Annotated in this window: 886 protein-coding genes, 16 tRNA genes, 3 rRNA genes, 2 other RNA genes, 13 pseudogenes and 2 CRISPR repeat arrays (2 of these 922 cut by a window edge); of the genes and pseudogenes, 489 read left to right on the top strand and 431 right to left on the bottom strand. The window is 54.5% G+C overall.

All coding sequences use genetic code 11. The features are described 5' to 3' along the window. The 5 genes in view from HO274_RS10440 to HO274_RS10420 are tightly spaced (each overlapping or abutting the next) and all read left to right on the top strand, a layout consistent with a single transcriptional unit that may run on beyond the window. Positions 1-778 carry the 3' end of a putative bifunctional diguanylate cyclase/phosphodiesterase gene (locus HO274_RS10440; RefSeq protein WP_273119391.1) on the top strand. 1,460 nt of this gene lie to the left of the window's left edge, so the window shows 778 of its 2,238 coding nt (coding positions 1,461-2,238); its start codon lies beyond the left edge, outside the window; the stop codon is at positions 776-778. Continuing rightward, positions 771-2,345 (top strand): sensor histidine kinase, encoded by a 1,575-nt coding sequence (locus tag HO274_RS10435; protein ID WP_273119389.1) that lies wholly within the window; start codon positions 771-773, stop codon positions 2,343-2,345. The genes HO274_RS10440 and HO274_RS10435 overlap by 8 nt, the downstream gene beginning before the upstream one ends. Then, entirely contained in the window at positions 2,342-2,797 is a 456-nt protein-coding gene (locus HO274_RS10430) for a response regulator (protein ID WP_273119386.1), read from the top strand. Before HO274_RS10435 ends, HO274_RS10430 begins: the two co-directional genes overlap by 4 nt. Next, complete coding sequence (locus HO274_RS10425) at positions 2,794-4,887, top strand: two-component system response regulator (RefSeq protein WP_273119383.1); 2,094 nt, start codon at positions 2,794-2,796, stop codon at positions 4,885-4,887. Before HO274_RS10430 ends, HO274_RS10425 begins: the two co-directional genes overlap by 4 nt. Beyond that, positions 4,884-6,953 carry a methyl-accepting chemotaxis protein gene (locus HO274_RS10420; protein WP_273119381.1) on the top strand — a complete coding sequence of 690 codons (2,070 nt, stop codon included), beginning with the start codon at positions 4,884-4,886 and terminating at the stop codon, positions 6,951-6,953. Before HO274_RS10425 ends, HO274_RS10420 begins: the two co-directional genes overlap by 4 nt. Here HO274_RS10420 and plsY read toward each other — a convergent pair. The 7 genes from plsY to HO274_RS10385 all read right to left on the bottom strand — a co-directional run bounded on the left by plsY (position 6,941) and on the right by HO274_RS10385 (position 11,597). Then, a complete protein-coding gene (gene plsY, locus HO274_RS10415) occupies positions 6,941-7,558 on the bottom strand; it encodes a glycerol-3-phosphate 1-O-acyltransferase PlsY (protein ID WP_031595946.1) in 618 nt (205 codons plus the stop codon). The genes HO274_RS10420 and plsY overlap by 13 nt on opposite strands. Before the next feature lie 3 nt (positions 7,559-7,561). Then, a complete protein-coding gene (xerD, locus tag HO274_RS10410) occupies positions 7,562-8,476 on the bottom strand; it encodes a site-specific tyrosine recombinase XerD (protein WP_273119375.1) in 915 nt (304 codons plus the stop codon). 27 nt (positions 8,477-8,503) lie between these two features. Beyond that, entirely contained in the window at positions 8,504-8,887 is a 384-nt protein-coding gene (gene rplS / locus HO274_RS10405; protein WP_031595948.1) for a 50S ribosomal protein L19, read from the bottom strand. Then, positions 8,884-9,654, bottom strand: coding sequence for a tRNA (guanosine(37)-N1)-methyltransferase TrmD (trmD, locus tag HO274_RS10400; RefSeq protein WP_273119370.1), 771 nt, complete (start codon positions 9,652-9,654; stop codon positions 8,884-8,886). Before trmD ends, rplS begins: the two co-directional genes overlap by 4 nt. Then, positions 9,654-10,136: a ribosome maturation factor RimM gene (gene rimM / locus HO274_RS10395; protein ID WP_273119366.1), complete on the bottom strand. Its 483-nt coding sequence runs from the start codon at positions 10,134-10,136 to the stop codon at positions 9,654-9,656. Before rimM ends, trmD begins: the two co-directional genes overlap by 1 nt. A gap of 10 nt (positions 10,137-10,146) precedes the next feature. Continuing rightward, positions 10,147-10,407, bottom strand: coding sequence for a 30S ribosomal protein S16 (gene rpsP, locus HO274_RS10390; RefSeq protein WP_031595953.1), 261 nt, complete (start codon positions 10,405-10,407; stop codon positions 10,147-10,149). A 95-nt stretch (positions 10,408-10,502) separates the two neighbouring features. Further along, on the bottom strand, positions 10,503-11,597 hold the full coding sequence (locus tag HO274_RS10385; protein ID WP_031595954.1) for an aromatic ring-hydroxylating oxygenase subunit alpha: 1,095 nt from the start codon (positions 11,595-11,597) through the stop codon (positions 10,503-10,505). A 144-nt stretch (positions 11,598-11,741) separates the two neighbouring features. Here HO274_RS10385 and xseB point away from each other — a divergent pair, with 144 nt between their 5' ends. The 4 genes from xseB to folE2 all read left to right on the top strand — a co-directional run bounded on the left by xseB (position 11,742) and on the right by folE2 (position 15,702). Continuing rightward, positions 11,742-11,993, top strand: a complete 252-nt coding sequence (gene xseB, locus HO274_RS10380; protein WP_273119360.1) for an exodeoxyribonuclease VII small subunit — start codon at positions 11,742-11,744, stop codon at positions 11,991-11,993. Next, on the top strand, positions 11,990-12,892 hold the full coding sequence (locus HO274_RS10375) for a polyprenyl synthetase family protein (RefSeq protein ID WP_273119357.1): 903 nt from the start codon (positions 11,990-11,992) through the stop codon (positions 12,890-12,892). Before xseB ends, HO274_RS10375 begins: the two co-directional genes overlap by 4 nt. Before the next feature lie 6 nt (positions 12,893-12,898). Further along, positions 12,899-14,785 carry a 1-deoxy-D-xylulose-5-phosphate synthase gene (gene dxs, locus HO274_RS10370; RefSeq protein ID WP_273119354.1) on the top strand — a complete coding sequence of 629 codons (1,887 nt, stop codon included), beginning with the start codon at positions 12,899-12,901 and terminating at the stop codon, positions 14,783-14,785. A gap of 83 nt (positions 14,786-14,868) precedes the next feature. Beyond that, positions 14,869-15,702, top strand: a complete 834-nt coding sequence (gene folE2 / locus HO274_RS10365) for a GTP cyclohydrolase FolE2 (RefSeq protein ID WP_273119352.1) — start codon at positions 14,869-14,871, stop codon at positions 15,700-15,702. Here folE2 and HO274_RS10360 read toward each other — a convergent pair. Beyond that, entirely contained in the window at positions 15,659-17,329 is a 1,671-nt protein-coding gene (locus HO274_RS10360) for a glutamine--tRNA ligase/YqeY domain fusion protein (protein ID WP_420537406.1), read from the bottom strand. The two genes, folE2 and HO274_RS10360, sit on opposite strands and share 44 nt — an antisense overlap. A 76-nt stretch (positions 17,330-17,405) precedes the next feature. Here HO274_RS10360 and HO274_RS10355 point away from each other — a divergent pair, with 76 nt between their 5' ends. Both HO274_RS10355 and HO274_RS10350 read left to right on the top strand, forming a co-directional pair. Beyond that, positions 17,406-18,263 (top strand): biotin--[acetyl-CoA-carboxylase] ligase, encoded by an 858-nt coding sequence (locus HO274_RS10355; RefSeq protein WP_273119346.1) that lies wholly within the window; start codon positions 17,406-17,408, stop codon positions 18,261-18,263. Position 18,264: 1 nt separating this feature from the next. Further along, positions 18,265-19,014, top strand: a complete 750-nt coding sequence (locus HO274_RS10350; protein ID WP_051861944.1) for a type III pantothenate kinase — start codon at positions 18,265-18,267, stop codon at positions 19,012-19,014. On the opposite strand, the gene HO274_RS10345 is transcribed toward HO274_RS10350, so the two are convergent. Genes HO274_RS10345 through rsmI form a run of 4 tightly spaced genes read right to left on the bottom strand, consistent with a single transcriptional unit; the run spans position 18,991 to position 21,693 of the window. Next, positions 18,991-19,473: an adenylyltransferase/cytidyltransferase family protein gene (locus HO274_RS10345; protein ID WP_031595965.1), complete on the bottom strand. Its 483-nt coding sequence runs from the start codon at positions 19,471-19,473 to the stop codon at positions 18,991-18,993. The genes HO274_RS10350 and HO274_RS10345 overlap by 24 nt on opposite strands. Positions 19,474-19,477: 4 nt before the next feature. Further along, a complete protein-coding gene (locus tag HO274_RS10340; protein WP_273119342.1) occupies positions 19,478-20,173 on the bottom strand; it encodes a BON domain-containing protein in 696 nt (231 codons plus the stop codon). Further along, positions 20,170-20,763, bottom strand: coding sequence for a phosphoheptose isomerase (locus HO274_RS10335; RefSeq protein ID WP_031595968.1), 594 nt, complete (start codon positions 20,761-20,763; stop codon positions 20,170-20,172). The genes HO274_RS10340 and HO274_RS10335 overlap by 4 nt, the downstream gene beginning before the upstream one ends. Before the next feature lie 45 nt (positions 20,764-20,808). Continuing rightward, positions 20,809-21,693 (bottom strand): 16S rRNA (cytidine(1402)-2'-O)-methyltransferase, encoded by an 885-nt coding sequence (gene rsmI, locus HO274_RS10330; RefSeq protein WP_273119338.1) that lies wholly within the window; start codon positions 21,691-21,693, stop codon positions 20,809-20,811. 10 nt (positions 21,694-21,703) lie between these two features. Here rsmI and HO274_RS10325 point away from each other — a divergent pair, with 10 nt between their 5' ends. Further along, the gene (locus tag HO274_RS10325) at positions 21,704-22,066 is read left to right on the top strand and encodes a YraN family protein (RefSeq protein WP_031595971.1); all 363 of its coding nucleotides are present in this window, start codon (positions 21,704-21,706) and stop codon (positions 22,064-22,066) included. On the opposite strand, the gene HO274_RS10320 is transcribed toward HO274_RS10325, so the two are convergent. The 5 genes from HO274_RS10320 to rpsT all read right to left on the bottom strand — a co-directional run bounded on the left by HO274_RS10320 (position 22,047) and on the right by rpsT (position 26,245). Beyond that, positions 22,047-22,532 carry a YajQ family cyclic di-GMP-binding protein gene (locus tag HO274_RS10320; RefSeq protein WP_031595977.1) on the bottom strand — a complete coding sequence of 162 codons (486 nt, stop codon included), beginning with the start codon at positions 22,530-22,532 and terminating at the stop codon, positions 22,047-22,049. The genes HO274_RS10325 and HO274_RS10320 overlap by 20 nt on opposite strands. Before the next feature lie 4 nt (positions 22,533-22,536). Beyond that, positions 22,537-23,757 (bottom strand): argininosuccinate synthase, encoded by a 1,221-nt coding sequence (locus tag HO274_RS10315; RefSeq protein WP_031595978.1) that lies wholly within the window; start codon positions 23,755-23,757, stop codon positions 22,537-22,539. Between the two features lie 33 nt (positions 23,758-23,790). Continuing rightward, complete coding sequence (argF, locus tag HO274_RS10310; protein ID WP_031595979.1) at positions 23,791-24,708, bottom strand: ornithine carbamoyltransferase; 918 nt, start codon at positions 24,706-24,708, stop codon at positions 23,791-23,793. Then, positions 24,705-25,880, bottom strand: coding sequence for an aspartate aminotransferase family protein (locus tag HO274_RS10305; protein ID WP_031595980.1), 1,176 nt, complete (start codon positions 25,878-25,880; stop codon positions 24,705-24,707). The genes argF and HO274_RS10305 overlap by 4 nt, the downstream gene beginning before the upstream one ends. Before the next feature lie 98 nt (positions 25,881-25,978). Beyond that, positions 25,979-26,245: a 30S ribosomal protein S20 gene (rpsT, locus tag HO274_RS10300; RefSeq protein WP_031595981.1), complete on the bottom strand. Its 267-nt coding sequence runs from the start codon at positions 26,243-26,245 to the stop codon at positions 25,979-25,981. A gap of 191 nt (positions 26,246-26,436) precedes the next feature. On the opposite strand from rpsT, the gene HO274_RS10295 reads away from it, so the two are divergent. Further along, positions 26,437-26,856: a Fur family transcriptional regulator gene (locus HO274_RS10295; RefSeq protein ID WP_031595982.1), complete on the top strand. Its 420-nt coding sequence runs from the start codon at positions 26,437-26,439 to the stop codon at positions 26,854-26,856. 57 nt (positions 26,857-26,913) lie between these two features. On the opposite strand, the gene ispH is transcribed toward HO274_RS10295, so the two are convergent. From ispH to cysB, 5 genes are read right to left on the bottom strand one after another with little or no spacing between them, the layout of a single operon-like run. Then, positions 26,914-27,852 carry a 4-hydroxy-3-methylbut-2-enyl diphosphate reductase gene (ispH, locus tag HO274_RS10290; RefSeq protein ID WP_031595983.1) on the bottom strand — a complete coding sequence of 313 codons (939 nt, stop codon included), beginning with the start codon at positions 27,850-27,852 and terminating at the stop codon, positions 26,914-26,916. Further along, positions 27,849-28,352 carry a signal peptidase II gene (lspA, locus tag HO274_RS10285; RefSeq protein WP_035417051.1) on the bottom strand — a complete coding sequence of 168 codons (504 nt, stop codon included), beginning with the start codon at positions 28,350-28,352 and terminating at the stop codon, positions 27,849-27,851. The genes ispH and lspA overlap by 4 nt, the downstream gene beginning before the upstream one ends. Next, entirely contained in the window at positions 28,345-31,185 is a 2,841-nt protein-coding gene (gene ileS / locus HO274_RS10280; RefSeq protein ID WP_273119327.1) for an isoleucine--tRNA ligase, read from the bottom strand. The genes lspA and ileS overlap by 8 nt, the downstream gene beginning before the upstream one ends. Then, positions 31,182-32,126 (bottom strand): bifunctional riboflavin kinase/FAD synthetase, encoded by a 945-nt coding sequence (locus HO274_RS10275; protein ID WP_273119325.1) that lies wholly within the window; start codon positions 32,124-32,126, stop codon positions 31,182-31,184. The genes ileS and HO274_RS10275 overlap by 4 nt, the downstream gene beginning before the upstream one ends. A gap of 43 nt (positions 32,127-32,169) precedes the next feature. Further along, entirely contained in the window at positions 32,170-33,120 is a 951-nt protein-coding gene (cysB, locus tag HO274_RS10270; protein WP_062187568.1) for an HTH-type transcriptional regulator CysB, read from the bottom strand. Positions 33,121-33,260: 140 nt separating this feature from the next. Here cysB and HO274_RS10265 point away from each other — a divergent pair, with 140 nt between their 5' ends. Next, positions 33,261-34,028 carry a sulfite exporter TauE/SafE family protein gene (locus HO274_RS10265; RefSeq protein ID WP_031595993.1) on the top strand — a complete coding sequence of 256 codons (768 nt, stop codon included), beginning with the start codon at positions 33,261-33,263 and terminating at the stop codon, positions 34,026-34,028. On the opposite strand, the gene murJ is transcribed toward HO274_RS10265, so the two are convergent. Beyond that, positions 33,972-35,534 (bottom strand): murein biosynthesis integral membrane protein MurJ, encoded by a 1,563-nt coding sequence (gene murJ / locus HO274_RS10260; protein ID WP_031595994.1) that lies wholly within the window; start codon positions 35,532-35,534, stop codon positions 33,972-33,974. The two genes, HO274_RS10265 and murJ, sit on opposite strands and share 57 nt — an antisense overlap. 37 nt (positions 35,535-35,571) lie before the next feature. Between murJ and HO274_RS10255 the strand changes: the two genes are divergently transcribed. The 5 genes from HO274_RS10255 (at position 35,572) to HO274_RS10235 (ending at position 38,883) form a co-directional block, all read left to right on the top strand. Further along, positions 35,572-35,647: transfer RNA gene (locus HO274_RS10255), tRNA-Thr, on the top strand. A 59-nt stretch (positions 35,648-35,706) separates the two neighbouring features. After that, positions 35,707-37,575 (top strand): sensor histidine kinase, encoded by a 1,869-nt coding sequence (locus HO274_RS10250; protein WP_273119317.1) that lies wholly within the window; start codon positions 35,707-35,709, stop codon positions 37,573-37,575. A gap of 132 nt (positions 37,576-37,707) precedes the next feature. After that, on the top strand, positions 37,708-38,037 hold the full coding sequence (locus HO274_RS10245) for a hypothetical protein (protein WP_031596933.1): 330 nt from the start codon (positions 37,708-37,710) through the stop codon (positions 38,035-38,037). A gap of 301 nt (positions 38,038-38,338) precedes the next feature. After that, the gene (locus HO274_RS10240; RefSeq protein WP_031596931.1) at positions 38,339-38,608 is read left to right on the top strand and encodes a CopG family ribbon-helix-helix protein; all 270 of its coding nucleotides are present in this window, start codon (positions 38,339-38,341) and stop codon (positions 38,606-38,608) included. Further along, entirely contained in the window at positions 38,608-38,883 is a 276-nt protein-coding gene (locus HO274_RS10235) for a type II toxin-antitoxin system RelE/ParE family toxin (RefSeq protein ID WP_031596929.1), read from the top strand. Before HO274_RS10240 ends, HO274_RS10235 begins: the two co-directional genes overlap by 1 nt. Positions 38,884-38,955: 72 nt before the next feature. On the opposite strand, the gene HO274_RS10230 is transcribed toward HO274_RS10235, so the two are convergent. The 4 genes from HO274_RS10230 to rfbD form a co-directional block, all read right to left on the bottom strand. Beyond that, positions 38,956-39,031: transfer RNA gene (locus HO274_RS10230), tRNA-Phe, on the bottom strand. Between the two features lie 112 nt (positions 39,032-39,143). Further along, on the bottom strand, positions 39,144-40,016 hold the full coding sequence (locus HO274_RS10225; RefSeq protein ID WP_273119312.1) for a thermonuclease family protein: 873 nt from the start codon (positions 40,014-40,016) through the stop codon (positions 39,144-39,146). Next, entirely contained in the window at positions 40,013-40,570 is a 558-nt protein-coding gene (rfbC, locus tag HO274_RS10220; protein ID WP_031598117.1) for a dTDP-4-dehydrorhamnose 3,5-epimerase, read from the bottom strand. Before rfbC ends, HO274_RS10225 begins: the two co-directional genes overlap by 4 nt. Next, positions 40,567-41,481 (bottom strand): dTDP-4-dehydrorhamnose reductase, encoded by a 915-nt coding sequence (gene rfbD / locus HO274_RS10215; RefSeq protein WP_273119307.1) that lies wholly within the window; start codon positions 41,479-41,481, stop codon positions 40,567-40,569. Before rfbD ends, rfbC begins: the two co-directional genes overlap by 4 nt. 147 nt (positions 41,482-41,628) lie before the next feature. On the opposite strand from rfbD, the gene dapA reads away from it, so the two are divergent. From dapA to HO274_RS10200, 3 genes are all read left to right on the top strand, one after another. Beyond that, on the top strand, positions 41,629-42,519 hold the full coding sequence (gene dapA, locus HO274_RS10210) for a 4-hydroxy-tetrahydrodipicolinate synthase (protein WP_420537405.1): 891 nt from the start codon (positions 41,629-41,631) through the stop codon (positions 42,517-42,519). A gap of 61 nt (positions 42,520-42,580) precedes the next feature. Then, positions 42,581-43,774, top strand: coding sequence for an outer membrane protein assembly factor BamC (bamC, locus tag HO274_RS10205; RefSeq protein WP_273119301.1), 1,194 nt, complete (start codon positions 42,581-42,583; stop codon positions 43,772-43,774). Positions 43,775-43,835: 61 nt separating this feature from the next. Beyond that, positions 43,836-44,609 carry an MBL fold metallo-hydrolase gene (locus HO274_RS10200; RefSeq protein ID WP_031598113.1) on the top strand — a complete coding sequence of 258 codons (774 nt, stop codon included), beginning with the start codon at positions 43,836-43,838 and terminating at the stop codon, positions 44,607-44,609. A 115-nt stretch (positions 44,610-44,724) separates the two neighbouring features. Here the strand turns inward: HO274_RS10200 and HO274_RS10195 are convergent, their stop codons facing one another. Continuing rightward, positions 44,725-44,961, bottom strand: a complete 237-nt coding sequence (locus HO274_RS10195; RefSeq protein WP_273119299.1) for a hypothetical protein — start codon at positions 44,959-44,961, stop codon at positions 44,725-44,727. Positions 44,962-45,074: 113 nt separating this feature from the next. Then, on the bottom strand, positions 45,075-46,193 hold the full coding sequence (locus HO274_RS10190) for a cupin domain-containing protein (protein ID WP_273119296.1): 1,119 nt from the start codon (positions 46,191-46,193) through the stop codon (positions 45,075-45,077). Positions 46,194-46,268: 75 nt separating this feature from the next. Here HO274_RS10190 and gltX point away from each other — a divergent pair, with 75 nt between their 5' ends. Then, positions 46,269-47,657: a glutamate--tRNA ligase gene (gene gltX / locus HO274_RS10185; protein WP_273119293.1), complete on the top strand. Its 1,389-nt coding sequence runs from the start codon at positions 46,269-46,271 to the stop codon at positions 47,655-47,657. Between the two features lie 25 nt (positions 47,658-47,682). Here the strand turns inward: gltX and HO274_RS10180 are convergent, their stop codons facing one another. After that, on the bottom strand, positions 47,683-47,979 hold the full coding sequence (locus HO274_RS10180; RefSeq protein WP_031598107.1) for a YciI family protein: 297 nt from the start codon (positions 47,977-47,979) through the stop codon (positions 47,683-47,685). 162 nt (positions 47,980-48,141) lie between these two features. On the opposite strand from HO274_RS10180, the gene HO274_RS10175 reads away from it, so the two are divergent. From HO274_RS10175 to mfd, 5 genes are read left to right on the top strand one after another with little or no spacing between them, the layout of a single operon-like run. Then, positions 48,142-48,918: an inositol monophosphatase family protein gene (locus HO274_RS10175; RefSeq protein WP_031598105.1), complete on the top strand. Its 777-nt coding sequence runs from the start codon at positions 48,142-48,144 to the stop codon at positions 48,916-48,918. A gap of 5 nt (positions 48,919-48,923) precedes the next feature. Beyond that, entirely contained in the window at positions 48,924-49,658 is a 735-nt protein-coding gene (locus HO274_RS10170) for an RNA methyltransferase (protein ID WP_031598104.1), read from the top strand. Positions 49,659-49,671: 13 nt separating this feature from the next. Continuing rightward, a complete protein-coding gene (gene cysE, locus HO274_RS10165) occupies positions 49,672-50,355 on the top strand; it encodes a serine O-acetyltransferase (RefSeq protein ID WP_062188207.1) in 684 nt (227 codons plus the stop codon). Between the two features lie 12 nt (positions 50,356-50,367). Then, entirely contained in the window at positions 50,368-50,703 is a 336-nt protein-coding gene (locus tag HO274_RS10160; protein ID WP_273119288.1) for a HesB/IscA family protein, read from the top strand. A 32-nt stretch (positions 50,704-50,735) separates the two neighbouring features. Next, on the top strand, positions 50,736-54,098 hold the full coding sequence (gene mfd / locus HO274_RS10155) for a transcription-repair coupling factor (protein ID WP_273119284.1): 3,363 nt from the start codon (positions 50,736-50,738) through the stop codon (positions 54,096-54,098). 81 nt (positions 54,099-54,179) lie between these two features. On the opposite strand, the gene HO274_RS10150 is transcribed toward mfd, so the two are convergent. Next, positions 54,180-55,703 carry a fumarate hydratase gene (locus HO274_RS10150; RefSeq protein ID WP_273119281.1) on the bottom strand — a complete coding sequence of 508 codons (1,524 nt, stop codon included), beginning with the start codon at positions 55,701-55,703 and terminating at the stop codon, positions 54,180-54,182. A 146-nt stretch (positions 55,704-55,849) separates the two neighbouring features. Between HO274_RS10150 and acs the strand changes: the two genes are divergently transcribed. Both acs and lptG read left to right on the top strand, forming a co-directional pair. Then, a complete protein-coding gene (gene acs / locus HO274_RS10145; protein ID WP_062188206.1) occupies positions 55,850-57,823 on the top strand; it encodes an acetate--CoA ligase in 1,974 nt (657 codons plus the stop codon). Beyond that, entirely contained in the window at positions 57,820-58,911 is a 1,092-nt protein-coding gene (gene lptG / locus HO274_RS10140; protein WP_197456449.1) for an LPS export ABC transporter permease LptG, read from the top strand. Before acs ends, lptG begins: the two co-directional genes overlap by 4 nt. Here lptG and HO274_RS10135 read toward each other — a convergent pair. From HO274_RS10135 to HO274_RS10100, 8 genes are all read right to left on the bottom strand, one after another. Beyond that, on the bottom strand, positions 58,908-59,294 hold the full coding sequence (locus HO274_RS10135) for an RDD family protein (RefSeq protein ID WP_051862532.1): 387 nt from the start codon (positions 59,292-59,294) through the stop codon (positions 58,908-58,910). The genes lptG and HO274_RS10135 overlap by 4 nt on opposite strands. Positions 59,295-59,320: 26 nt before the next feature. Then, complete coding sequence (locus HO274_RS10130; RefSeq protein WP_273119276.1) at positions 59,321-59,830, bottom strand: DUF3106 domain-containing protein; 510 nt, start codon at positions 59,828-59,830, stop codon at positions 59,321-59,323. Continuing rightward, positions 59,809-60,183 carry a DUF3619 family protein gene (locus tag HO274_RS10125; RefSeq protein WP_160171562.1) on the bottom strand — a complete coding sequence of 125 codons (375 nt, stop codon included), beginning with the start codon at positions 60,181-60,183 and terminating at the stop codon, positions 59,809-59,811. The genes HO274_RS10130 and HO274_RS10125 overlap by 22 nt, the downstream gene beginning before the upstream one ends. Then, positions 60,176-60,757: an RNA polymerase sigma factor gene (locus tag HO274_RS10120; protein ID WP_273122302.1), complete on the bottom strand. Its 582-nt coding sequence runs from the start codon at positions 60,755-60,757 to the stop codon at positions 60,176-60,178. Before HO274_RS10120 ends, HO274_RS10125 begins: the two co-directional genes overlap by 8 nt. A 183-nt stretch (positions 60,758-60,940) precedes the next feature. After that, a 5S ribosomal RNA gene (gene rrf, locus HO274_RS10115) occupies positions 60,941-61,054 on the bottom strand. Between the two features lie 87 nt (positions 61,055-61,141). Beyond that, positions 61,142-64,241: ribosomal RNA gene (locus HO274_RS10110) — 23S ribosomal RNA — on the bottom strand. A gap of 301 nt (positions 64,242-64,542) precedes the next feature. After that, a tRNA-Ala gene (locus HO274_RS10105) sits at positions 64,543-64,618 on the bottom strand. Between the two features lie 53 nt (positions 64,619-64,671). Further along, positions 64,672-66,208, bottom strand: a 16S ribosomal RNA gene (locus HO274_RS10100). Together the 16S, 23S and 5S rRNA genes with 1 tRNA gene alongside form the textbook arrangement of a ribosomal RNA operon. 634 nt (positions 66,209-66,842) lie before the next feature. Here HO274_RS10100 and HO274_RS10095 point away from each other — a divergent pair. After that, positions 66,843-67,049, top strand: coding sequence for a hypothetical protein (locus HO274_RS10095; protein ID WP_273119270.1), 207 nt, complete (start codon positions 66,843-66,845; stop codon positions 67,047-67,049). 69 nt (positions 67,050-67,118) lie between these two features. Here the strand turns inward: HO274_RS10095 and HO274_RS10090 are convergent, their stop codons facing one another. Continuing rightward, a complete protein-coding gene (locus tag HO274_RS10090) occupies positions 67,119-68,231 on the bottom strand; it encodes a fatty acid desaturase (protein ID WP_031597992.1) in 1,113 nt (370 codons plus the stop codon). Between the two features lie 103 nt (positions 68,232-68,334). Between HO274_RS10090 and HO274_RS10085 the strand changes: the two genes are divergently transcribed. The 6 genes from HO274_RS10085 to HO274_RS10060 all read left to right on the top strand — a co-directional run bounded on the left by HO274_RS10085 (position 68,335) and on the right by HO274_RS10060 (position 74,162). Then, complete coding sequence (locus HO274_RS10085) at positions 68,335-69,153, top strand: SDR family NAD(P)-dependent oxidoreductase (RefSeq protein WP_273119266.1); 819 nt, start codon at positions 68,335-68,337, stop codon at positions 69,151-69,153. A 138-nt stretch (positions 69,154-69,291) separates the two neighbouring features. Beyond that, positions 69,292-71,430, top strand: a complete 2,139-nt coding sequence (locus HO274_RS10080) for an adenosylcobalamin-dependent ribonucleoside-diphosphate reductase (protein ID WP_062188298.1) — start codon at positions 69,292-69,294, stop codon at positions 71,428-71,430. A gap of 48 nt (positions 71,431-71,478) precedes the next feature. Further along, positions 71,479-72,171 (top strand): TSCPD domain-containing protein, encoded by a 693-nt coding sequence (locus tag HO274_RS10075; RefSeq protein ID WP_031597997.1) that lies wholly within the window; start codon positions 71,479-71,481, stop codon positions 72,169-72,171. A gap of 73 nt (positions 72,172-72,244) precedes the next feature. Beyond that, complete coding sequence (locus tag HO274_RS10070) at positions 72,245-73,135, top strand: LysR substrate-binding domain-containing protein (protein ID WP_031597998.1); 891 nt, start codon at positions 72,245-72,247, stop codon at positions 73,133-73,135. 40 nt (positions 73,136-73,175) lie between these two features. Then, positions 73,176-73,559, top strand: a complete 384-nt coding sequence (locus HO274_RS10065) for a hypothetical protein (RefSeq protein WP_031597999.1) — start codon at positions 73,176-73,178, stop codon at positions 73,557-73,559. 3 nt (positions 73,560-73,562) lie between these two features. Then, the gene (locus HO274_RS10060) at positions 73,563-74,162 is read left to right on the top strand and encodes a sugar transferase (protein WP_227509503.1); all 600 of its coding nucleotides are present in this window, start codon (positions 73,563-73,565) and stop codon (positions 74,160-74,162) included. On the opposite strand, the gene HO274_RS10055 is transcribed toward HO274_RS10060, so the two are convergent. The 5 genes from HO274_RS10055 to HO274_RS10035 form a co-directional block, all read right to left on the bottom strand. After that, a complete protein-coding gene (locus tag HO274_RS10055) occupies positions 74,156-75,601 on the bottom strand; it encodes a mannose-1-phosphate guanylyltransferase/mannose-6-phosphate isomerase (protein WP_031598002.1) in 1,446 nt (481 codons plus the stop codon). The genes HO274_RS10060 and HO274_RS10055 overlap by 7 nt on opposite strands. 25 nt (positions 75,602-75,626) lie before the next feature. Next, positions 75,627-76,517, bottom strand: coding sequence for a metal-dependent hydrolase (locus tag HO274_RS10050; RefSeq protein WP_273119258.1), 891 nt, complete (start codon positions 76,515-76,517; stop codon positions 75,627-75,629). After that, positions 76,514-76,828: a DUF2934 domain-containing protein gene (locus HO274_RS10045; protein WP_273119255.1), complete on the bottom strand. Its 315-nt coding sequence runs from the start codon at positions 76,826-76,828 to the stop codon at positions 76,514-76,516. The genes HO274_RS10050 and HO274_RS10045 overlap by 4 nt, the downstream gene beginning before the upstream one ends. A gap of 212 nt (positions 76,829-77,040) precedes the next feature. Next, complete coding sequence (locus HO274_RS10040; protein ID WP_273119252.1) at positions 77,041-77,505, bottom strand: hypothetical protein; 465 nt, start codon at positions 77,503-77,505, stop codon at positions 77,041-77,043. Positions 77,506-77,612: 107 nt separating this feature from the next. After that, positions 77,613-77,987: a Rossmann-fold NAD(P)-binding domain-containing protein gene (locus tag HO274_RS10035; RefSeq protein WP_273119249.1), complete on the bottom strand. Its 375-nt coding sequence runs from the start codon at positions 77,985-77,987 to the stop codon at positions 77,613-77,615. Positions 77,988-78,450: 463 nt separating this feature from the next. Between HO274_RS10035 and HO274_RS10030 the strand changes: the two genes are divergently transcribed. Beyond that, positions 78,451-78,618: a hypothetical protein gene (locus HO274_RS10030; protein WP_273119245.1), complete on the top strand. Its 168-nt coding sequence runs from the start codon at positions 78,451-78,453 to the stop codon at positions 78,616-78,618. A 74-nt stretch (positions 78,619-78,692) separates the two neighbouring features. Further along, the gene (locus tag HO274_RS10025) at positions 78,693-79,499 is read left to right on the top strand and encodes a DUF3014 domain-containing protein (protein WP_051861812.1); all 807 of its coding nucleotides are present in this window, start codon (positions 78,693-78,695) and stop codon (positions 79,497-79,499) included. A 92-nt stretch (positions 79,500-79,591) separates the two neighbouring features. On the opposite strand, the gene HO274_RS10020 is transcribed toward HO274_RS10025, so the two are convergent. The 3 genes from HO274_RS10020 to HO274_RS10010 all read right to left on the bottom strand — a co-directional run bounded on the left by HO274_RS10020 (position 79,592) and on the right by HO274_RS10010 (position 83,566). Next, a complete protein-coding gene (locus HO274_RS10020; RefSeq protein WP_031595391.1) occupies positions 79,592-80,134 on the bottom strand; it encodes a DUF3617 domain-containing protein in 543 nt (180 codons plus the stop codon). A 234-nt stretch (positions 80,135-80,368) separates the two neighbouring features. Then, positions 80,369-80,444 (bottom strand) — tRNA-Lys (locus HO274_RS10015). 473 nt (positions 80,445-80,917) lie between these two features. Then, entirely contained in the window at positions 80,918-83,566 is a 2,649-nt protein-coding gene (locus HO274_RS10010; protein WP_273119239.1) for a bifunctional diguanylate cyclase/phosphodiesterase, read from the bottom strand. Between the two features lie 178 nt (positions 83,567-83,744). Here HO274_RS10010 and HO274_RS10005 point away from each other — a divergent pair. Continuing rightward, positions 83,745-83,834 (top strand): annotated as a pseudogene (locus HO274_RS10005) (glutathione-dependent disulfide-bond oxidoreductase); the annotation flags it as partial. Between the two features lie 175 nt (positions 83,835-84,009). Here the strand turns inward: HO274_RS10005 and HO274_RS10000 are convergent. The 3 genes from HO274_RS10000 to HO274_RS09990 all read right to left on the bottom strand — a co-directional run bounded on the left by HO274_RS10000 (position 84,010) and on the right by HO274_RS09990 (position 85,527). After that, entirely contained in the window at positions 84,010-84,642 is a 633-nt protein-coding gene (locus tag HO274_RS10000; protein WP_062188309.1) for an FABP family protein, read from the bottom strand. Positions 84,643-84,905: 263 nt separating this feature from the next. After that, complete coding sequence (locus tag HO274_RS09995) at positions 84,906-85,229, bottom strand: helix-turn-helix domain-containing protein (RefSeq protein ID WP_031595394.1); 324 nt, start codon at positions 85,227-85,229, stop codon at positions 84,906-84,908. A gap of 1 nt (position 85,230) precedes the next feature. After that, positions 85,231-85,527: a hypothetical protein gene (locus HO274_RS09990; protein WP_031595395.1), complete on the bottom strand. Its 297-nt coding sequence runs from the start codon at positions 85,525-85,527 to the stop codon at positions 85,231-85,233. Positions 85,528-86,049: 522 nt separating this feature from the next. Between HO274_RS09990 and HO274_RS09985 the strand changes: the two genes are divergently transcribed. The 8 genes and pseudogenes from HO274_RS09985 (at position 86,050) to tnpC (ending at position 93,567) form a co-directional block, all read left to right on the top strand. Further along, positions 86,050-86,787 (top strand): type IV toxin-antitoxin system AbiEi family antitoxin domain-containing protein, encoded by a 738-nt coding sequence (locus HO274_RS09985; protein ID WP_273119231.1) that lies wholly within the window; start codon positions 86,050-86,052, stop codon positions 86,785-86,787. After that, positions 86,784-87,698 (top strand): nucleotidyl transferase AbiEii/AbiGii toxin family protein, encoded by a 915-nt coding sequence (locus HO274_RS09980; protein ID WP_273119229.1) that lies wholly within the window; start codon positions 86,784-86,786, stop codon positions 87,696-87,698. Before HO274_RS09985 ends, HO274_RS09980 begins: the two co-directional genes overlap by 4 nt. 150 nt (positions 87,699-87,848) lie before the next feature. After that, a complete protein-coding gene (locus HO274_RS09975; protein WP_273119228.1) occupies positions 87,849-88,601 on the top strand; it encodes a hypothetical protein in 753 nt (250 codons plus the stop codon). 606 nt (positions 88,602-89,207) lie between these two features. Beyond that, on the top strand, positions 89,208-90,725 hold the full coding sequence (istA, locus tag HO274_RS09970; protein WP_273119225.1) for an IS21 family transposase: 1,518 nt from the start codon (positions 89,208-89,210) through the stop codon (positions 90,723-90,725). A gap of 2 nt (positions 90,726-90,727) precedes the next feature. Continuing rightward, positions 90,728-91,336, top strand: coding sequence for an ATP-binding protein (locus tag HO274_RS09965; protein ID WP_273119223.1), 609 nt, complete (start codon positions 90,728-90,730; stop codon positions 91,334-91,336). 80 nt (positions 91,337-91,416) lie between these two features. Next, entirely contained in the window at positions 91,417-91,581 is a 165-nt protein-coding gene (locus tag HO274_RS09960; protein ID WP_273119221.1) for a hypothetical protein, read from the top strand. Positions 91,582-91,654: 73 nt separating this feature from the next. Then, positions 91,655-91,927 (top strand): annotated as a pseudogene (tnpB, locus tag HO274_RS09955) (IS66 family insertion sequence element accessory protein TnpB); the annotation flags it as partial. Positions 91,928-92,001: 74 nt separating this feature from the next. Beyond that, positions 92,002-93,567: an IS66 family transposase gene (tnpC, locus tag HO274_RS09950; RefSeq protein ID WP_420537360.1), complete on the top strand. Its 1,566-nt coding sequence runs from the start codon at positions 92,002-92,004 to the stop codon at positions 93,565-93,567. Here tnpC and HO274_RS13575 read toward each other — a convergent pair. Continuing rightward, positions 93,521-93,922: pseudogene (locus tag HO274_RS13575) on the bottom strand (SIR2 family protein); the annotation flags it as partial. The gene tnpC and the pseudogene HO274_RS13575 sit on opposite strands and share 47 nt — an antisense overlap. A 309-nt stretch (positions 93,923-94,231) precedes the next feature. Here HO274_RS13575 and HO274_RS13570 point away from each other — a divergent pair. The 3 genes and pseudogenes from HO274_RS13570 to HO274_RS09935 form a co-directional block, all read left to right on the top strand. Next, positions 94,232-94,453 (top strand): annotated as a pseudogene (locus tag HO274_RS13570) (type IV toxin-antitoxin system AbiEi family antitoxin domain-containing protein); the annotation flags it as partial. A gap of 132 nt (positions 94,454-94,585) precedes the next feature. After that, the gene (locus HO274_RS09940) at positions 94,586-95,092 is read left to right on the top strand and encodes a type IV toxin-antitoxin system AbiEi family antitoxin domain-containing protein (protein ID WP_273119216.1); all 507 of its coding nucleotides are present in this window, start codon (positions 94,586-94,588) and stop codon (positions 95,090-95,092) included. Further along, complete coding sequence (locus tag HO274_RS09935; protein ID WP_273119215.1) at positions 95,092-95,934, top strand: nucleotidyl transferase AbiEii/AbiGii toxin family protein; 843 nt, start codon at positions 95,092-95,094, stop codon at positions 95,932-95,934. Before HO274_RS09940 ends, HO274_RS09935 begins: the two co-directional genes overlap by 1 nt. A 397-nt stretch (positions 95,935-96,331) precedes the next feature. On the opposite strand, the gene guaA is transcribed toward HO274_RS09935, so the two are convergent. The 6 genes from guaA to rplU form a co-directional block, all read right to left on the bottom strand. Then, entirely contained in the window at positions 96,332-97,900 is a 1,569-nt protein-coding gene (gene guaA / locus HO274_RS09930) for a glutamine-hydrolyzing GMP synthase (protein WP_031595400.1), read from the bottom strand. Between the two features lie 3 nt (positions 97,901-97,903). Beyond that, complete coding sequence (gene guaB, locus HO274_RS09925; RefSeq protein WP_031595403.1) at positions 97,904-99,364, bottom strand: IMP dehydrogenase; 1,461 nt, start codon at positions 99,362-99,364, stop codon at positions 97,904-97,906. Between the two features lie 55 nt (positions 99,365-99,419). After that, positions 99,420-100,544 carry a glutamate 5-kinase gene (proB, locus tag HO274_RS09920; RefSeq protein WP_031595405.1) on the bottom strand — a complete coding sequence of 375 codons (1,125 nt, stop codon included), beginning with the start codon at positions 100,542-100,544 and terminating at the stop codon, positions 99,420-99,422. Next, on the bottom strand, positions 100,541-101,668 hold the full coding sequence (cgtA, locus tag HO274_RS09915) for an Obg family GTPase CgtA (protein ID WP_051861815.1): 1,128 nt from the start codon (positions 101,666-101,668) through the stop codon (positions 100,541-100,543). The genes proB and cgtA overlap by 4 nt, the downstream gene beginning before the upstream one ends. A 62-nt stretch (positions 101,669-101,730) precedes the next feature. Next, the gene (rpmA, locus tag HO274_RS09910) at positions 101,731-102,000 is read right to left on the bottom strand and encodes a 50S ribosomal protein L27 (RefSeq protein WP_031595408.1); all 270 of its coding nucleotides are present in this window, start codon (positions 101,998-102,000) and stop codon (positions 101,731-101,733) included. Between the two features lie 9 nt (positions 102,001-102,009). Continuing rightward, positions 102,010-102,327 carry a 50S ribosomal protein L21 gene (gene rplU, locus HO274_RS09905; RefSeq protein WP_031595410.1) on the bottom strand — a complete coding sequence of 106 codons (318 nt, stop codon included), beginning with the start codon at positions 102,325-102,327 and terminating at the stop codon, positions 102,010-102,012. Between the two features lie 257 nt (positions 102,328-102,584). Here rplU and HO274_RS09900 point away from each other — a divergent pair, with 257 nt between their 5' ends. Next, positions 102,585-102,812: a hypothetical protein gene (locus HO274_RS09900; RefSeq protein WP_273119207.1), complete on the top strand. Its 228-nt coding sequence runs from the start codon at positions 102,585-102,587 to the stop codon at positions 102,810-102,812. Positions 102,813-102,987: 175 nt separating this feature from the next. On the opposite strand, the gene HO274_RS09895 is transcribed toward HO274_RS09900, so the two are convergent. Together HO274_RS09895 and HO274_RS09890 are read right to left on the bottom strand one after the other, a co-directional pair. After that, positions 102,988-104,247: an integrase catalytic domain-containing protein gene (locus HO274_RS09895; protein WP_273119204.1), complete on the bottom strand. Its 1,260-nt coding sequence runs from the start codon at positions 104,245-104,247 to the stop codon at positions 102,988-102,990. A 566-nt stretch (positions 104,248-104,813) separates the two neighbouring features. Next, on the bottom strand, positions 104,814-105,260 hold the full coding sequence (locus HO274_RS09890; RefSeq protein ID WP_031595414.1) for a plastocyanin/azurin family copper-binding protein: 447 nt from the start codon (positions 105,258-105,260) through the stop codon (positions 104,814-104,816). A 156-nt stretch (positions 105,261-105,416) separates the two neighbouring features. Here HO274_RS09890 and HO274_RS09885 point away from each other — a divergent pair, with 156 nt between their 5' ends. From HO274_RS09885 to HO274_RS13685, 3 genes are read left to right on the top strand one after another with little or no spacing between them, the layout of a single operon-like run. Beyond that, positions 105,417-105,641, top strand: coding sequence for a hypothetical protein (locus HO274_RS09885; RefSeq protein ID WP_031595416.1), 225 nt, complete (start codon positions 105,417-105,419; stop codon positions 105,639-105,641). 56 nt (positions 105,642-105,697) lie between these two features. Continuing rightward, positions 105,698-105,943, top strand: coding sequence for a hypothetical protein (locus tag HO274_RS09880; protein ID WP_031595418.1), 246 nt, complete (start codon positions 105,698-105,700; stop codon positions 105,941-105,943). A gap of 41 nt (positions 105,944-105,984) precedes the next feature. Beyond that, complete coding sequence (locus HO274_RS13685; RefSeq protein WP_035416950.1) at positions 105,985-106,455, top strand: Smr/MutS family protein; 471 nt, start codon at positions 105,985-105,987, stop codon at positions 106,453-106,455. Positions 106,456-107,083: 628 nt separating this feature from the next. On the opposite strand, the gene HO274_RS09875 is transcribed toward HO274_RS13685, so the two are convergent. Further along, a complete protein-coding gene (locus HO274_RS09875; protein WP_273119201.1) occupies positions 107,084-107,791 on the bottom strand; it encodes a hypothetical protein in 708 nt (235 codons plus the stop codon). Between the two features lie 193 nt (positions 107,792-107,984). On the opposite strand from HO274_RS09875, the gene HO274_RS09870 reads away from it, so the two are divergent. After that, on the top strand, positions 107,985-108,941 hold the full coding sequence (locus HO274_RS09870; RefSeq protein ID WP_273119200.1) for an IS1595 family transposase: 957 nt from the start codon (positions 107,985-107,987) through the stop codon (positions 108,939-108,941). Here HO274_RS09870 and HO274_RS09865 read toward each other — a convergent pair whose 3' ends face one another. The 4 genes from HO274_RS09865 to HO274_RS09850 form a co-directional block, all read right to left on the bottom strand. After that, positions 108,942-111,077 carry a bifunctional diguanylate cyclase/phosphodiesterase gene (locus HO274_RS09865; protein ID WP_273119197.1) on the bottom strand — a complete coding sequence of 712 codons (2,136 nt, stop codon included), beginning with the start codon at positions 111,075-111,077 and terminating at the stop codon, positions 108,942-108,944. Then, positions 111,049-112,233, bottom strand: a complete 1,185-nt coding sequence (locus HO274_RS09860) for an S-methyl thiohydantoin desulfurase domain-containing protein (RefSeq protein WP_273119195.1) — start codon at positions 112,231-112,233, stop codon at positions 111,049-111,051. Before HO274_RS09860 ends, HO274_RS09865 begins: the two co-directional genes overlap by 29 nt. A 500-nt stretch (positions 112,234-112,733) precedes the next feature. Continuing rightward, a complete protein-coding gene (locus HO274_RS09855) occupies positions 112,734-113,138 on the bottom strand; it encodes a type II toxin-antitoxin system VapC family toxin (protein ID WP_031595429.1) in 405 nt (134 codons plus the stop codon). Then, the gene (locus HO274_RS09850) at positions 113,138-113,392 is read right to left on the bottom strand and encodes a type II toxin-antitoxin system Phd/YefM family antitoxin (RefSeq protein WP_031595431.1); all 255 of its coding nucleotides are present in this window, start codon (positions 113,390-113,392) and stop codon (positions 113,138-113,140) included. Before HO274_RS09850 ends, HO274_RS09855 begins: the two co-directional genes overlap by 1 nt. Before the next feature lie 287 nt (positions 113,393-113,679). On the opposite strand from HO274_RS09850, the gene HO274_RS09845 reads away from it, so the two are divergent. Beyond that, on the top strand, positions 113,680-114,381 hold the full coding sequence (locus tag HO274_RS09845; RefSeq protein WP_273119189.1) for a hypothetical protein: 702 nt from the start codon (positions 113,680-113,682) through the stop codon (positions 114,379-114,381). 47 nt (positions 114,382-114,428) lie between these two features. Here HO274_RS09845 and HO274_RS09840 read toward each other — a convergent pair. From HO274_RS09840 to HO274_RS09785, 12 genes are all read right to left on the bottom strand, one after another. Then, positions 114,429-114,504, bottom strand: a tRNA-Lys gene (locus HO274_RS09840). Between the two features lie 47 nt (positions 114,505-114,551). Next, the gene (gene ybgF, locus HO274_RS09835) at positions 114,552-115,436 is read right to left on the bottom strand and encodes a tol-pal system protein YbgF (protein WP_273119187.1); all 885 of its coding nucleotides are present in this window, start codon (positions 115,434-115,436) and stop codon (positions 114,552-114,554) included. A gap of 67 nt (positions 115,437-115,503) precedes the next feature. Continuing rightward, positions 115,504-116,028: a peptidoglycan-associated lipoprotein Pal gene (gene pal / locus HO274_RS09830; RefSeq protein WP_031595435.1), complete on the bottom strand. Its 525-nt coding sequence runs from the start codon at positions 116,026-116,028 to the stop codon at positions 115,504-115,506. Between the two features lie 92 nt (positions 116,029-116,120). Beyond that, positions 116,121-117,407 (bottom strand): Tol-Pal system beta propeller repeat protein TolB, encoded by a 1,287-nt coding sequence (gene tolB / locus HO274_RS09825; protein ID WP_273119183.1) that lies wholly within the window; start codon positions 117,405-117,407, stop codon positions 116,121-116,123. After that, positions 117,397-118,221 (bottom strand): cell envelope integrity protein TolA, encoded by an 825-nt coding sequence (gene tolA / locus HO274_RS09820; protein WP_035416954.1) that lies wholly within the window; start codon positions 118,219-118,221, stop codon positions 117,397-117,399. Before tolA ends, tolB begins: the two co-directional genes overlap by 11 nt. Further along, positions 118,221-118,637, bottom strand: coding sequence for a protein TolR (tolR, locus tag HO274_RS09815; protein WP_273119180.1), 417 nt, complete (start codon positions 118,635-118,637; stop codon positions 118,221-118,223). Before tolR ends, tolA begins: the two co-directional genes overlap by 1 nt. Before the next feature lie 2 nt (positions 118,638-118,639). Continuing rightward, the gene (tolQ, locus tag HO274_RS09810; RefSeq protein WP_031595439.1) at positions 118,640-119,335 is read right to left on the bottom strand and encodes a protein TolQ; all 696 of its coding nucleotides are present in this window, start codon (positions 119,333-119,335) and stop codon (positions 118,640-118,642) included. Beyond that, entirely contained in the window at positions 119,332-119,742 is a 411-nt protein-coding gene (ybgC, locus tag HO274_RS09805; protein ID WP_273119174.1) for a tol-pal system-associated acyl-CoA thioesterase, read from the bottom strand. The genes tolQ and ybgC overlap by 4 nt, the downstream gene beginning before the upstream one ends. Next, positions 119,739-120,785 (bottom strand): Holliday junction branch migration DNA helicase RuvB, encoded by a 1,047-nt coding sequence (gene ruvB, locus HO274_RS09800; RefSeq protein ID WP_031595442.1) that lies wholly within the window; start codon positions 120,783-120,785, stop codon positions 119,739-119,741. Before ruvB ends, ybgC begins: the two co-directional genes overlap by 4 nt. 33 nt (positions 120,786-120,818) lie before the next feature. After that, positions 120,819-121,415: a Holliday junction branch migration protein RuvA gene (gene ruvA / locus HO274_RS09795; protein ID WP_273119169.1), complete on the bottom strand. Its 597-nt coding sequence runs from the start codon at positions 121,413-121,415 to the stop codon at positions 120,819-120,821. Continuing rightward, on the bottom strand, positions 121,412-121,966 hold the full coding sequence (ruvC, locus tag HO274_RS09790; protein ID WP_031595444.1) for a crossover junction endodeoxyribonuclease RuvC: 555 nt from the start codon (positions 121,964-121,966) through the stop codon (positions 121,412-121,414). The genes ruvA and ruvC overlap by 4 nt, the downstream gene beginning before the upstream one ends. Further along, on the bottom strand, positions 121,967-122,692 hold the full coding sequence (locus tag HO274_RS09785) for a YebC/PmpR family DNA-binding transcriptional regulator (RefSeq protein WP_031595445.1): 726 nt from the start codon (positions 122,690-122,692) through the stop codon (positions 121,967-121,969). It lies immediately after the preceding gene. Positions 122,693-122,848: 156 nt separating this feature from the next. Between HO274_RS09785 and slmA the strand changes: the two genes are divergently transcribed. After that, complete coding sequence (gene slmA / locus HO274_RS09780; protein WP_420537404.1) at positions 122,849-123,466, top strand: nucleoid occlusion factor SlmA; 618 nt, start codon at positions 122,849-122,851, stop codon at positions 123,464-123,466. A 49-nt stretch (positions 123,467-123,515) separates the two neighbouring features. Here slmA and dksA read toward each other — a convergent pair whose 3' ends face one another. The 9 genes from dksA to HO274_RS09735 all read right to left on the bottom strand — a co-directional run bounded on the left by dksA (position 123,516) and on the right by HO274_RS09735 (position 134,023). Further along, positions 123,516-123,938: an RNA polymerase-binding protein DksA gene (gene dksA, locus HO274_RS09775; protein WP_031595447.1), complete on the bottom strand. Its 423-nt coding sequence runs from the start codon at positions 123,936-123,938 to the stop codon at positions 123,516-123,518. Positions 123,939-123,999: 61 nt separating this feature from the next. Then, complete coding sequence (pnp, locus tag HO274_RS09770) at positions 124,000-126,102, bottom strand: polyribonucleotide nucleotidyltransferase (RefSeq protein ID WP_031595449.1); 2,103 nt, start codon at positions 126,100-126,102, stop codon at positions 124,000-124,002. A gap of 109 nt (positions 126,103-126,211) precedes the next feature. Further along, positions 126,212-126,481: a 30S ribosomal protein S15 gene (gene rpsO, locus HO274_RS09765; RefSeq protein WP_031595451.1), complete on the bottom strand. Its 270-nt coding sequence runs from the start codon at positions 126,479-126,481 to the stop codon at positions 126,212-126,214. 96 nt (positions 126,482-126,577) lie between these two features. After that, a complete protein-coding gene (locus HO274_RS09760) occupies positions 126,578-126,877 on the bottom strand; it encodes a hypothetical protein (RefSeq protein WP_031595453.1) in 300 nt (99 codons plus the stop codon). A 17-nt stretch (positions 126,878-126,894) separates the two neighbouring features. Next, entirely contained in the window at positions 126,895-129,219 is a 2,325-nt protein-coding gene (locus tag HO274_RS09755; protein ID WP_273119153.1) for a nitric oxide reductase activation protein NorD, read from the bottom strand. A 14-nt stretch (positions 129,220-129,233) separates the two neighbouring features. After that, a complete protein-coding gene (locus HO274_RS09750) occupies positions 129,234-130,037 on the bottom strand; it encodes a CbbQ/NirQ/NorQ/GpvN family protein (RefSeq protein ID WP_031595455.1) in 804 nt (267 codons plus the stop codon). Between the two features lie 125 nt (positions 130,038-130,162). Next, a complete protein-coding gene (locus HO274_RS09745) occupies positions 130,163-130,519 on the bottom strand; it encodes a ribulose bisphosphate carboxylase small subunit (protein WP_031595457.1) in 357 nt (118 codons plus the stop codon). 65 nt (positions 130,520-130,584) lie between these two features. Beyond that, complete coding sequence (locus HO274_RS09740) at positions 130,585-132,006, bottom strand: form I ribulose bisphosphate carboxylase large subunit (protein ID WP_031595459.1); 1,422 nt, start codon at positions 132,004-132,006, stop codon at positions 130,585-130,587. Between the two features lie 145 nt (positions 132,007-132,151). Further along, positions 132,152-134,023 (bottom strand): sensor domain-containing diguanylate cyclase, encoded by a 1,872-nt coding sequence (locus HO274_RS09735; RefSeq protein ID WP_273119146.1) that lies wholly within the window; start codon positions 134,021-134,023, stop codon positions 132,152-132,154. A 211-nt stretch (positions 134,024-134,234) separates the two neighbouring features. Here HO274_RS09735 and HO274_RS09730 point away from each other — a divergent pair, with 211 nt between their 5' ends. Continuing rightward, positions 134,235-134,702: a hypothetical protein gene (locus HO274_RS09730; RefSeq protein WP_031595463.1), complete on the top strand. Its 468-nt coding sequence runs from the start codon at positions 134,235-134,237 to the stop codon at positions 134,700-134,702. 4 nt (positions 134,703-134,706) lie between these two features. On the opposite strand, the gene HO274_RS09725 is transcribed toward HO274_RS09730, so the two are convergent. The 3 genes from HO274_RS09725 to mutS form a co-directional block, all read right to left on the bottom strand. Then, the gene (locus tag HO274_RS09725; protein ID WP_031595465.1) at positions 134,707-135,183 is read right to left on the bottom strand and encodes an FKBP-type peptidyl-prolyl cis-trans isomerase; all 477 of its coding nucleotides are present in this window, start codon (positions 135,181-135,183) and stop codon (positions 134,707-134,709) included. Continuing rightward, positions 135,180-135,653, bottom strand: coding sequence for a peroxiredoxin (locus HO274_RS09720; protein WP_031595468.1), 474 nt, complete (start codon positions 135,651-135,653; stop codon positions 135,180-135,182). The genes HO274_RS09725 and HO274_RS09720 overlap by 4 nt, the downstream gene beginning before the upstream one ends. Before the next feature lie 67 nt (positions 135,654-135,720). Continuing rightward, positions 135,721-138,324: a DNA mismatch repair protein MutS gene (gene mutS, locus HO274_RS09715; RefSeq protein ID WP_273119137.1), complete on the bottom strand. Its 2,604-nt coding sequence runs from the start codon at positions 138,322-138,324 to the stop codon at positions 135,721-135,723. 218 nt (positions 138,325-138,542) lie between these two features. Between mutS and HO274_RS09710 the strand changes: the two genes are divergently transcribed. Next, positions 138,543-139,853 carry a replication-associated recombination protein A gene (locus HO274_RS09710; RefSeq protein ID WP_273119135.1) on the top strand — a complete coding sequence of 437 codons (1,311 nt, stop codon included), beginning with the start codon at positions 138,543-138,545 and terminating at the stop codon, positions 139,851-139,853. 47 nt (positions 139,854-139,900) lie between these two features. Here the strand turns inward: HO274_RS09710 and HO274_RS09705 are convergent, their stop codons facing one another. Next, on the bottom strand, positions 139,901-140,200 hold the full coding sequence (locus HO274_RS09705) for an H-NS histone family protein (RefSeq protein ID WP_273119133.1): 300 nt from the start codon (positions 140,198-140,200) through the stop codon (positions 139,901-139,903). Between the two features lie 431 nt (positions 140,201-140,631). On the opposite strand from HO274_RS09705, the gene HO274_RS09700 reads away from it, so the two are divergent. Beyond that, positions 140,632-140,707 (top strand) — tRNA-Ala (locus tag HO274_RS09700). Positions 140,708-140,943: 236 nt separating this feature from the next. Here HO274_RS09700 and HO274_RS09695 read toward each other — a convergent pair. The 8 genes from HO274_RS09695 to HO274_RS09660 all read right to left on the bottom strand — a co-directional run bounded on the left by HO274_RS09695 (position 140,944) and on the right by HO274_RS09660 (position 148,265). Beyond that, complete coding sequence (locus tag HO274_RS09695; protein WP_420537359.1) at positions 140,944-142,158, bottom strand: sugar MFS transporter; 1,215 nt, start codon at positions 142,156-142,158, stop codon at positions 140,944-140,946. Then, positions 142,155-143,525 (bottom strand): glycoside hydrolase family 1 protein, encoded by a 1,371-nt coding sequence (locus tag HO274_RS09690; RefSeq protein ID WP_197456289.1) that lies wholly within the window; start codon positions 143,523-143,525, stop codon positions 142,155-142,157. Before HO274_RS09690 ends, HO274_RS09695 begins: the two co-directional genes overlap by 4 nt. Positions 143,526-143,592: 67 nt before the next feature. Next, positions 143,593-145,842, bottom strand: a complete 2,250-nt coding sequence (locus HO274_RS09685) for a heavy metal translocating P-type ATPase (protein ID WP_273119124.1) — start codon at positions 145,840-145,842, stop codon at positions 143,593-143,595. Positions 145,843-145,990: 148 nt separating this feature from the next. Next, the gene (locus tag HO274_RS09680) at positions 145,991-146,515 is read right to left on the bottom strand and encodes a Crp/Fnr family transcriptional regulator (protein ID WP_062187255.1); all 525 of its coding nucleotides are present in this window, start codon (positions 146,513-146,515) and stop codon (positions 145,991-145,993) included. Between the two features lie 159 nt (positions 146,516-146,674). Then, on the bottom strand, positions 146,675-147,043 hold the full coding sequence (locus HO274_RS09675) for a hypothetical protein (protein WP_273119122.1): 369 nt from the start codon (positions 147,041-147,043) through the stop codon (positions 146,675-146,677). A 64-nt stretch (positions 147,044-147,107) separates the two neighbouring features. After that, a complete protein-coding gene (trhA, locus tag HO274_RS09670) occupies positions 147,108-147,725 on the bottom strand; it encodes a PAQR family membrane homeostasis protein TrhA (RefSeq protein ID WP_273119121.1) in 618 nt (205 codons plus the stop codon). Positions 147,726-147,729: 4 nt separating this feature from the next. After that, a complete protein-coding gene (locus HO274_RS09665; RefSeq protein WP_273119118.1) occupies positions 147,730-147,939 on the bottom strand; it encodes a hypothetical protein in 210 nt (69 codons plus the stop codon). A 238-nt stretch (positions 147,940-148,177) separates the two neighbouring features. Beyond that, positions 148,178-148,265: transfer RNA gene (locus HO274_RS09660), tRNA-Ser, on the bottom strand. Between the two features lie 213 nt (positions 148,266-148,478). On the opposite strand from HO274_RS09660, the gene HO274_RS09655 reads away from it, so the two are divergent. Further along, the gene (locus tag HO274_RS09655; RefSeq protein WP_031595481.1) at positions 148,479-149,168 is read left to right on the top strand and encodes a Bax inhibitor-1/YccA family protein; all 690 of its coding nucleotides are present in this window, start codon (positions 148,479-148,481) and stop codon (positions 149,166-149,168) included. 60 nt (positions 149,169-149,228) lie between these two features. On the opposite strand, the gene rlmD is transcribed toward HO274_RS09655, so the two are convergent. Further along, complete coding sequence (gene rlmD / locus HO274_RS09650) at positions 149,229-150,533, bottom strand: 23S rRNA (uracil(1939)-C(5))-methyltransferase RlmD (protein ID WP_273119114.1); 1,305 nt, start codon at positions 150,531-150,533, stop codon at positions 149,229-149,231. A 30-nt stretch (positions 150,534-150,563) separates the two neighbouring features. Further along, on the bottom strand, positions 150,564-151,103 hold the full coding sequence (locus HO274_RS09645; RefSeq protein ID WP_062187266.1) for an NUDIX hydrolase: 540 nt from the start codon (positions 151,101-151,103) through the stop codon (positions 150,564-150,566). Positions 151,104-151,260: 157 nt separating this feature from the next. Between HO274_RS09645 and HO274_RS09640 the strand changes: the two genes are divergently transcribed. From HO274_RS09640 to HO274_RS09630, 3 genes are read left to right on the top strand one after another with little or no spacing between them, the layout of a single operon-like run. Continuing rightward, positions 151,261-152,223 carry a YncE family protein gene (locus tag HO274_RS09640; protein ID WP_420537358.1) on the top strand — a complete coding sequence of 321 codons (963 nt, stop codon included), beginning with the start codon at positions 151,261-151,263 and terminating at the stop codon, positions 152,221-152,223. Next, positions 152,186-153,007: a polysaccharide deacetylase family protein gene (locus HO274_RS09635; RefSeq protein ID WP_273119107.1), complete on the top strand. Its 822-nt coding sequence runs from the start codon at positions 152,186-152,188 to the stop codon at positions 153,005-153,007. The genes HO274_RS09640 and HO274_RS09635 overlap by 38 nt, the downstream gene beginning before the upstream one ends. A gap of 39 nt (positions 153,008-153,046) precedes the next feature. Continuing rightward, positions 153,047-153,988 (top strand): sterol desaturase family protein, encoded by a 942-nt coding sequence (locus HO274_RS09630; protein ID WP_082783065.1) that lies wholly within the window; start codon positions 153,047-153,049, stop codon positions 153,986-153,988. A 21-nt stretch (positions 153,989-154,009) separates the two neighbouring features. Here the strand turns inward: HO274_RS09630 and htpG are convergent, their stop codons facing one another. The 25 genes from htpG to HO274_RS09505 all read right to left on the bottom strand — a co-directional run bounded on the left by htpG (position 154,010) and on the right by HO274_RS09505 (position 178,654). Beyond that, positions 154,010-155,902 (bottom strand): molecular chaperone HtpG, encoded by a 1,893-nt coding sequence (gene htpG / locus HO274_RS09625; protein ID WP_031595487.1) that lies wholly within the window; start codon positions 155,900-155,902, stop codon positions 154,010-154,012. A 72-nt stretch (positions 155,903-155,974) separates the two neighbouring features. Next, on the bottom strand, positions 155,975-156,529 hold the full coding sequence (locus HO274_RS09620) for an NUDIX domain-containing protein (protein ID WP_273119103.1): 555 nt from the start codon (positions 156,527-156,529) through the stop codon (positions 155,975-155,977). Between the two features lie 25 nt (positions 156,530-156,554). After that, complete coding sequence (nuoN, locus tag HO274_RS09615; RefSeq protein ID WP_031595489.1) at positions 156,555-158,006, bottom strand: NADH-quinone oxidoreductase subunit NuoN; 1,452 nt, start codon at positions 158,004-158,006, stop codon at positions 156,555-156,557. Positions 158,007-158,016: 10 nt separating this feature from the next. Then, entirely contained in the window at positions 158,017-159,498 is a 1,482-nt protein-coding gene (locus HO274_RS09610; protein WP_031595490.1) for an NADH-quinone oxidoreductase subunit M, read from the bottom strand. Between the two features lie 15 nt (positions 159,499-159,513). After that, positions 159,514-161,481, bottom strand: coding sequence for an NADH-quinone oxidoreductase subunit L (gene nuoL / locus HO274_RS09605; RefSeq protein ID WP_031595491.1), 1,968 nt, complete (start codon positions 161,479-161,481; stop codon positions 159,514-159,516). Then, on the bottom strand, positions 161,478-161,783 hold the full coding sequence (gene nuoK, locus HO274_RS09600; protein ID WP_031595492.1) for an NADH-quinone oxidoreductase subunit NuoK: 306 nt from the start codon (positions 161,781-161,783) through the stop codon (positions 161,478-161,480). Before nuoK ends, nuoL begins: the two co-directional genes overlap by 4 nt. Further along, on the bottom strand, positions 161,783-162,352 hold the full coding sequence (locus HO274_RS09595) for an NADH-quinone oxidoreductase subunit J (protein WP_031595493.1): 570 nt from the start codon (positions 162,350-162,352) through the stop codon (positions 161,783-161,785). Before HO274_RS09595 ends, nuoK begins: the two co-directional genes overlap by 1 nt. 39 nt (positions 162,353-162,391) lie before the next feature. After that, positions 162,392-162,880 carry an NADH-quinone oxidoreductase subunit NuoI gene (nuoI, locus tag HO274_RS09590; protein ID WP_031595494.1) on the bottom strand — a complete coding sequence of 163 codons (489 nt, stop codon included), beginning with the start codon at positions 162,878-162,880 and terminating at the stop codon, positions 162,392-162,394. Positions 162,881-162,890: 10 nt separating this feature from the next. Continuing rightward, positions 162,891-163,934 carry an NADH-quinone oxidoreductase subunit NuoH gene (gene nuoH / locus HO274_RS09585; protein WP_062187242.1) on the bottom strand — a complete coding sequence of 348 codons (1,044 nt, stop codon included), beginning with the start codon at positions 163,932-163,934 and terminating at the stop codon, positions 162,891-162,893. After that, positions 163,931-166,312, bottom strand: a complete 2,382-nt coding sequence (nuoG, locus tag HO274_RS09580) for an NADH-quinone oxidoreductase subunit NuoG (RefSeq protein WP_062187240.1) — start codon at positions 166,310-166,312, stop codon at positions 163,931-163,933. Before nuoG ends, nuoH begins: the two co-directional genes overlap by 4 nt. A gap of 1 nt (position 166,313) precedes the next feature. Next, a complete protein-coding gene (gene nuoF, locus HO274_RS09575; RefSeq protein ID WP_273119093.1) occupies positions 166,314-167,609 on the bottom strand; it encodes an NADH-quinone oxidoreductase subunit NuoF in 1,296 nt (431 codons plus the stop codon). Beyond that, positions 167,606-168,082, bottom strand: coding sequence for an NADH-quinone oxidoreductase subunit NuoE (gene nuoE, locus HO274_RS09570; protein ID WP_031595500.1), 477 nt, complete (start codon positions 168,080-168,082; stop codon positions 167,606-167,608). Before nuoE ends, nuoF begins: the two co-directional genes overlap by 4 nt. 2 nt (positions 168,083-168,084) lie before the next feature. After that, positions 168,085-169,350 carry an NADH-quinone oxidoreductase subunit D gene (locus HO274_RS09565; RefSeq protein WP_062187238.1) on the bottom strand — a complete coding sequence of 422 codons (1,266 nt, stop codon included), beginning with the start codon at positions 169,348-169,350 and terminating at the stop codon, positions 168,085-168,087. Further along, positions 169,350-169,937: an NADH-quinone oxidoreductase subunit C gene (locus HO274_RS09560; protein WP_031595503.1), complete on the bottom strand. Its 588-nt coding sequence runs from the start codon at positions 169,935-169,937 to the stop codon at positions 169,350-169,352. The genes HO274_RS09565 and HO274_RS09560 overlap by 1 nt, the downstream gene beginning before the upstream one ends. Before the next feature lie 5 nt (positions 169,938-169,942). Further along, the gene (locus HO274_RS09555) at positions 169,943-170,425 is read right to left on the bottom strand and encodes a NuoB/complex I 20 kDa subunit family protein (protein ID WP_031595505.1); all 483 of its coding nucleotides are present in this window, start codon (positions 170,423-170,425) and stop codon (positions 169,943-169,945) included. A 38-nt stretch (positions 170,426-170,463) separates the two neighbouring features. Beyond that, a complete protein-coding gene (locus HO274_RS09550) occupies positions 170,464-170,820 on the bottom strand; it encodes an NADH-quinone oxidoreductase subunit A (RefSeq protein ID WP_031595506.1) in 357 nt (118 codons plus the stop codon). 192 nt (positions 170,821-171,012) lie between these two features. Further along, a tRNA-Leu gene (locus HO274_RS09545) sits at positions 171,013-171,097 on the bottom strand. A 40-nt stretch (positions 171,098-171,137) separates the two neighbouring features. Beyond that, on the bottom strand, positions 171,138-171,473 hold the full coding sequence (secG, locus tag HO274_RS09540; protein ID WP_031595508.1) for a preprotein translocase subunit SecG: 336 nt from the start codon (positions 171,471-171,473) through the stop codon (positions 171,138-171,140). Further along, positions 171,473-172,246, bottom strand: a complete 774-nt coding sequence (gene tpiA, locus HO274_RS09535; RefSeq protein WP_031595509.1) for a triose-phosphate isomerase — start codon at positions 172,244-172,246, stop codon at positions 171,473-171,475. Before tpiA ends, secG begins: the two co-directional genes overlap by 1 nt. A 96-nt stretch (positions 172,247-172,342) precedes the next feature. After that, on the bottom strand, positions 172,343-173,137 hold the full coding sequence (gene pstB / locus HO274_RS09530) for a phosphate ABC transporter ATP-binding protein PstB (protein ID WP_031595511.1): 795 nt from the start codon (positions 173,135-173,137) through the stop codon (positions 172,343-172,345). 11 nt (positions 173,138-173,148) lie between these two features. Then, positions 173,149-174,009, bottom strand: a complete 861-nt coding sequence (pstA, locus tag HO274_RS09525) for a phosphate ABC transporter permease PstA (RefSeq protein WP_062187236.1) — start codon at positions 174,007-174,009, stop codon at positions 173,149-173,151. Between the two features lie 2 nt (positions 174,010-174,011). Continuing rightward, positions 174,012-175,004 (bottom strand): phosphate ABC transporter permease subunit PstC, encoded by a 993-nt coding sequence (gene pstC / locus HO274_RS09520; protein ID WP_031595514.1) that lies wholly within the window; start codon positions 175,002-175,004, stop codon positions 174,012-174,014. A 128-nt stretch (positions 175,005-175,132) separates the two neighbouring features. Continuing rightward, positions 175,133-176,176 carry a phosphate ABC transporter substrate-binding protein PstS gene (gene pstS, locus HO274_RS09515; protein ID WP_031595516.1) on the bottom strand — a complete coding sequence of 348 codons (1,044 nt, stop codon included), beginning with the start codon at positions 176,174-176,176 and terminating at the stop codon, positions 175,133-175,135. Between the two features lie 90 nt (positions 176,177-176,266). Then, positions 176,267-177,742 (bottom strand): exopolyphosphatase, encoded by a 1,476-nt coding sequence (gene ppx / locus HO274_RS09510; RefSeq protein WP_031595517.1) that lies wholly within the window; start codon positions 177,740-177,742, stop codon positions 176,267-176,269. A gap of 135 nt (positions 177,743-177,877) precedes the next feature. Then, positions 177,878-178,654, bottom strand: coding sequence for a GNAT family N-acetyltransferase (locus HO274_RS09505; RefSeq protein WP_031595520.1), 777 nt, complete (start codon positions 178,652-178,654; stop codon positions 177,878-177,880). A 176-nt stretch (positions 178,655-178,830) separates the two neighbouring features. On the opposite strand from HO274_RS09505, the gene ppk1 reads away from it, so the two are divergent. Both ppk1 and HO274_RS09495 read left to right on the top strand, forming a co-directional pair. Then, positions 178,831-180,915, top strand: coding sequence for a polyphosphate kinase 1 (ppk1, locus tag HO274_RS09500; protein ID WP_031595521.1), 2,085 nt, complete (start codon positions 178,831-178,833; stop codon positions 180,913-180,915). Then, positions 180,912-181,376, top strand: coding sequence for a SixA phosphatase family protein (locus HO274_RS09495; RefSeq protein WP_031595523.1), 465 nt, complete (start codon positions 180,912-180,914; stop codon positions 181,374-181,376). The genes ppk1 and HO274_RS09495 overlap by 4 nt, the downstream gene beginning before the upstream one ends. On the opposite strand, the gene glmM is transcribed toward HO274_RS09495, so the two are convergent. The 10 genes from glmM to HO274_RS09445 form a co-directional block, all read right to left on the bottom strand. Beyond that, positions 181,373-182,725: a phosphoglucosamine mutase gene (gene glmM / locus HO274_RS09490; protein WP_062187232.1), complete on the bottom strand. Its 1,353-nt coding sequence runs from the start codon at positions 182,723-182,725 to the stop codon at positions 181,373-181,375. The genes HO274_RS09495 and glmM overlap by 4 nt on opposite strands. After that, positions 182,722-183,510: a dihydropteroate synthase gene (gene folP / locus HO274_RS09485; RefSeq protein WP_273144005.1), complete on the bottom strand. Its 789-nt coding sequence runs from the start codon at positions 183,508-183,510 to the stop codon at positions 182,722-182,724. Before folP ends, glmM begins: the two co-directional genes overlap by 4 nt. A 112-nt stretch (positions 183,511-183,622) precedes the next feature. Beyond that, a complete protein-coding gene (gene ftsH / locus HO274_RS09480) occupies positions 183,623-185,467 on the bottom strand; it encodes an ATP-dependent zinc metalloprotease FtsH (protein WP_411463677.1) in 1,845 nt (614 codons plus the stop codon). Between the two features lie 147 nt (positions 185,468-185,614). Next, on the bottom strand, positions 185,615-186,247 hold the full coding sequence (locus HO274_RS09475) for an RlmE family RNA methyltransferase (RefSeq protein ID WP_031595530.1): 633 nt from the start codon (positions 186,245-186,247) through the stop codon (positions 185,615-185,617). Continuing rightward, positions 186,244-186,687 (bottom strand): YhbY family RNA-binding protein, encoded by a 444-nt coding sequence (locus HO274_RS09470; protein ID WP_273119070.1) that lies wholly within the window; start codon positions 186,685-186,687, stop codon positions 186,244-186,246. Before HO274_RS09470 ends, HO274_RS09475 begins: the two co-directional genes overlap by 4 nt. After that, the gene (greA, locus tag HO274_RS09465) at positions 186,680-187,156 is read right to left on the bottom strand and encodes a transcription elongation factor GreA (RefSeq protein WP_031595532.1); all 477 of its coding nucleotides are present in this window, start codon (positions 187,154-187,156) and stop codon (positions 186,680-186,682) included. Before greA ends, HO274_RS09470 begins: the two co-directional genes overlap by 8 nt. Positions 187,157-187,214: 58 nt before the next feature. Further along, positions 187,215-190,451, bottom strand: a complete 3,237-nt coding sequence (carB, locus tag HO274_RS09460) for a carbamoyl-phosphate synthase large subunit (RefSeq protein ID WP_031595533.1) — start codon at positions 190,449-190,451, stop codon at positions 187,215-187,217. 3 nt (positions 190,452-190,454) lie between these two features. Beyond that, on the bottom strand, positions 190,455-191,603 hold the full coding sequence (gene carA, locus HO274_RS09455) for a glutamine-hydrolyzing carbamoyl-phosphate synthase small subunit (RefSeq protein WP_062187230.1): 1,149 nt from the start codon (positions 191,601-191,603) through the stop codon (positions 190,455-190,457). Positions 191,604-191,768: 165 nt separating this feature from the next. Then, positions 191,769-192,572, bottom strand: coding sequence for a 4-hydroxy-tetrahydrodipicolinate reductase (dapB, locus tag HO274_RS09450; protein ID WP_062187228.1), 804 nt, complete (start codon positions 192,570-192,572; stop codon positions 191,769-191,771). After that, positions 192,569-193,141 carry an outer membrane protein assembly factor BamE gene (locus tag HO274_RS09445; RefSeq protein WP_160171511.1) on the bottom strand — a complete coding sequence of 191 codons (573 nt, stop codon included), beginning with the start codon at positions 193,139-193,141 and terminating at the stop codon, positions 192,569-192,571. Before HO274_RS09445 ends, dapB begins: the two co-directional genes overlap by 4 nt. A gap of 55 nt (positions 193,142-193,196) precedes the next feature. Between HO274_RS09445 and fur the strand changes: the two genes are divergently transcribed. Beyond that, positions 193,197-193,637: a ferric iron uptake transcriptional regulator gene (gene fur, locus HO274_RS09440; RefSeq protein ID WP_062187226.1), complete on the top strand. Its 441-nt coding sequence runs from the start codon at positions 193,197-193,199 to the stop codon at positions 193,635-193,637. On the opposite strand, the gene sucD is transcribed toward fur, so the two are convergent. The 3 genes from sucD to HO274_RS09425 form a co-directional block, all read right to left on the bottom strand. Further along, on the bottom strand, positions 193,627-194,508 hold the full coding sequence (sucD, locus tag HO274_RS09435; protein ID WP_031595538.1) for a succinate--CoA ligase subunit alpha: 882 nt from the start codon (positions 194,506-194,508) through the stop codon (positions 193,627-193,629). The two genes, fur and sucD, sit on opposite strands and share 11 nt — an antisense overlap. 2 nt (positions 194,509-194,510) lie before the next feature. Beyond that, positions 194,511-195,674, bottom strand: coding sequence for an ADP-forming succinate--CoA ligase subunit beta (gene sucC / locus HO274_RS09430; RefSeq protein WP_031595539.1), 1,164 nt, complete (start codon positions 195,672-195,674; stop codon positions 194,511-194,513). A 62-nt stretch (positions 195,675-195,736) separates the two neighbouring features. Continuing rightward, entirely contained in the window at positions 195,737-196,333 is a 597-nt protein-coding gene (locus tag HO274_RS09425) for a DUF2889 domain-containing protein (RefSeq protein ID WP_062187223.1), read from the bottom strand. A gap of 12 nt (positions 196,334-196,345) precedes the next feature. Here HO274_RS09425 and HO274_RS09420 point away from each other — a divergent pair, with 12 nt between their 5' ends. Both HO274_RS09420 and HO274_RS09415 read left to right on the top strand, forming a co-directional pair. Next, the gene (locus HO274_RS09420) at positions 196,346-198,316 is read left to right on the top strand and encodes a lytic transglycosylase domain-containing protein (RefSeq protein ID WP_273119059.1); all 1,971 of its coding nucleotides are present in this window, start codon (positions 196,346-196,348) and stop codon (positions 198,314-198,316) included. Beyond that, entirely contained in the window at positions 198,313-199,473 is a 1,161-nt protein-coding gene (locus HO274_RS09415; protein WP_273119057.1) for a tRNA nucleotidyltransferase/poly(A) polymerase-related protein, read from the top strand. The genes HO274_RS09420 and HO274_RS09415 overlap by 4 nt, the downstream gene beginning before the upstream one ends. 5 nt (positions 199,474-199,478) lie before the next feature. Here the strand turns inward: HO274_RS09415 and HO274_RS09410 are convergent, their stop codons facing one another. Genes HO274_RS09410 through HO274_RS09400 form a run of 3 tightly spaced genes read right to left on the bottom strand, consistent with a single transcriptional unit; the run spans position 199,479 to position 201,860 of the window. Continuing rightward, positions 199,479-200,717, bottom strand: a complete 1,239-nt coding sequence (locus HO274_RS09410) for a pyridoxal-phosphate-dependent aminotransferase family protein (RefSeq protein ID WP_051861841.1) — start codon at positions 200,715-200,717, stop codon at positions 199,479-199,481. A 41-nt stretch (positions 200,718-200,758) separates the two neighbouring features. Beyond that, on the bottom strand, positions 200,759-201,676 hold the full coding sequence (gene ttcA, locus HO274_RS09405; RefSeq protein WP_035416961.1) for a tRNA 2-thiocytidine(32) synthetase TtcA: 918 nt from the start codon (positions 201,674-201,676) through the stop codon (positions 200,759-200,761). Further along, the gene (locus HO274_RS09400; RefSeq protein ID WP_062187218.1) at positions 201,669-201,860 is read right to left on the bottom strand and encodes a hypothetical protein; all 192 of its coding nucleotides are present in this window, start codon (positions 201,858-201,860) and stop codon (positions 201,669-201,671) included. Before HO274_RS09400 ends, ttcA begins: the two co-directional genes overlap by 8 nt. Positions 201,861-201,931: 71 nt before the next feature. Here HO274_RS09400 and HO274_RS09395 point away from each other — a divergent pair, with 71 nt between their 5' ends. Next, on the top strand, positions 201,932-203,092 hold the full coding sequence (locus tag HO274_RS09395; RefSeq protein WP_197456281.1) for a class I SAM-dependent methyltransferase: 1,161 nt from the start codon (positions 201,932-201,934) through the stop codon (positions 203,090-203,092). Positions 203,093-203,130: 38 nt separating this feature from the next. Here the strand turns inward: HO274_RS09395 and HO274_RS09390 are convergent, their stop codons facing one another. Continuing rightward, entirely contained in the window at positions 203,131-204,348 is a 1,218-nt protein-coding gene (locus HO274_RS09390; RefSeq protein ID WP_273119051.1) for an RNA-guided endonuclease InsQ/TnpB family protein, read from the bottom strand. A 20-nt stretch (positions 204,349-204,368) separates the two neighbouring features. Between HO274_RS09390 and tnpA (HO274_RS09385) the strand changes: the two genes are divergently transcribed. Continuing rightward, positions 204,369-204,782 carry an IS200/IS605 family transposase gene (tnpA, locus tag HO274_RS09385; RefSeq protein WP_273119043.1) on the top strand — a complete coding sequence of 138 codons (414 nt, stop codon included), beginning with the start codon at positions 204,369-204,371 and terminating at the stop codon, positions 204,780-204,782. Between the two features lie 125 nt (positions 204,783-204,907). Here the strand turns inward: tnpA (HO274_RS09385) and metF are convergent, their stop codons facing one another. Genes metF through metK form a run of 3 tightly spaced genes read right to left on the bottom strand, consistent with a single transcriptional unit; the run spans position 204,908 to position 208,269 of the window. Beyond that, positions 204,908-205,753 carry a methylenetetrahydrofolate reductase [NAD(P)H] gene (gene metF / locus HO274_RS09380; RefSeq protein WP_031595551.1) on the bottom strand — a complete coding sequence of 282 codons (846 nt, stop codon included), beginning with the start codon at positions 205,751-205,753 and terminating at the stop codon, positions 204,908-204,910. Positions 205,754-205,757: 4 nt separating this feature from the next. Then, complete coding sequence (ahcY, locus tag HO274_RS09375; RefSeq protein WP_031595552.1) at positions 205,758-207,068, bottom strand: adenosylhomocysteinase; 1,311 nt, start codon at positions 207,066-207,068, stop codon at positions 205,758-205,760. 43 nt (positions 207,069-207,111) lie between these two features. Continuing rightward, positions 207,112-208,269, bottom strand: a complete 1,158-nt coding sequence (gene metK, locus HO274_RS09370) for a methionine adenosyltransferase (RefSeq protein WP_031595553.1) — start codon at positions 208,267-208,269, stop codon at positions 207,112-207,114. Between the two features lie 74 nt (positions 208,270-208,343). Here metK and HO274_RS09365 point away from each other — a divergent pair, with 74 nt between their 5' ends. Genes HO274_RS09365 through HO274_RS09350 form a run of 4 tightly spaced genes read left to right on the top strand, consistent with a single transcriptional unit; the run spans position 208,344 to position 211,704 of the window. Continuing rightward, positions 208,344-209,243, top strand: coding sequence for an LpxL/LpxP family acyltransferase (locus HO274_RS09365; RefSeq protein WP_062188286.1), 900 nt, complete (start codon positions 208,344-208,346; stop codon positions 209,241-209,243). Positions 209,244-209,293: 50 nt separating this feature from the next. After that, positions 209,294-210,160 carry a diaminopimelate epimerase gene (gene dapF, locus HO274_RS09360; protein ID WP_062188287.1) on the top strand — a complete coding sequence of 289 codons (867 nt, stop codon included), beginning with the start codon at positions 209,294-209,296 and terminating at the stop codon, positions 210,158-210,160. Beyond that, positions 210,147-210,806: a DUF484 family protein gene (locus tag HO274_RS09355; RefSeq protein ID WP_031595556.1), complete on the top strand. Its 660-nt coding sequence runs from the start codon at positions 210,147-210,149 to the stop codon at positions 210,804-210,806. Before dapF ends, HO274_RS09355 begins: the two co-directional genes overlap by 14 nt. Then, the gene (locus HO274_RS09350) at positions 210,793-211,704 is read left to right on the top strand and encodes a tyrosine recombinase XerC (protein ID WP_031595558.1); all 912 of its coding nucleotides are present in this window, start codon (positions 210,793-210,795) and stop codon (positions 211,702-211,704) included. Before HO274_RS09355 ends, HO274_RS09350 begins: the two co-directional genes overlap by 14 nt. Here the strand turns inward: HO274_RS09350 and HO274_RS09345 are convergent. Next, positions 211,686-212,840, bottom strand: a complete 1,155-nt coding sequence (locus HO274_RS09345) for an anhydro-N-acetylmuramic acid kinase (RefSeq protein WP_082783409.1) — start codon at positions 212,838-212,840, stop codon at positions 211,686-211,688. The genes HO274_RS09350 and HO274_RS09345 overlap by 19 nt on opposite strands. Further along, on the bottom strand, positions 212,803-214,149 hold the full coding sequence (locus tag HO274_RS09340; protein ID WP_051861844.1) for a M23 family metallopeptidase: 1,347 nt from the start codon (positions 214,147-214,149) through the stop codon (positions 212,803-212,805). The genes HO274_RS09345 and HO274_RS09340 overlap by 38 nt, the downstream gene beginning before the upstream one ends. A 42-nt stretch (positions 214,150-214,191) precedes the next feature. Between HO274_RS09340 and tyrS the strand changes: the two genes are divergently transcribed. Both tyrS and HO274_RS09330 read left to right on the top strand, forming a co-directional pair. Then, complete coding sequence (gene tyrS / locus HO274_RS09335; protein ID WP_051861847.1) at positions 214,192-215,403, top strand: tyrosine--tRNA ligase; 1,212 nt, start codon at positions 214,192-214,194, stop codon at positions 215,401-215,403. Further along, on the top strand, positions 215,403-216,842 hold the full coding sequence (locus HO274_RS09330) for an MATE family efflux transporter (protein ID WP_051861849.1): 1,440 nt from the start codon (positions 215,403-215,405) through the stop codon (positions 216,840-216,842). The genes tyrS and HO274_RS09330 overlap by 1 nt, the downstream gene beginning before the upstream one ends. Here the strand turns inward: HO274_RS09330 and coq7 are convergent. Then, a complete protein-coding gene (coq7, locus tag HO274_RS09325) occupies positions 216,830-217,516 on the bottom strand; it encodes a 2-polyprenyl-3-methyl-6-methoxy-1,4-benzoquinone monooxygenase (RefSeq protein ID WP_273119028.1) in 687 nt (228 codons plus the stop codon). The genes HO274_RS09330 and coq7 overlap by 13 nt on opposite strands. 248 nt (positions 217,517-217,764) lie before the next feature. On the opposite strand from coq7, the gene HO274_RS09320 reads away from it, so the two are divergent. Then, on the top strand, positions 217,765-218,946 hold the full coding sequence (locus tag HO274_RS09320; protein ID WP_273119025.1) for an ATP-binding protein: 1,182 nt from the start codon (positions 217,765-217,767) through the stop codon (positions 218,944-218,946). A 12-nt stretch (positions 218,947-218,958) separates the two neighbouring features. Here the strand turns inward: HO274_RS09320 and argB are convergent, their stop codons facing one another. Further along, positions 218,959-219,864: an acetylglutamate kinase gene (argB, locus tag HO274_RS09315; protein ID WP_031595570.1), complete on the bottom strand. Its 906-nt coding sequence runs from the start codon at positions 219,862-219,864 to the stop codon at positions 218,959-218,961. A gap of 189 nt (positions 219,865-220,053) precedes the next feature. Here argB and HO274_RS09310 point away from each other — a divergent pair, with 189 nt between their 5' ends. From HO274_RS09310 to HO274_RS09295, 4 genes are all read left to right on the top strand, one after another. Beyond that, positions 220,054-221,466: a hypothetical protein gene (locus HO274_RS09310; RefSeq protein WP_273119022.1), complete on the top strand. Its 1,413-nt coding sequence runs from the start codon at positions 220,054-220,056 to the stop codon at positions 221,464-221,466. 101 nt (positions 221,467-221,567) lie between these two features. After that, entirely contained in the window at positions 221,568-222,326 is a 759-nt protein-coding gene (locus HO274_RS09305; RefSeq protein ID WP_273119020.1) for a hypothetical protein, read from the top strand. A gap of 225 nt (positions 222,327-222,551) precedes the next feature. Then, complete coding sequence (locus HO274_RS09300; protein ID WP_273119017.1) at positions 222,552-222,830, top strand: hypothetical protein; 279 nt, start codon at positions 222,552-222,554, stop codon at positions 222,828-222,830. A gap of 186 nt (positions 222,831-223,016) precedes the next feature. Beyond that, positions 223,017-223,418, top strand: a complete 402-nt coding sequence (locus tag HO274_RS09295; RefSeq protein WP_273119015.1) for a hypothetical protein — start codon at positions 223,017-223,019, stop codon at positions 223,416-223,418. An 86-nt stretch (positions 223,419-223,504) separates the two neighbouring features. On the opposite strand, the gene HO274_RS09290 is transcribed toward HO274_RS09295, so the two are convergent. From HO274_RS09290 to HO274_RS09220, 15 genes are all read right to left on the bottom strand, one after another. Next, complete coding sequence (locus HO274_RS09290; RefSeq protein WP_031595572.1) at positions 223,505-224,917, bottom strand: efflux transporter outer membrane subunit; 1,413 nt, start codon at positions 224,915-224,917, stop codon at positions 223,505-223,507. 1 nt (position 224,918) lies between these two features. Further along, positions 224,919-226,103, bottom strand: a complete 1,185-nt coding sequence (locus HO274_RS09285) for an efflux RND transporter periplasmic adaptor subunit (RefSeq protein WP_062187404.1) — start codon at positions 226,101-226,103, stop codon at positions 224,919-224,921. Continuing rightward, a complete protein-coding gene (locus HO274_RS09280; protein ID WP_031595574.1) occupies positions 226,093-229,365 on the bottom strand; it encodes an efflux RND transporter permease subunit in 3,273 nt (1,090 codons plus the stop codon). The genes HO274_RS09285 and HO274_RS09280 overlap by 11 nt, the downstream gene beginning before the upstream one ends. Before the next feature lie 96 nt (positions 229,366-229,461). Then, positions 229,462-229,908 carry a Spy/CpxP family protein refolding chaperone gene (locus tag HO274_RS09275; RefSeq protein ID WP_273119010.1) on the bottom strand — a complete coding sequence of 149 codons (447 nt, stop codon included), beginning with the start codon at positions 229,906-229,908 and terminating at the stop codon, positions 229,462-229,464. Positions 229,909-229,924: 16 nt separating this feature from the next. Next, the gene (locus HO274_RS09270; protein WP_031595577.1) at positions 229,925-230,122 is read right to left on the bottom strand and encodes a hypothetical protein; all 198 of its coding nucleotides are present in this window, start codon (positions 230,120-230,122) and stop codon (positions 229,925-229,927) included. 126 nt (positions 230,123-230,248) lie between these two features. Next, positions 230,249-231,040 carry an indole-3-glycerol phosphate synthase TrpC gene (trpC, locus tag HO274_RS09265; protein WP_273119007.1) on the bottom strand — a complete coding sequence of 264 codons (792 nt, stop codon included), beginning with the start codon at positions 231,038-231,040 and terminating at the stop codon, positions 230,249-230,251. Further along, on the bottom strand, positions 231,037-232,083 hold the full coding sequence (gene trpD, locus HO274_RS09260) for an anthranilate phosphoribosyltransferase (protein WP_273119004.1): 1,047 nt from the start codon (positions 232,081-232,083) through the stop codon (positions 231,037-231,039). Before trpD ends, trpC begins: the two co-directional genes overlap by 4 nt. Then, positions 232,043-232,474, bottom strand: coding sequence for an OsmC family protein (locus HO274_RS09255; protein ID WP_031595583.1), 432 nt, complete (start codon positions 232,472-232,474; stop codon positions 232,043-232,045). The genes trpD and HO274_RS09255 overlap by 41 nt, the downstream gene beginning before the upstream one ends. Positions 232,475-232,683: 209 nt before the next feature. After that, positions 232,684-233,718, bottom strand: coding sequence for a cytochrome-c peroxidase (locus HO274_RS09250; protein WP_273119001.1), 1,035 nt, complete (start codon positions 233,716-233,718; stop codon positions 232,684-232,686). Next, positions 233,715-234,065 carry an iron-sulfur cluster insertion protein ErpA gene (gene erpA, locus HO274_RS09245; RefSeq protein WP_031595585.1) on the bottom strand — a complete coding sequence of 117 codons (351 nt, stop codon included), beginning with the start codon at positions 234,063-234,065 and terminating at the stop codon, positions 233,715-233,717. The genes HO274_RS09250 and erpA overlap by 4 nt, the downstream gene beginning before the upstream one ends. Positions 234,066-234,135: 70 nt before the next feature. Continuing rightward, positions 234,136-235,170 (bottom strand): N-acetyl-gamma-glutamyl-phosphate reductase, encoded by a 1,035-nt coding sequence (gene argC / locus HO274_RS09240; protein WP_062187390.1) that lies wholly within the window; start codon positions 235,168-235,170, stop codon positions 234,136-234,138. 102 nt (positions 235,171-235,272) lie between these two features. Further along, a complete protein-coding gene (rpsI, locus tag HO274_RS09235; protein ID WP_062187388.1) occupies positions 235,273-235,665 on the bottom strand; it encodes a 30S ribosomal protein S9 in 393 nt (130 codons plus the stop codon). A gap of 10 nt (positions 235,666-235,675) precedes the next feature. Continuing rightward, positions 235,676-236,104 (bottom strand): 50S ribosomal protein L13, encoded by a 429-nt coding sequence (rplM, locus tag HO274_RS09230; RefSeq protein WP_031595591.1) that lies wholly within the window; start codon positions 236,102-236,104, stop codon positions 235,676-235,678. Between the two features lie 96 nt (positions 236,105-236,200). Further along, on the bottom strand, positions 236,201-236,662 hold the full coding sequence (gene nudB, locus HO274_RS09225) for a dihydroneopterin triphosphate diphosphatase (protein ID WP_031595593.1): 462 nt from the start codon (positions 236,660-236,662) through the stop codon (positions 236,201-236,203). After that, complete coding sequence (locus tag HO274_RS09220; RefSeq protein WP_273118993.1) at positions 236,659-239,394, bottom strand: M16 family metallopeptidase; 2,736 nt, start codon at positions 239,392-239,394, stop codon at positions 236,659-236,661. Before HO274_RS09220 ends, nudB begins: the two co-directional genes overlap by 4 nt. A gap of 272 nt (positions 239,395-239,666) precedes the next feature. On the opposite strand from HO274_RS09220, the gene HO274_RS09215 reads away from it, so the two are divergent. Genes HO274_RS09215 through HO274_RS09200 form a run of 4 tightly spaced genes read left to right on the top strand, consistent with a single transcriptional unit; the run spans position 239,667 to position 243,979 of the window. Further along, the gene (locus tag HO274_RS09215; protein ID WP_031595596.1) at positions 239,667-239,930 is read left to right on the top strand and encodes an FmdB family zinc ribbon protein; all 264 of its coding nucleotides are present in this window, start codon (positions 239,667-239,669) and stop codon (positions 239,928-239,930) included. Next, the gene (locus tag HO274_RS09210) at positions 239,927-240,538 is read left to right on the top strand and encodes a DUF502 domain-containing protein (RefSeq protein ID WP_273118990.1); all 612 of its coding nucleotides are present in this window, start codon (positions 239,927-239,929) and stop codon (positions 240,536-240,538) included. The genes HO274_RS09215 and HO274_RS09210 overlap by 4 nt, the downstream gene beginning before the upstream one ends. A gap of 42 nt (positions 240,539-240,580) precedes the next feature. Beyond that, complete coding sequence (gene aspS, locus HO274_RS09205) at positions 240,581-242,344, top strand: aspartate--tRNA ligase (RefSeq protein WP_273118987.1); 1,764 nt, start codon at positions 240,581-240,583, stop codon at positions 242,342-242,344. Further along, entirely contained in the window at positions 242,345-243,979 is a 1,635-nt protein-coding gene (locus HO274_RS09200; RefSeq protein WP_273118984.1) for a tetratricopeptide repeat protein, read from the top strand. On the opposite strand, the gene ssb is transcribed toward HO274_RS09200, so the two are convergent. Together ssb and HO274_RS09190 are read right to left on the bottom strand one after the other, a co-directional pair. Beyond that, complete coding sequence (ssb, locus tag HO274_RS09195; RefSeq protein ID WP_273118981.1) at positions 243,976-244,461, bottom strand: single-stranded DNA-binding protein; 486 nt, start codon at positions 244,459-244,461, stop codon at positions 243,976-243,978. The two genes, HO274_RS09200 and ssb, sit on opposite strands and share 4 nt — an antisense overlap. A 15-nt stretch (positions 244,462-244,476) precedes the next feature. Further along, positions 244,477-245,637, bottom strand: coding sequence for an MFS transporter (locus tag HO274_RS09190; protein ID WP_160171513.1), 1,161 nt, complete (start codon positions 245,635-245,637; stop codon positions 244,477-244,479). 146 nt (positions 245,638-245,783) lie between these two features. Between HO274_RS09190 and uvrA the strand changes: the two genes are divergently transcribed. The 8 genes from uvrA (at position 245,784) to HO274_RS09150 (ending at position 255,291) form a co-directional block, all read left to right on the top strand. Beyond that, positions 245,784-248,624 (top strand): excinuclease ABC subunit UvrA, encoded by a 2,841-nt coding sequence (uvrA, locus tag HO274_RS09185; RefSeq protein WP_273118977.1) that lies wholly within the window; start codon positions 245,784-245,786, stop codon positions 248,622-248,624. Positions 248,625-248,701: 77 nt separating this feature from the next. Further along, positions 248,702-249,097 carry a fluoride efflux transporter CrcB gene (gene crcB / locus HO274_RS09180; RefSeq protein WP_273118975.1) on the top strand — a complete coding sequence of 132 codons (396 nt, stop codon included), beginning with the start codon at positions 248,702-248,704 and terminating at the stop codon, positions 249,095-249,097. Positions 249,098-249,123: 26 nt separating this feature from the next. Next, positions 249,124-249,438 (top strand): DUF190 domain-containing protein, encoded by a 315-nt coding sequence (locus tag HO274_RS09175; RefSeq protein WP_031595604.1) that lies wholly within the window; start codon positions 249,124-249,126, stop codon positions 249,436-249,438. Next, the gene (locus HO274_RS09170; protein ID WP_031595605.1) at positions 249,435-249,866 is read left to right on the top strand and encodes an EamA family transporter; all 432 of its coding nucleotides are present in this window, start codon (positions 249,435-249,437) and stop codon (positions 249,864-249,866) included. Before HO274_RS09175 ends, HO274_RS09170 begins: the two co-directional genes overlap by 4 nt. A gap of 80 nt (positions 249,867-249,946) precedes the next feature. Next, positions 249,947-250,720 (top strand): HAD-IA family hydrolase, encoded by a 774-nt coding sequence (locus HO274_RS09165; protein WP_031595606.1) that lies wholly within the window; start codon positions 249,947-249,949, stop codon positions 250,718-250,720. Positions 250,721-250,875: 155 nt separating this feature from the next. Further along, entirely contained in the window at positions 250,876-252,741 is a 1,866-nt protein-coding gene (locus HO274_RS09160) for a sensor histidine kinase (RefSeq protein WP_062187372.1), read from the top strand. Further along, on the top strand, positions 252,734-253,189 hold the full coding sequence (locus HO274_RS09155; protein ID WP_273118968.1) for a response regulator: 456 nt from the start codon (positions 252,734-252,736) through the stop codon (positions 253,187-253,189). The genes HO274_RS09160 and HO274_RS09155 overlap by 8 nt, the downstream gene beginning before the upstream one ends. A 2-nt stretch (positions 253,190-253,191) precedes the next feature. Continuing rightward, on the top strand, positions 253,192-255,291 hold the full coding sequence (locus tag HO274_RS09150) for a putative bifunctional diguanylate cyclase/phosphodiesterase (RefSeq protein ID WP_273118965.1): 2,100 nt from the start codon (positions 253,192-253,194) through the stop codon (positions 255,289-255,291). 66 nt (positions 255,292-255,357) lie between these two features. Here the strand turns inward: HO274_RS09150 and rplQ are convergent, their stop codons facing one another. The 47 genes from rplQ to HO274_RS08915 all read right to left on the bottom strand — a co-directional run bounded on the left by rplQ (position 255,358) and on the right by HO274_RS08915 (position 287,526). Beyond that, a complete protein-coding gene (gene rplQ / locus HO274_RS09145; RefSeq protein WP_031597176.1) occupies positions 255,358-255,747 on the bottom strand; it encodes a 50S ribosomal protein L17 in 390 nt (129 codons plus the stop codon). 69 nt (positions 255,748-255,816) lie between these two features. Continuing rightward, on the bottom strand, positions 255,817-256,806 hold the full coding sequence (locus tag HO274_RS09140; protein ID WP_062187364.1) for a DNA-directed RNA polymerase subunit alpha: 990 nt from the start codon (positions 256,804-256,806) through the stop codon (positions 255,817-255,819). A 41-nt stretch (positions 256,807-256,847) separates the two neighbouring features. Continuing rightward, on the bottom strand, positions 256,848-257,474 hold the full coding sequence (gene rpsD / locus HO274_RS09135; protein WP_062187362.1) for a 30S ribosomal protein S4: 627 nt from the start codon (positions 257,472-257,474) through the stop codon (positions 256,848-256,850). A gap of 20 nt (positions 257,475-257,494) precedes the next feature. After that, positions 257,495-257,890 (bottom strand): 30S ribosomal protein S11, encoded by a 396-nt coding sequence (gene rpsK, locus HO274_RS09130; RefSeq protein WP_031597171.1) that lies wholly within the window; start codon positions 257,888-257,890, stop codon positions 257,495-257,497. Positions 257,891-257,905: 15 nt separating this feature from the next. Further along, positions 257,906-258,268 (bottom strand): 30S ribosomal protein S13, encoded by a 363-nt coding sequence (gene rpsM / locus HO274_RS09125; protein ID WP_031597170.1) that lies wholly within the window; start codon positions 258,266-258,268, stop codon positions 257,906-257,908. A 40-nt stretch (positions 258,269-258,308) separates the two neighbouring features. Continuing rightward, the gene (rpmJ, locus tag HO274_RS09120; RefSeq protein ID WP_056929431.1) at positions 258,309-258,422 is read right to left on the bottom strand and encodes a 50S ribosomal protein L36; all 114 of its coding nucleotides are present in this window, start codon (positions 258,420-258,422) and stop codon (positions 258,309-258,311) included. Positions 258,423-258,445: 23 nt separating this feature from the next. Further along, complete coding sequence (infA, locus tag HO274_RS09115; protein ID WP_031597169.1) at positions 258,446-258,664, bottom strand: translation initiation factor IF-1; 219 nt, start codon at positions 258,662-258,664, stop codon at positions 258,446-258,448. Positions 258,665-258,666: 2 nt separating this feature from the next. Further along, positions 258,667-259,983 (bottom strand): preprotein translocase subunit SecY, encoded by a 1,317-nt coding sequence (gene secY / locus HO274_RS09110; protein ID WP_031597167.1) that lies wholly within the window; start codon positions 259,981-259,983, stop codon positions 258,667-258,669. A gap of 5 nt (positions 259,984-259,988) precedes the next feature. Continuing rightward, positions 259,989-260,435, bottom strand: a complete 447-nt coding sequence (gene rplO, locus HO274_RS09105; RefSeq protein ID WP_031597164.1) for a 50S ribosomal protein L15 — start codon at positions 260,433-260,435, stop codon at positions 259,989-259,991. 9 nt (positions 260,436-260,444) lie between these two features. After that, positions 260,445-260,633: a 50S ribosomal protein L30 gene (gene rpmD, locus HO274_RS09100; RefSeq protein WP_031597163.1), complete on the bottom strand. Its 189-nt coding sequence runs from the start codon at positions 260,631-260,633 to the stop codon at positions 260,445-260,447. Positions 260,634-260,638: 5 nt separating this feature from the next. Continuing rightward, a complete protein-coding gene (gene rpsE, locus HO274_RS09095; protein WP_031597160.1) occupies positions 260,639-261,145 on the bottom strand; it encodes a 30S ribosomal protein S5 in 507 nt (168 codons plus the stop codon). Positions 261,146-261,174: 29 nt separating this feature from the next. After that, the gene (gene rplR / locus HO274_RS09090) at positions 261,175-261,528 is read right to left on the bottom strand and encodes a 50S ribosomal protein L18 (RefSeq protein WP_031597158.1); all 354 of its coding nucleotides are present in this window, start codon (positions 261,526-261,528) and stop codon (positions 261,175-261,177) included. A 12-nt stretch (positions 261,529-261,540) separates the two neighbouring features. Then, positions 261,541-262,074 carry a 50S ribosomal protein L6 gene (gene rplF, locus HO274_RS09085; protein WP_031597157.1) on the bottom strand — a complete coding sequence of 178 codons (534 nt, stop codon included), beginning with the start codon at positions 262,072-262,074 and terminating at the stop codon, positions 261,541-261,543. A 13-nt stretch (positions 262,075-262,087) separates the two neighbouring features. Continuing rightward, positions 262,088-262,483: a 30S ribosomal protein S8 gene (rpsH, locus tag HO274_RS09080; RefSeq protein WP_031597156.1), complete on the bottom strand. Its 396-nt coding sequence runs from the start codon at positions 262,481-262,483 to the stop codon at positions 262,088-262,090. Positions 262,484-262,500: 17 nt separating this feature from the next. After that, complete coding sequence (gene rpsN / locus HO274_RS09075; RefSeq protein WP_031597155.1) at positions 262,501-262,806, bottom strand: 30S ribosomal protein S14; 306 nt, start codon at positions 262,804-262,806, stop codon at positions 262,501-262,503. Positions 262,807-262,814: 8 nt separating this feature from the next. Continuing rightward, a complete protein-coding gene (gene rplE / locus HO274_RS09070) occupies positions 262,815-263,354 on the bottom strand; it encodes a 50S ribosomal protein L5 (protein ID WP_031597154.1) in 540 nt (179 codons plus the stop codon). Positions 263,355-263,363: 9 nt separating this feature from the next. Continuing rightward, positions 263,364-263,681, bottom strand: coding sequence for a 50S ribosomal protein L24 (gene rplX, locus HO274_RS09065; protein ID WP_031597153.1), 318 nt, complete (start codon positions 263,679-263,681; stop codon positions 263,364-263,366). Between the two features lie 8 nt (positions 263,682-263,689). Beyond that, positions 263,690-264,058 (bottom strand): 50S ribosomal protein L14, encoded by a 369-nt coding sequence (gene rplN / locus HO274_RS09060; protein ID WP_031597152.1) that lies wholly within the window; start codon positions 264,056-264,058, stop codon positions 263,690-263,692. A gap of 180 nt (positions 264,059-264,238) precedes the next feature. Continuing rightward, positions 264,239-264,514, bottom strand: a complete 276-nt coding sequence (gene rpsQ / locus HO274_RS09055; protein WP_031597150.1) for a 30S ribosomal protein S17 — start codon at positions 264,512-264,514, stop codon at positions 264,239-264,241. Then, entirely contained in the window at positions 264,511-264,705 is a 195-nt protein-coding gene (gene rpmC / locus HO274_RS09050) for a 50S ribosomal protein L29 (protein WP_031597148.1), read from the bottom strand. Before rpmC ends, rpsQ begins: the two co-directional genes overlap by 4 nt. A gap of 5 nt (positions 264,706-264,710) precedes the next feature. Next, positions 264,711-265,124 (bottom strand): 50S ribosomal protein L16, encoded by a 414-nt coding sequence (gene rplP, locus HO274_RS09045; protein WP_031597147.1) that lies wholly within the window; start codon positions 265,122-265,124, stop codon positions 264,711-264,713. Beyond that, a complete protein-coding gene (rpsC, locus tag HO274_RS09040) occupies positions 265,108-265,818 on the bottom strand; it encodes a 30S ribosomal protein S3 (RefSeq protein ID WP_031597145.1) in 711 nt (236 codons plus the stop codon). The genes rplP and rpsC overlap by 17 nt, the downstream gene beginning before the upstream one ends. Before the next feature lie 2 nt (positions 265,819-265,820). Next, on the bottom strand, positions 265,821-266,159 hold the full coding sequence (rplV, locus tag HO274_RS09035) for a 50S ribosomal protein L22 (protein WP_420537357.1): 339 nt from the start codon (positions 266,157-266,159) through the stop codon (positions 265,821-265,823). 8 nt (positions 266,160-266,167) lie between these two features. Further along, a complete protein-coding gene (gene rpsS / locus HO274_RS09030) occupies positions 266,168-266,452 on the bottom strand; it encodes a 30S ribosomal protein S19 (protein WP_031597142.1) in 285 nt (94 codons plus the stop codon). A gap of 11 nt (positions 266,453-266,463) precedes the next feature. After that, positions 266,464-267,291 (bottom strand): 50S ribosomal protein L2, encoded by an 828-nt coding sequence (rplB, locus tag HO274_RS09025; RefSeq protein WP_031597141.1) that lies wholly within the window; start codon positions 267,289-267,291, stop codon positions 266,464-266,466. 2 nt (positions 267,292-267,293) lie between these two features. After that, entirely contained in the window at positions 267,294-267,602 is a 309-nt protein-coding gene (gene rplW / locus HO274_RS09020) for a 50S ribosomal protein L23 (RefSeq protein ID WP_031597140.1), read from the bottom strand. Further along, on the bottom strand, positions 267,599-268,219 hold the full coding sequence (rplD, locus tag HO274_RS09015; RefSeq protein WP_031597139.1) for a 50S ribosomal protein L4: 621 nt from the start codon (positions 268,217-268,219) through the stop codon (positions 267,599-267,601). Before rplD ends, rplW begins: the two co-directional genes overlap by 4 nt. A 1-nt stretch (position 268,220) precedes the next feature. Beyond that, positions 268,221-268,865 (bottom strand): 50S ribosomal protein L3, encoded by a 645-nt coding sequence (gene rplC / locus HO274_RS09010; RefSeq protein WP_031597138.1) that lies wholly within the window; start codon positions 268,863-268,865, stop codon positions 268,221-268,223. A 103-nt stretch (positions 268,866-268,968) separates the two neighbouring features. After that, positions 268,969-269,289: a 30S ribosomal protein S10 gene (gene rpsJ / locus HO274_RS09005; RefSeq protein ID WP_363320351.1), complete on the bottom strand. Its 321-nt coding sequence runs from the start codon at positions 269,287-269,289 to the stop codon at positions 268,969-268,971. Between the two features lie 13 nt (positions 269,290-269,302). Continuing rightward, complete coding sequence (gene tuf, locus HO274_RS09000) at positions 269,303-270,493, bottom strand: elongation factor Tu (RefSeq protein WP_062187353.1); 1,191 nt, start codon at positions 270,491-270,493, stop codon at positions 269,303-269,305. 28 nt (positions 270,494-270,521) lie between these two features. After that, positions 270,522-272,615, bottom strand: a complete 2,094-nt coding sequence (gene fusA / locus HO274_RS08995) for an elongation factor G (RefSeq protein ID WP_031596363.1) — start codon at positions 272,613-272,615, stop codon at positions 270,522-270,524. A gap of 93 nt (positions 272,616-272,708) precedes the next feature. Then, positions 272,709-273,179 carry a 30S ribosomal protein S7 gene (gene rpsG, locus HO274_RS08990; protein WP_031596362.1) on the bottom strand — a complete coding sequence of 157 codons (471 nt, stop codon included), beginning with the start codon at positions 273,177-273,179 and terminating at the stop codon, positions 272,709-272,711. A 30-nt stretch (positions 273,180-273,209) separates the two neighbouring features. Then, the gene (gene rpsL, locus HO274_RS08985) at positions 273,210-273,587 is read right to left on the bottom strand and encodes a 30S ribosomal protein S12 (RefSeq protein ID WP_031596361.1); all 378 of its coding nucleotides are present in this window, start codon (positions 273,585-273,587) and stop codon (positions 273,210-273,212) included. Between the two features lie 90 nt (positions 273,588-273,677). After that, on the bottom strand, positions 273,678-277,889 hold the full coding sequence (rpoC, locus tag HO274_RS08980) for a DNA-directed RNA polymerase subunit beta' (RefSeq protein WP_062187358.1): 4,212 nt from the start codon (positions 277,887-277,889) through the stop codon (positions 273,678-273,680). Between the two features lie 82 nt (positions 277,890-277,971). Continuing rightward, positions 277,972-282,042, bottom strand: coding sequence for a DNA-directed RNA polymerase subunit beta (gene rpoB, locus HO274_RS08975; RefSeq protein ID WP_031596358.1), 4,071 nt, complete (start codon positions 282,040-282,042; stop codon positions 277,972-277,974). Between the two features lie 129 nt (positions 282,043-282,171). Next, the gene (gene rplL, locus HO274_RS08970; protein ID WP_031596356.1) at positions 282,172-282,546 is read right to left on the bottom strand and encodes a 50S ribosomal protein L7/L12; all 375 of its coding nucleotides are present in this window, start codon (positions 282,544-282,546) and stop codon (positions 282,172-282,174) included. Positions 282,547-282,561: 15 nt separating this feature from the next. Then, positions 282,562-283,089 carry a 50S ribosomal protein L10 gene (rplJ, locus tag HO274_RS08965; protein ID WP_031596354.1) on the bottom strand — a complete coding sequence of 176 codons (528 nt, stop codon included), beginning with the start codon at positions 283,087-283,089 and terminating at the stop codon, positions 282,562-282,564. 232 nt (positions 283,090-283,321) lie between these two features. Further along, positions 283,322-284,017: a 50S ribosomal protein L1 gene (gene rplA / locus HO274_RS08960; protein ID WP_031596351.1), complete on the bottom strand. Its 696-nt coding sequence runs from the start codon at positions 284,015-284,017 to the stop codon at positions 283,322-283,324. 2 nt (positions 284,018-284,019) lie between these two features. Next, positions 284,020-284,454 (bottom strand): 50S ribosomal protein L11, encoded by a 435-nt coding sequence (gene rplK, locus HO274_RS08955; RefSeq protein WP_031596350.1) that lies wholly within the window; start codon positions 284,452-284,454, stop codon positions 284,020-284,022. 71 nt (positions 284,455-284,525) lie between these two features. Continuing rightward, positions 284,526-285,059, bottom strand: coding sequence for a transcription termination/antitermination protein NusG (nusG, locus tag HO274_RS08950; protein ID WP_031596349.1), 534 nt, complete (start codon positions 285,057-285,059; stop codon positions 284,526-284,528). After that, complete coding sequence (secE, locus tag HO274_RS08945; RefSeq protein WP_062187356.1) at positions 285,059-285,406, bottom strand: preprotein translocase subunit SecE; 348 nt, start codon at positions 285,404-285,406, stop codon at positions 285,059-285,061. The genes nusG and secE overlap by 1 nt, the downstream gene beginning before the upstream one ends. A 26-nt stretch (positions 285,407-285,432) precedes the next feature. Further along, positions 285,433-285,508: transfer RNA gene (locus HO274_RS08940), tRNA-Trp, on the bottom strand. Positions 285,509-285,514: 6 nt separating this feature from the next. Continuing rightward, entirely contained in the window at positions 285,515-286,705 is a 1,191-nt protein-coding gene (gene tuf / locus HO274_RS08935; RefSeq protein ID WP_062187353.1) for an elongation factor Tu, read from the bottom strand. A 50-nt stretch (positions 286,706-286,755) separates the two neighbouring features. Continuing rightward, positions 286,756-286,830, bottom strand: a tRNA-Thr gene (locus HO274_RS08930). A 17-nt stretch (positions 286,831-286,847) separates the two neighbouring features. After that, positions 286,848-286,921 (bottom strand) — tRNA-Gly (locus tag HO274_RS08925). A 60-nt stretch (positions 286,922-286,981) separates the two neighbouring features. Continuing rightward, positions 286,982-287,066, bottom strand: a tRNA-Tyr gene (locus HO274_RS08920). Between the two features lie 40 nt (positions 287,067-287,106). Further along, complete coding sequence (locus HO274_RS08915; RefSeq protein ID WP_035417550.1) at positions 287,107-287,526, bottom strand: GtrA family protein; 420 nt, start codon at positions 287,524-287,526, stop codon at positions 287,107-287,109. Between the two features lie 32 nt (positions 287,527-287,558). On the opposite strand from HO274_RS08915, the gene HO274_RS08910 reads away from it, so the two are divergent. Next, positions 287,559-288,566 (top strand): glycosyltransferase family 2 protein, encoded by a 1,008-nt coding sequence (locus HO274_RS08910; RefSeq protein ID WP_051862418.1) that lies wholly within the window; start codon positions 287,559-287,561, stop codon positions 288,564-288,566. Between the two features lie 304 nt (positions 288,567-288,870). Further along, positions 288,871-289,839 (top strand): sensor domain-containing diguanylate cyclase, encoded by a 969-nt coding sequence (locus HO274_RS08905; RefSeq protein ID WP_160171555.1) that lies wholly within the window; start codon positions 288,871-288,873, stop codon positions 289,837-289,839. Between the two features lie 61 nt (positions 289,840-289,900). On the opposite strand, the gene ssrS is transcribed toward HO274_RS08905, so the two are convergent. From ssrS to csm6, 4 genes are all read right to left on the bottom strand, one after another. Then, positions 289,901-290,083, bottom strand: a non-coding RNA gene (ssrS, locus tag HO274_RS08900) — 6S RNA. A 2-nt stretch (positions 290,084-290,085) separates the two neighbouring features. After that, positions 290,086-290,397, bottom strand: a complete 312-nt coding sequence (locus HO274_RS08895; protein WP_031597687.1) for a cell division protein ZapA — start codon at positions 290,395-290,397, stop codon at positions 290,086-290,088. Then, positions 290,394-290,642 (bottom strand): cell division protein ZapB, encoded by a 249-nt coding sequence (gene zapB / locus HO274_RS08890; RefSeq protein ID WP_273118919.1) that lies wholly within the window; start codon positions 290,640-290,642, stop codon positions 290,394-290,396. Before zapB ends, HO274_RS08895 begins: the two co-directional genes overlap by 4 nt. A gap of 29 nt (positions 290,643-290,671) precedes the next feature. Then, positions 290,672-291,826: a CRISPR-associated ring nuclease Csm6 gene (csm6, locus tag HO274_RS08885; protein ID WP_273118917.1), complete on the bottom strand. Its 1,155-nt coding sequence runs from the start codon at positions 291,824-291,826 to the stop codon at positions 290,672-290,674. A 232-nt stretch (positions 291,827-292,058) separates the two neighbouring features. On the opposite strand from csm6, the gene HO274_RS08880 reads away from it, so the two are divergent. Further along, positions 292,059-292,331: a CCDC90 family protein gene (locus HO274_RS08880; RefSeq protein ID WP_273118913.1), complete on the top strand. Its 273-nt coding sequence runs from the start codon at positions 292,059-292,061 to the stop codon at positions 292,329-292,331. A 2-nt stretch (positions 292,332-292,333) separates the two neighbouring features. Here HO274_RS08880 and HO274_RS08875 read toward each other — a convergent pair whose 3' ends face one another. Both HO274_RS08875 and bamE read right to left on the bottom strand, forming a co-directional pair. Further along, positions 292,334-293,167 carry a hypothetical protein gene (locus HO274_RS08875; RefSeq protein ID WP_273118911.1) on the bottom strand — a complete coding sequence of 278 codons (834 nt, stop codon included), beginning with the start codon at positions 293,165-293,167 and terminating at the stop codon, positions 292,334-292,336. Between the two features lie 187 nt (positions 293,168-293,354). Continuing rightward, positions 293,355-293,759, bottom strand: a complete 405-nt coding sequence (gene bamE / locus HO274_RS08870; RefSeq protein WP_273118908.1) for an outer membrane protein assembly factor BamE domain-containing protein — start codon at positions 293,757-293,759, stop codon at positions 293,355-293,357. A 493-nt stretch (positions 293,760-294,252) separates the two neighbouring features. Here bamE and csx2 point away from each other — a divergent pair, with 493 nt between their 5' ends. The 12 genes and pseudogenes from csx2 to HO274_RS08810 all read left to right on the top strand — a co-directional run bounded on the left by csx2 (position 294,253) and on the right by HO274_RS08810 (position 307,257). Then, complete coding sequence (csx2, locus tag HO274_RS08865; protein ID WP_273118905.1) at positions 294,253-295,455, top strand: TIGR02221 family CRISPR-associated protein; 1,203 nt, start codon at positions 294,253-294,255, stop codon at positions 295,453-295,455. A 490-nt stretch (positions 295,456-295,945) separates the two neighbouring features. Then, entirely contained in the window at positions 295,946-297,145 is a 1,200-nt protein-coding gene (locus HO274_RS08860) for a Cas10/Cmr2 second palm domain-containing protein (protein ID WP_273118902.1), read from the top strand. Continuing rightward, positions 297,142-297,744, top strand: coding sequence for an RAMP superfamily CRISPR-associated protein (locus HO274_RS08855; RefSeq protein WP_273118899.1), 603 nt, complete (start codon positions 297,142-297,144; stop codon positions 297,742-297,744). Before HO274_RS08860 ends, HO274_RS08855 begins: the two co-directional genes overlap by 4 nt. After that, the gene (locus HO274_RS08850) at positions 297,741-299,270 is read left to right on the top strand and encodes a hypothetical protein (protein ID WP_273118896.1); all 1,530 of its coding nucleotides are present in this window, start codon (positions 297,741-297,743) and stop codon (positions 299,268-299,270) included. The genes HO274_RS08855 and HO274_RS08850 overlap by 4 nt, the downstream gene beginning before the upstream one ends. Further along, positions 299,267-300,754 carry an RAMP superfamily CRISPR-associated protein gene (locus tag HO274_RS08845; RefSeq protein ID WP_273118895.1) on the top strand — a complete coding sequence of 496 codons (1,488 nt, stop codon included), beginning with the start codon at positions 299,267-299,269 and terminating at the stop codon, positions 300,752-300,754. The genes HO274_RS08850 and HO274_RS08845 overlap by 4 nt, the downstream gene beginning before the upstream one ends. Beyond that, complete coding sequence (locus HO274_RS08840; RefSeq protein ID WP_273118892.1) at positions 300,751-301,263, top strand: hypothetical protein; 513 nt, start codon at positions 300,751-300,753, stop codon at positions 301,261-301,263. The genes HO274_RS08845 and HO274_RS08840 overlap by 4 nt, the downstream gene beginning before the upstream one ends. A 2-nt stretch (positions 301,264-301,265) precedes the next feature. Next, on the top strand, positions 301,266-302,408 hold the full coding sequence (locus HO274_RS08835; RefSeq protein WP_273118891.1) for an RAMP superfamily CRISPR-associated protein: 1,143 nt from the start codon (positions 301,266-301,268) through the stop codon (positions 302,406-302,408). A 153-nt stretch (positions 302,409-302,561) separates the two neighbouring features. Continuing rightward, a pseudogene (gene istA, locus HO274_RS08830) lies at positions 302,562-304,086 on the top strand (IS21 family transposase). Positions 304,087-304,097: 11 nt separating this feature from the next. Beyond that, positions 304,098-304,871 carry an IS21-like element helper ATPase IstB gene (istB, locus tag HO274_RS08825; RefSeq protein ID WP_062188636.1) on the top strand — a complete coding sequence of 258 codons (774 nt, stop codon included), beginning with the start codon at positions 304,098-304,100 and terminating at the stop codon, positions 304,869-304,871. A gap of 92 nt (positions 304,872-304,963) precedes the next feature. Next, entirely contained in the window at positions 304,964-305,293 is a 330-nt protein-coding gene (locus HO274_RS08820) for a hypothetical protein (protein ID WP_197456570.1), read from the top strand. Between the two features lie 363 nt (positions 305,294-305,656). Continuing rightward, the gene (locus HO274_RS08815; RefSeq protein WP_337954661.1) at positions 305,657-306,529 is read left to right on the top strand and encodes a hypothetical protein; all 873 of its coding nucleotides are present in this window, start codon (positions 305,657-305,659) and stop codon (positions 306,527-306,529) included. Positions 306,530-306,699: 170 nt separating this feature from the next. Then, a complete protein-coding gene (locus HO274_RS08810) occupies positions 306,700-307,257 on the top strand; it encodes a hypothetical protein (protein ID WP_273118875.1) in 558 nt (185 codons plus the stop codon). 47 nt (positions 307,258-307,304) lie between these two features. Here HO274_RS08810 and HO274_RS08805 read toward each other — a convergent pair whose 3' ends face one another. The 6 genes from HO274_RS08805 to cas6 form a co-directional block, all read right to left on the bottom strand. Beyond that, positions 307,305-308,483, bottom strand: a complete 1,179-nt coding sequence (locus tag HO274_RS08805; protein ID WP_273118872.1) for a J domain-containing protein — start codon at positions 308,481-308,483, stop codon at positions 307,305-307,307. 266 nt (positions 308,484-308,749) lie between these two features. Continuing rightward, a CRISPR array of direct repeats spans positions 308,750-309,483; the repeat unit is 36 nt; unit sequence GTCTTAATCCCCTTCAGGAAGTCGGGGTAATGAAAT. Between the two features lie 158 nt (positions 309,484-309,641). After that, positions 309,642-309,917 (bottom strand): CRISPR-associated endonuclease Cas2, encoded by a 276-nt coding sequence (gene cas2 / locus HO274_RS08800; RefSeq protein ID WP_273118870.1) that lies wholly within the window; start codon positions 309,915-309,917, stop codon positions 309,642-309,644. Continuing rightward, a complete protein-coding gene (gene cas2 / locus HO274_RS08795; RefSeq protein ID WP_273118867.1) occupies positions 309,917-310,195 on the bottom strand; it encodes a CRISPR-associated endonuclease Cas2 in 279 nt (92 codons plus the stop codon). The genes cas2 (HO274_RS08800) and cas2 (HO274_RS08795) overlap by 1 nt, the downstream gene beginning before the upstream one ends. Before the next feature lie 20 nt (positions 310,196-310,215). Further along, a complete protein-coding gene (cas1, locus tag HO274_RS08790) occupies positions 310,216-312,345 on the bottom strand; it encodes a CRISPR-associated endonuclease Cas1 (RefSeq protein ID WP_273118865.1) in 2,130 nt (709 codons plus the stop codon). Between the two features lie 132 nt (positions 312,346-312,477). Further along, entirely contained in the window at positions 312,478-312,795 is a 318-nt protein-coding gene (locus tag HO274_RS08785) for an STIV orfB116 family protein (RefSeq protein WP_273118861.1), read from the bottom strand. A 54-nt stretch (positions 312,796-312,849) separates the two neighbouring features. Then, complete coding sequence (gene cas6 / locus HO274_RS08780; RefSeq protein ID WP_273118859.1) at positions 312,850-313,746, bottom strand: CRISPR system precrRNA processing endoribonuclease RAMP protein Cas6; 897 nt, start codon at positions 313,744-313,746, stop codon at positions 312,850-312,852. A gap of 227 nt (positions 313,747-313,973) precedes the next feature. Here cas6 and cobO point away from each other — a divergent pair, with 227 nt between their 5' ends. From cobO to HO274_RS08750, 6 genes are read left to right on the top strand one after another with little or no spacing between them, the layout of a single operon-like run. Next, positions 313,974-314,582 (top strand): cob(I)yrinic acid a,c-diamide adenosyltransferase, encoded by a 609-nt coding sequence (cobO, locus tag HO274_RS08775; RefSeq protein ID WP_273118857.1) that lies wholly within the window; start codon positions 313,974-313,976, stop codon positions 314,580-314,582. Between the two features lie 3 nt (positions 314,583-314,585). Further along, the gene (locus HO274_RS08770) at positions 314,586-315,878 is read left to right on the top strand and encodes a cobyrinic acid a,c-diamide synthase CobB (RefSeq protein ID WP_031597683.1); all 1,293 of its coding nucleotides are present in this window, start codon (positions 314,586-314,588) and stop codon (positions 315,876-315,878) included. Next, positions 315,875-316,579 carry a 5,6-dimethylbenzimidazole synthase gene (gene bluB, locus HO274_RS08765; protein ID WP_062187642.1) on the top strand — a complete coding sequence of 235 codons (705 nt, stop codon included), beginning with the start codon at positions 315,875-315,877 and terminating at the stop codon, positions 316,577-316,579. Before HO274_RS08770 ends, bluB begins: the two co-directional genes overlap by 4 nt. 3 nt (positions 316,580-316,582) lie before the next feature. Then, positions 316,583-317,518, top strand: coding sequence for a CobD/CbiB family cobalamin biosynthesis protein (locus tag HO274_RS08760; protein WP_031597681.1), 936 nt, complete (start codon positions 316,583-316,585; stop codon positions 317,516-317,518). Next, complete coding sequence (cobD, locus tag HO274_RS08755; protein WP_031597680.1) at positions 317,511-318,521, top strand: threonine-phosphate decarboxylase CobD; 1,011 nt, start codon at positions 317,511-317,513, stop codon at positions 318,519-318,521. The genes HO274_RS08760 and cobD overlap by 8 nt, the downstream gene beginning before the upstream one ends. Next, positions 318,518-320,023: a cobyric acid synthase gene (locus HO274_RS08750; RefSeq protein ID WP_031597679.1), complete on the top strand. Its 1,506-nt coding sequence runs from the start codon at positions 318,518-318,520 to the stop codon at positions 320,021-320,023. Before cobD ends, HO274_RS08750 begins: the two co-directional genes overlap by 4 nt. A gap of 12 nt (positions 320,024-320,035) precedes the next feature. On the opposite strand, the gene HO274_RS08745 is transcribed toward HO274_RS08750, so the two are convergent. Continuing rightward, positions 320,036-320,236: a YgaP family membrane protein gene (locus HO274_RS08745; RefSeq protein ID WP_031597678.1), complete on the bottom strand. Its 201-nt coding sequence runs from the start codon at positions 320,234-320,236 to the stop codon at positions 320,036-320,038. Between the two features lie 198 nt (positions 320,237-320,434). Here HO274_RS08745 and HO274_RS08740 point away from each other — a divergent pair, with 198 nt between their 5' ends. Next, positions 320,435-323,305 carry an EAL domain-containing protein gene (locus HO274_RS08740; protein WP_273118846.1) on the top strand — a complete coding sequence of 957 codons (2,871 nt, stop codon included), beginning with the start codon at positions 320,435-320,437 and terminating at the stop codon, positions 323,303-323,305. A 293-nt stretch (positions 323,306-323,598) separates the two neighbouring features. Beyond that, positions 323,599-323,675 (top strand) — tRNA-Arg (locus tag HO274_RS08735). 203 nt (positions 323,676-323,878) lie between these two features. Here HO274_RS08735 and HO274_RS08730 read toward each other — a convergent pair. Continuing rightward, a complete protein-coding gene (locus HO274_RS08730) occupies positions 323,879-324,088 on the bottom strand; it encodes a helix-turn-helix domain-containing protein (RefSeq protein ID WP_031597676.1) in 210 nt (69 codons plus the stop codon). 150 nt (positions 324,089-324,238) lie between these two features. On the opposite strand from HO274_RS08730, the gene HO274_RS08725 reads away from it, so the two are divergent. The 13 genes and pseudogenes from HO274_RS08725 (at position 324,239) to HO274_RS08660 (ending at position 343,910) form a co-directional block, all read left to right on the top strand. Continuing rightward, a complete protein-coding gene (locus HO274_RS08725) occupies positions 324,239-324,472 on the top strand; it encodes a hypothetical protein (protein WP_031597675.1) in 234 nt (77 codons plus the stop codon). Further along, positions 324,465-325,747, top strand: a pseudogene (locus HO274_RS13565) (Arm DNA-binding domain-containing protein). Before HO274_RS08725 ends, HO274_RS13565 begins: the two are co-directional and overlap by 8 nt. A gap of 292 nt (positions 325,748-326,039) precedes the next feature. After that, positions 326,040-326,741, top strand: coding sequence for a hypothetical protein (locus HO274_RS08710; RefSeq protein WP_273118836.1), 702 nt, complete (start codon positions 326,040-326,042; stop codon positions 326,739-326,741). Between the two features lie 155 nt (positions 326,742-326,896). Beyond that, entirely contained in the window at positions 326,897-327,052 is a 156-nt protein-coding gene (locus tag HO274_RS08705; RefSeq protein ID WP_273118834.1) for a hypothetical protein, read from the top strand. An 854-nt stretch (positions 327,053-327,906) separates the two neighbouring features. Beyond that, positions 327,907-329,118, top strand: a complete 1,212-nt coding sequence (locus tag HO274_RS08700) for an ISAzo13 family transposase (RefSeq protein WP_273118831.1) — start codon at positions 327,907-327,909, stop codon at positions 329,116-329,118. A 133-nt stretch (positions 329,119-329,251) separates the two neighbouring features. Further along, positions 329,252-332,839 carry a helicase-related protein gene (locus HO274_RS08695; protein WP_273118824.1) on the top strand — a complete coding sequence of 1,196 codons (3,588 nt, stop codon included), beginning with the start codon at positions 329,252-329,254 and terminating at the stop codon, positions 332,837-332,839. A gap of 79 nt (positions 332,840-332,918) precedes the next feature. Then, on the top strand, positions 332,919-334,136 hold the full coding sequence (locus HO274_RS08690; protein ID WP_273118819.1) for an AAA family ATPase: 1,218 nt from the start codon (positions 332,919-332,921) through the stop codon (positions 334,134-334,136). A gap of 5 nt (positions 334,137-334,141) precedes the next feature. Further along, complete coding sequence (locus HO274_RS08685) at positions 334,142-334,441, top strand: RloB domain-containing protein (protein ID WP_273118815.1); 300 nt, start codon at positions 334,142-334,144, stop codon at positions 334,439-334,441. 7 nt (positions 334,442-334,448) lie between these two features. Continuing rightward, entirely contained in the window at positions 334,449-337,346 is a 2,898-nt protein-coding gene (locus tag HO274_RS08680; RefSeq protein ID WP_273118810.1) for a DUF1156 domain-containing protein, read from the top strand. Positions 337,347-337,349: 3 nt separating this feature from the next. Further along, positions 337,350-337,802, top strand: coding sequence for a hypothetical protein (locus HO274_RS08675; RefSeq protein WP_273118806.1), 453 nt, complete (start codon positions 337,350-337,352; stop codon positions 337,800-337,802). Further along, the gene (locus tag HO274_RS08670) at positions 337,802-339,094 is read left to right on the top strand and encodes a KGGVGR-motif variant AAA ATPase (protein ID WP_273118803.1); all 1,293 of its coding nucleotides are present in this window, start codon (positions 337,802-337,804) and stop codon (positions 339,092-339,094) included. The genes HO274_RS08675 and HO274_RS08670 overlap by 1 nt, the downstream gene beginning before the upstream one ends. Beyond that, positions 339,091-340,560 carry a hypothetical protein gene (locus tag HO274_RS08665; protein ID WP_273118800.1) on the top strand — a complete coding sequence of 490 codons (1,470 nt, stop codon included), beginning with the start codon at positions 339,091-339,093 and terminating at the stop codon, positions 340,558-340,560. The genes HO274_RS08670 and HO274_RS08665 overlap by 4 nt, the downstream gene beginning before the upstream one ends. A 20-nt stretch (positions 340,561-340,580) precedes the next feature. Beyond that, complete coding sequence (locus tag HO274_RS08660; protein WP_273118797.1) at positions 340,581-343,910, top strand: Swt1 family HEPN domain-containing protein; 3,330 nt, start codon at positions 340,581-340,583, stop codon at positions 343,908-343,910. 101 nt (positions 343,911-344,011) lie between these two features. Here the strand turns inward: HO274_RS08660 and HO274_RS08655 are convergent, their stop codons facing one another. From HO274_RS08655 to HO274_RS08645, 3 genes are all read right to left on the bottom strand, one after another. Continuing rightward, positions 344,012-347,083 carry a tyrosine-type recombinase/integrase gene (locus tag HO274_RS08655; RefSeq protein ID WP_273118795.1) on the bottom strand — a complete coding sequence of 1,024 codons (3,072 nt, stop codon included), beginning with the start codon at positions 347,081-347,083 and terminating at the stop codon, positions 344,012-344,014. Further along, complete coding sequence (locus HO274_RS08650; RefSeq protein ID WP_273118793.1) at positions 347,080-349,428, bottom strand: hypothetical protein; 2,349 nt, start codon at positions 349,426-349,428, stop codon at positions 347,080-347,082. The genes HO274_RS08655 and HO274_RS08650 overlap by 4 nt, the downstream gene beginning before the upstream one ends. A 230-nt stretch (positions 349,429-349,658) precedes the next feature. Beyond that, positions 349,659-350,261, bottom strand: coding sequence for a hypothetical protein (locus HO274_RS08645; protein WP_031597365.1), 603 nt, complete (start codon positions 350,259-350,261; stop codon positions 349,659-349,661). A 201-nt stretch (positions 350,262-350,462) separates the two neighbouring features. Between HO274_RS08645 and HO274_RS08640 the strand changes: the two are divergent. Continuing rightward, positions 350,463-350,656, top strand: a pseudogene (locus HO274_RS08640) (transposase); the annotation flags it as partial. Between the two features lie 122 nt (positions 350,657-350,778). On the opposite strand, the gene HO274_RS08635 reads toward HO274_RS08640, so the two are convergent. Genes HO274_RS08635 through HO274_RS08625 form a run of 3 tightly spaced genes read right to left on the bottom strand, consistent with a single transcriptional unit; the run spans position 350,779 to position 352,591 of the window. Beyond that, positions 350,779-351,246 carry a ubiquitination-like system serine protease family protein gene (locus HO274_RS08635; protein ID WP_273118788.1) on the bottom strand — a complete coding sequence of 156 codons (468 nt, stop codon included), beginning with the start codon at positions 351,244-351,246 and terminating at the stop codon, positions 350,779-350,781. Positions 351,247-351,261: 15 nt separating this feature from the next. Next, entirely contained in the window at positions 351,262-352,464 is a 1,203-nt protein-coding gene (locus HO274_RS08630) for a ThiF family adenylyltransferase (protein WP_031597369.1), read from the bottom strand. Further along, on the bottom strand, positions 352,439-352,591 hold the full coding sequence (locus HO274_RS08625; RefSeq protein WP_273118783.1) for a multiubiquitin domain-containing protein: 153 nt from the start codon (positions 352,589-352,591) through the stop codon (positions 352,439-352,441). The genes HO274_RS08630 and HO274_RS08625 overlap by 26 nt, the downstream gene beginning before the upstream one ends. A gap of 299 nt (positions 352,592-352,890) precedes the next feature. Between HO274_RS08625 and HO274_RS08620 the strand changes: the two genes are divergently transcribed. From HO274_RS08620 to HO274_RS08610, 3 genes are read left to right on the top strand one after another with little or no spacing between them, the layout of a single operon-like run. Further along, complete coding sequence (locus tag HO274_RS08620; RefSeq protein ID WP_160171547.1) at positions 352,891-353,712, top strand: TIGR04255 family protein; 822 nt, start codon at positions 352,891-352,893, stop codon at positions 353,710-353,712. A 10-nt stretch (positions 353,713-353,722) separates the two neighbouring features. After that, positions 353,723-354,427 carry a helix-turn-helix domain-containing protein gene (locus HO274_RS08615; RefSeq protein WP_273118778.1) on the top strand — a complete coding sequence of 235 codons (705 nt, stop codon included), beginning with the start codon at positions 353,723-353,725 and terminating at the stop codon, positions 354,425-354,427. Beyond that, positions 354,420-355,142 (top strand): ATPase, encoded by a 723-nt coding sequence (locus tag HO274_RS08610; RefSeq protein WP_273118776.1) that lies wholly within the window; start codon positions 354,420-354,422, stop codon positions 355,140-355,142. The genes HO274_RS08615 and HO274_RS08610 overlap by 8 nt, the downstream gene beginning before the upstream one ends. 490 nt (positions 355,143-355,632) lie before the next feature. On the opposite strand, the gene HO274_RS08605 is transcribed toward HO274_RS08610, so the two are convergent. After that, positions 355,633-356,922 carry a type II toxin-antitoxin system HipA family toxin gene (locus HO274_RS08605; RefSeq protein ID WP_273118774.1) on the bottom strand — a complete coding sequence of 430 codons (1,290 nt, stop codon included), beginning with the start codon at positions 356,920-356,922 and terminating at the stop codon, positions 355,633-355,635. Then, positions 356,919-357,242: a helix-turn-helix domain-containing protein gene (locus tag HO274_RS08600; protein WP_031596828.1), complete on the bottom strand. Its 324-nt coding sequence runs from the start codon at positions 357,240-357,242 to the stop codon at positions 356,919-356,921. Before HO274_RS08600 ends, HO274_RS08605 begins: the two co-directional genes overlap by 4 nt. 349 nt (positions 357,243-357,591) lie before the next feature. Here HO274_RS08600 and HO274_RS08595 point away from each other — a divergent pair, with 349 nt between their 5' ends. From HO274_RS08595 to HO274_RS08585, 3 genes are all read left to right on the top strand, one after another. Continuing rightward, positions 357,592-358,857, top strand: a complete 1,266-nt coding sequence (locus HO274_RS08595; protein WP_062187652.1) for a metallophosphoesterase family protein — start codon at positions 357,592-357,594, stop codon at positions 358,855-358,857. Further along, positions 358,854-362,399, top strand: coding sequence for a YhaN family protein (locus HO274_RS08590; RefSeq protein ID WP_062187655.1), 3,546 nt, complete (start codon positions 358,854-358,856; stop codon positions 362,397-362,399). Before HO274_RS08595 ends, HO274_RS08590 begins: the two co-directional genes overlap by 4 nt. 229 nt (positions 362,400-362,628) lie before the next feature. After that, positions 362,629-363,588, top strand: coding sequence for an MBL fold metallo-hydrolase (locus HO274_RS08585; protein WP_273118768.1), 960 nt, complete (start codon positions 362,629-362,631; stop codon positions 363,586-363,588). 189 nt (positions 363,589-363,777) lie between these two features. Here the strand turns inward: HO274_RS08585 and HO274_RS08580 are convergent, their stop codons facing one another. After that, the gene (locus tag HO274_RS08580; protein WP_035417259.1) at positions 363,778-364,959 is read right to left on the bottom strand and encodes an ATP-binding protein; all 1,182 of its coding nucleotides are present in this window, start codon (positions 364,957-364,959) and stop codon (positions 363,778-363,780) included. A gap of 308 nt (positions 364,960-365,267) precedes the next feature. Between HO274_RS08580 and pgm the strand changes: the two genes are divergently transcribed. Together pgm and HO274_RS08570 are read left to right on the top strand one after the other, a co-directional pair. After that, on the top strand, positions 365,268-366,920 hold the full coding sequence (gene pgm / locus HO274_RS08575) for a phosphoglucomutase (alpha-D-glucose-1,6-bisphosphate-dependent) (RefSeq protein ID WP_273118764.1): 1,653 nt from the start codon (positions 365,268-365,270) through the stop codon (positions 366,918-366,920). 45 nt (positions 366,921-366,965) lie between these two features. Next, positions 366,966-367,874 carry a 3'-5' exonuclease gene (locus tag HO274_RS08570; protein WP_273118761.1) on the top strand — a complete coding sequence of 303 codons (909 nt, stop codon included), beginning with the start codon at positions 366,966-366,968 and terminating at the stop codon, positions 367,872-367,874. 58 nt (positions 367,875-367,932) lie between these two features. On the opposite strand, the gene HO274_RS08565 is transcribed toward HO274_RS08570, so the two are convergent. Beyond that, a complete protein-coding gene (locus tag HO274_RS08565; RefSeq protein WP_051862173.1) occupies positions 367,933-371,577 on the bottom strand; it encodes a bifunctional diguanylate cyclase/phosphodiesterase in 3,645 nt (1,214 codons plus the stop codon). Positions 371,578-371,703: 126 nt separating this feature from the next. After that, a complete protein-coding gene (locus tag HO274_RS08560) occupies positions 371,704-371,922 on the bottom strand; it encodes a heavy-metal-associated domain-containing protein (RefSeq protein ID WP_273118756.1) in 219 nt (72 codons plus the stop codon). A 116-nt stretch (positions 371,923-372,038) separates the two neighbouring features. On the opposite strand from HO274_RS08560, the gene HO274_RS08555 reads away from it, so the two are divergent. From HO274_RS08555 to msbA, 8 genes are read left to right on the top strand one after another with little or no spacing between them, the layout of a single operon-like run. Then, positions 372,039-373,688, top strand: a complete 1,650-nt coding sequence (locus tag HO274_RS08555) for an OpgD/OpgG family glucan biosynthesis protein (RefSeq protein WP_035417285.1) — start codon at positions 372,039-372,041, stop codon at positions 373,686-373,688. Positions 373,689-373,700: 12 nt separating this feature from the next. Beyond that, a complete protein-coding gene (locus HO274_RS08550; protein ID WP_051862168.1) occupies positions 373,701-375,185 on the top strand; it encodes a DNA recombination protein RmuC in 1,485 nt (494 codons plus the stop codon). Between the two features lie 48 nt (positions 375,186-375,233). After that, the gene (locus HO274_RS08545) at positions 375,234-376,115 is read left to right on the top strand and encodes a recombination-associated protein RdgC (protein WP_031596815.1); all 882 of its coding nucleotides are present in this window, start codon (positions 375,234-375,236) and stop codon (positions 376,113-376,115) included. Then, positions 376,105-376,641 (top strand): bifunctional adenosylcobinamide kinase/adenosylcobinamide-phosphate guanylyltransferase, encoded by a 537-nt coding sequence (gene cobU, locus HO274_RS08540; protein ID WP_031596813.1) that lies wholly within the window; start codon positions 376,105-376,107, stop codon positions 376,639-376,641. The genes HO274_RS08545 and cobU overlap by 11 nt, the downstream gene beginning before the upstream one ends. Beyond that, positions 376,638-377,690: a nicotinate-nucleotide--dimethylbenzimidazole phosphoribosyltransferase gene (gene cobT / locus HO274_RS08535; protein WP_031596811.1), complete on the top strand. Its 1,053-nt coding sequence runs from the start codon at positions 376,638-376,640 to the stop codon at positions 377,688-377,690. Before cobU ends, cobT begins: the two co-directional genes overlap by 4 nt. After that, positions 377,687-378,247, top strand: a complete 561-nt coding sequence (locus HO274_RS08530; RefSeq protein ID WP_035417254.1) for a histidine phosphatase family protein — start codon at positions 377,687-377,689, stop codon at positions 378,245-378,247. The genes cobT and HO274_RS08530 overlap by 4 nt, the downstream gene beginning before the upstream one ends. A gap of 5 nt (positions 378,248-378,252) precedes the next feature. Then, positions 378,253-378,999: an adenosylcobinamide-GDP ribazoletransferase gene (locus HO274_RS08525; protein WP_031596806.1), complete on the top strand. Its 747-nt coding sequence runs from the start codon at positions 378,253-378,255 to the stop codon at positions 378,997-378,999. 26 nt (positions 379,000-379,025) lie between these two features. Further along, positions 379,026-380,771 carry a lipid A export permease/ATP-binding protein MsbA gene (gene msbA / locus HO274_RS08520; protein ID WP_273118747.1) on the top strand — a complete coding sequence of 582 codons (1,746 nt, stop codon included), beginning with the start codon at positions 379,026-379,028 and terminating at the stop codon, positions 380,769-380,771. On the opposite strand, the gene HO274_RS08515 is transcribed toward msbA, so the two are convergent. Then, positions 380,765-381,544, bottom strand: coding sequence for a glycosyltransferase family 2 protein (locus HO274_RS08515; RefSeq protein WP_273118744.1), 780 nt, complete (start codon positions 381,542-381,544; stop codon positions 380,765-380,767). The genes msbA and HO274_RS08515 overlap by 7 nt on opposite strands. A 61-nt stretch (positions 381,545-381,605) precedes the next feature. On the opposite strand from HO274_RS08515, the gene waaC reads away from it, so the two are divergent. Together waaC and HO274_RS08505 are read left to right on the top strand one after the other, a co-directional pair. Beyond that, the gene (waaC, locus tag HO274_RS08510; RefSeq protein WP_273118741.1) at positions 381,606-382,562 is read left to right on the top strand and encodes a lipopolysaccharide heptosyltransferase I; all 957 of its coding nucleotides are present in this window, start codon (positions 381,606-381,608) and stop codon (positions 382,560-382,562) included. Further along, positions 382,559-383,812: a 3-deoxy-D-manno-octulosonic acid transferase gene (locus tag HO274_RS08505; RefSeq protein ID WP_273118738.1), complete on the top strand. Its 1,254-nt coding sequence runs from the start codon at positions 382,559-382,561 to the stop codon at positions 383,810-383,812. The genes waaC and HO274_RS08505 overlap by 4 nt, the downstream gene beginning before the upstream one ends. Here the strand turns inward: HO274_RS08505 and HO274_RS08500 are convergent. Beyond that, complete coding sequence (locus HO274_RS08500) at positions 383,801-384,364, bottom strand: peroxiredoxin (RefSeq protein ID WP_273118736.1); 564 nt, start codon at positions 384,362-384,364, stop codon at positions 383,801-383,803. The two genes, HO274_RS08505 and HO274_RS08500, sit on opposite strands and share 12 nt — an antisense overlap. Positions 384,365-384,528: 164 nt before the next feature. On the opposite strand from HO274_RS08500, the gene HO274_RS08495 reads away from it, so the two are divergent. From HO274_RS08495 to HO274_RS08480, 4 genes are all read left to right on the top strand, one after another. Continuing rightward, a complete protein-coding gene (locus HO274_RS08495; protein ID WP_031596797.1) occupies positions 384,529-385,182 on the top strand; it encodes a protein-L-isoaspartate O-methyltransferase family protein in 654 nt (217 codons plus the stop codon). Positions 385,183-385,185: 3 nt separating this feature from the next. Beyond that, positions 385,186-385,752, top strand: a complete 567-nt coding sequence (gene greB / locus HO274_RS08490) for a transcription elongation factor GreB (RefSeq protein ID WP_273118733.1) — start codon at positions 385,186-385,188, stop codon at positions 385,750-385,752. 87 nt (positions 385,753-385,839) lie between these two features. Then, the gene (gene thiC, locus HO274_RS08485; protein WP_031596795.1) at positions 385,840-387,744 is read left to right on the top strand and encodes a phosphomethylpyrimidine synthase ThiC; all 1,905 of its coding nucleotides are present in this window, start codon (positions 385,840-385,842) and stop codon (positions 387,742-387,744) included. A 3-nt stretch (positions 387,745-387,747) separates the two neighbouring features. Next, the gene (locus HO274_RS08480; protein ID WP_031596794.1) at positions 387,748-388,569 is read left to right on the top strand and encodes an undecaprenyl-diphosphate phosphatase; all 822 of its coding nucleotides are present in this window, start codon (positions 387,748-387,750) and stop codon (positions 388,567-388,569) included. On the opposite strand, the gene priA is transcribed toward HO274_RS08480, so the two are convergent. From priA to gltB, 4 genes are all read right to left on the bottom strand, one after another. After that, positions 388,566-390,554, bottom strand: coding sequence for a replication restart helicase PriA (gene priA, locus HO274_RS08475; protein ID WP_273118729.1), 1,989 nt, complete (start codon positions 390,552-390,554; stop codon positions 388,566-388,568). The two genes, HO274_RS08480 and priA, sit on opposite strands and share 4 nt — an antisense overlap. A gap of 257 nt (positions 390,555-390,811) precedes the next feature. Beyond that, positions 390,812-391,879, bottom strand: a complete 1,068-nt coding sequence (gene hemE, locus HO274_RS08470) for a uroporphyrinogen decarboxylase (RefSeq protein ID WP_273118726.1) — start codon at positions 391,877-391,879, stop codon at positions 390,812-390,814. Positions 391,880-391,928: 49 nt separating this feature from the next. Beyond that, positions 391,929-393,365, bottom strand: coding sequence for a glutamate synthase subunit beta (locus tag HO274_RS08465; RefSeq protein WP_273118724.1), 1,437 nt, complete (start codon positions 393,363-393,365; stop codon positions 391,929-391,931). A gap of 1 nt (position 393,366) precedes the next feature. Then, on the bottom strand, positions 393,367-397,983 hold the full coding sequence (gltB, locus tag HO274_RS08460) for a glutamate synthase large subunit (protein WP_273118721.1): 4,617 nt from the start codon (positions 397,981-397,983) through the stop codon (positions 393,367-393,369). A gap of 175 nt (positions 397,984-398,158) precedes the next feature. Here gltB and HO274_RS08455 point away from each other — a divergent pair, with 175 nt between their 5' ends. The 4 genes from HO274_RS08455 to hemB are packed head-to-tail and all read left to right on the top strand — an operon-like array spanning position 398,159 to position 403,107. Further along, entirely contained in the window at positions 398,159-398,698 is a 540-nt protein-coding gene (locus HO274_RS08455; protein WP_062187676.1) for a shikimate kinase, read from the top strand. Next, positions 398,679-399,776, top strand: a complete 1,098-nt coding sequence (gene aroB, locus HO274_RS08450) for a 3-dehydroquinate synthase (RefSeq protein ID WP_062187714.1) — start codon at positions 398,679-398,681, stop codon at positions 399,774-399,776. The genes HO274_RS08455 and aroB overlap by 20 nt, the downstream gene beginning before the upstream one ends. A 55-nt stretch (positions 399,777-399,831) precedes the next feature. Further along, complete coding sequence (locus tag HO274_RS08445) at positions 399,832-402,090, top strand: penicillin-binding protein 1A (protein WP_475690457.1); 2,259 nt, start codon at positions 399,832-399,834, stop codon at positions 402,088-402,090. A 12-nt stretch (positions 402,091-402,102) separates the two neighbouring features. Then, positions 402,103-403,107: a porphobilinogen synthase gene (hemB, locus tag HO274_RS08440; RefSeq protein ID WP_273118711.1), complete on the top strand. Its 1,005-nt coding sequence runs from the start codon at positions 402,103-402,105 to the stop codon at positions 403,105-403,107. On the opposite strand, the gene yihA is transcribed toward hemB, so the two are convergent. From yihA to thiD, 4 genes are all read right to left on the bottom strand, one after another. After that, positions 403,091-403,732: a ribosome biogenesis GTP-binding protein YihA/YsxC gene (gene yihA / locus HO274_RS08435; protein ID WP_031596784.1), complete on the bottom strand. Its 642-nt coding sequence runs from the start codon at positions 403,730-403,732 to the stop codon at positions 403,091-403,093. The genes hemB and yihA overlap by 17 nt on opposite strands. Before the next feature lie 8 nt (positions 403,733-403,740). Beyond that, positions 403,741-405,021 carry a glutamate-1-semialdehyde 2,1-aminomutase gene (hemL, locus tag HO274_RS08430; protein ID WP_031596783.1) on the bottom strand — a complete coding sequence of 427 codons (1,281 nt, stop codon included), beginning with the start codon at positions 405,019-405,021 and terminating at the stop codon, positions 403,741-403,743. Positions 405,022-405,082: 61 nt separating this feature from the next. Next, positions 405,083-405,700 (bottom strand): thiamine phosphate synthase, encoded by a 618-nt coding sequence (locus tag HO274_RS08425; RefSeq protein ID WP_273118707.1) that lies wholly within the window; start codon positions 405,698-405,700, stop codon positions 405,083-405,085. Further along, positions 405,690-406,517, bottom strand: coding sequence for a bifunctional hydroxymethylpyrimidine kinase/phosphomethylpyrimidine kinase (gene thiD / locus HO274_RS08420; protein WP_062187680.1), 828 nt, complete (start codon positions 406,515-406,517; stop codon positions 405,690-405,692). The genes HO274_RS08425 and thiD overlap by 11 nt, the downstream gene beginning before the upstream one ends. 107 nt (positions 406,518-406,624) lie before the next feature. On the opposite strand from thiD, the gene HO274_RS08415 reads away from it, so the two are divergent. The 4 genes from HO274_RS08415 to HO274_RS08400 all read left to right on the top strand — a co-directional run bounded on the left by HO274_RS08415 (position 406,625) and on the right by HO274_RS08400 (position 410,039). Beyond that, complete coding sequence (locus tag HO274_RS08415; protein WP_031596780.1) at positions 406,625-406,807, top strand: rubredoxin; 183 nt, start codon at positions 406,625-406,627, stop codon at positions 406,805-406,807. A gap of 3 nt (positions 406,808-406,810) precedes the next feature. Next, positions 406,811-408,595, top strand: a complete 1,785-nt coding sequence (gene argS / locus HO274_RS08410; RefSeq protein ID WP_273118702.1) for an arginine--tRNA ligase — start codon at positions 406,811-406,813, stop codon at positions 408,593-408,595. Positions 408,596-408,669: 74 nt separating this feature from the next. After that, positions 408,670-409,365, top strand: coding sequence for an SPOR domain-containing protein (locus HO274_RS08405; RefSeq protein ID WP_273118699.1), 696 nt, complete (start codon positions 408,670-408,672; stop codon positions 409,363-409,365). A gap of 23 nt (positions 409,366-409,388) precedes the next feature. Continuing rightward, a complete protein-coding gene (locus tag HO274_RS08400; protein WP_035417250.1) occupies positions 409,389-410,039 on the top strand; it encodes a thiol:disulfide interchange protein DsbA/DsbL in 651 nt (216 codons plus the stop codon). 19 nt (positions 410,040-410,058) lie between these two features. Here HO274_RS08400 and glmU read toward each other — a convergent pair whose 3' ends face one another. The 20 genes from glmU to rpmH all read right to left on the bottom strand — a co-directional run bounded on the left by glmU (position 410,059) and on the right by rpmH (position 427,322). Then, on the bottom strand, positions 410,059-411,432 hold the full coding sequence (gene glmU / locus HO274_RS08395; protein ID WP_420537403.1) for a bifunctional UDP-N-acetylglucosamine diphosphorylase/glucosamine-1-phosphate N-acetyltransferase GlmU: 1,374 nt from the start codon (positions 411,430-411,432) through the stop codon (positions 410,059-410,061). Beyond that, a complete protein-coding gene (locus tag HO274_RS08390; protein WP_031596772.1) occupies positions 411,429-411,854 on the bottom strand; it encodes a F0F1 ATP synthase subunit epsilon in 426 nt (141 codons plus the stop codon). The genes glmU and HO274_RS08390 overlap by 4 nt, the downstream gene beginning before the upstream one ends. Positions 411,855-411,866: 12 nt before the next feature. After that, positions 411,867-413,246: a F0F1 ATP synthase subunit beta gene (gene atpD / locus HO274_RS08385; RefSeq protein ID WP_031596771.1), complete on the bottom strand. Its 1,380-nt coding sequence runs from the start codon at positions 413,244-413,246 to the stop codon at positions 411,867-411,869. A 38-nt stretch (positions 413,247-413,284) separates the two neighbouring features. Then, positions 413,285-414,160, bottom strand: coding sequence for a F0F1 ATP synthase subunit gamma (atpG, locus tag HO274_RS08380; protein ID WP_062187688.1), 876 nt, complete (start codon positions 414,158-414,160; stop codon positions 413,285-413,287). Between the two features lie 22 nt (positions 414,161-414,182). Next, the gene (gene atpA, locus HO274_RS08375) at positions 414,183-415,724 is read right to left on the bottom strand and encodes a F0F1 ATP synthase subunit alpha (protein ID WP_273118694.1); all 1,542 of its coding nucleotides are present in this window, start codon (positions 415,722-415,724) and stop codon (positions 414,183-414,185) included. 49 nt (positions 415,725-415,773) lie between these two features. Next, positions 415,774-416,310 carry a F0F1 ATP synthase subunit delta gene (locus tag HO274_RS08370; RefSeq protein WP_273118691.1) on the bottom strand — a complete coding sequence of 179 codons (537 nt, stop codon included), beginning with the start codon at positions 416,308-416,310 and terminating at the stop codon, positions 415,774-415,776. Between the two features lie 10 nt (positions 416,311-416,320). Continuing rightward, a complete protein-coding gene (locus HO274_RS08365) occupies positions 416,321-416,791 on the bottom strand; it encodes a F0F1 ATP synthase subunit B (protein ID WP_031596764.1) in 471 nt (156 codons plus the stop codon). Positions 416,792-416,818: 27 nt separating this feature from the next. Next, positions 416,819-417,085 (bottom strand): F0F1 ATP synthase subunit C, encoded by a 267-nt coding sequence (gene atpE / locus HO274_RS08360; protein ID WP_031596762.1) that lies wholly within the window; start codon positions 417,083-417,085, stop codon positions 416,819-416,821. 66 nt (positions 417,086-417,151) lie between these two features. Beyond that, positions 417,152-417,922 (bottom strand): F0F1 ATP synthase subunit A, encoded by a 771-nt coding sequence (gene atpB / locus HO274_RS08355; RefSeq protein ID WP_031596760.1) that lies wholly within the window; start codon positions 417,920-417,922, stop codon positions 417,152-417,154. A 22-nt stretch (positions 417,923-417,944) separates the two neighbouring features. Then, complete coding sequence (locus HO274_RS08350) at positions 417,945-418,301, bottom strand: ATP synthase subunit I (RefSeq protein WP_031596759.1); 357 nt, start codon at positions 418,299-418,301, stop codon at positions 417,945-417,947. 151 nt (positions 418,302-418,452) lie between these two features. Continuing rightward, on the bottom strand, positions 418,453-419,316 hold the full coding sequence (locus HO274_RS08345) for a hypothetical protein (RefSeq protein WP_273118686.1): 864 nt from the start codon (positions 419,314-419,316) through the stop codon (positions 418,453-418,455). 16 nt (positions 419,317-419,332) lie between these two features. After that, on the bottom strand, positions 419,333-420,262 hold the full coding sequence (locus HO274_RS08340; RefSeq protein ID WP_273118684.1) for a ParB/RepB/Spo0J family partition protein: 930 nt from the start codon (positions 420,260-420,262) through the stop codon (positions 419,333-419,335). Further along, entirely contained in the window at positions 420,225-421,022 is a 798-nt protein-coding gene (locus HO274_RS08335) for a ParA family protein (protein WP_062187694.1), read from the bottom strand. Before HO274_RS08335 ends, HO274_RS08340 begins: the two co-directional genes overlap by 38 nt. Further along, positions 421,022-421,672 (bottom strand): 16S rRNA (guanine(527)-N(7))-methyltransferase RsmG, encoded by a 651-nt coding sequence (rsmG, locus tag HO274_RS08330; protein ID WP_273118680.1) that lies wholly within the window; start codon positions 421,670-421,672, stop codon positions 421,022-421,024. Before rsmG ends, HO274_RS08335 begins: the two co-directional genes overlap by 1 nt. Further along, on the bottom strand, positions 421,665-423,551 hold the full coding sequence (gene mnmG / locus HO274_RS08325) for a tRNA uridine-5-carboxymethylaminomethyl(34) synthesis enzyme MnmG (RefSeq protein ID WP_273118677.1): 1,887 nt from the start codon (positions 423,549-423,551) through the stop codon (positions 421,665-421,667). Before mnmG ends, rsmG begins: the two co-directional genes overlap by 8 nt. A 67-nt stretch (positions 423,552-423,618) precedes the next feature. Then, entirely contained in the window at positions 423,619-424,986 is a 1,368-nt protein-coding gene (mnmE, locus tag HO274_RS08320; protein WP_273118674.1) for a tRNA uridine-5-carboxymethylaminomethyl(34) synthesis GTPase MnmE, read from the bottom strand. Further along, the gene (gene yidC, locus HO274_RS08315; RefSeq protein ID WP_031596751.1) at positions 424,970-426,628 is read right to left on the bottom strand and encodes a membrane protein insertase YidC; all 1,659 of its coding nucleotides are present in this window, start codon (positions 426,626-426,628) and stop codon (positions 424,970-424,972) included. The genes mnmE and yidC overlap by 17 nt, the downstream gene beginning before the upstream one ends. 7 nt (positions 426,629-426,635) lie before the next feature. Further along, entirely contained in the window at positions 426,636-426,845 is a 210-nt protein-coding gene (yidD, locus tag HO274_RS08310) for a membrane protein insertion efficiency factor YidD (RefSeq protein ID WP_082783122.1), read from the bottom strand. Further along, positions 426,797-427,219 carry a ribonuclease P protein component gene (gene rnpA / locus HO274_RS13560; RefSeq protein WP_420537356.1) on the bottom strand — a complete coding sequence of 141 codons (423 nt, stop codon included), beginning with the start codon at positions 427,217-427,219 and terminating at the stop codon, positions 426,797-426,799. The genes yidD and rnpA overlap by 49 nt, the downstream gene beginning before the upstream one ends. Next, complete coding sequence (gene rpmH / locus HO274_RS08305) at positions 427,188-427,322, bottom strand: 50S ribosomal protein L34 (RefSeq protein ID WP_082783124.1); 135 nt, start codon at positions 427,320-427,322, stop codon at positions 427,188-427,190. Before rpmH ends, rnpA begins: the two co-directional genes overlap by 32 nt. 189 nt (positions 427,323-427,511) lie before the next feature. Here rpmH and dnaA point away from each other — a divergent pair, with 189 nt between their 5' ends. The 3 genes from dnaA (at position 427,512) to gyrB (ending at position 432,653) form a co-directional block, all read left to right on the top strand. Then, positions 427,512-428,864, top strand: a complete 1,353-nt coding sequence (gene dnaA, locus HO274_RS08300; RefSeq protein ID WP_051862177.1) for a chromosomal replication initiator protein DnaA — start codon at positions 427,512-427,514, stop codon at positions 428,862-428,864. Positions 428,865-429,081: 217 nt separating this feature from the next. Further along, positions 429,082-430,191 (top strand): DNA polymerase III subunit beta, encoded by a 1,110-nt coding sequence (gene dnaN, locus HO274_RS08295; protein WP_273118668.1) that lies wholly within the window; start codon positions 429,082-429,084, stop codon positions 430,189-430,191. Between the two features lie 41 nt (positions 430,192-430,232). Continuing rightward, positions 430,233-432,653, top strand: coding sequence for a DNA topoisomerase (ATP-hydrolyzing) subunit B (gene gyrB, locus HO274_RS08290; protein WP_031596744.1), 2,421 nt, complete (start codon positions 430,233-430,235; stop codon positions 432,651-432,653). 4 nt (positions 432,654-432,657) lie between these two features. Here the strand turns inward: gyrB and HO274_RS08285 are convergent, their stop codons facing one another. From HO274_RS08285 to dprA, 4 genes are read right to left on the bottom strand one after another with little or no spacing between them, the layout of a single operon-like run. Further along, the gene (locus HO274_RS08285; protein WP_031596743.1) at positions 432,658-433,494 is read right to left on the bottom strand and encodes a glycosyltransferase family 2 protein; all 837 of its coding nucleotides are present in this window, start codon (positions 433,492-433,494) and stop codon (positions 432,658-432,660) included. A gap of 5 nt (positions 433,495-433,499) precedes the next feature. Beyond that, on the bottom strand, positions 433,500-436,142 hold the full coding sequence (gene topA, locus HO274_RS08280; RefSeq protein WP_273118663.1) for a type I DNA topoisomerase: 2,643 nt from the start codon (positions 436,140-436,142) through the stop codon (positions 433,500-433,502). A gap of 10 nt (positions 436,143-436,152) precedes the next feature. Beyond that, positions 436,153-436,638, bottom strand: a complete 486-nt coding sequence (locus HO274_RS08275) for a DUF494 family protein (RefSeq protein ID WP_031596741.1) — start codon at positions 436,636-436,638, stop codon at positions 436,153-436,155. 40 nt (positions 436,639-436,678) lie between these two features. Next, the gene (gene dprA, locus HO274_RS08270) at positions 436,679-437,650 is read right to left on the bottom strand and encodes a DNA-processing protein DprA (protein WP_273118658.1); all 972 of its coding nucleotides are present in this window, start codon (positions 437,648-437,650) and stop codon (positions 436,679-436,681) included. A gap of 81 nt (positions 437,651-437,731) precedes the next feature. On the opposite strand from dprA, the gene def reads away from it, so the two are divergent. The 9 genes from def to HO274_RS08225 all read left to right on the top strand — a co-directional run bounded on the left by def (position 437,732) and on the right by HO274_RS08225 (position 448,221). Further along, positions 437,732-438,235, top strand: a complete 504-nt coding sequence (def, locus tag HO274_RS08265) for a peptide deformylase (protein WP_031596739.1) — start codon at positions 437,732-437,734, stop codon at positions 438,233-438,235. Then, on the top strand, positions 438,235-439,179 hold the full coding sequence (fmt, locus tag HO274_RS08260) for a methionyl-tRNA formyltransferase (protein ID WP_273118652.1): 945 nt from the start codon (positions 438,235-438,237) through the stop codon (positions 439,177-439,179). Before def ends, fmt begins: the two co-directional genes overlap by 1 nt. Next, the gene (rsmB, locus tag HO274_RS08255; RefSeq protein ID WP_273118649.1) at positions 439,176-440,498 is read left to right on the top strand and encodes a 16S rRNA (cytosine(967)-C(5))-methyltransferase RsmB; all 1,323 of its coding nucleotides are present in this window, start codon (positions 439,176-439,178) and stop codon (positions 440,496-440,498) included. The genes fmt and rsmB overlap by 4 nt, the downstream gene beginning before the upstream one ends. After that, the gene (locus HO274_RS08250; protein WP_273118645.1) at positions 440,461-441,033 is read left to right on the top strand and encodes a DUF4390 domain-containing protein; all 573 of its coding nucleotides are present in this window, start codon (positions 440,461-440,463) and stop codon (positions 441,031-441,033) included. The genes rsmB and HO274_RS08250 overlap by 38 nt, the downstream gene beginning before the upstream one ends. Next, positions 441,030-443,192, top strand: a complete 2,163-nt coding sequence (locus HO274_RS08245) for a sensor histidine kinase (RefSeq protein WP_273118642.1) — start codon at positions 441,030-441,032, stop codon at positions 443,190-443,192. Before HO274_RS08250 ends, HO274_RS08245 begins: the two co-directional genes overlap by 4 nt. After that, positions 443,189-444,505, top strand: coding sequence for a sigma-54-dependent transcriptional regulator (locus HO274_RS08240; RefSeq protein WP_062187702.1), 1,317 nt, complete (start codon positions 443,189-443,191; stop codon positions 444,503-444,505). Before HO274_RS08245 ends, HO274_RS08240 begins: the two co-directional genes overlap by 4 nt. Before the next feature lie 33 nt (positions 444,506-444,538). Then, entirely contained in the window at positions 444,539-445,843 is a 1,305-nt protein-coding gene (locus HO274_RS08235) for a glycosyltransferase family protein (protein WP_273118637.1), read from the top strand. 82 nt (positions 445,844-445,925) lie between these two features. Further along, complete coding sequence (locus HO274_RS08230; protein ID WP_273118634.1) at positions 445,926-446,864, top strand: hypothetical protein; 939 nt, start codon at positions 445,926-445,928, stop codon at positions 446,862-446,864. Between the two features lie 115 nt (positions 446,865-446,979). Next, positions 446,980-448,221, top strand: a complete 1,242-nt coding sequence (locus tag HO274_RS08225; RefSeq protein ID WP_031596731.1) for an O-antigen ligase family protein — start codon at positions 446,980-446,982, stop codon at positions 448,219-448,221. 15 nt (positions 448,222-448,236) lie between these two features. Here HO274_RS08225 and HO274_RS08220 read toward each other — a convergent pair whose 3' ends face one another. The 4 genes from HO274_RS08220 to HO274_RS08205 all read right to left on the bottom strand — a co-directional run bounded on the left by HO274_RS08220 (position 448,237) and on the right by HO274_RS08205 (position 453,293). Then, complete coding sequence (locus HO274_RS08220) at positions 448,237-449,376, bottom strand: acyltransferase family protein (protein ID WP_273118630.1); 1,140 nt, start codon at positions 449,374-449,376, stop codon at positions 448,237-448,239. Between the two features lie 122 nt (positions 449,377-449,498). Beyond that, positions 449,499-450,311, bottom strand: coding sequence for a class I SAM-dependent methyltransferase (locus HO274_RS08215; RefSeq protein WP_273118629.1), 813 nt, complete (start codon positions 450,309-450,311; stop codon positions 449,499-449,501). A 322-nt stretch (positions 450,312-450,633) separates the two neighbouring features. Continuing rightward, positions 450,634-451,689 (bottom strand): glycosyltransferase family 9 protein, encoded by a 1,056-nt coding sequence (locus HO274_RS08210; protein WP_273118627.1) that lies wholly within the window; start codon positions 451,687-451,689, stop codon positions 450,634-450,636. Further along, positions 451,686-453,293 (bottom strand): phospholipase C, encoded by a 1,608-nt coding sequence (locus HO274_RS08205; protein ID WP_273118625.1) that lies wholly within the window; start codon positions 453,291-453,293, stop codon positions 451,686-451,688. Before HO274_RS08205 ends, HO274_RS08210 begins: the two co-directional genes overlap by 4 nt. Before the next feature lie 148 nt (positions 453,294-453,441). Between HO274_RS08205 and HO274_RS08200 the strand changes: the two genes are divergently transcribed. Further along, positions 453,442-454,362: an NAD(P)-dependent oxidoreductase gene (locus HO274_RS08200; protein WP_051862149.1), complete on the top strand. Its 921-nt coding sequence runs from the start codon at positions 453,442-453,444 to the stop codon at positions 454,360-454,362. Positions 454,363-454,411: 49 nt separating this feature from the next. Here HO274_RS08200 and HO274_RS08195 read toward each other — a convergent pair whose 3' ends face one another. Next, positions 454,412-455,806: an SGNH/GDSL hydrolase family protein gene (locus HO274_RS08195; RefSeq protein ID WP_273118620.1), complete on the bottom strand. Its 1,395-nt coding sequence runs from the start codon at positions 455,804-455,806 to the stop codon at positions 454,412-454,414. A 216-nt stretch (positions 455,807-456,022) separates the two neighbouring features. Between HO274_RS08195 and HO274_RS08190 the strand changes: the two genes are divergently transcribed. Then, entirely contained in the window at positions 456,023-456,244 is a 222-nt protein-coding gene (locus tag HO274_RS08190) for a hypothetical protein (RefSeq protein WP_273118617.1), read from the top strand. Continuing rightward, complete coding sequence (locus HO274_RS08185; RefSeq protein ID WP_031596724.1) at positions 456,241-457,056, top strand: symmetrical bis(5'-nucleosyl)-tetraphosphatase; 816 nt, start codon at positions 456,241-456,243, stop codon at positions 457,054-457,056. Before HO274_RS08190 ends, HO274_RS08185 begins: the two co-directional genes overlap by 4 nt. Here the strand turns inward: HO274_RS08185 and HO274_RS08180 are convergent. The 9 genes from HO274_RS08180 to HO274_RS08140 are packed head-to-tail and all read right to left on the bottom strand — an operon-like array spanning position 457,048 to position 463,761. Beyond that, complete coding sequence (locus tag HO274_RS08180) at positions 457,048-457,779, bottom strand: lysophospholipid acyltransferase family protein (RefSeq protein WP_273118613.1); 732 nt, start codon at positions 457,777-457,779, stop codon at positions 457,048-457,050. The two genes, HO274_RS08185 and HO274_RS08180, sit on opposite strands and share 9 nt — an antisense overlap. A gap of 2 nt (positions 457,780-457,781) precedes the next feature. Then, a complete protein-coding gene (locus HO274_RS08175; RefSeq protein WP_031596722.1) occupies positions 457,782-458,720 on the bottom strand; it encodes a carbohydrate kinase family protein in 939 nt (312 codons plus the stop codon). An 11-nt stretch (positions 458,721-458,731) separates the two neighbouring features. Beyond that, positions 458,732-459,232: a thiol peroxidase gene (tpx, locus tag HO274_RS08170; RefSeq protein ID WP_273118609.1), complete on the bottom strand. Its 501-nt coding sequence runs from the start codon at positions 459,230-459,232 to the stop codon at positions 458,732-458,734. A 53-nt stretch (positions 459,233-459,285) separates the two neighbouring features. After that, positions 459,286-459,660, bottom strand: coding sequence for a glycine cleavage system protein GcvH (gene gcvH, locus HO274_RS08165; RefSeq protein ID WP_031596720.1), 375 nt, complete (start codon positions 459,658-459,660; stop codon positions 459,286-459,288). A 28-nt stretch (positions 459,661-459,688) separates the two neighbouring features. Then, on the bottom strand, positions 459,689-460,582 hold the full coding sequence (gene prmA / locus HO274_RS08160) for a 50S ribosomal protein L11 methyltransferase (protein WP_031596719.1): 894 nt from the start codon (positions 460,580-460,582) through the stop codon (positions 459,689-459,691). A gap of 5 nt (positions 460,583-460,587) precedes the next feature. Next, the gene (accC, locus tag HO274_RS08155) at positions 460,588-461,940 is read right to left on the bottom strand and encodes an acetyl-CoA carboxylase biotin carboxylase subunit (RefSeq protein WP_273118604.1); all 1,353 of its coding nucleotides are present in this window, start codon (positions 461,938-461,940) and stop codon (positions 460,588-460,590) included. 13 nt (positions 461,941-461,953) lie between these two features. Next, positions 461,954-462,412 (bottom strand): acetyl-CoA carboxylase biotin carboxyl carrier protein, encoded by a 459-nt coding sequence (gene accB / locus HO274_RS08150; protein ID WP_273118602.1) that lies wholly within the window; start codon positions 462,410-462,412, stop codon positions 461,954-461,956. A 4-nt stretch (positions 462,413-462,416) separates the two neighbouring features. Next, positions 462,417-462,851: a type II 3-dehydroquinate dehydratase gene (aroQ, locus tag HO274_RS08145; RefSeq protein WP_031598361.1), complete on the bottom strand. Its 435-nt coding sequence runs from the start codon at positions 462,849-462,851 to the stop codon at positions 462,417-462,419. Positions 462,852-462,909: 58 nt separating this feature from the next. Beyond that, positions 462,910-463,761 carry an SDR family oxidoreductase gene (locus HO274_RS08140; protein ID WP_031598360.1) on the bottom strand — a complete coding sequence of 284 codons (852 nt, stop codon included), beginning with the start codon at positions 463,759-463,761 and terminating at the stop codon, positions 462,910-462,912. A 35-nt stretch (positions 463,762-463,796) separates the two neighbouring features. Between HO274_RS08140 and HO274_RS08135 the strand changes: the two genes are divergently transcribed. Further along, positions 463,797-464,813 carry a CDP-6-deoxy-delta-3,4-glucoseen reductase gene (locus tag HO274_RS08135; RefSeq protein WP_031598359.1) on the top strand — a complete coding sequence of 339 codons (1,017 nt, stop codon included), beginning with the start codon at positions 463,797-463,799 and terminating at the stop codon, positions 464,811-464,813. Here HO274_RS08135 and HO274_RS08130 read toward each other — a convergent pair. Genes HO274_RS08130 through hemC form a run of 4 tightly spaced genes read right to left on the bottom strand, consistent with a single transcriptional unit; the run spans position 464,802 to position 468,024 of the window. Beyond that, on the bottom strand, positions 464,802-465,326 hold the full coding sequence (locus HO274_RS08130; RefSeq protein ID WP_031598358.1) for a heme biosynthesis HemY N-terminal domain-containing protein: 525 nt from the start codon (positions 465,324-465,326) through the stop codon (positions 464,802-464,804). The genes HO274_RS08135 and HO274_RS08130 overlap by 12 nt on opposite strands. Continuing rightward, a complete protein-coding gene (locus tag HO274_RS08125) occupies positions 465,323-466,318 on the bottom strand; it encodes a uroporphyrinogen-III C-methyltransferase (RefSeq protein WP_273118594.1) in 996 nt (331 codons plus the stop codon). Before HO274_RS08125 ends, HO274_RS08130 begins: the two co-directional genes overlap by 4 nt. Further along, positions 466,311-467,048, bottom strand: coding sequence for a uroporphyrinogen-III synthase (locus tag HO274_RS08120; protein WP_051862598.1), 738 nt, complete (start codon positions 467,046-467,048; stop codon positions 466,311-466,313). The genes HO274_RS08125 and HO274_RS08120 overlap by 8 nt, the downstream gene beginning before the upstream one ends. Before the next feature lie 4 nt (positions 467,049-467,052). Continuing rightward, positions 467,053-468,024 carry a hydroxymethylbilane synthase gene (gene hemC / locus HO274_RS08115; RefSeq protein ID WP_273118589.1) on the bottom strand — a complete coding sequence of 324 codons (972 nt, stop codon included), beginning with the start codon at positions 468,022-468,024 and terminating at the stop codon, positions 467,053-467,055. A 27-nt stretch (positions 468,025-468,051) separates the two neighbouring features. Here hemC and ppc point away from each other — a divergent pair, with 27 nt between their 5' ends. After that, entirely contained in the window at positions 468,052-470,814 is a 2,763-nt protein-coding gene (gene ppc, locus HO274_RS08110) for a phosphoenolpyruvate carboxylase (RefSeq protein WP_273118587.1), read from the top strand. Continuing rightward, on the top strand, positions 470,807-471,862 hold the full coding sequence (locus HO274_RS08105; protein ID WP_273118584.1) for a D-alanine--D-alanine ligase family protein: 1,056 nt from the start codon (positions 470,807-470,809) through the stop codon (positions 471,860-471,862). Before ppc ends, HO274_RS08105 begins: the two co-directional genes overlap by 8 nt. Here the strand turns inward: HO274_RS08105 and gshB are convergent. Next, positions 471,796-472,746, bottom strand: coding sequence for a glutathione synthase (gene gshB, locus HO274_RS08100; RefSeq protein ID WP_273118581.1), 951 nt, complete (start codon positions 472,744-472,746; stop codon positions 471,796-471,798). The two genes, HO274_RS08105 and gshB, sit on opposite strands and share 67 nt — an antisense overlap. A 22-nt stretch (positions 472,747-472,768) precedes the next feature. Continuing rightward, positions 472,769-474,052 carry a glutamate--cysteine ligase gene (gshA, locus tag HO274_RS08095; protein ID WP_031598349.1) on the bottom strand — a complete coding sequence of 428 codons (1,284 nt, stop codon included), beginning with the start codon at positions 474,050-474,052 and terminating at the stop codon, positions 472,769-472,771. Positions 474,053-474,265: 213 nt separating this feature from the next. Between gshA and HO274_RS08090 the strand changes: the two genes are divergently transcribed. The 8 genes from HO274_RS08090 (at position 474,266) to HO274_RS08055 (ending at position 482,120) form a co-directional block, all read left to right on the top strand. Beyond that, a complete protein-coding gene (locus tag HO274_RS08090) occupies positions 474,266-474,724 on the top strand; it encodes an SUF system Fe-S cluster assembly regulator (RefSeq protein WP_273118577.1) in 459 nt (152 codons plus the stop codon). Positions 474,725-474,726: 2 nt separating this feature from the next. Then, positions 474,727-476,175, top strand: coding sequence for a Fe-S cluster assembly protein SufB (gene sufB / locus HO274_RS08085; protein ID WP_031598347.1), 1,449 nt, complete (start codon positions 474,727-474,729; stop codon positions 476,173-476,175). A 55-nt stretch (positions 476,176-476,230) separates the two neighbouring features. Continuing rightward, complete coding sequence (gene sufC, locus HO274_RS08080) at positions 476,231-476,998, top strand: Fe-S cluster assembly ATPase SufC (RefSeq protein WP_031598346.1); 768 nt, start codon at positions 476,231-476,233, stop codon at positions 476,996-476,998. Then, positions 476,995-478,287 (top strand): Fe-S cluster assembly protein SufD, encoded by a 1,293-nt coding sequence (gene sufD / locus HO274_RS08075; RefSeq protein ID WP_273118570.1) that lies wholly within the window; start codon positions 476,995-476,997, stop codon positions 478,285-478,287. Before sufC ends, sufD begins: the two co-directional genes overlap by 4 nt. Further along, positions 478,274-479,500, top strand: a complete 1,227-nt coding sequence (locus HO274_RS08070) for a cysteine desulfurase (protein WP_420537355.1) — start codon at positions 478,274-478,276, stop codon at positions 479,498-479,500. Before sufD ends, HO274_RS08070 begins: the two co-directional genes overlap by 14 nt. Before the next feature lie 9 nt (positions 479,501-479,509). Continuing rightward, entirely contained in the window at positions 479,510-479,950 is a 441-nt protein-coding gene (sufU, locus tag HO274_RS08065; protein WP_031598341.1) for a Fe-S cluster assembly sulfur transfer protein SufU, read from the top strand. A 156-nt stretch (positions 479,951-480,106) separates the two neighbouring features. Next, positions 480,107-480,463, top strand: a complete 357-nt coding sequence (locus HO274_RS08060; protein WP_062187597.1) for a DUF59 domain-containing protein — start codon at positions 480,107-480,109, stop codon at positions 480,461-480,463. Between the two features lie 88 nt (positions 480,464-480,551). Beyond that, positions 480,552-482,120 carry a YifB family Mg chelatase-like AAA ATPase gene (locus HO274_RS08055; RefSeq protein WP_197456341.1) on the top strand — a complete coding sequence of 523 codons (1,569 nt, stop codon included), beginning with the start codon at positions 480,552-480,554 and terminating at the stop codon, positions 482,118-482,120. Positions 482,121-482,152: 32 nt separating this feature from the next. On the opposite strand, the gene HO274_RS08050 is transcribed toward HO274_RS08055, so the two are convergent. Continuing rightward, positions 482,153-482,392 carry an accessory factor UbiK family protein gene (locus HO274_RS08050; protein ID WP_031598337.1) on the bottom strand — a complete coding sequence of 80 codons (240 nt, stop codon included), beginning with the start codon at positions 482,390-482,392 and terminating at the stop codon, positions 482,153-482,155. A 365-nt stretch (positions 482,393-482,757) separates the two neighbouring features. Between HO274_RS08050 and HO274_RS13555 the strand changes: the two are divergent. The 8 genes and pseudogenes from HO274_RS13555 to HO274_RS08005 all read left to right on the top strand — a co-directional run bounded on the left by HO274_RS13555 (position 482,758) and on the right by HO274_RS08005 (position 495,163). Next, a pseudogene (locus tag HO274_RS13555) lies at positions 482,758-484,026 on the top strand (outer membrane beta-barrel protein). A 28-nt stretch (positions 484,027-484,054) separates the two neighbouring features. Then, positions 484,055-484,393, top strand: coding sequence for a P-II family nitrogen regulator (gene glnK, locus HO274_RS08035; protein WP_031599015.1), 339 nt, complete (start codon positions 484,055-484,057; stop codon positions 484,391-484,393). An 11-nt stretch (positions 484,394-484,404) separates the two neighbouring features. After that, positions 484,405-485,841: an ammonium transporter gene (locus tag HO274_RS08030; RefSeq protein ID WP_035418122.1), complete on the top strand. Its 1,437-nt coding sequence runs from the start codon at positions 484,405-484,407 to the stop codon at positions 485,839-485,841. Between the two features lie 183 nt (positions 485,842-486,024). Further along, positions 486,025-487,302 (top strand): outer membrane beta-barrel protein, encoded by a 1,278-nt coding sequence (locus HO274_RS08025; RefSeq protein ID WP_031597107.1) that lies wholly within the window; start codon positions 486,025-486,027, stop codon positions 487,300-487,302. Positions 487,303-487,380: 78 nt separating this feature from the next. Continuing rightward, entirely contained in the window at positions 487,381-491,082 is a 3,702-nt protein-coding gene (metH, locus tag HO274_RS08020; protein WP_273118550.1) for a methionine synthase, read from the top strand. 14 nt (positions 491,083-491,096) lie between these two features. After that, positions 491,097-492,482 (top strand): UDP-N-acetylmuramate:L-alanyl-gamma-D-glutamyl-meso-diaminopimelate ligase, encoded by a 1,386-nt coding sequence (mpl, locus tag HO274_RS08015; protein ID WP_273118548.1) that lies wholly within the window; start codon positions 491,097-491,099, stop codon positions 492,480-492,482. 27 nt (positions 492,483-492,509) lie between these two features. Further along, positions 492,510-494,348 (top strand): ribonuclease catalytic domain-containing protein, encoded by a 1,839-nt coding sequence (locus HO274_RS08010; protein ID WP_273122289.1) that lies wholly within the window; start codon positions 492,510-492,512, stop codon positions 494,346-494,348. Continuing rightward, complete coding sequence (locus tag HO274_RS08005) at positions 494,345-495,163, top strand: energy transducer TonB (RefSeq protein ID WP_031597099.1); 819 nt, start codon at positions 494,345-494,347, stop codon at positions 495,161-495,163. The genes HO274_RS08010 and HO274_RS08005 overlap by 4 nt, the downstream gene beginning before the upstream one ends. Positions 495,164-495,176: 13 nt before the next feature. On the opposite strand, the gene HO274_RS08000 is transcribed toward HO274_RS08005, so the two are convergent. From HO274_RS08000 to HO274_RS07980, 5 genes are read right to left on the bottom strand one after another with little or no spacing between them, the layout of a single operon-like run. Beyond that, the gene (locus HO274_RS08000) at positions 495,177-497,222 is read right to left on the bottom strand and encodes a M3 family metallopeptidase (protein ID WP_273118544.1); all 2,046 of its coding nucleotides are present in this window, start codon (positions 497,220-497,222) and stop codon (positions 495,177-495,179) included. 37 nt (positions 497,223-497,259) lie between these two features. Beyond that, a complete protein-coding gene (locus HO274_RS07995; protein WP_031597095.1) occupies positions 497,260-498,543 on the bottom strand; it encodes a dihydroorotase in 1,284 nt (427 codons plus the stop codon). Between the two features lie 13 nt (positions 498,544-498,556). Then, on the bottom strand, positions 498,557-499,522 hold the full coding sequence (locus HO274_RS07990; RefSeq protein WP_031597093.1) for an aspartate carbamoyltransferase catalytic subunit: 966 nt from the start codon (positions 499,520-499,522) through the stop codon (positions 498,557-498,559). Further along, positions 499,515-500,015, bottom strand: coding sequence for a Holliday junction resolvase RuvX (ruvX, locus tag HO274_RS07985; RefSeq protein WP_273118538.1), 501 nt, complete (start codon positions 500,013-500,015; stop codon positions 499,515-499,517). Before ruvX ends, HO274_RS07990 begins: the two co-directional genes overlap by 8 nt. Next, positions 500,008-500,568, bottom strand: coding sequence for a YqgE/AlgH family protein (locus HO274_RS07980; RefSeq protein ID WP_031597090.1), 561 nt, complete (start codon positions 500,566-500,568; stop codon positions 500,008-500,010). The genes ruvX and HO274_RS07980 overlap by 8 nt, the downstream gene beginning before the upstream one ends. Before the next feature lie 248 nt (positions 500,569-500,816). Between HO274_RS07980 and HO274_RS07975 the strand changes: the two genes are divergently transcribed. After that, the gene (locus HO274_RS07975; protein ID WP_160171536.1) at positions 500,817-501,371 is read left to right on the top strand and encodes a Slp family lipoprotein; all 555 of its coding nucleotides are present in this window, start codon (positions 500,817-500,819) and stop codon (positions 501,369-501,371) included. Positions 501,372-501,430: 59 nt separating this feature from the next. Here the strand turns inward: HO274_RS07975 and HO274_RS07970 are convergent, their stop codons facing one another. Beyond that, a complete protein-coding gene (locus HO274_RS07970; RefSeq protein ID WP_273118532.1) occupies positions 501,431-501,982 on the bottom strand; it encodes a porin family protein in 552 nt (183 codons plus the stop codon). Positions 501,983-502,204: 222 nt separating this feature from the next. Here HO274_RS07970 and xth point away from each other — a divergent pair, with 222 nt between their 5' ends. After that, positions 502,205-503,026 (top strand): exodeoxyribonuclease III, encoded by an 822-nt coding sequence (gene xth, locus HO274_RS07965; protein ID WP_051862240.1) that lies wholly within the window; start codon positions 502,205-502,207, stop codon positions 503,024-503,026. Here xth and ntrC read toward each other — a convergent pair. The 3 genes from ntrC to glnA all read right to left on the bottom strand — a co-directional run bounded on the left by ntrC (position 502,981) and on the right by glnA (position 506,998). Beyond that, positions 502,981-504,405: a nitrogen regulation protein NR(I) gene (gene ntrC, locus HO274_RS07960; RefSeq protein WP_273118522.1), complete on the bottom strand. Its 1,425-nt coding sequence runs from the start codon at positions 504,403-504,405 to the stop codon at positions 502,981-502,983. The two genes, xth and ntrC, sit on opposite strands and share 46 nt — an antisense overlap. 17 nt (positions 504,406-504,422) lie before the next feature. After that, complete coding sequence (gene glnL / locus HO274_RS07955; protein ID WP_031597080.1) at positions 504,423-505,511, bottom strand: nitrogen regulation protein NR(II); 1,089 nt, start codon at positions 505,509-505,511, stop codon at positions 504,423-504,425. Between the two features lie 77 nt (positions 505,512-505,588). Further along, positions 505,589-506,998 carry a type I glutamate--ammonia ligase gene (glnA, locus tag HO274_RS07950; protein WP_273118518.1) on the bottom strand — a complete coding sequence of 470 codons (1,410 nt, stop codon included), beginning with the start codon at positions 506,996-506,998 and terminating at the stop codon, positions 505,589-505,591. A gap of 309 nt (positions 506,999-507,307) precedes the next feature. On the opposite strand from glnA, the gene HO274_RS07945 reads away from it, so the two are divergent. After that, on the top strand, positions 507,308-507,760 hold the full coding sequence (locus HO274_RS07945; RefSeq protein WP_273118515.1) for a rhodanese-like domain-containing protein: 453 nt from the start codon (positions 507,308-507,310) through the stop codon (positions 507,758-507,760). Beyond that, positions 507,760-508,593, top strand: a complete 834-nt coding sequence (gene aroE, locus HO274_RS07940) for a shikimate dehydrogenase (protein ID WP_273118513.1) — start codon at positions 507,760-507,762, stop codon at positions 508,591-508,593. Before HO274_RS07945 ends, aroE begins: the two co-directional genes overlap by 1 nt. 30 nt (positions 508,594-508,623) lie before the next feature. Here aroE and HO274_RS07935 read toward each other — a convergent pair whose 3' ends face one another. After that, the gene (locus HO274_RS07935) at positions 508,624-509,496 is read right to left on the bottom strand and encodes a hypothetical protein (protein ID WP_273118511.1); all 873 of its coding nucleotides are present in this window, start codon (positions 509,494-509,496) and stop codon (positions 508,624-508,626) included. A 54-nt stretch (positions 509,497-509,550) separates the two neighbouring features. Then, a complete protein-coding gene (gene lysA / locus HO274_RS07930; protein ID WP_273118508.1) occupies positions 509,551-510,813 on the bottom strand; it encodes a diaminopimelate decarboxylase in 1,263 nt (420 codons plus the stop codon). 6 nt (positions 510,814-510,819) lie between these two features. On the opposite strand from lysA, the gene HO274_RS07925 reads away from it, so the two are divergent. Then, positions 510,820-510,972 (top strand): hypothetical protein, encoded by a 153-nt coding sequence (locus HO274_RS07925; RefSeq protein WP_273118505.1) that lies wholly within the window; start codon positions 510,820-510,822, stop codon positions 510,970-510,972. Between the two features lie 96 nt (positions 510,973-511,068). On the opposite strand, the gene argH is transcribed toward HO274_RS07925, so the two are convergent. The 3 genes from argH to groES all read right to left on the bottom strand — a co-directional run bounded on the left by argH (position 511,069) and on the right by groES (position 514,640). Then, positions 511,069-512,475: an argininosuccinate lyase gene (gene argH, locus HO274_RS07920; RefSeq protein ID WP_273118502.1), complete on the bottom strand. Its 1,407-nt coding sequence runs from the start codon at positions 512,473-512,475 to the stop codon at positions 511,069-511,071. Positions 512,476-512,635: 160 nt separating this feature from the next. Further along, positions 512,636-514,279 (bottom strand): chaperonin GroEL, encoded by a 1,644-nt coding sequence (groL, locus tag HO274_RS07915; RefSeq protein WP_031596559.1) that lies wholly within the window; start codon positions 514,277-514,279, stop codon positions 512,636-512,638. A 70-nt stretch (positions 514,280-514,349) separates the two neighbouring features. Beyond that, positions 514,350-514,640 carry a co-chaperone GroES gene (gene groES / locus HO274_RS07910; protein WP_031596557.1) on the bottom strand — a complete coding sequence of 97 codons (291 nt, stop codon included), beginning with the start codon at positions 514,638-514,640 and terminating at the stop codon, positions 514,350-514,352. Between the two features lie 203 nt (positions 514,641-514,843). On the opposite strand from groES, the gene dacB reads away from it, so the two are divergent. Next, positions 514,844-516,379 carry a D-alanyl-D-alanine carboxypeptidase/D-alanyl-D-alanine endopeptidase gene (gene dacB, locus HO274_RS07905; protein WP_273118496.1) on the top strand — a complete coding sequence of 512 codons (1,536 nt, stop codon included), beginning with the start codon at positions 514,844-514,846 and terminating at the stop codon, positions 516,377-516,379. A gap of 56 nt (positions 516,380-516,435) precedes the next feature. After that, positions 516,436-516,936: a hypothetical protein gene (locus tag HO274_RS07900; RefSeq protein WP_156472614.1), complete on the top strand. Its 501-nt coding sequence runs from the start codon at positions 516,436-516,438 to the stop codon at positions 516,934-516,936. Between the two features lie 44 nt (positions 516,937-516,980). On the opposite strand, the gene ubiA is transcribed toward HO274_RS07900, so the two are convergent. From ubiA to HO274_RS07885, 3 genes are read right to left on the bottom strand one after another with little or no spacing between them, the layout of a single operon-like run. After that, positions 516,981-517,832 (bottom strand): 4-hydroxybenzoate octaprenyltransferase, encoded by an 852-nt coding sequence (gene ubiA / locus HO274_RS07895; protein WP_273118491.1) that lies wholly within the window; start codon positions 517,830-517,832, stop codon positions 516,981-516,983. 4 nt (positions 517,833-517,836) lie between these two features. Continuing rightward, the gene (recG, locus tag HO274_RS07890) at positions 517,837-519,882 is read right to left on the bottom strand and encodes an ATP-dependent DNA helicase RecG (protein WP_082783071.1); all 2,046 of its coding nucleotides are present in this window, start codon (positions 519,880-519,882) and stop codon (positions 517,837-517,839) included. 3 nt (positions 519,883-519,885) lie between these two features. Then, on the bottom strand, positions 519,886-521,859 hold the full coding sequence (locus tag HO274_RS07885; RefSeq protein WP_031596549.1) for a monovalent cation:proton antiporter family protein: 1,974 nt from the start codon (positions 521,857-521,859) through the stop codon (positions 519,886-519,888). Between the two features lie 70 nt (positions 521,860-521,929). Between HO274_RS07885 and HO274_RS07880 the strand changes: the two genes are divergently transcribed. From HO274_RS07880 to rapZ, 10 genes are read left to right on the top strand one after another with little or no spacing between them, the layout of a single operon-like run. Next, positions 521,930-522,931, top strand: a complete 1,002-nt coding sequence (locus HO274_RS07880) for a KpsF/GutQ family sugar-phosphate isomerase (protein WP_031596547.1) — start codon at positions 521,930-521,932, stop codon at positions 522,929-522,931. Between the two features lie 9 nt (positions 522,932-522,940). Beyond that, positions 522,941-523,477, top strand: coding sequence for a KdsC family phosphatase (locus tag HO274_RS07875; RefSeq protein ID WP_062187308.1), 537 nt, complete (start codon positions 522,941-522,943; stop codon positions 523,475-523,477). Continuing rightward, a complete protein-coding gene (gene lptC, locus HO274_RS07870; RefSeq protein ID WP_031596542.1) occupies positions 523,465-524,052 on the top strand; it encodes an LPS export ABC transporter periplasmic protein LptC in 588 nt (195 codons plus the stop codon). Before HO274_RS07875 ends, lptC begins: the two co-directional genes overlap by 13 nt. Next, positions 524,012-524,644, top strand: coding sequence for a lipopolysaccharide transport periplasmic protein LptA (gene lptA / locus HO274_RS07865; RefSeq protein WP_273118480.1), 633 nt, complete (start codon positions 524,012-524,014; stop codon positions 524,642-524,644). Before lptC ends, lptA begins: the two co-directional genes overlap by 41 nt. Continuing rightward, positions 524,641-525,363 carry an LPS export ABC transporter ATP-binding protein gene (lptB, locus tag HO274_RS07860; RefSeq protein WP_273118477.1) on the top strand — a complete coding sequence of 241 codons (723 nt, stop codon included), beginning with the start codon at positions 524,641-524,643 and terminating at the stop codon, positions 525,361-525,363. Before lptA ends, lptB begins: the two co-directional genes overlap by 4 nt. Positions 525,364-525,366: 3 nt before the next feature. Beyond that, positions 525,367-526,782, top strand: coding sequence for an RNA polymerase factor sigma-54 (locus HO274_RS07855; RefSeq protein WP_273118475.1), 1,416 nt, complete (start codon positions 525,367-525,369; stop codon positions 526,780-526,782). A 27-nt stretch (positions 526,783-526,809) separates the two neighbouring features. Continuing rightward, positions 526,810-527,136: a ribosome hibernation-promoting factor, HPF/YfiA family gene (gene hpf / locus HO274_RS07850; RefSeq protein ID WP_031596536.1), complete on the top strand. Its 327-nt coding sequence runs from the start codon at positions 526,810-526,812 to the stop codon at positions 527,134-527,136. Between the two features lie 6 nt (positions 527,137-527,142). Continuing rightward, the gene (locus HO274_RS07845; protein WP_031596534.1) at positions 527,143-527,616 is read left to right on the top strand and encodes a PTS sugar transporter subunit IIA; all 474 of its coding nucleotides are present in this window, start codon (positions 527,143-527,145) and stop codon (positions 527,614-527,616) included. After that, positions 527,603-528,568, top strand: coding sequence for an HPr(Ser) kinase/phosphatase (gene hprK / locus HO274_RS07840; protein WP_273118469.1), 966 nt, complete (start codon positions 527,603-527,605; stop codon positions 528,566-528,568). The genes HO274_RS07845 and hprK overlap by 14 nt, the downstream gene beginning before the upstream one ends. Next, on the top strand, positions 528,558-529,466 hold the full coding sequence (rapZ, locus tag HO274_RS07835; protein ID WP_051862107.1) for an RNase adapter RapZ: 909 nt from the start codon (positions 528,558-528,560) through the stop codon (positions 529,464-529,466). The genes hprK and rapZ overlap by 11 nt, the downstream gene beginning before the upstream one ends. Here the strand turns inward: rapZ and HO274_RS07830 are convergent. Beyond that, entirely contained in the window at positions 529,463-532,222 is a 2,760-nt protein-coding gene (locus HO274_RS07830; RefSeq protein ID WP_273118464.1) for an EAL domain-containing protein, read from the bottom strand. The two genes, rapZ and HO274_RS07830, sit on opposite strands and share 4 nt — an antisense overlap. A gap of 286 nt (positions 532,223-532,508) precedes the next feature. On the opposite strand from HO274_RS07830, the gene HO274_RS07825 reads away from it, so the two are divergent. The 15 genes from HO274_RS07825 to HO274_RS07755 all read left to right on the top strand — a co-directional run bounded on the left by HO274_RS07825 (position 532,509) and on the right by HO274_RS07755 (position 545,371). After that, positions 532,509-533,930, top strand: a complete 1,422-nt coding sequence (locus HO274_RS07825; protein ID WP_273118461.1) for a form I ribulose bisphosphate carboxylase large subunit — start codon at positions 532,509-532,511, stop codon at positions 533,928-533,930. Positions 533,931-534,025: 95 nt separating this feature from the next. Then, positions 534,026-534,358, top strand: coding sequence for a ribulose bisphosphate carboxylase small subunit (locus HO274_RS07820; RefSeq protein ID WP_031596524.1), 333 nt, complete (start codon positions 534,026-534,028; stop codon positions 534,356-534,358). Positions 534,359-534,421: 63 nt separating this feature from the next. Further along, positions 534,422-536,587, top strand: a complete 2,166-nt coding sequence (locus tag HO274_RS07815) for an alpha-carboxysome scaffolding protein CsoS2 (RefSeq protein ID WP_273118455.1) — start codon at positions 534,422-534,424, stop codon at positions 536,585-536,587. 5 nt (positions 536,588-536,592) lie between these two features. Then, positions 536,593-538,170, top strand: a complete 1,578-nt coding sequence (locus HO274_RS07810; RefSeq protein WP_273118453.1) for a carboxysome shell carbonic anhydrase — start codon at positions 536,593-536,595, stop codon at positions 538,168-538,170. Positions 538,171-538,188: 18 nt separating this feature from the next. After that, positions 538,189-538,437: an alpha-carboxysome shell vertex protein CsoS4 gene (locus tag HO274_RS07805; RefSeq protein WP_031596519.1), complete on the top strand. Its 249-nt coding sequence runs from the start codon at positions 538,189-538,191 to the stop codon at positions 538,435-538,437. A 1-nt stretch (position 538,438) separates the two neighbouring features. After that, entirely contained in the window at positions 538,439-538,705 is a 267-nt protein-coding gene (locus tag HO274_RS07800; protein ID WP_420537354.1) for a carboxysome peptide B, read from the top strand. 31 nt (positions 538,706-538,736) lie between these two features. Then, on the top strand, positions 538,737-539,033 hold the full coding sequence (locus HO274_RS07795) for an alpha-carboxysome major shell protein CsoS1 (protein ID WP_031596516.1): 297 nt from the start codon (positions 538,737-538,739) through the stop codon (positions 539,031-539,033). A 42-nt stretch (positions 539,034-539,075) separates the two neighbouring features. Next, a complete protein-coding gene (locus HO274_RS07790; RefSeq protein WP_031596514.1) occupies positions 539,076-539,417 on the top strand; it encodes an alpha-carboxysome major shell protein CsoS1 in 342 nt (113 codons plus the stop codon). Between the two features lie 17 nt (positions 539,418-539,434). Then, positions 539,435-539,869 carry a ferritin-like domain-containing protein gene (locus HO274_RS07785; protein ID WP_273122287.1) on the top strand — a complete coding sequence of 145 codons (435 nt, stop codon included), beginning with the start codon at positions 539,435-539,437 and terminating at the stop codon, positions 539,867-539,869. Between the two features lie 4 nt (positions 539,870-539,873). Continuing rightward, the gene (locus HO274_RS07780; RefSeq protein ID WP_273118448.1) at positions 539,874-540,155 is read left to right on the top strand and encodes a hypothetical protein; all 282 of its coding nucleotides are present in this window, start codon (positions 539,874-539,876) and stop codon (positions 540,153-540,155) included. Positions 540,156-540,176: 21 nt separating this feature from the next. Next, positions 540,177-540,812 (top strand): ParA family partition ATPase, encoded by a 636-nt coding sequence (gene parA, locus HO274_RS07775; RefSeq protein WP_273118446.1) that lies wholly within the window; start codon positions 540,177-540,179, stop codon positions 540,810-540,812. Continuing rightward, entirely contained in the window at positions 540,803-541,012 is a 210-nt protein-coding gene (locus HO274_RS07770) for a hypothetical protein (protein WP_273118444.1), read from the top strand. The genes parA and HO274_RS07770 overlap by 10 nt, the downstream gene beginning before the upstream one ends. A 63-nt stretch (positions 541,013-541,075) precedes the next feature. Beyond that, positions 541,076-541,879, top strand: coding sequence for a CbbQ/NirQ/NorQ/GpvN family protein (locus HO274_RS07765; RefSeq protein ID WP_273118442.1), 804 nt, complete (start codon positions 541,076-541,078; stop codon positions 541,877-541,879). A 37-nt stretch (positions 541,880-541,916) separates the two neighbouring features. Then, positions 541,917-544,247 (top strand): nitric oxide reductase activation protein NorD, encoded by a 2,331-nt coding sequence (locus HO274_RS07760; protein ID WP_273118440.1) that lies wholly within the window; start codon positions 541,917-541,919, stop codon positions 544,245-544,247. Between the two features lie 80 nt (positions 544,248-544,327). Next, positions 544,328-545,371: an L-threonylcarbamoyladenylate synthase gene (locus HO274_RS07755; RefSeq protein ID WP_273118437.1), complete on the top strand. Its 1,044-nt coding sequence runs from the start codon at positions 544,328-544,330 to the stop codon at positions 545,369-545,371. A gap of 6 nt (positions 545,372-545,377) precedes the next feature. Here the strand turns inward: HO274_RS07755 and HO274_RS07750 are convergent, their stop codons facing one another. Further along, positions 545,378-546,403, bottom strand: coding sequence for a hypothetical protein (locus HO274_RS07750; protein WP_273118433.1), 1,026 nt, complete (start codon positions 546,401-546,403; stop codon positions 545,378-545,380). A 199-nt stretch (positions 546,404-546,602) separates the two neighbouring features. Between HO274_RS07750 and HO274_RS07745 the strand changes: the two genes are divergently transcribed. Then, entirely contained in the window at positions 546,603-547,523 is a 921-nt protein-coding gene (locus HO274_RS07745; RefSeq protein ID WP_031596505.1) for a LysR family transcriptional regulator, read from the top strand. 88 nt (positions 547,524-547,611) lie between these two features. Here HO274_RS07745 and ilvD read toward each other — a convergent pair whose 3' ends face one another. From ilvD to mutY, 6 genes are all read right to left on the bottom strand, one after another. Beyond that, the gene (gene ilvD, locus HO274_RS07740; RefSeq protein WP_420537402.1) at positions 547,612-549,285 is read right to left on the bottom strand and encodes a dihydroxy-acid dehydratase; all 1,674 of its coding nucleotides are present in this window, start codon (positions 549,283-549,285) and stop codon (positions 547,612-547,614) included. 50 nt (positions 549,286-549,335) lie between these two features. Beyond that, positions 549,336-549,893: a hypothetical protein gene (locus HO274_RS07735; RefSeq protein WP_273118424.1), complete on the bottom strand. Its 558-nt coding sequence runs from the start codon at positions 549,891-549,893 to the stop codon at positions 549,336-549,338. A 21-nt stretch (positions 549,894-549,914) separates the two neighbouring features. Next, on the bottom strand, positions 549,915-550,766 hold the full coding sequence (locus HO274_RS07730) for a DUF6671 family protein (protein ID WP_420537401.1): 852 nt from the start codon (positions 550,764-550,766) through the stop codon (positions 549,915-549,917). A gap of 37 nt (positions 550,767-550,803) precedes the next feature. After that, a complete protein-coding gene (locus HO274_RS07725; RefSeq protein WP_273118418.1) occupies positions 550,804-553,404 on the bottom strand; it encodes a YbcC family protein in 2,601 nt (866 codons plus the stop codon). Then, positions 553,401-555,041 carry an NADH-quinone oxidoreductase subunit L gene (locus tag HO274_RS07720; protein WP_273118416.1) on the bottom strand — a complete coding sequence of 547 codons (1,641 nt, stop codon included), beginning with the start codon at positions 555,039-555,041 and terminating at the stop codon, positions 553,401-553,403. The genes HO274_RS07725 and HO274_RS07720 overlap by 4 nt, the downstream gene beginning before the upstream one ends. Before the next feature lie 255 nt (positions 555,042-555,296). Further along, positions 555,297-556,340 (bottom strand): A/G-specific adenine glycosylase, encoded by a 1,044-nt coding sequence (gene mutY, locus HO274_RS07715; RefSeq protein ID WP_273118413.1) that lies wholly within the window; start codon positions 556,338-556,340, stop codon positions 555,297-555,299. A 34-nt stretch (positions 556,341-556,374) separates the two neighbouring features. Here mutY and HO274_RS07710 point away from each other — a divergent pair. Beyond that, positions 556,375-556,448 (top strand) — tRNA-Gly (locus HO274_RS07710). 1 nt (position 556,449) lies between these two features. Here HO274_RS07710 and HO274_RS07705 read toward each other — a convergent pair. Genes HO274_RS07705 through HO274_RS07685 form a run of 5 tightly spaced genes read right to left on the bottom strand, consistent with a single transcriptional unit; the run spans position 556,450 to position 560,709 of the window. Next, complete coding sequence (locus tag HO274_RS07705) at positions 556,450-556,830, bottom strand: RidA family protein (RefSeq protein ID WP_031596500.1); 381 nt, start codon at positions 556,828-556,830, stop codon at positions 556,450-556,452. A gap of 17 nt (positions 556,831-556,847) precedes the next feature. Beyond that, entirely contained in the window at positions 556,848-558,977 is a 2,130-nt protein-coding gene (locus HO274_RS07700; protein ID WP_273118407.1) for a RelA/SpoT family protein, read from the bottom strand. A 10-nt stretch (positions 558,978-558,987) separates the two neighbouring features. Next, complete coding sequence (gene rpoZ / locus HO274_RS07695; RefSeq protein WP_273118403.1) at positions 558,988-559,188, bottom strand: DNA-directed RNA polymerase subunit omega; 201 nt, start codon at positions 559,186-559,188, stop codon at positions 558,988-558,990. A 25-nt stretch (positions 559,189-559,213) separates the two neighbouring features. Further along, positions 559,214-559,840 carry a guanylate kinase gene (gene gmk, locus HO274_RS07690; protein WP_227509432.1) on the bottom strand — a complete coding sequence of 209 codons (627 nt, stop codon included), beginning with the start codon at positions 559,838-559,840 and terminating at the stop codon, positions 559,214-559,216. Beyond that, positions 559,840-560,709, bottom strand: coding sequence for a YicC/YloC family endoribonuclease (locus tag HO274_RS07685; RefSeq protein WP_227509433.1), 870 nt, complete (start codon positions 560,707-560,709; stop codon positions 559,840-559,842). Before HO274_RS07685 ends, gmk begins: the two co-directional genes overlap by 1 nt. Positions 560,710-560,832: 123 nt before the next feature. Here HO274_RS07685 and rph point away from each other — a divergent pair, with 123 nt between their 5' ends. The 29 genes and pseudogenes from rph (at position 560,833) to tatC (ending at position 580,385) form a co-directional block, all read left to right on the top strand. Then, positions 560,833-561,564, top strand: a complete 732-nt coding sequence (gene rph, locus HO274_RS07680; protein WP_031596492.1) for a ribonuclease PH — start codon at positions 560,833-560,835, stop codon at positions 561,562-561,564. Next, positions 561,561-562,154 (top strand): RdgB/HAM1 family non-canonical purine NTP pyrophosphatase, encoded by a 594-nt coding sequence (gene rdgB / locus HO274_RS07675; protein WP_273118397.1) that lies wholly within the window; start codon positions 561,561-561,563, stop codon positions 562,152-562,154. The genes rph and rdgB overlap by 4 nt, the downstream gene beginning before the upstream one ends. After that, positions 562,151-563,290 carry a radical SAM family heme chaperone HemW gene (hemW, locus tag HO274_RS07670; RefSeq protein ID WP_273118394.1) on the top strand — a complete coding sequence of 380 codons (1,140 nt, stop codon included), beginning with the start codon at positions 562,151-562,153 and terminating at the stop codon, positions 563,288-563,290. The genes rdgB and hemW overlap by 4 nt, the downstream gene beginning before the upstream one ends. Further along, the gene (locus HO274_RS07665) at positions 563,287-563,832 is read left to right on the top strand and encodes a methylated-DNA--[protein]-cysteine S-methyltransferase (RefSeq protein WP_051862097.1); all 546 of its coding nucleotides are present in this window, start codon (positions 563,287-563,289) and stop codon (positions 563,830-563,832) included. The genes hemW and HO274_RS07665 overlap by 4 nt, the downstream gene beginning before the upstream one ends. A 16-nt stretch (positions 563,833-563,848) precedes the next feature. Next, positions 563,849-564,052, top strand: a complete 204-nt coding sequence (thiS, locus tag HO274_RS07660) for a sulfur carrier protein ThiS (protein ID WP_031596485.1) — start codon at positions 563,849-563,851, stop codon at positions 564,050-564,052. Between the two features lie 52 nt (positions 564,053-564,104). Beyond that, entirely contained in the window at positions 564,105-564,902 is a 798-nt protein-coding gene (locus tag HO274_RS07655; RefSeq protein ID WP_273118387.1) for a thiazole synthase, read from the top strand. Positions 564,903-564,946: 44 nt separating this feature from the next. Next, on the top strand, positions 564,947-565,585 hold the full coding sequence (trmB, locus tag HO274_RS07650; protein WP_420537400.1) for a tRNA (guanosine(46)-N7)-methyltransferase TrmB: 639 nt from the start codon (positions 564,947-564,949) through the stop codon (positions 565,583-565,585). Positions 565,586-565,718: 133 nt separating this feature from the next. Next, positions 565,719-566,513, top strand: coding sequence for an ABC transporter ATP-binding protein (locus tag HO274_RS07645; RefSeq protein ID WP_273118383.1), 795 nt, complete (start codon positions 565,719-565,721; stop codon positions 566,511-566,513). After that, entirely contained in the window at positions 566,510-567,307 is a 798-nt protein-coding gene (gene mlaE / locus HO274_RS07640; RefSeq protein WP_273118380.1) for a lipid asymmetry maintenance ABC transporter permease subunit MlaE, read from the top strand. Before HO274_RS07645 ends, mlaE begins: the two co-directional genes overlap by 4 nt. Beyond that, positions 567,307-567,801 (top strand): outer membrane lipid asymmetry maintenance protein MlaD, encoded by a 495-nt coding sequence (mlaD, locus tag HO274_RS07635; RefSeq protein WP_273118377.1) that lies wholly within the window; start codon positions 567,307-567,309, stop codon positions 567,799-567,801. Before mlaE ends, mlaD begins: the two co-directional genes overlap by 1 nt. Continuing rightward, positions 567,798-568,433: an MlaC/ttg2D family ABC transporter substrate-binding protein gene (locus HO274_RS07630; protein WP_273118374.1), complete on the top strand. Its 636-nt coding sequence runs from the start codon at positions 567,798-567,800 to the stop codon at positions 568,431-568,433. The genes mlaD and HO274_RS07630 overlap by 4 nt, the downstream gene beginning before the upstream one ends. Next, positions 568,430-568,720 (top strand): STAS domain-containing protein, encoded by a 291-nt coding sequence (locus tag HO274_RS07625; RefSeq protein ID WP_273118372.1) that lies wholly within the window; start codon positions 568,430-568,432, stop codon positions 568,718-568,720. Before HO274_RS07630 ends, HO274_RS07625 begins: the two co-directional genes overlap by 4 nt. 26 nt (positions 568,721-568,746) lie before the next feature. Then, positions 568,747-569,409, top strand: a pseudogene (locus HO274_RS07620) (ABC transporter ATP-binding protein); the annotation flags it as partial. A 64-nt stretch (positions 569,410-569,473) separates the two neighbouring features. Next, complete coding sequence (locus tag HO274_RS07615; RefSeq protein WP_031596470.1) at positions 569,474-570,232, top strand: ABC transporter permease; 759 nt, start codon at positions 569,474-569,476, stop codon at positions 570,230-570,232. Positions 570,233-570,264: 32 nt separating this feature from the next. Beyond that, on the top strand, positions 570,265-570,510 hold the full coding sequence (locus HO274_RS07610) for a BolA family protein (RefSeq protein ID WP_035417178.1): 246 nt from the start codon (positions 570,265-570,267) through the stop codon (positions 570,508-570,510). 11 nt (positions 570,511-570,521) lie between these two features. Further along, positions 570,522-571,787, top strand: a complete 1,266-nt coding sequence (murA, locus tag HO274_RS07605) for a UDP-N-acetylglucosamine 1-carboxyvinyltransferase (RefSeq protein WP_273118364.1) — start codon at positions 570,522-570,524, stop codon at positions 571,785-571,787. Between the two features lie 11 nt (positions 571,788-571,798). Next, positions 571,799-572,488: an ATP phosphoribosyltransferase gene (gene hisG / locus HO274_RS07600; protein WP_031596465.1), complete on the top strand. Its 690-nt coding sequence runs from the start codon at positions 571,799-571,801 to the stop codon at positions 572,486-572,488. Continuing rightward, positions 572,485-573,789: a histidinol dehydrogenase gene (hisD, locus tag HO274_RS07595; protein ID WP_031596464.1), complete on the top strand. Its 1,305-nt coding sequence runs from the start codon at positions 572,485-572,487 to the stop codon at positions 573,787-573,789. The genes hisG and hisD overlap by 4 nt, the downstream gene beginning before the upstream one ends. Before the next feature lie 2 nt (positions 573,790-573,791). Continuing rightward, complete coding sequence (gene hisC, locus HO274_RS07590) at positions 573,792-574,868, top strand: histidinol-phosphate transaminase (protein ID WP_273118357.1); 1,077 nt, start codon at positions 573,792-573,794, stop codon at positions 574,866-574,868. 14 nt (positions 574,869-574,882) lie between these two features. Continuing rightward, positions 574,883-575,470, top strand: a complete 588-nt coding sequence (gene hisB / locus HO274_RS07585; protein ID WP_062187348.1) for an imidazoleglycerol-phosphate dehydratase HisB — start codon at positions 574,883-574,885, stop codon at positions 575,468-575,470. A 14-nt stretch (positions 575,471-575,484) separates the two neighbouring features. After that, on the top strand, positions 575,485-576,120 hold the full coding sequence (hisH, locus tag HO274_RS07580) for an imidazole glycerol phosphate synthase subunit HisH (RefSeq protein WP_156472615.1): 636 nt from the start codon (positions 575,485-575,487) through the stop codon (positions 576,118-576,120). Between the two features lie 34 nt (positions 576,121-576,154). Beyond that, entirely contained in the window at positions 576,155-576,901 is a 747-nt protein-coding gene (gene hisA / locus HO274_RS07575; protein WP_031596458.1) for a 1-(5-phosphoribosyl)-5-[(5-phosphoribosylamino)methylideneamino]imidazole-4-carboxamide isomerase, read from the top strand. Next, entirely contained in the window at positions 576,901-577,665 is a 765-nt protein-coding gene (gene hisF / locus HO274_RS07570) for an imidazole glycerol phosphate synthase subunit HisF (RefSeq protein ID WP_031596456.1), read from the top strand. The genes hisA and hisF overlap by 1 nt, the downstream gene beginning before the upstream one ends. After that, positions 577,662-578,075, top strand: a complete 414-nt coding sequence (gene hisI, locus HO274_RS07565) for a phosphoribosyl-AMP cyclohydrolase (protein ID WP_051862094.1) — start codon at positions 577,662-577,664, stop codon at positions 578,073-578,075. Before hisF ends, hisI begins: the two co-directional genes overlap by 4 nt. Next, positions 578,065-578,421 (top strand): phosphoribosyl-ATP diphosphatase, encoded by a 357-nt coding sequence (locus tag HO274_RS07560; protein ID WP_031596452.1) that lies wholly within the window; start codon positions 578,065-578,067, stop codon positions 578,419-578,421. The genes hisI and HO274_RS07560 overlap by 11 nt, the downstream gene beginning before the upstream one ends. After that, entirely contained in the window at positions 578,418-578,771 is a 354-nt protein-coding gene (locus HO274_RS07555) for a histidine triad nucleotide-binding protein (RefSeq protein WP_273118351.1), read from the top strand. The genes HO274_RS07560 and HO274_RS07555 overlap by 4 nt, the downstream gene beginning before the upstream one ends. Positions 578,772-578,802: 31 nt before the next feature. Then, on the top strand, positions 578,803-579,042 hold the full coding sequence (tatA, locus tag HO274_RS07550; protein ID WP_273118345.1) for a Sec-independent protein translocase subunit TatA: 240 nt from the start codon (positions 578,803-578,805) through the stop codon (positions 579,040-579,042). A 12-nt stretch (positions 579,043-579,054) separates the two neighbouring features. Continuing rightward, positions 579,055-579,621 carry a Sec-independent protein translocase protein TatB gene (tatB, locus tag HO274_RS07545; RefSeq protein ID WP_273118342.1) on the top strand — a complete coding sequence of 189 codons (567 nt, stop codon included), beginning with the start codon at positions 579,055-579,057 and terminating at the stop codon, positions 579,619-579,621. After that, the gene (tatC, locus tag HO274_RS07540; protein WP_035417168.1) at positions 579,618-580,385 is read left to right on the top strand and encodes a twin-arginine translocase subunit TatC; all 768 of its coding nucleotides are present in this window, start codon (positions 579,618-579,620) and stop codon (positions 580,383-580,385) included. The genes tatB and tatC overlap by 4 nt, the downstream gene beginning before the upstream one ends. A gap of 41 nt (positions 580,386-580,426) precedes the next feature. On the opposite strand, the gene HO274_RS07535 is transcribed toward tatC, so the two are convergent. Then, complete coding sequence (locus tag HO274_RS07535) at positions 580,427-581,617, bottom strand: Do family serine endopeptidase (protein ID WP_273118337.1); 1,191 nt, start codon at positions 581,615-581,617, stop codon at positions 580,427-580,429. Positions 581,618-581,840: 223 nt separating this feature from the next. Between HO274_RS07535 and petA the strand changes: the two genes are divergently transcribed. The 6 genes from petA (at position 581,841) to HO274_RS07505 (ending at position 585,667) form a co-directional block, all read left to right on the top strand. Then, positions 581,841-582,443 carry a ubiquinol-cytochrome c reductase iron-sulfur subunit gene (gene petA, locus HO274_RS07530; protein WP_273118334.1) on the top strand — a complete coding sequence of 201 codons (603 nt, stop codon included), beginning with the start codon at positions 581,841-581,843 and terminating at the stop codon, positions 582,441-582,443. 2 nt (positions 582,444-582,445) lie between these two features. Further along, entirely contained in the window at positions 582,446-583,657 is a 1,212-nt protein-coding gene (locus HO274_RS07525; RefSeq protein WP_031596438.1) for a cytochrome b, read from the top strand. Further along, positions 583,654-584,388, top strand: a complete 735-nt coding sequence (locus HO274_RS07520; protein WP_273118288.1) for a cytochrome c1 — start codon at positions 583,654-583,656, stop codon at positions 584,386-584,388. The genes HO274_RS07525 and HO274_RS07520 overlap by 4 nt, the downstream gene beginning before the upstream one ends. A 32-nt stretch (positions 584,389-584,420) precedes the next feature. Continuing rightward, positions 584,421-585,026 (top strand): glutathione S-transferase N-terminal domain-containing protein, encoded by a 606-nt coding sequence (locus HO274_RS07515; protein WP_031596434.1) that lies wholly within the window; start codon positions 584,421-584,423, stop codon positions 585,024-585,026. Positions 585,027-585,030: 4 nt separating this feature from the next. Continuing rightward, complete coding sequence (locus HO274_RS07510) at positions 585,031-585,570, top strand: ClpXP protease specificity-enhancing factor (RefSeq protein WP_051862089.1); 540 nt, start codon at positions 585,031-585,033, stop codon at positions 585,568-585,570. Between the two features lie 21 nt (positions 585,571-585,591). Then, positions 585,592-585,667: transfer RNA gene (locus HO274_RS07505), tRNA-Thr, on the top strand. A 231-nt stretch (positions 585,668-585,898) separates the two neighbouring features. Here the strand turns inward: HO274_RS07505 and HO274_RS07500 are convergent. Continuing rightward, a pseudogene (locus HO274_RS07500) lies at positions 585,899-587,726 on the bottom strand (IS1634 family transposase). A 442-nt stretch (positions 587,727-588,168) separates the two neighbouring features. Between HO274_RS07500 and tnpA (HO274_RS07490) the strand changes: the two are divergent. The 12 genes from tnpA (HO274_RS07490) (at position 588,169) to cas2 (HO274_RS07435) (ending at position 599,411) form a co-directional block, all read left to right on the top strand. Continuing rightward, on the top strand, positions 588,169-588,576 hold the full coding sequence (tnpA, locus tag HO274_RS07490; protein ID WP_273118277.1) for an IS200/IS605 family transposase: 408 nt from the start codon (positions 588,169-588,171) through the stop codon (positions 588,574-588,576). Then, positions 588,573-590,099 (top strand): transposase, encoded by a 1,527-nt coding sequence (locus HO274_RS07485; RefSeq protein ID WP_273118274.1) that lies wholly within the window; start codon positions 588,573-588,575, stop codon positions 590,097-590,099. The genes tnpA (HO274_RS07490) and HO274_RS07485 overlap by 4 nt, the downstream gene beginning before the upstream one ends. Positions 590,100-590,851: 752 nt before the next feature. After that, positions 590,852-591,301, top strand: coding sequence for a helix-turn-helix transcriptional regulator (locus HO274_RS07480; protein ID WP_273118270.1), 450 nt, complete (start codon positions 590,852-590,854; stop codon positions 591,299-591,301). A gap of 32 nt (positions 591,302-591,333) precedes the next feature. Then, positions 591,334-593,595 carry a CRISPR-associated helicase Cas3' gene (cas3, locus tag HO274_RS07475; protein ID WP_273118267.1) on the top strand — a complete coding sequence of 754 codons (2,262 nt, stop codon included), beginning with the start codon at positions 591,334-591,336 and terminating at the stop codon, positions 593,593-593,595. A gap of 9 nt (positions 593,596-593,604) precedes the next feature. Further along, on the top strand, positions 593,605-594,270 hold the full coding sequence (cas5c, locus tag HO274_RS07470) for a type I-C CRISPR-associated protein Cas5c (RefSeq protein ID WP_273118264.1): 666 nt from the start codon (positions 593,605-593,607) through the stop codon (positions 594,268-594,270). Continuing rightward, positions 594,267-596,039, top strand: coding sequence for a type I-C CRISPR-associated protein Cas8c/Csd1 (gene cas8c, locus HO274_RS07465; RefSeq protein ID WP_273118261.1), 1,773 nt, complete (start codon positions 594,267-594,269; stop codon positions 596,037-596,039). The genes cas5c and cas8c overlap by 4 nt, the downstream gene beginning before the upstream one ends. Next, on the top strand, positions 596,036-596,920 hold the full coding sequence (cas7c, locus tag HO274_RS07460) for a type I-C CRISPR-associated protein Cas7/Csd2 (protein ID WP_273118257.1): 885 nt from the start codon (positions 596,036-596,038) through the stop codon (positions 596,918-596,920). The genes cas8c and cas7c overlap by 4 nt, the downstream gene beginning before the upstream one ends. Positions 596,921-597,002: 82 nt before the next feature. Next, positions 597,003-597,209: a hypothetical protein gene (locus HO274_RS07455; protein WP_031596430.1), complete on the top strand. Its 207-nt coding sequence runs from the start codon at positions 597,003-597,005 to the stop codon at positions 597,207-597,209. Beyond that, on the top strand, positions 597,206-597,448 hold the full coding sequence (locus tag HO274_RS07450; protein ID WP_273118248.1) for a type II toxin-antitoxin system HicA family toxin: 243 nt from the start codon (positions 597,206-597,208) through the stop codon (positions 597,446-597,448). The genes HO274_RS07455 and HO274_RS07450 overlap by 4 nt, the downstream gene beginning before the upstream one ends. Then, a complete protein-coding gene (gene cas4 / locus HO274_RS07445) occupies positions 597,449-598,075 on the top strand; it encodes a CRISPR-associated protein Cas4 (RefSeq protein ID WP_273118245.1) in 627 nt (208 codons plus the stop codon). Positions 598,076-598,077: 2 nt separating this feature from the next. Beyond that, positions 598,078-599,112: a type I-C CRISPR-associated endonuclease Cas1c gene (cas1c, locus tag HO274_RS07440; RefSeq protein ID WP_273118242.1), complete on the top strand. Its 1,035-nt coding sequence runs from the start codon at positions 598,078-598,080 to the stop codon at positions 599,110-599,112. 8 nt (positions 599,113-599,120) lie between these two features. Continuing rightward, a complete protein-coding gene (gene cas2 / locus HO274_RS07435; RefSeq protein WP_273118239.1) occupies positions 599,121-599,411 on the top strand; it encodes a CRISPR-associated endonuclease Cas2 in 291 nt (96 codons plus the stop codon). A 178-nt stretch (positions 599,412-599,589) separates the two neighbouring features. Further along, positions 599,590-600,694: a CRISPR direct-repeat array (repeat unit 37 nt; unit sequence GTATCGCCCGGCCATTTGGTCGGGCGCGGATTGAAAC). A gap of 114 nt (positions 600,695-600,808) precedes the next feature. On the opposite strand, the gene HO274_RS07430 is transcribed toward cas2 (HO274_RS07435), so the two are convergent. The 3 genes from HO274_RS07430 to HO274_RS07420 form a co-directional block, all read right to left on the bottom strand. Next, on the bottom strand, positions 600,809-601,522 hold the full coding sequence (locus tag HO274_RS07430) for an RES family NAD+ phosphorylase (RefSeq protein ID WP_273118236.1): 714 nt from the start codon (positions 601,520-601,522) through the stop codon (positions 600,809-600,811). Next, the gene (locus tag HO274_RS07425) at positions 601,482-601,862 is read right to left on the bottom strand and encodes an antitoxin Xre/MbcA/ParS toxin-binding domain-containing protein (RefSeq protein WP_273118233.1); all 381 of its coding nucleotides are present in this window, start codon (positions 601,860-601,862) and stop codon (positions 601,482-601,484) included. Before HO274_RS07425 ends, HO274_RS07430 begins: the two co-directional genes overlap by 41 nt. A gap of 223 nt (positions 601,863-602,085) precedes the next feature. Beyond that, positions 602,086-602,316: a hypothetical protein gene (locus tag HO274_RS07420; protein WP_273118230.1), complete on the bottom strand. Its 231-nt coding sequence runs from the start codon at positions 602,314-602,316 to the stop codon at positions 602,086-602,088. A 52-nt stretch (positions 602,317-602,368) separates the two neighbouring features. On the opposite strand from HO274_RS07420, the gene HO274_RS07415 reads away from it, so the two are divergent. Beyond that, a complete protein-coding gene (locus tag HO274_RS07415) occupies positions 602,369-602,785 on the top strand; it encodes a hypothetical protein (RefSeq protein WP_273118227.1) in 417 nt (138 codons plus the stop codon). On the opposite strand, the gene HO274_RS07410 is transcribed toward HO274_RS07415, so the two are convergent. Then, positions 602,743-603,558, bottom strand: a complete 816-nt coding sequence (locus tag HO274_RS07410; RefSeq protein WP_273118224.1) for a Fic family protein — start codon at positions 603,556-603,558, stop codon at positions 602,743-602,745. The two genes, HO274_RS07415 and HO274_RS07410, sit on opposite strands and share 43 nt — an antisense overlap. A gap of 222 nt (positions 603,559-603,780) precedes the next feature. Between HO274_RS07410 and HO274_RS07405 the strand changes: the two genes are divergently transcribed. Next, positions 603,781-604,965, top strand: a complete 1,185-nt coding sequence (locus HO274_RS07405; RefSeq protein WP_273118221.1) for an ATP-binding protein — start codon at positions 603,781-603,783, stop codon at positions 604,963-604,965. Positions 604,966-605,228: 263 nt separating this feature from the next. On the opposite strand, the gene HO274_RS07400 is transcribed toward HO274_RS07405, so the two are convergent. Beyond that, a complete protein-coding gene (locus HO274_RS07400; protein WP_273118219.1) occupies positions 605,229-605,951 on the bottom strand; it encodes an ISAs1 family transposase in 723 nt (240 codons plus the stop codon). Between the two features lie 81 nt (positions 605,952-606,032). After that, positions 606,033-607,034, bottom strand: a complete 1,002-nt coding sequence (locus HO274_RS07395) for a Druantia anti-phage system protein DruA (protein WP_273118215.1) — start codon at positions 607,032-607,034, stop codon at positions 606,033-606,035. Positions 607,035-607,278: 244 nt separating this feature from the next. Here HO274_RS07395 and HO274_RS07390 point away from each other — a divergent pair, with 244 nt between their 5' ends. Then, on the top strand, positions 607,279-610,281 hold the full coding sequence (locus HO274_RS07390; protein WP_273118213.1) for a sensor domain-containing protein: 3,003 nt from the start codon (positions 607,279-607,281) through the stop codon (positions 610,279-610,281). Here the strand turns inward: HO274_RS07390 and HO274_RS07385 are convergent. After that, on the bottom strand, positions 610,267-610,713 hold the full coding sequence (locus HO274_RS07385; protein WP_273118210.1) for an EVE domain-containing protein: 447 nt from the start codon (positions 610,711-610,713) through the stop codon (positions 610,267-610,269). The two genes, HO274_RS07390 and HO274_RS07385, sit on opposite strands and share 15 nt — an antisense overlap. Before the next feature lie 56 nt (positions 610,714-610,769). Further along, on the bottom strand, positions 610,770-612,326 hold the full coding sequence (locus tag HO274_RS07380; RefSeq protein WP_273118207.1) for an efflux transporter outer membrane subunit: 1,557 nt from the start codon (positions 612,324-612,326) through the stop codon (positions 610,770-610,772). Positions 612,327-612,458: 132 nt separating this feature from the next. Between HO274_RS07380 and HO274_RS07375 the strand changes: the two genes are divergently transcribed. Both HO274_RS07375 and HO274_RS07370 read left to right on the top strand, forming a co-directional pair. Continuing rightward, positions 612,459-613,658, top strand: coding sequence for an efflux RND transporter periplasmic adaptor subunit (locus HO274_RS07375; protein WP_273118204.1), 1,200 nt, complete (start codon positions 612,459-612,461; stop codon positions 613,656-613,658). A 12-nt stretch (positions 613,659-613,670) separates the two neighbouring features. Continuing rightward, a complete protein-coding gene (locus HO274_RS07370; RefSeq protein ID WP_062187961.1) occupies positions 613,671-616,907 on the top strand; it encodes an efflux RND transporter permease subunit in 3,237 nt (1,078 codons plus the stop codon). A gap of 9 nt (positions 616,908-616,916) precedes the next feature. Here the strand turns inward: HO274_RS07370 and HO274_RS07365 are convergent, their stop codons facing one another. The 5 genes from HO274_RS07365 to tetH form a co-directional block, all read right to left on the bottom strand. Next, positions 616,917-617,501, bottom strand: coding sequence for a response regulator transcription factor (locus HO274_RS07365; RefSeq protein WP_273118198.1), 585 nt, complete (start codon positions 617,499-617,501; stop codon positions 616,917-616,919). A gap of 95 nt (positions 617,502-617,596) precedes the next feature. Next, entirely contained in the window at positions 617,597-618,475 is an 879-nt protein-coding gene (locus HO274_RS07360) for a c-type cytochrome (RefSeq protein WP_420537399.1), read from the bottom strand. Positions 618,476-618,483: 8 nt separating this feature from the next. Further along, complete coding sequence (locus HO274_RS07355; RefSeq protein ID WP_273118193.1) at positions 618,484-619,158, bottom strand: c-type cytochrome; 675 nt, start codon at positions 619,156-619,158, stop codon at positions 618,484-618,486. Between the two features lie 12 nt (positions 619,159-619,170). After that, positions 619,171-620,157: a substrate-binding domain-containing protein gene (locus HO274_RS07350; RefSeq protein ID WP_273118190.1), complete on the bottom strand. Its 987-nt coding sequence runs from the start codon at positions 620,155-620,157 to the stop codon at positions 619,171-619,173. A gap of 10 nt (positions 620,158-620,167) precedes the next feature. Beyond that, positions 620,168-620,962 (bottom strand): thiosulfate dehydrogenase, encoded by a 795-nt coding sequence (gene tetH, locus HO274_RS07345; protein WP_031595896.1) that lies wholly within the window; start codon positions 620,960-620,962, stop codon positions 620,168-620,170. 333 nt (positions 620,963-621,295) lie between these two features. Here tetH and HO274_RS07340 point away from each other — a divergent pair, with 333 nt between their 5' ends. Beyond that, on the top strand, positions 621,296-622,840 hold the full coding sequence (locus HO274_RS07340; RefSeq protein ID WP_273118187.1) for a sensor histidine kinase: 1,545 nt from the start codon (positions 621,296-621,298) through the stop codon (positions 622,838-622,840). Positions 622,841-622,865: 25 nt separating this feature from the next. Here the strand turns inward: HO274_RS07340 and HO274_RS07335 are convergent, their stop codons facing one another. The 4 genes from HO274_RS07335 to gap form a co-directional block, all read right to left on the bottom strand. Continuing rightward, positions 622,866-623,747: a phosphoribosylaminoimidazolesuccinocarboxamide synthase gene (locus HO274_RS07335; protein WP_273118185.1), complete on the bottom strand. Its 882-nt coding sequence runs from the start codon at positions 623,745-623,747 to the stop codon at positions 622,866-622,868. Further along, positions 623,744-625,174, bottom strand: a complete 1,431-nt coding sequence (gene pyk / locus HO274_RS07330) for a pyruvate kinase (protein ID WP_273118183.1) — start codon at positions 625,172-625,174, stop codon at positions 623,744-623,746. Before pyk ends, HO274_RS07335 begins: the two co-directional genes overlap by 4 nt. A 161-nt stretch (positions 625,175-625,335) precedes the next feature. Continuing rightward, entirely contained in the window at positions 625,336-626,514 is a 1,179-nt protein-coding gene (locus tag HO274_RS07325) for a phosphoglycerate kinase (protein ID WP_273118181.1), read from the bottom strand. Positions 626,515-626,600: 86 nt separating this feature from the next. Continuing rightward, the gene (gene gap, locus HO274_RS07320) at positions 626,601-627,617 is read right to left on the bottom strand and encodes a type I glyceraldehyde-3-phosphate dehydrogenase (RefSeq protein WP_031595882.1); all 1,017 of its coding nucleotides are present in this window, start codon (positions 627,615-627,617) and stop codon (positions 626,601-626,603) included. A 118-nt stretch (positions 627,618-627,735) separates the two neighbouring features. Here gap and HO274_RS07315 point away from each other — a divergent pair, with 118 nt between their 5' ends. Genes HO274_RS07315 through HO274_RS07300 form a run of 4 tightly spaced genes read left to right on the top strand, consistent with a single transcriptional unit; the run spans position 627,736 to position 631,124 of the window. Beyond that, positions 627,736-628,644, top strand: coding sequence for a LysR family transcriptional regulator (locus HO274_RS07315; protein WP_273118178.1), 909 nt, complete (start codon positions 627,736-627,738; stop codon positions 628,642-628,644). Positions 628,645-628,696: 52 nt separating this feature from the next. Further along, positions 628,697-629,434, top strand: coding sequence for a 16S rRNA (uracil(1498)-N(3))-methyltransferase (locus HO274_RS07310; protein ID WP_273118175.1), 738 nt, complete (start codon positions 628,697-628,699; stop codon positions 629,432-629,434). Between the two features lie 49 nt (positions 629,435-629,483). Beyond that, positions 629,484-630,800 (top strand): amino-acid N-acetyltransferase, encoded by a 1,317-nt coding sequence (gene argA / locus HO274_RS07305; RefSeq protein ID WP_031595873.1) that lies wholly within the window; start codon positions 629,484-629,486, stop codon positions 630,798-630,800. A gap of 48 nt (positions 630,801-630,848) precedes the next feature. Next, entirely contained in the window at positions 630,849-631,124 is a 276-nt protein-coding gene (locus HO274_RS07300; protein WP_273118172.1) for an oxidative damage protection protein, read from the top strand. Positions 631,125-631,127: 3 nt separating this feature from the next. Here the strand turns inward: HO274_RS07300 and phoU are convergent, their stop codons facing one another. Beyond that, a complete protein-coding gene (gene phoU, locus HO274_RS07295; RefSeq protein WP_273118169.1) occupies positions 631,128-631,841 on the bottom strand; it encodes a phosphate signaling complex protein PhoU in 714 nt (237 codons plus the stop codon). 17 nt (positions 631,842-631,858) lie between these two features. Beyond that, a complete protein-coding gene (rpiA, locus tag HO274_RS07290) occupies positions 631,859-632,518 on the bottom strand; it encodes a ribose-5-phosphate isomerase RpiA (RefSeq protein ID WP_273118166.1) in 660 nt (219 codons plus the stop codon). Between rpiA and ilvA the strand changes: the two genes are divergently transcribed. Next, positions 632,468-634,177, top strand: a complete 1,710-nt coding sequence (gene ilvA, locus HO274_RS07285) for a threonine ammonia-lyase, biosynthetic (protein WP_273118164.1) — start codon at positions 632,468-632,470, stop codon at positions 634,175-634,177. The genes rpiA and ilvA overlap by 51 nt on opposite strands. Positions 634,178-634,206: 29 nt before the next feature. After that, on the top strand, positions 634,207-636,390 hold the full coding sequence (locus HO274_RS07280) for a ChaN family lipoprotein (protein WP_273118161.1): 2,184 nt from the start codon (positions 634,207-634,209) through the stop codon (positions 636,388-636,390). Here the strand turns inward: HO274_RS07280 and HO274_RS07275 are convergent. From HO274_RS07275 to flhD, 9 genes are all read right to left on the bottom strand, one after another. Beyond that, positions 636,347-638,206 carry a chemotaxis protein CheA gene (locus HO274_RS07275; RefSeq protein WP_273118158.1) on the bottom strand — a complete coding sequence of 620 codons (1,860 nt, stop codon included), beginning with the start codon at positions 638,204-638,206 and terminating at the stop codon, positions 636,347-636,349. The genes HO274_RS07280 and HO274_RS07275 overlap by 44 nt on opposite strands. Before the next feature lie 4 nt (positions 638,207-638,210). Beyond that, entirely contained in the window at positions 638,211-638,927 is a 717-nt protein-coding gene (cheZ, locus tag HO274_RS07270; RefSeq protein ID WP_273118155.1) for a protein phosphatase CheZ, read from the bottom strand. A 7-nt stretch (positions 638,928-638,934) separates the two neighbouring features. Then, positions 638,935-639,324, bottom strand: coding sequence for a chemotaxis response regulator CheY (gene cheY, locus HO274_RS07265; protein ID WP_031595864.1), 390 nt, complete (start codon positions 639,322-639,324; stop codon positions 638,935-638,937). Positions 639,325-639,340: 16 nt separating this feature from the next. Continuing rightward, positions 639,341-640,303, bottom strand: a complete 963-nt coding sequence (locus HO274_RS07260) for a chemotaxis protein (protein WP_051861924.1) — start codon at positions 640,301-640,303, stop codon at positions 639,341-639,343. Further along, positions 640,300-641,259 carry a chemotaxis protein gene (locus HO274_RS07255; protein ID WP_031595862.1) on the bottom strand — a complete coding sequence of 320 codons (960 nt, stop codon included), beginning with the start codon at positions 641,257-641,259 and terminating at the stop codon, positions 640,300-640,302. The genes HO274_RS07260 and HO274_RS07255 overlap by 4 nt, the downstream gene beginning before the upstream one ends. Before the next feature lie 80 nt (positions 641,260-641,339). Then, on the bottom strand, positions 641,340-642,332 hold the full coding sequence (motB, locus tag HO274_RS07250; RefSeq protein ID WP_273118149.1) for a flagellar motor protein MotB: 993 nt from the start codon (positions 642,330-642,332) through the stop codon (positions 641,340-641,342). Positions 642,333-642,350: 18 nt separating this feature from the next. Beyond that, complete coding sequence (gene motA / locus HO274_RS07245; RefSeq protein WP_273118146.1) at positions 642,351-643,205, bottom strand: flagellar motor stator protein MotA; 855 nt, start codon at positions 643,203-643,205, stop codon at positions 642,351-642,353. Between the two features lie 113 nt (positions 643,206-643,318). Next, complete coding sequence (gene flhC / locus HO274_RS07240) at positions 643,319-643,927, bottom strand: flagellar transcriptional regulator FlhC (protein ID WP_273118143.1); 609 nt, start codon at positions 643,925-643,927, stop codon at positions 643,319-643,321. Continuing rightward, positions 643,878-644,198, bottom strand: coding sequence for a flagellar transcriptional regulator FlhD (gene flhD / locus HO274_RS07235; protein WP_273118140.1), 321 nt, complete (start codon positions 644,196-644,198; stop codon positions 643,878-643,880). The genes flhC and flhD overlap by 50 nt, the downstream gene beginning before the upstream one ends. 45 nt (positions 644,199-644,243) lie before the next feature. Between flhD and HO274_RS07230 the strand changes: the two genes are divergently transcribed. From HO274_RS07230 to HO274_RS07195, 8 genes are all read left to right on the top strand, one after another. Continuing rightward, on the top strand, positions 644,244-644,420 hold the full coding sequence (locus HO274_RS07230; protein WP_273118137.1) for a hypothetical protein: 177 nt from the start codon (positions 644,244-644,246) through the stop codon (positions 644,418-644,420). A 201-nt stretch (positions 644,421-644,621) separates the two neighbouring features. Further along, positions 644,622-645,770 carry a flagellar biosynthesis protein FlhB gene (flhB, locus tag HO274_RS07225; protein ID WP_031595855.1) on the top strand — a complete coding sequence of 383 codons (1,149 nt, stop codon included), beginning with the start codon at positions 644,622-644,624 and terminating at the stop codon, positions 645,768-645,770. Beyond that, the gene (flhA, locus tag HO274_RS07220) at positions 645,767-647,857 is read left to right on the top strand and encodes a flagellar biosynthesis protein FlhA (protein ID WP_031595852.1); all 2,091 of its coding nucleotides are present in this window, start codon (positions 645,767-645,769) and stop codon (positions 647,855-647,857) included. The genes flhB and flhA overlap by 4 nt, the downstream gene beginning before the upstream one ends. Further along, a complete protein-coding gene (gene flhF, locus HO274_RS07215; protein ID WP_273118133.1) occupies positions 647,854-648,951 on the top strand; it encodes a flagellar biosynthesis GTPase FlhF in 1,098 nt (365 codons plus the stop codon). Before flhA ends, flhF begins: the two co-directional genes overlap by 4 nt. Then, positions 648,944-649,810 carry a hypothetical protein gene (locus HO274_RS07210; protein ID WP_273118128.1) on the top strand — a complete coding sequence of 289 codons (867 nt, stop codon included), beginning with the start codon at positions 648,944-648,946 and terminating at the stop codon, positions 649,808-649,810. The genes flhF and HO274_RS07210 overlap by 8 nt, the downstream gene beginning before the upstream one ends. Positions 649,811-649,812: 2 nt before the next feature. After that, entirely contained in the window at positions 649,813-650,529 is a 717-nt protein-coding gene (locus tag HO274_RS07205) for an RNA polymerase sigma factor FliA (protein ID WP_031595846.1), read from the top strand. A gap of 2 nt (positions 650,530-650,531) precedes the next feature. Next, complete coding sequence (locus tag HO274_RS07200; RefSeq protein ID WP_273118124.1) at positions 650,532-651,272, top strand: flagellar motor protein; 741 nt, start codon at positions 650,532-650,534, stop codon at positions 651,270-651,272. Position 651,273: 1 nt separating this feature from the next. After that, positions 651,274-652,047 carry a flagellar motor protein MotB gene (locus HO274_RS07195; RefSeq protein WP_273118120.1) on the top strand — a complete coding sequence of 258 codons (774 nt, stop codon included), beginning with the start codon at positions 651,274-651,276 and terminating at the stop codon, positions 652,045-652,047. On the opposite strand, the gene HO274_RS07190 is transcribed toward HO274_RS07195, so the two are convergent. Together HO274_RS07190 and flgM are read right to left on the bottom strand one after the other, a co-directional pair. After that, a complete protein-coding gene (locus HO274_RS07190) occupies positions 652,048-652,479 on the bottom strand; it encodes a flagella synthesis protein FlgN (protein WP_062187931.1) in 432 nt (143 codons plus the stop codon). A 7-nt stretch (positions 652,480-652,486) separates the two neighbouring features. Further along, on the bottom strand, positions 652,487-652,834 hold the full coding sequence (flgM, locus tag HO274_RS07185) for a flagellar biosynthesis anti-sigma factor FlgM (RefSeq protein WP_035417028.1): 348 nt from the start codon (positions 652,832-652,834) through the stop codon (positions 652,487-652,489). Positions 652,835-653,055: 221 nt separating this feature from the next. Between flgM and HO274_RS07180 the strand changes: the two genes are divergently transcribed. The 11 genes from HO274_RS07180 to HO274_RS07130 all read left to right on the top strand — a co-directional run bounded on the left by HO274_RS07180 (position 653,056) and on the right by HO274_RS07130 (position 663,369). Further along, a complete protein-coding gene (locus HO274_RS07180; protein ID WP_273118112.1) occupies positions 653,056-653,826 on the top strand; it encodes a ParA family protein in 771 nt (256 codons plus the stop codon). 25 nt (positions 653,827-653,851) lie between these two features. Further along, positions 653,852-654,598 carry a coiled-coil domain-containing protein gene (locus HO274_RS07175; protein WP_273118110.1) on the top strand — a complete coding sequence of 249 codons (747 nt, stop codon included), beginning with the start codon at positions 653,852-653,854 and terminating at the stop codon, positions 654,596-654,598. Between the two features lie 55 nt (positions 654,599-654,653). Next, positions 654,654-656,324 (top strand): GGDEF domain-containing protein, encoded by a 1,671-nt coding sequence (locus HO274_RS07170; RefSeq protein WP_273118107.1) that lies wholly within the window; start codon positions 654,654-654,656, stop codon positions 656,322-656,324. Between the two features lie 127 nt (positions 656,325-656,451). Then, entirely contained in the window at positions 656,452-657,903 is a 1,452-nt protein-coding gene (locus HO274_RS07165) for a flagellin N-terminal helical domain-containing protein (protein WP_273118104.1), read from the top strand. A gap of 86 nt (positions 657,904-657,989) precedes the next feature. Further along, positions 657,990-658,355 carry a flagellar protein FlaG gene (locus tag HO274_RS07160; protein WP_273118102.1) on the top strand — a complete coding sequence of 122 codons (366 nt, stop codon included), beginning with the start codon at positions 657,990-657,992 and terminating at the stop codon, positions 658,353-658,355. Positions 658,356-658,370: 15 nt separating this feature from the next. Then, positions 658,371-660,386, top strand: coding sequence for a flagellar filament capping protein FliD (gene fliD, locus HO274_RS07155; protein WP_273118099.1), 2,016 nt, complete (start codon positions 658,371-658,373; stop codon positions 660,384-660,386). Between the two features lie 11 nt (positions 660,387-660,397). Continuing rightward, entirely contained in the window at positions 660,398-660,907 is a 510-nt protein-coding gene (gene fliS, locus HO274_RS07150; RefSeq protein WP_273118096.1) for a flagellar export chaperone FliS, read from the top strand. Between the two features lie 17 nt (positions 660,908-660,924). Continuing rightward, the gene (locus tag HO274_RS07145; protein WP_031595826.1) at positions 660,925-661,260 is read left to right on the top strand and encodes a flagellar protein FliT; all 336 of its coding nucleotides are present in this window, start codon (positions 660,925-660,927) and stop codon (positions 661,258-661,260) included. Between the two features lie 17 nt (positions 661,261-661,277). Further along, positions 661,278-662,321: a flagellar hook-length control protein FliK gene (gene fliK / locus HO274_RS07140; RefSeq protein WP_273118091.1), complete on the top strand. Its 1,044-nt coding sequence runs from the start codon at positions 661,278-661,280 to the stop codon at positions 662,319-662,321. Next, entirely contained in the window at positions 662,318-662,623 is a 306-nt protein-coding gene (locus tag HO274_RS07135; protein ID WP_031595823.1) for an EscU/YscU/HrcU family type III secretion system export apparatus switch protein, read from the top strand. Before fliK ends, HO274_RS07135 begins: the two co-directional genes overlap by 4 nt. After that, positions 662,620-663,369, top strand: coding sequence for a flagellar brake protein (locus HO274_RS07130; RefSeq protein WP_273118086.1), 750 nt, complete (start codon positions 662,620-662,622; stop codon positions 663,367-663,369). Before HO274_RS07135 ends, HO274_RS07130 begins: the two co-directional genes overlap by 4 nt. Here HO274_RS07130 and fliE read toward each other — a convergent pair whose 3' ends face one another. After that, positions 663,370-663,687 (bottom strand): flagellar hook-basal body complex protein FliE, encoded by a 318-nt coding sequence (fliE, locus tag HO274_RS07125; RefSeq protein ID WP_273118083.1) that lies wholly within the window; start codon positions 663,685-663,687, stop codon positions 663,370-663,372. A 158-nt stretch (positions 663,688-663,845) separates the two neighbouring features. Between fliE and fliF the strand changes: the two genes are divergently transcribed. From fliF to fliR, 13 genes are read left to right on the top strand one after another with little or no spacing between them, the layout of a single operon-like run. Beyond that, positions 663,846-665,591: a flagellar basal-body MS-ring/collar protein FliF gene (gene fliF / locus HO274_RS07120; protein ID WP_273118079.1), complete on the top strand. Its 1,746-nt coding sequence runs from the start codon at positions 663,846-663,848 to the stop codon at positions 665,589-665,591. Further along, complete coding sequence (gene fliG / locus HO274_RS07115) at positions 665,584-666,579, top strand: flagellar motor switch protein FliG (RefSeq protein ID WP_062187910.1); 996 nt, start codon at positions 665,584-665,586, stop codon at positions 666,577-666,579. The genes fliF and fliG overlap by 8 nt, the downstream gene beginning before the upstream one ends. Continuing rightward, a complete protein-coding gene (locus HO274_RS07110; protein WP_273118075.1) occupies positions 666,563-667,267 on the top strand; it encodes a flagellar assembly protein FliH in 705 nt (234 codons plus the stop codon). Before fliG ends, HO274_RS07110 begins: the two co-directional genes overlap by 17 nt. Continuing rightward, complete coding sequence (fliI, locus tag HO274_RS07105) at positions 667,264-668,673, top strand: flagellar protein export ATPase FliI (protein WP_273118072.1); 1,410 nt, start codon at positions 667,264-667,266, stop codon at positions 668,671-668,673. The genes HO274_RS07110 and fliI overlap by 4 nt, the downstream gene beginning before the upstream one ends. Then, positions 668,670-669,122, top strand: coding sequence for a flagellar export protein FliJ (gene fliJ / locus HO274_RS07100; RefSeq protein ID WP_062187905.1), 453 nt, complete (start codon positions 668,670-668,672; stop codon positions 669,120-669,122). Before fliI ends, fliJ begins: the two co-directional genes overlap by 4 nt. A 10-nt stretch (positions 669,123-669,132) precedes the next feature. Next, complete coding sequence (locus HO274_RS07095) at positions 669,133-670,470, top strand: flagellar hook-length control protein FliK (RefSeq protein ID WP_273118069.1); 1,338 nt, start codon at positions 669,133-669,135, stop codon at positions 670,468-670,470. A 30-nt stretch (positions 670,471-670,500) separates the two neighbouring features. Further along, the gene (gene fliL, locus HO274_RS07090; RefSeq protein ID WP_273118066.1) at positions 670,501-671,199 is read left to right on the top strand and encodes a flagellar basal body-associated protein FliL; all 699 of its coding nucleotides are present in this window, start codon (positions 670,501-670,503) and stop codon (positions 671,197-671,199) included. Positions 671,200-671,202: 3 nt separating this feature from the next. After that, positions 671,203-672,213, top strand: coding sequence for a flagellar motor switch protein FliM (fliM, locus tag HO274_RS07085; RefSeq protein WP_031595810.1), 1,011 nt, complete (start codon positions 671,203-671,205; stop codon positions 672,211-672,213). Beyond that, positions 672,210-672,671: a flagellar motor switch protein FliN gene (gene fliN, locus HO274_RS13550; RefSeq protein ID WP_273118062.1), complete on the top strand. Its 462-nt coding sequence runs from the start codon at positions 672,210-672,212 to the stop codon at positions 672,669-672,671. Before fliM ends, fliN begins: the two co-directional genes overlap by 4 nt. Beyond that, positions 672,668-673,057 carry a flagellar biosynthetic protein FliO gene (gene fliO, locus HO274_RS07075; RefSeq protein WP_273118059.1) on the top strand — a complete coding sequence of 130 codons (390 nt, stop codon included), beginning with the start codon at positions 672,668-672,670 and terminating at the stop codon, positions 673,055-673,057. The genes fliN and fliO overlap by 4 nt, the downstream gene beginning before the upstream one ends. Positions 673,058-673,089: 32 nt before the next feature. Then, the gene (gene fliP, locus HO274_RS07070) at positions 673,090-673,803 is read left to right on the top strand and encodes a flagellar type III secretion system pore protein FliP (protein ID WP_420537398.1); all 714 of its coding nucleotides are present in this window, start codon (positions 673,090-673,092) and stop codon (positions 673,801-673,803) included. Next, positions 673,803-674,072 (top strand): flagellar biosynthesis protein FliQ, encoded by a 270-nt coding sequence (gene fliQ, locus HO274_RS07065; protein WP_031595806.1) that lies wholly within the window; start codon positions 673,803-673,805, stop codon positions 674,070-674,072. Before fliP ends, fliQ begins: the two co-directional genes overlap by 1 nt. Before the next feature lie 2 nt (positions 674,073-674,074). Then, positions 674,075-674,872, top strand: a complete 798-nt coding sequence (gene fliR, locus HO274_RS07060; RefSeq protein WP_200874307.1) for a flagellar biosynthetic protein FliR — start codon at positions 674,075-674,077, stop codon at positions 674,870-674,872. A gap of 12 nt (positions 674,873-674,884) precedes the next feature. Here the strand turns inward: fliR and flgL are convergent, their stop codons facing one another. From flgL to flgB, 11 genes are read right to left on the bottom strand one after another with little or no spacing between them, the layout of a single operon-like run. Further along, positions 674,885-676,135: a flagellar hook-associated protein FlgL gene (gene flgL / locus HO274_RS07055; protein WP_031595803.1), complete on the bottom strand. Its 1,251-nt coding sequence runs from the start codon at positions 676,133-676,135 to the stop codon at positions 674,885-674,887. Positions 676,136-676,149: 14 nt separating this feature from the next. Further along, entirely contained in the window at positions 676,150-678,060 is a 1,911-nt protein-coding gene (gene flgK, locus HO274_RS07050; RefSeq protein ID WP_273118051.1) for a flagellar hook-associated protein FlgK, read from the bottom strand. Beyond that, entirely contained in the window at positions 678,053-678,481 is a 429-nt protein-coding gene (locus HO274_RS07045) for a rod-binding protein (protein ID WP_273118049.1), read from the bottom strand. The genes flgK and HO274_RS07045 overlap by 8 nt, the downstream gene beginning before the upstream one ends. A gap of 1 nt (position 678,482) precedes the next feature. Next, positions 678,483-679,595, bottom strand: coding sequence for a flagellar basal body P-ring protein FlgI (locus HO274_RS07040; protein WP_273118046.1), 1,113 nt, complete (start codon positions 679,593-679,595; stop codon positions 678,483-678,485). 7 nt (positions 679,596-679,602) lie between these two features. Then, the gene (locus HO274_RS07035; protein ID WP_273118043.1) at positions 679,603-680,265 is read right to left on the bottom strand and encodes a flagellar basal body L-ring protein FlgH; all 663 of its coding nucleotides are present in this window, start codon (positions 680,263-680,265) and stop codon (positions 679,603-679,605) included. A 30-nt stretch (positions 680,266-680,295) separates the two neighbouring features. Further along, positions 680,296-681,081, bottom strand: a complete 786-nt coding sequence (gene flgG, locus HO274_RS07030; protein WP_031595798.1) for a flagellar basal-body rod protein FlgG — start codon at positions 681,079-681,081, stop codon at positions 680,296-680,298. Positions 681,082-681,096: 15 nt separating this feature from the next. After that, positions 681,097-681,858, bottom strand: a complete 762-nt coding sequence (locus HO274_RS07025) for a flagellar basal body rod protein FlgF (protein ID WP_031595797.1) — start codon at positions 681,856-681,858, stop codon at positions 681,097-681,099. A 16-nt stretch (positions 681,859-681,874) separates the two neighbouring features. Continuing rightward, positions 681,875-683,143 carry a flagellar hook protein FlgE gene (flgE, locus tag HO274_RS07020; protein ID WP_273118038.1) on the bottom strand — a complete coding sequence of 423 codons (1,269 nt, stop codon included), beginning with the start codon at positions 683,141-683,143 and terminating at the stop codon, positions 681,875-681,877. 27 nt (positions 683,144-683,170) lie between these two features. After that, positions 683,171-683,887 carry a flagellar hook assembly protein FlgD gene (locus tag HO274_RS07015; protein WP_031598784.1) on the bottom strand — a complete coding sequence of 239 codons (717 nt, stop codon included), beginning with the start codon at positions 683,885-683,887 and terminating at the stop codon, positions 683,171-683,173. A gap of 10 nt (positions 683,888-683,897) precedes the next feature. After that, positions 683,898-684,302 (bottom strand): flagellar basal body rod protein FlgC, encoded by a 405-nt coding sequence (gene flgC, locus HO274_RS07010; protein WP_031598782.1) that lies wholly within the window; start codon positions 684,300-684,302, stop codon positions 683,898-683,900. 11 nt (positions 684,303-684,313) lie between these two features. Then, positions 684,314-684,718, bottom strand: a complete 405-nt coding sequence (gene flgB, locus HO274_RS07005; protein ID WP_273118031.1) for a flagellar basal body rod protein FlgB — start codon at positions 684,716-684,718, stop codon at positions 684,314-684,316. 129 nt (positions 684,719-684,847) lie between these two features. Here flgB and flgA point away from each other — a divergent pair, with 129 nt between their 5' ends. The 16 genes and pseudogenes from flgA (at position 684,848) to rnpB (ending at position 700,443) form a co-directional block, all read left to right on the top strand. Further along, positions 684,848-685,540, top strand: a complete 693-nt coding sequence (gene flgA, locus HO274_RS07000; RefSeq protein WP_160171580.1) for a flagellar basal body P-ring formation chaperone FlgA — start codon at positions 684,848-684,850, stop codon at positions 685,538-685,540. A gap of 39 nt (positions 685,541-685,579) precedes the next feature. Next, on the top strand, positions 685,580-686,422 hold the full coding sequence (locus tag HO274_RS06995; protein ID WP_273118026.1) for an HDOD domain-containing protein: 843 nt from the start codon (positions 685,580-685,582) through the stop codon (positions 686,420-686,422). Next, entirely contained in the window at positions 686,419-687,876 is a 1,458-nt protein-coding gene (locus tag HO274_RS06990; RefSeq protein ID WP_273118024.1) for a pyridoxal phosphate-dependent decarboxylase family protein, read from the top strand. The genes HO274_RS06995 and HO274_RS06990 overlap by 4 nt, the downstream gene beginning before the upstream one ends. Continuing rightward, a complete protein-coding gene (locus HO274_RS06985) occupies positions 687,873-689,099 on the top strand; it encodes an ATP-grasp domain-containing protein (protein ID WP_273118022.1) in 1,227 nt (408 codons plus the stop codon). Before HO274_RS06990 ends, HO274_RS06985 begins: the two co-directional genes overlap by 4 nt. Before the next feature lie 14 nt (positions 689,100-689,113). Further along, positions 689,114-690,454, top strand: coding sequence for a hypothetical protein (locus HO274_RS06980; RefSeq protein ID WP_273118020.1), 1,341 nt, complete (start codon positions 689,114-689,116; stop codon positions 690,452-690,454). A 65-nt stretch (positions 690,455-690,519) separates the two neighbouring features. After that, positions 690,520-691,755, top strand: coding sequence for a diguanylate cyclase (locus HO274_RS06975; protein WP_273118018.1), 1,236 nt, complete (start codon positions 690,520-690,522; stop codon positions 691,753-691,755). Beyond that, the gene (gene queC / locus HO274_RS06970) at positions 691,755-692,456 is read left to right on the top strand and encodes a 7-cyano-7-deazaguanine synthase QueC (RefSeq protein ID WP_273118016.1); all 702 of its coding nucleotides are present in this window, start codon (positions 691,755-691,757) and stop codon (positions 692,454-692,456) included. Before HO274_RS06975 ends, queC begins: the two co-directional genes overlap by 1 nt. Further along, entirely contained in the window at positions 692,453-693,493 is a 1,041-nt protein-coding gene (locus tag HO274_RS06965) for a 6-pyruvoyl trahydropterin synthase family protein (protein ID WP_273118015.1), read from the top strand. The genes queC and HO274_RS06965 overlap by 4 nt, the downstream gene beginning before the upstream one ends. A gap of 3 nt (positions 693,494-693,496) precedes the next feature. Then, positions 693,497-694,144 (top strand): 7-carboxy-7-deazaguanine synthase, encoded by a 648-nt coding sequence (queE, locus tag HO274_RS06960; RefSeq protein WP_273118013.1) that lies wholly within the window; start codon positions 693,497-693,499, stop codon positions 694,142-694,144. A 72-nt stretch (positions 694,145-694,216) separates the two neighbouring features. Then, positions 694,217-694,702, top strand: a complete 486-nt coding sequence (locus HO274_RS06955) for an RNA pyrophosphohydrolase (RefSeq protein WP_031598756.1) — start codon at positions 694,217-694,219, stop codon at positions 694,700-694,702. Positions 694,703-694,780: 78 nt separating this feature from the next. Continuing rightward, positions 694,781-695,200 (top strand): rubrerythrin family protein, encoded by a 420-nt coding sequence (locus HO274_RS06950; RefSeq protein WP_031598757.1) that lies wholly within the window; start codon positions 694,781-694,783, stop codon positions 695,198-695,200. A gap of 17 nt (positions 695,201-695,217) precedes the next feature. Beyond that, on the top strand, positions 695,218-696,549 hold the full coding sequence (locus HO274_RS06945; RefSeq protein WP_273118009.1) for a heterodisulfide reductase-related iron-sulfur binding cluster: 1,332 nt from the start codon (positions 695,218-695,220) through the stop codon (positions 696,547-696,549). Between the two features lies 1 nt (position 696,550). Then, complete coding sequence (locus tag HO274_RS06940) at positions 696,551-697,135, top strand: DUF3501 family protein (RefSeq protein ID WP_273118007.1); 585 nt, start codon at positions 696,551-696,553, stop codon at positions 697,133-697,135. A 72-nt stretch (positions 697,136-697,207) separates the two neighbouring features. Then, positions 697,208-699,037: a glutamine--fructose-6-phosphate transaminase (isomerizing) gene (gene glmS / locus HO274_RS06935; protein WP_273118005.1), complete on the top strand. Its 1,830-nt coding sequence runs from the start codon at positions 697,208-697,210 to the stop codon at positions 699,035-699,037. Next, positions 699,034-700,065 (top strand): annotated as a pseudogene (pyrC, locus tag HO274_RS13545) (dihydroorotase); the annotation flags it as partial. The gene glmS and the pseudogene pyrC, both read left to right, overlap by 4 nt. Before the next feature lie 25 nt (positions 700,066-700,090). Next, positions 700,091-700,443, top strand: an RNA gene (gene rnpB / locus HO274_RS06925) — RNase P RNA component class A. An 11-nt stretch (positions 700,444-700,454) separates the two neighbouring features. On the opposite strand, the gene HO274_RS06920 is transcribed toward rnpB, so the two are convergent. From HO274_RS06920 to HO274_RS06910, 3 genes are read right to left on the bottom strand one after another with little or no spacing between them, the layout of a single operon-like run. After that, entirely contained in the window at positions 700,455-700,589 is a 135-nt protein-coding gene (locus HO274_RS06920) for a hypothetical protein (protein WP_273118003.1), read from the bottom strand. Between the two features lie 2 nt (positions 700,590-700,591). Further along, positions 700,592-702,457 (bottom strand): ferrous iron transporter B, encoded by a 1,866-nt coding sequence (feoB, locus tag HO274_RS06915; protein WP_031597757.1) that lies wholly within the window; start codon positions 702,455-702,457, stop codon positions 700,592-700,594. Beyond that, entirely contained in the window at positions 702,454-702,726 is a 273-nt protein-coding gene (locus HO274_RS06910) for a FeoA family protein (protein ID WP_035417588.1), read from the bottom strand. The genes feoB and HO274_RS06910 overlap by 4 nt, the downstream gene beginning before the upstream one ends. Positions 702,727-702,929: 203 nt before the next feature. Between HO274_RS06910 and mraZ the strand changes: the two genes are divergently transcribed. The 16 genes from mraZ to lpxC all read left to right on the top strand — a co-directional run bounded on the left by mraZ (position 702,930) and on the right by lpxC (position 720,544). Further along, positions 702,930-703,376 (top strand): division/cell wall cluster transcriptional repressor MraZ, encoded by a 447-nt coding sequence (mraZ, locus tag HO274_RS06905; protein WP_031597758.1) that lies wholly within the window; start codon positions 702,930-702,932, stop codon positions 703,374-703,376. Between the two features lie 5 nt (positions 703,377-703,381). Then, positions 703,382-704,326 carry a 16S rRNA (cytosine(1402)-N(4))-methyltransferase RsmH gene (rsmH, locus tag HO274_RS06900; RefSeq protein ID WP_273117998.1) on the top strand — a complete coding sequence of 315 codons (945 nt, stop codon included), beginning with the start codon at positions 703,382-703,384 and terminating at the stop codon, positions 704,324-704,326. Continuing rightward, positions 704,323-704,610, top strand: a complete 288-nt coding sequence (gene ftsL, locus HO274_RS06895; RefSeq protein ID WP_031597760.1) for a cell division protein FtsL — start codon at positions 704,323-704,325, stop codon at positions 704,608-704,610. The genes rsmH and ftsL overlap by 4 nt, the downstream gene beginning before the upstream one ends. A gap of 2 nt (positions 704,611-704,612) precedes the next feature. Then, on the top strand, positions 704,613-706,343 hold the full coding sequence (locus HO274_RS06890; protein ID WP_273117995.1) for a peptidoglycan D,D-transpeptidase FtsI family protein: 1,731 nt from the start codon (positions 704,613-704,615) through the stop codon (positions 706,341-706,343). Continuing rightward, positions 706,340-707,854 carry a UDP-N-acetylmuramoyl-L-alanyl-D-glutamate--2,6-diaminopimelate ligase gene (locus HO274_RS06885; RefSeq protein ID WP_273117992.1) on the top strand — a complete coding sequence of 505 codons (1,515 nt, stop codon included), beginning with the start codon at positions 706,340-706,342 and terminating at the stop codon, positions 707,852-707,854. Before HO274_RS06890 ends, HO274_RS06885 begins: the two co-directional genes overlap by 4 nt. After that, on the top strand, positions 707,851-709,197 hold the full coding sequence (locus HO274_RS06880; RefSeq protein ID WP_273117991.1) for a UDP-N-acetylmuramoyl-tripeptide--D-alanyl-D-alanine ligase: 1,347 nt from the start codon (positions 707,851-707,853) through the stop codon (positions 709,195-709,197). The genes HO274_RS06885 and HO274_RS06880 overlap by 4 nt, the downstream gene beginning before the upstream one ends. 22 nt (positions 709,198-709,219) lie before the next feature. Further along, positions 709,220-710,305, top strand: coding sequence for a phospho-N-acetylmuramoyl-pentapeptide-transferase (gene mraY, locus HO274_RS06875; protein WP_031597764.1), 1,086 nt, complete (start codon positions 709,220-709,222; stop codon positions 710,303-710,305). A 2-nt stretch (positions 710,306-710,307) separates the two neighbouring features. Then, positions 710,308-711,705 carry a UDP-N-acetylmuramoyl-L-alanine--D-glutamate ligase gene (murD, locus tag HO274_RS06870; RefSeq protein ID WP_273117987.1) on the top strand — a complete coding sequence of 466 codons (1,398 nt, stop codon included), beginning with the start codon at positions 710,308-710,310 and terminating at the stop codon, positions 711,703-711,705. Then, the gene (ftsW, locus tag HO274_RS06865; RefSeq protein ID WP_031597766.1) at positions 711,702-712,871 is read left to right on the top strand and encodes a putative lipid II flippase FtsW; all 1,170 of its coding nucleotides are present in this window, start codon (positions 711,702-711,704) and stop codon (positions 712,869-712,871) included. Before murD ends, ftsW begins: the two co-directional genes overlap by 4 nt. Beyond that, positions 712,868-713,974 (top strand): undecaprenyldiphospho-muramoylpentapeptide beta-N-acetylglucosaminyltransferase, encoded by a 1,107-nt coding sequence (gene murG / locus HO274_RS06860; RefSeq protein WP_156472671.1) that lies wholly within the window; start codon positions 712,868-712,870, stop codon positions 713,972-713,974. Before ftsW ends, murG begins: the two co-directional genes overlap by 4 nt. Beyond that, complete coding sequence (gene murC / locus HO274_RS06855) at positions 713,971-715,383, top strand: UDP-N-acetylmuramate--L-alanine ligase (RefSeq protein WP_273117982.1); 1,413 nt, start codon at positions 713,971-713,973, stop codon at positions 715,381-715,383. The genes murG and murC overlap by 4 nt, the downstream gene beginning before the upstream one ends. Beyond that, the gene (gene murB, locus HO274_RS06850) at positions 715,380-716,288 is read left to right on the top strand and encodes a UDP-N-acetylmuramate dehydrogenase (RefSeq protein WP_273117980.1); all 909 of its coding nucleotides are present in this window, start codon (positions 715,380-715,382) and stop codon (positions 716,286-716,288) included. The genes murC and murB overlap by 4 nt, the downstream gene beginning before the upstream one ends. A 73-nt stretch (positions 716,289-716,361) precedes the next feature. Further along, positions 716,362-717,150, top strand: coding sequence for a cell division protein FtsQ/DivIB (locus HO274_RS06845; RefSeq protein WP_273117976.1), 789 nt, complete (start codon positions 716,362-716,364; stop codon positions 717,148-717,150). 3 nt (positions 717,151-717,153) lie between these two features. Then, positions 717,154-718,398 (top strand): cell division protein FtsA, encoded by a 1,245-nt coding sequence (gene ftsA / locus HO274_RS06840; RefSeq protein ID WP_031597771.1) that lies wholly within the window; start codon positions 717,154-717,156, stop codon positions 718,396-718,398. Between the two features lie 39 nt (positions 718,399-718,437). Beyond that, positions 718,438-719,592 (top strand): cell division protein FtsZ, encoded by a 1,155-nt coding sequence (gene ftsZ, locus HO274_RS06835; protein ID WP_035417592.1) that lies wholly within the window; start codon positions 718,438-718,440, stop codon positions 719,590-719,592. 28 nt (positions 719,593-719,620) lie between these two features. Then, positions 719,621-720,544, top strand: coding sequence for a UDP-3-O-acyl-N-acetylglucosamine deacetylase (gene lpxC, locus HO274_RS06830; protein WP_031597773.1), 924 nt, complete (start codon positions 719,621-719,623; stop codon positions 720,542-720,544). Here the strand turns inward: lpxC and HO274_RS06825 are convergent. Further along, entirely contained in the window at positions 720,529-720,999 is a 471-nt protein-coding gene (locus HO274_RS06825; protein WP_273117969.1) for a DciA family protein, read from the bottom strand. The two genes, lpxC and HO274_RS06825, sit on opposite strands and share 16 nt — an antisense overlap. A 76-nt stretch (positions 721,000-721,075) precedes the next feature. On the opposite strand from HO274_RS06825, the gene secA reads away from it, so the two are divergent. From secA to HO274_RS06810, 3 genes are read left to right on the top strand one after another with little or no spacing between them, the layout of a single operon-like run. After that, positions 721,076-723,802 (top strand): preprotein translocase subunit SecA, encoded by a 2,727-nt coding sequence (gene secA / locus HO274_RS06820; RefSeq protein ID WP_273117966.1) that lies wholly within the window; start codon positions 721,076-721,078, stop codon positions 723,800-723,802. Positions 723,803-723,811: 9 nt separating this feature from the next. Then, the gene (gene argJ, locus HO274_RS06815; RefSeq protein WP_273117964.1) at positions 723,812-725,029 is read left to right on the top strand and encodes a bifunctional glutamate N-acetyltransferase/amino-acid acetyltransferase ArgJ; all 1,218 of its coding nucleotides are present in this window, start codon (positions 723,812-723,814) and stop codon (positions 725,027-725,029) included. A gap of 3 nt (positions 725,030-725,032) precedes the next feature. Further along, positions 725,033-726,016: a Nudix family hydrolase gene (locus HO274_RS06810; RefSeq protein ID WP_273117961.1), complete on the top strand. Its 984-nt coding sequence runs from the start codon at positions 725,033-725,035 to the stop codon at positions 726,014-726,016. On the opposite strand, the gene HO274_RS06805 is transcribed toward HO274_RS06810, so the two are convergent. After that, complete coding sequence (locus tag HO274_RS06805; RefSeq protein ID WP_273117959.1) at positions 726,001-726,897, bottom strand: lysophospholipid acyltransferase family protein; 897 nt, start codon at positions 726,895-726,897, stop codon at positions 726,001-726,003. The genes HO274_RS06810 and HO274_RS06805 overlap by 16 nt on opposite strands. 11 nt (positions 726,898-726,908) lie before the next feature. After that, positions 726,909-727,811, bottom strand: a complete 903-nt coding sequence (gene ygfZ / locus HO274_RS06800; protein ID WP_273117957.1) for a CAF17-like 4Fe-4S cluster assembly/insertion protein YgfZ — start codon at positions 727,809-727,811, stop codon at positions 726,909-726,911. Between the two features lie 74 nt (positions 727,812-727,885). Here ygfZ and HO274_RS06795 point away from each other — a divergent pair, with 74 nt between their 5' ends. Both HO274_RS06795 and purL read left to right on the top strand, forming a co-directional pair. Further along, positions 727,886-728,341: a hypothetical protein gene (locus tag HO274_RS06795; protein WP_031597780.1), complete on the top strand. Its 456-nt coding sequence runs from the start codon at positions 727,886-727,888 to the stop codon at positions 728,339-728,341. Between the two features lie 33 nt (positions 728,342-728,374). Further along, positions 728,375-732,277, top strand: coding sequence for a phosphoribosylformylglycinamidine synthase (gene purL / locus HO274_RS06790; RefSeq protein WP_273117954.1), 3,903 nt, complete (start codon positions 728,375-728,377; stop codon positions 732,275-732,277). Positions 732,278-732,348: 71 nt separating this feature from the next. Here the strand turns inward: purL and HO274_RS06785 are convergent, their stop codons facing one another. Genes HO274_RS06785 through HO274_RS06775 form a run of 3 tightly spaced genes read right to left on the bottom strand, consistent with a single transcriptional unit; the run spans position 732,349 to position 734,035 of the window. Continuing rightward, positions 732,349-733,182, bottom strand: a complete 834-nt coding sequence (locus tag HO274_RS06785; RefSeq protein WP_035417597.1) for a peptidylprolyl isomerase — start codon at positions 733,180-733,182, stop codon at positions 732,349-732,351. A 41-nt stretch (positions 733,183-733,223) separates the two neighbouring features. After that, positions 733,224-733,481, bottom strand: coding sequence for a BolA family protein (locus HO274_RS06780; protein ID WP_273117950.1), 258 nt, complete (start codon positions 733,479-733,481; stop codon positions 733,224-733,226). Beyond that, positions 733,478-734,035, bottom strand: coding sequence for a septation protein A (locus HO274_RS06775; protein ID WP_031597787.1), 558 nt, complete (start codon positions 734,033-734,035; stop codon positions 733,478-733,480). Before HO274_RS06775 ends, HO274_RS06780 begins: the two co-directional genes overlap by 4 nt. A 144-nt stretch (positions 734,036-734,179) precedes the next feature. Between HO274_RS06775 and HO274_RS06770 the strand changes: the two genes are divergently transcribed. The 4 genes and pseudogenes from HO274_RS06770 to HO274_RS06755 all read left to right on the top strand — a co-directional run bounded on the left by HO274_RS06770 (position 734,180) and on the right by HO274_RS06755 (position 737,425). After that, positions 734,180-735,049, top strand: coding sequence for a 3',5'-nucleoside bisphosphate phosphatase (locus HO274_RS06770; RefSeq protein ID WP_273117945.1), 870 nt, complete (start codon positions 734,180-734,182; stop codon positions 735,047-735,049). A gap of 3 nt (positions 735,050-735,052) precedes the next feature. Continuing rightward, positions 735,053-736,255 (top strand): tryptophan--tRNA ligase, encoded by a 1,203-nt coding sequence (locus HO274_RS06765; RefSeq protein WP_031597790.1) that lies wholly within the window; start codon positions 735,053-735,055, stop codon positions 736,253-736,255. Positions 736,256-736,395: 140 nt separating this feature from the next. Beyond that, positions 736,396-736,548 (top strand): annotated as a pseudogene (gene scpB, locus HO274_RS13540) (SMC-Scp complex subunit ScpB); the annotation flags it as partial. Positions 736,549-736,570: 22 nt separating this feature from the next. Next, positions 736,571-737,425: a pseudouridine synthase gene (locus HO274_RS06755; RefSeq protein WP_273117940.1), complete on the top strand. Its 855-nt coding sequence runs from the start codon at positions 736,571-736,573 to the stop codon at positions 737,423-737,425. Here HO274_RS06755 and prmB read toward each other — a convergent pair. From prmB to queF, 5 genes are read right to left on the bottom strand one after another with little or no spacing between them, the layout of a single operon-like run. Beyond that, positions 737,355-738,266 (bottom strand): 50S ribosomal protein L3 N(5)-glutamine methyltransferase, encoded by a 912-nt coding sequence (gene prmB, locus HO274_RS06750; protein ID WP_273117938.1) that lies wholly within the window; start codon positions 738,264-738,266, stop codon positions 737,355-737,357. The genes HO274_RS06755 and prmB overlap by 71 nt on opposite strands. Then, positions 738,263-739,396 carry a succinyl-diaminopimelate desuccinylase gene (gene dapE, locus HO274_RS06745; protein WP_273117936.1) on the bottom strand — a complete coding sequence of 378 codons (1,134 nt, stop codon included), beginning with the start codon at positions 739,394-739,396 and terminating at the stop codon, positions 738,263-738,265. The genes prmB and dapE overlap by 4 nt, the downstream gene beginning before the upstream one ends. Then, positions 739,397-740,221, bottom strand: coding sequence for a 2,3,4,5-tetrahydropyridine-2,6-dicarboxylate N-succinyltransferase (gene dapD / locus HO274_RS06740; protein ID WP_273117933.1), 825 nt, complete (start codon positions 740,219-740,221; stop codon positions 739,397-739,399). A gap of 14 nt (positions 740,222-740,235) precedes the next feature. Further along, positions 740,236-741,432 carry a succinyldiaminopimelate transaminase gene (dapC, locus tag HO274_RS06735; protein WP_031597799.1) on the bottom strand — a complete coding sequence of 399 codons (1,197 nt, stop codon included), beginning with the start codon at positions 741,430-741,432 and terminating at the stop codon, positions 740,236-740,238. Next, positions 741,429-741,857 (bottom strand): preQ(1) synthase, encoded by a 429-nt coding sequence (queF, locus tag HO274_RS06730; RefSeq protein ID WP_031597800.1) that lies wholly within the window; start codon positions 741,855-741,857, stop codon positions 741,429-741,431. Before queF ends, dapC begins: the two co-directional genes overlap by 4 nt. 189 nt (positions 741,858-742,046) lie before the next feature. Between queF and HO274_RS06725 the strand changes: the two are divergent. From HO274_RS06725 to HO274_RS06705, 5 genes and pseudogenes are all read left to right on the top strand, one after another. After that, positions 742,047-742,262 (top strand): annotated as a pseudogene (locus tag HO274_RS06725) (hypothetical protein); the annotation flags it as partial. Between the two features lie 7 nt (positions 742,263-742,269). Beyond that, on the top strand, positions 742,270-743,307 hold the full coding sequence (locus HO274_RS06720) for a cell division protein ZipA C-terminal FtsZ-binding domain-containing protein (protein WP_082783150.1): 1,038 nt from the start codon (positions 742,270-742,272) through the stop codon (positions 743,305-743,307). A gap of 13 nt (positions 743,308-743,320) precedes the next feature. Then, positions 743,321-745,342: an NAD-dependent DNA ligase LigA gene (gene ligA / locus HO274_RS06715; protein WP_273117926.1), complete on the top strand. Its 2,022-nt coding sequence runs from the start codon at positions 743,321-743,323 to the stop codon at positions 745,340-745,342. After that, on the top strand, positions 745,342-746,208 hold the full coding sequence (gene galU, locus HO274_RS06710) for a UTP--glucose-1-phosphate uridylyltransferase GalU (protein WP_031597804.1): 867 nt from the start codon (positions 745,342-745,344) through the stop codon (positions 746,206-746,208). Before ligA ends, galU begins: the two co-directional genes overlap by 1 nt. Beyond that, a complete protein-coding gene (locus HO274_RS06705) occupies positions 746,209-746,748 on the top strand; it encodes a peptide deformylase (protein WP_273117921.1) in 540 nt (179 codons plus the stop codon). Here HO274_RS06705 and HO274_RS06700 read toward each other — a convergent pair. Together HO274_RS06700 and map are read right to left on the bottom strand one after the other, a co-directional pair. Beyond that, positions 746,728-749,322, bottom strand: a complete 2,595-nt coding sequence (locus HO274_RS06700; RefSeq protein ID WP_273117914.1) for a [protein-PII] uridylyltransferase — start codon at positions 749,320-749,322, stop codon at positions 746,728-746,730. The genes HO274_RS06705 and HO274_RS06700 overlap by 21 nt on opposite strands. 2 nt (positions 749,323-749,324) lie before the next feature. Continuing rightward, positions 749,325-750,122, bottom strand: coding sequence for a type I methionyl aminopeptidase (gene map / locus HO274_RS06695; protein ID WP_273117912.1), 798 nt, complete (start codon positions 750,120-750,122; stop codon positions 749,325-749,327). 152 nt (positions 750,123-750,274) lie between these two features. Here map and rpsB point away from each other — a divergent pair, with 152 nt between their 5' ends. The 19 genes from rpsB (at position 750,275) to HO274_RS06600 (ending at position 769,049) form a co-directional block, all read left to right on the top strand. After that, positions 750,275-751,018: a 30S ribosomal protein S2 gene (rpsB, locus tag HO274_RS06690; protein ID WP_031597808.1), complete on the top strand. Its 744-nt coding sequence runs from the start codon at positions 750,275-750,277 to the stop codon at positions 751,016-751,018. 62 nt (positions 751,019-751,080) lie between these two features. Then, the gene (gene tsf, locus HO274_RS06685) at positions 751,081-751,965 is read left to right on the top strand and encodes a translation elongation factor Ts (protein ID WP_062187839.1); all 885 of its coding nucleotides are present in this window, start codon (positions 751,081-751,083) and stop codon (positions 751,963-751,965) included. A 12-nt stretch (positions 751,966-751,977) separates the two neighbouring features. Beyond that, a complete protein-coding gene (pyrH, locus tag HO274_RS06680; protein ID WP_031597810.1) occupies positions 751,978-752,691 on the top strand; it encodes a UMP kinase in 714 nt (237 codons plus the stop codon). Between the two features lie 14 nt (positions 752,692-752,705). Continuing rightward, positions 752,706-753,263 (top strand): ribosome recycling factor, encoded by a 558-nt coding sequence (gene frr / locus HO274_RS06675; RefSeq protein ID WP_273117905.1) that lies wholly within the window; start codon positions 752,706-752,708, stop codon positions 753,261-753,263. Positions 753,264-753,283: 20 nt separating this feature from the next. Further along, a complete protein-coding gene (gene uppS, locus HO274_RS06670) occupies positions 753,284-754,042 on the top strand; it encodes a polyprenyl diphosphate synthase (protein ID WP_031597812.1) in 759 nt (252 codons plus the stop codon). After that, on the top strand, positions 754,021-754,830 hold the full coding sequence (locus tag HO274_RS06665) for a phosphatidate cytidylyltransferase (protein WP_031597813.1): 810 nt from the start codon (positions 754,021-754,023) through the stop codon (positions 754,828-754,830). The genes uppS and HO274_RS06665 overlap by 22 nt, the downstream gene beginning before the upstream one ends. Further along, on the top strand, positions 754,827-756,011 hold the full coding sequence (gene dxr, locus HO274_RS06660; RefSeq protein ID WP_031597814.1) for a 1-deoxy-D-xylulose-5-phosphate reductoisomerase: 1,185 nt from the start codon (positions 754,827-754,829) through the stop codon (positions 756,009-756,011). The genes HO274_RS06665 and dxr overlap by 4 nt, the downstream gene beginning before the upstream one ends. Further along, positions 756,005-757,369, top strand: a complete 1,365-nt coding sequence (gene rseP, locus HO274_RS06655; protein WP_051862449.1) for an RIP metalloprotease RseP — start codon at positions 756,005-756,007, stop codon at positions 757,367-757,369. Before dxr ends, rseP begins: the two co-directional genes overlap by 7 nt. A gap of 13 nt (positions 757,370-757,382) precedes the next feature. After that, the gene (gene bamA / locus HO274_RS06650) at positions 757,383-759,680 is read left to right on the top strand and encodes an outer membrane protein assembly factor BamA (protein ID WP_031597817.1); all 2,298 of its coding nucleotides are present in this window, start codon (positions 757,383-757,385) and stop codon (positions 759,678-759,680) included. Between the two features lie 21 nt (positions 759,681-759,701). Then, a complete protein-coding gene (locus HO274_RS06645; RefSeq protein ID WP_031597818.1) occupies positions 759,702-760,223 on the top strand; it encodes an OmpH/Skp family outer membrane protein in 522 nt (173 codons plus the stop codon). 8 nt (positions 760,224-760,231) lie between these two features. Further along, complete coding sequence (gene lpxD / locus HO274_RS06640) at positions 760,232-761,269, top strand: UDP-3-O-(3-hydroxymyristoyl)glucosamine N-acyltransferase (RefSeq protein WP_273117895.1); 1,038 nt, start codon at positions 760,232-760,234, stop codon at positions 761,267-761,269. Positions 761,270-761,290: 21 nt separating this feature from the next. Continuing rightward, positions 761,291-761,746, top strand: coding sequence for a 3-hydroxyacyl-ACP dehydratase FabZ (gene fabZ, locus HO274_RS06635; RefSeq protein WP_273117893.1), 456 nt, complete (start codon positions 761,291-761,293; stop codon positions 761,744-761,746). Positions 761,747-761,755: 9 nt separating this feature from the next. Next, on the top strand, positions 761,756-762,553 hold the full coding sequence (lpxA, locus tag HO274_RS06630; RefSeq protein WP_273117892.1) for an acyl-ACP--UDP-N-acetylglucosamine O-acyltransferase: 798 nt from the start codon (positions 761,756-761,758) through the stop codon (positions 762,551-762,553). Positions 762,554-762,555: 2 nt separating this feature from the next. After that, a complete protein-coding gene (gene lpxB, locus HO274_RS06625; RefSeq protein WP_273117889.1) occupies positions 762,556-763,695 on the top strand; it encodes a lipid-A-disaccharide synthase in 1,140 nt (379 codons plus the stop codon). Then, positions 763,685-764,296, top strand: a complete 612-nt coding sequence (locus tag HO274_RS06620) for a ribonuclease HII (RefSeq protein ID WP_273117886.1) — start codon at positions 763,685-763,687, stop codon at positions 764,294-764,296. Before lpxB ends, HO274_RS06620 begins: the two co-directional genes overlap by 11 nt. Further along, positions 764,293-765,066: a TrmH family RNA methyltransferase gene (locus tag HO274_RS06615; protein WP_273117884.1), complete on the top strand. Its 774-nt coding sequence runs from the start codon at positions 764,293-764,295 to the stop codon at positions 765,064-765,066. The genes HO274_RS06620 and HO274_RS06615 overlap by 4 nt, the downstream gene beginning before the upstream one ends. Before the next feature lie 104 nt (positions 765,067-765,170). Beyond that, a complete protein-coding gene (locus HO274_RS06610) occupies positions 765,171-766,856 on the top strand; it encodes a thiamine pyrophosphate-binding protein (protein WP_031597826.1) in 1,686 nt (561 codons plus the stop codon). A gap of 19 nt (positions 766,857-766,875) precedes the next feature. Beyond that, a complete protein-coding gene (gene frc / locus HO274_RS06605) occupies positions 766,876-768,117 on the top strand; it encodes a formyl-CoA transferase (protein ID WP_273117878.1) in 1,242 nt (413 codons plus the stop codon). Then, positions 768,114-769,049 carry a methionyl-tRNA formyltransferase gene (locus HO274_RS06600; RefSeq protein WP_273117876.1) on the top strand — a complete coding sequence of 312 codons (936 nt, stop codon included), beginning with the start codon at positions 768,114-768,116 and terminating at the stop codon, positions 769,047-769,049. Before frc ends, HO274_RS06600 begins: the two co-directional genes overlap by 4 nt. Here HO274_RS06600 and holA read toward each other — a convergent pair. The 3 genes from holA to leuS form a co-directional block, all read right to left on the bottom strand. Then, positions 769,017-770,057, bottom strand: a complete 1,041-nt coding sequence (holA, locus tag HO274_RS06595) for a DNA polymerase III subunit delta (protein WP_273117873.1) — start codon at positions 770,055-770,057, stop codon at positions 769,017-769,019. The genes HO274_RS06600 and holA overlap by 33 nt on opposite strands. Positions 770,058-770,059: 2 nt before the next feature. Continuing rightward, the gene (locus HO274_RS06590; RefSeq protein WP_160171559.1) at positions 770,060-770,503 is read right to left on the bottom strand and encodes an LPS-assembly lipoprotein LptE; all 444 of its coding nucleotides are present in this window, start codon (positions 770,501-770,503) and stop codon (positions 770,060-770,062) included. A gap of 99 nt (positions 770,504-770,602) precedes the next feature. Then, positions 770,603-773,023, bottom strand: a complete 2,421-nt coding sequence (gene leuS, locus HO274_RS06585) for a leucine--tRNA ligase (protein ID WP_062187831.1) — start codon at positions 773,021-773,023, stop codon at positions 770,603-770,605. A gap of 102 nt (positions 773,024-773,125) precedes the next feature. Between leuS and HO274_RS06580 the strand changes: the two genes are divergently transcribed. The 4 genes from HO274_RS06580 to HO274_RS06565 all read left to right on the top strand — a co-directional run bounded on the left by HO274_RS06580 (position 773,126) and on the right by HO274_RS06565 (position 777,728). After that, on the top strand, positions 773,126-775,279 hold the full coding sequence (locus HO274_RS06580) for a UvrD-helicase domain-containing protein (protein WP_031597832.1): 2,154 nt from the start codon (positions 773,126-773,128) through the stop codon (positions 775,277-775,279). Between the two features lie 107 nt (positions 775,280-775,386). Further along, entirely contained in the window at positions 775,387-776,007 is a 621-nt protein-coding gene (locus HO274_RS06575; RefSeq protein WP_197456372.1) for a c-type cytochrome, read from the top strand. Positions 776,008-776,058: 51 nt separating this feature from the next. Next, positions 776,059-777,531: a hypothetical protein gene (locus HO274_RS06570; protein WP_273117866.1), complete on the top strand. Its 1,473-nt coding sequence runs from the start codon at positions 776,059-776,061 to the stop codon at positions 777,529-777,531. After that, positions 777,528-777,728 carry a hypothetical protein gene (locus HO274_RS06565; protein ID WP_031597835.1) on the top strand — a complete coding sequence of 67 codons (201 nt, stop codon included), beginning with the start codon at positions 777,528-777,530 and terminating at the stop codon, positions 777,726-777,728. The genes HO274_RS06570 and HO274_RS06565 overlap by 4 nt, the downstream gene beginning before the upstream one ends. Positions 777,729-777,738: 10 nt before the next feature. Here the strand turns inward: HO274_RS06565 and HO274_RS06560 are convergent, their stop codons facing one another. From HO274_RS06560 to HO274_RS06540, 5 genes are all read right to left on the bottom strand, one after another. Beyond that, positions 777,739-778,206 carry a hypothetical protein gene (locus HO274_RS06560; RefSeq protein WP_273117863.1) on the bottom strand — a complete coding sequence of 156 codons (468 nt, stop codon included), beginning with the start codon at positions 778,204-778,206 and terminating at the stop codon, positions 777,739-777,741. A gap of 40 nt (positions 778,207-778,246) precedes the next feature. Further along, the gene (locus tag HO274_RS06555) at positions 778,247-778,762 is read right to left on the bottom strand and encodes a TlpA family protein disulfide reductase (RefSeq protein WP_051862456.1); all 516 of its coding nucleotides are present in this window, start codon (positions 778,760-778,762) and stop codon (positions 778,247-778,249) included. A gap of 6 nt (positions 778,763-778,768) precedes the next feature. After that, positions 778,769-779,278, bottom strand: coding sequence for a cbb3-type cytochrome c oxidase subunit I (locus HO274_RS06550; RefSeq protein ID WP_051862459.1), 510 nt, complete (start codon positions 779,276-779,278; stop codon positions 778,769-778,771). A gap of 2 nt (positions 779,279-779,280) precedes the next feature. Continuing rightward, positions 779,281-779,859 (bottom strand): c-type cytochrome, encoded by a 579-nt coding sequence (locus tag HO274_RS06545; protein ID WP_035417607.1) that lies wholly within the window; start codon positions 779,857-779,859, stop codon positions 779,281-779,283. A gap of 92 nt (positions 779,860-779,951) precedes the next feature. Further along, the gene (locus tag HO274_RS06540) at positions 779,952-780,692 is read right to left on the bottom strand and encodes a c-type cytochrome (RefSeq protein ID WP_051862461.1); all 741 of its coding nucleotides are present in this window, start codon (positions 780,690-780,692) and stop codon (positions 779,952-779,954) included. Positions 780,693-781,114: 422 nt separating this feature from the next. Here HO274_RS06540 and HO274_RS06535 point away from each other — a divergent pair, with 422 nt between their 5' ends. From HO274_RS06535 to HO274_RS06415, 25 genes are all read left to right on the top strand, one after another. Next, complete coding sequence (locus tag HO274_RS06535) at positions 781,115-781,420, top strand: hypothetical protein (protein WP_062187829.1); 306 nt, start codon at positions 781,115-781,117, stop codon at positions 781,418-781,420. Between the two features lie 289 nt (positions 781,421-781,709). Continuing rightward, the gene (locus HO274_RS06530; protein WP_082783148.1) at positions 781,710-782,324 is read left to right on the top strand and encodes a cytochrome c3 family protein; all 615 of its coding nucleotides are present in this window, start codon (positions 781,710-781,712) and stop codon (positions 782,322-782,324) included. Between the two features lie 27 nt (positions 782,325-782,351). Further along, positions 782,352-784,559 (top strand): molybdopterin-dependent oxidoreductase, encoded by a 2,208-nt coding sequence (locus tag HO274_RS06525; RefSeq protein ID WP_031597843.1) that lies wholly within the window; start codon positions 782,352-782,354, stop codon positions 784,557-784,559. Position 784,560: 1 nt separating this feature from the next. Next, a complete protein-coding gene (locus HO274_RS06520) occupies positions 784,561-785,409 on the top strand; it encodes a 4Fe-4S dicluster domain-containing protein (RefSeq protein WP_031597844.1) in 849 nt (282 codons plus the stop codon). A 44-nt stretch (positions 785,410-785,453) separates the two neighbouring features. Beyond that, positions 785,454-786,917, top strand: a complete 1,464-nt coding sequence (nrfD, locus tag HO274_RS06515) for an NrfD/PsrC family molybdoenzyme membrane anchor subunit (RefSeq protein WP_082783147.1) — start codon at positions 785,454-785,456, stop codon at positions 786,915-786,917. Then, entirely contained in the window at positions 786,914-787,444 is a 531-nt protein-coding gene (locus tag HO274_RS06510) for a DUF3341 domain-containing protein (RefSeq protein ID WP_273117841.1), read from the top strand. The genes nrfD and HO274_RS06510 overlap by 4 nt, the downstream gene beginning before the upstream one ends. Next, on the top strand, positions 787,441-787,989 hold the full coding sequence (locus HO274_RS06505; RefSeq protein WP_031597847.1) for a c-type cytochrome: 549 nt from the start codon (positions 787,441-787,443) through the stop codon (positions 787,987-787,989). Before HO274_RS06510 ends, HO274_RS06505 begins: the two co-directional genes overlap by 4 nt. A gap of 17 nt (positions 787,990-788,006) precedes the next feature. Next, the gene (locus tag HO274_RS06500) at positions 788,007-789,011 is read left to right on the top strand and encodes a polysulfide reductase NrfD family protein (protein WP_031597849.1); all 1,005 of its coding nucleotides are present in this window, start codon (positions 788,007-788,009) and stop codon (positions 789,009-789,011) included. Between the two features lie 187 nt (positions 789,012-789,198). Then, positions 789,199-789,474, top strand: coding sequence for a hypothetical protein (locus HO274_RS06495; RefSeq protein WP_197456370.1), 276 nt, complete (start codon positions 789,199-789,201; stop codon positions 789,472-789,474). Between the two features lie 220 nt (positions 789,475-789,694). After that, entirely contained in the window at positions 789,695-791,101 is a 1,407-nt protein-coding gene (locus HO274_RS06490; protein WP_062187826.1) for a cbb3-type cytochrome c oxidase subunit I, read from the top strand. A gap of 36 nt (positions 791,102-791,137) precedes the next feature. Then, positions 791,138-792,094, top strand: a complete 957-nt coding sequence (locus HO274_RS06485; RefSeq protein WP_031597853.1) for a cbb3-type cytochrome c oxidase subunit II — start codon at positions 791,138-791,140, stop codon at positions 792,092-792,094. A gap of 70 nt (positions 792,095-792,164) precedes the next feature. Next, positions 792,165-792,785 (top strand): hypothetical protein, encoded by a 621-nt coding sequence (locus HO274_RS06480; protein WP_031597854.1) that lies wholly within the window; start codon positions 792,165-792,167, stop codon positions 792,783-792,785. Between the two features lie 239 nt (positions 792,786-793,024). Further along, positions 793,025-793,306, top strand: coding sequence for a hypothetical protein (locus HO274_RS06475; RefSeq protein ID WP_035417611.1), 282 nt, complete (start codon positions 793,025-793,027; stop codon positions 793,304-793,306). A gap of 105 nt (positions 793,307-793,411) precedes the next feature. Continuing rightward, entirely contained in the window at positions 793,412-793,696 is a 285-nt protein-coding gene (locus HO274_RS06470) for a hypothetical protein (RefSeq protein WP_031597856.1), read from the top strand. Beyond that, positions 793,693-794,187 carry a c-type cytochrome gene (locus tag HO274_RS06465; protein ID WP_273122246.1) on the top strand — a complete coding sequence of 165 codons (495 nt, stop codon included), beginning with the start codon at positions 793,693-793,695 and terminating at the stop codon, positions 794,185-794,187. The genes HO274_RS06470 and HO274_RS06465 overlap by 4 nt, the downstream gene beginning before the upstream one ends. Continuing rightward, entirely contained in the window at positions 794,184-794,696 is a 513-nt protein-coding gene (locus HO274_RS06460) for a hypothetical protein (RefSeq protein ID WP_031597859.1), read from the top strand. The genes HO274_RS06465 and HO274_RS06460 overlap by 4 nt, the downstream gene beginning before the upstream one ends. Positions 794,697-794,699: 3 nt before the next feature. Next, positions 794,700-795,758 (top strand): formylglycine-generating enzyme family protein, encoded by a 1,059-nt coding sequence (locus HO274_RS06455; RefSeq protein WP_273122245.1) that lies wholly within the window; start codon positions 794,700-794,702, stop codon positions 795,756-795,758. Positions 795,759-795,768: 10 nt separating this feature from the next. Next, a complete protein-coding gene (locus HO274_RS06450) occupies positions 795,769-796,011 on the top strand; it encodes a hypothetical protein (protein WP_051862468.1) in 243 nt (80 codons plus the stop codon). Further along, positions 796,008-796,400, top strand: a complete 393-nt coding sequence (locus HO274_RS06445) for a hypothetical protein (RefSeq protein ID WP_273122242.1) — start codon at positions 796,008-796,010, stop codon at positions 796,398-796,400. The genes HO274_RS06450 and HO274_RS06445 overlap by 4 nt, the downstream gene beginning before the upstream one ends. Further along, positions 796,397-799,018: a fused MFS/spermidine synthase gene (locus HO274_RS06440; RefSeq protein WP_273122240.1), complete on the top strand. Its 2,622-nt coding sequence runs from the start codon at positions 796,397-796,399 to the stop codon at positions 799,016-799,018. Before HO274_RS06445 ends, HO274_RS06440 begins: the two co-directional genes overlap by 4 nt. Before the next feature lie 23 nt (positions 799,019-799,041). Then, positions 799,042-800,337, top strand: a complete 1,296-nt coding sequence (locus tag HO274_RS06435; protein ID WP_082783146.1) for a 4Fe-4S dicluster domain-containing protein — start codon at positions 799,042-799,044, stop codon at positions 800,335-800,337. Next, a complete protein-coding gene (locus tag HO274_RS06430; protein ID WP_051862476.1) occupies positions 800,334-800,774 on the top strand; it encodes a hypothetical protein in 441 nt (146 codons plus the stop codon). Before HO274_RS06435 ends, HO274_RS06430 begins: the two co-directional genes overlap by 4 nt. Next, positions 800,761-801,168 (top strand): hypothetical protein, encoded by a 408-nt coding sequence (locus HO274_RS06425; RefSeq protein WP_273122238.1) that lies wholly within the window; start codon positions 800,761-800,763, stop codon positions 801,166-801,168. Before HO274_RS06430 ends, HO274_RS06425 begins: the two co-directional genes overlap by 14 nt. 153 nt (positions 801,169-801,321) lie before the next feature. Then, a complete protein-coding gene (tnpA, locus tag HO274_RS06420; RefSeq protein ID WP_273122236.1) occupies positions 801,322-801,729 on the top strand; it encodes an IS200/IS605 family transposase in 408 nt (135 codons plus the stop codon). Beyond that, positions 801,726-803,252, top strand: a complete 1,527-nt coding sequence (locus HO274_RS06415) for a transposase (RefSeq protein WP_273122234.1) — start codon at positions 801,726-801,728, stop codon at positions 803,250-803,252. The genes tnpA (HO274_RS06420) and HO274_RS06415 overlap by 4 nt, the downstream gene beginning before the upstream one ends. A gap of 12 nt (positions 803,253-803,264) precedes the next feature. On the opposite strand, the gene HO274_RS06410 is transcribed toward HO274_RS06415, so the two are convergent. The 7 genes from HO274_RS06410 to HO274_RS06380 form a co-directional block, all read right to left on the bottom strand. Then, positions 803,265-803,705, bottom strand: a complete 441-nt coding sequence (locus tag HO274_RS06410) for a cbb3-type cytochrome c oxidase subunit I (protein ID WP_197456368.1) — start codon at positions 803,703-803,705, stop codon at positions 803,265-803,267. A 207-nt stretch (positions 803,706-803,912) separates the two neighbouring features. Beyond that, entirely contained in the window at positions 803,913-804,041 is a 129-nt protein-coding gene (locus HO274_RS06405) for a hypothetical protein (protein WP_273122231.1), read from the bottom strand. A gap of 99 nt (positions 804,042-804,140) precedes the next feature. Further along, on the bottom strand, positions 804,141-804,776 hold the full coding sequence (locus HO274_RS06400) for an SCO family protein (RefSeq protein ID WP_273122229.1): 636 nt from the start codon (positions 804,774-804,776) through the stop codon (positions 804,141-804,143). Then, positions 804,773-805,549 (bottom strand): formylglycine-generating enzyme family protein, encoded by a 777-nt coding sequence (locus tag HO274_RS06395; RefSeq protein WP_273122227.1) that lies wholly within the window; start codon positions 805,547-805,549, stop codon positions 804,773-804,775. The genes HO274_RS06400 and HO274_RS06395 overlap by 4 nt, the downstream gene beginning before the upstream one ends. A 115-nt stretch (positions 805,550-805,664) precedes the next feature. Further along, positions 805,665-806,432: a BPSS1780 family membrane protein gene (locus HO274_RS06390; RefSeq protein WP_031597873.1), complete on the bottom strand. Its 768-nt coding sequence runs from the start codon at positions 806,430-806,432 to the stop codon at positions 805,665-805,667. After that, complete coding sequence (locus tag HO274_RS06385; RefSeq protein ID WP_031597875.1) at positions 806,420-807,358, bottom strand: homoserine kinase; 939 nt, start codon at positions 807,356-807,358, stop codon at positions 806,420-806,422. The genes HO274_RS06390 and HO274_RS06385 overlap by 13 nt, the downstream gene beginning before the upstream one ends. A 17-nt stretch (positions 807,359-807,375) precedes the next feature. Continuing rightward, a complete protein-coding gene (locus HO274_RS06380) occupies positions 807,376-807,837 on the bottom strand; it encodes a DUF2782 domain-containing protein (RefSeq protein WP_051862483.1) in 462 nt (153 codons plus the stop codon). A gap of 76 nt (positions 807,838-807,913) precedes the next feature. Here HO274_RS06380 and HO274_RS06375 point away from each other — a divergent pair, with 76 nt between their 5' ends. Next, positions 807,914-808,486, top strand: coding sequence for an L-threonylcarbamoyladenylate synthase (locus HO274_RS06375; RefSeq protein WP_031597877.1), 573 nt, complete (start codon positions 807,914-807,916; stop codon positions 808,484-808,486). Here HO274_RS06375 and purD read toward each other — a convergent pair. Genes purD through polA form a run of 5 tightly spaced genes read right to left on the bottom strand, consistent with a single transcriptional unit; the run spans position 808,483 to position 815,360 of the window. Next, the gene (purD, locus tag HO274_RS06370; RefSeq protein ID WP_273122224.1) at positions 808,483-809,760 is read right to left on the bottom strand and encodes a phosphoribosylamine--glycine ligase; all 1,278 of its coding nucleotides are present in this window, start codon (positions 809,758-809,760) and stop codon (positions 808,483-808,485) included. The genes HO274_RS06375 and purD overlap by 4 nt on opposite strands. A 12-nt stretch (positions 809,761-809,772) precedes the next feature. Further along, positions 809,773-811,332 carry a bifunctional phosphoribosylaminoimidazolecarboxamide formyltransferase/IMP cyclohydrolase gene (purH, locus tag HO274_RS06365; RefSeq protein WP_273122223.1) on the bottom strand — a complete coding sequence of 520 codons (1,560 nt, stop codon included), beginning with the start codon at positions 811,330-811,332 and terminating at the stop codon, positions 809,773-809,775. Further along, positions 811,329-811,568 carry a helix-turn-helix domain-containing protein gene (locus tag HO274_RS06360; protein WP_031597880.1) on the bottom strand — a complete coding sequence of 80 codons (240 nt, stop codon included), beginning with the start codon at positions 811,566-811,568 and terminating at the stop codon, positions 811,329-811,331. Before HO274_RS06360 ends, purH begins: the two co-directional genes overlap by 4 nt. Beyond that, complete coding sequence (gene dusB / locus HO274_RS06355; protein ID WP_031597881.1) at positions 811,565-812,587, bottom strand: tRNA dihydrouridine synthase DusB; 1,023 nt, start codon at positions 812,585-812,587, stop codon at positions 811,565-811,567. Before dusB ends, HO274_RS06360 begins: the two co-directional genes overlap by 4 nt. 52 nt (positions 812,588-812,639) lie before the next feature. Next, complete coding sequence (gene polA, locus HO274_RS06350) at positions 812,640-815,360, bottom strand: DNA polymerase I (protein ID WP_273122222.1); 2,721 nt, start codon at positions 815,358-815,360, stop codon at positions 812,640-812,642. Between polA and hemF the strand changes: the two genes are divergently transcribed. Genes hemF through HO274_RS06315 form a run of 7 tightly spaced genes read left to right on the top strand, consistent with a single transcriptional unit; the run spans position 815,359 to position 822,068 of the window. Then, entirely contained in the window at positions 815,359-816,297 is a 939-nt protein-coding gene (gene hemF / locus HO274_RS06345; RefSeq protein ID WP_273122221.1) for an oxygen-dependent coproporphyrinogen oxidase, read from the top strand. The two genes, polA and hemF, sit on opposite strands and share 2 nt — an antisense overlap. Positions 816,298-816,319: 22 nt before the next feature. Continuing rightward, on the top strand, positions 816,320-817,243 hold the full coding sequence (locus tag HO274_RS06340; RefSeq protein ID WP_031597886.1) for a branched-chain amino acid ABC transporter permease: 924 nt from the start codon (positions 816,320-816,322) through the stop codon (positions 817,241-817,243). Beyond that, entirely contained in the window at positions 817,240-818,286 is a 1,047-nt protein-coding gene (locus tag HO274_RS06335; RefSeq protein WP_273122220.1) for a branched-chain amino acid ABC transporter permease, read from the top strand. Before HO274_RS06340 ends, HO274_RS06335 begins: the two co-directional genes overlap by 4 nt. Beyond that, the gene (locus tag HO274_RS06330) at positions 818,283-819,050 is read left to right on the top strand and encodes an ABC transporter ATP-binding protein (protein WP_150112446.1); all 768 of its coding nucleotides are present in this window, start codon (positions 818,283-818,285) and stop codon (positions 819,048-819,050) included. Before HO274_RS06335 ends, HO274_RS06330 begins: the two co-directional genes overlap by 4 nt. Further along, positions 819,043-819,747, top strand: coding sequence for an ABC transporter ATP-binding protein (locus tag HO274_RS06325; RefSeq protein ID WP_273122219.1), 705 nt, complete (start codon positions 819,043-819,045; stop codon positions 819,745-819,747). The genes HO274_RS06330 and HO274_RS06325 overlap by 8 nt, the downstream gene beginning before the upstream one ends. Continuing rightward, entirely contained in the window at positions 819,748-821,169 is a 1,422-nt protein-coding gene (locus HO274_RS06320; RefSeq protein WP_273122218.1) for an ArnT family glycosyltransferase, read from the top strand. It abuts the gene before it with no gap. Continuing rightward, positions 821,169-822,068, top strand: coding sequence for a 5'-nucleotidase (locus tag HO274_RS06315; RefSeq protein ID WP_031597894.1), 900 nt, complete (start codon positions 821,169-821,171; stop codon positions 822,066-822,068). The genes HO274_RS06320 and HO274_RS06315 overlap by 1 nt, the downstream gene beginning before the upstream one ends. Here HO274_RS06315 and HO274_RS06310 read toward each other — a convergent pair whose 3' ends face one another. Then, on the bottom strand, positions 822,069-822,308 hold the full coding sequence (locus HO274_RS06310) for a hypothetical protein (RefSeq protein ID WP_062187811.1): 240 nt from the start codon (positions 822,306-822,308) through the stop codon (positions 822,069-822,071). A 10-nt stretch (positions 822,309-822,318) separates the two neighbouring features. Further along, positions 822,319-822,504 carry a hypothetical protein gene (locus HO274_RS06305; RefSeq protein ID WP_031597899.1) on the bottom strand — a complete coding sequence of 62 codons (186 nt, stop codon included), beginning with the start codon at positions 822,502-822,504 and terminating at the stop codon, positions 822,319-822,321. A gap of 123 nt (positions 822,505-822,627) precedes the next feature. Here HO274_RS06305 and HO274_RS06300 point away from each other — a divergent pair, with 123 nt between their 5' ends. The 9 genes from HO274_RS06300 to HO274_RS06265 all read left to right on the top strand — a co-directional run bounded on the left by HO274_RS06300 (position 822,628) and on the right by HO274_RS06265 (position 830,679). After that, on the top strand, positions 822,628-823,827 hold the full coding sequence (locus HO274_RS06300) for a 4Fe-4S binding protein (protein WP_031597901.1): 1,200 nt from the start codon (positions 822,628-822,630) through the stop codon (positions 823,825-823,827). Then, entirely contained in the window at positions 823,824-825,659 is a 1,836-nt protein-coding gene (locus HO274_RS06295; RefSeq protein ID WP_273122217.1) for a nitric oxide reductase activation protein NorD, read from the top strand. Before HO274_RS06300 ends, HO274_RS06295 begins: the two co-directional genes overlap by 4 nt. A gap of 20 nt (positions 825,660-825,679) precedes the next feature. Further along, on the top strand, positions 825,680-826,675 hold the full coding sequence (locus HO274_RS06290) for a LuxR C-terminal-related transcriptional regulator (protein ID WP_273122216.1): 996 nt from the start codon (positions 825,680-825,682) through the stop codon (positions 826,673-826,675). A gap of 240 nt (positions 826,676-826,915) precedes the next feature. Further along, the gene (locus HO274_RS06285; protein WP_031597905.1) at positions 826,916-828,130 is read left to right on the top strand and encodes an RICIN domain-containing protein; all 1,215 of its coding nucleotides are present in this window, start codon (positions 826,916-826,918) and stop codon (positions 828,128-828,130) included. 67 nt (positions 828,131-828,197) lie between these two features. After that, positions 828,198-829,049: a hypothetical protein gene (locus tag HO274_RS06280; protein ID WP_273122215.1), complete on the top strand. Its 852-nt coding sequence runs from the start codon at positions 828,198-828,200 to the stop codon at positions 829,047-829,049. Positions 829,050-829,333: 284 nt separating this feature from the next. Beyond that, positions 829,334-829,630 (top strand): toxin-antitoxin system TumE family protein, encoded by a 297-nt coding sequence (locus tag HO274_RS06275; protein WP_273122214.1) that lies wholly within the window; start codon positions 829,334-829,336, stop codon positions 829,628-829,630. Then, complete coding sequence (locus HO274_RS06270) at positions 829,611-829,961, top strand: HVO_A0114 family putative DNA-binding protein (protein WP_273122213.1); 351 nt, start codon at positions 829,611-829,613, stop codon at positions 829,959-829,961. The genes HO274_RS06275 and HO274_RS06270 overlap by 20 nt, the downstream gene beginning before the upstream one ends. A 177-nt stretch (positions 829,962-830,138) precedes the next feature. After that, positions 830,139-830,486 (top strand): DUF6883 domain-containing protein, encoded by a 348-nt coding sequence (locus HO274_RS13535; protein WP_420537381.1) that lies wholly within the window; start codon positions 830,139-830,141, stop codon positions 830,484-830,486. After that, on the top strand, positions 830,473-830,679 hold the full coding sequence (locus HO274_RS06265) for a DUF4926 domain-containing protein (protein ID WP_273122211.1): 207 nt from the start codon (positions 830,473-830,475) through the stop codon (positions 830,677-830,679). The genes HO274_RS13535 and HO274_RS06265 overlap by 14 nt, the downstream gene beginning before the upstream one ends. Positions 830,680-830,838: 159 nt before the next feature. Here HO274_RS06265 and HO274_RS06260 read toward each other — a convergent pair whose 3' ends face one another. From HO274_RS06260 to HO274_RS06240, 5 genes are read right to left on the bottom strand one after another with little or no spacing between them, the layout of a single operon-like run. Continuing rightward, positions 830,839-831,990, bottom strand: coding sequence for an HlyD/EmrA/EmrK family protein (locus tag HO274_RS06260; protein WP_273122209.1), 1,152 nt, complete (start codon positions 831,988-831,990; stop codon positions 830,839-830,841). Further along, a complete protein-coding gene (locus HO274_RS06255; protein ID WP_273122208.1) occupies positions 831,987-833,396 on the bottom strand; it encodes an efflux transporter outer membrane subunit in 1,410 nt (469 codons plus the stop codon). Before HO274_RS06255 ends, HO274_RS06260 begins: the two co-directional genes overlap by 4 nt. Next, positions 833,393-834,955: an MFS transporter gene (locus tag HO274_RS06250; RefSeq protein ID WP_273122206.1), complete on the bottom strand. Its 1,563-nt coding sequence runs from the start codon at positions 834,953-834,955 to the stop codon at positions 833,393-833,395. Before HO274_RS06250 ends, HO274_RS06255 begins: the two co-directional genes overlap by 4 nt. 10 nt (positions 834,956-834,965) lie before the next feature. Further along, a complete protein-coding gene (gene narL, locus HO274_RS06245) occupies positions 834,966-835,628 on the bottom strand; it encodes a two-component system response regulator NarL (protein WP_273122204.1) in 663 nt (220 codons plus the stop codon). 7 nt (positions 835,629-835,635) lie between these two features. Beyond that, entirely contained in the window at positions 835,636-837,537 is a 1,902-nt protein-coding gene (locus HO274_RS06240) for a histidine kinase (RefSeq protein ID WP_273122202.1), read from the bottom strand. Positions 837,538-837,777: 240 nt separating this feature from the next. Here HO274_RS06240 and HO274_RS06235 point away from each other — a divergent pair, with 240 nt between their 5' ends. The 3 genes from HO274_RS06235 (at position 837,778) to HO274_RS06225 (ending at position 839,522) form a co-directional block, all read left to right on the top strand. Further along, a complete protein-coding gene (locus tag HO274_RS06235; RefSeq protein WP_273122200.1) occupies positions 837,778-838,140 on the top strand; it encodes a group I truncated hemoglobin in 363 nt (120 codons plus the stop codon). 83 nt (positions 838,141-838,223) lie between these two features. Further along, complete coding sequence (locus tag HO274_RS06230; RefSeq protein ID WP_273122198.1) at positions 838,224-839,204, top strand: 2Fe-2S iron-sulfur cluster-binding protein; 981 nt, start codon at positions 838,224-838,226, stop codon at positions 839,202-839,204. Positions 839,205-839,288: 84 nt separating this feature from the next. Further along, positions 839,289-839,522 (top strand): type II toxin-antitoxin system Phd/YefM family antitoxin, encoded by a 234-nt coding sequence (locus HO274_RS06225; RefSeq protein ID WP_273122197.1) that lies wholly within the window; start codon positions 839,289-839,291, stop codon positions 839,520-839,522. Between the two features lie 256 nt (positions 839,523-839,778). Here HO274_RS06225 and HO274_RS06220 read toward each other — a convergent pair whose 3' ends face one another. Then, entirely contained in the window at positions 839,779-841,014 is a 1,236-nt protein-coding gene (locus HO274_RS06220) for an RNA-guided endonuclease InsQ/TnpB family protein (RefSeq protein ID WP_273122196.1), read from the bottom strand. Positions 841,015-841,161: 147 nt separating this feature from the next. On the opposite strand from HO274_RS06220, the gene tnpA (HO274_RS06215) reads away from it, so the two are divergent. Genes tnpA (HO274_RS06215) through HO274_RS06205 form a run of 3 tightly spaced genes read left to right on the top strand, consistent with a single transcriptional unit; the run spans position 841,162 to position 843,093 of the window. Beyond that, positions 841,162-841,569 (top strand): IS200/IS605 family transposase, encoded by a 408-nt coding sequence (gene tnpA, locus HO274_RS06215; protein ID WP_273119576.1) that lies wholly within the window; start codon positions 841,162-841,164, stop codon positions 841,567-841,569. Next, positions 841,566-842,375, top strand: a complete 810-nt coding sequence (locus tag HO274_RS06210; RefSeq protein WP_273122194.1) for a hypothetical protein — start codon at positions 841,566-841,568, stop codon at positions 842,373-842,375. Before tnpA (HO274_RS06215) ends, HO274_RS06210 begins: the two co-directional genes overlap by 4 nt. Continuing rightward, complete coding sequence (locus HO274_RS06205; RefSeq protein WP_273122192.1) at positions 842,275-843,093, top strand: hypothetical protein; 819 nt, start codon at positions 842,275-842,277, stop codon at positions 843,091-843,093. Before HO274_RS06210 ends, HO274_RS06205 begins: the two co-directional genes overlap by 101 nt. A 174-nt stretch (positions 843,094-843,267) precedes the next feature. Here the strand turns inward: HO274_RS06205 and HO274_RS06200 are convergent, their stop codons facing one another. Next, positions 843,268-844,125 (bottom strand): protease-associated domain-containing protein, encoded by an 858-nt coding sequence (locus HO274_RS06200; RefSeq protein WP_273122190.1) that lies wholly within the window; start codon positions 844,123-844,125, stop codon positions 843,268-843,270. Positions 844,126-844,232: 107 nt separating this feature from the next. Here HO274_RS06200 and HO274_RS06195 point away from each other — a divergent pair, with 107 nt between their 5' ends. The 12 genes from HO274_RS06195 to HO274_RS06140 all read left to right on the top strand — a co-directional run bounded on the left by HO274_RS06195 (position 844,233) and on the right by HO274_RS06140 (position 857,981). Then, positions 844,233-845,945 (top strand): proline--tRNA ligase, encoded by a 1,713-nt coding sequence (locus HO274_RS06195; RefSeq protein WP_420537397.1) that lies wholly within the window; start codon positions 844,233-844,235, stop codon positions 845,943-845,945. 238 nt (positions 845,946-846,183) lie between these two features. Then, entirely contained in the window at positions 846,184-847,716 is a 1,533-nt protein-coding gene (locus tag HO274_RS06190) for a 2-isopropylmalate synthase (protein ID WP_420537396.1), read from the top strand. A 91-nt stretch (positions 847,717-847,807) separates the two neighbouring features. Then, positions 847,808-848,083, top strand: coding sequence for a BrnT family toxin (locus HO274_RS06185; RefSeq protein WP_273122185.1), 276 nt, complete (start codon positions 847,808-847,810; stop codon positions 848,081-848,083). After that, entirely contained in the window at positions 848,067-848,360 is a 294-nt protein-coding gene (locus HO274_RS06180; protein ID WP_273122183.1) for a BrnA antitoxin family protein, read from the top strand. Before HO274_RS06185 ends, HO274_RS06180 begins: the two co-directional genes overlap by 17 nt. Before the next feature lie 18 nt (positions 848,361-848,378). Continuing rightward, on the top strand, positions 848,379-849,218 hold the full coding sequence (locus HO274_RS06175) for a YihY family inner membrane protein (protein WP_051862124.1): 840 nt from the start codon (positions 848,379-848,381) through the stop codon (positions 849,216-849,218). A 514-nt stretch (positions 849,219-849,732) separates the two neighbouring features. Then, on the top strand, positions 849,733-850,800 hold the full coding sequence (locus HO274_RS06170; RefSeq protein ID WP_031596622.1) for a class 1 fructose-bisphosphatase: 1,068 nt from the start codon (positions 849,733-849,735) through the stop codon (positions 850,798-850,800). 38 nt (positions 850,801-850,838) lie between these two features. Further along, positions 850,839-851,717, top strand: a complete 879-nt coding sequence (locus HO274_RS06165; protein ID WP_031596623.1) for a phosphoribulokinase — start codon at positions 850,839-850,841, stop codon at positions 851,715-851,717. Then, a complete protein-coding gene (locus tag HO274_RS06160) occupies positions 851,717-852,430 on the top strand; it encodes an HAD family hydrolase (protein ID WP_273122179.1) in 714 nt (237 codons plus the stop codon). The genes HO274_RS06165 and HO274_RS06160 overlap by 1 nt, the downstream gene beginning before the upstream one ends. 26 nt (positions 852,431-852,456) lie before the next feature. Next, a complete protein-coding gene (fba, locus tag HO274_RS06155) occupies positions 852,457-853,521 on the top strand; it encodes a class II fructose-bisphosphate aldolase (RefSeq protein WP_031596625.1) in 1,065 nt (354 codons plus the stop codon). Between the two features lie 57 nt (positions 853,522-853,578). Then, on the top strand, positions 853,579-855,570 hold the full coding sequence (gene tkt, locus HO274_RS06150; protein ID WP_420537380.1) for a transketolase: 1,992 nt from the start codon (positions 853,579-853,581) through the stop codon (positions 855,568-855,570). 236 nt (positions 855,571-855,806) lie between these two features. Further along, positions 855,807-857,267, top strand: a complete 1,461-nt coding sequence (locus HO274_RS06145; protein ID WP_273122177.1) for a hypothetical protein — start codon at positions 855,807-855,809, stop codon at positions 857,265-857,267. Positions 857,268-857,279: 12 nt separating this feature from the next. Continuing rightward, entirely contained in the window at positions 857,280-857,981 is a 702-nt protein-coding gene (locus HO274_RS06140; protein WP_273122175.1) for a c-type cytochrome, read from the top strand. Positions 857,982-858,066: 85 nt separating this feature from the next. Here HO274_RS06140 and HO274_RS06135 read toward each other — a convergent pair whose 3' ends face one another. Together HO274_RS06135 and HO274_RS06130 are read right to left on the bottom strand one after the other, a co-directional pair. Continuing rightward, a complete protein-coding gene (locus tag HO274_RS06135; protein ID WP_273122173.1) occupies positions 858,067-858,339 on the bottom strand; it encodes a BrnA antitoxin family protein in 273 nt (90 codons plus the stop codon). After that, positions 858,317-858,592: a BrnT family toxin gene (locus HO274_RS06130; RefSeq protein ID WP_273122171.1), complete on the bottom strand. Its 276-nt coding sequence runs from the start codon at positions 858,590-858,592 to the stop codon at positions 858,317-858,319. Before HO274_RS06130 ends, HO274_RS06135 begins: the two co-directional genes overlap by 23 nt. A 147-nt stretch (positions 858,593-858,739) precedes the next feature. Between HO274_RS06130 and glk the strand changes: the two genes are divergently transcribed. Beyond that, the gene (glk, locus tag HO274_RS06125) at positions 858,740-859,723 is read left to right on the top strand and encodes a glucokinase (RefSeq protein WP_273122169.1); all 984 of its coding nucleotides are present in this window, start codon (positions 858,740-858,742) and stop codon (positions 859,721-859,723) included. On the opposite strand, the gene HO274_RS06120 is transcribed toward glk, so the two are convergent. Further along, a complete protein-coding gene (locus HO274_RS06120; RefSeq protein ID WP_273122167.1) occupies positions 859,681-860,382 on the bottom strand; it encodes a uracil-DNA glycosylase in 702 nt (233 codons plus the stop codon). The genes glk and HO274_RS06120 overlap by 43 nt on opposite strands. A 280-nt stretch (positions 860,383-860,662) precedes the next feature. On the opposite strand from HO274_RS06120, the gene HO274_RS06115 reads away from it, so the two are divergent. From HO274_RS06115 to ftsB, 5 genes are all read left to right on the top strand, one after another. Beyond that, entirely contained in the window at positions 860,663-862,726 is a 2,064-nt protein-coding gene (locus HO274_RS06115) for a methyl-accepting chemotaxis protein (RefSeq protein WP_273122166.1), read from the top strand. Positions 862,727-863,090: 364 nt separating this feature from the next. Beyond that, on the top strand, positions 863,091-864,737 hold the full coding sequence (locus HO274_RS06110; RefSeq protein WP_031596639.1) for a CTP synthase: 1,647 nt from the start codon (positions 863,091-863,093) through the stop codon (positions 864,735-864,737). Further along, complete coding sequence (gene kdsA, locus HO274_RS06105; RefSeq protein ID WP_031596640.1) at positions 864,734-865,576, top strand: 3-deoxy-8-phosphooctulonate synthase; 843 nt, start codon at positions 864,734-864,736, stop codon at positions 865,574-865,576. Before HO274_RS06110 ends, kdsA begins: the two co-directional genes overlap by 4 nt. A 53-nt stretch (positions 865,577-865,629) precedes the next feature. After that, positions 865,630-866,913 (top strand): phosphopyruvate hydratase, encoded by a 1,284-nt coding sequence (eno, locus tag HO274_RS06100; protein ID WP_273122163.1) that lies wholly within the window; start codon positions 865,630-865,632, stop codon positions 866,911-866,913. Between the two features lie 15 nt (positions 866,914-866,928). Further along, positions 866,929-867,243 (top strand): cell division protein FtsB, encoded by a 315-nt coding sequence (ftsB, locus tag HO274_RS06095; protein WP_200874331.1) that lies wholly within the window; start codon positions 866,929-866,931, stop codon positions 867,241-867,243. Here ftsB and HO274_RS06090 read toward each other — a convergent pair. After that, a complete protein-coding gene (locus HO274_RS06090) occupies positions 867,237-868,061 on the bottom strand; it encodes an outer membrane protein assembly factor BamD (RefSeq protein WP_031596645.1) in 825 nt (274 codons plus the stop codon). The genes ftsB and HO274_RS06090 overlap by 7 nt on opposite strands. On the opposite strand from HO274_RS06090, the gene HO274_RS06085 reads away from it, so the two are divergent. The 3 genes from HO274_RS06085 to HO274_RS06075 are packed head-to-tail and all read left to right on the top strand — an operon-like array spanning position 868,060 to position 870,593. After that, the gene (locus HO274_RS06085; protein WP_062187789.1) at positions 868,060-869,046 is read left to right on the top strand and encodes an RluA family pseudouridine synthase; all 987 of its coding nucleotides are present in this window, start codon (positions 868,060-868,062) and stop codon (positions 869,044-869,046) included. The two genes, HO274_RS06090 and HO274_RS06085, sit on opposite strands and share 2 nt — an antisense overlap. After that, the gene (gene pgeF / locus HO274_RS06080) at positions 869,039-869,761 is read left to right on the top strand and encodes a peptidoglycan editing factor PgeF (protein ID WP_062187786.1); all 723 of its coding nucleotides are present in this window, start codon (positions 869,039-869,041) and stop codon (positions 869,759-869,761) included. Before HO274_RS06085 ends, pgeF begins: the two co-directional genes overlap by 8 nt. 52 nt (positions 869,762-869,813) lie before the next feature. Beyond that, positions 869,814-870,593 carry a ZIP family metal transporter gene (locus tag HO274_RS06075; RefSeq protein WP_031596650.1) on the top strand — a complete coding sequence of 260 codons (780 nt, stop codon included), beginning with the start codon at positions 869,814-869,816 and terminating at the stop codon, positions 870,591-870,593. Here the strand turns inward: HO274_RS06075 and phaR are convergent. Continuing rightward, positions 870,492-871,058 (bottom strand): polyhydroxyalkanoate synthesis repressor PhaR, encoded by a 567-nt coding sequence (phaR, locus tag HO274_RS06070; protein ID WP_273122160.1) that lies wholly within the window; start codon positions 871,056-871,058, stop codon positions 870,492-870,494. The two genes, HO274_RS06075 and phaR, sit on opposite strands and share 102 nt — an antisense overlap. Before the next feature lie 398 nt (positions 871,059-871,456). Between phaR and rimO the strand changes: the two genes are divergently transcribed. From rimO to HO274_RS06040, 6 genes are all read left to right on the top strand, one after another. After that, positions 871,457-872,806, top strand: coding sequence for a 30S ribosomal protein S12 methylthiotransferase RimO (gene rimO, locus HO274_RS06065; protein ID WP_031596652.1), 1,350 nt, complete (start codon positions 871,457-871,459; stop codon positions 872,804-872,806). Beyond that, complete coding sequence (locus HO274_RS06060; RefSeq protein WP_062187782.1) at positions 872,793-873,683, top strand: hypothetical protein; 891 nt, start codon at positions 872,793-872,795, stop codon at positions 873,681-873,683. Before rimO ends, HO274_RS06060 begins: the two co-directional genes overlap by 14 nt. Before the next feature lie 60 nt (positions 873,684-873,743). Beyond that, positions 873,744-874,848 (top strand): peptide chain release factor 2 gene (prfB, locus tag HO274_RS06055; protein WP_319006087.1). Its coding sequence is split into 2 segments (ribosomal slippage): positions 873,744-873,824 and positions 873,826-874,848, totalling 1,104 coding nucleotides; the frame shifts between segments, so codons are not numbered across the junction. 4 nt (positions 874,849-874,852) lie between these two features. Beyond that, positions 874,853-876,340 (top strand): lysine--tRNA ligase, encoded by a 1,488-nt coding sequence (lysS, locus tag HO274_RS06050; RefSeq protein WP_273122157.1) that lies wholly within the window; start codon positions 874,853-874,855, stop codon positions 876,338-876,340. Further along, positions 876,337-877,581 (top strand): lipoprotein-releasing ABC transporter permease subunit, encoded by a 1,245-nt coding sequence (locus tag HO274_RS06045; RefSeq protein WP_273122156.1) that lies wholly within the window; start codon positions 876,337-876,339, stop codon positions 877,579-877,581. The genes lysS and HO274_RS06045 overlap by 4 nt, the downstream gene beginning before the upstream one ends. Further along, positions 877,574-878,254 (top strand): ABC transporter ATP-binding protein, encoded by a 681-nt coding sequence (locus HO274_RS06040; protein ID WP_273122153.1) that lies wholly within the window; start codon positions 877,574-877,576, stop codon positions 878,252-878,254. The genes HO274_RS06045 and HO274_RS06040 overlap by 8 nt, the downstream gene beginning before the upstream one ends. A 6-nt stretch (positions 878,255-878,260) precedes the next feature. Here HO274_RS06040 and HO274_RS06035 read toward each other — a convergent pair whose 3' ends face one another. From HO274_RS06035 to yjgA, 4 genes are read right to left on the bottom strand one after another with little or no spacing between them, the layout of a single operon-like run. Continuing rightward, positions 878,261-880,420, bottom strand: a complete 2,160-nt coding sequence (locus HO274_RS06035) for a RelA/SpoT family protein (RefSeq protein ID WP_062187776.1) — start codon at positions 880,418-880,420, stop codon at positions 878,261-878,263. Between the two features lie 44 nt (positions 880,421-880,464). Then, positions 880,465-882,816: a DNA internalization-related competence protein ComEC/Rec2 gene (locus tag HO274_RS06030; RefSeq protein WP_273122150.1), complete on the bottom strand. Its 2,352-nt coding sequence runs from the start codon at positions 882,814-882,816 to the stop codon at positions 880,465-880,467. 55 nt (positions 882,817-882,871) lie between these two features. Then, positions 882,872-883,567 (bottom strand): alpha/beta hydrolase, encoded by a 696-nt coding sequence (locus HO274_RS06025; RefSeq protein ID WP_273122148.1) that lies wholly within the window; start codon positions 883,565-883,567, stop codon positions 882,872-882,874. Further along, positions 883,548-884,084, bottom strand: a complete 537-nt coding sequence (gene yjgA / locus HO274_RS06020) for a ribosome biogenesis factor YjgA (protein WP_160171548.1) — start codon at positions 884,082-884,084, stop codon at positions 883,548-883,550. Before yjgA ends, HO274_RS06025 begins: the two co-directional genes overlap by 20 nt. A 42-nt stretch (positions 884,085-884,126) precedes the next feature. On the opposite strand from yjgA, the gene pmbA reads away from it, so the two are divergent. The 12 genes from pmbA (at position 884,127) to recX (ending at position 893,333) form a co-directional block, all read left to right on the top strand. Then, positions 884,127-885,476, top strand: coding sequence for a metalloprotease PmbA (gene pmbA / locus HO274_RS06015; RefSeq protein ID WP_420537395.1), 1,350 nt, complete (start codon positions 884,127-884,129; stop codon positions 885,474-885,476). Between the two features lie 8 nt (positions 885,477-885,484). Continuing rightward, a complete protein-coding gene (gene nrdR, locus HO274_RS06010) occupies positions 885,485-885,928 on the top strand; it encodes a transcriptional regulator NrdR (RefSeq protein ID WP_031597454.1) in 444 nt (147 codons plus the stop codon). Further along, on the top strand, positions 885,918-887,048 hold the full coding sequence (gene ribD / locus HO274_RS06005; protein ID WP_273122142.1) for a bifunctional diaminohydroxyphosphoribosylaminopyrimidine deaminase/5-amino-6-(5-phosphoribosylamino)uracil reductase RibD: 1,131 nt from the start codon (positions 885,918-885,920) through the stop codon (positions 887,046-887,048). Before nrdR ends, ribD begins: the two co-directional genes overlap by 11 nt. Then, positions 887,033-887,653, top strand: coding sequence for a riboflavin synthase (locus tag HO274_RS06000; protein ID WP_031597452.1), 621 nt, complete (start codon positions 887,033-887,035; stop codon positions 887,651-887,653). Before ribD ends, HO274_RS06000 begins: the two co-directional genes overlap by 16 nt. Before the next feature lies 1 nt (position 887,654). Then, positions 887,655-888,797, top strand: a complete 1,143-nt coding sequence (gene ribBA / locus HO274_RS05995; protein ID WP_273122140.1) for a bifunctional 3,4-dihydroxy-2-butanone-4-phosphate synthase/GTP cyclohydrolase II — start codon at positions 887,655-887,657, stop codon at positions 888,795-888,797. 16 nt (positions 888,798-888,813) lie between these two features. Further along, positions 888,814-889,272 carry a 6,7-dimethyl-8-ribityllumazine synthase gene (gene ribH, locus HO274_RS05990; RefSeq protein WP_031597450.1) on the top strand — a complete coding sequence of 153 codons (459 nt, stop codon included), beginning with the start codon at positions 888,814-888,816 and terminating at the stop codon, positions 889,270-889,272. Then, positions 889,269-889,712, top strand: a complete 444-nt coding sequence (nusB, locus tag HO274_RS05985) for a transcription antitermination factor NusB (protein ID WP_031597449.1) — start codon at positions 889,269-889,271, stop codon at positions 889,710-889,712. The genes ribH and nusB overlap by 4 nt, the downstream gene beginning before the upstream one ends. Before the next feature lie 14 nt (positions 889,713-889,726). After that, positions 889,727-890,698: a thiamine-phosphate kinase gene (gene thiL, locus HO274_RS05980; RefSeq protein WP_273122136.1), complete on the top strand. Its 972-nt coding sequence runs from the start codon at positions 889,727-889,729 to the stop codon at positions 890,696-890,698. Continuing rightward, complete coding sequence (locus HO274_RS05975; protein ID WP_051862347.1) at positions 890,695-891,183, top strand: phosphatidylglycerophosphatase A family protein; 489 nt, start codon at positions 890,695-890,697, stop codon at positions 891,181-891,183. The genes thiL and HO274_RS05975 overlap by 4 nt, the downstream gene beginning before the upstream one ends. Further along, on the top strand, positions 891,170-891,712 hold the full coding sequence (locus HO274_RS05970) for a CinA family protein (protein WP_273122134.1): 543 nt from the start codon (positions 891,170-891,172) through the stop codon (positions 891,710-891,712). Before HO274_RS05975 ends, HO274_RS05970 begins: the two co-directional genes overlap by 14 nt. 158 nt (positions 891,713-891,870) lie before the next feature. Then, positions 891,871-892,890, top strand: coding sequence for a recombinase RecA (gene recA / locus HO274_RS05965; protein ID WP_031597444.1), 1,020 nt, complete (start codon positions 891,871-891,873; stop codon positions 892,888-892,890). Next, entirely contained in the window at positions 892,887-893,333 is a 447-nt protein-coding gene (gene recX, locus HO274_RS05960; protein ID WP_273122131.1) for a recombination regulator RecX, read from the top strand. Before recA ends, recX begins: the two co-directional genes overlap by 4 nt. Here the strand turns inward: recX and HO274_RS05955 are convergent. The 3 genes from HO274_RS05955 to HO274_RS05945 form a co-directional block, all read right to left on the bottom strand. After that, entirely contained in the window at positions 893,255-894,685 is a 1,431-nt protein-coding gene (locus tag HO274_RS05955) for a sensor histidine kinase (RefSeq protein WP_273122129.1), read from the bottom strand. The two genes, recX and HO274_RS05955, sit on opposite strands and share 79 nt — an antisense overlap. A gap of 27 nt (positions 894,686-894,712) precedes the next feature. Continuing rightward, a complete protein-coding gene (locus tag HO274_RS05950) occupies positions 894,713-895,372 on the bottom strand; it encodes a response regulator (RefSeq protein ID WP_273122127.1) in 660 nt (219 codons plus the stop codon). 178 nt (positions 895,373-895,550) lie between these two features. Then, the gene (locus HO274_RS05945) at positions 895,551-896,522 is read right to left on the bottom strand and encodes a polyprenyl synthetase family protein (protein WP_273122125.1); all 972 of its coding nucleotides are present in this window, start codon (positions 896,520-896,522) and stop codon (positions 895,551-895,553) included. Positions 896,523-896,816: 294 nt separating this feature from the next. Here HO274_RS05945 and HO274_RS05940 point away from each other — a divergent pair, with 294 nt between their 5' ends. After that, the gene (locus HO274_RS05940) at positions 896,817-897,014 is read left to right on the top strand and encodes a hypothetical protein (RefSeq protein WP_031596422.1); all 198 of its coding nucleotides are present in this window, start codon (positions 896,817-896,819) and stop codon (positions 897,012-897,014) included. A 20-nt stretch (positions 897,015-897,034) separates the two neighbouring features. On the opposite strand, the gene recD is transcribed toward HO274_RS05940, so the two are convergent. The 4 genes from recD to HO274_RS05920 are packed head-to-tail and all read right to left on the bottom strand — an operon-like array spanning position 897,035 to position 906,841. Further along, the gene (gene recD / locus HO274_RS05935; RefSeq protein ID WP_062188054.1) at positions 897,035-898,954 is read right to left on the bottom strand and encodes an exodeoxyribonuclease V subunit alpha; all 1,920 of its coding nucleotides are present in this window, start codon (positions 898,952-898,954) and stop codon (positions 897,035-897,037) included. Beyond that, positions 898,951-902,469 carry an exodeoxyribonuclease V subunit beta gene (gene recB, locus HO274_RS05930; RefSeq protein ID WP_273122123.1) on the bottom strand — a complete coding sequence of 1,173 codons (3,519 nt, stop codon included), beginning with the start codon at positions 902,467-902,469 and terminating at the stop codon, positions 898,951-898,953. The genes recD and recB overlap by 4 nt, the downstream gene beginning before the upstream one ends. Continuing rightward, complete coding sequence (gene recC, locus HO274_RS05925) at positions 902,462-905,857, bottom strand: exodeoxyribonuclease V subunit gamma (RefSeq protein WP_273122121.1); 3,396 nt, start codon at positions 905,855-905,857, stop codon at positions 902,462-902,464. The genes recB and recC overlap by 8 nt, the downstream gene beginning before the upstream one ends. Positions 905,858-905,887: 30 nt before the next feature. Then, entirely contained in the window at positions 905,888-906,841 is a 954-nt protein-coding gene (locus HO274_RS05920) for a hypothetical protein (RefSeq protein WP_273122119.1), read from the bottom strand. Between the two features lie 175 nt (positions 906,842-907,016). Between HO274_RS05920 and HO274_RS05915 the strand changes: the two genes are divergently transcribed. From HO274_RS05915 to HO274_RS05905, 3 genes are all read left to right on the top strand, one after another. Beyond that, positions 907,017-908,204 carry a cation:proton antiporter gene (locus HO274_RS05915; protein WP_273122117.1) on the top strand — a complete coding sequence of 396 codons (1,188 nt, stop codon included), beginning with the start codon at positions 907,017-907,019 and terminating at the stop codon, positions 908,202-908,204. Continuing rightward, complete coding sequence (locus HO274_RS05910; protein WP_031596416.1) at positions 908,201-909,316, top strand: YbdK family carboxylate-amine ligase; 1,116 nt, start codon at positions 908,201-908,203, stop codon at positions 909,314-909,316. The genes HO274_RS05915 and HO274_RS05910 overlap by 4 nt, the downstream gene beginning before the upstream one ends. 62 nt (positions 909,317-909,378) lie before the next feature. Next, on the top strand, positions 909,379-910,227 hold the full coding sequence (locus HO274_RS05905; RefSeq protein WP_273122115.1) for a patatin-like phospholipase family protein: 849 nt from the start codon (positions 909,379-909,381) through the stop codon (positions 910,225-910,227). A gap of 18 nt (positions 910,228-910,245) precedes the next feature. On the opposite strand, the gene HO274_RS05900 is transcribed toward HO274_RS05905, so the two are convergent. Beyond that, positions 910,246-911,265, bottom strand: a complete 1,020-nt coding sequence (locus tag HO274_RS05900) for a YncE family protein (protein ID WP_051862088.1) — start codon at positions 911,263-911,265, stop codon at positions 910,246-910,248. A 304-nt stretch (positions 911,266-911,569) separates the two neighbouring features. Between HO274_RS05900 and HO274_RS05895 the strand changes: the two genes are divergently transcribed. Both HO274_RS05895 and HO274_RS05890 read left to right on the top strand, forming a co-directional pair. Then, the gene (locus HO274_RS05895; protein ID WP_273122113.1) at positions 911,570-914,833 is read left to right on the top strand and encodes a DEAD/DEAH box helicase; all 3,264 of its coding nucleotides are present in this window, start codon (positions 911,570-911,572) and stop codon (positions 914,831-914,833) included. 39 nt (positions 914,834-914,872) lie between these two features. Continuing rightward, positions 914,873-916,075, top strand: coding sequence for a hypothetical protein (locus HO274_RS05890; protein WP_273122111.1), 1,203 nt, complete (start codon positions 914,873-914,875; stop codon positions 916,073-916,075). 77 nt (positions 916,076-916,152) lie between these two features. On the opposite strand, the gene HO274_RS05885 is transcribed toward HO274_RS05890, so the two are convergent. Continuing rightward, positions 916,153-916,239, bottom strand: a tRNA-Leu gene (locus HO274_RS05885). Between the two features lie 26 nt (positions 916,240-916,265). Between HO274_RS05885 and queA the strand changes: the two genes are divergently transcribed. From queA to HO274_RS05855, 6 genes are read left to right on the top strand one after another with little or no spacing between them, the layout of a single operon-like run. Next, complete coding sequence (gene queA / locus HO274_RS05880; RefSeq protein ID WP_062188062.1) at positions 916,266-917,312, top strand: tRNA preQ1(34) S-adenosylmethionine ribosyltransferase-isomerase QueA; 1,047 nt, start codon at positions 916,266-916,268, stop codon at positions 917,310-917,312. Beyond that, positions 917,302-918,408: a tRNA guanosine(34) transglycosylase Tgt gene (tgt, locus tag HO274_RS05875; RefSeq protein WP_273122109.1), complete on the top strand. Its 1,107-nt coding sequence runs from the start codon at positions 917,302-917,304 to the stop codon at positions 918,406-918,408. Before queA ends, tgt begins: the two co-directional genes overlap by 11 nt. A 41-nt stretch (positions 918,409-918,449) precedes the next feature. Continuing rightward, the gene (yajC, locus tag HO274_RS05870) at positions 918,450-918,770 is read left to right on the top strand and encodes a preprotein translocase subunit YajC (RefSeq protein ID WP_273122108.1); all 321 of its coding nucleotides are present in this window, start codon (positions 918,450-918,452) and stop codon (positions 918,768-918,770) included. 31 nt (positions 918,771-918,801) lie between these two features. Next, entirely contained in the window at positions 918,802-920,622 is a 1,821-nt protein-coding gene (secD, locus tag HO274_RS05865) for a protein translocase subunit SecD (protein WP_062188060.1), read from the top strand. Between the two features lie 12 nt (positions 920,623-920,634). Next, positions 920,635-921,570: a protein translocase subunit SecF gene (gene secF, locus HO274_RS05860; protein WP_420537379.1), complete on the top strand. Its 936-nt coding sequence runs from the start codon at positions 920,635-920,637 to the stop codon at positions 921,568-921,570. Between the two features lie 4 nt (positions 921,571-921,574). Continuing rightward, positions 921,575-922,222, top strand: coding sequence for a VTT domain-containing protein (locus HO274_RS05855; RefSeq protein ID WP_031596406.1), 648 nt, complete (start codon positions 921,575-921,577; stop codon positions 922,220-922,222). Here HO274_RS05855 and HO274_RS05850 read toward each other — a convergent pair. Beyond that, a protein-coding gene (locus tag HO274_RS05850; RefSeq protein WP_031596405.1) for a glutathione S-transferase N-terminal domain-containing protein crosses the window boundary here: on the bottom strand, positions 922,219-922,746 show its 3' portion. The gene runs 81 nt beyond the window's last position; 528 of the gene's 609 nt are visible here — the last part of the coding sequence; its start codon lies beyond the right edge, outside the window; it ends in the stop codon at positions 922,219-922,221. The two genes, HO274_RS05855 and HO274_RS05850, sit on opposite strands and share 4 nt — an antisense overlap.

Below are 922,746 nucleotides of genomic sequence, written 5' to 3'. Positions count from 1 at the left end.
CGACAATGCCGAAAAACTGCGTCAGGCTCTCAAGAGCCATCGCATCGTCCCCTATTATCAACCCATGTTCGACCTGAAAACCGGCGAAGTCGTGGCTTTTGAAACCCTGGCACGGATGAAGGAACTCAACGGGGATACCATTTCTGCGGGAATGTTCATAGAAACCATTGAAAAGTACGGACTGGGCCGAGAACTGGATCGCGTCATCCTGGAAAACGCCTTCTCTGCCCTGCATGTACTCAAGGAAAAAGGACTTCCCCTGCCGCGCCTGTTTCTGAATCTTTCTGCCCAGGAAATTCAGGGTCGGGGGATTCTTGGCTTTGCCGAACAACTTTGCCGCGAGTTGTCCCTTTCACCCAATCTCATCGTATTTGAAATCCTGGAAAGAGATGCCATTGGTGACATGACCAACATGCGTAAATTTCTGACCAACTTGCGGGATAAAGGGTTTTCCTTCGCCCTGGATGATTTTGGCAGTGGTTATAATTCCTTTCATTACCTGCGGGAACTCCATTTCGACTTTGTCAAACTCGACGGAGCCTTCGTCAGAAACATTCTCAACTCAAAAATCGACTATATTCTGATCAAGAACCTCAACCATCTGTGTCAGGAATTGGGCATTTTAACCGTGGCCGAGTTTGTGGAATCCCATGAAGTCCTCATGGCACTGGCGGGCATGGGAATCAATTATGCCCAGGGATTTTACCTTGGGCTCCCTGCCTCGCAAATGACTCCGCTCCCTGATAACCTCATTATCCCGGAGACAAAACTTGAGTGACCCTCTGACCCCTCTCATCGAACCCAGCGAACTGGCTTCGAGAAAGACTTTTATCGGGCTGGAAGAGAGCGACTTTCTCCTGCTCCAGGCTTCCTTGCCAAAAGACAAGGAAGTCTTGGCAGAGATTGCCCTGACGCTCAATACCCACCTCGCCCAACTGGATGAAACCCGACTCTATTTCAGTGACACCGAAGTGGCGCAGCGCTTGCAACAGGCGCAGGTGGATTATTTTCACACTCTGTTCGTGGGGCCCTACGATGAGTCCTTCTTCCAGAAACGCTTTCTCGTGGGCCAAAGACATCATCAAATCGGTCTGAAACCCGAGTGGTACATAGGGGCTTTTTGTCACTACCTCGTGGGGATTCTCCGCCATATTCATGAGGAGCACCCCACCGATGCGCTGGAACGAACCTTATCCCTCGTCAAGATCGCCTTATTTGACATCAGTTTGACCACCGAGGCTTATTTTCGCGCCGAACACGAACAACTCACCCTTCTTTCCAAGGTCTTTCAGGACAATATCGAAGGCGTGGTCATTACTGATTCCGAGGGCACCATTCAACATGCCAACAAGATGTCCGGACGACTGATTGGCATTCCCCCCAACCTTTTGATTGGCACCACTTTCACGGAGTTGATGGCCATGCCTTCAGCATCCCCTTCCTTCGCGGATCTATGCAGCAACGCCCTCGAACAGGAACAATGGCAGGGGGAGGTGGAATTGAACCGGGTCGGAACCCCTGCCTTTCCGGCCAAAGTGACCATCATGGGCATGGATGCCTCCCGGCCGGACCTTCGGCAATGGGTCATCGAGTTTACCGATATCACGGAAGCCAGGCGCAACCAGGCCGATCTTGCCGCAAGGACAGAGGAATTATTCCGGTCCAACCGGGATCTCGAACAATTTGCCTATATTGCCTCCCATGATCTGCAAGAGCCTCTACGCATGGTGGCCAGTTACACTCAGTTGCTGGCGCGGCGCTATCAGGGAAAACTCGATGCCGATGCCGATGAATTCATTCACTATGCCGTGGATGGTGCCGAGCGCATGCAGCAATTGATCAACGATCTTCTTACCTTTTCCAGAATTGGCACTCAAGGGAGCCAACATAAGTTGGTGGATATCCAGCTCATTCTGAATCGCGCCCTCTTCAATCTGAAAAGCACCATGGAAGATACCCAGTCCCTGGTCACCCATGGTCCCCTCCCCGAAGTTCATGGCGATACAACCCAACTGGTGCAGTTATTCCAGAATTTGATCGGCAATGCCATAAAATTCCGTAGCCAGGACTCTCCCCGAATTCACATCGAGGTCCTGGAACGGGAACAGGATTGGTTGTTTTCCGTGCTGGATAATGGCATCGGAATCGCCCCGGAGTATGCGCAGCAGGTTTTCTCGATCTTCCAGCGGCTGCATAGCCGCAAGGAATACCCTGGCACGGGTATTGGCCTGGCACTGTGCAAAAAAATCGTGGAACGTCATCACGGAAGGATATGGGTCGAACCGGCACCGAAGGGTTCCGGTTCTCTGTTTCAATTCACGTTGATCAAGGAGCACACAAAATGAGCGGACTGATGGGGCGACCAGCCGAGTTTCTGCTGGTGGAAGACAACCCGGGGGACGTGCGACTGACCAAGGAAGCCCTCACAGAAAGCAAACTTTACAACAACCTGAATGTCGTCCATGACGGTCTGGAAGCCTTGCGTTTTCTGCGCCAGGAAGCGCCTTATGAAAATGCGCCCCGTCCCGACGTCATTCTTCTCGATCTCAACCTGCCCAAAATCGACGGACGGGAGGTATTGGCCACCATCAAATCCACGCCGGAGTTCAAACGCATCCCCGTCGTCGTCATTTCTTCCTCTGAAGCAGAGGCGGACATCCTCCGATCCTATGATCTGCATGTGAATTGCTATGTCACCAAGCCAGTTAATCTCGATCAATTCATCAAAGTCGTTCAATCCATCGAAACCTTCTGGCTGACCATCGTCAAACTTCCACAAATTTTACCAGAATCATGAAACTTCTTCTGGTCGAGGACAATCCTGGAGATGCCAGGTTATTCAACCTGATGCTGCTGGGTGAGAGTCCGCCCATCGAACTGATTCATTGTGAATCCTTGAACGGTGCCTTGATGATCATCGAGGAATCCCGCGTCACGTCTTCTCCCTTTGATGCCATACTTCTAGATCTGTCGCTGCCGGATAGCCAGGGAGTGGAAACCTTCCACCGCATCCATGAAGTTGCGCCCGATATTCCCATCGTCATTCTGACGGCACTCAATGACAAAATCGTGGCTTCCCGACTGGCTTCACTGGGGGCACAGGATTATCTCGTCAAGGGATTCGTTGAAGCCGACCTGATGATCCGCTCGCTTCACTATGCGATCGAACGGAAGAAAACCGAAGTGGGCCTGAAAATGGTCTCGAAAGTCTTCGAATGTATGCTGGAAGGCATCGTCATGGTGGACAGTGATCTATTGATCACCCATGTCAACCAGGCTTTTATCAACATCATGGGCTATCAGGCTGAGGAGGTCATCGGACGCCCGGTACAGATGCTCCTGTCTGAGCGACAGGAAAATACGTTCTCCATGCTTTGGAACATATTGACCACCCAGGGGTCATGGCAGGGAGAGGTCTGGCAACGACGTAAATCGGGAGAAATCTTTCCCTCTCACATGAGCGCCAGTGAAGTGACCCGCTCCAAACGGGAGTCTTCCCGGTTTGTCATCGTTTTTTCCGACATTTCGGACATCAAATTGTCCGAGAAAAGACTTCATTATCTGGCCCATCACGATCCGCTCACGGGTCTGCCCAATCGTCTCTTTCTCAATGACCGCCTGGAACAGGCCATCCTCCACGGAAAACGCCAGAAAACCGGCGTAACGGTCATGTTCATCGACATCGATCATTTCAAACAGATCAATGACTCCATGGGTCATGCCGCCGGTGACCAACTCCTTAGAACCACTGCCGAACGACTGGTCACGTCCATCCGTGAAACAGATACGGTTGCCCGTCTGGGAGGCGATGAATTTGCCATCATTCTCACCGATATCCACCTGACCAGTGATCTCGAAACCCTCGCCAAAAAGATTCTGGATACAGTTTCCCAACCGGTCTTCCTTCAGGAATTGGGGGTGGTAAACTTATCCGTCAGCATTGGCATCGCTTCTCACCGTGCCGAACTGTCCGCAGACGAGTTACTGGAGAAGGCGGATACCGCCATGTATGTGGCAAAAAAGTCCGGCAGAAATCAATTTCGCTTCTTCAGTCCACATCTGGATTCCACCGATATCCAAGCCAGCAAAACCGAAGCGGAAACCCTTCAAGCATTGGACCACCAGGAATATTCCTTGAGTTACCAACCTCAGTTTGACCTGTCCTCCGGGAAGGTCATTGGGGTTGAAGCATTACTCCGCCGGCAACATCCCCAGCGCGGTTTGTTACAGGCCTCGGATTTCATTTCTTCCCTGGAAGATTCGGGATTGATCATTCCCCTGGGCGAATGGATCCTCACCACGGCCTGCCATGAGTGGAAATCCTGGTGTGCACGGGGCCAAGACCCCATCAAACTGGCCATCAATCTGACCTACAAGCAGTTCAATCATGACGGTTTTTTGGTCATGGTGGAAAAGGTCCTGCGCCAAACCGGTATGGAACCCTGTTGGCTGGAGTTTGAACTGGCACGGCACATCTTTACGGAAAACCGCAGTCGTCATTTTACGGTGATTCAGTCGCTCAAGAACCTGGGGATTCGTATCGCCATCAACGGATTCGACTCAGGGATTTCTTCGCTCAACACCCTCCACCAACTGAAAATCGACACCCTCAAGGTGGATCGTTCTCTTTTGACCGATCTCGGTCATAGCAAAGGCAATGCACTTTACACCCGACTCATCCTGTCTCTAGCCCAGAGCTTCGATTTGAAAAGTGTGGCAGAAGGCGTGGAAAACGCACAACAACTCACCTTTCTGTCCGATCACCATTGCACTGAAGTCCAAGGATTTCTATTGTCCCATCCACTGGTGGCTGAAGATCTTTTTCGCCTGATTGAAAAACAGAACAAAGACTCTCATCTGCCCTCCAATCCTGAAAATTCTCCGTGAAAATCAATCTACCGGTCACGCAAATTGAAGTACCCTTTCCCCCTGGCACGCGTATCGTTTCAAAAACCGATCTCAAGGGAATCATCACGTATGTGAACGAAGGTTTCGTGAACATCAGTGGGTTTTCGCGCGACGAATTGATTGGCAAAAGCCACAATCTCGTGCGCCATCCCGATATGCCGCCCCAGGCCTTCCAGTGGTTATGGGATACCCTGAAACAAGGACTGCCCTGGCGAGGCATCGTCAAAAACCGATGTAAAAACGGAGACCATTACTGGGTTAATGCACTGGTGGTTCCCGTACTCAATAAGGGAAAAATCGCCGGTTACATGTCTGTCCGGCGCATGGCTACCCCCGCTCAAATTCAGCAAGCAAAGGCCCTTTATGAAAAGTTGGCGCTTACCGATGCGCCCATCGTTTCAAAGTTTGAACGTTATAAGTTCAAAAACTTTTCGCTTCAAACCAAAATCCAGTTGGTCATTCAATGCACCTTGCTGATCGTTTTTACTGCAGCCCAACTTTGGATTTCCCACGACTTCAGAGATGAAATGATTTTGTCGGCGCAGGAACGGGCCATCGGAATTTCAAACTCGCTCATCGATGGAGCCAACATGCTCATGGAAACCGGCACCATTGCGGACATCGACAATCGAAAATTACTGCTCAAGAAAATCGCCTCCACCGGGCATATCACCGCCTTGCACCTGATACGCGCCCCTCAGGTGGTACAACAATTCGGCCCGGGTCTTCCAGAAGAACACATCCGCGACACCACAGAACAACAGGCCATAGACAGCAAAACCAATTTCTTTTCGCTCACTAAAAATGCCGAAGGAATTCCTCTTTATCGAGCAGTCATCCCCTATATCGTCAGTCACAATTTTCACGGGACGGATTGTCTCCTGTGTCATCTGGTACAAGTGGGCAGTGTGAATGGAGCCGCCGATATCGTGCTGGACCTGAGCGACGACTTCAGCCGGTTGCACGGGTTACAGTTCAAGTTGCTCGCCGGACAAATTGCCTTGCAACTCTTTCTTTTGCTGTTCATTGGCCGATGCATCACGACATTTGTCAAACGTCCCCTCAAGGAGGCCATGTCCCAATTCGAACAACTCATGGAAGGAGACCTCGACCCGCCCATTGATATCTCCGGCCGTGATGAAATGGGCCACCTGCTCTGCAAACTTCAAACGATGCAGGCCTATGTTCAGGTCATGCTTGACGAAATGGAACTCTCTGTTTCCTTCATTGTGGTCCGGAGCAATAATCTTCATGCTCAGGTACTCAGTGTTGCTTCCCATTCAAAGGAACAGCAGGGACATATCCAGCGGATCGTGGATACCATGAAGGAATTCAGCCAATCCGTGTCATCGGTGGCCCATGCAGCGGCGGATTCCGCCACTGCGGCCAATCATTCTCTGGTCATTGTGAATCAGAACAGTACCCGTATCACCCAAAGTGTGGAATTTACTGCTCACGTCGTGGAGACGGTTCAGTCCTCCAGCAAAGCCATTGGGGAACTTCAAACGGCGATCCAGGAAATCGGCAGCGTTACCCAGGTGATCAATGAAATTGCCGAACAGACCAACTTGCTGGCTCTCAACGCTGCCATCGAGGCCGCACGGGCAGGAGAACAGGGTCGGGGGTTCGCCGTCGTTGCCGACGAAGTCAGAAAATTAGCCGAACGCACCCGTAAAAGCACCACGGACATCACCCGGATGGTGAATAACATTCAACTGATCACCAGCACGGCGGTCACCTCCATGAATCAGGCGGTGTCAGAAGTCGAGCAGGAAATTCTGCATACCAAGGAAAACGAGAAAGGCCTGAAAACAATCCTGGCAATCAGTCAAGAGGTCACGGAAAAGGCCAATGACATCGCCAAAACGGCCCATGAGCAATCCATGGCTGGGGATGAAGTCACTCAACGCCTAGCACAAATCTCGGACCTGGTTACCCATAACTCCACCGTTGCCGACGAAGCCAAACAAGCTTCCGAGGAATTGCTGACCACTTCACGGGAACTGAAAACCATGGTACAGCACTTCGAGGTTCATTCCCTTTGACGAAAAATGGTTTCCTGCCCCGCCAGAAGTTTGCGAATATTGGCGTGGTGATGCAGCAGCAAAATCACGGCCAGAAGAAACACGGTCCCTCGCAGAAGCCAGGTCTGTAAAAAAAACAGACCAAAGAAGGGGGTTGCCAGGGAGGTACACAGGGCCGACAGGGAAGAAATACGGGTTACCGCCATGACGGACAGCCAGACCACCAGGGAGCACAGCCCCATCAAGGGATTGAGCGCCAATAAAATACCCAGGGCCGTGGCCACACCCTTGCCCCCCTTGAACCTGAAAAAGACAGGATACCCATGGCCCAGGAAAACGGCAATCGCCACTAATGCCACAGCCCCCTCTGCTATCCCCAAGGGTACGAGGACATGAATCGCCAGCCACACCGCCAGCCACCCCTTGACCGCATCTCCCAGGAGTACAATGGCTGCCCCCAGACGACTGCCTCCCCGCAGCATGTTGGTGGCACCAGGGTTTTTGGAACCGAAGGAGCGCGGATCCGGCAGTTTCATGACCTGACTGACCAATACGGCAAAGGATACGGACCCCATCAGGTAGGCGCCTAATGTTATAAGGAACAGGACAAGTGGGTCTGAGGTCATGAATTATCCTCGGGGATGATGACGGGCATGTAATTGACGCAAACGTTCACGGGCCACATGGGTATAGATTTGGGTGGTGGAAATGTCGGCATGGCCGAGCAGAAGTTGAACGACCCGTAAATCAGCGCCATGATTCACCAGATGGGTTGCAAAAGCATGCCGAAGGGTATGGGGAGAAAGCGGCGTGACAATTCCCGCACCACGGGCATGCTGTTTGATACGATACCAAAAAGCCTGGCGCGTCATGGATTCTCGTCGGTGAGTCACAAACAGGGCACGATGAGGTTGGCCTGCCAGCAAAGTGGGACGAGCATCCTTGAGATAGCGCTCGATCCACTCCCTGGCCTGTTCTCCCAAAGGAACCAGACGCTCCTTGCCCCCTTTGCCCTGTACCCGCACCACGCCTTCGATCAACCCCAGATGCGCCAAGGGCAAGTTCACCAACTCACTGACTCGCAGACCACTGGCATAGAGCACTTCAAGCATGGCGCGATCACGCAATCCCAAAGGTGTCTCCACGGAAGGAACGTCCAACAAACTTTCCACTTCCGCTTCGGAAAGAGCAAGGGGAAGCCCCCGTTGAATGCGCGGAGATTCCAGACGAAGCGAAGGGTCTCCAGACATCTCTTCCGTGCGTACGGCAAACCGGTAGAAACGTCGGACGCTGGACAGGGCGCGAGCCGCACTGGTACTGGAAAATTTCCGTTCCCGGAAAAGATACGCCAACCACCCTTGCAACTGAAGTTCTGACACCTCATAGGGGGAAACCGCCCCGTATTGGGACGCTAACCAGCCTGCCAGGAGGATCAGATCCCGCCGATAACTGTCCAGGGTGTTGCGGGCGAGGCCCTCTTCCAGCCAAAGACTGTCGCAAAACCTTTCCAGAGCCTGCGCCCAGTCTTCTCCCACCGCAAACACGTCTTTCCTCCTCCCGAGGAGGAAACCTTAAAGAGGCTTGGCCGCTGTTTTGATGCGGTTGGGCAATTTTTCGCGAATGCGGGCCGACTTACCGGAACGATCGCGCAAATAATACAGTTTGGCCCGTCGCACATCACCCCGGCGCTTCACTTCGATGCTGGTGATGGAAGGGGACCAGGTCTGAAAGGTCCGTTCTACCCCTTCACCGGAGGAAACCTTGCGCACGGTGAAAGCCGAGTTCAGGCCACGATTACGCTTGGCAATGACCACACCTTCAAAGGCCTGAACCCGTTTACGTTCGCCTTCCACCACCGCCACGCTGACTACCACGGTGTCGCCCGGCGCAAAATCCGGGATGGTTTTGCTCAAGCGGGCCATTTCTTCCTGTTCAAGTTGTTCGATGATATTCATGAGTTGCTTCCTTTGGCCTCAAGGGCCATTTTGTACTCTTTCAAGAGTTTTTCATCATCCCCGGAAAGCGGTTGGCGAGCCAACATATCCGGGCGTTTTTTCCAGGTGCACCCAAGGGATTGCATCCTGCGCCAGCGTTGGATGTGGGCATGATTGCCCGACATCAACACGGACGGTACTGCCATTCCTTCATAGAGTTCCGGACGGGTATAGTGCGGCGCTTCCAGCAACCCCTGCACGAAAGATTCCACCCCCACGGACTCCTGATTACCCAGGGTTCCAGGCAACTGCCGGATCACCGCATCCATCAAGATCATGGCGGGCAATTCCCCCCCCGACAATACATAATCCCCCAAGGAGATTTCTTCATCCACCGCGCAGTCAATGACGCGCTGGTCGATGCCTTCATACCTTCCCGCCAGCAGGATCAATCCTTCCCGCCGGGTCAACTCCATCACTCGCCCATGATCAAGGGGCTTCCCCTGGGGCGACAGATACACCACATGAGGCTCAACCCCCAATTCCCGTTGCCGGGTACGGGCAGCATTCAACGCCTTCAGCAGGGGATCGGGCAACATCACCATCCCCGGTCCCCCACCGTAGGGACGATCATCCACCGTATGATAGTTATCCGTGGTAAAGACACGGGGATTCCATGGGGTGAAGGACCAGATTCCCTGCTCCAAAGCACGCCGGGTCACTCCATGCTGGGTCAGCGCTGAAAACATTTCCGGAAACAGCGTGACCACGTCAAAGACATAGGTCATCAGTAATCCAGTCCCCAGTCCACCTGTATCACACCCTCAGCCAGACGCACTTCCTGCAACAGGGGGGAAACAAAGGGTATGAGCCGTTCCCTCTCGCCTGAACGCACCACCAAAACTGGATGAGCTCCTGTTTCCAGCAATTCCTTGACTATTCCCAAGGTTTCACCCGCGCCATTTAGCACGGACATCCCCACCAGATCGGACCAATAAAACTCCCCCGGCTCCAAGGCGGGCAATTCCCTGTGGGGGACAACCACCTCGAAACCACGCAAAAGTTCTGCCTGGGAACGGTCCGTCACCCCCTCCAGAGAGGCAACCAACCCCCCGCCCTGCACCTGCCAATCCACCAGTCTATATCGCTGATACTGCCCTTCTTTTCCCAACCCCCACTCGGCATAGTGGGACAAACTGTCCAGCGACTCACTGTAGGTATGGACGCGCACCCAGCCCTTCACCCCAAAGGGGGTGCCGATACGCCCCATCACCACCCATTCAGGCAGCGACAGTTTGCGCTCCGACCCGTTTGACCAACTTTGCCACCGCGTCAGAAACCTGTGCTCCACGCTCCTGCCAAAAGGTCACACGTGCCAGATCGAGACGCAGAGAATCGGCGGCTCCTGCAACGCTCAGCGGGTTATAAAAACCCAACCGCTCGATAAAACGACCATCGCGCCGATTACGGGAATCGGCCACGACCACATTGTAGAAAGGACGATTACGGGCACCGCCACGGGACAAACGGATCACAACCATGTTTACCTGTTCCTGTCAGAGTGGCACGCGGGAACACCCCTCGTACCGAAAAGTCTTTGATTATAAGCCAATCCAGGCTGAAGACACAAGGGGCATCATCCCAACAGACGATGCAAAAACTCGTGGAAATGCAACATGCCATCTTCCATGGGGGATTGGTAAGGCCCCCCTTCCTCGCGACCACGTACAGCCAAGGCACGGCGGCCCCGATCCATACGCTCGCAAATCTCGTCATCTTCCCGGGCGGTTTCGAAGTAAGCCTGCTGTTGGGCTTCCACGAATTCACGCTCGAACAGAATGATTTCTTCCGGATAGTAAAACTCCACTACATTGGTACATTGGTGCGGGCCCGCAGGCCACACCGTACTGACCACCAGGACATGGGGGTACCATTCCACCATGATGTTGGGATAAATAACCATCCAGATCGCCCCGTTAAGGGGTTCCCGCTCACCACTGTAGCGCCGGACCACCTCGTGCCACTGCTGATAAATAGGCGACCCGGCTTTTCTCAAATGGTCCTTCAACCCCACAGTCTGCACACTGTAACCCGCCCCAAATTCCCACCGCAGGTCGTCACAATTCACAAACCCGGACAGCCCCGGATGAAAGGGCACCACATGGTAATCCTCGAGATAGACTTCGATGAAGGTTTTCCAGTTGAAGTGATGCTGAAAGGTCTTGATCGAATCCAGTTGATATCCGGAAAAATCCAGATCACGGGCTGCCCGGCACTGTGCCAACTCCTGCAGAACCGATTCTCCGCCCTCAAAGAGTAGTCCATTCCAGCGCAACAGTTGGGAACGTTCCAGATCCAGACAAGGCTGATTGGCAAAATGGGGAGCGCCCGCCAAACGACCACTCAGATCATAGGTCCAGCGATGAAGTGGGCACACGATGTTCTTGGCGTGTCCGCGCCCCTGCAGCATGATGGCCTGACGATGGCGACAAACGTTGGACAACAAGGCCACCGAGTGACCATCATTCACCAGAACCTGTCCATGATCGCGCCACGGCAGGGAAAAATAATCGCCTGCACCGGCCACCATGAGTTCGTGACCCACATACTGGGGGGATTTCAGGAACAAACCTTCTCGCTCCACCGGTTCGAAGGTGGGGTCGGTGTACCAGCGCAATGGTAAATGAGGCAACGCACTGGAGAATTGCGACATGGATCCCAAACTGCTCATGTCCACAGCCTCTCAAGTAAAGCGCAAAGAATGCAGGTTGTATGATGTCAGAATCGCCTTGGCGACCTGACGGACAAAAGGGAGATTATACCCTGAAACCCCACAAGAGGGGCACCGATCAGTTAGAATAAAGCGTTTCGGGGGATGAATGCCCTCTTCTTCGAGATCACTGCCATGACCGAACCCGCCGCGCCAGAAAGTTATGAAAGCGCCTTGAAGGAACTGGAAGGTCAATTGAACCGTCTGGAAAACGACCCGCTGACTCTGGAAGAAGCGCTGACCACTTACCAGCGGGGTACTTTCTTGTTGAATTACTGCCAGAGCCGTCTTGCCGAGGCAGAACAACGCATTCAGGTACTGGAGGGAGAAAAATTGCAGGATTATCGTATCTCATGACCCTATCTCCCGATTTTTTTGCCTGGATGACGGAACAGCGGGCTGCCATGGAATTTTTTCTGGACCGGCAGTTACCTGCCCCCAATGTAACCCCCACTCGTTTACACGAGGCCATGCGTCACGCCACCCTGGGCGGAGGGAAACGCATCCGTGCCCTGCTGGCCCTGGCGGCGGGAGAATTGGTCAACGCGCCGCGTGCGCGCCTGCTCTGCGTGGCAGGCAGCCTGGAATTGATTCATACTTACTCCCTGATTCATGACGATCTGCCCTGCATGGATAACGATGTCCTGCGCCGGGGCAAACCTACCTGTCATATCCAGTTTGGAGAAGCCATCGCATTGCTGGCAGGAGATGCGCTGCAATCCCTGGCATTTCAATGGTTGTCAGAGGAGTCGGAGGACCCGCTCCAGTCCGGCCAAATCCCTCTGGTTCATTTGCTGGCCGTCGCCAGTGGTTCACGAGGCATGGCAGGAGGTCAGGCCATCGACCTGGAGAGCACCACCACCCCCCTTCCTTTGCCCGAACTGGAGATCATGCACCTCAAAAAAACAGGTGCCCTGATCCGTGCCGCCATCCTGATGGGGGCCCACTGCGGGTCCGCTCCTCTGAAGGCCGCCGATCTGCAACATCTGACCCACTTCGCCAATCGGGTGGGACTACTGTTTCAAATCGTCGACGATATTCTGGATGCCACCATGGATACCTCCACCCTGGGAAAAACCGCAGGCAAGGACGATGCGCACCAAAAAGCCACCTACGTCACCCTCCTGGGACTGGGCCCTGCCCGCCAACGGGCAGAAGAACTGGAGCAGGAAGCGCTGCTCACCCTGGCTCGTTTGCCTCTGGCCACCCAACGTCTGGAAGACTTGACGCGCTTCATGAACGCACGTCATCATTGAATGCCCATGTCCAATTTCACCCCGCCCACCCTCGACCAGATCCATTCCCCCGCCGACCTGCGTTGTCTCGAGCGTCGTGCACTTCCCTATCTAGCCACAGAACTGCGCCAATTCATCCTGCACAGCGTGGCCCGCACCGGAGGTCATTTATCGAGCAATCTGGGCACCGTGGAACTGGCCCTGGCCTTGCATTATGTGTTCGATACCCCCCGTGATCGTCTGGTCTGGGATGTGGGACATCAAACCTATGCCCACAAGATCCTGACCGGACGTCGCGCCGGCATGGCACACCTGCGCATGAAAGGCGGTCTGTCAGGTTTCCCCAAACGCAGCGAAAGCGAATACGATGCCTTTGGCACCGCTCACTCCAGCACCTCCATCAGCGCGGCTCTGGGCATGGCCACGGCTTTCCACCGTGCGGGCAAAAGGGAACGGGCCATTGCCGTCATCGGCGATGGCGCCCTGACGGGAGGCATGGCCTTCGAAGCCATGAACAATGCCAAGAACACAGGCGCTAATCTGGTGGTCGTCCTCAATGACAACGACATGTCCATTTCCCCTCCGGTGGGGGCTTTGCAACATCATCTGGCCCGTATCCTGTCTGGACACCTGTACAATTCGATGCGTCGGGGCAGCGAAAAGGTCCTGGGGGTAGCCCCCCCCATTCTGGAGTTTGCAAAACGCTGGGAAGAGCATATGAAGGGGATGATGACCCCGCCCGCCACTCTGTTCGAGGAATTCGGCTTCAACTATATCGGCCCCATTGACGGTCACGATCTGGATATTCTGGTTTCCACCCTGACCAATGTACGCAAACTGGAAGGCCCTCAATTTCTCCATGTGGTGACGCGCAAGGGCAAAGGCTATCCTCCCGCCGAGGAAGACCCGATTCGATACCACGGAGTCACGCCTTTCGATCCCAATCAGGGCATTCAACCCAAAGTCAGTTCAGCACCCAGTTACACGGACATCTTTGGCCAATGGCTGTGCGACATGGCAGCGACGGATGCCCGCCTGATCGGAATCACACCTGCCATGTGCGAAGGCTCCGGCCTCACCCATTTTGCCCAGCAGTATCCCGAACGTTATTTCGATGTGGGTATTGCCGAGCAACATGCCCTGACTTTTGCGGCCGGGTTGGCTTGTGAAGGTATGAAACCCGTGATCGCCATTTATTCCACTTTCCTGCAACGGGCCTATGACCAACTGATTCACGACATCGCCCTGCAGAATCTGCCCGTGGTTCTGGCCATTGACCGGGCCGGCCTGGTGGGCGCGGATGGTGCAACCCATGCCGGTCAGTTTGATCTGACTTACCTGCGCCCCCTGCCCAACCTGACGATCATGGCCCCCAGTGATGAAAACGAATGTCGCCAGATGCTAAGTACCGCCTTTGCTCTGGAGGGTCCCAGTGCCGTGCGCTATCCGCGCGGACGTGGGCCGGGAACCCCCGTTGACCCCTCTCTCTCGACCCTGACCATCGGGAAGGCCGAAGTGCGACAACGGGGAAAAAGCGTCGTTCTACTCGCCTTTGGGAGCATGCTCGCGCCCGCACTGGAAGCCGGACAACGCCTCCAGGCCACCGTGGTCAACATGCGGTTCGTCAAGCCACTGGACGAAGCGCTGATCCTGGAAATGGCCCTTACCCATGATCTGGTTGTCACCGTGGAAGAAAACGCTCTGATGGGCGGGGCAGGAAGCGCGGTGGGGGAATGCCTGGCCCACCATCAGATCTCCGTGCCCCTGCTTCATCTGGGACTTCCCGATCATTTCATCGATCAGGGCGAAGTCTGTCAATTATGGCAAGACTGCGGCCTGGATGCGCCTGGACTGGAACGTCAAATACGGGCGCGCCTGCAGTCTCTGACTCATCCGAACCGCGCCCTTGGTTAAGCAAGCCGGGAACTCCCGAAAGTTTTTCCACTCCCACCCTCTGTCCTTATGCTTTCTCATTCCCCCTGACCTACGGAGTTTCCATGAATGCCTTTGATCCTGACCTCATTCCTGACATCCAGTCCACTCCGGATACCCGCGAAATCGCCATTGACCGTGTGGGCATCAAGGGTATCCGCCATCCGGTGAAAGTGTCGGACCGTGCGCTGGGAGACGTGCAACACACCATCGCCACGTTCAACATGTACGTCCACCTGCCCAAGCATTTCAAAGGAACCCACATGTCTCGCTTTGTGGAGATTCTCAATCGCGAGGAACGGGAAATTTCGGTGGAATCCTTCGGCAAAATTCTTCAGGACATGGTTCAGCGCCTGGAAGCACCCGCTGGTTTGATCGAAATGAGTTTCCCCTACTTTGTCAGCAAGGCCGCCCCGGTTTCCGGCGTAAAATCTCTCATCGACTATGAAGTCACCTTCATCGGTGAATTAACCGCAGGAAAATTTTCCTTCGCCATGAAGGTTGTGATTCCCGTCACCAGTCTTTGCCCCTGTTCCAAGGAAATTTCCGCCTATGGGGCTCATAACCAGCGTTCCCACGTCACGATCACGGCACACACCCAAACCTTCGTGTGGATCGAGGAAATCATTCGGATTGCGGAAGAATCTGCGTCCTGCGAACTGTTTGGATTGCTCAAACGGGCCGATGAAAAATGGGTCACGGAACGGGCCTACGACAACCCGAAATTCGTGGAGGACATGGTGCGGGACGTTGCCCGCAAGTTGGAGGAGGATCCCCGCATCGACGCTTATGTGGTGGAATCAGAAAACTTCGAGTCCATTCACAACCATTCGGCCTACGCCCTGATCGAACGGATCAAGAACGCACCCACGCATCCCGCAGGGTCACTGCACGATTAAAAACGCGCTGCCCAGGACCGGAGTCCCGAATATCCTGCACGAAGTAGCCCAGGCGTTCAAACTGAAAAACCTGGGTACTTTCCTCCTCCATCAAGATAGTTTCCACCCGTACCTGCAATTCTTCCATGGAGTGGGGATTGAGCAGGGTCCGGTAATCCTGTGCCGCCGCCGGATTGGGATCCATGAACAGGCGCTCGTATAACCGGACGGTGGCTTCCCCGGAATGGGTTTGAGAAAGCCAGTGGATATTGCCCTTGACCTTGACCCGATCGGCGCCCGCCGTACCACTGCGCGTTTCCATATCGCAGGTTGCATGAACCACCGTCACTTCCCCCGTCACCGGGTCGGTTTCAAACCCGGTACAGGTAATGACGTAAGCATAACGCAAACGCACCGATTTACCCGGCGCCAGACGGAAAAACCCTTTGACGGGTTCCACCATGAAATCGTCCCGTTCAATAAACAACTCGCGGGTCAGGGGCAGGAACCGTTCCCCCCACCCGGCGTGTTGGGGATGGTTGGGGGCAGAACATTGCTCGACCGATGCCGCAGGAAAGTTGTCCAGTACCAGACGCAGGGGACGCAGGACGGCCACCCGACGGGGCGCATGCTCGTTAAGATCACTGCGCAGACAATCCTCCAGCACGCTGTAGTCGATGACGCTGTCCGCCTTGGAAATACCGATACGCTCGCAGAACAGACGGATGGCGGCAGGCGTGTAACCACGCCGGCGCAACCCCACCAAAGTGGGCATCCGGGGGTCGTCCCAACCACTGACCCGGCCTTCCTCCACCAATTCGAGCAATTTACGTTTGCTCATCAGAGTGTGACTCAAGTTGAGGCGAGAGAATTCGTACTGATGGGGTTGTCCAGGGACCGGGGTGTTGGCCACCACCCAGTCGTACAGCGGACGGTGATCCTCGAACTCGAGGGTGCAGAGGGAATGGGTGATCCGTTCCTCGGCATCGGAAATGGCATGGGCATAGTCGTACATGGGGTAAATACACCAGGTCGAACCCGTACGCCAATGAGGTACATGGCGGATCCGGTAGAGGGCCGGGTCACGCAGATTGAGATTGGGAGAAGCCATGTCGATGCGCGCGCGCAGAAGATAGCGTCCATCGGGAAATTCTCCGGCACGCATGCGCCGGAACAGATCCAGATTTTCTGCAACCGGGCGTTCCCGCCAAGGACTGGGGCGTCCCGCTTCAGTCAGAGAACCCCGGAAAGCGCGAATCTCTTCCGCCGACAACTCGTCCACATAGGCTTTTCCTGCCTCGATCAGCCCTTCGGCATAGCGATAGCACCGGTCAAAGTAATCCGATGCGTAATAGAGGTGATCACCCCACTGAAATCCCAGCCAGCGCACCGTGTCCAGAATGGACTGGACGTATTCCATCTCTTCCTTGGCCGGGTTGGTATCGTCGAAACGCAGATGGCAGACTCCCCCAAAATCCCGCGCCAACCCGAAGTTGAGGCAGATGGACTTGGCATGACCAATATGCAGGTAACCATTGGGTTCCGGTGGAAAACGGGTTGCCAAGCGCCCACCGGTACGCCCGGCGGACAAATCCTCAGTAACCAGATTACGAATGAAATTCGTGGGAGTAACAGTGGGTTCGCTCATTCCATGATGATAACCGGGTACCCACTCAAGATCAACCCATTGACAAGCACCCTGCTTCTTGTCCAGACTCGAAGTCATGACTGTGTATCCTACCTCCCTTCTGCCCCCCCTCTTTCCGACCCTCGTGCCTCTGGAGCCTTTCCTCGACGAGTCCGCCTTGCAGCAAGAGTTTCGGGACCTGCCCTCCGTGCCGGTGCTTTGGCAAGTGCAGTCCATCGACTCCACCAACCGGTGTCTGCTGGAATGGGCCCCCCAGGGGCTTCCCCAACACTTTTGTCTGGTGGCCCGTCGACAAAGCGCCGGACGGGGGCGGCGAGGTCGCGCCTGGATTTCTGATGCCGAAGGTTCCCTGACTTTTTCTCTATGGTGGATTTTCGACCGCTCCCTTCAGGAATTGAGCGGTTTGCCTCTGGCAGTTTCACTGGGGATGGTGGAGGCACTCCATTCCCTGGGAATGACCAGCGTGGGGGTGAAATGGCCCAATGACCTGTGGCGTGAAGGTCGCAAGGTGGCGGGCGTGCTGGTGGAAACCACCCGTCTTTCCAGCGGACAGGTGGGTGCCGTTATTGGGATTGGTCTCAACGTCGCCCTTCCTTCCCCCCTTCAGGACACCTGCGTCCTTTCCTTGAATGACCTGAGGGATGAAGCGGGCCAGGCCCCCGCCCGCGCCACGGTCCTCGGACGTCTCCTGAATACCTTGATTCCCCTGCTGGAATCCTTTGCCCAGTCAGGATTTGCTCCCTTTGCAGAAACCTGGATGACCCATTGTGTGCACCGCAACCAGCAGGTGACCCTGCTTCATCCCAATCATACCCGCAGTCAGGGAGAATGTGTCGGTCTCAGCTCCCTGGGGGGCCTGATCCTGCGTGATCCGGCGGGTGAACCGCACACCTACCACGGGGGCGAACTGTCCCTGCGTTTGGAGGCTCCCTGACATGTGGTTGTACCTCGATCTGGGTAACAGCCAACTGAAATGGGGGCTGCGTCAAGGAGGCCTCTGGATTCAACGGGGTCGTCTGCCGTTGACGCATCTGGACCAACTTCCCATGGAGTGGCACACCTTTCCGCCCCTGCACGCAGCACACGGGGTTTCCGTCGCCCACCCGGATCTGCGAGCCCAGGTGGAAAGCGCCTGCCAGGATTTGGGACTCTCTCCCTGCTGGCATTCCAGCAAACTTTCCGAAGGGGGGGTTCGCAATGGGTATGACCACCCTGCCCAACTGGGTCCGGATCGCTGGATGGCCCTGCAGGGGGCCTGGCATCTCCAGCACCAGGCCGCCTTGGTGGTGATGGCAGGAACAGCCACCACGCTGGACAGTCTGGATGAAAAGGGAAATTTTTTGGGGGGGATGATCCTGCCCGGACTGACCCTCATGCGCCACAGCCTCCACCAAGGCACAGCGCACCTTCCGGCCATAGAGCAAGAAGGGACCCACACCCTGCAAGCCCGTTCCACCCAGGATGCCATCCAGAGCGGAGCCTGGGCGGCTACCCTCGGCGCACTCAAACTGGCCAGGGATGCGCTCAGTCAAAAGGGGTCTCGGGTTCCCGTGTTCTTGGGCGGAGGACATCATGCCGAACTCAGTCCGTACCTGGAGGGTCCCCTCCATGTCTACCCGGAATTGGTTCTGGAAGGCTTGGCCCTGCTCCTGGAAGAAAGATCAGGCGCGAATCTGACGCAATAGCGCCGTGGTGGAACGTTCATGTTCGAAGGGAATGGAGAGCACCCTTCCCCCCCGCGCAAGCACGGACGGTGCCCCCACGATGGCTGCCTCCGGCCAGTCCCCCCCCTTCACCAGGACTTCGGGCTGACACTCCAGAATACGGGTCAGAGGGGTATCTTCTTCGAACCAGGTCACCAGACTCACACATTCCAGAGCAGCCACCAGTGCCAATCGATCGGCCAGGGCATTGATGGGGCGATCAACGCCTTTACCCAGACGACGCACGGAAGCATCGCTATTCAGAGCCACCACCAAAGCGGCACCCTGCGCCCGCGCCCGTGCCAGATAAGTCACATGTCCGCGATGCAGGATGTCGAAGACCCCATTGGTGAACACCAGGGGACGGGGTATTCCCTCCAAACGCGCCTGCCAACTTTCAGGAGCGACGATTTTCTGTTCGAAGGAAGGAGCGTCCTGCACCGGCTCAGGGGGATACCGGTTGGGTCGTGGCAGGCAGTCCCTCCTCCACAGGCGCTGGAGCCTGAACGGGAGCTGGCGGTCCATTCTCGGCCTTGACCGCCGAGGTGGCTTCATTGGCTGGCGTGGCTGTGGAATATTCAAAGACCTTGACGACTTTCTTGACTCCGCTGGTCGTACTGGCCAACTTGGCCGCGGCGTCTCCTTCTCCCTGCGTCACCAGCCCCATCAGATAGACCACTTCACCGCTACTGGTCACACTCACCTGCAGCGGCGAGAATTTACTCCCATTGTCGGTAATGAAGCGGGTATTGACCTTGGTGGTCAGATAGGCATCCTCTGCCCGCTGAGCCAGGGAACTGGGCGGTCCGATCCGGATGTCGTCGATGACCTGCCGCACGTTCGTCAACTTGTGGGCCATGACGTCCACATTACTCCGCGTCGCTTCATCCGGCACCTGCCCGGTCAACAACAGGTTGCGATTGAAACTGGAAGCGTTGACATTGACATCGCTGCCATATTTTCTTGAAATGACTTCCGACATGTGCAACTGAATATCTTCATCATCCAGTTCAGCGCCCGTGGTACGTCGATCCTGCGCCACCAGTCCGGTTCCCACCGCCCCCGTTGCCATCAGGGGCACACACCCCTGGGTCATAGGCAATACGCCCAGCATCAGCCACAGAGACCAGTTTTTTCTCATTCATCCGCTCCTACCAGAATACAATCGATGGCATCGCATAAACAATGCAACACCAGAATATGAACTTCCTGAATCCGTGCCGTGTTTTGAGCCTCCACCGAAAGGTGGACATCATCCCCCGTCAGCAACTCGGCTAATTTTCCGCCCCCTTTGCCCGTCAGCGCCACCACCACCATGTCACGCTCATGGGCTGCCCGCACGGCCTCGAGAATATTGGGGGACTGCCCGCTGGTGGAAATGGCCAGCAGAATATCTCCCCTCTGCCCCAAGGCATGCACCTGCTTGGAAAACACCTTGTCGAACTGATAATCATTGGCGATGGAAGTCAGGGTCGAAGCATCTGTGGTCAGCGCAATCGCTGCCAGAGGGGGGCGTTCCACTTCGAAGCGGTTGAGCAACTCGGCGGAAAAATGCTGCGCATCCGCCGCCGACCCCCCATTCCCACAAACCAGAATCTTGCCCTCTGCCAACAGGCACTGCACCATCCGCTCCGCTGCCATGGCAATCGGAGCGGCCAGCACTTGCGCCAGCGTCATCTTCAGTTGGGCACTTTCCTGAAAGTGCCGATTCATACGTGCAATCAGATCCATCGGGCCATTGTAAACCATATCCCCGGTGCAGGTGAACCCCCCGCTTCAGGGCCCTTTGAGACGCAGCGCCTCGGCATAGAGCTGGTTGCGGGGCAACCCCGTGGCCTCTCCCATTAATTGCACAGCTTCCTTGACGGGCAAACGGGTCAATAAAACCGCCAACCAGCGTTCCTGAGAAGGTTCCAGCGCCGTAGCAGCCTGAACGACCACGGGAGCCGGTTCGATGGCCAGCACGAATTCCCCGCGCTGCTGGTTGGGGTCAGCCTGTACCCACAGAACGGCTTCCTCGAGCGTGGAACGGTGCAGGGTTTCGAAGCGCTTGGTCAACTCGCGCCCCAGGGTCACCCGGCGGGCACCGCCCCATTCCTGGGCCAATACCGTCAAAGTAGCCAGAATACGGTGCGGTGCCTCATAAAAAACGACCACGGCATCCAGGTTCCCCAGGGATTGGATTTGACGTTGACGTTCGCCTTTCTTGGCCGGCAAAAATCCATGAAAATAAAACTGGGGGCAGGTCATCCCTGCCACCGACAGCAAAGTCGTCACTGCACTGACCCCAGGAATCGGCACCACCTTCCCGCCGGCATTCAGGACTTCATCCACCACCCGCGCACCGGGATCACTGATGGCGGGGGTTCCCGCATCGGAAATCAGGGCTACCGAGTGCCCTTCCTGCAATTTTCGGATCAGAAGTTGCGCTTTTTCACGTTCATTATGCTGATGCAGGGATATCAGGGGAGCCATAATACCGAAGTGATCCAGCAGGGGACGGGAGGTGCGGGTATCCTCCGCCGCGATCAGATCCACTTTGCGCAATACCTCGATGGCGCGCAGGGTCAAATCACCCAAATTGCCAATGGGGGTCGCCACCACATAAAGCGTGCCCTCTGATCCGGGAAGTGCAGAAGCGTGCAGGGGAATATGCGTCAAGGAACTCTCCATGAACCAGAAAGGCAGTGCAGCAGAAGAATGGGCCGCCCAGTTTCTGCAACGTCAGGGGCTGACCCTCATCGCCCGCAATTACCACTGTCGATTCGGTGAAATCGACGCCATTGCGCGGGACGATACCACCCTGATTTTTATAGAAGTGCGCTGGCGGCGGCGGGCCAGTTCCCTTCTACTCGAAAGCATCGACCTCCGTAAACAGCGATGCTGGCGGCTGACCGCACAACACTATCTGGCGCACCACGGTTTTTCGGCACACTGTCGCTTCGATGTCCTGTTTCTGGAAGGCCACCACTGCCATCTACTGCATTGGCTCCAGAATGTAGGCCTGGACTCCGTCAGTCGCGGAAATTATTGAACTGCAGGGGAACCTCCAGATCACTGGCGCGTATCAAGGCGATGGCATCCTGCAAAATATCGCGCTTGGCCCCGCTGACCCGCACCGTGTCTCCCTGCAAACTTCCCTGCACCTTGAGTTTACTGTCCTTGAGCAACTTGACGATCTTCTTGCCCAATTCGGTTTCCACCCCCACCTTCACCGTCACAACTTGCTTGACCTTGCCACCGCCAATGGTTTCTTCCTTGCCAAAATCCAGGGTGCGGATATCGATGCCCCGCTTGACCAACCTGGGGCGCAAAATTTCCTTGACCTGTTCCAACTTGAACGGATCGTCGGCGTAGATCGTCAGTTCATACTCGCTTTGTTCCACCCGAGCATCCGATCCCTTGAAATCAAAGCGCGTCCCCACTTCCCGATTGACCTGTTCCACCGCATTGCGGACTTCCTGCTTGTCTACTTCGGAAACGATATCAAAAGAAGGCATCCCGTTACTCCTTACGTTGCAAACGTGCGGCAATGCGCATGCGCAGTGCATTGAGACGAATGAATCCCGCTGCATCGGACTGTTGATATGCCCCCCCATCATCTTCGAAGGTAGCAATGGTTGGATCAAAGAGAGAATCCGTCCGGGACTCCCGACCCACCACCATCACCGTTCCCTTGTATAACTTGAGGCGAACCCATCCATTCACGGTCTGCTGCGTATGGTCGATCAGGGTTTGCAGGGCCCGCCGTTCCGGACTCCACCAGTAGCCGTTATAAATCAGGGCTGCATAGCGAGGCATCAAATCATCCTTGAGGTGCGCCACTTCGCGGTCCAGGGTCAGGGATTCAATGGCCCGGTGCGCCTTGAGCAAAATCGTTCCGCCGGGAGTCTCATAGCACCCACGGGATTTCATTCCCACAAAGCGGTTTTCCACCAGGTCCAGGCGACCAATTCCATGCTGTCCGCCTATGCGATTGAGTTCAGCCAATAAAACCGCTGGCGTCATGGTTACCCCGTTCAAGGAGACGGCGTCGCCTTTCTCGAAGTTCAGTTCCAGGTATTGCGGTTGATCCGGAGCCACTTCGGGGGCCACGGTCCAACGCCACATGTCTGCCTCGGGCTCCCGCGCCGGGTCTTCAAGGCCTTTGCCTTCATAGGAAATATGCAGCAGATTGGCATCCATGCTGTAGGGACTGCCGCCATTCTTATGTTTCATCTCCACGGGAATCCCGTGGGATTCCGCATAGGCCAGCAATTTTTCCCGGGATAACAAATCCCATTCACGCCAGGGGGCAATTACCTTGATGTTGGGTTCGAGGGCATAATAGCCCAGTTCGAAACGCACCTGATCGTTACCCTTACCCGTGGCTCCGTGAGAAACCGCCTCGGCGCCCACCTGTCGGGCAATCTCGATCTGGCGCTTGGCAATCAAAGGACGGGCAATACTGGTTCCCAGCAGATACTCGCCCTCATAAATCGTGTTGGCGCGAAACATGGGATAGACGAAGTCCCGCACGAATTCCTCGCGCAGGTCCTCGATGAAGATCTGCTGAATACCGAACTGCTGGGCTTTGCGCCGCGCCGGCTCCAATTCTTCTCCCTGTCCGATATCCGCCGTAAAGGTAACCACCTCACATTGGTAGGTATCCTGCAACCACTTAAGGATGACCGAGGTGTCGAGTCCCCCGGAATAGGCCAATACAACTTTCTTGATCTCACTCATCAGCGCTCTTTCCTTGTCAATCATTGCCGTGAATCATGTCGTTTCCAGACGACCCAGAAGCAGATATTCCATCAACGCCTTCTGCACGTGCAGACGATTTTCCGCCTCATCCCACACCACACTCTGCACCCCTTCCAATACCCCGGCGGACACTTCTTCGCCCCGATGGGCCGGCAGGCAATGCATGAACAGAGCTTCGGGATGGGCCTGACCCATCATTTCCTCATCCACCCGGAAATCCGCAAAGACTTCACGCCGCACTTCGCTTTCAGCTTCATAGCCCATGCTGGTCCAAACATCCGTGGTCACCAGATGTGCGCCCCGCACCGCATTCATGGGATCAGCAAAAACACTCAGATGGGCCAATTCTTCGGATGTGGCTGCCTGGGTTTCCAAGGCATAACCGTGGGGGGTCGACACATGCAACTGAAATCCAAACAAGGCCGCCGCCTGTAACCAGGTGGCGCACATGTTGTTGCCATCCCCCACCCAGGCCACGGTCTTGCCTGCCAGAGAACCGCGCTGCTCCATGAAGGTGAAGATATCTGCCATGATCTGGCAGGGATGATATTGATTGGTCAGCCCGTTGATGACGGGAACCCGGGAATGCACTGCAAAGCGTTCGATGATGGACTGATCGAAAGTGCGGATCATGACGATATCCACCATGCGCGACACCACCCGTGCCACATCTTCAATGGGTTCGCCCCGGCCCAACTGGGTTTCCCCTGTGGTCAGGTTGATGGCTGAACCACCCAACTGATGAATCCCTGCTTCGAAGGACACCCGTGTACGCGTGCTGTGCTTCTCGAACACCATGGCCAACATGCGGTCCTTGAGGGGATGATAGATGGTGTAGGACTTGAAAAGTGCCTTGAGGTGGCGGGTACGCTGAAAGAGATAGTCAAATTCTTCTTGGGTAAAATCCTTGAACTGAAGAAAATGCTTCATGCCCCCTCCAAAAACTGCCGTACCAAGGGAATCAAATCCGACAGCAACCGTTCGATTTCTGCTTTCGTGATGATCAGCGGCGGAAGCAGACGGATGACTTTGTCCGAGGTAACATTGATCAATAATCCCTTCTCCAGAGCCAAGGTGACCAAGGCGCCACAGGGCCGATCCAGTTCGATGCCCACCATCAGCCCCTGTCCTCGAATCGCCACGACTCCCGCTACCGAAGCCAGTGCCGTTTCCAGTCCGGCACGCAATTGTTCTCCCCGTTCCCGTGCATTGGCCAACAATCCTTCGGATTCCATGATCTCCAGGGTCGCCAGGGCAGCAGCGCACACCAGGGGCCCGCCCCCGAAGGTCGTGCCGTGATTTCCGGGTTTGAACACCTCAGCCGCTTTCCCGCGCGCCAGACACGCGCCAATGGGGACGCCGGAACCCAGGCCCTTGGCCAGAATCAGGACATCGGGAGAAACCCCGGCCTGTTGGGTGGCAAACCAATCACCGGTCCGACCGATACCCGTCTGGACCTCATCCACCATATACAGCCACTGGCGTTCTTCACACAGCCGCTTCAAACCCTGCTGGTAGGCGTGATCCGCCACATGGATGCCCCCCTCCCCCTGAATGGGTTCAAGCAAAACGGCCACCACATTGGAATTACGCTCGGCCACTGCCGCCACGGCCTCCAGATCATTGTAAGGAACGCGCACGAAACCGGACACCAACGGTTCAAACCCAGCCTGAGCCTTCCGGCTGCCGGTGGCCGAAAGGGTGGCAATGGTACGTCCATGCCAGGCTTTTTCCATGACGATGAGGGTGGGCAACTCGATACCGCGCTGATGTCCGTACAGACGTGCCAGTTTGATGGCGGCTTCGTTGGCTTCTGCCCCCGAGTTGCAGAAAAAAACCCCGTCCATCCCGGCAATACGGCATAACCGTTCCGCCAACTGCTCCTGGCGCAACACGCGATAAACATTCGAGGTATGGATCAACTGACCGGCCTGATCGGCAATCGCGCGCACCAGATGAGGGTGCCCATGACCCAGTCCATTGACGGCAATGCCTGCCAAAGCATCCAGATAAACGCGCCCTTCTTCATCCCACAGCCAAACTCCCCGACCATGGGTGAAAGCCACAGGCAACCGCGCATAGGTATTAAGCAAATGGTCCATGCACTCTCCCATTCAAGAAAGCGATAAAACAAAAACGGCGGCGATATGCCTACCGCCGCCTTAGGGAGTCAACCCTTCAATCAGAAACCTAAGGAAAATCAGGCACTCATTCCCTTGATCGCGGCGGACAACCGGCTTTTGGTGCGTGCCGCAGAATTCTTGTGAATGATTTTCTTGTCAGCGATACGGTCAATGGTGGAAGTGGCCACTTGAAATACGGTCTGTGCAGCGGTCTTGTCCCCCTCCAAAACGGCCTTGCGTACCTTCTTGATGGCGGTACGTAAAGTAGAACGCAGGGACATGTTGTGCGAGCGCTGGGCTTGGGCCTGACGGGCACGTTTTTCGGCTTGAGCGGAATTGGCCATTTTGAATCACCTCTGGTGGACGGGGAATACCGTCACGCAACATTAACATTAACGGAAACCCTGGATTCTAACCTGTTGACCAAGGATTATCAATCCCATAAAAAGAAAAAAAGCAAGGGAAATTGAAATTGGCAAGGGGATAGGGTATAGTCGAGACTGGATCTAATATAGGGAAGGAGAAGAAAGTGAGTATGGTACCCGATCGCGCTGAATTGGTGGATCGCTTGCGGACTTTCGACATCATCCCCACCCATCAGCGCCTGGTCATTGCCCAGGCACTATTTTCCCGACGCCAGCATGTTTCGGCGGACCAGTTACTCAGCCAGGTCAATCTGACCCATGGGGAAGTTTCCAAGGCCACCATTTACAACACGCTCAACCTGTTCGAAAAGAAAGGTCTGGTCCGGCGGGTGGTAGTCGATCCGGAACGGATTTTCTACGATACGTTCATGGACTCTCACCCCCATCTCTTTGACGTCGAAAAAGGGGAACTGTATGACATCGAAGCGCCTGACCTGCAAATCGTCGGGCTTCCGCCTCTCCCTCCCGGCATGCGCCAGGAAGGACTGGACATCGTCATTCGCATGCGCCCCATTGCTGCGTTCAATTAGAGATTGCTGATTCTCCTGGTGCGCCGCAGACCTCTCGGGAAGAAAGACCGGCTTGAATCATGCCAGAGCCTTGGGTAGAGGAAAAACCACCCGCTCCGGCGTCCCCTCCAGTTCCTGAATTCCCTGAGCCCCCAGTTGCTTCAGTCGATCCACCACTTCCTGGACCAAAACGGCGGGGGCAGAGGCCCCGGCCGTAACTCCCACGCGCTGTTTTCCCACCAGCCAGGCCGGATCCAGATCATCGGCACGGTCTACCATATAGGCTTCGATCCCGCGATGGAGGGCTACTTCGCGCAAGCGATTCGAATTGGAACTGGTGGGGGAACCCACCACGATGACCAGGTCCGCGCTCCGGGTCAAGACCTTGACGGCATCCTGGCGATTCTGCGTGGCATAGCAGATGTCGTCCTTGCGCGGGCCCTGGATGGCTGGATAACGAAGGCGCAGGGCATGGATCACGCGCTGGGCATCATCCACCGATAGGGTGGTCTGGGTGACGTAGGCCAGTCGTTCCGGATGATTAACCTTCAAATTTTCCACATCCTCCGGAGTTTCCACCAGATAGATGTGGTCGGGAGCCTGACCCAGCGTTCCTTCCACCTCGGGGTGCCCACGATGGCCGATCATGACGATTTCCTGACCGGCCGCATGTAAACGGGATACTTCGGTATGTACCTTGGTGACCAACGGACAGGTAGCGTCGAACACATGCAATCCGCGCACCTTTGCTTCCTCCCGCACCGCCATGGAAACGCCATGGGCACTGAAAACCACCGTGGAGCCCGTGGGGACCTGAGCCAACTCATCCACGAAAACCGCCCCTTGGCGACGCAAATTTTCCACCACAAAACGATTATGCACCACCTCATGCCGCACATAGATGGGCGGACCGAAACGTTGGAGGGCCCGCTCCACGATTTCGATGGCCCGATCCACCCCTGCACAAAAACCACGGGGATTAGCCAGGACCACAAAAAACGGTGATTGCTCGCTCATGCCACAGGCCCTCCCGAATTGTCTCCGGATTTGGCAGAAGCATGTTTGCCTCGCCCCTCCAGCAACAGCATGACCACGCCCACCGTAATGGCCGAATCTGCCCCGTTGAACGCCGGCCAGTAATGTTGCCCCACATGCCATTGCACGAAATCAGTAACCTCTCCCGCCCCCAGACGGTCCACCAGATTCCCCAGGGCGCCCCCCATGATCAGCGCCAGTCCGGTACAAAACCAGCGCTCCGTGGCATGGCGCCAGATCAAAATACTGAGGACGACAATGGCAAGCACGGCGATGGCACTGAACAATCCCTTCTGCCACCCCCCTGACGTAGCCAAAAAACTGAACGCCGCACCCTGATTAAAGGCCAGCACCCAGTTGAACCAGTCCGTCACCCGTACCACCTGCCCGGGTACCAGATGTCCGCGCACCCAGGCCTTGCTGACCTGGTCCACCGCCACCACCCCCAGAGCGAGCAGCCAGCCCAATCCCAGACTACGCATGCAGGCGCTCCTCTCCTGCCCCAAACAAGTTGCAGGTACAGCGGTCACAAAGATCCGGATGTTCGGGCAAGGTTCCCCGCACCGAACGATAATGCCAGCAACGGGGACATTTGGTGCCCTGCGTCAAGGCAATCTGCAGTCCCACCTGCCAGGTTCCCTCTGCCCCAGGCACCTCCAGAGAAAGGGTGCCTTCAGGCCGGTCCGACCCTGCATCCACCACCACCCTGGCCTGCGATGTGATGAACAGGAAACGCAGATCGTCGCCCAGGGCCTGCAAAGCCTGCAAAGGGGCACCCTGGGCGTGCAGCGTCACCTCTGCCTGAAGAGAAGAACCCAAGGTGCCGGCAGCACGGAGGGGTTCCAGATGTTTTCTGACCTGTTCGCGCAAAGCGCGCAACTGATCCCAACGGGAACGCAACTCCCTTTCCCCACTCAACTCCGGCAGTACATGCCATTGTTCCAGAAATACGGAAGAGGCCGTTTCCGGAGTCTTGCCCTGCAGGGTCGCCCAGACCTCCTCCGCCGTAAAGGTCAGAATGGGAGCCAGCCAGCGCGTCAACGCCTGGGTGATATGCCAGAGGGCATTCTGCGCCGCGCGCCGGGAACGGGACTCCTTTCCTGCGGTATAGAGCCGGTCCTTCAGAATATCCAGATAAAAGGCCCCCAGATCCTCAGAACAGAAAGTCAGCAAACGTTGGGTAACCTGATGAAACTCATTCTGTTCATACCCGTTCCGAACGATTCCTTCCACTTCACGGGTCAGAGCCAAGGCATAACGATCGAGGGTGAGCCAGGACTCCGTTGCCAGGGCATCCCGCTGAGGATCGAAATCCGCCAGGTTGGCAAGCAAAAAGCGCAGGGTATTCCGTAAACGGCGGTAGGCTTCCACCACCCGGTCGAGAATCTCCTTGGACAAACACAATTCTCCCGAGTAATCCGTACTGGCCACCCAGAGGCGCAGGTTATCCGCCCCCAACTCTTTCATCACGGTCTGCGGCACCACCACATTGCCCAAGGATTTGCTCATCTTGCGCCCCTGTCCATCCACCACGAAGCCATGGGTCAACAAAGCCCGGTAAGGCGCATGCCCGTTCAGGGCTACGCTGGTCAGGAGCGAAGATTGAAACCAGCCCCGATGCTGGTCCGAGCCCTCGAGGTACAGATCTGCCGGGAAACCCAGTTCGGGGCGTTGGCCCAAGACGGTCCCATGGGTCGAACCAGAATCGAACCAGACATCCAGCGTATCCGTCAAAGGGCGATACGCTTCGGCCTCCGCGCCCAACCATGCTTCGGTTGGCGTACCGAACCAGGCTTCGATTCCCTTCGTCTCCACGGCCAAAGCAACTTTTTCCGCCAAGGCTGAAGTCTCTGGGTGCAAGGCCCCTGTCTGGCGATGGACAAAAAACGGGATGGGGACCCCCCAGGCGCGCTGGCGCGATACACACCAATCCGGCCGATTATCGATCATGGCGGACAAACGGGCACGTCCCCAGGCGGGATAAAAACGAGTTTCCGCCACTGCCTTCTGGCTGAGAGGGCGCAGTGCAGGTTGCTGTGCACCCGGCGTATCCATGACGATAAACCACTGCGGCGTAGCCCGAAAGATGATGGGAGTCTTGTGACGCCAACAATGGGGATAACTGTGTTGAAGGGGGACATGGGCAAGCAGCCGTTCCCGTTCCGCCAAGGCTTCCACCAGCACCGCATTGGCTGCCCAGACCTTGAGTCCGCCCACCAAAGGCACCTCGGGCAGAAAGACGGCGCGGTCATCCATCAAATGATCCACACTCAACCGATAGCGCAAACCCACCTGATGATCTTCCACGCCATGAGCCGGTGCCGTATGAACCAACCCGGTTCCCGCCTCCACGGTTACGTGATCGCCACAGACCAGAGGAACAGTACGTTCCGCCAGGGGGTGTTGCAGCGAAAGATGTTCAAGATGGGCCCCCTTGACCGGCCCCCATACCTGCTGCGCCTCCAGTCCATAGCGCAGGAGTGCGCCCGCCCGCAGACTTTCCTGCAGGAGCAGCAGTCCGCGCGTCGTTTGCACCAGTTCGTAGGCCAGTTCCGGATGCACCGCCACCGCCTGATTGGCCGGCAGAGTCCAGGGGGTAGTGGTCCAGATTACGGCAAAAGCAGGCCCCGGCAAGGAATCCATACCAAAACAGCGGGCCAACCCCTCTTCATCCTGCACCAGAAAAGCCACATCGATGGCCGGTGAAGTGCGTTCCTCATATTCCACTTCAGCTTCCGCCAGGGCCGAACCACATTCCGGGCACCAGTTGACGGGTTTGAGACCGGGTTTCAGATACCCGGCTTCCCATATCTTGACCAAGGTTCGAAGAATGCCCGCTTCCGTTTCCGGGTTCATGGTGAGATAGGGCTGTTCCCAATCCGCCATTACCCCCAGACGGATGAAATCGGCTTTCTGCTGGTTCACCTGGGTGGTGGCATAGGCCCGGCAAAGTTCGCGAAAACGGGCGGGGGGAAGATGGCGTCCATGCTCCTTTTCCACTTGCAGTTCGATGGGCAGACCATGACAGTCCCAGCCCGGCACGTAGGGTGCATCAAAACCGGACAGCGTGCGACTCTTGACGATCATATCCTTGAGAATCTTGTTGACGGCATGACCGATGTGGATGTTACCGTTGGCATAGGGAGGACCATCATGCAGAATGAAGCGGGGTCTCCCCTGGCAATGGTCCCGCAATTGCCAATAGCGTTTCTGTTGCTGCCATGCTTCCAGCCAGCGCGGCTCCCGTCGAGCCAGATCGGCACGCATGGGAAACGAAGTTTCCGGTAAATTGAGAGTGTCCTTGTAATCGGTCATGACGCATCCTGAATGAGTGACTGAGCAAAGTAGGCACGGGCCGCTGCGGCGTCCGCATGCATCTGTGCCACCAGTTGATTCGTATTTGCAAAATGCCGTTCATCGCGCAACTTATGCAAAAAGCGCACTTCCACCCGTTGCCCGTAGATCGTCTGGTCGAAATCAAACAGGTGGACTTCCAGCAATGGGGCATCCAGGGGATTCACCGTGGGGCGATGCCCCAGACTGGCAACCCCGGACAAAGGGTGAGGGGTGGGACCACATACTTCCACCACGAACACCCCTGCCAAGGGAGGGCGATGTCGCAAGGCCAGATTCAAGGTGGGAAACCCCAGGGTACGCCCCAACTGATGGCCATACCCTACCCGCCCCACCAAAGAAAAGGGACGACCCAGCAAGGTCGCGGCTCGCGCCAGATCGCCCGCCCCCAAACAGGCACGAATGGCACTGCTCGAAATACGCTCGCCCGCCATCTGCACGCTCTGCAATGACGCACATTCAAAACCCAGGGTCTGGCCCAGTTCGCGCAAAAGAGGGAAATCTCCCTGGCGGCGGGCTCCAAAGCGAAAATCATCCCCCACCAATACCCAACGTGCCGAAAATCCCTGCACCAATACACGGCGTACGAAATCGGCAGCAGACAGGGCAGCCAACGCTCCATTGAAGCGCAATACCCGCATCTGGTCCACTCCCATCTGCTTCATCCACAGATACTTGCGGGTCAGGGAAGTCAGTCGAGGCGGGGCTGAAATCCCCTCAAAAAACTCCCGGGGATAGGGTTCGAAGGTCAATACCATGGGAACCAGCCCACGCACGCCCGCTTCCTTCACCAAATATTCGAGCATGGCCTGATGACCCCGATGAACGCCGTCGAAATTGCCCAGAGTCAGGGCCGTACCCACGGTCCCTACGGGCAAATGATCGATGGCGATACGTTTCATGGGTCAATTCAAAAGGTACGATTCTATCATGAGCCTTCCCACCTCAGGAACTCTCGTCTTCAGGGTTGGGAGCCGGTGCGGCCAGGGCATTCTCGACTCGGGTGCGATCCAGCGCAGGCGCAAAAAGTTGTATGAAGTCATAGACAAAACCTCGCAGGTAGGTTCCTGCCCGCAGGGCGATACGGGTCAAACTGGGCTCAAACAGATGAGCCATATCCCGCGCTCTCAAATCGCGATCCAGGTTCTGGTCGTAGGCCATGGCCGCGATGACTCCCACCCCCATTCCCACGCGCACATAAGTCTTGATCACATCCGCATCCAGAGCCGTCAGCACCACATTGGGCGATAGCCCTTGGCGCTCGAAGGCCTGATTGATTCGAGCGCGTCCCGTGAAGGCATGGTCATACGTGATCATGGGATACTGAGCCAATGCCTCCAGAGTCAAATGTTCCAAGGCCAACAAGGGATGGTCGGGCTTGGCCACCAGGATGCGGTTCCACTGGTAACAGGGCAGGATGCGCAAATCAGGAAACAGGTCCAATCCTTCCGTGGCAATGGCCAGATCCGCCCGTCCCGCCACGACTTCTTGAGCCACATGCAGAGGATTCCCTTGATGAAGCACCAACTTAACCTCGGGATAACGCTGTGCAAACTGCACAATCACGGGAGGTAGCACATACCGCGCCTGAGTATGGGTGGTGGCAACGGTCAGTTGACCCGCCCGTTGACGACTGAACTCCTGCCCTGCCGTCTTGAGGTTGCGGGCCTCCAGCAAGACCCGGCGCGCCAAGGTCAGGATTTCTTGTCCCGCCGGGGTAACGCTCACCACCCGCTTGCCATTGCGCACGAAAATCTCCACTCCCAACTCATCTTCGAGCAAACGAATCTGCTTGCTCACACCGGGTTGGGAAGTGAACAGGTTGTCCGCCGCCTGGGACACGTTCAATCCCGCCTCCACCACTTCCACCAGATAGCGTAATTGCTGTAATTTCACAAGACTTCCTCCCACCCCAGGCCCAGAGCTCATTATAATCATTGGTTAGGTACATACAATAACTTATTACTTAGTTTTCTATAACACCTCAGGTATGCTCTGTTTCAGACTCTTCTCACACACTCGGGGAACCCGCTGGCATGCTCGTCAATTTCATCCTGTCCGGCGCTGCGGGGGGACTACTGATCGGAATGACCGGAATCGGAGGAGGATCTCTCATGACTCCCCTGCTGGTCATGGGCTTTGGCATCCCCCCCGCAACGGCCATTGGAACCGACCTGCTTTACGCAGCGTTGACCAAGGCCGGAGCTGTTGCCTGTCACCAGCGCCATGGAAATGTATCCTGGCGTACGGCGGGTTGGCTGCTGGTGGGCAGTTTGCCGGGCAGCGGACTCACCCTCTGGATTTTACAGCGGATTCCCGCCAGTCCCCTGCTGGATCAAATGTTACGCCAGGGATTGGCCGTAGCCCTGGCTCTCACCACCCTGGCCCTTTGGAAACGGCGCGCCCTGCCCAAACCCACAGACACTCCGTACGCACGAATCTGGACTCCGGTGCTGGGGTTTTTTATTGGTATTCTCGTCACGCTTTCTTCAGTAGGAGGGGGTGCACTGGGGACGGCACTGCTGCTGGTTCTCTACCCCAGTTTCAGTTTTTCCACCATTGTCGCTACGGAACTGGCCCATGCGGTACCGCTGACCCTACTGGCCGGCTTGGGACATCTGCGTTTGGGACATGTGGATGGAACCTTGCTGGCTGCGCTCCTGGCAGGATCTCTCCCAGGGCTTTGGGCAGGCACCCGACTCAACCATCATTTACCTGAAAAGGTCACCCGCGCCGGACTCTCCCTGTTACTGCTCGGTTTGGCTCTTGGCCTGTGGCACAGTGTGCCGGGAAAAATCGCGTAACCGAAATCCCAGACCCCACAGGGTCGCAAAATAGCTGCCTCCGGCCCCCATCATCAGTGGGATCAAATGCCTTAACCGGGCACCAAAAGAAGCCGTCAACCAGAAAGATTCCGCTCCCTGTCCGATCCAGAGCACCGCCCCCATCACCCCCAGCGCCACCCCTATTTTCAGCAAAAACCCGGACCAGCCCGCCCCTGGAAGATACACGCCGCGCTGGCGCAGCCCCCAATACAACAAACCCGCATTGCCACAGGCACCCAGACTGGTCGCCAAGGCCAGACCGGCATGATGCAGGGGGCCGATGAACAGAGCGTTCATCCCCTGGGTGAGCACCAGGATCAACAGGGCAATCTTGACTGGGGTCTTGATATCCTGACGGGCATAAAACCCGGGGGCCAGAATCTTGATGCTGATCAGCCCCATCAACCCCAGACTGTAGGCCAGCAGCGCCAGATTGACCTGCAGGACGTCGTGCGGACCAAAGGCCCCGCGCATGAACAAGGTTGAAACCAGAGGGACCCCGATCAAAGCCAGTGCCAATGCAGCGGGCAACGTCAACATCAAGGTCAGTCGCAACCCCCAGTCCAGCAAGGCCGAATAACCCACCCGGTCGTCTATCGCATGGGTACGAGCCAAACTGGGCAACAGGATCGTACCCAAGGCTGCCCCCAGCAATCCCGTGGGAAACTCCATGAGGCGATCGGCGTAAAATAACCAGGAAATACTGCCGGTGGGCAAGTAGGATGAAAACAGGGTACTCAACAACAAACTGATCTGCCCCACCGATACCCCGATCACTGCCGGTCCCATTAATTTCAATACCCGCCGTACCCTGGGATCAAAGGGATCCCAACGCCAGCGCGGAACCATCTGCAACTGACGCAGAAAGGGCCACTGAAAGAGAAGTTGCAACACGCCGCCGGCAAGGGCGCCCCAAGCCAGGGCTGCAATGGGTGGGGTAAAGAACCGGGACAGTGCCAGTACAAAAAACAGGAAAGCAATATTCAACCATACGGGTGTAATGGCCGGCACCCAGAAACGATTCCAGGTATTGAGAATCCCGGCGGACAAAGCCACCAGGGCAATGAAAAAGATATAGGGGAAGGTGATGCGCAATAATTGGGTGGTCAGCGCAAATTTGGCCAAATTCTGGCGAAAGCCCGGGGCCGTCACCCATACGATCTGCGGAGCAAAAAGCACACCCAGCAGCGTCGTCACCAACAAGGTCACCACCAGCACGCTCGCCACATGATCCACCAAATGCCGCGCGCCCGCATCCCCATGTTTGGCTCGTTGGGCCGCCAGCAAGGGAACGAAGGCTTGTGAGAAAGCCCCTTCGGCAAACAGGCGACGCAACAGGTTGGGGAGCCGAAAAGCCACCACGAAAGCATCTGTTTCACCCGCCGCGCCAAAGGCGTGCGCCACCACCACATCGCGCAGAAAGCCAAGGATGCGTGAGAGCAACGTCATGCTGCTGGTTTGGGCGAGAGATTTAAGAAGATTCATTACGTACCCAGAATCCGGTATAATACATGGTTTAAGTGCTGATGTAGCTCAGTTGGTAGAGCAACTGATTCGTAATCAGTAGGTCGGGGGTTCGACTCCTCTCATCAGCACCACCGTTCCATCCTGCCCTTGGAAATGACAACAGCCTCATCTTTCTTGAAGTCATTGTGGCGTGATCCTCCTCCCTGCCAATCCCCTCTCCCTGCACACGGCAAAAACCCATAAACCGTGGCGCGAACCTATCCCCCTCAGGAATGTCCTGCGCCTACTGTTTCTTCTCTGCTTCCTCCCTTTCCACTTTCCGGTCCAGGCTGCCGTATCCACGTTAACGCAAGGATACTTCATCTTTTCTTCAGAAAGTTCTCCGCCTGCGGAGGAACTCGGGCGTTGGGATCCGGTCACTCTCCCCGATAACTGGAATATAAGCCACCCTGGTCAGGGGGGAACCGGATGGTATCGATTCACCTTTTTTCTTGATCATCCAAGTCACGATCTTTGGGGCATCTACTTACCCCGACTGAGCGCCAATGCTGAAGTTTTTGCCAACGGAGTTTTGGTGGGTAGCGGCGGTCGTCTGATCGAGCCAATTTCTCTCAACAGTTTCCGTCCCCTGCTTTTTTCCATCCCCGGCGGCCTGTTACACCCAGGGAACAACATCATCTCCATCGCCATACTGGGCTACCCCAATGAGATGTCCGGCCTGGAAAACGTGCAAATCGGCCTGGCTACCGAACTTACCCCGCGCTATGAACGACGCTCCATGTTCGAGGTGACAGCCCCCATCACGGTCTGCGTACTGAACATCTCTCTGTCTCTGGGTTTATTTCTCCTCTGGAAACATCATCGCGCAGAACCGCTTTATCTCATGCTTGCCCTGGGAAGTTTATGTAGCGGCATCTATACCTCCTCATTTTTTCTGACGGAAGTGCCCGTACAGCACAGCCTCTGGTTATGGTTCATCTATACCCTTGCCATGGGGTTTTCTTATATCATCCTGCTGATTATCCACCGCTTCGTTCGGGTCGAGCACCCCCTCCTGGAACGCTGGGCCGGTGCGTACACCCTGATCATCCCTTTTCTGATCGCCTGGACTGGCCCAGCGTACTATCTAAAACTCTTTGGATACATGGGGGCCAGTTATGCACTCATTTCCCCCTATCTGTTTTATCTGGTCATCCGGCACCGCAACACAGGGCACAGGATCGAATCTCTTCTCCTGCTTCTCGTTTTGTCGGTACTGGCCGGCATAGGCGTTCATGACCTGGACCAGATGATCTTCCCCCACAGGCACCTTCCCAATTACTATGCCTATTGGGCCGCCTCCTCCATGGGACTGGTCATCACCTTTCTGGTCATTCTGCGTTTTGATCGCACCCTTAACCGGTACATCCTGCTGAATTCGGATCTGAATCAACAAATCGAAGAAAAATCCCAAGCCTTGGCCTCCAGTTACGAGGAACGTCACGCCTTACTCACCCATAATGCGCTGCTGGACGAACGGGAACGCATTCTGCGCGACTTGCATGACGGATTGGGAGGCTACCTGATCAGCGCACTGGCGCTCATCGACCGAATGCCCCAAACCACTCACGCCTTGCAAAAAACCCTGCGTACCGCCCTGGATGATTTGCGTCTCATGGTCGACTCCATTGACGATAAAAACGGAGATTTGTCTCTCTTGATCGCCAGCGTGCGTGAACGCCTCGATCTCGCCATGGATGCCTGTAATATCACCCTTCACTGGCAAGTCACTGCCCCTCCTCAACTGTCAAACCCCAGCCCTTCCCGCCACGTACAATTGATCCGAATGATCCAGGAAATATTCAACAACGTGGCCAAACACAGTCAGGCGCATCATGTAAATTTCATTCTCACGGATTCTTTCTTGGAAATCCGGGATGATGGAATCGGTTTCGACCCTCAGTCCATGAAAACCGGACGAGGCCTGACCAATTTGAGGCGACGCGCCGCAGAATTGGGCTTGATCCTGACCCTTCGATCAGGCAACCATGGCACCCTGATCCGATTGGAATGGGTGTAATTCTGGTCGTCGCACCGCGCCAGCCCTCACATACCCGCAGGTGTGGGCAGTGGAATATTGGTCAGGGCAAGCCGGCACCGGGGTGCAAAAACAGGTAAAATAAAACAGTTTTTACTTCAGCGAGTGAACTGCATGCCAACTTTCCAGGTTACCAAGCAAGAATTCCACACTGTAGTCAAAACATACATTGAGGAATTCGATACCTCAGATCAAGACAAATGGGATCATTTCAGAAGCCTCATTTCCGTCTATGCCAAGGACAAACTGGCTGATTTTCCCTTGGTGGCCCCTGAAGATTCCCATGTATGGTTTGCCCTCCTGCAATTGATGAGGCAAACCGAATATGAGGTGGAAGTGAAAGATGATTGGGTTTCCGTGCGCAATGGCGAATTTAAAACCATTCATTATCTTGAAGACTCCTATGGAGAAGTCCTTGAGTCCACAGAGGTGGGCACGGCCTGACTGATGTGTTCCAAATTCCGCCGCTCGATGCAGATCGCATGATGCCCAGCAGCCCTGTTCCCAATATGGCCGATGGCCTCATATACAGGCTCTGCAGGTAGCGAATCTTTATGGTTGGCGATGACGATGCAAAGGAATTCGATCTCATCGCGCCCCATGATTCCGAGCACTTCGGTATCCGTACTTCCCCGTTATTGGTCAATCGATAGCCATGTCAACCCCATATTTTTATATGTCATCTTGCTTAAATCATATCTAATCACTATGATGATACTTGACCAATCGTAAGAAGGGAAAAACCATGGCACATACAGATACCAAAGTTCTCACTGCACACGTGCCGCTCCTGCTGGCCGAGAAAGTAGATCGGTTGGCCACTCGTCTCGAACGCTCACGTGGCTGGATCGTCAAACAAGCGTTAGCGGCCTGGATCGACATGGAAGAGGAACGCACCCGTTTGACCCACGAGGGGTTGGCCGATGTAGACGCCGGACGAGTCATTGATCACCAAGCCGTGGAAGCGTGGGCCAATAGCCTCAGTACTGCCCAACCGCTGCCGGCACCCCGCTGATGGAACTGAAGTGGACGAGCAAAGGGTTATCTGATTTGGCGCGGTTGTATGATTTCTTGGTGCCAGTGAACAAATCGGCCGCTACGCGCGTGGTGCAGGCGCTCGCAGCGGCTCCAGCCAGTCTGCTGGTAAATCCACGTATCGGCGAAAAACTGGAAGAATTCGAGCCGCGCGAGGTACGCCGGATTCTCGTCGGCAAGTATGAGATGCGGTACGAAATTCGGGAATCCACGATCTACATGCTGCGGCTGTGGCACACCCGCGAAGATCGGTAGCAATGCCCTCACACACAAAGGCTGTCAGGATACAACAGAAAACCCCTGAAACGGAGTGGTTGAGGTTTTAGGTGGTGGCCAAGGGCGGAATCGAACCACCGACACAAGGATTTTCAGTCCTCTGCTCTACCGACTGAGCTACTTGGCCACAATAAGCCGCCTATTATATCGGATATTTCAAAAAACGTACAGAACCAGCCCGTGCCATCCATCCGAAGGAGCGCCGCATCTATGGGAAGGGAGTTTGGCCTCTCCGCTATCTATGAGTGAATCACGATTTCTTCCGGCGGAACCAGCAACTGGAGTTTTCCATCGGCGAATGAGATCAGGTCCAGAAAGGGGACCGACCCATTGACAGAAGACAACGAAACTGATCCCGCGCAACGATTCAATCGTGACAACCATTCCGCAGAGGAACTCCCACGGAGGAAGCTTGTTTCCACATCCACCAGGCGACGAAACAGAAAAGGCCAGATCAGACAGGTGGACTCCAGTGTGTCACGCAGGGTCTGCGCATCCGACAAAGGAAAACCGCAATGGGTGCGATCCGCAGGCCAGACGCCTCTACTCTGCATCCGCGCCATTTGAACCGACGTACTCAGAGAAATACGCCAATCTGTTGGAAAATCCTTGTGCACCAAAGGATAAACATGACCTTGCCGCAATAATTCCTGATTGGCGCTGGCTTCCCACGTATCCTCCCAGGCAAGTGATGCATCCCTCGCGCCGCGATCCTCTCCCCGCAGCGCCAAACCCAGAGCACGGCCGTATCGATCCACGCGCAGAACCCCCAGGGTGCCACGGCAGGCCTGGGGGTCAGCGCCCACCACCCGTCCGGCAAGATTACGTTGCAGCGAGGAAAAACCGAGAAAGTTCAGAAGTGCTTGGGCGGCCTGCTCACCCCACGGAGAGGGCTGACGCCACAAGGGCTGCCCCCGCCGCCTGTAATGAATCTCTGGAGCATCCACACCCAGCAAACGCACACTCAAGGCACCGTCCTTGCTCCAACGCAGACGAGGCATGCACTGAGCGACGGGAATCGGGTGGTCTGGCACGAAGCGCACCGAATCCCCATCCGGGGCATGATCAAGCACCACCCAGCATCCTTCCAGCCAGGTGGGCCTTGATTTCACAGATCCTCGTACACTTCAGCCTCCGCCAGACACTTGCCCACGCGGTCTTTGGCCGAAAGAAGGGGAGTTACCCCAGAGGGGGTAGGCCAGGAAATGGCCAGGGTCGGATCATCCCAGCGCAGAGACCGCTCCGCCGTGGCCAACCAATAGTCCGTGGTCTTGTACAGAAACTCCGCATGCTCGGACAAAGTCAAAAAACCGTGGGCAAAACCCGGTGGAATCCACAGCATCTGACGATTTTCTGCGGATAAAACGCACCCGTAATGCTGACCAAAAGTGGGAGAATGACGCCGAATATCCACCGCCACATCATAAACCTCTCCTTCGATCACCCGCACCAGTTTGCCTTGGGGTTGAAGGATCTGGTAATGCAGACCCCGCAATACCCCCCGCATCGAGCGAGAATGATTGTCCTGCACGAAAGAGCCGGAATACCCTGTGAGACTCGAAAAACCCCGGGCATTGAAACTTTCAAAGAAAAATCCGCGTTCATCTCCATAGACTTTTGGCTCGATGCGAAAAACGCCCGCCAGAGGCGTAGGATGACCTATCATGATGTTAAAACCTCCTGGACATCGGGGAGTTCGGCCAAACAGTCTTCCAGCGCCTCGGACCAGAGGGGTAACCGGACGCCAAACACTTCTTTCAATTTGGTGTTATCCAAACGACTATTCACCGGTCGCCGGACGGGGCTGGGATAATCGCTGGAAGGAATGGGGAGAACGAGCGCCCGACACTCGGGACGCAATTCAAAGATTCGACGGGTAAAGTCATACCAGGTCGTGGCCCCCCCGTTGGTCAGATGGTAGATCCCTTCTTTTCCCGTCAACCCATCCACCAGGGAATTCTCTGCCTGTGCCGAAGAACACAAGGTCGCGCAAACTGCCATCGTCCCCTGCGCAATGGAGCCTGCCCAGGTGGGGGCACCCCACTGATCGTTCACCACCTGAATTTCAGCCCGTTCCTGCCCCAAACGCAGCATGGTCCTGAGGAAATTTCGTCCATGCAAACCATACACCCAACTGGTCCGAAAAATCAGGGCAGGAACGCCGCTGGACATCAAACCCTCTTCACCGGCCCGCTTACTGCGCCCATAAACACCGAGAGGGGCAGTGATATCCTTCTCTGTATAGGCGCCCTCATGCGTCCCGTCAAATACATAATCCGTGGAATAATGGATCATGGCTCCACCCCATTCGCGCTGAAGACTCCCCAACAGTTCAGGAAGTTGGGCATTCAGTGCAAAGGCGGCGGCCTGCTCCTGCTCGGCTCGATCCACAGCCGTGTAGGCCGCTGCATTGACGATCAAATGAGGCCGATACTGACGGACCCAGGCCGCCACGGCACGGGCATCGACCAGATCCAGTTCTTCCCTGGGAGGAGCCTGCACCGTCCCCAGAGACCTCAGCAAAGGTTTCAATGCCGAACCCACCTGTCCGTTTACCCCTGTCAACAGGATTCTCACTCTCGCGCACTCTCGCTTGGAATAGTCGTGGATTGTAGCAGAATCCCTTTTTGAATACCCTCTACCCTCCAAGCCCTCATTCCCACCATTCGCCATTTTCCCTGTAGGATAGTACAATCAGAGTTTTCAGCGCGGGAAACTTCCATGATGTTTCAGGGTAGCTTGGTAGCCATCGTCACACCGCTCACCGATGATGGAGAACTGGATTTCGAATCATTAAGGCGCCTCGTCGATTGGCATGTCTCCGAAGGAACCGATGGCATCGTGGTGGTGGGCACCACCGGCGAGTCCCCGACCCTCAGCGTAGCCGAACATGAGGCCCTGATTGCCAAAACTGTGGAATATTCCGCAGGCCGGATCCCGGTGATTGCAGGCACCGGAGCCAATTCCACCGCTGAAGCCATTGAGTTGACACGCTTTGCGCACAGCGTGGGAGCCGTCGCCGGACTGTCCGTTGTCCCCTATTACAACAAGCCCACCCAGGAAGGACTGTACCAGCATTTTTGCGCCATCGCTGATGCCGTGGATCTGCCCCTGATTCTGTATAACGTCCCTGGACGCACGGTGGCTGATCTGCAAAACGAAACCGCACTCAAATTGGCGGTCCACCCCAATATCATCGGCATCAAGGATGCAACCGCCGATCTTTACCGAGCCAGTGAATTGATTGCCCACGCCCCCCCCGGATTTGCTTGCTACACCGGTGATGATGGCAGTGCCGCCGCCTTTCTGTTGCTCGGTGGTCATGGGGTCATTTCCGTCACCGCGAACGTAGCCCCGGCCTCAATGGCTGCTCTCTGCCAGGCAGCGCGCGCAGGGGACATCATGAAAACACGGGAAATCAACAACACCCTTCTCGACCTTCATCGCCTGCTGTTTGTTGAAGCCAATCCCATCCCTGTCAAATGGGCCTTGGCTGAGATGGGGAAAATCGGGCACGCCTTGCGCCTACCCCTCACCTCCCTGTCCAGAATCCATCACCCTTCTCTGCGCGATGCCTTGCGTTTCGCAGGGTGTGATTTGTCGGCACAAGGATGATAAACTCGCGTCAGTTTGATGGTTGCCCTCTTGTCATTCTCTCCGCAGGAAAGTTCCATTCATGAATAAAACTCTCGTCGCCGTCTTGGCGGCATCCCTGTTGGCGGGTTGTAGCGTTCCTTCCCAAGTCTTTCAATCAAAAAAAATCGATTACACGACAGTAACGACCACGGCCCCCCCCCTTGAGGTTCCTCCCGATCTGACCCCGATCCAGACAGATGAGCGATATGGCATTCCCGGACAAGACAAAGCCACCACCCTGACGCAATTCAATCAGGAGAAACAGGAAAAACCGAACAACGGCCTCCCTGCCACAGATCAAAGCGGGGTACTGCCCGCTTTTGGGAATCAAGTCAAACTGGAAAGCGATGGCACTCAGCGCTGGCTGGTGGTCAAGTCATCCCCAGACAAGGTTTGGGCTGGGTTGGAATCCTTTTGGGCAAGCAATGGGTTCAAATTGCAGAGCGATGACCCAAAAATCGGGATCATGGAAACCCAGTGGAAAGACAATAAAACAGCCGTACCCCAAACCTATATCAAACACCTTGTCAGTTCGGTGATGGACAGTCTGGTCTCCAGCCCGGTACGCGATCAATTTCGGGTTCGCATCGAGCGCGGTACCGAAGCAGGCACCACCGAAGTCTATCTCTTCCACAAGGGCATGGAAGAGATGTTGAACAAAAACAACTACACCGGTTCAATATGGCAACCCCTCCCGGACAATCCGGAAATTGAAACGGAATATCTCAAAAAACTGGCTGTAAAATTTGGCGAATCTCCAGAAGAGGCAGATACCCTCTTGGCCAAAGAGGACACTTCCCAGAAACCCAACGAGTCAAGCGACAACACGAACACCTCCCATATCAGTTCATCGGCCAAACTGGTGACCCAGGCGGACGGAGGAACCCTTCTCACCCTCAACGAACCCTTTGACCGCGCCTGGCGTAAGATAGGTCTCGCCTTGGATCGGAGCGCCTTCACCGTTGAAGATCGTGATCGCGCGGCCGGCGTGTACTTCATCCGGTACACTACCGATGAAGAGTCGGGCAAAAAGAACGGAAGCAGGGGATTTTTCTCGAAATTGGCGTTCTGGCGCTCCGAGGACAAAACCAAGGACACCCAGACCTACCGCCTCTCGGTCAGTTCGGTCAGCGGTCATGGCACCACCGTGGACTTGCGCGACAAAACGGAGGCCAAGGTCCCACCTGCCACCAGCCAACGGATCCTGACACTGATCTATGACCAACTGCACTGAAACCGGGAAAATCATTGGTCACCCTGCCTTCCCTGTGGTGTTGCAGGAATTCCTTTGATTCATGATGCTACGGTTCGCATCTTTAGGCAGCGGCAGTGAGGGCAATGGATTACTGGTACAGTCAGCACAAACGCTGATTCTGGTGGACTGCGGGTTCTCCCTGGTGGAAACCGAACGACGTCTGAACCGACTGGGCGTATGCAGCACTCAATTGGATGCGCTTTTGGTCACCCATGAGCACTCCGATCATATGAGCGGGATTCCTGCCCTAGCCAGAAAAGTGGGTTGCCCCGTCTATGGCAGTTTCGGTACGCTGTCCGACCTGATACAGGAACTCCCCGAGCAAATTCGCATCATTCGGGACGAAGAGTCCTTTACTGTGGGCCCCATAAACATTCTTCCCTATGCGGTGCCCCATGACTCGCGCGAGCCCCTGCAATACGTCTTCAACTCGGGAGAACTCCGCTTTGGGCTACTGACAGACACGGGGTCCATCACGCCCCATATCGAACGTTCCTTACAAGGCTGTCACGCCCTATTTCTGGAAACCAACTATGATCCTGGGCTACTGGAAAAGGGACCCTATCCTGCCAGTTTGAAAGCGCGCGTACAGGGACCCTATGGACATCTGTCCAACGAAGTCTCTTCCCGTCTGGCACAGCGTCTTGACCACCAAGGTTTACAGTGGATCGTGGCGGCTCATATCAGCCGCAAGAACAATACTCCGGACCATGCCTTGACCGAACTCAACCGGGCGCTTGGAAACGGAGTCGACCGCATTCTCATCGCCGCTCAGGATACGGGACTGGATTGGATTTCCCTAGGTTGTCCCTGATTGAGTGATCCGTCCGGACGATCTCCTCGAAACAGAAAAAACTTTGTTTGATCAGGTATTCCCCGAAAAACAAAAAGCCGACCCAAAGGCCGGCTTTTTGACAGAGCGACCAGATTTACTTCTTGTCAGCAGCAGGAGCAGCAGCAGCGGGTGCGGCGGCAGGTGCTGCAGCATCAGCAGCAGCGGGAGCAGCAGGTGCTGCAGGTGCAGTAGCGTCAGCAGCGGCAGGTGCGGCGGGAGCAGCGGCATCGGCAGCAGGTGCAGCAGGGGCTTCGGCCTTGGGTGCTTCGGGCTTGCTACACGCAGCCAAGGTCACAGCAAACAGGGAAGCAATCAAAAGATTCAGTTTCATGATGTGTCCTATCGGAGAGGTTGATGATAAATCCTGAACAGCCCCAAGGGAGCCATCAGACCCGAGGAGCATACACCATTTATGCCTGAGGCGACAAGCGCTCACCCCCGGAATCAAAAAAATTTAACCCACCCCGCCTGCCAGGCATCATGCAGCACAGTCAAAAGTTCTGCGTCCATCGCTCTGGCCGACAGTTTTCGAGTATCTGCCAGGCAACGCATTTGTGTCGATCCTGGTTGATGTAATTCGAAACGATCCCCATTAAAGTAAAAAAATTTGCCGGAAAACAACAACTGACTACGGGGATCCAGATGCAAATCCTGTTGCAGACAGCGCAGTTCAAAGGCATCGAGTGTCAAAGTTTCTTCCGCAGGCTCAAAAAACAGGTGGGGCTTGGGTTCACTCAGATATCGCCCCACACATTCTGCCACCATTGGATGTGTCCAATGTACCTGCTGGCGCAACATCCCATCTATTTGGGTAATCAACTCCGGGGGAATTTCGCCCGGATGCGCAGAAAGAGTCAGGTCAGGATCAGCATAGCGTCCTTCCACCTGCAGACGATCACGCAAAAAATCCAGAAAAGCCTCTACCCATTCCTGATAGGTCGGAGCCCGAAAGCCGATGGAATAAGTAAAACATTCACTCAGAGCCACTCCGTCATGGGCACAATGGGGCGGCAAATAGAGCATGTCTCCCGCCTCCAGATCCCACTGTGCCTGTGGAGAAAAACGACGCAGCAATTTGAGGTCGCTGTCAGGCAGTAATTCCAGATCCTCTGTTTCTGCGATTCCCCAGCGCCGAGTGCCAAATCCCTGCAAGAGAAAAACGTCATAAGAATCGAAATGAGGGCCCACGCCTCCCCCAGGGGCGGCATAACTCACCATCAAATCATCCAGACGCGCGTGAGGCAAAAAATCGAATTCCTGAAGCAGTGCTTCGCCTTCTGGTAACCAATGATTCAGCTCCTGAACCAGTACCGTCCAGTTTTTATCCGGCAAGGTTTTAAAATCAATGGGACGAAAAGGGCCGTGCCGCAACACCCAACGTTTTCCCTGACGCAGGATCAGGCGCGCCTGCACGGCGGGACGGGTGGCCAGGCGCTTGATTTCCGCAGGGGTCAATAATCCCAGAAAATCGGGCACGGCCCGACGCACCAGCAGAGGCGACTTGTGCCAGTGCCGGGCCAGAAATTCGCCGGGGGCCAGTCCCCCTAAAAGAGTGTCGCGCATGGATAAAGTGTACCATCCCTCTGCGATTTTCAGAGTCCTCGCGTTACAATGGTCCCTTTGGTTCAGGAAATGATCATGGTTCGCACCCGCTTCGCGCCCAGTCCCACCGGTTACCTGCATATTGGAGGAGCCCGTACCGCTCTTTTCTCCTGGGCTTACGCCCGCCACCACGGAGGATCCTTCGTACTGCGCATCGAGGATACGGACCGCGAACGTTCCACTGCCGCCTCCACCCAAGCCATTCTGGAGGGCATGGCCTGGCTGGGACTGAATTATGACGAAGGTCCTTTTTACCAGATGCAACGTCTGGCTCGCTACCGCGAAGTTGCCGATCATCTGCTTAAAACCGGTTGGGCCTATCCCTGCTATGCCAGCCGCGAAGAACTGGAAGCGTTACGTGAAAACCAGCGCGCACGCGGAGAAAAACCCCGTTATGACGGACGCTGGCGCGATTCCAAAGCCCTTCCCCCGGCGGGCATTGCCCCAGTCATCCGTTTCAAGACTCCTGTGGAAGGCAGTGTCACTTTTCACGACTTGATCAAGGGCCCCATCACGGTTGCCAATTCAGAACTGGACGATCTGGTGCTGCTACGGGCCGATGGCATTCCCACCTACAACTTCGGCGTGGTGGTGGATGATCTGGATATGCAGATCACTCATATCATCCGAGGAGACGACCATGTAAACAATACCCCACGTCAAATCCACCTGATCCAGGCTCTGGGCGCCTCCCTTCCGCAATTCGCCCATCTCCCCATGATTCTGGGACAAGACGGCGAACGCCTATCCAAGCGGCACGGTGCGGTCAATGTCCTGCAGTATCAAGAAGATGGTTTTTTGCCGGAGGCCCTGCTCAACTATCTGGCACGTCTGGGCTGGTCCCACGGCGATGCAGAGATCTTTTCGCAGGAAGATCTGGTTTCCTGGTTTGATCTGGCCCACGTCAATCGTTCCCCCGCCCGTTTCAACCCGGAAAAATTGCTCTGGCTCAATCAGCATTACCTCAAAGAATCTTCCGATACGCGCCTGGCCACCCAACTCCGAATAGACTTGACTTTGAGTGACGCCCAGTGGGCCATGGGCCCTCTACCCGAGCAGGTTGTCGCCCTACTCAAGGGACGCCTCAGCCATGTCACGGAACTGGCTGAGGCTGCTCGCTACTTCTACACCGATCCGGCGCCTACTCCCGATATTCTGGCCCACCCCCCGGAAGGCGCAATACGAGATGCGTTACAGGCATGTCTGAGCGCATTTCAAACGGCGGCCTGGACCCCGGAGTCCCTGGGTCCTCTCATCAAGCAAACCGCTCAGGCTCACGGCCTCAAGATGGGACCTCTGGGAATGCCTCTGCGCGCCATTCTCTGCGGAACCTCCCATACCCCTTCCCTGGATGTCACGCTGCACCTGATCGGACGGGATGCCGTGACGCGTCGTCTACAACACTTTCTATCCTTGATGAACTAAAACGACAAAGACCGCCGCTTCCCCCTCAGAGAAAGGAGCGGCGATCCAGAAAAGCCAAGCGCCAGCGTGTGATCGTCACGCGGTCCGGCAACCCCACCAGGGTAAAAGGGTCCGCCGCAATAAAGCGTTCGGCGTCGGCTCGCTCGTCCACATCAACGATGTAAAAACTCCCCTGCGCTCTCTGCCCTGCATCGTCCATCTTGGCCCCACAGGCCAACAGTTGGGTTTTGTTTTCCTCCAACCAGGCCAGATGGGCAGGACGATTTGCCTGGCGTACCGCGTCATGTTCCGGTTTGTCCCAAGTTTCAATCAGATAAGGCATGATCAGATTCCTCGACGTCAAAAGGTCCCCCAATTATCCAGAGACTGACCACCAGGGTCAATTTCCGGTCATCCTCCGTCAATTCCCGTGCATTCTTCGTCGGTATCCCGCGGATCGGCGTATAATCAAGGGTTCAGTTGACTGATCGAGACGTTCACCACCATGCATCCTCAACTCAATTTTGCCATCAAGGCCGCCCGCCGGGCCGGAAACCTGATCCAGCGCGCCGCCTTGGACGTAGACCGCCTCACGGTCAGCAAAAAGGCCCATGCCGACTTCGTTTCCGAAGTGGACCGTGCAGCGGAACAAGTCATTTTGGAAGTGCTCCAGGAAGCTTACCCGGATCATGCCTTTCTGTGCGAAGAAAGCGGTCCCTCGGGAGATTCCCCCTATTGCTGGATCATTGATCCTCTGGATGGCACCACCAACTTTTTGCATGGTTTCCCTCTCTACAGCGTCTCCATCGCCCTGGCCCATCAGGGAGTTGTGACACAGGGCGTGGTTTACGACCCGGTCCATAATGACCTGTTCACAGCCACCCGGGGTAGCGGGGCCTTTCTCAATGACCGGCGTATCCGCGTGAGCGGACGGACCCGTCTCGACGAATCGCTCATTGGCACAGGCTTCCCCTACAGCCACATGACCCATCAGGAGCGCTATCTGCGCATGATGGCGGAAGTCATGCGCAAAACAGCAGGCCTGCGCCGCCCCGGTTCGGCGGCCATTGACCTGGCCTATGTGGCTGCCGGGCGTTACGATGCATTTTGGGAACTGGATCTCAAACCTTGGGATATGGCCGCAGGCACCCTCCTGATTCAGGAAGCGGGGGGACTGGTCTCCGATCTGGACGGAGAGGGCCGGTTTCTGGAGACCGGAAATGTGGTCGCCGGATCTCCCAAGATATTCGGCCAACTCCTGCCCCTCCTGCAAAACGCTTGAGTCCCATGTTTGAGCGTTTTCGCTTCGTCCTCTGTACCCCAACCCACCCCGGCAATATCGGAGCGGCTGCCCGCGCCCTAAAAACCATGGGGTTTAACCGCCTGGTTCTCGTCAATCCCCGCCACTTCCCGGATCCCAAAGCCAATGCACGGGCTGCCGGAGCCGACGACCTGCTGGAACGGGCCGTGGTGTGCACCAGTCTGGACGAAGCCCTGCAGGGAATCACCTTGAGCGTGGGATTAACCGCCCGACGGCGCGACTTGTCTCACCCCATGCTGTCACTGCGCGAACTGGCCCCCTCCTTGCCCCAGGAAGTACTCGGGGAAGGAGAAGTGGCGCTGGTTTTTGGGACGGAAATGTCCGGCTTGTCCAATGCCGAACTGGACCTGTGCCAATTACTCGCCCATATTCCCACCGACGCTACCTTTGGCTCGCTCAATCTAGGCTCTGCCGTACAATTGGTGGCCTATGAACTACGCCATGCCTTGCACCAGGAACACAGACTTCAGGCGCGGGAATACCCGCCCGCCACCCATGACGAAATGGAACATTTCTACGCTCACCTAGAACGTGTGCTGACAGGCGGCGGATACCTCGACCCCCAACACCCAGGGCGTTTGATGACCCGTCTGCGCCGCCTGTTTTCTCGGGCAAGGGTGGAACGTGAAGAAGTCAGCATCCTGCGTGGTATCCTGAGAACCCTGTATCCTGCCGATAATGGCAGTTCTCCCTTACCTTGAGGATAAGTTTCCCATGCTGGCCCGCATCCGCGAACAAATTGACTGTGTCTTCGACCGCGATCCAGCGGTCCGTAGCCGTTGGGAAATCATCACGCTCTACCCCGGTTTTCATGCCATCCTGCTGCATTGGTTAGCCCATGGGCTATGGCAACGTAATGCCAAATGGTTGGGACGGGCAGTCTCTCAATTTTCCCGTTTTTTAACCGGTATTGAAATTCATCCGGGAGCAAAGTTGGGACGACGCGTCTTCATCGACCACGGCATGGGGGTGGTCATCGGAGAAACCGCAGAAATCGGTGATGATTGCACCCTTTACCAAGGAGTCACTCTGGGAGGAACCTCCTGGAACAAGGGCAAACGCCATCCCACGCTGGCCCCCGGAGTCATCGTCGGCGCTGGCGCCAAGGTGATTGGCCCCATCCTCTTGGGAGAAGGCTGCAAGGTAGGCTCCAATGCCGTGGTGGTCAAACCGGTCCCGCCCCGTGCCACCGTCATCGGAATTCCCGGACGCCTGCTGGAAGACGACCAGCACCAACCTGTCAAGGCCGATCCACAGTTCAGCGCCTACGGTTCTTCGCGCGACGAAAAAGATCCTCTTGCCGTAACGGTGCAGGAATTGGTCCATTTCAATGAGCAGTTGCGTCAGCAAGTGGCGGAACTTTCTCGCCAGATCCAGAGCCTCAAGAAAGACGTGTAAAGGAGAACTCCCATGACCATTACCCTGACCGAATCTGCTGCACAACAAATCCACCAATCCCTGGCCAAACGTGGCAAGGGGATTGGACTGCGTTTTGGCACAAAAACTTCCGGCTGTTCCGGACTGGCTTATGTGGTGGACTATGCCGATGACCTGCGTGAAGGCGAAGTCACTTTCGAAACCGGTGGAACCCTCGTCGTCGTGCATCAGGATCACCTTCCCTTTTTGAATGGAACCGTCATCGACTACCAGCGTACCGGACTCAATGCCTCATTCAAATTCAACAATCCCAATGTCACAGATAGTTGCGGATGCGGAGAAAGTTTCACCACCCGTACGGCAGCCTGAGGCATGTATCTCCGTCACTGATTCGGTTCCACATGTCACTTCCCCCTTTGCTGGGCGCTGCCTGGCGATTGTCACAGAACGCCCACGCCCCAGGCCCTCTGGTCATTCTGACCGAAAGCACGGCCCAAGCCCAACGCCTGCGCGAAGAAATGGCCTGGTTCGATACCACCCTGCGCCTTTCCTGTCTGCCCGATTGGGAAACCCTTCCCTATGACCGGTTTTCCCCTCATCAGGATCTGGTCTCGGAACGCCTGGCCACACTTTGGCAAATTTCCCAGAGCCAGTGTGATGTCGTGTTGGTCCCCATCAGCACCGCGCTCCAGCGTCTGCCGCCCGTCAGTCATCTGGCCGGGCATACCTTTGTCCTGAAACAGGGACAAACCCTTGATGCCGAAGCCCTGCGCCAACAGATGGTCAAGGCAGGGTACAGCGCCGTTCAGCAGGTACTCAATCCCGGGGAATTCTGTTTACGCGGCGGAGTAATCGATCTGTTTCCCATGGGGAGCGTACTGCCCTATCGTCTCGACCTCTTCGACACCACGCTGGAAACCCTGCGCACCTTCGATGTAGACAGTCAACGTTCACTTTATCCGGTTCCCGAGATTCGCTTGCTACCCGCCCGCGAATTTCCACTGGATGAAGCCGCGCGGTCACACTTCCGCTCCAGTTTCCGTGAACACTTCGAAGGCGATCCCTCACGATGTACCCTTTACCGCGACGTTGGCAATGGACTGGTACCCGGCGGAATCGAATATTACCTGCCCCTCTTTTTTGACCAATGCGCAACCCTGTTTGATTATCTGCCTTCTTCCTCCGTTTTGTGCCCCCTCACCGACCTGACGGCAGGGATCCGCACCTATTGGGGATCCATTCGCAGTCGTTGGGAACTGGTCAAAGGAGATCGCGCTTATCCGGTACTCGATCCCACGGCGCTGTTTTTGAAAGAAGAAGAATTCTTTCTGAGGATGAAGCCCTTCTCAAGAAAACAGGAATCAGGACCAGATTCCCTGCAAGCCCTTCCCCCACTCGAGGTACTGCGTCGATCCCCCCATCCTCTGGAGAAACTGGAGAATTTCCGGTCTTCATTTGACGGACGTATCCTGATCCTGGCGGATAGTCTGGGGCGGCGCGAAACATTGCGCCAGTTATTGCAGGAGCAGGGCCTGATCCCCGAAAATGCCAGAGATTGGGCCGAGTTCCAGAATGCCTCAGCACCGCTCATGCTGAGCGTAGGTCCGCTTCTGGAAGGTTTTTCCCTGGGCCAACTGGCGCTCATCACTGAAAACGAACTGTTCCAAAGTCAAGTTCGCCAAACCCGCCGACGGGAACGGCAAAGGACCAATAGCGACAATCTTCTGCGTGACCTGACGGAAGTTCACGTGGGAGACCCGGTGGTCCACCAGGACCATGGTATTGGGCGCTTCCAGGGACTGGTGAATCTGGACCTAGGAGAAGGGTCGGCGGAATTCATGCAATTATCCTATGCCGGTGAGGATGTCCTGTATGTCCCCGTGGCTCAGTTACATCTGATCAGCCGGTATTCGGGCGGACCGCCCGAAGCGGCACCGCTGCATCGATTAGGCAGTGGACAATGGGAAAAAGCCAAACGTCAAGCTGCTCGTCAGGCTCGCGATACCGCAACCGAACTGCTTGATCTCTATGCACGGCGTGCTACCCGCACCGGTTGGGCCTGCCCTCTGGATGATCAGGCATACGCCGCCTTTGCTGCCGGTTTCCCCTTCGAAGAAACCCCCGACCAATCCGCTGCCATCGCAGCCGTACGCGCCGACCTGGCCGCCGCCAAACCCATGGATCGGCTGATCTGTGGCGATGTGGGTTTTGGCAAGACCGAAGTGGCGATGCGCGCAGCCTTCCAGGCAATCCATGCTGGACGCCAGGTTGCCCTGTTGGTCCCCACTACCTTGCTGGCTGAACAGCATTACCAGAACTTTTCTGATCGTTTTGCCGATTGGCCGGTACGGATTTCCGAGTTATCCCGTTTCCGCTCCGCCAAGGAAGTCACCGCGACCTTGCTGGCCCTGGAAGAAGGCAAAATCGATCTGGTCATCGGCACCCATAAACTGATCGGAGAAAACGTTCGCTTTGCGCGCCTTGGACTGGTCATCATTGATGAGGAACACCGTTTCGGGGTACGTCAGAAGGAACGCCTCAAGGCCCTGCGCGCCGAAGTGGATGTTCTCACCCTTACGGCCACCCCCATTCCTCGCACTCTCTCTCTGGCGCTGGAGGGATTGCGGGATTTCTCGGTCATCGCCACTGCCCCGCAAAAACGTCTGGCCATCAAAACCTTCGTGCATCCTCAATCAGATGGTCTGATCCGTGAAGCAGTCTTGCGTGAACTGAAACGAGGAGGACAACTGTATTTTCTCTACAACGAAGTAGAGACCATGGAAAACGAGCATCAGCGCCTGAGTGCACTACTTCCGGAGGCACGCATCGCCATGGCCCATGGTCAGATGCGTGAACGGGAACTGGAACAGGTCATGCGCGATTTCTACCAGCAACGAGTTAACCTCTTGCTCTGTTCCACCATCATCGAAACAGGCATCGATGTCCCTAACGCCAATACCATTCTGATCCATCGCGCTGATCGCTTCGGTCTGGCCCAGTTGCATCAATTACGGGGTCGGGTGGGCCGTTCTCACCATCAAGCCTATGCTTACCTGCTCACTCCTCCGGAGGACGCCCTGACTTCCACCGCCAAAAAAAGACTGGAAGCCATTCAGCAGATGGAGGAATTGGGAGCCGGATTCTACCTGGCACTACAGGATCTGGAGATCCGGGGCGCCGGTGAAGTCTTGGGGGACTCTCAAAGTGGAGACATCCAGGGAATTGGATTCAACTTGTACACCCAGATGCTGACCCAAGCGGTGAAAGCCCTCCAACAAGGTAAAACCTGGGATCCGGAACGGCCTCTCGACATTGCCCTGGAAATCAACCTGCACGCTCCAGCCTTGCTTCCTGCCGCCTACTGCGGGGACATTCACGAGCGTCTGGTTCTATACAAACGCCTGGCCAACTGTGACACCGTCGACACCTTAACCGATCTGCAGGAAGAACTCATCGATCGCTTCGGTTTGCTGCCGGAGGAAACCCACACGCTGATTGAAAGTCACCGCTTGCGCATTTTGGGCCGGCCTCTGGGCATCCGCAAAATCGATGCCCATGATGAAGGCGCGCTGATTCAATTTTCCGCCCAGCCTCCCTTCGACCCCCTGGACTTCATTCACCTGCTGCAACATCAACCCCACTACCGTTTGGCAGGCAACGATCGCCTACGTGTGCTGTATCGGGCACCGGGGGCATCGGAGCGCGCCCGGCAGGTCACCCAGGTTCTGAATACTCTGGCCACGCTGATCCCGCCTTCCTCCTGATCCGTCCTGTCACCACCATTCTGCCGCACCATCGAAACAGGGATCACTTTCCCATAACGCACTCAAAGCGGAAATAGAGCCTCAGTTTTTATGATGCGCGATGTCGGACAACCGGATCCGCCACTCGGCAGGACCACTTTGGTGAATTGAATTGCCCGCACAGTCCACTGCCACCGTAACGGGCATATCCTCCACCTCGAATTCATAGACTGCCTCCATGCCCAAATCAGCGAAGGCCACCACCCGTGCGGCACGAATCGCTTTGGCAACCAGGTAAGCCGCCCCCCCTACAGCAATCAGGGAAACCGAGCGATGTTTTCGGATGGCCTCGATTCCCTGGGGACCGCGCTCGGCCTTGCCGATCATCCCCATCAGCCCTGTTCTTTCCAACATAAACTCCGTAAACTTGTCCATGCGGGTGGCAGTGGTGGGGCCTGCGGGGCCCACCACCTCTCCCCTCACCGGATCCACGGGACCCACGTAATAAATGAAGCGATGGGTAAAATCCAGTCCTTCCGGTAAGGGTTCCCCCCGGGCCAGCAACTGCTGGATACGCAAATGGGCCGCATCGCGCCCAGTCAGCAATTTACCGCTCAAGAGAAGCGTGTCGCCGGGTTTCCAGTCCGCCAGATCTTCCTTCCGCAGGGTATCCAGATTCACCCGACGAGCCGTTGGAGCAGCCCGCCAAGTCACTGCGGGCCAATCTTCGAGTCGGGGTGGGGTCAGGGAAACCGGGCCAGAGCCATCCAGGGTGAAATGAATATGGCGCGTGGCAGCACAATTGGGAATCAGGGCCACCGGCAGTGATGCCGCATGGGTGGGATAGTCAAGTATTTTGACATCCAGTACCGTGGTCATTCCGCCCAACCCCTGGGCGCCGATGCCCAAGGCATTGACCTTATCATACAGTTCGATGCGAAGAGCCTCCACCGTATTGGAGGGGCCCCGTGCCTTAAGCAGGCTCATATCTATGGGATCCATCAAAGATTCCTTGGCCAGGAGCATGGCCTTCTCTGCCGTTCCTCCAATGCCGATCCCCAGCAACCCGGGAGGGCACCAGCCAGCGCCCAGAGTGGGGACAGTGGTCAAAACCCAATCCACCAAGGAATCCGAAGGGTTGAGCATCACCAGTTTGGCTTTGTTTTCCGAACCTCCTCCTTTGGCCGCCAGGATGACTTCCACTCTCTCTCCCGGAACCAGTGATACCTGGATCACCGCAGGAGTGTTATCCCTGGTGTTCTGTCGTTTTCCGGCGGGATCACTCACGATGGAGGCACGCAAGGGATTGTCAGGATTCAGATAGGCTTGCCGTACGCCTTCATTCACAGCATCCTCCAATGAACCCGTCAAGTTCAGGCGTACCTTCAGCCCCACTTTGAGAAAGACATTCACAATGCCCGTGTCCTGGCAGATGGGACGATGGCCCTCGGCACACAGGCGCGAATTAGTCAGAATCTGGGCCATGGCATCACGGGCCGCAGGAGATTGCTCCTGTTCCCAGGCGACCCCCAGGGCCTGAACATAATCCACAGGGTGATAATAGGAAATGTACTGCAGCGCATCTGCAATACTCTGGACCAGATCTTTTTGTTCTATGCTGACCACCGGTTCTCTCCCTGTAAAATAGCACCCATGCAGAAAATTCTTCTCTGCGACTGTGGCTATAATAACGCTTCGTGCCCCAAAGTGGGGTCTGAGGGAATTTCCCCCATGCCCACGGCCCGATCTTCAGACTCTCAAAGGGAAAAATCATGTCGACTGAAGTGTTGCACCGTGAACATCGCCATTTTGCACCGGATGCCACTTGGGTTGCCCAGGCCAATGTTTCAGGTCATGCCGCCTACCTGGCCTTGGTCAGGGAAGCAGAACGGGATCCGGAGGAATTCTGGGGACGTCTGGCGCGCACCTATCTGGTCTGGAAAACGCCCTTTCAGACCGTTCTGAATGACCGGAATCCCCCCTTCTACCGCTGGTTTGAAGAAGGGACACTGAATGCTTCCCATCTCTGTCTGGATGTCCCCATCGAACGCGGAATGGGTGAAAAAACCGCCCTGATCTTTGAGTCTGACGATGGGACGGTTACCACTCTCACCTATCATGCTCTTCATGAGCGCGTCTGTCGCTTTGCCAATGCCCTCAAGTCTCTCGGCATCGGCAAGGGAGATCGAGTCATCATCTACATCGCCATGTCCATCGAAGGCATCGTCGCCATGCAGGCTTGCGCCCGGATCGGGGCCATTCATTCCGTGGTTTTTGGTGGTTTTTCAGCCAAATCCTTGCAGGAACGCATACTGGACACAGGCGCACGCCTCATCATCACCGCCGATGGCCAGAAACGTGGGGGCAAAATTATCCAACTCAAGGCCATTGTGGATGAAGCCCTGAGCATGGGTGCTGGAATGGTGGAAAAAGTCATCGTCTACGCACGAACTGGAGAAAATATTCCCTGGGACTCCGCGCGGGATCTATGGATGAAACCACTGGAAGAATCCCAATCACCGCTCTGTATTCCGACTTGGGTAGAAGCAGAACATCCCCTGTTCATACTCTACACCTCGGGATCCACAGGCAAACCCAAGGGCGTACAGCACGCCACCGCCGGATACCTGTTATGGTCCATCCTGACCATGACCTGGGTCTTTGATCACCACCCTGAAGACGTCTACTGGTGTACCGCCGATATCGGCTGGATTACCGGCCATACTTACGTCAATTACGGTCCTCTGGCCGTAGGAGCCACCCAGGTCATTTACGAGGGGATTCCGTCCTGGCCCCATGCTGGACGATTCTGGTCGATGATTTCACGCCATCGGGTATCCGTGTTTTATACCGCCCCCACCGCCATTCGTTCCTTGATCAAGGCCAGCAATCTGGATCCCGAAATTCACCCCCAACGTTTTGATTTGTCCAGTCTGCGTCTTCTGGGTACGGTGGGAGAACCTATCAATCCGGAAGCCTGGATGTGGTACTACCAACAGGTAGGAAACAGTCGTTGTCCGATTGCCGATACCTTCTGGCAAACAGAAACCGGGGGCCATGTCATCGCCCCCTTGCCCGGAGCCACCACGCTCGTCCCGGGCTCCTGCACCCTACCCTTGCCCGGCATCGATGCGGCGGTGGTGGATGAAACAGGACAGGAAGTTCCTCCTGGACATGGCGGTTCGCTGGTCATCCGCCGCCCCTGGCCCGCCATGCTGCGAAATCTGTGGGGCAATCCGGAACGTTTCCAGAAAACCTACTTTCCTTCCGAATTGAAGGGGTATTATTTGGCGGGAGATGGGGCAGTCAAGGATCCTACGACGGGTTATTTCACCATCACTGGACGCATCGACGACGTCCTCAATGTATCGGGACACCGCCTGGGCACCATGGAAGTGGAATCCGCTCTGGCGACCCACCCTATGGTGGCAGAGGCAGCCGTGGTGGGGAAACCCGATGACATCACAGGAGAAGCCATTGTGGCTTTTGTGGTCCTGAAACAGCAACGCCCTGCCGGAGCAGAAGCCCAACAATTGGCTTCAACGTTGCGCCAATGGGTAACCCGGGAAATCGGCCCCATTGCCAGGCCCCGTGATATCCGTTTTGGAGATAACCTGCCCAAAACCCGATCCGGCAAAATCATGCGCCGTTTACTCCGCTCCTTGGCCTGTGGTGAACCCATGACACAGGATATTTCTACGCTGGAAAACCCAACGATCCTGGATCAGTTGCGGGAAACCTTGTGAAACGCTGGCGCGGGCTACTGATCGACCGCTATCTGGCCCGTGAAATTCTATCTGGCACCGGACTGGTGTTCACTGCCTTGCTCTTCCTGTTTTCCTTCTTTGATCTCATCCACGAACTGAACGACATCGGTAAAGGAGGTTATGCTCTGTGGCAAATCGGCGTCTTCGTTGCCTTGGCCCTGCCGGGCCATGCCTATGAATTATTCCCCATTGCCACCCTGATTGGTACACTGTATGCCCTGACCAATCTTGCTCAGCATTCTGAAATCACGGTCATGCGCAGTTCAGGCATGTCCCGCCAGCGACTGGCGCAGTCCCTGCTTCGAATCGGTGCCGGATTTGTGCTGGTGGCTTTCATTCTGGGGGAACTGATCATGCCTTTTACGGAGGAAGCCGCACAACAATGGCGTTTGAAGGCCCTCAACAACCTGGTTGCTACCCAGTTCCGCTCGGGTATCTGGATCAAGGACAAGGGAAGTTTCATCAATATTCGCGAAATGATGCCGGACAATTCCCTGGAAGACCTGCGCATCTACGAATTTGACAATAATCGCCGTCTACAGCGCATCAGTACTGCACACAACGCCCTCTACCTGCAGGATCACGAGTGGGAAATGAAACAGGTGGAAAGGACCCTCTTTACCCCTAAAGGAGTTTCGGTGGTGCATGAAGACCATGTGCGCTGGAATTCCGTTTTATCTCCCCAGGTGATGTCCACCTTGCTGGTGGAACCGGAACAAATGGCTCTGTGGAATCTTCACACCTATATTCAGCATTTGCGTGACAACCATCAACAAACCTTACGTTTCGAAGTCGCCCTATGGGGCAAAGTGTTCTACCCTTTTTCCAGTCTCGTCATGATGTTGCTGGCCCTTCCCTTTGGGCTGCAACGCCCCCGCGCAGGGGCCGTGGGCGTGCGTATCATGATTGGAATTGGTCTGGGTCTGGGCTTTTATCTGAGTAACCGTTTTTTTTCCTATCTGGGACAACTCAACGGTTGGGGCCCCATTTACAGTACCACGGCACCCAGCCTGGTTTTTCTGGGACTGGCACTATTTCTCGGCTGGTGGGGAGAGAAACGCGCCTAATATTGGCGCATGGTCAAACCCAGCAAACGATCATGAAGAAATTGCCCCTCCTTGTCCACCAGGACCCAGAGCAGGCTGATTCCCGTTAAATATCCGGGAATCGCCAGAACATAACGCAGAAAGGCCCGTCCCCAGGAGGGGGGGTGCCCTGTGGAATCCAGCAATTGAAGATGCCAGGTGCGCATCGGAATGGTTTGTCCTGAACGGTGCCAGAACCAGGAAAAGTAGAGCCCCACCACGCCAAACAAATAGAGACGATACCACTCGCGCAACTCGGGATGCAGCGCATAATGGGTCAATCGAACGAAAGGCAAAGCCGCCGCAATGAGTACGCCCGCTACCAACAGGGCCTCATAGACCCAACAGATCAGACGAGGTCGCAACGGCAAACGTATCCATGGGCCGGGAGTCAAGGAGTCTTGCCCGCAGGGACAGGTGCCCCCGGCAAGGCTCCCGAGGAAGGAACAGAACCGGTTACCACGGCAGGAGTTGGCTGAGAACTGGAAACAGGTACGGTTTGCGTCAAAATAGGTACCCCACTGGCGGTTACAGGGGAATGATGAGCACGCCAACGGGATTTGATGGCGGCACGTTTTTCCGGGGGGAGTGCATGAAATACTTTATAGTTGTGACGTGCCTGATCGCGAGTTGCTTTTGATAAATGCGTCCAGATCGGGATGTTTTTCTCAAAACGCGCTTGTTCCGTCGGAGACAGTTTTGGGTAATGTTGAGCCGCACTCAACAGCCTCTTGCGCTGTAAGGAAGAAAGGTGATCCCAGTCCCGGGCAGCTGGTGCTAAAATAGTCTTCTGCTCGGGAGTCAATGAGGACCACTCAGGTGACGATACCATTTCCTGTGCGCCTGCGGTGCTCCATAAAAGCAGCAGACAAACCGCAATCAGCGCTTTTCCTGAAGCCATTCAGTAAAATCCTTTTGGGCTAAATCCTGAGGGGGTATTTCTGCTGCCAGAATTCTGGCTTCGAGCAATCCCGCCTCCTCTTCTGACTCCTGATGTTTGGCCTGCCACCAAAAACCACAGAATACCAGGGAAAAAACCAGCAGAACGGACATCAGAGACCATCGCCCCGCATAGTCGCCCACGGCCAAATGTGTTCCATTCAACGACCACCCCGTCCTCCCCGTGGAAATACACATTTGCGCAAGCACTTTCTGGCGTTGGGTACGCAAACGTGCCAACACCAAGGGATCAAGATCATTGAGCCCCCGATCCAGTTGCTGACAAAGCAATTTTGCAAAAGTTTTTTCATCCATGGTCATTTAATCCCTGACTAGCCAAGACCCGTGCCAATGCATGAACGGCACGGGAACAGTGGGCTTTGACGCTCCCCTCAGAACACCCCATGATTTGCGCGGTTTCGGCAACATCTCTCTCTTCCCAGTAACGCAACAGAAAGGCTTCTCGTTGACGCGGGGGAAGGTTTTGTAAAGCAATCTCAATCAAAACAAGTGTTTGTTTTTGATTTAATTGCAAATCCGGAACCAAAGAAAAGTGTCTGCCTTCTCCTGAATCCTCCACTGAATCGAGAATATCAAAGTCTTCATCTCCCTCCTCCACCCCTCGCTGGAAAGAACCGGCCAATGGTGTCCAGGCGGAACGAACCTTGAAACGCCGATAATGGTCTCGAATCGTATTTTGGAGAATACGCTGAAACAACGGGGGTAGTTCTTCCACCGGTCGATCTGAATAACTCTCAGTCAACTTGAGCATGGCGTCCTGAACTACATCCAGGGCTGCAGAATCATCCTGTACTGCATAGACCGCCTGTTTAAAGGCGCGCCGTTCTGCACTTGCGAGAAATTTGGATATTTCTTGAAACGAAGCCAGTGGAGTCTCCCATGCAAAACTTAGAGGAGAATGATAGCAAGAATTGACCCTGCATGACCAAATGCCAAAAGTTCCTGCAATACAACAAATAATACAGAGATACGGGCCAAAAAAAAAGCACGGTCCGTGGGGACTGTGCTTTTTTTGGTGTTTCTTCTGTGAAGCAGAAGGAACGGGTAGGGTGTCTGGCGGTGACCTACTTTCGCATGGGTAATCCACACTATCATCGGCGCTGTCTCGTTTCACGTCCCTGTTCGGGATGGGAAGGGGTGGGTCCAAGACGCTATGGCCGCCAAACAAAAAACGCGTCGGCACGCACAAACTGGATTGAAGTAAAGTTACTGGATTGATTGTTTTCACGAACTCGCAGATGCCTGCGATTATAGGATCAAGCCTCACGGTCAATTAGTATCGGTTAGCTTAACGCATTACTGCGCTTCCACACCCGACCTATCAACGTCCTGGTCTCGAACGAACCTTTAGGAGGGTCAAGCCCTCAGGGAAGTCTTATCTTGAGGCAAGTTTCCCGCTTAGATGCTTTCAGCGGTTATCTCTTCCGAACATAGCTACCCGGCAATACGACTGGCGTCATAACCGGTACACCAGAGGTTCGTCCACTCCGGTCCTCTCGTACTAGGAGCAGCCCCCCTCAAACTTCCAACGCCCACTGCAGATAGGGACCAAACTGTCTCACGACGTTTTAAACCCAGCTCACGTACCACTTTAAATGGCGAACAGCCATACCCTTGGGACCGGCTACAGCCCCAGGATGTGATGAGCCGACATCGAGGTGCCAAACTCCCCCGTCGATATGAACTCTTGGGAGGAATCAGCCTGTTATCCCCAGCGTACCTTTTATCCGTTGAGCGATGGCCCTTCCATTCAGAACCACCGGATCACTATGACCTGCTTTCGCATCTGCTCGACTTGTCAGTCTCGCAGTTAAGCATCCTTATGCCATTGCACTATCAGTACGATGTCCGACCGTACCTAGGATACCTTCGCACTCCTCCGTTACTCTTTGGGAGGAGACCGCCCCAGTCAAACTGCCTACCATACACGGTCCCCGATCCAGATCATGGACCTAGGTTAGAACCTCAATGACATCAGGGTGGTATTTCAAGGTTGGCTCCGGTACACCTGGCGGCATACCCTCACAGCCTCCCACCTATCCTACACAAATCCCATCAAAGTCCAATGTAAAGCTACAGTAAAGGTGCATGGGGTCTTTCCGTCTAGCAGCGGGTAGATTGCATCTTCACAAACACTTCAACTTCGCTGAGTCTCGGGTGGAGACAGTGTGGCCATCGTTACGCCATTCGTGCGGGTCGGAACTTACCCGACAAGGAATTTCGCTACCTTAGGACCGTTATAGTTACGGCCGCCGTTTACCGGGGCTTCGATCAAGAGCCTTTGCACCCCATCACTTAACCTTCCGGCACCGGGCAGGCGTCACACCCTATATGTCCACTTTCGTGTTTGCAGAGTGCTGTGTTTTTTATTAAACAGTCGCAGCCACCATTTCACTGCAACCCCTTTTTGCTCCGGTCGTAAAGACCTTCACATTATTGGGGCGCACCTTCTCCCGAAGTTACGGTGCTAATTTGCCGAGTTCCTTCACCCGAGTTCTCTCAAGCGCCTTAGAATTCTCATCCTGCCCACCTGTGTCGGTTTGCGGTACGGTCTCGATTCAACTATCGCTTAGAGGCTTTTCTTGGAAGCAGGGTATCAACTACTTCAGACCCGTAGGTCCTCGTCATCACGCCTCAGCATTGACACTCCGGATTTGCCTAGAGCATCTGCCTACACGCTTAAACCGGGACTTCCAACACCCGGCTAGCCTAACCTTCTCCGTCCCCCCTTCGCATTGAATCAAGGTATCGGAATATTCACCGATTTCCCATCAGCTACGCTTCTCAGCCTCGCCTTAGGGGCCGACTCACCCTGCGTCGATGAACGTTGCGCAGGAAACCTTGGGCTTTCGGCGAGCGGGCCTTTCACCCGCTTTATCGCTACTCATGTCAGCATTCGCACTTCTGATACCTCCAGCAAGGTTCACACCTCACCTTCAACGGCCTACAGAACGCTCTCCTACCATATCCTTTCGGATATCCCTAGCTTCGGTGCATGGTTTGAGCCCCGTTACATCTTCCGCGCAGAACGACTCGATCAGTGAGCTATTACGCTTTCTTTAAAGGATGGCTGCTTCTAAGCCAACTTCCTGACTGTCTTCGCCTTCCCACCTCGTTTTCCACTTAACCATGTCTTGGGGACCTTAGCTGAGGGTCTGGGTTGTTTCCCTTTCGACACCGGACGTTAGCACCCGATGTCTGTCTCCCACGCTCGCACTTTCCGGTATTCGGAGTTTGCCTTGGGTTGGTAGATCTAAACGACCCCCTAGCCAAAACAGTGCTCTACCCCCAGAAGTGATACGTGAGGCACTACCTAAATAGTTTTCGGAGAGAACCAGCTATTTCCAGATTTGTTAAGCCTTTCACCCCTATCCACAGCTCATCCCCTAGTTTTTCAACACTAGTGGGTTCGGTCCTCCAGCAGGTGTTACCCTACCTTCAACCTGGCCATGAATAGCTCATCTGGTTTCGGGTCTACACCCCGCGACTGAACGCCCTGTTCAGACTCGCTTTCGCTTCGCCTCCCCTATTCGGTTAAGCTCGCCACGGAATGTAAGTCGCTGACCCATTATACAAAAGGTACGCAGTCACCCCAGATCTAATGACCCTCAAAATCAATCCAGATCCTCTAGCCTTTTAAAGACCAAAAACCCCTGAAGATCATCAATATTTCATCTTCTAATAGTCTTTTGGCTCACTTCGTTCGCCCAAAGACCCGAAGATCATTAAATCCATGAAGATCATCAGTATTTCATCTTCTAATAGTCTTTTGGCTCACTTCGCTCGCCCAAAGACCCGAAGATCATTAAATCTGGGGCTCCTACTGTTTGTATGCATGTGGTTTCAGGATCTATTTCACTCCCCTCCCGGGGTTCTTTTCGCCTTTCCCTCACGGTACTAGTTCACTATCGGTCGATTACGAGTATTTAGCCTTGGAGGATGGTCCCCCCATCTTCAAACAGGATTTCACGTGTCCCGCCCTACTTATCGCAACCTCAGTCTCACCACTCACCTTTCGCGTACGGGGCTCTCACCCTCTATGGCAGACCTTTCCAGGCCTTTCCGCTAAATCAATGGCTATCTGTTGCAGGCTCTTCCCAGTTCGCTCGCCACTACTACGGGAATCTCGGTTGATTTCTTTTCCTCTGCCTACTTAGATGTTTCAGTTCGGCAGGTTCGCTCCTCATACCCTATGTATTCAGGTATGGGTACCCTCGCGGGTGGGTTTCCCCATTCGGACATTTTCGGATCAAAGCTCGTTTGCCAGCTCCCCGAAACTTTTCGCAGGCTACCACGTCCTTCATCGCCTGTAATCGCCAAGGCATCCACCACATGCACTTATTCACTTGATCCTATAACCTCAAGCACCTCACATCCCTACCTCGTAAAGTACCAAATGCTATAAGCTCGTGTTTATCTCACCTCCCTCTCTCAAAGAAGGTGTCAATACAATCTAACCCAGTATCTGACCACTACGTTTTCTTGAAATTAAACCAGTCTCGCGACCAGCCCTCTTCCCTTCGTAGCAGTCAAATCCTTTACTTCATCCAGTTTGTTAAAGAGCATACCGATACAACAGGTTGGTCAAAAGACCAAAATCAAATTGATTAACTTGATTTTATTCTCTTGGCCCCACAGTGAGACAACAGTCTGTGGTGGAGGTGAACGGGATCGAACCGATGACCCCCTGCTTGCAAAGCAGGTGCTCTCCCAGCTGAGCTACACCCCCGTAACGGGCTCGCACATGACACCGATAGGTGTGGGTACTAACTAAGGGATCTTAAAGGAGGTGATCCAGCCGCAGGTTCCCCTACGGCTACCTTGTTACGACTTCACCCCAGTCATGAATCATACCGTGGTAAGCGCCCCCCTTGCGGTTAGACTGCCTACTTCTGGTATCACCCACTCCCATGGTGTGACGGGCGGTGTGTACAAGACCCGGGAACGTATTCACCGCGACATGCTGATCCGCGATTACTAGCGATTCCGACTTCATGCTCTCGAGTTGCAGAGAACAATCCGGACTACGACCGGCTTTCTGAGATTGGCTCCCCCTCGCGGGTTGGCATCCCTCTGTACCGGCCATTGTATGACGTGTGAAGCCCTACCCATAAGGGCCATGAGGACTTGACGTCATCCCCACCTTCCTCCGGTTTATCACCAGCAGTCCTATTAAAGTGCCCAACTTAATGATGGCAATTAATAGCAAGGGTTGCGCTCGTTGCGGGACTTAACCCAACATCTCACGACACGAGCTGACGACAGCCATGCAGCACCTGTGTTACGGTTCCCTTTCAGGCACATCCACCTCTCAGCAGACTTCCGTACATGTCAAGGGTAGGTAAGGTTTTTCGCGTTGCATCGAATTAATCCACATCATCCACCGCTTGTGCGGGTCCCCGTCAATTCCTTTGAGTTTTAATCTTGCGACCGTACTCCCCAGGCGGTCAACTTCTCGCGTTAGCTTCGTTACTGAACAATCAAGTTGCCCAACAACCAGTTGACATCGTTTAGGGCGTGGACTACCAGGGTATCTAATCCTGTTTGCTCCCCACGCTTTCGTGCATGAGCGTCAGTCTTATCCCAGGGGGCTGCCTTCGCCATTGGTATTCCTCCACATCTCTACGCATTTCACTGCTACACGTGGAATTCTACCCCCCTCTGACAGACTCTAGCTTGCCAGTTTCAAACGCAGTTCCCAAGTTAAGCTCGGGGCTTTCACATCTGACTTAACAAACCACCTGCGCACGCTTTACGCCCAGTAATTCCGATTAACGCTCGCACCCTACGTATTACCGCGGCTGCTGGCACGTAGTTAGCCGGTGCTTCTTCTTGAGGTACCGTCATCAATCCAGGTTATTCGCCTGAACCTTTTCTTCCCTCACGAAAGAGCTTTACAACCCGAAGGCCTTCTTCACTCACGCGGCATGGCTGGATCAGGGTTTCCCCCATTGTCCAAAATTCCCCACTGCTGCCTCCCGTAGGAGTCTGGGCCGTGTCTCAGTCCCAGTGTGGCTGATCATCCTCTCAGACCAGCTACCGATCGTCGCCTTGGTAAGCCTTTACCTCACCAACTAGCTAATCGGACATCGGCCGCTCCTTCAGCGCGAGGCCTTTCGGTCCCCCGCTTTCCTCCTCAGAGCTTATGCGGTATTAGCACAACTTTCGCTGCGTTATCCCCCACTCAAGGATACGTTCCGATGCATTACTCACCCGTTCGCCACTCGCCACCAGGGTTGCCCCCGTGCTGCCGTTCGACTTGCATGTGTAAAGCATGCCGCCAGCGTTCAATCTGAGCCAGGATCAAACTCTTCAGTTCAAATCCTCTTTTGTAACAGCACATCTCTGCACCATCACCCCACTCAAAGTAACCTAACGGTTATTTCTTCGTGAGCACTACAATTTATTACTCCCTTGTAGTACCCACACCTATCGGTATCAAATTTTTAAAGAGCAATCAGTTTTGCCTGTTTCGCTGCATTTGTGCAACGAAAGATCGCCATTATACAGAGCCCACAGGGCATGTCAACACTACGGGCAATCTTTTTTCGGGAAGTGCCGGGCCATTCCTGGAAACCCACCCACAGATACATTATAACCTGTTGAAAAAAATCAGTTTTATTTCGAAAAATTGATTATCCGAATCTGAAATCACATAGGAACTTTCTTCTATGTGCCAGACAAAGTCGAATATCGCCCCTGATTAAAGGGTCAAGACCGACCCTGTCACTCAACAGCCTGATGAACATTTGTCTGCCTGGGACCTCGATCCACACAACCAACTCCACTGCCCTTTTGGCAATCAGTCAATTCTCTGTCAACCTTTTTTTTGATGGGACGTTGTTGGTATGTGGCGCATGTGACGGATTTTACCAGTTACAATAGTGCCGCCCCTTTTGGGCAGTAGTTTTTGTTATATGAAGTTATCACTCTCGACAACAAAGGAAATCACCATGATTCGTTCTACTCTCATCGCCGCCCTGCTGGCCACATTCACCGCTACCGCCTTTGCTGCTGACGCTGCTCCTGCTGCTCCTGCTGCTCCCAAAGACGCCCCCAAGAAAGAATCCAAGAAAATGAAACATCACCACGCCAAGAAAGCTGACAAGAAGGCTGCTGCTCCTGCAGCTCCTGCTGCAGACGCCAAGGCTGCCAAGTAAGTTTACTGAAGAAGTGAAAAGGCGACCCGCGGGTCGCCTTTTTTACGTCTTAAAGAATCGGATTCAGAATCATGCCCCGAAACTTGCCACAGGCTGACTGGTGCGCTTGCCGTCAAAATCGAGCCAACAACGTGACTTGAAATCGTAGAGTTTGCACAGACGGGCCGTCTTGAAGTACCAAGCCCATGAAAAAGGTTGCACGACAATTCGACCGGGCAAATGGTTCTCCAGAAAATCCTGCGCTTCCTTCAGGCGATACAACGGAATGCCCATGTCCAGATGGTGTGCCGTATGTTCCATGATATGGTGCATCAATGCCCCCACCTTGAAACGAAAAATCAGATGCACCGTGGTAGAAACAAAGGGCTGAGCCTTCGTCCACTCGACCTTGTTGTCATACCACGCGACGCGGGTATGCGTGTGATGGGCATAAACCACGAACCCAATCATGAAATTCCAAAACACGAAAGGAATCAAAAAACCCGTGAACTCAGTAAGCCACAGACTTTGGTGTGTCACATGTGCCATGACCGCTAAAATCACCACCCATACCAATCCAAACGCTGAAACCAAAAGACCGTCCCAAACGAAGGCTGGACGTTGCGCGCCCATGTAGGTTTTCGTCGGAAAGTACATGCGCAACCACCACATTTCCACGAAATAGTAGAGACCAGGCACCATTCCACTCCGATAAATTCGTTCCAGCCATTGGCGGCCAGGGGAAAGAGCCTGATACTCTTCCAACGAATAGGGTGCCCAGACAAAATCAAACCCCTTCAGGTTGGTTTGTCCATGATGTACCAGATTGTGACCAATATCCCACAAACTGTAAGGGGTTAGAGAAGGCAGGAACGCGATTCGTCCCAACACCCGGTTCAACTTGCGGTGGGGCGTCAAACTTTGATGGCAGGCATCATGCCCTAGAATGAAGAGGCGACCGATCACAAAGCCTGCAACCATGCCTGCCAGAATTTTGGCAATGCCGGATGAAAACCAGAGGGTAGCCCAAACCGATCCAAAAAACAGAGCGAAATCAAAAATAATCATGAGAATGGGCAAGGCAGTACGCTTGCCGCAGAGGGGAACCAGCCATGAACGAACCAACTTGCGACCAGGAAATGGCTCAGCAGGATCGATGATGGGTATGGGTTCGGGAGATAATGTGGTCGAATGATCTACCATAGTTACTGTATTATCCTGTCTGATGACAATGGTGGCGAGTATTCTAACTGATTTCAAATGTCTCCGTATTTGATTGAACGCAAACCCCTGGAGAGAATAATTCATGCGCCTCCTCCCCCCTATGAATCCTCCGCTAACCAAATGGTTCAATCAACGCATCTGGATCATTGGAGCCACCCGCGGGATTGGCGCAGCAGTGGCCCGTGCCTTGGTCCTCAGAAACGCACGTCTCTGCCTTTCTGGCCGTGACCTTTCGGGTCTGCAGGCATGGCATGACACCCTGACTCCCGAGCAAAAAACGCGCACCACCTTAACCGGACTGGATATTCGTGACCCACAGACCATTCAAAAAACCGCCCATGACTTGTCCCTGGCTTGGGGGGGTATCGATCTGATCCTGATCGTCGCGGGGATTTATGACGGTATCTGCGCCCCAGACCTAACCCTTGATCAGATGCCTTTGATTGCAGATACGCTGCAGACCAACCTGCTCGGTCCCTATCATGTGCTGGCTGTGGTACTTCCTCTGTTGCGCCATCAAGGATACGGACACCTTGCTTTTGTCAGCAGCGTGGCAGGCTACAATGGCCTACCCAGAGCCTTGGCCTACGCACCCAGTAAAGCCGCCCTCAATAACCTGTGCGAGGGGTTATACTTTGAACTCCGTCCGCACGGCATCGGTGTTTCGCGTATCTGCCCGGGTTTTGTGGCCACGGACATGACCTCCCGTGCAGACTATTTCATGCCCGCTTTGATGCAACCCGACCAAGCGGCCCATGAAATTCTTGCGGGACTGGAACGCGGAGACTTCGAAACCCACTTCCCCAGACGCTTCACGACGCTGCTCAAAATCGCGCAATGGCTTCCACGACGCCTCTATTTTTATCTGCTTGCTCGAGCCGTTGCCCGCGGCACCCCATGAGCATTTTATTGACCACCCCACACAAATAGTGGTAATCTCCGAGCATAACCACTACATCTTGTGGTTTTATAAGTTTTTTTATTTTTTCTGTTTTTTCAGACCACTACATCAAACTGACTTTTTTTACTGAGGATATCCATGCTGAGCGCTGTCAAGTCTCCTTCCCTGTCGCACCCAGAGGTTCCTTTACAAGTCGTTTCCCTGGACATCTGGGACAAAAAGTATCGCCTCAAAAATAAACAAGGGGAACCGGTCGATCAGCAGATCGATGATACTTTCAAGCGCGTTGCTCGCGCCTTGGCCGATACGGAAGAGAGTGAAGACAAACGGACCCTCTGGTACGACAAATTTCTTTGGGCCTTGCGTCGGGGGGCCATTCCCGCCGGTCGAATCACTTCGAATGCTGGAGCACTGGAACATAAACCGGCCACCAGCACCATCAACTGTACTGTTTCAGGCATTGTGGAAGACAGCATGAATGGCATTCTGGAAAAAGTTCATGAGGCCGGCCTCACGCTCAAGGCAGGATGTGGTATCGGTTACGAATTTTCCACTTTGCGCCCCAAGGGCGCTTTCGTGGCGGGTGCAGGGGCCTATACTTCTGGCCCCTTATCCTTCATGGATATCTACGACAAAATGTGTTTCACCGTGTCTTCTGCAGGAGGACGAAGAGGCGCTCAAATGGCGACCTTCGATATCTCCCACCCTGATGTGTCCGATTTTATCAAGGCCAAACGTGAGGCGGGACGTTTGCGCCAATTCAACCTGTCCTGCCTTATTACCCGTGAATTCATGGAGGCGGTAAAAAAGGATCAGGACTGGCCCTTGGCTTTCCCCATTAGCCAGAGCGAGGCCGATTCCCTTGATGTTGCCTCAGATAAGGAGATCGTATGGCGCGATTGGCCCAGTCATGAAAAAAAATATGTGGAACGGGCGGATGGCAAGATCGCCTGCCGTATCTACAAGACACTCAAGGCTCGCCGTCTGTGGGATGTCATCATGTCTTCCACCTATGATTATGCCGAACCTGGTTTCATTCTTATCGACCGGGTCAATGAAATGAACAATAACTGGTGGTGCGAAAACATTCGCGCCACCAACCCCTGTGGAGAACAGCCTCTGCCTCCTTATGGCGCATGCCTGCTGGGGTCCATCAATTTGACACAGTTTGTACGTTGTCCCTTTACTGAACAGGCTCGCTTTGATTGGGCAGAATACCGGGAAGTGGTGCGCATATTCACCCGAATGCTCGACAATGTGGTGGACATCAATGGCCTGCCACTGCCCCGACAACGGGAGGAAATCATTCGCAAACGTCGGCATGGTATGGGTTATTTGGGGTTGGGTTCGACCCTCGCCTTGTTGCGAATGAATTATGGATCCCCCGAATCCCTGACCTTCACCGAAGAAGTGACCCGAGTCATGGCTGAAGAAGGTTGGGAAGTCGGGTTGGAACTGGCCGCAGAAAAGGGACCGGCTCCCATCATGGAAGAAACCTTCGTCATCACCTCTGCCCTGCTCGCACAACGGCCTGAAATGGCCAAGGATGGCCTGAAAGTAGGGGACAGCGTGCCAGGAAAGGTTTTATTGGGGCGCTATAGCCGTTACTTCCAGCAGTTTCCCGAGACACTACGCGAACGTATTGCTACTCAGGGCGTCCGCTTTACCCATCACACCTCCATTGCCCCTACGGGAACCATCTCTCTCTCGCTAGGAAATAACGCCAGCAACGGGATCGAGCCTTCTTTTGCCCACCATTACAGCCGTAATGTCATTAGAGAAGGCAAAAAATCCAAGGAAAAGGTGGACGTATTTTCTTACGAATTGCTGGCCTACCGCTCCCTCATCAATTCCAAGGCCATGCCCTACGCTCAGGATGAGGATACCCGTCTGCCAGACTATTTCGTCGATTCCTCTGTCATCTCAGCCCGTGCTCATGTGGACATCCAGGCTGCTGCCCAGAAATGGATCGACAGTTCCATTTCCAAGACCATCAACATACCCACGGATTATCCCTATAGCGAGTTCAAGGATATCTATTTTTATGCCTATGAAAAGGGATTGAAGGGATGCACCACCTTCCGTTTCAACCCCGAGGCCTTCCAAGGGGTACTGGTCACTGAAAAGGATTTGGAAAATACCACCTACCGTTTCACCCTTGAAGATGGCAGTACCCTTGAAGTCAAGGGCAATGAAACCATCGAGTATGACGGTGAATTGCACAGTGCCGCCAACCTCTATGATGCCTTAAAGGAAGGATACTATGGAAAGTTCTGAAATGTGGCTCACTGCTCTCCATGTTCACCACTCAAGGAAAAACCCATCATGACACTCAAAATCGACAAAAAGATCGTGGGCTATACCGTTGTCACGGAAGAACCGCCCACCGCTTTTTCCACTCCGGAAACCACCCAACCTCTGGCGCCTATTCACCAGTTGGGTGAACCTCTCTCCCGCCCAGAAAAATTGGTGGGAAACACCTACAAGATCAAGACCCCCGTGACGGATCACGCGCTATACATCACCATCAATGACATTGTCATGAATTCTGGCACGCCTCAGGAACATCGTCGTCCTTTTGAAATATTTATCAATTCCAAGAATATGGAGCATTTTCAATGGATCGTGGCGCTGACCCGCGTGATGTCCGCCGTGTTCCGAAAGGGGGGAGACATCACATTTCTGGTGGAGGAATTGCACAGCGTTTTCGACCCCAAGGGGGGATACTTCAAAAAAGGTGGAAAATATATTCCCAGTCTGGTGGCTGAAATTGGTGAAGTTCTCAAAGAACACTTGATGGAAATTGGTATGCTCGGTCGTCCCGAACCCGATCCCCAACAAAAAGTTTTTCTGGAAGAAAAACGGCAGGAATTTATTGAACGCCATGCATCAAACCAGCCCCAAGAAACAGGCTTCCCTGAAGGCGCCTCCCTGTGTACCAAATGTTCCACCCAGGCCGTGATTAAAATGGATGGATGCCTGACCTGTCTCAACTGCGGGGACAGCAAATGTAGTTAATGGAGCGACGAAAGACCGACATGGGTTGGCAAGGTTGTATACTGTTCGCTGATCGTCGTCTTTTATCCCTTTGATGAGAAAACTCCCTTCGCTTCATGCGGTCCGAATTTTCGAGGCCTGCGCCCGGGTCCTGAACTTTTCTCTGGCGGCACGGGAGTTATGTCTGACTCACAGTGCCGTCAGTCATCAGATCCGGCAGTTAGAGGATTGGATCGGGCAGCCTCTCTTCACCCGCCACGCGGCAGGCGTTCAACTGACTCCCGCAGGACAAACCCTGCAACGAGCAGCCACCCAGGCTTTATCCACTCTGGAAGAAGCTTGTCACCAGTTACTTGCATCTCCTCCCGGACAGACCCTGACCTTGGCGGCACCGGGGGGCTTCATGGCGCTTTGGCTGATTCAGCGACTGGAAAACTTTGAGCAGCAACACCCTCATATCCGTTTACAATTACAAACTCAGGGAACTTTCAACGATTTGGTCACGGATCGCATCGATGCTCTCGTGGTCAGTGGCTGCCCCCCCTGGCCTCATGGCGTTCAAGGACAGACTCTTTTTTCCGACCGCGCCGGTCCCGTGTGCGCTCCAGACTGGTCTCCTCTGCCTCACACAGCCACCGATCTTTCTGGCCAACCTTTGCTCTACACTCTGTCTCGCCGCAATGCCTGGACCGACTGGGCAGAACTTAACGGACTGGAAAACCCACGCTTGCATCTGGTGCGTCACTTCGATAATTTGCAATTGATGCTGGAGGCGGCTGTGGCAAAGTTGGGTATTGCCATTGCGCCGGAACGTCTGGCCCGACGGGAACTCACCCAGGGTCGCCTGGTTGCGCCTCTGGGTTTTGTTCAAGGTCCTTCGGAATTTGCCCTATGCCTTTCCAGTCACCGCGCAGAGGACCCCCTGCTGGCAGCCCTAAGCCAGTGGATGGTCACTCAAGCCCAAGCAGAATCTCCCTTGCCATGATCCTTTTTTCCATGGTTTTTTTCCTCGAGACCCAGTCCTCATGCTAACGCCCTTTGTTCTGGCCTGTCTCAGTTATGCCCTCATGCTGGTGGCCTTTTACAACCCCCGCAAACGCAGTTTCCATATACCCGTCATGCTTGCCACCATCCTGTTCGACGTTGCCATGCCCGTATTTCTGTATACCCATCGTCGCTGGTGGCATCGTTTAATCGATCAGGAGGATATTTTTTCTTTTGGCGTCTGGATGCATTTCGGACTACTCATCACGCTCTATGCGCTAGAAGCCGCCCAAATCTGGAGTGCCCGAAAAATTCTGGCAGGAGACCCCTCGGCCAGAGCAACGCACCACCACCAGGCCCGTGCCCTCCTGATGGTACGCGCGTTGGTATTGATCACCGGGGGCATTATGGCCGACCCAACTTGAACCATGCCCCACTTTTTCGCCAATTTGAAGATGCATGAAAAAACCAAACGACTATTTGACCTGCTAACAGGCTTGGGCGTGCTGGTTTTATTATCCCCCGTGCTATTGGTTACAGCCCTGCTGGTACGCCTGACATCTCCGGGGCCGATCCTTTACTGGTCGCAACGGGTAGGCAGGAACAACCGGCTGTTTTCCATGCCAAAATTTCGCACCATGCGCCTGGGTACGCCCGCCGTGGCCACTCACCTCCTGAAGAATCCGGATCAGTATCTGACCCCGGTGGGCTCGCTGCTGCGCAAAACCAGCCTGGATGAACTCCCTCAACTGTGGAGCATCCTCACGGGAGATATGAGTTTTGTGGGACCTCGTCCGGCGCTGTTCAATCAGCAGGATCTAATCGAGCAGCGCACTGCCTGTGGAGTCCACCTTCTGGTTCCTGGGTTAACCGGCTGGGCACAGATCAACGGACGCGACGAAATCCCCATACCCAAAAAAGTGGCTTTGGATGCCTACTACCTTACCCATCGATCCCTGGGACTGGATATACTCATCCTGTGGCGCACAGTTGTGCAAGTTCTGCGCCGCGAAGGGATCACTCACTGACGACCATAGACATCGCCGTAACGCACGATATCGTCTTCGCCCAGATACCCCCCGGACTGCACCTCGATAATCTCGAGGGGAAGGGTTCCCGGATTGGAAAGACGGTGGACCTCTCCTTGAGGAATATAGGTAGACTGGTTTTCATGAAGCAAGAAGGTCCGGTCCCCACAGGTCACTTCTGCGGTTCCCTGCACCACGACCCAATGCTCTGCCCGATGATAATGCTTTTGAAGGCTGAGACTGGCCTTCGGTTTGACCTGGATCCGCTTGACCTTAAAGCGTTCCCCCTCATCGATACTGTCGTACCATCCCCAAGGTCGGTATACCTTGCGGTGCAAGTTATGCTCCTCTCGCTTCTGCTGCTGAAGGGCTGTAACGACCTGTTTGACCTTCTGACTTTGAGAACGATCTGCCACCAGTATGGCATCCGGTGTCTCCACAATCACGAGATTGTCTACGCCCACCGTGGAAACCAGGCGATAAGTGGCATGAACCAATGAATTCCGGGTATCCACCAGCAAAACATCACCCTGCGTGACATTGCCCTCAGCATCTGCCGCATTTACCTGACAGACCGCATCCCAAGCGCCAAGATCGCTCCACCCCGCCTGCAGTGGAACCATTCGGACAGGAAAAGATGAACCGGGACACCGTTCCACAACAGCATAGTCCACCGACTCACTGGGTACCTGAGCGAAGAATTTTTGATCCGGCCTTGTGAACATCCCATCCACCGAGCGTTTTTCCCAAGCCGAGCGAACGAGTTCCAGAATATCAGGACGAAACTTGCCCAAAGCAGCGAGCCATACGCTCGCCCGCAGCACGAACATGCCACCATTCCAGGTGTATTCCCCGCTCTCGAGATATCTTTGTGCCGTATCAAGGTCTGGTTTTTCTGTAAATTGACCCACTTCCCAGGTTCCTTGCAGATCAATCTGTCCTGTATGCCGAATATAGCCGTATCCCGTCTCTGGACGATCCGGGGGAATCCCCAGAAGAACCACCCCCCCCTGAGCCGCCGTTCTGATACTGCGTCGCACCGCCTCAGTAAAGGCACTGCGTTCTGCCACGTTTTGATCGGCGGGCATCACCACCAGAATAGGGTCTTCCCCAGAGGACTGGGCTTGAAGCGCGGCCAAAGTCAATGCTGGAGCCGTGTTCCGCGCCACAGGCTCAAGCAAAAAATGTGCTGTCTCTGCAGATTCCGTAGCATTCAGTTGATCAAGCGCCAAAAACCGGTGATCCTCATGCATGACCAAAAGCAAATCATCCAGATGAATGTCCATGCCTGCAAGCGCACGTGCTCGTACCACCGATTGTTGAAAGAGACTTTCCTTTCCCGTCAGGGAAAGAAATTGCTTGGGAAAACCCGCACGGGACAAAGGCCAAAGGCGCGTCCCCGAGCCTCCGCAAAGAATGACCGGAACTATGTTATACATTTCTCGCTGGATTCCAGAATATAGATTAAAAAGAAACAGTTCCGCCCGGCTTAAGTTCCAGAACTTTGGTCCGCGTCGGCCCCAGGGCTTTGATAAATTCCTCCGGGGTCCCCTTCAAGAGAGGAAAGGTTCCGTAATGTACGGGAAGAACATAGCGTGCATGGATCCAGTAACGCATGGCAAAAGCCGCTTCGACAGGATCCATGGTGTAATTCCCCCCAATGGGGATCACCACCAGATCGGGACGATAATAATCGCCGATAAATTTCATGTCGCTGAATAGCCCCGTATCGCCCATGTCGTAAATTTTGAATCCATTCTCCAACTCGATCACATAGCCTACCGGTTCTCCACCATTATGAATCTCATGCTGACCTGTCGCAGGATTGAGCCAATCCAACTCGGAACTATGCTCGGCATGCACCATCGTAATATGGATATTGGGGCCTATGGGAGTGACCGTTCCCGACTTGTTCATCCCTGGAGCCAGTTCGGCAGGCAACACCCCCAACGTCACCAGGGATTGATTCATTCCTGCCGGACCAATCAAGGGAATATGATACTTTTTGGCCAAAGCAGGCCCATCACCCAAATGATCCCCATGGGCGTGGGTTACCAAAATCAGATCCACCTTGCCCAAATTATCCAGATCCTTATATTTTTCAGGTGTTTTCGGGTTTTGCGTAATGAAGGGGTCGATCAGAATGACTTTTCCGCCAGGAGTGGTTAAACGAAGTGCCGATTGCCCCAGCCAAAGCAACTCCAACTTTGGAAGTGCTCCAGAAGCATCGGGGTTATGAATGACAGGAAGGTCTTCTGCACTGACCTCCTGGCAACCCCAGACTCCGCTTGCCAGCATTACCATCCCCACCAAAATATTCCGCCAACCTTTAAGCATGCCTGACTGATCCTTCATACGCCCTCCCCTTTCACGGAATACTCAGCCTCAAACCAGTCCTGCAACTCAAAACCCGAAACAAATCCTCGTTTCTCGGCAAGAAAGTAAGCTGCTGTGGCCACAGACTCTTCTCGCGAAACGGAGGGAATTTGAACCACGGGTTCACTCGGCGTCTCGGTCTTGAGAGTTTTTGCCCTGGGAGTCTTTGCAACAACAGCCTTCGTGGTGGAGGTCTTTGCCGCGGGCGTCTTTTCAGCAACCGTCTTCGTCGTGATTTTTCCAGATTTTACCGACTTGCCTGATGGTTCTAATTTTTCTGTTTTTTCCATGTCACAACTCCTAAAATGGGATACCTACCGATAGAAGAACATCAACGGGACCTCTCCTCCTTCCCCAAACCAACGGGTCCCATGGACGTCACTAGAGTATTTACTCCAGAGAAATGAGTTTTGTCAATTTTTTTGGTTTTCGCCAGACAAGTTGCGCCCACTGTACGCAAAAGTCACAAACCCGGTTGGTGGAATTCCAGAGGAATCTCGATTTAATGCACGGCCTGTAATTGCCATACCGAATGGCAGGCGATACATTTTGTCAATGTGTTCGATTCCATCTTCAGAATTTCTGCGGTTGGCGTTCCGGCAGCGGCGGCTTTGGCTATGTCGTCCATATCTTGGTGAACGCTCATTCCAAGCGTTTTGAAGTCCAGCGGAAGTTTTGCAATGAGTGCCGGATTTGCATCAGCGGCCACTCCCATGCCCGCCGCACTGGCGGCCTTGATGACGGCCTGCATATCGCCTCGATTCGCCCCTTCCATAATCCCTTGGGTGGCAACCAACATTCCACGCATTTCCGACAAAACAAACTCACGCTCACTGGCTTTCAGAACTATCGCAGTTCGACGGTCCGTCCCTGCCGTGGTATTACCATGGATAAAAAACCATGCAAACGTCGCGACGGTAGCAATCCAGAGCAACAGGGAAAGCAGACCAAACTTATTGGATTTCATTTAATTCCACATGGATTGATGAAAACGTGCAAGCGTCATCTGCCAATGATACGCCACAATCAGGCGCGCACCGGGCATCGCCTGATCGGACTGCGAATTTCCCTGCCTCAGTACCCCGCCACTGCATGTACGTCAGGTAAATCGACATCGGTAATGAATAACCAGATCATGCGGGCAATGCTTTCTGTGGCAATGACCGTGTGCCGGTTGGTAGATTTCGACAACTTGTCCCTCAATTCCTGCCGTACAGCAGACATGCCGGTCAAGTCGAAAATAATGTCAACATTACCACTTTTCCCGATCAAGCCATCCACATCAAGGACTTCAATCCCATGCGCCAAAGCCAAGCGAGTGCCTGGTGTGTCACTTTTTTCCGCGACAGCAACAATTTCCAACCCTTTGTTGGCTTTGCTGAGCAGTGCTTCCAGAAAAACGGACCCGACCCGGCCCAACCCTACGATAGCAATCGTCTGCTTTTTCATATTGAGGTTATCCCTTGTAGTTGATTCTTCTTGTATGCTGTCGAACGATTCTTTCCCCGCCCTACATTGGCCCCCACCCTGCTGCCCGATCCTCAACAAAAACCCGCAACCGCATGAACGAATTCAGGATCGCTCGGCAACCTAGATACCGGGCCTCGTTTGGGCGACAGGAAAAATAATACCACGCCCTCGACCGCAGCGTTATTGTATGTCGCGGAATGGAAATGGAGTTTGATCAACGACAATTTAATTGACATCCTCCCCGGCATAAATACCAAAGATCCCTATGGCGCTCGGGCGCGGCATTGAACTACCACTGAGTCACTTAAGTGCGATAACGAACGGAAGGCAACTATATGAACAGAGTATAAGTAAAAGTCTCTGCTGACAAAATTCGGGATGAACTCAGGAATGCCATGAACGATATCCATTCAAAATTCGGATGGCATCAGAATTTAAGGTAATGAATATGACACTATGGATAGGTATAGGCGTTGCGATTTTTCTGGTGCTGTACGTGCTTGTCATGCGACTTTTTTTCCATGAAAGCCGCATCCTGGAGAAACACATCAATTACAAGAAGATCCGCCACTGGGAAGACAAGGAATCCGAAGGTCACGGAGATCTATAGATCGCGAACCTTGCAACATTTCCTGTGCTAAAGTGTCCAATCCACCCTTTCTCTTCAGCCCGAAAGGACACTTCATGAAGAAAGCATTGCAGGTTTCACTGATCATCCTCCCGATGGCTGGTGGTGCCTTTGCCGGGTATCTCTACTGGAAAAATTCAGCGGACAAACAAGCCCGTCTTCAACGACAGGTTACTTCCCTGCCGGTTGCTGGCCCGGTGATTACCCCGCAACCGCCCCCTGTTCCAGCGTCGGCAAAAATCATCGGGCCACCAACTCCAGAGATCCCTGCCCTTCCCTCTCTGGACAAAAGTGATTCCTTCATGCTCGACAGTATTTCGCACTTAACCAAAAACAGGTCATTGATGCACCTCTTCAATGATGAAAATCTGGTCACCCACCTTGTCTCCACCCTTGACAATCTCCTGCGTCAGAGCATTCCGTTGAACGGACTGCCCGTGGATGCACCCAATGGCAGTTTCCGGGTAAGAAACCAGGCGGGGGTATTGAGCATCGATCCCGCCAACTCAGCGCGATATGCCCCATACATGCGCATCGTCGATGCCGTGGATGCCAAGGCGGTAGTCCGGTTATATCTTGAGGTATATCCCTTATTTCAGGAGGCCTACGAACAGTTGGGCCATCCCAAACAATATTTCAACGACCGTCTGCTGGCGGTTCTCGATGACCTGATCAAGGCCCCGGAAATTTCACCGCCAGTACAACTGGTTCAGCCACACGTGCTGTACCAGTTTTCTGACGATAATCTGGAAAACAGATCAGCCGGACAAAAAATGATGATCCGACTGGGGTTATCCAACGAACGAAAACTCAAAGAAAAACTGGAAACCATTCGTTCAGAACTGAAGCAGCACCTTCGATAGGGTGAAACTACTACCGAGCCAGTCTCCATCACTCCCTCTCCCACGGCTCCCGTATTACGGCCATGAACCCCATCCACAGGGGGGAACAATGCCTAGGGTGCAGGTTGCAGACTTCCGCAATCTGAGCCCAGCCACTTGGCGCTGGATTCCATGGTCACGGCAAATTCCTTGCCCTGCTCCTGGTGAGTGATCTCAACCCTCGTGGTATAAGCCTCACTGTTCCGGAACACGACTTCACCCTCACCGACAGTTGGTGGGCTACCACAGTTGAAATGAAGCCGGTATTTGTCTCCGGACTGGCTGGTAATGGAACTTTCACAGCCATTCTTCTGAGGCAATCGGTTACGTTCGATCATATCCCGGGTTGTGCAGACGCGTATACCGCCGTTGGCCCCCATGGACACCCCTTGTTTTTGCATCAAGGCTTCCATTTGACTGCGCATTTGAGGCGACATAGCCTGCACGACCTGGCTCATGTCGAGCATAGGACCAGCACCATTCTGTGAGGGCAGTTGCACCGTAGGTTGAATTTCCCATAGCCCAGGTTTCATGGGCAGTTCGGCCCACGCAGAAACATTGGCGATTCCACCTGCCGCAATCAAAACCGCGGTACCCACAGATCTAAATTGTCGCATGGTGTAACCTCCTTACTGGAGAAGTGAAGTGTGGAGTAGTTTCCATTTTGATCGGATGCAATGCATAGGACTATAGTTTTTAGAACAAAATGAAAACATATAGCAAATGGTAACTGGGGATGGTCTAACCTGATTGGGCAAGGTGTGTTCGCGGAATTAGAGAGTGTACCGAGGTGAACCTCACGAAACAGACCAAAGCGCGAATCAAAAAATCTTTTATTTTCATACAATTACTGGTGGGCCGTGAAGGATTCGAACCTTCGACCAACGGATTAAGAGTCCGCTGCTCTACCAACTGAGCTAACGACCCACGCCATGAAGCGGGAATTATAGCAGAATTCCCCGCCACAAAATCAAACGACTATTCGCCCCCTCCCTTCCATGCCAACCTTGAATCCTATGAGGGAAGATACAAGGTTGTAACAAAAATATTCATCCGTTCAAACAGTTGCGCATAAAAATCTGCCTCTACCATATTTTTTATTATTTTTATTTGATCTTAATCAAATTTATGGTTAAAATAAGTCATCCCAACATAAAGATTGGTGGGATAGAACAGTATCGCATTCAGATAAAAATTTCAGGAGATTGCGCCATGGGTAATATCGTGATGTATGAAATCATTGGAATCGTGGGAATTGCCTTGTTTTGTTTCATTGCTGACAACGCCAACTGGCAGCGCAAGAAGTAACAATCATGCCTCTCCCGGCGATGCACCCATACCCCCCCGCAAGGTGATGCATCGCTGGTTTTACTGATCAGGCACCCAAGCCACGGATAGGCTTACTGTCCATTATCATTACGATTTTTCAATTCTTCTTCGAATTCCTCTACGGGAACCGGTTTACCAAACAGGTACCCTTGGTAGACAACGCAACCATGTTGCTCGAGGAATGCACGCTGTTCTTCCGTCTCCACCCCCTCTGCAATGACCTCCATTCCCAGATTATTAGCCATGCCGATGATGGTCTGTACAATGATCGAATCACTGTGTTTCACACCAATGTTGCGCACGAAGGACTGATCGATTTTCAATTGATCAAGGGGTAACTGTGTCAGGTAAGACAACGATGAGTAGCCAGTGCCAAAGTCATCCATGGAGAAACGCACCCCATTCTGTCTGAGTGCGTGCATCTTGGCGATGGTATCACTGATGTTGTCCAAAACCAGACTTTCCGTGAGTTCGAATTTGATTTGATTGGGGTTGAGCACATGTCTCTGAAACGTCTGGCGTACTTGCTCCACGAAATCGGGTTGATGAAATTGTGGTGCGCTGACATTGATGGCAAGCCGCAGGTTACAGGCAAGCGGGTCGGCTTCCCATGTCTTGAGTTGGGCACAAGCCATTTCCAGCACCCATCGCCCGATGGGCAGAATCAGACCCGTTTCTTCAGCCAACGGGATAAACTGCAGGGGTGAAACCAGTCCGCGTTGTGGATGCAACCAGCGTATCAACACCTCTGCCCCGAGAATATGACCGGTGTGACCAACCTGCATTTGGTAATGCAGTCTGAACTGGTTCTCTCCCAGGGCACCACGCAAGTCAGTTTCCAACGCCGCGCGGGTTTCCAGTACCACCTGCATGGCAGGGTCATAGAAACGCAGGCTATTGCGTCCGGCATTCTTCGCCTGATACATGGCGGTGTCCGCACGTTTGAGCAATTCGTCCACCATGACCGCCTGATTGCAAAACAGGGTGATTCCAATGCTGGCAGAACTTTGATATTCATAATTCGCCAGCAGATGAGGCCGACCGATGGCAGCAAGTATTTTGTCGCAAATGACTTCCGTTTGGGCAGCCGCTTGTAAAGGCTCTTCACTCAACTCCTGCAGGATGACAATGAATTCATCGCCACCTAACCTCGCCACAGTATCCCCTTCACGTACACAGGCTTGCAACCGACTGGCCACCTCGATGAGCAATAGATCGCCGATATTATGCCCCCTGGTATCGTTAAGAATCTTGAAGTTATCAAGATCGATGAACAGGAGAGCGGCATGGTAGTGATGACGGGCGCTGGCGGCAAAAGTATGTTGCAGACGCTCGACCAGCAGGCGTCGATTGGGCAGACTGGTCAGTGGATCATAAAAAGCCAAAGAGTGGATTGCGGCTTCGCTTTTTTTGAATTTGGAAAGATCCGAATAGGAACTGACATAGTTCGTGACTTTTCCCTCGGTATTAGTAACGGCGGTAATGGTGAGCCAGTCCGGATAGATTTCTCCATTTTTGCGCCGGTTCCAGATTTCGCCATGCCAGTAGTGATCTCGGGTCAGAACTTCCCACATTTGTTGATAGAATTCGGGACTCTGCCTCCCAGACTTCATCAGGGCGGGCGTCTTGCCGACGATTTCCTCAGCACTGTACCCGGTCTGGCGCGTAAAAGATTTATTGATACGCAGGATGACTTTGTCGGCATCGGTGATGAGAATTCCTTCCTGTGATTCGAAAGCGATGGCGGCAATGCGCAGTTCCTGCTCCGCCTGCTTGCGTGCAATCTCGTTAGTAAAATTGCTCAGTGCAAAACTAATATCGACGGCCATTTCCACCAGCAGGTCGCACGCAGCTTCATCGAACGCATTGGTTTCGCCTGCATACAAGGTAAAAGCACCGATAATGATGCCATTCCGGTGCAGCGGCAGCGACGCCGAGGCAGCCCAACCACCGCGTGCTGCGCGTTCTTGCCATGGAGCGGTGAGCGGATCATTCATGAAATCCTGGCTCCAGAAGGGACGGTTTTCGCGCAGGGCGATCCCGATTGGACCATGGCCGAAGGGGCTCTCAGCATCTGCCGAGATTTCGATATTTTTCAGTTCCTCGATACCCCCACCAAAACTGCAAGCCGGCAGTACCCTGTGCGTCTCAGCATTGATGAGCCCGATCCACGCCATCTTCATCCTTCCAAACCGCACCGCAGCACAACAGATTTTCAGAAACAACTCTTCCTCATTGGTACAGTGCACGATAGCCTTATTACTTTGGCTCAGCGCATTATAAAGATGGGTACGCCGCTGGATTTCCGCTTCGGCGGACTTACGCTTGGTAATATCGCGAATGTTGCACTGAATGACCTGGATACCGTCACACTCGTAGGTGTTACTCACGAATTCAACCTGGACTCGTGCTCCTGATTTTGTTTTGAGCGGAAGATCTTCGTACCGGGCATATCCCTTTGTCTGCAGTTCCGCAAACATTTCCTTGCTCTCGCATCTGTCAGAAAACGGGCCCACTTCCCATAGTTTTTTCCCCAGAAACTCCGCATGCGTGTAACCAAGCATATTGATCAAATAGGGATTGACATCTTCGATCTGGGCTGTGTCGACGTTAAGAAGCAGGATCCCATCCTGAGCGGTTTCAAACAATCGACGGTAACTGCTTTCGGAAGCTCGTAGCGCCTTAAATTCCGGTGCTGTTAACAGCAGAGAAGTTGGCATTTGCTTATCCATAAATGTTCAAATATTTTATTGAAGGACACCGGGAATCCTGAAATAAAATATGGAAATCGTCTGGACGGTATCGCACATAATAGAACCTGATTATGCCTCTATCTCAGGCCGCACTGGATAACTGTACGGATATACAATATATCAACCTCCTGCAATAACCATTTGAATGGAATCGAAACGTCAACTGGATGTGCTGGACAGGCAACTGGACGGAAATCGTCTTGTCTCGGGCAATGAATACACGATTGCCGACGTGCTCAGTAAACACGTTCATGTACAGATTTCCTGACACAAACGAAAATACCGTGAGATTTTCAGGTGAGGCCGGGCAAACCTAAATGAAAGTTGCCGCCAGACCTTACAACATGAGGGAGGATTACATGTCGTCGTCGCATTAGTGTTTCGCGAATGACTGCCAAGTTGCGCCTGAATTATTTTCTCGCCAGAGGATTTGGTGTGGGTTCCGCAATCTTGGTTAATGTATTTCGATCCGTGTGATGAAAGGGGTCTGCCTTACCCTTTATCATGAGCACTGTGTCTTCATCATAAGACCAAGTGCCATCGGGATTGATTGTGACCTTGATCCGAAATTCGATCGTCTTGAACGCATAGTCAAGGAATGGTGCCGAACGGATACCAAAGTTTCCGGAGTCATGAGTAGCTATTAACTCAAACTCTCTCGCGTCAGCACCCGCTTCTCCCACAGCCATGACGACCTGACCACGCGGAATTGTCAGGGTGTGGATCACTGTATTTGTGGAAGGCTCCCATAGCCAGTATCCGACTTGGTCATGATATGTCTTAACCTGGTCTGGCTTAACCACATGAGTATGATAACGTAGGCCATATAACAACTGTGGTCCATTGGTCTGTGGGTCTATCGGTTGAAGTTCAATATGCTCGACAAAAGCCTGTTTCTTTGGCCCCTCAACTTTCGGCTTAACGTCCAGGCCGCGAGTACCTTGCCAAATACCCGCCATACCTCGAAGGGGACCAAGATTTTTCAGAGTATCAACATCCACATTTGATGGCTCAGTATAAATGTCTTCTGGAAATTCAGTCATAAGCGTATTCTCCAAGGTTTTCCTTACTGTCAGGATTACCGACAAAAGTTTTGCTTGTCGCCAATAGATGTCGGTAGTTTTTCGCGATACAAACCTACACAAATCAATAAGTTAAGCAACTTTCCCGACAGTCGACAAAAGTTTCCGAAAGGCCTAAAATTATTCCCACTCTATCGTCAACGAGCGAATAAACCCATTGCGATACAATAGCTTGGTAAAGTCTCCGATTCCAATGCCATGAAAAGTGCCACGTTCAGTCACTTTCATACGACACTCAACTCCCTGGACAACTCGGGATGCTTGATTATCAACCGAAGCAGGCACAACACCCCCCCTGGAGGCGCGAACCGTCCTTGCTCCCAATCGCGCAATGTCGCCACTGGGGTTTCGATACGCTCGGCAAACGCGGCCTGTGTCAGGCCAGATTTCTCTCGGGCCTGACGCACAAGAATCTGCTCAGGCATTGTGACACGCCCAAGCCCTGCCTTCGCCTCTGCGAGTGCTTGCCGCAGATCGGGAAGAACCTCACCGGCATCGGCCTCAATAGCCGTTGCCACTTTCTCAACGTCGATTTCCTTAATGCCCATGTCACACCACCTTTTTGATTTCGACTGGAAGCATGTTGGCGCGTTCGGCCTTGGCATACGCTGCCACCAACAGCACCACTTCCTGCTCGGCCAAGTTGAAGTAGATCACCCGCGCACCACTTGATTTGCCAGATCCGGCACGGCTCCAACGAACCTTGCGCGCTCCATCCGCACCGGGAATCACGTCCCCTGCCAGCGGATTCTCTGCAATCCAGTCGATGAAGGACAGTCGCCCTTCTTCTGACCACAACTTCTCGGCCTGCTTCTGGAAAGTCGGGGTTTCGATCACGGTGCGCATGAGAGCGATTATACGGGATTCCCGCAGTGCAATGCAATCTTTCTCTTCTCATACGACGAATACTCGCGCGCAGATTCGATACCATGCGCCACTACCATCCCGCTTCATGGCATCGATCCGACATCGCCTCAACGGCTTCACATGTGCCATGAAAAATGCCATTAATGACGTGTGGCGGTCATCAATGGCATTTAATTTTTTCAATACAGTCAATGCGCTACAGAATTTTCTCACTCCCACTCAATTGTTTCCGAGGGCTGTAAACCCTCATGGAACTTGGCTTTCGTTGTTATGACCATCACACTTTACCGTCGCTTTTACCGTCAAAAAACGAGCGCTTTTGCCGGCGCGGGAGATGGACTCGGTTTGACGGGCGGCTACTCCAGCACATCAATCGTCAACTATCGCCACGAGCAACCGGGGCACTTCTTTTGAAAAGTCTAGAAATATCGTAGCACAACTACGACTCCAGCCCTCAAATAAAACTTGCCGATCGTTTGAAATGGTGATAAATATCGTAGTATGGCTACGACTGAAAGAACCAAGCTAAATACCCTCTATAGGCAATGGGCACCAGGAACCCCTCTAACATCGGAAGACCTGGCGGCACAAGGCATCTCTGCCGATTTGGCCGTACACTACGTGCGCGCTGGCTGGCTTTTCCGCTTGGCGCGCGGGGTCTACTGTCGCCCCAACGATACGCTGGAACTGCACCCCTGCCTGATCCTGCTGCAGCGCACCATCGATGGGCTGCACGTTGGCGGCAAGTCGGCCCTCGACTGGTATGGCGTTCGGCACTACCTGTCACAAAAGCCGGTCCTGCACCTATATGGCTGGACGGCGGCCCGCCTGCCCGGCTGGTTCACCGAGCGCTTCCCAGCGGAGTACCACCGCAAGCGGTTGTTCGACGAACCGCCGGCCGACCCGCTTCATGCCGGACCGTTTGAGAAGCGTAGCAGCGCGCCCCGAGTCTCGACGCCCGAGCGCGCGCTGCTGGAAGTATTCAGCGAGGTGGGCGTGCGCCAACCGCTACAGGAAGCGCGTGAACTCGCGGAGAGTGCCTACAGCCTACGCGCCGACGTGCTGCGCGATTTGCTACAGCATTGCTCTAGCGTCAAGACGGTGCGTCTATGCTTGCAGTTTGGACGCGAACTCTCCCTGCCCTGGGCGGCAAAACTGAATCCCGCACAACTGCCCACTGGCAGCACCCGCGCCTGGGTGTCCCGTTCCGCCGATGGGCTGCTGGTGCTCAAGCCATGAACCAGACCTATCTCGATACCGCACGCCTGCTGACCCAGGTCGCCCCGTTCATTTTTGTGGATGGCACGTTCGCGCTCAAGGGCGGTACCGCGATCAATCTGTTTATCCGCGACATGCCGCGCCTGTCGGTCGATCTGGATTTAGTATTCCCCGACCACAGCCTTCCTCGCGATGAAGCGCTGGCCCGCATCAATGAAGCCATCCGGCAGTCCGCGGAACGCCTGAAGGCTCGCGGCTTTCAAACCCATGCACTTGCGGCTGCCGACGCCGGTGAAACCAAGCTGCTGGTGCGCCGCGCGGGCATTGAGGTCAAGGTCGAAGTCAATTTCGTGATGCGCGGCACCGTCTACCCAGTCCGCACGATGGCCATGACCCCGATGGCCCGCGATACCTTGCTGGCCGATGTCGAAATTCCGGTGGTTTCGCTGGAGGACGTGTATGGCGGCAAGCTCGTCGCCGCAATGGACCGTCAGCATCCTCGCGACCTGTTCGACGTAATGCAGTTGTTCATGCACGAAGGTATCACCGCCGACATCCGACGCGCCTTCGTGGTCTACCTAGCCAGCCACAACCGACCCGTTCACGAAGTGTTGTTCCCGTCCATGCGCGACATCGGCCAGGAATACGAACGCAACTTCAAAGGCATGACCACCGAGCCGGTTGAACTGGCTGCGCTGCTGGCCGCGCGCGCGCAAATGGTACAGGAACTTCAAGGCGACCTGGATGCGGATGAGCGCCGCTTTTTGTTGTCGCTCGTCGCCGGTCGCCCGGAATGGCCGTTGCTGGGGATCACGCATGCCGAGCATTTACCAGGGATTCGCTGGAAGCTGCGCAACCTGGCGCAACTGGAGCACAAGAATCCGGCGAAATTCGCCGAACAAGCCGATGCACTTGCGCAGCGGCTGGGATAAGCGATTCTCGGCACGAGAACACCAACATGGTTATCGTGCACTGCTGCTGTACCAGGGGGATTTCGCTTGATATTCCGAAAACAGATTGGCTCAGCATGTAGTCGACGAGCATTTCCCACATAACGCAAAGACCCGATACACACAAGACACATGCACACCCACTCTTCTAGCTTTGTTGCAACCTGTCCTAACTGCAAAGAGCCATTTCATTTCACACAGGTCAATTTCACAGGCATGAATGACTGCGGGCACTGGAAAGTGAAATGCATCCAGTGCGAGAAGCCATTCCTCGTTCCAATTCAGAATCCGCGTGAGTCTTACACAGACAAGCGTTGGCAAATCCTGGAATGCTTAGATGAAATCCCCACCGGCGACTCAGCAGAGCTTACGACCGATATCGTTCTGCACAATCTCCAAAGAGACAAGACGACCTGGACATACGACTACGACGCTGCGCCCCTATACCGATGTCCGCTTGAAGGCTGCAACCTCGATATTTCTGCCTATTCGCAGCTCCAATCCGTAGCCGATCAAGTGCAAGAAGCTTGGTGCGGCGCAGAGAATTTCCTGCTTTCGAGCCATGGCGCTGTCGATCAGATACTGGTGAGCGTGGATATTGTATGTTCTTGCGGCAGCCCACACACGTCCACCTTCTACGCACCGACATACTTGGGCGCCAGCGATGTTCCCTTGTCTGAGAGATGCCTGCTTGCCAACGTTCAGGGAGCCAATCTGGAAGATCGCCTCAACTGCCTTGCCAGCAAATCAGAAGTCATGGATCTCCTGGAGAAGCTGGTCATTCGCTGGCAGCTCACTGCGGACAGAATACTGCTGGCCACTGTCATCAGCAACTTGAAATTGGGCCAAAAGCAGCAGTTTGAAATTGGAAGTCAAGTCGGCTAAGGGGGGGTGATATTTATTGTGACTGTCACATAATCCAGATTCACAGAACCCTCAACTTCCCGATTCTTTCAGTGATATCGTCGCCGTAACTTTATGATCATGTTTTGCGAGGTGGGGCTTTGCCCCATCCCTGCGAACTGCTTTTCCTCTGGGAGGGCATGGTCATGGCTACGGGCTATCGCTTCAAGTGCCTAAATTGCCACAAGTTATTCCGTCCTGATCCACGCAATCGTCGACACCAGAAGTACTGCTCACAACCGGAATGTCGAGCGGCCAGTAAAGCGGCCAGTCAGCAGCGTTGGCTCGCCAAACCCGAGAATGTTTCGTACTTTAAAGGCCCGGTCCATGTGAACCGGGTCCAACAGTGGCGTGCCGCCCATCCCGGCCACGGGCAATCCCGCCCTTCCAAGAGTTCTGCGTTACAAGATCTCTCAATCACGCAACCGACTGATAATAATAACGAAATAGCCAAATTCGCCAACCACCCGTTACAAGAGATCATAAACGCGCAACCCGCTGTTCTGATTGGACTTATCGCCCATTTCGCCGCATCACCGTTACAAGATGACATAGCCTTTTCTGCCCGACAACTGATACAACTGGGGCGTGACATCCTGGCTTCCCACCCCGCCGGTGGGAGCCCCCCATGGAGGGTTTTTGCCCGTGATTTCCTACGAACAGTTCTGTCAGATCCACGACCTGCATCAACGCCAGGCGTTGAATGCGGCTCAGATTTCCCGCGTCTTGAATCTGGATCACAAAACGGTAGCCACCTGGTTGGCTCGGCCCCACTTCATCTCCCGTGCCGCCGCCAAACGCAATAGCCTGCTGGAACCCTTCAAAGGCACCATTGCCCATCTGCTCAACGCCCACCCCTACAGTGCCCAGCAAATCTATCAACGACTGCTCGAGGAAGGTTATACCGGTAGCCTGACCCTGGTGCGTGACCATGTCCGCCAAACCCGCCCCGTCCAGCGTCCGGTCTACCTCAAACTCCATTTCAGCCCCGGTGAATGTGCCCAGGTCGACTGGGGTGAATTCTCCACCATCGCCGTCGGTAATACCCGCCGTCGCCTCTCCTTCTTCGTCATGGTCCTGGCCTACAGTCGCATGACCTACATCGAATTCACTGTCTCCCAAACCATGGAGCATTTCCTCGCCTGCCACGAACACGCTTTCCAGGCCTTTGGTGGGGTCCCTACCAGAATCATGGTGGATAACCTCAAGTCAGCCGTCCTCAGTCGCCTCGTCGGCGAGGCCCCTGCCCTCAACCCCAAGTACCTCGATTTCTCCCGCCACTACGGCTTCGATATCACGGCCTGTAATGTAGCAAAGGGAAATGAAAAGGGCCGCGTCGAGTCCGGCGTTGGCTATGTCAAGAAGAATTTCCTCAATGGCCGTGAACTCAAGGATTTCCAACTCATCAACCCGGCCGCCAAACTCTGGCTCGATACCATCGCCAATGTCCGTTGTCATGGCGAGACACGACAACGCCCCTGTGATCTGTTCATTGAAGAGAAACCACACCTACGCCCGCTCAATTCCAATCCTTACGACTATGCCCGCACCCTCAGTTTGGTGGCCAACAGTCAGTTCCGCTTTACCGTCGACACCAACCACTACTCCGTTCCCGCTGATTATGCACACCGCCGTCTGACCATCAAGGCCCATCCTGATCGCCTGTGTGCCTATTACGACGGACAACTCATCGCCCGTCATGTCCGCTGCTATGACCGACATCAGGACATCGAACAACCGGATCACGCCAAGGTCCTGCTGAACCAGCGTCAGCATGCCCGTGAACAGCGCCTGGTCATGAACTTCCTGGCCCTTTCGCCCCATGCCCCTGCCTTCTACGAAGGATTACAGCACAAACAACTCAATACCCGTCACCACCTGCGTCTCATTCTGGCTCTCGCGGAAATCTATCCCAGTGCCGAAATGGATCGAGCCATCCAGGACGGGCTGGCCTTCCAAGCCTTCAGTGCCGATTACCTCACCAATATCCTGGAAATGCGCGCCCGTGCTCTGCCAGAACCTGGCCCCTTGCACCTCACTCGCCATCAGGATCTGCTTGAGATCGATATCTCTCCCCCAGACCTTTCTCTCTATGAGGAGCACTGACCATGACCGATCCCCTCGATAGCCATCTCGAAAGCTTGCATCTGCCTTATACACGCCAACATTACACCGCCTTGTCCAAGGTGGTGGGAGAGCGCTCCTGGTCCTGCATCGATTACCTCGAGAACCTTATCCAGGGTGAAATCGAAGAACGCAACACCCGCTCCATTCAACGGCGTATTGCCGCAGCCCGTTTCCCGGTCATCAAATCCCTCGAGAACTTCCAGTGGTCCTGGCCCAAAACCATCGATCGGGAGAAAGTGCAATCCCTGTTCCGTTTCGGTTTCCTTACTGGGGAGTTACCTTCCAATATCATTCTGGTGGGCAATGTGGGTCTGGGTAAAACCCATCTCTCCATTGCCTTGGGACATACCGCTTGCCTGCGTGGGCATTCCGTTCTCTTTACCACCGCGGTGGACATCATCAATACCTTGGCCGCTGCTCAGTCCAGTGGACGCCTCAAGCAGGAACTCGCTCGCTATCTCAAACCGGCCCTTCTCATCATCGATGAACTGGGGTATCTGCCCATCGACAAGCAAGGGGCTGATCTCCTGTTCCAGATCATCAGCCAGCGCTATGAGCGTGCCCCCATCGTCATCACCACCAACCGGTAAGCGGTAAGCCAGCGGCGTTGTATTTTCCCGGATAATTTTTCTGCATACTCCTCTTCAGATTGTGACACAGGAGAGCAGGTATGGAAACCAAGCGTAGCAGGAGAATTCGCCACAGCCAGATGCAACCCGTAGGGTTTTTGGATCTGGGTACGCTGCCTGCCCCTGAACCTCAACCCCGGACAGGAATCCTTGAACTCAAACTCGATCTGGGTGGTGGGGTGGTACTGACCCTCACCAGAAACTGATGTTCTTTGCCGAAGCCAGGGTCCGGGTCTTCATCTACGGTCAACCTGTGGATGCCCGCAAGCCTATGACGGACTCTATGCCCTGGCACGCAACGAGATGAAGCAGGATCCCCTGAGCGGACACCTGTTCTGCTTCATCAATCGGCGTGCCAACCAGGTCAAAGTCTTGTATTGGGATCGCTCCGGTTTCTGCCTGTGGAGCAAACGCCTGGAGCAGGGAAGATTCTTCTCGGACTGGAGCCAGATTCGCTCCTGTGAAACCGATTGGACCCACTTCAAACTCCTCCTGGAGGGGGTTGAACCCAAATCCTTTCGCAAGCGCTATTCCCGTCTGCCAACCACCTGAAATCAGGGCAAAAATAATTCGTAAATATGCCCGAAAAATCAACATAACTGATTGATTAATGGTACAATTCAGTCATGTCAAAAGCCCTCGAAACCGCACAAAAACCCACCGACCAAGTCGCGGTTTTGACTCACACAAATTCTTTGCTTCAGGCGGAAAACGCTCATCTCAAAAGGCAACTGGAATGGTTCAGACGCCACCTTTTCGGTCAGAAGTCGGAACGCCGCAACCCCGACCTATACAGCTTCCAACTGGCCTTCAGTGACCTGGGTGGGGAAGGCAATACTCCGCCTCCTGCCCCGGACACCCAGACCGTCGCTGCCCATTCCCGGAACAAACCCGCCAAGCCAACCCCTCCCACTGAAGACGGACTGTTCTTCGACGAATCCAAACTCCCCGTGGAAACCATCACCCTGCCCTGCAAAGAGGCAGAGGGGCTGGATCCGGCGCAGTACGAGATCGTCAGCGAGAAGGTCTCGCACCGCCTGGCCCAACGTCCTGCCAGTTATGTGATCCTCAAGTATGTGCGTCCCGTCATCAAACTCAAGGAAACCCAAACTCTGGTCTGCGCTCCGGCCCCCCAGGGCGTTCTGGATAACAGCCGTGCCGATGTGAGTTTCCTGGCGGGCATGGTGGTGGATAAATTCCTGTATCACCAGCCCCTGTATCGCCAGCATCAGCGTCTGGGCAGTAACGGAGTCACCGTCAGCCGCCCCTGGCTGACCCAACTCACTCACGCTGCCCTGGAACTGCTGCGCCCCATTCACCAGGCTCAACTGGAATCCATTCGCACCTCTCGGGTCATCACCATGGATGAAACTCCAGTCAAAGCCGGACGCACCGATCAGGGGCAGATGAAGACGGGATATTTCTGGCCTGTCTATGGGGAGCAGGATGAAATCTGTTTCCTGTTCTACCCGGATCGCCAGCATAAGCGGGTGGCCCAGGCCCTCCAGAGTGAGCATGCCCCAGCAGATGCAGTCCTGTTGACGGATGGCTATGGGGCTTATGCCAAATATGCAACCCAGTTGGGATTGACCCATGCCCAATGCTGGGTTCACAGCAGACGCAAGTTTCATAATGCCCGCGGCGTGGAACCAGAGCGTGCTGAAATTGCGCTGAATCTGATCGGCCAGATCTATCGCGTGGAGGAAGACATCCGCGCCGCACAACTCACGGGGAAGGAGAAGCAGTCCCACCGACTGAAGCACAGCAAGCCTGTGGTGGAGTCCTTCTTTGCCTGGATCGAGGAGCAGTTTCGCAAGCAGGACTTCCTGCCCAGCAGTCCCCTGACGGAGGCCATGGGCTACGCGCGGGAACGGGAGGCAGGGCTGCGGGTATTTCTGAATGACCCCGAAGTTCCCCCAGACACCAACCATTTGGAAAGGGCTCTGCGGGTGATCCTCCCTGAATACAACGCCGCTGGCTTACCGCTTACGCCTTCTGCGTCTGGTCGTATTTCAGATGCTCGGGGAACACCAAGTGGGTGGCATTCGCCTTCCCCGTGCGCACCACTTCGCCTCGCGCATTGGCGGCCCAGCCGAGCGAACCATGCAGCTTCCACAAGCGCGTCCAGCGCGCCGGCAGGTCATTGCTCGCCACTGAAGAGGGATCGAAGAAAGGCTCGCTGGCACCGCTGAAGCCGTCGAAAAACGGGACGCGTGTGCGCTCCAGCGCTTGCTCGAACAGCAGGTCGTAGTTGGTGGTGAAAATTTCCACTGGGTGTTCGCGTCCCGTGCCGCTGATCCACGTTACGAACTCGGTGTACGGCGAAGGACCGTCGTGAAGGGGCTTGTTGACGATGGTGCCGATCTGCTCGCAGATGGCTTCGCTCAGCTTTTTGTACCCTTCCCCATCGAGGTCATGAACCTTCGTCTTACCAATGACGCCGGCCAAACTGCGCACTCGCGACAGGATCGTTTCAATGTTTGGGGTTTCCAGTTCGGCCCATATGGCGTCCAGGGGCTTGCCGTAGTCGGCTTTCAGCGCTTCCATCACCATGTGGGTGAGGCCTGCCACAGCGGGGATCAGCGGCTTGTCGCTACCGGGAGGGAAGATACCGGCCGGCGCGCCCGCCCCGACTAGGAGGCCGATCCGCTTGCGTCCCTGGGCAATGATCTGCCGCAGGCTGGCCATGTACTGGTCTGGATTGTGGACACTGACGGTCATCGAGCACTCCCTTTTTGGTGCAGCCTATGGCGATTTTTGCTTTTGAGTTTTAATTGTTATATTTTACGCTCAATTTGTCTCCTAGAGGGAGACGAACTTGCCGCTGAATATCGTTGATGTTATATTGACCGCGCAGTGCGTTTCTTTTTGAGGTGCATATTGAGCGCAAAATATCATTTGCAAACGAAGACGCTAGGCCCACGCGCAGCGCAGCTCTTCACTGACCTGAATGAACTACGCCGGTCTACGTTCACCTTGGCGGATGTGGAATCGATCACCGGCCTATCGGCTGCGGCGGCCCGCAATCTCGTGCACAAGGCCCAGCAGCGAGGCTTGATCACGCGACTGAAGCCTGGCCTGTACAACCTCGTGCCATTCGAACTCGGCCGGGCCACTGAGCACATCGACAGCCCGTACATGATCGCGCGTGAACTCGCCGGTACGGCGTCCTACTTCCTGTCGCACGGCACCGCACTTGAGTTGCATCGCATGGTGACGCAGCCGAATTTCACCGTGTATGTGTCATGTACGCGGCGCGTGCGTCCGCAGACGGTGGGCGGCTATGACTTTCGGTTTGTCCACATTACGGCGGAGCAAGAATTCGGGGTCATGAAGCACTGGATCGACAAGGAGCGCTTCGTGATGATCAGCGACATGGAGCGCACCATCATCGATGGTCTCCGACACCCGGCATTTGCCGGTGGTATCACCGAAGTCGCCAAGGGCTTGTGGATGAAGCGGGACGTACTGAAAGTCGAACGACTGGTGGACTATGCACGACGTCTCGGAGTCGGTGCCGTCGTGCGCCGCCTCGGCTACCTGCTGGAACACTATGGTCTGGCCGATGCTTCGGTGCTGGAATCGCTGCGTGGCATGCTGACGGCAACTTACCAGCGCCTCGATCCACTGCTCCCCGCCGAGGGAACATTCCTCTCACGTTGGCGGCTCCAACTCAACGTAACTCCCGAAGAACTGGATGCCGTGAGGCTTGGCTGATGATTCCCCAACGCAACATTTCCATGATCTCAAACACGCTAGTGACCGCTGGCGGGCGGCGCATCCCCGAGGCCGTCATCGAACGCGACTACGTGCTGGCCTGGTTCCTGACCGGTTTGGCCGGCCATCCGTTACGCGAGATGCTGGCCTTCAAAGGTGGCACGGCCCTGCGGCGCTGCTGGTTTGAGGACTATCGGTTTTCGGAAGACCTGGATTTCACCTTGACCCGTCCGATCACCCTCGAAGATATCCTGGCGGGGTTGAACGAAATCTTCGCGACCGTCGAAGCCGACTCGGGCCTGCGGATCGCGTTCGATCGCGAAGACCGCCACGGCCACCAGAACAGTCACACGTTTTATCTGCGCTACCAGGGGCCGCTGCCCGCCGCGAACGACGTGAAGGTTGATATCACGATCAACGAAGTCCTGTGCTTCCCGCTGCAAGATCGCCCGATTCATCGCACCTACGACAGCTTTGACGACTTGCCCGAAGGGCCGACCGTGAAGGTCTACGCCATCGAGGAGATCGTGGTCGAAAAGCTGCTGGCCTTGAGCGATCGGGCGCGCAACGAGCCGCGTGACTTGTATGACCTCTGGTATCTGTTCGGCTCCACCAACTTGCGCGTTGCGGAGATGCGTGCCGAACTCGATACCAAGTTGGCATTGCGGCAGCGCGTCGTTGCAGGCATGGAGCAGGCAATCGCCGCCAAGGAAGATCGTCTGCGGCGGCTCTGGGCCGCTCGTCTCGCGCACCAGATGGACCATCTTCCGCCGTTCGATGATGTCTTTCGGGAAGTGCTGCGTGCGGTTCGCGCTGCCGATTTGCCGAAGCCGGAAGCCTGATCAGTTGCTGGCGCAGCAAAGGAAGTCGACAATTGTTTGTTTCGGTATTCAACGAAACAGCATCAATCTTTACTGTGCAGTAAAGATAAACCGTAGCGCCATCACGCCGTATAGAGTCCGCGAGTTCCAAAGCACCTTTTGTTTTACCGTTCGAGTCCACACGGATATGACGGTAAATGCAGACGCCTATATTTCGAAGAAGAATTTACCGGCATATTTACCGTCAAATCTTCGCGCTGCATGCGCGAGTCGCCGATACGGCGAAAAGCGCAAAGCCTTTCGAGATCAATCGCTTGTCGTTTCAAACCTGAATCGTTGACGATGTACCTGTAGGCATCGCAGAAATTCATTAAGTCTTTGGCAATTCAGGGAAAACTCTAGAATACATGCAACCCCCTCACTCCCACTCTATGGTCGCGGGAGGTTTACCGGAAACATCATAAACTACGCGGTTGATCCCGCGCACTTCATTGATGATTCTATTGGACACTTTTCCCAGCAGGTCGTATGGGAGTTCGGCCCAATGCGCTGTCATAAAGTCACTGGTGACCACAGCACGCAAAGCCACTACATGTTCATAGGTTCGTCCATCGCCCATGACACCTACAGAACGCACGGGCAAAAATACCACGAAAGCTTGAGAAACTTGGTCATACCAACCCGAAGAACGCAATTCTTCAATAAAAATAGCATCGGCACGCTGCAGTAAATCAACAAAATGAGGCGACACTTCGCCCAATACGCGCACACCCATACCCGGTCCCGGAAAAGGGTGGCGATGGACCATTTCAGAGGGAAGCCCCAACTCTACTCCCAAGGCGCGTACTTCATCCTTGAACAGGTCGCGCAAGGGCTCAAGTAATTTCAGGTGGAGTGTTTCAGGAAGCCCTCCCACATTATGGTGGGATTTAATATTCTGGGCTTTACCATTTTTGGAGCCGGCAGATTCGATGACATCCGGATAAATGGTTCCTTGAGCCAACCACTTGGCCTGCGGTAAGCATCCTGCTTCACGCTGAAACACCTCGACGAATTCACGACCAATGATTTTTCGTTTCTGTTCCGGGTCTGTGACACCGGCCAGATGTCCCATGAAGGTTTCCCTGGCGTCTACATGAATCACTTTGAGGCCAAGGTGCTGACCAAAGGTCGCCATGACTTCCTCGGCTTCTCTGTAGCGTAACAAACCGTGATCCACGAAAACACAGGTCAACTGGGAACCAATGGCTTTATGGATGAGAACCGCCGCCACCGACGAATCCACTCCGCCGGAAAGTCCGAGAATCACGTCATCCGTTCCCACTTGAGCACGGATCGCCTGCACGGCTTGCGTGATAAAATGGGGCATGGTCCAATCCCCACCAAGACCGCAAATGTCCCTCACAAAACGGGTCAAAAGCGCCTTTCCCTGCACGGTATGGGTAACTTCCGGATGAAACTGAACCCCGTAGAAATGGCGGGTCTCATCGGTCATGGCCGCAATCGGAGTCACTGTATTCGCTGCACTGATAAAAAATCCTGAAGGTAGCGAGGTTACTTTATCGCCATGACTCATCCATACTGATAATAGGGATTCTCCGCGCGGACCTTTCTGATCACACAACTCGCCAAACAAAGAGGATTCGCCCAAGGTCTGGACGGTGGCATGCCCAAATTCCCGCACGGTAGCATTTTCCACCTGACCACCCAACTGGGCAGCCATGGTCTGCATGCCATAACAAATCCCCAGAACGGGCACTCCCAACTCAAACACGGACTGTGGGGCACGCGGCGCTTCATGCCCCGCGGTCACCGAAGCCGGCCCTCCGGACAAGATCACTCCCTGCGGTGCAAATTCCCGCACAAACTGATCGGTGACATCCCACGGATGTAATTCACAATAGACCCCTGCCTCCCGAACACGCCGCGCAATCAACTGGACGTACTGAGCACCAAAGTCAAGAATTAGAATTTTCTGGCGGGACATAACTCAATCTATATGGTAATTGGGTGCTTCTTTGGTGATGTGGACGTCATGAACATGGGACTCACGCATTCCGGCATAGGATATTTCCACAAACTCTGCGCGTTGATGAACTTCGTCAATGGTATGACAGCCCAGATAGCCCATGCTGGCCCGTACGCCTCCCATCAACTGATGAATCACCACCGAGACTGGCCCCTTGTAGGGAACGCGCCCTTCAACGCCTTCGGGAACCAACTTGTCAGCGTTGATCTCTTCTTCCTGAAAATACCGATCACTGGACCCCTGCTGCATCGCTCCCAAAGACCCCATACCTCGATAAGATTTGTAGGAACGCCCCTGAAACAATTCGGTTTCGCCTGGTGCCTCTTCAGTGCCCGCAAACAGTCCTCCAATCATCACTGTATTTGCCCCGGCAGCCAGGGCCTTGGCCACATCTCCTGAAAAACGGATGCCGCCATCGGCAATACAGGGTACCCCCGTTCCTTCCAAAGCAGTCGCCACGTTATGAACTGCTGTAATCTGAGGAATGCCGACTCCCGCAACGATACGAGTAGTACAAATAGAACCTGGGCCTATCCCCACCTTGACGCCGTCGGCACCATGATCCACAAGTGCCAGGGCCGCTGCAGCGGTGGCAACATTGCCGCCAATCACTTCCATATGGGGATAATGGCGCTTGATCCAACGGACCCGATCCAGGACCCCCTGGCTATGCCCATGGGCCGTATCTACGACCAACACATCAACCCCTGCCTCGATCAGAGCCGCAACCCGCTCTTCTGTACCTTCCCCTACGCCAACGGCAGCCCCAACTCTCAAACGTCCAGCGGAATCCTTGGCTGCCAGGGGATGCTCGCTGGATTTGAGAATATCTTTCACGGTAATCAAACCGCGCAATTCGAATTGATCATTAACGACCAACACTCGTTCCAATCGATGTTGATGCATCAATTTCATGGCTTCGTCACGCGTTGCACCTTCGCGCACCGTCACCAAACGCTCTCGCGGCGTCATCACCGCGCTCACCGGTTGATCCAGGCGGCTTTCGAAACGCAGGTCCCGATTGGTCACAATACCCACTACCCGTCCATTTTCCACCACTGGCAAACCCGAAATACGATGCTGGCGAGTGCGTTGAACCACCTCCCTTACCGGCATGTCCGGAGTGATGGTGATTGGATCTCGCACCACTCCGGATTCGAAACGTTTGACCTTGGCCACTTCGGCAGCCTGCTGCTCAATGGAAAGATTTTTGTGAAGAATCCCGATTCCTCCTTCTTGAGCCAGAGCAATGGCCAGACGCGCTTCGGTGACTGTATCCATGGCGGAGGACAAGAGAGGGATATTCAGGGTGATTCCACGGGACAACTGCGTCGTTAAGGTGACTTCCCGCGGCAATACCTGTGAATGGGCCGGTACGAGTAAAACATCATCAAAAGTCAGTGCTTTTTCAACCACGCGCATGACCTGCCTCCCGTGCAAAAGCGCATTATACGCCAGTCCTCTATTCTTCTGGCGTCTACCCCTGCAGCAAAACCAGATTATCCCGATGAATCAATTCGGGTTCATCCACATAACCCAGCACGTTTTCAATGCTCTCTGTCGGCTGCCCCAGAATTTTGGTGGTTTCCCGAGCAGAATAATTCACCAACCCCCGAGCGACTTCCTTGCCTTCCTTGTCCAGGCAACTGACCAACTCTCCGCGTTCAAACGCTCCTTGCAAACCTGTCACTCCCACGGGCAGCAAACTTTTTTGTTCCTGGCATAGAGCCGTAACTGCCCCCTCATCCAGCATCAAACTGCCCCGCACCGGCAAGGCATCACCCAACCATTGCTTGCGTGCCGTCAAAGCAGGAAGGCTGGCCAGCAATTGGGTACCAATACTCTCTCCACTTGCCAATCGATTCAAAACGTTGGGTTCTCTTCCCCAAACGATGGCCGTATGTGCACCACTGCGTGCTGCCCGTTTGGCGGCCAAAACTTTCGTGAGCATTCCACCACGCCCCAGAATTGAACCCGCACCACCCGCCATGGTTTCGAGGTTCGGATCTCCTGCCTTTGCTTCGCCAATCAAGGTTGCGTTGGGATTCTTGCGCGGATCAGCCGTAAAAAGTCCGGCTTGATCCGTGAGGATTACCAATCCATCGGCTTCGATCAATTGGGTCACCAACGAACCCAAAGTGTCATTGTCCCCCACCTTGATTTCATCCGTTGCCACGGTATCGTTTTCATTGATAATGGGAACGACCCCCCAGCCTAACAAAGTGGACAGGGTGGATCGGGCGTTCAAATAACGTTCGCGCGAAGCCAGATCGGCCCGCGTCAACAAAATCTGGGCCGTACCGACGTCATAGGACCGAAAACAAGTTTCCCACCCCTGGATCAAACCCATCTGTCCCACGGCGGCGGCGGCTTGCAGTTCATGTAAAGCCTTGGGTCGATCATTCAATCCCAGACGTCGCATCCCTTCGGCCACTGCCCCTGAAGAAACCAGCACCACAGATTTCCCTGTTTTACGCAGGAACTGGATTTGCTCCGCCCAACCTTGCATGGCTTCGTGATCCAAACCTCGCCCCTCATTGGTCAACAGACTGCTGCCAATTTTGATGACCAAACGGTGTGCTGTGCGCACAAAGGAAGTCATTTTTTGCTCTCTGAGGAATTAGATGTGTCCTGGTCCAGACCTGGCTCAGCACCCAGAACAGGGGTGTCGCTTATCAAATCATCGCGCGCAGATTCATCGATTTCCGGATTCTGTGCTTTCATTTCCTGAAGATACCCCATGATCGCAAAACACAGTTCCCGACATCCTTCTCCCGTCAGTGCCGACAATTCAAAGAACTGTCGAGGCCCTAAAGACTGCTCAAAAAGCGCCCGGACTTCAGAACGCGCCTCTTCAGAAAGCATATCCATCTTGTTGAGGAGAATCCAGCGCGGCTTGGCATGAAGCGCCCCATCATATTTGAGCAATTCATTGCTCAAGGCTTGAGCCTGTCCCACCAGATCTATTTCTTCATCGAGCGGTGCACAATCCACCAGATGCAACAATAAACGGGTGCGCGTCAGATGGCGCAAAAATTGATGCCCCAATCCGGCACCTTCCGCCGCGCCTTCGATCAAACCCGGGATATCCGCTATCACAAAACTACGCGCATCATCCACTCGAACCACCCCAAGGTGGGGTTGAAGCGTGGTGAAGGGGTAGTCAGCCACTTTAGGACGTGCCGCAGAAACCGCACGAATAAACGTTGATTTACCCGCGTTGGGATACCCCAGCAGACCTATGTCTGCCAACACCTTGAGTTCAAGTTGTAATTCTTTTTCCTCGCCGGCTTCACCCTTGGTGAACTGACGGGGAGCACGGTTGGTGCTGGACTTGAAGTGCAAATTACCAAGGCCGCCCTGTCCTCCCTGCGCCAAAATCACCTGCTGACCATGCTGCGTCAGATCTGCCACGATGGCACCTGTTTCAACTTCCCGAATCAGGGTTCCCACGGGCATGCGGAGCATCACATCCGGCGCTCCCCGCCCATTGCAATCCGAACCACGACCAGATTCACCACTTTTAGCCCGGTGGATACGCGCGAAACGATAGTCCACAAGGGTGTTGATATTACGATCAGCCACCGCAATGACACTACCCCCGCGCCCACCATCACCGCCATCGGGCCCTCCCCTGGGAACATACTTCTCGCGCCGAAAACTGGCAGAACCGTCCCCACCTTTTCCGGCATGAATTTGGATCAGTGCTTCATCAATGAATTTCATATCAATAAAAAAGCCCTATCACAACGGATAGGGCTTTATTTTCCTGTAATCGCAATGGCCGATCAAGCAACGCTGGCCAAGGGTTCAATGATGACGATCTTGTCGTTAAGCGGTCCCTTGTTGCGGAATACCACATGTCCTTCCACCTTGGCAAATAGGGTATGATCTTTCCCCATGCCAACGTTGGTCCCTGGGTGAATGCGTGTACCCCGTTGCCGCACAATGATGCTCCCTGCGCTGACAAGTTGCCCACCATAGGCCTTGACCCCCAAACGTTTCGACTCGGAATCACGTCCATTGCGGGAACTCCCGCCTGCCTTTTTATGTGCCATGTTTTAACCTCAAACTGCTGTCGTAATGGAACCGATTTGCAGTTCCGTATAATTCTGCCGATGTCCCTGATGTTTTTGGTAGTGCTTGCGGCGACGCATTTTAAAGATACGCACCTTGTCATGACGACCATGACTAACCACCGTTGCCACAACCTTTGCCCCCTCTACCAAAGGGCGCCCGACGCACAAGGTTTCACCATCTGCAACCATCAGTACCTGATCGAGACCTATCTCAGAGCCAACTTCTGCTTCAATTCGCTCTACTTTCAACTTCTCTCCGGACTGAACGCGATATTGCTTACCGCCCGTCTTGATGACCGCATACATGGGATTCACCTTGATAAATTCACAGAACATGGAATTTTAATCCCATACATCCATCCTGTCAAGCAATCGCTTTAAACCCCAAACTGGCCCCATGATTCTGCAGATTGGTTGACAACGATGTAAGAAATCCATTGAGGGTCGCTTGACCCTGTGTCGCTCCAAAAGTAGACAGCAGGTTGTGAAACTCCTGTTGCAAAGCTCCGTGAGACGGAACATTCGCAACTCCAGCTTGCCCCCCGATCACTGAGGAGGTCGACATGGAAGATGGATTCGCCGTAGAAAGCGTCTGGATCAAACCACTCAGGCGGTTTTCCAGAGAGCCTGGAGCAGAGAGGTACCCAGTCGATACCGGTCCCTGCACTGCACCGCTCGGTTTTGCGGTATTCGTTGAAACCGCATTATTTGCTCCATACAAGGATGAGAAGAGCGCCTGCACGAAGACGTTCAACGCCTGTTCCGGCGATGTCCCAGACGAATGGGAATAGTATTTTCCAATTCAGGTATGAGCCTGAAGCAGTGACGGACTTGGTGATTTGATAGTGCGGGTTGGTCGGGTTTAAAAGTTAAGTTTAATGGAATTATGCTAATCGGTTTTGAGTTTATTTTCTAATGATTTTAGCCTCAAGAATTGGTGCTTTTTCGGTGTCGTTTTCCGATCAGTTACGCCCGGCGTTTTTGTTTTTGAAAGCTTGCAAATAATTCACTCTTGGCGCGTTGCATTTCCTGTGCCGCCGCCAAGTCTGTTTTGGACTTCGCCTGCGCCTGCAATGCGTCCAGAGTGATGCCCTCTTTGAGCGTGACTAAATCCTTCACACTTAACAGCACCAAGCATTCCAGCGGGGTCTTCACATCCTCGTCTTTATAGCGTTTGATGATCTTGCCCTTGGGGCAGATGATCTCGGTCGCAAACATGCACGGGCGGTGAAAATTGAGCCATGGATTAAACGTTTCCTGATAGAACGCATTGATGGGTTGAGCGTACTTTTGGGGGATATGTTCGAAGCCCATGTGCTTGCGCACCACACTGGCATTCTTGCTCTCGGCCAGCGCGTTATCGTTGCTGTGGCGCGAGCGTGATTTGGTTTGCTCGATCCGCAGTTTCTCAAGGATCGCAGCCACCGGGCCATTGATGTACTCAGAGCCGTTGTCCGAGTGGAACCCTCTAATTACAAAAGGAAACTGTTCGATGACCAGTTCCAGTACGGGTAACAAAAATGCCTCGCTAATACCCTGCACGCACGCCTCGACTTGCCATTGGCTCACAGAGTCAACGCAGGTGATGTGATACACGCCCTTGATGCCGTCAAGATCGCCCTGGTGGACGGTGTCGATACGCACAAAACCGACTCTCCCGTTGGGGCGTGGCACTTTGCGTACACCGATGTGATTGCACACCGGATTAGTCTTGGCGAAAACTACCCGCAAGGCTTGATAGCCCGTGCTTTTGCGCAGGTTGTACAGGTGCGAAACCGACAGGCCGACCAGCCGCTCATAGCGCGCGTCGCCATAGACGCCGTAAGCGCGCTGCAAGAGGTGCGCAATGGCCGGGCCGCACACGTCTTCATTGGCCTTGTCCATCTCGGCGAGCAGCGCGATATCGATAGCCGTGTATTTGCGCGCAAAGGGGGCAGCAGGCGCACGGTAGCGTTTGGACAGGGGTACGGTAGCCAAACGGTTTGTGTGCCACTGGGTGACCAAGCGGGTGACTTGCGCGCGGCTGTAGCCGCTGGTGACTTGCAGGTACTTCAGCAGCACACCTTTCTCTCGCTTACCCTGCCTGGGATAGTCAAAGCGCTTGAGCACGCGGCTGATGTGTTCATAGCGTTCGCTGTCGTCACCAGACTTGGTGAATTCAACCTGGAGGCAGCCACTGAGAAATTGCTCAATCTGCTCAATCGTGCAAAGCCGTGTTTCGTTCATGTTGATCATCATCCTTGCAATGATCAACCCACTTCTTCAATCGACCTCAGATTATTCGCTTCAGGCTCATTCCTCGTTGGAAATACAGCCATCCTTCAGGCTCATACCACATTGGATAAGGCTGGAATTTGCAGAACTCGTTGCGGAGGAGGAAGATACGGCAGGGGCTCCCGACTTCGCAGAACCTGCGTCTATGACTTGATGCAAGGACTGTACCACGGAGGACATAAGCGTTCCTCCCGTAAACCCTGATACTGCTGCTCCATGACCCTCCCCTTCTCCACGACTGCCTCCGTGTTTTTTGGACAAAGCAGAAGTAAGGACGCTACCCGTAGCAAGCGTTGCTCCGATGCTACCACTCATACCGCTCAATAACGACATGACAACCTCCCACCCTAAACTCTCTCCAAGCGATGATGATAATCTCACACATCAGGTTCCGATAGCCCAAATACCAAAGGTTTTCTATGTCATTTCTTCCAACACAGGATAACGGAGATAACCGGAGGATCCCTCGCCCTCCGAAATTGTCAGAGTGGGGCGAGGAATAAAAGAAAAGGTCCTCTTTACTTGACTAAAGCCAGTTCCTTGGCGAAGCGATCCTTACCGACTGCCATCTTGGCAGATTCTTCTGCTGCTTTTTGCTTGGCTGCCTCAAGATTGACTGGTTTTCCAGCCTGGATCACGGCCACCATACCCAAGGTCTTATGGACAAAACACTCCACCAGATAAACCCCTTCCTTGTCCAGTTTGACTGTGATTTCCGAATCAGGTTGCGCCTTCCAAGGCTTTGCTCCCTCCGGTTCAAAAATGGAGTAACTGGTGTGACCTGCTTTCTGCATGGGCTTGAAAGTAACGGTGTCTCCCACCGCGACCTTGAGAAATGATGGCTCAAAGACCAGTGTTTGTCCATCGCTTCCCTGCGTCATCATCTTGACTTCATGGTCTGCAGACCAGATACTCACACTTAGGCAGGTCAACAACACTGCCAGCGGAATACTTAATTTTTTCATGGCGGTCCCCTCAGATTTATTATGAACGAATCTGTTGTCGACCGATGGGTTGCACGTCTGTCGACAACCCGCGAGGAATGACTCCTCAAACTTTGGAGTATGAAAATAACTTGAAGGTTCGCACAATCAAAAAATATATGAAGGATCCAATATTTTATGCTTGAAACGATCATAGGCCTACTTTTTCTGGGATCCATTGTTTTTGTAGCCACCACTGGAGAACGCAGAACAGACGAAAAAAACGAAAAGGACACCCCGAAAACGGACGAGAAAGATACTCCGAAAGAAGTTCCCCAAGAAACAACGAACAAATCTTCAGAGACCAAGCAAGAAACAGCAAAACCCGATACCACGTCATCAGGGTTAGAAGCGCCTCCCTGAGCCGTCCGGATATTTTGGGATAATGAATACTGACAAAAGAAATGAAACGATGCTGGATGAAGAAAGTTAACGAAGAAAATGCAGGCAAGATCCCGGTTAAACCTCACACAAGGAGTTTCCCGATGAGCAAGGATGAGATAAGAGCGTTATTGTTGGAAGATATCAATAGTTTTCGCCTAAAAGCGAAGTTTTATGAGTCAATTCGATTATCCGAGGCGGCAGACTATGCCAAAGATCTGGCCTCAAATATCGAATTGGCACTCACAACGATGCCTTCGGATAGTGATTCTGAAATTTACTGAGACACCGGACGGGGTGACCACTGAAGGGGTAATAAACTTTTATGAGTCACCCTTTTGAATGCAATCACTGCGGTAACCCCCGAAATCTGTTCTCGACTCCATGCCGGTTTTGCGGTGACACAAATCCACCCCATCCTCATACCGATTACTGGAAGATAAACCTGGAATACGGCTCTCCAAAAGCGGAGGATGCCTTGGTCATTCTGGATCAATCCATTCATGCGTCCATCTGCGTCGGCCTCAAAGCCCTCGTAGTAATCCATGGTTATGGTTCGTCAGGAATGGGAGGTCGTATCAGAAATGCTGTGCGTCATGAACTTCAGAATAACCGCTGGGCAGATTGCATACAGGAATATATCTATTGCGAGCAACTTCACAATCGCGATGCGATCAAAAACAAGATCCGCTTATCCAACCTATTGGAGGCCAGTCTCGTATCTGAAGGGATACTGAATAATTTCGGGAGTACCTTGCTGCTACTTCACCGAGAAAGACTGATAACGACTCAGTGAAAGAAAAAAGCCGCCCGAACGGATGGCTTAACTCTTTTACTTAAATGGTAGGCCGTGCGGGATTCGAACCTGCGACCAACGGATTAAAAGTCCAACCATAGAATCCACTATCCATAAAGGTTTCGACGAGTTTTTGTTTCCGCAAAATAATTGAAAAGAGACGCTCCGATGCCAATAATCACGCGGGGGATTATTCTCTTTGCGGAAAAATTTTGGGTATTCGGAATATGTGGTTGCTTCTTCAGTAGTAACAATAAAGGCTATTTTCAATCTGAGATTGGATTCAATAATTCCACACAAAATCAGGAATTCTGGTTGTTTTGTGCAAAACAAGGTTGCATTCACAGTTGAATATATTCGCCGTTTTGTGCAAGCCAAGGCTGGCAGGCGGAGATCGTAGGTTTGGTGGTTGGCCGCTATCGCCTCATTGCTGCCGGATGAACTGTCATGGGTTCAAAGGCAGGTATCCGAGTTGAGCGGACGCTTGGCGCGTCAACCCACAGACTGGAGTTCGGCCACAACGGACCGTGGAGGTTCGATGAAAAAGTGCTCGGATCAGATTGCGGGAATGTCCGCTTCAGGAAATCTCGAATGTGTACTGTCGAGACAAAGCGGTTATAGAAAGTTATTAGGGAGGTGGTCTAATCCCCACGGTTATTATTGCCACCATTCCCAGGTTAGGGGTCAATTGTATATTTGCGCAAGGAAGTGTCTTTAGAAACACAATAAGAGCCTTGCCAGCTTTGGTTTGGTCGTCAACTTTGCAAATCAACCCAACGGGAACTGGAATTTGTACATTGCCTGTGGCGATTTGCACTTTCCAATTCGCATCGTGCATTAGTTTGGCAATATCCTCGGTGAAAGTCCCCGTTTCTGGATCACCGTTGCCAAGAGGATTCAGACTGATGACTGATCCAGCAAACGGGATCAGTTCCTTTACAAAACGTTTATATAGCGTTGGGTCAACGCGTCTCCATGCAAGTCTTTCTTCAATCTTGACACGAGCCAGTCTTTCCATTTCGGCAGATTCTGTCAAAGCAGCTGCTTCTTTTTCGAGCTTGGCCGTATGCTCATTTGCTTGCGCTGCCTCTTTATTTGCGTTTGCAGCATCCGCTTTTGCTTTTTCAGTTTTCACTTCATTTTCACTAATGCGTTCGTCTTTATACCGATCCAATATGCCAGTGCTACGTATTGCGCCTATTGTGCCAAGCAGCACTAACAGCGCCCCAATCACTAAGGCACCGTTTGATAATGTCAGCATTCCATCTGCGAAGCTCTGAGATACGTCGAATGTACTAATCATTTTTGATATTTTTGTAATCAGCTTATTTGGCATTTTTGGAGTAATAGTCGAAAAAAGATGGGAATTGTCTATTACGCACGCCTTTACTGAGTTTCCATTTATTTTTCGTTTTTAAAGAGTTTTAATTCATGCTTTCTCCTGATTATGTCTCTATCTCAGTCCGCACTGGATAACTGTACAGATATACAGTATTCTGACCTCTTGCGAAAACCGTTTGAGGTGAACCATGGCGATCAACAGTATCCAGTTTCAGAAGGGGTTGTCGATGAGTGAATTCATCGCGCACTATGGGCGTGAGGATCAGTGCGAAGCCGCTTTCATCCAGGCACGCTGGTCGAACGGTTTCTGTTGTCCGCGCTGCCAGGCTCGGACGGCTTCGCAATTCCGCCGCGGCGGCCTGCTGACATGGCAGTGCAGTCATTGCCCACATCAGACCAGCCTGATCTCCGGAACGATGATGGAACACTCCCGACTGCCTTTTACCAAGTGGTTCTTGGCGATCTACTTGATCACGCAGTCGAAGACCAACATCGCAGCGCTCACGCTGCGCCGCCAACTCGGCATCTCGTGGCGGGCCGCCTGGCTGCTCAAGCACAAGATCATGGAAGCCATGCGCCAACGCGAGGCCACAAAGCCCTTGCAGGGCGATGTCCGTATCGATGACGCTTACCTGGGTGGCGAACTGACCGGTGGTCGCGCCGGCCGTGGCTCCGACAACAAAGTGCCGTTCGTCGTGGCCCTGGAAGTGCGCAACGGAAAGCCTATGCGGGTGCGATTCGACCCGGTGAAGAACTTCTCGTTTGCGGCGTTGAAGCCCTGGGCCAGCATTGCACTTGCTCCGGATTGCACCGTGACCTCCGATGGGCTGCTGGGGTTTGAGGTGGTCGAGCGACTGGGCTTTGCGCATCGCGTGGTGATCGCACCCAAAGGCAAGGCGGGCACGGAGATTGAGCCCTTCCGCTGGCTCAATGTGGTGCTGGGCAACCTCAAGACCGCGCTGAGTGGAACACATCACGCCTTTAATTTCCGAAAATACGCCGGTCGATACCTGGCAGAGTCGCAGTATCGATTCAATCGAAGATTCGACCTGGCAGCAATGGTACCAAGACTTGCCGTGGCGCTCATGTATGCAACTCCCTGTTCTGGAAAGAAACTGATGGTGCGCACTGAGATAGAGACATAATCAGGTAAAGTCTTGCTCTTTGAAGACACGCTCAAACTCGTTCACAGGCATCGGGTTTCCGAAGAGATAACCCTGGAAATTAACACATTGATGTTGTATAAGAAAGTCCTTTTGTGCAGTTGTTTCCACTCCTTCCGCAATCACTTCCATGCCAAGGTTATTCCCCATGGCAATGATGGTTTGTACAATAACGGCCGCATCGTTATTTTCGGGTATGTCATGAATAAAACTCTGATCAATTTTAATTTGGTCAAGAGGTAGTTTTTTAAGACTGGATAAAGATGAATGTCCTGTGCCAAAGTCATCCATTGCGAATTTAATGCCTTTTTTCTTGAGCGCCTGCATTTTTTTGATTGTCTCAGAGATGTTGCCCAGCACCATGCTTTCAGTGATTTCCAGCGTAATGCGTGCTGGATTGATATCGACGGACTCAAACACATTGATTATCTTTTTGACAAAGTCTTCCTGTTGAAATTGGCAGACACTGATGTTGACAGACAGATGTAAATTATCTTTTAATGGTCCGTTACCCCATATTTTAAGTTGACGACAGACAGATTTCATGACTTGCAAACCGATCGGAATAATCAAGCCGGTTTCCTCTGCAATGGGAATAAAATCATCAGGAAGAATCATTCCATGAACGGGATGCTGCCAGCGAAGCAATACTTCGGCACCAACAATCCTGCCGGTACTATTTACTTGTGGCTGATAATAAAGTTCAAACTGTTGTCGAGACAATGCGTGTTTTATCGACTCTTCCAGGGAAGATCGGTTCTCGATAGCAGTCTGCATATCAAGATCAAAGAACCGAATAGTGTTACGGCCAGCTTTTTTAGCCTGATACATGGCGATATCAGCACGTTTCATCAGTTCATCAATAGAAAATTGATTCCCGGAGAATATGACAATGCCAATGCTTGGTGTGATATGGCGATTATGATTGGCGAGTTGGTAAGGCTGATTGAGAATGGTCAGAATTTTCTTATTAATGGTCTCAACCTGAAATTCGGCCTCTTGTATATGATTGCTTAAATTTTCCAGAATAATCACAAACTCATCGCCTCCCATCCGAGCGACGGTATCTTCCTGCCGCATACATGCGGTGAGTCGTTGAGCAGTTTGTTTCAACAATAAGTCACCGATATCATGACCCAGCGTATCGTTCAGAGTTTTGAAATTATCCAGGTCAATGAAAATCAAAGCATTATGCAGGCTACTACGCGTGCTGGAGGCCAGTGTATGCTGTAGTCGGTCGATAAGAAGCCGACGATTCGGCAGGCCAGTCAGGGAATCGTAGAAAGCCATTTCATTAATCTTCTGGCGTTGTATATTCAACTCGGAGATATCGCGTCCCACTCCCATGACCGTAACAATTGAGCCGGATGAATCATGCTCTGCCGTCAGCCGGATATGATTACAGAGTTCCTTTCCAGTACGACTTTTTATATTCAATTCGAACTCGATGTCTCGACCCGTTTCAAATACCTCCTGGATCTTTGCTTCATAATCAACGTAATCCTGGCTTCCAGGAAATTCAGAAGGTTTCTTTCCCAGCAAAACTTTTTCGCCACCCTCTATCAGTGTGGATAACGCCAGATTGACATATATACGACGGCACTCACGATCGTAGCGAGCGATGGTATCGGGGGAGTTTTCCACCAATGTTCTCCATACCTGCCCACGAACAGCAAGCATTTCCTCATTGCGCTTTCTGTCATCGATATTAAATGTTACGCCGATAAAACGTCTGCCACTGTTATTTTCATCGCGATCCATGATTTTGCCGTAGTTGGCATACCAGACCCATGCACCGCTCTTGGAAAGAACCCTGAATTCACAACGGTATTGCGTTGCAATACCCCTTAAATGATTATTGATAGCGGTTTTAATCAGAGGAATATCTTCGGGATGGACGATTTTAAAAACATCGTCCATGAAGGAGAGTGATTCTTCTTCGCCATAACCGAGTTCAGTGAAGACTTTGCTCGTCTTGCAGATTACTTCACCGGTAACCAGATCGTTTTCCCAAAGATCCAGACCGGCGGCTTCCAGGGCAAGTTCCAGACGTTCCTTATTGGCATCCTGTTCAGACATGGCTGCAACCTCAAACAGAGTAAGGGAGCGCGCCAGCATAGCCGATATCGCGCAGCAATCTGCCGAATGAAGTCATGACTCCCGCAGCACTATAGAGTTTGGAAGCGGCCTCGACTTTGATGATACTGACAGTGTAGCCTGTGCTCCTGCCTGTGCGTGTATCAAAATATACTGCCAGATCATTCGTGGCATTGGAGAAGCCAAGACCCGTGGTTTCCGAGTAGTAGCAGATTGAATCCGGCGCAATAATGTCAGGCATGTTGCTCAGACTCGAATACATGATCAGATTTTCATTCAGATTATAGATGTAGTGCGTTTCAGTGCTTTTTGCTTGATCAGGGTTATTGTCGAGGCGGATGATTCCTGCATCGAGCGATGCACTGGTGGTTGATTGCGTAACCGCAGTGATATAAAAATTGTTCAGCGTCGCTGTCGCAGTGCGTCCGGTAATGCCTGCGATCTGCAGCGCAACCTCGGCAGTTGAGGGTGGCGTGGAGGCACTTGACAAAAATTTCCCAAATGCCCATGTCTGCGACAATGTTTCGGCTATGTAACCGCCTGTCAAAGCGTAATCATTGATTGAATTGGACGGCCAAAGCGCGATTCCGGCATAACTGCCGAAAACGGAAACGATACCGCCCGCCAGTGTTTCGATTTGGGCGGCAGTTGCCGCATTCAATAGGGAGGACTGTAAAGTTGGTGTCGCTTCGGCATTATTAGCCAAGGCGCACGGGCCCGCAGCAAGCGTGACACTACCGCCATACGTGGTTTGTGGCAGTTCCGGTACGGCTCGCCCGGCGCCGTCTCCATTGACGACCCAAATAGCCTTATTGGAAATGGCTGCGGCGATGAGAGGAACAATCGAATTGATTGGTCCAATTTCACCTGGAATAACACATCCCAGAACTGTTCCAGTCGCACTCTCAAAGGTGTTGAGGGTATTAACTATCGAATATTTAATATCTGCAAGTGTCAGACTGTCTGCGACATCGGGTGACCCCATCATCGCCAGCACACAGCAATTTGTCGATCCATCGTAGTCTCTCACTTGAACAGAACCCTGCCAGCCACACCCTGCAAGTTCTTCTATCACAGTGACCGCATTACTATAACTACCGCCCCCACCACTTCCAAGAACAGCAGCACCGGCAGCAATGCATTGAAAATCGGTGATTCCAAATTTATAAATAGTCATGATTTCCAGAGATTATTCACATATGTCAACGATGAGGAACAGACGCTCTGCCGGATATTATGTTACAAGCCACATGAGCGCGATCAATCTATTTGAGGGTTGTTTGGGCGGTTTTTTGCAAAATAGATGAGGGTATGGGGGTTGAGCGCCCTCAAAGAACTTGACTGGCAAGTCTTTGGTTTCCCAACAAAAGCCCATCCCATTATGTGCCAAACCATCCTTCAGAATCCATCCTTTTTCAAATTTCTGTTGCATATCGATCAGGATCGGCGTCTTTCAGGGAAGATATCGCGTCACCGAAATAAAATCATTTTCGTCTCGAATGTCGGAAATGCGTACCGTAGTTGTCGTTCAAGCAGCATGCTCTCAATGACCGTTCAGGCCGAGCAGTGTGAATTGGCCTTCCGACCGGTTCCGAAATACAGCAGTCGTTCAAATGACAGCGCAGCTGGGTGGATGTGTGACCGCAATAGGTTCTTTGCTGCCCGATAAGCTTAACACTAATCCCCGAACGGGTTGAATAGCGGCACGTTGAAGCGTTCAAAATCACGAGTGTTTCTTGTAACGACCGTGAGTTTATGTACAATTGCAGTGGCTGCAATCATGGCATCCTCATAAACAGTATTCGATTGTCGATGCATCAGTTTCGCCCAAACTCGAAACGTTGACGCATCCATCGGCAGCACATTATAAGTGGCGGATGCCTGATCGGCCCATACCTCAATTTCCACTGCCTTGATTACATCCTGATCCCGTGTAATCTCGATGCCAGCCTGTATCTCACCGAGTGTCACCGCACTGAGATGCAGGTCAGCATCGGCTACCGATTCAATCCATGCCACCACAGCACCGTGCGGACGAATCTTGCGGAGCTCAGAAACAATATTAGTATCAAGCAGAAACATTACAGAACTGCAGCAGGGCGACGCTTGGCTAGTTTGCGATGAGGCAATTTCAGGTCAACACGCCCAATGTCAGAAAGCAGCAAGGACTTGAGAGAAGGTAGCGCTGAATTGCTCAGTCGTTTCCATTCGGTGATGGGAACAAGAACAGCAGTTTCCGCCCCGCGCCGGGTGACCAGTTGCGGCCCCTCGTTGACACAGGCATCCAGTAACTCGCTGAAACGAGCTTTTGCATCTTGTACAGGCCATGTGTTCATGATTGCACCCCATAAGACTAGTCAGATGACCAGTTTAAATCAGTTGCAAAGGATAATCAACCACTGTTTTGACTGGCGTGCTGACATGTTAGTGAAGTCATGCCGTGGCTAATTTATCAGGTGCAGGGAACGACAACGAGGCAGCCTAAACTTTAGTTTTCTTGGTTTATCTTGTTATTTCGCTGCGCCATAATGGCCATTCTTGTATGACTTCTCTTGGCCGAACAGTGAGCCTTCCCACCAGTACACCTGACCGTCCGGAAATGGCACGATGCGGATGATGATTTTTGACTTTGCCCCAAATTTACTGCCATGACCAATGGGATGTCCATGAGTCTCGCCCATGCTCTGGTACTGGCCATTTGAATTCCTGGTGCGGTACTGGAATACGCCCACCAGTCATTGGACATGGCCAAAATAATATCGGGCCGTTGTGCCATGGCCGCGCCCGCTTTTTGAAGCCAGGAATTCAGTGCCAGGCGATAACCAAACTCCAGAGGTTTGCCATCAATCCCGGTGGACAGGACTTCACTAGGCTTCTCGCAATCTCACCACCGTTCAAGAAAGACTATTTCATCCTTGACCGGTGTATGCGAGAACTTGAAATAGAATTCGGCTATGGGCGGGCAAACGGCCCCTACATCACCCTTGATACCAAGGAAGGTCCAAAAATTATCCGGATGAGCCGAGCTGAACGACGGGAGCGGGGGCTGCTCAAGGAAGATGGTGCGCGTATCAGTGAACGGGCGCGTCGCGCTGAAATAAATATCGGGGACGATCATTCGTTTCAGTCATGGGCATCCAAGGAACCGGCGCAGGATCTCAAGAAGGTTCTGCAACAGCCTGAAGTGACCTGGCAGGATGCGCATCACTGTCTCGCACAGCATGGCGTTTCGATCCAGCCGAAAGGATCAGGAATGATCGTGACTACGACAAAACCACAACCGAGACCAAGTAGGGGAGCAATAGGCTCCCTTACTTTTCATTAATTGCGGAAACTTAATTTCTTTGAACTATCTGTAACCACTTGATTTATTGGTAGGCCGTGCGGGATTCGAACCTGCGACCAACGGATTAAAAGTCCGCTGCTCTACCAACTGAGCTAACGGCCCAAACTGACAAACGTAGCACGGCATTATCACCCAAAAAACCAATGCTGTCAATGCTGACGAAGACGGGCCTTGGCTTTCTGCGCAGCCGAACTGTCTGGATACTTGGCGATGATCATCTTCCATGTGGCTTTTGCTGTAGCAGGTTCCCCTAACCCCAACCAAGCTGCCGCAAGATTCAGCAACCCATCAGGGGTCTTGGCCGAGTCCGGAAAAGACTTGTAAAGGTGTTGATTGGTTGCACGAGCCCCTTTGTAATCCTTGAGTAATAACTGATTCATTCCGATCCAGTAGAGCGCATTGGGCACTTTGTCGTCGTCAGGATTGGACTTCACAAAGGCTTCGAACAACTTCCGGGATTTTACGTAATTTCCCGCATTGAATACAGATAGAGCCGCATCATAGTCCGCAGAGGGCGTTTTGGCATCAGATGCATTCTCTGGTTTTGACCCATTATCTGCCACCGCCAGAGAATTCTTCCCGCTTTCTGCTGTACCTGCAGAGGGGACAGCACCCTCTTTTCCGTTCGCCACACCTGGGGAACCAGAAACCGATCCGGCCCCTTCAGGTTTGGGCAAAACAGTTTCCACGGCCTTGAGACGAGAATCCAGATCCATGTACAAGTCATGAAAACGCTTGTCTTCCACGTCCAGTTGATTGGCCAGGCTGTCGATACGTCCCCGTATCTGGGCCAGATCCTGACTCATGCTGTCCAAACGCATGACCAGATCCGGATAGCCTTGAAGCGCAGTTTCCATGCGCGTGACTCGCTCATCCATCGTCTGTTGTTGGCGACTCAAGACGGTTTGCTGGCTCTTGAGGTCTGCCACGCCCTGCCGGGCCTCTTCATCGGACAAAAGGCTCGCACGAACATGGCCTGCGCAAAGCAGACTCAGAACCAGTAGAAAATACGAGGATTTGAAGGTGGTTTTCATGGTCACCAGAAATGGAAAACCCGACGAGGTGGTAATACTCTCGCCGGGCAATGGTTACGAATAAAAATTACTCGCCTTGGTAAACGATATCCGTGCGGCGGTTCTCTGCCCAGGCGGCGGCATTATGCCCAGGATTGACAGGCTTTTCCTTGCCAAAACTGACCGTTTCAATCTGGCTATCCTTCACTCCCTTGGCCATCAGGATCTTGCGCACGCTGTCGGCACGACGCTGTCCCAGGCCCAGATTGTATTCACGGCTGCCACGCTCGTCACAGTTCCCTTGCAGGGTGACCTTGGCATCCCCATGGGACAGCAAAAAATCGCCATGGGCATCAACCACGGGCATGAATTCATCCGTGACTGTGTACTTGTCGAAAGCATAATGAATGGTCCGTTGACCCAACGCCCCCCCCACCCCCTTGGCAGGATACAAAGAAACCGTGACCGGTTCTTTGGCCATGGGCTGCGCAGGAACCACAGCCACGGGCGCAGCGGTTTTCTGTGCCACGGGCGCGCTGGTTTCCTCGGTTGGAGTGGAACTACAGGCAGCCAGAACACTGGTAACAGCCAATGCGAGAAGAGCTTTTTTCATGATTATCCTTGTTAAGAAAATGGGTTGACGTAAAACTCAAAAAGTGGTTGCGAATGCTGCGTCCAGTATAACGCATACCCCCGTTCTTAGGTTTACTGCAACGGCCCCCAAACGGGTTCATAAACATCTCCCGTCTGGGTCGACAGTTTCTGACGGATTCGCCCATCAGTACTGACGATGGCCAGAACACCTCTCCCTCCATCTTGAGTGGAATAGAGCAGGTATTTCCCATTGGGGGCAAAGGTCGGAGACTCGTCCAGTGAGGTCTCCGTCATGGGCTGAGTCTGCTTCGTTGCCAAATCCATGAGCATCACATGAAATGCTCCTCCATCACGCTGAATATATGCCAGTTGCTTGCCATCCGGGCTCAACCTGGGAGAAACCGCATAACTACTGCCAAAGGTCAGACGTTCTGGAGCCCCACGCAGATCACTCAGGGCAATTCGGTAAATCTGAGGCCCGCCATCTCGATCGGAAGTAAAGTACAGGGTCTGCCCGTCCGGTGAAAAGTAAGGTTCCGTGTCGATTCCTCCGCTTGAAAGCAGACGTTCTGGCGCCTCCGAACCATCGAGGGATATCCGGTATATCTGTGAATGCCCATCCTTGGTCAGAACCACAGCCAGATGCCGTCCATCAGGGGTCCAGGCCGGAGCACTGTTGCTACCTTTATAGCGGGCCACCACATGACGAACCCCGGTAGCCAGTGTCTGTACCACTACCATGGGGCGATTGAGCTCGAAAGTCACATAGGCCATACGCTGACCATCAGGCGACCATTTGGGGGACAGAATCGGTTCATTGGTATGGAGCATGCTCTGCTCATTGAAGCCATCGCTATCTGCCACCTTGAGACTGCGGGCAGAACCATGCTGGGTAATGTAGGCAATGCGTGAACTGAACATGCCCTTGTAACCTGTGATGTTTTCCAGAATGGCATCAGCCGCATGGTGTGCCACCATACGGTACTGGTCCTCGGATCCGTCAAAAGACAGGTTGAGGTGTGCCATTCGGTTGGGCAACTCCACCAGGCGAAAATTCAGTTTGATATGATGGGTCGCCGGTTCTTCCTGAACATTCCCCACTACGATAAAGTTGGCATGTTGGGCCTGCCAGGTATCCCAATTCACCCCTTCCACATCGGCAGGTGCAGGAGAGACTCCTCGAGTATCCAGCGGGTCGAATAAACCGGAACGTTTGAGGTCAGCAGCAATGACCGCAGACAGTTGGTGAGAACCCAGCCCATCCCCAGCAAAGGGCAAAACGGCAATAGGAGTCAGTTGCGCTCCCTGAGTGACGATCTCGAGAGTCATATCCGCATGAACCGGCACTTGAATCAGTGCCAACAGGAGAGCGATGAAAATGAGCAAGTTATTTTTCATGATGGAGTTGTAGATGAGTCACTCGAAATAGTTGACGTAAAGCCACGTCACTGGGCAAGGGTAAAGGCTGGGAACGCAGGATACCGCGCAGAACCGCCTGATCATAGCGCGGGTCGCCGCTGGACTTGACGATTCTAACAGGCTCCAGAACCCCTCCATCAGGCAGTATGGTGACATCTACCTCCAGCGTCAACCCGGCAGGAACACCTTCGGGAACTTCCGTGTTCCCGCGGATTTTGTTGATGATGGCCAACTTGTAACGATCCACTGCTGCCGCTTGAGCGGCACGGGCATTCTGAGCCAACTGTTCGGCTTGACGGTGGCGCACCTCGGCATCAGCACGCATTTTGGCATCATTTCTTTCTTCTTTGAGCGCATCCTGACGCTCCTGACGCAACTGCTCAGCCAGCATTTTCTCCCGTTGCTTTTGGTCTGCCTGACGTTTCGCTTCCTGCACCGCTTTTTCCTTTTTTTTCTTGAGTGCAATGTCTGCCGCGCTGGGCGTTGCTGGCAAGACCGGTTTAGGTTCAGAACGAGGGGCCGGAGTGGACGCCACAGGGGGAGGAGCAAGGACTGGAGCAGGTACTGGCTGAGCTGGCGGCTCAGGCGTTACGGGTTGTGGCGGGGTAACTTCCGTAACGGTGGCTGGTTTTGGGATATCCGACCATAGTTCGGCCATCATGGGCGCAGGCTCGGGATGTCGTTGCCAGGACACACCAAATACCAGGACAGCCACAAACAGGGCATGAACCAGTAATGCCAGAATCCAGGCCCATAGACGCACTCCCCGTTCGTGATCAATGGTCTCAGGCATCAACCGGAGCGCCCCCGCGCCAGCAAGCCAATTCGCTTGATCTTCGCCTTTTTCAGCAGATCCATGACCTGTAATACTTCTTCATAGCGCACGGCACGATCTGCCGCAATGACTACTGGACGGTCTGGCTCCGAACGATGTAAAGCCCCCATCCTGTCCACCAGTCCATCACGGGTCACACTCTGTTCTTCACTGCCCTGATGAGTATCCAGCACCGTCAAATGCCCATCCAGATGCAGGATCACCTGCACCGGATCCTGAGACTGGGCCAGATTTTGCCCCACCGAAGGCAGATCCACCTGTCCGGGATTGATCATGGGGGCCGTCACCATAAAGATGACCAGAAGCACCAGCATGACGTCAATGTAGGGAACCACATTGATCTGACTCATCATGCGCCGTGGTTTGCGTGCCATGATCAACGCCCGTTCTGAGCCGGTTTGAACTGACGTTGCAGAATATTGGAGAATTCCTCCATGAAACTTTCAAAACGACTGGATAACCGGTCCGTGTCATGGGCATAACGATTATAGGCCACGACTGCAGGAATTGCCGCAAACAGGCCCATGGCTGTGGCCACCAGGGCTTCAGCGATGCCCGGCGCCACATGGGCCAAAGTTGCTTGGCCCACGTTGGCCAGACCCCGAAAGGCATTCATGATTCCCCATACTGTCCCGAACAATCCCACATAAGGACTGACCGAGCCCACGGTTGCCAAAAAAGCCAGATGCGACTCGAGGCGATCGGTTTCACGCTGAAATGTGGCTTTCATGGCCCGTTGCACCCCACTGGTAACGGCTGCCGTTTCCAGTGTCCCGGATTTACGATGACGAAGAAACTCCCGATAGCCGGATTCAAAAATCCGTTCCAATGCCCCGCTATTTTCGTTATGCCCCGCGGCACGCTGATAAAGAGCGCCAATATCCGAAGTCGCCCAGAACTCTTCTTCAAATTTTGCTGTTTGACGACGGGCCTTACCCAAAGTCAACATTTTTGTAAAGATATAGGTCCAGGACAGGAGCGATACCAACAATAATAGTCCCATCACGATCTGAACCAATATACTGGCCTGGAGAACCAAACTCACTAATGAAATATCCGAAGTAATATTCACCCTTCCACTCCCAGAAAATTCGCCAAGGTAGGCGGTATGGCCGCTACCGTAAAATCCTTCGCTGTCACGCAGGCCACCACCACCTGCGCGCGTACCAGACTTTGTTCGCCCCGCATGACCGACTGCCGGAAGGTCATCAAGCCATGACGCACCCCTGCCAGTTCAGCCACAGCCAGCAAGTTATCCCCCAAACGGGCCGGACGCTGGAATTTGATCTCGATACTGCGGACCATGAATAAGATTCCATGTTCATGCGCAACGCGCTCATGATCGAACCCCCGTTCATACAACCAATCCGTGCGAGCTCGTTCCATGTAGCGCAAATAGTTGGCATGATAAACCACCCCACCAGCATCCGTGTCTTCATGGTATATCCGAAGGGGAACCTCAATTCGCCGGACATTCATGAGCGCTCTTCCAGTATCAATTCACCGATAGTTTTTCCTCCCGCCGAAGGCAAGCCAAAATGCTGGAAGGCAGCAGCCGTTGCCATACGTCCCCGCGCGGTGCGTTGCAGGTATCCTTGCTGGATCAGATAAGGTTCCAGAACATCCTCGATGGTGTCTCGTTCCTCTCCAATGGCAGCAGCCAGGGTATCCAGTCCCACCGGCCCACCGGCAAACTTCTCGATGACCGTCTGTAATAACTTGCGGTCCATCATATCCAAACCCTTGTCATCCACTTCCAACAATTTCAAACCGGCATCTGCAACAGTCTGTGTGACGCACCCTTGTGAACAGACCTCTGCGTAATCACGAACCCGTCTTAACAGGCGATTGGCAATACGGGGGGTCCCTCGGGAACGGCGTGCCACCTCACGGGTTCCCGCTTCGTCCATGTCCATCCCCAGCAAACGGGCTGAACGGGTCACGATCCGGGACAATTCATCTTCCGTATAAAACTCCAGTCGGGCCACGATACCAAATCGATCACGCAAAGGGTTGGTCAACATCCCGGCCCGCGTGGTTGCCCCCACCAGAGTGAACGGCGGCAAGTCGAGTTTAACAGAACGGGCTGCCGGTCCTTCCCCAATCATGATATCGATCTGGTAGTCCTCAAGCGCCGGATAAAGGATTTCTTCCACCACCGGACTTAAGCGATGGATCTCATCGATAAAGAGCACATCGTTAGGCTCCAGATGAGTCAGCAAGGCGGCCAGATCCCCTGCCCGTTCCAGTACCGGTCCTGAAGTTTGACGCAAATTGACACCCATTTCATGGGCAATGATATGCGCCAAAGTCGTTTTTCCCAGTCCCGGCGGACCAAACAACAAGACATGATCCAGGGGTTCTTTGCGCCGACGCGCAGCCTCGATGAAAATCTCCAGTTGTGCGCGTGCCTTTTTCTGCCCCACATAATCGTCCAGTTGTCGTGGACGCAATGCCCGTTCCTGAACTTCTTCCTGGCGCGACTCCAGGTTCCCCCCAATCAGGCGATCCTGTTCAATCATTTGCTTTTCCTCACCTCGGATCTTGTCATGGGATCAGGACTCCCGACGTGCCAGCCAGCCCAAAGTCATGCGAATTCCCTGCTCCAACGTCAAATCCTCTGCCGGCAATTGCTTCACTGCCCATTGGATTTCACGTTCGTTGTAACCCAAGTTGCCCAAGGCTTGCGCCAATTCCACCGTAAAAGTGGAACCTATGGAATTAGGCAACGGTCCTTCAGGTGAGGGGGACAGGATCAATTTTTCTTTCAACTCCAGAAGGAGGCGCTGCGCAGTTTTTTTCCCAATGCCGGGAATGCGTGTCAAGAGATCCACCTCCTGCCGTTCTACCGCCTGTCCCAACGCATTCACAGAAAGCCCGGACAATACGGCCAGCGCCAGACGAGGCCCCACTCCACTGATTTTTAACAGTTGTCGAAATGCCTGCCGCTCTTCTTCTTCCAGAAATCCATACAGCAGATGGGCATCTTCCCGTACCACGAGATGCGTCAAAAATCGTACAGTCACATCCTGCGCCGGCAAACGCGTGAACGTTCCCAAAGGAACCTCCAGTTCATACCCCACTCCCTGTACCTCCACCACTATCCAGGGAGGGGCCTGGTGCACGACGATTCCACTTAAACGTCCAATCATGAAGGGTTTCCTGTACGTCCCGGCACTGAACGCCAACGGGTGGATCGGCGCCCTGCGGCAACCGCCGGCAAAAGGTCTCCATAAGCATGCCGCAGGGCACAGGCCAAGGCATCGGCAGGGTCGACCCGAGGAAGTTCGGTTAATTTGAGCAAACGCATGACCATGGCCTGAACTTGCTCCTTGCTGGCATGGCCGTGCCCCACCACCGCCTGTTTGACTTGCAATGCCGTATATTCATGGACCTCGAGATCACGCATGACCGCTGCCGCCAACAAGGCCCCCCGTGCCTGACCCAACAACAGGGTGGCTTGGGGATTCACATTGACGAAAACAATTTCTATCGCCATGACCTGCGGTTGATAATGCTCGATGACACTGGTCAATCCTGCATGAAGCACCTTGATACGCGCTGGCAGCGCTGCAGGGAAAGGCGTGGTAATGGTTCCGCTGGTTACATATTCAGGGTCTTTACCCCTCTGAGACACTTCGATGACCCCAAACCCGGTGCAGCGCAAGCCAGGATCCACACCCAGAATACGCAGGGCCACCATTCACTCGGACAGAACTGCGGTGGTATACACCGCTTGGACATCATCGAGGGACTCCAGGGCATCGATGAGTTTCTGCATACGTACAGCCTCATCCCCGGAAAATTCCACCTCATTCTGGGGTTTCATGGTCACTTCGGCAAATTCCGCCTTGAATCCACTTTTCTCCAGAACTTGTCGGATGGCACTAAAATCATAGGGGGGGGTCACCACTTCAAAACTGTCGTCTTCATGATGGAGAACATCATCCGCCCCCGCTTCCAGAGCCGCTTCCATCAAGCGGTCTTCGTCCGTTCCCGGGGGAAAAAGCATTTGCCCGCAATGCACAAACAGGAAGGATACCGAACCATCCGTACCCAAATTACCGCCATGCTTGGTAAAGGCATGGCGCACATCGGCCACGGTACGGGTCCGATTATCCGTCAGGCAATCCACCATCACTGCGGCTCCGTTGATTCCATACCCTTCATAGCGTATTTCTTCATAATTGACGCCTTCCAGATCGCCACTTCCCCGCTTGATGGCACGCTCGATGGTGTCCTTGGGCATGTTCTGGTCATAGGCTTTTTCCACAGCCAGACGCAATCGCGGATTGCTCCCAACGTCCCCGCCGCCCATGCGCGCCGCCACGGTAATTTCCTTGATGAGGCGAGTAAAAACCTTACCGCGCTTGGCATCGGCAGCGGCTTTCTTGTGCTTGATATTGGCCCATTTGGAATGTCCTGCCACGATGACCCGACCTCTGACTAGATAATGGAAACGTCTCTGATTTTAACACGGTCGATGGGGACTGGCAGTACTTGAAAAATGAAACTCTTTGATTCAAGCCAGGTTCGCTATAATACAGGGATTCACTCAACGACATTCCTGCCCATACAACGCACCATGTCCACCCCGGAACCCCCCGTTTCTCGTTCCCGTGCCAATACGGGAGAACGGCGTCAGGAAATCCTGCATACGCTGGCTTCTCTGCTGGAACGACCTCAATCAGAAAAAATCACCACTGCACTCCTGGCCAGTCACTTGAAAGTGTCTGAAGCGGCCCTGTACCGTCATTTTGCCAGCAAGGCAAAAATGTACGAAGGTTTGATCGAATTTATCGAACAAACCCTGTTTACCCGAATCAACCGCATCGCCGTCGACTTACCCTCAGGTCTGGCTCAGGTGGAGGCCACCCTGACTCTTCTTCTGGCTTTTTCAGAAAAAAATCCCGGCATGACCCGTGTGCTTACCGGAGAAGTTCTGCATCATGAAAATGAACGGTTGCTGGTGCGCATTGCGCAACTCTGTGAACGTTTGGAAGCTTCGCTTCGGCAAAGCCTGCGTCTTGCCGTCACCCACGGCGAAATATCCAGCGACCGTGCCATTACGGTGCAAGCCAATCTACTGATGAATATCGTCATTGGACGTTGGCACCAATTCAGTTCCAGTCAATTCCAACGAAGACCGCTGGAACATTGGGAGTTGAGTTGGACTCTTCTGAAATCCCTCGTACGAATCTGATTGCAGGCAGGCCCTCAGGGTCTGCCTGCATCAATCATGCCTTTGAAAATTACTTGGCGACCTGACGCTCGCGCATTTCTTCCAACTGTTTACAATCAATGCACAAACTGGCAGTGGGTCGTGCCTGAAGGCGTTTGATACCGATTTCAACCCCGCAACTTTCGCAGTAGCCATAATCACCGGCTTCTATTTTGGCAATGGTTTCATCGATCTTTTTGATCAACTTGCGTTCGCGATCGCGGTTACGCAATTCCAGTGCCATATCCGACTCTTGGCTGGCACGATCATTGGGATCGGCAAACACCGTCGCTTCATCCTGCATGGTATGGACCGTTCGGTCGATGTCCTGCCCCAATTCCGCCTTCCAACTCTCAAGAAGATGGCGAAAATGGGACAGTTGCAGGTCATTCATGTATGTTTCTCCCTCTTTCAAGACATAGGGAGAAAATTGTTTCAACGTGGCTTCAACCATGACAATTCACCGTATCAACATTCTAGACAGACCTCTCGGTCAACTCATCCTATCACGAAGTTCAATCTGCAACCACCGGGGGTTCCAGCAAGGCTTTGAGACTAAGACGCAAACGACCTTTTTCATCAGCCTCCAGAACCTTGACCTTGAGTTGCTGTCCCTCCTTGAGATAATCTCCCACAGCATTGACACGCTCATGGGCAATCTGGGAAATGTGCAGCAACCCGTCCCGGCCTGGAAGAACACTCACAATGGCGCCAAAATCAAGCAATTTCAGGACAATGCCTTCATAGATCTTGCCCACTTCCACCTCCGCCGTGATCTCTTCAATCCGTTTTTTAGCCAAGGCTCCGGCTTCTGAAGTCAGGCATGCAATATTGACTGTGCCATCTTCCTGAATATCAATCGTGGTTCCGGTTTCTTCCGTCAAGGCACGAATCACGGCTCCACCCTTACCGATCACGTCCCGAATTTTTTCCGGATTGATTTTAAGAGTCAGGATGCGTGGCGCAAAACTGGACAATTCTTCACGCACCATAGGCATTGCCTGCTTCATCAATCCCAGAATATGGATACGACCTTCGCGCGCTTGAGCCAGCGCCACCTGCATGATTTCCTTGGTGATGCCCGTGATCTTGATATCCATTTGCAGAGCGGTGACCCCCTGCTCTGTACCGGCTACCTTAAAATCCATATCGCCCAGATGATCTTCATCACCCAGGATATCTGTCAACACGGCAAAACGATTTCCTTCCTTGATCAAACCCATGGCTACGCCCGCCGTATGGGCCTTGACAGGAACGCCCGCATCCATCAACGCAAGGGAACCCCCGCAAACGGAAGCCATGGAACTGGACCCATTGGATTCAGTGATTTCAGAGACCACACGAAGCGTATAGGAGAACTCTTCCGGCGTGGGCAAGGTTGCCACCAACGCTCTTTTTGCCAAACGTCCATGGCCGATTTCACGCCGTTTAGGACTACCGACCCGTCCTGTTTCCCCTGTGGAATAAGGAGGGAAATTGTAATGAAGCATGAAACGATCCTTGTACTCCCCTTGGATCGCATCGATGATCTGCTCATCGCGCCCAGTGCCAAGAGTCGCAATCACCAAAGCCTGAGTTTCTCCTCGGGTAAACAGAACAGAACCATGGGTGCGGGGTAATACGCCCATGCGAATGGTAATGGGGCGAACCGTACGGGTGTCGCGCCCATCAATACGTGGGTCTCCATCCAGAATCTGGTGCCGCACGATACGTGCCTCCAGTTCACCAAAGAGGCTACGCACTTGATTTTGCTGGTCTGCATCGGCATCAGCGGAGAGCACCTGAGGCATGACTTCGCTTCGAATGGCTTCAATCCGCTCCGTACGCGCCTGTTTTGCGCGGATCCGGTAGGCTTCACGCAAGGGATTCAGGGCCAAGGCTTCAAGACGGGTGACCAAAGCTTCATCCCGTGTGGGAGGCATCCAGTCCCAGGGTTCCTTGCCTGCTTCATCGGACAGTTCATTGATGGCATCGATAATGACCTGCATTTGTTCATGCCCATAAACTACCGCGCCCAACATGACATCTTCAGGTAATTCACTGGCTTCGGACTCCACCATCAGGACCGCTTCTGCCGTCCCCGCCACCACCAGATCCATCTTTGACTGGGTCAACTCGGTTGCGGTGGGATTCAGCACAAACTGGCCCTCCACATAACCCACCCGGGCCGCTCCGATGGGGCCACTGAAGGGAAGCCCCGCCAATGCCACCGCCGCAGAGGCTCCGATCAAGGCAGGAATATCCGGGTCAATTTCCGGATTGCAGGACATGACTGTTGCCACGATCTGAACTTCGTTGTAGAACCCTTCCGGGAACAAAGGACGCAAAGGTCGGTCAATCAACCGGGAAGTGAGGGTTTCTTTTTCAGAAGGTCGCCCTTCGCGTTTGAAAAAGCCTCCGGGAATTCGCCCGCTGGCGTAGAACCGCTCCTGATAGTCCACGGTCAGGGGGAAGAAATCCTGGCCCACCTTGGCTTTCTTCAAAGCCACGCAGGTCACCAGAACCACGGTATCCTCCATGGATACCATCACGGCACCATCGGCCTGTCTGGCAATCTCTCCGGTTTCAAGAGTGACTTGATGGCGGCCCAGGGTAAATGTCTTGCGAATCGGATTCACGCGTTCATCCTCACTATCAATAGATTGTTACGTTCAGTATTGTGAAACAAAAATGCGGTGCGCCTATTACCTCGCACCGCATTTCGTACCAAAACCTCTTCACCGGATATTACTTGCGCAAACCCAAACTGGCGATGAGTTGGCGATAGCCATCCATATTGGTGCGCTTGAAGTAATCCAGCAAACTGCGACGCTGACTGACCAACTTGAGCAAACCACGGCGGGAATGGTGATCCTTGACATGGGCCTTGAAGTGCTCAGTCAGATGATTGATGCGATGAGTCAACAGTGCCACCTGGACTTCCGTCGAGCCGGTGTCTTGAGGGGTACGCTGAAAGTCCTTCATGATCTGCGCTTTATGAGCGGCGATTGCAGCCATGTCATTCTCCAAATACGGTAGGAATTCGTCCGAAAAACACAGGATTATACACAATTAAGTCAATACTGCCAACCAGGAGATATTTTTTTGACTCGATCAATCATCTTCTCCCAATTCAGGGTTCCAGCCATTCTTGCGCGCCCGTTTCACCGAAGCCTCATAGATCCTTTGATGACGGTCACGCAGTTCGGGCGTCAAACGGCTGGGCAAGTGTCCATATTTCTCCCACTCCTCCGATACCTTGTCATAGAGTTGCTGAATTTGCCCACTCGTCCAACCCGTGCCATCCTGATCTTCCGGCAGCAACCCAAACACCCAGGCATCCTTGATGATCTGAGCCAAATGGGTCATCCCCCCATTGAGATCGGAGTATACGCCTTTGTAACGTTGTTCCATAGTAATCCTTGTGAATTTCAGCGTGTCAACCCAGCATAAAGCAAAGGCAATTTCTCAGGCAATCGCGCCACCTGATCCACCACCAGGAAATTCTTGGCACCAAAAATCCGTGAAACATACTGATCTGCCCGTGGGTCGAGGCTCAGGCAATAGGTCAGGATCCCCGCTCGTCCTGCTTCTTCCACGGCCTTTTTTGTGTCGTAACGAAGATACTGTGGGTCACGCACATCCACATCAGCCGGCTCTCCATCTGTCAGCACCAGTAACAACTTTTTAGCCGAACGTTGCCTCTTCAAATGCTGTACGGCATGACGAACAGCGGCTCCCATACGCGTGGACAACTGCCCCTTCATACCCGCCAGCCGTTCTTTGGGAAGATCATCATAATCCTGATCAAAATCCTTGAAACGATAATAGGACACCCCATGCCGGCCATCGGAGCAAAATCCATGGATCGCAAAGGGATCTCCCACCTTGTGGATGGCATCGGCCAAGAGAACAGTGGCTTCACGGGTCAGGTCGAGAACCGAATAGTCCTGTCCCGCCACTTTGTCATTGGTAGACTCAGACAGATCCAGCAAAACCATGACCGAAATGTCACGCACCTTGCGTACACTGCGCATCATGATGCGAGGTTCGGGCTGTATGCCCATACGCAAGTCAATGGTGCTGGCAATGGCCGCATTCAGGTCGATATCATCGCCTTCCTCCAATTTACGCAAGCGTGTCACTCCTTGGGGCTGCATCGCATCCAGAATGAACTTCATGCGTGCAATCAGGCGCTTGTTGCGAAAGGTAATGTCCTCGATGAGCGCCAGATCCCCTCGTTTGGGGTGGCGCTCCAGTACCGTCACCCAGGAGGGCCGCTCAAGTTGAATTTGATAATCCCATTCCGCATAATGAAATGGATCTGAGAGCGGTTCCTTGCCTTCCTGTTCATTGAAACTGACGCCCGTATCCTCATAGGGAAAAAGTTCCGTACCCAGTACCCATATTTCCTGGGCATCATCTCCCGCCAGTTCGGTATCGATCTCATTGACCATTTCCATCAAATTGACCTTGCGCCGCACCTGACGAGGTTGATCGTAGCCTGCAGCCAGGGCTGCCTCGAAATCAAACCCTTCAAAAGCCCAAATGAAACGATTATCATCCCGATAAAGAGGACGCTGCCCATCTGTACGTGGATTATAAGCAATATTTTTAGTGCGGAAGGTATGGGCCAGAGAAACCCCAATGTCCCAAGAAAGTTGGTGATCGTTCAGGTTTTCTGCTTGGGCAAACAAGAGTCGTCCTTCCGCCACCCAAGGGTCGGGATCCTGATAGTTCGAATCCAGCAGGGCCCGACTCAGACGATTGAAATAATCACCAGCGCTTGCGCCCTGACCCGCATGGGTATGATGGCATTGAACCCACAATTGCGCCAACCCAGGGAAACGCCGAATGGCCAGGGTTTCCACGCGTGCGTCCTCAATGATCTCGATCAGGGCCATTTGCAACGGGTTCAGATTTTCTGCCGAAATCGGAGCCGTGGTCGCTACCCAATGAGCGGCGCAATGGGCGGCCGCAGCCCGGTATAAACTGAGGCCGGAAATGCCCTCATGGTCATCATAGGCATCGGGCACATGAAAGAAATAACTCTCGATGTAAGGTTTATATCCTTCCCTTCGTTCAAAGTCTCCGGAGGTGGGACGCATGAAGAAATCACGCCCCCACAGAGCGCGCAGATACATATTGATCCGGCGCTGAATATCGATGAAGAGTGTCCCTTTGCGCTCCTTTTGCAACATGGCCAGTGATTCTTTGGAAACCAATCCAAAATACTCGATCTGCGCTTCATAGTTGGTGCGATGAGCATGGGCTCCCCAAGTAGCCCAGCGGCGTAACCCACCCAAAGTCAACTGGTTCAGCAAGACTTCCAGATTGTCGAGCATGGGTCGAACCCCGCGGGGAGCCTGACCCAGGAGATGGTTAAGAAACTGGAGATACGCCTGAAACAGGTCGGCATCCCCCAGTCGGTTGGCCGCCACGGGAGCCGTCCCCAACAAGCGTTCAATCACCGTTCCAGAGGTCCGGGATGAAAATCCCAGCGCAATCTGTACGAGATCTGTCAGGCATTCCTCACCCACCGCCCGAGCCACCTGGGGGGCCACTTCAATCCAGCTCAGGACCAGTTCATTGCCACGCCCCAGATGTTGCAAGGCCGCTGTTCCCTTGAGGTAATTGTCCAGGCCGCGGGCCGAAAGTGCCCTTGTAGCCTCATGCCACTCGTCGTGCAACCTTTGCTGGCAGGCTGGAGACAAATCAGCCAGTAACTCCTGATAATCTTCGAGATGGATCGCCATGGTCCGCCCACTCCTTAAAAGAAGGTCATAACCGCCGCATCAAGGGCATCGCGCATGTCTGGATCATCCGTAATGGGACGGACCAGCGCCACACGGCAGGCATTTTTGGCATCCACCCCAGCGACAATCAAACTTCCGGCATAGATCAGCATCCGGGTGGAAATTCCTTCATCCAGTCCGTGTCCTTTCAGATTACGAGCCCGTTCTGCAATGGAAACCAATTTGCTGGCTACCTCCACAGTCACCCGAGTTTCATGGGCAATGATCTCCGTTTCAACCTCGTGAGCGGGATAATTGAAGTCCAACGCGCCAAAACGCTGTTTGGTCGACTGCTTGAGATCTTTCATCAAACTTTGATAACCGGGATTATAAGAAATCACCAACTGGAAGTCGGAATGGGCCTTGATCAATTCGCCCTTCTTTTCCAAGGGGAGTACACGCCGGTTGTCCGTAAGTGGGTGAATCACCACCGTGGTATCCTGACGCGCCTCCACCACTTCATCCAGATAACAGAGGGCGCCATACCGGGCGGCAATGGCAAGCGGTCCGTCCTGCCAGCGCGTCCCCTGGGCATCCAGAAGGAATCGCCCCACCAGATCCGAGGCCGTCATGTCTTCGTTGCAAGCCACGGTAATCAGAGGCTTCCCCAACGTATAAGCCATGTACTCGACGAAACGGGTTTTACCACAACCCGTCGGCCCTTTGAGCATCATGGGCATGCGCACACTATAGGCAGCCTGAAACAGTTCCACTTCATCCGCCACCGGACGATAATAGGGAGCCGTGGAAATTCGATACTGCGAAATGATATCACTCATGGAATGATTCCTTATCTGATTCTTGATCATGCCTCTTCCCTAACCAGGCAGAAAGAGGTCCGCCAACAAAAAGCCCCCGGCCCTCGATGTCGAGGTCACGGGGGCGGATGCGAGGACTTCCCCCGTTACACGGTCTTGCCGCGGAAAATCACCATGGAGGCACCTTGAGACTGACTGAAATTGTCGTAGCCAATCAAGCGCACATGATTGTCAGGGTTGGCCTTATGGCAGGCTTCGGCTTCGGCCAATACTTTTTCCACATCGGTTTCGCCAAACATCGGCAATTTCCACATGTACCAGTAAGAATCCATCAGGTACTCGGGCTCGATATGTTCGATGGCCGGGTTCCATCCCTTCTTGACCAGATACTCCACCTGCTTGCGGATTTCGTCCGCACCCATGGCCGGCAAGTAGGAAAAGGTTTCAAACTTACGGCTGGCAGGGTCGCTCAAGCGCGACTTGTAATCCATTACTTCACTCATGACTTCTTTCCTCAAATTAGTTTGCAGGGTCGTGTGGCCCTAGAGCCACACGACATCAGGCACCATTACTTGTGGGCCACGTCCAGTTTGTCCACGGTATCGAACTCAAACTTGATTTCTTTCCAGGTTTCCATGGCAATCTTCAGTTCGGGACTGTGCTCGGCGGCCTTGGTCAATACAGCCTTGCCTTCCTTCTCGATGGCGATGCCCTGATTGCGGGCTTCCACACAGGCTTCCAGTGCCACGCGATTGGCTGCGGCACCCGCTGCATTACCCCAGGGATGACCCAAGGTTCCTCCACCAAATTGCAGAACGGAATCATCCCCGAAAATGGTCACGAGAGCCGGCATGTGCCAGACGTGAATCCCACCAGAGGCTACTGGCAGCACACCAGGCATGGAACCCCAGTCCTGATCGAAGAAGATCCCGCGCTTGCGGTCTTCCTTGATATAACTGTCACGCATGATATCAATCCAGCCCAAGGTGGCTTCACGGTCGCCTTCCAACTTGCCCACCACGGTACCCGAGTGGAGATGGTCACCGCCGGACAGACGCAGCACCTTGGTCAATACACGGAAGTGAATTCCATGATGGGGATTACGGTCGAGCACCGCGTGCATGGCACGGTGAATGTGCAACAGCACTCCATTATCCCGACACCAGTTGGCCAGTCCAGTATTAGCCGTCAACCCGCCGGTCAGATAATCGTGCATGATGATAGGCGCGCCGATGTCTCGGGCATACTCCGCACGTTTGTACATTTCTTCCGGAGTGGGCGCCGTCACGTTCAGATAGTGCCCCTTGCGCTCGCCGGTTTCACGCTCCGCCTTTTCAATGGCTTCCATGACGAAGTCGAAACGTTGCTTCCAGCGCATGAAAGGCTGGGAGTTGACATTTTCGTCATCCTTGGTGAAGTCCAAACCACCACGCAGGCATTCATAAACCGCACGGCCGTAGTTCTTGGCGGACAGACCCAATTTGGGCTTGATGGTACAACCCAGCATGGGACGACCATATTTATTCATCACATCCCGTTCAACCTGAATCCCATGGGGAGGGCCGCCACAGGTCATGACATAAGCAATGGGGAACCGCACATCTTCCAATCGAAGAGCACGCAACGCCTTGAATCCAAAAACATTACCAACCAACGATGTCAACACGTTGACCACCGACCCTTCTTCAAAAAGGTCAATGGGGTATGCCACAAATGCGTAATAACAGGTATCGTCGCCAGGAACATCTTCAATTTTATAGGCACGCCCCTTGTAGTGATCCAGATCAGTCAAGAGGTCGGTCCACACCGTGGTCCAGGTTCCAGTGGATGACTCGGCGGCCACGGCAGCGGCCACTTCCTCGCGATCCACTCCAGGCTGCGGGGTGATTTTAAAACACGCCAATAAATCCGTGTCTTTAGGGGTGTATTCAGGGGTCCAATAGGTCTGGCGATATTCCTTCACACCAGCATTGTATTTCTTCACTGACATGGTTTTCCTCCATCAGGTTAACTACTACTCAGGGGTCTTGCTACAAACATCTTACTTGCTACAAACATCTTATAGGAAATCAAGTATAAAAAAATTAAATAATTCTAATCACCACAATCACCAAACCTTATCGACCCTTCTGCAATTACCCTTTACCTGGACGATTGCGTTTCAATCGCATCAAATGTTCATCCGCTTGCTTTAATAATTCAGACGGGGATTTCATGGTATTTCGATCGCTTTCGGCAAACCCGATGGAACATGATAAAGGACCTGTTTCCAGGGTCAACTGACGGGCAACTTCGATCAGACGCTTGCGCAGATATTCCAGATTGGAGACTTGTGCCAAAGGACACACCACCAAAAACTCATCCCCCCCCAAACGAACCGCCAAATCTTCCTGGCGAACATTTTCCTTGAGGACGGTAGCAAAAGCCCGAAGGGCGGCATCACCCGCATCGTGCCCGAATTTGTCATTGATTCGCTTGAAATCATCGAGATCGATGATCAAGACACCCAAAGGGAGGTTTCGGCGTTCCACCTGGAACCAGTGACGTTTCAAAAAAGCCTCTGCCATACGCCGGTTGGCCAACCCGGTGAGCGGGTCAGTCAAAGTCTGCAAATGCAATTTACGCGTCGTCAATACCAATTCGGACAACAACTTGCGGTGCGTAGACCGTTCCGCCTCGAGGTTTCGCGCCACCACCAACTTGCCCTCCAAACGCGCCAACTGAGCTCCCAGCAGAGGGGCTGACACCGTGCAAGGCAGTACGATGTCCGCGCCGATTTCCAAAAGTTCCTGGGCAAAGGGGGCATTCAATTCGGGAACCAGCACCACAATTGCCCGTTGCTCTTCCCCAGTCCAGGATTCAAACAATCTTTTTTCTTGTTCACCCAAGATGTGGGGTTCATCCTGCCAAATAATCAGGAACCCCACCGATTCGTTGGTCATCTGGGTCGTCACAGCCCCCCAGGAATCCACGTTCAAAACGCCATAACCTCGCCCGGCAAAGGTCGATTCCCATGACTGGCGTATGGCCAAAGGGACTCCCACGAGCAAAAGCCGTGTGGTAACTGACTCCGCCTCTCCACTATTCGGGGCAATATCTTTATTGGAACTATCGTGTCCTGGTGTGTGAGAACCCCATTCCTGCCAATGCCGGAAGATATCCTCAACCATTTCGGGCAAATCTTCCGCCAACACGCTTTGACCCAAAAGGGCCAAGCCATGTTCCAAATGACCGTTGATCTTCTCGGTGTGCCGGGAGATCAACGCAGGAGCGGCCTCCCAGGCAAAATTGAGAATTTGTGCCATGACGTGACTACGGTCATTGCCCACCCGCAGTTCAGGTTCTGCTTCGGAAATTCGAATGGCCTCCGTCAGCGGATCAGGAAACCCCCATTCCTGCAACAACGCCAGAGTGATCGCCTGATGATCGATACCCAGTTGTTCCCGCTCCGCATCCAGCAGTTCGTGGGTACTCTGATTCAAACGAAGCAGAACCGAGTATGGCTCGGGGTAGAAACGCAACAGGGCCAATTGCCCGATCCGTGCCAGCAGGGCACAGGTAAAAAGGTCCGCCGCACTGACCGGGATTTCAGGTCGGTCACACATCCATTCTGCCAGCACAGCCGCCGCCAGGGAATGACGGCACAGCGCCAGATAGGCGCTGGCATCCGGCGCACTCGAGGCGACTGCGTCATCGATCACCGACAGGCCCACAGCCAGTCCCGCCACTGTTTTGAGCCCGATGCGCATCAATCCCTCTTCAACGGAAGCCACCGGACGACCGGGGGTCCCGCCTGGACGATTGGCCATGCGGATCAGACGTACGGTCAGTGCCACATCCCTTTTGATCACTTCGGCCACTTTGTGTAAATCCACGTCCTCCGACTGGATTAATGCATAGAGGCGCAAGGCGGTGGAGGAAGGAGAAGGCAGGTGACCCAATGCGCGAATCTGAAGCAACAGGGAATCTTCGGCAAGGGTATCTGGAACCACCGATTCATCATTCATATGCTGAGGCATCCTGTAACCCACATTTAAGGTGGAACGGGGAAGAAATTGACTGCGTCATTATGACCGCAAGCGAGAAAAGTTGCATATCTTCTTTGTCTCGTTGCACGATTGCCCATGGATTGCAGTAGAATCGCCTCATGGGAGGGCAGGTCAGGTCATCACCCCTCCCGCCGAAACCTCTAATAACGATCTGTTCTGGAGAACTCCTATGTCCGCACCTATCCTACGCCCGGCGCTGGTCGGTCTGGCCTTGCTGATGGCAGCCCCGCTCATGGCTCAAGCCAACGACTCTTATCCCGACGAACTCAAACTGGAGCACCCTGCCCAACGGGAGATCGCCAATAAACCCGGCCTGGAACTGGAAGCCATGCAAGCCGCCTGTCCGGTAAGCATGCTGAATGCCTCACCGGGTAATGCCGCCAAAAACATCCATGAGCGCATCCTGCGCACAATGGACGGCGTCATTATCGAAACCGATGCCGATCTCACAGGAGTCCCGTTTGGTACAGGGACGACCACGATCCCTGCCACCTACCGTTGCGAGTATCGCGATGGTCAACTGGTTCTGGGAATCTGGTCCAAAGGACTGATCGGCAAGTGGACCCTGTTCCAGAGTCCACGTCTGACCCAGAGCGAACTGGGTACTCCATGGCCAGACTACCTAAAATCCAACTGATTCTTCAATGGTGATGGTCATGTTCCCCGTGAACATGACCATGCTCCAGTTCTTCCTCACTGGCACGTCGCACACCTTTCACCGTACAGTCAAACACCAACGTCTTGCCAACCAACGGATGATTCCCGTCCAGCGTCACTGTTTCGTCCGTGACTTCAGTCACCGCAAACAGCCAGTTCTGCTCTCCTTCCCCCTCGCCTTGAAACTGCATCCCCACCTTGACCTGGGAGGGAAACAGTGAACGTGGTTCCGTTCTGCGCAAAGTGGGGTCGTACTCCCCAAAGGCCATGTCCGGCGTCATGGTCACCGTACAGGCAAACCCTTCCTCCTGACCCTCCAGCGTTTCTTCCACCGAAGGGAAAATGCCGTCATAGCCCCCATGCAGGTAACTGATGGTGGGGTCGCTTTCTTCCAGCAACACCCCCTGATCGTCCCGCAATACAAAAGCGAGCGTGACGACTGAATTCTTTGCGATAATCATGATCGATTAAGTTCCTTGACAAGATTCAACACTTCGACCACATGGTCGCGGTTGTTGTTCACCGCTACTGCAAAACGAACCACACCCTGGCGATCGATGATGTAGGTGATACGATCGACACAGGAGCGTTTCTGCCCGCCTAACTCCTTTTCGCGCAGGACATCGTAACGTTGGCAAACCTCCCCTTCCACATCCGACAGGAGTCGGGCATTCAAGCCATGAGCCTCACAAAAGTCCGCATGGCACAGCACATCATCCTGGGAAACGCCCAGCACCTTAGCGCCAAAGCGATCAAATTCCTCTTCCCGATCACTAAAACCGATGGCTTCCTCACGACATTGAGGAAACGCATCGCGCGCATAGAAAAAAAGCACAACGATCCACTGCCCCAGGTAGCCCTTAAGGGAAACCATTTCCATCCCCGCATCGGGCAACTCAAAACCCGGGGCCAGTTGTCCAGTTTTCAGCATGTGGAACCTCCCATTGCTGGATGCATTCTACCTGATCTACCCGGCAGGCAGAAACCCCGGCCTGTCTTTAGCCCTCTGGCGGCGGATTCGATTGAACCTGTGCCACCAGAGCGTACAGGGTTTCCAACGCTTCACGGGGCGTCAACCGATCGGGTTCCAATGCAGCAAGACGCACCATTGCCGGATGAGGTTCCGGTTTCCGGAGGTTTTCCTCCTGTTCCTCTTCCGGCAGGGGTTTCCACTCCCGTTGGAACAGGTCGTCCTGGGCCGGTCGTAGCCCCGGTTGCTGTTCCAGACGGGCCAATAATTCTCGTGCCCAGCGCAATACGGGGCGGGGAATACCCGCCAAAGCCGCCACCTGGAGACCGTAACTGCGGCTGGCTGCCCCTTCTTCCAGAGCATGCAAGAACACGATGCGGTCACGGTGTTCCACTGCATCCAGATGTACATTAGCCACCCCCGCCACCTCCCGTTCCAAATGTGTCAACTCAAAATAATGCGTTGCAAACAGGCAGGCGCAACGATTCTTTTCCAATAGATGACGGGCTATGGCATGGGCCAGTGCCAGTCCGTCAAAGGTGGATGTTCCCCTCCCTATTTCATCCACTAAAACCAGACTGGCGGGGGTCGCATGGTGCAGTATATAAGCCGCTTCTGACATTTCCACCAAAAAAGTAGATCGCCCCGAGGCCAGATCATCACCCGCCCCGATACGGGTAAAAATCTGATCCAAGGGGCCGAGAAGCGCGCGTCGAGCCGGCACAAAACTTCCGGTATGCGCCAGCAGGGCGATCAGGGCAATTTGCCGCATGTAGGTAGACTTGCCGCCCATATTGGGACCCGTAATCAGAAGCAGGCGGCGCCCTTCGTGCAAATGGGTATCGTTGGGCACAAATCGATCCACCTGCTGCTCCACCACCAGATGCCGTCCTCCCTCGATCTCCATGCGTAACTCTTCACAGAACTCAGGGGCCGCCAGATTCAGCGCCACTGCACGTTCCGCAAAACAGGCCAATACATCCAGTTCGGCAATGGCCAAGGCCAGCATCTTGAGTTCCTTGAGAAACCGCCTCAACGTTTCCAAAACTTGCTGATAAAGCCATTTCTCCCGAGCCAGGGCGCGCTCTCCCGCAGCCAGGGCACGCTCTTCAAACGCCTTGAGTTCAGGCGTGAGATAGCGCTCGGCATTCTTGAGGGTCTGACGGCGCTGGTAGTTATCGGGAATACGCTCCCGGTGTACATGGGTCACTTCAATATAGAATCCCTGTACCCGGTTATATTCCACCTTCAGGGTGGGAATGCCTGTGCGCGCTCTTTCCTGTTGCTCCAGGGCCTGTAAAAAAGCACCACAATCATTCTGAATGCTGCGTAATTCATCCAGTTCAGCATCAAAGCCCGGAGCAATGACTCCCCCCTCCCGGATCAAATTGGCGGGTTCTGAAGCAATGGAGTGCTGTAGCAGGGTCACTACTTCAACGGGAAAGTGGTGCAACACGTCATATAATTCCCGCAGACGAGCCGAGTCCGTCAGATCCTGTAATAGGGTTCCGAGATCAGGCAACCCCTGCAGGGTTTCGCGCAAAGCCACCAAATCCCGAGGACGCGCGCTGCCCAAGGCAATCCTTCCCACTCCTCGTTCCACATCGCCCGTGGTCTTGAGAAGGTTTTGCAGTTGCTGGGCTCCATGCCCATCTCCTCGACCAATGAGTTGTCGAATACCCTCCTGGCGGGCCCGAATCACATTCAGGTCGCGCAGGGGATGGTGTAGCCAATGGCGCAGCAAACGTCGCCCCATGGAGTTGCGGCAGGTGTCCAGCGAGGAATATAGGGTAGGGGCTACGCTCCCGCGCAAGGTTTCCGTAATTTCCAGGTTGCGTCGGGTAACTTCATCCAGATGCACCCAATCTTTGGTCTGCTGAACTTCCAGGCGATCAATGTGGGGAAGGTGCATCCCTTGAGCCTGCTGTACATAGTGAAACAGGGCCCCCGCAGCTTGTAACATCAGCGGACTCACCGAACCAAACCCCGCCAGATCATGCACGCCAAAATGCTGCGTCAAATCGCGCAACGCCCGGTTTTCATCGAAATGCCAGGCAGGAAGCACCTGTACCACCCAACCTCGGGTCGCTGGCTCTTCTCCACTTTGACAGAGTACTTCCCGAGCCTGAATACGCTCCAATTCGGACATCAAATCCGGCAATGGAACCTCCAGCACCCGAAAGCGCCCACTGCTCAAGGTCAGAACTGCCACCCCCACCTGCCCTGCCCGTTGCGCCAGCGCCACTAAAGGAGCATCACGATGATCCGGCAATAGAGCGGCTTCCGTCACGGTTCCCGGAGTCACGATGCGCATCACCTGGCGCTCCACCAGGCCTTTGCTGGTGGCCGGATCTCCCACCTGCTCACAAATAGCCACCGATTCCCCCAATTCCACCAGACGAGCCAGGTAACCTTCGGCTGCATGGTAAGGAACTCCCGCCATGGGAATCGGCTGGCCCGCTGACATACCGCGACGGGTCAGGGAAATATCCAGCAAGCGTGCGGCTTTTTCCGCATCTTCATAGAACAGTTCGTAAAAATCCCCCATCCGATAAAAAACCAGTCGTTCCAGATGTTGGGCCTTCAAAGCCAAATATTGACGCATCACCGGGGTATGGGCTGAAAGATCCATGAGCGAGAGAACCTGTAGCAAGAATCGGAGGGCGTCCACCCTGAATGGAATGGATTATAATCCATGCTCCATCCGTTTCTCGGCCCTTAATATAGTTTTCCGCTGACACGGAAACCCCCTCATGCCTCGGAACCCCACAACCCTATTGTCCGAATTGCTCCGCCCACAAATTCTTGAAGAGTTTATGGGGCAATCCCGAGGTTTGGTTGAGGAAAACCATGTCTGATTTGTTCACACAAGCGCCTGTTGCACCACTGGCTGAAGCCCTCCGGCCCAAGGTGCTGGATGAAGTCATTGGGCAGTCCCATCTTCTGGGTGAAGGCAAACCATTGAAATTAGCTTTTCAATCAGGAAAACCCCATTCAATGATTTTATGGGGTCCGCCGGGGGTAGGTAAAACCACCCTGGCCAGACTGACTGCACAGGCCTTTGATTGTGAATTCATCGCCCTGTCCGCCGTGTTCTCCGGGGTAAAAGACATCAGGGCAGCCATGGAACAAGCTCAAGAGAACCTGGCGCATGGCAAACGTACCCTCCTGTTTGTTGATGAAATCCACAGGTTCAACAAGAGCCAACAAGATGCCCTGCTTCCCTACGCCGAAAGCGGACTGGTCACCTTCATTGGCGCAACGACCGAGAATCCATCCTTTGAAGTGAACTCAGCCCTTCTGTCTCGTGCTCAGGTCTATGTGCTGACGTCTCTGACAGAAGACGAACTGAAACAATTGCTGATACGGGCCCAGGAAAAAGCACTGGGCCATCTCCAATTTGATGACTTGGCCGTTGACACCCTCATTGGCTATGCCGATGGTGATGCTCGAAGGTTCCTGAATCTGCTCGAACAATGCAACACGGCCGCCGGTGCTGCGGGCGTAACCACGATTGATGCTGACTTCATCCGAAACGCGCTTACCCTGAACAGCAGAAGGTTTGACAAGGGTGGAGACAACTTCCATGACCAGATTTCTGCCCTGCACAAGTCGGTTCGTGGCTCCAATCCTGATGCAGCGCTCTACTGGCTGTGCAGGATGCTGGATGGGGGCGCCGATCCCCGTTATCTGGCGCGGCGGATTATCCGGATGGCATGGGAAGACATCGGTTTGGCTGATCCAAGAGCCCTGCAGATTGCCAACGATGCCGCCCTGACCTTTGAACGACTGGGTAGTCCTGAAGGTGAATTAGCATTAGGCCAAGCAGTCATTTACCTTGCCGTCGCTGCCAAGAGCAATGCCGGCTACATGGCCTACAACCAAGCGTGTGCATTCGTCAAGCAGGACAAGAGTCGTGAAGTTCCCATTCATCTGCGCAATGCTCCAACCCGCTTGATGAAAGAAATAGGTCATGGGCAAACTTATCGTTATGCCCACAATGAACCCCATGCCTATGCTGCAGGAGAAACCTACTTACCTGCAGGCATGAAACCGCCTCAATGGTACCGTCCTGTACCCCGCGGACTGGAAATCAAGATTGCCGAAAAAATGGATTTCCTGAAAAACCTGGACGATCAATCCAAGGTCAAGGCAAAGTAAACCTCCGCCTTGACCTGTGTGCCTTTTCAAGCAAGGGATGCGGGCAATCAGATCGCGAAATCGGACTTATTACGCCCTGCGCTGGTGGCCTGTTTAAGCCAATCTGGACGACGTCCCTTGCCATTCCAGATTTCCCCATTAGGGCCCCGGTAACGAACGCCGGATCCAGCAGAGCGGGCCGCGACTCGGGTTCCCACCAAACCCAATTCCTTGGCGGTGATGCCATAGCGCGCCACTTTTTCCCGAATCTCTGCAATCACACCCTGCTTTTCCTGTTGCCGCACGGCGTTAGCCTGTTGTTTCAATTCCTCTGCCTGAGCCATCAATTCTTCATAAGTTGCCATCATCACATTCCTTTTGTTAAGCGAAACTTAAGGCACTTTTGAAAGTACCAAATCCGAATTACCAATAAAATTCCGTAACCACCGGATTGGCAATCAGTATACCAAATCACAAAACAAAATTGAAACAAAATGAAAAAGCAAGTTTTATTGATGAATTTCAAAAGCAATCATTTTCAATAAATCATAACCATCGTCTCTATTTCACTTTTGCCAAACCAGTTCACACCAAACAACCTTGGGAACAGATATTTAAAACTCCAAAATCAATAAATTTTTACCCCATACAATTCGACTACGGAGAGGACACCTTAGTACCGCCGAATTACCCCTTTCACCCACTGATAATCCACCGATAACGCCCTGAGAACCTTTTCCCGGCTCCCATGTCACTTGCATGCCCCCCTCGAACCCTGTATGATGCACGGATTCTTTTTGGGGGTATAGCTCAGCTGGGAGAGCGCTTGCATGGCATGCAAGAGGTCAGCGGTTCGATCCCGCTTACCTCCACCATTACATCAATAAACACGGGCCTTCATGGCCGTTTTTTTTGGCCGCCCATCACCCCATCCACCTCAAATGAAAGTGCCCGGGTGATTCAGAATGATTCGGTATTCAGTACGGGATATGCGAAGAAACGGACTACCGAACATTGCCTTTTCCATATTCCGTCACAAAGGTCAAGCGCCAGTTTCCGTTTACCGTTACAGACCAATACCCTGCAAGCGAAACCGCATGGAATTCGGCGCCTAAGGATGATGCTCACACCGGACCATTCTCTTTTGTAAAAAGGCAAAGGAGGCAATGAGGAAATAACAAAGCACAGGAACCCAAAAAGCATGGGCCAACCCCCATGTATCAGCCAGGGCCCCCGTCAGCAAAGGAATCAGCGCGCCCCCCACAATGGCCATGCACAACAATCCCGAACCCTGGGGTGTATCACCGCCCAGATCTTCCAAGGTCAACGAAAAGATGACCGGAAACATGATCGAGTTACACAGCCCTACGGAAATCAGGGCCCCCGCTGCAAGATGCCCGTGACTTAAAGAGGAGATCAGAACCAGGGTCGCCGCTCCCAGAGCACAACCTCCCAAGACCTGGTGCGCCGGCAAGCGGGAGAGTACCCAGGAACCCATAAAACGCCCCATCATGGCCCCTCCCCAATAAAGACTGACCAAACTTCCCGCCACAGGAGCACTGACGCCCAATACCTGGGGTTGTATCAAATAACTGGTCATCAAACTCCCTAGAGTTACTTCGGCACCCACATAGACAAATAGGGCACTCCAACCAAAGGCAAAACGAGGCCTTTTGAAGAGTTGCCAATCCACCCCACGGGGGGATTCTCGCAAAACCGGAAGATCCGGCGAATGCTGCCCCTTCCAGAAAATCAGGGACAACGCACCAAAAATAACGGCAATCCCCAGGAAAGGCCAGCGCATCGGGTCCATGTTCTCGAAAGTTGCATGCCGAAGAATCACTGCCGCGCCAATCAAGGGACCTAAGGTCGTACCGAGGGAATTGAAGGCTTGAGCCAACGTCAGACGACTGTGAGCAAGATCCGAGTCCCCCAGTTCCATGACCAGAGGATTGACGCTGACTTGAAGCAGGGTGATCCCCGCCGACAAGACGAAAAGCGCTCCTAAAAACCATGGGAATTCACGAAACTCGGTGGCCGGGATGAAAAGCAGACATCCCGAGACCGCAGCCGCCAGTCCCAAAGCAATGCTGCGCGCATAGCCCAACCGCGCCAGAATTTGCCCTGCAGGAACCGAAAACACCAGATAGCCAATGAAGAAACTAAACTGAGTCAATAATACTTCCGCGTACCCCAAGGAAAACAGAACCTTGAGTTTGGGTACCAGGGAATCGATCAGTACGGTACTCATCCCCCAGCAAAAAAAAACGGCAACCACCGCCTTCATCCAATACGACCAACCCTTGTGATGCGAAGCGGATTTCACGCGGAGCGGGGTACCACCAAAACCCGGTTCTGCCGGGCAATCTCGCCTAAATAGGTCGCGCTGGGTTTGATGTGCCGTTGAAAGGTTCTATGATCCACGGCCACCAATCCAAAATGTGGGCGATAACCATCCAGCCATTCAAAGTTATCCAACAGGGACCAGTGAATATAACCTCGCACATCGATCCCCGCAGCCAGACAACGGGCCACGCCTGAAACTGCCCGGCGGATGTAATCAACCCGCCGCGTATCATCCATGGTGGCCACGCCATTTTCAGTAACATACAGCGGAATCTTTACATGCCCATGGGTATACCGGATAACACCCTCCACGGCTTCAGGATAGAACTCATACCCCATATCGGTGAGTGGATACCCTGCCTGGGGCGGTAACCGACCACGCGCGCCAATACGCGCCCGGGAATAGGCCTGTACCCCCAAAAAATCACCGTGCTTTTGCACCATTTCAAACCAGGGCAGGTAAGAGAGACGGCGCTTGCGTTCCAGCATCGCCATCGCTCCCGGGCCCACGGGCTGGTCATCTTCCATGGCAATGGAGACACCAACCGGCAATTCTGGGCGTACTGCCTTGATGGCTTCGTACCCCGCCTGATGGGCCTGGAGCAAGCCCTGGTGAACCTGCTCCAGGTCCCCGAAAATCCACGAAGAAAAGCGTCCCGTGCCCACTCGGGTCCCGGCTTTACGAATAATTTCCTGGTCTTTGATCGTACCTAATTTGGTCAGTTCATACCCTGGAATGCAAAACAGCAACTGGGTCAAATTAGGTTCATTGAGGGTGGTGGCATAATTCATCCATTCGCCCAGATGACGCGTCACCCAATCACAATACCGCGCAAAGAGCCAACTCGATTCCGGGTTTTCCCATCCCCCCAGCCCGGCAAACCAACGGGGCGTCGTGAAATGGTTGAACGTTACCATGGAGCGTACCCCGTAACGCTGGCAGGATTCCAGAACACGCCGATAATGATCGATCTGCGCCCGCGAAAATTGTCCGGCTTCAGGCTCGACCCGCGACCATTCGATGGAAAACCGAAAGGTATTGAGCCCCAGATCAGACAACATGGAAATATCCTGATCGAAACGATTGTAATGATCGCAAGCATCGCCCGAGGGCTCATCAAACAGGGTTGGCTGCATATTTTCCAGCAACCACGAATCGCTGTTGATATTGCCGCCTTCCACCTGATGTCCCGCCGTAGCCGCACCCCATAGAAACCCGTGAGGAAACTCTTCACCCAACTCGGCCAAACTGACCTTTGGCCACAGAGAACCGGTCAGAGCCGCCCCACCAGCCAACAGCATTTGACGTCGTTTACATTGCCATTCATTCAATTCGGTGTATTCCACGTATCTTCCTAAACAGTAAAATTTTTCCAGTATTTACAAAACACCCGGCCCTTCCGGATAAAACCATTTACAAAGCCTCTTCAAAGGCAGAGATCCGTTTGAGCCGCAAACTGTTCCCCAGAACAAAAACGGAGGACAACCCCATGGCCACCCCGGCCAACATCGGATTCAGATGTACGCCAAAGGGCACAGCCACCCCCGCTGCAATGGGGATGAGCAGAATGTTATAGAAAAATGCCCAAAACAAGTTACCGCGTATGTTTCCGAGCGTCTGTCGCGCTGCATCGAAGGCCGTCACCACTGCACGCAAATCCCCCCGCGTCAGGGTCACATCTGCCGCTTCCATGGCAATATCCGTGCCGGAGGCCAGTGCAATACCCACCGAAGCATGGGCCAGTGCGGGCGCATCATTGATCCCGTCGCCTACGAACCCCACCCGATACCCCTGATTTTGCAAATCGACAACGACACGTGCCTTATCCTGAGGCAACATTTCCGCATGAAATTCAATGAGAAGTTTGTCTGCAAGGGCTGCTGCCGTTCGACGGGCATCACCCGTCACCATGACAACTTTCAAGCCGCGCGCTTTCAATGCCTGGACAACCTCCTGGGCACCCGGTTTGATCGGATCCGCAAGGGCAAGAAAGCCCAACAATTGCAAGTCCACCGCCACAAACACCACCGTACAGCCGTTATTTTCCAACCCCGTAGCCTCGTTCATGGCATCTTCGTCCACAGGGATACCCTCTTGCTCAAGAAACCGTCGAGCACCCACACATACCCGAGAACCACCCACCTGCCCCTCGACCCCGAAACCGGGCACGGCACGAAACCCTTCGACCACCGGCGGATTCATGCCTCGTTGCCGCGCGCTGTCTACAATGGTTCGACTCAAGGGATGTTCACTGGCAGATTCCAACGCGGCGGCCAGTCGCAAGGCCTCATCGGGCTGCGGGCCATGCACCCCGACAAGTACCGGTCGACCCTCCGTCAGAGTCCCGGTCTTGTCGAAGAGCACCATATCAATGTGCGAAAGAGCCTCCAGGGCCTCGCCCTTGCGAAACAAGACCCCCAGTTCGGCAGCACGCCCGGTGCCTACCATGATGGCCGCCGGGGTGGCCAAGCCCATGGCACAAGGACAAGCCACCACCAATACAGCCACCGCAGAAACCAGCGCCAGATTGAGATCATCTCGCACCACCATCCAGACCACAAAGGAAACCAGTGCCGTCAAGAGGACCAGCGGCGTAAATACGCGTACCACACGATCCGCCAAGCCCTGAATGGGAAGCTTCCCGGTTTGCGCACTTTCCACCAACTTCACGATCTGTGCCAGCACGGTATCTCTTCCCACGGAAGTTGCTTCGATGAGTAGTCGTCCGTCCAGATCCACGGTCCCCCCCGTCACCCGATCTCCCGCTCCTTTGATTTTCGGCAAAGGCTCCCCAGTCAGCATTGACTCGTCCACATAGGCACGGCCTTCCTTTACCAGTCCATCCACTGTGATCCGCTCCCCCGGTCGGATCACGAGACAATCGCCTACCTTTAGCAGGGCGGTGGGAACGGCGCGTTCCTGACCCTGATCATCCATCAAACAAGCGGTCTTGGATTGCAGGCCGATGAGTTTGCGCAGAGCCAGAGAAGTCTGTCCCTTGGCCAAGGATTCCAGATATTTCCCCCACAACACGGCAGCCACCACCACGGCAGACGAGTCGAAATAAAGATGGCGGGAAGCCTCGGGAAACCATGCTGGGAACCCCAGCACCCACAGGCTGTAGAACCAGGCTACGCCGGTACCCGTGGCGACCAGCGAGTTCATGTCCGGGGAAAGGTGACGATAGGCCTTCAATCCGGGGCCAAAGAACCGTCTCCCCGGCCCAAACAGGACGAGGGTCGTCAACACCGCCTGCACCCAGGCCCAAAATTCCGGAAAAGGGCTCACAGCCTCAAGCCAATAAGCCACCACCGGAACGAAGGCCGGTCCCATGGAAAGGATCAGGACGAACAAACCCAGTACGGAGGCCACAGTCACTTCGTGCTGCTGAGCCTGTAACGCAGCATCCCGTTCAACGCTGTCGTCCAACTCTTCCTGTTCTTCCAGCGCGCTCGCCTCGTAGCCGGCTCTGGCCACGGCTGCCGTCAAATCTTCCGGTTGAACGCTATTCGGCACATAACGAACCTGTGCCCGTTCCGTGGCCAGATTCACATCCACCTCCACGACGCCCTCAAGTTTACCCAGAACCTTTTCCACGCGGCCTACGCAGGAAGCGCAACTCATCCCCTTGATTTTCAGTGTAGTGGTTTGTAATTTTTCCATTGGGACTCTTTCAATGAATGAAGTCTCCCGTCCCTAAGCGTGTAAGCACGTTGTAATTGGGGTTTCCCGGGGCAACGGGCGGAGTCTTGCCACGGTCTCACCAAGCGGTAATTGCACTTCCGCAACCGGTTTAAAAACCCGAAAGAAATTATTTTCCGGTACGGTAAAGATAATGGGAAAAGTGAGAATAGTTGGTACTGACCGCCCGAAACAACCGATCCAGGCTCACAATGGCATGCTCCACAATCTGGATGGCGATAAAGGGATGCTCGGATTTCAAACGCTTGTACATGGTTCTGGACAATTTAAGCAGTTGGGTAGCAGGCTCTTTGGCCACCAACCGAACCGAACGAGGCATTTTGTCAAAAAAAGACATCTCTCCCAACATTTCCCCCGGTCCCGCAGAGGCGATTTCATTTTCCTGGTCCTGTTCCACAAAGGCCAAGGCGATCTGCCCCTGAACCACAAAATACAAGGCATCTCCCACCGAGCCAATCTCGGACAGGATGTCGCCTTTATTAACTTCCTGATAAGTCAGATACTCCAGCAGGGTGCGAACCTCGTTCACTGTCAGGGAGGCGCAAAGATATTGATGGTCCATGAACTGGGATAACCTGACTTGAGTTGCTTGGTCGAGATCCTCACCATGGGGCAAAACAGATTTGCTGGTCATAATATCCTCAGAGTAGGGAAGCAGATCCAGAGGCGCGACGCAGATCCACTCTGCCATCATACAGGAGGAAATTGTACCAAGAATTTACGGTAAATATCCACCGTCAAGAGCGCATGTACCCCTGCTCATTTGGCGATTCCCATCGACCATAGTCGTCATTCAGCAAATCTTGCATGGAATATTGGAATCTTCCTCAAACCCGTATACCGCACACATACGGTGGTAACCATCGGCAATCACCACCTTGCCATTGACCGTATCCCGTACAAGCAGCAATGGAGAAAGAGCCTGTCCATCCAGAATCTTTTTGCGATCCCTTTCTACACGGGAATTGCTGATCCCCAACAAGGACAAGCCGGAGGCCCTGAAAATATCCTTTGCCTTGAATTTGGTCATGGGGGCTTGCTTCAATCGCTCGATGAATGTTGCCACGGTTTGTACATCGTAGATCAGGCTCAGGTAAGATTCAGCCGCCGGGTAGTCGTGCTTCTCCGGCGTATCCAGCCATTTGATTTCTGTTTTGCTCATGTAGACCCCTTTATCAATAATCAAACAGCCAGAAAATGGTTTGCATTTTTTATACTTGCTTCGCTCACAAAACATAATGCAGGATAGCAACGTAATGAGCGGCGCTGCCAGCCATCACAAACAAGTGCCAGATCCCATGCGCATGGCTGAGGCGTGTATCGAGCATATAAAAGATGATGCCAATCGTATAGAACAGCCCGCCGGCAACGAGCCAGGCAAAACCGGCCGGCCCCAGTGCCCGCTCCAACGGAACCAGAGCAACCAAGACCAGCCAGCCCATCAAAACATAGATCCACAAGGATAGTGTTCGCGCTTCGCTCTGTGGCCTCAGTTCTTGCAAACCGCCGAAGACTGCGAGCCCCCACACCACACCGAACAGCGACCAGCCCCAGGGACCGCGTAGCGTCACCAGACAGAACGGGGTGTAACTTCCGGCAATGAGCCAGTAGATGCTGTGGTGATCCAGCTTGCGCAGGAAGATCTTGGCGCGCCCGTGCAGGCTGTGATAGAGCACGGAGAAACTGTAAAGCAACACCAGCGTCACGCCGTAGATCGAGGCGCTTACCACCTTCCACGGGTCACCGCCCAACGCCGCCAGTACAATCAGCACGATAACCCCGATGACGGCCAGAATGGCTCCGACGAGGTGGGTCAGAGCGTTGAACCTCTCTCCGGAGTACATGTGGTTATTTCCGGTCCATCTGGTCCAGGAGATTTTGGTCTGTCAGTGCAACCGGATTCTGTTCCTTTAACGAAGTCTTGGCCATCCAGGTTTCCAGCCGCCCCGGTTTTGCATCAGCATTGGCTGGAATTAGACCACTATTTACCAAAAAGCAACCGCCAATCAATGCAATCCCCATTGTTAACGTCACACCGAATAAAATACCTTTCAACATAACATCACCTCATTCAATGGCAAGTTGGGGTTAGGCAAGAAACAATTCTCTTTCTCGGAAAATTTCGACAATCTGAATGCTGGCGACATCGCCGCCCTGCATGTTTGAGCAGGGCAAGTAAATGGTCGGACAAGCCTATTTGCTCACCACCGACCCGCATATTGAGCCAATACTCGGAATTGGTGATTCACCTGACTTTGAAACCATGAGCGCACTGCACAAACAACCCTTTGATTTATGGCGGAAGCGGTGAGATTCGAACTCACGGATGGTTTCCCATCGCTGGTTTTCAAGACCAGTGCCTTAAACCGCTCGGCCACGCTTCCGTTGGTTGAAGACGAACCCGTGAGGAAACGGGTTCGTCTTTTTAGAGTGCGTTAGGATACCACGCTCCTCCCCCACTTGTGGTATCTTTACCCCGTCCCCATCTAACGGACAGGAAGAACGGAGCAGGAATGGATCTTGCAACTTCTCCTCTCCAGCGTTGTCTTAGTGGGGCGAGCCCTGTGTACAGGGGATTACTGAAGGAGTCTGATACCATGCAACGAGAGTACAACATTTACAATCAAGCGGGCCAACTGGATTCGCTGCAACACCGAGTGCTGCGAAATACTTACTGGTTACTGGGCTTGTCCCTCATTCCAACGGCCGTTGGCGCCCTGGTGGGTCTCAATCTGAGTTTCGCCTTCATGGCTGCCAGTCCCATGCTCACCAGTTTGTTGTTTCTGGGGGCCATCTATGGTCTCTTTTACGCCATTGAAGCCAATCGTTACAGTTCCGTCGGAGTCTATTTACTTTTGCTCCTGACCTTTGTCATGGGCGTCATGCTGGGGCCTTTGCTTCAATTCACCCTGGCTTTCCGTAATGGAGCCCAACTGGTCTCCCTGGCCGCCGGAGGCACTGCTGCCGTGTTCTTCACCTTGTCGGCCGTGGCCAGCACCACCAAACGCAACTTCACCGGCATGGCCCAGTTTCTGGCCGTGGGGGCCGTGGTCTTGATGGTGGCCGTGATCGCCAATATCTTTTTGCACTTGCCTCTCTTCCAGGTAGTGCTATGTGGCGCGTTCATGATCTTCTCTTCGTTGATGATCCTGTTCAATATCAGCGCCATCGTTCATGGAGGAGAAACCAATTACATCACTGCAACTCTGAGCCTGTACGTCAACATCTACAATATATTTGTCAGCCTCTTGCAATTGCTGGGAATATTTGGCGGTGATCGTCGCTAATCCATAGTTCTTCCGATAAAGCGTAGACCTGTCCCATCAGGTCTACGCTTTTTTTGTTTGTCACTCCCGATCGAACAGGGCAAGAGATTCCACGTGGGCGGTATGAGGAAACATGTTGAATACCCCTGCCCCCTTCAGTCGATACCCCTTCTGATGCACCAGAACGCCAGCATCCCGCGCCAGGGTGGCCGGACTGCAGGAGACGTAAACAATGCGTCGGGGGCCCTCGGTCCCAATGGCCTTGACCAGATCAATGGCCCCATCCCGGGGTGGATCGATCAACCATTTGTCTTGAACTCCCCAACCCGCCACCGTAGATTCATCCACCTCAAACAAATTAGCAACCTGAAATCGGGTGTTCTTCTCAAGTCCATTATGCGCAGCATTTTGATAGGCCCGATCCACCAAGACCTGGTTTCCTTCAATCCCCAGGACCTGAGCACCCCGCCGGGCTAACGCCAAGGAAAAGTTTCCAAGGCCACAGAACAAATCCATCACTCGTTCCTCAGGCTGGGGATCCAGGAGACGCACCGCTTTACCCACCAGCACACGATTGATCTCGCCGTTCACCTGGGTGAATTCGGTAGGCCCAAAGGGGATTTCCAAGTCAAATTCATCGAGACGATAAGCCAAACCAGGTTGCTCGAGAGGGTAGAAGGGATGTGCCGTATCGGGCCGCCCTCTGGTCTGCCACCAGAACTGCACTCCGTGCCGGTCTGCAAAAGCGCGCATTTTTACCTTGTCTTCGTCCGTGGGCAACTCCAGCAGGCGCAATACCAAGACCAACAGGTCTTCGCTGTGCGCCACTTCGATCTGAGGCAGACATTCCCGCACGGTCAGTTCCATGATCAGATTGCGCAAAGGAACCAAGAGGGTGGATACGGCAGGCGTGAGAATGGCGCAGGAGTCCATATCCGCCACGAAACTGGAACGTTTCTCATGAAACCCCACCAGCACTCGCCCTTTCTTAGCCACCCAGCGCACCGTTAAACGCGCCCGCTGACGATATCCCCAATCCGGACCCTGCAAGGGACCCCACAGGGTATCGGGACGAACCTTGCCAATTCGTGCCAGATTATCCTCGAGAATACGTTGCTTGTAAGCAATTTGCGCCGCGGGATCGGCATGCTGCATGTTGCACCCGCCACAATGGCCAAAGTGGGGACAACGGGGTTCCGTCCGGCTGGGCCCTGGCACCAGAACTGCACGCAGTTCCGCCTGGTCGAAATGGGATCTGCGCCGCTTGATTTCGGCACGTACGGTCTCGCCCGGCAGCGCCCCGTCCACGAAGACCACTTTCCCTTCATGACGGGCGATGCCCTGAGCCTCGTGGTCCAGGCCCTCGATCTGTAAGACTACCTCCATCCCTTCTTGTCCCTTTATTGCCAAAGCCCCTCAAGGGCGTGTCGTTTCGAGATCTACCAGATGCAAGGTGCGCTGGCCACGCTGACGATCCTCCACAAAATGGGTCAGCGCCTGAGTCACCGTGCGAAAGGCCAAGTCAGCCCAGGGAATCTCTGCTTCTTCAAAAAAGCGCACCTCGCTACTTTCCAACGTAACGCCATGCTCCGGGCTGTCCATTTGCGCCCGAAAAAGGATATGTACCTGATTATGGGCGGCAATATTTATAACCGACATCAGGTCCTCGATGGTCACCCGGGCCAGGGATTCCTCAAAGGTTTCGCGCGCCGCGCCCATCTGCAAGGTCTCCCCATTCTCCATAAAACCGGAGGGCATGGTCCAGTAGCCTTCACGGGGTGCAATGGCCCGTCGACAAAGCAGAATTTTTCTTTCCCAGACCGGAATGGCCCCCACCAGAATTTTTGGGTTGCTGTAGTGGATGGTATGGCAACTGGGACAAACCTGACGGGGCAAATGATCCCCCTCCGGGACCTGGGTCAAGACTCGCACGCCACAACTGGAACAGTAATTCATGCCAAAGCCATCCTCTTTGAAAATGGTAGAATGGGAATATCCCGTGCGGACCTGACCTGGATCAAACTGAAAGTCTGAAGTTTTCATACAATGGCCCGTTACCTAACCGCACACCCAACCCACGAGTAAATCTATGCTCACCCCCCGATTTTAACCCATGCGATCCTTATTAATGACAGTGTTGACACTTTTTTCTCTGACGGTATTGGCTTACCGCGCAGAAGCAGAAGTCGTTGTCGTGCTCAATTCGGGAGAAGGCACCATCACCCGCATCGATCGTCAGACCTATCAACCCATGGATCACTTCTACGTTGGTCGTGAGCCTCACCATCTGATGAGCTTGCCGGACAACAGTGCCCTCATCGTCGCCAATGCCGTGAGTAATGATCTGGTTTTCCTGAACCCCAAAACGGGCGATATCCTGCGCCGTCTGACCCGCATCAGTGATCCCTATCAGATCGGCTTCAGCCCCGACAAACATTGGTTCGTCGCCAACTCACTGCGCCTGGATCGAGTGGATGTCTATGATGCTCACGATTTCCATCTGGTCAAACGCTTTGAATTGGCCTCCATGCCCAGCCACATGGCCTTCAGCCCAGACAGTTCCACGGTCTTTGTCACTCTGCAGGGCAGCGATCAATTGGCCGCCATCGACCTCCATGCCCTCAAGGTCAAATGGATCATACCCATTGGAAAAACTCCTGCCGGTGTGATTCTGACCCCCGATGGAAAACATCTTCTGGTGGGTATCATGGGACTGAACGAAGTCGCCGTGGTGGATTACAAAACCGCCCAAATCATCAAACATATTCCCGCAGGCAAAGGCACGCATAACTTCATGCCCGAAGGAGACGGACGCCATATCTTTGTCGGAAATCGTTCCGGAGACACCGTCTCCATCATCGATACCCAGACGCTCACCATCACCAAAACCTTTCCCGTACCCGGTGGCCCCGATGACATGGAAGTATCAGCAGATGGGAAGGAACTATGGATCACCAATCGCTGGATTCGTCAGGTCAGCGTAGTCGACTTGTCCACGGATAAGGTGGTACGCACCATTCCTGTGGGCAAATCGCCCCATGGCATTTTCTTTGAGCATCACGCTGCGCGCCAGTAAGGATGATGATGCTCTTATGAATCCTTTGGCCCTGCAGTGCGGTATTGCCTTGATCCTGTTGAGCTCCGCAGTGTGGTGCGCGGAGCGCTCCCCAAATACCCCTTCCCCGGCGTGTCATGGCACCCTGTACCTGACTCTGGACACCGGGTCCATGCAGTCCGCAGAAACCATTGCCACGATTTTGCAGCGACACCAGATCAAGGCCACCTTTTTCGTGGCCAATGAACCCACCTGGCGCGGAGATCATGCGCTCGATGACAGTTGGCGCGATTTTTGGCGTGCACGGGTACGAGAAGGGAACCATTTCGGCAATCACACCTGGTTTCATGCCACCCTGGTCAAGGACCTTTCCTCAGGCGACATTCTGACCCGTGGCGGTGACCATGCACCCCGCGAATTCGACAAAGCAGGGTTCTGTCAAAACCTGCAGCGCGTGAATGAGCGCTTCAAGGTATTGACGGGACAATCCCTGGAACCCATTTGGCGCGCTCCCGGCGGACATCTTACCCCCAACGCCGCATCCTGGGCCGGGGACTGTGGTTTTCCTCAGCATGTAGGTTGGTCCGCTGCAGGATTTTTGGGAGATGAATTGCCCTCGGAAAAATATCCCAATCCGCGTTTACTGAACCAGGCCCTGACTCACCTCAAGGATGGCGACATTTTAATGATGCATCTGGGTATTCGCTCTCGCCATGATCCTTTTGTACGGGTCTTCGAACCTCTGATCACCGGCCTGCAGGCCCGCGGCTTCTGCTTTGCCACCTTACCCAAATCTACGGAATGAGCGTAAACGCGTACCATGATGACCTGGTTTGAAACTTTCATGAACGGATTTACGCTGACCCAGGCCTGGGTCTTTGAACATTGCGTCAATCCTCTGCTCCCCCCTCTAGGCTTGCTGGCCTATCAGGAGGAGGCTTTCGATGCCACGGAGTTTGCTCTGGTGGGTATGGGAGAAATTGCTCTCCTGATCCTGTTTTTTCGTCCGCTTGAAGCGCTTTTTCCTGCTGAACGCTGGTCTGGACGGCGTGGGGTGCGCGTGGACATCCTCTATACCCTTCTTCACCGTCTGGGTTTCATTCCTCTTGTGATGTTCGTTCTGATGTGGCCCCTCACCTTCAAGCTGGATGCCTGGTTACGATTCCATGGATTTATCCCCTATACCCTGGAAGACCTCATCCCTGCCTTGGAAAACCACCCACTCCCCACCTTTTTTGCCTACCTCGTCATCATTGACTTTTTTTCCTACTGGTTGCACCGCTTCCAGCATCGACTGGAATGGTGGTGGGCGCTGCATGGCGTCCATCACAGTCAACAAACCATGAGTTACTGGTCCGACGACCGTACCCACCTTCTGGATGATGTGTTCACCGCAACATTTTTCTCCCTGCTCAGTTTGGTCATCGGCGTAGAACCCGGTCAGTTCATCCTGCTCATGATGATCCCCCGCGTTCTGCAAAGTCTGGCTCATGCCAACATTGCCTGGCGCTTCGGCCCCTTTGAGCGTTGTTTGGTCAGTCCCCATTACCATCGCTATCACCACGGGGTGGGTACAGGCAGTAATAGTGGTCAATTGAGTTGCAATTTTGCCGTACTCTTCCCGATATGGGACATTCTGTTCGGAACTGCCAATTTTTCAAGGGAGACGCCGCCCACAGGCATTGCAGATCAGCAAGAGGGACGGAACTATGGCAGTGGGTTTTGGGCTCAGCAACGATTGGGCTGTCAACGACTCTGGTCAGCCCTGACCCTGGGGAAAGCCTGAACTTTCCCCAGGAAGCAGTACTTAGTTGAGAATCAACTGGTTGAGACGTTTGACGAATTGAGCGGGATCTTCCAACTGCCCGCCTTCGGCCAGCAAAGACTGGTCAAAAAGCAATTGGCTCCAGTCTGCAATACGCTGTTGATCTGTTTCCAATTTGAGACGCAGAATCAAACGGTGATCGGGGTTGATCTCAAGGATGGGCTTGGAGGTGGGCACTGACTGGCCTACGGATTTCAGAAAACGGGCCATGTTACCCGACAGATCGCCCTCTTCCACCACCAGACAGGCGGGAGATTCGGTCAACCGCTGGCTGACGCGAACGCTCTTGACCTGTTCACCCAACGCCCCCTGCATGGCCTCCAGCAAAGGTTTCAGAGTTTCAGAATCCGAGGTTTCCAGCTTGGGCTTTTCGACCCCCAATTTGGTCAGATCCAGATCTCCCTTGGCCACGGAATGAAGTTGCTTCTCTTCAAAACTTTCCAGATGGGAAACGACCCACTCATCCACGCGATCAGACAGGAGAAGTACTTCAATCCCACGGGAACGGAAAATTTCAAGATGCGGGCTATTCTTGGCTGCCGCAAAACTTTCTGCCGTCACATAGTAAATGGTATCCTGCCCGTCTTTCATGCGCCCAATATAGTCCTTGAGCGACTCGGTTTGATCGGATTTGTCCGTGTGGGTGGTAGAAAAACGCAGCAATCCCGCCCATTTTTCACGGTTGGCATATTCCTCGCCCGCTCCCTCCTTGAAGGCACGTCCGAACTCATTCCAGAACTTTTGATATTTCTCTTTCTGGTTTTCTGCCAGATCTTCAAGCAACCCCAGTACCTTGCGCGTACAACCGGCACGGATCGTATCGATATCCTTGGATTCCTGCAGGATTTCACGGGACACATTGAGTGGCAGATCTGCCGAATCAATCACCCCACGCACAAAGCGCAGATATTGAGGCACCAGTTTCTTGGCGTCCTCCATGATAAAAACGCGTCGCACATACAACTTGATTCCGTGACGAGGTTCGCGTTCCCACAGATCGAAGGGAGCACGGGCCGGAATATAGAGTAATTCCGTGTATTCCTGTTTGCCCTCCACCCGCGCATGACTCCAGGCCAAAGGAGCCTCGAAGTCGTGGGAAACGTGCTTGTAAAACTCCTGATACTGCTCTTCCGTGATTTCATTCTTGGGACGGGCCCACAGCGCATTGGCCTGATTAAGAGTTTCTTCCTCCGGTTCGTTGATGACCTTTTCCTCTCCTTCCTGAGGAGGAACAGGGTCTTTTTTCATGCGAATCGGCAACTGGATATGGTCAGAGTAGCGACGCACGATACCACGCAATTTCCAGGCATCGAGAAACCCTTCTTCTCCTTCCTTGAGGTGCAGCGTCACCGTAGTCCCGCGCGTTGGAACTTCCAGGGTTTCAATGGAGAAAGAACCATCTCCCGAAGATTCCCACTGTACGCCCTCCGACTCTGACGCTCCGGCCCGACGGGTGGTCAAAGTAACCTTATCCGCAACGATGAATGAAGAATAGAAACCAACCCCGAACTGCCCGATCAGCGCAGAATCCTTGGCCTGATCGCCCGATAGTTTGCCCAGAAATTCCTTGGTTCCGGAACGCGCAATGGTCCCGATGTTACTGATCACTTCTTCCCGCGACATCCCCACCCCATTATCCCGGATGGTCAATGTACGAGCTTCCTTATCGATTTCCAGATGGACCGCCAGGTCGGGATCCCCCTCCAGAAGTGTCGCGTTTTGAATGGCCTCGAAACGCAGTTTGTCACAGGCATCGGAGGCATTGGAAATCAATTCACGTAAAAATATTTCCTTGTTGCTGTACAGTGAATGAATCATCAACTGCAGTAACTGTTTGACTTCGGTCTGAAAATTCAGGGATTCCTTATGGCTCATGGTGTCATCACATCCGTGGGTTTGAACGAAAAATACAGCGATGACCCTGAGTTGGGGGCAATCAGTTCAATTTCAAGTGGGTGAAAGAGTCTTGAGCCACAACAGACCTGCCACGGTCTTGGCATCACAGATGCGCCCTGTCTCCACCCAGCGCCAGGCTTCTTCCAGAGGTACGGCCAAGGTTTCAAGAAATTCTTCCTCATCACGCCGAATTTCTTCGAAAATAAGGTCCTGAGCCAAAAAATAGGTGATCTGTTCCGTGGAATAAGCAATACACAGGTCCAAACACATAAGTTTTTTCCAGCGTCCCGCCCGGTACCCGGTTTCTTCCTGCAATTCCCGTTGTGCCGCTTTCAGTGGATCCTCACCCAGATCCAGTTTTCCTGCCGGGATTTCAAAGTAGTGGCGCCGTTGGGGATAGCGGAACTGATACTCGAGGAGTACTGTTTTTTCATCCAGCAAGGGAATAATGGCCGCAGCCCCATGATGCCGAATATATTCCCGGGTGGCTTCCTGGCCGTTGGGAAGTTGAACCCGATCTTCATGAACATCCAGTAATGCTCCTTGATAGCGCTGAGCAGAATCGAGGGTCCGTTCGGTGAAGTCCGGCCATGAATGGTCAGGCATGTTCCAGTCAAGGAGCACGATTATTTTACCCGCGCAGCGACTGAGCGATGGATGCCGTACACAGATCGATGAGTGGCTGGGGGATGATTCCAAGCGCGAGCAATGTCAACGCATTGATGCTGAGAAGCAGGCGATGATCACTTTCCCCCACGATCGGCGTGTCATCCTCCGGCTCATCCATGTACATCAGTTTGACGACACGCAGATAATAAAACGCGCCAATCAGGGACATGAGTACCGCCACGACCACCAACCAGGTCAATCCGGCATCCAGGGCGGCACTGAGCACGGACAACTTGGCAAAGAAACCCGCAGAAACCGGAATCCCTGCCATGGAGATCATGATCAACAGCATCAAAAAGGCATACCAAGGACTGCGTTTGTTCAATCCTTTCAGGTCATTCAGTTGGTCTGCCTCAAAACCCTCGCGACTCATGAGCAAAATCAGGCCAAAAGCGGCCAAACTCGTAAGAACATAAGTTACTACGTAGAACATGGCCGCTGCATATCCTCCCAAGGTACCTGACAGGATGCCCAACAACAGGAACCCCATGTGCGCAATGGTGGAATAAGCCAGCATACGCTTGAGGTTGGTTTGAGCGATGGCCGTCACGTTTCCAACCAGCATGGACAGTACCGAAACAATGATGAGCATGGATTGCCAATCTGCGATCATGGGTCCCATGGCTCCCGCCAGCAAACGCATGAAGAAAGCAAAGCCGGCAATCTTGGGTGCCGTGCTCACAAACAGGGTAACCGCGGTGGGCGCCCCTTCGTACACGTCGGGTACCCACATATGGAAAGGCACCACACCCAACTTGAAGGACAAGCCTGCCACCATGAACACCAACCCCAGAACCAGAATGCCGGGGTCGGCATTACCTTGAGCAATGACATTGGCTACTTCGGCCATTTGCAGAGTGCCTGTGGCGCCGTAGATCATGGACAGGCCATACAACAACATTCCAGAAGCCAGGGCCGCCAGGACGAAGTACTTCATGGCGGCTTCGGTGGCAACGCTCGAGTCCCGCTGCAACGCAATCAAGGAGGCCAGAGAGAGGGAGAGCAGTTCCAACCCAAGATAGAGCACCAGAAAATGGTTGGCAGAGATCATGACCATGATCCCGAGCAGCGCAAAGAGGATCAGGACAAAAAACTCACCCTTGAACAAACCACGGCTTTGAATGTAGTCACGGGAATAAGCCAGAACGAAGGATACCGTCAGCACGGAGATCATCTTCAGGGTACGGGCCATGGGGTCATCCACGAAGGACCCATTGAAGGTCGTCACCACCTGCCCCAGGGAACCGATCAGAAGAAACCCCGCCGTCCCCACCAAGGCCAGTTGAGCATAGGCATAGGTCAGGAATCGTTTGGACTCGGAAATGAACAAATCCGCGATCAGCAGGGCAGAAAGCGCCACCAGAAGAAAAATTTCCGGGTAGGCTGGAACTAGATTGGGTGTGGCGAAGGTCATCGTCGCTCCATCAGAACTTGGGGGTCGAGGCCTGCTCGATCAACTGCAGGACCGAAGCGTGCATGGGTTCGGAGAACAACTTGGGGTACAACCCCATCCCCAATACCAGCAGTGCCAGAATGATCAAAAACAGGAATTCTCGGCCAGAAATATCCTTGAGCGCTGCCACATGGTCATTGGCCACTTCTCCAAAGATAACCCGCTTCACCATCCATAACGTGTAGGCGGCGCCCAGAACCAGCGTGGTGGCTGCCAGTGTGGCATACCAGAAATTGACTTGAATCGCTCCCAGGACAACGATGAATTCTCCAATGAAACCACTGGTTCCAGGCAAGCCGGCGTTGGCCATGGAAAACAACACCATGAAAGTCGCAAACTTCGGCATGGTATTGGCCACCCCGCCATAATCAGCAATTTGTCGTGTGTGCATGCGGTCATACAATACGCCGATACACAGAAACATGGCACCCGAGATAAACCCGTGCGAAATCATCTGAAGCAGACCTCCCTCCATGCCCATGGGGTTGAACAGAAAGATCCCCAGGGTCACAAACCCCATGTGTGAAATGGATGAATAGGCCACCAGTTTCTTCATGTCCTGCTGGACCAAAGCCACCAGACCGATATACACCACGGCAATCAATGATAGGGTGATCATCGTCCCGGCGAGGGCATGACTGGCATCTGGTGTGATGGGCAAGTTGAATCGCAGAAATCCATAAGCGCCAATTTTCAAGGTAATGGCGGCCAGAATGACCGAACCTCCCGTCGGGGCCTCCACGTGGGCATCGGGCAACCACGTATGAACCGGCCACATTGGCACCTTGACGGCGAAGGACATGAAGAAGGCGATAAAAATCAGGATCTGAACTCCCAGAGGAAGAGCCACTGCCTGGAATTTGAGGATTTCGAAAGACTCTCCGGCCTCGAAATACAGATAAATGAAAGCCGCCAGCATGAGCAGGGAACCCAATAGGGTATACAGAAAGAACTTGATGGAAGCATAGACTCGGCGCGGCCCCCCCCATACCCCGATGATCAGATACATGGGTATCAGCATGGCTTCAAAGAAAACATAGAACAGAATGGCATCCAGGGATACGAACACACCGTTGATCAACCCGGACATGATCAGAAAGGCCGCCATGTACTGAGCTTGTCGTTTTTCGATGACGATCCAGCCTGCTATCACTACCAGAATGGTCATGAAACTGTTGAGCAGGACAAACCACAGGGAAATCCCATCGATTCCCAAGTGATAAGTGATGTTGAAAGCAGGAATCCAGCGGTAGGCTTCTTCAAACTGCATGGCCGCCGAGGCGTTGATGAATCCGGTATAAAGCGGAAGGGTGACCAGGAAGCCCAACAAAGCCCCCACCAGTGCCACTCCACGGGTTAGCCCCGGGTTGGAATCGCGCCCCAGGGCGAGGACGAGAATCCCCGCCAGAATGGGGACCCAGATACTCAAAGAAAGAAGATGGTGTGCAGTCATGGAATTCCGCTCAAATTACGCTTTGATGAACCACAGGCTCATCAGGAAGAACACCCCAAAAATCATAGCAAAGGCGTAGTGGTAGATGTAGCCCGTCTGAATCCGGCGCAAGCGTGTGGACAAGGCCCCCACCAGTTGGGCAGAACCATTGACGATCCAGCCATCGATGAACTTTACATCCCCCAGTTTCCACAATCCCTGCCCTAAACAACGGGCACCGCCGGCTATAAAAACTTCATTGAAACGATCAAAGTAGTATTTATTGTCCAACAGGGTATAAATGGCGCCGGATTCACGGGCGATCACCGCGGGAATATGGGTCCACTTGAGGTACAAAGCGGCAGCCAGCGCAATCCCGGAAACGGCCAGCCAGAAAGGCAGGGACTGAACTCCCTCGACAACGAATGGGCCTACCCCATGCCAGGCCTCGCGCATTTCCGGCAGAGCGCCAGTTCCGGGCAGCAGGGTAATGGAAGAACCAAAATAATCTCCCATGACCATGGGCCCAATGAAGATCCAGCCGGCAATGACCGAAGGAATGGCCAGCATGATGAGCGGCAGGGTAATGACCAGGGGCGATTCATGGAGATGCTCACGGGTATGATGGTCCATGCGCGGTTTCCCATGAAAGGTCATGAAAAGCATGCGGAAACTATAAAATGCCGTCACAAATACCCCGGACAGCACGGCAAAGGAAGCGAAACCTGAGCCAGGCAAATGACTGGCACGCACGGCTTCGATGATGGCATCCTTGGAAAAAAATCCGGCAAAGGGCGGAATGCCAGCCAAAGCCAGAGAACCGATCAACGCCGTCACATAAGTAATGGGCATATAACGCCGAAGCCCCCCCATCTTGCGCATGTCCTGCTCATGATGCATGGCATGGATCACGGAGCCCGCGCCCAGGAACAGGAGTGCCTTGAAAAAAGCGTGGGTTCCCAGATGAAAAATCGCTACAGGATAGGCTGAAGCGCCCAATGCCACGGTCATGTAACCCAACTGGGACAGGGTGGAGTAAGCCACTACCCGTTTGATGTCGTTCTGGATGAGCCCCAGGAAGGCCATGAACAGGGCAGTACATGCACCGATCACGAGAACGGTGGAGCGTGCTGTGGGGGACAACTCAAAGAGAGGAGACATGCGGGACACCATGAAAATCCCGGCAGTTACCATGGTTGCCGCGTGGATCAGTGCGGAAATGGGCGTGGGACCTTCCATGGAATCAGGTAGCCAGACATGCAGGGGCATCTGTGCCGACTTGCCCATGGCTCCCACAAACAGCAACAGACAAATGACCGTAATCAGGGAGACCGGCATGCCTCCGCACAATTCGATGGTATCCCGCGCAAAATCAGGGGCCTGCTGAAACACCGTGGCATAATCGAGAGAACCAAAATGGGCTTGGATCAAAGCGATCCCGAGCAAAAAACCCAAATCACCCACCCGATTCACCAGGAATGCCTTGAGGTTGGCATAAATGGCCGTGGGACGGGTATACCAAAAACCGATCAGCAGATAAGACACCAGACCCACCGCCTCCCAGCCAAAAAACAACTGGACGAAATTATTGGCCATTACCAGCATCAGCATGGAGAAGGTAAAGAGCGAGATGTAACTGAAAAAACGTTGATACCCGTCATCCTCGTGCATATACCCAATGGTGTAGATATGGACCATGAGGGAAACGAAATTCACCACCAGCATCATGGTGACGGTGAGCGGATCGATCAGGAAGCCCACCTCAAAAACAGAGGAGTCTCCCATGGTCAGCCATTGATAAACGGTTCCGTTGAAGGAGTGCCCTGCAAAAACATCCTGGGCAATCACCATAGATGCGATCAGGGATACCGCCACGCCGAGGATCGTAACGGTGTGACTGCCCGCCTTGCCCAGAGTTTTGCCAAAAAACCCTGCCAGCACCGCACCCAACAGGGGGGCTAGAGGAACCAGAAGATAAAGACTTGGCACACTCATGTCGATCATTCCTTGAGGTGGCTGAGGTCGTCCACATGAATGGAGCGCAGGTTACGAAACAGCACCACCAGAATGGCCAAACCAATGGCCGATTCCGCTGCTGCTACAGTGAGAATGAAGAAAACGAAAATCTGGCCCGCCGTATCATGCAAGTAATGGGAAAAAGCCACGAAGTTCATGTTCACGGCCAGCAGCATCAACTCGATGCACATGAGCAAAATGATGAGATTCTTCCGATTGAGAAAAATCCCCACGATGCTGATGGCAAACAGCAGTGATCCGAGCATGAGATAGTCTGTCAGGTTGAGCATTACAACTCCCTTTCGGCGGGCATGGACACGATCCGCATGCGGTCGGCTGCTTTGACTTGCACCTGCAGAGCCGGGTCCATGTGCTTGGAATCTTTGCGGCGACGCAGCGTCAGGGCAATGGCGGCCACAATGGCCACCAGCAAAATAACGGCTGCCAGTTCAAAAGAAAAAACGTAATCGGTATAGAGCAGACGGCCCAACTCCTTGGTATTGCTGATTGACCCTCGGGGATCCGGAACCATGGAGGAAAACTGACGACTGCTCACCACCAGCCACATTTCCAGCACCATCAACAGTGCAACCCCTCCACCGAGCGGCAAATGCTTCCAAAACCCCTGGCGCAGTCGTTCGTTGTCAATATTGAGCATCATGACCACAAACAGGAAAAGGACCATCACTGCGCCCACGTAAACCAGTACCAGAACGATGGCAAGGAATTCGGCCTCAAGCATCATCCACAACGCCGATCCGGTAAAAAAAGCCAGCACCAGGAACAAGGCGGAATGGACGGGACTGCGGGCGGTAATCACCCCCACACCGGCCCCCACCAGAACCAGCGCAAAGGCCATAAACAACAGGAAAGAAGAATCAAGCACGGTGCGTCATCCTCATCGGTAAGGGGCGTCTTCTGCCCGGTCAGCCGCAATCTGGGCTTCGTAACGATCTCCCACGGCCAGAAGTTTTTCTTTGGTCATGAGCAAATCTCCGCGCTGCTCACCGTGGTATTCAAAAATGCGCGTTTCCACAATGGAATCCACAGGACAGGATTCTTCACAGAAACCGCAGAAAATGCATTTGGTCAAGTCGATGTCGTAACGGGTTGTCCGCCGGCTTCCATCCTCCCGTTGTTCCGATTCGATGGTGATGGCCATGGCAGGACACACGGCTTCGCACAATTTGCAGGCGATACAGCGCTCCTCTCCGTTGGGATAGCGACGCAGGGCATGCAGGCCACGGAAACGGGGCGACATCGGCGTCTTCTCTTCGGGATATTGCACGGTAATCTTGGGCGCGAAAAAATGACGTCCCGTAATGCTCATGCCCTTGAGCAATTCGGATAGGGTCCAGTTCTTGACGAAGGATTTGAGGTCAGCCACAGGGTACTCCTCAATGGAACCAAAGATTGAGCACGGGAAGACCGCGCAGGGGTTCCTGCAGGAGCAGGCCCACGATCACCAACCAGATCAGAGTCACAGGAATAAAAACCTTCCAGCCCAGACGCATGATCTGATCATAGCGGTAGCGCGGAAAGGTTGCCCGGAACCACAGGAACAGGAACAAAATGAAACTCATCTTGGCAAACAGCCACAGAATTCCATCTGGCAGAAAGGAGACCGGCGACAACCAGCCGCCCATGAACATGAGGGATGCCAGTGCGGCAATGAGAATCATGTTGGCGTATTCGGCCAGGAAAAAGATGGCAAAGGCCATACCGGAGTATTCCACATGGAACCCCGCCACAATTTCCGATTCACCTTCAGCCACGTCAAAGGGCGCCCGATTGGTTTCAGCCGTCCCTGCAATGACGTAAATGACGAACATGGGGAAAAGCGGAATCCAGTTCCATTGCAGGAGCCCCAGACTTCCTTGCTGAGCCTTGACGATATCCACCAAATTGAGACTGTGGGACATCATCAGTACCGTCACCAAAGCAAATCCCATGGCGATTTCGTAACTCACGATCTGGGCTGCAGAACGCAGGGCCCCAAGGAAGGCATATTTGGAGTTGGAAGCCCAACCAGCCAGCACCACACCATAAACTCCCATGGAAGTGATGGCCAAGATGTACAACAGTCCGGCATCCACATTGGCCAATACCAGATCCGGGGTAAAGGGCACCACAGCCCAAGCCGCCAGAGCGGGCATAATGGCCAGTACGGGAGCCAGTACGAAGAGAAACTTGTTGGACCCACTGGGAATGATGATTTCCTTCATCAACAACTTGATCCCGTCCGCAATGGGCTGAAGCAATCCGAATGGCCCCACCCGGTTCGGACCGATACGGATCTGCATGAAGCCGATGACCTTGCGTTCTGCCAAGGTTAGATAGGCTACTGCCCCCATCATGGGTACCACGATGGCCAGAATCTTGAGCAGCGTCCAGACCAGTGGCCAGAGCGGGCCGAAGAATGCTTGAAGCGTATCCATCATGCCCCCTCCAGTACGACCATGCCCATGGCCTCGCCCAATGACGCGCAGAGCGGATGGGCGATAGGCACCACCGCACACCCCTCCGCCAATGTTTCATCCAGGGTCACGGGCAAAACTACACTGCCTTCACCCTGTCGAACCCGCACCGATTGTCCCTCCCTCAAACCCAAACTGGCTGCCTGGGCAGGATGCAGAATGACCCGAATGTCCCCTGCCAGGGCGGTTTCCTGTAATGCAGGCGCACGTCGCACCAGTGGGTCAGCATGGTAACCGGGTAATTCGCCCACCCGTTCCACGGTTCCCAGAGAGGCGCGAACTTTTAGAACGGGCGCCTGGGATAGTTGATTGCTGAGTGCTTCGCGGCAGACCAGCGGCAGATCCGGTGAAATTTCCGTACGCACTTCCTCAAGGGTTTCCTGAGCAAAACCTGGACAATCCAGCAGATTACCCAGCACGCGCCAGACTTTCCAGGCTGGACGCGCTTCACCCTGGGGCGACACCACGCCATTGAAGGATTGTACCCGTCCTTCCATGCTGACAAAGGTTCCGGCAGATTCAGTAAAAGGTGCAATGGGTAGCATGATCGTTGCCCATTGTTCCGCATCCCCCTTGAAGGCACTCAGGGCCACCACCGTCTCGGCCTGACGCAACGCTTTCAAAGCCAGGGTGGGGTCCGCGCAATCCAGAGAGGGTTCCAACCCCATCACCACATAGGCCTGGCGCGGCTGGCGCCATTGCGCCTGGGCATCCAACCCCGTCTGGGCATGGGTATGAAAGGCCCCGCGTTGAGGCAAGGCCCCAGCCAGCGCAGCCCCCACCGTATTGGCAGCCAGCGCCAATTGTCCAAAGGAAGCCCCCGTCACTTCGCCCAACACCTGGGCCAAACGATAGAGTGTCGCATAATCGGGATGTTGTTGAGCCAGTTGCCCCAATACCACCGCTGATTTTCCCTGCGCCGTCAGCAGATTGGACGCGCAGGCCAAAGCCTCGGGCGAAGGTGTCGTGGTGGTCAAAGGCAATAAATCTTCAGGCAGAGGGATGCCTGTTTGTTGGGCCACGGCACTCAGTATTTCACCGAGCAGTGCCGGCCATTCGCTGGGTTTGCCCAGCAGGGTTGCCGCCACGGGCATGGCCCAATCCTCATTGCGCGCCGCCACCCGATGTACCTGCGCCCCGGACCGGGCCGCGCGCCGCAAACGCACCGCCAGCAAAGGTTGCTCTTGACGCAACACCGACCCAATCACCAGAACTGCCCGCAGATCTGACCAGTGAGCAATCGCCATGCCAAGCCAGGGTGTCCCTTGTTGCAGGGCGTCGAGAGAAAAATCCACCTGACGGGTGCGATGATCGATATTATGGCAACCCAATTCACGCAGCAACTTTTGCGCCAAATAAAGTTCTTCAAGGGTTTGATGAGGACTCAATAATGCACCGATCCCTTCGCCCCCGCTGTCATGGCGCACCTTTTCCAAACCATCCACCACGCACTGCAAGGCTTCGGCCCAAGTAACCTGAGTCCACTGTCCGTCCCGCTTGACCTGGGGATGAAGCAGCCGATCAGCGCTGTGCAACGCCTGATAGGAAAATCGATCGCGGTCGGACAACCAGCATTCGTTGATGTCGTCGTTTTTACGTGGAAGCACACGCACCACGTCGTTGGGCATCTTGACCTGTACCTCGATCTGTGTCCCCAATCCATCGTGCGGGCTCACCGACGGGAAACGCGTCAATTCCCAGGAACGGGCCGCAAAACGAAAAGGCTTGCTGGTCAGTGCGCCCACAGGACAGAGGTCGATGGCGTTGCCTGAAACCTCCGAATCCACGGTCAGATCCATGAACGCCAGGATTTCCGAGTGCTCTCCCCGTCCACCGACGCCCAGTTCCATGATCCCGGCAATCTCCTGACCGTAACGCACACAGCGCGTACACAGGATGCAACGTGTCATGTCGGTGGAAATAAGCGGACCCAGATCCTTGTTGGAGACTACCCGTTTGGCTTCCTGATAACGCGAAGCTCCGCCGCCGTAGCCCACGCTGATATCCTGCAACTCACATTCGCCACCCTGGTCGCAGATGGGACAGTCGAGGGGATGATTGATGAGCAAAAACTCCATGACCGCCTTCTGCGCCTCCACGGCCAAAGGTGAATGGGTATGTACCTTCATCCCTTCGGTCACTGGGGTGGCGCAGGCCGGCAAAGGTTTCGGTGCCTTTTCCACCTGAACCAGACACATCCGGCAATTGGCGGCAATGGACAGTTTGCGGTGATAGCAGAAATGAGGAATCTTGATCCCCAGTTGCCTGGCCGCATCCATGACGGTACGCCCGGCTTCGATCTGGGTAGGTTTTCCGTCGATTTCGAGGTTCAATAATGCCATATCAGGCTGCCTTCTCTTGAGAATCGCTCACCGCCCCCACCTGGCAACGCCGATGGGTAACGTGGTATTCGAATTCATCCCGAAAATGGGTCACGAAACTACGCACCGGCATGGCAGCAGCGTCGCCGAGGGCACAGATGGTGCGCCCCTGAATATTATTGGATAGAGAATGCAACAAGTCCAAATCGTCCTGGCGTCCCTGACCATGCTCGATGCGATGGATAATCCGGTACAACCAGCCTGTGCCTTCCCGGCAAGGGGTGCATTGTCCACAGGATTCTTCATGATAGAACAAGGATAAACGTTCCAGTGCCCGCACCATGCAGGTGGTTTCATCCATCACGATCACTGCTCCGGAACCCAGCATGGAACCCGCCTTGGAAAGGGAATCATAGTCCATGTCCAATTGCATCATCAGGTCTCCGGGCAAAACCGGCATGGAGGACCCCCCTGGAATGACCGCCTTGATCTTCCGCCCCCCCCGCATTCCGCCAGCCATTTCGAGAAGGGTGGAAAAAGGGGTCCCCAAAGGAACTTCGTAATTACCCGGTCGGGTTACATGCCCCGAAACGGAAAAAATCTTGGTGCCGCCATTGTTTGGTTTACCCAACTGCAAAAAGGCTTCGCCCCCATTGCGGATGATCCAGGGCACGCAGGCAAAGGTTTCCGTGTTGTTGATGGTGGTTGGTTTGCCGTACAGTCCATAGGTGGCGGGGAAGGGGGGCTTGTAACGGGGTTGGCCCTTCTTGCCTTCCAGGGATTCCAGCAGGGCTGTTTCCTCCCCACATATGTAGGCCCCATAACCATGATGGTTGAACAAGTCGAAGGAAAATTTCGAACCCAGGATATTTTGTCCCAGGAAGCCTGCCGCACGGGCCTGATCAATGGCTTCTTCACAGCGCTGATAGACTTCCCAGATTTCACCGTGAATATAGTTATAACCACGGGTCGCACCCATGGCATACCCCGCAATGATCATCCCTTCGATCAAGGCATGGGGGTTATAGCGCAAGATGTCGCGATCCTTGAAGGTACCCGGTTCTCCTTCATCCGAATTGCACACCACATACTTGTCCCCCACATAGTTCTTGGGCATGAAGGTCCACTTGAGGCCCGTCGGAAAACCTGCTCCGCCCCGGCCACGCAACACGGACTTCTTGACTTCATCCACAACCTGCTCGGGAGTCATGGGCATCGTCAAAATCTTGCGCAGGGCTTCGTAACCCCCCCGTTGAAGATAGTGTTCCAGCGACCAGGTCCGATCCCGATCGAGCCCCTCGAGAATGACGCCGGTCATGACTTCAACTCCTTGAGCAAAGTATCCAGTTTTTCTTCATCCATGAAAGAGTGCATGGTATGGTTGTCCACCAAAAGTACCGGCGCATCACCACAGGCCCCGAAACACTGTCCTTCCTTGAGACCAATGGCGCCATCCGCTGTCACTTCGCCAAAACCGATGCCCAGTTTTTCCTTGAGCCGGTCACAAAACTCCGTGGAACCCGATAACGCACAGGGCAGATTGGTGCACACCGTTAATTTGTGCCGCCCCATGGGTTTGAGGTTGTACATTTCATAGAAAGTGGCCACCTCATACACCGCAATGGCGGGCATGCCCAGATACTCAGCCACACTGTTCATGACTTCCTTCGACAGCCAGCCATATTGGACCTGAGCAATACGCAGGGCCGACATCACTGCCGACTGTTTCTGGTCCGCGGGGTACTTGGCGACTTCGCGGTCGATCTGTTGTTTGGATTCCGTACTCAGCATGATCAGCGGTCCACTTCTCCGAAAACGATATCCTGGGTCCCGATGATGGCCACCACGTCTGCAATCATATGCCCACGTGACATTTCATCCAGACCCGCCATATGGGCAAAACCGGGGGCCCGAATCTTGAGACGGTAAGGTTTGTTGGCTCCATCGGAAACCAGATAAATGGCAAATTCACCCTTGGGTGCTTCCACACTGGCCAAGGTTTCTCCCGGTGGCACATGCATGCCTTCGGTGAAGAGTTTGAAATGGTGAATCAACTCTTCCATGTTTTCTTTCATGGATTCCCGCGAAGGCGGCGCTACCTTGTGGTTATCGGTGATGACCGGCCCCGGGTTACGACGCAACCAGTCGATGCATTGGCGAACGATACGGTTAGATTGTTTCATCTCTTCCATCCGCACCAGATAACGATCGTAACAATCGCCATTCACCCCCACCGGAATGTCAAAATCCATCTCAGCGTAGGTTTCGTACGGTTGTTTCTTGCGCAAGTCCCAGGCCACCCCTGATCCACGCAACATGGGCCCTGTAAAGCCCAGAGACAGCGCACGTTCTGGCGTCACGACCCCGATCCCCACCGTCCGTTGCTTCCAGATTCGGTTGTCGGTTAACAGATTATGGTAATCATCCAGATAATTCGGAAAACGCTCGACGAAATCTTCAATGAAATCCAGCAATGAACCCTGACGATTACGGTTCAAACGTTGTGCTTTGGCATCCGAACGTCCGCCCCGCACTTCCTTGTTGGCCAGGTGCTGGGGCATGCGTTCAGGCAAATCCCGATACACCCCACCGGGGCGATAGTAGGCCGCATGCAGACGGGCTCCGGAGACAGCTTCATAGCAATCCACCAGATCTTCCCGTTCACGGAAAGCATAGAGAAACACCGTCATGGCTCCGATATCCAATGCATGCGCCCCAATCCATAGCAAGTGATTGAGGATGCGGGTGATTTCGTCGAACATGACGCGAATATATTGAGCGCGGATCGGCACATCCACCTGCAACAATTTCTCGATGGCCAGAACATAGGCATGTTCATTGCACATCATGGATACGTAGTCGAGACGATCCATGTAGGGCACACTTTGCAGGAAGGTACGGGTTTCCGCCAACTTCTCTGTCCCGCGGTGCAGAAGACCGATATGGGGATCGGCCCGTTCAATCACTTCGCCATCCAGTTCCAGAACCAGACGCAACACCCCATGTGCCGCAGGGTGCTGGGGACCAAAGTTCATGGTGTAGTTACGTATTTCAGCCATTATGCCGTATCCCCATAATGTTCCGGACGCGTCTTGCGTGGAATCACTTCACGCGGTGGAATGCTGACCGGTTGATAGATGACCCGCTTTTGTTCCGGGTCATAACGCATTTCCACGAATCCGGAAACGGGAAAGTCCTTGCGGAAGGGATGTCCCACAAAACCATAATCCGTCAGCAAGCGACGCAGGTCGGGATGCCCGGAAAAAACGATGCCAAACAGATCAAAGGCTTCCCGCTCGAACCAGTTGGCCACAGACCATACCGTGACCACCGATTCCACCAGAGGAACAGGCCCCTCCGGCGACGCTATCTTGATGCGCAGGCGCAGGTTATGCTGAATCGAGAGCAGATGCACCACAATCCCGAAGCGAGGCCGTGACCAGTGGGGATAGGTGGAATAATCCATTCCGCACAGGTCTATGAGTTGCTCGAAACCGAACTCATCACGCAGGCGCAGAGCCGTTGCCAGCCAATGCTCAGTGCTGACACGAACGGTCAGTTCATCCCGCTGAATCGAGGATTCTTCCAGAACTTCGCCAAAAGCATGACTCAGCACGCCTGCCAATGTTTCAACACGATTCAGCAAACTCATCAGGCCACCCGCGCAATGGTCTGAGTACGACGAATCTTTTGTTGCAACTGGATCAAACCAAACAACAGGGCTTCTGCCGTGGGAGGACAACCGGGCACATAGACATCCACCGGCACCACACGGTCACAGCCACGCACCACCGAATAGGAATAGTGATAATACCCCCCGCCATTGGCGCAGGACCCCATGGAAATAACCCAGCGGGGTTCAGCCATCTGGTCATATACCTTGCGCAGGGCAGGCGCCATTTTATTACAGAGCGTCCCGGCCACGATCATGAGATCGGACTGACGGGGACTGGGGCGGAAGACAATCCCAAAGCGATCCAGATCATAACGGGACGCGCCAGCGTGCATCATCTCTACCGCACAACAGGCCAACCCGAATGTCATGGGCCAAAGGGAACCCGTACGGGTCCAATTGATGACCGTATCCAGACTTGCGGTGACAAAACCTTCCTTGAGCACGCCTTCCAGTGCCATGTTCCCCTCCCTGATGGATCAACCCGGCAATCGTTGTTTCATTCCCATTCGAGTGCGCCCTTGAGCCACTCGTAGGCAAACCCCACCACCAATATCCCCAAAAATACCAGCATGGCCAGAAAACCAAACCCACCAATATCTTTCAGCACCACGGCCCAAGGGAAGAGGAAGGCAATTTCCAGATCAAATAAAATGAAGAGAATCGCCACGAGGTAATAGCGCACATCAAAACGCATCCGTGCATCTTCAAAGGCCTCGAAGCCACATTCGTAGGGGGAATTCTTTTCCGGATCGGGACGATGGGGCGCCAAGAACCAACCCAGAGCCGCAGGGACCACGCCCACGCCCACGCCCACCAGAATGAACAACAATACCGGTAAATAATGTTGTGACATCACATACTCGCAATGTTTCCTGCACCCCCTCATAGGGCGGGTGCGATTATTATCATTGAGCACTTCCCCATACTGCCGCCGGGTAAGCCCCGTCGAGTTCCAAACCGAAAACTCGACCTCCTTTGTGGGTCATTATGACACCATTACTTCCATTTGACAGAAACCTCTGCCAAACCGTTCACGATCATTCCATGGTGCCGATGAGCAGACTCGAACTGCTACGGCTTTCGCCACCGCCCCCTCAAGACGGCGTGTCTACCAATTTCACCACATCGGCTTAAAACTCATCCCCTTTGACCGGGGGGTACCAGTGTACCTTATTTTGGAATTTCGTTGGATTTTGTGGGAACCCCATTTGCTGGCGTCGAAACCACAGGAGCCTTGAGCGCATTGGCTCCACTCATCACGCTCGCCCCTTTGTTACCGTGCCCTGAATACCAGGTCAGAAGCATGCTGGTACAAAAGAACACTGCCGCCAGTACCGCGGTGCTGCGGCTCAGAAAATTCGATGCGCCCGAGGCACCGAACAATCCCCCCGCAGAACCACTCCCGAAGGCTGCGCCCATATCCGCGCCCTTACCATGCTGCATGAGAACCAATCCGATAATTCCAAGTGCGGCCCCCACATGTACGAACCAAACCACCGTTTCCATTACTCAGTCCTTTGACTTGCTTTCGCGGCTGCGCGCGCGATCGCCAAAAATTCCTGCGCCACCAGGGAAGCGCCCCCCACCAGTGCCCCATCCACATCAGGCAAGGCCATCAATTCTACCGCGTTGGCACCTTTGACGCTACCGCCATAGAGAATTTGGATGTTTTCAGCCAACCCCGGCGACACTTCGGCACACTGCTGGCGCAACCAGGCATGGACTTCCTGAACTTGCGCCGGGGTTGCACTTCGTCCTGTACCAATGGCCCAGACGGGTTCATAGGCCAGTACCGAACGGACCATGCCGGCTTCCCCCAACACGTCCAGAAGCACGCCCAATTGATGGCGCATCACTTGCGCCGTTTTTCCTGCCTCCCGTTGCTCCAGGGATTCTCCCAGGCAGAGGATGGGAATCAGATCCTGAGACAGTGCCTGTTGCGCCTTGGCCGCCACCTGAACATCGGTCTCACCATGGCGTTGACGCCGTTCCGAATGTCCTACCACCGTATACCGGCATCCGAATTCGCGCAACATGGAAGCCGCCACCTCTCCGGTAAAAGCACCGCGTTCCTGGTCGCTAACATCCTGCCCTCCCCAGGCACAGGCTGAATCACCCAACAACTGCTGCATCTGGGCCAGATAGGGAGCAGGGACCAAAACCACCAGTTCAACGGAGGGCTCCAAAGCCGGTTCTGCCAGCAGTGACCTTACCAATATCTCGTTTGCTACACGAGAACCGTGCATTTTCCAGTTGCCTGCAATAAGTTTTTTACGCATGAGCTGTTCCAAACCTTGCATGAAATAAATGTCTGGGCAGGATGATGCCTTGAAATGGCGTTCCTTGCAATGGTCTTGGCACCGCAAATCCGAAGATCAACCGAATTTCCCGGTAATATAATCTTCCGTCGCCTTCTGATTGGGTTTGGTAAAGATTTGATCCGTCTCATCGAACTCGATCAATTCCCCCAGGTACATATAGGCGGTATAGTCGGAAACTCGAGCGGCCTGCTGCATGTTGTGGGTAACCATGACCACAGTGTAATCGCTCTTCAGGTCATGCACCAGTTCCTCGATATGCGCCGTAGAAATAGGATCAAGCGCAGAGCAGGGCTCATCCAGCAGGATCACCTCGGGCTTGATGGCAATACAACGGGCAATACACAGACGCTGCTGCTGTCCCCCGGAAAGCCCATTACCACTCTGGCGCAGCTTATCTTTCACCTCGGGCCACAGCGCCGCCTTGCTCAGAGCCCATTCCACTCGCTCGTCCATTTCCACGGACGTCAACCTTTCATACAATCTCACACCAAAAGCAATGTTTTCATAAATCGACATGGGAAACGGCGTGGGTTTCTGAAAAACCATCCCCACACGCGCCCGCAATAAAGTGGGGTCTTCCCGATGGTCCAAAACATTCTTGCCATCCAGCAGAATTTGACCTGTAGTTCGATTGGCCGGATAAAGTTCATGCAGACGGTTGAAGGTCCGCAAGAGAGTGGACTTACCACATCCCGAAGGACCAATGAAGGCCGTCACCTTGTTGGTCTGTATATCCATGGTGACATTCTTCAACGCATGGAAGCGGCCGTAGTAAAAATTGAGATTACGAATGGCGATACGCACTTCAGGCGCGATGGAAGAAAGATTGAAAACCTCGGAATGTCTCATGAAACCCCTGCTCAAAAACTTTTTTGACGGAACAGCAAACGCGCCAGCACATTGATTGCCAACACACTGAAGGTCACCAGGATGGCCCCGCCCCAGGCCAGACGGTGCCAATCATCGTAGGGACTCATGGCAAACTGAAAGATCACCACCGGCAGATTGGCCATCGGCTCATTGATGTTCCAGGTGGTGAACTGATTGTTGAGCGCAGTGAACAAGAGAGGAGCCGTTTCACCGCTGATGCGCGCCACCGCCAGCAACACGCCCGTGGCGATGCCGCTTTTGGCAGACCGATAAGACACCATCACCACCATTTTCCAACGGGGTGCTCCCAGCGCAATGGCGGCTTCGCGCAGACTGTCCGGCACTAGGCGCAACATATCGTCGGTGGTTCGGACAACCACGGGAACCACGATCAAAGATAAAGACAGAGCGCCGGCAATCCCTGAAAAGTGGTGAGCATGGGCCACATACACGGTATAGATAAACAACCCCAGAACGATGGAGGGGGCGCTGAGCAGAATGTCATTGATGAAACGGGTCGTGGGAGCCAACCAGCCCCGTCGACCATATTCGGCCAGATAGGTCCCGGCCAGTACCCCTACCGGTGTTCCAATCAAAGTTGCCAAGCCGGACATCATGATGCTCCCCAAAATGGCATTGGCCAGCCCCCCTTCCCCTCCAGGAGAAGGCGTCGGATGGGTCAACAGTGACCAACTCAATGCTTCAAAACCATTGGACAACAAGGTCCAGAGAATCCAGGTCAACCAGAACAAACCAAAACCCATGCCAAACACCGACATGAACAGATGAAAACGATTGGCCATCTGACGGCGGCGGTAGATTCGACGGATTTCGGGCGTGGTGTAACGCATGGTCAGCTCCTCGTTCCTTCACGCTGCCCCATGCGCAACAACATCAATTTGGCCATAGCCAGCACGATGGTCGTAATGATGAAAAGCAGTAGTCCCAATTCAATCAACGCAGAGGTATAAAGGTCGCCCACCGCTTCGGCAAATTCATTGGCCAGGGACGAGGCAATACTGTTTCCCGGGGCCAGCAGCGACGGACTCAAATGCTGGGTATTGCCAATCACGAAGGTGACCGCCATGGTTTCTCCCAAAGCACGCCCCAGTCCCAGCATGATTCCCCCCACCACCCCGGCACGAGTATAGGGCAATACCACCCGCCAGACCACTTCCCAGGTGGTGGCTCCCAGCCCATAGGCCGATTCTTTAAGTACAACGGGAACCAGTTCAAAGACATCACGCATCACCGAGGAGATGAAGGGTATCACCATGATGGCCAGAATGATGCTGGCCGTCAGCAAACCGATTCCCAAGGGTGGGCCTTGAAAAAGTTGTCCGGCAAAGGGTATTTTGCCCAAAGTCTGGATCAAGAAGGGTTGCAGCGTCCGGGAAAAAATCGGGGCAAAGGAAAACAGTCCCCACATCCCGTAGATGATGCTGGGAATGGCAGCCAGCAATTCAATGGCCGTCCCGAGCGGGCGTTTAAGCCAGGGAGGAGACATTTCCGTAAGAAAGACGGCAATCCCGAAACTGATGGGAACCGCAATCAGCAAAGCCACAAAGGAACTGACCAGAGTTCCGTAAACGGGGATCAGGGCACCATACTTATCCTGCACGGGATCCCAGTCTTCGGACCACAGGAAAGAAAAACCAAAGGCTTTCAATGAAGGAGCGCTGGTTACCACCAACGAAGCCAGAATCGCCAGCAAAGTGAACAGCACCAACAATGCAAAGATGCGGGTCATCCACTCGAACAAGCGGTCGGCAAGATATCCGGAACCACGGGCCTGCCCTGCGGGCACAGGCGCGCGCTCAGCAGGTTGGGTCGGTATAGGGTTCATAAGGCGGCCATGGACACAATGTCAAGACAGGAACGGAGCGATTATACCCCAGTACCGAGGTTTTCCTATTATCGCGCAATCGGGGGAGAGAAGGACCCCTCCCCACACAGAAATTTCCTGCAGCCTCCTCAGTAGAGTGCCTTACCCGCACTATCCTTCAGTTCCATCTTCCACTGGGCTTCGATCAACCTGGCCACATCATCGGGCAATGGAACATAGTCCAGGGACAATGCGGCTTTTTGACCGTTCTTGTAGGCCCACTCGAAAAACCGCAAGGCGGTTTTGGCATGCTCCGGGTTTTCCTGCACTTTTTGCATCAGAACAAAGGTGGCGCCGGTAATGGGCCAACTGTTTTTTCCCGGTTCATCGGTCAGAACTTCGTAAAACCCGTTTTCCGGTTTCCAGTTTGCATTGCTGGCCGCAGCGCTGAATGTTTTGATATCCGGTTCCACAAACTGCCCTTCGTGGTTCTTCATCTGAACATGACTCATTTTGTTTTGCAGGGCATAGGCGTATTCCACGTAACCAATTCCCCCCGCCTGCTGACGCACATAGGAAGCCACCCCCTCATTTCCCTTGCCATTGATGCCTGTGGGCCATCTGACGGCCGTATCACTCCCGACCTTATTTTTCCACTCGGCACTGACCTTGGAGAGGTAATTCGTAAAGATGAAGGTGGTCCCGGAACCATCGGTCCGGGAAACCACGACGATGTCCCGTGCGGGCAGATTTAGTCCCTTGTTGAGCGCCTGAATGGCCGGATCATTCCAACGTTTGATCTTGCCCAGATAGATGTCGGCCAACACCGGTCCGTCGAGTTTCATTTGTCCGGGGGCAATTCCTTCCACATTGATTACAGGAACCACGCCACCTACCACGAGCGGCCACTGTACCAGTGAACTCCGGTTCAGTTCTTCCCGGGTCAGAGGTTTGTCCGTTGCCCCAAAATCCACCACTTTGGCTTTCACCTGCTTGATTCCTCCGCCTGAGCCAATAGATTGATAATTCAAACTATTTTGAGTGGCCACTCTGAATCCTTCAGCCCACTTGGCGCAAACTGGATAGACGAAAGTGGATCCCGCTCCGGTGATATCTGTTGCTTGGGCTTCCCAAGCCGACACCCATAAAACACTGGCTGCCACCCAAGAACGCAAGAGGAATCGAATCGTCATGAAAATCTCCGTAGAAAAAATTGCAAGGGTACGGGAACAGGGTAACTACCAAATATGACATATTGATTACAGCCCCGTGAATCTTCCGGGTCAAACCACCCTCAAGGAAATACCTTGAGCCTGCCACTGCTGACATTCTTTCTCCAAATTGGCGGCTGCCAAGGCATGGCTGGCCAACCAGACGGGATTGAGTTGCAAGCAAAACCCCTCCTCCCCCTCATCCGCCAGGCGAAAGCGCGGGGTTCGCCCCAGAGGTGCGCGGCCACGACAGAACAACACCGCCAGACGAAGACACAACACCAAGCGCCAACCTTCCCGATTGGTGATCCGTTCTGCCCCCTTGACCAGACGCCCCCGATGATTCTGGACCAATCCCCCCACGATAGCCTGCTCCATTTTAGAGAACCCAGGCATGTCCGCATGATCAACGATATAAGTTGAATGACGATGGTACCCCCCATGGGCGATGGAAAGCCCAATTTCATGCAACTGGGCAGCCCAACGCAGATAAGGGGAATAATGCACATATTGGGGGCGGGTGGTCACCTGACGGTAGAGAGTAAGCGCCAACTTTTCTACCCGCTCCGCCTGCATCGGATCCGCATGGTACCGCTGGACGAAATGGCGCACCGTCTCTTCCCGGACATCCCGATGTTTCAGGCGACCCAGCATCTCATACAAGACACCCTCGCGCAAACCACAGTCCGTGGTTTGCATCTGTTCGATCCCCAAGTGATCGAACACCGCACTCATGATGACCAGCCCCCCCGGCAACACCGGCACCCGCTCCATGCGTAATCCTATGGAAACCAGATGGTGCGGATCGCGGGCCTCCAATAACTTTTCTCGCAGAAAAGCCAGTCCGGCCCGGGTAATTCCTTGCCCCACAAAGCCGTTCAATTCCAGCAACTCAGCCAGGGCTCGAGCCGTCCCGGAAGAACCCACGGCCTCATCCCATTGCTCCCGCCCGAAGGTGGCAGAAAGCGCCTGCAATTCATTGGCCGCCGCTAAAGTGGCTGCCGTCCAGTGACGTTCTGTCACCTTGTTTTGGGAAAAAAACTGCTGTGTATAACTGACGCACCCCATATATAAACTTTCCAGGCGCTGCGGTTTGACCCCACGTCCAATGATGATTTCTGTAGACCCGCCGCCAATGTCCACCACCAACCGACGGCATCGACTGCGGGGAAGACTATGCGCCACCCCCACATAAATCAGACGAGCTTCTTCCTGACCTGCAATGATCTCAATGGGAACACCCAAGGCTTCCTGTGCCGCTTCCAGAAAGGTTTCCGCGTGTTGGGCAACGCGCAGGGTATTGGTCCCCACGACCCGGATGGCTTCCCGGGGAACTGCACGCAACCGCTCGCCAAAACGCCGCAAACAGGCCAAGGCCCGTTCCTGTGTCACCGCATCCAGCGTGTTGTCGGGCAATAATCCCGCCGCCAGTCGTACGGACTCCTTGAGCGCATCCAGCGTATAAGGTTGCCCCTGCACCACGCGTGCCACCTGCAGACGAAAACTATTCGAGCCCAAGTCTACTGCCGCGATGATTCCTTGGGGCATATCCCACAACCCTCACAAAAAACCCCACTCTACCAGATCATGCACGAATGAACTACTCGGGTCCGGAAATCCTTGCCTGGGGTAATAATGCCTGAGCGCATACCGGGCAACGTGCTTACACGGATAAATGAATCCTCAGAAGGAAGTTTTTCCCTCAGCCGAGGCCTTCATGAAGCGGCGGGAATAACGCTGATCCATGGCTGCCGTGGGCAACAAAAGCAGACAGTCCGCCGTGTTGAAATCCGCATCCCACGCCGGAGCTCCGCAAACATAGGCACCCACCCGCAGATAAGCCTTGATGAGCGGCGGGATCTCCACCACGCGCGTGCTGTCGAGCGCCGCCAGAGGCAATGCACAACGGGGGAAAACACGCCATTCTGCAGGAGCCCCATGAAAAAGTTCCAACTGGCGGTAGAGCGAGGCCGCCGTATGGCCCCCATCGATCATGGTCATGCTGGCACAGCCCATCAGATATTGCACTCGATGTGTCTGGATATATTCGGCCAGACCTGCCCACAACACTGCAATGGAAAGACCATTTCGATAATCCGGATGAACGCAGGCCCGTCCCACCTCCATGACATGAGGTAGCAGATGGGACAGGCGGGTCAAATCGAATTCCTCTTCCGCATAAAATCCTCCGGCCCACACCGCCTGCTGCGCGTTGAGTATCCGGTAGGTGCCCACCACTTCATGACTACGCGTATCGCGCAGAATCAGATGATCGCAGAGTTCATCGAATCGATCCTGATCCAGTCCTGCCTCGGGGGAATGCAAGTGCGCCCCCATCTCTTCATGAAAGACCTGCCAACGTAATTGCTGAGCCGCCCGCACATCCGCAGGAGAGCGGGCATATTGAAATATCAGACGTGGTTGACGAATATTCTGCAGACTTTGATCAAGTTGGGTCATGGATCTCTCCATCAGAACGAAGGTTTACCCACTTTGCCCTGGCCTTGTTACCCCGCCATGAACCTGCCATGAATTATTCGTGACGATGAATACAGGCCCGCATCATATTGGTTTTCCTGATACTCGTAGGGTGGTACACTGAAGGCGTTCCACGGTTCCCATTCTTGACTGACTTTATGAGCAATCCCGTTACACCAGCGTCCCGGTTTCTCAATCGTGAGTTAGGCCTGTTGGCATTCAATGGACGCGTCCTGAGCCTGGTGGAAGATGACGAGACCCCTCTCCTTGAGCAACTGCGCTATCTGTGCATCGTCAGCAGCAATCTGGATGAATTTTTTGAGATTCGGGTTGCCGGCCTGAAACAGCAGATTCGCGAAGGCATCACGAAAACCGGCCCGGATGGTCTGCCCCCCTTACGGGTTTACCGTCTGGTTTGCAACGTGGCACACGAACTCGTCGCCCATCAATATCATCTATTAAACGAGCGCGTCCTGCCACGTTTGGCAGAAGAGGGTATCTGCTTTCACCGTCGCAATCATTGGACCGAGGCCCAGCACGCTTGGGCACGCAACTATTATCTGCGCGAAATTAAACCGGTATTGACCCCCATTGGATTGGATACAGCCCATCCTTTTCCTCGGATCCTCAATAAAAGTCTCAATTTTGCCGTGGAACTTTCGGGCGTCGATGCTTTTGGCCGTCCCTGCACCCATGCCGTCGTACAAGCCCCCCGTTCCCTTCCTCGCTTCATACAACTGCCCGAAGAAATTTGTGGTTGCCCCTATGGGTTCATTTTTTTATCTTCGATCCTGCATGCCAACGTGGGCGATCTTTTTCATGGTCTGACTGTCGAAGGATGCTATCAATTTCGTTTGACCCGAAACAGCGAGTTACTTCTGGAAGATGAAGAAGTCAGTGATTTGCGTCTCGCCTTGCAAGGCGAATTGAGTCATCGCCAGTATGGCGATGAAGTACGCCTTGAAGTCCCGGAAAATTGTTCCGAAACCATGGCTCAATTCCTGCTTGATACTTTCGAGTTGGAAGAAACAGATCTGTACCGAGTGGACGGTCCCGTCAATCTCGTGCGCCTGATGCGGGTCGCCGACCTGGTTGACCGGCCGGATCTCAAGTTTCCCTCCTTTCAGCCCCAACTGCCCCGCGAACTGGATCAAACAGTTCCTCTCATTGAAACCTTGAAAAAACGCGATCTTCTCCTGCATCATCCCTTTCAGCCCTTCATGCCCGTCATTCAGTTTGTTCAACAAGCGGCGCGTGACCCTGCGGTACTGGCCATCAAACAGACGGTCTACCGTACCGGCACGGACTCCGAGTTGATCGAAGCCTTGATCGAGGCAGCCCACCAAGGCAAGGAAGTCACCGTGGTGGTGGAACTGTTGGCCCGCTTCGACGAAGAAGCCAACATCAACTGGGCAGAAAAGTTGGAAGCCGCCGGGGCCCATGTGGTCTATGGCGTTTTCGGGTACAAGACTCACGCTAAAATGTGTCTCATCATTCGGCGCGAGCAAGGCGAACTACGGCGTTATGTCCACCTGGGAACAGGCAACTATCATGCCCGAACCACGCGCACCTATACCGATTTCGGTTTGTTTACTGCCCATCCGGAAATCACCGCCGATGTCAGCGCCATCTTCATGCAAATTACGGGACTGGGCAAGCAAGAGCGATTACGCCATCTCTGGCAAGCCCCCTTCACCCTCCACTCAGGAACCCTGCAGGCCATTGCCCGTGAAATCCAGTTTGCTCGCAAGGGTGATAAAGCCCACATCATCGCAAAAATGAATGCACTGACCGAACCTCTTCTGATCGAAGCGCTCTATGAAGCCAGCCAGGCAGGGGTTCATATCGATCTGATCATCCGGGGGGTCTGCCTGCTCCGTCCCGGGGTCAAAGGCTTATCCGAACATATTCGGGTACGCTCCCTGATCGGTCGTTTTCTGGAACATCATCGGGTCATGTATTTCCGTCATGGAGGAAGCCACAATGTATTCATCGCCAGTGCAGACTGGATGGACCGTAATTTTTTTCGCCGCATCGAAGTCTGTATCCCCATTCTTGATCCACGCATCAAACGACGAATACTGAGCGAAGGGCTCCGTTCCTATCTGCGCGACAACCACGCAGCCTGGATCATGAACGGCGAGGGGCAATATGCGCGAACCCATCCACGGCGCGGCAGTTCGTGCTTCCGGGTGCATGACTTTCTCTTGCAGCATTTGAGCCAGAAATCTTCCTCCTCATGAGCCAATCCCACCTGATCCTATGGCGTCACGCCGAAGCCGAAGAAGGTTTTCCTGACCTTGCTCGTGCCCTGACTGAACGGGGCCACCAACAAGCTCGGCGAGTGGCCCGCTGGTTGAAGACCCATTTGCCTCATGAACCCCGCATTATGGTCAGCCCGGCACAGCGCACCCAGCAAACCGCCAGCGCCTTTTCCAGACACTTTGAAACGGTGACGCATCTGGGAACCCAGGCTCGTCCGCGCGACCTGTTGCAGGCCTGCGCCTGGCCTGCGCCTGCTGATCCCTACACCCTGCTGGTGGGCCACCAACCCACCCTGGGAGAAACCGCAGCCTGGCTACTCACGGGCGAAGTCGCCCCCTGGAGCGTACGCAAAGGCGCGCTCTGGTGGCTCACACAGCGCGAACGGAACGGACAAATCCAACTCATCCTCCATGCAGTGATCGACCCCGAACTGATTTAGGTTGCCAACTCGCGCACAGCGGCGGCGATGGTTTCTGCCCAACGCTCCACTTGGGTGGCATCTTCCCCCTCCACCATGACACGAATCAAGGGTTCCGTCCCTGAGGCACGCAAGAGTACCCGCCCGTGTCCGGCCATATCCTCCTCTGCTGCCGTCACTGCCTGCTGAACCTGTGCAGATGTTTTAAAATCCACCGACTGGACAGTACGCACATTGATCAGGCGTTGGGGGTAGAGTTCCACTTCGGCGGTATAACTGGCCAGGGTCACCCCTTGGCTGGTCAAGGCTGCCAGTACTTGAAGCGCCGAAATGATGCCATCTCCCGTGCTGTGCTTATCCCGACAGATCAGATGCCCCGAACTCTCTCCACCCCAAAGCCAACCCCGTTCCAACATCGTTTCCAGGACGTAGCGATCCCCCACTCTGGCCCGCACAAAGGGAATTCGTCGTCGCTCGAAGGCCTTTTCCACAGCCAGATTGGTCATCAAGGTCCCCACTGCTCCGCCGGCGAATCCCGGCAAAGATTGACGGTGTTTGACCACAGCATAAAGCAGTTGATCCCCGTCATAACTTTTCCCTGTCTCGTCCACCATGATGAGACGATCTCCATCGCCGTCCAGAGCGATCCCCATATCGGCCTGGTGGGTACGCACGGCCTCACGCAATGTGTCGACATGTGTCGCCCCACAGTGATCATTGATATTGACGCCATTGGGGGTATTGCCGATGGCAATGACTTCGGCGCCCAATTCGTGAAATACCAAAGGAGCGATATGATAGGTTGCCCCGTGCGCGCAATCCACCACCAGTTTCAGTCCCTTGAGGTCGAGACTGGAGGGGAACGTACTTTTGCAAAATTCGATATAACGCCCTGCGGCGTCATTCATGCGGCGGACATGCCCCAACTGGGCCGAGTCACGGCAAGACCAGGGTTGATTCAGTTGGGCTTCAATGTCCTGTTCCACGCTGTCGGGCAATTTCATCCCATCGGCAGAGAAGAATTTGATCCCGTTATCCTCGAAAGGGTTATGGGAAGCGCTGATCATCACCCCCGCCTGTAAACGCAAGGCCCGAACCAAATAGGCCACCGCCGGGGTTGGCATGGGCCCCAACAGAATGACGTCCACCCCTGCTGCAGAAAGTCCGGCCTCAAGGGCCGATTCGATCATGTAACCTGAAATGCGGGTGTCCTTGCCAATAATCACCACCGGACGATCCTCTTTGGCAGCCGCTCCCTGAGCCAGCACCGTGCCTGCGGCATACCCGAGATTCAGCATCATCACAGGGGTCATGGGCTCACTGCCCACCCGCCCACGAATTCCATCCGTTCCAAAATAACGACGACTCATTGCTCCTCCACTGTCAAGGTATTCATCCATAAATCCACGGCCTGACGGGTTGCAGCCACATCGTGGACACGCAGGATATGCGCCCCTGCCTGAATCGCCCAGCAAGCCGCAGCCAGACTGGCTCCCAGACGTTCGCGCGGGGAAATGCTGGGTTGGCCGACCAGCATGGATTTGCGGGACAGGCCCACCAATACCGGGTACCCCAGATCCACCAAAACCGGTAACTGCTGCAGCAAGGTCAGGTTGTGGGCACGGGTCTTGCCAAAACCAAACCCCGGATCGATCAGGATGCGTGCGCGCTCCACACCATACTGCTCCAATAAAGCAACCCGCTCCGCAAGAAAATGGCATACCTCAGTTACCACCCCCAGAGGATAATGGGGCAACTGCTGCATGGTCAAGGGGTGTCCTTGCATGTGCATCAGACAAATGCCCACTTCATGCTCGAGCACACAGTCAAGGGCTCCGGGGGCCTGCAGAGCTTCGATATCATTGATCAGGGTGGCTCCTGCACGAATGGCTGCCTGCATGACTTGGGGATGACGGGTATCGATGGAGACGGGCACCTTCAACGTATCCACCAATCCTTCAATGACCGGAATCACACGCCGCAACTCCTCGGCCAACTCCACTTCAGGGGCTCCGGGACGGGTGGATTCCCCCCCTACATCGATCAGGTCAGCCCCTTGTGCCACCAAGGCTTGTCCACAGGTTATGGCGGCCAGCGCATCGCGATGCATCCCCCCATCAGAGAATGAGTCGGGAGTAACGTTGAGAATCCCCATGATACGAGGTTGCGCCAAGGACAAAACAAACTCCCCGCAGTGTACTGCGGGGAGTGATTTGGGTGATCCACCCGGCGCGCCGGGAATCCACACTGACAAAACCCCTCTGGACTCAGACGCCCTGAGCCGGTTGAGCCGTGGAGGCGGGTGCCGGGGGCGGCGAAGCGCTGGGAGGTGGCGCCTTGGGCGTTACTGGCGCAGGCGGTTTGGGTGGACGGGGCGGACGTCCGGACATGATGTCCTCGATTTGTTCCGCATCGATGGTTTCCCATTCCAGCAAGGCATGGGTCATTGCCTCGATTTCAGTGCGATGAGTTTCGATGATGCCCCGCGCCAAGACGTACTGTTCGTCAATGATGCGGCGAATTTCCATATCCACTTTCTGCATCGTGGCTTCCGACACATTCTTATGGGTGGCAATGGTCCGCCCAAGAAAAACTTCTCCTTCGTTTTCTCCATAAACCATAGGCCCCATGGAAGTCGACATCCCCCATTGGGTCACCATGCGACGCGCCATATCGGTGGCGCGTTCGAAGTCATTGCTGGCTCCCGTGGTCATCTGATTCATGAACACTTCCTCCGCAATACGCCCCCCAAACAATACGGCAATATTTTGCAGGATCTGGTCGCGGTTCATGCTATAGCGATCTTCCGTGGGTAACTGCATGGTTACCCCCAGTGCACGCCCACGGGGAATGATGGTCACTTTGTGAACCGGATCGGTCAGTTTCAGCATGCGGGCCACTACGGCATGCCCGGACTCATGGTAAGCCGTATTGCGCCGTTCCTGCTCAGGCATGACGAGAGAACGTCGTTCCGCGCCCATGATGATCTTGTCCTTGGCCCGTTCGAAATCATCCATGTCCACCAGGCGCTTATTGGATCGTGCGGCAAAGAGTGCTGATTCATTCACCAAGTTGGCCAGATCCGCCCCTGAAAATCCGGGCGTGCCCCGTGCAATGATATCGGCCCGCACATCGGGTGCGATAGGGACCTTGCGCATGTGTACCAGCAAGATCTGTTCACGCCCACGAATGTCTGGCAAGGGTACTACGACCTGGCGGTCAAAACGTCCTGGCCGCAACAGTGCAGGATCAAGGACATCAGGCCGGTTGGTGGCGGCAATGACGATGACGCCCACTGTCGCTTCAAAACCATCCATTTCCACCAGCATCTGGTTGAGGGTCTGTTCCCGCTCGTCATTGCCTCCACCCAGACCGGCGCCCCGTTGGCGGCCTACGGCATCGATTTCATCGATGAAGATGATGCACGGGGCATTTTTCTTGGCTTGTTCAAACATGTCGCGCACACGGGCTGCCCCCACCCCGACAAACATTTCCACAAAATCCGAACCGGAAATGCTGAAGAAAGGAACCTTGGCCTCCCCTGCAATCGCCCGGGCCAGCAGGGTTTTCCCCGTTCCGGGATTGCCTACCATGAGCACGCCGCGCGGAATCCGTCCTCCCAATTTCTGGAATTTTCCGGGGTCACGCAAAAATTCCACCAACTCGCTCACTTCTTCTTTGGCTTCATCCACCCCAGCCACATCCGCGAAAGTCACAGGGTTGGTATTTTCATCCAGCATACGCGCACGACTCTTGCCGAAGGAAAAAGCCCCTCCCCGACCACCTCCCTGCATCTGACGCATGAAAAATATCCAGACCGCCACCAACAACAACATGGGAAACCAGGACATGAGCATGTTCATGAAAAAGGAAGGCTCTTCTTCGGGCTTTGCCGACACATTCACGCCATACTTGAGCAAATCACTGACCAGCCATGGATCCGAGGGCGTGTAAGTGGTAAAAGGTTTGCCATCGGAGCGTTCGCCACGCAACGCCCGACCATCGATGATCACCTTGGTGACATGTCCGGCTTTCATCTCTTCGATAAAAGAGGAATAACTCAGGACATCGCCCGACGGTTGATGGTTCTGGAATTGACTGACCAGCAACATCAACACCAATCCTACGAAAAGCCATGCCAAGACATTTTTAACGATGCTATTCAAGACTCTTTCCTCCAAGTCGATCCGACCAACTCCCCCAGACTCCGAAGGATCATTGTACGCTCAAGCGCGTCCACCTGTTCAAAATTCACCAACTCACCCCTTGTGTTTCGGTTTCAACCCCTGACCCAACAAGTACACTTCCGAACTTCGGTCTCGGGATGCAGCAGGTTTTCGCGTCACCACCCGGACAAAGCATTGTTTCATGCGTCGCACGAAGGATTCAAAATCTGCTCCATGAAAAACCTTGATCAGAAACCCACCCTCAGGCCCCAGCGCTTCAAGCGAAAACTCCAGAGCCATTTCCCACAACTCGGCTGCACGGGCCTGATCATACAAGGTGACACCACTGATATTGGGGGCAAGATCCGATAATACAAGGTCCACCGACCGGTTTCCCAACAGAACTCTCACCTGCTCCTGCACCGCGGGGGCTAAGAAATCCCCCTGCAGAAAATTGACGCCCTCCAGCGCTTCCATGGGCAGCACATCGACCCCGATGACCTTGCCGTGCACTCCCATGCGCTGACGGGCCACCTGTGACCACCCTCCGGGACTGGCCCCCAAATCTACCACCGATATCCCTGGACGCAACAGGTGGTCCCGGTCATCGATTTCCAATAACTTGTAAGAAGCCCGTGACCGATATCCTTCCCGTTTTGCTCGTTGGACGAAGGGATCGTTGATATGTTCCCGTATCCAGGCCTTGCTGGTCCGGGTAGGTTTCATCGGGGACGATAAAGAACCAGAATCTTGCCGATTTGTTGAACGGATGCGGCTGAAAGACGCTGGGTAAGAATATTTGCCAGAGCGCTGCGCGCCTCTACTGTGTCGACTCCGCTGGCTTTGACCTTGATCAGACCATGGGCGCGAAGAGCCCGTTCTATTTCCAGGAGAAGCGCCTCTGTCATACCGGATTGCCCCATCAGCACCACAGGATTGAGGCGATGAGCTTCCTGACGCAAGCGCACCCGTTCAGCCACCGTCAACTCCAATGTCGCCCCCATCTCAGGCAACTTCAAGGGCGGCACAACGACAGGAACCACTTTTTTAGCAGCGACTTTTTTGGCGGAAATCTTCCTGACCCCGCTCTTTCCTTTGGAAATTCCAGGCCGTTCCGCGCGCCACGCAGACCCGGGAGGGGATAAGGACCTGCGGCGCTCAACCATAACGTACTTTCCTGATTTCGTATTCACGCATTCCCCCTGGCGCATGTACCTCAGCCACATCTCCCGCCGATTTTCCGATCAGGGCGCGAGCCAGCGGAGAACCAATGGATATCTTGCCCTCCTTGATGTCCGCCTCGTCATCCCCCACGATCTGATAAGTGTGGACGTCGCCGGTGTTCAAATCTTCCATTTCCACCGTGGCCGCAAAGACACACCGCCCGTCCGCATCCAACGCAGCCGGATCGATGATTTGGGCATGGGATAATTTGGATTCCAATTCCGCAATCCGTCCTTCGATAAAGGATTGACGTTCTTTGGCTGCATCGTATTCGGCATTCTCCGACAGATCTCCCTGAGCGCGCGCCTCACTGATGGCCTGGATCACTGCCGGACGTTGCACATGCTTCAACTGGTGCAATTCTTCCTTGAGTTTTTCGGCACCCCGTACCGTCAATGGTGTCTTGTTCATGCTTCTCCTTCCTCGCTACCCAATTACGTGTTATATGGCCTGAGCCCCTCTTGAGGGGTCAGATTTTCAACTCTCGGTGCAATGCCTGTAATTCATAGACATCGCTGGACTGTCCAAGACGCATCCCCATACAGGCTGCCCGTGCCCCGGCAACCGTAGTGTAATAGGTGATACGTCCCTGCAACGCAGCATTGCGAATCGACCAGGAATCCTGTACGGCCCTGGAAAGTTCTTCTACCGTATTGATGATCAATGAAATTTCTCGATTCTTGATCATATCCACGATATGCGGACGCCCTTCCATAACCTTGTTGACCAGTACCACCTCGAGACCGGCAGCACTGAGTGCTGCCGCCGTTCCACGGGTGGCCACCAGCGCAAAACCCAATTCTACCAATTGGCGTGCAATCTCCACCAAGGGCGCTTTGTCCGCATTTTTGACACTCAGAAAAACCTTGCCTCCTGTGGGCAACTTGACTCCTGCCGCCCATTGGGACTTGACGAAGGCCTCGGCAAAGGTCGCCCCAACCCCCATGACTTCCCCCGTGGATTTCATTTCCGGTCCGAGTATGGGATCCACTCCAGGAAATTTGGTAAAGGGGAACACCGCCTCTTTGACCGAATAGTAGCCTGGAATCAACTCGCCGGTAATTCCCTGTTCGGCCAGACTTTGTCCCACCATGCAGCGCGCCGCAATTTTAGCCAGAGGACGACTGGTCGCCTTGGCCACATAAGGAACAGTACGCGAAGCGCGGGGATTGACCTCGAGAACATAAACGGTATCTCCCTGAAGCGCAAACTGCACGTTCATCAACCCCACCACCCCCAATGCATGGGCCATGGCCTTGGTCTGGCGCCGAAGTTCATCCTGGATGGCAGGGGTCAGACTATAAGGCGGAATGGAACAGGCCGAATCTCCCGAATGAACGCCCGCTTGCTCAATGTGCTCCATGATGGCACCAATCACCACCTCCTGTCCATCACAGACTGCATCCACATCCACTTCGATGGCATCGTTCAAAAAACGGTCAAGCAAAATGGGGGAATGCGGTGAAATCGCCACACCATGCATTCCTTCCCCATCCGTAATGACCTCACGCAGATATTTTTCGAGATCTGCCGGGGTATGGACGATCTGCATGGCACGCCCCCCCAACACGTAACTGGGTCGAACCACCAAGGGGTATCCCAACGTCTGCGCTGCCTTCAAGACTTCGTCCCGATGGCCTGCGGTTCGGTTATCCGGTTGACGCAAATCCAACTCATGCAAGAGTTGCTGAAAACGTTGGCGGTCTTCAGCGCGATCGATGCTGTCCGGAGTTGTCCCGATGATGGGGACCCCGGCGGCTTCCAGCCCACGGGCTAATTTGAGGGGAGTCTGACCACCGAATTGGACAATGACACCCGCGGGTTTCTCCAGCGCCACGATCTCGAGGACATCTTCCAGTGTCAGTGATTCGAAATACAGACGATCCGAACTGTCGTAGTCTGTGGAAACCGTCTCTGGATTGCAATTGACCATGAGTGTTTCGTACCCATCCTCACGCAAAGCCAGGGCCGCATGAACACAACAATAATCAAATTCGATCCCCTGGCCAATGCGGTTCGGTCCCCCGCCCAGCACCATGATCTTGCGTCGATCCGTGGGATGCGCTTCACACTCTTCTTCATAAGTGGAATAGAGGTAAGCGGTTTGCGTGGAAAACTCTGCCGCACAGGTATCCACCCGCTTGAATACAGGGCGAACATTCAGGGCATGCCGCATGGCGCGCACCGCTTGTTCCGTGCTTCCCATCAGGTAAGCCAAGCGCCGGTCAGAGAATCCCTTGCCTTTCAGTTCGCGCCAACGCGCTGCGCTCAACGTCGCAAGTTCCAACCCGCGTACCCGCTGTTCTTCGAACACCAGATCCTCGATTTCCGCCAGAAACCAGGGGTCCACATGGGATAAACGGTAGATTTCATCCCGCTCCAGCCCGATGCGAAAGGCATCTGCCAGATACCACAGGCGATGGGGACCGGGATTGGCCAACTCGGCTTCGATGGTGGTGCGCTCGGTGGTCATTTCATTCAACCCATCGGCGCCAGTTTCCAATCCACGCAGGGCCTTCTGCAGGGACTCCTGGAAACTGCGCCCGATGGCCATGACCTCTCCCACCGATTTCATCTGAGTGGTCAAGCGATCATTGGCTTGCGGAAATTTTTCAAAAGCAAAGCGTGGCACCTTGGTCACCACGTAGTCAATGGTGGGTTCGAAAGAAGCAGGCGTTATCCCGCCGGTGATCTCGTTGCTCAACTCATCGAGGGTAAATCCCACCGCCAGTTTGGCCGCCACCTTGGCGATGGGAAACCCCGTCGCCTTGGAGGCCAGAGCCGAAGAACGGGAAACGCGCGGATTCATTTCAATGACGATCATTCGTCCATCTCTGGGGTTGATGGCAAACTGGACGTTGGAGCCCCCGGTTTCCACACCAATCTCACGCAATACTGCCAGGGAAGCATTGCGCATCACCTGATATTCTTTGTCCGTCAAGGTCTGGGCAGGTGCTACCGTAATGGAATCTCCGGTATGCACCCCCATGGCATCGAGATTTTCGATGGAGCAAATGATGATACAGTTGTCGTTGCGGTCCCGCACCACTTCCATCTCATACTCTTTCCAACCGATCACCGATTCTTCCACCAATAACTCACGGGTCGGTGACGCCTCCAGACCACGCTCGCAAATGGTCATGAATTCTTCCTGGTTATAGGCAATCCCTCCCCCGCTTCCCCCCATGGTAAAGGAGGGACGGATAATGGCCGGAAAGCCGATTTGGGCCTGCACCTGTTGGGCTTCTTCGAGACTATGGGCCACCGCAGAACGGGGGGTGGACAAACCGATGCGCGTCATGGCCGCCTTGAATTTTTCGCGATCCTCGGCCATATCGATGGCTTCCTTGCGCGCCCCGATCATTTCAACGTCATACCGTTCCAGCACCCCCTCCCGCGCCAGATCAAGCGCGCAATTAAGTGCCGTCTGGCCTCCCATGGTTGGCAGAAGAGCGTCTGGACGCTCCCGTTCAATGATGCGCTCCAGAGTCTTCCAGTTGATGGGTTCAATATAGGTGGCGTCAGCCATCTCCGGATCCGTCATGATGGTCGCCGGATTGGAATTAACCAGAATGACACGATACCCCTCTTCGCGCAGCGCCTTGCACGCTTGTGCCCCGGAATAATCGAATTCACAGGCCTGGCCAATGACGATGGGGCCTGCCCCAATGATCAGAATGGACTTGAGATCGGTTCTCTTGGGCATAGGTCAGATTCCAGATTCTTGCATGAGCGCTATAAAACGGTCGAAGAGAGGGGCCGCATCATGGGGGCCCGGACAGGCTTCAGGATGACCTTGAAAACTGAAGGCCGGAACATCTGTCCGGGCAAGCCCCTGCACACTCCCATCAAACAGGGAAACATGGGTAACCGTAAGATGAGCAGGTAAATCTTGAGTATCCACCGCAAATCCATGGTTCTGACTGGTGATCAATACCCGTCCGGTTTGCTGATCGAGAACGGGATGATTGGCTCCATGGTGTCCGAATTTCATCTTCAGGGTACGCCCCCCCGAAGCCAAGGCAAGCAATTGATGGCCAAGACAAATACCAAAAACAGGAACCCGTGCCGCCAGAAGTTCGCGAACGGCCTGAATGGCATAGGTGCACGCTTCGGGATCACCGGGCCCATTGGACAGAAAAACGCCATCCGGGCGCAGGGACAACACGTCCTGAGCCGGTGTCGTAGCGGGAACCACCTGAACGGCGCATCCCCGCTCCACCAACATGCGCAGAATGTTGCGCTTGATTCCAAAATCATAGGCGATGACCCGGAAGCGCGCCTCAGGCCGAGTGGTTATCCCACTCAGGTGCCACACCCCCTCCGTCCAGGGATACGGTCGGGTACAACTGACCACCTTGGCCAGATCCATGCCGTTCAGCCCCGGAAAAGTACGGGCCACTTCCAAAGCAGCGGGAATATTTTCTTCTCCCGCCCAGATACAGCCGTTTTGCGCACCCTTTTCGCGCAGCAAGCGTGTCAGACGTCGGGTATCCACCCCTGCCATGGCAATCATACCCCGCGCCTTGAGGTATTCAGGCAACCCTCCCTGCGCACGCCAACTGGATAACTGACGGGGGATTTCACGGACAATCAGACCTGCCGCAAACAACTCGGCGGACTCTTCATCTTCCTGATTCACTCCCACGTTACCGATGTGGGGATAGGTCAAGGTCACAATTTGGCGGCAATAGGAAGGATCCGTCAGAATTTCCTGGTATCCGGTCATGGCCGTATTGAATACCACCTCCCCCCCCCGATACCCTTCGACTCCAATGGAATAGCCCTTGAAAATGCTGCCGTCGGCCAGCACAAGAAAGGCAGGCACCCGAGAGGACGAGGGCAGTTCTACAGCCATAACTAACTCCTGAAGGGGGTGATGTGAAAAAACGGGAAAGACGCATTGACGCGCACCTTTCCCGTTTCCGATTATTGGAATACTAGCGCAAAATACGCCAAAAAGCAACTCCGGGGCCCGGAAGAACCCCGAAAAACAAATAAATAGACCAGTTATTTCAACTAATTACAACCCAAGTACAGAACGCATATCATAAAATCCCGCAGGCTGATCCACCACAAAACGGGCAGCCCGCACTGCACCTTGGGCAAAGGTGGCTCGATTGCTGGCACGATGGGTAATTTCCAGGCGCTCGCCTTCGCCCATGAAAGATACCGTATGATCGCCCACCACATCCCCGCCCCGTACTGTGGCAAAGCCAATGGTGCGAGAAGGACGCGGGCCCGTGGTCCCCTGGCGCCCATACACCGCCACCTCCGGCAAGTTCCAACCGCGCGCCTTGGCCACCACCTCGCCCATGCGCAATGCCGTCCCGGAGGGAGCATCCACTTTATGACGATGATGGGCTTCCGTAATTTCCAGATCATAATCAGCCGGCAACCACTGGGTGGCTCGCTCCAGCAACGCCAGTGCCACGGTTACCCCCACGCTCATGTTGGGGGCGCACACAATGGGGATCTCCTGACTGGCCTCCTGAATCTGCGCTTTTTCAGCCGCACTGAAACCGGTGGTCCCAATCACCATACCCCGCCTGTGCTGTACACAGGCGGCCAAGTGATCAAGGGTAGCCTGGGGACGGGTAAAATCGATCAGCACCGCACATCGTTCCAACCCCGCCTGAACATCAGAGGTAATCGCGATGCCCAGGGGGGCGCCCAGCCAATCTCCGGGATCACGGCCGATGAAGGGACTGTCTGCTTGCTCCAGTGCCAAGCCCAGACGCAAATCCGGAGCCATCGCAATGGCTTCCACCAACGCTCGCCCCATACGCCCACCACTGCCCGCGATGCCCAAAACGAGCGCGCTCATTCTCCGGTCTTCCCGGCATCAATCATACCCCCCTTGGTCACTCCGGTGGCCGGTCCGGCACTTCCGTCAGGATTCGGCGGGGTAACTTCCTGCGTCACCGGAGCGGAGCCCGCAGGGGGAACCGCAGGTGTCTCACTGGTCGCCGCAGGGGCCACAGGGGCCTCACCGGTCACAGGAACCGCCTGGGGAGTGCCCGATGTCACCGCCCCACCGATCGGATAATCCGTGACATAGCGAACCATTTTGTCGTCGTTGAAATAAACCGTCAAATCATGGGGATGACTCAATCGCCCATCCTCTCGCACAAAATAGACATAATCCCAGCGATCCTTGTGAAAAGGATCTTTGAGCAATGGCGTCCCCAAAGTATAAGCCACCTGTGGACGGGTCATTCCTTCCTTCAGACGCGCCACCATGTCAGAGTCGATGATCACGCCCTGCTGGATATCCAGCGTATAGGGCCTGAGGTAAGAGGCACCAGGAATCGAATACCACGACCAGTTGGAACATCCCGTGAGAAACAGGCCTGCACAAGTCAGCATGCCCATCGTTACCGTACGCTTTATCATCCCTTTCACCCGAATGCTTTTATAATGAACCAATTCTACCCCCCTGCGAGGCAACATGAGCGCCCCCCAAGATCTCAAGGACATCGGACTGAAAGCCACCCTTCCCCGTCTCAGGGTATTGGCCCTGTTCGAAACCAGCGCCACCCGTCATCTGGGCGCGGAAGAAGTCTACCGCCGGCTTCAGCAGGAAGGCATGGATATCGGTCTGGCCACCGTCTACCGGGTGCTGACCCAGTTTGAACAAGCCGGCTTGCTGGTCCGTCATCATTTTGAAAGTGGCAAGGCCGTATTTGAACTTAACCAAGGAACCCACCATGACCATCTGGTCTGTCTGCAATGTGGCCATGTGGAGGAGTTTTTTGACGCCGAGATCGAAAATCGCCAAGCCCAGATTGCACAACAACGGGGTTTCTCGATTCAGGACCATTCTCTCCAGATCTACGCCAACTGTCAGCGCGCCTCCTGCCCCCACCGAATGCCAAAGACTACCCCCTGAGCAGAGCTTGCAAGGTCCGCCCCATTTCGGCGGGATTGCGCGTAATCTTGATCCCACATTCTTCCATCGTGGCCAACTTCTCCTGAGCCGTTCCCTGCCCCCCTGAAATGATGGCTCCCGCATGCCCCATCCTTTTACCGGGCGGTGCCGTCATACCGGCAATGAACCCCACCACGGGTTTGGTCATGTGTTCCTTGATCCAGCGTGCACAGATTTCCTCATCCGACCCGCCAATTTCTCCCACCATGATAACCGCCTCTGTGGCAGGATCGTCATTGAACCGCTGCATCACTTCCAGATGTTTCATGCCGTTGACCGGATCGCCGCCAATTCCCACGCAACTGGACTGACCCAGCCCCAGTTCACGCAGTTGCCCCACGGCTTCATAGGTCAGCGTTCCAGAACGAGAGACCACCCCAATGGGACCGGGCTGATGAATGTGTCCAGGCATGATGCCGATCTTGAGTTGTCCTGGGGTGATCACACCCGGACAGTTTGGGCCCACCAGAAGGGTTGATTTACCACGCATACGATAACGGGTCTGGATCATATCCCGCACCGGAATCCCTTCCGTAATACAGATCACCAACTCGATCCCCGCTTCCACGGCTTCATCAATGGCCGCCGCCGCATAGGGAGGAGGAACATAGATCACCGAAGCATTGGCGCCAGTTTCCCGACGCGCTTCGGCTACCGAATCAAAAATCGGAACCCCTTCGAAATTCTGTCCGCCCTTGCCCGGGGTTACCCCACCGACAAAACATTCGTTGCCAAAGGCATACTCACGACACAGACGAGTGTGAAACATGCCCGTCTTGCCGGTAATTCCTTGAGTCAGTACCCGAGTATTCCTGTCAATCAAAATGGCCATGCTTATCTCCGCGCTGCGGCGACCACCTGGGCCGCTGCGTCATCCATGTTCGCTGCTGACAGAATGGGAAGTCCCGATTCCGCCAGAATCCGTTTTCCCAACGCCACATTGGTCCCCTCCAGACGCACCACCAGAGGGACGGTCAAATGAACCTGTCGTGCAGCAGCCACCACGCCCTCGGCAATCACGTCGCACTTCATGATACCGCCGAAAATATTGACCAGAATGGCCTGCACTTCGGGATTGGCCAGCATCAATTTGAAGGCTTCCGTGACTTTTTCCGTGGTGGCCCCACCACCCACATCCAGAAAATTGGCCGGGCTTCCACCGTAGAGTTTGACGATATCCATGGTGGCCATGGCCAAACCCGCACCATTGACCAGGCATCCAATATTGCCCTCCAGTGAAATGTAGGACAAGCCGTGGCGTGAGGCTGCGATCTCGTTGGGATCTTCTTCATCGAAATCCCGCCAATCCTGCCATTCACCATGGCGAAACGCCGCATTGTCATCGAAGTTGAATTTGGCATCCAGCGCCAGAATTCGCCCGTCCCCTGTCACGGCCATGGGGTTGATTTCCGCCAAACTGGCATCGCTTTCCACGAAGGCATGGTACAGACCCAGCATCAAGTCACGGGCCTGCGCCACCAGAGGTTCCGGCACTTCGATTTGACGTGCCAGAGTTTCAGCCTGGGCTGGCAATAACCCTTGCCCCGGATCTATTTGTACCGCATGAATCTTTTCCGGATGCTGTGCGGCCACCTCCTCGATATCCATCCCCCCCGCCGCGCTGCCCATCAGGGCAACCTGCTGGGTGGTGCGATCCACTACCATGCCGATGTAGAGTTCCTGGCGAATATCCGCCCCTTCTTCCACCAACAACCGGCGAACGGTTTGCCCCTGGGGACCGGTTTGGTGAGTCACCAGTTGCATCCCCATGATTCGGCGCGCCGCCTCTTCCAGTTCGGCCTCCGTACGGACTACCTTGACGCCCCCGCCTTTCCCGCGCCCTCCCGCATGGATCTGCGCCTTGACCACGCACACCCCTGCGCCCAATTGCTGTCCGGCCGCCACAGCCTCGCCAACCGTGAAGCACGGAAACCCGCGCGGAACCGCCACCCCAAAGCGCTGGAGGAGCGCTTTGGCCTGATATTCATGGATTTTCATGGTCTACGTCTTCTCTATGAAAGGAGCCTGTGAAATGCTGATTGTACCTGAAAACCTCCCATCTATTCGACGCCTGCCCGCGACCAATGGGGGTAAAAACGCGCCACCACCTCCCCCGTGCTGGCCAGGGCATGGCATCCATCCAGATGAGGAGGACGTTCTTTCATCTCCGGTGAGAGTGTGCCATAACGGGTTTGAAAAGCCACCGTCGCCACGACGCCCACCAATTCCGTCAAATGCGTACACCCATGAATACCGCCCAACCGATTCCGCACGATCCGGGTAAACCCTGGCGCAATGGTCACCCCTTTCAACGACGAGTATTCAGGGACAATTTTTTCACAGGTGCCCGGATAAGGTCGGCTGGTCATGCGCGCCTCTGCCTCGCAAATCATCAGAGCGTCGTCCACGGTCAGGCGCAAAAACATGTCGTGAATGGGCGTACCGGCAGGCAGACATCCTTCTGTCATGTCCACATCATGCCCCTTGACATCCCGCAATACGCCCTCTACATCGTACCAGCCGTCTGGCCGTGCGTAACCATTCACTTCGATGACACGCCGATGCAGCAATTGCCGCTGTTCCTGTTCATCCTTCATGGCCCCTCCCTTTTCCGAAAAAATTCCCGCATAATGATGGCGCTGTTCTGCATTTCCCATGAGGTTCCCGTCTTGTCCGGTTTTCTGATTCGCTTTCTCTTCCTGCTTCTTGGGCTTATTCCCTGGAGCCTCCCTGCCGCAGATCTGGCTATGCCCGACGACATACCAGCCACTGTTCAACCCGTTTCCGAGCCGCCTCTGACCGATGACGAATTGTTGCGCGCCCGGCGCGCTTTTGATCAACACGATCAGACCACGCTCGAATCCATCGCGGCACGAGCGCAGGACCAACTTTCCGATTATCCTCGATATTGGGCTCTGGAAGAACGATTGATACGAGGAAATGCCTATCTGGTTCCGGAAATGCAAGCATTTTTCAATGATTATCCCAACAGCCCGCTCACGCCCTTATTGCGCGCCCATTGGTTGTCTCAACTGGGACAAAACCAAAACTGGAAAACCTTTGAAGCCCAGTTTCATCCAGTGGATGCCCACCAACCCGCACTTCAATGCTATCACTGGCAAGCCCTCTTCGCCGACGCTCAAACGGACTTCTTCGACGCTGCCGTGGCCTATTGGCGTTCCGACGCTTCCTGGCCTGACTCCTGTGACCCGGTATTTCGGCAGTTGGTCGCAGCCCACCGCCTTCGTGCAGACGACCTCTGGCGGGCACTGCGTCATGCCCTATCCCGCAATCAGTTGCGGAAAGCGCGTTACATCAATAGTTTCTTCCCACCCTTCCAAGGCTTGAATGAAGATGACCTGAATCTGGCCACAGGCCGACCTCGCCAGTTTCTGGATGATGCCTCCCCCACGGATACCCACTCCACTCGTGCGCAACGTGAACTCATGTTATATGCCACCCTCCGCCTGGCCGCCCATGACCCACAGGCCGCAGCCACCTGGTGGACGGATGCCTCCGCACATCTTGGTCCGGAGGACCAAGCCTGGGGCTGGCAACAGATCGCACTTCAAGGTGCCTTGAATCTGAATCCCCAGTCTTTGGAGTGGTTTCAGCAGGTGACTCCCCAACCCACCGATGCTGAATGGCTGATCTGGAAAACCCGGGTTGCCTTGCGTCAGCAGGACTGGGCCACCGTACTGGACACCCTGGCCCATCTACCGGTCACCCTGGCCCAGAAACCCGTCTGGCAATACTGGAAGGCGCGCGCGCTGGAGGGAGAATACCGTTCTGCAGAAGCCCTTGCCCTGCTCGAGCGCGTCTCCCAATCTCCTTCCTACTACGGGCTACTGGCCCTGGAAGAACGGGGGCAGGAACTTCGCCTGTCACCCCCTCCCGCACAACCGGACCCGGAGATTCAAAAAGAAACCCGCACTCTGCTGGAGCGCCCTCTGCGCCTCTATCGCCTGGGATTGCTGCCGGAAGCCCAGAGAGAGTGGAACCAGATCGAGCCTGCCCTGACCCCTCTGCAACACTTGGCAGCTGCCCAACAAGCCTTTCAACTGGGCTGGTATGACCGGAGTATTCACAGTGCAGATCGTACGGATTTACCCAAGGATATCACCCTGCTCTTTCCCTATCCCTATCAGTCTCAAATCCAGGCCAGCGCTTCCCAATACCATCTCTCTGAAGCCTGGATTCTTGCGGTCATCCGACAGGAAAGTCGATTTTTCAGCGTTGCCCGTTCCCGTACCGGTGCCCAGGGCCTGATGCAACTGATGCCCGCAACGGCCCGGTGGGCGGCCCGACGCAGCGGTCTCAAGAACTATCATGCTGAAGAGGTCGATCAACCCGACACCAATATCCTGCTTGGAACTTATTATCTGAATCACCTGGCGCAACTTTTGGGCAACCCGATCCTCGCCACCATGGGCTATAACGCAGGCCCTTTGCGTGCACAGATTTGGGTTTCTGCCGGCATTGGTGACCCGCGCGCCTTTCTTGAAAACATTCCTTTTGATGAAACCCGGGACTATGTCCAACAGGTTCTCTACAACCAAATCGTCTACGAACAGCGCCTCCATACCGTGCCCAGTCACCGGCTGCATGCTCTTCTGGATGAGTTGGGTGCGGTTCGATGATGCAGATTTACGAAGTAGGGGGTGCCCTCCGTGACGAATTGCTGGGGCTTCCCAGCACCGACCGGGATTGGGTCGTGGTAGGCACTACTCCGGAAGAAATGGAAACTCGGGGGTTTCAGCCCGTGGGGCGGGATTTTCCGGTTTTCCTGCACCCCGCCACCCATGAAGAATATGCTTTGGCCCGCACTGAACGTAAAACAGCCCCAGGCTATCGCGGATTCATTCTTCATGCCGACCCCACGGTCACGCTGGAAGAAGACCTGAAACGCCGTGACCTCACCATCAATGCCATGGCCCGGGATTCCAATCATCGGTGGATCGATCCCTACGACGGACTGACCGATCTGAAAAACCGTATCCTGCGTCACGTCAGTCCGGCTTTTAGCGAAGATCCGGTCCGACTCCTGCGCGTTGCTCGATTCCTGGCCAAACTGGCTCCCTTTGGCTTTACCGTGGCACCTGAAACCAGCGCACTCTTACGACAGATGGTCAACAACGGCGAAGTGGATGCCCTGGTTCCCGAACGCATTCTGCAAGAGTTGAACAAAGGCATGGAAACTACCAACCCCGCGCGCATGTTCGAGGCATTGGCCGACTGGGGAGCCTTGAAAAAATTCTTCCCCACCATCGATGCATTGTGGATCCATACGGGGGATCTGGCCAAAAACGCCGTGGATCATGGGGCCCGAAGAAACCTGGAACAAGTCCTGCGCTGGGCAGCCTGGGTTTCGGCACTTTTCCACGGGAGTTCCCGTCAAATCTGGCATCCACTCCTTGAAACCTGGGCCAGGAACCTGCGCTGGAGCAAGGAACAACACCAGTGGGTGGAATTGTCTTGCGCACTGGGTCCCAGCGCCCGGCATTTGTCTCCCCAGCAACCGGAGGAATGGCTCCCCCTGCTGGAAGGATGTGATGCCTGGAGGCGGCCACAAAGATTCTTCCACTTTCTTGAATTACAGGAATGCCTGGGCGAGGTTCTCAAAGATCTCCAACCCAACCTGAGCACGCGGGGCAAGGCCGCCCTCGCTGCCTGTCAGGCACTGGATCTTCCTGCGCTCGTACGTTCGGCACCGACCCCGGCAGAAATCCCTCAACGATTACGCGCTGCCCGTCATGCTGCGTTGTGCGCGCTCTCGCCCACACGACGCAGCACCTGATCCCTTCAGGATCCCTTGATTTTTTTAGCCGCCTGAGCATGTTGCTCGGCATAAGACTGATGGGCAGCGGCTTCGGCCACCCCCACCTTGATGGGATAGCCCATGTCCATGAGGACAGAACCCAAGGCAGACAGACATAACATGACATTTTCCGACTTGGCTGAATAGCCCATCAGTCCAAAGCGCCAGATTTTTCCTGCCAAGGGCCCCAGCCCGGCACCGATTTCCAGATTGAATTCGCTGAGCAGGGTTTTTCGCACTTTGGCTTCATCCACCCCTTCGGGTACCCGCACGGCATTGAGCTGAGGCAGACGGTATTCTTCCTTGACCAGATAGGTCAGCCCCATGGCCTCCAGTCCGGCTTTGAGCGCAAGGTAATGACGGGTATGACGAGCCCAGGCGTTTTCCAATCCTTCTTCACGCAGCAGCACCAGAGACTCATGTAACGCAAACAAGCCATTGATGGGGGCCGTATGGTGGTAAGTGCGATTGGTGGATCCCCAGTACCCCAATACCAGGTCGAGGTCCATGAACCAACTCTGGGAGGGAGTCCGACGTTGTTTGACCAGATCCACCACCCGCTGGTTATAGGAGACGGGAGACAATCCTGGGGTACAGGACAGACATTTCTGGCTGCCCGAATAGATGGCATCGATATCCCACTCATCCACATACAGGGGTGAACCACCCAGTTGAGTGACCGCATCCACAATGGTCAGAGCCCCGTAACGGTGCGCGATTTCCACCAGGGTCTTGGCATCGGACATACAACCGGTGGAGGTTTCGGCATGAACAAAAGCCACCACTTTGGTATCCGGGTTTTGCTTCAGGGCATCTTCAAGCTTTTGCGGATCCACCGGTTCACCCCAGGTGTCTTCCACCACAACAGGTGTACCGCCACAGCGCGTCACATTTTCGATCATGCGGCCACCGAATACCCCGTTCCGGCACACGATAACCTTGTCGCCAGGATTGACCATGTTGACGAAGCACATTTCCATGCCTACGGATCCGGGACCCGAAGCCGGAAAAGTCAGTGCGTTGTCCGTCTGAAAGGCATAACGCAACAACATCTTCAATTCATCCATCATGTCCACAAAGACCGGATCGAGATATCCGATACAGGGCAGCGACATGGCCGCCAGCACCCGCGGTGCGATTTCCGATGGACCCGGGCCCATCAGGGTGCGTTGGGGGGGATAGAAGGAACTGATTTTCTTGGGGGGAAGGTATTGGATGGTCATCGGGGGTCCTTAAGCGCCCATTGGGGGCGAATTCTCCATAATCAATCTTTCATTCTAGCAAAATTTCCAGCTTTCACGAAGTGCAGGTGTCGCCCTTCGGCGTGGGACAGATGGAGTGCCCCTCGCTCGCCTGCGGAATCGAAGAGTGTATCTCCTTCCGGTTCTGGCTGGTGCGAGGGAATCAATCCGACAAAATCAAAGAGAAGGCGGTCAGCCAGGTGAGAGGGCGTGACCGACTGCAACCCCAGAAAGATATTGTCGGTGCGTCCCGGATGCGCCTTTTCCTGGTCCTGCAACCATTGTTTGATGGCCTGGCGTTGCAAATTTTCCTGGGAACCACACAGATTGCAGGGAATGATGGGAAATTCCATCCCGCGCGCGTAGCGGGCCAAATCTTCTTCGCGACAATAGGCCAAGGGACGTATCACGACATGATGTCCGTCGTCGGTCACGAGTTTGGGGGGCATGCCTTTCAGTCGTCCCCCATGAAACAAATTGAGGAAAAAGGTTTCCACCATGTCATCGCGATGGTGACCCAAAGCAATCTTGTTAGCCCCCAATACCTTGGCAGTACGGTACAGGACCCCCCGGCGCAAACGCGAACAGAGAGAGCAGGTGGTTTTTCCCGCCGGGACTTTTTCCTTGACGATGGCGTAGGTATCCGCATCGACGATCCGGTAATCCACGCCCAGCTGATCCAGGTAGGCAGGAAGGATATCCGCAGGAAAACCCGGTTGTTTCTGGTCCAGGTTGACGGCAACGAGTTCAAATGTGATGGGCGCGCGCTTTTGCAGATCCAGCAGAAGTGTCAGCAGGGCATAGGAATCTTTCCCCCCACTCAGACAGACCATCACCCTATCCCCGTCCTGGATCATGGCGTAGTCTCCCAATGCCTTGCCCAGGGCACTGCGCAGTCTTTCCTGGAGCCGAATGAAGGTGGAACTGCGGGAATTACTCATCGGAAGGGGAGGTTGGATCTTTGCGCAAAATTTTGAAAATGACAAACAGAGAGTAGAGCATGAGTAAACCCATGAGCACGAAGCCACTGACGTACACCCAGAGTTTGTCCGAGTAGGTCAGGTACCAGGCAACATTCAGGAGCAGGAAAAATCCCGCAATCTGCCAGAAAAAGCCCATCGTCATTTCCTATAATCCTGCAAAGATCGTCATGTTATCAAATAGGAGTATGATGCGCGCTATTTGAGGGCTGAACATTGGAATGGTATTCCACTGAGGCATTGCTGCCGAGTGTTGCGGCAAGAGATCACAGCCAGCAATTAATCTGGCATATCAATGACGCCATCGACAAAGCAGGAGGATGGATCGACTTTGCCGATTTCATGAACCTGCTTCTTTACGCACCAAGATTGGGCTACTACGCGGCAGGAGCCGTCAAATTGGGACCCGCCGGAGACTTTACCACGGCCCCGGAGATGACCTCCCTCTTTGCCCGCACCCTGGCCCATCCCATTGCACGCACCCTCAGGGAATTGGATCCACAGAAAACCACGATACTCGAACTGGGTGCCGGTACGGGGCAGTTGGCCCAAGACCTGTTGAAAGCCTTGGAACAACAAGATAGCCTGCCGAAACGTTACGCAATCCTGGAAGTAAGTACTGACTTACGAGAACGACAACAGGAAAATATCCGTCAACTGCCTCCAGACTTGCAACGTAGAGTGGAATGGCTGGAACATTGGCCAGCGGAACTGGAAGGCGTCGTACTGGCCAATGAAGTGCTGGATGCTCTACCCGTCCAACGTTTGCGTTGGCAGAATAGGCAATGGCACCAATGGGGTGTTGCGGTGACGAAAGAGGGTTGGCACTGGCAAACTCGGCCCCTGCCCGCAAACTCCCCCCTTCTCGAGGGGATGCCAGATATGACCGGTTACCCCGAGCCCTATGATACTGAAGTCGGTTTGGCCGCAGAGGGACTGATGACGTTGTTGGGTCAAACTTTGAAAGCCGGTCGGGCTTTTTTTATCGATTATGGTTTCCCGGCGCGGGAATTCATCCATCCCCAACGCAGCGGGGGTACGTTGATGTGTCACTATCGGCATCATGCCCACGGCGATCCTTTTCTTTACCCTGGACTTCAGGACGTCACGGCCCATGTGGACTTTACCCGGGTGGCCCGGGCGGCCCGCCGGGCAGGCCTGCAAATCGAAACCTGGCAAACACAGGCGGCCTGGTTGATTGAAGAGGGGATTCTGCATGAACTGGAAAAAGTACACGGAGAAACCAGTGCGGACTATCGCGCAGTCAGTGCGGTCCAAAAACTTCTGAGTCCAGCAGAAATGGGCGAGTTATTCAAGGTATTGGTACTGGGTCAGGGTCCCGAAAACAAGTCAGCATTGATCAATTTGGGACTTTGACATCCTCCCCGGCATGAATGCCGGAGATTCCTACGGCGCTACACAAGGGCAAGCCCCTGTGTAGTCGCTTCGGCGGGTTCCTGCTTCACGGAACGGCCTGATTGCGCCAATTCTCCACAGGCTAACAAGCGATGCCCTCGCTCTAAAACATTGATAGCGCCAACCACATCGGCGTTGTTCTCATAGCCGCAATCCACACACGCAAACTTGGCTTGTGTCTGGCGATTATCTGCCGACACATGGCCGCAGGCCGGACACGTCCGGCTGGTGTTGCGTGCGGGAACCGCCAACACGTCGCCGCCCAGCCAAACCTGCTTGTATTCCAGTTGCCGCCTGAACTCGAACCACCCCTGATCGAGGATGGATTTATTCAGGCCAGATTTGGCTTTGACATTGCGCCCTGGCGAATCGCTGCTGCCTGCTGCGGACTTGGACATATTCCGTACCTGCAAATCCTCGATGCACACAATCGCGTGGTTTTTGCTGATTGTGGTCGTGGTCTTGTGCAGGAAGTCTTTGCGGACATTGGCGATGCGCGTGTGAATCTTCTGGACGCGGGCTTTCGCCTTCTTCCAGTTGCTGCTGAATTTCGTCTTGCGAGACATGGCACGCTGGTAGCGTGCAAGCCTTTGCTGGTGCTTCCTGAAGGTGTTGAGCGGTTCGATATGACTACCATCGGACAGAGTTGCAAAGCGGGTGATACCCACATCGATGCCGACGATGCTTGTGGCCGGATGCACCGGCTGCTCAACCTCGCGCTCGGTCTGGATGCTCACGAACCACTTGCCGCCGTTGGCCGACACGGTGATGTTGCTGACTGTTCCCAGCACGTCCCGGCTGTTGCGGTATTTGAGCCATCCCAGCTTTGGCAGGAATACCCGGCTATTAGACTGGTCTAGCTTGCATCCTTGGGGATAGCGGAAGCTGTCGCCCATGCCTTTTTTCTTGAACCGTGGAAAGTCGGCACGCTTATCGAAAAAGTTTTTGTAGGCACGCTCAAGGTCTTTGAGTGATTGCTGCAAAACTTGCGAATGTGTTTCTTTGAGCCAAGCGGTTTCCGGTTGAGTTTTCCAAGTGGTGAGTTCTTTGCACAACCCGGCATAGCCCAGCTTCTTTTCGCCGCCCTCGTAGATGGCCTTCTGCATTGCAAGCGCCTTGTTGAACACGAAACGGCATGACCCGGCAAAGCGGCGCATAGAGCGGGCTTGTTCGCCGTTAGGCTGTAGTTCGTATTTGAATGCTTGCAAGCGTTTCATGGCTGAATTATACTTGGTCTATGGAAAAAGGAAACGAAATTCGACACGGCAGGCATTGCGTTTTCAAGATGCACGTCCATTTGGTCTTTGTGGCGAAATATCGCCGCAAAGTGTTTGACGGCGATGCCATCGACCGGATGCGCCGGATGTTCGGCAAGGTCTGCGAAGACATGGAAGCGTCCCTAGTGGAAATGGATGGGGAGGACAATCATGTGCATCTGTTGGTGGAGTATCCGCCCAAGCTGGCGGTGTCCGTACTGGTGAACAGCCTGAAAGGAGTATCCAGCCGGTTGTTACGCAAAGAGCGGCCCGACTTGAAAAAGCGGTATTGGAAAAATGTGTTGTGGTCGCCATCGTACTTTGCCTCTTCGTGTGGAGGTGCGCCGATTGGCATCATCAAACAATATATCGAGCAACAGCAAACGCCACTATAGGAAACGAAGATGGATGCCTTCGGCATCCGCGCTATTCATCCCCGCCCTGAACGACGGGGCTTTTCGCGCAGTCCGGTAAGAGACGCGCATCGCTTCGAAGGGGGAATGCATGGCATTCCCCTTCTTCAAGTCAAATGCAGCCGTTCCCAGATGACCGAAGTCAACCCTGCGCTGTTCATGGTATAAAAGTGCAACCCAGGCGCCCCACCCTCCAGCAACCGGTCACATAAGTGTGTCACCACTTCCAGACCAAAAGCCTTGATGGAAGCACTGTCATCCCCATAGCCCTGCATTTTTTGACGGATCCAGCGCGGAATTTCAGCACCGCAGGCATCGGAAAAGCGACTCAATTGTGAAAAATTGGCGATGGGCATGATCCCTGGCACAATCGGCACGGTGATCCCCGCTGCACCACAATCCTCCACAAAACTGAAGTAAGCATCCGGATTGTAAAAATACTGGGTAATGGCTGAATCAGCCCCTGCCTCGACTTTTTCCTGAAAATGGCGAATCCCTTCCTGCGCTGAATGGGCTTGTGGATGCACCTCGGGATAGGCTGCCACCTCAATGAAAAAGTGGTCTCCCGTTTCTTCACGCACGAAACGCACCAGGTCGCTGGCGTAACGAAATTCGCCGCCGCCCAGGGTTCCGGAAGGCAAATCCCCGCGCAAGGCCACCAGATGACGAATACCGTGGTGACGATAGAGTGCCAGGACTTGGCGCAAACTGTCCCGGGTCGCGCCAATACAGGACAGATGAGGCGCAGCGGGATATCCGTCCTGCTGAATCTCCACCACGGTTTCCAGAGTACGGTCCTGGGTGGTGCCCCCTGCGCCATAGGTCACGGAAAAAAAAGCCGGATTGAGCTGCGCCAACTGGCGCCGGGTATGACGAAGTTTTTCCGCCCCCTCGGCGGTCTTGGGGGGGAAAAATTCGAAACTGAACACCCGCTCGTAATGCGCGTGATTCATGGCTTCAATACCGGTAATGCTCGGGTTTGTAGGGCCCCGTAACAGGCAGGTTGAGGTATTCAGCCTGCTTTTCCGTCAGCAAGGTGAGTTGCACGCCGATGCGCTTCAAATGCAGGCGGGCCACCTTCTCATCCAGTGTCTTGGGGAGAATGTATACGCCCACGGGATATTTGCCGTGATTGTTCCACAATTCGATCTGGGCCATGACCTGATTGGTGAAGGAAGCCGACATCACAAAACTTGGATGTCCTGTCGCGCATCCCAAATTGACCAGACGTCCTTCTGCCAATACGATCAGACGCTTGCCATCAGGGAAGATGACGTGATCCACCTGCGGTTTGATGTTATCCCAGTGGTATTTACGCAGAGAGGCGATATCGATTTCCGAGTCGAAGTGACCGATATTGCATACGATGGCATCATTTTTCATGACTTGCATATGGGCGTGGGTGATGACCTCCACATTGCCGGTTGCGGTGACGAAGATGTCACCCAAAGCCGCCACTTCGTCCATGTTCACTACCCGATACCCCTCCATGGCCGCCTGCAGGGCACAGATGGGATCGATTTCCGTGATCCACACCGTGGCACCCAGTCCGCGAAAGGCCTGGGCACAGCCTTTGCCCACATCGCCATACCCAGCCACCACGGCCACTTTTCCGGCAATCATCACATCAGTCGCCCGTTTGATCCCATCCATCAGGGATTCACGACATCCGTACAAATTGTCGAATTTGGACTTGGTCACCGAGTCATTGACATTGAACGCCGGGCACTTCAATTCTCCACGCTTCAGCATTTCATTCAAACGATGCACGCCGGTGGTGGTTTCTTCGGAAATGCCCCGGATGGATTCGAGCAGATGAGGATACTTGTCATGCATCACCAGGGTCAGATCCCCTCCATCATCCAGAATCATATTGGGCAACCAGTTTTCTGGCCCAAAAATGGTTTTTTCGATGCACCACCAAAACTCCTCTTCAGTTTCTCCCTTCCAGGCAAATACCGGAATCCCTGCGGCGGCAATGGCTGCCGCTGCCTGGTCCTGGGTGGAAAAAATATTACAGGAACTCCAGCGGACTTCCGCCCCCAGGGCCACCAGTGTTTCAATCAATACGGCGGTCTGGATGGTCATGTGCAAACAACCGGCGATACGTGCCCCCTGCAGCGGCTGGTGCTCGGCATATTCTGCACGCAGGGCCATGAGCCCTGGCATTTCATTCTCGGCAATCTGGATTTCCTTGCGGCCCCATGCCGCCAACGTCATGTCGGCAACCTTGAAATCACCGGCCAAAATCTGTGGAATCGCGTTCATTGAAACTCTCCCTTCATTCGTTGTGTATTGGCTCAATCCAAACTCAGGCATCGGCCTGTAGTGCCTGGATGCGATTGCGCATTTCCCAGGTAAACTCCGGCTCTTCCCGTCCAAAGTGACCGTAGGCTGCTGTCTTGCTGTAAATGGGGCGGAGTAGATCGAGGGACTGAATGATACCCTTGGGACGCAGGTCGAAATGCTGCTCAACCAGTTGGGCCAGCTTTTCGTCGGGGAGTTTCCCGGTTCCGAAGGTATTGACCATCAAACTGACCGGGCGGGCAACGCCGATGGCGTAAGCCACTTGCACTTCGCATCGGCGTGCCAACCCGGCAGCCACCACATTCTTGGCCACATGGCGCATGGCGTAGGCGGCAGAACGATCCACCTTGGAAGGATCCTTGCCCGAAAATGCTCCCCCGCCATGACGGGCCGCGCCTCCATAAGTATCCACGATGATCTTGCGCCCGGTGAGACCGCAGTCCCCCATGGGGCCTCCGATCACGAAGCGCCCGGTAGGATTGACCAGATAACGGGTATTGGGTCCCAGCAGGTGAGCGGGCAGCACCGGCTTGATGATTTCGTCGATCACTGCTTCCGTGAGTTGTTGATGGGAAATTTCGGGATGATGCTGGGTCGAGAGAACCACCGTTTCGATACAGGCGGGCTGCCCATTGACATAGCGAACGCTCACCTGGGATTTGGCATCCGGACGCAAAAAGGGCAGCCGCCCGTCCTTGCGCAATTCTGACTGGCGCTGCACCAGACGATGGGCCAGATGGATGGGCAAAGGCATGAGCGTGTCGGTTTCATCACAGGCATAACCGAACATCAAGCCCTGATCTCCCGCCCCTTGATCGAGGTCGAGTCCACTCCCCTCGTCCACCCCCTGAGCAATGTCCGGACTTTGCCGATTGAGTGCCGTCAACACCGCGCAGGTCTGATAATCAAAACCGATGTCGGAACTGTTGTAGCCGATGCGCCGTACCACGTCCCGTGCCACATCGATGTAGTTGATCTGTGCCTTGGTGGTGATTTCGCCGGAAATAACGATGAGGCCAGTACTGGTCAAAGTTTCACAAGCCACCCGGGCATGGGGATCCTGCGTTAGAATGGCATCTAGAACCCCGTCAGAAATCTGATCGGCCACCTTGTCCGGATGCCCCTCGGATACCGACTCCGAAGAGAAAATATACTCACTCATGGCAAACCCTGCCCTTTATCAAAAATTGGAAAAGTACTGCAGCCGGGAATTGTACCAGCAATCCCGTTAGCGCCATGATGCGCCTGATTTTTTTCCCGCTTTGGTTACTCCACTGGCTACCCCTCAAGGCTCTGTGGATCCCCGGTCGCCTGCTCGGCAGTCTGGCCTTTGCCCTCGCCCGCGAACGGCGTCGCGTTACCCTCATCAATCTGACATTGTGCTTTCCCCAGTGGAGTGACGCCCAACGCCGTCAAGTGGCTCTCCGTCATTTTCAAGGATTTGTCACCAGCGCCCTGGCCCTCGGGATAGCCTGGTTCGCTTCCGAACGGCGTCTGCGCGCCCTGATTCATTTTCAGGGCCTGGAACAGGTGCGCCATGCTCAAACGAAGGGGCCAGTCATCTTGCTCACGCCCCATTTCTTCGGGGTAGACACCATTGGCCCCTTCCTGACCCTGGATTTTGACGTCATCACCATCAATTCAAAAATCAAGCATCCCACCCTCGATACCTTGATCCGCGAACGCCGACTACGCTGGGGGAAAGGGCTGATTTTTGCCCGCCAGGACAGTTTGCGCAGCGTATTACGGGCGTTCAAACCGGGTTGGTTGCTCTACTACCTGCCGGATCAGGACTTTGGCCCCAAAGATTCGCTTTTTGTGGATTTCTTCAAGGTCAAAGCCGCCACCGTCCCCGCTTTGGCCCGGATGACCAAATTAGCCAAAGCATCGGTCGTTCCCTGCGTCGTCCATCTCAATTTCGAGGCGGGACGGTTTGAAGTCACCTTCTTCCCCCCCTGGGAACATTTTCCCAGCGGTGACGATGGGGCGGATACCCGCCGCATGAACCACTTCATCGAGGATCGTATCCTCGAACAACCCGCCAATTATCTGTGGTCACACAAACGGTTCAAGACCCGCCCCCCCGGAGAACCCTCGCCTTACGATGGGCCTTCGCCCCCCCAATCTACCCAGTGAGCCAGAAAAAGCGTAGCATTTCACCTTTGACATCACCCGATACGGGGACTATGGGGACACTGACATTCACAAAAATGCAGGGTTTGGGCAATGACTTTGTCGTACTCGACGGAGTACGGACCCCCCTCGCCCTGACCTCGATTCAACTGCGTTGGTTGGCGGATCGCCATTTCGGCGTAGGCTGTGATCAGATTCTGTGGGTAGAACCGGCACAGGACGCTACGAATGACTTTCGTTACCGGATTTTCAATCGTGATGGCGGAGAAGTTGCCAACTGCGGCAACGGTGTCCGTTGTTTCGCCCGTTACGTTCATGACCAGGGCCTGACTCAGCGCACCCGCCTGCGCGTCGAAACTTTGGCGGGCATACTTGAACCGGAATTGCTGCCGGGGGGAGAAGTACGGGTCAACATGGGCACCCCTCTCTTCGATCCTGTCCGCATCCCCTTTCTGGTTCCTGCGCTTCAACCCACCTATGACCTGGCCATTGGGAACGTAATTCGCACTTTTTCCGTTCTGTCCATGGGTAATCCCCATGCCGTGCAGGTGGTCGAACAAATCACCCATGCCCCTGTCGACCTGGAAGGTCCGCTGATCGAACATCATCCCTTTTTTCCGGAACGGGTCAATGCCGGATTCATGGAAATCGTGGACCGCGCTCATATCCATCTCCGTGTTCATGAACGCGGTTCCGGGGAAACCCTGGCCTGCGGTACAGGAGCCTGTGCTGCCGTGGTGGCGGGTCAACGCCTGGGGGAACTGGATCCTTTCGTACAGGTCACGACCCGCGGCGGAGAACTGCTCATCGAATGGCAGGGTACTGGACATCCCGTGTGGATGACCGGCCCTGCTGTCACCGTTTATACCGGGATCGTCCACATCCCGAACATCGAGGAACTTACCCATGCTGGACGCTGAAATCGTTGCCTCCTGGCTCAAGGACAACCCGGAGTTTTTCATATTGCACGGAGCAGTATTGAATGAAATTCAGATTCCACACCCGCACAGAAACCACACCGTTTCTTTGAGCGAGCGTCAACTACTGACCCTGCGTGACAAAAACCGCACTCTGGAACAGCGTCTGTCCGAGTTGATCGGCTACGCCGAAACCAATGACAATATCAGTGGCAAGGTTCACCAACTGGCGGTGCGATTGCTGGTTCAGCGCACGCTGAAGGGCGTTCTCGACACCATTCAGCACCAAATGCTGCATCACTTCGAAATCCCCCATGTCGCTCTGCGCCTCTGGGGAATTCAGGCCGACCTTCTTGAACATCCCGCCTTCCAGCCCGTGGCCCAGGTCCAGAAGGAAGCCATCGCCCATGTGGAAACCCCCCGCTGCGGACACCACACGCCCGTACAGTGCGATCAGTGGTTTGGTGAGTTGGTGGCCCCCAGCCTGAAATCCTTTGCTTTGTTGCCCCTGCGGGACAGTGAAACTTTTGGCGCCTTACTGCTGGCCTCCCCCGACGAAAACCGTTTTTATCCGGACATGGGCATCTTCTACCTGCAGCGCATCACTGACCTGATCAGTACATCCCTGCGCGCCCATGAGCATTCCTGATTCACCCTCCCTGATTCGCGCCTATCTCGATCAACTGCGCTTCGAACGGGGCTTGTCCCCGCGCACGATCTCCAGTTACCAGCGCGATCTGAACCAGTTGTTGGTTGCCCACGGGGATCTTACCCAGGTAACCGCCCAACATATCCGTCGCCTCCTGGGAAAATTACATGGACAGGGGCTGTCCGGTCGCAGTCTGGCCCGTAGCCTGTCGGCCTGGCGCGGGTTTTTTGATTACCTGGCAAAATTTCATCATGCCGCCCTCAACCCCTGCCACGGAGTGCCCCCTCCCAAATCACCTCGCTCCTTGCCCCATGCCCTCTCACCGGACCAGGCCAGCAAGTTGATGGATGTACCGGGGGACCGCATGCTGGACGAACGGGACCGAGCCCTGCTGGAATTGTTCTACTCCTCTGGCTTGCGTCTGGCAGAATTGGCCCATCTGCGCATACAGGACCTGAATCCCAGTGAAGGTTTGGTACGGGTATTGGGTAAAGGCCATAAATTCCGCATCGTCCCCGTGGGCCAAAAGGCCCGGGAAGCCTTGACACTCTGGCTGTCCCATCACCCCCTGCGCCCCCTGACGCCAGAGACCCCCTTATTTGTCAGTATCCGCGGTTCAGCCCTGAGCATGCGCGCCATTGAAGCGCGCGTAACACTGCGCACCCGCCAATTGGGTCTGGACGACCGGGTCCATCCCCACGTTCTGCGTCATTCTTTTGCCTCCCACCTGCTCCAGTCCAGCGGCGACCTGCGCGCGGTACAGGAATTATTGGGACACGCCCATATCACGTCGACTCAGGTGTATACCCACCTTGACTTCCAGCATCTGGCTCAAGTCTATGACCAGGCCCATCCCCGCGCCAAGCGGCGTCCCCCGCCTCAGGAAGGGGGAGAATAAAGCGCGCCCAACACCACGCCATGGCGCGCGCCCGTCACCTCGGGCAGATTCCCTGCTTTCCCCTGCACACGCGCCCATGCCAACCAGGCAAAAGCCAAGGCTTCCACTTGTTGCACCGGCACGCCCAAATCCTCCGTGCGCCCCACCCGAACCTCGGGCATCAGAATCCGCAAGCGTTTCGTCAATTGGGTATTCAGGGCACCGCCCCCACAGAGATACAGTTCTGTACCCCTGTGCTCCCGACACTCTGCCTGCACCACAGCAGCCACCGAGCGCGCGGTCAATTCCAGTAAAGTCGCCTGAACATCCTCAGGCGGCAGTGAAAACACCCATTCCCCGTGCTCTGCCAGCCATTCCAGTGAAAAATCTTCCCGTCCGGTACTCTTGGGCGCACTGCGCTGAAAAAATGGATGGGCCAGCAAGGATTCCAGCAAGACCGGATGACAGTGGCCTTGCGCCGCCCAGCCACCTTCGCGATCGAAGGCCTGCCCCAGGCAGCGTCCAATCCAGCCATCCATCAACAGGTTGGCCGGGCCGGTATCATAGCCTCGGGTAACCCGTCCTGGAATGAGCAAGGTCAGATTGGCGATGCCACCCAGATTCAGAATCAAACGGGGAATCGAGGAATGACGGAACAGTGCCTCGTGAAAGGCGGGAACCAGCGGTGCACCCTGCCCACCGGCAGCGATATCTCCCGAACGAAAATCGGTAATGACCGTCATACCGGTCAGTTCGGCCAGCAAAGCCCCATTCACCAACTGGAGACTGAATCCCTGTTCCGGACGATGACGTACCGTTTGCCCATGGCACCCCACTGCCGCCACCGAAAAATTCCCCTGCCCGCCCCGTTGGACCAGTTCATGAACCACTTCGGCATAGAGTGAGGAAAGGGTCTGGGACAGGTGAGCAGCGCGCTCCAATTCATTGATCCCTGGTTGGGTCAAATCCAGCAAGTCCGAGCGCAGATCCACCGAAAAAGAACGCTGTGCCTGAGCCAGGACCCTGGGCCGAACCGGCAGAGAAAAATCCGCCAGAACCCCATCGATTCCATCGAGACTGGTCCCTGACATCAACCCCACATAGAGGGAGGATCCGGAATTATTCGAAGCGGGCGATGGCACTGCCGCGTACGGCATCAAGTTGCCTGAGGTACGGCGCCGTGGCCGAAAGGAACTGGGCACGGGCATGGCCGGTCAGGTTGGTGCTGGCAAAGCGTGGCACTTCGGGACCCAGGGGGTCGTGCTGAACGCCATTGATCTTGAATTCATAGTGCAGGTGAGGACCGGTGGCCCAACCCGTCATGCCCACATAACCAATCAGGTCGCCCTGATGAATTTTTTCTCCGGCATGCAATCCACCTGCGAAAGCCGAAAGATGCCCATAAACCGTATCGATCCCATTGGCATGATGCAACTCGATCATGTTTCCATAACCATTGCGCCATCCCGCATAGGTCACCGTGGCATTGGCGACGGCCACGATGGGCGTCCCCTTGGGGGCCGCCAGATCAATGCCCTTATGGGCTCGCCAGGTTTTCAGGATGGGATGAAAGCGCGCTGCAGAAAAGCCTGAGGTGATACGGGAAAACTCAATGGGAGAGCGCAGGAAAGAGGCCTTGGAACCATGCCCTTCCGGGGTATAGTAGTCCCCTCCTCCCTCCGCACTTTCATAATAGACACGGCGGATCGTCACGCCCTTGTTGACAAACTCGGCGGCCAAAATCCTGCCCGGCACCACCTGATCAAAATCATTCTGGGTGGCTTCATAGACTACGGAAAAGGTATCCCCGGAACGCAGGTCATTGTGAAAATCGATATCCGTGGAAAACAAACGGGTCAATTGGCGCGTCACGCTATCTGGAATGCCCGCGTTGTCCGCTGCGGCAAAAAGGGAACTGTGAATGGTCCCATTGGCTTGAATGACACGGTGCAAATCTCCCTCACCCACCAAACTGGAGGTAAAACCCGAAAGGGTACGGGATACCACCAGGGTCCCTTTGTCACCGTAGGGAAAACGCAGGGAAACCAGATCGCCGTTGGCCGCATGTTCCACGCGAATGGGTTTGCCGGGGGCCATGTGCTGATAGATGACCCGAGCTTTGCTGTCGGTTGCAATGAAATCGAGGGCCGCCTGGTCGCTCACCCCCATACGGAACAGCAAAGCAGCCAAAGTATCGCCCGAACGAACCTGATCCTGCTGGATGAAAGTTCCTGGTGTGGGCGTTACTGTTCCCGGATTCGCCGTCATATCCTCGACCACCGGCGTCAGAGGGACTGTCTGCAGAGACACCCCAGGAGTCATCCCGAAAGCCATCGCCACCCCGAACACCATCATGAGAAGGGTCGCAACCTGCCCGCTGCGACGAGCATCCGTCGCATCGATGGTGGTGTTTTGGGTTAGAATCCAGCGTTTGAGCGCTTGTGCGCGTTGCTTGATTGAGTTCATGCGCGCCAGTTTAACAGAAACCTGACGCAGGCACAATTCCCCATGAATGACAAAAAGTTATCCGCTATTGACCCCTGGGATGAGATTCGCCGGGGTACCGACGAAATCCTCCCCGAAGAAGACTTCCGGCAACGACTTCGGGAAGGGAAACCCCTGCGGGTCAAAGCGGGGTTTGACCCCACGGCACCGGATCTGCACCTCGGTCACACCGTCCTGTTGAACAAGCTCAAGACGCTGCAGGACCTGGGCCACGAAATATTCTTTCTGATTGGCGATTTTACGGCGCTGATCGGGGATCCCACCGGACGTAATGCCACCCGTCCTCCCCTGACACCGGAGCAGGTTGCGCTCAATGCCGCTACCTATCAAAGCCAGGTATTTCGCATTCTTGACCCCCATCGAACGACCCTGGCTTATAACAGCACCTGGATGAACGAGTTGGGCGCCGCAGGCCTGATTCGCCTGGCCGCTACCCATACCGTGGCACGCATGCTGGAACGGGATGATTTTTCCAGACGCTATCGCGCGGAACAACCCATTGCGCTCCACGAATTTCTTTATCCTCTGGTTCAAGGATATGATTCCGTGGCACTCAGAGCCGATCTGGAAATCGGCGGCACGGATCAGAAATTCAATCTTTTGATGGGCAGGGAATTGCAAAAACACCATGGACAACGCCCCCAGTGCATCCTCACCCTGCCCTTGCTCGAGGGCACCGACGGAATCAATAAGATGTCCAAATCCCAGGGTAACTTCATTGCCATCGAAGACCCTCCCGATACCCAATTCGGCAAACTGATGTCCATTTCCGACTCCCTCATGTGGCGCTATCTGGAACTGCTTTCCTTTGAATCCCTGACCACCCTGACCCGCTGGAAGCACGAGGTTGAAGAAGGACTCAACCCGCGCACCATCAAGGTTCGCCTGGCCCAGGAAATTGTCGCGCGCTTCCATGGCCAGGACGCAGCCAAACAGGCCCTGGAAGATTTTGAATCCCGGTTTCGGGACCATGTCCTGCCCGATGATCTGCCTCTCACCGAAATTTCTGTGGGCGATGAAGGCTTACTGCTCTCCCAACTCCTGCACCGTGCCGGACTGACCAACACCACCTCCGAAGCCCGCCGTCTGATGGATAATGGAGGCATTCGCATCGATGGAGAAAAGGCTACGGATCAGTCTCTGCGTTTTTTCTCTGGCACTGAAATGACCTTGCAGGCAGGAAAGCGTAAATTTGCCCGCATACGCTGCAACTAATGCCCACCCCCACCGTGGCAGGGCACACCCTTCCTGCCCTGCGTCTGGACCTGAAGGGGCATCGCCATGTGGATCTGCGTGCCGTGTTTGCACTGGCCTTGCCCTTGTTCCTGAACAGTAGTTTGCAAGTTATCCTGAACCTGACCGACACCTGGTTCATTGGACACCTTTCCACCACCGCCATGGCCGCCATGGCTGCCTGTTATTACCTGATTTTCATGTTTTTTCTGTTGCTGGGCGGAGTCGGGATCGGGGTTCAGGCCATTGTGGCACAGCATTTCGGCGCAGAAAACCTCAACGCTGTCGGGCGCACTACCTGGAGTGGGTTATGGGCGGCCTTGGCCACTACCCCCCTGTTTTTATTGATTGGATATGCGGGACCGACACTGCTGGCGATTTTTGATCTCCCTCCCGAAGTCCACGATCTGGCCGCATCTTTCTGGTTTCCACGTATGTTGGGGGGGCCCCTGTCTACCCTGCTCTTCGCCCTGAATTCTTTTTTCAACGGCATCAGCCAGCCCCGTCATACCCTCTGGATCATGGCCCTGGTTGCCCTTTGCAATGCGCTGCTCAACGAGTGGTTCATTTTTCACTGGCATCTCGGCATGGCCGGGGCCGCCTGGGGAAGCACCGCTGCCCAGGCCATCGGCGTCCTCATTGCAGGCGCCGTATTCCTGCGCCCCGCCTTTCGCTCCCGCTTTCATACCGGGCAAACCTGGCGACCTCATTGGCCCTCGATTCGTCAAGTCTTCGCCATTGGCTTTCCCACGGGTTTATTCCCCGCCATGGATGTGGTGGGTCTGGGACTTTTCCAACTCATGCAGGTCAAATTGAGTGCCATCGATGGAGCCGCCACCCAAATCGTCATGATGCTGACCTCGGTTTCTTATCTTCCTGCCATTGGCATTGCCTTGGCGGGTACCACCCTCGTGGGACAATCCATCGGAGCGGGGGATAAATCCTGGGCCGAGGCCTGCGCCCGCGTCATCATTCGCATGGCCGTGGTTTACATGGGAGTGGTGGGCGTCCTGCTGGCTCTGTCGGCAACCTGGGTCATCCCCCCCTTTCTCACGCCGGGCGACCCCCAAGGCGCGCAGGTCATGGCGCTTTGCATTCCTTTACTGTGGATTGCCGCAGGATATCAAGTGTTTGATGCGCTCAATCTGTCCAGTGCTTTCTGCCTGCGGGGCGCGGGCGACGTCAAAGTTCCCACCCTGCTCCTGCTGGCCTGTTCCTGGGGGATTTTCCTGCCCCTGTGTCATGCTTTGACTTTCTCTCCCGGGCAGGGCTGGGTCAATTTCCTGCCCCAATGGGGATGGGGTGCCACTGGGGGATGGATGGCCGCCTTTGTCTACGCTTTCTGTCTGGGATTGGCCCTCTGGACTCGCTGGCGATCAGGGGCCTGGAAACGTATCTCCCTGCTGACTCAAACCCAATAAACCGACCGGGTCATGAGTTTGGACGACAGGCGCATGGCCCATTTGAGGGAGGGTGAAAATTCTGCAGCCCCCAGGCGTTGGGCCAGTTCGGCATGCCCGGCCTCGTCCTTTTTCATTTGTTCCACAATGGCGCGGGTGCGCTGATCGGCGGCGGGAATCAGGGCCAGATGTCCTGCCAAATGTCCTTCCACCTGCCGTTCCGTCTCCTTGAGAAAGGCTAGACTCCAACGATCTCCGGCCAACCCTGCCGCTACGCCCAAGGCCAATGACCCTGCGTACCAAAGTGGATTGAGGAAACTGGTCCGTCCACCCAATTCACCAATCCGCGCTTCACACCACGCCAGATGGTCCACCTCTTCGGCCGAAGCACCACGCAGGGCCTCCCGGTTGGCCGAAATCCGGGCGGTCAGGGCTTGTCCCTGATAGAGTGCCTGGGCACAAATTTCCCCCGTGTGGTTGATGCGCATGAGGCGAGCCGTGTGCTGACGCGCCTGCGCATCAAGATCGGCTTCCGGCAACCCGCGCGCCGGATTGGAACGGGTGCCCAGAGCAGGGGCAGCCAGGGTTCGCAAGGCACGATCAAATTCCCCCAGGATTCGATCCAGAGGACTGTGCTGACGCCCTTCAAATTCACCGCCCACAAATATGCCACGAGGTAACTTCACTTTGGTCATTAAATCTGTCAACATTGTGTCCACCCTATCCCAGTTCGAGCCATTGCCTGAATCGTTATCCAAGCCCGACAGACGCCCAGACCCGCAGAGGGTCATGATACCTTTTTCCTCCCAGATTGTCCTTGAAAAGGCTAAAAGTTTCCGTCAATTCGCAAATTATCATTTGCCGCTCGTCAGGCCGGAAATTTTCATTTATAACAAGTTTAGGTTTTTTTGATAACTTTAGATAAACCTCCTATAATTCACCCATGGATCCTATTCGTAACCCCTACGCGCCGGGCGCGGGCACCCCCCCTCCAGAATTGGCGGGACGGGATTCCTTACTGTCCACCGTACACATCGCGCTGGCCAGGATTCGCTTGGGAAAGCCCAGTAAAAGTGTCTTGATGGTCGGTTTACGGGGGGTAGGGAAAACTGTCCTATTGGACCGAATGCGTGATGACGCTGAAACTGCCGGTTTCCACACGGTTCGTACCGAAGCCCCGGAGGGTCGCTCTTTACCTGCCCTTCTGGCCCCTCAATTGCGTCTGGCATTATTGCGCTTGTCCCATCAGGAACAGGCCAAAGCGTTGGCCCAACGCGCCCTGCGTGGTTTATCCGGTTTTGTCAAAGCCCTCAAGGTGCGCTATCAGGATATCGAAGTTGGCATTGACCTAGAACCCGAACCCGGATTGGCAGACAATGGTGACCTCGAGAATGACCTCACCGTACTTCTGGAAGCCATCGGTCTGGCCGCCCAAAGTGCGAAGACAGCCTTAGCCCTGTTCATCGATGAACTTCAATATGTCCGGGAAGAAGAATTGGCCGCGCTCATCACAGCCCTGCATCGCTGCGCCCAACGCAGCCTTCCCATCGTGTTGGTGGGCGCGGGTCTGCCCCAGTTACGCGGGCGGATGGGTAAGGCAAAATCCTATGCCGAGCGCTTGTTCGATTTTCCTCAAATTGGCCCTCTCGACCCGGAATCGTCGCGGCTGGCCTTGGTCAAACCTGCGGCCAGCGAGGGCGTCACCATCAGTGAAGCCGCGTTGGTAAAAATCATTCAGGACACTCAGGGATATCCTTATTTTCTGCAGGAATGGGGCAAGCATACCTGGGAAATCGCCCGATCTTCGCCCATCACCCAAAAGGATGTGGAACAAGCCACAACATCGGTGACGGCTGCCTTGGATGAGGGGTTTTTTCGGGTACGCTTCGACCGCCTCACTCCCTCGGAAAAGCGTTATCTGCGCGTGATGGCCGAACTTGGTCCCGGCCCTCACCGCTCAGGCGATATTGCAGTCTTCTTGGGACGCAAAGTCACGGCACTGGCCCCCATGCGCAGTCAACTCATCGCGAAGGGCATGGTCTGGAGCCCCAATCACGGAGATACAGCATTCACCGTTCCTCTCTTCGACGAATTCATGAAGCGTATCATGCCTGATCTGGATTGAGCCCCGGTTGGTTCAAGACCCGCGGTTGGCTGCGGCCCCGCGAATCAGGGTACCAATCCCTTCGTCGGTCAATACTTCCAGAAGAACTGCGTGGGGGACCCGCCCGTCGATGATATGGGCGGTCTTGACTCCATTCTGTACCGCATCCAGCGCACACGCCACCTTGGGCAGCATACCTCCCCGGATGGTGCCATCCTGGATCAAGGCCTGCACCCGCTGGGCGTTCAGTCCGGTCAATACCTCGCCGGCCTGATCGAGAACCCCCGCCGTATTGGTGAGCAAGAGCAGTTTTTCTGCCTGCAGGGTCACGGCCAACTTGCCCGCCACCAGATCTGCATTGATGTTGTACGCTTCGCCCTGCTCGCCCACGCCTAACGGCGCAATCACAGGGATGAAGTTCTGATGACACAGCAGATTGACGATGCCGGGATCGATGCGCACCACCTCTCCTACTTGGCCAATGTCGATGGCCTCGTCCGAGGTATCGGGCGCCTTGAGCATCAACTTGCGCGCGTGAATGAAATTGCCATCCTTGCCGGTCAGTCCCACCGCATTCCCACCCGCCTTATTGATGAGGGTGACGATGTCCTGGTTGACCAGTCCCCCCAATACCATCTCCACCACGTCCATCGTTTCATCGTCCGTGACCCGCATCCCCTGGATGAACTCACTTTGCTTGCCAACCCGTTTCAATAATTCACCGATTTGGGGCCCACCCCCATGGACCACCACCGGATTCATCCCGACCAATTTGAGCAACACCACATCCCGTGCAAATTTTTCCTGCAACGCGACGTCCGTCATGGCGTTCCCCCCGTACTTGATCACGATGGTCTTCCCATGAAAACGTTGGATATAGGGTAGCGCTTCAATCAGAACGGTACTTTTCAGATCGGCAGAGAGGGGCAATTCGGTCATGGCAACACTCCAGAACAATGGCGCCATTCTACCCCAGAACCCAGTGACCCGAGATTTCACGCTGGGCAACCCTTTCAGGTTGTCACAAAAGTGTCATTTAAGTGTCATGGTTCGGTCATAAACCTATGTCAAAGTGTTACGGAAGCATCGAAGTACCGTACCTAACCCATTAATTTGGAAAAATATTCCATGTCAAATACGCGATATGACTCATTCCCCTCGAGACCCCGTCCGGGCCACTCGAAAAATGGTTTAACCACCAAACGAACCGTTGCGGCTCTACTAGCGGCCTTGGTACTCCCCACGGCCTTCGCCGACGATCAACAAATCCAGCAGATGCAGCAGCAGGTCAATGACCTGGAAAAACACCTGCAGGAAATGAAGGCGCAGATGGAAGAGATCCAGAAAAAGAACAAGGAAATTGCGGATAAGAACAAGGAAATTGCCGACAAAAACAAGCAAATTGTGGACAAGACCCAAGAACTTTCCACTAAAAACCAGGAACTTGAAGGCCAGCATCAGCAACTCCAGGCCCAGACTTTCGAGATCTCCGGCAAGTTCAAGGCCATTCAGGACCAGTGGGACCTGATTCCCACCACCAATAAAAATCAGGGCGGATTTATCATGGATGGCGTCACCCTGGCCTTCGGCGGGTATCTGGCGGAAGAAAATGCGATACGCAGCAGCAATCTGCAGGCAGACATCAACTCACCCTTCAGCAAGATCCCCTTCAACCCCAATCCCGGTAACCTGCTGCTCACACCAACACAAGCCCAGCAGGCGGCTTCAGGCTATTACAATCAGTCCAGTTTCAACGCCACGGCTCGCCAGTCTCGCTTCTCGGTGATGGCACAGGGGAATGCGGACAAGAATACCCTGGTAACTGGATACTACGAAATGGACTGGTTGGGAGACAGCCCGACGGCCAACGGCACCCAGAGCAATTCTTATACGGCCCGCGTCCGGCATCTGTACACCAACATCGACTGGATGGACAAAGGGTGGCATATGCTGGCGGGACAGAGTTGGTCCCTGGCAGTCCTGAACACCCAAGGGGTCACCCCGCGCAATGAAGAAATTCCCGTCGTCATCGACGCAGAGTACATGCCCGGCTTCGTGTGGAACCGGCAAGCCCAGATTCGCGTCGTCAAAGACTGGGATAAAAAATACTGGGCAGCGATTTCCCTGGAACAATCCCAGACTTCTGGCGTAGGCGGGTCCACTCCTAATGGGGTTCTCAACAGTTACACCCTCCCCGCCCAAGCGGGTGGACTGTTGACCCCTGGCAATTACTCCGTCAACAAATTTCCAGATATCATTGGCAAACTGGCCATGGAAACCAATTTAGGTCACTACGAAGTATTTGGCATGCTGCGCAACTTTGACGGTACCTATTCCAATGCCAATGTCACGGCTGCCGGACAGAGCAGTTGGGCCGGCTCCATGGGCTTTGGGTCAGTCCTGAAAATCATTCCCCATACCCTGGACTTCAAGATCAGCGGATTATACGGAAATGGGGTCGGACGTTATGGCACCTCCACCCTGAATGATGCCACCATTGGACCCAACGGTGAACTAACAGCCTTATCCAATGTGGTATGAGCCTGAAGGATGGCTGTATTTCCAACGAGGAATGAGCCTGAAGCGAATAATCTGAGGTCGATTGAAGAAGTGGGTTGATCATTGCAAGGATGATGATCAACATGAACGAAACACGGCTTTGCACGATTGAGCAGATTGAGCAATTTCTCAGTGGCTGCCTCCAGGTTGAATTCACCAAGTCTGGTGACGACAGCGAACGCTATGAACACATCAGCCGCGTGCTCAAGCGCTTTGACTATCCCGGGCAGGGTAAGCGAGAGAAAGGTGTGCTGCTGAAGTACCTGCAAGTCACCAGCGGCTACAGCCGCGCGCAAGTCACCCGCTTGGTCACCCAGTGGCACACAAACCGTTTGGCTACCGTACCCCTGTCCAAACGCTACCGTGCGCCTGCTTCCCCCTTTGCGCGCAAATACACGGCTATCGATATCGCGCTGCTCGCCGAGATGGACAAGGCCAATGAAGACGTGTGCGGCCCGGCCATTGCGCACCTCTTGCAGCGCGCTTACGGCGTCTATGGCGACGCGCGCTATGAGCGGCTGGTCGGCCTGTCGGTTTCGCACCTGTACAACCTGCGCAAAAGCACGGGCTATCAAGCCTTGCGGGTAGTTTTCGCCAAGACTAATCCGGTGTGCAATCACATCGGTGTACGCAAAGTGCCACGCCCCAACGGGAGAGTCGGTTTTGTGCGTATCGACACCGTCCACCAGGGCGATCTTGACGGCATCAAGGGCGTGTATCACATCACCTGCGTTGACTCTGTGAGCCAATGGCAAGTCGAGGCGTGCGTGCAGGGTATTAGCGAGGCATTTTTGTTACCCGTACTGGAACTGGTCATCGAACAGTTTCCTTTTTGTAATTAGAGGGTTCCACTCGGACAACGGCTCTGAGTACATCAATGGCCCGGTGGCTGCGATCCTTGAGAAACTGCGGATCGAGCAAACCAAATCACGCTCGCGCCACAGCAACGATAACGCGCTGGCCGAGAGCAAGAATGCCAGTGTGGTGCGCAAGCACATGGGCTTCGAACATATCCCCCAAAAGTACGCTCAACCCATCAATGCGTTCTATCAGGAAACGTTTAATCCATGGCTCAATTTTCACCGCCCGTGCATGTTTGCGACCGAGATCATCAGCCCCCAAGCGGCAAGATCATCAAACGCTATAAAGACGAGGATGTGAAGACCCCGCTGGAATGCTTGGTGCTGTTAAGTGTGAAGGATTTAGTCACGCTCAAAGAGGGCATCACTCTGGACGCATTGCAGGCGCAGGCGAAGTCCAAAACAGACTTGGCGGCGGCACAGGAAATGCAACGCGCCAAGAGTGAATTATTTGCAAGCTTTCAAAAACAAAAACGCCGGGCGTAACTGATCGGAAAACGACACCGAAAAAGCACCAATTCTTGAGGCTAAAATCATTAGAAAATAAACTCAAAACCGATTAGCATAATTCCATTAAACTTAACTTTTAAACCCGACCAACCCGCACTATCAAATCACCAAGTCCGTCACTGCTTCAGGCTCATACCTGAATTGGAAAATACTCTAACCCCCATGCGCGGAGGATCCTTTCTGACCGGACTGACCTTGCACGTCAAGCCCACCTTCGATATCTATGCCGATATCGGACGGGATTGGATCAACGGTTATACCTACGGATCGGGCGGGCAGACCTACGGATATGGAAGCAACGTCCTGGCCAATCCGGGTCAGTTCACATCCCAGGCCGCTCTGAGCGGGTTCACCCCCTACGATTTGCACAGCGTCACCCAGGAAACCCTCGGGTTCTGGTGGGCGGCCTACAAAGGTTACTATGGTGCCGCCAAAGTTGGGGTCCAGTATTCTCATACCGGAGTCAGTGCCTTCTCGGTGCGCGCCAGCCAATATGGTGGTTCATTCACCCCCTATACCTTCGACAACATGATTCTTACCAGTATTCGTTTCTACCCCATGTAATCTTCAACACAACACATCACAAACAAAAAGCGGCGGGGAAATCCCCACCGCTTTTTTTACGTCTTCATAAACTTCATGCTTCCAATTTACCAGGAACCCCCGATGCTGCGCACCAAGTCCACCACGGACTGGTTGAGCGCCGTACGTACGTAAATCTCTTCCCGTTCGGTGTGCAGTCGTATGGCTTCCGCATCGATTACGTCCAGATAGTTGGATGCGCCTTCGATGTACCGACGATTCGCCAAATCGAAGGTTCTGCGTGCCGATTCCACGGCCAACTTCTGGTGCTCGTCATCGATCCCCAGATTATTGATCTGGGACAGGCTGTCCTCGACTTCCCTGAACGCGACCAAAACAGTCTGACGATATTTGTCAGTCTGTTGACGTGTCTTGGAGGTTGCCTGATCCACCACGGCCTGACGCAACCCGGCATCAAAGATGTTATAAAACGCCAGAGGGCCCAAGGACCAGAACGAATTGGGCGCAGAGGCCAGTGCGCCATACCCGTTATTTTCAAATCCGGCCAGCGCCATCAAAGAGATGGTGGGAAAGAAAGCGGTTCTGGCCACACCAACCTGATCATTGGCCGCCACGATATTCCGCTCTGCCGCCGCAATATCCGGGCGCCGTTGCAAGACTTCCGAGGGGATAACCTTGGGAATGGCCGCATATTGGGCGTGGTATATCCAGTTGGTGTCTGCCTTCATAGTAAAGGTGGACGGTTCCCGCCCCAGCAATACCGCAATGGAATGCTCGTAGAGCGCCCGTGCGCCGATTGTTTTGGCTACCTGAGCCCGGGTTTCTTCCAAAAGTGCCTTGGAACGCGCCACATCGAGACCGGAGGTAATCCCCACGTCATGACGCTGTTGCATCAATTCGAGTTCATGCTCGTAATCCTTCACCGTCACTTCCAGCAAACCGATCTCTGAATCCAGTCCTCTCAACTTCACATAATCACTGGCCAGCAATGCTTCCAGACTGAGACGCGCCGACTCGATATCCGCCTTGCTGGCTTGTGCCGACGCTTCGGCTGAAGCGATGGCACTTCTGATGGCTCCCCAAAAGTCAATCTCGTAGACAAACCCAATGCCTCCAATCGTATCGCCATTGACATTGGCCTGATTCCCGTTACGGTACAAGCGATGGGCAGATTGGCGGTTGGTGGTGACATCTCCCATAAAATTAATCTGGGGATACAATTGAGCATCCTGCTGCGTCAGGAATGCCGTGGCTTGGTCATACCGTTCCAGCGCTTCCTGAATCACAAAGTTATCGCTGTTGAGTTCCTTCTCCATCTGGTTCAACGTGTCGTCATTGAAATACGTCCACCAATCTCCCCGCGATTGTGCATCCGCCGGGTGCACCAATCGCCATGGCCCGTCTTCCTTGAATACGCCACTCTTCCAGTTATCAGGGCGATGGTAATCGGGAATGAAGGAACATCCGCCCAACAGGGCAATGGTTAGCGCCGAATAGAGAAATGTGCCCAGTGGTTTCATGTTATTTTCCTGGGGCGGGTGCCTTGGCAGGCATCACGGTGACTTTTTCTCCTTCGAAGATATAATCCGGCGGGCTATCTACCACATCATCCGAGGTGGTAACTCCCGTCAGCACTTCCACATCCCGTCCGAAATCACGCCCCACATTGATTTTCTTCAGTTGAATTTGGCCATCCTTGCTCACCACGGCCACCCGTATCCCGTCGGTTCTCAAAATGAGGGCACTGGAGGGAACACGCAGACTGTTACCTTCTTTTCCAGACAGGCTGAACTTGACCTTCGCATAGTCTCCTGGGGATAAACGCTGTTCTGAATTATCCAGGATCAACTCTGCAAGCATGGTTCCAGTTTTCTGACTGATGTTTTTTGAAATCTGTATGACGGTACCGCTGAATACGCTGTTCGGATACTCGGGGACCTCCAGCGTGGCCTCTATCCCCACCTTGACCATGGGGGCATAGAACTGAGGGACGGGAACGTAAAGACGCAGGGGATTGATCTGGGAGACCGTAAACAATTCCTCTCCCTTACCCGCATCGATCAGCGCACCAATATCCGTCTTCCGGGCGGTCACCACCCCATCAAAGGGCGCCCGCAATTTTTTGAAATTTTCAAAGGCCTGTACGTTCCCCAGATCGGCTTCGGCGCCTTTCACCTCCGCCGTTTGTACTTCCAGACCGGCCACTTTCTGATCCCGCTCCTGTTTCGAGACCGCATCGGTCACTACCAATTTCTGCCAGCGATCCGCAGTGATTTGAGCCAAAGCCTGATCTGCTTTAGCCTTGAGAACTTTGGACTTGGCTCGTTCGTACTCTTGGTCCAAATCCGGCGTGTCGATCTCGGCCAGGACATCTCCCGCTTTCACCCGATCGCCGATATCGTGGTACCAGAACTTGAGATAGCCATTGACGCGCGCAAAAATCGGCGCCTGATAGTAAGCCTGAATATTCCCTGGCAAAATCAGACTGGCTGTTTTATCGCTGCGGTACGGATGTAATACCTTGACCGAGGGAATGGCCTGGGCTTCCGTCCATACATGCAATTCACGAGCATCGCGGTCGCGCGAAAAAATTCCCCATACGGCCAAGCAAACGGCCAGTACCCCCGCAACCCATGCCATCGGTTTGATGCTTTTTTTGGGAAGACTTTTCAGTTCATCGATATCAAACAGATCTTCATCCTGCATGGCTGGCTCCATTCATTTCTTCTGATCGGCCTTCAAGACCGTTACCCTCATCGCTTTCTTCCATGTCAAACTTATCCTTGGCATGGACCAGACTAAACACAACCGGAACAAATAGTAACGTCGTCACGGTCGCAAACATCAACCCCCCGATGACTGCACGCCCCAGGGGAGCATTCTGTTCTCCGCCTTCTCCAAGCCCCAGCGCCATCGGCGCCATCCCGATGATCATGGCCAATGCCGTCATGCAGACCGGTCTGAAGCGGGAGTATCCGGCTTCGATGGCGGCCAAGGTGGAATTTTTATTGATGGCCAGACGTTCCCGCGCAAAACTGATCACCAGAATACTGTTGGCCGTAGCCGTCCCCATACACATGATGGCACCGGTCAGGGCTGGCACAGAGATTCGCGTATGGGTGATGAACAACATCCAGACAATCCCCGCCAACGCAGCCGGCAACCCCGTAATAATCACGAAGGGGTCTAGCCAGGACTGGAAATTCACAACGATCAACAGGTAAATCAGCACAATGGAAAACACCAAGCCCAAGAGCAGTCCCGTAAAGGAGGATTCCATGATGGGGACTTGACCCAGCAACCGCACCGTAGCCCCCTTGGGAATAGACCCCTTGGTGGTTTCGATGAGTTTATGCACATCCGAGGAGACGCCCCCCAGATCGCGGTCCTGGGTTGTCGCCAGCAAGTCGAAACTGGGCATGATGGTGTAGTGGGTAACCACCGCATCGCCCCGGTCCCGCGTAATACTGGCGAGGGCACCCAACACCTGGACTTTGTGCGTGCTGGCACTGCTCACTAGGGTGTTCTCCAGATCCGACAAGGTATCCACCCTATATTGGGGGGTTTGCACCACGATCGGATAGGATACCCGGTTTTGTGGGTTGAGCCAGAAGGTGGGCGCCACCTGAAAACTCCCCGATAACGTGCTGACCAAACTGTTTGTCACATCCTGTTCCGAAAACCCCAGGGTTTTGGCCAGGATTCGATGGACGTTCACATTGAACTGGGGATAGTTGGTGGACTGCTGAACCCGTACATCGGCAATCCCATCGATCAGTTCCAGTTTTGTGCGCATCATCTGGATGTATTTGTAATTGTCATCCCAGTTGGGGCCGCCCACCTGGATATCAATGGGAGCGGGTGATCCAAAATTCAGAATCTGTCCCACCATATCCGCAGGCAAGAAGGCAAACTCCACGCCAGGAAAGCGTTTGGGCAACTCACGTCTCAGTTTTCTGACGTAGTTTTCCGTGGGATGATGATCTTCCTTCAAGGAGATCATGATGTCCGCATCCTGGGGGCCGATGGTTCCTGTATTGATGTAAGACAAATTGATGGGAAACACAGGCAGTCCGATGTTATCCACGATTCCTTCCAGTTCCTTGGAGGGAATGACGCTCCGGATATAGGCATCGATCTTGTCGGTTAACGAGGCGGTACTTTCGACCCGCGTCCCCACCTGGGCACGGATGTGCATTTTGATCTGTCCGCCATCCACCGCAGGGAAAAAGTCTCTGCCAAGAAACGGGAGCAGAACAAAAGAAATCAGGACCACCGACATATAGATGGGGATGAAGCGTTTGCGACTGCTCACGGCGCGTTCCAGAAAACTGGTATATCCCCACCTCAGAGCCGTAAAACGTTTCTCGAAACCATGCTGAAACCGGTTGAGGGCAAGGAGCACCGCCACCACAGGACCCTTTTTTCCCTCAGGTTCGTGATGGGCATGATGATGATCATGCGCCTTCAAAAGGAAGTTGGCCATAGTGGGCACAAAGGTCTGGGACAGGATAAAGGACGCGATCATGGCAAAAACCACCGCCTCGGCCATGGGGACAAACAGGTACTTGGAAACCCCAGTCAGGAAAAACATGGGGATAAACACAATACAGATACTGAAAGTGGACACGAAGGCTGGCTGAACGATCTGCCCCGCTGCCTCGGTAATGGCCACCCGCACCTTCTTGCCCATTTCCAAGTGATGATTGATATTCTCGATCATCACCGTGGCATCATCCACGAGAATCCCCACCGCCAGAGAAAGTCCGCCCAGGGTCATGACATTCAGGGTTTCTCCCAACATGGACAGGACCGCGATGGAAGAGAGAATACATAAAGGGATCGACAGGCTTACGATCAATGTCGAACGCCAACTGCCCAGAAACAGCAGGATCATCAAACTGGTGAGGAGTGCCGCCGTCACCCCTTCCCGAACCACACCGGAAATGGCTTCCTTGACAAACACCGACTGATCCGCCAGTTGCTGTACTTTCAGTCCATCGGGAAGACCTGCGAGCAGTTTGGGGACCATTTTTTTGACATCATCCACAATGGTCAATGTCGAAGTATCCCCATTTTTGAGAATGGTCAACAATACGGACTTCTGACCATTCACTTTCACGATGTTGATCTGGGGCGGATAGCCATCCCGGATATAGGCCACATCCCGCAACAAGATCGCGGGGTTCTGAGCCTCGTGGATATTGGACTTGGACTGTTCCACCTTGACCGGCATCTCATTCAGTTCCTTGAAATCCACAGGACTGTCATTGAGATAAACGTTATATTCGAACCTGCCGATTTTTTCCGTCCCTGCCGGAATGATGAGATTCTGTTCCGCCAGGGCTTTTCCGATATCCGCCGCAGATACACCCTTGGACTGCATGGCGATGGGGTTCAGATCCACCATGATTTCCCGCACCTTGCCCCCATAGGGTGAAGGAACCCCAGCCCCCTCCACCGTCGCCAGTTGGGGACGCATAAAGTTCTGACCGATATCGAACAGGGTCGATTCACCAAACTTTTTCCCGGACAGCGCCAACTGGATGATGGGCACCGTTGCCGCGTTATAATTGAGAATCAGGGGGGGCGTGATTCCGAAGGGCAACTGGCGCAATACGGTTTGTGAAACAGCCGTGATTTGAGCCATGGCGGTGTTGACATCGACATTGGGCTGAAAAAAGATCTTCACCACCCCGTATCCGGGCAGTGACTGGGACTCAATATGCTCGATGTTGGTAACCGTACTGGTCAGGTAACGCTCGAAGGGATAAATCACCCGTCCTGACATGTCGGAAGGGATCATGCCGTTGTATGTCCATACCGCGCTGACCACCGGTATCCCGATATTGGGGAAAATATCCGTCGGTGTCCGGATAACGCTAAAGACCCCCCCCAGCATGATCAAAATCGCCATGACGATAAACGTATATGGCCGATTCAGTGCTAACTTTACAATACCTGACATCATAGAGTTGAATCCCGATCTCTAAAACATAACCATCTTGAACGTGCTTCAGAACAAGTTTTTTAAGGGCTGTGGGGAAAGGAAATGATCAACGGATCAATGCCGCAAGTGTGAAAAATGCTGGTCAGCAATCGCCTTCTGGGCTGGCGTGAGCGTGTTGTAGAAATCCTTCAGGGCTTGATCCATTTTCTCAAAGTCCTTGAGGCGCTGACGCATCAGGGCAATGTGCTGGTCAAAACGCACCGGAGCAGGTTGCACATCCGTCTGTTTGCCTGCTGCCGTGGTCTGATCGCGAATTTCTCGAACAGCACTCAAGGTATCTTTTGCATAACGATCCCAAGGGGCTTGCTGGTCTTGGGTCAAATTCAGTTCCTGCTTGAACTCATCGAGATGCCGCTGCGCATTCTCCACAGCATCCCCGTGCGACCCAGGTGTGGGCGCAGGCTCATTGGGCGGCGGCGGCGCGGCAGGATAATCCTGGGCATATGCACCCGTCACGCTGAAAGCCATAAGTAACATCGTCATCCGCAAGGTCTTTTTCATTACTGTGTCTCCCTTCTCAATCATCGTCATCTCCACCGAAGCCACCATCACCAAAACCCTCCATCCCCCCACCATCCATGCCACCAAAGCCCATGTCCATCCCCCCGAAACCTCCGTAGCCGGGATAGTCACCTCCGTAACCGCCACCCATCATCATGGGACCACAGCCCGCCAGTGACAGGAAAAGGACACTTATCCAGAGCGATTTCTTCATCGTACCTCCTTACACAACTATTTCCAACCTGCCCACCAACCCTCGTTGATCCTGATTTGGTGCGCCATCGTAGCGAGTGTTGGTAAAACACATTGTAACGAGTTGTAAATCGGCTATTTCAATTCCCTAACTTCCCATCAGTCGAGTGAGCATCGCACCGGGGTCTGCCGCACGCATGAAGGTTTCTCCCACCAGAAAAGCCAGAATGCCTGCATCCCGCAATGTCGCCACGTCCACTGGAGTGGCAATGCCACTTTCACTGATCATCAAGCGGTCTTTAGGGAGTTGAGCGCGCAATTCCAGGGATGTCTCCAGACGAGTTTCAAAAGTCCGCAGGTTGCGATTGTTGACTCCGATCAGCGGCGAGTCCAGTTGTAATGCCAGAGCCAGTTCCCGTTCATCATGCACTTCCACCAATACAGCCATACCCAGGGCATGTCCCAGACTTTCCAGTTGATGCAGACGGGCCAAATCCAGTGCAGCCACGATCAACAGAATGGCATCGGCCCCCATGCAACGGGCCTCGTAGACCTGATAGGGGGCATAAAGAAAGTCCTTGCGCAGGACAGGCAAGGAACAGGCCGCGCGGGCGGCCTGCAGGTATTCCACACTCCCTTGAAAATATTGCCGATCCGTCAACACAGACAGACAGGCAGCCCCATGCTCGGCGTAGGTACGGGCAATGGCTGAGGGATCGAAATCCGCGCGCAGGACTCCCTTGCTGGGACTAGCCTTTTTGATTTCGGCAATCACGGCTGATTGCCCAACCCGTACTTTGTCCATGAGTGCTGCGGTAAAATCACGCAGTGTAGGCGCGTCGAAAACCTGCTCCTTGAGTTGGGACAGAGGAACACGTACTTGCGCTGCGGCCACTTCCTGAACCTTGGTGGCCATGATAGCAGACAGAATATCGCTCATATCCGACTCCAGGACACCAGATCTTCGAGTCGTTGGCGGGCGGCTCCAGAGGCCAACGTGGCCCGCGCCAGTTCCACACCTTCGCGGTGGGAAGTCGTTACTCCCGCCACATAGAGGGCGGCCCCTGCATTCAGCAGGACAATATCCCGCGCAGGTCCGGCTTCATCCCCCAATACGGAAAGCAAAAGTTGCCGGGATTCCTCAGCACTTTTGACCAGCAGTCCATTCAAGGGGGCGGGTTCTATGCCCACCTGATGCGGATGAAACAGGTATTCACGAATTTCTCCTTCATAGAGCTCCGCCACATGGGTCGGTCCGGACAGGGTGATTTCGTCCAACCCATCGCTCCCATGCACCACCATGGCATGGCGCGCGCCCAATTGCCGCAGGACCGCCGCCAACCGTTGGGTGAAGTGGGCAGCAAAAACCCCCAGTAACTGGTTGGGGGCACCCGCCGGATTGGTCATGGGCCCCAGCAGATTAAACAGGGTACGCACTCCCAACTCCCGTCGCACAGAAACTGAATGTTTCATGGCCGTATGATGGTGGGGTGCAAACATGAATCCGAGTCCCCACTGGTGCAAGGATTGCTGGGCTCGTTCCGGGGTTGTGCTCATCATACCGATTCCGAGAGATTCCAGTACGTCCGCACTCCCCACGCTGGAAGAAACAGCCCGTCCCCCGTGTTTGGCCACCCGCGCCCCCGCAGCCGCCGCCACAAAGGCTGCAGTGGTGGAGATATTGAAGGTATGCATGCCATCTCCGCCCGTTCCGCAGGTATCCACGACATGCGCCAGTCCCGTGGTATCCACTTTCACCGATAAAGAGCGCATCACTTGAACTGCAGCCACCAATTCCGTCACCGTCTCACCCTTGTAACGCAAGGCGGTAACCAGGGCCGCTGTCTGAATAGGGGTCGTGACCCCCTTCATGATGTCGCCCATGACTTCCGTCATCTGATCATGGGTCAGATCATTGCCCGCAAAAAGAGATTCCAGCGCCTCACGGGGTTTCACCGGAGACCTCGCGTAATTCAAAGTCATGGGTCATTCTGGCTGTTTTGCCAAGCATGATGCTGGCTGAGCAATATTTTTCTGCGGAAAGGTCGATGAAGCGCTGGACCTGTTCGGCCTTGAGACTGCGCCCCGTCACCACAAAGTGGAAGTGAATCTGGGTAAATACCTTGGGATCTTCTTCTGCGCGCTGTGCCTCCAGTTCCACCACACAGTCCACGATGTCGGCGCGCGCCCGTTTCAGCATCATGACCACATCAAAGGCAGTACATCCCCCGGCCCCCAGTAGAACGGCTTCCATGGGGCGCACGCCCAGGTTGCGTCCACCGGCTTCCGGAGCACCATCCATAAGGAAAGTGTGACCACTGCCACTTTCTCCCAGAAAACTCATTCCTTCGACCCACTTCACTCGTGCTTTCATGGCATTCATTGTCCTGTGTCCCCTGATTTACCACATTTCACTACAGATTTTCAGGATTATACAACCGACCGGCGCCCGCCCGCGCCTCACCTCATCACAACCCGCACTTCCCCCGGAGAATCGTACCGTTCTGTTGGGGCAAAAAAAACCCTCCTGTGCGGAGGGAGAGGATAGGGGAAACACTGAGAGTGCTTCCTATTGGGTAAAGTTCACTTTTCCGTCAACGTTCGATTGGGCGTCTGGGGCAGACGCGGCATGCTCTGCACAGGGAACTCTCCCGTCAAACTGTTGAGAAATGCCACGATATCCTGGACTTCCGACTCCGTCAATGTCTTTCCCAACTGAGAACGGGCCATGACGCGCACCGCTTCGTCCAGGGTCGGGACAGAGCCGGTATGGAAATAGGGTGCGGTCAAAGCCACATTGCGCCATGTCTGGACACGCCATAGATGCTTGTCCGATGCTTCATGGGTAACATTGAAACGGCCATCATCCTCCATCAGTCGATATTTGGCTACATAGGGGTTATGGTCCACAAAGATGGGGAATTTCTGGAAAAAACCTTGGCCCATGGGCATGGGGGGGCCGGCAAAATCTGGGCCTGTATGGCAGGCCGTGCAACCGATCTTCTCGACGGTTTTCATACCGCGCAAGGCCTGCTCGGAGAGGGCCGTCTTGTCCCCCTTCAGATAGCGGTCGAAGGGACTGCGGGGAGTCAATAAGGTCCGCTCATAGGCCGCAATGGCTTTAGCAATGTTCTCGTAGGTCACCGGATCCTGTGTGCCAAAAACCGCCTCAAACTGGCTGACATAACCTGGAATGGCGCGAATGCGCGCCTCCGCCTCCGCCGGAGAAGGCATCCCCATCTCCACCGGATTCACAATCGGCCCTTTGGCCTGATCTTCCAGAGTGGCGGCCCGCCCATCCCAGAACTGTACGCTCAGGAACGCAGAATTCCATACTGTGGGCGCATTGCGCCCCCCTTTTTTTCCACCAACGCCTACAGAGACCGGCCGATTATCCGTTCCGCTCCCCATCACCGTGTGACAGGAATTACACGATATGGTGCCGTCTACCGAAAGTCGTTTGTCAAAGTACAACTGCTGCCCCAAGGCAACCTTGGCGGCGCTCATGGGGTTGTCCGCAGGAATAGGTGGGACGTCGGGCAGTGGTTCAAAACTCCAGGCGAAGGCAGTCACACTCCACACTGCCCAGGCAGAGACCAGGAGAAAAAAATTTTTCATGAGGAAAAAGAAGATCCGCAGCCACAGGTGGTTTTGGCATTGGGATTGCGAATGATAAACTGAGCCCCTTCCAGATCTTCTTTATAGTCGATCTCGGCACCCACCAAATATTGATAACTCGCCGGGTCGATAAGCAGGGTTACGCCATTCTTGACCATCTGGGTATCGTCTTCGTTGACCGTATCTTCAAAGGCAAAACCATACTGAAAACCCGAACACCCCCCACCGGTGACAAACACACGCAATTTCAAGTCCTGATTGCCTTCCTCTTCGATCAGCGCCTTGACCTTGTTGGCAGCACTATCGGTAAAAAGCAGGGGGGCAGGCATTTCTGTGAGGGCATTCATGGCATTCTCCTGAAAGGTGCAAGTTAGAATGGGTCCATTGTAGCAGTTTTTAAATTCCCTGCCGAAAACCTCAGGGCAAGATCGGAACTTGGGTCAATCCCAGAGTTTCCGGCCAATCAAACATCAAGTTGGCATTCTGTACCGCCTGCCCTGCAGCCCCCTTGACCAGATTGTCGATAACCACCAGAACCACCACCATTTCTCCCTCCTGAGGACGGTGCACTGCGATACGGCAATGGTTGGAGGCCCGCACCGAACGGGTTTCCGGGTGACTGCCCGGCGGCAGGATATCGACGAAGGGTTCATTGGCATAGCGCGCTTCAAACAGCGCTTGCAGATCCACATCCCGCCGGGTCAAGCGGGCATAGAGGGTAGCGTGAATGCCACGGATCATCGGAAGCAAATGAGGAACGAAGGTCAACCCCACCTCACGTCCTGCCCCCAGCCTCAATCCCTGACGAATTTCAGGTAGATGACGGTGCCCCGGTACCCCATAGGCCTTGAAATTATCTCCGACCTCAGCCAGCAAGAGCGGGACTTCAGCTTTGCGCCCAGCCCCGGACGCCCCTGATTTGACATCGGCAACCAGGTAATTCAGGTCCACTACCCCAGTTTCCACCAGAGGCAAAAATCCCAGCTGCACCGCCGTCGGGTAGCACCCCGGATTGGCTACCAGATTGGCACTGCGAATGGAATCCCGATTGACTTCCGGCAATCCATACACGGCTCCCTCCAGCAGATCCGGACAAGCATGGGTCTGGGCATACCAGGACTCCCACTCTGCCACATCTTTAAGGCGAAAATCCGCTGCCAAATCGATGACCCGCACACCTGCTTCCAGCAGTTCGCGCACCTGTTCCATAGCCACCCCATTGGGAGTGGCAAAGAACACCAATTCGCAGTCGATCAGGGTCGTCACCCGCGCCGGATCAGAAAAAGCCATATCCACATGACCACGCAGGCTGGGAAACAGATCCGCCACCTTCTGTCCCGCTTCCTTGCGCGACGTAATAACGCTCAACTTCATTTCCGGATGCTGTGCTACCAGACGCAGCAACTCGACCCCGGTATACCCCGTGCCGCCAACGATGCCCACTTTGATCATTATTTTCTCCTGGCTTGTCCGGATGATTATAGCCCCCTTACGCCCCACGAAAAAAAACCGGTGCGACGAGGGGCACCGGTTTTTTTGTGGGGTCCTGAGACCTTAGCGTTTGCTGAATTGTTTGCGGCGCCGTGCCTTGTGCAAACCGACCTTCTTTCGTTCCACTTCACGGGCATCACGAGTCACCAGACCTGCTTGCTTGAGGACGGTTTTGAGATCGGGGTTGAAATCGATCAGGGCACGGGTAATCCCATGACGAGCAGCACCCGCCTGGCCAGACTCACCGCCGCCTATCACGTTGATGCGAATATCAAACCCATTCAGATAGTTGGTCAGGGTCAGAGGCTGACGGACCACCATGCGGCCCGTTTCGCGGGAAAAATATTCATCCAGCGTTTTGCCGTTGATTTCAAAGCGACCGGAGCCGGATTTCATGAATACCCGGGCCACTGCGCTCTTGCGTCGTCCGGTTCCGTAGTAATAATCACCAATCATGATCAGGACCTCAAATGCTCAGGGTTTTTGGTTGCTGGGCGGCATGGGGATGCTCTGCGCCAGCGTAAACTTTCATTTTCTTGATCATGGCATAGCCCAAGGGACCCTTGGGAAGCATGCCCTTGACCGCCTTTTCCAGAACCCGTGCAGGATGACGCGCCTGCAACTTGTTGAAATTGGTTTCGTAGATCCCGCCGGGGTAGCCCGTATGGCGATAATACTTTTTATCTTCGCCCTTGTTGCCGGTCACGCGAATCTTCTCCACATTGACCACGACGATAAAATCACCCGTGTCTACATGGGGAGTATAAATGGCTTTGTGCTTGCCACGCAGACGCAGGGCAATCTGGCTGGCCAACCGTCCAAGGATCAGGTCTGTGGCATCTACCACAAACCAGTCGCGCTGGACTTCATGCGCTTTAGCGGAAAAGGTTTTCATAACAGCGTTCACTATTTCATGAAAAGAACTGCCGATTATATTGCGCCAAAAGCACTCTGTCAATGCCTTTACCAAACCTTCGGTGGAACCGGCCCTTTATTCGACGCTCACAGGCGCAGGCATGTGCTGAGGAAGATCCCGCAATGCTTCCTGATTGGTCCAGGAGAAACATTGCAAGGCCGCTTCCTGCCAGGGTAACCAAACCTGCCGGACATGTTCACGGGGACACAGTGTCACAGATAGCGGTTCCGGCACCACCAGACCGAAACGGTGTTCGGTATTCTGAATCACTCCTGGAGCATAGCGGTGCCGCCAACGGGGGTAGATTTCGTAAACCCGTGCTTCCTTCCAGTCTTTCAAGGTATCTGGGGTTGCACAAAGCCCTGTTTCCTCTGCCACTTCACGCCGCGCCGTCTCCCACAACGACTCTTCCAGAGTATTGCGACTGCCCGTTACCGACTGCCAATACCCTGGGGCATCCGCCCGTTCGATCAACAGAACATACCCGGCTGGCGTATAGACCACCACCAGCACGGATTCAGGGATTTTATGGGTCACGGTTTTTTTGCCGAAAAATCTCCAACATAGACCGTCACAAAGCGAGCGGGGTCCAGATACTTCTTGAGCGCTTCATTGACACTGGAGGAATCGGCCGCCATGACCTGATCATCCTGTTGCGCCAGAAAAGTTGCATCGCGCTGGTCAAACATCAGTTTATCAAGTTGGGCAGCCAGAGAACCATCCTGCGCTCGCGCCAATTTCCGTGACTGCATCAGGGCCGCTTTGCCTGCCTCTATTTCTGCCGGGGTCAGTCCCTGCCCCAGCACCTGGGCAATCACTTCGTCAAACGCCTTGACCAGACGCACCCGGTTTTGCGGTGCATAAATGGCGTAAGCGCCGAAGGCACTATTGGGTACCTGATCGTTGAGGCGCAGGAAAGAGCCCACTCCATAACTCAATCCTTCCTTCTGGCGGATACGGGTCGCCAGACGGGAATTCAGGAATCCTTCGCCCAGCACATAGTTACCCAGAGTCAGGGCCTGCGCTTGGGGGTCATCATCCTTGATCGGCAAGGGTTGCCATGCCAGAAAAACGGCATTGGCCTTGTCCGTCACGTCCTGCTGCAGGGTTTTCCCGGGAAACGCCTGATAATCATCCAACACGACGGCATAGGGTTCTGCAGTTGCCCACTGACCCAACCCCTGCTCGAGCGCAGCACGCACGGGCACTGGGCTGAAATCCCCCACCACGGCCAGTTCCCCATGGGATGCCCCATAGAAGCGCCGATAAAACTGAACGATCTGATTCTGCGTGACTGCCTTGATGTCTTCTGCGGTTTCGTCAAACGTGGAGGTATAGCGCAGATCCCCCCGTGGATGACGATTGAAATAACGGTGCAGCAAATTGGAAGCCATGGCCTGAGGATCGCTTCGGCTTTCTTCCACATCCGCCAGACTGGCCTCGCGCCATTGCTTGAATTCACTCTCGGGAAAGGTGGGGTTGCGCAAAATGCGTGTCACCAGATCTAGGGTGGCGGGCAGGTTCTCCTTGACCGTCTGGATCATCACCGTCAGGCCCGTGGCTGATCCGGAAAAAGCCACCTGCGCCTTGAGCGCCGTGAATTTATCCTGGATTTCGGAACGACTCATGCCATCCGCCCCCCGATCCATCAAACCCGCCACAAAATCCCCCACCTGCTCCTTGCCCAGTAACGAATCTGCCGTCCCAAAATGCAAACTCAGCCGGGCATGGACCGTGTTGCCGCGGGTTTTTTTGGACAGCAAGGCCACCTTCAATCCATCGGGCATCGTCACCCATTGGGTTCGTTTCTGAATATTGGCCGGAGACACGTCAAAAGCCTCTCCCGCCTGGTAATCAGGACTGCCATGGTAACCTTGCAACTGGGCTTCGGCATCCACTCGTTGAGGCGCAGGGGCACGCAGGGGATTGGCAGTCGGAATGAACAACCCGAGCGTACGATTGCTGGGAATGAGATAGGCTATGGCCACCCGTTGCACATCCGCCGGAGTCACCTTGGCCAGGCGGTCACGGGTCAGGAAGAAGAGTCGCCAGTCCCCATTGGCAATGGCCGTGGACAAGGCAATGCCGAACCTTTCAGGGTCATTGAAGGTGGTATCGATACTGTTGCGCAGGTTGGCTTCGGCCCGTTCCACCTCCTGAGCCGTGATGGGTTGTTCCTTGATTTTCTCCACGGTCGCCAAGAAAGCATCGCGCACGTCATCCAACTTCTGATCCTTACGCACTTCAGCCTGCAGGAACAGGACTCCGGGTTCTGCCAGATTGAAATAGTCCGCGCCGATACTCGTCGCCAACCCGGTTTCCACCAAGGATTTGTGCAGTCGTCCCGTGGGCGTATCCCCCAGCACCTGGGCCAACACCTCGAAAGCCGGACTGTCGGGACTGGCCGCCGCCACTGCGTGATAGACCGCTTCCACATATTGCACATCGCCCACCCGCCGCAGGATCACCTGCCGCTCGCCATCCTGCGCAGGATCGAGCGTATAGGTCGGCTCCAGCACGCGCTTGGGGCGCGTAATCTGTCCAAAAGTTTGCTCGATCTCCTTGAGGGTACGGGTTGTATCAAAGCGCCCGGCCACAACCAGAGTGGCATTATCCGGCTGGTAATATTTGTGATAAAAAGCCTGAAGATGAGCAATATTGACGTTTTCCACGTCGCTTCGCGCACCGATGGTGGACTTCCCGTAGTTATGCCACTGATAAGCCGCTGCCATGATCTTGTCCATCAAGACATCGCCCGGGTCATTCTCACCTCGCTCCATCTCGTTCCGGACCACTGTCATTTCGCTGTCGAGATCCTTGCGTGCCACGTTGGAATGCACCATGCGGTCTGCTTCCATTTTGAGCGCCCAGTCCAGATTGTTTTCCGAGGCAGGAAAGGATTCGAAGTAGTTGGTCCGATCAAACCAGGTAGTTCCGTTGGGACGCATTCCGTGACTGGTCAGACCACTCATGATATCGGGGTGCTTGGGGGTACCCTTGAACATGAGGTGCTCCAGCAGATGCGCCATGCCGGTTTCACCATAACTTTCCATGCGCGAACCCACCCGATAGGTCACGTTGACCGTCGCAGTCGGCTTGCTGTCGTCGGGTGCCAGCAAGACTTGCAACCCATTGGCCAGACGGTATTCCGTCACCCCTTCCACGCGGGTTACTTCCGTCACGCCAAGTGGAAGACTGGAGGCCAGGGCTCCTTGCAACGCCCACAATCCCAGCCACGCACCACCCCATTTCACCATCGATTTGCGCATTCTGCCTGTCTCCTCGTCTGTTATTTTCAGGAATCCTGTGCCACAGAACTCATCCTCCGTAGAACCCCTGACTCGGGTTAGGTTCCCGTTTCTCTTGATTTTCCTTGCATTCACCCCAACACTGAAGTAACGAACTCAGGTGACCGTCTTCCTATGCTATTATCGCCAATAATTGTTTCTGAATCCTACGGAAGAAACGGCGGGTTGAGGCTCGGTTCTCTAACGACCTTCACCCCCTTCGTTCATTCCCCGAATTTCAAGGAGATACCATCATGCCCCTTTACGATTATCGTTGCACGAATTGTGGCAAGGAAATCGAAGTTCTGCAAAAAATTTCCGATCCTGCCCCCTCCCAATGCCCTGCCTGTGGTCAGGCCACCCTGTCCAAAAAGTTGACGGCGGCTGGTTTTCAGTTGAAGGGGAGTGGCTGGTATGCCACGGATTTCAAGGGAAGCAGTGCTGCAGAAAGTTCGGCGCCCAGCACCGAAACCGCCCCGCCGCCCTGTGCCAACGGCCCCTGCCCGGCTTGCGGATGAAGCGCTATTTCATTACCGGGATCGTGGTCCTGATCCCGGTGGTCATTACCCTGTGGGTTTTGCGAGTCATCGTTACTACCCTTGATCAGACCCTCTTCCTGCTGCCTCCGAACTTGCGTCCCGAGGCCTTGTTTGGCATGAACATTCCTGGGTTGGGCGTGCTTCTCACCCTGTGTATCGTGCTCCTGACGGGTGCCGTGGCGGCTAATTTCCTTGGACAGCGCCTGTTGACACTGGTTGAACGTCTGCTCGATAAAATCCCCGTCGTCAATAGTATCTACAGCAGCGTCAAACAGGTCAGCGACACCCTTTTTTCCAGTTCCGGACAAGCTTTTCGCCAAGTCTTGCTCATCCGCTACCCCCATGCCGACTGTTGGACCCTGGCCTTTCAAACCGGAATTCCGCAGGGACTGGTGGCAACTCATCTGGGCGAACCGCACCTGAACGTGTATGTACCCACCACACCCAATCCAACTTCCGGCTTTTTTCTCATGGTCCCTTGTCGGGAAGTCATCGAGTTGGATATTTCAGTGGACGATGCGCTCAAACATATCATTTCCATGGGAGTCGTGGAACCCCGTCAAAAGCACCCTCCGAAGAAGATATAATGCTGTCGTTTGTCCTGTTCCATCACTTGAGACCCTCTGTTCATGCGTACTGACTATTGCGGTCTGATTGACCGCCGTTATCTGGATCATACCGTCACCCTGTTTGGCTGGGCCCACCGCCGCCGCGATCATGGAGGGGTCATCTTCATCGATCTGCGGGACCGCGCGGGGCTGGTTCAGATCGTTGCCAACCCGGAGGATGCTGCCACCTTCGCCAGCGCAGAAGGCATCCGTAACGAATTTGTCCTGAAGGTATCCGGGCAGGTCCGACTGCGTCCGGAAGGCACACGCAATGAGCATTTGAAGAGTGGAGAAATCGAGGTCGTGGCCCACCAACTGGAGGTCCTGAATCCCTCGCTCACCCCCCCCTTCATGCTGGATGATGACCACCTGTCCGAACAGGTGCGCCTCGAATACCGCTACCTTGACCTGCGCCGCCCGGTGATGCAACAGAATTTCCAGTTGCGCTATCGGGTCGCCATGGCTGTGCGCCGTTATCTGGACGATCTGGGATTCATCGACATCGAAACCCCCATGCTGACCAAGTCCACCCCGGAAGGCGCGCGCGATTATCTGGTACCGAGTCGCGTTCATCATGGCGAATTCTATGCCTTGCCCCAATCACCCCAACTGTTCAAACAACTGCTGATGGTATCCGGTTTCGACCGTTATTATCAGATTACCAAATGTTTTCGTGATGAAGATCTGCGGGCTGATCGTCAACCGGAATTCACCCAGATCGATATCGAAACTTCCTTCCTTTCCGCACCTGAAATCATGGAGATGATGGAAGGATTGGCTCGTCACCTTTTTCAAACCAACATCCAAGCGGATCTGGGCACCCCCTTTCCTCGCCTGACCTGGGCCGAAGCCATGCACCGTTATGGCTCGGACAAGCCTGACCTGCGCATCCCTCTCGAATTCACCGAGTTGACCGATGCCATGAAACAGGTGGATTTCAAGGTATTCCGCGCTGCTGCCGATCTTGGGGATGGACGGGTCGCTGCCTTGCGCATTCCCGGAGGCGGTTCCCTGACGCGCAAGGAAATCGATGACTACACCACCTTTGTCAAGATTTATGGGGCAAAGGGGCTGGCCTACATCAAAGTCAATGACTGCACCCAACCCAACGATCAGGGCCTGCAATCTCCAATCGTCAAGTTTCTGAATGAAGCCACCCTGCGCCTGATCCTGGAACGCACGGGCGCGAAAAATGATGACCTGATCTTCTTTGGGGCCGACCGCGCCAAGGTGGTGAACGATGCGCTGGGTGCCCTGCGCGTCAAATTGGGACATGAACGCGGGTTCTCCACGGGCGGCTGGAAGCCTCTGTGGGTCGTAGACTTTCCCATGTTTGAATTTGACGATGACAGTCAACGCTGGGTTGCCTTGCATCACCCCTTCACAGCCCCCCGGGAGGGTCACGAAGCCTTTCTCGACAATGACCCTTCTCAGGCCTTGGCTCAGGCCTATGACATGGTACTCAACGGATGGGAAATCGGCGGAGGGTCGGTACGGATTCACCGCGCCGATATCCAGTCCAAAGTCTTCAGCGCCCTCAATATTGGCCCTGAAGAAGCCCAGGCCAAATTTGGCTTCCTCCTCGATGCTCTCCAGTACGGTGCCCCGCCCCATGGCGGAATCGCCTTTGGCTTTGATCGTTTGGTGGCCATGATGACGGGCGCAGAACAGATCCGTGATGTCATCGCCTTCCCCAAGACCCAACGTGCCCAATGTCTGCTGACTCAGGCACCCAGCGGGGTATCTGAGCAGCAATTGCGGGAACTGCATATCAAAGTGCGCTAAATGCGCCCCCTGACGGAAGAGGAAGAGGTTCAGTTTCGCACTGCGCTCGACTTCCTCCAGTCGGGCCTGTGGCCTCTTGCCCATCAGGCTCTCCGTACCCTGGAGACGCAGCACCCTCATCCTCTGGTACTGGCCAACCTGGCATTGGCCGAGGAACGCTTAGGGCAGGAAAACGAAGCACGCCAGCACCACGAAGCGGCGATTCAACTGGCACCCAACAGCCCGGACTTGCGCTTCAACTGGGCTAATTTTCTGGCCCGACCGGGAACTCGGGAATCACTTCTCCTGGCCCGCGTTCAGTATCTGGCCGTTCTAGCCCTCGACTCCCATCACCTCGGAGCCTGGGTCAATCTGGGCACGGGCCTGGTGGAAACCGACCATCTCGAAGCGGCAAAGACGGCCTTCACTGCCGCACTGGCCATCGATCCCCTGCATTCCGGTGCTTTGCTCAATCTGGCTCAAGTGGCCCTGAACCAACAGGAAAATGAAAAAGCCGCCCAATTGTTCGAACAGGTTTTATCGGAAAACCCACAATCCCTTGAATCCCATAGAGGCCTGGCCACCAGCGCCAGTCGCTTGGGACAGGAAAACAAAGCGGCCACACATCGTCAGTTGGGCTATGCTCAAAAACCGGAAATTTTTCTGCCGGGGCGGGGAAATGCGTTGCCCACGGTGCTGATCCTGGCCTCTGCCGCCGATGGCAATATTCCCTGGCAACCGTTGTTGGACCGCCAGCGCCACCATACCCGAATCCTGGCCCTGGAATTTTTTCCGGAAAATGAGTCTCTCCCTCCCCACGATCTCCTCTTCAATGCCGTGGGCGATGCCGATCGCTGTCCGGAGGCTTTGACCCGTGTCCTCCCACGTTGGCAACTGCGTGCGCCGCAGATCCCGGCACGCAACGATCCGCAACGGGTTCGCGCCACTGCACGGACCGCACTGGGTCAGTTATGCGCAGGAATCCCTCATCTGAGCAGTGCCCGCACGGAATGTTTCCAACGCCCGGCTCATGCTTCCCCTCAGGAAACCGCGGGTCTTCTGGAACACTGGCTGGCGGCTCGCAGTTATGCCTTCCCCCTCCTGCTGAGAGCGCCAGGTTTTCATGGCGGCCAGTATTTCGAACGGGTCCAATGCGCCGACGACCTGCCTGCCCTGCTGGAACGCTTGCCCGGTACCACTCTGTTGGCACTGGAATGCCTGCCCAGCCGGGGACAGGATGGGCTTTACCGAAAATTCAGAGTCATGACCCTGGGTGGAAACCTGTACCCCATCCATCTGGCCCTCTCTTCGCACTGGAAAGTGCACTACTTCAGCGCAGAAATGAGTACCCGCCCGGACTTCAGGGAAGAAGAGCAGGCCTTTCTGGCAGATTACCGAACTTTCCTGGGCAGCACAGCAGTCGGCGCCCTGGAAACCCTTCAAGCCCGTCTGGGACTGGACTATGCGGGTATGGACTTCACCCTCGACCCCGAGGGAAAGGTTCTGCTGTTTGAGGCCAACGCCACCATGGTGCTGCACTCCCCGCCCGAAGATCCGGTCTGGGATTATCGCCGCCCTGCCTTCGAAGATGCGCTGAAGGCTGCCCGTGCTTTAATGATCCCTCCAACCTTGAGCCATGGGTGCCACAGTCCCTAGAAAGGAACGTCATCCGGGAAGTTATCAAACCCGCCGACATTCGTACCTCCTTTCCCTCCGGGCTTTCCTGCAGCAGAGCCCTGCCCTCCAAAGCCTCCCTCACCGCCGGAATCCTGCGATGGGAAGTCCACATCACCCCCGGCACCCGCGCGTCCGCCCAACATTTGCATGCGGTCGCCCACGATTTCCGTGGAAAAGCGGTCCTGCCCGGTTTCCTTGTCCTGCCATTTACGCGTCTGAATACGCCCTTCCAGATAAACCTGACTGCCTTTCTTCAGGTATTGAGCCACAATTTCAGCCGTTTTTCCGAAGAAAGACACGCGATGCCACTCGGTCTTTTCCTGCTTGGTACCGGCTTTATCTTTCCAGGTATCCGTCGTAGCCACACTGATGTTGGCAATGGCGCTGCCATCGGGCATGTAACGAACCTCTGGATCGCGCCCCAAATTTCCTACCAAAATCACTTTATTGACCGATGCCATCAAAAACTCCTCCGTTCAGGGTACCACTGGCTTGTTAACGTTCATGGGCCAAGCCACCACCAGCCAGAGAAAGGTGAGGCCTGCCGTAAAGAAGGGAACCACTTCCGAGCCAAAATGCTGAGTCAGCATACCGGCCAAGGTTGCACCGCTAAAAGTGCCAAGAAATTGAATCGTACTGTAGACCCCAGTGGCCGTGCCCTTTGCATTGGGAGGAGCCACCAGCGTTACCAGCGAGGGCAAACTGGCCTCCAGCACATTAAATCCGGTAAAAAAGACGGTCAGAGCAATCGCCGTACCCCACACTTGTCCCAGCGCAAAATGCATCAGAAAATGGGACAGCAGAACCACCACGACCCCCCCCAGAAACACCTGCTTGCGCCACTTACCATGGGCAAAGGCCACGGGGGGAACCATCAGGATGAAGGAGGCAATCATGACCGGCATGTAGAATTTCCAATGATCCGCCTGAGCCAACCCCCCCTTCACCAAAGCCGCAGGCACCACTATAAAGGTCGCCATCAGGGAAGCATGGAGGACAAAAATACCCAGATTCAAACGCAACAATTCCATATTCGACAATACGGCTCCAAAGGAGACCCGATCCATCGCCACCAGGTTCGGCGGATTGGGTACGATCCATCGAGTCACCGCAATGGCTGTAAGGGCCAGCACCCCAGTCAAAACAAACAACCCCGGAACTCCTATCAATGGATAGAGCATGGGCGAAAGCGCCATGGAGGCCGTGAAGGCAAGTCCGATGGTCACCCCGATCATGGCCATGGCCGTCGTACGGTTTTCCGGGCTCGTCAAATCTGCCGTCAAAGCGATCAAGGCTGCCGCAATGGCACCCGCCCCCTGAATGGCCCGTCCCACGGTTATGCCCTCTAGGGTATGGGCACTGGCCGCCACGAAACTACCCAACGCAAACACCAATAATCCTCCCATAATCACCGGCTTACGTCCGATCCGGTCAGATAACCAGCCCAACGGGATCTGAAGCACAGCCTGCGTCAATCCATAGATACCCAGAGCCAACCCCACCAGGGTTTTATTCGCCCCCCCCGGTAACTGAACGGCATACAGCGCAAAAACCGGCAGAATAATGAACATGCCCAACATCCGAAGGCCGTAAATACTGGCCAAACTCAGACTGGCTCGCCTTTCCATAGGCGTCATACTAGATTTCTTTCTCATGGCAGGTTATCTGAAAAAAAGGAAAACTTCGCGTATATTAGCATTTCGCGTACTGACTCACTGATTCTCCTTGCTCCGTGCCCCCAAGGGGTGCACCTCCTTTCCTTTCATCATCGAACCTGCCCACTGTGACACAAGACCTGCTACGTATCCGGGGTGCTCGCACCCACAACCTCAAGAACATCGACCTCGACCTGCCCAAGCATCAGTTGGTGGTCATCACGGGTCTTTCGGGCTCCGGCAAATCGTCGCTGGCTTTCGACACGCTCTATGCAGAAGGCCAGCGCCGCTATGTCGAGTCCCTCTCGGCCTATGCGCGCCAGTTTCTGCAGATGATGGAAAAACCCGATGTGGACCTGATCGAAGGGCTTTCACCAGCCATTGCCATCGAACAGAAGGCCACCAGCCATAACCCACGTTCCACGGTGGGAACGGTAACCGAAATCCATGATTATTTACGTTTGCTCTTCGCTCGAGTAGGCGAACCTCATTGCCCCGACCATGATTTACCCCTGGCCGCCCAGACCGTATCCCAGATGGTGGATGCCGTACTGGCGCTTCCCCTGGACGCCAAAATCATGATCCTCGCGCCTCTGGTGACTGAACGCAAGGGACAGCAGACAGAACTCATCGATGAACTGCGCGCTCAGGGATTTGTACGCCTGCGTGTGGACGGTGAAATTCTGGATATCGATGCGCTTCCTACCCTCGACAAAAACCGCAAGCACAGTCTGGACATTGTCGTAGACCGTCTCAAGGTCCGCCCGGATGCACGTCAACGCCTGGCCGAATCCTTTGAAACAGCCCTGCGTCATGCCGATGGTCGGGCCCTGGTGGTGGACATGGACAGTGCGGCCACCCTCACCTTTTCCTCTCGTTTTGCCTGTCCCGTCTGTAATGCCGGACTGGCGGAACTGGAACCCCGTCTGTTTTCCTTCAACAATCCCATGGGTGCTTGCCCTCATTGCGATGGATTGGGTTCGGTGAGTTTTTTTGATCCCAAACGGGTCGTCGCCTTTCCCGCCCTGAGCCTGGCCGCAGGGGCCATCAAGGGATGGGACCGGCGCAATCAATTCTACTTTCAGATGCTTTGCGATCTGGCTGCCCACTACGATTTCGACCTCGAACAGGCTTATGAAACCCTGAGTCCCCCCCTTCAGGAAATGCTCCTGTATGGCTCAGGCAAAGAGAAAATCACCTTCCATTCCCTGGGCGTGCGCGGTGTTCAAACCCAACGTGCCTCCCCCTTCGAAGGCATCATTCCCAGTCTCGAACGGCGCTACCGGGAAACCGACTCCACCTTGGTACGCGAAGAACTGGCGCGTCTGCGCGCTCAAAAACCATGTCCTCAGTGCCAGGGAGCGCGTCTACGGCGTGAAGCCCGTTTTGTACGGGTCGCCGGACATACTCTGCAAGCGCTCAGTGCCCTGCCCCTCAAACAGGCTGAAGCCGTATTCCAAGACATGCAACTGACTGGGCAAAAACAGGCCATCGCTGAAAAAATTCTCAAGGAAATCATTGCACGCCTCCAGTTTCTCAACAATGTCGGCCTGGAGTATCTGCAACTCGACCGATCTGCCGACACCCTGTCCGGGGGTGAGGCTCAGCGGATCCGTCTGGCCTCCCAGATCGGATCCGGACTGACGGGCGTCATGTATGTCCTGGATGAACCCTCCATCGGACTGCATCAACGGGATAACCAGCGCCTTCTGGAAACCTTGCAGCGACTGCGGGATCTCGGGAATTCTGTTCTGGTAGTAGAGCACGACGAAGATGCCATCCGTAGTGCGGATTTTGTAGTGGACATGGGACCCGGAGCGGGGGAATATGGCGGATACGTTATTGTTGCCGGTCCTCCTGCGGATATCCTCAAGCATCCGGATTCCTTGACGGGTCAGTATCTTTCTGGACAACGCACCATCCCCATGCCGGCTCAGCGCCATACCCCTGACCCAGCGCGTCAATTGACCCTATGCGGCGCCCGGGGAAATAATCTGCAAGAGGTGACCGTGCATCTGCCCATCGGTCTGCTGATCTGCATTACCGGGGTCTCAGGGTCGGGCAAATCCACGCTCATCAACGATACCCTGCAGGCCGCAGCGGCCCGTCACTTCTATGGCAGCGCTCAGGACCCGGCGCCCCATGATGAAATCATCGGACTCGATTTTTTTGACAAGGTCATCAACGTAGATCAAAGCCCCATCGGTCGCACTCCTCGCTCCAATCCTGCCACTTATACCGGACTATTTACGCCCATCCGCGAATTATTTGCCGAATTGCCTCAAGCCCGGGAACGGGGCTATGGACCGGGAAGATTTTCTTTCAACGTCAAGGGAGGACGGTGCGAAGCCTGTCAGGGGGATGGGTTGATCAAGGTGGAAATGCATTTTCTGCCCGATATTTTCGTGCCCTGTGATATCTGCCATGGCAAACGTTATAACCGCGAAACCCTCGACATCCACTATCGGGGACTGAATATTCACCAGATATTGGGACTGACCGTGGAAAAGGCCCATGAATTCTTTAACGCCGTTCCTGTCCTGGCGCGCAAATTAAAGACTCTTCTGGATGTGGGATTGGGTTACATCACTCTGGGCCAGGCCGCAACCACTCTTTCCGGCGGCGAAGCTCAACGTGTCAAACTGTCTCTTGAACTGTCCAAGCGGGATACAGGGCGCACGCTCTACATTCTGGACGAACCCACCACCGGACTGCACTTTCACGACATCGAACTCCTCCTCAAAGTTCTCCATCGCCTGCGCGACCAGAGCAATACGGTCATTGTCATCGAACATAATCTGGACGTCATCAAAACTGCCGACTGGATCATCGATATGGGCCCCGAGGGAGGGAATGGAGGCGGGAAAATCGTTGCTCAGGGCACCCCGGAAATGGTGGCGCAGAATCCACACAGCATGACCGGAAAATACCTTCGGCCCCATCTTTCTCCTTCCAGAAACCCGGAATAAGCACCCGAACTTCCCTATCTCTATCCTGTGGTAGGATATAACCGTGATAAAAACCTGAAGGGCGGGCAAAAGTAAAGATGGGAGGTTACGGATTTCTTTCGGTAGGCGTGGGTGCTGCCCTGGGCGCTTGGTTGCGCTGGTGGTTGGGTATTCTGCTCAATCCCTTGATCCCGACCATGCCCTTGGGAACCCTGGCAGCCAATCTGATAGGCGGGTATCTGGTGGGATTGGCGGTTGCCTATTTTACTGATCATGCGGGCCTCCCCCCCGAGGCCCGACTATTCATCATCACGGGATTCATGGGTGGGTTGACCACTTTCTCGACTTTTTCTGCTGAATCCGTGACCCTGTTTTCTCGCACCCAATACCTCTGGGCCTTGACTCACATTGTCGTGCACCTCGGAGGCTCATTGTTGATGACGGTGCTTGGCATGGCCAGTTATGGCTTGCTCAAGTCCTTTGGTAAAGCCTGATCCAACCACTTTGGAGTTTCCTTGCCATGAAGGGCACCTATCTAAAATTCTACCTGCATGAAAACCGCCACCACCATCACATCCTTGCCTATGAATGGTTGCTGGAGCAAGCCCGTTCCCTGGGCATTCAAGGGGGATCCGTCTTCAAGTCCATTGCAGGATACGGACGCCATGGCGTTCTGCATGAAGATCACTTCTTTGAACTGGCCAATGACTTGCCCGTGGAAGTGGTATTCATCGTCAGTACGGAACAATCCGAGCAGTTACTGGGTATCGTCAGGGAAGCCAACCTTCCCCTCCTGTACGTCACAATGCCAGCGGAATACGGCACCCTGCCATGAAAGCCATTCCTGCCTGGGCACTGTTTGCCCTCGGCTCGGCCTTCTTTGCCGGATTGACCGCCCTCTTCGGAAAGTTGGGGGTAGCGGGTATCCCTTCGAATTTTGCCACCTTTATCCGTACCCTGATCATTCTGGCGCTCACGGCCGGGATTCTCTCCTTGCGCCATGAGTGGCAACGTTTTTCCACCCTCTCGCTCCATACCTGGACCTTTCTGATCCTCTCGGGCATTGCCACCGGTCTATCCTGGCTCTGTTATTACCGTGCCCTACAATTGGGGCCCCTTTCCGGGGTGGCTCCCCTGGACAAATTGAGCGTCGTCTTCGCCCTGCTCCTTGGGGTTCTGCTTCTGGGCGAACGCTTGAATTGGCATGGAATGTTGGGGATTACCCTGATTGTCTCGGGTTCCCTCGTCCTGCTCGTAGCGTAAATGAGACCAGTCCAGATACAGTACATTTTCGTTTTTTTCTTCAAGAAATTTCTGTGCCATTAAGTGATCGAGAATAAATGATGAGTTTGAATACACTGATTTTTGATGTGGATGGAACCTTGGCGGATACAGAACGGGATGGGCATCGGCCCTCCTTTAATCTGGCTTTCCAGGAATTCGGTCTGGACTGGGAGTGGACGGTTCCTTTGTATGGAGAACTGTTGGCGGTCACTGGAGGAAAAGAACGGATTCGCCATTATGTTGCCCACTATCACCCCGAACAACTTTCAGACATACATTTTGATGAGTTGGTCCTTCAGTTGCATCAATCCAAAACCCGTCACTATCTGGCTTTGCTTGAAAAAGGCGCAATCCCCCTGCGTCCCGGTGTCCGACGACTGCTCCACGAGGCCCGTCAGGCGGGTTTGACCCTGGCCATTGCCACCACCACCACGCCGGAGAATGTTGCCTCACTTCTTTCCACTGCGTTGGGACCGGAAAGCCCCGGTTGGTTTAAAGTCATTGCGGCCGGAGATATCGTTTCCGCCAAAAAACCTGCCCCGGATATTTATCTGTGGACATTGGATGCACTGGGTATCTCGGCACAGGAGGCTCTGGCCTTCGAGGATTCAGAGAATGGTTTGCGTTCAGCCTGCGCTGCGGGACTGACTACCCTCGTGACAATCAACGAATATACCCAGGGGCAGGACTTTTCCGGCGCAGGGGCCGTACTGTCCGACCTGGGGGAACCGCATCAGCCCTATGCCCTGTACCAGGGTGCTCTACCCCCTGCGGGCTGGGTCGATCTCGATCTATGCCGACGCATGGCAACTATTGATCCGGCCCGCGAATAGTACTGAGAGCAGGGATATCGCCATAAATTCTCACCGAGATGTATTGCATTACGCAAAAAACCGGGTGAAATTTGATCTGTTGCATTACAGGAACAACCTGCCGGGTTTATCCTGTTGTGCGTTCAGCGTGAGCGTCGTCTTTAAAGGAGTACAACATGCCAATCAGGGAAACCGGGTGGGTAAAATCCACACCCCCATGGTTTTTGATTCGCAAATGGTTCGATGGCCTCTCGCTGAAAAACAAGATTCACCTTCAGATCCAGCCCTTGCTGATTGCATTACTCTCTGTGACGACATTTTTCATCTACCAACAGGTAAAATCGAACATAATTTCCAGCCAGACACAGCGCGCAGAAGGGGTGGCCATGCAGGTCATAGACGACGCCAACCTGTTGATGGTGACTGGAGCAATTTCCAATTCGGTCGACCGGCAGTTGATGATCAAAAAAATCATCGAAGGGCAGCAGTTGGCTTCATTACGTCTGGTTCGAACCAATCAGGTAGTCCGGCAATTTGGCCCCGGATTGCCGGAAGAACATCTGGACGACCCGTTGGTGAAACAAACAATCGAGAGATCCATCAGCGCCGGAAAATCAATTCCCCATATTTCGATCGAACTGGTGAATGGCAAGCCCATGCTGCGCGCGATCACGCCGTATATTACAAGCCACAGTTTTCACGGCACCGATTGCCTGTCTTGCCATCATGTCGCGCCGGCATCCTTCAACGGAGCCTCCGATCTCAGAATCGATTTGTCAGAAAATTTCAGGCATCTGAATTCTCTGTTGGCATGGCTTATCGGCGGGCAGGTCGCCTTGCAACTCTTTTTGTTCCTCGTCATTGGACGGATAGCCGCCCTCAAGAACCAGCAGCAACAACTTGAGTTGGCCGAAAGGCAACTGACCGCGTTGATCGAAGCCATCCCCGATGCAATTTTTCTGAAAGATGGCGATGGACGCTGGCTGGTTATCAATGATTCGGCCAAGCAGATGTTTCAATTGCACGGCCTTCCCTGGCAAGGCAAAACCGAAATGGAGTTGGCGGATCTGCAACCGGCATTCCGTACTGCGCACGAAGGATGTCTGGTGGGGGATGAAAAAGCATGGCAAGCTGGATGCCTGCTGGTGGGCGAAGAAAATTTCGTGGTGGATGGTGGCCGATATGTCATAGAAACGCGCAAGGTACCGCTATTCAGCAAGGAGGGGGAACGCAAGGAGTTGGTGGTCATCGGACGCGATATTACGGAGCGCAAGCGATCAGAAGCCGAACTTTGTGCGCTCAAGGATGACCTGGAAATTCGCGTAGCAGAGCGGACTGCGCAACTCGAAGCCGCCAACAAGGAGTTGGAGGCCTTTTCCTATTCGGTTTCCCACGACCTGCGCACACCACTGCGCGCCATTGATGGGTTTTCCCGTATCCTGCTGGATGATTACACCAGCAAGCTGGATGATGAAGGCCGTCGTTTGCTCAATGTGGTGCGAGACAATACCAGCCGGATGGGACAACTGATTGACGATATCCTGAAATTCTCCCGGGCGGGACGGGTGGAAATAAATTTTTCCGAGGTTGACATGGAGCGGTTGGCCCATGAAGTTTTTGAAGAGTTGTGGTCAGCCACAGTTGGACAAGAAGTGCTGGTGGAGATCGAGCATCTGCCCTCCATGATGGGTGACCGCGCCATGATGCGTCAAGTCTTCGTCAACCTGCTGTCTAATTCCCTCAAGTTCAGTAGCGCCAGGGAAACCATCAGAATTAAAGTAGGGGGTTCTGTCCAGGGGGATGAAACCGTTTATTATGTGAGGGATAATGGCGCCGGCTTTGACATGCAATATGTTGACAAGTTGTTTGGCGTATTTCAGCGCTTGCACGGGGTGACTGAATTCGATGGGACAGGCATCGGGCTTGCCATTGTGAAGCGCATTGTCAGCCGCCATGGCGGACGGGTGTGGGCAGAAGGCAAAGTCAACGAAGGCGCGACAATTTATTTTACTTTTCCGACAAAGGAAAAAGAGCATGAGTAATACGATGGTGGAAGTGGAAATTTTGTTGGTGGAAGACAATCCAACCGATGCTGAATTGATCATTCGTGCACTGAAGAAGAACAATCTCGCCAACAAACTGGTATGGGTCAAGGATGGTGCTGAGGCGCTGGATTTCCTCTTCGCCACCGGGTCCTATAGCGGGCGTCAGGTAACGAACAGCCCCAAAGTCATCCTGCTGGACTTGCGTCTGCCCAAGGTGGATGGCATGGGGGTACTTCGCCGAGTCAAGAACGATGAACGCACCAGGAGCATTCCGGTAGTGGTACTGACCTCTTCCAAGGAGGACAGGGATGTGGCGGAGAGTTATCAGCTTGGCGTCAACAGTTATATCAGCAAACCGGTGGAGTTCGATGAGTTTGCCAAAATGGTGTCGGAGTTGGGACTTTACTGGCTGCTGGTGAACCACCCGCCGATTGTAGCGAAGTAAACATGCATGCGATCATAAATCGGGAGTTGCGTGTCTTGATGCTGGAAGACACAGCAACCGATGCGGAATTGATCGTGCGTGAACTGCGCAGGGCCGGTATCGCCTTCACTTCCATACGCGTGACAACGCGTGATGCATTCACCCGTGCGCTCGAAGAATTCCATCCGGACATCATCCTTTCAGATTACAATCTGCCCGACTTCAACGGCTTGGTTGCACTGGAGATCGTGCAGCGCACCCACCCTGAAGTACCGGTGATCATGGTCACCGGCGCTCTTACTGATGTTGAGGCAGTGGAGTTGATCCATGCGGGCGCCAAGGATTATGTACTAAAAGACCGACTGGCCCGGCTTGCTCCGGCCGTCCGGTTGACGCTGTTGGCGGAACAGGAAGTCCACGCACGCAAGGTGGTCGACCAGGAACTGAGAATTGCCGCCACGGCCTTTGAGACGCAGGAAGGCATCGTGATTACCGACCGGGATCAACATATCCTTCGAGTCAATTGCGCTTTCACTCGATTGACCGGCTATAGCGCCATGGAGGCGTTAGGCAGGACCCCCGCCATACTCAAATCCGGACGACAGGATGCAGCGTTTTACCAAGCCATGTGGGAAACCCTCAACCGCGACAAATACTGGCAGGGAGAACTCTGGAACCGACGCAAGAATGGAGAGATTTACCCGGAATGGCTAACCATCACTGCCGTGCTTGATGGGGATGGACGGGTGACGAATTATGTCGGCGTATTTTCTGACATCACTCTGCGCAAGGAAGCCGATGAAAAAATACACCAACTTGCTTTTTATGACCCGCTCACCGGATTGCCCAACCGACGATTATTGCATGACCGTTTGCAGCAGGCCATGACTTCCAGCGTTCGCAGTCAGTGCAAGGGGGCGCTGCTGTTTCTCGATCTGGACAATTTCAAGGTACTCAACGATACCCGCGGTCACGACATCGGCGACCTGCTGTTGATCGAAGTCGCCAAGTGTCTACGAGATTGTGTACGCAGTGGCGATACCGTAGCCCGCATAGGCGGCGACGAATTCATTATCATGCTCGAGAATCTCAGCGAAGATACCCAGCAAGCGGCGGCGGCTGCCCAAGATGTCGGGGAGAAAGTTCTCAAAGCCATCAACCACTCTTTCAGTCTTCAGGGAGTTGATTATCACTGTTCATCCAGCATTGGAATCAACTTGTTTCACGGCAATGATACGGGCATGGATGACCTGCTCAGGCATGCCGATACCGCGATGTACCAGGCCAAGGCATCGGGCCGCAACACCCTGCGCTTCTTCGATCCCGCCATGCAAATCGAACTGGAGGAGCGCACCGCCTTGATGGAAGATCTGCGCCAGGCCCTGCCGCTCCAGCAACTCAGGCTTTACCATCAGATACAGGTTAATGAGCGAGGTGTGGTGGGCTCCGAGGTACTGCTACGCTGGCAGCATCCTGTGCGGGGGCTGATTTCACCTATGGAATTCATTCCTCTTGCCGAAGAAACCGGCCTTATTGTGCCCATTGGTGCCTGGGTGCTGCATATGGCTTGCGTGCAACTCAAAGCGTGGCAAGTCGACCCGCTGACCCGTCATTTACGGATTGCCGTCAACGTCAGTGCACGGCAGTTCAGTCAGCCAAATTTTGTCGAACAGGTGCTGGAAGTTCTGAAAGACACCGGCGTCAATCCTCTCAAACTAGGGCTTGAACTCGAACTGACCGAATCCTTGGTGCTCAACGACATTGACGACAGCATCGGCAAAATGCAGGCACTGCGCAGCATTGGAATCCGTTTTTCGCTGGATGACTTCGGCACTGGACAATCCTCCTTGTCCTATCTCAAACGCCTGCCGCTGGACCAGATCAAGATCGACCAGAGTTTCGTACGCGACATCGCCACCGATCCAAACGATGCGGCAATCGTTCGGACCATCATCGGAATGGCCGAAAACCTCGGACTGAAGGTGATTGCCGAAGGCGTGGAAACGGAACAGCAGCGCGAATTTCTTGAACGCAACGGCTGTCATGCGCATCAGGGATATCTGTTTGGCAAACCCGTACCCATAGATGAATTTCAGAATTCCCTAACTCAATTGCATCGTTAGTTGAGTAATAAAAAGCCTGCGTATGCAGGCTTTTTATTACGATAGATATCGAACAGATACGGGTTATTATTCGCCATCTTCCTCGATCACTTCAACGTCAGGACGATCTACCAACTCCACAAAGGCCATGGGTGCATTATCCCCCTGGCGAAATCCGAACTTGAGAATCCGGACATACCCCCCTGGTCGTGTCTTGTAACGGGGGCCCAATTCATTGAAGAGTTTCATGACCATTTCGCGATCCCGCAACCGATCAAAAGCGAGACGGTGATTGGCCAATGTAGGTTCCTTGCCCAAAGTGATCAGGGGTTCCACCACCCGACGCAATTCCTTGGCCTTTGGCAGCGTGGTCTTGATTGCCTCATGGCGCAGCAATGAATTGGACATATTCCGCAACATGGCCAAACGATGGCTGGTGGTACGATTAAGTTTGCGATTGCTTAAACGGTGACGCATTTGATAATCCTCATGATTTCAGTCATTTATAAGTAATGCGCCAGTTGGCGCTTATGGTGAACGTGTCAGTTAACGACGTTCCAAACCTGCGGGAGGCCAGTTTTCCAGTTTCATGCCCAAGGTCAAACTCTTGGTTGCCAATACTTCCTTAATTTCATTCAAAGACTTACGACCAAGATTTGGGGTCTTAAGCAACTCGGTTTCAGTCCGTTGAATCAAATCACCAATATAATAAATATTTTCTGCCTTAAGGCAATTGGCAGAACGAACGGTCAACTCAAGATCATCCACTGGTTGCAGGAGAATAGGGTCCACCTGGGGAATGCGCGTGGTTTCATTGGAGACTGGCGTACCCTGCAGATCCGCAAAAACCGACAGTTGTTCCATCAGAACCCGGGCAGCAAAACGCACGGCTTCCTCAGGTTCAATGGCCCCATTGGTTTCAATGTCCATTACCAGGCGATCAAGGTCAGTCCGTTGCTCCACGCGCGCACTTTCCACCGCATAACTGACACGCCGAACCGGACTATAGGAGGCATCCAACTGAATGCCACTGACCGCATGGGTTTCGTCATTATCAGGACGAACAGAAGCAGGTTCGTAGCCAAAACCTTTGGATACCTTGACCTGCATCTCCAGTTTTCCACCTGCAGTAAGATGAGCGATGACATGTCCCGGATTGATGATCTCCACTTGATGCTGGGGATCAAAATCCGCCGCTGTCACCACACAAGGACCAGCCTTGGAGAGAGTCAAAACAGCATCATCATGCTGATGAAGTTTTAAAACGACCCCCTTGAGGTTCAGCAACAAATCCACCACATCTTCCTGAACGCCATCCACTGTGGAATACTCATGAACCACATTGGAAATCTTGACTTCAACCGGTGCAAAACCCGGCATGGAGGAAAGCAGAATGCGCCGCAACGCATTACCCAGGGTATGACCGTACCCCCGTTCAAAGGGCTCCATCAAAACCTTGGCATGATTCGGATGGATGTTCTGAACTTCGATAGAACGTGGTTTCAAAAAATTTGCAGTCAATGTATCTTCTTGCATCATTTGTCCTTGATGATCGATCTCAGGTTCATAACTCCTGATTATTTGGAGTACAGTTCCACAATCAGGGACTCGTTGATCGTGGACGGCAATTCACTACGTTCCGGGCGCGCCTTGTAGACACCCTTCAAAGCCTTGATGTCGACTTCAATCCACTCGGGAAACCCTCTCCCTTCTGCCGCTTCTGCAGACGCCTTGATACGCAACTGATGCCGTGACTTTTCCGCAACCTGCACCTGATCCCCAGGGCGAACCTGGTAAGAAGGGATATTCACGCGCTTGCCATTGACAAGAATTCCGTTATGGCGAACCACTTGTCTTGCTTCCACGCGCGAGGCACCAAAGCCCATGCGATAGGCGACGTTATCCAGGCGACTTTCCAGGGCTTTCAGAAGATTATCACCGGTAATTCCGCGAGCACGCTCGGCGGCTTTATAGGTCAAGCGAAACTGGCCTTCCAGCACACCATAAATTCTCCGAACCTTTTGCTTGGCACGCAACTGACCACCATAGTCGGATTGACGGCTTTGCTTTTGTCCATGTTGTCCGGGCGCGTAGGCACGACGCTCGATGGCACATTTTTCTGTAAAACATTTTTCGCCCTTGAGGAAAAGTTTCTCCCCTTCACGGCGACATTGACGGCATTTGGCATCCAGGTTTCTGGCCACAGTATTCTCCCGCTACCTGATTAAATACGACGCTTTTTCGGAGGACGGCACCCATTATGGGGAACCGGTGTCACATCCGAAATGCTGGTGATTTTAAAGCCTACGGAATTCAAGGCACGAACAGCAGACTCTCGTCCGGGTCCCGGCCCCTTGATCCGGACTTCAAGGTTTTTTACGCCACATTCCTGCGCCGCCTTACCTGCATTTTCTGCTGCAATCTGAGCTGCAAAGGGAGTGCTTTTACGCGATCCCTTGAAGCCATTACTGCCAGAAGTTGCCCAGGACAAGGCGTTTCCTTGACGATCGGTAATTGTGACAATCGTATTATTGAAGGAAGCGTGAACATGCGCGATTCCTTCAGCCACATTCTTTTTGACTTTCTTGCGCGCACGTGCGCCCGTATTGGATTTGACCATGTCTAACTCCTGGAATTACTTGGTTGTACGCACAGCTTTGCGCGGGCCCTTGCGGGTACGAGCATTGGTGCGGGTTCTCTGTCCACGACAAGGCAGGCCACGTCGATGGCGAGTGCCACGGTAACTACCGAGATCCATCAGCCGTTTGATGTTAAGCGAAACCTCCCGACGCAAGTCACCTTCTACAGAAAATTTGGTGACTTCAACCCGTAACCGCTCCATATCAGCGTCGGTAAGATCCTTGATCTTGGTGCTGGTCGTGACTCCGGCTGCAGCACAGATATCTCGTGCTCGCGAACGACCGATTCCATAAATGGCGGTCAAGGCAATTTCTGCATGTTGATGGTTAGGGATGTTGACCCCTGCAATACGAGCCATATGCGTCCTCAGTTTCTAGTGCGATAGTAAAAAAAATCAATCAGCCTTGGCGCTGTTTGTGCCGTGGATCTTCACAAATGACGCGCAAGACGCCTTTGCGACGGACCAGTTTGCACTTGCGACAAACTTTTTTGACAGATGCTTGTACTTTCATGATGTTCTCCAGCAAAGCCCGTGCTACTTGGCACGGAAGGTGATTCGACAACGGCTCAGATCATAGGGAGTGAGTTCAACGGTCACCTTGTCTCCGGGAAGAATGCGAATGTAATGCATGCGCATCTTTCCTGATATATGTCCTAATACCACATGATCATTTTCTAGTTTTACCCGGAAGGTGGCATTAGGAAGGGTTTCCAGAATTTCTCCCTGCATTTCAATGGTGTCTTCCTTGGCCATGATTACTTTGCCCCTTGTCCTTTAAAATTCGCCTTCTTGAGCAAACTTTCGTACTGTTGGGACATGAGATAGGTTTGAACTTGGGCCATAAAATCCATAGTAACGACAACGATGATCAACAATGAGGTCCCACCAAAATAAAACGGGACATTAAACTTAACAATCAAAAATTCAGGTAATAAACAAACCAAAGTGATGTAGATGGCCCCCGTCAGCGTCAACCGTGTGAGAATTTTATCCAGGTAGCGCGAAGTTTGTTCACCTGGACGAATCCCCGGAATGAACGCACCGTTCTTTTTCAGGTTATCCGCAGTTTCCTTGCTGTTAAAGACCAAGGCAGTATAGAAAAAACAGAAAAACAAAATAGCCCCTGCATAAAGCATGACATAAATGGGCTGTCCAGGACTTAGCATACTGCTGATCTCTTTGAGCCAACCAAAATGTTGCCGGCTTCCGAACCACCCGGCCAGGGTAGCGGGAAAAAGAATGATGCTGCTGGCAAAAATGGGAGGAATTACCCCTGCCATATTGATCTTGAGGGGAAGATGACTGCTTTGTCCCCCATAAATCTTGTTGCCCACCTGACGCTTGGCGTAATTCACCGTAATCTTGCGCTGACCACGTTCCACAAATACCACGAGGGCAGTCACGGCCACCACTGCTGTAAAAATAGACAAGGCCAGGAACCAACTGAAGGCACCCGTGCGAACCAATTCCAGGGTACTGCCTACAGCACGGGGCAATCCTGCCACGATTCCACTGAAAATGATCAAGGAAATTCCATTACCGATGCCTCGCTCGGTGATTTGTTCCCCCAACCACATCAAAAACATGGTACCCGTCACTAACGTAATGGCGGTAGTCAAGCGGAAAGGAAGACCGGGGTCGAGCACAAGACCGGGTTGTGCTTCCAGTGCCACCGCAATTCCCATGGCTTGAAAGAAAGCCAGTACTACCGTCCCATAACGAGTGTACTGAGTGATCTTGCGCCGACCCGCTTCACCTTCTTTTTTCAGGGTCTCGAGGGAAGGTACCACCGTCGTCAATAACTGCATGATGATGGACGATGAAATATAAGGCATGATACCCAGAGCGAAAACTGTGAATCGAGAAAGCGCTCCTCCAGAAAACATGTTGACCATGCCGAGTATGCCGGACTTCTGACTGCTGAAAAGTTTCGACAACTCATCGGGATTGATTCCCGGTACAGGGATATGAGCACCCAGGCGATATACCACCAGAGCACCCACAACAAACCAGAGGCGACGTTTGAGGTCGTCCAGTTTGCTTCCTGAAAAATTGTTGGGAACCGAAGCCAAAATCTTTACTCGCTCTTCTGATCCAGAATCGTACCACCCGCTGCTTCGATGGCTTTACGCGCACCTTGAGTGACACCGATACCCCGGATTTGAACTGCGCGGGTAATTTCGCCCTTCAGAAATACCTTTGCGCCTTGAGCAGAGCCCGATATCACGCCCGCTTCCTTCAGTGCCAACAAATCGATGACTTCCGAGGTTACACGCATCAGATCCACCAGGCGCACCTGCTCTGTGGCTCCTTGAGTCAAACTGACAAAACCACGCTTGGGCAGCCGCCGTTGCAAAGGCATCTGACCGCCTTCAAAACCCACTTTATGAAAACCACCGGAGCGAGATTTTTGCCCTTTATGACCACGTCCTGCAGTTTTCCCCAAACCACTGCCGATCCCTCTTCCCACACGACGTCGTGCTTGTTTGGCCCCAACTGCGGGTTTGATTGTGTTCAGTTCCATGTTCTCTCCTTACTCGCTACGGACCAGATGGTGAACACTGGCAGCCATACCGCGATTTTCCGGGGTATCCAATACCTCAACGCTGTGATTCATACGACGTAAGCCTAACCCGCGCACGCAATCACGATGGGATTTGATCGCACCAATCGGGCTTTTGGTCAGGGTCACTCGAAAAGTCTTAATTTCTGGTTGAGTCATTGTCATCACTCCATGATCTCTTCAATGGTCTTGCCACGCTTAGCAGCCACTTCTGACGGTCGACGCGTTGCTTCGAGACCCTTGAGGGTTGCGCGGATAACATTGTAGGGGTTGGTGGAGCCAATACACTTGGCCAGCACATTGGTCACACCCATGACTTCAAAAACCGCGCGCATTGGACCACCTGCGATAATCCCGGTACCTTCGGAAGCCGGTTGCATAAAGACTTTCGCCGCACCATGCTCTCCCATGACCTGATGAAAGAGCGTGCCATTCTTCAAATTCACTTTTACCATCTTGCGCCGCGCCTGTTCCATTGCTTTCTGAACAGCCACAGGAACTTCCCGAGCCTTACCCTTACCCATGCCGATACCGCCATCACCGTCTCCAACCACGGTCAATGCGGCAAAGCCGAGAATACGTCCACCTTTAACCACCTTGGTGACGCGGTTGACTGCAACCATTTTTTCGCGCAGTCCATCACCACGCTCTTCATTGTCATTCTTTGCCATGTGCTTTCCCCAATGGGTCGCTGATTCGATTAAAACTGAAGTCCGCCTTCACGAGCCGCGTCGGCCAATGCCTTGACGCGACCGTGATAGCGAAATCCGGAACGATCAAAAGCCACCTGCTCGACGCCCACTGCCTTGGCTTTTTCTGCAATGCGTTTCCCAATCAGAACCGCAGCTGCAATATTTGATCCATTCCCGAGAATGTTGCGAACTTCCGGCTCAAGTGTAGAGGCGCTGGCCAATACCTTGGAACCCGTAGGATCAATGATCTGGGCATAGACGTGCTGATTGGTTCGATGAATTGACAAACGAATCACCCCCAATTCGGCAATCTTGGCGCGCGTGCGCTTAGCACGACGAACTCTTCCATTTTCATGCATCATGATAAATTTGCCTTATTTCTTCTTGGTTTCTTTAATGATCACTTTCTCGTCGGCGTAGCGAACCCCTTTTCCTTTGTAGGGTTCAGGTTTCCGATACGCACGAACCTCAGCGGCCACCTGTCCTACCACCTGCCGATCAATACCTTTGATCAGGATTTCAGTCTGGGTTGGGGTTTCCACCTTGATTCCAAGAGGCATCTGGTGAACCACCGGATGAGAAAAACCAAGGGAAAGATTCAACTTGTCACCAGCAGCCTGAGCACGATAGCCCACACCCACCAGAGTCAGTTTCTTTTCCCAGCCTTTCGTAACACCGGTCACCATATTGGAAACCAGTGCACGAAGGGTACCGGACATGGCATTTGCAGCCGCGGTCTCGTTGGCGGGTTCAAACAGAAGTTCATTGCCCACCTGATTGATTCGAACGAGTGTACCCACTCTCTGAGTCAATGTTCCGAGAGGTCCCTTGACAGTGATCAACTGATCTGCCTGGGTAATTTCTACTTTCTCAGGAAGTGCAACAGGATATTTCGCGATACGTGACATAATTAAGTCTCCTTTATGCCACTACACACAGCACTTCGCCACCGACATTCTGGCGACGGGCTGCGCGATCGGTAATGACTCCAGCGGGGGTAGAAACAATCGCTACACCCAACCCGTTCATGACCTTGGGTATTTCATCACTGGCTTTATAGATACGCAACCCAGGGCGACTGACTCGCTGAATCAATTCAATCACGGGGCGACCCGCATAATACTTCAGTCCAATTTCCAGAGTGGGTTTGGAATCCTTCTGGTGAACCTGCATACCATCGATATAGCCTTCGTCCAACAGGACTTTAGCAATGGCAACCTTCAACTTAGAAGAGGGCATAGAAACACTGGGCTTTTCTGCCCGTTGCGCGTTGCGGATGCGCGTCAGCATATCCGCGATAGGATCTGTCATACTCATCGATTAGGCTCCTGCGACTACCAACTGGCTTTGGTTATGCCCGGTATTTCACCGCGCATGGCAATTTCACGAAATTTGTTCCGCCCTAACCCGAACTTGCTATAAACCCCGCGCGGTCTTCCCGTCAATGCGCAACGATTACGCAACCGGACTGGACTGGCGTTACGGGGTAAATTCTGGAGAGCTTCACGGGCAACCATGCGGGCATCGTCATCCGCCTTGGAGTCATTGATGATAGCCACCAATGATGCCCGTTTTACTGCGAATTTCTTAACCGCTGCGCGGCGCTTCAATTCACGATTGATTAATGCAACTTTAGCCACAGTTCACCTCAAACTTTCAACGGGAATTTAAAGGCCAACAACAATGCTTTTGCTTCTGCATCGGTTTTGGCTGTGGTGGTAATGGTAATGTTCATACCACGAACGGCATCAATCTTGTCGTATTCGATCTCAGGGAAAATGGTTTGCTCGCGCACGCCCATACTGTAGTTCCCCCTTCCATCGAAGGAACGTCCTGAGATACCACGAAAATCTCGAATTCGCGGAATCGCTACGGAGATGAGACGATCAAGAAACTCAAACATCCGTTGACTACGCAATGTGACCATGCATCCAATGGGATAACCCTGACGAATCTTGAACCCAGCAATGGACTTGCGCGATTTGGTCACCACCGGTTTTTGTCCGGCGATTTTTTCCATATCTCCCACGGCATGCTCGATTACCTTCTTGTCAGATACGGCCTCACCCACTCCCATATTGAGAGTGATTTTGGAAATGCGTGGCACCTCCATGACTGACTTATACCCAAATTGCTTGATCAGTTCGGGCACGACATTTTCTTTATAGTAACTATCCAGGCGGCTCATACTTTATCCTTACGCATCGACCACTTCGCCATTCGACTTGAAAACACGGACTTTTTTCCCGTCTTCAAGAATACGAATACCGACTCGATCGGCTTTTTGTGTGGCAGGATTGAACAGTGCTACGTTGGAGATATGCAAGGGCATTTCCTTGGTCAGGATACCGCCATTTTCGCCCTTGGCCGGGTTGGGTCGAACATGCTTGCGCACTTGATTGAGCCCTTCCACTACCACTCCATCGAGACCCACCATTTCACGAATGGGACCCCTCTTACCCTTGTCCTTGCCAGCAATGGCAACGACTTCATCACCTTTACGAAACTTGCGCATGTCTGCTCCTATAATACTTCAGGGGCCAGAGAAACGATTTTCATAAATTTCTCCGTTCTGAGTTCGCGCGTGACGGGCCCAAAGATCCGGGTACCAATAGGCTCCAATTTAGCATTGAGCAGTACTGCCGCATTGCCATCGAAACGAACCAGTGAACCATCAGGACGACGCACACCCTTAGCGGTTCTAACAACAACCGCGTTATATACCTCACCTTTCTTGACACGACCCCGGGGTGCAGCACTTTTGATGCTGACCTTGATCACATCCCCTATACCGGCATAACGCCGTTTTGAACCGCCGAGAACTTTGATGCACATCACTGACTTTGCACCGGTGTTATCTGCGACATCGAGTTTCGATTGCATTTGAATCATGGTTTAAACCTCTCCAACTTAATTCACCGTGTTGCTCTGCAGGTTCAGGATCAGCGATCCCGAATCGGTGACCAGTTTTGGACCCCGTTGTATTGGGAAAATGGTACTACCTAAGGAACCGCTGATTCTAGCACTGATATGGATACTTTGCAAGCAATCCGTGATCTACTGACAAAATGCTCAGGCCGATACCGCGCGGGAAACCAGCTCAGTCACTGTCCATGTCTTGGTTTTAGACAAGGGGCGGCACTCCTCGATGATGACCACATCACCGGCATGCACTGTATTATCTTCATTGTGAGCATGATATTTTTTGGATCGACGCATGATCTTCCCGATGAAAGGATGTGTCACCGTACGTTCCACCAGAACCGTGACCGTTTTATCCATTTTATCGCTCACAACCGTACCGGTAAGGGTTCGTTTCCCTCCCTTCGCTTTTTCTTCTGTACTCATTTGGCCACTCCCTTTTCAGCAATCACGGTTTTGACCCGCGCGATTTCGCGCCGCAACTTGCCAAGTTCACTGGTTTTGTTACTTTGTTGCGTGGCGATCTGCATTTTCAGACCAAAACGAGCCTGATACAGATTGATCAACTCTTGATTCAATTCTTCTGCACTCTTGGTTCTCAAGTCTATTGTCTTCATGCCCATCATCCCAATTGTCGCGTGACGAAGGTGGTGGCAATGGGCAATTTAGCCGCAGCCAGTTGAAAGGCCTCCCGCGCCAATGCCTCATCCACCCCATCCATTTCATAAAGTACTTTACCTGGTACGATTTCAGCCACAAAATATTCCGGGCTGCCCTTCCCATTTCCCATCCGAACTTCGGCGGGTTTACGGGAAATGGGTTTGTCCGGGAAAATCCGAATCCAGATCCGTCCGCCCCGCTTGATATGACGGGTCATGGCACGGCGCGCCGCTTCGATCTGGCGAGCAGTCAAACGACCCCGTTCCGTGGCCTTGAGACCAAAATCTCCAAAGGAAACTTTTGCACCACGGGTTGCCACACCGGTATTCCGGCCCTTTTGTTGCTTGCGATATTTTGTTCTAGCTGGCTGCAGCATTTCGAACTCCTGACTTACGTGATTTCTTCTCAGGTTCAGCCGGAGCAGCGACAACCTGCTCACCACGACCCATGATTTCACCCTTGAACACCAAGACACGCACGCCAATCACCCCATAGGTGGTTTTGGCTTCCGAGAAACCGTAGTCTATATCGGCACGCAGTGTATGCAGAGGAACCCGCCCTTCACGATACCATTCGGTACGTGCAATTTCGATCCCGTTCAGTCGACCGCTGCTGGTAATCTTGATGCCCTGGGCACCCAGACGCATGGCATTTTGCATGGCGCGCTTCATGGCACGACGAAACATGACACGTTTTTCCAACTGGCTCGTGATCCCATCCGCAATGATCTGTGCATCAATTTCCGGTTTGCGAATTTCCTCAATATTGACAGCCACCGGCACCTTCATCAATTTCTGCAGACTGGTACGCAGATTTTCGATATCCTCGCCTTTCTTGCCGATCACCATTCCAGGTCGAGCACTGTAAATGGTGATTTTGGCATTCTTGGCCGGACGTTCGATGATGACACGACCCACGGAAGCATTGGCCAACTTCTTTTTTAGAAAGGCGCGGACCTTGATGTCATCCTGCAACATTCCAGGAAAGTTTTTTGAATTGGCAAACCAGCGCGAACTCCAGTTCTTGAGAACGCTCAATCGAAAGCCGATTGGATGTATTTTCTGACCCATGGTTACTCCTCGTCCGCGACCGTGACATAAATATGACAGGTGGGCTTGACGATACGGTTCCCACGTCCTTTGGCTCGCGCAGTAAAGCGCTTCAGTACTGGCCCTTTTTCCACAAAAATCGTGGAAATTTTTAACTCATCCACATCCAGACCCAGATTATGCTCTGCATTGGCAATGGCGGATTCAAGTACTTTCTTGATGATTCGCGCCCCTTTTTTAGGGCTGAAATTCAGTACGTCCAGAGCCTTTGCTACGCCCATGCCCCGTACCTGATCAGCCACCAGTCGACCTTTCTGTGCTGAAAGGTGGACTCCACGCAATGTTGCTTGTACGTTCATCATGGTTCCCCTTACTTCTTGCCGGAGGAAGCTTTCTTGTCTGCTGCGTGACCTTTGAAGGTACGCGTCAGAGAAAACTCTCCTAATTTATGGCCCACCATATTTTCAGTGACATACACCGGGATATGTTGCTTTCCGTTATGTACTGCAATGGTCAGTCCGACAAAATCCGGTAGAACCGTGGAACGCCGTGACCAAGTCTTGATAGGGCGTTTATCTTTGGAAGCTACTGCAACTTCCACCTTTTTGATGAGGTGACCGTCTACAAACGGTCCCTTCTTAACCGAACGTGCCATATCGATGACCCTTATGCCGATTGCCGACGACGCACGATCATATTGTTCGTGCGTTTGTTCTTGCGTGTACGATACCCCTTGGTCTGAATACCCCAGGGACTGACAGGATGACGGCCTGCGGCAGTTTTACCTTCACCGCCCCCATGGGGATGGTCCACAGGATTCATAGCAACCCCGCGCACTGTGGGTCGAATCCCACGCCAGCGCTGAGCCCCAGCCTTTCCGATGGAACGAAGATTATGTTCCTCGTTGCTCACTTCTCCCAGGGTGGCGCGACAATCCACATGGACGCGCCGAATTTCTCCTGAACGCAAACGAAGTTGTGCATAAGTTCCTTCCCGCGCCAAAAGTTGCACCGAGGTGCCTGCCGAGCGGGCCATCTGAGCGCCCTTGCCCGGTTGCATTTCGATACAGTGAATGGTGCTACCCACCGGAATATTGCGAAGTGGCAAGCAATTTCCCGGCTTGATGGGTGCTTCTGGGCCACTCATCAATTGTGCGCCCTGTAAAATACCTCTGGGTGCAATGATGTAACGGCGTTCTCCGTCGGCATAACATAACAAGGCCAGATGTGCGGTCCGATTAGGATCGTACTCGATACGTTCCACATTGGCGACGATACCGTCCTTGTTGCGCCGGAAATCCACCACACGATAATGCTGACGATGACCGCCCCCTTGATGACGAGTGGTGATATGTCCGTTATTGTTACGTCCTGCGTGCTTGAATTGCTTTTCCAGCAAACTTTTTTCTGCTTCGCCCTTGTGCAGGTGGGGATGGCTGACTCTGATCACGCCCCGCCGGCCCGGCGATGTAGGTTTCATCTTGATGATCGCCATGTCTATTCTCCCTGCACCAGATTAAGTTCCTGGCCAGCCTTGAGGCAGACGTAGGCTTTTTTCCAATCCTTACGTTTGCCCACGAAACGACCAGAACGTTTGTGTTTACCTTTGACGTTGACTACCTGCACGGTGTCCACTTCAACCTTGAACAGATGTTGAACAGCCGCTTTAATTTCCGCCTTGGTTGCATCACAAATCACACGAAACACGGCTTGTTGATGCTTGTCCGCGACGCGTGTACTTTTTTCGGAAATGACAGGGGCCTCGATGATCTGAAGCAGACGTTCTTCACGAAAGATGGTATTCATCCCAGCACCTCCTCGAATTTCTTGACCGCACTGCGCGTCAGGACCACCTTCGGAAAACGCACCAGATTGTATGGGTCTGCTTCCGTAACCATGAGAACCAACGCATTGGGCAGATTTCGCGAAGACAAATAAAGATTCTCATCCAAGCTATCGGTAATGATCAGCACCCGTTCCAATCCCATTCCCTTCAATTTTCCTGCAAAGTGACGGGTTTTGGGGGACTCGAGTGCAATGTCCTCTACCACAGCCAGTCGATCTTCCCGCACCAGTTGAGACAGAATGGTGCACATGCCCACACGGTACATTTTACGGTTGACCTTATGGCTAAAGTTTTCATCCGGGCTGGAGGGAAAAATCTTGCCTCCACCGCGCCACAAGGGACTGGACGCCATCCCGGCTCGGGCTCGCCCTGTCCCCTTCTGTTTCCAGGGCTTGCGGGTGGATTTGGCCACTTCACTGCGCCCTTTCTGGGCGCGGGTTCCTTGCCGTGCATTGGCCTGAAATGCCACAACCAACTGATGTACCAGTGGTTCGTTGTAGTCTCTGGCAAATAATGCATCGGAACCATTAACGGTGGAAGTCACCTGTCCGTTGTCGTCGATCAGTTTGAGATCCATCTCATGCACCTCCCTTGACTGCGGGCCTGACGACCACATGACCACCCTTGGAGCCAGGAACGGCGCCTTTAATCAACAGTAGATTGCGTACGTTATCGATTCGTACGATTTCCAGATTCTGCGTGGTACGCCGGTCATCACCATAGTGTCCTGCCATCCGCTTTCCCGGAAACACCCGCCCAGGATCTTGCGCCATCCCGATGGAACCAGGACTATTATGGCTGAGAGAATTACCATGGCTGGCACGGTTGGAACTGAAGTGATGTCGCTTGATCGCGCCGGTGAACCCTTTACCCAGAGTGGTTCCGGTAACATCGACCTTTTGTCCCACCTGAAACTGGTCGAGGGGCAGCACGGAACCCAGTGACAGGTCCGAAACCTGTGCTTCACTGATTGGAAATTCACGGGTCAGAGTTCCGGCCAGGGAACCGGATTTTGCCAAATGGCCTACCTGCGCCTTGGTCACGCGACTGGGACGCCGTTCACCGTAAGTCACCTGAATAGCCGAATACCCATCCGTTGCTGGCGTTTTGATTTGTGTGACGCGATTACCGCCCACTTCCACGACGGTGACTGGAATAGCCTCACCGTCATCAGTGAAGACGCGCGTCATGCCGACTTTACGGCCGACAAGTCCTATCGTCATCTTGATTGTTCCTTATGTTTGTTTCCTGTGAGGACCCCCTGGCCCTCCTCAGGCGCCGATTCCAATTGACCGGCTGGCACTACACTTACATCCTAACCTTCAATTATAACTTGATTTCTACATCAACGCCTGCTGGAAGATCAAGTTTCATCAATGCATCCACCGTTTTGTCAGTGGGATCCACGATATCCATCAACCGTAGATGTGTGCGAATCTCGAACTGATCACGGGAAGTCTTGTTCACATGGGGCGAACGCAACACGTCAAAACGCTCGATGCGAGTAGGCAAGGGAACCGGCCCCTTAACCACTGCACCGGTACGCTTGGCGGTTTCCACAATCTCGAGAGCGGACTGATCAATCAGCCGATAGTCGAAAGCTTTCAGACGTATGCGAATCTTTTGATGGGTCAATGCAGTTGCCATTTAATTTATTTCCTTATTGAATCACTTTAGCGACAACCCCGGCGCCCACGGTCCGACCACCTTCGCGAATCGCGAATCGCAGCCCCTCTTCCATCGCAATCGGTGCAATCAACGTCACCGTCACCGACACGTTGTCTCCAGGCATCACCATCTCCGTCCCCTCAGGCAACTCAATCGCCCCCGTCACATCCGTCGTACGAAAGTAAAACTGCGGACGATATCCCTGGAAAAACGGTGTGTGACGACCCCCTTCATCCTTCGACAATACATAAATCTCCGCCGTAAACTTGGTGTGCGGCGTAATCGATCCAGGCTTCGCCAACACCTGTCCACGCTCCACGTCCTCACGCTTCGTCCCGCGCAGCAATACCCCAACATTGTCCCCCGCCTGCCCTTGATCCAGCAACTTGCGGAACATCTCAACCCCAGTACACACCGTCTTTTGCGTGGTCTTCAACCCCACAATCTCGATGTCATCCCCAACCTTCACTATCCCGCGCTCAATCCGACCCGTCACCACCGTCCCGCGCCCTGAAATGGAAAATACATCTTCCACAGGCATCAAAAACGGTCCATCAATCGCACGCTTCGGCTCAGGAATGTATGTGTCCAACGCTTCCGCCAACTTCCAGATCGAGGGCTCTCCAATCTCCGACTGATCCCCTTCCAGCGCCTTCAACGCGCTTCCAATCACAATCGGCGTGTCATCCCCAGGAAAATTGTACTTCGACAACAGTTCCCGGACTTCCATCTCCACCAACTCCAGCAACTCCGCGTCGTCCACCATGTCCGCCTTGTTCATGTACACCACAATGTACGGAACCCCCACCTGACGGGCCAACAAAATGTGCTCCCGGGTCTGCGGCATCGGTCCATCCGCCGCCGATACCACCAACACCGCTCCATCCATCTGCGCCGCACCCGTAATCATGTTCTTCACATAATCCGCGTGCCCAGGACAGTCCACGTGTGCATAATGACGATTCACCGTCTCATACTCCACATGCGCCGTATTGATCGTAATCCCCCGCGCCTTCTCTTCCGGCGCCGAATCAATCTGAGCGTAAGACTTCGCCTCACCACCAAACTTCTTCGACAATACCACCGTCATCGCCGCCGTCAGCGTCGTCTTTCCATGATCCACGTGGCCAATCGTCCCCACATTCACATGCGGCTTCGTCCGCTCAAATTTGCTCTTTGCCATAATGAGTTACCTCTAACTGTTTCAGTGATTATTTTTTGTTGATGATCGCTTCCGCAACATTGCGCGGGGCTTCAGAATAGTGCTTGAATTCCATGGTGTAAGTCGCCCGCCCCTGAGTGGCAGAACGCAATGAAGTGGAGTATCCAAACATTTCAGCCAAGGGAACCTCAGCCTTGATGACCTTGACTCCCAGTACATCTTCCATGCCCTGAATCATGCCTCTGCGAGAGGACAGGTCACCCACTACGTTCCCCATGAATTCCGGTGGCGTTTCCACCTCCACGGCCATCATGGGTTCAAGCAGCACAGGGTTAGCTTTGCGCATCCCATCTTTGAATGCCATGGAAGCTGCCATCTTGAATGCATTTTCATTGGAGTCCACATCATGGTAGGAACCGAAGTGAAGCGTTACTTTCACATCCACCACCGGAAACCCTGCCAGCACACCATTGGGTAAAGTGTCGATCAATCCCTTTTCAACTGCAGGAATATATTCACGGGGCACTACGCCACCCTTGATGGCATCCACAAATTCAAAACCGGCGCCCATTTCATTAGGCTCGACCTTGAGAACCACATGCCCATATTGACCCCGTCCACCACTTTGCTTGATGAATTTGCCTTCTGCATTCTCCACCTTGCCACGAATAGTTTCCCGATAGGCTACCTGAGGCTTGCCCACCGTAGCCTCAACGCCAAATTCACGCTTCATCCGGTCCACAAGAATTTCAAGGTGCAACTCACCCATTCCTGAAATAATGGTCTGACCCGATTCTTCATCGGTCCTAACACGGAAAGACGGGTCTTCCTGTGCCAGGCGATTCAGTGCAATTCCCATTTTTTCCTGGTCAACCTTGGTTTTTGGCTCCACGGCCTGCGAAATGACCGGCTCCGGAAATTCCATCTTTTCCAGGGTGATGGTTTTGTCGAGTTCGCAAAGGGTATCCCCGGTGGTCGCTTCTTTCAATCCCACTGCTGCCGCGATATCGCCCGCAAACACTTCCTTGATTTCTTCACGTTGATTGGCATGCATCAGAAGAATTCGACCAAGCCGTTCCTTTCGTCCCTTGGTAGGGTTGTAGATCGTGTCGCCAGACTTGATCATGCCCGAATAGACCCGGAAGAAAATCAACTGCCCCACAAAAGGATCGGTCATGATCTTGAAAGCCAGTGCAGCGAAAGGCTCATCATCTGCCGCCCGACGAGTGGCCATTTGGCCGTTTTCCAGTTCCCCTTCCACGGGAGGAATATCCGCCGGTGAAGGCAGATACTCGATCACAGCATCCAGCATGGCCTGTACGCCTTTGTTCTTGAAAGCGCTGCCACACAGCATGGGTATGATTTCTCCCGCAAGAGTACGGGTCCGCAATCCAAGACGAATTTCGGCTTCGCTCAACTCGCCGCTTTCCAGATACTTATTCATCAACTCTTCAGAAGATTCGGCGGCCGCCTCAATCATCTTTTCGCGCCATTCCAGCGCTTTATCCCGCAAATCGGCAGGAATCTCCTGGTATTCAAATTTCATACCCTGAGAAGCCTCATCCCACAGAATGGCCTTCATGATCACCAGATCCACTACCCCGGCAAAATGATCTTCCGCACCGATGGGAATCTGGATCAGAACAGGGTTACCCCGCAAACGATCACGAATCTGTTGATAAACCTTAAAGAAATCCGCACCTACCCGATCCATCTTGTTGACGAAGGCCAGGCGGGGTACGCCATATTTATTAGCTTGACGCCAAACGGTTTCTGACTGCGGTTGAACACCACCCACCGAATCGTACACCATGCAGGCCCCGTCCAGGACGCGCATGGAACGTTCTACTTCAATGGTAAAATCGACGTGCCCTGGAGTATCAATGATATTGATACGGTGTTCCGGGTATTTTCCTTCCATCCCACGCCAAAAACAGGTAGTCGCTGCAGAAGTGATGGTAATTCCGCGCTCTTGTTCCTGTTCCATCCAGTCCATGGTTGCAGCACCATCATGGACTTCACCTATTTTATGGGATACCCCGGTATAAAAAAGGATCCGTTCTGTGGTGGTGGTTTTTCCTGCGTCGATATGCGCCGATATTCCAATATTGCGATAGCGCTCAATGGGTGTTTTGCGTGCCACTTTATCCGTCCGTTATCTGTCAGTTTGATACGCCAAAGGCCCGGATTGCCGGGCCTGCTTTATGCTTTATCTTCCTGCTAAAAAGTCATGTCCTTAAAAGCGGTAATGAGCAAAAGCCTTATTGGCTTCAGCCATACGATGGACTTCTTCACGTTTCTTGATGGCACCTCCACGACCTTCTGAGGCATCGATCAACTCTCCTGCCAGACGCAGGCCCATGGACTTTTCACCGCGCTTACGCGCCGCTTCACGCAACCAGCGCATGGCCAAAGCAGTGCGCCGGTTAGCCCGGACTTCTACGGGAACCTGATAGTTGGCCCCACCCACACGCCGGCTTTTTACTTCAACGAGGGGACGAGCGTTATTGAGCGCCGTCAGAAAAACCTCAATGGGGTCTTTGCCAGATTTTTGCCCGATCACATCCATGGCACGATAAACGATATGTTCAGCCACGGATTTTTTACCCGAATCCATGATGACATTAACAAATTTTGACACATCAGCGCTGCCGAACTTAGGATCGGGCAACACATCTCTTTTGGGAACCTCTCTGCGACGCGGCATGGAAGTAGTCTCTCTTGTTTATGAATTAAATTAGGCGGCTTTAGGACGCTTGGCACCGTACTTGGAACGGCTCTGCTTGCGATCTTTCACCCCTGCCGTATCCAGACTACCCCGCACAGTATGGTAACGGACCCCAGGAAGATCCTTGACCCGACCACCGCGAATCAATACCACCGAGTGTTCCTGCAAATTATGCCCCTCTCCACCGATATAACTGGACACTTCAAAGCCGTTGGTCAGACGCACCCGCGCCACCTTCCGCAATGCCGAGTTCGGCTTTTTTGGGGTTGTGGTATAAACCCGCGTACATACGCCCCGCTTCTGCGGCGAATTGGCCAAGGCGGGTACTTTGCTCTTGGTCGTTTTGGCGACTCGCGGTTTGCGAATCAACTGGTTGATTGTTGGCATAGTTAGTCCTATCGTCCGTACGAGACAGTCAGGTCACGAGCAACACGCCCGGAAAAAGACTGTCGATTATATGTTTAAACGCTTCCTTTGTCAAGCAATGGGATGTTCATCAGTTTCCACCGCAGTCAGAGGCTCCACCATCATGAAATCCCCGCCCAGATTATCCCGCAACTCTGGCTGACCTCGGTGCCGACGGGCCCTGTGGTAGGCAAGCCCCGTACCTGCAGGAATCAGTCGTCCCACAATGACGTTTTCCTTGAGGCCGCGTAAATCATCTCGTTTGCCCATGATGGCGGCTTCGGTCAGAACACGGGTAGTTTCCTGGAAGGATGCTGCCGAAATAAAGGAATCCGTGGACAGCGATGCCTTTGTAATTCCCAGCAAAACATTTTCAAAGGTGGCAGGACGCTTGTTTTTCGCCACGGTCCGCTCGTTTTCTTCGAGCAAGTCAGCCCGTTCCACCTGTTCTCCCGGAATGAAGCGAGTCTCGCCCGCATCCACTACCTGTACCCGACGCAGCATCTGACGCACGATCACTTCGATGTGCTTGTCGTTGATCTTCACCCCCTGCAGGCGGTACACATCTTGCACTTCATCCGTGATATACCGGGCCAACGCGCCCACGCCCAGAAGACGCAGAATGTCATGGGGATCCGCCGGGCCGTCCACGATGGTTTCACCCTTGTTAACCACCTGGCCATCATGCACCGTCACATGTTTGTCCTTGGGGATCAAATAATCATGTGCAATGCCATCGGTGTCCGTAATGACCAAGCGCTGCTTGCCCTTGGTATCCTTCCCGAAGGACACGGTACCCGTGATTTCTGCCAGCAGACCGGCATCTTTGGGTGAGCGGGCTTCGAACAATTCGGCAACCCGTGGCAAGCCTCCTGTAATATCCCGCGTCTTGGAAGATTCCTGGGGTATCCGCGCCAGTACTTCTCCCACGCCCACCTGTTGCCCATTCTTGACCGTGATGATGGCGCCCACCTGAAAGGTGATATTCACCACCTGTTCCGTGCCCGCCAACTTGATTTCCTTACCCGCCGCATCCAGCAATTTCACCTGCGGACGCACACCCTTGCTCTGGACACTGGCACGACGCTTGGGATCGATCACCACCAGGGTAGACAAACCCGTCACTTCATCAATCTGTTTGGCAACGGTCACCCCTTCTTCCACATTTTCGAAGCGCACTTCTCCAGCGTACTCGGTAATGATGGGACGGGTGTGGGGATCCCAACTGGCCAGGATCTGTCCTGCCTTGACCCGACCACCTTCCGTCACCAACAAAGTCGCTCCATAGGGAACCTTGTGCCGTTCCCGCTCCCGGCCAGCGTCATCGGTAATGAGTACCTCGCCACTGCGCGAAATCGCGATCTGTTCCTGACGGGCGTTGGTAACCTGACGCATGGTGGCGGAAATACGCGCCACCCCATTGGACTTGCTTTCCACCTGGCTGATCACGGCGGCTCGAGAGGCTGCCCCCCCGATATGGAAGGTCCGCATGGTCAACTGTGTCCCAGGTTCACCAATGGACTGGGCCGAGATCACGCCGACGGCTTCTCCCACATTCACCAGACCACCTCGTCCCAGATCCCGTCCATAGCATTGAGCGCAGAGGCCATAGCGGGTTTCACAGGTCAGCGGATTGCGTGCCTTGATCTCGTCGATACCCGCAGCTTCCACTTGCTCCACGGCATCTTCGTCGAACAGATAGCCAGCGGGCACCAGAACTTCCTGGGTTTCCGGATGAACGACATCCATGGCGGCTACGCGTCCCAAGATCCGGTCCCGCAGAGGTTCCACCACTTCTCCACCCTCCACCAGTGCCTTCAGGAGCATTCCCTTTTCGGTTCCGCAATCCTGTTCCACTACCACCAGATCTTGAGTCACATCCACCAGACGACGGGTCAGATATCCTGAATTGGCGGTCTTCAGTGCAGTATCCGCCAACCCCTTACGCGCTCCGTGGGTCGAGATAAAGTATTGCAACACGTTCAGTCCTTCACGGAAATTCGCCGTGATCGGGGTTTCGATGATTGAACCATCGGGTTTGGCCATCAATCCGCGCATCCCCGCCAACTGGCGAATCTGGGCAGCCGAACCGCGCGCTCCGGAATCCGCCATCATGTAAATGGAATTGAAGGATTCCTGGGTGGTGGTCTCGCCCTTGCGGTTGACAACGGGTTCACGCCCCAGTTGGTCCATCATGGCCTTGGCCACTTGATCGCCTGCACGCCCCCAGATGTCCACCACCTTGTTGTAGCGTTCACCCTGGGTCACCAGACCCGAAGTGTACTGGCTCTCGATTTCCTTCACTTCCGTTTCTGCGGCTGCGATCAATGCTTCCTTCTCGCTCGGCACCAGCATGTCATCGACACAGATCGAAATCCCGGCGCGCGTTGCCATGGCAAAACCCATGTACATCAACTTGTCCGCAAAGATCACGGCTTCCTTGATCCCACAACGGCGAAAGGCTGCATTGATAAGACGAGAAATTTCCTTTTTCTTGAGTGCCTTGTTGATATGCGAGAAAGGCAATCCATCGGGTAATATCTCGGACAGCATGGCCCGACCCACGGTGGTTTCGTAACGCGTAACCAGGCGCGCCGAAGCGCCGTTATCGTCCTTGACCGTCTCGGTCAGTCGCACTGAAATCCGGGCAGTCACATCCACCTTGCGTGCTTCATAAGCGCGCACAACCTCGCCCACATCGGAGAAGATCATCCCTTCCCCGCGCGCATTGACCCGTTCGCGGGTGACGTAATAAAGCCCCAATACGATATCCTGGGAAGGCACGATGATGGGGTCCCCGTTGGCGGGGGACAGCACGTTATTGGAGGCCAGCATCAAAGTACGGGCTTCCATCTGTGCTTCCAGGGAAAGCGGCACGTGCACAGCCATCTGATCGCCGTCAAAGTCCGCGTTGAATGCAGCACAGACCAACGGATGTAATTGAATGGCTTTCCCTTCGATCAAAACGGGTTCAAAAGCTTGAATCCCCAGGCGATGCAAGGTCGGTGCACGATTCAGGAGAACCGGGTGTTCCCGAATCACATCTTCAAGAATATCCCATACCTCGGGAATTTCCTGTTCCACCATGCGTTTGGCTGCCTTGATCGTCGTCGCCAAACCCAGAACTTCGAGTTTATGGAAAATAAAGGGTTTGAATAATTCCAACGCCATCTTCTTGGGCAAACCGCACTGATGCAACTGGAGTTGAGGACCCACCACGATCACGGAACGTCCGGAGTAATCCACCCGTTTACCCAGCAGATTTTGACGGAATCGACCACTCTTCCCCTTGATCATGTCTGCCAAAGACTTGAGGGCACGCTTGTTGGCGCCCGTCATGGCTTTACCGCGCCGACCATTATCGAGGAGCGAATCCACCGCTTCTTGCAACATGCGCTTTTCATTGCGCACGATAATTTCAGGTGCTTTCAATTCCAGGAGTCGTTTCAACCGATTATTGCGGTTGATCACCCGACGGTACAAATCATTCAGATCACTGGTAGCAAAACGTCCGCCATCCAAAGGAACCAGAGGGCGCAAATCGGGCGGAAGAACAGGAAGAACTTCCATGATCATCCACTCGGGCTTGATCCCGGATTTTTGGAATGCCTCCAGGATCTTGACGCGCTTGGCATATTTCTTGATCTTGGTTTCGGAACCGGTGGTGGCCAGTTCCTGACGCAACCGCTCGATTTCCTGATCAATGTTGATTTGACGGAGAAGTTCACGCACACCCTCGGCGCCCATGCTGGCGGAGAATTCGTCACCATACTCCTCGACCTTGGCCAAATAGTCTTCTTCGGTAAGTAACTGCCCCTTTTGAAGAGGAGTCATCCCGGGTTCCGTAACCACAAAACCTTCGAAATATAGAACTCGTTCAATATCCCGCAGAGTCATGTCCAAAACCATGCCAAGCCGGGAGGGCAAGGACTTCAGAAACCAGATATGCGCCACCGGACTGGCCAACTCGATATGGCCCATACGTTCACGGCGTACTTTGGACAGGGTGACTTCAACGTTACATTTTTCACAAATCACCCCCCGATGCTTGAGGCGCTTGTATTTCCCGCACAAACACTCGTAATCCTTCACCGGTCCGAATATCTTGGCACAAAAAAGGCCATCCCGTTCCGGTTTGAAGGTACGGTAATTGATGGTTTCGGGTTTTTTTACCTCACCGTAGGACCAAGACCGGATTTTGTCGGGTGAAGCCAGTCCGATCTTGATCGCATCAAATTCTTCCGGCTGTGTCGTCTGCTTGAATAAGTTCAATAATCCTTTCACGCTTTACCTCCCGCGCGGGAGTCGGCTATGCCTGACTCCCATTGATGAGTTGAATCCCCTAAAACGGCCCAATCCGGTTCCGTCAGAATCGCTCCAGATCGATGTCAATGCCCAGTGAGCGAATTTCCTTCACCAGCACATTGAAGGATTCAGGCATACCGGCATCGATGGTGTGTTCGCCCTTGACAATGTTTTCATACACCTTGGTTCGTCCTGTCACGTCATCGGATTTGACCGTCAGCATTTCCTGGAGCGTATAAGATGCCCCGTAGGCTTCCAACGCCCAAACTTCCATTTCCCCGAAGCGCTGTCCACCGAACTGGGCCTTACCTCCCAAGGGTTGTTGGGTGACCAGGCTGTAGGGGCCGGTAGAACGGGCATGCATCTTGTCATCCACCAAATGATGCAGTTTCAGAATATGCATGTATCCCAAGGTCACCAATCGATCGAAACTCTCGCCGGTACGGCCATCGAAGACCTGCACCTGTCCCCCTCTGGGTAATCCGGCCAATTCCAGCATATCCTTGATCTCGGCCTCGTTGGCACCGTCGAATACGGGAGTCGCAAAGGGTACGCCACCCCGGAGATGATGCGCCAATGTGGCAATTTCGGTATCGGTCATCTCTGACAAAGACTCGGTCTTACCCGTACCGTTATAAACCTTTTCCAAAAATTCCCGCAGTTTGATGGCCCCCGCCTGTTGATCGATGAGCCGACCAATAGCATGCCCAAGGCCTTTGGCAGCCCACCCCAAGTGGGTTTCCAGAATCTGTCCCACATTCATCCGCGATGGAACCCCGAGTGGGTTCAGTACGATATCCACGGGAGTGCCGTCTGCGGTAAAAGGCATATCTTCCACCGGAACGATCTTCGAGACCACCCCCTTGTTTCCGTGCCGACCAGCCATTTTGTCACCGGGCTGAAGGCGACGTTTCACTGCCAGATAGACCTTGACCATTTTCTGGACGCCGGGAGACAACTCATCCCCTTGCGTCAGTTTGCGCTTCTTCTCTTCGAAGAACAGCTCAAACTCCTTACGCTTTTCTTCCAGACTTTCCTTCAACTGCTCCAGTTGAATCTGCTGATCTTCTTCTCCAAGACGAATGTCAAACCAATCCCAACGGCCTAACTGGTACAGATAATCATGGGTAATCACGGTGCCTTTGGGTAACTTTTTTGGCCCCCCCTTGACGACCTTTCCCATCAATAGACGTTCGATCCGGCCAAAGGTATCGTTTTCCATGATACGCAGTTGATCGCCAAGATCCTTCTTGTACTGAATCAATTCATCATCGATGATGCGTTGAGCGCGCGCATCCCGTTCGATCCCTTCGCGGGTGAAGACCTGCACGCCAATCACCGTCCCGGCCATGCCAGAGGGAACGCGCAGACTGGTATCCTTGACGTCGGAACTCTTCTCACCAAAGATGGCACGCAACAGTTTCTCTTCGGGAGTCAGTTGAGTTTCGCCTTTGGGGGTGACTTTCCCCACCAGTACATCCCCGGCTTCCACCTCGGCCCCGATGTAAACGATGCCGGAATCATCCAATCGATTCAACATACGTTCTGACAGGTTGGAAATATCCCGGGTAATTTCTTCTGGTCCCAACTTGGTATCCCGCGCCACCACCGACAGTTCTTCAATATGAATGGAGGTAAAACGGTCTTCGGCCACGACCCGTTCGGAAATCAGGATGGAATCTTCAAAGTTGTACCCGTTCCATGGCATGAAAGCCACCAGCAGGTTCTGACCCAGCGCCAACTCCCCCATGTCGGTGGATGCCCCATCCGCAATCACGTCGTTACGCTGGATCAAATCGCCAACGTTTACGATAGGTCTTTGATTAATGTTGGTATTCTGATTTGAACGACGGTACTTGATGAGGTTGTAGATGTCTACCCCTACTTCACCGGCCAGAGTTTCATTATCATTCACCCGCACCACGATCCGGGCGGCATCCACATAGTCCACCACGCCACCACGCCGGGCTTGCACCGTCGTTCCCGAGTCCACCGCCACGGTACGCTCGATCCCCGTTCCCACCAGAGGTTTTTCCGCACGCAAACACGGCACAGCCTGACGCTGCATGTTCGAACCCATCAAGGCGCGATTCGCATCATCATGTTCCAGAAACGGAATGAGAGATGCAGCCACCGAGACGATCTGAGCAGGCGCCACATCGATGTGGGTTATCCGGTCGGGAGACGCCAAGGTGAATTCGTTGAAGTGACGACTGGAAACCAGGTCATCACTGAAACGTCCCTGGTCATCCAGTGCCGCGTTGGCCTGGGCGATCACATGCCTTCCTTCCTCGATCGCCGAAAGCATCTCGATCTGATCCGTGACACGACCGTTTTCCACCTTACGGTACGGGGTTTCCAGAAAACCATACTCATTGGTACGGGCATACAATGCCAACGAATTGATCAGACCAATATTCGGCCCTTCCGGTGTTTCGATGGGACAAACTCGTCCGTAATGCGTCGGATGTACATCGCGCACTTCGAAACCTGCCCGTTCGCGCGTCAATCCCCCGGGTCCCAAGGCGGATACCCGCCGCTTATGAGTAATTTCAGAAAGCGGATTGGTCTGATCCATGAACTGGGATAACTGGCTGGAGCCGAAGAATTCCTTGATCGCCGCCGAAATGGGTTTGGCATTGATCAGATCATGGGGCATCAGATTTTCTGATTCTGCTTGAGAAAGCCGTTCCTTCACGGCCCGTTCCACACGCACCAGCCCGGAGCGGAATTGATTCTCGGCCAGTTCACCCACAGAACGCACGCGTCGATTGCCCAAATGGTCGATGTCATCAATTTCACCGCGCCCATTGCGCAATTCCACCAGAATCCTGATGACATCCACGATATCGTCATTGGACAGAATTGGAGAACCGGTTAGTTCAGGACGACCCACCCGACGATTGAACTTCATCCGGCCCACGGCGGAAAGATCATACCGTTCTTCACTAAAGAACAAGCCCTGAAACAGCAACTTGACGGCCTCTTCGGTGGGCGGCTCGCCAGGACGCATCATGCGATAGATGGCTATCCGCGCAGCATTCTGATCGAGCGTGTCATCCACGGCCAGAGTCTGGGAAATGTATGGCCCTTGATCCAGATCATTGGTATATAGGGTCTGAATGTCACGAATCCCGGCAGCACGCATTTTTGCCAGCAATGTTTCGGTAATTTCATCATTGGCACGGGCAATCAACTCCCCCGTATCTGTCTGAATGAGATCGCGGGCAAGAATTCGTCCCACCACAAAGTCTTCCGGCACTTCGATGCGGTGCAGACCGGCCTGTTCCAATTCACGGATATGCTTGACGGTAATCCGCTTGTCCCGCGCTACGATGACCTTGTCCTTGGCCATGATATCGAAACGAGCCACTTCGCCTCTCAAGCGTTCCGGAACCAGTGTCATGTGCAAAGACTTGTCATCGATATGAATATCATCGAAGTTGAAAAAGGTTTCCAGAATTTGTTCTGTATTGAATCCGATGGAACGTAACAGTGTGCTCACTGGCATCTTGCGCCGGCGGTCAATACGAAAGTAGAGCAGATCCTTGGGATCAAATTCAAAATCCAGCCAGGATCCACGATAGGGGATGATGCGTGCGGAAAACAGCAATTTTCCGGAAGAATGGGTTTTGCCTCGGTCATGTTCGAAGAATACCCCGGGGCTGCGATGCAATTGAGACACAATGACCCGTTCAGTACCATTGATCACGAAGGAGCCATTGCGTGTCATGAGGGGAATTTCCCCCATATAAACTTCCTGCTCCTTGATTTCCTTCACCGTGGGCTTGGAAGCTTCGCGATCCATGATCTTTAACCGTACCCGCGCACGCAGAGGGGAAGCAAAGGTCATGCCGCGCTGCTGGCATTCCACAACATCAAAGGGAGGAACGGCAAGGACATAACTGACATATTCCAGGACGGCATTGCCCGAATGACTGACAATGGGAAATACAGAGCGAAACGCCGATTCAAGACCCTGATTTTTACGTGTAGTCGGGTTTACGCCCTCCTGCAGGAATTCCGTATAGGAATCCAGTTGGGTGGCCAGCAGGAAAGGAATGTCGAGAACGCTGTGACGCTTGGCGAAACTTTTGCGAATGCGTTTTTTCTCGGTGAATGAGTAACTCATGTGATCTCCACGACAGTAAGACAGGGACTGGCGGCAAAATTCACGACTTGCGCGTGACCGGGAGTTCAGTTTTCAGGCTAAACGAGGCAGAGGCACCGTCGCGCCTCTGCCTCCCGGGTACATCGAGACTTACTTGATTTCGAAGGTAGCGCCGGCTTCGGCCAATTGCTTGGCGATGGCATCGGCATCAGCCTTTGGAATCCCTTCCTTGACGGGCTTGGGAGCACCATCCACGAGGTCCTTGGCTTCCTTCAGGCCCAATCCGGTGATGGTACGCACCACCTTGATGACATTGACCTTGTTGTCGCCTGCACCGGTCAAGATGACGCTGAATTCCGTCTTCTCTTCCACTGCGGCTGCAACTGCAGCCGGGGCTGCCACGGCCACGGCCGTGGCAGCTGCGGATACCCCGAACTTTTCTTCCATATCTTTGATCAGTTCAGACAATTCCAGCACGGTCATGCCGGCGATTGCATCCAGAATTTCAATTTTGCTGAGTGCCATGTGTAACTCCTTGAATTAAACGGTTGCTTCTTTTTGATCGCGTACCGCAGCCAGGCCGCGGACAAATTTGGTCGGTACTTCGTTAAGGGTCTGAACGAACTTGGTAACCGGCGCCTGCATGGTACCCATCAACTTGGCGATGAGTTCCTCGCGGCTCGGCATGGTCGCCAAACTGGATACATCCTTGGCAGACATGACCGAATTCGGCATGGCTCCACCCTTGATGACCAATTTGTCATTTCCCTTTGCAAATTCATGAATCACCTTGGCCACCGCCACCGGATCCGCAGAAATCCCATAAACCAGTGGGCCGACCATCTGATCAGCCAAACCAGCAAAAGGGGTATCTGCGATGGCGCGCCGAACCAATGTGTTTTTCAGAACCCGGAAGTACACGCCCGCTGCTCTGGCCTTGGCCCTAAGAACAGTCATATCGGATACGGCCATTCCGCGATATTCTGCAAGGATGATCGCTTGAGCTTCGGTCACCTGCCCCGTCACTTCCGCCACGACTGCTTTTTTCTCTTCCAGATTGAGACTCAAGGTCTGTCCTCCATAAAGATTACAGAAAGAGGATAATTCCTCTTTCCAACCACGGCGACCTTTCTTTCAGGGCTTGATACGCGAGTGTATCGATACAGCAAGACCTTCCATCAGGGACCGCCATCTGCGTAGGCTCGTGTTTCCATTAAACCCTCTCGGGTACCTACGGTCTTTGATGTCCATGGGGTGCAATCCTGAAAAACACACCCCATGCCCAAAGTCGTTATGTCTTTTACACGGACACAGTGGAACCGTCGATACGGATCCCACCACCCATCGTGCTCGAGACGGAAATTTTTCTGAGATAAATCCCTTTGGCAGTTGCAGGACGCGCACGGTTCAGGGCACCCAGCAGAGCCTGCAAGTTTTCCTGCAAGGCCTCCACGGTAAAAGAGGCGCGTCCAATGGAACAGTGTACCAGGCCAGCCTTATCGGTCCGATACTGGACTTGCCCGGCCTTGGCATTCCTGACAGCCCCAGTGACATCGTTGGACACCGTACCCACCTTGGGATTGGGCATCAAACCCCGAGGACCGAGAACTTGTCCCAACGGTCCAACGATACGCATGGCATCGGGAGTGGCGATAACCACATCAAAATCCATGAAGCCACCCTTGATCTTTTCAGCCAGGTCTTCAAAACCCACGATATCTGCACCAGCGACCCGGGCTTTTTCAGCATTGTCGCCTTGGGCAAAAACTGCAACCCGCATGGTCTTACCGGTTCCTTTAGGTAACACCACAGAACCACGAACCTGCTGATCTGACTTCTTGGCATCCACGCCGAGATTCACAGCCACATCCACCGACTCATCAAATTTTGCCGTGGCCGTTTTTTTCACCAGTTCCAGAGCCTCAGTCACGGCGTAGGAACGGGCACGATCAATCTGTGCACGCAGAACTTGCGTACGTTTGGTCATTTTGGCCATGTTCAGTTAACTCCTTCCACAGTAATCCCCATGCTGCGCGCACTACCCGCCACGGTACGAACCGCAGCATCCAAATCTGACGCCGTCAAATCAGGCATCTTGGTGGTGGCAATGGCCTCAGCCTGCGCGCGTGTCAAGGTTCCCACCTTGTCACTATGGGGTTTGGGGCTTCCCTTGCTCACGCCGGCCGCCTTTTTGATCAACACGGTGGCGGGAGGCGTCTTCATGATGAAGGTGAAACTCTTGTCCGCATAGGCGGTAATCACCACCGGAACGGGCAAACCAACTTCCATGCCTTGAGTCTGGGCATTGAAAGCCTTACAGAATTCCATGATGTTAAGGCCGCGCTGACCGAGTGCTGGTCCAATGGGAGGACTGGGGTTGGCCTTACCTGCCGGAACCTGCAACTTGATGTAACCTGTGATTTTCTTTGCCATGATTGCTCCTATGTTCGGGTGCCAGCGGTGAACCTGCGTTCACCTCCCCAGAATGACTGGAATCAGGCGACCTAGCCCTTTTCCACCTGTCCAAAATCCAACTCTACGGGTGTTGCCCGCCCAAAAATCAGTACGGATACCCGGAGTTTATTCTTGTCGTAATTCACTTCTTCCACCATGCCATTGAAGTCAGTGAAGGGGCCATCCTTGACGCGAACGCTCTCGCCAACTTCAAACAGAACTTTGGGCCTGGGCTTCTCGACCCCTTCCTGTACCTTGTTCAGAATGTTTTGTACTTCCTTGTCGGTGATGGGAGTCGGCTTATTGGCTTTTCCACCCACAAACCCCGTCACTTTCGGCGTGCTCTTGACCAGATGCCAAGTCTCATCGGTCATATCCATTTGTACCAGAATATAGCCCGGGAAAAACTTGCGTTCGCTGATGCTCTTCTGACCGCCTTTCATCTCCACGACTTCTTCCACGGGGACCAGAATGTCGCCAAACTGCTCGTTCATGCCCGCTCGCGTGATTCGTTCCTTGAGCGCTCGCTGCACACTCTTTTCAAAGCCGGAATAGGCATGTACCACATACCAGCGCATTGTCATCATTCAGACCGCCCCATCAATCGTTGTACCGCCACCAGCAATCCCCAGTCCACCAACCACAGGAATACCCCCACCACCAGTACCAGAGCAAAAACCACCAGAGTGGTCTGCCAGGTTTCCTTACGGGAAGGCCAAACAACTCGTCGAGCCTCCACCACCGCGTCCTGAGAGAAACGGTAGAAGTCCTGTCCAGGCACCGTAAACCAGGCAACGGCAGCACCCAATCCCAATCCCGCCAATACGGCCAGAACCCGCAATACCAAAGCATGGTCCGCTAATTGGTAATAGCCCACCAACCCCGCCACTACAAGGGCAAGGGCGAGGGCAAACTTGAGTTTATCCGCCATGGGCGTTGAATTTCCTTTGTAAACCTTGGCAGGCCAGGAGGGCCTCGAACCCCCAACCTACGGTTTTGGAGACCGTCACTCTGCCAATTGAGCTACTGGCCTGTTTTATTACTGAATCACTTTAGCGACAACCCCGGCGCCCACGGTCCGACCACCTTCGCGAATCGCGAATCGCAGCCCCTCTTCCATCGCAATCGGTGCAATCAACGTCACCGTCACCGACACGTTGTCTCCAGGCATCACCATCTCCGTCCCCTCAGGCAACTCAATCGCCCCCGTCACATCCGTCGTACGAAAGTAAAACTGCGGACGATATCCCTGGAAAAACGGTGTGTGACGACCCCCTTCATCCTTCGACAATACATAAATCTCCGCCGTAAACTTGGTGTGCGGCGTAATCGATCCAGGCTTCGCCAACACCTGTCCACGCTCCACGTCCTCACGCTTCGTCCCGCGCAGCAATACCCCAACATTGTCCCCCGCCTGCCCTTGATCCAGCAACTTGCGGAACATCTCAACCCCAGTACACACCGTCTTTTGCGTGGTCTTCAACCCCACAATCTCGATGTCATCCCCAACCTTCACTATCCCGCGCTCAATCCGACCCGTCACCACCGTCCCGCGCCCTGAAATGGAAAATACATCTTCCACAGGCATCAAAAACGGTCCATCAATCGCACGCTTCGGCTCAGGAATGTATGTGTCCAACGCTTCCGCCAACTTCCAGATCGAGGGCTCTCCAATCTCCGACTGATCCCCTTCCAGCGCCTTCAACGCGCTTCCAATCACAATCGGCGTGTCATCCCCAGGAAAATTGTACTTCGACAACAGTTCCCGGACTTCCATCTCCACCAACTCCAGCAACTCCGCGTCGTCCACCATGTCCGCCTTGTTCATGTACACCACAATGTACGGAACCCCCACCTGACGGGCCAACAAAATGTGCTCCCGGGTCTGCGGCATCGGTCCATCCGCCGCCGATACCACCAACACCGCTCCATCCATCTGCGCCGCACCCGTAATCATGTTCTTCACATAATCCGCGTGCCCAGGACAGTCCACGTGTGCATAATGACGATTCACCGTCTCATACTCCACATGCGCCGTATTGATCGTGATCCCCCGCGCCTTCTCTTCCGGCGCCGAATCAATCTGAGCGTAAGACTTCGCCTCACCACCAAACTTCTTCGACAATACCACCGTCATCGCCGCCGTCAGCGTCGTCTTTCCATGATCCACGTGGCCAATCGTCCCCACATTCACATGCGGCTTCGTCCGCTCAAATTTGCTCTTTGCCATAATGTCCCTCGCTAAATCTCGGCTTGCGCCGCTGATGATCGTCTTAGACTTGGAGCCCATGACCAGGATTGAACTGGTGACCTCTCCCTTACCAAGGGAGTGCTCTGCCACTGAGCTACATGGGCCAAAACTTTTCAACTGTTGGAGCGGGTGAAGGGAATCGAACCCTCGTCGTAAGCTTGGAAGGCTTCTGCTCTACCATTGAGCTACACCCGCACACCGTCTTCAACATGCCACAAACCCGATATTTTTGAGTCTGCTGTCTTTCTAAACCTTTGGTGGAGGGGGAAGGATTCGAACCTTCGAAGGCAGAGCCGTCAGATTTACAGTCTGATCCCTTTGACCGCTCGGGAACCCCTCCTAAACGAACCCGTGATTATGGGCAAGGAGACGTAGTGTTGTCAATGCTTTTTTGTAGTTGGTGCATGAATAAATATCCATCGCTGTGCCGCAAGATAGTTCGCCCCCATCCCTGCCAGCGAACCCAACGCCACCGCAACAACAGGATGACCTGCCAACCATGAACTCAACCAGATCGCCAGAAGATAGGTACCATTGTTGAGTAGCGCACCCCACCCATTGGCCATCAAGTAGCGCGCCCACTCCCCCAGCCAGCGTTTGCTCCCTCGCCCTGCGAAGGCATAGCGCCGATTCAACCCCCAGGTCACCGTCACCGCCAGAAGAAACCCAAAAACTTGTGCGCCCACCAACCCGCAGTATGTATGGGTGGCCTGCACAGTCAACGCATCGACACCGAACCCCACGGTTCCCGCTGCCGCAAACAACAAAATACGCTTAAACTTTTCGGTTGCCAGGAACATGAACGGTCTCGGAGCGCAGTATAATTGAAAACATGAATTCTACGTCAAACCTTTCCACCTCCACACCCCCGATTCTTTCTGTGGTGGTACCCATGCACAACGAGGCTCAGAATCTGACGGTTTTTTTCGACCGTCTCTGTCATGTCCTGGAGCCCATGGGACTTTCCTGGGAACTGGTCTGTATCAATGACGGCAGTACCGATGACACCCTGAATCAATTACTGGCCCTGCGCGCTCGGGATACCAGGGTGGTCATTCTCGATCTGTCCCGGAATTTCGGAAAGGAAGCCGCGTTGACCGCCGGTCTCCTCGAAGCTCGTGGCGATGCTGCCATCCCCATGGATGCCGATTTGCAGGACCCCCCCGAACTACTCCCCGCCATGGTTGACCAATGGCGGGCCGGATATGACATGGTATTGGCGACTCGTTCCAGCCGACAAACCGACAGTTGGCTGAAACGCCACACCGCCCATTGGTTCTACACCCTCATCAACCGTCTGAGTGAAGTTCCTATCCCGGAAAATGCCGGAGATTTTCGTCTCATGAACCGCGCCATTCTGGAAGCTTTGCGCCAATTTCCCGAGCGCCGCCGTTTTATGAAAGGTCTCTTTGCCTGGGTCGGTTTCAAAGTCACGTCCGTCAGTTACGAGCGCCCGGAACGGTTGGCCGGCGTCAGCAAATTCAATTTCTGGCGTTTGTGGAATTTTGCCCTCGAGGGCATCACCTCCTTCAGTCATGTACCCCTGCGCATGGCCTCCTACCTGGGATTCGCAGTCTCTTCCCTGACCTTCCTGTACGCGCTCAAAGTTATTCTCGATACCCTGATTTATGGCAATTCCGTCAAGGGCTACCCTTCTCTGATGGTGGCCATCCTGTTTTTTGCCGGGGTTCAGTTGATGGCCTTGGGCATCATCGGAGAATACCTCGGACGTCTGTACGAAGAAAGCAAACAACGTCCCCTGTACTTCATCCGCGCCTACTATGGCCCCTCTCTTCCCGCACATGCTCAACCCATCTCCGCGAGAATCCCCTCGCTTTAGCCATGGGGAGGTTTAGAACAGTTTCGATACATGACGCCTGTAGTGATGATCCAGGCCCGATAGACGCAATTTTTCTCTTCCTCCAAGGAAATGGAATGTTCAGAAGTCTCCGAAACCCCGCCCAATAACTCCTAATCCCCCCCCTTTCATTCCAGTGCGTTTCTTCTGACAGTGCCGTAATCGACTTTACGGATTGTACGAAACCAAGATTTGGCACAAAATGAAACTGCACACAGGATGTGCGTGTATGAAAGTCCCGCCCCAAAGGACCGGTCATCGTCTGATATCCCATGATGGAGGTGATATGACGCACGGCAACCCTACCGACAAGAACCCCCAGACCAACAAGTCAAGTTCTCCGATGATCCACGCGGAGAAGGTACTCGATCATGTTCTGGATCACCTTTTCGACTCGGTCATCATGGCCTCGACCGATGGCCTGATCACCTCGTTCAATCGCGCGGCCACGCTGACTTTTGGATATACCCGCGCTGAAGCCCTGGGCCAGAATGTGACCCTGTTGATGCCTGAGCCCCATTGCACCCATCATGACCAGCATATTCGCCATTTTCTGGACTGGGGTGGAATCATTCCGTCCTCCCAGAACCGGGAGTTGGTGGGCAAACGAAAAAATGGGGAAGTCTTCCCCATCACGCTGGTTCTCACCTCCGTCGAACAAAGTCCTGGAGATTGGATCTTTATCGCCATTGTGCGGGATTTGACGCAGGTGGATGCGGCCTTGCAGAATCTACGCTTCACCGCCTACTCCGACCCTTTGACCGGATTGCCCAATCGACTTTTGCTCATGGATCGCCTCAGTCAGGCCATTCGTTCCCTCAACCGAGAAAGTCCGGGAATTGCCCTGCTTTTTGTGGACCTTGACCATTTCAAACCCATCAACGACAATTTCGGTCACCATGTCGGCGATCTGGTCCTTCGGGAAACGGCCACCCGACTGCAATCCTGTGTCCGAGAATCGGACACCATTGCCCGTTTGGGAGGAGATGAGTTCATCGTCCTGCTCATGGGGGTGGAAAACCCGCTGTCTGCTCTGGGGATAGGAGAAAAGATCCGCGAAACCCTGAATGACCCCTTTATATTGGAATCCGTTTCGCCTTTGACGCTTTCCGCCAGCATCGGCATGACATTCTGCCAAACCCATGCCATCGACGCAGAGAATCTGATTCGTCAGGCCGACTTCGCCATGTATCGAGCCAAGGCCCAGGGACGCAATACGGTTGTGTCTTATACCACGGCGCAGGATCTGCGCTGAACGCCCTCTCCACCCGTCTCTACCCCAACCAATGTCACGAAAATGATCGAATGAGAAAGATGGTTCCCCCGGTGATGCCGTCTGGCCGTCATCCTGAACCCTACTCAATAAAGAGGGCAATTTGCCGGAAACTTCAGGTACCGGAGATAAATCCAGCGCACAACAGTCTCCTTCGGGCCAATCACCAGGCTTGGATGCTTATCGGTTCAAAAAATCGGAACCATCGCGAGCACCCCAGGGGAAAACTCAAAACAAATTAATCTGCTCAAAAAAACACCGATCCAACTGATCTTCAACCGCCTTGATACGATGCTTCACTTCACCCACATCCCAACTGCTGGCAACTTTTTGTTCCATCATCTCGTATACCGCATTCAAGGCCACCATCACGGCGGCACGTTCCGGCCCCACCTCAGCATGACTGCGCGCCTCACGCATGCGTCGATCCAGTTCCAGCGCAGCCTCTTGCAACAAGGGGTGTTGGCCCTCCTCACACGCGACCCGATAGGTGCGGTCGTAAATAACGATTTCCAAAACTTTGGCTACAGGACGGTTCATGCCACCTCCGTCGTCTGATCCATCAATTTCTGCAACCGGTATCGCGCCTCCTCCATCTTTGCAGACATGGCACGCAACTCCTCGGTACGTTCGATCAACTCCTGACGCAGACGCTGGTTCTCGGATCGCAACCGATCACACTGGTCCACCACCCGATCGACCTTACTCTCCAACGCCGCGAAATACTTGTCCATGGCTTCACTATACCCCCAAAGCACCGGATCAAGCAAACACTCTGCTCTCACCTTTCTTATTCCAACGAATGCGCTCAAATTCAATGGATCTCGACACTCAGATCATGAGGCAGAAAATAATAGATCTGCCGCCTTTTTTTCCCCTTGTGCCATGCTTCCTCCCAGCGGGATTGAATCATGCAACGCTGCGCCAAGGATTCGCCCAACTCCTTGCGAATCCTCTTGTTGAGACGAGAAAGCAAGGGACTCAGGTAGTGCGCTGTCTCTTCCTCGAAATCGTTATAAGATTTTTCTAGCGCCTCTTCCACCGCGACATATTCCCTGCGTAACGAAGGTCCCAGCTCACGCAAAATACGCAAATAACCTTCGCGCCACCCCAAAGAACCTTCAGGAATCAGCCAGTCGATCTCTGGTGTACCAGCGTATTTGGCGTGGGCAAACCACAAGTACAGAGCAAAGTCCCGTTCTTTCAAAGGAAGAAGAACGTCGTTCACCCAAACCTGTTTGGCTGCCACAGAAAAGCGCATGCACACCTCACGGCTCATCCGATTGGCCATGAGTACCGCTTCCATGAAACCGGCACGGCCATCCAATAGTCGTTCGGGCAATCCATCCCGCAACCGTACAAAAGGAATTTCTGCCAGCGCCACCACTGCGTCCTGACAATCTCTGGCTTCGGGCGATTTTGGATCACGGGTATGAATCACGTGTTCATAGGGAGTCGGGTAGTAAAAATCGGGGTGGGCTTCGTAGGGTTCGTTGACCAGAACATGGGATAAACGATCTTGGCTACGACCAAAAAGCGATAGTGCATAACCCAGATAATACCCCATGGTTTTTCTTCCCCCAGCCAAGGATACATGCAACTCAACCTGAGGATTTCGAGTAAAATACGACACCAATCGAGCCGTTTGATCTGCGGCTGATTCGTTGTCTTGCACCGTACGAATATCTTCCAACTCAGTACCATCTGGATTTTCCAGGATATGGATATTCTCTGGAGGAAATTCTATGGAAGGCAACCGATAATCCTGACACAACTGGTGAAACCAGCCGGGTTTGCCCGACAGAAGATTGAGACGGGCATGGTGGGCTCCTTTTCCGGTCGTAATCAGGTGAATCTCAGTGGGTATCCAAGGGTTACGTCCCTCATTGGGGTGTACCGCCAGCGCATAAATCGTCTCGGTGACAATTTGTGGGGACATGCCAATGGCACAGAGCAGAATACGCTTCATTTCTCTATCTTCTTTGTTCTGATTGTCGTTCATTGATTGATCTCAAAAGAAAAAATCATGGCAGTACTCAAAACCATCGCAGAGTGGAATTGGCAACCCCGTAGGTCATTTACCGAACCAGGATAGAAGAACACAACAGGCTCAATGCGTTCTTCTTTCCTGCGAGTCCCTTCAAGATCAGAGTGCTATACTTCAACGATTGGTAAATCACATTCCTTCTGGGAGTCGATCCATGACCACCCTATCCTTCGACACACTGAAATTCGCCAACCGTCTCAAGGATGCCGGGGTTACAACGCGCCAGGCTGAAGCCGAAGCCCATGCACTGTTTGAAGCCCTGGACCTCAATATCCGTGAATTAGCCTCACGTGATGACCTGAAAAGCCTGGAAACACACATTGATGCCCGACTAAAAATTTTTGATGCCCGACTTCAGATTTTTCAGTGGATGTTGGGATTTCTTCTGGCCGGGGTTTCTTCCATCGTTCTCAAAACCTGGTTTTGATCTCACCCCGTCACTTTCCCTTGCGACTTGCTGATCACGTTATAGGAAACCACACCATAGGGTGAAGTAGTTTGCACATACTGAAGTTCGATATCCTCATGCTCCAATGTCGCCAAGGCCGCAGCTATACTGGCGGTTTTTGTGCCCCCAGTCACATCAATCATGATTTCGCCATGAGAGACTTTTTTCTCTTTACTAAGAAAATCGATACATGACTTGAATTCCTGGTATACCCCTTCGAGATCATCAAAAGAAAGATGTTCACTCCCTTGATGAAATACTTGTACAGAATCGCCAACATAATGGCGAACAACCATCTCGAACGCTGTCAGATACTCATAAGAACCATTCTTTCCCCCAGAGCTCAATAGGAACAGGTATTTCAATGCACCCAGATGGGGTTTCAAGGCGCGTAAGAACTGCTGCAGATTCAACCTATCCAATTGGTCAATATCCTCGGCAATATCCTCGGACAACGACACATTCGACTTGCTCGTTTGAATGGTGACCTTCCCTTCCGATGAGTCTACATTGTAGCCCGATGGCGTTGAAGCCATCATGATCACGGCTTGATGGGATTTGACGCCCGTGCGGTTTTTCAAATGCCTGACAGACAGATATTCCTCCGTCAACTTCTTGATCCACAAGGAAACCATGCCAAACCCAAGAAGACTGATACAGATTATGACCACATTGGCCCATATCCCATCGGGACTGATCTTGAGCACCCCATATAAAAGATCCTTACTCCCCTCAGCCACCAGATTTGAAAAAACCACGGTCAGCAGAATAGCGACAATCAGTCTCGCTGTTTTAGGGTCGTAATTTGATTTCATCTCCACTCCAGTTCAAGATGATGTCCATTCCTCCAATAAACCAAGAAATCGGACAGGGGGGACCCAATGGATGTACTGCCGCTCATTAGGGCCCCAACCACCTAGAATCACAAGGATGCGTACCTTTTGAAGTATGCCATGACTATATCACGCACAAAGTTACTCTTTCCCGTGAAATCATCATCAATCATCTATTGAATAGTCCCGTCTTTTGGCTGACTTCGGCTTCTTTCAAGGAATACCGCTGAACAACATTCTGTTTGTCAAAGAGAACTACCAGAGATTTCTTCGTACCGCTGGAACTGGCTCCGAACCAATTTACTACAGGCACATAACTGATGGCATCCGCCGACATTTTGGTGAAATCATAGGTCCAAACTTCCAGACCACTATCTGTAAACGACGTCACGGTAGGTGCCCCAAACAACGACTGAACTTGGGCTTGTGTCGTTTTCCCTTCTACGATTTTATCCTTGATCGTTGATGAGGATTCCGCGCGAATGCTCTCATTTCCCGTGCTTGCACATCCTGCCAGAGCAACACAGAGAACCACCATACTGCCAACAACCCCTTGAGAAAATATTTTATTCATTTTTTAACCCTTGTAAAAAAGCAGATTGTAATTATTTTGTTTTGGTCACCAATACGTTTCGATAAAAATCAAAACGTGGGCATAGTATCATACGATATATTTTTAAAATCGGAAATATCAAGTACTGTCTTCGAAACATGAAAAAAACCCATTACTCAATGAGAACATTCCCATTTCAGTCTCCTTATCAAAAATAACTGCAACACAATGACTTAATCCTAGCAAAGCATGCAGGCCACCCCAGACTTTGCAAAGTTGCATGTCGAGGGTCATCGGTCCTCTCCAGTCACGATCTTTACTGGCTATATTGACTTGCTTTCTTATGAATCAATGTTGATTTATGCAGGACAATTTTCTTCTGCCAAGATACTTTTCTGATGCTCGAAACTCTCTATTGATTTCCTCCCTTCAATCTGTCACGATCAGCACCTCGTCAGTCAAATGGTTCAAGTTCACAGAAAACCTTATTGTGTTGATAAAGATCGGGAGGGAAATGAACACAACTTTGGTAAGTTTTTTGGGCAGGAATACCGTAGATCCGCGCACAGGATATCGATGCGCCCGTTATCGTTTTACGGATGGATCAGAGTTCGAAACGCCCTTCTTCGGTCTGGCTCTTGCCCAGAAATTCCAGCCCGAGCGCATGGTCATTCTGGGCACTTCCGGCAGCATGTGGGACATGCTGATCGGTCATCTCTCTCCCGAAAACGAGGACCTCTGGGAAAAGTTCATGGTAGCCGCTCAGGAGGGTCAAGTTACCGACGCTCTTCTGGCACTGGCTCAACCCATCGTCGAAAGCCTTCTAGGGTATACGGTCGTTCTGCGCATCATTCCCTTTGGACGCGATACCTCCGAACAGATAGCCATCCTGCAAACCATTGGGGAGGTGGTCCCTAAAAGCGAAGTCATACTGGACCTCACCCATGGTTTTCGTCACCTCGCCGCCTTGGGACTATTGTCTGCGTTCTTCATTGAAAGAGTTGCCAACGTTGATGTGACAGGGCTTTATTATGGTGCCTTGGACATGACGGTCGGTGGCATCACTCCTGTGGTTCAACTGGATGGACTACTGACCGTGGAACGATGGATCAATGCCCTCAACCGTTTTGACCAGAGCGGAGACTATGGTGTCTTCTCTCCCCTGTTGCAAACCGCAGGGATCCCTGCAGATAAGGCGCGCTGTCTTGAAGACGCCGCATTCCATGAACGCACCTTCAATCTGAGTGATGCCGCCCGCAAATTAGGTACAGTGTTACCCCTGCTTGATCATCTTCAAGGCCCGGGAATACTTTTCAAAGATAATTTGCTGAAACGTTTGGCTTGGGCACGAACGGGGACCCTCTTCACTCACCAAAAGACCCTTGCACTGACCTACCTTGAAAGAAAAGATTTCGTCCGTGCAACCGTGTTTGGATGGGAAGCCTTCGTCACCCGAGAATGCACAGTCCGGGGTTTGAACCCCAACGACTTTAATGGGGGACGGGACCAAGCTCTGAAATTGCTGAAATCCGAACTCAAACTGGACCAATTTCCGCAAGGAAAAATCCACCACTACAACATTCTCAAAAACCTACGCAATGCCCTGGCCCATGGTACCCCGCCCAAATTGAAAGAAATCAGGCGATTGATGCTCGATCCTGACGACATGACACAGGCGTTGAACACTTGCTTCATGGAATTGCTCGAAAAGACATGATCGACATTGCACACTTTCAAAATCTAATAACCCACAGACGGTACTGCTGATGAACACATTTCATTCTTTCTTGTTCGAAGTCAAATCCATCCAGAAATATATCTTTCTGGGAGACCGTCTGCGCGATACCATCGGGGCCAGCGAGTTGATCGATCTTCTGACCAATGAAAAAATTCCCGAAGAAAACCTATTGGACAATGTTCTTTCTGTCGTAGCAGCGAAAGACAGTATTGAGTTTTCGCGCCGCGCCGGGGGAGCATTCTATGCTTTCAGCAGGGATGCCATTGTGTTGGCCAGATTTTCTGCACTGTGGTCCTTGGCAGTACAACACTGGGCACCGGGGTTATCTTTTGATATGGGGAAAGGTTCAGGAAAAACCATGCTCGAGGCCTTTGATACAGCCCGAAGAAATATGCAATCCTCGAGTAGTCACCCACGTGCTTTTCTCCCTCTCGGTTCTCCCATTACCCTTCGCACCCCACGCACCGGCATGGCAGCAACGAAAAACCATTCTCATGAAGGCGCAATAGACAGTGCAACAGTAAGAAAAAGAATTTTTTCCGATCTGTCAACAGCCGGATTTATCGATCGATTTTCTCCACCCGGCATTAACTGGCGAGACTGGCCCACCAGTTTCGAACCAAACGAACCAGATCTACAAAATTCTCAGAGGGATTCCAAACCTTTCAACCAAATTTTTCCTTTTGTCGGCGAGAATCGAAGCGTGGCCATGATTCACGCGGATGGTAATGGTATGGGACAAATACTGCGACAACTCAAGGGATTGGTCGAATCAACTCCTGATCGATTTCAGGAACTTTACAAGGATTTTTCCAATGCGGTGGAATGTAGCACCATCCAGGCCGCGCAGGAAGCCGTTAAAATCGCACTCATCCCCTATCGCAAACCCGGAGAACCACTAGCGGCTCGACCCATTCTTTTAGGCGGCGACGATGTCATCGTCATCGTCCGTTCTGATCTTGCCTTGCACTATATTCAGGCATTTGCCAGTGCTTTTGAGCGCGAAAGTGCAACCCGACTTCGAGCATTAAATTGCGACTTGCCACCCAAACTGACTATCGGATTTGGTGTCGTCTATCTTTTAGCCAACCAACCCTTTTCACTGGCAGTTCAAGTTGCAGAGAAATTGATGGGGCATGCCAAAAATGATGCTAAAAAAATCGTTCCCAACGGACAGATCCCGCCGTCAACCGTCATGTTTCATCGGGTGACCGGTACCTTGTCGTGTGATGTTCTGGAACCTATCCGCCGATCAGACCATACGACTCTGGAGCTCACGATGGGAACTTATGTTCTCAGTACCGAATTCACGTCTCCCTTACCCAAACTGGGGGATCTTTTTGCTTTGCAAGCCTTGTTACAACACCCCGCCATGGCTCACGGACCTATTCGGCAATTGCTCAATTTGTTGGAATCATCACCCACCCAGGCGCGACAGAGTTGGGCACGCTGGCGTTTCCTCATGAAAGAAAAACCATCAGAAATTCTCAATAAATTTGACGAGATCATGAAACAGTTATTGCCGCAATATAACTCTCAAAAGGCTCTTCCTTACGCCCCTCTTGAAGCCCAAAGCCCTCATCACCGAACGCCACTTGGCGATGTATTGACTCTCCGTGCTGTTAACAATCTCCTGCCTGAAAACATTTCAGAGGAGGCTCGCGTATGACCCACTGCCTCCTGAAAGTAGACATTCGCAGTTATTGGTTACCCGGAACAGGACGCACCTCTGGTGCCATGATCGACAGCACGGCACACCGTGATGCCCAGGGGCTTCCCGTCCTGCCGGGGCGTCATCTCAAAGGTTTATTGCGTGATGCCATGGAACGGGTCGCCCTGTGGGGATGGCCGGGATATGCCGATCTGGCCAGAGATCTGTTCGGCGACCGTACTGAAGAGGGGTCTCCCTATCTCCCCAACAAGGGCAGTTTGCGCATCAGTGATGCCCGACTTCCGGAGGAGATTACGCCTTGGCTACACAGCGAAGAAGGAAGGGATGCCCGCCTGAAAATGTTTCGCGCCCTAAGTTCAACAGCCATCGACAACGATGGGGTCATGGGAAGTGCCAAAGACAAAAGTTTACGCGTATTGGAAGTCGTCATTCCGTTATCATTAACTGCCCGTCTTGAACCAGTTCCGGGGATCACACCTCCTCCTGACTGGGTTCAACATTTGACTGCCGTACTCCCGCTCATTTCAGCCGTAGGTGCCCATCGTAACCGGGGATTGGGACGAGCCATTCTCTCTTTGGAGGAATTCCCGTCATGAAGCACTTTCTTCTTGACATCACCCTGAACGAAGATTGCATCTTCAGCATGCAAAATATCACAACCGGGGGACACCAGACACTCACCCACATTCCAGGTTCAGCGCTTCTGGGCGCAGTTGCGACACGACTATACCCGCACCTTTCCACAAACGATGCCTTTGCTGTTTTTCATAGTGGCTCCCTGCGTTTTGGTAATGGCTACCCCACCACCCATGCCGGCAAGGTCGCTTGGCCTATCCCGCTGTGCTGGCACCGTGCAAAGACCCAAGAGGTATCCCCTCATCATCCCCTCAACCCAGAACATATCTATAACTTTCTTCATGTCTCCGAACTTCCGGATTTTCAACAACCCAAACAGATGCGCGAAGGCTATATCAGTGAAGATGGAGAATTGATACTGCCCCGTTCAAGTTTCCGCCTAAAAACCGCCATCGATCCAAGAACTGGATGCGCTGCCGAAGGACAACTTTTTGGTTACTCATCCCTTATGGCGGGACAAAGTTTCAAAGCCGAACTGGAAGCCGACGATGACTTTCCGCCTGAACTGTTGGGCCAAGTCAAAGAAATTCTTGAGCGCGAAATTTTATTGGGCCGTTCACGCAGTGCAGAGTATGGCAGAACCTCCATCCGTGTCACTCCCGCTGACCCGCCTTTCCAGGACCAAGAGAAATCCGCACAAACCAGACAACTGACTCTCTGGTTTCTATCAGATTGCTTTCCCTGCCACCCCTCTGGCATGCCCAGTACGGACATCACTGCCGAATCCTTGGGCCTGCCCCCTGGAGCCCAGATCGACTGGCGTACAAGTTTTACCAGAACTCGTTCCTTCAGTTCCTGGAATGCCTATCGGCAGGGCTATGACCGTGAGCGCTTTGGAATCCAGGCAGGGAGCGTATTGAGCATTTCTTTTCCTGATTCGGATCTATCAAACATTACAGCGTCTCTAACTCGAAGGATCGGGCTGTACCGTGAAGGAGGCGCCGGTCAAGTCTGGGTCAATCCACCCCTGCTCAGACACAAACATCCTTCCTTCATCTCGTCCACTGACCGTGATACAACCTCACTGCCTTCTCCTCAACGACCGAATCACCCTTTGTTGAACTGGCTCACAAAACCAGAAGGAGCCGACCTTGAAAATTGTCAAGAAGAGGCATGGAAAATTGCCGGAGATTATTGGAAACAGATCGACAGCGTGCGTCGCGATAAAGGATTTCCAGAGACCGCCACAGATTTCTATCCTTCCGTTTCCCAATGGGGCACTGTATTGCAAGCCGCACGCACAAAATCTGGAAATGATTTATACCAGGCTCTTTTCTCCCATACGAACGCCGTCATCAAACCTACGGGAAAGAACTGGGGACTGGATATTTGTGTCATGGATAAATCTTGCAAAACTCTTGACGAATGGATCAAGATGCAGATCAGCCAAGGAACTTCGTGCAATGCTTCCCTGGTACAACATCTGGCCCGCAAACTGATGGACGGTCATCCAAACCAGAAAAAAACAAGGGGGGAATTGAAATGACACAAGAATTTCCTATTCTGTATCTGGCACGAGTCCTGATCGAAGCGCACACCCCCCTCTCCATTGGAACAGGCAACGCTGACGGTGTGTTCGATACCACGCTGGTTCGTGATGCCAATGATCTCCCCGCCATTCCTGCTACCAGTCTGGCTGGTGTACTGCGTGGTTTGTATACCCAAACATTCGGTCAAAACTCTACTCATTCTCTTTTTGGACATTCCTCTGCTTCAGGCTCTGACAACCCAGTCGCTGCTTTCTCCTCACGGGTAACCATCAGTTGGGGTGCCTTATTGGACAGTCACGGGCGAGCTGCAGATGGAATCATTTTTGAAACCGAACGCATAAATTCAGATCCCATTTATTCGAGTGTCCAACGCCAAAAAGATCTGCCCGTCCATCGTAATCGTGTACGCTTGAACCATCGGGGAACCGCCATGGATACCGGCAAGTTTGACCTTTCCATCCTGCCTGCCGGTCACCGTTTCGCCTTCGAATTGCGCCTATGGGCCAAGGTTGAAGAGAGTAAACAGGAATGGGATCAATTGCTTTCATTGCTCACTCACCCCGGTTTTCGTCTCGGCCGTTCCACCCGTGGCGGTCTGGGTGCCATGCACTGTGTCACACAATACACCGGACGGTATGATCTACGCATGCCCGCTCAGGTTCATGCTTTAGGTCTGCTCGGCAGCGATCCTTCGCACACCCGTGGGCTCACTCTGACTCCAATCCAGAAAAATATGGCTGCCAATGTTACCTGGCTTGAGGGCACACTCAGCCTGAGCGCAGTGGGTTTATGGCGCATTGGGCAAGGCGATCTAGCCCTTGGAAATCCCCTAAAGGAACCAGATCTACTGCCTGTCACCGAAGAACGCGTGCAATGGGTGAATGGCCAGGGAGAAGTCAAACCGCAACGAGATATTTTAATTCCCGCCACATCACTCAAAGGGGTTTTATCCCACCGCATGAGTTATCATGCCCGGCGGCACGCAGGTCAATGGAATGGGCCGCAAAGCCATGAAACGCCCGCACCAGAAGTGTGCGCCCTGTTCGGCGAACTCAAAGATGAGCCAGAAGCGCGTGGTTGGGCTGGCTGCCTGTACCTGGATGACGCGTACATGAACCCCAATCATGAGAAAAATACACGCCTCATGCACAATTCCATCGACCGATTCACTGGAGGTGTGCAACAACATAGGTTGTTTGATGAGCAAAACCTCTACCTGGGTCAATTTACCGTACGGCTTATACTCGATCTTGCTCGATTGCAAAAAGTTGCCGCTCACCGTCAGATTTCTCTACACAACCTCCAAAAAGCATTCAAAGACACCCTGACGGATCTTTGCGAGGGACGACTGGCATTGGGCGCACGCTCGACCTCTGGAAATGGGTTCCTTCAGGGCACTTTTGAAGGTTCCCTAGCCAACCCTTGGCTCATCGATTTCTCCCATGGTTCTCAGAAATCCATCACCACCGAGGCCGCATGATGAACATGGAAACCATCCTGGCCGACTACGCCAATTTGTTGGAGTGTCAATCCAAATCAAATCATAACCGATTGCAGTTACCCCGCATGGAGCGCGGCTTCCCGATCTTTCGACCCGTGGAAAAATTCGCCGACCCAGTCGATCTCTGGATGGCATTGGAAGCCTGTCAACCTTGTGCTGGCTGGTTACAGTGGCAATCATGCCAACTCCCTTTCGAAGGCCTATTACCCCCGCCCGAAAAGAATTGGGGAATGCTTCTGAGTGGCGAAGTCGTCACCCCTGACAAACATACCTTGGCTCTTCACCGTTCTCCCGACAACCAGTGGACACTCACACGCATAGCCCATGACCCCAATGGCGATGGACTATGGGATGAAGTTCTACATCTGGCCAGCAACCGGTCTTTTGGTGCATTGCGTTACCGTCGTTACTGGAAAATCATCCCTGATCGAGGGGCCATACAAACCACGACCTGCTTTACCGGTTTCTTGAAAGAAAAAAGGGATTGATCATGCCTTCGCCCCATCATTCGTCCAAAAATCATTCCCGATCTTCTTCGGTAACTGATAACGACCCCATGATTTCTGCGCCCTACAACTTTGTCCCCTTGGCAAACTGGGTGCATATTCCCGAGTGGAGCACCCAGGTTTCCCATGACTGGCCCTTTCAGGATGGAGTAAGTGGGGAATTATCCCTGACCCTCACCACTCATACCCCCCTACTGGTCGGAGGACAACAAACCAAAGCTGAACAAGACAAACCTGGAGAAGTCACTCCCTTTCAATTGCCCGGCGGCCGCTATGCCATTCCCGGTTCCAGTATAAAAGGCATGCTTCGTGCCGTCATTGAAATTGCCGGCTTTGGCCGGATGCACCAAGTGGATGAACAACGACCGGCCTTGCGTGATATCACCCAGAGTGATTCCATCTACGCAACCCGCATCCAAGGCAAGATCAAAACCGGCTTTCTAAGCCGCACCCTGGATGGAAAACAGGAGATCCATCCTTGCAAAATGGTCCGATTGAATCATCGCGACCTCGAACAAGTCTTCAAAATACCTAAACCCATCTTTGAAAGGGGTTCCGTGACCGACAAATACCGCCGTTGGAAAGAACTCTGTGCAACCCGAAAACGGGATCCACAAAACATCCTTTTCGACGTCGACACAACATCGAAGGTCGCCACAAACTTGTATCAAGGAAAAATCCCGGGAACTCCAGTATTTACCGGACAAATCAACGAAAGTACTCAAAAAACCGGGAAGTCCAAAGATTTTATTTTCCACAATGACACCAAGCCCCCCATTTCCGTCCAACCCAAAGAATGGGCAGACTTTCTTCGTATTCACGGCGATGAAGAGAAGAGGGATGAAATGTCCTGGCCCGGTTATTGGAAACGCGAGTACCGCGCAGGTAAAAAGGTACCCGTCTTCTATTTGCAGGACGAGGGTCTCTTGCGTATCGGCCTTGCCTACATGCCCAAACTGGCTGGTGATTTTTCCACTTGGAACATGATCGATCACAGCAGCACCAAACACAGAGCCCCGCCGGGTCAGGAAAATGGTTATGATTTTGCGGATCTGTTATTCGGTGCCTTGGTGGGTATTCTGGCCCAACGTGACCGCTCATTCCGGCATCGTGACCGGTCATTCTGATTTATCGTGACCGCCTGTTCTGATTTATCGTGACCGATTTTGGCGGGTTTCCAGAATCTTCGGTCACGATGCCAGAATGGCGTCATACGACGGGGTAATGGTGTTACGCATGGACCCGCTGAACGGGTATGCTGATCAGTTTTTGGAGCCAGCATGCCCACACCAAGGATTGCTATGCGTAAAATCAAGGATGTTCTTCGATTAAAACTCGATGCTGGGCTCAGTCATGAGCAAATTGCGATGGCTCTCAAGATCTCCAAGGGGGTAGTCGCCAAGTATGTTGGGCTGACCACGGCGGCAGGTCTGGATTGGGCCACCATACAAACGCTGGATGAAACCAGTTTGCAACAGAAGTTGGTTGGTTCTTCACATCGGACCCGCCGACATGTTCAGCCGAACTTTGGCCGTATTCATCAGGAATTGCGCCGCAAGGGCATGACCCTGATGTTGCTGTGGGAAGAATACCAGGCTGAATATGCGGACAGCCAGACCTACAGTTATTCTCAATTCTGTGATTGCTACCAGCGTTTTGCCCGAACTCTCAAGCGCTCCATGCGCCAGGTTCACCGCGCGGGGGAGAAGTTGTTCATTGACTTTGCCGGTCCAACTATCCCCTTGGTGGGAGGAGATCGTGCCCATATCTTCGTGGCGGCCCTGGGGGCATCCGGCTATACCTTCGCCTGTGCCACGCCCCGCGAGACGACGGAGGACTGGATAAATGGAACGATCCGGGCACTGGAATTCTATGGTGGGGTCACCCAACTCATCGTCCCGGATAACCCCAAGGCATTGATTGCCAATCCGGACCGCTATGAGCCCCGCAGTAACGACACGGTACTGGATTTTGCCCGCCACTACGGTACCTCGGTACTTCCTGCCCGGACCTACTCCCCCCAGGATAAAGCCAAAGTCGAGTCTGCGGTGCAGGTGGTTGAGCGTTGGATCATGGCTCGTCTGCGTCATCACCGGTTTACCACGGTTAACGAGGTGGATGAGGAAATCACCCCGTTGCTGGAACGGCTCAATCACAAACCGTTTCAGAAACTGCCCGGCAGCCGTGCCAGTACTTTTGCAGCGCTGGATGCACCGGCATTGCAACCCCTGCCGGTTCAACGCTATGAAATCGCCCACTTCAAGAGCGCCAAGGTCCATATCGACTATCACATCGAGGTGAATGGTCATCGGTACAGTGTGCCCCATGCCCTGATTGGTCAGGACTGGAAGCCCGGATCACCGCCTGCGTCGTCGAGATCCTGCATCGTGGGCAACGGGTGGCCAGTCATGCTCGCTCCGATCAACGCGGTGGATTCACCACCCTCGCCGAGCATATGCCCGCGGCCCACCGGGCCCATAGGGGAATGGACACCCCAGCGTCTGATTCACTGGGGGTGAGAGCATTGGCCCGGCCACCGGGGTCACAGTGACCCGCCTGATCGAGGAGCACAAGCATCCAGAACACGGTTATCGGGCCTGCCTGGGGTTACTGTCTCTGGCCAAACGCTATGGCAAATTACGACTGGAAGCCGCCTGTGTTCTGGCTCTTCAGATCGGTACCTGCAAATACCGCCATGTCCGCGACATTCTGGTCAATAACCGCGACCAGATCGCTCACTCCCCCGCAACCGAATGGATCAGCCCGGATCACCCCCATGTGCGGGGCCCGGCTTACTACCAATAGGACACAAGATCATGATGATGCAGACTACACTGGCGCAATTGCGCACCTTGAAACTGAATGGATTGGCCACCGGCCTTGAGGAACAACTGACCCAGTCGGGCATGGCCGGCATGAGCTTTGAAGAGCGCTTGGCACTGCTGATTGACCGGGAGGTCCACTACCGGACTGACCGCAGGCTGGTCCGCTTGCTCAAACAAGCCCATCTCAAGTATCCGCAGGCCGCCATCGAGGATATCAATGTCCGTCCCAGTCGGGGGATTGACCGCAGTGTGGTCATGAGCCTGGCTCTGGGAGATTGGGTGAGTTCCGGTCATAGCATTTTGATCACCGGGGCCACCGGGTCAGGTAAATCCTGGTTGGCTTGTGCGCTGGCCCAGTATGCTTGTCGGCGTGGATTCTCTGCCACTTATCTGAGGGTCCCACGCCTGCAGGAAGAACTGCGTGTCATGCATGGCAGCGGCACCTTTGTGAAGTGGTTGATGCAACTTGCCAAAACAGATGTACTGGTATTGGACGATTGGGGAATGGGAGCCATTGACAGTGCCACTCGTTCGGATTTGCTGGAAATCATTGATGACCGTTCGGCTACCCGTGCCACCATTCTCACCAGCCAATTACCCATCGAACACTGGCATGCGTGGATCGGGGATGCCACCATTGCTGACGCCCTGCTGGATCGGGTTATGCAACGGCATCACCGTTTCACGCTGACCGGAGAATCCTTACGGAGAGGAAAAACAAAGGAGGCTCAGAGTGAGGTGTCCGGCACGGACCCTGGTGAATAAATTTGCCGGATTCGGCCCATTGAAACTCCCGGAAAAATTGAGCGGAAATAAGTCAGTCGGTCTCTGTGACTGCGTAACGAAGGGGAAATAGAATGAAGAAGGATGTGACAACTGCAGCAGAAAGGCAAGCCGCCTACCGCAAGCGTCGGTGTGAGGCGGGAGAGAATGGTGAACGCCGTATAAACCTGTGGGTATCGACCGGAGCCAGTCTGGCGGTCCAGCGATTGGCGTCCCGTTACTGCGTAACGAAGCGAGAATTGGTTGAGCGACTGGTAGTGGCAGAAGAGAAAAAGATCCTATCTGGGATAAGTAGCGATGAATTGGATGTATATCTGGAGGCAGGCGAAAGACCGTTACGCAGTAACGGACAAAAAGCCAGGGGGAAAAACATGAAAAAGGAGGAAAATATCGAGTCATCGTGACCGATCACAGTACAATATAAGCGCGTAACCCCATGACCTAACCATCGGTCACGATAACCAGAATCACCGGTCATCTTCACCAGAATACGCACCTTGGGCAGCGAGCCCACCGATGCCTTACGGGGACGAGTCAGTTGCGAAACTTTGCTCTGCTCTTCATCCAATCCCTCAACAACGCCTCAGCCACCGACTATCCTGAATGGTCCGAAGCCCAGTTATTTCCCTAATTACCTTACCCAGAAAGATGCCGACCCCGAGACGTGGAAACTCAAGAAGCCAAATGGTCAATATGTCACCTACCTGGAAACCACCAATTCATCAACTCCCACCCTGCGAGGGTACAAACGTTATCCTACCCGCCCCTTGGATCAAACCAAAGTCCAGCCTTTAGACCCGGAGCAAAAAAATAACTCCAAAGTGCAAATTCAACTCCATACCTTACCCTCAAACATACAGTTTGCAGGCCGTATTGTTTTTCACAATCTCAAAGAACTGGAACTGGGGGCTCTGCTGTGGGCACTGACCTGGGGTAACAACCAACAATTAAGGCATGGTTTGGGAATGGGAAAATCCTTTGGTTTTGGTCAGATTTCGCTGGCACTGGATTATTCCAAATGCAAGTTCTTTCCCAATGATCCAGTCAAAAACCTATCCTCTTCCTCGGAGCAGGTCGAAAGCTGGATGGACTTGTTCACTGAGCATATGAAACACGCCACCCAAAAACAAGAGGGGAAGGACTGGAATTGCACTACACAATTGCTCAATCTTTTGGCCATGGCAGATCCTGATTCGGCAACCCGGCTGCCCAAGAAAATGGAACTGCGTCACATGAGTCTGAGTAAAAAAGAATTTACGGAATCAAAAAAGGAACAGAAGGGACAGTTGGTGCTTGCCGATTATGCCATTGCCAGCGGACGATGCAAACCAGAAAACTGGCACCCCCCTCAGGGGACAGCGGTCCGTAAGGAAACGCCAAAGGTCACTCCAAACGAACAACAATGGTCCGGCGCACGGGTAACATACAACAAGAACTCCGAGGCTCTCACCGTTAAAAAAGATAATCAGGAAGCCACTGCTTCCCAACCCGAAGGCAAGAAATTGTTTAATACCTTGCCACAGGATTTACGAAAAAAGATAGAAACCAACCAGTTTGTCAAAGTAAAAGCCATCGTATCGGGGAAAATCCTGATCGGCGTTGAGCTTGATTCGCCACCAGAAAACACAAAAAAAGAATAGACACGACAGACCAGCACCGTCATGATCTCTTCCCCCAAGCATAATCGAGGAAATTTCTTAAAGGTCTCTCCCAATACCCGACAGGATGCGCAGTGCAATTTTGCAATGTCCTGTTAAAGGGCGGGCATCCCGTACACTGACCGCCTACCTTAATCCACTGAGAGATATTCATGAAAAAAATCATTATGCTGCTGTCCACTCTGATGTTCGTTTCGTTGAGCCATGCTCAGGCCACTCTGGAACTATTTGGTCAACCACTGAAGAATGCCACTCGCCCTCAACTGCGTGATGCCATCAAAAAAGCCGGGGTGCAGCCAAAACGAGAAAATGACCATTATTGGGTGGATCAATATAACCCCAGTGGCGTACTGGAAGGGGCCAGTGACTTGTCTGTGGGTTATGTCATAGCCACCAAACGCTTTGCCTTCGCGGAATACACCTTCAGTGCATTCATAGACACAGGTTTGGTAGGCAAGGTCATCAAAATGGTCAGCAACAAATATGGCCCACCCTCTTCCGAACAAGGAGATATGGACTTGGGACCCGTGAATGCACGCTGGAATCTTCCCCAAGGCATGCGCATTGACGTGAAACGAGGCTGGCCCGATACCACCACCTACCTGGATTACAAAGATACATCCACGTACCAACAAATGTCTGCAGAAATCGACGCACAAAAGAGTGCGGTGGAGAAACAGCAACAACAAAGTCAAAACCGGGCGTTCTGAACGAGGCGTAATTGAAGCCAGTGTGAATCAAGTTCCCTCACTCATGGTTACTCAAAATAATTCCTATGGGTGAGTAACTCCTTGAGCCACCGGCGCAAAATGATCGGGTCATTAAATTCTTTCAGGTCACGCCGGATCTGAAAAAGTATCCCCTTCATGTGTTCCACTTCCGCATCAAACTCCTGTTCAATCCGCTCGGGTGTCAGTGCACCAAAGTAAGGTCCCGTATCCAGGAAGGCTCGCAGTTCGCCCTGAATTTCCTGTTCCAATTCTCCGAGTTGACTGCGCAACACACGGATATAAATTTTAAGACGCTCCTCGGGCAACATCAGGATATGATCCGAGTCGATCTGTTCGATCTCCAACTGCAAATTGAGCAAAGTCAACAAGTCATTGTCCGCATAGGCTTGGTTTACCTTTTGCATGATTTCCGTCTTACGAACCCGTTCCACTGGGTCCTTCTCTCGATCCGGATGCAATGTGCTGGCCAATTTTCGATATACCTCCTTCACGGACAAACTGGCCTCCTGAACTTCCTGTTCTTTCTTGCTCAGAGAAGGCTTCTCTTCCGAATTCTGTTTTGCAGACTTGGCCGCCTTCTTTTTCTGGTGTCGCTCCGCCCGTTTTTCTTCATCGGCCTGTTTCTGCTGGTGGATTTTTTGATGGGCGAAGTGCATCAGATCCCCTTCCCCGTCGTAATCACTCAAATCCACCCCAAACAATTCCTCGAAAATAAGGCGATCCTGCTTCTCTTCCAAGGTCTGGGTTTCTTCACGACTCATGGCCGAGTATTCGTCATGAATGCCTTCCAGTTCCTGATCATCGGGGACTTCATCCAGCAAACCATTCACCAGATTCAGCAACACATGGGTCAATTTGCGCTGTTGCACCTTTCCAAGACGCAATCCTGGCGGTTTTCTTCCTTCAGGACGCAAAATATCATGAATGAACAAGACCATTTCACGCTGAGCCGAATGGATGTCTCGCTGCAGAGGGAGAATTTCATCCATCACTCGCTGACGATGACGCACCTTATACTCCTGCCACTGCCGCAAGATCTGTTTCTTCTCATCGATCTGGTGAACCAGTTTCTTGAATACCCCTTGAGACTTCCCTACAAAGGCTCTCTGAACCACTACCTCCACTACCCGTGTGGGTTGAGGTACCTCATTCGCTTCCGAAAAGAGGTCTTCGAAGGGAATGGACTGCTGGATAGATTTTTTCATGACTTTAACAGGGACAGATTAAAAATTGAGGTGAAAATTTCATCACACCCCCGGAGAATATCCAGAAACTTGAAGAAAGACACCATTTCATCAGTCTGTTCTTCGGTTCCAGGTGGTTTTCCCCACCGTTACCGCGCACGGTGACAAATTCTACTCTAAATTTCTGACAACCCTTTAATTTCACGTCACTGCTGTTATCCAAGATGGATTTACCTCCACTCCACAAGGTCACCCATGGTCCTGTCAGAATCGTACAGGAACGCTCCGTCTTAATCCCTTTCAGGAAGTCGGGGTAATGAAATGAAACGCAATGATCAACGGTGATTGGGTTGATCAGTCTTAATCCCCTTCAGGAAGTCGGGGTAATGAAATTTGCTCCGCGCAAGAAAAGGTTGAAATGTCTGACGTCTTAATCCCCTTCAGGAAGTCGGGGTAATGAAATCTGTACCGGACGAGTGTTTAGCTGAAGTGTTGGTCTTAATCCCCTTCAGGAAGTCGGGGTAATGAAATAGGTGTTCGGCAAGGCTTGGGTGTACGGCAACGCGTCTTAATCCCCTTCAGGAAGTCGGGGTAATGAAATTTGATGCGCAAGGGTTTTATATTTCATACCATCCTGAGTCTTAATCCCCTTCAGGAAGTCGGGGTAATGAAATCGTGCAAGAAAAGGTTGAGATCACTCAGACTCAGGGTCTTAATCCCCTTCAGGAAGTCGGGGTAATGAAATCAAGGAGTCTCAGGCTGCTTTCGATCTTGATCGGTCTTAATCCCCTTCAGGAAGTCGGGGTAATGAAATCGATGGGTCTGAAGGAGGCTGGGTGGCCGAAACGTCTTAATCCCCTTCAGGAAGTCGGGGTAATGAAATTTTTCTTGCTCCGTGCAAGAAAAGGAGACATCCGTCTTAATCCCCTTCAGGAAGTCGGGGTAATGAAATTTCAAAGAAATGGTAGCTTGGAAACAGGTGGAAGTCTTAATCCCCTTCAGGAAGTCGGGGTAATGAAATACTGGCTTTTTGAAGGCCCGTGGTCATTGGCTTGGCGGGAAGGTTTGCGGACGGCAACTATGCTTTTCCCCATTCGCTCAACTCAATGTGCACATTCTATGCACTATTTCCTTTAAAATCAAATGACGGACGATTCCACTGTTGTTTGTTCTAAATTGTTAAAGAATGATGGTGGCAGGATCTTCTGGGGGCAACCCCTTGCCGTGAATGACGATGTCGTCATAATCCCGTCCACACAGGGTGTAGTATCGCACTCGATCTACTTCGTGATCAATCAATTTGGCAACTTGAGTCTTGAGGATTCCAAAACGCCGGTGGTCCACATAACATTCATATACACTGCCTTGCACCCGGAACCCGTACCCTTCGATGGCATGCATAACTCTCAGGCGTCGATGGTCATCGAATATATCGTAGCAAATAACGACCAACATCAAATGATCCAGTCAATAGGTAAACCAGGGCGACGCCCGCGTCCTTCAAAAGCGACCCGTTCCTCGCACCAAGTGCAGAGAGGATAAGCACGCAAACTGTCCGAACCCTCATTGATGAGTGCTACCATCCGTTGCCATAGGGCATCAAATTGACGGGCCTGTAAAGTACATTCAAAGACAGTGAAATTGACTTTCTCACCAAAACCATAGAGCAACTTTTCCATTTCTCGGCGAGCATGGTCATCGGTAATGTCATAACAAATCATCCACAGGCGCATGAATATTTTCCAATATTGGCTCAACGCAGGATAAAAGGTTCATAAACAGTTTCTTCTCCCAACATGATGCGAGCATAGTGATACACCTGATACTGAATGGCGCGGTGATAATCCATGCGCCGTTGAATGCGTGGATGCAGGATGGCACTTCGAAACTTGGTTTGAAGAAGGGTCAAGTATTTTCTACGGGCATTGTCCTCCATGCGACAAGGGTAGCCATCCTGGTCATCCTCGACAAAGTCCTGAGGTTTGAGTATGCCGTCCAATAGTGCATACAGGGCAACAGTATCGACGATGGGCGCACGGAATTCTTCCACCAGATCCGAAACCAGAGCAGGATGCCCTGAACGCAAAGCATGCAACGCCCCCAGATAAGGGTTGAGTCCACGTCGATTAACCAATGTCATGACCGTGCTGAACAAGATGCCATAGCCATAGGAAATCAGGAGGTTGAAGGGATCGGCTGGGGGTCTGCGATTCCGGCCGGTAAAGTTCCATTCTGCGGGAAGCAGAGTTTTTAGAGCCGTAAAATAGACATGTGCCCCCTGACCTTCCGTGCCCCTCACCTGATCAAGAGTCAGAGTGGTGGGTAAACGTCTCATCAGATCGCCCAGTTGATTATCAGTTTCCTTCAGTATCTCAAGTTGTCGACGCCGATTATAACGGCGCAAGAGAACACGGGTATTGTGCAGTTTTCCTTGTACATAAGCGCGCGCCAACATCAATTTGACCGCGCCATCTTCATCGCGCAGAAACTGGGCACGGTGCAGGTCGGCATGATTATGACGGAAGGTATCCAGAGCACCCACACAGGTGCCGCGATGGTCCGCAAAAAACACTTCCACCCCAGCCCCGGCGGCATGACGCAGGACGGCCGAACTTATCATCTGATTACCCTGCAAAACGATCTGATCCAACAGATTGAAAGGCACAGTTTCCACGACAACTCCGCGCTTTCCGATTAAAAGTCGATCATTCTCTTTCTGCAGATATAATCCCTGTCCCGTCAAAATAAGGGTGCGAACTTGAGGGTCCAGAGGCGCTTCCACCACAGCCCATTCACCCTCCGGTTCTTCATCACTTTCCACGGGCAAGGTTCGACGGGTTATTGTCCGACCATTATTCGTGTTGTCTTTTGAGGGTCGGATTTCTTTTCCTCCTTCCACCTCTTGAGTATCAGACTTTTGAGTTGTATTTTCTTGATCCGGTTGATCTTTGAAATGTCTGTGCTGGAAAGCACGATCATGGGCTTCATGACCGGGATAGTGGTCAGGAATCACCCAAGGTTCCGCTCCTGGGGTAACAGGATTGAGTAGGTTGCGGATAAAGTCTACGCCCAGAAAACGAAATCCCTCGTTAAAATGAGTAATCCTGGTTTTGTCTGGTTGCAACTCCAACTTGAGTTGCTTCATGACCTCTGTGGTCAGTTCAAGGGCATTTTCGGCTTCTTGGCGTTCACGACACAGAATCAGAAAGTCATCAGCAAAGCGTACCAGTCGGTACTGATGACCCATAAGATTCTCATCAAAATCATCCAGATACAGATTGGCCAGCAAAGGAGAGATGGGTGATCCCTGAGGAACCCCTTTTTCCAGCAGGTAAGGTGACCCAGAAAGTGGCTGGATTACTGCCGCCAACCATAACTCAATAAGCGGGAAGACACTATAATCTGCCACTGTACGTTTCAGTTTGGCGCGCAAAACCGAGTGATCAATGTTGTCAAAAAAAGAGGTGATGTCTGCATCCACAACCCACTGGAAACCCTGATCACGCAGACGCGTCACCGTAACTACTGCCATTTTTACCGAATGCCCCTGGCGATAGGCAAAACTGGCCGTTTCCAACTGTGCATCGATCAGTGGTGTCAAAACTTGTGCCGCCGCCGTTTGAAGAATGCGGTCGCGCACAACAGGAATGCATAGCCTACGCATCCTGCCGTCCTTCTTGGGGATATGTATTTCGAGGAGTGGGTAGGGCTGATAGTGATGCGACTCCACGTCAGAACGCAGAGTAATGAGTCGGCCAAAAAGTTTCTCTCCAAACTGTCCAAGAGTCACTCCGTCCACCCCCGCACTTCCCTGATTCTGGCGCACTCGTTCCCAAGAACTAAACAATACATCATCACTCAGGACGGAGGCCAGCAGGGACAAGAGAATTCTCCTTACCAGTGGAAATTATAGCAACAACCAAGGGCCAAGTATCTCATTGACCACGGTTTCAAATCAATGGGATATTAAGCCACTTACAAAGTATATCGGGAGGCTTTCAGATCAGGAAAAGACTTACTCCAGTCGAACCAACAGAGATAACTCCCAGGACATTTGATCAAGTGCTGCTTCATCCAGAATGACACTTTCAGGCAAACGCTGGTGCAGGTGCAATACCAGAGCCCGATCTCCACATGAGAGATTGACTGTCGTACGGTTGGTGGGAATATCCATCCCCAGATGAGTTGTCAGAAAACGTGCTGATGCTTCATGGCCAATAGCCGACACAAAGCCAGTTCTCAGCAGTTCGCGGGCCTCAGCACGACTCACGGGACCGGTGAAACGCCAAAGCCCGTAGGCCGTAAGAACAGGAGAGTTGAGCAAATAGATCATCGGTCACCACCGAAGATTTCAGAATAAGTTCCATGCCAAATCCAGCAAGCCATCTCATTGATTAGAAATCCGAGATGGAGATTGTACGCCTTCATTCAACCTAGCCCAATGGCTACGATAAGCCCCAAACCCGAAACTTGTGCGCCCTCCCAATTGAAGAAATCCACCCAGTTGTAACAAACCCAGAAATGGTGACAGTAATCCCGCATAATCCAGTGTCCCCACCCATCCGGAAAATACCATCTGTTGCCCTGTTCTTCCAGAGCGCCGTTGTACCCGTTCCGGGGTAAGGTCAACACCAATAAGTTCTATAGTTGCCGCCAGTGTCTGCCATTGCACTGCCTGCTCCTCTGCATAAGGAAGGCCAGAACCAATGGCATGAGCCAATTGACTGATTCGCCCTAATAGCCTTCGCACAATCAGGTCGAAATGGGGAGCACGATCAATAGGTCGGTTATCTTCCTTGAGAAGGAGGGGAGTATAAAATTCCAGTCGAAGGAATGAAAGATCCTCACGCCCAGTTTCTTCTCCCGTAAATAGTTCATCTGCTGACCATGCATTGGGCCAGCCTAGAATACCTTCTCCGTGACGATAATATAAAAACCGCTCCTCGTTTGTCGCCACGGCGTGAGCAGTCTCAACGACGAAAAGGTACCTGCCCCTGGACAAACCCTGTGTTCCTAAATGGATCAACGCCTGAGTCAACACCACAGCGTATTCGGCAATCTCACCCATCAGGGTAAGACGCAAACAGGGAAACTGGTACGTTGGCGGAATCAATGCATAACCACGCGCCTGATTGGAAGAAATCGCGTAAAGCAGATCAAAGACGCGGGGAAAATCTTGCTTCAGTATTCGGCCCAATCCCCCATGCCACAGATTGAACCGATCATCTTCGGGAAACATGCCGGTCAGCGTCAATTCCAGCACCACACAACTCAATACTTTCAAATCGCTACCTCACTCTATTCCTTTCTTACACGTGCGAATATGTTCCACATAACACCAGACTGTCAAGGACAGACTTTTGTGTTAAGGTACGCGCCGCAGTGTAACCTGTGGCCCTGCGGGGGTAATGTGATAGTCTGCCCATTGAACTGTTTGAAGAATAATTTCCCTGACTCATCTGAGTCCCATGGTTCGTGTCGCATGATGTTGTCTATTATGGGGGGGTTTCAATGAGTGAAGAAAATGAACATTCCCAGCGTCATAGGTCACGGATGATCCGTAAAAAGGCTGTGGTGGACGCCGCCATTGCGCGCGCCAGTGAACAGCGGGGGGTGTTTCTGGTCCTGACCGGGAATGGCAAGGGCAAATCCAGTTCGGCTTTCGGAATGGTCGCCCGGGCGCTAGGCCACGGCATGACAGTGTCCGTATTCCAGTTCATCAAGGGAAAGGGCGACACGGGTGAGCAGACCTTCTTTCAGCGTCAGGCCAACCTTCAATGGGAACAATGCGGAGAGGGCTTTACCTGGGAAACCCAGAGTCGGGAACGGGATATTGCCGCAGCTCAAGCAGGTTGGGACAAGGCACGCGCAGCCCTGAGCGACCCAGCCATCCATCTGGTAATTCTGGACGAAATGACTTACCTGTTCAAGTATGGGTATCTGTCGCTGGAAGAAGTCCTGTCCGTCATTGCTTCCCGGCCCGCCCATCAACATGTAGTGGTAACGGGGCGCGCGGCCCCCGATGCCTTGTGTGCGGCTGCAGACACGGTCAGCGAAATTGCCGATGTGAAGCATGCCTTTCGTGCGGGCATCATGGCGCAACCGGGAATCGACCTCTAGGCCATGACCCGCGCCCTGTTCATTGCCGCACCTGCCTCGGGACAAGGAAAAACCCTGATCACCGCCGCCCTGGCCTGGCACCACCACCAAGAAGGGCAACGGGTTCGCGTATTCAAGACCGGTCCGGATTTTTTGGACCCGATGATTTTAAGTGAGGCCAGCGGACATCCCGTGCTCAACCTCGACCTCTTCATGATGGGTAAGGAAGCATGCCGTCAGCAGGTGTCAGAAGCCGCCCAGGATGCCGACCTGATTCTGGTGGAGGGTGTCATGGGTCTGTTCGATGGCATTCCTTCCTCGGCAGATCTCGCCGCACTCCTCGGGCTTCCTGTATTGATGATCATGGATGCCTCGGCCATGGCCCAGACTTTTGGTGCTCTGGCCCTGGGTTTGAAGAACTATGATGCGCGTCTCAACTTTGCCGGAGTGTTGGCCAACCGCGTGGGTAGTCTCCACCACGCCCAGTTGCTGGCTTCCAGTTTACCCACCTCCCTCGCCTGGCAGGGTTCCATTGCACGCGATCCTGCCCTGACCTTGCCGGAACGCCACCTTGGGCTGGTACAAGCCGCCGAAGTGCCCGACCTGAAGGCACGCCTTACCCATGCAGCCCAAGCTCTCCCCGAAACCTTGCGCTGCTTCCACAAGTTACCTTCCATAACCTTCCCGGCCCCCACCCCTTCGGCACCTCCCGAGCGTTGGCTGGAGGGCCTGCGCATTGCTATCGCCCAAGATCGCGCCTTTTCGTTCCTGTATCCCGCCAACCTCTCTCTGCTTCGTACCCTGGGCGCGCAGTTATCCTTTTTTTCCCCGCTGCAAGGAGAGCTCCTGCCCTCCTGCGATGCACTGTGGTTACCTGGCGGATATCCGGAATTACATCTGAAGTCTCTCGCTGCACATTCCCACTGCATGGCCACCATCCGTCAACACCATGAAGCCGGCAAACCCATCCTGGCGGAGTGCGGTGGCATGACCTACCTGGCACAACGGCTGACCTCGAAAGAAGGGGACTGTGCCGATCTGGTGGGCCTCATTCCAGGCGAAGCCACTGTTCAACCCCGCCTGGTCGCCCTGGGTCTACAATCCTTGCAGACCCCTCAGGGAGAATTGCGCGGCCATACTTTTCATTACTCTCGCTTCGAGACAACGTTACTTCCCACCTCGCATGCTCAGAATGCCAGAAACGAGGAAGGGGAAGCGGTGTACTGCACAAAGGGTCTGACAGCCACCTATCTGCACAGTTATTTTCCTTCCAATCCCCGTGCGGCTGCGCAATTTTTTCTGGGAAAAGCCCTATGACTTCCGTCTCGCCACCCTGTGAAGATACCCTTCTGCCCCACGCCTATACGCCGACCGAACGGGAAGCGCTCTGGCGTACCTTGCGCGAACGTCGCGATATGCGTCATTTTTTGCCCGATCCTTTGCCTGCCGGGTTACTCGAACGTCTGGTGGAGGCCGCCCACCTCGCCCCTTCCGTGGGCTATATGCAACCCTGGCGTTTCATTCGTATCACGGACCCTGCCCAACGTCAGAACATCCGGCGGTTGGTGGAAGCGGAACGTCTGGCCACGGCTCAAGTCTTGCCCTCTCGCACCGATGATTTTCTGAAAGTGAAGGTAGAGGGTCTGGGGGAATGCGCCGAGGTTTTGGCAGTCGTGTTGATGCCCGAACGAGAACGACATCTGTTTGGACGCCGTACCCTGCCCGACATGGACCTTGCCTCCGTGGGATGCGCCATCCAGAACATGTGGCTGGCCGCCCGTGCAGAAGGCATTGGCCTGGGCTGGGTCTCTTTCTTCGATCCGAAGGACCTCGCCCAACTCCTGGCATTGCCCCCGGGTGCCCGTCCCGTCGCCCTGTTATGCATTGGTCAGGTCAACGAATTCTATGCGCGCCCCTTGCTGGAAAGCACGGGCTGGGGACAACGCCTGCGCCTCGATGAGGTTCTCTTCGAAAATTACTGGCCCGCCGGTGTGGGGGGAACCCCTCCCGCGTATTGAGCCATGATGCCTGATCTTCTGAGTCACCCCTCCTCCCTGATGGCAGGTGCCCTCATCCTGGATGGTCTGCTGGGTGAGCCGAAACATTGGCATCCTTTGGTGGGGTTTGGCCATTGGGCGGCGTGGGTGGAACGCCACAGTTATGCACCCAGCCGTCTGCGGGGCGTTCTCGCCTTGGTCATGACCCTTGCACCGCCCGTGGGAACCAGTGTGATCTTGGGTCATCTCGCCCATGGATGGGGCACAGCCTTCTCCCTTTGGGCACTCTACTTTGCCCTTGGATTACGCAGCCTGCACGATCATGTGCGCCCCATTTACCAGGCCCTCGACCGTCAGGACGACAAGGCGGCGCGACGAGCCACCGCAGCCATCGTCAGCCGGGATGAAGCCACTCTGGCGATTCTTCCGGCCACCTGTGAGTCAGTCCTGGAAAATGGGAACGACGGGGTCTTCGGAGCCCTGTTCTGGTTCTGGGTGGGCGGAGCCCCCGGTGTGATTCTTTACCGACTGGCCAACACTCTGGATGCCACCTGGGGCTACAAGTCGGCGCGTTATCTTCACTTTGGCTGGGCCGCCGCCCGTTTCGATGACATCCTAAACTGGGTGCCGGCCCGTCTCACCGCATTGACCTACGCCTTGTTGGGAGAATTCCCTCAGGCTCTTGCCTGTTGGCATCAACAAGCCCCCCTTTGGGATAGTCCCAATGCGGGGCCGGTCATGGCTGCCGGTGCGGGTTCCTTGAACATCCGATTGGGAGGACGAGCCCAATATGGGGGGGTATGGCATGAACGGCCTCGGTTAGGCTGCGGACACACGCCACAACGCAACGATATCGACCGCACCTTGAATCTCGTACGCCACGGTGCCCTCCTCTGGATCCTCGTGGCCGTGTCCGTAACCTGGATGCCCGCACTTTGGCACCTGTTCACCCATGCTTGAACATGGCGGAAATCTGACTCTGGCCGTTCAACGCTTCGGACGCCCCGCCGGTCGCTGGCTCGATCTGTCCACCGGGATCAACCCCCACGCCTGGCCCATCCCTTCCATTCCCGCCGAATTGTGGCACTGTCTGCCAAACATGGACGACGACCTGAAAAAAGTTGCCTGCCATTATTTTGGGTTCCCTCAAGTATTACCCGTAGCAGGCACCCAAGCCGCCTTGCAAATGCTGCCCACCCTGCGTCCCTACAGTCGCGTTGCCATACAGCCCCTCACCTATGCCGAACATGCGGCCTGCTGGGCCAGACAGGGTCATGAGGTCATTCCCTGGAGTGCAGGGCAGGATTTATCGTCTATCGATGTTCTGGTGGTGGTCAATCCCAATAATCCCACCGGGGAAGTGACCCCGCTGCACAAGTTATGGGCCTGGCATGCGGAACTTGCGGCGCGCGGGGGCTGGCTGATCGTAGATGAAGCCTTCATGGATGCCACGCCAACGGATAGCCTACTCTCCACGCTTCCAAGATTCGCGCAAAAGGCACTGCCACCGGGTTTGATCGTGCTGCGCGGATTGGGCAAATTTTTTGGTCTGGCAGGTGCCCGTGTCGGTTTTGTCGGCGCCTCTCCCTCTTTTCTTGAAGATCTGGAAGACGCCCTGGGTCCTTGGACGATTTCCGCTCCTTCCCGATGGTTAGCCATCCAGGCTTTGCGCGATATTTCATGGCAAGAATCCATGCGGCACAAACTGATCAGAGAAAGTGAGCGCTTACACGAATTACTGGTTCACAGTCAGTTCCCCCCCCAGGGGGGCACTCCACTGTTCCAGTGGGTCATGGCCTCCCAGGCACAACGCCTGCAGGATCATCTGGCCCACCAAGGCATCTGGGTGCGAAACTTCCCGAAAAATTACGGGATACGCTTCGGACTGCCTGGAAACGAGTTGGCTTGGCAGCATCTGGCCAAGGGACTTTCAAGTTTCAAATTCGGAACCGGAATGTCATGACACGCGCGCGCTCTCTGATGATTCAAGGCACCACCTCCGATGCGGGCAAAAGTACGGTCGTCGCCGCACTGGGACGCTGGCTGAAACGTCAGGGTATCTCCGTAGCCCCCTTCAAACCCCAGAATATGGCTCTCAACAGCGCCGTCACAGCGGCAGGGGGTGAAATCGGCAGGGCTCAGGAACTTCAGGCTATCGCCTGTGGCATCCCTTCCCATGTCGACATGAATCCCGTTCTGCTCAAACCCGTCACCGATCAGGGGGCACAAGTCATCGTATTGGGAAAAGTGGCTGCTCACTTAAAAGCCGGTGCCTATCAGAACTACAAGGCCGAACTTCTCCCCATCGTAGTGGCCGCGCATGAACGTCTTGCACAACAACATCAAGTGGTGCTGGTGGAAGGTGCGGGATCTCCTGCGGAAATCAACCTCAGGGAAAACGACATCGCGAATATGGGGTTTGCAGAAGCCGTGGATTGCCCTGTCCTGCTGGTGGCCGACATTGACCGGGGTGGAGTCTTTGCTCACCTGATCGGAACCCTGGCGCTCCTTGCACCAGCGGAGCGGGCACGAGTAAAAGGCTTCATCATCAATCGCTTCCGCGGCGACCTGACCCTTTTGAAACCCGGTCTGGACTGGCTGGAACGGGAAACGGGATTACCCGTCCTGGGGGTCCTCCCTTACCTGACCGATCTTTTTCTGGACGCAGAGGATGCCTTGCCGAAGGCAGATCGTCCCCCGGTCTCCGGAGGACACATCGTTGTCCCCGCCTTCCCGCGCATTTCCAATGCCACAGATTTTGACGCATTGCGTCTGCTTCCGGATTTGAATCTGCATTTCATCGGAGCGGGGCAATCCTTTCCTGCATCAGATCTGATCTGCCTGCCCGGTTCCAAAGCCGTAGCCTCGGATCTGGACTGGTTCCGTGCCCAGGGTTGGGAATCGAAACTGCATCAACATCTGCGCTATGGAGGCAAAGTCATCGGAATCTGTGGGGGCCTTCAGATGCTGGGGAAGATCCTTCATGATCCTCTGGGATTGGAAGGAAGCGCAGGGTCCAGTGCCGGGTTGGGTCTGCTGGACCTGGAAACCACCCTGGGTCCCCATAAAATTCTCCGTCACCGGACTGGGTACTGCACTTGGGCACCCGCGGTTCCCGTGGAAGGATACGAAATTCACGCGGGCATCAGTCACGGTCCAGCGTTAAAACGGCCCGCTTTTCTTCTGAGCCAAAACGATCCCACAGAGTCAGATCCCCCGTCAAATTTTTCGCAACGTGAAGGAGAAGGAACCCTGAGTGAGGACGATCAACTCCTCGGAACTTACCTGCATGGACTGTTCGACCACCCCGAGACACGAGGGACACTTTTGAACTGGGCAGGATTAACATCTTCGAAAACCGCACCCAGTCGCCAAGAAAGACGTCACAGCGATCTGGAACGCCTCGCCGACCTGATCGCTGCTCACTGCGATACGAACCGCCTCAACGCCCTGCTTGGAATGTGAGAATCCCTCGATTCAAGATTTGGTGCGACAGGTCTTGATCCCGAAGGGAAGATAGGCCGGACACCAGCCTATGGCCCCCGTCAGGAGCGGAACCACCCCAATCCATCCCCACACACCCACCGTATGCGTGGCGGCCAGGCCGATCAACACCAGCCCCACCACAATCCGTAACACCCGATCCATTCCACCGACATTGCGATTGCAATTGCACATGATACCTCCCCTTACAGCAGTCCACTATACACCCATGGTGGGTGGGATCCCGTCCCGGCAGTAAAGTTCCTCTGTGCGATCATTCAAAATTTCCCCCAATGTTCGAGGAATGACCGGATCGTATAATTGGTACTCTCCAAGACAATATTCTGCTCGCAAGGGTATACTGGACGGGAGGGAAGGAGTTTGTTACCTATCATGAATAATCGGTCACTCAATGCTTCGGAAGGCGTGGAACGGGGGCGCGGCCCTGGCACCGGAAAACTTTTTACCGAAACCATTCTGGACTTGGCTGCACCGCTGATTCTGGTCATCGATCAAGAAGGATTGATCGTGCGCTTCAACCATGCGGCCGAACAATTCACAGGTTATCCGTTTGAAGAGGTCCGCCGGGAACCCTTTTTCTGGGCACGTTTTACTGAAACAGAAGATCATGCCGCTGTCCGCGCTCGGTTTTTTGAATCCTTGACCATCCCCGATACACAGCAGTTTATTCTTCCCTGGGTCAGTCGTCAGGGCCTGATCCGCTGGTTCGAATGGAACAATACCGTCATCCGGGATGAGTGGGGTAATTTTTTTCTGGTTACCATCGGCAACGACATCACTGCCCAACGGGAAGCACAGGTACGGATGCAGGAGAATGAACGACGCCTTCTCGACATCCTCAACGTCAGTCCCATTGCCGTGCGCATTGCGATCAATCAAGGGCGGCAAGTCGTTTTCCATAATCCCAGTTATGCCCGGCTGATTCATAATCCCGCCGCCATGGGCGATGACCCTCAACGCTACTATGAATGCCCCGAAGAGTACGAAAACATTCTGGAAGAATTGGTGCAGGGGCATAACGTCCTGAATCGGGAAATCAGGTTGCAGATTCCAGGCAAGGATCAGGTCACCGTGTTTGCGTCTTACATGCCTATCCAGTTTCATGACCAGGATGCCGTGCTGGGCTGGTTCTATGACATTTCCGAACTCAAGAATTTCACCACTCAGTTGGCGCACCGGGAGAAAGAGTTCCGTCGCCTCATCGAGTACCTCCCTTACGGTATTCTGATTCATCAGGAGGGCAAAGTGTGCCTTGCCAACCAGAAGGCGGTACAACAGTTCAATGCAGCCTCGGCGCAAGAATTGCTGGAACTCCCTGTGCTCGATCTGGTTCACCCCGACTATCGAGATATCGTCATGAAGCGAGCAACTGCAACCCTCGAAAAGGGGACCAATAATCCGGTCATCGAAGAAAAATTGCTCTGCCGTGATGGGACCCCCTTTGATGCGGAAGTTGCCAACCTTGCGGTCACCTTCAATGGCCGCCCAGGCTCTCTCGTCGTATTCAATGACATCACCGAGCGCAAACGCGTCGAAACCCAACTGCGGATCAATGCCAATGTCTTCAACACCAGTCTGGATGGCATTCTCATTACCGATCCCCAGAACCGCATCCTAGATGTCAATCCTTCCTTCACCACCATTACAGGGTACTCTCGGGATGAAGTGCTGGGGCACACGCCCAGTTTCCTGAAATCGGGAAAACAGGACGAGCAGTTTTACCAGAACCTTTGGTCAACGCTTCATGAAAAAGGAAATTGGCGTGGAGAACTGTGGAACCGTAAGAAGTCCGGAGAAATCTATGCAGAACTCCTGTCCATCTCACTGATCCGGGATGCACAGGGACGGGTACTTCACCACGTAGGAGTATTTACCGACATCACCAATTTCAAGAACCATGAAAGGGAACTGGAACGCATCGCACATTATGATCCTCTGACGGGTTTGCCCAATCGGGTATTGCTGGCCGACCGCATGCAACAGACTTTGGCCTTGTCGTCCCGCTCTCAACGTCTGTTGGTGGTGGGTTATCTGGATCTGGACGGCTTCAAACAGATCAACGATTCTCTCGGTCATGAGATTGGTGATCAGGTTCTGATCGAGATGGCGCAGCGCATGAAAAATCTCCTGCGGGAAGGGGATACGGTTGCGCGCCTGGGCGGAGACGAGTTTGTTCTGCTACTGACCGGTTACCGGGAGGCTCAGGAATCCCTGGCCACCCTGCAGCGCTTATTGAGCCAGTTGGCGCTTCCGGTCACCCTGAATGACACGCCTCCCGTCACCCTCAGCGCCAGTCTGGGCATTACGGTCTACCCCCTCGACCCCAGTGACCCTGATACCCTGTTGCGCCACGCCGATCAAGCCATGTACAGCGCCAAACAGTCAGGCAAAAATCAGATTCAGATCTATGACCCTGAAATGGATGCCTTGCTGCGCCAGCAACAGGAGTTTCGTAAACGATTCCAGCATGCACTGGAGAATGAGGAATTGTTTCTTCTCTATCAACCCAAGGTGGATCTGTCCGGCGGACAACTACTGGGGGTGGAAGCCCTGATTCGCTGGAATCATCCCGAACGTGGAGTGCTTTCCCCTCAGGAATTTCTCCCGTACATCAGTCAAACCCATCTGGATAGCCAAGTGGGCGAATGGGTCATCGCCCAGGCCTTCACCCAACTGTGTCAATGGCAAGCACAGGGACGCGAAATCCCCATCAGCATCAACATTTCACCCCATCATCTGGAACGTCCCAATTTTATCCATCATCTGACGAATCAGGTGTTGGCTCATTCCCGTATTCCCCCTCGTCTTCTGAATCTGGAAATTCTGGAAACGCTTTCTCTGGACAATATTCAGGAAGTGGGCGAAATCATCCACTCCTGTCGTGATCTGGGTATTGGTGTCGCACTGGATGACTTTGGCACGGGGTATTCCTCCCTGGCCTATCTGAGGCAGTTACCTGTGAGCGAACTGAAGATCGACCAAAGTTTTGTGCGCGACATGGTTTCCAGTGCTACGGATCGTGCCATCATCCAGAGCATTCTTTCCCTGGCCAGCGCCTTTGATTGCCAAACCGTGGCGGAAGGCATCGAAAACCCTTCACAATACCGATTACTTCTCGAATTGGGCTGCCAAGCCGGACAAGGCTATCATGTTGCCTACCCCATGAAGGCCGATGAACTGATTCATTGGAAACCTAAGTTTTTTCAGCCAGACAGACAAGTAAGTTCCTCTCCCGAATATTAAAAAATCCCCAATTTTTTCACCGTAAATGGTAGAATGATGGAATCACTGTTTAAAATCAGTGTGTTCTAGTTGATCACATCACGCGCTCGTAGCTCAGTTGGATAGAGTATCGGTTTCCGAAGCCAAAGGTCATTCGAGGTTTATGAGTATAAGTCGCATTTGTACGCCCGTGACCATGTTTTCCTATTGCTTTCTGGTTGTTTTCATGCGCCTCATGGCGTTCAACTGGAGTTGTGGTACAATCATAAAAATAACTGTTTAACATCAGTATGTTCCAGTTTATTCCAGAACATGCGCTCGTAGCTCAGTTGGATAGAGCGTTGGTTTCCGAAGCCAAAGGCCACAGGTTCGATTCCTGTCGAGCGCGCCAAAACTGACTTTAGGTCAGGTGACCAAAGGTCATGTCCAAACGCAAAATTTCTTCCGTGACCATCCGGTGACCAAACGGTGACTATGCCGTGACTATGTCGAAATATGAGCGACCCGGAACCCTACCATTTTGACCTAAAGCCACCGTGACCATGGAGAACGAATCTCAGGCGCCAGAGTCGCCGATTCCGCCTTCGTTGGGGCTTATTGATCTTCGGAGATAAATTCCAAGAGGTCGCCCACCTTGCATTGAAACAACCGACACAAGGCGTCAATCGTTTCCATATCCACTCGGGTAGCCGTTTCGTTGTAAAGAAGGGTAATTGAATTCCGGTGTAGCCCTGTTTGTCGTGCCACATCCGAAATCTTTAATTTCCGTTCACCCATCAAACGTGACAGATGACATCTGATCATTTTTTCTCCCTCCGTAAAATATTTTCATCCTAAACGACAAATATTCTTGCAATATGTCATTTTTCGATGTATTATGTCACTTAGGATGACATTAGTTAACCCACGATGCCATTCTAACATCCAAACTTAACTTATTTTTCGGAGAACACCATGTCAAAAACATATTTAACAACCGAAACCTTAGCTGAACGCATCCACTACGACCCAAGAACCATTCGCGAATGTCTGATCGACAGCGTATTGATCGAAGGGATCCATTATTTCCGCCCCTTTGGAGGACGCAAGATACTCTACATCTGGGAGACCATTGAGCGCGATATGATTGCATCCTGCACATCCACTTTCGGCATTCCCATGGCAGATGGGGGGGTGTGCCATGGCTAGTATTCAAATTCGCAAGGAAAGCAACTGCCTTATCCTGGATTTCTATTACAAAGGAGTCCGGTGCCGTGAACAGACGGCTCTGAAGGATAATGTGACCAACCGAAAAAAGGTTAAATCCCTGCTCGACCGTATCGAGGTAGAGATTAAATCAGGCGCTTTTGAGTATCGCAAGTACTTCCCCAACAGCAAAAACGCGCCCAAATTTGATTCTACGCTTCAAACTGCGTCCCCTTGCTCACAACCACCGACTTCCAACCTGTTGACCGAAAGCAACGGAACTTCGAACACCCCGCTCATGAGGGACTTCGCCAATGTATGGTATGCGGAAAAGGAGGTTGAATGGAGGAACAGTCACCGCAAGGGCATTCGATATGACCTGAACAGTCGGATTATTCCCTCTTTCGGCGACAAGGAAGTCGGCAACATCACCAAGTCAGACATTCTTTCCTACCGTGCTGATCTCGCCAAAGCCCAGGGACGGGGAAAGAATATTACGCTGTCCAACCGACGCATCAACAAGATCACAAATTTGTTGAGGCAAATCGTCAATGAAGCCGCCGACCGGTTCAATTTTCGCACACCTTTCCAGAATATCAAACAACTCAAAGTAAAACGGACGGATGTTGATCCCTTCACACTGGATCAGGTCAGGTCATTGCTGGATCATGTTCGCGCTGATTACAGGAATTACTTCACGGTACGATTTTTCACAGGGCTACGCAGTGCAGTGGCGAACTCAATGGTCTCAAATGGAAGTTTGTAGATTTTGAACGACGAGTGATCATGGTCAGGGAAACCATCGTGGGCGGGGAGGAAGAATACACCAAAAACGACAGTTCCCAGCGAGATATCCAGTTGTCACAGGTGGTCTTCGATGCCCTTAAGGCGCAAGAAAAGTCAACAAGACACCTTTCGCCTTATGTGTTTTGCAATACTCTGGGGAAACCCTTGGACAATAAAAATGTGACCAACCGGGTTTGGGCACCACTGCTGAGAAATCTGGGGCTATCTCCGCGCCGACCCTACCAGTGTCGCCATACCGCGGCCACTCTATGGCTTGCCGCTGGAGAAAACCCTGAGTGGATTGCACGGCAGATGGGGCATACCACCACGGAAATGTTGTTCCGTGTCTACTCTCGCTATGTCCCCAACCTGACCCGGCAGGATGGCAGCGCTTTCGAGCGTTTGCTGATGCAAAACCTACCCGCTGTCGCCCAGACCAATCCCGCTGCTTCTGGTTCCAATACCGTCCAAGACGAGGTGTGCCATGATTAACCCCAATGTTTTTCCGTTCCCTGAAATCGAAAACCCCATGACCAATAGGGTCACTGCACCATGTACCGAGGGGATGCCTTATATTTTTCGGCTGACCTCGGTCACCCATCGGCAGGAAGAACGATGCATACGGTACACGGCACACCTATACCATGACAAGGCAGCCATCAAGGTTGAGTGGACCAGGAATCAACCGGATATCAGGCTGCGACCGTTTTTCCTGGTTTCACCCCGCTGGAAAACCAGACCTACCTCAATTAACGGTGCGCTTCAGATTTCTAGGCTCGTTCTGATGGAACACCCAGAACCCGAGGAAAACCTGTTCCGGATGGTGCCCTCTGGTTGGATCAAGGACCGCACAATAATCCATCAAGCCATCACTTTGCTGGATGAGTTGCCTCGTCCCTATCGCTTCCTATTCAACGCTATTTTTTGGAACGGGGACAGGTTTAGAAGGTTCTGCATGGGGCCGTCCTCCATGAATGCTCATCACAATTATGACAACGGCAACCTGATTCATAGCATTGAGTTGGCTCAAATGATGTGCGCTGCCCTCAAAGAACCAGATCCCAGAAAGGAAGCCTTGGCTATCTTGGTGGGGTTGCTCCATGATGCAGGCAAGGCAGATGAGTACCAACTCTCCCCCAAGGGAGATTGGGTCCTGACGGACCGTGGAAAATTACTGGGACACCAAGTGACGGTGGTGGAATGGATTGCGGCAGCATATGCCAAACACCCCGTCCACAATCTACCAAGGGAGCATTACGAGGCATTGTTGCACTGTCTCACCTGCCATGCCCATGCTCCCGATTGGTTAGGTATCCGCAAACCGAGGATGCGGGAGGCCATTCTTCTTTCCGGCCTCGACCAATTCACAGGACAGGATGAACTGATGCGCCGGTGTGCCCCCAGGGAATCAGGATGGGGAAATTACCACGAAAAACTTAAGGGTGGGAAACCCTATCAGGTAGAATCTATCCCATTGAAGGCGTAGAACACTTTGGTGATCAATGAATGGGCTGGTGCCGCAAAGTACTGGTATGGCGGGCAAGTCGGCAAGCATGTGCACTGGTTATCAGATTAACCAGTGCCAGACAATCGGGCTACAATGTACCCATTGGATTGTCTTGTGATATGTGGGGGGGCACTATGGACGTTTTTGAAAAGGGCGGAATCATAGTTATTGCGATGGAGGTTCTGATACTCGTTATGAGCATTTTTATGGTGCGTCATTTCAATAAGCAGATCCGTCAGAAAAGAGAAAAAGCCTTACTGGCCAAACGGAGTCTGGAAGCCCCTCAATAAAACCGCCAACTACGCCTTTGGGCTTGCTGAGGCATCCTTCTCTTGACAGTTATCTTGATTATCGTCACAAGAATGGAAGAGAAACCGACTATCTGGGGTGGCGCCCGCCCCTTTCACGATACCGCGCAATATTTTCCGTGTTAAATGGAGCCGTGAATCCGATTTTTAAGTTTTCGTTCAAGTGTCTTCCGGTTCAAATACCTGACCATGAAAAAACTGATAACAAGAGCCAAAAAAGCACTGGTAACAGCAGCAATACACCCCAGCGTAAAATCATCGTTCAGCATTTTCACCTCCCACATCCTTTCAGAACAAACCAAGGTAACGATACCCCTTCACAGTTTTCCAAAAAACCCAAGTATCAAGGAAGACCGCGAAACTTTACCATTGCCGTTCATTGTCCCACTTTTAATTGCACATGTCTTGAGACATTCATTTTCCAGGTTCGGCTTGACGCACGATAGCATATGCAGCCCTTACGATGGACTGTTAGGCCAACGCTAACGGTCACGCCCATCTATACTCAATTAACTCTGAGCGACCGCTTTGGAGCAGGCAATTCGAAATTCTGATCGAGTACAATGTGCCAGGAGTTGCCGGTGGTCACTGGGCTGGCAACGGCAGGATAGAACCTGTTGCTGTCCCACGTTCACCCAGTTATGCTGTCATTTGAACGGCTGCTGTACTTCGAAACCGGTCGGAAGGCCAATTCACACTGCGGCCGAAGTGTGGACACACAATCCACATTGAAAAATTTCTGCCAGGCGGTTGCAGGTCAAATCAGCACCATACTTCTGTAAGGAATCGTTAAAAAATAAAATGGACTTTTATGCATTGTCTGCTACACTTGGTGCATGGAGGCAGACAAACTAATCACGGCGCGGTACGAAGCTCTCGAATGCGTTCTTGATGAGCATCAGAGGCGGCTGTATGCGGCAGTGGAAGCCAAGGTGCTTGGTCACGGAGGGGTCAAGCGCGTTCATGAGGCTACCGGCGTTGCACGAGGTTCGATATTGGCAGGTCTTCGGGAGTTGGAACAAGGGATAGTCACGATTACGGGTGAAGTTCGTCGCATCAGGCGCGCAGGAGCTGGGCGCAAGAAGTTGACAGAACTGGACGCCGGGGTGAAAGAGGCGCTGGAACGGCTCGTTGAGCCGGTTACGCGAGGCGACCCGGAGTCCCCATTGCGCTGGACATGCAAAAGTCTGATGCAGTTGTCGGGTGAATTGGCTGCTTGTGGTCACAAGATCAGTCATGTGTCAGTAGGCACCATGTTGAAAGAACTTGGTTATAGCCTGCAAGGTAATCGCAAGACACTGGAGGGAGCCAGTCATCCTGATCGAAATGCTCAGTTTGAATTTATCAACAAGAAAATAGAGACAGCCTTGAATGCCGGGCAGCCCGTCATTTCGGTTGATACCAAGAAGAAGGAGCTGGTTGGTCAGTACAAAAATGGTGGAAAGGAATGGCACCCGCAAGGACAGCCGGATGAGGTCAATGTGCATGATTTTGTGGGCGAACTGGGCAAGGCCAATCCCTATGGCGTTTACGACTTGGGTAGCAATAGTGCGTGGGTCAGCGTGGGTACTGATCACGACACGGCGAGTTTTGCCGTTGCTACTGTTCGGCGCTGGTGGTTTGCCATGGGAAAAGCACTTTACCCCAGTGCCAAAGAACTGATGATCACGGCGGATGGCGGGGGAAGCAACGGCTCGCGAGTTCGGCTATGGAAGTTTGAGTTACAACAACTTGCCGATGAACTTGCCATCCCAATTCGGGTTAGTCATTTCCCACCAGGGACAAGCAAATGGAACAAAATTGAGCATCGCCTGTTCTCATACATAAGCATGAATTGGCGTGGGCAGCCATTGGTGAGTCACGAGGTTATCGTTAATTTAATTGCAGCGACTACGACACGAAAAGGATTGAAGGTTCAGGCGCAACTGGATACAAATCTCTATCCAAAAGGCATCAAGGTTTCCGATGACGAGTTCGCAGCCATTCGTTTGGATCGTGATAGTTTCCATGGCGAATGGAATTACACCATTACACCGAACACAACTTAAAAGTGCACGTTATTATTTTATGATTCCTAAGTATTGATGGTAAGGGTTCAAATCATCATTCATGACCTCGACTGTGAGGGTACAATGCCCTATCAGCGAATCGCTTGGTGTACCGCCTCGACCCTAGATATCTATGCTAAAACTGGAACAACTCACTCCCAATGCCTCCGTGCGTGGGATCGTCCCAGATACTCTGGTGACGGTAATCAATGTGAAATGGTTCGGTTCTGAGGCTCTTGAACTCACCTATAAAACGCCCAACGGAAAAGTCGCCAACGAACTGCTCTACCGTGATGCCGAACCCCGCCTTGATCTCGTGGAACAGGGGCGGCCATGGAGTTTCGATGGAGATGGTGCCTTATTCCGGCTTGTTTCCGAGGCCCAACGTATTCGCTTGGCCCACCTGTTTGACCCTGTTTTAGCGGTTCATACCTCGCTGGTCGATCCCCTTCCGCACCAGATTACGGCAGTGTATGAACATATGCTGCCTCGGCAACCCCTGAGGTTTTTGCTGGCAGATGATCCCGGAGCGGGTAAAACCATCATGGCCGGTTTGCTGATCAAGGAGTTGGTGGCCCGTGGGGATTTACAGCGTTGTTTGATCGTCTGTCCCGGTAGCCTTGCCGAACAATGGCAGGATGAGTTGTATCGTCGTTTCCATTTGCCCTTTGAGATTCTGACCAACGATAAACTCGAGGCTGCGCGAACGGGCAATTGGTTTCTTGAAACCAATCTGGTTATTGCCCGTCTCGACAAACTGGCCCGTAACGAAGAAGTCCAAATGAAATTGCAGGCTCCTGACTGTCGTTGGGATCTGGTGGTATGCGATGAAGCACACAAGATGTCCGCCACGCTTTTTGGGGGGGAGGTGAAATACACCAAGCGTTACCATCTGGGACAATTACTTTCCAGCTTGACGCGTCATTTTTTGTTGATGTCTGCCACTCCGCACAATGGCAAAGAGGCCGACTTCCAACTGTTCATGGCTCTGCTTGATGGTGATCGCTTCGAAGGCAAATACCGGGAAGGAGTTCATTCTGCCGAAGTATCCGATCTCATGCGGCGGATGGTAAAGGAGAATTTGCGCAAGTTCGACAATACTCCTCTTTTTCCCCTGCGTATGGCCTACACGGTTCCTTACCATCTTTCCCCGCAGGAAGCCGCCTTATACGGGGCCGTCACGGAGTATGTGCGCAATGAATTCAACCGTGCTGAAGCCTTGGAAAATGACAAACGGGCCGGCACCGTCGGATTTGCCCTGACCATCCTGCAGCGCCGACTGGCATCCTCTCCGGAGGCGATTTACCAATCTCTGCGCCGTCGCCGTGAACGGTTGGAAAGCAAGTTGCGGGAATTGGAATTGTTGCAGCGCGCCGAGCAGGTGTCCCTCGCACTCTCCGTTACAACGCCCACCCTGGATGCTGAAGAAGTGAGCGATCTGGAGGAGGCTCCAGACACTGAAGTCGAAGAGGTAGAGGAAACCATACTCGATCAAGCGACGGCGGCACGCTCTATCACGGAACTGAAGTTGGAAATTGAAATACTCAACGATCTGGAACGGCAGGCCCTGACCTTGAGGCGCAGTGGTAACGACACGAAATGGACCCAACTTTCCGGGTTGCTGGGAGAAATCTTTGCTCCTATGGGATCTCCTCTGGAAGTCGGTGAAATCACCTCCCCCTATGGCGCGGGAGAAATTCCCCCACCTAAGCCTTCGCCCCATCAAAAACTGGTAATTTTCACTGAACATCGGGACACGCTGAATTATCTGGAAGATCGTATAACCCGATATTTGGGAAGACAGGAAGCTGTGGTCACCATCCATGGAGGCACAGGACGAGAAGATCGACTCAAGGTGCAGGAGTCTTTTCGCCATGACCCTACCGTGCTGATTCTTCTGGCCACCGATGCTGCAGGTGAGGGTATCAACCTGCAACGCGCCCACCTGATGGTGAATTACGATCTGCCCTGGAATCCCAATCGACTGGAGCAACGCTTCGGTCGAATTCACCGGATTGGTCAAACGGAAGTCTGCTACCTGTGGAATCTGGTGGCGGATGATACTCGCGAAGGAGATGTTTATCGCCGCTTGCTGGATAAACTGGAAGAAGCCCGTCAAGCCCTGGGGGGACAAGTCTTCGATGTGCTAGGCAAGTTGGCCTTCGAGGCCAATGGCAAGGTCATGTCCCTGCGCGATTTGCTGATCGAAGCCATTCGCTTTGGGGAACGGCCCGAGATTCAGGCATTCCTCTCGACTGCGATGGAGACCACTCTGGATGGTGAGCATATCCGCTCCCTCCTCGAGGAACGACAGTTGTGCCATGACTCCATGGATGCCAGTGCGGTCCAACGTATACGGGAAGACATGGAAAGGGCCGATGTGCGGCGCCTCCAACCTCACTACATCGAATCATTTTTCCTGGAAGCATTCAAGCATCTGGGCGGACAAGCCAAACAGCGGGAATCACGCCGTTTTGAAATTACCCATATGCCCGCTCCGGTGCGCCACCGTGACCGGCTCATCGGAATCGGGGAACCCGTATTACCGCGTTACGAACGCATTACCTTTGAGAAATCCCTCATTGCTCCTCCGGGCCAACCCCTAGCGGCATTTGTCTGCCCTGGGCATCCGGTGCTGGATGCGGTCATTGATCTGACCCTGGAACGCCATCGTGATCTTCTGAAGCGAGGAGCCCTGCTGGTCGATGAGAATGACCAGGGGACTCAACCGCGGGTTCTGTTTTACCTTGAACACTCCATTCAGGATGCCAGTTTGAATCGGGATGGTAGCCGTCATCTGGTTTCCAAACGCATCCTTTATGTGGAATTGGATGCAGAGGGTAAAGCGCGGCATGTCAACTATGCCCCTTACCTGGATTATCGCCCGCTGACGACAGACGATCCCACCATGGAAGCCTTACTGGCCCACAAAGAAACACAATGGATTACCCGCGAACTCGAAGATCAAGTCCAGGGTTATGCCATTACCCATATCGTTCCAGAGCACTTATCTGAAATCAAAAGCACCAAATTGGGCATCCTCACCAAGACGGAAGCGGCTGTCAAGGATCGGCTCACCAAGGAAATCAACTATTGGGATCACCGTGCAGAAGAACTCAAACTGCAGGAACGAGCCGGTAAAATCAATGCACGGCTCAATTCTTCAGAGGCTCGGAAACGGGCCGATCTGTTGCAGGGACGCTTGCATAAGAGACTCGAAGAATTGCGCCTTGAAACTCAACTCTCCCCGCTACCCCCCGTGGTCTTGGGTGGCGTGGTGGTGATTCCCAAAGGACTGATCCAGTCCATGCAGGGGATTGCTGTTTCTTCATCCACTACCGACAAGTTGGCCGTGGCTGCACATGCCCGCGCCATCATCATGGAGTTGGAGCACTCTCTGGGGTATCAACCCATTGACCGAGAATTGGAAAAGTTGGGTTATGACATAGAAAGCCGAGTGCCGGGCACCGGCAAACTTCGCTTCATCGAAGTCAAGGGCCGCACCACTCATGCAACCACCCTGACGGTCACACGCAATGAGATTCTCTATTCCCTCAATAAACCGGATGATTTTATCCTGGCAATTGTGGAGTTCATGGAAAACGGGACGCACCAGGTTCACTATGTGCGCCAACCTTTCAAACTGGAACCTGACTTTGGAGCCATCAGCGTCAATTACGATTTTTCTGATTTGTTGACGCGCGCTGGGACCCTGTCATGACCAATAAAACAATTATTATTGTAAATTCGTTTAATCAGTGCAAATATAACGATTAAATTGTCATCAAGAGCGTTTCTTCATGCTGATCGAGTTTAGCGCCACCAACTTTCGCTCCTTACTGACTCGTCAAACCTTGACGATGGTGGCGAGTGCTGATTCGACTTTGGCAGAAAGTAACCTCATCGAATACTCCCATGAAAAACTCCGACTGAACCGCCAGGCAGCGATTTACGGGGCCAACGCTGCAGGCAAAAGCAACCTGCTGATGGCCATCGAAGCCTTGCGTATGCTGGTGTCCCAGTCCGCAGGGTTACAGGAAGGGCAACCTCTCTCCTGGATAGTTCCATTCCGTTTGGGGCCGTCCAACGAACCTGCTGAAACCGAATTTGAAATTATCTTTGTCGCCGAGGGCATCCGCTATCACTACGCCGTAGCCGCTACTTCCACGCGCATCTATCATGAATGGCTCGTGGCCTACCCCCAAGGACGACCTCAACGCTGGTTTGAACGCAATTACGATGCCGCAAGGCAACAGGAAGACTGGAAATTCGGTCCGCGCTTTGCCGGCGACCGAAGTCAGCATAAATTGTGGCAAAACTCCACTCGAAGCAATGCCCTTTTTTTATCCACGGCGGTACAACTCAATAATGATCAACTGAAACCCGTCTTTCACTGGATCACACAGCAACTGATCGTCATTCTTCCGGGCAAGGTGGATTTCAACCCCGGACTCAGCCTGGATCTATTGAGAAGTCCCGTGGGGCATGATCAGTTGATGAAGGTGTTGACTGCGGCCGATGTCGGCATCGACCGGATGGAGTTGGAGGAAGGAAGTAACCCCCTTCAGGGTTCAGGACTCCTGATGTGGGCCCGGGTCATAGCCTGGCATACCACCTCGGAAGGCAGGGAGATCCCCTTTGACCTCACGAAAGAATCCGATGGGACGCGCGCGCTATTTCAACGGGCCGGCGGGTGGATCAAAGCCCTCGAGTCGGGGGCCACCCTTTGTGTGGATGAAATCGATCGCAGTTTGCACCCCCATCTGACGCGCTTTCTGGTGAAGTTATTTCGTTCGGAGACGAATCCAAAAAATGCCCAGGTGATTTTTACCACCCATGACTCCACTTTACTGGACCCAGAGTTATTGCGCCGAGATCAGATCTGGTTCGTGGAAAAAAACCAGAAAGCCTCACACTTTTATTCCCTTCTCGAGTTTTCGCCCAGGAAAGGGGAAGCCTTGGGCAAAGGATATCTCATGGGGCGCTACGGAGCCATTCCCTTCGTTGGGGACTTGTAACCTCCATGGCACGCTCACCCATTACCCGCCTCTTGATTCCCTGTTTTGAAGTCTGGATTCTGCTCCACTTTGAACGAACAGATGCTTCGTTTGGCAGTTGCCATGAAGTCATCCAGCGTGTTTGTTCGCATCTTCCACGCTATGAAAAAACCGATAAAGAAATATCGAAACACCTGATTGACCACCTGGACACGGCCCTTGCCAATGCCCACTGGCTGGCCGAGCGAGGCGAAAGCAACCGTTATAATCCTTACACCACCGTGCAAACATTGCTTCTTCATCTCCAGTCCGTCTCCTCCCAATAAGCCCCCCATGAAAAGAAAACTGATCGAAGTCGCCCTCCCGCTCGAAGCCATCAACAAAGCCGCGGCCCGTGAAAAATCTATCCGGCACGGTCATCCCTCCACCCTGCACCTGTGGTGGGCACGACGACCCTTGGCGGCGGCACGAGCGGTGATCTTTGCCCAAATGGTGGATGATCCTTCCGCCCATCCCGATCTTTTTCCGACGAAAGAGAAGCAGGAAAAGGAAAGAAACCGGTTGTTCAAGATCATCGAGGATCTGGTGCTATGGGAAAACACCACCAACGAAACCGTCCTGCAAGCCGCACGCAATGAAATCTGGCAGAGTTGGCGTCGCACCTGTGCCGAGAACGCCGACCATCCCAAAGCACAGGAATTGTTTGATCGGCATCACCTGCCTGCCTTTCACGACCCCTTCGCAGGGGGTGGAGCTCTTCCCCTGGAAGCCCAACGGTTGGGACTCGAAAGTTATGCCAGTGACCTCAACCCAGTGGCGGTCTTGATCAACAAGGCCATGATCGAAATTCCCCCAAAGTTTGCCAGCAAGGCCCCTGTCAATCCTGACGGGCAGAAACAAAAAAACCAGATGGACAAATCCTGGTCAGGGGCGACAGGATTGGCCGAGGATGTGCGTTATTACGGCCAGTGGATGCGCGACGAGGCCGAGAAACGCATCGGCCACCTGTACCCCAAGATCGCCATCACCCCGGAAATGGTCCAGGATCGTCCTGATCTCAAACCCTACGAGGGAAAAGCCCTTACCGTCATCGCCTGGCTCTGGGCTAGAACCGTCAAAAGCCCCAACCCGGCTTTTGCTCAGGTGGATGTCCCCCTCGCTTCCACCTTCATGCTCTCCACCAAACCCGGCAAAGAAGCCTATGTGGAACCCGTCATCGAAGGGAAAATTTACCGATTCACGGTGAAAGTGGGGAAACCAAAGGATGCGGAGGGTGCGAAGAACGGCACCGCGGCTGGCAAGCGTGCCGCTTTCAAGTGCCTGATGTCTGGTGTACCAGTGACCTATGACCACATCCGCGAAGAAGGCAAAGCCGGGCGCATGAGCGTAAAGTTGATGGCAATCGTTGCCGAAGGTGATCGTGGTCGTGTCTATCTTGGGCCAACGGGAGAAATGGAAGCCATTGCTCTGACGGCACAACCGACATGGCGGCCGGAAACCACCTTGCCGGTAAATCCACGCGACTTCAAAACGCCGAACTACGGGCTGACCACCTTCGCCGACCTCTTCTCCCCCCGCCAGTTGGTGGCGTTGACGACATTTTCTGACTTGGTGACTGAAGCGCTTGACTTCATCAAAACCCATGCCATCAACGCCGGAATGCCCGATGATGGCAAAGGATTGGATCAGGGTGGACTGGGGGCCACAGCCTATGCCGAGGCTGTGGGGGTTTATTTAACATTTGCACTAAGCAAGCAAGCCGACCTTTCGAACAGTCTCTGCAGATGGGAACCAGTCGCTCAGTGCCCTCGACAGTTATTCGGACGCCAAGCAATTCCAATGATATGGGACTTTGCCGAGGGAAATTCACTCGGAGAAAGTTCCGGAGCATGGATTGTATTTGTCGATGGGATCGTCAAGGCTTTTGCAAAGGCATTTCAGGTTGTTTCAGAGAAGGCATATGGTTACGCAAAACAATTAGATGCAGGACGACAAGAATTGTCGATTAGAAAAGTCATTTCTACTGACCCACCTTACTACGACAATATCGGTTATGCTGATCTTTCGGATTTCTTCTATGTCTGGTTGCGTCGGTCATTGCGCCCAGTTTTTCCCGAACTCTTTCAAACCATGGCAGTCCCCAAGACTGAAGAATTGGTGGCGACACCCTATCGACATGGGAGCAAGCAAAAGGCTGAAACCTTCTTTCTGGAGGGCATGACCCAAGCCATGCATCGACTGGCTGAGCAGGCACATCCGGCTTACCCGGTCACGATCTATTACGCCTTCAAACAGTCCGAAAGCGATGGTGCTGAAGGAACGACCAATACTGGCTGGGATACCTTCTTGGCTGCCGTCATTGAAGCCGGATTTGCTATCAGTGGCACTTGGCCAATGCGGACAGAGAATGATAGTCGAATGATTGGGCAGGGAACCAACGCCCTGGCTTCCAGCATCGTTCTGGTCTGTCGTCCCCGTGGGGCAAATGCCTCGGTGGCAACGCGGCGCGAGTTTATGGCGGTATTGAAGGCTGAGTTGCCTGCGGCCTTGGCGCATTTGCAAGCGGGAAACATCGCTCCGGTAGATTTGGCCCAGGCCGCCATTGGGCCGGGGATGGGGGTGTATACCCGGTATTCCAAGGTGCTGGATGCCGAAGGAAAGCCTTTGTTGGTGCGGGAAGCTCTGTCCCTGATCAATCAGGTGTTAGATGAAGCACTGGCAGAACAGGAAGGGGACTTCGATGCGGATAGTCGCTGGGCTTTGGCCTGGTTCGAGCAGTTTGGCTTCGACGAAGGGGATTACGGAGTAGCAGAAACCCTCTCCAAGGCCAAGAATACCAGTGTCACGGGCTTGGTGGAGGCCCATATTCTGGTGTCTCGTGGGGGTAAAGTGCATCTTTTGACCCCAGCCGAATTGCAGCCAGACTGGAATCCGGAGAAGGATCGTCGCCTCACGGCGTGGGAGATGGTTCATCAGTTGATCCGCGTGCTGGAAGGTCAGGGTGAAGCGGCGGCAGCAATCCTGGTGCGCCAACTCGGATCACATGCTGAAGTGGCGCGGGAACTTTGTTATCGTCTGTTTGCCCTGTGCGAAAGAAAGAAGCGCGCCACAGAAGCCTTGGCTTACAATGCCCTGGTACAAAGTTGGCCGGAAATCGCGCGTCTGGCCCGTGAAAAACCCCGCGCCACCGTGCCGGGCACCGACGATCTATTCGACAAAAGGGAGACCTGAGCGATGTCCAAACTGCGCACCCCGATAGGGGATGATCATCCCGACGCTGCGCTCAAACACTTGCTGGATGCGCAAGCCTTGCTCGGTCAGAGTCGTGCCGATGGGTCGGCATATTTGAGCGGCTATGTGGTGGAATGCGCGCTCAAGAGTTTGTGGTTGCTCGAGGTAGGAGTCCCTCTGGACAATCCAATGCCATGGACAAGGAAGAACGGCCATAACTTGAACGAGCTTGCCAAAACGGTTGCAGGCTTGGCCTCCATAGCGGATGCAAAGACGGCCCGCTACTTCAAGACGACAACCCGCGGTGTACTGTCGTCCGCGCTGGTGCAATGGAAACCTGAAATGCGTTATCAGTCGCCATGCATGTCAACTCATGATGCACAAGCATGGGTCAACATCGCCAATGATATCTTTCTGGAAACAATTGCCCAAATGCAACTTGATGGGGTGATCTAATGCCATTCATTCATTTCGACGAAGCCAAAGAGTTCGCCATCGCTCAGGCAAAAGCCTGGATCGCAAACCAACAACCACAGATCCAGGTGATGCTGATCGCAGATCTGTTCGGAAAATTGCGACTGATACTCTGGGCCTGTTGCGAACTCGATAAAAGCAAAATTGAGCAGGACCTTGCAACCCAATGTGGTGCATGGTGGTCAGATGAGTTGCTGTGTATCGAGAGGCTCGATCCGGTAACTCGGAAGGTTTACGAATCCGGATGGGAAATGGCGCGGATTGATGCCGACGAACCACGCTTGCGCGTCCTTGACCGTCACCGCAGCCGTACGGCCTGGTTCATCACCAAGCCGGTCAATCCTCCCTGGGTTGCTCCCCGTGCTGGCCCTCCCATCATCGTTTTTTATTCGTTTAAGGGCGGTCTCGGCCGTAGCACGCTCCTTGCCTCGTTCGCGATCCAGCGGGCGCACTTGGGCGAGCGTGTCTGCGTACTTGATTTCGATCTGGATTCGCCGGGCATAGGACGGTTGCTTTCCGCAGATGCCGAGGGAAAGACTGCTCGTTGGGGGGTGGTCGATTTCCTGTTGGAACGATCACCGGCCGATGCGCCGTTATCCGACTATTACCATCGTTGCGACCGTGTATCAGGCAGTGGCGAGATCGTGGTTTTTCCGTCCGGCTACATGGACGAACATTATGCCGACAAGTTAGCGCGCGTCGATCTGGAAGAAGCACCCGAAGCCCACGAAAGCGGACTCTGGAAATTGCTCTCGCGGGTCAGTAAGGAACTTAAGCCGCACTGGATACTGCTCGATGCGCGCACTGGCATCTCCGAGCCAGCAGGGCAGTTGCTTTCCGGCATTGCGCACCTGCATGTGTTGCTGGGAACGACAAACGATCAAAGTTGGCAAGGACTAACCTTGGTGCTTGATCGTCTGGGCACGGCACGGGTGTTGGATGATCGCTCGCAAGCCGAAGTGCTCCTCGTGCAAGCAATGGTGCCTTCAGGCGATCTTGGCAAGGTTGCGAAGACACAATTTGCCGGTCGTGCCGATGAGGAGTTTGATACGCGGTATTATCTTGCCGACGATGAGGCCGATCAAGATTGTTTCTGGACTGTTGAAGACAAGGACAGCCAAGACGCGCCGCATGCGCCAATGCCTGTGGACTACGACAGTAAATTGGCAAACTTTGGGGATATCGCTGAGGTTACCGATGCACTGTGCAGTGGTCCCTATCCACCAATTGTCGAACGCATCGTGAACCGCTTTCTGACGGAGCCGGAAGCATGAGCAAGCAGTGGGACGAAGAGCGTCGTACCCTGTTACAGACGCTACAGAATATCGGTAGTGTGGGCAGGGCGGAAGGCTCCCCCATAGACAGGATTGGGCTAGGCTACTATCCCGTTGCTGAGCACTTGCGTCTGCTTGACCCTGATGTGGTGCTGGTGGTAGGTCCGCGCGGTTCGGGTAAGACGGAGATCGCGCGCGTACTGGCTGACGCCACGTTGTTCGATGCGGTGAAACTTTATGCGCCAGCCGTGCGTCTCCCGGAAGGTGATTCGCAATGGTTACGCGTATATCCAGCAGGAATCAAAGGCTTTGAAGGCATCGGTTTGCGCACTTTTATGCAAAGTGCGGGCGACAGCACGGAGATGTTGCGCGAACTGTGGTTCGCTTATCTGGTGCGCGCTCTATATGACAAACTGGACGCTCAAGGTCAAGCTGATGTAAGACCATTGATTGTGCCCGAAGCGGCAGATGTCGAAGCCATTCACCGCGCTTTCCGCGAGTTGGGAACAAAGCCGGTCGTAGTATTGGATCGTCTGGACGAGCAACTGGCGAACCAAGGCCGCTATCTGTTCGCGACATACGACGAACTGGACACGCTCGGCAATGGCGATTGGAAGTTGGTCGAAGCCGGTGTTCGTGGCCTGGTGGCATTGTGGGCCGCCTATGCGCGCCGTTGGCGCCGCATCCGTGCCAAGTTGTTTCTGCGCTCCGACTTGTATGAACGGCACGCCAAGGCTGGTGGCGCAGACTTGGCCAAACTCGCAGCCGGGCGCGTGGAATTGGTGTGGAGTGACCGCGACCTTTATGGCCAGTTACTCAAACGCATGGCCAATGTGGACGATGCTCTGTCCGGTTATGTGCTGTCCATCAAAGGCGTGTCATGGAGCGATGATTCATCGCTCGGCTGGATTCCGAAGTTACAAACATGGCAAGACGCCCGCCCGGTGGTAGAGCGTATGGTCGGTGTCTACATGGGTGCAAACCAGAAAAAAGGGTTGGTTTATCGCTGGCTTCTCGACCATGTACGCGATGGATTGGGTCGCGGCTATCCGCGTCCGTTTGTGCGGTTGATGGAGGAGGCCGCACGCCTGGAATTGCAGCACTTCAGCACATTGAGGTCGCCACGCTTACTGGAGCCCGCATCTTTGCGACGTGCGCTTGATCGCGTATCAGACGACCATGTTACCCAATCGCTGGACGAATGGCCCTGGCTGGAAGCGATCAAAAGAAAACTAAGTGACGATCCACTTGTACCTTACGCCGAGAAGGATGCGATCAAGTTGATGGAGGGACTATCAGGAGCAAAGGGCGCAATGCTACCACCATTCGAAAGCCGTGAGTTGCTCGATTATTTGTTGCAACTCGGCATATTCCGCCGCCGGCCCGACGGTCGATTGGACGCTCCCGACTTATACTTGGCAGGACTGGGGCTCAAGCGTAAGGGCGGCGTGAAGAAGAAGAAATAGGGCACAAGGGAATCGAAGACATGGCAATCACCAACCACGAACGCATCAGCAAGGCGCTTGAACTCCTGAAAATTGGCCTAGGGCCGTTTGTCGAGCGGGAATTTAAAGCGAAGTACGGAGACAGTTGGGCTTTCGAAGTGAAGGACCTCCTCTCTGATACCCGTTTGGGCGCAGGAAAAAGCGACTTACCCAATGATGTTGCCGCGTTGCTGGTGGTCATGGACCGCAGGTGGGGGGAGGTGTTCCGGCAGATATTGGGCAAAAGTGAGCGCAGTCTGGTGAATGAGATTCTGGCGGTGCGTAATGGCTGGGCGCACCAGCAAACTTTTTCGGGCGATGATGCTTACCGCGCACTTGATTCGGCGGGACGGTTACTGTCTGCCATATCGGCACCGCAGTCCGACGAAATTGAAAAAATGAAAACAGAGTTGCTGCGTGTGCGATTCGATGAGCAGGCGCGCAGTGAAAAACGCAAGACTGCGGGTTCCGCTATCGAAAGCGGCGGAGGTACGGGACTCAAACCCTGGCGGGAAGTGGTGATTCCCCATGAGGATGTGGCCAGTGGTCGCTATCAGCAGGCCGAATTTGCGGCGGATCTGTGGCAAGTCCATTTGGGCGAAGGAACTCCGGAGTATCGGGACCCGGCAGAATTCTTTCGGCGGACTTATCTGACCGAAAGCCTCAAGACCATGCTGGTGGGCGCCATGCGCCGTCTCACAACTGGAGGAGGAGACCCGGTCATCCAACTGCAAACCAACTTCGGGGGTGGAAAGACCCACTCCATGCTGGCGTTGTATCACCTGTTTTCCGGAATTGCCCCGGCCGAACTGGTGGGCGTGGACAATGTCATGCAGGTTGCCGGTGTGACAAGTTTACCCAGGGCCCGGCGTGTCGTATTGGTGGGCAACAAAATTTCTCCCGGCAATCCCTCGGTCAAACCGGATGGGACAACGGTCCGCACCCTGTGGGGAGAATTGGCGTGGCAACTGGGAGGAAAACCGGCTTATGCCCGAATTCAGGCCGACGATGAAAACGCCACCAGTCCGGGGGATGTCCTGCGCGAGTTATTCAACGACTACGGTCCTTGCATCATTTTGGTGGATGAGTGGGTGGCTTATGCCCGCCAACTCCACGACCAGAGCGACCTGCCCGCCGGGGGATTCGAAACCCAGTTCACCTTCGCCCAGGTGCTGACAGAATCCGCCAAACTGGCCAGGCAATGTCTCCTCGTGATCAGCCTGCCCGCCTCGGATACATCAGGGTCCCCCCACACCCAGGCCGATGATGTGGAAGTGGGCGGAACCCGTGGGCGTGAGGCTCTGGATCGATTACGCAATGTGGTGGGCCGTCTGGAATCCTCCTGGCGCCCGGCCAGTGCCGAAGAAGGTTTTGAAATCGTGCGTCGTCGCTTGTTCCAGCCCATGACCGACCCCCAACACTTCAAGGATCGGGATGTGGTGGCCCGCGCCTTTGCCGATTTCTACCAAACCCAGCATGCGGAATTTCCCTTGGAATGTCGCAGCCCTGATTATGAACAGCGCATCAAGGCCGCCTACCCTATTCACCCGGAGATTTTTGATCGTCTCTACACGGATTGGTCCACTTTGATCAAATTTCAGCGCACGCGGGGGGTATTGCGGTTAATGGCAGCAGTCATCCACAGCCTGTGGGAAAAAGGAGATCGTAGCCCCCTTATTCTGCCTGCCAATATCTCCATTGATGATCCCCGCGTCCAGTCGGAATTGACGCGCTATCTTTCCGACAACTGGGTTCCCGTCATTGAAAAGGATGTGGATGGACCCCAATCCTTACCCCTGCGGTTGGACAGCGAATTACCCAATCTGGGGAAATATTCTGCCTGCAGACGGGTGGCTCGGACCATTTATCTCGGATCCGCTCCGACGACCGCGGCAGCCCATAAAGGCATCGAAGACCGGCGTGTCAAATTGGGATGCGTCATGCCTGGAGAGCCTCCTGCCACTTTTGGGGATGCCCTGCGGCGCATGGCTGGCGCAGCCACTTATCTTTATCAGGATGGCCCCCACTACTGGTATTCCACTCAACCCACGGTCACCAAACTGGCTGAAGATCGGGCGGAACAATTAAAACGCGACCCGGACAAAGTGGCTGAAGAAATTGGTCGCCGTCTGCGTCAGGATTTGGAAAAGCGCGGAGAGTTTACGCGAATTCACCTATGGCCCCACTCGGGAGCAGATATTCCGGATGAGTTGGACGGGCGTCTGGTCGTTCTAGGCATAGACCATGCTTACACCAGAGATGCCCATAGTCCAGCCGAAATGGCGGCTCAAGCGATGCTGGAAACCCGAGGCAATACCCCTCGGCTTTACAGAAATACGCTGGTTTTTCTGGCTGCTGATAAAAACCGGCTGCAGGACCTGGACGAAGCCGCCCGCAAATACTTGGCCTGGAAATCGATTCAGGATGACAAAGACACCCTTGATTTGTCCAACCACCAAAAGAAACAGGTCGAACAGCAATTGGACAGTGCAGATAAGGTAATCATTGCCCGTCTGCCTGAAACCTATCAATGGTTATTGGTGCCCAGCCAATCCACCCCGCAGTCCCTTGCTACTTGGGAAACTCTGCGCTTGACCGGAAACGATGCTCTGGCGTTGCGCGTCAGCAAGAAACTGCGTAATGACGGACTTTTTCTCACCAGTATTGCCCCTTCCATGCTGACCATGGAACTGGATCGCGTGCCTCTGTGGCGTGGAAATCATGTGGCTGTGAAACAGTTGGTGGAAGATTTTGCTCGTTATCTTTATCTGCCTCGTCTCAAAGATTTCATGGTGTTACTGAAGGCCATCGACGATGGAATCAATTTGCTGACCTGGGAACAGGATGGTTTTGGCCTTGCCGATTGCTTTGACGAAAGTACCCAACGCTATCGCGGACTGACTGTCGGAAAAATGGTAAATCTCACCGACCCTCATTCAACCAGTCTCGTGGTAATACGGGGGGTTGCGGCACTTCAACTCCAGTCAGAACGTTCGGTTCCACCTGTTACGACAATCGAACACGCTGGAGATGGTGGCGCAATAGAAAATCATCAAACCGTCTCACCCCATAATCCCACTGCCATATCAGCCTCAAGGCCCCGTCGATTCCACGGCTGCGTCACACTCGACTCTGCTCGTGTGGGGCGGGATGCCGGAAAAGTTGCCGAGGAAGTCATCGCCCACTTGGTGGGTCTCATGGGCGCATCGGTCACTGTCACACTCGAAATCGAAGCCCAGATCCCAGAAGGAGCCCCGGATACGGTGGTACGCACCGTGACCGAGAATGGCAGGACATTGAAATTCTCCAGCCAGGGATTCGAGAGTGAATAGCCATTTCCAAATAAAAATGGGCTCTATAAGGTTTTGTGGTGGATAACATACGAGAACCGGCTTTCAGAAAACGTAGCCGACCAGTGAAGGAGCGTCGCTTTTCAGGATACCAACCTCGCCAGCATCATATTCCCCGCTAACAGCAAATGATTTCCTCTGCCTGTTCGAGGGTCCACAACCTGAATCCCAATCCATTTCTCATAGGCTGTTTTTGTTACATTAGGGGGAGCGATATGTTTTATATGGATGGTGGGTGGCAGGATCAATGCCTTGATCCATCGATTCAGTGAAGTGACTTCGCCGGGTTTGGCGCGAGAGATTATCTGGATACTTTCAGAACCAAACCCGATCTTCTTCAGAAACTTGAGATATTTTAGGGCATGGGCAGCATTCTCAGGATTTCTGAAAATCACATCCCGCTTGTGGGAACTGAAATTGTCCAGATGGATACTCAGTCCTTCGGCCAGAAGGGCAGGGTCGCTGGTTTTTAAGTGGGACAATGCCGAAAGAAGATTGGCATGAAATAACCTTTCTCGCTCCCCTTCAGGAAGAGGTGGCGCTAATTGACGGTGGAAATTTTTCAGTGACTTTGACAGTCCGATTTTCTGGGCAAAGGGTCGAGCAGCATCAATGATCCTTGTGACTTCGGACTCCTGCAACCCCTGTTCTTTGACAATGGTGGGAGTGTCGGCACCATCATCATGAAGACGAAGCACCCGCCATGCGGATTCAAAATCTTTGATAAAATCTTGTCCAAAGGTGGATGTGGAATCGGTAGAACTCTGTGATCGAACGGTAGTTGAATCTTTCGAATGTGCATTTTTCTTGTCTGGCGTAGACAACGGATCCAGAATGTACTGTCCGGAATTTCTCACCCTGAATTTCTCCATCAAGCAGAATTTTGATTTCGTCAGATAACGAAACCCACTGCGCGCAGGCAACCCCGAAGCCCCGATCAGTACAGGCCCTTCCATCTGTTCAGCATTGCGACAAGTCATGCCATAGATCAGCAGGTCTGTGCTGTGAATGTAATGGTTGAGTGATATATTTGGCCCAGAATGACCGAGAAGCCTGGAGACACAGTAGGCGTCACTACGGGAGGGAATTGAATGCTTTCCGGGAATCAGTTGATTCCGCAGTTCTTGGGGTTTTGAGAGGTAGGCATGAGTTTTTGGGAGATGCTGAAACAGGTCTGCCAATTTTGGATAGGAAACTGATCTAAGTTTCAGGTATGTCCAGGTTGCAAATGAGTGTCTGAGGTGGTGCAAATGTAGGTCACCCTCTCCGGTGACTTCCCGCAGGGCACGATGAATGAGATCCACCGCCCCTTCAATGGAAACCATGTCACCAGTAGGTAATGCAAACAGCCATTCCGAATTCTTATTGCTGGCTTTTGGCCCCCTTTGGATTATCCACTGATTCAATCGCTCCAGTTCATCGGGTTCCATCAGAGCGAAAATGGGAATCCTGCGGCGGGATGAAATGCTCTTCAATCGCCGTTGGGCATGGGGCCGGACCAGAATGTCCCCAGACTTCTCAAGGTGGATGTCACTCAACCTCAGCATGAAAATCTCCATGCGACGCATACCTGTCCTGAAGGCCAGGGTGAGGGCCAAACGTGCCGCATTGATCAGATGTGGGGATATTTGCTGAAAAATGTATCCCTTCAAGACCGAATCAGCACGGTAATATTCATCGACCGAGATGATTCTGGCTTCTACCACTGCCACTTCGGCTTCCTTACCAAAAGTATCAACGGGATCGACTGGGTCGAACTGATAATGCCTCACGAGATGTTCGTGAAGTTCCCTCATCCCTTTGGCCAGAGTGGTCCTGCGTATTCCCGCAGGAATGAGTTCCAGAATGGTGCCGTAACTTTCCACCACGCGCTCTGCTCCCACATTCACATGGAGTTCTTGTGTTCCAAACACACTGAGCATGGCCGGAGTCACTTGTTTGAAATAACCCAGAATGGTCTCTGGTTGCAATGGATTTCCACTGGAAGATGCTCCATCCAGCATGGAAAGTAGCCATTCGGTGTAGATCTGGAAATAAGTTGGAAGATCACTACTCAAAGCACTGAGTATGGCCTCACAACCAACCTTGATTCCGGCTCTGGATTGACCAACGGTGGAGATTGAATCCAATTTATCCAAAAGTTCTGGCCACCATGTGATCAGGGAATTTTGGTCATTCTGGACAGCATGGATCTCATCCGAATCATTTCCCAGGACAGTGTCATCACGCACTTCTACACCTACAGAAGTGGTTGAGGGGTGGCTTGCAGAAAGAAAAGCTTCTGATTTTTGATCAATCCCACGGTTGAGCCTCAGCCATACTTCACTTTTGAGGGACTGGGAAATGAACCGATTACGGGCATAGCGGATATCAACCTGGGCACCTCTGGACTCCCAGTAGATGGAACTGGTTTCCGTCAGTGCAGCCAATGAACCTGGCAGCAAACCCTTGGAGATTCCCATTGCTTTCATAAACTGACGCAGTTGATTAAAGATGTTCCGGTTCGAAGAAGGTGCAGATGGGCTGAGAGGATCAATTCCCCTCACGATCAACATTTCGGTGATTGGGTCAGGGAACCAGCGCTGATTTAGATTGCCCGTCAGGTTTCGATATGGAAGCGCGAATTCCACATAGGCCAAGGTTCCCGATTTTTTCAGGGGACTGCCAAAAATATGATGTAGTCCGAGAATCTTGCGGGGGTCCAGCAGACAGCCGCACAACGCAGAACTCAGCATGGCAGCAGACCTGAGTTGTTCGGCAGTAGCTACAGTACCATGAGTTTTCAGCCAGGAAAACAGTGCCTCACGCCATTTCTCTGCCCGTTCGATCAACATGATTCGTTCAACAATAAACGGGCTGCGCGGTGGTGGAATGTCCACCGCCAACCTGATGGGATGAATTTTTGCCAAGTTCTGAGCATTCAGATAAGAAATGCGTTGATAGGCAATTCGCAACCAGGCGATGATTGTCGATTTGTTCCCTCCCGTGGGTTGCAGTTCGGCAAGAATGATGTCCTCAAACTGTCTGGCATCAGACTCCTGGGTTTGAACATTGGGATCTGGATTTAAAATCAGTTTGGCAACAACATGATTCTGCTGCCTAAGCCAAACATCAAAACCTTTTTCATGGGGCAGTAGTTCGGCGGTCAGTTTCATGAAGCACCGAAATAGGTTCTTGAAATAAAAGTGGGGGAAAGATGACTATAAATGGGATCAAGCCCGATGTTTTTGAAGAGGGTGTCCAGATATGAAGTCAAAGTCTCTTTGAAATTCTGATAATCGAAACTGGAGTAGGCATCAAAAGGGCTCTCCCCTTTATGGGCATGCCCCAGAAATGCGTCGACGACCTGACTTGGGCAACCTGATTCAAGCAGTTCAGAGCGCAAAAATGCACGATGAAAATTTCCAGGAAGTGCAAACCCCAACTGTTCCAACTCGCTTTCAATCCAAGATCTCGTCAATATTTCAGGCTTATGTCGGTTATCCAGTGAAAACAGACGAAGTTGATCCTTGAGACCTGACTGTATTCCATCGTGAAGGCCAAGACTATTGACCAGATAATCCCGGTGATATTGATAATGAGACAGTTGGGTTTTCAGAAGTTGTGGCAAAAATATTGGACGAGCTCGATCTCTGTGAATTCCCTCCTTGTCTGACAGACTGTGAACCCTGAAGGTGATTTCCATTTGCTCCAGCAGTTCACTGGGATTATTGATGGCTCGAAACGCACTACAAAAAGCTTGGACCAGCCATGTGTAGAGTGTAACGTAATTGTGATATTGGACAATCTCAGGAAAATTTACAGGGTTGGGTTTCGATTGCAACTTCTTCTTGATCGATGCCAAACATTTCTTGACTATTTCTGATCTGACCACAAATCGGGCGCCAATATATCCAAGTGAATCGGTGGGGAACAGATTTTTGTCGCCAGGAAGAAGGCCAAACAACTTGTGAATTCCCTCAATATATCCTTCAACGAGACGCTGAACTGGATAAACCGTGTAGAACATCCGTGGTTCGTTTCCTTTGAGGGTATTCCCTGAAATGCACCAGGCCAGGGTTTGGTCACCCGTCTGGCCCATCACCTGATTCCCCAACGCGCGAGTAACTCGCCCTTCATTGAATCTGGAATCATCACCAAGCGTCGAAACCACACTTTTGAAATTGTCCAAGGCAGTCTTCGGTTCAAACGAAAATATCCGCTCGTGGGTGCGATGTGTTCGATTCAGAAAAGCAAGGATCCTGTGACCCAACCCAGTCATATCTGGAACCACAAAGGACTCCACCATGTTTCTATTGTGAACTGAAAGTTCTATTGGAGAGTGTGTCTGATAATTCGGCCTGACACTGGGAATTCTCCATCCAAAAACCTGATCATCTCCGTTGTCATCTGCGCGCACAAGCAAAGCAAACTCGGCGACAGGGTTGGTATCAAATTTTCTGAGTCGAAGATTCCTGGCGCTCTCCAGAGAAACTCCAAAGCAAAGCATGACTTCAACCAGCAGTGACCCTTGGCAAAAGTCCGTTTCTTTACCTTTTGGTCTGGCCAGGGTTGTGTGATGATTCCATATTTCATCCAGGCCGGATTTCAATCTGGAAATTTCCGTGGCTGTCAGTTGATTGTCATCCCACATGAAACGCTGGGCAGCCGTGGTTTTTATCCGCTCGGCATAACGTGCGCGTCCCATGGCACCGCCAAATTCCTCGGGAGAATACAATGCTAACACTGGCCTTGAGAGTTCCCGTGGAGCCTCTCCCGATCGTTCCTCTTCCAGATCGCTTTCCTCATTTCTCAGGAAAACAATATCGACTGAACCAAGTTCAGGTTCAAGTCCATAATCTTCCGGTTTGGATTGAGATCGAAAAACATGGCTATTGATATTGACAAAGCCATGATGGATCTTTCCACCTCCACTTCCCCCGCTTCTGATCGGTACCGTTGAGGAGGTCAGTATCTTTCCTGTTCTAAGTTCTTCGGCTACATGAGTCAGATAACTGGAAGTTTTTAAAATAAAGTTTTGTGCATCACCAGCGGAAACACCGGGTATCGCAGTTCTTTTATTGGCAAGAGTTTCCAGGTTTTTCTGAAAATCGTTAAAGTCGGTCTCTGGAGCCATTGCGTTCAGCATCGACGAGTACTTATTCCAACTCAATTCCCTGATTACAAATGAAGCCGGGTAGATATGGATGGGTTTGCCGCAAAACTCCTGGTCTTTATCGTGATGTTCGTATTCGTCCTGTGTTGAGTGAAGCGTTAGTGCTGTCATATGAGCAATGCAGAACTGAGCTTGCAGACATTGATAATGAATACAATGAGGTGATCCAGAAAGAATTCCATCACCGCTTTCATGCCGATTCCAGAGCGATGCATATAATCCATGACGGGTAAGACCAGAGCGGCTCAAGGGGTGGCGAATGCTTTTTTGGCTGGGATGAACATAGAGAGAAGAAAGTTCTGGCGTAACTGACAAGGTTCCCCAATTCTGGTTTACCCAATCCACAATGTCCCTCCAACCGGACATCTGGTTTGCCCATGTGTGATCCTGGGGATTGATCGACTGGAATGGGACGCTGGAAAAAATCGTATACAAGTTTTCTGAAATTTGCCCAAAACCCAGCAGGTCGGGATGTGCATTGATCAACCAGAGCAGTTTGCGTAAATCATCGGGTGAATACCCTGCTTCCTGAACCCTTTGACCAAGAGCCGCTATGGTCGGACTATTCGCGGGTTTTACGAATTGCATTTTGTATGGGATCGTTTTTTGTTGCGTGGCAGGAACCCCATGGCCTTGTCAAAATCACCATCCCTCCTTCCCGTGAGCAGAGAGACCTTCGTTTGCAATTGCTCGGTCCACAATTTGTAGTAAGCGGGTGAATCCTTCCTGTCCGCCCGTTCGACCGCCGCATGAATAAAGATCTCTTGAGCGACAATATTCATGCGTTCTTTGGAAGAAAGTTTTCCGCTTCTGAGGATTACAGTAACGGGTTGATCTTTGCTTTCCTCATAGAGGTATTGAGCCAACCTGAACCGGCGAAAACCCCCAATGCAGAAAAAACCGTCAGTTGACTTACGCACCATGAATGGATTGCTGTTCAAATACGCCCTCAAAGCGTTTCTATCCCAAAACTGAAGATCCATTCGCAACATGAATTCGACTGCTACTTCTTCAGTGATCTCAAGGATTTTTTTGTCAATGCCAATGATCTTTGAAAAGGGCGTCTCTACCAACCGATATCGTTCTGGCGTCGAATCACATTCTGAAAGGGAAATTTCCGGGTCATCTGCACTGGAGATGAGGCTCGGTAGTGGACTGTCTCTCTCGATCTGTTCCATGCGGCACCCATGGCATGATGGATCCGGTCCATTGTGTGCGCATTTATCGGAATTGTCTAGTGCCAATTATTTGTGAAAAATATCGGGTGAATTTTTAAATATTATTTGTATATCATAATTACATACGACAAATCAGTATGATGGGAACATATTCAATCATTTTCAGAAATATGGTATACCATTTTACAGCATGTAATTGACAGGTATCCGGTTAGGCTGGAACGCATGTTGCGCATCTGATTTATTCAGCAACGGTTCAACCTGTCTGATCCGGCGACTGAAAAAACTCCGCATAACTCACTGCCATGCGGCGGTTTGTGGGTGTCGATCTGGGCCGGAAGGCTGGCGGTCCGGATGAAACCACCATCTGCAAATTTCGTCACCTGCCGGAAAGAGCCTGCCGGAAGACCAATTCACACTGCTCGGCCACTGCTGATGTTCCATTCCGTTTATGACAACGACCGCTCTGGGGATCGAAGCAGTCCTCAGACATATCTATAAAAGTTGTGGCGATTCGCTAAAGTGACTTCCACCAGCGAATCAGGTGCTGCAGCCAGTTCATACTCGGTTTCCATTTGTGAGTAGGTGTAATTTGGGCGTTTGGTTTTGAGACTATCGCGGCCACCTCCTTCGCGTGATTCGTACGGCGGATTTGAGCGGCTTTATCGGCGCGATCATTTGCTTTTACACGCTGAATCTGTCGATTCGTCATTGCCTTTGCTTCAATTACGCGACTATCCTGTATTACGTAGTGTGAGCGACATGGATAACTCCAGTTGCCGATCGAGGGCCATAGCGATACCCGATTGCTATTTCGCTTGACCGACCATTCTGCCGGCGACAGCGGCGTCACAACTTCTTTCCCGCATCCGCAGCAGCACTTATGAACAGCCGTGTGGTATCGGTCGCTGATATAGAGTACGCCTTCTTCGATGCGATCCGGAATAAATTCGACGGTTTCTGGCGTAATTTGTTTAATCTTCATGGCGGTTGAGCGCGATCAGCGGTGGAGGTTCCGTGTTTCTTCGCTGCGTGTCAGGGATGCAGAGTCAATTGAATAGGTGTGGTGGTGCGGTTTCCAGTGGTCAAGGTAGAAATTGCAGTGCTTTTTCCACAATTGCACTGCGAGGACGGCATTTAGCATGTTCATATCTGCGACCTGAATGTTGCTGCGGTAGAGATCATCTCCCTGCGCATCGCCTTGTGGTGTGCGGCTGAAATGGTCCGACTTCCCTGCAGTGCACAAGGTTGCTCGGCAGGTGCCCAGAATGGCGTTTGCCTCGGGCAACACGGTCAGCTCCATCCCGGTGTCAACAAACGGAATGCCGCGTGCGATGAGGTATTCGCCCAATATCCTGCGCACGCCGCCCTTGTCGACGCACAGGAACACGAAGTTGAACTTGTCCAGTTTGGACAGGTTCTCATCGTCGAGGTAGAACGGATGCGGATGGATTCCCTTGTGCATCCTTGCGTAGATGGCGGTGAAGTATTCGACCTTGGGCTTTCTGGCCGTGATGTCTTCAATTGAGGCAGCGCCGGGGGCTCGGAAGGCGCTGTGCTGCTCGAACTGATCGCCATCGAAGAGGTGAATTTCGCGCACGGGCGTCTTGGCCATCAGGTCTAGAACATAACTTCCGGTACCCCCTAAGCCGACGATAGCCACGCGGTGATGCGCGAGTTTCGCCGTCACGGCCAGGATGCCGACACGGGTCGAAGCGGTGTCCCAGTAGTTAAATATCTGTTCTGGGTCGAATGAAACCAGGGGTTCGAACACATAGGGCGTCGCCTCCGGATCGACGGCCTTGGCCTCAGGGGCAATCAGCGAGAGATAGTGGCGGATCTTGGCTGAGTGTGTCAACGGAAAGTCCGGTTGCCCCGTGGGTTTGCAGGAAAAGCGGTGATCTACTGCAAAACCTAGCCAGAGATCGCGTCCGTTTTCGGAGCGGTTGAGCGACCTGATCGGCGTGCCGTTGGCGTGGCAGGGAACATCGCCTACGAACCAGATCTGGTGGTCGCGTGGCTTGTTCAGAGCCTCGAGGTTGCCGGATAGGTCGGTGACCATGATGCCGCGGGCCACCTTTCCGCTTGCATTGACGTAGGGCACCTTATGCACCAGTAGGTGCCCCTGAGCCACTTCTACGCTCAGCCCCTCGTGTTGAAGGGATTGGATATCGGGGTCAAGAACGATTGGTCTTAGTGACATTGAACACCATCCCTTCTTTTACATGAACGTCCTGACCAGCGACCAGTTCGCCGTCCTTTCCATGGGGGTTGGCATAGGCGACAGTGAAGTCGATGTCCTGGTTGGACGGATCGTCTGGGAACGCCATATTTACGCACTTCTTCACAGCCGCTAACAGTAGGAAACGGTCTTGCCAGTTACCTCACGCGGGCGGCCATTGACGATGATGGTGACGGTCTTATTCTGACCGGGAGCCTGACTGGTGTTGGAATCGCTCATTTCTTTCTCCTTAATGGGATGAAGGGTTGTCGCTCGCATGCAGTGTAATTCACATTGACTGTATGATATCGTGTCTAATAGTACGATTGCGCTTCAAAAATGTCAAGTAATGTGTATGATTAACGAAAATAGAAGTAACATCCCACTCATACAATAGGAGATATGACCGTGAGCAATCACAATCAGGCGCTGGGCAAGTGGCCCAATGCGCCGTTGGCCCTTGTCCTGGCGCAAGTCCGTTTTGATCCCGAAATCGATACCGAGTACAAGGACGTTGCTGCACGCCTCAAGGCTGCGTTGCGCGAGCGCTTCCCTGCCATGAAAGCAGTGCGCCAGGTGTCGCTTGTATTTGGCAACGCACCCGTCCAGGAAGGGGAATCCAAAGCGAACGAAAGCGAGGTCGGCCGCGAGTTGCGTAGCGACGATAATCGCAGCGCTTTGCGTCTTCAGAACGGAGTGATGACCTACACCACTTCCCTCTACAAGGATTCGCCACACTTCCTCGCGGAATGGCGATCCATGCTGGACTGTCTGTGCGCCGCTGGCGGCATCAAAGTGCAGCGGCTAGGTTTGCGCTACGTGGACTTTATCATCCCCACCACCGGCAAGAAGCCCGAGGACTACTTCAAGGACGGATTCGGCCACTCGACCGACGTTTTCGGCGAAATCGCCCAAACAGCATTCATGAGCCACGAATATCCTAGGGGGGTCGATGGGGCAATGCGCGTCCAGTATGGACGGGGCTTCGCGCCACCCTCCCTGCCACCGGATCTCGATGGTTTGGTCCTGCTGCCTCCAGCCTTGTTGGAGAAATACACTGAAGGACCATCGGCAGTTCTGGATATCGACCGCTGGCGTATTGATTCTCGCCGGTTGCAGGCAGGAGAAATCGCCGAGGTATTCCAACGTCTTCGCGACGATATTTGCAAGGCATTTAGCAGTATTATCACAGTTGAAGCCGAGGCCGAATGGACAGGCAAGCAGACATAAGGAGGATAGAATGCACAATTCACAAGCGTTGGCCAACCGTAATTTTGTGATCCGTCAGGGTGACATGCGCCGCCTTTATGAAGAAGGGACCGGAAGTGTCATGGTCAAAGCACAGTCTGTCCCTTTCCAAGGCGTTCCACGCGTGTGGGATCTGTTGAGCCCCGCCGCTCCAAATTCATGGAAAGGTCATATCGCGACGACCGGCGCTTGCCTTGTTTTCATCAAGAATCGCAGTTCTTCCCCGGAAGCCCCTGCGGCGCGAGAATTCAATCTCGAGGCCGCGCGCTCCCCGGCATCCGTGTTGGACGTGGTGCGTACCATCTTCGGCATGAACATCAGCGATACCGCAGAGGTTTTTGGCATCACACGACAAACAGCCTACCAGTGGATAAAGTTCACTGACATGGAGCAAGTGCGCTCCAATGAGAATCGTGTCCGCATCAAGCAGCTCTACGGCGTAGCGCAATCATGGCAAAACTACCCGCCGCTCAAGGGGCGCTGGCTCCATGCTCTCCTACCCACCGGCAACACCGTGTTCGACCTTCTCAAGGCCCCCCAAATCGATCACGATGCCCTGCAGGCCGGCTACCGGACGCTCGCCGCCAGCACGGCTGACAGGCGTCGCGAGGAGGGGGGGCGCGCAACCCAGGCCGCAACCGCGCTGACTGGCGCGTTCGCTGGCCTCGGTGCTGGGCGCAAGTCTCGAAATGGATGATCTGAGTCCGGCCGATGTCTTTCTGAAGCGATTGCGGGCGCGCTTGCATAAGATCCCCGAAGAGGACCGGCGCCTGCTGGTGGTCATCGCCGGTCATAATGGTGCTGGCAAAACCACGATCTACCGCGAGCGCATCTCTGACGCCCTCGCTGGCCTCTTGGCTGAACACCTCAATCCGGATGAGATTGAGAAGGCCATTACCCTCGACCTGGGTGAGCACAGTCTTTCCAAGGAGGAGTTCGAGGAATGTGCGGTGAAAGAAACTACCCGCTTGCGCCAACAATACCTCGACCAGGAGATCAACTTCAGCTTCGAGACGGTGCTTTCCGATCCCAAGCAGGATAAGGTTGGGTTCATGAATGAAGCTAGTTGCCGTGGCTATTTGGTGCTGCTCATTGCCGTCGGCCTCGAATCGATTGAGAAGTCCAAGGCGCGCGTGGCCATCCGGCACGCCAAGGGCGGACACAATGTCCGCGAAGACAAGATCGAGGGGCGTTACGAGCGGGTGCTGCTGAATTTCTCGCACGGCGCTCGCGCCGCCACGCTGGCCATCTTCTTTGACAACAGCGAGGATCGGAGTGATAACGACTTGGATACCTACTGGGACATTGCTTTTTTTGAGGATGGAGAGTTGGTTCTCAAGGATGAATCTCCTCCGGCATGGTGGCATCAAGTTGAGAGTACCTTCTATCGGTTAAAGGCCGGTACAATGTGAATCGTCTCAACTTCTTTTTGCGGACGTAGATTGAGGAGGATTCCACCGTCCGCAAAGGCCGAACCTCCTGACAGTGGGGGGGACGCGCTAAATGACCGCTCGACTCTGGACGCAAACGCACAGGAGTGAGCATGCCGGAATCAGCAGGGTGACTGATGGTCAATTTATGCAATTTTAAAAATGCCAGATTTCATATTAAAAATTGTCTTGTTTAGACGAAAATCGGCGTTGAATTACATGCCTTTCACGGAATTTCTATGAAAGGTTAAACTATATCAATTTGATTTGTATGATTTAAAGTCGAATGACAAGATATTGTGAAGGATAATGTCGGTATACCGTTTTTGATTCCGAAGCCGAGGGTCACAGGTTCAATTCCTGTCGAGCGCGCCAAAGTCCAGTGAAGACAAACGGGGTCTGGAAGCCCCTCAATACCGAATTCCGTTTCAAGAACTGACTTCCATTGCCTGCGCAAATTCCGGATGGGTGTTCAAATTAGTTCAAAGTCGGCAGCTATGGCGTCTGTAGTTGAGGTGTTCAAACCCGCCTCAATGGCAAATTTCTGCCAGCTATCCAGGGCTGCACGCACATCATTCAGCAAATCTTGAGCACGACGGACACCAAATCGTTCGGCTTCAACCAGCAAATCTGCGCGGGTAATCCCGCTGAATTTACCGTTGACACTCATCAGATGTTGGTAAGTCCATTCTCCATGTGGGTTGTAGGCATGGGTTACGTCGTAGGCCGGGGCAAACTCCCATGATTCGCCTTGTTTCAATCGGAAAGCGAAATTTTTGGTGTGATCGTCACAGTTTTTGGCCATCACATTAAAGGCCATGCGGCGGAAAGCATGGGTAATGGCTTCATCACCAAGCTTCAGCCTAGCGATGACCATGAATAGCTGTGCATATGCATGGGTTGCGCGTTGCTTGTAGTCGAGGTGATCCATGGCGCAGAGTGTCTGCACATGATGTTTGATGGTGCTGCTTTCATTCGCTTCCCGGTCGAAGCGGCGCGTCATGAAGTGAGCGCGACCACTTTCTTCCAATAACCGGCAGGGTGACATTGTGATGCCGGCAGCTTTTGCCATTAGATAGTAGGCGTATTCAATCCGTCCGTAATCTGCGCTTCCACCCAGTTCCGAATCCTTGCCAACCCCATCAAATTTAAGTAGCCAGTGTTCGAAACCAGGAGCAGCATCAAACTGACCGCTGCGAATTTGGTTGGTTTTCGAATTCCAAGTGACGACCGCTTTTGCGCGTGCGCCACCAGCAGATGTGCCAACCCGAATAATATTGGCAAGTGCTGCCTGTGCTTCCACATCGCCTGATAGATCGCCATTAATGACCGTGCGAGCGGTTTCCACCAGGCTTTTCATCTCTAAGGGCTCAGCACTTTCACGGTGAGCGCCGCGTGCAGGTTTGAATTCCAGCGCCCCCATGCCACGCTTGCCCATATAGGCTAATCGGTCGAGCGTGGTGATGGCGCGTTTTTCAATACCCTTATTAGTCATCCATGCATCGATAAGTGCATTGCCGAAATCATCAGGCAGTGCGTCAGCGAGCAATCCTGGAAGTCTCTTGTAGCTTGGGTCAGCGAGATCAGGAAATGCGAAAGTGGATCGAGTGTCCGCTAACGGCATAGTGATTGGTGCCAATTCGATTCCGCGACCTCGCCAGCTGGGGTCGTAAGCAAATACGTAGCGACCCAGGCGCGGGTCTGGTGCCACCGCGCCAACACGCTTGCCCCAAATACGTACTTCGATGACAGGGGTGCTCATTGATTTTCTTTCGGAGGTTTAATGGTACGCCGTGCGCGTTGCGGAGCTTTTGGTTGGCGCAATAAATCGAGGGGATTGACGCTAATTTCAGGTGCAAGCATGTCAATTCCCTGAAGGTACTCGAGCGCCTTCAATACACGCAACAAGGTGGTGACCGTTGAGCCGCGACCAGACTCAAGGTTGCGCAGGGCTTTTTCAGAGATGCCAGCCTTTTCAGCCGCGGTACACTGATCCAAGTTACGATTAAGACGTAAACGACGTAACCGTTCCCCCAGTACGATTTGGAGTTCTTCTGGCGTATGGAATATTAGTTCGCTCATACGGTCATTATCTGCCAGTTAATTTGTCTTGATGCCGTTAAGCGGTCATTATATACCGAACTGCCTGTAATCATAATTTATTGATAAATTAATCGGCTCTTTTATGCCGATTAAAATGATTGTATAATTATAACCGGTAAGTATATGCTGGTTATGTGGTTACATGCAGCGTCAGCATCAGCAGTCGTTTCGGCGACTTGCTTAATGGTGAGGATTTCACCTTCGCGGGAGTTTTTCGACATAGATTCTACCAAGTATCATCAAATTAAAACAACATAGTGCAAAATTTTCAGGATGACAATACAATTGTCCGATGCCCTTAACTCTGCTGGGTTTTAATACCTGAAAGATGCGATTTTTACACGCCGCCGACCTTCATATTGACAGCCCCTTGCACGGCCTCGACCGGTATGAGGGCGCACCAGTCGATGATGTTCGCGGGGCCACCCGTCGGGCCTTCGAAAACTTGGTGGCCACCGCCCTCTCCGAGCGCGTCGACCTCGTGGTGATTGGCGGCGATCTCTACGACGGCAACTGGCCAGACCATAATACAGGGCTATTCTTCGTCAAGGGTGTGACACAACTTGCCGAGGAAGGCATCCCTGTCGCCATCGTGCGAGGCAATCATGACGCAGCGAGCAAGCTCACCAAGTCGCTACGTCTTCCGCGGAATGTGCATCTGCTGGCTGACATGAAACCTGAAACAGTTGTGCTGGATGAAATAGGTATCGCCGTGCATGGACAGAGTTTTGCCACGCCCGCCGTGCTGAATGATCTTGCTATTGCCTATCCGGCTCCCATTCATGACTGTTTCAATATTGGTTTGCTCCATACCTCGCTCAATGGTCGCCCCCGACACGATAATTATGCCCCGACTACGCTGGATGTGCTGCGAGGTAAAGGTTATGATTACTGGGCTCTCGGCCACATCCATGCAGCGGAAATCGTTCTCCGGGAACCGTGGGTGGTCTATCCAGGCAATACTCAAGGTCGAGACATCCGCGAATCCGGTGCCAAGGGTTGCTCATTGGTGTCGGTCGAGAACGAGGTAGTGCTTGATCATCGTGCCATTGCATTGGATGTAATGCGATGGGACACACTCCTGCTCGACATCGCCGCGCTGCCCGATCTGGACTCCCTGCTTGATGCAACCACTGCGGAGATTCGTCGCAGGCTCACCCAGTCGGGCGGCCGGACGCTTGCGCTCCGAGTCCGAATCGCAGGGTGCGGGCCATTGCATCGCGTGCTGGCGGCGCAACCGGAGACGGTGGAACAGCAACTGCGCAGTGCGGCCATTGAAGCCTCAAACGCCCAGGTGTGGATCGAGAAAGTCGAATTGACGACACGCCCACAATTGGATCTCGACCGCATCGCCGAGCGCGATGATCCGTTGGGACTGCTTGTCCGCGAACTGCGTGGCTTGGCCGCTGATGATGTAGCGCGCAGCGTTGTGGGCGAGGAAGCATTCCGAGATCTGCTGCAAAAACTACCGGCGGAGCTTAGGGAAGGCGCAAACTCCCTTCGACTCGACGCACCTGATGTGTTGGCCGAACTCCTGGGGGAGGTCGAGGGAAAGTTGATCGCGCACCTGTCGGGTGAAGAGGCAGCCCCGTGAAGATCGAGCGCGTCTATCTCAAGGCCTACGGTACATTTTCCGACCGGATTCTCGATTTCGGAGATGGCGCGAATTTCCATGTGATCTACGGCCCAAACGAGGCTGGAAAGTCCACCACACTACGGGCCCTAACTGGCCTTTTGTTCGGCATCAACGAACGCACAGCCGACAAGTTTTTGCATCCGCAATTGCGCGTCGGTGCAACGATGCTCACCCAACAGGGAACACGACTGTCCGTCATGCGGCGCAATGCCCGCAAGCAGACACTGTTCGCGCTGGATGAAGCCACTGGGACGGAGCTGACCGATCAACCGGTGTCGGAAGAGTCTCTTTCTCGGCTGCTCGGGGGGTTAGACGAAGCGCTCTATCGCTCCCTATTTGGCCTGGATATGGAAGGCTTGACTCGGGGGAGCGAGGCACTGCTGGCAGGGAAAGGCGAAATCGGTCAAAGCCTGTTTGAGGCCGCTGCTGGCATGACCAGCCTGCAGCGGTTGCTCGGCCATCTGGAGAGTGAAGCTTCGAATCTTTTTCGGCCTCGTGCCAGTTCAAGTGTTATCCATATCGCAATCAAGGAACTTGAAGAAAAGCGTAAACTGGCGCGGGATACCACAGTTCGTACCAATGCCTGGGAACAAGCCGATCGCGCCATGCGGCAGGCCAAAGAGAAACACACCAAGGCACGCAACGATCTGGCGGCGCTGCGCGATGAACATCGGCGGTTGTCACGAATCAGTTCCAACCTGCCACTGGCCGCCGAAAGGGTGTCCAAGTTACAGGAACTCGATGTTCTTCAACACATTCCGTTGCTACCACCGGAAGCCGCAGAGCAGCGCATTGAGATTGAAGTGAAGTTGCGTGCAGCCGTTGAAACCCAGCGTGAGGCAAAGGCGGAAATAGACCGTCTGCATGCCAAGCGATCCGTTCTGGTGGTGCGCGAAGCGCTTCTGGCAAATGCCGCGACTATCGAGCGACTGCATCACGCCGCCAAGGACTGGCGGGGAGCAGTCGAGCGCATGCCACGCATCGACAGAGATATCGTCGCCGCCAAAGCTGACATCACAAATCGATTGAGGGCCATCGCCTCCGATCTTGCACCGGATATCACCATTGACCAGGCGCGCAGGCTGATCCCGGCACCGACCCTGATAGCACGCATTCAGTCGCTTGCCGATGAGTACGCAACATTGCACGCCAAGAATGAACAATTGGCTGAACGATCCCGCATCATCACAGGCACACTGGAACAGTTGCGCGTTGATCTGACGGAACATCCTGAGCAGGTGACTCTGGATGATCTGGAAACGGCTCGAGAAGAAGCAGCTGTCCAAGGTGACCTGGCGGGACAGCAGGCCAAACTGGATCGCGAGATCGCTGCACTTGATGCTAACCTTACCCGCGACACCTCGGTCCTATGGAGCGGAAAACTCGCCGACCTGCTGGCCCTGCGCGTACCACTGACGACCACTCTCCGCGAATTCGAGGCCGAATACCGACGACTGGAGGAAGCTCAACGGACCCTCCAAGACAAAGATGCCAATTTGGATCGGGATATTGGTGACAGGGAACGTGAACTGCGTGGCCTAACGGCAGCTGGCGAAATCGCCACCCACGAGCAGGTGCAAGCGGCAAGGCTACATCGCGACGATGGCTGGCATCTGATTCGGGAAGGATACATTGAACGATCTGAAGACCCCGACCGACTGTCCGCTGACTTCTCTCCCGGCCTATCCTTGCCCACAGTTTACGAGGGTACCGTGCGGGAGGCAGACCGCTTGGCTGACCTGTTGCACGCGGATGCCGGGCGTGCCGCCAATTTCGAGACCACGCGTCAGCGTGTTGCGGAAATGCAGAATGCTCGTATCACACTGTCCCATCGGCGCGACGAACTCACCGAGGAACTGCACCAGTTAAATATCCGTTGGGTTGCTATCGCTACATCCTTAGAGCAACCGGATATCACGCCAATTGCAGCGCTCGAGTGGTGTCAGAAGCATGCGGCATGGGCCGAACGCTCTACCCAGTTGGGAATGCTGCGGCAGGCGAGACAAGAGATCACGGGTTCACTGGCGGCGACACGGGCCAATCTAAGTCAGGCATTGACCGGATGCGGGCTCGCTGGCGTGACCGAGCAGGAATCACTGGTTGCGGCGCTCACGCGTGCCAAGGTTGCAGTCGATACCGTGCGGCAAGCCGCCACCGCACGGGCTGCTCTCGTCGGGCAGATATCTCAACAAGAACGCGATCTGGCGGACACCACATCTCAGCAATCGCTGCTGACCGAGAAGGTGAATGCCTGGCAGAGCCAATGGAACGAAACGGTGGCTGCATTGCACCTCTCAGCTGGGGCGCTACCGGCAGAAGCGCGTGCCCGTATCGATGAACTCAATGAACTTGTCAATGCATTGGACTCACTTGATGCACTTACGCGGGAAGCCAATTTCGAACGTGACAAGTGCGCCACCTTCGAGGACGAGTTGTCCACGCTCTCAAGCGCGGTCAGCGAATCGACTACCGACAAGGATGCCGATCATAGGGTGTCCCTACTCTATGGGGAGTTAGCCGCAGCCCGTGAAGTTGATCGCGAAAGCAAGCAGATCAACGCGAACATCGAACGTGAGACAACCCAACTGCAACAGGCTGAAATCGCCGAGTCATCGCAACACGAACGCTTGGTGGAATTGGTTCGTCGTGCCGGCGTGCAGTCGTCCGACGAGTTGCCTTCTGTGGAAGCGGACTCTGCGCGCAAGCAGTTGCTTGCCGCCCGAATAGCAGAGATCGACGATCAATTGGTTCGCAGCGCCGCGCGACCAATTGCTGAGGTGCTGGCCGAAGTTGGCGGGCACGATATTTCGGACACAGATACCCAGATGACGGAGGTCGAGGTGGCAATCAAGGAGCATGAAGCGGGGGGAGAAACCGTCTATGCCCAATTGCTCGAAGCAAACCGGACGTTTGATGCGATCGATGGCAGCGATGCAGCAGCGTGCGCGCAGCAGGAGGCGGAAGAACTCATCGCCCGCATCGCCCGTCATGCACACTCCTATGCACGAACGCGGCTGGCACAGGCTATCGTGTCCCGTGTGGTCCATTCGTACCGAGAAAAGCACCAGGGGCCGGTACTTCGGCGTGCAGGAGAAATATTCGCCAAAATTACGCTGGGAAGTTTCTGTAGTTTGGTCACCGACTACAACGACGATACGCAGGTTCTGCAAGGTCTTCGACCAGACGGGATACGAGTCGGTGTGACCGGTATGAGCCAAGGGGCTCGGGACCAACTCTTCTTGGCGCTACGCATCGCCGCAATCGAAGAGCATCTGAAACAGCGGGAAGCCATTCCGCTTGTGATCGACGACTTGCTGGTGCAATTCGACGACGCCCGTGCATCGGCCACCCTATCGGTGCTGGCTGACTTGGCCCAGCAGACCCAGGTGCTATTTTTCACGCACCACGGGCACCTCTGCGACATCGCCTCATCCGTACTCCAGGTCGGCATGTGGCGGCGGCACGACCTGGGAACAGCCAACGTGGGAAACTGGCGATGAACATCCAGTGACTGATCAGCGGAAAGGACATCGCCCGAGTAAAAGGTGTTGGTCGAGGGGCAGTCCAACAACACTTTGGTGCGGCCACGGAGAGAAGCATTAACGACCACAACCTCGCCAGCATCATATTCCCCGCCAACAGCAACTGAAATAGCAATTTTCAGGATAATGGTAGATTATGTCCATTCTTTAATATCTGATGCATCCATTAAAACGAAAGGAAAATCACATGGCGTTCTATCATCGACTGAATTTCTGGATTGCGATTATCTTGACCTTGCCATTTATCTCTGTCGCCAATGCAAGTGCTCCACAAGTGAAGACCCAGGCTCCTGGTTATTACCGCATGATGCTGGGCAATTTTGAAATTACTGCACTATCCGATGGTACTGTGAACTTGCCTGTAGGCAAGTTGCTCGGCAATACCACACCAGAAAAAGTAGAAAAGGCACTGTCACTCAATTTTCTCAAAGATCCACTAGAGACATCAGTCAATGGCTTTCTGGTTAATACGGGTACAAAACTCGTTCTTATCGACACGGGAGCGGGCAACTTATTCGGGCCGACGCTCGGCAACTTGGTTGCCAACCTGAAGGCATCTGGCTATCAACCCGAACAAGTTGACGAGATATACATAACGCACATGCATCCTGATCATGTTGGCGGACTCATGAGCAGGGAGCAACTTGCATTTCCTAACGCAATTGTGCGTGCAGATCAGCAGGAAGCCGATTTTTGGTTGAGTCAAAAGCATATGGACGCAGCACCACAAGAAGAGAAGCACTCGTTTCAAGGTGCAATGGCGTCTCTCAATCCCTACGTCTTGGCAGGTAAATTCAAACCGTTTGTTGGCGAAACGGAACTCATTCCGGGAATCAGAGCCGTGCCTAGCCACGGCCACACAGTAGGTCACACCACTTATGCAGTCGAGAGCAATGGCCAAAAACTGATACTTTGGGGAGATTTGATGCACGTAGCCTCAGTTCAGTTTGCCGAACCATCCGTGGTCATGAAGTTTGATACCGATTCAAAATCTGCGGCAATCGAGCGTAAAAAAACGTTTGCCGATGCAGCCAAACAGGGGTATTGGGTAGCCGGTGCACACCTTCCTTTTCCTGGGATCGGACATTTACGTGCAATGGATGGAGGCTATATTTGGGTGCCGGTGAATTATTCCTCATTGCATTGATTTCTTGCGGCTTTATCGCTTCCCTAAAACCTCCCAGAGCCATCGTCACTCGCATTATTTATAAAGACGCTGAACTCCAGAGTTCGACACTTTTTTCGTAACTTATTGTATTTGAAAAAAGTGCATGTAACAATTGGAACTACAACACGATTTTTGAGGGTTTTGGTAGGGCAGGAGCGTCCGGTTTCTTCATAGGGCACTCACAATTTCAGCAAATCGATGAGTGGAATCAAGTGGATTAATTACGGTAATATCTTGTAGTGTAAAGGATTCTTCACCGTTGTACAGCACATATCCTTGGACTGGTGAACGGTCAAGTTGGCGTCGGAACTGAAGAATTCCCTTAATAAATTCAGGCGAAAATGTACTGGAAGATTTGATTTCAATCGGCACAAAACTGCCATTGTGGCGAATGACCAAGTCCACTTCAACTCCATGGGAATCTCGATAAAAAAAGAGTTCCGGATGTTGGCCCCCATGAACCATGGATTTCATCACTTCAGCGATCATGAAATTTTCATACAGAGATCCACGCAAAGGATCTCGTTCCAACTGAGAAACACTATGAATACCCAACAGATGACAGACCATCCCCACATCGGCAAAAAAGATTTTGGACGACTTGACCAACCGCCTGGAGACATTTTCATAGAACGGAATCAGTTCAAAAATCAGAAAACTTGACTTGAGAACTGAAATCCACTCTCGCAGAGTGGTTGCCGACACTCCCACATCGTTGGCCAAACTGCTCAAATTGAGAAGCTGCCCCACTCTCCCGGCCAGTAATGTCAAAAACTTCTGGAACAACGAAAGATTTCGCACTTGAATCAACGCGCGGACATCACGCTCCACATAAGTCTGGAGATAACCATTGTAAAACCGCCGTATATCCAGTGACTGAGCCACCACCCGAGGATACCCACCACGCAACATGCAGTCGAAGGAGGTGGCTGGAAAGGGAGGATGGGCACGCATTTCCTCCATGGTCAATGGCCACAGATTCAACACCGCAGTACGCCCCGCCAAAGATTGACTGATCGCTTCCTGCAAGCGGGGTTGATGACTTCCAGTCAGAACAAATCGCCCCGGTTGTCCTTGAAGATCCACCAAACCCTGAAGATAAGAAAGAAGCAACGGAAGGCGCTGCACTTCATCAAAAATAGCCCCTCCAGCGTACTGATTCAGAAAGGCCCTCGGATCAGTTTCCGCCCTCACACGAACATCCATATCTTCCAAGGAAACCCACGGTTTCTCTGGAAATATTTCGCGGACCAAAGTGGTCTTTCCTACCTGACGCGCACCCAACAGTGTTACCACTGGATATTCAGTAGCCGCCAAGGTCAATTCTTTAGCAAGGGTGCGGGGAATCATACGCGTAATCTAACAAGTTAATGAGCAGATAACAACTACAACCTCTGATTTACACAAATACCGTCATAAAAAATATCCTAAACCCGTGTTGCCACTCACCCATCAGAAGGCCGGGTTGAAGTTTTTACATATTCCTTCGTGCATGGTCATACAACCTCTTCTAAATTCCAAACTGGCTCTTCTCCCGGCAGAATGTCATACAAAATTTCCGATGGCTATGGTAGTGTTGAACCTTGGCATGAGTGCCTCGGTTTGGGGTTTTTCATGGGTAATTCCAAGGACAGAACAGAAATGATACCTTCACAATCATGAGTACCCTCGTTAGTCCATTGGCCGGGAAACCGGCACCGTTGTCGCTGCTGGTGGATGTCCCCAAGTTGCTGGCTGCGTATGCGGAGTTACGCCCCGATCCCACGGTACCTGCCCAGCGCGTCGCCTTTGGGACGTCTGGACATCGGGGCAGTTCCTTCGATCACAGTTTCAATGAATACCATGTGCTGGCGATCAGCCAGGCGATCTGCGAATACCGCAAGAGCAAGGGGATCGATGGTCCGCTGTACCTGGGAATCGACACCCATGCGTTGTCCCGACCAGCGTTTGAGACAGCGCTGGAAGTACTGGCTGCCAACGGGGTACAAACCATGATTTCCATGGGAAGCGAATTCACCCCGACGCCCGCCATCTCCCATGCCATTCTGGTACATAACCGGGGACGCAGTACCGGACTGGCGGATGGCATCGTCATCACGCCTTCGCACAATCCACCCAAGGACGGAGGTTTCAAGTACAACCCGCCCAATGGTGGCCCGGCAGACAAGGATGTCACCGGGTGGATCGAAGACCGGGCCAACGCGCTGCTGGAAAACAATCTGCAGGGCGTACAAAGAATTTCTCATGCGCAAGCTCTGCGCTCTGCCACGACCCATCGCCATGATTTTATCGGCAACTATGTGAAGGATCTTGGCCATGTAATCGATATGGAAGCGATTCGCGGAGCCAACATCGCCCTGGGGGTGGATCCGCTTGGTGGGGCTGGCGTCCATTATTGGCAAGCCATTGCCGAACGCTACGGCTTGAATCTTACGGTGGTGAACGATGGGGTTGATCCCACCTTCCGTTTCATGACGGTGGATTGGGATGGCCAGATTCGCATGGACCCCTCCTCGTCCTATGCAATGCAGAGTTTGATTGGACTCAAGGATCGTTTTGACGTGGCTTTTGCCTGCGATACCGACCATGACCGGCATGGGATCGTTACCAAAAGTGGGGGGTTGATGGCACCTAACCATTATCTGGCAGTGGCCATTTCCTACCTCTTTCAACACCGACCCCAGTGGCGCAAGGAAGCGGGCATTGGCAAAACGCTCGTCAGCAGCCAGATGATCGATCGCGTCGCAGCCAAACTGGGACGCAAGTTGTACGAGGTACCGGTGGGTTTCAAGTGGTTTGTGGAGGGATTGCTGGAAGGTTCTCTGGGCTTTGTGGGAGAAGAGAGTGCGGGCGCGTCTTTTGCGCGTCTGGACGGCACAACCTGGACCACCGACAAGGATGGGTTGGTCCCGGCTTTATTGTCGGCGGAAATCACCGCACGCATGGGGCGCGATCCTGGTGAAATTTATCGTGACCTGACGCGGGAGTTTGGCGACCCTGTATACGACCGGGTGGATGCGCCAGCCACGCCGGCACAAAAAAAAGTACTGGCACAACTTTCACCAAAGCAAATCCAGTCTGCAGATCTGGCTGGCGAAAAAATCCTGAGCATTCTCACTCAAGCTCCCGGTAATGGTGCCCCCATTGGGGGGTTGAAAGTGATTGCCGAGAGCGGGTGGTTTGCGGCCCGTCCTTCAGGAACCGAAAACATTTATAAAATCTATGCGGAGAGTTTTCATGGAGCGGATCACCTGCACCGTATCCTGACGGAAGCCCAGACCATTGTTGACACCGCCCTGGCGGTTACCTAAAGATAGCGTATATTTCCCGTAATATCATTGCAGTAATCACAAACCATGATCACCAACCCAGAAACCCTGCTCCAAACACTGTCTGACCATCCCGACTACCGGGTCCTGCGGCGCTTGAAAGCACGGACTCAACTCGCCAACCCGCCCGGTCATGCCCTGCACCGTGGGGTGATCGTGGATACGGAAACCACGGGACTGGATGCCATGAAAGACAAGATCATTGAAATTGGCATAATCGTCTTTGACTATGACCCGATAACAGGCCAACCCATTCGGGTGAGTAGTACTTATGGCGGCCTGGAAGACCCCGGCTTCCCTCTGGGTCCTGAAACCATCCGTTTGACCGGCATTACGGACGCTCTGGTTGCAGGTCAACGCTTCGATGAGACCGCCTTCACGACACTGTTGTCCGGCACTCAGTTGGTCATCGCACATAATGCTGCTTTTGATCGGCCTTTTCTGGAAAAGCGCCTCCCCGTTTTTTCAGATTTGCCTTGGGGCTGCTCAATGATGGACATCGACTGGGAAGCCGAAGGCATCAATTCCAGAAAACTGGATTACCTTGCGTTCCGGCAAGGCTTTTTTTTCGATGCGCACCGTGCTGAAGAAGATTGTCAGGCACTTCTGGAAATCCTTGCCCTACCTCTGCCTCTCTCCACACAACCCGGATTAAAGCCCATACTGGACCGCTTGCCACAAACAAGTTATACCGTTTCTGCGCTCAATTCTCCCTTTTCCACCAAGGATCTGCTCAAGGAACGTCAATACCGTTGGAATGGCGAACGCAAATGCTGGGCACGTACCCTGGAAAGTGAAACGACCTTGAAGAAAGAAATGGAATGGCTCAAGACCACCATCTACGGCGGGAAGGCCGCCTCGGTAGAAATTGAGGAACGGAATGCGCGTACGCGTTTTTCGTTCCGCGCGGGCAATACGCGCACCTGCGTTCTATGAAACGACCGAAGTGCACAAATCCCTTTTTCCATTCGGAAAAGGGATGGACAGCCTGATATCAAATATTTTTTTCTGACCGAACCTGCTCTACCAACCAATCCTTGAGGCGTTCACTGGCTTGTTGACGTATTTCTGCGAGATTCGTTTCATGAACCTGTGCATGCCACTGAGCCACGGCCTCCCCCTCCAATCCTTTCTGCCGAAGAAAGTGCGTCAGGGGACAGGACTCCAGCGCCATATGAATACCCACCTCTCTACGCTTGCCGACACGTTGCATGTAACGCCAATGGTGTGCCAGAGCGCCCAGATAGGTCCGCAAAGGATCTCCCGTGGGTACCGGCTTTTGAGACTGTCCGGCCCAGGATACCAGTTCTTCCTTCGGCATGGGAAACGCCAGGGCATAGCCCTGTGCATACTGTGCCCCCAACAGGGTCACCGCTTCCAGAACGCTTTCATTTTCCACTCCTTCGACGATCACCACCCGTTCGAGGTCATAACCAATCTGGATGATGGTTCGGATCAGGCTCAGGGTTTTAAGCGGCTCGCTGAAAATATCCCGCACCATGGCTTGATCCACCTTGATGACGTCAAAGGGCAAACTGGCCAGGCGTTTCAAACTGCTGAACCCTGACCCCAGGTCATCGATGGCCAACTTCACGCCCAACCGTTCCAATTGAGTAATGGCCTCATCCACCGTGCTCTGGTCAAAATCCTGGTTTTCCAACAGTTCCAGCGTCAGTTGAGCCGGCGCAATTTCATTTTTGCGCAACGCCTCTTCGACCCACTGGACACAGGACGGGTGCAACAAGGTACTGGGAGACAGGTTGAGGGACAAAGGAAAATCGAGTCCCTCCCCACGACATTCCCGGACCCACTCCAGTCCCTGGGCAAGCCCCTGTCGAAACAATGCATCGAGATCGGAAGAACGCAACGCCGTCAGAAATTGCCCCGGCATGACCAGACTTCCATCCGGCATAGTCAAACGCGCCAGAGCTTCCACTTTGAAAAGGGCACCGGTTTTCAGTTCCACCACAGGCTGCATAAACAGACACAACCCTCCGGAATGCAAACGTTCGCGGTAAATCGCGGCTTGGTGCGAATCCATGACCGGGAATCGGTTGGCATGGTTCAATCGCACCAACTGCTCCCAACGATTCTGTAGCGAAGTAATGAACGTACGCATCCAGCCAGAAGAAAACTGATGGGGATAGGCACCCAGCACGATCAGGACAAACTCCATTTCCTGTAGCCCCCGAATCGGGATGGCCACCGCACTACGGATGCCCAGAGAACGAAAAGACGAGTGCCAGGTATGGGTTCGCACATCCATCATGTAAGCATCGGTGCACTGGATTTGCCCCGAATGCCAGGCACGGGCGATCAATCCTTGTCCTGCTTCAGACCGTGTATCCAGAATGGGGCGCATACCCGGTAACTGCAGGATGGATTCCAATGCCTGGGACTTGCTCCCTGCGTTCAACTCCGTGGCAAATACCCCGTCAGCCTGAGGACGAAATACCTGTCCAACCAGAATGCCCGGCAATGAAGACAGCGTTTCCAATTCGGACTGGGCCACCTCCAGCCATTGAACCGAAAGGGAATCAAGCGGGCGAGAGTGATAGGTACCATAGAGATCTGCCGTTTGTTGCATGGCGTCCAGTTGACCTTCGACATCGATTTGCAACCGCGCATCGATCACGCGCAAGGCACGATAACGCTCCCGCGACACCAGCGACAAGGTATCCAGATAGCGGCGCAACAATCCGCGATACAAACTCATGGCCCGAGTCATCCAGGCACCCGTCACGCCAATCAGGGCATGCACCCGTCCCAACCGGGCTGCCTGGGACTTAATCTTCTCATAGGTTGTCGCAGGATCGATCAAGAAACTCAAATACGCTGATTGACTACGTTTCAGTTCCAGATATTCATCATCCACCAAGGCCTGCAGGATCTCGAGAGTGTTTTCATCCCGTTCCATGTCCTCATAAAACGAACGAGTAAATTCATCCGTGACCTGTTCCAGGTGGGGTTGCACCAGACTCAGCAGAAACTGCGCTTCACTGCCAAAGGGATCAAAAGGACCCTCGGGGGCAGGTTCTTCCATGGGCACCGAACCTAAAACCCACCATTGCACTCGTTCATGTTTGCGCAATTTGGCGTGGTACATGGCAGCATCGGCTTTACGCATCAATTCTTCCGGTGTCTCCGCATCCCCTGGGTAGAGCACCACCCCCATGGTCATGTCGATCATCACGCCACTTTCCGATCCTTCCAGATGAAAAGGCAATTCCACGGCCTGGTGGAGCCGGGCCAACGCGCTACCAAGTTCGTGCTGGACCTGGTTTTCATCCAGATCCTCGAAAACCACCACAAACTCGTCCCCCCCAAGGCGGGCAACATAATTTGATTCCCGAATCTTGTGGCACAGGCGTTGCGCCAGTTCCTGCAAAAGAATATCGCCCTGTTTATGGCCATAACGATCATTGACGGGTTTAAAATCGTCTAGATCAATCATGCCCAGAGCAACGACCCGTTTGTGCCGTTCGGCCCGAGCCATGGCTTTGGGCAGGTATTCTTCCAAAGCCAGACGATTGGGTAGCCCCGTCAAACTATCGGTGCGCGCCAGTTGGGAATCTTCCATTTGCAAGGCGTGGATACGCAACTTGAGATCGTGTTCTTCGAGGGTACGACTGAGCAAGGCGGCTACCCTCAGACAGAGCCCCAACGTGTCTTCGTCGAAGGTATCAGTACGGGGTGATGCCAACACCAAGACAGCCCAAAGTTCCTCACCCCTCCGGATGGGGGTGGCCAGCAAACTGAGCCAACGGTTTTTGGTAAAGAGCGCATGCCAATGATGCAGTGAAGCATCGCTCAGGGTATCGTTGGATAGAACAGTCTGCCCCGTTCGCCAAGCCCGCACGATGATCGGGGCATCTTCGGCTTGAGTCAATCGGGGGCGTGCCTCGATGATCTGGCGTGCCCCAACCCCGGACTTAGCCATCACCTCAAAATAGTCATCTGGTCCGGGTCGTCCGATCCAGGCAGCGCTAAAAATGGTGTCGTTCGTCAGGCTGGCGCAGAGACTCTGCTGCATTTCCTGATCACTTTGATATTGAATCAAGGCCTCGACGGAACCGAACAAAGCCCGATAGAGACGACGCTGATTTTCATCTTCCTGGCGCAGCAGAGGCAGAGAATGAATCAGCACCATGCCCGCCAATGCAGCGCAGGATTCCAGCAGGCCAATCTGATCCGCGCTGGGATCGCCTTCCACCAACCCCGTCAAGGCAAAGGTTCCAATCAGTCGTTTGCCTTTGCGCACCGGCCAGGACCAGCAGGATTTCAATTGCCAGGTTTCCGCCTGAACGCGCAGATCATCCCAGCGCGAATCACGGGGAATGTCACTGACCACCACCGGTTCCTGACGATAAATGACATTCCCGCAGGATCCTGCATGGGGTCCGGGAATGAGATCCGAAAATGCTTGAATCAGTTCGGGTGGCGCGTGGGGCGCCGCCAAAATCTGGAGGCGCCCGTTCTCATCCACGATCCCCATGGATGCAATCCGTTCGGGAAGCACCGATTCGGCGAAGACACAAATCTCCTCGGCCAGAGAAACCGCCTGCTCTCCCTGTGCCAAGGACTGCAAAATACGGGTTGAAAAATGCATCAGAGCAAGATGCAGACCTTCTTCCTTCATGTCAACCGCAGTACCACTTCATTGCATATTCTCCAAGTAACGCCCATTGTCCTATACCGAACCGCAAGGATCAAGTAATCCTTTGAGGAAATCCTCAACAAATTCCCTTGAATAAGGTGCGAAAAATCAGGCTCGGCACACTTCGTAGCCGGCATTCCGAATCACGGCCATCACCCCTTCAGCATCCACTTCACCACGTACCTGAACAAATCCAGTATCCAGATCGATGGCGAGGTCTTCGACTCCTGGCACGGTACTCACGACACGGCGAACCGTGCCCACACAACCCTGACAAGTCATGCCTGTCACGGTCAAATTCAATTCCCCGGATTGACGGTTGTTCATCAAATGCCCTCCCCATGCCTTCGAGATAACTTTGCAGGAGGTTATACTATACCCATTCAACCTCCTCTATTGCCAAGGATGAGAACACCATGTCGTTTCTGAATCGCCGTTACTTTATGGGTACCCTCGGTACTTTACTGGCCAGTCCCCTCTTCACCCGCCTTGCACAGGCTGAACCCAATAATCTGAATCTGGGACAGGGGACAGTCTTTTCCTGGGAGGGATTGTGTGCCGAAGCCAAAAAACAGGCTCAGAAACCCTATGCGTCTCCCCTGTCTCCCGATGCCGCCATCGTTGACCGTATCGACTGGGATGCCCATGGTCAGATCCATTTCAAGATGGACCACGCACTTTTTGCAGACGGTCCTGGAGATTATGCCATCGCTTTTTTTCATCCGGGCAAGTTTTTCCCCTTTCCCGTCAAAATGTACCGTCTCGACCAACCCATGGAAAACGAACACGCGCGCACCGAAGCGCGGGAGATACTCTTTGACAAACACCTGTTTGACATGCCCGAGCATAGTCCGGCTCAGGAATTGAGCCACCCGGCAGGGTTCGCCGGATTTCGCATTCAGGAAAGCCGCAACGGCTCCGGGCCGGACTGGCGCAGCAACGACTGGGCGGCTTTTCTGGGCGCGTCCTATTTTCGCACCATTGGCGATGAATACCAGTATGGCATTTCGGCACGGGGGGTTTCCGTCAATACCGCCACCCAGGATCAGAAGGAAGAATTCCCTCTCTTCACGCACTTTTACTTCGCCCCCCCTCAACCGGGATCCCGGGAAGTATCGGTCTATGCCCTGCTGGACGGCCCCAGTCTCTCTGGGGCATACCATTTTACCCTCACCCGGGACAAGGGTGTCATCATGGACGTCCAGGCGGAACTGTTTCTGCGCCGTGACATCGACCAATTTGGTCTGGCTCCCATGACCTCCATGTACTGGTTTGCCGATAAAGACAAGACCTTTCAAGAGGACTGGAGACCACAGGTCCATGACTCAGATGGACTTTCCTTATGGACTGGAACCAACGAACATATTTGGCGACCACTGATCAATCCCTACAGCATCAAGACATCTCATTTTTCCGACAAAAATCCAAAAGGATCACCCCAGCAGGAGTTCGAGTGGGGATTGCCCTTCGAGGTATCTCATTTTTCCGATGAAAACCCGAAGGGCTTTGGCCTGATTCAACGTGAACGTCATTTCGATCAATACCTGGATGCCGTACATTACGAACGGCGCCCCAGTTTATGGATCGAACCCCTGAATCCCTGGGGTAAAGGTACAGTTCGATTAGTGGAACTCCACACCACGGAAGAGTTGTACGACAATGTCGTGGCCATGTGGGTCCCCGCTGCCCCAGCGCGCGCCGGATCTCAGCATTCCCTGCGTTACCGTCTCTACTGGCAGGCCGATGAGCCCTTTGCCACATCTCTGGCGCGCTGCGTCGGTACCGGAATCGGACGAGGAGGAGAACCCGCTCATCGGTTACCGGGCACACATAAATTCGAGGTAGTTTTTCAGGGCGGCGAACTGTTCCATCTCCCCTCAGGGAATGCGCCAGAAGCCGTCATCACGCCTTCCCGCGGACGTATCCTGAATGCCGCCACGGAACCCGTCCCCAATGGCCAGCCCGGATCATGGCGCGCACTCTTCGACTTGACCGAAGTAGAAGGAAACGATCCCGTGGATATCCGTTTATATCTGAAGCGGGGAAATGACACCTTGAGCGAAACCTGGCTCTATCATTATCTGCCCACTTGAGGAAGTTCCCCTATGGAGGTTGTCGTTGTTGGGATTCTTTTCCTGGTGCTGGGAGCCTTGTTTTCCAGTTTGATCTGGCGCAGTCGACTGGCAGTTTGCACTGAAAAAGGACGGTCGGAAGGGGCGGTGGAACGGGCTCAATGGATGGAACGGGCCAGTCGACTGCCTGAACTGGAAAGGCGTTTGAGCGAACTGGAACAAACCTTGAATCAGGCGCGCGATCACGAACATCACTGGCACATCCAGGAGGGCCGCCTATCCGCCGAACTCACCGCCGAACAAGCCCGTTGCCAACGCTTGGTAGAAGAGTTGAATGAAGCGCGCCAAAACCTCCAGAACGAGGTCAACGAACATCGTCAGCACTTGGCCCAGGTTGCAGAATTGCAGACCAGACTGGAGTCAGAACGCACTCAGGCAGGAGAGAAAATCGTTCTTCTGCAGGAAGCACGGGATGAATTATCCCTGCAATTCAAGAACCTGGCCAACGACATCCTGGAAGAAAAATCCCGTCATTTCAAAGAACAGAACGAAAATGCCCTGGGTCAACTGCTCAATCCCTTGCGGGAACGGCTGGGGGAGTTTGGCACGAAGGTGGAAGAAATCCACCGTCGTGATACGGAGCAGCAGGCTCAACTCAAAGCCGAATTGGGGCACCTCAAGGCGCTCAACCAGCAGATGAGCGCGGAGGCCCATCAACTGGCCACGGCCCTCAAGGGCCAGGCCAAGAAACAGGGGAATTGGGGCGAGCTGGTTCTGGAGAACCTGCTGGACCGCTCGGGATTACGTGAAGGTCAAGATTACCGGCGGGAAGTCAGTTTTACCACAGAGGAAGGGCGACGCCGTCCTGATGTCATCGTCTATTTGCCTCAGTCCAAACATCTGGTCATCGACGCCAAGGTTTCCCTCAACGCCTACACCCGTTACGTCAATGCAGAAGAGGACGCAGAACGCGCCATTGCCCTGAAAGAACATGTCCAGGCAGTGGCCGCACGCATTCAGGAACTGTCCGACCGTTCCTATTTCACACTGCCGGGGCTCAATACCCCAGAAATGGTCTTCATGTTCATTCCCATCGAATCAGCCTTCGTGGAAGCCCTGCGTGCCGATGACAGTTTGTTCCAGAAGGCCATCGAAAAAAATGTTCTGGTCGCCACTCCCACCACCCTCATGACCAGTCTCAATATCGTTCGCCAACTGTGGCGTTTCGAAGAACAGAATGCCCATACCGCTGAACTGGCAGAACGTGCCAGTCGAGTCTATAAAAAACTGGTGGGCTTCGTCACCAGCATGGAACAGGTCGGCAAAGAGTTGGAAAAAGCCCGCGCCGTCTACGACAAGGCCTATGGTCAACTTCATACTGGAAAAGGCAATTTGATTGCTCAGGCGCGCGAATTCGAACGTCTGGGGGTATCCATCCAGGCTCGTCTGCCCGAGGAACTGGTGGCAAAAGCCGCACTGGAATTGGATGCCCCCTCGGAGAATCCATCGCTCCCGTGAGGGTCCACCGTCCTTCTGGTAGAATTCCATCCTTTGCGGGGATTGACCATGTGGTTCAAGAATCTTGTGCTTTATCGACTCAGCACCTGGAAGGATTCGGCCGAGTCCCTGAGTGAACGGTTGTCACATCGCCCCCTTCAATCCTGTACGGGAAGTGATCTGCAATGCAGCGGCTGGCTCCCCCCCAATGACGAAGATTTCGTTTATACCCTGCCACCCCACCTACTGATTTGTCTTGGCATCGAAAAAAAACTTCTGCCTGCCTCCGTCATTGCCCAACAGGCACGCCACCGCGCCGAAGAATTCGAACAAACCCGTGGCTATAAACCAGGACGCAAACAGATGAAGGATATCAAGGACGAGGCGATGGATGAATTGCTTCCCCGCGCCTTTTCCGTACAACGCAAAACCTACGCCTGGATCGATCCGCAAAACCAGTGGCTGGTCGTGGATAGCGCCAATCTTGGACGTGCCGAGGAAGTGCTGGAGACTCTGCGGAAATGCGGGGTGGAGTTCAGTGCTGCCCCCCTGTGCACCCGTTTGTCTCCGGTCACGGCCATGACTCAATGGCTGGTGGAAGATACCCTTCCCTCAGTTTTCACCATCGACCAGGATTGTGAATTGCGCGCCCGCCAGGATGAACGCATGAAAGTGCGTTATGCCCACCACTCTCTGGAAGGGTCAGAGATCCGGCAACATGTGCAAGGAGGCAAGGAAGTTTCCCGTCTTGCCCTGACCTGGGGGCAAAAAATCTCTTTTGTGCTGGATGAAGCCCTTCAACTGAGACGCCTATCCCCGCTCGATATTCTGAGTGAAGGCTCAAACGCCAGTGAAGAAGCCTTCGACAATGATTTCGCCCTGATGACCAGCGAATTTTCTCACTTGATCCGGGATTTGGTGGAAGCTCTGGACGGTGTGGATGAGCGTTGATGTCCCACAGCGAGTTTTGATTCTCGGGGGCGTTCGTTCCGGTAAAAGTGCCCAGGCTGAACAATGGGCCAAACACAGCGCTCGTCCGGTTACCTATCTGGCCACTGCCCGAATCGAGGATGAGGAAATGCGCGCGCGCATTTCACATCACCGCGCAACTCGTCCGGCCCACTGGAAAGTGATCGAAGAACCTGTGGCTTTGGCGAGTACCCTGCGTGCCCATGCGCATCCCGAGGGTCTCATTCTGGTGGACTGTCTGACGCTGTGGTTGACCAATCTGCTGTTCGATTCCGACCCACAGTGCGTACAACGTGAACAGGATGCTCTTCTGGCACTCCTCCCCACCCTGCCAGGCACATTGATTCTGGTCAGCAATGAAACCGGATTAGGCATCGTCCCCCTCGGAGAATTGACTCGTCGTTTCTGTGATCAGGCCGGTCGCCTCCATCAGGCTCTGGCAACCCTCTGCGACCCGGTTCTTTTGATGGTCGCCGGACTTCCCGTTTTTTTGAAAGGACACTCATGATTCCTGACTGGTTGACCCTACCCTCCCGTCCTCTGGATGAAGTTGCTCGTCTGGCGGCGCGCCAGCGCCAGGCACAACTGACCAAACCGCCCGGTTCTCTAGGTCAACTGGAGGAATTGGCCTGTTTCTTGGCCGCCGCCCAAGGGCGGGAACGTCCGCACATGAAGCAGGTGTGGATCAGCATCTTTGCAGGAGACCACGGCATTACTGCAGAAAATATCTCCGCCTTTCCCCAGGCCGTCACGGGTGAAATGATCAAGAACTTTGCCCGTGGCGGTGCAGCCATCAGCGTGCTGGCTCGAACCTTGGGTGCATCCCTCGAAGTCATCGATCTGGGCACGGTCCAGAACCTGACGCAAGTGCCCGGCGTGCATCATCTGGGATTGGGTCCCGGCACGGCGAATTTTCTTTATGAGCCGGCCATGACTGAAGCCCAATGCCATGCGGCGCTGGGTGCCGGACGAGACCGTGTCGAAGCCGCACTGCAGGCCAGCGCAGACCTCTTCATCGGGGGAGAAATGGGCATTGGCAATACGACTTCCGCCACTGCCATGGCCTGCGTCCTGCTCGATCTTCCTCCTCAGCAACTGGCGGGCCCGGGCACCGGATTGGCCACAGCGGGGGTTTCCCACAAGATCGAGATCATTGCCCAAAGCCTGTTGAAACATGAGCGCGCGCTCACTTCTCCCTACGCCATCCTGAAATATCTAGGAGGATTCGAAATTGCTGCCCTCACCGGAGCCTACTGTACTGCCGCCCAACGGGGTCTGCCCGTTCTGGTGGACGGGTTCATCAGCAGTGTGGCAGCCCTCGCGGCAGAACGCATGAATCCCGGGGTAGCCCGTTGGTTTTTGTATGGACATCGCTCGGCCGAACCAGGTCATCAGGCCATTCTCGAAGCACTGGATGCACGCCCGCTATTATCCCTCGGACTACGCCTGGGCGAAGGCAGTGGCGCCGCCAGCGCCATCCCCCTGCTGCGTCTGGCCTGTGCGCTCCATGAAGGAATGGCCACCTTTGCCGAAGCTGCGGTTTCGGAGAAGTTGTGATCTTTTCTCTTCTGCGCCATGGAGACACTGGGCACAGTGGTTTTCGGGGACGTCTGGATGATCCGCTCACCGCTTTGGGGTGGCAACAAATGGAACAGTCCGTGGCCCTCTGGCGCGGAGATCGGATCCTATGCTCTCCCCGTGAACGTTGCCAGCGCTTTGCCAAAAACATGGCTACCCGTCTGCGGCTCCCGCTGACGGTGGATGAACGTTTCAGCGAACTGGATTTCGGACTCTGGGAAGGGCATACAGCAGCCGAATTGATCCAGAAAGACCCTCAAACACTGGCCGCATTCTGGCGGGATCCCTGGCAACACCCCCCCCCCGAAGGGGAAACCCTCGAGCATTTCTGCGAGCGTGTCGAAGCCGGCTGGATTGAATTGGGGCAGCAGTGCGCAGGCCAAACAGTTTTACTGATTACCCATGGCGGCGTCATCCGTCTGTTGCATCATCGACTGAATCAAACCCGGCGTAGCGATTTTTTGACCTATCCGGTTCCCCATGGCTCTTTGCATGTTGTGAACGACTGGACAAAAAACGAGTCTCATCCCGCGTGAAACCCCTGCGAACCTTTGGCCTGGCCCTGCAGTTCCTGACGCGCCTGCCCGTACCCATCCATTCTCCCCCGACTCCTCAGGAGCAGGGGCAGTGTCTACTTTTTTATCCCGCTGTGGGGGCCATCATTGGCGCCATGTTGGCCGGAATGTGTGCACTCACTTCTTTTTTAGGAGTGTCCTCCAATTTGTCCGGCGCGTTGATTCTGGTCCTGTGGGTCGGACTCACCGGAGCACTGCACCTGGATGGACTGGCTGATTCAGTAGATGCCTTTGGGGGTGGCCGAGGGGACCGGAGCCGCATTCTGAATCTCATGAAAGACCCTCGCTGTGGTTCTTTTGCTGTGGTCAGTGTGGTCCTCGTGTTACTGGTCAAAGCCATGGCCCTGATCACGCTGGATGCGCGCATTGCCCCGGGTTTTCTGCTGCTGCCCCCACTCCTGGGCCGCACCGCCCTATGTCTGTTGTTTCTGACCACACCCTACGTCCGCCCAGGCGGGATGGGAGAAGCAATCTCCCAGCATATGCCACGTACCCCGGTCTGGGGAGTCTGCATCATGACGCTGGTCAGCATTTTGATCGGCTTTGGACGACCCGGTCTGGGCGCCATTCTGGTGGCCGGGGTCATCGGTTACTGGTGGCACCAAAAACTCATGGAGCGAATTCAGGGCACCACCGGGGATACGGCGGGCGCACTGGTAGAGTTGGTGGAAAGTGCCACGGTAGTCACTTTGGCTCTGGTAGCGCATAATTAGGACTTTAGGATCGACTTCCCCATACCATGCGCCTTCTGCCTGGGACCACCTCCCTCTATTCCCGCCTGTTACGCCATGTGCGCCCCTATCGTTGGGAATTTTTCGGTGCCGTCGGCGCCATGGTGGTTACTGCGGCCACCGAACCGTTCCTGCCGGCCCTGCTCAAACCCATGCTCGACAAAAGTTTCGTGCACAAGGATCCGCACTGGATGCATTGGGTGCCGCTCATGTTGATGGGACTGTTCTTCGTACGGGGCATTGCCAATTTTATTGCCAAATTCGCTATGAACTGGGTCGGAAACAAAGTGGTCATGGACCTGCGCCAACAAATGTTCGGGCGCCTGCTCCATCTGCCTGCTCGTTACTTCGATGACCACAGTACCGGAGAACTGATCTCGAAGTTGGTATACGACGCCAATCAGGTCATGCAGGCCAGCACCACCGTGCTGACCAATCTGGTCACCGACAGTTTTGTGGTCGTGGGCCTGATGGGTTGGTTGATTTACCTGAATTGGCAACTCACCAGTGTCACCCTGCTGGTGGCCCCGCCCATCGCCTGGGTGGTTCGAAAAGTCAATCTGCGCCTGCGTCATATCAATCGCGACACCATGAGCGCCATGGGCAATCTCACCAGCGTACTGGATGAATCGATCCAGTGCCAGAAGGTCATCAAGGTGTTTGGGGGAATCCCCGTTGAAACTGACCGTTTCCATGAAACCAGCAATTGGGTGCGTCGCCTGAGCATGAAGCAGGCAGCGGCCAGTGCAGCCAATGTTCCCATTGTCCAGTTCTTCGCGGCCCTGGCCATCGCCCTCATCATCGGCATGGCCACCTGGCAGGCAGGTACCGATCAAACCACGGTGGGTGGCTTCGTTTCATTCATCACGGCCATGATCATGCTGTTGGCCCCCGTCAAGCGCCTCTCCGATTTGAGCGAATCCCTGCAGCGGGGCCTGGCTGCTGCAGAAAGCGTCTTTGCCCTGATTGATCAACCCCCCGAGACAGACGAAGGAACCCAGGTACTGGAACACGCCCAAGGTCACTTACACTTTGATCAGGTGTGTTTTGCTTATCCGCGGGGTCATCGTTTAGCCCTCGACTCCTTCAGTCTAAAGATCCAGGCCGGTCAAACCGTGGCTCTAGTGGGAGCTTCAGGCAGTGGTAAGAGCACATTGGCCAGTCTGGTGCCCCGCTTTCACAACCCCACGTCAGGACGCATCCTTCTGGATGGCTATCCTATTGCGAACTTGACCCTGGCCAGCGTGCGCAGCAATCTGGCCCTCGTCACCCAGGAAGTCGTCCTGTTCAACGATACCGTGGCCCACAACATCGGTTACGGCCCCCTGCGCGGAACCTCGCTGGAACGGTTGCGCGAGGTGGCCCGCGCGGCCCATGCTCTGGAATTCATCGAACAACTACCCGATGGATTTCAAACCTTGTTGGGAGAAAACGGGGCGCGTCTGTCCGGTGGACAACGGCAGCGTATTGCCATCGCCCGCGCCCTCCTCAAAAATGCCCCGGTCCTGATTCTGGACGAAGCCACTTCGGCCCTCGACAGTGAATCCGAGCGTGCCGTCCAGGCAGCCCTCGATACCCTGATGGAACAACGCACTACTCTGGTCATTGCGCACCGCCTTTCCACCATTGAAAAAGCCGATCTCATCGTGGTGCTGGATCAGGGGCGTATCGTAGAGCAAGGAACCCATCGAGAACTGATGGATCGGGAGGGACATTACGCCAAATTACAACGCCTGCAAGTTCTGGATCAGTGATCCACAGGAAAAGACCGGCACTCCGGTTGATCTAGGCACCAAAGTTTGGCGTAACGGTAAAAGGTCGCATAGGCATTGGAGACGGCCAACAAAAAGCCCTGTCCTCCATCCAGAAAACTGCGGCGCAGAATGAAGGTTCGAAAAAATGCCCAGCATCCGTGCCACAAAGCCTTGCCCAGGGTGGCACGCCGTCCTTTGGCATAGGCTTGACGGGCGCCCAGCGTCGAATAATGGTTGGCCTTGTCGAGGGCTTCTTCCAGGTCAACATAAGTATCGTGTTCCAGCGGGTTGTTCAGGGTTCCAATGCTTCCCTCCTCGGTTCCAACCAGCCGTTCATGAACCCAGTCCTCAGAAAAATGGGCCTTGCCTCTGCGAAAGAGACGCACCACATAGTCGGGCCACCACCCGCCATGGCGGAGGGCACGCCCACAGTAGCGTGAAGAGCGGGGCATGCGATACAAATCCAGCGCCTCAGGATTGGCCATGACAGCCAATATTTCTGCTTTCAGCGCAGGGGACACCTGCTCGTCCGCGTCCAGTGAAAGCACCCAGTCCCCACAGGCCAGAGCCAGCGCACGGTTCTTCTGCGGACCAAAGCCCGGCCAATCCGCTGCAATCTCTACCCGTGCGCCACGTTGGCGCGCCAGTTCCACCGTGCCATCCTGACTTCCCCCATCCAGAACAATACACTCCTCTGCCCAAAGAACCGAGTCCAAACAAGCGCCAAGGGCGGCCTCTTCGTTTTTGGCTATGATGATGACAGAAAGTGACATGGAGGCAAGTCTACTCCACTTCCGACTAGCCGAGCAGGGTCAGGTCCCCTAGAATGGCGGCATGACTGATCTCCTTCTCATCAAAACCTCTTCACTGGGCGATGTGGTTCACGCTTTTCCGGCTGTGACGGACATGGCTCGTCATTGTCCCACCCTTTCCATTGACTGGATCGTGGAAGAATCCTTCGCAGCATTGCCCCGTCTGCATCCAGCAGTCCGCCGTGTGATTCCCGTGGCCTTGCGGCGCTGGCGTACCGCTCTTTTCGCACCGACAACCCATGCCGAATGGCGTCGGTTGAGCCAGGTTCTGGAGGCCCTGAACCATGATGCCAGCCTGGATCTGCAAGGTCTGGTCAAAAGTGCGTTGGTCGGGTGTTTCAGTCCTGCCTTGCGAATGGGATACGATCGTCACAGCATTCGCGAACCCTTGGCCAGCCTGTTTTACCAGCAGCGCTTCCGGGTTTCCAGAAATCTTCATGCCGTGGAGCGCAACCGCACACTGGCCGGTCTTGCCCTGGGCTACGCCCCGGAAAAAGAAGTGACCTATGGCCTGCGTTCTGATCTGGTTCGCCCACGCACCCTGAGTGCCATACCCTATGTTCTCTTTCTCCATGGAACTAGCCGCCGTGACAAGGAATGGCCGGAAACTCACTGGATTGCCCTGGGTCGGCAGCTCTCTGCCCAAGGATTGACCATCCTGCTCCCAGGCGGTAACGAACGGGAACGGGAACGAGCTCAACGTCTGGCAAACCAAATCGTGGGCGCACAGGCCCTGGCAACGCTGGATCTGACCGCTCTGGCTGGCCTATTGGCCCATGCCCAGGCTGTGGTGGGCGTGGATACGGGTCTCTCCCATTTGGCCACCGCGCTCCACCGACCGGTGGTGGCCCTGTACACCGCCACCGACCCGCAAGCCACAGGGGTATTCGGTAGTATGCTGGCCGTAAATCTGGGCGGAAAAGGTTTATGCCCGGAAGTACCGGAAGTCCTCTCTGCCTTGGAGCGGTTGTTGCCATGAATTTATTCTGGTACACCCAGTTGACCCGCTTGATCCTGCCCCTGTTTTTTCTCCGTCTCTGGTGGCGTGGTCGACAACAGCCCGGCTATCGCCTCCATTGGCTCGAGCGCCTTGGCCACTACTCTATCTCAGAATCTCGCCCTCTGATCTGGCTCCATGCCGTGTCGGTGGGGGAAACCCGTGCTGCCTTGCCGCTCCTCCGATCCCTGGCCGAGCAATACCCGAACCACGCCTTCCTGTTGACCCATACCACGCCCACCGGTCGAGAAACGGCGCTCGATGAAGCCCCTCCGGGAATTCAACGGGTCTATCTACCCTACGACCTGCCGGGCGCCGTAGGGCGTTTTTTAGAGACCTTCAAACCCACTTTGGGCTTTCTTCTGGAAACGGAACTCTGGCCCCGCCTGATCCATGAGTGCCACCACCATCATATTCCTCTGATTCTGGCCAATGCCCGACTGTCAGAACGTTCGGCACGACGTTATGCCCTTGTCCCGACCCTGACGCGCACCCTCCTCGGTCAACTGTCGCTCATTGCGGCCCAGTCCCACGCCGATGCCCAGCGCTTTGAAGCTCTGGGCGCCCCTCGGGTGAAACTCATGGGTAATCTCAAGTTCGATGCGCCCCTGCCCTGCGAACATCATGCAAGTTTTCAACCAATCCGTCAGATGATCGGAGAAAACCGGACGGTCTGGATCGCAGCCAGTACCCGTGAAGGAGAAGAAAGCCTCCTGCTGAAACATCTCGGTTCCCTACTCACTCCGCCCCATCTGCTGGTGCTGGTTCCCCGACACCCGCAACGATTCGACGCGGTGGCTGCCTTGCTTGAAGCGAGGCATATTCCCTACCAGCGGCGCTCGGCGCAGCGCCCCCTCTCTGCCGAGACCACGGTTCTCCTCGGGGACAGCATGGGTGAAATGTATGCCTGGTATCGTCTGGCCCAATATGCGCTCATGGGCGGCACCCTGCTCCCTCTGGGGGGTCAGAATCTCCTTGAAGCCCTCAGCGTTGGATGCCCCGTCCTGCTGGGTCCATACACCTTCAATTTTGCCGAGGCCAGCACTGCCGCAGTGGAATGCGGCGCTGCTCGGCAATTTTCCAATTTGGATGAATTGCCTCTTCTGATCAAAGAATTTCTTGAAAATCCAACGCTTTGTCACTCCATGGGTGAGCAAGGACGGTGCTTTGTCGAGCGGAACCGGGGGGCTACCGCTACCTTGCTGGACCTGGTCCGCGAGTTAGTGCATTGACTGCAAACGATGCAACTCTGCTATGACTTCCTGAGGATTCTCTCCAGCATCTACATCCACATAAACTTTGGCGATACGGCCTGCGGGATCGATGATGAAGGTATTACGACGGGCCAATTTGTAGCCCAGCAGGGTACGTTCTGATCCGTAACTTTTTGACACCGTCCCTTCCTTATCGGCCAATAACGGAAAAGGAAGATGGTGTTTGTCCGCAAATTCAGCATGGCTGCTGGCGTCGTCGATACTCACTCCCACCACCGCCGCCCCCAACGTCTGGATTTTGTGAATGTCATCCCGATAGGCACAGGCCTCCGTGGTACACCCCGGAGTCTCGTCTTTCGGGTAAAAGTAGAGAACCAGCCACTTTCCCTGATAATCAGATAATTTTTGCAGTGTTCCATTCTGATCCATTATGCTGAACTCTGGGGCCTTCTGCCCCACACTGGGGAGTTCCGAGGCATTGGCCGAGCGCATCACCCACAGGACCAAAATCAACAGCATGAACAGTACCGTCATGACCTTCATAGCGCCCTCTGCCCATTTCAAATTCATCCAATATGCCTTGGGACCTCGGACCTGGACAGGAGTTCCTGGAAATTCCGGCCACCCGAATGAATTACCCGCCTCTGCACCCGCAACCAAAGACGATTCCCCCCCTGATTTTGCTACAATAGCGGATTGACAAAAAGATATTTCATTCCTCCCGGAGGCACTCAATGAATCTTGAACAGGCTCGCTTCAATATGGTCGAACAACAGATCCGCCCTTGGGATGTCCTGAATATCGAAGTGCTCGATCTACTCTATCAGGTTCGTCGTGAGGAATTTGTTCCGGCCACCCAGCGAGAATTGGCTTTCGTCGACATGGAACTTCCTCTGGATCATGGGGAATTCATGCTTTCACCCAAATTGGAGGCTCGCCTGATTCAAGAATTGCGCCTCAAGAAATCAGACCGCGTCCTTCATGTAGGAACGGGTAGCGGATATGTGGCTGCCCTACTGGGCAAGCGCGCCGCCACCGTCACCTCGGTGGAAATTCACCCGACTCTGGCCACTCAGGCTCGCCAACGCCTGCAAAATGCCGGAATTCACAATGTCACCGTGGAAGTGGGCGATGCCGCCCAGGGTTGGCGTCCAGAATCCGTCTGGGACACCATTCTGCTCACCGGTTCCGTCCCTTACCTACCTCCGGCATTTCTCGACGTTTTGGCAGCCGGAGGATGCGCTCTTGCCATCGTCGGCCATGCGCCCATCATGACCGTACGACGCTGGATGCGTCTGCCGAATGGAACACTGCGGGAAGAATCACTTTTTGAAACCTGGGTTCCCTCTCTTCACCATGCAGCACAAACACCTCTCTTCGAATTTTGAACGATGAGCAAAGCCTTTGTACGCGAGGCAGAAAATGAGGAGAAGGAGGAAGACCTTTCCGCTTCGAGTACGGACCTGCCACCTAACACGCCCAATTATCTGACCCCTCGAGGACATGCCCGACTGGTCGCCGAATTGGATCATCTGTTACGCGTGGAGCGTCCGAAGGTCGTAGAAACCGTGTCTTGGGCGGCTTCCAACGGTGATCGTTCGGAAAATGGAGATTATATTTATGGGAAACGACGCCTGCGCGAAATTGACCGGCGCCTGCGCTTTCTCACCAAACGGCTGGAAATCGCCCAAGTGGTCGATCCCACCTTGCAGTCCGGAAATGACCAAATTTTTTTCGGAGCACAGGTGACCGTGGAAGAGGGCGATCAAACTCATGTCTATACCATCATCGGTCGAGATGAAACCGATCCTGGATGCGGTCACATCAGCTGGATTTCACCTCTGGCCCGTGCCTTGCTCAAACAACGTACCGGCGACACGGTCCGGTTCATGAGTCCGGCAGGGGCGCGTACCCTCGATATCGTCGACGTTCAATACTTTCCTCTGGACCCTCCATAATCCACCCCTTGAGCGTGTTGGAACCGGGCTAACCCTGTCCATCTGGTACACTTCCCTTGTTAATCCGTTCTAAGAGTGAATCTGCGCATGAATGCACCCCCAAAGTTTCTGGCCGAACAGGCCCAAGTGGATGAAGCATCCGTTATCCCTCTCCCCTGTTCCCACAAGATCCATGTCACCGGTTCACGCCCCGACCTGCGGGTCCCCATGCGTGAAATCCGCCAGTCGGATACCCCGGCCACCTTCGGTGCCGAACCCAATCCCCCGCTCACCGTTTATGATACCTCCGGCCCGTACTCAGACCCCACGGTCAGCATCGACATTCGGGCAGGTTTACCCAGCGTTCGCAGTTGCTGGATCGAGGAACGTCAAGACACGGAAGCATTGAACGGGCCATCCTCCACCTATGGCCAGGAACGATTGGACAATGCGGCCCTGACCGAAATGCGCTTCAAACTCCAGCGTACGCCGCGCCGCGCCCTGACGGGACAAAACGTCTCCCAAATGCACTATGCGCGACGTGGCATCATCACTCCGGAAATGGAATATGTAGCCATTCGTGAAAATTGTCGGCGCGAAGCCCAACTGGATGCCCTCAAAGCTCGTGGAGGCAATGCCGAACGCTGGCTCTCCGCCCAACATCCAGGTGAATCCCTGGGCGCTTCCTTACCCGGACAGATCACTCCGGAATTCGTACGGGATGAAATTGCGCGCGGACGAGCTATCCTGCCCGCCAATATCAATCACCCCGAAATCGAACCCATGATCATCGGACGCAACTTTCTGGTCAAGATCAATGCCAACATCGGCAACTCCGCCTTGGGTTCAAGCATCCAGGAAGAAGTGGAAAAAATGACCTGGGCCATTCGCTGGGGTGGCGACACGGTCATGGACCTGTCCACGGGCAAGAATATCCATGAGACACGCGAGTGGATCATCCGTAATTCTCCCGTCCCCATTGGAACCGTACCTATCTATCAGGCACTGGAAAAAGTGGATGGAAAAGCCGAGGAACTGACTTGGGAAATCTATCGGGACACTCTCATCGAACAGGCCGAACAGGGAGTGGACTATTTCACCATTCACGCAGGATTGCGTCTTGCCCATATTCCCCTGACCGCTCAGCGTTTAACCGGCATCGTCTCCCGGGGCGGGTCCATCATGGCCAAGTGGTGCCTGTCCCACCACAAGGAAAATTTCCTGTATACCCATTTCGAGGATATCTGCGCCATCATGAAGGCCTATGATGTCAGTTTCTCCTTGGGGGATGGACTGCGCCCCGGTTCCATTCATGACGCCAATGACGCCGCCCAGTTCGCCGAACTCAAAACCCTCGGCGAACTGACCCAGATTGCCTGGAAACATGATGTGCAAACCATGATCGAAGGTCCGGGACATGTGCCCATGCACCGTATCCGCGAAAACATGGAACTGCAACTGTCCCTCTGCCAGGAGGCCCCGTTCTACACCCTGGGCCCTCTCACCACGGATATCGCACCGGGTTATGACCATATCACCTCAGCCATCGGCGCTGCCATGATCGGCTGGCAGGGCACGGCCATGTTGTGCTATGTCACACCCAAGGAACATCTGGGCTTGCCCGATAAGAACGACGTCAAGGACGGCATCATGGCTTACAAGATTGCCGCCCATGCAGCCGATCTGGCCAAGGGACATCCCGGTGCCCAAATGCGCGATAATGCGCTGTCCAAGGCCCGTTTCGAATTCCGTTGGGATGATCAGTTCAACCTGGGACTGGACCCGGACAAGGCTCGGGAATTTCATGATGAAACGCTGCCTCAGGAAGGGGCCAAACTGGCTCATTTTTGTTCCATGTGTGGTCCTCATTTCTGCGCCATGAAGATTACTCAGGACGTACGGGATTACGCCTCTCAAATCGGTGTATCTTCCGAGCAGGCACTGGATCAGGGAATGGCAGAAAAAGCCCAGGAGTTCCGGGCACAGGGTGCCGAACTCTATCGCAAGGTTTGACCCATGGATGTCCTGTTACTTGTCAAAGCGGCCATTCTGGGCGTGGTGGAAGGACTGACGGAATTCCTGCCGGTTTCCAGCACGGGACATCTGATACTGGTGGGCAGTCTGTTGCACTTCAATGACGAAAAAGGCAAGGTTTTTGAAATCGTCATCCAGTTTGCCGCCATCCTGGCCATTTGCTGGGAGTATCGGGCAAAGATTGGGCGTGTGGTCCTGGGATTGCCCAGGGATCGCGCAGCTCAACGCTTTACCCTCAACCTGCTGCTGGCCTTTCTTCCGGCAGCAGTTTTGGGTTTATTGTTCGCCAAATCCATCAAAGCGCATCTGTTTGCTCCTTTACCCGTGGCACTGGCCTTCATTCTGGGTGCCTTTGTCATTTTTTGGGTGGAACGTCGTCACCAACCGATACGCATCACCACCGTGGACGATATGGACTGGCGGATTGCCCTTAAAATCGGACTTTGTCAGTCCTTTGCCCTGATCCCCGGCACTTCCCGTTCTGGAGCCACTATCATGGGCGGACTATTCTTTGGCCTATCCCGCACAGCTGCCACAGAGTTTTCCTTTTTTCTTGCCATTCCCACCCTGAGCGCAGCCACCGTTTACGAACTGGTTAAGTACCGTCATCTTTTTCATGCCAGTGATCTGGGCATGTTTCTGGTCGGCAGCTTGTTCTCTTTCATATTTGCTTTCATGACAGTGCGCGCCCTTCTCCGTTTCGTCAGTCAGCATAATTTCACCGGTTTTGCCTATTACCGAATCCTGTTTGGCCTGCTCATCCTGCTCACTCATGCCTTTGGTTGGGTGCAGTGGACCGACTAACAGTCCCAGGGATCGACTTCGAGCACCCAGTGGATGCTTCGCCCCGAACGCAAGGCACGTAACTCATCCACCCAACTGGCCAGAAAAACTTGCAGGGAAGCACGATGCGCACCCTGAACGAGTAATTGCCAACGGTGGAAGCCCGCCTTGCGCGCCAAAGTGGAGGGAACCGGATCAAAAATACAGATCCCTTCTCCTCCACGGGTCAAGGCTTTCTGCCGCGCATCCTCCAGAAAGACAGTGACCTTGCCCACGTCCCGTGCTTCTGCCCGAAGTATGGCCAGATAATTAAAAGGTGGCCATCCCATCTGACGCCGCAGGGCCAATTCCTGGTCCAGAAAGTTTTCTGTTTCGTGCTGCATCAGCGCCAACAGTACGGGGTGTCCGGGATAATCCGTTTCAATCCACACCTGCCCCGCCTTTTCTGCCCGTCCGGCCCGTCCGGCCACCTGAAGTAGTTGGGCATAAAGCCGTTCTGAGGCACGAAAATCACTGCTGAAGAGCGATTGGTCGGCATTCAGTACCACCACCAAGGACAAATCAGGAAAATCGTGTCCTTTGACCAATAACTGGGTTCCCACCAGAATATCCACCTGATGGTCCAAAATTTGTTCCCTCGCCCTTTCCCAACTGCCCTTAAGGGCCAAACTGTCGCTGTCCAGACGCAGGAGACGGGCTGAGGGGCAATAGTTGCGCAGACGTTCTTCTACCTGCTGCGTCCCTTCTCCACGGGTTTCCATGTGGACATTCCCGCAGGATGGGCAAGATTCGTGCAGAACTTGCTCCAGACCGCAGTGATGACAACGCAACTGACGGGTCCGCCGATGTACCACCAGTCGCACACTGCAGCGGGGACAAGCCGCCTGCCAGCCACAGTTGGGGCAATACAGAACAGGGGCATAACCGCGCCGGTTGATGAACACCAGCACCTGTTCCCCACGGCTCAATGTTTCGTGCAAGACGGTCGCCCAGTGAGGAAGCCCTTCCTGCATCGTGGGTGCCAAAGTCAGTTGGGGCAAACAAGCGCCGGGTACGGCCCGCTCTCTCAAATGGTGCAGTTGATACCGTCCTGTACGAGCGTTATGCCAACTTTCCAAGGTAGGCGTTGCAGACCCCAGAATAATCGGGAATTCTCCCTGGCGAGCACGGACAATGGCCAAGTCCCGTGCGGAATAGCGCAATCCATCCTGCTGTTTGAAAGAGGCCTCATGTTCTTCGTCCACCACGATCAATCCCAACTCGGGCAGAGGCGTAAAAACTGCCAGGCGTGTGCCCAATACCAAACGTGCGGCACCGGTCTGGGCCGTCAACCAACGCCGCGCCCGTTCCTTCTCACTGACCCCACTGTGCAGACTGATCCAGTTCAGGTTAGGCCAACGACGTGCCAGACGTTGTTCCAGTTGGGGAGTCAGGTTGATTTCCGGAACCAGCAAGAGAACCTGTCGTCCGCGCTCCAATACCTTTTCGATCAGAGAAAAATACACCTCGGTCTTGCCGCTCCCGGTCACCCCATGGATCAGGTGCACAGCAAAGTTCGGTTGCTGAAGAATCGCCTGCACCACGCTCCGTTGTGCCTCATTAAGTGGCGGTGCCGAACTCTGAGACGGATATTTCCGGGGTTGACGTACTCGGCGCGGAGGCAGCCAGCCACCCACTCGACGCAGGGCAGGGGGCAACATGGCCAGCACCGTTTGCCCTAAAGGGTAGTGATAATAGGAACTACAGAATTCCAGCAACTGCCAATCACGAGCATTCAGTGGCGGAACATCCCGCCAAATCTCCAAAACTTCCTTGATTTTGTCCGCGGGGTAAGTGGAGGTGTGTTTGAGGGCTCGAATTACGCCAACTTTTTGCCCGGTGCCCCACGGAACCTTGACCCGCCGCCCCACGTCCTCCTCTGTCGCCAGAGCGGCATGATAATCAAACCCGCGAGGTAAAGGCAGATCAAGCAGAACTTCGACGATCACGGGGCTCTGGAGATCCATGAATGGGCAGAAGGGGCGCGGTCCATCTGTGGATAACTTTGTTTATAAGTTGGGAGTTTGATACTTGTCAAGATTTTAAATCCGTCAAAAATCACCTTGCCCAACCTCGACTAACCATGATTTATTCATATAAATCATGTTGTTAACTTACATTTATCAAGGACACCCATAATTCATGAGGATTATCGTCCATCGATCCCACTCTGTGCATAACACTGGGGAAAAAACCATGAATAATCTGGTTTTTTCCTTATTTGTCAGGCAATAGCGACGCCTTGTCGACGGCTCAGTTCATGCACCGCATCCACTAATACCGTCACCTGATCCGGGTCGGTAAAGCGCGTAATGCCATGGCCAAGATTGAAAACATGACCAGATCCCGGACCAAATTCCGCCAATACTCTTCCCACCTCCGAGCGAATGCACTCGGGCGTCCCAAACAAAACCATCGGATCCAGATTACCCTGCAACGCGACCTTGTGACCGATACGGCGCCGGGCCTCACCCATGTCTATGGTCCAATCCAACCCCACCGCATCGTAGCCCGCGTCGGCAATGGATTCAAGCCACAATCCTCCACCCTTGGTAAAGACGATGCTGGGCACTCGGCGCCCTTCTGCCTGTTTGGTCAACCCGGCAGCGATCACAGACAGATAGTGCAGTGAAAATTCCTGATATGCCTTCGGAGTCAGTGTTCCTCCCCAGGTATCGAACACCATGACTGCCTGAGCCCCCGCTTCAATCTGGGCATTCAAATACTGAATGACCGCTTCGGTGGTCACTTCCAGAATGCGATGCAACAAATCCGGGCGGCGATAGAGCATCCCCTTGATATGACGGAAATCCTCCGACCCGCCTCCTTCCACCATGTAGCATGCCAGGGTAAAGGGACTGCCTGAAAAACCAATGAGGGGCACCGAACCCGCCAATGCCTTGCGAATCTGAGATACCCCATCCAGAACGTAACGCAGGTTCACAGTAGGATCGGGCACACTCAAATTTCGAACCTCCCATTCATCACGGATGGGACGTTCGAATTTGGGTCCTTCTCCTTCTGCAAAATAAAGCCCCAGACCCATGGCATCCGGCACGGTCAAAATATCGGAAAAAAGAATGGCCGCATCCAAGGCATACCGGGCCAAGGGCTGCAAGGTTACTTCTGTGGCCAGGTCCGGCGATTTGCACAACTTGAGAAAACTACCGGCCCGGGCCCGCGTCGCATTGTATTCGGGCAAATAGCGACCAGCCTGGCGCATGATCCAAAGCGGTGTATAGGGAACGGGTTCACGCAAGAGCGCACGCAGGAAGGTATCATTTTTCAGCACAGGAAAACCTCGTCAGTCCGCCATTACTTCAGCGGGTCTATCATGAAAATCAGCGTGGAAGATCCGACTGCCCCATCAGGAACTCATCGATGGCTCGTGCCGCCTGGCGTCCCTCCCGAATGGCCCAAACCACCAGAGACTGCCCACGCCGCATATCCCCGGCAGCAAATACCTTGGACACCGAAGTTTGATAGTCCAGGACTTTGGCCTGTACATTGCCCCGGGCATCCTTTGCCACCCCTAACTGTTCCAACAAACCGGTCTGCACTGGATGCAGGTAACCCATGGCCAGCAGAACCAGATCCGCCGGAATGTCAAAGGCACTGCCCGGAATTTCCTGAGGTTTCATCTGGCCCTTCTCGTCCGCCTTCCACTCCAGGCGCACAGCATGCAACTGGGTCACTTGTCCATCGACTCCTGTAAACGCCTGGGTCGAAATGCTCCAGTCACGGATACACCCTTCCGCTTGAGAGGTGGAAGTACGGAACTTAAGGGGATATTGAGGCCACACCAAAGGTTTGTCCTCCTGCTCCGGAGGGCGTGGCATGACTTCAAACTGTGTGACGGAAAGGGCTCCCTGGCGAAGAGATGTCCCCACACAGTCGGAACCCGTATCGCCCCCGCCAATCACCACCACATGCTTGCCCGTGGCCAACAGGCCATTTTCCACCGTATCTCCGGCATTGCGTCGATTCTGTTGGGGCAGGAATTCCATGGCAAAATGAACACCCTTCAATGCCCGTCCCGGCACAGACAAATCGCGGGGATGTTCCGATCCCCCAGTGAGCAGAATCGCATCAAACGTTTCCCTCAAATGCTGGGCAGACAGTGTCACGCCCACATGCACGCCGGTGCGGAATTCCACCCCTTCTGCGCGCATCTGATGGAGCCGACGATCAATCTGAAGTTTTTCCAATTTGAAGTCCGGGATACCGTAGCGCAACAGTCCCCCGATCCGATCATTTTTTTCGAACACCACCACGTCGTGCCCCACCCGTGCCAACTGCTGTGCCGCAGCCAACCCGGAAGGTCCGGAGCCCACCACGGCCACCCGTTTACCCGTTTTGTGCGAAGGAATTTTCGGGGTAATCCAGCCTTCTTCCCAACCCCGGTCCACCAAGGCATGTTCAATGTTCTTGATGGTGACCGGTGCCGTATTGATGTTGAGCACACAAGCCGACTCACAAGGTGCAGGACAGACCCGCCCCGTAAATTCCGGAAAATTGTTGGTGGAATGGAGGTTGTCCAACCCTTCGCGCCACTGCCCACGGTAAACCAGATCATTCCAATCAGGAATGATATTATTCACCGGACACCCCGTCTGGCAGAAGGGGATTCCGCAATCCATGCAGCGCGCTCCTTGCTGGCTGACGCTCTCCAAGGGCAGATCAATGGTAAATTCGCGGTAGTGGCCCACCCGTTCTTGTGGTGTTTCGGCAGAGGGTTCCTGCCGTTCGATTTCCATGAACCCCGTAATCTTTCCCATGTCAGGCCACCTGTGCCAATTGTTGTTCTGCTGCCATTTCAGCCAGCGCGCGGCGATACTCCAAGGGCATCACTTTGACGAACTTGCTCCGTGCACTCGACCATTGATCCAGAATCTGCTGTCCACGCGTACTGCCCGTATAACGCACGTGGTTTTCAATCAGGATACGCAACAGATATTCATCCCGTGCTTCGATGTGATTGACACGCACACGTCCATGGGTGTCCAGAACGCCTTTGACCTCGGTGGTCTGCTCTTCCTCGGGAACCGCCTCGAGCGCAACCATGGACAGATTACAGCGTTTATCAAAATCCCCCGCCTCGTCATAGACAAAGGCAATCCCCCCGCTCATTCCTGCGGCAAAATTTCGTCCGGCCTCACCCAGTACCACTACCGTGCCTCCCGTCATGTATTCGCATCCGTGGTCTCCTACGCCTTCCACCACGGCTACTGCACCGGAGTTGCGCACGGCAAAGCGTTCGCCTGCCACCCCCCGGAAATAACATTCTCCGGCAACGGCACCGTACAGAACCGTATTTCCCACAATGATATTCTCTTCAGCCAACAAAGTAGATTCGGGAGCGGGTTGAATGATGATACGTCCCCCAGACAGTCCCTTGCCAACATAATCATTGGCTTCACCGTATAGGTGAAAGGTCACCCCATGGGCCAGAAAGGCACCAAAACTCTGCCCGGCAGTTCCCTTGGCGCGCACCAGGATCGTATCCTGAGGCAAACCGGCAAAGCCATGATGGCGCGCCACTTCGCCAGACAACATGGCACCCACGGAACGATTGACGTTACGCACGCCCGTTTCGATGACCACCGCTTGCCCCTGCTCGATAGCGGTCCTGGACTGTGCGATGAGAACATGATCCAGTGCCTGTTCCAGACCATGATCCTGCCGCTCCTTCCAGGAACGAGCCACCTGAACAGGCATGTCCGGGCTATGAAAGATTCTTGAAAAATCCAGACCCTGTGCCTTCCAGTGGGAAATTCCTCGGCGCATGTCGAGGCGGTCAACCCGTCCCACCATCTCCTCGAAAGTCCGGAATCCCAGTTGAGCCATCAGTTCACGTACTTCCTCCGCCACAAAGAAGAAATAATTGATCAAATGCTCGGGCTGTCCGGCAAATCGTCGGGTCAATTCCGGATCCTGCGTGGCAATGCCCACCGGACAGGTATTGAGGTGGCACTTACGCATCATGATGCATCCCTCCACCACCAGCGGGGCTGTTGCAAACCCAAATTCGTCCGCACCCAGCAAAGCGCCAATCACCACATCCCGCCCGGTTTTCATCTGACCATCGGCCTGCACACAGATGCGCCCACGCAAACGGTTGAGAACCAAGGTCTGCTGGGTTTCCGCCAGCCCCAACTCCCAAGGGGAACCCGCATATTTGATCGAAGACAGAGGAGACGCACCGGTTCCACCGTCATGTCCGGAGATGGTGACATGATCGGCATGGGCCTTGGCAACCCCGGCCGCCACCGTGCCCACCCCCACTTCGGACACCAGTTTGACGCTGATACGCGCTTGGGGATTGACGTTCTTGAGATCGTGGATCAATTGGGCCAGATCTTCGATGGAATAGATGTCATGGTGCGGGGGAGGAGAAATCAGACCCACCCCCGGCACGGAATGACGCAACTTGCCGATATACTGGCTGACCTTGTGTCCGGGTAACTGCCCTCCTTCCCCTGGTTTGGCGCCCTGTGCCATTTTGATTTGAATATCATCGGCATTGACCAGATACTCCGCCGTCACACCAAAACGCCCGGAGGCGACCTGCTTGATGGCCGAACGCATGGAATCCCCATTGGACAATGGGCGGAACCGTGCGGGATCTTCTCCCCCTTCGCCAGTATTGGATTTCCCCCCCAGGCGGTTCATGGCAACGGCCAGAGTACTGTGCGCCTCCTGGGAAATGGATCCCAGAGACATTGCACCCGTGGCAAAACGTTTGACGATGGAGGCCGCGGCTTCCACTTCGGAAATAGGAAGGGGCTGCGCAGCATTCTTGAATTCAAAAAGACCCCGCAAGGTCATCCATCGTTCGGCCTGATCGTTGATGGCCCGAGCGTATTCCTGATAAGTCGCATAGTTTCCGGAACGGGTCGCATGTTGCAATTTAGAGATACTTTCCGGAGTCCACATGTGGGCTTCCCCACGAATGCGGTAAGCGTACTCTCCCCCGGCATCCAGCGCCTCCTGATGCAACGGCCCTGCAGAATACGCCACACGATGCAGGCGCAGATTTTCTTCCAGAATCTCGGCCAATCCGATTCCTTCAACCACGGAGGCTGTTCCCGTAAAGAAACGCCGCACAAAGGAAGCACTCAACCCGATGGCTTCAAAAATCTGGGCACCACAATAGGATTGAACCGTGGAAATCCCCATTTTGGACATGACCTTGAGCAGTCCCTTGGAAACAGCCTTGGAAAAACGCTTGCGCATTTCCTTGAGAGGGACGTCCATATTCAGGAACGCGCCATGACCCTGCTCCAGAGTTTCATAAACCAGCCAAGGATACACAGCCTCAGCCCCATAGCCCACGAGCAGGGCAAAATGATGGACTTCCCGGGCAGACCCCGTCTCCACCACCAAACCCGTGGCCGTACGAAGTCCTTCCCGTACAAGGTAATGATGCACTGCGGCAGTGGCAAGCAAAGCGGGGATCGCTACCTGCGCCGGGCCCACGGAACGATCTGAGAGGATCAGGATATTACTGCCCGAGCGAACGGCTTCCACCGCCTGGGTGCAGAGCGCTTCCAACCTGGCCGCCAATCCCGCCACTCCTTCCTGGAGAGGCGCGCAGATCGATAATGTAGAAACCCGGAAACGATCTGCCGTGAGACTGGCGATGGCGCGCAGACAGTTCATGTCTTCTGGCAACAGAACCGGTTGTTCCACTTCCAGACGGGGTTGGGGATCCGCTTCGTGTATCGCCAACAGGTTGGGGCGTGGTCCAATGAAAGACACCAGGGACATGACCAACTCTTCACGAATCGGATCGATGGGAGGATTGGTGACTTGGGCAAATAGTTGTCGGAAATACTGGTATAGCGACTTGGAGCGGTTCGACAACACCGCCAGCGGCGTGTCATCCCCCATGGAACCCACGGCTTCCTGACCGCTGGTCACCATGGGAGCCAGGATAAACTTGAGTTCCTCCTCGGTCATGCCAAAGGCTTGCTGGCGATGGAGCACAACGGCAGCGGTGGGTTTTTCTTCCACGGCAGGAGCAGGGACCGGCAGGGCCTCGAGACGGATCTGAGTCGCTTCCAGCCATTGACGGTAGGGATGCTGACGAGCCAGTCCAGACTTGACCTCCGCATCGCTAACGATCCGTCCCTGCTCCAGATCGATCAGGAACATCTTGCCCGGTTGCAAGCGCCATTTCTTGATGATCTTATGTTCGGGAATGGGCAATACCCCCATTTCCGAGGCCATCAATACCAAGTCATCACTGGTTTGCAAATAGCGTGCAGGACGCAAACCATTGCGATCCAGCGTGGCGCCAATCTGACGTCCATCGGTAAAGGCCACCGCAGCAGGCCCATCCCAGGGCTCCATCAGAGCCGCATGATATTCGTAGTAGTCCCGGCGCGCCTCATCCATCAAGGGATTGCCCGCCCAGGCCTCGGGAATCAGGAGCGTCATGGCCTGTACCAAAGAATAACCCCCAGCCACCAGCAATTCCAGCGCATTGTCAAAAGCAGCGGAGTCCGACTGACCCTCCACAATGAGGGGCCAGATTTTGGCCACGTCTTCACCCAGCAGGGCAGAGGCCAAATTACCACGACGTGCTGCCATCCAGTTGACATTCCCGCGCAACGTATTGATTTCCCCGTTATGCGCGATAAGTCGGAAAGGATGGGCCAGATCCCAGGTGGGAAAAGTATTGGTGGAAAAACGCTGGTGCACCAGCGCCAATGCGGAAACCAAACTTTCGTCGTTCAGATCGGTGTAGTACTGGCCCACTTGATCCGCCAGTAACATCCCCTTGTAAATCAGGGTACGAGACGACAGGGAGGGTAAGTAGAAGCGGGTCCGGTCATAACCCTTCTGGGCGGCTTCATGTTCGGCGCGCTTACGCAACACGAATAACTTTCGTTCAAAGACGGTCTGATCTCCGTGGGTCGCGCCACGGGCCAGAAAAATCTGGCGAATGAAGGGTTCTACCCGCTTGACGCTGTCTCCCAACCCCTGATTTTGAGTGGGCACCGTACGCCAACCCAAAACTTCGGCACCTTCTTCGCGCGCGCAGCGCTCCAGAATGGTTTCACAAATTTCGCGCGCTTGCGGATCTTGCGGCAGGAAAACCATCCCCACGGCATAATGCCCCACCTCTGGCAGCGCAAAGCCCAGTGGATCCACCGCGCGGCGCAAAAAGGCATCAGGGATCTGGAGCAGGATACCTGCACCATCGCCCGCCAGAGGATCGGCGCCCGTGGCCCCGCGATGTGTCAGATTTTCCAGGATCTGAAGCCCCTGCCGAACGATGGCATGGCTCTTCTGCCCCTTGATGTGCGCAACAAAGCCCACACCACAGGCATCATGTTCATGGACGGGATCGTAAAGTCCCTGAGCGGACGGAATGGACGACTGGTTCAACGGTACACCTCAGCACGCAGTAGACGGAGCAATCGCTGCGTGCACAAACCGGAGCCTGAGGCGGGTCATGATTACGCGCAGCGGGTCTGCGATGATACCCCAGACGGACTGGCCAATCAACCGTTAACTTTATGGCACACGCCTTTCAAACTCCAAGCTGGGCTACAATGGCGGGATGGATAAATCGTGCAACATCTTTCTGGTGGGTTTGATGGGCGCCGGCAAGACCACCATCGGTCGCTTGTTGGCCCGTCATCGCCACCTGGAGTTCGTGGATTCCGACCAGGAAATCGAAGCCCATACAGGAGTGCGCATCAGCACCATTTTCGAACTCGAGGGAGAATCGGGCTTCCGCGCCCGCGAAGAGGCCATTCTAGGCGAGTTGGTCCAACGCCGGGGAATCGTGCTGGCCACCGGTGGTGGGGCCATTTTAAGTCCCCTGACACGCCAACGTCTGCGCCAACAGGGAGTCGTGGTTTATCTGCGTGGCAGCGTGGATCAACTCTGGCATCGTACTCGCCACGATCGCCATCGCCCCCTCCTGAAAACGGAAGACCCCAAAGCCCGCCTGCAAGAGTTATTTGAAATCCGCGACCCCCTCTATCGGGAAACGGCCCACCTGATTGTGGATACCGCCCAACAAAGCCCACAAAGGCTCATCTGTCAATTGGAACTGGAACTAGATGCCCATGTCCTTGCACACCCTTCTTGTTGAAGTCTCTCCCTCTTATCCGATCCAGGTAGGACCCGGATTACTATGCCGTAGCGACCTCATCACGCCTCATCTGGCTGGCAATACCTCTGCCATCGTGACCAATACCACCGTGGCACCTCTGTATCTGGATCGCCTCGCGCACATGCTCACCGCTGAGGGACAACGGGTCATACCCATCCTGCTCCCCGATGGAGAGTCCTACAAAACACGCGACAGTTTCAACCATATTCACGATGTACTGCTGGAACACCGGGCGGATAGAAAAACCACGGTCATTGCACTGGGCGGGGGAGTGGTTGGTGATCTGGCAGGTTATGCGGCAGCCACCTACCTGCGTGGCGTCTCTCTGATTCAAGTCCCCACGACCCTACTGTCCCAGGTGGATTCTTCCGTGGGCGGGAAAACCGGTATCAACCACCCCCTGGGTAAGAACATGATCGGCGCATTTCACCAACCCCGTTTGGTACTGGCCGATACCACAACCCTTGATACCCTGCCTCAGAGAGAATTTCTGGCGGGTCTGGCAGAGGTCATCAAATATGCTCTGATCCGTGATCTCCCCTTTCTGGAATGGCTGGAAATTCATCTGGATGCCTTGCTGCAACGTGACCCCGAGATCTTGGCTCAGGCCATTCTGACGTCCTGCCGCAACAAGTCCACCCTCGTGGCTGCAGACCCTCTGGAACAAACCGGGCTGCGTGCCTTGCTCAATCTGGGTCACACCTTCGGACATGCCATTGAAACAGGATTGGGCTATGGAAACTGGTTGCATGGTGAAGCCGTGGCGGTGGGCTCTCTGTTGGCCGCTGACCTGTCCGAACGTCTGGGCTGGCTCCACTCCAAGGACCTGCAACGCATGACGACCCTCTTTGAGCGAACCGGCCTACCGACCCTAGCACCTAACCTGGGGGTTCAACGGTATCTGGACCTCATGGCCGGAGACAAAAAGGCAGAGGCAGGGTCTCTGCGTTTTGTACTCCTCAAGTCGCTGGGCCAAGCCTGTCTGACTTCCGTGACCCGCCAGGATCTGCTGGAAGCCGTCCTGACCCCCGGACAAGGGCGCTTCATCGCACCCTGAAAGACGCTTCCCCTGAGACCAAGTATAATCTCTTCCAACTTCCACCAGTGGTGCCATATTGCCCAAATTTCTTCTCTACCCCTTGATTTTTCTGGTCGCTCTCGGCACCGTGGCAGTGGGCATCGTGGTCATGACTCTGGCCCTACTGTATCCAAAACTTCCCAGTCTGGATGCTGTCACCGACTATCGCCCAAAGTTACCACTCCGGGTCTATACCACGGACCATCAATTGATCGGCGAATTTGGGGAAGAGCGGCGCGCCATGCTCAAATTGACGGAAGTTCCTCTCAACATGCGTCACGCCATACTGGCTGCTGAAGATGACCGTTTTTACCAGCATGGTGCCGTGGATTTCCAGGGAGTTCTGCGTGCCATGCTGGCAGATGTGTTTTCCCACTCGGCCAAGGAAGGTGCCAGTACCATCACCATGCAGGTGGCCCGTAATTTCTTCCTGACCAATGAACGCACGTTGACCCGCAAATTATCCGAAGTCCTGTTGTCTTACAAGATTGAAAGCAACCTGACCAAGGACCAGATCCTCGAGTTGTACATCAACCAGATCTATCTCGGACAACGTGCCTATGGCTTTGGCGCTGCCGCCGTGGTGTATTACGGCAAACCCCTGTCTCAACTCACCGTTGCGGAAATGGCCATGCTGGCCGGGCTACCCAAAGCCCCCTCGCGCTACAATCCCATTATCAACCCACAACGGGCGGCACTGCGCCAACAGTATGTGTTGCGCCGCATGCACGACCTGAAGTACCTCAATGATGCCGACTTTACCCTGGCATTGCATAAACCGGGACACGCCTCAGCCTATCATGCCAATGCCCTGACCCGTGCTGACTATGTCGCTGAAATGGTCCGTCAGTACATGGTTCAAACCTATGGGGACGGAGTTTATTCCTCCGGCTACAGTGTCATCACCACTCTCCTCAAACCTGATCAGGATGCCGCTTTCCACGCCGTACGCGAGGGTGTCCTGGCCTATGATCAGCGACATGGCTATCGCGGCCCTGAAGCCACGCTGGATTTGCCCAGCAGCGGTGCCACCATTGCCGATTTTGAAGAGTCGCTGGGAGACCTGGAAATCGCCAACGAACTATACCCGGCCGTGGTTGAGTCAGCCTCTGAAAAGGAAGTGAGTGCTTACATAAAGAATGTAGGGCCCGTGATCCTCAAAGACGGTGCCTTGGCGTTTGTACACGCCAGTTTGAGTCCAAAAACAAGTGCCGATCGACGAATCAAGCGGGGTTCTCTGATTCGCGTCCTGCGGAACGACAAATCCGGCTGGGTCATCGTTCAGTATCCCAAGGCAGAGGCTGCTCTGGTTTCTCTCGATACCCACAATGGAGCCATTCGTGCCTTGGTGGGAGGATTTGACTTCAATCGCACCAAATATAATCATGTCATCCAGGCCTATCGCCAACCCGGCTCCAGTTTCAAACCTTTTATCTACTCGGCGGCCCTGGAAAAAGGATTCACCCCGTTCACTCTGGTGGACGACAGCCCCATTGTCATCCATGACCCCAACCAAAATGGTGGCGAAGCCTGGGAACCCCATAACTATGAGAACGAATATTTGGGTCCGATTCGACTGCGTATCGGACTGGCCGAGTCAAAAAACATGGTTGCCATTCGCGTCCTGAAAGCCATTAGTCCTGGTTATGCCCAGGAATATATCAAGCGCTTCGGTTTTGAAAGCAATCGTCAACCCGCTTATCTCAGCATGGCCTTGGGTGCAGGCGAGGCTACCCCCCTACAAATGGCTACGGCCTATGCGGTCTTTGCCAATGGGGGATTTCGGGTCAAACCCTATTTCATCGATCAAATTTTGGACAGTAGCGGAAAACCCCTCAGCCGTACCCAGCCTATTCTGGCCGGTGAAGGTGCTGAGCAGGTCATCGATCCTCGCAATGCCTTCATCATGACCAGCATGATGAAGGATGTCATTCGCATGGGTACGGCCACCCGGGCGCTAAGTCTGGGTCGCCAGGATCTGGCTGGAAAAACCGGTACCACCAACGATCACGTCGATGCCTGGTTCTGTGGCTTTCAACCCAGTTTAGTGGCCGTGGCCTGGGTCGGCTTCGACAAACCAGCCTCTTTGGGACCACAGGAAACCGGTGCTCAAGCGGCCTTACCGATTTGGATGGATTACATGGGAACCGCGTTGAAAACCGTTCCGGAAAGTGAAGCCATCATGCCCCCTGGTATCGAGGTCGTTGCCATTGATCCCAAGACCGGACAACCCAGTACTGCATCAGACCACATCGATGATTACACCTATGCCACTGCCGCACAAAATAACTGAGGAACGACGATCATGGAGACGCTGAGTTCTTTTCCTGCACGACGGATGCGCCGAAATCGACGGGATGATTTTTCCCGTCGCCTGGTTCAGGAACATCAACTCCACGCGTCTGACTTGATATACCCGGTTTTCGTGCAGGAAGGAACCCACGAGGTAACCCCCATCTCTTCCTTGCCGGGCATCGCCCGTCAGGCCATTGAACCGTTATTGCATACCGCCGAACGGTGTCTTGAGTTGGGAATTCCTGCGCTGGCCCTGTTTCCGGTCATTCCCCAGGCACGCAAATCTCTCGATGCGGCAGAAGCCTGGAACCCCGACGGACTCCTCCCACGCACCGTACAGGCCCTCAAACGGCGCTTTCCTGAACTGGGACTGATCACCGATGTTGCCCTCGACCCCTACACATCCCACGGTCAGGACGGACTGATCGACGAGTCCGGCTACGTGCTCAATGATGAAACCCTGGCAGCACTGGCGCGTCAAGCCGTGGTGGAAGCTCAGGCCGGAGCGGATGTGGTGGCTCCTTCCGACATGATGGATGGACGCATCGGTGTCGTGCGTCGTGAACTGGATCAGGCGGGAAAAATCCATACCCGCATCCTGGCCTATTCTGCCAAATATGCCTCCTCCTTTTACGGTCCCTTCAGGGATGCCGTCGGTTCGGGGCAATCCTTGGGCACAGGCAGCAAGGAGACGTATCAGATGGATCCCGCCAACAGTGATGAAGCCCTCTGGGAAGCAGGACTCGACTTGGCTGAAGGGGCCGATATGATCATGATCAAACCAGGTCTGCCTTATCTGGATATCCTTCGGCGCATCAAGGATCAATTCAAGGCACCCACCTTCGTCTATCAGGTGAGTGGGGAGTATGCCATGTTGCAGGGAGCTATCCAGGCCGGATGGTTGGATGAAAAGTGCGCATGGGAAAGCTTACTGTCTTTCAAGCGCGCTGGTGCTGATGGTATTTTAACCTACTTTGCCCTGCGTGCCGGCGAATGGCTCAAGGCACAGCGCTGATTTCTCGACCCGTTTCGTTCCGGAAGAGTTCGCCCACGGCTTGTCGGGCGGGTTCCAGACCCTCACGATCCAAACTGGAAAAAGGAATGACCGTCAACGTCGCACCTCGGTCCGTCAGGGTCTGACGCACCGAACGTACAGTCTGTGCCCGCGCGCTACGCCCCAACTTGTCGGATTTTGTCAACAAAACGATAACCGGTTTCTGGCGTGGCAGGAACCATTCCAGCAACTGTTCATCGAGCACTGTCAGTGGATGACGAATGTCCATGAGAAGGACCAGACCCTTCAGCGCTTCACGAGAGGCCAGATAGTCCGCCAGCAACCGTTGCCAATGCAGTTTGACTGCTTTGGGAACTTCGGCATAGCCATAGCCAGGTAAATCCACCAGGTAACCCTCTTCGCCCACACTGAAATAATTGATGTGCTGGGTGCGGCCGGGTGTCTTGCTGGAATAAGCCAAGCGGTTGCGCTGGGTGAGCACATTGATGGCACTGGATTTACCCGCATTGGAACGGCCAGCAAAGGCGACCTCGATACCCTGGTCCGGGGGTAAACCAGCATAGGCATCCACCGTAATGTGAAATTGTGCACGTTGAAAAAATGCTTCCCAGTTGGTTTTTTCCACAGGAATATTCATCTCAGTTGTTTGAATACCCGTTCTGCCGCGCTGAGCGTTTGATCCAGTTCCAAACTGGTATGGACGGTGGAGACAAAACCCGCCTCGAAAGCCGAAGGCGCAAAGTAGATCCCTTCATCAAGCATCCCCTGAAAAAACGCATTAAAAGCAAACCGGTCCGATTCCATCACCTCGGTCAGCGTATTGGGCAACTTTTCTCGGAAATACAGCCCAAACATACCCCCCAGGGAACAGGTGGACATGGGATATCCTGCATCGCGCCCCACTTCCACAATGCCCTCCGTCAGCGTTCGGGTCATTTCGCCCAAACGTTCATACAGTCCATCTGCGCAGGCCAGATGAAGATTCACCAAGCCCGCAGTCACGGCCACCGGATTGCCGGATAAAGTACCGGCCTGATACACCGGTCCGAGGGGAGCCAGATATTCCATGATGTCACGCCGTCCCCCAAAGGCAGCCAGGGGCATCCCTCCACCGATCACCTTGCCCAGAGTAGTCAAATCAGGGCGAATACCGTAAAGAGACTGGGCCCCACCCAAGGCCACCCGGAATCCCGTCATCACCTCATCAAAAATCAAAACGCTGCCATGGGCCGTGGTCAATTCGCGCAATTTTGAAAGGAATCCAGGGCGAGGTAATACCATGTTCATGTTGCCCGCCACGGGTTCAACGATGACGGCGGCAATCTGATTGCCCCGGGTGGAGAATAATTCTTCTAACTGTCCCATATGGTTATATTCGAGGACCAGGGTTTGAGCGGCCAATTCGGCAGGTATTCCCCCGGAATCGGGCTGTCCAAAGGTCAGCGCCCCGGAACCCGCCTTGACCAGCAAGGCATCCCCATGCCCGTGGTAACACCCCTCAAATTTGACGATGAGGTTACGCCCGGTAAACCCGCGCGCCAGACGAATGGCACTCATGGTGGCTTCGGTGCCCGAACTGGTCAGACGAACCATTTCCAGGGAGGGAAGGAGTTGTGTCAGTTTTTCGGCCATCTCCACTTCCAGAGCCGTGGGTGCCCCAAAACTCAAACCCCGCTCCACACTGGCCTGCACCGCCTGGATGACAGAAGGATGGGCATGCCCATGCAGAAGCGGCCCCCAGGAGCACACATAATCGATATATTCCTTGCCCTCCACGTCCCACACGCGAGGACCTTTCCCGCGCGTCAGAAAACGCGGGGTGCCTCCTACGCTTCGGAAGGCTCGCACCGGAGAATTGACGCCCCCCGGAATGAATTGCTGGGCACGTTCAAACAACTTCTGATTGGTTGTCATGGAAATTCCAGATCTTAAGTCAGTGGTCAAACGCCATTATACGCGCCCGGCCCCCTCCAGATCATTCAAAATTCGCGGCATATTCCCGCGCCCGGCTCGTGATATCCGGCGCATCGAACAATCCACTCAAAACAGCCACGGCATCAGCGCCTGCCGCACGCAGTTCGGCGACCCGATCAGGGGTGATTCCACCAATTGCAACAATGGGAATACGGAGGTGGGTACGGCTGGCACGAAGAACCTCCAGCGTGACGGACGCAGCTTCCGGCTTGGTTGATGAAGGGAAGAAGCGGCCCAGGGCGATATAGGCAGCACCCGCTTCTTCTGCAGCCTGCGCCCGTTTCAGGTCTGCATAGCACGAAACACCCAATAGCCTTCCATGAGCCAATTGATGCCATTCTTCCGGACGCGCATCCTCCAGCCCCACATGCACTCCCCCTTCCCACTCCGGGCGCCCTCCGTCATTGAGGATCAAAGGCGCGCCAAACTCATCACAAAGTGCGCGCAATTGACATAATTGTTGACGGCGCAAGGAAATCGCGAGAGATTTGACGCGGTACTGCAGTACCGACATCCCTCCCAGAAAGGCCAGTCGGACTCTTCTGAGCAACTCAGCGGTGTCACTCAACTCTGGGGTAATGCCGTAAAGTCCCCGAATTTCACCGGGTTCAATGGACATCGTTGCGCGGTTCCTCCCGAGCCCAGAAAAGACGATCAGGAATGATCTGTCCCATGCCGAGACGATAACCTTCTTTCAAGGTTTGCCAAGTATAGTCCTGGGCTTCTGCCACCGCTTCCGGAATGGGTAGCCCCTGCGCCAGACTGGCGGCAATGGCGCTGCTCAGGGTACATCCCGAGCCATGGTAACTGCCCGGAAGCCGGTCCCAGCGATCGGAACGGATGACTCCTTCACGTCCGTACAACGTATTGACCACCTGCACACCCGGTGCGTGAGTCCCTGTCACCAGAACGAATTCGCAACCGCTTTCCAATACTTCCATGGCCGCACGAGCATAATCAGGACGTTCTTCTTCAGGAGCCTCATCATAGGCCAGACGCATCAATTCCAGGACATTCGGAGTGACCAGAGAGGTCTGAGGCAAAATCAGATCGCGCAACGCCTCAAGCATTTCCTCATTGGCCAGTTCGTCGCCCCTTCCGCTGGTCAGCACAGGATCCAGTATCAGGGGCACTTCAGGATAATCAGCGACGATTTCAGCAATGGCGGCGATGATTTCCACACTGCCCAATACACCCAATTTAAATACGGCCACAGGAACGTCTTCCAGAATACAACGCGCCTGATCCACCACCCATTCCGCATCCATCGCCAGAATGTCCTCGACCCCCGTCGTATCCTGGACGGTAATTCCAGTCACCACCGACAATGGATGGCATCCCATACTGGAAAGAGTCAGCAGATCTGCTTGTAATCCCGCACCTCCACTGGGATCCGTGGCTGCAAACACCAATACGGCAGGGGGGGCAGGCATCATAGATGGTTGCTCTCAAGGGTGGATAAGTTTTATCATGGCAGGGGATCGATAGATTTCGCCTATTCTATCGATCATCGCGGTTACATTCTAACGTATTCGAGACACTCATGGATTCTGAACAAGGTTATAAAACCTGGCTGTGCCTGATTTGTGGCTATATTTACGACGAAGAATTGGGGGCCCCCGAGGAAGGTATCGTTCCTGGAACACGCTGGGCGGATGTCCCCATGAACTGGGTCTGCCCAGAGTGCGGGGCACGCAAGGAAGATTTTGAATTGATTGAAATTTGAGTCATGTCTTCCAGTCCTCTAACAACTTCCGAAGAATCCCTTGAAGCCCGCCTCTGCGCCCTGCTCACCGCTGCGGTCCAGAAAATTTCCTCCCCCCCCACGCTCCCTCCGGTTCTGGAGCGACCCCGTCAAAGCACGCATGGAGATTTTGCTTCCCCCGTCGCCCTCCAACTTGCCAAGGGGTTGCGTCAGCCCCCTCGGGAAGTTGCCGCTCAATTGATCGCGGCGCTGCCTTCCTCCTCTCTCATCGATCGCGTTGAATTGGCGGGACCCGGCTTCATCAATATTTTTTTGACGGCACAGGCGCGCCAAGAAGTCGTGCATGAGATTCTGCGTCATGGCCCCATTTTCGGCTCCTCTCAAAAGGGATCGGGACGACGCGTACAGGTGGAATTCGTCTCCAGCAATCCTACCGGCCCACTCCACGTTGGTCACGGTCGTGGGGCTGCCTATGGCGCCTCGGTGGCCAATCTGTTATGCAAGGCAGGTTACCAGGTCCAGCGGGAATACTACGTCAACGATGCCGGCCGTCAAATGGATATCCTGACGGTCTCCACCTGGTTACGCGCCCTCCAGCAATCCGGTAAATTAAAATCCCTGCCCTTTCCCAATAACGGATATCAGGGTAACTATGTGGAGACCATGGCACGGGAAACGGCACAACGATTTTCAGGCCTAGTCGTCAGCGAAGAATCTCTATTGTCCACCTTGAGGCTCCCGCATACCGATGACCTGATTGTCATTTCGCCCGAAGAAGAAGAGCACCACATGGACGCTCTGATTGCTGCTGCGAAGGAACTTCTGGGGCCAACTTACTTGGCACTGCACCATTTCGTGCTGACCGAACAATTGGACGATTGTCGTGAGGATCTCGAAGAGTTCGGGGTCATCTTCGATGAATGGTTCTCCGAGCAATCACTCTTTGATTCGGGTGCCGTAGCCCTCGTCGTATCCCGTTTGGAAAATGCCGGGCACCTCTATACCGAAAAGGGCGCCCGCTGGTTTCGCTCATCAGCCTTTGGCGACGAAAAAGATCGAGTCGTTCAACGGGAAAACGGACTCTATACTTATTTTGCTTCAGATATTGCCTACCATGCCGGTAAATTTGAACGGGGTTATGATCTCATCGTGGATATCTGGGGCGCCGACCATCACGGTTATATTCCCCGGGTCCGGGCAGCCCTGAAGGCTTTGGGTTACGATGACTCTCGCCTATCCGTGCCCTTGGTTCAATTCGTCAGCCTGTTTCGTCAGGGTGAAAAGGCTCAAATGTCCACCCGCAAGGGGCAATTCGTCACATTACGAGAATTGCGTACCGAGGTAGGTCGGGATGCGGCCCGTTTATTTTACATTTTGCGCAAATCCGATCAGCATCTGGATTTTGATCTGGATCTGGCGACTTCCCAGTCACAGGACAACCCGGTGTATTACATTCAGTATGCCCATGCCCGTATCCAGAGGGTTCTGGAACGCTGGGGGGGAGATCCGGGCATACTGGTCAACAGCGCGTTGCACCCATTGATTCATGAAGAAGAAACACGCATTTTGCAAATTTTGTACGCTTATCCCGCACTATTGGAACAGGCCGCCGCCGACTTTGCACCCCATCTTGTTGCATTTTACTTGCGTGATCTTTCTGCTGAATTCCATGCCTACTATAATCAGGTCCCTTTTTTGGAAGGGGAACCCGTTCAGATACATGCGCGCATGGCCCTGCTGAGCGCCATCGGAATTGTGGTGCGGGATGGTTTGAGCCTGTTGGGTGTCTCTGCGCCAGATCGAATGTAAAATGAAGTCCTTCTTTTCATTCCATGGATTCTGCTATCATCTTCTCAGGCAGGAATCCCTATCTGGAGTATCTTGTGGCTGAGAAACCTAACCAGAAACCTGAAAAAAAATCAGGCGGTTCTTTTTTTATCGGGAGCATGGCAGGACTTGCAGGGGGTGTACTGCTGGCGGCAGGAGTGGCACTGTACATCAGCCAACTTGCATCCCCCATCACTTCCCGTAATACCCCTCCCCACCCTGCCCCTACACCGGAGAAACCTTCCGGATCCGATCTCACCAAACGAGGAATTCTGATTCCCTCTCCAGTGACCGGAGAGAATGAAGCCGGTTCCACTGTTACGTCGGGTTCATCCTCACCCACCGCTTCTGCACCCACTCTGGCCACAGAAGTCACTCCTCCCGCTCCGCTGGACGCGGGAGAACCCCCCCAGACCTCCCCCAGCCTTTCTCCACCAGCCACTTCCCTGCCCTCGCCTTTGAGCGATGATTTGCAACATCCCGTGACCGTCCGCTACTTCGTTCAAACTGGCGCTTTTGCTCAATCCTCCGAAGCAGAAAGCCAACGGGCCAACTTGGCTTTATTGGGCATAGACAGCATGGTCGTACCTGGTCAAGTCGAGGGGAAACCTCTCTACTACCGTGTGAGAATTGGACCATTTTCTTCTGTGGACGAGGTTCGAACCCTGATTAAATCCCTCAAGGATAATGGAGTTCCAGCCCAGGTTTTGCGAGAAACCACCACCAGTCACAGTTCCTTGATCCCCCATTAGTCTTTTTTCAGGAGTTTCTTCTCATGCTCTTGCCTCATTCCCGTCGTCGTTTTTTGGCTAGCACTGGTGCCCTTCTATGGGCGGGTTCCATGGCGGACAAACTTCAAGCCGCCACCGCAGGACAGGATTACCAGGTGGTTTCCCAAGCACCCTTGCCCGGTTCCTCGGTGGAGGTATTGGAATTTTTCTCTTATGCCTGTCCTCACTGTGCCCATCTAGCACCTCTGCTCGAACCCTGGTCACGCAAACTCCCGGCTGGCGTCATCTTTCGCCGCGTTCCCGTTACCTTTGGACATTCCCAGTGGACTGTACTGGCCCGTGCCTACTATGCTCTGGATGCCCTTCATGAGGCCAATCGCCTTCAGGAAAAGGTGTTTACCGCCCTGCACGAGCAACAGATCAACTTGTTTTCTGAAGACGAACTCTTTGATTGGGTCCAGAAACAGGGAGTCGATCGCAATCAATTCACTGCGCTCTACCGCTCCTTTGCCATTCAGTCCAAGGTTCAGCAGGGCGATCAGCAAGCCATGAGTTATGGCGTGGACGGTGTGCCCACCCTCATCGTCGATGGCATGTACGCCACTTCACCTTCCCAGGCCGGCAGCAATGCAGCACTGTTTACGGTATTGAATGAATTGATTACCCGGGAACTTACCCTCAAGAAACACCGCTGAGCACGCCTCGTTCAGCGGTTTACTTTTTGAGCGGACGCTTCCAGTGAGGAATCGTTAGTTGTCTGCTACGGGACAGCGTCAGTTGGTCGGCAGGCGCCGTCCTCACGATCGTGGAACCGGCACCAATGGTAGCGCCTGCTTCCACCGTAACAGGGGCCACGAATTGGGTGTCCGAACCAATAAATACATCATCTCCAATCTGGGTACGGTGTTTGCTGACCCCATCGTAATTACAAGTGATCGTTCCTGCACCGACATTGACTCGGGCACCGATGGTGCTATCCCCCAGATAAGTCAGGTGATTGGCTTTGGTTGCCTGGTCAATGGTGCAATTCTTGACTTCCACGAAGTTGCCCAGATGAACAGCCTGTTGCGTGATGGTTCCAGGACGAATACGAGCATAGGGACCCACCTGGTTACCTGGGCCCAACTGGGCACCCTCAACGTGAGTATAAGCATGCACCACCGTCCCTGTTCCGATTCTGCAATTCTTGAGAACGCAATAGGGTCCAATGGTAACACCCTCCTCCAGAATGACATCCCCTTCCAGAATGACCCCTACATCGATCATGACGTCCCGACCACAGGATACTGTACCCCGCAAGGTCAAACGATCTGGATCAGCAAGAGTCACCCCCTTGCTGAGAAGACCTTCAGCCTGATGTCGTTGCCAAATACCCTCAAGTTGAGCAAGTTGACGCTTGTCATTGATACCCAAAGCTTCCCAATCATGGGTGGGCTGAACTGTATGAACAGAAACTCCGTCTGCCACGGCACTGGCGACAATATCCGTCAGGTAATACTCACCCTGAGCATTGGTGCAAGTCAATTGATCAAGCCATGGGGAAATATGCGCAATGGGCATGGCCATGATGCCGGTATTGACCTCGTGAATCTGTTTTTCCTGGGGTGAAGCATCCTTCTCTTCGCGGATGCCCATCACCCGTCCTTGCTCATCCCTCAAAATTCGCCCATAACCCTTGGGCTCTTGAATCTCTTGGGTCAGAAGAACCAGCGAATCCTGCGCCGGTTGAATCAGTTGCTTGAGGGTATGGGTTTGAAGCAAGGGAACATCCCCATACAGCACCAGAACGATGCCCTGTGCGGGCAGATGAGGCAAGACCTGAGCAAGAGCATGGCCGGTCCCTTTTTGTTCTGCCTGATGGACCCAGGTCAAGTCTCGCTCTTTAAAACAGGCCCGTACGGTTTCTCCCCCATGTCCATAGACAATAATGACTTTCTCGGGGTCGAGAACTTGGGCAGCTTGAAGTACATGGGCCAGTAATGGTTTTGCCGCCAGGGGTTGCAAAACCTTGGGTAAAGCGGAATTCATTCGCTTGCCCTGACCAGCCGCCAGGACAACGATGTAAAGCGGAGCGTTACGGGCGTTCAGTGATGATCCTTACGTATGCGTTGGATGGCGGCCAATTGTGCCACGGCGGTAGCTAACTCGGCAGAGGCGCGGGCATAATCCACATCGCTGGACTTGTTATGCAGGGCTTCTTCTGCATTACGCTTCGCTTCGAAAGCCTTGGCTTCATCCAGATCATGGGCACGAATGGCAGTGTCAGCCAACACAGTCACGCTATCCGGTTGTACTTCCAAAATTCCACCGGCTACGAAAATAGTTTCATCCTCACTCCTACCCGCCACCCGGACCCGGACCGTACCGGGTTTGATACGCGTAATCAATGGCGTATGGCGTGGGAAGATTCCCAACTCCCCGTCTTCCCCAGGGAGTGATACAAATTCCGCATCCCCGGAGAATAATTCAGCTTCTGCGCTGACGACATCCACATGGATGACATTGGCCATAATGACTCCCTCTTATTGCATCGATTTGGCTTTTTCAATGGCTTCGTCGATTCCACCCACCATGTAGAAGGCCTGTTCGGGCAAATTGTCGTAATCGCCGTTGACGATGCCCTTGAAACCCTTGATGGTTTCTGCCAAAGATACGTATTTACCCGGTGCTCCGGTAAAGACTTCAGCCACATGGAAGGGTTGTGAAAGAAAGCGCTGAATCTTGCGCGCCCGCGCCACCACCAACTTGTCTTCCGGGGACAGTTCATCCATGCCCAGAATGGCAATGATGTCACGTAATTCCTTATATCGTTGCAAGGTTGATTGTACCGAGCGAGCAACGTTGTAATGCTCTTCTCCCACCACCAGAGGGTCCAATTGACGAGATGTGGAATCCAACGGATCCACAGCCGGATAGATCCCCAGGGAAGCAATATCCCGCGACAAAACCACGGTGGAATCCAGGTGCAAAAAGGTCGTTGCTGGCGATGGATCCGTCAAGTCATCCGCAGGCACATACACGGCCTGAACCGAAGTGATGGAACCGGTTTTAGTCGAGGTGATTCGTTCCTGCAGGCGCCCCATTTCTTCCGCCAAGGTGGGCTGATAGCCCACCGCTGAGGGCATCCGACCCAACAAGGCCGACACTTCCGTTCCTGCCAGAGTAAAGCGATAGATGTTGTCCACGAACAGCAATACGTCCCGTCCTTCATCACGGAAGTATTCAGCCATGGTCAAACCTGTCAATGCTACGCGCAAGCGGTTACCTGGTGGCTCATTCATCTGACCATATACCAGTGCGACCTTGTCGAGAACGTTAGAATCCTTCATTTCATGGTAAAAGTCATTCCCTTCCCGGGTCCGCTCCCCTACGCCGGCGAAGACTGAATAGCCGCCGTGTGCTTTAGCAATATTGTTGATCAACTCCATCATGTTCACGGTTTTGCCCACACCGGCACCACCGAACAAACCGACCTTACCCCCTTTGGCAAAGGGACAGATCAGATCAATCACTTTGATTCCTGTCTCCAGCAATTCCTGGCTTGGCGACAATTCTTCATAACTGGGAGCCTTCCGGTGAATTGAAGCAGTGGTTTCAGCTTCCACAGGACCGGCTTCATCAATGGGACGACCCAATACATCCATAATTCGACCCAGAGTTTTGGGTCCAACCGGAACCGAAATCGGTTTGCCTGTATTGCTGACCATCATGCCCCGACGCAAGCCATCCGAAGACCCCAAGGCAATCGTCCGAACTACGCCATCACCGAGTTGTTGTTGGACTTCCAGCGTCAACTCGCTTCCTTCCATGGTAAGCGCATTATAGATGCCGGGCATTTGGTCGCGGGGAAATTCAACATCGATCACCGCCCCGATACACTGGACAATTTTTCCTTGGTTCATTTGCGAGTCCTAATGATGAGTACTATTAATTAATAGGGTCAAACGGCGGCCGCGCCACCGACGATTTCCGACAGTTCCTTGGTAATGGCGGCCTGACGGGACTTGTTATAAATCAATTGCAATTCACTGATGACCGTGCCTGCATTATCAGAAGCCGCTTTCATGGCCACCATCCGGGCACTTTGCTCGGAGGCGATGTTCTCGGCCACGGCTTGATAGACCAATGCTTCCACATAACGCATGAGCAACTCATCGATCACCGACTGAGGATCGGGTTCATAAAGATAATCCCAAGCCGCCGCTTCCTGTCGTGTTTCATCGCCAATCTTTTCCTGCGGCAGGGGCAAAATCCGTTCCACAACGGTCTGTTGTTTCATGGTATTGACGAAACGGTTGTAGGCCAGATATACCGCATCCACTTCGCCCGCCACATACTGATCCAGCAAAACTTTAAGGGGACCAATCAATCTTTCCAGATGGGGCATGTCACCCAACTGAACGGCATGAGCAACAACCGGAACGGAAATTCGATTCAGAAAACCTAGCCCCTTGTTACCCAAGGCAACAGCACGAATTTTTGCACCTTCCAGTTCCCACTGTTTCATGGAATTAACCATGTGACGTAATAGATTGGAGTTTAATCCCCCGCATAACCCTTTGTCGGAGGTTACCAGTACGACGCCCACGTTTTTAATATTTTCCCGGGTTACCAGGAAGGGATGTTTGTATTCGGCATGGGCTTGTGCCAGATGGGAAGCTACCTTACGAATTTTTTCACCGTAAGGACGGGCTGCCCGCATGCGCTCCTGTGCTTTGCGCATTTTACTGGCAGCCACCATTTCCATGGCCTTGGTGATCTTGCGCGTATTTTGTACGCTTTTGATCTTTATCCGGATTTCTTTTGATCCCGCCATGATTCAGTACTCCTTGTCCCGCTCAATACACGCCGGTATTCTTGAAATCTTCGATCGCTGCTTCCAGGGCTTGCTCGTTATCTTTATCGAGGTCGTTGGTCGCCGCTATCTTTTCCATAATAGCGGGATACTTGCTCTTCAGGAAAGCGATCAAACTGGATTCAAAAGCCAGAGCGCGTTTGACTTCCACCGTATCAAAATGCCCTTTGTTGACGGTATGCAAAGTTACGGCCATTTCAGCCACCGACAAGGTTGCATATTGAGCCTGTTTCATCAATTCCGTTACCATGCGCCCCCGTTCGAGTTGCTTGCGGGTCGTATCATCCAGGTCGGATGCAAACTGAGCGAATGCAGCAAGTTCGCGATACTGCGCCAATGCCAGACGAATCCCGCCTCCCAACTTTTTGATCACCTTGGTTTGTGCTGCCCCCCCCACCCGAGACACGGAAATACCTGCATTGATAGCGGGACGAATCCCGGCATTAAACAAATCCGTTTCCAGAAAGATCTGACCATCGGTGATGGAAATCACGTTGGTGGGTACAAAGGCAGTCACGTCTCCTGCCTGGGTTTCAATGATCGGAAGTGCAGTCAATGATCCGGTCTTGCCTTTAACCTCACCCTTGGTCATCCGTTCCACATAGTCCGGATTGACCCGTGCCGCTCTTTCCAGCAATCGAGAGTGAAGATAAAAAACATCCCCTGGATAAGCTTCACGACCTGGAGGCCGGCGCAACAGCAGAGAGATTTGACGATAGGCCCAAGCTTGTTTGGTCAGATCATCATAAATAATCAGCGCATCTTCGCCTCGATCGCGAAAATATTCACCCATGGAACATCCGGAATAGGGGGCTATGAACTGCATGGCCGCTGACTCTGAAGCCGTCGCAGCCACCACGATGGTGTATGCCATCGCACCGTGCTCTTCCAGTTTACGCACTACGTTGACCACGGACGAGGCTTTCTGCCCTATGGCCACATAAATGCAGGTCATGTTCTGACCTTTCTGATTGATGATGGTGTCAATGGCCACAGCTGTTTTTCCAGTTTGGCGGTCACCAATGATCAATTCCCGTTGTCCACGGCCCACGGGCACCATGGAATCGATGGATTTTAATCCGGTTTGTACGGGTTGCGTCACTGATTGACGCTCGATGACACCTGGTGCAATTTTTTCAATGGGGGAAGTGGCTTTGGCTTCAATTGCCCCTTTTCCATCGATCGGTTTACCCAGAGCATCCACCACCCGGCCAATCAATTCAGGACCGACGGGAACTTCCAGAATGCGTCCCGTACAGGTGACGGTATTCCCTTCGCTAATGTGCGCATATTCTCCCAGAATTACCGCCCCCACAGAATCTCGCTCAAGGTTCAAGGCAAGACCATAGGTATTTTGCGGAAAGGCCAACATCTCCCCCTGCATCACGTCATTCAGACCATGGATCCGAACGATTCCGTCTGTGACAGATACGACCGTGCCCTGTGTATGGGCTTCGGCAGTGATGGGAAGATTCTGGATCTTCGCCTTGATCAATTCGCTGATTTCGGATGGATTCAACTGCATGCTCTCGATCTCCTGATGGGAATGCCGCACCTGCGGCACCCTTCTTAACTTAATGTTTTAGGGCTACCGCCATCTGTTCCAAACGGGCGCGCACCGAACCATCGATCACGCGGTCACCTATGGTGATAGAGATTCCTCCCAAAAGGGCAGAATCTACGACCACATGAACTCTGACTTCTTTGCCAAGGCGTTTCTCAAGGCGGCTCATCAGTTGCTGTACCTGTCCTTCATTCAACGGATAGGCAGAAGTAATCTGTGCATCCAGTATCCCTTCATGCTCATGACGCAATCCTTCATATTGCCGAGCAATGGCAGGCAAGGCGCCCAATCGATGATTTTCAGCCAGGATAATCAGCAGATTTTGAGCTTCACTATCCAGCGGTGTCCCGCTCAGACCAAGAATGAATTGGACCAATTGCTCTCGAGTCAGTCGTGGATCACTGATCACGCCAGCAAACTGTTCATTCTCGACCAGCGAAGTCAACCAGACCAGATGCTCGCTCCATTGGGCGGCCTTCCCGGTTTCCTGAGCGCGACGGAACAGGGCTTCTGCGTAAGGTCGTGCGATGGTGGTAATTTCAGCCATGGCGCTTCCCTTACAGTTCTGCCTGAATGGCAGTTAACAAGTCAGCGTGGGCCTGCACGTTGATTTCGCGCCGCAGAATTTTCTCAGCTCCGGACACGGCGAGGTCTGCCACGCGGTCACGCAAAGAATCCCGTGCACGCATGACTTCCTGTTCCACCTCTGCCTGCGCCTGCGCCTTGACGCGATTTGCCTCAATCACAGCCGCATCGTGCGCCTGTTGCACGATGATCTGCGCTTGCTTCTCTGACAGAGCAATGATTTCTGAGGCTCTGGCCTTTGCCTCATTCAAAGCATCTTGAGAACGAAGTTCCGCCTTGGCATAATCCTGTCTTCCGCGCTCGGCGGCTTCCAGACCCTCTGAGATTCTCTTGGACCGCTCATCCAGTGCAGCCACCACCGGTGGCCACACGAACTTCATCGTGAACCAGATCAGAATGGCAAATGTGATGGCCTGACCAAACAATGTGGCATTAATATTCATGCCTGTACTCCCTTTGAATTGTCCGAATTAACCTTTCAACATCGGAACAAAGGGGTTGGCGAAAAGCAGGAACAGGCCGATACCCACACCGATCATGGTCACAGCATCCAACAAGCCAGCCACGATGAACATCTTGACCTGCAAGGTCGGAATCATTTCCGGCTGACGAGCGGCTCCTTCCAGAAAACGTCCGCCCAAAATACCGAAGCCAATAGCGGTTCCCAGTGCACCACAGCCAATCAGAATGGATACAGCGATAGCGGTGCTGCCGAGCAGGGATGCGAGGTGTTCCATGTTATCTCCTTGAATGAATCTACTAAAATGACTGCAGTGAATAAAAAAGTACTACTAAATTAATGACTAATGACTTTCATGGGCCATGCTAAGGTAAATGATGGTCAGTATCATGAAAATAAAGGCTTGCAGTGTAATGATCAAAATATGAAAAATAGCCCAGGGAGCACCCAGTACCCATTGAAGGTAGGGCGGCAAAAGAGCGATCAGGATAAAGACCATCTCACCGGCATACATATTTCCAAATAACCGCAAAGCCAAGGATACGGGCTTGGCCAAATCTTCAATGAGCCGAAACAGTAAATTGAACGGGGCCAATTTAGCGCCGAAGGGCACTGTAAATACCTCGCGCATGAATCCACCGCACTTCTTTATTTTGAAGTTATAGTAAAGAATCAAAAAAAACACGGTAATGGACATTGCAAATGTCAGATTTGGATCCGTGGTTGGTACAGCTTTCCAATGTCCTACCCCCACTGAACTCATCAACAGGGAAACCAGATCCACGGGCAAAAGATCCATGGCATTGAGACAAAAAACCCAAACAAAGATGGTTAATGCCAACGGTCCCACGATTCCACTTTCACCATGAAAAGTGTCTCTGACCTGGGTTTGAACCATTTCCAGAAGGATTTCCACCGCAGCCTGTGTTCGCCCCGGAACCCCCGAAGTGGCCTTTCGGGCCACTGAAGCCATAAAACCAAATACGATCAACCCAAGCACGGCAGAAGTCACCAGGGTATCAATATCGAAGGACCAAAATCCTTTGCCAATGACCAGATTGGTTAAATGGTGATGTATATACTCACTCGAGGAAGGTGCAGCACTTTCGGTCATGACGGTCTGAACACTCTGTAAATTATTTTTCCCACAACAAGGCCGTAAAGTAAACGGTCAGTGTGGCCATGTAACCCAATAAAAACTCAAGCCAGTGCAAGGAGGAATAACTTTTGGCGACTGCAACCATCAGTATTACGGTCGTCATGAATTTAATACGCTCCCCCGCATATTGTGCGCGAACCAACTCCTCCGCCGTTTTCCCTTTCACAAGGGATGCACGAATTGCATAGGCTAAACTTGCGATCGCACCAATACTGCCCCCCAATCCACCCGAAATTGCAGCTCCCTCCCCCCAACTGATACCGCAACCCAATGCAAAAACCAGAGACACCATGAGTTGTATGAGGATAAACTTACGAATTTTCGGATGTATCATGCGGTTCACGGCAAACAGCGGGATTATAAAGGGACTCTTTGATTATTGTCAATGTCTGTGTTTTCTACTGATTTCTGTATGGTTCCATGAAACCAACTTTTCTTTTAGGGCACTTGACAAATAACCCCCGTCATTTCGTGAAATCATAAAGTTACGGGTGTTGTCCAGTGGTTTCCGTTATTTTGTTTCTCAATACTTCCTTGGTTAAATAGGTATTAAGAGATGAAATCAGCTCCTTTTCAGCCAGATGCAAACTGGCTTTTAACTGGACTTCCTTGTTGTTTTTTTCGTCCTTGTTCATGTTTTTTAACTCCTCTGGATTATCCGTGATGAATGAGCTATCTTTCCAGATTGTTTGCTGGTCGGTTAACGTTACCAACTCACCCTCCAAAGTCACAGGAGCATATGTTTTTCCCATATACCAATTCATGCCATTCCAGGCCAGGTACTCCTGACCAAACCCCGCCATTGCAACGGCAAGGCCACTCCAGGTGAGGTACTCACGCCCCATTTCCTCCACGGTAACAGCAAGGCCTAGCCAAGGGTTTTTGGTTGCAGAACTGACAACAACTCCTTGTACGATGCTTTCTATTAATACGGAGCCAAAAAATATTTTTTTCCACCGATCATTTAAGTTTCCATAACTACTCAAGGTAATGGATAAATATAAAGAATTTGGATTATTTGGTAGTTTTCTCAGATCCTGGCAGGATGACAACTTCTTGATATCCAGGTAAGGTGATTTGACTATATTCTTATTCAAATAATCGTTAATAACTCCAAGTGATACTTTTTGATCTTCTTCAAACTTTTTTTTATTTATTTCTTTGGTAAATGTTTTATCCAATATACTCATTTGTGCCGTCGACTCAATGCAATAATAGACCAGAGCAATATCTTTCTGCTTCATAGTCAACGGATCGTGAACGGATACGGTTGAACAACCTGAAAAAATCAGTGAAACGATTGCTGTGATGATAAATTTACTGCGCACAACGAGTTCCTTGGAATCCATCGTTTTGTGCTTGTCGCTATTCCTTGTCTAAACCGAAACGCAAGAGAATTCCATCCAATTGGTCCAGGTTAGTAAATTTTATAGTCACGCTACCTTGTCCTTTTGAACCGGATTTTAACAAGACCTGCGTACCAAAATGATCCGCCAGACTTTCTTCCAATTTGAGAATGTCACGGGACCGTTCCAATACTTCAGGCGTCTTATTTATTGAAATCGGGTTTTGAAGTTTCTTGACGCGCTGTTCTGTCTGTCGCACAGACAATTGTTTGTCCACGACTTCTAAAGCCATCTCTTTTTGAAGTAATTCTGGTAGAGAAATCATGGCCCGAGCATGCCCCATTTCAATCATCCCTTCCATCAGAAGAGATTGAACATTTTCGGATAACTGCAATAATCTAAGAAGGTTAGTTACCGCACTGCGGGACCGTCCCACGGCCTGAGCCGCACCTTCATGTGTCATTCCGAATTCGTCAATCAATCGCTCAAGCCCCTGCGCTTCTTCCAAGGGATTGAGATTTTCTCGCTGTATGTTTTCAATCAACCCTACGGCCAGCGCGGTTTCGTCCGGAATATTTCGAATCATGACTGGAATTTCGGTCAAACCCGCTATTCTAGACGCCCGCCAGCGCCGCTCACCTGCGATAATTTCGTAGGTTCCGGTGGCCATGGCACGTACAAGAATCGGCTGAAGTAACCCCTGGTTTTTAATAGACTGCGCCAACTCCTCCAGGGAAGTTGCATCCATCTTTGTTCTGGGTTGATATTTTCCTGGTTGTAATTGATCAATATCAATAAAGATCAACCGATCATTTTTATTTTGTTCATCCCTTTCTCCCCGGTCTTCACCCAGCAAAGCATCGAGCCCACGCCCCAATCCTTTGATTTTTTTCATTTTTACCTCTTTATTTTCATCTGAGTGAAGTTGTTTCACGTGAAACCGAGCCATCAAAACGTTCCATTATTTCTTTAGCCAACTCCAAATAAGCAATTGCTCCCTTTGAAGCAGGATCATAGTGAATTGCAGGCTTTCCATGACTGGGTGCCTCAGCCAATCGGACATTCCGTGGTATGGCCGTACGATATATTTTTCCTGCAAAATGCCTTTCTAACTGAGCAGAAACCTGCTGAGCCAAAGCGCTACGTGGATCAAGCATAGTGCGCAATAGCCCTTCAATGGCGATTCCCGGATTAAGGTGCGAGCGGACTCTTCGAATAGTTTGAAGAAGATCTGTCAGACCCTCAAGAGCATAGTACTCACATTGCATCGGTATGATTAGTCGCCAAGTAGCCGTCAACCCATTGAGTGTCAGCAAATTTAGTGCTGGAGGGCAATCAATCAAAACAATATCATAATTCGAACTGACATTTGCCAAACTATTTTTTAGACGAAATTCCCGGTTTTCCACATCAACCAGTTCAATTTCTGCCCCTGCCAACGCTCGATTAGCCGGTAAGACATCATAGCCCGCAGTAGGAGAACGATGAATGGCTGAATCGATAGATTGCTCCTGGGTTAAAACTTGATAAACTGTATTTTTTAATAAATTCTTATCTAAGCCACTGCCTGTAGTAGCATTTCCTTGAGGGTCAAGATCCACTAAAAGCACTTTTTGACCAAGGACAGTCAAACTGGCTGCAAGATTGACCACAGTTGTGGTTTTTCCCACCCCTCCTTTCTGATTGGTCACTGCCAATATTTTTCCCATCAAAGTGAAGGGCGCAGATGAATCAAATGACGCTCAGCCTTAAGGCCCGGTATTTGAATGGGAGTAATAGTGGTGGATATTTCGGCGGGTAGGCGATTGATTTCATCATAAGGAATGGCCCCTTTCATGGCAATCCATTCTCCCCCTTTTGCAAGTAAATGGCGGGTCGAACGGACAAATTCAGAAAGGTCAGAGAAAGCACGACAGGTAATGACATTGTATAATTTGTCTGGCTTGCTTTGTTCAACTCGTTCCCCTATGACCTCGAGATTGTACAGACCTAATTCGATTTTAGCTTGTTTCAAAAAAGCAACTTTCTTTTGATTGGATTCCATCAAGGTAATGGATAAATCAGGACGGATCAGTGCCACAGGAATCCCAGGAAATCCCCCGCCTGACCCCACATCCAATAATAATTCCGAATCCTTTATAAAGGGGACCAGTGTCCAACTATCCATTAAATGGAGGGTTAACATTCGATCTCTTTGACGAATGGCTGTTAAATTTATAGCGCCATTCCATTTTTCCAACAGATCCAAATATTGTATAGCTTGTTCAAGACTTTGTTCAGAGGCTGAAAGATGTAATGATTCCAGACCAGTACGCAGGATCTGTGCTTCTTCAGTAGTGAGGCGGTCATATTCAAACATGATGAGTTCGTTTTACATGAACCATAAGCAAGGAAATAGCTGCAGGGGTAATTCCGGGTATTCGACTGGCTTGTCCTATCGTGGTTGGACAATGTTGCTGCAATTTTTCTCTAACCTCATGTGATAAGCCCAAGACTTGAAAATAATTCAAGTCCTGAGATAATCTGGTTTCTTCTTGCGTCCGTTGCCGTTCTACTTCCAATTTTTGGCGCTCTATATAACCGCTGTATTTTACCTGAACTTCTACTTGTTTTCTAATGACCTTTATTTTTTCCGAATTTGGCTCCGGGAGGACATCAAGAAGATCAAGTTGTTCATAGCTGACCTCCGGTCGTCTGAGCAATTCAAGGTGGGTCGCTTCCTTATCTGGATAGTTAGGACCAAATATAGTGGTCAGTTCATTAATTGAATGGTTTTCAGGATGAAATCGAACTTTTCCGATACGCTGAGTTTCTTTCTCGATCATATTTTTTTTTTCTGAAAACCCAGACCATTGATTTTCAGAAATCAACCCAAATTTATAGGCATGCTCAGAAAGCCTTAAATCAGCATTATCTTCCCGTAATTGCAAGCGATATTCTGCTCGACTGGTAAACATTCGGTAAGGCTCAGTAACACCCCGAGTCACCAAGTCATCTACCATCACACCCAGGTAAGCTTCATGACGAAGTGGAACCCAACCGTCCATGCCACGAGCGGCAAGAGAGGCATTGAGACCCGCAAGCAATCCTTGTGCTGCGGCTTCTTCATAACCCGTGGTCCCATTGATCTGACCAGCAAGAAACAATCCCTGTAATAATTTAGATTCCAATGTGGGAAGCAAGCCTCGAGGATCAAGATAATCATACTCGATGGCATAACCGGGTCTCATTAAGTGCGCATTTTCAAGCCCAGGAATCGAGTGTACCAAGGCTAACTGAACATCAAAAGGTAAACTGGTAGAAATGCCATTAGGATATACTTCATGGGTCGTCAAACCCTCTGGCTCTAAATAGATTTGGTGTGAGGATTTATCTCCAAAGCGATGTATCTTATCTTCAATGGAAGGACAATAACGCGGCCCAACACCTTCGATCACCCCTGTGTAAAGTGGAGATCGGTCTAGGCCCTGCCGAATAATTTCATGAGTAATTTCGGAGGTGTGGGTAATCCAGCAAGATACTTGAGGAGGGAAATTTTCTTCCGCCGTCCAAAAGGAAAACTTTGGTTTTGGTTTATCCCCAGGTTGGACCAATGTTTTTGAATAGTCGATGCTTCTTCCATCGATTCGTGGGGGTGTTCCTGTTTTCAGGCGTCCAACAGGCAGCGATAATTCTCTCAATTGTTCTGCCAAAGGAACAGCTGGAGCATCTCCAGCCCTCCCCCCAGGACTTTTATTCAACCCGATATGCATCAATCCTGCCAAAAAGGTCCCCGTCGTCAGGACCACTGATTGGGCAGAAAACCATACCCCTAATTGAGTCTCAACACCCACCACACGGTTACCGACTATCTTGAGTGCAGTGACGGCTTGCTGAAAAATAATCAGGTTCGGTTGGTTTTCCAGGCACGAACGAATATGCTGACGATAAAGTTGCCGATCGATTTGAGCACGGGTCGCCCGAACAGCAGGGCCTTTACTCCCATTCAATATTCTAAACTGAATGCCTGCAACATCTGCAGCCAGCCCCATAACGCCCCCTAAGGCATCAATTTCCTTTACCAAATGTCCCTTACCAATCCCACCAATAGAAGGATTACAAGACATCTGCCCCAAGGTCTCAATATTGTGTGTCAGCAAAAGTGTTGTCATACCAGAACGAGCAGAGGCTAAGGCCGCTTCGGTTCCTGCATGCCCCCCCCCCACCACAACGACTGCAAATTCTTGAGGATATTTCACCTATTGTCCATCCCTTATATCCATTGCCCCATGTGTTTCACGTGAAACACATGGAATCGACCAACCATTACTTACCGATACAAAACCTTGAAAAAATTTCTCCCAACAAATCATCCGCCGCAAATTCCTTTCCTGAAATTTGTGCCAACTTAAGTTGAGCCTGACGCAATTCTTCAGCAATAAACTCTGATTCAAAGGTCATCAAAGCCTCTCGCAGGTGACCCAAGGCTTGTACCAAAGTTGCAATATGACGTTCACGCGCCAGCAATAGTGGTGCGTCAGAATTATGATTGATATCCATAACTGACAACATCTTTATCTTCAGCACCTCCAACCCTTCCCCCGTCTGTGCAGACACAGGGATAACTGGCAACAATCCTGCAATGGAATGGATCAATTCAGAAACCACATCGTGTTCTGAAGATAGCAGATCAATTTTATTCGCAACAATCAATTTTGGCTGATGAGGAAGTAACCTCCCAATCAAGGAACGATCATCTTCCGTCACCCCTTTACGAACATCAACTACAATCAGAGCCAAATCTGACTTGTTCACCGCAGACCAAGTACGCTCAATCCCTGCACGTTCGACGAAATCCTCGGTTTTCCTAATACCAGCGGTATCCACCAGATGTATCGGTATGCCCTGCAAAACCATGTGACCACGAATCAAATCCCGTGTGGTTCCTGGGATGGGTGTAACCAAGGCATGGTCTTCTTCAGTCAGCGCGTTGAGCAAACTTGACTTCCCCACATTGGGAGAACCAATCAAAACAATATTTTTACCTTCACGCAATAATGCTCCTTGCCTTGAATTTTCCACCAAACGAGTCAACCGTTCCAGAATATGGTTCAAGGAAGAACGAAAAGAAACTTCATGAAAAACCGGAATTTCCTCATCGGTAAAATCAAAATCACTTTCCAGTCGTACCCTAAGCGTTGTGAGATCGGAAACCAGAGTGTGAATAACCTCAGAAAACCTTCCAGATAAAGCCAGAGCAGCCGAACGCGCCGCTTGGGAAGAATCCGCATGGATCAAATCAGCCACGGCTTCGGCTTGGTTAAGATCTATTTTATTATTGAGGTAAGCCCTTAGGGTAAATTCTCCCGGATTGGCTAATCTTGCTCCCCACTGAAGACAGTGCACTTGTAATTCTTGAAGAACCACTGGACTACCATGGGCGTGCAACTCAACGACATCTTCTCCTGTGTAGGAATGAGGCGCCGGAAAATACAGAATGAGGCCATGATCAATGACCTCTCCCAAACGATTATAAAATGAACGTAGAGAGGCTTGACGCGCTGCAGGATAACCTTTTCCAGTCAAAGACCTGACCAATTCCTCCATGGATCGGCCAGAAATACGCAACACCCCGACTCCAGAGGGAATCGGGGCAGTTGCTTGAGCAACGATAATGTCAGGACTTGACTCCATCACCCATCATACGGGTAATCTGCCATTGCTGGGCAATAGACAAGAGATTATTGACAACCCAGTAAAGTACCAAACCAGCAGGAAAGAAAAAGAACATGAAACTAAAGGCTAGGGGCATGAACTGCATTACCTTTGCTTGTACGGGATCTGCCGGCTTGGGACTCATACGCTGTTGCAAAAACATGGAAGCCGTCATGATCAGCGGAAGAATATAAAAAGGGTCAGGGGCTGACAAATCATGAATCCATGCAAAGAAAGGCGCATGTCGCAATTCCACTGCCCCCAGCAATACCCAATAAAGAGATATAAAAACAGGGATCTGGACCACCATGGGCAAACACCCGCCCAATGGGTTTATTTTCTCGGTTTTATACAACTCCATCATGGCCTGATTCATACGCCCCTTATCATCCGCATACTGTTGCCGGATCCTTTCCATTTTTGGCTGAACCACGCGCATTTTAGCCATGGATTTGTAACTTGCCGCAGAAAGTGGGAAAAAAGCTAATTTAATAGTCACCGTCAGTAAAATGATGGCCACTCCCCAATTTCCTACCAAACCATGAATCCAGGATAGAAATTGAAACATGGGCATGGCGATGATGGTCAGCCATCCATAGTCAATGGTCAAATCCAGACCAGGTGCGAGGGACTTGAGTTTCGCTCCCTCCTGAGGTCCAGCATAAAGAGGAACGGATACATCAGCGCTTCCTTGTGGCTGAATTGTTCCCATGGGAAGAATAACCCCAGCGGTGTACAAGTCATTACCAACCTTACGTGTAAAGAATTCGCGCGGAACACCGCTGGGTGGTAGCCAGGCAGAGACGAAATAATGTTGAAGCATGGCAAGCCAGCCATCATTGGCATTAACAGGATAATCCTTCTTTCCTTTTTCAATATCGGAAAAAGAAATTTTTTGGAATTTTGTGGCTTGAGTATAAACCGCAGGTCCTGTGTAGGTGCTGACAAAACGAGGATCACCGGGGGGCGCCTTGGAAACCCGTAAAAACTGAAAGTAAGCTGAGGGAGACAGGGGAGTCGAGGATAGATTTTTTACCCTGGTTTCAACACCAATGACATAACTTCCTCGTTTGAAGTGATAAATTTTTGTCACAGAAACCAAACCCGGAACTTCGGTGGTCAGAGGCACTGAAATATCTTCCTCACCAGGTTCCAGAGAATAATTCGTCACTGCGGACTGGTAAACCGAAGTATGGTTCGGCAGATGATCTCCCAGCAAACCACTCTGGGCAACATAGATCAAATTTGAATGATCCTCGAATAAGTCTACGGGACGATGTTCATTTTCAGCAGAGAGATGATGGTTCAATTTCAAACTGCGCAAGTCTGCGCCCACCGTATCAATATCTGCATCGAACAAATCGGTATGAACTAAAATTCTCTGGCCATGAGTCAAATCCGAAGTTCCGACCACCGCACCTGACGATGAAACTGCGGGGGCAGCAGGAACAGAATTTGGGGAAGAGGACGTTCCAGAAGTTGCTCCAATGGGGGCATTAGACGCAGAAATGGAACTCATCCCAGCCACCGGATTTTTTCCTTGTGAGACTTGCCAAGCGTCCCATAGCATAAAACTGGATAGAGTAAAGATGATCAAAGGGATGATTCGTTGCAGTTTCATAGGACTCTCACGGAACGGGATCGTATCCCCCGGGATTCCAGGGGTGACATTTGCACAAACGTTTTGCCGCCAAGCCGATACCATGCACAGACCCATGCCGAAGAATGGCATCGTGAGCGTATTGAGAGCAAGTGGGATAAAAACGACAAGAACGGCCCAGAAAAGGGCTTAAGCAGAGTTGATACGAGCGGATGAGGAACTGTAAGAATCGCGACATTTATGACTGAAATCCGTCAAGCATTCCAATTCCCCATAAAGGTAGGTTCGATCTTCATGGGTAAAGATTTTTCTATGAACCAAAACCACATCAAGACCACTCAATTGCGTTAAATGCTTTCTCACCCATTCGCGGCAAAATCGTCTCATATAGTTTCGACCGACTGCACGCCGACATATTTTACGACCCACGACTTGACCAAAGCGCAAATCCTCACTTTCGTTAGGTTTGACAAGTATCCTAAAGTGGTGAGTCGAGCGAGTGATTCTCAGGGAAAAAACTGCCTCAAAATCAGCCCGCCCGGAAAGGGTGATCAACCGAATGATTTTTTTAAAACCAAGTTCAAACAGCCAAGCGAGTACGACCCTGCGCACGACGTGCTCTGATAATTGCACGGCCTCCGCGAGTCTTCATTCGCACGAGAAAACCATGAGTGCGCTTTCGTTTGGTAACCGATGGTTGATAAGTACGTTTCATGACATTTTCCTAGACTTCACTAATGAACCCATGATTACACCTCAAAACATAGGGTTATGTCAAGAAAAAAATATCCACATGCACCCTTATCTAACGGTGAATAACTTAGTTTGGACTGGGGTAGAATGTAGGGTAAACAATCGTTTTCACCCTACCCTCCTGCTCGTAAGGTACCCCCATACTGTGTCTATTTCCCCGGCTTCAGAACGATGGCAACAAACTCTGCTGAATCTTCAAGCAGAATACACAGAATCCCAATTTAACACTTGGATAAAACCTCTCTCAGAGGTAATCGAAAATAACCAGGTTATCCTGATTGCCCCCAATCGCTTCATCCTGCAGTGGGTCAAGGAACGTTATTTTCAACGTATCGACGAACTGGCTCGAGAGCAAGGGTTAGACTCCGTGATTTTGCAACAGAAGGAGAATAGCACGATTCTCCCTGAGAATACTTCACCTCCTCCCGACACACATTCACAAGACACGCTGGCTAGAACAGTACTTCAACCCAATCCAGCAGAACGCTCTCAACTCAATCGAACCTTCAACTTTGATAATTTTGTCAGTGGAAAAGCCAACCAGTTGGCTCGTGCTGCAGCGCTTCAGGTCGCAGAAAATCCAGGTAAAGCCTATAACCCCCTCTTCGTTTATGGAGGCGTAGGTCTTGGAAAAACGCACTTAATTCAAGCGATTGGGAATAATATTCTGGAACGGAATCCACAAGCCAAGGTTCGATATATCCATTCAGAAAAGTATGTCTCTGATGTGGTCCGTGCCTATCAACATAAATCCTTTGACAGTTTCAAACAGTATTACCACACCCTGGATCTGTTGATGATTGACGATATCCAGTTCTTTGGGAACAAAACTCGAACACAAGAAGAATTTTTCTTCGCATTCAATGCATTAGTTGAATCACACAGACAAATAATCATCACTTGCGACAGTTTTCCAAAAGAAATATCGGGCATGGAACCTCGGCTCATTTCGCGTTTTGGCTGGGGGCTGACTGTTGCCATAGAACCTCCTGAACTGGAGATGAGGGTAGCCATTCTGATCAGTAAAGCACAAAAGGAATCCATCATCCTTGAGGAATCCGTCGCTTTTTTCATCGCCAAGCACATTCGCTCAAATGTACGAGAACTGGAAGGAGCCTTGAAACGCGTGGTCGCCTATGCACGTTTTCGGAATGAATCCATCAGCGTCATTTCTGCACGAGAAGCCTTAAAAGATGTTTTAGCACTGCAACATCGGCAAATTTCCATTGAAAACATTCAAAAAACCGTTGCAGACTACTACAAGATCAAAGTCAGTGACATGTTTTCTAAAAAACGCACCCGTAATCTTGCACGACCTCGACAAATGGCGATGGCCCTGGCCAAGGAAATTACCAGTCTCAGTCTGCCTGACATCGGCGAGTCCTTTGGAGGACGAGACCACACCACAGTGCTCCATGCCTGTAGAAAAATCCAGGAACTCTGCGGCAGCGATCAAACAACCCAACGCGATTTCGAAGCTTTGAACAGTATTCTTAATGGATAACCCGGAATAAGTACGGTATAACCCAGGGAAAAACTGAGGGTAATTTGTGGATAACTTATTTTTTTCTTGAATTTCTTGAGTTATCCACAAAGCAATTCAATAAAAAAATGGTTTATCAACATCCTTTGAAACACTTCATCTATATGTTTTTTATTGTTATTAGTGAGTTTTCCCGATATTTTGCCTACTCTTATCATTAACTATTAAAGAGAGATATATGACAACTATAGTAATAGTAAGAGAAAACCTTCTTACGATTTTGCAACCCTTGCTCAGCATTGTTGAGCGACGCCAAACCATGGCAATTTTGAATAATGTCCTGATGGATACCTTCGAGAACCAATTACAGGTTCATGGAACCGATTTGGAAATTCAGGTGAAAACCCGTTCTCCTGCGGAACAGATCAGTGAACCCGGTTCTATTCTGGTTTCTGCTCGAAAACTGCATGACATCGTGCGCAGTCTTCCTGAAAACAGCCTTCTGACGCTGGATCAACGTGCGGGTAAAATGGTGATTCGCTCAGGGAAAAGCCGGTTCAACCTGTTAACTCAGGAGGGAGTGGTTTTTCCCAGCATGGCTCGTGCACAGGATGAAGGAAAACGCATTATCCTGACCCAAAAACTCCTCAAAAGCCTTCTGGAACGAGTACAATATGCCGTGGCTCAGCAGGATGTTCGTTTTTATTTGAATGGAACTTATCTGGCTATTGAGGATAACCAGGTCACTGCGGTAGCTACTGATGGTCATCGAATGGCTTACACAACCCATCAGATGGATCAGTCCTTTGACAAAGTTGAAGCCATCCTGCCACGGAGGTCAGTCAGTGAATTGATCAAGTTGTTGCAACCCAATGATGAACCTGTAGAGTTGATTTTTCATTCCACTCAGGTGGAATTCAGGTTTTCTAAAACCGAATTTCTTACCAAAGTCATTGAAGGAAAGTATCCTGATTATCAAAGGGTTATACCGACGACGCACTATCGGCATTTCACCATTTCTCGACTTTCCTTGTTGCAGGGCTTGCAACGTGCTTCCATTCTGTCCAACGACAAGGTGCGGGGGGTACGGTTCCTGCTCACTCAGGGAAATTTGGCCATCATTTGTTCCAACAGTGAACAGGAAGAGGCCCATGAAGAACTTGAAGTGGAATATTCCCAGGAGCCTTTGGATATAGGTTTTAATATCAATTACTTATTGGAAGTACTCCAACATTTGAGCGTGGATCAGGTAACCTGCTCTTTCGGAGAAACAGGAAGCAGTATGTTGATCACACTTCCTTCTGCAGAACTCCAGTTTAAATATGTTGTTATGCCCATGAGAATTTGAACCTTTTCAATTTTTCGACCTACGACTGCAGGAAAATATACGTGGAACAGAATACTCAGGAAAAAAATCAATACACTTCTGAAAATATCAAGGTGCTCAAGGGGTTAGAGGCCGTTCGCAAACGTCCTGGAATGTATATCGGGGATACGAGCGACGGAACCGGTCTTCACCATATGGTATTTGAAGTTTTGGATAATGCCATCGATGAGGCATTGGCCGGTCATTGTGACGAAATCCAGGTGATCATTCACATGGACAATTCCATTACGGTCACAGATAACGGGCGGGGGATTCCCACAGATATTCATCCTGAAGAAGGGCGTTCCGCGGCTGAGGTCATCATGACGGTGCTGCATGCCGGTGGAAAGTTCGACAGCAACAGTTACAAAATCTCTGGCGGTTTGCATGGAGTGGGTGTATCGGTTGTCAATGCGTTATCCACCTGGTTGAAATTGACCATTTTTCGAGATGGAAAACGCCATTTTATGGAATTTAGGGGAGGTGATCCGGTGTCTCCTCTGGCAACGGTGGGTGACTCCCCGAAACGTGGAACAGAGATTCACTTTCTTCCCAGCCCGCTGACTTTTGGGGTCATAGAATTTCATTACGACATATTGGCGCGCCGTTTGCGCGAACTTTCGTTCCTCAATAACGGGGTCTCCATTTTTTTGAAGGATCTGCGCCATGGTCAAGAAGAAAACTTCTCCTTCAGCGGCGGCGTAAGGGGTTTTGTCGAGTATCTGAATCGTACCCGAACTGTGCTTCATCCCACCGTATTCCATTCAGTGGGTGAAAAAGAAGGCATCAGCGTGGAAGTGGCCATGCAATGGAATGAATCCTATCAGGAAAATGTACTCTGTTTTACCAACAACATTCCTCAGAGAGATGGTGGGACCCATTTGACCGCACTGCGGGCGGCTATGACCCGCACCCTCAATCAGTTCATCGAGGAGAACGAACTGGCACGCAAGGCCAAGGTGGAAACCACAGGCGATGATATGCGCGAAGGGCTGACCTGTGTCTTGTCCGTCAAGGTACCTGATCCAAAATTTTCGTCTCAAACCAAGGAAAAACTGGTTTCTTCGGAAGTGCGACCTGCGGTTGAAGAGGTAGTGTCGGAGCAAATGCGTAGTTTTCTTCTTGAAAAACCAGCAGAAGCACGCATTATTGTGGGAAAGATAATCGATGCTGCGCGCGCTCGGGAAGCCGCTCGAAAAGCCAGGGAATTGACACGGCGCAAGGGAGCACTGGACGGTCTTGGACTGCCTGGGAAACTGGCGGATTGCCAGGAAAAGGACCCGGCACAATGTGAAATTTACCTGGTGGAAGGGGACTCTGCCGGGGGCTCTGCCAAACAGGGAAGAGATCGACGTTTTCAGGCCATTCTTCCCCTCAAGGGAAAAATTTTGAATGTGGAGCGGGCGCGCTTCGACAAATTGGTGTCCTCTCAGGAAATTGTGACGTTGATCACTGCGTTGGGAACAGGAATCGGAAAAGACGAATATTCTCCTGAAAAAGTGCGCTATCACCGCATCATCATCATGACCGATGCGGACGTGGATGGATCCCACATTCGTACCCTGCTGCTGACTTTTTTCTATCGTCAGATGCGCGAGTTGGTGGAACGCGGGCATATTTACATTGCCCAGCCGCCGTTGTACAAGGTCAAACAGGGAAAAACGGAACAATATTTGAAAGATGACCACGAATTGAATCAATACCTCCTTGGATTGGCTCTGCAAGGCTCTGAGATCCGTTCTGGCGAATGCGTGGTCAGTACCGAAGCATTGGGTAGCATCGCACGGGAATACCTTCTGGCGGAGGCTGTCATCCGGCGTCTTGGGCGGGTCATTCCCAAGGAGGTTCTGGAAGCCCTTCTCGAGGTTCCTGAAGTGACGTTGGAAACGGAGCAGGAAGCAGAAGGTGTCGCCCAACGCCTGAACGATATCCTCTCGGTGCGTCAGGAAGGAGAAAGTCATGGGGCGATCACGCTCCAGCACGAGGTGGACGATCTAACGGGCAATTTCCGTCTACGTATCTTGAAGACAGATCACGGAGTCGTTCATGCATCCTTCATGGATTCCGAGTTTCTGACTTCCGGAGATTATGAAAGAATCAAAGCGGTGGCTCATCTGTTTCAAGGATTGGTCAAAGCGGGTGCGATGGTTCGGCGTGGGGAAAAAGGAATGGCCATCAAAAGTTTTCCGGAAGCCCTTCGCTGGCTTTTGGATGAAGCCCGGCGAGGAATTTCCTTGCAACGCTACAAAGGGCTGGGCGAGATGAACCCGGACCAGTTATGGGAAACCACGATGAATCCGGAATCCCGCCGCTTGCTCCGGGTTCAGATCGAGGATGCCATTCGAGCCGATGAAATCTTTACCACTCTCATGGGAGATGAGGTGGAACCGCGCCGACAATTTATCGAAAATAATGCGCTGGGAGTTACCAATATCGATATTTGAGGGGTCAACCCAAGGATTTCAGCCAACTTCTTGCCCGGTCCAGAAAATACCTCGGACTGGGTGAGGGTTCAGGAAGGCGCGGTGTGATGGCGGGTAACCCACGACGCAAAAAATGACGGTCAAAAGTGGATTGGGTCACTCCCCATTTTTTGAGAAACTGTCTGCGCCCATCGTTTTTTTTGACTTTTCCCGTTGAGCGGGACATGAAGTGATATACCCGGGCGGTTCCGACTCCAAGGAAGATACGGCAACCGGCTTGCCACATTTTCATGGAAAAATCATTATCGCTGCTCATTCCAGGGGAAAATTCCAGGCTATATCCCCCTACTTTTTTCCACCAATTTCGATGAACGACCGTTGGAGGCCACGTTGCCCCGTACCAATCCGGAATCACGAGTTGGGGAAGATCCCGAATAAGATCCTGAGCGCGAAAGGATTCCGGATCTCGACCGTAATCTGCCACGATGGCACAGGCATTACCGGAAGCCACCGGTTCGATCATGGTCCCGGAAATCATAAAGGCCTCGGTATTCAGTGACTGAATGCGGTTTTGAAGTTCCACATCCCACTGGGGCAGACAAACCATATCATCGTTCAGGTAGACCAGATAGGGATAGTTTGCCAATTCCGCAATCTGGTTGATGGCCTGACAAATTCCGATGTTTTCTGTGGAATGGGTATGAGCAATGCCCTGCTCTTGAACCCATTCCAAGGTTCCATCCCTGCCCTCGTTGATATGCAGGATCACCTCATAGGGAAACCGGGTGTATTTTTCCAGATAAGACAGGCACTGTTTCAATAATGCCAGATTGTTCCATGTGGGAATGAGCACCGACCACATGAAAACTACACCGGGGTTTTACGGGGAGAGGATTTACGCATGCGAGTTCCACGGGGGTTCCCGGGTCCCTGGGATGAGGGAGAAGAAGAACGTGGTTTTTTGTTGCCAGGTGCAGCTTTGCTCGGTCGTGGAGTGGCTTTTGAGGGAATAGTCAGAACATTCCCATTGACGGGGGGGGGTTCTGGTTTGTCCGGGGCGTTGGCCAATTTGGCCGCAATCAGATCCAGAGCATCATCCAGGGTCAATTGATCCACCGCCATATCTGCTGGAACGGTCACGTTCAGTTTTCCATGTTTGACGTAGGGGCCATATTTTCCCGTGAAGAGTTCAATGGGTTGATGATCCTTGGGATGTTCGCCTAGAGTGCGCAATAATCCTCCAGAAGTAGCAGCCCGGGCCGGAGATTTTGGTTCGGCCAATATAGCAGTGGCACGTTCCAGAGTAATCTCGAATAGTGAATCGGTTTTCGGGATGGAACGAAAATCTGTATCATTCTGAATGTAAGGACCAAAACGGCCTATATTGACGATCACGGGTTTCTCGGTGACGGGATGAATGCCCAGGGTACGAGGTAATTGAATGAGTTTTAGCGCAATGTCCGGGGTGACCTGAGCAGGCAGTAAACCTTTGGGAAGTGAAACCCGTTTGGGTTTTTTCCCTGCTTCTCCAGATTCTCCCAATTGTACGTAGGGTCCATAAGGACCATTCATCAGCAAGATGGGTCGTTGGGACTCTGGATCCATGCCTACGGAAGTCGGTGCCTCAAGGGAAGGGGTTCCTTCACGATTTCGAGTGAAATCGCAGTCGGGATAGCCACTACAGCCCACAAACTTTCCTCGTTTTCCTAGACGTACGGTGAGCGGTTTGCCACATTTCGGACAAACTTCCTCCAAGAGTTCCTGCGTGATTTCTGCCCGGGATACGGAAGATTTTTCTTCCAATTGAGCAGAAAAATCTTTCCAGAATTGATCCAGTACAGGAATCCAATCCAACTGTCCTTCGGAGATTTGATCCAGTTGATCCTCGAGACGGGCCGTGAAATCATAGTCCACATAGCGCGCAAAATGTTCGGTCAGAAAGCGATTGACCACTTCTCCCACGTCCGTGGGCATGAAACGCTTTTTATCGAGGGTGACATATTCGCGCTGGATCAAGGTGCTGATGATGCTGGCGTAAGTGGAAGGACGGCCAATCCCGAATTCCTCCAACGCTTTGACCAAACTGGCTTCTGTGTACCGTGGGGGGGGTTGGGTGTGATGCTGTTCTCCCCATAAGCGTTCCACGGGCAGCATTTCTCCTTCCTCGAGGGGGGGAAGACGACGATCGGTTTCATCGCCTTCTGTGTGTGCAGCGGGAGCTTCATCCACATCTTCACGATAAACCACGATGAATCCGGCAAAGGTCATGGTTTGCCCCGTGGCTCGAAACAGGGCCTGAGTGCCGACGGAAATATCCACACTGACCGTATCGAACTGAGCGGAGGTCATCTGACTGGCCACCGTGCGTTTCCAGATCATTTCATAGAGACGGAATTGATCGGGCGCAAGATATTCGCGCAGGCTTTCCGGAGTGCGTGCGATGGAGGTGGGGCGAATGGCCTCATGGGCCTCTTGGGCATTTTTGCTTTTGTTGGCGTAGAAAACCGGTTTCCCAGGCAAAAATTCCGCCGCAAAATTTGTTTGGATGTGGTTTCGAATATCTGTGAGTGCTTCCTGGGAAAGTTGTACCGAATCGGTTCTCATGTAAGAGATCAAACCAACGGCCCCGCTCCCGATATCAATCCCTTCGTACAGTTGCTGTGCCATTTTCATGGTGCGGTCGGTGGTGAAGCCCAACTTGCGCACTGATTCCTGTTGCAGGGTCGAGGTAGTGAAAGGGGCGGCCGGATGACGTTGTCGTTGTTTCCGCTCCACAGTGCGGACCTGAGCTGGCTGATCTTTTAAAGATTCCAGCCAGGAAAGTTGCTGGTCTTCAGAGGTGATGCTGAGCGTCTGCAATTTTTCTCCCGCCCATTGCACCAGACGTGCCTGAAATGGCTGCGCTTCTTTGCGGCTTTCCAGATGAAGGGTCCAGTATTCTTCCTGACGAAAGGCGGTGATTTGTTGCTCGCGTTCCACGATCAGGCGTAGAGCTGGACTTTGTACCCGTCCTGCCGACAATCCACGGCGAATTTTTTTCCACAATAAGGGAGAAAGGTTGAAGCCTACCAGGTAGTCCAGAGCGCGGCGGGCTTGCTGTGCATTAACCAGAGGTAGTGACAGGGCGCGAGGATGAGCCACCGCTTCCTGAATGGCCTTTTGAGTGATTTCATAAAAGACGACCCGTTCGAAAGGTTTTCCTTCCAACTGAGGCTGAAGAATTTCCACCAGATGCCAGGCAATGGCTTCTCCTTCGCGATCCGGGTCAGTGGCCAGGAAAATATGATCTGCCGACTTGACTGCCCGAAGAATGGCATCCACATGTTTTTTATTTCGTTCAACCAACTGATATTTCATGTAAAAATTATTATTTGGATCCACCGCGCCGGACTTTGGGATGAGGTCACGCACATGGCCATAGGAGGCGAGGATTTCAAAATCCGGACCCAGATATTTTTTCAGGGTCTTGGCTTTGGAGGGAGATTCAACAATTAGTAGTTTTTTTGACACAGTCAATCACTCAATGGACCAGGGAATCCTGGAAATAAATCAATTCTTCGATCAGTAGCGCATCCCAGGGACGACCCTGGCGCCAGAGGACCATCAATGCCATCAGTTTGAGGCGATCCAGGTCGGGCTCATCTTCGTCCAGATCCAGTGCCATCAATCCTCCCAATATCAGTTCACGTTGGGCCGCCGACAATACCTTGGCGTTTTCCAGAAAGGCAAGAAAATCCCAGCCTTCCTGTCCCAAACGCTCCAATTCGTGTTCTACCAAAAAACGTTGGGCGGGGGTTGACTGCCACTCTGTGCCGACGGAGGAGGAAGTCAGACTGGAAGGAAGAACCTCGCCATTCTGCCCCAGACTATCCAGCCAAGCCAAGGTTCCACTCACAGCCCCTTCTTCAAAACCAGCCGCATAAAGACGGTTGACGAGCACAGAATGAGCCGGATAAATGCCGCTACCAAAGAAATTTTCATAAACAAATATCAGGATGTCCACCATAAACGGTGCCCTCGCGTATAAACGCCCATCATCGGGTCGGTCAAGGAAAGCCTGGAGGGGAGTGAACCAGGCGCTGAACCCGTCCTCCAGAAATCCAAGCCACATGGCCTGCCAATTCAAGTGAGGTTAGCATGAGCGCTACTTGACTCACCGTCAAGTTGGACTGTTTTGCCAACCCGTCGAGAGTCATCGGTAACTCCCCCATATTCTGCCACAAGCGCAGACATTCTACCGAGGGAAAGGTTGGATGAGTGGATTCCAGTGGAAAATTTTCTTGAGGGGACGCAGGATTTTCACCGGTTTTGCCATTGGGTTCCGGTAGTTCGTTCAGGATGTCAGCGATATTTTCCACCAATTTGGCCCCTTCTCGAATCAGTTGGTGACACCCCCGCGAGAGTGGATTATGAATGGAGCCAGGGATGGCAAAGACTTCTTTTCCTTGGTCCAGAGCCAACTGGGCGGTAATGAGGGAACCGCTGTCCAGAGTGGCTTCCACCACCAGGCACCCCAGGGATAAATGGGCAATCAGACGATTACGATGGGGAAAGTGCCAGGGACGGGCTGGGGTTCCGAAGTCAAATTCACTCAAGATCAACCCCTGTTTGGCAATTTGTTGCGCCAGTGCCTGATTGTCAGAGGGATAGAGACGGTCTATGCCGGTCGCCATTACAGCCACAGTTTGGCCGTTTCCTTCCATTGCTCCCCTGTGAGCAGCGGCGTCGATGCCGATCGCCAAGCCGCTGATGATGGTCAAGCCCTCTTGAGACAGGGCACGAGCGAAGGCAGTGGCATTCAAGATTCCTTGAGTACTGGCACGGCGGCTTCCAACGATGGCCAGCATGGGGCGTTGAAGCAGAGACAGATGTCCGGTCAGATAGAGATGGACAGGTGCGGAATTGATTTCCTTCAGAGGTGCGGGAAAATCGCGATCCTCTGGTCGGAGATAATGATGATGTTCCTGGCTCAGCCAGAACTTCAGAGTGTCTGATGGGACGTCAGGGAGTGGAACCATGGCAAGAGGGCACCATTGAGAGCAGATGCCCGTTATAATAAGACGTTACAAAATTTTAAACTGATCTTATACTCACCTTTCATGGCCCTTCTCCCCATTCTTCGTTATCCGGATACCCGTTTATACAAAAAAGCCAAACCTGTGCGTGAGGTCGACGAATATATACGTTGTTTGGTACAGGACATGATTGAAACCATGAAGGCTGCCGTGGGTATCGGTTTGGCGGCCACACAAGTGGATGTCCACCTGCGTGTCATCGTGCTGGATATTTCCAAGGAACAAAATAATCCCGAAGTGTTCATCAATCCTCGTCTGATCCAGCAGAAGGGACAGCGCGAACACGAGGAAGGGTGCCTGTCCGTGCCGGGTATTTATGACAAGGTGACTCGAGCGGACCGCGTGGTCGTGGAAGCATGGGATCTGGAAGGAAAAACTTTTGCGTTGGAAGCGGAAGGCCTGATGGCCACCTGTCTGCAGCACGAGATGGACCATCTGGAGGGAAAGGTTTTTGTGGATTATCTGTCACTGCTCAAGCAGAATCGGATCAAGGCAAAATTGCGTAAACGTCTTCGAGAAACGCTCTGATGCGCCTCATATTTGCCGGAACTCCTGATTTTTCCGCCACTTCCCTGGAGGCGCTCTTATCTTCCGATCATCAGGTACTGGCGGTGTTGACTCAACCGGATCGACCCGCCGGACGGGGACAGAAGGTACAGGAAAGTCCAGTCAAACAGTGTGCCAGAGCCGCCCAACTGCCTGTGTTGCAACCGTATTCCCTGAAAGATCCGGAGCTCGTGACCGGTTTGGCGAAATGGCCGTCCGAAGTATGGGTGGTGGTGGCCTACGGCATGATACTCCCCCCTGCCCTGCTCACTTTGGCGCCTTTTGGTGCCATCAATGTTCATGCCTCCCTCTTGCCCCGTTGGCGAGGGGCCGCCCCCATTCAGCGCGCGTTGCTGGCGGGAGATCGGGAAACAGGGATCAGCCTCATGCAGATGGAGACGGGGTTGGATACAGGTCCCGTCCTTTTGCAGCATTCCTGCCCCATTGAGAGTCGGGAAACAGGCCAGTCTCTTCATGATCGATTGGCGAAGTTGGGAGCCAAAACATTGATCGAGGGGCTGGATCAACTGGACTATCTGCAGCGTCATGCCCAACCTCAGCCTATCTTTGGGGTGACTTATGCCGATAAGATTCGCAAGGAAGAGGCAGAAATTCACTGGGAGTCTTCGGCTACGGAAATTGACAGAAAAATCCGCACATTCGTTACAGGACCCGTGGCCAGAACCTGGTCTGGCGAGGAAATGTTGCGTCTGTGGGAAGCCGAAATCGAAGAAAAGCCCCTCTCATTGAGGAACGATCCGCCTGGTACCCTGTGTCACCTCGATCACAGTGGCATCAAGGTGGTTTGTGGAGAAGGTCTGTTGCGGGTGACCAGTCTGCAACGAGCCGGAGGAAAGATTTTATCCGCACAGGAATTCTTGCGCGGAAATGCCATGAAAGTCGGTGAGAAATGGGGTAAAGTATGATTGAAATACAACGACTTTCCATTTTTGCCTTGAGTCAGGTACTGGCTGGGAAGAATCTTGACCACGCCTTGACCGAGGCGCGCAAAGCCGCCAGGGGGATATTGTCGGACCACCAGCGGGCATCGTTGCAGGATTGCGCCTACGGAGTCCTGCGTTTCAAGACGGAACTGGAACTGGTATTGGCCCCCTTGTTTCAAAAGGGTGAACCGGAGATGGCTGCGCGGTTATTGCTGATGGTGGCAGCCTATCAATTGCTGCATACGCGCACGGCACCCCATGCCGTGGTCAGTCATGCGGTTGAAACGGCAGGTGCGTTGGGATTGACTGCGGCCCGGGGCTTTGTCAATGGGGTACTGAGGAATCTGCTGCGCCAGAAGGAAGTACTGATGGCAGACGCCCATGAATCGCTGGAAGGCCGCTATTCTCATCCTGACTGGTGGATCACACGCCTGCAGCAGGATCACCCGGCGCATTGGGAAGCCTTATTGCAGCAAGCACAACAACGTCCGCCCATGACGTTGCGGGTCAATCGTCGATTCAACAGTGTGGTCCAATATCAGGCACGTTTGCAGGGGGTCGGCTTGGCTTCTCGACCCGTCGGTCAGGAGGGGTTGGTACTCGAAACCCCTCAAGCCGTGAGCCAGTTACCGGGGTTTGAACAGGGAGCGGTTTCTGTCCAGGATGCCGGTGCGCAATGGGCGGCCCATCTCATGGGGCTCCATTCCGGACAACGGGTGCTGGATGCCTGTGCGGCACCTGGGGGCAAGACGGCCCATATGCTGGAAAGAGGAAATGGATTGGGGGGGTTATTGGCCCTGGATATCGAACCGGGTCGTGTCAAGAAAATGCAGGCTGATTTACAACGCCTGCACCTGACGGCCGAAGTCCGGTGCGCGGATGCGACCCGAACCGATCTGTGGTGGGACGGACAACCTTTCGACCGCATTCTGCTCGATGTCCCCTGCAGTGGTTCGGGGGTCGTCAGACGCCATCCGGACATCAAATGGTTGCGGCGCGAAGAAGACATCCCTGCCTTGGCCCAGCGTCAGTTGAATTTGTTGACTCAATTGTGGCCCACCCTGAAAAAAGGGGGACGCCTAGTCTATGCCACCTGTTCTCTGTTCCAGGAAGAAAATGGTGCGGTGATTCAACGTTTTCTTGAAGGAACGGAAGGGGTCAAGGAAGGGACTTTGAGACAAAATAACGAGATGATGCAAAAAATGGACGAAACAGGATCCGTCCCTCGCTTGGAAAATGGACAATTGCTGCCAGACGATATTCATGATGGCTTTTTCTATGCTGTTCTCCAGAAATTTTAGGCGTTTTTTAGCATTTTCTTCGCTTTTATGGGTTTTTTTAGCCCACGCCGAAGGTATCGATATCCAGAATGCAGAGGTGCAGTGGATCGATTCGGCAAACGTCTCGCTGACGACAAACTTTATGATCAATTTGACCTCGGCTTTGAAAGAAGCCGTGGAACGGGGGATTCCTCTGACGTTCAGCCTTGATCTCAGTCTGATCCAACCCCGTTGGTACTGGTTCAATCGTCAAGTACTGACTTGGCACCAGGAACGGCGTTTGAGTTACAACCCATTGACTCGTGGGTATCGTTATTCCATCGGTGGCCTCTACCTGAATTTTTCCTCCCTGGACGAGGCCTTGCAAGCACTGGAAACCGTCAAAGCCGTTCCTGTCCACAGTCAGATGCCGCTTGGCAAAGGCGAGCAGTATCAGGCACAACTTCATATCGAACTGGATACTTCGCATTTGCCTAAACCTTTTCAATTGGATGCGTTATATTCCGGGGATTGGACCTTGACCTCACCGAACCGGGAATGGATGTTCGCCCCTTGAAACGGATCCCTGCCCTTCTGGGAATGCGTTCCCTGTGGTTTCTCCTGCCGATCTTCGGTGGCGCTACGACCTTTCTGGTCATTTTATCTGTAGCGACTGCGAATACCACCCTGTTTGCGGCAGATTATCCCAGACTGCTTATGGGGGGGGCCGCCGTGGCCTTGTCGTTGATGGGGTTGATTGCCTATCAATTGGTCATGCTCTATCGCAAGTGGCGACAACAGGTCTTCGGTTCGAAACTGACTTTCAAACTGGTATTGTTGTTGGTGGGCATGGCCGTCCTGCCCGGAACCTTGGTTTACGGTGTTTCCGTCCGGTTTCTGTCGAGTAGTATTGAATCCTGGTTTGATGTGAATGTGGATAAAGCCTTGACGGCCGGCTTGGGTTTGGGACGCACGGCCTTCGATAGCCTGCTGGATGATCTGGTTCACAAAGCGACGACGATGTCCTCGGTGCTGGCCGATGCGACTGCCCTGGATGAATTTTCTCTCCTGCAGCAATTGCGTGAGCAGTTTGGTGTTCAGGAGGCCACCTTGCTCTCAAAAAATGGGACGGTGCTGGCTTTTTCCAGCGCTCGCAATGATGCCTTGATCCCTGAGGGGTTGACCCTGACGGGAAACATCAGCCATCAGATTCGCGCCCAGCGCCCTTATCGAATGGTGGAGAATTTGCCGGGCAAGGGGGTATTTCTGCGCGTACTGGTACCCGTCAACCGGATTTCCTTCACTGAGGATTTCAGGGTATTGCAATTGCTGCAGCCTGTTTCCAAAGAGTTGGCGAGCAATGCAGATCAGGTGGAAGCTGCCTGGCGGGGGTATCAGGAACTTCTCTTGGCGCGCCATGGCCTGAAAAACTTGTACCGACTGAATCTTTCCCTGGTCTTGCTGCTGACTTTGTTGACGGCCATCGTCCTGGCTTTTGTGGTTTCCGAACGGTTTGGTGCGCCGCTCAATGCGCTGGCAGCCAGTACCCGAGCTGTGGGCGCGGGGGATTTCAGCATCATGACTCCGGTCAGCAGCAATGATGAACTGGGGGTGTTGACGGCATCCTTCAATACCATGACCCATCAGTTACGGGAGGCGTCACTGGCTCGACAGAGATATCAGCAGGGGTTGACCGAGGCCAAGATCTACCAGGAAAACATTCTCTCGAACCTCTCTGCGGGCGTGCTGGTGCTGGATCCCCACCTGCATCTCAAAAGCGCCAATTTCAGTGCCCAGCAGATGTTGGGATTGACCGGATTGGAGGGAATCACTTTAAAGGAATGGGGCTATCGAACGCCCTCGCTGCTGCCCATCATCGACTTTCTGGAAAGGAATTTTTCCGATTCTTTTGCCCAGGGATGGGAAGGGGATGCGGAGTACGATGGCGAACTGGGGCACCGCAAACTTCATTTCAAGGGATCACGTTTGCCAGAAGGTTTGGGCGGCGATTGGGTTCTGGTATTTGACGACATCACCCAGATGGTCCAAGCCCAACGTTACGCGGCTTGGGGGGAAGTGGCGCGCCGCCTGGCTCATGAAATAAAGAACCCTTTGACTCCCATCCAACTGGCTGCGGAGCGGTTGGAGCATCGCTTGCAGGATCGTCTGAGTGAAGGAGACGCCGAGTTGCTGAAACGCTCTACCCGTACCATCATCAATCAGGTAGACGCCCTCAAAAACATGGTCAACGATTTTAGTGAATACGCCAAGGCCTCCCGTTTGGTGGAAGAGAGTTTGTCCCTCAACGAACTGATTCGGGAGGTGCTGGTGTTGTACGAGAATGCAGGAGAGCATATCATCCCTCAACTAGACCCAGACCTTCCAAAAATTCAGGGAGATACCACACGATTGCGACAGGTTATCCATAACTTGCTGCAGAATGCGCTGGATGAAGGGCGGGATCAAAAGGATTTCAGGGTGAGGGTGATCACCGGTCAGGAAGATGAATGGGCCAAACTGAGCGTATCTGACAATGGACAAGGGTTTTCTGAACAAGTGGTCGCACGGGTGTTTGAACCCTATATCACGACCAAGTCCAAGGGAACCGGCTTGGGGTTGCCTATCGTCAAGAAGATCGTGGAAGAGCACCATGGTCGTATTCGGGCTTTCAACAGTGTTGCGGGAGGGGCAACCATCGAGATCAGGTTGCCCATGAGAAAGGGGAATCGGGGATGAGCAATTTGATCTTGATCGTGGACGATGAAATTGGCATTCGAGAATTACTCTCGGAAATTTTGCGAGATGAAGGATATGAAGTACAGTTGGCGGCAACTGCCAGCGAAGCCCGTGAACTAAGGCAACGCCAGCGTCCTGATATGGTGTTGCTCGATATCTGGATGCCTCTGGAAGATGGGGTGACCTTGTTGCGCGAATGGGCCAGCACAGGACAATTGACCATGCCTGTGGTGATGATGTCGGGACATGCGACCGTGGAGATGGCCGTGGAGGCAACACGGATGGGGGCCTACGGTTTTTTGGAGAAACCCATTGCCCTGCCTAAACTCCTGTCTACAGTGGTTCGTGCCATGCAGGCCGGAAAAGAGGTGCGCCAACAGACTTTGTCCAGTCATCAGTTGGGCCGCTCTGCCGTGATGAATGAGTTACGGCAACGTCTCGATCAAATTGCTTCCCAAGCGGTTCCACTGTTTTTGATGGGGGAGCCAGGATGCGGTATCGAATTGATCGCTCGCCACCTACTCAAACCCAATGCGCTCTGGTATGCCCCCGAGGAGATGCATTGGCTGGTAGAAAACCCTTTTCAGCCCTTGCAGGATTATCAGGGCGGGGTTATCTTTATTGCTGAACTGGCGCACTTGAAAGCAGCAGAACAGCAAGGCCTGATGCAACTGATGTCTAAATTATCGCGCTATCACCTGCGCTTGATTTGTGGCAGTGCCCAGCCCCTAGGAGAATTGATTCACAATGGACACCTGGCTGCCGCATTTTTGGCCCAGATGGGCGGAGTGTCCCTGGCCGTTCCCGCGTTGCGTGAACATGCGGAAGACATTCCGGAAATTGCGCTCACTTTTCTCAACCGCATGATTGAAACCGGAGAAATCCCTGTTCGAACTCTGACCAGCGGGGCGCTCAACCTCCTGCGGCAGCAACGATGGCCTGGGAATTTACCCATGCTGGCCAGTGCAGTACGAACCCTGGCACTGACGGCTTCCGGGTTTGAAATCACCTTTGAGGATGCCCAGCGATTTATCACGGATTATGAAGGTGAGCCCGGCGAAGAACCTGACACGGTCGATGAAATTCAACGGGCCGTATTGGTTCGGGATTTGGTAACCTTGTACGAGAAGCCCCTGCGTGAGGCTCGAGACGAGTTTGAGAAGGGCTATTTCGAATTCCATCTTAGAGATGCCCGAGGCAATATCTCTCGGGTTGCTGAACGGGTCGGGCTGGAACGGACCCATCTTTACCGAAAATTGAAACAACTGGGAATTCATGGTGTTCTTTACCGTAATGAAAGTGAGCGGGGATAGGGTGGCACAAACCTTATTCGCCATTGACAAGGCATGACAATATCGCCGATACGCCGCTGGTTGATTCTTTCCCACGGGTTTAACATGGATGGAAGGGCGGCCAGTCTGACCATAACGGACAAGATCCCACACCTCAGGGAGGCAGGCATTGAACCCGTCGTACTCAGCGCGGTTACCGGAGTCAGGGATTCGCATTTCGTTCATGAACAATTACTTCCCTGGGGACCCGCCGGCTTCCGTTTTGACCTGCGTCACTTACTGGCCTTGAAATGGGGACGGGGTTGGCGTTATCGCGTGGTTACCGGGTTGACTTCACTGTTTCTGGCCCCATTCATTATCCTGGAACGATTGGTCATGGGGTTGCAAAGTCAGTGGTCCTGGACTCCTGCCGCCCTCTACCGGGGATGGAAAATGATTCGGCAGTATCAACCGGAACTCATCTACTCCACAGGAGGCGCCTATTCGGCCCACTGGGCGGGGTACTGGTTGAAAAAGTTGACAAAAGTTCGTTGGATTGCCGAGGTTCATGATCCCATGGTTTTTCCAGGGACGACCCCTGCCACCCGAAATCTCAGGTTTTGGGCTCGTCTGGAAGGGATGATTTGCACCGAGGCGGATATGGCGTGGTGGTTTACCGAGCAGGCCCTGGCCAGCGCATTGAAACGTCATCCGCAATTGGACAAACGTGGTTTTGCGATATTGCCGGGGGCGGAACCCCCTCAGGTCAAGGCTACCTATCAAAAAGGGTCTCGTTTGCGTCTGGGGCACTTTGGTTCTCTCTCCGAGGTGCGTACGTTGCGTCCTTTTGTGGAAGCCTTTGCGCGTTTTGCCCAATCCTGCCCGGAACAGGCGGGGGACATGGAAATTCATTGCTATGGAGGAAGCATTGATGGGGCAGGTCGAGAGGCCATTCAACGGTTGGGAATACAAAAATATTTCTTCGAACACGGGCGCCTGGAACGGGATCCCCTCTCGGGGCTATCCGGTCGGGAACGTATTCAGCAGGAAATGCACCGAATGGATGGCCTATTGTTGATCCATGGTCATACGGCCGATTGTGCCGAGTACATCCCTTCAAAATTTTATGATTACCTATGGGCGGACCGGCCAGTGATCGGCCTCGTTCATCTGAACCTCCAGTTGATGGATTTGATCGAGAAGCATGGGGGCTACGCCATTGAGGTGGATCAGAGTGGCGCATTGGAAGCATTACTGGGACGCTTGCAGCGGGACTGGGCAGAGGACAGGATGCCTCGTTCTACCCTACCCCCTTTGGGAACCCGTCAGGCAGTGGACGCCATCCTGCAAAGAAACGCAGAAACGGGGGGAATGCCATGAAGTTTCGCCAAGACGGTCTTCTTATGTAGAACTGAGTATCCAAGGTCCACCCTATAGTATTTCTTGGAGTTTTATAGTTATCATGAAACTGACAGAACAGTTCAAAGAAGCGAGAATTATCGATATCAAAGTTCCAACCAGCCTGGCTATCTGTAATCCTTCCTTGGTAGCCAGTCAAGAGGGATGGGATGTACTGGTCAGAGCTCTGGATCCGGTTCCTTATCAAGGAGATGATTGTGAATTTTTGAGCAGTGAAAATTGGTTAGTGCGCTATTATCCGGATTTCAGCGTGCGTTCAATTTTCAAATTGAACGATCTGGATTTTCGTAATAATTGTAGGGAAGCCACTCATGGGTTGGAGGATGGTCGCCTGTTTTACTGGAAGCACCAGTTATTTGGATTATTCAGCGGATTAAGACGTGAGGGGAATAAATATTTCAATACCATGGTGTTGTCAAAGATAGATGGAGACACACTGGTGGATCCCTTGGTCATTCCTTCTCCCCAAGGACAAGAGCGTGAGAAAAACTGGATGCCTTATGTCAAAAATGATGAGCTCTATCTGATCTATTCAACACAACCCATGGAAGTTTATCGATATACAGGAAAGCTTGAACGTCTGGGAAGGGAAGAGAAACAGCACGCCAAGCTGACTATCCCTCCCCTAGGCGGGGCAATGCTCTCGGGTTCTTCTCAACTGATTGATTGGGGAGAAACTTCTCTGGCTGTGGTGCATCATCGTAGAAAATCTCCCCTGTTGGGAAAGCTGGTGATGAAGCATGTGACAAAGGATCCAGACTATCAAAGAAAGAAAGTACAGTTTGATCATTATTTCATACGACTCGATAAAGATTTCAATCTGATGGCGCGCTCGAAAAAATTTCAATTTGAGACCTCCGGCGTGGAGTTTTGTGCGGGATTGGCGCTTGGAAGCCAAGGTATTCTATTGTCCTATGGAGTCATGGATCGATTGGCTCGAATAATTCATTTGAATAACAAAGAGTTTGATATTATTTGGTAATATACGCAAAATATAAAACCCAGTATGCAGTATGAATTGTTTGAATTTATTGCCGATGTTTTCTGAATAAAATCGAAATCTATAAGTTGGTCTCAGAACCAAAAATGTGGTCTTAATGATAAATATTATTAAAAAATTACCCTCTTCAAGCCAGATTGTTAGAATTCTGACTTATTGCATGCTGGCTTGTCTCCCCTTCTCGGTTGCGGGGGTGAATTTTTTTGGTTTCCTCGTTTTCTTGACTTCGATAACCTCAAGAGAGTTTTGGAAGTCAGCCAGTTCGCTCATCAAAAACCCGATTGTAATCACTGCACTGTTTTTATTTGGATTAATGTTTGTCGGGATATTTCATACTTCAGGTTCTTCTCAAGAGGCATTTAATTTTCTGAATCGTTATAAGAAATTGATTTTCATCCCGTTGTTGATACCCCACTTTCAACAACTAGAGCACAGAATTACAGCAGTAAAGGTTTTTGCATGGTCAATTTTCATGACTGTAATACTTTCCTGGAGCGAATATTTTGGGTTAACGCATATGAGTGATCCTGCTTATGTAGGAGCTCCACCAGGGGATGCGGTATTTAAAATGCATATTACCCAAGGGATGCTTTTTTCCTTGCTTATTGCGATTTCAACTGGTTTGGCGCTATGTTCTAAAAGAATGTCGGAACGATTGATCTATCTTGTCATTGCTTGTTTGAGTGTATTGGATATCGGTTGGGTAATGGTGGCGCGTACAGGGAAAGCCACCATTCCGATCTTGGCAATTTGGATAATATTAGAATTCCTGAGAGTGGCAAATATTAACAGAAAGAAATTCTATTTGTTTCTGGGTCTGTCGGTTGCGGGGATAAGTGTGATCACCGCAATATTTATATTGAATCCAGAAACAAGAATGGGATCAATTATTCAAGAAGTTAAGCAAACCCATCACAATGGCTCTTTAACCTCGGAAGGCGAAAGAGTCGAATTCTGGAAAAAAGGTTTAATTCTGTTTTCAACCAAACCTATCCTGGGATACGGAACGGGTTCTATCCTGTATGAAAGCACACGATTAGCCAAACAATCTGACACAGAAGTTGGGCGGATTCCCACTTATAATTTGCATAATGAATATTTGATGTGGGCGGCACAACTTGGAATATTTGGGTTGGCCGGAATCGTGGCCCTATTTTACTTTTGGTTCCGTATGTCTCTGAAAGAGAATATTATTTCTGGTATTCAAATAAGAGGTCATTGGGTCGTTTTTTCTACAGGTTGTTTATTCAATCCCTATCTTATAGACTTTACAGAAGGCTATTCCATGGTATTGCTGATCGGTATATTTTCGACACTTCTGGTTAAGCCGATTAAGTAATTATGATTTTGAAGTCTATGGTTTTTTGTTATATTGATTAAACATGAATGATGCTAATTTTCCGCTCACCCAGTGGGCCATTTTTTCGATAATTCCAAAAAAATATGCAAGCACAAGACTCAATGCTATCGTGGTAATTGCGATCAACCCTACGGCTGATAATGTGAGTCCAGAATGGGTTTTAAAATAAATTATTTCAAAAGAGGTAAATGAGATGAAAACAGAAAACTGAATGAGGTATAGCGGAAATGATATTTTCCCCAGGAAATTAGACAAGTTGTTTTTTAAACCGTTAGATATTGCAATCGATTCCTGCGCCAAAAAAACTACGGCAACTGAAAATATTATGTATAAAGGTTTATAAACCGATTGCCCTGACACGCCTGATAGTTGTGGAATTCCGCTTGCGATAAGAATAATCAACAACAAAGGAATGGTGGCGATCTGGAAGTTTCTATTTTCTACAAGTTTGACAAAATTACCTTTTGCCCTAAAGTAGCCTATTCCCATTCCAAATAAAAAACAGGCGGTAAAATCTTCACTGATTAAAAGTATTAATCCTATTAACCATGCCAAGATGATTTTCTTGATATCGCTGATTCTGATCATCAGAAGAATAAAAATGGCGAATGATCCTATTATTTCCACTTTCATCGTCCATAAAAATGCATTATAAGAAATGGATGGCTTATGATGAAGATACACCTCGAGCATTGAGTGCTTTATCAAGCCGATAAAACTTGGAGTAAAGTTTAGGAATGATCCTAACCAATCTTTACGATTTACAATAACAGCAGCTTCATTTGAATATGTCAAATGTGACATCATCAAGACATAGACAATTAAGCAAGAAAAGAAGATGGGTATGGTCAGCCTAGGATACCGTTTCAACGCCATTTTTTGAACGAACCTAGCATCATTTCTTTTCCAGAAACGGATTGAAATTGCCTCTCCAGAAAGTACAAAAAAAACTGTTACAGACAATGTCCCATTAAATATTGTTGCGGTAAATATGTTTCTAAAATCCGGGATTACAACGCCAAATATTTCCCAAAATACATGATAGAAAAGCACGGATAAAGAAGCCCATCCCCTGATGCCATCCAACTCAGTGAATCTCGTGTCGGGATTAGTAATAATATTAGAAGAATTCATGAAAGACGCCGGTTGTGATGAAGGCTAAACTTTAGATATTCGCGAGTTCTTCCAAATACCAACGGTATCCATTCGCGCGGTAAACGATATATAGTGCCACCTGGTTTTAAAATAGGCGTTTTTCAACTGCCTGTTAAACCACGAAATTTTACATAAAACTCTGGGTGATGTATTTTTAAATACTCGTAAACTCTTCTTCGCATATTCCATTCTGGCAAATGATACGATTGAAATATTGGAATATTATTTCCCAAGAACATATAGTATTTATTAAAAAAATGTTTAAGAAATAGAGAGTCTATCAATATCTTTTGTAAGTGATATATACTTTCTTTATGACACAGATAGAGTTTGTTGTGACCTATGGCTAAAGGCACAATGCTTTTATTGCTTTTTTCAAACCATTCAAAAAACCCCGCCGACACATCAGGCCATTCTGGCCTCAAAAAATCATCTAAAGCAATTACACCATCTTTGACTAATACTGATGCAGCAAGGGATAAATCATTACAAACAATATCGCGCCAATGCCCACCATCTACTGAAAAAAATCTAATGCATCCAACAGACTGATAAATATCCTCAGGATTTACTTCATCTGATCCTCTGGGGTCAATAATCACTCTAGATAAATCTATTCCATATGCCTTTAAATTATTTTCAACTATATCCCTCACACCAGAACCAGATCGATCTAGGTTTTTTTGTTGATTTTCAAAAATATCAACCCCATAGGCTTTTTGATTTTCCGTCATCCCCAAACATAATGCGATAAAAGATTTACCATGGTGCATTCCAATTTCAGCCACACCACCTTCGATATCATTCAAATTTTGATAAGACAACAACTCATAAAATATTTGGCTGTCGACCCTTGAAAACCATCCCTCAATATTATTCTTTCCGTTTCTAACATAAGACTGAAATTTGTTCATTATATCGCCTTAATTTACAACAAAATCAATAGACATGTCTTTTATAGGGTATCCATATAAATGCGGCGATACATAATAATTTATTATAAATCAATATGTTGTAAAACATGATTGAAAACATCGCCGTATAAATCAAACATATAACCAATTGTTTTTAAATATAATTACAGACACGAGTATCGGTTACCGCATTTACCTGAATCCCTGTTCATGAAAGTTTACACTTCCCCCGCAGGTCAGACTGCATGATTTTTTCGGATCTGACCCCTTGGGTCCCCCCGGTGTCAAGAAAGATGTCCTCAAGAGAGGGCTATTACGATTCCTAAAGCGTCAAAGTCTGGATGATGTCCAGAACGGCGCTTACTGGCAAGGTTTCCAGGCATTGGCTTTTGCTGTATGCATGGCGGTCACATCCCTCTTGATGGCAAGGCACACAGGGCCCTGATCCCTGAATGATCCAGACATTTCCTTGATGTTGACTTCCCTGGCGTCGCCAGGGCTGCTGTGCGCAGTCCTGGGTTGCGGGCCAGGGGCCCCACTTGACGGGGTTGGTGGGGCCGAAGAGAGTCAGGGTGGGGATGCCCGTTGCAGCAGCCATGTGTGTGATCCCTGTATCGGGTCCCACAAAGAATTGAGCCTTTCTGATGAGATCGGCGGTTTCTGCCAGGGACAAGGTGCCCGCCAGATTGAGTGCGGTGGTTCGTTGTGCAATTTCCTGAACCACTTTCATTTCCTCTGGATCGCGACTGCCTGTGAGAACAACAGGTATGGACCTCTTCTGTAGTTCTTGAATCAATGTGACCCAGTTCTCGAGTGGCCACGATTTATAAGTAAATTTTGGATAGGGATGGATCACGACGTACTTTTTTTCGTGCAGTGTGATGGGGAGTAGTCCTCCCGCGGTGGGGGGGACTACGGTGCAGTCGGGAGGAATACCCAAGGGTTCCAATAATCTCAAGTTATGGGGCACGGTGTGCAGAGTTTCGTCATCAAACAAAAGTGCATGGGTGAGCAAACGGCGTGAAAGGGACGAGGTATGGGGGTTGATGAAACCCAAACGGAGGGGGGCCGCCACAAAAGCATAAAGCCGCGCTCGATCTGAAGAGACTGGGCTCAGGGCATGGGTATAGCGACGCCAAAGCGCACGCCATTCCTTGATTCGGTTCACCAGGGTGGTTCGGTGTGGAGTTTCGATGATTTCATCGATATCCGGGTTGCCTTCCAGTACCGAGGCCATACCTTTCAAGACCAGTACGTCGATTCGACTGTCAGGGTACGCCTTGCGCAGGGAGCGCGGAAGCGGCGTCGCGAGGAGAATATCTCCGATGCGCAGGGTGCAGAGGATCAGGAATCTTTTTTTTGGGAGATCAGAGGTCATGGGGGGGGGAGCGCAAGGGGAAGTCCTGAATCAGGGTCCAGATAAAGAGGGGGAAGCGGCGTTGGTTGGGTGAAATCAAAGAGGTGACTCAGGTTACCCGCATCGACGTCGAAGGAACCTTGGCCCAAGCGTGCTTCATGTAACCAATTATCTTCGATGAAGCGAAGAATCGAGGTTTGGGTCAAGGGCGTGTGGTCAACCCAGTTGGTCTTCGCCCAGGGAGACAGAACCAGCAAGGGAATGCGTGGGCCTGGGCCACAGCGACCATTGACGGGTTGTCCATCGGTGCCGAGGGGGATGTGGCTTTCTGATCCACAATGCCCCGCACTGCTCAGTGTGTCGGCCTGGGAATCGTGGGAAGAATGAAGGATGGGTGAGAACGCATGGTCATACCATCCATCGGAATCATCGTAGGTCAGAATGACGGCGGTCTCTGCCCATTCGGGACGACTTTGAAGGAAATTGAGCACGCGTACGATGAAACGTTGTTCATCCAAGGGGTTGGAGTAACCGGCATGGCCATCTTGAAAGGCTGGGGCTTTGAGAAAACTAATGGCCGGAAAATTTCCCGTCTTGACGGCACTGAAGAAATCTTCCAGATCATACTGGTGATGCGCCGGTTCTGGTGTCACGCCATCTGGCAGGGTGGCATGACCAATGGTGGAGAGAGAGGCCGGGCGGGTGTGAAAGGGGTTGGCGGTGGAGGGGTAGTACTGAAATCCATTGTGATGAGGTAGATAATCGCGCACCAAGGAACCGGCGCTAGTAGTGCTGGTTCGGGTACAGCCCGAACTGCCATTCGGGTTGATACGACTCAGATCGAAGCCCCCCATGAAGTTTCCCCAGGGAATATTTTGCTTGTCCAGCAATTCGCCGATATTGGGACCCGCCATGTGGATTCTGAGTGGTGAGCGCGAACAAACATCCTCTTCCGGATCAGCATCGCCAATCAGGGTGAACCTACCTCGACCATCCGGCAATAGAATACTGGTGGGTAACGAAGGGAAGCGTTGAGTAAAAACCGGTATTGCTCCGTGAGTTTGCCCGGCCACCACTTCCAGTGCGCCTGGGGTGGAGGGACCGAAGGTATCCGTGAAGGTGGCATCACTCAAGGCATAGTGCTGGGCGTAGTTCCACAGGGCTGTGACGGTATTGCCATCGAAATAGCCCATCACCGTGGCGGGACTGCCCAGCACGCCGGGGGAATGGACCAGTCCATTCCCGGTGGATTCGATAAAGTGATCCATGTGCCCGTGATGGAAAGCTGCCTGTTCGTCCGTATAGGCATGGGACTGGTCTGCCGTGACTGCCTGACTCCGGTCCAGACGAAAGGGACGGGGACTCGGGTTCGAGGGCAGAGCATCGAAGCCGTTGACTTTGGGCGTATGGGGTTTGGCAAGGAAGTGAGGTGAGCCCGGAGGATTGAGTGCCTTGGGATAAGCTCCAAAATAGTGATCAAAGGAAATATTTTCATCGTAAAGGATCACCAGATGACGGATCGGAGTCAGGGTAGGTGGCGATACGGGTTCCTCTGCTTTGACGGGCTCAGCCCATACACAAAGCAGGGTCAAAAGTACAATGAAACGGTGTGGTATCCTACTCAAGGGAGCAAACCCCGCAAGAACGGATGCAATGGGTTTGGGGTGTTAATATAATTTATATCTGATGTGTACATTATTTGCTTTTTAACTCCATCGAATCTTTCTAGCATCTAGGACCTGATTTTAACTCGGACACAGGAAAGATATTACCGTGAATACTCCATCCTCTTCTTCACAGCCTCAACAGGTCGCCGTACTGGGTATGGGCGCCATGGGGTCGCGCATGGCCAATTCATTGATCGCTGCAGGTTATTCTGTGACGGTCTGGAATATTGAAGCGGCTGCCTGCCTGCCTCTTGTAAAATTGGGCGCACGACACGCCATGACTCCTGCGGAGGCGGTGACTCATGCCGAGTTCGTGATTACCATGGTCTGGGATGATGCCGCCTCTGCCGATGTGTGGCTCAATCCTCAAACCGGCGCTCTTCCATCCATGAGGGCGGGGTCCATTGCTCTGGAGTGCGCCACCCTGACTTTGGGGCATGAAAAGAAATTGGCCGAAGCGTGTGCAACCCGGGGCATTGAATTCGTCTCTGCGCCTATGTCCGGTTCTCTGCCCGAAGCAGACAATCGTACGCTGATCTTCACCGTAGGGGCATCGGATGCTGCAATGGTCAGGATTCAGCCGCTTTTGCTGGCCATGGGCAGTAAAATCAATCATGCGGGGGGCCCTCTCGACGGTATTTCCGAGAAGTTGATGATCAATGGCAAGTTGGGTATCGAATACATCGCTGCGGCCGAGATGGTGGCCTTGATGAAAGTCGGCAATATGGATGTGGAACGGCGGCTGGCCATCAAGGCCACCACGGCTCCCTTTGCCCCACGGGGATTGCGCGAAGCCCGTTTCATGATTGATGGTGACTATACGGTGCGCGTCAAGGTTAATCAGATGATCAAGGACTTGTCCTATGAAATCGATCAGTTCGAAAGTCATGGCGTGCCTTGTCCCCTCCATAGGGCTGCGCGGAGCGCCTTTGAATGGGCGCATGACAAGGGCCACGGGGAAGAGGATTCCACCATTTTGGCCAAACTCTATGAAGAGGAAGCGCGCCAGCACGGTGGAGTAAAATAATCCATTGCCAGTGATCCTCGGGTTAAGGGTTTTGCGCTGCAAGGCCCGATCAGGGGAGCGGGGGTTTGGCTATCCAGCCAAAATACTTTAATTCGGACCAGGTTTGATCTGCCAACACCTGATAGCCTGCGGGTGTGGGGTGAATGTCGTCGGCAAATAACCAGGAAGAAAGATTTTGGACCGTTGCGCCTGCCGTTTTGTTGGGGGTGTCAAGATTGCACAAAAGGGATGAAGGCACTTTGGGCGCACACCAGGCTATGGTGGCGTGGGTAAAGCCGTAGGTCTCTGGATGAGCGATGAGTTCCCCGAATAATTGGTGACTGTCGAATATCTTGACGGGTTTGCCCTGCAAGTTGTCAAGGAGGCGCTGGTTGAATCGATTCACCAGCCGGGACAAAAGGTTACATGGGGCCAAGGTCTCCGAAGAGTGACAGACATAGCCGGTTGGAGGGGGTTGGGGGAAATCTCTCAAGGTGTAGGGAAGGCCCCGTCCAAAGGGGGTTTCAGCAGAATCCGGGAGTGTATAGATCAGGACATACCGGGCTCCGTGGTCGATGATCCGCAGGGTGAGTTTGGCCAGATCATCGGCTGCCTGATCTATCTGATGCTGAGCTTGAACGAGTGCCGTTTGATATTCCTGGCCCAATGCCTGGGTCGCAATCTCCTGCTGGCGAACCGGACCCATGGCTGTATTGTTCTGCTTTGCACTGGCCACCCGTTGCTGAACACTTTCCGTGATATTACTCAGGAATTGGGTGAAGGCTAACAGCACATCATTATTTCCACCAAACACGGTGACCAACTGGTCGGGGCGAAAACGCTGGAACTGATGCAGATACTGGGAGACCTGTTGAGTCAGCGGCAAGGTCAAGGCTCCCCGATTGTGATCGATTCCTATGGGGTTGCTGATCAAGGCTCCTCCTTCAGCAAAGTCCAAACAAAATGCCGAATGGTCCGCTGTTTGAAAACCAAAGGGGCAAAACACCGGCGTGCGGGAAAATCCGGCCATGGGTGTGAGGTAGCGGCTACCAGGGGGACCACCGAAACCAATCAAGTTCGGGGTGATGTCGAGGTTTAGGCGTTGGGCCAAGTCACCCACCCAATTTCCCGTTGCGGTGCCATTGACGGTAAATTGTCCACCGGCTGGGTAGGGTAGACCGGTGAATGGAATATCAAAAGAGGTTCCCAGCCCATAAGTTCGTTCGGCCAGAACAGTATAAGTCCCCAGGTCGGAGAGGCTGTCTCCGAAGGCCACCAGAGCAGAAAATCCATGGTTGGGCGGGGTATGAGGTGCAGGAGACTGCGTATTGAAGACGGGGGGGGTGATCGTTCCGTTTTGGGCATGCGCAGGAGGTTCTGGAGAACAACCCTGAAGACAGACGATGAACAGGGCGCAGAACCACCGCGATCCAGTGTGCCGCAGTAAAATCGGGAGTGAAGTCATAGGAAGATGTGTCGACTAAAGGTTTAATCCTGAAATTACCAGATAATGACTTTGAGGGCTAGAGTTTGGGAGAAAAGGTGAAACTTTCAACGACCGGGAGAACTGAGCGAGACCATTCCGTAGTATTTAACGAGTTAGAGAGGGGATTTATATATCGTCACGATGTGATTGAGTATGTGAGGGTAGAATGGACACGAAAAGCATTGAGGAGGATTTATGATGAAGAGGCTGGTGATCGGAGTGGTACTATTGAGTGCAGGGATTCTGGGCGGTTGTTCTGATAGTTCCGTTCCTTCCGCAGCACAACAAAGCGAAGCCTCTGTGGAAGCGCGCATCAAGCCCGTGGGGGAAGTGGCCATGGCCCTCCCATCCCCTTCACCGCCTGCAAACGGGATTTCGTCCTCTCCCGTCGTGACGCCCACCGCACCTACTCCATGAGTGTGTATGTGATCGGGGATCTTCAGGGGTGTTTGGAACCCCTGGATCGCCTGCTCTCCACCTTGCCGTTGAGAAAGCAGGATGAATTGTGGTTTGTGGGCGATGTGGTCAATCGTGGTCCCCATTCTCTCGAGTCGTTGCGCCTGATCAAGTCATGGGGAGATCGAGCGACGGTTGTGTTGGGCAACCATGACCTGCATTTGTTGTGTGTGGCAGAAGGTGCCACCCATCTGCGTCCCGGAGATACGCTCAATACCATTCTCGAGGCTCCTGATCGGGAGGAATTGCTGCGTTGGATACGTTGCCGTCCTTTGCTTCATCGAAATCAGGGGGTGACCTTGATTCATGCGGGACTATTACCGCAGTGGACCGTGGAACAGGCGGCGTCCCTGGCCAGAGAAGTGGAGGGAGTTCTTCAGGGAGCGCAATATGGTGATTTTTTGAAGGTGATGTATGGCAATACTCCCACAGGTTGGCATGATGCCCTTGCGGGAGTGGAGCGCTGGCGCACGATCATCAATGGGATGACCCGGTTACGCATTTGTTCCTGCGAGGGGGTGATGGAGTTTGGTTACAAAGGACCACTGAAGGGGATTCCCGCCGGTTTTCTGCCCTGGTTTGCCGTACCCCAGCGGCGTAGCGCGGGGCAGCGCCTGCTCTGCGGTCATTGGTCGGCGTTGGGGCTGCATTGCAGTGTCGATGTGCAGGGACTGGATACGGGGTGTTTATGGGGTGGGCCGTTGACCGCGATCAGATTGGAAGATGGGGTGATTTTTCAGGTGGCGGGTATGCCCGTTCAACGGTTACATTGACTCACGCAGTTGTTGGGTGAGTAGATGCAACTGCAGCGCCAGTTGACGTCGGTCGGTGCCCAGTTCGAGGGCCTTGTGTGGGGTACCCAGAGACAGGGTGACTTGACTGGGCGGACTCTTCAAAACCCGCACCAGGGATTCCATGAAAGTCATGTCTCCAATAAAGGGGTATGCGGATTCACTGTGTCCTGGGGGCACGGAATAGCGCAGGGCGATGGGTAATAACGTGGCCTGACAATCCAGGGGGGACTGTAGAAGAGAAGTTTTGAAGGGCAGAATGCTGGTACCGTCACTGGTGGTGGATTCAGGAAAAAAGCCGAGATCATCGCCCGCCTGCAAGACCTGTGTCATTGCTTTTCCTATCTCCAGAGTTTGTCGACGGGAAGACCGGCTCAGGAACAGGGTTCCGGTCCGGGCAGCCAGCCACCCAAAAATTGGCCAATGTCGTACTTCGGATTTGGAAATGAAGCGTACGGGATGGACGGAGTGAATGACGAAGATGTCCACCCAGGAAATATGATTCGAGGTCAGCAGATAGGGGCCAGGGCTGTCAGGCCAGGCCCCCTGTACCTGAATGGTCAGGCGCAAATACTGGAGCAGCCTACGAGACCAGTGGCAGATGAGACGACGACGTCGGGCTCGGGAACACCAGGGCAGAACCAGGGCCGTGGTGAGTATGCCGCGCAGGATAAGTCCGAGCAACCCCAGAATGCGCAGGGGCATGCTCATGAGTCAAGAGAAAAGCCGAATTTCTCCTGAAGTTTTTCGTTGAGTTGGGCGCGTGTGAGCGTATGGTTTTGACCGCCCCGACAGGCGATCTTCACGGATCCCAGCAAGGAAGCCAGACGCCCCGTGCGATTCCAGTCCCAGTGATGACTCAATCCATACACCAGTCCCGCTCGGTAGGCATCTCCACACCCGGTGGGATCCACTACCTGATCTGCTGGAACAGCGGGGATAGAGATAACTTCATTTCCAGTAAAGACGCGCGATCCTTGAGCACCTTGGGTCATGATGGCGGCATCCACGCGGGTGGCCAACTGCTCGAAGGAAAGCCCGGTTTTGTTGGCCATTAGTTGTGCCTCATAGTCATTGACCGCCAGCCAGGTGGCCTGCTCCAGAAACACGAGCAGTTCCGGTCCGCTGAAGAGAGGGAGCCCCTGCCCGGGATCGAACAAAAAAGGGATTCCAGCCTCATGGAATTGTCGGGCATGCTGGAGCATTCCTTCTCGTCCATCGGGTGAAACAACCCCCATCGTGATGTCAGGAACTGTATCGATGGCGTGGGTGTGAGAAGCACTCATGGCTCCGGGGTGAAAAGCGGTGATCTGGTTATCGTCCAGATCCGTGGTGATGAAGGCCTGTGCCGTGTAACTGCCGGGAACGAGTCGAATCCCCCGCAGATCGAATCCAAGATATTCGAGACGGGTTTTATAGGGAAGAAAATCTTCACCCACGGTGGCCAGAATGGAGGGGACCTCTCCCAAGAGATGCAAGTTGTAAGCGATATTCCCTGCGGTTCCTCCAAATTCCCTGCGCATTTCCGGTACCAGAAAGGCGACACTCAACTGATGGAGACGATCTGGCAGGATATGGTTCTTGAAATGATCAGGGAATACCATGATGGTGTCATAGGCCAATGAACCGCAGAGAAGAATACTCATGGACAGGTTTCTCAGTTCAGGGAGGCCAGGGCGGCGTTGTAATTGGGTTCGTCCTTGATGTCAGAGACCAGTTCGGTATGCAGAACCCGATTCTTTTCATCCAGAACCACCACAGCCCGAGCGGTCAGACCACGCAGCAGGCCATCGGTGATGTCCACGCCATAGGCTTGATGGAAATGATGGTTACGGAAGGTGGAGAGGATCTCCACATTCTTGATGCCCTCGGCAGCACAAAACCGCGCCATGGCAAAAGGCAAGTCTGCAGAGATGACCAGGATGACCGTATTGTCCAAAGCGGACGCCTTTTCATTGAATTTGCGCGTCGAAGTGGCGCAGGTGGGAGTGTCGAGACTGGGGACGATATTGAGAATCTTGCGTTTGCCTGCGTAGTCATTCAAAGTGCGGTCGCTCAGATCCTGTGCGGCCAATGAAAAATCCGGGGCAATCTGTCCCGCCAGAGGTAACTGGCCGGCAACGGTGACGGGCTGTCCGCCTAGAGTTACGGTGGTCATGGGATTCTCCTTGTGGGTGGTGGGGAAAGGGGGAAATGATAGCGTAAATTGAGTTACACGCTGTGTTGGTAATCCTCCGCCGTCAGCAGTTGAGTGTAATCCTCCGCATGATGGGGCGTGATTTTTACCAGCCAATGGTCGTAGGGTTCGGTATTGAGAACTTCGGGGTGGTCCTTCAGGGAATCATTGATGGCATGTACGGTACCGCCGACAGGAGAAGGGACTTCGGAAGCGGTTTTGACGGATTCTAGAGTCGCACAGGATTCTCCCGCCTTCAGGGTTCGTCCCACGCTTGCAAGTTCCACGAACATCAGGTCGCCCAGTTGGTCTTGAGCAAAATCTGTGATTCCGATGGCCAAGGTTCCTTCAGCGGAGGGTTGAACCCATTGGTGGGTAGCACTATAGCGACGGTCATTGGGGGGAAGCATGGTCACTCCAGAGAAATTCAGAGAGGCGTCAGTATACCTGCTTCACACCGCTGAGACAGACCCAACCTTCCCGCTCACCAGCGATGGAAAGGAAGCAATCCGGTGCATAGGCATTCTGTATCCGTTCCACTTGAGAAGATAAAATACCGGACAGGGTCAACCAACCCCCGGCCTTGAGTTGGTTCAGAAGCAATGGGGCCAGAACCACCAATGGATTGGTCAGAATGTTGGCGATTACCCCATCGAAGGGGGGGAAATTCGGAAAGGAGTCAGGTTCGTAAAAAGAGGCGCTCACGCCATTTAACGCCGCATTGTCACAGGCCGTTTGTACGGCGATGGGGTCGATATCCACCCCAATGGGCTGGGTTGTACCCAATAACCCTGCGGCAATGGTCAGAATTCCCGAACCGCAGCCATAGTCCAATACCCGTTGCATACGTGGGGGGTGGGCGGTTAGCCACTCCAGACACAGACGGGTGGTGGGGTGACTGCCCGTCCCGAAAGCTTGTCCGGGGTCGAGGCGCAGGTTGAGGGCGCTGGGGTCGGGGGGTTCATGCCAGGTGGGTACGATCCATAGCCCAGGCGCGGCGGGAATGGGGTCGAACTGACTTTGGGTGAGGCGGACCCAGTCCTGATCTGCCACGATTTCGCTGCGGTGAGGGGGAACGGGTTGGTCAAGGGAGGTGCTGACCTGTTTCAACCAGGATGAAGCATCCCAATCCATGGGCAGAAGTACCTCGATCTGGCAGTGGGGCCAAAGAGGCATTTCCGGACAGCCGGGTTCCCCAAATACCGGAACTTCTTCAGCGCCGGTGGCCTGGGAGGACAAGGTAACGGCCAGTGCCCCCTGTGCACTGAGCGCATCAGACCAGAGTTCGGCATGATCCCGGTCGGTCTGGAGAGTCAGACAAGTCCAGCTCATGACCCTTACCCCTGTTTTTCCCGAGACAGCTTTTCTTCCAGGTAATGAATACTGGTTCCACCCATGAGAAATGCCTCATCCTGAAGCAATTTTTGGTGCAACGGGATATTGGTCTTGATGCCTTCCACCACCATCTCGGACAAAGCGATACGCATACGTGCCAAGGCCTGGTCGCGAGTGGCGCCATGGGTCAGTACCTTGCCAATCAATGAATCATAATGAGGGGGGACAAAGTAATTCTGGTAGATATGGGAGTCCACACGTACCCCGGGTCCACCTGGCGCGTGGTATTGCGTAATGCGTCCGGGGGAAGGGATAAAAGTGAAGGGATCTTCGGCGTTGATCCGGCATTCGATGGCATGGCCGCGCAATTGGATATCTTTTTGCTTCCAGGGCAATTTTTCTCCAGCGGCAATGCGAATTTGCTCTTGCACGATATCAATGCCCGTGATCAGTTCGGTGACTGGATGTTCCACCTGAACCCGCGTATTCATTTCAATGAAATAAAATTCACCATTCTCATAAAGAAATTCGAAGGTGCCCGCCCCCAGGTAGTGGATACGTCGACAGGCAGCCGCACAACTTTCTCCAATTTTCTGGCGCAGAGCGGCGGGAATCCCGGGGGCTGGTGCTTCCTCGATGATCTTTTGGTGACGGCGTTGCATGGAGCAGTCCCGTTCTCCCAGGTAAAAAGCGTTGTCGAACTTGTCGGACAAAACCTGAATTTCCACATGGCGGGGCTGGGACAGGTATTTTTCCATGTAGACCGTGTCGTTGCCAAAGGCGGAACGTGCCTCATTGCGCGTCAGGCTGAGGAAGCCGAGCAGGTCTTCTTCCCGCTCCACCACCCGCATGCCGCGCCCTCCTCCGCCTGCTGAAGCCTTGATCAGGACCGGATACCCAATAGATGCGGCCAGTGCCTTGAGTTCCTTGGGGTCGGTGGGCAATTGGCCCTCAGACCCCGGGACCACAGGGACCCCCGCCGCTTTCATGGCAGCCTTGGCACTGATTTTGTCGCCCATCAGGCGAATGGTTTCGGCTTTGGGGCCGATAAAAACAAAGCCGCTGTTTTCCACACGTTCAGCAAAGTCTGCATTTTCCGACAGAAATCCGTACCCGGGGTGAATGGCTTCAGCACCGGTGACTTCCGCTGCTGCGATGATGGCCGGAATATTGAGATAACTGAGTTGGGAGGATGCGGGACCAATACAGACCGATTCATCGGCCAATACCACTGCTTTGGCATCGGCATCGGCTTCCGAATGAACAGCAACGGTTTTGATGCCCAATTCGCGACAGGCCCGCAATATACGCAGGGCAATCTCACCGCGATTGGCGATCAGAATCTTTTCAAACATGGGGATCTTCCTTTCAGGCCGTGGCGATGACGAAGAGAGGCTGTCCGTATTCGATGGGTTGTCCGTTTTCCACCAGAATATGCTTGACGAAGCCCGTGACATCTGACTCGATTTCATTCAGCAATTTCATGGCTTCGATGATGCACAGGGTTTGTCCTTCGTTGATGCTCTGCCCGATTTCGGCAAATACCGGTGCCCCTGGGGAAGGTGAGCGGTAAAAGGTTCCGACCATGGGGGATTTCACCACATGGCCTTCGCTCTCGGGAGTAGCCGCGACAACGGGAGCGAGTACGGTTTCGATCGGGGTGTGGGGGGGCGGGGGCGGGGCATACGAGGGGGGATAGGCATACTGGGGAGCCGAACTGCCAAACTTGGCGATGCGTACTTTCTCTTCTCCCTCGGTGATTTCCAGTTCGCTAATGCCCGACTCTTCTACCAAATCAATCAGTTTCTTTAATTTTCTCAGGTCCATGGTGTTACGCCTTGTTCATGAAATAGTCGAGGGCCAGTTCATATCCCCGTATCCCCAATCCACAGATGACTCCCACCGCGATAGCCGACAGATAGGAGTGGTGGCGAAAGGGTTCCCGGGCATGAATGTTCGACAGGTGTACTTCGATAAAAGGGAGGTCTACAGCAGTCAGAGCGTCGCGCAAAGCCACGCTGGTGTGGGTCAACCCCCCAGGGTTGATGAGAATGGCTTGAGTTCCGTCGACACGGGCATCATGGATACGGTCGATGAGCGCCCCTTCCCAGTTGCTTTGAAAACAGTCCACGGATATTCCCCGTGCGGTTCCCAGAGTGCGCAGACGGGCATCCAGATCGGCCAGAGTCGAATTGCCGTAAACCGTGGGTTCGCGGGTTCCCAGCGCATTCAGGTTTGGACCGTGCACGACGAGAATTTTTTTCATGTCGCGATTTTGCCTCGAAATCACTGAAAATGTCCAGAAATTTAACGAATATCGCTACTCATTTCAGAAATGAGAGCACGCTGGGATAACACCAATTCAGGTGTAATTCTTGCTTGATACGCTGGTTGTGAATACGTCGGGACTCCTTCAAAAAACTGAGATTGAAGGGGTCAAGAATTTTTTCCAATTCACAAAGAGGGAGAAAGGGTGGAAGCGGCAGGTGATGATGTTGAGCCAGAGACCCATAAAATTCCCCCATCGGGAGGGGTTGATCGTCCACCACATTATATACGCGTTGCGATTTTCCCAGGGTGCAGGCCGCAACCACGGAACGGGCCAGATCCAGTTCATGGATATGATTGGTCCACGGATTTTCCAGGGGTAAGGGAACGCCTTTCCGGAGTCGTTCAAGAGGCAAACGATGCTCGCCATAGATGCCAGGCGCGCGCAGGATGATCACCCGGCAACCTGTGCGGCGACCGAAAGCGCGCAGTTGGGTTTCGGCGTGGACCCGACGTCGGGCACGGGCGGTATGGGGACGGACTGGACTGGTTTCATCCAGCCAGTCTCCCGCTGAAGAACCGTAGACGCCGGTGGTGCTGATGTAGATCAAACGCTGTGGTAAACTGGTGCCCCGTCCGAGCGCGGCAAGCAGGTGTCGGGTGCGTGTGTCATCCTGGCTCGTGGGTCCGGGTGGGGCAAAATGGAGTACGGTGTGTGACAGTCCTGTAAGCCGCAGCAGGGTATGGGGATGATCCAGGTCGCCCAAAATCGGCAAGGCACCCAATGTACGCCACTGAGGCATCGCCTCCGTTCTTCGGCAGAGGGTAAACACGGGACCCGAGCCCTTCAATAAGGGAAGGACGCGACGCGCCACATTACCCGCGCCGATGATCAGGTAAGAATTCATCAAGTCATTGTAACGTCATTTACGCGAGAACGGCCATGTCATTCCAAGTTACAGTCCAACCCAGCGGTCGCCAGTTTCAGGTGAACGATGAAGAAACCCTGTTGCAGGCAGCCCTGCGCGAAGGCATTGGTTTACCCTATGGGTGTCGCAGCGGCGCCTGTGGCAGTTGCAAGGGCAAGGTTCTGGAGGGACGAGTGGACTACGGCGACTATCAAGCCAGCGCTTTGAGCGAAGAGGACAAGGCACAGGGAAAAGCGCTCTTCTGTTGTGCGCGTCCCATCGGGGATGTGGTTATCGAGGCACGTGAAGTGAGTGGTTTTGCGGATATGCAAATCAAGAAGTTGCCCTGCCGGGTGGAGGCCATTGAACGTCCCAACCACGATGTGGTAGTGCTCAAACTCAAGTTGCCCGCCAATGAAAAATTTGAATTCATGGCGGGACAATATATCGACTTTTTACTCAAGGACGGAAAGCGGCGCAGTTTTTCCCTGGCCAATTCTCCCCATGATGCTGCCTTGCTGGAGTTGCATATCCGTCATTATCCAGGGGGAAATTTTTCCGGGTTTGTATTCAATGAACTGAAGGAACGTAGCATCTTGCGCTTTGAAGGGCCTCTGGGCGCCTTTGTCTTGCGGGAGGATTCGGAAAAACCGATCATTTTCATGGCAGGTGCCACGGGTTTCGCACCCATCAAGGGAATGATCGAGTACGCGCGCCACAAGGGCATCAATCGTCCCATGGCGTTGTACTGGGGGGTGCAAAGTGCCGTGGATTTGTATCAACGGGACATCGTGCGCATTTGGGAGGCGGAACTTCCCCATTTCACTTTCGTTCCGGTGTTGTCTGCGCCTTTGCCGGAAGATCAGTGGACCGGGCGGACCGGATTTGTCCATCAGGCCATTCTGGATGATTTTTCGGATCTGTCTTGCCATCAGGTCTATGCCTGTGGTGCATCGCGCATGGTGGAAGCAGGATTCAAAACTTTTACCGAAAGCCGTGCCTTGCCTGAAAACGAGTTTTATTCCGATCCTTTCGTGCCCTCAGGGACTTGAAGAGTCGTTGACCTTCGTCGTGAGCCCCATCCTGGAACGAATCGACGAAAGCATGGACAGGGTTTCGGGGCCTTCTTCCTGCGCCAGACTCAGGTAGCGGTCCCTGGCTTCGAAGTGGTGTGCTTCATGGGCGGATAGAGCGGCCAGCATCAGGCATAGAGGTCGTGCCTCCTCCCCCCTGAGGGCGACGGTTGCCATTTTTTCAGCCTTCTCCGGGTGCCCAGAGAAATAGGCCGTTAATCCCTGATACAGGGCACCGCGCGCGCGCGTTCTCGAGCGGCGGAGATGGTAGTTGCGGATCTGTTTGGGGAGTTGCCAGATTTTGAAGAACATATGCCCCACCAGATTGAGTACCAGAAGGATCAGTACCAGACCCAGAATAAATACCGACAGGGAAATCTCGATACGCCACGGGGTCTGAACGATCAAGACATAGCCTGCCGTGATGTTGAAGGACAGGGCAAGAAGCGTGGCGAGCATGAAAAGAATGAAAAATCCAAGCAGTAACCTCATGGATTTCCTCCTCTGGCGGCGTGTACGGCAGCCAGTGTGGCGCTGATATCGGGCAGTGGGACACTGACGGGCGTTGTGGTCAGGAGTTGAATATTGGACAGAAAATTTTTGACCGCAGGGTTTGCCGTATCAAAGTAGCGTTGCAGCCAATGCTGCGCCTCTGAAAGTTCACTGCGAAAACGTACCTCATTGCGGGCCAGCACATCGATGCGTGCAGCGAAGAGACGTAATTTTAGATTTTCACGCAAAAAATAGGTTTGCTCGGGGGTGAGCAAGGGGAGTTCAGGCGTATCCATGCGGCGAATTCGGATGGCGTTATTCAACTCCAGCAGCATGTCCTGAGTCAGCCGTTCCAGCCAACTGGTTCTCGTATCCTTCGGGAGCGGTGGTGGTTTGGGGCGGGTATCCGAGGCCAGTGCCAAGCCATCCACCTGTTGGATCATGGAATCCAGACGCAGAGTGATTCCGTTGGTATCCACATAAGGGAGCGCACGCAGATGATCCATGTCCTGTTTCAGATTTTCTCTGAGATGGTTCAGGGCGGGTTTATCCAGACGTTGCAGGCGCAGGTCAGCGGCTTCCAGAGCAGCCAGAGCTGACTGGACATTACCCGTCAATTCCAGTTGCTGGTTGGCGATGATGACCAATTGTTCTACCTCGGCCAGAATCCAGTCGTCGCGATGACGCATGAGGTCTTGATAGAGCGCTGCCAGTTCTACCTGTTGATTTTGGGTATCGGAAAACCGTGACTCGAGCACGGCCAGACGGGTACTGGTTTCACGGCTGGTTTCATTGGCTTGTTGAGCCAGGCTTTGTACTTGCTGAGATAATTGATCCGTTTGGGATAATCGTTTGCTCAAATCCTGGCGCAGATCCAGCAACTGGTTGCGTTGATAGAAGACCAATCCCGCCAGTCCCAGAAGGATGATCAAGAGGGTCAAACGTCCGGGCAAGTAGGACTTTTGGGTGGCGGGCGGTTGTTCGTTAACCATGGGAATGCCCCTTTTTCTGGTAATGGGCAATTAATGCATCGTCCCCGGGAGAAAGTACCACGGGGTGGGGCAGCCCAAGCGCGCGTAGCGCCGTGGCGATGCGCGAATGACTGACGATGAAGGGCCGGGTTGCTAGGATTTCCCGTTGCGCTGGCGAGGCCATGGCCCACAAATTGTGGAAGGATTCGGTACTTTGCACCGAGATGGAAGCACCGGCCTGCAAGGCCTCCTCCAAGGTTTCAGGATTGCTTTGAGGTACCTGACGGACGTAGCATTCGATGTAGCCTACTTGGGCTCCCCTCTGTTCCAGAGTCTCCCTCAGCCATTCCCGTCCTCCGCGTCCTCGTATGATGGCGATTTTCCATCGGTCCATCCTTTGGAACAGAGGGAGTGTCAGCAAGGCCTCGCTATCGGAGCCTTGCTCCGGGTAGAGCACAGAAGTTCCGCTGACTTCCTGCAGGCGCCGGGCAGTGGCCAAACCGACTGCGGCCAAACGATGGGTTTCCTTGTGGAGAGGAGCAAGGAAGCCCCAGCCCGCATGCACGGCATTGGCGCTGACAAAAATCCATAGTGCCGCCTGGGCGGCCCAGGACAGAGATTCTGCCGTGGGTGTCAGGGGGGTGATGTCGATGGTTGGGTAGACCCAGGAGCGAATTCCAAGCGAATTCAGACGTTCTGCCAAGCGGGTGGCTTCGGCGCGGGGGCGGGTAATCAGCAACCCGGTCGGCATTGTTTCAGGCGCGACAGGCGTTCAGAATGTACGCCGCACCTTGATCAAGCAGGTCCATGGCCACCCCGTCCCCAAGCGCTTTGTACTGGGACAATGGAGCGCTTTGGCAGGCACGAATGATACGTGTGCCGGCTGGGTTGCCTACAAAGGCGCGCAGGGTCAGGATCTCGCCTTCTGCCTCGGCAAAGGCACCCAGCGGGACATCGCAACTGCCTGCCAGACGGCAGGAGACGGTACGTTCGGCAAAAACACAAGCTTCGGTGGCCGGGTCTACCAGGGTGTCAATCCAGTTTCCCAGGGTCGGATGGTTGGCTAGAAACTCCAATCCCAGCGCGCCCTGTCCTACGGCAGGCAGACTGTCCTCCGTGTCGATGAGCGAGCGAATGCGATCCGCCAAACCCAGGCGGCGCAGACCGGCAGCTGCCAATATGATGGCTTGGTACTGACCTTGGTCGAGTTTGCGCAGACGGGTATCCAGATTGCCGCGCAGTGGGCGGACGTCAAGGTGGGGAAAGCGGGCGCGGATCTGGCATTCACGCCGCAAACTGGCGGTTCCTACGATGGCACCAGCCGGTAGGGCGGCCAGATTTTCATGATTATTGGAGACAAAGGCATCGCGCGGATCTTCGCGCGGCCCTGCCACCCGCAGGACGAGTTCGGAGGGGCGGTTCATCGGGACGTCCTTCATGGAATGCACGGCCATGTGGGCTCGCCCCTCCAGCATGGCCAATTCCAATTCCTTGACGAAAAGACCTTTTCCTCCCACGGCAGAGAGGGTACGATCGAGGATTTGATCACCCGTGGTGGTCATTCCCAGCAACGAGAAGTGCGCAAGGGGATATAATCCTGCCATTTGTTGCTGGATATGTTCGGCCTGCCACAGGGCTAACCGGCTTTCACGAGTGGCGATGATGATTTCTGGAGAAGGCATGATGAAGAACACAATGAGTGCATCCGAGATGTGGAATTCTAGCATGAAGGATGCCTTGAACGGAGGTCGGACATGACTTCTTCCACCAATTTGGACAAGGACTTGCCTTTGCGCGACGATATTCGTTTTTTGGGCAGGATTCTGGGCGACACACTGCGCGATCAGGAAGGTGAAGTTATTTTCCAGTTGATCGAAGGAATACGCCAGACTGCCATTCGTTATCGTCGTACCGGTGATGATAAGGCACGGGTCCAACTGGAACACGGTCTGGATGGGTTGAGCCCGGAGGACACCATTGCAGTGGTGCGTGCTTTCAGTTATTTCTCCCATCTGTGCAATATTGCGGAAGACCTGCACCACAACCGGCGCCGCATGGCCTATTCCCAAGCTGGCGCCCCGCCTCGCGAGGGCAGCATCGCACTGGCTTTACAACGTCTCAAGCAGGCCAACGTGGATGCAATCACGGTGAGGAGATTTTTTGAACGGGCCATTATTTCACCGGTCCTGACAGCACACCCCACGGAAGTACAACGCAAAAGTGTGCTCGATTGCCATCTGCTGATCGCCAACCGGCTGGAGGAACGGACCCGTATCGCGCTGACTCCGGAAGAAAAGGAAGCCAATGATGCTGCCCTGCGCCGGGCGGTCTTGACCCTGTGGCAAACCAATGAATTGCGCACCTTCAAGTTGCGTGTCCATGATGAAATTGAGAATGGACTGTCTTATTATCGCTATACTTTTTTGCGCGAGGTGCCGCGCCTCGAGTCTCAAGTGGCGGCCGCCCTGGAAAAAGATCCGGAATACGCCAGCATTGCTCAGGATTTCCCTTCCTTTTTGCGCATGGGCAGTTGGATTGGGGGCGATCGCGATGGAAATCCCTTCGTGACTGCAGAAGTCACCCAACATGCCATGTGTCGTCACAGCGCTGTGGCCATGGAGTTTTACCTGACCCAGTTGATGACCTTGCGCGGTGAGTTATCTCTTTCTTTCCGTCTGGTTCAGGTGTCGCCGGAGGTCATGGCCTTGGCCGAGCGTTCGCCGGAACGCACCGACAGTCGTCTCGAAGAACCCTATCGGCGTGCGCTCACGCATATTCATGCGCGCCTGTTTCAGACCGCCTTGCGTCTGGGGTGTTTCCGTCAGAACGAAGAGGTGGACGAGGCAGATCCCTACGAATCGGTGGAAGAATTTTCTGCGGATCTGGAACTTCTGAAAACTTCGCTGGTGGGCCATGGTTCTGGTTTGCTGGCCGAGGGGCGTTTGAGTTTGCTGATTCGCGCCATTTCGTCCTTCGGGTTTCATTTGGCTCCCCTGGATTTGCGCCAGCATTCCGAGTTTCACGCACTTACGGTGGCAGAATTGCTGACTCAGGGAGGCGTGGGCGTGGATTATCTCGCGCTGAGTGAATCCGAACGGATGGGCGTACTGGTGCGCGAGTTGGAAAGTCCCCGCCTGTTACGTTCCCACGTTTCCCGGTTCAGCGAAGCGGTGCAACGTGAACTGGATGTATTTGACGTGACTCGAGAAATTCATCGCTCGCTCGGTCCGCAGGCCCTGCCCAATTACATCATCTCGAAAACCGATAGCGTCAGCGATCTGCTTGAGGTGGCCCTGATTCTCAAGGAAGCGGGCTTGTTGCTGCCCGGAGAGAACCCTCAACTGGGCATGAACATCATTCCGCTGTTTGAAACCATTTCCGATTTGCGCGGTTGTGGCGAGATCATGGAGCAGTTATTTTCCTTGCCGGTCTACCAGAAGTTGCTGGACAGTCGTCAGCGTACCCAGGAAGTCATGTTGGGATACTCCGACAGCAACAAGGATGGCGGATTTTTGACCGCCAACTGGGAGCTTTACAAGGCAGAAAAGATCCTGGTGGAGATTTTTTCTCGTCATGAGATCGAGTTGCGCTTGTTTCATGGACGGGGTGGCTCGGTGGGACGCGGCGGCGGTCCCAGTTATTATGCGATTCTGGCGCAACCCGCTGGCAGTGTGAACGCCCAGATTCGTCTGACGGAACAAGGCGAAGTCATTGCCAGCAAGTATTCTGATCCCGGCATCGGACGACGCAATCTCGAAACTTTGGTGGCAGCCACGCTGGAGGCCACCTTGCTGGATCGGGATCGCGATCTGCAAGGACGGGAGCAATTCTATACGCTGATGGAGGAGTTATCGGTCTATGCCTTTGAACGCTACCGAACTTTGGTCTATGAGACGCCGGGGTTTGAAAGTTTTTTCCGGGAGGCCACCCCCGTCAGTGAAATTGCTGAATTAAATATAGGCAGTCGTCCGGCAGCCCGTCGTAAAACCCAGAAAATCGAGGATTTGCGTGCTATTCCCTGGGTATTCAGTTGGGCTCAGTCGCGTATGATTTTACCGGGGTGGTACGGGTTTGGCAGTGCGGTGGCACGGTTTTGTGCGGCCCATGTCGAGGGGTGGGACTACCTGCGTCGTATGTACCGTACCTGGCCTTTCCTGCAAGCCTTGCTTTCCAATATGGATATGGTACTGGCCAAGACCGATCTGGTCATTGCCCAACGCTATGCCCGTCTGGTGAGTGACGAAGCATTGCGCGATGCAGTTTTCCACGAAATTCGCACGGAATTTGAATTGACGACCCATGCCTTGCGCGAAATCACCGGACAGAAAGAACTTCTGGAGTCGAATCCGACGCTGGCTCGGAGTATTCGCGAACGGCGTCCCTACATGGACCCCCTCAATCATCTTCAAGTAGATCTGCTGCGTTCTTTCCGTTCTGGAGAGGAGGGAGAAGCCGTGAAACGTGCCATTTATTTGACCATCAATGGGGTGGCGGCTGGGTTGCGTAATAGTGGTTGATTCATCGGTATGCGGCGATTCCCTCGCCATTGCCGTGTTGACGGGGGGTATGAGTGCCGAACGCGACATTGCCATTGCCAGTGCCGTGCAGGTAGTGGAAGCACTGCGGCGTAGGGGGCAGCAGGTCCGGGTGGTGGACACGGCTCAGGGTTGGCTGACGCCGGCGCAGGAAAAAGAGTTATTGGCTCAACGGGTGGGTATCCGTCATTCAGGGGAACGGGCGCTGTCCCATGGCATCCCTTCCTGGCTGACTCTGCCGGAGAATTTTTTTCCGGATCTGTGGTTTTTGGCGCTTCATGGAGGCGCAGGAGAGGATGGGCGGATACAGGGGTTGCTGGAAATGACCGGCATTCCTTATACCGGCAGTGGGGTGTTGGGAAGTGCCATGGCCATGGATAAAGACGTAAGTAAGCGCTTGCTTCGGGCGGCTGGAGTTCCTACGCCGGACTGGTTGATGGCCCCCGTGGAATGTGAGGAGATCGAAGGGGTGCTGGGTTGGCCCGTCGTGGTCAAACCCAGCAAGCAGGGTTCGACGGTGGGCCTGTCGGTGGTACATACGCCAGAAGAGTTGCCACAAGCATTGACACTGGCCTTCCAGCATGATGACGAAGTTATGGTGGAACGTTTCGTTCCGGGACGAGAATTGACCGGACCGGTGCTGGGCAGTCAGGCATTGACGGTGGGGGAGATCGTCCTGCAAAAGGGAAACATTTTTGACTACGAGGCCAAGTATCAGCCGGGAGGCGCACGGGAAATTTTTCCTGCTGAACTCTCCCCTGACCAGACGGGCGAGATTCAGCGTCTGTCTCTTCTGGCCCACCGCACCCTCAAGTTACAGGGTTATAGCCGAGCAGACTTTCGTCTCGATGCACAGGGGCGGTTATGGTGTCTGGAAGTCAATACGTTGCCGGGTCTGACCGCGATGAGCCTGGTTCCCCAGGCGGCAGCGGCACAGGGCATTTCCTTCGATGACTTGGTGGATCAAATCTGTCTGCAGGCTCTTTCCAGGGCTTCGATGACCTGCATTGCCCCATCAAAGCCAGTCTGATCCCGAATTTCACGGAAGCAGGTGGGACTGGTGAGATTGATTTCGGTCAGGTGGGTACCGATGATATCGAGACCCGCCAATAACACGCCAGCTTTGCGCAGGAAAGGCCCCACCTCCTCGGCAAGGCGCTGATCCGAGGGATCGAGCGGCTTGGCTATCCCCCGTCCCCCCGCCGCCAGATTACCTCGAGTTTCTCCCTGGGCGGGCAGACGGGCAAGGCAATAGGGCAAAGGTTCCCCTTGCACCATCAGGACACGCTTGTCACCTTCTTGAATGGCTGGAAGATACTGTTGGGCCATGATGGTGCGCGTTTCGTTGCGCGTCAGGGTTTCCAGAATGACTGCCACATTGGGGTCCTGTGCTTTCACGCGAAAGATTTCCCGTCCGCCCATGCCGTCCAGAGGTTTCAGAATGATGTCCTGATGGCGTTTCAGAAAGATACGAAAAGCGTCTTGGGTGCGGGCCACCAGTGTGGGGGGGCAGAGATGAGGGAAAAGGGCCGTGGCCAACTTTTCGTTGTAATCACGCAGGGCTTGAGGCCGGTTGAAAACCCGTGCGCCCTGCCCCTCCGCCAGGTCCAGAAGATGGGTGGCAAAAAGGTACTCGGAATCCACTGGGGGATCCTTGCGCATTAGGACTGCCGAAAAATCGCACAGTTTGCGAAAAGAAGCTGCACTGCGCTGTGGGATCAGGATTCCTTGAGAGGTCGTATAGTCAAGGGGAAGGGTCCAACCCTGAACCCAACCTTGGTCGAGTTGTAGTCCCGTGGGTTCGATGGCAAAGAGGCGATGTCCCCGTTGGTTGGCGGCACGCATGATTTCAAGGGTCGAGTCCTTGTCAGGCTTGAGTTGGTCCAGGGGGTCGATGAGAAAAGCCAGATCCATGGGGAAAGGTCCGTGGGTGAAGTCAGGAGGAGAATCGGGGCGCCATCATTTCCAACTCGCGCGCTGCAGCCAACAGTGCCAGACGGGCGACAACCCCATAGGTATAGAAACGATTATGCGGCGCATCCGGTTGGTGGGTACAGTCTGCAGACATGGCGGGGGTCTGGAAGGCCAGGGGGGCGAAATGGGCGCCGGGGGCATTGAGATTTTCGTCGATTCCCCGTTCGGTATGAACCCGATAAAATCCCCCCACCACGAAATGGTCCATCATGTAGACCACGGGTTCTGCTACGGAGTCCTCGACGGTTTCGAAGGTGGGTACCCCTTCCTGCAGCAATACCTCATGGACTTCCTGACCTTCCTTGATGACGGCCATTTTGTTGCGTTGGCGGCGATTGAGTTGATTCAGTTCCTTGGGGTCCTTGATGGTCATGACTCCCATTCCATAGGTACCCGCATCTGCCTTGAGAATCACAAAAGGGTTTTCTTTGATGGCGTATTCCTGGTATTTTTGACGAATTTTTTGGAGCAAGTCGGCAACCTGGGACTGGACTTCCTCCAAACCGATGCCTTGCGAAAAATCCACGCCGGAACGATGGTCGAAATAAGGGTCGATGAACCACGGATCGATTTGAATCAAGCGGCAAAATTCTTCGGCAACCTGGCGATAGGCGGTAAAGTGAAGGGATTTGCGGCGTGTGCTCCAGCCGGCCCAGGGAGGGGGAACTATGGCTTGCGAAAGATTTTTTAGCAGGTCGGGAACGCCGCCGGACAGATCATTGTTGAGCAGGATGGCGCAGGGGTCAAAGTTCTCCAGAACCAGACGGTTGCCTTGGCGTTGGACGGGTTCCAGCAGCAGGGACCCTCCCTGGGGTAAAGGCACCTCGGTGGGTTGAGCGAGATCGGGCAGTAAACTGCCGATACGCACCGTGAACCCTGCGCGCTGAAGAATCGACTTCAAGGACGATACATTTTGAAGGTAATAGGGATTGCGCGTGTGATTTTCCGGGATGAGCAGGAACTGGCGGGTATCCGGACAGATTTTCTCCACTGCGCTCATGGCGGCCTGAACGCAAAGGGCATCAAATGCCTTATTCAGATTGTTGAAACCGGCAGGGAACAAGTTGGTGTCCACTGGTGCCAGTTTATACCCGGCATTGCGCAGGTCCACGGAGGCGTAAAAAGGAGCGGAGTGTTCCTGCCATTGGTGTCTGAACCAATGTTCGATGCGGGGCATTGCGTCAAGAATCTGTTTTTCCAGAGTCAGCAGGGGGCCCGTGAGGGCGGTTGTCAGATGGGGAACCATGGGCTCATTCCTAAGGTTTAGCCGGCCCATTCTATCAGTGCACCCAAGATGGTGCAGCAGATTGGTCAAAGAAAAAAGAAAGTCTGCAAGGTTAAGACGCCGAGAAAATTTCTCGGAAATCAAGGAGAAAGTTCGGTGGTTGCGTAGGGTTATAAAGAGTACTATAATGGTACTGTATACGAAGAATTCCTTTGGTCTGATATGGACAACAGTATGATTCGCATCGGTAAACTGACAGACTACGGTATTCTCATCCTCACCCATATGGCGCAGGATGAGGCGCGCCTGTTTACGGCTCAGGAAGTCTCACTGGCCGTGGGCGTTCCCTTGCCTACCACCACCAAGTTACTCAAAACCCTGGTTCACGGCAATCTGCTTGATTCCCAGCGCGGAACCAAGGGCGGCTATCTGTTGGCGCGTCGCCCCGACCAGATCTCCATGGTGGATGTGGTGACCGCTTTGGAGGGTCCGGTGGGATTGACCGACTGTGGAACCGCCCAGCATCCGGGAGATTGTCAGCGTTCTATTTCCTGTGCCATCAAGACCAACTGGCAGCGCATCAACCAGGCCGTGCATGATGCACTGGCGCAGGTGACACTGGCGGAAATGCGTCTGCCCGCCGTTCATCCCGTTCATTTACCGGCATCCCGAGCCAATTTACAGAGAGTCTGATCATGAACTCTATCACCGATACTTTGGAAGGCCTGATTTCACTGGAATACCGACATGGATTTGAAACCTCCATTGAAGCGGATGAGATCCCCAAGGGGTTGTCCGAGGACACGGTACGCCTGATCTCTGCGCGCAAGAACGAACCAGAATTTCTTCTGGAGTGGCGTCTCGAGGCTTATCGTCGCTGGCTCAAAATGACTCCGCCCACTTGGTCCAGTGTTCATTATCCCCCCATTGATTATCAGGACATCATCTACTACTCCGCACCCAAGTCACAGAAGGATGGACCCAAAAGTCTGGACGAAGTGGACCCTGAATTGCTCAAGACCTACGAAAAATTGGGAATCCCTTTGCATGAGCGGGCTATTTTGGCAGGGGTGGCGGTGGACGCGGTGTTCGACAGTGTTTCCGTGGCTACTACCTTCAAGGACAAGTTGGCGGAAGTTGGCATTATTTTCTGCTCTTTTTCAGAAGCGGTGCAGCATCATCCCGAGTTGGTCAAACAGTATCTGGGTACGGTGGTGCCGGTCCAGGATAATTTTTATGCGGCTTTGAATTCGGCAGTGTTCAGTGATGGCTCCTTTGTCTATATCCCGCCAGGTGTGCGCTGTCCCATGGAATTGTCTACCTACTTCCGTATCAATGCCAAAAATACCGGGCAATTTGAACGCACCCTGATTATTGCGGATCGAGGTGCATCTGTGAGTTATCTGGAAGGTTGCACAGCCCCCATGCGCGATGAAAACCAGCTGCATGCCGCGGTGGTGGAACTGGTAGCGCTGGAAGATGCAAAAATCAAGTATTCCACGGTACAAAACTGGTATCCGGGGGACAAGGATGGGCGTGGAGGGATCTACAACTTTGTCACTAAACGTGGCGATTGTCGGGGAGCGCGTTCCCATATTTCCTGGACACAGGTGGAAACCGGATCGGCCATTACCTGGAAATATCCCAGCGTGATTTTGCGTGGGGAGGAATCCGTGGGTGAGTTCTATTCTGTAGCCTTGACCAATCATCGCCAACAAGCAGATACAGGAACCAAGATGATTCATATCGGCAAGAATACCCGCAGTACCATCGTGTCTAAGGGGATTTCCGCAGGGTTTGGACAACAGGCTTACCGTGGATTGGTTCGCATGGCCCGTTCGGCCACGGGAGCGCGTAACCATACGCAATGCGATTCCCTGCTTCTGGGAGATCGTTGCCAAGCCCATACTTTTCCCTATATCGAGGTCAAGAACAATACGGCAACGGTAGAGCACGAGGCTTCCACTTCTCGGATCGGTGAAGACCAACTGTTTTTTTGCCGTCAACGCGGCCTGTCAGCCGAGGATGCCGTTTCCATGATCGTCAATGGGTTTTGCAAGGAAGTCTTCAAGGAATTACCCATGGAGTTCGCGGTGGAGGCGCAGAAATTGCTCGGGGTCAGTCTCGAGGGCAGCGTGGGCTGAGACTTGCTCCAGGGATTCAGGACAAATTCAATCATTTTGGAACGATGGAAACGCTATGTTAAGCATCAAGAATTTACAGGCATCAGTGGGCGACAAGGCAATTTTGAAGGGAATCAACCTGGAAGTGAAGGCCGGTGAAGTGCATGCCATCATGGGGCCGAACGGTTCGGGGAAGAGTACCCTGTCCAATGTGCTGGCGGGACGGGAGAATACCACCGTCACGGGGGGCAGTGTGACCTATCAGGGCAAGGATTTACTGGCATTGGCGGTGGAAGAACGGGCTCGAGAAGGAGTTTTTCTGGCTTTTCAGTATCCCGTGGAAATTCCCGGGGTGGGCAATGTCTATCTGCTCAAGGCTGCACTCAATGCTCAGCGCAAGCATCGCGGGTTACCTGAATTGGATGCCATGGATTTTCTGGCTCTGGTCAAGGACAAGATGAAGTTGATGGAAATGAATGAGTCGATGCTTTATCGCGCCGTCAATGAAGGTTTTTCCGGTGGTGAGAAAAAGCGTAATGAAATTCTTCAGATGGTGGTTTTGGAACCCAGTTTGGCCATTCTCGACGAAACTGATTCGGGTTTGGATATCGACGCCTTGAAAGTTGTGTCCCATGGGGTCAACAGTTTGCGCAGTCCCGAGCGTGCCATGATTCTGGTGACTCACTACCAGCGTTTACTGGATTACATCAAACCGGATTTCGTGCACGTGCTGTCCGATGGGCGCATTCAGCGCTCCGGTGGTCCTGAATTGGCTTTGGAATTGGAGCGAGAAGGCTATGCCTGGGTTGGGGACGCAAAGAATGCAGGAGTGGTTGCGCCATGAACCCATTCCTTGCCCAATGCCGCGCCAGTTTTGAGGCACAAGCGACTCAGGAAGGGGCGGTCGAAGGGAGCCAGCGTCAGGCAGAATGGACCCGATTCGAAGCCCTGGGGTGGCCGACGAAACGTCTCGAAGATTGGAAGTACACCGCCTTGTCGGGATTGGAGAAGTTGTCTCTGCACCACTCAATCGAACCCAGAGAAGCGGTGAAGGGAGCGCCGAGAGCGCTTCTGGAGGGAATACCCGCGCCCCGCCTGGTTTTTGTGGATGGGATGTTTCAACCGGATCAATCCATGATTGAAGGACTTCCCAAGGGAGTTCACCTGCGTTTCTGGTCTGAACTGGATGCGCGGGAACGGGAACGATTTACACAAAAGATGGCGCCAGCCCGTGCCCTGACGGCTTTCGGTGCACTCAATGGCGCTCTTTTTACAGAGGGAATCTGGATTACGGTGGACGCGGGATGTGCGCTGGAAACACCGTTGCATCTGGTGAAGGTGAGTCTGACGGGACAACGTATGAGTCATGGGGCCCTGTTGCTCGAGTCGGAAGAAAACAGCGAGTTGACCCTACGGGAACACTGCCTGGGGAGCACCGATCAGCCTGCCCACAGCAATTGGGTGACGGCCATCGAACTGGCACCTCAGGCGCGTTTGACCCTGGTGAAGGTGCAACAGGAAGGTCTCCTGTCTTACCATACGGCTGCGTTGTATGGGCTCCAGCGCGCCGGTAGCCAACTGCAAGTTTTTGCCTTCGCCTTGTCTGGCGCGCTGGGACGCAATGATATTACTCTGCGCTTGATTGAGCCCCATGCCGAATGTGTTCTCAAAGGCATGTATCGGGTGGCGGACCGCGCCCTGCAGGATTTTCATACCACGATCGAACATGATTCCCCGCACTGTACCAGTGAGGAGTGTTTCAAGGGCGTGCTGGAGGGCTCGGGCAAAGCCGTGTTCAATGGACGGGTTCGGGTGGCACTGGATGCCCAGAAAACATCCTCACGCCAGTCAAACCACAATTTATTGTTGTCCGACAAGGCCGAAGTCAATACCAAACCTCAGTTGGAAATATTCGCCGATGATGTGAAATGCAGCCATGGTACTACGGTGGGTCAACTGGACGAGGAGCAGTGGTTTTATCTGCGTACGCGCGGGATTGCCGCGGATTTGGCCCGTACCCTGTTGATTCAGGCCTTTACCCTGGAAATTGCCGAAGCGATTCCCCATGTTGACGTGCGCGCAGAGGTTCGGCGCTTGTTGGGTGGCACGGTTGAGGAGAATGGCCATGTTTGACCCTCATCTCTGGCGTCGTCAATTTCCCATTCTGGAGCGGAAAGTTCACGGGAAACCTTTGGTGTACCTGGATAATGCCGCGACGACTCAAAAGCCACTCGCTGTACTGGATGCGGAACGATATTATTTCGAACATTTCAATGCCAATATTCATCGTGGCGTCCATGCGCTCAGTCAGGAAGCCAGCGAGGCCTTTGAAGGGGCTCGCGAAAAAGTTCGCGCGTTTCTGGGGGCGGCGCATGTGGAAGAGATCATCTTCACCCGTGGGGCAACGGAGGCCATCAATCTTGTGGCTCAGACGTGGGGCCGTACTCATCTCGAGGTTGGTGATGAAATTCTGATCAGTGCGATGGAGCACCATGCCAACATCGTGCCCTGGCAAATGCTGTGCGAAATGACGGGTGCTCGACTCAAGGTCATTCCCATGGATGAGCGAGGGGTATTATTGATGGATCAGGTGGATCACTTGCTCACGGCGCGTACCCGTTTGGTGGGAATCACTTTGGTGTCCAATGCGCTGGGAACCGTGAATCCTGTGGTTGAGATCATCCGCAAGGCCCACGCAGCAGGTGCCAGGGTGCTGGTAGACGGGGCTCAGGCAGTGGCTCACGTGGCGGTGGATATGGTGGCCTTGGGATGTGATTTCTTCGTGTTTTCCGGGCACAAGTTGTATGGGCCCACGGGGATCGGTGTCTTGTATGGAAAAAAGGACCTGCTCACGGCGATGCCCCCGTATCAGGGCGGTGGGGACATGATTTTGCAGGTTACCTTCGAGAAAACCACTTACAATCAGATACCTTACAAGTTTGAGGCCGGGACGCCCCATATTTCCGGGGCTATCGGACTGGGGGCAGCCATCGACTTTGTTCGGTCCGTGGGACTGGAGAACATTGCGGCCCATGAAGACCGGTTGCTTCAGGAAGCGACCGAGCGCGCTCAACGGGTCAACGGCCTGCGCATCATCGGAACGGCACCGGGCAAGGCCAGCATCTTTTCTTTTGTGCTGGAGGGCATCCATCCCCATGATATTGGAACCATTCTGGACAGTGAAGGGGTGGCCATTCGCAGTGGCCATCATTGTGCCATGCCGGTGATGGACTATTTTCACCTGCCCGCTACGGCACGGGCATCCTTTGCCTTGTATAACACCCTGGAGGAAGTCGAGAGCCTGTTCCAGGCAATCGAACGGGTACAAAAACTGTTCCTGAATTGAGAGGGTCTCATGAGTGATTTGCGTGATCTATATCAGGAAGTGATCTTTGATCATAACCGCCATCCCCGCAATTTTGGTCCTTTGCCGGGAGCCAATCGCCATGCCGATGGTTTTAATGCCTTGTGCGGTGACAAGTTGTCTCTCAATCTGAAAGTCGAGGACGGCATTATCCAGGAAGCCCGTTTCGAAGGTTCTGGTTGCGCCATTTCCACGGCTTCGGCCTCCCTCATGACCGAGGCCCTCAAGGGACGTCATGAAGCTGAGGTAGCCGAGTTATTCGAAGGTTTTTACCACATGGTCAAAGGAGAACCTTATACCGTGGAGATGGGCAAACTGGCCGTTCTGGCGGGGGTAAGCGAATTTCCGGCACGGGTGAAATGTGCCACCCTGGCTTGGCATACCCTGAATGCAGCGCTGCATCAGGCCGATCAACCGGTTTCAACGGAGTAGATCATCATGTCAGCGATTGAATGGTTAAACCAGAAAGAGCCTCAACCCGAACCAGTCGAAGGGTCAGCCAGACGTTACGTCTCCGTGGGTCGTCAACCTTCTCCCGAACCTCCTTCCATTCCCTTGGAAGAGGCTATTGCGGCGGGGTTTCCGGGGATGGAGGCCAGTGACATACCCAAACCTGCAGCGGCTCCGGAATTTTCTCGGGATGAGTTGGAGGAAATGGTCATTGCCGCTTTGCGTACCGTCTTCGATCCCGAAATTCCTGTCAACATTTATGATCTGGGATTGATTTATGGTTTGACCATCGACCCCCAACAGGCGCATGTGGATGTTCGGATGACCTTGACCGCGCCGGGTTGTCCCGTTGCTCAAACCTTTCCGGGAGAAGTGGAACAACGGATGACGGAGGTGCCGGGCATTGATTCGGCCCACGTGGAATTGGTCTGGGAACCCCCCTGGACACGGGAACGGATGAGTGAATCCGTGTTGCTCACACTGGGCATGCTCTGAGGGGCCGGTTCTCTTTCCCGGAAATTCTTTCCTGCGGGCTATTGGCATACGCAAGGAAGCGGATTGTCTTGCGCTTTTTGAAAGAAAGATGCATGCCGTCATGGGGCATCATGATTCTTTCCAAAGGGCGATCATGGCTTTTACCTGCGTCTACAGTCGGGCTTTGTGGGGTGCGGAAACCCCGCTGGTGAGGGTGGAAGTCCACCTGTCCGGCGGGTTGCCCCAGTTTAATCTGGTGGGTTTGCCCGAGGCAGAGGTACGCGAGAGCCGGGATCGCGTGCGCGCCGCTTTGAATCACTGCGGTTTTGGTTTTCCCCTCCAGAGGGTGACGGTCAATTTGGCCCCTGCCGAACTTCCCAAGCATTCCAGTCGCTACGATTTGCCCATCGCCATAGGAATTCTGGCTGCTTTTAATCATTTGCCTCACGCTCTGCTTGAAAATTGGGAATTTGCCGGAGAATTGGGATTGAATGGCGACCTGTGCGCCATTCATGGAGCTTTACCCATGGCGGTGGCTGTTGCGCAGGCGGGACACTGGTTGATGGTGGCACGGGCTTCGGCTCCAGAGGCCGTACATGGCTATCCTGCCGGGGTATATGGAGCTACCCACCTGCGTGAGGTATGGGATCATTTGACCAGTCGTTCTTTATTGCCGCTTGTTCATTTGGAGCCACAGGACAGGGCTGCTGTGATCATGCCGGAAATCGATCTGGCTCAGATCCGTGGACAGAGTCAGGCGAAAAGGGTATTGGAAATTGCCGCAGGGGGGCGTCACCATCTGTTGTTGGTGGGGCCTCCGGGAGTCGGGAAATCTCTATTGGCACGTTGTCTGCCGGGCATTTGTACCCCCATGACAGGAACGGAAGCCTTGGCCCTGGCTGCCATTCGGGCAGCACATCGAGAAACCATCGATCCCTCCCTTTGGCGCGTCCGTCCCTTCCGTCATCCTCATCATTCTGTGACGACGGCTGCATTGATGGGTGGAGGACACGGGACACATCTTCATCCTGGAGAGGTTTCCCTGGCTCATGGGGGAACATTGCATCTGGATGAACTGGGCGAGTTTCCAACGCATTTGCTGGACATGCTGCGTGAACCCCTCGAGTCCGGTCAGGTCGCGGTATCCCGGGCGGCGCATAAGGTCATTTATCCTGCCCGCTTTCAACTGGTGGGGGCCATGAATCCTTGCCCCTGTGGTTATCGCGGTCATCCCGCCGGGCGGTGTCGGTGTACCCAACCTCAACTGGAACGCTACACGCGCCGTCTGTCCGGTCCATTCCTTGACCGAATCGACCTGCAATGGGAATTGCCCTCCCTCACGGCAGAGGAACTGATGGCGGAATCCCCTGGAGAATCCAGCGGGGTTGTGCGCCAGCGCGTCATTGCGGCTCAAGAACGCCAGCATGAACGTCAGGGTATGACTAATGAGGGTTTGGGGAGTGATGCACTGCATCGCGTAGCCCCCTTATCCGCCCAGGCCAAAAAATTATTGTTGCGCGCCGCAGATCATTACGAACTCAGTGTACGGGCCGTGCATCGCGTATGGCGTGTGGCTCGCACCATTGCGGATTTAGGTATGGATGAGGGTGTGTCTGAAAGCGCGATTGCCGAGGCATTGCATTACCGGACCGGTTTTGGAAAATTCAATCCTTCATAGTGAGCAGAGGTCCCGGTGATGGCCTGAAGGTGTCACTTTCCCTGCTGCGCTTCCCAAGTCGCCACTTTGGCTTCCAGTTCGTTCAACTTTTCCCGGGTGCGGGCCAGCACCTGAGTCTGACGGTCGAACTCCTCCCGCGTCACCAAGTCTGCTTTTGCCAGGAGACTGCTCAACAGTGCGCGAGCATTCTTCTCCACATCGGCAACGGGGGTCTTGGCAACCAGGTCAGAGATTTTTTTGGTGAATTCGTCGATCAACGTATGGGGGTCCATGGAGGATTCCTGAAGGTTGGCTGAACAAGAGAACATTCTATCCAATTTTCTTTCGTGCGCGGGTTTTTATCATTCCCTCTATTTGCAGGGGGGCATGCTCCAAATTGGACGGGTATGCGATGGGAGCGCACTTATTTGGTGCGGTTTTTTTGGATCTTGATAAAAATTGGCCTAAAAGGTTGGAAAAAATAAAACTTTTTGGGTGGTTCGAGGTTGGCACAGTCTGTGCTTAATAGGGGAGGGAAGTTGCCGGAAAGGATTGACCGGAATTTCATGCACAGGTTCAATTTTTTTATGAATTCTTTGTATCGGTATTCCTATGATGAGCATCGTAATTTAATTCCAAACCCCAAGGAGAAAACCCCATGAAAGCCCCCCTGCCCTTCCCGCTCAAATTAACCTCTTGTTTTTTGATGATGGGGATGATGACGGCTGCCAACGCAAAGGAGGAGGAAACCAATGCAGAGCCAGAAATGACCATTGCCAAGTTGTTCAAGGCTTCCAGCATCGATGTCTCCGGCTATTTGGATGCCGGGTACATCGGCCACAACCAGATGCCTGATCCCAACGTCCAGGTGTTTGATACCAGCAAAAATTCCTTCAGTCTCAACCAGGCCTCCATCACGATATCCAAAACCCCCAAGGAGGGGATGGGTTGGCTGGTGGATTTGATTGCCGGGAGTAATGCGGGGTATCTGTGTTCCTACGGGGCCTGTTCCGGAAATAATCTCAACCCGTACAATTCCACCATGGGTTCAGGGGGGAACTTTGACCCCACCCAGGCGTATATGCAATATGCCACTGGACCCTGGACCCTGATCGGCGGGAAGTTCAATTCCATATCGGGCGTTGAAGTCCCCAACAGTGTGGCGGATACCAATATTACCCGTTCCATTCTCTACGGTCACAGCCCCTTTACCCATACGGGGGTGCGTGCCGTGAACGCTTTGACGGATGCCACCACCCTGACCATGGGGGTCAACAACGGGTGGGATCAGGTGACGGGCATGACCGCTTCGAAGACTGCGGAATTTGCCATCAACGAGGCTTTTACCAAGGATACGTCGCTGTTGTTCGATGTATACAGCGGGGCTGAAACGGTACCCACTTCCCTCGACTAGGCGGGGATCATTCCGGCGGGGACCATTACCAACATGTATACGGCCAACGCAGGGGTTCCTGGGGTTTACGGGGTCAGAAGTGGCAATCGCACCTTGCTGGATATGGTCTTTACGTCCAATCTGACGCAGTCCCTGACTTTCATTCTGAATGCGGATCATTCCAGCCAGCAGAATGTGGTGATCGGTGCCACGCCCAATCAGGTGGGGACAGAGGTTTACTGGGGGTTGGCAGCCTATCTGAATTATCAGATCAACGATCAATACCGGGTATCATTCCGGACGGAACAATTGAAGGATGAATCGGGGGTGGCGGTGGCGGCCCCAGGAACGCTGCCTGGTCCCAATACTGTGCGGGAAGCAACCTTGACTCTGGGGTATGCACCGGTCAAAGACTTCGAACTGCGTGCCGAACTGCGGGGAGACCGTGCGAGTCAAGGAATCTTTGCTTCTTCCAATGGGACCCTGTATCAGAGCATGGTGACCTATGGTTTGCAAGGCATTTACAAATTCTAACTAATTGAAAATTCAAAGAGGAGAGATCATGAAACTTGTGACTGCAATCATCAAACCTTTCAAGTTGGATGAGGTGCGGGAAGCCCTGAGTGCCATAGGTGTACAGGGGATCACCGTCACCGAAGTGAAAGGGTTTGGACGGCAAAAGGGGCATACCGAACTGTATCGAGGGGCCGAATACGTGGTAGATTTTTTGCCCAAGGTCAAGTTGGAAGCGGCCATCAAGACGGAATTACTGGAACAGGTCATCGAAGCCATCGAAAAGTCGGCCACCACAGGCAAGATTGGGGATGGAAAAATCTTTGTGTACGATTTGGAACATGTGGTGCGGATCCGGACCGGTGAAACCGGCTCGGATGCCCTATAAGGAGAATGAAAATGAAAGCACGATGGAAAACATTGAAAGTTGCCGCCCTGGCACTGTCTCTGAGTTTGGGGACCGTGGCAGTGATGGCCGATGACACGGCAACTCCGCCAACCCCTGCACCCGCAGTTTCGGCTCCCGCCGCTCCAACTGCCGCTGCGGATGCTACTCCAGCGCCCGCAGCGCCGGCTGCAGCAGCCCCGGCAACACCCACTGCTCCCTTTCTGGTGGGGTTTGATAAAATCGATTCCGGGGCCACGGCCTGGATGTTGACATCCACGGCATTGGTCCTGTTCATGACCATCCCGGGTTTGGCGCTGTTTTATGGGGGCATGGTCCGCAAGAAGAACGTGCTGGCTACCCTGATGCAAAGTTTTGCCATCTGTGCCATGGTGACGGTGTTGTGGGTTGTGGCGGGCTATAGCCTGGCTTTCATGCCTGGAACTCCCTGGCTCGGGGGCATGAGTCGCTTCCTGCTGGATGGCATGCTGTATCAGAATGAGGCCAAGAAGGTGATGGTGCACCATGCTGCCACGGCTATTCCGGAATCGGTCTACATGATGTTTCAGATGACCTTTGCCATCATTACTCCTGCCTTGATTGCAGGTGCTTTTGCTGAACGCATGAAATTCTCGGCCATGATGGTGTTTATCGCGCTGTGGTCACTGCTGGTGTATTCCCCCATCGCGCATTGGGTTTGGGAACCGGGCGGCTGGCTGGCTGGCAAAGGCGTGTTGGATTTTGCCGGGGGTACCGTGGTGCACATCAATGCCGGGGTGGCTGGTTTGGCGGCAGCGCTGGTGTTGGGCAAACGGGTGGGCTATGGCAAGGAACCCATGGCACCCCATAATTTGGTATTGACACTGGTGGGTGCCTCCATGTTGTGGGTGGGTTGGTTCGGTTTCAATGCTGGTTCTGCGGTGGCAGCCGATGGTCGTGCCGGGATGGCCATGGTGGTCACCCAAGTGGCTACGGCGGTTGCGGCTCTGTCCTGGATGTTTGCCGAATGGTTGACCAAGGGCAAACCCAGCGTGTTGGGCATTGCTTCCGGGGCGGTGGCCGGGTTGGTGGCCATTACGCCCGCTTCTGGTTTCGTCGCCACGGGGGGGGCCATTGCCATCGGACTGGCTGCGGGCGTGATCTGTTTCTGGGCCGCCACCAGTTTGAAACATATGCTGGGTTACGATGATTCTCTGGATGCCTTTGGGGTGCATGGTATCGGCGGAATCGTGGGGGCCTTACTGACCGGGGTCTTCAATGTCAAGGAAATCAGTGCCGTGGATGGCAGCCTGGCGACTCAGGCTCTAGGGGTTGGCGTGACGGTGGTCTACGGGTTCGTAGTCTCCTTCGTGCTGCTCAAGGTCATCGACATGGTGATGGGTCTGCGTGTCAGCGAAGAAGAAGAACGTGAGGGACTGGATCTGGTCCTGCATGGCGAACGCATCGAATAGTCTTTCCTCTCTCCGTCAGGGAATTGGGGCACCTCCGGGTGCCTCTTTTTTTATGTTTTATGGCAGAACTGTTGCAATTTGTATCTTGATGTGCGTCAATACTTTCCCAACGCAGAAGGGGGAGGAAAAGGTTTTTACCCGTTTTAGCGTGATTTCTACAAAAAAATATGACGAGGAAAAACCATGACATTCATCAGCAAGAATCCGCGAAGTTATTTCGGTCTGTTTGTCGCAGTCCTATGTCTGGGGGCCAGTACTTTGTCCCAGGCCAAGGATGAAGAATCGGATGCCGAACCTGAAGTGAGTTTGGCAAAGTTGTTCAGGAAAGCCAATATTGAAGTGAAGGGCTATCTGGATATGGGTTATATGGCGCACTCACAAACGCCGGACCCCAGTGTTCAGGTGTTCGATACCACCAAAAATTCCTTTGCCCTGAATCAGGCCTCAGTCACGATTTCCAAACTGCCGACCCAGGGCATTGGCGGGCTGGTCAATCTGACGGCGGGTTCCAATGCCGGGGTCATTTGCTCCTATGGGGCCTGTTCCGGCAATAATCTCAATGCCAACAACACCACCGCAGGCAGTGGAGGATTTTTCGACCTGACCCAGGCATTCATGCAGTATGCCAAGAATTCCTGGACGGTGATGGGCGGGAAATATACCACCTTGGCCGGGGTGGAATATATTGACAGCGGTGCGGATACTAATATCACCCGTTCCATCCTCTTTGGCAAGATTCCCTTTACCCATACGGGGCTGCGTGCCATCAATAATGTGTCCGAAGCCACGACCCTGACCATGGGAGTGAATAACGGTTGGGACCAAGTGACGGGGATGACGGCTTCCAAGACAGTGGAAATGGCGGTGAACGAGGCTTTTACCAAGGATACGTCCCTGCTCTTCGATATTTATACCGGCGATGAAACGGTGCTGGCACCTGCCACGGCAGGGGTCAATGCCAGCAACATGTTCACCACCAACACCTTTACGGCCTATGGCGGGGCCAATGCGCGGGCGGGAAATCGTACGTTGCTGGACATGGTCTTCACCACCAATCTGACCCAGTCCCTGACCTTCATCCTGAATGCGGATCATGCCTCCCAACAGAATGAAATCATCGGACTTAATCAGGTGGGGACGGAAACTTACTGGGGGGTGGCCGGGTACTTGAACTATCAGATCAATGAGCAGTATCGGGTCTCCTTCCGGGCTGAAGAAGTGCGGGACAGTTCAGGCGCAGCCTTGGCAACGGGCGTCGATACGGGCGGTTATGGGGTGCTGGTCGGACCGAATACGGTGCGCGAAGCGACGTTGACCCTGGGGTATGCCCCTGTCAAGTCGTTTGAGTTGCGCGGTGAAATTCGTGAAGATCGCGCCGACAAAGGATTGTTTGCGGAATCCAACGGAATTCTCTCCCAATCCATGACCACCTACGGTTTGCAAGGCATCTACAAGTTCTAAAAAACTCACCGGTGACTCCAAAGGCACCCTTCGGGGTGCCTTTTTCTCACCTTGACGGGCATGGTAGACTGTGCGTCTATGAAAGATACGACCGCACAACTCCGCACTTTGCTTTCTCAACGCATTCTGATGCTGGATGGAGCCATGGGTACCATGATCCAACGGCATCGCCTGACTGAAGAGGATTACCGGGGTACACGTTTCAAAGATTTTCCCCATGATCTGAAGGGAAATAACGATCTTCTGGTTCTGACCCAGCCTCAGATCATCCAGGAGATTCATCAGGCCTATCTGGACGCTGGCGCGGATATCCTGGAGACCAACACCTTCAATGCCAATGCCATCTCCATGGCAGATTACCATATGGCGGATCTGGTACCTGAAATCAATCTCGAGGCGGCTCGAATGGCAAGGAGATTGGCCGATGGGGCCACTCGCAGAAACCCGGCCAAACCCCGTTTTGTGGCAGGGGTACTGGGGCCAACCACCCGTACGGCTTCCATTTCACCGGATGTGAATGATCCTGGTTACCGCAATGTGGATTTCGATACACTGAATGCCTCCTACGGGGAAGCCATCGAAGCTCTGGTGGCGGGTGGGGTGGACATTCTATTGGTGGAAACGGTGTTCGACACCCTCAATGCCAAGGCGGCCCTTTTTGCCATTGAATCCTTTTTTGAACGCACGGGTCAACGTTTGCCCGTGATGATTTCCGGGACCATTACCGACCAGAGTGGGCGCACCCTGACCGGGCAGACCACGGAAGCCTTCTGGAACTCGCTGTCCCATATCCGCCCTCTTTCCATCGGTCTCAATTGTGCCCTGGGGGCTGCGCTCATGCGCCCCTATATCGAAGAATTGGCTCGAGTGGCAAACACGTATGTGAGTGCCCATCCCAATGCGGGTTTGCCCAATCCTCTGGCCGAATCGGGCTACGACGAAGGTCCTGCTGAAACAGCGGCGCTACTCAAGGAGTTTGCTAAATCGGGCTTTATCAATATCGTGGGGGGCTGTTGTGGTACGACCCCCGCCCATATTCAGGCGATTGCCGAAGCAGTTCAGGATATTCCTCCACGCCAGATCCCCGATGTTCCACGGGAAACACGACTGTCTGGACTGGAACCTTTCAACATCGGGGAAGACAGCCTCTTCGTGAACATCGGGGAGCGCACCAATGTGACAGGATCCCGTGCCTTTGCGCGTCTGATTCTGGCAGGGCAGTTCACCGAAGCTCTGGGGGTGGCCCGCACCCAGGTGGAAAGTGGTGCCCAGATCATCGACATCAACATGGACGAAGCCATGCTTGATGCACCAGCGGCCATGCAGCGTTTTCTTAATCTGGTGGGCTCCGAACCGGACATTGCAAAAGTTCCGGTGATGATTGATTCCTCCGATTGGCGTGTGATCGAGGCAGGGTTGAAGTGTGTGCAGGGCAAGTCCATTGTCAACTCCATCAGTCTCAAGGAAGGAGAAAAGGAGTTTTTGCATCGTGCCACTTTGGTGCGCCGTTATGGTGCGGCAGCCATTGTGATGGCCTTTGATGAACAGGGTCAGGCGGATACCCAGGCACGCAAAGTGGAAATCTGCACGCGTTCCTACCGTTTATTGACTGAAAAATTAGATTTTCTCCCCGAAGATATCCTGTTTGATCCCAATATTTTTGCAGTGGCCACGGGAATCGAGGAACACGATAACTACGCGGTGGACTTCATCGAGGCTACGCGCCAGATTCGGAACACCCTGCCCTACGCTAAAGTCAGTGGCGGGGTCTCCAATGTAAGTTTCTCCTTCCGTGGCAACGAAACGGTGCGAGAAGCCATTCATACGGCTTTTCTGTACCATGCGGTGCAGGCCGGAATGTCCATGGGCATCGTCAATGCAGGACAATTGGGGGTTTATGCCGAGATTGAACCGAATCTGCTGACACATGTGGAAGATGTCATTCTCAATCGCCGCCCCGATGCAGGTGAACGTTTGGTGACTTTTGCCACCCAGGTCAAGGATGCCGGACTCAAAACCGTTCAGGAAGACTTGGCCTGGCGCCAGGCACCTGTGCACGAACGCTTGACCCATGCGTTGGTCAAGGGTATCAATACCTACATCGTGGAGGACGCGGAAGAAGCGCGTCAAGTGGCCGAACATCCGATTCACGTCATCGAAGGTCCCCTGATGGACGGTATGAATGTGGTGGGCGATCTGTTTGGTGCAGGCAAGATGTTCCTGCCCCAGGTGGTGAAATCAGCGCGGGTAATGAAACAGGCCGTGGCCCATCTGATTCCCTTCATCGAAGCGGAGAAAAGTGCCGGTTCCCAGGCCAAGGGGCGCATCCTGCTGGCCACGGTCAAGGGGGATGTGCATGACATTGGCAAGAATATCGTTGCCGTGGTCTTGCAGTGCAATAATTTTGAAGTCATCAACATGGGGGTGATGGTGCCTTGCGAACGTATTTTGGATACGGCCCGCGCAGAAAGGGCAGACATCATTGGGCTGTCCGGGTTGATTACGCCTTCGTTGGAAGAAATGGCCCATGTGGCTCGTGAAATGCAACGTACCGGGTTCACTGTTCCCTTGCTGATTGGCGGGGCCACAACGTCGCGCGTCCATACGGCAGTCAAGATCGAGCCCCATTATCAGGGGGTGACGGTGTATGTGCCCGATGCTTCGCGCGCGGTGGGAGTCTGTGCCCAACTCCTCAGTGAAGGCTTGAAGGAAGCGTATACCCGGGACATCAAGACGGATATGGCGCGGATTCGAACCCAGCATGAAGCCAAAAAAGGTACCGGTCCCCTTCTCTCCCTGGCGCAGGCACGGCAACGCGGACAGAAATTTGACTGGGTAGCCGTCGTCCCTCCCCGCCCAACCTTCCTGGGGGTGCGCGAGTTGCGCGATTATCCCCTGGATGCATTGGTTCCCTACATCGATTGGACACCGTTCTTTCAGACCTGGGAGTTGAGCGGGCGTTATCCAGCCATTCTGGAAGATTCCGTGGTGGGAGAAACGGCTCGTCAACTCTTTGACGATGCCCAGGCCTTGTTGGCCCAACTGCTTCAGGAAAAAATTCTTACGGCCCATGGGGTGGTGGGGTTTTTTCCGGCAGCGGCCGCAGATAATGGAGACGATCTGCTCATTTATACGGATGAATCACGCACGGAAGTGCGCACCGTGCTGCACCATCTGCGCCAACAAAACGAGAAGCCTGCGGATCGGCACAATCACTGTTTGACAGATTTTGTGGCGCCTGCATCGACGGGAGTGGCGGATTACATCGGGGCTTTTGCGGTCACCGCCGGACAGGGGATCGAGGAACGTTTGGCTGAGTACGAGGCAGCGCATGACGACTACAACAGTATTCTTCTCAAGGCATTGGCGGATCGTCTGGCGGAAGCATTTGCCGAGGCTTTGCATGCGCGAGTTCGACGGGAATGGTGGGGGTATGCCGCAGGCGAAAATTTGACCCATGAGGCGTTGATTGCCGAGCGCTATCGCGGCATTCGCCCTGCACCGGGCTATCCGGCCTGTCCCGATCATACGGAGAAAGGCCTCCTCTTCGATCTTTTGCAGGCTACCGAGCACACCGGGATCAGTTTGACGGAGAGTTATGCCATGTTGCCCACGGCGGCGGTGAGCGGGTTTTATTTCTCCCATCCGGACAGCATCTATTTTGCCTTGGGCAAGATCGGACGGGACCAGGTGGAGGACTATGCTCAGCGCAAGGGCTGGACGTTAGACCAGGCGGAATACTGGCTGGCTCCCCAACTGGCTTATACGCCAGTGCGTTGAGTAGGCACCGATATATGCATATCCATATTCTTGGCATTTGTGGCACCTTCATGGGCGGGGTGGCGGTGCTGGCCAAAGCGGCAGGGCATCGGGTCACGGGGTGCGATGCTCAGGTTTACCCCCCCATGAGTACCCAGTTGCACGCTCAAGGGATTGAGTTGAGTGAAGGCTTTGGGGTGGAACAAACCACTTTGGCACCGGACCTGTTTGTGGTGGGGAATGTGGTGACCCGTGGAAACCCGCTTATGGAAACCATTCTGGATCAGGGGCTTCCCTATGTTTCCGGGCCTGAATGGCTGGCGCAGCAGGTGCTCGATTCCTGCCGGGTCATTGCTGTGGCAGGTACCCATGGCAAGACCACCACCACGGCATTGGTGACCTGGTTGCTGGAGAAGGCCGGCTTGCATCCGGGTTTTCTGATTGGGGGGGTGCCGAGCAACTTTGAAGTATCGGCGCGTTTGCCCCGGTACTGGACTTCGGGTCGGGTGGCACGCGCAGATCGTCCGTGGTTCGTGATCGAAGCAGATGAGTATGACACGGCTTTTTTCGACAAACGGTCCAAGTTTGTCCACTATCGCCCCGAGATTTTACTGCTGAATAATCTGGAATATGACCATGCGGACATTTTCCCGGATCTTGCCTCAATCATGACGCAGTTTCACCATCTGGTGCGAACCGTACCGAGTTCAGGGACAATCGTGGTGAATGCTCAGGATGTGGCGTTGGCACAGGTGGTCGAGCGAGGGTGCTGGACCCCTACGATATTTTTTGGTTCAAAGGGGGACTGGTCTCTGGACCCCTGCGACTCCTTGGGTCAATTGACGGTTCGGGAAGGCTCGCAGGTACGTGCGCAGACGATGCATTGGCCACTCTTGGGTGAGCATAACCGGATGAATGCCCTAGGGGCTTTGCTGGCGGCACGACAGGCAGGGATTGACCTGGCGGAAGGCGTTCTTGCCCTTGAACGGTTCGAGGGCGTAAAGCGCCGCCTCGAAATCAGGGGAGTGGTGAATGGCGTGACCGTCTATGATGATTTTGCCCATCATCCCACGGCCATTGCCACGACATTGCAAGGGTTGCATCAGCGTCTGGAGTTGACCGGGGGACGTATTCTGGCCCTCATTGAACCACGTTCCAATACCATGAAGATGGGGATATGGTCGGATCAACTGGCCAAGAGTTTGAACCTGGCAGATCGGGTCTATGGCTATGACCACCATCTGGGTTGGGATTTGTCCACGGTTCTTCAGTCCTTGGGCGCGCGCGCGCAGGTTTACACGCATCTGCCTGCTTTGGTGGAGGCAGTGATTGCGGAAGCGAACACGGGGGATGCCATCGTGACGATGAGTAATGGCGCTTTTGGGGGGGTTCATGACCTCCTGTTACGGGCATTGGCATAAGGGAGTGTGCGCAGGATGGGTTATGTGATGTACGAAGACGGTGGGGAAATCAGGTTCGGAACTGTTCTGGCAGAGTCCGATAGCACAATGCAGGTGGAAGCACCCCATGGTAAACGCAGCAAGATCAAGAGTGCGGGGGTGCTGCTGCGCTTTACTCAACCCGAGCCCAAGGTGCTGATGCAGGAGGCTGAAGTTCTCCAAAAAACGATTGATATCGATTTGCTCTGGTCGGCTTGTCCTCCGGAGTCGGAGTGGCATTTCTCGGAGTTGGCACGGGAGTATCAGGGGCATGAACCCAGTGTACTGGAGCAAGTAGCCGTATTGTTTCGCCTGCAGGCGGCTCCGATTTATTTTCATCGGCGCCAGCGGGGTCATTTTCGTGTGGCTGCGCCGGAAACCCTCAAAGCAGCGCTGGCGGGACTGGAACGTCGTCGTCTCCAGGATCAGCAAAAGGCCGAAGCACTGGAAGCATTGGCGGCAGGACATTGTCCGGACTGGTTGATACACGAACTCCCTGCCCTGCTCTACCGTCCTGACAAGAACACGTTGGCATACAAGACGCTGGAAGCCGCCAGTTCGATACTGAAAAAATCTCCTGCTCAAGTGTTGGCGCAATGCGGGGCCATTGGCGGTAGTCGGGCCTGGCACGAAGGGCGCTTCGAATTTGAATATTTCGGGCCCTGGTCCACGGATTCAGATTTCCCGGCGATGGAGGAACAGGACTGGCCCTGTTACGAGGTGCCTGTATTTAGCATTGACGATGCATTCACCACGGAAATCGACGATGCGTTCAGTCTCCGGGAGTTGGACCAGGCGCATTGGGAAGTGGGTATTCACATTGCGGCACCTGGCCTTCAGTTTGGTCCTGACAGCGCCATGGCTGAACAGGCACGGGCGCGTTTGAGTACGGTGTACATGCCGGGACGCAAAATTGCCATGTTGCCGGAAAGGGTGATTGCACGTTGCTCCCTCGATGAAGGTCAGGAGCGTCCGGCGCTTTCTTTGTTGCTGCGTGTGCACAAGGAAACCTTGGCGGTCGTGGAACGACATTCGCTGATCCAGCGAATCAGGATTGGTGCCAATTTACGTCTGCATGAACTGGAGGCCCGGTGGGATGAGGAAACATTGGAGGGGCAAGAGATCCCGCATCTGGCGGACCTGAGAATTTTGCGGGCATTGGCAGAACATTTGGCGGAGGCACGCGGGGTAAGGGAACGATCGACTCCCCAGTATCATGATTATACTTTCGTGGTGGAAGGGGAGCATGTGGATATTCGACCCCGCCCACGGGGAGCGCCATTGGACGAGTTGGTGGCGGAATTGATGATCGAAGTCAATCGCCATTGGGCGGGTCAATTGGTGGAAGCGGGCTGGTTGGGTTTGTTTCGGGTGCAGGGACAGGGACGTACCGGCATGTCCGTGGATCCGGCCCCTCACCTGGGTCTGGGATTGAATCATTACGCCTGGTGCAGTTCTCCTTTGCGCCGCTACCCTGATCTGGTCAACCAGTGGCAACTGATCCGTCTGTTCCAGTTGCAGGATCCCGCAGTGACCGATCGAGTTCGTCTGCGTGAAGAAAGCCTGGCCTTTGAACGGGCCTATGAAGCCTATCAGGATTTTCAGCGGCAGATGGAACGCTATTGGAGTCTGCGCTGGCTGGAACAGGAGGCCGTGACGACCTGTCGTGCGCGTCTGCTGCGAGAAGGAGCGGCTCGCCTCGAGGGCTTGCCGCTGGTGGTCAAGGTTCCTGGGGCAGCGGCATTGGAGGCAGGAACGGACGTTCAACTGGCTATTCGATCCATCGATGTGTGGGCCATTGAACTGCATTGTGAACTATTATCGGTGGAACCGACGGTCATCCCATGAAATCTCGGCGGGTTCCAGGGTTGGCTTCCGGTATTTTCCCCTACCGTTCTCCCTGGGTTGCTGCTGTGGTCATTTCTCTCCTGATCCACGGTTTGGTCCTGGTTTGGATCAGGTTTTCCGGGATGACCTGGCGTTTGCCTTCTCCACTGCTTCCCATGGCCGTGGATCTGGATCTGGAGGCAGGCCCCTCCCGTGCCACGATTCCCCGGTCGCCTGGGTTGCCTGCGCCTCCCAAAGCATCTCCTCCTTCCCGAGCACCGCAGAAAATTTCAGTGACTTCTCCTCCTTCGGCACCTGCTTCAGACATTCCTGCGGTTCCTGACTCCATGGAGACGGCTTCGAGGCCGGCAGATTTGATCCATCAGCCTCCCTCCGTACCGCCTGACTCCTCCTCCTCACTCATCTGGCGCAGTTTGAATATGGCGCATGGGTTGGTTCAGGATCCTTGGGTGGGCAAACGGGTTCGTACCCTCGATTCCGGGACCCGGGAAGGCGAATGGCAGGCTTACGAAGAGGCTTTTACGACCAAGGTGGCCGAAGTGGGCGGTGTGAATTATCCACCACCCGAGCAGGGGCAGCCACTTTCCGGCAGTGTGGGGGTGGAAACCGTGCTTAATGCGGATGGCACGGTGGCTTCTGTGGACATTCGGCGTACTTCCGGGCATAGGGCATTGGATCAGGCCGCGTTGCGCATCGTGCGTATGGCGGCACCTTTTCAGCCTTTCACTGCGGCCATGCGGGCGCAGACTGATTTGATCCGCATTACCCGCACGTTCAATTTCGTGCGGGCCGGAGAGCCGTTGCGCAGTCAGTAAGTCCGGATTCCTTTCAGGCAGGTGGAGGCACCATGCCCTGATGGCGCAGGAGCGCATCCAGTTGAGGGGGGCGACCCCGGAAGGCGATGAAGGAGTCGAGCGCTGGACGACTGCTGCCCTGAGCCAGAATCTCGTTTTGGAAACGTCGTCCAATCTCGGGGTTGAATACGCCACTTTCCTCAAACAAGGCATAGGCATCGGCAGACAGTACTTCAGCCCATTTGTAACTGTAATATCCTGCTGCATAACCGCCCGCAAAGATATGCGAAAAACTGTGCGGGAAGCGATGCCAGACGGGAGGTTTCACCACGGCCACTTCAGCACGGATGCGCGCAAGCAGGTGCAGGGGGTCGAGAAGGGTGGGGACGCTACAGTGCAATTCCATGTCGAAAAGGGAAAATTCGATCTGGCGCATCGTTTGTAAGCCACTCTGGAAATTCTTGGCGGCCAACATGCGCTCGTAGAGGGTTCGAGGGAGGGGTTCTCCTGTATCCACGTGGTGAGTCATGCCCTGCAGCACTTCCCACTCCCAGCAGAAGTTTTCCATGAACTGACTGGGAAGTTCCACCGCATCCCACTCCACGCCATGGATACCGGACAGGGGGAGATCCTCCATCTGGGTAAGCAGGTGGTGCAGGCCATGCCCACATTCATGAAACAACGTAATGACTTCATCATGGGTGAAGGTCGCAGGTTTGCCTCCGCTCGGTGCCGAAAAATTGCAGGTCAGATAGGCAACCGGTGTCTGAAGACTGTCTCCCTTGCGGCGTCGGGTAATGGCATCGTCCATCCATGCGCCACCCCGCTTGCCATTGCGGGCATAGAGGTCGAGATAGAACTGTCCGACCAAGGTACCCGTGGGGGTTTTCAAATCGTAGAAACGAACGGTTTCGTGCCAGACCTCGGCTTGGGCAGGGTGGACCATGAGACCAAACAATTTCTGGATGACCTGAAACAATCCATTTAGCACAGAATGTTCTGGAAAGTAAGTCTTCACTTCCTGTTCAGAGTAATCATACTGGGAAGTACGCAGCCTTTCTGAGACATAAGCCAGATCCCAGGGTTGGACCACATCCAGGCCAAGGCGCTCCTGAGCAAAGGCCGTCAGCGTCTTCCAGTCCTGTTCGGCAAAGGGCTTGGCACGCTGGGCCAGATCCCGCAGGAAAGTCAGCACAGCCTCTGGAGATTCAGCCATTTTGGGTTCCACGGACAATTGCGCAAAATGGTCAAATCCGAGCAGGCGGGCTTCTTCAGCACGCAAAGCCAGCAAGGTCTGGATCAAGGGACCGTTGTTCCAGGGTTCCGGACCAAATTCCGAGGCCCGGGTGGTATAGCAGCGATAAAAATGTTCGCGCAAACTGCGTCGTTCGGCATACTGCATGACCGGGAGGTAACAGGGGGCATGCAGGGTGAGCCGCCAACCGGATCGCCCTGCATGCTTGGCTGTTTCAGCTGCCGTGGAGAGCACTTCCGGAGGGAGGCCAAGGAGTTCGTCGGGATCCTGGGTGTCATAGGTGAAACTATTGGTGGCGTCCAGCAGGTTTTGTTCAAAGCGTGCACCGGTGGCTGCCAGGGTTTCCTGAACTTCAAGAAAACGAACTTTTTCGGCGGGAGGCAACTCGGCTCCACCCAGACGAAAATCTCGCAATGCCTGAGTAATGATGCGTTGACGGGAGGCCGGCAATTTTTTAAACTCTGGCGCATTGTTTAGGGTTCGATAGCCCTTGAGAAGACTCTCGTCCTGACCTAGTCGAGCCCAGTATTGAGCAATATGCGGCAATACTGCGTTGTAGGCTGCACGCAATTCCGAGGTATTGACCACGGCATTCAGGTGAGAAACCTGTCCCCAGGCACGCGCCAGAAGTTCATTGATATCTTCCAGAGGCGTGATGAAGTTATCCCAGGTCGGACTCTCGATTTGATGGGTCAGACGGTGGAGCGTGGCTTCACAGTCCCCAATCAGGGAGAGGATGGCGGGTTCGATGTGTTCGGGGCGAATGGTCCCAAAATGGGGAAGCCCAGAAAAATCCAACAAAGGGTTGAAGGAGGTTGAAGTCATGATAAGGGAATCCAAAAAATGAAGAAGAAATAGTGGATCAGGCGCGGGAATCCTCATGGATGATGAAGCCACCCACCAAGGTATGACTGACTTTACCTTGCATGAGGTGGTTGAGGAACGGCGTATTTTTGCCCTGACTTTTAAGATTTTTTGGGGTGACGACCCATTCCCGTTCCGGATCAAAAATACACAGGTCGGCGGGTTGGCCAGGGTTCAGTTGTCCTGCAGGGATTCCAAGAATTTTGGCAGGTGCAGAGGTGATTCGTGCCAGAGCCGTGATCAGCGGCAGTGCCTCGGATCGCGCCCAGGCCAACGTGAGCGGCAGTAGCAGTTCCAAGCCCGTGGCCCCAGGTTCGGCTGCTTCGAAGGGGAGTTGCTTGGCATCCACATCCACGGGCGCATGATCAGAGACCAGTGCATCGATGGTTCCATCCACCAGACCAGCGCGCAAGGCTGCTCGATCGCGTACGCTGCGCAGGGGGGGAATCAGCCGACAATGGGCATTGAAATAACCAATGTCATGTTCCGTGAGGTGCAAGTGGTTAATGGAGATATCGCAGGTGATCGGTAACCCTTCTCTCTTGGCCGCGCGGACCAAATCCACTCCGCCGGCACTGGAAAGGCGGCATAAATGGACGCGCGCGCCGGTTTCACGTACCAGTTGCAGAATCGTATTCAGTGCGATGATTTCAGCGCAGGTGGGAATGGCAGGCAATCCCAGGCGACTGGCCACTTCGCCATCATGAGCCACCCCATCACGCGCCAGGTAGGCATCCTGGGGTTGTAACCAAACGGTGAACCCAAAGGTGGTGGCATAATCCAAAGCACGCAACAGGACCTGAGTATCCAGCAAAGGTGCATTCGCCTGGGAGAAGGCAATACAACCTGCGTCATATAATTCTCCCATCTCGGTTAGACGAAGGCCCTGGAGTTGTTGGGTAAGGGCACCCAGGGGATAGACGTTGGTTTGTTCCCGGCCATGGGCACGATGTTTGAGCATTTCAACCAAACCGGGCTCGTCCAGAGGGGGGTCGGTGTCTGGGGGGCACGATAAACTGGTGATTCCACCTACCGTGGCCGCAATCATCTCGCTTTCCAAAGTGGCCAGGTATTCATAGCCGGGTTCCCGTAACCGTGCGGCCAGATCCACCAGTCCGGGCATGACGATCTTGCCACGGGCATCGATGACTCGGTTGGGTGTAAAACCAGCGGGGCAACGTTCGAGGGCGACGATCTTGCCTGCGGCTATGAACAGGTCACTCTGAGAATCACGCTGCGTGACGGGATCGATGACGCGGCCATGGGTGATATGAATTTTCATGAAAAATCCTCGTTCAAGCGGCAGAGTGTGGCATGGGTGCGGCCAGAAGGGACATGACAGCCATGCGCACTGCAATGCCAAAGGTGACTTGTTTCAAGATCACGGACTGGACCCCATCGGCAACATCCGAATGAATTTCCACGCCCCGGTTCATGGGGCCTGGGTGCATGACGATGGCATCCGAGCGGGCATGAGCCAATTTGGCCGGAGTCAGCCCATAGTATTTGAAGTACTCATCGCGGCTGGGCAAGAGTGCCCCATTCATCCGTTCATTCTGAAGGCGTAACATGATGACCACATCCACGCCTTTGAGGCCCTGGACCATGTCGTGGTAGACCCTTACACCCAGACGTTCCACATTGCGCGGTATCAGGGTCTTCGGACCGATGACGCGCACTTCCGGAACTTGCAAGGTCGTCAAGGCATGAATCTGGGAGCGGGCCACCCGCGAATGAAGGACATCTCCGACGATGGCCACCCGCAGATTTTCAAAGCGCTTTTTAAAGTGGCGAATGGTATACATGTCCAAAAGTGCCTGGGTGGGATGGGCATGGCGTCCATCTCCTGCATTGATGACATGGATGTCGGGTCCGACGTGACTGGCAATCAGGTGTGCGGCACCACTTTCGGCATGGCGTACCACGAACATATCTGCTTGCATGGCGGACAGATTATCCACCGTATCGAGCAGGGTTTCTCCCTTGCTTTGGCTTGAAGAGTTGACATTCAGATTGATGACGTCGGCGGACAAGCGTTTGGCCGCAATTTCAAAAGTGGTGCGGGTGCGCGTGGATGCCTCAAAAAATAAATTAAAAATGGATTTCCCTTGAAGATGAGGAACTTTCTTGACTTCCTGACGGGCTACGGCCTCAAACTCTGTGGCGCGGTCAAGAATCTGGAAGAGGATGGCGGGAGGCAGACCTTCTATGGTCAACAGATGCTTGAGGTGACCTTCGGGGGTGAGTTGAGGATTAAACATCGGTAACCTCTACAGCAAGAGTGATAAAAAAATCAGTGCGTTCAGAAGAGCATAAAGCGCTTTGCTGCTCCATGGACAAACCGAAATAATCTTCCAGAAGCAAGGTGGCAGCCAGCGCATGTTCCATGCTGCGACGTTGCGCCCGTGCAACCCCGGCAGTCTGTAATTGCTGATCGGCTTCCAGCGAGGTATAGCGTTCGTCAATGAGGGCCACGGGCAAATGGGTATGGCGGTGCAAGTCACGGGCAAAATTACGACATTGACGGGTCGTGGTTTGTTCCTGACCCTCTGAATTCAGAGCCAGTCCCACCAGCAGTGACTTGGGTGTCCATTCTCGAATGAGGGCATGAATGGATTCCCAGCGCTGAGCGCGGGTGCGGCATTCTAGGGAAACCAGCGGACGACAGACCCGACTGCGGCGTTCTCCCCAAGCCACTCCGATAAATCGCATACCATAGTCGAAGGCCAGAACGGCACCTTCCGAATCAGGCATGCCCGGCTTCCTCGGAGAGATAGGTCAAATTGACGCCCAGTAATGCCAGTGCCGCATTAAAACGTTGTTCTGCAGGTAGCGTGAAAAGAATATGGGGATCTGCCGGGACGGACAGCCAATTGTTCAATTTGATTTCGTTTTCCAGTTGCCCGGCTTCCCAACCCGCATAGCCCAGAGCGATGAGCATGTGATCCGGACCATGGCCGAGGGAAAGTTGTTCCAGAATATCACGGGAAGTGGTGAGTCCAAATTCGTCATTGATGCGTAAGGTGGAGCGCCATACGCCTAGGGGAGTATGGAGAACAAAACCACGGTCAGTTTGAACCGGCCCACCCAGATAAACCGGTTGGGTGGCCACATCTTCATTGCTGGAAGTCAGCGCAATCTGACCAAACAGACTTTTCAGATTCATGTCCATCGGACGGTTGACGATCAAGCCCATGGCTCCCTGCTCATCGTGCCGACATATATAGGTCAAGGTGCCAGAAAAATTGGCATCCTGCAATGAAGGCATGGCGATAAGAAAATGATGGGTGAAGTTGATCGTTTCCATGGGGCGATTATCGCACATTCCTGTACCTGAACCCGGTTTGAAGAAAGTGGACGATGAACGGTTCTGTGTCACGCTCTCTGGCAAAGGAGTCGATGGTAGTAGAGGCTCATTTGTAACAACTTGCAAAACAGACAAGACGGTAAAATAGTCGGCATAGGGGGAAGTCGGCTCGGACGATCTGTGCCGCCGAACGTCCCTGATGAGTGGATTGATCCACTTCAATAAAGTCTATGGGGGGAGCAGAGATCATGCGGTTCAAACTTTTATTGTTAACGGGATTGACGGTTGGCCTGGCTTCCTGTGCCAGCACGCCTCCAGCACCTTTGGCGGGAAATGACTTCGTCCCCATTCTACCCCGTACGGCCCAAAATGACCCCAGTGTCGTGGGTGAAAAAGTGCGGTGGGGCGGGGTGATTGCAGGTGTCAAGCCAGGAAAAACCGACACGTGTTTTCATGTAGTGAGTCATACCCTGGATGATTCTGGTCGTCCCGTGGATGATGATCATTCCGATGGACGATTCATTGCCTGTGCCCATGGGTTTTTTGACCCCTCCATTTATTCTTTGAAGAGACAGATTACCGTAACGGGTACGCTACAGGTTCCGACCATCGGCAAGGTGGGTGACATGCGCTACATCTTTCCCCATGTGGCTGCGGATGTGGTCTATCTATGGCCAAAGGATGTCCCCATGGATAATTCCGGCATGTACTATGGAGAGGGATTTGGGATGAGCCCCTTCGGGGATCCCATGGATGGCCCGATGACCCCATGGATGGGCCCTGATATCGGTATGCCTTGGTAGAAAAAATTCAGGTCAAGTCATTGCTGACTTGACCTGAATGAAGAACAACGACTTGGAGCTTAGAAGTGGTAAGCAGCACCAATGGTGTAGGTGTTTTCAGCATTGCTGAAATAGTTGTTGGCATAGCCCAACTGATCACGTTGGTAGTCAGCACGAATATCGAACTGACGGGAAACATTGTAACGCAGTCCCGCGCCATAGACCCAGCCAAACCCCCCATTGGTCAGGCCATAGGAGCCGACTGTGGAGTAATTGAAACCGGCCTTGCCCACCAGACCGATGGTGTTGGCACGGTCAAAGTAGTAAGTGCCCGTTCCCAACAGGTCAAAGGAGTGAGCTGACCCATCGGCCATATTTCCACCGAATCCATGGTAATGGTTGTACTGTGTTTCAATACCGAAGTTCTGGGTAAATTCGTGACCAGCGAACACACGGTATTCGGAACCGACTTCGCCCACGTTGGCATTGGCGTTGTTGCCGATGCCGGGGTTGGGTGAAGTGGCGGAGCCAAGGGCAACCCCTGCATAGTCATTGATCCAGCCGCTCCCATCGGCCATGGCCGACAAGGAAACAGATACCAGAGAAGTTACGAGAAGTGCTTTTTTGAACATGTGAATGCTCCTGAGTGGTTAAGGGTTATGAATTTTACAGTCAATGAAAAGGGTGCAACTGTAACAATTATGACACAAATCCTCCATAATTGCAAAATATGTATCATATTTACAACATAATGTTAGAGTTTGGCGGTAAAACGATCTTGCACTGAGGGTTGCGCATGATCTTCTTCAAGCGTGAGTGAAACTTTACAATTGATTGATATTAGAGGTGCTTTCTTGAAAATTGCGACGTGGAATGTCAATTCCATCCGGGTGCGGCTGTCCCATGTGCTGGCTTGGTTGGAGAAAGAAAAACCGGATGTTCTTTGCCTGCAGGAGCTCAAGTGTGAGGCCCCGGATTTTCCTTGGGAAGCATTTCGAGCGGTGGGTTATCACGCTCATGTGGCGGGACAGAAAACCTATAATGGAGTGGCGTTGGTTTCCTTACAACCCGGGGTGGATGAGGTGATCGGGTTGCCTCAATGGGAAGATCCCCAGCGAAGGGTCATTGCCGCCACATTTGGCGACGTTCGAGTGATCAGTGTGTATTGTCCCAATGGCGAATCGCTCAGTTCGGAAAAGTACGTTTACAAACTTGCCTGGTTCGATGCACTGCATGATTATTTGCAGGACAGTCTGGTGCGCTATCCCTGTCTGCTCGTGGCAGGAGATTACAACATTGCGCCGGAAGACCGGGACATTCATGATCCGGCGGCCTGGGCCGGGGAAGTGTTGTGCAGTCCTCCCGAGCGGGAGAAGTTCCAGGCATTGGAGGCCTTGGGGTTGGTGGATTGCTTTCGGCAATTTCCTCAGGAGGAGCGATCCTTCAGTTGGTGGCATTACCGGGTCAATGCGTTCAAGCGCAATTTGGGGTTGCGCATTGATCATTTGCTGGCCAGTCAAAGACTGGGTGCTACCCTGCGTTCCTGTACCATCGATCGGGACCCACGCGGGTGGGAACGTCCTTCCGATCATACTCCCGTGTGGGCAACATTTGAGGCAGCGCCTGTGCCCTATTCAGGAGCCGAACCCAAAAGTTTATCCAGTCCCAGAGCGTGAATTTTACGGGTAAGGGTATTTCTTCCCCATCCGAGACGTTGGGCCGCTTCGATGCGCCTTCCCTGGGTATGGGCCAGCGCTTCGGTGATGAGGATACGCTCCAGTTGGTCCACCAGAGTCAAGGCTAGGTCTGTTTCTCCCTGGGACAGACGCTGGGCAATTTCCCGGGCGGCACTCTCCTGCCAGAGTTCCGCCGGAGGGCGGATCTGGGCAACGGGTTGGGAACGCAATTCCGGAGGAAGGTCCGCAGGCTCCACCACGATACCAGGGGCCATGACCGTCAACCAATGACAGAGGTTTTCCAGTTGGCGCACATTCCCTTTCCATTCCAAGGTGGTGATCAAGCGTTGAGTCGCCTCGGATAGGCGTTTGGGCTCCACCTCCAGGGAACGTGCGCTTTGTTGCAGAAAATGTTGGGCCAACAGGGGAATATCCTCGGGGCGTTCACGTAGGGCAGGAAGCCGAATGCGAATGACATTGAGGCGATGAAAGAGATCTTCACGAAAAGATCCTTCATCCACCTGGCGCTCGAGGTTCTGATGGGTAGCGGCAATGATGCGCGCACGGGCACGGAGGGGCGTCTGTCCGCCCACGCGGTAGTAATGTCCATCGGAGAGTACGCGCAGTAGACGGGTTTGTAACTCGAGAGGCATGTCCCCGATTTCATCGAGAAACAGAGTCCCTCCTTCTGCCTGTTCAAATCGACCAGGACGTTGTTGGGTGGCTCCGGTAAAGGCCCCTTTTTCGTGCCCAAAAAGTTCGGATTCCAGCAGGTCTCTGGGAATGGCTGCAGTATTGAGGGCAACGAAGGGCATCCCGGCACGGGGTCCATGACGATGGAGTGCCCGTGCCACCAGTTCCTTACCACTGCCGGATTCGCCGGTGATCAGGACCGAGGCATGGGAGTGTGCCAAACGCCCAATGGCTCGAAACACCACTTGCATGGCAGGTGCCTGACCAAGAATATCCAGTGGAGGAGCGGAGTTGGCGACAGGCTCCTCGGAAAGTGAAGTTTGCTCGGACAGGGCACGTTGTACCAAGGCCAGCGCTTGTTCCACATCAAAGGGTTTGGGAAGGTACTCGTAAGCCCCGCCTTGAAAGGCTGAGACGGCACTTTCCAGGTCCGAATAAGCGGTCATGATGATAATGGGGATATCAGGATGATCCTGTTTGACACGTTCCAGAAAATCCAGTCCGCTAAGACCCTGCATGCGGATATCGCTTACGATGGCCGCGGGCAATTCACCGGATTCCAGAGCATTCAGGGCTTCCGTGGCGCTGGAAAAGGAGAGGTAGGGAATCTCCTCGCGTCCCAGTACCTTTTCAAGCACCCAGCGGATGGAACGGTCATCATCTACAATCCAGACGGTATGGGTCATTATTTCCTCGATGGAGTTCAGGGCTCAGTGGATTGTTCGGTTTCCAGGAGAGGAAGAATGAGGGTGAAGCAGGTCTCACCGGGTCTGCTGTCAAATTCTACCAATCCCTGATGTTGGCTAATCAAGTTTTGTGCCAACATCAATCCCAAACCGCTTCCCCCCTCGCGACCCGAAACCAGAGGCTGAAAAATGCGTTTTTGAAGGTCTTCCGGAATGCCTGGACCATTATCCCGAATACGGATCATCAACCCCAGGCGAAAACGACGTCGTGCCAAGGTGACCTGGCGCAAAGGACGACTTTGCAGGTGGATCGTGCCTGTGCCTCCCAGCGCCTGTGCTGCATTGCGCGTAATATTGAGCACGGCCTGGATGAGTTGTTCCCGATCCCCCTGCAGGTCAGGCAAACTGGGATCATAGTCGCGCTTGAGTTCCAGGCCCTGAGGAAATTCAGCCAAAAGAATGGTACGAACCCGTTCCAGCACCTCATGAATATTGAGGGCGGATACTTGACGGGAGGGACGCGAACTGAGAAGCCGATCCATCAGGTTTTGCAAGCGGTCGGTTTCGTCACGAATGACCTGCGTATATTCCTTCAATTCGGGCGAATCCAATTCTCCTTCCAGTAACTGAGCTGCGCCACGGATCCCTCCCAGAGGATTGCGGATCTCATGGGCCAGATTGCGTAACAGTTCCCGGTTGGTTTTTTGATCCTCGAGAATCTTTTCTTCCCGGGCAATGCGCATACGTTGGGTGATGGGGCGCAACTCCAGGAGAATGCCCTGTACCGGTGTGCCCAGCGGGGTCCCCGTGCAACTGATGACCTGAGGTTCTCCCTGGATCGGCTGGATGACCCATTCATGCTCCAGAAAGCCCAGTTCCTGTTGGAGTGCCGTGCGCGTGAGTTCTACCAGACTTTGAGAGGAAAGGGAGATTTGGGTCAAGGGGGAATTGACGAGGTTCTTGCGTCCCATGGCCAGCAAACTTTCGGTGGCGGTATTGACGAAGCGGATGCGCAGGCCTCGATCCAATACTAGAATGGCGGTATGGAGAAGATCCAGTCCGACAAAACGAGCATCCTCTTGATTGATCAGGTGGGGAGATTCCATGAAAAAGCCCGTCATCCAAAAAAGGCTGACGGGCTGTTGACTGCGGACATATCGAGTGTAATGTCTTTGACTCGGATTTACAGACTGTAGTACATCTGGAATTCCAGAGGGTGAGTGGTCATCCGGAACAGGGTGACTTCTTCCATCTTGAGAGCGATGTAGGCATCGATCATGTCACTGGAGAACACGCCCCCACGGGTCAGGAACTCGCGATCCTTGTCCAGGGCGGCCAACGCTTCTTCCAGGGATGCCGCAGGAGCAGGAATCTTGGCATCTTCCTCAGGGCTCAGATGGTACAGGTCGCGGTCGGAGGCTTCGCCAGGGTGGATCTTGTTCTGGATTCCGTCCAGACCGGCCATCATCAGTGCCGAGAAAGCCAGATAGGGGTTGGCGGTGGGGTCCGGGAAGCGTACTTCAATACGGCGGGCCTTGTCGCTTTGTACAAAGGGGACGCGAATCGCTGCTGAACGGTTACGGGCGGAATAGGCCAATTTGACGGGGGCTTCAAAACCGGGAACCAAGCGCTTGTAGGAATTGGTGCTGGGATTGGTAATGGCGTTGAGGGCTTTGGCGTGCTTGATGATCCCGCCGATGTAATAGAGAGCGAAGTCGGAGAGACCGGCGTAGCCATTGCCTGCAAACAGGTTTTTTCCATCTTTCCAGACAGACTGGTGAACATGCATTCCGGAACCATTGTCACCGACAACGGGCTTGGGCATGAAAGTGGCAGTTTTGCCGTAGGAATGGGCCACATTATGAACCACATACTTGAGGATTTGAAGCCAGTCTGCGCGTTGTACCAGGGGAGCAAATTTGGTACCGATTTCGCATTGACCCGGAGCAGCCACCTCATGGTGATGTACTTCCACCGGAACCCCCATATCTTCCAGTGCCAGGCACATGGCCGAGCGGATGTCCTGGAGAGAATCCACGGGAGGAACGGGGAAATAGCCGCCTTTGACTGCAGGACGGTGACCCATATTGCCGCCTTCATAGGATTTTCCGGAAGACCAGGGGGCTTCTTCGGATTCCACCCGGACGGAACATCCGGACATGTCCACATGCCAGGTGACAGAATCAAACACAAAAAATTCAGGTTCAGGACCAAAGTAGGCGGTGTCACCGATGCCGCTGGACTTCAAATAGGATTCTGCCCGTTTTGCCAAGGAACGGGGGTCACGATCATAACCCTTGCCATCGGAAGGTTCGATTACATCGCAGGTCAGGATCAGCGTGGACTCATCCAAAAAAGGATCAAGGTTGGCGGTGTTGGGGTCGGGCATCAAAAGCATGTCGGAGGCCTGAATCCCTTTCCAGCCGGCGATGGAGGAACCATCAAAGGCATGACCTTCGGTAAACTTTTCCGGGCCAAAACTGCTGACAGGAACGGAAACGTGCTGCTCCTTGCCGCGGGTATCCGTAAAACGAAAATCGACGAATTTGACTTCGTGGTCCTTGACCATCTGCATTACATCGGCAACTGCCATTTCTTCTCTCCTGTCAGAAAATTTGAGGATAGTACAAACCCATTGGCGTCCTGAATCCCTCTCACTCAACCCCACTGAGGATAAGCAGGTTACATGCAAAACCCTTCCAATCTATTTCAGCATTGTGCCATAAGGAAAGAGTAATAGAACATGATTTTTTGATATCCTTCGGTTCGCACCATTATGGTGCTTTTTAGATAAAACGCACCATGAAAGTGCATCTTTGCGCGCAAAAATTGTCTGCGCTTTACCTGATGAATGGGACGGGTTTTGGTTACAATACATTTTGATCCATTGATGAGGTATTTCATGTCCAGAATAGCCGAATTATTGAAAGTTGCCCAACAACGAGGGCGTGAAATCGGATTGTCCTATGCAGGGGCACTGCTTCCCACCGAGGCTTTCGAACTGTTAAATCTGAATGCTCAGGCGGTACTGGTGGATGTTCGTACGCAAGCGGAGTGGGATTGGGTCGGATCTGTGCCCGGAGCGGTACATGTGGAATGGCAGTCCTATCCCATGGGTGTGCGCAATGAATCGTTTCTGGATAGTTTGCGTGAACGGGTTCCTGAAGGGGCGTTGGTGCTTTTTTTGTGCCGTTCCGGTGCCCGGTCCCACGCAGCGGCAGAAGCGGCCACCTCTGTGGGTTGGACAGGATGTTATAACGTTCTTCAGGGTTTTGAAGGGGACCGAGACCCACAGGGGCACCGCGGCCATCTGAATGGGTGGCAGGCTGCCGGGTTGCCCTGGAAACAGAGTTGATGGATCGATACGGGGTGATTGGGCATCCGATTCGGCATAGCCGTTCTCCCGACATTCATCGACATTTTGCCCTTCTGACAGGTCAGAACCTCAGTTACGAACGGATCGAAGGAACGCCAGACGGTTTTGAAACCGAGGTCGTCCGTTTCTTTGCGGCGGGAGGGCTGGGTTTGAATGTGACCCTACCCTTCAAGGAGCGCGCCTTCGCTCTGGCTGTGCAGAGGTCCCACCGTGCTCAGGTGGCGCGTGCGGCCAATACCCTGGGGATGACTCCAGAGGGAGTGCTTTGGGCCGACAATACGGATGGTGAGGGATTGGTTCGTGATATGACCCTGAATCTGGGCGTGAATCTCAAGGGTTCACGGGTTCTGATTCTGGGTGCTGGTGGGGCCGCACGAGGCATTGTGCAGCCCTTATTGAAGGCAGGGATCGTGCAGTTGGATATCGCTAACCGGACTGTGGTGCGGGCACAGACTCTGGTGCGCGAATTGGAGTCACTGTCCAACGAAGTTTCCTGTCGTGCATTTTCTTGGCCGGAGATACCGGCCCATGGTTATGAAGTGGTGATCAATGCCACGTCCACGGCGGTGGCAGGCGATCTGCCTCCACTTCCGGCGGTACTCTTTGACCAGAGGACCCTGGCTTATGATTTGGGCTACGGAAAAGGTCTGACCACCCCATTTTTGAAATTGGCCAGGGAAGCAGGAGCCGGTCAGACGGAGGACGGATTGGGGATGCTGGTGGAACAGGCCGCCGAATCCTTCTATTTGTGGCGAGGTATACGTCCCCCCGGCGCAGAGGTGTTATATGCGCTGCGCGCCGCATGTCACTGAACCGAGCAACTTGCCTCCCGGTTCACCGCCTCAAGTCATGGGCTCGATCAATGGAGGCTCGGTCAATGGAGGCTCGGTCAATGGAGGCTCGGTCAATGGAGGCTCGGTCAATGGAGGCTCGGTCAATGGAGGCTCGGTCAATGGAGGCTCGGTCAATGGAGGCTCGGTCAATGGAGGCTCGGTCAATGGAGGCTCGGTCAATGGAGGCTCGGTCAATGGAGGAATGGTTTTGGGGGCACGAGGGCGACGGGGACTCTTGGGAGAAGAGGCGGTGACTTTTTCTGGAGAAATAATGGGCGGTTGCGAGGGAACTGCGCGTTTTCTGCGCTGAGCAGCCACAGGGGAGGCGGAAGAAGTCTTCTTGACAGAGGTTCTGCGTGTCTTGCCCTCGGCCAACGGTGGAGTGGTAACCTCTACTGGTGCAACAACTCGACGAGCGCGCTTGGCGGGTAGGGCGACCTCCTTTTCGGGGAGCGCAGGTGTTTTCTTGGGGCGGCGAGGCTTTTCGGCAGAAGCCAAGGTCCCCGCTGATTTTTTCTTCCGGGTGGACGGAGACGGCTTGGAGGGAACCGTGACTTCGGCAGGTGTGGATTCCTCAACGACGGCATCCACCAGCGTGACTACAGAGAACGCTTCCCCGAGGGTTTTCGAGGCTTTGACCTTGCGCGCTTTTTTCTCCGATTTTTTTAACTTCTTGGCGGATTTGTTTTCCGCCTTTTTGGCTTTCTTGCCTTTTTTCTCTTTCCCTATGTCTGAACTGCCCTTGGATTTTTCCTTTTTGGCAGCCTTTTTCTTATTCTTTTTGAGCACCAAAAGCGCTTCGGACTCGGGAGACTGCAGAGCAGAGGAGGATTTCTTTGCGGCGACCATGATGAACTCCTGCATGAGAAGAGTAAGGGTCATTGTAGGCCGAATTCCCCTTTTCGTATAGATAGAGGCGAAGAAAAGGGGCGTGAATCAGGACAATTCATGTTGGATCAAGTCTGCATAGGTTTCCCGGCGGCGGATCACGGTGGTCTGGGACCCATGGACCAGTACCTCAGGGATGAGCGGGCGAGCATTGTAACGAGAAGACATGGAGGCACCATAGGCGCCGCAGGAAAGAATGGCCAGCAGGTCACCCGCCTGTACGTCCAGTGTACGTCCTGTACCCAGCACATCACTGGATTCGCAGACGGGACCCACGATATCCACTTTTTGATCCGTTTTTCGGGGCGCATCGACGGGCACGATTTCATGCCAGGCCTGGTACAGGGAGGGTCGCATCAAATCGTTCATACCAGCATCCACAATCACCAATTGACGTTCCGGAATGGTTTTCAGGTACTCCACACGAGTAAGGAGTAGACCGGCATTACCGACGATACGTCGTCCGGGCTCAAAGAGCAGGCGTCCCTGGAACTGGCTGAAACGCGGTTTCAATGCAGTTGCATAGGCGGAAAGGGAGAGCGGATCTTCATCACGGTAACAAATACCTACGCCGCCTCCCAGATCGATGTGCTCCAAGGGGATACCTTCTGCGGCGAGTTGGTGCACGAGTTCGAGAATTTTATCGGTGGCTTCAAGAAAAGGTTCCAGCGTGGTGATCTGGGATCCGATATGACAGTCGATTCCAACGATTTTCAGGTGAGGAAGTTTCTGTGCTTTCCGATAAAGGGCCAACGCAGTGGTTGCGGGTACGCCGAATTTGCTGGTACGTAATCCTGTGGCGATGTAGGGGTGAGTCCGCGCATCAACCTCCGGATTGACCCTGAGTGAGATGGGTGCAGTCATTTCCAACCGAGTGGCACGTTCGGATAGTCGCTGGAGTTCGGCGGCGGATTCTACGTTGAAACAGAGGATACCCGCCTTCAATGCTTCATCGATCTCCCGTTCGGACTTGGCAACCCCTGAAAATACGATGCGGCGCGGATCTCCACCAGCCTGCAGCACGCGGAATAATTCTCCACCGGACACGATATCGAAACCGGCACCCTGCGCGGCGAGGAGACGTAGAAGAGACAGGTTGGCATTGGCCTTGACGGCATAGCAGACAAGGGTATCAAAGGATTGAAAGGCATCCCGGTACTCCTGATAAGACTGGAGCAGGGCGGATTGAGAGTACACATAGCACGGAGTCCCGTAGCGTTCGGCAATCTCGTTCAAAGAAACTGACTCCAGCATCAGGGTGTCATTGGTGGGCGCACGGTATGGGCCAAAAGCAGTAAGAGGTAGGGACATGGCGATTTGCGTCAAGGAGAGTTTTGGGGTGCGGCAGGATTGGGGGAAGGAGCAGAGGGAGAAGTTCCCGAAGGTGCAGGAGCAGGGATCGTGGGTTCCGAAGACGGTGTTGGCGCTGGCACGGTGGCTGAAACCGGCGTTTGTCCGGGCGGCAAATAGAGCCCTCCTTTGAGTCCGCACCCCCACAGGGGCAGGCAAAGCAAACCCCACAATGTCCAGCATCCTGAACGTATTCCCCTTGCCCGTGGAGGGCAGTTACTCTCCTGCATGATCCCAGCGCTGCCGTGCTTCCTGAAGGGCGGAGCGGACTCGGGTCGGTGCCGTTCCGCCAGGAATATCGCGACTGGCCACCGAACCTTCCAAAGTCAGCACTGCATGAACATCGGATCCGATGATGGAAGAAAAGGTTCGGAGCGTGGTCAGGGGCAGATCCGCCAGGTCGCAGCCTTCGGATTCCGCATGGCGTACGGCACGTGCCACAATTTCATGAGCATCCCGAAAAGGAGTTCCCTTCTTGACCAGATAATCAGCCAAGTCAGTGGCAGTGGAAAACCCTTCCTGCGCTGCTTGCCGTAAGGCAACGGCATTAACCTGCACATCTCCCATCATTTCGGTATAGATGATCAGGGTTTGAGACAGCGTTTCCACGGTATCGAAAAGCGGCTCCTTATCCTCCTGATTATCCTTGTTGTAAGCCAGGGGTTGTCCCTTCATGAGGACCAGTAACCCCATGAGATGCCCAATGATACGTCCGGATTTGCCGCGCACCAATTCAGGGACGTCAGGGTTGCGTTTCTGGGGCATGATTGAGGAACCCGTGCAAAACGCATCACCGATCCGGACGAAATTGAAGCGCGGGCTCATCCACAGGATCAGTTCCTCAGACAGACGGGACAGATGGACCATCAGCAAGGAAGCCGCAGCACAATATTCAATGGCAAAGTCGCGGTCAGAAACGGCATCCAGAGAATTGCGACAGAGTCCTTCGAATCCCAGTAACTCGGCCACCCGTTCCCGTTGGATGGGGTAACTGGTTCCCGCCAAGGCCGCAGCACCCAGGGGAAGTTGGTTGACTCGTTGGCGGCAGTCTGTCAGGCGTTGACGATCCCGACCCAGCATTTCCACATAGGCCAGCAGATGGTGGGCAAAGGAAACGGGTTGTGCCACTTGCAAATGAGTGAACCCAGGCATAAGCGTATCCACATGCTGTTCGGCCAGACAGATCAGGGCGCATTGAAGGGCGCGCAGTTGGACCTGGTGCTGATCGATGGCGGCACGTAGATAGAGACGGATATCTGTGGCCACTTGATCGTTGCGCGAGCGCCCAGTATGAAGTCGTTTGCCCGCATCTCCCACCAGTTGGGTGAGCCGTTTTTCGATGTTGAGGTGAACGTCCTCGTCGTCCAGCGTCCATGGAAACCGATCCTGTTCCACCTCTTGGCGAATGACGGCTAGACCGTGCTGGATAGCAGAAAAATCCCCCTCTGTCAGGATGCCGACTTCGCACAACATCTGGGCATGAGCCAGAGAGCCCTGAATATCATAGGCTGCCAGGCGTTTGTCGAAAAGCACCGAAGCCGTGTAACGCTTGACGGTTTCAGCAACAGGGACACTGAAACGTCCGGACCAGGATTTTTGCGGCGGAGTGTCGGAAGAGGTCATCGAATGCTCAACAGAATGTGATGTAGCCATTATAAATCAGACCGCCCCCTTTACCTATCAACCGAAGGGAATCAAACAGGAAAAACCCCCTTCAGACCTGGTCTGAAGGGGGTTTGGCGCAACGCTCCGGAATGGAACACCGGAGAGAACCACAGGGAAATTACATGTCCATGCCGCCCATGCCACCCATACCGCCCATTCCCCCACCGGACATGGGGGATTCTTCCTTGGCCAGTTCCGCCACCATGCAATCGGTGGTCAGCATCAAACCGGCGATGCTGGCCGCATTTTGCAAAGCAAAACGGGTAACTTTGGTAGGATCGACCACGCCCATGGCAACCAGATCACCATACTCACCGGTTTGAGCGTTGTAACCGAAGTTTCCTTTTCCTTCCAGTACCTTGTTGACCACAACGGAAGGCTCATCGCCACAATTGGCAACGATCTGACGCAGGGGTTCTTCGATGGCACGTTCCACGATCTTGATGCCAGCATCCTGATCGGCATTGTCACCCTTGAGCGCGGTCAGGGTAGAACGGGCACGCAACAGCGCAACTCCGCCCCCAGGAACGATCCCTTCTTCCACTGCTGCGCGGGTGGCGTGCAGAGCATCTTCCACGCGTGCCTTCTTTTCCTTCATTTCTACTTCAGTGGCGGCACCTACCTTGATGACTGCAACGCCACCCGCCAACTTGGCCACACGTTCCTGCAGTTTTTCCCGATCGTAGTCGCTGCTGGCTTCTTCGATTTGCTTGCGAATCTGGGTCACGCGGCCCTTGATGGACTCTTCGTTCCCGGCGCCATCGATGACGGTGGTTTCTTCCTTGCCTACTTCGATACGTTTGGCACGGCCCAGTTCATTCAACGTCACTTTTTCCAGTGACAAACCGACTTCTTCTGCAATCACGGTTCCACCGGTCAGAATGGCGATATCTTCCAGCATGGCCTTGCGCCGATCACCAAACCCAGGAGCCTTGACGGCGGTGGTTTTGAGAATGCCGCGAATGTTATTGACGACCAGGGTGGCCAGAGCCTCCCCTTCCACATCTTCGGCGATGATCAGGAGCGGACGCCCTGACTTGGCCACTTGCTCCAGTACGGGCAGCAGATCGCGGATGTTGGAGATTTTCTTGTCGTGCAGGAGCACGTAGGGATCTTCCAGCAAGGCGATTTGACGATCCTGGTTGTTGACAAAGTAGGGAGAGAGGTAGCCGCGGTCGAATTGCATGCCTTCCACGACTTCCAGTTCATTTTGCAAACCGGAGCCATCTTCCACGGTAATGACGCCTTCCTTGCCCACCTTGTCCATGGCTTGGGAAATGATCTCACCGATGGAGTGATCGGCGTTGGCGGAAATGGAACCCACCTGAGCGATTTCGGTATTGGTGGTACAAGGTTTGGAGAGTTTCTTCAACTCTTCCACAATGCCCACGACAGCACGGTCGATCCCGCGCTTCAGGTCCATGGGGTTCATGCCGGCGGCCACAAACTTCATGCCTTCCTTGACAATGGACTGAGCCAGAACGGTTGCTGTGGTGGTGCCATCGCCTGCGACATCGGAGGTTTTGGAAGCTACTTCCTTGACCATCTGAGCGCCCATGTTTTCAAACTTGTCCTTCAGTTCGATTTCCTTGGCGACGGATACGCCATCCTTGGTGATGGTGGGAGCGCCGAAGGAACGCTCGAGTACGACATTCCGACCCTTGGGTCCGAGAGTGACCTTGACTGCATCGGCCAATATGTTGACACCCACGACCATCTTGGCGCGGGCACTATCATGAAAACGAACTTCTTTAGCTGCCATCTTTATAGACTCCTAAATTTAACGGGATGGACCCAGAGGGTCCAACCGATTCGATTGAAAATGGGGAGGCTTAGGCCTCGACAACACCCATGACATCTTCTTCACGCATGACCAGCAGTTCCTCGCCGTCTACTTTGACGGCTTGGCCTGAGTATTTGCCAAACAGGACACGATCGCCCACTTTGAGTTCGAGGGCGCGCAAGGTACCATCTTCCAGAATCTTGCCTTTGCCCACGGCCAAAACTTCTCCTTGATCCGGCTTTTCTGCAGCGGAATCCGGGATAACGATGCCAGAGGCGGTCTTGCGTTCTTCTTCCAGGCGTTTGACAATCACACGATCATGCAAGGGACGAATTTTCATACGACGATTCTCCATGTTGAGAAAATAATTGCTACAGGATTAGCACTCGTCAAGTGCGAGTGCTAACAGTGTATGGGCGCCTTCGAAGGTTTTCAAGGGGACAGATATAAAAATCCTTCCAAAATCCTGCGGCCTTCGGACGTTTTTTATATCCAATTGAGTAAAAAGAAATTATAAATAAATTTGGCAGGATTGTCGGGGGAATGTGGATTCTGATCTGGGGTGGGATGTCCTGCGCTGACCCTGTGCCTTTCCCCCCCGTTTCTCAGGAACTTCCTCAAACCCTGCGTCAGGCACTGGCTCAGGCCGGTGTCCCGGCTTCAGAGGTTTCAGTCGTGGTCTGGGGGGTCAACGAACCTCGTCCCCGCCTGGCTTGGGAGGCTCAAACACCGCGTAATCCAGCTTCCGTCATGAAATTGGTGACGACCCTGGCGGCTCTGGAAAATTGGGGTCCTGCCAAAACCTGGCGCACGGAAGTTCGCGTGCCTCGTTTGGATGCACAGAGGGGACAGGGCCCTTTCGGAGTCATCGGGGTGGGAGATCCGGGATTGACCCTGGAGCGTTGGCAAGAACTTTGGCGTCAAGTTTATCAACAGGGGATTCATCAACTGTCAGGACCGATTCGTTTTGATCAGAGTGGTTTTTCCCCCACGGAGTTATCCCCTGAAATCTTCGATCAGGAAGGTTTTCGAGCCTATAACGTTATTCCCCATGCCCTGCAGGTGGGACAACAGACCCAGTGGTGGTTCATTCGTCCCGGTGCACGGGTTGGCGAACCGCTCCAGATCTGGTCGGAATTTCCTTTCCCCCAGATCGTGCTAAGCAATCGGACCCGCACCGTCAGTGGTCCCTGCCCTGCCCTGTGGCGTTCAGGATTGCACTATGCCATTCGTGCCAAATTTCCGGCACAGGCGATGCGATCCCATCCCGATAACCATCTGGATACAGGGGTGATTCTGGAGTTGACGGGGACCGTGCCACAGGATTGCGGGGTTCAGGTCATGGGTTTTTCCTTGCTCACCAATTTTGCCTATCTCGATTCCTCCCTTCTGACTCTGTGGCATGAGTTGGGAGGAACGTTTGCGGGGACCCTGGAACAAGGTACCGTGCCCGGAGACTGGCCCGTGCTGGCCTCCAGTGAATCTCCCGCTTTGATCGAGTTGCTTTTGCAAATGAACAAGAACAGTAATAATGTACTGGCACGAACATTGTTGCTCGATCTGGCGATGAACGACTCAGAGGTTGTCAAGGCAGCGACGGAGTCGGGTGGTCGAGCCAAAGTCCTGCGGATTTTGGCGGAACGAGGGTTGGATTTTCCTGAAATGGTGCTGGAGAATGGTTCCGGGTTATCGCGCAAGGCGCGTATTTCTGCGGAACATCTGGCGCGCCTGTTACTTTGGATGCAGGAGAAGAGTCTTTATGGGAATGAATTCATGACCACCCTGCCGCTGGTGAACGTGGATGGAACGTTGCGTCATTCTTTTGAAGATCCCCAATTACGCGGTCGCTTTCATCTCAAGAGTGGTACGTTGGATGGTGTGAAAGCCTTGGCGGGTTACGGGTTGGATGCGCAAAACCATTGGGTGGCAGTGGTCTTTCTGGCCAACGGACCGGGGGCAGAGAGTACGGCAAAAGCCCAGGAAGCCTTGCTCCGATGGGTTCGTCATGAATCAAAAATACCACAGTTCAACACTACTTCAAATGCAATGGTATTGCCTGCACCAAACCCCTTGCGCTAACATGGAAAGTGTGGAAGTGTCACTGGGGGTGGCGTCCGTCATCGGGAGAAATCGTCATGAAAAAGAGTATGCAGGGGGTGGGTGTGCTCCTTCTCATGATGCAATCGGTCTTGGCTCAGGAGGGTAGCAGCGGTGGCTGGTTTTCCGGGATCAGTGCTTTACCCTTTTCGGTGGAATGGAATACGGAATTGGCCCCGGAAGGTAGTGCGCTGTCCAGTCATATGCGCAGTGAAGGATTAGGCGGTTCGGAGACTTCCGGGCTTTCTCGCAGTTGGGTCCTTGGCGGTACGGGAGTCCTTCCTTTGGGAGACCGTCTGGCCCTGACGGGAAGTTTGGCAACCATTCGCAATCAGGGGATGGGCAGTGCTGCCAATACGTCGACGGTAGGATTGTACGATGCGCTGCCCTATAACATGACGGGCCTGGGGATGCATTACGATCTCAGTCAGCGTTTGCGTTTTCAAGGGGGCTGGGACCATTACCAGTTGAATTACAACCGGATCAATGGAAATTCCAACATCGATTTGTTGTCCTTGGGGCTACGTTACGGATTTTGAAACAAATTCAATGAGTTCTCTGGAGTCGGAGGGGTAGGTTGTTATTAACCCATGACGTAGGATAAGAGAATTCCTCCAAAGATGGCGGCTCCAAACCAGGTATTGTGCAGAAAGGCGCGCAGGCACTGGGCGCGTGCGCGCGTACGGATCAGAGTGTAATGAAAGCCGGCTACCCCTGCCGCGCTGCACAGTCCCCCGTAAAAAAACACGCCCAAATGAAAGTGCCAACCTATCCAGCCCAGCAGGAGCAGGCAAAGTCCGTAGAACATCATGATCAGGGGTACGTCCCGGTTTCCGAAGAGAAGCGCCGTGGAATGAATGCCCAAGGGCCGATCATCTTCCCGATCCACCATGGCATATTCGGTGTCATAGGCCAGAGTCCAGCAGAGGTTGGACAGCATCAGTATCCAGGCAGAACCCGGCACCTGACCGAGTTCGGCTGCAAAAGCCATGGGAATGCCAAAACCAAAGGCAATACCCAGATAGGCCTGGGGTAGCGGAAAAAATCGTTTGGTCAGGGGGTAACTGGCGGCCAGAAAAAGAGCAGGCAGGGAAAGTATCAAGGTCAGTGTATTGCGGGTCAGAACCAGGGCGAAGGCGAGCAGGCTCAGGAGAAGCGCCAGTACGAGAGCTTCCTTGACACTGACTTCACCGCTGGCCAAGGGACGTAAACGGGTTCTGGCAACGTGGGGGTCCACTTTGCGGTCAGCGATATCATTCATGACACAGCCCGCTGAGCGCATTAGCAGAGTACCGAGGGAGAAAACGAGCAGATTGGACAGAGAGGGATGACCTCGGCTGGCCAGCCACAGGGCCCAGAGTGTGGGCCACAGCAACAGCAGGGTACCGATGGGTTTGTCCATCCGGGCCAGGCGCCACCATGCATTCCAGTTCATTGGTTCAAGAGGTCAGATAGGGTTGACGTGTGCCCAGCCAGCACGCGACATGGTGGAGGGCTTTTGCAGGAGCATCGGCGATCCAGGTGGCAGCGTATCGACGAGCCAGGGTCAGCAGGTCATCATCCTGCACGGGGTCCGCGAAACGCAGCAAGGCCAGGCCACTTTGACGGGAGCCCAGGTAATCGCCGGGACCACGGAGCAGAAGATCCTGGCGGGCAATTTCAAATCCGTCGGTGTGTTCATAAATCACTTTCAGACGTTGACGCGCCAACTCGGACAGAGGGGGACGATAGAGGAGCAGGCAAACGCCAGGACGCGTGCCCCGACCCACCCGTCCGCGCATCTGATGGAGTTGAGCCAGTCCCATCCGTTCCGTATGTTCAATCACCATCAGCGTCGCATTCGGCACATCCACACCCACCTCGATGACGCTGGTGGCAACCAGCAATTGAAGTTCTCCCTTCAGGAAACGGTTCATGATATTCCGTTTCTCAGCCCCGGCAAGTCTGCCATGAAGTAATTCGCAGCGCAAATCCGGAGCATCGGCGGTGAGGGTTTGAAAGGTGGCCTGGGCATTCTGCAGGTCGAGAAATTCCGATTCTTCGATCAAGGGGCACACCCAGTAGGCTTGATGGCCCTGGCGACAGGCTGAACGAATGCCTTCGATGACCTCGTTCCGGCGGGCAGTGGAAACCAGTTTGGTGGTGATACCCTGACGGCCGGGGGGCAGTTCATCAATTACGGAGACATCGAGGTCGGCATAGTAACTCATGCTCAAACTGCGGGGTATGGGCGTGGCGCTCATCATGAGTTGGTGGGGTTGGATCCGGGTGGATTCCCCTCCTTTCTGATGAAGTGAGAGACGCTGGGCAACGCCAAAACGGTGTTGTTCATCGATGATGATCAGCCCCAGGGTTTTGAAGGACACCCGTTCCTGAATCAGGGCATGGGTACCGATGACCAGGGAAATTTCTCCGTTGGCCAGGCGTTGTCGCAGGTGGTGCTGGGCCTGACTTTTAAGTTGCCCCGTCAGTAATTCGATGGAGATTCCTTGGGAAGTGAGCAAATCGTAGAGTTTTGCGTGGTGTTGTTGAGCCAGTAATTCGGTGGGTGCCATCAGGGCCACCTGCCCTCCTCCTTCAATGCACTGAACGGCAGCCAGGGCTGCAACGATGGTTTTGCCACAGCCGACATCCCCTTGCAACAGCCGATGCATGGGGCGCTCTTGCGCCAGATCTCGACGAATTTCCTCCACTACGCGGTGTTGAGCGGCAGTGAGAGGGAAAGGAAGAGATCGTTCAAGACGACGGGAAAGTTTTCCTTGGATTGGGTAGGCATAGGCCAGTGTTTCGGTGCGATGTTGGCGATGGAAATGCATGGACAATTGTTGGGCCAGCAGTTCATCAAATTTGAGGCGTTGCCATAAGGCGGGTACCAACTGGAAAGCATCGGTGGGGCCATGCAGGATCTTCAGGGTCGTGGCAAGATCGGGTAACCCCAGGGAGTTGCGCCATGAAGGGTCCAAAGTATCGGTCAAATCCAGTTGCGTCAGCGCCCGTAACAGGGTGCGCCGCAGGATAGTCTGGGACAGGCCGGCGCAGGTCGGGTAAACGGGAGTCAAGGTGGCCGGAAGGGGACTGTTTTCCTTGAATAGTTGGCAACGAGGGTGGATCATTTCCAGCCCTTGGTAACTTTGACGCGCTTCACCAAAGAGGCGCAACCGGTTTCCTGGGGCGAATAAACGCAGTTGACTGGGATAAAAATGGAGGAAGCGCAATTCAAGCAGGCCGGTCTCATCCCTGACCTGTACGGTCAGGGTGCGGTGGGGACCCTGGCGAATTTCATGACGAATCACCTGAACGATGAGGCAAGCACTCTGACCTGGTGTAAGAGTGGCCACGGATCGTGGGTGCCGCTCATCTTCGTAGCGCAGGGGAAGATGCAGCAACAAATCAAATCCGCTGTGCAGTCCCAGGGTGTGGAGCAAATTGCAGAGGCGTGGGGTGAGATTCAGGGCACTCAGAGGTGCAGTGGGAGGCAGGAGCATGACTCACTTCCCTTGAATGAGCCATGCTTCGGCCTGGGCCAGGGCTTCTGGACGGCCGAGCAAAATCAAGATATCCCCGCTTTCGAGGCGAGTTTCTCCTTCGGGTTGAAAACCACGCAACCCACGCCGGCGCAGGGCGGTAATTTCCACTCCCCACTGTTGAAGAGGCAGATCGCGCAGTTGCATTCCATGGGCAAGACTATTTTCCAGCAGGGTCAAGGTTTGCAAGCGAAGTTGATCGGGGTTGGTGTTTTCTCCGGATTCATCGGTCAAACCACGAAAAAACCCGCGCATCAACTGGTAGCGTTCAGCACGGACTTGACGGATCCGTTTCAGAACTCGTGACAGGGGTATGCCCAATTCGAGCAGTGCATGACTGGCCAGCATGAGGGATCCTTCCAGAATTTCCGGAACAACCTCGGCAGCGCCCGCCTCTTTCAGGCGATCCAGATCACTGTCATCAAGGGTACGGACAATGACGGGAAGTGCCGGCTTCAACTCCCGGACCAGCGCGATGATGGCGAGAGACAACGCCGTATCAGAAAAACTGATGATGAGCGCTGAAGCGCGCTGGATACCGGCAGCAATCAGGACTTCTTGCCGTCCCGCATCGCCAAACACGACCTCGTCGCCTGCTTCCGAGGCAAGCCGGACCCGTTGCGGGTCGCGGTCGAGGGCGAGTACGGAAACTCCCTCCTGCTCCAGGAAACGGGCCAGATTTTGACCGCTTCGGCCGTATCCGCAGACGATGACGTGCCGTTGTTTCCCGTAACTTCGACGAGACAGTTCATGGAGGGCGACGGAACGCAAGGCCCATTCGTTCTTGCAGGCAAAGAGGACGATACGATCACTCATGAGCAGAATGAAAGGGGCCAGGATCATGCTGATGAGCATGGCTGCCAGAACGATTTGAAGTGGTGTGGCAGGGACCAGATGAAGTCCTTCGGTCTGGGCCAGCAGCACGAACCCGAATTCACCTGCCGGGGCCATGGCCAATGCAGTACGCAGGGCAATGGAATCCTGCTCGCCCAGCGCGCGTGCGGGCCCGTACACGGTCAGCAACTTAAGTCCCAGCAGGAGGATCAGGGTCAGCAATACGGCGGGCAGGTGGTGAATCACGACAGTCAAATCCAGCAGTGTCCCGATGGTGATGAAAAAAAGACCGAGCAAAACATCGCGAAAGGGCTTGATGTAATCTTCTACCTGATAGCGGTAATCGGTTTCAGCCAGCAACACGCCCGATACAAAAGCCCCCAGCGCCAGCGATAGTCCGGCCTTCTGAGTGATCCAGGCCAACAGCAAAATGACCCATAGGACGTTGAGCAGAAACAGTTCCGAGGACTTTTGTCGGGCAATCCAGTGAAACCAGAGTCCCAGCCATTTTTTCCCCAAGCCCAGCAAAAGAGACAGAATGACCATGGCCTCGAAGGCTTCGATGAGCATCATACGTGCCAGATGATCGTGGGGTTTGGCAAGAGCGGGAATTAGAACCAGAAGGGGAACGACCGCCAGATCCTGAAACAGCATCATGCCCATGATGCGTTGTCCGTGGGGGGATTTCAGTTCGGAGCGTTCGGCCAACAGACGCGAAATGATCGCGGTGGAAGACAGGGACAGTGCCCCGGCCAACACCACCGTGCCTTGCAGAGGCAGATTCATGGCCCAGCCCAGCAAAAAGACCAAGCCAAAGGCCAAACCCATCTGGGCGGTGCCCAGGCCAAATACAGTGCGTTGCATGGCAATCAGTTGGGGTAAACTGAACTCGAGTCCCACACTGAACATGAGGAACACGACACCGAATTCGGCAAGATGTCGAGTTTCTTCACCGGGAGGGATCCAGCCGGCAGCATGGGGCCCAATCAGGATGCCGGTGAGGAGGTATCCAAGCATGGCGGGCAGGCGCAGGAGGCGAAACAGCGCCACGCTCAATGTCGCCAGGATCAGCAGCAGTAAAATCAGTTCCAGTGTGTCGCTCACGAGTTTCCATTCCTTTGACAGAGAGGCCAAGTTTCACACCCTTCTTGCCCTCAAGTATAATCCGTGAACCATGAACGCTCATCCCGATTCTTTTCCTCCCCTCTCCCCCGACACCTTGTTGTCCATGGCGCGTACCATCTTGGGGATCGAGTCCGCGGCCATTCAGTATCAGGCTACTCGCCTGGGCGAACACTTCGTAGCGGCTCATCACCTGCTTCTGGACTGTCGGGGTCGTATTGTGGTCAGTGGCATGGGTAAGTCCGGACATATTGGCAGCAAGATTGCCTCGACCTTGGCCAGTACAGGCAGTCCCGCTTTTTTCATGCATCCGGCTGAGGCCAGTCATGGGGATTTGGGCATGATCCTCGCTGAGGATGTGTTGCTGGCTCTGTCCAATTCGGGAGAGAGCGATGAGTTGCTGACCATTACTCCTTTGCTCAAGCGACGCGGTACGCGCATTCTGGCTTTGACCGGGAATGCACGCTCCCGCTTGGCCCGTTTGGCCGATGTCCACCTTGAAGTTCGGGTGGAGCGTGAGGCCTGCCCCCTCAATTTGGCACCGACGGCCAGTACCACGGCTGTCCTGGCACTGGGCGATGCTTTGGCCCTGACCTTGCTCGAAGCACGGGGTTTTTCCGCCGATGACTTTGCGCGGACTCATCCCGGAGGAGCCTTGGGTAAACGTCTGTTGCTGGCAGTTCAGGACATCATGCATCAAGGAGAGCGTATTCCTTGGGTAATGCACCAGGCAACCGTGGCGGAAGCGCTACGGGTCATGTCGGATAAAGGTCTGGGGATGACGGCGGTGGTGGGGGACGACAATCATCTCGAGGGGATCTTTACGGATGGAGATCTGCGGCGTGCCCTTGAAACTGGTACTGTCAATCTTTTGGAACAAGAGGTCAGCCAGTGGATGACCCGTCATCCTGTGGTTACCCACCCGGACGAACTCGCGGCCAACGCAGCACAAGTGATGCAGGACAAGCGGATTTTTGGGTTGTGTGTGGTGGAAAAGAAGCGTTTGGTGGGTGCGTTCAATATGCACGACCTTTTGCGACATGGAATCGTTTGACAGGAACTCATGAAGTTATCCGCCGAAGACCTTGCGCAACGAGCCCGTCAGATACGGTTGGTGGGATTTGACGTGGACGGTATTCTGACACCGGGAACCTTGATCTTTGATGAACAAGGACGCGAAACCAAATCCTTCCATTCGCGCGATGGGGTAGGATTGAAGTTGTTGCAGCAGGCAGGCTTGACGCTGGCTCTCGTCACCGGGCGCCAGTCTTCCATTGTGACGTTGCGCGCCCGCGAATTAGGCATTACCCATGTGTTTCAGGGAGTTCATGACAAGCGTCAGGTGATGGATACCCTGCTCTCCGGTTTGGGGCTTCATTGGGAACAGTTGGCTTATATGGGTGATGATTTGCCCGACTTATCCGTTTTATGTCGCTCCGCTTTGGCGCTCACCGTCCCCGAAGCGCCGGAGGAGATTCGGGCAGCAGCTCATTGGGTGGCTCCTGTGGGTGGGGGGATGGGAGCGGCCCGGGCTGCAGCAACCTGGCTCTTGCAGGCACGGGGTGAGTGGGCCCGAGTACTGGAACGATGGGCAGACTGATTCAGAATCTGGAGGCCTGGGTCCCAGTGGTCGTGGTCCTGCTGTTGGCTATGGTCACCACATGGCTATGGCGAGTGGTGGAAGGGGGGGGGGCGTGGGGGGAAAAAACCGTTCGCCACATACCCGATCTCATCATGTTTCATTTTTCCGCCCTGCAACTGGGAGAAAATGGGCAGATTCGTTACACTCTGGATGCTTCTAAAATGGTACATTACCCCGACGATGATACTTCTCATTTTGAGACGGTTCTGTTTACCTCCTATGAATCCAATGGCCCCCCGGTGGATGTTCGTTCCGAGCGGGCGGTGCGCTCCGAACCCCGTGACGAAGTGGTGTTTACCGGACATGTGGTGGTTACCCGTCAACCCACCCCTGAAGAACCCCGGACGGTGATGACGACCAGTATTTTGACTGCCTATCCTCAACGGGGTATCGAAAAGACTGATCAACCGGTGGTGGTCACTCATGGCCAGGATCGGCTGCTCGCCAATTCAATGATCGTTGACAACAAAACCAAAGTGGCCCATTTCACCCATGCCAAACTTCTCTATCATTCTGCGCCTCGTCACCCTTAGCGGGTGTTTGGTGGGGATTGTGACGGCAGTTCATGCTGAAAAGTCGGATCATGACCAGCCGGTCAATATCGAGGCGGATCGCATGACTGCAGATGATGCTAAAAAAGTAAGTTATTTTGAAGGAAGTGTCGTTTTGACGCAGGGAACAATTCACCTTACCGCAGACCATATGACGGTTCGTGAAGACCCGGAGGGCATGAAATATGCGTCGGCTTTCGGCAATCCGGTAACTTTTCGGCAAAAACGTGATGGCGTCGACGAATGGGTGGATGGCAAGGCACAGCACGTGGAATATAACGGCAAGATCGAACGGATCGAACTCTTTGACCATGCCGTGGTGCATCAGGGCAAGGATGAAATCAAGGGAGATTACCTGTCCTATGACACCAAAACGGAATTTCTACGCGCCAATGGGGTGTCCGATGAAGAAAAAGGGAAACCCCCCGGGCGTGTGCATGTAGTGTTGCAACCAAAAAAGAATGAGCAGAAATCTGCGGGTAAGGGAGGTACGGCATCAACTCCGGCAACGGTGATCAAAGACAAGACCCCCCCTTCACTCATCCTGAAACAGGATACGGATTTGTCCCCATGAGCCAGTTACGCGCCGAGCATTTGGTCAAGCGTTATCGTGCACGCCAGGTGGTGAAGGATGTTTCTCTCACCGTGGAAAATGGGGAAGTTGTGGGGTTGCTGGGTCCCAATGGTGCCGGAAAGACAACCTGTTTCTACATGATCGTCGGGTTGGTGCCACTGGATGGTGGCGAAATTTATATGGACGGGACCCGTCTCAGCGCCTATCCTATTCATCGCCGTTCTTTGATGGGGCTCTCCTATCTGCCCCAGGAAGCCTCGATTTTTCGGCGTATGACGGTGTCAGAGAATATTCGGTCTGTCCTGGAACTTCGTGGAATGAGCGAATCTGCTTGCCAGCAGGAACTGGATCAATTGTTGGAGGAACTGCATATCAGTCATTTGCGTGACAGTGCTGCCGTGAGTTTGTCCGGGGGGGAGCGACGGCGCGTGGAAATTGCCCGCGCGTTGGCAACGCGACCTCGTTTCATCTTGCTGGATGAACCCTTTGCCGGAGTGGACCCCATCGCAGTGATGGATATTCAGCAGATCATCCGCTTTCTCAAGAATCGCGGTATCGGAGTGTTGATCACTGACCACAATGTGCGCGAAACTCTGGGAATTTGTGACCGGGCCTATATTATTAACCAAGGAGGGGTGTTGGCAGCAGGAAAGCCCGATGAAATCGTCTACAATGAAAGCGTCAGAAAGGTCTACCTCGGTGAAAATTTTCGGTTGTGAACCATGAAGGTCCAGCTCCAACTCAAGCAAACGACGCAACTCTCCCTGACGCCGCAGTTGCAGCAATCGATTCGATTGTTGCAACTCTCTACCCAGGAGTTGGAACAGGAAGTCGAAGAATTTCTCCGGCTCAATCCTCTGCTGGAACGTGCCGACGGGAAAGATGGTGCCGTTGATTCAGAGCCCGGCGCGTTTGAAACTGCCGACTCCATTGAAACAGCAGAACCCTCCTCTTCTGCCGAAATCGAGCAGGAATCCTGGAATTTCGAAGAAGGAAGCGGCATCGGATTGGGGGGGCAGGGCGAAGATGAGGATGAGGGGATACAGGATCTGCGCGTAATTCCACTGTCCCTGCGCGATCATCTTCTGGGGCAGGTACGTCTGATGCCCCTCGAGGAACGGGATCAGGAACTGGTGGCCACGCTGATCGATTACCTGGATGAAGACGGTTACCTGCGCCATTCCTTCCTTGATCTGAATTCCAGTGTATCCGATGCGCTCGGAGAGGTAGAAGAGTCAGAGTGGCTGGTGGCCCTGCGCATTCTGCAATCCCTGGATCCCGCGGGGATTGGGGCGCGTACCTTGAGCGAGTGCCTGGAACTGCAATTGTTGGCCAGCCATGCGACCGAGGAGGATAAACGACTGGGCAAAAAATTGCTCGATCACCTTGAATGGCTGGCACAACGGGAATACACTCGTCTGAAGAGAGTTTTGGGCATCGAGGAACGCAAGGTCAGGGAATTGCAGCAGATGTTGTTGCACTTCGATCCTCGTCCGGGGGCGGCGTTCAGTACAGCCGAAACCCGTTATGTCGTGCCCGATGTGATTGTAAGGCGGACGGAGCGGGGTTGGAGTGTATCGCTGAATGAGGGAGTAATGCCACGTCTGCGCGTCAATCAGGTCTATGCCAACATTCTCAAGAAAGGGGTTCCGGGTCACTCCATGTCCCAACAACTTCAGGAAGCACGTTGGTTGATCAAGAATATCCAGCAACGTTTTGACACGATTTTACGGGTGGCCTGTGCTGTAGTCGAGCGACAAAAAGATTTTCTGGAGCGGGGTGAGGTCGGGATGAAACCTCTGGTTTTGCGCGAAATTGCTGAGGTGTTGGGACTCCATGAATCCACTATTTCGCGCGTGACTGTCCAGAAGTATCTGTTGACTCCGCGCGGTTTATTCGAATTAAAATACTTCTTCAGCAGCCATGTGGGGACGGACAGTGGCGAAGCGGCTTCCTCCACCGCTGTTCGTGCCCTGATCCGTCAATTGATCAATCAGGAAGATATTAAAAGTCCTCTGTCCGACCAGCGTATTGCGAATTTGCTGGGCGAGCGGGGGTTCCAGGTGGCAAGGCGGACCGTGGCCAAGTATCGTGAGGCCATGCATCTTCCTGCCGCCAGTTTGCGCAAGTCGTTGTGAGTTGTATATTTCAAGGAGAACAACAAGATGAAAGTCACTATCACTGGGCAACACATCGAAGTCACCCCTGCGATACGCGATCATGTGGAGGAGAAAATTGGGCGGATCAAACGCCATTTCGAACATCCACTGGACATCAACGTGGTGTTGACAGTGGAGAAACTCAAGCACAATGCAGAAGCCAATGTCCATGTCAATGGAAAAGACTTTTTTGTCCATACTTCACAGGAAGACATGTACGAAGCCATTGATGACCTTGCCCATTTGCTCGATCGCCAAATCATTAAGCACAAGGAGCGTCAAAGCGATCAGCGGCACGGTCAGCCGCTGAAACACCTGGCCAATGGGGTGTGATCTGCTGTGGGAAGCGTCGTTCCTCGACTCTACCAGTTGCTCAAACCCGACCACATCGTGCTCGATCTGGAAGTGACCAGCAAAAAACGGTTGTTTGAGCAAATTGGGATACTTTTCGAAAATCATGACCAGTTATCGCGCAGTCAGGTCTTCGACGCTTTGTTCAATCGTGAAAAATTGGGCTCCACGGGGTTGGGGCATGGATTTGCTCTGCCCCATGGACGCATGAAAGGGGTACGAGACACTTTCGCAGCGTTTCTGCGCCTGTCAACGGAAATTCCTTTTGAGGCACCGGATGGTCAACCCGTGCGCATGGCCTTTGTGTTGCTGGTTCCAGAACATGCCAACGAGGTGCATTTACGTCTCCTGGGAGAAATTTCCGAACTCTTCAGCGATGAATCCCTGCGCCAACACTTATTGTCAGTCACAGACCCCTTGGCTGTGATTCAGGCGCTTTCTCAACCCCATGCCTTCGGTTAGCGTTCAACGCCTCTTTACGGACAATCGGGAAAGACTCGACCTGTGCTGGTTGGCGGGGCAGCAAGGGTCTCTCCGGGTGGTTACCGTCGGTGCTCTGAGTGATTCCACCGCAGGGCTGATCGCCCATCTCAATTTGACACATCCCCATCGTTTTCAAGTCCTGGGTGCCCATGAAATGGCTTATTTGCAGAGTCTGGACGAGGGAGCGCTGGCGACGGCCTGGGAGGGCATCTTTTCTTCCGAATTGGTGGCTATTTTTCTCAGCGAAGGGTGTGTGCTGTTGCCTGCCCTGGCTGAAAGAGCAGAACAACGAAGTATCCCCGTCATGGGGGCGAGTGTGGACAGTACTTCGGTCATCAATCAGATACGGCATTACCTCAGTCAGGAGTTGGCGGAACAGGAAAGCCTCCACGGCGTTTTCATGGTGATTCTTGAAGTTGGGGTGTTGATTACCGGGGATTCGGGGGTAGGAAAAAGCGAATTGGCCCTTGAGTTGATTACCCGTGGAAACGGACTGGTGGCCGATGATGTGGTGGAGTTCTACCGTATTACTCCAGACACCCTTCAGGGGCGCTGCCCTCCTCTGTTGAGAGATTTTCTTGAAGTTCGTGGACTGGGATTATTGAATATCCGTTCCATATTTGGGGAAACGGCGGTTCGACCCCGTAAAAATTTGAAATTGATCGTGCATCTCGAGCGTCCCTCCAGTGGTGATCTGAATACCTGTGAACGACTTCCCATGGGACGTCAGACCCAATCCATACTGGGGGTGGCCATTCCCCGGGTGGTTTTGCCCGTGGCGGTGGGGAGAAATCTGGCGGTATTGGTGGAAGCCGCCACGCGCAATTTCATTCTGGAACAGCGGGGGATCAACAGTACCCAGGAGTTTATCGATCGCCAGCAACAATTCATGCGGGAATCCTGCGCTCAGGGGGATTCCCATGAATTTTAGTGAACCGGGGGTGGTTACGTCCAAAGTGGTATTGATCAGCGGATTGTCAGGGTCAGGAAAATCAGTGGCTCTGCGTGCTTTGGAAGACGCCGGTTACTTTGCCATGGATAATTTCCCTCTCTCCTTTCTGGTTTTCGTATTACAGGAACTGGTGGCGCGGGGAGAGCGTCAGATTGCCCTGACCCTCGACGTGCGTGGTGGGAATGCCCTGAATAACCTGCCTGAGGCGCTTCACACCTTGCGTGACAATGGGTTGGATGTTCGGTTGCTCTATCTGGAGGCCAGCGACCAGGACCTGATCCGACGTTTTTCGGAAACCCGTCGTCCCCATCCCCTGGCCCTCCATCAGCATTCCCTTGCAGAATGCATTGCCCTTGAACGGAACCTGCTGTCGGGGGTGGCAGATCTGGCTCGTCGTTTCGATACGACGCATATCACACCCAATACCCTGCGGGCCTGGGTGCGTGATTTCGTTGATCTGGACCCAGCCCGTCTCACCCTTTTTTTTCAGTCCTTCGGGTTCAAGTTCGGCATTCCGCTCGATGCTGATTTCGTTTTTGATCTGCGTTGTATTCCCAATCCGTTTTATGATCCCCACCTCCGTCCATTGACGGGACAGGATCCTGCGGTGATCAAGTTCCTTGAAAATCTGCCCATTGCGCAACGCATGTTCACGGATTTACAAACTTTCGTGACTTCCTGGATGCCTGATTTCATCAAAGACAATCGCGCGGCCCTGACGGTTTCCCTGGGTTGTACAGGAGGACAGCACCGCTCGGTCTATTTTGCCGAGAAGTTGACCCGCTATTTCTCTCAGTATCAGTGTACCCGGGTCATTCACCGGGAACTGGATCGGGAGGGAGGGGACAAGCGAAAGGCGGTAAGCAATCCACTCTAAGCGGTTTTCAGATATTCCAAAAACTGGGTTGTCTGAATGGGGCGAGAGAAGAAGTACCCTTGGCCAATCTGGCAACCATACCGGGCCAGGGTGGTGGCCTGAATTTGGGTTTCGACGCCCTCTGCAACCACTTCCATACCCAGATCTCGAGTCAGACCGATAATGGCACGAACCAGGGTTCCATCCGTGAGATTGTCAATAAAATCCCGAACAAAGGAGCGATCGATTTTCAATGAGGAAAAAGGCAATTTCTGGAGAAGAGACAAACTCGAGTATCCTGTGCCAAAATCGTCCAGAGAAATCGATATGCCGCATTTGACGACTTCATGGGCGGTTTTCCAGGTTTTTTCCTGCATCAGTGCGGTTTCCGTGATTTCCATGGTAAGTCGTTGGGGGAGGATGGAGAAACTGGCCAAACTTTCTTCGATCTGAGCGATCAATGAGTCGGACTCCAGCAATTGACGAGGGGAAGCATTGAAACTGATTTCGATCGGCGGGACACCCATGAGATCCCATTGGTGGAGAAGTCGGCAGACCTCATGAATGACCCAGTTCCCGATCCCGATGATGAGATCGGAGCGTTCGGCGTAGGTGATGAACATATCGGGGGCCAAGAGCCCGCGGACCGGGTGATTCCAGCGGATCAGCGCTTCAGCACCACAGACGGCGCCGGTTGCGAGATTTATTTTTGGCTGGAAGTATAATTCGAATTCCTTGCGTTCCAAGGCTTCGCGCAACTCCGTTTCCAACTGCCAGTATTCCATGCCTTCCCGTTCCAATACATCAGAAAACAGGGAAAAATGGTTTTTCCCCAGAGATTTAGCCTGATACATGGCCATGTCCGCACGTCGTAGCAGTACATCATATTCCAGGCCATGGTCAGGAAAAGTGCTGATGCCGATACTGCAAGAGGTATGGAGACGAAGCCCCTCCAGCAGGAATTCCTGGGCAATGGCATGGCAAATCTTGTCTGCTACCGCAGTGGCCGAATTTTCCTGACTATGGTGCAGAAGAATCACAAATTCATCTCCGCCCAGCCGGGCCACCGTATCGTAGTCCCTGACCGTTTGAGTCAGACGCAGGGCCACTTCCTTGAGCAGACTGTCCCCAACGGAGTGACCCCGTACATCATTGATGGTTTTGAAATTGTCCAGATCGATCAGCAGGATACAAAACGAATTTATCTGTTCCGACGGCATTCTCCGGGTCAGGGCGTTTTCAATCGCGCACTGAAACAGGAAACGATTGCCCAGGCCGGTAAGTTGATCGCGGGAGCCCTGAATCTCCAGACGGGTTTGAAGTTGGACGCGATCGTCGATATCCCAGAATACGAAAACCAACTGACTGGGAACATGATGTTCAGAATCATGCAGAAAAGCCACCGTTTGGTGGTACCAACGCAGTTGTTGGCCGGTAAGATCCCGCAACTGAACATCGGATCCCCGAGCTTCCAGAATCATGTGCTCCAACCCCTTCAAAATGGCATTGTGGCCACTCGGAGTATTGGCATGGAGTACGTCGGCATAGAATTCGGTGAAGCGTCGTCCGAGGATGAGTTCAGGGGTCTGAGCCCCCAGAATGTGAGCCATGCGCTGATTGGCTTCAAGGATCTTGGTACTGTGGGGTTCACAGAAGGCAATTCCGATGCCGGTTTGTTCAAAGACCAATTGAAAACGAAAAGATTGGGTCTGGATTTGTCGCGTCAGTTTCTGGTGCATCGTCATGTCGTGAAGGAGGGTGACGACCCCGTCCAACTGGTTGTTTTCCGTGAGGATGGGCGCTGCCCGGCTCTCCACCGGAATGACTGCTCCCGCAGGGGTATGCAACAGATGTACTGCACCGGATGAGGCGCGCTGACGATTCTGAATGACTTGGAGCAGCAAATCAGGCACAGGCGCGAGGTGTTCGTCGGTCATTTGGACCTGTTTTTGAAAAGAAATCTTCTTGAGTTTTTCCTGGGAACATTCCAGTAGCACTTCTGCCGCACGGTTGACAAAACGGATACGGCATTCGGAGTCGGTCACGATGATGGCATCATCGATGGAATCCACGATGACAGCGGCTCGTCGTCCCTTGAGTTCGGTGCTTTGTGCCAACTGGATGAGACGCATGAAGGCCAGGATGATCAGGAGTTCGAGACTGACAAAATACTTTCCCCAGAGATGCCACCAATGATTTTCGCCATTTCCCGAGCGATCCAGTTCATCCACCTGGTGACTGGCATATTCCGAAATTTGTCCCGCCAACTTCTGTAGAGAATTTGCCAAGGGGCGATCCAGGCCGCGCACCTGTTTATCCACCGAGCGAAAAGAAAGGGGATCATGGGCGTTGAGATGGGACAGGGCGGTCCGGTAGGAGAGGTAAAGGGCACGGTGAGAAATGGAAATTTGCAAAAATTCAGCAACTTCGGGTATCTGTTCTTCCTGTGCCAGGATCTGGGCGGCATCCAGCAATTCTTGCGTGGTTTGCTGGGCCTGGGTAAAGTCCGTCAAGCATTTCTGGCGCAAGGTTGGGTCATATTGACGCAGAAGAATATTTTTCCACTCGTGGATTTCACGTTGAAAACTGACCTGACCTTCCTCTGTGAGTTCTTCGAGGGCAAGTAGACGGGAGACGCGGGTTTTGATTTCTTCCTGATTCTGTGACCGACTCTCATTCATCCAATTGATCAGCATCATGAAGGACAGAATCCAGGCGGTAAGGATCAAGCCAACCATGATGCGAACGTCCCGTGCGCGCTGGATGGCTTCTTTCATGGGGTTTGGAGGAAGGATCTCATGGGATTATTCTACACACTCTGTTTCTTTTGTGAACAGCGTTGCCAAGGTTCGGTAAAGTTCCAAATGACTTTCAACAGGTCAGGACGGCGTTCGCCAAAAAACGTTTTCTTCCCTATTAAATATTAAATTAATGTAAAAGATAATAGTAAATATAATTAACTTTAATTAATTTATCAAATCTTCCACAATACAACTCAACCAGCGGAACTCATGTGTAACGGTTCCAATCGCGTTTGTCAACTATCCTACGAGGAGAGCAAGTATGGCCGTTAAAAAATATGAGGCCGGTGTAAAAGAATATCGGCAGACCTATTGGGCGCCTGAATATGTGCCGCTAGACTCGGACATTCTGGCCTGTTTCAAGATTACCCCGCAACCTGGCGTGGATCGCGAGGAAGCCGCGGCAGCCGTTGCAGCCGAATCTTCCACCGGTACCTGGACCACGGTGTGGACCGATTTGCTGACGGACATGGACTATTACAAGGGGCGTGCCTACCGCATCGAGGATGTACCCGGCGACGATACCAGTTTCTATGCCTTCGTGGCCTACCCCATCGATCTGTTCGAAGAAGGTTCCGTGGTGAACGTGTTCACCTCCCTGGTTGGTAACGTATTCGGCTTCAAGGCTATTCGCGCTCTGCGCCTGGAAGATGTGCGCTTCCCTCTCGCTTATGTCAAGACCTGTAATGGACCGCCCCATGGTATTCAGGTCGAACGCGACAAAATGAACAAGTACGGTCGCCCGTTATTGGGCTGCACCATCAAGCCCAAATTGGGTCTGTCGGCCAAGAACTATGGTCGCGCCGTGTACGAATGCTTGCGTGGCGGCCTGGACTTTACAAAAGATGATGAGAACGTCAATTCTCAGCCCTTCATGCGTTGGCGCGACCGCTTCCTGTTTGTTCAGGATGCCATCGAAAATGCCCAGGCTGAAACCGGCGAACGCAAGGGCCACTACCTGAACGTGACTGCCCCGTCTCCCGAGGAAATGTATGAGCGTGCCGAGTTTGCCAAGGAGATTGGCTCACCTATTATCATGCATGACTTTCTGACCGGCGGCTTTACCGCCAATACTGGCTTGGCGCGCTGGTGCCGCAAGAACGGCATGCTGCTGCACATTCACCGTGCCATGCACGCTGTGCTCGACCGCAATCCGCACCACGGTATCCATTTCCGCGTGCTGGCCAAGGCGCTGCGCCTGTCCGGCGGCGACCATCTGCACTCCGGCACCGTGGTAGGCAAGTTGGAAGGCGACCGCGGCGCAACCTTGGGCTGGGTGGACTTGATGCGGGAATCCTACATTCCCGAAGACCGCTCGCGCGGCATCATGTTCGACCAGGATTGGGGCTCCATGCCGGGTGTATTCCCCGTCGCTTCCGGCGGTATTCACGTCTGGCATATGCCCGCGCTGGTCAACATCTTTGGCGACGACTCAGTGTTACAGTTTGGCGGCGGTACCCTGGGCCATCCGTGGGGCAATGCCGCCGGTGCTGCTGCCAACCGCGTTGCGCTGGAAGCGTGTGTCGAGGCGCGTAACGAAGGGCGCGAATTGGAGCGTGAAGGCAAGGAAATTCTCACTAACGCCGCCAAGGACAGCCCGGAACTCAAGATCGCCATGGAAACCTGGAAAGAGATCAAGTTCGAATTCGACACCGTGGACAAACTGGACGTGGTGAATCGTTAACCTTGGGGTCGGAACTCCATGGAGCATAACCGAAAACTCTCGCAGCGCGTGGCCGGACGGCCCGCCAAGCGTTAAAGGAAAGGAAAGAAAAGAAAATGGCTGACATTCAAGATTACAACTCAACCCCCAAGTACGAAACTTTCTCGTATTTGCCGGCGATGTCGCCGGAAAAAATGCGCCGTCAGATTGCCTACATCGTGAGTCAGGGCTGGAACCCCGGCATTGAGCACGTGGAACCGACGCGCGCATTCAACTACTACTGGTACATGTGGAAACTGCCCATGTTCGGGGAGCAATCGGTGGATACCATCATCTCCGAATTGGAGGCTTGCCATCGCGCTCACCCCAACCACCACGTGCGCCTGATTGGATATGACAACTACTCGCAGAGCCAGGGCAGTTCCTTTGTGGTGTTCCGCGGACGGTAATCGGGGGTTGGGCGATCCGGCACAGGCCCCCCAAGGGCCTATTGAAACTGGAAGGATAAAAGCATGAGCGATTCCAAGACTGAAAATAAGGGTTTTGCGCCCAACGGCGCGAGTGGACGCATGCTCTCGCGTGCTCGTCGTCAGGCGATGTCGCAGAGCGGCAAGGCAAGTTTGGGGCAGGTACGCAAGGCAGTGCCTACCATCGCGCCGGTACGCGTGCAAAGCGTGGAATCGGCTGCGCCTCAACCAGAGCCATTGAAGAACGATAGCCATGCCTCAAGCGACTGCGGTTGTATGCATGCCGTTGAGCAGAAAACGCTGGACGCAGTTTGCGCCCTGGTAGAAGCAGAGCCGCCAACCACCTTGGGACTGACTTCTTCCAGAGTGCGTCAATTGTGCCAGGAGCGGCGGCGAGCACTCTCCAGCCAAGGGAAGGCGGCTATGAAATCTGCGGGAATGAATGCTGCCGCGACGCGTCATGTGAGCAGCAACAAGACTGTGGGGGCTGTCGGATTGAGCGGGCGTACCGCTGCACGGGCGCGCCGTGAGGAAATGTGTGTTAACGGTCGAGGCAATGATCCGGCGTGTCGTCCTTCCGGAAGAGTGCGTTCTCCGGCGGTTCCGGTCAAGGTCGAGATCGGCACTACCTTGAGCGGCAACTTGGTCACCGGCACCCAGGTCGAGCGTAGCAGCAAGGTGACCGGGGTTGAATCGGGCAGTTGCCGAGGAATTACCGGTACCGAATACATTGGTGCCGAACAGTATGGAAAGTTATGTGCATCCGTTCCACCAGCCCCACCTGCCAAGGTCAGCGTCAGCAACACCAGCCGGAATCAGCGTGTGAGCGGTGTGGAACTTGGTCGCAGTGCTAGGGTAACCGGAGATGAACATGGTGCCTGCAAGGCAGTGACCGGTACCGAATATCTGGGCGCGGAGCAATTCGAATCTTTCTGTGCCACCAAGCCGGTAAGTGCGCCAGCCAAAGTGGGGGTAGCCATTACCAGGGCAGGTTTGAACGTGAGCGGAACCGAAGTCGGGCGTAGCGTAAAGGTGACGGGAGACGAATCCGGTGCCTGCAACAGCAAACTCACCGGCAGTCAGTATGCTCAGGATCTGTCTGTCAGCATGTGTCAAGGCAGCGGCGTGCCGCACAAGGTGAGTGTGATGAGCACGGTACGCGAGCGCCCGGTGACCGGTACCGATGTGGCAGTGAGCGCGTCGGTCACCGGCAGCGAGTACGGCGCATGCAGCAGCGTGACCGGGACCGAGTACGTCGGGCTGCAGCAATATCAGGCATGTAACCGTGAACCGGTGTTGACGCCGGAAAAAGTTGCGCTATCGCGTACTTGGCGCGACCAGCCGATTTCCGGAACGATGATGGAACACAACCCAAAAGTTACTGGCGATGAATATGGTGGTTGTCAGCCGATTTCAGGTACCGAATACATGGGCCCGGATCAGTATACGGCGTTTTGCGACGCGGATCGCCAAGCCGCATCGCGCGCTCTGATGGCAAGCCGCGGCGCCCGGGCGGGCATAGCGCTGAGCGGAACACTCGTAGAATCGGGAGGCAGGATGACAGGCGCGGAACGTGGAGAAAGTCAGGTTTTGAGCGGCACGCCTTATTCCGGCCCATATCAGCGAGTGTCGCAGCGAGGTATCAATAGCAACCCGCATCCGCTAACGTTTGGACCTGCAAATGTTTCGTATGAGGCAGAGTCCGCGCCGCAGGCGGTTACGGAGCAAAGCAGTTTCAGCATCGTCACCCCGGCACGCAAAGCTCAGGACAGCAGGCTGAGTCGCATTACCGGCAACATCTCCGGCGCACAAGGCCGTATCACCGGGCCAGTGAATTTGGCCGCCGGACTGGTTTCTGGCACACCAGAGTTTCGCTATCGGGATGATGCATACGGCGTTGCACTGATTGCGATGGAGCAACCACAGGTGCCTGAAGCTCAGCGCAGCCGCCTCACTGGAGATGGGCGCGAAGGAGGCTTCGCCATCACTGGCGCAGGTTGGCGGCGTAATGAAAGTATTACTGGCACCGAAGGGACCTCTGCCACGCGACGCAACCCAACCCTGCGCGGCAATCAGCGCAGCATGGCGATGCAAGTTCCTGCGATAAAGGATCGCGAGCATTTGCAAGTGCCGCCCAGCAAAGTTACCGGCAGTAGCGGTAACGCCGCTACCGGGTCCACCATCACCTATTCTGGCGGCGCCCGAGGCTAACCCAAATGAATACTCGCAACCGCCCTGGGCGTCATACCAGCCCGCAGTTTGCAGCAAGCCGCCCGCCCTACGGGTTGGGGACGCCTAACGGCGCTCTCCAGGGGCGGCAGCCGGAGACGCTTGCGGCTTCCTTGGCACTGGAGTCCAATCCGGGGTGTGCTATGCAGGGCGGACGTTTGTGCAGCCACCCGTTGACGAACCAAATGGAGAATCGGCGCTTACTGGCGTATGAGAAAACCATCAAGGAGCGCTTTGCCAATATTATCCCGGTCTTGAAGCGCATTGCCGGTTTGCAGCATGCAGCGGAGTTTGTTGCGCAGGCGCAAGCCATCGCGAACCAGGAACTTGGCTTTGACTTGCCGTCGCGCATCCTTGCGGATGCGTGGGTAACCGGTCTGGATATGCGCGCCTTGTATGGCGAAACTGTGATGCGCACATTGCGCTTGCTGGCTGAGCAGGCCCGCACGAGCAATCCGCCGGAGGCGGTGGACGTAGATGAAGCGGTGTCATTCATGTTGGATTGCGGCTACCACGCGGTGGATATCTCGCCTTGCTCGGACGGGCGTTTGAAGGGCTTGGTGCGCTACATCCTGCGCTTGCCCACTGGAGCAGTGCGCAGCAGCAAGTCCTATGCCGGGGCGATGTTCGACGTGGAAGCCAATGTGAAACGCTGGATAGAAACCGAGTTGATGCGTTTTCGCGAGGGTCGCCCGGTGACTCCCGATGCAGGGACGCGTTACCTGAAAATGGTGGTGTACCACACCAGCAGTTCCGATCCTGCACACGAAGGCTGTGCTGCCCACGGCAGCAATGAGGTTCGGGCAGCGGAGAAAGGACTGGAGCGGTTGCGCGAGTTCCGCCAAGCGATCGAGAACAGTTTTTGCTGTGGTGCTTCGGTGGATACCTTGCTGATCGGTGTGGATACCGCCACTGATGCGATCAAAGTGCATGTGCCTGATGCAGATGGAGAAATGAGTTTGTATCGCGCGGTGGATAATCTTGCACTGTATGAACAGACCGTCAATGACGACGGGAATACTGCCCGGCTCAAGGTCTATCAGGCGATTCAGGCGGCCAGCGCCCAAGGTGGTGGCTGGGGTCGCGGTAACGGCGAGCCGCATGAAGGCATGCGGCGCTTGATTGCGACACTGTTGATCAATAACTTGTCGCAGATCGAGTATGTATGCGGCAACTGGGGCGGACGTTACCCGGATATCGGACATAACGAGCGCTTTATCAGCGTGGGTGACGGCTTTGAAGAATTTCAGTTGCGCAACTTGGCTTACTTCGCCCATTTGCACACCGTGGAAGAAGGCGCGCCCGATATGGATGTGGGGATCAATATTTTCAAGAAGCTCAACGTCAGTCATGGCTTGCCGATCCCGCTGGCGATTCACTTTCGCTACGACAGTCGCGTACCGGGTTGCCGCGAGCGCACGGTAGAGCGGTGCCAGCGGGTCCAAGCGGCGCTCGAATTGCGCTACGGCGAATTGGCCAGGCAAGGCCTGCTGGCATGCGGCATGACGGTACAGGACAAACGGCCCGGCAGCCCGATCGAGTCGATAGAAGCGAACGGCGCTTAAGGTTTTGCGGAGAACATAATGAAAATTTGTCAGGTGGAAAAGACTCTGGTTTCGACTAACCGGATCAAGGAGATGGGGCATCGCCCGCTGCTGGTGGTGAAAGAAAAAGGCGGGTCACGCAGCATAGCAGTGGACGCAGTGGGTTGTATCCCCGGAGACTGGGTGATTTGCGTGGGTTCTTCCGCCGCACGTGAAGCTGCGGGGAGCAAGGATTTTCCCAGCGACCTTACCATCGTCGGCATCATCGACCATTGGGCGGAAGATTGAAATGGAAATTATGGAAGTAATTTCCGACCTGGTTTCCACACGTCGCATTCCTGGCTTGTACAGTATTTCGCTCAGGGTGCTACGCGATGCCAAAGGCCGGCTCAATGTGGCGGCCGACCCGGTGGGCGTACCACCGGGCAAATGGGTGATTACCGTGAGCGGTTCAGCGGCGCGCTACGCCACGGGTGATTACAAGATTCTTACCGATTTGACCATCGGCGGCATTATCGATGGTTGGGACCCCGGCACTGGCCAAACCGGTAAGTAAACATTTTTTTAACGCAAAAGGAGTACTGAAAATGGCAAACGTAAGCGGTATTGCATTGGGCATGATCGAAACACGGGGCCTGGTGCCAGCGATTGAAGCGGCGGATGCGATGACCAAGGCGGCGGAAGTGCGCTTGGTGGGACGTCAGTTCGTCGGTGGCGGTTATGTCACCGTGCTGGTGCGTGGCGAAACCGGTGCGGTGAACGCGGCAGTGCGCGCCGGTGCAGATGCGTGCGAACGGGTGGGAGATGGGCTGGTCGCGGCACACATCATTGCGCGCGTGCATAACGAGGTGGAAAACATTCTGCCGAATCAGCCTGAAGCATGAAGAGTTTTGTCTTAACAACTTGACGAAAAAAGGGAATATATCATGGCAAACATAGTGAGCGGTATTGCATTGGGCATGATCGAAACGCGCGGCCTAGTGCCGGCGATTGAAGCGGCGGATGCGATGACCAAGGCGGCGGAAGTGCGCCTAGTGGGACGCCAGTTCGTCGGTGGCGGTTATGTCACCGTGCTGGTGCGTGGCGAAACCGGTGCGGTGAACGCGGCAGTGCGCGCCGGTGCAGATGCGTGCGAACGGGTGGGAGATGGGCTCGTCGCGGCACACATCATTGCGCGCGTGCATAACGAGGTGGAAAACATTCTGCCAACGAGCCCGGATACGGGCCTGGGTGGACGTGACGGGGATCTCAGTCAGGCTATCGCTTAAGTGGAAAAGGCGTGAGCATGTATACAGACCCGCGTTTGAGTGGCTATTTGTCACGTGCGCTCAGCCACGAACTGGCGGCTGTGCAGCAATATCTGATGCAGGCCAAGTTGACCGGCCTGTGGGGTTTATCTGCACAGAGTGCGCAATTTCGCCGGGATGTGAACGAGGAACTGGTGCACGCCGAGCGCTTGATGGAACGTATGTTGATTTTGGGTATTCCTTGTAATGCGACCCAATTGCCACCCATTCGCCTAGGTAGAACGCTGGCGGAAATGCTTCAAATCGATCGCGGGCTTGAGATCGAAGCGATCCGGCTTTATGAAGAAGCAGCGTTCTATTGCGCTAGGCGCCAGGATGGGGAAACGCAAGCGCTGATGCGTGCCTTGATGGAAGATGAGTTGGGACATCTCAAGGAATTGGATCAGCAATTGTCTGAGTTAAAAGGAGAGTGAGATCATGGCGCAAGCTAGGGAAGAAGACACGGATATCGCCACGCCAGCAGCGTACAAACCGGTATTGAACCAGCGCTTTGATTTTGGCAACTACGTCGAGACAAGGCGCTTTCTGGATCAACTGGCAAAATTGTCCAGGCGCGAGGACTACTATCCGAATTTGAGCTTCGGCAAAACTTACGTCGTCGTTAGCATTGATGCAGAGGGTCTAGCCACGCTGGACAGGCGAGTATCCGCTTTCACCAGCGAGATGGAGACGCTGGCGGCCGCATCGGGCAAGGTCTAGCAGGCTGGTATGGGGGCAGCAATGGCTGACAGGATCATTGCGGTAATCAACCAGAAGGGCGGCACCGGCAAGACCACTCTGGCTCTGAATCTGGCGGCGGGTCTGGCGTTGCGCGGCTCGACCCACCTGGTGGATGCCGATCCCCAACGCTCAGTCAGCCAGTGGGTCGGGATGGGTGCCGAGTGTGCCTGCCTGCCGCCGGTGTTGGTAATTGGCAGTGACCCTGTCACCACCCTTGCCAAACTGGCACGCAGTCACCGCTACGTGGTGGTGGACTGCCCTCCCGCTGTGCAAGGGCCGATCATCGAAGCCGTGATGGCCTCAGCCGACCTTGTGCTGATCCCGGTGCTGCCCTCGCCGATTGACCTGTGGGCGAGCGTGGACATGGTAACGTTGGTGAGTCGGGCCCAACAGAAAAATCGGGCCTTACAAGCCTGCCTTGTTCTGAATCAGGTGGAGACTCGCAATGCTCTGTCTCGCGCCATGCATGAAGCAGTGGCGGAATTCGATATGCCGGCATTGCAAGCTGGTATGCAGCGGCGCGCGGCCTACCGTAGCGCCGCAGTGGAAGGGACGAGCGTCTATGGTTTGGGCAAGCGCGCCCAGACCGCCGTGGCGGATATCGAAGCGATCATTGAGGAGGTCTTATGTCTGTGAAGAAAATGGGATCAAGACTTGTACAAGGCGTACGCCAGGTCAAGGTTCAGCAAAACGGGGTGCAGCCAGACATGGATCCAGCAAGCGTTCCGGTCATGCCGGTCGCCAAAATGAAGTCGGCGCGTGTCGCAGTCAAGCCTGTATCCGCCAAGGCCGGCGAGTCGAGTGTATTGCACCCGAATCGGGTCTGGCCAGACTGAGAGATATTTCGTAATTCTGATCTACCTCGCCTGTCGTCAGTTACCCACTAATAAGGAGCCACCATGAATGGCGTGATCGACCAGTACCGTATAGAACAAGAGCCCTATTACCATACCGTTGCCGACGAAGTTGATCTGTACGAAGCTGCCTATGGCGTGCGCATGCCGATGATGCTGAAAGGTCCGACAGGATGCGGCAAGACCCGTTTCGTCGAATACATGGCATGGAAGTTGGGAAAGCCACTGATCACCGTAGCCTGCAACGAGGACATGACTGCTTCAGACCTTGTCGGGCGCTTTTTGCTGGATGTGAGCGGAACCCGCTGGCAGGACGGGCCGTTGGCAATCGCGGCTCGATACGGGGCAATCTGCTATCTGGATGAAGTCGTAGAGGCCAGACAGGACACTACAGTGGTGATTCATCCCCTGACGGACAACAGGAGGGTATTGCCTTTGGAGAAGAAGGGAGAGCTCATTCATGCTCATCCCGATTTCCAGTTGGTGATTTCCTATAATCCGGGCTATCAGAGCCTGATGAAAGACCTGAAGCAGTCCACTAAGCAGCGCTTCGGTGCGCTCGACTTCAATTATCCCGAGCACGCGGTCGAGATGGAGATCGTCTCGCACGAGACGGGGGTACCCAGAGAAGTTTCCGACAAGTTGGTATCCATTGCCGAGCGCGCCAGAAACCTCAAGGGTCACGGCCTGGACGAAGGGATATCGACCCGGATGCTGGTGTATGCAGGCAGCCTGATCGCCAAGGGGGTCGATCCCCAGAACGCCTGCCGCGTCGCATTGGTTCGTCCGATTACCGACGACCCCGACATGCGCGATGCGCTTGACGCGGCAGTGACGACTTTCTTCTAGACACTAGCCATACAACGGAATTTACCGGAGCAGCAAGATGGCCATAGAACTCGAAAAATATCAGGATATATTGGACGAACTCGGCGAGCATGCCAGCGAAGTATTGCGTGCATCCTGGGGAGAAGCGGCTCGGGTGTTCAGTCCGCGAGGTCTGGAAGCTTATCTGCACGGCGCAACCGGTCTGAAATCGTTGGGCCGTGGCACCGATCTGGTGTTGTCCTTTATCCAGAGCGCGCCAGCGGTAACGCGCGAACTGGGCGAGGACGCGGTGAGTGATTTGCTCGCAGCCGCCATCAAAATGTATTCCAAGACCAGTGCCACCGTGATCTCTCTGGTTTTTTCCTCCAGCCCAATCGCCGCCTCTCGGTTGGGCGACCCGGAACTATTCCGGGGCTACCTGCACCTGATTGATACCCTGCTCGCCCAGGCACCGCGCGGCGTCCGTCCGATGCTGGATCACCTAGGCACCCTGCTTGGGCAACTGACTCTCGGTGGTTTGCGCCGTTGGGCGCTCTGGGGCGCCCAGGCGCACAAAACCGATTTCGATGCCCAGATCAGATACTTCGGTTTGGAGAGCCCGGAATCCCTGGGCGTGCTGCAAAAGGAACGCAGGGGCACCTTGTTCATCGACGTGCAACGGCGCATCGGCATGTACCTGCGCGCCTTGTGGGGACGGGATTTCTTCATGCGCCCAACCAGCGGCGACTTCGAGCAGCGCGAAGGCTACCGGCCCTATATTGAGGGCTACATCATCCACTTGCCCGACGCCTATGATGACCTTGCCCTTCCTTCAAGCAAGATCGATGGTGTGGAACTTTATCGGGCAGCCTGCGCCCATGCCGCCGCACATCAGATGTATACCAAAGAACCTCTTTCCGCCGAAGCACTCACGCCTTTGCAAATGACGGTTATCGGCACCATTGAAGACGCGCGCGTGGAGCAACTGGCGATCAATAGTTTCCCCGGCCTTGCACCTTTGTGGCAAAAACTTCACCACGCCACGCCCGACCAGAACGCGAGCATCGGTGATTATCTCAACCGCATCGCACGCGCGTTGCTGGACCCAGGCTACGCAGACCCAGATCCGTTGATTGCTAAGGTGAGAATGCTATTTGCCGAGCAACTGAACCAACTTGCGAGCAATCATCTCGCGTGGGACATAGGCGTGACGCTTGCCCACGACCTGGTGCAAATGCGGTTACCCTTCGTGCATACCAATATGCTGAGCGCGCCCTATCGCGACGACAATCGCTATCTGTGGGATTTCGACGAGGTATCGGACTTTGCACAGATGGCCCCGTGGCAGGAAAAGCAGGTGCGCAAGCATGTCAGCCTCATGGAGTTCGCCAATGAGGTCGAGGTCGAGAACGCAGGTGACGATGCGCAGGAAATCTGGGTATTATCCAGCGAACTTTTCCCCTATGAAGATCTTGGCAAGAGTTACAACGAGTTGGAAGGTAAGGAACCCCCTCCCCAGCCTTACCACTATGCAGAGTGGGACTACCAGATGCAACTGGAGCGTCCGGATTGGTGCACAGTGTTGGAAAAGCGCCCAATACCCGGCGAAGTGGAGGTCATTGACGACATTGTGGTCAAGTATAAATCCATCATCGGCAGGCTCAAGTATCTGATCGAAGCCATGCAACCGCAGGGTGTTCAACGCCTGCGCAAGCAGGAGGACGGAGATGAGATCGACCTGAATGCTGCGGTGCGCGCCATGATCGAAATGCGCATGGGAGAGCAGCCCGACCCGCGCGTCATGATGCGTAACGTGCGCAAGGTGCGCGATCTTTCAGTGCTGTTGTTGATCGACCTGTCCGAATCCACCAACGATCTCGTGCTGGGTTCGAACAACACGGTTCTGCAGTTGGCGCGCGAAGCCACGGTGCTGCTGGCCAATGCCCTAGACAAAATTGGCGACCCCTTCGCCATCCACGGCTTCGATTCCAATGGCCGGCACGACGTGGAGTATTTTCGCTTCAAGGATTTTGACATGCCCTACAACGACTTGGCTAAGTCCCGTCTGGCGGGCATGCGCGGCCAACTATCCACGCGCATGGGCGCGGCGATGCGCCATGCCGGTTCGATTTTAAAGCGCCGACCCAGCAGCAGGAAGTTGCTGCTGGTGGTTACCGATGGCGAACCTGCTGACAATGACATGCGCGATCCGCAATACCTGCGCTTCGATGCCAAGAAAGCGGTGGAAGAGTTGACTCGATCTGGCATCACCACCTACTGCCTGAGTCTCGATCCCAGAGCCGACCAGTATGTGTCGCGCATTTTCGGTGCGAAGAACTACATGGTGGTGGACCACGTGCAAAGGCTGCCCGAAAAGTTGCCGCTCTTGTACATGGGTCTCACGCGATGAAGAACATGCTGGACAGTTCCAACAGCCTGGTGGTGGCGCACTCGTTGCACTGGATGAAGTGGTTAGGTGGTGCTTGATCCATGCTTTCGACCGGAAAAATGTTCTCCAATGTGCAGGAGGCTGCGGAGGTTTTGCGTGGAGGCGGGCTCGTAGCCTTTCCCACTGAGACCGTTTACGGCCTCGGGGCGGACGCTGAAAATCCTGCAGCCGTAGCCCGCATCTTCGCGGTAAAGGGCAGACCAGCCGACCATCCGTTGATCGTTCACGTCGCGACCCCCGACCAGATCGTTCACTGGGCCAGGGAAATCCCACCCATGGCTTGGCACCTCGCACGGCGCTACTGGCCGGGGCCGCTCACACTGATCCTGCGTCGCGCCAGTTGTGTACCCGATATCGTCACCGGCGGCCAAGACACAGTGGGACTGCGTGTTCCCGATCATCCACTCGCCCTGGCACTGCTCAAGGTCTTTGGCGGTGGAATTGCTGCTCCTTCAGCCAACCGCTTTGGCCGGGTGAGCCCCACTACCGCAGCGCACGTTCGAGAAGAACTTGGGGATGCCATGGACTTGATCCTGGACGGTGGACCCTGCCGCGTAGGCATCGAGTCCACCATCCTCGATTTGAGCGGGCATCAGCCTCGGCTGCTGCGTCCTGGCGCGATCACTCTTGCCGAGATCGAAGCCGTCCTCAAGCAACCAATCGCCCAACCGGGAAACGAAGCGCCGCGGGTGCCGGGCATGCTGCGCTCTCATTACGCCCCGAAAACCCCCGTCTGCCTGATTCCGCCCGCGTATCTGGAAGCCGAAGTGCGGTGGCACCTCGGGCAAGGGCAGCGCGTTGCGGTTTTGTCCAGGATTGCTCTCCTTTTGCCCGATGCCTGTCTCTGGAAGGGCATGCCGGACTACCCGGCGGGATGGGCACGCGAACTATACGCGCGGCTGCGTGCCCTGGATGTTCAATGTTTCGACTACATTCTGATCGAGGCACCACCCATCGGGGCGGACTGGCGGGCGGTGCGCGACCGGTTGGAGCGCGCTGCTTCGGCGCATCATGTTTCTTCCCTAAGGTCAAGTCGTGGCATTTCGGCGCCGTTTGGAGAAGTGGGTGACCATTCGGTTAATTGAACATAGTCAACCGCTTACCCAGAACCCATGATCCATTTTGAGAAATTCATCATATGGAATGTAATGTGACCCTTCGCAGGAGAACGTCAAGCCCACTATGCCGTTGAAAATGTTGAGTGTACCGGAGCGCAGGTATAACATTTCATTCATGAACCGCAGTGCCCTCAGGTTATCCAGCACGGCACGGATCTGCTGGGCAGGTACCAGCGCATCGGTGGGGTACGGCCGCTTGGGATACGCCATGCAACTGTCCGGATCAGCCAGCATATCCATGGGCAACACACGATAACGATAGGGATCATCCATCACCCAGACAATGGCCTGACTGCTGGAGAAATGTAGAATCACATGATATACGCCGTGGTCGAGGATCAACTCTTCCACTACGCTGAGGACCGTATCCAGATGCCTGTCCATCACACTTTTCGAACGAGTCTGGTTAGACACCGTAACGAGAATTGAGGGGTCGCCAACGAACTGGCGCCAGTGACGGGGTTCTTCATAGAGTTGGTGCGTCTGCGGCAAATCACGCAAGGCAAAATCGGCACCTATAAAACCGAGCACAATTCCATTGGCATTGCGCACAAATTGAATGGCAGTCAACGAAGGTCGTAGCGCCCGCAGGCTGATATAGGCTTCGCACAACAGGAAATCGGTGGCCTGAACTCCTTCACGCAGGTAAGGCCACTGTTGGTAATGCTGTTCACGGTTTTTATCAAAAAACCCTGTGGCCAGCAGCGCTTCTCTCATGTAGGGCCGGTCTGACCGATCCCGTCCGAAATGTTCCACCACCAACCCATCGCTGCTTATGTTGGAAGTGATCTGCACCGCCTTCGTATCAAGCACATACAGGAATTTGCAGAAAGGCACAGAGGAAAACGCTTCGCTCAATACGGCCTCCATCTTCGCGCGATCACTCCAGACTTGGCTACATGCTTCCGCCAATTGGTGCAATGGTTCGTACAGTAATTCTGTGAGCATTTCACGCTGCTGAACGATGCTTTTATATAAAGATTCCTTGGGTTGGTTCATAGGAGCATCCTCCAGGTTGTTGATTGAAGAAACGAGTGCCGCAGAGTATTCTGGTCAAGTGCCAATACCAATAGAGGTGAGGTAACTTTTGATAAATCTTGTGGAATGCTGGGCAACTGTGAAAATTATGCACAATTTAATGATTTAGTAAAAGTTAATTATGTTTACAATTGTGTTTTACTTTGGTTTAATATAAATCATGCCTATCCGTCATGCTACCTTGCACCAGTTCAAGATCTTCTATGCCGTGGCCCGGCACATGAGTTTTGCCCGCGCTGCCGAGGAACTTCACCTGACGCCGCCAGCCCTGTCCATACAGGTCAGGCAACTCGCCGAGGCCGTTGGTCAGCCCCTTTTCGATCAGATCGGCAAGAAGATTTATCTTACCCAGGCAGGAACTGTACTGACAGTGGCCTGTCAAGATATGTTCGACCGACTGGAGCGTGTCGCTCAGGAACTGGCCGCGATCCAGGGAATAGAGAAGGGTAGTCTGAAACTCGCCACCCTCGCCACTGCCAAATACTTCATTCCCCGCCTGTTGGGGGACTTCTGCGCAAAGCATCCTGGTATCGATGCTGCTCTATTCGTCGGTAACCGGGAGGTCTTGCTGGAACGGCTCGCGCGCAACCAGGACGATCTCTACATCCTGGGACAGCCGCCAGCCCACATGAACGTCGCCGCAGAACCTTTTGCTGACAATCCTCTGGTGATAGTGGTCCGGGCTGACCATCCTCTGGTACCGGAAGAGAAGATCGCTCCATCAAGCCTGAGGGACGTTCCATTCATCCTGCGCGAGCCGGGTTCGGGAACACGCCTGGCCACCGAGGAGTTTTTCGAGCGGCATGGTATCGCTCTCAAGGCGCGCATGGAGTTTGGTAGTAACGAGGCCATCAAGCAAGTAGTGGCCAGTGGTTTGGGCATGGCTGTGCTATCCGCCAGCACGATAAGCGCGGAACTTGCCAGCGGGGATCTGGCGGTGCTCGACGTGTGCGGCTTTCCTCTGGAACGAAAGTGGTACGCAGTTTATCCTGCGGGAAAGCAACTTACCCTGACCACCAAGACATTCATGGAATACTTGTTCGCTGCCGCGCACCGGCTTGACAGGCTCCACATGCCCTAGCAGTCCCGCCGGGCGCAAGAAGCGGCAGCCGCCACGAGTCGTCACCTGAGCGTCCGAGGTGTGTGCCGGGTATTATGGAGTTGGCGCATCAATCAGTTACGGCCCCCTTGCTCGCCGAGGACACCAGTTTGGCGTATTTTGCCAACACGCCGCACGTGTAGCGAGGCGCAGGCGGCAGCCAAGCAACGCGGCGGCGCGCGATTTCTTCGTCAGGCAGATTGAGTTGCAGCAAGTTCTGTCCTGCGTCGATGGTAATCGAGTCCCCTTCGTTGACCAGTGCAATCGTGCCGCCCATTGCGGCTTCTGGCGCGACATGCCCGACTACCATGCCGTAGGTGCCGCCTGAAAATCGCCCGTCGGTGATGAGACCGACCGAATTCCCCAAGCCTTCACCGACAAGGGTGGAGGTAGGCGAAAGCATTTCTCGCATGCCGGGCCCGCCCTTGGGGCCTTCGTAGCGAATAACCACAATATCGCCGGGTTTGATTTTCTGCGCCAGGATCGCTGTCATGCAAGACTCCTCTGACTCAAATACGCGTGCCGGGCCGGTGATCTTAACCAGTTTGAAACCGGTGATTTTCGCTACCGCGCCTTCTGGCGCGAGATTGCCCTTCAGGATGGCAAGGTGTCCTTGCGCATACATGGGATTATCCCACGGTCGAATCACATCCTGATCCTCTCCAGGCTCCGCTGATACATCCTTTAAAATTTCCGCAATGGTCTGACCGGTGATAGTCAGCGCATCACCGTGCAACACGCCGTGTGCGAGCAATATCTTCATCACCTGTGGAATGCCGCCCGCCCGGTGCAGATCGGTGGCGACATAACGGCCCGACGGTTTTATATCGCACAATACCGGCACGCGCGCACGTATGGTCTCGAAGTCATCAATCGTGAGCGGCACCTGTGCGGCGTGCGCAATGGCGAGCAGATGCAACACTGCATTGGTGGAGCCACCCACGGCCATGGCCACTGCAATGGCGTTTTCAAAGGACTGGCGCGTCAATATCTGGCGCGGCAGGATTTGTTTCCTGATCGCATTCACCAAAATTTTTGCAGATTGCTCCGTGCTCACGGCCTTTTCTTCGCCCTCGTTCGTCATGGTGGAGGAGTACGGCAGGCTCATGCCCATGGCATCGAAGATGGAAGACATGGTGTTGGCGGTAAACATGCCGCCACAGGAACCCGCACCAGGGCAGGCACGTCGTTCGATTTCCAGCAGTTCCTGTTCGTCAATTTTATGCGCGGTGTACTGGCCGACCGCCTCAAAGGCACTTATGATGGTGAGATCATGGCCCTTGTAATGCCCTGGCTTGATGGTGCCGCCGTAGACAAATATCGCCGGGATATTCAGACGCGCGATAGCGATCATCGCGCCCGGCATGTTCTTGTCGCAGCCGCCGATGGCGAGCACGCCGTCCAGGCTCTGGCCGTTGCACACCGTTTCAATGGAATCGGCGATCACTTCGCGCGACACCAGAGAATATTTCATCCCCTCGGTGCCCATCGAAATGCCGTCGGAAATGGTGATGGTGCCAAACGTTTGCGGCATTGCACCGGCCGCTTTGAGGGCAACTTCCGCGCGCACGGCCAATGCACCGATGCCCATATTGCAGGGTGTAATGGTGCTGTGCGCGTTCGCCACACCGACGATGGGTTTTGTGAAGTCATTATCACTAAACCCAACCGCGCGCAGCAGGGCGCGGTTGGGCGAGCGCTGTACGCCCTGGGTGACAATTTTGCTTCTTCGGTTGTCGGTCATCATGATTCTCCTAAGAATTCAAGCTACAGCAAAGTCTGGTCATTTTGTCGTCAATGGTGCAATCGTTCGTTCTGCAAGGACAACTCGCCTGTGACCGGGTCGTAATAGATCGGCTGCTCGATCCGAAGCGGGTAACGGGTATTGAGTCGTTTGATTTCGGCGCGAACCTGTTTCTTTGATGTATCGTGGGCGAAGGCGGGTGAATAGCGGCCGATACTCTCGCTGTCGCCTCGCGTAAACGCGAACAGCGCATCGAACACCCTATCGTGGGATAGTTCCACGCCAGCCTTTGTTTCCATGCACATCGGCTCGATCGACGCGACCGACCAGACCCCCCACAAGGAAAAAGTTTCCCGCACCGCCAGCATGACGACATCGTTGGTGGATAACCGCAGTTCCATCTCCTGCGGGAGTTCGGTAACTGCGTGCTCATCAATCCAAGCTCCCAGGAGCCGTCCGTCGGCGAATGAACCGCTTTGGCGATTGCGACAAAACGCGAAAAATTCTTCCACCTGCCTGCAGGAGCGGGCAAGATCATCCGTGGTGCGTACGAAAAGAAGCAGGTTTGTTACTCGACCGATCTGCGCTTCATTGGAATTGATTTTCATGGCACGTCCATTTTATAAATTTCACGGGTTGCAGAAGTCGCAGCGGCCCGCCTGCGCCACTTTCTCCGGGCGCTCTGCCGTCACTTGGTGGTGGCACCTGACGCAACGGTGGATGTCGGCTCGGGCTTCTTGGGTTGGGGTGCCGCAATATTCACAGGGCAGGCCAGGGATGTGCTCGGCCAGTTGAAAGCCGGGGGCGTTGCAGATGGGACAGAGTGTGCAAAGTTTGCGTGTGAGGTCTCGGGCGGCTTGGCCGATCTTCTCCATGCGCGCGGGATTGGCATCGGCGCGCACGTCGGTTTCGATGAATACCTGCCCGTTGGTCGATTCTGCGAGCGCCCAAGGAAAGACGGCCTCAAGTTCCGCCCAAGCAGAAATTCCCTTGCGAATACGCGGGTCCTCTTCGCCTTGCGGGCGCACCACCAGATGGTGCTCGGGGAATCCGGCCTGGCGTGCGAATTCCTCGGCATCCTCCCATTTTGCGGTGAGCCGATGAGAGAAACTGGCTGGTCCCGAGGCTACACCGACCACCTCGATGCCCAGCGTATCATCGATCCAGACGATCATCTCCATGTTCCAGGAGAACATCCCGGTGAAGGGATCAGGCCCGAAACTCCCCTCGCTCGCCAGTCCCAGCGGAAGGCCGGACAGTTCCATGCCAATGCGCGCCTTCTTGCGCGCCGCTTCCAGTTGAGTACCTGGACGTGGAATCTCGCGGGTGAAGGTGCCCAGGGTATCAGTATCGAAGCCGCTTACCCGCTCGACCCGACAAGCCAGGGCAATATCCAGCACCGGCGCGATCACCCGTTCCTTGCCATGCTGGGTGAGCAGGGCCGCAGTTGAGCCGTTGTAGACGGATTTTCCTGAACTCATGACTTTCCCATCCTGCACGGTGAGTGCGGCTCTGGTTTCAATTGGGCGTCATTCGTTGCCATTGCCCGTCCGTATTGCGCTGGTAGATGCCTCCGTGTTCGTCGTCGATTTGAAAAAGGAACAGCCATCGATTCTCGACGAGTTCGCGCACGAGCTCATGTTTGGCAATGATTCGATCGATCTCTGCTTTCGGCGCTTCGAGAAATACGTTCAATCGCAAGGGTTCATGCACCCACCGCTTGCCATCATGGAGCGACTGCAGCGGAAGGCCGACACGCAAGTCACCCCCATTGCCTTCGAATACGCCGATGGCTCCGCCCACGATGTTGTGCAGCACTTTATTGCCGCTGCCGAATCTTTGGTTGTCAACGACGGATCCGTAATACTGCATGTTGATCCAGTTGGCGACCACCATCGGTGCGGTCATGATGAGTTCCAGAACACCGAAGCCTTCATCCTTGCGCCACTCGTAGTCATGCAAAAATGCCCTTCCGGAAAGATCAATGCCTGTGGTTCTGGAACGGGGTGCAGCAATGAACGCGGCATTGCCGGCAAGACCCCATTCCGGAAAAACTTGCGACCAGTCCCGGCTGCGTTCATGGATCAGCGAGTCGACGATCTCTGGAGACGGATTCGAGATGCCAAGCAAATGGGACCGTTCCATGCGTGCCAGTTGTCCGGCTTGAGCGAGCCACTTGCTCAGTTGTTTCAGATCGGGTGCGTGAGTCGATTCCAGCCCTTCGATGTCGAACAAGGTGATCTTGTCAAGGGTCGTGTCATGCAACGCAGGTACAAACCGGGTATCCGACGGTATGGAAATGCCCTTCTGTGCAAGTTCTTTGCGCACTTTTGGATCATTCAGCAATGCAGCGATGACCCGGGCGCTGACTTCACCGGTCTGGCCTGCACAAGCCCCGCAATCAAGTCCTGTGGCATGAGGATTGTTGACTGTGCTGCTTCCGTGCCCAACCAGCAAAATCAAGCGTGCGAAATTGCTGGTCATCGACATGGCCTTTAAAATCATTTCTGCCGAGGCGCCGCGATTTTCCATGGGGATACCCACTGTCGGGTTCTGGGTTGATTTCTGTCGGGTTTGGGTTATTTCATGCCCATGAGAGACTGCCTCCAATGTTGGAGCGAGACGGTTGCGTAACTCGGAGGCGATTCCTTTGGTCTCTGGATGGGGCACGGTACGGCTCCACCCGAAACTGTCGCCTAGCAGTTTCGGGCCATAAAGCAGGCCCGCCGATTCTACAAACGAAAAACAGGAAGAGGGTGAACTCTTGAAAGCTTTCCAGGTATTGGCGCTGTGCAGACGCTGATGGCGGCGGTTGATGGCTTTTCCCACTTCCTGGTCGCTGGCCCCGTGAATATGCTCGTGGACCCGGTAGCCGGGCGTCAGTAGCACAGGCATGTGCATCCGCGCATCAGATGCCCCTAAAGGTACATATTCCATGAAAGCGCCAAAAAATCCGGCAAAGCCCACGGTTTGCACAGTGGGGGCAACGGTTTCCAAACCCCTGCGAAACACTTCCGATCGCACATCAATGCAGAATGCGGCCTGCACGGCGGGACGGACAGGGTCAGGCTTCGTTATTGCTTGCCGGGCAGGGTTGGCAAGTTCCGCAATGATTTTTTTCTGGTAACCCAGTTCAAAAGCCGTTTGCAGCACAAAGTCCATTTGCATATGAGCTTGCGTGCTGCGTGCAGGGGCTTGCCCCATGGTTTGCACCGCATGCCGCCAGGCATCCTCCAGTTTTGGAGTCTGCCGCGTATTGAACAGAATCAGTTCCCAGGCAAGCCGGATGGCCAGCAGATCGACGATGGAGTCCTCCTGTCCTCCCACTAATTCCTGTTCCCAGCGGAGGTAACGTGTCCATGCTGCCCAACCGCCGATATTCAGTAAGGTGGCATGAAGAAAATCATCCGTCCTGTCCGTTGGGATGCTGAGTCTCTGTAGAGCCAGAGCAATCGTGTCCATAGGCAGATCAGGCAGTGCTGCGATTGCGCTCCTGATCTCCCGCAAGCCCATCATACCGGGGGCCAGATCAATTTCTGCAAAATGGCGCCATGCCTCGTAGAGAGACTCTTTCCGCCAGGGCATCGGCCAGATGGCCTGGCCTTGATCGAAATAAGCGGCAGAAAACTGGCTGATTCGTTCTATGACAAATCCGGTCCATGAAGTACCGTCCAGGTCTTCAAGGACATTTGAAACCAGTGCAATTTGGCCTATAGGGGGAGAGGTATCGCTGGCGATGGCCTTTTCCAATGTGGCGGTATCGAGCGCGAGGCCATGTTGCCGGAGTGACTGTTCCAGGTCAGTGCGAGCAATGCGACCTGTGGAGATTTGCTCCTGATAGTAACGCCGTGGCATGACCAGAGGGGAACCTGCCGCTCTGGCGAGGGTTTCGCCGGCCTGCTCGAAATCCTGATGACGCAGGCCAAAATAGGGGCTGACCGCCACGAAGGCGTTAAGTGGCCAGAGCGGCACGATCCGCTGGCATGCCGATTCCACCACGGCTTTAAGCGAAGCGGAGTTATAAACAACACGGATCCTGCTGATTGCATCGGTATCGTCAGCATTGAAGTCCATGGTTCTGACAGTTGAGTGCAAAGGAATGCTTGTTGTGCGGTTCATGATTGGACTCCTTTCGGTGGCGCATGGGGAACGGCTTGTGTTGGCCAAAAGCGTTGCAACAGCCGCGAGAACGGAATATCGACATACAATCCGTTATAGAGATGCACGTAGGTCCTGCGTGCCATCGGGTATTTCGCCAAGTTGGGCAAGTTCTGCTGAATCAGGAGGATGGAAAAAAATGTCAGCATCACCAGTCCGACGAGGGCGAATTGAGTGGGACTGGTGACCATTCGTATGGCCGGGAGGCTTGTTTCCAGCATGAAATGAAATGCGGCATGCAGGCTGAAATAAGCGGTACAGACCAAAGCGCTGAGACCGGCCGTACGTAGGGTGAACGCAGCCCCCATCCCCGCCTTGAAAGACTGGAGCAATAGTTGAGTCATGGCCACAGTGACGATTGTGCCCAATGCATAGAGAGCGGGCTGACTCTCCAGCGCCACTCCAAAGGCAGCACCGACACCGATTGTCATGAGACTCGCGAAGGCGAGTACGACGAGCCACTGCCAGAAAGTTGGTGTGGACTGGGCGGAGCGCACGGCTGGTGCGCGGAAGATATCCACGCCGCTGCCCGAGGATAAAAAGGCATGCGCCTTATATAAGGAATGCGTCACCAGGTGCAGCATCGCCAGGCTATACAACCCAAGACCGCATTCCAGCAACATGAAACCCATCTGGGCAGTGGTCGTCCAGGCCAGGAATACCTTGATACTGGTTTGGGTCAGCATGATCAACCCGGCAGTAGCGATCGTAATGAGGCCGATGATGGCCAGGGCGTTAGAGGCGTTGACGGACTGGGACATGAGCGGGCTCATGCGAATGATCAGAAAAGCTCCTCCATTGACAATGCCCGCATGCAACAGGGCCGACACAGGGGTAGGGGCTTCCATTACCTGGATCAACCAGCCTTGCAGAGGAAATTGAGCCGATTTCAGGGCTGCGGCCAGTACAATGAGCCCGCTAGCCCATTGGAGTGCGGCTGGCAACGGTCCGGTCATTGTTGCCATGGTATGAAAAACCGTCTCAAACTCCATGGTGTGCAGGGTGGAGCCGATGAGCAATACGGCGATCAGCAGGCCAACCTCGCCAACCCGGCTGGCAATGATTTTTTTACGCGCTGCGAGTACGGCGCCCGTTCGCTCCGGATAGAACATCAGGAGGTGATGCAAACAAAGGCTGGTGGTCATCCATACCAAGACGAACATCAGCATGTTGCCGGAAATGATCAATGTCAGGATGGAGGCGAGCGTGAGATTCAGCCAGGTATAAAATCGCCCCTGATTTTTTTCTCCTTGGAGATAGTTGCGCGCGTAGCGGGAGACCACGAATCCGACGAAAGAAACCAGAGAGAGCATTAACACCGTGACTGCATTGATATAGATGCTCAGGGCTAATGCCCCCATGTTTCCGGGCAATGCAAAGGAGAACGGGGTCACCGTCAGTGAGTTCCCGTCGGCCGCATACAGTAGTGCGGCAAGGGCCGCGCAGATGAAGGACAACCCAGCGGCGCCGTTGCTTAGACGTGCCATACGCTGGGCATGTTCGCCAGACAGAATGCTCCCGAACATGCCCATTACCCAAAGTAGCAACGGTACCGCAGAGATGAGTGCAAGGATAATGAAATTCAGATTTGATAGCATGACAATCTCCGTATATAACATGGTTGAGATCCTCTTAAAGGGGGTTCGTCGACGCGCACAGGGAGCGATGTCTGAATTTCATTATGGCGAAACAATTCAATTAACAAAAGTTAAATGTGTTAATTATTATCATTTATAATAATTTAACGTAAAGTGATCCTGTTCCAAATTTGGATCTTTAGCAGGCTGCCGAAAAAGTCTGCGAATATAGGGAACTGGTAAAATCGAGGAGTTGCGGTTGATGCCAACCGGGCATCACAGCTTTCGCGTCAAGCCATGTAGAAGTTGGCGAATCGGTGCAGGGAGAGGATAGGTCATCAGTTCCGAAAGAGATCCCCAATGCCATGGGGAGGATGAAGAGGGAGGGACAGTGTCCCTGACCTTGAACGCACGGGGGGTCAGGTGCCAGTCAAAATGGGTGAGACGGTGAATGAAGGGAGGGGGTTCAAGTTCCGGATAGGGAGCGAGATCGAGAGTCAGGGAGTGACCGGCAGGCTGTGAGTCCATGATTTCCATGGGGAAACTCCATAATCCTCCCCATACGCCCGGAGCGGGGCGTTTTTCCATCAGCCATTGTCTCTCTGGCGTGCAAAGCAACAAGAGACGATGATGACGTTGGGAACGGACGGCTTTTCGGCGTGGGGTGGGATAACGCAGGGTTTCTCCGCGCAGGTATGCCTGGCATTGGGGCTGAAGAGGACAAGTCGTACATTGGGGGCGTGCGCGCGTGCAGAGCAGGCTTCCCAAATCCATCAAACCCTGAGTATAGGCTTCCAAATGCCGATCTGGCAGTTGAGATTCGGCCAGCGCCCATAACTCGGCGTCTCCCGGGTTGTCCAATGCAAAGAAACGTCCCAGAACACGTTTGACGTTCCCATCCAGAATGGCTGCGCGTCGTCCAAAGGCAAATACGGCAATGGCGGCAGCAGTGGAACGCCCAATGCCGGGAAGTTTTTGTAGTTCTTCGGGGGATCGAGGAAAAAATCCCTGTTGAACGATTTCCTGAGCCGCACGGTGGAGATGACGGCCACGGGCATAATATCCCAGTCCGGCCCAGTGGCCCAACACGGTTTCCAGGTCGGCTCGGGCCAAATCCACCACATCGGGAAAAGCGGTCATGAAGCGCTGGTAAAAGGGAATGACCGTGCCGACCTGGGTCTGTTGCAACATGATTTCCGAGACCCAGATCCGGTAAGCTTCCTGGGTGCCTTGCCAGGGCAAGTCGTGGCGACCGTGTTGATGTTGCCAGGCCACCAGTATTTGCGCGAAGAAAGTCGAGGGGGGCGCGGGACAATTCATGGTAAATCGGTTAGAATCCGGGTTCAAGTTCGGTGCGGGTGTAGCTCAATGGCAGAGCAGAAGCTTCCCATGCTTAAGACGAGGGTTCGATTCCCTTCACCCGCTCCAGTCATGCCAAGACCATGATTCCGTCCATTTCCACCAAAGCCCCACGAGGTAGCGAGGCCACGCCCACGGCGGCACGGGCGGGATAAGGGCTGCTCAAGTGCCGGGCCATGGCCTCGTTGACTTTGGAAAAATTCGCCAGATCCGTGAGGTATACCGTGACTCGAACCAGGTTGTTCAAACTTCCCCCTGCGGCCTGGGTGACTGCCTGCAGGTTGGTCAGAACCCGTTCTATTTGGGCATCGATGCCTTCTTCCAGGATCATGGTGGTGGGGTCGAGCCCGATTTGACCCGACAGATAGACGGTGGAACCCACCTGAACAGCTTGGGAATAGGTACCGATGGCGGCGGGAGCGGAGGAAGTAGATAAAATGGTTTTAGACATGGGGCTCCAGGGGGATTTTATACGCGGGTGAGACGGACGACATCGGGATTTTCCCGCAAATTCTGCATCAAAATGGCCAAATGTGCACGATCCTGCACTTGAACCGTAAAATTGATCTCACTATAGGTACCATCGGCCTTGGCAATGGTGACGCTGTCGATATTCGAGTGCGCCTCGGCAATGGCCGAAGCAACCGTGGCCAGAACGCCACGACGGTTGAGTACCAGTACCTTGATCGCCACTTCGAACAGTTGACCGCTATTGTTTTCCCAGGCCACATCCACCCATTTATCCGGGTCGGTGCGAGATTGACGGATATTTTGGCAATCCTGGGTGTGAATCAGTAATCCCTGACCTTTTTTGATCAGTCCGATAATCGGATCTCCCGGAATGGGACGACAACAGGGAGCAAATTGCACGGCCATGCCCTCACTCCCGCGAATGGTGATGGAAGTGCGCATTTCGGGCGTAGGGAAAGTATCCCCATTTTTGGGCAGAAAAGATCTGGCCACCACGATATTCAGACGTTTTCCCAAGCCAATCTCGGCCAACACTTCTTCCCGAGTCTTGCAACGATCTCCTTTCAGAAGTTGTTCCCATTGATCCGTCGTGAGGGTACCCGGGTCTGCATTGAGGGCGCGCAGGGCTTGATGAAGCAGGCGTTCTCCCAGAACTTCAGCCTCTTCGTGGCGCAGGGTACGCAGATAATGACGGATTTTGGCACGGGCCTTGGCAGTGACCACATAATTGAGCCAGGCGGGGTTGGGGGTGGCCTCGGCTTCTGTAATGATTTCCACCCGATCTCCATTGTTCAGGATGGTACGGAGGGGGGCCAATTGATCGTTGATCTTGGCAGCCACGCAGTGATGACCGATATCCGTGTGAACGTCGTAGGCAAAGTCCACGGCCGTTGCCCCCCGTATCAGGGATTTGATGGTTCCCTTGGGGGTGAAGACATAAACGGCATCGGGAAACAAATCGACTTTAATATGTTCCAGAAACTCTGCTGCATCACCACTTTCCGATTGATATTCGAGCAATGACTGGAGCCATTGATGGGTTTTTTTCTGGACATCGCTCAAGGGGGTGTTGGAGGACTTGTAGAGCCAGTGGGATGCCACACCGGATTCGGCAATCTTGTGCATGTCCCGGGTGCGGATCTGGATTTCCACGGGGGTACCAAAAGGACCGAACAGAGTGGTGTGCAGGGATTGATAGCCATTGGATTTCGGAATGGCGATGTAATCCTTGAATTTTCCGGGAATTGGCTTGTAAAGCGTATGCAATGCGCCCAAGGCAAGGTAGCAACTGGACAGATCCGGTACGATGACTCGAAAACCATAGATGTCCTGTACTTGCGAAAAGGACAGGGACTTTTCCTGCATTTTCTGATAGATGCTGGACAGATGTTTTTCCCGTCCCTTGATAGACACGTCCAGACCGAAGGAGGCAAGGCGTTGTTCCAACGCAGTCAGAATCTTGCCTACCACCTCGCGCCGGTTGCCCCGTGCCGCTTTGAGCGCTTTACTCAATACAGTATAGCGATTGGGGTAAAGGTAACGAAAGCCCAGGTCTTCCAGTTCCTGGTACAGTTTGTGCAGTCCCAGACGGTTGGCAATGGGGCCATAAATGTCGAGGGTTTCCCGTGCAATGCGCCGTTGTTTATCAGACTTCATGGCCCCCAAGGTGCGCATGTTGTGCAGCCGGTCTGCCAGTTTAATGAGAATGACGCGCACATCCCGGGCCATCGCCAACAGCATCTTGCGAAAATTTTCGGCTTGGGCCTGCTGCTCTGTCTGGAATTCCAGACGATCGAGTTTGCTGACTCCCTCTACCAGTTCGCTCACCGAATGGCCAAACTGTTCCATGATTTCCTGGGCGGTCGTGCCCGTATCCTCGACCGTATCGTGGAGCAAGGCGGCGCATAAGGCTTGAGGGTCGAGATGCCATTCCGCCAGAATGACGGCAACGGAGAGAGGGTGGATGAGGTACGGTTCACCACTTTTTCGGAACTGCCCCTTATGGGCGCAGGCTGCCAGGTGGAACGCCTGCTCCAGCAGTTCGAGATCCGACGGGCGCAGATAGGTGGTGGCCACCCGAAGCAGAGGTTCGGAAGTCAGAATCTCGGAGGGGCTGGGCTCGCTCACCAGAGTCGGATCAGACTTTGTCGATGACTTCTGGCCCGGTTTTGCCTGCAGCGAGTTCGCGCAGCGCAATGACAATGGGTTTGTTGCGTTGCGGATCAACCCGGGGTGGGGAGCCAGAAGCAATTTGACGGGCGCGTTGAGTGGCCGCCAGGGTCAACTCGAAACGGTTTTGATTGGAATGCAGAGAATCGTCCAGCGTGATGCGTGCCATGGTCAGGGTTCCAGGAGAGAGAAATCTAACGCGTTAAAAGTGAGGCATAACGGGGATACTGACAGGCGCGCCGACACCGTGCAGCGCGCAGGATGGCCGCCAGATCCCTGAGGGCCTCATCAAAATCAGCATTGATGATAGCATATTCAAACTCATTCTCGTGGCTCAGGTCATCCTGCGCCAGGGACAGGCGCATTTCTATGGTCGCAGGATCATCCTTGCCCCGTCCCTGCAGTCGGTTGCGCAACGTTTCGAGGGAGGGAGGGAGGATAAAAACCCCCAAAGACTCCGGGTAGAGTTGGCGGACCTGGCGGGCACCTTGCCAGTCGATTTCCAGAATGACGTCAAAACCCTGGTTCTGCAAATCTTCAAGAGACTGACGCGTGGTTCCGTAAAAATTTCCATAGACTTCTGCCCATTCCAGAAACTGATTTTCTGTGCGTAAGGCCAAAAAGGCCGCAGGGCTGACAAAATGATAGTCCTGCCCTTCGACTTCACCCAGACGCGGTGCACGGGTCGTATGAGAAACGGACAGGCGGACCCGGGGGTCCTGTTTCAGAAGCGCAGCGATGAGACTGGACTTACCTGCACCTGAAGGGGCAGTGACAATGAATAACTGACCGGGCAGTGAGGGATCGGTATCGGACATCATTATTCCAGGTTCTGTACTTGTTCGCGCATTTGCTCGATATGCAGTTTGAGATCAAGGGAGACAAGGGACAATTCCGAGTGAAGGGCCTTGGAACCCAGAGTATTGGCTTCACGATGCAATTCCTGCATCAGGAAATCGAGGCGTTTACCGCTTTGCCCACCGGCCTGGACGACTCGGATCACCTCCTCGAGGTGCATGTCGAGACGGGAAAGTTCCTCGGCGATGTCAATTTTTGCCGACCATTGGGCAACCTCCTGCAGCAGGCGGTCTTCATCGACGCTCGCCAGTGATTCGCGCAGGCGCTGGGTCAGTTTTTCCTGGTAGGCGCAGACCAGTGCGGGCATTCGTTCCCTGAGGGGTTGGATTCGTGCGCTCATGGCCTGGGCATGGTCCAGCAGGAATTTGCCCAATTTTTGTCCTTCCCGGCTACGGGTGGCACTCAAGGAATGAAGTGTGGTGCGGGTCAGGGATTCCACCCATTCATCTGCAGGCGCGCGCTCCAGAGAATGGGGCAGGACCCCGGGCCAATTCAGGATATCCGCCACAGACAGGGGACGGGCATCGGGAAAATCTTTCCGGATGAGGGCGGCAGCCACACGCAACTGTTCCAGGGTGTGGGTGTCCGGGGAGAGGGACTCACTCTTTGAGGGATGGGGTAGCCATTCGAGACGACAGTCCACTTTGCCCCGTTTCAGGGACTGGGATAGAAGTTCGCGCAGGCGCGGTTCACAGGGACGCAGGACATCGGGCAGGCGAAACTGCAATTCAAGGTAGCGATGATTGACGCTGCGCAGTTCCATCAGCAGGGTCCCATCGGGGGTCTCCTGAGAGCCGGAGGCAAAACCAGTCATGCTGTACAAGGTATTCAAGGGGGCGTATCCTTCAAAACGGAACGATTCGATGACTGCGGGCTATCATACTCTAGTTGCATCCTGTGCTGTAGCCCCCTAGAATCGGGGTCCAATGACTTTATCGTGAGAAGAGAACCCTCTATGCGTCCCAGCCAACGTCGAACCGATCAGTTGCGTTCTGTCGAGTTCTTGCGCGGATTCACCAAACATGCAGAAGGCTCGGTTTTGGTGGCCTTCGGAGATACCCGTGTGGTGTGCACGGTGAGCGTGGCGGAAGGAGTTCCCTCCTTTCTCAAAGGACAGGGCAAAGGTTGGGTGACAGCGGAGTATGGCATGTTGCCCGGTGCCACCCACACCCGCTCCCGGCGTGAAGTCACCCTGGGCAAGCCCTCCGGGCGTTCTCAGGAAATTCAACGTTTGATCGGGCGCTGCCTGCGTGCCGTGGTGGATATGGAAGTGCTCGGTGAGCGAACGCTGCATGTGGACTGCGATGTCCTTCAGGCCGATGGAGGTACCCGTACGGCCAGTATTACCGGGGCCTATATCGCCCTCGAGGACGCAGTGAGCAAGTTGCTGGAGAGGGGGATACTGGATCAGTCGCCCATCCTTCAACCCGTGGCGGCAGTCTCGGTGGGAATCTGGCAAGGAGTCCCTGTTCTGGATCTTGACTACGAGGAAGACAGCACCTGTGATACGGACATGAACGTGGTGATGACTGCCGATGGATATTTCGTGGAATTACAGGGTACCGCCGAGGGCGTCCCTTTCCGGCGAAACGAGGTGGATGCGTTGCTGGACCTGGCATCCAAGGGATGTCGGGAGTTGATCGGGTTGCAGATGCAGGCCCTGGAAACTGGTTTGGTCGCAGGATGACAGAGGGGCGTGAGGTCGTTCTGGCATCCTCCAATCCGGGCAAGATCCGTGAATTTGATGCGCTTCTTTCACCCTTGGGTTGGAAGGTAATCGCCCAGAATGATATGGGGATCGAGGGGTCTGACGAACCTCATCGGACTTTCGTGGAAAATGCTCTGGCCAAGGCGCGGCATGTGGCCCAACGGAGTGGGCGCCCGGCCTTGGCGGATGACTCGGGACTCTGTGTGCCTTCGCTACAGGGTGCACCGGGAGTGGATTCGGCCCATTATGCTGGTCCTCAACGACAGGATCAGGATAACAACCAGGCGCTTCTGCGTGCTCTTTCCGGGAGTACCGAACGTCGTGCCTTTTATTATTGTGTTCTGGTCTGGGTGATGCATGGGGCTGATCCAACGCCTTGCATCGCCGAAGGACGCTGGTTTGGCGAGATTCTGGACGCGCCTCGGGGTGCGGGCGGATTTGGCTATGACCCCCTGTTCTGGGTTCCCGAATGCGGGAAAACCGCGGCTCAAATGACGCTGGCCGAAAAGAATGCCCAAAGTCACCGTGCACGCGCCTGGCAATCACTGTTGCCCTTTCTGCAGGCATGAGACTGACGCCTCCCCTGTCGTTGTATCTGCATGTGCCGTGGTGTGTTCGCAAATGTCCCTACTGCGATTTCAATTCCCATGTCATGCCAACCCGGTTGCCCGAAGAACGTTACTTGACGGCTTTGCGCCAGGATCTGGAGATGCAGTTGCCCCGTATTTGGGGACGCACTGTGGAAACGGTGTTTTTTGGGGGAGGAACGCCCAGTGTCTTGTCGCCGGAAGGAGTGGGACGTCTGCTCGAGGAGATCAGGGCTTTGGTGCCGCTGGCGGCAGGAGCTGAAATCACCCTGGAGGCCAATCCTGGCACGGTGGATGCTGAACGATTTCGTGCCTTTCGCGCCGCAGGCATCAATCGCCTGTCCGTGGGGATTCAAAGTTTTTCGGATGACCAGTTGAAGTTGTTGGGGCGCATACACGGGTCATCGGAGGCGCATCGGGCAGCCGAAGCGGCTGCCACTCATTTCGAGCGGTTCAATCTGGATCTGATGGTGGGGTTGCCCGAGCAAACCATTGAAGGGGTTTGCGCAGACGTGGCCCAAGCGCTTCAGTATGCGCCTTCGCACTTGTCCTGCTATCAATTGACTCTGGAACCTCATACCCCGTTTTATCATCACCCTCCTCCTTTGCCGGACGCGGAAACGCTGGATCAGGGGGAGCAGGCTGCCCACGCGATTCTGATGGCGGCAGGGTATGAGCCCTATGAAACCTCCGCTTGGGCACGAGGGGGGGATTATTGCCGACACAACCTCAATTACTGGCGTTTTGGAGATTATCTGGGATTGGGGGCGGGGGCACACGGTAAATTGACCGGTCCTTGGGGTATTGAGCGTCAGCGCCGGGCTCGACAGCCTGAGGCATACATGCGCGCCGTGGAACGCGGAACACCAGTAGAAGAAGTACAGAACGTGACCGCGCAGGATATTCCCTTTGAATTCATGATGAATGCCCTGCGTTTGTCCAAAGGTGTTCCCCGAGAGATGTACGAACGTCATACCGGGTTATCTTTGCAGGGACTTCAACCTCTTTTGAGTCAATTGGAGGAGGAAGGCTGGTTGGAAGCCAACCCCCGCCGATTGTGTCCGACCTTTCGTGGGCAGCGCTTTCTTAATGATTTATTGCAACGATTTTTGCCATGAACAGACTTCAGCAGACGTCTTGTTCCTTGGGGTGTCTTTCTTGGGTATTTGATATTGACGGGGTACGCTGGCTGACTTTGACGGGAACTCCTGAGGCAGGATATCGCCAGGCGGCGACGCGTTTTTCGGCTCTGGGTGGGAAGGTTGATCTTCAAGTGCAGGAGGTTTGGGAAGAAGCGCTGCTTGCGGCAGTGGAATGCCCTACTGTGGTACGCCAACCCATTCCTTTGCACCTGTCAGGTACAGGATTTCAGCGGGCCGTGTGGGATGCCCTGTGTACCATTCCGGTAGGACAGTGGCGTACCTATGGAGATATTGCAGCGCTGATCGGACGGCCTCGGGCGGTGCGTGCCGTGGGTTCTGCCTGTGGCGCTAACCCGCTGCCTTTTCTGATTCCCTGTCACCGCGTGGTGGCGAGCGGAGGGCGCTGGGGAGGTTTTGGTTTGGGGCTTGATGTGAAAGAAGTTTTGCTTTTTCGGGAAGGGATGATTCCCGGGACTTCTGGCCAGATAAGTGCCCATGGTAGAATTCCCTTTTTATAGTCTGTTCGTTTCCAGCATGATCACTCTTTTCATCAATGGTTCACCGCAGATTTTTGCTACGGTACCGACCGTGCGTCAGGTTCTGGACGAACGGGGTATGACCGGACGTCGGGTGGCCATCGAATGCAACGGAGACATTGTGCCGCGCAGCCACTATGATTCGAGGGCGTTGGCCGAGGGCGATCGGCTCGAGATCGTGGTGGCGGTGGGCGGGGGTTGAACCCCCGTTCCCGGACCATTCTTATCTATTGATACTCACTGCAGGACCACTCATGACCTTTCCCGTTTCTCCTGATCCCTTTATCCTGGCTGGACGTACCATTCGTTCTCGTTTACTGGTGGGCACCGGCAAATATGCCGATCTGAACCAGACCCGGGAAGCCGTGGAAGCCAGCGGTGCTGAAATTGTCACGGTGGCGATCCGGCGCACCAATATTGGGCAAAACCCGGGCGAACCCAATTTGCTGGACGTGATTTCGCCTGACCGTTACACTCTGCTCCCCAATACGGCAGGTTGCTATACAGCCGAGGAAGCGGTGCGTACCCTGCGTCTGGCCCGTGAATTACTGGATGGGCATGCACTGGTCAAGTTGGAAGTTTTGGGGGATGCCGATACACTTTTTCCGAATATGGTGGAAACCCTTGAGGCTGCGGAAATTTTGATTCGGGAAGGGTTTGAGGTCATGGTCTACTGTAGCGATGACCCCATTCTGGCCCGACGTCTGGAAGACCTCGGTTGTGTCGCCATCATGCCTCTGGCATCCCTGATTGGATCCGGGATGGGGATTCTCAATCCCTGGAATCTGGGTATCATTCTGGAGCGAGCCCAGATCCCGGTGATCGTGGATGCAGGGGTGGGCACGGCCTCCGATGCTGCCATTGCCATGGAACTGGGTTGTGCCGGGGTTTTGATGAATACGGCCATTGCGCAGGCCCGCCATCCCGTGCAGATGGCCAAGGCCATGGCCTTGGCTGTGGAGGCCGGACGGCTGTCCTGGCGGGCGGGACGAATGCCCAAAAAACCTTATCGGGCCAGCGCCAGTTCTCCTTTGAGTGGTCTGATTCAGTGACTGACCATCCGCCGATCCGCAGTTTCGTTCTTCGCCAGGGTCGCATGTCTCCGGCTCAGCAAAGGGCCCTGGAAGAAGGGTGGGCGCGCTGGGGGGTGGATTACTCGCCTCAGGATCTGCTTACGCCCGAACGCTTGCAGACGCTTTTTGGGCGCACTGCGCCGCTTGGGCTCGAAATTGGTTTTGGTATGGGCGAAGGGACCTTGGCCATGGCCTTGCAGCGCCCGGAGTGGAATTTTCTGGCCATCGACGTCCATGGCCCTGGCGTGGGGGCCCTGCTCAAGAAACTGGCCGAAAATAATGTCAACAATGTCCGGGTAATGCGCCATGATGCCGTGGAAGTGGTACGCCACATGCTTCCCCAGGCCATTTTGGAGGGCATTCATATTTTTTTTCCGGATCCCTGGCCAAAATCTCGCCACCACAAACGTCGCTTGATTCAACCGCCCTTCGTGGAACTCCTGAGCGAGCGTCTGAAGGGCGGCGGCTATTTGCATCTGGCCACGGATTGGCAGGATTATGCCGAGCAGATGCGTGTCGTATTACGTGTCGAATCCCAACTGGAAAACACGGGGGCGGATTTTATTGAGCGTCCGGATTGGCGCCCCCTGACCCGCTTTGAAAGTCGTGGTGTTCGCCTCGGGCATGGCGTATGGGATCTGTTATTTTGGCGCCGGAAGTGATCAGGGGCGTAGGGTCGAGGAAGTCTGTGCAACCCTTGGGATTTGTGAGCGTGTCAGGTTCTGGGGTAACATGGGAAGACTATCCGTATGCCCTTCTTGTTTTTCTCCGCAGTGACTGAATATGATCCACCAGGTGGAAATCCGTGATCTGAATTTTGGCTATGGCGACCAACTGGTGCTCAAGGGGATCCATTTGACGGTGCCCAAGGGCAGTCTGGTGGCCATCATGGGGCTGAGTGGCTGTGGCAAGACCACCCTTTTGCGCCTGATGGGTGGGCAGTTATTGGCGCGCCAAGGATCGGTGCGTGTGGCTGGTCAGGAATTGAACCATATGAATGAAGCGCAACTCTACGCCATGCGTCGTCAGGTGGGCATGCTGTTCCAGTTTGGGGCACTTTTCACGGATTTATCGGTATTCGACAATGTGGCTTTTCAAATGCGCGAACATACCCGCTTGCCAGAATCCATGATTCGTGACCTGACCCTGATGAAACTCAATGCGGTGGGGTTGCGTGGGGTGCAGTCCCTGATGCCTGCCGAACTGTCCGGGGGCATGGCACGACGCGTGGCCATGGCTCGGGCCACGGCACTGGACCCGGCGTTGATTCTGTACGATGAACCCTTTACGGGGCTTGATCCCATTTCCATGGGCGCGATCGGTCGGCTGATTCGCCAGTTGAATGATGCGCTGGGGGCAACCTCCGTTCTGGTGACGCACGATGTACAGGAGTCGATGAAGATCGTGGACTACATTTATTTTGTTTCGGACGGTGTGATCGTGGCCCAGGGAACCCCCGAAGAAATTCACAACTCTGCCCTGCCTTTTGTGCACCAGTTCGTCTGGGGAGAGGCCGATGGTCCCCTGCCCTTCCACTACCCTGGGCCAACCCTGAAAATGGATTTTGGTGAAGAACGAGGGCAGGCATGAGAGGCGCATGGGGACAAGGCCTGCGCAACGTGGGCGATACCACCTTGCGCATCGTCGAGAGAATCGGTGCGGTGGTTCTGTTTTTGGGGCAGATCTTGCGCCATTCAGGCACCAGTTTTCGACGTTTTAGTCTGGTCATTCGGGAAATCTATTTTGCCGGGGTGCAGTCTCTCATCATCATTCTGGTGTCCGGTCTGTTTGTGGGGATGGTCTTGGGTTTGCAGGGCTTCGAGACTTTGCAAAGTTATGGCTCCTCGGAAAGCGTCGGGGTACTGGTGGCACTTTCCCTGATGCGCGAGTTGGGTCCGGTGGTCTCGGCCCTGCTTTTTGCCAGTCGTGCGGGTTCGGCCATCACGGCGGAAATCGGCTTGATGAAGGCCACGGAACAGTTATCGGCCATGGAAATGATGGCGGTGAATCCATTGGCGCGGGTCGTGGCTCCCCGTTTCTGGGGGGGAGTGATTTCTTTGCCCTTGCTCGCTGCCCTGTTTACCTCCCTGGGGATCATGGGCGGATTTCTCGTGACGGTGATCATGTTGAAGGTGGACAGCGGAGCATTCTGGTCGCAGATGCAGGCCGCCGTGGATTTTCGCCATGACATTCTCAATGGCATGATCAAAAGTCTGGTCTTTGGTGTGGCGGTTTCAGCCATTGCCACTTTCGAGGGGTACGAAGCACCGCCTACGGCGGAAGGGGTTTCCGGAGCCACGACCCGTACGGTGGTGAGTTCTTCCCTGGCCATTCTGGCCCTCGATTTGTTGTTGACTGCATTTATGATGAAGGGGTGGAATTGATGAACCGAGCAACCTTGAATCTTTGGGTAGGGTTTTTTGTACTGTTGGGTTTTGTGGCTTTTCTGATGTTGGCTTTCAAGGTAGGGAACTTGAGCCTGGATGGGTCGGGAGGAGCTTATGAGGTGGTGGCCCACTTCGATAATATCGGGCAACTCAAGGAACGTGCCCCCGTGCGCAGTGCCGGGGTACTGGTGGGGCGGGTTCATTCGGTGCGTTTTGATACTCTCCATTACAATGCCGAGGTGCGTATGGCCCTTGACCCCCAGTATCACTTCCCCGTGGACAGTTCTGCTTCGGTTCTGACTTCGGGGATTCTGGGCGAACAATATGTGGGACTGGATGCCGGTGGAGATGACAAGATGCTGAAGAATGGTGATGAGATCAAGTTGACGCAGGGGGCCATGGTACTCGAGCGTCTGATTGGCCAGTTTCTTTTCAATAAGGCTCAGGACGGTGGGGCCGACAAGACTTCAACCGATAAGGGGGCACCATGAAGCGATGGGCAGTGTGGCAAAGGGTCGGAGTGGCAGTGACCTTGGCGGGGTGGAATCTGGCGGTGTGGGCAGCCATCACCCCTGAATCCGTGATTTCCAACACCGCAGATGAGGTGGTGGCAACCTTGAAAAAGGATAAGGCCATTCAGAACGGAGATCGCGCCAGAGCCTATGCCCTGATTCAGGACAAAGTTCTTCCGCACTTTGATTTTACGCGCATGACACGTTTGGCCATGGGCAAAAACTGGCGTCAGGCCAGCCCTGAGCAGCAGCAAAAGTTGACCGAAGGGTTCCGTGACCTGCTGGTACGGACCTATGCCACTTCACTGTCTCAATACAAGAATCAGGAATTGAAGGTCAAGGGTTCGGATTTGTATGATGGTGGAAATGAAGCCACGGTACATTCTGTGGTGATCCCCTCAGGGGGCCCCATTGTTCCCATCGACTATCGCATGGAAAAGTTGGGCGATGACTGGAAGGTGTTCGATATTCAGGTGGATGGGGTGAGTTTGGTGACCAATTATCGCAACGAATTTTCTGATATCGTGCGCAATCATGGGATCGATGGATTGATCCAGGCCATGGCGGACAAGAGCAAACAGGCGGAAAGCAAGACCGCCGGAAAAAAATGATCCAGCGTGAAGGCAACCATCTTTTTCTGGAAGGCCCTGTGGTCATGGATACGGTACCCGATTTGGTGAACTCCACCTCTTTTTCCTCTCTGGGACCGGAGGTGACCATCGACTTTTCTCGTACGACGACTCTGGATTCGGCGGCGGTAGCCTTGCTTCTGCATTGGTTACGGGAAGCGGCGCGGGGAAAGAAAAAACTGGTTTTCGTAAAAATTCCTGACAATCTGCACGTTCTAATCTCGCTTTATGGTCTTTCTCCCTTGCTGGAAGGCATCGTCGAGGTCTGAAACCGATGTCTTCTCTGGAGCAATCATTGCCTGCGGTGGAAATACGCGCGGTGCGGAAGTCCTACGGGGCGCTACAGGCCTTGCAAGGGGTGGACCTGACCATCGAACAGGGAGAGTTCTTCGCGTTGCTGGGACCCAACGGGGCGGGAAAAACCACACTGATCAGCGTACTGGCCGGGCTGGCTCGTGCTGATTCGGGAACGTTGAAAGTCATGGGGCACGAGGTGACGCAGGATTATCGAGCGGCTCGGCGTGCTCTGGGGGTGGTTCCCCAGGAATTGGTATTTGATCCTTTTTTCAGCGTTCGTGAAACCCTGCGTATCCAGTCCGGTTATTTTGGTTTGCGCCACAATGACGACTGGATCGACGAAATCCTTGAGAACCTGCATCTGACCGATAAGGCTGAGGTCAACATGCGTGCGCTGTCGGGGGGGATGAAACGACGCGTATTGATTGGCCAGGCACTGGTCCATCGTCCGCCGGTCATTGTGCTGGATGAACCCACAGCTGGCGTGGATGTGGAACTGCGCCAGACCCTTTGGAAATTTGTTCAGAAACTCAATGGCGCAGGCCATACCATCCTCCTGACTACCCATTATCTGGAGGAGGCAGAAGCCCTGTGTCAGCGTGTGGCCGTATTGCACAAGGGGAAATTGGTGGCTTGCGAACGCATCAGTGATTTGTTGCAGGGACAGCAGGCAGCCACGCTGGAAGAGGCTTTCATGGGATTGATTCGAGACGTGGAGGCTTAGGATGGGGGTGGGATTCGCGACGTTATTTGGCAAGGAGGTGCTGCGTTTCTGGAAAGTATCTTTTCAGACCTTGCTTGCGCCTCTGGTCTCCACCTTGCTCTATCTAGTTGTTTTTGCGCAAGTCCTGGGGCAGCGTATCAGCGTGTACCCAGGGGTGGGTTATGCCGAATTTCTGGTACCTGGGTTGGTCATGATGGCCATGCTTCAGAACGCCTTCGCCAACAGTTCCTCCAGTTTGGTGCAATCCAAGATAACCGGAAATCTGGTTTTCGTGCTGCTGGCTCCCCTGTCGGAAATGGAGTTTTTTTTGGCTTATGTACTGGCCGCCATGTTGCGTGGGCTGTTGGTGGGGTCGGTGGTGCTGATGACGGCAGGTTTTTTCTTTCCGCTCCAGATCCATTCACTGCTCTGGATTCTGGTGTTTTGTCTTCTGGCCACGGGCTTGTCCGGGGCATTGGGAGTATTGGCCGGCGTCTGGGCAGAAAAGTTTGACCAGATGGCGGCCTGGCAGAATTTTCTCATTTTACCCTTGACGTTCCTGTCCGGCGCCTTTTATTCGCTCCATTCCCTGCCCCCTCTCTGGCACTTCATTTCACGCTTCAATCCATTTTTTTACGCTATCGATGGGTTTCGCTATGGCTTCATCGGAGCGAGTGACGTTTCCCCCTGGGAATCCCTGCTCATTGTCGGAAGTACCTGTTTGGCTTTATCATGGGTGACTTTGGCTTTATTGCGCAGTGGTTGGCGGGTACGCCCCTGAGCCCCCGAATGTGTCGAGAGGATGAAATGATCATGGTACTTCCCCAGGATATCAAGCAATACATTGAAAGTGGACTGGTCTGTCAGTATGTGGACGTCAGTGGTGATGGTCAACATTTCGAGGCCATCATCGTCAGCGCCCTTTTTGAAGGTAAAAGTCGTGTGGCTCAGCATCAACTGGTGTATCGAGCTTTGGGAGACCGCATGCGCGAGGAGATCCACGCCCTCTCCATGCGCACCCTGACCCCTGCCCAATGGGCGGAAGTGGAAGTTCGCTAGACAGGTACATCGTGGATAGACTGATCATTGCCGGGGGCCAACCGCTCACGGGTACCGTTGAGATTTCCGGCGCAAAGAATGCGGCTTTACCCATTCTCTGCGCTGCTCTGTTGACCGCTCAACCGCTTCGGGTGACTCGGGTTCCTGCCTTGCGCGATGTGGGCACGTTGCTGCGTTTACTCAGAGGCATGGGGGTGGAGGTCGAGGGTGAGCACGGCGAAGTGGTTCTGAGTGCATCGGCTGCCTTGGAACCCCTGGCTTCCTACGACTTGGTCAAGACCATGCGTGCCTCCATTCTGGTGTTGGGACCTCTGCTGGCCCGATTTGGACATGCCCGTGTCTCCTTGCCGGGAGGGTGTGCCATCGGCGAACGCCCTGTGGACTTGCACCTGAAAGGATTGCAGGCTATGGGTGCCCATCTGTCGGTGGAACATGGGTACATCGTGGGATCGGCAACCCGCTTGCAGGGTGCCCGGATATTCATGGATACGGTGACGGTGACGGGTACCGAGAATCTGATGATGGCAGCGACTCTGGCGGCAGGGACGACGGTTCTGGAAAACGCCGCACGTGAACCGGAAGTGGTGGATCTGGCCCAGTGCCTGATTGCCATGGGGGCCAAGATTAAAGGACACGGTACGGACGTCATTACCATCGAAGGGGTGGAACACCTTCAGGGAACCACCCACCCGGTCATGCCGGATCGCATTGAAACCGGCACTTTTCTGGTGGCCGCCGCCGCCACCGGTGGGGACGTTCTATTGCGAGGGGTACGCCCCGGGACACTGGATGCGGTGCTGGACAAGTTGCGGGAAGCCAATGCCCGCATTCGTTGTACTGAAGAGACGATTCATTTGACCATGGCAGGGCCGAATCACGGGGTCAGTTTGCGTACGGCGCCCTACCCTGCCTTTCCTACGGACATGCAGGCCCAGTTCATGGCCATGAATGCGGTGGCGCAAGGTACGACCGTGATCACCGAAACCATTTTCGAAAACCGTTTCATGCATGTTCAGGAGCTACGCCGATTGGGGGCCAACATCGAGGTGGAAGGCAATGCTGCCATCATTCGGGGGGTGTCTCAACTGGAGGGGGCAACAGTCATGGCCACAGACCTGCGCGCTTCTGCCAGTCTGGTGATTGCAGGATTGATTGCGCAGGGAGAAACCGTGGTGGATCGGATCTACCATCTGGATCGGGGGTACGAAACCCTGGAACAAAAGTTGCGCGCGTTGGGGGCAGAAGTCCGCAGAGAACGCAGTGGCACGATTGAATGAGCGGTGAAACCATGAATCAATCCAGTACGACGCCCTTTACGGGGATCACTCTGGCCCTTTCAAAGGGGCGGATTTTCGGCGAAACCTTGCCTTTGTTGGCGCGCGCTGGCATTGTCCCGCTGGTGGACCCCGACAGTTCACGCCAACTCATCCTGCCCACCAGTCGACCTGATGTGCGTCTGGTCATCGTGCGGGCCTCGGATGTGCCTACATATGTTCAGCGGGGGGCCGCTGACCTGGGGGTGGCTGGGCTTGATGTTCTGCTCGAACAGGGCGGTGAAGGACTGTATCAACCGGTGGATCTGCGTATTGCCCGGTGTCGTCTGATGGTGGCTGTGTCTCAGGGATTTGACTATGAGGGTGCCATAGGACGGGGTGCGCGCCTGCGTGTAGCAACCAAATATGCCAAATTGGCCCGTGAACATTTTGCCGCCAAGGGCGTCCATGTGGATTTGATCAAGTTGTATGGTTCCATGGAACTGGCCCCACTCACGGGTTTGGCCGATGCCATCGTCGATCTGGTGAGCAGTGGCAATACCTTGCGCGCCAATGCCCTGGAGGCCGTGGAGAATATTGCGGAGATCAGTTCCCGGTTGGTGGTGAATGGTGCGGCCTGGAAGTTGTACCGGGAGCGTCTGGCTCCGGTGGTAGAAGCCATTGCCCAGGGTGTGAAGGAAACTTTTGGAGAAGAGGTCCCATGAAAATGCGACGACTGGATTCTACAACGGTGGGATTTGATGCGGAACTGGTCCGTCTGACGTCCTTTGACAGTGCTCTGGATGAGCAGGTCGAGACGGTGGTGCGTTCCATTCTTCAGGACGTCAGAAAGCGCGGGGATGAAGCCTTGCTCGAGTACACCCAACGTTTTGATCGCCTGGTCGTGGCGCAAGCCGAGTTGCTGGAATTGCCTGGAGATGTCCTGACGCGCGCATTGGAGGAGTTGCCACAGTCGCAACGGCGTGCGCTGGAAAAGGCAGCAGAACGGATTCGCGCATTTCATGAGCATCAGCGCATGGAGTCCTGGAGCGTACGGGAAGCGGATGGAACCGAACTGGGACAGCGTGTCACTCCCCTCGATCGTGTGGGGCTTTATGTGCCCGGCGGTAAAGCGGTCTATCCTTCTTCCGTCCTGATGAATGCCATTCCTGCCGCCGTGGCCGGAGTCCAGGATATCCTCATGGTGGTGCCCACCCCGGAGGGCGTGCGCAATGAACTGGTGCTGGCGGCGGCGGCCTTGTCCGGTGTACGGCGTGTCTTTACTGTGGGCGGGGCTCAGGCCATTGCGGCCCTGGCCTACGGGACGGCCACGATACCTGCAGTGGACAAGATCGTCGGCCCTGGCAATGCCTATGTGGCTGCCGCCAAACGCCAGGTTTTTGGTGTGGTGGGAATCGACATGGTGGCAGGTCCCTCGGAAATCCTCATTATTGCGGACGGTTCCACGGATCCTCGCTGGGTAGCCATGGATCTGTTCTCCCAAGCGGAACATGACGAACTGGCCCAGGCGTTATTGCTGTGTCCGGATCCAAACTATCTGGAGCAGGTGGAACAGGCCATTGTAGCGCTCCTGCCGACCTTGCCGCGCCAAGCCGTGATCGAAAAATCCCTGGCGGATCGGGGGGCACTGATCCGGGTTCGTGATTTGGCGGAAGCCTGTCACTTGTCCAACCGCATCGCACCGGAACACCTGGAATTGTCCGTGGCCCAACCCGAGGACTGTTTGCCTTTGTTACGCCATGCTGGCGCAATTTTTGCGGGGCGATACAGTTCCGAATCTCTGGGAGATTATTGTGCAGGGCCCAATCATGTGTTGCCCACCGGGCGCACGGCACGGTTTGCCTCTCCTCTGGGCGTCTACGATTTCCAGAAGCGATCCAGCGTGTTGAAGGTCTCGCGGGAAGGTGCGCGTCACCTGGGTGAGATTGCCGAGGTACTGGCCTTGCAGGAAGGATTGCATGCCCATGCACGTTCTGCGGCCTGTCGTTTTCGGAATGAGGTCTAGCCATGGAAGACCTGGTTCGTACCGTGGTTCGGGAAGATATCCGCGCGTTGAATGCTTACCCAGTCCCTGCCGCAGAGAGAATGATAAAACTGGATGCCATGGAGAATCCCTACGCGCTCTCCACTGCGTTGCGGGCTCGACTGTCTTCGACTCTGGGGGAACTGACTTTGAACCGGTATCCTTCGCCCTCTGCCTCCCAACTCAAACACCAACTGGGTGCTTTGATGGGCTTGAACGATACGCCAGCCATGGTGCTGGGCAACGGTTCGGACGAATTGATCCAGATGCTGGCCTTGGCGGTGGCAAAGCCAGGTGCAGTGATTCTGGGCGTAGAACCTTCCTTCGTCATGTTTCGCTTGATTGCCCAGTTGGCTCAGGTGACCTTTGTGGGAGTTCCACTCGATCCGGACTTTTCCTTGAATGGCCCGGCTTTGCTGGAAGCCATTGCCCGTCATCGTCCTGCGCTCACTTTTCTGGCCTATCCCAATAATCCCACCGGCAACTGCTTTGATGCTCAAACGGTGGAAGCGGTCATCCAGGCCAGTCCCGGGTTGGTGGTGGTGGATGAAGCCTATTACCCCTTCACCACTTATTCCTTCAAGGATCGGTTGGGGCATTATCCCAATCTGCTCTTGATGCGTACTTTATCCAAACTGGGGTTAGCGGGGGTGCGTTTGGGCTGGTTATGCGGACCCGTCGAAGTACTGGCGGAAATTGACAAAGTGCGTCTTCCCTACAACATCTCCGTGTTGGATCAAGCGGCGGCGGTTGTGATGCTGGAACATCGGGCCGAACTGCAGACGCAGGTGGAGGCCATTGTGCAGGAACGCATGCTGCTGGCTGCGTCCTTGAAAGCGTTGGCTCCGGTCACAGTTTTTCCCAGCGCCGCAAATTTTCTGCTGTTCCGCGTACCCCGAGCCGGGCAAGTATTTGACGGACTTCGGCATCATGGTATATTGATCAAAAACCTCAGTCAGGCACATCCGCTGTTACACGATTGTCTGCGCGTTACTGTGGGAACTCCCGATGAAAACCTGGCTTTTCTCGACGCGTTGAGCCGGGTGTTGGACATTCAATGAATACGGACAAGAACATGCGCTGTGCGCGATTGACCCGCACTACCCTGGAAACCACTGTGACGGTTTCCCTCGATCTGGATGGGACAGGCGTTTCTCGTCTGTCCACCGGTGTTCCCTTCTTTGATCACATGCTCGATCAGGTGGCCCGTCATGGTTTGATGGATCTGGAAGTGGCGTGCCAGGGAGATCTTCATATCGACGCCCACCACACGATAGAGGATGTGGGTATTACGCTGGGCCAGACATTTGCTCAGGCGCTGGGGGATAAAAAGGGTCTGGTGCGTTACGGTCATGCCCTGATTCCCTTGGACGAGGCGCTTTCTCGGGTGGTAGTGGATCTGTCCGGTCGTCCTGGGCTGGAGTATGAAGTGAATTATACCCGTGCCCGCATCGGAGATTTTGACGTGGACCTGATTCAGGAGTTTCTTCAGGGGTTTGTCAATCATGCCCAAGTGACTTTGCATGTGGATAACCTGAAAGGGCGTAATGCGCATCACCAGGCTGAAACTGTTTTCAAGGCGTTGGGGCGTGCTTTGCGTATGGCGGTGACCCTGGATCCGCGCAGTGCTTCCCAAGTCCCCTCCACCAAAGGCTCTCTCTGATACAGGATCGGAATGTGATGCGCATTGCAGTGGTGGACTATGGAATGGGTAACCTGCGTTCGGTGGCCCGTGCGCTGAACCGGGTAGCCCCCGAAGTCGAGGTTGAAGTCACCGACTGCCCCGAACGGTTGCGCGCGGCCCATCGCATTGTTTTTCCGGGGCAGGGGGCATTGCCCGATTGCATGAGACGTTTGCGCGAGCGTCATCTTCTGGAGGTAGTGCGGGAATTGATGCAGATTCGCCCCTTTCTGGGAATTTGCCTTGGGTTGCAGGTGTTGTTCGACCATTCCGAGGAAGGTGATGTGGCAGGATTGGGGCTGTTGGCAGGCAAGGTGCGCCGTTTTCCCGAGGATCGGTTTGGCCCCCAGGGAGAGCGTCTCAAGGTTCCTCACATGGGCTGGAACGAGGTACATGCAACCCGGGAACATCCTCTTTGGCGTGGATTGGCCCCGGATTCCCGTTTCTATTTCGTCCATAGTTACTACGTGCAGGAATTCGATGAGGCAGAGTGTGCGGCCACCACGACGTATGGTTTTCCTTTTACCAGTGCAGTGATCCGGGACAACCTTTGTGCCGTACAGTTTCACCCTGAAAAAAGTGCTGCTGCCGGGCTGACCCTGTTGTCCAATTTTATTCACTGGACCCCCTGATTTTTTACCCAACGTTCATGAAAAAGGTACGACCATGATTGTAATTCCTGCCATCGACCTCAAGGATGGCCGCTGTGTGCGTTTGCGCCAAGGGCTGATGGAAGAGGCGACTGTATTTTCCGAAGAACCGGCCCAAATGGCGCGTCATTGGCTGTCGCTGGGCGCCCAGCGCCTTCATCTGGTGGACTTGAATGGGGCGTTTGCGGGAAAGCCTGTTAATGAACAGGCGCTCAAGGAAATCGTGGCAGCGGTGGGCGGGGAAATCCCGATTCAACTGGGCGGTGGGATTCGTTCTCTCGAAGTGATCGAGCGATATCTGGATGATGGCATCGATGCGGTCATCATTGGTACGGCGGCGGTGAAGAATCCAGGGTTTCTGCACGAGGCCTGTGATGCCTTCCCTGGCCAAATTCTGGTGGGGCTCGATGCCAGGGACGGCAAGGTGGCGGTGGAAGGTTGGTCCAAACTGACCGGCCACGAGGTCCTGGATCTGGCCCGTCGTTTCCAGGACTACGGGGTGGAGGGAATCATCTATACCGACATCGGTCGGGATGGCATGATGACCGGGGTGAATGTGGCGGCGACCGTGGAACTGGCTCGGGCATTGCATGTTCCGGTGATCGCCAGTGGTGGATTGCATGGTTTGGACGACATTCGAGCGCTTTGTCAGGTGCAGGAAGAAGGCATCAGCGGAGTGATCACGGGGCGCGCGATTTATGAGGGTACGCTCGACTTTGCGGCGGCGGTGGCCGTGGCAAACGCCTGGCCGGCTGGGCAATAATGGGTCTGGCGCGACGCATCATTCCCTGCCTGGATGTCAAGGGCGGACGGGTGGTCAAGGGAGTGAATTTCGTTGCCCTGCGGGATGCCGGCGATCCTGTGGAGATTGCCCGGCGTTATGATGAACAGGGGGCAGATGAGGTGACATTTCTCGATATTGCCGCCAGCGCGGAAGAAAGGGATTTGATTCTGCCCATCATCGAGGAAGTGTCGGCTCAGGTGTTTATTCCTCTGACCGTGGGGGGGGGGGTACGGGAAGTCAAGGATATACGCCGGTTGCTCAATGCCGGGGCGGATAAGGTCAGCATCAATTCTGCAGCATTGCAGCGGCCGGATCTGGTGTCCGAGGCCTCTGACTTTTTTGGGGCCCAGTGCATCGTGGTAGCCATCGACGCCAAGCGTGCCGCCACTGCATCGGGATGGGGGGTATTCACCCATGGAGGGCGTCGTCCCACTGCATGGGATGCCGTGCTCTGGGCGCAAGAGGTGGTACGCCGGGGCGCGGGGGAAATCCTGTTGACCAGTATGGATCGGGATGGTACCCGGGAAGGGTTTGATCTGGAACTGACCCGTACCGTGGCGGAGGCTGTGGGCGTGCCCATCATTGCCAGTGGAGGGGTAGGCAACTTGCAACATCTTTGTGATGGGGTGCGTGTGGGGTTGGCCGATGCGGTTTTGGCTGCCAGCATATTTCACTATGGGGAATACACGATTCGGCAGGCCAAGGAAGCCATGGCCAGTCAGGGTATCGAGGTCCGTTTATGATCCCTGTATCTCCAACACAGCCTGACGTTTCCTGGCTGGATGCGCTACACTGGGACGCTGAGGGACTGGTGCCGGCCATTGCTCAGGAAGAGGGCACGGGCACGGTATTGATGATGGCCTGGATGAATCGCGAATCCTTGCAGCAGACGGTGCGTCGAGGCGAAGTTGTATACTGGTCCCGTTCGCGTCAACGCCTGTGGCATAAGGGCGAGGAGTCGGGGCATGTGCAGAAGGTGAAAAAGATTCAACTGGATTGTGATGGAGATGTCCTGCTTCTGACGGTGGAGCAGGTGGGAGGGATTGCGTGTCACACGGGGCGTGCCCACTGCTTTTTCCGGATACTGGAAGGAGATCAATGGCACGAATCGAATCCGGTGTTGAAAGATCCGCGAGAAATCTATGGTGTCTGAAAAAGTGGAAATTTTGTCTCGTCTGAGCCAGACTCTGGAAGCGCGTAAGGGTGCTGCACCAGACTCATCCTATGTGGCCAGTTTGTATGCCCGAGGGGTGGATGTCATGGCGCGCAAAGTGGGTGAGGAAGCAGTGGAAACCATTCTGGCGGCCAAGGATCGTGATCATCCCGCCTTGGTGCGCGAAATTGCAGACCTGTGGTTTCATTCCCTCGTGCTATTGGTGGACCAGGGAGGCAGTGCCCAGGAAGTATTGAACGAGTTGACACGGCGCGAAGGCGTGTCGGGACATATCGAAAAGGCTGCGCGTCAGGACGCGCAACCCCCTCAGGGAGCGGGATCATGAGCGAGTGTTTGTTTTGTCGGATCGTACGGGGCGAATTACCTGGCCGCAAGGTCTATGAAGACGAGGAAATTCTGGCCTTCCATGACATTCACCCGGCAGCGCCGGTGCATTTCATGATCATTCCAAAGGCACATCGTGATTCTCTGATTGAATGTACGGCCCAGGATGAAGGATTGTTGGGCAAAATGTTGGGACTGGCACCGCGCCTGGCGCAGGAACAGGGACTGAAGGATGGTTTCCGTACCGTGATCAACACCGGTCCCGGAGGGGGGCAGGAGATCTACCACCTGCACATTCACATCATGGGCGGCATTAAATCCTCTCCACTGCCCCGCAGTGGAGATAAATAAAGGGTGCGTAGGCACAGAGGAGAAAGGAAACATGGGTGATCTATTCAGTATCCAGCATTTGCTGCTGTTATTGTTGATCGTGGTGCTGATATTTGGAACCAAAAAGTTGCGCAATATTGGCGCAGATCTGGGTGGAGCAGTGAAGGGGTTCAAGGAGGGCATGACCGGTACCGCAACTGCCGAGAATTCCGAAGAAAAACGTGGTCTGGATGAGAAGCCCATCACTTCTCCTGTCAAGGAAGCGTCTACTCAGGACAAGACCCCGTCCTGAGGACGGTATTCGATGCTGGACTTTAGTTTCAGTGAAATTGGCTTGGTGGGACTGGTGGCTCTGATCGCCATTGGCCCGGAGCGTATGCCAAAGGTGGCGCGTGGGGCTGGTGTCCTGTTTGGCCGTTTTCGGCGTTATACCCAGTCGGTCAAGGCGGAAATCGACCGGGAATTGCAGCAGGCTGAATTGAAAGACCTGGACAAGAAGATTGCCGAGGCCCGTGCCGAAGCGGCGCGCCAAATTGCGGCTTCCACCAGTGCGGTGGATCAGGTTTTGAACCAGCCGGTCATGGAAGTGCAAACCGTGACCAACCCGCGTGAAGTATCCCCGGTCTCTACCCTTGTCGATCCTGTCCCATCCAACCCGGTGCTCGGCGATGCCGATGCAGGGAACGTGGAGTCTTCTGCCATGAACGGGGATGCCCCCTTGGTACAAGGGGTCGAAGAGTCTCTGAAGGTCGGTCAAACCCTCTTTGGCGGTGATCCCTTTGGGGTTCGGCGTTCCGCGCCGTTACGCAGTTTGTCCCGTGATCCACAGCCTATGTACAGCACTTCAGAACCGGGCTTGGGGGAATCGTGAACGAAGAATCCACGACCATTCAGGAATTTATCGTTCATCTCATCGAATTGCGTACCCGCGTGATTCGGGCCGTGGCGGCTGTATTTGTAGTGTTTGTGGCCCTTTTGCCCTTTGCCAACAAACTGTATACCTGGCTGGCTTATCCCCTGTTGAGTAAAATGCCCATCGGCGGGCATATGATTGCCACGGAAGTCACCACGCCCTTTTTCGTTCCCATGAAAGTGGCCGGGTTGGTGGCTTTTCTGCTTGCTCTCCCCTACGTGCTGGCACAAATCTGGGGCTTTGTGGCGCCGGGGCTCTATGACCATGAAAAACGCATGGCCTTGCCCCTGATCATTTCCAGTACGCTGCTGTTTTATGTCGGAATGGCTTTTGCCTATTTTGCGGTTTTTCCTTTCGCTTTTGGTTTCTTTGCCAATACGGCACCCCAAGGAGTGGAAATGATGACGGATATCGACAAGTATCTGAGTTTTGTCATCAGTATGTTCCTGGCCTTTGGTTTGGCTTTTGAAACTCCTGTGGCGGTGGTTCTCCTGGTCAAACTGGGGATCCTGAATGTACCGCAACTGCGTGCCGCCCGACGCTATGTGGTGGTATCTGCTTTTGTGGTGGGCGCCATCTTCACCCCTCCCGACGCAGTCTCACAAACCTTGCTGGCCATTCCTCTTTGGTTGCTGTATGAATTGGGGATCCTGGTGGCCAGTCGGGTTGCCCCCAAGGAGGAGGAAGCCGAACCGTTGAAATTGCCGAACCCGGAATCCTGAAGAAGTTCGACGCGGACAAAGACCAACCGGCGCTTTCCGGTTTACTGTCCGGGTTCGTCAAGATTTCGGATGGTTCCCTTGGGCCGCCGTCCAATATGAACGGAAAACTTGAGCGACTGGTGATTTCGAATAACTTTGAGTTGAGCGGTCTGCCCGGGTTTGAGTGCCGCCACTTGATTGAGCATGTCACGAGAATCCCCTATCGGATGGCCTTCGACGCCCACCAGAATGTCTCCTGCATGAACGCCTGCCTGCTGCGCCGGTCCTCCCCTCAGGAGCGCTGAAATCAGTGCTCCGCTGGCATTCTCCAACTGAAAGGAGGTTGCCAGTTCCGGGGTGACGTCCTGGACTTCCACTCCAATCCAGCCGCGGGTTACGCCACCATTCCGGATGATTTCCTCCATGACCTGATGAGCGAGGCTGACGGGAATGCTGAATCCGATGCCCTGTGAACCCCCCGACTTGGAATAAATGGCACTGTTGATTCCCACCAGATTGCCCGTACTGTCCACCAGGGCACCCCCCGAGTTGCCGGGATTGATGGCCGCATCGGTCTGGATAAAATTTTCGAATGTATTGATCCCCAGACGGCTACGCCCCAAAGCGCTGACGATGCCAGAGGTGACGGTTTCACCCACGCCAAAGGGATTTCCGATGGCCAGGACCACATCCCCTACTTGCACCTGGTCTGAGGATCCAAAACTGATGGCCGGAAGATGATCAAGATCGACCTTGAGTACAGCCAGATCGGTTTCCGGATCCGTGCCAGTTACAGTGGCTTTGATGGTACGCCCGTCAGACAGGGCGACTTGAATTTCTTGGGCACCGTCGATGACATGGTCATTCGTTAGAATGTAACCATTGGGGCGTACAATGACTCCCGAACCTAGGCTCATTTGGGCTGCGGAATTATCCTGGGGGCTGTTATCGCCAAAAAATTGACGGGGATCGCCGGGAGGAAGATCGGCGCGTTGCGGCGGGGTTTTGCGTGTAAATATGTTGACGACGGTGGGCATGGCGCGGTGGGCAGCATCGCGGTAAGATCCCAGCGGTTCTCCTGCGGGGGTCCCCACGGGGGCACTGGAGGAGGATGCAGAACTGAATGGGCGCACAGCGGTTGGCCAGGGAGGGAGGAGTTCATCCGGAGAGATATGACGAAAAAAACTCAAGGCAAAAAGCCCCCCTGCACAAAGGGTGACGGCCTGGGTAAAAAGTAACCAAAGTTTTTTCATTGGATCAATATTCGGCAAGTTGTGACAGGATATTATTTTTCGCTGGATCGGGAAAATAAAAATCCCTTAATAAATATATTGTTATAGATGTCTGTAGGTGAGTTGTCAAGATCATGGGAAACCAGGAGTTAGGCGCCTCAATTTGATAGAATGACAGGCGAGCGGTGGTGTGTGCAGATCCTGTCGAACCATACGAACTATAGCTGAAAAGAAGGTGAATGACATGGACAAAATTCAGGCAGATCGGGGGCGTCGGCGTCTTCTGATCGGGGTAACTTCAGCCATTGGTGGGGTGGGCGTAGGGGCTCTTGCGACCCCCTTCGTTCTGAGCATGCTTCCCAGTGCGCGGGCCAAAGCAGCAGGGGCCCCGGTGGAAGCAGATATCTCCAAGGTGGAACCGGGTATGATGGTGACTCAGGAGTGGCGCGGTCAACCGGTCTGGATTATCAACCGGACGCCTGCCATGATGGCGCAATTGGAAAAAAATGCGCATTTGTTGAGTGACCCGAACTCCGACAAGTCCGAGCAGCCGGAGCCGTGCAAAAATGTGGCTCGGGCCATGCCGGGGCATGACAATATGCTGGTCGTGGTGGGAATTTGTACCCATCTGGGGTGTTCTCCCACGGAAAAACTGAAAGCGGGCAATGAAGGAGGAATGGGATCTGATTGGCCGGGAGGGTTTCTCTGCCCCTGTCATGGCTCCAAATATGATCTATCGGCGCGTGTTTTTAAAAACATGCCAGCACCGCTCAATATGCGCATCCCGCCTTATACCTATCTTGAGGACCAACGTCTCCTGATCGGTGCCAACAAGAAGGGAGGTTGATCATGGTTTCCCAAGTGATGGGCTGGATAGATGAACGTTTTCCTCTGACAAAAGTCTGGCGAGAACATCTGGCAGAATACTACGCCCCGAAGAACTTTAATTTCTGGTACTACTTCGGTTCCCTGGCCCTTCTCGTGCTGGTCATGCAGATCGTTACCGGCATTTTTCTGACCATGAATTACAAGCCGGACGCGCGCTTCGCCTTCGCCTCGGTGGAATACATCATGCGTGACGTGAACTTTGGGTGGCTGATCCGTTACATGCATTCCACCGGGGCCTCTATGTTTTTTGTGGTGGTCTACCTGCACATGATGCGCGGAATTCTCTATGGCTCTTACCGTAAGCCGCGGGAACTTCTCTGGATCATCGGGATGGCAATTTATCTGTGCCTGATGGGAGAAGCCTTTTTTGGCTATCTTCTGCCCTGGGGGCAGATGTCCTACTGGGGGGCTCAGGTGATCGTTTCCCTGGTGGATGCCATCAGTCCGGAAGTGGCCTTGTGGATTCGGGGCGACTATGTGATTTCGGATGCCACCTTGAACCGATTTTTTGCATTTCACGTCATCGCCCTGCCACTGGTACTGCTGGTTCTGGTTTTTCTGCACATCGTTGCGCTGCATCAGGTGGGATCCAACAACCCTGATGGCATTGAAATCAAGGATCACAAGGACCCCGTGAGCCATATTCCTCTGGATGGCATTCCTTTCCATCCCTACTACACGGTCAAGGACATCGTAGGGGTTTCGGGATACTTCATCGCTTATTTCGGCATCATTTTCTTTTTGCCGGAAATGGGCGGCTATTTTCTGGAGGAAAACAACTTCATCCCCGCCGACCCTCTCAAGACGCCTCCCCATATTGCTCCGCTTTGGTATTTCACCCCGTTCTACGCAATTTTACGAGCCATTCCCCAGAAACAGTTGGGGATTGCGGCCATGGGCTTGGCTGTCCTCATTTTTTTCCTGCTTCCCTGGCTGGATCGTGGGGTGGTGAAATCGGTGCGCTACCGGGGAACCTTGTATAAGTCGGCATTGACTGCCTTTGTACTGTCCTTTCTCGTTTTAGGCTATCTGGGGACTCAGGAACCCACGATCTGGTACGTGAACCCCATTGCCCGTGTCTGTGCCGGGATTTATTTTGGTTTCTTTCTGCTGATGCCCATTTATTCCCGGCTCGACAAAACCAAACCAGTGCCTGAACGGGTGACCTCATGAACTATTTCAAAGCATGGAATCACGCCTTGATTCAAGGGTTTTTGATCCTGTATCTGGGCCTGTCCTGCGCCAGTGTGCAGGCCGATGAGGAAATGAAACTGGACAAGGCTCCAGTGGATAGTTCCAATCTGCCTTCATTGCAGCGTGGCGCCCAGCATTTCATGAATTACTGCATGAACTGCCACAGTGCCCATCTGGCCCGTTTCGACTTGCTCGAACAGTTGGGGTTGTCAGAAAAACAGGTCAAACAGAACCTGATTCTGACCGATGCCAAGGTGGCAGACTACATGACCGTGGTACTCAAAGCCAAGGATGCCCAAAACTGGTTTGGGGTTCCGCCCCCCGATCTGACTGTGGAAGCACGGGTGCATGGGGCAGATTGGATTTATACCTATTTGCGTTCTTTTTATCGCGATGACCAGCGCCCCAGCGGTTGGAACAATCGTGTCTTTCCCAATGTAGCCATGCCCCATGTCCTGTGGGCACTGCAGGGGCAGCAGGCGCTTCAGAAGCAGGGAGGGAAAGACACGCTGGTACTGATTCAAAAAGGCAGTCTGAGTCCCCAGGAGTACGATCAGTTTGCGGGGGATCTGGTCAATTTTCTGGTATTCATGTCAGAACCAACCCGTTCAGCCCGTCTTCATCTGGGATTGTGGGTCATGGGGTTTCTGCTGATACTATTTTTGGTTGCGCGTGCCTTAAAACGAGAATTCTGGAAAGATATCCATTAGAATGGGAGATTGCCCAAGTTGAGACATATCCTATGATGACCCTATATTCTGGGACCACCTGTCCCTTCAGCCAACGCAGTCGTATCGTGCTGTATGAGAAAGGTATGGATTTTCAGATCGTGGATGTGGACGTATTCAATCTGCCGGAAGAGATTGCGGTAATGAATCCCTATAACCGATTGCCTGTATTGGTGGAGCGCGATCTCACGTTGCACGAATCAAACATTATCAATGAGTATATCGATGAGCGTTTTCCCCATCCGCAGTTGATGCCCCCGGAACCCGTCATGCGGTCCCGGGCACGACTGTTTCTTCATCGCTTTGAAGTGGAACTGTTCAGCCATGTCGTCACCCTGGAATCCGGGGCTGCGGCCAAAGGCCTGGCAGATAAAGCCCGGGCAGCCCTGCGCGATAATCTGGCGCAAATCGTGCCTATCTTCGTTAAGCAGAAGTTTATGCTGGGTGAAGATTTCACTATGCTGGATGTGGCCATTGCGCCCCTTTTGTGGCGTCTGGATCACTATCAGATTCAGTTGCCCAAGCAAGCAGCTCCCCTTCTCAAGTATGCTGAGCGGATTTTTTCCCGCCCTGCTTTCATCGATTCCATGACTCCGGCTGAAAAGGCCATGCGGAAGTAAGATCGTGTCCCGTTCAACCAAACCCTATCTGGCCCGTGCACTTTGGGAGTGGTGCGAGGACAATACCATGACTCCCCTGCTGCATGTTCTGGTGGAGGGGACAGGAGCACGGGTTCCCCTGGCTTTCGTCAAGGAAGGTCAGATCATTCTCAATATCAGCAACTCCGCTACGCGCCAACTTTCCATGAACAATGGAGGCATCGAGTTCAATGCCCGTTTCAACGGAAAGTCGGAGCAAGTGTGGGTACCTTGGAAGGCCGTGTTGGGACTTTTTTCACGGGAGACAGGGGAAGGTATGGCTTTTCCCCCGGATGAGCATGAATGGGATGAAGCATCTTCCACCGTTTCTTCGGTTACCGAGGGGCCTGCCTTGAGTTTGGCGATTTCCCGTCTGTCCTCTGAAGAGACAGAAGAAAATCCCTTACAGGATTCCTCCTCTATCCGGGAAGCCAAGAAAACTACCGGAGAGGGATCGGTTTCTGCAATTGAATCGAAAAAAGAAACTTCGTCAACAAAAAAACCCACACTTACGCTGGTTAAATGAGATAATGTTCGCCATCGCCGTGCCGGCATAGCTCAGTTGGTAGAGCAGTTGATTTGTAATCAGAAGGTCCTGGGTTCGATTCCTAGTGCCGGCACCAGTGAAAATAACGGCTTGGAGATAAAAACTCCAGGCTGTTTTTATTTGCAGGGCATTGGTGGGGTACTCAGAAAAAGAAGGTGAAATACCACGCGATTGACTCGAATGACCACAAGCGGGTATCCGGCAATTCGATAACCCATGTTTAACGCAGAGAATTTAATTTCTTTAACTATCAGTTTGTTACGACCACAAAAAAATCGGAGTGGCACTACATGCTCGTAATTTTGGTTTAACTGATCAGTTTTTTCGTTCCTCCTGGGGCCGGGGAAACTCCCAGTGCCCTGTAAATTTTCATCAAATCCGGTTCGGCTACGGTGCATTTTCGCACATTCAATGTGCGCCCATCACGTTGTTGGAATGAGGCGGTGACGCGCCGCTGCACGCTCATCGTTTCGCGTAGGCTGGCCCAGTTGTCGCGGATGTCTGCTTTCTTCAGTTTCGCTCGTAGCACCTGTACGGCCTGATAGGCCAGCACGGTGATGAAGAGATGTCCATCTGCGCGATCCTCTTTCGAATGATAGACCGGACGCAAACCCAACTCGCTCTTCAGGCTGCGGAATACGCTCTCCAGATCCGTCAGCATCGTATAGGTACGCCACAGTTTTTCTTCGTCCCAAGTGGTCTCGTTGCTGCGCAGGCAATAGATGCCGGGATGCGTCGCCATCGTGCCATCCACCGGCACCTTTTTCCATGCCAGACCCGTGACCAACTTGCCAGATTCATCCGCGATAAGTTCGACTTGGTAATGCTGGCTGGCTCCCCGGCTCTTCTCCTTGAGGCGACCAATGCGCTCCAACAACTTGCCATAACGCTTTTCGCCACGCGGCTTGGCAAGCCCTTCGACGATCTTTTTCAACCCGGCCTCAAAGCCCGTGGCAAAGCGCTCGACCATGGCGCTTTCTTTCTTCTCGCGGCCCAGGGAGTGACAATATAAACGAACTTCTTTGCCGTCCTCGCTGATCTCTTTCTGGATGCGCAAAGGATCACCCCCCGCAGTTTCAATGCTGATGACCTGGGTTTCGTCGAATTGCCTCACCCTGTCACGACTGACTACCAAATAGCGATAACCGTGTTCGATCAGCCAGCCGACATTGGCTTCAGTCGCAATTCCCCGATCCATGATGACCAATGCGCCTTGTGGTGCATTCAGACCCTTCAAGATCACCTCCAATGTGCCGCATTCGGCCACATTACCTGCAAAGGTTTTGGAGCGGCGCACAAAGCCGCTGCCATCAAGCACCAGGCCCAGTGTCACCAGAGGGCAGTCGCTACGTTTCTCTTTTGAATGCCCCCGTTGCGCTTTTTCATTGCCCTCGACATCACCCTCAAAATAGGTGTTGGTCAGGTCATACAGGGTTACCGTCTCATCCAGACCAAAAAGCGTCTGGACGGCAGAAAAGATATGGTCTTCAATGACCTGGCGGTGCTTCATCAATACATCAGAAGCGTGGTACAGGCGTGTGTGTGGCATGGCTTCAAAATCGAAGTCGATCAACTCGCCCAGCGCACTGTGCTGTTGCAGCCAGTTCCATGTCGCCAACTCCGATGCCGGTTTGGTCATGCGTCCGATTACATTGCCCAGAATCGCCGCGCGCATGACACCATTGACCCCCAGTTCGCTCAGTTTCTCGACAAAGCCGAGTTGCGACAGGGCATATAGCCCCCAGACTCTCGACGCCGACCGAACGCGGTTTCATCAATTGCAATGAGCCGATATCCACTTCCTGGAAATCGTGCCTAGGAGTATCCGTGGCCGCCCCCGATTCGCTTGCTATATCCTGTGGCATCTCAATCAGGCGTCCAGCATAGCGTTGCGCGGCTTTCTCGATGGCTTCCGGAACAGTGTCCTGAATCATGACGGCCTGACCACCAATCAATTCTTCAATACGCCGACACAGCAAAGGCCAGTCTTCCTGCCGGATGGGAAAATGCCTCCCCAAATTCAGCAAGGTAACTTGACGCACCTTGCCACCGATGCGCTCCGTGCGCACGAGTCGATGGGTGAAGTAGGACTCCCCGGTGGCTTTGTTGTTGGTTCTGGTTTGGCGAATAAACATTCTACGATGCTACCAGAAAAGCAAGGGGTTTTAGTGAACATTGCAAAATATTATGGCACTACACAGAGATATCGTCAAAAACAAAAAACGCGAATACTTTATAATCAATGCATTATAGAAATTAATTCGGAAAAATTGTCGATATTTTCGCTTATTTCGTTAAAGGCGGGATAATCAAACCTTATTGGCGTACAAATCCGCGTTTTATGCTCGCCAGGTGGCGAAAATTATCTATCGAAATTTGTATGCCGAACTTTTCGGCGTACCTGGCTACACCGAGAAATATCTCAACCAACTGCGGCGATTCATCCATAACGAAATTGATGCGATCAACCCATCTCCGCGAGAATCCACTCGCTTTGGCCATGGGGAGGAAAGCGGGAAGTTGGTTTTGACTTAGATTTGTCTTGCATTATATATCTAGCATCTGTATAATTAGTACATGAGCGATTACACCATAAAATACAAGAGCAACCTGAACGTAGTTTACTCTTGCAAGTACCATGTTATATGGTGTCCGAAGTATCGGCGTTCGGTTTTAGTGAAGGGCGTTGACGTTCGTCTGAAAGAAATTATACAAGACGTTGCTACTGAGTATAAATGTGAAATATTGGAACTTGAGGTTATGCCGGATCATGTACATTTACTGGTAGAGGTTGACCCCCAGTTCGGAATACACCGGCTGATTAAGTTGATGAAGGGCAGGTCATCCAAATTGATACGTGAAGAATTTAAGTGGGTAAAGTCCCGCCTCCCGACCTTGTGGACGAATAGTTACTTTGTATCGACGATAGGCGGCGCACCGCTTGAAGTGGTTAAACAATATATCGAGCAGCAAAAGCACAAATGAAACGCACCGCCACGCCCACCTTTGTTCTCAGCATTCCCCTGGTTGTGAAACCCGGTGAAGACCGGATACTGATCGGGCGCATGGAGGCGGGTAGGCGTTTGTACAACGCCACGTTAGGCGAAGCACTTCGCCGCCATGGCTTGCTGAAGCAGTCGAAAGACTGGCAATACACCCGAACAATCTCCGATAAGAAATTACGCGGCAGCGAGTTTCAGCGTCTCTCGAAGGAAGCAGGGTTCACGCCTGCGGCCATCATCACCTTTGCCCGTACCTGCAAAAATGAAGCGGGATGGAAAGACCGGCTTGGTTCTAACGTAACCCAGCGCATCGCGGAGCAGGTGTTCGCAGCCGTGCAGCAATACGCCTTTGGTAAACGCGGTCGCCCACGTTTTAAAGGTGCTTCCCGCCCCCTGCATTCGCTTGAGGCAACCACCAATGCGGCCAACATCATCTGGAAGCCTGAAACGGGCTGTATCGAGTTTGGCGACCTCACGCTACCGGCCTTGCTACCCTCCAAAACACAAGACCCGTATTTGCACCAAGCGCTCACCAATAAAACAAAGTATTGCCGCGTGCTGTGGCGCGTTGTTTCCGGCTCACGCCGCTGGTTTGTGCAACTCATGCAGGAAGGCATCGCCCCGGCAAAGCACGAGCAGGCTTGTGGCGAAATCGTTGGTCTGGACATCGGTCCGAGCACGGTTGCTGTGGTCGGCGACAACTCCGCATCGCTGGTGAAATTCTGCGACACCGTGGTTCAGCCATGGAAAGAAACCCGCCGCTTGCAACGTGCCATGGACAGGTCTAAGCGAGCCACGAACCCTCATTGTTTTAACGCTAACGGGACGTGGAAAAAAGGCCAGAAGTTCACACCATCGAAACGTTACACGGCAATCCGCACTGAGTATGCGGAAGTAGAACGCAAACTGGCCGCCGAACGCAAACGCGCCCATGGTGAACTTGCCAACCAGATTCTCGGGCTGGGTAATGTTGTCCAGTCCGAAACCCTGTCTTATATCGCCTTCCAGAAGAATTATGGCAAGAGCGTGAAAGTCAGAGCACCCGGAATGTTCGTCGAACAATTGCGTCGCAAGGCTGAAAGTGCTGGCGGCAAGTTGATTGATTTGCACACCTGGTCGCTGAAAATGTCGCAGTACGACCACACCACCGGAGTTTTCACAAAGAAGCCGCTCAGTCAGCGGTGGCATGTGCTGGGTGACGGGTCGGGAGTCGTGCAACGGGATGTGTATTCCGCATTCCTCGCACGCTGCGTAATAAGCAACACGCACCACCCATCCCATATCGAAACGATGTGGGCGGCTCAGAAACCTGTGCTGCTGCAAACGGGGTGGCTGCGTTCCGAACCTGCGAAGATCGAGCCTTCGGGCAAAATCACGGTGGCAACACCGTTAGAGCAGGTCGTTTGTGATAGAGGGTTTGCCATCGGTCATGGCCTGGATGCTGTAGCGGCGACGCGAGAGCCAGGAGACCCCGGTGGATTCGCCCTTAGAACCCCCTGCCTTTAGGCATGGGGAGGTTTAGACCCCGTTCCAACTCTCATCCCGTCCCCGCCGTCGAAAAGAACATGTACAGGATGATCAGCGTCAGTATACTAAAAAATCCCGTAATGCTGTTCCGAAAACAAGCATAACCGGATATAGTGGTCCCGGAAATCAAGACAGTAGTTTATGCTGTGCGCTGTCATAGGGGATAAGAAGAACTTCGGGATAGTCGCATTGTCCTCAGGAAGAACGCGGTATTCGTCTCTCACGATAGGAATTTTCGCCCAACATGCCACCCGACGATCTCACCCCAACGCCTCACCCATTACCGCGACACTGGTATCTGGATGCCTGGTGAGCGAAATCAAGATAATTGATGGTTTGATTTGCAAGATAAGTGATGGTCGAGGGTTGGTGTTGGTGGTTGACCACTGGTTGCAATTGACTTCAGATTAAGTGCCGTGGCGATGCCAGGAAGGCCAATGTAGCCATGCTATGCCCATGAAGAGCCCTGTGCATAGCCATTTGGTAGCGTGCTGCACAGATTGGAGCGCGTCAAGGGTCCACTGCGTCGTGCTTCGCACGCCCTTGACACATTCCAATCTGCAAGGCGGTCTACCATGCGGAAACCAGTATTCATGCAAGAAACATACCACCGGAACTAATTGTAACCTTATAAATTACAAGAGAAAAATCGTAATCACGATAAGTGATGGTCAATTCGCCCTTACCATCACTCAATTTGATTAAAAAGCGGGAACCTGCCCTCATTTATCTTGATTCCGCTCACCTGGTGCCACCAGAAGAAGGACCTGCGTATTTTCGCTGTCGAATGCATACAGAAAACAATCGTCATCGATAAGTCCGCCAAAACTGTGCCTGATACCACCCTTGACCGCCAACTTGCCAGTACCTACGGGATTTTCGCGGGCCAACCTGTCGCTACTGCTATCCTGCGCTTTACTTCCCATCGTGCCCGTTGGGTTGCCGATGAAACCTGGCATCCGAAGCAGCAATCCCGTTGGCTTGAAGACGGTCGCTATGAACTCAGCATCCCCTACTCACACGACACAGAACTCATCATGGACATCCTCAAGTACGGTGCGGATGTAGAAGTGATTGCGCCGGATGCGTTGAAAGAACGCGTAAAAAATCAACTCGATGTGGCTGCAAGCCAATACCGGCATAGCGATACAGCATGCTCAGGTTTTGAGCCTGGACTGTAGTAAGATTTACTCATTCATCAGAAAATTAGAAAATGTCAGAGACACTACGACCCATCGCTCATGCAGCCCAGAACCCAGACGGAAGTTGGCGGGATCCACATGACCTCGCTAACCACCTGGCCGGTGTGGCGGCGCTAGCCGCTTGTCATGCCCGGAAATTTGGTGGGGAGGACTGGGCGCATCTTGCAGGGTTGTGGCATGACTTGGGCAAGTACCGCCCACGCTTTCAGCACTACATCCGCATAGTTAGTGGTTTTGATGCCGAGGCACATATCAAGGGCGAGGCAGGCAAGGCCCCGCACTCCACTGCGGGTGCGGTGTTGGCTTGTGATCGTTTTGGCGCGGCAGGGCGGGTGTTGGCCTACCTTATCGCCGGGCATCATGCTGGACTATATGACTGGTTTGGCGGACTGGATGCTCGTCTCGATAGCGCAGATAGCCGCGACGAACTTAACGAAGCCCTAGCCGAACATCCGTCCGCAGACATTCTCGATCACGGCACATTCTCCCCCGATATGCGCGCCATACCGGGTGGCAAAGAGGGTTTCGCTTTGTGGGTGCGGATATTATTTTCCTGTCTGGTCGACGCAGATTTCCTCGACACAGAGGCCTACATGGATGCAGGCAAGGCCGAGCAGCGCAGCAACTGGCCGGACGTCCAAACCCTGCTCGAACAGTTCGATAGTTTCATGGCGCGCAAAACAGTCGTAGCGGACCCCACGCTGGTCAATCAGTTGCGTGCCGACATTCTGCGACAGTGCCGCGAGAAAGCCCATGAAGCACCCGGCTTGTTCTCGCTCACCGTTCCCACCGGTGGCGGCAAAACGCTTTCCAGCATGGCCTTCGCGCTGGAACACGCGAAGCGGTACAACAAACGCCGCATCATTTATGTCATTCCCTACACCAGCATCATCGAGCAGACCGCAGATATCTTCCGGGACATTTTTGGTGAGTCGGTGATCGAGCACCACAGCAACGCCGAAGCCGATCCCAACAAAGAAACCAGCAAAAGCCGCCTCGCCTGCGAAAATTGGGATGTACCGATTGTCGTCACCACCAACGTTCAGTTTTTCGAGTCGCTGTTTGCCGCCAAAACTTCGCGCTGTCGCAAATTGCATAACATCGTCGACTCTGTTGTCGTGCTGGACGAGGCGCAACTTCTGCCACCGGAGTTTCTGCAGCCCATCCTCGATGTTTTGAACCTGCTGACCCAACATTATGGTGTCACCGTGGCGCTCTCCACCGCCACGCAACCCGCATTGGCCACCCGCGAATACTTCGATGCACGGAACAACATGCGTGGTCTCGACAACGTACGCGAGATCATGAGCGACCCGGATGCACTCTACCGTGCCCTAGAGCGCGTCAACGTGCGCCTGCCCGCCGACTGGAACACACCTGTGAGTTGGGACGTGCTGGCGAGTGAAATCAGCCAGCACGATTCCGTGCTCGCCATCGTCAACCGCCGCAAAGATGCCCGCGAACTTTGGGAGCTGATGCCGGAAGGTACCTTGCACCTCTCCGCACTGATGTGCGGCGAACATCGCTCGCAAACCATCCGGCAAAGCAAAGCGCGACTCAAGGACGGCATTCCCACTCGCGTGGTCAGTACGCAGTTAGTCGAAGCCGGTGTCGATGTGGATTTTCCCGTGGTGTATCGCGCGCTCGCTGGGTTGGACTCCATCGCCCAGGCCGCCGGTCGCTGCAACAGGGAAGGGCGGCTGACCGAACATGGCATGCAGGGCGAAGTCGTGGTGTTCGTCCCACTCCAACCCGCGCCACTCGGTCTGTTGCGCAAAGGCGAGGACGCTTGCCGCAGCGTGCTCCATGGCCACACCGGCAAGCCACTGGAGCGCGCCTTGTTTGCCCTCTATTTTGAGAAGCTCTATCACGCCTGTGATCTGGATGCACAAGGCATTGGTGAATTACTCAAGGTCAGTGGGCAAACGCTGGCCGTTAACTTCCGCACTGCGGCCGAAAAATTCAAACTCATCCAGGACGAAGATAGCGCGCCCGTCATCGTCCACTATTACGGTTTGGATGGAAACGAAGATAAGGTGGACGAACTGCTGAACACTTTGAGAAAGCACGGCCCCGAACGCTGGCTGATGCGTAAACTCCAGCGTTACACTGTCACCGTTCATAGTCGGGAAGCCATGAAGTTGCTGTCACAAGGCGATGTAGAGGAAGCCATACCCGGCTTGTATGTTCAGGTGAGCGATTGGCTCTATCATCCTGATCTCGGGCTCAACCCAGACGGCTTGCCTCCTAAGCTAACAAATTGCATCGCATAAGGGAGAACGATGAAGACCTACTGCCTTGAACTAACCGGCGACTTCGCCTGTTTCACCCGCCCGGAAATGAAAGTCGAGCGAGTGAGTTACGACGTGATGACGCCTTCCTCCGCGCGCGCCTGCTTCGAGGCTATTCTGTGGAAACCTGCCATCCGCTGGCATATCCGCACAATCGAAGTCCTCAAGCCCATCCGCTGGATCAACTTGCGCCGCAACGAAGTCGCCAGCGTGATTTCCACCCGTAACGTGGAGAGCACCATGAAAAACGGCACGGGCATTCTAGGCATCAACATTGAGGACGACCGCCAACAGCGCGCAGGGCTATTTCTGCGGGATGTGGCGTATCGTGTCCACGCCGAACTTGAGTTTCTCTCTGAGCGTGACCCAGGCGCTCACGCCAACAAGTATTACGAAATGTTCGAACGTCGTGCCAATCGCGGTCAATGCGTCAATCAGCCCTATTTTGGCTGCCGCGAATTTGCAGCGAACTTTCGGCTAGTAACTGACCCCGCCGCAGAGCCTCCACCCATAGATGAAACCCGCGACCTGGGTTTCATGCTGTACGACCTGGATTTCACCCATCCCGCCGACCCCGCGCCGCGTTTCTTTCGCGTCCGGCTGGAAAACGGCGCGGTGAACGTGCCCGTGTGGAGCAGCGAGGAGGTACGGGGATGATTCTGCAAGCGCTTAACGATTACTATCAGCGCCGTCAGCGTTCCCCCAATCCACAAGAGCGGTTGCCCACCTTTGGACTGGAAGAAAAGGAAATTCCATTCGTCATCGAGATTGATGCCGAGGGTCGGCTTGTCAATCTGGTTGATACCCGCACGCTTGATGGCAAGAAAAAAATCAGCCAGCGTTTTCTGGTGCCCCAAGGTGTGAAAAAAACCTCGGGCATCGCCGCCAACCTGCTTTGGGATACCGTTGAATATGTGCTCGGCGTGGACACCAAGGGCAAGCCGGAGCGGGTCGCCGAACAGCACGCCGCATTTCGCGCTCGGCTTGAAGCCTTACCGGAAGATGCGCTTAAAGACGCGGGTATTCAGGCCATACTCGCTTTTTTCAACGGTATCGACCTCAAACAACTTGAAACTTTGCCCATCTGGCCAGACATTCTGGCCGCCAACCCGATCATAACTTTTCGCTTCCATGGCGATGTGGAACTGGTCTGCCAGCGCCCCGCCGTGGTGGCTGCAACAGCCCTGACGACAGTTGAAGGCACGGCTGACGGCATCTGTCTCGTAAGAGGGAACGCAGCCAAAATTGAACGTTTACATACTGCTATCAAAGGTGTCTGGGGTGCGCAAACTTCCGGTGCGAACATCGTTTCAATCAACAACAAAAACGAAGGTGGCAACAACAGTGGACAAACCCCGGCATTTTCTTCCTATGGAAAACATCAGGGATTTACTTCCCCTGTCGGCAAACCCGCTGTCTTCGCCTACACCACTGCGCTCAATCACCTGCTGGCACGTGATTCCCGCCAGCGCATCCAGGTTGGCGATGCTTCCACCGTGTTCTGGGCAGAACAAGCGCACGATCTGGAAACCGCACTGCCTGATCTGTTCGGCGAACCACCCAAAGATGACCCCAATCGGGGCACGGATGCTTTGAAGGTGCTGTATCAGGCCGCTCAGTCTGGTAAGTTCACACGCGGCGAAACTGACACTCGCTTCCATGTTCTGGGGCTTGCACCCAACGCTGCCCGGATCGCAATTCGCTTCTGGGAAACAGCCCCGGCGCATAAACTGGCTCAGCGCATCTCCCGTCATTTCGACGACATCAAAATCGCCCGTGCACCGCACGACCCGGAACACTTGTCCCTGTTCCGCCTGCTCTCGGCGCTGGCGGTGCAAGGCAAGACCGACAACATCCCTCCCAACTTGGGTGGCGAAGTTATGCGTGCCATTCTGGGAGGACTGCCTTATCCAGCGTCATTGTTCAATCTGGCAGTGCAGCGTTGCCGGGCAGAGCAGAAACCTACCTACGCCCGCGCCGCCGTCATCAAAGCGTCGCTAAACCGTCTCATTCGTCGCACCCAAAATGAAAAGGAGTTTATGGTTATGCTCGACCCGACCAACACCCACCCGGCCTATTTGCTGGGGCGACTATTTGCCACCCTGGAAAAAATCCAGGAAGAAGCCAGCCCGGGTCTGAACGCAACCATCCGTGATCGCTACTACGGTGCGGCTTCCAGCACACCCGTTGCGGTGTTCACCACCCTGCTGCGATTGCATAACCACCATCTCGGTAAGTTATCCAAGGGCCGTGCAGTGCAGATGGAGCGGCTCGTCGGCGAAATTATGGGCGGGCTGGACGACTTTCCCCGCATTCTCGCTTTACCCGACCAAGGCCGTTTTGCCTTGGGCTACTACCACCAACGCCAAACTTTCTTCACCAAATCCAACACGCAGTCCACCGACAACCAAGAGGAATCAAAATGAGTCTGACTAATCGCTACGACTTCGTGCTGCTGTTCGACGTGAAAGACGGCAACCCCAACGGCGACCCTGATGCTGGCAACCTGCCGCGCATGGATGCGGAGACCGGTCACGGGCTGGTGACGGATGTTTCCTTGAAGCGTAAGGTGCGCAACTTCGTCGGCATGGCGAAGGGTGAACAGCCCCCATTCGAGATTTACGTGAAGGAAAAAGCCATCCTCAACAACCAGCACAAGCGCGCCTACGTGGGTATTGGACGCGAAGAGCTACTCGCGGGCGATGACAAGAAACGCAAAGGCGGCGATGCCGTGGACGATGCACGCCAGTGGATGTGCCGCAATTTCTTCGACGTGCGTACCTTCGGCGCGGTCATGTCCACCGGGATCAACTGCGGCCAAGTGCGCGGCCCGGTACAAATCACCTTCGCACGCTCCATCGATCCCATCATCGCGCAGGAGCATTCCATCACTCGCATGGCCGTAGCCACCGAAGTAGAAGCCGAAAAACAGGAAGGTGACAACCGCACCATGGGCCGCAAACACATCGTTCCCTACGGCCTCTACATGGCGCACGGCTTTGTCTCCAGTTTCCTCGCCAAGCAGACCGGCTTTTCCGATGACGACCTGGAATTGCTCTGGCAAGCGCTCGCACAGATGTTCGAACACGACCGCTCCGCCGCACGCGGGGAGATGACTACACGCGGGCTATACGTGTTCAAGCATGATTTGGAGCTTGGTAACGCCCCGGCCCATGCACTATTCGAACGTATTCGGCCGAAGCTTAAGGAAGGGGTGAGCGTACCGCGCAACTTTAGCGATTACGATGTAGCGATTCAAGATACAAACATGCATGCCGGGGTGACACTTCTGCGTAAGTCGTGTTGAAAAGCCCGTCCCAGAGTTAATATTTTTCATCTGTGAGATGGGCAATACTAGAAATCATCTTTGTTATTGGAGGGCAGTATTCATGAGTGAAATTCATTTCATTGTCGAAGAAGCGCTGGAAGGCGGCTATGTCGCGCGTGCTGTTGGCGTGGATATTGTGACCGAGGCGGACGATCTGCATAGCCTGCACGCCCAAGTCCGTGATGCAGTGCATTGTCATTTTGACGATGGACAGTCGCCTAGCCTAATACGCTTGCATATCACCCGTGAAGAAGTATTGGCAGCATGAGATTGCCGCGCGATCTTTCCGGAGCGGATTTGGTCAAACGTCTCGGACGATACGGATACAGTGTCACACGCCAGACAGGCAGTCACATGCGACTGACAAGCACGATCCGTGGCGAGCATCACATCACAATCCCTAATCATGATCCGTTAAGACTGGGTACGCTCGCCGCTATTCTCGCCAGTGTGGGCGCGCATTATGGACTCACGCGCGACGAACTCATCCAGCAATTATTTGATTAAATGGCAAATCCATCAGATGAAATCGTTGCGCTTTCTGCACTGCAACATTGGATTTATTGTCCGCGCCAGTGCGGGCTGATTCATTTGGAGCAGGTGTTTGAGGATAACATACACACAGCGCGTGGGCAGGTTGTGCATCATCTTGTTGATACGCCGGGGTATGAAATCAAGTCGGGTGTGCGAGTGGAGCGTGCTTTGCCTGTATGGTGCGACCGGCTCAATCTGAATGGCAAGGCCGATCTGGTTGAATTCCATCCGGATGGCAGTGTGTACCCCGTTGAGTTCAAACACGGTGCCAAGCGACAAAAGTTGCATGACGATATCCAACTCGCCGCGCAAGCGATTTGCCTGGAAGAAATGTTGAATCATTCTGTGCCAAAAGGCGCGATTTTTCATGCCACCAGCCATAGGCGGCGAGAAGTGAACATTACACCGGAACTCAGGCAACTGGTGGAAGAAACTGCTGACGCCATTCGCGCCATGCTGGCTTCAGGAAAACTACCACCACCGGTGAACGATGCACGCTGTAACGAGTGCTCGTTGAAAGATATTTGTCAGCCAGAAGCGCTGGCTGGACAGGGCAAACAGAACCAACAAAGACAAGATTTATTCAATCCGGAGAAATAGTGGTGCATACCGTTCAAAACACGCTCTACGTCATGACGCCACATGCTTATGTGCATCTGGAAAATGCCACGCTGCGCGTCGATGTGGAACGTGAGAAAAAACTCCAGGTCCCACTGCATCATTTGGGTAGTCTGGTCTGCTTTGGTAATGTCATGGTCTCACCCGCGCTCATGCACCGCTTGGCGGATGAAGGCAAGTCGCTGGTGCTGCTGGATGATTCAGGCCGTTTCAAAGCGCGGCTCGAAGGCCCGGTTTCCGGCAATATTTTGTTGCGCCAAGCGCATCACCGTACGGCGTTGGAGCCGGCTTTCACATTGGAGTTTGCGCGTGCGGTGGTTGCGGGGAAACTCAAAAACAGTCGCGTCAATCTACAACGCGGTGCCCGCGAAGCCGCCAATCCAGATGAGGCCGCTACGCTCACTCGCGCCACAGACAATCTGGCAGCATCATTGCGTGCAGCGGCTGTTGCCAACACATTGGACGAACTGCGCGGTGTGGAAGGCGAAGCAGCGCGTGGTTACTTCACCGCCATCAACCTCGTTGTCAAACCCCAAGCGCGCGTATCGTTTGCGCTTAATGGTCGAACCCGCCGTCCACCTCTGGACCGTTTCAATGCCCTGCTTTCCTTCCTCTACGCCATGAGCATGAATGACTGCCGCTCAGCCGTTGAGGCTGCTGGGTTGGATGCGCAACTCGGCTTTCTCCACGCCGTGCGCCCTGGTCGTGCCGGACTCGCATTGGATTTGCAGGAAGAATTTCGTTCGATAATTGCTGACCGGTTGGCTCTTACCCTTATCAATCGTGGTCAAATCACTGCTGCTGATTTTGACGAACGCGAAGGTGGTTCTGTCATGCTCAACGACAAAGGCCGCCGCGCTGTCGTCACAGCCTGGCAGGAGCGCAAACAGGAAGAAATTACCCATCCTCTCACTGAAAATAAAATCCCCATTGGTCTGCTTCCCTTCATCCAGGCGCGTTTCATCGCACGCACTATCCGGGGCGAGATGGAAGGTTACCTGCCTTATTTGGCAAAATAGGAAATTGTATGCTGATAATTGTCACCTATGATGTTTCCACCGAAACTGCGGCTGGACGCAAACGACTGAGACGGGTTGCAAAGACTTGCGAAAAGATTGGGCAGCGGGTGCAGAAATCTGTATTCGAATGCACCATCAATGAAATGCAGTTCGAGCAACTGGAGCGCACACTGCTTTCTGAAATTGATGATAATCAAGACAATCTGCGTTTCTACCGCATCACTGAACCGGTGGAGGTACGGGTCAAACAATATGGTTGCTTTCGCTCTGTTGACTTTGAAGGGACTCTCATTATCTGAATGCGCGAAACTCTATCAACGACCAATCTCCGGGGCTTTCGCGTAGGTTCTAACCTTATGATCAATAAACAATTTTTTCGCAGAACAAAATTCATGAGCCAAAATCAAAGGCAATCTGGAATGAGTTCGCGGGAAAATACAAGAATCTTCTTGCGTAGCGGTATGTTGCGCGAGCGAAGTATCGCCCGGCCATTTGGTCGGGCGCGGATTGAAACCAGTGCGAATCTTTCGCAAGCAGATCTTTCGCAAGTATCGCCCGGCCATTTGGTCGGGCGCGGATTGAAACACTACAACCGGAGATAAAAAAATGAATCTCGCTGGTATCGCCCGGCCATTTGGTCGGGCGCGGATTGAAACCTCGAACTCCAGTGCGGCACGTCGGTCGAGGTAGGTATCGCCCGGCCATTTGGTCGGGCGCGGATTGAAACTTCTTTGATGAATTTTTGAAGCAGTATCGTCATCGTATCGCCCGGCCATTTGGTCGGGCGCGGATTGAAACAACTCACTCTCGGAGAATACATCAGGGAATCCGGTATCGCCCGGCCATTTGGTCGGGCGCGGATTGAAACACCTCGATGGTCACCAGCACATACGGTTCGGGCGAGTATCGCCCGGCCATTTGGTCGGGCGCGGATTGAAACACCTCGATGGTCACCAGCACATACGGTTCGGGCGAGTATCGCCCGGCCATTTGGTCGGGCGCGGATTGAAACGCATAGCGCCCGTAATCAATCCCAAAGGCCCGTAGGTATCGCCCGGCCATTTGGTCGGGCGCGGATTGAAACGTGCCGTTACCGCGCAGATATGCGCCTGCCGTTAGTATCGCCCGGCCATTTGGTCGGGCGCGGATTGAAACAATGTACTGCGTAGGAGCACCGTTGAGCATCCCGTATCGCCCGGCCATTTGGTCGGGCGCGGATTGAAACGCATACCACGCCAGAATCATTACATTCGGGTATGGTATCGCCCGGCCATTTGGTCGGGCGCGGATTGAAACTCCAGTCGCTTGACGTTGCCCCGAAAGGAGTTAACGTATCGCCCGGCCATTTGGTCGGGCGCGGATTGAAACATGTCAATATGTGGGCAGTAGTCAATCTCAGTTCGTATCGCCCGGCCATTTGGTCGGGCGCGGATTGAAACACGTTCCATGTCCTTGTACTGCTGCCGGGCTTTCGTATCGCCCGGCCATTTGGTCGGGCGCGGATTGAAACCAATTAAACGCAGCCGCCCAACCCATTCTGTCAAAGTATCGCCCGGCCATTTGGTCGGGCGCGGATTGAAACATCCCAAAGTGGTTTATCCCCATTGAGACCACACGGTATTTTCCTTACCAATCCCGCATAAACCCCGCCTGATTCGTCAACGCGTAATTTGTTGATTAACATTGGAATAGCGCCCTACCAACCCTCCGCAGAAAACTGCATCGATTCAGTATCGCGCCGCAATGTCACCTCGTGCAGTGATACGGTCAGATACCAGGTCTGCCGCTCGGCATGTGGCTTGGGTTTGGCAAAGCCAGCCGGCGTCAGCAACGCCAGGCACCACGAGGGCTGAGGGTCCCGTACCGACTGATACAAAATCCCACCAACATCGGCCTCGCGTGCCGTGCGCGCAAACTGCTGCGTCAGTGTGTAATCTGTGGGGTGTTGCCAGATGGCGGCATCAGCATCGAATGGCGGGCGTTGCAGATCGACCACCAGCGTTGCCACCTCTACCCGAAATGCCGTGTGTGTCACCGGCTCAATGCGATCAAGATCTACGGTGTCCTTGAGAAATTTCCAGCGCCAGTAACCCAGTTCTGCGCCAGCTGTCCGGACCGATTCTGCGCCGTAGAACACTCCGGGGTCCGTCACCGCCCGAAAGCGCGAACCGCCCCGCTTGGGGTCATAACGAAAAGGCGTGGCCAGCAAGTAATCAAGCCCGGCAGTGTCATCGGGCTGGGTCGGTTTGCTCGATTCCAGCAAAGACTCCAGCAAATCCTGCTCGTCGCGGTTGTCGACCAACTTCATGGTGGCGGCAATGTGCTGTGACTCCACCATCCGCCAGACCTGGCTGCGCCAGGCAAAGGCTTCAGACGAGACCGCGGGAGGCATCCAGGTAGTGAACGACACGGACCAGTCCTTCTGTTTGACGAATCAGATCCACCGGGCGGCCATTGAGACCCCGGTTCTCGCTGTTGAGCCATTGGCGTGCAGTCTGTTCATTGCCGACGATGGAATCGAGAGAACGGAAGACGCGCACAAACAACAAGGCGAACTCCCATTCCTTGCGGCGTTCATCGAGCTTGTACTCCCCGTTGTAGAGGCGAGTCACCGTGGGTGGGCTGACACCCAGGATCTTGGCCAGCAAGACGCGCGAGATGTTCAGCCGCTTGGCCGCACGGGCCACTGCCTTGGTCAGTACCGAGGATGGGTCTGGCTTGGTGGTGAGGGTGTGGTTGGATGCAAGCATGGTTAGCCTCCTTTCCTGTAGAAATAATGATACACGATTATTGCCATGGAAAGTTAACTCGAGATGCCGTGGATGGGGCTTTGGTCACGCTCATGGTGTTCTGCCCGGTCATCCGGTGAGATCATCGCGGGATGGTTACAGTGTCACCAGCAGTCTGAATTTCCCATAAAACAGCAGGATGAAATTCCTGAGGGTAAGTTTGGGGTTTTGGGTTATTTTTTGATCAGGACGGTGGATTATCGGGGAAGAGTTCGAGTTGGTCTGGATCGTGAAGTGGGGAATCTGGGGTTTTGGCTCTGTGGTCGCCTTGCGCACAATGTGAGCGGCGAATCTGGGCGAAGCGTGCACTCTCGAAGAAGAAGGCCAGATCGCTGAGGAATTCCCAGATGTGAGCGCAGGCCTCATCAGACATGGGGGCATGGAGCAGAAGAGCCAGGGGGTCGTCCGCGATCATGCCACTCAACCCGGCGCAACTCCCGGGCCCGCTAATGACCCAAAGGAAAATCATGACCAAGAGAAAGTTGATCTTCACCTCGCGCCGTAACAAGCGTCCACCCACCGCCATCCTCGACATTGAACTTCCGGAACTCTCCAATGAGGCCGCAGCGGCGCTGGCCGATGTTCTGGTGCAGTTGTATCACCGCTTTGAAGCAGCCTACTACGCCCAGATCCTGAGCCATCATGCCGACCAACTCATTCTTCCGGAAAAGCCGTTCGCAGGGATGGCGCAAAGCGCTACCTCACAAAAACTACTTTCCATACGGAGTGCGGGTAGTCGTGACCTGTTCGGAATGAAACCAATAAGGTGGCGGATTTTGCGAGGCTTTTCTTCGATCCGTTACTGCGAACTGCCTTTCCATGGTGGAGATAATCAGGGTCCTTACAACAGACCCGCCCTGTTCGTGTCGCTCTCGGCTGAATGACCTGAATCCACCTTGTGAATTTGCTCTGCATCCGGGTGGCAATCGATCAGGAAGGCCATCATTTCAGTGGCGTCCTTCTCCAGGTAAAACCTGACCATGTTTTCATTGAATTCCTGTACCTTGGCTGCTGGAACACTGATTGCATCAATACCCGCTGACATCAAGATGCCATTCATCATGAAACGAGACGTACGCTTGTTGCCATCGAAGAAGAACTGCTGCAAGGCGCCGAACAGGAAGAAAGCGGCTGCTTTCTCAAAGGGTTGACGAACCACGCCTTGAAGCGCTTGCAGGCCGTTGGCAAAGACGCGGTTCAACTCAGTCGCACCGGCTACGGTCGCCAGTGGCGTATATCTGCCATGTTCACCCAGACCAACATCCGGCGTGTAGTTCGTTTCATTGCCCTCGCCCCGGAAGTGTCCCCACTCCAGCGCTTCATTGCGGGCGACAAGGCCATTCAGTTCGGTGAACGTGGCTTTGTCTAGTGAGAATTTCCCGGCCTTCACGAGCGCCAGAAGATGCTTGGAACTTTCTGCCAGATTGAGAACCTGTTCCTGATCTGAAACTTTTCGTCCGCCGATGGTTACGCCATCGAGTAGCGTCTTGACTTCAGGGAATGTGAATGGGTTGCCTTCGAGCACGGATGCATCCCAAACGAACTCGGGCAGCATGCGATAAAAACGAAAGGCCACTCGCTCGACGGAGTGAGTCGGCACCGCACCAGGCACGACTGACCTGTTCCAGTGAAATCCGAGCGCAGAAAAGAGTCCCATATTTTTCCTTGACAATGTAATCCGGTTTCATTGTAGCGAGACAAATCAACTTTTACAACAATAAAATCAGATTGTTATATAAAATTACAGCGGACTCAGCAGCGCCAGGAAACACACTAAAATCCGGATACCCAAAAAAAGAAATACTGTAACGGATTAGGTCGATTTACATAACCTCTTTGCAGTGGGTAAAATTACTCACCTTATTAAGTAATTTTATATATGAGCTATCAACGCCCCCAATTCACCATTCTTTCTGGTCGTCTCGATGAACCGCGTCGTTTTATTCAGGTGGTTGCAGGCCCGCGCCAAGTGGGTAAAACGACTCTGGTTCAGCAAGTGTGCGAGGGGAGCGGACTACCAGTGCAATTTGCCAGCGCGGACGAACCCACATTGCGCGGTGCCGAGTGGATAGCCCAACAATGGGAGATCGCGCGCCTGATGCAGAATGAGCGCGGAGCAGTGCTGGTGCTGGACGAAGTGCAAAAAGTTGGTGGATGGTCTGAAACTGTCAAGCGTCTGTGGGATGAAGACACACATAAAAAGCGCTTGATCAAGGTGATTCTACTTGGCTCGGCGCCTTTGCTGATTCAGCGAGGATTGTCGGAAAGCCTTGCCGGACGTTTCGAGGTCTTGCATCTGCCGCACTGGTCAGCAAACGAAATGAACCAGGCTTTTGGCTGGTCGGTGCAACAGAGCATTTTTTATGGTGGTTACCCAGGTGCTGCCTCGCTGATTTCTGACCATGACCGCTGGGTGCGCTATGTGCGCGATTCCCTCATCGAAACCACACTTTCGCGAGATGTCTTGTTGTTATCCCGTGTGGATAAACCCGCCTTGCTGCGGCGCATGTTTGAACTGGGATGCCGTTACTCCGGGCAGGTACTGTCTTACACCAAAATGATTGGTCAATTGCAGGATGCCGGGAATACCACCACGCTCGCGCATTATCTTGAATTGCTTGGTGCGGCAGGCATGCTGACTGGTTTCTCCAAATATGCGGGAGAAGTTGTGCGTAGTCGCGGCTCCAGTCCCAAGTTGCAAGTGTTCGACACGGCGTTGCTATCGGCCTTGTCCGGCTACCGTCCTGAAGAAGCCATGGCCGACCGTGAATATTGGGGAAGGTTGACTGAATCGGCTGTGGGGGCGCATTTGGCCAATGCCGCTGCTGTTGGTGAATGTGAAGTGTATTATTGGCGTGATCGCAATCGCGAAGTCGATTTCGTGGTGCGTGCAGGGCGCCGCCTGATCGCCATTGAAGTCAAAAGCGATCGAGCCCGTGATGCATTGCCTGGGATGCACGCCTTCAACGAGGCTTTCAAGCCGGACAGATTACTGCTGGTGGGCGGAGATGGCATCGCCATAGAAGAATTCTTGCGCCAGCCTGTTGCACGGTGGCTGGTGTGACACTCCCGATCGATTCGATGCGGCGGCGACCGAAACATAAGGGGCATATCTTCCATAAAGGTCGGCGATCACGCTTTTGTCGGTTTTCATCCGGCGCAATGTGATAACGGTAAATGCTGCGCCTTGCCATGCGCAGACAAGCGCGACGTATAAGTGGCAACGAAGGCGAAGGGTGCTTCCATATCTTTCCGATTTTCCGCGAGGATGAATTCCATGGTAATGCGGATTCACCTTGCTTTCAATACCTCACGGTAAATTTGTTCTCAATTTCTGAGCGACACAGTTGCCGAATTGTTTGTCATCCGCAGGTAGTCGAAGACGAGGCGTGTGCGGAAGCTGAGTTTGCGCATCAACTCGGCGATGGATTGATTGGGTTTCTGGAATGACTTGAGTATCCCGACCGCGAAGCGGCGCAGACGGGAAATATTTTCCGGGCCAAAACCGGTATGGATACGGCTGCGATCCTCATCATAGTTCCAGTCGATGATGTAATGAACGCTTTCGATGCTCCAATGCCCTCGGTTGACGGCCAGCACCCGTTGCGGTGAGGCTTCTTGCGGAGTGCGGCTCGTCAACCCCAGTGCAATTTCACGCGAATAATCCCCGGTTTTTTTCCGGATGGATTCACGCTCGATCAGAAAAACCTGACCAACATGGGGGAAATCGAGGTAGGCATTGAGCGCCGTGCTGCACCAAATACGCCGCGTCTCGATGCGACCATGATCGGCAGAACTCATCTCGACGAAGTCGGCGGGCCCGCGCTTCTCGAACAGCAACGCGATATCGCGTTGCAGTCCGGGTTGGTTGCCCTTGGCGGTGAAGTGATAATGCGCCTGCTGCTCAACGATATAGTTTGCCAGTGCGCGCTGGGTCAGCAGAGCGTCGCCCGTGATATCGACACCTGCGAGGTCACAGGTGTCGAGCAACGGAATCGCCATGCCGATTTCGTTCGTGCGCTTCTGCTCATCACTGCCCTTTACGGGCAAGGTACCGACTTTTTTTGGGCGTGACAGATTTTGGATTGATGCCCGACAACGCTCATGATATGAGCCTGATGTCCCGCCTCGTCAATGGCATTCTTCATGGTCTTGCCATCGAGTGCCAACGCATCGTCTTTCTTCCCCCCACGCCGCGTTCCAGGCATTGAGTGCCCGATCCAGCGCGTCCGGTTCGATGCGAACCAGGCAGTCGCGAATGACGAATTCACTAGGGACGACATAACTTCCCTTCTCACGCCGACAACCGAACCGCTCGCGGGCTTTCTGTCCCAAGGCATCGGCCCAATCAGAGATGGCTTTATAGCCGCGCATGCCGCACAGCGTTGCTCCCGCCGCAATGCCCAGTACGACAGGCAGGCGATGACGTATCCCATGAGCGCGGCGCGGATCGGAAATCATCGTGAAACACTGCGGCAGCATGCGCATCTGTTCGGCATTGAGCATGATCTTGGGGGCTCCTGTGAGTTGAAGGTGTGCTCGGTTGGGATGGGTCAATTGCCCCTGAGGATTGCGACACAGGGGGCGAACAAAGACCCGCTTGGGGGCATCGGCTTCCGCGCTGTAGCCTTCTCGGGTACGTCGATATCCCTGGGTCAGTCCCAACTCGATCCAGTTGGCTGCGCGATACACGCCACCATGGAAGCGCCGGGGATCGACAAAGGTCTCCAGCAGCAGTAACGGATGACCAAAGCGCGTCTGCCAATCAGTGACGACCCGGCGTTCGGTCAGCGACAGAACGCGTGAGCCAATATTCGGCCGGTGCCAGTCGGGAAGAATCAAGAAGCGACTATTGTTGGCGATCAGTTTGAGCCGTCCATACTGCGAGCGAAAGTCCCAGCCGATCCACCGGTCACGAACGCCGCATTTCAGCGCCGCCGCCGATATACTCAGTTGCGCTACCCATTCTTCCCGCCAAGTCGCAACGTACCACACCGTTTCACCGATCTTCGGTAGTCCTCCAAGGTAATGGTGGCGCACCATCTGCTCTTGATAGCGCGTCTCCTCGCCCCGTTCCACAGGGCGTACCTGGATCTCTGATAGCACTTTGCTGGCGAGGTTCGTTGGTTCCATTCGGTGATTTATACCGGAAGTCTTCGGCAATGTCCAGCCCTACATGGTAATCAGCTGGTTTTAGTTGCCATTTACAGGAGGGCAAATTCACCCTGTTCAATACCTGTCCCTGTCTTGACAACGGGGTTTGCCATAGTATCCTTGTGGACGGGTTGAATATGAATCCGATTCCGGGTGCCCTCGTACCTGGGTGGTCAAATTCAATGAAAGAGACGGCTGGCAGTGCAACAACAAGGATGCTGTCATGAATCATGGCGTAGAAGACCCCGGGCAACGAATCAAGCAACTTCTTCAGGTTGCAAGCGATGGAATTCATATACTTGATCGCCAGGGTTTTCTGATCGAGGGCAGTGACTACTTTTTTGCTCTGCTGGGCTATTCTCGTGCTGAGGCCATTGGGATGCATGTGTCTCAATGGGACGCCCAGTGGACCCGAGAGGAAGTCATGAACGTCATCGACTTGAATTTTCAGTTGGGCGAAGGGGCCCACCGAACCTTTGAGTCTTTGCACCGCTGCAAGGACGGACGAATCGTCCCTGTAGAGATTACGGCCAGAAGTTATCACGCCGTCCTGGGCGAGCCTCTCCTGTATTGTTCTTCACGGGACATATCGGAACGGCGACAATTTGAGGCTACGTTACGGTTCAAGCAGTTCGGCATCGATCATGCTGCCGAGCAGATGTTGTGGATCGATCGACAGGGCCGGATTTTGGATGTCAACGAGTCCGCTTGTCGCCAATTGGGGTACTCCTATTCTGAACTGGTCCAAATGTCGGTGGGGGATCCGGATCCGTTTTTTACCCCCGATCAGTGGGGCAGACTCTGGGAAAAGTTGAAGGTACACGGCACGATGTCCCTTGAATCCTCCCAACGACATCGAGATGGCTCAATCTTCCCTACCGAAGTATTGGTCAATTATTTTGAGTACGAAGGCGTGGAATATAATTGCATGCTGGTACGCGATATTTCACGACGGAAGGCCTATGAACAGCGCATTCAGCGACTGACCGACCTTTATCACGCCCTCAGCGAAATCAATCAGGCCATCGTACGCATGGAAACCAAGGATAAATTGTTTCCTTTGGTGTGCAAGGTGGCGGTGGAGTTTGCCGGGTTTGAAATGGCCTGGATTGGAGTACCTTCGGAACAGCGGGATGCCATTATTCCAGAGGTTTTCTATGGGACGGGAACAGACTATCTGACTGGCCTCTCTTTTCCTCTGATCCCTTCCGATTCTGAGCAACTCGGTCCCATCGCCTTGAGTTTTCGAGAGGCGCGCAATATCTTTGTCAACGACTTCATGAGCGACCCTTTGACCACTCCTTGGAAAGCAAGGGCGCAAATGTACGGATGGCGAAGTGGGGCAACTTTCCCGATCATTCAGGGAGATACGGTGGTGGCGGTGATGGCCGTGTATGCGGTGACTACCGATGCTTTTCATGAGGAAGCCGTAACCGTTCTCAACGAAATGGTGCGGGACATTGCTTTTGCCCTAGAGACTTTCGATCGTGAGTTGGCCAGAAAAAAAGCAGAGCAATCCCTATATGAGCGAGAGCAGCATTTTCGGGCCTATTTTGAACGTTCCATGGTGGGAATGGCCACCACGGCTTCAGACCGGCGCTGGATAGAAGTCAACCCGGCACTCTGTGAAATGCTGGGTTACAGCAATGCCGAGTTGACGGGGATGTCATGGGAGGACATCACCCACACCGAAGACCTGGCTCTCAATCGACAGTTGTTTGAGAGAGTGGTGTCAGGCAAGTTGGACGAATACGAATTTGATAAAAGGTTTTTCAAAAAGAATGGGGATATCATTTATACGCATGTAGCCGCTCGTGCAGTGCGCAACCCTTCCGGCATGTTGGACTATTTGGTGGTGTTGGTGGATGACCTCACACTGTTGCGAAAGCAACAACTGGAACTCGAACGCCGGGTGTATTACGATACCCTGACCAACTTGCCGAATCGTGCCTTGCTCACCGATCGACTTGAGCATGCCCTGGCTCAACTCAAACGTTCGAATGGGCTGGTGGCGGTGTGTTTCATTGACCTGGATGGATTCAAAAAGGTCAATGACACTTATGGTCATGGTCTTGGAGACCATCTTCTGGTAGCCGTGGGGAAAAGAATTCACGATGCTTGTCGTACCACAGATACGGTTGCCCGTTTCGGTGGTGATGAATTCGTGGTGATTATTGAAGGGAACAGTGATCAGTCAGAGTGCCTGTTTCTTTTGCAACGAATTCAAGAAACTATCGGTCAGCCGTTTCAGATCGAAGGTCATTGGCTCAAGATTTCGGCAAGCATCGGAGTGACGTTGTGTCCCGATGATGTATCCGATGGTGAAGTATTGCTTCGCCACGCAGATCAGGCCATGTATCTGGCCAAGCAGTCCGGGCGGGACAAAATTTATTTCTTTGACGCGCAAAGCGAACACCTGATGCGGCACCGCATCCATACCCTGGAACGATTGGAGCAGGCCCTTGATCTGGGAGAATTGCAGTTGTACTATCAGCCCAAGGTGGATATGCTTCAGGGTCGAGTGATCGGACTTGAAGCGCTCATCCGCTGGCATGATTCGATGCAGGGGAGGCTGGTCTTGCCCAGAGAATTCATTCCCTTGGTGGAAGGCAGCCACTTCGAGATAGTTTTGTCAGAATGGGTAGTGCGTCAGGCCTTGTGCCAACTGTCCGAGTGGCACCGCATGGGACTGGATCTGTCCTTGAGTGTCAATATTCCTGCGCCCCATCTGCGCTCTCCAGGGTTTGTGGATTTTATCCGTCTCGAAATGGCTGTCTACCCACAACTTCCACCCCGTGCACTGGAATTGGAAATTCTGGAGACTGCAGCTCTGGGTGACCTCGATGCGGTCATTCAGAAGATGATGCATTGTATGGATTTCGGGGTGAGTTTTTCCATCGATGACTTTGGCACAGGGTACGCTTCCCTTTCCTACCTTCGTCGATTGCCTGCATCGATCATCAAGATCGATCAGGTTTTTATTCGTGACATGTTGCACGATCCCGAGGATCTTTCCATCGTCCAGGGGGTTATCGGGCTGGCCCTGGCATTCCACAAGGCTGTGCTGGCCGAGGGGGTGGAAACCATCGCACATGGTCGGAAACTTCTCGACATGGGGTGTTCCCTGGCCCAAGGGTTCGGCATTGCACGTCCCATGCCGGCTGCAGAAGTTCCTGTCTGGATTCGAAACTTCAAAGGATTTCCGGAGGAGTCATCGCAGCAGTAGGTCCTGCAGGGTTTTCCATTCCTGAAGCGTGACCGGAGTGATGGACAGACGATTTCCCTTGGCCAGTACGCGCAGGGTTTGTAAGTCGGGGGTTTGGCGTAGTTCGGCCAGGGTCAGCAAGCGCGTTTTTTTGACGGCTTGGACGTGTACGCAATGCCAGCGCGGGTGCTCCAGGGTGGCTTTGGGGTCGAAATAGGGGGATAGGGGGTCGAACTGCGTGGCATCAGGTTCGGCCAGTCGGGATACGCGCGCCAATCCCGCGATGCCGGGAGCGGCACAATTGGAATGATAAAACAGGACACCATCCCCCAGGACCATATCGCGCATCATGAAATTGCGCGCCTGATAATTGCGTACGCCAAACCACGCTACTTCCTGATTGGCCAGGGTCAGCAAATCATCGAAACTCACTTCGGAAGGCTCGGATTTCATTAACCAATAATGCGTCTCTGTCATGGGATCAAAAGTAGGCGTTCGGAAAACCAGGGTCAAGGGGCAGAGGGTGGCGTGTTTTCGGAGAGCGCTTCCTTACGCTTCCACCATCCTCCTCCCAGGGCTTGGTAGAGGGCTGCAGTGTCGCCAAAACGATTGACGCGTGCCTGTACCAGGGTCAATTCGGCCTGCTGAAAATTGATCAGAGCGGTGAGTTCGGCCTGGGCATTGACATAACCGACCTCGCGTTGCCGACGGGTCAAGTCATAGGCGTGCCGGGCGGCTTGTTCTGTTTCGTTGGCAGCCTTCAGGGTACGGGCATCCGCTTCGATGGCATGCAGGGTATCGGCTACATTCTGAAAGGCCCCGATGACGGTGCTGCGGTATTGGGCGGCGGCTTCCTTGAGGGCTGCTTCGGCAGCGGTTTGATGAGCGCTCAAGGTGCCGCCGTCAAACAAGGTTTGACTGACATCTCCGATCAAACTGAAGAAACCGGCGCCATTGTGAAACATCTGGTTGAATGTGCCCGCTTCTCCCCCAATGAATCCAAAGATGGTGAATTGGGGGAGGCGATTGGCGATGGCCACGCCCACTTGCGCACTGGCATAGTGAAGTTGTTCCTCGGCCATGCGTACATCGGGACGCTGGTCCACCAGTTGGGACGGCAAACTGAGCGGAAGGGTGGAAGGGAGATGCAGGGAGGCCAATTCGAATTTTTGCGGGATATCCTGATTGGGCAACTGGCCGGCCAGGGCGCGCAGCAGATCACGGGTTTGTTCCAGGGCCTTTTCGAGAGGGGGCAAACTCTGCTCGGCTTGTGCCAGCGCGGTTTCCTGATTGGCGACATCGATGTCCATGGCATAGCCTAGGCGCTCTTGATTCTTGAGAATGGTCAGCATTTCCCGGTTGGCGTCGATGATCTGGTGCGTGGCCTCCAGTTGGGCACGCAGGGAAGCTTCCTGCAGGGCAGCGGCCACCACATTGGAGGCCAGGGTAATATAAGTGGCTTCCAACTGGTAGCGTTGCTGTTCTTCCTGGGCCTTCATGGATTCAACCTGGCGTCGGTTGGCGCCAAACACATCAGGGGTGTAGCCCACCATCAACTGGGCGGTATGAAAATTGTAATAAGCCGGACCGTTATAGATGGGGCCCGCCGGGTTACTGTAAGTCTGTATGACCTGACCATTTCCTTGAATTCCGGGCGAATTCCCCCCCATGTTTCCGGCCAACTTGTTGCGTGAAGGCATGTAACTCACTCCCACGGTGGGGAAGAAGAATCCTTCCTGAGCCACGGTCATCGACTGTGCCTGCTGCAGGGCCGCTTGCGCTGCCGGAATGGTGGGGTTGTTCTTGAAGGTCAGTTCGATCAGGTCATCGATGTCCTTTGAATGAAACATCGTCCACCAGTCAAAGGGAAGATCTTTCTGTACGTCAAAGTGTTGGGGTTCTCCGGCGAGGCCTGGGGTGGCGGCGGTAGTACCCGGTTTTTCCTGCGGGGTATAGCCGTTTGCCGAGGGCGCTTGCGGACGCTGAAAGTCAGGTCCCATGGCACACCCACCCAGAAGGATCGCCAACAGAAGCGGGTTTAGAAAGAATAAGGGACGACACAGCATGACTGATGGCTCCAAGTCTGATGGGGGGGAGTGTACGAGGGTTCCGGCCCCATGAAAACTGTGATTTGTCACAGTAGACGAGAGGAGGCGAAAGCCGCATCATTGCGCCAAAATTGGCAGGAGTTCGAGTGTATGGGGTTCAATCGTCAAAAATGGGTGATTCTGGGCGGCGCCACTATTGTCTTGGTGAGTGTACTGATCTATTTCAAGGGTGGTGTCCAACCTCCCGCCAGCGAGGGAAAATCAGTTATCGGACCGAAGGTGTCCGGGCAAACGTTGCAATTGACGGATGCTCAAATGGCGCTGGTCAAGGTAGCACCAGCCACCCTTCACCCTTTTCTGGCACAACGGGAAGCCATGGGGGTCATCGCCTTCGATGATGAACAAACCGTGCAGGTTTATCCCCCGTATCCCGGTAAGATTCTTCGAGGGTTCAAGGAAGTAGGGGACTTTGTCAAGAAAGGAGAGACGCTCTATACCCTGGATAGCCCCGACTTGATCCAAGCTGAATCCACCGTGATTGCGACAGCAGGTGTGCGTGAATTGACGACCCGTGTGCTGGAGCGCGCCAAACAACTCATTGCACTCAAGGGCTTGGCGGAAAAGGATTATCAGCAGGCCATTTCAGATCAGCAAACGGCAGAGGGAAATTACAATGCAGCACGGAATGCCTTGCATCTGTTTGGCAAGTCTGCCCAAGACATTGACCGTATCGAGGCGACCCACAAGGTGGACTCGGTCTTGGCTATTCCCAGTCCCCTGGATGGGCGCGTGACGGTAGTTGCCATGTCTGCAGCGGCGGGAACCTATGTACAACCGGGTACGGCCCCCGCTCCTTACGCCATTTCCGACCTCTCCACGGTGTGGATGCTGGCCAATGTAGCTGAAACCGATATCCCGCTTCTGGAAGTCGGACAATCCGTGCTCGTGCGGGTCATGGCTTTCCCTCAACGTACCTTCCAGGCGAAGATCGATAAAGTCGGGACCGTGGTGGATCCTAATACCCACCGTCTTCAGGTTCGCTGTGTGGTCCGTGATCCCCGTCATGAATTGCATCCTGGGATGATGGCGACCTTTACCATTCGTACAGGAGCCGATATGCAATCAGTGGGACTCCCCGATGGCGGGGTAGTGCGAGAAGGAGATGGGTCCTACAGTGCCTGGGTTGCCGAAGGACAGCACCGTTTCAGGCGGCGTTCAGTGACTCTTGGGGTTCGTCAGGAAAATCTGATGCAGATTCTGGAGGGCATTCGGCCGGGTGAAAATGTGGCCACCGATGGAGCGATCTTTCTGAGCAATGCTTTCGCGGTCGATGCATCGACGGGCGAGTGAGGATAGAGAACCGTGTTGAAAAGTATTTTGTTGTTTTCGCTGTCTCGTCGACCTCTCGTGTTATTGGGACTTCTGGTATTCATTGCCGCCGGGGTTATGGCCTACCTGAAACTCAACGTGGAGGCCTATCCCAATCCGGCTCCGGTGATTCTCGAGATTACGGCTCAGGCACCGGGCCTCTCGGCCGAGGAAATGGAGCGGTACTATACGGTGCCCATGGAAGTGGGCTTGGCGGCTACTCCTGGGGTCGATAATATCCGTTCCACGTCCTTTTATGGGCTGTCGTTTATTCGTGTGACCTTCAAATACGGCATTGATTATTATTTTGCCTATACTCAGGCTGCCTTGAGCCTGCAACAGAATGTCAGTCTGCCCAATAATGTTTCTCCCCAAATTCAGGCGTCCAGTCTGGTGGGGGAAATTTTCCGTTATCAGGTCGTGGGCCCCCCCAATTTTGGCTTGACCAATCTTCGCACGGTTCAGGATTGGGTGTTGCAACGGCGTTTGTTGACGGTTCCAGGGGTGGTTCAGGTCAACAGTTGGGGTGGGGCCACCAAGGAGTTCGATGTAGAAGCAGATCTGCATAAACTGGAAGCCTACAACATCACCATCCCCCAAATGGTTGCGGCCATCGGTAATGCCAACATCAACGTGGGGGGGCGGACCATCAATATCGGTCAGCAGTCCCTCAATATACGGGGCGTTGGTTTGATCGATACCGGAGGTGGGCTGGATTTGACCCAGGGACGGCGGGTGACCGATGTGGAAAACATCGTGCTTGCGCAGTCCAATGGGACACCAGTGCTGGTCAAGGACGTGGCCCAGGTCAAGGTGGGGGTAGTGCCCCGTTTGAGCAAGGCAGGACGGGATCATCAGGACGATGTGGTGGCTGCCATCGTGGTGATGAACCGTACCATGCAAACCAACGATGTGGTGGCTCGAGTCAAAGCCGAAGTGGAAAAAATCAACCGTGATGGCAGTCTTCCGCCTGGAGTCAAGATCGTTCCCTTCTATGACCGGACCTCTTTGGTCAACGTCACCACCCACACCGTATTGCATAACCTGATTTTTGGATGTCTGCTCGTCTTCTTCATCCAGTGGGTTTTTCTGGGAGATCTGCGCAGTGCGCTCATCGTGGGTATCAATATTCCTTTTGCCCTGTTTTTCAGCATCATCCTGCTGGTCATGACGGGGGAATCCGCCAACCTGCTTTCTCTGGGAGCTGTGGACTTCGGCATCATTGTGGATTCTGCCGTCATTCTGGTGGAAAACATCTTCCATAATTTCCAGAAAAACAAAGCCGATCGCAGTGCTTTGCTCGAAGCCTTGCTGGAAGGGAATGAACGGGGGGACACTCGGATTCTGGCCCACGGCTACGGGTGGACCAACCGATTGCGCATGATTTTCATCAGTGTCCTGCAGGTGGATCGTGCCATTATCTTCTCGACCATCATCACCGTGGCCGCTTTTCTACCCCTCTTTACCATGGAGGGGGTTGAAGGCCAGATCTTTGGCCCGATGGCGCGTACGTACGGCTATGCCCTGGCTGGGGCCTTGATTGCGACTTTCACCATTACGCCTGTTCTTTGCTCTTTTCTGTTGCCAAAAGAAGTGCGTGATACGGAAACTATGGTGGTGCGTTGGCTACGCGAACGTTATGTCCCGATCCTGCGCTGGGCTTTGGCACATCGCCAACAAACTATCCTGGGAGGAATGGCATTTTTAGGGGTCGCTTTGATTCTGTTGCGTATGATCGGATCGGAATTCCTTCCTGCCCTCGAGGAAGGGAATTTGTGGATTCGAGCGACCATGCCGCCCACCATTTCACTGGAAGCAGGGATGCCAACGGTGACCCGGATCCGACAGATTCTGGACACCTATCCCGAAGTCATCACAGTGGTTTCCCAGCATGGGCGGCCCGACAATGGGAGTGATGCCTCCAGTTTTGGGAATGCAGAGTTTTTTGTACCTCTGAAACCCATGGAAGACTGGCCAGCCGGGGTGACCAAAGAAAAGTTGGTGGCGGAGTTACAGAAGAAGTTCGCGCAGGAATTCATCGGGATAGAATTCAACTTTTCCCAGTATATTCAGGATAATGTTGAAGAGGGTCTGTCAGGGGTCAAAGGGGCCAATTCGGTCAAGATCCTGGGTCCGGATTTGGTGATACTGGAAAAATTGGCTAATCAGGTACACGATGAATTGGCCAAGATCAAGGGTATTGCGGATCTGGGCGTTTTTCGGGTCATGGGACAACCCAATCTCAATATTGTGGTGGACCGGGTGCGGGCCGCTCGTTACGGGCTCAATACAGGCGACGTCAATACGGTGGTTCAAGCCGCTTTGGGCGGTGCCCAGACCACGACGTTGATGGAAAGCGATCGGCAATTTTCCCTGGTGGTACGACTGGCCCCTGAGTTTCGACAGAATATCGATTCGATTCGTCAATTGAAGGTGGCCTATCAAACTCCAACGGGAACCAATGCCTATATTCCCCTCAGTGAAGTGGCGAATATTTCTCTTGATACAGGTGCCTCATACATCTATCACGAAAAAAACCAGCGCTTCATTCCGGTCAAATTCAGTGTGCGCGGACGTGATATCGGGAGTACGGTATTGGAAGCCCAGCAGGCCATTGCGCATCAGGTTCCCTTGCCACAAGGGTATCGGATCGAGTGGGCCGGAGAGTTTGATGAATTGCAGCAGGCCAAACAGCGGCTTTTTGTGGTGGTTCCCATCGCCTTAGGTCTGATTCTGATCTTGCTCTATGGCTTGTTCAATTCCGTGCGAGACAGCCTCCTGGTGCTGGTGGCCATTCCCTTCTCGGCTGCGGGGGGGGTCATTGCCTTGTATTTGACGGGGTTGGATCTGAGTGTCTCGGCAGCTATCGGTTTTGTTTCGCTGTTTGGGGTTTCGGTCATGAACGGTATTCTCATCATGACCTACTTCAATGGCTTGGTGAATTCGGGCATGCCCGCAGAGGAAGCCATGTTTACGGCGGCTGAGAAGCGTATGCGGCCACTTCTCATGACGGCGCTGTCGGCGTGTATCGGACTGCTTCCTGCGGCTTTGTCGCACGGTATTGGCAGTCAGGTGCAACGTCCCCTGGCCATGGTGGTGGTGGGGGGGATGTTACTGGGGCCGATCATGTTGTTGGTGGTGGCTCCTGCCTTGCAGATGGTGTTTCTTGACAAGAGGCGAGGCAAGCCTCGGGTCAAACCGATGGATAATACCCTTAAACTCGACGAATAAAAGCAGGGATCAGGGTGTGATCAGGCCCAGACTGGCTGCCCGGATCGCGGCTTCGATGCGAGTGGCAACCCCCAGTTTGGTGCGGGCGTTATCGATGTGAAAATCTACTGTTCTTTTGGACAGTCCCAGAATCAGGGCAATTTCACTGGAGGTTTTGCCACGCGCCGACCAGGTCAGTACTTCCCGCTCCCTTTCTGCCAGTTCCACCCCAACGAAGGGGATTGTGTTTTCCCGTGCCCGGCCTGAACGTGTACGCAGGATTTCGTACAGTACATCAAAGTCGATGGGCTTGGTGACATAGTCATCCGCACCCAGTCGTCGTCCGCGCAATTCACTTTCACGGTCGGTGAGGGCCGTCAGAAAAATGAAGGTCGGGGGGTTGGTCACTGCGACCAGGACTTTTTCCAACACCTCGAATCCGGAAAGCATGGGTAAGCCGATATCGCACAGCACCAGATCCGGGCGCCCACGCTCGATGGCCTCGAGGCCAGCCTGACCATCATAGGTCAGGAGGACGGTGACTCCTCGATCCTGCAACTCCTCAGCAATCAAATCAGCCATTTCACGATCATCTTCGATACAAAGAATTTTCATCAACGTCCAGAAGTTGGCAATGAATGAGGAGAGACTGTTTTTTAGGATGGAAAACGTACTTTATCAGGAATCTTCATGAGTCATCGATGGGCGGTTCAGTTTTTGGATACCGGGTCATTTCCCAACACATGACCGGCAACCAGATGTCCGTAGAGAGAATTCTGGGTACGGTGAAATAAGGCCCGTGTCTCATCCACAGAACCGGTGTATCGTGGATCCTGGGGACGATTGTGTCCGTCCATGAAGTAAGCCACATCCCAGGCATCCTGATCGGAGAGCGATCCTCCCAAACTCAGGGGCATATTGGTTTTGATATAGGCGGCGGCCTTGTTCAGAAGAGCCATTCCGGCTCCCCAGTTGAAAGAGCGATCTCCCCACAGAGGGGGGAAGACCATGTGCCCGTCATTGGCTCTTCTCCCTTGACCACTGGTTCCGTGACAGAGCGCACAATTATTCGCATAGACGGTTTTCCCTCGTTCGTAACTGGGAGGAGTGCCGGGTTTCTGGATTTGAGGGATTCCTCGTTCCTGCAATAGAGGATTGATTTTTGCATTTTTCTCCATCCAGTAGGCATAGGATTCCAAAGCCACCAATATAGGGTCACCCAAGGGGGGAGCCTTGCCATTCATGCTGTAGACAAAGCACTCTTGCAAACGTTCGGCAAAGGTGTTGACCCTGTGATTTTTGGCTCGATAAGCGGGGTAGGACAGGAATGCAGCCCATAAAGGCGCAGATCCCGCTTTGCGACCCTGGTCCAGATGACAATTCCGACAACTTAAATCATTGCCCACATAGGCCCCTGCGAATTGACCGGTGTTGGAGAAAATCAATTGCCCCTGGCGCACCATCTTTCCAAATTCATCCTTGGGAATATCGTGGTCTGCGGGCAAAATAGAAGCCCCTCCCTCAGGAGGTCCGTCGGGCAGGCTGTTTCCCAAGGTCGTGAGGCTGGTCATCAACAGAGCAAGGGTCATCAGGTATTTCACGGTTGACCTCCTGTGGTCATGGGGGTTGATCCGGAATAGTAGAGTGAAATGGTTCGAATATCGGCATCCGACAGTTTTTTTGCAATATTCTCCATCAAGTGGAGGGGGCCTGGGGGGCGACTGCCCTTCTGAAAGGCCCGCAACTGGTTTTCCAGATAAAGTGCAGGTTGCCCATTCAAAGCCGGAAAGTTTTCGCCCACACCCTTCCCTTCGGGGCCATGGCAATCATCACAGGATGGAATGTTTTCACCCCAGCGGCCATGAGTGGCCAGTTCGTTGTCGGATTCGGCCTTTACCCCCAGAGGCCGATACAGAGGGGGTAACTGCGCATAGTAGTTGGCAGCATGGGTGATGCCATCGGTAGAGAGCGTTTGGGCGATGGAGTTCATGACAGGATTTTTCCGTTCATCGGAGGCGAAGGCCTGCAGTTGTTCCCTCAGATACGTGGCGGAAAGTCCCCTCAAACGCGGTATTCCCTCTGCGGCATTCCCGTCGCCTTCGTTTCCATGACAACCGGCACAGGCGGCTCCACTGAATTTGCTGCCCTCTCCCCCGGCAGAGATGAGGGGTTGGGAGAGGGAGGTTTCGGCGTGGGTGCCAAAGGCCAGGGGCAGAAACAAGAGAGCCTTGAGAGATGCTTTTCCATGTTCAAAATACTTGGTTTTATACATGTCACGCTCTCTTCATCGAAGGATTGACGACTTATCCGTGGCCTCTGGATAAGGTTTGAAACCATAATGTGCAAAAATGGCCTGGGCTTTGGGGGATTTCAGGAAATCGACCCAGGCTTGAGCCGCCTGTGGATGGGGCGCACCCTTTACCACTCCCGCTGCATAAATTGCGGTGGCGTTCTGTGTGGCGGGAATCTCCACGTGGGTAATCGGATTTCCTGTTTCTTCCTGAAAAATCGCTTCGGATTGCCAGGTGACTCCGGCATCTGCGAGCCCTTTCATCAGTGTCATCGGGCTTTGTCGGTGATGGATATGGGTCAGTTGGGTCTCTCCCGTATGGACCTTATGGACATAAACTTCCTGAACCAGGTCGGGGCCCCCTGCCTTCATCAAAGCCGCTTTGATCTGCCTTCCAATTCCTTCGAATTCAGGATTGGGCATGACCAGTTTTACCCCGGGTTTGCCCAGATCGCTCAGTGTCTGGATATGTGCGGGATTGTTTTTCGGGACCATGATGGCCAGTTGATTGGTGGCGTAGGACACCACGGGGCTTTGCAACAGACCATCATTATCCAGCGCGCTGACCCGTTTCAATCCCGCTGCATAGACGTCTGCCTTGACTGTCCAGGTCATGTTGCCCACCGTGATGGTGCCCCCTTGGTGTATTTGATCGAACAGTAGTCCCGGTGGGATGGTCTCGTAATAAATTTTTCCTTTCAGCGCAGGGTATTCCTCTTCAAAGGCAGTCACCAAGGGAGCCATGGCAAAGAAATAATTGCCGCCCACGAAAATCGACAACTGGGCACCCATGGGATCCCCATGAAAGTCCGGAAGATTGTCCACTTCAGGGACGGTGAACTCCAGTCCACGCTGAACCACGGGGTTGTTTCTCCCCTCGCTCCAGGGCGGATTCACCCCGGCTTGCGCGGTCAAGGTGATACCGCCCAGCAGGGGCAGTAAAATCGTTTTAATAATGAAATGAATTTTGTTTTTTTTCATGGATGTTCTCCTATTTGGCGTAATAAAAACCCCGTGCGCCCAATTCAGGTATTGTTCCCATTACACCAGGGGTCAATACCGCACCATCAATGAGATGGTTGGTGAGTTCGGCTGCCAATTGGGGGATGGATCGATGGTCAGGGTTGATTTCTGTCTTGTGTAGCCGGGTGGCTAACTCAAAGATGGCATTGTGACAAGCCAGAAAAACCACGCCACGGGCTTGCAGCACAGGAATACTGTTATCCAGAGGCGAGAATACGCCGGTGATGTCCTCATACTGGGTGGGATCCGCCTGGGCGGCGGCAGGCACTTTCAAGAAACTGTTGTCCTTGAATTTTCCCTGGGTCAGTTGGGACAGTTGATATTTTTCCCAAATATAGTCATCGTAAAGCGCCAAATGAGCGGGTCCGTGGGTGCCCGATACCACCAGAAAGTCCTTGTGCCCAAAAGCCCATGTTTGGGTATTCAGGGCATTTCTCATCAAATTGAGCCATGGGCCATCCAGAATCATATTGTCGAAAACCTGTTTGTGCTGTCCCTGATACTGGAAAATCAAGCGTAAGGCCTCATCATCCCATTCTTCGGGGCGGGTCAAAATCATGGGAACGCTCTTGAAATCCCGACGTCGGGGTGTTTTTTCCAAGGATTTGTTTAACAGGGATAACCACGGCGTTCCCTCAGGGATCAAGGTCTTCAAGGGGGTGGAGATCGATTCGGCATGCGCTGCCGTTCCGCCTCCAACCAACGTCAGGGTTGCCAAACCGCTGGTCATGAAGCCCAACATTCCTCTGCGCGCATTGTTCATGGTATTCACTCCAAATAAAATTTATTGTGAGAGACGAGCCCTTTGAAGGGGCTTAATAGTTTATTGTTCTATCCTTAGAATCAATGGTTGTATTATAAGAGTGGGTGACGGGATAAGTAAAATTCATTTTTATTATTAAATGATGAATTTTATTCACCAATCCATCGAAGCGATGGGGTATTTTCGTTATCAATATAAGATTTTTGTTAAAATTCAATCGGTTTTAAGTGTTTATCGGATACGGTGGGGCTGTGGATTGAGATCATTTAAGGGAAATAAGGGGGGCAAGGGTTGATAATAGTGCTTGGCTCAGATCCTGTGCCCGGATAAACCGTGCGTTTTCATTCTCTGCGCACACGCCTGTCCCTGGCCTACGCCCTCTTCCTTTTATTGGTCGTGGGGTTGGGCGCGTTCAGTATTCGTCAGTTGGATGATTATAATCGGGTGACGGCAGAGATTCGTGACCGCTGGCTGCAATCCACGCGCATTCTGGGGGATCTCAACAACGATACCTCGGATTTTCGTGCGGCTGAGGGCAGTTTCTTGCTGTCGGATACGTTGTCAGAACGTCAGGATAGTGCGCACGAAATGGACTCTCTGGATGCTTCCATTGCCCATAGTCTGGTGCGATACCAGCGCATTCGTCACGATGATCAGGAAGATCGGCTGTATCAGGATTTCCTGGTTCACTGGCGAAGTTATCACCGGTTGGTGAAGCAGGAACAAAGGTTGCCGCTTGAAAGTGGCACAGCGATTCGTTTATACCGCACCGATGCGCGCACCGCTTATAACCGGGCCAGTGAAACACTGGGACAATTGACGCAGTGGAATCTGGTGGGGGCTAAAAATGCCGTGGAACGGGAAAGTGCCACTTATCGGGATGCCAACGGCTGGATCGTGGCGGCCATTTTGACCGCAGGATTGCTGCTTTTTACGGCCATTGGTTTCATTACCCGCTCTGTTTCCAATCCGTTACTCGATTTGGCAAAGAGTATGCAACGAATTGCAGACAAGGAAACAGAAGTTCCCATTCAGGGGGTTGAGCGGAGCGATGAAATTGGTGTCATGGCCCGTTCTGTGCAAGTATTTCGGGACAATGCCCGAGCCCTGTTGACCAGTCAGGCACGTTTGGCTGAACAGGCAAAAAGTTTGGAAGATGCTCTGGCCAAAGCTCAGGAAATGACTCAGCAACAACATAATTTCGTTTTGATGACCTCCCATGAATTTCGAACGCCTCTGGCTCTGATCGATGGGTATGCTCAGCGCCTGTATAACGCCCGTGAGCGTTTTGGACCTGAAGAAGTGGGAGAGCGGGCACTCAAGATCCGGCGCGCCACCCAGCGCCTGACCACCCTTCTCGACAGTTTGCTGGATGTCCCCAAACATTCTGCCGAACCCCCACCATTTCATCCGCAATCACTGGATATCAAGGAGTTGCTTCGTCGTTTGTGCCAGGAATATCGTGAAATGGCTCCTGATCGAAATTTTCAGGAACACCTGGAAAATTTAAGTTTTTTTCTCACCGGGGATGTGGAATTGCTTCATCAGGCATTTGGCAATCTTTTATCTAATGCTGTCAAATATTCGGCACCGGGAAGTTCCATTACGCTTGAGGCGCAGGACTGTGACGGTACTCTGGTGATTGAAATATCGGATCAGGGCATCGGCATTCCAGAGCGGGATCGTCCTCATATTTTCGAACGATATTTCCGTGGTTCCAACGTCAGTTCGCACAGTGGAACAGGCGTGGGACTTACCCTCGTGAACCAGATCATCACCCTGCATCACGGGACCCTGGAAGTTGCCAGTACGGAGGAGCAGGGAAGCCGGTTTACTGTCCGTTTTCCGGATCCTGAACGGACTTCACTGTTGACGTGACAACCGGCTTGGGGGAGAGGACAGATCAAGCGTGCGTGAGGGCGGTGACGGCTTCCTGATACCGCTTCAAGGTACCCAGGATGATTTCTTCGGGAAGGGCGGGGGCAGGGGGGCATTTGTTCCAGTGTTGGGTTTCCAACCAGTTGCGGACGAACTGTTTGTCGAAACTTTGCGGGCTGGTGCCGGGTTGGTAACTGTCCTTGGGCCAGAATCTCGAGGAGTCTGGCGTGAGTACCTCATCCATGAGGGTCAGTTGATCGTGATCATCGAGTCCGAACTCGAACTTGGTGTCGGCGATCAGGATGCCGCGATCTTCGGCGTACTGTGCGGCTTCAGAATAAAGTTTGAAGGCCGTACGTTTCACTTCCTCGGCACGCGGTTCTCCGACCAAAGCAATCATTCGTTCAAAGTTGATGTTTTCGTCATGATCGCCCGCTGTCGCCTTGGTGGCCGGGGTGAAAATGGGTTGAGGGAGTTTTTCGGCGCGCTGTAATCCCACCGGGAGAGGGAGGCCACAAACCCTTCCAGTCATTTGATAGTCCTTCCAGCCTGATCCCTCCAGATAACCCCGTACCACCGCCTCCAAAGGCAGGGGTTTGAGACGTTTGACGATCATGGCACGATCCCTGACCTGATCTCTTTCGGCTTCTGTGACCACGTCTTCAGGGTCGATTCCGGTGAGATGGTTGGGAATGTCCTTGAAATGATCGAACCAAAAGTTGGAGAGGGTCTGGAGTAACTTTCCCTTGCCTGGTATGGGGGAAGGAAGGACGACATCGAAGGCGGACAGGCGATCGGTGGTTACCATGAGCAGGTACTGAGTTCCCACGGAATAGATGTCCCGCACCTTGCCCCGGGCAATCAAGGGCAAGGAAGTGATGGTCGTTTCAAAAACGGCGTCACTCATGCAGTATGCTCTCCCACCCGTATGATTTTCATCGTATTGGTCCCCCCTGCCTTGCCAATGGGTTCGCCCATGGTCAAGAGCATCAAGTCGCCTTCCACGACGGCACCCATCTTGAGCAGTACAGCCTCAGCTTCGGCAATGACAGCCGCAGGTTCAAGATGGCTATGATGGAAGGTCACGGGGTAAACTCCCCGGTACAGGGTGGTTCGCTGCTGGGTTTCTTCGGAGGGGGTCATGGCATAGATCGGCACGGGGGTATCCGAGCGAGAAATCAACAAAGCCGTGGTTCCGCTCTGGGTCAAAGCGGCCACTGCCTTGACGTTCAGGTGACGGGTGGTATGGATCACCGCGCGCGCCACGGCCTTCTCGATACGATCCACGGGGTCGAAAGCCCCCCGTTCCACCGTCGGGAGCATTTCCTGTTTTTCTGCTTCGGTGCAGACTCTCGCCATGGCCGCAATGGATTCCACCGGATATTGCCCTGCGGCCGATTCGGCAGAGAGCATGACGGCATCCGTTCCATCCAGCACGGCATTGGCCACATCAGAGACCTCTGCGCGGGTGGGGACTGGGCTGGAGATCATGGATTCCATCATCTGGGTGGCTGTGATGATGGTTTTGTTCATCTGGCGCGCCAGGCGAATCATGCGCTTTTGCAGGGCGGGCACAGCGGCATCCCCTACCTCCACGGCCAGATCTCCCCGCGCCACCATGATGGAATCGCTGGCGGCAATGATGTCTTCCAGGGCATCGATGGCTTCAGCGCGTTCGATTTTTGCTTGTAACTGGGCCTGGCCACCCGCCGCAGTGAGAAGCGCACGGGCCTGATCCATGTCAGCACCGGAACGGGGGAAGGAGACGGCCAGATAGTCCACCTTCAGGCGTGCGGCCAACTTGATGTCTTCCCGATCCTTATCGGTGAGTGCGGGTGCGGTCAATCCGCCGCCTCGACGGTTGATGCCCTTGTTGTTGGACAGGGTGCCTCCCTGAATGACGATGGTGTGAACTTCATTGCCGATGACGGCGGTGACGCAGAGTTCGATTTTTCCATCATCCAGAAGAAGGGCGTCACCGGGGTGAACGTCCTGGGGTAATTCCTTGTAATCCAGTCCGACCCGTTCCTGGTTGCCTAAAGGGCAATCCGCATCGAGTATGAAGGTGGCGCCAGCTTGAAGAAGAATTTTGTTGTCTTGAAACTTGCCTACCCGAATTTTAGGACCCTGCAGGTCACCCAGAATACCCACCGTTCGGCCCAGTTTTTTGGCCAAGGTTCGGATGGTTTCGACTCGTGCGCGGTGGTCTGCTTCCGTGCCGTGGGAAAAGTTGAGGCGGGCCATATCCATCCCGGCCAGGATCATGCGTTCGAGGATTTCGGGAGAACTGGAGGCGGGACCGATGGTGGCGACAATTTTGGTACGACGCTGCATTTGAATGACAACTCCTGTGGGCAGTGGAGGGGTAGGGAATGGGTCTGGTACCACGATTCGAACTCCACCAGCGATAAAGCCATGATTATCTCATGGGTAGCCCGAGTCTGTTTGGTTTGTGCGCAGGGAACCCTCCCTGCGGAGGGCTCCGATGCGACAGGTTATTGTCCTCGTGCTTCGAGGATCTTGACAGCAGGCAGGTCTCGTCCTTCGAGGAATTCGAGGAAAGCGCCGCCCCCGGTGGAGATATAGGACACACGGTCGGCAATGTCGTACTTGGATACGGCGGCCAGGGTGTCTCCCCCTCCGGCGATGGAGAAGGCCTTGGATTCAGCAATGGCCAGGGCCAAGGCTTTGGTGCCGTCGCCAAACTGATCGAATTCGAACACGCCCACAGGACCGTTCCACACGATGGTACCGGCGTTTTTAATGATCTCCGCCAAGCGCGCGGCCGTTTTTGGACCGATATCAAAAATCATGTCATCGTCAACTACAGCATCCACATTTTTCAGGGTGGCTTCAGCATCTTCAGCGAATTTCTTGGCAGTGACTACATCCACCGGAATGGGCACATCGCCGCCCCGTGCCCGTGCTGAATCGATGATTTTACGAGCCTCCGGTACCAGGTCAGGTTCTGCCAGGGATTTGCCGATCTTGTGGCCTTCGGCCAGCAAGAAGGTGTTGGCAATTCCACCGCCGACGATCAGTTGATCGACTTTGTGGGACAGAGTGGAAAGCACCGTCAACTTGGTGGAAACTTTAGATCCTGCCACGATGGCCACCAGGGGGCGGGCAGGTTCCTTGAGCGCGCGTCCCAGGGCATCCAGTTCCGCTGCCAGCAGAGGGCCGGCACACGCGATCGGAGCGAATTTGGCCACTCCATGGGTGGAAGCTTCGGCGCGGTGAGCGGTGCCGAAGGCATCCATCACGAATACATCGCACAAGGCGGCCATTTTTTTGGACAGCGTGTCATCGTCCTTTTTTTCGCCCACGTTGAAGCGCACATTTTCCAGCAGGACCACCTGACCCGGTTCGACATTCAGGGGGTGATCGAGCCAGTGCCGGATCAGAGGCACCGGTTGCCCCAGAAGTTCGGACAGGCGCTGAGCCACAGGCGCCAGGGAATGGGCTTCATCAAAAGTGCCTTCTGCGGGACGGCCCAAGTGGGACATCAACATGAGGCGTGCTCCTGCCTTCAAGGCGTGTTGGATCCCGGGCAGACTGGCACGGATGCGCGTGTCATCGGAGATACGGCCTTCCTTGAGGGGTACGTTGAGATCAACGCGCACCAATACACGTTTTTTGGCAAGATCCATGTCCTGCATGCGAAGGATACTCATGACAATTTCCTGTGGTAATTCAAAAAATTCAAAAAATCAGCCCATAATTTCAGAGAAACAGGGCTGATGCATCAAACATGGACGAGTCAGGATGCTGCCATCCAGGCAGCGGTGACGTCCAGCATACGGTTGCTGAAGCCCCATTCGTTGTCATACCAGGACAGAACCTTGACCAAGGTTCCGCCGGAAACTTTGGTGAGGGTGGCATCAAAGGTACTGGAAGCAGAATCGTGGTTGAAATCCACGGAAACCAGGGGTCCTTCGTTGTAGTTCAGGATGCCCTTCAAGGCGGCTGAACCCGCAGCTTCCTTCATGATGCTGTTGATTTCTTCCACGGTGGTGGCCCGTGCGGCTTCAAACGTCAGGTCCACCAACGAGACATTGATGGTGGGGACTCGGACGGCAAAACCATCCAGTTTTCCGTTCAATTCGGGCAGAACCAGACCCACGGCCGCTGCCGCCCCGGTTTTGGTGGGAATCATGGACATGGTGGCGGAACGGGCCCGACGCAGGTCGGAATGGTACACATCGGTCAGCACCTGGTCGTTGGTGTAGGAATGAACGGTCGTCATCAAGCCTTTGACCACGCCGATTTTTTCGTGCAGCGGTTTTACCAGGGGGGCCAAACAGTTGGTGGTACAGGAAGCATTGGAAATGACGGTCATGTCGGAACGCAGAACATGATGATTGACCCCATATACCACGGTGGCATCCACATCGTTCCCGCCTGGTGCGGAAATGACGACTTTTTTGGCGCCGCCTTTCAGGTGGGCCGAAGCCTTTTCCTTGGAAGTAAACAAACCAGTGCATTCCAGAACCACATCCACGCCCACGCTGCCCCAAGGGATTTCAGCGGGGTTGCGTTGAGAAAAAACCGGGATGCGATCGCCATTGATGACCATGGCGTTGCCTTCCACCGAGATTTCTCCATTGAACCGACCGTGGGCGGTATCAAAGCGGGTCAGATGAGCATTGGTTTCAGAATTGCCCAAATCGTTGATCGCTACGATCTGAATACCTTGCTTGTTACCGGTCTCGTACAGGGCACGCAATACATTGCGACCGATGCGACCATAACCGTTGATACCGACGCGAACAGCCATGTGATTTCTCCTCAGGGTTGACAATGGTGGGGGAATACGGTGATTCTTTCCCCCTATTATAGATAAATTGCACTGATATTATGAAGGCTTTATGATGGGTTTGTCATCAGGGGTGGGCATGCATTTTACCTTTCGGCAGTTACAAATCTTCGAGGCGGTGGCCAGATTGCTCAGTTTTTCACGGGCGAGCGAAGAGTTACATTTGACTCAGCCTGCGGTATCCATGCAAATCAAACAGTTGGAAGATTTTGTGGGGATGCCTCTGTTTGAACAGATGGGTAAGCGAATTTTTCTGACCCATGCGGGAGAAGAACTCTACCAGCATGCGCGGGTGATTGCGCGTCAACTGAAGGATGCCCGGGAAGCCTTGGAAAGTTTGCGCGAGGGAATCAGTGGTCGTCTCGACATTGCCATCATCAGCACGGCCAAATATTTTGCCCCTACGCTTCTGTCTCGCTTCTGTGTCTTGTATCCGGCGGTCCAATTGAAATTGTCGGTATCGAATCGGGCGGGAATCGTTCGGCAGTTGCACCATAACGAAGTGGATCTGGTCATCATGGGACAGCCGCCGGAAGAGATGGGCGTGGTGATGGAGCCCTTTGCCCGCAATGCCCATATTATCGTGGCTCCACCCACGCACCCCTTGGCTGCGGAAAAAACCGTGGAAGTGGCGGACCTGGCCGGGGAAGATTTTTTACTGCGCGAGAAAGGGTCGGGTACGCGTCAGTTGCTGGAAAGATTCCTGCTGGCCCATGGAGTTGAAATACATCCGCGCATGGAGATGAGTAGCAACGAAACCATCAAGCAGGCCACGATTGCTGGCATGGGGATTGCTTTTTTATCCGAACATTCGGTTACGTTGGAACTGGAAACCAAACGACTCAAAATATTACCGGTGGTTGGATTGCCCATTATCCGCGACTGGAATCTGGTTCATCATCGGGACAAACGCCTGTCCCCGGTGGCGCGGGCTTTCAAGGCGTTTTTGCTGGAGCAGGCACCGCATATGCTGCCGGTGGTGGGTTAACGGGGCATGATAGCATGACCGTGTTTTGTCTTGATCAAAGAGGTCCTGGAGGATGAGCCTCCCGCGTTTCTATTGTCCTGACCGTATCCTTTTGGTGCAAGGAGGAGCGTTGCCCCGTGAAGTGGCACACCATGCGGTGCGGGTACTTCGAATGGAAGAGGGAGAGGAATTGATGCTGTTCGATGGTCAGGGGGGAGAGTTCCGTACCCGGATACTGACCATTGAAGGTCCCCGCGTGGAGGTGACAGCGGGAGTTTTCGACTCTGTGGAACGGGAGTCACCCCTCCAGACGATTTTAATTCAGGGACTCTGTGCCACCGAAAAAATGGACTGGATCTTTCAGAAAGCCGTGGAGTTGGGGGCCACTGCCCTGTGGGTGACCCCGACGGAACGTAGCGTGATTCGCCTGAAGGGAGAGCGCGAGGCACGGCGTCTTGAACATTGGCACAAGGTCATTCTTTCGGCGTGTGCTCAATGTGGGCGCAATCGAGTGCCAGAACTGCGCTTTTTTGGAGCGCTGCGTGACTGTTGGGCCAAACTTCCCGCACTGGGGCTTCGCCTCCTGCTGAATCCGGAGGGACAGCCAGGGCGGGCGGATCCAGCCTTGTCGGATGGAACCGTGATTCTGCTGGTGGGGCCCGAGGGGGGATTGAGTGCGGCAGAAATAGGCCAGGCCCATCAGGCAGGGTTCGTGGATGGGCGCATTGGCCCCCGCATCCTGCGTACGGAAACCGCTGCATTGGCCGTACTGGCAACTCTTCAGTCCCGTTACGAGGACTGGACGTTGTGATCTGACCAAGGGTTGATAGAATCACGCTTGGGCAACTAGGGGATTATCGATGAAGAACAGTCAGGACTTCGTGGCCTGGTTTCGGGCTGCTGCCCCCTATATCCATGGGTTTCGGGGTCATACTTTCGTGGTGGCTTTTGGTGGGGAGGTGGTCAGCGATGGTAAATTCGTGGCACTTACCCATGACCTCAACCTTCTTCATAGTTTGGGCGTACGCCTGGTGTTGGTATATGGAGCCCGTCCACAGACGGAAGGACGACTCTCGCAACGGGGTCATGTGCCCCATTATGTGGAAGGTATTCGGGTTACCGATGCCGTGGCGCTGGAGTGTCTGATCGAGGCTTCCGGGACGCTGAGTGTGGAAATCAGTGCCTTGCTTTCGGTGGGTGTGGCCGAATCGCCCATGGCAGGCGCTGCCCTGCGGGTGGCCACGGGAAATTTTGTCACGGCTCGTCCGGTGGGCGTGGTGGAGGGCGTGGATTTCCAGTATACCGGTCGCGTACGCAAGATCGATGCGCTGGGGATTCAGCGCCGTCTGGAGGACGAAGAGTTTGTGTTGCTGCCTCCTTTGGGCTACTCACCAACGGGCGAGATTTACAACTTGACCGTGGAAGAAGTGGCTACCGCCGCCGCAGTGGCTCTGAAGGCCGCCAAACTGATTTTTTTGACAGATGCCGCCGGGGTGGTCAATGGCTCCGGCGAGTTGATCGGGACGTTGTCGGCCCAACAAGCCGAAGAAATTCTTCGGCATCCCGGTACGCAGGGCGAGGATGTGGGGTATTACCTGCCCTGTGCGGTGCGGGCATGTCGTCAGGGCGTGGCGCGCGTCCATCTGCTGGATCGTCACCGGGATGGTGCACTATTGCTGGAACTGTTCACGTCGCAGGGGATCGGGACCCTGGTCACGCCGGACATCAAGGATGTGTTGCGTTCTGCGACATTGGAAGACGTGCCGGGACTACTGAGTGTGATTGAACCGCTGGAGGCGGAAGGTGCTCTGGTCAAGCGCGATCGAGTATTGCTGGAAACCGAAATCGACCGTTTCACGGTATTGTTGCACGATGGGCGGGTGATCGGTTGTGTGGCGCTGTACCCTTACCCCGAGGAAGAATGTGCAGAACTAGCCTGTCTTGCAGTGATGCCCGAGTTTCGCAGTCAGGGACGGGGTGACGTATTGCTGAGCCATGTGGCAGAACGGGCTCGTGCTCTGGGCGTGAAGCACCTCTTTCTGCTGAGCGCACGGGCCGGGCAATGGTTTGCGGAACGGGGCTTTGTGGAAACCGGCGTGCATGACCTCCCCCCTCAGCGGCAGCAGATGTACAACTACCGGCGCCGTTCCAAAGTATTCGTCAAGCCTCTGGGTTGAACGGGTTTCCGGTATCATGCTCTTTTCATTCGATCAGGAAGGTGAATCATGAGCCGAACCGTGCAGTGCATCAAGTTGAAAAAAGAAGCCAAGGGATTGGATTTACCGCCCTACCCAGGGGCCTTGGGGGCACGAATCTATCAAGAGGTTTCGGAAGAAGCATGGCAACAGTGGCTGGGTCATCAGACCATGCTGATCAATGAAAATCGTCTCAATCTGGCCGATCCGGAAGCCCGCAAGTATCTGGCCCAGCAAATGGAAGCTCATTTTTTCGGGGAGGGGGCAGAGCAGGCCTCCGGTTATGTGCCCCCTCCTCAGTCATGAGGGTCAGGAATCACTGATGACGGTGCGTTCCACCTCCTCCATGGAGGTGTGACGCACGTCCTTGCCCTTAACCAGATAGATCACGTATTCCGCCATATTTTTGGCATGGTCTCCAATACGTTCCACGGCTTTGGCTGCAAACAGGATATCGATGGCATTGGAAATGGTCCGTGGATCCTCCATCATGAAGGTAATGAGTTGACGCAGAATGCCCCGGAAGGACTCATCCACGTCGCGGTCATCGCGCAATACCTGGGCAGCGGTGGTGGCATCCAGACGGGCAAAAGCATCGAGAGAATGTCCCAGCATCTGCACAGCCAAATGAGCCGCATGACGAAGATCCACGGGGAGATGAGGTTGGAGTAGACGGTCGCTGTCATGGAGCAGGATGGCCATACGCGCCATTTTTTTTGCCTCATCACCGATGCGTTCCAGATCGGTGATGGTTTTGATGATGGCCAGAATCAGGCGCAGGTCGCCCGCTGCAGGCTGCCGTCGGGCGATGATGTGGGTACAGTCTTCATCGATGCTCACCTCTAGTCCATTGATCCGACGGTCAGTTTCAATGACCTGGCGGGCCAGGGAGACATTGCCGTCCTGTAATGCATTGACCGCCGATTCAATCTGTTCTTCGATCAAACCGCCCATGCGCAGGACTTTGGCGCGGACATTCTCGAGTTCTACATCAAACTGTTTGGCAATGTGTTCTTGATGCAAGGTAAACCTCCGCAAAATTAACGTGTTGAAGTGCGGATTCCCGAGGTCGTGGCCAAAATCAGTACATCCGCCGGGCGGCGTGCAAAGAGGCCGCACATCACGACTCCGGTGAGGGCAGACAGCCGTGTTTCCATTTCCACAGGATCGAGGATCTGCAGATTGTGAATGTCCAGGATGATATTGCCATTATCGGTGGTAAATCCCTCGCGCAGGATCGGCTGTCCGCCCAGACGGACCACTTCGCGCGCCACATAACTGCGTGCCATGGGAATCACTTCAAGGGGGAGAGGAAATTTGCCCAGAAGTGCTACCTGTTTCTTCTCATCCGCAATACAGACGAATTTTCTGGCGACGGCGGCCACGATTTTTTCCCGCGTGAGCGCACCCCCTCCGCCTTTGATCATGGCCAGACCTGCAGTGATTTCGTCAGCTCCGTCCACATAGACGGGGAGATCGTTGACGCTGTTGAGGTCGAAAACCTGAATGCCGGCTGCCTTGAGGCGTGCTGTGGATGCTTCTGAACTGGAGACAGCCCCTGCGATGCGATGCTTGCGTGCAGCCAAGGCCTCGATGAAGAAATTGACGGTGGAACCGGTGCCCACACCGATGACCGCATCGTCGGGAAGGTGGTCGAGGGCGGCCTGGGCAGCCGCTTTCTTGAGTTCGTCCTGATTCATGAATACTCCCTGAAAACCCCCAGCATAACTGCAACTTGTGACAGACTCAACCGTGTTTCTCCATTTTATTCCCGGTTAGAGTGGGGGAGTGCCGTAAAGTTTGTTAATCTTCGGGTATTGAGTGAGGAAAATTTCATGACGGATCGTTATCTGGAACGCATCCTGCGCGCCAGTCGAGTGTATGACGTGGCCACGGAAAGCCCTTTGCAGCGTTTGCCGCGTCTCTCCGCCCGGTTGGGCAATGTGCTTTGGCTCAAGCGCGAAGATCTGCAGCCAGTGTTTTCCTTCAAATTGCGTGGGGCCTACAACAAGATGGCCAGTCTTGCGCCGGAGATATTGGCGCGGGGAGTAATTGCCGCCAGTGCCGGAAATCATGCCCAGGGCGTGGCTCTGGCTGCGCAGCGCATGGGCGTGCGCGCCCTCATCGTCATGCCCGTCACTGCACCGCGGATCAAGGTGGAAGCGGTGCAGGCCCTGGGAGGCGAGGTGGTACTGGAAGGGGTATCTTACTCGGAGGCTTACGAACACGCACTGACTCTGGTGGAAAAGGAAGGACTAACTTTTGTGCATCCCTATGATGACCCCGAGGTCATTGCCGGACAGGGTACCATCGGACAGGAAATCCTGCGCCAGCATTCAGCGCCACTGGAGGCGATTTTTGTCCCCATTGGAGGAGGAGGGTTGATTGCGGGGGTGGCAACTCTGGTCAAGCAACTGCGTCCCGAGATTCGTATCATCGGAGTACAACCCCAGGATTCCGATGCCATGCGTCAGTCTTTGGCGGCAGGGCGACGGGTAATGCTGGATCAGGTAGGATTATTTGCCGATGGGGTGGCGGTTCGCCAGGTGGGACAGGAAACTTTTCGTTTGTGCCAGAAATATGTGGATGAAGTGGTGACAGTGAATACGGATGCACTTTGTGCCGCAGTCAAGGATGTCTTTGACGATACCCGCGCTGTACTTGAACCAGCGGGAGCCTTGGCAGTGGCTGGACTCAAGCAGGTTGTACAACGGGCGGGATGGCAGGGCAAATCCGTGGTGGCCATTGCCAGTGGTGCCAATCTTAATTTTGATCGGCTACGTTTTGTGGCGGAACGGGCCGAGTTGGGTGAACAACGGGAAGCCTTGTTTGCTGCCACTATTCCCGAACGTCCCGGTAGTTTTCGCCAGTTCTGCACTCTGTTGGGATCAAGGGCGGTGACGGAATTCAACTATCGCTATGCGGATCATCAGCAGGCCCATGTATTTGTGGGGGTTTCTTTGGCTCAGCCCGATGAGTTGCCGGAATTGCTGAATCGTTTGCAAGCCCAGGGTATTCGCACCCTTGACCTGACTCATAACGAAATGGCCAAACTTCATATTCGTCATTTGGTGGGTGGTCATGCCCCCCAGGCCGAGCATGAAATACTGTACCGCTTCGAGTTTCCCGAACGTCCCGGCGCCTTGGCCTGCTTTCTTGACCGCCTGAGTGCTCACTGGAATATCAGTCTCTTTCACTACCGTAATCATGGTGCCGACTACGGGAGGGTATTGGTGGGGTTGCAGGTTCCTCCCTCGGATCAGGAAGCTTTTCAGAACTTCCTGAATATCCTGGGTTACCCTTGGGTGGATGAAACCCGTAATTCTGCGTATCAACTGTTTTTGGGAGGCGGCGCGTGAATTGGGATGGGGCTGGAAAGTGCGGCGGGATGGGACCGTATTTTTGGGCGGGAGTTTTTCTTTTGGTTTGCCCTGGGTTGGGGTGGGCAGCGGAAGAAGGGGCGGTATCGGTGGACCGGATTTTTCGTGAGTTGGGACCGGAAGGACAGAGTACCATCCGGATCCTGACCACCGCCGCCACCTGCCCAACGCTCGTGGTGGATGGACAGCCCCGTCTCATGGATTTGCGTGTCGGCCCCCGTTTGGAGCCCCGTGACGATCATCCGGGATCGATCTTCCCCGAGCGCGTTTGCGAGGTCACCCACATACCGGCGGCAGCCTCCGTGCAGTGGCAGGGGCGGATTTTACCCGCACTGAATCATTCTCCGCGCAAGATCGTGGTATTGGGGGATACGGGGTGTCGGATCAAATGGCCCGGTTTTTACCAGTCTTGCAATGACCCTCTTCAATGGCCGCTGGCTCAGGTGGCGCACAGTGCGGCGGCGGAACATCCTGATCTGGTATTGCACGTGGGCGACTATGCCTATCGCGAAAGTCCCTGTTTGGCCAGTGGCTGTGCCGGGACGCCCCATGGTTATGGGGAAGATGTGTGGCAGGCCGATTTTTTCGAACCCATGGCTCCCTTGCTGGAAGCCGCCCCTTGGGTGGTGGTGCGGGGCAATCATGAGTCCTGTGCCCGGGCGGGACAAGGATGGTTTCGTTATCTTGACCCTTTTCCCTATGATCCCCTTCATTCCTGTTCTGTGTCAGGCGGAACCAAGGAAGCACCGGATCCTCCCTATGGGGTTTTGTTGGGGGATGGATTGCAGTGGGTCGTGATGGACTCCACCGCCGTTTCGGAAAAGAAACCACGCCCAGGCAATGCTGCAGTGGAAACCTACTTCCGTCAATTTGCTCAGGTTGCCCGATTGACGGCACGTTCAACCCAGAACTGGCTCACGCTTCACCATCCGGTTCTGGGGTATGGTTACTTGCCTTTGGTGGGGTACGAACCGGCTAATTATCAACTCAGTGAGGCTTTGGCCGAACATCATTATCCCGACTGGACCCCCCCTGGGGTTCAATTGGTGGTGCAGGGGCATATTCATACCTTTGAATTATCCCGGTTCGAGGGAATCTCAACCCTTGGTTTGATTGCCGGTTTCGGTGGATCCATGCTTGAACCCCCTTTCCCGGGTTGGGTGCCTGGCCACAACGAAGTGGCACCGGGGGTGCGGGTGGCACAGTCCTACAACGACCAGCATTATGGCTATTTGCTCATGGAACGGACGGAGGGGGGGCAATGGCGTCTGACAGAAAAGAATGTACAGGGTCAGACACGCCGCCTTTGTTTATTGACGCTGAACCAGACTCCCGTCGGCTTTCATTGTGACGAGGTATTGACTGCGGAAAAGTCCTCTGAACTGCCGGATTCCGTCGGGGTGGCGGATTACCTGCTGCTGGGCGAGGTGCATGACAATCAGGCCGGGCATGCACTGCGTCAGCATTGGCTGGAATCTCTGGCCAAGCGCGGGGGTTTCGTTCTGGCCATGGAACAGTTGGATCGTGCGCGCCAAGCCGCACTCACGGAGGCCGACGACAGAGTTCAGGGGCCCGTGGTCCAGAGTGATCCGGCACTGCGTTCTGTGGCAGAAGCCGGAGGATTTGACTTCAAGGGCTGGCACTGGGATTTTTATGCCCCTGCCCTGGCTCTGGCGGTAAATCAACACTGGCCGCTGGGAGCGACCAACCTGGATCGTCAGTCCCTGATGAAACTCATGACAGGCAAGGATCCTCTGCCTTCCGGACCATTGCACTGGAGTGCCCACCAGCAGGAAATTTTAACCGCTGAAATACGTGAAGGACATTGCCACTTGTTGCCGGAAACTCTGTTACCCGGCATGGTGGCTGCGCAACTGGCCCGTGATCGCAGCATGGCCGAAAGCCTGGTGGCCTGGCACCATCAAACGGGCAAGCCCGTGATCTTGCTGGCGGGGAACGGGCATCTGCGCAAGGATACGGCGGTTCCGCAGTGGTTGCAGCAACTGGATCCGGGTGCACGGGTGGTGAGCGTGGCGGTACTGGAACCCGAACAGATGCACGACCCCAAACTGGTAGGCGTATACGATGATACTTTCGAGGTCCCCTTGCAGCCCCGTGTGGACCCCTGTGTGGCGCTACGAGAACGCCTCAGTGGGAAACTATCCCCCCCGTCAAACCAAAAAGTTCCTTGATGTCGAGGATCAACACGATTTCTCCATCGCTGGACATGGTTACACCCGCCACTCCGTTGGGGCGGAAGGTATCGAGAGATTTGATGACGACATCATCGTGACCATCAAATCCATCCACCGACAGAATGAAACTTTGATTATCCACCTGCATCAGAACACCTGTATGGGCCTGGTTTGATTCTTCCCAATGGAGGAGTTGAGCCAGGGACACCATGGGCAGGATTTCTCCCCGCACGACCAAGGTGCTCTTTCCACCTACATGCTGGATTTGGTTGTGTTCAAGGGCAATGATTTCGCGTACCAGAGACAACGGTACGGCAAAAGACTGGGTACCGATGCGTACCATGAGAACGGGCAGAATGGCCAGGGTCAGTGGTAGAGAAATGGTCAGTTCCGATCCCTTGCCTACCTCAGAACGAATGGTGACATTGCCATTCAATTTCTTGATGTTGGTTTTGACCACATCCATCCCCACTCCTCGTCCGGAAACACTGGAGATCTGATCTTTAGTGGAGAATCCAGGCAGGAATATGAGTTCCAGGCACTGAGTTTCATCCAGACTGCTGGCGACTTCCGGGCTGATCAGGCCCTTGGAAATGGCCTTGGCGCGAATGGTTTCGGGGTCCATACCCTTGCCATCATCAGCGATGACGATATTGATGTGGTCGCCAATCTGACGTGCTTGCAGGTGGATGAGACTTTTGGCGGGTTTGCCTGAACTGGTGCGTTCAGTGGGTAATTCCACGCCATGATCCACCGCATTACGAATCAAGTGAACCAGTGGATCATTCAAGTCTTCGATCATGGTTTTGTCAATTTCTGTTTCTTCCCCGACTAAAACCAATTCCACTTCCTTGTTCAACTGCCGTGCCAGATCCCGCGCCAAACGGGGAAATTTTTTGAACAAGCGGCCGATGGGTTGCATGCGTGTTTTCATGACCGAATTTTGCAAACTGACCACCAGCATATCCAACTGATTGACGGCTTCATCAAGTGCGCGCAGGGTGTTGGGATCCTGTTTACCCAATAGAATATCGGAGCGCAGTTGATTTAAACGGTTTTTGGTCAGACCGATTTCTCCGGATAAATTGAGTACTTGATCCAGGCGTTCCGTATCGACCCGGATGGTGTTTTCCTTGACGTTCTCTGCCTCCCTTCGTCCACTGGGGCTGGCACTGGTGAGGGAGTCGGTGGCGCGTCGTCCGTAACTTTTGATTTCCTGAGGAGCATCGAGGGGCGGGTCGATGTTCGGAGTAGGAAGAACGTTTACGGTGGGTTTGTCCTGAGCCGGGTGAACCATGGGTGAGGACGGTTCCGGGGAAGTTCCGGAGGCAGTCAGAGCCGCAAACAAGGCATTCCAGTCTGGGCCGGGGGGTGGGGCTGCGGATGGGGCGGCAGGTGGTGGTGAGGCCTTCGCTAAATTTTTCCCTTCCAGAATGGCTTCCAGCGCCTGGGTGATGGAAAGCGGTGCTGAGGACGGCTGGGTATTTTGAGAGAGTGCGCCAAACATGTGACGCACTTCGCTGGTGGCGGACAGGATGGCATCCATGATGCTGGCATCAAGGGTTAGTTGATCGTTACGCAGGCGATCGAAAAGGTTTTCCGTCAGGTGGCACAGCGTGACCAACTCCGTGGCATTGAGAAAACCTGCACCCCCCTTGATGGTATGAAATCCTCGGAAGATATCGTTAAGCAAACCGTGGTTGTTAGGGGACCGTTCAAGCATCAGGAGTTTGCTGTCCACATCGTCCAGCAGTTCTGAAGATTCCTGAAGAAAATCTTGCAGCAGTTCTTCCATTCCGGAAAAGTCGCTCATGATGTCAAAATCCCAGGCTTTCCAACAATTCGTCTACCTGATCCTGACTCGTGACCACGTCACTGCGTCCGGATGTCGTTCCCACAACAGGGCCATTGAGTAATCCTTCATCTACACGGGACATGGCAGGGGCATTCTCCACCAGTAGGGCGATGAGTTGTTTTTCCATGTTTTGAGTGACTTCCAGGGTTTTTTTGATGACCTGACCCGTCAAGTCCTGAAAGTCCTGAGCCATGACGATTTCCATGAGAAAGGTTTGGATTGCCTTGGTTTGTTTTGGAATTTCAAAGAGTTGGGCATGGGTTCGGGTGACCAGAGCCTTGAATTGTTCCACCGATACCTTACCCTCGAAAAGTGACTGCCATTCATTGGCCAATTGGTTGCAATCCAACTGTATTTTCTCTACGATGGGTTGGGCAGCATCTGTGGCATTGAGCACTCGTTCTGCCGCCTGTTGGGTCATGGCAGCCACATAGCCGAGACGATCGCGCGCATCGGGAATGGATGAAGCCACGGTTTCCAAACTTTTATCCAATCCCAATTCGCGCAAACTGTCATGGAGCGTCCGGGTCAACTGACCGATTTCATTGAACACTTTTTCGGTATTGTCACAGGTAGGGCAACCGTTCTCATCTTCTTTGGTTTCCCTATTCATGCCGTTTTGGGCAGCGACGATGCTGTCGAAAAGGGATTCCAGGTCATCGTTGTCTTGGATGCTCATGGCATTCTCACTTCTTCATGTTCTGAAAGATTTTCTTCAACTTTTCATCCATTGTGGCCGCGGTGAAAGGCTTGACGATATAGCCACTGGCACCTGCCTGGGCAGCTTCTATGATATTTTCCTTTTTGGCTTCAGCCGTGACCATGAGTACAGGCAGATGTTTGAGGGAAGGATCCTTGCGGATGGCACGCAACAATTCGATCCCTGTCATATTGGGCATATTCCAGTCCGACACCACAAATTCGATATCTCCGGCGCGCAACTTGTTGAGGGCATCTACCCCATCTTCTGCCTCGATCACATTTGTAAAGCCCAATTCTTTCAAAAGATTGCGAACGATTCGTCGCATGGTGGAAAAATCGTCCACCACCAGAAATTTCAGGTTGGCATCAACCACGCTTATTCTCCATCATTCAACTCAGCAAGGGACGCAAGGTTTCCGACAGCATGGCCGTGTCAAACTTTGCAACGTAATAGTCTACTCCGACCCGGCTTCCCATGGCTCGATTGGCTTGTGACGAAAGCGATGAATGCATGACGACGGGGATTTCGTCAAAGCGTTTGTCCGCTTTCACATGTTGCGTCAACACATACCCGTCCATTTCAGGCATTTCCGCATCCACCAGAATCACCTGGATCTGATTGCGCAAGGGGTATTTCCCATGGGAAGCACTGTCCGCCAAGCCACATAAGCGCTCCCACGCTTCCCGTCCGTTATTGGCACGCAAATGTTTGACTCCCATTTTATCCAGCAATTCCGCTATTGTCTTGCGTGCAACAGATGAATCATCCGCAAAAAAGACGCACTTTTCATGGCCACTTTCTATTTTAGGGACATTTCCCACTACATTTTCCCCAAAAGCAGAGGCCAGTACCTGTTCCACGTCCACGATGGAGATCAGTTCTCCCGTGGGGAGTTCGGTAATGGCATTGATGAGGTTGTCGCCGCTGCCGGAGAAATCATTTTCTGGTGCGCGGACGGTACTCCAGTCGACGCGGATGATGCGGTCCACGTTGGCGACCAAAAACCCCAGCGTGTGACGACTGTATTCGGTGACCAGCATGGTGCTACGCTCGTGCGCACGAGCATTTTCCAACTTCATGAAACTGACCAGATCCAGAACGGGGATGATATGTCCGCGCAGACTGACGATGCCGGAAACGCCTGCGGGCATGTTGGGCGTACGGGTGACCTTCATGGCGTGGGTGACTTCGCGCACCTTGAACACATTGATGCCGAACTTTTCTTCCGTACCCAGAGAAAACAGCAGGATCTCCATTTTATTGGATCCTGCCAGATTGGTCCGCGCATCTACGGTATCCAGTAGTTCATCCCCCAGCGGAGAAAATGTTTGGGGCTGATTCTGAAAAGTCATGGGGCCTCCGCGCCTTTCAGCAGGCGAGTCAGGGTGCTCGCCAAACGATTGGGTTCAAATTTTGAAATATATTCGTCCACTCCCACGGTTTTGCCCAGTTGCTGGTTGGAACTGCCGGACAAGGAGGAATGCATGAGGACCGGGATGCCTGTGAAGCGCTTGTCTTCCTTGATCTTGCGTGTCAGCATGTAGCCATCCATTTCGGGCATTTCCACATCGGTCAGGATGAGGTGAAGCAAATCCTTCAGAGGCGTGTGGGAACTTTCTGCCTGGTCAGCCATGTGGCGCAACTCGTCCCAGGCCTGACGACCATTGACTGCCGAGATGCCCTTTACTCCCATGGCTTCCAGGGTACGGGCAATCTGTTTGCGGGCAACGGAGGAATCATCGGCATAGAACACACGATGATTGTTCAAACCGAGGGGTTGTACATTGCGGTAGATGGATTCGTCTTCACCCAACTGTGCGGTTTCAGCCAGTACCCGTTCCACATCCAGCATCATGACCAGTCGTCCGTCTGGCAGTTCTGTGACGGCGGTGACCAGACCCCCCAATGGGGTATTCACCATTTCCGGGGGAACCCGCATGGCCGACCAGTCGAGACGCAGAATGGTATCCACCGATTCCACCAGAAACCCTTGGGTATGGCCATTGTATTCCGTGATGATCATGATGTCCGGAATGGTTTCGAGCGGAATGCCGATGTACTTGGCCAAGCCGATGACGGGGATCAGCCGGCCACGCAAACTGACCATTCCTTCCACTGTCTCGGGCATTTCCGGGGCGCGGGTGATGGGTGGGGTACGCAGTACCTCGCGTACCTTGAAGACATTGATGCCATAAGTTTCGCGGCGTTCGGTTCGGGGGTTGATCCCCAACGTGAACATCAGAATTTCCAGCTTATTGTTTCCCGCCAACTTGGTTCGGGCATCGATTTTGGAAAGTAGTTCAGACATGGATCATCCTTGGTTCACTGTCTTTGAGCAGGGTTGTGCCTCATGATAAGGGATAACGACTTCTTTGCAGAAAACTTTAATCAGCGTGCCGGGCTGACAGGAATGGAGGGGGCCGGCACCGCCGGAGAAGGGGGAACGACTGGCGGTGCCGGAGGAACGCCATTTTCCACCTGGATGACTCCTCCGTCATGGCGTGCCGTATCCTCCGCCCGTTTGTTCATGACGATGATGCTGATGCGCCGATTGGTCGGGTCGTCGGGATCGTCTTTATTCAGCAAGACGGCCGATGCCAGTCCGACGACACGCAGGACCTTGTCGGGATCCATGCCTCCCGCAATCAGTTCACGGCGGGATGCGTTGGCCCGGTCGGCAGAGAGATCCCAATTGTTGTATCCGCCCTTGGCTCCCTTCATGTCCACCGAATAGGGACGCGCGTCCGTATGACCGGACAAACTGATGAAATTGGGGACATCATTGAGACTTTTACCGATTTCCCGGAGGATATCGCGGGTGTAAGATTCCAGTTGGGCGCTCCCCACACGGAACATGGGGCGGTTCTGGCGGTCCACGATTTGAATGCGTAATCCCTCGCTGGTGATGTCCAGAAGGATCTGGTTCTTGAATTTCTCCAGATTGGGATTGTGGGCGATGACCCCTTCGATTCTGGTCTTCAATTCCTTGAGTTTGGCCAGTTCCTCGGCTTGTTCCTTGCGTTTGAAGTCAGCATCGGTGGCTTTGAGAGTGATGATTTTTTTCGTGGAGGGATGGTCGCCTCGCTTGACCTGTCCTTCACTCCGGGTCAGGTCTTTCCCTCCGCCCGTCACGATGCTGGAACTGTCCCCGCTGCTTGAGCCTCCGGCAAGGGCAACTTTCAGGGGAGTTTTGAAGTAATCCTGGATCCCCTGCAAATCTCCCTTGGTGGTGGAACCCAGTAACCACATCAGAAGGAAGAACGCCATCATGGCCGTTACAAAATCCGCATAGGCGATTTTCCAGGCTCCCCCATGGTGGCCTCCTCCCGCAACCTTCTTGACGCGTTTGACAACAATGGGGCGTTTATCTTCGGCGGTCATCGACCCGGTTCCTCAGGATCAGCGTTTCTGTTTGACGTGGGTTTCCAACTCGGTAAAACCCGGACGCTCGGGAGAATTGAGTACTTTGCGTCCGAATTCCACCGCCATGGCGGGGGCATAACCGTTGAGACTGGCCAGCAAGGTCACCTTGATGGTTTGAAACATCTTGGTGGATTCTTCGGCCTTTTGTTCCAGTAGGCCCCCCAGAGGTCCCACAAACCCATAGGCCAGCAGGATCCCCAGAAAGGTTCCCACCAGTGCATGTGCAATGAGCATGCCCAACTCGGCAGGAGGGGCTCCCACGGATTCCATGGTATGCACCACGCCCATCACGGCGGCCACGATCCCGAAAGCGGGTAATCCATCACCAAGCTTGGAGATGACGTGGGCAGGTACCAGCGCCTCATGGTGATGGGTTTCGATTTCCACATCCATCAAATTTTCGATCTCCATGGCATTCAGGTTTCCGCTGACCATGATGCGCAGATAATCTGTAGTGAATTCAATCACGTGGTGATCGCCCAGGATTTTCGGATACTTGGAAAACAGGGCGCTTTGCTCGGGGTTTTCCACATCACCCTCCACGGCCATCAGTCCTTCCTTGCGGATTTTTCCCAGGATCTCATAGAGCAGGGCCATCAACTCCATGTAGGTTTCTTTGCTGTATTTTGCCCCTTTGAATACGGAGGGAAGGGCTTTGGACGTGGCTTTGACCGCCTTTCCCGTATTGCCCACAAAAAACGCACCGAGGGCGCCTCCCCCGATCATGAGCAATTCAATGGGTTGGAAGAGGGCACCCAAATGCCCTCCGCCTAGGGCAAAACCTCCGAACACGGCACCCAGAACGACGACATAGCCGATGATGACAAACATGGAAAGGCTCCAGATACGTTATAAATTCTTGGAGGGTTACAAGGCGCCATTCAACCATGAATTGAGCGCGAGCGCATCCTGTCTGCGGGATTTTCCACTAATTTTTTTGAACTTTACAGGGAAGGTTCGGAAAAAACTGGTTTTGGGAGGAGTTTTTTGGTTTTCCCTGCGCGGGAAGGAGGGGCGCAGATGCCGCAGACAAAATCAGCGGTCAGATCGTGGGTATGGACCACGAACTCCCCGTTGCAACGAATGCAGGGAGCCGTTGTCAACATGCCGGCAGCGCAGAAACGGAGCAGAAACCAGGCGCGGGTGATGCTGAGAACGTTTTCTTCCTTGCTGATGACATTTTGCTCGAGATAGAGCCGATAACTCTTGATGAGCAATTCAAGAGAGGGGAGTTCGATATTCTTTTCGAGGTAGCGGTAAATTCCAAGAAACAGGGAGGCGTGGATATTCGGCTGCCAGGTGATGAACCAATCGGTGGAATAGGGCAGCATGCCCTTGGAAGGAGAGTGTCCGGCAACTTCCCGATACAGTCGTAACAGCCGCTCGCGGCTCAGATGGGTTTCTTCTTGCAGCAACTGAAGGCGAGCGCCCAACTCGATCAATTCGATGGCCCATTGTACTTCCTGGGCTTCGGCAACGATGCTGCGCGGAGCGGTCAAGAGATCAAAAGGCCAGTTGTTCAGCCGGTTGGCCGGCCATAAGGATGGCTGCATGGGGCAGAGCCATGAGACGGTCTTTGGTGTGGTCGGTGATCATATTGAGGAGCAGGTTCTCATCGAAACGCAAGCGACACACCAGCATATTCGAAGCAGCCATTTTAATCAACTGGGCAGGCGTCAAACTGGCGATCAAATCCGCCATTTCTGCGTTGATTCCCAACCGGAAGAGCGCAGCAGCCATATCCTGGTTGATCATATTCTGGGCCAGCATCAAATAGGAAAGGTTGGTGTCCTTGATTTCTTCATGTAATTGGGTAGGGTTCATGGAACTTCTCCTTAGGTTGGGGTGCACCGGTGACCACAGGTCACGATGGGACCCATTGTGCCGAGCGCGAAAAGGAGAATAAATCAGCAATTTGATGAATTTGCCGTAGGAATAAAACCTATGGGCGACAAAAACGCCCGCTTTGCTGTCGGGAGCAAAAAAGCGGGTAAAATAAAAAATCAAATATTTTCAACGGATTGCGATGTTCTGCATCGTCTATGAATAGGTTATCGGCAGGCTTTTGGAAAACTTTAGGGTTTTTTTGAAAAAAAATAAAAATTTTTTTCAAGAGGGAAAGTGTCTCGCTTTTGCACCGTCTGGAGAAATGACAGGGTAAATCCCCGGTTGTTCCTGCCTTTGAGAGTAACTTCCCCTCTGGATAATGGTGCGTTGAATAGGCCCTTCTAATTTCAGAGAGTTTCCATGGACAGCGAGAGCGACCTCGAAAAAACCGAACAACCTTCGCAACGACGCCTCGATCAGGCGCGGGAGGAAGGTCAGGTTGCCCGTTCCCGCGAACTGTCCACTTTCATGGCGTTGTTGGCAGGAGGGGGGGGGTTGTGGTTCATGGGCGAACACATGCGTCAATCCTTGCTGAAGTTGGTACGCCAGGGTTTGAGTTTCGATGCGGGGGTGGCCACGGATCCCGTTCGCATGATGGAGCGGTTTTCACGGTTGTCACTGGAAACCGTGGAAGTGTTTTTGCCCTTTTTGGGTTTGCTTCTGATCACGGCAATTTTCTCTCCCCTGCTGCTGAATGGATGGTTGTTCAGTTTCAAACCGTTGCAACCAAACTTTTCCCGCCTGGACCCTCTGGCTGGTATTGGGCGCATGTTTTCTGCCCAGGGGGGAGTGGAATTGGTTAAAAGCATTGCCAAGGCAGTGGTGGTGGGTGGGGCAGGGATCTGGGCTGTGTGGCACTATCTGGACCAGACCCTGATGCTTCCCGCGTTATCCATTCCTTCCGCTACCCTTCAGATGGGGACCTTGGTGGGCCAATCCTTTTTGGCCATGTTGGCAGGAATGATGCTGGTGGCAGCGGTGGATGTGCCCTTTCAATTGTGGGAGCACAATCGTAAACTTCGTATGACCAAGGAAGAGATTCGACAAGAGTCCAAGGAAACCGAAGGGGATCCCCAGATCAAGAGCAAGATCCGGAATCTGCAACGTGAAAGGGCCCGTCGGCGCATGATGAGCCAGATCCCGAGTGCGGATGTGGTGGTGACCAATCCTACCCACTATGCGGTGGCTCTGCGCTATCAGGAGGGCGTCATGCGTGCGCCCATCGTGGTGGCAAAAGGGGTTCATCTGGTGGCGGAACGCATACGTGCGGCGGCTGCCACGCATCGCATCCCTGTGGTGGAGGCACCTGCGTTGGCACGAGCCTTGTATGCCCATACCGAGATGGAGCACCCCGTTCCTGAAGCGCTCTATCTTGCAGTTGCCGAGATACTGGCCTATGCCTACCAGTTACAACGGCAGCGCAAGGAAGGGGGAGAGGTTCCTCCCCCTCCTCAGAATCTTCCGGTTCCCGTGGAACTTGATCCTGAAAGCCGAGTGAGTCCCTCATGAATAATGCATTGATGACGGTTCAGGGGTTGTTTAAAGGCGCGGGCAGCAAGGGATTGGCAGGTCCCGTCCTCATCATCCTGGTATTGAGCATGATGGTGTTGCCCTTGCCCGCATTTTTGCTGGATATCTTTTTTACCTTCAACATCGCTGTTTCGATCATGGTGTTGCTGGTCAGCATGAATACGCTGAAACCTCTGGAATTTTCTGCTTTTCCGACGGTGTTGCTGATGACCACCCTGCTGCGCCTGTCCCTGAATGTGGCCTCCACACGGATTGTTTTGCTGGAGGGGCATACCGGGCCTGATGCTGCAGGGAAGGTCATCGAGTCCTTTGGGCACTTTTTGGTGGGGGGGAATTTTGCGGTGGGGATTGTGGTTTTTCTGATCCTGGTGGTGATCAACTTTGTCGTGATCACCAAGGGAGCCGGCCGAATCGCAGAAGTGGGTGCCCGTTTCACCCTGGATGCCATGCCCGGCAAACAAATGGCCATCGACGCCGATCTCAATGCGGGATTGATCGGCGAGGAAGAAGCCCGTAAGCGTCGCCTTACCATTTCCCAGGAAGCAGATTTTTATGGGTCCATGGATGGGGCCAGCAAGTTTGTGCGTGGGGATGCTGTGGCGGGTATCATGATTTTGCTCATCAATATCATTGGAGGGTTCATTGTCGGGGTCCTGCAGCATAATCTGGATGTGGCCACAGCTGCCAAGAACTATACCTTACTGACCATTGGCGATGGACTGGTGGCGCAGATCCCCTCGCTGGTGATATCCACTGCAGCCGGTGTGGTGGTCAGCCGCGTATCCACCGATGAAAACATCGGTCAGCAACTGATGGGGCAGGTCTTCACCCAGCCTCTGGTCCTCATGCTGACCGGACTTATCGTGGGAGCCCTGGGGTTGGTGCCGGGCATGCCGCACTTTGCTTTTCTGCTTTTTGCTGCCATTCTGGGCGGGTGGGGCACCACGCTGTGGAAACGCCAGCGTCTTGAGGCGGTACAGGCTGCCTTGCCGCCGGCTCCGACTCCGGTTTCCCTGGAGGCACCGGAAGCCACCTGGGAGGATGTGACCCCCATCGATGTATTGGGTCTGGAAGTTGGTTACCGTTTGATTTCCTTGGTGGATAAGGAACGGGATGGAGATCTGTTACGGCGGATCAAGGGGTTGCGGCGCAAGTTTGCTCAGGAAGTGGGGTTTTTGCCCCCCGCCATTCATATTCGCGATAACCTGGAATTACGCCCCAATGCCTATCGGATTACCCTGAAAGGTGCTGAAATCGGAAGTGGAGAAGCATTGCCAGGGCAATTCCTGGCCATCAACCCCGGGCAGGTTACGGGGACATTGCAGGGAACGCCCACCCAGGACCCTGCCTTCGGGTTGCCTGCCATCTGGGTGGAAGCAGCCCTCAAGGATCACGCTCAAGCGCTGGGTTACACGGTGGTGGATGTCAGTACGGTGGTGGCCACTCATCTGAGCCACCTCATTCACCTTCAGGCGGCTTCCCTGTTAGGGATACAGGAATTGCACCAGTTGCTGGAACATGTGGCCAAGTCGGCTCCCAAATTGACCGAGGAGTTGATTCCCAAGGTCCTTTCCCATGCCGTATTGCAAAAAGTTCTTCAGAATCTGCTGGATGAAGGAGTGCCCATTCGCGATATGCGCAGCATCCTGGAAACACTTTCTAAATATGTGCCTATGTCCCAAGACCCCATTTACCTCACGGCTCAGGTGAGAGTGGCTCTGGGCCCGGCAATCATTCAACAACTCTACCCCGCCTCTCAGGAATTACAGGTGATTGCCATGGACAAGGAACTGGAACATCTCCTGGCTCAGGCCATGCAAGCCGGGGGGTTACAGCAAGCCATCGAACCGGGTCTGGCGGATACGCTGTTACGGGAGACGCGACTGGCGGCGGAACGCCAGGAAATGATGGGATTTCCGACGGTTCTGTTGGTGCCGGGGCAATTGCGTGATTTGTTGGCGCGCTTTCTCAAGCGGACTTTACCCCAATTGAAAGTGGTTGCTCAGGATGAAGTACCAGGGTTTAGAACCGTGAAAGTGACATCTTTGGTAGGAGGACGAGTATGAATGCACAAACAAGAACCATCAGGGCTCTGACCGCACGGGATGCGTTACGTCAGGTACGGGTGGAAATGGGAGAGGATGCCGTCATTCTGTCCAACCGACGGGTGGGCGATCATGTGGAAATCGTGGCCGCCGCGCCCGCTGCCCTTGCCCAATTGGAGCAAGGAGGAAAAAATGAAGAAAAAGAGAATGTCTCTCAATTGGTGAAGGAGATTCGGCGGTTGCAATCGGATTTACAGGGCAAACTGGTTTCCATGGCAACGCCCACTGTTCACGCCACCAAAAAAGGCAAGATTCAGCGCAGCATGGTGCGGATGGGGTTCAGTTCGGCTTTGACCGAGCAAATTCTCGACCAGATGCCTGAACAGGCCGGACTGAGTTGGGTGACGCAGGTATTGGAGCGAAATTTACGCTCCTTGCGCGGCGATGAGGTGATCGTGGGGGGGGGTGGGGTTTTTGCCTTGGTGGGCCCGACGGGGGTGGGAAAGACCACCACCATCGCCAAATTGGCGGCTCGGGCCGTGGTCCGTTACGGGGCAAATCGGGTGGGTCTCGTGACCACGGACAGTTATCGCGTGGGGGCCCATGAACAATTGCGCGTCTACGGACGCATTCTTGGGGTTCCGGTGCATACGGTCAAGGATGGGGCGGATCTCAAAACGACGTTGAATGGATTGCGTGACAAACATCTGGTACTGGTGGATACCATGGGCATGGGGCAGCGGGATGGTCGTGTTCAGGAACAGAACGATCAACTGGATACCTTGGGCGTGCGACGCTTGTTGTTACTCAATGCAACCTGTAACCTGCATACTCTGGAAGATGTGGTTCGGGTCTACCGTACGCCCAATGTGCTGGGGTGTATCCCCACCAAACTGGATGAAGCATTGGCCATGGGAGGGGTACTGGATGTGGCGATTCGCCATCGCCTGCCGCTGTGCTATGTTGCCAATGGACAGCGGGTTCCGGAAGACCTGCGCGAGGCGAATCTCATGGCCCTTTTGCAGGCAACCTTCAATAGCCTTGAAATGGTGGGATATAACATTACGTTACCCTTGGAATTTTCCCTGGAGAATGGGGGCATGAGCCATGCCTGACCTCGGAGCGCGCGACCAGGCCAGCGGACTGCGCCGCCTGATTTCACCTCTGCACTGTCGAATTCTCACTGTCCTGGGCAGTCGTCCGGGGGCGGGCGCTTCTTTGGTGGTGGCAGGATTGGCGTGTATTGGCGACCACGCTTCGTCCATGTTGGTGCTGGATGAACATCTGGGACCCCGTCATTTGGGTCGGATCCTTAACCTCCGCTTGCGCTACGATGCACGACAGGTTTTGGCGGGGCATCTCGACTGGGTTCGAGCCCTGGTGTCGATTGGTCCGCAGGTGGATTATCTCAACTTGGGGCGGGTCAAGGCAACGCCTGCAGCCGCGCCCTGGTCGGGGTTGGTTGCCTTGGCACACCAGCGTACCCATGTGCTGGTGGACGGTGCCTCACTGGAACTGGCCCAACGAATCCGGGGACCTCACGAAAACATCCGCGCTTCTGTTCTATGGGTGGTGGATGAAGCTGATTCATGGTCGGCCTGTCAAAAACACCTGGGGCAATTATTGCGTCATTCGCCCACGGCGGTGGGGGGAGTCATCAACCGGGCGACGAATGGGGACCGAGTGCTCGAATGGCAAGGACGCTGTCGCGCTTTGGTTCAGTCCGCCGGACTGGAATATCGTGATTTTGGTTTCCTGCCCCTTGCCCAAAGACCCACTCATGACACACAATGGCGTTTTAACACGATGGGAGGGTTGCCCTCGGTATCCCTGTCCCAATCCTTGATGCGTCTCAGGACTCAGATATTGTCCTGGAACCCGGCGGTGCGAATCCAGAACACCGCTCAAGGGAATGAAAGTGACGGATTTTCATGGGGGGAGAGGTACACGCGGGTGGCCTGGAGAGGGAGGTGAGGATGTACACATCCGCAGGTCTGGAAGACAAGGAAGATTGTCTGAAAACCTTTGCGCCTCTGGTCAAGCGGATTGCCCACCATCTGATGACCCGGTTGCCTGGAAGCGTGGAGGTGGATGACCTGATTCAGGCGGGAATGATGGGTCTGCTGGAAGCTTCGACACGTTACGACGAATTGCGTGGTGCGCAGTTCGAGACCTATGCCGGACAACGGATTCGGGGGGCCATGCTGGACGAGTTGCGCCAGTCGGACTGGATGCCGCGTAATTTGCGGCGTGATACCAAACGTGTGGAACAGGCCATCAGCCGCCTTCAGCAACGGCAAGGCAAGACTCCCAGTGAATCCGAGGTGGCCCGTGAACTGGAGATGAGTCTGATCGAATATCAGGCATTGTTGTTTGAAGCGCGGGGCGCGCAGTTACTGTACTACGAAGATTTTCGCGAACAGGACGGGGAAGAATCTTTCTTCGATCGCCATGAGTTTGGACATGATCTCGAACCCATGGCTTTACTGGGGAATCAACGTTTTCAGATGGCTCTGGTGGAGGCCATCGAAGAATTGCCGGAACGTGAACGGTTGATGATGGGGTTGCATTACGAACAGGAGATGAACTTGAAGGAAATTGGCGAAGTGCTGGGGGTCAGTGAATCGCGCGTCAGTCAGATTCATACCCAGGCAGTAACACGTCTGCGCAGCCGTCTCAAGAGCCATCACTGAGCATGGATATTCTGAGTGTTTTCGGGCTTATTTTCGGGGTGATGGCGGTGCTGGTCGGCCAATCCCTGGAGGGGGGGGCCCTGTCCAGCCTGTTTCAGTTGACTGCGTTTGTGATCGTGATGGGCGGGACGCTGGGGGCAATTCTTCTGCAAACCCCCTGGAATGTTTTTTCTCTGGGGATGCGGATGCTGCCTTGGGTTTGGTGGAAACCCCTGTTTCATACGGTAGAACTGCACAGCCAGGTGGTGGAATGGAGCAAAATTGCGCGGCGAGATGGGTTGTTGGCGCTGGAACCCCATGTGGCGCGGCAAACCGACCCACTGATCAGCAAGGGGTTGCAGATGGTGGTGGATGGGTTGGATGCGCGGCATATCCGTGCGGCCCTGCAGGTGGATATTCAGGGGTACGAACGCCTGAGTTGGCCCGCTGCGCGGATGTGGGAACAGGCAGCCGGTTATGCGCCCACCATCGGCATGCTGGGCGCAGTGTTAGGGTTGGTGCAAGTCATGGAACGGTTGGGGGACCCTGCCCAGTTGGGTTCAGGGATTGCGGTGGCCTTTGTCTCCACGATCTACGGGGTGGGCTTTGCCAACCTGCTTTTTTTCCCCGTGGCCAATAAACTGAAATTTCTGGTTCAGCAGCAAATCGCCACCTACGAAATGGTGGTGGATGGTTTGTTGTTGATTTCGAGCGGAGAGAATCCACATTTTGTCCAAGGTAAACTCGAGGGATATCTATCCTGATTTGGCGCGACATTCCCGTCGCGCCGAACGGGATCATAGCGATCACCGCTGGCTGGTGTCCTATTCGGATTTCATTACGTTGCTTTTTGCCTTCTTTGTGGTGATGTACGCCATTTCTGCGGTGAACGAGTCGAAATATGCGCGTTTCCACAGTGCCATCAATTCGGCATTCAAGGAAAGTGTTCGCCAAGGGTCATCCGGGGGGTTGGTCATTGAGCAGGACTCGGTGATCAAGTCATTGATCGATGAACGGAATTCAAGATTTGTCGAACTTCAGCGCCGCCAGCAGGACAGTATCCGCGCCATGCTTCATCAACTGGATAGCGTGCTGGCACCCTTGGTAAAACAAGGTATGGTGCGGGTTCTGCAAACCGGACGGGGCATTGTCATCGACTTGAATGCGCAAGTGCTGTTTCAGGAAGGGGATGCGGATCTGCAGGCCAATGCCTACCCCCCTCTGGACGAGGTGGCCAAGGTATTGAATACCACGGGGCTGGCGGTGGAGGTCAAGGGACATACGGATAACATTCCCATCAGTATCGCCCGTTATCCTTCCAATTGGGAACTGTCCACTGCCCGTGCCAGCGGGGTCGTGCGTTTTTTCATCAATGATGGCGTGGTCAGTCAGCGTTTGACTGCCGCAGGGGATGCAGAGAACGATCCCCTTGTGCCCAATGATTCTCCAGAGGATCGGGCCCGCAATCGTCGTGTCACCGTCACTGTCTTGACACCTACGCTCAAACCCGTGGAACAGAGCAACTATTGGGAAAAGTGATCAACCTGAAGCCAGTGGCCGCCCCGATCCCGGGGTGGGCGCCAGAGTTTGGCCGTCTGGGCCGTAAAGTGTGGCTTTCTGGGCGGCTTGCTGAAGAATTTTCAGGGCTTGCTGGTTGTGACGCAGGCGAATCTGAATCAATTCCCCATTGGTTCGATTGGTTGTTTCGGCTTTTTGGGTTTGGGTCAGGAGGTCGTTCAAGCGATCTGAACTGTGACCCACAGGCGGGTTCCCCAACTCACGGCGATAGGTGGTCAGGTCGATCAACCTTTGGGCAAGCCGGCTTTTCTTTTCGGCAAGGGGAATGAGCGGAAGGGTTTCCCCGGACATCAACAATCCCTGTTCTTCGTCCAAAAGTACCTGAAATTGTGTCAGTGCTGAAATTTCTTCATCCAGAGCCGCTTCCCAAACCGAGATGGAAGAACTTGACATCAATGCCTCAGTGTCCGCTTGCTTGAATCAAACTCTTGACCGAAGCAATGAGGCCCGAGGCCACGGCGTGGGCGTTAACCTGAAAGCGTCCTTCACTGATGGCCTGGCGTACCGCTGCGACTTTGCTGAGGTCGACGCTGGAGGTTGCGGCAATGGTTGCCTTCAATTGAGTGGCGGTTCCGCCGATATGAACGGTGGTCCCGGATGCCGCTCCTGAAGCGGCGGTGCTTGCTTCACCGGTTGTACGCGCTCCCTGCGCTGATGAGGAAGACGGGGCTGAAGCAGAAGAGGTTCGACCTGAACCGCCCTGGATCGGGGTGGGGGGGGCAGATTTGACGGGTTTGTCTATTTTCACGGGAGTCTCCCAATAAGACTGTTCATGGCTGGGTTATCGGCAACCCAGAGCAAAACTTTAGGCGAATTCTGATGCCCGAACCAGCTTTTTATGGATTCTACACAACTTTTCAACGGATTGAGCGGAAAAACTGCTTCATTTCGCCCCTTCGGAGTGGACTGGCAAGTTGCATACTACAGTGATGCAGAGGATTGGGTTTTCAGAAGCGAGAAGGGAGCGGCATGAGTGTCATTGCGGTATTCAATCAGAAGGGAGGAGTAGGAAAAACCACGACTTGCCTCAACCTGGCGGCTGCCTGGGTGCGCGATGGAGCGAATCCGTTGTTGCTCGATCTCGATCCTCAAGGCCACCTCAGTTTGGCCAGTGGGGTGGTGACTTCACCGGGAGCAGGGATGGCTGCGTTTTTCCAACACCAAACGCCCCTCCTGCATTTGCTCGAAAGGACGCGCTCAGGCTGGGACTTGATTCCTGCTTCCCCGGATCTTTCCAAGATCGATGCGCTCAGGGGGGGGGACCCCAAGGCAGCCGCGCTCTTGAGTAAAGGCATGAATGCCGTGGTGCGTGAACGTTCACCCATTCTGATGGATTGTTGTCCCAATCTGGGGGTGTTGACCTTGAATGCGTTGCTGGCAGCGGATTACGTCCTGATCCCGGTGGCCGCCGACTATTTGTCACTGCAGGGAGTCTTTCGGCTTTCTACCGCTCTGGACGTGCTGGAAAAACGTCTCAAACGGATCTACCCGCGACGAATCGTGGTAACCCGATTCAATCCGCGCCGCAAGTTGGCATTTGAGGTGGATCGCCAGTTGCGTGAACGCTACGGAGAGACTGTCTGTAAAACCAGAATTGCGGAAAACGTCGCATTGGCCACCAGTCCTTCCGTCAGTCAGGATGTGTTTCGTTATGCCCCGCATAGTGGGGGAGCGGCAGATTATGCTGCGTTGGCAAAAGAATTGTCAGAGGCGGGGTTTTTACAGGTGGGTCGAAAGTAAGCAAGAAAAATAAAGGGGGATGATCATGAGCATGGCACTTCAGCGGCATTGGCTTCAGGATGAAGCGTCACCAGACCTGGAAGAGGGGTTGGCGACCATACGAGCAGCCCGATCTCAAGTGGAGGCAGAAACCCATGCTTTTCTGGAAGAACAGGCCAAACTGCGTGCAGAAGCCGTTTTGCGGGCGGTTCCCGTGGATCAGTTGGTACAGTCGCGCAACGAGGATTTGAAGCGACTGGAAGGAGAACGACAGCAGGCAGAACGACGGGCCATCGAAGCCATCGAAGGACGAATGGAAATTGCCCTGCGTGCCATCGAGGCCGATAATGCACGGATTTTAGAAGAAGAACGGGCCACGATTTTGGCCACGGAGCGTTTGCGCGCAGCACGGGAGGCCATGAGCATGGCGCGGGCGAGACAGGAGGAGGAATCTGTCCTGATGCTTCAGATTCGGGCGCGCCAGAAACAGGAGCAGAGTGCTCTGGAAGAAACGGAACAACGCATCGAAGCAGAACAGGAACTTCTGAACCGGGCCAGGGAGAAGCAAACCCTGGAAGCACGGTTGCACACCACCATCACGGCTGAGATCAACGAGGTTCAATGGGCCCAACGGGTGCTGGGAATGGAAACGAGGCTGCGTCAGGTGCAACGCAGAAACCGTATCCTTTGGGTCACCTCGGGAATCGTGGGCCTCATCGGGGTTCTCGGGTACGGGCAATTCTGCGGAGGAAATGTTTATGTTGGATTCAAAACCCTTTTCGGGCTGCACTGAGCAGGAGTACAATCCCTCTTTGCTGCCAAAAACGTGTCCCCCCCAAGAATACATCATGGCCTCCGAACCCACCCCCGCCGAATTGGCGGGTAAAACCCTGAAAGCCCTGGTGGCGCGAAAACTGTCCCCCACTCCGGAGAATTACGCCCGTCTTTACGCTGAAATCAGCGGCAAAGAAATCTTCCGGCCCGTTGTGCCTCCCTCCGGCCCTGTTGCGGAACCCGCAGAGGTACGTCCTTCTCTGGCCTGGGGCGGATTGATTCGTGAATTGTTACGACAAATCGATTTGCCCCATAAGGGAATGACCCTTTCCCGCAAGAAAGAAGGGGTAAATACCGTATTAGCGCGCTTCGGCAATGATTCTGAACTTCTCTATGAAAAACTGCAGGGGCTGATGCGCTCCTGGGGGAGCGGGGTGGTTTCTTCAGGGGAAGCCCCCGAATCCATCGAAAACAACCCCCCTGTTTCCCCGGTTGTGTCCAGTGGTCCGGTGCAGCCTGTGGCGAGTGGCATGGATACGGCCATTGATCCGGTGGTCATGGCGCATTTGCGTGATTTGTTGGCTCAGACGCTGGAAAGCAATAAATTGCTTCAACCCGAATTGGGCGAAGAAATCAATATTCTGGTGACGCAGATCAGGGCGGCGGTTAATGGGGATCAGGTCACGGATGTCGCCAAGAAATTGCGCCATTTCTGGGTCAAAATGGAATTGCGGGGGGGGGACAAGGTCAAGATCCAGGAAGGCCTGCTCAGTCTCTTGCGACTGCTGGTGGAAAATGTCGGGGAATTGGTGGCAGACGACAAGTGGTTGCACGGACAAATTTCCATCTTGCGCGATATCATGGAACAACCCCTCGACAAACGCAGTATTGCCGATGCGGAAAAGAATTTGCGCGAGGCCCTGGTGAAACAGAGTTCTCTCAAGCAGAGTCTGGCGGATGCCAAGGATACCCTCAAGAGCCTGATGACCAGTTTTATCGATCGCATGGGGGAAATGACCGAAAGCACAGGGGATTATCAGGCCAAGATCGAGGGTTATAATCTCAAGATCGGACTGGCCGACAACCTCACCGAATTGGGGCATATTCTGGAAGACCTGATGCAGGATACCCGCGTCATCCAGGCCAGTACCCTGCGTTCCCACGAAGAACTGATGGTGGCGCGCCGTCAGGCGGTGGAAGCCCAGGAAAAAATTCGTCTGCTGGAGCAGGAACTGGAACAGGTCAGTGAACTGGTGCGCGAAGATCAGTTGACCGGTGCGCTCAACCGCCGGGGGATGGAGGACGTACTGCAGCGGGAGATTACCCGTTCCAACCGCACGCAATCGCCGCTTTGCATCAGTTTGCTGGATATTGATAATTTCAAACTTTTCAACGATCTTCTGGGTCATAAGGCCGGAGATCTGGCGCTGATGCATGTGTCCGAAACCATCAAGACCGCGCTGCGTCCCACGGATGCGGTGGCTCGTTATGGGGGAGAGGAGTTTCTGGTGGTCCTTCCAGCCACCCATATCAATGAAGCGACGGATATCCTGCAACGTCTGCAACGTTTGCTGGCCCAGAAGTTGTTTGTCTACGACGGGGAAGAAATCATCATCACCTTCAGTGCCGGCGTGGCCATACGGGGTCTGAATGAAGCCGCCGAAGAAGTCATTGGGCGCGCTGATCAGGCCATGTATCAGGCCAAGGCTGCCGGCAAGAATCGTGTGATCAAGGCAGAAGCATGAAATCTTCCTAAAGTTTCTCCGGGGTTGTCCGATAACTGGATCAAAGGACCAGTCATTCCGACCGGTCACCGAGTCAGGAGCAAGGCAGTCAGGCCTGCGCCAGGATCAACCAATAAGGAGCTTTATCATGGCTATCTACCTCAATACCAACATCACCTCGATGATGGCGCAGCAAAACCTGAGCAACTCCCAGACCCAAATGGCCACTGCCATTCAGCAACTGTCCTCCGGTTTGTCCATCAACAGTGCCAAGGACAATGCCGCTGGCTACGCCATTGCTACCGTCATGGGCAGCCAGTTGGGCGGGTATGCCCAGGCCACCCGTAACGCCAATGATGCCATCTCTCTGGCTCAGACCGCCAGTGGCGCCATGCAGTCCATCATCAACAACCTGCAGACCATGCGCAGTCTGGCCGTGCAATCCTCTAACGCCACCTACTCCAATGCCAACCGTGCCTCCATGAACGCCGAAGTCCAGCAACTCTCGGCGGAAATCCAGCGCGTGGCCCTGTCCACAAAATTCAACGGGGTGAGCCTGCTCAACGGCACTTTCACCGCTCAGAACTTTCAGGTGGGGGCCAACAACACCGCCAATTCCGTCATTCAGTTGTCCGGTATCTCCAGTATGGAGACTTCCCAACTGGGCAGTGCGGGATCCAGTTTTCAAGCCACTGTCACCGGAACGGCAACCACCGGTGCTTTGACTGCGGGTGCGCTTACGCTCAACGGGATTCAGGTCGGTGCTTCGGTGGCCGGGGCGGCGCCTGGACAAACCGCTGACAGCGCTTATTCTATCGCCAATGCCATCAATGCAGTCTCCGCCAATTCCGGGGTGACTGCCACGGCCAATGCCACCACTGTCACGGGTGCGGCTGCGACGGCGTTCGGTGGGGTGGCTGCCAATTCCTTCAGTATCAATGGGGTGAATGTGGGCGCAGTCGCCGCAGGAGGGAATGCGGCGGGTGAAGGGGCAAATGCAGCAGCGGCTATCAATCTGGTTTCAGCGCAGACTGGAGTGACTGCCACAGCAAACGCCACCACCGGAGCGGTGACTTTGACGGCGGCGGATGGACGCGATATCGCCTTGGCACAAAATGGAACTTATGCGACTTTGGCGGCGGATACGGGCCTGAGCGCGGGCACTACCAATGGCACGGTGACCCTGACCAGCACCAGTTCCAGTGGAATCGTCCTCAGCGGAGGTGCCCCAGCCCTTGCCGGGTTTACTGCCGGGACGACAGCCGCCGCCACCACTTCCTCCGTCAACAGTATCGCGGCCATGAATGTCAGTACCCAGACCAGCGCGCAGCAGGCCATCACCACCATCGATGGGGCGATCAATACGGTTCTGAGTGCTCAGGGGTTGCTGGGAGCCATCCAGAACCGGTTGACCTCGGTGGTGAGCAACCTGGCCAGCAGCACGCAAAATCTGACGGCGGCTCAAAGCCAGATCCAGAGTACGGACTTTGCTGCAGTGACGGCGACCTTGACCCGTACCCAGATTCTGCAACAAGCGGGTACGGCCATGCTGGCGCAAGCCAATGCCATGCCCAATGCGGTACTGACCCTGTTGAAGTAAGCGGGGCGACACGGTAGGATGAAAGTCGGACAGGGGAAACCTTCTCGGTCCGACTTTTCGTCCTCCTTATAGAGTGAGGTTCAATCATGGTTATCCAAGCGGTCAATTCAACAGGAATATCCGTGGGTGCGAGCGCGGTTCCTGCTGTTTCGGAGAATTCATCCCCTGTCACGGCAGGGGCGGCTGCAGTGATCAGCATACCTGCGACTCCAAACCGGACAGCGAATTCTGCGCAGGTGAACGGGGCTGTTCAAACCCTCAATCAATCGTCCTTTCTCAACCGTGGTTTGACCTTCAGTGTGGATAAAACCACCCATGAACCGGTGGTCAAGGTGGTGGAAGCCAAAACAGGTGCAGTAATTGCCCAAATCCCTTCCCGCCAGGCGATGGCCATTGCTCAGGCTATCGATGCCCTGCCCCAGAAAGGGACATTGTTGAACCAGAAGGCCTGACCTCGGGGAGGCATCATGGCAATTTCTTCTACTTCGGGATTGATTCCCAGCGGTTCGATGACCTCCAGTTCCATCGATGTGGCGAGTATCGTCAGTCAATTGATGCAGGTGGAAAGTCAGCCGGTAACCCAACTACAGAATGAGCAATCGGGATTCAAATCCACGATCACGGCGCTGAATACGGTTCAGGGCGCGGTTTCCTCTTTCCAGACAGCGATTCAGAGCCTGACGACCCTCGGGCAGTATCAGAATTATTCGACGACGTCCAGTTCCAGCGCCGTCAGTGCCACGGCTTCCTCCACAGCGACTCCGGGAAATTATAGTGTCTCGGTTTCGCAGTTGGCACAAGCGCAAAGTTTGGTGGCGGCAGGGCAGACCAGCGAGACGGCACCCATTGGCAGTGGGGCGTCCACCACCCTGACCTTCAACTTTGGAACCATCAGCGGCGGGACCCTGAGCGGTGGGACCTACACCGGGGCAACCTTTACACCCAATGGGAATGGCAGCAAAACAGTGACCATCAACAGCAGCAACAATTCGTTGGAGGGAATCGCTGCCGCTATCAACGGTGCCGGTATGGGGGTGACTGCCACCATCGTCAACGATGGCAGCAGCACCCCCTATCATCTGGTGCTGACCGGTCCGACGGGATTGAGCAACAGTATGCAGATCGGGGTTTCCGGCGATGCCACCTTGACCTCGCTTCTGAGCGAAAATCCGGCGGGGACTCAGGATTTGACCCAATCGAGCGCAGCGCTGAATTCCCAGATGACCGTCAATGGAATTCCTGTTTCGCAAAGCACCAATACCGTGAGCAATGCCGTTCAAGGGATCACTTTCAACCTGAGTGGGGTTACCTCTACCCCCGCCACAGTTTCGGTATCCCAGAATACGGGAGCGGTGACGAGCGCGGTCAACCAACTGGTTTCTGCTTACAATGCCCTGAACACGGCGATTCAGGGAGTAGCCAGTTACAACAGTTCCACCAACACTGCCGGTCCACTGTTCGGCGACCCCATGGTTAACAATATCCAGAACCAGATCCGCAGCATTCTCAATACGCCCATCTCGGGGACCACTTCGGTTTATTCGACCCTGGCGGAAATTGGGGTGACTTTTCAGCAAGACGGATCCATGGCGGTGAACACCAGTCAGTTGAATACGGCCATCGCCACGCAACCTTCGGATATCACCAGTCTGTTCAGTACGGTGGGCAAGGCCACCGACAGTCTGGTTCAATTTGCCGGGTCCACGCCCAGTACTCAGCCCGGGACCTATGCCGTTAATCTTACTCAGGTGGCCACCCAGGGGCAATTGACCGGTTCGGCTGCCCCCAACCTGACCATTACGGCAGGGTCCAACGATACGCTCAATTTGAACGTGGACGGAAACTCGGTGGCGGTGACTCTTCCGGCCGGAACTTACAGCAGTGCCAGTGCCCTGGCCACTCAGTTACAGTCCTCCATCAATGGCAATTCGACTCTGTCTGCGGCTGGGGTATTCGTCAACGTCGCCGTCAATGCCAGTGGCGACTTGAATTTGACCAGTAATGTCTATGGTTCCGCCTCTTCCGTGGCGGTGACCGGTGGGGATGGCAGTGCAGGGTTGTTGGGCAGCGCCCCGGTTCAGGTCAATGGGTTGGACGTGGCGGGCAGCATCAATGGGGCAGCGGCGACCGGGTCGGGCCAGTTGTTGACCTCCACGGCGGGGAACAGTTCGGGGTTGTCCCTGACCATCAATGGGGGCAGTACGGGCAGTCGCGGGACAGTTTCATTTTCGCAAGGCTATGCGGTCAGTCTGAGCAATCTCGCAACTTCCTTGCTGGATCCCATCAGCGGACCGATTGCCGCCGAGATCAGTGGACTCAATAGTAACATCAGCAATATCGGCAGCCAGATTACCAACTGGCAGAGCCGTCTCACCAGTATTCAACAGTCCTTGACAACTCAATACACGGCCTTGAATGTCATGCTCGGTACCATGAGCCAGACCAGCAGTTATCTGTCCACCCAGTTGGCCCAACTTCGATAGGAGAAATCAGCATGAGTATGTTGTCGAAACTCAACAAGTATGAAGAAGTGGGGATCGATTCCAGTGTCCATTCGGCAGATGCGCATAAACTCGTATTATTGCTCTATCAAGGAGCTTTGCTATCCATCGCGGCGGCCCGAAATCATCTGATGAACAACGAGGTGGGTGCCAAGGGAAAATCCATTTCCCAAGCCATTTCCATTATTGAAGAGGGTTTGATGGCCAGTTTGAACCTGTCGGTGGGGGGGGAATTGGTGCAAAATCTGAGCGCGTTGTACGCATACATGAGTGCGCGCCTGCTCGAAGCCAATCTGAGAAACGAGGTGGTCATGCTGGATGAGGTCTCCAGACTTCTGATCGAACTGAGGGGAGGATGGGAAGCCATTCGTCCGGGAGAAACCGAGACAGCGCCGCATCCTTCTGCTGCTGTGCGGGAGAAGGTGGTGACGCTGAATGCCCGTGGAAACGAGGGGGTATCTGCCGGGGTTCGTCAGGCCCTGAATGCCTATCAACAAATCTAAAAAAGGTATAATGCCTCATGGATCTCACTTTCCCAGCCGCCGTTCAGAATTATGAAGCCCTGTCTTCGTTGATGGGGTTGATGCGCGAAGCTGCGGCTTCCGGCCAGTGGGATCAGTTGGTGGCGCTGGAAAAGAAATGTCAGGAACGGGTGCAGATCATGCGCCAGGCCGATGCCAGAAGTTCCTTGGAGGAGTCCGAGCGCGCGCGCAAGAAAGCGCTGATCCTGAAGATTCTGGCGGATGATGCCAGTATTCGCCAGAACACTCAGCCGTGGATGGAAAAGTTACAATGGGCCTTGCGTAATACGCGCCAGGAAAGAAAGGTGCGCCAAGCCTATACGCCCTCTCGTTGAGGGGATGAGGTGGAATCGTGCTGCCCACTGACCTCTTGAGCGCACTGCAGGCTTATGCGCTGAACCGCGATCCTTTGCCCTCCGGGGCACCCCCTGCGCCTCCCGCTTCTCAGGCCGCCTTGACCAGTACGCTGCAATTGGGGCAACAGGTGCAAGGGACCCTTCTGGCGGAGATTTCATCGGGTCTCTATTCAGTACGTGTGAACACGCAAGTGGTCCAGTTGCCTTTGCCGACGTTATTGCCTGCGGGTACAGGCGTTACCCTTCAAGTATTGACCTTGCAACCCCGTTTGACCTTTGGGGTGGTGAATACCCCCTCGAATCCGGAAGCGGGAACCACGACGCAACTGGGAACCACCGCGCGCATGTTGTCTGACCTGATGCAGGCACCACAAGACCCGGTTCAGGGACTCTTGTCCCGTACCCCCCTGGTGACCTCTTCCGGCGCACTGGATTCCGTGGCCTTGGCCCACTCACTTCAGCAGGCACTCACCGCCAGCGGTTTGTTTTATGAATCCCACCAAGGACAATGGGTGGGTGGGCAACAAAGCACCGCGCAGTTGCGCGCCGAACCCCAAAACCAGCCACAGGCTGCGCTTCTGCCGGGCAGTCTTGGGTCGATGAGCGCAATTGGCGTTGCAGGAGCGGCATCTTCCTCTGCGGCCACCCCCGGAGTGCCGGCGCATCTGCAGGCGTTGGTCCAGCAACAGTTGGGTATTCTGGAGTCGGGGCGGGTACTCTGGCAAGGAATGCTGACCCCCCAACAGGCCTTGAAATGGCAGATTTGGCCGGAGTCTTCCTCACCCTCGGCGCAGGATCAGACCGCCTCCACCTGGCATACGGAAGTACATCTGGGTTTGCCGGTGCTGGGTGCTGTGTCAGCCCATCTGACCCTGGATTCTCGAGGAGTGACGGTGCGCTTGGGGACCGTCTCTGCATCGACCCGTGCCACTTTGACCCAACATGGATCGGATTTGGTGAAATCCATGCAGGCCAGTGGGCTCAATGTCACGAATTTATCCGTTGTGACCTCTACCTCTTCGCCGGGGGTGGGAGAGTGAGTACAGGGAATCCTCCGCCCCAGCAGGTGGCCGTGGCTTTGGCCTACCTGGGGCAAAACAGTAGCGCCGCACCCAAGGTGGTTGCCAAAGGGAGGGGGCTTCTGGCTCAAGCCATCATCGAAAAAGCTCGGGAGCATGGCGTCTTCGTACACGAGTCCACAGAGTTGGTGGGTTTGCTCATGCAGGTGGAATTGGACAGTCATATTCCGCCTCAACTTTATTTGGCAGTTGCCGAATTGCTGGCTTGGTTGTATCGTCTGGAAGGTAAACAACCCATTCACAGTGAGAACACCCTGGTATGATCAATCCTGATGTTGCCCTGACCATAGAATCTTTTACGCCGGATGAGGAACACGCCTTTCGAATCGATGCGCCCATGGCCGTGCGCGGCATCCTGCGCGACATTGCCCGACACGGAGAAAGAGTGGCTTTGTACTACGGAGCCCATGAAGGAGGAGTGATCGTCACGGTCATTCTGGATTTGGAGACCGACGGATTCTGGCTTGATGCAACAGGCGACACCGAGGTCAATCAACGCATCGAGGCCAGTCCGGAAAAATTTTTTGTGAGTGCGCATCTGCAAGCCAAGATTCAGTTTCCGGTGAAACAACTTGAACTGCAACGACGAGAGGATTCGAATCAATTTTATTTACCCTATCCCGAGTACCTGACCCGGCTTCAGCGACGGGATTTTTTTCGGCTGTATCTTCCTCCGGGGTTGTTGAAATGCCAGGTGGAAGCGAAAGTTGGACAGGAACCCTTGCGTTTTACGGTACGGGATATCAGTGAAGGCGGAGTGGCCTTGTACAGTGAAAGGGTGGAGAATGCATCGCTCAATCCCGGTGACCAGGTTCAGGACTGTCGTTTGACTCTTGAAGATGGAAGCGAGATCGTTTTTGACATTCAAGTGCGTCATTCTGCGCTGACACGCATGCCCTCTGGCGAAGAGTTGACCGTGATCGGATGTCGCTTCATCACTCTGTCCTCCCGCATGGCCATGCAACTGCAACGCTACATTACCCGCCGGCAGCGAGAACAACTGCCCTGATCAGACTTGCATGTTCATGATATCCGTATAGGCCGTGACGACCTTGTTACGGATCTGAATTCCGGTTTGAAGGGTGATGGTGGCTTTTTGCATGGCCATCATGGCATCGCTCAAACTGACATTGGAACTTCCTGAGGTGAATTTCTGAGTCAGGGAGTCCGCCTGTGATTGAGATTGGGCGATTTGATCCACGGAATGTTTGAGAAGAGTGGAAAAATCCGCACCCGTGGCAGAGGTGCTGGAACCGGAGCCCCCTTGTGCCGCCGTGGCTGCCGCCTGCATCTGCGCCAACAGGCCGTCAACCGCCGAAACATTCATGATCTGGTCTCCTCTCCCATCCTGAGGACAGTGTAGGTTTGTCCCGGTGGATTTGATCAATGAAATACCTTGGGGTTTTCCTCTCTGTTTGACGGACGGAGGGGACGGAAAGAACGCATAATGAACAGGTTGACCACTCCGTATTTCCCTGGACCACCATGGCTGAACTGGTAGAAAACGCACCGCCTCCTTCGCTTTTCAATCAAGCGTGGGGGCGTTTGACGGCGGGCCAGAAAATGGGTCTGGGGGTAGCCCTGGCGGCTTTGGTGGCTTTGGTTACGGGTCTTTGGCTGTGGGGAGCCACACCAGACTATCGGGTTCTCTACAGCAATCTCTCGGATCGGGACGGGGGGGCCATTGTCGATTCGTTGCAACAGATGAATGTGCCCTACAAGTTTGCCGAGGGAGGCGGAGCCTTGATGGTTCCCGCCGACCAGGTTCACGAAGTGAGGCTGCATTTGGCGGGGCAAGGTTTACCCAAGGGGGGTACCGTTGGCTTCGAGTTGATGGAGAACGAAAAATTCGGAACCAGCGAATTTCTGGAGCAGGTCAATTACAAACGGGCTCTGGAAGGGGAATTGGCCCGTTCGGTGCAATCTCTTTCGGCGGTGCAAGCGGCACGCATCCATCTGGCCATTCCCAAGCCAACGGTTTTTGTGCGCGAGCAGGAACTCCCCACAGCTTCTGTGGTGCTGGCTTTATATCCGGGCCGAGCGTTGGATTCCGGGCAGGTGAACGCCATCGTCCATCTGGTATCCAGCAGCGTCCCCAAACTGACACCGCACAATGTGACGGTGGTGGATCAAAGTGGCAATCTGTTAAGTGCCCCCCCTTCTGGAGAAAATTCGGCTCTGGATGCGGAGCAGTTGAAATATGTGCACCAGATCGAGCAGGACGATATCAAGCGTATTGAGGATATTCTGTCACCTTTGGTGGGTTTGGCCAATGTGCATGCCCAGGTAACCGCCGATGTGGATTTTACCCAGTCTGAACAAACCACCGAGGCCTATAAACCCAATCAACCGCCCAATCAAGCTGCCGTGGTCAGCCAGCAAACCTCGGAGTCCAGCAATATCAATGCACCCGCCGTGGGTGGGGTTCCCGGCGCCCTGACCAACCAACCGCCGGTTCCGGCGACTGCACCCTTGACCGCACCCAATGCTGCCCCCAATCCGGCCAATCCCGTGGCAGGAGCCAATCCCACGGCCCCCGGCGTAAAGTTGGGGCAACCGCCCGGACCTGTCAGCGCAACGACGGTTCAGAATTCCGAAAATACGCACAAGGAAATGACCACCAATTATGACGTCGACCATACCATCAGCCATACCCGCCTGCCCGTTGGAATGGTCCGTCGTTTGTCTGTCGCAGTCATCCTCAATAATCACCGAGTCACGGACAGTGCCGGGAAAGTGAGTGTGCGGCCCTTCAGTGAGGGGGAAAAAACCCAGATGTCCCTGCTGATCAAGGATGCTGTGGGTTTTGATGAAAAGCGTGGCGATGCGCTCAGTCTTTTCAATAGTCCCTTTGCCGATCAGAAGGAAAAAGAACTGGAAATGCCCCTCTGGAAACAACCCGAGAACGTGGCTCTGGTCAAGAATGCTTTGAAATACCTGGTGATCCTTGGGGTGGCGTTGTACCTGATGCTGGGGATCATTCGGCCTGCGGTGCGTAATTTCAATCAGGCGCTCAAACCACCGGTGGCTTCGGTAATGGATGTACTTGAGGAAGGAAGAGAACGAGAGGGCGAGGAAGCGCTGGAAGGTGCCGGGTATGGAGCCAATGGACAGGCGCTTTCCGAAACTTCTCAACATGAAGCCAAGTTGACCAAAGCGCGCGCGATTGCCCTGCAGGAACCGGCGATTGTGGCTTCGGTGTTACGTGACTGGATGCACGGGAATGAGTGACGAAGGCGTCGACAAATGCGCGGTGTTTCTCATGGCCCTGGGAGAAAATGAGGCTGCCGAAGTGTTGAAGCAGTTGTCTCCCAAGGAAGTCCAGAAAATCAGTACAGCCATGGCATCCATGAAGTCTCTGACCAAAGAACAGATCAGTACGGTCTTTGATGAATTCCATCAACTGGCGGGAGAAAAAACGTCGGTGGGCAGTAATTCATCGGATTACATCAAGAAAATGCTCAATCAGGCACTGGGGGATGACAAGGCCGCCGGATTGATCGAGCGGATTTTGCATGGGGGAGACACCAGCGGGATCGAAAGCCTGAAATGGATGGATGCCGTCAGCATTGCCGAGTTGATCAGTAATGAACACCCGCAGATCATTGCGACCATTCTGGCCCATCTCGAACCGGATCAATGCGCGGGTGTTCTGAATGCGTTGACGGAGCGAACCCGAAATGATGTCATCCTGCGCATCGCTACGCTGGATGGAGTGCAGCCCTTGGCATTGCGTGAACTCAATGATGTACTGACCAAACTGTTGATGGGATCGGCGACCACGAAAAAGCGCATCAAGGGGGGAACCAAGGCAACGGCCGAAATTCTCAACTATGTGGGGGGAACGACAGAAGCCTCGGTTATTGAAGCGATGCGCGCCTATGATCCTGATTTGGCCCAGAAGATTCTCGATGAGATGTTTGTGTTCGATAATATAATGGAGATTGATGATCGTGGTATCCAGTTGATCCTGCGCGAAATACAGTCCGAATCGTTGATCGTGGCGCTCAAGGGTGCCAGTCCTGAATTGCGTGAAAAAATCTTCAAGAATATGTCGCAGCGTGCAGCTGAAATGATGCGCGAGGATCTGGATGCCAAGGGACCGGTGCGGGTCAGCGATGTGGAAGCGGAGCAGAAGGAAATCATCAAGACCATTCGGCGCATGGCCGATGAAGGGCAGATTGCCCTGGGAGGAAAAGGAGATGACGCTTTTGTCTGAGTTTGAAGGAAAGGGACAGATGCCCGTGGGCGCATTCACGCGCTGGGAATTTCCGAGTTTTGACCCGGTGCATTCCAAGGTAAGCCCTTCGTCCCTCAGTTTATCTCCGGTGTCCGAGTCTGCCCCTTCTCCACTGGTTTTGCCCACGGCGGCAGAACTGGAAGTCATTCACCAGCAGGCCGAACTGGAAGGACATCGCCAGGGCTATCAAATCGGCTATGACGCGGGGTACGCAGAAGGGCGGAATAAAGTAACCGAGGTGGTGGCGCAATTGGCCGCCACCTTGGACTCCTTGACGAAACAACTGCATGAGGTGGATCAAAAGGTGGTGGAGGATCTTCTGGCGTTGTCTCTCGAGGTGGCCCGTCAGATGGTTCGTCAGGCGTTACAGGTGCGTCCCGAATTGATTCTGCCTGTGATTCGGGAAGCCTTGCAGATGCTGCCTCATTTCAATCAAGTCGCCCATCTTACCTTGAATCCGGCCGATGCAGTCCTGGTACGGGAGAATTTGGGCGAGCATCTGTCTCATAGTGGATGGAAAATTCTGGAAGATGCAACCTTGGAACGGGGGGGGTGCAGGCTGGATACGGCCCATAGTCAGATCGATGCTTCGTTGACGTACCGCTGGCAGAATGTGGTGGCCACCCTGGGTCAGGAATTCGATTGGTTGGAGGGAAACGGACCATGACGATTTCTGATCGAAACGAAGGTTGGCGTGAAAGTTTGGCGGCTGCCCGGGATGCCGTTGCCTTGACCAACCCATTGCAAGTGAGCGGACAGTTGGTCAAGGCAACGGGACTGGTGATGGAAGCGGTGGGATTACGTCTGCCGGTGGGCAGCACGTGCGTGATCGAATTGCCCCATCACCGAATCGAAGCGGAAGTAGTGGGTTTTGCGGGAGAGCGCCTGTTTCTCATGCCGGAAAATGAAGTGCATGGTTTGATTCCCGGAGCGCGCGTCGTTCCTGCGGAAATTCCGCCCACGTTCACCCCTTTGGGTAAACGTCTGCTCCCCCGTCGTCGCCTCAGTGACCGGGTGCGTCATCTGCCTGTGGGAGAAAGATTGTTGGGCCGTGTGGTGGATGGTGCCGGACGCCCATTGGATGCATTGGGTCCTTTAGGGGAGGGGGAGGCTGCTCCATTGCAAAGCCGCCCCATCAACCCCTTGGACCGAACGCCCATCAGCAAGCCTCTGGATGTCGGTGTGCGCGCCATCAATGCATTGTTGACCGTTGGTCGGGGTCAGCGCATGGGGTTGTTTGCGGGCAGCGGCGTTGGCAAGAGTGTTTTGTTGGGAATGATGGCTCGTTTCACCGAGGCCGAAGTGATCGTGGTGGGCCTGATCGGGGAACGGGGGCGCGAAGTACGCGAATTCATCGATGACATTCTGGGCAAGGAAGGGATGGCAAGGGCTGTGGTCGTGGCGGCTCCGGCCGATACCAGTCCGCTTTTGAGATTGCAGGGCGCCGCCTATGCCACCACCATTGCGGAATATTTTCGGGATCAGGGGCAGAATGTCCTTCTTATCATGGATTCATTGACGCGCTATGCCATGGCCCAGCGCGAGATTGCCCTGGCGATTGGGGAGCCACCGGCCACCAAAGGCTACCCTCCCTCGGTCTTTGCTCGTTTGCCCAAGCTGGTGGAACGTGCAGGGAATGGAGTCGAGGGAGGCGGGTCGATCACTGCCTTTTATACTGTTCTCACAGAGGGCGATGACCAACAGGACCCCATTGCCGACAGCGCCCGGGCCATTCTTGACGGGCATATCGTATTGTCACGCCGTTTGGCGGAACAAGGTCATTATCCCGCCATCGATGTGGAAGCCTCCATTAGTCGGGCGATGAATCAACTGGTTTCTGCGCGCCAGATGACGCAGGTGCAACGGTTCAAGCAGCTCTATGCCCACTACCAGCGCAACCGTGATCTGGTGAGCGTGGGTGCCTATGTTCCAGGTTCGGATCCCTTGCTGGATGAAGCCATACAGAGGTATCCTGACATGGAACATTATCTGGTTCAAGGGATCCAGGAGCAGGCGGGCCTGGAGTCGGGAAATGAACAATTTCTTAACCTGTTTGGGAGCGTTGCATCGTGACTCGTCCTTTCCCGTTGGAAATCTTGAAAACGCTCTCCAAAACACGGAGCGATCAAGCGAGCAGGAAGTTGGGTCAGGTCAACCGACGCCACTATGAAGAACAAAAAAAACTGGACATGTTGATCCGGTTTCGTGAGGATTACGAAGGGCGTTACCAGGCGGTCATGCAGGTGGGCGGTGCCTTTGAAACCCTGATGAATTTCCAGCACTTTCTGGGACGACTGGATGAGGCTGTCCGGCAGCAGCAGGTTGTGGTGGCGCAAGTGGGCAGTGAAGTGAGCCAGGGGCAGGTGACGGTTCAGAAGGCCCATCGTCAGGTGCGCTCCATGGAGGTATTGTCCGAACGTCATTGCTCCAAAGAACAGGAACGGACGACCCGAATCGAACAAAAAGCACTGGATGAGCAGGTGGGGCAAAAAATCGCGCATCTATTATCGGAAGCCAAGTGAAAGGAGTGTCATGATGCAATCCGTACCCGTGGTTCGTAACGCGCCAGTTTCCGGAGCCAACAAGCCTGCCCGTTCCGCTGCCCAACAGACCGGAGAGGGGAGTTTCACGGCACTATTGTCTCAGCGCTTGTCTGACCATGGGGCCTCGGCTCAACGTCCGCAAAGCGTTACGGGAACGTCAGTTTCCGTTCATGGTCCAGAGGAACAGTCCCCCCATGCTTCTGAGGGTCGTTCACCCCCCACGAAGGGTTCTCAGTCGGGAGGCACCGCCAATTCCGGGGTGACCAAAAGTCAGACGCCCGCCGTTCAAACGATTTCTGCGCATTCCGCAGAAAAAAAGCAACAGATCCAAGGCCAACTTCAGGCCCTTGATCCCTCTCAAATGGCGGGCGGGGCCATCGAGGGCGGAGCAACCACCGCCGTGGTCGCAAATTCGGGGACGAACGTTTCTTCGGCCAATGGAACGGTGGTATCCCAACCGACTACCAAAAAGTCTTCTCAGAGTTCTCTGGCAGGACAAATGGGGGTGGCGGCGTTGATGCCTCCCCATGTGTGGATGCCACCAGCGAAAACGGAACAAACGCCTGTGCCTTCGGAGGCAGCCGTTGGGGGAGCTGCCGCCCTGTCTTCTTCCGCGGGGGCCGCTGGGGGAACCGGGCAAGGGTCGGTGGTGCAGAAGAATGCGGCAACAACGTCCTTGACCTCCGGAAACGAGCCGAATTTTTCGCTTTCGGTGGGTGGGAATGGGTCTTTTTCCCTATCCTCCGGCGTGGGAACTTCCGGCGGTCAGGGGAGCCCTGATTCCTTGGCGGTTTCTTTGACCTCTCCCTCTGCGCATACGGCACCGGGACATTCTGCACTCAATGGCCTTCTGATGTCCTCGAGCGGCGCTACCGTCGGCGCAGAGACGGCATCTTCGAGCATAATGATTCCCGTTGGGCAAATGGGTTGGGGAACGGAATTTTCCCAGAAGGTGACCTGGATGGTAGGCCAGTCCCAGCAAAGTGCCGAATTGCATCTCAATCCCCCGGATCTGGGGCCCATGAGCGTCGTGGTGCAGGTGTCGGGGGCCCAGGCCGATGCCTTCTTTAGTTCGCCTCATGCGGCGGTGCGTGAGGCAATTCAACACGCGCTTCCCCATTTGCGGGAAATGTTGGCAGGGAGCGGATTGTCTCTTGGGCAAGCGACCGTGAGCGATCAGGGGGCGCAGGGTTCTCCTTCGCAGCGACAGATGGCGCGAGAAAATTTCTCTGCCACGAAACGCACGCTTGAGGTATCCTCTGTGCCCATGGGCGCAAGGGGGGGAGTGATCCGACAGGGGGTTGGGTTGGTGGATACCTTTGCGTGATGGTTACCTTATTTGGGGACGAGTGACGAGATGTCAACGAAAAAAGATGATAAAAAAGCATCCGCTGAGGTAGAGGAAGTTCCTCGCAAGTCCAAGAAAACTCTGATTCTCATCATTGCAGCCGTGCTGGTGGTGCTGGCAGCGGGCGGTGGGGCGGCCTGGTTCTTTTTGGTTAAAAACAAGGCTCATGCGGAAGAAAACAAGAAAAAATCCTCCGAACCTACGGCTCCCGCCCTGTTTGTTCCCCTGGATCGATTTACGGTCAATCTGGTTCAGGAGCAAGGAGATCAAGTGATGCAACTGGGCATTACCCTGAAGACATACGATCCGGAACTGGAAGAAAAAATCAAGAAAGAAATGCCGGAGATCCGCAGTCGCTTGCTGGAACTGCTTTCCAGTAAACGGGCTTCGGAATTGCAAACCCTGCAAGGCAAGAAACGGTTGGCTGCAGAAATTCTCTATTTGACCAACAAGATTCTGGGATTCAAGAAAACCCCTCCCCCCGATCTTTCACCGCCTGCTGCTCCCGTGGCACAGACACCTGTTGCCCCTGTTTCGGGAAGTTCGGGCGGTTTATCTGCAGCTTTGCAACAGGTGGACGTCAAACCCGTGGTTCCAGCGCCTCAAAAACCGGTATCGGTCAAGGATTTTTTGCCCGAACCCAACGAAGATGGGGGTAGCCGGGATGGCGTGGTGGATGTTTTATTCACGGATTTCATCATCCAATAGACCATGAACAGCGATTTCCTTTCTCAGGAAGAAGTCGATTCCCTATTACGCGGTGTGACGGGTGAGGGGGGAGAGGAATCTGCCCAAGCCGGAGAGGAATCTCATGAAGGGGCTCGCCTCTACAATCTGGGAAAGCAGGAACGAATCGTGCGTGGGCGTATGCCTACCATGGAGATCATCAATGAACGTTTTACGCGTTTATTCAGAATTGAGTTATTCAATCTGGTACGGCGTGCAGCGGATGTCTCGGTGGGGCAGTTGCGGGTGCTCAAGTTCAGTGAATTCATACGTAACCTGCAGGTCCCGGCCAATATCAATCTGGTTCAAGCCAAGCCTTTACGGGGAAATGCGCTCTTCGTTTTTGATCCTAATTTGATTTTTCTGGTGGTGGATAATTTGTTCGGGGGGGATGGACGATTTCATACCCGCGTGGAAGGACGGGAATTTACCCAGACGGAACACCGCATCATCCAGAAGATGCTGGATGCTTTATTTCTGGCTTATGGCAAGTCCTGGGATGGGATTTACCCCCTGGAATTTCAGTTCGTTCGTTCCGAAATGAACCCCCAGTTTGCCAACATCGCAACCCCCAACGAAGTGGTGGTTGCCACTACGTTTGATGTGGAATTTGGGGGAGGCGGGGGAGGCGGAGTACATATCTGTTTGCCTTATTCCATGATCGAACCCATTCGGGAACTGCTTTACAGTTCCATGCAGGGAGATCACCTGTCTCTGGACCGACGCTGGATGCAACTGCTCTCGCTTCAGGTGCAATCCGCCATGATCGAGTTGGTGGCGGAATTGGCAGAGGGGCGCGTTACTGTGGCACAACTCCTGAATCTCAAGCCCGGCGATGTGATTCCCCTCAAAATGAATGAACTGGTACAGGGTAAGGTGGACAATGTGCCTGTCATGGAGTGCCACTATGGCGTTTTCAACAATCAGTATGCCTTGAAAGTCGAGCGTCTTTTGTCTGCTTCGGAGGGGCTCAACGGAGAAGGAATGAAACAATGAATGAAGAAGATCAGGAAATTAGCGCAGATGACTGGGGTGCAGCCATGGCGGAACAGGCTGCGGCCACCAGCACGGTGGCTCCCTCTTCGCTGACGGAAGCCCATGCCTTGGCCGAGGAGCGCCCTTTCTCTCCGCCCCTTCAGACAGAACCCCATGTCTTTCAGACCTTTGGGCAGGAACCACCGGTGTCCGGGCATCAGGACCTGGAAATGATCATGGACATTCCGGTCAATATTACCGTGGAGTTGGGGCGTACCAAGATGCCCATCAAAAACTTGTTGCAGTTGGCTCAAGGATCCGTGGTGGAATTGAGTGGTATGGCGGGAGAACCTCTGGATGTGTTAGTGAACGGGTTTTTGATCGCGCAAGGGGAAGTGGTGGTGGTCAATGAGAAATTCGGCATTCGTCTGACGGACATCATTACGCCTTCGGAACGCATGCGTCGTTTGAATCGATGAAGTTTCTTGTTTTTGTCATGGGGCTGGGTGTCGGCCCGGAGTTGGTTTGGGCTCTGGAGTCCGGGAGTGGACACGTTACCTACGCACCGCCGACGGTGCTGACCTGGACCACCGGAATACAGATCGTCCTGAGTCTGGGGCTGGTATTGGCCCTGATGGCGGGGGTGGCTTGGGCTTTGAAAAAGTTTCAGTGGGCCTCTTCCTCCGCAGGGAAAGGCAGGCAGTCCCTGCGTATCGTCAGTTCCCTGGCCGTGGGGCAGCGTGAACGGGTAGTGGTGGTGGAAGTTCGGGATACGTGGGTGGTGGTGGGCGTCGCCCCTGGTCAGGTCCAGACCCTGCACATATTACCCAGACCCGGTGGAAAGGACGGGGAGTTGGAGGGGTGAGAAATTCGGTGAAATGGGGCCTGGGGCTTTTACTGGGGGGGTGTGTGGAAGGGGTATGGGGAGCGACTCTGCCGGGTATCGGGGTAATCAGTACACCCGGTACGGGAGGAGTGCAAACCTACTCTTTCAGTCTGCAAACCCTGATCCTGCTCACTTCCCTCAGTTTCTTGCCAGCCTTGCTGTTGATGATGACGGGGTTTACGCGCATCATCATCGTGCTCTCCCTCATGCGTTCGGCGCTTGGGACCCAGACCTCTCCCCCCAATCAGGTTCTGATTGGGTTGGCCCTGTTTCTAACGTTTTTTGTCATGGCTCCGGTGTACGATAAAGTGTATACCACGGCTTGGTCCCCCTATAGCGAAGAAAAAATCTCTCTTCAGGAGGCGGTGGATCGAGGCAGTATTCCCCTGAAAACCTTCATGCTTCACCAAACCCGTGAAAGTGACCTGGCGCTGTTCGTCAAGATATCCAATAGCGCTGCGTTGCAAACACCGGATCAGGTCCCCTTCAAGGTGTTGGTTCCGGCCTTTGTGACAAGCGAGTTGAAAACCGCTTTTCAGATTGGCTTCGTCATCTTCATTCCCTTCCTGATCATCGATATGGTTGTGGCCAGTGTGTTGATGTCCATGGGGATGATGATGGTCTCACCATCGGTGATTTCTTTGCCTTTCAAGTTGATGCTGTTCGTCCTGGCGGATGGCTGGAACCTGCTCATCGGTTCCCTGGTGCAGAGTTTCAATCCATGATGACGCCTGAAAGTGTCATGACCCTGGGTCAGCAGGCACTGACCCTGGCGGTGGTCGTGTCGGCCCCCATCCTGTTGGTGGCGCTGGGCATCGGATTGATCATCAGTATTTTTCAAGCTGCTACCCAGATCAATGAAATGACCCTGTCCTTTATTCCGAAAATGTTGGGGTTGGTGTTGGTACTGGTCATTCTCGGACCCTGGATGATCAGTTTGATGGTGGACTACATTCACCGTCTTTATGAAGGAATCCCCGCCATGGTGGGTTGATCATGGACCTGTTGACGGTCACCTCCACGCAGTGGGATGCCTGGATCGCCCAGTTTTTTCTTCCCTTGGCCCGAATTTTGTCGGTACTGGCCACGGCCCCCGTGCTCGGACAATCACCTGCTCCGGTACAGGTGCGGATTGGTCTTGGCTTGGCTTTGACCCTGGTCATCGCGCCGGCTCTTCCTCCGACTCATCCCTCTGTGAGCCTGGTCACCCTCGAGGGGGGGATGCTTCTGCTGGAGCAAATAGGGATTGGCCTTATTCTGGGTTTTTGTCTGAACATCGTTTTTGCGGCGGTAACCATGGCGGGCGATATGATGGGGCTGCAAATGGGGTTGGGGTTTGCCAGTTTCTATGATCCCACCCATGCAACTTTTCGACCCTTGGTTGGACAGTTTTTGACGATTCTTTTTACGCTGATTTTTCTGTCCATGGATGGACATCTGCTGGTCATCGATGCATTGGCAGATAGTTTTCAGCAAATTCCTTTGGATCCTGCCTTGCAATTCCATGCTCAGGGGTGGCAAATCGGGCTGGTCTGGGCGGGGGCATTGTTCGTGGATGCATTGCGACTGTCCTTGCCCGTATTGGCGGCTTTGCTCGTTACCAATCTGGGTCTGGGCGTATTGACACGCGCGGCTCCCCAGTTGAATCTTTTTGCGGTGGGTTTCCCGTTGACCTTGGCGGTAGGGTTCATCGTGCTGGACTTTTCCCTACCTGCCTTGCCTGTTTTGGCGGAGCGGATGATTCATGCCAGTATCGAGATGGGGCTACGAATGACCACTGGACTGCTGCATTGACGACAAATGTAATCAGCGCAGATAGTTGAACAATGACAGACTGGAGATGGAAGTGAAGGACTGCATGGCGGCTTGCAAACTGAGTTTTTCCTGGGACAGAAGACTGAGGGTTGAGGTGTAATTGGTATCCTGTATTTGGGATATGGTCGACTGGTACTGAATGTTCAGACTGTTTTCTGTTGCCGTCAGGTTGGTCAGGGTGCTGAGGTTGGTTCCCAAGGCAACATTGCCGGTCAGGATGGCGTTGAGTCCCTGATTCAGATTTCCTTCGGCGGTCTGGAGTTGTTGGGTGAAATTGCTGGATGCGGTACTGTTTCCCGCGGGCAAGGGGGTGTTGAGTAGAGTGATGAGGTTTTGTACCGTCTGAAAAATGGGGACATGGGTGCTGGGAGCCACGTTGAAACTGTCTCCGTTGGCCGGTTGCCCCTGAATGTTGAACTGAATGCCGTTGAAGGCGATGGTTTGACCGCTGGTGTAGGGTTGATTGGCCGATGGAAGGCTGGCGGCGGGCAGTGCTACGCCACTGGCATCGGTACCGGACACGGTGTAGGTCGTGACTCCTGCGGTGATACTGAAAGTCAGGGTGTAGTGGTTGCCCTGTTGGGCAGGGGTGGGGGGTGGGGAGGCCAAACCGCCTTGACTGATGGCGCCAGAACCCGCATTGCTGGCAGAGTTGCTGGTGACGAAGTACCCGTTCCCATTGGGAATGCTCATGAACAGGTCGGCGCCGTTGACGTTGGTGGGCATACTGCGCCCACTGGCCACTTGCATCAGTTGTTGCCCGCTGTTGCCTTGATATTGTACCCCGCTGGAGGTGACGATAAAGGGTTTGGTAGATCCTTTGGTGCCTGAAAACAGATAGTTCCCCGTTCCGTCCTGACTGTTGGCCAGCCCGATCAGTTGAGTGAGTTGTTGCTGGAGCGTGGTGGCCAGAGTCTGGCGGTTGGAATTGTTGAGCGACGCATTATTGGCCGAGATAACCGTGGATTGGACGTTTTGTACCAGGGTGGTGATGTTTTGCAGGACACTGGAGGCCATGGACATCTGGTTCTGGGCCGCCGTGATGTTGTTTTGATACTGGGTATTCATGCCGGCGGCCTGCGTCAGATCGATGATCTGGGCGGCTCCGGCAGGATTGTCTGCCGGGGTGTTGATCTGTTTACCGGAAGACAGTTGCAACTGGGTATTGAGCAGTGCCGACTGCTGCTGGTTCATGGCCTGGATGCTGTTATCGTAAAAGGTGCCGGTACTGATGCGAACCATGGTGGTGACCTCCTTTAGTTGAGCATGCCGAGGACGGTGGTAAACATGGTATTGGCCACTTGAATGGCCTTCCCGGCGGCCTGATAGGCTTGTTGAAATTGAATCAGGTTGGCGGCTTCTTCATTCAGGTTGACCCCCGAAATGGACTGCTGATTTTGGGTCGTCTGATTGACCAGATTGGTTTGAGCAGTGGACTGGACTTGCAGTTGACTGGTTTGCGTTCCTACCTGGTTGACCAACTGGGCGTAGGCACTGGCGAAATTGGCGGTGCCCCCCAGCAAGGTATTCTGGGATTGCAGCGCGCCCATGATCACGGCATTATTGCCGTCCGTGCTCGCACCGGTATTGGCGCTGACGGTGAAAACATCGTTGGTCTGCGGAGTCCCGTTCAAGGTGGTACTCCATCCGTTATAACTGATTGTTCCTCCGGGGGTATAGGAGGCGCCTGAGGCGAGCGTCGTTCCTGTGGTACTGTCCGTGACGTTGTAGGTGGTGGGACTGGTGAAGGTGAGGGTGACCGTGTCCTGCAGATTCGGGTTGAGGGGGAGGCCCGAGGTGACTGCAGGCGCAGACAAACTTCCAGTCCCGATATTGGTCGAGGAAGCATTGCCCTGAACAGGAATGGCGGCAGCAATTTTTGTGGGATCGGTAAGAATGACCTTCAAATTCTGGGCCCCGTTGATGGTGGGCTCGATCAGATAACTGTTCCCTGCGCTGGGCGTGGCTGACACATTAAGAGAAAGTCCGTCAACGTTCATGGGCATCGTGCTGCTGGTGGTGATACTCTGGTCGGACAGGCGCGTCAGGGTGTACTGGCTCCCGTTATAGGACAGGGTGTAATTGCTTCCCGTCAACGCGCTGGCCTGGGTGATGGTGGCGCTGACTGTGGCGGCTCCCGTATTGGCCTGGTTGGCAATGACCACGGGAGAGGCAATGTGAAACAGGGGGGTGCCCAAAGCCCCGTTGAGATCCTGACCCTGGAGTTGCTGGGCATTGATGGTCATGCCCAAACCGGTGGCGATCAATCCCAACTGACTTTGGGTGGGGACCAGACTTTGATTCTGAAAGGCCATCAACCCTCCCAGATTCCCTCCCTGGATACTGTTGGAGGGAAGGCGCAGGGTGCTCCCACTGGGCGTGACATAGGCGATATCGAGTTGGGCAGGATTGGACTGAGCGGGAACGGCTTTCAGCGTCATGGCCTGGTTGCCGACCACCAGGGGTTGTCCGTTGCCAATATACACGGTGTCTGATCCGTTGGATTGTTTGAGTACGGTGGCATTGATCTCCTGACTCAGTTGACTGATCAACTGGTTGCGCTGGTCAAGCAGGGAATTGGGCTGCTGGGATGTACTGCTGGCCGAGGACGTGAGGATGCTCTGGTTCAGGGACGCGATTTGTTTGGCATAGGCATTGATATTCACGACACTGGAACTGATTTGCTGGTTGGTGCTGGTGGCCAACCCAGTCATGACCTGATTCAGGGTTTGAAAGGTACCGGTCAATGATTGGGCATTGCTGATCAAACCTTGACGTGCCGCAATGGAGGCAGGTGCGTTCGAGACCCCATTGACGGCGCTGAAAAAGTTTTGCAGCGCAGGAGACAACCCGGCTGCAGGATCGGCAATGATGTTGTTGATTTGTTGGATCTGGTTGTAATAAGTCGTCAACTGACTGGAAGTGGATTGCTGTTGTTGCAACTGGGTATTGATGAAACTGCTATAGATGCGCTGCACCGTGGTGACATTGACCCCTTGACCAATGAATCCATTGGCTGTGCCCAGCGAGGGCAGGGCCGCCTGTATGGTTTGCTCGCGGCTATAACCTGGAGTGGAAGCATTGGCAATATTGTTTCCGGTGGTGAGCAAACCGGCCTGGGCCGCATTCAATGCGCTGATTCCAATGCTGGTCATCATATCAGTCATGGCGAACTCCCAAGGGTTTGAGGGGAATCCCCTTCTTCACCAGGTTATCGGCCGTGGGGACGACAACTTTAGAAAGAGGGGAAGAAGGGTGTGAAATGGAGGAATGGGGGGACAACTGTTTAACGATCAGGTCTGCCAATCCCAACCCACCATGTCCCTTGGACGCATTCTGAGCCAATTGTTTGTCCAGCATTTCCGTGAACATCTTGGTTTGTTGACTGTCACCCAGGCTATCCTGGGGCACCGTGGCGCGCATGGATTTCATCATCATGTTCATGAAGACGGTTTCGAACTGCTTGGCGACCTGCGGAAGCGATTTGTTCGGATCCTGGTGCGCTTTCAAACGCAGTGCACCCAAAGCCTGGCTGTCAAAGGCCAGGCGGGCGTTGGGGTCGACGGAGAGAGGGAGGTCGTGGGCCATGTCAAATGATCTCCAGATCGGCGTGCAATGCGCCCGCCGCTTTCATGGATTGAAGGATGGACAACAGGTCTTCCGGTTTGGCACCCAGGGTATTCAGCGCACGGATGACCTGATTGAGGGAAACCCCTTTATTGAGCAAAATGAGTGCGCCCTTGTCCTCTTTGATGTTGACGGCGGCTTGTCCGGTTTGCACGGTACTTCCATTGGATAACGGATTGGGTTGGCTGACCTGGTTGAGCGCGCTGATGACCACGGTGAGATTGCCGTGGGCCACGGCGCATTCTTCCAATGTGACATTCTGATTCATTACCACGGAACCGTTGCGGGCATTGATGATGACCTTGGCTTCTTCAATTCCTGCATCCACCTGAAGGTTTTCCAGGCGGGACATGAACTGAACTCGGGCCGTACCCCCAGGTGCCCGAACCTGAAGGGTTCGTCCATCGAGAGCGGCGGCGATGGGTTGGCCCAATGCCAGTTGTTGATTGATGACATCTGCCATTTGAGTGGCGGTGGTGAAATCCATTTCATTCAATTCGAGCGTGATGTAGTCCCCCTGGGAAAAGGGAGAATTAACCAGACGCTCCACCGTGGCTCCGCTGGGAATGAGACCGACGCTCTGATGATTGACCAGGACCTTGGATCCTTTGGCTCCTCCTCCTACCCCTCCCACCAACAGGTTTCCCTGCGCCATGGCGTACACCTGCCCATCCGCCCCCTTGAGCGGCGTCATCAACAGGGTACCCCCCAGCAGGCTGTTGGCATTCCCGACGGAGGAGACGGTGACATCGATGGTTTGTCCAGGACGGGAAAAAGGCGGCAGATCAGCAGTCACCATCACCGCCGCCACATTCTTGAGCATGGTCTGGAGAACACTGGCGGGAGGGGTGTTGATCCCCATCCGGGTCAGCATGTTGAGGAAACTCTGAACGGTAAAGGGGGTCAGGATGGTCATGTCCCCGGTGCCATCCAGACCGACCACCAGCCCATAACCGATCAACTGGTTATGCCGGACCCCCTGGATGGTGGCGAGGTCTTTGATACGCCGGGCTTCGGCGCCCAGAGAGCAAGCCAGCAAGGAGGTGATCAGGAAGAAGGTCAGGATAGCGCGCATGACGTACTCAGAACGGTACGGAGGACAGGAAAAAGTGGCCGAGCATGCTTTTGATCGCAGCGCTGTCGATGTTGGTATTTCCTCCTCTGTATTCGATTTGGGCATCGGCCACCTGAGTGGAGGGGATGGTGTTGTTGTACTGGACGTAAACCGGGTTGATGACACCGGAAATTCGGATGTACTGATCGGTTTGGTTGACGGTGACCAATTTCTCTCCACTGACCTTCAGGTTCCCATTGGGGAGTACCTCGATGACGGTGGCGGTGATGGAACCGGACAAGAAGTTATTGCCGTTGTTGTTGTTGGTGTTGGTCAACTTGTTGGAGGAGGAACTGTTCGAAGTAATTCCGTCCAGAATGTGTTGACCAGTCACTGCCCCGACAATGGCGGGGGTGGTGGAAGTGATGGACCCGGCATGGATCAGGGAATTTCCGTCGGCTTCCGTGGCATTGGAACTTTCCTGAAGCAGGATCTGAATGGTGTCGCCCAGGTTGCGGGCCCGCACATCTTCAAACAGCGGGTGCTGGCCATAGCCGACCTGATAAATTCCGCCCGTATCGGGGGGAATGGTTTTATACAAGTCGAGGGGACGTGCCGACAATGGATTGGTGATATGGGTGGACGGAGTGGCCGTGCAGCCACCCAGGGCCACAAGTAAGAAAAGAACCACGCATCTTTGATAACAGGGACGCATGATGGCCTATCTCATGGTGGCCAAGGTTTGCAGCATCTGCCCTGAAGCCTGGACCGCCTGAGAATTGATTTCGTAGGCGCGTTGGGTTTCTATCATGTTGACCAGTTCTTCCACCACGCTGACATTGGAAGTTTCCACATATCCCTGGTTCAAGGTTCCCGCGCCATTCAAGCCCGGCGCACTTAAATTGGGCGTGCCGGAAGACTGGGTTTCCAGATACAGGTTTCCCCCCATGCTTTGCAGGTTAGTGGAATTCATGAAGGTGGCCAACTGGAGACTCCCTACCTGGAGAGGATTGACGATTCCGGCCTGGGTGACGGACACGGTTCCATCACTTCCGATGGTGATACTGGTGGAATTGAGGGGAATCGTGACGGCAGGCTGAACCTGATAGCCCGCTGCAGTGACCAGATTACCCTGATTGTCTGTTTGAAAGGAGCCGTCCCGGGTATAGGCGATGGTTCCATTGGGTAACAGGACCTGAAAGAAGCCGTTCCCATTGACGGCGATATCCAGGGCATTGCCGGTTTGCTGAAGATTGCCCTGGGTCATGATGCGTTCGGCCGCCAGAGGTTGCACCCCGGTGCCGAGTTGCATGCCGGAAGGGTACATGGTGATCTGTGAAGATTGAGCACCAGGCTGGTAGATGGTCTGGTAGAGCAGGTCTTCAAATACTGCGCGCGATTTTTTGAATCCGTTGGTTCCCACGTTGGCCAGATTATTGGAAATCACATCCATCTGGGTTTGTTGAGCCTCGAGTCCGGTCTTTGAAATCCATAGAGAACGTTGCATGATTGAGTATCTCCCTTAGCGGAGTGAGGCCAGGATCTGGGTGGCGAGTTGGTCGTTGGATTGCGCGGTTTGGAGCATTTGCATGTGCATTTCAAATTGTTTTGAGATGGAAATAATATCGACCATGGCGGAAATGGCATTGACGTTGCTACTTTCCAGGGTTTCTGGCGTGAGGGTGACGGTGGTGCTGGGTGGAACCGGCTTTTGGTCACGGGTGCGGAACAGTCCGTCTTCTCCGCGATATAACTGGTCTTCGGAGGGATCCACCAGTCTCAACTTGCCCACGGTGGTACTGGGCATGGGCGGAATGCCGCCGGGGACTGTGGAAATGGTCCCGTCCGGTCCGATGGTCACCTGAGTGTTCGGGGGGATATCGATCTGATCCCGCGCCACCAATTCGCCATTGTCATCGATGACGGGGTAACCAGTATTGGTTTGCAGAATTCCGTCCGTGGACACCTGCAGGTTTCCGTTCCGGGTATAAGCCTCCGTGCCGTCCGGCAAAAGAACGGCAATCCAGCCCTTGCCGGTGATCCCGACATCGAGGCTCCTGCCGGTATGGGTGAGCGTGGCGGGGGTGAGATCATAGCCGGATAAGCCGTTGACGACGAAGGTACGGGTGGGCAATCCTTCTCCCGTGAGGGGGATGGCGCGGAAACTGTCGATGGCACTGCGGTAACCCGTCGTGTTGTTGTTGGCCAGATTGTTTGAAATGGTGGCCTGGCGCTCCAGAATATGGGAAGCGCCGGTCATGGCAGTGTAGATGAGACGGTCCATGGCGAATGTCCTGTGCTTATCTCAGATTGACCAGGGTTTGTGTGAGTTGATCTTCCGTCTTGATGGTCTGGGCATTGGCTTGATAGTTACGTTGAGCCGTGATCATGTCCACCAGTTCGGAAGTGAGATTGACGTTTGAACCTTCCACGGCACCGGATTGAATCGCTCCCAAATTTCCGCTGCCCGGTGCGCCCACCAAGGCGGCCCCCGAGTTGAAACTTTCTTGCCACTGGTTATTTCCCAGGGACTGGAGGCCTTGGGGATCCGCAAAATTAGCAAGCGCGACCTGCCCCAGATTTTTTGACTGTCCGTTGGAATAATTACCCTGAATGATCCCGGTGGGACTGGTGGTAAATCCACTCAGTTGTCCTGAAGCGTAGCCGTTTTGTGACAACTGGTTGACGCCAAAGGGAGAACCATACTGAGTCGAAGTGGCAAAACCCAGTGTGATGCTCTGGGGCGTGGTTGCGCCATTGGTGAGGGGCAGGGAAACGGCGATCTGTCCCAACTGCAAGGGGGGGGCGGCGGCAGGACTGGTCAAGGTACCGCTGGAATTGAAGCCCAGGGTGCCAATGGGAGTGGGGGCGGCGGGGGGAACAACGGCGGGTACGGAGGTTCCATCGACGGTCAGATAGGTATTCCAGGAGGCAGTGGCGGGCGGTGGGTTCAGGGCGAAATACAAGGTGGCGATATGGCTGTTGCCCAGACTGTCGTAGACCGTCATGGAAGTTGAATTATTGAAGGTGGTGGGGTCGTTGGGGTTGAAGGGCGTGGTGGTGGGAACCGTGGAACTGGAGTCGAGATTCACCCCTATGGTGCCTTGATTGGTGGGGGTGGGCGCCAGATTGGCGGTGGGAATCTGGATCGGGGTGGGGGTGGCCGCGATGATGGTTCCTGTGGAGGTGGCAGGATACCCGGTCAACTGATTCCCGTTGGAGTCGACGAGATACCCGTTTTTATCCAACTGAAACTGGCCATTGCGGGTGAAACTGATGTTCCCGTTGTTATTCATCCGAAAAAATCCCTGACCATTGATGGCCATATCCAGGGGATTTCCCGTGGACTGGATATTACCTTGAGTGAAACTTTGGGACACTCTGGACACTTGGGTTCCAATTCCAATGGCGGTACTGCTCGAACTGTTGAAGGCCGAGGCAAAGATATCGGAAAACTGTGTGTTGGAAGATTTGAATCCGACCGTGCTGGCATTGGCGATGTTGTTGCCAATTGTATTCAATTGGCTGGCAGAGGCATCCAGTCCGCTGAGTCCTTGTTGAAAAGCCATGGTGGTTGCTCCTTGGAGATAGTGAAGTTACTGGATGTAGGCGACGGATGAAAGGTTGAAACTGCCCAGGGTACCCAAATCGAGAGAAGCGCCCTGACTGCCCATGGTGACTGAACCCACCTTGCCGGAAGACAGGGGGGTGGCGGTGACGGAAGCGCCCCCCTGAGTGGCGGTGGCGACTATCTGATAGTTCCCCGAGGGAACCTGAGCGCCGGATTTGTCCAATCCATTCCAGGTGATGGGAACGACCCCCGCCGGTTGAGCGCCCAGGTTGAGGGTGTTCAGGACGGTTCCTGCACTGTTTTTGATGGCCACGGTCAGATTGCTGACGGCTTGAGGAAGTGTTACGCCCGCATTGGCGGGACTGCCTGAGGTCAACTGGAGAGTATTGCCTGGAACCAGAACGTTATGTCCGATCAGGCTGGTGGCGGCAGCCATGGACTGACTTCCGGAGAGGCTGGTATTGAGCGCAGTCAGGGTTTTATTCAACTGACTGATGCCGCTCACCGTGCTGATCTGGGCCAATTGGGAGGTCATTTGCCCACTGTCCATGGGATTCATGGGGTTCTGGTTTTGTAATTGGGTGATCAGCAGAGTCATGAAATTGTTTTGCATGGCCGCTGCGCTCGTGTTGGTTACACTGCCCAAGGCTTGGCTGGAAGAAGTCGAACTGGAATTTCCCAGGGAACTGTTGGATTGGTTCAGTTGGGCGATCAATGCACTGGTAGGGTTGACGGTGGTCATGGCGGGGCTCCTATGGACCAAGAGTGAGTGTTTTGAGTAACAACGTATTTGACGTATTCAGAACTTCCACGTTGTTCTGGTAAGACCGGGAAGAGGAAATCATGTTGACCATTTCCTCCACGACATTGACATTGGGCATCGTGACAAAGCCCTGGGGGTCAGCCAGCGGATTGCCTGGGTCATACATTTTTTTCATGGGGGTAGGGTCATTGATGACCTGATCCACCTGTACAGCAGTGCCGCCCTGGTGGTTCAGGGGAATGGCTTTGAAGATAACCTGTTTGGCGTGGTAGGGTTGGCCATCGGCGCCCGTCGCACTGTCTGCATTGGCAAGATTGCTGGCCACCACATTGAGGCGCTCTGACTGGGCTGTCAGTGCCGAACTGGAAATGCTCAGAACATCGAAGAGGGACATGGTCATTTACCTCAATTCAGAACGCTCAGGATATCCCGGATCTGCTGGGTTCCAAACCGGAGGCTGGCCTGGTAGCGCACAGCGCTTTCGGAATATTGAGCGCGTTCGACATCCAGGTTGACGGTGTTCCCGTCCGCACTGGGCTGAACCGTGGCACGGTACAGAAGCGGTGAACCTGCCGCATTTTCTCCCGTACTGGCGCCCAGATGATCGGGGGAGGAAGTGTTCAGCGACAAAGGCGGGGTCTTCCCCTGCTGCAAGGCAGTGGCCAGCGCTTCCCGGAAATCGATGTCACGGGCCAGGTAACCGGGGGTGTCTGCGTTGGCAATGTTCGACGCGATCAACTCCTGACGCGTTTCCTGAACATGCAGGGCGCTTTGCTGAAATTGCAACGTGCGATCGAGGGCGGTAGCCATCACGAGTTTCCTGTCCCATAATATGCCAAGGATTTCCAGTGATCATGGTATTCCTTTGGGAATATCCGTCAAGGGAAGATTAAAAGGAGGTTATGCCCCTTTTTCATGGTTTCAAGGGCGGGAGGCGTAATGGCAAAATGGATGAGGATGGGGTTGCTGAGCCTCGTGTTGGTAACTGGGCAGAGTTGGGCAGACACAGCGGAAACGCTGGTGGTGGCCATACGGCACTTTGTTGAAAGTCAATGGGCGGGGAATCAGGGGGAACTTTCCGTGGTGGTGGAACATCCTACCTACGGCCAGTGGCCGGAACACTGTCCTTCCCCGCAGTTGTCTCTTCCCCCCGGGGTTCGACCAGAGGGACGTTTCATGGTGGCTTTGCGGTGTGCCAACGAAACCGATGGCAGTGTGTGGAGTCGGATGGTGCCTGTGCGGGTGATTCTGACCGCTGACTACTACGTGGCCCGTCACCCCTTGATGCGGGATACTCCCTTGAATGAAACGGATTTTGAAATTCGGCATGGGGTACTGGATCATTCTGGGGCGGTGACTCGACAGACCGATTTGACTGGCAAGGTTTTACGCCAGGGACTGAATGCAGGACAGGTTCTGAGGGAGGATATGATGCGCGAGGCCTACGTAGTCCAGCAAGGCCAGACGGTTCAAGTCCAGGTGGTGGGGGATGGTTTCAAGATCAGTACGGATGGGCAGGCACTGAACAATGCGGCATTGGGTCAGAATGTGCAGGTGCGTACGGTTACCGGAAAAATGCTCAGCGGAACCGCCCAGGAAAACGGCATGGTCCGTGTGAATCCGGGAAACTGATCAAGGGGCCTGGCTATCCATGGTTCGGAGGGTACGAAGATGACCGAGGAATTCAAAACATTATCCCAATGGGTCTCTTTTCTGGAGACTTCAATATTGCCGGTATCCCGAAACAGTCTGGCAGATCTGGAGATGCTGCGTTTCGACGAGGAGCAACTTTCGGTATTGACCGTGGCGCGCGTCGTTTTGCGTGATCCCCTCCTGATGGCCCATGTATTGCGCTATTTGCAGAATCATCGGTCCCGCCACCAGGAAACCGAGATCATCGAGGTGGAACAGGCGATCCTGGTGTTGGGTCTGGATGCTTTCTACCAAAAGGTCATGGGAGGACTGGGTGCTGTTGAGGATCAATTGAACGAGCATCCCGCAGCGCTGACCAACCTGCAGCGTGTGGAAAGGCGCGCCGAGCGGGCGGCGGATTATGCGCGGGAGTGGGCCATTCGTCTCAACGATCGGCGTTTCGGTGAAGTATATGTGGCTACCCTGCTGCATGATTTGGCGGAAATGTTGTTATGGATTTTTGCGCCTCTGCCCATGCTCAAGATTCGCGAGGCCCAGCAGATGGATAGCACCTTGCGCAGTCAGGATATTCAGGAAGAGGTGCTGGGGTTTACCGTACATGCGTTGCAGCATGAACTGGTGATTCGATGGGGGTTGCCTCGGTTATTGGTCATGTTGATGGAAGATGCACTGGCGACCTCCTCCAGAGTGCGCAATGTGACTTTGGCGGTCAATCTGGCCCGTCACTCCGACAACGGATGGGATGATGCAGCCTTGCCTGACGATTATGACGACATCGGTCAGTTGTTGCGCATGACGCCCCTGGAGGTACGGCGCTGGGTGGTCCCGCGCGAAACGGAAAGGTTCAATCGGTCTCTATGACGGAATCCCCCCGGTCAAGTCTGGATCCCGAAGATTGGGAAAGTGAACGGCATCAGGCCCATGCCATGCTCGATGATCTTCTGGACTATGTGCAGAACTTGACGGAACGACCTGTGTGGCAGCCTATTCCGGCTTCGGTGCGCCACTCTTTCCAGGAAAACTCCCCCGGTGGGGGACAGTCTCTGGAAGAGATCCATCAACGGTTCATGAAGGATATCCTTCCCTATGCGGTAGGAAATGCGCACCCTGGGTTCATGGGCTGGGTTCAGGGAGGCGGGACGGTGGTGGGTATGTTGGCTGAAATGTTGGCGGGGGGATTGAACGCCAATCTGGGCGGACGTGATCAGATTCCCGTGGCGGTGGAACAACAAATCTTGCGCTGGGCGCGGGAATGGTTTCGCTTTCCTGAGACGGCGCAAGGGATATTCACCACAGGAACCTCCCAGGGTACTCTGATGGCCCTGTGGGTGGCACGAGTCGCCCGATGGGGGGAAAGGGTTCGTCAGGAGGGGGTGGGGGCGCATACCTTGAGGGTCTACGCGGCATCGACGGTACATGGTTCTCTGCACAAGGCACTGGATTTGAGTGGGCTGGGGAAAAAATCCCTGCATCTGGTTGCTCTGGATGAATCCGGGCGGATGGATGTTGCAGCGCTCCAGGTTCAAATCGGGGAAGACCGTCAGGCAGGGTCGACTCCTTTCATGGTGGTGGGTTCCGCCGGCACCGTGGACACCGGGGCCATCGATGATCTGGCAGCCCTTGCTGTTCTGTGCCGGACACAGTCTCTATGGTTTCATGTGGATGGAGCATTGGGTGCGCTGGGCTGTTGGAGTGCCGAGTTGGCTCCTCTGTTCCAGGGGATCGAACAGGCAGATTCTCTGGCATTCGATTTTCACAAGTGGGGGCAAGTGCCCTACGACGCCGGGTTTTTATTGATACGCGAGGGTTCGCTACAACGCCAAACCTTCTCTTCGTCTGCCCGTTATCTGGCTCGTGAGGAACGGGGAACGGCCGCAGGAGAGGATTGGCCCTGCGATCTGGGTCCCGATCTGTCGCGCGGGTTCCGTGCGCTCAAAACCTGGATGACCGTGCGTCGGTACGGAACCGAGCGGTTGGGGGCCATGATGGCCCACACCTGTGCATTGGCTCGTTTCGTGGCAGAAAAAGTGAGCCAGGAAGCCTCTCTTGAGTTGATGGCACCCGTCACTCTCAACATCGTCTGCTTTCGTTATCGGGCAGAACCCGCACAGGTGGACGCATTGAATGCACAGATTGCCATTGCCCTTCAGGAATCCGGAATTGCCGTTCCCTCGATGACGCTGGTGCGCGGGCAGCGTGTCCTGCGGTTGGCGCTGGTGAATCATCGAACCCGGGCACGGGATCTGGAGGCATTGATCTGCGCCGTGCTTCATTTGGGACAACGTTTTTCAACAGGGAGAATTCAATTGTCATGAATCCAGTCACGTATCATGGTTTGGCACAGTTGATGACGCGCACCTACCACGGAGAAGATCTGACGGAACTGGGGCAGGAACTGATTAAACGTACCTCTCTCCCGCCCTATGAGGGGGGGCCGGAAGTTTTTCTGGATCTGGCTATTCTCCTGCATCTGAGGGGGTTCCACGAAATGGCGCGGGAGGTGCAGATGCAGGCATTGCGCCAACGGCAGACCTATGTGTTACCCGCAGCCCGAGCTCCGGCCCTGCGCTTGTTGGCCTTGATGGTTCCGGGAGAATTGAATGCCAATACGCCACTGGAATTTTTGGTGGAGGATTCAGACATCGAGTTACATCAGTTATTCATTTCTCCCGAACTGCTTTTCCCATCGCAGATACCGGAACACGATGTGGCCATGGTGGCAGTGGGAGAATCCGAACAAACGCTTCCCTTGCTCCAGGCCCTGGGATTGGCTCTGGTGCATTGGCCCCGACCCGTACTGAATCACCCGGCGCGGATCGCCGGACTGACCCGGGATGGGGTGGCTCTGACCCTGGCGGGAATACCTGAAGTGGTCGCTCCCATGGCGCAACGGGTGGAGCGATCCACACTGGAAACGTGGGCAAGGGAGGAGCATGCCTTTGCCCGAGAAGGGGGGGGGGTCTATCCGGTGATTGTACGCCCCGTGGATTCTCATGCAGGCACAGGGCTCATGAGGATCGACGGGATGGAAGGCTGGCGGGACTACCTGGCACAGAATGAAGAAGGGGTGTTTTTTGTTTCTCCTTTCGTGGATTACCGTAGTTCTGATGGTTTATTCCGGAAATACCGGATTGCTTTGGTGCGGGGTGTTCCCTTTGCCAGCCACCTGGCCATTTCTGACCATTGGATGGTTCATTACCTGAATGGAGGGATGGAGGATTCCGCGCAAAAAAGGGAAGAAGAAGCTCACTTCATGGAACACTTTGAATCTGATTTTGCCCGACGTCAGGCTAATTCTCTGGCTCAGGTGCAGCGCGCACTGGGTTTGGACTACGTGGTATTGGATTGTGCCGAATTGCAGGATGGACGATTATTGATTTTTGAAGCGGACAGTAGTGCCGTAGTCCATGGCATGGATCCCGTGGAACTCTTTCCCTATAAGCGACCCGCCCTACAGAAAGTATTGCAGGCTTTTCGCCAGATGCTCGAAGACGCTCGCCATGCTGCCCCAGGCCTGCCCAGTGCTGTTCCGGTTTGAAAAACGGGGGAAGCATGGACCAGCGCATTGCCTGTTTGTTGGCTGAGGATGCTGACCCCCGTCTGCACCTCGACCCATACACTGGTGTCAATGCTTACGGGATTCCTCCATTACCCCAGGACGAGGTAGGGGAGTGGGGTTCGGCCACGGCTTCCGCCCTGTCCCAGAGAAGTTTTCAAGTTTTGAGACAATGGTGGCCCACGGTGGCAGAGAACCCAGAACGATGCCAGATCCAGGAAATCCTGGCTCAGGAATTGTTGCAGGTCATGGAACTTGATGCGGTTCATTATGGAGCGAATCTGTATTCATCGGGGAGTGGGGCATTGGGCGAGGGAGGACGGCATTTGCTCAGACAGATGAAAAACCCCGTTCTGATCCTGTGTCAGGGCAGCGAAACCGGAAGTCGGGTTCCCGAAGCGCTTCAGAATGCTTTGGGTTGCACGCCGGCAGAGGTCATATCCCTGCTGGTGCGCGCAAAGAGCGGAGACTTGATTCCTGCCGCGCTACGGGATGAACTGTGCTGGACCCAGGTGATTCCTTGGCTGAAGTCCGGCAGACAGGTTTTGTTGGTACTGACGGATGGAACCAAGACGGGGCAGGTGGTTCCAGGTGTGGACGGCACGCGGGAAATGGTCGCCCGTTATCCTGGGCAACTTCACGTGTTGGTGGATGCTTGTCAGTTACGTGTTGCCTGGTCGAGGGTGAAGGATTATCTGGACTGGGATTGGCCGGTGGCCATCACGGGGTCAAAATTTATCGGAGGGCCTCCTTTTTCGGGGGCGTTGTTGTATTCCCGTACCTGTCATAAAGAATTTGAATCGAAGGAACAGGTTTTGGGCGTGGGCGTCCTGTTGCGTTGGGTTGCGGCGCTGGCGGAAATGAAACGCTGGCACCTCGTTCCAAAAGAGGGTTTGGGCAGATATCTGGCAAGGTTTCAGGCGGCATTGGAACAGCAGGTCGGACGTTGGCCCGCCGTAGCCCTGGAATCCATGCCAAGGCTGGAGCGGAGCGGTGACCTGGAACTGTGGGATGTGCATCCCACTATTTTCTCCTTTGAAGTGTGCGGAGCTTCAGGAAATCCCTTGGAACGAGGTGCTCTGGACGCGCTTTATCGGCGTTTGCCACAGCCCGGATCCGGCGTTCGAGGGCGTTGGGGGCAACCGGTCCGGTTGGGGGAGGGAGGCGGCCAAGGGCCTGAGCGATGGGCTTTGCGTCTTTGTCTGGGCGCACGTCTTCTGTTTCCTTGGTTGGAAACGCTTTCCGACGAGGGGGTGACGCAAGCCCTGGATCAATGTCTGGAATTGCTTGATCGAACCGTGGTTGAAGCCGCACGTATTGGATCGAAAATTGGTTGAGAGAGTGAGGAATGTTTTACAATGTTTCTCCCTTCACAATGGTATGTACACAGGAGTGAATCAGCATGCACGTTCTCCTCGCCGATGATTCGCGCGCGACTTCGCTACCGATTCAGCGGTTCATGGAACAGCAGGGTCACGAAGTGACCTATGTCCAGAATGGCCGCCTGGCTGTCGAGGCTTATCAGGCGCGGGTGCCCGATTTGGTCCTGATGGATGTGATCATGCCGGAAATGGATGGGGTGGAAGCAACCCGACGGATCAAGGCTATGACGGGGGCGCGCTGGGTTCCGGTCATGATCATGACTTCCTTGTCGGCCAAGGAGGAAATCGTGTCCACTCTGGATGCCGGGGCTGACGATTATCTCATCAAGCCTGTGGTGTTCGAAGTGCTGGAGGCACGCATGCGCTCCATGCAACGCATCGCCACCTTGCAGGACAGTCTTTTTGCCATTCTGGACAATGCCTTCGAAGCGATCATCACCACTGACGAGGCGGGTGTGGTGCAAAGTTATAATAAGTCGGCAGAAAAGATTTTTGGTTACCCCGCAACCCACATGGTGGGGAAAAAGGTGACTCGTCTGATCTCGGAAAGAGGGGGGGCCGTACCCCACCAATGGGGTGGGGTATCCACGGTACAGGGCGTGCAGGACGAACGGATTCTGGGCTTGAGGACGTCAGGAGAGGTTTTCCCCATGAGGATTGCCTTGACGGAAGTGAAACGTCAGCAGGGTAACTTGATCATTGGTATGGTGCGGGATGTTTCGGAAGAAGAAGCGGCGCGGCAACGCATCGACTTTCTGGCGCTGCACGATTCCCTGACCGGTTTGCCCAACCGTCCCCATTTTCACGATGTCCATGGGCGTTTGCATGGGCAGGGCCGGACGTACAGTCTGTTTTTTCTGGATCTGGATGGTTTCAAGCCGATCAACGATACCCTGCATCATGAGGCCGGAGATCAGGCACTGGTGATCGTGGCCGGGCGCTTACGGGAAGTGGTGGGAAAAACAGGATTTGTGGCTCGTCTTGGGGGTGACGAATTTGTGGTCCTCTCCGCGGCCGCTTTGACCGAGGATGACTCTTTGAAATTAGGTGCCCGGTTGATTGAAGCGATTTCCCAACCCATGATTCTGAATCAACAGACCTGTCGTTTGGGGGCCAGCATAGGCGCGGCATTATTTCCGCTGCATGGCATGACCACCAATGAGTTGTTGCTGGCGGCAGATCGAGCCATGTATCAAGCCAAGCGTTCGGGCAAAGGAAAGACTTGTCTGGCCGAAGTGGTACGGGAACTCGCCTGATGGCAGGGCGAAACGCCGTCATCCTGCTGAGCGGAGGTTTGGATTCGGCCACCGTACTGGCGATGGCGCGCCAACAGGACTTTGGGGTATACGCCATGAGTTTTGCCTATGGCCAACGTCATGCTCACGAATTGGACTGCGCCCGGCGTCTTGCCCTTCAACCCGGAGTGATCCACCATTCTGTGGTCAATATCGATCTGCGCGGGATAGGGGGATCGGCTCTGACGACCACTCAGGAGGTCCCCAAGGATCGCAATCTTGATCAGGAACAGGCCATTCCAGTGACCTATGTGCCCGCCCGGAATACTATTTTTCTGTCTTTTGCGCTGGCCTGGGCTGAGGTACTTGAGGTATCGGACCTGTTCATCGGGGTCAATGCGCTGGACTACAGCGGTTACCCGGACTGTCGTCCGGAATATCTGAGCGCTTTTGAAAGGATGGCTAATCTAGCAACTCGCCGAGCAGTTGAAGGGGCTCCACTGACTCTCCATGCGCCGCTTCTGAATCTGACCAAGGCCGACATCATACGGCAGGGTTTGGTCTTGGGCGTGGATTATGGGCTGACCACCAGTTGTTATGATCCGGGGCCTGAGGGGAAACCTTGCGGACATTGCGATGCCTGTTTGTTGCGGGCCCGTGGATTTGCCCAGGTGGGGGTGCCGGATCCTTTGATGGTGCGTTACGGGAGTGTCACGGCATGAAAGCAGAGGCAACCGAACCTGCGGGAGCGCGCCATGACTGGCAGGCCCGTGGGTTCGAGGCTTCCCGACGGGTGCCCGGAGCGGCGGACCTGCGTTTGCAAGGCCGTCATGGTCATAGTTTCCGGGTGGAAGTATGCCATCCGCTGCAGGGAGAGAGTAGTGGGGGATTGGGTGACCTGCTGAGCAACGTGGTGGAGCGGCTGGATTATCAGGACCTTGATTTGCTTTTCTCCCAACGGCATGACGGGGAAATCTGGCATTGGATCGAAAAGCAACTGGATTTGGCTCCGGGCAGTCACGGATGTTTGGCATCGGGCCCCCGGCAAGGGGTGGTGCGTGATACCGCAGGACGGTTGCATGGATGGATGCGCGATCGTTTCGAGTCGGCGCATTTTCTTCCCAATGTGCCCGCCGGACATAAATGCGGACGTCTGCATGGACATGGATTCGAGGCTGTGTTGTTTTTTCCCTGGGAAGAAGGTCAGGTCATGCAGTTAAAAACCCAGTGGGCCAGGTTGCATGCCCAGTTGCATGGACAGTGTCTGAATGAACTGAGGGGTCTGGATATTCCCACCTCTGAAATTCTGGCCAGTTGGATCTGGTCCCGCTTGCAAGCCCAGGGACAGGTATTGACTCAAGTCACGGTGTATGAAACCGCTTCCAGCGGTAGTTCTTTTGATGGTACCCGTTATCGCATCTGGAAGGAACAAAGTTTCGACAGTGCCCTGCGCTCTCCTGAGGGAGGGCTGTGGGGGCATACCTATCGCTTGCGCTTGGGACTTTCTGCTCCTCTGGACGAGATGATGGGCTGGACCCAGGATTTTGGAGAAGTCAAACGCCTGTTTGACCCCCTGTATCGTGAGTTGGATCACCAGCCCCTGCATGACAAGGTTCCGGCAGGAACCACCCTGGCTTTGCTCGACTGGATTGTGGCGCGTACCCGTCCCTTGCTACCCGCCCTGGATAGACTGGATCTGTATGACACCCCGGGTTCAGGAAAGGTCTGGACTTTGCCCATTCACGGCCCTCTTCGATAAATCATGACTTACAGCGTCAAGGAGATATTCCTGACTCTTCAGGGAGAAGGTTGCCATACGGGACGCGCAGCTGTTTTTTGCCGTTTTTCCGGTTGCAATTTGTGGAGTGGTCGCGCAGAGGATCGTGCTCAGGCCCGTTGCAGATTTTGTGATACGGATTTTCTGGGAACGGAGGGCGCAGGCGGGGGGAAGTTTGATTCTGCTCCTGCCTTGGCCCATGCGATCGAGCGCTGCTGGCAGGATGGCATGGCGGGGGAGGACAGCATGCGACGCTGGGTGGTATTGACGGGAGGGGAACCCCTGTTGCAGGTGGATGAAGATTTGATTGGTGCATTGCATGAACGGGGATTTGGGGTGGCAGTGGAAACCAACGGGACGATACCGCCTCCCCCGGGAATCGACTGGATCTGTGTCAGTCCCAAGGGTAAGGAACCTTTGCAAGTGCATAGGGGAGATGAATTGAAGTTGGTGTACCCTCAGACCGATTGCCCGCCGGAACGGTTCGTGACGTTGAATTTCCATCATTTTCTGCTGCAACCGCTGGATGAGGGGGGGGATCGGCGTCATGAACCGGCCACCGTGTCTTATTGTCGTTCCCATCCGCGCTGGCAACTTTCCCTGCAGATCCATAAATGGTTGGGCATCCCCTGATGAACTACTCTCCCTAAGCCGAGGCGCAAAACGGATAGAATAGCACTTTGAGATTTGCCAGTTGGGGGACGCATGATCGATCGGGAAGGTTACCGACCCAATGTCGGAATTATTCTATGTAATGAACATAATGAGGTTTTCTGGGCTAAACGGGTACGCCAGCAAGCCTGGCAGTTTCCTCAGGGAGGGATTCAGGCGGGGGAAACCCCCGAACAGGCCATGTATCGTGAGTTGGCGGAGGAAACGGGGTTGTTGCCCCGACATGTCCGGATTCTGGGGCGTACCCGCGACTGGCTGCGTTACGATGTCCCTTCCCAATGGTTGCGACGGGACTGGCGCAGTCATTACCGGGGTCAGAAACAAATTTGGTTTCTGCTGCGCATGGTGGGCAACGATTCGGATGTTTCTCTGGCAACTACAGAGCAGCCCGAATTTGATGATTGGCGTTGGAATACCTATTGGATCCCCATGGAAAGCGTGGTGGAGTTCAAGCGTACGGTATATCAGACTGCGCTCGAGGAATTGGCTTCGTTTCTCGAGTTGTCACGAAGGGATTGACAAGCATTCTGTACTGACCTATAGTCTTCGAAGGTTTAGATCGATTCTAATTTAATTTCTCACCCAAGGAGCAAGACCATGAAACTGGCAGGTACTCAAACCCATGAAAATCTGAAAGCAGCTTTTGCCGGAGAATCCCAGGCCAACCGACGCTATCTGTATTTTGCAGCCAAGGCCGATATCGAAGGGCAAAATGATGTGGCTGCCGTCTTCCGTTCCACGGCCGAGGGTGAGACAGGGCATGCCCATGGTCATCTGGAGTATATGGAAGCAGTGGGGGATCCGGCCACTGGACTGCCTATCGGTTCCAGTCGCCAGAATTTGAAGGCCGCCATTGAAGGGGAAACCCACGAGTACACAGACATGTATCCTGGCATGGCTAAAGTGGCTAGAGAGGAAGGGTTTGACGAAATTGCCGACTGGTTTGAAACGCTGGCCAAGGCGGAACGCTCCCATGCCAATCGTTTCAGTCAGGCCTTGAACAATCTGGCGGACTAACCCGGAAAGGAAGACACATGACTGGCGAAGGCAATCTGGAAGCGCCCATTCGACATCCGGTGCCCTGGAAGAGTGCGGATTTCTGGGACAGGGTGCAGGCCGAAGGGGAGATGACACGCATCTATGACATTTGTCAGGGGTGTCGGCGTTGTTTCAGTTTGTGTCAGGCGTTTCCGTTGTTATTCGATGCCGTGGATGCCACACCTTCGGGAAAGGTCGAGGAGGTTGCAAAAAAAGTCTTGTGGGATGTGGTGGATCACTGTTATCTCTGTGATCTGTGTTACATGACCAAGTGCCCCTATACGCCTCCTCATCCTTTCAATCTGGATTTTCCTCATACCATGCTGCGGGCCAAGGCCATTCAGTTCCGTGCAGGTAAAACCCGATGGCGCGATAAACTGTTGGCCAGTACGGATACCCTGGGTAAACTGGCAACGATTCCTATCGTGGTGGATGTGGTGAATGCGGTCAACCGACCTGGTTTCACCCGTACGGTGATGCATCATACCCTGGGGATTCATCGGGATCGGCTTTTGCCCGCCTATGCTTCCCCACCCCTACGTCAGCGTGTTGTCCCCAACGAAAATTTTACTCCCCGACCGGGCGCGCACACCCCCGGAAAAGTGGCGTTGTTTGCCACTTGTTATGCCAATTTCAATGAACCCGGCATTGGTTTGGACCTGCTTAAAATTCTTGAGCATAATGAGGTTCCTGTCCGATGGGTGGCACAGGAAAAATGTTGTGGCATGCCTCGACTGGAGTTGGGGGATTTGGATGGGGTTGAAATCCTGAAGAATCAGAATATTCCTGTTCTGGATGCGCTGGTGCAGGCGGGTTATGCTTTGCTGGCACCGGTTCCTTCCTGTGTGTTGATGTTCAAGCAGGAATTGCCTCTGTTGTTTCCCGAGGATGAAGCGGTGGCGCGGGTGGCCCAGGCTTTTTTTGATCCCTTTGAATATTTCATGGCCCGTCATGGGGAGGGATTGTGGAAAACGGATTTCTCCCAGGCCCTGGGGCGGGTGTCCTACCATGTGCCGTGTCACCTGCGGGTCCAGAACATCGGATTGCGTACCCGGGATCTCTTGCAGATGATTCCAGGGACTACGGTAACCACGGTGGAACGCTGTTCTGGTCATGATGGAACCTGGGGAGTCAAGGTGGAGTATTTCGAGGACTCCATGAAAATCGGAAAACCGGTATTCAACCGCATGAAGGAGGCCAAACCGGAGGTGGTGGTGTCAGATTGTCCCATTGCGACCCGGCATATCGTTCAGGGTATGGGTGAGGCAGTGGCACAGGCCCATCCTTTGACCTTGGTGCGCCGTGCTTATGGATTACCGGAGGAGTGATATGTCACTGACCCTTGACGATTTATGGTCGCTGGAATCCTACGCCCGGCAACGTCTGGAGTTTCGGGCGCGGGTCATGGCCCACAAGAAACAGCGCACCGTCCATGTGGGGAAACATTTGACCCTGTTATTTGAAGATCGCCTGACGATTCAATACCAGATACAGGAAATGTTGCGCATTGAAAAGATATTTGAACCCGAGTCCATTCGGGAGGAATTGGCCTCCTATGTTTCTCTGATTCCCGATGGCGATAACTGGAAGGCCACCCTCCTGATTGAATATTCCGAAGTCACCGAACGAAAGCGTATGCTGACACGTCTCAAGGGGATCGAACGCGCTCTGTGGTTGCAAGTGGAGGGGTTTGAACCGGTGTTTCCTGTGGCGGATGAAGACATGGAGCGAGAAACTGCTGAGAAAACTTCGGCGGTACATTTTCTGCGCTACACCCTTTCCCCTTCCCAGCGCGAGGCGGTACGGAGTGGGGCAGCGTTGACGGTGGGCGTGAATCACCCTGAATATCCGGTGATTCGTTTTGTCCTGGAGGAATCCGTGCGTCACTCCCTCAGTTCCGATATTACCGCCTGAATCCGGGGACAGTTGCCAGCGTGGCGCGATGCACCCATAATGCCTTGAATTCGCCAAAATGGGAGTAAGTTTATGTGTGGCATCGTGGGAGCATTGGCACGCCGAGACATCGTACCGATATTGATCGATGGCCTCAAACGCCTGGAATACCGGGGTTATGATTCGGCGGGCGTGGCTGTACTGGATTCGGGTCAATTGAAGCGGGTGCGTAGTAGGGGTCGAGTCAGCGAGTTGGCGCGGGAAGTGGCGGCCACAGGACTGACGGGCACTCTGGGCATTGCGCATACCCGCTGGGCCACCCATGGCGTTCCCAGTGTCCGGAATGCCCATCCTCACCAAAGTAGTAACGAGATGGTGGTGGTGCATAACGGCATCATAGAAAACCACGAATTTCTGCGCCAATTTCTGCAAGCACAAAATTATATTTTCGAATCTGATACCGATACGGAGGTGATTGCACATCTGGTGCATTTCCATGGGCGCCAGGAGCCCGACCTTGGACGAGCTTTCCGTACTGCCCTTGGGCAATTGGAAGGAGCTTATTCCATTGCCCTGATTTCTCGGTCTTATCCCGATCTTCTGTTGGCAGCGCGCAAGGGAAGTCCTCTATTGCTCGGTCTCGGTGAGGGAGAAACATTCCTTGCCTCCGATGCGGCGGCTTTGATCGCTCACACCCGGCGCATGCTTTATCTGGAGGACGGAGATGTGGTGGAAATCACCCCCGCCGGTTATCGTGTGATGACTCTGCAGGGAGAACCGCTGAATCGTCAGGAACGCATCAGCCATCTTTCGCCTGAAACTGCCGAATTGGGGCTTTACGATCACTACATGCAAAAGGAGATTGCGGAACAACCCCGCGCCCTGACGGATACGGTGGAACCGATTCTGGCTCGGGGATTCACGCCCGACCTCTTTGGCGTGGGCGCTCAGGCGTGTTTTTCTGGTGTGCGGAATGTTCTGTTATTGGCCTGTGGCACCAGTTATCATGCGGCCCTGGTGGCGTGTTACTGGGTGGAGGCCATTGCGCGCATGCCCTGTCGGGCGGAAATCGCCAGCGAATATCGCTACCGGACTTCAGTGCCAGATCCGGAGACCTTGGTGATTACCATTTCTCAGTCGGGAGAAACGGCGGATACCCTGGCTGCCCTGAAACATGCCCAATCCCTCGGAATGCACCATTCCCTGGCCATTTGCAACGTGCCGGAAAGTTCGTTGGTACGCCAGTCGACGTTGTCATTCCTGACCCGTGCTGGTATGGAAATTGGGGTGGCTTCCACCAAAGCCTTCACGACGCAATTGGTGGCGCTTTTTGCTCTGGCGGTGACCTTGGCCAAGACGCGCCAGGTATTGACTGAAGGGGCTGAGGCGGCGTATTTCGATGCTTTGCGGCGCTTGCCCAACAAAGTGCAGCATGTGTTGAATCTGGAACCTCAGTTGCGGCTCTGGGCCGAACGTTTCTGCCGCAAGCAGCATGCCCTCTTTCTGGGCCGAGGGGCCCATTACCCCATCGCTCTGGAAGGATCACTCAAACTCAAGGAAATTTCCTACATCCATGCCGAAGCCTATGCAGCCGGAGAACTCAAGCATGGACCGCTGGCCCTGGTGGATGCAGAAATGCCGGTGGTGGCCGTGGCACCCAACGATGATCTGCTCGAGAAACTCAAGTCCAACCTGCAGGAGGTACGCGCGCGGGGGGGGGAATTGTATGTGCTGGCGGACAATGACAGTCATTTTTCTCCTTCCGAGGGGATTCATGTGATTCGGCTTCCGGACCATGAGGGGATCCTGAGTCCGGTGGTCCACGTGGTGCCCCTGCAATTGCTGGCCTACCATACCGCGTGCCTGCGCGGAGCCGATGTGGACAAACCCCGCAATTTGGCCAAGAGCGTGACGGTGGAATGAAGAGGGAAACGTTGACCTTGACCCGGCCAGACGACTGGCACCTGCATCTGCGCGATGGGGCGACTCTGCGTGCGGTGGTTCCACCTTCGGCGCGGGTATTTGGGCGCATCATGGCCATGCCCAACCTCAAACCTCCGGTGACCACAGTGGTGCAGGCGCGGGCTTATCGGGAGCGCATTCTGGCGGCTGTGCCGGAGGGGGCGGGGTGTACCCCTCTGCTTTCCCTGTATCTGACAGAATCGACGACCCCTCATGAAGTGGAAGATGCGCAGGCCAGTGGATTCGTGGTGGGCTTCAAGTACTATCCCCAGGGAGCCACAACCCATTCAGAGGCGGGAGTGCGCGACCTGATGCGTTGTGAGAGGGTGTTGAAGGCTTTGGCAGAAACCGGGATGCCGCTGCAAGTCCATGGTGAAGTGACCGACCCTGGCATAGATGTTTTTGACCGTGAGGCCGTATTCATCCAGCGAGAGTTGATCCCTTTGCTGGAACGTTTTCCGGATTTGCGCGTGGTTTTTGAACACATCACCACGGAGGCTGCCGTGGATTTTGTTCGACAGGCAGGTGCCGGGGTGGCAGCAACGGTGACTCCCCAGCATTTGCGCTATAACCGAAACGCGCTGTTTCAAGGCGGAATCCGGCCTCATTACTACTGTTTGCCGGTACTCAAGCGGGAGGAGCATCGCCAGGCGTTATGCGCCATTGTGGCAAAGGGACATCCCCGTTTCTTTCTGGGTACCGACAGCGCGCCCCATGACCGGCAGAACAAGGAAACCGCCTGCGGTTGTGCCGGTATCTATAGTGCACCGGTGGCGTTGCCGTTTTATGCACAAGTATTCGATGCCCTGGGGGCATTGGACAAGTTGGAGGGTTTCGCCAGTCATTTTGGGGCCGATTTTTACCGTGTACCCCGTAACTCCGAAACGGTAACACTGATTCGTCAACCCTGGACGGTGCCTCTTACCCAAGACTTTGAAGACCAAACCCTGGTTCCCCTGGGCGCAGGAGAAATTCTGGACTGGCAGGTGCTTCCCTCTGGTAGAATGGATCAGGGAAGTTGGTTGGACAGTCGCCGCGGAATTCGTTCCGGGGAGGAAAGTCCGGGCTCCACAGAGCAGGATGCCGGCTAACGGCCGGAGGTCGCGAGGCCATGGAAAGTGATACAGAGACTTAAACCGCCCAAGCATCCGGAAGGATGACGGCAAGGGTGAAAAGGTGCGGTAAGAGCGCACCGCGGAGGCGGCAACGCTGACGGCAAGTTAAACCCCATCCGGAGCAAGACCAAATAGGGAAGCATTGGCGTGGCTCGCGCCGCTTCCGGGTAGGTTGCTGGAGCCGTCAGGTAACTGGCGGCCTAGAGGAATGACTGTCCTAGACAGAACCCGGCTTACAGATCAACTTCCCCCCTCTTTTGTGTTCAGTGATCGGATTTCGTGGGAGGACTGCAACGCTCGCAGTCCTTTCCCGAGCAATGGGAACTGAAAAAAACACGACGTATGGAGTAAACGATGGCGGCGGCTACGATGGCCAGGGTGATCAGGGTATCCCACATGGTTATGCTCCTGTGAAGGCCAATGCAACATGATAGGTGATAAAAGCCGCTCCATAAGCCAGTCCGAAGAGATAGACGAGCATGAGAGAGGGGATTCGCCAAGAGCCTGTTTCGCGCCGTACCGCGCTCAAGGTGGCGACACATTGGGGGGCATAGACGTACCAGGCCAGTAAGGCCAGTGCAGTGGGTAAACTCCAGGAATGAGCCAGCACGGGCGCGAGCGCCTCGCTGACGCTGTTACCTCCTTCCCCGGAGAGGGAATAGACTGTACCCAGTGCCCCCACCGCCACTTCCCGTGCGACCATTCCTGGAATCAGCGCAATACAGATTTGCCAGTTGAATCCGATGGGGGAAAAAAATACCCCGAGGACTTGGCCGATCATGCCTGCAAAACTGTGGCGGATGGCAGGGCCGACCAGACCCGGGGGAGGGGGAGGGAAAGCGCTTAAAAACCAGATGACGATGGTGATGGGCAAAATGATGGTGCCTGTGCGCATGATGAACAGGGCTCCCCGTTCTACCAGACCCATGACCAGATTGCGCAGATTGGGCAAGCGGTAGGCAGGCAGTTCCATCATCAAGGCCTGGTAACGATGGCGGGCACGTTGTTTCATGATTAGGGCAACGCCCATGGCCGAAATGATTCCGGCACAGTAAAGAATGAACAAAACCACCCCTTGCAGGTTGAATAGACCCAGTACCGGACGATTGGGAATGAAGGCCGAAATCAGCAGTGCATAGACGGGAAGTCGAGCCGAACACGTCATCAGGGGTGCAATCAGGATGGTGGTCAGACGATCCCTTGGATTCTGAATGGTACGCGTGGCCATGATGCCGGGAATGGCGCAGGCGAAACTTGACAGGAGCGGGATGAAGGAGCGCCCGGACAGGCCGACGGTGCCCATGACGCGGTCCAGCAGGAAAGCCGCCCGAGGCAGATAGCCCGAGTCCTCCAAAGCCAGGATGAAGGCAAATAGGATCAGGATTTGGGGCAGAAACATCAGGACACTGCCGGCGCCATTCAGGACTCCATCGGCCAGAAGGCTACGCAGCAGGCCGGCGGGCAAGATTTGGTGTACCCAGTTCACGGCTATTCCCACCACTCCCTTGATCAGATCCATGGGAATGGTGGCCCAGGTAAAAACCGCCTGAAAAGTCAGGAACAGGACCAGGGCAAGAATGAGCATTCCCCACAAGGGGTGCATGACCACCCGATCGATGCGCTCGTTCCAGTGGTCATCGCGCTTCGACTCATCACAGGTCGCTGCCAGAATGGTGCGCACGCGCAACTGAATGGACTGTAGTTCCTGAGGGGTCGGATCTTTCCAGGGCACGGTTCTTGCAGGAACGGCGAAGGGCGTATTTTGGTCGATGAAGGCCACCAGACCGGCTGCCCCGCCACTGTCCACTGCGATGGTTTCCACCACAGGCAGATCGAGTTCGCGGGACAAGGCGGGAACATCGATGAGGATACCGTGGCTCCGTGCCAGATCCATCATGTTGAGGGCCAGAACCAGAGGGCGTCCCAGGCGTTTCAGTTCCAGTACCAGACGCAGGTGCAGACGCAGGTTGGTGGCATCTACCACGCAGACCAGCAATTCCGGCGGGGTTTCCTCCTGCAACTGACCCAGGACAGCCCGGCGTGTGATGGATTCATCGAGAGAGGTGGGGGTCAGGCTATAGGTGCCTGGCAAGTCCACGATTTGAATTCGCTTGCCCTGAGGTGAAGTGAGAGAACCTTCCTTGCGTTCCACGGTGACGCCCGCATAGTTAGCCACTTTCTGGTGGCTTCCCGTGAGTCGATTGAACAGGGCTGTTTTCCCGCAATTGGGAGCCCCAACCAGCGCAGCAACCGTGGAATGACTCATGCGTCGTCCCGGATGACCTTGATCGCTGCCGCTTCGGTTCGGCGCAAGGCGAATGTGGAATTTCCCACCCGTACGGCAATGGGGTCCCCGCTGGGGAAACCGCGCCGGATCACACGCAGATGCTCTCCAGGAATGAAGCCCAGTTCCACGAGGCGACGCACGCCCTCCTCGCCCAGACGGACATCTGCTCCCTCGTCCAGGCTGACCTGGGTAATGGTGCCGGATTCTCCAGGAGCCATATGGGTGACGCGAAAGATTCGGTTTTTCATGAATGCACAAACCCCCTATGGAGAGATTTTAAACGAGAATGCTTCCTATTTGCAAGTTCAGAGTCTGCCCTATAAAAAATGGTTCCCATCCTTCGGTTTTTTGAGGGGTTTCTCCCTTGACCCGCATCATTGCTTAGCCTATAGTGGCGAAAAGTAGGAATTAATGGGAATTTGTGGGGGGAACTTTTCCGGTTGGGGGGTATGTGTTCCAAGGGCCATCAGAAATCAGCCTGGATTCCAAAGGACGGCTAGCGATTCCCACGCGCTACCGCGAGATTCTTCGCGCCCAATCGGAAGGGCAGTTGGTGATTACAGCGCATCCTCATCGTTGCCTTCTCCTCTATCCTCGTCCCGCCTGGGAACCCATTCGGGATGCCATCATGAAAACTTCCGGTTTGGATCGTCAAACCACTTTGCTTCAGGGATTATTGGTGGGGCATGCCGACGATGTGGAAATGGACAGTGCCGGACGGGTATTGGTGTCGGCGGCCTTGCGTCGTTTTTCCCGCATAGAGCGAGAGGTAATGATGTTCGGACAGGGCAGTCACTTCAAATTGTGGGCACCGGCTGCCTGGGAAGAACAGTTTGCCGAAATCGAGCGTCTGGGGGCCGGCTTGGTGCCCGCTGGCCTGGAATCCCTTTCTTTCTGATCCTCATGGCCCAGTCATTCCATTCCGATATCCATCACAGTGTCCTGCTCCAGGAAGCGGTGCAGGCACTTGATTTGCGTCCGGAGGGTATTTATGTGGATGGTACCTTTGGGCGCGGAGGGCATAGTCAGCGCATTTTGCAGGAAATGGCTCCCACCGGCCAGATCGTGGCCCTGGATCGGGATCCGGCTGCCATTGCCGCAGGCCGACAAGCACTGCAGGATCCACGCATGATTTTGCGTCAAGCGCGCTTCTCTCAACTGGAAGAGGTCCTTCTCTCTTTGGGGATCACGGGGGTGGACGGGATCCTTCTGGATCTGGGTGTCTCTTCACCCCAACTGGATCAAGCCGAACGCGGATTCAGTTTCCGTCAGGAAGGTCCCCTCGATATGCGGATGGATCCGGGCGAAGGGATGACGGCTGCGACCTGGCTCAATCAGGTGGATGAAAAAGAACTGGCCGAGGTCATTCACAAACTGGGCGAAGAGCGCTTCGCCCGTCAGGTGGCCCGTGCCATCATTCAGGCCCGTGCCCAGCGACCACTGGAAACCACCCGTCAACTGGCTCAAATCGTGGCCACCGCCGTGCGCACGCGGGAAGTGGGGCAGGATCCGGCAACCCGAACATTTCAGGCGATTCGTCTGCACATCAACCGCGAACTGGATGAATTGGCGGCGGTACTTCCTCAGGCGCTGCGTGTATTGAAGAGCGGAGGGCGCCTGGTTATCATCAGTTTCCACTCCCTCGAAGACCGGTTGGTCAAACATTATTTTCAGGCCCATTCTCGTCCACCAGAAATTCCTCGGGGCATGGCCGTGCGCGAATCCGATCGGCCTCCACCGCTTTTGCGTTTGGTGGGGCGGGCTCAACGTGCCGGTCGTGCCGAGGTGGTTCGTAACCCCCGTAGCCGGAGTGCCATTCTGCGCGTTGCGGAAAGGACGGGCGCATGACACGACGCGATGTACTGCTCTTTCTGTTGGTTATGGTCCTGGCTCTGGGTGTGATTCAAAGCCAGCAAGAGACCCGCCGCCGGTATATCGATTTGCAACAGGAAAAGGACCGTCAGGTGCAGTTACAAACCGAGGACGATCAGTTGCAGATCGAGGAGGGCACACTTTCTGCCAGTCACCGCATTGAAGCCCATGCCCTGCATGAACTCGGCATGCAATTGCCTACCCCCGCCCAGAAACATTTGCTGGTGGTGGCTCCACTGGCCCGAGGTGAGACGCGGTGAAAATGCGTAAGGGGATTCCCAAGGTCGGGAAACTGGAAATTCGACTGGAACGCTGGCGTTCATTCCTGATCCAGGGGCTATTGTTGAGCGGTTTTCTGGTGCTGGGCGTGCGTGCCTTCTGGTTGCAGGGGATACATGCAAATTTTCTGCAACAGAAAGGTGAAGAGCGCTACAGTCGGATTCTGCCGATTCCTGCCAGTCGGGGCATCATTCGTGACCGCAATGGACAGGCTCTGGCCATCAGTATTCCCGCCGTATCGGTTTGGGCCAATCGAGAAGATCTTGAGATCGATGGGGCCCAACGCATCGCACTGGCCCACCTTCTAAACGAAAATCCTGTGGAAATTGCGCGCCGTTTGAAAGGTGAGGATGGGGTCGTGTACCTGAAACGGCAATTGCCGCTGGATGAGGCCCAGCGCGTGATGGATCTAAAGATCCCCGGAATCTATCTGCAGCATGGTTTTCATCGAGCCTATCCAAAATCCAGTGAAATGGCGCATCTCGTGGGCTTTACAGATGCGGATGACAAGGGTCAGGAAGGGGTGGAACTGACTTATCAGGCGCAACTCCAGGGATTGGCGGGCGCCCGTCGGGTGATTCGGGACCGGGCCGGGCATGTGATTGAAGATGTGGAAAACATTCGCTCGCCCCGTCAGGGACAAGATGTCTTGTTGAGCGTGGATGCGCGCATCCAGCACCTGGCCGCACGCGAACTTCATCGGGCTATTGAATCCAGTCACGCCAAGGCCGGGGCCATCGTGGTGCTGGACAGCCGTACCGGCGAGGTGCTGGCACTGGTCAACAGCCCTGACTATGATCCCAATCAACGGGGTGGCTTGTCAGGAACGGAATTACGCAACCGCGCCATTACAGATACCTATGAACCGGGTTCGACCATTAAACCTTTTACCATTGCAACCGCCTTGGAAGTCGGAAAAATTCGACCCGATACGGTGATTTCAACCCACGGAGGGGTGTTGGCCATTGGCAATCATCTGATTCATGATGATCATGTGGCCGAATCCTATACCGTCTCTGAAGTGATCGAACATTCCAGCAATGTGGGCGCCGCACGGATTGCCCTGGATTTGCCGCCGGTAAAGATGTGGGATCTCTTCACGGATGTGGGATTTGGCCAGAAACCTCGACTGGGCTTCCCCGGAGAGGCCGGGGGGCGGTTGCGTCCCTATCAGAACTGGAAGCCCATCGAACAGGCAACGATGGCCTTTGGCAATGGCATGAGCGTGAGTTTGGTACAGATGGCGCGGGCATATACCGTATTTCCCAATGATGGAATCTTGCGCCCTCTGTCCTTGATCAAGGTGAGTGCCCTTCCTTCAGGACGTCCGGTATTGTCTGTGCGCACGGCACGGGAAGTCACGGCCATGCTTGAAACCGTGGTGAGCGCAGAAGGAACGGCTCCTGAGGCACGGGTCGCAGGCTACCGGGTGGCGGGTAAGACGGGCACCGCCCATAAGGTCGTGGGGGGGCGGTATGTGAACAAGTATGTGGCATCTTTCATCGGTTTTGCGCCGGTTTCCGCACCGCGCATCGTGGTGGCTGTCATGATCGATGAACCCGCGGGGAGTCGTTACTATGGGGGACAGGTGGCGGCTCCGGTATTTTCTGCACTGACCGGCGAAATCATGCAACTTCTGGACATTCCCCCCGATGCGCCAGAGCCCCCCACCATAGCCGGTTCTCCCGCTGTAACCGGGGGCCACCATACATGATCCTCTCTAAAGAAACCGTGCAAAAAACGGGCCTGGACGGGAAGAATTTCGCCAGGCCCGAACCTATTTGGGTTGAGGGAATGCGTTGCCTGGACCTCTGTTCGGACAGTCGGCAGGTCCGCTCTGGAGGGACTTTTGTGGCGTATCCCGGAGAAGTTCGGGACGGGCGACGTTACATTCCGGAGGCCCTTGCGCGCGGCGCAGCCAATGTGCTGTGGGAAAGCGACTGTTTTGAATGGGATGAGGGATGGTCTGTCCCTCATCGGTCTGTATCGGGACTGCGGGGCAGGATCAGCACTCTGGCAGGACAACAATGGGGACACCCTTCCCGAGCGCTGCGGGTCATCGGGGTGACGGGGACCAATGGAAAAACCACCTGTAGTCACTGGTTGGCGCAACTACTGGAACGGCAGGGACATTCCAGCGCGGTAATCGGTACCTTGGGAAATGGTTTTCCAGGAAATCTGATGCCCACGACTCACACGACTCCCGACCCTATTCAGTTACAAGAGTGGTTGGCACGAGTACGGGGCCAGGGTGCGCAACATTGCATCATGGAAGTGTCGTCTCATGCGCTGGCGCAGGAGCGCGTGGCTGGAGTCACCTTCCGCGGAGCAATTTTTACCAATTTGACCCGGGATCATCTGGATTACCATGGGACGCTGGAGGCTTATGGGGAAGCCAAAGCACGCCTTTTTCGTGCATTTGATCTCAACTATGCCTTGCTCAACCTAGACGATCCGTTTGCGAAAATACTTTACGCGCAAGGGGGGGCTACGGACAGGGTGATCGGTTATACGCGCGGAACAGCACGAATAAATCTGGCGATCGAACAATTGGTGGCCAGTTCCGTCCATTGGACCCTTCAGGGAGTGAGTTTTGAACTTTCCAGTCCCTGGGGAAAAGCGCACATCGAGGCCCCCATTCTTGGGGACTATAACCTGTCCAATTTGCTCGCCGTATTGGGCGCGGCCTTGCTGGAAGGGATTCCTCTGGCGGCTTTGGTAGAATCCACTCCGCATCTGGTGGCTCCAGCAGGACGCATGCAAGGTTTTGGGGGGGGGGATCATCCGTGGGTGGTGGTGGATTATGCCCATACTCCCGACGCGCTGAGTCAAACACTGGAAACCTTGCGCAGTCGGGTAGCGCGGGGTGGAAAATTATGGGTGGTATTCGGTTGCGGGGGTGAACGGGATGAGGGTAAACGACCGTTGATGGGACGGGTGGCAGAACAGGGGGCAGAACGTGTGGTTCTGACCAGCGACAATCCGCGCGATGAAGATCCCCGGCACATTCTTCAGCAGATCAAAAAAGGAATGGAGGCTCCTGCTTTTCTCATTGAGGAAGATCGGGCCAAAGCCATTCAGAGTACGTTGAGCGCAGCCCGTTCGGGGGATGTCGTGTTGATCGCGGGGAAGGGGCATGAAACGGTACAGATTTTGGCACAGGGCGAAGCGAAGCCCTTCAGTGATGTGGAAATCGTACAGGCATGGCTTGGAGATCATTCATGAACTGGACGTGGCACGAGGTGGTTCATCTTCTGGGGGGGGTACCCAAGGGCGATAATCCGGAATTGTTGCGGATCACTACCGACAGTCGGGACTGTGGGCCAGGAGATCTGTTCATCGCCATCAAGGGTGAGTTTTTTGATGGGCACGATTTTTTGGGAGAAGTGAGAACTCGGGGTGTGGCTGGGGCCATTATCGAACGGGATGTGCCTGCAGTACAGGATTGGGACTGCTGCTGGCGGATGGATTCGACGCGTGCGGCATTGGCCCAACTGGCGCGCGCCCGGCGTCGCCAGATTAATCCGCGCGTGGTGGCAGTGACGGGAAGTAACGGCAAGACCACCGTCAAGGAAATGGTGGCGGCCATTCTCCGTGCTTCTGACCCCGCGGGTGCACAGGCCGTGTGGGCAACGCCGGGTAATTTCAATAATGACATCGGGTTGCCGTTGACTTTATTGGCCCTGCGTCCTGAACACCGCTGGGCCGTCATTGAAATGGGGATGAATCATGCCGGTGAAATAGCCCGGTTGACCCGGATCGCCGAACCGGAGGTGGCGGTGGTCACCAATATACAGCGTGCTCATCTGGGCCATTTGGGTTCATTGGCAGAGATCGCGCGGGCCAAGGGAGAAATATTTGAAGGGTTGGGTGTCACAGGAGTGGCCGTTCTTCCAGAAAACGGGCCTTATGGCACAGTGCTGCGAAGTGCGGCGGCCCCCCACGAAATGTTGACCTTTGGCTTTGAAGAGAAGGCGAGCGTGCGCGGCGAATCTGAGCGTGGATTGCTGCACATTCGTGGGTCAGCGGAATCCGTGACGGTACGTTTGCAAGTTCCTGGGCGACATAACCAGGAAAATGCCTTGGCGGCCACGGCGGTTGCCTTGGCGCTGGGGGTGAACATGGGGGCTGTGCAGCGAGGTCTGGAAAATTTTGCCGGCATGCCGGGGCGGTTGCAAAGCCGTTTTTCTTCCTTGGGTGCCCTCATTCTGGATGATACCTATAATGCCAACCCGGATTCGGTGCAAGCAGCTTTGGAAGTTTTGGCCCAGCGTCCGGGACGGCGGATTTTTGTGCTGGGGGATCTGGGTGAATTGGGCCCCGAGGGACCCGCGCTCCACGCCGAAGTAGGGCAATTGGCGCGTACTTTGGGGATCGATGAATTCTATACCCTGGGGAATCTGGCGCGGGAAGCCAGTTTGGCCTTTGGCCCCTCGGCCCGGCACGAAACCGAAACCCGGCACCTGATCCAGGTGCTTCGTCCTCAGCTGAATGCGGACACAGTGGTATTGGTCAAGGGATCGCGTTTCATGGGCATGGAAGCGGTGGTGGAGGGATTGATTCAATGAACATTTATCAGGAAAAGGACTCATGTTACTGGCATTGACCCACTGGTTGGCAGCCGGCGTGAGAGGGTTTCACGTATTCGAGTACCTGACACTCAGGGCAGTGCTGGCGACACTGACTTCCCTGGGGATATCCTTTCTGTTTGGACCCGCCATGATTCGTCAGTTGACGGCATACAAGATTGGACAGGCGGTGCGCAATGATGGGCCTCAGACCCATCTGGTCAAAAGCGGCACGCCGACCATGGGCGGCGCTTTGATTCTGGTGGCAATCTCTGTGACGACGGTACTCTGGGCAGATTTGACCAATCGTTACATCTGGTTGGTATTATTGACTTTACTGGGCTATGGAGCCGTGGGTTGGGTGGATGATTACCGCAAGGTGGTTCATCGAAACCCCAAAGGACTGTCTGCCAAAACCAAGTATTTCTGGCAGTCCCTTATTGCAGTGGTGGTTTCGGTTGCCTTGCTGAAAATGGCGACCACGCCCGCAGAGACACAACTCATCGTGCCCTTTTTCAAGACGGTGGCTTTGCCTCTGGGTGGGGCGGGGTTCGTGATCCTGACGTATTTTGTCATTGTGGGTACCAGCAATGCGGTCAATCTGACCGATGGTCTAGATGGTTTGGCCATACTTCCCACCGCCATGATTTCAGGGGCTTTGGCTATATTTGCCTACGTGGCCGGGAACAAGGTGTTTGCGGGTTACCTGGGCTTTCCCAGTATTCCGGGGGCAGGCGAATTGGTGATCTTCTGTGCTGCGATGACGGGAGCGGGACTGGGTTTTCTCTGGTTCAACGCCTATCCGGCCGAGGTTTTCATGGGGGATGTGGGTGCTCTGGCCCTGGGAGGGGCCCTGGGGTTGGTGGCGGTGATCGTACGACAGGAAATCGTGTTGTTCGTGATGGGTGGTGTGTTCGTATTGGAAACTCTGTCGGTGGTATTGCAGGTGGTATCCTTCAAATTGACGGGTACCCGTATTTTTCGTATGGCCCCCATCCATCATCATTTTGAACTGAAAGGCTGGAAGGAAAACCAGGTGGTGGTGCGTTTTTGGATCATTACCACCGTATTGGTTCTGGCTGGCCTTTCTACCCTCAAGATTCGCTGATCATGACGAAACCCTTTTACCCTTCTTTGATGCCTGCGGGACACCGGGTCCTGGTCCTGGGGTTGGGCGACACAGGTTGGGCCGCTGTGTGCTGGTTGGTACAGCAAGGATATGACGTACGCGTGGCGGATACGCGCATCCAGCCTCCCCATCGGCAGGTATTGGAAGAAACCTATCCGACCGTGGAGTTTATTGGCGGTCCCTGGCAGGACAGTTTGTTTCAGACGATGGATTGGGTGGTTATCAGCCCGGGAGTCGCGCTGGGTGATCCCCTGATTCATGGATGGCGTGCGCGTGGGATGTCTTTTCTGGGTGATGTGGAGGTGGCCGCCCGGGTGTTGGCGCGACATCCCCAGCGCCCCAAAATTCTGGCGGTTACAGGGTCCAACGGGAAAAGTACGGTGGTCTCCTTGTTAGGCGATATGGCTCGAACCCAGGGCTTGCGTACCATCGTGGCAGGGAATATTGGCGTTCCCTTGCTGGAGGTCCTGATGACCTCGCCCTGGCCCGAAGTATTGGTGCTGGAATTGTCCAGTTTCCAATTGGAAACCCTCGCTTCCCTGGCTCCGGACAGTGCCGTGGTCCTGAATGTGAGTGAGGATCACATGGATCGTTATCCGGACATGGCAACCTACGCTGCGATGAAAGCACGTATTTATCAGGGGTGTGAAAGCTCGGTGGGAAATCGTGAAGATCCCTGGGTGCAAGCCATGGTTTCAGCGGAGGCAATTACTTTTGGTCTGGATGCCCCCGTCAATACAGGGGATTGGGGGGTTGTCCTGCAAAACGGGGAGCGCTGGCTGGTACAGGGGAACCATCGGGTTCTGCGGCGTACCGAAGTGCCCCTGTGGGGGGAACATAATGTGGCCAATGTATTGGCGGCGTTGGCCATGGGGCAGGTCTTGGGCTGGGCGGTACCGGCCATGCTCACTGCCGTCAGGGAATTTCGGGGGTTGCCCCATCGAGTGGAATGGGTTGCCGAGGTGGCGGGGGTGCGTTTCTTTGATGATTCGAAAGGCACCAATGTGGGGGCTACTGTGGCTGCCTTGAAGGGCGTGGATGCGCCAGTGGTATTGATTGCAGGCGGGGATGGCAAGGGCCAGGATTTCTCTCCTCTCCGTCCGGCAGTGGCGACTCATGCCCGGGCGGTGGTTTTGATTGGACGGGATGGCATGAGGATTGATGAAGTGCTCGAAGGACTGGCCGTTCCGCGTATCTTTGCGGCAGATATGCAGGATGCCGTGCAGCGGGCCTTTGCCCTGGCACGGCCGGGAGAGAGCGTGTTGATGTCTCCGGCCTGTGCGAGTTTTGATATGTTTCGCAACTACCTCCATCGTGCGGAAGTTTTTTGTGCGGCAGTGCATGCTCTGGCTCAAAGCGGAGAGGAAAAACGGTTATGAAACGTTTTAATTTCCCCCTCGGAATCGCGGAACAGTCCGAGTTTGATCTGCCCCTCCTGTGGGCCATCATGACCTTGCTGGCATTCGGGTTGGTCATGGTGTATTCCGCCTCCATTGCCAGTGCGGAAGCCGATCGCCATCTGGGGTTTCGCTCCACATATTTTTTTGTTCGTCAGCTCTTCTATGTAGGCATCGCTCTTCTGGCGGGATGGGCTGCATTTCAGGTACCTCTGGAACGCTGGAAACAATATGCACTCCCGCTTTTCGGGGTGGGAGCACTGGGGTTGTTGCTCGTGCTGGTTCCTGGCGTAGGCAAGGAAGTCAATGGCAGTCGACGCTGGTTGTCCTTTCTGGGATTTAATGTTCAACCATCCGAATTCATGAAGTTTTTCGTACTTGTTTATGCGGCAGATTATACGGCTCGCAAGGCCGCAGTCATGCATGACCTCAAGAAAGTATTTTTGCCCATGTTGATCGTGATGTTTCTGGTGGGGTTACTCCTGCTCAAGGAGCCCGATTTTGGAGCCTTCGTGGTGATGATCGGGATTGCTGGCGCGATACTCTTTCTGGGGGGGTTTGACGGAAAATGGTTTGTATTTCTCATGGTTCTTTTGGCCATTTCTTTTGCTTTACTGATCGTCCTCTCTCCTTATCGTTTCAATCGGCTGATCTGGTTTTGGAATCCCTGGGCAGATCCTTTTGGCAAGGGTTATCAGTTGACGCACGCGTTGATCGCCTTTGGGCACGGGGGATTATGGGGGTTGGGGTTGGGCGCCAGTGTAGAAAAACAACTCTATCTGCCCGAGGCGCATACCGATTTCCTGATGGCAGTGATCGCTGAGGAACTGGGGTTTCTGGGGGTGCTGGTGACTTTGGGCTTGTTTTCTTTCCTGATCGCGCGGGCTTTTGTCATCGGCCGTCGTGCGGCTTCCATGGAACGTTATTTTGAAGCCTTGCTGGCGCAAGGTGTGGGGGTATGGTTTGCCCTGCAGAGTTTGGTCAATATGGGCGTCAATATGGGGCTACTGCCCACCAAGGGTTTGACCTTGCCTCTGCTCAGTTATGGGGGCAGCGGAATCATGGCCAATGTGGTGACGCTGGCAGTGCTTTTACGCATCGACCATGAGACTCGTCAAAAAATGATGCGACGCGGAGGTTCGCGATGAGTCGTTGCGCCTTGATCATGGCGGGGGGTACCGGGGGTCATGTTTTCCCAGCCCTGGCTCTGGCAGAACAGTTGCGGACCCAGGGGTGGCGCGTGGTCTGGCTTGGTACGGCACAGGGGATGGAAGTGCAGTGGGTCGGCGCATGCCACTTCCCCTTGGAAACCGTTGCGATGGGCGGGGTGCGGGGCAAGGGATGGGGACGACGCCTATGGACTCCTTTTATGGTGACGCGAGCTGTTTTGCAAAGCATGGGGGTTATCCTGCGTCAACGTCCCCATGTGGTGGTTGGATTCGGTGGCTATGTGGCCTTGCCGGGAGGGCTGGCGACAGTATTGCTGCGTCTGCCCCTGCTCATTCACGAACAGAATGCGGTGGCAGGTTTGACCAATCGCATCCTGGGGCGCTTGGCCCAAAAGGTTTTCGAAGGATTTCCCGGAGCCTTCCGGCAGCCATCGGCTCATCCCTTGACGCCTTGGTTGGGTTATCCCAAGGTCGTGGAAACAGTGGGCAACCCGGTGCGACGCAGGATCATCGATTTACCCGAACCCCGTCTGCGTTTTGCTTCACGCCAGGGTAATCTGCGGCTGCTGGTGCTGGGCGGCAGTCAGGGAGCCCAGGCCCTGAACCAGTGGATTCCCCGTGCACTGGCTTTGATTCCTCAGGCAGTACGTCCCATGGTGGTACATCAGGGCGGGGCGCGCCATCAGGCCGAATTGGAAGCCAATTATCGGGAAATGGGTGTGCAGGGGGATTTGCGTCCCTTCATCGAGGATATGGCAGCGGCCTACGCCGAGTGTGATTTGGTGATTTGTCGGGCGGGTGCCCTGACCTTGGCCGAGTTGACAGCTGCCGGCGTGGGGAGCGTGTTAGTGCCCTATCCGGCGGCAGTGGATGATCACCAGACAGTCAATGCACGTTTTCTGGAAAGTGCAGGAGCTGCCCGTCTGTGGCCCCAAAGCCAATTGGAGAACGCTGACCTGGCACAGTGGTTACAGGGCCAGACCCGCCTCCTGTTGCTGGGCATGGCAGAGGCAGCTCGTTGCCTCTTTCAGGGAGCGGCGGTGGCGCGTTTGAGCCAGGCCTGTGAGGAGATGGCCGAATGAGGCACCGAATTCAACACGTGCATTTTGTAGGAATTGGTGGCGCAGGCATGAGTGGCATTGCCGAAGTATTGCTCAATCTGGGGTATGAAGTGACGGGGAGCGATGCCCTCCAGAACCCGGCCACTCGTCGCCTCGCCGGATTGGGCGCACGGGTATGGTTGGGACATGATGCGGGACACATCGAGGGGGCGGATGTGGTGGTTACTTCCACCGCCGTCCTGCCGGACAATCCGGAATTGAAGGCGGCGCGGATGGCTCAGATTCCCGTGGTGCCGCGTGCGCTCATGCTTGCCGAACTGATGCGCTTGCGCAAAGGGATCGCAGTGGCCGGGACCCATGGCAAAACCACCACCACCAGTCTGGTGGCCAGTGTGTTGTCGGAAGCAGGGCTGGATCCTACCTTTGTGATTGGAGGAAAGTTGAACAGTTCTGGTACTCATGCGGCATTGGGAACCGGTGAGTTCATGGTGGTGGAAGCCGATGAATCCGATGGATCTTTTCTTCTGTTGCAACCGGTCATGGCGGTGGTTACCAATATTGATCAGGACCACATGGAAACCTATAACCATGATTTTGATCAGTTGCAGGCGGCCTTCCTGAAGTTCCTCGAACATTTGCCCTTTTATGGGTTGGCTGTGCTCTGTTTGGAGGATCCTGTGGTACGCGCTTTGGTGGGTCGGGTGGGTAGGCCGGTACGGACTTATGGATTTGGTGCGGAAGCCCAGATCCGAGCCGTGGATGTGCGCGCCGAGGCAGGAGGAATGCGTTTTGGAGTGGAACTGCGCCTGGCTCGGGACGGTACTCTGGAACGTCGTCTGGAGGTGACTCTGGCTTTGCCGGGGCGACACAATGTCCTGAATGCCCTGGCTGCCATTGCGGTGGCCATTGAAGTGAATGCGGCCTATCCGGCCATTGTGCGCGCCCTTGCTTCTTTCAAGGGGGTGGGGCGGCGTTTTCAACGCTATGGAGATCTGCCCCTGCCGCAGGGAGGCATCATTACGCTGGTGGATGACTATGGGCATCATCCGGCAGAAATGGCTGCTACTTTGGAAGCGGCACGGGGAGCCTTTCCGGGGCGACGTCTGGTATTGGCCTTCCAACCTCACCGTTATACCCGTACCCGCGATCGCTTTGCAGAATTTGTGAAAGTGCTGGGGGAAGTCGAACAGGTTGTTCTGGCTCCAGTTTATGGAGCGGGCGAAACGCCCATTCCGGGAATGGATTCTTCGGCTTTGGCACAGGCTCTGGCGCAGAAGGGCGTTGTGGTGGCCGCAGGGATGGACGTCATGGGGGATCGGGTGCTTGAGCAGGTATGTGCCGGAGATGTGGTGATTACCATGGGAGCGGGAAATATCAGTCAACTCCCCGGACAGTTATGTGAACGACTGGGGGAAGGAATGCACACATGATGCCGGCACATCAGGGGGATTCAGGTGAATTGCGGCGGAATGAACCCATGAGCCAACACGTCAGTTGGCGGGCCGGAGGGAGGGCCCGTCAATTCTATCGTCCCCGTCACCGGGAGGATTTTCTGGAATTTTTGCATGCCCGACCAGCGCAGGAATCCCTATTTTTGCTTGGGTTGGGCAGTAATCTGCTGGTGCGAGAAGGGGGAATCGATGCGACCGTGGTCCAAATGCATGGTGCGTTGAAAGAAGTGAAGTGGGAAGAAGGGTGCCTGAGGATAGAAGCCGGTGTTCCTGCCCCCAAGGTGGCTCGTCTCGCGGCCCGCGCTGGTTGCTCGGGCGCGGAGTTTTTGGCGGGGATACCGGGCACCATGGGGGGGGTTTTGGCCATGAATGCAGGATGTTATGGGGCAGAGATCTGGAACTTCGTGTGTCAGGTGGAAACCGTGGATCGACAGGGTGTGCTGCGCTGGCGAACCCCCGGTGATTATGACATTGGTTATCGTTCCGTGCGTCTCCGGGAGGAATGCCGGTTAGGCCCGGAAGAATGGTTTTTGTCCGTGTTGCTGCATTTTCCGGAAGGGGATGCTGAAACGGCCAGGACACGCATCCGTTCTTTGCTGGCGCAGCGGGTGGCTGACCAACCCCTGGAGTTTCCCAATGCCGGCTCGGTATTCCGTAATCCGGCAGGGGGTTACGCAGCGCGTCTCATCGAAGGTTGTGGTCTCAAGGGAAAACGTATCGGAGGAGCTGAAGTATCCCTGAAACATGCCAATTTCATTGTCAACCGGGGGCAGGCTACGGCAACGGATATAGAAATACTGATTGCGGAGATTCAATCCCGGATTCTGGCGGAAAAGGGGGTATGCCTGCATCCGGAAGTGCGCATCGTGGGAGAAAGGGCATGAATCAAAAAACGAGGAGATTGAGGTGGCCGTAAGCGGTATTTCCTGGGACAAGAACTCAGGGACAAAAAGGGAATTGAGAAACTCTGGTCGGCAAGGATCGTCCCAACGCCATTCCGCGCTGGAAACCCCGGGTTTTCTGGGGCGGGTACGGAGTTGGGTGGGCGCCCACTGGCGTGGGTGGGTGGCGGTGTGCCTCCTGCTGTTTTTCATTGCGGGGGTGAAAGTGGGCCTGCACTGGGTGATTCATCGTCCCTTTTTTCAGATTCAACACACGGTGATTCGTGGAAACCTGCATCAAGTCGACCCAGCGTTGGTTACCAAGGCCGCACAACGGGTTCAGGGGGATTTCTTTACGGTGGATCTGGGGGCGGCTGCGGCAGAATTGAAAACCATTCCCTGGGTACGGGTGGTTCATTTGCACAGGATCTGGCCCAATGCCCTGGAAGTGCAGGTGGAGGAACAAATCCCTGCCGCTTATTGGGGGGATGAGGGACTGCTCAATATTTTCGGCGAGCCCTTTGTGGCGGACTATCTGGGGGAGCTGCCCCATCTTTCCGGACCGCGCGAGGCGGGTCCGGAAATGCTCCAGGCCCTGAATAGATTCAATCGCGATCTTGAACCCCTGGGACGGTCTGTGGCAGGCCTGGTGCTGAGCGAACGGGGCGCCTGGACCTTAACGCTGGATGACGGTTCCCATTGGTTGTTGGGACGTGATCCCGACGCAGCACGCTGGCAACGCTTTTTGAAGGCATGGCCTGAATTGCATCAAAATGGCGTGATCCCTGCAGGGGGCACTGTGGATTTGCGTTATGCCAATGGATTTACGGTGCGCGGTCCAAGACCCGTGTCAAAAGAGGACTGAGAAATGTTGACGACACATCGTGAAAACCGTTCTCTGATCGTGGCTCTGGACGTGGGTACCTCAAAAATTGTTGCGGTGGTGGCTGAGATCAATCCGGAGGAAACAGCGTACGAAATCATTGGATTCGGACAAGTACCTTCCAAGGGTTTGCGCCGTGGCGTGGTCGTGGATATCGAGTTGGCCGTCCAATCCATTCAGCGTGTGCTTGAAGAGGCCGAATTGATGGCCAATGTCAAAATTCGGGAAGTCATCACCGGAATTGCGGGAAGTCATGTCAGAAGCAAGAACAGTCATGGGATGGTGGCGATCCAGAACAAGGAAGTGACTCCGGGAGATGTGGAACGGGTCCTGGAAACGGCACGGGCGGTGAATATTCCTAACGATGAACAGGTATTGCATGTTTTAACCCAGGAATTCATCATCGACGGCCAGGAAGATGTGCGCGAACCGGTGGGAATGAGTGGATTGCGCATGGAAGTACGCGTGCACATCATCACGGGATCGGTCTCCGCCACTCAGAACATTATGCGGTGTATCCGGCGTTGTGGGCTGGAGGTGAGTGAATTGATCCTGCAGCCCCTGGCTTCTGCCCGGTCTGTGGTGACTTCCGATGAAAAGGATCTGGGGGTCTGTCTGGTGGACATCGGAGGCGGAACCACGGATATCGCGGTATTCGTCAAGGGAGCCATTCGCCATACTGCGGTGATTCCTTTGGGAGGAGACCAGATCACCAGCGATATTGCCATGGCTCTGCGCACCCCCCTGGCGGCGGCAGAGGAGATCAAAATTCAGCAGGGGTGTGCCTTGCGTCAACTGGTGGAAGGCGATCAAAAGGTGGCTGTTCCTGGGGTAGGAGAACGGGGGATGCGTCAGATGGCGCGTCAGACACTGGTAGAAGTGATCGAACCGCGGGTGGAAGAGATGTTTTCCCTGGTGCTGACCGAGTTACGTACCAGTCGGCAGTTGGACCTGATTCCCTCCGGAGTGGTGCTGACGGGGGGGAGTAGTGCCCTGGAAGGAATGCTGGAATTGGGGGAAGAGATTTTTCATGTCCCCGTGCGGTTGGGTGTGCCTTTTTATCGCGGACCGTTGGCGGATGTGGTGCGTAAGCCCCAGTTTGCCACGGTCATGGGATTGTTGGCTTTTGGCTTTGAGGAACACCAGAAGGCGCGGGGGGGGCGATCCAGCCTTCTGACGCTGGGGTATTCCTGGGAACGAATCAAGCACTGGTTCAAAAGTTCATTTTGAGTGGTGGAGTTGGGTACAATCTGTGGAGAGAGGTGAATCATGGCAAACTTTGAAATTCAGGAATGTCCAATGTTGGATGCGGTAATCAAGGTAATCGGCGTGGGGGGGTGCGGAGGAAATGCCGTGGCCCATATGGTGGAACAGGGGGTATCCGGGGTCGAATTCATTGCCATGAATACCGACAGTCAGGCACTGCGACGCAGTCGTGCGACCCATCAGGTGCAACTGGGTGAAACTCTTACCAAGGGACTGGGTGCCGGGGCAAATCCTGACGTGGGACGGCAGGCGGCTCTGGCGGATCGTGAACGGATCGCGGAAATGGTGTCCGGTGCAGATATGCTTTTCATCACGGCGGGAATGGGCGGCGGGACCGGAACCGGAGCTGCGCCTATCGTGGCTGAAATTGCTCGTGAAATGGGAATATTAACAGTGGCTGTGGTGACCAAACCTTTCGAGTTCGAAGGGCGACGGATGAAGTCAGCCCTCGAAGGAATCGAGCAGTTATCCCAGTATGTCGATTCGCTGATCATCATTCCCAACGAGAAATTGCTGCAGGTATTGGGCAATGAAGTGAGCATGCTGGAAGCTTATCATGCCGCCAATGATGTCCTTCAGGGGGCCGTGGCCGGGATTGCGGAAGTGATCAATTGTCCGGGTATGGTTAACGTGGATTTTGCCGATGTGCGTACGGTTATGTCGGAAATGGGGGTGGCCATGATGGGCTCCGCCAAGGTTGGAGGTATCGATCGGGCAAATATGGCTGCTCAACAGGCCATTGCCAGTCCCTTGCTGGAAGATGTGAACCTGACCGGAGCGCGGGGTGTACTGGTGAATATCACGGCCAGTGCCAGCATGAAACTGAAGGAAGTTCATGATGTCATGAATACGATCCGTTCCTTTACGGCTGAGGATGCGACGGTGATCTTTGGCAGTGTGGTGGATGAAACGATGGGTGACGAACTGCGGGTCACCATTGTGGCAACGGGATTGGGTGGGAGTGCGCGGCGGGCACAGAAGCCATTGACCGTGGTTCGGACGGGAACGGACAATGCGCCGCTGATTTTGGGGCAGGAAGGAACCCACGCCTCCGTGATTCGCACCGCCCGCAATAGCCATAACGTTGTGGAAGCCATGCGCGAAAATGGTGTGGATCTCTATGATATCCCGGCATTTCTCCGGAAGCAGGCAGATTAATCAGAATAGAAACGTTTATACTGGAAGCATGGGACAACAGCGTACACTCAAGTCTTCTGTCCGGACCAGCGGCGTAGGGCTCCACACGGGAGTCAAGGTGGAAATCAACCTCTGTCCGGCGGGTGTGGACCAGGGCATTCGTTTCATTCGGACCGATTTGCCTGGGCGGCCCGAGGTTCCTGCCCTGGCGGATTTTGTGACGGATACCCGTCTTTCCACCCTGATCGAGCAGGGCGAGGCCAAGGTCAGTACGGTGGAACATTTGATGTCCGCGCTGGCTGGTTTGGGCGTGGACAATGCCCGGGTGGAAATTTCAGGGCCGGAAGTGCCCATTCTGGATGGGAGTTCGGCGCCTTTCGTCTTTTTGTTGCAATCCACCGGATTGGTGGAGCAGTCTGCGCCCCGTCGTTATATCCGGATTCTCGAACCGGTGGAAGTAGTGCAGGGCGACAAGGTGGCACGTTTTGAACCCTATGATGGGTTTCGCGTTACCTATGAGGGGCATTTCGATCATCCTGCCATTACCGCGACGGGGTCCTCCGTGACTGTCGATTTTACGCACACCTCTTACGTTCGTGAGGTGGCGCGGGCACGAACTTTCGGATTTACGCGCGAAGTGGAGTATCTGCGTCACCAAGGGTTGGCGCTGGGAGGAAGCATGGACAATGCCATCGTGATGGATGAATTTCGGGTGCTCAACGCAGATGGTCTGCGTTATGCCGATGAGTTTTTGAGGCACAAGATACTGGATGCAGTGGGCGATCTTTATCTGCTGGGGCATCCGCTGATTGGGTCGTTCACCGGTTTCAAATCGGGACACGCGTTGAATAATCTGGCAGCACGTGCCCTGTGGTCGCAACGTTCGGCCTGGACTTGGGTGACCCTGGCCCCAGGACAACAGGCCCCTTCCTCTTTCATAGAACCTTTGCCGCAGATTCAGCCCTCCTTTTGAGGACGGCCACGCTGGCGGAGGAGGGAATGAATGGCGTTTTGCAAGGGGGAGGGCGTCAATACCTCGGCCAGTTCTTCAAATTCCTGCAAGGTACGCACCGTGAGATCCTGCGTAGGGGATGAGGGAAAGCGAGTAACGGTGGGACGCAGGGTAACTTTCAGTGTGGGGGAGGGTGCGAGTCCCAGTTTGGCGACCAGTGAGGGGCCGAGTTGCCGTAAGCGTGCGGCTACCGCATTGAGGGAAGTTTCAACGCGGAGCACAGCTCCTTCATCTTCCAGACGGGTAATGTAGGCCAAATTTTTCAATTCCTGGGGAAGGCACCGTTGAAAACGGCTATTCAGTTCCCGGATTTGTTCGATCTTTGGCAGGTAAGGCGCCAAGCCTTCTTGTTGGTTCAAAACATGTGATAGGGACAAAAAAGGCATGACCAGGTCGTGCTCACTTGAAAGAGTCATCTCAAACCCCCGTAGTTTACCCTGATTTGGTCTCACTCTCTGGTAGAATCATGGTTTTACCGTCTGCCCGCGCGCCATGTTGACCTCCGTCCTCAAAAAGATTTTCGGCAGTCGTAATGAACGTCTGCTTAAACAATATCGCAAGATTGTCACACGCATCAATGCACTGGAGAGCAATACACAGGGGTGGGATGATGCGACCCTACAGAGGGCGACGGAAGATTTTCGCCAGCGACTGAAGGCGGGGGAAACGCTCGATGCCCTTTTGCCAGAGGCTTTTGCGGTGGTGAGAGAGGCCTCGCGCCGAGTTCTGGGAATGCGCCATTTTGATGTGCAACTTCTTGGGGGGTTGGCGCTACATTATGGAAAGATTGCAGAAATGCGTACCGGGGAAGGAAAAACCCTGGTGTCTACCTTACCTGCCTACCTCAATGCATTGACGGGGAAGGGCGTCCATGTGGTCACCGTGAATGATTATCTGGCCCGTCGCGATGCAGAATGGATGGGGCGTATTCACCGTTTTCTGGGGTTGTCTGTCGGGGTCAACCTGTCTCAAATGAGTCATGACGACAAGGTGACGGCCTATGCTGCCGACATTACCTATGGGACCAATAATGAATTTGGTTTCGACTATTTGCGCGACAACATGGTGTCCCAAGTGGGTGAGAGGGTACAGCGTTCACTACATTTTGCCATTGTGGACGAAGTGGATTCGATTCTGATCGACGAGGCTCGCACCCCCCTGATCATCTCCGGGCAATCCGAAGACAATACCACGCTGTATCTGCAAATCAATCAATTGATTCCGGAATTGCAACCGCAGGCCACGGAAGAAGGGGAAGGGGATTATTGGGTCGATCTCAAGGCGCATTCGGTCACCCTTTCGGAGCAGGGCCACGAGCGAGCAGAAAATCTGCTGGGCGAGGCCGGACTGTTGCCGGATGGCGCCAGTTTGTACGATCCCGCCCATATTTTGCTCATGCATCATGTGTACGCCGGATTGCGTGCCCACGCCCTGTACCATCGCGATCAGCACTACGTGGTCCAGAACGGAGAAGTCGTGATCGTGGACGAATTCACGGGGCGCATGATGCCGGGGCGCCGTTGGTCCGAAGGAATCCATCAGGCCATTGAAGCCAAGGAGCAGGTGGATATTCAGAATGAATCTCAAACTCTGGCTTCCATTACTTTTCAGAATTATTTCCGACTCTACGAGAAATTGGCGGGAATGACTGGGACAGCCGATACCGAGGCTTTCGAATTCCAGCATATCTATGGCCTGGAAACCGTTTTGATTCCGCCGCACCGTGTGCTCAAACGGCAGGACCGGATGGACCAGGTGTTTCGCAGTGGACGGGAAAAGTTTCAGGCCATTGTGGCGGATGTGCGGGACTGTCATCAACGGGGTCAGCCGGTCTTGGTGGGGACGACCTCCATCGAGGCTTCTGAACTGGTTTCCCGGATGTTGCAACAAGAAAAATTGCCCCATCAGGTGCTGAATGCCAAGCATCATGCCCGGGAAGCCGAAATCGTGGCGCAAGCGGGGCAACCCGGCATGATTACCATTGCGACCAATATGGCAGGGCGAGGAACGGATATCGTGTTGGGGGGAAATCCGGAAGAGGACCAACAACGCATCGAGCAGGATCCTGATTTGACGCTGGAACAACGTCAGGAAAAACAGGTTCTGCTCACGGCCGAATGGAAAGTGCGGCACGAGCAGGTGGTCAGTTTGGGCGGTTTGCACATCATAGGAACCGAACGGCATGAATCCCGGCGTATCGATAACCAGTTGCGCGGGCGTTCGGGAAGGCAGGGAGACCCTGGGTCCAGTCGTTTCTATCTGTCTCTGGAAGATCCGCTTTTGAAAATATTTGCTTCTGATCGGGTGGCCGCCATCATGGACCGATTGAAAATGCCCGAGGGAGAAGCCATTGAACACCCTTGGGTGACTCGTGCCATCGAAAATGCCCAGCGCAAGGTGGAAGCCCGCAATTTTGATGTGCGCAAGCAGTTGCTCGAGTACGATGATGTGGCCAATGATCAGCGCAAGGTTATCTATGGCCAGCGCAAGGAATTGCTGGAAGCCCAGGATATCGCTTCGACTATCCAGGCCATGCGTCAGGATGTACTGGCTATCGAAGTGGCTCGTGCCTTGCCGCCCGATGCGCCGGAGGAAGTTTGGGATATGGAGGGGTTACAACATGCGCTGCGGGAATTTTCCCTTGATTGTCCGATCCGGGATTGGTTGAGCGCAGAGCCCACCCTTAACGATGCGCAAGTGCTGAGCAGAGTTCAGAACATGGCGGAAACGGCTTATCAAAACAAGATTGCGCCCATCGAACCGGGGCTTTGGCACGGTTATGAGCGGGCCGTCATGTTGCAGGTCCTCGATTCCCATTGGCGTGAACATCTGGCCGCCCTCGATCACTTGCGTCAGGGAATACACCTGCGCGGTTATGCCCAGAAGAACCCCAAGCAGGAATACAAGCGTGAAGCATTTGAACTGTTTGGTCTGATGCTCGATGCCATCAAGCGCGAAGTGACCAGGGCGCTTTGTCGCGTGGAAATCACCACCTCGGAAGCGGTGGCGGAGGCCACCGAGCGAGTGGTGGAAGAGGATGAACCGGGACAGGTCAGTTATCAACATGGCGCACTGGCGGTGGGTGACTCTGAAGAGGCGATGGACGAACCCCCTGAAAAGCGTGTGCTCTCCGCAGAAGCAAGAATGCGGGTGGGACGCAATGATCCTTGTCCCTGTGGGTCTGGTAAAAAATACAAGCACTGTCACGGTAGATTGTGAGGTCGGAGCATGGGTATTGAAGTCAAAGGAAACAAGGTCCTGTACCCGGTGGCAGGGGTGGGTTTGGGGGCTGTGGCGGCAGGCATTCGCAAGACAGGTCGACTGGATTTGCTGTTGGTGACGTTGAGGGAAGGGACCCGGGTGGGTGCGGTATTTACCCGTAATCGGTTTTGTGCGGCACCCGTTCAGATCTGTCGTGAACATTTGAGTCAGAATTTGCCGCGGGCCTTGATCATCAATACGGGATGCGCCAATGCCGGGACGGGCCAGGCCGGACGGGCCGATGCACTACAAACCTGTGCGGAAGTAGCTGCCCGACTGGGACTGAGTACCCAGGCCGTCCTGCCCTTCTCTACGGGGGTCATTCTCGAACGTTTGCCCATGAAGCCCCTCCTGGAAGGGATTCCTCTTGCCGTCGGTCAGTTGAGGGCGGACGCATGGGAAGAGGCTGCGCGCGCGATCATGACCACGGATACTTTTCCCAAGTCGGCTTCTCGTCAAATGACGCTACAGGGACGAAGGGTAACTTTGACGGGTATTTCCAAAGGGGCAGGGATGATTCGTCCCAACATGGCCACCCTGTTGAGTTTCATTGCCACCGATGCCTGTATTTCTGCGCCTTTGTTGCAGCAACTGACGCGGGATGTAGCCGATCAGACCTTCAATCGCATCACGGTGGATGGAGATACGTCGACCAATGATTCCTTTCTTGTCGTGGCCACAGGAGAAGCAGGAAACGAGGAAATCGCCCGGGTGGATGAGGCGTACGAACAACTGTTCGAGGCCGTGAGTGCCCTGGCGCTGGAACTCGCTCATGCGATCATTCGAGATGGGGAAGGGGCCACCAAATTCATCACGGTACAGGTGGAAGGCGGGCGGGACGAGGCCGAATGCTTGCAGGTGGCCTATGCCATCAGTCATTCTCCTCTGGTCAAGACGGCTTTTTTTGCCAGCGATCCCAATCTTGGGCGAATTCTGGCCGCTATCGGTTATGCCGGGATCATGGATCTGAACGTGGAGGGGATCCTCTTGTACCTGGATGAGGTTCTGGTGTCTGAGGACGGTGGGCGGGCCTCCAGTTATCGCGAAGAAGAAGGGCAGCGTGTCATGGCGCGCCCCGAGATCACCGTCCGGGTAGTGTTGGGACGGGGTACGGCCACGGCACGGGTCTGGACCTGTGACCTGTCCCATGAATACGTCAGTATCAACGCCGACTATCGGAGTTGATCCATGATTCTTCCGGTGGTGGCCGGAATCCTGTTGAATGGGCGCGGTGGCTATCTTTTGGCGCAACGTCCGCCGGGCAAGATCATGGCGGGATTTTGGGAGTTTCCCGGTGGGAAAGTGGAAGCGGGCGAAACCCTGCGCCAGGCGCTGGACCGCGAACTGGAAGAAGAGTTGGGCATTCGGGTGAACTGCGCCACGCCCTGGATGAGTCGGCAGTTCGACTATCCCCATGCCCGGGTAGTGGTGAGTTTCTTTCGTGTTCTGGCTTGGTCCGGTACACCCCAGGCTTGTGAATTTCAAAAATTGAGTTGGTTTGATCCGGAAGAGGCTTTGCCCGAAGGGTTTGCTCTTCTGCCGGCTAATTTACCTTTGATTCGTGCACTGTCCCTGCCCCCCGTTTATGGTTTGACACGGGCTCATGAATTGGGGGAGGAGCCTATGCTGACGGTGATCGATGACGCATGCAGGCGCGGTTTGCGTCTGCTTCAGGTGCGCGAGAAATTTTGGTCGGCTGAACAAATCGCATGCTTTGTACAGAAGATCCGGCAGCGCACCCAACCCTGGCCCCTCCGAATTCTGGTCAATGGAGATCCTGAACTGGCGCAGAGGACGGGGGCCGATGGCGTTCACTTGCCTGCCCGTCTTTTGGAGATCCTGAAAGGTCGTCCGGACTTGCCCTGGGTGGGCGCTTCCTGTCATTCCCGGACTGAGTTGGAACAGGCTCAGGGGTTGGGTGTGGATTTTGCGGTGTTGGGGCCGGTATGTCCCACCCAGACACACCCGGCAGCCCACCCTTTGGGGTGGCCTGAGTTTACAGCCCTGCGGCATGAATCTCCCCTGCCCGTCTATGCCCTAGGGGGGCTCACCGGTCTTGCATTGAATCAAGCCATACAGCAGGGAGCCCAGGGTATTGCCGTGATGCGTGGATTGGAAGATTGGGCAGAGGAGAAGATTCCCTCACATCTCTGTGGTCAGGAATCGGTCTGATCGAGGGGTTGGGGCCAGCGATAGAAGTTGGGGTCGGCAGGAGAAGGGCGTGTGCGGAATCGTTTATGGCTCCAGTAGTATTCTTCCGGATATTGACGGGCCATGGTTTCGATGAACCGATTCATGCGCTGAAGATCCTGAGTCAGATCTGCGCCGGGAAAATCTTCCCAGGGGGGAAAAAACTCCACCTCGTAGCCTTCATGATTGGGCAGGCGGTGGCAAGCGCAGGGGATGACCCGAGCATTGCACTGGCGCACCAGCCAAGGCAGGGTGGGTACCGTAGCTGCGGGAATGCCGAAAAACGGGATGAAGTGGGAGTCCCGTTCCCCAAAATCCATGTCTGGCAGGAAATAAAGTAACCGTCCATCCCGAATAGCCCGAATCAGAGGGCGTAATCCTTTTTTTCGTTCCAGCATGAGCACATCGCCCAAACGGTTACGGGCTGCACGCAAGCGCTGATCGATGAGCGGATCCTTATGGGGGGTAAAAAAGCCCACCCCGCGAAAATGCATTCCGATCAGGGCCCCCTGCATTTCAAGGCCCACCATGTGCGGACTCAGACAAATCACTGGACGGTCGCTGTTCTGCGCATAGTGGGCATTTTTGAAGCGCACGAGGCGTTGGATGCGGGCGGGAGGAGACCACCACAGGATGCCAAGTTCCAGGACACTGCGGATCAGTGCGGTGAGATGGGCACGGGTCAGGCGTTGACGTTGGGCGTGCGACATCTCGGGAAAACAGGCATGCAGATTGATCGCGGTGGTGCGCCTGGCCCGTCCCTGTGCTGCGATAAACCCGAGGGGGATGGCCAGAGCCGCAATGACCCGTAGGGGGAGGCCATGGATCAGCCAGAGCAGTCCCAGGAGCAGACGGGTTCCCATGTTTCTTTCAGTCAATCAGAAAGAGCGTAGGGCAGCGGGAGAATGCGCAGGGCCTGGGGTGTGGCTTCCTCGGTGACGAGGTTTGAAGATTCCTCGCCAGCGATAATGGCCAGCCCTTCGTATTTGCCCTGCTCGTTTTTGATGCAGGAGAAAACCTCTCCCGTCACTTCACCTCCATGCAGGATCGAGGTTCCCACCGGAACCGCCGAATCCAGAGCAATGTGCAGGGCGCGCCGTTTGACCTTGCCGAGGTAGTGGGTGCGCGCTACGATTTCTTGTCCGGTGTAACAGCCCTTGCGAAAACTGATTCCCCCAATCCGGTCCCAATTCAGCCATTGGGGGATATACCGGTCGGTGGTCAGGGGGGTGACTTCAGCAATGCCTTCGCGCACATTGCCCAATTCCCAGAATTGGGAGGACAGATCAAGGGGAACAGACAGTTCGGCCAGACGCTGGGGTGGAGCAATGATCAGAAGTCGGTCAGGGGAAAGACGCAGGCGCCGGACTCCTGACTGCTCGTCCTGTCGTCCCGCCGCCGGTAAAGGGTTCAGGCCGGCAGATTTGGCGACCTCTTCTAGATCCTGTCCCATCAGACCCAGGGCACTGAAATGGGGATGGGCCTCCTCGATCCGTACCTTGGAACGAAGGATGAATGGGCGTAGCCGGGACAGTATGAGTTCACTCATACCCATAGGTGCATCCAGCAGGAAAGTTTCTCCTGTTTTAACGACAAGGGTGGTGAATAAGACCTTTCCCTTGGGAGAGCAATGGGCAGCCCAGCCGAAATTGTCCGGGCCCAGGGTCAATAGATCAAAGGTCAGTTGACCCTGGAGAAAGTGCAGGGCATCCGAACCCGTTACCTGGATCAGGGTACGGTCCTTCAGGGAGATCCAACCGGCAGAAAAATCAAACATGGCAAAATATCCTAAGTGTTCTTGAGCATGCTTCGCTCCACCGTTGTTATGCTTTGATCCACGGAGGGAGGAGCATGACTTCTTCAAGTGCAGAGGGTTTGGAAAGCGCCGGCATGGTCCGGGTCATTCTCGGGCCAGCAGGTTTCTTGTGGGTTCCTTGGAGTCTGGGCAATCTGGTGGGACTCTGGACCCTTTGCCATTGTACCGCCCGTTTGGGGATTCTGGCTTGTTTTGGGGGCTGTGTGCAAGGATTGATTGCTGGATGGGAAGCACGTTCTTTGGCAAAGCGAAGCCAGCACGCAGTGAATCGCCTAGATTTGTCCTGTCGCGGCGAGGTGCTGGTGCATCGCTGTTCTGGGGAGCGGCAGCGTGGACGGGTAGGCGTGGGATGCCGAGTGAGTCCCTTTCTCGTCATTCTGTATTGGCGTGAGGAAACAGGGCGGTATGCGGAACCCGTGGTTTTGGATGAACAGAGTGCTGCCCCGGAAAAATTGCGTAAACTGCGGGTCTTGTTGCGGCATCCGTTATAATTGGAGGTTTATTCCCTCTGAGGGTCCCCGCCCATGACCTCTTCCCTGGTTACCCTGCCTGGCCCTCGTGCCCTTTCCAAATTTCGTGTGACGCGCGAGTTGGCGCGGTTTCAGGCACAACAGATCCCTGTGATTCATTTGGAGGCAAACTTTTTTCACTGTGCGGAGGTGGCAGGGGCCTGGAATGAAGAAAAGCACCGACGTCTGAAAGATCTCCTGACCTATGGATCCAGGGAAAGCGAGGATACTTCCGGCCCACACCATGAGCCTGAATTGAAACTATGGGTGGTTCCGCGTTTGGGTACCCTCTCCCCTTGGTCGAGCAAGGCCACGGAAATCGCCCAGCGTTGTGGTTTGAGCGAGGTCAACCGGATCGAGCGCGGCATTTTGATTCAGGTATGGGCAAGACGTGCATTGACGACCGGGGAACAGGACGGGGTGCGGATTCAGTTGCATGACTCCATGACCGAATCGGTCCTGGGGGATATGTCTGAAATCAAACGCCTGTTCGAACTTCAGGCGCCTCAGCCCCTGATTTCCATCCCTCTTCAAGGGCAAGGACGAGGGGCCCTGGAAGCAGCCAATGGAGACTATGGCTTGGCCTTGGCGGAAGATGAAATCGACTATCTATTGAAACTCTACCAAACCGCAGGACGGGATCCGACAGATGCGGAATTATTGATGTTTGCCCAGGCCAATTCCGAACATTGCCGACACAAGATCTTCAATGCCTCCTGGGTGATCGATGGAGAACCTCAGACGGAGTCGTTATTTTCCATGATTCGGGCGACCCATGCGGCTCACCCCGCAGGGACCGTGGTGGCATACGCCGATAATGCTGCCATCCTGCAGGGGGGGGAGAGTGAACGTTTTTATCCGGAACCGGATTCCGGAATTTATCACTTTCATTCCCAGTTGACCCACCCCCTCATCAAGGTGGAAACGCACAATCACCCCACCGCCATCGCGCCCTTTCCGGGGGCTGCAACGGGCAGTGGTGGAGAGATTCGGGACGAAGCTGCTACCGGTCGAGGGGCCAAGCCAAAGGCCGGATTGAGCGGATTTGCCGTTTCGAATCTCCATCTGCCCAATTTTGCCCAACCCTGGGAGTCGGGTACGGACAGCAAGCCCGCCCGCATGGCCTCCGCTCTTTCCATCATGATCGAAGGGCCTCTGGGCAGTGCTGCTTTCAATAACGAATTCGGTCGCCCTCAACTGGCCGGCTTCTTTCGTACCTTCGATGCCTGGGTACAGGGGCAGCGCTGGGGGTACCACAAACCCATCATGCTGGCTGGTGGACTGGGTGCCATCGATGACCGACAGGCTTTCAAACGTCCCCTTGATCCGGGTTGTTTGTTCATTCAACTGGGGGGACCCGGTCTGCGTATCGGCTTGGGTGGTGGAGCGGCCTCTTCGGTGCACAGTGGCGCCAATACGGAAGCCCTGGATTTTGATTCCGTGCAACGGGCCAACCCGGAGATGCAGCGCCGGGCTCAGGAAGTGATCGATCGTTGTTGGCAGATGGAGGAGCACAACCCCATCCTGGCCATTCACGATGTGGGAGCGGGCGGTCTGTCCAACGCTTTCCCTGAATTGGCTCACGACGGAGGAGTGGGTGCTCACTTCGATCTGCGCCGGATTCCTTCCCTGGAGCCGGGGATGTCGCCCCGTGAAATCTGGAGTAACGAGGCCCAGGAACGGTTCGTTCTGGCCATCGATCCCCTCCGTCTGGAAGAGTTTTCTGCGCTTTGCGCCCGGGAATCCTGTCCCTTTGCCGTCGTGGGTAAGGGGACCCGGGAGAAACTTCTGCAGGTAGAGGATCCCCTTCTGGGTCAGATACCGGTCCACATGGAACTGGAAGCACTGCTGGGCAAACCTCCCCGTATGATACGTTCTGTCGTACACGAAAGTCGGCTCCTGACAGAACTCGAATTGCCGCCCGTGGCCGAGAACTTCCTGGAAGCGTTGACCCGCGTCCTGCATTTGCCCGCCGTAGCAGACAAGACTTTTCTCGTTACCATCGGGGATCGGACGGTGGGGGGACTCTGTGCGCGTGACCCTTGTGTCGGGCCGTGGCAGGTACCGGTGGCGGATGTGGCGGTGACGGCGGCAGATTTTGTGAATACGCGAGGGGAAGCCTTTGCCCTGGGCGAACGCTCACCCCTGGCGCTCCTCTCTGGTCCGGCTTCCGGGCGCATGGCCGTGGGAGAGGCTCTCACCAACCTGGCTGCTGCACAGGTTTCTTTGGAACAGGTGCGACTTTCCGCCAACTGGATGGCAGCGGCCGGAGCGCCCGGAGAAGATGCCCAGCTCTTTGATACGGTACGGGCTACTCGCGACCTGTGTATCGCCCTTGGGGTCAGTATCCCGGTGGGAAAGGATTCTCTGTCCATGCGCACGCGCTGGCAAGATGATCAGGGGTCGATGCAGCAGGTAACCTCTCCGCTGTCCTTGGTGGTGACGGCTTTTGCCCGCTGTGCAGATATTCGGACCACCTGGACCCCGGAACTGAATTCGGATGCGGAGCCCACGGAGTTATGGTTGATCGACCTGGGTCGTCAACGTCTGGGAGGAAGTGCACTGGCTCAGGTGTATGGGCAGGTGGGCCATCAGGCACCGGATCTGGAAGATCCCGCATTACTGAAAGGGTTTTTTGAGTCTTTGCAGGCGCTTCGTCAGGCGGACATCATTTTGTCCTACCATGATCGATCCGATGGGGGGGTGGTGGTCACGCTTCTTGAAATGTTATTTGCGTCAAGGCGGGGGATGACCCTCGATCTTGGGGCAGGAGTCCCTTCTGAACAAGGGTGGGCGTTCTGCTTCAACGAGGAATTGGGGGCGGTGGTTCAAGTGCGTCAGGTGCACCGGGCTCTATTCAAGGAAACGCTGGCGCGCCATGGATTGGCCGAAGCCGCGTACCTTCTGGGCGTTCCCGATGAGGGCGGACGCTTTCGAATTCAGTGGAGACACCAGGTTTGGCTGGATGAAGCGGTATCGGATTTGCATCGTCGTTGGGCGGAAACCTCTTTTCGCATCCAGCAATTGCGGGATCATCCAGACTGTGCGGCAGAAGCCCATGCTCGGATTGGTCAGGAGGCAGGGTTATCTAGCGCACTCACTTATGGGACGGATCAGGATATCGCTCTTCCTTACCTCCTCAAGGGAGCCCGGCCCCGTGTTGCGATTCTGCGCGAGCAAGGAGTCAATGGACAGGTGGAAATGGCTATGGCTTTTGATCGTGCGGGGTTCGATGCGGTGGATGTGCCCATGAATGACCTGCGTTCCGGTCGTCAGGATCTTCAGTCCTTTGCAGGTTTTGCTGCCTGTGGCGGATTTTCTTTTGGCGATGTGCTGGGAGCTGGCGGGGGCTGGGCAAAATCCATCCTGTTCGATGAAGCCATGCGGGCACGTTTCGAGACCTTTTTTCAGCGCAGTGATACGTTTGCACTGGGCGTATGCAATGGGTGTCAGATGATGAGTGTGCTCTCTCCCCTGATTCCGGGAGCTTCCCACTGGCCTCGATTTGAGCGCAATCGTTCGGAGCAGTTTGAGGCACGACTGATCATGGTGGAAGTGCTGGATACGCCTTCGCTCTTTTTGAAGGGTATGGCAGGAAGCCGAATTCCCGTGCCGGTAGCCCATGGCGAGGGACGGGCAGAATTTCATGGTGAAGCGCAACGAATCGCTGCACGCCCCTGGGTGACCCTGCGTTATGTGGAGGGGGATGGGCAACTCGCCAAAACCTATCCCGCCAATCCCAACGGTTCGCCGGAGGGGATTGCCGGACTGACGACGCCCGATGGCCGGTTTACCATTTGCATGCCGCATCCGGAAAGATTGGTTCGTTCCGTGCAAGGGTCCTGGAAAGCCATGGAATGGGGTCAGGATGGCCCATGGATGCGCATGTTTCGAAACGCACGGGCTTTTCTGGGCTAGTCTGCTCCCAGGAAAGCCCGTGTTTTCAGGGCACCGCCCGACCCACTGGCCGGGCGCGGATTAAACAAGGATTACTCGCCTTCCACCTTGGCTTTGCTGCGCAATTGCTGGATATACTCGCCAAAAGCCTGTTGTTCCCGCGCCTGAGCCAGGCGACCCTTCATTTCGTCAAAGGGAGGGGCTTTCAGGGGGCGAATGTCCAGTACGCGGATGACGTGGTAACCAAAGGGCGATTTCACCGGGGTGGTGGAAGTTTCGCCTTTCTTTAATTTGACCATGGCGTCGCCAAAGTTCTTGTCGTAGGTGGCGGGAGCAGCCCAATCCAACTTTCCGCCATTGGCCTTGGAGCCGGGATCGATACTGTTTTCCTTGGCTAATTTCTCAAAACTGGCGCCTTTTTTGAGTTGATCGATGATTTTCTGGGCATCTCCTTCCTTGGCAACCAGAATATGCTCGGTCAAGTATTCGTGATCCCCCAGTTCGGCCTTCATGCGGTCATAGTCGGCATGAATGGTCTGATCGCTCACCGGGTGGTCCTTGATCCAGCGAGACTGGAAGGCTCGGACCGTGAGTTGTTGACGCATCAGGTCGATTTGGGCTTGCAGATTAGGGTCCTTGGTAACACCCTCTTTGCGCGCCTGATCATTGATCAATTCCAAAGCCACCAGATTGTCGCGTACGGCATGATCCAGTTCGGGACCTGCGGCATGTCCCTGAGCGATCTGCATATCGGTGACGAGTTTGATGCGTGCGCTGGGAATGGTGCTGCCGTTGACCACAAGCGGAGCGCTGGAAACTGCGGATGAATTAGGGGAGGTCGGCTGACTTTGCTCGGCATAGGCGAGGGTCAAGGCCAAAGATCCACCAACCAGTGTCAGGGACAGGAGGGTTTGCTTCAGTTTCATCAATGACATTCCTTTTAGGAGGGAGGGGGAGATAATTACACTCAGGGGCTCTGCACGTCAAGTTGCAGGGCATGAATTTCTTTGCTCATCAGAGAACTCAGTGCGGTGTGAACCATGCGGTGAGCCTCCAGGCGGGAACGATGACGAAAGGCTTCTGCCACGATCCTTACCCGATAATGCCCCCCACCCTCCCGTGCGCCGGGATGACCCAGATGCTGGGCGCTGTCATCCTCTATTTCCAGGATTGACGGGGAAAGATGAATCAGGCAGGCGCGGATCTGTTCTGCCGTGGAAGTCATGTGCGATCCTCGAGAAAGCGAGAGAGATAAATTCCCTGGGCGATCACGAAGACCACCATCAAGGCCATTAGTCCAAAGACCTTGAATTTGACCCAGATGGCCTCAGGATAGGAAAAGGCTACATAAAGGTTGAGCAGTCCCAGTACCATGAAAAAGAAACTCCAGGCCAGATTCAGACGGGTCCAGATGGGTTCTGGCAGGTGCATCTGGTGGGACAGAACGGCTTTGAGCGGATTGCGTTTGAGTAACAAGGGACCCAAGGCCAGAATGGCGGCAAAGATCCAGTAGAGAACCGTGGGTTTCCAACGAATGAATACGGTGGCTTCGAGTCCGGGAATCGGGTGCAGGTGTGTCCAGAGAGTCAGGCCGCCAAAGATCGTGATGACCGAGAAACCGATCCAGGCGGTGAGATCCACGGGTTTGCGGCACAGGAGCAGACTGCCGATCTGGAGGATGCTGGCTGCAATGGCCGTACCGGTGGCCCAATAAATCCCCCCCCACTGATAGGCGATGAAAAACAGAACCACCGGGAAAATATCAAACAGAAATTTCATACGCACGCAGTAGAAGTCGAGAATGAAAGCAATGTACCATAAAAACAGTTTGTTATCTAAGTCCGTGGAATCGTGGGATGAGGTTGATTCGCGCATCATCGAGGAGTTTGATATGATGGTCCTCCTAAAGGCTTACCTATTTTAATGAAAAACATAGACTTGCATAACCATTCCCAGATTTCTGACGGGCTCCTGACACCGCGCGCCGTGGTGGAGTTGGCGGTGGCCAATGGGGTGACGGGATTTGCTTTGACCGATCATGACAATTTGGCTGGACTGGACGAGGCTCAAGCCGTGGCCACTCAGTTGGGGCTGGACTTCATTCCGGGTGTGGAAGTGTCAGTGACCTGGAATCGTCACACGATCCACGTAGTGGGATTGGGGGTGGTGCGTACAACTCCTGTCTTGCAGGCGGGATTGGCCAAGCTTCGTCTGGGGCGTCAGGATCGAGCGGAACGCATTGCCTATGAACTGGCGCGCGCGGGAATTTCAGGGGCTCTGGAAGGCGCGCGACGCCATGCGCATAACCCGGAAATTCTGGCGCGTCCCCATTTTGCGCGTTATTTGGTGGAGCAAAAGGTGGCGCGGGACGTGGCCACGGTATTCAAGCGCTTTCTGGTCAAAGGGAAGCCGGGTTATGTCAGCCATGTTTGGGCGGAATTGGGGGATGCGGTATCGTGGATTCAGGCGGCCCATGGGTTGGCGATCCTGGCGCATCCCGGCCGTTATCCCTTGTCTGGAAAGGAATTGGCACAGTTGCTCGATGAATTTGTCGAGGCCGGGGGGCGCGGGTTGGAAGTGGTGACTGCCAACCATACCCGTGAGCAAGTCGATGAATTTGCGCACCAGGCCAACAAGCATCAATTACTTGCCTCCCGAGGGTCGGATTACCATGGTCCTGGTGAAAGTCGTTTTGAGCCGGGGCGTTTACCCCCCTTGCCCGCGCATTGTCATCCGGTCTGGGAGGATCCGTCCTTGAGCAACTATTTTCATCCTGAACTCCAGGGAGTTTGATGTATGTATCCTGATCGCGTGTTGTCGGGCATGCGCCCCACAGGGGCACTTCACCTAGGTCATTATCACGGGGTTTTGAAAAACTGGATCAAGATTCAGCATGAATTCGAATGCCTGTTCATGGTGGCCGACTGGCATGCCTTGACCACACATTACGACTCTACCCTGGGGTTGGAGAACCATGTCTGGGAGATGGTGGTGGACTGGCTGGCTGCCGGAGTAGACCCCAATCAGGCTACCCTGTTCATTCAATCCAGAGTTCCGGAGCATGCGGAGTTACACCTGCTTCTGTCCATGGTGACGCCGGTGGGATGGTTGGAACGGGTGCCCACCTACAAGGAGCAGCAGCAGAAACTAACCGATCGTGACCTGTCGTCTTACGGTTTTCTGGGCTATCCGCTCCTGCAGGCTGCGGATATTCTGTTGTATCGCGCCAATCGGGTGCCGGTGGGCGAAGATCAGGTACCTCACATCGAGTTTGCACGGGAAGTGGCGCGCCGTTTCAACCATTTTTATGGGCGTGAGAAGGATTTTGAAGCTAATGCCCTGGAAGCGGCACGCAAGATGGGCAACAAGAGGTCACGCCTGTATCTGGAATTGCGCACCCGTTATACGGAACGGGGCGATGCAGAGGCGTTGCTGGCGGCCCGTGATTTACTTGCCGAAGCTCAAAATCTTTCCCTGGGAGACCGTGAACGTCTTTTTGGCTACCTGGAAGGGAATGCCAAGCCCATTCTGGCCGAGCCCCAGGCGCTCTTGACCGAGGCCTCGCGCTTGCCAGGCCTGGATGGCCAAAAAATGGCTAAATCCTACGGAAACACCCTGCCCCTGCGTTTGTCGGAAGAGGCTTTGGCCCACAAGATCAGCACCATGAAAACCGACGAAGCAAGAAAATTACGTACGGATCCCGGAGAGCCAACCCGTTGTCCCGTCTATGCTTTTCACAAACTTTACAGCGATGAAAAAACCCTGACGTGGGTGGAGGATGGATGTCGGACTGCCGGGATTGGGTGCGTTCAGTGCAAGCAACCGATCATCGAGCAGGTCATTCTCGAATTGCGTCCCTTGCGTGAGCGGGCCCAGTTGTATCAGGAAGATCCCACCCTGGTGCGCAATATTATTGCGGATGGATGCGAGCGAGCCCGCCGTCTGGCCTGCGATACCCTGCGTGATGTCCGTGAAGCCATGGGCCTGGTGTATTCATGAACCAGGAAGTGGTGGCCTTCGAGTATCCGGAGGCCAGGGTCAAGGGAGCATTTTTCTCGGCCTGGCCCAAAGATCTCTATATCCCTCCCGAAGCCCTGGAAATTTTTCTCGAACAGTTTGAAGGGCCTCTGGATTTATCGTCCTCTCCGATACTCAAAACATTGGAAGAACGTGGATGGATCGAAGCCGTGGGCCAACGGGAAACACCGGGGCGCCCCACGCTGTTTGGTACGACCCGAAATTTTCTGGATCATCTCGGACTGCGCACCTTGCGCGATTTGCCTGCACTGGATGGACACACAGAAGGAAATGAAAATGGAACCCCAGCGCTTACATAAGGTATTGGCCCAGTCCGGAGTCGGTTCGCGGCGGGAAATGGAAACTTTGATCGAAGCGGGAGAGGTTCGGGTGAATGGGGCAGTGGCCCAGGTGGGGTCGCAGGTGAGCCCTGGGGATCGGGTCACCGTACGGGGACGGCCGGTACGGCTAAAGTTTGCCGAAGCGCAGGTTCGAATCCTGCTTTACCACAAGCCTGAGGGTGAAATCGTCAGTCGTGATGATCCCGATGGGAGAACTACGGTGTTTGCCACCTTGCCCAAACTCAAAGGGGAAAAATGGGTCAGCGTGGGACGACTGGACTATAACACCAGCGGACTTCTGATTTTTACCACCAGCGGCGCTTTGGCGCATCGCCTGACCCACCCCAGTTTTGAAATTGAACGGGAATATGCTGTGCGTGTCGTGGGTGAATTGAACGACCTGCAAATGCAGCAGTCCTGTCATGAAATCTTGTTGGAGGATGGTCCGGCTCGTTTTGAAGCCATTCGGGATCAGGGGGGAGAAGGGACCAATCACTGGTATCAGGTGGTATTGAAGGAAGGAAGAAACCGTGAAGTACGGCGGATGTTTGCCGCATTGGGGTGTATGGTGGGGCGTTTGATGCGCGTTCGTTTTGGACTCATTGGATTACCCCCCCGCCTCAAGCGGGGCCATTTCGAAGAATTGGATGCGCGCGCCGTGCAACGGGTTCTGGACTGGGCAGGGATGACCCCGGTCATTCAGGAAGAAAAGAGGGCACCGGGGCAACCCAACTTGCGTCCTAAGACCCCAAGGCCGCGTACGGGAGTGCAAAGACAAACCGGTTCCCCGCGGAAAGATCGAGCCAGATAAAAGGCAAGTGCGGAAAAGCGGCTTCCAGTGCATCGGCCTGATGGCCCACTTCCACCACCAGCCAGCCCTCTGGGCTGAGATGGCGGTGGGCCGTCGTGAGGATTCTCCGTACATGATCCAGTCCGTCGATGCCGCTGGCCAGAGCGGCGATGGGTTCCTGGCGGTACTCGGCAGGAAGGTTTTCCATGGCGGCCTGATCGACGTAGGGCGGGTTGGAAATGATCAAATCGTAGATACCTTCCTCCAGCGGTTCGAGCAGGTCTCCCTCAAACAGATGGATCTGCGCTGAAAGTCCGTATTCGGCACAGTTGAGACGAGCCACCGCCAGGGCATCCGGGGAAATATCGGCAGCATCCACACGGGCCTCGGGGCAGTGGAGCGCCAGCAGGATGGCCAGAGAGCCCCCTCCTGTACAGACGTCTGCCACCCGTTGCAGGGTATGAAAGTCCTCGATCAGGAAAACCAAGGCATCTTCCAGCGCCTCTGCGATGAAAGAACGGGGAATCAGGGCACGCTCGTCGCAGTAAAAGCGGTGCGGACCGAGCCAAGCTTCGTGGGTCAGGTAGGGCACGGGAATGCGTTCTTCGATGCGCCGTTGGAGAAGGCCCAGAAATTCTTCTCGTTCGTGGGGCAGGATGTGCGCATCGAGCCAAAGGGTGGGGTCCTGATCACGGGGAAGGGAAAGGCTGAACAGGAGCAGGTGCCTTGCTTCTTCCTGAGGGGTGGGATAACCATGCCCAAAAAACACACCGCTGCGCTGCAGGATCGTGACACCCCAACGCCATAGATCGCGCAGGGTGTTCAGGGGAAGAATTTCATGGGAACTGGGAAAGGGATTCATGGGGTCAGCAGATTCAGGAGCAAGCGTTGGTAGATGGCAGACAGACGGGCCGGATCGGTGCTGGCAATGCATTCATTACGTTGGTGAATGGTACTGTTGCAAGGCCCCAGTTCAACCACCTGGGAACCCAGCGTGACCAGAAAGCGACCATCCGAGGTTCCGCCACTGGTGGACAGTGTAGGGTGTAATCCCGTGACGTGCCGTACCGCTTCTTGGACTGCGGCAACCAGAGTGCCTTGCGGTGTCAGGAAGGGCTGAGCGCCCAGTGACCATTGCAGGTCGAACTCCAAACCATGCCGTTGCAGGATTTGCTGTGTCCGTTCCTGCAGGGAATCTGCTGAACTGGCGGTGGAAAAACGAAAATTGAACCAGGCGGTCAATTCACCGGGGATGATATTTCCAGCACCGGTTCCGCTCTGCAGATTGGATATTTGAAACGTTGTGGCAGGAAAATCTTTGCTGGCCTGATCCCATACCGTGCTGGCCAGTTCGGCTAGGGCAGGGGCGGCCAGATGGATGGGATTACGGGCCAGATGGGGATAAGCCACGTGACCTTGTGTGCCACGTACTGTCAGTACGCCGGACAGGGATCCGCGGCGTCCGTTTTTGATGGTATCGCCCAGTTGATCTACGGAAGTGGGTTCCCCCACCAGACAATAGTCAGGAATTTGCCCTGTTTCCTCGAGCCATTCCACCACACGTACGGTGCCATCCAGAGCGGGTCCTTCTTCGTCCGATGTGAGGAGCAGTGCGATGGAACCCGGCAGGTCCGGGTGAGTACTCAAAATGCTTTCGATGGCGGTTACAAAGGCTGCCAGGGAGGTCTTCATGTCAGCCGCGCCGCGTCCGTACAGAAATCCATCTCGTATCGTCGGCAGGAAGGGGAGAGAATGCCAGCCGGATTCGGGGCCTGGGGGGACCACGTCTGTATGTCCTGCCAGAACTACCAGTGGGGACCCGGTTCCCCGTCGCAGCCACAGATTGCTGACCTCGCCCCGGTCCAGAGGGGTGGCCTTGAAATCCAGAGGGGCCAAGCGACGGGCAATGAGTTCCTGACATCCGCCATCTTCGGGGGTCACTGAAGCATGGCGGATCAATTCCGCGGTGAGTTCCAGAGTGGGGTCGGTCATTCAGGCGCCCCGCAACAGTTCATTGATGCTGGTTTTGGAACGGGTCCTGGCGTCCACTTTCTTGACGATGACCGCACAGTACAAACTGTAACTACCATCGGTGGAGGGAAGGTTGCCAGACACCACCACGGAGCCGGCCGGAACCTGTCCGTAGGTGACGATGCCGGTTTCGCGATCAAAGATTTTTGTGCTTTGGCCGATATAGACGCCCATGGAGATGACCGAGCCTTCACCCACGATGACCCCTTCCACGATTTCCGAGCGAGCGCCGATGAAGCAATGATCTTCGATGATGGTGGGATTGGCTTGGACCGGTTCCAGAACGCCGCCGATGCCAACCCCTCCGGACAGGTGAACATGTTTGCCGATTTGGGCGCATGAACCCACGGTTGCCCAAGTATCAACCATGGCGGATTCGTCTACATAGGCACCGATATTGACGTAGGAAGGCATGAGCACCACATTGCGGGCGATGAAACTGCCGCGCCGAACCAGAGCGGGTGGGGCCACTCGAAAACCGCCCAGAGAGAAGGCCGCATCATCGTAGTGCGCAAACTTGCTGTCCACCTTGTCCCAATATTGGGTGAACCCTCCATCCATACGGTGGTTGGCCTGAAGACGGAAAGACAGAAGCACGGCTTTTTTAATCCACTGGTGGGTGACCCAACTTCCGTCTTTTTTTTCGGCGACCCGCAGAAGACCCTGATCCAGAGCCGTGATGACTCGTTCAATGGTTTCGTGCAGTTCGTCGGGGGGGGCGCTGGGACTCCAGTGCTCCCGTTGTTCAAAGGCATGTTCGATCAAGGTTTGTGCGTCAGACCACATGGGGTAAATTCTCCTCAGGAGGGGTAATGGGCAAGAAAGTCGAGCAGACGTTCAATCGCTTCCCCGGTTTCTTCGAGGGATCCCACCAGGGCAATACGCACCTGTCCGGTTCCGGGGTTGAAGCCGTGGGCAGTTCGTGCCAGATAACTGCCGGGCAGGACTGCAACGTTACGTTTCAAATAGAGGGCGCGTGCAAAGTCCGTATCTGAACCAGGGACCTGAACCCAGTAGTAGAAACCGGCCTGTGGTCGTACCAAAGGGAGGTGAGGGTGAACACAGTCGTAGAACCGGGTCATCTTTGCCTGGTAAAGCCGGCGGTTTTCCTGAACATGGGTCTCGTCCCGCCAGGCCGCCACGCTGGCCGCTTGTACCGCCGGGTTCATGGCGCTGCCATGATAGGTACGATAGAGCGCAAACCGCCTGAGCAAATGCCGATCTCCTGCCACGAAGGCCGAGCGTAATCCCGGAACATTGGAGCGTTTGGACAGGCTGCCCATGACGAGGAGGCGCGGATAACCCGAACGACCGAGACGCTGGGCAGCTTCCAGTCCACCCAGCGGAGGTGCACTGTCCAGAGGGTAGATTTCCGAATAGCATTCATCGCTCACGAGGGTGAACCCATACCGGTCAGAGAGGGCGAACAGCCGGGTCCACTCCTCCATGCTCAGGACTCCTCCGGTGGGGTTACCAGGAGAACAGATAAAGACCAGACGGGTATGGGTCCAGACGGATTCGGGAACCTGGCTGTAATCGATGCGGTACCCTTGAGCGGGGTCGGCATTGACAAAGTAGGGACGTCCTCCCGCCAGCAATGTGGCTCCTTCGTAGATTTGGTAAAAAGGGTTGGGACAGACCACCCTTTCTTCAGCCCCCGGGTCGAGCAGGGTTTGGGTAAGGGAAAACAGGGCTTCACGACTGCCCAATGTGGGCAGTATTTCCGTATCCGGATCCAGGGGGGGGAGGTGAAAACGATGTTCCAGCCAGCCTGCCAGGGTTTCGCGCAACACTTGGGAACCCAGGGTCTGCGGGTAGCGGGCCAGTTCGTCCAGATGCGCACACAGCGCCTCCTGAATGAAACGTGGAGTGGGATGACGGGGTTCTCCGATGGACAGTGCGATGGGGGTATGATCGGGGCAGGGAGACTGCGCTCCGATCAGGCTTCGCCAGCGTTCAAAAGGATAGGGCTGAAGTGTGTCAAGACGAGGGTTCATGCCAGAGGAGGGGCCCAGGGAGTCGCGCCTGCAAAGTGCACTGGCGGCAAAGAACAACGGGGCTGCCACCCTTCCTGACGGTGTTCGCTCAGTACGTGGGTAAAGATGCCGCCGCGCACGTTCCAGCGACTCAAGAGACGCAGGAAACGGGGTTGTGTCGCTGCGACCAGGTCATCGAGAATGCGTTGCGTCACGGCTTCATGAAAGGCCCCTTCATTTCGGAAAGACCACAGATACAGTTTGAGGCTCTTTAATTCGACATTGGTCTGATCCGGGACATAGTCGAGACTCAACCAGGCAAAATCGGGTTGCCCGGTCTTGGGACACAGACAGGTGAATTCGGGCAGTTCCATATGAATCAGGTAATCCCGTTCCGGACTTGGATTCGGGAAGGTTTCCAGAGTACGACTGGGTTGTGCGGGCATTGGGGAGATCCTGTCTGATGGAGTAGAATCTTCTTATTCTAACTTCTTTGTGGACAGCAGCGCATTTAGTGCATCTCAAACACATTAAACTGGCGGGTTTCAAATCCTTTGCCGATGCGGTTCATATCCCGATTCCCGGGCAACGGGGTGTCCCGTTACACCATCAACGAGACCACGGTGCGTCGGCGTGATGCGCCTCTGGATGATACGAATACCGAGCGTTTTGCGCGCATGGTGCAGAGGATGTCCGAGCATACCCAGTTTCTCTTTAACACCCACAACAAGGTAGCAATGGAAATGGCACAACAGTTGATTGGCATTACTATGGCAGAATCCGGGGTATCGCGTATGGTGGCAGTGGATGTGGAAGAAGCCCTGCGTTTGACGGAACAAGTGATCCTTTGAGGAAGGCATGATGAGTGAATTGCGGATAATGGCTGGGGTATCGGCTTTGGCCTTGGTAGTGGGAGTGGTATTGTGGGGACGCTGGCAGGAGCAACGCCAGCAGCGGTTGACCCGGGACTTGATTCCGACTTCGGTTCATGATCCTTTGCTGGATGAGGTATCCGAAATTGCCGTTCGCGAGGAACCAAAATTGGGCGAAATCCCTGTTTCCACGGATCAGGGTTCCACGAGCCTTGCCCAGGCTCCCGATCTTCGTTTTGAATACGACGTGGTATTGCGGGGGCATTTCACCGGGAATGACCTGCGCCAAGCCATTCATCGATCCCGCTTGATGACCCAGGGATTGCGTTGGGTAGGACAGCATCAGGGACAATGGATGGACGTGACAACTCAGGGGGGCGTGAATTTTGAGCAGTGTCATGGGCTGTTGCCTCTGGTTAGTCGGGCAGGACGGATCAGTGAGGCAAGACTCACGCTCTTTGCAGATGAAATGCGTGCCCTCGCCAGTCATCTGGGGGCAACCATCGAGCCTGGAGAAGTGGGCCAGGCGGCGGAACGTGCCCAACAACTGGATCGATTCTGTGAACAGGTAGATATCATCGTGGGAATCAATGTCCGCTTTTCTCCCATCAAAAGTCCTCTGGGGTCACGGCTCCTGAAATATTTGACGCAGGAAGGAATAAGTTTGGGTGAGGATGGGGGATGCCATGCCCGTACGGCGGATGGACAGGATCGCTTCACCTTGATTCGTCAGGATGGTGCCCCTTTCCTACCCGTGAATCTGGATCATGAACCCATCAGCGCCGTGACCCTGTTATTGGAAGTGGTGCGTGTACCGGATCCTGTGACGATTTTCAAAGAGATGTTTGCGGTGGCTGAACGGCTTGCCCTGGTGCTGGAAGGAGAGGTGGTGGATGATCAGGGAGAACGTCTGGGGGTGCGTCAATGCACCACCATCGAGAAGCAACTGGCTCAGGTGATGGGGACTTTGGAAACTCAGGGGATTCCCTGCGGCAGTACGCTGGCACGGCGTTTCTTTTCCTGAAGGGGGGGGGCACATGGATGAAGTTGCCCGTCTGCATCTACTGCAGGATAAACTGAAGCATTACAATCAGGAATACCACGGGTTCGATGCGCCCACGATTCCCGATGCGGAATATGATGCGCTGTATCGGGAACTGGCGGCATTGGAAGCCCGGCATCCTGATCAGGTCAGGGCGGATTCCCCCACTCAGCAAGTGGGATCTCTGGATTTGCGCCGCAACGTGCGCCTGGTTCGCCACCGTGAACCCATGCTGAGTCTGAATAATGGATTTGATTTTCACGATCTCCAGGAATTTGATCGGCGGGTTCGAATGGGATTGGGCGTGGAGGCGGTGGCCTATTGTTGTGAGCCAAAATTCGATGGTCTGGCCATCAACCTGTTGTATCGTGGGGGCACTCTGGTGCAGGGTGCCACGCGCGGCGATGGTGAGAAGGGAGAAGAGGTAACTGCCAATCTGATGACGGTGAAAAGTATTCCCCGGCGTATGCAGGGTTCTGAACCCTGGCCAGAGTGGTTGGAGGTGCGCGGAGAAGTCCTGATGCTCAAGAAGGACTTCGAACAACTCAATCAGCGTCAGACAAGGGCAGGAGAACGAGCCTTCGTCAATCCGCGCAATGCCGCCGCAGGCGCTTTGCGCCAACTGGACCCGGCAGAAACGGCCCGTCGTCCCCTGGTCTTTCTGGCTTATGGTGTGGGCGGAGTCTCTCCTGGCTATGAACTGCCGGATCATCAGGATGCGTTACTGCGTTGGCTGGGCACGCTGGGGTTTCCCGTGGCAGAAGAGGTCCAGGTGGTCCAGGGCGAAAGCGGGCTCCGGGCGTTTTTTGAGAATCTGGGCGCGCGCCGCGCTTCCCTGCCTTACGAAGTGGATGGGGTGGTCTATAAGGTCAATGCACGCATTGCCCAGCAGAGGTTGGGGTTTGTCACCCGTGCGCCGCGTTTTGCTCTGGCGCACAAGTTTCCTGCCGAAGAGGCATTGAGTACGGTGGAAGCCATCGAGGTTCAAGTGGGGCGTACCGGTACGTTGACTCCTGTGGCGCATTTGAAGCCCGTATTCGTGGGGGGAGTGACGGTAATGCGCGCAACCCTGCATAATGACGAGGAAATTCGTCGTAAGGATATCCGGGTGGGAGATCAGGTCTGGGTCCGCCGTGCAGGCGATGTCATTCCGGAAGTGGTACGGGTGGTTCGGGAACTTCGCCCTGCAGACACAGTGGCTTTTGAGATGCCCCTCACCTGTCCGGTATGTGGATGTCCAGCGCGACGGCTTCCGGAGGAAATTTCCTGGCGCTGTAGTGGAGGCCTCCACTGCCCGGCTCAACGCAAGCAGGCATTACTGCATTTTGTCGGACGACGTGCCATGAATGTGGAAGGACTGGGTGAGAAACTGGTGGATGCTCTGGTGGAACGCGCCTGGGTGACGGAACCTGCCGATCTTTACCGCCTGACCCTCGAACAATGGGCTTCATTGCCCCGCATGGCGATGAAATCCGCAGAAAATCTGGTGCAATCCCTGGAACGTAGCAAGGAAACCACCTTGGCACGGTTTCTGTTCGCCTTGGGAATTCGCCAGATCGGCGAACGCACGGCCCAGGATCTGGCACTTCATTTCGGGACGCTGGAAGACGTGATGGAAGCCGACGAAACCCGTTTGCAGGAAGTGGTGGAGATTGGTCCCGTGGTAGCCCAATCCCTGCGAGAATTTTTTTCCGGAGAACGCAATCGGCAGATCATCGCGCACCTGCGTGCCCAGGGTATCCACTGGTACGAAAATACCCGGAATCGGCAGGCTGTGCAGGTTTTGGCGGGTTTGACCTTTGTCTTGACCGGAACTCTGGCCCGTTATTCCCGGGAGGAAGCCAGGGAACGTATTGAGCAAGCCGGGGGAAAGGTGGTGGGCAGTTTGTCCCGTTCGACTCATTATCTGGTGGTGGGGCGGGATCCGGGCAGCAAGGTCGCGCAGGCACAAAAATTGGGCATCCCGATGCTTGATGAGGATCAGTGGGATCAACTTTTCAAGGAAATCAATGCATGATAAAAAAAATTCGTAAAGCAGTATTTCCGGTGGCAGGAATGGGGAGCCGATTTTTACCTGCGACCAAGGCCAGTCCCAAGGAAATGTTGCCGGTGGTGGACAAGCCATTGATTCAATACGCAGTGGAAGAAGCCGTGGCGGCGGGCATCACAGAAATGATTTTTGTGACGGGTCGCGGTAAGAGAGCAATAGAAGATCACTTCGACAAAGCTTATGAATTGGAGGCTGAACTGGCTCAACGGGGGAAAGACCGAATGTTGGAAATCGTTCGTAATCTGCCGCCCTCGGGGGTAAGTTGTGCCTATGTCCGGCAGCCGGAAGCCTTGGGATTGGGCCATGCCATCTTGTGTGCGGCGCCTTTGGTGGGGGATGAACCTTTTGCCGTGGTACTGGCAGATGATTTGATCGATTCAAAGGTTCCGGTGTTACGTCAGATGATGGAATGGTACGAAAAAAGTGGTTCCTCTGTTCTGGGGGTGCAGCAAGTGCCCCGTGCACAGACCGGACAATATGGTATCGTCCAGACGGAACATGGGATGGGCGAGTATTTGAGGGTTACGGGAATCGTGGAGAAACCCGCGCCGGATCGGGCTCCTTCAACTTTGGCGGTGGTTGGGCGTTATATTTTGACCCCGTCAGTTTTCGACACCCTGCGCGAAGTGGCACCGGGGGCGGGCGGGGAAATTCAGTTGACCGACGGGATTGCCCGTCTGCTGGAGCGTGAAATGGTTCTGGCTTGTCCCTTTGAGGGGGTACGTTATGATTGCGGAAGCAAGTTGGGTTATCTCAAGGCAACGGTGACCTATGGTTTGCGCCACGAAGAAACCGGGACTGCTTTTGCCCATTGGCTGGCAGAGCGAACCTGAATGGCGGTGCGTCCTATTGTGAGAATGGGCCATCCTGCCCTGTGCTCTCCCGCTGTGTCGGTGGCGGAGGAGGAATGGCCCTGCTTGCCCGAGTTGGTTCAGGATCTGGAAGACACCTTGCTCAAGGCGGAGGGGGTGGGGCTGGCCGCGCCACAGATTGGTGTGGGGTGGAGAGTCGTCTTGTTTGGTTTCGAGGCCAGTGCACGTTATCCCGATGCGGCGCCGATTCCCCGCACCCTCCTCATCAATCCGGTCTGGCGACCTTTGGGGGATGACCAGGAAGAGGGATGGGAAGGGTGCCTGTCCGTCCCGGGGATGCGTGGCTGGGTTCCCCGTGCCCAACATCTTTATTACGCGGGCTGGAATCTGCAGCGGGAATGGATCGAACGAACCGTCAGTGGTTTTCATGCGCGGGTAGTACAACATGAATGTGACCATCTGGACGGGATCCTCTACCCCAGTCGAATTCGGGATTTCAGCCGTTTCGGTTTCATCGATGAATTGTTTCCCGACCCCGAACTACGTCCGGCCGGTGACTGATTCTGTGGGCATGGGAGACTGTTCCTGAGAGACTTCGTGCAGCAGGTCGTCATGCAGACACTGGCGTTCTGCCGGATTATCCAGGCGTGGAGAAGAAATCAGAAAGACGTCTTCCACCCGTTCGCCCAAGGTATTGATGCGGGCCCCGTGCAGATCGATGTCGTGGCGCAGAAAAACGCAGGCCAGTCGGTACAGCAAGCCGGGGCGGTCACCGGCTACCACGGTCAGGGGGACCTGACCATCGCGTTCCGGATCTCCCAACAGGATGCGCGCGGGATAGGGAAAATGGCGAAGTTGACGGGGCAGGCGTGACCTGCGCGGGGTAGGAAGAGGACCGGGATGATCCAGTTGTTCCTGTAATTCGTTTTCTATGCGTTTGAGTTGCGTTCGATAATGTTCCACCGAGTTGTGGTGGGGCAGCACCTGAAAGGTGTCAAGGGCATGCTGATCCAGGGTGGTGTGGATGCGGGCGGCAACAATGGCTTGGCCGGAACGCTCGAAGTATTCGCAAAGGTGGGCAAACAAACCGGTTCGATCCGGGCTGTAGATCAGAACCTGGAATCCTTCCCCCACCGGTGAAAGACGTGCCCGTACCCGGGGTTTCGAAGATCCGGTGCAACCTTGCAAACTGCGGGCATGCCATGCGATGTCCCGGATTTCATGGCGTCGGAAATAGCCGTCTTCCAGGGTCTTCCACAAGGTTACTTCGGAAACCTCTTGCAAGCCATAGTGTTTCAGAATCTCCAGGGCCTGAGTTTGGCGATTTGTGCTGGGTTCGTCATGAGTTGTTTGTTCTCCTTCCAGAACCTGTGCGGTCAGGCGATACAGATCCTCCAGTAGTTTTCCTTTCCAGGCATTCCATACCTTGGGACTGGTGCCCCGGATATCGGCCACGGTGAGCAGGTAGAGGGCAGTCAGACGACGCAGGTTTTCTGTTTGTTCCGCAAAACGGCAGATTACTGCAGGGTCTGAAAGGTCCTGTTTCTGGGCCACTGCAGAAAAATTGAGATGTTGTTCCACCAGCCAGGCCACCAACTGTGTATCGGTTCGGGGCAAATGGTGTTGGCGACAAAAATAGAGGGCATCCGAACGACCAAGTTGGGCATGATTTCCGCCCCGACCTTTGGCAATGTCATGAAAAAGTGCCGCCAGGATCAACAGATCAGGCCGGTCAAATTGTTGCATCAGGGTGGAGCAGAGAGGGAATTCATGATTAAAACGGGGCAGGGCAAAGCGACGCAGGTTACGGATGACCTTCAGAGTATGCTCATCCACGGTATAGGCATGGTACAGGTCATGCTGCATTTGCCCCACGATGCGTCCAAAGGCGGGCAGGTAACGTCCCAGAACCCCCAGATAATTCATGCGTTTCAGGACATCGGCGGTTCGTGCCGGTTGCCTGAGGATTTCGAGAAACTGCTGCTGATGCACCGGGTTGGAACGAAAAGCCGCATTGATGTGGCGTTTTCCCCGCCAGACGGCACGCAGAACATCGGGTGTGAAACCACGCAGGTCAGGGTATTGCTGGAGAAGAAGGAAGGCATTGAAGAGGAGTTCCGGTTTCTGATCCAGAAGGGTACCGGGGATGGTGCCCAGCAAATCTCCCTGTCGTACGAAGGGATCTTGCAAGAGAACCGGAGGTAGGTGCACAGGGCGGGTGCGTGCCTCAATTTGCTCCACTAGAATGGCATTCATCAATAGAACGGATTTGGCGGTTTTGTAGTAGGCTTGCATCAACCCTTCGCTGGCGCGTCGTTGTGCGCTGTCTTGCCAACCGAGCTGAAGCGCGAGGGAGGTCTGATAATCGAAGAGGAGGCGGTCTTCGCGGCGTTGCGCAAGACCCTGCAGACGAATCCGCAAATCCTGTAAAAACCCCCAGCGTGTACGGGCCTGTCGTGCTTCTGCTGCGCTGATCAGTCCCGCCTGGGTGAAAGAGGCCCACCCAGGATTCAACCCCGCTCCCCATGCGATCCAGGAAATGGTGTGCAGATCCCGCAGTCCGCCCGGACTTTCCTTGAGGTTGGGTTCCAGGTTGAAGGCCGTATCGTGGTGTTTGTGATGACGCTGGCGCTGTTCCTGGATCTTGCCGGCTCTGAAGGCGTTCAGGTCCAGAGTGGCGGGAAGTTTTTGACAAAGTTCCTGTTGGGCCCGTCGTTTCCCGCTGAGAAATCGTTGTTCGGACAGATTGGTGGCGATGGTCAGGTCCTGAACGGCTTCTTTCAGGCATTCGGCTTCGGTGCGGACGCTGTGACCGACTTCCAGTCCAATATCCCAGAGGGTACCAATGAAAGATTCGATGCGTTGGGTGAGGAAGCCGTTTTCTTGACCGGGCAACAGGATGAGCAGATCGATGTCGGAATAGGGATACAACTCCCCGCGTCCATAGCCGCCCACAGCCACCAAGGTGGCATCTTGTTTGAAGTCGTGGGTGCTCCAGAGTTGGCGCAGGGTTTCATCCACGACGGCACACCATTGCTTGAGCAGGCGTCGAGGGGAGGGTTGGCGCAGGTAGGCTTCAAAAAGTTCGGCTCTTTTCTTTTGAAGTTGGGATTTGAGCGTGGCAGTGGCGTGCATGGTCAGGGGGCGGGAGGTGTTCCGGAAGAGAGGGTCAGAACTTCGAACCCCTCTGGTGTTACCAGGATCGTATGTTCCCACTGGGCAGACAGGCTATGATCTGCGGTGACAATGGTCCAGCCATCGCCCAATGGTCGGATATCCCGCCGCCCGGCATTGATCATGGGTTCGATGGTGAAAATCATGCCGGCTTCGAGGCGCAAGCCGCTGCCTTTTTTGCCGTAATGGAGGACCTGAGGTTCTTCGTGAAAGTGACGCCCGATGCCGTGACCACAAAACTCGCGGACTACGCTGTACCCCGCTTTTTCGGCAAAGGTCTGAATGGCATGGCCGATGTCTCCCAGATGGTGGCCTGGAGCGACGGCCCGGATGCCGTGCCAGAGAGATTCATAAGTCAGGTCGCAAAGACGGCGGGCCTGTTTGCTGATCTCTCCCACGCAGAACATGCGGCTGGTATCCCCATGAAATCCTTCCTTGATGACGGTGATGTCGAGATTGACGATGTCTCCATTCTTGAGGATGCGGTCGCCGGGAATGCCGTGACAGACCTGATGGTTGACCGAAGTGCAAATCGAACGGGGATAGGGCCGATGTCCCTTGGGCGCATAATTCAGAGGGGCCGGGATGGTGTGTTGAACCTCGAGCATGTAGTCATGGCACAGGCGATCCAAATGGTCGGTGGTGACGCCCGGAACCACGTGGGGCGTAATGTAGTCCAGCACTTCGGCGGCGAGGCGACAGGCGATACGCATTTTGTGAATTTCTTCGGAATTTTTCAGAGTGACTGCAGAAGAAGACATGAGTTCGGAATTTGGCTTGGTTGATTATTATGAAGTCGGGATGGTATCATAAAGGGCTTTATAGCAATTTCACACGCCGGTTAAAACACAGGGTGCCTTGGAAAAGGTGAAATGGACCGGCGGCGGCTCAACCCTCGATCAGGAGTTTTACCATGTCAGTCACCATGCGACAAATGCTGGAAGCCGGAGTTCATTTTGGACACCAGACCCGTTACTGGAATCCCAAGATGGCTCCTTTCATTTTTGGTCACCGCAACAAGATCCACATCATCAATCTGGAGAAGACCCTTCCTCTTTATCAGGAAGCCATGAACTTTGTGCGTCGTTTGTCTGCCAATAATCAGTCGATCCTGTTTGTGGGGACCAAGCGTCAGGCTCGCGATATCGTGCGCGAGGAAGCGCTGCGGGCGGGGTCTCCTTTTGTGGACCACCGCTGGTTGGGCGGGATGCTCACAAATTTCAAAACGGTCAAGCAATCGATCAAGCGTCTCAATGAACTTTCCTTGATGATCGAAGATGGTTCCATGGATCGTTTGTCCAAGAAAGAAGCTCTCACCTATCAGCGCGAAAAAGACAAACTGGCGCGCAGTCTGGGGGGGATCGTGTCCATGAATGGTGTGCCGGATGCATTGTTCGTGATTGACGTGGGCTATCAAAAAAATGCCGTGGTGGAAGCACGCAAGTTGGGGATTCCCATCATTGGCATTGTGGATACCAATAACTCCACGGAAGGCATTGATTATGTCATTCCGGGGAACGATGATTCGACGCGCGCCATTCGACTCTATGCCCGCGGGGTAGCAGATGCCATTCTGGAAGGACGTGCCCAAAGCCTTAACGAGGCCATTTCAGGGGAAGAATTTGTCGAAGAGGAAAGTGACGTATCCGAGGTCTGAAGAGTCGGGCACTGACGCCCCTGCCAGGCAGGGGTTTCCAGATTAATTGTAAGGAGTGGGCTATGGCGGAAATTACCGCATCGATGGTGAAAGAACTGCGTGAACGTACAGGCTTGGGGATGATGGAATGCAAGAAGGCATTGACCGAGGCTCAGGGAGATATGAAAGCCGCGGAAGACCTGTTGCGCATTCGGAGCGGAGCCAAGGCCAGCAAAGCCGCCACCAGGGTGGCGGCGGAAGGTGTGGTGGCGGTGGCTATCCATGCCGATGCCCGGGTTGGCGCGCTGGTGGAAGTCAACTGCGAAACTGACTTTGTGGCCAAGAATGAAGAGTTCATGGACTTTGCGCGCGCGGCAGCCGAGTGTGTGGTGCACAACAACCCGGCGACAGTGGAGGCATTGGCTCAGTGTTCTCTGCCCGGTGGCGGCGTTCTTGAAGACGTGCGGCAGGCTCTGGTCATGAAGTTGGGTGAAAATATGACCTTGCGTCGTTTTACTCGTTACGAGACCACGGGGCATCTGGCTCAGTACAAGCACGGGCAAAAAATTGGCGTGTTGGTGGATATGATCGGGGGAGATGGGGCGCTGGGCCGTGACATTGCCATGCATATTGCAGCCAGCAAACCGGTATGTGTTTCCAGGACAGAGATTCCCGCTGAGTTGCTCCAGCACGAGCGCGAAATTTACACGGCGCAAGCAGCAGAGTCAGGAAAACCTGCAGAGATCATCGCCAAGATGGTGGAGGGGCGGGTTCAGAAATATTTGGCCGAGGTAACCCTGGTTGGGCAACCCTTTGTCAAGAATCCGGACCAAACCGTGGAAGTTTTGCTCAAAAGTCGGGGTGCCAGCGTGCAACGCTTCTCCATGCTGGTGGTGGGCGAGGGTATCGAGAAAAAAGTCGAGAACTTTGCCGATGAAGTCGCCGCAGCCGCAGGTACGATGGCTTAATCAGGGAAGACCATGAAACTTGCTTACCAACGCATTCTCTTGAAATTGTCGGGCGAAGCTCTGATGGGGGAGGATGCGTACGGCATCAATCGAGCCACGATCGATCGTATCGTGGCCGAGATTGCCGCCGTTGTGCGACAGGGTGTGCAAGTTGCCGTGGTGATTGGAGGGGGCAATATTTTTCGGGGGCTGGCACCTGGTGCCATAGGAATGGATCGCGCCACCGCCGATTACATGGGAATGCTGGCCACGGTCATGAATGCCTTGGCTTTGCAGGATGCCATGCGTCGGGTGGAGGTGGTTAGCCGGGTTCAGTCGGCCCTGAATCTGGAGCAGGTGGCTGAACCTTACATTCGTGGCAAGGCATTGCGTTATCTGGAAGAAGGCAAGGTGGTGATTTTTGCTGCGGGGACGGGCAATCCGTTTTTTACGACGGATACGGCAGCGGCGCTGCGAGGAGCAGAGATCAGTGCGGAGGTAGTGCTCAAAGCAACCAAAGTGGACGGGATTTATACGGATGATCCGAAAAAGAACCCGGATGCTCGCCGCTATTTACGCCTTACCTTTGAAGAGGCCATTGTCAACAATCTGAAAGTGATGGATGCGACGGCACTGACTCTGTGTCGGGATCAGAACCTGCCCATTGGCGTGTTTAGCATTTTTAAACCGGGTGCTTTGATGCGTGTTGTTCGGGGCGAACCCGAAGGCACCTTCGTGACGAATTGAAAGGGTCATGTCAGATGATTTCCGATATCAAAAAGACTACCGAACAGAAAATGGCCAAATCCGTGGAAACCCTCAAGGCGGATTTGGCCAAGGTGCGAACGGGGCGAGCCCATGCCGGTTTGCTGGATCACATTCGAGTGGATTATTACGGAACCCCTACTCCGCTTAGCCAGGTGGCGAGCATCAATCTGGTGGATGCCCGAACCATTGGGGTCAATCCCTACGAGAAAAAAATGGGTGCGGTGATCGAAAAGGCCATCCGGGAGTCTGACCTCGGTCTCAATCCTTCCTCTCAGGGGGATCTGATCCGGGTGCCCATGCCTTCTTTAACCGAAGAACGGCGGCGCGACCTGACCAAAGTGGTCAAGGCTGAATCCGAAGGCGGACGCGTGGCGATACGAAATATTCGAAGGGATGCCCTGGCACAGTTCAAGGATATGGTCAAAGCCAAAACTCTTTCGGAAGATGAGGAGCGGCGTGCGCAGGAGGACATCCAGAAAATGACCGATCGCTTCATTCAAGAAATCGACAAGATGCTGGCCGTCAAGGAAGCCGAGTTGATGGCGGTTTGACGGTTCGGCGCGAACCTGCCATGGTCAGGGTAAAAAGTTCCACCCAGACGATTCCGGACGTCGCTACGATTCCTCGCCATATTGCCATCATCATGGACGGCAATGGGCGCTGGGCTCGTCGGCGTCTTTTGCCGCGGATTGCAGGACATCGCAAGGGAAGCGAGGCGGTGCGTACCCTGGTGGAATCTGGCTTGCAACAGGGCATTCCCTACCTGACCCTATTTGCTTTCAGCAGTGAAAACTGGCGCCGTCCAGCAGATGAGGTCAGTTTGCTCATGCAACTTTTCATGCACATGCTGGAAAAAGAAATTCAGCAACTGCACGGGGCTGGAGTGCGTTTACGCGTGATCGGAGACCGCTCTCCCCTGGGTAAAAAATTGCAGGCGCTGATCGAAGAAGCAGAACGTTTGACTTTGGATAACCAGGCGCTGACCTTGACACTTGCGGTGAATTATGGGGGACGTTGGGATATTCTACAGGCAGTCAACGCCTGGCACCGAGCCAATCTTTCCTCGGTGCACTCCATGACCGAAGCGGATTTGCAGGCGCATCTCTGCCTGGGTGACTTGCCAGAACCCGACTTGTTCATTCGCACCGGGGGTGAGCAGCGCATCAGCAATTTTCTGCTTTGGCAATTGGCCTACACAGAATTTTATTTTACCGAAACTCTCTGGCCAGACTTTGATCGGGTTGCGCTGGATCAGGCCATTCTTTCCTATCAGAGCCGTGAACGACGTTTTGGTCGGACCAGTGAACAATGCTCCGCACACGGCTCCTGACCGCGTCTGTACTTTTATTGGTGGTGGGTCTGAGTTTGTTCTGGGCTCCCCCTCAAGTCTGGGATGGCCTGGTGGCTGGGGTCATGCTTTGGGCGGGTTGGGAGTGGGCAGGGCTGGCGAAAGCGATTTTCTGGCAGCGCTGCCTGTATGCCCTGCTGCTCCTGCTGTTTTATCAGATTGGAGGGGAGCCTTTCTGGCAAAACCTGTGGATGGAAGTATCTCTGGTCTTCTGGGTTGCCCTGGTTCCGCTGTGGATGAAACAGCAATGGCAGGTCAGTGGAATCCCTCTTCTCGCCGTCGGTTTCCTGGTACTGCTTCCCACAGGCTGGTCCCTCACACTGCTACAACATCAGGGTAACCTCGTGCTTCTGGCCCTCATGGCCGTACTCTGGATATCCGACAGCGCGGCTTATTTTACCGGTCGTATCTGGGGGAAACACCGATTAGCCCCCTCTATCAGTCCGGGAAAAACCTGGGAAGGCGTGGCGGGTGCAGGGCTGGCAGCGACGGTCTATGGAGGGGTCTGGTGGAAACTGGCATCCATGGGATCCTCCCCCATGGCCCAACTGGTCAATCACCTGGGATGGGTCTGGTTCCTGCTCATTTGGGGCCTGGTGGGGTTGGGTATTTTGGGAGATCTGTTTGAATCCTGGATCAAACGTTGTGCCGGCGTCAAGGACAGCGGCAGTGGATTGCCGGGGCATGGCGGGGTTCTGGACCGAATCGATGCGCTGACGGCGACGCTTCCCCTGGCCGCCCTGAGCATTCATCTGCTGGGGGGAGCATGAAGCAACACTTGACCATTCTGGGCGCCACCGGCAGCATCGGCGTAAGTACCCTGGAGGTCCTTCGACGACATCCGGAATGCTATGAAATTCATGCCTTGACCGCGCATCGTAATCTACTTGGATTGGCACGTCAGTGCGTGGACTTTCGTCCCCGTCTGGCTGTGGTGCCCGAGGCGGCTCAACTGGATGAACTGGCACGGATCCTGCGCATGTTGGACCCCCACTGTCCCACGGTATTGAGGGCAGGGGAAGGGGCCCTCGAAGAGGTTGCTTCGGCTCCGGAAGTCACCACGGTGATGGCGGCCATTGTAGGCGCTGCGGGTTTGGCATCCACTTTGGCAGCGGCCCGCTCGGGGAAAAAAATACTTCTGGCCAATAAAGAATCTCTGGTCATGTCCGGTCCCTTGATGATGCAGGCCGTTGTGCAGGGTGGCGCTTGTCTGCTTCCCGTGGACAGCGAGCATAATGCCATTTTTCAATGCTGGCCGAAGGACGAAGGAGGTCGTTCTGGCGTGGAAAAAGTGCTATTGACGGCCTCCGGGGGCCCTTTCCTGAACACTCCGTTGCAGGATTTGGTAAAAGTCACGCCGGAACAAGCGTGTCAGCACCCCAAATGGCGTATGGGTAAAAAGATTTCGGTGGACTCGGCAACCATGATGAACAAGGGGTTGGAGTTGATTGAAGCCTGCTGGTTATTTGGCTTGCCGCCTGAAAAAGTTGAAATCGTCATTCATCCCCAGAGCCTGATTCACTCTCTGGTGGGGTTCATCGATGGTTCGTTCTTGGCCCAATTGGGACACACGGACATGAGGATTCCCATTGCCCATGCCTTGGCCTACCCCCAACGTCAATCCTCCGGTGTGCCTTTGCTGGATTTGACCGTGGCGGGGCCTTTAACTTTTTTGCCTTTGGAGCGGCAACGTTTTCCAGCAGTGGCACTGGCAGAACAGGCCATGCAGGCCGGGGGAACGGCTCCTGCCCTGCTGAATGCAGCCAATGAGGTAGCGGTGGCGGCGTTCCTGGCGGGACACTTGAATTTTCGGGCGATTACCGACACCATTGCGCAGGTGCTCGACCAACTTCCCACTCAAGCATGTACCACCTTGGAAGAAGTCATGGAGGCGGATCGACGGGCGCGACACTCCGCTGAGTTGATTCTGTCCGGGAGAAACCCGTGTTGAATGGGGGCGTGGGTACCCTTGGGGCTTTCTTGCTGGCGCTCAGTTGTCTGATCTTCATTCACGAGTTGGGGCATTTCGCGGTGGCCCGATGGGTTGGAGTCAAAGTCCTGCGTTTTTCCATCGGTTTTGGGCGTCCGATATGGCGTCGACAAGCAAAAAACGGAACTGAGTGGGTAGTGGCTCTCATTCCACTGGGTGGATACGTACGCATGCTGGACGAACGTGAGGGGCCAGTGTCTCCGCGAGAAGTCCACCAGGCCTTCAACCAAAAATCCCTGGCCCAACGAAGTGCGGTTGTGGTGGCGGGTCCCTTGGCGAATTTTCTGTTGGCCTGGTTATTATTCAGTTTGCTTTATGCACTGGGGATTCCCGGACAGCGACCTTGTCTGGACGCACCAGAGCCAGGTACCCTGGCGTGGAAAGCGGGGATCCGGGCGGGGGAGTGTGTGTCCAGTCTGGAAGGAGGGGCGATCCGCACCTGGCAGGACTTCGAGTTGGAATGGCCCGGAGCGGTTCGGGGTCGGGGCACCGTGACGTTGGTGACACGGAATGACCAAGGCCAGGAAAAAGTACATCCACTGACCACAGCACAAGTCACCTCGGCGACAGAAGAAGGGGTGGAAGGGAGCGGTTTTCATTTGTGGACTCCCCCCTTGCCTCCGGTGGTGGGACAGGTCATTCCGGACAGCGTGGCGGACAAGGCCGGACTGAAACCTTTGGATCGGTTGCTGCGGGTGGCGGGACAACCGGTGGAAACCTGGGTGCAAGTGGTAAGGATCGTGGAAAATCATCCCCAGGCCGTGGTGGAAATAGAACTACAGCGTGCCGGTCAAACCCGGCGAGTTCAGGTCATTCCCCGGGCAGTGGAATTGCCCAATGGGCACCAGATCGGGCGGATTGGCATCAGCCCGCAGGTTACCGAGGCCATGCGCCGTCAATGGACGGTTCTTGACAAGGATTCTCCTCTGAGGGCGCTTTGGCATGGTGCCGTAAAAACCGGGTCACTCACCCTGTTGACCCTGAATTCCTTTGGTCAGATGATCACAGGACAGGCTTCCCTGGATAATCTGGGAGGGCCGGTCCGGATCGCATCGCTGGCGGGAGACAGTGCTCGCCTGGGGTTATTACCCTATTTACAATTCATGGCGTTGATCAGTATCAGCTTGGGGGTCCTTAATTTATTGCCTATTCCCTTATTGGATGGGGGGCATTTGTTGTATCATGCGGTGGAGTGGGTGAGGGGTCGACCTTTGTCCGCAGAAATCATGAGTCTCACCCAGCGGTTTGGCTTTTTTTTGCTGGCGGGACTCATGGTTTTTTCCTTCCTTAATGATTTGCGCCATTTTTTTAATCACTGATTCTGCTTATCTCATGTTTTTTCGTTCACTGATATTTCTGTTCTGGATGTGTTGGAGTTCACTGGCGTTGGCCTTGGCGCCGATCACGATTCAGGATATCCGGGTGGAAGGCGCACAACGGATCGAACCGGGGACGATTTTCAGTTATCTGCCCCTCAAGGTGGGCGATACCATTACCACGGAGAAAGCTTCTGCCGCGCTGAAGGCGCTCTATGACACCGGGTTTTTTTCCGATGTGCGCCTTGAATCCGATGGTAATGTTCTGGTGGTCTACGTCCAGGAACGTCCTTCCATCGCCCGTCTTGAAATCAACGGTGCAAAATCCTTTACCAAGGATCAACTCAAGGATGCCTTGAAAACCATTGGGATTGCAGAATCTCGGATCTATGATAAATCCTTGCTGGACAAGGCAGAGAAAGAACTCAAACGACAGTATCTGGGAAAAGGAAAATATTCGACGCAAGTATCCACCACTGTGACCCCGCTTCCCCGCAATCGAGTGGCACTGGCCTTTAACATTGTGGAAGGGGAAGCAGCGCACATTCGTGAAATCAACATTGTCGGAGCCCATGCTTTTTCCGCCAAGGAACTGCAGGACCAACTACAGTTGAATACGCCCAACTGGCTGTCCTGGTACACCAAAAATGATCAGTATTCCAAACAGAAATTGTCCGGTGACCTGGAGGCCTTGCGTTCCTATTATCAGGATCGGGGTTACCTGGAGTTTGCCGTGGATTCCACTCAGGTGTCCATTTCCCCGGACAAACAGGATGTCTATATCAGCGTTAATATCACCGAAGGACAACCCTATAGGGTGTCGGATGTGAAACTGGCGGGCCAATTTTTGGTACCTGAAGCAGAGTTGCGAAAACTGCTCACACTCAAACCGGGGGATTTGTTCTCTCGCGAAAAAGTCACGACTTCCACCAAGGCGATTGCGGATCGATTGGCCAAGGATGGTTACTCCTTTGCCAATATCAATGCCAATCCGGAAATCGACAAGGAGCACCATACCGCCGCTTTTACCTTTGTCATCGACCCCGGAAGACGGGTGTACGTGCGCCGGGTCAATATTTATGGGAATACCACGACCCGGGATGAAGTGATTCGGCGCGAAATCCGCCAGATGGAAGGGGCCTGGTACTCTGTGGAGAAGGTCAACCGTTCCAAGGAACGGATCGACCGTCTGGGTTTCTTCTCCGAGGTAACGGTGGACAGTCCGCCCGTGCCCGGCACCACCGATCAGGTGGACGTCAACTTTACGGTGGCAGAACGCCAGACCGGTTCCATCCAGTTGGGGGCAGGCTACTCCAATGCCGAAGGCATCATTTTGAGTGCGGGGATTACCCAGAGCAACCTGTTTGGGAGTGGTAACTCACTTTCCTTCGGAGTCAGTACCGGCTTGGTGACACGCACCTATTCCGTTGCCTATACCAATCCCTATTGGACCGAGGAAGGCATCGCCCGTACCATCAGTTTGTATGACCGTTCCATCGATACCTCCTATCTGATCGGGGTCAGTCCCTATTCGACCCGGACTTTGGGAGCCGATGTGACCTATACCATACCGGTTTCGGAAGTGAACGCCTATTCTCTCGGGTATGGATTTGAAGCCACCAGCGTAGGGGTGTTCAACACCAGTCCTGCGGAGTATGTGGATTTCGTCAACCAGTTCGGTTCACAGGCCAAGGCTATCAAGGTGAGTATGGGGTATACCCACGATACCCGGGACAGCATCATCTACCCGATGAAGGGGTGGAGCCAGAAATATGGAGTGGAAGTGGGGGTACCTGGTGAAAATCTGACTTACTACCGAGCAACGGCCAGTGAGCAGGTACTCACTCCCGTGAGTCAGAATACGACACTTTCCCTGTCAGGTCAGTTGGGTTATGCCAATGGTTATGGGGGGGTACCCTTGCCTTTCTACAAAAACTTCTTTGCCGGTGGGGTAGGATCAGTGCGGGGATACTTCCCGGGCAGTCTGGGACCCCAGGTTTATGATAATTATGGTAACCTCCTGAACCTTGGAGGGAACAAGATGATTACAGGCAGTGCCGAATACTTCTTTCCCTTGCCGGGTTCGAAGGGTACGGACAAGTCTTTCCGCCTGAGTACGTTCGTGGATACCGGGAACGTTTACGGCTACAATCAGGGCTTTTCAATCCCGCAACTGCGTTACTCTGCAGGGGTTGCCCTGTCCTGGTATTCGCCCATGGGGCCCCTCGAGTTCAGTTACGCCGCCCCCTTTCACTATAACTCAGTCACTGATAACATTGAGCGACTGCAATTTCAGTTAGGTAATACGTTCTAAACTTGAAGAGAGATGCCCCACATGCATAAGATCGCCAAATCCGTTTCCTTGCTGTTCGCCTTCTTTTTATTGAGTTCATCGGTCATGGCCATCGAACTGAAGGTGGGTTGGATCAATATTGAGCGAATTTTTCGCGAGGCAGCGCCTGCTCAGGCGGCCACTAAAAAGCTGGAGAAAGAATTTGACAAACGCCAGGTAGAATTGCAAAAAATGGGTAAGCAGATCCAGGAACAGCAAGCCGAACTGGACAAGAACGGAATGACCATGAGCGAGGGCGAACGCGCACACAAGGAGCGTGATCTGGCCAATCTGAACCGCGATTTTCAACGCATGCAACGGGAATTTCGGGAAGATCTCAATACGCGTCGCAACGAGGAATTCGCTTCCATTCAGGAACGGGCCAACAAAGCTATCAAGGAAATTGCCACTACAGAGAATTATGACCTGATTCTGACGGATGCCATTTATGCCGGACCCCGCATCGATATCACCGACAAGGTCATCCGGATCATCGATAGCGGCAGTAGTAGTGGCGGTAAATAACTTCATTCATGCGTGGACAGTGTACTTACACCCTGGGCGAACTGGCCCGGATCTGTGGCGTCGAGGTTGAGGGAGATCCCTGCACCCTGATTGAAGGAGTGGGGACTCTGGAGGGGGCGGAGCCTGGCGAGATCACTTTTTTGACCAATCCGCTGTATCGGGCGCAATTGGGTCGTACGCGCGCCACCGCCGTGATTCTCAAGAAACAGGATCGGGAAGCCACGGATTTGCCCTGCTTGATCACGGACAACCCGCATGGATGTTATGCTCGGGTAGCCCAGAAACTTTTTCCTGAGGTCAGGCCCCAACCGGGTATTCATGGGACGGCAGAGATTCATCCCGAGGCACGGATCTCCCCCCTCGCCAGTATCGGAGCGCAAGCGGTAATCGAGGCGGGTGCCCTGATCGACGATGGAGTGGTGGTGGGGGCAGGTGGGTATGTGGGTGAAAGGGTTCACCTGGCTCAGGACGTATTCCTGTATCCGCGCGTCACCCTGTATGCAGGCGTGACCTTAGGCCCCCGCACCCTGGTGCATTCCGGCGTCGTGATCGGAGCAGATGGTTTTGGGATGGCCTGGCAGGAAGGACGATGGTTAAAGATTCCCCAGGTGGGGAGTGTGCGTATCGGGGCCGATGTGGAAATCGGGGCCAACACCACCATCGATCGCGGGGCCATTGAGGATACGGTCATCGAGGAAGGGGTCAAGTTGGATAACCTGATTCAGATTGCTCATAACTGCCGAATCGGGGCTCATACCGTGATTGCGGGGTGTACGGGTATTTCAGGGAGTTCCCGGATCGGAGCGCGCTGTCGAATTGGTGGAGGCGTGGGCATTGTGGGGCACGTGGAGATTTGTGACGGCGTTACGGTGTCCGGATTTTCCTTGATCACCAAGTCCATCACCCAACCTGGAGTATATACTTCGGCCATTCCCAGTCAGCCTCATCGCGAGTGGTTACATACTTTGGCGCATTTGAGGGGGCTTCCAGAATGGGCAGAACGGATTCGCAGGCTTGAAATGGCGCAGGTGCAGCATGATCACTAAATTAAGAAGGGAGAATGAACGATGAGTGGCATGGACATCAATGAAATCATGGAATACCTTCCTCATCGGTATCCTTTTCTCATGGTCGATCGGGTTCTGGAGGTTACGCCGGGCAAGTCCATTGTGGCGATCAAAAATGTCAGTCGTAATGAAGAGTATTTTCAAGGACATTTCCCTCACCATCCGGTCATGCCCGGTGTGTTGATCATCGAATCCCTGGCTCAAGCAGCTGCTCTGCTCAGTTTCAAGACGGAAGGCATCAAGCCGGATGGAAAAATCATGACCTATTTCGTCGGAATTGATCAAGCCCGTTTTCGCAATCCGGTTTTTCCCGGCGATCAGTTGCGGCTTGAGGTCTCCCTGTTGCGGCATTCCTATAAAATCTGGAAGTTTTCTGCCAAAGCCTGGGTGGAAGATCGCGTGGCGGCTGAGGCCCAACTGATGTGCGCAGAAAAAAATCTGGTCGAATCCGCGTAAAACCCATTCATGAATCCCTGGAATTCTGAAGATGTTCTCCGTCATCCGACGGCCTTGATTCATCCTGACGCAGTACTGGCGCCCAATGTGCGGGTCGGCGCTTACAGTTTGATCGGTCCCGGTGTCACGGTGGGCGCAGGAACGGTCATCCATGACCATGTGCGCATTGCAGGCCGAACCACCATCGGCCAACGTAACCGGATCTACTCATTTTGTTCTTTGGGTGGCGAGCCTCAGGACAAAAAGTACCGGGGTGAAGAGTCGGCCTTGGAGATTGGCGATGACAACACCATTCGCGAGTTTTGTACCTTCAATCTGGGGACCGAAGAGGATGTGGGGGTGACCCGACTGGGGAACCATAACTGGATCATGGCCTACGTTCATCTGGCCCATGACTGTCAGGTGGGTCACCATACCACTTTTGCCAACCATGCCACCTTGGCCGGGCATGTTCATGTGGGCGACTGGGTGACGCTGGGGGGGTTTGTTGGGGTGCACCAATTCGTACGGATTGGTGCACACAGTTTCATTGGCATTTCTGCGGTCATCACTCAGGATGTTCCTCCTTATCTGCTGGTGGCAGGAATTCCGGCGGCACCCCACGGCATCAATGCAGAAGGGTTGAAGCGCCGAGGATTCACGACAGAAGAGTTGAGTGTGCTCAAACAGGCATACCGCAGGTTATATCGTTCGGGATTATCCCTGGAACAGGCCCAGCAGGAACTGACGCTTCTGGCGCAGAATGCGCCCTGCGTACTTCCCCTGCAGGAGTTTCTTGCCCAGTCTGCCCGCGGCATCCTACGCTGATCATGCGCATTGGCGTGGTGGCAGGGGAGGCGTCCGGAGATATGCTGGGGGAAGCCTTGATGCATGCCGTGCGTCAACATTATCCTGAGGCAACTTTTGAGGGCATTGCGGGTCCGCGCATGCAGGCCCTGGGGGCCCGCTCCCTGTTTCCCATGGAAACTTTGTCGGTGCGGGGTTATTGGGAAGTGCTGCGTGCACTCCCACGCCTGTTGTGGATTCGGTGGCAGTTGCGGCGTCATTTTCTGAGTCATCCGCCCGATCTTTTTGTGGGCATCGATGCCCCTGACTTCAATCTGGGGTTAGAGAAAGCGCTCAAGGAGGGACGCATTCCCACCTTGCAGATGGTAGCACCCACTGTCTGGGCCTGGCGTGCAGAACGGTTGCCTGGAATTCGTGCGGCTGTCTCCGGCATTCTCTCCATTTTCCCTTTTGAAGCCCCGATTTTCGAACAAGCGGGCATTCCTCTGACTTACATCGGTCATCCTTTGGTGCACCGTCTGCCTCCACCAGACCGAGTCCAGGCCCGTGCGGCTTTGGACCCCACCTGGTCGGGGGACTGGATCGCCTTGTTGCCCGGCAGTCGAATGTCCGAACTGGAATATCACGGGCGCCTGTTTCTGGAGACGGCATTGCGTCTTCAGCGGGATTTTCCACAACGGCGTTTTGCCGTTCCCTTGATCAATGCGGGAACCCGAGACTATTTTCAGCGATTGTTGCGTGAACCGGCCTATGCCTCCTTGCCGGTGACGGTATTTGAAGAAGATGCTACCCGCATTCTCGCCGGCGCCGAGGTAGCCCTGGTGGCTTCTGGTACCGCAACGCTGGAAGCCGCCTTGCTGGAATGTCCCCAGATTCTGACCTATCGGTTGTCCGGGTTGACGGCTTGGCTGGTGCGGCGCAAGGGGGTGAAGGGCTGGGTGGGATTGCCCAATATCATCCTGGGGCGTGCCGTGGTTCCCGAGATTTTGCAAGAACAGGCGACTCCCGACCGTTTGGCCGAAGAATTGGGTAATTTGCTGCGGGATGCCGACCGTCGTGCAGAGATGCGCCAGTCCTTTCAGGAGGTACGCCGAAGGCTGCAAGCCGATACCATGGGCGCATTGGTGCGTGGTGTGGAAAGGGCATTGACCCATGCGCCCTGATTTTTGTTACCGTGCTCAGGATAGCCTGCCTGAATTTCCCGCCGGCGCCTGTGGCGTGGATGAGGCCGGACGGGGGCCCCTGGCCGGTCCGGTGCTGGCAGCTGCCGTCATTCTGCCCATAGGGGTGGAGTTGAAGGGGTTGAAGGATTCAAAATTGTTAAGTCCTCCCCAGCGCATCTGTCTGGCCACTGAAATCAGGGCGGTAGCTCTGACCTGGGCTATTGGAGAAGCTTCTGCAGCAGAAATCGATGCCCTGAATATTTTGCAGGCCACGTTATTGGCGATGCAAAGGGCCTTGGCAGGGCTGACGCAGGCACCCACGGAGGTTTGGGTGGATGGACTTCATGCTCCCTCCTTTTCCCGGCTCAGTCGAGCGGTGGTCAAAGGGGACCAACGGGTGACCAGCATCTCCGCTGCTTCCATTCTGGCCAAAACAGTGCGTGATGCGCATATGATTCACATGGCTGACCTTTATCCGGGCTATGGTTTCGAGCGGCATAAGGGCTATGCCAGTGCGGCACATCGTGCTGCACTCCAGCGCCAGGGGCCTTGTCCCGAGCACCGGCGCAGTTTTGCCCCGGTGCGGGCGCTGTTGCCATGAAAATTGCTCGTTCCCCTGCCTTGCGCCTGTGGGGGCGCCTGGCAGAGTCCGCCCATGTTCGCCGCAAAGAACGACAAACGGTATTGGAAGGAGCGCATTTGCTACAAGCTTACCAAGCCAAAGGTGGGGTTCCCCTGCATTGGTTCATTCGCGCGAGCGCCGTGGCAGATCCGGAAGTGTGTGCCTTGCAAAGCCATTCCCTGTGGCCGGAAGCCGTGGTGATTGCCGATGATCTGTTTGATGAATACTCTTCTCTCCAGTCACCTGGCGGGGTGGCTGCGCTGGTTTTCTGGCCTGCTGCGCCCGCTTCCTTGCCCACAGAAGAATCCTGTCTGGTGCTGGATGGTTTGCAGGATCCAGGTAACGTGGGAACGCTCCTGCGCTCTGCTGCAGCGGCAGGAATGTCCACCGTGGTTTGCGCTACGGGGACCGTGCAGGTTTGGTCTCCCAAAGTATTGCGTGCGGGAATGGGGGCCCATTTTCAATTGACCTTGCATGAAGGTGCGGACCTGCAAGATTGGTTACCCGGTTATTCCGGGACCATTCTGGGGGCAGAGCGCGGGGCTTCTCGCGCCTATGATGATTTCGATCTCAGAGGGACAGTGGCGCTGGTGATCGGGAATGAGGGGAGCGGGTTGACCCACGAGGTTCGGGGTCTGCTCCATGAGCGAATAGGTGTTCCCATGAGTGCCGGCGTGGAATCCCTTAACGCGGGGGTGGCAGGATCCATTCTGTTGTTTGAACGGCAGCGCCAACTACGCTCCTCTTGAAGGTCGGATTCAGACAAAACCCTTGGGCTTGGCTATAATCGAAACTTTGAAAGAAAATTTTTGCTTAACCCCCCTGAGGGGGTTTGACCCAGACGGAGAAATTGATGGAGACGACTGCAACCCCAACCCCTGACCATGCCCAAACCTTGAGTGGTGGGCAGATTGTCGCAAAAATGCTCAAGCAGGAGGGGGTCAAGCATATCTTCACCATCTCCGGCGGTCATATTATCGACATCTATAATGGTTGTCTGGACGAAGGAATCCGCATCGTGGATGTGCGTCACGAGCAGGTGGCAGCGCATGCGGCTGATGCGGCGGCACGGATCACGGGCGGAGTGGGGTGTGCCGTGGTGACGGCAGGTCCTGGAACCACCGATGCAGTGACGGGGGTGGCCAACGCTTTTCGTGCTGAAAGTCCTATGTTGTTGATTGGCGGAGGAGGGCCCCTCAAACAGTATCGCATGGGTGCGTTGCAGGACTTGCCCCATGTGGCCATGATGACTCCCATTTCAAAATTTTCTTCCACGGTGATGACCACGGAACGTTGCGCGGAAATGATGGGACAATCGATACGCGAAATGTTTCATGGGGCACCGGGGCCAGGATATCTGGAAATTCCCCATGACGTTCTGGATGCGCGGGTGGAGGTGTCCAAGGTACGGATTCCGGTTAATTACCGGGTCAAGGGCGAGTTTATCGGGGACCCCAACGAAATTGCCCGGGCTGCCGAGGCGTTGGCCCGTGCCGAACGGCCAGTCGCCTTGTTTGGTACACAGGCGCGTACCTGTCGTGCCCATGAGGCCATCGACCGCCTTGCCCGGCATTTCAATATGCCCATTTATGTGAATGGCGCAGCGCGAGGGACTTTGCCGCGTACTCATCCCTATGGTTTGATGTCTTCACGCAAGACGGCCTTTGATCAGGCCGATGTCATCCTTCTGGCGGGAACACCCCTGGATTTTCGCATGGGATATGGGCGTCGTCTCAATCCCAAGGCGACCATCATCATTCTCGACATGGATTATCGCAATGTGGGGTATAACCGGGATTTTGACATCGGTCTGGTCGGGAACATTCGTGCGGTGGTGAATGGCCTGTGCGATGCCTCTGCCGGGGACACGGCCCGTCGTCATGACCCATTCCTTGATTTATTGCGTTCTGAAGAAGCCAAATCCCAGGACAAGAACCGGGCCATTATCGACGCCAATGCCACGCCCATTCATCCCATCCGGCTGGTTCATGAAATCAATGAATTTCTGTTGGAAGATACGGTTTATATCGGGGATGGGGGCGACATTGTGACCTTTTCCGGATCGGTGGTGCGTCCCCATAAACCCGGGGGGTGGATGGACCCAGGGCCCTTGGGAACCTTGGGGGTGGGGACAGGGTTTGCGATGGCCTCCAAATTGTTGCAGCCTGAACGTGACGTGGTGGTGTTGTTCGGAGATGGGTCCTTCGGTTTGACTGGGTTTGATTTCGAAACCATGGTGCGTAACAAATTGCCTTTTGTCGGGGTGATCGGCAACAACGCTTCCTGGAACCAGATTCGTTACGGACAAGCCCGGAAGTATGGGGCGGAGCGGGGCGATGTAGGAAATATCCTTGATGATGTGCGCTTTGATCGCTTTGCTGAGTCCATGGGGGGCTTCGGGATTCGGGTGACCGACCCGGCGGACATCCGTCCGGCTCTGGAAAAAGCACGGGATTCCGGAAAACCGGCCCTGGTGGATGTGGTCATCGACCGCGAGAAATATTCTAGCGGAACGATGAATCAGACCATGTACAAATAATTGCAGGAGACAGGGATTCATGGACAAAGCATTGGCAGGTATACGTATCCTTGACATGACTCATGTGCAGGCCGGGCCCACGGCATCCCAGCTGTTGGCATGGTTGGGAGCGGATGTGATCAAATTTGAACCACCCAGCGGTGATATCACCCGTGGACAGTTGCGGGATATTCCCGGAGCAGACAGTCTGTATTTCACCATGCTCAACTGCAACAAACGGTCGATTACGGTGAACATGAAAAAGCCTGCGGGCAAGGAGGTCTTTGAAGCCCTCCTGCAGGAATGCGATGTCATCATGGAAAATTTTGGCCCCGGCGTGCTCGATCGACTGGGCTACAACTGGGAAGCCATTCATGCGAAGAACCCGCGCATCGTCATGGCTTCCATCAAGGGATTCGGCTCTACCGGCCCCTATGCCGAATTCAAGGCCTATGAAAACGTGGCTCAGGCCATGGGGGGGTCCATGAGTACCACGGGGTTCAATGATGGCCCCCCATTGGTCACGGGGGCACAGATTGGAGATTCGGGGACCGGTCTGCACTTGGCCATCGGCATCCTGGCTGCACTCAATGCGCGCCACCGAACAGGACGCGGCCAGTTTGTGGAAGTGGCCATGATGGATGCAGTCATGAATCTGTGTCGGGTCAAGTTTCGCGACCATCAGCGTTTGACTCGTGGGACCTTGCCCGAATACTCGGTGTCCACGGCGGAAAGTGTGGCAACCCCGCGTAGCGGTAATGATTCGGGGGGAGGGCAGTTGGGGAATGCCATTCGTTGCAAGCCCGGAGGTCCCAATGATTTCATTTATGTGGTGGTTCAGGAAGTGGTTTGGGAGGCCTTGGCCCGCCGGATCGGCGGAGAGGCAATGGTGACGGACCCACGTTTTTCAACCTTGACCGAACGGCGTAAAAATCAGTCTCAGATGTGGCAAATTCTGGAAAATTTTGCGCTGGATCATACCAAGCAAGAATTGATGGCCTTGCTCAATGAACTGGATGTGCCCTGCGGTCCCATCATGAGCACGCAGGATCTGGCAGAAGATGCGCATGTCCACTTGCGCGAGATGTATGTTCCACTGGACCATCCGGAACGAGGACCTTGGCACAATGTCGGGATGCCCATCAAGTTGTCCAATAACAAGGTGGACATCACCCGTTCTCCTCTGTTGGGTGAGCATACCGATGAACTTTTGCAGGAAATCCTGCAATGGTCGCCCGAGACCATCGAACGTCATCGTCAGAATGGAGCTTTTGACAAATGAAAGCAGTGATCATTGGACAGCAGGATTTTGGAAAAGCCGTGCTGGAAGCCTTTCTGGACCGTCAAGACGAAGTGGTGGGCGTATTTTGCGCACCGGAAAAAGAAGGGGCCAGACCTGACCCTCTGCGGGTGGCTGCTCAGGAAAAGGGGATCCGGGTCATTCAATTGCCCAGCCTGAAAACACCAGAGGCCATTCAGGTCCTGCGTGAACTGGCGCCGGAAATCGGGGTCATGGCTTATGTACTGCAATTTGTCCCCCAGGAATTTGTAACCATTCCCACCCATGGAATGATTCAGTACCATCCCTCACTGCTGCCCCGCTATCGGGGCCCCAGTTCCATCAACTGGCCCATACTGCGCGGGGATCGTGAAACCGGTCTGACCGTTTTTCGTCCTACCGACGGGCTGGATGAGGGCCCCATTATTCTGCAAAAAAAGGTTCCCATTGGGCCGGAAGATACCTTGGGTTCGCTGTATTTCGATCATCTTTTCCCCTTGGGCGTACAAGCCTTGCTGGAAGCCACCGATCAGATATTGGCGGGGACGCATCAGGAAATGGTGCAGGATGAGGAACTGGCCAGTTATGAAGGCTGGTGTCGGAGTGCCGAGTCCGAGATTCATTGGGCACAGCATGTGACGGTCATCCATGATCTGATCCGGGGGTGTAACCCGGCCCCGGGAGCCTGGACCTTGCTGGGTGGAAAGAAACTCCAGATTTTTGAAGTCCGCAAACATCTGTTCCGAACTTTTGGTGCCGTGCGGGGTAAAGTCGGGGAAATTTCCGGAATGACCGATCAGGGATTTTTGGTCACCGTCCAAGGGGGGCAGATTGAAATTCTGCGGGTAAAACTCGAAGGCGGCAAGAAAGTGGATGCCCGTCCCTTTGCGGAAGAACAGGGACTACAAGTGGGGATGTGTTTGGGAACTAGTTGACGGGGACTTCTGGGGGAACAAATCGAGAATGACCTGACCCAGAGTTTCCCAAGGATCTCCATGTCCGAGACCTTTTGCCAGTTGATCCACCTCGGCAGCCCCCTGGAGGGCTTGGGCACAAGCTCGACTGCTGGTTCTTTGGGAAAAACCTTCGAGCAACGGCCGTCGTTCCCCCCATAATCGGGCTTCCTTGAAAATTGATGGAGACAGTGTCCGTCCCTCTTCACGGGTTCGACACAACAGATACGTCGCGCGCCAATCTTCGCTCAGGGACCAGAGTACCAAGGGCAAGGCTTCGCCTTCCTGATTTAGGGAACGCAGAAGCAAGAGTATCTGGGCGCCATTGCCCTGGCTCAAGGCGCGGGTCAGATCCGTCAGGGTGTGGCGGCTCATGACCATGACGGCGGACTGTACCTGTTCCAGGGTCAAGGGGCCAGTGGGATAGAGCAGAGAGAGTTTGGCGATTTCCTGGGCAGTGGCCAAGAGATTGCCCTCCGTGCAGTCTGCCAGAAACTCCAGGGCCTCGGAACTGGCCTGACAGGGTCCCAGGCGCTGTGCAATCCATCGGGGAAGTGCGTTCCGGGGAACGGGCTGGGTTTCCGTCCAGAGGGCCTTGGTTTGCAATTGGGTCAACCAGGGGGCTTGACGTGTCCGGTAATCCAATTCGGACAGGAGAATCAGCAGACGTTTGTCTTCTTGGGGAGAATTCGCCAGTTTCTCCAGTTGCCGGGTACCTTCGGGGCCTGGTTTGCCACTGGGTAGATGGATTTCCACGGCGCACCGTGAACCAAACAGGGAACCGCTGTTCCAGTGCAGGTCTACTTCAGTCCAGGCAAAGCGCGATTCCACGGTCCAGACTTTACGTTCTTCGTAGTTTTGGGCACGGCAGGCTCGTCGCCAATGGTCCTGACATTCCAGGGAAAGGAAGGGTTCGGAACCGATGAGTAGCGTGAGCGGTGGAACCAGACGGTTCAAATGGGATGGCCACTGCTCGGGGGATAGACGCATACTCAGTGGGCAGCGGTGCCCAGGGCAGGATGCAGTGCAAGAACGCGGTGCAGCAGTTGATGGACCAGATCAATTTGCATGTCGTGGGTGAGTAATTGTTGTTCGGCGGGCTTGCCCAGGATCTGGATGACGTTGTAATTGTACAAACGTGTGACCGTCAGGGTAGAAGGCGGAATCAGTTCATTCCCCAGATTGTCCGACGCCCGATAGGACAAGCGGGCGTAAAGGGTATATTGGGAAACCGTGCCCTCTGCATTGAGGGTCAGGATTTGTTGGGTGTTCTGGATTGGAGAAAGTGTCAAAACGACGTCGGCTTTATCCGACTGATTGACCAAAGTAATATGGGTCTGGTGCAGCACTTGCTGCTTGAGTTCCTGATCTGCCACTTCCCCCATTTTGCCGTCCAGATACAGGGTGTGAAATTGAGCCTCGGGGAGACCGCGCAAGTGAAAGCCGCAGGCGCACAACGTGAGGGGAAAAAGAATGAAAAAAAAGGTTTTCCAAGGGCTTGAAAAAAGAGCAAGAAGGCGGGCAAGTGAGCGCATTTAGAGCACAATATTAACCAATCGTTGAGGGACCAGAATGATCTTGCGCGGGCTTTTCCCCTGCAAAAACTTTTCCACGCTGGGATGGCTCAAGGCCATTTTTTCAATCTCTTCTGCAGCCAGGTGAGTAGGAACAGAAAGTGTGCCGCGCAATTTTCCATTGATTTGTAGAACCAGTTCCACGGATTTACGTTCCAGTGCCTGTGGGTCGGGGGTAGGCCAGGGTTCGTCGAGGATGGATTCACCAAAGCCGAGTTGTTGCCAGAGGGTATCGCTGATATGGGGCGTGATGGGTGCCAGCATGCGTAATAGAAAAGACAAACCTTCCTGAGCCAGAGGATCATTGACCCCGGCAATTTTTTCCAGGGCATTGAGCATTTTCATGGCAGCCGAGGTGACGGTATTGAACTGCTGGCGTTCCATGTCGTGGGTTGCCTGTTGCAACAGGCGATGGACCTCATGGCGCACATGGGGCGTTTCGAGGGTTTGTCCGTCACCTTTCACCTGCCGACGGGCCTGGTACTGGGCGGCAAAATTCCACAGGCGTTTGAGGAAACGATGCGCCCCTTGAACCCCGCTATCGGACCATTCCAGGGACTGCTCCGGCGGACTGGTGAAGATAATGAAGAAACGGGCCGTATCGGCTCCAAAGGTATCGATCAGGGCCTGAGGATCCACGGTGTTGCCCAGGGACTTGGACATCTTGCTGCCCTCCTTGAGCACCATGCCCTGGGTCAACAGGCGAGTGAACGGTTCATCTGTCCGAATCAATCCTTCATCGCGAAGCAGTTTGTTGAAGAAGCGAGCGTACAACAGATGCAGGATGGCATGCTCCACGCCCCCCACATACTGGTCGACAGGTAACCAGTAATCGACCCGTTCATCCAGCATGGCCGGCGCATCGGGGCAGGCATACCGGGCATAGTACCAGGAGGATTCAAAAAAGGTATCCAGGGTATCGGTTTCACGCTCTGCGGGGTTCCCGCAGGTGGGGCAGGTCGTGGCGCGAAAGGAAGCGTCCTGTTTGAGCGGTGACCCTGTGCCGGAAAGGGAAACTTCCTCGGGAAGAACCACGGGAAGTTGGTCTTCCGGAACCGGAACGGTTCCACAGGACGGGCAGTGAATCAGAGGGATAGGACATCCCCAGTAGCGTTGGCGTGAAACCCCCCAGTCGCGCAGGCGAAATTTGGTTTGACGTCCTCCACTGTTCAGGGCTTCCAGAACCAGGGCCATTTTTTCCCGGGCATCTGCAGAGGTGCGTCCATCAAAATCTTCAGAATGACAAAGAATGCCCTCTCCGGTGAAGGCGGCATCGGTGGGGGCTTCTCCCGTGACTGGACGAATCACGGTTTTCGAGGGTAACCCGTGGTCGCGCGCAAATTCATAATCACGCTGATCGTGGGCAGGTACCGCCATGACGGCCCCTTCTCCATAAGTCATCAGGACGTAATTGGCCACCCAGATGGGGAGGAGGTGTCCGGTCAGGGGATGAATGGCCTGTAACGAAGTGGGGAAGCCCTTTTTTTCCTGGGTGGCCAGGTCGGCCTCAGCCACACTGCCCTGGCGACATTCCAGAAGGAAAGCCGCCAATCGGGGGTCTTGCCGGGCGCATTCCTGAGCCAGGGGATGTTCGGCCGCAATGGCTAAATAAGTGACGCCATAAAGGGTGTCGGCACGGGTGGTAAAAACCTTCAAGTCGGTGGCGCGGTCAGCCAACTTGAAACCAAGGGTGACGCCTTCCGATCGTCCGATCCAGTGACGTTGCATGGTTTTGACTTGTTCCGGCCAGGAATCGAGGCGTTCCAGATCCTGCAGCAACTCTTCGGCATAAGCCGTGATGCGCAGGTAGTACATGGGGATATCGCGCTTTTCCACCAAGGCCCCCGAGCGCCAGCCGCGTCCTTCAATGACCTGTTCATTGGCCAAAACCGTTTGATCCACAGGATCCCAGTTGACGGTACCGGTTTTTTGATAGATCAATCCTTTTTTAAACAGCCGGGTAAACAGCCATTGTTCCCAACGATAATAATTCGGGCGGCAGGTGGTGATTTCCCGTTCCCAGTCGATGGCCAGTCCCAGGGCCTGCAACTGACCTTTCATGGTTTCGATGTTTTGATAAGTCCACTCTGCAGGGGCCACGCCTTGCTTGAGTGCGGCATTTTCGGCGGGCAGGCCAAAGGCATCCCATCCCATGGGTTGCAGTACATTGAACCCCTTCATGCGGTGGTAGCGGGCCAACACATCTCCCAGGGTGTAGTTGCGCACATGCCCCATGTGCAACTTCCCTGAGGGGTAAGGAAACATGGACAGGCAATAATATTTCGGACGGTTCGGCAACTCGAGGGCGCGGTACCGTTGCGAGCGGGTCCATGCCTCCTGACAGTGACGTTCGAGGGTGTGGGGATCGTAAAAATCTTCCATGGCAGCACAGGTCAGGCAAAGGGGTGATTATACTCGTGCACGGGTGATGAGGGGGACTCCCGTATAATGCAGGAAATCAAGTAGGCGGCGATGACGATACCCATGGAAAATTTACTGGAAGGATTGAACCCGCAACAACGGGAAGCCGTGACCTGGGATCAGGGGTCGGCCCTGATTCTGGCGGGAGCCGGGAGTGGCAAGACCCGGGTTTTGACCACCCGGATGGCCTGGTTGATGACGACGGGAAAGAATCGCCCCGAGGAGTTGCTGGCGGTCACTTTTACCAACAAAGCAGCGCGCGAGATGATGACACGGATATCGTCCATGGGGAACTGGCCCCTTCGCTCTCTTTGGGTGGGGACTTTTCATGGATTGTGCCACCGTTTTTTGCGTCTGCACGCCCTGGACGCAGGGTTGACACCTCAATTTCAGATCATCGATGGGCAGGAGCAGTTGGCGGCGCTCAAACGGGTCATGAAAGCCCTGAATTTTGACGAAGAGAGGGTGAACCCTCGTCAGTTGCAGCACTTTGTCAATGGGCACAAGGAACAGGGGATTCGCGCGGAGAATGCCGTGGTTTCCCATTCTGCACAGCGGCCTTTGCAGGAGGCCTATCTGGCCTACGAGGCACAGTGTCAACGAGAAGGAACCGTGGACTTTGCCGAGTTGTTGTTGCGTTGTGTGGAATTATGGCAACACCACCCTGTACTGCGCGAACATTACCAGGCACGCTTCAAAACCCTTCTGGTCGATGAGTTTCAGGATACCAATCCGCTTCAGTATCGCTGGTTACGCCTGTTGTGTGGACCGGCAAGTACGGTATTTGCGGTGGGGGATGATGACCAGTCCATCTATTCCTTTCGCGGCGCGGAAATCGAGAATATGCGTCATTTTGAACGGGATTATGGAGTGACCCGAGTCCTGCGCCTGGAACAGAATTACCGTTCTCAGGGGACCATTCTGGAAGCAGCCAATGCCTTGATTCAAAACAACGCCGGGCGCTTTGGCAAGACACTCTGGACGGAGGGTGCACAGGGAGAACCGATCCGGGTCTATGAAGGGGAAACGGATGGAGATGAAGCCCGTTTCATTGCGCATACCGTGATACAGTTGCGCGATCAAGGGATTCGCTTGTCGGACATGGTACTGCTGTATCGATCCAATGCTCAGTCCCGTGCCCTCGAGCAGGCCTTGTTTTCGCTTAACTTGCCCTATCGGGTGCATGGCGGGTTGCGTTTCTTCGAGCGCCAGGAAATTCGTCATGCCTTGGCCTATTTGAGGCTGGCGGTTTCGACAGAGGATGACGCTGCGTTTTTGCGTGTGGTTAATTTCCCACCCCGGGGGATCGGGGCGCGCTCCCTGGAAAATCTTCAAGTCGAAGCGCAGACTCTTCGATCCAGTCTCTTCCAGGCAACGCGTGTCAGTTCTTTGGCGGGTAAGGCAGGACAGGGCGTACAGCGTTTTTTGCAGGGAATCGATCAACTGGCGGAGCGGATTCATCAGGGGCAGGACTTGCCCAGGGTGATCGAGGCAGTGCTGGAGGTCAGCGGACTTCTGGAGCATTATCGCCAGGACAAGGAGGGTGCCGACCGGATCGCCAATCTGGAAGAATTGGTGGCTGCTGCCATGGCATTTACCCGGGAAGAAGGTTCAGGGGATGTTCTGTCATTCTTGGCTCATGCCACGCTGGAGGCCGGAGAGCACGAAGCTGCGCCAGGGAGCGAGGCGATCCAGATGATGACGGTGCATGGGGCCAAGGGGCTGGAATTTGAAGTGGTATTCGTGGCCGGACTGGAGGATGGTTTGTTTCCCCATGAAAATGCCCTGCAGGAAACCCGCGGTCTGGAAGAAGAACGCCGTCTGGCCTACGTTGCCCTTACCCGAGCCCGGAGTCAACTGTATCTGACTCATGCCCAGAGCCGCGTGCTCCATGGGCAGATGCGTTACGGCGTGCGTTCCCGTTTTCTTGAAGAAATCCCTGAATCCCTCTGTCATATTTTGAATCCGCGCGGCAAAAGACCTGAACTTTCCTTTGGATCAAGGGCTCTCAACCCCATGCGTTCTTCGGTTACTCCCACAGAATCCGTCAAAACCGGAAAGTTTCACATCGGACAGCGGGTTCGGCACGACAAATTTGGGGAGGGCGTGGTTTTGGCACGGGAAGGTCAGGGTAACGAGGGACGAGTTCAGGTGAATTTCAGGGATGTGGGAATGAAATGGTTGGCGCTGGCTTTTGCCCGGCTGACTTCCCTGTGAGTCGCAGATTTGACCGGGTGCTTAATTTTTGGCGGGGGCGCATGATAGAATGGGCCGATCAGTTTCCCGTATCCTTCTCTGGCGAGTGATTTCAAGGAAATGACACCATGAATAAATGGATGACTGGACTCCTGCTGAGTCTGCTGGTTCTTCCCGCTTATGCACAACCGGGTAATCCGGAAAAAGGCAAGGTCATTGCGAGTTCCATCTGCTATGCCTGTCATGGTCTGGATGGAGTCAGTCCGATCCCGACCCAACCCCACCTGGCGGCACAAATTCCGGATTATGTGGTTAAACAGTTGAACGATATGAAATCGGTGAATGGGGCTCCGCCCGCTCGGGATAATCCCATCATGGCCGGCATCGTATCCATGCTCAGTGCGGAGGACATGCGCAATGTGGCGGCTTGGTATGCCATTCAACCTCCCCATTTGACCCGCGCCAATGATCCAAAACTGGTGTCCATCGGACAGAAAATTTGGCGGGGTGGGGATGCAGATCGGGACGTCCCTGCATGTTCCAGTTGTCACGGTCCCACGGGCGCGGGGGTCCCTGCGCCTTATCCCCGTCTCTCAGGACAGTATCAGGAATATACCGAACTTCAGTTGCAACATTTCAAAGAGGGCACGCGCAGTAATGATCCTGCTGCCGTGATGCGCACCATTGCGCATCGCCTGACCAATGAAGAAATCAAGGCTCTTTCGGACTACGCTGCGGGCGTGTATTGATTTTGACCTTTTTACTTAACAGAGTTGTTGCTTGATTCAAGGAGTTCACGGATGTTGGGTTTTCGGCAGTGGGGCATGTTGGCCCTTTTGGTCTGGGCTGTGGCTACATTTCTGGTTCTGCACCGAGGGCCCTATGGAATAGAGGAAGAAGCCGCCAAGGCATTGCTGCTGGATTGGTCGGTGGCCGACCATGTGGCCAACTCCATTGTGACTCTGGGAGTCCCGGACTTTCGCGATCTTCTCTGGCTTCCCCTGGGATTCCTGTGGCCAGGGCAGGTCATGGCCGCCAAAGGGGTGATGATCGCCCTGGCTGCGCTCACGGCATGGGGGTTATACCGCTGGCAGTCCCAGGAAGCACAGGACGAGGCGGCTCTGTTGGCCACGGGATTATGGCTGCTGACGCCGCTCACTCTGTTGCAAATCGATCACCTTTCCCCTGGACTGGGGATACTGGCCGTGTTCATGGGAGGATACTGGCTGGACCGTTCCTACCGGCAACGACCACACGCCCTGGGGGGACTGTATTTCGGGCAATTGGGACTGACGGCTTTTGCCGTTAGTCTGCATCCGGTGGGGCTGGTTTACCCTCTGCTTCTGGCTTGGGAGTGGCATAAAAACCCGGTGAATTCCTTGCAGAAAAAATCTTTCTTCATTGGATTGACGATTTTTTCAGGTATCTCGATTCTTCTGCGCTGGGGTTGGAGCGGTATCATCTGGTTTCAGAACCCACTGCGCGACTGGACCCCCCTGTGGCGTCATTTTCCCGGTTTTGAACCTGAACTAACGGCGGTTGATTGGAGCGTGGGGATTTTAATCCTCCTCCTGTTGCTTTGGGTATGGTGGCAAAAGCGGCAGATGCTCTGGAATACCTTGTTGGGACGGTGCCTCTGGTGGGGTGTGCTGGTGTCAGCCCTGAATGGGGATGCCACCTTTGCTTTGCTGGGCATGATCACGCTACTTTATGCAGGGATTCCTGCACTGCTCGAATGGGGTGCCGGAAAAATTGGTTTTCTGGCTCAACGGGGCTGGGTTCTTCTGGGGGTCTTTCTGATTTCCACCCTCAGCATGCAGGATGATCGTGCCTGGTTTGAGTTGGGACAGATGCGCCAATTGACCGAACAGGATCAACTGATAATGACACTCACCCAGACGGTGGATCACTATCGTACCGATGCGGAAAGCCGTCATTTGCCGGATCCGCGTTTACGGGTAGCGAGCCAATGGCCAGCACGAACCATGCTGGCTTGTCGGTGCGATGCCTTGCCCCTTCCTCCCGCTGCCAAGGATCCCGCTGCTCAACTGGTGATGATGAAAGGATTGACCCATCTGATCATGGCACCAAAAACCCCGGCCAATCTGGGGTTGACACAAAACTTGTCCCTGTTGGGGAATGAAGTGGAGACCCTTTCCCTGCAAGCCGGAGGGGTAGTTTTGCAGATCCGTACGCCCAACTTGGCTCCTGCGGCACCGCCCCCGGTCATCGATGAGCCTCCGCCTCCAGCTCCGGGAGATCCCATCAAATGAAAATCAGTCCTCGAGAAGCCTTGGTTTACGTGGTGGTGACCCTGAGTTCGCTATTTCTGACCGCCTACACCGTGCATATGCTGGTGGGCGGTTTGATTCCGGCGGACAGGGAATATCACTACATGGGACTGGCCTGCTCAGGAGTCGCGATAGTGATCGGATTCATGGCCTGGGATGTGGTGCGTCGCCGCCGCTAGCTCCAGAGGTTCAGGGAAGGGGTGCCTTCTTCTTGGCAAAGAAATCCTGAAGGGATTGGTAGTCTCTTTCCAGAGAAAACTGTCCTTTGTGAAAAACAAATTGCAGACGTTTGCCTGCCGCATCTAGTCCGGTCAATCCAATAGAACGACCGGAATAATCACGATATACGTGGATATCCTTGAGTAGTTCGATTTTCGTTCCGTTTTTTAGATGGACACGCACACAGGGAGCCTGGGGATCGGCTTCCAGTCGAACAGGTGCGGAGGGAAGACACATCAGACGAGTCTTCAGCACCCGATTGGCCCCTGCAAACAGGAAGAAACTGGCCATGAACAGGAGCAAATAGGCAAGATTCGGGTTTGCCCCGTACCAGGCATTGGCGGCAAAGGCCCCCAAAGCAGAAACCGTGGGAATGTAAAGCAACAGATCCCAAGTCATGCCTCGAGGATCTTTTTTCAATTCAAAGGAGCGCAGCATAGGGATCTCACGGGACTGACAAAGGTAGGGATCGGCAGACTTAGGGAAGGGAAGCCTGATGAGGATGGGGCAGAACGGCTTGAATGGCCGCATCCATTTCTTGGTAAAGCATGGGGCCCGCTTCTTGATAGCGAACGATACCATGCGCATCGATCACGAAGGTCCAAGGATCGCCCATCACGCGATAGGTTTTGAATGCTTCGGGGTTTTCATACTGATCCATGTGCAGAAACAGTACATTCGGCTGATATTTATCGAGCATGGCCTTGGTGATCTGCAGTTGCCGATCGCAGACAGAACAATGACCGGGAGTGGCAAATTCAAGCAGAATGGGTTTGCCCGTGGCCAGTGCCTGGTCCAGTGAATATTGGTACATGCGCGGATCAGGCTGGCGATAGGTGGTCATGCGACTGAGGTCTCCACCCACATCGGCCAGAGTCTTGGTGGCCAGTCGCGGGGCCTGGGTACCCAGTGACAGCCCCAAGCCCTGTCGACCGCAACTCCCCACGGCTAAGGAAAGGAGAATGAGAAGAGAAAACCCCAGTTTTGATTTCATGAGAAGTCAGGCTCCTTGCTTACCAGTCTTGAAGATATTATAGCCCCAGATGATGTTGGCAAGCAGAACCAAGGTTCCGAAGAAACCCACCCCAGCCATCAAATGGGTAACGGTTTTTTCTATTTCCGGACCGGGGTCATAGCCTCCAATGCTGCCTGCTATGGAAAACAGCACCACCATGCCCATCAGGCCGATGTTGTGCATCCAAAAATGGATCTTGACCAGTTTTAGACTGTAGATCGGGCGATTGACCAGACGTGGTACAAAGTAGTAAATGGCACCGAAAATCGCCATTTCAACCCAGCCAAGCAGATTGATGTGCCCGTGTGCCAGCAAAATGAGGTGACCATGGGGCGCCGAATCCACAAACATGCGAAAGGCAGGAATTCCCCCCATCAGGGCACCCCAGGAAAAACCAATAATGGCGTAGGTAATACAGGCATACACAAACAACAGGGTAAAGGTTGTGTATTCCGGGTCATTGATGCGTTGATCGAAAGGGGCGGGGGAAGACATGCTCAGGGTTTCTCCTTCTGATTTTGACCTGCGTCTTCGCGCAGGTCGTGATATTCGGTTTTCCAGGAACTGGGCGCCCAAACCTTGACCATTTCATCCACAAATCCGGAGCGTTCCGGCATGGGCAGACGGGCATCTGCGGAGCCTTGCGTTGCTTTCAATTCCGATAAAAATATGGCTATGGAATGGAGTTCATTATCCGGTAAGGCAGCCACATACGCCGCCTGCTTGTTCAGACCGTGGTCGATGGTTTTGGTTTCATAGGTGGACTCGGGTTTTTTCAAGAACGATTCGAGGTAATCCAGAGTATGTCGCGAGCCGATGCCGTCCAGACTCACGCCGTGATTGGTTCCGTTACGCAGGGCACGATGACAGTCGGTGCATCCCTTTTCACGAAACAGTTGGGACCCCACTTTGCCTTCTGGCGTGAAGTCAAAATGAGTGGTATTGGGGTACATGGGGTGATTGAGGTGGGAGCGATAAATTTCCAGCATCACAAAACTGGACACGGCAAAAACCACAAGAATTCCAAAGATGCCAAATAAAATCTTTTCGCCCAGCTTCAACGTGTTGAATCTCATCAGTCAGTTTCCTGTCAGGTAAAATGGAAAACCCGCGCGCTAAGCACGCGGGTTTCGATCATACTTCCCCGCTTCGCTGACTTAAGCCGACGTTACCGGGTCGTATTTGGGACGCGTGTGTTCCCTTCTGTGGTGCGAGGTGCTGTAGCCAGATAAGTTGCGGCATCGAGAATGTCCTCGTCGCTCAACTTTTTGGCAATGGCGCGCATCATGCCGTAGGGATCGTTGGTGCGACTTTCATCCCGCCAGTTATGCAACTGATTGACCAGATAAGTGTACTTTTGTTCCCCGATGACTGGAAAAACAGGAGCGGCACCGCGCCCATTGTACCCATGGCAAGACATGCAGGCCGAAACCTTGCCGCTTACGCCAAATTTGACCAGGATTTCTCCCTTGTAACGGGTTCCAATGGGTTGCCCCCCATCCTTGATGGCCTGCATGTCCGACAAGTCTTTCGGATCAAGAGGAAGGGAATTGACGTAAGCCGAAACATCCCGCCGATCCTGGGGGGTAAGTTGTTGTGCAAACAGGGGCATAACTGCCCCTGCACCCGATGGGGTTCTCCGGCCTTCAGCCAGATCCGTCAATTGCTTGACGATATAAGGAAACCCGAGATTGTTGAGACGGGGTGCCCCCATGGCTTCCATTCCCCATCCTGTGGCTCCATGGCAGGTCATGCACGCCGGAGCGGCGCCTTTCCCTTCCGTGAAGATCTTTTTGCCGTTGGCCGGGTCGCCGTTCATGACCCCTTCTTCTTCAGCCAGAGCCGTCATGCTCACCAGAGCCGCGGCCACAGCCAGCCCGGATGTGATCTTAGTGAATGACTTACGCATTTACCCCCCTCCAGAATGACATTGAATGACAGGACAGCAGACAGGACCTACTGTCCATGAACCCGTACTGCTTTTTTAATTGAACGGGCTACAAAGATTCCCAAACACAGCATGGTTCGTTGGTTTCACCGCAAAATCTTGCGCTGCCAGCGTTTCCACGTCGCATCGTAGCGGACTATATCATGGGCAAAACAGGCTTCGCAACAGATTTTTGAGACCTGCTTGCCGAAGTCTCAGAGATGGCTGAAAAAGGTGAAAGAATAGACCCACTTGACAGTCGGTTTCAGGGGCGCTACGCTAGGCACATGGTCAGTCGAAGTAAGGTGTTTTTCTTTCGGCCATGAATTGTCGCATTACAATAAAAATATGTTTTTTGTTGGTATGACCTAAAAACTATTTAATCGATCTGGAGGGGTTACAACATGGAAAATGGTATTAAACACTCACGCCGTCAGTTGCTCAAGATGGGCACCATCGCTATCGTGGCAGCGCCGATGGCTGGCTTTACCACTTCGGCCTTCGCAAAGAAGAACACCGCAGTGCGCACAGCCTTGCATTTCCAGGAACATCCCAACGGGGAAAAGCAGTGCAACCGTTGCATGAACTTCATCCCTAACAAGGACAAGCCTACCGATCCAGGTGCCGTGCACGGGTGTAAGCTTTACCCCGGGGACGATGAAATTTGCCCGACCTGTTATTGCAACGGCTTCGTCGCAAAACCCAAATAACTCAATAGTTCCAAGTCGTATTCGAAAAGGTGCCAAAGGCACCTTTTCGTTTCTGTTTCCGATCCGAACTTGGGGGAAGAGCATTTTTTCTGACCCTTTTGTTTTGGTTTGGGATGCGTGTGCGTACCGACTTCTTGACAGTTCCGGCATTCCTCCGCGGGTGGTAGCAGGGAGGGTGTCGTTTTCGGATTTCAAGTGGGTGCGTGGATGTCAATAAGGGATTGACCGTCAAGATCTTCGTCAGTTGGGGCGATGTCGCGGGTGAGTTTTTTCTGGGCAGGATTATTGAATGAATTACGGAAAAAGAATTTTTCTCTGGATCGTGCTGTTCTGGATCGGGAGTGCGCAGGTTTTTGCGGAGCCTTTTGTTCAGGGGGGCCCCATCGGTTCACAAACCAGTGACGGGTATGATGCCCTGGGCCCGGTGGTGGAGCAACCCATCGAGTTTCCACACAATACCCATGCCGGACGCATGCAGATCAACTGCATGTACTGTCATACCTATGCGCGGCGCAGCAATGTATCCGGGATTCCCCGTCTCGACAAATGCATGGGGTGTCACAATTTGATTGAAGGCGTCAAGGATCGTCCGCGCATCAAGAAACTGTTTGAATATTGGGAAAACAAGCAGCCCATTCCCTGGAAAAAGGTGCATGACTTGCCTGATTTCGTTCGTTTCAACCATGAGCGCCATATTCAACGTTTTTACTTCCAGGAAAAACGACCGGTTCGTGAAGTCTGTGGGTACTGCCATGGCGATATCGCTTCCATGACCACGGCGCGGCGGGTTAAAGCCTTGTCCATGGGGTGGTGTGTCAGTTGTCACCAAAAAGATCATTTGGAAAAGGCGGGGAGCACGGTGACCAGTCATGGTCCCAACGATTGCTGGCTCTGTCATAAATAAAACGGCGACCAAACAGGAGACGATGAAATGACAACGAGTAATTTGGATCGCCGAGATTTTCTCAAGGTATTGGGAATCAGTGGAGCGGCTGCCACGCTGGCAGGATGTGGTCATACTTCTATCGAGTCAGGCGTAGAAGAGGTCATGTCATACGTTCATCCCCAGGACTTTGTGGTGCCCGGCATCGGAGTTTTTTATGCTTCAACCTGTGCCCAGTGTGGTTCAGGCTGTGGAATCATGGGTAAGGTTCGCGAAGGACGGGTTCTTAAACTGGAAGGAAATCCTGAGTCCGGAATCAGCGGCGGAAAGATCTGTGGACTGGGACAGGCAGGTGTGCAAGCCCACTACAACCCGGATCGGCTGCGTACGCCCATGTATCAGGGAGAAGGAGGGTTGATCCCCGTATCCTGGGAGAAGGCTCACCAGATTCTGGAACAACGTCTGGGACCGAACAGTTCTTTGAAGGGCGAACAGATTGCTTTTCTGACGGATAGGGTCAGTGGGCACCAACGGGTGCTTCTGGAAAACTTCTTGGAAACTTTTGATTCCACCCATCATGTGACCTACGATGCGCTTTCCACTGCCACGGGGAGAGCCGCCACCAAGGCCATTCTGGGCGCAGAGCAGCCTCTCTGGAATATCCACGAGGCGCGCTTGATTCTCTCCTTTGGCAATGATTTTCTGGGCAGCGGCATTTCGCCGGTTTACATGGCCCGTCAGTACGCACTGTTCCGTAAGGCACCGCGCGGTACCTTGATTCAAATCGAGCCGCGCATGACCTTGACGGGAGGGAATGCAGATCGTTGGTATCCCATCAAACCAGGGACCGAAGGGATTCTGGCTTTGGGCATTGCCCATGACCTGTTGCAGCACGAAGAATTTTCCAGGGGAGTTCCGCAGGAAGTTCTCGATCTGGTCAAAAATTACGATCGGGATGCCGTGAGTGATATCACGGGAATCGGTTCCGATGCGGTGCGACTGATTGCGGCTCAACTGTGGAACAATTCCCCTTCATTGGTGATTGCCGGCCCTTCAGTGGAAGGACATTCCTATGGGTTCAGCAATGCCGCCGCCGTACAACTGCTCAACGTGATTCTGGGCAATCGGGGTAAAACGATGGAGGGACAGTCCGAACATCCTTTCCCCCAACTGACGCCCACCTTGGGAAGTTACCAGGCATTGGCCGAGTTGAATCAAAAAATGGCCGCAGGACAAACCCAGGCCCTGTTGATTTACGGTACCAATCCGGTATTCACGGCACCCTCCCATCTGCCCTTTGCAGAATCCATGAGTAAGGTCCCTTTCAAAGTGGCTTTTGTGACGCATATGGATGAAACGGCGGGACAATGTGATCTGATTCTCCCCTTGCTGTCCGCACTGGAAGATTTTGGTACCCATGTGGCCGAATATCAGCCGAATGGCGTGGAGGTGATGCTTCAGCAACCCTTGATGGAAAAACTCTATCCCGAGTCCAAAGGGTATGGCGATATCCTTCTGGAGGTACTGAAAAAACGCAAACCCGAGGCCTATGCAGCGTTCCCTGACTATTACAGTTATCTCAAAACCGCCATGGTCAAGGCCAAACCGGTTTTCAAGGTCAGTGACAGCGATGATCATTTCTGGGAAGACGCTTTGCGCAATGGTCTTGTCAAGTGGGACGGAAAACCCACGACTCTGGAGGCCAAGTTACCGGCCCTGACCATGCCGAAGCCGGCAGAATTGACCACGGATTATCCTTTTTACTTTGTTCCCTCCATCCGTGCGGATATGCGGGACGGACGTCATGCCTACTTGCCCTGGCTGCAGGAGTCTCCGGAAACCATGACCACGGTGGTCTGGGACAGTTGGGTCGAGATTCATCCTAAAACTGCAGAGGCCATGCAGATCAAGGAAGGAGACATCCTGCAAATTCAGTCTGCCACCGGATCCGTGCGCGCCAAGGCCTATCTGTTTCCCGGCATCCAGCCGGATACGGTATCCATGCCCCTGGGGCAAGGACATACCCAACTCGGACGGTTTGCCACGGGGGTCGGTGTGAATCCCTACAAGATTCTTGATCCGATTTTCGATGGTCATACCGGGGAACTGGCCATGCACGCCACGCGCGTGGCCTTGAGAAAGACAGGCGAACATCAAATGGTCGTGAAGGATGAGGGTCCCACTACACTCCAGAACGGACAAAAACTTGTAGCCACCCTGTCTGCTGACCAAGCCAAATTGTCCAAGGAGATCTAGCATGTCACTGAGTAATCTGATTCAGAACTGGAACTCGTTTCGGACCCGTCGTCCCTATGAAGGTCAGTACGATGATGCTCCCTACAAGTGGGCCATGGTCATCGATCTGGATGCCTGTATTGGGTGTAACGCCTGTACCGTGGCGTGTTATGCGGAAAATAATTTACCTGTGGTGGGGAAGGAACGCTTCGGCAAGGGCCAAGCCATGCACTGGATTCGCATCGAGCGTTACTGGGGGGAAGGGGAGGCCATGCAATCCGAATTCCCCGATCACGGGGCACAATACCTGCCCATGCTCTGCCAGCAATGTGAGGCGGCCCCTTGTGAACCCGTCTGCCCCGTGGGCGCCACACACCATTCACCGGATGGTCTCAATACCCAGGTGTATAACCGGTGCGTGGGATCCCGCTATTGTTCGGCCAACTGTCCCTACAAGGTCCGTTACTTCAACTGGTGGAATTACCCTGATCGAGCCTGGCCCAATCCGCTGGAACTGCAATTGAATCCGGACGTGACGGTACGGAGCAAGGGGGTCATGGAGAAGTGTACGTTCTGCATGCAACGGTTGCGTGCCGGGATGGACAAGGCCAAAACCGAAGGACGTATCCTGGCCGATGGTGAAGTGCTCACAGCCTGCGCACAAGCCTGTCCTACCTCGGCCATTACTTTTGGAAACCTGTCCGATAAAAAGTCCAAGGTGGCCAGAACATGGAAAAATCAGCAGGTAGATCTGTCCAAGAACGTTCAGGAAAAGTCCGAGGAAGGGATTCGCGGTTACCGGATTCTGGAAGATTTGAATACCTATCCGTCCATCGTGTATCTCGAGCGCGTACGTAATCTTGAGGCTTGAGTTGACCCGCGCGTTCACGAATACCAACATTCAGGGAAAAAACCATGAGTCATAGTGTTCCTAGCCGTCCCCAGATGGATGTGCAAGTTGAAAGAAAGTTCGTTCCCAAGCAGAAGGATCTGGGGGCAGACGTTACCTGGGCCAAGATCAACAAAGATGTACTGAGAAGTCTGGAAAAGCCGCGCCCCGTTTTCTGGGTAATTTTCTTTTCCGCCCTAGCCCTGTTCTCCTTTGGCGTTTACTGTGAGGTTTATCAGTATCAAAACGGAATGGGGGTATCGGATTTGAACAACCCGCAGGTATGGGGGTTGTACATTGCCACCTTCATTTTCTGGATCGGGATGGGCCACTCCGGCACCTTGCTGTCCGCTCTGCTTCATATCATCCATGCGGACTGGCGAAAACCGATCTACCGTTATTCGGAAGCCATGACCACCTTTACCTTGCTCACCGCAGCCCTGTTCGTGTTGGTGCACATGGGACGGCTCTGGCAGTTTTACTATGTGGTGGCCTACCCCAACGAACGCTGGACCTGGCCTAACTTCACCTCGCCGCTGGTCTGGGATGCCACAGCCATCGGAACCTACCTGACTTCGTCACTTCTGTTCCTCTATATGGGGATGATTCCTGATCTGGCGATCTGTCGTGACAATGCTCGGGGGGCACGGCGGGCACTTTACCGCTTTCTCTCCATGGGTTGGCAAGGAACTGACCGCCAGTGGGCCAATTTCAAGGTGGCTTACATGACCATGGCCTGCTTTTTGATGCCGCTGGCAGTTTCCGTGCACTCCATCGTGTCCACCGACTTTGCCGTGTCCCAAAACCCTGGCTGGCATGTGACGTCCTTCCCCCCCTACTTCGTGCTGGGTGCGCTGTATTCAGGATGTTCTGGCATCATCACCCTGTTCATCGTCCTGCGTTATGTGTTCCGTTTCGAAGCCTACATGACCCAGCCCATTCTCAACAAATTGATCAAGATGACCTTTGCCATTGCCATGGTTTGGACCTATCTGGATCTGATCGAGTATGCCACCACCTGGTATGGCAGCGATGAAGTGGCCAAGGCGGATCTGGTTTACCGTGCCACTGGGGACTATGCCCTGCAGTTCTGGGGAATGATTTTCTGTGCCATGGTGATGCCCTTCACTCTGTTGATCCGTTTCGTACGTCACAACTATACGACTTTGCTGATCATTTCATTGATCCTCAATGTAGGGATGTGGCTGGAACGTTTCCAGATCATTACGCCTACCTTTGCGAAATCCCACTATCCATGGACATGGACGGCGGGCTGGTGGCCCAGTTGGGTACAGTGGGGCATCGTGGCCGGGAGTTTTGGCTGGTTCACCATGCTCTTTATGTTGTACTGCAAGATTTTCCCCAGCGTGTCCATGTATGAAGTCAAGGAAATGGTGCACGAACAAAACATGGAAGAAAAGGCTCATGCGACGCAGGTGGAGGTTCATGAAGCCGGTCTGCTGCCAGAAATGAAGGGAGGGCAAGCATGATGAAAAAATCTCATACTCTGGCACTGTACGCTGACATGGATGAAGCGGCCAATGCGATCAGGGAACTCAAGTCATCGGGTGTGTCGGGCTTCAGGATGGAGGATGTGGTGGTCAAGTCCCCCATCGATCATCCCGAACTGAGTGAGTTGCTGGGTCCACGTCCCGTCTATATCCAGTGGTTTACCCTGCTGGGGGTCCTGCTGGGGCCCACCACCGGGCTGGTGTTGATCGCCTCTGCCCAGGCCAGTTTTATTTATCAGATACGGGGTGGGCGACCTGTGGTTCCCCTTCCCCCGGACATGGTGCTGACCTATGAACTGTTCATTTTGTCCGGGGTGCTCATGACGGTTTTGGCTACCTTCGTGGCCATGAAACTGCCGGGTAACCGGAGCCCGCTCTATAACGCCAGTGTGTCCGAAGACAAGATTGGTATCCTGGTGAAGGCCGACCCGCAAAGCATTCCGCAAATCAACGAAATTCTGGGGCGTCACAAGCCTCTCGAAATCATGGGAGACCAAGCACGATGAAATCCCTTACTCGCTGGATACCCGTTCTGGCCCTGGTTCCCTCCCTCGCCATGGCTTGGCCGTGGAGCAAGGACATGGCCAATCAGATCAGCGTCAAACCCCAGGAAGGTCCGGATGCCGTGCGACCTTTCCCGGAAAATTCCGTGCCGATGACAGGAACACCCACTACGCCTTATGTGCATGACGGGGATGCAGCCATGACCTTGGCCAACCCCAATCCCCCCACTGAAAAGTCGGTGGCCTTTGGGCGCGAGATGTTCAAGATCTACTGTGTGCCCTGTCATGGAGATTCGGGCACCGGAGATGGTCTGGTGGGCGAGAAACTGATTGTACGCCCCTTTGACCTCACGGCCCCCCGAGTTCAAAAAGAAGTTCCCGAGGGCTATATCTGGGGACATATCACCTTTGGTGGGGCACTCATGCCTTCCTACGGGAATGATATGTCACCTTCCGAGCGCTGGGATGTGGTGAATTATGTGCGACATGGTCTGCTGACTGACCCTACCGCCAAAAAACGCGACATGACCACCACCGAAAATAAATAATCATAAGGAGCCGCGCCGTGATTCCATTTGCAAGTTGGTCAGTATTGACCGTGGACTTTCTGATCGTGTTGCACCTATGCCTGGCAGGAGTTGCTCTGCCTTGCCTGCTGCATCTGGTCAATGCCAAGTGGCGCTATGAAGTTCGCCACATTTCCGTTGCTTTCTTTGCCTTGTATCCCCTCGCTGTGATACTTCTGCTCATCTTGCTGTTTGGGGGGGAAATGACTTTTCCCTGGGCGGGCACCTTCGAGCATCTGCCCAAGTGGAACAACCTGAAGTTTTTACGGGTGCGCGAGATTGCCGGCATCATCATCGTGGGACTGGCTTATGGTTCATTTGTTCGCTTGCAGCGCACCTCTGAAGACTCTCCGGAAAATCTGTCCCGCTTCAAGGCACTCGCTGCGGCCATTCCCTTTATTCATGTGTTGTACTGCACCATGGTGGCCTGGGATTTCGAGATGACCCTCTTGCCTCATTGGGAAAGTTCCATGTTTTCCGTGAACTATATCGTCAGTGTCTCGGGTATGTTTCTGGCATCCTTCGTAATTCTGCTCACCATTCTCCAGAATACCGGGGTGATCCAGCAAAAGATTCGCCTACAGATCTTCAATTATCTGGCGCAAATGATGCTGGGATTTACTATTTTATGGATCTATACTTTCTTCGGGCAATACCTCATCATATGGTACGGAAATATTACGGAAGAAACGGGCCGTATCTACCAGATGCAGTATGGTGTCTACAGTCCTCTATTCTGGATGTTCTTTGTGATGAAGTTCATCATCCCCTTTGTGACCCTGGTTTTTCCCTTCAGCCGGCACAATCCCAGGGTGATTTTTTTCATTGCCTGTGACATCGTTCTGGGTAGTTGGGTGGAGCGTTATACCTGGATTTCTGGAACTTACCCCACGCCTCACTTTCCCATGACCGGCAGTTTTGACATCGGCGTGACGGTGGTGGTGATGGTCACTGCTTTCCTGATTGTACGCAGCCGCTTGAGAAACACTCAGGTGATCAAGTAAGAAAGAAGAATTTCCAGTGCGGATGGGTTGAAAACCGCACTGGATGCTGGTATAAAGTGGCATGAGAGGTTGAAACCGTAGGAAAACAACCCAAAGTTGGGACAAGAGAGATAATCAGCAAAATAAAAAGTTTTGTAACTTGCTGAATATCATTAATTTCAGTGAAAACGAAAGAGAGGGGGGAGGAATGCAAAAAAAATCCATCATGTCGCGCGGCTTTTGGTGCATGATCGTCGGCGGAATGCTGACGGGTATGGGCAATGGCAGTGTGTTCGGTGCAGCCTTGATGTGTTTCCTGGGGCGCGGTGACTTCAATAACTGGGGAGGATGGAACGGTCAAGCCTATGATCCTCATACCTTCACCGGGTTTATCGACTGGTGTATGCTCGTCTTCGGTTTCGCCTATATCGGTATTCTTGCCATTGCTTTTCAACGGCATGACGCCATTGAAAACGCCGCTTGAGCCTCATCCAACCATTTTCGCGCCATTCGCGTCAAGGAGACATTGAAATGATCGGTACCATTGCTGCAGTTCTGGGGATTTCTCTTGCCTTCTCCAGCATGCTTCTTTCCTGGTATGTCCTGATGCCCCGCAAGCGTCACGGTCACCATTAATTCATTCCAATAACACATATTCATTTACTTACGTAATCTGATATAGAAAACAACAGGGGGGGTTCAAGATGTTCAAGTACCTATTTGCGCGTAGCGAGGATATTCCGGAGGGATCGGCTGCGGTTTATTTCGGTTTCTCCGCGATTGTCTGGTTTGTGATTGGGACCGGGCTGGGTGCCTTCAATGCATCAAAGTTGGCATTTCCTGATTTTGTCACGGGTCTGGAATTCGTTTCATTTGGTCACATGCGTCAAGTACACGTCCATGCCGTGATTTTTGGCTGGATTTCCATGGCGTTTGCCATGGCCATGATGTACATGACCCCGGCATTGGGTAACACCAAGTTGTGGTCGGAAAAGTTGGGCATCTGGAATGCATTTCTCTGGAATGTCGGGCTGTCTCTGGGGTTGACGCTGTTGTGGTCCGGGATGACCTCTGGGCGGGAGTATTCTGACTTCCCCTGGTTCATCGATCTGTACATTGCCACCTTCATGACCATTCCCTTGGGTATCAATGTCTGGATGACCGTCATTAACCGCAAGACACAGGGGATCTATACCACTAACTGGTTCTTTGCTTCTGCCGTGTTCATGGTCAGTATCGTGTTCATTGTGGGTAACCTGCCCGAGTGGTTCCATCTGACCGGGTTGACCGAAGCCTACCTGACTTGGTGGTTTGCGCACAATGTGCTGGGTTTGTGGATCACGCCGGTAGCAGCGGCCATTGCCTACTACACCATTCCCAAGGTGACGGGTAATCCGCTCTATTCTCACCGGATCGGTCACTTGCACTTTTGGTCAGTGGTGGTGTTCTACTCCACGCCCGCAGCCCATCACCTGATGTCTGCACCCTTGCCTGAATGGCTCAAATCCTTCGCTTCCGTGGAAGGAGTGCTGATTCTGGTGCCCGCCGTTGCCTTCGTGTCCAACATTCTGTTGACCATGCAAGGGAAATGGAACATGTTTGTGGAAAACCTGGAGATTCGTTTCACGGTAACTGGCTGTCTGATGGCCATTCCGCTGAACATGCAAGGGGGCTTCCAACAAACCCGCGCCATCAACTGGTACATTCACGGGACAGGCTGGATCGTGGCCCACGCCCACTTGGCTCTCCTGGGTTTTTCGACCTTCCTGGAAGCTGCCGCTGTCTACCTGGGTCTGCAAACATTGATGAAACGCAAGTTGTATTCGCTGACCTTGGGAAATCTGCATTTCTGGTTTCTGTTGATCGGATTCACGACCTACTGGGTGTCCATGACCATTGCCGGATTGATTCAAGGGGCGGGCAAGATTTACGAAGTCCCCTACATCGACGTGGTTATGGCAGAGCATCCCTACATGATTGCACGCTGGATCGGTGGTTCCCTGGTGTTCACAGGAAACTGCTTCTGGCTCTACAACATGTGGATGACTGCACGTGCTGGAACGGTGATTCCAGAGGGACGCATGGCCCACGAACTGGCCTACGAACGTTAATCGGCCACTGATCGCAGAATTGGAGGAGAATATCAAATGGTCAATTTTAGAGAGTACAAGATCGGAGCGCGTTTTTTCGGTCTTGCCCTAGGTGGTTCGATGACGATCACCTTGTTTATGCCAAGTTTTGACTTGCGCAATGTAAACGCCACCGAGGTGGCTCTGGACAAGCAACTTTGGGCTGGTCATGAATCAGGGTTCAGTCTGGATGATCCTTTCCTGACGGGGGAGCATCGTCCGGTACGAGTGACCTTGAAAACAGACCCGAAAACGGGTCAACCCATGGCCTCTACAGTCGCTTATGTTTATCCGGCGGGGACACCTCTTCCCAATGGTGTGGACCACCCCGATAACCTCGGGAACATTGTGGAACAGTTGAGCCGAGACAAGGGTCGGATCGGTGAAGCCACCAAGTCCCAAGGTGCCGTTTTCCTGCTCTCTTCCGAGCCTCAGGGAGATGGATCCAAGCAGTTCTACATTGAAAATGCTTCGGCCACCAAGGGCTGGAATCCAGAAGAAGTCATGAAAGCGGCCGGAGACGAAAATACTTACCATGCTTCCTATGGAAAAGCTATTTTCGTCCGTGAAGGCTGCTGGTGGTGTCATACCCTTCTGCCGGAAGAAACCCAGGATTGGCAAGTATTTGGTGCCCCTCCCATGTTGGGTGACTTCAATGGTGAATCCCCCACTGCCTTTGGTTCTGACCGCAAGGCACCGGATATTCTCCATGTAGGGTCACGGAACTCGTCCCGTGAATGGATGATGCTGCACTTTTTCAATCCGCGTCTGGTTCAGCCCCATTCCATCATGCCCCGTTTCGATTATCTTTGGGGACCCATCGATGACAAGGGTCAGAAGATCGATTTTGACAAGTGGCGTGCAGAATATAACGAGTATGTGGACGGAAAGCGGGTTACACCGCCTGAAGTTCCCATGTATGCCAGCAATTCTGATGCCCGCGCGTTGATCGACTTCGTTTTGTCGCTCAAGTAAATCTGATACAAAACTGACTGTTCCTTTCCTTTCAGGGGGTTGGGACAGTCGATAATAAGTGGAGGTCTCTATGAGTAATTGGTCCTTTGATTCGCCCCTGCGTACCCTTTCTGACGAAGAAAAGATCCGTAAGGACGAAAAATTGTGGGAAGATGACAATCTGGGTGGAGTGCACGAAGACAATAACCCGGTTCCCGCTCCTGTGGTGTGGTTGGTTGCTTTGACGGTGGTTACGGCATTCGCCATTACCTTCCCTCTGTGGGGTCAACGTCCGACGGCGGCTCTGTACGAGCCCTACGTCAATTCCATGGACAAACCTGAAGTTTTGGCTGCCAAGGATGACAAGGAAGCCATGGCCAAGATCGTGGAAATGAACAAAGGAACGCCCAATGATGCATTGTTGGAACGGCATCCTTTGAGCATGGACGATCTGCGCATGATTGCCCCCCAAATCAAGGCATTGGAAGCCAAGGGTGCGCATATGCATGATTTTGAAGTGGTGGGAGACCAAGTGGTCACTGCCAACTTTGAAGGAAACTATCGTCCAGACGGCTCCCGTATCCGCCAGCAGCCTTGGTGGGACAAGGGGTACACCATCGATGTTTTTTATCTGAGCTATTTCTTTTTAGCAGTATTTACCATGATCAAGCGGTTGCCCCCCACTTCGTGGCAACCCAAGCATGATCACTGAGCACGCCTATATTAAGGAGATGAGATCATGATCGACTTGGATTACGGCCCCTTGGCCATTGCTCTGCCCATCAGTATTGCCTTTATTTGTCCCTTTCTCTATAGTTTCTTTGTAGATAACTTCGACAAAAAAAAATAATGAGTTTTGCTGGCAATATGAAACCATAACCAGTTAAATGACTCCCAGTGCCATACCTGACGGTATGGCACTTTTTTTGACTTCATTCGAAACTCTAACTCATGATCAATGAAATCTCGCATCTCGTGACTGCAACGACCTCTGGCAAAATCGATATGAGTATCGAAGGAATGAGGAGTCAACGGTTCAGCGTCTATATTTTTGTATTTCTGATGATCGGCATTGCCGTGTTTTCCGGAATCATCTATTCCCTGCTCAAGGGAAAATATGCGCCCACCAAGATGCGTATCGGGGAACGCCTGATGTTCATCGCCATTATCCTGGGCGTGGTGGTGGCCACCGGTTTCGGTGCTACACAACTACTGACTGGTTATCTGTTTTAATTGTGGTGGAAAGGGGTTGGGAATTTTGAACCTTTGCAGGAATGACAACTCCAACATCGTTGAGAGAGTGTTAGAATAACCACAACCTTTATACAGGAGTTTGGCATGGGCAATTACCTTGATACCTTACCCGACGGGTGGACCATCTACCTGTGGCTCGTTGCCGGAGGACTTATCATTGCCGTGAGTATTTATGGGATACGCTGGGGCTCAAAAAACGAACAGTTCGATGAGGATATCAAGTACTTGGTGTTCAAAGAAAGCGACAAGGATAAGATGAGTCCGGAAGAATATGCCAAAAGTCGTGAAGTCCTGGCGAAACAGGAAGCCAGAAGGGCTGAGGTTTTGGCAGACCAAGCGGCGGCAGTCAGGAAAACCAAGACGACATGAAACGGGGTGAGTGGGTCGTGCTGGGCCTGGTCGGGGCCCTGGCGGTGGCGGGTGTTGTGCAAAACATTATCCATCACGAAAAAGGTGATCAGAACGTTGACCGTGGGGTGCCTTTTTACACCACTGCCACACCTGAATTGGCGCGGGAAGGGTCTGATCTGATTCGGCAGAATGACTGTCGTCAATGCCATTCCCTTTGGTCCGTTCGTAACATCATGCAGTCGGTTCCTTCCCCTTCACTGGACGGGATGGGTGATTTGCGGAGCGAGGCATGGCTTTACCAGTATTTATCGTCTCCCCATCCTCAGGCCCTGCTGCCCAGTCGCCTCAAGCCCGAATACCGCATGCCTTCCTTTGCCATGCTTCCCGAGCAGGAAAGAAGAACCTTGGCTCATTATCTGGCCAGTTTGCATGTCAAGGATTGGTATCTTGAAGAAACCAAAAAAAGTGAATATGAAAAACTCACGGGGAAGGACGACTACAAAAAATGACGGAAGTAGTTCCACAGGAAAAAGATACGGGTAAGTGGGGGCGGGCGCTGATCGGATTGGGCGTCGCCTCTGCCATCAATCACTTTGGGGACCGTCTGCTGGGCGTCACCATCGAAGTCTTTACCAATGCATTGGATTATTTTTCTTTTCGCTGGATGCTGGATGTCTTTCTCGTCCCCCTGATTGCGAACTTTTTTTTGGCGTTGATTTTTGGCAAGGGAAGTAAATGGCTGTGTTATGCCACCCCCTTGATTGTCCGGGGCATCAGTTATTTCAATGTCGCGGAAATAACCGGGGTTCCGGAGTACGGTCATCTGATTCCCATGGGATGGTGGGGTTTCTTCATCATCCTGGCCATGGAAACTGGGATGGTGGGCGCAGTGATCGGCGAATCCGTGATCAAACGTTACTATGGGCGAAAGACCCTCGAGATGATCTATCAGGAACGTTTGGCAAGAGAAGAACGTCAGCGTCAACGTCGTCAACGCGCGCAGAAACCCGGGGAGTAAACGGTGGCACTTTCTCCTAAAACACCCTCTACGCCAGAGGAACGGCTCAAGCGCAAAAAAATCCTGTCAGCCACCCTGGTGACCTGTATTGGCATCGTCATGATTGGCAGTTCGTTACATGTCATCAAATTGGGACAAGGGCGCATGGAGGATATGCGCAATCTGGTGTCCTACAATATCAACGATTCCGATAGCCATATTCGCGCAGCGGGTGAGGATATCCAGATACACGCACAGCACGAGAGTGGTCAAGTCAAGGGCGGCTACACGGTGGAGGAGGCGGATCGATTGCTGAGCCGCGAACAATGGGAAGATCTGAACACCATGGTGACCATTCCCGCGGGTCCTTTTCGGATGGGCACCAATCTCGATCGTGCTGATCCTCCCGACAAGCCGGAGCATACGGTGGATCTTCCCGCCTATGCCATCGACAAATACCCCGTCACCAATGCGCAATATGCCCGCTTTGTGGCAGCCACCGGACATCGTCCGCCGCTCAACTGGAAGGGGGGAAAGATTCCCCAGGGCGCGTTGCTGCTGCCGGTGACTCTGGTGACCTGGTATGATGCCAAAGCTTATGCCCAATGGGCACATAAGCGCTTGCCCACGGAAGCTGAATTTGAAAAAGCCGGACGGGGCAAGGACGGACGCCGTTGGCCCTGGGGAAATATCATGGACCCGACCAAATTGAATACTTACTACAACCGCAATTCTTCGACGCCGGTAACCGATTATCCCCAGGGAGCCAGTTCCTACGGTGTCTTTGATTTATCAGGTAACGTGGATGAATGGACCGACAGCGATTTTGCCCCTTACCCTGGATCCATTGCGCCCACCATCGTGTTTCAAGGCAAGGTGTCCGTTCAGGAATCCTCCCAGGATCGCAACTTGGGGATTTCTGATCAAAAACTGATCAAACGCAGTTACAAGGTGCTGCGGGGCGGATCCTGGAAAAGTGATCCCTTTTCTACCTCACTTTTTCACCGCGATAATGCCTTTGCCAACATGACTTCTGACTTTTATGGGTTTCGCTGTGCCAGTTCCCTTCCCTCCTCTCACTGAGTATTGACCCATGTTGCGTCAACTTCGTATTCCAGCCTTGCTGGCGCAGTGTCTATGGATTTCTAACGCCCATGCCGTAGATAGTTATCGTTATCTGCATGTGACCGTGGATACCCCGTGGAATATTTTCCTCTTTTTGCTGATTGGCATATTCGCCCCTTTTATCCTGATGGGTGTGCTGGCCTGGTATTTTTCTTTCAAAAAGAAACCAACGCCCCCCAATCCCCCCTCTTCTCCAGAGGATCATCCATGAAATCCCACGGCTTTCTGGGATGTCGTGGGGGGTGGTCTCTTTTGACCTGGATGATATTTATCCTGGGATTGGCGCTTTTTCGGCCTGCACTGGCGGCTCCGGACGCCCCCCAAAATCCTAATGCCGTTCAGGTGATGGAGGCATTTCAGAAGCAGCAGGGAGACAAGGACGATGGGGTGACGCCGGTAGATGACCACAAGAAAAAAATCATCATGTTCATCATGGGTGTCCCGCTCATCCTGATGGTTCTGGTGACGGGAGTTTTGGGCATCGGCATGGGCATCTATGGCAAACCCTGGTTTGTACCTCACATGATCATGGCAGGATTGACCATGACCCTGGCCCTGGTTCATGCCATCGTGGGGGTGGCCTGGTTCTTCCCCTTTTGAACCCCTTCCTGATTCCGGCCCTGTACGGTTTGTCGGGTCTGGTGGGATTGGCCTATGAGGTACTGTGGGTCCGTATGGTAACCCTCCAGTTTGGTCTGAGTGTCTTTGGAGTGGTCATTACGGTGGCTGCATTCATGGCGGGACTGGGGTTGGGCGCGCTGGCTTTGTCCGGCCGTACCTTTCGCCGCCCCCTGCGCCTACTCGCCCTGCTGGAAGTGAGTGTGGCCCTCTTCTCCGCCCTTTTGCCCTTTCTGGCCCCCCTTGAAGAACGTGCCCTTTGGGCGGGGTTTTCCCATCAAGGCGCTCTGAACTGGCATTTGGGATTGGCCCTGGTGTCTTTTCTCCTGCTGACCCTGCCCGCCCTGGCCCTGGGGGCCGGATTCCCACTGGTCCTGTCGCTTGGCCAACAGGTTTCTGGACGGTTGGGACTGCTTTACGGGATCAATACGCTGGGTGCCGTTTTGGGCGCCTTGCTTCCCTTGATTCTGCTGCCGATGTTCGGCTGGGTCCAGGCCCTGCGTGGGATCGCACTGCTGGGCGCCGCGTTGGGGGGCGGGTGGTGGATGCTGGATCGTTTCGAGGGAACCCATGCCTCTGTTCAGGACCAGGGGTCGACGGCACCCACTGATAAATCAGGAAGAACCGATTCGATGCTCCTGCTTTTTTATGGGATTCTGGGGATGGCCAGTCTTTCCCTGGAAATCGCCTGGACTCGCCTCTTCGGACTATTGTTTCTGCGTACCGAGTATGTCCTGGCTTTGATTCTGGCTTCCTTTCTGGTGGGTATCGGGTTGGGCAGTCTGGTGGCGACCCGCTGGCAGTCCACTCTGCGACGATTCCGCAGCGTGTTCCCCTGGATGGCTGCCGGCGGCGTCCTGGCAGGACTGGCTATATTGCCGGTGGTGGCGGCTTGGGTCGAACACCCGCTGGGCCAAACGCTGACCCAGGCGCTTCTGCTGCAAGGCCTGATCTTGACCGTACTTACTTTCCCGGTGACTTTTGTCCTGGGACTATGGCTTCCTCTTCTGAGTGAAGAGCAGGGCAGTCTCCGGACCGGAGTGAAACTGTACGGAGCCAATTCCCTGGGGGGCGCTTTGGGGGCTCTGCTGACGGGTTTTGTCTGGCTGCCCTGGCTGGGAACCACTGGAACTTTGGTCTGGAGCGCTTTTTTGATCCTGGGTGCCAGTCTGACCTGGACCCGTCCCTGGACGTTGCTGCAGGGGGGCTTGATGGTGGGCTTTGTGGGGTTAGGTGCAGGACTCTGGACTTTTCCCCCTGCACAGAAATTACTGCCGGAAACACTGGCTGGAAGTCGGGATATTTATCGCTATGAAGATGCCGTGGCCATGACGCAAGTGGTGGAGCAACCCGATGGGCAGAGAATTCTCCTCACCGACCTGCAACGTCACGATGCCTCCTCTGACCCCACCGCAGCATTTGTGCAACGGAACCAGGGACGTCTGGCCCTGTTGTTGCAGGGCCAGCCCCAACGGGTGTTGTTTTTGGGACTGGGTACCGGGTTGTCGCTGGCCGGTAGTTCGGCGTATCCCAACGTACGGCGGGTAGCCGTGGAATTGTCGCAGGGGTCCATCGAAGCAGCACGTCGCTACTTTACTCCCGTGGATGGTCCGATCCTGAGTGAAACCGAACTGATTCAGGATGATGCCCGGCATTTCATGAGTTCTACGGAAGACCATTATGACGTCATCGTAGGTGATCTCTACCATCCTGACTTGGCCGGGGTGGGGGCTTTGCTCTCCCTGGAACAGTTTGAGCGGGTGCGGGATCATTTGTCGGCCCGTGGAGTATTCGTTCAATGGCTGGCCTTGAACCAATTTGATCCTGCCGCTCTCCAAGTGGAGTTGAGAACCTTTCGGCGAGTTTTTCCCGATGCCTATCTGTTTCTGGATGGCATGCATCTGGCATTGGTGGGGTTTCGCCAAACCTGGGCAGGCTGGTCTTTGGTGGAAGCCGGTCAGGAGCGTCTCGGTCCGGATCAACGGTTTGAAGCCACGGGCGGTGAGGGGGTGATGACCTGGATGGGACGCTACTGGGGTAAAATTCCTGATACGCCGGGACCTGTTCAGAAAGAATGGGCGCCCGTCATTGATTTTTCATTGCCCCGACTGAAATATTCCGGCAGCGCATTGGACGCCACCCTGGCGGCTCTGTGGCATCAACGGCCTTCCCTGGAGCAGGCGGAACAGGATTTGAATCTGCCCGAACGCCAGCGTCCGGAATTTGCTTCAGCCTGGCATGCCACCCAATATCTGGTGCAAAGTTGGCAGGATCGTATGACGGGGCGCGACGGCGAAGCCGAACGTCTGATTCGCCTTGCCTTCGAGGCCAATCCTCGGGATCGCTGGGTGGGCTATGCGCTGGCCGATGAGGTTTTGGCTCAGTTGACCCGTGCGCCGTTGTCCGCTGCTCAAAAGGAAGTTGTGCTGGACAAACTGGCACTCCGTTTCCCCTGGCATGTGGAGGTACAAAGGGCGCTTTGGAAAATTCAAAGGGAGCGCCATGAATTTGCAGAAGCAGAAAAGACCCGCCTGAACCTGTTGCAGGAAGCCCCCCTTGACCGGGAGGCCAGAATGGCGAAGAATGAAAGTTTTCAGTAAATTTTAGGGAGGTGCAGGGCTAAATGAATGGGGCAATGGCACAGGTCTCGCGCTTTCATCTGCACCGTCGTGTAGTGCAGGGAGTCACCCTTTTGTTGGTTATTTTGGTCCCTGCTCTGGGACTATTTCGTATTGACCCGCGCGCCGGTGCCTTGGTTGTGCTGGATCGTCAGATCTGGTTCGCCGACTTCTTTCTGATCGCCGGACTGTGGGTCACCCTGCTCAGTCTTCTGGTGATGCTCTATTCTGTGGCTGGCACCGTATTTTGTGGGTGGGTATGTCCGCAGAATATTTTTTCCGAATGGGCCAATTACATGACCCACCTACTGCTGGGGAAGCGGGCCGAAGTCAGTCTGGATGGTCAGGCACTGGTCATCTCTCCAGCCAAAAATCGTGTGTGGAACTGGGGGTTACTGGGCCTCGCCTTCCTGTTGGCCTCCATGTTTCTGGGCGTGATTCCCCTATTTTATTTTTATGACCCTTCCACGATCCTGGCTTTTCTTCTCTGGCGTTCGGATCCCGCCTTGGCCAGTTCCCTGCATTGGATTTATGCGGTTTTTGTATTGATCATTCTGGTGGATATTGCTGTGATTCGCCACTTCTGGTGCCGTTTTGCCTGCGTGTATCGGGTTTGGCAACACAGTTTTCGGACCCGTGAAACCCTTCATGTGCGTTATGACGCCAGTCGCGCCAGTGCCTGCGAAAAGTGTAACTATTGTGTGACCTCCTGTTTCATCGACATCGATCCACGCAAGACGGATATCTATGACAGTTGTATCAATTGCGGCGAGTGTATCGATGCCTGTAACCGTCTTCAGGCCAAGAAAGGGAACCCGGGGTTGCTGAGTTTTGAATTTGGCGAACGTAAAACCAAGCAGGAAGCACGGATTCACTTTCGCAACAATGCCATCGGCCTGACCGCGCGCACCCGTTGGATGACGGTTGTCATGGCCCTGGGGTTAAGTTTTTTTGCCTGGGGATTGTGGACCTGGGAACCTCTCCATCTGGCGGCATACCGGGCCGAGGTGCAAGATGCCGCAAACGATCTGGATTATCGTATCGAAATCGCCAATAAACGTTACCGTCCTGAAAGGGTGGAATTATCGGTGCAGGGATTGAAACCGGGAGAGTATCATTTATCCCAGACCCTGCTGACGATTCCTGCGGCAGGGCGACTGTCCGCGATCTTGTCCATCTCGCCAACCCTGTCCCATGGCGTGCATTCCTTCCGCATCCAGGCCCATGCCTTGCAGGAGGACTGGAAAGACCAGTTTGCCATTCAGCATTTCTCAGAAGCCCCCAAGGGAGGTACCCCATGAATCAAACCCGTGAACCTGAGCCACCCCTGAGCGAGATCCAACCCGAATGGGGGCGCCGAGACAAAGAGCATTTTGGCTATGCCTCCGATGACGAACGCAAGGCCAAACGGGGACTGGAGGACTGGGAATTGCTGGAGAGTGTTCCTTTATCCCAGAAACCCGTGCCTTACTGGTTTTTTGCCGTGATCGTGGTGGTTCTGCTGGTGGCGGTGGGACTGGCCTTCCCTTTTTGGGGGGTTCGTCCTGGCCACCAGAAGCACTGGCTGGACTGGGGGTTTTTGTTGGCGCTGGTGTATATTGCGGGCGCTGGAACCTTTGTATACTACATGGTCCGGATGTACGGGGTCGCCCATCCTGGGCCGCAGGAAGCCGATTCTCAAAACGGTAGGGACTCTGCCAGTTCTCAATCCAACAAAACTACCGATGAACCCCGTTAAAAAGTCCTTTTGGGTCATCCTCGGAGGGGGTACGCTGTTCTTTCTGTCCGCTTGCGGAAAAACAGAACCATCCCTGCCGGATACGACCTCCCAAACCTGGAATGACTGGACCGTACGCGTGGAATCCCGCCCCAGTCCCCCCCGGGATGGCATGAATGAGTTTCTGGTCATGGTCACCGGGGCCCATGATCGACCCGGTTCCCACTGTCTGGTGGATATCCGGACGGCCCAGTCTGATCCCTGGAAACAGGCCATTCAGGATGGGCGGGTGGGAGTGTACCGGCGGGCCGCTCTGGTCGAGCTAGGGGAACGTCGTACGGTGCAGGTTCGCCTGAACTGCGCGGACGAAGCGCAGAACAGCGTTTTGTTTTTCCCGCTGCATGTTCCCAACTAGGCGCTTGCCGGACTTTCTCATTCCCGGGTGAGGGTGAGACTCAACCCCACACCGCGAGAATCCCCTCGCTTTAGCCATGGGGAGGAAAGCGGGAAGTTGGTTTTGACTTAGATTTATCTTGCATTATATATCTAGCATCTGTATAATTAGTACATGAGCGATTACACCATAAAATACAAGAGCAACCTGAACGTAGTTTACTCCTGTAAGTACCAGGTTATTTGGTGTCCTAAGTATCGGCGTTCGGTTTTAGTGAAGGGCGTTGACGTTCGTCTGAAAGAAATTATACAAGACGTTGCTACTGAGTATAAATGTGAAATATTGGAACTTGAGGTTATGCCGGATCATGTACATTTACTGGTAGAGGTTGACCCCCAGTTCGGAATACACCGGCTGATTAAGTTGATGAAGGGCAGGTCATCCAAATTGATACGTGAAGAGTTTAAGTGGATAAAGTCGCGGCTACCGACCTTGTGGACGAATAGTTACTTTGTATCGACGATTGGCGGCGCACCGCTTGAAGTGGTTAAACAATATATCGAGCAGCAAAAGCACAAATGAAACGCACCGCCACGCCCACCTTTGTTCTCAGCATTCCCCTGGTTGTGAAACCCGGTGAAGACCGGATACTGATCGGGCGCATGGAGGCGGGTAGGCGTTTGTACAACGCCACTTTAGGCGAAGCACTTCGCCGCCATGGTTTGCTGAAACAGTCGAAAGACTGGCAGCACACCCGCACCATCGCCGACAAGAAATTACGCGGCAGCGAGTTTCAGCGTCTCTCGAAAGAAGCAGGGTTCACGCCTGCGGCCATCATCACCTTTGCCCGTACCTGCAAAAATGAAGCGGGATGGAAAGACCGGCTTGGTTCTAACGTAACCCAGCGCATCGCGGAGCAGGTGTTCGCAGCCGTGCAGCAATACGCCTTTGGTAAACGCGGTCGCCCACGTTTTAAAGGTGCTTCCCGCCCCCTGCATTCGCTTGAGGCAACCACCAATGCGGCCAACATCATCTGGAAGCCTGAAACGGGCTGTATCGAGTTTGGCGACCTCACGCTACCGGCCTTGCTACCCTCCAAAACACAAGACCCGTATTTGCACCAAGCGCTCACCAATAAAACAAAGTATTGCCGCGTGCTGTGGCGCGTTGTTTCCGGCTCACGCCGCTGGTTTGTGCAACTCATGCAGGAAGGCATCGCCCCGGCAAAGCACGAGCAGGCTTGTGGCGAAATCGTTGGTCTGGACATCGGTCCGAGCACGGTTGCTGTGGTCGGCGACAACTCCGCATCGCTGGTGAAATTCTGCGACACCGTGGTTCAGCCATGGAAAGAAACCCGCCGCTTGCAACGTGCCATGGACAGGTCTAAACGTGCCACGAACCCGCTCTGTTTTAACGCTAACGGGACGTGGAAAAAAGGCCAGAAGTTCACACCATCGAAACGTTACACGGCAATCCGCACCGAATATGCGGAAGTAGAACGCAAGCTGGCGGCTGAGCGCAAACGCGCCCATGGTGAGCTTGCCAACCAGATTCTCGGACTGGGAAATGTCATCCAGTCCGAAACCCTGTCTTACCTCGCCTTCCAAAAAAATTATGGCAAGAGCGTGAAAGTCAGAGCACCCGGAATGTTCGTCGAACAATTGCGTCGCAAGGCTGAAAGTGCTGGCGGCAAGTTGATTGATTTGCACACCTGGTCGCTGAAAATGTCGCAGTACGACCACACCACCGGAGTTTTCACAAAGAAGCCGCTCAGTCAGCGGTGGCATGTGCTGGGGGATGGATCGGGAGTTGTGCAACGGGATGTGTATTCCGCATTCCTCGCACGCTGCGTTATGAGCAACACGCACCACCCATCCCATATTGAAACAATGTGGGCGGCTCAGAAACCTGTGCTGCTGCAAACGGGGTGGCTGCGTTCCGAACCTGCGAAGATCGAGCCTTCGGGCAAAATCACGGTGGCAACACCGTTAGAGCAGGTCGTTTGTGATAGAGGGTTTGCCGCTGGTCATGGCCTGGATGCTGTAGTCGCAAGACGAGAGCCAGGAGACCCCAGCGGGTTCGCCCTTAGAACCCCCTGTCTTTAGACATGGGGAGGTTTAGTCCTCGGCGCGGGTACTTTCCACCGGACCCATCAAGGTCAGGACGATATTGGAGAAGTAGACCATGAATCCCACCGCCATGCAGGTCCCCGCCACGGCCACAATAGGGCCGTAGAAATGGTGTGCATGAGTCATGGCCGAGCGGTCATGGAGCATCAGATACCCCTCCCAGATGCCAAAGACCATTTGGGTGGTATAAAACCCGTAGACCCCGATAAATAGCCACCAGAAGGAATGCTGAACCAGCCTTTGGGAGTAGATGCGTTTGCCACTCAAACGGGGGAGCAAGTAATAGGTGGTGCCCATGGCCAGAGTGACGACGCCGCCCACTAAATTCATGTGGGCATGGGCCAGGGGGTCGATCATATGTCCCGGGCCGCCGTAGGGGCTCCCAATGGAATCGAGCCAGGCCCGAATGGGGGGAAACACCTGCAACATCCCGTGCATGGCTCCAATGAAGAGAGACGTGGCAGAAACAATGAAAAATTTGACTAAACGGCGGAGGTCTGAGAGCGAATGCATGCGCCAACCTGTATAAAGAGAGTCCGTAAAAAGGGAGGCTTAAAAACAAAGCACCCGGTGAACAGACACCGGGTGTTTGAAGAATTTCCCTCTGGTCAGCAAGGACCCAGGGATAAATCCGGATTATTTGCCTTTCTTTTGATCATTGGCCAGAATGTCGACGCCCAGGCCACCGAGGGACAAGGACACCAGAATACCTCCAACGAACAGGATCACGGGAATGATCATGTACCCTTTATCCATAATTTCCATATTTCTCTCCCCTGTTAAAATTTTAAGTGGACGACGTCAAGATCCATCAGACATGACACTGGGATGGTAACAAAAGTCTTGGGTTCTTGGCAAACTTTTTTAATTTTCCAGGATAGCCTGGGTTTCGTGGAATAACTGGTCAGGGGTCTGAGGCACCTGAAAGGATGCCTGCAGGCGACCCGAGGGATTGAACAGGAAAATCGTGCTGCTGTGATCCACCGCATAGTTTCCCCGCCCATCCCGTTCCTGGTTATGAAGGACGGCATAGACTCCCAAACTCTGGGTGAAGGGGCTGAGTTGGGCCGTGGTGGCCTGAGCTCCAATGAAAGAGGGGTCAAAGGCGGGGATATACCGTCCCAGAACGGACAGGGAATCGCGCTGAGGGTCAACGGAAACAAACAGGACCTGGGGTGCGGGATGACCGCTCCTTTTGAAGGATCGGGATACCGAGGCCAATAGGGCAAGATCGGTGGGGCAGACATCGGGACAGTGGGTATAGCCAAAGAGCAGAAATGTCCAGTGCCCTGATAAGGACTTCCGGGTCAAGGTGCCCTGGGTGGAGGGCAGGGAGAAGGGAGGCAAGGAAGGTCCCTGAGCCAGCCACTGGGTTCGATCCCCCAGTCCTTGGGGCGGTGCGGGTTGGTGCCAAAAGAAAAATCCCAGCCCCCCTAGAACGAGAAGCGCCGCGCTGAACAGAAAAATGACGGACAGAGAGGATCGGGGTCCAGTCCTCATTGATCCCGAACCACACGGAATCCGATGGTATTGACGCGCACGGTGGGGTCATCGGCAGTGCGTCTGCTCAGAGCGAGATCGTGGGTATCATTGTTCCATGACCCCCCCCGCACCACCCGCGACAGACATTCTCCATCCTGTTCAGCGGCATCGCCTTCCCAGGCTGCACCGTTATCCGGAACGCTACGCTGATCATCCTGATTGATCCGACGGGTGCTCTGGTAGCAATCTTCCGTCCATTCCCATAGATTACCGCTCATGTCATACAGTCCCCAGGCATTGGGTGCCTTGGTGGCCACGGGATGAGGGTGATTGGCACTGTTCTCTCCATACCAGGCGATGGGATCGAGAGTGTCGCCCCCACAGTAGGGACTGGCAAGACCGGCCCGACAGGCATAGCCCCATTCGCTTTCGGAGGGCAAGCGATAATGCCGCCCGGTCTTGGCGTTGAGGCGCAGGATATAAACCTGAGCATCTTCCCAACTGACGCGGTCCACGGGGCAGTTATCGCCACAGAGAGGAAAGGCGCTGGGATTGCGGCGCATGAGTGCGCGCCATTGTCCCTGGGTGATCAGGGTGGTGCTCATCATGAAGGGTTTGGAAAAAGTAACCCTTCCCCCCCCGCTGAGAACAAAACTTCCCGCCGGAATCGAGGTCATTTCCGGACATTCAGGGCAATCCTGCACCTTGGTGGGTTTGGAAGGGGAAGCTGCGCTGGTGAGGGCAAGGACGAGCATCAGTCCCCCCAATGCTTTGGAACTCAGACTGACCATAGGACTTCTCCCAAAAAGAACCGCACTTGTGAATCCGTTCCGTGGAAAGTCCCAGTTTATCCCACTCTCGTTTAGATGAAAAGGGGGAGGAAACGTAAAGGGGACCGGGGGTGAATCATGGAGTAATGGGGGGAAGTGGAGCCTCATGGAAAACATCGCGATAGGAAGCATAGACGCTGGCGATGATGAGGGCCACCATGAAAAATCCGATCAAACCGCTGATCCAGGGGAGGGCAAAACTGAGAAAAGTGGCGATGGCCAGCAGGATTCCCATGATCAGGGTGAATAGAAGAAAGGCGGGGAGATTGACAAGACACCCCTGGGTACTGAGGGTCAGAGCCTCCAGCGTGGATAAAGCGGTAAAACGCAGGAGCGCCGGGGCAAACCAGCCCATCATGAGCAGGGCCAGTTGAAGAAGAACAAGGGTGATGAACAGGGGGGTCAGAGAGAACATGGCCACCCGTAATTGTTCCAGATTCTCTGCGCCGTCCAGGGACAAATTCTGCAGGTCCATCATTTGTTGCCCTCCCCATAGGACCAATACCAGGGTCAGCAGGGTTTCGCCCGCGATATTGACCATACCCAACTGGAATAATCGTCTGGAACTGCTTTTGAAACCACTGAGCAGATGCGGGATCTTGAGGGAGCGTCCTTGTTCCACGGCAGCACAGCCCGCCATCATACCGGCAAACAAGGCGGGGAGCGACAGAGAAAAAAAGACAGGACCCAGCATTGGGAACAGACTGCATACCAGGATGAAGGCAAACCACAGGACCAGACTGGTCATCCAGCCAATGGGGCTGTGCAGGACTGTATGGGCCCCTTGACGAATCCATAAAGCGCCGTGCCACAACGGCACCTGGCGAGGGGTCAGAGGGGCCATGGGCAGGGTTGCTCGAGGTGATGGCTGAGGATATGCTCAAACCAGGTAGGGTCATGGGGATTGAGGAGCGAACCGGTACGGGGCTGGAATCGATCGTTCAGACGCGAAAGCCAGAAGCGCAAAGCGGCCGTCACCAGCATTCGGGGCCAGTGTTTAATTTCCGCCGCAGTGAGGGGGCGCTTCTCGTGATAGGCGACCAGCAGGGCAGAGAGCCGGGTAGGGTCGAGGCACGCTTGCGGGGTCACGCACCAGTCATTGGCCACAATGGCCAGATCGTAGACCCAGTTATCGGTTCCGGCAAAATAGAAATCGATGAGGCCGCTGATACGCTCTTCTTCGAACAGGACATTATCCCGGAACAGGTCAGCGTGAATGGGGCCCTGCGGGAGAGAGGGGTCGAAAGAGGACGCCTGTGCCAAGGCGTGGTTCAGCAGAGACTGCTGAGAGGCCGTCAGAAAAGGGCGAATCTCCTGCGCTGTCTGGATGCGCCAGTGCTGCCCCCTGGGGTTGACCTGTGTTCCTTCAAAAGTGAGCGCAGCCTGGTGCATGCGGGCAATCATGTGCCCCAAGGCAGCGCAGTGATGGACAGTGGGTTGGGTCCGGGATTGTCCGCTCAAACGCGTCACCAAACTGGTGGGTTTGTCTTTGAGCAGGGCGTGGAACTGACCTTTCCGGTTTGGTAGAGGGGCGGGGCAAGGCAGACCCTGGACGGCCAGATGGTTCATCAGACCCAGATAGTAGGGTAGTTCCTGCGCCTGGAGTTTTTCGAAAAGCGTCAGGACGTAATGTCCCGTGGTGGTATGAACGAAATAATTGGTATTTTCAATACCCGCAGCAATGGGAACGAGATCCTGCAGTGTCCCCACCGGATAGTGTTCGAGCCAAAGTGAAAGTTCCTCTGGAGAAACCGTGGTAAAGACAGCCATGAAGCGATGATCCGTGCTTAGAATTCAAAAATGACCCACTGAGGGGGCTGAACATAGTCTTCAATCACATCGCGCTGGTGCCAGATTCCGCTGCCATCCTCATCGATCAGGTAGTAGGGAGGGCCGACTTTGGGGGTGACTTTTATTTTATACAGACGTCCGCGAATTCGATATTCCTCGAAAGTTGCGCTGTCCCGTTCCACGATGGTGACCTGAGCATTGGTATCATTGGCATCGGCTGAACCGCTCTGGGGGGGGGAAGGACTTTTCTGGGTCGGAGGCGCTGAAGGAGTCGCCTGAACGGGGCCGGAAGAACTCTCCTTGGGGGGGGCTTCCGGCGCATCGACGGAAGAATCGTCCAGCGTGGGGGGCAAAGGGGTGTCTGATCCCAGAGGGGGCAAAGGCTCTTCGGCAAAGGAACTCTGCACACCCAGAGCCACAAGCCCAATCAAAAATAGCAGGCGAAAGAAAGAAGTCATGGGTGAATTCTAACAGGAGTTGGGCACTTGGTATATCCTGTTCTCCATTCAATAGTACGGGACTCGATGAATTGGCATGGATGCACGCACGCGCGGATTGCGTACTTTTCTTGATAAAGGAGGGCTCGTCGCCTACCCCACCCGGGCCGTCTACGGTTTGGGTTGCGATCCGGAAAATCACCTTGCCTTGCGCGCCCTGTTGCGTCTCAAGTCCCGTCCGGTCCACAAGGGTTTGATCGTAGTTGCGGACCGGCGCGATCTTCTCCGTCGTTTCCATGCGCCTTTGAGTGCGGAGGAAGAGGCGCGTCTGCAGGCCCGGTGGCCCGGCGGTCACACCTGGCTGGTGCCCGCCCGGCAGCCCCTGACAACCTGGTTGCGGGGACGCAAGCGGGGGGGAGAGGGGGATTTGCGACCGCGCATTGCCTTGCGTCAGGATGACTATGCGCCTCTGGCCCGGTTGTGCCGACGCCTCAACATGGCGCTCGTCTCCACCAGTGCCAATCGCAGCGGAGGGAAACCCTTGAAAACAACACGGGCGTGCCGCCAAGCATTTGGTTCCCGGGTACGGGTCATCTGGGGGCGTTGTCAGGCCAACGCCCGTCCTTCCACGGTGGCTGATTTGATCACTGGCCGGGTTACTCGGGTTTAGGAAGGGCCGTGGGGTTTCAGCGCGCGCCAGCCGATGTCCTGTCGGTATTGCATGCCGTCGAAGTGCAGGAGCCGGATTCGTTCATAAACCTGATGGCGGGCGGCTTTCAGGGTATCGCCGAGGGCCGTGACACATACGACCCGTCCTCCTTGAGTCACCCACTGTTTTCCCTCCCGGCGCGTTCCGGCATGAAAGAGATGGGTATCCGGCAAGGACGCATCCAGCCCCGTGATGGGAGAACCCACCACCGGATGTTCGGGGTAACCTGGGGCAGCCAACACCACGCCAAGTGCGGGACGACGGTCCCAATCGGCCACGGCATCCTGCAGGCGACCTTCCAGAGCGGTTTCAATCAGATCCACCAGGTCGGTTTTGAGACGCATGAGAAGGGGTTGAGTTTCTGGGTCTCCCAGGCGACAGTTATATTCCAGTACCTTGATGGTTCCCTGGGGAGAGATCATCAGTCCGGCATATAAAAAGCCCGTATAGGGGTGTCCCTCCTGGATCATGCCTTGCAGCGTCGGTTGAATGATCTCGCGCATGATGCGTCCATGCAGGGTGGGGGTGATGACGGGAGCCGGGGAATAGGCGCCCATACCGCCGGTATTGGGGCCTTCATCATTGTCGCGCAGACGCTTGTGATCCTGACTGGTGGCCAGAGGCAACACTTGTTCGCCGTCCGCCATGACGATGAAACTGGCTTCTTCCCCCGTCAAGAATTCTTCAATCACCACCCGCCGTCCTGCCTCCCCCAAACCTCCGCCCAGCATGGCAGTGACGGCATGGTGGGCTTCTTCCAGAGTCTGGGCGACCACGACTCCTTTGCCCGCCGCCAGTCCATCGGCTTTGATGACGATGGGTGCTCCCACCTGCTCGAGATAGGCGTGGGCCAGTGCCGGATCTTCAAAGGTGGAAAAATGCGCGGTGGGAATGCCATGCCGGTGCATGAAGCGTTTGGCATAATCCTTGGATATTTCCAGTTGAGCGGCTTCTAGGGTGGGGCCAAAAATGGCTTGTCCAACGTCCCGGAACCGATTCACGATTCCTGCGGCCATGGGGGCTTCAGGACCCACCACGGTAAACGCCACCTGCTCCCGGCGCGCCAGGTCCAGCCAGGCCTCGACTCCTTGCACAGGAATGCAGTGGACGCCTTCCTCATGTCCGGCACCATCGTTACCAGGGGATAAAAATACGTGGGAAACCCGGGGGGACTGGGCCAGTCGCCATGCCAGCGCATGTTCCCGTCCCCCGCTACCGATGACCAAAATCTTCATGATTCAGTGTGCTCAATGACGAAAATGACGAATGCCGGTCAGCACCATGGCGACTCCTTGCTCGTCCGCAGCGGCAATGACTTCGCCATCGCGCAGACTGCCACCGGGTTGGATGATGGCAAGGGCTCCGGCGCGTGCCAGAACATCGAGGCCATCCCGAAAAGGAAAGAAAGCATCGGAGGCAGCCACACTACCCTGCAGTGAGAGTCCCGCATCTTCGGCCTTGCGTTGGGCAATGCGGGTACTGTCCACACGGCTCATCTGCCCTGCGCCAATCCCCAGCGTTCGACCCTGTCCACAGAACACCACGGCATTGGATTTGACGTAATGGGCGACGTGGAAAGCCAGACGCAGATCGGTCCATTGTTCCTCGGTGGGGGCGGCCTGCGTAACCACCTTGAGTGCGTCTTCGTTCAACCCGCCGGAGTCAGAGGTTTGAACCAGCAGTCCTCCTCCTACGCGTTTCATGTCCCACCGGTTCAATCCTTTGTCATCGGGCAGTTGCAGGACGCGTACATTGGCTTTTTGAGAGAGGCGTTCCAGAGCGGCAGAGGTAAACTCGGGGGCAATCAGCACTTCCACGAACTGACGTTGCAGGGCTTCCACCGTGGCTTCGTCCACGGTTCGGTTGAAGGCGATGATGCCGCCATAAGCCGAAGTGGGGTCGGTGGCGTAGGCTCGTTGGTAGGCATCCAGTGCCTGGTTGCCCAGGGCTACGCCGCAGGGGTTGGCATGCTTCACGATGACGCAGGCGGGAGCATCGAGAAAACGCACACAATCCCAAGCGGTATCTGCATCCGCGATATTGTTGTAAGACAGGGGTTTTCCCTGCAGTTGACGGTAATGAGACAACACGCCTGAGGGGGCAGCGGGATCGCGGTAGAACGCGGCTCCCTGGTGCGGATTTTCACCATAACGCAGTGATTGGTGTTTGACGAAGGACAGATGCAGTCGTTCCGGGTACCCATCGGCCTGGGACTCGGTATTCAAGCCGGACAGGTAGGTGGCGATGGCTCCATCATATTCCGCCGTATGGGAGAAAGCCTTGACGGCCAGATCGAAGCGGGTGGCGGCACTGATCGAGCCCCGGTTCTTTTCCAGTTCCTGGAGCAGGCGGGGGTAATCGGCGGGGTCCGTGAGCACAGCGACATGGGCATGGTTCTTGGCCGCGGAGCGGACCATGGCGGGGCCGCCGATGTCGATGTTCTCGATGGCTTCTTCCAGCGTGACGCTGGGTTGGGCGATGGTTTCCCGAAACGGGTACAAATTGACCACCACCAGGTCGATGGGGTCGATTCCATGACGGGTCATGGCTTCCTGATGGCTGGGAATATCCCGGTTGCCCAGCAAACCCCCATGAATCTTGGGGTGTAGGGTTTTGACCCGCCCGTCGAGCATTTCCGGAAAGCCGGTAAAGTTGGAAACTTCCCGTACGGGAATTTTGGCATCGCGCAGAACTTGCGCCGTTCCGCCCGTGGAAAGCAATTCGATGTGGAGACGGTGTAAAGCCTGAGCCAGTTCGATCAGACCGGTTTTGTCAGAAACACTGAGGAGGGCGCGTTGAAGAGTCATAGGAGTTGATATCGTTGCATTTTTTTGCGAAGGGTCGTGCGGTTGAGACCGAGTAACTCGGCAGCGCGGGTCTGGTTCTGGGCGCAGTGCGCCAGAACGACTTCGAGCAGGGGTTTTTCGACGCTGTGGATGACCAGGTCATGGAGCGCGGAGCATCGCTCTCCCTCCAGATGCTGGAAGTACATTTCCACCATGCGCCGGATACAGGCGGATAATTCGGTTTCTACAGGCTTCATGCCGCGAGTTCCTCGGGCGCTGTATTTTCTTCATAACACAGGGTGGGGTTGTGAAGGGCGTGTCCTTCAAAGAAATCAGTGACGGCACGACGTTGCTCTTCCACGTTCTGGAGTCGGTTCATGGTGTGCCGGAAGTTGGCGGAATTCGCCAGTCCTCGGGTATACCAACTGATATGCTTGCGTGCCACGCGCATGCCCAGTTCGGTGCCGTAGAAATGATAGAGATCTTCCAGATGGGTCAGCAGGATCTGGTGAATTTCGAGGACATCGGGGGGAGGTAACAGGGTCCCGGTATCGAGGTAATGCTGAATTTCCCGGAAGATCCAGGGGCGTCCCTGAGCTGCCCGCCCGATCATGACTCCATCGGCACCGGTTTGATGAAGCACGGCCTGGGCTTTTTGGGGACTGGTGATGTCGCCATTGGCGATGACGGGGATCGTTACGGCGTCTTTTACGGCGGTAATGGTATCGTATTCAGCCTCTCCGGAGTAGCCGCAGGCCCGTGTCCGGCCATGAATGGCCAGGGACTGGATTCCGGAATTCTGAGCCAGTCGCGCCACACTCAGGGCGTTCCGATGTTCGCGGTCCCAACCCGTGCGGATCTTGAGGGTGACCGGTACCGACACGGCGCAGACCACCGCTTCGAGAATGCGTGCCACCAGAGGTTCGTCCTGGAGCAGCGCCGAACCTGCCATGACATTGCACACCTTTTTGGCGGGGCAGCCCATGTTGAGGTCGATGATCTGAGCTCCCTGGTCCACATTGTAGCGTGCGGCCTCCGCCATCATGCGCGGGTCGGCACCGGCAATCTGTACGGTGCGAGGCTCTACTTCCCCCTCGTGGTTGGCCCGGCGGCGGGTTTTTTCCGAACCCCAGAGCAGGGAGTTGGAAGAAACCATTTCTGACACGGCCAGACCGGCTCCCATTCGTTTGCACAATTGGCGGAAAGGACGGTCGGTTACGCCTGCCATGGGGGCGACCACGAGGGAATTTTTGAGCCGGTAAGGTCCGATCTGCATTGCACGGGTTCAATGGGGATGGGAAAGCCGCCATTATACCCCTGCCATGGTTTTAGTGGGCTTCATCCCAGTTCTTTCCTGTCCCCACCTCTACGCTCAAAGGCACCCGCAGGGAGGCGACCCCCTCCATGAGGCGGGTGAGGTGGATCCGCAGCAGGGAAACTTCATCCTCAGGGACTTCCAGAATCAATTCGTCGTGAACCTGTAGGATCAGACGGCTCTGGCTCCGGGTTTCATCCAGCCAGTTCTGTACTGCCAGCATGGCGCGCTTGATCAGATCGGCAGCGGTCCCCTGAAGAGGGGCGTTGATGGCGGCTCGTTCGGCGGCTTGACGCCGTCCGGCTCCCGAGTTTTTGAGTTCGGGCAGGAACAAGCGGCGTCCGAAAAGGGTTTCCACGTACCCTTTTTCCCGTGCCTGCTCACGAGTTTTCTCCATGTACCGGGCCACCCCAGGATAGCGTTGAAAATAGCGTTCCATGTAATGTTGGGCGGCGGAGCGGGTGAGGTTGAGCTGCCGGGCCAGACCGAAGGCTGACATCCCGTAGATCAGCCCAAAGTTAATGGCTTTGGCGGCGCGGCGCTGATCTGCGCTGACTTGATCCACCGCCACGGCAAAGAGTTCGGCGGCGGTGGATCGATGCACGTCCAGTCCTTGGGCAAAGGCATTCAGCAGTCCGGAATCCTCGGACAGATGGGCCATGAGGCGCAATTCGATCTGGGAATAATCCGCCGCCATGAGTACATGCCCGGGGGGGGCAATGAAAGCGGCCCGGATGCGTCGTCCGGCGGCTGTGCGAATGGGGATGTTTTGCAAATTGGGATCACTGCTGGAGAGGCGTCCGGTCACCGCTACCGCTTGGGCAAAATGGGTATGCACTCGCCCCGTTCGGGGGTTGATCCGTTTGGGCAGAGCATCGGTGTAGGTGGACTTGAGTTTGGCCAGGGTTCGATAGTCCAGCAGCAACTTGGGGAGGGGAAAATCGAGCGCCAGTTGCTCCAGCACACTTTCATCAGAGGAAGGCTGCCCTCCGGGAGTTTTCTTGAGCACAGGCAATCCAAGAGTCTCGAACAGCAGGGTTTGAACCTGTTTGGAGGAGTTGAGATTGAAGGGTTGTCCTGCCAGGAGATGGGCCTGATTTTCGAGCGCAATGAGTTGCCCGGATAACTCGGCACTCTGCTCAATCAAAACAGCCGCGTCCAGCAGCACTCCATACCGCTCCATGCGCCACAGGACTTGCTGTACCGGCAGTTCCAGTGTTTCATACAACTCGAGGAGACGGGGTTCGGCACAGAGTTGAGGATACAGAACCTTGTGCACCGCCAGAGTGACTTCCGCATCTTCTGCGGCATAGATCGTGGCCTGATCCAGCGCGACCTGTGCGAAGCCGATGGCATTGGCCCCCTTGCCGGTCACCGTCTCATAAGACAGGGTCTCCCGGCCCAGGTGGCGGCGTGCCAGACTTTCCAGGCCATGGGGTTGGTGGGCCTCGAGCAGATAGGACTGAAGCAGGGTGTCGTGGCGGATGCCGCGCAGGGCAATGCCATGATTGGCCAGAATGTGGGTGTCGTATTTGAGGTGTTGTCCCACCTTGGCCGCCGCCGGGTTTTCAAGCCAGGGGCGCAGACGCTGGAGGGTTTCTTCGAAAGGAAGTTGGGGAGAGGCATCCAAAGTCTGGTGGGCCAGGGGCAAATAAGCAGCATGGAGGCCGTCGCAACAGAAAGAGAGGCCCACTAAAGTGTCCTGTAGCGGATCGAGTCCGGTGGTTTCCGTATCGAAGGCAGTCAGTTCGGCGCATTCCAGTTGGTTCAGCCAATGCTCCAGTTGCGCGGAAGTCAGCAGGGTTTCGTAATGCACTTCAGGACGTTGTTCCAGGACGGGCGCAGGTGGAGGAAGCGGGGCAAGGGTGTCGGTCCTGATTCGGGCAGGGTTTTTCCAGCGTTTGAGGTCATAGCGCTCTGCCAGAACCGCCAGCGCGGTCTCGTCGGGCGTTTGCCACACCAGGGTTTCCGGGGATTCGGAGAGTGAGACTGCGGACTTGAGGGTGATCAGAAAGCGGGCCTGGGGCAACCAGTCGAGGCTTTGACGCAGATGATTGCCCACAACGCCACCGATTTCCTCGGCGTGGGCCATCAGGTCCTCCAGTGTGCCGAACTGCTGGATCCATTTGGCGGCGGTTTTGGGACCGACTTTGGGAACGCCGGGAACATTGTCCGCCGTATCGCCCACCAAGGTCAGGTAATCCACGAATTGGGCGGGCGTCACCCCATACTTTTCAGTGGCCCGGGCTACATCCAGACGTTCGTTGGAGAGGGTATTGATCAGGGCAACCCCCTCCGCCAGTAACTGAATCAAATCTTTGTCGCCGCTGGAAATGGTCACCTCCCAGCCCAATACTCGGGCCTGGTGGGTGAGGGTGGCAATGACATCGTCCGCTTCCACCCCGGATTCCTGAAGGAGAGGCCAACCCAGGGCGCGGATGGCCTGATGCAGGGGAGCGATTTGGCTAACCAGGTCGGTTGGCATGGCGGGGCGCTGTGCCTTGTAGTCCGGAAAGGCCTGATGGCGGAAGGTGGGGCCGGGAGCGTCGAACACGCAGGCTACATGATCCGGCTTATAATCCTCCTTCAGTCGGGCCAGCATGTTCAGCACGCCGTATAACGCGCCGGTGGGTTCTCCCTGGCGGTTGCGCAGGTCGGGCAAGGCATGAAAGGCGCGGTAAAGGTACGATGACCCGTCCACCAGCACCAGATGGGGGCGTTTTTCTTCACTCATGGATGACATTATGGCAGAACAGACCCTCCCCCATTCTTCTTTCGATCCCGTACGTTTGAAAGCCTATCTAATGGACCTGCAGGAACGTATCGTCACGGCCCTGGAAAAAGCCGATGGCCATGCCTTCCGGCGGGATGCCTGGACCCGTCCGGAGGGCGGGGGGGGACTCAGTGCGCTCGTGGAAGAAGGCGCTCTTTTCGAGCGCGGGGGGGTGAACTTCTCCCATGTCATGGGCCCCGGTTTGCCCCCCTCGGCCAGCGCCCATCGTCCCGAGTTGGCCGGACGCCGCTTCGAGGCCATGGGGGTCTCTCTGGTACTGCACCCCCGCAATCCTTATGTTCCCACCGTCCATATGAACATCCGCTTCTTCGCGGCCTTTGCCGAGGATGCGGCACCGGTTTGGTGGTTCGGGGGAGGCATGGACCTCACGCCTTATTACGGTTTCGAGGAAGATGCCCGCCATTTTCATCAAACCTGTCAGGCTGCTCTGGCCCCCTTCGGAGCGGATTACTATCCCCGCTTCAAACGTTGGTGTGACGAGTATTTCTTTCTCAAACATCGGCAAGAACCGCGCGGCGTGGGCGGTATTTTCTTTGATGACTTCAACGAGTTGCCGCTGCCCCAGGCCGAGGCTCTCTGGCGCAGTGTGGGTGATCATTTTCTGGCGGCCTATCTGCCCATTGTCGAACGTCGCCGCTCCCTGCCCTACGGCGAACGGGAAAGAGATTTTCAGGCCTATCGGCGGGGCCGTTATGTGGAATTCAATCTGGTCTATGATCGGGGGACGCTGTTTGGTCTTCAGTCCGGGGGGCGTACCGAGTCGATCCTGATGTCCCTGCCTCCGATCGTGCGCTGGCGTTACGACTGGCATCCCGAAGCAGGGTCGCCTGAAGCCGCGCTACTCGAAGGATTCATCAACGGGCAGGACTGGTTGTGAGGTCAGGACGTTTTTTCCTCACATGGTGACATTCCTGCAACAAGTGCTCAATGGTTTGACCCTGGGGTGCATCTATGCCCTGGTTGCCTTGGGGTACACCCTGGTGTACGGGATCCTTGAACTGATCAACTTTGCCCATGGGGATCTGGTCATGATCGGTGCCCTGGTTTCCCTTTCCCTGGTACGTGCCCTGCAGGACTGGGGGGCCCCTCTTCCCGTGGCCCTGGCGGGCGGCCTGGTGGGGGCCATGGGGGTCTGTGTTCTGGTGGGGGTAGCCTTGGAACGGTTGGCTTATCGCCCCCTGCGCCATGCCCCCAAACTGGCTCCCCTGATCACGGCCATCGGGATGTCGATGGTGCTGGAGCAGGGTTCGGCCTTGATCTGGGGGCGAGGCTATCGCTCTTTCCCGGATTTGGGGCTGACCCATTCTCTGACCTTGGGAGGCGTGGTCATCAGCCCTCTTCAGGGGGTGATCGTGCTGGGAAGCCTCAGTCTGTTGGGTGGTCTGCTTTGGCTCATCCAGCGTTCGGCGCTCGGGCGCGCCATGCGAGCAACGGCGCAAAACCCCGTGGCGGCCCAGTTGCTGGGGGTGGATACGGAACGGGTCATTACCCTGGCCTTTGTGATTGGTGCCGCGCTTGCGGCCATTGCCGGATTGATGGTGGGGGCTTACTATCAGGTGGCCCATTACACCATGGGGTTCATGCTGGGGCTTAAGGCGTTTACGGCCGCCGTGCTGGGAGGAATTGGCAATTTATCCGGTGCGGTGCTGGGCGGGATTCTGCTGGGTTTGCTGGAAGCCTTGGGGGCCGGATATCTGGGGGATTGGACGGGAAACTTGTTTGGCAGCAACTACAAGGATGTTTTTTCCTTTGCTACCCTGATTCTGGTTCTGCTGTTTCACCCCTCCGGTTTGTTGGGGCGCCATGCCCCGGAAAAGGTATGATTGCCTGCCCTCCGCGTTTCAAATTTCTGTGGATGCTCCTGGGCACCCTGATCCTGCCCTGGGTGATTGAAGGACTATTGGGGCGGGGGTGGGTGCGCATCCTGGATTTCGCTCTGCTGTCCGTTTTACTGGCCATTGGTCTGAACATCGTGGTGGGCTATGCCGGGTTGCTGGACCTGGGGTTCATCGCCTTCTTTGGGGTGGGGGCTTATGCCTATGCCCTGTTGGCGTCGCCCCAATTCGGGGTGCATTGGCCGCTTTGGGCCATTCTGCCCACGGGTATTCTGGTGGCCGCCAGTTTTGGCGTGGCCCTGGGTTGGCCGACCCTGGGTCTGCGGGGAGATTATCTGGCCATCGTGACCATGGGGTTTGGCGAGATCATCCGGGTCTTTCTCAACAATCTGACCGCACCGATCAACATCACCAACGGCCCTCAGGGGATCACAATGATCGACGCCCTCCATCTGGGGACCTGGTCCTTTGCCCGCCCTCATCGGCTGTGGGGTATCCCGTTGCCTGCCTTGGTGGGGACCTATTACCTGTTCCTCCTGTTTGTCCTGCTGGCACTTTTCCTTTCCCGACGGTTGGAATATTCCCGGATCGGGCGGGCCTGGATGGCCATTCGCGAAGACGAGATTGCGGCGGCCAGCATGGGGCTGGATACGCGCCGTCTCAAATTGCTGGCCTATGCTTTGGGGGCTGCTTTTGGCGGCGTATCCGGTGGCCTGTTCGCGGGGTTTCAGGGTTTTGTCAGCCCGGAGAGTTTTACCTTGCAGGAATCCGTCATGATTTTGTGCATGGTGGTGCTGGGCGGGATGGGTAACCTGCGCGGTGTGGTGGCAGGCGCTCTTCTGCTTGCTTTTCTGCCCGAGGTGCTGCGACCGCTGGGGGGTTGGCAACAGCATTGGTTTCATCGCGTCCTGATCGATCCATCCACCCTGCGCCTGCTCCTCTTTGGGGTCACTCTGGTTGTCCTGATGCGCTGGCGCCCTGAAGGGTTGTTGCCGTCCAGGGCACGGGCACGGGAATGGCATACGTCATGAATTTGCTGGAAGCCAAGGGCATCAGCAAATGTTTTGGTGGGGTTCAGGCTTTGCACAATGTTTCCCTGACGGTGGAGCCAGCCAGCATCGTGGGCTTGATCGGCCCGAATGGTGCCGGAAAAACCACTTTTTTTAATGTATTGACCGGGGTTTACAGACCCGATGAGGGGACGTTGACTTTTGCCGGTCAGCCTTTGCCCGCAGGTCAACCCCATCGGATTGCTCGAGCGGGCCTGGTACGAACTTTCCAGAACATTCGGGTATTCCCTCAGATGAGTGCCCTGGAAAACGTCATGGTGGGGTTTCATGGACGGACGCGCTGTGGATTGCTGGGGGCCTGGCTCAACAGTTCGGCCGTGCGGCGGGAAGAGCGGGAGATTCGTGAAGGGGCTCAGGAACTGTTGAAATGGGTGGGGTTGCAGGAAATGGCGCAACGGGTGGCCGGTACCCTGTCCTATGGGGCGCAACGCCGTCTGGAAATTGCTCGAGCCCTGGCCACGGGCCCTCGTCTGTTGGCGCTGGATGAACCGGTGGCCGGTATGAATGGAACGGAACGGGGGCACATGGCCGAGTTGATCTTGCGCATTCGCGCTGCGGGGATTGCCCTGCTGGTGATCGAACATGATGTACGCTGGATCGCGCAATTGTGCGAACGCATCACCGTTCTGAATTATGGGCAAGGTTTGGCCGAGGGGACGCCTGCTGAAATTCAGGCCAACCCACAAGTCATAGAAGCCTACCTGGGGCACCCCTCCCATGGCTGAACCTCTTCTGGAAGTAAGCCATTTGGCAGTGCACTACGGGGGCATCGAGGCCCTCTGTGATTTTTCCCTGCAACTCGAAGAGGGGGAAAAAGTGGCTTTGATCGGCGCCAATGGTGCGGGCAAGAGCAGTACCCTGAAGGCTCTGGCCGGAGTGGTGCCCTTCGCACAGGGGAGCCTGAGATATGACGGCATGGACTGGACCCACCAACCGGCCTGGAAACGGGCGCGCGCTGGCCTGATTCTGGTGCCTGAAGGGCGGGGTGTTTTCCCCCGTTTGTCCATCGCGGAAAACCTGCAAATGGGACAGATGGGCCGTTCCGATCCGGCGGCGATGGAGAAGGTCTACGCCCGTTTCCCTCGTCTATACGAGCGACGGACCCAGGCTGCGGGCACGCTCTCCGGTGGGGAGCAGCAGTTGCTGGCCCTGGGGCGTGCCCTATTGACTCGGCCCCGTCTCCTGATGCTGGACGAACCCAGCATGGGGCTGGCTCCTCAACGGGTGGATGAGGTTTTCGAGGTCATCGCGGAAATGGTGCAGGCCGGGACGACCTTGCTGTTGGTGGAACAGAATGCCCGGCGAGCCCTGGAACTGTGTGATCGTGCCCTGATTCTGGAGTCGGGGCGCGTGGTGTTTTCCGACCGTGCGGCGGTATGTCTGGCCAGCCCCGCGTTGCGGGCGGCCTATCTGGGAGAATGAATGTCGTTGCTAAACCGATATTACTGGGGAATTCTGGGGCTGGTACTGGCCACCTACGGGTTTTCTCTGTTTCATGCCTATGTGGGTGAGGAGGCCAATTACACCATCATGTCCATGGAAATGTGGCAGCGCCAGATCTTTCGCAGTGTGGTGGCGCTGGGGAGCGTAGGTGGTCGTCCCCCTTTGTATAACTGGGTGATGATTCCCGTGGCACGTCTGGTGGGCTGGTCTCAGGTGTTGCTGGCAGCGCGCCTGGTGACCCTGGGGGCAACCCTGGGTACTGCGCTCATACTGGGCTGGTGGGCGCGTAGCCTTTGGCCGGGAACGGGCGCAGGAAAATTGGCCGGGCTGCTTTATCTGATGACCGCCGATGTGCAGTTTTACCGGGGTTGGCTGGCCTATGCGGACCCACTTTTCGCATTCTTCATGGTACTGTCGGCTTTTTTGTTATGGAGTGCGGTTCAGCGGCGCAGCCTGCTCTGGCTTTTACTGTCGTTATGGGTGATTTTTGCCTCCTATCTGACCAAGGTGGTGACGGCCTACGCTTATTTTGGTGGCATCTGGCTGGTGCTGCTGAGTCAGCGCTCCCCTCGGGCGTTCCTGTGCTCCCCTCGGGCGATGGGTATCTACGTCCTGGGTTTGCTGCCCATGGGGCTCTGGCTGGGTACCGTGGGGCACCAGGATCCCCTGCAAGTTACCGGGCAATTGGCCGATGTGAGCGATAAACTGTTGTCCCCCGACGCGTTGGAGCCCTGGCTCCTGAAATTGGGTGAATTCCCTCTTTCCATTCTGGTGGGGCTCCTGCCTTCTTCCCTGTGGGTGCTTCGGGGGATGATCTCCCAGCACAGTCGGGGTATTTCCTGGCCCCTCCCGGTCAAAATATTGGCCGGCATGGCACTGCTCAATTTTTTCCCCTACTGGATTGCGCCGCACAGTTCCCCGCGCTACGTTTTGCCCGAATATGGTCTGGTGGTATTGGTGGCAACCTATTATCTGATCCACGAACCTGCCTTGTTTCAAAATGGAATTCTGCGTCCGGAACGCTGGGTGGTGGGACTGGTCCTGCTGGGACTCGGCGTCTCGGCGGTGGGGTACCCTGTCTATCAACAGCGTGTGCGCGGGGACAACTATGCGCGCATGGCAAACCAGATCGAAGCGCTGGCGGGCCCTTATCCCATTTATACTTTGAACTGGTCCTCGGTGGGGTTGTCGGTGGTGGCGCTCATCGACAGCCGGCATTTTGATCGACCGGCCGTTGTCAGTCCGCCTTCCCGTTTTACAGACGGGCTGGTCATTGCCTTTACCCCCCGTGATCTGCCGGGCAATGGGTGGGCAGAACTCGAGGGGCAGGCAGAGCAACTGATGCTGATCTGTCGGGGGAAAGTTTGTGCGGATCCGTTCTTTCATTCAGGGAGACCATGATGGCTGTGGATTTGGCGGGAAAATTGAGGGTGGGGATATCGTCACGGGCATTGTTTGAACTGGGAGAAAGTCACGCCCTGTTTGAAACGCGCGGGGTAGAGGAATACAGCAGTTATCAGATCGCCCATGAAAACGAACCCCTGGGCGAAGGGGTGGCCTTCGGACTGGTGAAAAAATTGCTGGCTCTCAAGAATCAGCACGAAGAATCCAGTGTGGAGGTCATTCTGCTGTCCCGGAACAGTGCCGATACAGGATTGCGCATCTTTAATGCCATTGAACATCACGGGTTGAACATCACCCGGGCGGTTTTTTCGCGGGGGGAAACCCCCTGGAAGTATGCCGAAGCTCTGGGTGTCCATCTGTTTTTGTCAGCAGATGCGGGGGATGTGCGCCTGGCATTGGGAGCCGGGATTGCCGCTGCAACCATTCTGCCCTCCACGGTAGGAGACAATCCCTCCCCGCAGTTACGGATTGCTTTCGATGGGGATGCCGTGGTGTTTTCTGATGAGGCGGAATTGATCTACAAGACGCGCGGGCTGGAAGCGTTCATCGAGCATGAACGGTCCAAGGCCAACACGCCTTTGGCCAGTGGCCCTTTCCGACCCTTTCTGGAGGCTCTGCATCGCATTCAACGGAACACCAACCCGCAGGATAGCCCCATTCGTACCGCTCTGGTGACGGCACGCAATGCGCCGACCCATAAGCGCGTGATTCATACCCTACGTGCCTGGGGCGTGCGTATCGACGAAGCCGTGTTTCTGGGTGGGGTGGAAAAAGGCCCGGTGCTGAAGGCCTTTGGCGCGGACATATTTTTTGATGACCAGGCGGCTCATTGCGACTCGGCGCGTCAACATGTGGCCACGGGGCATGTTCCGGTCACTTCGGTTCAGCGTGCTTGATCAGTGTTCATTCAGGCGTTGTTGCAAGGCTCTGGCATTGTCCATCAGGCCCTGATAACCATCGCGCAACTGATCGGGCAAAGCGGGGTCGCCCAGCAGGACTCCCAGGGTTTCCGTCAAACCATACAATAATCCCCTGGCTGCTCCGCCCGCCAGGTGTCCCTGATCAAGGGCTTGCTGGATATGCGTCAGCCCCGCATCGAGGTGTTCGTGTTCTGGGTATTGACGTGGCGAATTCATGGGAGATCTCTCAGTGACGGGGGTGCCGAAAACGCCAGGCCATATGCCACATACCCACGGCACAGGCCCAGGAAATCACTTTGGCGAGGTTGGAATCGATGGTCAACAAGTCCATCTGCACGGCAAGCGCAAAAACCGTCAGGTTCAGCGCCAGGATGGCGAAAACCGCAAAGAGAACATTGAAGGAACTGAACATGAGGGCTCCGTGTCTAGTCGCCATAATACTATAGAATGACCGAACCACGGTTGTAATGCAAGTGTCATGAAGGGGAGCGGAGGAAAGAATGTCAGAGGGGAGTAAAGTTCGGGAGGCCCGGAAGTGAAGCCCTACCATGTCAAGCGCCGGGTCGTGCAATGGGGAGTTTTGATTTTTCTATGTGCGATTCCCCTCCTGGGCGTGTTCAGGATCGATCTGGCTTCGGCCAGTTTTGTGTTTTTCGGGCGCCCGGTCTGGTGGGACAATTACCGGTTCTTGAGCGGGATGGTGCTGGTGATTCTCAGTGCGCCCCTGCTGACCTACGTTACCATCGGTTCTCTGTGGTGTGGCTGGGCCTGTCCGCAGAATCTTCTCACCGAATGGGCTGATGCCCTGACCTTCAAATGGTTGGGGAAACGCGCCGATGTGCGGGTGGACGGTCAGGGACTGGTGGTGGCACCGGCCAAAAATCGCTGGTTGAACTGGTTCAAATTGGGGGCCACCTTGCTGGCAGCCTCCTTCCTTCTCGGTTTGGTCGTGCTCAAGTTGTATTACCCGGCGCAGGACGTCTGGGGGTTTCTGTGGGGAACCACGACCCGTCAGGCCAATTTTGCCATCATGCTGACATTTGTCGTTTTTTTTGTATTCATCGATCTCTCGGTGGTCCGTTATTTTCTTTGCGACTATGCCTGCTTCTATCGCATGGGACAGCGCCTGTTCCAGACCCGGGCGGCTCTTCATGTCGAGCATGACGGGGCACGGGGGGCGGATTGCGAGAAATGCCATTATTGTGCCACCGTTTGCCCGACCCGGATCGAACCCAACCGTATTCAAAAACATGATATTTGCATTGATTGCGGAGAATGTATCGATGCTTGTGACCGTTTGCATTTCAAGGACGGGACGGTTGGGCTGTTGACTTTTTCCACCCGTTCCTCCGTGCCCGAAACAACCCGGCAACGTTCCGGATTGCGCTTGATATTGTTGCGCAGTGGCGCTGGTTTTTTGTTTCTGAGTGGCTGCGCACTCATGGGGTGGGGAGCCTGGACCCAAAAGACGGTGGATTTCCAGAAAATGGAGGCAGACCAGGCGCGGCTCCAGGTGATATCCCATCATTGTCAGCCTCGCTGCGCGCCCTTGCAGGCCCAATGTCGTGGCGATCATCTGGCGGCGTGTTATCAGGCAGCCGCCTGTACCTGTGCCTGTTCTCTGGAGCAGGACCCCACCAACCCCCAGCGGGACACTTGGCAACAGTGTGTGCGCCTGAACCAGAAACACTTGCAGGCGCTGGAAACCGCTTCTTTTCCTCGAGTCAAACCATGAGCGATTTTCTGGTGCCTGAAAAGTCCACTTGGGCCGATTTTTTTATCCGCCATTTTGGTTCGGGCCGGCTCGATCAGGATCACTTGCGACCACTCAAAGGGGTTTCTTTTGGGACGGTGCGTCGCCGTCTTTACTTTTACGGGCGCTCCTTTTGGGATGCCGAGGTGCGTTTGGCCTCCACGGGCCATGCCTGGAGCGAACGGGAGGGGCGACGTCCCCATTGGCATGAGGGGGTTCTTTACCTGCCGGAAACCTTCGAGTCGCAGGGGGCAGTGCCCGGCGGTGAAGTTTATCGTGCGGCCTTGGCCCATGCCCTCTGTCACCTGAAATATGGCCTTCCCCTGGTGCAGAGCGGACTGGATGCCTGGACCCGACGCGTGGTGGAAACGGTGGAAGATGCCCGCGTCGAAGCACTGGCTCTGCGCACTTGGCCGGGATTGTTGCGGCTGTGGCAGGGATTGCATACCATCACCCCGGCTGCGCGGAATTCGGCGGGTCATTATCTGGAACGCCTGGCCCGCGCCTTGCTGGATTCCACCTATGAAGACGAGGATGAGTGGATCCGGCAAGGAAAGAGTCTATTCGGTTCGATGCCCCTCGATCAGGAAGATTTTTCTGTTCGGGTGGGCCGTGCGTTGGCACAGTCTTTTCGGACCAAAAAAATTCCCGTCAGGATTCAGAGCGACCAGGTTCTTCTGACGTATCGGGACGATAACCGACAGTGTTGGGCTGCGCATTCCGAGGGAAACGGGACCGCTGGGCCCGTATCAAGGAAAGTGGTCAGGAATCGTCGTTTCAAATTTTTTGGACTCAATTTTAAGGTGGTGGATGAGTCCGATAACCCATCAGCCAAACAGTTTTCCCTGCTTGCAGCACTTTTCAATTTCAAACTGGATATTGGGGTTTCCGTCGAGGACAAGGATACCGATGCTCTGGGCGTGTACCGTTACCCGGAATGGGACTATAAAGGGCAAATCGAGCGCCCTTCCTGGGTCCGTATCCTGGAAAAGTTACCCAAAAGCGGGGATTCCCAATGGGTGGACGATATCATTGCCGAGCACAAGCCTCTGATTTCGCGCATGCGCTTCGTGCTGGATGCGCTTCAACCTGCAGAAAACCAGCGTTTGCGCAAGTTGGAGGAGGGGGATGAGATGGATCTCAATGCGGCCATTCGGGCGTACTGTGATATACGCATGGGAATTCCCCCCGATACCCGCATCATGATGCGCACTCTTCGCCAGGAACGGGACATTGCCGTACTGGTGTTGCTCGACCTGTCCCGTTCCACCAACGAAAAGGTTCCCGGCCAGAGCCACAGCATATTGCACTTGACCCAACAAGCCTGCGTGCTATTGGCCGATGCCATCGGCAAGGTGGGGGACCCCTTTGCCATCCATGGTTTTTGCTCGGACAGTCGACACAATGTCAGTTATTACTGTTTCAAGAATTTCGATCAACCCTATGACCAGTTGGCCAAAGCTCGTCTGGCGGGGATGCAGGGTCAGTTATCGACGCGCATGGGGGCTGCCATCCGGCATGCCACGACGCATCTGGAGTGGCAAAAGAAGGGGCGCAAGTTGCTGATACTGCTGACCGATGGAGAGCCCGCCGATGTGGATGTGCGAGACCGTAAATATTTGCGTTACGATACCCGCAAGGCGGTGGAAGATGCGGTTCGGGAAGGCGTACAAGTCTATTGCCTGACTCTGGATCCCCGTGCCGATCAATATGTTTCAACGATTTTCGGGGCGCGGAACTATCTGGTGGTGGACCACGTGGCCCGCCTTCCAGAGAAACTGCCCCTGCTCTACGCCGGGTTGACCCGATCCTAGATGTTCACGGAGATTGAAGGATGCGAACGTATATTTCCGCCAAAGATTACCGGTCTCTCCTGACTCTCATCAATCAACTTTATACCCTTCCGGACCAAGAGACGATCATCCGTGCGGTGATCGAAGAACTCGGAAAACTGGTGCCCTTCTCAAGTGCAATCTTTATTGCGATGGAGGCCTCCGGTCTGTTCCGTCCGGATGGCCATTTTTCTGTAGCCATCCCTCCAAAGGCATTATCGGAATTCACAAACCACTATGCGGCCGTTCATCCTTTCACCCTGACCGGGTGGATCCGGCATACAAACGAGTCGGCCCGGATTACTGACTTTGTTCCCGCCTACCGTCTGCAGGATACGGAATATGGGCGGGATTTTCTTCCGTTGACCCCCTGTTTTTACGAACTCGGCGTGATCATGGGAGCCCAGGGCGATCACGTGGGCGCTTTCTGTCTTCACCGCCAAAAAATGGACCGGGATTTTTCCGACCGGGAAGTTCAGATCCTCAACTATCTGGTGCCGCACATGGCCCGGGCGATCAACTGTCTCCAACTGCTTGAGCGACTCAATGCCGGAGGGTTTTCTTCCGAAACCGGCGTTGTGAGAATGCTGGTGGACGGAGGGGTCACGATGAACGAGGCCGCTCGAAAAATTTCCCTCGAGCACCTGGACCGTGTTATCCCCAATCGTTTTACAGAGTCGGGGGCCTCAATCCTCGAATCACCCAAAGGCCGTTACCGAATTCAGACGACAAGCAGCAATCAGGGATCGGAGCGTATTCTTCTTTTCGAGCCCCTGCCCTTTACGGAGACATTATTCCAGCGGCTGTGCCGGTGGGATTTTACCGATCGTCAGGCTGAAATCGTTCTGAAAGTCATCCGGGGCGCATCGAATCGGGAAATTGCCGTGGCCTTGTCGGTGTCGGAACAAACCGTCAAGGAGCACCTGCGAAATATTTTCGAGAAGGTCAAGGTCCGTCGCCGGAGCGAACTGATCTCAAGAATCCTTTCCGATTCATAGCCTGAAACGCTCTCTTTGCCCATGGATCTCCAGGACGCTCTCTTGCTGTCCGGAAAAATGATCTCATCCCGTAAAACTTGCCCCCCAAGACCCACCTTTCGTCTAATTGTTGTCCATCCTGTCAAAGACATAGAATCCCTACACATAAAAGACGAGTTCACACCTTGAAAAATTGCACTTCAATTTCGAATCTGCGTGGTGTTTTGAACTTCGAAACTTGAGTTAAAAAGGAGAGTTACCATGGCCAGTTATTTCTTTCTCATGAACAAACTCAGCGGGGACGCGATCAGCATTGCGGGGATGTCCACGGCGCCTGGGACGGCTTTGCTTTCCTGGCCACAGAAAGCGACCGGGAATAATGACCAACTCTGGGGGTATACCCCGGATCCTGCGGGTTCCGGCTACTTTTTCATCGAAACCTTGCTTGACGGGAACGCGATCAGCATTGCGGGGATGTCCACGGCGTCTGGGGCGGGTCTGGTTTCCTGGCCGCAGAAGCAGAGCGGGTACGACGACCAACTCTGGCAATTTGTTCCAGATCCTTTGGGTTCGGGGTACTTTTTCATCAAGACCAAACTGAACGGGAATGTCATCAGCGTTGCGGGGATGTCCACGGCGCCTGGGGCGGGTCTGGTTTCCTGGCCACAGAAGCAGAGCGGGTACGACGACCAACTCTGGAAAATAGTTTCTGGTGCCCCTGTCTCCGTAGCCCCGCAGGCCCCGGTCATTGACTCCATAAATCCAGCGAAGGCAAGTCCGGGAAACCTCATTGTTCTTAACGGGCAAAATTTCGGACCCCAACAGGGGATCGGTTACGTGCTTTTTTCCAACAACGAAGTGAACTGGGGACAACCAGGGGATGTGGCCCCGTTTACTATCCAACATTGGAGCGACACGCAGATCAGTTTTCCCGTTCCGGTTAAAGGACACTCAGTCTATCAGGTAACGCCTGGCACGACCGCTTCCGTGAGCGTTACAAATAGCAATGGCCTCACATCCAACGCAGTGGAATTGGCGCTCTGCTCTGCAGCCATATGGCCCTTGACCGCAGACAGCGGCCAAACTCAAATAGGAAAGACCGGCAATGGTTTCATGGATACTACGGTCACAATCGACCAAGCCGGAAACTTGACCGCGAACACAAAAGTTTGGGATACCAGTATCTGGGGGCCATTGACAGGCTTCCATGGGGCTACGGTGGTTTGTCTGTATGACACTTTCGGTAATTTGCTCGATACCTTCCCGGCCGGGCCCTTCGGTGTCGAAGGCGGGCAGACCAACGAGAACCCTTGGTCTGCCACCGTTCCCTCCGGGAAGATGTGTGAGGTGTTTTCGGTGGCTGTTGTCAATTTCTACGATCCACAGTACACCGTCCCGGGTGAGATCTTGAATTGGGCTGCAGCGAACCAGTCGACAATTTCCGCGGCTGCAAAAGTAATCGTCTCGGTTTTCTGAGTTGTGGGATAGCCGGGGGCCAAGATTGATCCCCGGCAACCAAGGTAGCCTTCGAAAAGGAGATGACATGAAATACATCAGATATTCCATGGTCCTTATTCTGTCAGGACTGAGTATCCTTCTCGCTTCGGAGCAGGAGGCCTTTGCGACCATCGACTATTATACTGCGGCTGGTGGGGTATCAGAAGGTAGCATAATGGGCAGCAACGGATTTCCGAAGGGGGTTTATGGGAGTTTTGACAAACAGGGAAAACAGCAAATCAGTACAGGAACGATTTCAAACCAGGTGGGAGCAGCTGGTGCCACTGCCGATACTACAGGCAATTCGTTAAGTGCTTATGCCGAAGCAAATTCTCCCTGCTCAAAATCTAATTGCGATGGAACAATTGCAAATGGCGGGGCATACATATCTGATACATTGATATTCAAGAACTTACCCACTACCCCTACCTTGATTACTCTTGATCTCGCCATTAACTGGATTCTGAGTGGAAGCGAATCCAAAGGAAACAACGCAGGCATATTTGCGCTTCTGAGCGCGACTCCGTATGGCGATGCCTACGGGGGGGCGTATACATTATTTTCCTACAATAAAGCCGGCAGCAGTTCAAAGATATTATCCGTTGCAGTTGCGATGGCCCAGGATCCATATTCGAATCAAGTTCCATATTTGAACTTTTTTGCGCAGGTCGATGCTCTCACAGGTTCAATTCCCGGTAATTCGGCAGGTGACTCCGCATTCGTGGACCCCAGCATCACCGTCCTTGCTCCTCCTGGTGTCACCTTTACTTCGGCAAGCGGAGCGACCTACAGCGGAACACCCGTAGTCGCCGTTTCTGAACCTTCTGCCCGGCTCCTGTTTGGCATCGGGTTGCTGGGATTGATGGCAGGACTGCGGCGGCATCGGCGCTTCGGGTGATTTGACTCTTGCGGAGGTGCAGGGGGCGGTCGCCCGCTGCGGACTGTCGAGAAATCTTACATTTGATTGATGGCGCGCTATGCGCATTCGTCACCCTGCAAGGTTTCGGTTACGCAAAAAAGTGTCGAACTCGGGTGGGCCGGATACCCCAACTGCAAAGCCGTTGGGGTTCCCTCAGCGTTGCGCGCTTCGGCGCCGGTTACCTTACACGTTCGGCCCCTTGTGTTCGCATATGAACGTTGGAGTCATTGACAACATCCAACATTGTTGGCATCATCTCCAACATGAAGGCCGCTGAACTCGTTCGCACACGCATCATCTACTCCGAATCAGCTTTCGCCGAGTTGGTGCTGTGGCGGCTCCCGAAGGCAGTTGAAGGGTCGCCGCATCAATACAAGTACAGGCTTGCGTTTGTCGTTCACAGAGAATGCGTTCTGCGCTACGACAACGAGGTCGGAAAAGGAGATCACCGGCACTTCGATGGAAAGGAAAGCCCTTATATATTCTCTACGCCAGAGCAATTGATTGCCGACTTTCAACATGACATCGCGAGGTGGAACCATGAAAACCGTAACTCTTGATGTACGTGCCCCCGCCGATTCAATGGCGGATTTTACGCACGCCTGGGAAACAGGAAAGCCTCAGAAAAAAAATACGCGCATCAGCTTTGCTACTCCTGAGCTGCTTTGGCGGGTACTCACTGAAAAACGATGGGAACTGCTCAAGGTATTCTGCGGTGCGGGGCCAGTGTCCATTCGCGAAGCCGCCCGCCGCGCTGGGCGCGACGTAAAAGCCGTACATGGCGACATTACTGCACTGCTTAACGCCGGGGTGCTCGACCGCACAGAGGATGGTCGCATTGTCTTTCCATTTGAGGCTGTAAAAGTTGAGTTTCTATTGCAGGCCGCATAGCATCGCTGCGTTCCAAGAGTGAAACCACACTGGGTTACAGATTTCCTCGAATGATTTTATCGGCGGCTTCCTGGGCAGTGTCTACCTCTTTGCGTTTCACGGAGATTGAAGGATGAGAACGTACTGGCTGGATGAGGATTTGACTGGACAGAAGCGTTTGCCAAGAACTGGATAGGAATGTTGCTGCCAAACATCGAAAGGGCCAGTATTGATGTCACGAAACTGACAGGCTACGTGCTGAATTCCACCCATCCAGAGGGGAGGCACAAGGCTCGCGTGTTCCTCTCGGCACTGGGAGTTACGGCAGCAGACGGGGAATGGTTGGCTAACACAATTTTGTCTAGACTTTGGAAATCTGGCGCGCTGTTGCAGAACGATACGAATTGGGGGGCAATCTACCGTGTCGACATGGAGGTTGTTCGCGGGCATCGGTGTGCGAAGGTCAGGACGGGATGGCTATGCACGGACGAAATGGCTAAACTTGTTACATGCTTTGTAATCGGAGAATGCAATGAAACTACTTGATGTCGTTGCGACACTAGAAGATGTTCCGGCAGCGCACCTCGCCAAAGGACAGGTTGGCACTATTGTGGATGAGTTGAGCGATGAAGTCGTGCTGGTCGAATTCGCTGACCTTAACGGCGTAGCGTATGCCGTCGAACCCATTTCTGTCGGCAAGCTTATGGAGCTTCGCCATGCTCCGGCAATGGCCGCCTAACGACTGGCTGGTATCAACCAACTCTGGACATTCAGGGATGGATTCCTGAGTGACGCCGAATTTCGAGAGCGTCTTGAAGTTCTGGCGAAGTTTAGAAGTTGTGACCTCAAACCTCCCATCTCCTAGGACTAACCATCGCTTCGTGAAGCACACACTGGGTTACAGATTTCCTCGAATGATTTTATCGGCGGCTTCTTGGGCAATGTCTACCTCTTTTTCATAAAGCGCGGTGGCATAACTGGGATCCGTGAGGACGACCTTGCTGACCAGCGTTTGAAATTCATCATGGTGGCTCGTGTCGATTTTAACCTTGACCGACATACCGGGGCGCAAGGGATGATCGGCCAGTTCGGATCTGGATAGACTGATTCGGACAGGAATCCGTTCCACGATGTGGATATAGTTGCCCGTTGCATTATTGGCGGGGAAAAGGCTGAAAGTGCTGCCTCCCGAAGGGTCCAGACCGAGGACTTTCCCGTGATAGGCGTGTTCCTTGCCGTAGGTATGGGAGACGATCTCGACGGTTTCTCCGGTTCTTACATCGGCCAGTCTGGTTTCTTTGATATTGGCGGTGACCCACAGGTCATCCAGCGGAACGATTGCCATGAGTTTCTGTCCGGTTTGGATCTGCTCACCGGCCTGAACCTGTCGATTACTGATGTAACCCTCCACAGGGGAGTAGATATTGGCGCGTTGATTCTCGATATGGGCTTCCATGAACTCGGCTTTGGCTTTGGCTACGAAAGGGTTATTCAGCCTCGAGGTGCCTGTTACCAGAGCCTGGGCCTGGTGTAACCGGGCCGCAGCCTTGTCGAGAGTCCTGTTTAATTCATCCAGTTCATCCTGCGTGTCTGAAACCAGTTGGGCGGAAACGGCCCCCGAAGGCTCGGCGCTGCGGTAGCGGGCGAGATCATGGGTCAGGCGTTCTTGTTTGGCTTGCAAAGCAGCGAGTTCGGCCCGTTCCATGTCGACCTGATGAAACAAGCCGCTGGTGGAACGAACGGCTTGTGCCAAGGTTGATTCAGCCTTCAGCAAACGGAGTTGGGACAGATTGTGTTCTTCCTTGATCAGTAACTGTCCCCGATGAACCGGCAGGGTATCCTCCACCAGAACATCGGAAACGATGCCGGGGGTCAGAGCCTGCACCGGAATGATGTTGCCGGTGACATAGGCATCATCGCTTTCCACCACGGGACGCAAAAACAGGTACCAGTAAGACAGCAGAGAGAACAGGGTGATGCCGCTGAGTATTCCTACGCCGCGCAGTCGATGGTGACGGATTCTGGCGTGTTTGACCGGCCCCGTTTTCATGATGCCCACCCTCCAAATCCTCCCCCAAGGGCCGTGGCTGTATCCGTGATACTGTTCAGCCAATCCAGACTCTCTTCGGTTTTTTTCATTTGTTCACTCTCCAAACGGATCAAAGCATCGAGATAGGGTAATTTCCCCGAAATTCCCGCCCCAAATTTTTCCTGATCGAGTTCTGTTTCTGCGGTCCCGGCAGTGACGGCAGCGGAAATCTCTTCAAGACGTTCACGGCGATGCTTCATGGTGGACAGGCCATCGGCAATTTCGCGTACCGCCACGAGCAGGGCATGATTGTAGGCATCGATGGCACTGTTTCGGGCCGCTTCCATCGCGTGCAGTTGTCCTTCCAGAGCACCCCCCTCAAAGATGGGCAGGTCAAAGGCCGGGCCGTAGGCATAGGTTCCTCCGGCCGGGGTTACCAGATCGGAAATACCAATACTGTTGAACCCCATCAAACCAACCAGATTGATATTGGGATAAAAGGCAGTTCGCGCCACTTTTTCCAGATGTTCGCTACGTTTGATGTTCCATAGGGCGGCTTGCACGTCCGGGCGTTGGGACACGAGATTCAAATCCACTCGGGCCGGAAGAGGGAACTGATCTGGCAACGATGAGGCGGTTGGCATCAGCGTGTCTTCCGGGCTTTTTCCGATCAGTTCATATAACGCATAATTCAGGGAGGAAAGTTGACGTTGCAACTTTTCCAATTCATTCCGGGCTTCATGCCATTGGGTCTGACTGGTCAGCACGGGAGGTTTGGGTCCGATGCCTGTTTGAAACGAAGTGTCGAGAAGTTTCATCCTTTCTTCGTTCAACTGGACGATGCGGGTTTGTCCTTCGACCAGTTCTTTGGCGCTGTGCAAGGCGAAATAGGTTTTGATGACGGCAGAACTCAGCATCAAGGCGCTTTCCCTGTACTTGGCCCGGGTGATTTCTTCCGAGGCCTCGGAAGCCTGGATCAGGGCGTCATCCCGCCCCCATAAATCCAGGTCGTAGTTGACCATGAGAGGAAACAGGGTCGCAAGATTGGCCGTGACCCCGCTGTACGGTTCGGTGGGACCGTTACGCGAGATGCGTGTATGGATGAGGGCACCCCCGGAATTGACGTGGGGGTAAAGCAACGACTTGGATTTGAATACCTGAGCCTGGGCTTCGAGGAGGCGATTGCGCGCTTCATCCAATCCGGGATTATGAGCCAGCGCTTGCTCCACCAACCGGTCGAGCGCAGGGTTGTGGAAGGATTCCCACCATTTGTCCGGAAGCGCGACATTTTCCCTGGGTTGCACGGCAGCATTGGCTTTTGTGAGCGTACTGGGGGCGGACACCCCGCCCAGAATGGGGACGCTTGGGCTAACGGCGGGTACGCAACCCACCAACGAAAAGGCAAGTAGAAACGATAGACGTCTCATGGCTCTTCTCCAAGATTTTCGAGAATGATCAGGTCAGGATCGGGGAGGTGCGTCCGGGGAGGCGTCAGGAACCAGACGAGACAGGAAGAGAGTGCGCCACCCCACGCCAGTAACTGAAAAAAGTCATTGAAGGTCAAAAGGCCCGCTACTCTTTCCAGTTCGGTATGTATACGGTGGGGTTCGATGGGCGAAAACGACAAAAAACGCAGGGAATTGGAAGGATCCGGGGTGGTGAAAAGATTCCATTGATGGGCTTGCAGTCGATCCCAGCCGATATCCGAGAAGGTGACGGCCAAACCGGCACCCATGTTTCTTGCTCCATTGAGTAGATCGAGGGCGTTTAACTGTTGGTTCTTCGGCACATGGCCCAAGGCGAGGGTCGTCATGGAGGAAAAGAAGGGGCCAATCGCGGCGCCCAGGAAAAGTTGGGGGAGGAGCAGTAATTCCCAGGTTGCCGGGCGCAGATAACTGGAAATCCACCAGAAGTTCAAGGCGATGGCCAAAAGGGACAGGCTGGCCGGGATTCTTGGGTCCCAGCCATTCTGGATGCGATTCTGGGTCAGTAGGCTGAAGGGTTTGGAAAAAATGAACAAGGGCAGAAACAATAGCCCCACATGCCAGGCGGTATAGCCTTCCACCAACTGGAAACGGATGATGTATTGGATGATGCCTCCCTGCAGGAGCATGAAGGAGAGACAGAACAGAAGGGTGCCTGCGCCAAAGTTGCGGTGTGAAAAAAGAGCAAAGGAGATCAGAGGCGTTTTGCTGCGGGCATTTCGAATCTGGAACCAGGCAAAACCGATGAGCGTGAGGCACAGCATCCCCCATAATTCCCGAAAACGGCTGGAAAGATCACTCAACAGACCGACATCAAAAAACTCCTGCAACATTAGAACGGAAGCGAAAAACAGTCCAAAGGTCAGACTCTGGTCGAAAATAGGGTAGGACCGGTCGAACACATCTTCCCAGTCGGCCAGCAGTCCCCAGAGGATTCCGGCGATCAGGAGAGAAATCAGGAAGGAGGCGAAGAACAGGAGGCGCCAATCCCCCAGTACGTAAGCGATCCATCCGCCCAGGGCAGGGCCGATGGAAAAGGGAATGAACACCGCCAATCCCCAAAGGGAGGTGGCGGTGTGCTGGTGTTCGGTCTTGTAATATTCCAGGAGCAGAAAAAAAGAGGGAATGACGCTCAACCCGGCGGCAAATCCCTGAACGACCCGGAAACTGGTGAACAGGATCAGGTTATGAACGACGAACAGGGCGCCCAGGCTGGCAAAGGAAAACAGGAGAAAGGACGCAATGACGGTGACCTTGGGGCCAAACCGTTTCATCAGGGGGCGCGCGATGAGGAAAGCGCATCCCAGTGCGGTGAAGTAGTCACTCTGTCCCCATACCACATAGGGCAATCCTTCATCCATCGAGCCGGTGACATAGGGCAGCATGGGCAAATATGCGCCCGCATTGAGAAGAACCAGGAAATGTCCGATGCCCAGGGTAAAGTTGAACAGGACGAACTGGGTGGGGGTAAGGAAACGGGAATAGCCGGCAATTTTGAACATGAAGAAGGTTCTAGCGTTGTCCCTGAGTAACAGCCCAGACTGCCGCTTCGAGGCGTGAATGGAAGTTGAGTTTCTTGAGAAGGTTGCGAATATGGACTTTGACCGTGCTTTCCATGATGCCCAATTCGCGGGCGATCAACTTGTTGGACAGGCCCTGTGCCAAACAGCGGACGATGTTGTCTTCCCGCTCGGTCAGGGCGGAAGGCTGGCGTAACGTTTTCATCGAGTCGTCACGCAGGGCAACGGCCAGGCAATGAGTCAACGTATCGCTGATGACGGTACGGCCGAACATGACTTCATTCAAGTGTCCGATCATCTGTTCAGGGTCCGTATCCTTCAGCAGGTATCCCTCGGCACCTGCCCGAATGGCGGTCACCAAGTCCTGAGGGTCGTCAGATACCGTGAGAATGACGATTTTGGCGTCCAACTCGGTTCCTTGCAGGTGCTGGAGTGTGGCGATGCCGTCCAGTCCCTTCTTCATGTTGAGATCCAGCAAGATCAGATCTGGCTTTAGTGCCAAGGCCAGGGCAATGCCCTCATCGCCGGTATCGGCTTCACCCACGGTTTTGAAATGAGGGGTGCTGGCCAGTAACTGAAGGACGCCGCGGCGGAACAAGGGGTGGTCATCGATGACCAGAACGCGAATATCGTGGGGAGGAAGGGGCGGGGGCAAGAGAACCTCAATGAGCGGCGTAAGGGGTGAGGGCAATGAAAGTCAACGTAATGCGCGCGCCGCCGGCAGGGCGAGTATCGAAGTTCAACACGCCTTTCAGGAAAGCGGCGCGTTCACGCATGATTGTCAGGCCAAAATGTCCTCCGGAAGGGGGCGTTGCTGGCCATCCCTGACCATTGTCTTCGATACAGAGTTCCACTTGGCGCAAACTGTTGGTTTCCAGGGTAACCCGTGCCCAGGTGGCTTTGGCGTGCCGTTCAATATTGACGAGGGCCTCGCGGATCAGGCGCATCAAATGAATTTCTTCGTTGGCACCCAATTCCAGATTGTTCATGCGCTGTTCCAGCAGGATATCGAAACCGCACCGCCGTCTGGCTTCTTGTACGACACTGGTCAACTCTTCGGTGAAGGGTGTTTGACCCGGCGTGAGACGGAACGTGGTCAGAAGTTCGCGTAATTCCCGGTAGGCACTGTTGAGGCCCGTCTTGAGTTCCTCCACGGTGGCCTGCAGTTCGGGCGCAGCCTTTGGTTCCAGACGGGTTTGCAGGAGCGAAACCTGAATTTTCAGGTAGGAAAGTGACTGGGCCAGGGAATCGTGGAGTTCACGGGCGATGACGGCCCGTTCCTCGTACACGGCCAAACGATGGCGCTCTTCGGTGCGTCGCGCATTGGCCAGGGCCGTGGCGACATGACCCGCCAGGGTCTGCAGAATCTGGGCCTGCCAGGTCTGCAGGGTATTTCCTGCAAGGATCTGGAAAGGCATGACACCCTGCCATTGTCCGCCGCCTGTCAGAGGAATGCTGACCAAATGTATCTCACCCACGTGATGTTCGCTGATGGCCGTTGGGGGGCGACCGGCACCAAAACAGATGGAACAGCCCAGGGATTCACACAGTGCAGCCCGCTCGATTTCGGGTAAGGTGGTGGCGAGGGGGTAAGCGCGACTATCTTCCTCGCGGCGCACGCAGACGATGCCCGGTCCCAAATCCAGGGCACGCTCCACATCCACGAGCATTTCCAGGAGGATTTCCTGGGTCAGATCCTGTTCGGTCAGGCGGGTCGCCGTGCGATAGAGCAGTTGCAGAAGATGGTTGCTATGTTGCAGTTCACGGGTTTTTTCTGCGACTCGCTGTTCGAGCCCTTCATACAACACCGACAGTCTTTCCACCATGGCATTGAACGCATTGCCGACTTCGCCCAATTCGTTGTTGGGTTGGGGCGAGATGCGCGCCGAAAACTGTCCATTCTGGACGGCTTGGGCAGAACGCAAAAGGACTTTGAGGGGAATGAAGAAATCCCGCTGGAGATGGAGGATGATGGACAGGATTAGCAGTAATGCGCCCAATAAGAGGGCGCCCTGGACCCAGCGCAGGGTCTGGATGCGGGATTCCAGATCCTGTTCCAGTCCGTGGGCCACTTGATCGATCAGGGTGGTGAAGGCCGGCAGTGCCTGTACCAACCAGCGCTGGTTGACCGGATCAGGGGGGGCCTCGAGGTGGGCACGCAGGTCTGGCCATGTCTGAAGCAGCAAGATGGGCCATGGACTGTCGGCGGGAAGAAATCCATCCTCCACCAGACGGGGCAAGGTCTTGAGTCGACTATCGCATTCCCTCAGGTCCTCTTCCTGAGTTTTGCGGTTGCCCGTGAGATGTGCCACCTCCAGGTGCCAGACCAGCATGCGTAACGCGGCAGTGTGATTGAGGAGGCGTGCTTCCCCGCTGCTGTGGATCGTCATGCGCCAGGCACTGAGGACCCCGAGCAGAACCAGAAAGAAAAGTAAGGCCAAGGAAAGCGCCAGGCGTTGGCGCAACGATCTCAAGCCCAAAATCCGTCCTATCCGACGGCGTAAACCCGGAAGGCTCCAGGGGCGCGCGGGAAGAAAGGACAAGGAACGGGAAAACAGGTTCATGGGCAATTTTAACGCATTGTAAAGGTCATTCCAACCAAATGATCGTCCACCATTTTCCGGTTTATTTCCAAGACAGGGAATACCTCTTAGGGGGTAGAACTTTTTCGTTGACTACCCAATCATTGTCATGCGTCCTGGTGCCATTTCTGCGAATATGGTCACGTAGTCACGGGAGCCCTGCGCAGGGTGACCTTGGAGTTTTCTTTAACGAACGACAAACGACAGAAGTGAGGATCGATCATGAGTTTATACCAACAACTGGGTGGCGAGGCTGCGGTGAATGCGGCCGTGGATATTTTTTACCGCAAGGTTCTGCAGGATGAGCGCATCAACCGTTTCTTCAGCGGTGTGGACATGGAAAAACAGTCGGCCAAACAAAAGGCTTTCTTGACTATGGCGTTTGGGGGGCCCAACAATTACACGGGCGCGGATATGCGCCGGGGGCACGCCCATCTGGTGGCTCAAGGATTGAACGACAGCCATTTTGATGCCGTGGTGGAGGATCTGGGCGCCACCCTCAAGGAATTGGGGGTATCCGATGCCTTGATCGCACAAGTGGCGGCGGTGGCTGAAACCACGCGCAACGATGTGCTGGGGAAGTAAGTTTTTCTCTTCCCATTCCGGTCAGTGAGTTCCTTGTCCCCGTGGAAACGGCTTTCCATGGGGCTTTTTTATGCGAGGCGAGCATGACGATCCTTCGGTTTCAGGGTCAGGATTTTGTGTATGAGGCACCCCGGACAGTGCTGGAAAGTCTGGCCGAACACGGGGTGGAGATTCCTTCGGGCTGTCGGGTCGGCGTTTGTCAATCCTGTCTGATGCGTTGTCTGGAGGGAGAGGTGCCCGCCGGAGCTCAGGAGGGTTTGAAACCCGCTTTGGTGGCACAGGGGTATTTCCTGGCTTGCCGGGCTCGTCCTTCTTCGGATCTGACGGTGGCGCTGGCTGATGCGGAGGGATTGCGCCAGAGGGCTCACGTCCTCGCCGTGGAATCCTTGAATCAGGAGATCGTGGCACTGCGCCTGAAACCGGAGCGTCCCCTGGACTATCGGGCCGGGCAATATCTGCGTTTGTATCGTCAGGCGGATCTGTCACGCTGCTATTCTCTGGCCAGCGTCCCCACCCTTGATGACTGGCTGGAACTGCATATTCGCCGGATTCCGGAGGGACGGGTCAGCGCCTGGGTACACGATCAACTCCGGGTAGGTGCGCAAGTCGAAATTGGGGATTCACTGGGTCAGTGTTTTTATACGCCTGGTCAGGAAGAACAGACCTTGTTGCTGCTCGGAACGGGTTCTGGTCTGGCGCCTCTTTACGGGATTGTGCGCGATGCCCTGGCCCAGGGCCATCGTGGGCCGATCTGGCTCTACCACGGCAGTTTTACGGTGGAAGGACTCTATCATCAGGCTGCCTTGCAGCGCCTGGCCGGTCAGTTCCCCAACTTCCATTATGTTCCCTGCGTGGATCGTGCCAGCCCGGAAGCCCTGGCGTTGAATGCCCGGGTGGGCACTGTGCTCGAAGCCGCCGTGAGTGATCACCGTGTGTTTGCGCACCACCGTGTTTTTCTTTGTGGTCACCCGGATATGGTCAAGGATGCGCGCCTCAAGATTTTTTTGGGCGGGGCGTCCATGGCGGAAATTCATGCGGATCCTTTCCTGCCTTCGGGCACCTGAAAGGTTGAACCGTTCGGCCATAATTTACTTCACGTTGATCTTGCGCTACCATGTGACCAATATGATGACCAACTGGAGAGGCATATGAGTACCGTTACGTTAGCAGAAGCCAAGGCCCATCTAAGTCATCTCCTCGATCAGGTGGAAGCGGGGGAGGGAATGGTGATCACACGCCGCGGACAACCTGTAGCGCGTATCTCCCCGGTCGAAAAGCCCAAGCACGCCGTCAAATCTCTCGTCGAGTTTCGCAGTCGCATGCCACGCTGGCGCAAATCCAGCGCTGAGTTGCTGCGTGAAATGCGCGACGAGGGGCTTTGATGCTGCACTTCGACACCAAGTTGCGGGCGGGCGATGCGCTGCACTTGGCTATCGCACTTGACATCCTCCCCGCCCTCAGCCTTGAGGCTGCCGTGCAAGCACGGAAAGGGTAGGGATTTCTGATCTACGAAGATCAGCCGCATATCCCTTGCGAGAGATGTTTCCTGCTTCAACGCGAGAGGTCTGCCGATACGGCTACGCCGTTTCACATCCTTGCTCGCTCCACAGGCTAACCCCGGAAATCCTCCGGTTTTGTTCATTCGTGAATCCTCAAGCCGTCTGCACCGGCCAATATCGCTTTCCCAGCCATCAGGATGTTGATACTGGCATTCAGATCCCGATCATGGCTTTGTCCGCAATCTGGACAAACCCATTGACGTGTCGAAAGCGAAAGACTCTTGAGGACGTATCCGCAACTCGAACACCGCTTCGAACTCGGGTACCAACGATCGATCTTGACAACCGTTCGACCGGCCCAGACAGCCTTATATTCCAGTTGTCGGGCAATCTCACCAAATCCCGCATTCAGGACCGAACGGTTCAGGCCTGACTTGGCCTTGACATTCGATCCGGGCTTGTCAGCGCGCCCGACTGCACTAGCCGTCATGCCACGGACATACAGGGATTCCATCGCAATCGTTTGGTTCTCGCGAACGATGGAGGTGGTGAGTTTATGCTGCCAGTCCTTGCGGACGTTGGCGGCATGTTCAGTGACGCGACCCACTTTCCAGTAGGCTTTGCGTAACTTATTGGAAACGGGCAACTTTACGCCCTTGGACAATTTCGCATTCCGGCTCAATCCCATCGACACTTTGGCCGCTGCAACCTTTCGGCGGCAAGCGCGTTGGTAACGGCGCTTGCGTTGCTCCAATACCTGTAGTTTGAGCGGGGTTGCATAGCGCTTTCCGTTTGAACAGACAATCTCGGAAGTGTTCAGATCAACGCCTACCTCGCCCTTCACCTTCGGCAAAGGAGAAACATCTTCTTCGGTCAGGAGTGAAATATAGAATTTGCCCCCCGTAGTCCTTGTGACAGTAACCGAAGAAGGCGTCGCCCCTTTGGGAAACGAACGACTCCAGCAAATATCCAAAGGAGCCTCATGCTTGGCCAGCGTCAACTTTCCTTCACGAAAAGCAAAGGCGTTTGACATGTACGAACACGACTGGTTGTCCCGGCGAGACTTGAACGTGGGATAGTCCGATTCCTTCTTGAAGAATTTTGTGAAAGCCGTATCCAGGTGACGAAGCGATTGTTGCAGGACGACCGACGACACTTCACTCAACCATGATGTTTCAGGGTCCTGTTTCAGACCCTTGAGGCGCGCCGCCAAATCCTTGTAGTACACGCGCTGACCGTTGTTGTAGAAGGCAGCCGACCTCTCCTTCAAGCCCCAATTGTAGATCCATCGCGCACAACCAAACGACCGCGCAAGCTGATCGGCCTGGTCAGGCGTCGGGTAAAATCGGTAACGATAGGCGCGTTGAATTACCATGACCGTCATTATACGGTTAATTTAAGGTGTAAGTCAACCCATCTCCGCGAGAATCCCCTCGCTTTAGCCATGGGGAGGAAAGCGGGAAGTTGGTTTTGACTTAAGATTTGTCTTGCATTATATATCTAGCATCTGTATAATTAGTACATGAACGATTACACTATAAAATACAAGAGCAACCTGAACGTAGTTTACTCTTGCAAGTACCATGTTATATGGTGTCCGAAGTATCGGCGTTCGGTTTTAGTGAAGGGCGTTGACGTTCGTCTGAAAGAAATTATACAAGACGTTGCTACTGAGTATAAATGTGAAATATTGGAACTTGAGGTTATGCCGGATCATGTACATTTACTGGTAGAGGTTGACCCCCAGTTCGGAATACACCGGCTGATTAAGTTGATGAAGGGCAGGTCATCCAAATTGATACGTGAAGAGTTTAAGTGGGTAAAGTCCCGCCTCCCGACCTTGTGGACGAATAGTTACTTTGTATCGACGATTGGCGGCGCACCGCTTGAAGTGGTTAAACAATATATCGAGCAGCAAAAGCACAAATGAAACGCACCGCCACGCCCACCTTTGTTCTCAGCATTCCCCTGGTTGTGAAACCCGGTGAAGACCGGATACTGATCGGGCGCATGGAGGCGGGTAGGCGTTTGTACAACGCCACTTTAGGCGAAGCACTTCGCCGCCATGGTTTGCTGAAACAGTCGAAAGACTGGCAGCACACCCGCACCATCGCCGACAAGAAATTGCGCTCCGACGAGTTTAAGCGGCTCTCGAAAGAAGCAGGGTTCACGCCTGCGGCCATCATCACCTTTGCCCGTATCTGCAAAAATGAAGCGGGATGGAAAGACCGGCTTGGTTCTAACGTAACCCAGCGCATCGCGGAGCAGGTGTTCGCAGCCGTGCAGCAATACGCCTTTGGTAAACGCGGTCGCCCACGTTTTAAAGGTGCTTCCCGCCCCCTGCATTCGCTTGAGGCAACCACCAATGCGGCCAACATCATCTGGAAGCCTGAAACGGGCTGTATCGAGTTTGGCGACCTCACGCTACCGGCCTTGCTACCCTCCAAAACACAAGACCCGTATTTGCACCAAGCGCTCACCAATAAGACAAAGTATTGCCGCGTGCTGTGGCGCGTTGTTTCCGGCTCACGCCGCTGGTTTGTGCAACTCATGCAGGGAAGGCATCGCCCCGGCAAAGCACGAGCAGGCTTGTGGCGAAATCGTTGGTCTGGACATCGGTCCGAGCACGGTTGCTGTGGTCGGCGACAACTCCGCATCGCTGGTGAAATTCTGCGACACCGTGGTTCAGCCATGGAAAGAAACCCGCCGCTTGCAACGTGCCATGGACAGGTCTAAGCGAGCCACGAACCCTCATTGTTTTAACGCTAACGGGACGTGGAAAAAAGGCCAGAAGTTCACACCATCGAAACGTTACACGGCAATCCGCACTGAGTATGCGGAAGTAGAACGCAAACTGGCCGCCGAACGCAAACGCGCCCATGGTGAACTTGCCAACCAGATTCTCGGGCTGGGTAATGTTGTCCAGTCCGAAACCCTGTCTTATATCGCCTTCCAGAAGAATTATGGCAAGAGCGTGAAAGTCAGAGCACCCGGAATGTTCGTCGAACAATTGCGTCGCAAGGCTGAAAGTGCTGGCGGCAAGTTGATTGATTTGCACACCTGGTCGCTGAAAATGTCGCAGTACGACCACACCACCGGAGTTTTCACAAAGAAGCCGCTCAGTCAGCGGTGGCATGTGCTGGGTGACGGGTCGGGAGTCGTGCAACGGGATGTGTATTCCGCATTCCTCGCACGCTGCGTAATAAGCAACACGCACCACCCATCCCATATCGAAACGATGTGGGCGGCTCAGAAACCTGTGCTGCTGCAAACGGGGTGGCTGCGTTCCGAACCTGCGAAGATCGAGCCTTCGGGCAAAATCACGGTGGCAACACCGTTAGAGCAGGTCGTTTGTGATAGAGGGTTTGCCATCGGTCATGGCCTGGATGCTGTAGCGGCGACGCGAGAGCCAGGAGACCCCGGTGGATTCGCCCTTAGAACCCCCTGCCTTTAGGCATGGGGAGGTTTAGGAACTTTCTCCTTATATCTCCGGCGTCAACGCCGAAGTTTTACGGAGAGGACGATAACAACGGCGCAAAGATTCTCTACACTCTGGACGATGGCCTCTTGCATGCGGCCAAACTTATGAGTGTCTACGCCAGTCGAGGCATCAAAACCTAGCCCCGCCTCATGGCGTCGAAAGAATCAAAGAGGGAGTGTCTCCTCCCTGCATTGATGCAATCGAGGTTGCCAGGGAAGCCGGGATTTCCATTTCCACGGATTGCGCCCTGCAGGACAGGACTCCTGCCGTCTGCAAGGGCAAGGGCACCGGCTGAAAATCCAGGCGCCGTGCCTGCAGGACAAGGGACTCAGGATGTTCTCCGGCCTTTTTCAGCCACTGCCCCCATATCTGGGACGTGGTCCAGCCCACCATCCCGCCACGCGGAATAGATCGAGCGGATTCCGGGAGGTGCAGCACGAGTTCCGGGAAACGTTGATGCCGTGTAAATTGTTCCGGCCCGGTCACCACCAGCACCAGAGCCGCCCCCCGGGCCAGGGCATGATCGATCCGGTCCTCCTCTTTCAGGTCCAGATATTGACCTGCTGAAGCCAGGGCTTGCTCCGAGTCCACCATGACATCGTCGGGCAAACGGGAATTCCCGGCCATCAGGATAACCGTTTTGCCCGTCAGGTCCTGAGGGCCGAAATCATCAATGCCCAAGGCCGGGATCCATCGTCCATATCCCGCAAACAGCCAGGGTGAATCCACCAACGTATGTTCTCCCTGGGGCTGTCGGCAGGACACCACCAACTCATCGTTCAATTTCACGGACAGCGTCTTATGGTGGACGATCCAGGTCATCTGCCCGGTTCCCCGCAATTGATCCACCGTCAGATACAGAGTTTCCGGCATTTTATGCGCACAAGCGCGGAGCCAGCGAATTTCCTCACCGCGATCAGGCACCTCTGCCACGGGCACTGGCGTTTCAGCGCAACCTGCCATGACGAGCATGAATACCCACTGTATCGTCGCTGCCAGACGCATCGTTTAGCCCTCCCGCCGGTCGTGTCTGGGTCATTATGGCGCACGGATTGCCCCCCAACTGCGTTAGAATGAGTACCAATTTTTCCTATTTGCCGGAACATCCTGTCATGCGCGCCAGCCAACTGTTCATCCCCACCCTCAAAGAAGCCCCTGCCGAAGCCGAACTGATCAGTCACCAACTGATGCTGCGAGCGGGTCTCATCCGTCGTCTGGGTAGCGGACTCTACACCTGGATGCCCTTGGGGTTGCGCGTGTTGCGCCGGGTGGAGGCAGTGGTGCGGGAAGAAATGAACCGGAGCGGAGCCCAGGAAGTATTGATGCCCGTCATCATCCCCGCCGAGTTATGGCAGGAGACGGGACGCTGGGACAAGTTTGGCCCCCAAATGCTGAAAATGAAAGATCGGCACGAACGGGATTTCTGTTTCGGCCCCACTCACGAAGAAGTCATCAGTGACATTGCACGCCGGGAGATTCGCAGTTATCGCCAACTTCCCGTGAATTTCTACCAGATTCAAACCAAGTTTCGCGACGAAATTCGCCCCCGCTTCGGAGTCATGCGTGCCCGCGAATTCATCATGAAGGATGCCTATTCCTTCCACACCGACCGCGCCAGCCTGGAATCCACCTATGCCCTCATGGTTCAAACCTATCAACGGATCTTCACTCGCCTGGGCCTGAAATTTCGCGCGGTCTCTGCCGACACCGGGGCCATTGGGGGGTATGCTTCCCAGGAGTTCCATGTCCTGGCGGATTCCGGTGAAGATGCCCTGGCCTTCTGCCCTCATTCCGATTATGCGGCCAACGTGGAATTGGCCGAGGCGCTGGCCCCCACCACTTCCCGTCCGGCTCCCTCAGCTCCCCTGATCACGGTGTCCACGCCGGGCATCACGACCTGCGAAGCCGTGGCGAAGACCCTGAATGTGCCTCTCCACCAGGTCGTGAAATCCCTGCTGGTGATGGATGATGACCAACAACCGCACCTGTTGCTCCTGCGGGGGGACCATATCCTCAACGAAGTCAAAACCGAAAAACTCCTGGGCTCGTTCCGTTTGGCTTCAGATCCTGAAATCACCCAATGGCTGGGCCCCGTCAAAGGTTTTGTCGGTCCCGTCGGCCTACCCCCCGGCATCACCCTATGGGTGGATCGGGCCGTGCCTGTGCTGGCCGATTTTGCCTGTGGTGCCAACCAGCCCGATGCCCACCTCGTCCAGGTCAATTTTGGCCGGGATTTGCCCGAACCGGAGCGGGTGGTGGACCTGCGTAACGTGGTCGCCGGCGACCCTTCCCCCGATGGCCAGGGCTACCTGGAATTGGCACGAGGCATCGAAGTCGGACATGTTTTTCAGTTGGGGGCCCGGTACAGCGAGGCCATGGGAGTCCACTATCTGGACGAAGAAGGTCGCTCCCGGGTGGTGGAAATGGGGTGCTATGGCATTGGGGTCAGCCGCATCGTGGCGGCAGCCATTGAACAACACCATGATGCACGCGGGATTTGTTTCCCCCCGGCGCTGGCCCCTTTCCAGATCAGCCTGATTGCCCTGGGGCCGAACAAGAGCCCCCTGGTACGGGAGATGGCAGAACGCCTCTACACCGACTTGCTGGCGCAGGGGGTGGAAGTGCTCTTTGATGACCGCGACGAACGCCTGGGTGTAATGCTCGCCGACCAGGAATTGATGGGAATCCCCTGGCGCATCGTGGTCGGCGAACGCAACCTGAAAAATGGTCATGTGGAAATTCAGGGGCGGCTCGAAACCAGTGCCCGCCTAGTCTCTCCTGAAACCATCGTTGCGCTGGTGGCCGCGCAGGTTGACAAGAGATAAGGGGTTCACGAGAGTATTGTTCTGGATCGGATAGTCCTTGACATGGGTTCTGACTTTTTCGTAGAATCACTCCATGAACTCAAATTTCACTTTCGCTCTTCTTTTCTGCACGGGATCCCTCCTGCTGCTGCGCCTTGCGCGCTAAAACCCTTCTTTTCCCATCGCTGTGTACCGCTCCCCCTCCCCCGAGGGGTTCTCCGCCATGAATGAAAGTCTCTGGACTTTCAAGGACGAGACCATGAATACTGTAAAAATTTTTGATACAACCTTGCGCGATGGCGAACAAAGCCCCGGCGCTTCCATGACCCGTGAAGAGAAGGTTCGCATTGCCCGCCAGTTGGAACGTTTGCGTGTGGATGTGATCGAGGCGGGTTTTCCTGCCGCCAGTCCCGGCGACTTTGAAGCGGTCAAGGCCGTGGCCAGTGCGATTCGGGAAAGCACCATCTGCGGGTTGGCCCGTGCCCAGGAAAAGGATATCCGAAGTGCGGCTGAAGCTTTGGCCTCTGCCTCGTCAAAACGCATTCATACCTTTATCGCCACTTCCCCTCTGCATATGGAGCGCAAATTGCGCATGACGCCGGAGCAGGTGCTTGGGCATGCGGTGTCGGCTGTGACATTGGCCCGCCAGTTCACCGACGATGTGGAATTTTCTTGTGAGGATGCGGTCCGTTCCGAACCGGATTTTCTGTGTCGGGTGATCGAGGCCACGATCCGGGCGGGGGCCCGCACCATCAATATCCCGGATACCGTGGGCTATGCCATTCCTTTTCAGTATGGGGCACTCATTGCCGATTTGATGAACCGCATTCCCAATGCCGATCAGGCTGTTTTCTCGGTGCATTGCCACAATGATCTCGGTTTGGCTGTTGCCAATTCATTGGCCGCCGTGCTGGCGGGAGCCCGGCAAGTGGAATGCACGATCAATGGATTGGGAGAGCGTGCCGGGAATGCCGCACTGGAAGAGATCGTCATGGCGTTGCGTACCCGTCGGGATGTATTCGGCCTGACCACGCGTATCGATACCACCCAGATCGTGGCAGCCAGCCGTCTGGTGTCCACCATCACGGGTTTTCCGGTGCAGCCCAACAAGGCTGTGGTGGGGGCCAATGCTTTTGCGCACGAATCCGGGATTCATCAGGACGGAGTCCTCAAGCATCGGGAAACCTATGAAATCATGAGTGCCGAAGAGGTGGGTTGGAAGGCCAACAAGTTGGTGCTGGGCAAACATTCGGGACGCAACGCATTTCGTACCCGCTTGCAGGAGTTGGGCATCGTGCTGGACTCGGAAGTCGCTCTCAATGCTGCCTTCCAGCGTTTCAAGGTACTGGCTGACAAGAAACATGAGATTTTTGATGAAGACCTTCAGGCCTTGGTGGGAGAAGAAATCGGAGAAGGCCAGAACGATCACTATGCACTGGTTTCACTGATGGCTCACAGTGAAACGGGTGAATCTCCCCGTGCGCGCCTGGTTTTGACCTTGGGAGGAGACGAACAGACCACGGAAGCGGAAGGGAGCGGCCCGGTGGATGCTTCCTTCAAGGCCATTGAGCGGGTGGCGCAAAGTGGTGCCGAGTTGCAACTCTATTCGGTCAACAACATTACCAGTGGCACCGAATCCCAGGGCGAAGTGACCGTTCGGTTGGCTTTGGGTGGGCGCATCGTCAATGGGTTGGGGGCGGACACGGACATCGTGGTGGCCTCTGCGCGGGCTTATCTGAATGCCTTGAACAAATTGCAAGCGCATACGGAACGGGTCAACCCGCAAGTATGAGGATCATGGGGCGGGCCCTGTTTCTTTTTTGACTTGCTGTATCAAAGAAGTCGGGTTGACCGTATGCATATTTGTATGTACTATTTAACACATGAAAATCGAGTTCGACCAGAGGAAAGTTGTGTCCAACCCGATCAATCATGAGGGGGTGACATTCGACGAGGCCAAGTCTGTATTGCTCGATCCTTACGTCCTCACGAAAGAAGACCGGGACGCACAGGGAGAGCAGCGCTTCATATCCTTGGGAATGGGAGCGAAAGACAGAATCCTCATTGCGGTATGGACACAACGAGGCGATTCCATCCGCTTGATTTCGACATGGAAGGCAAATCAACGGCAAAGGAAACGATATGAAGAACAGTTCTGACACGATGCATGAGAAGTACTCGGACGTGGATTTTTCTGATGCAAAGCCGGCATCGGACATTCCGGCTCTGGCGAAGCTTCAGGCAGAGTCGGGCGGGAAAACCCGGATTACCATGCGCGTCGATAATGACGTGCTGGCCGTATTCAGAGTCAGGGCGGAAATGACGGGTGGAAATTATCAAACTCTGATTAATGAAGCCTTGAAGCAGGTTGCTGCCGGGCAAACTCTGGCGGATGTCGTGAGAGAAACCATACGGCAGGAACTTAACGTGGCCTAGGCTCCTGGTGTGAGGATCATGGGACGGGTACTGTGGCAGTTCATGCTCATGGTGGGGCGCAAGTTTCAGCGGGACCGCTGCATGCAGTCGGCATCCAGCCTCACCACCACCACGCTCTTCGCGCTCGTGCCGCTGATTACCTTCAGTATCGACATTTATTCCCTTTTCCCCGAGTTTGGGCATTTTGGGAAGGTCATGCGGGGGTTTCTGCTGGCCAATCTGCTGCCTGATGTGGCGGCCCGTTTGGTGACGGTTTATGCGACCCAGTTCACCAGGCATGCTGCCCAATTGACTTACCTGGGACTGGGCATGCTGATGGGGACGGTGTTTTCGCTGATTCTGACGGTGGATCATACTTTCAACGCCATTTGGGGGACAGCGCCCCGTCGTCCTTTGCATACCCGCCTGGCAATTTATGGTGTGTTGATCCTTCTGGGGCCCCTGCTGTTTGGGTTGGGGCTATGGGGAATGACGCTTCTGGTGCAGATGTCCGTCGGTTGGGCAGGGAAGGGCGCACACCTGACTCATCTGGTTCTCAAGTGGCTGTCTTTTCTGGTTATGGCGGCAGGATTGGCACTGGCGTTCTACCAGGTACCCGATCATCCGGTGCGGCGTCGACATGCCCTCTTTGGCGGCGTATTGGGGGCTTTGTTGTTTGAAATAATGAAAAGCAGTTTTACCTGGTTTGTGGCCCACCTCTCCAGTTATACCCTGATCTACGGGGCTTTTGCTGCCCTACCCATTTTTCTGGCGTGGATTCACCTATCCTGGGCCGTGATCCTGTTTTCTGCCGTGCTGACTGCCTGCTTGCCTCATTGGGGTTCGGGATTCTCTGCAAAGGCTGTAGAGAATGGATAAAAATTGATTTAAATCAAAAACAAATCATTGTATCTCCCTTATCTTTCAACCATGCGCCGGACATGCTCAGGGGAGCGGTACCATCAGAGCGCAGACAACGAGACGAGGGGGTTGCGATGAGCGTTACATGGATGGAAATCATTGGAATCGTAGGACCGGCCATTCTCATTTTTATGCTGGACAATTCAGTATGGCATAAATGACCTTTGCCTCCGTACCCCGGTGAGGGGAGCCGAAAGAACACAAAGAGCCGGGAAATCCCGGCTCTTTTGTTTGTTGAAGCGTATCGGAGTTGTGCAACGCGATAAAGTTGCGTCATACTACGGTTATGGGACGATGAATCCTGAATGTTAAACATTTCTTATGATCCAGATAAAAAATACTTAGGGTTTCTTATACTGGATTCGGGATATCATCGACAGAAAACCATAAATCCTCGGGGAAATCCTGTGTTTCTGGGTCTCTCGAGGGCTAAAATAATGCGGCAACGCTTGATTGACGGAGAGAATATACCATGCATCTGGGGCGCAAGACCTTATCCAAGTATTTGATTGAAAATGTCAGCGGAACCAAGGATGGAGCCGATTTGGCCGCCTTGCTGGTGGATGTGGCTGCTGCGGTGAAAGCCATTTCTGCCCTGAGTTCCAAAGGGGCGTTGGGCGGCGCAACAGGCAGCATGGATACCACCAACGTGCAGGGCGAGACCCAGAAAAAACTGGATGTCCTGTCCAATACGGCGTTTGTGAACACCTTCGAATTGGGTGGATTGGTGGCCGGGGTCGCCTCGGAAGAGATGGATGATCCCTTTCCCGTGCGCGCACCGCATAAGCGCGGACCCTTTCTGGCGATTTTCGATCCCCTGGATGGTTCATCCAACATCGACGGCAACGTTTCGGTGGGTTCCATTTTCTCGATTCTCCGTGCCCCTGACGGGAAAGAACCCGAAATGCAGGATTACCTCAAGCCTGGAACCGAACAGGTGGCGGCGGGGTATGCACTGTATGGCCCGGCAACTTTGCTGGTCATCACGGTGGGCAAAGGAACTCATGGCTTTACCCTGGATCGGGAAGTGGGCAATTTCATTCTGACCCATCCAGACATTCAGATTCCGGCGGATACCAACGAATTTGCCATCAATACCTCCAACGAACGTTTCTGGGAACCCCCGGTCATCCGTTACATCAGCGAATGCAAGGCGGGCAAGACGGGCGTGCGCGAGCGTGACTTCAACATGCGCTGGATTGCTTCCATGGTGGCGGAAGTGCACCGTATCCTGATTCGTGGCGGGATATTTCTGTATCCAAAGGACACCAAGGAACCTTTGAAACCGGGTCGTCTGCGTCTCCTGTACGAAGCCAATCCCATGAGCATGATCGTGGAACAGGCGGGGGGGCTTTCCAGCACCGGACGGGAACGCATCATGGAAGTGGTGCCCACCCAGATTCACCAACGCATTGCGGTCATTCTGGGGTCGAGTCACGAGGTGGCACGGGTGATCCAGTATCACCAGGAACACGATGAAGGAAAGGGAGAACCCTTTTCTTCCCCGCTGTTCAGCGAGCGTGGTCTGTTCCGGGCTTGAGAAACTTTACAATATAATTGCACAAGAGGTCATCGATCATGTCCCGCAAACATCCCATCATTGCCGTGACGGGCTCTTCCGGTGCTGGTACCACCACCGTGATGAACAGTTTCAAACATATTTTCCGCCGCGAGAAGGTTACGGCCCAATTGGTGGAAGGCGATTCCTTTCACCGTTACAATCGCGCCGAAATGAAAGCGCAGATGAAAGAACGGGAAGACAAGGGCAATCGTAATTTCAGCCACTTTGGTCCCGAGGCCAATCTTCTCGAAGAGTTGGAGACCCTGTTCAAGACCTATGGTGCCACCGGGTTGGGTAAAGTCCGTAAATATCTGCACGATGCCGGTGAAGCGGCTCCCTACAAGCAGGAACCGGGTACCTTCATCCCCTGGCAGGACGTCGAGCCGGGTACCGATCTGATGTTTTACGAAGGGCTGCATGGGGGCTATGCCGACGACAAGATCAATGTGGCGGCCCAGGTGGATCTGCTGGTGGGCGTGGTGCCCATCATCAATCTGGAGTGGATTCAGAAACTCCATCGTGACCAGAAATTGCGGGGCTATTCTCAGGAAGCCGTCATGGATGTGATCCTGCGCCGCATGCCCGATTACGTCAACCACATCTGTCCCCAGTTTTCGCGCACCCATGTCAACTTTCAGCGTGTGCCCACGGTGGATACCTCCAATCCTTTCATTGCCAATGACATTCCCAGTCCGGATGAAAGCATGGTGGTGATCCGCTTTTCTGATCCCCACGGCATTGATTTTCCTTATCTGCTGTCCATGTTGCACGATGCCATGATGACCCGTCCCAATACGTTGGTGGTTCCTGGTGGCAAAATGGGTCTGGCCATGCAATTGATTTTCACGCCCATGATTCTCAAGATGATCGATTACAAACGTAAGGCTGCCTGCTGATGGCACAGGGAGTTCCCCTTCCGCGACTGATCATGTTCGATCTGGATGGCACCCTGGTAGATACCGCCATGGAGATCGCCCACTCCGTGAATCAGACTTTGGCTGAGGCAGGTTTTGATCCCTTGCCCCCGGAGTTGATTCGGGAGTGGATCGGGAAAGGCACTGCCTGGTTGTTTGCAACCGTGTCGCAACAGGTGACGGGGCAGGACAAAGAACGGGCGTCACAGGTGTATGACCAGTTTTATCCGCACTTTCTGCAGGTCTACCATGATTTGACCGGCCTTCATAGCCGGCCCTACCCTGGGGCACCCGAGGCCTTGGAGATCCTGCGTGCGGCGGGCTGTCAACTGGCTGTCGTAACCAACAAGGATCGGGACTTGTCCCAACGTTTGCTGGACAGTCAGGGGTTGGCCCAGGCCATCGACATTTTGGTGGGGGGGGGAGATACCCCGGAAGGGAAACCCAGCCCCCAGCCGATCCAAAAAGCCCTGGTAGATGCGGGGTTGAGCGCACAGGACGCACTTTTTGTGGGGGACTCCAGCAACGACGTCCAGGCCGCGCGTCGTGCCGGTGTAACAGTCTGGGCGTTCAATCACGGATATAATCACGGAGAACCTATTGTCACGGCCAACCCTGACCGTGTGCTGGACAGTTTTCCGGAACTGCTTCAACAGTTGGGGGTACGTCCTCCACTGGCTTCACCCTCCTTCTAACTCCATCCATATTCCGAGGATACATCATGGCTCTCATTTCCCTGCGTCAGTTGCTCGATCACGCCGCCGAACACGGTTACGGTTTGCCTGCTTTCAACGTGAATAACCTGGAACAGATCCAGGCCATCATGGAAGCCGCTGCAGCCACCAACAGTCCCGTCATCATGCAAGGTTCTGCCGGTGCCCGTAAATATGCCGGTGAACCTTTCCTGCGCAAATTGATTGAAGGCGCCGTGGAAATGTATCCCGATATTCCCGTGTGCATGCATCAGGACCATGGGGCCAGCCCTGTGGTATGCCAACGTTCCATCCGCTCCGGTTTTTCCAGCGTGATGATGGACGGATCCCTGATGGAAGACATGAAGACCCCCTCCAGTTTCGAGTACAACGTCGGCACCACACGCCGCGTGGTGGAAATGGCTCATGCCGTGGGCGTTTCGGTGGAAGGTGAACTGGGTTGTCTGGGTTCCCTGGAATCCGGCATGATGGGGGAAGAGGATGGACACGGTTCCGATGATAAGTTGAGCCATGACCAGTTGTTGACCGACCCCGAACAGGCAGCGGACTTCGTTCGTCAAACGGAAGTGGACGCTCTGGCCATCGCCATCGGAACCAGCCATGGAGCCTACAAATTTACCAAGGCGCCCACAGGTGATACCTTGGCCATTTGGCGCGTGAAGGAAATCCATGCCCGGATTCCCAACACCCATCTGGTCATGCACGGCTCTTCCTCCGTTCCCCAGGACTGGCTCGAGATCATCCGTGCCAACGGTGGAACCATCAAGGAAACCTATGGCGTGCCCGTGGAAGAAATTGTCGAAGCCATCAAGTATGGCGTGCGCAAGGTCAACATCGACACCGATATCCGTTTGGCCATGACCGGAGCCATGCGTCAACTCATGTTCAAGAAGCCCGAAGAATTCGATCCGCGCAAGTTCCTGGCCGAAGCCCGCAAGGCCGCCATGGGCATCTGCAAGGCCCGCTTCGAAGCCTTTGGCAGTGCCGGACAGGCCAGCAAGATCAAGCCGATCTCTCTGGAAGTCATGGGGGATCGTTATGCCAAGGGCGAACTCAAGCCCCAGGTGCGTTAAGACCCCGGCGCGCCAAACCCTTTTTCTATCCTAAACTTATCGACAAGAGATTTCATCATGACGCAAGGTACAACCTCCACGGCAACGATGGCCAATGCCATTCGCGCACTGGCGATGGATGCGGTGCAAAAAGCCAATTCCGGCCACCCCGGTGCGCCCATGGGCATGGCAGAAATGTCCGTGGCCCTATGGGGACAGCATTTGAGACATAATCCCAGCAACCCTCATTGGGCGGACCGTGACCGTTTCGTCTTGTCCAATGGTCATGCTTCCATGCTGCTCTATGCCCTGTTGCACCTCACGGGCTACGATCTGCCCATGGACGAACTCAAGGCTTTTCGCCAATTGCACAGCAAGACCCCTGGACACCCGGAGTATGGCATCACCGTGGGGGTGGAAACCACCACCGGCCCCCTGGGTCAGGGCGTCACCAATGCGGTGGGCTTTGCCTTGGCCGAACGCCTGTTGAGAGAACAGTTCAACAAGCCGGGTCACACCATTGTGGATCATCATACCTACGTATTCATGGGGGATGGCTGTCTGATGGAAGGGATCAGCCATGAAGCCTGCTCGCTGGCAGGGACGTTGGGGCTGAATAAACTCATCGCCTTCTGGGATGATAATGGCATCTCCATCGATGGTCATGTAGAACCCTGGTTTTCGGAAGATGTACCTGGACGATTTGCAGCCTATGGCTGGAACGTGGTTCGGCCCATTGATGGACATGATGTGGAGGCGGTATCGAAGGCCATCGAGTCCGCCAAAACCAGTACCAAGCCCACCCTGATTTGCTGCAAGACCATCATCGGCAAGGGCAGCCCCAACAAGCAGGGGACCCACGATGTGCATGGTGCCGCCTTGGGCAATGAGGAAATCGCTGCGACCAGAAAGATGCTTGGCTGGAATTATGGTCCCTTTGAAATTCCTGCGGAAGTTTATGCGGCGTGGGATGCCAAAGCCCGCGGGCAGGCTCAGGAGGCTGAATGGAACCAGCGTTTTGCGGCCTACCAGGCTGCCTACCCCAGCGAAGCAGCAGAGTTCACGCGCCGCATGAAGGGGGATCTGCCGGCCAACTTCGAACGGGCAGCACTGGAATTCGTGGCCAAGTGTCGGGACAAGGCAGAAAGCATCGCCACTCGCAAGGCCAGCCAGAATACCCTGGAAGCCTTGAGTCCCGCTTTGCCCGAGTTCTTTGGAGGATCGGCGGACTTGACGGGATCCAACCTGACCAACTGGAGTGGCAGCAAGCCGATGAATGCCACCACCCCCGGAAATTACCTGAGTTACGGGGTGCGGGAGTTCGGCATGAGCGCCATCCTCAACGGGGTGGCCCTGCACGGCGGGTTCATCCCCTATGGCGGAACCTTCCTGACCTTCTCGGATTACAGTCGCAATGCCCTGCGCATGGCCTCGCTGATGCGGATTCGCAGCATCTTCGTGTTCACCCACGATTCCATCGGCCTGGGGGAAGATGGTCCGACGCACCAATCCATCGAGCATGTGTCCAGTTTGCGTCTGATCCCGCACATGGATGTCTGGCGTCCCTGTGATACCACGGAAACGGCGGTTTCCTGGGATGCGGCCATCCGTCGCAAGGATGGACCCAGTTCCCTGATTTTTAGCCGTCAAAACCTGCCGTTCCAGACCCGTATGCCTGAGCAGATCATCGAGATCAGCAAGGGGGGCTATGTTCTGAAGGAAGCCGACGGAGCGGCGCAGGCCATTCTCATCGCCACCGGTTCGGAAGTGGGGTTGGCCGTGGAAGCGCAAAAACTTCTGGCAGCAGAAGGCATTGCCGTACGGGTGGTATCCATGCCCTCCACCTCGGTCTTTGACCGGCAGGACGCCGAGTACCACGCCTCCGTTCTGCCCAAACATGTGCCCAAGGTGGCGGTGGAAGCGGGTTGTACGGCGCTGTGGTGGAAGTATGGCTGTAGTGCCGTGGTGGGTATCGATACCTTCGGGGAATCCGCCCCCGCCGGTGCCCTGTTCAAGTACTTTGGTCTGACCGCCGACAAGGTGGCCGCCACGGTCAAGAGCGTTCTCTAAACCAAAACGCACGTCCAAAAAAACGGCCTTCCCTCCCAAGGGGAAGGCCGTTTTTATTGTGCTCTCGGACGGGTTGTTGTAATTAAACAACGCCACGAATTTTTTCTTACCAATTGTTACAAAACTATTTACAGACCCATTAAGCCGGTGTTAATTTTTGACCTGGCGCAAATCGCTCCATTTCGGGGCGTGATGCACCAACTCGGTTCCTACAGAAAAACATAGGGGGTTTCAGAATGAAGGTATCCAACCTGCTTGGAAAGGCAAAGGGCTCAGCCCTGTTGCTGCTGGGCACGGCATCTGTGGTGGTATCCATGGACGCCAATGCCATTCCGGTCTTTGCTCGGCAAACCGGCTTTAAGTGCGTGGCCTGTCACGTTGGGGGCATGTTCCCGCAACTGACTTCACTCGGTCGTATGTTCAAATTGACCGGTTACACCATGGGCAACCGCCCCAATCTGGACGGTCTGGAAGTTCAGAATGACTATCCGCCTGTGGCCATCATGGTGCAGGGTGCGAAGCAGTATTACAACAATACTTCCCATGGCAATAATGGAAATGCGCCTTCATCGGCAGCCGATCTGCAGGTGGTGAGTCTGTTTGCCGGCGGCAAGATCACCGACAACTTCGGGGCCTTCATGCAATGGACGGGGCAGAAATACTCCAACATGCAGGCTGATGGAACCCAGGCGGGTTATGGTGCAGCAGCGATCGACAATACGGAATTCCGTTATGCCGATCGTACGGTCACCCCCAACAGCGATTTGATTTTGGGGGCTTACGTCAACAACCGTGCCATGATGTCTGACGTGTGGAATAACTTTGGCGCTTGGGAATCGCAGTGGATCAATTACTTCGACACAGGCAATGCTCAAGCACCCACCACGTATCTGATGGGAGAAACCTCCCAGCACGCTGCGGTGGGGGTGGGAGGCTATTTCTTCAAGGACAAGACCTGGTACGGTGAACTGGCAGTTTACAAGTCACCCACCCACGGTCCCTTCTCCGTGCTGACTGCAGGCGCAACCTCGGTCGGGAGTAGCGGGGCAACGTCACTGCTCGAGCCTTCTCCTTACTTCCGCTTTGCCTACAACAAGGAATGGGGCGCCAACAGTTTCGAGGCTGGGGTTCACGGGATGATGTCCTATGTTTACGGAACTCCACTCTATGGAGCGCCAACAAATACATTCTCGCAACCCGGAGGACCTGCCAGTGCCTACCATGACGTGGGAGTGGATGCCCAGTATCAGTATGTCCTCGATCCCCATTACTTTGCGGCTCATGCCCGGGTGACACGAGAATTTATGAATAATGCAATGGGTACCCCTAACTATCAGGGGTTTACAGCGACTAATGCGACCGATAACCTGACCGAAACCTATATAGACGCTACCTACGTCTATGAAGCAAAGTACGGGGCTCAGTTGAGTTATGCCGGCGCTTCAGGATCGAATGATGCTGGACTGTATGGTATGGGGGTTAATGGGGTTGGTGCTGCTACGGGGAATCCTAACTGGAAATCTTGGACCCCAAATATTTTCTGGCAGCCCTATCAGAACCTGCGCATCGGGTACATGTACACCTACTATACCGAAATGGGCGGGGTGTCTAGCGGAAGTAATCTTTCCTTTGGTGGTGCCAGGTTCAGTCCAGCGAACTTCAATACCTCCATGCTGTACGTCGGGTTCATTTATTAATAGGGGATGAATATGAAAAATGTTAAGACCATTCTGACCCTTTCCGCCTTGTCACTGGCGCTGGGGGCTTGTTCCACCGGCATCACCAAGAGCCGGAATCTGGGGAACCCGAACGTAACCGGCAATACGCTGGCTCAGCAGGTGTGTTCGGTCTGTCACGGCAACATTGGAAACTCTGTCAACGGTAATTCCGTCAACCCGACCTTCCCGAATCTGGCGGGTCAGCAGAAGGATTACCTGGTTGCTCAAATGACGGCGTTCCATGAAAAGACCCGGAAGGATCCCGCTGCCCAGCAGATGATGTGGGGGATCGCCCGCAACTTTACGCCCAAGCAGATCGATGAGTTGGCCACGTTCTACTCCAACCAGAAACCTCTGCCCAACCCCGCCCACAGCAATGCTGCCTTGATCGCCGAAGGCCAGAAGATTTTCAACGAAGGGTTGCTGGACAAGGGCGTGCCTGCCTGTATGGGCTGTCACGGTTCCAATGGAGAAGGCAATGGGGTGATCCCACGCCTGGCGGGACAACATGCCAACTATGTGTACAAACAGTTGAACGTGTTCGATCGCGATGCCAAGACCTCGGATGGCAAGGAAAATGTGCCGGATTCTGCGCTTGAGCGGCCCACCGGTGGTGTGATGGAAATGGTGGCCAGTGCTCTGACCAAGGAACAAAAACGCGCCATGGCCGCCTACGTGCAGTCACTGCGCTAAAATATCACCGCCCCCGCTTTAATGGGGGCAAAAAGGTTGTATCTTTGCCCCGCTTCGGCGGGGCATTTTTCACTCTGTTTTCCACTTATGCAGGCGAATGTGTGCGCAGCCAGTCCTTCAATGCCGCATCGATGCGTGTCTGCCAGCCATCTCCAGAAGCCCGGAAGGCCTGCACCACATCAGGAGATAGGCGGAGGGTGGTTGACACTTTGGGGGGTGACTTTTGCGGCCCACGCTTACGTAACTTGGTCTGCAAAGTTGCGGGCAGGCTGGAGAAGGGCTTGGCGGTTTTGACGTCCTGCGTCGTCCATTCCGGGTTGTCATGGTCAATCAGTTCAGGATTTGGTTTCTTGTGCATACGTCAGTACCTCACGCTTGTTAGCCTTACGAAAACTGATGATCCGAATGCCTTTGGCAGTTTCGGTGAACACCAGTGAGTGGATGCGGCCATCAAGGTAGCCCAGTGCGCGAAGGCGAATCTCGCCATAGTCGCGCCGGGTGTCTTGCTTAAAGACCGCAGTCTCAAAATCGAAATTCGCTGCCCGTTCAAACGACAGACCTCGGGTATGGATGTTGGTATCGTTTTTATTGGCGTCGAACTCAATGTGCATGAAGCAAATTGTAGTAACACTTTTTTGATTCGTCAATCATTTTTGTGACGACTGATGAAACAACCACAAGTACGGGTTTTTCTTTCAATTGTACAATGGCTCTCGAGGACGACCTTCAGAGGTGAACGATTCGACATTGGGAGAGCGATGAAACGAATTCTGGTGGGGGATATTGGCGGGACCAAAACGCGCCTGGCCTTGGCCGAGGGGGAGGGTACGGTGGTGGTGTTGACAGAGGTACGGACGTACCCCAGTTTGCACTACGCCACTTTGGAACTCGTGCTGGAAGAATACGTCACCCAGGTGGGTTTCCCGGTGGAAGGGATTGCTCTGGGGGTGGCGGGCCCGGTTTCCAGGCAGCGCGCACAGGTGACCAACCTGCCCTGGGTGGTGGAGAGTGCAGCGCTACGCCAACGCTTCGGGGTCCAGTGCATTTTGCTCAATGATCTGGAAGCCGTGGCCTGGGGGTTGCCTGCCTTGAGGGGGGATGAACTTTTTTCCTTGCAGGAAGGGGTGCCCTCTGAGGGGAATCGCGCGGTGATTGCAGCGGGGACGGGGTTGGGTGAGGCAGGCATTCATTGGGATGGAACCCGCTTTCACCCCTTCGCCACGGAGGGAGGACATGCTTCTTTTGCCCCCCGTACGGAGCGGGAAATGGCGCTCTGGCGATTTCTTCAGGCGCGCCATGGCCATGTCAGTTGGGAACGGGTGGTCTCGGGGATGGCCCTGCCTGAGCTTCACGAGTTTTTGCGGGCCCATGAACATTCTTCAATCCCTGCTTGGTTACAGGCGGCTTTGGAGGGAGCCTCCGCAGGCGCGGTATTGGCGCAGGCGGCACTGGAAGCCACGGATCCGCTGTGCGTGGAATTGATGCATTGGTTCGTCCGTTTGTATGGCGCAGAGGCAGGCAATCTGGCGCTCAAAGTGATGAGTCGGGGAGGAGTGTATGTAGGGGGAGGGATTGCCCCCAAAATCTTGCCCCTGCTACGCCAACCCGGTTTTCTGGAGTCTTTCGTGGATAAGGGTCGCATGCGCCCCCTGCTGGAAGCCATGCCGGTACAGGTCATTCTGACGGACCAGGTGGCCCTTTACGGATTGGCGCTGGCGGCCAGAAGTTCGCGCATTTGCTGATGGAATAACCTGCCTCCCCCGTTGGCGGGGTGGCGCACCGGGTGGGCGCTTATCCCAAGGGAAGCCAGGGTTGCCTGACTCTTGCGTCCGATGGCAACGAGGTGGCCTTGAGGGAATAAGGTCAGAAAGGCCCTGAGGGTATCTTTGCCCGACTCCAGTTCCGCATCCGTGGGGGTACGGTTGGTGAGGGGGCTGAGCGGGTGATGGGGATGCCAGGCAAAGGCATTCCACAGGACAAAGTCATGGCTGCGGCCGAGTCCCAGCATCGTGTTCCAGACCATGGTCGCGGTAGGTTCCAGAGCCCCTGCGGGATTTTGTCGGCCATTGGAAAGTAACGTCCCACTGGTACGGAATTTTTTCCCTGAAAAAAAGCGCTGGGTCGGGGCGGCGTTCTGGCTGCCCGCGTCTTCGAGCAAGCGTCGTTCACTGGTCATCGCACAACCGGAAAACTTGGCCCCCTGGTAACCGGGCGCTTCAGCAATCAGGATCCAGTGCGCCCGGTTCCGGCGTTCCTCCAGATAGCGGGTCAGATGGGAGAGGCGGTGCTGCGGTGCCGCCGGACTGGCGTCATTGAGGGGGTCTGTGTCTCGCCAGGGGTTGAAAACAGTGGAGCTGGAGGTTCGTGCGTGCAAAAGGTCGAGAAAAGGGGTCAGGGTCACGTCCGGCCTGGAATGGTTGAGAGAACAGGTTGCTGAAAAAAGAAGTTGGCAGGCGAAGGCATCGATGATTCCCCTGGCGAGGGAGGATTGTCGCACTGCGGCAGGATTTTGGAAAGGGAGTGAAGGGGAGAATTGAGGCAGGAAAGTGCTGTTTTTGTACAGAGACAGAAGGGGTATGTTACAGGTATGCTACAGATTGTGGTTAAACCCCTCAAGTTCGGGTTGGATCATCCGATAGTACGGGTATGGGTGCAGATCAAGGTTCAAATAGGGAATACTCATGAAAAACAATGGCCCCGTGACGCAACGGGAGATCGATTACCCCGCTTCTTATGTGTTTATCACCCGCACGGATCTCAAGGGGATCGTCACTGAGGTCAATGATGCCTTTGTTGAGATATCCGGTTTTACCCGTGCCGAACTGGTGGGCATCAGTCATAATGTGGTGCGTCATCCGGATATGCCGTGCTGGGCTTTCGAGGACTTGTGGAAGACCATCAAGGCCGGTTATCCATGGCGGGGCATCGTCAAGAACCGGGCCAAAAGTGGTGACCACTATTGGGTACGGGCCACCGTGTCCCCGATTTTTCGTCAAGGGCAAGTGGTGGGTTACCTGTCCCTGCGGCGTAAGCCTTCCCGTGAAGAAGTGAGTGCAGCCGAGGCGCTCTATCGTCAGTACCCCGAGCATCCTCCGGCCCAGAGATTTTCATTGCGGCGCTGGTTTGCCCGGCTCCCCATCCGGATCAAGATGCAAGTGGCCGTTCAGCCGGTTCTCCTTGTCTTGCTGACGACGGCCACCGTGGTGGCCTATCAGCAACTGCGTAAAGCCATCATCGACGATGCGGCAGGAAAGGGACACGGAGTGGCGATGCAGGTCATCGACAGTGCCAATATGTTGATGGTCACGGGGGCCATTACCGATCCCCATAACCGCCAGTTGATGATCAAAAAGATCATCGAGGGGCAGCAACTCACGGCCCTGCGACTGGTGCGTACGCCCCAGGTGGTGAACCAGTTTGGCCCTGGATTGCCGGAAGAGCATCTGGATGACCCTTTGATCAAACAGACCATCGAAAATTCCGTCAAGGCGGGCAAGTCGTTGCCCTATGCGGCCATTCGTTGGGTAGATGGGCATCCTCTGATGCGCGTCATTACCCCTTACATCGAAAGCCATAATTTTCATGAAACGGATTGTCTGAATTGTCATGTGGTGGAAGTCGGGTCGTCCAATGGAGCTTCTGATCTGACCATCGACTTGTCAGAAAACTTTCATCGGCTGTATTTGATCACCTTCCTGATGGTGACGACCCAAGTGGTGTTGCAAATCTTGCTCTTCTTTATTTTTGGTTGGGTCGCCCGGCGCTTTGTGTCGGCTCCCCTGAATGAGGTTTCCACCCATCTGGAAGAAATTGTGGATGGCGATTTCAGTCGCATGGTGGATATTTCAGGGCGAGACGAGACCGGTCGATTGCTTTGCGAAATTCAATCCACCAAAGTGTTGATGGGGGCGGTGATCGATCAAATCAGCGCCACGGCGCGCAACATCAGCGGAAGTACGCGCCAGATGAATCAGGCTGTCCAGGTGGCCTCGGAGGTATCTACCCGGCAGTCGGAGGCGGCACAGGCGGCGGCAGCCAGCGTAGAAGAAATGTCCACCAGTATCGATGCCACGGCGGACAATGCGCGCATGGTGGAGAAACTTTCAGCGGGGTCCCTGTCCGGGGCCAAGGACATCGTGGAGCAAGTGGTGGACAATATGGGGTCCATCAGCCATGAGGTGTTACAGGCTTCCGAATCGGTGCGTCAGTTGGGTGAGCGCGCGGGACAGATTACCGAGTTGGTGAACGCCATCAAGGAGATTGCGGACCAGACCAATCTGTTGGCGCTCAATGCAGCCATCGAGGCGGCTCGGGCGGGCGAACAAGGCAGGGGGTTTGCCGTGGTGGCGGATGAGGTCCGCAAGTTGGCGGGGCAGAGCGCCCAGAGTGGGGCTTTGATCGGCAAGGTTTCCAAGGATATTGGCGAAGGAACCAAGGAAGCCATCGCGCGCATCCAGTTGGCGGTGGACAAGGTGCGGTTCGGTGAAAAAATGGCAGAAAAAGCGGGCAGCACCATTGATGATATTGCCCAAAGTTCGGAAAAGATCATGGCTGGGGTCGGGGATATCGTCGCCGCTGTCCAGTCCCAAAGCACAGAGGGGCGGGAAGTGGCTAATCGCATCGAACAGATTGCCCAGGGGGCCGAGCGAAATGCCGTGGTGGTCCAGACCATCGAAGAAGCCGAACGGGTATTGTCCGCATTGGTTCGGGAAATGGATCTGCAAACCCGTACCTTCAAGACTTAACGAGAAAAGGCCAATCGAATCCCTGTCTGAGTCCCATGAAAAAAATGCGAAGTGGAAACTTGTGATCAATATATTCTATTCACGCATTGAAGCGAGATGTGCTACATTGCGAAAATGTATAACGAATTAAATTCTTCTTCAATCGGGGCGGCAAGCCGATTCATTGATGCCAAATTGGCAATGGGGTTCGCCAGTTTTTCACTGAATGAACTGACGGATAAAACAGGACTGTCGGCAATTGCCGCTAAAAATCAGTAGTGCATGGGTATTTGATTGGGCGTCCTATGTCCGTTGAAGCCTTGGAGGAATTTCTGAAAAAGTGAGGGCGGTGGTATAATCGCTCAACCTTTTCTTGCCCTTGCCCATGACAAAATACATATTCGTGACTGGTGGTGTTGTCTCTTCCCTGGGGAAGGGTATTGCCGCTGCATCCCTGGGGGCCATTCTGGAGTCCCGTGGGTTGCGCGTGACATTGCTCAAGTTGGACCCTTACATCAATGTGGATCCGGGGACCATGAGTCCCTTCCAGCATGGGGAGGTTTTTGTCACGGAGGATGGTGCCGAGACCGATTTGGATTTGGGGCATTACGAGCGCTTTGTGCGCACGCGGATGACCAAACGCAATAATTTTACGACGGGTCAGATCTACGACAGCGTGATCCGCAAGGAACGACGGGGGGATTATCTGGGCGGGACGGTTCAGGTCATTCCTCATATCACCGACGAAATCAAGCAGTGCATTCGTCAGGGGGCCGGAGATGCCCAGGTGGCCATCGTGGAAATCGGCGGGACGGTGGGGGATATCGAGTCCCTGCCTTTTCTGGAAGCCATTCGCCAGATGGCGGTGGAAGCCCCCCGTGAGGAATGCTGTTTCATCCACTTAACCCTCTTGCCCTATCTGCCTTCTGCGGGAGAAATCAAAACCAAACCGACCCAACACTCGGTCAAGGAGTTGCGCGAGATCGGTATTCAGCCGGATGTCTTGATCTGTCGGGCGGATCGTCCCGTGCCCGCTGATGAACAGCGCAAAATTGCCCTGTTTACCAATGTACCCGTGGAAGCCGTTATTTCCGCACCGGATGTGGACTGCATCTACCGCATCCCCGGAGGCTTGCACCGTCAGCATCTGGACCGCATTGTGTGTCGCAAACTGGCTCTGGAGGTTCCGGAAGCCGATCTGTCTCCCTGGGATGCTCTGGTGGAGGCTTTGGAACACCCCTTGCACGAGGTGAACATTGCTTTGGTGGGCAAATATGTGGATTTGACCGAATCCTACAAGTCCCTTTCTGAAGCATTGATCCATGCCGGAATTCACCAGCGAACCAAAATCCACATTCACTATGTGGATTCGGAACGGCTGGAAAGCGAAGGTCTGGGCACTTTGGAGGGGATGGATGCAGTATTGGTCCCCGGAGGGTTTGGCAAGCGTGGGGTGGAAGGAAAGATTCGCGCCATTCAGTTTGCCCGTGAAGGCCGCCTGCCTTTTTTGGGAATCTGTTTGGGTATGCAGTTGGCTGTGGTGGAATTTGCCCGGCATTGCGCCCATTTCCAGGAAGCCCACAGCACTGAGTTCATGCCTTTGACCCCGGCCCCCGTGATTGCATTGATCACCGAATTTCGTACTGCAGATGGGCGGGTGGAACAACGTTCCGTTCAGTCCGATCTGGGGGGGACCATGCGGCTGGGGGGGCAGGAATGTTTGCTGGAAGAAGGATCCTTGGTCCGCAGGGTTTACGGAAAGGCACGCATCGTCGAGCGACATCGCCATCGCTATGAGGTCAACAGCCGGTATGTGGAATCTCTGACCCAGGCGGGTTTGCGTTTTTCCGGAAAATCGGGGCAGGAAGGATTGTGCGAAATGATCGAGTTGCCGGGCCACCCCTGGTTCGTGGCTTGCCAGTTTCATCCCGAATTCACCTCCACTCCCCGTGATGGACATCCCTTGTTTACCGCCTTTGTGGCAGCCGCTCTGGTATACCATCAGGCGGTTGCGGAACCCACTGCCCCATGAAAATCGCTCATTTTGAAGCCGGTCTCCCGCATCCGTTGTTTTTGATTGCGGGTCCCTGTGTGATCGAATCCCGTGACCTGGCCTTTGAAGTGGCGGGTCAATTGAAGGAAATCACCCGCTCTCTGGGGATTCCTTTCATTTTCAAGGCCTCTTACGACAAGGCCAACCGGAGTTCAGGACGGTCCTTTCGGGGTCTGGGGCAGTCGGCAGGGCTGGATATCCTGGCGGACATTCGGCGCGATTTGCAGGTTCCTGTTTTGACGGACGTGCATGAACGGGAGGATGTGGCGGCGGTGGCGGCGGTGGTGGATATGTTGCAGACTCCGGCTTTCCTGTGTCGACAAACCGATTTCATCGCGGCGGTGGCTGCGGCAGGCAAGCCGGTGAATATCAAGAAGGGGCAGTTTCTGGCCCCCGCCGATATGAAAAACGTCGTGGACAAGGCGCGTGCCGCCAGTGGACAGGACAATATTCTGGTTTGTGAACGGGGCGTTTCCTTCGGCTATAACAACCTGGTATCCGATATGCGTTCGCTGGCGATCATGCGGGAGACGGGCTGTCCCGTCGTGTTTGATGCCACCCATTCGGTCCAGTTGCCCGGCGGATTGGGGGGAGCCAGCGGCGGTCAGCGGGAATTTGTCCCCGTACTGGCGCGCGCGGCGGTGGCAGCGGGCGTGGCGGGCGTGTTCATGGAAACCCACCCCCGCCCTGAACAGGCCTTATCCGATGGCCCCAATGCCTGGCCTTTGGGGCGGATGCACGAGTTGCTGGAAACTTTGATGGCGCTGGATGCTGTGGTCAAACAGCGCGGGTTGAGTGAACAGACCCTGTCCTCTTGAAAGGGGTTGGGGCTACCGATTAATTTGAGCAGGTCAAGGACGGGAAAGCAGTCATGAGCGCAATCGTAGAAATCAAGGCAAGGGAAATACTGGATTCACGGGGCAACCCCACGGTGGAAGCCGAGGTGATCACGGAGGCAGGGGCGCGGGGTCGAGCCGGCGTGCCTTCGGGGGCCTCCACTGGTAGTCGTGAGGCCATCGAGTTGCGCGATGGAGATGCCGCACGTTATCAGGGCAAAGGGGTTCTGAACGCAGTATCCCACATCACCGGGGAACTCTTCGAAGCCCTGGCGGGTTGGGATGTGACGGATCAAGCAAAAATCGATCAGATCATGATACAACAGGACGGAACCGAGAATAAGGCGCGTCTGGGGGCCAATGCCCTGTTGGCCGTGTCGCTGGCGGTGGCCAAGGCGGCGGCAGAGGAATCGGGGTTGCCCCTCTACCGCTATCTGGGTGGGTCCGCCGCAGTCCAGTTGCCCGTTCCCCAGATGAATGTCATCAACGGGGGTGCCCATGCCAATAATGGTCTGGACATGCAGGAATTCATGATCGTACCCGTGGGTGCGCCGAATTTTAGGGAAGCCCTTCGCTATGGTGCGGAAGTCTTCCATGCCCTGAAAAAACTGATCGATGCTCAGGGGATGCCGACCACGGTGGGAGACGAAGGGGGGTTTGCCCCGCGTCTGCCCAGCAATGAAGCCGGTCTGGGACTGATTATGCAGGCCATTGAAGCGGCAGGCTACCGTCCGGGCGAACAGGTAGCCATTGGGATCGATTGTGCCAGTTCGGAATTTTATCGGGAGGGTCGCTATCATCTCGGGGCGGAAGGAAAAATACTGGAATCCGCTGAATTGGTGGACTATCTGGCGCGGTGGGTGGATAACTATCCCATTGTCACCATCGAAGATGCCATGGCCGAGGGAGATTGGGCCGGTTGGCAATTGTTGACCCAGCGTTTGGGTCGACGCATCCAGTTGGTGGGGGATGATATTTTTGTTACCAACACCAAGATTCTGGCGGAAGGCATTCGACAAGGCATTGCCAACTCGATTTTGATCAAAATCAATCAGATCGGCACTTTGTCGGAAACCTTTGCTGCCATAGAAATGGCCAAAAAAGCAGGGTATTCCAATGTCATTTCTCACCGTTCCGGTGAAACCGAAGACACCGTCATTGCGGATATCGCCGTCGCCAGTTCGGCAGGACAGATCAAGACCGGGTCCCTGTCACGCTCTGATCGTTTGGCCAAATACAACCAATTGCTGCGCATCGAGGAAGCCCTGGGATCGGTGGCCACCTATGGGGGATCCACCGTTTTTGCACGGCGCAGTTAACCACGGAGTTGAGCCATGTCACCGACCACAATTCGCCTGATACGCTGGTTGATGGTTGGTCTGATTCTTTCCCTGGGTTATGGATTGGTGCTGGGGAAAGGGGGCTGGATTCGGCGTCAGGATCTGAAGCACCAACTTCAGGGGCAACGCGCCCTGAACCAATCGCTGGAAAAGCGGAATCAAACCTTGCGTGCCGAGGTGGCGGATCTCAAGTCGGGTTCTGACGCCATTGAAGAACGGGCGCGTCACGAACTAGGGATGGTGCGCCCGGATGAGGTGTTTTACCAGTACCGGACGGTTACGTCACCGCCGCCGGTGGTGGCTCACTGATTGGCGCTGGTCTGCCAAAAGCGCCACCATTCGATCTTTTTGGTCAGATCGCCCTGGGTAGTGAGGTAATGGCTGTTCGGGAAGTCCAGTTTGAGGACGCGCACCGTGTCTTGACTCAAATCCTTGAGTCCCATGGCATCGTAACTGCGTGCCATGATGTCGAGCGCATCTTCCTGGGCTGCGGTATGAGGATAGTTCCTCAGAATATTCAGAGCCCGATCCGTCGCGGCCAGGTAGGCTTGGCGCCGATAATAATAGCGTGCCACGGCCACATCGTTGCGCGCCAGGGAGTTGACCAGGTATTTCATGCGAATGATGGCGTCGGGGGCGTAACGGCTGTTGGGGAAGCGGGTGATTAAGTCACGGAAGGCATCGAAGGCATCCTTGGTGGGTTTTGTATCCCGTTGTACCAGATCGCTGTCGGTGTAAATGCCAAAAATCCCCAGATCGTCGCTAAAGTTGGCTAGCCCCTTCATGTAATAGGCATAATCCACGGCCGGGTGATTGGGGTGCGCTTTGATGAACCGGTCTGCTTCGCTGACCGCCGAGGCAGATTCATGTTGTTTGTAGTAGACGTAAATTTGCTCCAGTTCGGCCTGAGTGGAATAGGTGCCGTAGGGGTAGCGGGACTGCAAGGATTCGTAGAGTTTGGCGGCCTGCTCATAGTTACCTTCCTGCAGATCTTTTTTAGCCTCGCTGTGGAGTTTGGATGCCGACCAGTTTTTGGTGGGGTCATCGCTTTTTTCCAGTTCGCTACAGCCCACCAGGGCCACGACGAGAGTCAGGGCAACGTTTCGGAGTACACTGGAGTGTTTCATGAAAATTCTCACCATGCAATCTTTCCATTATAACAGTCCTGAAGAGAATGAACCGCTGGAATTGAAGGTTCCCGTGGAATACGGGGGGTTGCGTCTCGATCAGGCACTGGCCCGTCTTTTTCCTGATTGGTCACGGTCCCGCTGGCAGGCTCAGATCGAAGCGGGACGGGTTCGGTTGAACCAGGCTTTGGCGCAGCAGAAGACGCGCGTCTGGGGAGGGGAAAGCCTGTGGCTGGAGACCGAACCTGAAGTCTTTTCGGAAGAAGTCGTTCCGGAGGATATCCCTGTGGAAACCGTGGCGCTGGAGGAAGCCTTCAGAGTCATCCATAAACCCGCAGGTTTGGTGGTGCATCCGGGGCATGGCAACTGGCGCGGAACCCTGCAGAATGCCCTGTTGTTTCATGATCCGGCGGTAGCGCAGGTGCCCCGCAGCGGCATCGTCCATCGACTCGACAAGGACACCAGTGGATTGATGGTGGTGGCACGGACGCTGGCGGCCCATGGAGAGTTGGTGCGTCAGTTGCAGGCACGCACCGTGCATCGACATTATTGGGCGCTGGTTCAGGGACAGGTGCGGGAGGGAGGAAGGGTAGAGGCGCCCGTCGGCCGTCATGCCACGCAGCGTACCCGCATGGCCATTACGGCGGCGGGGCGTCCCGCCGTCACGCACTACGAGGTGGTGCGGCGTTTGCCCTGTCATACCTTGTTGGAATGTCGCCTGGAAACCGGCCGTACCCATCAGATCCGGGTGCATATGGAGCATTTGGGGTTTCCTCTCGCGGGGGATCCTGTCTACAAGGGAAAAAACATTGCACTTGATGGGCGCAGCAGCGCTGCTTTGCGGGATTTTGGACGACAGGCCCTGCACGCGTTTCATCTGGGATTCCTGCATCCTGATACCCGGCAGCCCTGTGCCTGGGATATTCCCCTGGCCGCAGACATGGCCCGTTTGGTCGAGGTGCTGGAAGAGGCTGTTTATGTGTGAAGGATCCAAGGCGCTCTTGCCGGGGGGGCCGGTTGACTGGCCCGCCCCCTCCTGGGTGCGTACCTGGAGTACCCGGCGCGGTCTGGATTTGGGTTTGCAGGGGGCAACGGCCCCTGAGCAGGTGAACCAACACCGACAAACATTGGCCCGGACCTTGCAGATACAACCGTGGTGGTTGACCCAGGTGCATGGGGTGGGAGTTAAAACGGATCAGAAAGAAATGGAGGAGGGGGCAGATGCCTCCGTGACCCGGCGGACGGGTGTCGGATGTATCGTGTTGACGGCAGATTGTTTGCCTGTACTCTTTTGTCATGAACGGGAGCCTGTGGTGGGCGCAGCACATGCAGGATGGCGGGGGCTGGCTGCCGGTGTACTGGAAAATACCTTGCAAGCCATGGCGGTAAATCCCGAGGGCATTCTGGTCTGGTTGGGGCCGGCTATTGGGCCCCAAGCCTTCGAGGTGGGCTCAGAGGTGCGGGCGCACTTCCTTGACGCTCAGCCTGAATCCGGGGAGGCATTCCGTTCCGGTCAGGGAGGGCGATGGTGGGCAGATCTCCATGCATTGGCGCGCTTGCGCCTGGCTCGGCTGGGAGTCACCCGGATTTATGGCGGGGGGCATTGCACTGTCCAGGAAAATGAAGCGTTCTACTCCTATCGGAGGGAGGGCTTGAGGGCGGGGCGCATGGGACACGTCATCTGGATGGCAGAACCATGAGACGAGAGAGGGAAGCGTATAATGGAAGGGTTATCTTCCCGATGTTCTTTCCATGACACCCTTGATGAATTCCATGTTGGCGGGGGTAGTGGCCGGCGTATTATCAATGCTCTGCGCGGCATTGGTCATTTATACTGCCCGTCCTGCCTGGGTTCCCCTGTTGGTGAGTTACGCCATTGGGGCCCTGCTGGGAGCGGTTTTTCTGGAAATCCTGCCCCATGCTTTTCACCATGAGGCCAGCCCGGAAGCGGTTTCAGCCACGGTATTGGTGGGAATCCTGATTTTTTTTCTGCTGGAAAAACTGGTGCTCTGGCGGCACGTTCATGTCCATGATGTGGCCGGACTGGAAGCCCACGCCCATGCCCACGCCCATGAGCCTCAGGGGCGGACGGGGGCCATGGTGGTGGTGGGGGATTCGGTTCACAATTTCGTGGATGGCATCATCATTGCCGCAGCCTTTGTCAGCGATACTCGTTTGGGGATGGTGACGGCGCTGGCCATCATTGCCCATGAGTTGCCTCAGGAAGCGGGGGATGCCCTGGTTTTGCTGCATTCCGGAATGTCCCGTCCGCGCGCCCTGGCCTTCAACCTGTTTTCAAGCATGGCCACTTTGGTGGGAGCGGTCATCGCCTGCCTGGCCTTGCAGTCCTTGCAAAAATGGGTTCCTTACCTGCTGGCTTTGGCTTCAGCCAGTATGATCTATGTGGCGGTGGCTGACCTGATTCCTGGGCTACATCGCCGGGTGGATCTGCGTACCTCCGCCCTGCAGATGGGATTGATCGTGCTCGGTGTGGCTTCCATTCATTGGGCTCATGTGTTGATCCTGGAGTGAGGTCGCAACGGGAGCATTGTTGACTTGCTGCTGCAATGTGTGGAACAACTGGGTAATCTGATCCAGGTGGTGCCCCATCAAATTCTGCAGGGAAAGGCCATCGCTGGCGGGGTGCGGGTCCGGGAGGTCGGTGCCGGTGTTGTCCTGCGAAGATCGTTCGAGCGCATAACGCAATCCCTGTTCCAGATAATGACCGAGAAAGCGTTGCATGCCGTTGCCATAGGAGCGAATCATCCGGGATAGCATCTCGCAACTGAAGAGGGGGGACTTGCCCAATTCCTCTTCCAGGATGATTTGCATCAGGATGCAGCGGGTCAGGTCCTGTTGGGTTCTGGCGTCGATGACCTGGAAGGGAGTCTGTTCGAGAACCAATATTTTGACTTCGCAAAGCGTGATGTACCGCTTGGAGCGCATATCGTATAAGCGCCGATTGGGGTATTTCTTGATCACTCGTGGGGCTTCCATGGCTTTGTCCTGTGTATGGTGCAGCACAATAGGGGGCATTATTCCATGAATCAGGGATTAGAGTGGGATATTTAATAAAATATTAATAAAACAATGAGATGATCCAAAGATTTTAAACAGGCCGGTGATGTTGCGATGCAACAAAAAAGTATTGACAAGAAACTTTTGCTCCGGTAACCTTGCAATTGTGCGCTGCAACATAGACGCAGCGGGGTGTCAGATCCCCTTGATTTCTGGCCAGAATTTTGTCTCCTCCTCCTTTATTGCAAAGGTTTCCTTTCGATAGAGGCTTCAACCCGCAGAACAGACTCTGCGGGTTTTTTTTGTCCTCTGCTACCATAGAGGAAAAGGGTTCTGCATCTCTGTGGGATCCATTGACTGTCAAGGAGTTTATTGTGGTGAACCGTCAACCTTCCGCTTCTTCCGTACCACGCGTCGGTTTTGTCTCCCTGGGATGTCCCAAGGCATTGGTGGATGCCGAACGCATTCTGACTCAGGTCAGGGCTGAGGGGTATGAGGTGGTGGGGGACTATGAGGGAGCGGATGTGGTGGTGGTGAACACCTGTGGCTTCATCGAATCCGCCATTGAGGAGTCTCTGGACGCCATCGGAGAAGCGCTGGCGGAAAATGGGCGAGTCATCGTTACCGGTTGTCTGGGGGCTCAGGCAGGCAAGATTCTTTCGACCTACCCTCAGGTATTGGCAATTACGGGACCTCATGACCAGGCGGGGGTGATGCAGGCGCTACACGAACATCTCCCGCAGCGCCATGATCCCTTCACCAGTCTGGTTCCCCCCCAAGGGATCAAATTGACCCCGGCTCATTATGCCTACCTCAAGATTTCTGAAGGGTGCAATCATCGCTGTACCTTCTGTATCATCCCTTCCCTGCGCGGTGATCTGGTTAGTCGTCCGCTCGGGGAAGTGCTGCAGGAGGCTGAACATCTGGTTCAGGCCGGGGTTCGGGAGTTATTGGTGATTTCTCAGGATACCAGCGCCTATGGGGTGGATGTGCGGTATCGTACAGGCTTCTGGCAGGGTCGTCCCCTGCGCACCCGTATGACGGAACTGGCCCGTGCCCTGGGTCAGATGGGGGTCTGGGTGCGCCTGCATTATGTTTATCCGTACCCCCATGTGGACGAACTGATTCCGCTCATGGCCGAAGGGCTGGTTTTGCCCTATCTCGACGTCCCTTTGCAGCATGCCAGTCCGCGCATCCTGCGCGCCATGAAACGACCGGGAGATGTGGAACGGACCCTGGAGCGCATCCAGTCCTGGCGTCGCGACTGTCCCGATCTGACCTTGCGCAGTACCTTCATTGCGGGGTTTCCAGGAGAAACGGAAGAGGACTTTCAGCAGTTACTGGACTTTCTGGAGGAAGCCCAACTGGATCGGGTGGGCTGTTTTGCTTACTCTCCGGTGGAAGGGGCTACGGCCAATGCTTTGCCGGATCCCGTACCTGTGGCTGTGCGTGAGGAGCGCCAGGCACGGTTCATGGAACGCCAGGAGAAGATCAGCGCGCAACGCCTGCAACGTTTTGTGGGGCGCGATTGTCAGGTGTTGGTGGATGAATTGACGCCCGAGGGGGGGGCCGTGGGGCGCAGTGCGGCCGATGCGCCAGAAATTGACGGCATCGTGGCCATTGCCCCTGCTGCGGGATTCAAGGTTGGCGAGTTTGTAACCGTTCGTATCGAAGAAGCCATGGCCCATGATTTGAGTGGTTTCAGGGTGGATCATGTCGGTTCATAAGACGTTGGTGGTGCCGGGCCTGTTTCCGGCTTTGCCCGATTCGGCGGTGCCTGCTGTTCCGGCATTGGAAAAGGCCTGGAGCCAGGGGGACCGAGAAGTCTTTGAGCGGCCCCTGACTTTGGCCCAGTGGCCTCCCAACCAGGAAACCACCTGGGAAAGTGCGCGCCGCGCCCAAGCAGCGGGAATTTTCCACGCGGCACCCCATTGGTTATGTGCGGATCCCGTTCACTTGCATGTGGAAGGGGACGGGTTGATTTTGCTCGATGATTATACATTTGAGCTGAGCGCAGAGGAAAGTCGCGGGTTACGGGAAGATCTCAATGCCCATTTTGCAATGGATGGCCTGTATTTTCATGAGGTTACGCCGACCCGTTGGCTGTTGGGTCTCCCCTCCCTCCCGGAGATCGAGACGACGCCCCCCCGGCAGCGGGTTGGACGCAATATCGATGGTCACTTGCCGCGCGGGCCCCAGCGTGGTCTGTGGCAAGCCCGCTTCAACGAGATCCAGATGGTCCTGCATGACCACCCCCACAACCAGGCTCGCCAGGCGCAGGGGCGGCGGGTGATCAGCGGAGTCTGGTTATGGGATGAGGCCTGTACCCAGTCGGCGCAGGAAGTGGTGGAGACCTTGCGTGCCCCCTCGGACTATGGCGATGCGGAGGGATGGATGGCCGCCCTCGAGGAGTTTCTGGAGACGCACTGGCAGTACTGGCAGGATCAGTTGCGCCAGGGAACCCTCGAAACCCTGACTTTGGTAGCGCTGGAAGGACGCTTCAGCGGACAGGTAGTTCTGCGCCATTCCCAGCGCTGGCGGTTCTGGCGTAAAGTTTTGCCCTTGATGGGGATGCCGGGGGTGCGTCCCCTGCGCGAATCCTGATGGTCAGGGACTGGCTTACCGAGGTATAATCCAAGGCTTTATTGGCGAGAATTTTATTCCATGGAAGCGGAACAACTAAATGCTCTGGAAACCCTTCAACAGGACCTGACTGTGCGTCTTCAGGCCCTGCGGAGGTATCTTTGACTTCGATGCCAAAGTCGAGCGCCTGAACGAGGTCATTCATCTTTCGGAAGACCCGGCGCTTTGGCAGGACAGCAAAAGGAGCCAGGAACTGGGGCGGGAACGCAAGATGCTGGAAGAAGTGGTGGACGAAGTGCATGGGTGTACTCAGGCCCTTGAGGAAAGTCACGAACTTTTTGCGTTGGCCCTGGCAGAGGCCGATGAAGAAACCCTGCAGGCCGTTGCGACGGATCTGGCCGGCATAGACAAACGGGTTGGCGTCATGGAGTTTCGGCGGATGTTCTCCCATCCCATGGACTCGGCCAATGGATTTCTGGATATTCAGGCGGGTTCGGGCGGGACGGAAGCCCAAGACTGGGCGGCCATGCTGTTGCGCATGTATGTGCGCTATGCCGAGCGCAAGGGATTCGGGGTGGAAATTCTGGAGGAGTCGCCGGGTGAAGTGGCGGGCATCAAGAGTGCTTCCCTAAAATTGACGGGGAGTTATGCGTTTGGTCATTTGCGAACCGAGACGGGGGTTCATCGCCTGGTGCGCAAATCCCCTTTTGATTCCGGTAACCGTCGCCATACCTCCTTTGCCTCTGTTTTCGTGTATCCCGAGGTGGATGATTCCATAGAAGTGGAAATCAACCCGGCTGATCTGCGTATCGATACCTTCCGCGCCTCGGGCGCGGGCGGTCAGCACATCAACAAGACCGATTCGGCAGTACGTCTTACCCATGCGCCTTCGGGGATCGTGGTCCAATGCCAGAGCGACCGTTCCCAGCATCGCAATCGTGCAGAAGCCATGGCCATGTTGAAATCAAAGTTATATGAAGCCGAATTGCGCAAGCGTACGGTGGAAAAACAGGCCATGGAAGACAGCAAGACGGACATTGGCTGGGGGCACCAGATTCGTTCCTACGTGCTCGATCAATCACGCATCAAGGATCTGCGCACCGGCGTGGAAGTAGGCAATACCCAAGCCGTACTGGATGGCGATCTGGAAGGCTTCATCGAAGCCAGTTTGAAGCAGGGAGTGTGACGGGATGCACGAAGAAGATAATACATTGGTTCAGGAACGGCGCGCCAAATTGCAGGCTCTGCGCTCCATGGGGGTGGCTTTTCCCAACGATTTTCAGCGTACGCACGAAGCGGCTCCTCTGCACGAACAGTATGGCGCGTTGAGCGAGACTGATCTCGAGGTGCGGGAAGTGCCGGTGCAACTGGCGGGTCGTCTGATGCTCAAGCGCCTCATGGGAAAGGCCAGTTTTGCCACCCTGCAGGATGGCACGGGCCGCCTCCAGATTTTTTTGCAGAAGGATCAGGTGGGAGAGGAGGTCTATCAGGCCTTCAAGCACTGGGATCTGGGCGATATTCTGGGGGTACGGGGCGCGCTGTTCAAAACCCGTATGGGGGAATTGACGCTCCGGGTCACGGAGATACGGTTGCTGGTTAAATCCCTGCGTCCCCTTCCGGAAAAGTTTCATGGGCTGACCGATCAGGAACAGAAATACCGGCAGCGGTACCTGGATCTGATTACCAACGAACATTCTCGCCAGGTATTCATCCAGCGCAGCAGAATCGTGCAAAAAGTGCGCGAGTTTCTGGTGGCGCGCCACTTTCTGGAAGTGGAAACCCCCATGATGCACCCCATTCCCGGGGGAGCGGCGGCCCGTCCTTTCGTGACGCACCACAATGCCCTCGACTGCGATTTGTATTTGCGCATTGCCCCCGAGTTATATCTCAAACGTCTGGTGGTGGGGGGCATGGAACGGGTGTTCGAGATCAATCGAAATTTCCGCAATGAAGGGTTGTCCCCCCGTCATAATCCCGAATTCACCATGATCGAGTTCTATGCGGCTTATCAGGACTACCGCGCGCTCATGGACCTGACGGAAGACTTGCTGCGTTTCGTGGCGCAGGAAGTGTTGGGCACCACGGTGCTCGGTTACGGGGGACGGACACTGGATCTGGGACCGCCGTTTCACCGCCTGACTCTGGCGCAGGCTCTGGAAACCTATCATCCCGATTATACGGCCACACGCCTGAATGACCCGGTGGAACTGGTGCAGGAATTGACCCGACTGGGCGCCAAGGTGCCTGCCCGTGCTTCCGTGGGCATTCTCCAACTGGCACTTTTCGAGGAAACCACGGAAGCGCTTCTCTTTGAACCGACCTTCATCGTCGACTACCCGGCGGAGGTCTCGCCCCTTGCCCGGCGCAGTGATACGAACCCTGAAATCACTGAACGTTTTGAATTGTTCGTGGTGGGCCGGGAACTGGCCAACGGTTTTTCGGAATTGAACGATGCCGAGGATCAGGCAGAACGTTTTCAAGCCCAGGTACGCCAGAAGGAAGCGGGCGATCAGGAAGCCATGCACTATGATGCCGATTATATCCGAGCCCTGGAATATGGTTTGCCACCCACTGCGGGCGAAGGTATCGGTATCGACCGTCTGGTCATGCTGTTGACCGATAGCTCATCGATTCGGGATGTCATCCTCTTTCCCCAGATGCGTCAGGAAGTCTCTTGAAGTGGTTTGAACTTACCGTCGGGTTGCGTTATACCCGGGCCAAACGGCGTAACCACTTCATCTCCTTCATTTCCCTCATTTCCATGGCAGGTATTGCCCTGGGGGTGGCGGCGCTGATCGTGGTCCTGTCGGTCATGAATGGATTCCAGAAGGAAATGCGCGAGCGCATTCTGGGAGTGGCTTCCCATGTGCAGATCTTTGGCAGCGGCCAGTCTCTGGCCAACTGGCCCAAAGTGGCAGCGGAAGCCCGACGGGATCCGGAAGTCATCGGTACAGCCCCCTATGTCAATGGACAGGCCATGCTGGCCAATGATGACCTGGTCCAGGGCACGATGGTGCGGGGGATCTTGCCGGAGCAGGAACGCCAGGTGGCTGACCTGGATCAGCATATGGTGGCCGGCCACATGAGCGATCTCAAGCCCCATGAGTTTGGTATCGTGCTGGGTCAGGAACTGGCTCAGGCCTTACATCTGTCGGTGGGAGACAAGGTGGTGCTCATTACGCCCCAGGGTCAGGTGACGCCTGCGGGCATGTTGCCCCGTCTCAAGCAGTTCAAGGTGGTGGGGTTGTTTCATGTGGGAATGTACGAATATGACAGCGGGTTGGCCCTGATTCATCTGAACGACGCCCAGGTACTGTTTCGTATGGGAGAAAATGTAACGGGTGTCCGTCTCAAGTTGAAGGACCTCATGCTGGCACCGAGCGTAGCGCATCGATTGGCGTCGACCCTGACGGTGGATGCCTGGCTGACGGACTGGACCCAGGAACATGCCAATCTGTTCCATGCCGTGGCCCTGGAAAAAACCATGATGTTCATCATCCTGTTGCTGATTGTGGCGGTGGCGGCCTTCAACATTGTATCTACTCTGGTCATGGTGGTAACGGACAAGCAGGCCGATATTGCGATTCTGCGTACCCTGGGAGCCTCGCCCGCCAGTATTCTGGTGATTTTCATGATTCAGGGGGCTTTGATCGGCGTGATCGGCATGGGCATTGGCGTGGCATTGGGTGTGGTGACGGCCCTCAATATTCGGTTCATCGTGCCCTTCATCGAAAAAGTTCTGGGCGTGCATTTTCTTTCTCCCCAGATCTATTTTATTTCCGAACTGCCCTCCGACCTGCAACAGGGCGATGTGCTGAGTATTGCGATCACCGCGCTGATCCTGACCCTGCTGGCGACTCTCTACCCCAGTTGGCGGGCAGCGCGGGTTCAACCGGCTGAGGCTTTGCGTTATGAGTGAGATGCTCCTGCGGTGCCAAGGCGTAACCCGGCATTTCACTTTGGCTGCCGATGAAGTTCCGGTTCTGCGTGGTCTCGATCTGGAAGTTCAGAAAGGAGAACAGATTGCCATTCTGGGGGTTTCCGGCAGCGGAAAAAGTACCCTGCTCCATGTGCTGGGCGGGTTGGATCGCCCCAATGAGGGGCAAGTCTCCCTGTGCGGACAAAATTTGACTGGTTTGAGTGACCGTCAGATCGGGCGTTTACGGAATCGCCACCTGGGGTTTGTGTATCAGTTCCACCACCTGTTGGCCGAATTCTCTGCCCTGGAAAACGTCATGTTGCCGCTGTCCATTGCGCGCATCGATTCTGTTTTAGCCTGCCAGAGGGCAACGGAAATGTTGGAAGCAGTGGGCCTGGGGCAGCGTTTGCACCATCGTCCGGGTGAACTCTCTGGCGGAGAGCGGCAACGAGCGGCGGTGGCCCGTGCCTTGGTGACCCGGCCTTCCCTCGTGCTGGCGGATGAACCCACCGGAAATCTGGATCGTCAGACAGCATGGCACGTTTTTGAACTGATCCTGAGCCTCAACCGCCGCCAGGGAGCGGGGTTGGTTATGGCGACCCATGATCTGGAACTGGCGGATCGTATGGATCGGCGTTACCGCTTGGAAGATGGAGTCTTGAGGGCTCTTTGAGCGGGGTCAGGTACGCCAGGCAGCCGTGACGTCGGGGATGGCTTGCAAGGTTTTGAGCGTACGGGCCAACTGTTCCAGACTGTCGATCTGAACGGTGAAGCGCATGCGTGCCTGCGTCCCATGGGTGTGGGTGTTGACACCGATGACATTGACTTTTTCACGGGTTAAGGCTTCGGAGATATCGCGCAGGAGTCCCTGCCGGTCCTGGCTCAGGACTCCGATATCCGTGGTAAAAGGTTGAGCTGGGGTGTTTTCTCCCCAGGTTACGGGAATCAGACGTTGCCATTGCTGATGGGTAAGGGCAGCCAGGCTGCGGCAATTGGCGCGGTGAATGCTGACCCCCCGTCCGCGCGTGACGAATCCCAGGATGGGTTCGGGGGGGACGGGCTTGCAGCATTTGGCGATGCTCGTGGCGATCTGGGACACACCGACCACCAGCACCCCCTGGTCGCCACCGGAAGGGCCGGGCGTGGTCAGAGGGAGTTTGATTTCCTGTGGCGACACGGGCGGCGCGAGAAGATTGTCCAGTTGGCGCAGGGTGACCTCGTTGCGGGCAAGGGCCACCAGAAAATCTTCCGTTCGGGCATAGCCGACCTGATTGGCTAACTGTTCCTGGGAAAGAGCGGTTTGGCCCGTGCGCGCCATCCACTTGTCGAGGAGGGTCCGCCCATGACTGAGGTCTTCCTCCCAATGTTGTAATTTGAACCATTGACGTACCTTGGCTTGAGCTCGATGGGTTTTGAGATACCCATAGGCAGGGTTCAGCCAGTCGCGGCTCGGACCCCCTTGCCGCACCGTCAGTATTTCCACCCGTTGCCCGTTGTTCAGAGGTTGGTTGAGGGGCGTCATGCGACCATCCACCTTGGCCCCCCGGCATCGATGACCCAACTCCGAATGGACGTGATAGGCAAAGTCGATGGGGGTTGCTCCCTGGGGCAGGTCGATGATGCGTCCCTGGGGCGTAAACACGAAGAGAGTTTCATCTCCCGGAGGTAGGGAAGTGCCGGTATTCAGGGCGGCTTCCCGTTGCCAATCCAGCATCTGGCGTAACCAGACCACCCGTTCTTCGAAGGAACGGTCTGCCCGCGCGCCTTCCTTGTAGCGCCAATGGGAGGCAATGCCCAATTCCGAATCGCGGTGCATTTCGTGGGTACGGATCTGAACTTCCACGATCTTGTTTTCCGGACCATAGACAGCAGTATGGAGGGAACGGTACTGGTTGCCTTTGGGGCGGGCAATGTAGTCGTCAAATTCGCCCGCAACGGGCACCCATCGCTGGTGGACCAAGCCGAGGACGGTATAACACTCGGGAAGGGTATCCACGATGATCCGCACGGCGCGAATGTCGTAGACTCGTTCCAGGGACAGGTTCTTGGCACGCATCTTCTTGACGATGCTGAAGATATGTTTGGGACGTCCGGTCACGGTGGCCACCAGGCCATTTTCCTGCAGGAGGTCCTGTAATGTCCGGATCAACTGGGTAATGTACTGTTCGCGCTGGATGAACCGTTCGTCCAGTTGGTGCGCGATGGTCTTGTAAGTCTCTGGTTCGAGGGCGCGCAGGGAAAGATCTTCCAATTCCCATTTAAGGAACCAGACTCCCAGACGATTGGCCAGAGGGGTGTAGAGGTCGAGGGTCTGACGGGCCAGTTGACGTTGGGTGGGTTCGTCCAGCGAGGTGGATCGGCGCATCAACCAAACTCTTTCGGCCAGGGCAATGAGCACCACCCGGATATCCTGGACCAGGGTCAGCAATAATTTTCGGATCCCTTCGATATGTTCTTCGTGGGAAGATTTTGGATGATCCTGAATGTCCAGGGTGTTGACGATGTGATCCAGGCGGTGCAGTTCTTGAGTCAGGGTCCAGACTTCCGGGTCCAGATCCAGGCGAGCAGGCAGGGTTTCTTGTCGTGACCAGGGCAGAGCGCGCAGCAGGGCCACCACGATGCACGCCGGATGAGCTTCCAGATCACTCAGCAGACGGGCGCTGGTGAGGGCGCGCTGAAGCGCCCATTGGCCCTCTTCATCGGCAGGATCCTGCGCCGTAATGAGTTGAAAAAGTTGGGCAATCAGAGAGGATTCTGTCAGTTGATAACGCGCATGGAGGCCCAGTCCGGACAATCCGTGGGCCGAACTCAGGGGGCCAGCGTCGGTGCGCGCTACCATGGCAGAATCGAAAAAATGGAATTCATCTTTTCATTATGGGCGTTTCAGTGAGGTCCTTCAAGGGGGGGTGCTTTGGGTTCGGTCTCCGGACAGCGAGATTCCCAGTAATGGGGAAAAACCGCCCGCAGGACGGTTCCCTGGATTTGGTGATCTGCCATATGCAGTTCCAGAGCCCCGCATTGGTCGGTGCGTAGACGCTCGCTGTGCGCCTCTCCATAACGCATCCAGACCACGGGGTTGGGATGCTTGAAACGGTTATGGTCTCCAACGGAGAATAGACTCCAGCGTGGGGCAACGGCCTGCAGGAAAGCCGGAGTCGAAGAGGTCTTGCTGCCATGATGAGGCACGATCAGGACGTCCGCCTGCAATTTCTCCGGGCTGCGCTCCAGCAAGGCCTGTTCACTGCGTGCCTCGATATCGGCGGGGAGGAGGACATGGAGCCTCCCCACCGTGAGGCGTAACACGCAGGCTCGATCATTGCTCTTGAGGGTGGGGTCAGACAGGTCTTCAGGGTCAGGATACAGAATCTCAAAATCCACCCCCTCCCAGTTCCAGTGCATTCCGGCCACGCACGTCCGTGTATGCGGAATACCGTGCAACAAGGGATGGGATGCAGGCAGGGGGGATAGGATCCAGGGTACGGGATAGGCGCTGACCAGGGAATGCAATCCACCGCTATGGTCGAGGTCACCGTGACTGAGAAGCAGGCCGTCCAGTTGCCGAACGCCAAAACTGCGCAGGGCAGGGATCACTACCCGTTCTCCGGCATCCTGTTCGGAACTGACGCGCGGTCCCGTATCGACTACGAGGGTATGTCGGGCAGTGCGCAGCACCACCGCCAGGCCTTGCCCCACATCCAGCAGATCCAGCCATAGTCCCCCCGGATCGGGGCGAGGCAGAGGTGAGACAACCAGTCCCAGCAGTCCCAGGCAACCGGCCCAACGCCCTGGAATACCCCGCGGTGCCAGCAGGAAACCCACGCCCAGCGTGGCGACGATGAGAACGGGCAGGGTGGGGGTAGGCAGAGCCAGCGGAGGACCACTGTGGCGGACCAACCAGTCCAGTCCCCAGGCCGTGCCCGTCATGAGCGCATGGGCCATCTTCAGACAGAAGCCCAGTCCGGGGATCAGTCCCAGCAAGGCCAGGGGAACCACGCCCAGGCTGACCAGAGGTATGGCAAAGGCATTGGCCAGGGGCGAGATCCAGGAAACCTGCCCAAACAGCCAGATCAGCAGGGGCACCATGGCCCAGGTGGCGGCCCATTGACTGTGGATTTCCTGTTTCCAGAAAGGTAACCGCCCGGTTTGGTGTGCACCTGCATAAACCATCCAGGACACGGCACCAAAGGAAAGCCAGAAACTGGGGGAGAGGGAGGCAAAGGGGTCGCCGGTCAAGGTCAGGGCAGCGGCCAGGAGAAGGAGAGTGGAAGGGGGCAGTGGGCGTTTCTGAAAACGGGCGAGGGTGAGGACGGTGATCATGGCCAGGGTACGCTGGGTGGGAAGGGAAAATCCGGCAATCAGGGCATAGGCACTGGCACCCAGCCACCCGGCCAGCCAGCGGATGCGTAGGGAAGGGGACAGAAGACCGGTGACTTTGGCGACGAGGCCCGCCAGCATCGTGATATGCAATCCGGAGATGCTGATCAAATGGCCGACCCCCGTTGCCCAGAACAATTGCCAATCCGCAGGGGAAATGGTCGATTGGTCACCAATGACCAAAGCGATCAGCACCGGGCCCCAGGGTTGGTCCTTCAGTTGGCGACGCAAACGTTGACGCAGGAGATCCCGTTGGGCTTCTATGAACAAATGAAGGCCCCTGATTCCGCCGGGATGGGACCACCCCAAGAACACGGGTGGGGTACGCCGGTCGATGCTGCCTTGGGTCAGTATGCCCTCACTCCACGCCCAGGTGGCACTGTCGAATCCGCCGGGGTTGACCTGGCCGTGGGGACTTTTGACGCGACACTGCCAACGCCAGCGTTGCCCTGGATGCAGTTCTGCCGGTGCGTCATGGAGGGGGAGCGCGAATTCGGACAGTGCGACTTCGGCGGGGAACAGAAGGGACCCCGGGTCTGCGGCCACCTTGAAGTGAAGCGCGCCGGCGCGGCCTTCCGGCAAACTAATGAGGGTGCCCGTCAGCGTGAGGTTTTGATGTTCCCAGCGGGGCGGCAGGCGGTGTGCCATGCGCAGGCGAGCCCGTTCATTGGCCATGACAAGTCCCCCCAGAAACAAGGCGAGAAATAGGAGCATGGAGCGTCCCCGAGGCCAATGTCGTAGCGCGCCCACGCCGAGGGCCCAGACCAGGCTCGCGCCCTCGAGCGCGGACAACGGTACGAGACGGGGGGCAGCCTGAAGTACCAGGATGCCCAGGATCCAGGCACAGAGAAGGAGTCGCATACCTTCCCAGTATGCCCACGGGGGTACTGGGACAGCAGTGAAGAAGCGCGATGGATCAGGGGTTTTTGGAGAGGTGTGGGGTGAGCCAGGTGGTCATGTCGTGAATCTCCTCCCCGCAGACACTGTGTGGCATGGGGTAACTGTGCCAGGTCAGGGGGTAGCCTGCACTTTCCAGGAATTGGCGCGACTGGTTGCCCTGTGCCCAGGGAATAACTGGATCCTGGGTGCCGTGGGCCATGAAAATGGGCAAGGTGCGGTTAGCCGGATGGGCTCGCTGGGCCAGTTCGTGGCTCAGGGGAAGATAGGTGGAAAGTGCCAGTACGCCTCCCAGGGGCACGGGCATGCGTGTGCCGGCGGTGAGCGCAACGGCGCCGCCTTGGGAGAAACCGGCAATGAAAATGTTTCGGGCAGGGATCCCGCGCTGCACTTCGTTTTCAATGAGATGCTGGACAGCGGCACAGGAGACCCGCAGGTCATCATCGTTGGGCACCCAGCGTTCGCCCTCCAGGGCGATATCATACCAGGCACGCATGACCATTCCCTGATTCAAGGTGAGAGGGCGGCGCGGGGCATGGGGCAGGATGTGACGGAGGGCAGGATGAGTCAGCGCCAGGGTTTCGGCTACGGTCACGAAATCATTTCCATCGGCCCCCAGGCCATGTAGCCAGAACAGGGTGGCACGGGCAGGAACCAAGGGGTCGAGCACCACCGGTGGGGTGTCCCAAAAACGGTCAGAGGTCGGATTCTTCATGGGATACGGGCGAGACAGCCTCCAGAAAGGGCGCCAGGGTGTGGAACAACGCGCGAAAATGGCGGGGTGGCTTGTGCAGGATGCGCTCCCGTTGAGCCGCCAGCACCTGCTGGCGCAAATGTTGACGATCCACCGCGGGGTAATCGCGCGCAAACAGATCCACCAGGGAAACATCCTCCATCATGCGTTCGCGCCATCGCTCGGTGCGGTGCATGGCTGCGGTGGCAGCATGGGAATGACCATTCAGGCGATCCAGATATTCCCGGATAGGGGCAGGGTCCACGTGGCGCATGAGTTTGCCGATGTATTGAAACTGACGTCTCAGTCCGCCATGGGCATGAATGGTTTTGGCGTCCAGAATGGCCTGAAGCAAAGGATCGGGCAGGTCGAGGGTGCGCAGTTGGGGGGGCTTCAGAGCCACCAGTGCTTCTCCCAAGGCCTGCAGGGCTTCCATGTCGCGTTTGCGTTGGGTTTTGCTGAGCAGTTCTTCGGAGTGCACGGTTTTCCAGAATTCCATCAATGTTGCTATGATACCGGAATTATATGCAAAGGAATCTCTATTGTGTCGGATCATTCACCTTTTCATTATTCTCAGGAGTATTTTCAATCTCTGGTCCAGACGGCGCTTCAGCAGGCCTGCCAGGCCGGGGCCAGCGCAGCCGAAGTGGAAGTGAGCGAAGGAGTCGGCCTGGGCGTCACGGTGCGCCTGGGGGAAGTGGAAACCATCGAATACAACCGTGACAAGGATCTTGGGGTGACGGTGTATTTCGGGCCACAGCGGGGACAGGCCAGTACCTCGGATTTTTCGGCGGCGGCCTTGCGCAGTACCGTGGACAAGGCGGTGGCCATTGCCCGTCATACGGCGCTGGATCCCTTTGCGGGGTTGGCCGACCCTGCCTTGCTGGCTCAGGCACCCTGGCCCGATCTCGGCCTGTTCCGTCCCTGGGATCTGAGCGTGGAACAGGGCATCGACTGGGCGCGCCGCTGCGAATCGGCGGCCCTTGCTCAGGACCGGCGTCTGAATAATTCGGAAGGGGCCACGGTGCATACCCAGAACTCCCACTTTTTTTACGGCAATACCCTGGGATTCATGGGAGGGTATGCCGGGTCCAGCCACAATCTGAGTTGCGCCGTCATTGCCGGTAAAGATCAGGATATGCAGCGCGATTACTGGTACAGCACGTCGCGTCATCCAGACCAACTGGAGTCCCCGGAACAGGTGGGGCGACAGGCGGCAGAGCGTACGTTGCGCCGCCTCGAAGCCCGTCGTCTGTCCACGCGGCAGGTGCCGGTGCTTTTCGAGGCTTCCCTGGCCTCCGGACTGATCGGACATTTCGTTGGAGCAGTGAGTGGCGGGTCACTCTATCGGGGCACCAGTTTTTTGCCCGACAGTCTGGGGCAAAGAGTCTTTGACGAACGGTTTTCCCTGCGTGAGGAACCCCATCTGCCGGGAGGGTTGGCCAGCGCACCTTTTGATGATGAAGGGGTAGCGACACATCCCCGTCTGGTGGTAAATAATGGTGTCGTGGAAGGATATTTTCTGGGCAGTTATTCCGCGCGCAAACTGGGAATGCGCTCCACTGCCAATGCGGGGGGAAGTCATAACCTGATTGCCACCCCTTTCGGCGGTGGCTTTGAGGACCTGCTGCGGCAGATGGATCGGGGCGTGCTGGTCACCGAATTGCTGGGGCATGGAGTGAACGGGGTGACCGGGGATTATTCGCGGGGTGCGGCAGGATTCTGGGTGGAACATGGCCAGATCCAGTATCCCGTACACGAAATCACCATTGCCGGGAACCTCAAGGAAATGTTCCGCGCGATTCAGGGGGTGGGAACGGATGTGCGGGTGCGTGGTTCCAAGATTTGCGGTTCCATCCTGGTGGGGGAAATGACCGTGGCAGGGGAATAGGGCAAGCCATGAAATGTCCCTTTTGCGGTGCCATGGATTCCCAGGTCATCGACTCGAGGATTTCGGAAACCGGCGAGAGTATCCGTCGGCGTCGGCGTTGCGTGGGATGTAACCGGCGTTTTACCACCTATGAGACGGTGGACATTCGACTTCCCCAATTGATCAAATCCAATGGTCAGCGGGAAGAGTATTCGGCAGACAAGGTGCGGGTCAGTTTCATGCGTGCCCTGCATAAACGACCCGTACCCGCAGAACGGGTCGATGCGGCCATCGAACGGATACGCCAGCATTTGCTGGCGCTGGGAGAACGGGAGATCACTTCCCGCCAGGTAGGGGAAATGGTGATGGAAGAACTGCGTCACCTCGACAAGGTGGCCTATGTGCGCTTTGCCTCGGTGTACCGCAGTTTTCAGGATCTGGATGATTTCCGGGACGTGATCCGTGACCTCTGATTCTCCCGATGACCGGGTGCATTTCATGCGACGGGCGCTGGAACTGGCGCAACGGGGGAACTGGACCACCACGCCCAATCCCAGGGTGGGTTGCGTCCTGGTGCAGTCCGGTCGGATCGTCGGGGAAGGTTGGCATGAGCGGGCCGGAGAACCCCATGCCGAGGTCCATGCCCTGCGTGGGGCAGGGGCGCAGGCACGGGGAGCCACGGCCTTTGTGACCCTCGAACCCTGCAGTCATAGGGGGCGCACCCCGCCCTGCGCCAATGCGCTCATCGAGGCGGGCATTGCACGGGTGGTGGTGGCCATGGAGGACCCCAATCCGCGCGTGGCTGGGCAGGGATTGGCCCGTTTGCGGGCGGCGGGGATCGACGTGGAAGTGGGGGTGGAAGCACGGGCAGCGGCAGAACTCAACCCCGGTTTTACGTTGCGCATGACCGAGGGAAGACCCTGGATTCGGGCCAAGCTGGCGCTCAGCCTGGATGGCAGGAGCGCGCTGGGGAATGGCGTCAGCCAATGGATCACAGGGTTGGAGGCGCGTACCGAGGGGCATCGGTGGCGAGCCTGTTCCTGTGCGGTGGCAACCGGTGGTGGTACGATCAGGCAGGATGACCCGGCGTTGACGGTGCGGGCCGTGGAGACGACGCGCCAACCCCAACGTCTGGTGCTGGATCCCCGTCTGGAGACCCCCGCTACGGCCCAGGTTCTGAAAACAGGAGGTCAGTCCTGGTTTTACTGTATCGATCCGGCTCCGTCCGAACGGCAACGGGCCCTGGAAGCAGCGGGGGGAAAAGTGGTTCCTTTGCCGGTTTCGAGCATGGGGCGAGTGGATTTGCGAGCTCTGGTACGGGCATGGGGCGGATTGGAATTGAATGAGGTATTGCTGGAGGCCGGCCCACATTTGACAGGCGCATTGCTGGAAGCAGGGTTAGTGGACGAGGTATTGATTTTTCAGGCGCCCCTCTTGCTGGGTGAGGGGGCCCTGGGGGCGGTGAATTGGTCCCGACCGTTGAGTTCACTGGCCCAGGGGAAGGTTTTGGAGGTCGAGGAACGACGCGTTCTGGGGCGAGATTGGCTGATTCGGGCACGGGTACGAGGGAGTGGGACATGTTTACCGGAATAGTGCAGGCGGTGGGACGGATCGTGAGTATGGAACCTCTGGAAGAGGGGATGCGCATGACCTTCGATACGGCAACCTTATCTCTGGAGGGGGTTGACCTGGGCGGGTCCATTGCGGTCAATGGCGTTTGTCTGACCGTGATTGCCCTGGGCGCGCAGTCCTTTTCGGCGGAGGTTTCACGGGTAACGCTGGAAGGAACCACCGGGTGGGTGTTGGGGCGGCGCATCAATCTGGAGCGGGCCTTGCGTTTGAGTGATGCGCTGGGAGGTCATCTGGTCACCGGGCATGTGGATGGGGTGGGTCGGGTACGCAGTTTCACTCCCTGCGGGGAAAGTGTCACCTTGCAGGTGGAGGCTCCAGGAGATTTGCCCCGTTATATTGCGACCAAGGGATCGGTGACGGTACAGGGGGTGAGTTTGACGGTGAATGCAGTGGAGGGCGCGCTTTTTACCGTCAATCTGATCCCCCATACCCAGCAGGTTACGACCTTGGGGGGCTTGGTGGAAGGTGCCGGGGTGAATCTGGAAGTGGATTTGCTGGCGCGCTATGCCGAACGCGCGCGGCAATGGTCCGATGACAAGGGAACGGGAACGCCTCCCTTGGAGTAGAATGGGGGGTTTGGAAGGAGAAAGTTTGATGACACAGGGGACGGGAGTCCTGGCACCCACGGAGGAGTTGATCGCCGAAGTGCAGGCAGGGCGCATGGTTATTCTGGTGGATGATGAGGACCGGGAGAACGAAGGAGACCTGGTGTTGGCAGCGGATCATGTCACCCCGGAAGCCATCAACTTCATGGCGCGCTATGGGCGTGGGCTGATTTGTCTGACATTGACAGAGGCCCGCTGCCAACAATTGAATTTGCCGCTCATGGTGACGGATAACCGTTCTCCCCTCACCACCAACTTTACCGTGTCCATTGAGGCGGCACAGGGGGTGACCACGGGCATTTCGGCGGCCGATCGGGCGCGTACGGTACAGGCTGCAGTGGCTCGTTTTGCCCGCCCCGCCGATGTGGTGCAGCCGGGACATATTTTTCCGCTGATGGCGCGGCGTGGGGGGGTTCTGATCCGTGCCGGGCATACCGAGGCAGGCTGCGATTTGGCCCAGTTGGCTGGTTTGGAACCTGCGGCGGTGATCTGCGAGATCCTCAAGGAGGACGGTGAGATGGCCCGTCTTCCCGACCTCCTCCCCTTTGCCCGCGAGCATGGCCTGAAGGTGGGGTCGATTGCCGACCTGATCCGTTACCGCAGTCATACCGAATGTCTGGTGGAACGAGTGGCGGCGCGGCCCTTGAATACCCCCCAGGGCACTTTTGAGGTCGTGGCATTTTATGATGCGGTGGGTCATCGTACCCATCTGGCTCTGGTGCATGGTCAGATCGAAGCGGCACGGGAGACATTGGTGCGTGTGCACGAGCCTTTTTCCGTGACAGATGTTCTGGATGACGGGGTGGGGCGGCATTCCTTTGGCATACAGGGCGCCATGAAAAAAATCGTGGCGGCGGGGAGCGGCGTAATCGTACTGTTGCACGGAGAAGATCATGCTCAGGATCTGATCGCCTGGGCCACGGCGGAGGTCACATCGGCACCTTCCCCTGGACGAAAATGGGACTCGCGCCTGCATGGGGTAGGCGCACAGATTTTACGGGCGGTGGGGGTGGGGCGTATGAAAGTGTTGTCCCGCCAACGCAAAATGCCCAGCATGGCAGGTTTTGGACTGGAGATTACTGGATATGTCACACCCGAGGAATAGACCCTGGAATACCAGCATGGCGGATATTGCCTGTGATGGCAAGGGGTTGCGCATTGCCATCGTATTGGCCCGCTTCAATGAGGCCATTGGCGAACAACTACTGGCGGCGACAGGCAAGGCGCTGATGGAGCGTGGCGTGGCTGAAGAAGATATTCCGGTATTGCGTGTGCCCGGTGCCCTGGAACTGCCCCTGACTCTCAAGGTTCTGGCGGAAACCGGGCGCTTCCAGGCCTTGATTGCCTTGGGTTGCGTGGTGCGCGGAGATACCTATCACTTCAAGATCGTGGCGGATGAATCGGCGGCCGGGATTACGGCCGTACAACTGGCTACGGGGATTCCCATTGCCAATGGGGTACTGACTACGGAAAACGATGCTCAGGCCTTTGCCCGGGCCGAACATAAGGGACAGGACTGCGCCTTGGCGGCCATCGAAATGGTGCGTCTGCTCGAAGAAATCCGGCGGGGAATACTATGAAATCGGCACGCCGTCAAGCGCGCGAGTTGGCGGTGCAGGGGCTCTATGAGTGGCAACTGGCAGACACCGAACGGGCAGCCATCATCGATCATCTCGGTACTCAACCTCACTTTATGCGCGCAGATCGGGCGTTTCTTGAAGAGTTGCTGAAAGGAGTGATGACGGAGCGGGAGTCCCTGGATCAGCGGCTGAGCGTGCTGATCGACCGGCCCCTGACGCAGATCAGCCCGGTGGAGCACGCCATCCTGTGGCTGGCCAGTTATGAACTGGTTCATTTTCCTGAAACGCCTTTTCGCGTCATTTTGAATGAGGCCATCGATTTGGCCAAGCGTTTTGGAGGCACGGACGGACATAAATACGTCAACGGCGTGCTGGATCGTCTGGTGGCGCAGGAACGTCCGGAGGAACGCCAGCGTCCGGTGCGTCAAAAAACTTCCTGAGGGACTGTGGTGAAATGACGGGCGAGTTTGCACTGATCCGGCGTTATTTCCATCCTCCTACCCGACATACATTGTTGGCGGGGGGGGATGACGCCGCCTTGATCGTGCCACAGATGGCGCATGAATTGGCCCTTTCCACCGACCTGTTGGTGGGGGGGCAACACTTTTTTCCGGATATGGATCCCCACCGCCTGGGACAAAAAGCAGCAGCTGTGAACCTGTCAGACATGGCCGCCATGGGGGCGACACCCCGTTGGGTTTTGCTGGGGTTGACCCTGTCCTCCTTCCAGGAATCCTGGGTGGCCGCGTTCAGCCAGGGTTTTCGCAAGATTTTGGATGCCCATGAGGTGGACTGGGTTGGCGGAGATACCACGGCGGGGCCCCTTGCTCTGGCAGTGACGATCATCGGTGAAGTTCCGCACGGTCAGGCGTTACGGCGCAGTGGTGCCCATGCGGGAGAGGATATCTGGGTCTCGGGTACCTTGGGCGATGCGGCTCTGGGTTTGGACTGGCGCCTGGGACGTTGCCCGGATCTTGCGCCTGCAGCCCGAGACTTTGCCCTGGAACGCTTCGAATGTCCGACTCCACGGGTCGCTCTGGGGCAAGCCCTGCGCCCTTTGGCCAGCGCTGCCATCGATATTTCCGACGGTTTGCTGGCAGATTTGGGGCATCTTCTGACGGCTTCCGGCGTGGGTGCCCAACTGGAGTTGGCACGCATACCCACCTCTGCGGCTCAACCTTCAGGGTCCACCGATTCGGACTGGCAGCGCCGGGTGTTGCAGGGGGGAGAAGACTACGAATTATGTTTCACTGCACCCTCTTTCCGGCGTTCCCAACTGGAAGCGTTGGGGCGCGCCGGGACGGTGGTCCTGACCCGCATCGGACGAGTGACCGCCGCTCCGGAGGAACGATTCATACGCGATGAGAAGGGCCAGTCCGTGGCAGTTTCCTGGCGGGGATATGATCATTTTGCAGGGGCCTCATGAAACGTGCCACCGCCAGTTTCATGAAGGAAAGCCCACTCCACTGGGTGGCCTTGGGCGGAGGGGCAGGGTTGTCCCCCTGGGCCCCGGGAACGGTGGGCAGTTTGCTTGGTTTTCCGCTCTTTTTATTGCTGCGCTCCCTGCCCTGGGGCGTACAATGGTCGCTTTTGGCGGGTTTGTTTCTGTTCGGTATATGGGCCTGTGGTGCAACGGCACGGGCGCTGGAAGATGAGGATCCCAAGGCGGTGGTTTGGGATGAGGTGGTGGCCTGTGCAGGTGTACTTCTTCTGGCCCCACCCACGGGGCTTGGGTGGATGCTGGGATTTGGGTTGTTTCGTCTGTTCGATATCTGGAAGCCTTTTCCGATTGGCTGGGTTGATCGACGAATCAAAGGGGGGGTAGGGATCATGCTGGACGATGCCTTGGCGGCCGTTTTGGCAATGTGGATACTCTGGCATATAAAGGGGGTATGGCATGGGCACTTCTGAACAGGATCTCGAGACCACGGACCCGCTTCCAAGAAAATCGGACAAAGATCTGGCTCAACGGGTGGGCGATGCCCTGAGTCAACGGGGCTGGACCTTGGCCACAGCCGAATCTTGTACCGGCGGGGGGATGGCCGCTCTGGTTACAGAAATTCCCGGCTGTTCCCAGTGGTTCGATCGTGCCTGGGTGACTTACAGTAACCACAGCAAAGTCACTTTGCTCGGGGTCCCTGAGGCACTCATCGAAGCATTTGGTGCGGTGAGTGAACCGGTGGTTTGCGCCATGGTGGAAGGTGCCCTGAAACTCAGTCGCGCGGACATTGTAGTGGCTGTGAGTGGCGTGGCCGGACCGGGAGGGGGCACGGCGCATAAGCCGGTGGGAACCGTTTGTCTGGCCTGGGGGGAACGGCAGGGAGGGATCCGGACCGATACTTTCTGGTTTCCGGGGGACCGGCACGCCATTCGCGCCGCTGCGATTACCCAGGGTTTGCTGGGCGTGTGGGAATGGGTCTGTAAACCGGCGCTCGCATGAATGGCGGAAGCCCCTTGACGGTCGGGGGTAACTGTATATAATTACAGTCTTTGGCCCTGTGTTGAATGAACATCACAGAATCCGTTTATTGCACGGTATTTCGTCCGGGAATGCGCCTAGAGTGAGTGCTTGGACACATGATAGAGTGAGGAACAGGCATGGAAGAGCATAAGAGCAAAGCGTTGGCCGCTGCGTTGTCCCAGATCGAAAAGCAGTTCGGTAAAGGAGCAGTGATGCGCCTGGGGGCCGGGGGTGTTGAAAATGACATCGAGGTGATTTCCACCGGTTCTCTCGGGCTTGATATGGCCCTGGGTGTGGGGGGGTTGCCACGGGGCCGGATCGTGGAGATTTATGGGCCTGAATCCTCGGGTAAGACCACGTTGACCTTGCATTTCATTGCTGAAATGCAGAAAAAGGGAGGGGTGGCTGCATTTATCGATGCCGAGCATGCCCTGGACCCGGTCTATGCCCAGAAGTTGGGGGTCAATGTGGCTGATCTGCTCATTTCTCAGCCTGATACGGGGGAACAGGCCCTCGAAATCGCGGACATGCTGGTGCGTTCCGGGTCTGTGGATATCGTGGTGGTGGATTCGGTGGCCGCTCTGACCCCCCGTGCGGAAATCGAAGGCGAGATGGGGGATTCCCATGTGGGTCTCCATGCCCGTCTCATGTCCCAGGCATTGCGTAAGTTGACCGGTAACATCAAACGGTCTAATTCCATGGTTGTATTCATCAATCAGATCCGTCTCAAGATTGGGGTTATGTTTGGCAATCCGGAAACCACCACAGGGGGAAATGCGCTCAAGTTTTATGCCTCTGTGCGACTGGATATCCGGCGCGTAGGTTCCATCAAGAGAGGGGATGAGATCATTGGCAGCGAGACGCGGGTCAAGGTCGTCAAGAACAAGGTGGCTCCCCCTTTCAAGGTGGCGGATTTCGACATCCTGTACGGGGAAGGGATTTCACGGGAGGGAGAAATCATCGAATTGGGGGTCATGGCCAAGGTAATTGAAAAATCCGGGTCCTGGTATGCCTATCAAGGGGAGAAGATCGGGCAGGGCAAGGACAATACGCGCCTCTACCTGCGCGAGCGCCCAGCGCTGGCCCAGGAAATCGAGGACCGTATCCGTTCTGCCAGTGGACTGGAAATGCCGGTGGGAAAAACTGAGGAAGAGTGACAACGTTGCGTGAACGAGCCCTGCGCCTCCTGGCGCGGCGCGAATATACCCGGCACGGACTGGCGCTGCGCCTGAAGCAGGAAGTTGCCGCGTGCGTGGATCTGGAGGCGCTGCTGGACCAACTGGAGCGCCAGGGGTATTTGTCAGATCAGCGGGCAGCGGAGGCTCTGCTGCGAAAACACGCAGAGCGTCACGGGGTGCTGCGCCTGCGCCAGGATTTTCAGCAACAAGGGGTTCCTGCGGCCTTGGCCGCATCCCTGCTCGAAGAAGCCCGAGCCCATGAGTTGAAGGCGGGCCAAGCAGTATGGGCGCGGAAATTCGGTCAGTTCCCTGAAACAGCCGCAGATCGGGCCCGACAAATGCGCTATCTGACCAACCGTGGATTCTCCCGTTCCACCATTGCCGCCGTACTTGGCGGGGATGGGGAGGAGGATGGGGAATGAAGGAGGGGGAGGGAGGGGAAAATCACTGTGACCCGGAGCCCACCCTGGGATGAGGCCGCAGCCAGGCTCAGACGAGCCCGGTGGTGTTCTGCAATCCGTTGCACGATGGACAGACCCAATCCACTCCCCTGTTGACCGCTGCCGGGCAAGCGATAGAATCTTTCCATGACCCGCTGCATTTCTTCGGCGGGGATTCCCGGCCCATTGTCTGTGATATCCAGTTGAACTTCATGGGACGCTGTCTGGGATAACTGCAAAACCACCGTGCTGCGGGGAGGGCTGTAGCGGATGGCATTGTCCACCAGATTACGCAGCAGGATGCTCAGATGGCCGCTTTGGCCCAAAATGCGCAGGGCAGTCTCGCCCTTGAGAAGCAGTTCTATTTTTTTCAATTCGGCTTGACCCGCCAAAAAAGCCAGGGACTCAGCCGCGAGGGGATAAATCAGCACCAGGTCATGACGCGTCCCTGCTTCTTCCGGGTCAATGCGTGCCAGAGTGAGGAGTTGTTCGATCAGATGGGTGGACCGTTCTATCCCCTGCTGCACCTGATGCAGGGCATGGTGGCGGTCTTCCTCCATGACGGAACGCAGGGCGACCTGAGCCTGGGTACGTAGAGCCGCCAACGGGGTGCGTAATTCATGGGCGGCATCGGCGGTGAAGCGGCGTTCTGATTCGATGGAGTGGCGCAATCGCCCGAACAGGTCGTTGAGGGCCGTGGCCAAGGGTTTGACTTCGAAGGGGATGGAAAGCAGGTCCAGAGGCTCGAGGCGGTCTGCAGAGCGCTGAACCACTTCGCGCCGCAACTGACGCAAGGGACGCAGTCCGGTATTGACCATGACCCAGATCATCAGGGGAACCAGGGGAATGGCAATGGCCACGGAGGGAAACAACATGTTCAGAACGATCTGACGAGCCAGTCGTTCCCGTCCACGCATGGGTTCGGCCATCTGAATCATGAGTTCATGGGCCGAGTCCCACAGAACCAGTAAACGCCAACGATGGGTATTGATGGTGATCGTGGAATAACCCGGCTGGGTCGAAGCCCCCATCAAGGTGGCAGGGGCAGTGGCAGACCGCAAAATCAGGGTTTGATGGTTCCAGACCTGATAGACCATGGTTTGTTCATACTCATGGGTGACCGGAGATTCGTCCTCGATCCCGTGCTCGATGCGTTCCGTGAGGGTACGTTGCGCAATGCCCAGCAGAACATGGGCGGACTCGGCCATTTGGGCATCAAAGAGGGAGTCCAGTTCCTGTCGTGCCGAGCGGTGGTCAAAGAATACCACCACGATCAGGACGAGGGACATGGCCCCCAACAATAACAGGAGCAGGCGTTGGCGCAAGGAATTCATGGGGTGCGCTGCACGGGTCCGGGAGGATCAGGGTTTGTCGATGACATACCCGATGCCACGCAGGGTTCGGATCAAGGTGTTGCCCAATTTTTTGCGCAAGTGGTGAATATGGACCTCGATGGAATTGCTTTCCACTTCTTCGCCCCAGCCATAGAGACGGGTTTCCAGTTGATCGCGGGTCTGAACCCGGCCAATGTTGAGCAGGAGTTGGTGTAAAAGGGAAAATTCCCGTGCAGACAGTTCCACCGGCGTATCGTTTTTAAATACCTGGTGGGCGGCAGGGTCGAGACTGATCTCCCGGTAGGTGAGGAGGGGGGTGGCCAGTCCGCTGCCGCGGCGCGACAGAGCCCGGAGACGGGCGATTAACTCGTCGAGATCGAAGGGTTTGATCAGATAATCATCGGCACCTGCATCCAGTCCGGTGACCCGGTCAGGAATGGTATCCCGCGCCGTCAAGAGCAGAACGGGAAGGGTCATGGCTTGGGCGCGTAACCATTTCAATAATTCCAGGCCGGGAATTTTGGGTAAACCAAGATCGAGCACTGCAAGATCATAATTTTCTGATTGCAGAGAAAATTTGGCGGTCTGGCCATCTTCCACCCAATCCACGGCATAGCCTGCCTGACGCAGGCCCACGCGCAAACCATCACCCAGCAAAGGATCGTCTTCAACCAGTAAAAGTCTCATGAATCATCCCAAAGAAAGTGACATTCTAGAGGAAATGGCCGGATTCGATCTGTATAAAAAGAAGTGGCCCAGCGGGCCACCTTAAGGGGAAATGAATCCATTCACAGAGGAGTCTCAGACTCAGGAGTGATTAGACACTATTTGCCTTAAGTGCACCTTAAATCGCAGGAATCGTGAGTTATTGAGTGCGTTCCACGGCCAGCAAGGTGAGTTTCTGGAGTGCGTCCCGATAGGTCGAGGGGGGGAGGGCCTGATTCAGGTGAGCCAGGGCTGACTGGCTGAACTGCAACGCACGCTGGCGGGCATACTCCAGGGCCCCGCTGTCCCTGACGATGCAGGCAACGGCTTCCAGAGAGGATCCCCCCCCCTGTTCAATGGCGTTTCTGAGCAAGCCGGCCTGAGCAGGCGCGGCGGTTTGGAGGGCGCGGATCACCGGGAGTGTGGCTTTTCCTTCGGCCAGATCATCACCCAGATTTTTACCCAGATCCTCCAGTTGGCCTGAATAATCCAGTACATCATCGATAATTTGAAAAGCGGTGCCCAATTCACCGCCAAAGGTTGCCAGATGTTCCTCGATGGGAAGGGGGACCTCAGATAGAATCCCTGCCAGACGGGTTGCAGACTCGAACAACTTGGCGGTTTTGTAGCGGATTACCTGTAAATAGCGGGATTCATCCACTTCCGGGTCGTGACAGTTGAGCAATTGCAACACTTCGCCTTCAGCGATCACGTTGGTGGCATCCGCCAGCACCTCCATGACTTTCATCTGATTGACGGAAACCATCATCTGGAAGGCGCGCGAGTAGATGAAATCGCCCACCAGCACACTGGCTTCGTTACCAAACAGGGAATTGGCGGTTTTTTGTCCGCGCCGCAGATCAGATTTATCCACGACATCATCGTGCAACAGGGTCGCGGTATGGATGAATTCGACGACGGCAGCAAGCGTATGGTGATGATGGCCCTGATAGCCCAAGGCACGGGCACAGAGTAGCAGCAGAAGAGGGCGCAGGCGTTTCCCTCCGCTGTGAATGAGGTATTCGGCAATCTGTCGGACCAGCGCCACATCAGAGTGCAAGTGATGGCGAATGACCGCGTCCAGTGCTTTTAGATCATCGGCCGCCAGGATGCGGATCGGTTCAAAACTCACAGCGCGTTCTCATGCACAGGACAACACTCTCAGGGCCAATGGGTTTAGTGAAGACAGGGGGCGATCCGTAGTTTACCAAAGGATCGAAGGCCCCGCATGGCTTCGGCGCCCTGTTTTGGCGCCGGCATACCGGAACTGGCACCGTTTAGCAGCGCGGCGCACGGAATTCTGCCGCGAACTTTTCAAAAAATACAGTTTAATCAGGGGACTTTTCAGGATTCTGCGCCCTGTTTCCTATGGCATCAATTTTGCTTGATAAAGGTTGAAGCGAAGAGATTTCTCGGGAGGTCGATCATGAAAACTGGAAAATTGATGTGGCTGATCATTTCGGTACTCTTGTTGGTCGGTATGGGAGTGGTGAGTTTGACACTGGAGAAGGTGCACCAACAGAAGGAACAACGTCAGCAGGATGCCCTGTTGATGTCCATGGCTCCCTACCAAACGGATATTGATGAGACGTTGAGGGAGATGGAAGACGATTCGGGGCACTGAGGCAAAGGACGGACCTGGGGTCATGACTCAAATTTCAGACCACTGGTGCGTTGGGTGGGGCGAGCCAGTCCGACTTCCAGCGTGTTGGGGTCTGCGCAGAGCAGGGTAAGGCGCTGGCGGGCACGGGTAATGCCGGTGTAGATCAGTTCCCGGGTGACGATGGGATGGGGTGCAGGAAGCACCAGGCAGGTGTGCTCGAATTCTGAGCCCTGGGATTTGTGGACGGTCAGGGCAAAGGCGGTTTCCACATGGTTGAGCCGGCTGGGTGCCCGTGCGCGCAGGGTTCGTGCCGTATCCGGAAAATAGACCCGTAGTCCCTGCGCCGGATGGGGAGAGCGCAGGGTCAGACCAATGTCCCCGTTGGCCAGGGACAGGTCGGCGTCGTTACGGGTAATGATGACCGGACGCCCTTCGTACCATTCGCCCTGGGGCTGGAGTCCGCCCATGGCTCGCAATTTTTGCTCAATGGAACGGTTGAGTTCGATCACGCCCCAGGGGCCCTCGCGCAACGCGCACAGGACACGGAATTGGTCCAAAGTCTGGAGCAGCAAAAGAGCCCAGGCATCAAAATCGGCGGATGCGGCGGGTCGGGTCTGAAGCAGTCGAGAAAATCTTCCATAGGAGAGTTCCGTGGGGCGGGTGGCGACCTCCACCACTTCCTGAGGTGAAGCGCATTCCTTCCAGATCAAGGAGGAATGGGTTTCCTGTTTCAGCAAGCGGGTGACGGAGTTGACGTCACCGGCATTGACCGCCAAGGCCAGGGTGCCGATGGCGGTACCAAAGCGATGACTGTGACGCAGCATGACACGGCATTGGGCCAGATCCGAACCTTTGCTATCCCGCAGATTTTCTGGCAAGGGTGGTTCACCCAGGGCACAGAGAAAAGTGGCCGTCTCCGGACGGTAATGTCCTGCCTCGGCATGGAGGCAGAGATCCCCCAGCACAGCGCCCGCTTCCACGCTGGCCAATTGATCACGATCTCCCAGAAGCACGATGCGGCTGCGGGGCGGGAGGGCATCAAACAGCGCCACCATCATTTTCAGATCCACCATGGAGGCTTCATCCACAATGAGGAGGTCGAGGTCGAGGGGGTGCGCGGCATCGTGGCGGAACTGGCGAGTCGTCCAGTCCTGGCCCAGCAAGGAGTGGAGCGTGCGAGCCGGGCCCACCTGTTCAATGAGGGTCGAAATATCCAGTGCCGCAGGCAGGTTCGAAGGCAATTCACGAAGGGCTTTCTGGAGAGACTCGGTCAGGCGGGCTGCGGCCTTCCCGGTGGGTGCGGCCAGGGCAATGCGCAGCGCTTCCGGACGGGCGGACTGGCTCAGGAGAACAGTTAGCAAACGGGCGACGGTATAGGTTTTTCCGGTGCCCGGTCCGCCGGTGATGAGGGTAAAGGGGCTGCGCAGGGCAAGGGCACAGGCCACCCGTTGCCAATGGATTTCAGAATGGGCGGGGAAGAGGGCGTGAAGCCAGGGAAGGGCGTTGGTCAGCGCATCAAGGGACCAGAGGGCAGGGTCGGTACGCTGGCGAATCTGTTGGCTGAGGGCAGTTTCGTACTGCCAATAGCGGCGCAGGTACAGACGGTTTTCCGCCAGAACCAGTGGAGAAGGGACTGGGGACGAGGGAGGTCTGATACAGGGGCTGCCGTACAGGGTGTTTTGCCAGACAGGGAGGGTGCGCGGCAACCCGGTCAGTACCTGGGCCAGTTCTGCCTCCAGTTCCGTACCCAGAGTCAGGGTATTCAGAAGAAGGGAGTCGAGATCCAGGCAACTGTGCCCCCGTCCTTCCAGATAGGCAACCAAAGCCGTGACCAGCAGAAGTTCGGGCGTGGGTGCGGGGTCATGCCGGGAACACCAACGTGCAAAGGAGATATCGAGTAGGCGTAACTTCCCCTGACGGTACCAGGTTTCAAGATGTTCCAAAAGGGAGGCGGGGGTCATGAAGAGATTCCAGGAAACGCGGGGGTGAGCAAGGCATCGAGCGTTTCAATCCACTCATGGGGAGATTCGAGGAGCAGGCTCCCGCGCTCCGGTCCCTGGATACCCCGCAGGAAGAGGTCGATGCCGCCGCCCAGGTGCTGGCGGGGGATATAGGTGGATCCCAGACGCACTTTCAGAAGGCGGTGCAAGGCCAATAGATAAAGCGCCAGTTGTACCTCATAGCGATGAGTGAGCACGGCCTGCTTCAGAGCCGTGCGGGTATAGGCGGCATCATTTTCCCCCAGGGCATTGGATTTGTAGTCCAATACCCAGAAACGATCCTCCCAGAGGAAGACCAGATCGGCAAACCCCATCATCAATCCTTTCAGTGTCCGTGCCGTGAGGGGGGGGCGAGGGTGACCAGGCCAGAAACGGGTTTGGCAAAAGTCATCCAGTTCTTCGGTATGGGTGGGCTGGAGCGGAAACCAGAACTCCATTTCCTGGAAAGTATGGGGAAGTGCACGCAGGGCCACTCCACTGGGGGCAATGGGGGTCAGGGCGATTTCCTGTAACCACTGCTCGAGGTCAGCGGCATGAGTTTCCCAGCCTTGACGAAGGCAGCGTTGATGTAACTGAAGATTCAATGTAGGGTCGGTATCGAAGGTAAAACGGCGCTCGGCAGCCCAGGCCAGTTGTTCATGCAGAAATTTCCCGGCCCAGGCCCCGCGTGGAAAACGGTGGCGTGGGCTGGTACCGGGAAGAGGCGAGTTTTGTTGTGCAGTGGGTGAATCAGGCAACACAAATGCCAGGGAACGGGTGAGGGAAGAAAAACTGTGAATGGCCCAGGCGCGATCGAAGGGGCCTGTGACCAGGGAGGCAGGGCGCAACGCTGGGGCAGGCGGGGGGATGAAGCCCGTGACTGACAACGGTAGACTGGCTTCCGTGAAGTGCACCTCCGGAAGACTTTTCCAGGTTTCCTGGAGCAGGGGCAACAGTTCTTCGGCAGGAGCGCCCGGGGTGGCCCCCAACAACCAACCCAGGGCACTGGCTGAGAACAGCGGGCCGCTGGTTTTATATTTGAAGGGCGAAACCCCGATCCACAGGGCGTGCTGGGCACGGGTCAAGGCCACATAAAGCAGGCGGATATCTTCCTGGAGACGCTTTTCCTCGGCTTCGGGTTGGGGTTTGAAACAGGTAGCAAAGGGAAGATAGACTACAGGAAATTCCAGGCCCTTGGCTTTATGGATGGTGATGATACGGACCCGGTCCGCATCACTTTCCAGACGTAATTCTTCCGGGCTCGAGGTGGGGGTCTGAAGCTCGTGGATCAGCCACTGGATCAGGGCTTCCGGGCCTTCGAGATGGGCGCTGGTGCGTTGCAGGAATTCCGCCAGATGGAGGACCTGGGTGAGACGACGCTCTCCGTCTTTTTCCTGTAACCAGCGGGCTGGCAGAAAGAAATGATGCAGCAGGCGCTGCAGCATGGATAAAACTCCCTGTCGCTGCCAGCAGTGGTGCAGTTCCATCCAGAAATTCAATATCTCTTCAAAGGCGGTTTCCGACCTGGCCCATTGTTCCAGTTCAGCTAGGGAGAATCCCAGGGTGCTGGTGCCCAGGGCCGCCCGCAGAAGGCGGGGGTTGCGGGGATGAGCCACGGACTGGAGCCAGAGAAGGATGTCCGGGGTTTCCGCAGAGTCCAGCAGGTGACTTCGGTCAGACAGATAGACCGAGGGAATGTTTCGTCGTTCCAGGGCACTTTTCACCGCAGCGGCTTCATGACGGTCGCGCACCAGTATGGCCAGATCAGCGGGGCGAAGAAGGGCCTGGAGGCCGCTGGTGTAAAAACCGGCGGCGGAGGTTAGAAGTCTACCCAAATGTTCCGCACAATGTTCTGCCATGCGTTCGAATAATTGCCCCCGGTTATCCGGTTCCGTGGTCCAGGCCACCGTGAGGGCAGGCTGGGGCCGCCCGTCACAGAGCAACTGTTCATCCCGTCCACGGGCCTGTACGGGGTGGAACGGCAAGGGAGCATCATCCTTTGCACGAAAGCGGAAGGCCCCGGGTCCGACCCGTTGTTCGGCGCCTTCGAAGAGTCTATTGATGAGTTCGACGACGGGAGCCACCGAACGATGATTGGTGGTCAGGAGGTAATGACGGGGCGCTACGGACGTACGGGCTTTGAGGTAACTCTGAATATCTGCGTCGCGGAAACCATAAATGGATTGTTTGGGATCACCGATCAAAAAGATCCCCCGTTCCGAGGTATTGGCATTCAGATCGTAAATCCGGTCCAGCATGCGCAGTTGGCGCATCGAAGTATCCTGAAATTCGTCGATCAGGGCAACGGGATAGCGCAGGCGCAGACTTGTGACCAGGGCCTCTCCTTGCGGCCCCTGCAGGGCCTGGTCGAGACGTTGCTGGATATCGGTGAAGTTCTGGCGCAGGACCTGGGCCTTGTGCTGGGCAAGGCGCAGGGCGACACCTTCCACCATGAGGTCATGCAAATGCTTCCTTTGGTCTTTCAGGTTTTGCAACGCTGTGCGGAAGTCATGGAGTTCGTCAAAAAGCGCCGGGGGATCGATCTGAAAATTTTTCTTGACTTGTGCCTGGAGTCCGTTGGGCGTAAGTTTGTCCCACTGGTCCTCCGTCAGACAGGGATCGGCCGGGCCGTTTTCCTCGCACCAGTGGAGTAAACGGGCGCACCACTGACGTACTGTTTCCCCCTTGAAGGTTTTTTGATTGAAAGGGGTGTCGGGTTGACTGGGCGGGAGTTGGCCGTCGAGCCAGGCACATAGGATTTCGATGCGGGGACGCCAGAGCGTGCGCAGGGTTTTCAACTCATGGGTCATTGCATGGTGCTTTTCAGTCCAGGCGATGGCGTTAATGCTGACGCTTTCCGTCGACCAGAGCGGGAGGGTGTTTTTTGGGAGATCTTTCTGGATGCGTTGAGAAAAACGGGAGAAATCTTTCCAGTCCTCCAGAAAAACCCGGAATTCCAAACCGCTCAATGGGTAAAGGCGTTGTCGCCAAAGATCCTGCAAAGCCGCGGGAATCAGGTCTTCGTCGTTGTCCGTGATTTGGGCGGGGAACCATTGTCCATGGGCAAAAGTCGTGTCCTGTAACACCTGTTGGCACCAGGCGTCCAGCGTGTGGATGGCGGCGCCCTCCATGGCCTGGCTGGCCAGGGTCAGGCGCCAGGCGGCACGGCGCCGTGCCGACGATTCAGGATAATCGTCCAGCAGGGAACGAAGGAAATCATCGGTGGGAAGACTGTCGCCTCTGAAACAGGCTGCGGCTTCTTCCAGGCGCACTCGAATGCGTTCGGAAAGTTCGCGGGTGGCCGCCCGGGTAAATGTCATGACCAGAATCTGTTCGGGCAGGAACGCGCCGGGGGGGGCGTGATTCGCGGTGCCGTGTCCCAGCACCAGACGCACATAGAGCGCAGCCAGGGTCCAGGTTTTGCCGGTTCCGGCACTGGCTTCGATGAGGCGACTCCCCCACAGGGGAAAGGTCAGAGGATCAAGGGGGTCACTCATGGAAGGACTCTAGGGGAGTCAATACGGCATTTTTTGCCCAGGACCATAGAGGAGGCCCCAGACAGTGGGCCAGGGATTCAAATTCTCCCGTTTGGTTCAGGCAGGCAAAGGTAGGGTAGATCCGTTCCTGATAACGGTCCTTTTCCGCAGGCGAATGGTCTGTCCCTTCGTAGATCTGGGCGGCTTTGCCCAGATCGTCGGATCGAACCAGAGTAAGAGCGGATTTGAGCGCCATCGGCAGCGGTCGGCGATGGCCCTCCTGCCAAAGTTCGATCAGAGAAGAAAGCACCCCATGAGCTTCTTCCGGTGCAGGAGCGCGCAGGGTGAGCAAGGTGTCCTGTGCCACCAGATGACAGTCGAGCACGTGACCCGTGGCGCTGGTAACGAGGTGGCGGAGCCAGACGGGAAGCAGTTTGTGCAGTTGCAGGTCTTTGCCATTTTTTTCCAGGACCCGGGAGGCATGGAGTTCCACCCATGCGGCGGGTTTCCCGTCCCCCTCTCCCCGTAGGCCTTCCAGCCAGTCCCGGATTTCATAGGCACCAAAAGAGAGGTGAACCGGGTACTTCTCGCAGGGGTGGGGATAACGTTCCTGCAATTCTCCCCAGGTTTCCAGCATGGGGGTGACGGTGCTGCGCAATTCGGTCATGACCGCCTGTCCCATTTCCGCCAGGGGCAGTTGTCCGGCACGACACAGACGCTGTAACCGGGTTTCCAGTTCCTGCGATTCGTGCGGGTTAAAAGGTGGGGTGATCAGGGCATCGATCCATTCATAACGTGCCAAACCCGAAGTCTCGAATATTTCTTCGTCCGGGGGAGTCAGGGTTTCCTCAAAATGCGTATTCAGGATGGATTCCAGGTAAAACCTGACCGGGTTTCTGAGAAAACGCCCCAGTCTCTTGAGAGAGAGCGTTTTGGGTGGATCCTGGGGAGCGAGGGGAGGAAAAGGTTCTTTCAGTAATTCCGGGTCAAAGATCCGACGCCATTCCTCGGCATAGGTGTGAAGGGGCTGGTTTTCCTCGAAATAGCGGCGACTGAAGGGTTGCAGGGGGTGATCCTGAGTCTGCTGGGCCAGGAGATCGGAATGCCCGTGACTTTCATCGGGGCGCCAACCGCGCACCAGATAGTCGCGTAACTGGGCCACCAGCACGGAGGGAGGGCGTTCGGAATCATCGCGCGGGTCCCGACCGCACCAGCTGATGGACAGGACTCGCCGGGCGGCGAGCAGGGTATCCAGCATCAGAGCCCGATCATCTTCCTGCCGGGCGCGATCGCCGGGGCGCGGCATGCCTGGCCATTGCATCAAATCGTGCGGGCGCGCGGCAGAGCGGCGAGGAAAGGCTTCGAGATTCATGCCCAATAGGCAGATGACTTCGAAGGGAAGGGAGCGCAGGGGCAATAATGTGCAAAATGTGACGCCTCCGCTGAGAAAACGGCCCGATTCCTTGGGTTCTTCTAGCGTATCGAACCAGGACCGACGAAACAGGGAAAGGGGAATCGGATCTGCAAAACCAGTTTCCTGGCACAGGGTCAGCCAGTCACTCAGGGCTTCGTGCAACAGGCCCAGGCTGAGATTTTCCAGTTCATTGGTCGCATCGAACCAGTGGTCCAGTAAATGGCGTCCCCGCTCCACCCAGACTGCTGGGGGAGCAGGGGTACGCAGGGTTTCCCAGGTTTCTTTCAGGGTCTCGATGAAACGGGCCAAGGAGCCAAGGGTCGTGGCCTCCAGTCCGCTCAAGTGCGGGTAGGGCTCGATTCCGTCGAAGGGGCCGGAACATCCATTGGCATAGCCGAGCCAGAGACGTTCCAGACCAAAGTGCCAGGTATTCTGATCGCCACAGGCCCCCAATTCGAGAGAAGTGCGATGGAGGTCATCCAGGCCCCAGCGAATACCACTGGCTTCCACCCACTGGGACAACTTGCTCACCCCGTTGGCATCCAGTTCAAAGCGCTGTGACAACGCAGGAACTTCCAGCAACGAACGGACTTCACTGGCCGTGATCCGGTGCTGGTCGAGGGCCAGCAGCCATTTCAGGGCGTGGATGAGTGGGGCACTGAGGCGGGGGCGGGAGAGGGCGATTTCATAGGGAATGAAACGCGGGTCGCCGGATTCATAACGATCAAAGACGGCTTCGATGAAAGGGACATAATCTTCGAGCGCGGGAATCATGACCACGATCTGACGAGGCTGCAATGCGGGGGATGCCTGAGTCAAAAGATCGAGCAATTGGTCCTGTAATACTTGTACTTCGCGCAGAGGGCTATGGGCGCGATGAAATATCAGAGAGCGATCCGTTGCAGCAACGGCATTCAGCGGGTGCTCGGCGAGAGGGAGCAAATCGCGGATGGCGCACTGAACTTCTTCCAGTAACGTGCGTGGGATTCGTTCATCGAATAGATCAACGCGGGGGAGGTCCGTGGTATCCGGGACGGAAGGGTCGTAGGCGTCCAGTTGCCGCATGAAGTCTCTTCCCTGGCGACCCCAGGCGGCCAGCAGCGGGTGAGCATGGACATGCATGTCTTCAAAGGCCGTCATGCTGAAATCATGGTGGTGACGCCAGGGTTGGCGGCGCTGAACGGCTTGCCAGAGTTCCCGCCCTTCCACGATATCGGACCAGTGAAAACGACAGGGGTTGAGCAAGGCCACCAGCACTTGGCAGTGATGGGCCAAGGCATCCAGAATCTGCAGGGTTGAATGGGGCAGGGTGGAAATGCCGAAAACGACAATGCGGGGGGGTAACCCGAGGATTTTCCTGTTCCGGTGCAGTCCTTCGAGGACCTGTTGATGCAGGACAGGAAGGGTAAACGCTTGTTCGGTGGGAGACAATTCCTGCCAGAGACAACGCCATAAGGCGGGTTGCCAGGCTTGCGCCGCCGGCACCGGCAACCTTTCTCCCCGGGCCGTGGTCAGTTGGTCTCGACCCTGAATCCAATCCGCCAGCCAGGAGGACCGGTAATTCTGATATTGGTCAAAGAGATCTGCGACTTCGCTGGCAAAGCCATACCGAGCCTCCAGATCCTTCACCCGAAGAAGGTGGGCGATGGCCTCCAGGGGGGCAGGAAGTGAGTTCTGAAGCGCCAGTTTCATGATTCGCCAGATCAGGGCCTGACGATCCAGAGGGGATCGTTCCGCCATCGCCCGGCCCAGGATTTTTCGGTATAAACGCCACAGAAAGCGGCCGGGAAGTTCGGCCCTTGTTGCGGCACAGATCCCCAGCGATTCTGCCAGGGAGGCCTTGACCCATTCGGCCGCACCGATACTGTTGACCAGGATGACTTCTTCGGTCAGAGGGTCCAGAGGGTGCTGGCGCATCCAGTGCACCACAGCCTCTTGCAACAACTCCAGACGGTTGCCATGCAGGACGACGAGACCGGGGGGGTGTGTGCTCATGGGGTGCACAGACCTGTTCCCTCCCTTGGATCAGGGTTGAACCGGAGGTGTGGACCCGGAGTCTCGTTCAAGGTTGGCGACGATTTTAGTGATGGCGTCATGAAGTGCTGCCTTTAGTTGGGCGCTTCGTTCTTCCGGGGTGACGGTTCGGACCATGCGGGTCCAGCGTCCATCGGAAAACCCCGTTTCCGTATCAGACCAGATCTGGTGTCCATTGTGCAAGTCGATCAGTTCGGCTTGTACTCTGACTGGCCGGTAAACTTCATTCAGGGCCCAGAAACCGGAATAGGCCTCAATACTTTCTTCAATGGTTTCATCCACCAGATAAATCCCGGCGATGGCGCGGGTGGCGGGACGGACATAGGCCAGGGCCGCGATGCCGAGGGTGGAGACAACTTCAAAAACGATCACGCCTTTCTTCCAGGCGGTGGGGGTCTGACCATAATCCGTAATCCCGAATCTCAGCAAGGCATCGGCTCCTGGAGAAGACTGTTGGAGTTGGGTCAGAAGTGCGGGATCCAGCGCGTTTCCCTGTCCGGTGATGGGACGTGTTTCCAGGGCCGGGGGCAATACCAGAGGAACAGGATCGACGCGCAGAGCAGGCAGAGGCGACAAATTTTCGGTCATGTCCTGCATGGCGCGCATTTTTGCGCGGTCTATGATCTGATGGACCTTGGCCTGGGTGTCGGGGGTATCCTTGGCTGAGTCGGGAATAGCCCAACTGCGCACCGACGCCGGGTCCACGGTGGAGACTTCGGCCAATTTGAGGTTGAGCGGTTTGTCTCGAGGGGAAAGGACGAAGTCCTGTGTATGGGCACATCCCCCCAGAGCCAGAGCCAGAACGAGGACTGCGCAGAGCGTTCGGTTTGGAGCGGACAGTGTGGTGTCGATATTCCTTCCATAGGGAATGGCGGAACTTGTCGTGTACCGGATCATGAGAACCTTTGTGGAAGAAGGACAGAGGGTGAAGGTTTGGACTTTCATGCTCGGGGCATTATACTGTACGCCGATATTAATTTTTTCTGCCCGGTTTTCAAACCAGAAAAACCGGGTGTCTTTTGTCATCAGCGCCGTTTGCTCTCATCGTTTACCCTCTCCTGGAAATACAGACTGTTGTTGATGGTAATGTCCTTTGAGAGATCGTCAGGAGCCAATATCCATGATGGGACACACCCAGTGGCTGTTTTTTATGCGTATCGCTCTTTCCTTTCTTCTGGCTTCCCTGGCCGGAGAGGGGGTCTGTCGTCTGGTCGAAATGCCACGAATCACGGGATATGCACTGGCAGGTCTTCTGCTGGGGCCCTTGGGTCTGGACTGGGTGGATGGAGAGGACCTGCCTGACTTCAGATTTCTGGTGGAGTTGACCTTGACCCTGCTGCTTTTCGAGTTGGGCGTGCGGGTGAGTTTGCGTTGGCTGAAATATAATCCCTGGGTCATCGCATCCAGTCTTCTGGAATCAGGGGCGACTTTCATTGCGGTGTTCGCAGTCCTCATGGTGATGGGATTGGAGGTGAAAAGCGCCTTGTCCATCGCGGTCATTGCCATGGGGACTTCGCCGGTCATCGTCCTGCGGATGGTGACCGAGATGCGCGCCCAAGGGCAAGTCACCCAGCGTCTGCTGGTATTGTGCGGCCTGAACACGGTTTATTCGGTGGTGTGTTTTTACCTGATCATGGGCTGGTTTCAAGGCGCATTTCATGGTCAATGGTTCATGGCCCTCTTCCATTCGTTTTATCTTCTTGTGGGTTCCCTGGGGATGGGGTTGGTCTTGGCTCTGTCTTTCAAGTTGTTGCGCAGGATGTTCGAATTGTCGGACGAGCAAAGTGCGCCTGTGCTGTTCGGACTTCTCCTTCTGTTGCAGGCTTTGCTCGTTGCGCTCGAGTTACCTGTTTTTCTGGCTCCGTTACTGGGGGGGGTACTGGCCAAGCATTTCGACCCACGGCCTCATCTTTGGCCCCGTCACTTTGGAACGGCGGGGAGCATCTTGACAATCATCCTGTTCATGATGACGGGTTCCTTGTTGACCCGGAACGAGTTTATGGTTGGGGCGGAAACCGCCATGATCGTCCTGTTGGTCAGGTTTCTTGCAAAAGGGCTGGGGGTGTTGTTGCTGGGACCGATCAGTGGATTGAATCTGCGTCAATCGCTGGTACTGGGGGTCGTCCTCATCCCCATGGCTGAAATCCCGCTGGTGGAATTGATGGATATGCGGACCCTGTACCCTCAGATGGGAGTCAAGATTCTTCCGATCGTTTTCAGCATGATGAACGTGCTTGAAGTCCTGGGGCCCATGGCAGTTCAATGGGGCTTGATTCGCTCGCAGGAATTCCAGGGAAAATCGTCATGAAACTTCCCCCCTTTTCTTCTTCCCGTCCCCTGACCTTGGGCGTGGAACTGGAATTGCAACTGGTCAATACCTACGATTATGACCTTGTGGATTCCACCACCGATCTGTTGCGTCTCCTGAAAAAAAAGGGCAAGGATTGGGATGTCAAGCCGGAAATCACTCAGGGGATGGTGGAAATGGCCACGGGGATCTGTGTCTCCCATGCCGATGTTTTCGAGCAACTCGACGAGATTCGTCAGGGCATCGTGGAATGTGCGGATCGTCTTGATATCGGGGTTTGTGGCGGGGGAACCCACGCATTCCAGCATTGGAGCGAACGCCGTATTTATGATACGCCCCGCTTTGACCAATTATCCTCACTCTATGGGTACCTGGCCAAGCAGTTTACGATTTTTGGGCAGCACGTTCATGTGGGATGCGACAATGCAGACGAGGCGTTGACTCTTCTTCATCTGCTTTCGGGATTCATCCCGCATTTTATTGCCTTGAGCGCGTCTTCCCCCTTTGTTCAGGGCAATGATACGGGTTTTCATTCGGCACGCCTGAATTCCGTTTTTTCGTTTCCCCTGAGTGGACGTGCCCCTTTGATTGAAACCTGGGATTCCTTTGGAGAATACTTTGATTCCATGATGGCAACCGGGATTGTCAAAAGCATGAAGGATTTTTACTGGGATATTCGACCCAAACCCGAATATGGGACGATCGAGGTGCGCGTCATGGATACCCCATTGACCATAGAAAAGGCGGCCCGGATTGCGGCATTCATCCAGTCGCTGACCCGTTATCTGACCCTCGAGCGCCCTTATTCCCCAAGAGAAACAGATTATCTGGTTTATACCTTCAACCGTTTCCAGGCCTGCCGGTTTGGGTATGAAGGGGTTTACGTCAACCCCCGGAACCATGAACATCGTTCCTTGTCCGAGGAAATCCTGGATACCTTGAACAAAATCGAACCCCACGCCATCGCCCTCAAGGCGGATGAAGCCTGTGCCGCCCTGCGTCGAGAAGTATTGACCGCCAGTGGCGATGCGGGTTGGTTGCGTCAACAGCATGCAAAGACGCAGTCTCTGGCCGAAGTGGTGCAGAAGCAATGTGCACGTTGGCGGGCTTGAGGATCCGGTTCGTTTGCCAGAATCACGGTGATATGTTGACACTTGATTGAAGGACAGAGGGAATGCATTTTCTGAAGAGATTTGATGCCGAAACGACCAAGGTTTCTGCCCCGGCGGTTCCGAAAAAACCCAGGATCGGACTGGTTCTGGGCGGTGGCGCGGCCCGGGGTTGGGCCCATGTGGGGGTGATCAAAGCCTTGGAAGATGCGGGTATTCATCCTGATCTGGTCTGTGGAACCTCCATTGGAGCCTTGGTCGGTGCGGTGTATGCGGCAGGCGAACTGGACAGGTTCAAACAATGGTTGGTTGACATGAACCTGAGGAATATCTTTTCACTGCTGGATGTCAGTTTGAAGGGAGGAATGATCAAAGGAGAAAAACTGATCGAGTATTTTCGAACTCACTTCGTGGATCGCCCCATAGACCAATTGGCTCTGCCTTATGGGGCGGTGGCGACGTGTCTGCACTCGGGAATGGAGGTCTGGTTGCGCGAAGGCTCGGCCATAGAAGCCATGAGAGCCTCCATTGCTTTTCCTGCACTGTTTCCTCCGGTATGGCGAGACGAAAAGTTTTTGGTGGATGGGGGGTTGGTCAATCCTGTCCCGGTGTCTCTGGCCAGAGCAATGGGTGCTGAATTTGTCATTGCGGTGGATTTGAACACGGACCTTCTTCAACCCTGGATGCGTCCCGAAATGACGAAACCCTCCTTGCGTGAAATTCTAAGCAATAGTATCAATATCATGCAATTACGTATTTCGCGCGGACGGTTGGCGGGGGATCCGGCGGATGTTCTCATTACCCCTAAGGTGGGTCATGTGGGGTTTTTTGATTTCCATCGCGGGGTAGAGGCTATTGAAGTGGGATACAAAAGCGTTGCCAGTGTGTTGCCGGCGTTGCAGATGATCCGTTGAAGGTTTGAGAACCAAATATCAGCGTGACGTCGTGGTGGGGTAGGTGATTCTGAGTACCGACGGGCCTTTTTTATTCCACAGAGGGAACCAGGCGCGATGGGTGTCGGAATCGACGGCCACACTGTGGGCATTGGGCCCTAGCCAGGCCGTTCCCAAGGGGGTGACGGTTCTTCCGTGGATTTGAAACAAGGATACTTCACCAGATTCTCCGGCAACGTAGAGCCAGTTCAAACCGGAATCGTAGGCCAGGACATCGGGATCACGGGCGACGGGGAAAGTGGCGATCGTCCTGTGATTTTCAAGGTCGAAGACGATCAGGGTGTTGTCGTCCGAACAGGCCACAAAAGCCAGTTGGTGGACGGAATCGACCCATAGTCCATGGTTTCCATGGGCCTTGGGAAGGGGATGGCGCGCCAGAACCTGATGGCTCCTGGGGTCGATTTCTGCCAGTTGCCCCAAGGTTTGAAGGTTGACGAACACATGACCGGATGCCGAATCATACTGGCTATTTCCAATCTGACCTTGCAGCGGGATGGTGGCCCTCCGTGTGTTGGAGAGGACATCGATCACCGTATCTGTTCCGCCATGTTCGTCAGAAACGAAAAGTTCATGTTCCCCTGGCACATAGGTCAGGCCGTCCGGATGGTTCCCCACGGGGATGCGAGCGATGATTTGGTGGGACACGCTGTCGATGGCCACCACCTCATCGGTGCCAGTGGCGGAGGCATAGAGTCGGTGAAGTTCTGGAATGTACAGAACTCCATGCACTTGACTGACTTGAGGAATGGTGGCGATGACTCGCAATTCCCGGGTATCAAACACAACCACCGTATCATCCCCTAAATGAGCGAGGAAAAGTTGGTGAGAATCAGGATCGAAGGTGACATAATCCCAGCGCGTTGAGTGACCGGGTAACGGGATATCCCGCAGGGTACTCAGCGGCCAGGCGGGGATTTCCGAGGCCTGGGCGGAGAAGGGGGCCCACAAAAGAAGCAGGCAAAACCAGAGTTGAGCAGAACCGGGGATATCTTTGATCATGGTCTTTGTTCGCTTTTCTGGACTTGCTTGTGCATGGCGGGTGGCGAGACGCTCCGAGAGCCTTGCCGTGCTCAACATTAATCCCCATAATTCCCACTTGAATACTGCGAGGGTATCAGAATGACCCGATGCGCGGCAAGCCCTGCCGGTACTGCCCGTGCCCATAAAGACCATCATGTCGGGGGGGCGTCAACTTGAATAAGAGGTTACCTTGATGCTTTCAACCATTACCCCGCAGGATTTTTCTGGGGCTTTCTCAAGCACTTGTTTGGAACGCGGGCGAGCATATTCTCGCAACGGTAAAGTGATTACGCTGGAAATCCCGAAGGACGGCAGTTTGATTTCTGCGGTTGTTGGTGGTTCTGGCGGCAACCGCTACCGTGTCTATATTCGTTTTCAGGCACAGCCGGGTGGCGGAACGCGGATCGAGGGTGAATGCAGTTGTCCAGTGGGATATAATTGCAAGCATGTGGTTGCGGCACTGCTCAGTGCACGAGCGTTGTCGTTATCACCCGCACCCACGAACGCTGCTCAGACGGATTTTGCCGAAAAAAAATCTGATGAGCCGGCACTGCCCCACGAAATCACCACTTGGCTGAAAGAAATCGAACTGGCAACCCGACCGACGATCGATAGGGATATCTTGTCCGATGATGTGCCACAACGTCTGCTCTATGTTCTCAGGAATTCCCGCAGCACGCCACCACAATTAGAGGTACATTTTTTTACCACCAAGTTGCTCAAGGCCGGCGGTTTTGGCAAGGCATCACCTCATCACAGCGTTCTCAATAACCAGAATCCGCCGCCGCGCTATTTCACGGGACGTGATAAGGAAATTATCGCCAGCATGAATATGCTGCGCACGAGTGGTTATTCACAGATGGGATTGAGAGGGGAGATGGGTGCCAAGGTGGCAACAGAAATGATTGCCACGGGCAGGTGCTATTGGGATACCACAGATTCCAAGCCCCTTTCCATGAGCGAAAAACGCACGGCGCAGCCGATGTGGGTGATGGATGAACTTGGCAACCAGCGGCTGACTTTTGAAATGTCTTTGCCAGCGCGCGTATTACCGTTTTCTCCTCCCTGGTATCTGGATGAGAACGCAAGGGTCTGCGGCGAACTGGATACCGGTATTCCCGACAAAATCGCTCATGCGCTTGCTGACGCGCCAGTCATACCGGCCAATCTGGCAGGACGTCTCGGGATGGAGTTGGCGCATAGGCTGCCTTCGACCAGGGCGCCATTGCTGCAAATATTGCAGAAGCGGGAAATCAGTGATCTTCTTCCGGTTCCCTGCCTGCATTTGTCCAGCATCGACCTACCCGTGCCGTTCTATTACGATCGATACGTCAGAAGCAACCCAACCAGCCCGAAAATCATCGAGTTGGCGCAAGTTGAATTCGATTATGACGGTATTCGCATCAGTGGAGCGTCCACGGACAAGATAATCACGCGTTGTATTGGTTCGGAATTGCTCCATATCATCCGCAATACTGATGTCGAACAGCGTTTTCTCGATGATTTTGTCGATGTGGGGTTCGTTCCGTCCCAGTTATACGATCAGCATTTGGGCAAAAAATACCCGGATGGCTTTGTCCTTGATGACGAGGATGAAGGCTGGATCGATTTTTGTCTCTATGATCTGCCTGAGTTGCGGGCCACAGGCTGGCGTGTGGACATGGACGCAAATTTCCGCTTTAATTTTGCCAAAGTGGAAGACTGGACCGTCACTGTGGAGGAGGGCGGTGGCAACGATTGGTTTGGTCTGGAATTGGGGATACAGGTGGATGGCCATGCAGTGAATCTGCTGCCTGTTCTGCTGAACATGATTCGCCAGTTCCCGGAGCAGTTGACTGTCGAGGCACTGGCAAAGATGGCGGATGGGAATCAGGACATTATCGGTCATCTGCCCGATGGTCGATTGCTATTGTTACCCTCCTCCCGTGTGCGTGGCATTCTTTCCGTACTGGTCGAACTTTACGACAAAGATGCAAATCCGGAGCGCTTCGAGTTGTCACTCGTTCAGGCCGCGCGTTTGGCAGAATTGGACGATGCTGCTACCGGCCTGCGCTGGATGGGTGGGGAACGGCTGCGAGCGTTGGGGAAAAAGTTGCGCGAATTCGAGGGTATCCAGCCGGTCGCTCCCCCCCTCGGCCTGAAAGCCGAGTTACGCGGCTATCAGCAGGAAGGCCTCAACTGGCTACAATTTTTGCGCGAATACGATTTGGCCGGAATCCTCGCCGACGACATGGGTTTGGGCAAGACTGTGCAGGCATTGGCGCATATACTGCTGGAAAAGGAATCTGATCGACTGAATCGGCCCTGCCTGGTGGTGGCGCCCACCAGTTTGATGTTCAACTGGCAGCGGGAGGCGGAGCGCTTTGCGCCGATGTTGCGCGTGCTGGTGTTGCAGGGTTTGTCGCGCAAGCAGCATTTCGAGTCCATTGGCGATTACGATCTGGTGCTTACCACCTACCCTTTGCTGCTGCGCGACAAGGATGTACTGACAGAACAGGAATTTTATTATCTGATCCTTGATGAGGCGCATATCATCAAGAACCCCAAGTCGCAGGCCACCCGCATTGTTCATCAGATCAAGGCGCGCCATCGACTTGCGCTCACCGGCACCCCACTGGAAAACCATCTGGGCGAATTATGGACGCTGTTTCATTTCCTGCTGCCCGGATTGCTTGGCGACGACAAAAGTTTTCGCAAACTGTTTCGTACGCCCATTGAAAAACAGGGTAATAACGAACGGCGCAGTCTTCTGGTACGGCGTATCGCGCCATTTCTGTTGCGCCGAACAAAAGCACAAGTGGTCAGAGAATTGCCTCCGAAAACGGAGATTGTGCGTTATTGCCAACTAGACGGCACCCAGCGGGATCTTTATGAAGCCATTCGGATAGCCATGCACGAAAAAGTGCGACAGGAAATCGACAAGAAAGGCGTGAACCGCAGCCAGATCGTGATCCTGGATGCGTTGCTCAAATTGCGTCAGGTATGCTGCGATCCTCGACTTCTCAAATTGCCCACAGCGAAACGGGTGGATCAGTCAGCCAAGTTGGAATTATTGATGAGCCTGCTTCCGGATATGCTGGGAGAAGGGCGACGCATCCTGCTGTTTTCCCAATTCACCTCCATGCTGACGTTGATCGAGTTGGAACTGGCCAGGCACGGTCTGGTTTATGTCAAACTCACGGGTGATACCATTGACCGTGCTACGCCCGTAAATCGTTTCCAGGACGGCGAGGTGTCACTGTTCCTGATCAGTCTCAAGGCGGGTGGCGTGGGACTGAACCTTACCGCTGCCGACACCGTCATTCACTACGACCCATGGTGGAACCCCGCAGCCGAAAATCAGGCTACCGATCGAGCCCATCGCATCGGCCAGGAAAACCCGGTGTTCGTTTATAAACTGATTACCGAAGGCACGGTGGAAGAGAAGATCATCAGCATGCAGGGAAGGAAAAGAGATCTCGCACAAGGCGTACTGGAAGACGGTGGGGAAGTCAGCGCGCCAATGACTGCGGAGGACTTGACGATGTTGTTCGAACCCCTAGGATAAATCAGGGATAGTGAAGAGCGAGTGGATTCATTGAAAATAATGGAAGATTTCCGGAAAATTTGTTTTGAAGTCGACCGGCTCCTGCTGGAGCAAGGTATTTACTCCCCAGTCGAGTTGTTGCTTGCCGAGGGGCGGCTGTCCTATCCTGACTATGAAGCCTGGCGCTATGGTCGAGTCATTGCGCTGGAGGAGGTGCTGGCAGGCAATCCTGTGCGTATACGTGCATTGTTGACTGAGGCTGGTCGCTACGCCGTGAAGTTGGGTTTGCACGCGGACCGGCGCGAATTTCTTTCCTGGGAGGGGAAGGCTGGGCAAGCGTTACGATTTTCCAGCGATACGGAGTTTGAAGAGTTGTGCTGCGTTCATTATCGGCGCGGTGGTAACGAGGTTCAACTCGACCTGTTCATGGACAACTCCGGCAATGTGCTGGTCAACGGCATTGTCGATGCGCTGTCGTCGCGCCGCGTGGAAGAGGCGATCCGGCTAACGGACAGGTTGCTGGAAACGGATCCATCCCATCCGCGTTTGGGCATGCTGGAAGTTCTGTGCAATGCTGCTCAAAGACAGTTCGAGCCAGTGGACGATTATTTTTCTGAAATCGAATATCTTGAAGGATACCTGGTGCCGCTGGCAACAGGAGCGCTTGGTGTCGGTGCGAGAGACTTTCTGGCGCCGTTCTGGCGGAGGATGGCGGATGCCTTGCGTGGGCGTCCGTTTGTGGCAGAGACGCCATTGCTGCATGCCAGTTACCCGCTCGCTCGTGCCCAGGACTGGGCCGGAGTGAAGGAATCGGTGCTTGAAGATTCGGTGTGGCAGATTGATCCGGTATTGCGTCTGCGATTGGCGGAAGCCTTGTTTTACCTTGGCAACCGCCCGGCAGCGCTGGCCGCTTGGTGCAGGATGTGCTGGGATTTTCCTGTCCAGATGGAACAGGCGCTGGCAAGCGGGACATTGCCCGACAAGGAATTGCGGCCAGACTGGGAACGTTATCGTAACCTTGAAGCGGAATCTGAACTGAGTACGCCGTTCTTCCCCGTCTGGCTGCTGTTGGAGAGGACGGAAACCTGCAATGCCTTAACTGCGGAAGAAGTTTCACAGGCGCATACTGCAGGTCGAGCTTATACCGCTCTGCACACTTTGCTGGTAGGCGGTGGAGCGCTTTCGGAACGGACAATGGCTTTGCGCCAGAAACTCAAGCAAGCCCATCCCGGACTTTTCGCCATGTACCTGCGGAGGGTTTAGATTTGTCACTGCCCGAATGGCCGGGCAATGAAGACCCTGTCGCCGTGAAGGTGATTGAGGGATATCGTGGTACTTGATGGTGCCCGGGGCCGGACTCGAACCGGCACACTGTCGCCAGCGTCAGATTTTGAGTCTGATGCGTCTACCAATTTCGCCACCCGGGCAGTAGCCGTGCATTATAATGCGCTCCATGGATTTCTGCACGAGTGATTTCGATTATATTCTTCCACCCCATCTGATCGCCCAAACGCCGACGGCGGTGCGGCGTGCCAGCCGGTTGCTTCATTTGTCCGCGCGTGGGTTACGGGATCAGTGGTTTGCTCAACTTCCCGAGTTGCTGTGGGCGGGTGATCTTTTGGTTTTTAACGATACGCGCGTGATCAAGGCGCGGGTATTCGGCCAGAAAGCCAGCGGCGGGCGGATCGAGGCCTTGGTGGAACGGGTTGTGTCGGCCTCTGAAGCCTGGGTGCAGATTCGTGCCAGTCATGCGCCCCGTGCGGGAGGTTTGATCCGTTTTGCCGATGGCCGGGCATGGGAAGTCCTGGAAAAAGTTGAAGACCTTTACCGGGTTGCGTTGATGGATGGGGAGACCGGGCCGGACTTCCATGCCTGGCTGGAACAGGTGGGGTCCTTGCCGTTGCCTCCTTATATTGATCATGCGGCGGGTGTGGTGGATGCAGAGCGCTATCAGACCGTTTATGCCCGGAATCCCGGTGCGGTGGCGGCTCCCACGGCGGGGTTGCATTTCGATGAAGCGATGCTGGAGACGGTGCGCGCTGGCGGTGTTGAAACGGCTTCCCTGACCTTGCATGTGGGGGCCGGAACCTTTCAACCCGTGCGCGTGGAGCGTCTGGCGGATCATCACATGCATGCGGAATGGTTCAATCTCCCTGCGGAAACGGTGGAGGCCATCCGGCGCACATGGGCGCGAGGTGGGCGGGTGGTGGCGGTGGGGACCACCAGTTTGCGGGCACTGGAATCCGCCGCAGCCAAGGGGGAATTATGTGCAGGGTCTCAGGAAACCCGCTTGTTCATTACCCCAGGGTATCGTTTTCAGGTGGTGGATTGCCTCCTGACCAATTTTCATTTACCCCGTTCAACCCTGCTCATGCTGGTTAGTGCTTTTGCCGGGATGGAAGCGGTGCGGCAGGCCTATGCCCATGCCGTTGCACAGGCGTATCGGTTTTTTAGTTATGGGGATGCCATGTTGTTGGAAAGAGAAAAAGATGAAGTTTGAGGTATTGGCTCAGGATGGCAAGGCGCGTCGGGCTCGCCTGAGTTTGCCCCATGGCGTGGTGGAAACGCCCGTATTCATGCCAGTGGGAACCTATGGGGCGGTCAAGGGCGTAACCCCCGATGAGTTGACGGCCCTGGGGGCACAGATCATTCTGGGGAATACGTTTCACTTGTGGTTGCGCCCCGGACTGGAAGTATTTCGGGCGCAGGGAGGATTGCATGGATTCATGAACTGGCAAGCTCCGATCCTGACCGATTCGGGGGGGTTTCAGGTTTTCAGTTTGGGGGCATTGCGCAAGATTTCGGAAGAGGGGGTCATCTTTCGTTCCCCCCTCAATGGTGATCGTCTGTTCCTGACCCCGGAAATCTCCATGGAGATTCAACGCGTCCTGAATTCGGACATCGTCATGGCCTTTGATGAGTGCACGCCTTATCCGGCCACAGAGCCAGAAGCCCGCAATTCCATGGAATTATCCCTGCGCTGGGCGGATCGTTCCCTGCGCGGTCACGAAGGAAATCCCAATGCCCTGTTCGGGATCATCCAGGGCGGAATGTACGAATCCTTGCGTGAAATCTCGGCGCAAGAAATGGTGGCACTGGATTTCCCGGGGTATGCCATCGGCGGTTTGTCGGTGGGAGAACCTCCCGCTGACCGGGCGCGTATTCTGGCCCATACACCGACCCTGTTGCCAGCCCATAAGCCACGTTACCTGATGGGGATGGGTACGCCGGAGGATATCGTGAACGCGGTGTCTGCGGGAATCGACATGATGGATTGCGTCATGCCCACGCGCAATGCGCGCAACGGCTGGCTGTTTACCCGCTTCGGGAACGTCAAGATTCGTAATGCCGGGTACAAGAATGATGGCCGGCCGCTGGATCCCACTTGCCTCTGCTATACCTGCCAACACTTTTCGCGCAGTTATCTGCATCATCTCCAGCAGGTAAAAGAAATGCTGGGGGCACGTCTGAATACGTTGCATAACCTGCATTACTATCAGACTTTGATGAGCGAATTACGCACGGCCATCGAAACCGGCACCTTCACCAAATTCACCCAACAATTTCAGGCCGATCGTGCACATGGAGTGAAGTGATCCTATCGTGTTAGAATCGTGAAGTTTTTTTGGAGAGACACATGCTGATCGAAAATGCTTTTGCTAACGTATTCGGTGGTGGAGCCACTACCCCTGATATGGGAATCAACCTGTTCTTTATCGCGTTCATGTTTCTGGCGCTTTATTTCATGATCATCCGCCCCCAGTTGAAGCGTCAGAAAGAACAGAAGGCCTTGCTGGAGTCCCTGAGCAAGGGAGATGAGGTGGTGGTGGGGGGGATTATCGGCAAGATTGTTGAAATCGATGCCAATTTTGTTCGCCTCGAAGTGGCCAAGGGTACCGTGATACAGGTTCAGCGCTCTGCCGTCAGCAATTTGCTGCCCAAGGGAAGTCTCAAATAAACCGGCCCCAGAGGTCGCACCAGGAATTTTGATGAATCGTTTTCCGCTCTGGAAGAATCTGCTGATCTTTTGTGTGATCGCTCTGGGCGCACTTTATACGCTGCCCAACTTTTTCGGTCAATCTCCCGCTGTCCAGATCTCCTCCTTGGGCACCACTCCACCTGTGGGTCCGGAAGTACAAAATCAGGTGGAACAGGCCCTGAAGGTGGCTCAGTTGGCCGAGACCCGTGCTTCCCTCGATGGGGTCGGGTTGCGGGTACGCTTTGCCGATACGGATACCCAATTGAAAGCGCGCGACATCATCGACCATGTGCTGAACCCCGAGGGACAGCCTCAGCACTATGTGGTGGCGCTCAATCTGGTACCCAATTCTCCGTCCTGGTTGTCGGAGATTGGCGCGTTACCCATGTATCTGGGCCTGGATCTGTCGGGGGGGGTGCATTTTTTGCTTCAGGTGGATCAACAGGCCGCGCTGACCAAGCGATTGGAAGGGGATGGAGCGGAAGTTCGGTCCGAGTTGCAGGACAAACAGATTTACTACGACGGGTTGAGCCGGGATGGGGAACGGTTGGTACTGCATTTTCATGATGGAGCATCCCTGTCTTCCGCCCAGCAGGTTCTGGAAAGCATCCATCATGATATGAATCTGAAGGCCGAAGGGGGGGATCTGGTGTTGTCCTTGAAGCCGGAAACCCGTACGGCCATCCAGGATCAGGCGGTAAAACAGAACATTCTGGCTTTGCGTAATCGGGTCAACGAGTTAGGTGCCAAGGAACCGATCATTCAGCAGCAGGGTGCGGACCGCATCATCGTGCAACTTCCTGGCGTGCAGGATACGGCCAAGGCCAAGGACATCATCGGTCGAACGGCTTCTCTGGAAATCCATCTGGTGGATGAAGATCATCCCAACCCCATTTCGGTAACCCAGATGCCACCCCCTGGCGATTTTCTGGTGCTGGATCGGCAGGGAATTCCGGTGTTCGTGCGCAAAGCGGTGGTGTTGAGCGGGGATGTCATTACCGATGCCGGTGCGGGCTTTGATTCCCAAAGCAATCGTCCCACTGTGAATATCAGCATGGATGCCAAGGGCGCGCGCATCATTCGTCAGGTCTCTCGGGACAATCTCAAAAAACGCATGGCCATCCTGCTTCTGGAAAAGAGCAAGACCGAAGCCATCAGCGTGGCTACCATACAGGATGAACTGGGGGCACGTTTTCAGATTACCGGTTTGCAAAGTTCCAAAGAGGCCAATGATCTGGCGCTATTGCTGCGCGCAGGGGCCTTGGCGGCACCCATGGATTTTCTGGAAGAGCGGACCGTGGGGCCCAGTCTGGGGGCGGAAAACATTGCCCGGGGTTTCCATTCCACATGGATCGGATTTGCCGCCATTGCAGTCTTCATGGTGGTTTATTATGCCCTGTTCGGTACCATATCGGTGGTGGCCCTGGCAGTCAATGTTCTTTTGCTGGTGGGGTTGTTATCCTTGCTGCAGGCCACCCTCACCTTGCCAGGCATGGCAGCGATTGCGTTGACCGTGGGGATGGCCATTGATGCCAACGTTCTGATTAACGAGCGCATTCGGGAAGAATTGCGCAATGGAAATTCGCCAGGGGCAGCCATTCATGCGGGTTATGACCGGGCCTTTGGGACTATTCTGGATTCGAATGTAACCACGGGGATCGCCGGTCTGGCGCTATTTGCTTTCGGGTCCGGGCCGGTTAAAGGGTTTGCCGTGGTGTTGGTGCTTGGGATACTGACCTCCATGTTCAGTTCCGTATTGGTTTCGCGCGCTTTGATCAACCTGATCTACGGACGCCGCCGCAAGATCGATCACCTTTCCATCGGCATGTGACCTGAGGACGCTATGGAATTTTTTCGGATGAAACGTGACATTCCCTTCATGAGTTGGGGAAAATACACCACCACGGTGTCGCTCATCACCTTTTTATTGGCGGTGTTTTTTCTGTACAGCAAGGGCCTGAATTTTTCAGTGGATTTCACTGGCGGCACCGTCATGGAAGTCCATACGGCGGGTCAGGCCGATTTGACGGGGATGCGTCTGAGCCTGAAGCAGTTGGGGTTGCACGATGCGAATGTGCAGAACTTTGGAAGTTCCCATGATGTGTTGATTCGTTTGCCACTGCGTCATGGAGTCAGCAGTGGCGCCCTTTCGGAAAAGGTGCGTCAGGCATTGCGGCAACAGGATGCCTCTTTGCAGGTGCGCCGGGTGGAATTTGTCGGGCCTCAGGTCGGCGATGAGTTGGTCAAGGATGGCTCTGCCGCTCTATTGTTCGTCTCTCTGGGCATCGTCATTTACCTTTCTCTGCGTTTCAAATGGAGACCGGCAGTGGCCACCATCGTGGCTAACCTGCATGATGTGGTGATCATTCTGGGATTTTTTGCTTTTTTTCAGTGGGAGTTTTCTCTTTCTGTTCTGGCTGCGGTATTGGCCATTCTGGGGTATTCGGTGAATGAATCCGTGGTGGTGTTCGACCGGGTAAGAGAGAACTTCCGCAAGATGCGCGGGGCGTCGGTTTCCCAGGTCATCGACAATGCCATCACGCGGACCATGAGTCGGACCATTATTACCCATGGATGCACTCAGTTGATGGTGACTTCCATGCTCTTTTTTGGGGGAGAAGCCCTGCATTATTTTGCTTTGGCATTGACCATCGGAATTCTTTTCGGGATCTACTCCTCTGTATTGGTGGCCAGTCCCATTGCCATGGCACTGGGCATGACCCGTGCTGATTTTCTGGTGAGCGACAGAAAAACCAACACACTTCCGGATACCCCATAATTTCGTGGATATCCTTCATTTTTTGGCGCATCTGGATGACCATCTGGTAGCACTGAGTCAGCAGTATGGGTATGCCGCCGATTTGATTCTGTTTCTGATCATATTGAGTGAGACGGGGCTGGTGATTGCGCCCTTGCTGCCAGGAGATTCACTGCTGTTTGTGGCAGGGGCCGTGGCTACTGGAAATGCCTTGACTCCCGGCCCGTTCAATCTTCCTCTGTTGTGGGTGGTGTTGTCAGCGGGCGCTTTTCTGGGCAATCAACTGAATTTTCAGATCGGGCGCTGGATCGGGCCCAAGGTCTTTCACTGGGAACGTTCCGTACTTTTCAATCCCAGGCACTTGGCTGAAGCCCATGCTTTTTACGAGCATCATGGCGGAAAAACCATCGTCATGGCCCGCTTCATCCCCATCGTGCGTACCTACGCGCCTTTCGTGGCAGGGGTAGGGGATATGGCCCATGGGCGTTTTGCTTTTTTCAATGCCATCGGCGCCATTACCTGGGTGGGGTCCTTGTTGCTGGCGGGCCATTGGTTCGGGAATGTTCCCTTTGTCAAAGGGCACCTCACGGAAATGATTCTGGGCATCGTGGCTCTGACTCTGCTTCCCATTGGAGTGGCGACCTTGCGCCATACTCTGCGCCGTTCCCGCTAAGGATTGGGCAGTGTTTCCTTGAATGATTTTCGTTGCCCCAATTTGTTCGCCAGCGCGTTCAGGTTGGGGTATTGCTGACGCCAGAGCCATTCGGGAAAACGGAAATCCAGCCAGAACAAAAGGCTTCCGGCGGCCAAATCGGACAGATTGAGGGCCTCGGCGGTACACCAGGAGCGGGTGCCCAACTCCTTGGACATCTGGGCAAGTCCCCGTTCCATCTTGCCCCGTTGTCTTTCCATCCAGGCGGGACTTTGTTCCGTTTCCGGACGACGTTTTTCCAGGACGATGGCAACCCCGGCATCCAGGATTCCATCGGCCATGGCTTCCCAGCGCTTGACCACCGCACGTTCGCGCGGGTTGTCCGGGATCAGGTGCCCCACCGGGCTGATGGCGTCGAGATATTCCGTGATGACTTGGGAATCGAACAGGGTCAGACCGTCATCCAGCACCAGAGCGGGAATTTTGCCCAGGGGGTTATGCTTTTCGATCAAAGGGGCATCCCCTGTCATGGCATCGCCCACCAG

The sequence above is a fragment of the Ferrovum myxofaciens genome (assembly GCF_013181415.1).
GTDB lineage: Bacteria > Pseudomonadota > Gammaproteobacteria > Burkholderiales > Ferrovaceae > Ferrovum > Ferrovum myxofaciens.
Note: the sequence above shows the minus strand (reverse complement) of the source record. Positions and strands in the feature narration are given on the sequence as shown.

Coding starts and splice junctions, on each gene's coding strand:
- HO274_RS10430 (WP_273119386.1), top strand. CDS start 2,342: ATGAGCGGACTGATGGGGCGACCAGCCGAGTTTCTGCTGGTGGAAGAC.
- HO274_RS10425 (WP_273119383.1), top strand. CDS start 2,794: ATGAAACTTCTTCTGGTCGAGGACAATCCTGGAGATGCCAGGTTATTC.
- plsY (WP_031595946.1), bottom strand. CDS start 7,558: ATGACCTCAGACCCACTTGTCCTGTTCCTTATAACATTAGGCGCCTAC.
- rplS (WP_031595948.1), bottom strand. CDS start 8,887: ATGAATATCATCGAACAACTTGAACAGGAAGAAATGGCCCGCTTGAGC.
- trmD (WP_273119370.1), bottom strand. CDS start 9,654: ATGACCTATGTCTTTGACGTGGTCACGCTGTTTCCGGAAATGTTTTCA.
- rimM (WP_273119366.1), bottom strand. CDS start 10,136: ATGGGGCGTATCGGCACCCCCTTTGGGGTGAAGGGCTGGGTGCGCGTC.
- rpsP (WP_031595953.1), bottom strand. CDS start 10,407: ATGGTTGTGATCCGTTTGTCCCGTGGCGGTGCCCGTAATCGTCCTTTC.
- HO274_RS10385 (WP_031595954.1), bottom strand. CDS start 11,597: ATGAGCAGTTTGGGATCCATGTCGCAATTCTCCAGTGCGTTGCCTCAT.
- xseB (WP_273119360.1), top strand. CDS start 11,742: ATGAATGCCCTCTTCTTCGAGATCACTGCCATGACCGAACCCGCCGCG.
- HO274_RS10375 (WP_273119357.1), top strand. CDS start 11,990: ATGACCCTATCTCCCGATTTTTTTGCCTGGATGACGGAACAGCGGGCT.
- dxs (WP_273119354.1), top strand. CDS start 12,899: ATGTCCAATTTCACCCCGCCCACCCTCGACCAGATCCATTCCCCCGCC.
- folE2 (WP_273119352.1), top strand. CDS start 14,869: ATGAATGCCTTTGATCCTGACCTCATTCCTGACATCCAGTCCACTCCG.
- HO274_RS10360 (WP_420537406.1), bottom strand. CDS start 17,329: ATGAGCGAACCCACTGTTACTCCCACGAATTTCATTCGTAATCTGGTT.
- HO274_RS10355 (WP_273119346.1), top strand. CDS start 17,406: ATGACTGTGTATCCTACCTCCCTTCTGCCCCCCCTCTTTCCGACCCTC.
- HO274_RS10350 (WP_051861944.1), top strand. CDS start 18,265: ATGTGGTTGTACCTCGATCTGGGTAACAGCCAACTGAAATGGGGGCTG.
- HO274_RS10340 (WP_273119342.1), bottom strand. CDS start 20,173: ATGAGAAAAAACTGGTCTCTGTGGCTGATGCTGGGCGTATTGCCTATG.
- HO274_RS10335 (WP_031595968.1), bottom strand. CDS start 20,763: ATGGATCTGATTGCACGTATGAATCGGCACTTTCAGGAAAGTGCCCAA.
- HO274_RS10325 (WP_031595971.1), top strand. CDS start 21,704: ATGAACCAGAAAGGCAGTGCAGCAGAAGAATGGGCCGCCCAGTTTCTG.
- HO274_RS10320 (WP_031595977.1), bottom strand. CDS start 22,532: ATGCCTTCTTTTGATATCGTTTCCGAAGTAGACAAGCAGGAAGTCCGC.
- HO274_RS10315 (WP_031595978.1), bottom strand. CDS start 23,757: ATGAGTGAGATCAAGAAAGTTGTATTGGCCTATTCCGGGGGACTCGAC.
- argF (WP_031595979.1), bottom strand. CDS start 24,708: ATGAAGCATTTTCTTCAGTTCAAGGATTTTACCCAAGAAGAATTTGAC.
- HO274_RS10305 (WP_031595980.1), bottom strand. CDS start 25,880: ATGGACCATTTGCTTAATACCTATGCGCGGTTGCCTGTGGCTTTCACC.
- rpsT (WP_031595981.1), bottom strand. CDS start 26,245: ATGGCCAATTCCGCTCAAGCCGAAAAACGTGCCCGTCAGGCCCAAGCC.
- HO274_RS10295 (WP_031595982.1), top strand. CDS start 26,437: ATGGTACCCGATCGCGCTGAATTGGTGGATCGCTTGCGGACTTTCGAC.
- ispH (WP_031595983.1), bottom strand. CDS start 27,852: ATGAGCGAGCAATCACCGTTTTTTGTGGTCCTGGCTAATCCCCGTGGT.
- lspA (WP_035417051.1), bottom strand. CDS start 28,352: ATGCGTAGTCTGGGATTGGGCTGGCTGCTCGCTCTGGGGGTGGTGGCG.
- ileS (WP_273119327.1), bottom strand. CDS start 31,185: ATGACCGATTACAAGGACACTCTCAATTTACCGGAAACTTCGTTTCCC.
- HO274_RS10275 (WP_273119325.1), bottom strand. CDS start 32,126: ATGAAACGTATCGCCATCGATCATTTGCCCGTAGGGACCGTGGGTACG.
- HO274_RS10265 (WP_031595993.1), top strand. CDS start 33,261: ATGCTCGTCAATTTCATCCTGTCCGGCGCTGCGGGGGGACTACTGATC.
- murJ (WP_031595994.1), bottom strand. CDS start 35,534: ATGAATCTTCTTAAATCTCTCGCCCAAACCAGCAGCATGACGTTGCTC.
- HO274_RS10245 (WP_031596933.1), top strand. CDS start 37,708: ATGCCAACTTTCCAGGTTACCAAGCAAGAATTCCACACTGTAGTCAAA.
- HO274_RS10240 (WP_031596931.1), top strand. CDS start 38,339: ATGGCACATACAGATACCAAAGTTCTCACTGCACACGTGCCGCTCCTG.
- HO274_RS10235 (WP_031596929.1), top strand. CDS start 38,608: ATGGAACTGAAGTGGACGAGCAAAGGGTTATCTGATTTGGCGCGGTTG.
- rfbC (WP_031598117.1), bottom strand. CDS start 40,570: ATGATAGGTCATCCTACGCCTCTGGCGGGCGTTTTTCGCATCGAGCCA.
- dapA (WP_420537405.1), top strand. CDS start 41,629: ATGTTTCAGGGTAGCTTGGTAGCCATCGTCACACCGCTCACCGATGAT.
- bamC (WP_273119301.1), top strand. CDS start 42,581: ATGAATAAAACTCTCGTCGCCGTCTTGGCGGCATCCCTGTTGGCGGGT.
- HO274_RS10200 (WP_031598113.1), top strand. CDS start 43,836: ATGATGCTACGGTTCGCATCTTTAGGCAGCGGCAGTGAGGGCAATGGA.
- HO274_RS10195 (WP_273119299.1), bottom strand. CDS start 44,961: ATGAAACTGAATCTTTTGATTGCTTCCCTGTTTGCTGTGACCTTGGCT.
- HO274_RS10190 (WP_273119296.1), bottom strand. CDS start 46,193: ATGCGCGACACTCTTTTAGGGGGACTGGCCCCCGGCGAATTTCTGGCC.
- gltX (WP_273119293.1), top strand. CDS start 46,269: ATGGTTCGCACCCGCTTCGCGCCCAGTCCCACCGGTTACCTGCATATT.
- HO274_RS10180 (WP_031598107.1), bottom strand. CDS start 47,979: ATGCCTTATCTGATTGAAACTTGGGACAAACCGGAACATGACGCGGTA.
- HO274_RS10175 (WP_031598105.1), top strand. CDS start 48,142: ATGCATCCTCAACTCAATTTTGCCATCAAGGCCGCCCGCCGGGCCGGA.
- HO274_RS10170 (WP_031598104.1), top strand. CDS start 48,924: ATGTTTGAGCGTTTTCGCTTCGTCCTCTGTACCCCAACCCACCCCGGC.
- cysE (WP_062188207.1), top strand. CDS start 49,672: ATGCTGGCCCGCATCCGCGAACAAATTGACTGTGTCTTCGACCGCGAT.
- HO274_RS10160 (WP_273119288.1), top strand. CDS start 50,368: ATGACCATTACCCTGACCGAATCTGCTGCACAACAAATCCACCAATCC.
- mfd (WP_273119284.1), top strand. CDS start 50,736: ATGTCACTTCCCCCTTTGCTGGGCGCTGCCTGGCGATTGTCACAGAAC.
- acs (WP_062188206.1), top strand. CDS start 55,850: ATGTCGACTGAAGTGTTGCACCGTGAACATCGCCATTTTGCACCGGAT.
- HO274_RS10130 (WP_273119276.1), bottom strand. CDS start 59,830: ATGGCTTCAGGAAAAGCGCTGATTGCGGTTTGTCTGCTGCTTTTATGG.
- HO274_RS10125 (WP_160171562.1), bottom strand. CDS start 60,183: ATGGATGAAAAAACTTTTGCAAAATTGCTTTGTCAGCAACTGGATCGG.
- HO274_RS10095 (WP_273119270.1), top strand. CDS start 66,843: ATGATTCGTTCTACTCTCATCGCCGCCCTGCTGGCCACATTCACCGCT.
- HO274_RS10090 (WP_031597992.1), bottom strand. CDS start 68,231: ATGGTAGATCATTCGACCACATTATCTCCCGAACCCATACCCATCATC.
- HO274_RS10085 (WP_273119266.1), top strand. CDS start 68,335: ATGCGCCTCCTCCCCCCTATGAATCCTCCGCTAACCAAATGGTTCAAT.
- HO274_RS10080 (WP_062188298.1), top strand. CDS start 69,292: ATGCTGAGCGCTGTCAAGTCTCCTTCCCTGTCGCACCCAGAGGTTCCT.
- HO274_RS10075 (WP_031597997.1), top strand. CDS start 71,479: ATGACACTCAAAATCGACAAAAAGATCGTGGGCTATACCGTTGTCACG.
- HO274_RS10070 (WP_031597998.1), top strand. CDS start 72,245: ATGAGAAAACTCCCTTCGCTTCATGCGGTCCGAATTTTCGAGGCCTGC.
- HO274_RS10065 (WP_031597999.1), top strand. CDS start 73,176: ATGCTAACGCCCTTTGTTCTGGCCTGTCTCAGTTATGCCCTCATGCTG.
- HO274_RS10060 (WP_227509503.1), top strand. CDS start 73,563: ATGCCCCACTTTTTCGCCAATTTGAAGATGCATGAAAAAACCAAACGA.
- HO274_RS10055 (WP_031598002.1), bottom strand. CDS start 75,601: ATGTATAACATAGTTCCGGTCATTCTTTGCGGAGGCTCGGGGACGCGC.
- HO274_RS10050 (WP_273119258.1), bottom strand. CDS start 76,517: ATGAAGGATCAGTCAGGCATGCTTAAAGGTTGGCGGAATATTTTGGTG.
- HO274_RS10045 (WP_273119255.1), bottom strand. CDS start 76,828: ATGGAAAAAACAGAAAAATTAGAACCATCAGGCAAGTCGGTAAAATCT.
- HO274_RS10040 (WP_273119252.1), bottom strand. CDS start 77,505: ATGAAATCCAATAAGTTTGGTCTGCTTTCCCTGTTGCTCTGGATTGCT.
- HO274_RS10035 (WP_273119249.1), bottom strand. CDS start 77,987: ATGAAAAAGCAGACGATTGCTATCGTAGGGTTGGGCCGGGTCGGGTCC.
- HO274_RS10030 (WP_273119245.1), top strand. CDS start 78,451: ATGAATATGACACTATGGATAGGTATAGGCGTTGCGATTTTTCTGGTG.
- HO274_RS10025 (WP_051861812.1), top strand. CDS start 78,693: ATGAAGAAAGCATTGCAGGTTTCACTGATCATCCTCCCGATGGCTGGT.
- HO274_RS10020 (WP_031595391.1), bottom strand. CDS start 80,134: ATGCGACAATTTAGATCTGTGGGTACCGCGGTTTTGATTGCGGCAGGT.
- HO274_RS10010 (WP_273119239.1), bottom strand. CDS start 83,566: ATGCCAACTTCTCTGCTGTTAACAGCACCGGAATTTAAGGCGCTACGA.
- HO274_RS10000 (WP_062188309.1), bottom strand. CDS start 84,642: ATGACTGAATTTCCAGAAGACATTTATACTGAGCCATCAAATGTGGAT.
- HO274_RS09995 (WP_031595394.1), bottom strand. CDS start 85,229: ATGGGCATTAAGGAAATCGACGTTGAGAAAGTGGCAACGGCTATTGAG.
- HO274_RS09990 (WP_031595395.1), bottom strand. CDS start 85,527: ATGCGCACCGTGATCGAAACCCCGACTTTCCAGAAGCAGGCCGAGAAG.
- HO274_RS09985 (WP_273119231.1), top strand. CDS start 86,050: ATGGCTACGACTGAAAGAACCAAGCTAAATACCCTCTATAGGCAATGG.
- HO274_RS09980 (WP_273119229.1), top strand. CDS start 86,784: ATGAACCAGACCTATCTCGATACCGCACGCCTGCTGACCCAGGTCGCC.
- HO274_RS09975 (WP_273119228.1), top strand. CDS start 87,849: ATGCACACCCACTCTTCTAGCTTTGTTGCAACCTGTCCTAACTGCAAA.
- HO274_RS09965 (WP_273119223.1), top strand. CDS start 90,728: ATGACCGATCCCCTCGATAGCCATCTCGAAAGCTTGCATCTGCCTTAT.
- HO274_RS09960 (WP_273119221.1), top strand. CDS start 91,417: ATGGAAACCAAGCGTAGCAGGAGAATTCGCCACAGCCAGATGCAACCC.
- tnpC (WP_420537360.1), top strand. CDS start 92,002: ATGTCAAAAGCCCTCGAAACCGCACAAAAACCCACCGACCAAGTCGCG.
- HO274_RS09940 (WP_273119216.1), top strand. CDS start 94,586: ATGGTGACGCAGCCGAATTTCACCGTGTATGTGTCATGTACGCGGCGC.
- HO274_RS09935 (WP_273119215.1), top strand. CDS start 95,092: ATGATTCCCCAACGCAACATTTCCATGATCTCAAACACGCTAGTGACC.
- guaA (WP_031595400.1), bottom strand. CDS start 97,900: ATGTCCCGCCAGAAAATTCTAATTCTTGACTTTGGTGCTCAGTACGTC.
- guaB (WP_031595403.1), bottom strand. CDS start 99,364: ATGCGCGTGGTTGAAAAAGCACTGACTTTTGATGATGTTTTACTCGTA.
- proB (WP_031595405.1), bottom strand. CDS start 100,544: ATGACTTCCTTTGTGCGCACAGCACACCGTTTGGTCATCAAAATTGGC.
- cgtA (WP_051861815.1), bottom strand. CDS start 101,668: ATGAAATTCATTGATGAAGCACTGATCCAAATTCATGCCGGAAAAGGT.
- rpmA (WP_031595408.1), bottom strand. CDS start 102,000: ATGGCACATAAAAAGGCAGGCGGGAGTTCCCGCAATGGACGTGATTCC.
- rplU (WP_031595410.1), bottom strand. CDS start 102,327: ATGTATGCGGTCATCAAGACGGGCGGTAAGCAATATCGCGTTCAGTCC.
- HO274_RS09900 (WP_273119207.1), top strand. CDS start 102,585: ATGGAAGATGGATTCGCCGTAGAAAGCGTCTGGATCAAACCACTCAGG.
- HO274_RS09895 (WP_273119204.1), bottom strand. CDS start 104,247: ATGAACGAAACACGGCTTTGCACGATTGAGCAGATTGAGCAATTTCTC.
- HO274_RS09890 (WP_031595414.1), bottom strand. CDS start 105,260: ATGAAAAAATTAAGTATTCCGCTGGCAGTGTTGTTGACCTGCCTAAGT.
- HO274_RS09885 (WP_031595416.1), top strand. CDS start 105,417: ATGCTTGAAACGATCATAGGCCTACTTTTTCTGGGATCCATTGTTTTT.
- HO274_RS09880 (WP_031595418.1), top strand. CDS start 105,698: ATGAAGAAAGTTAACGAAGAAAATGCAGGCAAGATCCCGGTTAAACCT.
- HO274_RS13685 (WP_035416950.1), top strand. CDS start 105,985: ATGAGTCACCCTTTTGAATGCAATCACTGCGGTAACCCCCGAAATCTG.
- HO274_RS09875 (WP_273119201.1), bottom strand. CDS start 107,791: ATGCCAAATAAGCTGATTACAAAAATATCAAAAATGATTAGTACATTC.
- HO274_RS09870 (WP_273119200.1), top strand. CDS start 107,985: ATGGCGATCAACAGTATCCAGTTTCAGAAGGGGTTGTCGATGAGTGAA.
- HO274_RS09865 (WP_273119197.1), bottom strand. CDS start 111,077: ATGCTGGCGCGCTCCCTTACTCTGTTTGAGGTTGCAGCCATGTCTGAA.
- HO274_RS09860 (WP_273119195.1), bottom strand. CDS start 112,233: ATGACTATTTATAAATTTGGAATCACCGATTTTCAATGCATTGCTGCC.
- HO274_RS09855 (WP_031595429.1), bottom strand. CDS start 113,138: ATGTTTCTGCTTGATACTAATATTGTTTCTGAGCTCCGCAAGATTCGT.
- HO274_RS09850 (WP_031595431.1), bottom strand. CDS start 113,392: ATGAACACATGGCCTGTACAAGATGCAAAAGCTCGTTTCAGCGAGTTA.
- ybgF (WP_273119187.1), bottom strand. CDS start 115,436: ATGAAAACCACCTTCAAATCCTCGTATTTTCTACTGGTTCTGAGTCTG.
- pal (WP_031595435.1), bottom strand. CDS start 116,028: ATGAAAAAAGCTCTTCTCGCATTGGCTGTTACCAGTGTTCTGGCTGCC.
- tolB (WP_273119183.1), bottom strand. CDS start 117,407: ATGAAAAATAACTTGCTCATTTTCATCGCTCTCCTGTTGGCACTGATT.
- tolA (WP_035416954.1), bottom strand. CDS start 118,221: ATGCCTGAGACCATTGATCACGAACGGGGAGTGCGTCTATGGGCCTGG.
- tolR (WP_273119180.1), bottom strand. CDS start 118,637: ATGGCACGCAAACCACGGCGCATGATGAGTCAGATCAATGTGGTTCCC.
- ybgC (WP_273119174.1), bottom strand. CDS start 119,742: ATGAATGTCCGGCGAATTGAGGTTCCCCTTCGGATATACCATGAAGAC.
- ruvB (WP_031595442.1), bottom strand. CDS start 120,785: ATGATTGAACAGGATCGCCTGATTGGGGGGAACCTGGAGTCGCGCCAG.
- ruvA (WP_273119169.1), bottom strand. CDS start 121,415: ATGATTGGACGTTTAAGTGGAATCGTCGTGCACCAGGCCCCTCCCTGG.
- ruvC (WP_031595444.1), bottom strand. CDS start 121,966: ATGGTGGCCCTGCGTATTCTGGGTGTGGATCCTGGCTTGCGCTGCACC.
- slmA (WP_420537404.1), top strand. CDS start 122,849: ATGTCCACCCCGGAACCCCCCGTTTCTCGTTCCCGTGCCAATACGGGA.
- dksA (WP_031595447.1), bottom strand. CDS start 123,938: ATGGTTGAAGCCACGTTGAAACAATTTTCTCCCTATGTCTTGAAAGAG.
- rpsO (WP_031595451.1), bottom strand. CDS start 126,481: ATGGCTGCAATCGCCGCTCATAAAGCGCAGATCATGAAGGACTTTCAG.
- HO274_RS09760 (WP_031595453.1), bottom strand. CDS start 126,877: ATGGAACAACGTTACAAAGGCGTATACTCCGATCTCAATGGGGGGATG.
- HO274_RS09755 (WP_273119153.1), bottom strand. CDS start 129,219: ATGGCGATCCATCTCGAAGATTATCAGGAGTTACTGGCTGATTTGTCT.
- HO274_RS09750 (WP_031595455.1), bottom strand. CDS start 130,037: ATGAGTGATATCATTTCGCAGTATCGAATTTCCACGGCTCCCTATTAT.
- HO274_RS09745 (WP_031595457.1), bottom strand. CDS start 130,519: ATGAGTGAAGTAATGGATTACAAGTCGCGCTTGAGCGACCCTGCCAGC.
- HO274_RS09740 (WP_031595459.1), bottom strand. CDS start 132,006: ATGTCAGTGAAGAAATACAATGCTGGTGTGAAGGAATATCGCCAGACC.
- HO274_RS09735 (WP_273119146.1), bottom strand. CDS start 134,023: ATGAATGATGAATCGGTGGTTCCAGATACCCTTGCCGAAGATTCCCTG.
- HO274_RS09730 (WP_031595463.1), top strand. CDS start 134,235: ATGTCCGCACCTATCCTACGCCCGGCGCTGGTCGGTCTGGCCTTGCTG.
- HO274_RS09725 (WP_031595465.1), bottom strand. CDS start 135,183: ATGATTATCGCAAAGAATTCAGTCGTCACGCTCGCTTTTGTATTGCGG.
- HO274_RS09720 (WP_031595468.1), bottom strand. CDS start 135,653: ATGCTGAAAACTGGACAACTGGCCCCGGGTTTTGAGTTGCCCGATGCG.
- mutS (WP_273119137.1), bottom strand. CDS start 138,324: ATGGATCTTTCAGCCCATACCCCGGTGATGCGTCAATATTTGGCTTTG.
- HO274_RS09710 (WP_273119135.1), top strand. CDS start 138,543: ATGTCTGATTTGTTCACACAAGCGCCTGTTGCACCACTGGCTGAAGCC.
- HO274_RS09705 (WP_273119133.1), bottom strand. CDS start 140,200: ATGATGGCAACTTATGAAGAATTGATGGCTCAGGCAGAGGAATTGAAA.
- HO274_RS09685 (WP_273119124.1), bottom strand. CDS start 145,842: ATGGAAAAATTACAAACCACTACACTGAAAATCAAGGGGATGAGTTGC.
- HO274_RS09680 (WP_062187255.1), bottom strand. CDS start 146,515: ATGACCAGCAAATCTGTTTTGCCCCATGGTGAGGATCTCGACCAAGCA.
- HO274_RS09675 (WP_273119122.1), bottom strand. CDS start 147,043: ATGAGCAAAACAGAAATCAAATGGCTGGATACGCCGGAGAAGCACGAC.
- trhA (WP_273119121.1), bottom strand. CDS start 147,725: ATGTACTCCGGAGAGAGGTTCAACGCTCTGACCCACCTCGTCGGAGCC.
- HO274_RS09665 (WP_273119118.1), bottom strand. CDS start 147,939: ATGTTGAAAGGTATTTTATTCGGTGTGACGTTAACAATGGGGATTGCA.
- HO274_RS09655 (WP_031595481.1), top strand. CDS start 148,479: ATGCAACGAGAGTACAACATTTACAATCAAGCGGGCCAACTGGATTCG.
- rlmD (WP_273119114.1), bottom strand. CDS start 150,533: ATGGAGGTAGTCTTACAGATCGAGGGCCTGGACCACGAGGCTCAGGGC.
- HO274_RS09645 (WP_062187266.1), bottom strand. CDS start 151,103: ATGAATTACTGTTCCAGTTGTGGCGTGCGAGTCTTGACCCAGGTCCCG.
- HO274_RS09640 (WP_420537358.1), top strand. CDS start 151,261: ATGCGATCCTTATTAATGACAGTGTTGACACTTTTTTCTCTGACGGTA.
- HO274_RS09635 (WP_273119107.1), top strand. CDS start 152,186: ATGGCATTTTCTTTGAGCATCACGCTGCGCGCCAGTAAGGATGATGAT.
- HO274_RS09630 (WP_082783065.1), top strand. CDS start 153,047: ATGAACGGATTTACGCTGACCCAGGCCTGGGTCTTTGAACATTGCGTC.
- htpG (WP_031595487.1), bottom strand. CDS start 155,902: ATGAGCCATAAGGAATCCCTGAATTTTCAGACCGAAGTCAAACAGTTA.
- HO274_RS09620 (WP_273119103.1), bottom strand. CDS start 156,529: ATGCCTGACCATTCATGGCCGGACTTCACCGAACGGACCCTCGATTCT.
- nuoN (WP_031595489.1), bottom strand. CDS start 158,006: ATGACCTTCGCCACACCCAATCTAGTTCCAGCCTACCCGGAAATTTTT.
- HO274_RS09610 (WP_031595490.1), bottom strand. CDS start 159,498: ATGACTGCACACCATCTTCTTTCTTTGAGTATCTGGGTCCCCATTCTG.
- nuoL (WP_031595491.1), bottom strand. CDS start 161,481: ATGATCGACATGAGTGTGCCAAGTCTTTATCTTCTGGTTCCTCTAGCC.
- nuoK (WP_031595492.1), bottom strand. CDS start 161,783: ATGCTCAACCTGACAGACTATCTCATGCTCGGATCACTGCTGTTTGCC.
- HO274_RS09595 (WP_031595493.1), bottom strand. CDS start 162,352: ATGGCCTTTGCGCTGGTTCTGGTGGGGGCCGGTGTGGGGGTGATTACC.
- nuoH (WP_062187242.1), bottom strand. CDS start 163,934: ATGATGGATACGCTTCAAGCATTCTTCGGCCCGCTCTGGCCACTGGTC.
- nuoG (WP_062187240.1), bottom strand. CDS start 166,312: ATGGCATTATTGAACCTCGAAATCGACGGAAAACCTACCCAGATCGAA.
- nuoF (WP_273119093.1), bottom strand. CDS start 167,609: ATGACCGGCGTCATTCTCGAGGGGCTCGATCGGGATCGGACCTGGTCG.
- nuoE (WP_031595500.1), bottom strand. CDS start 168,082: ATGCTGAGTACGGAATCCAAACAACAGATCGACCGCGAAGTCGCCAAG.
- HO274_RS09565 (WP_062187238.1), bottom strand. CDS start 169,350: ATGGCTGAAATACGTAACTACACCATGAACTTTGGTCCCCAGCACCCT.
- HO274_RS09555 (WP_031595505.1), bottom strand. CDS start 170,425: ATGGCACTGGAAGGCGTGCTCAAGGAAGGTTTTGTCACCGCAAGTCTG.
- HO274_RS09550 (WP_031595506.1), bottom strand. CDS start 170,820: ATGTCACAACATTATTTACCGGTATTGTTGTTCATTCTGGTGGGCGTG.
- secG (WP_031595508.1), bottom strand. CDS start 171,473: ATGGAAACGGTGGTTTGGTTCGTACATGTGGGGGCCGCACTTGGAATT.
- tpiA (WP_031595509.1), bottom strand. CDS start 172,246: ATGCGTAAAAAACTTATTGCAGGCAACTGGAAAATGCACGGTTCTCGT.
- pstB (WP_031595511.1), bottom strand. CDS start 173,137: ATGAGACATTCCGAGGTTTTCAATCTTTCTTCCATCGCGCCTGAAGTG.
- pstA (WP_062187236.1), bottom strand. CDS start 174,009: ATGCGTTACACCACGCCCGAAATCCGTCGAATCTACCGCCGCCGTCAG.
- pstC (WP_031595514.1), bottom strand. CDS start 175,004: ATGAACCCTATACCGACCCAACCTGCTGAGCGCGCGCCTGTGCCCGCA.
- pstS (WP_031595516.1), bottom strand. CDS start 176,176: ATGACGATTCGATTCCTCTTGCGTTCTTGGGTGGCAGCCAGTGTTTTA.
- ppx (WP_031595517.1), bottom strand. CDS start 177,742: ATGCCCCAAGGAATCATCGCGGCAGTAGACTTGGGCTCGAATAGTTTT.
- HO274_RS09505 (WP_031595520.1), bottom strand. CDS start 178,654: ATGACCCAACTTGATCAAAGTCTGCAGAATATTCGTCAACCACGTCTG.
- ppk1 (WP_031595521.1), top strand. CDS start 178,831: ATGAGCAATCCCGTTACACCAGCGTCCCGGTTTCTCAATCGTGAGTTA.
- HO274_RS09495 (WP_031595523.1), top strand. CDS start 180,912: ATGAGCCAATCCCACCTGATCCTATGGCGTCACGCCGAAGCCGAAGAA.
- glmM (WP_062187232.1), bottom strand. CDS start 182,725: ATGAGTCGTCGTTATTTTGGAACGGATGGAATTCGTGGGCGGGTGGGC.
- folP (WP_273144005.1), bottom strand. CDS start 183,510: ATGGGGATTCTCAACGTTACTCCCGACTCATTCTCTGATGGGGGGATG.
- ftsH (WP_411463677.1), bottom strand. CDS start 185,467: ATGTTGCTGGTCAGTCAATTCCAGAACCATCAACCGTCGGGCGATGTC.
- HO274_RS09475 (WP_031595530.1), bottom strand. CDS start 186,247: ATGAAACCTACCCGGACCAGCAAGGCCTGGATACGGGAACATATCAAC.
- HO274_RS09470 (WP_273119070.1), bottom strand. CDS start 186,687: ATGGTTGAGCGCCGCAGGTCCTTATCCCCTCCCGGGTCTGCGTGGCGC.
- greA (WP_031595532.1), bottom strand. CDS start 187,156: ATGAACAAGACACCATTGACGGTACGGGGTGCCGAAAAACTCAAGGAA.
- carB (WP_031595533.1), bottom strand. CDS start 190,451: ATGCCCAAGAGAACCGATCTCAAGTCCATTCTGATCATTGGGGCAGGC.
- carA (WP_062187230.1), bottom strand. CDS start 191,603: ATGGCTGTAGAACTGCCCTCGTCCTCTCGGGTGCCTGCCTTTCTTGTG.
- dapB (WP_062187228.1), bottom strand. CDS start 192,572: ATGAGCGCGCTCGTTTTGGGCATCGCGGGCAGTGGTGGGCGTATGGGG.
- HO274_RS09445 (WP_160171511.1), bottom strand. CDS start 193,141: ATGATAAAGCGTACGGTAACGATGGGCATGCTGACTTGTGCAGGCCTG.
- fur (WP_062187226.1), top strand. CDS start 193,197: ATGAGCGCCCCCCAAGATCTCAAGGACATCGGACTGAAAGCCACCCTT.
- sucD (WP_031595538.1), bottom strand. CDS start 194,508: ATGGCCATTTTGATTGACAGGAATACTCGGGTACTGACTCAAGGAATT.
- sucC (WP_031595539.1), bottom strand. CDS start 195,674: ATGAAAATCCATGAATATCAGGCCAAAGCGCTCCTCCAGCGCTTTGGG.
- HO274_RS09425 (WP_062187223.1), bottom strand. CDS start 196,333: ATGGGAAATGCAGAACAGCGCCATCATTATGCGGGAATTTTTTCGGAA.
- HO274_RS09415 (WP_273119057.1), top strand. CDS start 198,313: ATGATGCAGATTTACGAAGTAGGGGGTGCCCTCCGTGACGAATTGCTG.
- HO274_RS09410 (WP_051861841.1), bottom strand. CDS start 200,717: ATGACCATCCAATACCTTCCCCCCAAGAAAATCAGTTCCTTCTATCCC.
- ttcA (WP_035416961.1), bottom strand. CDS start 201,676: ATGAGTAATTCCCGCAGTTCCACCTTCATTCGGCTCCAGGAAAGACTG.
- HO274_RS09400 (WP_062187218.1), bottom strand. CDS start 201,860: ATGACGATGGGCTTTTTCTGGCAGATTGCGGGATTTTTCCTGCTCCTG.
- HO274_RS09390 (WP_273119051.1), bottom strand. CDS start 204,348: ATGAAACGCTTGCAAGCATTCAAATACGAACTACAGCCTAACGGCGAA.
- tnpA (WP_273119043.1), top strand. CDS start 204,369: ATGGAAAAAGGAAACGAAATTCGACACGGCAGGCATTGCGTTTTCAAG.
- metF (WP_031595551.1), bottom strand. CDS start 205,753: ATGAATCACGCGCATTACGAGCGGGTGTTCAGTTTCGAATTTTTCCCC.
- ahcY (WP_031595552.1), bottom strand. CDS start 207,068: ATGAACGCGATTCCACAGATTTTGGCCGGTGATTTCAAGGTTGCCGAC.
- metK (WP_031595553.1), bottom strand. CDS start 208,269: ATGAGTGAGTATATTTTCTCTTCGGAGTCGGTATCCGAGGGGCATCCG.
- HO274_RS09365 (WP_062188286.1), top strand. CDS start 208,344: ATGATGCGCCTGATTTTTTTCCCGCTTTGGTTACTCCACTGGCTACCC.
- dapF (WP_062188287.1), top strand. CDS start 209,294: ATGGGGACACTGACATTCACAAAAATGCAGGGTTTGGGCAATGACTTT.
- HO274_RS09355 (WP_031595556.1), top strand. CDS start 210,147: ATGCTGGACGCTGAAATCGTTGCCTCCTGGCTCAAGGACAACCCGGAG.
- HO274_RS09350 (WP_031595558.1), top strand. CDS start 210,793: ATGAGCATTCCTGATTCACCCTCCCTGATTCGCGCCTATCTCGATCAA.
- HO274_RS09345 (WP_082783409.1), bottom strand. CDS start 212,840: ATGCCGTACGCGGCAGTGCCATCGCCCGCTTCGAATAATTCCGGATCC.
- HO274_RS09340 (WP_051861844.1), bottom strand. CDS start 214,149: ATGAACTCAATCAAGCAACGCGCACAAGCGCTCAAACGCTGGATTCTA.
- tyrS (WP_051861847.1), top strand. CDS start 214,192: ATGAATGACAAAAAGTTATCCGCTATTGACCCCTGGGATGAGATTCGC.
- HO274_RS09330 (WP_051861849.1), top strand. CDS start 215,403: ATGCCCACCCCCACCGTGGCAGGGCACACCCTTCCTGCCCTGCGTCTG.
- coq7 (WP_273119028.1), bottom strand. CDS start 217,516: ATGACCAAAGTGAAGTTACCTCGTGGCATATTTGTGGGCGGTGAATTT.
- HO274_RS09320 (WP_273119025.1), top strand. CDS start 217,765: ATGGATCCTATTCGTAACCCCTACGCGCCGGGCGCGGGCACCCCCCCT.
- argB (WP_031595570.1), bottom strand. CDS start 219,864: ATGACCGAATTGCCCCTCTCTGCCGATCTGAAAAGTACCGTTCTGATT.
- HO274_RS09310 (WP_273119022.1), top strand. CDS start 220,054: ATGTCAAATACGCGATATGACTCATTCCCCTCGAGACCCCGTCCGGGC.
- HO274_RS09305 (WP_273119020.1), top strand. CDS start 221,568: ATGAACGAAACACGGCTTTGCACGATTGAGCAGATTGAGCAATTTCTC.
- HO274_RS09300 (WP_273119017.1), top strand. CDS start 222,552: ATGGCTCAATTTTCACCGCCCGTGCATGTTTGCGACCGAGATCATCAG.
- HO274_RS09295 (WP_273119015.1), top strand. CDS start 223,017: ATGCGCGGAGGATCCTTTCTGACCGGACTGACCTTGCACGTCAAGCCC.
- HO274_RS09290 (WP_031595572.1), bottom strand. CDS start 224,917: ATGAAACCACTGGGCACATTTCTCTATTCGGCGCTAACCATTGCCCTG.
- HO274_RS09285 (WP_062187404.1), bottom strand. CDS start 226,103: ATGCAGGATGAAGATCTGTTTGATATCGATGAACTGAAAAGTCTTCCC.
- HO274_RS09280 (WP_031595574.1), bottom strand. CDS start 229,365: ATGTCAGGTATTGTAAAGTTAGCACTGAATCGGCCATATACGTTTATC.
- HO274_RS09275 (WP_273119010.1), bottom strand. CDS start 229,908: ATGAAAAAGACCTTGCGGATGACGATGTTACTTATGGCTTTCAGCGTG.
- HO274_RS09270 (WP_031595577.1), bottom strand. CDS start 230,122: ATGAAGAAATCGCTCTGGATAAGTGTCCTTTTCCTGTCACTGGCGGGC.
- trpC (WP_273119007.1), bottom strand. CDS start 231,040: ATGAGCGATATTCTGTCTGCTATCATGGCCACCAAGGTTCAGGAAGTG.
- trpD (WP_273119004.1), bottom strand. CDS start 232,083: ATGACTTTGAATTACGCGAGGTCTCCGGTGAAACCCCGTGAGGCGCTG.
- HO274_RS09255 (WP_031595583.1), bottom strand. CDS start 232,474: ATGAAAGCACGAGTGAAGTGGGTCGAAGGAATGAGTTTTCTGGGAGAA.
- HO274_RS09250 (WP_273119001.1), bottom strand. CDS start 233,718: ATGAAAAATTTTTTTCTCCTGGTCTCTGCCTGGGCAGTGTGGAGTGTG.
- erpA (WP_031595585.1), bottom strand. CDS start 234,065: ATGAATGCCCTCACAGAAATGCCTGCCCCCCTGCTTTTTACCGATAGT.
- argC (WP_062187390.1), bottom strand. CDS start 235,170: ATGATCAAAGTGGGCATCGTTGGCGGCACGGGGTATACCGGGGTCGAG.
- rpsI (WP_062187388.1), bottom strand. CDS start 235,665: ATGATTGGTGATTATTACTACGGAACCGGACGACGCAAGAGCGCAGTG.
- rplM (WP_031595591.1), bottom strand. CDS start 236,104: ATGAAAACCTTTTCCGCTAAAGCGCATGAAGTCCAGCGCGACTGGTTT.
- HO274_RS09220 (WP_273118993.1), bottom strand. CDS start 239,394: ATGCGCAAATCGATGGTGAAATGGGGTGGTGCGTGGCTGGGATTGTGG.
- HO274_RS09215 (WP_031595596.1), top strand. CDS start 239,667: ATGCCCCTTTACGATTATCGTTGCACGAATTGTGGCAAGGAAATCGAA.
- HO274_RS09210 (WP_273118990.1), top strand. CDS start 239,927: ATGAAGCGCTATTTCATTACCGGGATCGTGGTCCTGATCCCGGTGGTC.
- aspS (WP_273118987.1), top strand. CDS start 240,581: ATGCGTACTGACTATTGCGGTCTGATTGACCGCCGTTATCTGGATCAT.
- HO274_RS09200 (WP_273118984.1), top strand. CDS start 242,345: ATGCGCCCCCTGACGGAAGAGGAAGAGGTTCAGTTTCGCACTGCGCTC.
- ssb (WP_273118981.1), bottom strand. CDS start 244,461: ATGGCATCGGTCAATAAAGTGATTTTGGTAGGAAATTTGGGGCGCGAT.
- HO274_RS09190 (WP_160171513.1), bottom strand. CDS start 245,637: ATGACGCCTATGGAAAGGCGAGCCAGTCTGAGTTTGGCCAGTATTTAC.
- crcB (WP_273118975.1), top strand. CDS start 248,702: ATGGGAGGTTACGGATTTCTTTCGGTAGGCGTGGGTGCTGCCCTGGGC.
- HO274_RS09175 (WP_031595604.1), top strand. CDS start 249,124: ATGAAGGGCACCTATCTAAAATTCTACCTGCATGAAAACCGCCACCAC.
- HO274_RS09170 (WP_031595605.1), top strand. CDS start 249,435: ATGAAAGCCATTCCTGCCTGGGCACTGTTTGCCCTCGGCTCGGCCTTC.
- HO274_RS09165 (WP_031595606.1), top strand. CDS start 249,947: ATGAGTTTGAATACACTGATTTTTGATGTGGATGGAACCTTGGCGGAT.
- HO274_RS09160 (WP_062187372.1), top strand. CDS start 250,876: ATGCCAATCAGGGAAACCGGGTGGGTAAAATCCACACCCCCATGGTTT.
- HO274_RS09155 (WP_273118968.1), top strand. CDS start 252,734: ATGAGTAATACGATGGTGGAAGTGGAAATTTTGTTGGTGGAAGACAAT.
- HO274_RS09150 (WP_273118965.1), top strand. CDS start 253,192: ATGCATGCGATCATAAATCGGGAGTTGCGTGTCTTGATGCTGGAAGAC.
- rplQ (WP_031597176.1), bottom strand. CDS start 255,747: ATGCGTCACCGTTTAAGCAATCGCAAACTTAATCGTACCACCAGCCAT.
- HO274_RS09140 (WP_062187364.1), bottom strand. CDS start 256,806: ATGCAAGAAGATACATTGACTGCAAATTTTTTGAAACCACGTTCTATC.
- rpsK (WP_031597171.1), bottom strand. CDS start 257,890: ATGGTCAAATCCAATACGGGCGCACGTGCGCGCAAGAAAGTCAAAAAG.
- rpsM (WP_031597170.1), bottom strand. CDS start 258,268: ATGGCTCGTATTGCAGGGGTCAACATCCCTAACCATCAACATGCAGAA.
- rpmJ (WP_056929431.1), bottom strand. CDS start 258,422: ATGAAAGTACAAGCATCTGTCAAAAAAGTTTGTCGCAAGTGCAAACTG.
- infA (WP_031597169.1), bottom strand. CDS start 258,664: ATGGCCAAGGAAGACACCATTGAAATGCAGGGAGAAATTCTGGAAACC.
- rplO (WP_031597164.1), bottom strand. CDS start 260,435: ATGGAACTGAACACAATCAAACCCGCAGTTGGGGCCAAACAAGCACGA.
- rpmD (WP_031597163.1), bottom strand. CDS start 260,633: ATGACTCAACCAGAAATTAAGACTTTTCGAGTGACCCTGACCAAAAGC.
- rpsE (WP_031597160.1), bottom strand. CDS start 261,145: ATGGCAAAGAATGACAATGAAGAGCGTGGTGATGGACTGCGCGAAAAA.
- rplR (WP_031597158.1), bottom strand. CDS start 261,528: ATGATGCATGAAAATGGAAGAGTTCGTCGTGCTAAGCGCACGCGCGCC.
- rplF (WP_031597157.1), bottom strand. CDS start 262,074: ATGTCACGTATCGCGAAATATCCTGTTGCACTTCCTGAGAAAGTAGAA.
- rpsH (WP_031597156.1), bottom strand. CDS start 262,483: ATGAGTATGACAGATCCTATCGCGGATATGCTGACGCGCATCCGCAAC.
- rplE (WP_031597154.1), bottom strand. CDS start 263,354: ATGAGCCGCCTGGATAGTTACTATAAAGAAAATGTCGTGCCCGAACTG.
- rplX (WP_031597153.1), bottom strand. CDS start 263,681: ATGCGCAAGTTTCGTAAAGGTGATGAAGTCGTTGCCATTGCTGGCAAG.
- rplN (WP_031597152.1), bottom strand. CDS start 264,058: ATGATTCAAATGCAATCGAAACTCGATGTCGCAGATAACACCGGTGCA.
- rpsQ (WP_031597150.1), bottom strand. CDS start 264,514: ATGAGTACAGAAGAAAAAGCGAAGGGAGGGAAACGAACCCTTACCGGT.
- rpmC (WP_031597148.1), bottom strand. CDS start 264,705: ATGAAGACAATAGACTTGAGAACCAAGAGTGCAGAAGAATTGAATCAA.
- rplP (WP_031597147.1), bottom strand. CDS start 265,124: ATGCTGCAGCCAGCTAGAACAAAATATCGCAAGCAACAAAAGGGCCGG.
- rpsC (WP_031597145.1), bottom strand. CDS start 265,818: ATGGGTCAGAAAATACATCCAATCGGCTTTCGATTGAGCGTTCTCAAG.
- rplV (WP_420537357.1), bottom strand. CDS start 266,159: ATGATGAACGTACAAGCAACATTGCGTGGAGTCCACCTTTCAGCACAG.
- rpsS (WP_031597142.1), bottom strand. CDS start 266,452: ATGGCACGTTCGGTTAAGAAGGGACCGTTTGTAGACGGTCACCTCATC.
- rplB (WP_031597141.1), bottom strand. CDS start 267,291: ATGGCGATCATCAAGATGAAACCTACATCGCCGGGCCGGCGGGGCGTG.
- rplW (WP_031597140.1), bottom strand. CDS start 267,602: ATGAATACCATCTTTCGTGAAGAACGTCTGCTTCAGATCATCGAGGCC.
- rplD (WP_031597139.1), bottom strand. CDS start 268,219: ATGGATCTCAAACTGATCGACGACAACGGACAGGTGACTTCCACCGTT.
- rplC (WP_031597138.1), bottom strand. CDS start 268,865: ATGACGATAGGACTTGTCGGCCGTAAAGTCGGCATGACGCGCGTCTTC.
- rpsJ (WP_363320351.1), bottom strand. CDS start 269,289: ATGGCAACTGCATTGACCCATCAAAAGATTCGCATACGTCTGAAAGCT.
- tuf (WP_062187353.1), bottom strand. CDS start 270,493: ATGGCAAAGAGCAAATTTGAGCGGACGAAGCCGCATGTGAATGTGGGG.
- rpsG (WP_031596362.1), bottom strand. CDS start 273,179: ATGCCGCGTCGCAGAGAGGTTCCCAAAAGAGATGTGTTGCCCGATCCT.
- rpsL (WP_031596361.1), bottom strand. CDS start 273,587: ATGCCAACAATCAACCAGTTGATTCGCAAACCGCGAGTCGCCAAAACG.
- rpoB (WP_031596358.1), bottom strand. CDS start 282,042: ATGAGTTACTCATTCACCGAGAAAAAACGCATTCGCAAAAGTTTCGCC.
- rplL (WP_031596356.1), bottom strand. CDS start 282,546: ATGGCACTCAGCAAAATTGAAATTCTGGATGCAATCGCCGGCATGACC.
- rplA (WP_031596351.1), bottom strand. CDS start 284,017: ATGGCCAAAATGACCAAACGTACGCAAGTTCTGCGTGCACAGATTGAT.
- rplK (WP_031596350.1), bottom strand. CDS start 284,454: ATGGCAAAGAAAATCACAGGTTACATCAAGTTGCAGGTTCCGGCAGGT.
- nusG (WP_031596349.1), bottom strand. CDS start 285,059: ATGACAATGCGCTGGTATGTGGTACATGCCTATTCCGGCTTTGAAAAG.
- secE (WP_062187356.1), bottom strand. CDS start 285,406: ATGGCGGATAAACTCAAGTTTGCCCTCGCCCTTGCCCTTGTAGTGGCG.
- tuf (WP_062187353.1), bottom strand. CDS start 286,705: ATGGCAAAGAGCAAATTTGAGCGGACGAAGCCGCATGTGAATGTGGGG.
- HO274_RS08915 (WP_035417550.1), bottom strand. CDS start 287,526: ATGTTCCTGGCAACCGAAAAGTTTAAGCGTATTTTGTTGTTTGCGGCA.
- HO274_RS08910 (WP_051862418.1), top strand. CDS start 287,559: ATGAATTCTACGTCAAACCTTTCCACCTCCACACCCCCGATTCTTTCT.
- HO274_RS08905 (WP_160171555.1), top strand. CDS start 288,871: ATGACGCACGGCAACCCTACCGACAAGAACCCCCAGACCAACAAGTCA.
- HO274_RS08895 (WP_031597687.1), bottom strand. CDS start 290,397: ATGAACCGTCCTGTAGCCAAAGTTTTGGAAATCGTTATTTACGACCGC.
- csm6 (WP_273118917.1), bottom strand. CDS start 291,826: ATGAAGCGTATTCTGCTCTGTGCCATTGGCATGTCCCCACAAATTGTC.
- HO274_RS08880 (WP_273118913.1), top strand. CDS start 292,059: ATGACCACCCTATCCTTCGACACACTGAAATTCGCCAACCGTCTCAAG.
- HO274_RS08875 (WP_273118911.1), bottom strand. CDS start 293,167: ATGAAATCAAATTACGACCCTAAAACAGCGAGACTGATTGTCGCTATT.
- bamE (WP_273118908.1), bottom strand. CDS start 293,759: ATGAATAAAATATTTTCTCAAGGGGTTGTTGGCAGTATGGTGGTTCTC.
- csx2 (WP_273118905.1), top strand. CDS start 294,253: ATGAACACAACTTTGGTAAGTTTTTTGGGCAGGAATACCGTAGATCCG.
- HO274_RS08860 (WP_273118902.1), top strand. CDS start 295,946: ATGGCAGCAACGAAAAACCATTCTCATGAAGGCGCAATAGACAGTGCA.
- HO274_RS08855 (WP_273118899.1), top strand. CDS start 297,142: ATGACCCACTGCCTCCTGAAAGTAGACATTCGCAGTTATTGGTTACCC.
- HO274_RS08850 (WP_273118896.1), top strand. CDS start 297,741: ATGAAGCACTTTCTTCTTGACATCACCCTGAACGAAGATTGCATCTTC.
- HO274_RS08845 (WP_273118895.1), top strand. CDS start 299,267: ATGACACAAGAATTTCCTATTCTGTATCTGGCACGAGTCCTGATCGAA.
- HO274_RS08840 (WP_273118892.1), top strand. CDS start 300,751: ATGATGAACATGGAAACCATCCTGGCCGACTACGCCAATTTGTTGGAG.
- HO274_RS08835 (WP_273118891.1), top strand. CDS start 301,266: ATGCCTTCGCCCCATCATTCGTCCAAAAATCATTCCCGATCTTCTTCG.
- istB (WP_062188636.1), top strand. CDS start 304,098: ATGATGATGCAGACTACACTGGCGCAATTGCGCACCTTGAAACTGAAT.
- HO274_RS08820 (WP_197456570.1), top strand. CDS start 304,964: ATGAAGAAGGATGTGACAACTGCAGCAGAAAGGCAAGCCGCCTACCGC.
- HO274_RS08810 (WP_273118875.1), top strand. CDS start 306,700: ATGAAAAAAATCATTATGCTGCTGTCCACTCTGATGTTCGTTTCGTTG.
- HO274_RS08805 (WP_273118872.1), bottom strand. CDS start 308,483: ATGAAAAAATCTATCCAGCAGTCCATTCCCTTCGAAGACCTCTTTTCG.
- cas2 (WP_273118870.1), bottom strand. CDS start 309,917: ATGTTGGTCGTTATTTGCTACGATATATTCGATGACCATCGACGCCTG.
- cas2 (WP_273118867.1), bottom strand. CDS start 310,195: ATGCGCCTGTGGATGATTTGTTATGACATTACCGATGACCATGCTCGC.
- HO274_RS08785 (WP_273118861.1), bottom strand. CDS start 312,795: ATGATCTATTTGCTCAACTCTCCTGTTCTTACGGCCTACGGGCTTTGG.
- cobO (WP_273118857.1), top strand. CDS start 313,974: ATGAGTGAAGAAAATGAACATTCCCAGCGTCATAGGTCACGGATGATC.
- HO274_RS08770 (WP_031597683.1), top strand. CDS start 314,586: ATGACCCGCGCCCTGTTCATTGCCGCACCTGCCTCGGGACAAGGAAAA.
- bluB (WP_062187642.1), top strand. CDS start 315,875: ATGACTTCCGTCTCGCCACCCTGTGAAGATACCCTTCTGCCCCACGCC.
- HO274_RS08760 (WP_031597681.1), top strand. CDS start 316,583: ATGATGCCTGATCTTCTGAGTCACCCCTCCTCCCTGATGGCAGGTGCC.
- cobD (WP_031597680.1), top strand. CDS start 317,511: ATGCTTGAACATGGCGGAAATCTGACTCTGGCCGTTCAACGCTTCGGA.
- HO274_RS08750 (WP_031597679.1), top strand. CDS start 318,518: ATGACACGCGCGCGCTCTCTGATGATTCAAGGCACCACCTCCGATGCG.
- HO274_RS08745 (WP_031597678.1), bottom strand. CDS start 320,236: ATGTGCAATTGCAATCGCAATGTCGGTGGAATGGATCGGGTGTTACGG.
- HO274_RS08740 (WP_273118846.1), top strand. CDS start 320,435: ATGAATAATCGGTCACTCAATGCTTCGGAAGGCGTGGAACGGGGGCGC.
- HO274_RS08730 (WP_031597676.1), bottom strand. CDS start 324,088: ATGATCAGATGTCATCTGTCACGTTTGATGGGTGAACGGAAATTAAAG.
- HO274_RS08725 (WP_031597675.1), top strand. CDS start 324,239: ATGTCAAAAACATATTTAACAACCGAAACCTTAGCTGAACGCATCCAC.
- HO274_RS08710 (WP_273118836.1), top strand. CDS start 326,040: ATGGAACACCCAGAACCCGAGGAAAACCTGTTCCGGATGGTGCCCTCT.
- HO274_RS08705 (WP_273118834.1), top strand. CDS start 326,897: ATGGACGTTTTTGAAAAGGGCGGAATCATAGTTATTGCGATGGAGGTT.
- HO274_RS08700 (WP_273118831.1), top strand. CDS start 327,907: ATGGAGGCAGACAAACTAATCACGGCGCGGTACGAAGCTCTCGAATGC.
- HO274_RS08695 (WP_273118824.1), top strand. CDS start 329,252: ATGCTAAAACTGGAACAACTCACTCCCAATGCCTCCGTGCGTGGGATC.
- HO274_RS08690 (WP_273118819.1), top strand. CDS start 332,919: ATGCTGATCGAGTTTAGCGCCACCAACTTTCGCTCCTTACTGACTCGT.
- HO274_RS08685 (WP_273118815.1), top strand. CDS start 334,142: ATGGCACGCTCACCCATTACCCGCCTCTTGATTCCCTGTTTTGAAGTC.
- HO274_RS08680 (WP_273118810.1), top strand. CDS start 334,449: ATGAAAAGAAAACTGATCGAAGTCGCCCTCCCGCTCGAAGCCATCAAC.
- HO274_RS08675 (WP_273118806.1), top strand. CDS start 337,350: ATGTCCAAACTGCGCACCCCGATAGGGGATGATCATCCCGACGCTGCG.
- HO274_RS08670 (WP_273118803.1), top strand. CDS start 337,802: ATGCCATTCATTCATTTCGACGAAGCCAAAGAGTTCGCCATCGCTCAG.
- HO274_RS08665 (WP_273118800.1), top strand. CDS start 339,091: ATGAGCAAGCAGTGGGACGAAGAGCGTCGTACCCTGTTACAGACGCTA.
- HO274_RS08660 (WP_273118797.1), top strand. CDS start 340,581: ATGGCAATCACCAACCACGAACGCATCAGCAAGGCGCTTGAACTCCTG.
- HO274_RS08655 (WP_273118795.1), bottom strand. CDS start 347,083: ATGAAACTGACCGCCGAACTACTGCCCCATGAAAAAGGTTTTGATGTT.
- HO274_RS08645 (WP_031597365.1), bottom strand. CDS start 350,261: ATGGAACAGATCGAGAGAGACAGTCCACTACCGAGCCTCATCTCCAGT.
- HO274_RS08635 (WP_273118788.1), bottom strand. CDS start 351,246: ATGAAGATTAAACAAATTACGCCAGAAACCGTCGAATTTATTCCGGAT.
- HO274_RS08630 (WP_031597369.1), bottom strand. CDS start 352,464: ATGTCACTAAGACCAATCGTTCTTGACCCCGATATCCAATCCCTTCAA.
- HO274_RS08625 (WP_273118783.1), bottom strand. CDS start 352,591: ATGGCGTTCCCAGACGATCCGTCCAACCAGGACATCGACTTCACTGTC.
- HO274_RS08615 (WP_273118778.1), top strand. CDS start 353,723: ATGCACAATTCACAAGCGTTGGCCAACCGTAATTTTGTGATCCGTCAG.
- HO274_RS08610 (WP_273118776.1), top strand. CDS start 354,420: ATGGATGATCTGAGTCCGGCCGATGTCTTTCTGAAGCGATTGCGGGCG.
- HO274_RS08605 (WP_273118774.1), bottom strand. CDS start 356,922: ATGAGCACCCCTGTCATCGAAGTACGTATTTGGGGCAAGCGTGTTGGC.
- HO274_RS08600 (WP_031596828.1), bottom strand. CDS start 357,242: ATGAGCGAACTAATATTCCATACGCCAGAAGAACTCCAAATCGTACTG.
- HO274_RS08595 (WP_062187652.1), top strand. CDS start 357,592: ATGCGATTTTTACACGCCGCCGACCTTCATATTGACAGCCCCTTGCAC.
- HO274_RS08585 (WP_273118768.1), top strand. CDS start 362,629: ATGGCGTTCTATCATCGACTGAATTTCTGGATTGCGATTATCTTGACC.
- HO274_RS08580 (WP_035417259.1), bottom strand. CDS start 364,959: ATGATTCCCCGCACCCTTGCTAAAGAATTGACCTTGGCGGCTACTGAA.
- pgm (WP_273118764.1), top strand. CDS start 365,268: ATGAGTACCCTCGTTAGTCCATTGGCCGGGAAACCGGCACCGTTGTCG.
- HO274_RS08570 (WP_273118761.1), top strand. CDS start 366,966: ATGATCACCAACCCAGAAACCCTGCTCCAAACACTGTCTGACCATCCC.
- HO274_RS08565 (WP_051862173.1), bottom strand. CDS start 371,577: ATGAAGGAAGAAGGTCTGCATCTTGCTCTGATGCATTTTTCAACCCGT.
- HO274_RS08560 (WP_273118756.1), bottom strand. CDS start 371,922: ATGAACAACCGTCAATCCGGGGAATTGAATTTGACCGTGACAGGCATG.
- HO274_RS08555 (WP_035417285.1), top strand. CDS start 372,039: ATGGGTACCCTCGGTACTTTACTGGCCAGTCCCCTCTTCACCCGCCTT.
- HO274_RS08550 (WP_051862168.1), top strand. CDS start 373,701: ATGGAGGTTGTCGTTGTTGGGATTCTTTTCCTGGTGCTGGGAGCCTTG.
- HO274_RS08545 (WP_031596815.1), top strand. CDS start 375,234: ATGTGGTTCAAGAATCTTGTGCTTTATCGACTCAGCACCTGGAAGGAT.
- cobU (WP_031596813.1), top strand. CDS start 376,105: ATGAGCGTTGATGTCCCACAGCGAGTTTTGATTCTCGGGGGCGTTCGT.
- cobT (WP_031596811.1), top strand. CDS start 376,638: ATGATTCCTGACTGGTTGACCCTACCCTCCCGTCCTCTGGATGAAGTT.
- msbA (WP_273118747.1), top strand. CDS start 379,026: ATGCGCCTTCTGCCTGGGACCACCTCCCTCTATTCCCGCCTGTTACGC.
- HO274_RS08515 (WP_273118744.1), bottom strand. CDS start 381,544: ATGTCACTTTCTGTCATCATCATAGCCAAAAACGAAGAGGCCGCCCTT.
- waaC (WP_273118741.1), top strand. CDS start 381,606: ATGACTGATCTCCTTCTCATCAAAACCTCTTCACTGGGCGATGTGGTT.
- HO274_RS08505 (WP_273118738.1), top strand. CDS start 382,559: ATGAATTTATTCTGGTACACCCAGTTGACCCGCTTGATCCTGCCCCTG.
- HO274_RS08500 (WP_273118736.1), bottom strand. CDS start 384,364: ATGAATTTGAAATGGGCAGAGGGCGCTATGAAGGTCATGACGGTACTG.
- HO274_RS08495 (WP_031596797.1), top strand. CDS start 384,529: ATGAATCTTGAACAGGCTCGCTTCAATATGGTCGAACAACAGATCCGC.
- greB (WP_273118733.1), top strand. CDS start 385,186: ATGAGCAAAGCCTTTGTACGCGAGGCAGAAAATGAGGAGAAGGAGGAA.
- thiC (WP_031596795.1), top strand. CDS start 385,840: ATGAATGCACCCCCAAAGTTTCTGGCCGAACAGGCCCAAGTGGATGAA.
- HO274_RS08480 (WP_031596794.1), top strand. CDS start 387,748: ATGGATGTCCTGTTACTTGTCAAAGCGGCCATTCTGGGCGTGGTGGAA.
- priA (WP_273118729.1), bottom strand. CDS start 390,554: ATGGATCTCCAGAGCCCCGTGATCGTCGAAGTTCTGCTTGATCTGCCT.
- HO274_RS08465 (WP_273118724.1), bottom strand. CDS start 393,365: ATGGGAAAGATTACGGGGTTCATGGAAATCGAACGGCAGGAACCCTCT.
- HO274_RS08455 (WP_062187676.1), top strand. CDS start 398,159: ATGGATAAATCGTGCAACATCTTTCTGGTGGGTTTGATGGGCGCCGGC.
- hemB (WP_273118711.1), top strand. CDS start 402,103: ATGGAGACGCTGAGTTCTTTTCCTGCACGACGGATGCGCCGAAATCGA.
- hemL (WP_031596783.1), bottom strand. CDS start 405,021: ATGACAACCAATCAGAAGTTGTTTGAACGTGCCCAGCAATTCATTCCG.
- HO274_RS08425 (WP_273118707.1), bottom strand. CDS start 405,700: ATGTCCATTGAACCCGGTGAAATTCGGGGACTTTACGGCATTACCCCA.
- thiD (WP_062187680.1), bottom strand. CDS start 406,517: ATGATGCCTGCCCCCCCTGCCGTATTGGTGTTTGCAGCCACGGATCCC.
- HO274_RS08415 (WP_031596780.1), top strand. CDS start 406,625: ATGGATTCTGAACAAGGTTATAAAACCTGGCTGTGCCTGATTTGTGGC.
- argS (WP_273118702.1), top strand. CDS start 406,811: ATGTCTTCCAGTCCTCTAACAACTTCCGAAGAATCCCTTGAAGCCCGC.
- HO274_RS08400 (WP_035417250.1), top strand. CDS start 409,389: ATGCTCTTGCCTCATTCCCGTCGTCGTTTTTTGGCTAGCACTGGTGCC.
- HO274_RS08390 (WP_031596772.1), bottom strand. CDS start 411,854: ATGGCCAATGTCATCCATGTGGATGTCGTCAGCGCAGAAGCTGAATTA.
- atpD (WP_031596771.1), bottom strand. CDS start 413,246: ATGAACCAAGGAAAAATTGTCCAGTGTATCGGGGCGGTGATCGATGTT.
- atpG (WP_062187688.1), bottom strand. CDS start 414,160: ATGGCGGGATCAAAAGAAATCCGGATAAAGATCAAAAGCGTACAAAAT.
- atpA (WP_273118694.1), bottom strand. CDS start 415,724: ATGCAGTTGAATCCATCCGAAATCAGCGAATTGATCAAGGCGAAGATC.
- HO274_RS08370 (WP_273118691.1), bottom strand. CDS start 416,310: ATGGCTGAAATTACCACCATCGCACGACCTTACGCAGAAGCCCTGTTC.
- HO274_RS08365 (WP_031596764.1), bottom strand. CDS start 416,791: ATGAATATTAATGCCACATTGTTTGGTCAGGCCATCACATTTGCCATT.
- atpE (WP_031596762.1), bottom strand. CDS start 417,085: ATGGAACACCTCGCATCCCTGCTCGGCAGCACCGCTATCGCTGTATCC.
- atpB (WP_031596760.1), bottom strand. CDS start 417,922: ATGACCGAAAGTGCTGCACCTTCCTCGAGTGAGTATATACATCACCAT.
- HO274_RS08350 (WP_031596759.1), bottom strand. CDS start 418,301: ATGATACATCCGAAAATTCGTAAGTTTATCCTCATACAACTCATGGTG.
- HO274_RS08345 (WP_273118686.1), bottom strand. CDS start 419,316: ATGGATTCCAAGGAACTCGTTGTGCGCAGTAAATTTATCATCACAGCA.
- HO274_RS08340 (WP_273118684.1), bottom strand. CDS start 420,262: ATGGCTCGGTTTCACGTGAAACAACTTCACTCAGATGAAAATAAAGAG.
- HO274_RS08335 (WP_062187694.1), bottom strand. CDS start 421,022: ATGGGAAAAATATTGGCAGTGACCAATCAGAAAGGAGGGGTGGGAAAA.
- rsmG (WP_273118680.1), bottom strand. CDS start 421,672: ATGTTTGAATATGACCGCCTCACTACTGAAGAAGCACAGATCCTGCGT.
- mnmE (WP_273118674.1), bottom strand. CDS start 424,986: ATGGAGTCAAGTCCTGACATTATCGTTGCTCAAGCAACTGCCCCGATT.
- yidC (WP_031596751.1), bottom strand. CDS start 426,628: ATGAAACTGCAACGAATCATCCCTTTGATCATCTTTACTCTATCCAGT.
- yidD (WP_082783122.1), bottom strand. CDS start 426,845: ATGTCGCGATTCTTACAGTTCCTCATCCGCTCGTATCAACTCTGCTTA.
- rpmH (WP_082783124.1), bottom strand. CDS start 427,322: ATGAAACGTACTTATCAACCATCGGTTACCAAACGAAAGCGCACTCAT.
- dnaN (WP_273118668.1), top strand. CDS start 429,082: ATGACAACTATAGTAATAGTAAGAGAAAACCTTCTTACGATTTTGCAA.
- HO274_RS08285 (WP_031596743.1), bottom strand. CDS start 433,494: ATGTGGTCGGTGCTCATTCCCACATGGAACAATCTGGCATTATTGAAA.
- HO274_RS08275 (WP_031596741.1), bottom strand. CDS start 436,638: ATGGTGGACATCCTGATATTTGTTTATGAAAATTTCTTTGGTAGCGGC.
- dprA (WP_273118658.1), bottom strand. CDS start 437,650: ATGGTTCCACTCCCTGACGTCCCATCAGACACTCTGAAGTTCTGGCTG.
- def (WP_031596739.1), top strand. CDS start 437,732: ATGGCCCTTCTCCCCATTCTTCGTTATCCGGATACCCGTTTATACAAA.
- fmt (WP_273118652.1), top strand. CDS start 438,235: ATGCGCCTCATATTTGCCGGAACTCCTGATTTTTCCGCCACTTCCCTG.
- rsmB (WP_273118649.1), top strand. CDS start 439,176: ATGATTGAAATACAACGACTTTCCATTTTTGCCTTGAGTCAGGTACTG.
- HO274_RS08250 (WP_273118645.1), top strand. CDS start 440,461: ATGATGGCTTTTTCTATGCTGTTCTCCAGAAATTTTAGGCGTTTTTTA.
- HO274_RS08240 (WP_062187702.1), top strand. CDS start 443,189: ATGAGCAATTTGATCTTGATCGTGGACGATGAAATTGGCATTCGAGAA.
- HO274_RS08235 (WP_273118637.1), top strand. CDS start 444,539: ATGACAATATCGCCGATACGCCGCTGGTTGATTCTTTCCCACGGGTTT.
- HO274_RS08230 (WP_273118634.1), top strand. CDS start 445,926: ATGAAACTGACAGAACAGTTCAAAGAAGCGAGAATTATCGATATCAAA.
- HO274_RS08225 (WP_031596731.1), top strand. CDS start 446,980: ATGATAAATATTATTAAAAAATTACCCTCTTCAAGCCAGATTGTTAGA.
- HO274_RS08220 (WP_273118630.1), bottom strand. CDS start 449,376: ATGAATTCTTCTAATATTATTACTAATCCCGACACGAGATTCACTGAG.
- HO274_RS08215 (WP_273118629.1), bottom strand. CDS start 450,311: ATGAACAAATTTCAGTCTTATGTTAGAAACGGAAAGAATAATATTGAG.
- HO274_RS08210 (WP_273118627.1), bottom strand. CDS start 451,689: ATGACCTCTGATCTCCCAAAAAAAAGATTCCTGATCCTCTGCACCCTG.
- HO274_RS08195 (WP_273118620.1), bottom strand. CDS start 455,806: ATGACTTCACTCCCGATTTTACTGCGGCACACTGGATCGCGGTGGTTC.
- HO274_RS08190 (WP_273118617.1), top strand. CDS start 456,023: ATGATGAAGAGGCTGGTGATCGGAGTGGTACTATTGAGTGCAGGGATT.
- HO274_RS08185 (WP_031596724.1), top strand. CDS start 456,241: ATGAGTGTGTATGTGATCGGGGATCTTCAGGGGTGTTTGGAACCCCTG.
- HO274_RS08180 (WP_273118613.1), bottom strand. CDS start 457,779: ATGCCCCTGCGCATTCTGGGGTTGCTCGGACTTATCCTGCGCGGCATA.
- HO274_RS08175 (WP_031596722.1), bottom strand. CDS start 458,720: ATGAGTATTCTTCTCTGCGGTTCATTGGCCTATGACACCATCATGGTA.
- tpx (WP_273118609.1), bottom strand. CDS start 459,232: ATGACCACCGTAACTCTAGGCGGACAGCCCGTCACCGTTGCCGGCCAG.
- gcvH (WP_031596720.1), bottom strand. CDS start 459,660: ATGCTTCCCCCCAATGACCGTCGCTATAGTGCTACCCACCAATGGGTT.
- prmA (WP_031596719.1), bottom strand. CDS start 460,582: ATGAGCTGGACTTGTCTGACTCTCCAGACCGACCGGGATCATGCCGAA.
- accC (WP_273118604.1), bottom strand. CDS start 461,940: ATGTTTGAAAAGATTCTGATCGCCAATCGCGGTGAGATTGCCCTGCGT.
- accB (WP_273118602.1), bottom strand. CDS start 462,412: ATGGACCTGAGAAAATTAAAGAAACTGATTGATTTGGTAGAAGAGTCG.
- aroQ (WP_031598361.1), bottom strand. CDS start 462,851: ATGAAAAAAATTCTCGTCGTGCACGGTCCAAACCTGAATGCGCTGGGA.
- HO274_RS08140 (WP_031598360.1), bottom strand. CDS start 463,761: ATGAATTCTTACCTGATCATCGGCGCGGGTAATGTGGCGCGTCGCGTC.
- HO274_RS08135 (WP_031598359.1), top strand. CDS start 463,797: ATGTCATTCCAAGTTACAGTCCAACCCAGCGGTCGCCAGTTTCAGGTG.
- HO274_RS08130 (WP_031598358.1), bottom strand. CDS start 465,326: ATGAGGTTACTGCTTGGATTTTTCATTCTTTTCATGCTCGCCACGCTT.
- HO274_RS08125 (WP_273118594.1), bottom strand. CDS start 466,318: ATGGTTAACGAACAACCGCCCGCCACCCAAAAGTCCTACTTGCCCGGA.
- HO274_RS08120 (WP_051862598.1), bottom strand. CDS start 467,048: ATGCCGACCGGGTTGCTGATTACCCGCCCCCGCGCCGAAGCCACCCGC.
- hemC (WP_273118589.1), bottom strand. CDS start 468,024: ATGCTAGAATTCCACATCTCGGATGCACTCATTGTGTTCTTCATCATG.
- ppc (WP_273118587.1), top strand. CDS start 468,052: ATGACTTCTTCCACCAATTTGGACAAGGACTTGCCTTTGCGCGACGAT.
- gshB (WP_273118581.1), bottom strand. CDS start 472,746: ATGGATCTGGCTTTTCTCATCGACCCCCTGGACCAACTCAAGCCTGAC.
- gshA (WP_031598349.1), bottom strand. CDS start 474,052: ATGGTTCCCCATCTGACAACCGCCCTCACGGGCCCCCTGCTGACTCTG.
- HO274_RS08090 (WP_273118577.1), top strand. CDS start 474,266: ATGATTCGCATCGGTAAACTGACAGACTACGGTATTCTCATCCTCACC.
- sufB (WP_031598347.1), top strand. CDS start 474,727: ATGAACTCTATCACCGATACTTTGGAAGGCCTGATTTCACTGGAATAC.
- sufC (WP_031598346.1), top strand. CDS start 476,231: ATGTTAAGCATCAAGAATTTACAGGCATCAGTGGGCGACAAGGCAATT.
- sufD (WP_273118570.1), top strand. CDS start 476,995: ATGAACCCATTCCTTGCCCAATGCCGCGCCAGTTTTGAGGCACAAGCG.
- HO274_RS08070 (WP_420537355.1), top strand. CDS start 478,274: ATGGCCATGTTTGACCCTCATCTCTGGCGTCGTCAATTTCCCATTCTG.
- sufU (WP_031598341.1), top strand. CDS start 479,510: ATGAGTGATTTGCGTGATCTATATCAGGAAGTGATCTTTGATCATAAC.
- HO274_RS08060 (WP_062187597.1), top strand. CDS start 480,107: ATGGAGGCCAGTGACATACCCAAACCTGCAGCGGCTCCGGAATTTTCT.
- HO274_RS08055 (WP_197456341.1), top strand. CDS start 480,552: ATGCATGCCGTCATGGGGCATCATGATTCTTTCCAAAGGGCGATCATG.
- HO274_RS08050 (WP_031598337.1), bottom strand. CDS start 482,392: ATGGACCCCCATACGTTGATCGACGAATTCACCAAAAAAATCTCTGAC.
- glnK (WP_031599015.1), top strand. CDS start 484,055: ATGAAACTTGTGACTGCAATCATCAAACCTTTCAAGTTGGATGAGGTG.
- HO274_RS08030 (WP_035418122.1), top strand. CDS start 484,405: ATGAAAGCACGATGGAAAACATTGAAAGTTGCCGCCCTGGCACTGTCT.
- HO274_RS08025 (WP_031597107.1), top strand. CDS start 486,025: ATGACATTCATCAGCAAGAATCCGCGAAGTTATTTCGGTCTGTTTGTC.
- metH (WP_273118550.1), top strand. CDS start 487,381: ATGAAAGATACGACCGCACAACTCCGCACTTTGCTTTCTCAACGCATT.
- mpl (WP_273118548.1), top strand. CDS start 491,097: ATGCATATCCATATTCTTGGCATTTGTGGCACCTTCATGGGCGGGGTG.
- HO274_RS08010 (WP_273122289.1), top strand. CDS start 492,510: ATGTACGAAGACGGTGGGGAAATCAGGTTCGGAACTGTTCTGGCAGAG.
- HO274_RS08005 (WP_031597099.1), top strand. CDS start 494,345: ATGAAATCTCGGCGGGTTCCAGGGTTGGCTTCCGGTATTTTCCCCTAC.
- HO274_RS08000 (WP_273118544.1), bottom strand. CDS start 497,222: ATGACTTCAACCTCCTTCAACCCTTTGTTGGATTTTTCTGGGCTTCCC.
- HO274_RS07995 (WP_031597095.1), bottom strand. CDS start 498,543: ATGAAAATTCATATCACCCATGGCCGCGTCATCGATCCCGTCACGCAG.
- HO274_RS07990 (WP_031597093.1), bottom strand. CDS start 499,522: ATGTTTAATCCTCAACTCACCCCCGAAGGTCACCTCAAGCATCTGTTG.
- ruvX (WP_273118538.1), bottom strand. CDS start 500,015: ATGCCTGATTCGGAAGGTGCCGTTCTGGCCTTCGACTATGGTATGCGA.
- HO274_RS07980 (WP_031597090.1), bottom strand. CDS start 500,568: ATGGAAACGATCAACTTCACCCATCATTTTCTTATCGCCATGCCTTCA.
- HO274_RS07975 (WP_160171536.1), top strand. CDS start 500,817: ATGCGGTTCAAACTTTTATTGTTAACGGGATTGACGGTTGGCCTGGCT.
- HO274_RS07970 (WP_273118532.1), bottom strand. CDS start 501,982: ATGTTCAAAAAAGCACTTCTCGTAACTTCTCTGGTATCTGTTTCCTTG.
- ntrC (WP_273118522.1), bottom strand. CDS start 504,405: ATGACCCATACCGTCTGGATTGTAGATGATGACCGTTCCATCCGCTGG.
- glnL (WP_031597080.1), bottom strand. CDS start 505,511: ATGGAATCTCCCCACCTGATCAATCAAGAGGATGCTCGTTTTGTCGGA.
- glnA (WP_273118518.1), bottom strand. CDS start 506,998: ATGGCAGTTGCCGATGTAATGCAGATGGTCAAGGACCACGAAGTCAAA.
- HO274_RS07945 (WP_273118515.1), top strand. CDS start 507,308: ATGTCCAGAATAGCCGAATTATTGAAAGTTGCCCAACAACGAGGGCGT.
- aroE (WP_273118513.1), top strand. CDS start 507,760: ATGGATCGATACGGGGTGATTGGGCATCCGATTCGGCATAGCCGTTCT.
- HO274_RS07935 (WP_273118511.1), bottom strand. CDS start 509,496: ATGACCCTTACTCTTCTCATGCAGGAGTTCATCATGGTCGCCGCAAAG.
- lysA (WP_273118508.1), bottom strand. CDS start 510,813: ATGTCCCTACCTCTTACTGCTTTTGGCCCATACCGTGCGCCCACCAAT.
- argH (WP_273118502.1), bottom strand. CDS start 512,475: ATGACCTCTTCCGACACTCCGCCGCAAAAATCCTGGTCCGGACGTTTC.
- groL (WP_031596559.1), bottom strand. CDS start 514,279: ATGGCAGCTAAAGAAGTTCGTTTTCATGATAGTGCCCGCGCCAAGATG.
- groES (WP_031596557.1), bottom strand. CDS start 514,640: ATGAAAATTCGTCCCTTGCATGATCGTGTGATTGTCAAACGCCTGGAA.
- dacB (WP_273118496.1), top strand. CDS start 514,844: ATGTGGATTCTGATCTGGGGTGGGATGTCCTGCGCTGACCCTGTGCCT.
- HO274_RS07900 (WP_156472614.1), top strand. CDS start 516,436: ATGAAAAAGAGTATGCAGGGGGTGGGTGTGCTCCTTCTCATGATGCAA.
- ubiA (WP_273118491.1), bottom strand. CDS start 517,832: ATGAACTGGAATGCATGGTGGCGCCTGGCCCGGATGGACAAACCCATC.
- recG (WP_082783071.1), bottom strand. CDS start 519,882: ATGCTCCTGCCTCCCACTGCACCTCTGAGTGCCCTGAATCTCACCCCA.
- HO274_RS07880 (WP_031596547.1), top strand. CDS start 521,930: ATGAACGCTCATCCCGATTCTTTTCCTCCCCTCTCCCCCGACACCTTG.
- HO274_RS07875 (WP_062187308.1), top strand. CDS start 522,941: ATGAAGTTATCCGCCGAAGACCTTGCGCAACGAGCCCGTCAGATACGG.
- lptC (WP_031596542.1), top strand. CDS start 523,465: ATGGGCAGACTGATTCAGAATCTGGAGGCCTGGGTCCCAGTGGTCGTG.
- lptA (WP_273118480.1), top strand. CDS start 524,012: ATGCCAAACTTCTCTATCATTCTGCGCCTCGTCACCCTTAGCGGGTGT.
- lptB (WP_273118477.1), top strand. CDS start 524,641: ATGAGCCAGTTACGCGCCGAGCATTTGGTCAAGCGTTATCGTGCACGC.
- HO274_RS07855 (WP_273118475.1), top strand. CDS start 525,367: ATGAAGGTCCAGCTCCAACTCAAGCAAACGACGCAACTCTCCCTGACG.
- hpf (WP_031596536.1), top strand. CDS start 526,810: ATGAAAGTCACTATCACTGGGCAACACATCGAAGTCACCCCTGCGATA.
- hprK (WP_273118469.1), top strand. CDS start 527,603: ATGCCTTCGGTTAGCGTTCAACGCCTCTTTACGGACAATCGGGAAAGA.
- rapZ (WP_051862107.1), top strand. CDS start 528,558: ATGAATTTTAGTGAACCGGGGGTGGTTACGTCCAAAGTGGTATTGATC.
- HO274_RS07830 (WP_273118464.1), bottom strand. CDS start 532,222: ATGAAAGAAGCCATCCAGCGCGCACGGGACGTTCGCATCATGGTTGGC.
- HO274_RS07825 (WP_273118461.1), top strand. CDS start 532,509: ATGGCCGTTAAAAAATATGAGGCCGGTGTAAAAGAATATCGGCAGACC.
- HO274_RS07820 (WP_031596524.1), top strand. CDS start 534,026: ATGGCTGACATTCAAGATTACAACTCAACCCCCAAGTACGAAACTTTC.
- HO274_RS07815 (WP_273118455.1), top strand. CDS start 534,422: ATGAGCGATTCCAAGACTGAAAATAAGGGTTTTGCGCCCAACGGCGCG.
- HO274_RS07810 (WP_273118453.1), top strand. CDS start 536,593: ATGAATACTCGCAACCGCCCTGGGCGTCATACCAGCCCGCAGTTTGCA.
- HO274_RS07805 (WP_031596519.1), top strand. CDS start 538,189: ATGAAAATTTGTCAGGTGGAAAAGACTCTGGTTTCGACTAACCGGATC.
- HO274_RS07800 (WP_420537354.1), top strand. CDS start 538,439: ATGGAAATTATGGAAGTAATTTCCGACCTGGTTTCCACACGTCGCATT.
- HO274_RS07795 (WP_031596516.1), top strand. CDS start 538,737: ATGGCAAACGTAAGCGGTATTGCATTGGGCATGATCGAAACACGGGGC.
- HO274_RS07790 (WP_031596514.1), top strand. CDS start 539,076: ATGGCAAACATAGTGAGCGGTATTGCATTGGGCATGATCGAAACGCGC.
- HO274_RS07785 (WP_273122287.1), top strand. CDS start 539,435: ATGTATACAGACCCGCGTTTGAGTGGCTATTTGTCACGTGCGCTCAGC.
- HO274_RS07780 (WP_273118448.1), top strand. CDS start 539,874: ATGGCGCAAGCTAGGGAAGAAGACACGGATATCGCCACGCCAGCAGCG.
- parA (WP_273118446.1), top strand. CDS start 540,177: ATGGCTGACAGGATCATTGCGGTAATCAACCAGAAGGGCGGCACCGGC.
- HO274_RS07770 (WP_273118444.1), top strand. CDS start 540,803: ATGTCTGTGAAGAAAATGGGATCAAGACTTGTACAAGGCGTACGCCAG.
- HO274_RS07765 (WP_273118442.1), top strand. CDS start 541,076: ATGAATGGCGTGATCGACCAGTACCGTATAGAACAAGAGCCCTATTAC.
- HO274_RS07760 (WP_273118440.1), top strand. CDS start 541,917: ATGGCCATAGAACTCGAAAAATATCAGGATATATTGGACGAACTCGGC.
- HO274_RS07755 (WP_273118437.1), top strand. CDS start 544,328: ATGCTTTCGACCGGAAAAATGTTCTCCAATGTGCAGGAGGCTGCGGAG.
- HO274_RS07750 (WP_273118433.1), bottom strand. CDS start 546,403: ATGAACCAACCCAAGGAATCTTTATATAAAAGCATCGTTCAGCAGCGT.
- HO274_RS07745 (WP_031596505.1), top strand. CDS start 546,603: ATGCCTATCCGTCATGCTACCTTGCACCAGTTCAAGATCTTCTATGCC.
- ilvD (WP_420537402.1), bottom strand. CDS start 549,285: ATGACCGACAACCGAAGAAGCAAAATTGTCACCCAGGGCGTACAGCGC.
- HO274_RS07735 (WP_273118424.1), bottom strand. CDS start 549,893: ATGAAAATCAATTCCAATGAAGCGCAGATCGGTCGAGTAACAAACCTG.
- HO274_RS07730 (WP_420537401.1), bottom strand. CDS start 550,766: ATGAGTTCAGGAAAATCCGTCTACAACGGCTCAACTGCGGCCCTGCTC.
- HO274_RS07725 (WP_273118418.1), bottom strand. CDS start 553,404: ATGAACCGCACAACAAGCATTCCTTTGCACTCAACTGTCAGAACCATG.
- HO274_RS07720 (WP_273118416.1), bottom strand. CDS start 555,041: ATGCTATCAAATCTGAATTTCATTATCCTTGCACTCATCTCTGCGGTA.
- mutY (WP_273118413.1), bottom strand. CDS start 556,340: ATGAATTGTCCCGCGCCCCCCTCGACTTTCTTCGCGCAAATACTGGTG.
- HO274_RS07705 (WP_031596500.1), bottom strand. CDS start 556,830: ATGTCTAAAACCATTTTATCTACTTCCTCCGCTCCCGCCGCCATCGGT.
- rpoZ (WP_273118403.1), bottom strand. CDS start 559,188: ATGGCACGCATCACGCTGGACGATTCTCTGCATTCCAATCAAAACCGT.
- gmk (WP_227509432.1), bottom strand. CDS start 559,840: ATGATGTCCGATACCGATCCCTCACTGCCCGGTCAGTTATTCATTGTC.
- rph (WP_031596492.1), top strand. CDS start 560,833: ATGCGTCCCAGCCAACGTCGAACCGATCAGTTGCGTTCTGTCGAGTTC.
- rdgB (WP_273118397.1), top strand. CDS start 561,561: ATGACAGAGGGGCGTGAGGTCGTTCTGGCATCCTCCAATCCGGGCAAG.
- hemW (WP_273118394.1), top strand. CDS start 562,151: ATGAGACTGACGCCTCCCCTGTCGTTGTATCTGCATGTGCCGTGGTGT.
- HO274_RS07665 (WP_051862097.1), top strand. CDS start 563,287: ATGAACAGACTTCAGCAGACGTCTTGTTCCTTGGGGTGTCTTTCTTGG.
- thiS (WP_031596485.1), top strand. CDS start 563,849: ATGATCACTCTTTTCATCAATGGTTCACCGCAGATTTTTGCTACGGTA.
- HO274_RS07655 (WP_273118387.1), top strand. CDS start 564,105: ATGACCTTTCCCGTTTCTCCTGATCCCTTTATCCTGGCTGGACGTACC.
- trmB (WP_420537400.1), top strand. CDS start 564,947: ATGTCTCCGGCTCAGCAAAGGGCCCTGGAAGAAGGGTGGGCGCGCTGG.
- mlaE (WP_273118380.1), top strand. CDS start 566,510: ATGAGAGGCGCATGGGGACAAGGCCTGCGCAACGTGGGCGATACCACC.
- mlaD (WP_273118377.1), top strand. CDS start 567,307: ATGAACCGAGCAACCTTGAATCTTTGGGTAGGGTTTTTTGTACTGTTG.
- HO274_RS07630 (WP_273118374.1), top strand. CDS start 567,798: ATGAAGCGATGGGCAGTGTGGCAAAGGGTCGGAGTGGCAGTGACCTTG.
- HO274_RS07625 (WP_273118372.1), top strand. CDS start 568,430: ATGATCCAGCGTGAAGGCAACCATCTTTTTCTGGAAGGCCCTGTGGTC.
- HO274_RS07615 (WP_031596470.1), top strand. CDS start 569,474: ATGGGGGTGGGATTCGCGACGTTATTTGGCAAGGAGGTGCTGCGTTTC.
- HO274_RS07610 (WP_035417178.1), top strand. CDS start 570,265: ATGGTACTTCCCCAGGATATCAAGCAATACATTGAAAGTGGACTGGTC.
- hisG (WP_031596465.1), top strand. CDS start 571,799: ATGAATCAATCCAGTACGACGCCCTTTACGGGGATCACTCTGGCCCTT.
- hisD (WP_031596464.1), top strand. CDS start 572,485: ATGAAAATGCGACGACTGGATTCTACAACGGTGGGATTTGATGCGGAA.
- hisC (WP_273118357.1), top strand. CDS start 573,792: ATGGAAGACCTGGTTCGTACCGTGGTTCGGGAAGATATCCGCGCGTTG.
- hisB (WP_062187348.1), top strand. CDS start 574,883: ATGCGCTGTGCGCGATTGACCCGCACTACCCTGGAAACCACTGTGACG.
- hisA (WP_031596458.1), top strand. CDS start 576,155: ATGATTGTAATTCCTGCCATCGACCTCAAGGATGGCCGCTGTGTGCGT.
- hisF (WP_031596456.1), top strand. CDS start 576,901: ATGGGTCTGGCGCGACGCATCATTCCCTGCCTGGATGTCAAGGGCGGA.
- hisI (WP_051862094.1), top strand. CDS start 577,662: ATGATCCCTGTATCTCCAACACAGCCTGACGTTTCCTGGCTGGATGCG.
- HO274_RS07560 (WP_031596452.1), top strand. CDS start 578,065: ATGGTGTCTGAAAAAGTGGAAATTTTGTCTCGTCTGAGCCAGACTCTG.
- HO274_RS07555 (WP_273118351.1), top strand. CDS start 578,418: ATGAGCGAGTGTTTGTTTTGTCGGATCGTACGGGGCGAATTACCTGGC.
- tatA (WP_273118345.1), top strand. CDS start 578,803: ATGGGTGATCTATTCAGTATCCAGCATTTGCTGCTGTTATTGTTGATC.
- tatB (WP_273118342.1), top strand. CDS start 579,055: ATGCTGGACTTTAGTTTCAGTGAAATTGGCTTGGTGGGACTGGTGGCT.
- HO274_RS07535 (WP_273118337.1), bottom strand. CDS start 581,617: ATGAAAAAACTTTGGTTACTTTTTACCCAGGCCGTCACCCTTTGTGCA.
- petA (WP_273118334.1), top strand. CDS start 581,841: ATGGACAAAATTCAGGCAGATCGGGGGCGTCGGCGTCTTCTGATCGGG.
- HO274_RS07525 (WP_031596438.1), top strand. CDS start 582,446: ATGGTTTCCCAAGTGATGGGCTGGATAGATGAACGTTTTCCTCTGACA.
- HO274_RS07520 (WP_273118288.1), top strand. CDS start 583,654: ATGAACTATTTCAAAGCATGGAATCACGCCTTGATTCAAGGGTTTTTG.
- HO274_RS07515 (WP_031596434.1), top strand. CDS start 584,421: ATGATGACCCTATATTCTGGGACCACCTGTCCCTTCAGCCAACGCAGT.
- tnpA (WP_273118277.1), top strand. CDS start 588,169: ATGAGCGATTACACCATAAAATACAAGAGCAACCTGAACGTAGTTTAC.
- HO274_RS07485 (WP_273118274.1), top strand. CDS start 588,573: ATGAAACGCACCGCCACGCCCACCTTTGTTCTCAGCATTCCCCTGGTT.
- cas3 (WP_273118267.1), top strand. CDS start 591,334: ATGTCAGAGACACTACGACCCATCGCTCATGCAGCCCAGAACCCAGAC.
- cas5c (WP_273118264.1), top strand. CDS start 593,605: ATGAAGACCTACTGCCTTGAACTAACCGGCGACTTCGCCTGTTTCACC.
- cas8c (WP_273118261.1), top strand. CDS start 594,267: ATGATTCTGCAAGCGCTTAACGATTACTATCAGCGCCGTCAGCGTTCC.
- cas7c (WP_273118257.1), top strand. CDS start 596,036: ATGAGTCTGACTAATCGCTACGACTTCGTGCTGCTGTTCGACGTGAAA.
- HO274_RS07455 (WP_031596430.1), top strand. CDS start 597,003: ATGAGTGAAATTCATTTCATTGTCGAAGAAGCGCTGGAAGGCGGCTAT.
- HO274_RS07450 (WP_273118248.1), top strand. CDS start 597,206: ATGAGATTGCCGCGCGATCTTTCCGGAGCGGATTTGGTCAAACGTCTC.
- cas4 (WP_273118245.1), top strand. CDS start 597,449: ATGGCAAATCCATCAGATGAAATCGTTGCGCTTTCTGCACTGCAACAT.
- cas2 (WP_273118239.1), top strand. CDS start 599,121: ATGCTGATAATTGTCACCTATGATGTTTCCACCGAAACTGCGGCTGGA.
- HO274_RS07425 (WP_273118233.1), bottom strand. CDS start 601,862: ATGCTTGCATCCAACCACACCCTCACCACCAAGCCAGACCCATCCTCG.
- HO274_RS07420 (WP_273118230.1), bottom strand. CDS start 602,316: ATGATCGCGGACGACCCCCTGGCTCTTCTGCTCCATGCCCCCATGTCT.
- HO274_RS07415 (WP_273118227.1), top strand. CDS start 602,369: ATGACCAAGAGAAAGTTGATCTTCACCTCGCGCCGTAACAAGCGTCCA.
- HO274_RS07410 (WP_273118224.1), bottom strand. CDS start 603,558: ATGGGACTCTTTTCTGCGCTCGGATTTCACTGGAACAGGTCAGTCGTG.
- HO274_RS07405 (WP_273118221.1), top strand. CDS start 603,781: ATGAGCTATCAACGCCCCCAATTCACCATTCTTTCTGGTCGTCTCGAT.
- HO274_RS07395 (WP_273118215.1), bottom strand. CDS start 607,034: ATGGAACCAACGAACCTCGCCAGCAAAGTGCTATCAGAGATCCAGGTA.
- HO274_RS07390 (WP_273118213.1), top strand. CDS start 607,279: ATGAATCATGGCGTAGAAGACCCCGGGCAACGAATCAAGCAACTTCTT.
- HO274_RS07385 (WP_273118210.1), bottom strand. CDS start 610,713: ATGAAATCCGAGCCTTCCGAAGTGAGTTTCGATGATTTGCTGACCCTG.
- HO274_RS07380 (WP_273118207.1), bottom strand. CDS start 612,326: ATGCTGTGTCGTCCCTTATTCTTTCTAAACCCGCTTCTGTTGGCGATC.
- HO274_RS07375 (WP_273118204.1), top strand. CDS start 612,459: ATGGGGTTCAATCGTCAAAAATGGGTGATTCTGGGCGGCGCCACTATT.
- HO274_RS07365 (WP_273118198.1), bottom strand. CDS start 617,501: ATGAAAATTCTTTGTATCGAAGATGATCGTGAAATGGCTGATTTGATT.
- HO274_RS07360 (WP_420537399.1), bottom strand. CDS start 618,475: ATGACCCTTGCTCTGTTGATGACCAGCCTCACGACCTTGGGAAACAGC.
- HO274_RS07355 (WP_273118193.1), bottom strand. CDS start 619,158: ATGTATAAAACCAAGTATTTTGAACATGGAAAAGCATCTCTCAAGGCT.
- HO274_RS07350 (WP_273118190.1), bottom strand. CDS start 620,157: ATGAAAAAAAACAAAATTCATTTCATTATTAAAACGATTTTACTGCCC.
- tetH (WP_031595896.1), bottom strand. CDS start 620,962: ATGAACAATGCGCGCAGAGGAATGTTGGGCTTCATGACCAGCGGTTTG.
- HO274_RS07335 (WP_273118185.1), bottom strand. CDS start 623,747: ATGAGTGACGCCGTTTTTGAAACGACCATCACTTCCTTGCCCTTGATT.
- pyk (WP_273118183.1), bottom strand. CDS start 625,174: ATGCAGCGTCGTACCAAAATTGTCGCCACCATCGGTCCCGCCTCCAGT.
- HO274_RS07325 (WP_273118181.1), bottom strand. CDS start 626,514: ATGAGTATCCTTCGCATGCAGGACATGGATCTTGCCAAAAAACGTGTA.
- gap (WP_031595882.1), bottom strand. CDS start 627,617: ATGGCTGTTCGCGTCGGTATCAACGGTTATGGTCGCATCGGTCGCAAT.
- HO274_RS07315 (WP_273118178.1), top strand. CDS start 627,736: ATGCATTTTACCTTTCGGCAGTTACAAATCTTCGAGGCGGTGGCCAGA.
- HO274_RS07310 (WP_273118175.1), top strand. CDS start 628,697: ATGAGCCTCCCGCGTTTCTATTGTCCTGACCGTATCCTTTTGGTGCAA.
- argA (WP_031595873.1), top strand. CDS start 629,484: ATGAAGAACAGTCAGGACTTCGTGGCCTGGTTTCGGGCTGCTGCCCCC.
- HO274_RS07300 (WP_273118172.1), top strand. CDS start 630,849: ATGAGCCGAACCGTGCAGTGCATCAAGTTGAAAAAAGAAGCCAAGGGA.
- rpiA (WP_273118166.1), bottom strand. CDS start 632,518: ATGAATCAGGACGAACTCAAGAAAGCGGCTGCCCAGGCCGCCCTCGAC.
- HO274_RS07280 (WP_273118161.1), top strand. CDS start 634,207: ATGGGACCGTATTTTTGGGCGGGAGTTTTTCTTTTGGTTTGCCCTGGG.
- HO274_RS07275 (WP_273118158.1), bottom strand. CDS start 638,206: ATGAGCGACTTTTCCGGAATGGAAGAACTGCTGCAAGATTTTCTTCAG.
- cheZ (WP_273118155.1), bottom strand. CDS start 638,927: ATGAGCATCCAAGACAACGATGACCTGGAATCCCTTTTCGACAGCATC.
- HO274_RS07260 (WP_051861924.1), bottom strand. CDS start 640,303: ATGACTTTTCAGAATCAGCCCCAAACATTTTCTCCGCTGGGGGATGAA.
- HO274_RS07255 (WP_031595862.1), bottom strand. CDS start 641,259: ATGTCTGAACTACTTTCCAAAATCGATGCCCGAACCAAGTTGGCGGGA.
- motB (WP_273118149.1), bottom strand. CDS start 642,332: ATGACCGCCGAAGATAAACGCCCCATTGTTGTCAAACGCGTCAAGAAG.
- motA (WP_273118146.1), bottom strand. CDS start 643,205: ATGTTTGTCATCATCGGCTATGTCGTCGTTCTGGGTGCCGTGTTCGGA.
- flhC (WP_273118143.1), bottom strand. CDS start 643,927: ATGCAGCCATCCTTATGGCCGGCCAACCGGCTGAACAACTGGCCTTTT.
- flhD (WP_273118140.1), bottom strand. CDS start 644,198: ATGAACCCTACCCAATTACATGAAGAAATCAAGGACACCAACCTTTCC.
- HO274_RS07230 (WP_273118137.1), top strand. CDS start 644,244: ATGGGACCCATTGTGCCGAGCGCGAAAAGGAGAATAAATCAGCAATTT.
- flhB (WP_031595855.1), top strand. CDS start 644,622: ATGGACAGCGAGAGCGACCTCGAAAAAACCGAACAACCTTCGCAACGA.
- flhA (WP_031595852.1), top strand. CDS start 645,767: ATGAATAATGCATTGATGACGGTTCAGGGGTTGTTTAAAGGCGCGGGC.
- flhF (WP_273118133.1), top strand. CDS start 647,854: ATGAATGCACAAACAAGAACCATCAGGGCTCTGACCGCACGGGATGCG.
- HO274_RS07210 (WP_273118128.1), top strand. CDS start 648,944: ATGCCTGACCTCGGAGCGCGCGACCAGGCCAGCGGACTGCGCCGCCTG.
- HO274_RS07205 (WP_031595846.1), top strand. CDS start 649,813: ATGTACACATCCGCAGGTCTGGAAGACAAGGAAGATTGTCTGAAAACC.
- HO274_RS07200 (WP_273118124.1), top strand. CDS start 650,532: ATGGATATTCTGAGTGTTTTCGGGCTTATTTTCGGGGTGATGGCGGTG.
- HO274_RS07190 (WP_062187931.1), bottom strand. CDS start 652,479: ATGTCAAGTTCTTCCATCTCGGTTTGGGAAGCGGCTCTGGATGAAGAA.
- HO274_RS07180 (WP_273118112.1), top strand. CDS start 653,056: ATGAGTGTCATTGCGGTATTCAATCAGAAGGGAGGAGTAGGAAAAACC.
- HO274_RS07175 (WP_273118110.1), top strand. CDS start 653,852: ATGAGCATGGCACTTCAGCGGCATTGGCTTCAGGATGAAGCGTCACCA.
- HO274_RS07170 (WP_273118107.1), top strand. CDS start 654,654: ATGGCCTCCGAACCCACCCCCGCCGAATTGGCGGGTAAAACCCTGAAA.
- HO274_RS07165 (WP_273118104.1), top strand. CDS start 656,452: ATGGCTATCTACCTCAATACCAACATCACCTCGATGATGGCGCAGCAA.
- HO274_RS07160 (WP_273118102.1), top strand. CDS start 657,990: ATGGTTATCCAAGCGGTCAATTCAACAGGAATATCCGTGGGTGCGAGC.
- fliD (WP_273118099.1), top strand. CDS start 658,371: ATGGCAATTTCTTCTACTTCGGGATTGATTCCCAGCGGTTCGATGACC.
- fliS (WP_273118096.1), top strand. CDS start 660,398: ATGAGTATGTTGTCGAAACTCAACAAGTATGAAGAAGTGGGGATCGAT.
- HO274_RS07145 (WP_031595826.1), top strand. CDS start 660,925: ATGGATCTCACTTTCCCAGCCGCCGTTCAGAATTATGAAGCCCTGTCT.
- HO274_RS07130 (WP_273118086.1), top strand. CDS start 662,620: ATGATCAATCCTGATGTTGCCCTGACCATAGAATCTTTTACGCCGGAT.
- fliE (WP_273118083.1), bottom strand. CDS start 663,687: ATGAATGTTTCGGCGGTTGACGGCCTGTTGGCGCAGATGCAGGCGGCA.
- fliF (WP_273118079.1), top strand. CDS start 663,846: ATGGCTGAACTGGTAGAAAACGCACCGCCTCCTTCGCTTTTCAATCAA.
- fliG (WP_062187910.1), top strand. CDS start 665,584: ATGAGTGACGAAGGCGTCGACAAATGCGCGGTGTTTCTCATGGCCCTG.
- HO274_RS07110 (WP_273118075.1), top strand. CDS start 666,563: ATGACGCTTTTGTCTGAGTTTGAAGGAAAGGGACAGATGCCCGTGGGC.
- fliI (WP_273118072.1), top strand. CDS start 667,264: ATGACGATTTCTGATCGAAACGAAGGTTGGCGTGAAAGTTTGGCGGCT.
- HO274_RS07095 (WP_273118069.1), top strand. CDS start 669,133: ATGATGCAATCCGTACCCGTGGTTCGTAACGCGCCAGTTTCCGGAGCC.
- fliL (WP_273118066.1), top strand. CDS start 670,501: ATGTCAACGAAAAAAGATGATAAAAAAGCATCCGCTGAGGTAGAGGAA.
- fliM (WP_031595810.1), top strand. CDS start 671,203: ATGAACAGCGATTTCCTTTCTCAGGAAGAAGTCGATTCCCTATTACGC.
- fliN (WP_273118062.1), top strand. CDS start 672,210: ATGAATGAAGAAGATCAGGAAATTAGCGCAGATGACTGGGGTGCAGCC.
- fliO (WP_273118059.1), top strand. CDS start 672,668: ATGAAGTTTCTTGTTTTTGTCATGGGGCTGGGTGTCGGCCCGGAGTTG.
- fliQ (WP_031595806.1), top strand. CDS start 673,803: ATGACGCCTGAAAGTGTCATGACCCTGGGTCAGCAGGCACTGACCCTG.
- fliR (WP_200874307.1), top strand. CDS start 674,075: ATGGACCTGTTGACGGTCACCTCCACGCAGTGGGATGCCTGGATCGCC.
- flgL (WP_031595803.1), bottom strand. CDS start 676,135: ATGGTTCGCATCAGTACCGGCACCTTTTACGATAACAGCATCCAGGCC.
- flgK (WP_273118051.1), bottom strand. CDS start 678,060: ATGACTGATATGATGACCAGCATTGGAATCAGCGCATTGAATGCGGCC.
- HO274_RS07045 (WP_273118049.1), bottom strand. CDS start 678,481: ATGGCCCACGACCTCCCTCTCTCCGTCGACCCCAACGCCCGCCTGGCC.
- HO274_RS07040 (WP_273118046.1), bottom strand. CDS start 679,595: ATGCGCGCTATCCTGACCTTCTTCCTGATCACCTCCTTGCTGGCTTGC.
- flgG (WP_031595798.1), bottom strand. CDS start 681,081: ATGCAACGTTCTCTATGGATTTCAAAGACCGGACTCGAGGCTCAACAA.
- HO274_RS07025 (WP_031595797.1), bottom strand. CDS start 681,858: ATGGACCGTCTCATCTACACTGCCATGACCGGCGCTTCCCATATTCTG.
- flgE (WP_273118038.1), bottom strand. CDS start 683,143: ATGGCTTTTCAACAAGGACTCAGCGGACTGGATGCCTCTGCCAGCCAA.
- HO274_RS07015 (WP_031598784.1), bottom strand. CDS start 683,887: ATGACCACCGTCAACCCTACCAGTGCATTGATCGCCCAACTGAACCAA.
- flgC (WP_031598782.1), bottom strand. CDS start 684,302: ATGTCCCTCTTCGATGTTCTGAGCATTTCCAGTTCGGCACTGACAGCC.
- flgB (WP_273118031.1), bottom strand. CDS start 684,718: ATGGCTACCGCCCTCGATCGCACGTTGCAATTTCAGCAAAGCGCCCTG.
- flgA (WP_160171580.1), top strand. CDS start 684,848: ATGGCAAAATGGATGAGGATGGGGTTGCTGAGCCTCGTGTTGGTAACT.
- HO274_RS06995 (WP_273118026.1), top strand. CDS start 685,580: ATGACCGAGGAATTCAAAACATTATCCCAATGGGTCTCTTTTCTGGAG.
- HO274_RS06990 (WP_273118024.1), top strand. CDS start 686,419: ATGACGGAATCCCCCCGGTCAAGTCTGGATCCCGAAGATTGGGAAAGT.
- HO274_RS06985 (WP_273118022.1), top strand. CDS start 687,873: ATGAATCCAGTCACGTATCATGGTTTGGCACAGTTGATGACGCGCACC.
- HO274_RS06980 (WP_273118020.1), top strand. CDS start 689,114: ATGGACCAGCGCATTGCCTGTTTGTTGGCTGAGGATGCTGACCCCCGT.
- HO274_RS06975 (WP_273118018.1), top strand. CDS start 690,520: ATGCACGTTCTCCTCGCCGATGATTCGCGCGCGACTTCGCTACCGATT.
- queC (WP_273118016.1), top strand. CDS start 691,755: ATGGCAGGGCGAAACGCCGTCATCCTGCTGAGCGGAGGTTTGGATTCG.
- HO274_RS06965 (WP_273118015.1), top strand. CDS start 692,453: ATGAAAGCAGAGGCAACCGAACCTGCGGGAGCGCGCCATGACTGGCAG.
- queE (WP_273118013.1), top strand. CDS start 693,497: ATGACTTACAGCGTCAAGGAGATATTCCTGACTCTTCAGGGAGAAGGT.
- HO274_RS06955 (WP_031598756.1), top strand. CDS start 694,217: ATGATCGATCGGGAAGGTTACCGACCCAATGTCGGAATTATTCTATGT.
- HO274_RS06950 (WP_031598757.1), top strand. CDS start 694,781: ATGAAACTGGCAGGTACTCAAACCCATGAAAATCTGAAAGCAGCTTTT.
- HO274_RS06945 (WP_273118009.1), top strand. CDS start 695,218: ATGACTGGCGAAGGCAATCTGGAAGCGCCCATTCGACATCCGGTGCCC.
- HO274_RS06940 (WP_273118007.1), top strand. CDS start 696,551: ATGTCACTGACCCTTGACGATTTATGGTCGCTGGAATCCTACGCCCGG.
- glmS (WP_273118005.1), top strand. CDS start 697,208: ATGTGTGGCATCGTGGGAGCATTGGCACGCCGAGACATCGTACCGATA.
- HO274_RS06920 (WP_273118003.1), bottom strand. CDS start 700,589: ATGTGGGATACCCTGATCACCCTGGCCATCGTAGCCGCCGCCATCGTT.
- feoB (WP_031597757.1), bottom strand. CDS start 702,457: ATGAGTCATTCCACGGTTGCTGCGCTGGTTGGGGCTCCCAATTGCGGG.
- HO274_RS06910 (WP_035417588.1), bottom strand. CDS start 702,726: ATGAAAAACCGAATCTTTCGCGTCACCCATATGGCTCCTGGAGAATCC.
- rsmH (WP_273117998.1), top strand. CDS start 703,382: ATGGCCCAGTCATTCCATTCCGATATCCATCACAGTGTCCTGCTCCAG.
- ftsL (WP_031597760.1), top strand. CDS start 704,323: ATGACACGACGCGATGTACTGCTCTTTCTGTTGGTTATGGTCCTGGCT.
- HO274_RS06890 (WP_273117995.1), top strand. CDS start 704,613: ATGCGTAAGGGGATTCCCAAGGTCGGGAAACTGGAAATTCGACTGGAA.
- HO274_RS06885 (WP_273117992.1), top strand. CDS start 706,340: ATGATCCTCTCTAAAGAAACCGTGCAAAAAACGGGCCTGGACGGGAAG.
- HO274_RS06880 (WP_273117991.1), top strand. CDS start 707,851: ATGAACTGGACGTGGCACGAGGTGGTTCATCTTCTGGGGGGGGTACCC.
- mraY (WP_031597764.1), top strand. CDS start 709,220: ATGTTACTGGCATTGACCCACTGGTTGGCAGCCGGCGTGAGAGGGTTT.
- murD (WP_273117987.1), top strand. CDS start 710,308: ATGACGAAACCCTTTTACCCTTCTTTGATGCCTGCGGGACACCGGGTC.
- ftsW (WP_031597766.1), top strand. CDS start 711,702: ATGAAACGTTTTAATTTCCCCCTCGGAATCGCGGAACAGTCCGAGTTT.
- murG (WP_156472671.1), top strand. CDS start 712,868: ATGAGTCGTTGCGCCTTGATCATGGCGGGGGGTACCGGGGGTCATGTT.
- murC (WP_273117982.1), top strand. CDS start 713,971: ATGAGGCACCGAATTCAACACGTGCATTTTGTAGGAATTGGTGGCGCA.
- murB (WP_273117980.1), top strand. CDS start 715,380: ATGATGCCGGCACATCAGGGGGATTCAGGTGAATTGCGGCGGAATGAA.
- ftsA (WP_031597771.1), top strand. CDS start 717,154: ATGTTGACGACACATCGTGAAAACCGTTCTCTGATCGTGGCTCTGGAC.
- ftsZ (WP_035417592.1), top strand. CDS start 718,438: ATGGCAAACTTTGAAATTCAGGAATGTCCAATGTTGGATGCGGTAATC.
- lpxC (WP_031597773.1), top strand. CDS start 719,621: ATGGGACAACAGCGTACACTCAAGTCTTCTGTCCGGACCAGCGGCGTA.
- HO274_RS06825 (WP_273117969.1), bottom strand. CDS start 720,999: ATGACTCTTTCAAGTGAGCACGACCTGGTCATGCCTTTTTTGTCCCTA.
- secA (WP_273117966.1), top strand. CDS start 721,076: ATGTTGACCTCCGTCCTCAAAAAGATTTTCGGCAGTCGTAATGAACGT.
- argJ (WP_273117964.1), top strand. CDS start 723,812: ATGGGTATTGAAGTCAAAGGAAACAAGGTCCTGTACCCGGTGGCAGGG.
- HO274_RS06810 (WP_273117961.1), top strand. CDS start 725,033: ATGATTCTTCCGGTGGTGGCCGGAATCCTGTTGAATGGGCGCGGTGGC.
- HO274_RS06805 (WP_273117959.1), bottom strand. CDS start 726,897: ATGGGAACCCGTCTGCTCCTGGGACTGCTCTGGCTGATCCATGGCCTC.
- ygfZ (WP_273117957.1), bottom strand. CDS start 727,811: ATGTTTGATTTTTCTGCCGGTTGGATCTCCCTGAAGGACCGTACCCTG.
- HO274_RS06795 (WP_031597780.1), top strand. CDS start 727,886: ATGACTTCTTCAAGTGCAGAGGGTTTGGAAAGCGCCGGCATGGTCCGG.
- purL (WP_273117954.1), top strand. CDS start 728,375: ATGACCTCTTCCCTGGTTACCCTGCCTGGCCCTCGTGCCCTTTCCAAA.
- HO274_RS06785 (WP_035417597.1), bottom strand. CDS start 733,182: ATGAAACTGAAGCAAACCCTCCTGTCCCTGACACTGGTTGGTGGATCT.
- HO274_RS06780 (WP_273117950.1), bottom strand. CDS start 733,481: ATGACTTCCACGGCAGAACAGATCCGCGCCTGCCTGATTCATCTTTCC.
- HO274_RS06775 (WP_031597787.1), bottom strand. CDS start 734,035: ATGAAATTTCTGTTTGATATTTTCCCGGTGGTTCTGTTTTTCATCGCC.
- HO274_RS06770 (WP_273117945.1), top strand. CDS start 734,180: ATGAAAAACATAGACTTGCATAACCATTCCCAGATTTCTGACGGGCTC.
- HO274_RS06765 (WP_031597790.1), top strand. CDS start 735,053: ATGTATCCTGATCGCGTGTTGTCGGGCATGCGCCCCACAGGGGCACTT.
- HO274_RS06755 (WP_273117940.1), top strand. CDS start 736,571: ATGGAACCCCAGCGCTTACATAAGGTATTGGCCCAGTCCGGAGTCGGT.
- prmB (WP_273117938.1), bottom strand. CDS start 738,266: ATGAATCCCTTTCCCAGTTCCCATGAAATTCTTCCCCTGAACACCCTG.
- dapE (WP_273117936.1), bottom strand. CDS start 739,396: ATGACCGACCCCACTCTGGAACTCACCGCGGAATTGATCCGCCATGCT.
- dapD (WP_273117933.1), bottom strand. CDS start 740,221: ATGTGGTCTGACGCACAAACCTTGATCGAACATGCCTTTGAACAACGG.
- dapC (WP_031597799.1), bottom strand. CDS start 741,432: ATGAACCCTCGTCTTGACACACTTCAGCCCTATCCTTTTGAACGCTGG.
- queF (WP_031597800.1), bottom strand. CDS start 741,857: ATGCCCGCACAACCCAGTCGTACTCTGGAAACCTTCCCGAATCCAAGT.
- HO274_RS06720 (WP_082783150.1), top strand. CDS start 742,270: ATGATGAGTGAATTGCGGATAATGGCTGGGGTATCGGCTTTGGCCTTG.
- ligA (WP_273117926.1), top strand. CDS start 743,321: ATGGATGAAGTTGCCCGTCTGCATCTACTGCAGGATAAACTGAAGCAT.
- HO274_RS06705 (WP_273117921.1), top strand. CDS start 746,209: ATGGCGGTGCGTCCTATTGTGAGAATGGGCCATCCTGCCCTGTGCTCT.
- HO274_RS06700 (WP_273117914.1), bottom strand. CDS start 749,322: ATGCACGCCACTGCCACGCTCAAATCCCAACTTCAAAAGAAAAGAGCC.
- map (WP_273117912.1), bottom strand. CDS start 750,122: ATGTCTTCTTCTGCAGTCACTCTGAAAAATTCCGAAGAAATTCACAAA.
- rpsB (WP_031597808.1), top strand. CDS start 750,275: ATGTCAGTCACCATGCGACAAATGCTGGAAGCCGGAGTTCATTTTGGA.
- tsf (WP_062187839.1), top strand. CDS start 751,081: ATGGCGGAAATTACCGCATCGATGGTGAAAGAACTGCGTGAACGTACA.
- pyrH (WP_031597810.1), top strand. CDS start 751,978: ATGAAACTTGCTTACCAACGCATTCTCTTGAAATTGTCGGGCGAAGCT.
- frr (WP_273117905.1), top strand. CDS start 752,706: ATGATTTCCGATATCAAAAAGACTACCGAACAGAAAATGGCCAAATCC.
- uppS (WP_031597812.1), top strand. CDS start 753,284: ATGGTCAGGGTAAAAAGTTCCACCCAGACGATTCCGGACGTCGCTACG.
- HO274_RS06665 (WP_031597813.1), top strand. CDS start 754,021: ATGCTCCGCACACGGCTCCTGACCGCGTCTGTACTTTTATTGGTGGTG.
- dxr (WP_031597814.1), top strand. CDS start 754,827: ATGAAGCAACACTTGACCATTCTGGGCGCCACCGGCAGCATCGGCGTA.
- bamA (WP_031597817.1), top strand. CDS start 757,383: ATGTTTTTTCGTTCACTGATATTTCTGTTCTGGATGTGTTGGAGTTCA.
- HO274_RS06645 (WP_031597818.1), top strand. CDS start 759,702: ATGCATAAGATCGCCAAATCCGTTTCCTTGCTGTTCGCCTTCTTTTTA.
- lpxD (WP_273117895.1), top strand. CDS start 760,232: ATGCGTGGACAGTGTACTTACACCCTGGGCGAACTGGCCCGGATCTGT.
- fabZ (WP_273117893.1), top strand. CDS start 761,291: ATGAGTGGCATGGACATCAATGAAATCATGGAATACCTTCCTCATCGG.
- lpxA (WP_273117892.1), top strand. CDS start 761,756: ATGAATCCCTGGAATTCTGAAGATGTTCTCCGTCATCCGACGGCCTTG.
- lpxB (WP_273117889.1), top strand. CDS start 762,556: ATGCGCATTGGCGTGGTGGCAGGGGAGGCGTCCGGAGATATGCTGGGG.
- HO274_RS06620 (WP_273117886.1), top strand. CDS start 763,685: ATGCGCCCTGATTTTTGTTACCGTGCTCAGGATAGCCTGCCTGAATTT.
- HO274_RS06615 (WP_273117884.1), top strand. CDS start 764,293: ATGAAAATTGCTCGTTCCCCTGCCTTGCGCCTGTGGGGGCGCCTGGCA.
- HO274_RS06610 (WP_031597826.1), top strand. CDS start 765,171: ATGGAGACGACTGCAACCCCAACCCCTGACCATGCCCAAACCTTGAGT.
- frc (WP_273117878.1), top strand. CDS start 766,876: ATGGACAAAGCATTGGCAGGTATACGTATCCTTGACATGACTCATGTG.
- HO274_RS06600 (WP_273117876.1), top strand. CDS start 768,114: ATGAAAGCAGTGATCATTGGACAGCAGGATTTTGGAAAAGCCGTGCTG.
- holA (WP_273117873.1), bottom strand. CDS start 770,057: ATGCGTCTATCCCCCGAGCAGTGGCCATCCCATTTGAACCGTCTGGTT.
- leuS (WP_062187831.1), bottom strand. CDS start 773,023: ATGGAAGATTTTTACGATCCCCACACCCTCGAACGTCACTGTCAGGAG.
- HO274_RS06580 (WP_031597832.1), top strand. CDS start 773,126: ATGGAAAATTTACTGGAAGGATTGAACCCGCAACAACGGGAAGCCGTG.
- HO274_RS06575 (WP_197456372.1), top strand. CDS start 775,387: ATGAATAAATGGATGACTGGACTCCTGCTGAGTCTGCTGGTTCTTCCC.
- HO274_RS06570 (WP_273117866.1), top strand. CDS start 776,059: ATGTTGGGTTTTCGGCAGTGGGGCATGTTGGCCCTTTTGGTCTGGGCT.
- HO274_RS06565 (WP_031597835.1), top strand. CDS start 777,528: ATGAAAATCAGTCCTCGAGAAGCCTTGGTTTACGTGGTGGTGACCCTG.
- HO274_RS06560 (WP_273117863.1), bottom strand. CDS start 778,206: ATGCTGCGCTCCTTTGAATTGAAAAAAGATCCTCGAGGCATGACTTGG.
- HO274_RS06555 (WP_051862456.1), bottom strand. CDS start 778,762: ATGAAATCAAAACTGGGGTTTTCTCTTCTCATTCTCCTTTCCTTAGCC.
- HO274_RS06550 (WP_051862459.1), bottom strand. CDS start 779,278: ATGTCTTCCCCCGCCCCTTTCGATCAACGCATCAATGACCCGGAATAC.
- HO274_RS06545 (WP_035417607.1), bottom strand. CDS start 779,859: ATGAGATTCAACACGTTGAAGCTGGGCGAAAAGATTTTATTTGGCATC.
- HO274_RS06540 (WP_051862461.1), bottom strand. CDS start 780,692: ATGCGTAAGTCATTCACTAAGATCACATCCGGGCTGGCTGTGGCCGCG.
- HO274_RS06535 (WP_062187829.1), top strand. CDS start 781,115: ATGGAAAATGGTATTAAACACTCACGCCGTCAGTTGCTCAAGATGGGC.
- HO274_RS06530 (WP_082783148.1), top strand. CDS start 781,710: ATGAATTACGGAAAAAGAATTTTTCTCTGGATCGTGCTGTTCTGGATC.
- HO274_RS06525 (WP_031597843.1), top strand. CDS start 782,352: ATGACAACGAGTAATTTGGATCGCCGAGATTTTCTCAAGGTATTGGGA.
- HO274_RS06520 (WP_031597844.1), top strand. CDS start 784,561: ATGTCACTGAGTAATCTGATTCAGAACTGGAACTCGTTTCGGACCCGT.
- nrfD (WP_082783147.1), top strand. CDS start 785,454: ATGAGTCATAGTGTTCCTAGCCGTCCCCAGATGGATGTGCAAGTTGAA.
- HO274_RS06510 (WP_273117841.1), top strand. CDS start 786,914: ATGATGAAAAAATCTCATACTCTGGCACTGTACGCTGACATGGATGAA.
- HO274_RS06505 (WP_031597847.1), top strand. CDS start 787,441: ATGAAATCCCTTACTCGCTGGATACCCGTTCTGGCCCTGGTTCCCTCC.
- HO274_RS06495 (WP_197456370.1), top strand. CDS start 789,199: ATGCAAAAAAAATCCATCATGTCGCGCGGCTTTTGGTGCATGATCGTC.
- HO274_RS06490 (WP_062187826.1), top strand. CDS start 789,695: ATGTTCAAGTACCTATTTGCGCGTAGCGAGGATATTCCGGAGGGATCG.
- HO274_RS06485 (WP_031597853.1), top strand. CDS start 791,138: ATGGTCAATTTTAGAGAGTACAAGATCGGAGCGCGTTTTTTCGGTCTT.
- HO274_RS06480 (WP_031597854.1), top strand. CDS start 792,165: ATGAGTAATTGGTCCTTTGATTCGCCCCTGCGTACCCTTTCTGACGAA.
- HO274_RS06475 (WP_035417611.1), top strand. CDS start 793,025: ATGATCAATGAAATCTCGCATCTCGTGACTGCAACGACCTCTGGCAAA.
- HO274_RS06470 (WP_031597856.1), top strand. CDS start 793,412: ATGGGCAATTACCTTGATACCTTACCCGACGGGTGGACCATCTACCTG.
- HO274_RS06465 (WP_273122246.1), top strand. CDS start 793,693: ATGAAACGGGGTGAGTGGGTCGTGCTGGGCCTGGTCGGGGCCCTGGCG.
- HO274_RS06460 (WP_031597859.1), top strand. CDS start 794,184: ATGACGGAAGTAGTTCCACAGGAAAAAGATACGGGTAAGTGGGGGCGG.
- HO274_RS06450 (WP_051862468.1), top strand. CDS start 795,769: ATGTTGCGTCAACTTCGTATTCCAGCCTTGCTGGCGCAGTGTCTATGG.
- HO274_RS06445 (WP_273122242.1), top strand. CDS start 796,008: ATGAAATCCCACGGCTTTCTGGGATGTCGTGGGGGGTGGTCTCTTTTG.
- HO274_RS06435 (WP_082783146.1), top strand. CDS start 799,042: ATGAATGGGGCAATGGCACAGGTCTCGCGCTTTCATCTGCACCGTCGT.
- HO274_RS06430 (WP_051862476.1), top strand. CDS start 800,334: ATGAATCAAACCCGTGAACCTGAGCCACCCCTGAGCGAGATCCAACCC.
- HO274_RS06425 (WP_273122238.1), top strand. CDS start 800,761: ATGAACCCCGTTAAAAAGTCCTTTTGGGTCATCCTCGGAGGGGGTACG.
- tnpA (WP_273122236.1), top strand. CDS start 801,322: ATGAGCGATTACACCATAAAATACAAGAGCAACCTGAACGTAGTTTAC.
- HO274_RS06415 (WP_273122234.1), top strand. CDS start 801,726: ATGAAACGCACCGCCACGCCCACCTTTGTTCTCAGCATTCCCCTGGTT.
- HO274_RS06410 (WP_197456368.1), bottom strand. CDS start 803,705: ATGTTGCAGGTGTTTCCCCCCATTCGGGCCTGGCTCGATTCCATTGGG.
- HO274_RS06405 (WP_273122231.1), bottom strand. CDS start 804,041: ATGGAAATTATGGATAAAGGGTACATGATCATTCCCGTGATCCTGTTC.
- HO274_RS06400 (WP_273122229.1), bottom strand. CDS start 804,776: ATGAGGACTGGACCCCGATCCTCTCTGTCCGTCATTTTTCTGTTCAGC.
- HO274_RS06395 (WP_273122227.1), bottom strand. CDS start 805,549: ATGGTCAGTCTGAGTTCCAAAGCATTGGGGGGACTGATGCTCGTCCTT.
- HO274_RS06390 (WP_031597873.1), bottom strand. CDS start 806,432: ATGGCCCCTCTGACCCCTCGCCAGGTGCCGTTGTGGCACGGCGCTTTA.
- HO274_RS06385 (WP_031597875.1), bottom strand. CDS start 807,358: ATGGCTGTCTTTACCACGGTTTCTCCAGAGGAACTTTCACTTTGGCTC.
- HO274_RS06380 (WP_051862483.1), bottom strand. CDS start 807,837: ATGACTTCTTTCTTTCGCCTGCTATTTTTGATTGGGCTTGTGGCTCTG.
- HO274_RS06375 (WP_031597877.1), top strand. CDS start 807,914: ATGGATGCACGCACGCGCGGATTGCGTACTTTTCTTGATAAAGGAGGG.
- purD (WP_273122224.1), bottom strand. CDS start 809,760: ATGAAGATTTTGGTCATCGGTAGCGGGGGACGGGAACATGCGCTGGCA.
- purH (WP_273122223.1), bottom strand. CDS start 811,332: ATGACTCTTCAACGCGCCCTCCTCAGTGTTTCTGACAAAACCGGTCTG.
- HO274_RS06360 (WP_031597880.1), bottom strand. CDS start 811,568: ATGAAGCCTGTAGAAACCGAATTATCCGCCTGTATCCGGCGCATGGTG.
- dusB (WP_031597881.1), bottom strand. CDS start 812,587: ATGCAGATCGGACCTTACCGGCTCAAAAATTCCCTCGTGGTCGCCCCC.
- hemF (WP_273122221.1), top strand. CDS start 815,359: ATGGATGACATTATGGCAGAACAGACCCTCCCCCATTCTTCTTTCGAT.
- polA (WP_273122222.1), bottom strand. CDS start 815,360: ATGAGTGAAGAAAAACGCCCCCATCTGGTGCTGGTGGACGGGTCATCG.
- HO274_RS06340 (WP_031597886.1), top strand. CDS start 816,320: ATGGTGACATTCCTGCAACAAGTGCTCAATGGTTTGACCCTGGGGTGC.
- HO274_RS06335 (WP_273122220.1), top strand. CDS start 817,240: ATGATTGCCTGCCCTCCGCGTTTCAAATTTCTGTGGATGCTCCTGGGC.
- HO274_RS06330 (WP_150112446.1), top strand. CDS start 818,283: ATGAATTTGCTGGAAGCCAAGGGCATCAGCAAATGTTTTGGTGGGGTT.
- HO274_RS06325 (WP_273122219.1), top strand. CDS start 819,043: ATGGCTGAACCTCTTCTGGAAGTAAGCCATTTGGCAGTGCACTACGGG.
- HO274_RS06320 (WP_273122218.1), top strand. CDS start 819,748: ATGTCGTTGCTAAACCGATATTACTGGGGAATTCTGGGGCTGGTACTG.
- HO274_RS06315 (WP_031597894.1), top strand. CDS start 821,169: ATGGCTGTGGATTTGGCGGGAAAATTGAGGGTGGGGATATCGTCACGG.
- HO274_RS06310 (WP_062187811.1), bottom strand. CDS start 822,308: ATGAATTCGCCACGTCAATACCCAGAACACGAACACCTCGATGCGGGG.
- HO274_RS06305 (WP_031597899.1), bottom strand. CDS start 822,504: ATGTTCAGTTCCTTCAATGTTCTCTTTGCGGTTTTCGCCATCCTGGCG.
- HO274_RS06295 (WP_273122217.1), top strand. CDS start 823,824: ATGAGCGATTTTCTGGTGCCTGAAAAGTCCACTTGGGCCGATTTTTTT.
- HO274_RS06290 (WP_273122216.1), top strand. CDS start 825,680: ATGCGAACGTATATTTCCGCCAAAGATTACCGGTCTCTCCTGACTCTC.
- HO274_RS06285 (WP_031597905.1), top strand. CDS start 826,916: ATGGCCAGTTATTTCTTTCTCATGAACAAACTCAGCGGGGACGCGATC.
- HO274_RS06280 (WP_273122215.1), top strand. CDS start 828,198: ATGAAATACATCAGATATTCCATGGTCCTTATTCTGTCAGGACTGAGT.
- HO274_RS06275 (WP_273122214.1), top strand. CDS start 829,334: ATGAAGGCCGCTGAACTCGTTCGCACACGCATCATCTACTCCGAATCA.
- HO274_RS06270 (WP_273122213.1), top strand. CDS start 829,611: ATGAAAACCGTAACTCTTGATGTACGTGCCCCCGCCGATTCAATGGCG.
- HO274_RS13535 (WP_420537381.1), top strand. CDS start 830,139: ATGTTGCTGCCAAACATCGAAAGGGCCAGTATTGATGTCACGAAACTG.
- HO274_RS06265 (WP_273122211.1), top strand. CDS start 830,473: ATGAAACTACTTGATGTCGTTGCGACACTAGAAGATGTTCCGGCAGCG.
- HO274_RS06260 (WP_273122209.1), bottom strand. CDS start 831,990: ATGAAAACGGGGCCGGTCAAACACGCCAGAATCCGTCACCATCGACTG.
- HO274_RS06255 (WP_273122208.1), bottom strand. CDS start 833,396: ATGAGACGTCTATCGTTTCTACTTGCCTTTTCGTTGGTGGGTTGCGTA.
- HO274_RS06250 (WP_273122206.1), bottom strand. CDS start 834,955: ATGTTCAAAATTGCCGGCTATTCCCGTTTCCTTACCCCCACCCAGTTC.
- HO274_RS06240 (WP_273122202.1), bottom strand. CDS start 837,537: ATGAACCTGTTTTCCCGTTCCTTGTCCTTTCTTCCCGCGCGCCCCTGG.
- HO274_RS06235 (WP_273122200.1), top strand. CDS start 837,778: ATGAGTTTATACCAACAACTGGGTGGCGAGGCTGCGGTGAATGCGGCC.
- HO274_RS06230 (WP_273122198.1), top strand. CDS start 838,224: ATGACGATCCTTCGGTTTCAGGGTCAGGATTTTGTGTATGAGGCACCC.
- HO274_RS06225 (WP_273122197.1), top strand. CDS start 839,289: ATGAGTACCGTTACGTTAGCAGAAGCCAAGGCCCATCTAAGTCATCTC.
- HO274_RS06220 (WP_273122196.1), bottom strand. CDS start 841,014: ATGGTAATTCAACGCGCCTATCGTTACCGATTTTACCCGACGCCTGAC.
- tnpA (WP_273119576.1), top strand. CDS start 841,162: ATGAACGATTACACTATAAAATACAAGAGCAACCTGAACGTAGTTTAC.
- HO274_RS06210 (WP_273122194.1), top strand. CDS start 841,566: ATGAAACGCACCGCCACGCCCACCTTTGTTCTCAGCATTCCCCTGGTT.
- HO274_RS06200 (WP_273122190.1), bottom strand. CDS start 844,125: ATGCGTCTGGCAGCGACGATACAGTGGGTATTCATGCTCGTCATGGCA.
- HO274_RS06195 (WP_420537397.1), top strand. CDS start 844,233: ATGCGCGCCAGCCAACTGTTCATCCCCACCCTCAAAGAAGCCCCTGCC.
- HO274_RS06190 (WP_420537396.1), top strand. CDS start 846,184: ATGAATACTGTAAAAATTTTTGATACAACCTTGCGCGATGGCGAACAA.
- HO274_RS06185 (WP_273122185.1), top strand. CDS start 847,808: ATGAAAATCGAGTTCGACCAGAGGAAAGTTGTGTCCAACCCGATCAAT.
- HO274_RS06180 (WP_273122183.1), top strand. CDS start 848,067: ATGAAGAACAGTTCTGACACGATGCATGAGAAGTACTCGGACGTGGAT.
- HO274_RS06175 (WP_051862124.1), top strand. CDS start 848,379: ATGGGACGGGTACTGTGGCAGTTCATGCTCATGGTGGGGCGCAAGTTT.
- HO274_RS06170 (WP_031596622.1), top strand. CDS start 849,733: ATGCATCTGGGGCGCAAGACCTTATCCAAGTATTTGATTGAAAATGTC.
- HO274_RS06165 (WP_031596623.1), top strand. CDS start 850,839: ATGTCCCGCAAACATCCCATCATTGCCGTGACGGGCTCTTCCGGTGCT.
- HO274_RS06160 (WP_273122179.1), top strand. CDS start 851,717: ATGGCACAGGGAGTTCCCCTTCCGCGACTGATCATGTTCGATCTGGAT.
- fba (WP_031596625.1), top strand. CDS start 852,457: ATGGCTCTCATTTCCCTGCGTCAGTTGCTCGATCACGCCGCCGAACAC.
- tkt (WP_420537380.1), top strand. CDS start 853,579: ATGACGCAAGGTACAACCTCCACGGCAACGATGGCCAATGCCATTCGC.
- HO274_RS06145 (WP_273122177.1), top strand. CDS start 855,807: ATGAAGGTATCCAACCTGCTTGGAAAGGCAAAGGGCTCAGCCCTGTTG.
- HO274_RS06140 (WP_273122175.1), top strand. CDS start 857,280: ATGAAAAATGTTAAGACCATTCTGACCCTTTCCGCCTTGTCACTGGCG.
- HO274_RS06135 (WP_273122173.1), bottom strand. CDS start 858,339: ATGCACAAGAAACCAAATCCTGAACTGATTGACCATGACAACCCGGAA.
- HO274_RS06130 (WP_273122171.1), bottom strand. CDS start 858,592: ATGCACATTGAGTTCGACGCCAATAAAAACGATACCAACATCCATACC.
- glk (WP_273122169.1), top strand. CDS start 858,740: ATGAAACGAATTCTGGTGGGGGATATTGGCGGGACCAAAACGCGCCTG.
- HO274_RS06115 (WP_273122166.1), top strand. CDS start 860,663: ATGAAAAACAATGGCCCCGTGACGCAACGGGAGATCGATTACCCCGCT.
- HO274_RS06110 (WP_031596639.1), top strand. CDS start 863,091: ATGACAAAATACATATTCGTGACTGGTGGTGTTGTCTCTTCCCTGGGG.
- kdsA (WP_031596640.1), top strand. CDS start 864,734: ATGAAAATCGCTCATTTTGAAGCCGGTCTCCCGCATCCGTTGTTTTTG.
- eno (WP_273122163.1), top strand. CDS start 865,630: ATGAGCGCAATCGTAGAAATCAAGGCAAGGGAAATACTGGATTCACGG.
- ftsB (WP_200874331.1), top strand. CDS start 866,929: ATGTCACCGACCACAATTCGCCTGATACGCTGGTTGATGGTTGGTCTG.
- HO274_RS06085 (WP_062187789.1), top strand. CDS start 868,060: ATGAAAATTCTCACCATGCAATCTTTCCATTATAACAGTCCTGAAGAG.
- HO274_RS06090 (WP_031596645.1), bottom strand. CDS start 868,061: ATGAAACACTCCAGTGTACTCCGAAACGTTGCCCTGACTCTCGTCGTG.
- pgeF (WP_062187786.1), top strand. CDS start 869,039: ATGTGTGAAGGATCCAAGGCGCTCTTGCCGGGGGGGCCGGTTGACTGG.
- HO274_RS06075 (WP_031596650.1), top strand. CDS start 869,814: ATGACACCCTTGATGAATTCCATGTTGGCGGGGGTAGTGGCCGGCGTA.
- phaR (WP_273122160.1), bottom strand. CDS start 871,058: ATGGAAGCCCCACGAGTGATCAAGAAATACCCCAATCGGCGCTTATAC.
- HO274_RS06060 (WP_062187782.1), top strand. CDS start 872,793: ATGTCGGTTCATAAGACGTTGGTGGTGCCGGGCCTGTTTCCGGCTTTG.
- lysS (WP_273122157.1), top strand. CDS start 874,853: ATGCACGAAGAAGATAATACATTGGTTCAGGAACGGCGCGCCAAATTG.
- HO274_RS06040 (WP_273122153.1), top strand. CDS start 877,574: ATGAGTGAGATGCTCCTGCGGTGCCAAGGCGTAACCCGGCATTTCACT.
- HO274_RS06035 (WP_062187776.1), bottom strand. CDS start 880,420: ATGGTAGCGCGCACCGACGCTGGCCCCCTGAGTTCGGCCCACGGATTG.
- HO274_RS06030 (WP_273122150.1), bottom strand. CDS start 882,816: ATGCGACTCCTTCTCTGTGCCTGGATCCTGGGCATCCTGGTACTTCAG.
- HO274_RS06025 (WP_273122148.1), bottom strand. CDS start 883,567: ATGAAGAATCCGACCTCTGACCGTTTTTGGGACACCCCACCGGTGGTG.
- yjgA (WP_160171548.1), bottom strand. CDS start 884,084: ATGGAATTCTGGAAAACCGTGCACTCCGAAGAACTGCTCAGCAAAACC.
- nrdR (WP_031597454.1), top strand. CDS start 885,485: ATGAAATGTCCCTTTTGCGGTGCCATGGATTCCCAGGTCATCGACTCG.
- HO274_RS06000 (WP_031597452.1), top strand. CDS start 887,033: ATGTTTACCGGAATAGTGCAGGCGGTGGGACGGATCGTGAGTATGGAA.
- ribBA (WP_273122140.1), top strand. CDS start 887,655: ATGGGGGGTTTGGAAGGAGAAAGTTTGATGACACAGGGGACGGGAGTC.
- ribH (WP_031597450.1), top strand. CDS start 888,814: ATGGCGGATATTGCCTGTGATGGCAAGGGGTTGCGCATTGCCATCGTA.
- nusB (WP_031597449.1), top strand. CDS start 889,269: ATGAAATCGGCACGCCGTCAAGCGCGCGAGTTGGCGGTGCAGGGGCTC.
- thiL (WP_273122136.1), top strand. CDS start 889,727: ATGACGGGCGAGTTTGCACTGATCCGGCGTTATTTCCATCCTCCTACC.
- HO274_RS05975 (WP_051862347.1), top strand. CDS start 890,695: ATGAAACGTGCCACCGCCAGTTTCATGAAGGAAAGCCCACTCCACTGG.
- HO274_RS05970 (WP_273122134.1), top strand. CDS start 891,170: ATGGGCACTTCTGAACAGGATCTCGAGACCACGGACCCGCTTCCAAGA.
- recA (WP_031597444.1), top strand. CDS start 891,871: ATGGAAGAGCATAAGAGCAAAGCGTTGGCCGCTGCGTTGTCCCAGATC.
- HO274_RS05955 (WP_273122129.1), bottom strand. CDS start 894,685: ATGAATTCCTTGCGCCAACGCCTGCTCCTGTTATTGTTGGGGGCCATG.
- HO274_RS05950 (WP_273122127.1), bottom strand. CDS start 895,372: ATGAGACTTTTACTGGTTGAAGACGATCCTTTGCTGGGTGATGGTTTG.
- HO274_RS05940 (WP_031596422.1), top strand. CDS start 896,817: ATGAAAACTGGAAAATTGATGTGGCTGATCATTTCGGTACTCTTGTTG.
- recD (WP_062188054.1), bottom strand. CDS start 898,954: ATGACCCCCGCCTCCCTTTTGGAACATCTTGAAACCTGGTACCGTCAG.
- recB (WP_273122123.1), bottom strand. CDS start 902,469: ATGAGTGACCCCCTTGATCCTCTGACCTTTCCCCTGTGGGGGAGTCGC.
- recC (WP_273122121.1), bottom strand. CDS start 905,857: ATGAGCACACACCCCCCCGGTCTCGTCGTCCTGCATGGCAACCGTCTG.
- HO274_RS05920 (WP_273122119.1), bottom strand. CDS start 906,841: ATGAAAGTCCAAACCTTCACCCTCTGTCCTTCTTCCACAAAGGTTCTC.
- HO274_RS05915 (WP_273122117.1), top strand. CDS start 907,017: ATGATGGGACACACCCAGTGGCTGTTTTTTATGCGTATCGCTCTTTCC.
- HO274_RS05910 (WP_031596416.1), top strand. CDS start 908,201: ATGAAACTTCCCCCCTTTTCTTCTTCCCGTCCCCTGACCTTGGGCGTG.
- HO274_RS05905 (WP_273122115.1), top strand. CDS start 909,379: ATGCATTTTCTGAAGAGATTTGATGCCGAAACGACCAAGGTTTCTGCC.
- HO274_RS05900 (WP_051862088.1), bottom strand. CDS start 911,265: ATGATCAAAGATATCCCCGGTTCTGCTCAACTCTGGTTTTGCCTGCTT.
- HO274_RS05890 (WP_273122111.1), top strand. CDS start 914,873: ATGGAAGATTTCCGGAAAATTTGTTTTGAAGTCGACCGGCTCCTGCTG.
- queA (WP_062188062.1), top strand. CDS start 916,266: ATGGATTTCTGCACGAGTGATTTCGATTATATTCTTCCACCCCATCTG.
- tgt (WP_273122109.1), top strand. CDS start 917,302: ATGAAGTTTGAGGTATTGGCTCAGGATGGCAAGGCGCGTCGGGCTCGC.
- yajC (WP_273122108.1), top strand. CDS start 918,450: ATGCTGATCGAAAATGCTTTTGCTAACGTATTCGGTGGTGGAGCCACT.
- secD (WP_062188060.1), top strand. CDS start 918,802: ATGAATCGTTTTCCGCTCTGGAAGAATCTGCTGATCTTTTGTGTGATC.
- secF (WP_420537379.1), top strand. CDS start 920,635: ATGGAATTTTTTCGGATGAAACGTGACATTCCCTTCATGAGTTGGGGA.